The sequence below is a fragment of the Paenibacillus taichungensis genome (assembly GCF_050994985.1).
In the GTDB taxonomy this organism is placed as follows: Bacteria; Bacillota; Bacilli; order Paenibacillales; family Paenibacillaceae; genus Paenibacillus; species Paenibacillus taichungensis.
Genome location: NZ_CP194720.1, coordinates 57,672 through 980,417, shown reverse-complemented (window position 1 = coordinate 980,417; position 922,746 = coordinate 57,672). Strand labels below are relative to the sequence as shown.

Sequence of the window (922,746 nt, the reverse complement as noted above, 5' to 3'; positions counted from 1 at the left end):
TGATACAAGCGGCTATGTCCGGCCGATGCCCACACCATGCGTGTATAATCTGTTACAACAATAACGAATCCCGCTTTGAGCCTGACTCGGCGGCTTTCATACTGCAACCATTCATGTGCGATCTTGATATATTCCGTCAGTCTGCGTTTGGACATGGTTGGCTTTTCCAAAAAGGATTCCAGAATGGTCTGTACTGTGATCTGTGCACTATTCACTTCCGTATCGGTGTCCAGACCATCTGCAATGACATAACAAGCCCAGTCTTCCAGTTCAACGCAGCCGTAGAAATCCCGATTTTTCAGGAAAGACCCCGCCTCTGAGACAAAAGCCGTCTTGAATTCACTGTTCTCCTTCCTCATCCGTCTCCCCATTTCCCGTCCCTGTGCGTTGCCCGATCTGTTACCATCCTTGCTCCAAAATGATAATCGTGGCGTTATCCTGATGCACGAGCTGTTTTTCTTCAATTAAATCAATGATGGCCTGGGCTGCATCAAATGGCGGAATATCTTGCGCCAGAATGGTCTCCAGTTCCATCTCCGTGAGGGAGTTGTATACCCCGTCACTGCATAACACAATCTTGTCCGCCGGCTGCAGTGCAAACGGCTCGTCCGCGATTTCCATTTGTTTAAAATGGTCGTACCCCAAATAGTTGACCAGCCTTTTGCGCTGCGGATTGTCAAGTGCCTCCTGCTCCGAGATCTCGCCAGACATATACTGTTCTTCAAGTTGGCTTTCCAGTGTATGCTTGTGATTGATGGCAAGCAGCTCTCCTTTGCGAAACACGGCCAAGATGCTGTCTCCTACCGCACCCCAATACAAATCCCTGCCCTTGATCATGGCAGACACCAATGTTGTCCCTCCGGGAACGCCCAGCAAATTCCGAAGGATGGCCTGATTTGCCGCATGGGAAGAAGTATCCCAGAACTCTTCCGGATCAGGAAACCGCTCCAACTCTTCAAACTCCCGGATAAATGTTTCCACGGCAGTCGTACTCGCCACTTTTCCACCGGACAATCCACTGATTCCATCTGCGAGTACAGCAAGTACACCATGCGGCTGCACGGCACAGGCAAAATAATCGTCCTGTTCATTGCGAGCACCAATGGTCTGTCCATTGCCAATTTGAACTCCAACCGGTCTATCGTCACGCTGCCTTACCGGAATCCGGCTTCGTGCGAATAACAGCAACCAAATCAACAAACAGCCACCCGCAAGTACCCAGTAGGGCGTTAGCTCCTTGTCGTTCCACAAAATCATGAAGGTGTTCACTGTTGCTCCCATTCAAAGTGCACACCGCACAATGGAATGAAAATGAATTTGCTGCGTCCCAATTGAATAACATCGTAGGCAGCCAGTTCCACCGGAGAATAGACTGCTTCATTATTGTGATATGCGAGGCCAGAAGCATCGCCGGGCAGCAAATAGAAATTCCGCTTTTTGGGATCGTACACAATCACCGCGTGATTACGCCGAGAAATCGTGTTATCCCCGAGAATGCGAACATGCATCTCTTCCGAACGTCCAATAAAGTTCTTTTCAGCCATTATTCGATAATCCTGGCCCATCTGCGGACCCTCGATGCACACCATCCATCCCGTTACCGGTTCAATTCCTGTCGTTTCGCCCAGGTATGGCATCGTTCTGTCATCCTCTGCCGTACGAGGTGCGCGTGGGACTGCACCCGCTGCCTCACCATTACTGGTAGCTGGCGATTCAACGGCCAGATTGCAATATGGACAAGTATTGCCGTGCCGTCTCGTGCTGAACATATGTCCGTTTCCACATCTAGTCAGACTCATTTCGTTTCATTCCCCCGTAAGCTTGTATGATGTACGCCAACGTTATTTCACCAAAATGCGGGTATTGGCAATATAAATTAAGTCCCCTGCCTCAATCAGGCTGGGTTCTTCGATTTCCAATTTGGATGCTCTGCTTTGATTTCCTTTACGTACACCTACCCCACTGGCCGAGTCGATATCCTCGATAAACCATTGACCCGAGGCTTTGTTCAATACGGCATGCTGCGAGCTAATGAGAGACGCATAGGGTGTATCGGACAGATCAATGTCAGCCTCGCTGTTCTTCGAACTTTTCCCGATCAAAACACTCGTTTCGCCCTGAATATACCATTCCTTCACACTTGTGCCGTCGTCGTCCAGGAGGACGAGCTTCACGACACGCGAAGACAATTTCTTCTTTTCCGCCTTGGTGGCTGGCATGTATTTAAAATACAGGTATGCTCCTCCAGAGAGGACCACGATAATTCCAGTTACCCATTGGGCACTCATATCCCGGTTGATGATAAATATGTAATACAGCACGGCTAACGAAATCATGGCGACGCAAGCGTCAAGCCCCATCGTCAATACCGACCTTCCTCGTTTCACTTCCATAACCTCCGCCTGAACCGGCTTGATCCATAACGAGCTACCGGTCTACTTTTTTCGAACTCCGAAATATCGGTCAAACATGGCGGACATATCCATTCCTTTATTGGGACCGGCTTTGCCACCGTTTGGACTTTCCTTGCCTTTGGGGTGATAGCCAAAAAATTGTTCGAACTGTTCCTGCATCCGCGATGGATCCGACCACACCTTCTCGGCATTTGCACTCCCGGACTTCGTATTGCCTTTACTAGATCTGGCTGTATCGGATGCTGAACCCTTTGCTTGACCTGTATTACGTCCAGTGCGAAGCTGCTGATCATATGCTGCTCTAAGCTCGGAATTTCCGAGTGTACTGTATGCCTCATGTACTTGCTTGAAACGCGCTTCTGCCTGTGCATCTCCCCCATTGACATCCGGGTGAAATTTTTTCGCCAATTGACGATAAGCCTTCTTGATCTGCTCCGGAGAAGCTTCACGTTCTACACCAAGCACGGCATAATAATCTTTCATGGTATTCTTTCCTGCCTCCCTGCCGTATTCGGGCGTAAATAAAGATTAAGGGGCACCAGGGCCCCTTAACATGACAGCGTTGTTCCGGACCAGAACGAACTGGCCCAAGACAACAGTTGTTCCCTTTATACAGGGAAGCCGCCCTCAATTTTAGTGAATTCAGTTTTGTCTTTTTTCTGTTTGATGAACAGGCTGAATTCACCTACGCCTTCGGTATCACCGAAGCGCTCTGTGTAATCCACAACAAATGCGTTAGGCAAGTAAATTTTGCGTACCACTTGATCTGCTGCAACCACTTCCAGGGTTACTTTGCGGTAGCAATCCGCTTTTTCAGCAGGCACGAGGGACCACAAAGCAAGTTTCATCGTGTCATCTGCATTGTCACCGTCGGTTGCAGTGATAATTTTGCCGCTGATGCGAAGTGTTGCGCCTACATCTGTGGATCTAGCGTTGGAATCATCTGGTGTATCCGTGTCATACACAACTGTACGGATATTATCCATTCCCAATTCGATTGTTTCTGCGCCTTCTACTTTCAATACAAAACCCATTAATAAAAACCTCCTTAAGATTAGGAAAAAATGTGCCCGGTATGCTCCCCATCTCGGGAGAGGTACCGGAATATATGTATAAAGGCAAGACGATGAAGTCTGCCTCTAACACCAAAATAAATGTCTATAATGCGTTGTTTCATGAATCATATTTAATAATCAGACTTGTTCCAATGGTTTTCTTACACTTTCATCGCACTGGTGCCTTTGGTAATCATGACCTCCAGGTTCTTCACGTTGCCGTTAAATACCAGGTCAATATGGCACATGTTGCTCTTTTCATCGATGATAAAGCTCATATCGTCGCCTTCCTGAATGATCGAATTGATCGACCCTCGAGTTCCCAGCCACCGGCTCTTCTGACTGCTCGGATTGTTGCTGAAGAATTTGACGATATTTTCATGCTTGAAATCACCGGTTTGGAAACGGAGCAAGCGCTCAATGTAAGTACTCACAAGTGTTTTGTACAAGGAATCAAAACCATCTTCGGACATCGCCATACTTCTCGCTTTATAGACCGTAATCCGTTTGATGTCGCTATCCTGGATTTGGGCATTTTCCGATGAGAAAATAAATCCAAAGTTTTTTCGGTTAATCAAATCCTTGATGGTATTTGTAAATCCGGAAATTTCTTTGGTCATCGTTGTTACAACACGCAAGCTGTTGTCCCCTGCCTCAATGTCAAAACGCACACCTGGATAATCACGGTTGACGTTCTTGAAAGCCCCTTTCAGGTATTCCGGACACTGATACGCAGCAACAATCCCTGCAGATACATAGGACGCTCCAACATACACGCCTTCAATCCACAGTTTCAGAATGTCTTCCTTCTCCTTGGAAAGTTCCACACCATTCTCCGTCTGAAGCATGCGGCTGTCGATAACGACACCCGATTTCTCCTTGGGAATAATCGTGAAGTTTGGAGCACTCGGAATGGCAAATTCGCTATATTCCTTACGGGTCAACACTGAACATTTATCGATATACTTATCAATACCTGCGGTAGCCATGCTGCTGAAGGTGGTTTCTTCCCCGGATTCAAAGCTGAAGAACACCTGCACCTTGTAATCCTTAACAACTTGCAGGAGCATTGCCAGAGATTCCATGCTGTTTCCGTCTTGTTTAACCACTTTCTCGTTACCACGGAAACGGGCACGGCTGACTTTGACTTGGCCTGTATTTTCCAGTTCTACGGAAGGAACGATACCGAACCAAATCGTATCGGTAAAATCATTCTTTGCGTTGACAGTGTTGAGATATGTCTCAAGCCGCGGAATATTACTGCTCTTGACGAGCATATCCAGTTTGGCATTGGAGATCAGCATGGAAGGAAGCATACCTTTGTTCTTAATCGCATATTGGTCAAAGAACATTTTGACACCCAATATTTTCTCGACCAACGGTTTTACCGTTTTAACAAAATCATCCTTGGCGTTTTTGTAAAACTCCAGGTATGTATTGTAATTCTGCACTTCAACAGCAGTATCCACTTCAGACTGTACCGCAGGAAGCGGGCAGAATGTGCGGACCACCAGATCCTGTACATACGGCGAAGGTGTCTCGGAAAGTGAATCGTAATCTTCGGCAAATACTTGCGTCAAATCAGTGCTTGTTGCTTCATCAAGAAGCATCAGCTCGTTGTTATCACTCTTCGGAGCTTCGATAATTTTCAATTCTCCGCTCTCACCAATCGTAAGTTGTCCTACCTGAATCGCTTCGGAAGAAGTTTCTTCTTGTGCACGGCCCAGCAACAAACGGGTCTTAATATCTTCAATGGCGAGTGGAAGCATGGCCATGACATTGTTATAGTTCCGGCTTGCATCTTCAAACATGACATTCAGCTTATCCCCGATATCCAGCTTCTTCGGATCGCCGTCATCCAGCTTCTCATGCTGGCCATACATGTAATGGATTTCCTTACGTACCTGACGAATGTCATCCATAACTTTTTTCGGTGAGATCATATCAAGCAGATTTTCAAACTTGAAATCAACGTTCGTAATACCTTGACTACGTTTGGTATCAATCAGGGTGAACAGCATTCTCAGAAAGTCGTTACTATGGTCGATCTTGATCTCTGAGATAGCTTCGTCCGGGATACCTTCCGGCTTTTTAAGCGTATACATGACTTTCTGGTTTACCGCATTGAAAAAGGAGTACACGCTAGGTGAGAACTTGTCCAGGAACTCATCGAAGCTGCGAACAAGCAAATGTTCGTTAATCTCCTTGATCTTATCGTCACTCAGACTGTCGATGCCCTTCACATCACCAACAATGGTGATCAAGTCCAACTTCTCGGGATTGATTTCTTCAAAAAGCATCGTTCGGTTCGTTTGATTAATAATGTCCATTCAGGCAACATCCGCCAAGATGATGATCCATTCGGGCGAATGCTTCCCCCCCTCCATCAATTTTTGACACTCCGCACGTCTCTATCAGTCTTCGGTCATGATCCAGGAGAATCACTATTCCCAGCAAACACAAGACCAATAGAACGAGCTGTCAACATACGACTGGAACTTATGTACCAGATTATGCCGTTTGCTTTGGAGATTTATGGAATTCATCTTAATCATCAGCGATATGTTTTGTCAATATTACCCACTATAGGTCTAAAAGCTCATTTTACAACCTTCGATATACCTATAGAACTAATTTTTGGAATTCGCTTCACTTCCTTACGGATCATGCCGATGATATATAATATCCTATAATTTGGATGAAGTTGAATGATTTAAGACTAGTGGGGTTTTCCCCCTAATCAAGAGTAAAAAGACTGAAAGTATGCGCTGTTGCATTATTCTCAATCAATGAAAACTACGCATAACGGCGTTATATCGTGATTAAGAAAAAGTTTTTGAAAAAAATTTAATATTCCCCAAAAAGTGTACCGAAGTTTTCAAACTAGAAAGGAGATTCGAAGCCTCACATGATATTAATTAAATGCAAAAAAATACTGCTTTCCCTATTGGTGATTAGCATTTTAATTCCAGCAGGGAACATTGGCAGCATCTACGCGGAATCATCTGTCAAGACCCACGCGTATGACGGGCTCGATGCCATGTTTGTCCTGGATGTTAGCTACTCTATGAATGAGACCGACAAAGATCGCATCGCCGAAGAAGTTATACATATGTTTATGGATATGAGTAGTGGACCTAAGACCCGACTGGGATTCGTAGCTTATAATGATCAAATCACTTCATCCGTACCTCTAATGGACATATCATCCTCTGGGGCACGAAATAACCTTCGTAGTCGTGTTGATGGCTTAAAACGCTCAGGCTATACAGATCTTGGACTTGGCTTGCGCCGAGGTGCGAGCTTGCTTGAACAGTCTCAGACGGACAAACGAAAGCCATTTATGATTTTGCTCTCTGATGGGGAAACGGATTTGCGTGGCTCGTCGAGCAGAACACCAGCTGATTCATCCAAAGATGTAGACAAGGTGATTGAGATGGCTCAAAAAGCTAATTATCCAATCTATACCGTCGGACTAAACCGCGATGGTACGGTTAACCCCGCTGAACTGGAGCGAATTGCTCAGGAAACTGGTGGATCTTCCTTTATCACGGGAAGTGCAGACGACTTGCCTGAAATTTTCAACCGCATTTTTGCAGATCAGATTCAATCTGTTCTTGTATCTGTGGCAGCAGTAACAGCAACAGGGGCAATGCAGGAGGTAACTGTGGACATCCCCAATTCAAGCATGGCGGATGCCAACATTATCATGCTCTCTGATCATGCTGTCTCTGAAGCTCAGCTGTATTATCAGTCCAGCAATGTCAGCTTCATCCGATCTGATAAATATGCTCTAATGAAGATCATTCGTCCGGTCAAAGGACAATTCAAGCTGAAATTCAAGGGGCGCAGCGGAGATTTGGTGAAGATCAACCTACTTGGAAACTACAACGTGTCTGCGGTTGCACATATGGCAACGGAACAGCCAGTAAAGGGGAAAAGCATCACATTTGAAGCCTCTCTCTACGATCAGGCAGTGGACCCTAAACCCATTCAGGATTTGAATGTTTACAAGGGACTTGAAGCAGAACTCATTGTCACCCCGTCTGATGGAAAAACAGAGCGCATCCCTTTGACTAATACAGGCAGCGGATTTACGGGAAAATACACTTTTCCAAAATCGGATCTATACACATGGGGTCTTCGGATTGATGGTCCTGACTTTTATCGGGAGATCACTCCGGTTGAAGTAGATATTACGAATCAGGCCCCCGTAGCAACCGGGGAGTCCATGGTGTTATCCAAAGACGATAGCAATACAGAAGTTGACCTAAGCAACTATTTTAAGGATGCCAATAATGACCCATTAACGTATGCCCTCGCAGAAGGTGGGAGTGAGCGCAAACTCGGAGACGCTGTCATTGAAGGTAATATACTGCGTTGGTCTTCGCTCCACACCGGTAGTTCATTTATCAAGGTGACCGCAACGGATTCCGAAGGCGCGAGTGTAACCGCAGACATCCAGTTGAAAATTCATTCTTTACGTGAAAAGATACTTCTATATACGGGACTCGGTCTCCTCACAGCCGGGGGAATCTTCGCCCTGTATTGGTTTGTACTGAAACCAAAACCTGTATTTCGCGGAAGGCTGGAAGGATACTTCTTGGCCACTGCAAACGGAGAAGATATTCCCGTGACGAATTGGCCACTGACTTCATTGGAGCGACGGAAAGTAAGTCTCAGTGAACTATTTGATCGTATGGACATTGGGGTTAAGGTACCGGAGTCGGGACGAATTTGGCTGGAGGCTGGTAAAAAGGAAACGTTATTGGTACGGCATGACACGAACTGCACAGTCGTCCGGGGACGAACACCAGTGAAGCCCAGACATACAGAAGCTCTGGAGTATAATGAAAAGTTGTATATTACATTTGAGGATGGGGTCACAGAGATTGAAATTCGATACAAAGCCATCAAACCAAGTACTAATATCTATGTAGGACAAAAGAAAGATTCACAGCAGACCATGGGATAATCATCGCAGTGTTGATGAGAACGATCATCTGCAATGACACTATTGTAAAAACAGATGCATAAAGAGAATTAATCGACTTATAGAAAATGATTCCTGTTCAGAACAGGAATCATTTTTTTATCCCTTTGGTATCTCGAGTGCTTATGTGTTCTGAAGATAGCAATGTTCTCTTAAAAGTCTGTCTAACACTCCCCTGCCAGTTCCGCATCTGTCCAATGAAGCTGAACACCCTGGCGAATCAGCTGTGCCTGATAGTCGTGAAGATGCTTCGCCGAAACCCTCACCTCTGAGGGCTCTACTTGCTGTGCAATTGCATAAGCAGCAAGGGTGCCCGCAGCCTCGCCAATATTCCATTCGGTGGGATGCAGACGGTAACAACCGTTCGCAATCTGGGTCATGGAGATATTTTTGCAAGCCGCAAGCAAGTTCTTGACTCGCACCGGGATGAGTGCACCCAGCGGAATCTCATAGGGATGGTTCGGTATATAAAAAGTCCGCTGGCTCACGGTTGTTGGATGGAGATCCAGATGATAACTGCCGACACCCACACTATCCTCGTAACGTTTGGCTCCCTCTGCTCCGCGCAATGCCTTGCTCACATCCTGCTCGGTAATGGTATATACGCCTCGGATTCGCCGTGATTCCCGAATATACGGTGCTTTCGCGAGACCGTCTTCCGTACCGAGCACATCTCCACGCAGCCTTACTCCTGGATAACCCTTTCCGCCGTCCAGTCGGGGAGCTGCTGTCTGAAGCCAGTATACTAAAGAAAGAGTTAGTTGCCTCGCCGCTTCCAGATGCCGCTCGCGTTCCTCCGGCGATACGCCAATGATCGGCCCGGCGTAATAATCGTTCAGTGCCCAGTTGAGCAGCGTGACTTCACCATCATTCAGTGACTCTGACCATATAGCCGGGTCAACGATCCGCCGATAATCCCACAGGGGGGTTATGCCCTGATCATTCGGGAACATCGTGAACTCTTTCAGCTTGGAGGTATCATTAGCATCCGAAGCGTACCAGCTCAGGATCGGATACAGTGAGAACGAGGGAACATACTGACGCCAGTAATCATAATCCCTCGGACGAGGGATCGTGAAGTCTCCTCCCGGCACATAATCCACTGCCGCCACATGGGTAATCGACTGCATGTCTAGCGGGTTCGCTTCATCCAGGGCATGTGGCTCACCCGTATCCCGCCGAGATTCCGCTCCACTTACATACTCTACTCCCGCAAGGGGAAGCAGATCACCGCATTCTGTAGCATCCAGATAATAGGCACCCTGGAGCTTAATTAATCCCCCATTTCGTTCTTCACGCACAGTCACGCCAGTCACCCGGTCACCTGCTGTATCTACATGTACTGGCACGGTATGATAGAGCACCTCGATCCGACCGGTGTTCACGTAAGGCACAAGCATCTCATGCAAAACAGCAAGCGCGACCTTCGGCTCATGCGCCAAGCGGCTCACCCAGCCATTACCGGGGTTAAGAACAGGATCGCTCTTGGCGACATCCGTAAGCGGGTAGTTCCGTCTGTAGTAATCTCTGACCCGGCTGCGGAACTCACGGTACGAAGCTGTACTGCCAGATTGTTCAATCCAGCGGTGCTCATCTGGCGGTACTGCCTGTGAGGTCAATTGACCGCCAAGCCAGTCCGTCTCTTCCGTCAAAAGTACCCGTTGCCCTGCCTTGGCTGCAGCCAGCGCAGCTGCAGTCCCGCCAAGACCACCGCCAATAATGACGATATCACTGTGTTTCTCCTGCTCAATCCCCATGCTTTGTCTCCTCCCTGTCACTGCCTTCAGACCAGCCAACGCCGTCCTTACGCAGGTGTTCCAAGGCCAGCTGCGCCGCCCCGAAACAGCCTGCCCAGTTACCGAATTCAGCCACTGCAACCCGGTCTGCCAATCCGAAACTGGACAACTTAGCGGTAAGCATCGGCCACCATATAGCCTGATCATGGGTCACACCGCCACCAAGAATAATCAATTCCGGATCTATCGAGGCAGATATATTCGCAATAACCGAGGCCAAATCAGATATGTAACGCTCTAGAATGTACAACGCTATTGCTTCTCCCTGTCTTGCAGCGGTCATAATCTCTCGGCCGTGAGTATACGTGTTGCCCTTCTGTTCCCGCGCCAGCCGCATCAGTGCACTACCGGAAATGTATTGCTCCACGCAGCCGCGTTTGCCACAATTGCAAGGCCGACCGTCAGGCACCAGCACACTGTGCCCCCAGTCCCCACCGCGCCAGTCTACTCCCCGTAACATCCTGCCAAATGCCATATTGGCCCCACCGACCCCAGTTCCGAGTGTCAGCATAACCAGGTTCTGCTTACCGCGGCCGGTGCCAAGCCACGCCTCGCCGAGCAGTGCAGCATTGGCGTCGTTATCAGCAGTTGAAGGCAGGCCAAATTCCGCTGTTGCCCACTGCGTCAGTGGCATTCCCTGCCAGCCAGGTAAATTGTTCGTTGCGTGGATCACTTCACCCGTTTCCACATTCACCCTTCCTGCCGAGGCAATACCCAGTGCCTTCACTTCTTCACAGCTAGACAACAGTTCACTTACTAACCCGCGCAGCTGGACAAGTATAGCCTTCCGGCCCAACTGGGCCTCGGTTGCACATGTAGCTTCCACCAGAACGACTCCTGCTTCATTGACCACAAGCCCTTTAATGCCTGTGCCTCCTACATCCACGCCAATGACCTGCGGCATTCGCTTTCCCCCTATTCACACAAGCCCTTCAATAAATACGGTCGATAACCGCCCTGGCCGTTAATTCCTTCATCTTTTTAGTCTCTTCACCATGCTCGCGCTCCAGTCCCTGGCAGAGCAAGTCGATAATAAACAGCTGAGAGATTTTAGCTCCTACAGAACCGCCTTCAAGGGGAGACTCCTTCCCCGCGGTCAAGAGCAAGATATCCGCAATAGAAGCAATGGGGGATTTGGCATAGTTCGTCATGGCAATCACCTTAGCCCCGTTTTGTTTAGCCTTCATCAGCATATCGTTGGTATCCAGCGTACTGCCGGACACACTGATGCCAAAAGCCACGTCACCTTCTCCCATCGTTACCGCCATCATGGACTGAATATGACTGTCGGAATTCGCTTCCGCACGTCGGCCGATACGCAGAAAACGGTTCTTGGCATCCATAGCGGTAATGCCTGACGAGCCCACGCCGAAGAATTGCACATGTCGTGCACTGTCCAGACACTTTACTGCCTGCTCCAACTGACTACGATCCAGCATACCCAAGCTGGATTGCAGCACACCCACCATCGAGGCATATAAATGGTCGGCGTAATCGTCCTCTCCCTGCTCGCCGTCTGGCTGGTTCTGCCGTTTCGGCAGCCCCTGGGCCAGCATCAGCTTGAAATCCTGATAGCCTTTAAACCCGATTTTACGGCAGAATCTCATCACCGTGGTCTCTCCGGTACCAGCAAAATCAGCCAGCTCAGTCACAGAAAAATAGATTATATTATCCGGATTGTCCCGTACGCACCTGGCCACCTTCTGCTCCGACTTGGTCATGGAAGGATAATACGTATTAATTCGGTCATTCATCTCCATTACTCTTCATCCTCGCTTTTTTCTGGTCACTGCTGCGAACTGTCGGGTAATTAGCTGTGGCCGAGTTATTGCGGAGCCCACCACAACCGCGTATGCCCCCAGATCAAGCGCTTCTTCTACCTGAAAAGGTTTACTAATCCGCCCTTCGGCAATGACCGGAATCTTCAACCGCTGTGCAGACATTCCCAGCAGCTCCAAATTAGGCCCTTCCTGCTGCCGGGAATACGGTGTATAACCCGATAGTGTAGTCGAAACACAGCTGACTCCAAGTGACTCAGCATATAAAGCTTCCTCCAGAATGGAGATATCTGCCATGGAAACTACCCCATTTGCGTTCAGATAGGCGGTGATTTGCTCCAATGTATGATTTTCCGGCCTGCTCTGGCGGGTCGCATCAAATGCAATGATATCCGCTCCGGCCTCTAGCAGCTCGTCAATTTCTCTGAGAGTTGGGGTGATATATACAGCAGAATCCGGGTAATTGCGCTTCACGATGCCAATAACCGGCAATGAGACGGTCTGCTTGATCGCACGTACATCTGCTGCCCCGTTCGCCCGAATACCAGCGGCCCCTCCTTCCTCCGCAGCAGCTGCCATACGAGCCATCATCGCCGCGCCATGCAGCGGTTCGTCAGCCAGCGCCTGGCAGGAAACAATTAGCCCCAAATGCAGTTTCTCCAGCACTACCTTTGTCAGGGTTTCCACCCTCTCTCTTATATTCTGCTTTCCTTACCTGGGTTGGATGGTACGAATCGTACAGACAGGCCCACTTCGAACATCCGGTTCCATGGCATATAACAATCGGTAATCTGGATACTCCCAGCTGTAGTATCGATCCGCACAGTAAGCTCTTGTCGCAACCTTTCCTCTACTCGGGCAGCAACAAGGCCACGAGACCCATCGAGCAAGTACTTGCCATATCCCATCTCCTGTACCGGGCCATTGCTAAGTTCTCCCCGAACGACTGAACAATAGCAGACATCCTCAGCATAGCGGAGAGCGAGGAAATCAAGATGCGATTGTGTACGACCATAGAGCAGATAGATCATGGCCTGCGAAATGACGGTTCCTAGCGAGTTGGAGCTGGTATTCCAGGCGGCATATCCAGCCAGATCAAATAACATGTCTTTTTGCCGCAGCATCTTGACCAGCTTCTGATCCCCACCATTGGCATATCCCACATCCGCTACAGCCACCGGCTTGTTCTTGCTCCTGAGCAGAAAGTGTCCATATTCCACCAGTTCCATCAGGTTTCGGTATACATCATAGCTGTAAAAAGAATGCTGCTGCGACACCGCTTCCGCCATCGTCTCTCCAGGTGTGCTAATCAACAGCACCAGATCTGCTTCAGTCTCACTGGATGCAATTAACCCACCTGCAGCCAAAATCTGATATTTGAGCGTCTCATAGAAAAATCGATCCTCGAATAGCGGAGTAACAAACGCCCCCTGAACAGATGATAATCGTGGGTACACCAGCGGCATCCGATCGTGAGCCTTGTTCATCATTCTGGAGAGCAGTACGCAACCAACTTCGTCCGCACCAGGATACATGTAGACTTTAAGTTCCAGATCAAGGGCGGTAATCCGGGCTCGCACTTTCTCCTGATCCTTGGCTGTATGTCCATAAGGCGCCGAATCATCCTGCGGCACAATCATGAAGTCGATAATTCCTTCCTGGACCAGAGCCAGCACTTGCTTGTTAGCTTCAATATTTATGGCCCTGCGTCCCAGGTAATCTTCCAGCACTTCCATTGGTAGACGGTTATCGATATCGGCCAGCTCGCAGATCTCCTCATCCGTCCCAATCCCCAGCTCCATCCGATGGCTGATGAAACCTTTGCGAAAAATCTCTCTTCCCCAGTCGGCGTAATAATCCGGCTCCTCATCGGACAGAGAATATTGCGGGCAGCGCATAATCAGTTGGAACGCATACAGGGTTAGCTGCGGGTACTGCTGCTTGATCCCCCGAAGGCGCTCCAGACGGGCCGTTAGTTCATCCGGCTTCAACTGATGCAGACGGGAAGGAATAATCCCGCCATAGAGCAACGTATCTAAGGCAACGATTGCTCCATCTGCCCTTGCACAGCTCTCCTCAAACCAGGTCCATAACTGTTCCACATCGCCCGGACGCTTTTTCAGGCCCATGATTTCAAGTGGCGGACGCTCAACTTTGAATTTCGTTCCCTGTGCCAACAAATAAGGAAACTCATAATTGCAAGGCCGTTCATCTAACGGAACAAAGGTTAGCTTATACTGCTTCGGCATGAATGCGTTCACCCTTTCTGTGTTTTTTTATCCTTTAATCGCTCCGGCGATGCCTTCCATATAGTATTTTTGGGTGAAAAGGAAAACAATGATAATCGGCAGCACCGAAATCATGGTGCCGGCGGCAATCCAGCCGAAGTTATACGAGAATTGACCGTTCAGATACGTCAGGGCCGCTGCCAGTGGATATTTCTGCGGATCATCCAGCACGACAATCGGCCACAGGAAATTGTTCCAGAATGCCATAACTTCAAGCAAGCCAATGACGGCAATACCTGGTTTAACCAATGGCATGACAAGCTGCACGAAGATACGGAACTCGGAGGCTCCATCCATTTTGCCAGAATCCCGAATATCCGTCGGTATGCCCAGAAACGTTTGTCGCATCAGAAAGATGTTAAAAACCGACACCGCGGCCGGAAGCACAACACCAAGAAACGTATTGCCCAAGTGAAAGGCCTGAATCGTTAAATAATGCACAATCATCGCCGTTGCCGAAGGAATAATCATGGTCGAGATCAGCAGCGTGAACACCAGATTACGTCCCCTGAACCGAAAGGTCGCGAGTGGATACGCCGTTAGGCAGGACAAGAAGATGTTAAACACTACCCCAAGGAGCGTAATCACCACCGTATTTATGATGTAGCGTGGAAAATCCATGAACTCCCACACCTGCACGTAGTTATCGAAAGCGATGAAGGTTGGTAGAATTGCTGGTGGATTCGCAAACACATTACGACCAGGCATCAGCGATACGCTGAGCAGCCACAGAAAAGGACCCATCATAAACAGGGCGAGCAGAATCAACAGTACATAAATGATCAAATGACGAAGGGCTTTTTTCATTTTCTTAGACGAAAGCGTATGCCGAATCAATAGGTATTCACCCCGCCTCTCCGGTTCAGCCGGAACACCAACACACTGAGCGCTGCTACCATCACACTGACGATCAGCCCAAGCGCCGAGGCATACCCGAAATTGAATTGCTCCAGCCCTTTTTGAAAAATATAAACGCTTGAGGTCAGCGTGGACGTTCCCGGCCCGCCCTTGGTGAGAATATAGACCTCATCGAATACACGAACGGCACCCATCACCGAAATTACGGTGCAAAAGAGAATATGCGGCCGCAGCAACGGAAGCGTCACATGAATAATCAGTCTCAGTGGTCCTGCTCCATCCACTCTGGCGGCTTCGTATAGATCTGCCGGAATTCCCTGAAGCCCAGCCAGATAGAGCATCATATAATAGCCGAGACCCTTCCACATGGTGATGAACATCAGCACATACAGCGCCGTACTGCTCGTGGAAAGCCAGGAGACCTGCTCACTAAGAATGCCAACCTTCAGCAGCAGGTAATTGACCACGCCGTTATTGCCCAACAGCCAGCTCCAGATCAGTGCCACCGCGACCATGGAAGTTACAACCGGTATGTAGTAGGCAGCCCTGAACATTTTGACACCTGGAATTCGGCTGTTAACCAGAATGGCCATGAGGATCGAGATGATTTGAATCACCGGCACAACCAACACATACACCAACGAATTCCACAGCGAAATCAGGAAATTGTGATCTTGAAAGGCCCGGGTAAAGTTATCCAAACCAACGAAATGTGTCTCTGTAATGACAGAATAATCGGTTAATGAGAGGGGTACCCCGTAAATAATCGGCCAAAAGGTGAAAACTGCCAGAAACAACAATCCCGGTGCCATAAACGCCCATGCAGCAAAAGATTCGGATCGAATCGCCTTGTACACGGCTACGCCTCCCTCTCTTCTAGAATTGAGGGGGAGTACTCCCCCTCATCAGACTGTACCGCATAAGTTCAGGATTCCTGGTTAAGAATTTGGTTAACTTCCTTCTCCACTGCGTTCAACGTTTCTTTAATATCTGCTCCGTTCATCAAAATTTCCTGCAAGCCCCGTGCCAATGCGGAGTTGATATCTCCTGCATTCGGTACGCCGACCATGTAATCAGTGGCTTTATCAAGACTTTGGGAGGAGGCTACCTTGGCTTCGGCTTCCAGCGATCCGTCGGATTGCGTAAAGAACGGATCTTCAATAGAGGCTTTACTCGACGGCAGCGTGTTGGCTACCTTGGAGAAGGCAGTCTGGTTCTCTGCATTGGTAATAAAGGCGGCAAATTCCACCGCTTGCTCAGGGTTTTTGGATTTCTGTGGTACAACGAGATCCATGGAATTGGAGAGCCGCAGGTTCGCTTTGCCTGTAGGGAGCGTTACCGCAATCGTATTCTTGTAAACATCCGGTGCAGATTTCTTGATGAAGTTGATAAAGGTTGGACCCGACAATTGGAAAGCGACCTGCTCCCCGGAAAAATACTGGATCTGCTTGCTGAATTCGGCATCCTCCTTCAGCACCACGCCTTCGGCCATCAGATCACGCATTTGAGCGATCATCGCCTCTGCCTCCGGCGTATTGAAAGCGGCGGCCGTTTTGTCCTTATTTAGAATCGGAATGCCGTCGATTGGAAATAGCTTGGAAATAAGCTGCTGCGCATAACCGGCCACTCCGGTCTTTTCATGGACCTGACGGGCCCACTCCACAAGTTCCTCTCGGGTCTGCGGCGGATTTGCCGGATCAAGGCCTGCCTCCTTCACCAGCTTGGTATTCATGAACAGCACTTCGGTACCTGTGTACCAAGGAAGCGCGTAAGCTTTGCCATCCAAAACAGTAGAATTATAAATGCCTTCAAAGTAACTCTTCGCTTCCTCATCTGTCAGGTATTCATTCAGATTCAGCAGCGCTCCCTTACTTCCCAATTGACTGGCGAATTCGGTATTGAGGTTCACAACATCAGGGCTTTTGCCACTGGCCGTACTGGTCAATAAACGCTGTGAAATGGCATCATATGGATAGTCCTTCCACTCGACTTTCACACCAGGATGACTGCTCTCATACTTGGCAATCAATTCATTGAAATAATCGTTGAACGTTGGCTGTAAAGCAATCGTCCAAAACTCCAGCGTCACCGGCTTTCCCGCTTCCGCACCCGTCTCCCCAGTGTTTCCCGGACTCGGCGTACCAGCCGTATTGTCATTTCCTCCGCAGGCGGCAAGCAGCATAGACATCATAACGACTAGCAGCAAAGATACTGTGAAGCCCTTTCTGTTGGTGGTCACACAACATTCCCCCTCAGTTTGGTATAAGACGGGAGCCGGCGCTTACGTCAGATTTCCTGGCTAATTACTCCATCTTTCCAATGGAGTATATGCAGACCCTGGAGTTAGAATGAAGTATTCTTCCAGAAATAAATTAAAAAAAGAAATAATTTTTCTTTTAGGTTAAAAAAACACAAAAAAAAGCCAGTTCGATCCGTAAAAGGACCAAACTGACTTATTTGTTACAACTATATGTATAAGACAAGGCTGCAATTAAGCCGTCTCATGCTGTTTCTTCGGCTCTGCTTCATAGACTTGCGTATGTTTATTTTCAGCTAAAGCCCATTCTACCGTGCCAGGTTTGCGTATTTTCCACATCCAGGCCTGTACTTGAAGTGATCTCTTAACCCATGCGAGGGACGCACAACGTTGCTCGGAGCGAACTGATAATCCCCAGTGAATAACGCGTGCGAGCCACCGGTTCACATACTCATTATGAGAACGCACAGATGGCAATTCATCGCGGAACAGTCGCTGTTTAACATCCATAGGGGGCTGCCCGCATGTCCAATAATGAAGCAACGCTGCCAGGCTATATATGTCTGACATCGGTCCCTGACTGGATTTCTCCGAGTAGAACTCAAGCGGCGAATACCCGGCCGATGTAAAGATCGCCTGTTTTTCCCCGGATTGTACAGGCCAACGAGCTGCTGAACCGAAGTCCAGTAGTTTGGGCGTACCGTCTTCCATCACCATAATATTGGATGGCTTCACATCACGATGAAGAATTCCCTGCTTATGAATATAGTCCAGTGTATCTACCAGCGGGAGCAATGTCTCCGTAATAAATGCCGCGTCCAGCGCATGATTTCGCTCAATCAGATATTCGGTTAAGGTTACCCCTGTACAATATTCCATAACAAGATACCCTGTATCATTTTCTTCGAAATGATCCACATACGACACAATATGAGGATGATTCAATGTCGATAACAGCTCTCCTTCTACCAAAAATGCAGCAAGAAGTTCCTGATACTGACCACTGAAACCTCGTGAAGAACAGAACACTCCCCGTTTGTCAGCCTGACGTGCTGCAAGCCTCTGGGGGAAAAACTCCTTGATTGCTACTTTTGCACCTGTATTCCGGTCTCTTCCTGCATATACAATAGCCAGCTCACTGCTAGCCATGAGATGTCTTACCTGATATGTATCATTTAAAATTACATTGCGTTGCAATGCCATTTTGCAATTGTCCTTTTTCATAACAGACCCTCTTTTCAACCTTGTCGATCGGAAGACTTGCCGCATGTTGCATCATTTGGTCCAACCAGACAGGCGTTTCATCGCCAACCATGTATATAAACCAAATGATGCAATTTGAATCACAACCATGCGGAAATATTAAAAAAATTCTATATTTAATAATTCTTCTGTAAAAATTGCTGAATTTCTTGGTTCATCTGCTTCAACACGTCTTGAGAAGGAAAATGACCTGTGTCGTATTTGATTGCTTTGACATTCGGAATAATCTTCTGAGCTCTTTCAATGACCTTATCTGCCGGGAAAAAGACATCCTTTTCTCCCACCAGCAGCAGAGTTGGCGATGTATAATTCACCAATTCGTCCTGCTCCGTAAGCTTGGGCATATCCTGCTCCAGACTGACGTATTTGAAGATTTTCCCGATTATATTTTTATCTATTTCTTTCATACAACTACATGACATGATATCCGCGATCTTTTGCAAAGAAGTTGGAGAAGAAGTCATTTTGTACGTTACGAGTGGCAACACGATATCCTGAGCCATTTTAATTTTGGATCCTACGGCCAGTCCAGCGGGTGCTACCAGAACAGAACATGCAATTCGGTCCGGAATGTAAGTTGCCAGTCTTAGGATAATTCCGCCTCCAAAGGAAGGACCGATAAACGCACTTTTTTCGATCTTGTAGTGATCCAGCAAATCAGAAATCCACAAAGCCAAACTATCAAACCTTGCCGAAATTCGTGTTTCTTCACTGTAGCCTGGATGACCGATCGTATCCGGCGCGATAATCCGGTAATCTTTGAAAAGAGAAGAGAACCATGACAACGTCATCGGATTCACACAATTTCCGCCCTGGAGAATAAATAGCGGCTTACCGTCTTCTGGACCTGTTAATAAAACATGCGTTTGTCCAAAACGTGTCTCGACGTACTCTCGTGTAAAACCTTCGCCCAATTGCTCAACATACGCTTCGTATTCCTCAAGTATGCTGCTCTTGCCTTCTTCACTTCTATAAATGGAACTCATGTCTGCCTCCTGCAAAGTATACTCTTTCAACATTTTATGGATTTTAAGGTCCATAAATATAAAAGAGCCCGCTGATGACAGGCTCCTTCATATGTGTAACTTATCATAATGAACTGATTATAGAATGGAAACTGGAAATTGTAAACATCGTTTCTCATAGAAAATTAATAATATAGAAATTGTAGAGAAATAGGGCTATTTTCGGCCGTAATCTGCCTTGATTTCGCCCCACTGCTTGGTCTGCCATTTTAGCACTTTATTGCTGTACGTATTCGTCCGCAGCCACTGCTCTGCACGGTCAATCATCAGCCAGATCTCTTCGGTGGAAGCATCCCTTGCGAGCGTGGTGGACACCGCTTTTTGCTTCAACCATTTCATCGCATTGACAGAGTCCGTATAAACCGTCTTACTACTGCCCTCTTTTTTGAGATACGCCAAGGCATGTACGATTGCCAGAAATTCACCCAGATTATTCGTACCTTTGGAGATTGGCCCAACGGAGAAAATAATCTCACCCGTGCGGGTATCTACGCCTTTATATTCCACCGGCCCTGGATTCCCACGCGTACCAACATCAACCGAGATGCTGTCATAGTCAATTTCTGCGGAGGTCTCCATGCCCGCACTTCTTCCGCTACTGCCAGACTTCGTCTTCGAAGAAGCGCCTGAACCACTGGCACCCGTACCCCAGTTTCCTTTCCATCCTGCACGATATGCCTCTTCGGCGGCAGCTTTCGATTCATACGATTTATATTTTGCTCCGGTAAAATGATCCGTTTGTGCTTTGCATTCCGCCCATGTGCTGTATACGCCAGGCTGCTTTCCTGCCCAGACGACATAGTATTTCTGCTTTGCCAATATGACCCGCTCCTTCGTTTGCTGCATTCAATTCCTTATTGTAAACGATAGGGAGGTGAGATTGAAAGAAGCGTGTTTATCTTATTCCTGCACTTGATACCTCCATTTCTTCAACATGTCTAATGCTACTTCCAGAAGCTTGCTTTGGTTATGTGAGATTTGCATTTCAATAATTGTTTGACACCTAAGGTTTTGTAAATCAGATAACTTATCCATCATTTGCTCCAGCAACATGAATGACTGCGCGCTCACTTCAAGACTGGAATCACCGATAAATGGAATAATGTTCTCAATATGTACTATGTAATTCAGGTTTTCAAGAGCGTATAGCAATGTGCCTCTGCTTCCTGATGTCTTGGAGTCTGTGATGACTTCAATTAACGGTTCGACTGCTCGATCATCTCCAATGTCAGATAAAGCGATAGCAATTGTGTTGCGTAGTATGGCGTTGTCCGTAGATTTCAGGAGTTCAATCAAGAAAGCGAATTGAGTTATATCCTTTTTTTCACCAATATATGCTATTTGTTTAACAACGCCTTCCATATCTCCTTGGGAAAGATGCTTTTGTAACATGTTTGTATACATTGTACGTTGTATCACTCCTCATTTTTTAGAAGAAAGCTCTCCATAATAATATCGGTCATTTCCTTATTTTAGGATGTAGTATAATGGTCCTTATAATGTCGGGACTATTTTCCTTATCCACATCTCTTGTCCTAAACAATTGTATATTTCAACCAGATCAGGAACAGGCTAAGAAATACGACACATGATTTGGTACAGAAAGGAATACAACCAATGGACTGGATATGGAAATCCATCTTGCTTGTACTGATTGGTATGTTTCTACTGCGGATTGCTGGACGTAAATCTATCTCGCAAATGAGTGTAGCCACAACGGTCATTATTATCTCGATCGGAACAACGATCGTGCAGCCAATTGCGAATCATGAGTTAGGTAAAGCGATCGGGTCAGCGGCGGTATTTATCCTCACACTTCTGATTGTTGAACAGTTACAATTGAAGTTTAATTGGTTTGAAAAACTGATGAGCGGAAAATCGAAGGTTGTTGTGGAAGATGGGAAGTTGAATCTGCCGAATTTGAAACGCATGCGCTTCTCCGTGGACCAATTGGAGATGCAGTTGCGGGAGAAAGGGATTACAAGTATTGCCGATCTGGAAACGGCCACGATGGAACCAAACGGGCAACTCGGTTACGTGCTCAAACGGCACGCACGCCCAGTAACCGTAGGCGATTTGGAAGCACTCCTGAAGCAAGGTACGTGGCCCATGGAATCCAAGGAACTGTTCCAAGAGGTCATCCAGGATGGACACTCGCGTCCAATTGACTCCAAGATACAGTAAATGAAATAGACACCCGAATGCGAATGCCTTCAGGTGTCTTTTTTTGCCTTAATCTGCAATCCGTTATGAAATTAGGACTTGGAGGAAACTTCCGATTTGACCATATGATCCGGAATGTTGTTATTGGCAATGATTTCTCCAAATGGACCAACAAAGGAATGATCGCCGCTTTCTCCATGTTGCGAGTACTGAAGCTTTGGAAATAACAGCTCCGCTGTACGATAACATTCTTCCAGATGCGGATAACCTGATAAAATGAAGGTCTCGATCCCCAGTTCTTCATACTCTCTGATTCTGGCTGCGACCTGATCGGGATCACCGACAAGTGCGGTTCCGGCACCACCCCTAACCAAGCCGATACCCGTCCACAGATTGGGGCTAATCTCTAGGTTGGAACGATCCCCATTATGCAGCTTGGCCATTCTCTGCTGTCCTACGGAATCCATGCGGGCATAGATCTTCTGGGCAGCGGCTATTGTCTCCTCATCCAGATGGGAGATTAGCTCATTAGCGGCCTTCCATGCTTCGTCTGCTGTCGGACGCACAATAACATGCATACGTATGCCAAAACGAATGCTTCTTCCTTTCTTTGCAGCCAGTTCCCGCATTTGATGAATTTTGGCTTGCACCTGACTCGGAGGCTCACCCCACGTTAAATACACATCGACATGATCCGCTGCCACTTCCATTGCGGCTTCCGAGGAACCACCAAAATAGAGTGGTGGATGTGGCTTTTGGATGGTCGGATACAGGACGGAACCACCCTTAACCTTCAGATATTTACCTTCATAGTCAACAGCCTCTCCCTCCAATTCCTTCCGCCAAATGGTCAGAAATTCATCGGCTAACGCATAGCGCTCATCGTGGTCCAGGAACAGCCCTTCTCCTTCAAGCTCAATTGGATCTCCACCAGCCACCACATTGATCAGCAGTCTTCCTTTGGAGAAACGATCCAGTGTTGCGGCCATGCGTGCAGCTGTGGTTGGCATCATCAGACCTGGACGCGCCGCGACAAGAAACTTGAGCCTGTCCGTGGAAGAAATCAGCGATGAAGCAACAATCCAGGCATCTTCACACGACTTTCCCGTAGGTAACAAAACACCGGCATATCCAAGTTCATCCGCGGCTTGTGCCACCTGCTTGCAGTAATGATAACTGACTGCCCGGGCTCCTTCTTTTGTTCCAAGATACCTGCCATCCCCGTGCGTGGGAATAAACCAAAACAGTTCCATAGGTATGACCTCATTCCTATTTCTTATATTTTATTTTTCCGATTGATTTGGTGTGTTTTATTTATTATGATAGCTATTATCCGTTGGATATCAACGATCAATTAGCCAGAATCTGACGGTTAAACAACGCATTTGACCGATGTGTTGCGAAATGTCTTATTCATCTACATCCCCAAACCATTTGAAGGCTCAACAAAGTTGAACAATCCGTTGTTTTCGAGGTGATGAGAAGTGAATGAATCCCGTGGAGTGGATCGAAGAATTTTACGGACCCGTGTGATGATTTCCAAAGCTCTCCTGAAAATTCTGCCACAGAAAGCCTACACCGAAATTAGTGTCGTGGACATCGCCGAGCAAGCGAATATCAATCGATCTACCTTTTACGCCCACTTTCTGGACAAGGATGATTTATTGGATAGCATGGTGAATGAGAAATTTCAACTGCTTGAACAGTTACTGGCGGAACGGAATTCCCACTTTGGGAGTCTACCTTCATTTAACGAGCCAGATCCCATTTTTGCAGCATTGTTCGAGCATATATTGGAGCATGATGAATTCTATCAGGTGATGGTACTCATTAATCCTGCCGGGAATTTCAACAACCGGTTGAATGAAGTGATTAGAGAGATGTTTTTGGATCGGATATCCCAATTAGGTATGGAGCAAAAAGAAGTGCCTCTCGATATTTTGCTGGATCATATCAGCTTTTCCACCATTGGAATTATTCACAAATGGCTTGCTGACAGTAAGGTAAACTCACCTCATCATATGGCTCTTCAATTAACTCGCATTGCCCTGTTAGGAACATATAAAGCGATGGGAACATCGGATTAGAAGGAGTAGCCCCACCTCCAAAAAAATGATACATGGCATCTGAATACACTTGACATGTGACCCTTGACTCTAGAACAAAAAGAACTGTCATTTAAGCATATATTCCGCTTAAAGACAGTTCTTCTTTTGCTACTTAGTCCATAATTGCCTGTGCAACCGGAGTTATAGTGGAAGAGATAATGAGAGAACATGTGTGAGTTTCAGCTAAGACAGTCCTTGTCTCACCGTGTACTCAAATAGGCAATACCCAAGCCACCGGTAACCGGATTTTCATAGATTTCACATTCCACGTCGAATACTTCACCAATCATTTCACGGGTCAAGATATCGGCGGGTTTGCCATGAACCACAATCTGTCCCTGCTTCACAACATAGAGGTAATCGCAATACGCTGCAGCGAGTTCGAGATCATGAAGCGCAGCCAATATGCCGATATCCAGACTCCGCACAATGTTGAGGATCTGAAGCTGATATTTGATATCCAGATGATTGGTAGGCTCGTCCAATATCAGAAATTCGGGCTGCTGCGCCAGCACTCGGGCGAGGACCACACGCTGCTTCTCCCCGCCGGACAGGGACACGTAATTGCGGTCCGCATGTCCGGTCAGATGTACCTTTTCCAGCGCCTGTTCCACGATTTCATAATCCCGTTCATTATCCGTCTCCAGCAGCTTCTTGTGAGGAGTGCGACCCATCATGACCATTTCACGCACAGTAAAATCAAAGCTCAATTCGTTAAACTGACCCACAACGCCCATATGCCGGGACACGACCTTGGGACTGGATTTCAAAATGTCCGTATCATCGAGAAATACTTTGCCTTGCTGTGGTTTGATCACTTTATAGATGCTCTTGAGCAGCGTTGATTTGCCACAACCGTTCGGGCCAATCAGGCCTACGAATTGCTTGCCATTTACCTGTAAAGAAATGTCCCGGATAATATCCGTGTTCAGCACCGATATGGATACATTTTCTACATTCAGTTTCATGTTTATTTTCCTCCAAAACCGTAGCCTTTTTTGACTAACATATACATAAACATCGGCGCACCAATCATCGCTGTAATGATCCCGATTGGCAATTCAACGCTGGAAATCAGTGATCGTGCAATAACATCCGTCCAGATCAGGAAGATGGCACCGAATAGTACGGATACTGGCATGACTTTACGATGGTCAGATCCAACCAGCCCTCTCACAATATGCGGAATAATCAATCCAACAAAACCGATCATGCCGCAGCTTGCCACCATTACGCCGGTGACGAGAGCCGTTAACAGCATATACAACCTGCGATATACACTGAGATTAATCCCTAGCGTAACCGCGGCTTCGTCACCCAGCAGCATCGTATTAAGGACCCGGGATTGCAACAGGAAGAACAAAATGGCTACGAGCACAACGATGCTAATCAGCGGAAGCTTGTTCCATCCTGATGAGGCAAGACTGCCCATGGTCCAGAATGTTACGGTCTTGATGCCTTCGGCATTGTTGGCAAAATAAATGATAAAGTTCGAAAAGGCACTGCACAGTGCATTAATGACCATCCCGGCAAGCACCAGCTTGACCGATGTCATTTTCCCCCGAATACCTGCGAGAGCGAGGACCAGCAAGGACGCACCCATCGCTCCGGCAAATGCCCAGAAGGCCACCCCGGTCTGACCAAGCCAGCCAATCGCGCCGAATCCGATCAGAATGGCAAACGTAGCCCCGAGTGAAGCTCCTGAGGAGATCCCCAGTATATACGGGTCTGCAAGAGGATTCTGCACGGCAGCCTGCATAACTGCACCACATAAAGCTAACCCGGCACCGATAAACATGGCCATCAGTACACGCGGAAAGCGAATCTGCCAGATGATATCCGTAAAGGACCCCGCCTCAATCGGCGTAGAGCCGAATTGAAATCCGGTTAATTTGTACAACAGAATACGATAAGACTCGGCAAGCGGAATGCTCACCTGTCCAATGGATACAGCAATCCCAACCGAAACAACCATTACGATGATTAAAGCGGCAATCAATACTGCAAAACCGGATTTGCTGTGAATCAGTGATTCCCTTTTTCCCATACGCTGCTTCTGAATCTGAGCCGTCTGTGCCATCTTTTCCCCCATCAATATCACTTGAATTTGAATAATAAAAATTTAGCTATTTACAAAGCATTTTCTCGGATTATAATTGAGAATGATTATCTTTGTCAATTTAAAAAACATAAAGAAAAGGGGCTCGTCGCTAGATGAAATTCAAATTCAGAACCGTTTGGTTCGCTTCTTTAAGTCTCCTGTTACTCTTGCTTGCCGCATGTTCCAATGCAGCATCTTCCACCACTACCACCCCCGTTGTGGAGGGAAGCAATTCATCCGAAACGGCAACACAAGTAGAAAATACAAGCAAAACATCCTATCCGCTCACGATTGAGAACTTTACCATCTCAGGTGAAGGTGGCGAGTGGAAACCAAAATCACAAACATTCGAGAAAGCCCCCGAGCGTGTCGTCGCGAATACCCAATCTGCTGCAGAGATGCTGATCAAGCTTGGGCTAACCGATAAAATGGTTGGAGTCGCCGCATTGTATGGCACGGTTACTCCTGATGTCGCAGATGATTTTGCGAAAATTCCTGTCTTGTCCAAAGATTATGTGGGTAAAGAGCTCGTTGTAGGCGCAAGTCCGGATCTGGTGCTGGGACGTGGGGACCTCTTTGCAGACGCAGACTGGGGTGTAGGTACCGTGGATGGCTTGAACGACATGAACATCCGGACCTTCCTGCAAACCACGAATCATCAAGGGACATTGGACAGCCTCTATAATGATATTGCACAGTTGGGTCAAATCTTCGATGTACAGGACAACGCCGCAAAATTCACAGAAAGCCTGAAAGCTCGTGTTGAAGCCATCAAGTCAAGTGTGGCGGATCAATCTGAGCATCGTTTTGCCTACATCGTTCCTGCTACGGAAGACACGATTACTGTGAGCAGTATGCATAATGATACGTATCAGTTGGATGCACTGAGCCTGTTGAAACTGAAAAATACATTTGATGGCGTGCAAGGCGAAGTCAGTGTGGAACAGCTAATCACGGCAAACCCGGACTACTTGCTCTTATCCGCTTATGCCGGTTCCCCGGATATCGACAAGCTGATTCAAAATCTGTATGCCAACCCTGCACTGCAAAGCATGAATGCCATCAAAAACAAACAAATTTACGTAACAGATTTCAGTCAGTTCTGGGGTTATGGATATCAAATTCTGGACGGCATTGAGAAGATGGAACAGGAAATGAAAGCAAATCCGATCAAGTAATTGCAGGACATCTGCTTCCAATTTTGAATGGAAAAATCGGAAGAGCAGGAGAAAAGATTTCTCGCTGCTCTTTTTGTTCTCCGTTTATGTGTCAGATTTAAAATCCGAGCTTGACATTAGTTTGATAACAAACTATATTACATGTATGAAAACGACAGACGCTATATCACTCATATCCAAAATTAAAGAGAAGGTCAACCGCTTCATTTTATCCGAGATGGCTGGGCAGGGAATTCAGGATCTGGCCACGTCCCATGGGGATATAATCTACGCCCTGTACAACAACTCCAGAATGACCATGGCTGAAATCGCCAAAAAAATCGGTAAGGATAAATCCACGGTCACAGCGCTTGTCGACAAATTGGTGCGCAACGGTTATGTCGCCAAAGAGCGTGATGCAACAGATTCACGGATTGTCCATGTGACATTGACTGCAAAAGGAGAAGAGCTTAAACCGGTATTTGAACATATTTCACGTCGTATGCTGGACGCGTTTTATGCGGATGTTACTGAAGCGGAGAAAAAAGAACTGCTTCGAATTTTGATGAAAATTCACGGCAACTTCTAATTTTTTTTGGAGTAATAGTTTGATATAAAACTAATTTTTGGAGGTTTGTCCTAATGATCGATTTTACTCAATTGCTACCTGAACATGAAGTCAAAACGATAGGAAAACATGATTTGCACCTAGAAATATATGAAGCTGATACGGCTCCCCACTCGGTAAATCCAGTAATAAAGCCACCTCTCTTGTTTGTTCATGGCGCATATACAGGCAGCTGGATGTGGAGCAAATATATCCCCCACTTCGTTGAACAAGGCTGGACCTGCTACGTTTTGAACCTCAGAAGTCATTACAAAAGCCGGGTAATGGACATGACGAAAATTACGTTTGAGGATTATTTGGAGGATATCCGTGAAGTTCTGGCAGAGTGTACAGCGCCCCCTGTTCTCATCGGCTTCAGCATGGGCGGAATACTCAGTCAGAAGATTGCCGAGACGATTACTTTAGCTGGATTGGTCGTGATTGATTCTAGTCTAAGCCAGGAAGTTCATCAATTGATTCCCTATCCTGAGAGTAATCGAATTACACCTGACATTGTCATCCCTCCCCCGGCCCGCGAAGAGCACAGCAGTATTGACGAATCTGCGGAGGATATTGCCTTTCAGCGTAAATATCTGCAGATGGAGTCATCGAAGGCATTTCTCACGTTCTCAGCAGCATTCGGGTTAAGCGGCGGTGTATCCATCAACGGCAATTTAATTACATGTCCAAGTCTGGTAATCAAAGCCGTAGAATCCGATGATGAGGAGCGAAGAGGTCAATTGACTGCAGAACAGCTTGGCGCTGAATATGCAGGGCTGTGGGATACAACCCATACCGGATTGCTCGTCGGCCAGCGATATTTGGAAGTTGTGGAGATCATCCTGAAATGGTTAAATCGGGGGAATTAAAATCAAACCCGAGCACAACAAAGTCGCCCTTCCTCTAAAGTACAGCTCCAATGGTACGTTGCATCTCCGAATTGAATTGCAGTCTGAGTCATGGGCGACTTGTATTTTTCTTTGTTACACGTTTTTCTTTTTACAAATATATATCACTGCCATAAGGAGGAACCATACAGGGGTAACAAATAGCGCTACACGCGTATCCTCAGCCAATGCCAGAATCACCAACACAAATACCAAAAACGTCAGAATCAAGTAGTTGGAGAATGGATAGAGTGGCAGTCTAAAGCGACTCCGGCTCGCCAGTTCCGGGCGGGTACGGCGGTATCTGAGATGACAAATCACCATAATGCCCCAGACGAAGATGAAACAGACCGTTGAGACACTGGTGATCAGCGTAAATACCCCCTCCGGCATCACATAGTTCAGAACAATCGCAATCAGAATAACGATCGTGGAGAAAAAAAGCGCATTGGAAGGAACCTTTCTGTTATTCAATCGTGCGAACGAAGTGGGCGCGTTGCGATCCTTCGCCATGGAGAACACCATACGGCTTGTGCTGAAAATGGCGCTGTTACAGGCCGAAGCAGCAGATGTTAGTACCACAAAATTCACAATGCCGGCAGCTGCTGCAATGCCCACGGCTGCAAATACCTGAACAAACGGACTCTCGCTGGGCACAATTGCGTTCCATGGGTAGATACTCATAATAATCAGCAGTGCGCCAACATAGAAAAGCAAGACACGGATGGGAATCTGGTTAATCGCTCTCGGAATAACCTTCTCCGGATTCTCGGTTTCTCCCGCTGTCAATCCCACCAGTTCCATGCCTACAAAGGCGAACACCACCATCTGGAATGATATGATGAATCCATGCATTCCATTCGGAAACCATCCCCCATGACTCCACAGATTGGTGAAACTCGAAGGCCCTTGATCCGTGGTAAAACCTTTGAAGATCATATAAAGACCAACAACAATCAGTGCCAGTATGGCCAATACTTTTATCAGGGCAAACCAGAATTCCATTTCACCAAACAGCTTAACCGTTGCCAGATTCATGATCAGTAAAACGATCAGTGCAATCAATCCGGGCATCCATTGGGGTACTTGCGGAAACCAGAACTGCGTATACAATCCAACTGCCGTAATATCAGCCATCGCAATGGAAATCCAGCAGAACCAGTAGGTCCAACCTGTAATAAATGCCGCCATGTTCCCCAGGTAATCACGCACAAAATCAACAAAGGAGTGATACTGCAAGTTGCTTAGCAGCAGTTCCCCCAATGCACGCATGATGAGAAATAACACAATACCCGTAATAATATAGGCCAGCAAGATGGATGGCCCTGTCAGTTGAATCGTTTTGCCTGCTCCGAGAAACAGACCTGTACCGATTGCACCTCCAATCGCCATCAGTTGCACGTGCCTGTTCTTTAATCCTCGTGTTAATGTTTCTTCTTGCATGGTAAACCACCACTCTCTTTCTGCACATGCTCTCTACGATGTCAAACTTGTATACAACTCATCATATAATAATCTGTCGTGAATACCTATAATTCTTTTAGATTTTTTTGCGCAGCAAAGAGGCCACCTTTTGAAAAGGCGCCCTCTGATCTGGTCAACGATTATTTGTGTTTATAAAACTCGTGATACAGCTTCATAAGCGCCCTCTTCTCAATCCGTGATACATAGGAGCGTGAGATGCCAAGTTCCTTGGCTATCTCGCGTTGGGTGCGCTCTTCCCCGCCTGCCTCCAAGCCGAATCGGCCAATTACAACTTCCTTCTCCCGATCATCCAAGATGTCGAGATTGCGGTAAATCTTACTTTTTTCAATCTTGAGTTGTACCTTATCTACAACGTCGTCGGCTTCTGTTCCGAGAATATCAATTAATGTAATTTCATTGCCCTCTTTGTCCGTTCCGATTGGATCATGAAGGGAAACGTCTTTGCGTGTTTTCTTCAGGGAACGCAAATGCATAAGTATTTCGTTTTCAATACAACGGGCAGCAAACGTAGCAAGTTTGGTCCCTTTGCCTTGTTGAAAACTTTCGATCGCCTTAATCAAACCAATCGTTCCGATCGAAATCAAGTCTTCCTGGTCTTCGCCAGTATTGTCAAATTTCTTGACGATATGCGCGACGAGGCGCAGATTGTGTTCGATAAGCAAATTACGCGAATGTGCGTTGCCTTCAGCCATAAGGCGTAAATGTTTGGCTTCATCATCCTCAGCCAGTGGCTGGGGAAATGCATTATTTTTGACATACGAGACGAGTAACGTTAACTCTTTGATGAAAAGGGCAATTGCGGTAAACAATCCGGGCACAGATGACACCTCCTGCAGTTTTACAACGATCTGGCCTGAGCACATGTGGGAACAGGGTCGATTTATTGTATGTAGGCGTGTGCCCAGAAGTGCACGTACACTTGAAAAAGGGAAGTTATTCGCGGAGATTTATACACTCACTGAAACAATCGAGCCCACCTTTTGAAGGATGAGGAATTCTTTCTCGACACTATCGATAAAATACTTCTTCTCACCAAATATCACGACATCATTCTCAGCTAATTGAACATCGCTTTTGAAATAAATAAAATTGTCCGTTTCTCTGAACGCACCTTTGTAGTAGTACAAGTTGTCACCTTCTCCTTGGAAAAATGAATGATATCAACTGCTGTAATTACTATTCTTTTCGTTTAAAACACAGCTTGTAAAGCATAAGCCCCATCCCAGATGAACAAATAAGATATCCAAAGAACAAGAACAGTAAATAAATACCATGAAGATCTTCAGGAATCTGATTTACACCTTCAAACCACGCAGAACGAATAGGATACAGTAGCGCTACCCAAATGATCAGTAAGATTAGAATATAATTAATTATTTTTCTCACAATAACGATCCTTTCAAGTCCGAGTGGAAACAAGAATTAATATATAGCAACTCCTACAACGAAAGGAAAAAAGCCGCTAGATTTAGCGACTTCCTATGGTACAATGTTGCCGCCCCGACACTTGGAGAGTACAAAATCAGCATCTTTTCTTAGTAATGTGAGATTGTAATGCCATGGATAAGTCCCTCGGTTGAATTGGAGGCGAAATGGACCCGAGTGTCCCCAAAACGATAGGAGAGTAAATATTCTCCTTGAATATCAGGGTTCTCACCCTTTTGACCTTTTCCCAACATCTTCTCAATGTCACTGAAGGTTTTCATAGGGAGGGTTTTCCAACTCAAATAAATATGGTCAAGACGGTCTGTGTCTCCCTCCCCAAAATTAAAGGAAGCATACTCTACCCCTTCAAATATCCAGAAAAGTCCTCCCATTTCCGGTTCATAATAGGGTTCACTATTTGAACTTTTCAGCGCTTTTGATACTTCTGCTTTCGTTTGTCCAAAGCTTATATTTTCAAACCCCGGTATTCTCCCACTCTTCAACTCTTGAATGGAGTTTTTATTTAAATCAAAAAATGGCCTGCTCAGTTCAGACTGAATTTTGGAGAAAGGAACTTTCACCTCTATAAATCCCGCCGCATAAGGCCCAACTTCGTATGGATTAAATACCAAGACAATTCCTGTGTTTTGGTAGTAAAAGCTAGATGTATTCGACAAGGGAAAGTTATAAAAACTGTCCGGGAAAACATTCTCATTACTCTTTAGGTCTGATTCAATACCCTCAGCTAGATTAACAGCTTGTTTATTGGTTTGAATCACCTGGTTCAAGTAGAGGCGTTTTCCTGTTGTTAGATCATAATTATAAGTCGTTACTTCTTCATACCCGTGCGCGCCGCCTCTGAAATTATAATCTGTATATACAATAGATAGTAGGTTGTTTTGATTGTATTTAGTCTGTGCAGTTGTATTCCAGTAAAAGTAATCTTGCTGTTTTTTTAGATATGTATTCTGTATAGCGGCATTTACGGCATGGATTTTGAGTGTTTTATTTATTTTATCCCTGACCTTTTGTTCGCCGCCAATTATTTGAACATACTTTTGCCCTTTATACGAGTAAATTTTTGTCGTTACTGTGCTCGACCCGGCTGCATTCGCATCACTTATTGGGATTATAAATAGAAACACCAATAAGAAGCTTATTAACATAGCAAATGTTTTATTCAAATTGAAATCCATCCTTTCTAATTATTATGATATACCAATAATACTGTAACTTGGCTGGTTTGTCTTTTTCTAGTTGAAACTGTAATCCATCCATAGAACAGCCTCCATCCACACGTTAATGCGGAGTGAAGGCTGCGTCTACCTATCTGTATTTAATTCACCGGTGCCGGCTCTACAGCATCTGCGATTTCCGGCATTCTCGTTTTGCGTTCCATTGTCACGCTAATGAGTAATCCAACAAGTCCAAGTGCTGCAATAACTGCTGCATACAACGGTACTGAGATAAGTCCCGTATGCGTAATTGCAAACCCGCCCAAATAGGCACCACCTGCGTTGCCCAGATTAAAGGCCGAGTGACTCGACGTTGTCGCCAGCAGCGGTGCCTCGCGAGTCATATTCATAATTCGAATTTGCAACCCTGGCATAATACCAAAAGCCGCAACGCCCCAACAGAAGATGGTCATTACCGCGAGATACGGATTGTCCAATGTCAACGTTAAGGCCGCCAACAGAACTGCCAATATACCGAAGTTAACCATCAACGAAGGCATCAACTTCCAGTCTGCCAGACGGCCCCCCAGTATATTACCCAATGTAACGCCGACACCGAACAGCACCAGAATCCAGGTCACGCTCTGCTCCGCAAATCCACTAATATCGACAAGCATTGGTGTTATATAGGTGAACACAGCGAACAGGCTTCCACAGCCCAGCGCACCAATCAGCAATATTAATAACACTTGGGGGCGAATCAGATTCCGGAATTGCTGTCCCAGGTTTGCTGGTGGTCCCTGCTGAATCACCGGAATAAAACGAATGATACCCATCAATGAGATGATGCCCAGAATAGTAATGGCTCCGAATGATGACCGCCATCCTAGCTGCTGCCCAATGAAGGTACCAAACGGCACACCGATAATATTGGCAATCGTTAATCCAGCCAGTACTACGGATACCGCCCCGGCCCTTCTCTCCGGTGCAACCAATCGTGTTGCCATCAGCGAGCCTACACCCAGAAACGTACCATGGGCGAATGCCGTTAGAATACGTGCCGAGATGAGCAACCCATAAGTTGGTGCAATAACAGACAATGCATTACCGATGATAAAAATACACATTAGCAGTACCAGCAGTTTTTTCTGCGGTATCTTGTGCGTAAACACGGTTAGTACAGGCGCACCCACCGCCACACCAAGCGCGTAACCCGTAATTAACTGCCCTGCTTGGGGGATGCTCACATTCAAATCCGTTGCTACATTGGGCAGAAGGCCCATAATAATAAACTCTGTCATGCCAATGGCAAAAGCCCCTACCGTCAGACATAACAGGGATAAGGGAAACGCTCCTCGTTTAGCAGACTTCGTACCTTCCGATTCCGTTTGTGATGATTCTGTCTTACGCATATGATGTTCTCTTCTCCTGTCTCTTCTATCTAGCTTCCGCCTTTGACCACAATGCCTCTGACAATTCGCTTAGCGTATCCTGCATGGCCAGCCTCTCTCGCCAGTGTGCCGGAATGCCGCTTAATCCATAGTACGCCCCGGCAATTTGCCCATATACCGCTCCCGTGGTGTCCGCATCATCACCCAGATTCACTGCCAGCAGCGCCCCCTCTTCGAAGGTCGATGATTGATGGAATGCCCATAACGCTGCTTCAAGTGAACGAACAACATAGCCGCTCCCCTGAATATCAGGCGGTGCTTTATCCCGGTATGATCCCTGGACTATTTCTTCAATCGCTGGTGAAAAAGATTTCTCTTCCCTCCACTGACGGCAGGTAGCAGGCCGTAATATGACATCCTTGTCCGCTCCGCGCAGTCCTGCAACCAATATTGCTGCCAGCACTTCACATGCTTCCACACTTTCAACAGCAGCATGTGTCGTTCTGGAACTCAACCCAGCATACCGCACTGCTTGATCCGGCTGCTTGGCATATGCCATAGCTACAGGTGCGAGCCGCATAATTGATCCATTCCCAGCAGTCATCGGGTTGGTTGAACCACTATACGCTTCACCGGTTGCTGCAAACCGTTCGAGGGCACTGCGAGTAGCCCCGCCAATATCAAAGCAGGTTCCTGTACTGCTCATATAACCCACCTGATACCAATTCGTATATCTACGCATCTGATCCCCGGGATCAAAGTTCTCTTTTCTCACCAAGCTTTCTGCCAGACACAGGGCCATCGACGTATCATCCGTCCACTGTCCAGGTGCCAAATCGAATACCCCGCCGCCCACAATATCGGTAACAGGCTTAAATGTGCCGGGACTGCTGAATTCCACTGTGGTTCCCAGTGCATCTCCCGCGGCAAGCCCAATCAAACAACCTTGGAAACGATCCTTATACAGCATCTTCGATCCCTCCTCCGCGATTTAACTCTCAAATGACTTCTTCCATTCTCCCACATGGCTTGATATGGCGTAAAGAATTTTAATAGGTTATTTCGATTGCAAATTTATTTTAACCCTTTGCTGAGTTGCCTTTCTTCTATTACAAAAGTGTCGAAAGCTGTTGAACGGTTGAATTATCCAAAATTCCTTAAAAAAAGTTTGATACGTTTAAACTGAAAATACAGGTTTTCCAGTACACCGCTTACACGCAAAGGGTATAACGTTTTTCCACTTTTACAATTTTCTGAAAACACATCATCCATGTGCAAGTTTTACATGTAAACAATCATAACGCGCTTGACCCTCCCGTTTGTCCTATGTTACGGTTTCATTAGCTTATACACCTGTTTTTTCCCAAATTAATATTTATAACTTTGCTTTCACGTCAACTAATGTACCGCAAGTTAAAAAGATTACAGTGTGTATTGGCAGAGAAATTCATTTAGCTTTATCCCAAAACTAATTCTGAAACAGGAGGAACAAATTTATGATTAAGGCACTGGTTTTTGATTTCGATGGAACGATTATTGATACGGAGACAGCATGGTATGTTGCTTTTCGTGATGCCTACAAGGAACACGGCGTAGACTTAACCCTGGAGATGTACTCGCAATGCATCGGTACCAGTCTGAAAACATTTAATCCTTATGAGTACCTCATCACAGATTTGAATCTTCCGATCGATCGGGAAGCGTTCAGGGAATCCGTTCAGTTGCATCATGCAGCATTAATGAACAAAGAACAGGTAAGACCCGGTATCCAAAACTACCTGGAAGCTGCACGCAAAGCTGGATTGAAACTTGCTGTCGCTTCAAGCTCCAAACGAGAGTGGGTTGAACAGCATCTGGAGCAGCTCAAGCTGAAGGATTACTTTGAAGTCATTCGCACCGCAGATGATGTTACCCATGTGAAGCCTGATCCTGCATTGTACAATCAAGCACTTGAAGCCCTTGGAGTAACTGCAGACGAAGCCGTAGCGATTGAGGATTCACCTAACGGCGCGCGTGCAGCTGCTGCGGCTGGTATTCACTGCGTTGTCATCTCGAATACCATTACCGGGACACTTGATTTCGATATGCCTCACCAACGGCTGTCATGCTTGACCGACCTCGAATTTAACGATTTGATTTCGAAACCACTCGTCACTACGGTCTAAAGACTGAACGAATTTCGCATTTCAAACTTTAAAGGGGGAGTTCACACATGAAAGCTGTACATTTTGGTGCGGGCAATATTGGCCGCGGATTTATCGGTCATATGTTGTCCGCTTCCGATTATGAAGTCTGCTTTGTCGCACGTAACCCGAAGAAAATCGCCATGCTTCAAAAGAGGCAGGAATATCCCATTACCCTCGCAAATGCGGATCAGGATACAACGATTGTGAATAACGTAACCGCCATTAGTGTCGGCGAACAGGATCGCGTTGCTGAAGTGATTGCTTCAGCAGATCTGATCACAACAGCCGTCGGTGTATCGGCGCTGGAAGATATCGCTGAACCGATCGCCAAAGGCATCTATCTGCGTATGAAAAATAATAATTCTGCACCACTTCACATTATCGCTTGCGAAAATGCCATCGGAGGCAGCACTCGGCTGAAAAAACGGGTATATCCGTTTCTGGATGTAGAAACCCGTGAAAAAGCAGAACGTTATGTCTCATTCCCCAATGCAGCGGTTGACCGCATCGTCCCCGCTCAGGATCATAAAGACCCGCTACAAGTTACCGTTGAGCCTTTCTATGAATGGGTGGTTCATCGCCCTGCACTGCTGGAAGGATTTAAGGAAATTGAAGGTGTGCACTACGTGGACTCTCTTGAACCTTATATTGAGCGCAAAATGTTTACGGTAAATACCGGTCACTGCGTTGCCGCATACTTCGGATATCTTGAAGGATTTAAGACAATCCGGCAAGCTATGAGTCATGCACCTCTTCGTGCCAAGGTACGCAAAGTGATGGAAGAAACCGGAGCCATGCTCATCGCCAAGCACGGTTTTAATCCACAGAAACACAGCAAATATATCGATACGATTCTCGAACGTTTTGCCAATCCGAACCTGACGGATCAGGTAACACGGGTCGGACGTTCGCCCCTTCGCAAGTTATCGCCTTACGACCGGCTTGTTCGCCCAGCGATGCAGGCCTGCGAATTCGGAATTGAAATTCCTCATTTAACTTCCGCTATGGCAGCCGCGATGCTGTTCAATCATGAACATGACGAGGAAGCCATAAAGCTCCAACACCTGATTCGCGAAGATGGCGTCTCTGCCTTCATTCGTGAGCGCATGGGAATTCCCGACGAACATCCCGTCCATCAGCATGCCGTTGCCCGTTATGAAGAGCTCAAAGGGCGACAGGAATCAACCATTTTAACCTGATTAACAATAGGTCAAAGAGTTTGATCCCGCAAACTGAATAGACATACGAACAAAAAGCCGGGAGGAACCTATGCTTATCGCATCGTTCCTTCCGGCTTTTCAAACTCAAGGCATACATATTTATTATCGAAGCACGCTTACTCGTTCATGATGGAATTGATGGAGGCATAAACCATAGGCAGGAAGCCCTCTGAAGGTTCGCCAACCGGTGCATGGATATGGAAAGCGAAGCCATTGCCATCCAGCTCTTTCACGATGAAATACTCCGTTTTCTTATTGTTTTGAGACATCATGAACAATTTTGCCTCTTTCATCGGACCATTGCTAAGCTTTTCCTCACTTAATTGCTTGACCGCTCCGGTTTCTGACAGATCTTTCTTCGCATCCACTTTCAGTTCATTCAGGTTATAATCCGAAGGCAGTTTTTCAATCTCGACCTCGTAATCCGGATCAATCTTCATGGTCAATTCATGATCATCCGCATCGTAAACCATTGGTTCAAACACATATAATGAATACCCTTTGCCTTGAGCCAGTGTAACCGGGCGCTTTTCGGTCATGCCTTCCACGGTCACTTCCAGCTCGGATGTTTTGGCACGATCAGATGTAACATTACCACCTGCATTCGTACCGTTACCATCATTGGACTCGACCTTGGCGATTTCCGTAAGCACCAGCTGTTTAATCGTTGTATCGCCTTGAATGGCTTTCTCTACATATTTGAATTGAACGGAATCTTCATCGTCAATGTCATCCAAAGATTTCTGCAGATCTTCACCCACCTGGAAAGACATCGGTTCCTCTTTCACACGAATTTCAACCGTGTGCGGATCTGCCCATCCGGTCAAAATGCCTTCCGCTTCAATCACAGCACTTTCCTCAGGCTGCTTCCCTGGTGCCGGTGTCTGTTCTTCTGTATTATTCGCGGGTGGCTGAGCAGTAGGGCTACTATTGCCGCAGGCTACAAGCGAGAATCCCATAACCAAAACAAGTAATGATGCACTAATATTCATAGTATTTCGCATATGAACACCTCCGTTAGCTTATACGCAATGATGTTTGTCCATGTTGCCTGACTTGTTAACTTGACAGCTTAGTATTACTTACACGGCTGACCCGTCGCTCAATCATAGAAAGTGTTCAATGCTTCTTTGACACCATGAATACTCAGCCGGCTTGCTCCATTTGCACAAGTTTCGCATTGGCTCCGTTAAAAGCTTTTGTCTGCTTGTTAAACTGCTGTCTTAACTCGGCAACTTTGGCATATTGGCTGTTCCGTTCCCGAATCGCACGTTTGATTTTAACCAAATTGGGCTCCACATTGCCTCTCATCAATGCATATAACTGCTCGTCCGCATCAAGGCTCTGCCTATAGGAGGCAACAAACGCTTCAAATGACGCAGCTCTTTGCTCATACTGATCCAATACCGTGTGGGCTTGAGCCAGGTTCTCTTCTTTTTCAAAGGATAACTGATCCAACGAAGTTCGCAGCTCTTCCATCTGTTCTTTAGTCCGGCTCATCACGGCTTCAGCTTGTTCCAGCAATGTTCTTCGCTCGGCAATATGTCCGTTTGCCTGATCGAGCAAGGCCTCCAGATTACTGTTTTTGTTCTTTCCTTTACTCAGTATCGATCCGTATAATTCCATGTCTTCCCGTTCATGATGAACAAGTTCCTTCAGGCTCTGGTTCATCTCCTGATCGGTAAGAATTAATTGATTGACTTGATTTGCCGCAGGTTCCTGTGGCTGACCGCAAGCACTGACAAGCAGAGCCAGCAATATGCTGACCCCGGCCAAAGCTATCTTTTTTCTTTTAAGCACCTCGGGGTGCCTCCTCTCTTGCAACTGCTATGTTGTTATTCTTACAGGCGGGTGTCTGCGCTAAAATTGGATACCCAATGTGCAATCGGATCGTAGACCTCAAACTCATAACCCCGATCTTCGAGCAGTTTCAAAATGCGTGGCAGTGCCTGTACCGTTTGCTCGCGCTCATGCATCAGAATCACTTCCTTATCCCGATGTACACTGCTGCTAACCCGTTCCACGATTTTGTCCGGCTGACCGGGAAGATTCCAGTCGAGGGAGTCGGTGGTCCAATCCCACATTTTAAATCCAGCCGCAGCAATGTCGCCCCTGAAGTCTTCTCCGATCTGGGGACTACTGCCGTATGGAGCACGAATCAGATGCGGCGTAAAACCGATCAGATCCTTGACCATCTTCTGCTCCTTTTTGAACTCCTTCACAAAATTAGAGGAGCTTCCGCTCTTATACAATTTGTTATAGTTATGTGTCATGCTGTGAAGCCCCGGATAACTGCCCTCTTTGACAAGCCGCTCCACTGCTTCCTTGTGTTGATTCAACTGACGTCCAATCATGAAAAAGGTTGCCTTTGCCTCATGCTGTTTCAAAATATCCAGCAGTTGATCGGTATATACACTTGGTCCATCATCAAACGTTATGTATGCCAGCTTGCGCACCTGACCCTGGAACCGCGCAGGTTCCTCTTTGGACTCCGGTGTCATTTCAATCATGCCAAGCTTGGTTGGCTGTTCAATCGCAGCTACTGGCGGAGGTGCTACATAATCCTTGATCCAGTGCGTCATGCCAATGAATGCATATGTTAAACCGATAATGAGCAGTGCCAGAAGCGCCAGCGCAGCACTCAGTCTCCCATACCGGATTTTTCTTCTTCCATGCGTCTTGGTTCGGCTTGTTCTATGCGGAATGCCGCCACTCTCTCCCGCTCTCTGTTGTTGAACTCTCACTTCCAGGCCACTTCCTTACTTTCATTTTTTCCCGATTATTGGTACATTATATCGTTTCATGTCTCTATATAGAAGATTAATAGAAAAATGGTCCTGGAGAATGACAGAATAGTTACAAGCCCGGTTACAATCTACTTATCTATTTCTTTTCTTATGCTTTTCCTGCGGATACAATCTCCTGTATAATAAATTGATTTACGCCATTTGACTTCAAGAAGGAGCTACATCCATGACTAGCTTGAACCGTGCCGGCAGATCGATCTTTCTGCTATTCTTTGTCGGCATTATTGCCATTTCGTTTTCTTCCATCTTTGTACGCTGGTCCACAGCCGACGTCGCCGTCATCGCGATGTACCGACTGTTCCTCACCAATCTGCTGATGCTGCCTTTTGTGTGGAAATATCGGCACGAGATGATGCGTTTAAACTTCAGACAGTGGGCTTTACTTCTCGCATCCGGCGTGATGCTTGCACTGCACTTTCTGCTCTGGATGGGATCGCTTCGGCTTACGAGTGTAGCCAGTTCAACGGTCATTCTCGCTTTGGAGCCTATATTAATTCTCGCCGGTTCTGTCTGGCTGTTCAAAGCCAAAATCAACCGCATGATGATCATCGGTATGGGCGTTGCCCTGCTTGGATCGATCGCTATTGGAGCTGGAGATTTCCAGTTGGCAGGCACAGCGCTACGGGGGGATATTCTTTCTTTGCTCGGAACGATCGCTGTGGCGGTACACATGCTGCTTGGACAGTTTTTGCGTGCCGGACTAAGTGCCTTTTCGTATAACTTCTGGGTATTTTTCGTAGCTGCCTGTACGCTTGCGGTATATAATCTGGTTAGTGGTCACCCGTTTGGCGGTTATGCGGCTTCTGAGTGGGGAATTTTCCTGTTGCTCGCCATCGTGCCAACGATCTTTGGACATTATCTCTTCAACTGGCTGCTTCAATATATGAATGCCACGACAGTATCGATGGGGGTACTGGGGGAACCTGTATTTTCCTCTCTGCTGGCCTGGATGCTACTCGGTGAATCCCTCAACGGGCTTCAGATGTCTGCCGGGGTTGTCATTATTTTCGGAGTATGGATCTTCATTCGGTATGGCAAAACCAAACCACAGCCCATTCCCTCAGATGCTCCTGTAGCTGGAAAAGGACCAGTCGAACCTACAGCGGTGTAACTTGCGTTTGTATTAGGATTTTTGTAAAAAACAACTGGGACCTGCACCACGCAGATTCCGGTTGAATCCATCCCACTACATATAAGGCGGTGTGTTTTCATGAAAAATATTGTATCCATGCGCTGGCTGCTCGCCAGAATGTATGAACCAGATGTCGTCATTGCCGATTGCCGATTCCTGCTCGGTCAACCGGATGCCGGAAGACAAGCCTATGAAGCTGGACATATTCCTGGTGCAGTTTATCTCGATCTGGAAAAGGATCTATCCGCTCCTGTATCTACCCACGGAGGACGTCACCCGCTACCAGATCCGGCTGAACTGGCAACTCGTCTCTCCAAAGCAGGCATCGGCTCGAATGCACGTATTATTGCCTACGATGACCAAGGTGGTATGAACGCATCGCGGTTGTGGTGGTTACTTCGTTACCTGGGACATGAACAGGTGTATGTCATGGACGAAGGGCTCTCCGCCTGGCAGAATGCCAAGTTTCCAGTGACTACGGATGTGCCGGTTCAGATTCCAGCTTCGTTTGAGGTGAATGTGCAGTCAGGACTTTTGGCGAGTGTTGAGGATGTGCAGCAAGCATCTGCTGACGGCTCAGCTGTACTAATCGACTCCCGTGATGCTCGCCGCTATGCGGGTCTAGAGGAACCCATTGATGCCAAGGCCGGACATATTCCGGGTGCGGTGAATTATTTTTGGAAAGATGTGTTGGATTGGGATGGACGTTGGACAGATACTGGGGTGTTAGAAGAGCGTTTCAGCAAGTTGGACAAGGATGGCGCGATTATCGTGTATTGTGGCTCCGGTGTGTCCGCCTGCCCGAACGTGATTGCGCTGGAAGAAGCGGGATATACGAATGTGAAGTTGTATTCCGGAAGTTGGTCGGATTGGATTAGTTATGAGGAGAATCTGGTGGCGACGGGGGAAGAATAAGAACTAAGAGCCCGCGTCAAACGCGGGCTTTTTTTGTGCTTTCATTATATCCATGTAGAATTTTAGATGCTTAAATTTCCGACTTCTGTAACGCTCAGATTCAGCTTATGTTTTCGGCATACCTCGTAAAAATCTTTTGAAATAATGGGTTTGAAGATATTTATATAATCCAACATAAAAAATTCATGCTCGCCAATTCGCTCTTCATGAAGGCAAATTTGAGATACAACTTTGACGATCTTACGTGGAGGCTGTTGTACAGATGCAGCAATGACCCCTTTGCGCCCATATTCCGAATTTTCATAATCGAAAACATCCAAGCGATCAAGTTGATGTACAGTCCAATAGGTTTTTTCAACCGAACGACCGTCGTGGTAACACACAGTTGTCGGAATAAACTGTATGTTTGTTTTAGTTTCCTCCAACAGCGCTTTAAAACGATCTGATACGTGTCTCGTTCCTGTGATCGTCTCAAAATAATCTACTTTCAGGTTGCGCACCGTAGACAGTAACTCAACCTCTGCCGTTGTCCCCTCTGGCAGCGGATTCTCTATCGCCACATAATTCATACCTAATTCGGGAGTGAAGGTCGTGCCGCCACTAATAAACCCTCTACGTGGATATTGAGATTCCAGAAAATAATAGTTCATAGAATGAAGTCTCCTTTCCGAATTAAGTGCTTTTCAATCAATTATGCGGGGCAAAAGAATTAAGCAGCTATGCACTATGTAATATGGAGTACATCTGTCATGTGGCGATGTACTCTTTTGTCGTTTTCGTATGGTCCTAAAATCGGGAGAGTCGACAAGGTTCTAATTCACTTCTTGATTCCCGATCGATGATTTCACTTGCAGCCAGACGTGCAATCAGCGGCGCCAGCGTAATTGCAGAATGCATCACGGTTAGATAAAGTCCTTTTACGTGATCTTGGAAACCCACAATCGGATAGCCGTCTTCAGGCATAGGTCTCATCCCGACCTTTATGCTTTCCAGTTCCAGTTGATTCCCATCTTTCAGACTGCGACGCAACGTGTCGAACGCTCGCTTACCAACCGCCTCTGGTCCGTTTTCCTCCGACTCGTCGATTTCATCCGAATCAGAATGGTAGGCGACGACGTAACCGGCACAGGATAACCTAACGGGTTGCAAAGTTCGGGGACGCCTGCACCTGCGGCCAATACGACGACATCCGACTCCAGAAAACCGTTGGACGTATGCACGCCGACCAAGCGGGAACCTTCTTGCTGAAGCTGTGTAACGTTGGTATCGAACTGAACCTTTGCTCCGTACTCCCTCGCTTTGTTCAACAACAGCTCTGTTATCTCTATGGGGTCTACCGCACCTTCTTCGCTGACATACATCGCTTCGTCCGGATAGTCCAGCAGATTCGGCTCCAATACCTCAAGCTGCTCCCGGTTTAATTTTTGAAAGTGGGGTTGCTCCCTGAGGGGTGGAGTGTCCCAAGTTAGCGCTCCATTCCAATGAATTTTCAGTTCGGGTAACTCTTGCTGAAGCGTATGATATTCTTCCAAAGATGCATCGTACAAATGCCAGTAATCGGGAGCCACCCTATGAGTCGTATGTATCCAGGCAAACGATTTTTCCGTGACTTCACGCGCCGCTTCAGGATGTCGTTCAATAACGGTTACATCTTGATTTCGTTTGGCCAGATGATAGGCCATGGATGCCCCGACAATACCTGCGCCAATAATCACAATTTTTTGTTTAATCAATAATGACTCCTCCGTTTTCACCCTATTGTAACATAGGCGTTATGATACTTAGGGGTTATAACATATGAGCGGAGCTGGAGCGACTCAAATAGTTGTACAGAAAATCCGGGTATTGTTGAAGAGGACTAACTGGAGGTAAAGCAAGTACGCTAGCCAATAATGTCGCAATTTCAATCCACTGTCGTATCCTTCCAATTGACTGCAATACGAATTAGGATGGACAGGATGCACACCGTATACCAGACGGAGCCTGCAATCTGAACTAATGTACTATACTCTACTGATGCGCTCACATTTAGACAGGGACCTCTCCGCCATGATCGGCAAGGGGTCCCTGTTTCTGGACTTGATATAAAGCGAAATTAAGTGATGGTAAGACTTCCGCTTGCATATCCGGCTATGGTTGAAGCCACATCAATTCCGGCTGTTATTGATGCTGAGAAGACCATAAGCAGGCGGTCACCGGCGGCTACTGGAATACTCAGTCCTGTGGTCAATCCGCTGGATATTGTGCCCAATGACAAAATGCCGGTCAGTGGTGGAGCCAAGGTTACCAATGCACCCGGTACAGCCGTAAAGGAGTTATTAGGTGTAGTCGAATGGTATAATTGTGCAGTAATGGTTACTGTAGATCCAACCAAGCTAAGCCCAGCTGTTGTACTGAAATAAGCGGCCAGTGAAGTAATCGTTCCTGCACGGGATGCCGAGAAAGCAAAGTTAAGCAAGGTGCCTGCAGCGCCTGTGAGATCAATAATCCCTCCGTTAACACTTATTCCTGTAGCATTGTTGCCAAATCCAACTAAACTGGAGGTATTCAAAAGTCCGCCTAATACCGTAGTCAACGCAACAGGCAGTCCTGATGCGTAAGGTATGATCGCTCCAGAACCTGCTGCCCCTGTAGCTCCGGTTGCCCCTGCTGTACCTGTCGCTCCCGTAGCTCCCGTTGTACCTGCTGTACCTGTCGCTCCCGTTACTCCAGTTGTGCCTGCTGTGCCTGTCGCTCCCGTTACTCCAGTTGTACCCGGTGTGCCTGTTGCTCCCGTTACTCCGGTTGTACCTGGTGTGCCTGTTGCTCCCGTTACTCCAGTTGTACCTGGTGTACCTGTCGCTCCCGTTACCCCAGTTGTACCCGGTGTGCCTGTCGCTCCCGTTACTCCGGTTGTACCTGGTGTGCCTGTTGCTCCCGTTACTCCGGTTGTACCTGGTGTGCCTGTCGCTCCCGTTACTCCGGTTGTACCCGGTGTGCCTGTCGCTCCCGTTACTCCCGTTGTACCTGGTGTGCCTGTTGCTCCCGTTACTCCCGTTGTGCCTGCTGTCCCTGTTGCTCCCGTTACTCCCGTTTCGCCTGGTGTACCTGTTGCCCCCGTTACTCCGGTTGCACCTGGTGTGCCTGTTGCTCCCGTTACTCCGGTTGTGCCTGCGGTACCTGTTGCTCCCGTTACTCCGGTTGCACCTGGTGTGCCTGTTGCTCCCGTAGCTCCAGTTACACCTGGTATGCCTGTTGCTCCCGTTATACCGGTTGCACCTGGTGTGCCTGTTGCTCCCGTAGCTCCGGTTGTGCCTGTAGCTCCAGTGCTGCTTGGGATTTCACCCAGTAATTCCGAAGAAACTAAACGATGGGCTGTTACCAAAGAGCCTGTGCTGCTCTTACCCCACACTGATACTTGAACAGGATCATCAACCATAGCTGTTGTTGTGAAAGTAAACTCGAAGGCATCAAAATTGGCATAGTAGCTGTTGGTTATCACTTGATTTGGTGCGATGTCAAAAGATTCACTGACATACAAAATCCTCAATCCACCACTCATGTAATACCCTTGTATCTGTATAGTTGAGGCTGTCACATCGCTGCGGTTATCCATTCTGACAGTAACTGACTGAGTCGGCCTAACACCACTAACAGAATTATTTTCTAACGGCCCTGTTGATAAAAAGCTCATCGTTACTCTCCCCTTTCTTTTGAGTAGATTTTATCTGCTAGATGTTTTTAACTGTTTTTTCGTGCTCCACCACCCGGTGTGCATCTACCAATTGTCCCGACGCTTGTTTGCCCCATACTGAGATCCCTACTTCTTCCGCACCTTCTGTATTGGTTTCAAAAACAAACTCAAAAGCATCTAAATCTGCAAAATAATTTCTGGTCACTGCTTCATTAGGTGCAATGCTGATCACTTCGCTCACATAGAGCATTCTTGTTGTGCTTAGCACATACCCCTGAACAGAGACTGTTACAGAGTCAACAGCAGCCCGACTCACCAACCTAATCGTTACCTGTTGTGTTGGTCTAACACCAGAAACCGGATTGTTTTCGATCGGCCCAGTTGATAAAATAGCCATCTTCCCCATCCCACCTTTTTATGAACCTCTTACTCTCTTAAGCTCACATGAATAGTAATATTCAAACATTAAACCAACGGTGTGGACAAAAGACAGGCGTCAATTCACCATTCTTCATAAGACATATAAGATTACGGCAAGAAACAATATATAAATTTCGTAATCTTGCGTTTAAACAAAGGGGTAATATGAATATGATGAGGGATGAGTGGCAGACCATTTCATTATTAAAAGAACTCAAAAGAACCTTTTCCAACAATCGGGAACAAAAAGATGATTTAACATAGCTTTATACAACAAACCAGTCTTGTGTAGTCTCGTGTTTTCGTGTCAAAAGGGCTGTCCCAAAAGTCATACTCATGACTTTTGGGACAGCCCTTTTCATAGTTATTTAGGTTTAATCCATCTGACACACGTTTTTTGCTCCCGTTAGCACCGTTCTGAATTATAACTTATTTTAACGACTGCATCGCTCTGTTTAAATCGATAGATTCCCCACTTCATTCTGATACTCATAGATATAACGGATATAATTTTGTGCGCTTTGGTTAATTTCTGCATCAGTAGCTTGGAATGAGGCACCAAAGACTGCAAAATACGGTAACGCTACGGCGCCAACATGATTTATGCTGGCTTTAAAGGGGGTCACCACCTCATCTACGGTAAAGGACACTGAACCATCCCTCGTGTAATTTTCCTTCTTATCACCAATGGATATAGCCAAGCCCATCTTTTTCCCATGCAGTTTGTTACCTGTTGATCCGTACGCCCATCCGTAAGTAAAAACATCATCTAACCACTTTTTCAACAAAGGTGGATAGCTATACCAATATAACGGAAACTGCAAAATAATATGATCATATGCTTCGAGTAACTTCTGTTCTCTGGACACATCGATGTTCCAATCAGGATAGGCTTTATAAATCTCATGAATTGTAATATCAGAGTGTTGCAACAACTCCTTTTTCCAGCGTTGATTTACTCTTGAAACCTCTATATTGGGATGCGCCAGAATGACGAGTGTTTTCATGATTAACATTCCTTTCGCGTTTCAGCTATAGGCTTTTTTTGAATATGGCCATTATCATATAAGCCTGAAAAAAAGAAAATACACACTCGAAAGTAAGATGGTTACTTCAGAGTGTGTATGGACTTCATCAGCCATATTGTGAGAAAATGAATAGTTATACCGCATCAACAAGATCTAACACGAACGAGGTGATATGTCATGAAGCAATATAACCTGGGAATCGAAGCGACACTCGAAATTATTGGCGGCAAATGGAAAGCGCTAATCATATGTTTATTAATGTCTGGTGTGAAAAGGACAGGCGAGTTACAGCGCAGTATAGACGGTATCTCGCAAAAGGTCCTGATCCAGCAATTACGCGAGCTTGAAAGAGACGGCCTTGTCAGAAGGCATGTTTACCAACAGATGCCGCCCAAAGTCGAATACAGTCTTACAGAGTATGGAGTAACCGCCAACAAGATCATGGATGTGATGTGCACATGGGGGCGGGAAAATATAGCATTAAGGCAACAACAAGGAGAAGACATTATACTATTGGAAAACAAAGAGCCTGCTTTTTGAGCTGGAATCTTTAGCCGACACTTTGAGAAGAAGGAGCACTTAAATTGAAAAACTATCTTGTATTCGGTGCTAGCAAAGGATTAGGAGATGCATTTGTCAGGGGTGTACCTGAGCAAGGTGATAAAGTCTGGGTCGTGTCTCGCACGAAACCTGATAACTTGAAACTAGACGATGGAGTAGAACGCATATGGATACAGGCAGATCTGTCTGATCTCCATGCATCCGAACAGATCTGCGATGCGCTTCAGAACGAGACTTTGGATGTTCTCATTTACAATGTGGGTATTTGGGAAAAAGAGGGGTTCGAGGACCACTATACGTTCGATAAGGACACCCCCGCCGAGATCAGTAATCTGATTCATGTAAATGTAACATCTGCTATTGTAAGCATTCAGGCATTATTGCCCCACCTCAGGCAATCAACAGCTGGAAAAATCATTCTTATTGGCTCGACTGCGGGTCTGAGCAATGCGAACAGTACTCAGGTTTCTTTTGTCGCTTCCAAATTTGCCATTCGTGGAGTTACAGAAGCCTTGAGAGAACATACAAGAAAAGACCGGATCGCGGTTACGTGCATCAACCCGGGAGAGCTCGCAGGCGAAGTTCCATATAAAGATGGCATCGACCGCGCTCTTTCCGAATATAATGGTACACGCATCCCGCTTCAGGATATGGTTTCTATCGTAAAATGCATCGTTAGCCTGTCCAATGCAGCCTGTGTAAAAGAAATTAATATGCCGGCAATTACGGATTTGAACGCTTAATTAAGATTCAAAACGGATTAATAAAACTCCGTGACAACCAGAGACAAACAAACATTAAGCGCGCGTTTGAAACGTGCTCTTTGTGCTGCAATAAGGTAGTTAACATTTTATAAAATGGACTAAAAGATGCTTAAATTCACTTCATTTAAAAAAAACGTCACTATACTTTAGTCCTGTCCTTACTGGGCTAGGGTCTTGGACAAAGACTGGGCTTGAGTTTGTTCTGATTATGGTAAATCCACTGCTATACTGCAAAGCGATATACATATTTTGATAAAAGGAGCTATCACAATGAGAACAAATTTCAGCACCATGCCCAGCACGAGTTCAGAGGAGGAAAAAGTCCAAAAAGCCAGGCGAGGACTGCTCGTTTTCTTTGCCGTGCTCATCCCTCTCTCCATCCTTAGTTATGTACTGATCATGAAAGCACCGATTTTCGGTCTGCTTCTCATGTGGACACCCGGCTTGTCCTCTATCTTCGCCCGTGTAGTACTTCGAGAAGGCATCTCGGATATTTCCTTGCGGTTTGGTGGGAAGCAGACAGTGAAGTCATTGCCTTTCATCTTGCTTTTTCCAGTTGTTATTGGTTTATTTGCTTATGGAATCGCATGGATTACGGGGCTAGTTCAGTATGTTACACCGGACTCATTCATTGAAGGCCCATCTGGTGTTATCCTTGCAGGAACAATACTTTTTCAAATGTTTGTGGGTACTGCAATCGGTATAATCAGCAGTTCAGGAGAGGAGCTCGGCTGGAGGGGCTATATGCTCACTCGACTAATCGACGCCCGTATACCCAGACCCGTGCTGACGAGCGGAATTATTTGGGGTGTCTGGCACCTTCCCGTAATGGTTTTTGCGGATTATTATTCCGGTCCCTATCCTGCCTTATCGGTTATCCTGTTTATGATTTCAGTGACCTCGTTCAGTTATCTGATCAGCCGCTTGCGCTTAACAACCGGCAGCATATGGCCTGCAATTCTCCTCCATGCATGTTGGAATGCCGTGATCCAGGATGCCTTTGATATATCTTCCAGTGGTAAAAACGTTCTGCTATGGACTGGAGAATCCGGAATATTAGTGGCTCTCGCCTTGCTGATTGCAGCATGGATGATGTCGAGAAAGCCTCTTGTCATAAAACAGCTATAAGAAAAAATCTCTGAATCCAAATTCGGAGCAATGATGAAAATATGTTTTAAGGAAAAACATCCAACTTAAGACTGACAAAAGCCCGCAACGTAGCGGGCTTTTCGGTTTTTCATCCATTATCGTTTATCTTTGACTTTCAGACTAGATCGCTTGTAAGTATGAAGACTGACAAAGTACATGCGAGCTTTTGTGCTTTTAGATATGTTTCATTTCCCTATTGAACAGCTCATCACTGACAAGTCACTTTGATGCTGTCATGCATTCCACCAGTGCCCGCAGTGAATAATCGGAGGTTGAGCACAACAGAATGCATCCGGCTGTCTGTGGCAGTGCGGCGTCATCATAGGGATTGCGCAGCACCAGATTCAGCAATGGCTTAACCGCAGCCAATGCCTCCGCCAGTTCCAGCTGACCTGTGAATAGATGGGCATTAAGGGTGCCCTGGATAACGACATCCGCATCAGCAGCTTGCTGTATCAGGGACTTTATCTGTTCGGCATCGGGCTTCATCGCGCAGTAGCACGTCTGCACAGCCAAGCCTTCATCCTTTAATTGGGAGGCTAACCTGATTTCCGCAGAAACGCTATTATCGGCCTGAGTCAGCTGCTCCTGCTGCGGCAGTATCAGCAAATATTTCAGCGAATCCTTGAATGGCAGCAGACCCTGCGGGTCCCGGCTAACTTTCACAGTCATACGAGCCAGCTTCAGTGCCGCCTCTCCCCACTGCTCTATGGGAATCGGCTGTGCAGACGCCTGGTACATCCGGAATTGGTCATGCAGCTGCCGAATACGAAGAACCGACTCGTCGATTCGCGACTCGTGAATGCGCCCATCCCTTACAGCGGCCAGAATACCCGCGATGACCCGGCTCTGAAACTCCGGCGTATGGCACATCAGGATCATATCGTTCCCCGCCTGAACAGCCAGCACACCCACGTCTTCCGGGCTGAAATTTTTGCGAATTGCCCCCATTTCTATGTCATCGGTACAGATCACCCCCGTAAAGCCCAACTGTTTCCGCAGCAGTTCCGTGGCAAAAAAACGACTGAGTGAGGCTGGAAGTCCGCCGGATTCTGGAATGTTAGGAAACACCAGATGCCCCATCATGATTGAATCCGCCCCGGCTTGAATTGCCTCAACAAATGGAAGCAATGGCCCCTCCATCAACTGTTCAATCGTCAGTTCACATTCGGGCAGAACAATATGCGAGTCTCCGCTCACTTGCCCATGGCCGGGAAAATGCTTTGCCGTCACGGCCACTCCCGCTTCATGCATCCCCTGAATATAGGCGCGGCCGAATTGGGCCACCAGCTGCGGGTCCTCTCCAAAGGAGCGAACACCCACAACCGGATTATCTATATGCGTGTTCACATCCAGCACTGGTGCCCAGTTCATGGGAATACCAAGCGAGTGCAGCTCACTGCCGATGATTTTACCGAGCAAAAGAGCGGCTTCCGGATCTTCACTTAACCCGACTGCCCGGTTGCCAGGAACATAGGGAAAAAAGGACTTAAACTTGGACAAGGTGCCGCCCTCTTCATCTACCGAAACATAATAAGGCAAAAGGCTCCCGCTATCTCCGGCTATGTTCTTTACTTCTGCAAGTAGTGTATGTGTCTGCTGCTCGCTCTCAATATTATGGGGAAAGATGCCGATCCCCCCGAATCGGTGCTGTGCCATTCTGCCGCGAAACTCCGGCTCGGCCCGAGTCGATGGTGTGCCTACTACGCACATCAGGGCTATTTTGTCTTCCAGACTCATTACCGTCAGATCAGTTTGTGTATGGATCGCGTTCAGACCCAGTTCTTGATAGAGCGTGCGCTCCAGATAATCATGCAGATAGAACCTTGATTTCACAAAGTGCTCCGCCATATCAGAGGGCTGGTAACGCTCCAGCGCAGCCTTCATGCGAGGGAGGATCCTCTCACGTCCACGGCGGTTTCTCGTATAATTGTTAAGGAGTGAGCGCCACTCCGCATCGTCTCCGGGATACAGCTCCCAGCGGTAAGCATACTTATGGATTGCCCGAGAACGATCTGTCGCCACCTCAAAATCATGCATGATCGCAATCAGTTCCGCTTCTTCCTTGTGCTCGAGCACTTCGTCCATCAGCTTCCAGATCACATCATAATAATCCTCTACTCTGTAATTGCCGAGAAGGTTGTGTCCGGTAACAGGACCAATGCCATGAAACTGTTCCAGAAACCGGTCGATGAAGGTGGCGGTATTCGCTTTGCGGTTCCAGGCCAAATCCGCGTGCAGTAGCATGGGATACCAGGTAGTTTCAAAAATACCATATGGAACACCGAGGCTGAAAGGCCCCGTCCAGTTGGTAGCAACTACACAACCAAGATTCAGTTTGTCGGCCGTCTCTGCCCACTGAAGCAAGTTGTCTGTCCGGTTCAGCAGTACCGGATAATTCTGATGTTCTGCCCAATCAAAGCTGCGGACTGCTGGCGCCCCCATAACTTCAATGCCGAGCGACCTAAATTTATTGGCATGCGAAGTAACTTCCGCTTCGATATTGCGCCCGTTGTAGATCCAGATCATGGCGACACTTCGCCGATCCAGCTTAGCCAGTTCCTCTGGCGGGCATTTATCCAGCATGTCATGCCAGAAAATCGGCTGCTTTCCCCGTTCTGCCGTAAATGCAATCAGACGGTTCAAAAAGGCGATAAAAGCTCGTTCCCGCACGCCTCCAAACTCGATTTTACAGCGTTCGCACTCGCATAGGCTGTAGACCTCGTCACACCCGAGGTGAATATAACGCGAATCCGGGTGGGCGTCGATCATCTCTTCGAGCAGAGTGGTTATCAACCCAAAGCTTTCCGGATGCGATGGGCAGATCTCCCCGGTGGACTGCTCTGTCTCGCGAAGATGCCGCCAACCTTCGTGGCGTAATACATATTCCAGATGTCCAAAGCTCTGCTGGAGCGGAATAATCTCTATAAAGTGATCGTGGGCGCTCCGCTTCAATTCTTCCAGCTGTGAACGACTTAACGCATGTTTTGGATGTGCGAACTCGGGATGCGACTGAAATGGGAACTTATCCTCATATTCAATCAAAATTGCGTTCGTCTTATAACGGGCGAATTCAGCCAAATACTTCGTCAACAGTTCCGGCTTGGAGAACGTCTGACGCAGGTCAAAGTTCATTGCCCGCATAGGTGTATCCGGCCAGTCGGTTATGGACACCGCCGGGATAACCCCATCGGGTCCATTCAGTTGTACCAATGTCTGCAATCCATAAAATAGACCCGCCGCATCCAGTGCGTAGACTTCAGCCCTTCCGGCCGACACCTCCAGCTTATACCCTTGTGGACGTCCGTCCAACCCAGTCAGATCCGTTCTGTCTTGTTGAGTAAACGAACTGAAACTAGGGATGGTCGGGCTCTTCTGTTGTGTTCCCAGGACTTCATGAATGGCAGGGGCTCCATGTTCCTCATCGACTACCTGCTGCGTTTCCTGCCCTGAGAGACTTTCGATTATTAATAAATAACCCTTTTCTATTCTGGAGCATGTATATTCCATCCCCGGAAATGCCCGGCGACAATGAATTTCCAATCTGGGATCATCCTGTTCCATGAAAAGACTCCATCTTTCCTCGCCATTCAGTCGCAAGGCTTCTCCTTCGCTCGCTGCAATCTGCTTCGGTTGTGGTATCAAGCTCTGCATCGCTCTCCTCCTATTCTCAGCTCTGTGGACTGATCCGGCCATTCTTCCAGCACTGCAAGACACTTAACTTTCCACCATCCATGTTAAAGCTAACGATATCGGCGGGTGCTCCAACCTCAAGTCCAGCAGCCTGTTCAAGCCCAAGTAACCGGGCCGGATGCACCGATGCACAGTCCCAGGCATCGGGAAGCCCGGACAGCCCCGCTTCCACAAGATACCCCACCTGATCCGGAAGCATCATCGCCGAGCCAGCCAACAGCTCCGGCTGGCCGGCAAGGTGCAGCCGACCTTCCGCCGTCAATACCACATCTCCACCGATATGCAGGTGGTAGGAACCTGGTGGCATACCGCTCAACGAGACGGCATCGCTGACAAGAATGGCGCGGTTCCGTTTCATCCGAAGAATTACAGCCAGCACAGACAGCGGAAGATGATGACCATCCGCTATCATGCACCCATACAGCTCATCGGCTGCCAGCTGCTCCCACAGATAGTTCGGATGACGAGGAAGCATCAGGTGTGCACCATTACCAAGATGTGTAGACATCAATGCTCCTGCGGAGACCGCTTCCCTGATCTGCTCTGGCGTTGCTGCCGTATGTCCAATCGAGACAAGAATGCCGGATTCGCAGCACCGGGCAATAAATGAAGCTGAACCAGGCCACTCGGGTGAAAGGGTAATGATGCGAATTAATCCATCGGCGGCATCCTGCCAACGGCTGAGCGCCTCCCAATCAGGGGGAACAATATGCTGCTTTGGGTGGGCGCCGCGTGGGCCATCCTCCGGCGAGAGGAATGGACCTTCCAGATGAATGCCCACAATTCCCTCGGCCGCATCCCGGTTCAGCCGAACGGCTTTTGCAATGACGGAGGCCGCCTCAGCCAACCTTACGGAACTGTTCGTAATCAACGTCGGGCAAAAGCTTGTAACACCTTGGCTTTTCAGCTTCCGGGTCAGCTGCACTACCGTATCTGGACATAGCGGGGCTGTGTTCAGATCCAGCCCCCATCCGCCGTTCACCTGTAAATCCACCAGTCCAGGCGCAAGCCAGGGCAGGCAATCTCCGGGAGGCGACATTTCAAGTTCAGTAACAGCAGTGATACGTCCCTCTCTGATCCCGACCTCAATGGGCAGCCCTGTTCTGTAGTGCTTCCCGATCATTGACACGCTCACAGGCCGTAGGCTTCCCGGTCTGTGAACATCGTGATTCCGGGATGTGTACGCAGGATAGTGGCAGGACATGCCGTGCTGATCGGATCATGTAAAGCTGCCGCAAGTGCACGCCGCTTGGATGCTCCCGGTACAATTGCGAACAGCTCCCTTCCAGCCATCAACGTTGGCACAGTCAGGGTCAACGCCTCCGCAGGCACATCTTCCAGATGGGCAAAGCACCCATCGTTCACCTGCTGACGGCGACAAGCTTCGTCCAGTTTTACCGCTTTGACGATTCTCGAATCTTCAAAATCGGCAACAGGCGGATCATTGAAGGCGATATGCCCATTCTCTCCGATACCGAGGCAGACGATATCAATAGGAGCCGCACGTAGCAGGTCTCCATATCTCTGACACTCCTGCTCCACATCTTGTAGCCCATCCAACAGCTCCACCCGCCCAGGCTGCACCCGACTGAACAGCCGATCCGTTAAATATTGACCAAATCGCTGGGGAGCCGTTGGCGGCAGATACATATATTCATCCATATGAAAGGCACAGACCCTTGACCAATCAATACCTTGCTCCCGTACCAGACCTTCATACAATTCGTTTTGCGAAGGAGCAGCAGCGAACACCATGCGTACCTGACGCTCCGAATCCTGAAGCAGCTGTCTTAATCTGGCCCCAACCGCAGCCGCAGCCGCTGCTCCCATCTGATTCCGATCAGTATAAACCTGCACAGACATATGCTCAACGTTATGAGTCTTGAGCGGTTCCACCAAGTCATTCACATTCATGTGCTTCCTCCTCCTTCAAGCCACTTCTCGTCTGCTTGTTTAATTGCCGGCATTCAACATCAGCAGCGTTGTATGCGGCGAATCATGACCTGCTGCGTAGTAATAGCCATTGTAACGGATTCTCCGCGGTTCAAAACCAACCTGTCTGCCCGGTCCCACCGCTTCCGAGACAAGCGCCACACTCCCATCCATTCCTGTTGTCCCGCTGGTGTAACGCCCCGCCGAATAAGTAAATCTCCCCTCGACTTTCGCCCCCGAAATTATTGCGCCTGTATCATAATCTCTGACCTTCATGGTGACGGATACCCCTGATCCGCCATAGACCAGATTCATGTCCGTTACAATCAATGCCTTCAATGCGGTGCTGCCAGTGGTCGCCGACACTTCATCGGTGAGAGGCCCGATATTGCCACGCAGATCACGCGCCGCAATACGATAGTAGTATGTCGTATCCGGCAGCAGTCCCTTGTCCTGGTAATTCAGGGCGCGGGCGAGTCCAACGATATCCGCAGCCACAGGCGTGAACCCCTGCACGGTACTTCGGTATATCACATAGCGTTCCACTTCCATGTTATCCGAAGCCATTCCATAATTCAGATGTACAGTCTGATAATCAGTCGCCTCAATGGAAGGAACCCCTGAAAGGGCGGAAGGAGCTTCCTGATCATCCGGCGCTGTCCAAACTACACCGCCCGGCCCCCAATAAGAAGGAAGTGCCCGGTAGGAATCATAGTGATGGACGGCAATACCGCCAAAGGCGCTGCTCTGCCCGTAAGCTGCATATACCTTATCCAGCTCGGCTTCCATGTGGGTACGCCCCTCCTCCCAGAAGGTAATGGTCTCCGGGTCTCCGCTATTGGCGATATCCAGCGTTTCCACACCAATCACCACGGAATTCGGCTTACCGATCTGATCCGCATAAGCCAGCTCTCCAGCAGCCCCGGCAATAATGCCAGCGGAGCCATCCGCCGTATCCCGATAATCCATAATGGAGATATAATCAGAGATATCCTGAACATGCTCAGACAGCCATTTGTTGGAGCCATTCCATGAAATATTCGCTGCTTGATCCGATGTGTCATACCACTTGGGAACAGCAGGACCGAACGGAAGCCAAATACCTGCGGTATCCCGGCGATCAATCATCTTTTGCAGGCCATCCAGGTATTCCTTCTGCAGGAAATGACTTGGGTCTTTAAAGTCGGGAGAGATATAAGGCTCAATATCCACATTGATTCCGTCAAACTTCTCCGTATCCCCCGCTGCAAGATTGTAATTGATCACCTGCTCCATTTCCTGCACAGCATGATGGTGATACTTCTCGTAAGCGCCCATATAGGCCGGCGTAGTGCCGCCTGCAATTAACGCATGCACCTGCAAATTTTTGCTGTGCGCCCAACTCACGAAAGAACGCAACTCGACTTCCTGCGCTTCCAGTGCATCGTATCCGGCATAACCGCCTACTGCAAGATAAAGCGTCTGGACCGGTGTTTGGCCGAATGTCTGCGTATCGGTGATGAATGACTCCAGCACCTGGCGCGATCCAGGGTTGAGCAGCAGCTTATAGCTTTCCGGTTCCCAGATCCACATAGCGCGCTCCTGTACAGGAAGAGGTACGGCAGTCTCATGCGTCCCGGTTCCAACCTGAGCATACACCGTCGGGCTATAACCATAACGCCCCGGTGCGCTGGCCGCTCTGGCCTCAAGACTGACCGTGCGATCGCCAAGTCCCGCCGTGTCCCAGGTGTATACATATGCAGGACCTTGCTGAACAGCTTCCTCCCATGGCCCGCGGTTCACCCGAACCTCTACCAGCATGATCGGAAGTGGAGAGCTGGTCTCTACAGAGATCTCCACCTGGCCGCTAAGAGAAACGCCCTCAGATGGTCCAGTGATGGTTACTACAGGAACAGCACCTGCCGGGTTATTAACGGTAAGGACGGCAGCCGCTCCCCATACCCCGTAACGGGTGGACGTATCCAGTCCACGAACCACCAGTTCCACGGTCCCGTTATAAGCTGAGGTATCCAGCATATAAGACCATGTGCCGCTGTCATCCCCATCCGGATCATTTAATACCACTTCGAATTGAGCCGTTCCGTCCACAAATAGTCGAATGTCATACAAGTCGGTATAACTGCCCCCAATTTCCACCAGCCCTCCATCCGACACATACCCGCCCGCAGGCGCGTCCAGTGAAATTGAACCCGCCGCTTCTGCCTTGCCAGGGACAGCTATTCCAATCGTCACCATACAGATCAACAGAAACAATCCCAGTTTGAATCCGGAGTACACACGCAGATGCTGCTTTTTCATAAGCGAAGCCTCCTTTTGCCATTCTGTAATGGTCTAGGATTCCTGTGCCGTACATTCGCTCATTTCGCGCTCAGCTGAACATTCTGAACACGGTCATACGCTTCCTTATAGGTGTTCAGCAGCTTATCTACCCCAAGATTGTTGATTTCCTCTACATACTTCTCCCAATCCGCCAGACTCCGGGAACCCGTAACAAATTTGGCAAAACTCTCGTCACGGTGCTTCTTAATCGCCTGACCGGTAATGGATATGACCTCATTTTCCACTTCTGTAAAAGCAGGTCTTGGCTGCATTGCGGGAGGATCATATTTGACCGCTTCTTCATAGGCATGCTTCAGATCGTCCGAGAACAGCGACAAGTGCGCGTTGAAATCAATCCAGGTATAGGTCCCGCTGGTCTGAAGCCCTGTCTGCTTGCGCATTTCAATGACATCGTTATACTCCGGCTTGAACTTGATCGTATCGCCTTCCTTTATAAAGGTCTCTCCCTCTACACCCCAGCTGCTCAGCGTACGTCCTTCCTCAGAATAGAAAAAGTCCATGTACTTCATCACATCATCAATGTTCTTGGAGGTCGAGGCCACCGTCAATCCGCCTTCCATATAATGAAAATACGGATTCAGCTGTTTGCCGCCTGAAATGCCTGCCGGAGGGGCCAGAAACTGCATGTTGAACTCCGGATTCTCCTGCTGCATGGCATTATTGAAAAAGTCAATCCGGCTGATATAATCAATGGTTACAAATGATTTTCCAGTCGAGACCATATCCTGCCACTGCTTAGTTTGCAATGATAAGAAATCGGGCGGGACCAACCCTTCATCGTAAAAACTTTTCCACATCCCTACCATGGCCTTGTAGTTGTCTTCAGTCGGTCCATAACGCCATTCCTTCTGGTCAAAATCATAGTAGGCACCCTCACCCGTTCCGTAGTTCACCGTCATATTGGCATTCATCTCATCCGGGATCTGACCGTAGCGGATCGAGAGCGGGTAACTGTCCGGGTATTTCTCCTTCAGCTTCTTCAGCGCTGCATGCAACTCTTCATAAGTTGTTGGAACCTGAATGCCTTCCTTGTCAAAAACATCCTTGCGGTACATCCAGATCATACGATTCGTCTCGCCGAAGCCTTGATTGGGGAACATATACATTTTACCGTCGGCGGACAGGGCAGCCTTCGCTTCCTCGGGATATTGCTTCATCCATGCCTTCAGATTCGGCATACTGTCCATATATTCCATCAGATCTACCAGCGCGCCCTGCTGACCAAACTTGTTCGAATCTTTGCGATTAGGCATATACATCAGATCAGGCAGCGCTTTGGAGGCAATCGCAAGGTTCAGGCTCTCATCCAGCTTGCCGGAAGGTGTCTGCACTTCCAGCGTGACGCCCGTCTTTTCCTTTAACCAGCTCCAAATGGGCCAGCTCTTGGAATAAGGAAAAGTGGCATTGTTGTCCAGCAGGGCCGTGAAGGTCTTTCCCGCCCCGGTGGAGTTATCGGTTATTCCGGTACCGTTTCCTTTGGTATCTGTTTGCGGGTCGGCACCCTTGCCGCCACTGCACCCTGCCACCATCGTTACTGCAATCAGCAGGGGAAGTATTACCGATTTCCATTTGCCCATAAGCTTCTCTCCCTTAATCTGAATTCGCGGTGCACTTCTTGCCTCACTTAACCTTTGACAGCACCAACCATGGCTCCTTTGACGAAATACTTCTGTACGAACGGATAGATGACCAGAATCGGCAGGGTTGAGACCATAATGGTCGCATACTTGAGCGATTCCTCCACCACCAGATTATCTCCCCCAATGGATGTTACGTCGCCTGAGCTTGCGCTGCCGGCCAACACGAGATTACGCAGCAGCACCTGGAGCGGAAACAAATCGGGAGACCGTAGATAGAGCAGCGGAAAGATAAAGTTGTTCCACATACCCACGGCATAGAACAGGGCAATCGTGGCAAAGGATGCCTTGGACAGCGGTACAATAATACGTATGAAGATTCCAATATCGTTCAAACCGTCCATCCGTCCAGATTCCTCCAGCTCTTTGGGGATGCCTGAGAAGAACGTGCGCATCAGAATGAGGTTCCAGGTGCTAACTGCACCCGGGAGAACCATGCCCCATACGGTATCCACCAGATTCAGAGAACGGACCACCAGGAAGGTCGGAATCATCCCGCCGCTGAAGAACATCGTAATTACAATCAAGACCGTGAAGCTATTACGCAGTGCCATGTCCTTTCTGGACAATGCGTAGGCTCCGGTGGAGGTGACCACCAGCGAGATCAGTGTGCCAAGCACGGTATAAATGATCGTATTTCGATAAGCCGTCCAGATTTGCGGATCGCCCAGCACCAATTTGTACATGCTCAGATTAAAACCCTTGGGCCAGAAGGAAATATTGTTTTGGATGACGTTTACGTTGCTGCTGAGGGAAACCGCCAGCATATGAAGGAACGGATAGAGTGTAACCACCACAACGAACAGCAGGATCAGCGATGCCACAACGTTAAACCAGGAAAATCGGAGTGAGTTCACGCCACACCTCTTTCTACCATAGACTGGTCTCACTTAATCGGCGGCTGAGCCAGTTGGCCGTATAGATGAATATCAGACTGATGACACCCATGAACAAATCAATGGACGCACCATAGCTGAAATTCCCCTGTACCATGCCCACCCTGTAAACATACGTGCTGATAATATCCGCTGTATCGTAGATCGCCGGATTCTGCATCAGGAAGACTTTCTCGAAGCCGATTTCCAGCACTTTGCCGATATTTAGAATCAGTGTAATGACGATCGCGGGAGATATACCGGGTAGTGTGACATGCCAGATTTTGCGCAATCGGCTTGCCCCGTCCATATCCGCGGCTTCATACAGCTGCGGATCGATGGCCGTCAGCGCGGCCAGATAAATAATGGTCTCCCAGCCGATATGCTGCCAGATTTCTGACAGGACGTAGATGCCCCGGAACAGCCCCGGCTCATTCATGAAATTAATCGGTCCAATACCGATGCCTGCCAGCAAATTGTTAATTAGCCCTCCCGTTGGGGACAGAAACATAATCACCATACTCGCCACGATTACATTCGAGATGAAATGAGGCAGATAGCTGACCGTCTGTACAAAACGCTTGAATGCTGCCCTTCGCACCTCATTCAGCAGAATGGCCAGCAAGATTGGGGCTGGAAAGCCGAACACCAGCTTATACAGTCCCAGCAGAAACGTATTCTTCATCAGCGGCCAAAAATCGGGATTCTCCAGAAACATCCGGTAATATTTGAATCCCACCCAATCACTCGCCCAAATTCCTTTAAACAGATTGTAATCCTTGAACGTGATGACCAGACCAAACATCGGCGCATAGCGGAAGATCAAATAATACAGGAGGCATGGCAGGAATAGCAGCCATAGCGCCTTGTTCCTGTTCCAGGTTCTGATCAAACGCGACTTCCGCCGAGGCGGCCGGTGCGTTTCTTTTTGCGGTTTGCTTTGCATTACGCTAGCATCAGCCATCGGCATGCCCCCTCTTGCTTGATGAGTTAATTCGACTTTTATGTCAGCTAACTTACCCTGGAATTCCGGGGTTCGTATTCGAATTATAGCTATAAACCTTTAGAAAGCGCTATCTACATGTTATATAACTTTTCGCCTTTACTCCTTTTTTCCAGATATCCGCGTATAATTCAGTAAAAGTGTATATTGTTTGTGTCAGCTTTATGCCGCTATGATAGGATTAAACCACTCGATCCGGGGCTGTACTCAAGGGGGAATGTCATAATGAAGGGACTGTCCTAAAACACAAGTTTAGCCTCACTCCATCGGATACTGGACAGCCAACCTGGGCATCATTTACACCAATGTCCGGGGGCTGCACTCTTTTGCCTACTTTGAATAAGGGGAAGAGAAGGCTTCGCTGGGTGAACTACCGGGAAATGGCAGCTATAGAAGTGAAGAAATTACACACACCTGGGAAAGAGCAAGATCAGCAACTTGATTTAGAAGGAAGGTGGCGATACGTGGAAATGCCCGGCGATCAGGATACTTACGTTACTCATATGAAAGCAAACCAACCACCGAAAGCGATTATGAAACGAAGCTTCATCACTCAAATTCGCAGACTGCACGGATTGTCCGCTGAAAGACAAATGTAAGAAGGCCGCACCTTCGCCCTTCACTGGATGAAGAGACGTAGAGCGGATTTTGCAACTGAAAAACGTCATATGGGACAGTGGCTAGCACTTGTAAATGCGAGCCACGCCCTTTGAAGACATATTTAAAATATCCAATTGCTACGGGAAAATTCAATCAGTTCATTGTGCTCACCCATTCACTGTTATTCCAGATATCAGGATTGTTAATAGTTTGAATTTCTCCACGTACAGTGGAATCATAACTATCCTTACTACTAGTATACCAATCAACAATAACTAACTTTCCATTCGAATTTTGCACAAGAAATTCAGTAGGTTCAGCAAAGTTACCTATATCCTTATGAACACGTGCATCTAATTTCAAATAGAAAAAACTCTTATCTCCTCCAACATACTCTACATGTCTAGCATCAATATCAACGCCTGTCACCTGATTATAGGTAAACTTGTTCTTAAGGAATAAATCATATTGAGATGAAACTTTTTTTTGCGTATATTGTTTAAGGTTTTCGTTATCGATATAAGTATCCAAATCAATTTCCGAGCCGTTCCAAATCGCTTTATAATATCCAGACAGAGCTTCCGCACACATTTTATAAGCCGTTTCAGAATCTCCAGCAGATAGATCACTTTCGTTCTGAGCTAAAAATTCTGAGGTAACTTTTGATAAATCCCCTTTTGTGCTCAGCGAAATTTCTGTGTTTTTAGATTCCTTCGCATCCATATCACCTACGACAACGGCAGTGTTCTCTTCATTAGTACTAGTATTAGTCTGTTCGCATGCGCTAAGGGTAAGCACAATTATTAATAAGAGATAAGCACGTTTCATTGCAGTTCCTCCAGTGAAAATATTGTTCAACTCCTGTCGTTAAGCAGGGGGAAGTTCTTTTTGTAGCACAACACTTTGGAGAGAGGTGCACCCTCTCTTGCTTAGAAGATTGTAAATTGAATTGAATGTGAGGTAACTTCCCTTGTAAATCCAGTGTACATCTCCACATTATACCATTCACTAATAGGAAAGCGCTATTACATGTTATATAACTTTTCGCCTTTACTCCTTTTTTCCAGATATCCGCGTATAATTCAGTAAAAGTGTATATTGTTTGTGTCAGATTTATGCCGCTATGATAGGATTAACTACTCGATCCGGGGCTGTACTCAAGGGGGAATGTCATAATGAAGGGACTGCTTACAAGCAAATTTGCGCTGAATGGACTGTTTGTCAAGCTAATGCTGAGCTTCCTCAGTGTCATCCTGATTTTGGCTTCATTTAATCTGTTCTCCCATCTGTACTTAAGCAACAAGGTCTATCAGGAGATGGTCAGACAAAATGAACTCGGCCTTGCGCAGACCGTTGAAGGGTATGAGAATCATTTCCGACTGACCCAGAACATGATTCTGGCCCTCACCCAATCGGATACCTGGACAGCCAATCTGGGCATTTTGAGCCACATTAAGGAGAACCGCCGTTACGATATTCCCGCAGAGGTGAAGTCGGACCTCTCCACGCTGTACGCTAATCCTTTTCTGCATATCGACAATTTCATTCTCTATTTCAAGCAAGAAGACTATGTACTGGAGAAGGAAGGTCTTAGCAGTGCCAGCGATATGTTCGGTAAATATTATTATAGTAAAGAATATCCCCCGGATTACTGGAAAACTCAAACGATGAACAACCAGTTCCTGAAAGTAATGCCTGCCGCAGCTTTTACGGAAAATACCGTTCACTCATCCCGCTCTCTCGGTCAACTGATGCCGGTCATGATGAAAGCTATTCCCTACGAAGATGTGTACGGCATTATTATGCTGGATCCACAACGTATGCAGGACACATATGGCGATGCCGCTAATAATCCGTTCTACATTCTGGACAACGAGGGACGCCTGCTTTTTACCACGATGGAGGGGGAACTGCAGAATTCGCAGCTACCTGCAGACGGAAGCAAACATGAACGTATTGGGGATCAGTATTACTTCTATGAAAAAGGTAAGCAAACCGGATTTACCTATGTCCGGGTCACCCAGGCCGCAGTAATCGCCGCGGAAATGCGGGGCATGCAGCTGCTGCTGGCTTTTCTGCTTGGCGCTGCTGTGCTGATTAGCGTGATCTCCTCCCTGTTTTTCAGCATAAGATTAAACCAGCCGCTCCAGCGCCTTATTGCCGCTCTGGACCGAAATTCGGACAGCGGACCAGACAAATGGAGCAGTGTAAAAGAATTCGCCATGATCGGAGACCGCCTGAGCTCTATTCTGGAGAATAACCGTTACATTCAAAGCGACCTTGCGCAGAAGAACTCTCTTGTACGCCAGTACGCTTATATCCATAAAGTAAAGAATATACCGCTCAGCTCCTATCTGGCGGAGCTTGAGGATGCCCAACATTCCGAGCAGCCTTATGTCTCCATTCTGTTCAAGGTGGGCTTCAAATCCCAGCCGGATGAATTCGGGCAGCATACCCTGTTATTATGGAAGCTGATTCAAAGCCTGTTCACCAGCAGCAAAACCAATAGCGTTGCCATTCAGCCCGAGCAGGACCAACTGCTCTTGCTGCTGTTCGATCCAGGTCCACAGAGTGGTATTCTTCAAGCGCTCGATACACTGAAGGAGTTGCTGGCTGTCGAGGAAACCCTTTATCTGACCATTGCGGTAAGTCCGGTGTATTCCGGAGAAATTCCGTTTACCGATGCGTACAGCAATCTGTCCATGCTGTTAAAAGAGCGCAGGCTGAATGGGGAGACACAAGTTATTGTGGAGCCGCGTGCTTCTTCGTCAAATGCCTTCCATGTGAAGGTCACTTATGGGGAGGAACTGCACAACCTGCTGCAATCCGGCAATGAAGAGGCCGTATTCGCTTGGCTGGATCGCCAGCTGGAGCAACTGCAGCACAAGGATGCGGCCGCAGAAGACTTCCGCACCTTTGCCATCGGTGCAGTCGAACAGATCAGCAAGACGGTGATGAAGCTGAATTTGACGAACATCGAATCCGAGCTTCGCTCTTCTCCTCCGGGAGAGGCATTTGCTGGTTTCCATTCCATGCAGCAATACAGAGAATGGCTTCAGGCGTTGGCTCAACCGGTACTTGCGGCAGTACGCAGCCAGCTGGAAACGCGTGATCCGGTTATCACCTTTGTGCTGGACTACCTGGATCATCATTATGGGGAAGACATTAATTTGAATATCGTCGCCGACAAGTTGAATTTAACATCGGGGTACCTCTCCAGTATTTTCAAGGAAAAGACTAACATCAACTTCAGCGAATATCTGAACAATCTGCGGGTTGAGCGGGCCAAGGAACTGCTTGTGAATGTAGATCTGCGAATTCAGGACATTGCGACACAGGTCGGCTATCAAAATGTGAACTCGTTTATCCGCATGTTCAAGCGTCGGTACGGGCTGACCCCCGGAGAATACCGCAAGCGTCATGCGGGTGATGAGCCATTTATCTCCTCCAGCCATGGCTAACCAGGCGTGAGCGGGCAAGAACCGTAGATTGTAAATACACCAGTGTCCGCTCGGAAGCAGGCGCTGGTGTACTGTCATTTTACATTAGAATTTTGGATAGATGCACAAGAGCCATTGAAGGAATTCGCTGTTCCTCAGGAATATTCTCATAGAGAAGATGTCCTTTCCCTGCTTTAACCATCCGTTCGCGCATGGCTACAATACGGCCTTTACTGTGATCAATAAAACGAAAATCCACCTGTCGTAAACTTTGCATTTCAGTCAAACGTTCGAATGCCTCAGCCTTGATCCCCTTATGTATCTCTTTCAGTTCAAGCACCTCCAACCCGTCCGCAGTCCACAGGTTCCCAATGTCTTGCAGAGACTTCATGAAATCCAGTTCAAGCTGACGCAGATTCTTCAAATGCGAGAAGTCGCACAACCGCTCGATTTTGGGCAATGACAGATGCAGATAGACCAGATGATGTAATGCCCCCACTGCATCAATCTCGGTTAGATTCTTTACGGACGATAATCTCAGCATACGGATATTCGATTCAGCCAGTACTTCGAGTGAACCAGCCAATGTACAGTGATCGAGAGCCAAATACTCGATAAATGGTAAGTCTACAACAAAATCAAGCTGATCAATGTCGCAGTTCAGGACGAGGGTACTCAACCGAATGCAGTCCTCAATCGGCGAGAGATCGGGAAATTTCCCGCTAAGTGCGAGATAAGTCAAGTATTTGTAATTTCGGATGAAGTCTAGATTTAGCTTTTTGGGTGAGCGAATGTTCAGAAACTCCATCTTTTGCAGCGCACTCAATATACTTAAATCCTGTGGTTGCTTGAGATCCAGCTGCAAAGCGGTGACATGTTTTAAACCAGCAAGTGCCTCCAGAAACTCTTCTGAATACCGCCCCTTCACATCTGTATTGGACACATTTAAAATCAAATCGGGTCGTTTGGCAAACACATGTTCATCCAATTTTCGCAGATCATGCATTTCGTCCAACCCGACAACAAAGCTAATCGTAGCCCTGTTCCGCAGTTGTACGATAGCCTTGTCCATTTTATCCTCGTTCCAGGGAACTCCACTCATTGAAGCGGCCCACGATTCGTTCATTATTGGTCACCCTCCAATTCTCTGATACTTATCCATGTATAGCTTTCCTTTAATTGTAAATCAAGAAGAGTACATTGAGAAGTCGGATATTTTAAGGAAGAGATAGTATTAGAGTTAGATGAAACTCGCTTTCATCTGACTCTTTTATCTATATTTTACAAGAACAAAAAACACATTTTTACACATAGACTTTTGATATTGTCATGATGTAACACATAGAGTTTTATTTAGAATGTAATTGACTTAGTCTATACAGACATAGTATATTGTTGATGAAAGTTTTAGAAGGGTGTGTTTGAGATGAAAACAGAATCAAGGCTAAAACATTGGACACATAGCGAAGATAAAATATTTATAGATACAATCTATGATTTAGTTATGAATAAGTCATATACATTAAATAAGGCATTAGATTATGTAGCAGAAAAGCTTCAACGCTCAAAATCAGGATGCGCTTTTAGATATAACAAAATAATTCGACAACAGCTCGATCCTCAGGTTTTAGAAAAAATCAGCTCAAACAATCCCGCAAATATGAGTACTAGAGGGAAAATTATAGACAGTAACGCTGAGCAAATTAACATAGATTTAATTGAACAGAAAGTAGATGATTTTTCGAGAGTCAACTCATTAAAAAATGAATTAAGGGATATTGAGAGTAGAGTACTCGAATTAGAAAAAAGAAAAACTCAAATTGTTAGTGAGTTAAAAATATATTTGAATGATATAATGAGTTTAATTAAATCAACTTCTTGAGAGTGAGGTTTTAGCAGTTGAAAAAAAAAATAAGCCGTTGCTCTTGTAGAGAGCCAACGGCTGAGTAGAACAACTCACTGTTTTGTTAAAAGTGTGAGAACCGTCTACATATATAATAATAAAACACATAATCCAAATTAAATGTAGCACACTTTTGACACTCTCCACAAGGTACTAGAGTATCTGGAGGTGAATGAAACTATGCGAATTATTTATTCTGAGAAGTATCAGTGTCATGGTATTTTTCGTGCTTGGAGACGTCATCCTAAAACCAATCAAATTTTATGGGCAAAAAATTATGGTAAAAAAGCATGGTTTATTCCATTAGACGAAATTTAACTAATACCCCTCATGACTCGAACGGTTCCGAGTCATGAGTTTTTTTGTAGTACTACACAGAATTTACTTCTATATAGTATCAGCAACATTTGCCTTCTTTCTTGTTTTAGCATTTATTTATATACGATGAGAACCAGTGTCGGTTATATTTAACAGAACTCATACCTTAATGAGAATTAAATCTAAAAAATTTTAATTATATACAAGTTAATGATCAATCAATCTATAGCATAATTATTATGGGATAATGTTAAACGTACCCGGGCAAATACCCATTCCCCTAGACTGCGCTACAATTTTTTAAATCCTTGCCTATCGTTTACGTGTATTGGGTTAAACATGCTTTTATAGACTTTTACTTCATACTTCTTAATAGTCTATTTCGTACCTCATTTGTATAAAAAAACAATATTCAAGGAATTCAAAGCACTTTGCAAACAATTTTTCTATATTTCGAAAGGTATAGTAGATAAATAAATTTAGATACTCCTGAATCTTACGTAAAGATCATTAATATTCTATCTCCTAATAAGTCATAAACTAAAATGATTGTTTTTGGCGCACTTTTTTAATTATAAAATTGAGAAACTGGAGGATAATCATCATGAAGTTTGCTAAACGTATGGAACATTTCAGTGAGGGGATATTCACACGTTTGCTGGAAATCAAGAGGCAACGACTGGAGAATGGAGAACCTGTCATCGATCTAAGTGTAGGCACACCCAATATTCCCCCTGCCCAACATATCATGACGGCTTTATGCGAGGCAGCAGCAGATGCTTCAAACTATACATATGCTGTAAATGATCAGAGCGAATTGCTGCAAGCAGTCAGTGAATGGTACAAGCGCCGTTACCATGTCGAACTGAACCCGAAAACCCAAATTTGCTCCTTGCTTGGATCACAGGAAGGTCTCGCCCATATCTCTTTGGCGATCGTTGATGAAGGAGATCTGGTCCTTGTACCCGATCCTTGTTATCCAGTCTTTGCTGATGGACCTCTACTTGCAGGAGCCGAACTGTATTATATGCCCCAAAAGAAGAACATGGATATGTTATTCAACTTCAGGACATTCCTGAAGCTGTTGCGCGCAAAGCAAAATTCATGCTTGTATCCTATCCGAACAATCCCACGACAGCAATGGCATCCGATCAGTTCTATCTGGATCTAATTGATTTTGCCAAGAAATATGACATTATCGTTCTTCATGACAATGCATACAGCGAGCTGGTGTTCGATGGGAAATCGTGCGGTAGTTTCCTTGCTTATCCCGGGGCGATGGATGTCGGCATTGAATTCAACTCGTTATCCAAAACCTATGGATTGGCTGGGGCACGAATCGGCTTTTGTGTGGGGAACCCGGATGTGGTATCTGTGCTTAAAAAGCTGAAATCCAACATGGATTACGGCATGTTTCTTCCGATTCAGAAGGCAGCCATTGCTGCAATCACAGGGGATCAGAGTGAAGTTGAGCGGGTCAGAGATATCTACGAGGAGCGCAGAGATATTCTTTGCGAAGGATTCAGCAACCTCGGTTGGCATATTGCCAAACCCGAAGCCAGCATGTTCATCTGGAGTCGGATTCCAGACCACTACGATACCTCAGAGCAGTTTGCCATGAATCTGGTTACACAAGCGGGTGTAATCGTAACGCCTGGGAGTGCATTCGGACCTTCGGGTGAAGGATATGTGAGATTCGCTTTGGTTCAGGATAAAGAGACGTTGCAGCAAGCGATCCTATCGGTAGATAACAGTGGAATGCTAAGAGAAAAAACAACGAATTTATAACACGAATGAAAAAATTTCTCATAAGAAAACATCCCCTCTAGGTAAGCAGTGAGAAAAGAGAACATGTCTACATGAACTCACCACTGAAAACCAGAGGGGATTTTTTATTTAAAGATCGAATATTTAAGCTGATTTGCGCCAGTTGGAACGGTACATTAAATAAAGGAAATATGGCGTTCCAATAATCGCAATTAACAACCCGGATGGAATCTCGGTTGGTGCCATAACAGTCCTTCCGATCGTATCCGCCAGTACCAGCATCACTGCACCGACCAAAGCCGACAGAAACATCGACCGTCTTAATTTGTTTCCCGTCAATAGACGGACCATATGTGGAGCGATTAGCCCAATAAATCCAACCGTTCCCACACAGGCGACTGCACCTGCGGCAAGCAAAACACCAACGGTCATAGCCAGCAGACGCGTCCGACGAACACTCAAGCCAAGACCGGAAGCACTATTATCGTCGAATACCAACAGTTCGAATCTTCGCGCCAGCCACCACGCAAGCGGGATCAAAATCAACAGGAACACCCCAATGATCTTCACTTGATCCCATGTACGTGCATAGGTACTGCCTGTTAGCCAGATAAAACCGCTACTGCCATATACAGCGCCGCGAACAATCAGAACCTGAATGCCTGCGCCTGCAATTGCAGACATGGCGATACCCAGCAATACAACTGCGGAAGGATTGAGACCCTTCTTCCAGGACAAAGAGAATACGATTGCTGCAGCGATCCCTGCCCCAACAATCGCCGCTATAGGCAGCAAGAACACCGGAAGACCAGGCCATAGGATGATGACCATCATCGCACCCAAGCCTGCGCCTGACGATACGCCCACGATGGACGCGTCAGCCAGCGGGTTGCGAACGGCCATCTGAATAAGCACACCGCTGATCGCCAGTGCACCACCTGCACCTGCGGCGACAAGAGTACGCGGAATGCGAAGCTGAACAATAGCCGAGTATAGCCCATCCGATTGAAACAGGCTTGGCAGAAGATCGGCCATTGGAATACGCATCCCGCCAAACATCGTACTAAGGAGAACCAATGCTAACGTTAGTAATGTAAAGATAATAGCAATAGGGCCGAATGCCCAGCGACGCGAACGTGCTCCTGTGCTCATTGAGGTAGACATGCCTGATCCATTTGCTGCCTTCATGCGTGTAAGTACAAGCCAGATCAGCCATGGTGCACCAATGATTGCCATTACGGCCCCTGTCGGCAACTCCAGACTGGAGTTATGAACCATCTTGGCAAGTACGTCTGCACCAACCAGCAGTGTTGCGCCCCACAAGAAAACACCAGGCAATAACAACCGATTGGAACGAATTCCACTCAATCGAACCAGATGAGGTGCCACCAAACCCACAAAGCCAATTGGCCCAATTACACTGACAATGACCGCAGCCAGCAACACAGCAATAATCAACCCCGTGGCACGGGCCATGCCTACTTTTTGCCCGAGTGAGGAAGCAGTTGATTCATCCAGTTCCAACATATCCCACTGCCGGGATAAAACCAGGGCAACGATCGTAATTCCAATGACCCAAGGCCATGCGTAAATTACACCGCTCCAGTCATTCTGAACAAGCGTTCCTGATCCCCATAGAAATAATGCCTGAGTCTCCTGAGAGAAGAAAATATGCAGCGCGCTTGTAAAAGAACCAAGTACCATCGATACAATCATGCCAGAGAGCGCAAGTCGCACTGGACTTGACGTTCTCCCCCCGCCCATGAAGTACGCTGCGGCAGCTGCCAGTAATCCACCGAGTACGGCGAAAAGGAAAGGCGATTGCTGCATCAATCCTGGGAAAAAAATCGTTCCCAACACCACGACAAAATAGGCCCCCGCATTGATGCCGAGTGTATCCGACGCCGCGAGCGGATTACGCGTAATGGTCTGTAGCAATGAACCAGCAACAGCAAGCGCCCCTCCAGCCAGGATACCGATTACTGTTCGGGGCATGCGCAGATCCCAGATCATATTATGTTCCAGTGTGTCCTGCCTGCCCATAAGTGAATCTACAACCGTATGGAGTGGAATTGAAGCTTCTCCATAACACAGGCTTACAAAAAAAAGCACGATGAGAGCGGTTAGACCGCCCCCATAAATGCTTAATGTACGCCAGTTAAACACTGGTCGGGAATGTTGGACCGAACTCATTGGGTAATCGCTCCAACAACCCCGTCAACCAGAGCTTTGGACGAGATAGGTCCACCGAACGTCCATGTTGTGCTATCCAGTTGATAAGTGCGTTTATCTTTGACAAAATTCAGACCTTTCCATACTGAATTGTCTTTCATTGCTGTGCCAAAAACGTCATCATCCGGTTGTGTGATGTAGATGAAATTGCTGTCCTGAACAGCAGGCAAGGATTCAATACCCACCGTTGAGAATCCATATCCTTCAATCTTGTCCGGCTGCCAGTCGTTAACCAGTCCAACCTTCGCCAACGTGCCAATTACGACAGCATTATCGGTAAACATGCGAAGACTTGCTGCATTTTGATACGTAAATGCTTGTGTCAGTACATAATGGAATTCCGATTTGTCGGCAGCAGCAAGTTTATCTTTGACTTCTGTATAGTGCTGATCGAGTTCATCGAGTACCTTCTTCGCTTGGTCTTCTTTTCCAAGAGCAACCGCGATATTGTTAAACGTTTCCGTCATTTTATCATAAGTATAGCCATCACCCGTATACAGGTCATATTCAAGCGTTGGTGCAATGGCATTGAGCTGATCATAGATATTCGAATTGGAATTGGCGATAATCAGATCCGGCTTCAAAGCTGCAATCGCCTCCAGATTTGGCTCGTCACGTGTTCCAACATCCGTCACCGTGTCATCCAGAGCTGCTTCGGGAGTCACATAGACTTTATAGTTGGCGTTGTCTGCACTACCTACTGGCTGAACACCCAGTGCTACTACATCTTCCGTATATGTCCATTCCAGCGTAACAACTCTCTTAGCGGGTTTGTCCAGTTTGAGTTCTCCACCACTATGTTTAACTGTAACAGGACCTGCTGTCTCTTCAGTCGGCGTGCTGCCGGAAGAGGCATTTTCATTTGTATCTGTTGTGCTGCTGGCTTTACCGCAACCTGTCAGAGCAAGCGCCAAAACCGTCAGCAATAAAAATCCGTTCAAGCTTTTTTTCATATCCTACTTCTCCCCTATTTATATGTATTTATATGATAACAATTATCATTATCACTAATGGATTATCCTGTAGAATTGCTTTTTTGTCAATTCAAAAGAGTTATTATTTTCTTTGCAATATCTTCCCTGTCACAGCATAAACAGAAAAAAAATGAAAGAACCCTCATTCAAGGCGGGCCTGGATCACATCGACTGTTTTGAAATGGTGATAGAATGCACCGTACGATAATTTAACTCAACTGCATCGTTGTGATACACGTATTATCTTCTTCATAGGTAGATAGCTGTGTCTCTGCAACCTTTCCATCATACACCACACGAATGAGGTATGACTTATCTCTGGCTAACCAAAAATCCATAAAACCGTTGGATCCGGCCTTCATCTCAGCATTCTTCATGAGCGTATTCCCCTCGGAGTCATGGATCGTCACACTGAACTTCTTATTTTTCATTTCGCCCTGACATCCGGTCAAACTATGAATTGCACAGGGATGAGTCTGCTCCACATAGGGTGCAATGGAAAGGAAAAACTCCTTTTCAGGCAAGTCGTAGGTTGTCGTTTGGTTACCTTTATCCGTGACGATTAACTGGGTGGCATTAATGGAGGCCGATTCAGGTGTCTCCTTGCCTGTACTGATATCTTCTACTAATTTCTTGATATTGGGCGCTTCCGCGTTATCTGCTTCTTCTGTCCCCACATTGTTTGCAATAAGGAAGGCCCCCAACACAATTACAACCACTAAGCTGGCAATGATCCACATTTGTTTTTTCATCTGGAGTTCATCTCCTCGTCCGTTTTAGTTTATTATAATGGAGAACGAATCATCATGGACTGAAAGCGTATGTAATTCACCATTTATTCACATATTTGTATGCTTCATTCGCATCATATTAGATGTATCATTGATCAGCAAAGGAGGATGTGTATATGCATAAATCCCTATCTATACCCGACATGGATCGCAGAGTCCACAGATCCAAACAGGCCCTGAAAGCCTCATTGTTAGAATGGATGTCACGCAAGCCATTCGAGAGTATTACCATTACCGATATCGTGAAATTGGCCGATGTGAATCGCAGTACCTTTTACAAACATTATGTATATAGAGAAGACTTGCTCAATGAAATTTTGAAAGACGTGATGGCAGATCTGATCTTCGCCTATCGTGCCCCTTACCAGCACTACCGAGATTTCGGAATCATGGACCTGAACGCTTCAGCTATCAAAATTTTCGACCATGTTCTTGGCCACGCCACCTTCTATGCCTTGCTGGTTAACACAAACATGCTCTCGGGTTTTCGGGATACGCTCTATGAAACGCTCAAAACTCTGTATCTGGAGGATGTAACCGATATGTCACCAGACCCCCGAGTGAACAAGGAGCTTCTTGCCTGTTATCAGGCCAATGCAGTTCTTGGTTTAATTACAGGATGGGTGCAAAGCAATTTCAAATACAGTGCCTCCTATATGGCGGAGCAGCTACTGGAATTTACACGCATGAATCGCTCCAATGAAGTTTACCGTTCGAATCTGAATCCATCATTGGATGAAATGGAAAGAGGCACCGTCTCTCATGACAACTGAGAAACCAGTACCTCTCTGAATGCTTCGATCACTTTGCTGTTAGTTGCTGATCCAGCCACCATCCACTGGCAGCTCCACACCCGTGATGAATTTGGATTCATCCGAAGCTAAGAACAAGTAGGCATAGGCGATATCCATGGACTCTCCGGCATGCGGAGGCAGTGGGGCGAGATTTTTGTAATGCTCTCCCATCTCCACTTGGGACTTGATGCCCGCTTTTTCCACCATGCCGGTAAACACAGCCCCTGGATGTACAGAGTTCACACGAATGTTATCTTTGGCGAACCATTGTGCACCATGTTTGGTCAGTGAACGCACAGATCCCTTCGATGCACTGTATGCTGCGCCCTGAGCATCGGCAATTCCGCCAATGATGGCAGCGATGGAAGATGTATTTACGATGGAGCCTTGTCCATTTTGCTGCATATAAGGGATAACCGCCTTCATTCCCAGCCATACACCTGTACCGTTAATGGACATGACCTTGTCCCAATCTTCCAATTCTGCTTCCAGAATGCCTTTGGCGATGTGAATGCCGGCATTGTTGACCAGAATATCAATTTTGCCATAGTTTCCGACGGTTTCTTCCACAACTGCATTCCATGATTCCGGACTGGATACATCCAGCTTTAATGCAATCGCTTCGCCGCCGTCAGCTACAATCTGTTTCACTTGTTCCTGCAAAGCGTCAATCGCTACATCGGTAGCAACTACCTTCGCCCCTTCTCTAGCAAACAATTGAGCCCCAGCCAATCCCATACCGCTTGCCGCTCCAGTTATAATTGCAACTTTTCCAGTTAATCTTCCCATGTCCAATCATCCTTTCCAAATGAAGATGGATGCTCCACAAAGACACATCCGACCTTGTCGACACCTTTAGTATACGGATGAAATGAAAGCTCTTTCAATCAGCAAACGGGCAGGCTTTTGTAGGATAACCGTTAGTTGGGTGCGACTTTGTTCATTCCCTGTAAGTAATCCCACAGATGAAGGGTTATTTGTTGTTTTAACATCGAGGTGAGCCTTCTGCATCTTGGTGACATTGTAAACCTATCATGGCTTGTCCCTGTGCAATCCTATATAATAAACATAAATTATGGAAATCATCTCGAACATTCGAATCCATTATACGTGTCTAACCCATTCTAGCTTGAGCAGGAGGAGTTTTCATTGAAGTGGTACCGTGTACATAAAGAAAAATCGAATACAACCCATTCCATCGACTGGAACGGATTAATCCCGAGGCATATCGCAATCATGATGGATGGAAATGGAAGATGGGCTACGCGAAAAGGATTACCTCGAAGTGCTGGGCACTATGCAGGAATGCAGACAATGCGGGAAACGATAAGCATGTGCCACAAAAACGGGATTGCTTCGCTCACTCTTTACGCCTTCTCTACGGAAAACTGGAAAAGGCCCAAGGAAGAGGTCGATTACATCATTAGTTTGGTGGTCGAATTTGTACAGGATACAACCGTTCAGGAACTGAATCAGAATAATATCAAAGTTAATTTTATTGGTGATATCTCGAAATTCCCAGACGAAACACAGGAAGCGATGCGTAAAGTGGTGGAACTAACCCAAACGAATAGCGGGATGGCTGTGTATTTCGCGATGAATTATGGGGGTAAAAACGATATTGTACAAGCGATCAAAACGTACATCGTAGAAAACAATGAAGAAAACAAAGAAACCTCGGAAATCTCCGAGGCGGAATTCGAAAAGTTTTTGTATACCGGACTCAATCCTGCCCCCGATCTGCTAATCCGAACCAGTGGGGAGAAACGGTTAAGCAATTTCCTATTATGGCAAGCCGCTTATTCCGAGCTCTGGTTTACGGATGTGATGTGGCCGGATTTCAACGAGCAATTGTTATATGAATCCATCTTGGATTATCAGCAGCGCAAACAAAGAGCATTAGACGATGTAACACAGTAATCCAACATTGTTTCTGCCGATCCTCAGCTTAAATGAGCTTTTAACCAGGGATGGATAATAGGGAGAACGGTACTGGGCTGCATTGCTTTGGTGTGATCCATATCCGCTCCCTTGATGATTTGGACGGTCCAGCCGAGGTTTTCAAGAACGGGTTTATGCTTTTGCAATCTTCCAGCGATATCCACCGTCACACTACCAAATTTCTCCCCATACACAATCGTATCTCTCTCTCCTGCAAAAGCCAATCTGGGGATATTCAACTGAGTCTGAATACGTTGATCATCGAAATCAAATAAACCTTGATACAAGGTCGCAAATTGTTTCGTTTGAGCCGGATCGATCTTTAACTCCACGTTGTCCCAATCCAATTGATCCGGACTCAGTTCTTCTACTTTCATTAGAGCTTCTGCTGGGTGTATTTCTCCCGATTCTTCATGCTGCTTCAATGCTCCCTCATATGTCTTGGTGGTCACTACTCGCATTTCCTCATATGGCCCCTCGTATGGCGGGAATCCTCCCATAATGAGACTTTCCATACGGTCAGTCCGCAGGGCTAACTGCAGTCCAACGAGAGCCAGCCAGGAGTATCCATAATAACTAAATCGATTCACATTCATTTGATCCGCAATTCGTAACAAATCCTGAGTGATATATTCGGGCGTAAAATGTTCCGGATGGGGATGTGCCATATAGTGGCCTTCATAATCAAAATGCAGGATCTGAAATTCACCGGAAAGTCCGTCGATAAACTTTGCACCCAATTCAGGATCAACCCCCCATAACTTTAGGGTATCGGCTTCTTGTCCGGTTACGGACTTTTTGGCTATGGGCAGCATAATGGCGCTACGATCTTCCTCTCCCGTCAGACCTACTTCAAGCTGCGAGCCATTCAACAATGTAATCATTTTCTGCAATTGAACCAGTCCTTTACTGTTGATATCCTCAGTGTATAACATGGATGCAATCTTTCGGTTTTCATTATAAAATGTGGATAAAATATGGACTTGGGCGTGTTGTATGTTACTGTAGCACTTGAAGGTTTCACTTGAAGCATGAGGAGAAGAAACATGAACCGAACATATACACCTGGGCAGATTGCCACAAGGCTGGATGTAAGTACAACTACACTGCGACGGTATGAAAAGGAGAACCTGATTCCAGACGTTCCACGGACAGACAGCAATCATAGGTACTATACCCCTGTTCATCTTCAGGCGTTTGTTGCTATTCGTTTATTATTGAAAGGGTATGAGATTCCCGTAGTATACGAGGTTATGAGAAAAGTAAAACAGGGCGATACGATGGATGCCCTCTGGCTTATAAACCAGCAGCTATATAACAGCCAACTGGAGAAGCAACGAATGGAAGACATATGGAAGATGGTGCAACAGGTGGATTTTGCTAACGATCGAAAGGTTGGAACGACGGAGGCGATGACGATTGGAAAAGCTGCCGAAGCAGCCGGGGTCAACACTTCTGCTATCAGGCATTGGGAAACCGAAGGCTTGATTTGCTCAGAAAGAGACCCTAACAACGGTTATCGAATGTATACCCGGGACGAATTAAGAAAGATATTGGTCATTAGCAGCTTAAGAAAATCCGTCTACTACATTGAACATATGAAAGAGCTTCTGAACACTGTCGGCACGCAGGATTATACACAGATCAATAAAGCCTTCCAACTGGCCCTGCAAAAGCTAAACAGCCAACTGTCCCTGCAATTTGCAGGCGTGAAGGAACTTATGACATACATTGAATTACATCAGGCACAAGGATAACGTATTGGTTAGTTGAGATTGGATGTTTTAATGAAAAAAGCCCGACATTTGTTCGAGAAATTCTCGACATGGTCGGGCTTCTTACTGTTACTTCACGTTCTACACATGCTGATTTACAGGTTAGATATGGCTTTGTTTTTCTCAAAGAACCTTGCATTATGGGACGATACCCCTGCCATATCGGAAGCGGTCGGCTCCAGATAGAGCTTGGCGCTGTTTACTGCGAGTACGGCATCATTAAATGCACCAGCAATCAGACGGACTTTGCTTCCATAGGTAATGAAATCACCTGCTCCGAATATCCCCGGTTGACTTGTGCACATTCGCGGATCAACCGAGATACCGTAATCTTCACGTTCCAATCCCCAATGGACCAGGTTACCGAAATCACGATCGTATCCATGACTTACAACCACTTCATCCACTTCAATTGGCATGATTTCTCCATTGTCTACATGGGCGAGTTCAACGTGGCCTATTTTGTCTCCTGTACCATATAAGCGAGAGATGCTGTAAGGAGTCCAGACTTGGGCAAAAGCTTTCATCTGGGCAACTGGCAGCTCATGTGCCGTAAACTCCTGTCGTCTGTGCACTACGATGACCTCTCGTGCCAATCCCTCCATCTCATTCGCCCAATCTATTGCGGAATCCCCGCCTCCCGAGATCAGTACACGTTTATCCTTGAATCTGGAAAGATCCGTAATGGTATAGTGCAGGTTCGTCAGCTCATACCGATTTGCGCCCTCAATATCCAGCTTTTGAACCTGCGTCATGCCTCTGCCTGCACATAACAAGATCGTACGTGTGTAATGACGCTTTCCTGTCTTCGAGGTGAGTACAAACACTTGATCATCGCGTCGTTCCATCTGAGCAATTTCCTGGCCGAATACAATAGTTGGATCGAAGGTTCTTGCCTGTCTTTCCAGGGAATCGATCAATTTCTCACAACGAATCGGATCAACTCCACCTACATCCCAGACCAGCTTCTCCGGGTACGTGCGCATAAATCCGCCCAATTCCTCTTTGGCTTCAATGATTTTGGTACGCATGGCTCTCATCCCGCTGTAAAATGCAGCGTACATTCCTGCAGGTCCGCCACCAACAATCGTTATATCGTAAATGTCCAATTGCTGCTCTGCTCCAGTATTCATCTAGGGCACCAACTTTTCAACGACATAATCCAACAACTTGGCCGATCCAATAGGACCCACACCTGTTACAAAATCACTCGTTTTCAGCGGAAAGACATGATTGTCTTTCACTGCGTTCAAATTCGCCCACACTTTGCTTTCTTTCAGGTTATCCATGGATTGCTTCGTATCATAGCCTTTCAGCGTCCTGTCTTCTAGAAATATATAATCCGGGTTCATTTCCGGCAAAAATTCCAGGGAAAACTGGCTAAACCAATCTGTAGAGTCTTTGATGACTTCAGGGCTGTTCAGACCTAAGGTTTCATAGAAAAAGACACTGCTGCTTCCACCTTTGGGACCCATGAAACGGTAACGATTGTGCTCTACTCGAAGAACCAGCACGGTTTTGTCGCCGATCGCTTGAGCAATTTTCTCCTGTGCCTGCTTCGCCTTCTCATCAAATTCAGCCAGCACTTTGGCAGATTCCTCTGTCTTGTCAAAGACAGCAGCCAGCTTCGGCATGGCAATCTGCATTTCACTGTTGGAATCCAGAGCCACCGTTGGAGCAATCTTGGATAGTTCATCATATACGCCTTGTTCCATACCTACGCCTGCGCTAACAATCATATCTGGTGACAACGTCAGCAATTGTTCATAATTATATTGATATTGTTCCGCTTCAATCATTTGGACCCCGTGTTCCTCAAAATAAGACGCACGATATTCCGGCTCAATCTCCGGAACAAATATAACCATCTGCGGTGTAACGCCCATCTCAATCAAATACTCGGCATAGATGGAATCCAGTACAAGCATATTTTGAGGATTCGTAGGAATCGTCACCTCTCCAAACTGATCCCGAACAACTTTCGTCTCATTTTTCTCTGCCGTTTTTGCTGAAGCTTCCACTTTTTTATCAGAAGAACCGGAACAGGCGGAAAGCACCAAACTTAGCGCCAACAGCACCATTCCCAAACCCTTAAACCTTCGTGACATGATCTACTCGCCCCTTATGTAATATTGATAATGATAATTATTATCAAATACTAGCAAATAGGAAGAGATCCTTCCATAGGAGATGGTGCGTATTCAGTTGGATTATTGTGCTCTATCATAGATTGGTGACCAGCTTATTTACAATTTCATTCAAAATCATTTGGTGTCCAATAATTCCACGGCCATCCACCCACAGGCAAGTATCCACGAAAAATACCCTGTTGTTTTTTACAGCCTCCAAGCCATTCCATTGAGAGCTCTCCACTAACTTCTTCATATTTTCTTCAGCACTAAAGTGCTGCATAACTCGCTTCTCCACAAACAGGTAATCGGGATTGGCTTTGGCCAACAAGTCGAGTGAGCAAGGATTAAACCACGCCTCCCCTGAATGCAACGGCTGTGGCAGAGTTAAACGGAGCTGTTCGTACAGTAAATGGGATACCCCATTAGAATGACCACCCAAATATCGATAACCGAACGGTTCTACCCTCAGCACCATCACGGTAGAGGAAGATTGGACAAGATGCTGTAGTTGCTGCTGTGCTTTGTTTACTTCCAATTTCATCTGCATATGCAGTTTATGGGCTGTATCTTCTCGATGAAACAAGCCTGCCAATTGATGGAGCAGAGCCTCCACATCGTTATTTAAACCGGTTATAATGGGTGCAATTGTGCGCAGCCTTTGCTTGATCTCTTCTGTCCAAAAATTTCCCACAATCCATTCGGGCTGAACTTGCCGAATCTGTTCCACATCCAGCTCATATTGCGACACTTCCATCATCTTCACCTGATGCATGTCAAATAGTTCACGTAGATGTTCAGGCAAAAGCAAGGGAGTTACTACAACCGCATGTGGAATAACCCCCAAGTGAATCAACACTTCCGCACAAAGCGGGGAAAGACATACGATTTTACGCTGGGGCAACGTTTGTGCATAATTTCTCGGGGACACACCCGTTAACTGTTTGAAACGACGACTGAAATAATGAGCATCCTCGAATCCGGTCCTCTTCGCAATGTCCTGAGATGTTGCCGTTGATAACAACAGTTCCTCTTGAGCACGATAGATCCGGTAATGAGCCAGATAATCCAGAGGCGGCTTTCCATACCGCTCACTGAATTTGCGGGAATAATGCCAGGGACTTATGCCTGCTATCTCAGCTAATTGCTTTCGTGTGATGACCTGTTCATAATGCTGCTGCATGTAATCCACAGTGCGGAGAATGCTTTGTTCCACGGTAGGCTCCTCTTCTAACAACTCCCGGTATACATGTTGTAACAGTTCATACACCAAAAGTTGATTTCCTACATGTACTACATTGGAATTAGGAGAACCTTCTTCACTCCAATGTTGGCTGAGACTCGCCAGTGTGCCACCGGTTAATTTTACTTTTTGATACGTGTCCCCTGACGGTACATGCCATTCATATTTCACTACTTCACCTCGGTCTGGGAACATCGCGTATGTATCGAACTGAACATGCCATCCGGCCAGATCCAGATTGCCACCCTCAATCACTTCAATCACGGTGTTTTCTTGCACTGTAACTAACTCCCCATAAGATACCTGAACCCTATGACCATTAATATTCCAGATCGCTTTCCCGTCGAGGATAAGTAGTAAGGCATGACTTGAAAATTGATGCCTTTTGCCCGCACTCATCCATTGGTCTGTAAGTGGCTGGGTTGACTTCCATTGAGCCATCCACTCTATGTTGTTGGGCATTTTTGTTATCCTTTCTGTGGCTGTTGTGTTATTAAATCTACAATACACGAAAACCCGCACCATCAGGTACGGGCTTTTCTTAATTTATACGTGTTTCCTTTCTTTTCCTAACATCAAATAGGTGAACATACCTGACACACAGAAGGAAATAATCAAACCAACGCAGGCATGTAACAGATTCAGGCTCCCTTCTTCCATAAATAGCGGAATTTCCAGCAGACTTCCGGATCCACCCAATGCAACTGCTTTGACGGACATCAGCCCGAAATACAGTCCTCCTGCAGCACCGCCAAGCAATGCCGAATAAAAAGAGGCCCTCTTTCTCATATTGACCGCATACATCGCAGGCTCTGGGGTACCTAATAAAGCAGTTCCTGTTGCCCAGAAAGCCAGCTTCCTGAATTCCCGCTGTTTGCTTCTTAGCCCAGTAGCGAGTGAAGCTCCTGCTTGTGCAACAAAGGCAACCAACATGACAGGGATAATGAGGGAGAAACCATTCACCATTATTTCATTGATTATGATAGGTAAAAGCCAGTAATGTAATCCAGCGATCATCATTAGGGAATAAACCGCTCCCAGCAGCATAATTGCTAAAATCGGGGCATCATTCAGTAGTGAATCCACCACATCCGGTAACTGCTGATCAATCCAAGTACCAAGTGGACCAAGTATCATTAGAACCAATGGAACGAGAATCAGAAACGTCAACAATGGAGCAAGAATTCCTTTGAAGGCTCTTGGGCTTATTTGCTCAACGACTTTTTCCAGATAGGACGCCGCATATATCGTCAAAATCACCCATATGGAAGCTGAAAAAAAGATCGCTTGTGACACAATGGGTACTCCCATAAAGTGAACATCCTCTTCACCTGACAATAAAGCGGTCATTTGCGGGTAGAACATTAGTCCGGCAATCGCTGCGGCAACATAAACATTGCTTTTTAACCGAAAGGCTGTACTGAAGGCTACCAGGATTGGCAACAGATAATACACACTATCTCCAATGGATTTAAATATCAGGAATGTCTGACTGTCCATCAACGAAGAGGAATCTGTAGAACTGTAAACGTTAAATAACGTAATGATGGCTAGCACAATCTTGAGCACTGCAGCTCCCAGGATGGCGGGCATCAGAGGCCTGAACACATCGGAAACAAAAAATAAGAATGATTTTTTACGGGTACGCCTTGTTTCTTTCATTGCGTCCCCTTCTGCTTTCCCCACTCCCATGGCCTGTAGCGTATGGTATAGTTGTGAAAATTCGTCCTCAAATGTTATGTAGCACTGATCACCTGTTATACGAATATCTGCATCAAGATTTGATACAACGTGCACTGACATATTTACGCCTGTACGGTTACGCAATGTCAGCGTAGTGGTGTTCTCTTCATGCTGTACAAGACGAATATTTTCCTGTCCTCCTGCGAGATTCAAGAGTTGTTCGATGCTACTGTCATTCATATGTACCTTCTCCTTATGCTGCGGTAATCCCGAGTTTTATGATGTGCCCCTATCTATATACACATTTCCATGAAAAAACTTCAATAGGATAAAAAAACTAATTCACCTTATATTTCATGATTTTTGTGCAAGGTATAATGACCTAATTCAAGCATAGAGCTACTTACTATTTAGGCTTCCGTTCAACCTGTTTTATGAATCATTTTCCCCGTACTCGTCATCACTCACCACAACTTTGGACAACCTGAGCATAGCGTTTATGTCTATGTTCCCTTTCAAATGAGCAAATTTCTTCAGGGCCAGCCAGGTACCTTTTAGATGACCTGATTATGAACTTCCCAACTATATTAACCTTGTAATTATCTCTCCAAGACTATCATCCAAGCCATCACTTAATCCTCAGCATATCCTGTCGAATAGCGCATTCTGTCATAGACAGTTTGTGTGAAATCAAAGGAGGAATCATTATATGGTCAAACAAGTTTCTATCTCCCAAATTCACCCTCGATTAACCGTGTACAGCGAAGAGAATTTCAGAGGCCTTCGGAGAGTATATCGTGGTAATCTTGGAATTGCCGATATTGACGCCGTTCTGACAGGGATCGAAAGTTTGAAATTTTTCTCTACCAATCCAAACGCCACACTCGTGTTATTTGATCGTTCACGTTTTCGTGACAATTTCGTTGTACTGCGGGGCAATCGAATCATTCGTGAACTGGATGACTTCTTGCGTAGAGGTGATGTGGAATCCCTCATTTCTTCCAATCAGCGGTTAACACTGGCACAGATTCGCCAAATTAGAAGAACCGGTGAGCTTCCTCCCGGCTACCGATTAATCTAATCTGTCATACTCACCAACGTTAGTTCATTCAACATTTCAGTGATGCATGTCATCTAAGTGCATCACTGAAAATAAAAAATTTAAAAATAGGCATATCTGAACTCCTTATGAAAAATACTGTGTACATAAAAAATAATGAAATGGGACGATTCTATATTTTGCCCGTAAGGGTAATACAAGTGAAGCATATTGAAATCTATGATCCAAGGAGCTGGTCATTTGCAATATTACAGACACAGCGCAGAGGAGACGCTTCAGGACGTTCAGAGTTCCACGGACGGGCTCACAACCTCTGAGGCTGCGAAGAGACTGGAGACGGAAGGCTATAACGAGTTAAAGGGAAAAGCCGCAACCCCCATCTGGAAGCTATTTATTGAAAATTTTAAAGATCCCATGGTTATCGTGCTGCTGATCGCGGCCGCTGTTCAGATCGTCCTTGGACACCTGATCGAATCGCTAATCATTTTTCTCGTCATTCTGTTAAATGCGGTAATCAGCGTTGTGCAGACCAAAAAGGCCGAAAGTTCTCTGGATGCACTCCGGCAAATGTCTGCTCCCGAAGCCAAAGTCATTCGTGACGGGCAGAAAAAAACGATTCCCGCGCGGGAACTTGTTCCCGGCGATATTGTCTTGCTGGATGCAGGGGATTATGTCCCGGCAGACGGCCGTATTTTGGAATCAGGCAGCTTGCGCATCAACGAAGGCATGCTGACAGGAGAATCCGAAGCAGCAGAGAAACACACAGATGCCATCCCGGAAGAAGCTCCGATCGGTGACCGTCGCAATATGGCATTCAGTGGATCACTGGTGGTGTATGGTCGGGGTACGCTCGTCATTACGGGTACAGCGCTGAAAACGGAAATCGGCAAGATTGCCGAATTGATTGAAAATGCAGAGGCGAAGGAAACTCCATTGCAACGGAAATTGGAATCCTTTAGTAAGAAGCTTGGCTTCTTTATCCTAGGCTTGTCGATTCTTATTTTCGCCATCGAAGCAGGACGTGTCTGGCTAACTGAAGGAACGGAAAATATCGGACCATCCATTGTGAATGCCCTAATGTTCGCAGTTGCCGTTGCTGTCGCTGCCATTCCAGAAGCTCTTTCCTCCATCGTGACGATTGTATTGTCTCTGGGAACGAATAAAATGGCCAAGCAGCACGCCATCATCAGACGTCTTCCTGGCGTGGAAGCCTTGGGTTCTGCCAGTATTATCTGTACTGACAAAACAGGAACGCTCACTCAAAACAAAATGACCGTGGTGGACTATTACATTCCCCATGGCACAAAAGATCAATTCCCCGATGATCCCAAACAGTGGTCTGCAGAGGAACGGCGTTTGTTACATATTGCAGTACTCTGCAATGATTCGAATATTAACCAGGAAGGCAAGGAACTTGGTGATCCCACCGAGGTAGCGCTCATCGCCTTCAGTAACCGGGTGAACAAGGATTACAATGAAATTCGTGACCAGTTTCCGCGTGAAGCCGAACTTCCTTTTGACTCGGATCGGAAATTGATGAGCACTGTGCACACATTTGAAGGACAGACGGCTTTGCTGACCAAAGGTGGACCGGATGTGCTGTTCAGTCGCTGTAGTCATGTATTTATGAACGGTGAAGTTCAGCCATTGACATCTGAGATTCGCACGCAGTTTGAAGAAAAGAATGAAGCTTTCTCCAAACGGGCCTTCCGTGTGCTAGCCTACGCCTACAAAAAGTTTGATGACAAAAATCAGGTCACGGTAGAGGACGAATATGATCTAACACTTGTTGGTCTGACAGCCATGATTGATCCACCGCGTGAAGCGGTATATGGTTCCATCGAAGAATCCAAGAAGGCAGGCATTCGCACGATCATGATCACTGGCGACCACAAAACAACAGCCCAAGCGATCGGTATTGATATCGGACTTGCAGGCCCGGATGATCTGGCCCTTACCGGAGCAGAGCTGGACAAACTGTCGGATGAAGAACTCGATCAGCAGCTCGAACATATCTCGGTGTATGCACGTGTATCTCCTGAAAATAAAATCCGCATCGTGCGTGCGTGGCAACGCAAAGGCAAGATTGCAGCGATGACCGGAGATGGCGTCAACGACGCACCTGCACTGAAACAGGCAGACATCGGCGTAGCGATGGGCAGCGGGACGGATGTCGCGAAAGACGCGGCAGCCATGATTTTGACGGATGATAACTTTGTCTCCATCGTGAATGCAGTCAGTGTAGGGCGTATGGTATTCGATAATATCAAAAAAGCCATTGCGTACCTGTTTGCAGGAAACCTGGGGGCGATTATCGCCATTTTGTTTGCATTAGTGGTCGGTTGGGTGAACCCCTTCACAGCCCTCCAGCTGCTCTTCATCAATCTGGTGAATGATTCCCTGCCAGCTATTGCACTGGGTACGGAAAAAGCTGAACCGGATGTCATGCGTCGAAAACCGCGGGATATCAACGAAGGCATCTTTGCTGGTGGAACGTTGCAGGCTGTCATTACACGTGGTGTTCTGATCGGAGTGGCTGTCATCGTGTCCCAATATATTGGACTTGGGATCTCGGAGGAAATGAGTGTAGCGATGGCATTTACGACCCTAATTCTGGCACGGAGTCTGCAAACTTTTGCAGCGCGCTCCAACACACAGACGATTTTCCAGGTCGGCTTCACCACCAACAAATATGTCCTCGGCTCCATCCTGGTTTGTCTCTGTCTGTATGGAATCACGTTGATTCCAGGGGTTCGCAGCATCTTCGCCATCCCGGCAGCCTTTGGCTGGAATGAGTTCCTTATCGCAGGGGGACTTGCTCTCGCCGCGGTCATTCTGATGGATGTCATCAAGTGGATTCGCAATCGTGGCACACAAGCTACTGCGTCCTAAAAATGAACACATGCAAAAGACGGCGTCCTGGTCAGGACGTCGTTTTTGTTTGATTACCATACGAACCAGTATGACATTATTGCCATATAAGAAGATTGAGCGTAAAATGATCTATTGAATTCATAGACAGGAATGGTTACGTGAAAGATAAAATTGTAATGCCTCTCTGGACTTGCTGCCTGTTCATCGTTGTGATGAACACCACCATGTTTAACGTCTCTTTACCCGTTATTATTCATGATCTTCAGATTACATCGGACCTGGGTTCCTGGGTCATTTCAAGCTACTCGATTGGTTATGCCTTGTCGACGGTGATTTACAGCCGATTGTCTGACCGTATTCCGGTACGCAATTTGTTGACGGTTGGATTGCTTATTCTGGGGTTATCTTCATTACTCGGATTATTTGCGCACAGCTTTGCGATCCTTTTGCTGACACGCATTTTGCAATCTGCGGGTGCAGGGGTCATGGCCGGACTTGGGCTTGTTATCGCGAGCCGCTATATCCCAGTGGAGCGGCGCGGAGCAGCCATCGCACTGATCTCATCAGGCAGTGCCATGGCGTTTGGGCTTGGCCCTATTGTGGGTGGACTCATTAGTGAGTACTGGGGCTGGAATGGACTTTTCGCTATTACGGTGCTTGTCCTGCTTGCGCTGCCCGTACTGCTCTATTTTCTCCCGCGTGAAACGGCCAAACCGGAGAATCCCTTTGATATGTTCGGTGCAGCATTAACCGTGATTAATGCAACTACCCTTCTGGTTGCCATTACTCAGCAGTCATGGTTATGGCTGACCATCGGTGTCATTTCACTTATTGTGCACATCGTGTATATTCGCAGGGCGAGCCTCCCTTTTGTAAATCCACATGTATTCCGAACACCCGGGTTTACCCGGCTACTGCTCATCGGCTTCTGTGTTCTGGTCGTAAATCTGGGCAATTTGTTCCTGATGCCGCTAGTGCTCGCTGATCTGTTTGGCCGTTCGTCGCTGGCTATTGGTCTGCTGATTGCTCCTGGAGCCATCGTCTCGGCATTCTGTACCCGCTTCGTAGGTCGCTGGATCGACCGTTATGGCAATATGCGTTTTCTGATGATCGGGCACATTTTGCTTGCCGCAGTACTTGCTCTGTTTATGCTGGGTCTGAATCAGTCAGCCCTAATCATCACCGGAGGTTATCTCTTTTTCTCCCCGGCACTCTCCACCTCGATAGCTTCGCTGAATAATGAAGCATCTCGGATGCTTCCCAAAGCGCAGATCGGTTCCGGTATGGGTTTATTACAGTTGATCCAATTTTTTGGCGGTTCGGTATCCGTCGCTGTCTGCGGGCTGCTGCTTCACGGCATTCCGGGCGTTCCGATAGAGGAAGCCTATCATTATGTATATGGATGTCTGCTCTTGGTCTGTCTGATCTCGCTAGTGATCGTGGTCTGGCATAACAAAGCTGCACGATCAACTTCTACGGTTACGATGACTGAGACTGGGTAGGTTGCAAACTAGGATGTATGTATTCTAGATCATTCAATCAAAACATTCATGTATTCAATCGAGTAAAAGGCCCGCGCATAGCGCGAGCCTTTTGTCGTTCATTTCGTTGTTCAAACGGTGAATCACTCTACTGAATCACTCGATCTGGTTTTTAAACAAGCTATGAATGCATTGAAATTGGCAGCGATCTCTCGTACATTTTCCTCCAGCAGTTGCTGAGCTTCCTCCGGGGTCTCTGATTCACTCTCAGCATCTTCACGCACCATCGCCTCTTCATGATCCATAACCAGTACGGCAGGAGATTCTGAATTCTTTCGGTAATCCAATAAATAGTTGTTGCCGCTGCTGACACTCCAAGCAAACGGAATAATCCGGCTCGGATCCGGATTCACATCGTCTACCAGATTGATGTTATTTGCAATGAACTGATCATCGAGAGCAGAGAAACGAATTTCCCAATCGATGACCTCTCCATTTTCAATCATATCAAATGCTTGACCGTCGGTCTTCCGTTGGAACTCCAGATATTCGTGCGGAAACACAATGCTGTAATGCTTCTGAATGTTATTGATATTCAAGTTATTCATACTCTCCCTCCCCTACAGCCCTGTCATAGCACATCATTTCCCAACCAATGCTGCTTTCCAGGCTTCCTCCACTGCTACAGGAGCTTTGCTGCTGCTCTCGCCGCCGCCCTCCTCCGTCCAAAGCGGTGGATAATACACAAATACTTGTCCTGTCTGAAGCTGTCTCATGTCGTTCTGCCAACCCTTCCAACGAAAGGTCTGATAGTACTGCTCCAGATCACCATTAGCCAACCAGTTGATGAAGCCCGAGTAAGCCAGTTCTGTCGATTCCCATTCCAGCGTGTCAGGGGCAAAATAGTATACATGTCCTGTACGGCCATACTTGCCCATATCCATTCCGAAAAACCCACCGGCGGCATCGTAGGCGACGATCATCATGCCTTCCAATGTGGGTACACACGGCTTGTCACCCACACCATTCCAACGGGTCAGACTCCCAAAAATGCGGTCACCACCCGATCCAAGTAACGTAATCCAGCCATCATCTAACACGATTCCCTCTGTCTCATAGGCAACGGCTCCCAAATAGGATTTGGTGCTTACTTGGAGGCGATAGAGCGCATCCTCTCCTGCCTCCCGCTGTGCAGGAACATAGGTGTACTTATTTTGTCCATGGTCCAATAGCTCCTTGAGTTCCTCCCAAGCGTGATGTTCCCGATCCACTAATTCGCTTACGGATAATTTATGCATGATCATTTCTCCCTTCAATCTACTTTAAATCCAATAAGGCCGTAGTTGCTCCATACGTTCACACTATTCCTTTTATGTTGCAAGCTTCACCCAGATATGCTTGTAGTCAATTTTTCCCCATGCATTTAAGGCAATGCCTTCAAGCATGGGGTGATGCTGGGCTCTCTGAAGACTGTGATACAGAAAGATGACATTCGATGAACTTTTGAGCTTTTCCTGAATGTCCAAAAGCTGCTTCATTCGCTCGTCCGGGCTCGGTTCTCTCATGCATACTGTTAACTTGTCATCCACATATGCGGTCAATTCCGGGCTGAGGTGATTACGCAGGAAACTGAAACGGGATTGATACAGCTCCAGCAGGGTAAGGTCTGCCTGCTCACCAAGCACTTCTCCAGCCATGACCAGATCGGCCTGTGCCAGCACTTGGGGGTCAGCCAGATGCTCAATCGGGAGCTTCACCACATTCAGTTGTACCCCCATCTCCTTGCATCGTCTGCTAATCCACACAGCCGTTTTTTCATTCTCCAACCATTCATACGTGTACAGGTTCAGAGGCTGACCGCCATATTCGGATCCCTGAATCCGTTTTTTTGCTTCATCCAGATCAGAACTCGCTGCGTAATCCTGCTGCGCTCCACTGAGCACAAACCCCTCCGATGCACACTGCCTGAGACCACCCAGTTCCTTAATCATTCGTTCCCGATCCAATCCCAGATCCATGGCCTGACGAAATAAAATATTCTGCTGAATCCCTGCTTTGTTCAGGTTAAAGGTCAGGTAGGTGCTGCCATTCTCCAACTGGCTGAGAGAGGGTTCACTCGTTGATTCTCTACTCGCACCCGAATATAACAGCTGCATATCCCTGCTTGTCCTGTGTGACCCAGGCTGTCCTTCATAGTCCGGCCACACCCACATCTCAATCCGATCCAGATGAGGACGCCCTTCAAAGTAATGGCCATTCGCTTCCAGAACAAGCAGGGATTCATTATTTTTGATAATCCGGAAAGGACCCGTGCCAATCGGCAGTGCTGAGAAACATTCAGCTTTATCGGGACCTCCCAAATCTTCAGGCACGATCGAACAGCGATCCGTACAGAGAAAAGCTGGAAATACCGCATTGGGCTGGGCAAAATAAAAATCAATGCAATATCTCCCTGGAGTCTCTATAGCTTTGATTAAAGAAAACATCCATTCCGAGGATGTCCTTCCTGACATGCGTTCAAATGTAAATCTCACATCCTGTGCAGTCATTTCCTGACCGTGGTGGAACCGTACTCCCTTACGTAAGTAAAACCGCCACCGGGATGATGAGTCGTCCCATTCCCAATGATGAGCTAGTCCAGGAAGAATACGTTTTTCCTCCGGATCGAATATGAGGAGTGTATCGAAGATCTGCCTTACCCAATGAGATTCAGTACGCCGCTGAACCCACGCAGGGTCCAGATGAGGGACCGGCCGGTAAAAGGGAAAACGCAGTACCTCCCGTTCCTCCCCATCGGTGCGCAAGATGCCCAGCTGTCGTTCCAGCCAATCGGTGAAGTCATCCTTCATTCGCTGCGTACCGGAAGAATCAATTAAACGCCATGCTTCATTAAGCTGCTCATTCTCCACAAGCTGCTTCGCTTTGGCTGCAAGCAGATCCGACACCGATACGTTAAAAGACATTCGGGATACATTGCCTCTTCCTCGACCGGGTATCCATGTCAAATAACCGGATTCCGTCAATTTGTTCAGCACAAGCTGTGCATTACGCCTCGAACAATCCAGCAGTTCAGTGACCTGTCCCATCGTGACTTCAATCATTTCCTGCTCAGGCACACCCTCAAAGTGAGTGCGCAAGATCAGATAATGCTCTTCTGCGTCCATCTTCACCCTCCTAAAAGGCGAAGTCGACTTGGTGAATGCTTCGCTTTTTCTTCCTCTTTTGCAAAAGTATAATGGACCTCATTACCACACGTAAAGAGGAGATTGTTATCCATGTCTGAAATCAACGTACACGCCACACCTACCACCACACTCGCCACATCCGTATGGAGAAATCCAAGCTTCATCATTCTGTTTGCTGCCAGCGGCATCATTGCTCTTGGCAATCAAATCTATGAATTGGCTCTGCCTCTTATTTTATATGAACTCACAAAGTCTCCTGTAGCGATGTCCACCATGCGTGGCATTGAATTTCTGCCGAACCTGTTTCTCGCCATGTTTATCGGTGTACTGATGGACCGGGTGCATAAGAAATGGTGGTCTATTGGCTCCATCGTGTTACAGGTTATTCTTCTGCTCGCGCTGTTTCTGTCTTTTCAATATGGTCACCCTTCCATTTATGTACTCTACGGATGCGGTTTTATGCTGATGACACTGAGTTATGTTTTTCGCAATGCATCAGCTGGCATGATCAAACAATCGGTGCCTACGCCACTACTAACCTCAGCCAACGCAGCTTTGGGTTTCACCACAACGTTAATTACCATCATGGGTGCCGCCCTATCAGGAATGCTGTTGATGTTATCCAACTTGTATACGGGTCTGTTAATTACCGCCATTCTGCTTGCGATATCCTGTATGATTCTATTACCACTGCACTCCGCACCTGTGTCCAGAGGAACATCTCCTCAGGGCTTCTGGGTGGACTTTAAAGAAGGCTGGATCGAGCTGCGTCGCAACCATATGTTACTGGTTATCAGCATTACGGTCATTTTTCTTAATGCGACCTCAGGTATGGTGGATGCAACCGTCATCTTTTATGCCAAAGACACTTTGCAACTGCGTAATCTAGAGCTTGGACTTGTACTATCTGCTGCCGGAGTAGGCGGTTTAATCGGCAGTCTGGTGGTAAGCTCCCTGCGCCGCAAATATTCAGCTGGCGTGCTGATTGTGGTGACCACACTGCTTCAAGGATTCGCCTTTCTGATCCTTTGTTTGTTCCACTCAACCTACGGACTTGCAGTGGGTCTGTTTCTGTCTGGTATTTTTCAAACTATCAGCACGATCTGCATCTGGACATTCCGCCAGGAGTCCACACCACAACACATGATTGGCCGGATCAGCGGGATTACCGGGTCTCTGTTCAAACTCGGCATGCCCTTGGCTATATGGGGAAGCGGCTGGATCTCCGAGCTGTCCAATCCTGCGTTGGTGTTCGGCATAGCCGCAGCAGCGAATCTCATCATTTTTATCTGCTGCCGTTACAGTGTACTCTGGGACCGAAAATAACGATCAACATATACAAACAGGTGGCGAGATCATACTTACCACCTGTTTCGCTGTTTCTAAGTACCTCTCCCCTTCTGAGTTCCATGAGCATCTTACGCCTTATTTCACTATTCAAATCTGTTATAATCGAACTTCATAGCTATTTATTAAGGAGGATTCAACTTGTATCGTATAGCTGCAATTACACTCCTGGCCCTGATCCTGTTCGCAACCGGTTGTCAGAAGGATGAGGCTTCATCCGTCCCTTCTCCCGAGGCCGTGCAGGTACCGGATACCCAGAAGATGTATTACATATCACCCCAAGGAAACGATTTGAACAAAGGAACCATTCAAGCTCCTTGGAAAACGTTGCAGCATGCTGCCGACCATGCTCCCCCGGGAAGCACAGTTTATTTGCGGGAAGGTCTCTATCACCAAAAAGTTAAAATCACCAGAAGCGGTAATTCATCAGGCAATCCAACCCTGTTTTCCAGCTATCCACAGGAGAAGGTCATCATTGATGGTGAAGGTCTGTCGGTACGCGGCATAGAGGGTCTGATTGAAGTCGAAAATGCCAGCTATATTACGATCCAAAATCTCGAAATCTGCAACTTTACAACCTCACTTCGGGGACAAGTGCCTACTGGAATATATGTTCACGGGTCAGGAGAGCACATTCAACTGCTGGGCAACACCATTCATTCCATTGCAAATGGGGCTAAACCTTCAGGACCCAATTTACAAGGCAGAGATGCCCATGGAATCGCGATATATGGTACGGAGCATCCCCAAGCATTGCGAGACATCATTATCAAGGATAATGAATTGTATGATCTCGTGCTAGGCTCAAGTGAGTCACTCGCAGTCAACGGGAATGTGGATACGTTTGCCATACTGGACAATACGATCCATGATACGGACAACATCGGCATTGATCTGATTGGGTATGAAGGAACTTCGGAGGACGACACCTACGATCTGGCGCGAAACGGGATCGTACGGGGCAATGAGATCTATAATATCTCTTCCAATCTTAATCCGTCCTATGGAACGACTCTCCCCAATGATAGCAATTCAGCAGGAGGAATCTACGTGGATGGAGGCAAAAATCATATCATCGACCACAATCGGGTATATCGCAACGATATCGGGATCGAGATTGCTTCGGAGCATGCCGGACGTTCGACCAGCAACATTACGTTGCAGGATAATCTGATTTTTCATAACAGGCTTACAGGCATCGCCATGGGCGGCTATGATGAGCAGCGCGGCTCTACCGAGGATAGTACGATTATGTACAATACGTTAGTGGATAACGACCTGCTGGATGCAGGCAATGGGCAGTTATTCCTGCAAGCCCAAACGAAGAACAATACGTTCAAACGAAACATTCTCGTATCGGGCAGCTCTGACGTGCTCATTTACAATGAATACACCAGTAATTCGGGGAATGTGTTTGATCATAATGTGTACTACTCCCCTGCACCACAAGAAGAGGCCCTGTGGGTCTGGAAAAACACGGAGTATTCCGGCTTTACCTCCTACACGGAGGGATCAGGAAATGACGTACATTCATTGTATGTGAACCCCCAATTTGTAGATGAGGCGAACGAGGATTTCACTCTCCAAGCCAATTCACCTGCCAAGGAAAATGGATTTATGAGCCATGAATAGATTGATATGATTCCAATTGGTGAAACTCTAAGCAAGACGAAAAAACGCTCAGCCATGATGGTGGTTGAGCGTTTTTCGTCTTTAGAATTTGAAGTACAGGCTTAACGAAGCAAATTATTATTCAGCGTCGTCGGTTATTTTTTCGACCAGTTTCCGCAAGCCATGATTGGTTTCGTTCAATTGATCAATTACATTCATAAACTCTGTGACCAGTTTGGCCTGTTCTTGTGAAGAAACTGAAATCTGGGCAATCTCCTGCTCCATATTCAGTACGGACTTTTTCACAGCGTCAAGAGACTGCTCAATCCGTCCCGTGGCTTCTTTGGTACCTGTGGACATTTTACGGATTTCTGTGGCTACTACTCCAAAGCCTGCGCCGGCTTCACCCACCCGCGCCGCTTCAATTGCAGCATTTAAACCTAGCAGATTGGTCTGTTCTGAAATTTCTTTTATGTAACTAACCACTTCGTTCACATTACTGGAATCTTCAACCGCACGTTTCGTATTGCTCAAAATTTCTTCCGAGGTTGCACTCAACTCTTCCGAATGAGCAGCTACATGCTGGATACCCTCAATCAGTCTGCTTGTAACTTCTCCTGCCTGATTCATCAGTTTTTTCAATTGATCCTGGGTATCCATACTATATGTAATGCAAAGGACTGCTTCTATCTCGTTCTGTTCATTCTTAATCGGAAGGAAATATGAATCCGTGGCGATACCAAAAACCTCAGCCGGATAATGCTCCCTTGTCTTGGATTCATTCTTTAACATTTTAAAGTCTCTGTGTATATCTGCAATTGGATCTCCTGCCTTGAAATCATATTTCAAAGCGTTGCCGGATTCGAAAAACAGGAACTTTTCCCGGTCCATGACCGATATGGAGACATCCTGACGTGTAGCTTCGCGAATAAATGGTATTGCAGCCAAAACAGCCTCAACCTGATTCATAATAATATATTCACTTCCTCTAATAGAGATAGTAGTGCTGAATATTATATCGACAGTTATTAATCAATTATGAAGGTTTACTACCATTACTCGCTGCTTCGGCTGCATGGGTCACCCGATTTCGCCCACCTGTTTTGGAGGCATAAAGCGCCTGGTCCGCTTTTTGAAACAAAGACTGTTCTGTATCTTCCTGCGAAACCGTAGCCGCGCCAATACTCACTGTAATGTTATACTCGCCCCAATCGGCAGAGGCGACCTGTGAACGGTATCTCTCTGCTATAGTCACAGCTTGCTGTCGATCACAATCCGCAAGAATAATGACAAATTCTTCCCCGCCATAACGCGCCACCACGTCCGTGCTCCGTGACACCGATTGCAACAAGCCTGCCAGGTTACCCAGAACCAGATCTCCAATCGGATGTCCATACGTATCGTTAATGCTCTTGAAGTGATCAATATCAACGACCAGAAGGGAGAAAACAGACTGAGTTTCCTGGAAGCGAGCCAAACTTTCCAGCATTTTATCCTGAAAAAATCTGCGGTTCTTGAGTCCCGTAAGCAGATCCGTCGAAGCCATCGTCTCCAGCTGATCATTTACTTTAATCAATGCCTGCTGCTTCACTTTATATTCTTCGTGCAATCGTTCAAGCTCCTGGTTCGCCTCATTTGTCGCTTGATACAGTTCCTGAAGCTTTGTTTTGGTGTTCATTATATCCTTCTCATGTTCAATTCGCTTGCGCATGACAACTACAACACAGTCGATTACGCTCTCTCCATTGCGTGTCCGGCGAACCCCGTTCAGAAGAACCGGAACATCCTGTTGGTCGCTGGTCCGAAACGAGAAGTACATCTCATCCACATGTCCATATAACTGAATGTAGGGATAGAAATACGTATGAAAAAAAAGCTTGTTGGTCACCGACATGGTTGACTCGATATGCCGTCCCAGCAGTTCGTTGCGTTCATATCCCAGCAGAGTCAGCAGGGTTTGATTGATGGATTGAATAATTCCTGAATCAGCGATTGAGAAATAGCCACATGGAGCCATATCTAATTGAATATCCATTGAAATAATTGCCTTTCCTCTCATTTTACTTTACACGCTCTGCAAATACTCTTTAATGAAGCGGCTTGTCTCTTCAGGCTGACTTAAATGTGGATAATGCCCCTTCGCCGTCATCTGTTGAAGTCTACTGTTCTTCAGATGCGCATGCAAGTAATCCCCCACTTCAACGGGAGCGATGCTGTCATCCGAGCATTGAAGAATGAGCGTAGGTACCGAGGCCCGCTCCAATTCATTCCGACAATCCGAGAAAAACGTCACCTCCGCAAATTGTCTAGCAATATGCGGATCTCTCGAACAGAAGCTTTTTTCCAACTCGTCCGTCAGCTCTTTCCGTTCCGGATTCTGCATAACAATCGGAGCGAGATAGCTGGCCCAACCAATAAAGTTCATCTGCATCATTTCCAGCAGCTCATCAATGTCACGCCGATCAAATCCGCCATAATAACCCGGAAGATCGTTTACATAACGCGGGGAAGGCCCCAGCATGACGATTTGCTTGAAATATTTAGGTTCATGAATGGAAGCAAGCATGCCAATCATGCTGCTGACCGAGTGTCCAACAAATATGACATCACTCAAGTCGAGCGCTTCCATAATCTCTAGCACATCCTGGGCATATCCTTGAAGATCACTGTATTTGTTTGGATCATAATAGTTAATTTGAGATTCACCTGAGCCTACATAGTCGAATAAAACAACTCGGTAGTTCTCCGTAAAACTCGGAACAATATAGCGCCACATATCCTGATCACACCCAAACCCATGTGCAAAGATAATCGTTTGGCTGCCTTTTCCCAGCACTTTCACGTTGTTACGCACGAGGACGTCAATCGTCATCCAAATCACCTCTCTGAGGTAGTATCCTTTTGCTATGACCTATCTGGTTATTATATCGGAAATTGTTGGGTTATGGATAAGAAATATTAATTTTCATTACTTTGGATACATAAAGAACAATCCACTTTGTATGCCAAAAGGCCCTCTCATCACGAAAGGGCTCTTTGTACTTATTTTTTATTCTTGGCTATTTTACAGTGAGAATCACACGCTGATAATGCTTCAACTGATGCTCCCCATTATCAATTAAAATGTTTAGTTGAATTTGTATAACCAGGGTGTAAGCTTTTCCCATTTTGATATATGATTATGCTTATGACTATGAGTAAATGTAACTGCTTAAAAATAATCCTAACACCAGGAGGGATCAGACACCGATGGAAAAGCTGAATGCCGCCCTTATCCGTTTTGTGGAGCAGCAAGATTTATATAATGAAGCATATGGACTTTTCAAAAATCATGATCTGCGTCCTCGTGAACAACATCGCCAGCCGGAAGTGGACGAACGAATCCCGCTCTCTCCAGAGCTGCAATATCTGTACAGCCACTACGAGATGATGGATGAACAGGCCAACGGCACACTCAAAATGAAAAATGCAGCTGTCGAGATCGGTGATGCAGCTCTAATCTTCTTTGTTGCACCTGAACATCTCTATCGTCAACAACTGGGGCACCGCTGGATCGGAATGAACGAACCTTATGAGGAGTCAGACTCTTGGCAAAAAAATCATGTTGTCATCGCAAATTTTAACGATGATCCAATAATCGTTGATACAGCTGCACCGGACTCACCGGTATATGCTGCTTTTGCAGGTGAAGAACCTCAGCTTATTGCCGATTCATTAACAGACTTTTTCAATGCACTGGCCATCCTGATTGAAGCTGCACGGACCCATACCGGGGAATTGAAGGACGAGGAAACTTATGAAACCATACCCGAATATCTGGAGCATGTCGAACCTATATTGAATGATTTACTGGGAGAAGAGCATACTGCACATTTATTCGAGTATTTGTCATTTCGTTAAAAGTAAAGGATCACAAGATACGGAGGGTTGAATCATGATTTATGTTGCTTTGCTGCGGGGCATTAATGTGGGCGGGAATAACAAAATCAATATGAAGCAGTTAAAAGAAACGTTTGAGCAAGCAGGCTTGCTGGATGTGGTGACATATATCAACTCAGGAAATATTATCTTTGCCGATCATCAGGAACGCGTGGATGCGAATACAGAATTATCCCAGATTCTTGAACAAGCCATAGCTGTCGATTTTGGCTTACAGATCAAAGTGATGGTACGTAATCTGGATGAAGTCCGAACTGTTATTCAGGCACTACCGGAGGACTGGAAAAATGATGCCACGGCCAAAAGTGATGTCATGTTCCTCTGGGATGAAGTGGATGATGCATCCGTTCTGGACAAACTGCCCATCAAACCGGAGATCGGCACATTGCTATATGTTCCCGGAGCCATTTTATATTCCGTCAGTAAAGAACTTGTTACCAAAAGTGGTATGAACAAGCTCATAGGCTCCAAGGTCTACAAATATATGACGGTTCGGAACGTGAACACGACCCGCCAGATTTACAAGCTGATGCAGGTTGCGGCTGAGAAGTAACGTGAATCAGCTGATATTGAGCTCTTCCAATGACCAAGAAATAGACTGTAAATGTTCAATCAGACTGGTTAAATAAAGATGTGAAAATTCCCCAGGAGAGGCCCCGGGGAATATCATCAAGAACGCTTCCTGCTTGTTGCCTGCAATAGGCATGGATAACGCTCCTGTATTAACTTTGTTAGTCAATCTGAATGCTTTTGCGGCTGTGATCTTCGCCCTGACGTTTCGGAATGTCGAGCTTCAGCAAACCATTTTCCAATCTGGCCTTGATGTTTTCCTCATCAATATGCTCCACATAGAAACGTCGGATAAATTCACCTGAACGTCGCTCCTGCCGAATGATTCGATTCGTATCATCCTTCTGCTCAGTCATTTCATTCCGTTTGGCACGGATGATCAGTTCATTACCTTCAACCTGAATGTCTATATCCTCTTTGGCGATGCCGGGAAGCTCGGCTTCTACCACGTATTTATTTTCTTCCTCGCGAATATCGGTCCGAAATGACTGTACACCGGTTCCGAATGGAGAGAGGAATGGAGACTCAACCATGTCATTGAAGGATTTCAGCATGTGTCCGAACAAGTCTTCATTTCGTTTGCGAAACGGAATCAGATCAAACATCAAAATCAGCTCCTTATGTGTGGTTGGTTTAGTTGTTGCTTACACGTCTAATTATAAAATCGATCCCTAAATTGCTCAAAATCCGTTAAAGCTCAAAAAGAACGATTTTTCCAAGCCACGACTCATTCCCTTAAAATAGATTCTGCTTTCTTTAATTTTGACCTTTTTTGACCTTCTGGCTTTATCTGACTATGATGCAGAACGTGTAGTCTCCTTTGCCTGCACTGGACCAGATTGATCTTTTTTAATGCCCAGCATCATAATACCCATGATGACAACCAACAGAGCTACCAGCATGAATGGAATATGTTTATCCACCTGGTACAGCGTTGTTGTCAGTAAAGGGGTAATCACGGCAGATATACCTTGAATCGCTGCTACCAATCCGGCTGCGCCGCCCTGCTGTTCTTTGCTAACCGAAAGAGAAGCTCCCGCCATGAAACCAGGCATCATTAGACCCGAGCCCATGCCGAATAGGAAGAATGAGAGATAATAGACAACCAATTGACTGGAGATCAGAAACAAAACCATACTTGCGAGCAGAAAAAGGGACCCGAGTAAAATCATCGGCCGCGGCTGCCATTTCAACCACTTCATCTGGATTACCTGCATGATCAGCATCGCAGCCCCGGAGAACATCAGTCCGAACGAAACCATTCGGGCTGTAGCCCCTGGAGATAATGCGAGCTGATCCTGAAAATAAAATCCACCGACAACCTGTACCGTCATAATGCCAATCATCGTAACCAAACCCGCAGCAAGATACATACGCAAACCGTGTTGGAGCGGGTTAACCTTGGGCGCTTTCTCCTGAATGACCGGCTTGGCAGCAGGAATGAGCAACAACGCAATGATAAACGCCGCTACCGCAATAAAAATACCAAAATAAAGCGGCCACAGGAGACCGATAATGGTAAAAGCGCCTGCAATCGCAGGGCCAAATACAAGCCCCAGCCCATTGGCGGCACTAATAATCGCCATCCCGCTTCCCCGCTCTTCTCCTTCCGTCACATCTCCCATATATGCCTGAGAAGAGGATAACACTGCCGGAATGAACATACCGATCAAGCTCCGTGTTACAATTAGAAGGGTTAACAGAAGTCCCCCTCCGATCCACGCATTTAATCCACTATACATCGCCAATGCAAACAACGCACAGCTTATGGACATACCTATGAATCCAATCAATATGATGGGTTTTCTGCCTTTCAGATCACTGAATCTGCCCCATACCGGGCCCATCACAGCCATGGCGATGGACCCGAGTGAAATAATGAGTCCGGAATGACTTTCTTTCATCCCCAGTTCCCGAATAAGCGGCGGCATAATGGGAGCAATAAGCATAAGACCCAACATCGCTGCAAATACGCTAAAAAAGATACTTCCTCTAATTCTGTTCACGCTCATACACTCCTTTATTTTTCAGTACAGTATCCACTGTACCTGGAGTATATAAGGCTGAGAGAATCTCGACTGCCTCCATACGGAACAATTAACGGTTAGACGGATTATTAATATATTTTTTTCATTTCCGATGGCTTCACGCCGAATTTACGATAGAATTGCTGAGAAAAGGCACTGATATTGCTGTAACCAACTGCTATCGCTGCCTCAGTGACGTTGTTTTCTTGACTACGCAGCAATTTCATAGCGTTGTCGAGACGAATCTGGCGTAAATATTCAAATACGGTAGTGCCAAACAGCGCTTTGAAGCCTTTTTTCAATTTGAAATCGTTCAGACCCACCTGTTTGGACAACGCCAGCAGGGATGGAGGGTCTACCATGCATGCCTCCATAATCTCCCGGGCGGTATGCAACTTCCGTATATCCTCTCTGGAGAATCCTGAAGGGATAGGCGCCAGATCAAACAGCTGAATCATAAACCGATTCAATATCTCCAATGCGGTCGCTTCCATCATTAAGGAAGATCTATAGGGATTGTTCAATTCCACAATCAGACTGTCAATCATCGTTCGAATTCTGTGATCCAGCTGAAATATAATCGGTTTGAACACACAATGTCCTAAAATGTCCTGAAACCGAATGGACTGGCTCGTTGCCAATTGTGCGCCCGCATAATTGAACAACGAGATCGGAATTCCGATGGCAAAAGAAGTATAGTTCTCCTGCGCAGGCGGATGGAACCAGGCTTCAAAATCACGCATCATAATGAGTGCTCCCTGCCCAGTGGCCAGCGTATATTCCTGACCAGATATATCTACGTAACGTGCACCTGACAAGGCAAATTGCAGCTCAATGATAGGAATATTCGACGCAAAGAACGTAGAGCACGGTTCACTATATTTAATCTGAGAATACACAATTTCGATACCACTATACGTGGTTACTCTTTTTATATTTCCACTGCCCGCTTTAGCAGAGAGCAGGTACGTATTTTCATCTTGCTGACTGAATGGTTCCTGCGTTAAGTAATGCTGGTATACGACAGCTAACGAATCGAAACCCATGTGTTCTCACCTCGTCTATAACTTGATCATGACTCTCAGATAGAGATTTGTTTAATTGAGAATAATTCTCAATAATTCTACCTCAATTTCTGCTTTTAGACCAGCCCCATGACGAGATGACTATTCTACATACGAAAAAAAACCAGAAACCACCTATAGATATGGTATTTTCACATTGAAGAATGAGGAGATACGCCTGCAACTAAAAAAGAACACGAGAGAGCATTCTCTCGTGTCCTTTCCCATGACTTACTCCCAGAAAAAACGTCCGGCAAATACCTTCTCCGTCAGCAACTTGTATGTCTCGTCTGGCAATTCTTTTTTCATTTTCGCCATTACGACATCCTTGCCTCCATTATATTGCGTAGACATGCCGATCTCAGCTGTGGTACTGCTTGCGTCCAAGCGCATAATTGGTGCTTCGGCGTCTTTTGACCAAGGTGTCCATTCTGCCAACTCCGAGGATCCACCACGACCCGGGTTACCTGTGTAAAGGAACTGCTTCAAATATGCTGCCATCGCGCCAGACAATGCCTCACGGCCAGGTTTGTTCTGTTCACTAAAATAACCTTCAGGGAAAAGGGCGACGACGCCGTCTGCGTGTCCTGTGTAAAAGTCCATATCCGCGCCATGTGGTGCGCCCAGCAATGTTTGCAGTCTTTCGGAAATGACCCCAGCCTGTGTTCCCCATGCAAAACGATAGGCGTATACGGGTGGCTGTCCTGCTTCACTCGTAAGGCGTTCAGCTACCCGCTCTGTATTAAAGCCTGCATAAACCTCACTGCCGTAATTCAGAGCTGCGGCATACTGTTTCGCCTTGGTCTCATCTGTAAACAGAGTTTCATCATGAAATGAGGGTACAAAGTATGGATCACCGAAAGCAAAGCTGGAAAACTCGGTTTCCAAACTGCCGAGCAGAACAGGCACTTGTGCATAATTACCGCTGTTGATGGCATCGAATCCCTCTTTCGGAATAACTGTACCGTCACGGAACAGTTGTGGGAATGGCTGCATACGAATCGCCGTTGAACCATATACAGTGACCAACTTGTCCGCAGGCAACTCACGCAAATAACTCGCCAGTTGTGCCTGAGACTGCATGCCGATCCATGTTCTCGCATGTTCAATAGAGGTCATTGTACCCTCTTGCACGAGCAATTTCACAAGTGCATGCTCGGATTTTTGCTCTCCTTCCTCCGGTGCAGCCGTGGTCAGGCCACCACTGAACGCAGCTGCTTTCTGAAATAACCCTTTGCTTAGCGGAGAGATTAATGCTGCCAGAACATTACGTGCTCCTGCCGACTGCCCGGCCAACGTAACATTGCCTGTATCTCCGCCAAATCCCTCGATATTATCCTGTACCCACTGGAGTGCACGGAATGCATCAAGCAAGCCATAGTTGCCCGAATCATCAAGAGGATTTCCGGTTTTCAATGCAGCATTTTGAAAGAACCCAAGAGCTCCCAAACGATAGTTCACCGATATGATAATGCTGTTCGTGTTACGCGCAAGCTGTTCACCCTGAAAATCCTTGCCTGATCCGGTCATATTCCCGCCGCCGTGCAGAAACACCATTACCGGAAGCTTGGAACTGGTTGTATTCGGACGCCAAATATTGAGATACAGTGAGTCTTCACTTCCGGCTATCGTTTCGCCGGATAACTGCAAGCTGCACGCAGCAAATTCCTTGGCTGTTCGAGTCCCGGTCCATGCATCCGGTTCACACGGCGCTTTCCAGCGTAATGCACCTACCGGAGGTGCTGCATAAGGAACGCCTAACCAGCCGAGCGTACCGTATTGTTCATAGATTTTTCCGTCAATGGCTCCATATTTTGTCTGCTGCAATGTTTGAGGTTTGAACCCCTGATCTTGTTTATGTTTCATCCAACTCTGCTCCAAGGTTCCAACGCCATTTTTGAGCTGTGCCTGTGAAGCTTATGCAGTCTCCTCAGTACGTTCGCTCATACTCCTGCCTTGAAGCGCGTTCACCTCCTTAACTGATATGTAAGTGAAAGCCTCTCCTTGGTTGTAGTTATATCTTTCTAGCGCGTCCGAGCCAATCTCTCCAGCAGTTCTACCGCAGGAGCCAACACTGCTTCATCAATATCGAATTCCGGATGGTGATGCGGAGCAGGCAGCTCGCTGCCAATAATCATATACGTTGCTTTCCCACCTTGTTCCTGTACGCGCCGAATCATGTAGCTGGCATCCTCACTTCCAAGTGAAGCACCATCCGAAATAGCCTCCGCATGGGTAAATCCTGCGATGCCTTCACTTTGCTGCACAGCAAGCTCTGCAAGCTCCATATCACAGTGAATAGGGACTGCACCGCCAATGACTTCAACCATAGAGCTCAACTCATGCATCGCTGCGCTGTGCTCGATGATCTGACGCACCCGTCGCTCCAGCTCACGATTCGTTTCTTCTGTCGTTGAACGGGTTTCAATCACCATCCGTGCGTGCTCGGGAATAATATTGGCCCCTGTTCCGCCTTCAAGAATACCCACATTAATGCGTGTATCTGCCGTGCTAAACCGAGGCAACGCATGAATATTAAGGAGTGCCGTAGATGCTCCCAGCAAAGCATTCCGTCCTTCCTCCGGGGTAGCCCCCGCATGAGAAGCCACACCTGTAAAATGGACTTCCAGCTTGGTCGTTGCCAGAAATCCGGCAGACGCCCCTCTGACATGACCGGATGGCACACCTGTACCCAGATGTAGGCAGAAAAGACGGTCTACCTGTTCCAGCATACCTTTTTCGACCATGGCATACGCACCACGCACACCTTCTTCAGCAGGCTGGAACAGCAGACGGATCTTCCCGGCGAAATTTCGGTTAATCAAACGTTCTGCAAGTGCAAGCCCAATGGCTGTATGTCCATCGTGTGCGCAAGCGTGCATAATGCCTTCATGACTGGAGCGGAATTGCCCCGCTTGTGGTATATGTTTATCTGACTTGCTCTCACGGATCGGAAGTGCATCCATATCGAAGCGGAACGCCGTTGTTGGTCCTTCCTGTTCTCCTTGTAACTCAGCGACAACTGCCGTAAATCCCCCTCGCATCTGCTGCACAATCGCTGGATCTGCCCCTTCATCGATGGCACGCTGATATGCATCTTCCAACACTTCAGGCTTTGGCAGACCTCGCCGCGATGTGTCATCAATGGCATCTTTTCCATAAGTCACACGGTAACCCAGTTCCGTTAACATCTGCACGACTTTTGCAGCCGTACGAAATTCGGTGAATCCCAGCTCGGGATATTTGTGAAGGTCTCGTCGAAGCGCAATAATATCAATCATGGTCACTCACCTCTCTCATCAAGCTCTCTATTTCATCATGCATACACCTTTACACTACGAATTCTATACCTTAGCTCGCTAATCCTGTTTCGATTCTTCTAACACGTTTCCATAATGAGATGACGAATATCCAAAACCTATCCAGCCGCGCTTCTCTAATCGTAAAATTTACATTTAGTTAATCGAGTACATACGCTCATTTATCATTGATTGTATACACTGGTTTTGGATACCAAACTATACATATCATTAGGAGGATGTGTTCATGTTAAATCGATTCAATACCCGTGCTGCCAAAATGATGCTCGCGGTTACGACCATTGTTACAGCTACGCTGGGAGGCAGTAGTGCAGCTTGGGCTGTGGAAAACACCACCTCATCTGCTTCACCGATCAAAAATGTAATCATCCTGATCCCGGACGGTATGGCGAACGACGCAACAGCTTTGGCTCGCTGGTACAAAGGTTCCTCTCTTACACTGGACTCCATGGCTAGTGGCATGGTTCGTACACACTCTGCGGATGCGCCGATTGCGGACTCGGCCCCTGCGGGAACAGCCTTTGCTACAGGTCACAAATCACATACAGGGTATGTCGGAGTACTTCCTGATAAAGCAACGATGCCGGGACAAAAAGCCATCGCACCGGGAGATGCGAAAAAACCGGTCGCTTCTATCCTGGAAGCATCCAGACTGGCAGGCAAAGCAACTGGCATTATTGCGACATCTGAAATTATGCACGCCACACCAGCTGACTTCTCCGCCCACTATCCGGATCGCAAAAACTATGATGCATTGAGCAAACAGCAGGTCTATAACGGTATGGACGTTGTTCTCGGTGGAGGAAGCAGTTATTTGGAGCCTGCGGGACGCAAAGATGGCGAAAATCTGGTCTCATCCATCAAAGCACTGGGCTACGATTATGTGACTACTCCGGCAGCAATGAAAGCTTCCACTTCAGGCAAGCTGTGGGGGATGTTTGCCCCGGCAGGCATGGCTTATAATATGGATCGTGATCCAGCTAAACAGCCAAGTCTCGCCGAGATGACAACTAAAGCGATCGAAGTTCTTTCCAAAGATGAAGATGGCTTCTTCCTGATGGTTGAAGGCAGCAAGGTCGACTGGGCAGCACATGCCAACGATCCAATCGGCATTATCAGTGATGTACTGGCATTCGATGATGCCGTCAAAGTAGCCATGGATTTTGCCAAAAAAGATCAAGAAACTGTCGTTGTCGCTGTCACGGATCACCAGAACGGTGGATTGACCATCGGTAATGCTTCAACGACAGGCACCTATGATAAAGAGCCGTTGTCCACATTTATCGGACCTCTGAAAAAGGCCAAGCTAACAGGCGAAGGTTTGGAATCCAAGCTGGATGCCAAACGCACTAATATCAAAGCTGTGATGAAGCAATACTATGGCATTACCGACCTGACTTCCGAGGAAATCGCTGCAATTAAAGCGGCCAGTCCCGGCAGCCTCAATTATACGGTTGGACCGATGATCAGCAAACGTTCCGGCATCGGCTGGACCACTGGTGGTCATACGGGCGGAGATGTTGTGCTGTATACGTACGCTCCGAATAATGATCGACCTTTCGGTGTTATCGACAACACGGATGTAGCGAAATACATGGCACGTGTGCTGGACCTTGACCTCGATAGCGTTAGCAAACAATTGTTTGTGCCCGCCAAACAGGCTTTTACTGCAAAAGGTGCAACGTACAAGCTGGACCTGACGGATGCCAAAAATCCGAAGATCCTCGTAACAAAAGGTAGCACCAAGCTTGAACTGCAAATCTACAAAAATATCGCGCTCGTTAATGGCAAAAAGACAACCCTGGATGGCGTAATTGTCTACAATGGCGTAGAAGCCTTTGTGTCACAGGATGCGATTGATCTGATTCAATAAAAAAAGCGATCCCTCATTGAACGGCACTCTTAGCTAAACTGCCCAAGAATATTCTTGGGCGGTTTTTCGAATTCACTTTTAAATCCAACTTCTATATGCAAAGGTAACGTAGTATAGTAGGCCCACGCACAAGCTTATCGTATAATAAGCATAACATTGATAAATATGACGTAAAAAAGGAGAGACTCATGATGTTGATCAGATTAAACTGGATCACACTGCGGGTACGCGACTTGGAAGCATCGCTCCGTTTCTACCACGACATGCTTGGGCTGCCGATTCAGCGCAGATTCGAAAGCCGGGGACGGCAGATCGCCATGCTGGGACTGGAAAATGAAACGAAGTTGGAACTGATTGAGGGCAGCGAAACCACACTCAAGCCAGAGGCCGGTGTTTCGATCGGTTATGAGGTAAGGTCGCTGGACGAAGCCATGGAGCAGCTCGCCGCATTAAGTATCCCGATTGTACGAGGCCCCGTCCAGCCCAATCCGCATCTGCGATTTATTTACATTGCCGATCCAGATGGCTTCGAAGTGCAGTTGGCTGAACATGCATAATTAAGGCGCAATATTGTTTGAGGCGAATCTAAATAAGTGTACGTTTCACGATGACCGGCCTGTTTTGTGTGGAGCCAAACCTGCACGAGCACCCCACATAGGATGGCGTCAGCGCGCTGTTGTGCAAGTTTACAGCTTCATCCGGCGCATTAGCGGTACACCCACGCGATTCAAAAGCCGTTCAAGCAGCAGCCAGCACCAGCGTCTGCTCATTGGCAGATGGCGCTCATACACGGCAGAATACTCGAAATCCGATACAGCGCCACGGTTGCGCTTGAACTGCGCAGCACCTGCACTCTCATGCAACAGATGACCGTTCTCACGGGCCTGTCCAATCAGGCAAGCTGATAACATGCGGTACAGCCCGATGGACTGAGGTAGCGCCGTATCGTAACCGAACAACGGCGTTGTCATCACCCCATTTCGACAGAAGTATCCCATAATCGCATCTATACGCCCTTCCTTTCGCAGACCACACAAGGTCAGTGCTCCAGAAGCTTTTGATGTGGCAATGAAATGTTCACTGAATTGCGGATTATCATAAGAGTATTTTTCGAGGTATAGCAGCCTATACAGCTCTGCGATTCGCGGAATATCTTCCTCCGTCAGATTCGCTCCGGAAACGAATTCATATCCGTGCTTTGTCAACAATTCGTAATCCCGCTTCAGCAGCCAGCGCGACTTCGCATTGCCGAAATTTGGATCATTCGCCCGGTACAGATAGATTTGCCGACTAGGAATTAGTTGACAGCCTGCTTGCTGCAGCTCTCCCGTGAGATCAGAGTGAAGCCCTGGGCACAAGGAACGAAATACGACGGCATGCTCAGGATAACGTTCCCTTACTGCTGCAAGCAGACAAACCACCTGCTCTCCTGACATGGCAGGATACAGGTTTGTTGATAACAGCCAGTTGTTGATATGTACAACTTTGTTTATTTGTGATTGCCGCATTCCCCACCCTACCACACTGAGCAGCGCGAAAAGCCCTTTTTCCAGCAACGGTTTCTGAAGCAGCATCAACTCCTGCTTGGCATACCGTACATAATGTGTATAAGGCGAACAAACGTAAGAATTTTCATACTCTGCATCATTTACTGTCAACGGAAGCACTAGATCGTCAATTCGAGCAATGAGTAAGGTTGTGTTTGCATTTATCATGAAGTCCTGTGTCCCTTGTAACATCATGGGTTCCAAATACGCTCTTGCATCTCTACCATCCTCGGTGTTAGGCCAGTCCATATCTTCGAGCGAATTCCGATCATAGAAACGAACGAGACTATCGCGTCTTTCATTCCTCGCTGGATCTGTACGATTGCGGCTATCCGTCCTTTTTTCCATTACTGCATTCTTCACGTTCTGCTCCCCCAATTGCCCAAACTTCCTGCCATTAATTATTTTTTACAAATTCTTCTTCCTTCCATTATAGTGGGCCTGGATGAACATCCACAATTGTTTCATTGAAAACAGTCAGAGCGATCGGCCATCAAAAAAATAAACAAGCCTGCCCCCACATCATGGTTGGAGACAGGCTAAATAGACTGAACTTTGAGTATAAAATTGGAGTAATCAGGTGACTCCGATGCAGTAAGCTAGCTTCAGCTTATGTATTTTACAGCGTACCCGTTGCAGAAACTACTTCGTTCTTATCCGATACCAACTCGTTCAGGTCCACAATCAGTTGCTCCAGTTCTCCGAAGCTGTCCACCATCTTCTGGGTCAGATTGCGCTGCTCCTCCATACTAGCAAGAATTTCTTCCGTAGCGGCACTCGATTGCTGAGTCACACTTGAAATTTCTGAAACCTCATTAACCACTTTGGTAGAGGAATCTCTCATCGTGGCTGAACTGCTCTCGATATCTGCGGCCTGATTCAATACTTGCTGAGAATTGCTGTTGATCGTGCGGAAAACTTCTTCTGCCGTTTGCACACTGTCTTTTCCTGCTTCCAAAGCGAGTCGAATACGCCCAAATCGATCCGTCAACGCCTGTGTCTGTCCTCTCAAACGGGACAAAATAGCAGCAATATCACTGGCCGACTGGCCGGAGTGCTCTGCCAGCTTGCGAACTTCCTCCGACACGACTGCAAAGCCGCGTCCATGTTCTCCTGCACGGGCTGCTTCAATCGCTGCATTAAGCGCAAGCAGATTTGTCTGATTTGCAATATCTGAAATACTGTTCAGCATTAGCGACATGGACTCACTTTCCTCGTTAAACTTACTCATATCATCGGCTGTGGTATTAATCGTTTCATACAGCTCCTGCATCTGAACATTCAGTTGATCCATTTGTGTGCTGCCTGTTTCTGTACTGGTTGCCATGCTGGCTGACAGTTCTTTCATCTGAAGTGAGTAGGAAGCAACATCGCGAATATGCTGATCCGACAAGGACAAGGACTCTGAAATTTCTGCTACACTAGTAGCCTGGAATTCAACCCCTTTGGCCACTTCACTAAATCCCAGCGTCACTTCATGGGTAATGGAGCCGGTGTCGGTTACTTTTTGCTTCAGTTGATCCGTATAACGAGATAGGCCATCTACAGATTCTTTGACCCTTACAAGCATTGTTTCCACTCTCATTTTGGAATGCTCCACCTCTTGCCACCTGGCCTCGCTATCCCAAAAGAGTCTTTGATTCAACTGGGAAACCATCATCAGAATGGCTCCAGTAAGTGCAAACAACCCTACATCAACAATATAGCCAATAAACTCCTCGGAGCTCTTTGTCTCCACCAGAACAACCTGAAGAATACTAATAACAAGCAGCACGAGAAATCCGGTTGTGAACAGTTTCTTGTCAGGATAGAGCAATAACACTGAAGTGATAACCAGACTTAAAGTGATGTTAACACTTCCCCAGCCTGCGTAGACGCCACAGATTGTAATCAGGAGTGTACAAAGCCACGGGATCACATGAATATACTTCTTTTTGATATTGGCGTACGTTACCCAACCGGTGAATAAAATAGCTACCCCACTCGAAACAAGCAGCTTGGGTTCCAGAAAGGCCATACCAAAACCGATGGCAACAATAACCCACAGGATGATACAGATTAGCTTGTTCCTTTTCCAGATGATTTCATCATAACGATTCATGAATTTCCCGTCCTTTTTATCAATTAAATACGCTGGTGAAACATTTCTGTACTATCTTTTATCAGTCTATGGTCCTTGCTTATGAATAAATCGCAAAATCCTAGGGCTTTGTTATAGTACATTAGGTCTTCATAAACATGAAAACACACTTACTATATATCGGAATTTTATTATAAATTTTTAATATATGAAGGGATATAATATGTACTTATATTTCAGAAATTTTATTTGGTTTTCTCCATAGTAAAAGCCCGTATCAGGGATACGGGCTTTTTCATGTTAAGGGGATCAGCTACCTTTTATTTCCCGAACACAAGTGTGTTGTTAGACGAACCTGCATACTTGGTGACAAACTCGCGAGCATAACTGGCTGTCTGCACTTCATAGCTGTAGTTGGTACTTGGTCTCCAACCTGTTTGGGGAGAGGATGGGCTGCTCAACGCAGGTGTACTGCCTGTATCCGTAAATTCTCCGTTTCCTTTATCATCCAGAATGCCGCCTTTTTCAGCGCCTGCACCGAAATAATTGTTTTCAGAATATATGCGTGCTTTCTCGCCAATGGTAATGGCCTGGTTAAAATTGTTGGCGTAATTGTTTTTGATATGGAAATAACCGTATCTCATGAGACCAGGACCACGTACATACAGGTTTTCAAAATAGTTGTTTGCCATCGTTACATGAGGTACACCATTATAGCTGCTGTTGCCATCATTCGGATATCCAAGAATAATTCCGTATTTGTGGTTTGCAAATTTGGAATTGCTGATCGTAATATAATCTGCGCGATCCCCAATGTACAGGAGCTTGTCCAGATCACTTCCGCTCGAGCTGTAGCTATGGCCGGAGAACGTCACGTGATCAATCCAGTAGTTGGAGCCTGAAGTAATATACATCTGGATATCGTCGTTAGCATTAATATTGGAAGCGTGTTCAAAAGTCAGATTCTGAAAAATGACATTGCTTGAGCTGGACGTCGATCTGAAATGAATGTTCGTCAGTGTGTGTTTATCAAAGGAGCCTACCAACGTTTTGTTCGATCCAAATTCGACTTTCTGCAACGTAGAGGAAGAAATATTTTGTTCAATAACCAGTATTTTAGCTGTTGTGCCTGCCATATGTGTTCGCAGATCGTTCAGATTGCTGATGTAGATGACCTGACCGTTCTTACCACCTGTCGTGGCTGATTTGGATACACCACTCTCATTTTTGGCGTTACCGGCAAAACCTGTTAAACCATTCGTGCCTGTGTTGGGATAACTGGCCGCACCATATGTAGCGGGTGCCGTGGAGACCGTCAACAATAACAGTGTTACAGCGAGTAAAAGAATCGAAAATTTCTTCAAAATTTCACCATCCTTTATAATTTTATCCTGAAAGACAAGTTGATTATATCGTGTAACATCAGATGTGACAATACAAAAATTGCAATTTAACCAATATTTTTATTTTTTTGCAACAGCAGTCCCCGTATAAGAAAAATGAAAAGACGACACAAAGTCATCTACAAAAACCATGACTTTGTATCGCCTTCTTCTAAATCCTATTTGATTTTCAGTTCCAGCTTATGTTTCTCCGCTTCCTGCAAGTCATCGTAAACTTTGCCGGGTTCAGTTGGTATTTTCAATACAAGCGATTGAGGATCGTCCAGCATATTGCTGCTGTAGTATAAAATCATCCCGTCTTCTGTTTCGCTACCTCGATACATTAGAAGCTTGGTCTGCTTATCATTCTTGGTTATAGAAACAATCTCGTAAGGATGTACTGATTCACTTATAGATTGTTTGCTTTGGAAATCAAACTTTTTATTAGGTTCATAGACAAGTTTGGCTTGTATAATAAGTGGAGACATCTCGACTTGAGATAACATCACCTCATGACCGCCAATCGTAAATAACTGATTAAGTTTTATAATTTCCGTCTTGGGAACCGAAAATTTGGGGTCTAAGTCAAAAGAAATCTTCATCAGTTCTGAATATCGCATTTCGGGTCGCTTTGTCCCTGTTTTTGGGTCTGCTAGCTTCCCCGGATCGAGGGAGACGATTTGAAAGTCGAGCATTAACTTTTCAGGAAATGCATCAGTTCGTTTGAGGTTAATCGCAGTTCGACCGTATATGATATGGTTCCCTTTGGGTACTTGGACTCCCCCCGCATTACTATCATCAAATTTATGATTGGTCAGCATGTCAGTTACCCTGGAACGGTTCACCGAATATATCTCCTGAGAAGCATCCGTCTGGGCTGTGTACAATACGATCATCTTGTTTTCATCCGCCATCACTGCATTGACGGTTAACTGATATATTCCTGATTTCACAGAACGATTCACGAGCTGCACATAACCATTGTTAATTGCGGATGAAATCGTGTTTCCGTCTACCTCTTTTCCAGCCAACTCCCGAAAAGGTTCAAGAACTCCCCAATTCTGTGCGGGCGGGCTGTACATTGCCAGTTGTGATGTACCGCCAAGCGGACCCATTAGCAGCCAACCGGCTGCCAGTGCTGTTACGAGCACCGCCGTAATCCACCTTAATTGCACATGACCTGTCATTCGCCGAGTTCTTGCCTTTGCCAGACCTCGCTGAATGGCAAACGCCGTGTCCGCCGGATTCAATTGCTGTCTCTCCAGCTTAACCTGGGAAGCATCTGCGAAAAGTGCCTGTTCCTCCGGACTAGTTGTCATGCCAATCCCCCCTGTTCTTCATCTGTTTCCGTAACAGTTCCAACCCTTTATGCTGCCAGGTCTTGATGGTGCCCTCCGGTTTGCCAAGAATGGAGGCAATCTCAATTGACGTCATGTCGTTATAGTATTTCAGCAGTAATACATGGCGGTATTTAGGTTTGATTTTCTCAAGCATGGACCACATCGCAAGTCTGTTGTCACTGCATCCTGCAATGGCAGAATCGGATATCGCCTCCTCCAACCCTTCGCTTGGCAGAGGTGCGGCCCGTTTGCGACGCCTTTGTTCATCAATGCACACATAGATCAGAATACGAATAATCCATGATTTGAACGCCTTCTCATTTTTCAGAGAGCGACGCTTGATCCAGGCCCGGCATGTCATCTCCTGCACCGCTTCGAGCGCGTCGTGACGATTACGCAGGTAACTGTAGGCAATGGAGATCAGCGTGTCCTGATGCTCCATGATGGATTGGACAAATGCCGTCTCGTCTTCGCTCTGTACAAACAGCATCTTTTTCATCTCGGCTTTGGTTTCCACCCTGCAATCCCCTCCTTCTCTCTCTTTCTGTGGTTTAAGACGGATGAACAAGCCAAACCGTTTTTTATTTATTTTCCATCACAAAAAAGCCCCGCCTAATCCTGAGGAGGAAGCTCTTGTATTGATTTCCGCATCATTATTTAAAGTTCAAACCATTCCAGCTCATTGTCATCCTGATTCGTAGCTGCTTCCATCTGTTTCAGCCAGTTTGCTGCGATGTCACCCCAAGTATGAAACAGACAATATATGTATAACTCTCCCTCTACAATTTCATTCATTCCCGATGCCACTTCAATCGAGACTTGTAGAGCTTCAGGCCAGGGCGAACCCTCCTGAAGCACCGCAAATCCATCTTCATAATGCTCCAGCCTATACAAGTCGGAGAAGGTTAAGGAATACGCCAGTCGCTTCACAATCCGAGGTAAAATGACAGGATTTGTTGTTCTGATGCCATATTCCCAGCCCATCAGGGTACCTCCTTTAATCTAAAAGTAAGTAAAAACGATTACTCTTGCTCATTCAATTCATTGATCGAGCGGTCCAGCCACAATTCATACCAGTCGAGAAAACCCAGCCGCTCCGTGTTGCCCATATACTGATCTGGATAAATTCCATTACTGTTCGCTCGATCATCGGTCCAGATCTCTCCGAAGGACAATCCCTTCACAATCAGATTGAGCGACACGCCACATCCAAAATCGCTGATTCGCAGCATCCCTGCCGACCATTTCGGATCATAATACTCATGTTCAAGCGCTGCCCACTCATCCTCTTCTTTGCTGTCGTCGTACCAGTCCACATCCCAATTCCAGGATTCCACATGTGGAAACGGCTCAGAAATTGCATTCAACTCATCATCATAATCCATCACCAAATATATGCCGTTCTCCGGCTTTTCCAGCCCATAATAAGGACCTGCCCCACCACTTCCAATCACAAGCAAAAAAGCTTGATATTCTTCGGGCAGCTCTATCTTCCATTTCTGTTCAAAAGCTTTAATTTCGTCCAATGTCCATACCGGAGCCATCTCATATTGATGATTCTCCGCCCCGAACACATTCCGTTCCGTGTCCAGATCCTGGAGTTTGTTCAACTTTCCCTGTATACGCTCCAACTGGGCCTTATGCATGTACGTAAGCCTCCTTCCATCGCGTTGTACCTATACCGTCAGATTCGAATCAAGTCATTCAAACTATTTTCGCTTTGCAGACTGGGTTTGATGGTAACCCATATTTGATTGCTTTCCCTCAATATCATGCACGCATAATTTCCGGGCTCCATCTGGAGCAACACACCACCGCAAGACTCATCGGGTTCTAGCTCGCCCCCAGTGACATCCTCCGCCGCCCCCAAATACACGTTACCGGAAGGGACACGTAGATGGTATACCTGTGCATTCTCCAGTTCCTTCCCCGCGTCATCCAGACTCCATGTCACCTCATACTGTCCATCTTCACCCAGATTCAGAAACAAACAGTTGCCTGCATTTACCTCAATCAGTTCATCTTCCGCAATAGACCACCAGTCTGGTGTATCTTCAACACGATGTTTTAGCGCCGCCAGATCATACAGGCACAGTGCTGCCGTATCCGTGAAGAACTGAAACTTCCCATTCATTCTTCATCTCTCCTTTCTAATTCAAAATAAACACCCGTTCCTTTCCCATTCTGATCCAGGTGAAAAATCAGAACCATATCCAACCATTATATCAAGCCCGGCACACAGGTTAAAGGCATTCAAGAGTTAACTAGATTCATGTTATACATGTGAAGAATTAAGATGTAGCAAACAAGGTTAATCTCTTCATTTTTTTAGCAAAAATGACGATATAATGATAACTGACTTTTTGTGATTTTGTGGAGGAAACCATGGCTATCAACCTTAGAAGAGAACCTTTTCGCTATACTTTAAAGGAACCGATAATGTTCGAAATTTTTATTCTCAGCATTAACGGCGCCTCTGCACCACCCAAACCCATTCAAGCGGAATTATGCGATATCAGCCGATCGGGTTGTCAGCTTTCATTTCCGTTAAATCTGCATGTGGAGTCCAATAACATTCGAATCGGCATGAACTTGCTGCTTTTTGAAGACCCCTTGTATTTGGAAGGAACGCTGCGCTGGGGCAAAGAAGAGAATAACCGATGGCACTACGGCGTACAGCTGGAGATCCAGCAAGGTAATCATGAGCGTCTATCCAGAGAAATGAGAATGCTTGCGGGGCAAGGCAAAATTATGGTGAAGTAACCCGGCAAGCACCAACCTAACAAAAAAAAACAGCCCGGTGAACCGGACTGTTTCAACATTTTAGATATTCAGGCTGCTTTGGTCGCAGTCGTAGTATTGTCCATCTTGGACCAATCCACTGTGGTTTCAAGCAAAAGTGACACCACAACTCCAATGACAAGCCCATTGCTAATGATCGGAATGAGATACATGGGTAGAGCCTGAAAAGCTTCAGCAGGGATGTTCATTACAGCAACACCTGTAAGAACTGGCAGTGCCACACGATAGATTGTTTTGGAATTAAAGGTGGTGCCTTCAAGTGTTCTTAGAGCTGTACCAAACATTTGCAAATAGGCAACAAATAGCACGGCACTCCCTACACTGGGAGGAATTTGTGCGAAAAAGGCTGTCACAGAAGGCGTCAGTCCTAATATACATAACATGCCTGCTCCAACAACAAACGCAGCCCGTTTCAGAATACGGGTGCTCTCCAGAAAACCAATCGAAGAGGCAAATAATCCGAACGGCAGCACACCTACACACGCAGATAACATGGTGAACAATCCCGTAAGCATGTATGATCGTTTATATTGTTGGCTGGACGTTTGCACTCCATATATTTTTTCGACAGAGCTTAACGTGGTGATGGAATTTGTCATATTCACCAGCCCAACAAAAAAAGCTGTGATGACAATACCCGGCTCCCACTTCGGCGTCCCCCACGGAAACCAGGAAAACAGGTTTAAATTCTGATGACCGGATGCTCCTGCATGTTGTCCAGGGAACACAAAACTGTAGGCAATCCACCCCGTCACGATGCCAATCAGGATGGAGTAGTTACCGAGCTTGCCTTTTCCCTTAAGCTGGATTAAGGCCACTAGAAACGCTATGGCAACGGACAACGCCGCTACAGGCAGGTTAAAATTGCCGAACTCGGTATATCCTATCATGCCTTTGAAGAAATTCATGGTCAATTGAATCGTCATCAGAAATAACATCGCACTCTTGACCATTGGTGTGAACAGCTTCTGAAGCACATGCGCAGCTCCAAGTCCGCCCAGGATCATCATCGTCAGACCCGCTAACAGAAAACCCGCAGCCAATCCTCCCCCGATACGTTCCAAACTCATGCCGGCTGATGAAGCCGAGGCCGTTAAGCTTAGTGTCAGCCCCCACCATAATCCCGAGGGACCATCCATCACGGCATAACGATGGCCGAAGAACGCCTGTAATATACATACAGCCCCAGTAAGCAAAAAGGCATACTGCATCGATGCAGCAATGGCCTCCGGTGAAAGCTGAAAATTATGTCCGATAGATAACGGCACCACCACAGTGTTGGTGAACAGGAAGAAGAACCACTGAATGCCTGCCAATGCAAGCGATGACGCACCCTTTATATTATTTTGCAAAGATTGCTCTTGATGTCTGTTCATGATTGAGTTAACATTCGCTCCATTTCTTTATAATGATGCCTCTGGGCATGCGCAAGTGCAGTGACGCCGTCCCGGTCAGCAATGAGGCGATCCGCACCATGTTGCAAAAGCAATGCTACGATCTGCTGATGGCGAGTGCCGCCATCCCCCAGAATGACCGCTTCCAGCAAAGCTGTCCAGCCCAGATTGTTGATATGGTTCACATCCACATCCGTGCATTTCAGAAGGATCTCCACAATATCGACATGACCTCGATCTGAAGCAGGAATCAGAGCTGTGCCACCAAACCGATTCGTAATCCGGGTATCAGCACCTGCTTTTATAGCCAGTTCGACCATTTTACGCAAACCTTCCGCACTGGCATACAGCAGCATGTTATCCAGTCGTTGATCCTGGATGTTCACATCCGCTCCCGCTTCAATAAGTGTGCTTGCCGTCTCTGGTTTGTTGCCATTAACCGCGGCCATCAGAGGTGTCCGTCCTCGAGCATCCCGGTCATTCACTCCAGTCCCTTGTGCGATAAACCGCAGCACATCATCCGTATGTCCAGCTTCAGCAGCTGCATGTATTGTTTTCAGCATCGCACCTTCACCCTCCAATTTGTCGCCATCCTCACGGCATATATTCAATACATCATAATCTACATGTGTGATTTGAAGTGTTTAAACCTTATGTATGTTAACATAGGATAATAGTATATTAAAAATACATGTTTTGTTGGTTTCCCATATGAAAAACATATCGCTGCATATAAGGAGAACACACGTGGATATCAAACAATGTCGCTATTTCATCGCGATTGCCGAGGAGAGACAGATCACGGCGGCAGCGCGCAGATTACACATGGCTCAGCCTCCTTTAAGCCAGCAGCTCAAGTTGATGGAAGACGAACTCGGCGTAGCTTTATTTGAACGCAAAGGACGCAGCATGGAGCTGACACAGGCCGGTCGAAGCTTCTATGATTATGCGGTTACGATGACCAAATACATGGAAGAAGCTGTCATGGAGATGCAGAGCTTCCGCTATGGTATTCGGGGCAAGTTGTCGCTTGGCATTAATACCATTTCAGATCGTTTGATCCCGCAGGCGCTCCAGCAGTTTCGGACAACACACCCTCAGGTGACCTATAAAATTCAGCAAAATGAATCTGCACAGCTCTGCCAGCTCTTGGGTGAAGGCAAAATCGAGCTTGCCTGTGTGCGGATGCCTGTCAAAACAGAACAATATGAAGTACTGCATCTACCGCAGGAAGCTCTCTTCTATATTTCCTCCACACCGCTGAAGTCAGCGGATGAGCGTGGGATTTATTTTCAAAAGTTGGTCGATATCCCTCTCTTGCTTCCTAGCACTGAAGGACTCGGGATGTTCGAACTGATTTTACAGAAATTCCGTGAGCATCACGTGAATCCTTCCATTGCGGGCGAATGCTCGGATATTAACATGTTGTTGGAACTTGTGCGACTCGGTTTTGCAAGCTCCATCGTGCCCCATACGGTTCTTCAGCTTTATCATGAGCATCCGTTTCATATCTATCGTATTCAAGATGCGCAATCTGCCGTAGATTCTGCGCTTGTGTGGCATCGCAATCGTCATCTTTCCAAGCCCGCGCAGCACTTTGTGCAATTGGTTCAGGAGCTACTGCCTTCAAGCTCGGTATAGTGTCCAGCAGACATCGACCATCAATAATATCGTCCATATACTAAAAAGCAGCAGCCTTGCCGGAATAATTTCATCCGGCAAGACTGCTGCTTTTTGATGTTCGTTAAGCTTTTGCCGTGAACAACAATTCTTTTTCCTTAATCGTTGTACGCCCGGCAGACTCAATCGAATTATATTGATGCATGTTCGTAATGATAACCGGCGTAATCGTTGTGTAACCGGCTTTTTCGATTTCTTCTCTGTCGAATTCCATCAGTACATCACCAACGGCAACCTTCGCTCCTGCTTGAACTTTAGGGGAGAAGAATTGACCTTTCAGTTTCACGGTATCAATCCCGATGTGAATCAGCATTTCAGCGCCGTCATCACTAACGAGACCAATGGCATGTCCACTCTTCGACAACGAGAATACTGTACCGTTAATTGGAGAAACCACACGGCCTTCCGACGGCTGGATGGCAAAACCTTTACCCATAATCTCTTCCGAGAATGCAGGATCTGGAACTTCACTCAGTGATTTAACTTCACCAGTAATTGGGCTAAATACGTCTTGATCCAGTGCTTTAGTTTCTTCAACAGCAGTTACTGCGGAAGCAGAAGTCGTTGCTGCTGGTGTTGTAGGCTCAGCAGCTGGCGTTGCTTCAGCCGATTGTGGAGCATTTTCTTCTTGGAAACCAAGGATGTACGTCAGTACTGCTGCTGCTACGATGGCAATCAAACCACCAGCCAGAGCGTAGAGTAACGTGCTAATTGCCGGACTGATAAATGCTGCAATACTTGGCAGGCCCACTAGACCTGTAAGTACATAAGCTTTAACATTGACGATCCCCATGAATCCACCTGCAACAGCTCCACCGATCAGAGCTGCAATAAATGGTTTTTTGTACTTCATATTGATCCCGTACATCGCTGGTTCCGTAATCCCCATGATAGCAGTAAGACCTGTGGAATAAGCAAGCGATTTCGTTTTACCATTTTTCGATCTAAGACCAACACCAAATGCTGCACCACCTTGTGCCAAGTTAGCAGCAAACATCAGTGGAATAATAAAATCGTAACCAAGTGATGTCATCGAACCAACAATGATCGGCAACAGTGCATAGTGCATACCCGTAATGATCAGAAGTGACATCGTACCACCAATTAGGATACTTGCGAATATTGACATATTGTCGAACAACCATGAAATACCACCTGACAAACCATTACCGAGCACTGTACCCAATGGTCCAACCGTCATCAAGGTCAAAGGAACCATAATTAACAGGGTAACTGTTGGAACAATCAGAAGCTTAAGCGAAGCATGTGTAACACGATCAACCGCTTTCTCTACATAGGAAGCAATCCAGATTGCGAGAATAATCGGAATAACCGTAGAAGAATAGGTTGCTGCTATAACCTTAATGCCTACAAATGTGGTGTCTCCATTGGCAAGCAAGGCTGTAATCGTCGGATGCATAATCCCCGCTGCCAGCGCTGCAGCAATATACATATTGCTACCGAGCTTACGTGCGGCACTGATCGCCAGAATAATCGGCAGGAAGTAGAATGCACCATCACCGATAGCAGATAAGATGATATAAGTTGAACTGGTATCAGACAACCAACCTACAGCTACTAGGATTGCCACGATCCCTTTGATCATACCGGCACCCGTAATCGCTGGCAGAATCGGCGTGAATATTCCAGAAATAAAGTCGAACAATGCACTTACTGGATTTCTCTTTTTCTTCTCCCCAGTCGAAGCACTGGTTGATCCAGCGTCTGCATTCGGGGATTTGGACATGTTTCCTACAAGTGCATTATACACAACAGGCACATCGTTCCCGATAATGACCTGGAATTGTCCGCCATTCTCCATAACGCCCATAACGCCAGGTGTATTTTTCAGCGTCGCTTTGTCCGCTTTTTTGTTGTCATTCAGGTTAAACCGGAGTCTTGTCATACAGTGTGTGACTTGATCGATGTTCTCTTCGCCACCAACAAGCTTCAGAATATCCTTGGACAATTGTTGTTTATCCATTGTGTTTTGCTCCTTTTATGTGTAATGAAGGTAAAAAAAAACCTAAACACTGAATAATGACAAAGCAGTTTCAGCTTATCATTATTCAACGTTTAGGTTTTGCCTTTTTTGCAGTAACAATCCCAATTATTCAATTGTTTGTTCAGTTCTGACAACTCGTTCAATATGAATGGTCAGATATAGGATTTCTTCCTTGGATAAGACCCGGCTATAGATCTTGCGAGTATAGTCGTTAATCTTACAAGCACAAGCATGTGCCTCAGGATATTGTTTGCTCACCAGGTCATGAAGCGGATTATCTGCTTCCTTATCTTCAATTGCTGTACCGTGTAGTACGCGCTGAGCAAAGAACTTCAAATGTGTCAGGAATCGATAATAACTCAGCGAATCCTCATCCAGCTCAATGACAAAGCTGCGTCGTACAATGTTAAGTATATCTTTTACGATATTCGTAATGCTGATGGTTTCTCTCATCTCACCGTTCATCTGGGCATTGACCAGATGCATTGCGATGAATGCGCATTCGTCTTCAGGAAGCAGGACACCCAATGTTTCTTCAATAATCTGAAGTGCCTTGAGCCCAATGGCATATTCCTTGCGGTACATGCGCTTGATCTCCCAGAACAATGCGTTACGAATCTGCAAGCCTTGACGATGCCGGTCAATGGCAAAATGAATATGATCCGTCAGTGAAATGTAGATGCTCTCATGCAACTTCTCACCTAATACGGTCTCTGCATAACGGATAATTTCATCCGAGCATTCGACATATTCAACTGGAATATCTGACAGAAGCGTTTTCAGTTTCTGCGATACTTCCTTGCTTTCCAATGAGAATATTTTTTCGACCAGACTGTCGTCTATCGTTTCACCAGTATGCTTTTTGAAGGCTATGCCCCGTCCCATGACGACCAGTTCGTTTCCTCCTGGATCAATCACAGTAACTACATTGTTGTTCAGCACCTTCTCAATTTTCATTTCTTCACATCACCTTGCACCGTCAAAGTAGTAAAAGGCAAAACCAAAGCTGGTCATGATACACATGCCCCGCTTCTGGTTTTGCCTGATTGAACAGTAACAATCCAGTATTCATTAGCCTTAGGCCCATCTTACCATATAATTATCCATCTGACAATGTTTTTGTGAAAGCGGTTAATGTGCTTGAATATGACACAAGAAGATGCTGCTCACATATGTCTTTAGAACTAGAAATTAATGGTTGTCGGATTTTAGACTTGCGCCGTTTGTACCAATAACTTCTTTATACCAATGGAATGATTTTTTCTTGTAACGATCAAGGGTACCTGATCCGTCATTGTTACGGTCCACATAGATGAAGCCATAGCGTTTCTTCATCTCTGCTGTGGATGCACTCACCAGATCGATGCAGCCCCATGAGGTATAACCCATGACTTCAACGCCGTCTTCAATCGCTTCGCCTACTTGTACCAAGTGATCATTCAGGTACTGAATCCGGTAATCATCATTCACCGTTTTATTGCCATTTTCGTCAGTGACTAGCTCATCGGCTGCACCCAAACCATTTTCGACAATAAACAATGGTTTTTGATAACGATCCCAGTATTTATTGAGCGTTACGCGCAGGCCTTGCGGGTCAATCTGCCAGCCCCATTCACTTGCTTTGAGGTAAGGGTTCTGTACACCTGCAAACAGATTCCCTTTGCCTTCAACACGTTTCTGTGGGTCACCTGTCTCACAAATACTTACATAGTAACTGAACGAGATGAAGTCCACCGTATGTTTCAGAATTTCAGCATCGCCATCTTCAAACTTGATGTTGATATTATTCGCTTTGAAGTAACGATTGATGTATTTCGGATAATAGCCACGTGCATGAATATCGGCAAAGATGTCATTCCGCTGTTCTGCATGCATTGCAGCTACCACATCATCCGGATTTGGTGTCAATGGATAGGTTGGCATACTGAGTACCATACAGCCAATTTTCGCTTCAGGCATAATCTCATGACCCAGTTTTACTGCCAGCGCACTTGCCACCAGCTCATGGTGGATTGCTTGGTACAGATCCTGTTTGGACAGTTCCGCTTTTGGTGTAAAGATGCCGCCACTCATGAATGGTTCTTCCAGAATGGAATTAATTTCATTAAACGTCAGCCAGTATTTTACTTTGCCTTTGAAACGGTTAAACAAGACGGTTACATAACGCTCGTAGAAATCAATCATTTTCCGGTTAACCCAGCCGTCATACGTTTTGGACAAATGCAGCGGTGTCTCATAATGAGAAATCGTTACGAGGGGTTCAATCCCGTATTTGTGGCACTCGTCAAACAGGTCATCATAGAACTGCAGACCTTTTTCATTTGGCTCCAATTCATCACCTTTAGGGAAAATACGGGACCAGGCAATGGATGTACGGAATACTTTGAAGCCCATTTCAGCAAACAACTTAACATCCTCTTTGTAACGGTTGTAGAAATCGATACCGATCAATTTCAGGTTATCCTCTGTCGGTCCTTCCGTTCTTGGCGTCGTAATCCCATGGGGCATTACATCCTGAACAGACAGGCCTTTGCCATCTGTATTGTAGGCTCCTTCGAGCTGATTGGCTGCGACTGCGCCGCCCCATAGAAAATCCTTCGGAAATGGTGTTGTCATATCTGTCATTCCTCTCTGGTTACGTTGTACTCATTCTTTGTTAAAACGGTTGACCCTATGCCCGTGAACACATCAAAAAGCGGACATTGCGCAACTAAAAGGGCTTCAAATCAGCCTGCTTTCTGTTGGGTTTTGCCCGCTTTATGCGGTAACAATCCTCGAATAGCCTAATTACTTACAGCGATCCGGGTTTAAGATACAGGAATCAGATCAAATTATAGTTGCTCACCATTGCTGGCAATTACGTTTTTGTACCAGTCAAATGAATCTTTCTTCGAACGTTTGAGTGTTCCATTACCTTCGTCGTCCAAATCCACGTAGATGAAACCATAACGTTTGGACATTTCAGACGTGGACATGCTCACGAGGTCAATCGGGCCCCATGCTGTAAATCCAATCAGATCCACACCGTCTTTGATCGCTTCTTTCATTTGTTCGATGTGTTTCTTCAGGTAATCCACACGATAGGAGTCATGAATTGAACCGTCTTCTTCAACACGGTCATATGCACCCAGGCCATTTTCTACGATGAACAATGGTTTCTGGTAACGATCCCAGAAGTTATTCAACGTTACGCGCAGACCGATCGGATCGATCTCCCAGCCCCAGTCGGAAGCTTCCAGATAAGGGTTTTTCACACCGCCAGTCAGGTTACCTGTTGTTTCTTCTTTGTCTGCGGATGCAGATTTGGTTACGGACATGTAGTAACTGAAGGAAATGAAATCAACGGTATTATTGAGCAAGATCTCATCATCGCCTGCTTCTTTCTGAATCACAATGTTGTTTTCTTCAAAATAACGAGCCATGTAGTTCGGGTATTGACCACGAGCATGCATATCCGTAAAGAAGAGGTTAATCTGATTCTCATGTTGGGCCAGACGAACATCTACCGGATTACAAGTCGCCGGGTACGTTTCCATACGAGCAAGCATACAGCCCACTTGGGAACCAGGAATAATCTCATGGGCAAGCTTGGTTACCAGTGCACTTGCTACAAATTGGTGATGCAGCGCTTGATATGTCGTTTGCAGTTGGTTGTCTACTTTATCGATCAGGATACCGCCGCCTGTGTATGGGCTAAACAGCATCACGTTGATTTCGTTAAACGTCAACCAGTATTTCACTTTATTTTTATAACGGTTGAACACAGTCTCTGCATATCTCACATAGTGTCCAATCACTTCACGACCTGCCCAACCATTGTATTTCTGTGTCAGACCCAGCGGAGTTTCATAGTGAGACAAGGTTACCAGCGGTTCAATGCCGTATTTCAATAGTTCGTCGAAGACGTCGTCATAGAATTTCAAGCCAGCTTCGTTCGGCTCTTGGTCGTAACCATTCGGGAAAATACGTGCCCAGTGAATGGACAAACGGAACACTTTGAAGCCCATTTCAGCAAATAATGCGATATCTTCTTTATAATGATGATAGAAATCAATACCAAAACGTTTAGGGAAACGTTCTTCAATTTTGCCGGAGAGGATCTCTTCAATTCGTGTAGAGGAGATTTCCATGGCATGTCCGCCTGTACGCTTCTCTTTGGGAACATGCGCAATCATATCCGCAGTAGAGAGACCTTTGCCGTCCTTATCAAATGCACCTTCTAATTGGTTGGCAGCTGTAGCGCCTCCCCACAGGAAGTTTTCGGGGAATCCTTTTTTTGCCGTGGTCATAACGAACAACCTCTTTTCGAATTTTATTTGGGTTTTTCCCGAATACAGCGGCTGTATTTCAGGCCAAAAAACAAGAAAAACCTAAACTCAAGGTAAAATAGCTCGCAAAAAAAGAGCCTTCATTTCACCATCAGTTTAGGTTTTGCCTGTCTGCACAGTTACAATCCATCAAAAGATGTTATTGCGTATTCGGTTGTTTTCTCTTGTAATGTAAGCGTAACATATCTATTTTGCAAAATCAACTTTCCTCTTTATGCACTCGCTGACCACCTTTGGACGTTATCGAGGCATTCGCATAATCGCTGCTCTTAGGGCATTTGTATCCCCGTATTCGAGGTAGCTGGCAGGACTTTCGTCGCCCAATGCAGGAACTTTCATGTCTATCCATCTTAGCGCATATTCACCCATTTCACATAATATAACCTTGCTAATATCTACCGGAATCCCCCGCTGCTCTGCACATTCAGCCCATTTTGGGTCCACATGTAAATATGATTTTTCAAAGAGTTGCACAAATGAGTCCCAACTGCCCTGATTAAATTCCGCCAGATATAACTCTTTCATACTCATGTAAATTCCCTCCCTGAAATAGACATCGTAACCCCCAAGTCCTACGATAAGCAATTCATCCTTAAGCCGCTTGAAACCGATTTGGAAAAAGGTAGACTTAATTTTAAATGTTTTTCGGGAAAATGGATAGCCAAGGAGGAACACAACAATGACTGAAGAAGCAAACACATCCGGTTGGGATGCCATTGATATAGCAGTTGGTAAGTTATATGGAGATCAGGAACCACTTCACTATGGTACAGCCATTCCTTATATGCTCGGTGGACCTGATCCGCTAAATGGAATTAGCATATACAAAGTGGATGCCCCTATACCTCACTGGCATTTCATTACCTATGGTTTTTCAGAACTGTATGAGAAGGAATCGGAAGATATCGAGCATAGCGGTTATGGATTTGAAATGACGTTTCGGCTTACCCGGAGTGAGGGTGAGTCCACACCCCCGTCTTGGGCTCTGAATCTATTACAGAACGTTGGACGATATGTTTTTACTAGCGGGAACGTATTTCATGCAGGAGATTACATGGATGCAAATGGCCCCATTTGTCTCGGCTCAGATACATTACTAACCGCACTTTCTTTTATTGAAGATCCTGATCTGACAGAGATCTCCACACCCAATGGAACGGTGAAATTCATTCAGATGGTGGGAATCACCGGTCTGGAACTCGAAACGATGCAAACATGGAACACCCGCGGATTGTTAGCAGCCTTTGTTGAATTCATGCCAAAATACGTTACGGATCTCATGAGAAATTCATATTTGGATATCCCCTCAGTAATACAGGCTGTTGAGCGCGGGATTGAAGAGGAAGGTTCCAGTACAGCATTTTTATTCATACAACAACTGGCCTGGACATCTCCACGCAAGAGAATACTGCAAAAAAATGTACCCGCTGAACTCCAGATCGGAGCAAAACAGGCCCAAATTATCGGAAAAATACTACGTAGCCGCTTTTCAAAAGGCGCTCCACTGTCCCTAATCGGATCAGGAGTGAACATTACGTTCGAAGCCGGGGGGACACCTTCATTTTCTGAGGATGGCAACCAGATTAAGGTAGTTGTGCATGAACAAACCGTATCGGAGTTAGTTGCAAACCTTCGCCCAGTCGAGCAAACATTTGAAATTGCTTCACTGCCCGGCGTTCTCTTTCGAATTGCCCGCACTGAAATTACCGATCAGGATGGTCATGTGATCGAAACCATCGGTTGATCACAAGGAGGTAACCATATGTCAAGAACATCTTCCTTACGGAAGAGCTGGTCCGAGAGCGAAAATTATGCTCCCGGTATGGCACATATTCAATATTTAACGAAAACCAATCTGGACAGGATTCGCAAAATTAATCATTTTCTGATTAACGCCTTCCAGCAGAGTCTCTCGGATATCAAAGAAAACCTGTCCAACACATATCTCTTTCTGCTCACCGACGCGCATGGAGTTCTGCTTGCCATGGATTATAGCCCCGATCTGGAACAAGTGGTGAAACAGTCACCCATCCGCCCGGGTATGATCTTTACAGCTAGAAGCTGTGGCGTCAATGCCATATCCGAATCTATGGATAAACATGGGCCTGTTCAGCTGCCGCCTGAACAGCACGAGAATCCACTTTTTCAGAACTGGCATTGCTACGCTGCACCTTTGTCGGTCGGTCTTCAACATGTTGGCTACCTGGACGTCTCCACCATTAATGCAGACATCCAGAGTGAGCTGATTGCAATCGCCAAGCTGATCCCGGCCCATATGCAAAATCGGTATCAATCTAACCTTGCCTCGTCGGTAACAGAGCAGCCATCGATTGAATTCACCAAGCGACAGTTAACCATTCTGAAAATGATCTCTAACGGACTGACAGTTAAAGCCATTGCTTTGAAATTGAAAATAAAGGAATGCACCGTAAATCACCATAAAAAAGTGATTTTCAACAAATTAGGTGTACAATCCAGCACGGAAGCTGTTTCAATTGCCAGCCGTCTGTCTTATCTATAAAGGTACCCCTATAGATTCCTATAGGTGGTCAACACGAACATCTGTGCTAAGATTTTTAGGTACACATGAATTAGAGAGAGAACAAGAACACACACACATTTTCAGGAGGGTAATATGTCTAATCCAAAAAAAGCTTCATTGTTTGCCATGTTAATTATGATTCTGTTGGTTGCTGCAGCCTGCGGCGACAAAGCGGATAACAACGCCAAATCGAAGGAATCCACTGCAACAGAAACCACTGCCGGCACAGATACAGACACAGCCAAGACAGAAGATACGGAGAACACGGAGAGCTCCGAAGCATCCACTTCCGAGTCCAAGGAATCAGATAACTCCAAAGACGTTGAATTGGGAACTACGGAAAAAGGCTCTTACAACAATGACTATTTCGGTGTTTCGTTGAAATTCCCCGAAGCTTGGGAGTTCCAGGATGCCGCAGGCATGAACGAGCTGACTAACGCTTCCTCCGAAGTTATTGCTGGAGACGATGAAACGAAGAAAAAACAAATTGAGCTATCTCAGGCCAAAACACTGAACCTGTTGATGGCTTCACAATATCCATTGGACGGAAGTCAAGTTGGCCCTTCCGCCATGGCGATTGCTGAAAAAGTAAGCCTGCTGCAAGGAATTCGTACCGGTAAAGATTATCTGAAAGCAACGAAGAAATTCATGGAGGACAGCCAGTTCCCTTATGAATACAAGGAATTCACAACCGAAACCATCGGTGGCAAAGAGATGGATCTGATGCAAATTACGATGGATGGGGGCAATGGTTCAACCATTACGCAAGATTACTACAGCACCATTATTGAAGGTTATGCATTCAACTTCATCTTCACCTATTTGGATGATACTACAAAGGCCGAGATCGACAACATCAAGAAATCCGTTCAGTTCAAATAATACACTCACTGTCACAGTGCCTGATGTGCATGAATAGAACCCCGCGCAATGACCTTCCACAGATCATTGCCGGGGTTCTTTTTCGAGTAAAATGAATGTTTCACCTTATCCGGAAATGGCCACCCAATGTCCCTCTTTGACTTCCACCCATCGGGACTGCTCCAGATTATAGCGATCTTCCACTTCTACCGTCTCTCTTGGGGCTTCGTTTACAGCATGACGTTTTTTCTTCGCTTCCACAGCCGGGTCCGGAACCGGAATAGCCGATAACAAGGCCTTTGTGTACGCATGCTGAGGGTTCGAATATAGTTCTTCACTTTCTGCTAACTCCACAATCTTCCCATTATACATGACAGCTACACGATCACTGATATGTTTAACCATGGACAAATCATGTGCAATGAACAGGTATGTCAGACCGAGTCGCTGCTGCAATTCTTCAAGCAGCTGTACGATCTGAGCCTGAATGGACACATCCAACGCAGACAAAGGCTCGTCACATACAATAAATTCAGGTTCCACGGCCAGCGCACGAGCGATTCCAATCCGCTGCCGCTGACCACCCGAAAATTCATGAGGGTATCTCTGGGCATGAGCCGGATCGAGACCCACCATCTCCAGCAATTCCTCCACACGTTTTTCCCGCTCAGCGGGGCTGCCGGCAAGATGGTGAATATCCAAGGCTTCCCCAATAATGTCCATAATTCTAAATTTCGGATTAAGCGAGGCATACGGATCCTGGAAAATAATTTGCATATGCCGCCTCATCGTTTTCATCTCTGAGGCAGAGAGGCGGTTGAGCGGCACTCCTTTAAACAGCACATCCCCACCTGTAGGTTCATGCAGTCGTAGAATGGCTCTGCCTGTAGTCGATTTCCCGCTGCCCGATTCGCCTACGACCCCAAGCGTCTCCCCTTGGCGAATCTCGAAACTGATATCGTTCACAGCTTTTAAAGTGTTGCCTTTCCCCAAATTAAAATGTTGTTTGAGGGACTTCACTTCCAGTAAAGGCTGATCATCTTCCAGATCGCGTGGCACCAACGAGACGAGTTTCGGCTTTTTCTTCTCATCCAGTCGAGGTAATGCATTCAACAGCCTGGACGTGTACGGATGCTTCGGATTTGCAAAAATCTCTGTAGTTGTGCCGGATTCCACAATCTGCCCGTCTTTCATGACCACGACCCGATCACACATGCCTGCCACTACTCCGAGATCATGGGTAATCAGAATAATAGAAGTTCCCAGCTGTGCCTGCATATCTTTCATCAAATTTAGGATTTGGGCCTGGATAGTAACATCAAGCGCAGTTGTAGGTTCATCCGCAATCAGCAATTCAGGACGGCAAGCAAGAGCAATAGCGATCATCACCCGCTGACGCATACCTCCGGAGAATTCATGTGGGTACTGATTGAAACGTATTTCACTCCGGGTGATACCAACGAGCTCCAGCATGGCAATCGCCTGCTTCTTCGCTTCCCCTCTGGAAAGCTTCTGATGTTTAATCAGACTTTCGGTGATCTGTTTTCCGATTTTCACAGTCGGATTAAGCGAGCTCATAGGGTCCTGAAAGATCATGCCGATGTCACGGCCACGGATACTCTCCATCTCTTTTTGCGTTTTATGGACCAGGTCTACTCCTTTAAACAGGATCTCACCCTTTTTCATCTGCGAAGGAGGCGAGGCAAGCAGCCGCATAATGGAACGTGCCGTAACACTCTTTCCACTGCCGGATTCCCCTACAATGCCAAGCGTTTCGCCTTTCCGCACTTCAAAACTGACTTCTTTCACCGCCTGAAATTCACTCTCTCCGGAATGAAAAGAAACGGACAACTCATTTACTTTCAACAAAGGTTGCATGTGATCACCAGCCCTCATCCATATTTTCACATGTGCTCATATGTATACTCTTCCATACCTTGACAATTAAATAGACTCTAAATAATATATACTATATCAATCGGAATAATGCAATTTAAAATGAGATGAAAGGAGGCTCGCATGGTTTGATTCTTGCAAAAGGCAGCAAAATGTCACAGCTTGTTTACACCCTGGGATTTAATTATGGCAAAATGCTGCTTCATCCCTCCTATCGATATGTTCTATTTATTCTCGGACTGCCCGTTAATTTGGTTGTATTTCTGATCTGGCAATCAAGACGAAAAAGGGATGACTGGGCCGTGGTTCAACAAGCTGTTGAGAGCGATATGCTCTCCACTTCTTATCGGGATAAACTTAGGACGGACGTTGAAGAACAGTTGAGGCGTAAACACCATTTCTTTCGGCAGCAAGTTAGTGAGGCAGAGTTTAAGCGTCAGACGGAGGAATGGCTGGAGGAATCCGTTCAGAAGGAGTTAAAGGAACGAACGTTCAGCAAGCTTCAGGAACAGGGAAAACAGCGCCTGACGATGGCTGATACATTCCAATCGATGATTGATAAACCTTGGTTCCTTGCGATATCAGTTATTCCGGGCTGTCTGATGTACGCCATGATGTTTTTGTATGGCAATCCTTATCTAAAGTACATATTCGAAAGAATTCTGATGACGGTATTCGTCATTCTGGGCGTAGCTACACTTGTATTCACCATCTTGTACCTGTCCCCATTCAATCCGGCGGCCAACATCCTAGGAGAGACAGCGACACAGGAACAGATCGCAGCTTTTAACCATGTCTATGGCCTGGATCAGCCCTATCTTGTCCAGCTCTGGAACAATATCAAGGGCATAGCGCTATTTGATCTCGGTAAGTCTTTTTCAGGGAATGAAGATGTCACGGCTACGATCGCCAGAAAGTTTCCAATCACGTTAACACTGGCCGTTATCTCCTTGCTGCTTGCCCTTGTCATTGCATTGCCAATCGGCATCATCTCGGCGATCAAGCCCAATTCACTGTTTGATTACACATTCATGTTTATTGCATTGATTGGATTATCGATTCCGAATTTCTGGCAAGGACTGATTTTCATCCTGAATTTTTCGATCAAGCTGCAGTGGCTTCCGGCTACCTTCAATCCACAGAACTGGCTATCTATTATTATGCCAACGATTGTTCTGGGAACGGGATTAACCGCTGCAGTGGCCCGTATGACTCGGTCTTCCACACTGGAGGTTATTCATGAGGATTACGTGATGACTGCTCGTGCCAAAGGATTAAGTGAACGACAGGTTCTGCTGAAACATGCTGTGCGCAATGCGCTAATTCCAATCGTAACCGTTGTAGGTCTTCAATTCGGAGGCATGCTTGGCGGGGCGGCTGTAACGGAGAAAGTATTTAATATCAGCGGACTTGGCAGCTACATTGTGGATAAACAGTTTATCCCTGATATTCCGAGCATTATGGGCGGGGTCATATACACAGCGATTACAATCTCCATCATCAATGTTGTGGTAGATCTGTTGTACGCTTTTGTCGATCCCAGGGTTCGTTCCAAGATGAAACAATATTAAAGCAGGTGCACTATGACAAAATCGGGTTCACTTACACAAGAAATGCGTTTTCGGCTTAAGTCTTCACAGGAGTACAGTCAGGCGAGCTTCGCCTGGGTCACTTCCCTTCTCTTGTCAGTGTTACTGTTGTTCAACAGTTATGACTGGAGCCTTCAGGAGTTCAGACCATTTCTGCTGACTGCGCTTGGAATCTACCTATTCTTCACGCTGGTCCAGAGTGTACTGACGCTTCGGATTCGGAGAGACCTGATTCAGAAGGGGACAATCTCTGTTCTGACTCGCCGACTCGCCTGGGTCCAGCTGTTGGGTATCATTTCAGGCAATATCTTTATCGTGACGGCCGCTTTTCATCTGATCAAGAAAACAAAAAGCATTGAGTATACATTTGCGGTGTATATGCTGCTGACCCAGCTGTTCGTTATTGGGGTCTCGGCACTCAATATGTTTAAACCATATGTTGCGGATACGTTTTTGCCAGCTATGGCTGTGCTCGTACTTGTGCTTGTCATCGATCTGGTGGTGCTGTTTATCGTATCCCGGTATACGTCAGCCTCGACCATCCCACGCTGGATGCTGGGCGTGAGCGTGATACTGATTCTGACTTCGGTCACAGGGAATGTATTCGCACTTCTACTGGGTATCTCCATCTTTGGACGAATCCGCAGACAGGGTAAACAAAAATCCAACTTCTGGAATGATCTGTGGGAGCGTCTTGCTCCGAATGTCACGGCAATGTCCGGTTTGTTTTTTATCATTTTCCTGTTCTCGATATCGATTTGCAGCTTCTTTACTTTTGATTACAGCATGGCTGTAGAAAATAACTACTCTGCCTTGCTTCAGTCTCCATCGCTCGCCTATCCCTTGGGAACGGATGACTTTGGACGATGTTTATTTTCCCGGATTGTATTCGGTGCCCGTATATCGTTGATCGTAGGCTTCATGTCAACTCTGATTCCGGTACTGATAGGCGGTATTCTCGGAGCCTTCTCGGGATTCTATGGGAGACACACAGACAATATCATCATGCGACTGCTGGATATTCTCTATGCTATTCCGGGTATTCTGCTCGCTATCGCCATCATTGCGGCGTTCGGGGCCAACACAGTCAATCTTATTCTGGCACTCAGCTTGGGTTCGATCCCAACTTATGCACGAACGATGAGGGCTAGTGTGCTCTATGTATCTACTTTTGAATTTGTTGAAGCTGCACGTGCACTGGGTTACAACAATCGCTCCATTATTTTCAAACATATTATTCCGAACTCGCTCGCACCCATGATTATCAAGTCTACACTTACGATTGGCGGAGCGGTCATTGCCACCAGCAGTCTGAGTTATTTGGGGCTCGGCGTGGAGCCGCATATCCCCGAGTGGGGCAATATTCTGAAGCTGGGCAGCACGTATCTGGAAACCCATTCGTATCTGGCCATCTATCCAGGTCTTGCGATCATTCTGCTCGTGCTCTCGTTCAACTTTCTGGGTGACGGACTACGCGACGCGCTTGATCCGAAGCTCGAAAAGGCTTAACCACTGCTACAATATTCAACTCAAACTCAATTTGATTTCCAATGATTATGAACTTATCTGGAGGTATTTTCATGAAAAAACGTATGCTGATAGCACTACTATTAACTTTTGTCCTTGTGGTCTCCGGTTGCAGTGTGAAGACCAAGACGGAATCCCAGTCAGAATCCTCACCATCGGATACAACAGAAAACACGCAAAACCAAAAACCGGTAGACATCGAATTACTGGCTCAGAGCTCTTCCGAAAATGACGTGAACATTATCCGGGACCAACTCACCAAGAATGGCTTCAATGTTAAGCTGAACCTGCAGCCGGATTACGGCAGCTACAAATCCCAGCAGGATGCAGGCAATTATGATATTGCGCTGTCCAGCTGGACAACGGTAACCGGGAATCCGGACTATGCAGTTCGTTCACTTTTCAAAACAGGCGGAGACTACAGCATTCTGGCTGATGAAGAAATCGATAAGCTTATTGACCAGGCTGCTACTCAGACTCCGGACGAATACAAGGATACGTATAAACAATTGGAGGATCGCTTGGTAACCGATCAGGCCTATATCGCTCCGTTGTACATTTCCCTGAAAAGTCAGGCTGTGAACAAAGACATTCTCAATGTAGACACCGTTCGCTTGTCCAAATCCCGCGCCATGGCATGGGAACCGATTGAATTCAAAGACAGCTCCAAAAATACAAAAGAACCATTAATTCTGACACAAACTGCTTCCGTCCTGACTTCCCTTGACCCGATCAAAGGAAATGACGGTTCCATCAACCAACTGAACACCAACATGTATGTACGTCTCGTTAACCTGACAGATGACGATCAACTTACACCAGAGGGTTCCCTCTCCCACAATTTCAGCATTGCTGAGGGTAACTCGGAGTATTACTTCATTCTCAGAGACGATATCAACTTTGCCAAGATTGATAATAAAAAAGCGGTAGATACGGGAGAACGTGTCGGTGCAGATGACGTCATCTTCTCTCTCGATCGCGCCAAAAACAAAGATTCCGTACCGGATCACCGGACATACAGCCTGCACGAACATATCAAGGAAGCCGAGTTGGTAACCGATCTGGGCGCCTTGGAATCAATTCAGCAATCCAGTGGCAGCGGTACGGTTAAAGAAGCATTGGAACAAGGGCTTGGCACCAAAATTACGGAACTGGTCGCGGACAAAAACAAAGCCGATAACGCTGCCGGGAAATATCAAGTTGTGAAACTTACAACCACGGAACCTTTCCCGCAAGTATTGAACTATCTGGCTCACCAATCTGCTGGCATTGTGTCCAAAAAGCAGGTTGAGAGCATCAATACGTATGATGTAGCTTCGTTTGACGTGAATAAAGACATTCCTTACGGCGATCAGAATACCGTGACTGAAGGTGCTGCGTACAACAACACCCTGTATGCCAGCGGCCCATATATCTTGGCATATAAAAATGATTACGAAGGTGTATTCTATCAGAATCCCGGCTACCGTAAAGGCTCCGAATATGCACCCAAAATCTCTCAGGTGAATGTTCGTTTCATCGCCGATGCTGACAGTGCGTTGTCTGCTCTTCGCAGCAGTGAAATCCACCTGTACTACGGAGTATCCGAAACAAAGTATGACATCATCAAAAATGACAGCAAATTGCAATTGCAGAGCATTCCGAGCAATGCGGTTTCCTATCTGTTGTTCAACACAGCCAATCGGGAAGTTGCCAAAAGCAGTGATCTGAGAAAATCCGTGCTCTACTCCATCAATCAGGATGACATTTTGCAGTTCTACAAAAACAACAAACTTAAGGCATACTCTACAGTAAGTCCACTCGTGCAGACCGGGAATGAATTGAAGTCCGATCCGGCAAAAGTGAAAGAATTTTTGAGCGCCTACCAGGCTTCCAAGTAACAACAAAGATAAACGGCTGTCAACTGGATCACTCCAAGATCCGGATGACAGCCGTTTTATTTTATAGAGAGATAGATTATGCTGATGAGCAGTCTGCCTGATACCTTCGTTGTACGTCAGGCAACAGAGTGACGATCTGGATACCCACTCCCCAGGCAAAATAGACCAGATGGATGACGGATACATGCTGGATCCAGTATACCTGTATCATAATCCAGATGATCAGAGCAAATCCCGTATATAAGGAGAACGTCCATCCCCAGTATTGATTCGGGTAGAGATTCAGTTTTTCACCTATTTCCCAGTGAATGCGACGAAGGAGTGAAATGGCAATGATCATTGGCATAACACCAAGAACCAACATTAGTATAATTCCCGGGATTAGAAAACTGCCAAACGGGGAGTGTTCCAACATTGAATTCGGCATCTTAACAAGATTTCCCGATGGATCGATAATGAGTGCTCCTCCTCCAATGATCGCACCAATGGCCAGGAACCCCTGCATCATAATGAGCGCCCACGATCTTTCAGGTACACATTCACGTTTCATTCCATCATCACTAGTTCTCATCCCTCACCCTCCAGACATGAAACAGATTTTACTGAACGTTCTACTCCATTTTCACATATGGAGAGGGCTGAATCCTGTGCTCTTTCTCACTAAAATCATCCCAAAAAATTCGATTATGGTAAAACTTGATAAAAGAACGTACGTTCGGTATAATAGAGATATACTTAATGAGCGAGAGGCAGATATGGACGACAAATTTATTAAGGAACTACGCGAGATTAGTCGGGACGACAGACGAAGATCCGAATTTATGATCCAAGGCATGAAGGAAACACTTCAGGGAAGAAAAGAAGAAAGTATCTTCAAGCGCTGGGTTCGGCGTAAGAAGACAGAGAAGAAAATTTCACAACGATTCAATCAAGATCCCTCTTCGGATCAAAAGTAACCACATAAAAAGGAGGCGTACTACGCCTCCTTTATTATTTATATGAATGCCTATTCGTCTAGACGTTGTATGGATCAGGATACTTCTTCTTGTTCACATTCTCTACCCTGGAGTAAGAAAATTGAATTATGCAAAATAAAAACAATACTTTATTTCGCACCAGCCCGGACCAAAATCGCTTCGATTTCCTTGAAGCCTTTATTCTGAGCATGAATGAGCGGTGACACTCCATCACGATCCGAAAGGTTTACGTCTGCTCCATGATCAATGAGTAATTGAATCGTCTGCTGCTGTTTTTTATTGCCATCGTTTAAAATGATTGCTTCCAGCAGTGCTGTCCATCCCAATTGATTAATATGGTCCACATTCACTGACGTTTGGGTCAGCAGTTCTCGTACCACATCCACGTATCCATGCTCCGAAGCCGGAATCAGTGCAGTTCCTCCATATCGATTCGTTATCGCTGGATCGGCTCCCGCCTCAATCGTCAGCTTCAAAATATCCAAGTACCCTTCAGCGCCAGCATACAAAAATGGGTTATTCTTCATATCATCCTGTACATTAATATCTGCACCCGCTTCAATTAACATTGTGGCTGATGCCAGATCATTGTTGTACGTTGCAATCATAACAGCTGTTCTTCCGCTCTGATCCTGAGCATTGATATTGGCGCCCTCTTGAATCCATTTTTCAATACTTTCGGTGTCTCTTCCCTCTGCTGCCTTCAACAACAGCTCATCCGGTGAATCCGATAACTTCTCCTCCACCTTCGAGTCGTTTCTCACTTCAGGCACGCAGCCCTGAACGACGAACATACTGCTTATTAGGATAATTATCATCAGCGACTTATTCATACTGCCTCCCTTACTACAGTGTCACTGTTACCGAAGAAGCGACACTCCAATCCCCAACTGGACTTATTGTATAGGTCGTGCCTGAGATTAACGTGCCATCATTAACAAGGTCGAATACGCCCGTGGCGCCTTTCCGACTTGAATATTTATATGTCGCTGTCAGAACGTCACCGTTAGGTGATGTTAATGTTACACTTCGACCTGAGAACAGTTCATCTCCAGGATCTTGCGCCAGCGTAACTTCAACTGAAGTTTCACTCACAGCTTGGGCACTCGCAACCTCCAACGAATCAAACGACCTTGCGGTGAATGAAGCGTTATTGATGTTCGCCCAGTCAGAAGAAACCGTATATGTCACACCGGATTGCAATATTTGTCCTTCAGGCAAACGGAACTTCGGTTCTTGTTTGCCATCTGTCGATTGCGTGAACGGAACATATTTGGCAACGATTGGATCGCCACCTTCTGGCGTAATCACGACTTGTCTTGCCTGCATGGAGGAGATAATTTGATACGTTTTGCCTCCTGCTTGTTCTTGGTCATTCAACACAAACGCATTAGCCCCTCGACCACCGCTGTATGCTGAAATAATATAGCCATAATCCACCACTCCGTTCTCTTGCAGTGCTTCAATCTCGAACGTATCATTCGTTATTTGATTAGCCGTCGTCATGTTTAGTTTCGTGCCACTGCCTTCAAAGGAACCAGCATCGTGGCCTTTATAAGTGAGACTGTATACTTCACCTGCATGTTGAACGGACGTTGGAACGATGTAGGTTGCGATGGACCCTGTTTTTAGACGAGGCATGTTGGTCAATGTCAACCCACCACTGAGCGCAAAATCGGTTTGTGCCTTGGCAAATACTTCATCCGCTGCTGTCAGAGGCTTGTCGAACGTCACAATTAACGTAATGGCATTGAGCGATCTAACGCTCTGGATTTGAGCCTGCCCCGAAGGAATAGCCTGGTGGGCCGTTTGCAACAGTAGCGCTGCTTCCCCGCGTGTGGTCGAACCGTTCTCGGAATAGAACGTGCTCATCCAATGGTGAACGGATTTCACGTCACGCTGCATCGCTTTGGATACGACCTGTTCGAGTTCTGCATCCGTCACTTGACTGTGTGGATTGAATTGTCCGTTATTCGCCTGCATGATGCCAAGTTCAACGAGCTTTGATGCATACGGTGCATACCACGCGTCAGGATTAACGTCCGTTAATTCAACGCTTTCTCCTTTCTTCTCCTCCAGATTAAACGTTTTGAATACCAGTGATGCTAATTCTGCGCGGGTAATGGCTCTATGTTCACCCATGGATTGATCGGCATAACCGTTCATGATCCCCAAGCTGTTCAGTTCCTTGATGGCGACCTCAATCTGCTGGTTGGTAAGCTGTGTCGCTGTAGCTGCAACGTTAGTAACGTATGTAGCTGCATGTGCTTGATTGGTAGTTAGCGGGAATACTGCTGTGCCTAATGCAGTTATCGTTAAAAATGTAGCCATTTTTCGGGTTATAGGATTCATATTTGAATTCCTCCTCTATAGGTTGAAGTTGCCTGTATCTATAGAATAGAGGACAAAAAGAAACTCCCAAGGACAAAAATATTAACAAACTATAAACTCAATCTAATTTTTCTCGAAACTTATACGGTGAACCGGTAGCCCGCACCCCAGACGGTCTCAATATATTCCGGATTTTTCGGATCTGCCTCCAGCTTCCCACGCAGTTTACGAATATGGACGGTAACCGTCGCAATATCTCCGCTGGAATCCATGCTCCAGATCCGCTCGAACAGATCGGATTTGCTGAATACACGGTTCGGATGACTCGCAAGAAATACGAGTAGATCGAATTCCTTGGTTGTAATTGCTACCTCTTCGCCATTAGCAAAAACGCGGCGCGCTCCCTTATCGATATGAAGCCCACGAATGTGGATTTCATCTTGCTCGGCTGGTTTACTTTTGCCAAGCAGTCTCTCATATCGGGTCAAATGAGCTTTCGCTCTTGCAACCAACTCACTTGGGCTGAACGGCTTCGTAATAAAATCATCAACACCCAAATTGAACGTTCTAATCTTATCGATCTCCTCCTTCTTCGCGGAGACGACAAGGATCGGCACCTCCTTCACCTCACGAATGCGCCTGCAACATTCGAAGCCATCCAGGCCAGGAAGCATCAGATCAACAATGATTAGATTGTAACTCCCCTCCAGAGCCAACTTCAGCCCTTCATCTCCGTTATGGCAGAGCTCTACAGAAAATCCGTTGAGTTCGAAATAGTCCCGTTCCAATTCCGCAATCGTTGTTTCGTCCTCAATAATCAAAATGTTTGTCATTACCGATAAGCTCCTCCTCTTCATTCAACCGTTTTAGTTTGATATAAATGACCGTGCCGTCATTGGGTTTGCTTTTCGCCCAGATAAAGCCTCCGTGTCCATCAATGATTTGGCGGGCAATCGCCAGCCCCAATCCACTTCCGCCTGTTGAGGAATTACGAGATTGCTCTGCCCTATAAAAGCGTTCAAATATATAAGGCAGCGCCTCTTCCGGTATTCCTCTGCCATTATCCTTAAAGGCTATCGTAGTCCATTCGTCATCTGCTTGAAGTGTAATCCCGAATCGTTTTTGTTCATTCTCCATATATTTGAGGGCATTATCCACTACATTGACAACGGTGCGTTTTAATTTATCCAGATCAACAGATGCCATGACCGATCCAGATGCCCGATTATCCCAATCCAAAGCCACCCCTTTGTCCTCCAGATCGTATCTGAGCTCTTCAATGCTGTCTTCCAGGAAATCGACAAGATCTACCACTTTAAACAGGAAAGGTTCCTGATTTAAGTCGAGCTTTGAATACAGAAACAGTTCATCCACCAGCTTATCCATGCTAACTGCTTTGGAGTGAATGATATTAACGTATGATTCCATTTTTTCCGGAGTGTTGGCCACTCCGTCACGTATCCCCTCAATATAACCTTTAATATTGGTGATCGGTGTGCGAAGGTCATGCGAAATATTGGAGATGAGCTCTCTGCGATTCGCTTCGTCTTGCTGTCGCAACTCATTGGAGCGCTGCAATTGAGTCCGCATGCTCTCGAACGCTTCGCTGAGTTGTCCAACTTCATCATTGGAGCTAAGTTCGAGCTTGAAGGACAGATTCCCATCTTTAATATGTTCGGCTGAGCTCCGCAGTTGATTCAATGGCTTAATAAAGCTGCGAGTGATCCAGCGGAATAAGAGCAGGTTCGCGATAATGAGAACGCCGATGAGCAGGAGTGACATCACAGGTAGCAGCTTGCGAGTAAGCTCTGCAAATGGGCTTCTCTCACGAATAACGAAGATACTTCCTCTTTCTCCATCTGAATATTGAAAATCAAATTTCGCATATGCATAGAATCGCTCACTGATATTAAAGGTGCTGCGAATCTGATAATTGTTGAGATCATAGGCAGGCAGTGCTTGCTTCAGTTCTGGCTGGTTGAAGGTCAACGATTCGAAAATCTGGTTATTCTCCCGTCTGACGTATAGCCCAGACTTCTCGGCTCGAAGCTTCATGTCGTACTCGCGCAGCAAAACCTTGTTCTGCAGCTCGTCTGGATCATTTTTGGCCAGAAACTTCATCTCTTGAAAGATCGATTCTCCCTGTTCCGTGAGTGGATTCACCTGATAATGTACTTTGTAAATATCGCGAAAACCCTGCAGATCGCCTGTTGCAGCAATCGTATACAGACTAGCTGTAAGCAGGATGAACAGCAGACTTATGACGAGCATACCCGTGAAGGACAGCAACATTTTTATTCGAATGGACATGGTATCCCCTTCTTAATCATGCTATTGGGTTAGTTAGTGCACATGTTAACACAAGATTGATCCAATTGCCCATAGGAGTATTCCATATCAGCAGTTCTAGCTGAACAGAAGAAAAACCCAAGGTCGTAGAAATGACCTGGGTTTCTCAACAATTAGAGGAGGAATACACCTCCCTAGTTATTTACTTATGCGAATCATTCGGAAAGAACTGTGTGTGAGTCCTTTGCAATATACTAAGTTCAACTTTGTTTTACGGTAAAATAGCAAACGAGCGCACTGGAAAGCCGGACGCCTTTTCGGCCTTAGGTACGATATTGAAGATCACCGCACCTTTGGCTGGTACCTGATCCAGATTCGTTAACAGCTCTACCTGATATGTATCCTGGGCAAGTACATAATATTCTGCCAGAAGTGCCCCGTTCTTTTGATAGTCTACAGCTGAATCAGTGTCGAAGGTCTCATGGCCGATCGCCTGTATTTTTCTTTCCTCGAATAAAAACATTAGCGCACTGACTGACCATCCGGGTGCATGACTGTTTCCCTCAGCATCTTTGTTGTCGAATGCTTCATGACTGGGCCAGCGTTTGCTCCAATCGGTACGCAGTGCTACAAAGCTGCCAGCTTCAATAACGCCATGTTCTTTTTCAAACTCAAGAATATGATCGACATCCAGCGTGAAATCCGGATTGCTCTCAACAGCCTCAGATTGATCAATGACCACCAGCGGTAGCACAAGCTCCTTCAACCCCAGTTCATCGAGATACCGGGTATCCCGCACAAAGTGAATTGGCGCATCCAGATGCGTACCATATTGACCAGGAAATCTGAAACTCTGGGCAAAGAAACCTTGATCGTGATTAAACAACGTATCGAATGCTGCAGCATCAAAAGCTGAGAAATGCGGAGATTCCGGTCCAAACGTATGGGTCAGATCCACCCACTTCTTTTCTTTTAATAATTGAATCGCTTGAATGAGCTCATTGGACATCCGAATCACCTCATACATAGAATGGAATAAATTGTTACTATTATATCTTATTCCACTCCATGCGAACATATCGAAATGTCAGCTATTTGATAGAATTCATTAACTCGAAGAAGTATTTTGCTTCATGAGTCTGATATAGATTGAACCACGAATCTAAAGTCTCCGGAGTAAATACATCCAGCACCTTCAATACATGCATCGCAAATTCCAACGGAGCTATGCCCGATGCAGTAACTAAATTGCCATCCGTTACGGCCGGTACCATTTCATAGTATTTTTCTCCAATGTAATGAGGACAAATCATTTTCAAATATTCCAGATCGTTGCTTGTATGCCTTCTGGAGTCTAGCAATCCCACCCTCGCAAGTCCAACGGTTGCACCACATATTGCCGCAACAACATGACCTTTTTCCAAAGATATTGAAGCTTCTTTTAATATAGGCTCGTGAATGGATTCCATCCAAGTATTTCCGCCTGGAAGAATCAACACATCCGTACTTTCCAACTTACACTCATCAACTGAAATGCGAGGTAATATTTCCAATCCTCCCATGGTAGTCACCGGACTTTTATCAACGCCAACAGCAACCACCTCTATCGGCTCCAGCCCTTTCTTAAAATACCTTCCCGAGTTTAGTTCAGCAATTAAATAACCTACCTCCCAGTCTGACATCGTATCAAATACATAAAGATATGCTTTTTTTGTATGCATCGTGCACTTCCCTTCTAGTGGATACCCCTAGTATAAAAAAATCTACTGACATCTTCCGTCAGTAAAGTTTTTAAATTTGAAATATTCAGCGGTTAATCCTCACCTATTCTACTCGAATGACCAGTTTCCCGCGTGTATGATGGGTTTCGCTTTTTTCGTGCGCTTCACGCAGTCCTTGTTCACTCAAGGGGTATGTCTCATCAATGATAGGTCTCAGCTTGCCCTCAGCAGCGAGCTCAGCCAACTGATCGAGTTGATCCCCTTTGGGTTCCATCATGAACACATTGGCCGTTACACCTGCTTCCTTAGCCAGCGTTTCATCCGGCTGTTCCACAAGCGACACCAGATGTCCACCGGCCTTCAATACCTTGAAGCTATTACGCTGAATGTCGCCACCCATCGTATCCAGCACGACATCATACCCGGAGAGAATCTCCGAGAAGTCTTCTTTTTTATAATTGATAAAATGGTCCACTCCCAGCGAACGAAGCAGTTCTTCATTCGATTCACTCGCCGTGGAAGCCACTTCAGCGCCAAGATATTTGGCAATCTGAATAGCAAAGGTTCCTACACCACCTGCTCCCGCGTGAATGAGAACCTTCTGCCCTTTGGCAAGCCGTCCATGGTCAACAAGTGCCTGCCAGGCGGTCATGGCGGCTAGAGGTATGGCAGCTGCTTCCTCAAAGCTCAGATTTTCCGGAATACGGGCAATGATGTCCGCATCCACGGCCACATATTCTGCATAAGTCCCGAAATGACGAGGACGAGCAAATATGCGATCTCCCGCTCTGAACCTTGCCACATTCGAACCCGCATCAGTCACCGTACCGGCAACATCCCCGCCCAATATAAGTGGAAAAGAATCCGCTGCATCTTTCATATGGCCTTGTCTGACTTTAAAATCCACCGGGTTCACAGAAGTAGCATGAATGCGGATTAGCACCTGATTGACTCCACATGCCGGCTTGGGCATTTCCTTTTCCTTCAATTGTTCTGCTCCACCGAACTTTTCAATCACAATTGCTTTCATTAGAGATCCCAGCCTTTCCATAGCATTATCGTTTACTCTCCTTCTTCATTACCCTTCCCGGACGTTCATTTGACCTATATTCATGAATTCGCAGCAGGTTTGGGTTCACAAGCCTGATTAGTAACCATGATATAATGTAGTACAGTTGAACCTAAATAACTGAACAAGCGAGGTAGGAATGTGGAAATTGAAGTAAGTACGTTACATGCATTTTCGGATAAGCCTCTAGGCGGAAATCCCGCAGGCGTTGTTTTACAAGCAGGACACTTGTCCGACTCCCAGATGCAGGAGATTGCCAGACAAGTTGGATTCTCAGAGACCGCGTTTGTTATGCCATCCGATCAGGCTGATTTCAAAGTTCGTTACTTCACCCCTAGTGATGAAGTTGATCTATGCGGACATGCAACGATTGCCTTATTTTATTTAATGAAAGCACAACATATCGTTGATGTAGGTGTATACACGCTGGAGACGTTAGCCGGAATACTTGAAGTAGTTGTCCACAACAATGGTGAAGTCTATCTGTCTCAGGCGCTTCCGGAGTTTGGAGAGATCGTTGACCGACAAGACATTGCAGATTCTCTGGGTATTTCTACACATGATTTACACGCTGAATTACCTGTACAGATCGTATCTACCGGACTGCGCGATATCTTGATTGCCGTTAACCATGTTGATGTGCTGTCAAAAATCATTCCTGATTTTAAGCTTATCGCTGAAATTAGCAAAGCTAACCATGTCGTAGGTTATCACGTATTTGCACTCAAACCAGATAAAGAGAGCACTCTCGCAGAATGCCGGAACTTTGCTCCCCTTTACGATATCCCAGAAGAGAGCGCAACTGGTACATCTAACGGTGCTTTACTCTGTTATTTACATAAAAACAACCAAATTTCAGATCCCCACGATACAACTTATACGATTAGACAAGGATACACCATGAACCGCCCCTCGGAGATTCGTGCCAGATTAACGCTGGGCATTTCCAATGAAATCACCAAGATTCAAGTGGGCGGGGTCGCGGTTCATATAGAGAACATTCGAATCCAACTTTCATGAATTCCCCGGTCCCGATACAATAAACGCCACACCAAGGAGAGATATACTCCAAGCAGTGTGGCGTTTACGGTTAAACAATGGATTAGATTCAATGCGTGTTTGCATCTGTGTACCAACCTACGCTGTAAAGACGTGGCAAACAGATGCACAATTCATCCCGTCTCTTTCCCCCTCATTCTTTTCCTCAAGCGAGCGTATTGACTGTAGATCCAAGGTGATTCTTTCGTCAGGATCGGGCCAAGCACTGCCAGAATCAACACATATAACACGGCAAAAGACTGAATGGATGCCATCAGGCCTCCTGCCTTGCCGATGTTCGCCATAATGATAGAGAACTCTCCACGGGATACGAGCGTGAATCCCACATTGAGAGAAGCCTTGGGAGTCATCCCAGAGAGTCTGCCAGCGATCATGCCCGCACCATAGTTGCTGGCAATGGTCAGAATAACGGCAATCACGGTCATTCCAACGGCCCCGCCAAGGGTCGAGGGTTCAATAGTCAGGCCAAAGCTGAAAAAGAAGATGGCCCCAAAGAAATCTTTGAACGGCATAATCTGATGCTCAATTCGGCTGGCATGTCTGGATTCCCCCAGAACAAGCCCCATCATCAGAGCTCCAATCGCCTCGGCTACATGCAACGTTTCCGAGAAACCAGCCACCAAAAAGAGCAGCGTCATAACCGTAAGCAGAAATAACTCCGATGACTTGATGTTGAGTGCCTTATCAATATATTTGATGCATTTCCTGCCTATGATCAGAAATAGCACAATAAAGAGCAGCGCAGACAGGGATACGAGCAAGACGCTGAGGAATGAGGTAGCCCCACTAAGTACAAGCCCCGTCAGAATCGATATATGGATGGCGATGAATAGATCATCAAACATGATCATGCCCATAATAATCTCCGTCTCCGGGTTCGCCGTGCGCTTAAGATCCACGAGTACTTTAGCCACAATAGCTGTGGAAGAACTCGTCATAATACCACAGACAACTAATGTTTCTTTAAGTGGCAGTTCCATGAACCATCCCAGCAGCAGACCGGAAGCAAAGTTAAGGCCAACGTAGAACATACCTCCGGTTAAAATGGCTTTGCCTGACTTCATCAGGCGGGAGACCGAAAATTCCAATCCCAGATAAAAGAGCAAAAACAGGATACCCAGCCTGCCCATAAATTCAATAAATTCCGAGCTTTCGATAAAACGCAAATCCACAATGCCGATCTGTGGTGCATGCGGTCCAACAGCCATACCAATCAGAATATAGAAAGGAATGACCGAAAATCGTAATCTTGCAGATATCAGCCCCGTAAGTGTAATCAGCGCAACGGCAATTCCCACTTCGAATATGAGCATATCCATAGGCTAGAGCCGTCCATTGGATAACAACTGTTTTAACAGTTTGATCTGATCCCGTTCACCAGCGACAACAACCGTAGCCCCCGCGGTAAAGATATAGTCCGGACCTGGATTAAACTGCTTCGTCCTGTTCTTCTCCACCACAGCCAGAATAACTGCTCCTGTTGCCTGGCGAATATTCAGTTCTCCGATCGTTCTTCCTATGCTCTCTGAATGCGGCTCAATACGGAGCCACTCAATTAACAGTCCCTCCAGCATAACTTCACGCTCATCCTGAAAGGTTGGTTTGTACGTCATGCCACCGACAATAGCAGCAACCGCACGTGCCTCATCATCATCCAGTGTGACCAGTGACACCATATCTCCCAGTTCTTCAGGTGAATCGCCTGATTCCATGTGAAACAGGTCACGTCGCTCGTCATTATGGATGACAATGACCAGATGCTCACCGCTTCGTGTGTGCAGCCAATACTTGCGTCCAATTCCCGGCAAATCTGTCTCTTTAAAGTGCATGATCTGCACCCCCAGTGGACATCCGATTCAAGGACTCTTTGTTTAACGTAATATCCGTAATGCGTACTCGCATGGAGCCAGCCGGTATATTAATCGACCTCACTTCTCCCTTGAGCCCAAGCAATAATTGCCGCCCCACAGGGGAGAGGAATGAAATATGCCCCGCATCCGGGTCCGCGTCATCTGGCATAACAATGGTGAATGAATCAGATGTATGGAAGTCAACGTACTCAAAACGGATCAAACTACCGATAAGTACCACCGATTCCAGAGCTTCATCCGAACCAAGGAGCAGCTTCTCCACACACGTCGTATATTTTGCGAGCAGTCGTTCCATCTGCGAACGTTCCGGATCACGCACGTCAAAATAGGCGTCGAGAAATGTTCTTTTCTCTTCACCGAATATAATGAGCTGGTTCACCAGCATTTCTCTGCAATTTTGAAAGGAGGTCCTATGGTTCATAATAAATCTCACCTCCTATACAAGCCCTGTTCTCCATGTTGATTCGCATGTTTTTCTTCATCATGTTGTTCTCCTCCTTCATATAGATAAAAAAACCACGGATACCGCGGTCTTACTACCATCTTACCAAAACAAATTTTTTAATCCAGCTATTCTGTTAACTTTGCGTTGTATAATGATAAAAAGGGCGTCAATCCAGCTTCCAAACTTAACCTTTACATCATATGACAGATCCATAGAAGATTTTAATAACGTCATAAAAAACATTTTATGGGTTTTCATCTCGTATTTTTATTTTGTTTCCTGTATATTTAACTACAAACTTTTATGCAATTTATACAAATAGCCATCCCAAGACTTTAACACAATAAAGGAGTGCATTGAAAAAGTGTCGACTATAACTAAGGATTCAACTCAAGTAACTGCCGCAGAGTATGTTCATTCCGTTTACGAATCGGTTATCGCCAGAAATCCACAGGAAAGTGAATTCCATCAGGCTGTCAAAGAGATCCTGGACTCGCTTATTCCTGTCATTGCAGCTCACCCGAAATATCGGGAGAATGGCTTGCTTGAACAGCTTGTTGAGCCAGAACGTGTCATTACGTTCCGCGTGCCTTGGGTAGATGATCAAGGCAAGGTACAAGTAAACCGTGGATTCCGTGTTCAGTTCAACAGCGCTATTGGGCCTTACAAAGGTGGACTTCGTTTCCATCCTTCTGTTTATTCGGGAATCGTTAAATTCCTTGGGTTCGAACAAATTTTCAAAAATGCCCTGACTGGCCTGCCAATCGGCGGTGGTAAAGGTGGTTCCGACTTCGATCCAAAAGGAAAATCAGATCTGGAAGTCATGCGTTTCACTCAAAGCTTCATGACTGAGCTGTACAAATATATCGGTTCCGATGCGGACGTACCTGCCGGCGACATCGGTGTAGGTGCACGGGAAATCGGTTATATGTTCGGACAGTACAAACGCATCAGCGGTGGACACGAAGCTGGCGTACTCACAGGTAAAGGCTTGCTGTACGGAGGAAGTCTTGCACGTAAGGAAGCTACAGGATTCGGATGCGTGTACTTTGTGAAGGAGATGTTGGCCTCCAAAGGACTGAGCTTCAAGGACAGCACGGTGGTTGTCTCCGGTTCGGGTAATGTATCCATCTATGCCATTCAGAAGGCTCAGGAGCTTGGAGCTCATGTTGTGGCGTGTAGTGACTCCGGTGGTTACATCTATGATGCTCAAGGAATCAATCTGGATACCGTAAAAAGATTAAAAGAGGTTGATCGCCTGCGGATCAGCGAATATGTCAAAGAGCATCCACATGCCGTGTATACCGAAGGCTGTGAAGGCATCTGGTCTATCCCTTGTGATATCGCGTTGCCTTGTGCAACGCAAAACGAAATCGACGAACAGGCTGCAGCATTGCTTGTGCAAGGCGGAGTTAAAGCGATCGGTGAAGGAGCGAACATGCCTTCCACTCTGGCTGCGATTGACGTTTTCCATAAAGAAGGCGTTCTGTTTGGACCAGCCAAAGCGGCTAATGCTGGCGGAGTTGCCGTGTCCGCACTTGAAATGTCGCAGAACAGCATGCGGTTGTCCTGGTCATTTGAAGAAGTGGACGCCAAGCTGCATGACATTATGTCTAACATCTACACTAGCTGTGTTCAGGCAGCGGATGAGTACGGCTGTGCAGGTAACCTGCTTGCCGGAGCGAACATCGCTGGCTTCCTGAAAGTGGCAGACGCCATGCTTGCGCAAGGTATCGTCTAATTCTTTGGGTGTCATAACTCTCTGCATTACCGAACATCTGCTAAACGATGCATCTTATCGCATAGATATAAGCAAAGGGCAGTTCTCCCGAATGGAGAACTGCCCTTTAACATAGATATAGATAACGATGTCACTCGAATCGCAGTATCAGTCTCTTAATTCCTTTGTAAAGAGAACCGTAGACTCACATGTACTTATGAACGTACCGTTTTTAGAGCTCCGCTCCAGGACAGCACCTGATCCAGCATGCCGTTCAGATTGGTCAGATGCAGATCGGCCGGTTTAAAGGTCGTTCCGTTCTCAAAATCGGTAAACAGCGACAGTGCCGGATGAACACGAACATCAGCAACCGACAACTCACCTAGAATGCCCCGCAGATGTTCTGCTGCACGTGCACCACCTACGGAACCATAACTTACAATACCTGCCGCCTTGTTGTTCCATGCCTCACGTGCGTAATCTAGTGCATTCTTCAACGATGCAGAGATGCTGTGATTATACTCCTGTACAATGAATACGAACCCATCCAGACTTGCCAGCTTCACATTCCAGGCAGTAGCCTGCTCCGTTGCATCCGCTTCTCCCAAGAGAGGCAGCTTGTAATCAGCAATATCCACGATTTCATAGTTGGCATCACCACGTGCATCCGCAATCTGCTTTACCCATTCTCCAACCTGTGGACTCAAACGCCCCTCACGTGTGCTCCCAAGAATAATTCCAATGTTAAGTTTCGACATCGTTTCTTCCTCCTCTTGTGTGTTGTTGTTTGTTTTTCCAAATAATTTATCCATAAAACCCATATTGACACCATCCTGTACCGTTTGGTTTAATTTCTTCTGTTGATATTGATAATAAGTAATTAAATTCATTTAGTCAAGTAACTTACGTAAAGTTTGTATATATTTTTTTCACTTTATCTTTATCATACAAATATTGTTATGAATTTATTCTACATAGCAGCATATTGATCGAAATCCAGCCTGATGGTAAAGTTGTACTGACCTTAAAATAGCATTCTTTTTAATAAAAGGAAGTGTACAAATGACTAACCAAGCATTCAGTAGCAATCAGGCTACTCTGCATTTAAGCGCAGACTGCGAGCAATGTTTTGGGCTATGCTGTGTCGCCTTGCCGTATGGCAAATCCTCAGACTTTGCTTTTGATAAATCTAGCGGTACCCCCTGTTCCAATCTTCGTACCGATAACCGCTGTGGCATCCATACACAGCTGCGACAGAAAGGGTTCAAGGGCTGCACAGTCTACGATTGTTTCGGAGCTGGTCAGAAACTATCACAAATTACATATGCGGGCAAGGATTGGCGTAACCATCCGGAATCAGCTGCTGAAATGTTCGATTGCTTGCCTGTCATGAAGCAGCTTCATGAGATGATGAGCTATATCAATGAAATGCTACAGCTGCCGGAAACATCATCCATCCATGCAGCGTTGAAGGACCTATATGTGGAAATGGAACGACTAACCGATCTGGATCCATCTGCCATATTACGTCTCGATATTCCCTCACATCGGGCGGTGGTGAACGAACTGCTTGTACAGGCCAGCGAGATGGTGCGGGCAAAGGTTCCAGCTTCGGGTAAGGGACCATCCAAATCGAAGACCAAAAAGGGTACCGGAAGAGACTTTCTAGGAGCCAATCTTAAAGGCGCTGACCTTCGGGGTGCAAGCTTTAGAGGTGCCTTAATGATAGCGGCTGACCTACGAAACGCAGATATGAGAAAGACCGATCTAATTGGGGCTGACATGCGGGATGCGAATCTGGGTGGAGCGGATCTGAGAGGCAGCATCTTTCTGACGCAATCCCAGCTCAACTCGGCAAAAGGCAGTGCAGATACCAAGTTGCCGGATCATTTAAACATTCCCTCACACTGGATGTAGGGAAGACTGTACAACAAATAGCTCGTCCCTCTTTTTAGAAGGACGAGCTATTTGTGTTGTATTACATTTTAGATATAAAACTCAGGACTTACAACTGCGGTAATGAATTAACGGACTACAGCAAGTCGCGGCGAAGGTCCTCAGCCGATTTAGGAGACAGGTGACCGAGTGGGATATCAAATACCGTCTTAGCCCCTTTGTGTCCTTCCAGACTCAAACGTTGTGCGGCTCTTGCATAAGCCACCAGTACACTTGCGGTAAATTCAGGATTGCTGTCGAGCTTCAGACCAAATTCAATAATTTGTTTCTGGCCTGCGCCTGTAACTCCACTACGAATGACAAATCCACCGTGCGGCATGCCTTCATGCTCAGCCTTCAATTGCTCTTCAGTAATAAACGTCACCGTTGTATCGTAATCCGAGAAATAGTTCGGCATGGATACAATCGTTTCACGAATCTCGTCGTGATTTGCACCGGCTTCTGCAACTACATAGCATTGACGCAGATGCTTCTCACGTGTGGTCAATTCTGGGGTCGCCCCAGCACGAATGCTGTTGATTACTTCTTCAACAGGTACAGTGTATTGCACACCAGCCTTAACGCCAGGAACACGACGGATGGCATCGGAGTGACCTTGGCTTACCCCTTTACCCCAGAACGTGTACTCTTTACCTTCTGGCAGGATCGATTGGGCAAGCAGTCGGTTCATGGAGAACAAGCCTGGGTCCCAACCTGTGGAAATGACGCTCACGTGGCCACCTTGCTCTGCCGCGGCGTTAACTTCTTTATAGAATTCAGGGATTTTGGCATGTGTATCGAAGCTATCCACCGTATTGAACAATTTTGCAATTGCAGGTGTCTGCTCCGGAAGATCGGTTGCCGAACCTCCACACAGAATCATCACATCAATTTTGCCTATGTATTGCTCAGCAGCAGAGATATGTTCGAAACGAACCTCCGTACCTTCTGCAACCATCTGCTCCGGGTTACGACGTGTAAATACAGCAACAAGCTCCATATCCGGGTTTTGAGTAATAGCTTTCTCTACACCTTTGCCCAGATTTCCGTAACCTACGATACCAACTTTGACCATGTTCAATCCTCTCCTGTCTTCATCTATAGTTGCCTACTTTATCTAGTATAATGATATAACATAACATGTAAATTGTCAGGTTTCCAGTTTGAAATAAAAATACCTTGCATGCAGAGCAGCAAGGCCTGATATATTCCTTTTATTCTAATCACGTCCAACCGAATGGATAAAAGGTATGGCATCCACGGAAGAAGTAGCAAACAAAATGGAAACGGACAGCACCGTTAGAGACAACAGACAACTTGCCAGGAGTAAGGAAAGGAATCTTGATGCGGTTCTGATCTTTTTCATCCATCCTACCTCCTCATCCTGTTTGCTATATTTTGGCTGGATTATGTTCTTCATAGTTCACCGGACCGCTTCACCAACTCCAAAATTTCACTAGCGACAATATCCGGCTGACTGTTATGAATATCGTGTTTGGCGTGTGCCACAGTGACCTGTGATCCTTGACTGGACCATGAAGCAAAATTGGCTTGATCTGCCTGCCATGCCCGGCTGCCTTCGCTTGGTTTCTCTGAACCGGCCGTCAGAATGGTTAACGGGAAGGAGAATTCCTTTTTATGCTCCAGGATATGGGCTGCGTTCGTCTTGGAATTGCGCATCTCTCCAATCACGTTGTCATTGTAAGCATGCTTGAGTGTGGAAATGGTGGCTGCCTTTCTCATTGACTCCGTAACGAGATCCGGGTTAACGACCAAAGATTCTGTTATCCGATCCCAATGCAGTAATGTACGCACAATTCCTGTTTTCACCAGAAGACGGGCTGAATCGAAATACCAGTCCGATTGCTCCATAGCAACAGTGCTGTAATATTCGGGACTTCCTCCATCAATCATGACCATGCCAGCTACCTCATCGGGGTACATTTGTGCGAATCGCACGGTCTCCAGCGATCCGAGAGAATGACCTACCATGATATACGGCGGACGTTGGCCGGATACTCGCAGCAATTGATGGATTTCCTCTGTAATGGTATCGATATCACGTGGCCGATCCGTATAATCGCTATACCCGTAACCGAACCGATCATACACCGCAATTTTCACCTGGGATTTCAACTTGTTATATAGCGGGCTGAAATCAACATACGGATTGGGCGTACCCCAGCCTGAAGCCAGGACAACTGTCGCATTTCCTCTTCCCGTTGTATAGAGATGCATTTTACGTCCGCTCACCTCATACATTTTGCCCGGTGCAGTATAAGATTTCATGTCCTGTGTCGACTGATATGCCTCGTACGCGGTTCCTGCCAGCAGCAGAAGCCCTGTTGCCAGCATCAGGCCACCCAGCCCCTTCAAACCTCTCCGTAACCCCTTCTTCATCGTTCTCTACCCCTTACCCGGCTCTTCTTCTATATGTATTCTTCAATCTTACCCAAGTACGGGGGGAAACGGAACGATCCCGGGTCCAGTTCTTTCCCCAACCTAAGTCTAGTTCCACCCCCTACCCGCAGGATGAAAAATACCATTGAGACCTGTACCAAAGGGAAGATAATCATATAGACAACGTAAAATAACCGCAAATTCCCGATAACGGAAACCTGCGGTTTTGATGATATTCATTTTGTAAAAAGCCAAATAAACCCTCTGCAATCTACAATTGCAACGTGAGACCCACCGGGCAATGATCACTGCCCATGACATGGCAATCAATATGCGCCTCTGAAACCTTCGGAGCCAGCTGATTGGACACAAGAAAATAATCGATCCGCCATCCAACATTACGCTCTCTTACCTTGGGCATGTACGACCACCAACTGAACACATCCGTGCGATCCGGGTACAGATGACGGAAGCTATCCACATATCCAGCAGCCAGCAGATCGGTCATTTTGCCTCGCTCTTCCAGCGTGAATCCCGAGTTGCCCAGATTCGGCTTCGGATTCTTCAGGTCGATCTCCTGATGGGCTACATTCAGGTCACCACATACGATAACCGGCTTGGTCTGCTCCAATTGCAGCACGTACCCTCTGAACCGATCCTCCCATTCCAAACGGTAAGGAAGTCTGGTCAGATCCCGCTTCGCATTGGGGGTATATACGTTGATTAGATAAAAATGATCAAACTCCAGCGTAACCATTCGGCCTTCCGGTTCACTATCTTCCTCTATCCCGTACCAGACAGATAGCGGCTTGATCCGGGTAAATATGGCTGTGCCGGAGTATCCTTTTTTGACAGCATAATTCCAGTATTGATATACGTCTTCACCCAGATCCATTTCGATCTGTCCTGCCTGCAGCTTGGTCTCCTGCACACAGAAAATATCGGCTTGACTCTCGTTATAATAATCCATGAATCCTTTGGTAACACATGCCCGCAATCCATTTACATTCCAGGACACCAGCTTCATATCCTCATCTCCTCACATCTCCCCAATATAGCATGGGCGAATTCGGAAGGACAAGCTGAGGTGTGACGATATCCAAACAGAATGAGCGCTTACTAAGCCCTATGCTCACTGAAACAACCAGGTTAATGCTTCAGGCAGATGCTTGGCAAAAAATAAAAGATCATGCGTCCCGCCCTCTTCCTCCACGTAATTCAGCCGCTCGGCAGGATAGCCCTGGGCCAAAATCATGCGACACGCAGAACGTGTATTTTCCAGCATTTGTGCTTGGGCATTAGCCTTGTACACACCTTCCAGACTCCCAACGTACATATACAACTTCAACCCGCGGCGTTCAGCCCAGGAATAGTCACTCATATAATCGAGGAAACCTTCATACCACATTGAGGCTGATAACGCCCCAACCTTTCCAAAGATATGAGGGAATTCCATCGCCGCAAACAGAGAGATCAGCCCACCGAGCGAACAGCCAAGTATACCTGTATTCTCTGAATCTGTAAGAGTACGGTAAGACGAGTCCACATACGGTTTCAGCTGCTCAGTGATCGCCTTCAGATATATGATTCCCTGACCGCCAAAGGCCGAAAAGGATTCATGTAGCGCTGGTACAGGCCATGGCGTGTAGTCATCGTTGCGATTGTGAGGTTCAATACCGACCAAAATCAATTCAGGCAGTTTTCCGGAGCGAAAAGAATGATCCAGCAGATTGCTGCAGGCTTTGGCTACCGCACCTCCATCCTGAATATAAACGACCGGGTAATGACGATCTCCCTCTGTGTAAGATGGCGGAAGCAGCAGATGGAGCGTCCAACCATTAACCGACTCCTGTACCCATTTACTCATGATATGGAACCCTTCCCTCCTGTTTCAAATCTGGCTTGTTACATCCGGTTCTTGAGCAGTAAAAAGATGAAATAAGGAACGCCAATAATGGAGATAACGATGCCCACAGGCAGTTCTGCCGGGGCAAACACCGTTTTACCAATCAAATCCCCTACAACAACCATCGCCATGCCGACCAACCCGGATATCGGAATGACCCGTTTATGGTGAAGCCCCACCAGCCGCCGTGCAATATGAGGAGCGATTAACCCAACAAATCCGATACTCCCGGATACGGCAACACAGGCACTGACGAGCCCAACACTGCCCAGCAACAATATTTTTCTCTCCCGATGAACATCCACGCCGAGTCCCATACTGCTGGCCTCCTGCAGCTGCATGACATCCAGCACACGGGATTTAGCCCAAAGCAAAGGAATCAGCAGAACCAGCCATGGAATCATCGCCGATATGTATCGCCAATTGGCATTATAAATGCTGCCTGTCAGCCAGACGGTAGCCATCTCAAAATCGGACGGGTTCATCTTTAGGGAAAGATAAAGCGTAATTGCACTAAAACCTGAACCGATGGCAATCCCGACCAGAATAAGCCTTTGGGAATCCAACTGACCACGCTCCTGTGCAAACCACAAGATGAGAATAACTGCCGTTAATCCACCCACCAGGCCAAACAGTGGCATCGCCATAATGGACAACCATCCTGTACCTGTTATGGACCCATGAAACAGAAGCATAAAGAGCACCATTGCTGTTCCGGCACCTGCGTTAATCCCAAGCATGCCGGGGTCAGCCAGCGGATTGCGGGCGATGCCCTGAATAACAGCTCCGGCAATCCCGAGTCCCAGGCCAAGCAGTAATGCAATGACAATACGCGGCAGCCTGAAATCAAAAATGACCAGATCATGCTCATGGACAGGGTCCAGCCGTAATAACGTTTTGACCACATCCATCACCGATATGTCAAACGCACCATTAGTCAAACTGATATAAACGGCTGCTGCAATGATTATTGAACTTATGAAAATGACGGCCCATAATCTTCCCTGCTGCGGTTCAGGCATGTTTTCCCCCTCCTTTGGTTTTGATCAGATAAAGGAAGAAGGGAACGCCAAATAATGCGGTGACTACTCCAATTGGTGTTTCAAACGGAGAGTTAATGAAACGACTCAAGATGTCACACCAGGCCAAAAAGAATCCGCCCAGCAGAGCGGAACACGGAATAATCCAGCGGTAATCTACCCCGAAGAGAAATCGGGTAATATGCGGAACCAACAAACCGACAAAAGCGATTTTGCCCGCCAAAGCCACAGATATTCCAGTCAGGATAACCACACTCAGTATCGATAAAGCCTTAACCCATCCGGTACGCTGCCCCAGGCTTGTTGCCACATCATCGCCCATCGACAGAATGGTAATAGACTTGGAAAGAATGATGGCTAACGCCAGTCCCACCACAGCAAATGGAATAATCAGCTTGATCATGCCCGGGTCCATCTGATGCAATCTGGCGTTATACCAGAAACTGATCGTTTGAGACACCTGATAATAGGTAGCCACGGCCTGAGATACACCACCGAGGAATGTACCAATAATCGTGCCCAGAATGGCAAGCCGAACAGGCGACATGCCGCCCGGCAGTAACCAGGCTATGAAAAATACCAGTCCTGCTCCAAGTGCCGATCCCGCTAAAGAGTAAAATATCAGACCAAGAGATGACGTATTCGGCATAAATACCATACATAAGGTGATGACCACTACCGATCCATCGGATACCCCCATAATGGAAGGGGATGCAAGATAGTTTCTTGTCATCCCCTGCATGAGCGCACCTGACACCGCCAGAAAAGCCCCGATCAATAGAGCACCAATAACACGCGGGAGCCGGGATGACACGATGATCTGGTGATCGATGCTGTCTGTATCAAAATGGAAAATGGCTGCCGTTATGGTCGAAACGTCAATGCTCTTGGCTCCGTACATCACGGACGCCAGAATGGTAACTGCAATGAACAGAGGTGCTGCTGCGAACAGCACCACCGGATTCAATCTTCTTTTTTGCATAGGAGTATACACGCCTTGCTCTAATTATTTGGATAACTGCTCAACTGCTGCTTTCAGGAATTCAATACGACTCCAGGCCGGACCACCTTCAGCCAATGGATCAATGACATTGACAAAAGCATGATTTTCCTTCAGCGCGGTTGTCTTCTGGATAATCGGGTTGTTTTGCAGATCTGTCAGGGCATTCGGGGTATCGGAGTTCTCAGATGTCTCAAATTGTACAAACACATAATCCGGGTTCATCTCTGCAAACTTCTCTACCGAAAGTGCTTCCTGCGCTTTGGCTGCCTGAATCTCGGCCGGAACCTGGAATCCAAGGTCTCCATACAGAATCGGATTCACAAAGACAGACTCAGGATACACATACATTTGTCCGTTACGAATACGCACTGCCAGCACTTTTTTGTTTTCAAGTTTGTCGCCTAATTCAGCCTGGGCAGTAGTCAGAGCAGCCCTATACTGTTCAATTTCCTGTTTGGCCTGTTCCTGCTTGCCTGTCAGCTCAGCCAGCAGATTCAGGTTCGACTCCCAATCCGTAGCAATATGGGACACCTGAATAAATGGCGCAATTTTACTTAACTGCTCGGCCACTTCAGGTTTAAACTTGGTGGAACCCAAGATAATATCCGGTTTCAGGGACAAAATGGTCTCAAAGTTAGGCTCAATCTTCTGCCCAATGGACTCAGCTTGATCCGTGATAGAAGCATACATCTCCGGGAATTCGCCGCCAAAAGTAATTGCCCCTACCGGATGTACATCAAGAACCAGCGCATCCTCCATCGCTTCCATGGAACCAGTAATAACAATACGGTTAACTTCTGTTGGGACTGTGTACTCTTTATCTAAGTATTTAATGGTTCGTGTGCCTTCAGCTGCCTCAGCTGTGTCCGTTTCATTGGTCGACGCCTCGGTTCCGGTCGAAGCTGAATTCTCCGCATTCCCTGACGCGTCCTCTTTATTGCCGCACGCTCCTAATACTGCGAGCATACATATCATTACCAACCATAACCCCAATTTCTTTTTCATCTCTGGTGATCCCCCTTCAATTTCGATTATTCTAATTGAGAATAATAATCATTATTGAATGATAAACAAGAATGACGGACAGAACCATGGACTCTGTCCTGAATCTCTATGGATTTTTCACCGATAGCGATCCATCAGATCGTCCAGGATGCGTTCATTGGCGAGGGGCGAGTTCTCAAGCCAGGGATCAGCTGGGATGATAAATAACCGGTTATTCTGAACGGATTTTATATTTTGCCACAAGGAGGTTTTCTGCACATCCTCCCAGAAGGATAACGTCTCACTCTCCTGACATACCATCAGAAATATCCAATCGTTCTGCATTTCATCCAGCTGTTCCAGCGTAATCGGCTCGTTATATATTTCCCCTTCTTCACTGACATGGGCTGGTTTAACCGCTAAATCTCCATATAACACTTCCAACATGGAAGGTGAACAATAACGTGTGAACTGATGTTTTAACAAACGGACAACAACTACCTTCTCGTTGCCAAGCTTTTGCTGCATCATCGTTTTGACCTGATCAACCTTATGATCATAAGTTTCCAGCCAACTCTTGGCATCCTGCTGTGTCCCCAGATGTTCAGCCAGAATCTGAAGCTGTGATCGCCAGTTGTGATCTGAGACCGTGAGGTAATGAACCGGTGCAATACCTTCAAGCTGTGCTTTCTCCTCAGGTCGCAAATGGTCGTAACTGATAATCAGGTCGGGCTGATGCTCTTGCAGAGCCTGAATTTTGGATTTCCATTCCATGTCAATCCGATAGGCACTCAGATGTACAGGGATGTCCTTGCCATACATTCGATAATAATACGATGTCCATTTCGGGTGCAGCGGTGCCGCATAGGGAATCATGTTCAGGGCCAGCAAATGTCCTGTAATCGCAATGTGATAGGCCGCAATTTTACGGCGGCGGCTGTTCATATATACCGAAGGGGATATTCCCATGGCTTTTTTAAATTTGCGACTGAAGTAAAATTCGTCCTGATATCCAACCTGATGTGCAATATCCCGCAGACGCATTTCAGTACCGGCCATCAGTTGTTTTGCCCGGTTAATGCGGAGTGAAGAAATATAATCAGTTGTACTCATTCCATATCTTCGCTTGAACAGGTCCACATAATATTTCGGACTCAGCCCGGCCATGCCTGCCAGATATTCCACGGTTAGATTCTCATTGGAATGCTCATCGATATAATCTTTGGTACGCTGGATCATCATCTGGGAATCTTCCTTGAGCGGAGGTGATGCTTCTGTAAGGCTTGCGAGTAATTGGAGAAACTGCACATGTGCCTGAAAATGTCCCATGGCCCTGCCACTATGCCACAGGTTGTGTATTTCTTCGCACATAAATGAGAGCTGAACGGTTGGTGACACCGCCAGCTCCTTGCCAGATCTGAACATCGGGGTATCTTTAACCACATGCAAGGTGTCAGGATCATCATGCAACTCTTGATAAAGGTCAAACCGCATGATCGTTACTTCGGCTCCTTCATCTCCGAAAGAAGTCAGACCAAAAGTGGATTCGGGTACACAGGAATATACGCCTTGTGCGTGGATATGGATAGACCCCCGATCCAGTGTCAGTAAGGCTTCACCACCTGTGACCAAGACAAGCACATAAGACGAGGTATGCTGCTGGGGAATGTTCCAGTCCGAAGTGGATTTCATTTTCTCCATGTCACGCAATTTTATAGTCATTCTGTCGAGCAGATACGTGGAATCCACCTCTTGATTAGGGTATAAGTTAGGGGAAATCATCTATTTATAGGCCTCCATTTGATAACCATTCTCAATAACTATCATCAGTATATCAAATTTCCGGAGACCCCCGCATCTACTAGTTCTTTCATGATGGTACTAAACCCGTTCAATCTCTGGATGCAAATCGCAGTGCCCTGTTGATCAACACAGGCAATACCGAGATATGACCTTCATCTTCAAAACAGATAAAGTCAGCACGGACTCCACTTGCATCGGCATGGTTCAACCATTGGGTAAACGCTCGGGAACGTTCAATCACCCCGCTGGGATGACTCCCCTCCAGTTCTCCTGCTCCAAGTAAAACGTGAATTTCCGAACTGTTATCTTGCATGCGAGAAGCAAACGTCTCTTGTTGCCGGGCGATCCAGGCTGAATTCCAATGAAGAGAAGGACTACCTGCAATGTAATTTCGGTATGTTCCCGGACGTTCCAGTAACAACTGCAAAACAAATAATCCGCCCAGCGAGTGCCCCACAACGGATTGTCTGCTTCGGTCAATGGCATAGCGTCGTTCAATATCTGGCTTCAATTGTTCCTCGATAAACAGGGTGAATGCTTCAGCGCCGCCATGCTCCGGCCAAGTTGCTCCATCCGGTCTTCGGGGTAATTCCCCTTCGGGAACCGGCATCATAAAATCATAGTGTCTGTCCGGTGGAAAGGGTTCTCTGGCAGTATACCCCACGCCAACAATAACTGCTGGCACAACCCCGGTCTTCTCCGGGCGTAAAGATTGTATACGCATGGCCTCAACCGTCGTACCAAACACCGCATTGGCATCCAGCAGATAGATCACGGGATATCCGGAAGCTGGCGGGGCGCTCTCCGGCACCCAAACTCTGATCTCGTACTCTCTTTTGGTCTGTTCTGCACGCATGCGATAAAAAGCTGTTCCCGGCAAAGTTACTTCCGGTTCTGCTCTGTCATGTCTCATCACTTGTTTCAATGAAGTATGCCTCCTGGTTGCTACGGCTTTAGTCTCCGATTATATACAAGGTCGGTCCGGCCTTCCATGGACGAATCACCCATTTCCATATGGAAAATGCACCGCTTCATTGCACGCATGGCTTTTTCATTTCCATGTAAAGAATAAAGCCGGCCCCCTTGACGGGGTAACCGGCTCTGTCTTGTATTGTAGTTTTCTGTTCTGTTTTTCTATATAACATGTCCGACGGTTTAATGCTATTTGAGACCTGTTGTAGCAATGCCACGAATGATCTGCTTCTGAAAACACAGAAAGAGAATGATCAATGGCAGAACCGAAAGTGTGGCTCCAGTCATAATCTGCACCCAGTTGCTGCTATCCTTGGCCTCGCTGGAGAAGAAAGCCATCCCGACCGGAATCGTAAACATTTCTTCACTCTGCGTAATAATGAGCGGCCAGATGAATGAATTCCAACTGCCCAGGAATGTCAGAATGCAGAGGGTGGCAAACGCTGGCCTAACCAGCGGAACAGCGATCCGAAGGAAAATGCCCCATTCTCCCATGCCATCAATTCGTGCTGCGTCCAATAATTCCGAAGGAAGGGATTCCATGAATTGCTTCATTAGAAAAATGCCAAATCCGGATATTAAACCTGGAAACAGAATACCCCAGTACGTATCCATGCCGTTAAAACTGCTGGATACAAGATACCATGGAATAATTAGCATTTCAGTCGGCACCATCAATGTACTTAGAATGAGCACAAAAATAACCTGTTTCCCCCAGAACGAAAATTTGGCCAGAATATATCCCGTAATGGAATCAAATACGCAGACGCTCACGGTGGCAATAACGGCTACATATAGGCTATTCAACATCCAACGGGGAAATGGGGTTCCCTGAAAAATGGCTGCATAATTGTCCCATGTGACTCTGGAAGGGATGAGGCTTAGAGAGTAGATTTCATCCAGCGTCTTGAACGACGTCGATATCATCCATAGAAACGGAAACACCATCAACCCAAGTCCGAGCGTAAGTAAAACATAACTGATCAGTGACCCGGAACGTTTCCAGCGGAGTGTCGTTCGGGTATCGGCCCATGCCGCAGATCTGCTCATGCTTGAAGAGCACCGTCCTTTCCTTTTACTCCTGTTGAAAACGGCTGCCCAGCACTTTAAGCTGAATCAGTGTCAGCATGAATATGATGGCAAACAGAATAACAGTCGCTGCCGAGGCCAAGCCCATATCAAAACTTTTGAAAGCCAGATTGTATATATGAAGCACGACAGCTATGGTGGAGTCCAACGGTCCGCCGCCAGTCATATTCAGCACTTGAGTGAAGGATTGCAGAAACCCGATGCTTGCCATTACGACAGATAGAAGCATGACTGGGTTCAACAGAGGGATCGTAATATGCACAAAGCGCTGCCAACCCGTGGCTCCGTCTATCGCAGCCGCTTCATAATACAATTTGGGGATGTTTTGCAGACCCGCCAGGAAAATGAGCATCTGAAATCCGATATTTTGCCATACCATTACCGCAATAATCCAGAAGATGGCCTGTGAGGGCGAATACAGGAATGACTGCGGCCCAAGGCCCAACTCTATAAATAGAGCATTTACAATCCCGTTCTTCATCAGCAGCCACCGGAATACCCAGCTTACCGCCACTACACTGGTAACATACGGGATAAAGTAGGCCGTCCTGAACAATCCGCGCAGCTTCACCACTTGCTGGAGAAGAAGAGCCACGATTAATCCGGCAATCAACTGTGCAGGTACACCAACAACGACGTAGATTCCTGTGTTCACCAGGGACTTGAGGAATAGAGAGTCACTTAGCAACGTCGCATAATTATCAAAACCCACAAAGGGTTTGTCCGGTGACAGCATGCCCCATTCGCGAAAGCTCACGTTAAAGGAGTACAGAATCGGTAAGATGCGGATGACTACAAAATAGATCAGCGGAATCAACAAACCGCCATAAATGAATAACCGCTGTTTATGTCTGTAATTGAGTCTTCCTATTCCCGATCCGAACCATAAACGACGCCGTTTCGGCCGCGAAGGGATCACCCCGGTAGTCCTCATAGCTGCGCAGCCTCCTTGAATGAGAACTTATTTTTTCTTATCCTGTTTCGTCCAGTAGTCGTCATAGAGCTTCTGGGTTTTGGCCACCAGATCATTGAAAGCCTGTTCTTCCGGCACATGATTAAGCAACACCTCATCCACAGCGTTCACAAATAACGTACGTTCCTGCGTCTCATCAATGAAGAAGTGGGCGTTGGCATCGTTCAGTTGAGAGATAAAAGGGCCAAGCAGCGGGTCATTCACATACTTATCCTGAAGAGCCACTTCTTTCTGTGCGGGAAGTTCACCGACCTTCTCCACCCACTGTTCCTGAACACCCTTGCTGATCAAAAACTGTAAAAAGGCCGTGGCTGCTTCCAGCTTCTCCCCGGTAACATTGGCAGGGATCGCATTCGCCCAGAATGAAGCCTGTGTGGACTTCCCTTTATAACCCGGTAGCGGTGCGACAGCAAAATTCAAATCGGGAGCGTCTTTTTTTATAGATCCCAATCGATATGAACCATCCACGTTAATTGCCGCATGGCCCGTTTTGAATGCATTGGCATCATCAGTGTAAAAGCCGTTAATACCCACCTTATGCACGGTTGCAAAATCAACCAGATACTTGAATGCTTCAAGCCCTGCAGGGGTATCATTCCACAGGATTTTCCGACGATCCTCGCTCGTATCCTTGCCTCCCGCTTGATATAACAATCCGTCTCGGAACCAGTGATGAAGCTGGGAACCCGGTTCCCACGCGAAACCCTCTGTTACCAACTGGCCATTTTTGTCCGTTTCCGTTAATGCCTTGGCATCCGAGACAAGCTCTTCCCAAGTCGTAGGCGGTTTGTCGGGATCAAGTCCAGCCTTGGTGAACAAGTCCTTGTTATAAAATAACCCCAGCGTTCTCACGCCTGTAGGCAGAGCATAATAGCTTCCGTTTAATTTGGCTGTATCTACAAAAGGGAAAAATGCCTCGGCGATGCCCGGAAAGCTGCTTTCAGGCAACGGCTGTAAATAACCGGATTGCACATATTTGGGCAACCAGCCGTAATACAGATTAATGACATCCGGTCCTTTTCCGGCGGGAACCAGTGTAGCTACCTTTTGATTGTACTGGTCGTACGGAAAATTGGTTTGTTTGACTTTGATGTTGGGATGTTCAGTCTCGAATTCCTGGATTAAGGTATTGATCAGTTCAACCTTGGCTGGAAATTCGTACTGCCAGTACTCAATCGTGATGGGCTCCGTCTCCGTCTGATCACCCGAAGCTGTAACAGCTGCTGAACCGGACTCTTCGGATGGCTTGGTTGAACAAGCCGTAATGCTCAATAAGAGTAAACCTGCAATCAATAATTGCAGGGTCTTGCTTGGTCTGAATGAAAAATAACCGGATTCCGTCAAGTGAAGCCACTCTCCCCTCTTTTTCCAACAAAAGTGTTATAACGTTCTTTAATTCCTTGGCTTACGCATTGGTGGAACCGACGACTTTGCCAACAGGCAGCTTCAACAAACGTCTTGCGTTATTTCCGAAGATGAGTTCAATGTCCGCTTCAGGGAAGCGAAGTTCACGGCATACACGCACCTGATCCTGCAAATAACGATAGGGATAACCACGCGGAAATCCGCTTGCATCCGTTCCAAAGATAATTCGCTCCGGACCCAACAGTTCGTAGGTTTTGCGGAATAACGTCTCCAAGTTCAGCTCGTATGGCATCCAGCGTACCCACTGATTGGAACCCGATGTGTCGATGTACACATTAGGGCAGCTCCAACTTAGATGCAGAAGCTCCTGGAAATACCCTGCGCCAAAATGAGGGATGATGAACGGAATATCCGGATAGGCACGGGCCGTATTAAAGATGGCAAGCGGATTGATGTTGGGATGATGAACGATGCCTCCGGCATGACCAAGCATGCCAAAATGAATCAGGACAGGCAGGCGGCGCTCTGCAAGAAATGCCCACACCGGGTCGAGCGAAGGAGAGTCAAAGGGAATCTGGGTGAGGGGACCAAACAACTTATATCCTCGCAATCCGAGCTCATCAACTGCCCTACGCAGCTCAATGGATGCATCTTCATTTTCAATGGGATGATAGGCGAATCCGGTAAACCGATCCGGGTATATGGATATTTGTTCAGCCAAGTTGTCATTATCCAGAGCCGTCAGGAAGTTAAGTCCAGCAATATTGTATTTGTCCAATTCATCTACCCACCGTTCGATTAACGGCCGCGCAGCTTCCTCTCCCTGCTCCTCCACCGCCGGGAAGTCCCAGGTTAGTCTCATTCGCTCACTGCGTTCCTTGCCATATCGCGTCACCAACTCATGGTTTTTATATGAGGAAAGCAAAAGTTTATAAGGCAGATGGGCATGGATGTCAAAAACTCGAAAGTCGGGATTGGAGAACATTGATTTTGCTCCTTCCATTTAGATTCTGTTAAGCCAGCCGTTTAGAATGAAATCCAGTTTTGCATCTACAGAACGGAGTTTATTAGTGGTATCGAGACTCCATTGTTCCTGTGTGCCGAGACGGAGCGCTTGGGCCTCCAATGCTCTTGCCACTTCTTCCGGATTCGGTCCACCACGCATATGCCGAATGTGTACAAAATGCTCAGGGGATATTGCTTGCTCTAATTGCTCAATGGTTAGGGCAAGCGGTTTGGCGGCAATTTCCTGCACCGCTGTATTCACAACATCCCAGTTCAATCCCGAAATGGAAGTACCGGATTCAGTCAGCTGTGTTACAATGCGGCTCACGATGGAATGAGCTTGTCGAAACGATAATCCTTCTGTGCGGACCAAGGTATCTGCAAGTTCGGTAACCGTTGCGAAGCTATGCTCTGCCCGTTCACGCAGCAATAACACATTGACCTTAAGGGTATCCATCACTTCGGACAGCAAGCGATATACGGATTCAAGTGTATTCAGACTTCTCCATACATAGGGCTGCATATCATCTTCGGTATCTACAATGTCGCCAAAGGGCGTGTTATGCATCATGATAAGCGCAGTTGCTGCATCCCCTTTGGCACTTGAAAGGAGTGAACGGGCGTGTTCAATCGATACCGGGTTCCGTTTTTGCGGCATGATGGAACTAACCTGAACGTAAGGGGCAGCTACAATTAATGCACCATATTCCTGTGTGCACCATAACAGCAGATCCTGAACGAAACGCCCCAGATTGATAGCTGCCAGTTGGGCTACAGAGGCGGCTTCACCTGCATAATCTGCACCGCTGACGGCATCATAGGCATTCTCAATAATGCCATCAAAGCCAAGCAGTTCTGCGGTCCGGTCTCGACAGACCGGAAATCCAGAAGTGGTGAGAGCAGCCGCACCAAGACTGCTGCGATTGCAGCCTGTATAGGCGGATCTCAATCGATTGAGATCCCGTTCAAGGGAATCGCTAGCGGCACAGATGTAGTGGGCAAGTGTTGTCGGCTGGGCTTGTTGGGTGTGCGTGTGAGCAATCATGAGGGTATCGATATGACGTAATGCAAATTCTCTTAGGCTTCGGTGTAATGACAGCCCTGAGGAAATCGTTGAGTTCAGCTTCTCCCTCAGCACCATACGATACATGGCGATACCCATATCGTTTCGGCTTCTGGCTAAATGCAGATTCCCGACAGAAGGTCCGCCAAGCTTCTCTAGTTCAACTTCGACTTGGTAGAACAAATCTTCAACGTGGAAGGAATATTCGCTACTTCGGAGCCCATCTACATCCAGACTCTGTATAGCGGAAGCGATGTGGCACGCCTCTTGCTCCGAAATGATGTGTTGTTCACGGAGCATAATCAGATGTGCTTTGTTTACGGCCATCATGGGGTTCAGCAGATGCTGTGTGGCCTGGTTATAGGCGGGTTCAAGTACAATTTCGGCATAGGTTTGACTGGGAAAACCAGACGTTTGTGTTGGAGTCGTTGACGTTGACTTCACCTTCCTTGCTCTTCATCTGAATACAGTGATTTTAAATACCGACTAATCAGGTCGGAATGTTTAGTTCAAAACTCTACCACTATTTTGGTATACATACAACTTTATCCTTAATCAAAATTTTCTATTGTCGTATCGGCTTTCTCTATAACCTGTTCTATTGACTGCCGTAGATTTGGAGACTAGATTATCCTGTATAAGATTGGTCTCTGAAAAATAAGCGGAAGGAGGGATGGTTATATCACATTCCTATGATGTCATTATCGTTGGAGCCGGATCGATGGGCATGAGTGCAGGTTATTATCTTGCGCGCAGTGGATTAAAAACATTGCTGATTGATGCCTTTGATCCTCCGCATACGGAAGGCAGCCATCACGGAGAACCACGGCTTATCCGCCACGTATATAGCGGGGGACCTGATTATATAGCGATGGCACTTCTGGCGCAGGAACTGTGGGAAGAACTGGAGGATACTACCGGGGCCAAATTGCTTGTACCATCAGGCGTCTTGAATATAGTTGACCCGGATATCCATTCTTTTCATAATCGTTTAACCCATGCTGACGATGCGGGGATTCGGTATGAAACCTTGCGCGCAGCCGAAATCATGAAACGCTGGCCAGGCATTGAAGTCCCTGAACATTACGAGGGAATGTATGAGCCTGATGCAGGATATTTATTCAGTGAGCGCTGCGTGCTCGCCTTCCGTCAGGCAGCCGAAGCATCGGGTGCCACTCTCTTAACCCACACACGTGTTGAACATATCGAATGCAGCGCAGATTCTGTTGGAGTCATCACATCTGCTGGTGAGACATATTATGCGAACCAGGTCATTCTCAGTGCCGGAGCATGGTTTCAGACGCTGAAACCGTTCGTCAATCTTCCCATTCGAGCTGTACGCAAAACCGTGGGATGGTTCGTTGCACCGGAGGCATTGTTCGCCGAGGATCACTTTCCCGGTTTTACGCTGGCTGGAAAAGAAGGCGGATATTATGGATTTCCGAGCATTGGCGGGTCGGGTCTGAAGATTGGACGTCACGATACGGGGCGGGAGTGGACACCAGGCGATACACTGGCTTCATTTGGCTCTGATGAAACGGATGAGGGTGATCTGCGGAGATTGCTTGAACTTCGGATGCCTCTAGCAGCGGGAAAGCTGAAACGTGGTGCGGTATGCAAATACGAGTTCACACCGGATGAAGATTTTATTATCGACCGTCACCCTGCCCATAACCATGTATGGCTGGCAGGCGGATTTTCCGGTCATGGCTTCAAATTCTCAAGTGCAGTGGGCAAAATATTGTCTGATTTGGTGCAAACAGGCCATACAGATCAGGATATTGGACGATTTGCCCTTTCCCGATTTGGTAGCCATATATCAAGGTGAACTCCTTTCTTGAACCGTGCTGTGTGGTATAGCTCATCATGTTTCAAGAAAGGAGTATGTGCAATCGTGGTGGGTGCAGATAGGGTGAGCTTGAGCTGCTCGGATATTTGAATCTTTAGATTCAAATATCCGAACAGTCTCCGCAAAAAGAATAAATACAACGAAGGAAACGCTGTCTATTGCCGTTGTACTGTTACATATAAAGACGAGCTATTCGACCACAACCCATGGATACTGGGACAAGTTATCATACAAGAAACGCACCCGTTCTGGCGTTCGGCCTTCCTCATCAAATAACAGCAATTCATTCTCATCCTGCAGCCAGGATATCGGAATTTTGTAATCCTCTTGCGGACCGATCTGCCAGTAACGTCCCAAATGGTGCCCGTTCAGATGAAGTGTTCCCTTGCTCATCCCGGTAAGGCGAAGCATCAGGTTCACTCGGAAATGTTCGGGCACAGCTGATTTGGAGAAACGCCAGCGGTACCAGACAGGTTGACCGTACGAACCATTCCCCACCGACATGGCATTCCAATTGCCACTATAGTCCGCAGCCTGCCGATAGGTATCGAGATGACCTGAAACGTTCGGTGGCTCATATAATCCCCATTGTCGTGGAAGCAAGGCATCCGTACCTGCCATGCGCCAATCCTTCAGCTCATCTTCACTCCGGTACAAGATCAGTTCCAGCCGATTCAGTGGCGTTCTGCTATAAGGCATCTCCAGCGTATTGATCTCTCCGGGCCGCAAGTAATGGGAAAGATCCAACGTGTTAAACGAAAACCAGTCCTGATAGCCTTCCATTGGCACATCCATGCCATTAATGCGCAATCCTTGGCTCACCGCTCCAACGAGAATCGCACGGTCCATGCCATCCAGCGTAAAGCTTCTGCTCAGAAGCGGGGCATCCTCCAGATGATTCACTTCATCGAGATGCACCACCCCATGCTCCGCATGCCAATTCCGGCGGATGTCCTGGGCGGAACCACCGATGTACACAGATCCTGCCAGACCTTTGCTTTCACCCAAATATGGAGAAAAATTTAGCCTGCCCATATGCTGTACCAGCACCTGAAGTGTATTCTTTCCTTTCGTCATCTGCACCTGAACACCCGCTGCACCAACTTGACGAACCAATGCCTGTTCCACACGATTGACATATATTCTGGCCGTGTCCTGGAGAGACGGCAGAATCAGGGTGGTGATTCCATCCACCGAACGGTCGAAATCGCACTCGTATAACAGATACCCGAAATCCTGTCCGTACTGGGAAAAATGCTCTGGTTGACCGCTCGAAGCAAGCTGTTCCGCTGTCAAAATCACACGAGACAACTCAGGGGAATCCGTCAGTTTTGGTGGCATTGGCGGCGTGCTGAACAGAGCATGCTGAATTGCTGCGGATGACTCCTGAACATGTTCATCCTGCATGCTGCTCTGTGAATCGTTTGCTTCACCGTATATGAACTCACGTCCAGTCAACGACCGTTCACCATCCGCCCAGCTGCCGAGAAGCAAAATATTCCGATCCGGATCAGAGATCATACCCGTGACCTGCCCGGAGAGGGAGACATCTATATCATCTAATCCGATTGCGTAACGCAGCTGATTCGACTCTCCCTCTCCATTGATTCTCCACGTGCGATCCATCGTTTCCTTGTCCAGAACCACGAACCGAATGGGGACACCACTTGCCACCAAATGAATGATGCCTGGCTCACGGAAATGTACCAGATCGAAGCGATAGGCTTCATTTAACGGATCACGTTCAACCAGTACTTGCATGCTGCTGCCCTGTACATTCAAGACGTTTGTCTCCAGTTCCACAACTGAACGCTGTCCCGCCTCCGCAACGATGAACAGGGTCAATTCTCCATTCACCACTTCATTGCCCGTAATCATCGCGCCACCTGTCAGGTATACATTCTTGGCAATCTCTACCCTGTCCAGTATCGGAATAATCTGCCCAGGGTTCAGGGCAACGGGAAGTGTCCGTCCTTCCTCCAGCGTGACGTGAAACGTCTCACGCTCATCCTTGTGACTCTCCAAGAACCATATCTTCTCGCTGCCTTTAGACCTGCCTCGTACAGAAACGCCTTGCGGATGACGTACCTTGATCTGCTCCGCTGGTACTTCCTCCGTCTCCATCAGCAATGCGCCAAACGCATGGACAAGATAGGATAACGTCTTCGCTACAGCATACTTGGCCGTTACCCGCCCGTACTCGTTCAGCGGCGCATCATAATCGTAGGAGGTAATCATGAAAATATCGCTGCTGCCCACGGTTCTGCCACCATATCCGCCAAAGTTGGTTCCGCCGTAGAACATGTAATGACTGATTCCGGTATAGCCGGTGCGAAGAATTTCCATCATACGTTTCTCAAACAGTGGCGCCGTCTTTTGAATGGCAGAAGGCCCACCCCAATTCTCGAACCATCCCGTCCAAAATTCCGTAACGATCTTCGGTGTATCCGGCTGCTTCTGCCGAAGCTTCGCATAATGCCCGTCAGCCCCTGACCAGAAGTTGGCCCCTTCAATCGTGCCCTCCGCGCCACCTACACAGGTGATAAGCGGAACATCAATCCCTCGCTGAAGCAGGCCGTCCCGAAGGTGGTTCATATGGGCACTTGCTGCTACATCATCCATCAGATACCCGTATTCGTTCTCGACCTGTACAAGAATAACAGTGCCTCCAGTAGATAGCTGGCGCTCACGAATGATTGGAATGATCCGGTCAAAATACAGATCTACATAATGCAGATAGGCTTCATTATTTTGTCGGAACTTGATTCCCTGCTTCGTCTCCAGCCAATACGGAAAGCCGCCGAAATCCCACTCTGCGCAAATAAACGGACCCGGCCTCGTGATTACATACATGCCCAACTCTGCACACAGGTCCAGAAAGGCTCCACAATCATTGTCTCCTTCAAACGACCACTGTCCCTCCTCCGGCTCATGCACGTTCCAGGCAAAATAGGTATCAATGCAATTCATGCCAGCCAGCTTCGCCTTCATCAGAACCTCCCGCCATTCCTCCCTTGGCATGCGGAAATAATGAATGGTGGCACTGTTCAGAAATACCCGTTCTCCATTCATCATGAAGCTGCGCTGATCGTAAGTCAGTTCAGATCGAGCACTATGCTCAGTTCTGGTATTTTTATTCTTTTCCTGCTCCTGAAGCAAAAGGGATGTTTTCTCTGTCAAAGATAAGCCCTCCTTCTCTGTGTTTGAGTTCATCGCTGCGATGACAGAACAACCTTCCAATCGCTGTTATCCCCAGATTTTTTGATTCCGATTTCAATAGGCCATCAGTTCGCCTGTAACGTTACACCTTCCACTACAACGGTGGTAATGGAATTGTCCGCAGTCGAGACTTCCAGTCCATTGGTATATACCGGAACATTTTCAAGCTGCTCCATGTTCCGATCCGGTGAAGTCTGATAAACCTGTGCTGTAGAAGTACTGCTGTAGTCAAATGCCTCCAGTTCAAATGCTGTGGTTCCGGCAGATAGCTCATTGCGAATCACCAGTACCAGTCTTTGATTAGCAGCATCGTATGCGGCAAGTGTTCGCCCATCATCTGTTGGAATAATCGTTGCACCTGGACGAATAAATTTCGTAAACTGGGCCATGCCATAATACTGTTTTGTCATCTCGTACTGCTCTTCGCCATTAAAATTGGCATGAATGAATCCCCAGTTATTGTTGGCACCTTCATCTTCAACGGCCTGCCAATACACCCAGGCAGAAGGCTGCATGATTTCCAGATCGAACATGATGCGCTCCGCGAGCTCCTGCACGGAAGTCATGTCCTCATGACTATGCGGTTCACTGCCACCTGTCCCATACTCGGACATCCACAGTTTCTTGCCATACCGTTCGGCCAACGTACGTAGTTCTTCCATTTTGCTACCATTATAGGAGTGCGTGTTAATCTGGTCGATCACATCCAACGTATCCTGATCATAGAGGCTGAAATTGTGCACCGTCTCGTCAATGCTATTATCGTCCGCAGCACTGATGACCGTTCCATCCAACCCTTTACTTTTGAGCGATGCCGCAACCTTCTTGATAATCTCGGCTTGTTTCTCATTGGTAAAATGACTGCCTTCCTGCATGTTGCCTTTCTTCCACCAATCAGAGGAAGGTTCATTAAGTGGGTCAAGTGTACGGAATGTAATGCCCCACTCATCGCGATAATGCTTCACTACTTCGGTCAGATAATCGGCAAACGCGTCGTACTGATCCTCTCGTAGATTGTTGCTGCCATCCACGGCACCCGTAACCGAGCCGCTGATCGTCATCCAGTAAGGTGGTGAATTGGAGAACGCTTCGGCAATGTTGACCCCACGTTCCAGAGATCCCTGTAATACGGCACGTTGTCCTGCATCTGCCTCCCAGTCCCACACGCCGGGTTCAGGCTGGAAGCCGGGAACATCTCCTCCGGGCCGAAGCGCCTTCATGTCGGGATTCTCCTCGCCGCCAATATTGTAGCGAACAATGTTCAGACCTAGCCCTTTCTCTGCATCAAACACCAGATCCAAGACTTCACTGACCTTTGCTTGATCTTTCCATCCTCCAAGATCGTTGGCCCACCACGCCAGCGACGTACCCCAGCCTTCAAAATGATCATAGGATTGTTCCAGCTTCAGATGTATCGGCTCACCTTGGAATGTAAGTATTTTGGATGATTCATTGGCAAAATGATTGATGATAATCCCTCCTCCCGCAAGGAGCGCGATCAGGGCCACACCCATCAGGATGTAACTCCGGCTGCGCCACCTGCGCTGCTTGTTATAATTATTGTTGTCATTGTTGAAAGGGTCCTTGTTGTTATTCATGATTCATGCAGCCCTTTATCCATGTGCGATGTAGACGGCTCTTGCTTTTCACCATTGGCTTCAACACTGCGTTCACCTCCCGTTACTTGATCCCGCTGCTGCCACCACTGATATTCGCTTCATACACATAACGCTGTCCGAACAGATATACCAATACCATTGGGATGGTCAGGAACAGGGAAGCAATCATAACGAGGTTCCATGGCGGCATCTGTCCACCACCGACCGTAGTCAGAAGCTGAACACCAAGCGCCAGTGGCATTTTCTCCGGATCATTGATGTAAATGAGCGGCCCCATGAAGTTCCCCCAGTTATAGGAAAACGAGAAAATGGCGATGGCGGCAAGTATCGGATAGGTGAGTGGCATAATGATCTTCCAGTAGATTCCCGGATGTCCCATGCCGTCAATCATGGCAGCTTCATCAAGCGACTTCGGTATGCTCATGACGAACTGCCGAATGAGAAATACGTTGAATGCTCCGGCGAAAAAACTAGGCACGATCAGTGGATAGAATGTATTGATCCAATCCAGATGACGGAAGATGATGAACTGCGGCACCATCGTCACCTCGCCCGGAATCATCATCGTACTAAGCAGTACAATGAACAGGAACCGACTGCCTCTAGCCTTGATCCGAGCGAAGCCGTAAGATACGACCGATGCTGACAACACCGATCCGATAATGGTAATGACGGTAATAATGACTGAATTTTTCAGATAAGTACCCAGATTGTTATTCGTGAAGATCGTATAGAAATTAGACCATTGGAATTCGAGCGGTATGAAGGTAAAGGCTGATTTTACGGTTGTAGCGTCACTCGCCAGTGCGATGGAGATCATGTACAGGAAAGGGGAAGCAAGCAGCACCCCGACCAGAATCAGAAAAATGTAAGATATCGTTTTCTCCACAGTGGATGGATTACTCATTTGCTTTTCCCTCCTCGTAATGCACCCATAGCGCCGACGAACGGAACACAACCAGGGTCAACGCCATGATGATGATGAACAGAACCCAGGCAATGGCCGATGCATATCCCATTTTGTAGAACTGGAACGCATTCTGGAACAGGTAAGGAACAACCATCTGGCTGGCATTATCCGGTCCACCCGCTGTAACGATGAATACCTGTGCGAACGTCTGGAGCGCCCCGATCATCCCGGTGACGAGATTGAAGAAGATGACGGGAGTCAGCATCGGAAATGTAATGTGGAAGAACGACTGCGAGCTCTTCGCCCCATCAATGGCGGCGGCCTCGTACAGCTCCTGAGGAATACCTTTCATACCCGCCAACAGCAGTACCACGCCGCCCCCGACGCCCCATAGCGACATGAGGATCAAGGCTGGTTTAACCCAGTTCGGATCAAGCAGCCAAGCAGGACCTTGAATGCCGAAAATGGCAAGCGCCTGGTTGATCAACCCTTCCGTTGGAGCGAGCAAATGGATGAAGAGCAGTGAGCTTGCAACTACCGGAACCACAGATGGCAGATAGAACAGGATGCGGAAGAAGGTAATACCTTTGATTTTTTTGTTGAGGTAATACGCAATCCAGAGCGAGATGGACATGCCCAGCGGAATCGAAATTAATGCGTAGAAGAAGGTATTGCCTACGGATTTCCAGAAGATCGGGTCATCGGTCAACAGGTTTTTGTAATTGTCTATACCGATGAATTCAGGAGACTGGAACAGATCCCAATTGGTGAAGCTCATGTAGATGGAAAACAGGATCGGACCCAGGGTAAGTCCAAGGAATCCAATCAGCCAAGGCGAGATGAAGATATAAAACCATTTCCCGTCCTTTTTTCTCACGTTAAGCCCTCCTATAACGAAGCGAGCAGACGAAACCCGGATTCATTCATGCCGAATTCCGTCTGTCCCCTGTCGATGCTATTTATGCATGTGAACAACCTCTATTTGTAGATTCTTTCCAGTCCGCTCTGAATTTCGGTCACCGTATCATCCAGTGAAGCTTTATTGTTGAAGTAGACACCCAGCTTGTCGTTAATGAGCTTCATCATTTCATTCCATTGCGGATTGAACGGCTCGGCGTAGATAGTGGACTCGCTGAAAGCAGCCATGTTGATTTTCTTGCCGCCATATTCGGCATTCAGGAACTCATCGCTGGACAGGCCGGCCTTTGTTGCAGGAGCATCCTGCCCCGCCTTGATCATCGGTAATTGTGCTTCTGGTGTAGTCAGCGCTTCTATGATTTTGAATGCCTCTTCCTTATGTTTGGACGCGTTCGTAATCGTAAAGCCATTGAAGAACGCATTAGTCTCTCCCCATATCGGAGAAATGTCCCAATTGATGCCTTCCACCTTGGCAAGTGAACCAATATTCCAGAATCCCGTCGTCTCCATGGCAATCTTGCCTTGGGCGAACAATGGGTCAGCACCGATATTTCCCATGTCGGCAATCTCCGTTGGCGTTGGTCCCACACCATGGGTGAAGGTCAAGTCATTCATGAATTGCAGTGCTTTACGTACAGGTTCGGTATTGAAGGTAGGTTTGCCGCTCTCATCGAACAGGGAACCACCGTTTTGGTAGATCAATTGCATCCATTGCGGCCACCAGCTGCCTGGGTAGTAACCCCATTGAACTGTTTTGCCATTCTCCTTCACCGTCAGCTTCTGAGCAGCAGCGAGCAGGTCTTCCTGAGTCCATTCCTTAGTGGGATATTCCACTCCGGCCTTGTCGAACAGGTCTTTGTTGTAAAAGAGCACCATCGCGCCTGCACGGTCAGGCATTCCGAACTGTTTCCCATCGAATTTCATCAGGTTGGCGATGTCGTCAGAATAGCGCTCTGACATGTTCACATTGTTGGCCTGGATCATATCATCCAGCGAAACAATTTGGTTTTTGGAGGCGTACGCCTGATAGTTCTCGGCGATCATCATGATGTCCGGTGCGGTTCCCCCGGCGATCATCGTCTGAACCTTTTGGTCATAGTCCCCGGCAACGACGTTCAGTTTCACGTTAATATCGGGATAGGTCTGCTTCACAATGTCGAGCCTCTCCTGATAAATCTTCTTCTCGTCCTCCGAGCCCCAGATCGTCATGCTCAGATCGACCTTGCCACCAGCTGCACCGCTGTCACCCTTGCTACAGGCTGTCAGACCCATTACCATGACCAGCATCAATAACGAAATGACCTTTAAACTTTTTCTCATACCGTGCGCCCCCTTGAAATATGAATGGAAGATCAGACAACTGAAACCCGTTTCATGAAATGGGTTTCATAAAGTTTAAAATTAAAACCCGTTCCAGTTTATGAAAGGGGTTTCATTCACGACCTCATTATATTTCACCCTCCGAAGGAATGTCAACGCTTTCTTTTTCAAACATTCCCCATTTATCGTGGTGCGGGTCCAGTACTTTGGCGGACAACAAGCTCTGGTTGCAGAATGGTCTGTTTCTTCGGATTAGCCTGATTAATCAGTTCATGCAGCTTGTCCACCGCCAGCTTGCCCAGCTGATACGTATTCTGGGACACAGTCGTCAGTTCCGGTATAACGGCACTGGCGAGCGGCGTATCATCAAAACCGACAATGGAAATATCCTTTGGAATCGATAAGCCATGCTCAATGGTCGCCTTAATCGCACCAATCGCCGTGTAGTCGTTCACACAGATCACCGCAGTTGGAGGGTTTCCACGGTCCAGCAGCTTAGACATCTCCCGTTTGCCATCTTCAATGGAGAAGCTTCCAAGCAGTTGACGCTCTTTCGGAATTTCGAGTCCATGCTCACGCAGTTTTTTCTGAATGGCCTTGACCTTAACCATCGTGGTGGACAACTCCTTCAAACCGCCTACAAAAGCAATATCCCGATGTCCCAGTTCGAGTAAATGTTCAGCAGCCAAAACAGCCCCTGCCCCTTCATCCGTGTACACCCGATGGAATCCGCCTTTGGCAATATTGCCATTAACCAGCACAATCGGCATACGTTTGCCCATATCAATCAATTCCTGAGCCATCTCATCTGGACAGACCTGCATGTTGATTCGTCCACCGAGAAAAATAATGCCATCTACCCGCTTCTCGCGCAAAATGGACAAATACTCGGACTCCCGGCTGTAATCCCCGGCCGTATTGCACAGGAAGAACGTATACCCCAATCCACGTGCCTCGTTCTCAGCCCCCCAGAACACTTCCGGGAAGAACGGATTCGTAATGTCTGGCAGGATGATCGCAATGGTTCCCGTCTCTTTCTTGATCAGACTGCGCGCCTGCGCGTTGGGTTGGAACTGGTGTTTTTCAATGATGGACATGATCTTCTCCCTTGTGCTTGCACGCACAGGTGCCGTATCATTCAGCACACGGGAGACCGTGGATACGGATACGTTCGCTTCTTTGGCGATGTCATATATGGTAATCGGTGTCATATGTGGAACCATCCTTTTTCTCTAATATTCCTGCTTATCATACCAGATAAGGAATCGGGATGAAATGGGTTTCATTCCGAGGCTCCATCACAGCATCTCCACCGATGATATTCAAGTAATTGAACCATTCGATCGGATGATCCACCAAACTTGTAATTTTCATCGGATTCAGCCTGCTTTCCCTTCTATTTCACACCATTGTTCCATATATTAGATTGTAAGCGAATTCATAAGGTGATTAGAGGAGTGTGAACGACGTTATGATCATTCAGGTCAGTCCGCTGGCAGAATCAAGACTTAACGCGATGCTGGGAGATCGGCCGGGCTATTTCAAGCTGTTTTATGACACCGATGGATGCGGATGTGATGGTACTGCTGTGCTTCTGATCGTTAACGAGCCGGACAGTGATGACATTCGGATTGAATCCGATTCGCTTCCTTTCCTTATCAACAAACAGCAACAGATCTATTTCGAGCCTTGCCTTCGCCTGCAATCAGAGAACAGTTTCCCTTCCTACCGATTGAGCAGTGATTCCATGATCTACGGCAATCATGTTAAGGCCCATGATCTTCGGGATACCGCAGACACTTCGCCGCAGCCGCTCAGTTGGTTCGTACGATAAGCTCAAGGATCTTGAAACTACACATAGGACAAAAGCCGGCACCCTTAAGGGTTAACCGGCTTTTGCTGTGGGTTTCTCATCATAATAACTTTCAAGGAATGGATATTTGCCCCGCCCAATCCAAGGCATAGGTAGCAGAATCGTAAGCTAAGACTCCAATGGTGTAGTTACCCGTTGCAGTTGGCTTAAAACTGATCGTTTCCTGAGGAAGAACTCCTGCACTACTTTGGATAGCCAAATCTAGTCTTAGTTGACCATTCTGAATAGGCTCAACTCCCGGTTTCCATATAAACAAATCCAAATCTGCACCATTTTCATTATTAATAATCAGCGTGTTGGCGAAATAAGCGTCTGTGCTGTTAACCTTAATACTATATAAATTAATGTTGCTTGCTGCTATATTTGTCTGTGCTCTAATATGATTACGATAGTTATCAAAGGAACCTGTTGAAGAACCAGAAGCAGCTTTAATAGTTTGATGTCCTAGGATGAGTCCATTGCCATATACTTTATCATATCCTGACATCCCATAATCTTCTATCTTAAAATCATAATTAAGACTCCCATTGCTAGCTTGAAGCATAAGTGCTGCTAATCCGGCAATCATAGGAGACGCCATTGAAGTTCCAGAGTAGGTAATATATTCGCTAGTAGAGTTCGCCTTAGCCGCACGGATAGAAGTTCCTGGTGCCGCAAGTGTAGGACCTACCGATCCTGTTCCCCGGTTGGAGGAAGGATTTAGATACCAGCCTCCTTCGTAAGGATCAGCCACATTTGCAACGGACAACACATCTGAACATTTGGCAAAAAGATTAAGTGAGCCATAGTCAGATCCTCCTGATGTATTCCCGGCAGCAACTACTGTAAGTATTCCATTATTTGCTGCACTAGACACCTTATTGCAGAAACTTGCATTAGCCGAGCCTGAACTGCCTATACTCATATTAATGATATCAATTCCATATGTGTCCTTATTAGCAATAACCCAATCCATCGCATTCAGTATGTTCTGGATAGAACAATTCGTATTACTAGAGCATACCTTGATTCCTACTAGAGCTGCACCTGGGGCCACTCCGGTTTCTACTCCGGGATCTCCTGCCCCAGTCCCAGCTGCGATACTGGCAACGTGTGTTCCGTGACCCAGGTCATCATAAGCTGTAGTTGAGGATGTATTTACAAAGTCCTTCCAACCTAAAATTTTTCCTCCACTCAAATCAATATGACCACCATCAATACCCGTATCAATTACTGCAATAACTGAATCATTTTTGGAATATGACGCCTTTCCATCACGATTACCTGTTACGCCATAGTCACTTCTTCCCTTTTTGATTCCAGTCATCTCGGTAGCACCATTCAAATAGACCTCTGATTGATGTTCATCCGGCTCACCATATACAGAAACTACATCGTCCGGAGTCGAAAGGGAAGCTATTTCCTCCATATGAACCAGGTGTTCAATTTGGTCAATCGTTAATGCGGCAAAAAAACTGTAACCACCAAAACCATTCAAATCTGTGATATTGCCACTGAATATTTCCGATTCTCTTTCTATGAATTCTTCCTTCGTTACAACTGCATCATACTTGAGCATGATACTTACTTCAATTTTTTCTTGTGCATGTGCATATAATGCTTTAGACTGAAGTCTTTCTTTCAATTTGTCCAGAATTTTTGAAGGAACTGCCAAGGTGTTATATTCCATCCTATTAAGGTTGATAGACAAACTAGTCTCCGTCAGATCGGATTCAGAATCCATTAGATTGACTTGTACTTCAGGAGTGGGTAGAGATTTGCTAAAGGGAAAATGATCTGGAGTAATTTGAACCCCATTCGCACTAACAGTTGCAGGCAAAACAAGAAGACAGGATAAGACGCAAAGACTAATACGCCTAACAAATTTCTTTGAATTCATGGACTGGACTCCTCCTTACTAAATAGTTTGGAATTCAAGTACTATTTCGAAATAATAACTAGAAAACCATGGTTCCCTCCTTTCTTGTAAATGAGTTCAGTAATGATCTTCGTTCCATTAGATGTTTAATTAATTTTTTACAAAACAAGCATACATTAGATTTTTACTTTTAAATCTCACAATTTGTTTAGGTTATCAACAATTCTACATACCCTTCCTAAAATTCGTCAAACAAGGTCTTTCCAATCCAAAATCTATCATCTATAATACACTTATGGAAAATAATGTTTATATATTATAACGAGGTGAACAATGGATATTTTATCGACCAAGCCCATAATCCTTGATAATCACTGTTATATTGATATCGATCAATCTATTCTCATGAAAAACGGTCTTCCTTTCTCCCTTTCCAGACTAGAACTCCGTCTTCTCCAACGTCTCGCTTATAACCTTGATGAAACAGTCCCCTTGCTTTCGATTTATAAGTTCATGTGGCTCTCAGAGGAAAATATAGATCTTCATCTGCTCTATGTATACATAAACCGAGTTCGTAATAAAATTGAGGACCATCCAAGAAAGCCACGATTTATTATCTCTGTCAGAGGAACTGGATATATGCTGCGCTCCTATAGTTCTGAAAAATCATAAAAGAAGCCCTTAACTCCGCCAAATCCCTCTAGAATCAGCGTAATAAGGGCTTCTTAACTTAATTAATAGATGGACACCGTGTCCGATGGGAGTGAAATGGTAGAGATTGCATCCCATGTACTCACTTCCTCTATTTCGGTGATCGTCAACTTGGCAAAAAAACTATATCCTCCGAATCCCTCCTTGTCGGTGACAGCGTCCTTGAACGCAGAGAATTTCGTTTTCAAAAATTTTTGTTTGGAGATGTTCAGATCATATCTAAGCATAATACTCACTTCGATCTTTTCTTCTGTTTTATTCAGTTTATATTCGTCTATGAGCGTTTGAAGCGGTTCAAGAATCACTATGTCTTTCACGATTCTATCTCCATCTTCTTTTTGTTTCTCACTTTTCACCTTAGTTAAAGGGCAGTTTTTTTTCACTTTCACTGCTTTGACCACGGGTGCCCTCAGTTGAGCTTCTTGAGCTGAAGCTAATGAAGGAATGAATAAGAGACATGCGATGAAACCAATGAATACTTTTCTTCTTGTTTGCATCAAGTTCCCCACCTTCTCACTCTAAATTTACAATACTTTCCTATTTAGACGTAGATATAACAGTAAATGTTTCGTTGTTAACCTCACTTTTCACATAATATTTCCTATTGATGTCATTGGGCCTCTATTCTATAAAAAAATAAAACCTCCTCGCCCTTAACTAAACAGGCTTGGAGGTAGAATTGTATTCTGGTTTGAACTGAACCAGAATCGTTACGGTTTTTACATCCGATCTCGTCAAATGACCTCATGCGTTTATTTACTTTGTTTTGAACCGGGATGATGCTTCGGCAAGCTGTTTGGTCAATCCATCGATGGTCTGTACCATCTCTGACAGATGCTCGGTCATGCCTGACTGTTCCTCCATCGTCGCGGTTACTTCCTCCACGGATGCAGACACTTCTTCACCCGAAGCAGATAAGTTCTGTGCAGCTCCAATCACGTCATCCTTATCGCGTTCAATGGATTCTATCTCAGAGGCAATGGCCTGAACCTGGTCCATCATTTCATTCATATTTTGAGTGACAAAATTGAACGTTTCTTTGGTCTGGCCTACACTGCTCTTATGCTGTTCAGCAATCGCCTCAATGGCTTGTACGCTCCGGTTATTCTGCTCGACATGATCAATCGTCTGCATCACAATCCGGCTGATATCCTCCGACTGGGCTGTGGTCTGCTCCGCCAGTTTGCGGATCTCCGATGCAACTACGGCGAAGCCACGCCCATGCTCGCCTGCCCTAGCGGCTTCAATAAAGGCATTGAGTGCAAGCAGCTTCGTTTGATTCGCAATCTCGGTTATCGTACCTGTAATTTGGTGAATGCCAGAGGAGCTTTCAGCGAGCTGCACTGTAATCTTGGAAATATTGTTTACTTCAGCCTCGTTCTGTTCATTCACTGCAATCAACGCATCAATGACCTCATGGTTGCTCTTGAATGCATCCGTGATCTCATCTGCCTTGAGCTTCACCGACTGTGACATCTCATTGACGTTCTCAATTTTATTGCCCACGTTCATGAATTTATCCACGATCGCTTCCGTATCATTGGCCTGAGATTCCATCGCTCGTGAAATTTCAAACGCCGTTGTCGTGGTTTCGGCAATAGAAGTCGAGGTTTGCTGAGTGGAGTGATCCAGTTCAGTTGTACTTGTTTTCAGCACGCTGATGGAATGATTCATGCTGGAAATCAGCTGTTGGTTGCCCGCCGCCATCGTGTTAAAGCTGTCCACCAGTTGTTTGAATTCTCCGCTATATTTGCCCTTAGCCTGCACCGTCAGATCCCCGTCTGCAAGTTGTCTGAACAATGCTGTCAGTCTTGTAATGGGTTTGGTAACCAGTAAGGAGATCAGTATTCCTGCGATGATAGACACCGCAATTGCGCTGAACAGGACGATATACATCTGTTTCGCCATTTTCTCTAATGGCTTCTGCACATCACTTAGTTTATCTTCAACAATGATGGTCCAATCTGATCTTGGAATTTTGGAATAAAAGATTACTTTGTCCTTTGTGCTAACATCACCTTGTTGCAGTTGCTCATTAGAAGGCAGATCAATCAGTGACTGATATTCACCAGACTCAAGCTTCTGCCCCGCCATCTTCTCATCCGCCGAATTGAACATTACCGTGCCTACGCGGTCCAGAATAATGACTTTTCCCTCTTCATTAATGTTGATATTCTGAAGCTGGTCAACGAAGAACGAGGTTGATGCGGTAGATACGAGTACGCCCTCCACTTGTTTGTTTTCATCGTAGATCGGCATTGCAAAAGCGGTACCCAGCGTACCCAGTGACTTGGAGATAACCCCTTCACTAATTACATTCTGGCCTTGAACCGCCTGTTGAAAATACGCTCGATCTGCACGTTCTCCCCCGAGGGCTTCAGGATCGTTCGCTGCAACGACGATGCCTTTCCGGTCCAGCAATATGATATTGCTGTTGCCTTCCATCCCTGCGAGGCTGTCTGCCAATATCCCATTGGCTTTATCCACGAGTTCACTATTTTCCGAGAAAAAGACATCATCATTCTGTCCTTCGCTATTTCGAATCTCCAGCAGGTCCTGGAATGTGCGATGCGTTGTAATTAGAAATGTGGACTGTTCTTCCAACGTTAATGAGGTGAACAAGCCCGCACCAATCCGGTCAGAGGTTGCTTTAATCTCATCCTTGCTTTTGTCGAGGGTAATCACTGCTGCTACAGTGTAAGATAATACCGCAGTTACCGCCAATACGAGGGTTACCAGTAAACTGATCATTAGCGGCAATTTGACTCTGAACGACATGTTGATCATGCGTTCTCTCGCCTTCGCGAATACCAAATGAATCCACCTTCCATTTCATCCTTGATTGTGTCCAATATTGTATGGGTTAACTTTATATCGGTAGATATCAATCAATTATTCAGCAGGAAAAACGTTTGCACTAAAAATGTTTTTTTAAAACTCATATTCATCTAAATAAAAATAGAACTATATGTAACTAGTATTATATTTTTTTCATTTACTCCATTTGTAAAATAAAGGTATAATTCACTTTGAATTCATCTATCGTTTCTTTTAGTGAAAAGGGTGCAAAGATAATGAAAAGAACAATCTTACCCAACCAATTTATTGCAGTCGTAATAACTTTACTTCTCTTCATTGCAGGGTGTGGTCCAGAAGAAGAAGCATATGAATATCTCTCAATTACAAACACGGAATATGTTAATGGAACAGATACCGATGATGGTATGATCATGAGAGTATACACATACGACCTCCAAACGAAGGCTCTAACTAAACTATCTGATTTACCTTATACCTCACAATATCCCTTAACTGTAGCTTCCTTAGCAAATGACACCATCTATTATTCAGGAGTTGGAAAAGATAAGGGTGACGAGTTGTTTTCCTATGATATTCAGGCACAAAAGACTCAACAATTAAGCACAGGCTTATTTGCAATTAATTCAATTATTCCAGATACCGTTGATCATACTTTGGTTATGGCTGCTGTTAAAAAGGGAGAGCGTCCTGTCAAAGTCATTTTCTTTGATCAGAAAACACAAGAGATGAACATCTTGAATGACGATGATTTGGATACAACTACATGGGAGATTTCGTTTAACCCGGAAACGAGTAAAACCTATGCCATCCAATATTCTGAAGAAGAGCAGTATATTCATATGGAGCAGTCCAATAAGGCGCAAACACCGATGGTCCCTCCAAACCATACGATCATTGAGATAGATCCAATCTCTAAACAGACACGCAAGGTTATTGAACTAGAGGAGGAACAAATTTTAACTTTATCAACAAGGGGAGACCAAATTCTTATTGCCACTGCAAAACATATCAACAAGAATCCAATTAAATATAGTATGGTTAATATTAAAACAGGAGAAAGAAACGAAATTGATCTTCCCATTAAAGCGAGGAGTGGATTGTTTTTGTCCAAAGACGGGCAGGGTTTCTATTTCCTCGGAGAAAATACAAAAGCAAACGTGAATCAGGAACGAGGAATTTATTTCTATGATTTGAAAACGCAACAAGTGGAAGCCATATTTCTTCAAAAAGAGGGCTTCATTAATAATTTTATACTTCTAACGAATCCCATAAAAATAAATTAATTTCTCCTTAAACACTATATAAGCCAGTAATCCATATATCCAAACGTCACTTCCCCGATTGTGGCGTTTTTTAGTTTGGGTCAAAACACGCCGCGCTGTAAAATTGATCATATCTATATCGATTAGGAGGAAGCAAGGTATGGCTCCCTGTTCTTTGATATTCCTTTACGCTGTAGCCACTTAAAACAAGTAGACATCTATCGGGAGGCCCTAAGTTCCCACGGATACGATATTCCACAAGATCAATTCGAAAAGTATTTCTCCCGGGCATCCCGATACCTTGGCATCCGCTATATGAGTTGGAACCTTGGGGTATGGGAACAACACTCATATGCAAAAGACGACTTAAAAAAGTATATGAAGATGGTAACTCAACCTTTGTTCTCCTAATCCCCTCCTTATTCCAGGTCAAGCATAAGATGAATTCACTATTTTGCCGAAAAAAAGCTCCTGCCACCAGAAGTGACAGGAGCTTACATTATAGGGATTCAGTATGAACATCATATGCTTCCCTGACCTACATGGCATACATTTTTCACAAACAATTATGAACTGGTGCTTAACCCAGATCTGCAATTCGCTGTTTAATGCGCGGAAATAAACCAAAAGCATTCTCGTAGAATACCTTCTCATGATGCTGCTCTGGCACAAGTCGACGGACGAATTCTGCATACAGATCGATCGGCGCGAGCGGCCAGTCGGTTCCGAACAGCATTTTCTCGTAATGATCCGAATACACAAGCGCCCGGCGGAAATGATCCATGAACAAGGGTTCGCTCATAAACCGTTCAAAATGGGGCCGATCACCGACAACAAGGCCTGACAAATCTGCGTAAACGTTCGGATTTTTCGCCACGACTTCAGCGGCATCCATCACCCAAGGATCACCCAAATGACAGATCATAAAATTCACACCGCGCTGTTGAAAAGCTAATTCGTCCACGGTCAGCGGATGTGCATATTTGAGCAATCCATTCATCGAGTATGTATCCCCCGTATGAATGACCACCGGCACGTTATACTTTGCTGCGAGTTCATAGACCGGTGTGTAGATTTTGTCATACACGTAGTGATGATAGTACCCCGCATATAGTTTAATTCCGGCTACCTCAGGAGCTTGCAATCGTGCTTCAATCCGGTCCAGCTCGGCCTGAGCGTTATCACCACCAAGGTGGTTTGGATTAATGCCGACGCATTCCATGAGGAATGAAGGAACCGTTTCTTCCAAATCAAGTCCCATCGGGTTGGGAGAACTGGAATCCGGGAATGCTCCCTTTGTCTGCTCCGTAACCCCCATTCCGATGCCAAGAATCACGTCGTTCTTATCAAACTCCGCCTTGAGGCCAGCGGCAGAATAATCCACTTTCGATAAATCTATTGCCGTTCGATGAAAGCTGTCGATGTCCGACAGATGAATGTGAATATCAATAATCGGCATGTTAAGCCTCCTTTTCACCTTTTGAAGTTGCAAAGTTTAGCTGCAGAAGGCCTCGTACATCCTCTGGATTCAGAGGAGTTTGCCCCAAAATCAGATAGGTCGGCTCTGTCCAGACCGTTTCCCCGTTCATCAGTGGCAGATTGTGATACACATTGTGACCAAGCACCACATTGTTCACAAACCCCGCAGCATTCTGATTAGGGTAACGATTCACTGCATGCAGCATGTCTTTACGCGAAACTGCTCCCATTCGCAAGAAACCCTTGGACTGAAGATATCCGTCTACCTTTCCTAGAGGATACCGCCCTTGCTCTGGGTGTTCCAGCCAACCATCAGCAAAGACTGACGATGGTTTGAAGAAATGTTCCTCGGCTAGCGAGTAATCCAGCGCCAATCCGCTTTCATTCTTAACCGAGTGCAACTCACAGAGAACTGGAACGCCGGGCAGCATGAGGTAATGCTGCTGTACCGTGATTCCCCGATTCGCTTCATGCTTCTCGATGCGGGTTGTGATCTGAATTCCTTTCCAGACGTTACCGAATTCATCCTTTCGCTCCGTCCATGCCGCGCTTCTTTGTTCCAACTGACGGCTGAAACCGTTCATACCTGGGATACCTACACCAAGTCCGCCGTACCACGGATTCCACCAGGAACGCGGGGCTGCTTCCGGATACGTGCTGTCCAGCCATTCTTCACCCTGGTACTTCAAAGAATGCACGACACTTCCGAAACCAGGGGCAGCTGCCATCGAAAGAACTCCGTTGCTCACCGTGTACACAGGACCTGCTGGACCTTCTTCAATCACGCAATCAACGGCTGTTCCTGTCTGCGGATACCAGAGGGCTGTACGTTCATGAATCCGATCCTCGCCTCGATATACGGCCCGAACCTTCCAGCCAAATTCGCTCTCTCCTGTCTCATCCTTTTCCGCAGGGGAGAACTGCAATTTAGCAGAGCGCAGATCCTGCTCTCGATTTAATTCCATATCAGCAGCTAAATGCTCTGGTGTGCCACCATTCTGCACGTACAGTTCCAGGTTTCCAGCGAGTGGGACCATCTTCCGTTCAATCAGTTCTGCTGTCAGCACATCCTGGGCAAACGGATTGCCACCACCCAATGCCAGCTCAAGATGGTTGTCCAGCTTCGGTACAACCGGGCTATGCCGTTTTTGAGCGAATGATCGGAAATCCTGCCATTTGGCAAAGGTATTCAGAGCAAATACGGTCGCCTTTGTTTGCACAACGGCTCCTGCTGGAATCCGGCCTAGCTCATACTGTAACCCCAGCGTGTGTTCCGGACGAAGCAGCTTCAGCGAAGGGTCCCAATAGATACCGCAAGCACCATACTCTTCCTTGCAGAACAGCCAGTTCTCTGTAATTTGGGCGCTGTCCCAGTGACTCGGATCGCCAGAGTACGCATCGCCCATGTCTACATAACGGCCTTGGTACGGGAGAATAAGCCGGTTGCCGAAGAAACCAAAGTTCGTCATCAAGAACATATTCTCTTCCAGTTCTGCGCTGCGAGTATTCCCAATTTCGTGGTAAAACTCCGCAATTCCGTGAGCAGACAGTTTGACCACGGACTTGATCTCTATACCTGGGAAATCTTCCGATTCATACAGTGCTTCGAGAACCTGGTTTTCTCCCTCCGGATAGATGTTGACTTCCTTGGCTTGTTTCTTGGAAAACTCTTCTGCAAATGGCTTACCCAGCTTCGGATAGGTCCACCAGAACGTGTGGACGGAGCCAGGATATTCAATCCACATGTTGTTCTCTTGCTTGCTCATATGGAGGGAGAATGCACCGTTCACGGCCACCCACTGTTCCCCGTTTTCCCCACCGTAACGTCCTTGTGTTCCCTTCATTAGAACAGACAGCTTGGTTGTAAAAGATACCTCTTGTCTATCCGTCGGAACAGCTGTTACCTCTACTTCCTGCGAATAGAGACCATACGAACGCAAGGTGAAAGCTACCGGTACAGATGCTTTGCCTTTTGCAGGGACCGTAAGGCTCACCGAACGTTCTGCCCACTCCAGGAATTCTTCTTCTGGCAAGTCAAAAGTGAACACTGCTTCGGCATCAAAATTATTCTCCACGTTCAGGTATAGCTCAGTAGGAACGCTTGTATAGAGCTCTTTCACGGGCAACGCCGTGTTGATCTTGGCCGGGAATTTCGGGGCAACGCCCATACGAAACTCGGCTTTTCTGCCACCAATCAGCCATGTGCTTGTGACAACGGGATGGGTCTTATTCTGACTCTGCTCCTCTTGAACCGGATCAAGGTGGAATTCGCCCTCCACGATTACCGTTTCTCCCGGAGCAACCGCTCTTGCAACGTCCAGCGTAAAACGAATATTTTTGTTGTCCTGACCCTTGATCTCGAACTTCAGCTCGGATGCTGAGCGGTTCGTGATTCGGTAGCGAACCTTGTATGTGGAACCAAATACGAGATCATGATCGTCGATCTCTGTGGTAATTTCGTACTCCGGTGTTTCGAGAGCTGTCAGCCCGCGACCCGATTTCTCGAATTCGGCTCGCAAGGAGATATCTCCCTTTTTCCAAGAATAATCAAAGAAATCGAAACCACGCTCCCGTCGGCCATCCGGCTCGATGACGAGTTCACGGGTGCTATCTGCGTACCAATCCAGGTCCTCAAAATAAGGAGCAAGTGCTTCCGTCTGCAAGATGGTCGGGATGAAGTTCATCAGATGCACATTTTCATCCTTTTTCTCCCAGAAGAACCCGCATTTCTTGTACATCGGTACAGCCTTGGTGTTACCTGCCCATGTAAACAGATCCAGGCGAGGCCATCCCGCTTCCACGGTCTTGCGAACGGCATTCAGGATCAGATTACGTCCGACCTTGTAGCCGTGATAATCGGGGCGCACATTCAACAGCGGTACATACAGGGCATTCTCGTCATAGCGGTAGTGGGCAAAACTACAGAAGCCAACAACCTCTTTCTTATGAACGGCCAGAAATACATGAAGATTGGACGAAGTCTCCATCTCCCGGCGAACGGTATCCTCCGTTCTCTGGTTGGTGCCACCTCCCCAACTTTCGTTACTGCGGTTCCACATATCAGCGACTGCGGCAGCGTAGGAGGGATCGTATTCGATAATACGGATTTGTTCGATAATCGAAGTTACGGTCATATTTGGTCTCCTTATCTTTATCTATAGGATGGTCTTCGTGATCATTCGATATGGCCTTTGCCCGATAGCCGCAGAGATAATACAGGCCATGTTTGAAGAAGCTAGCGATAGTCTTATCATACTATAAATGGAAGCTTTTTCAGAGGATTAAAAATCTTTCTTATCAACTTATAGGTGCCTTTCGGCTCTTGTTCAAAGTGTCAGATAACACCACAAACAAAAAATGGCTCTTTCCGCCTTATCGGACGGAAAGAGCCATTTTGATGATACGGGGTCTGTGCCATCAGCTCGCCTTCGCGAGTTTTGTGCCGCGAATCGATGCTGTAGCGTACACGACGAGCGCTGTCCAGATGAGCGCAAAGCCAACGAGCAGAACCGGCGAGACCGATTCCTTGAATACGAATATGCTCAGTAACAACATGATCGTCGGCCCGATATATTGAACGAAGCCGAGCGTTGACAGTGACATCCGGGCGGCTGCTCGCGCAAAAAAGAGCAGCGGCAGCGCCGTGACAACGCCGGAAAGAAGCAATTCAATGAACGTAGGCGCAGGCAGCGTCCATGCCGTCGTTTTTCCCACAACGGCCAAATAGATCCAGTAGCCGAGAGCGACAGGCAGGACTACAGCCGTCTCCGAGAATAAACCTATAGAAGCGTCTTGCTTGATCTTTTTCTTCGCCAGGCCGTACAAGCCAAATGACGCAGCCAGCGAGATCGCGACCCACGGAAACCGTCCATAGTCAATCGCGATGATAAGCACCGCTGCGCCAGCGATGGCAATCGCGAGCCATTGCCCGCGGTTTGGCTTCTCACGAAGGAAGAGAACCGCTAACAGGACGTTCAGCAACGGATTCAAATAATAGCCAAGGCTTGTCTCTACGACATGGCCGTTGTTGACCGCCCAGATGAAGATAAGCCAATTAACTGCAATCAGCATTCCACTGGCGGTGAGGGACAGAAGAAGCGAGCGGTTAGTTGCAATCCGCTTTATGTCACCCCAGCGGCGCTGGGCAGCGACCAGAATACCCATAAAAACGAATGACCATACAACACGATGCGACAGAATCTCGCCTGCCGGAACTTCGCTAAACAACTTCCAATAAAGCGGGAGAACCCCCCACATGATATACGCAATAATAGCGTTGACTAACCCGTTATTCATAATCATTTTTCCCCTCTTCTTGCTCTGATGTCTGAACGGATTATACGTCTCAATCCCCTCTCAAGTAAAGGAAATATTGATTAGTTTGATTCAATTATTACTTACTAGCCAAGGTTAATAAGCTTATCAAAGCAGTATGAATCTTTGTCATAGCCATTATGCTCATAGAAAGCATGGGCGTCCGTTCGCTTGAATCCGCTGCATAAAATAATACTAGATATTCCGAGTTCTTTAGCATAATTTTCAGTGTGTCTTAATAGTTGTGTACCTACCCCACGATGCTGAAATTCCTTTTTAACGGCCAGAGCTTGTATATGTAAATAACCAATCGCAACCCCTATGGACAATGCCTGAACTATAGTTACAAAACCAACCACATCATTTTCAAATAATGCAACAAATGTTTTGTAATTCCCATCCTCATTCATTTTTTCTATAGTAACCCGGAAGTTTTCATCATCAACATTGCGAATCTCAAGCACATCGTTCCATAAAAAAACAACTTCAGTATAATCATTCGCTACAATTTCTCGTATCTTAATTTCCATGCCTAACCTCCCTTTTCATACAAATGGATTTTAAAGGAAACATTTTCCTGTCTTGTAGCGTTTATGTTACGTGAATAACAATACTTAAGGAGGAATCAAGATGAAGCGATTAGTTTCTCTATTGTTGATGTTAAGTTTAGTTGTAAGTGTATCGTCGGTTGCATCTGCATTAGATCAATCCTTATTGGATCTACCTTTTAAGGAACGTGCGGCGAATGTGTATAATCCTTCATTAAAGAAGGTCTTGTTAAATATCACAAAGGACCACAAGTTGACTACAACGACGTATAACTCCATTTATGTTCCAGTGAAGGATGTCTTTAAAGCATCCGGAGCAACAATTAAATGGGATGGAAAGAACAAAGTAACTACGATTAAAAATCAAGGACAGGAATTGATTCTTAATTTTTCTGGTAAAAGCATCGCAGTGGGTAAGAACCAAGTAGCTCTTCCGCAAGATTGGGTACAATTGAAAAAGGGAGAATCGAGTATCAATGCCTTTGTTCTAGCATATATTTTTGAAGTAGCTGCTGATGAGTCCGACCAAGAAAGAGTGGACTGGGAAGAAAAACTTAAGTTTTTGGATATCAAAGAAACAACCGGTCTTCCAGGATTAGATAAGTATATGCATGTGTTTGTAGAGTTTAATGATTAATTGAAATCTCTTTTTTCTTAATTTTCATTCGGTTATCCCTGGGATAGGTTTCTTTTCCTCTTATTAAGAAACCTATCTATGAATATTCAGTCCTCCATACACCACGCTATCCTGCCCGTTAGAGCCTCGCGAATGTGATGTAATCGACTTGGACAGGCTCTGCCGATTCGATCCGAAGTGCCCGGTTGATCTGTCCCCGGTGATATTGCCCATGTAAGAGAACCTGCAACAGGATGTCCCGGACGGATGTTCGGAATGAAACCCCACTCTGATTCGCGTATTCGATCATTTCGTCCAACTCAGATTCCTCAAGCCCTTCGATATAGACGCGATATTGCTCTGCATTTTCTTCGAACATCGTCCGGAGCGCCGTCAGGTCTTCCGCTTCTTCCCATAACGAATATTGCGCGCTGCCCTTGCCCTGCAATCGGGACAGCCAGACTCGTTCTGCGACCGCAACATGCCGAGCCAGTTTCAGAAGGTCCTTGTTCTTCGTCCCACTCTCTTCGAGCGCGTCCAGGATACGTCCGTCTGCCCAGTACAGGTGTTCCATCATACACTTGATCGTCTTCATTTCGAATTCCCCTCCTGGTCTCATCGATTACTTAAACATGTTGTCTTCCGCTCGTTTCATCAATGAAGCTTTTCATTCGATTTAACTGATCTCTGTCTGGATGCCATAGCGTCTTGGTTGAACGCCATCGTTTAACCTAAATCCGTAAGGACTTGTTTCGCATAAGCATCCCAATCCGCTTTATCTGTGTTAATCTCTATAGTTGGAATCAATGATTGTTTCGTAGCCATTCGAAGATTTTCTTGATTATCTAAAAACGTTTCACATACTTGGGGAGTACTAGAATCCCCCATAACATATGACTTCCAAGCTTCACCGCGACTTTCAATATACCTAGACTCAACAGCATCCGGGGTCAAGGTTAAGAGTACACAATGTGCATTCATCATGGATAGACGGTTCTCAAGCAACTCAATCTCAGGAGAGGCTTTAAATGCGACTCTATGATTTACATGAAACCTCTCTAAAAGAAAAAATATACCTTTGGATGGTTTGGAATGACCAAGAAAGTTAATCCAATCGAATTGTTGTTCAAGATAATCAACATGTCGACTTAGAAGTGAAATATGTTCATCCTTATCCATGGATCTTAAAACACCTTGGTGTGAATGTAATACTTGTGAATAGTGTTCACTTATTGCAATTATAGTTTTTTCATTATTCGGTGTTTGACTATGTAATCTCTTTATAGCAGAAAATAATGATGTTTTTCCTACAGTAGACATCCCTTCAATAATTACACCCCGAATCATCTTCCTACTCCTCCTAAGCTTCGTGGTATTCTGCCCTTTAGTATAAGTGCCCGCTCAAATAGTAGATTTATTCGACGTAAGAATTACACTAACCTGCCCGTTAGCTGAATAAAAGCAGCCAATCACATGAACTGCAACCCAATAGTTAGATATCATCTGACAATAGGAGGTACAGTTCAACATAAATCGGCTGCTTTCTTGTTTTTATTCAACAACCTTTTCCGTAAGCGTAATGATGTATTAATTCATCAATGGGAATTGAACCATCATTATAACGATAAGAGAAGAAATACAGCTTAGTATTGCAATCAAAATATGAAGACAACTGAATGAAATTTTTTCTATAAAAATTCTTTCTTTTCTTTGAATGAAACACGAGTAAATTAACACAGTGATCACAACGGGCAGATAATGATAAAAATCTGGTCCATCCTTACTGGGTAATACTTTATTAATATAGCCACCTATTGTTTCATCAATGATCATAAATGTATATATAACTCCGATTAACGCAGAAATAAAAAACTGAAATGCTAACTGAACTAGATTTTTCTTTATAAACAAGGGACCAATTTTTCGGTATAGGTCATTGACCATTATGTATTTGTTGCCTCCTCATTTTTCGAATAGTACTCCTCCTATATTTTACCACATAGCTCGTTCTATTGATTCCGTGCAGCGATACCTCAAATTAAAACTAACCTGCCCGTTAGTTGAATTCAACTAAGATTATTTAACAAGAATTTCAATTGGATTCATTGTTAATGAGATATCCCCATCAATATTTACAAGAAGTTTTTGTTTCCCTTTTTTTGTTACTATAAATTCATCTTCAACCTCAACTAGTTGACCTGACTTAAACTCAGTTAAATATGCCATATCCTTATAATTACGCTCCTCGTTACTACCCGAAAAGTAAAAACGAATGATTGGTTTTCCATGGGAAACTTCAACGGGTTGAATACCAGTATATTTAAGAGTCCCTTTTACTTTTATTGCTTCACCAGTAACTATAATAGTTGGCGTTGTTACTTCGAGAACAAAATCAGTTACTACTACACTTTGAGTCACAATTTCTTCATTTTTTTCTGTTAATGAACACCCAGCAAATATCATGGGTACCACTAATACCAACATTAAGATCCAACTACTCATTTTTGTCACATCATATCACCTCTCTCATACTACAACGGATTTATAATGAATTTGTTGCTTAATTTCAAGAATACAAGTCATTCCGCTTTCGTGGTCTACTAAAAGTCAAATAAAATAGGCTCCCATGTAAGCTGGCAGCCTTAATTGCTTTCGTTTTCCGTTAATTTGAATTACTGAATCATCTCATTGATTTTGCTAACGCGATCATTTCCTCTTTAGTTAATTCTTTGCTATCCATTTCAATGAAAGTATCATTTTGTACCCATCGTAAGTATCCTCCTGATATATGGTTAGCCCATGGTTCAAATCGCCCTTCGATTCCATTAATGTTCATTTTCTCTCCACGTTCATTAAATTTAAAATCCTCGACTATAGTTCTTGTTGTACTTGATTGGTTACGAACATCGACGTTAGTGACAACTCGGTTTACTTTATATCCACCCGCCTTATGTTCTTCAATTCCAAACAAATATGTCTGTCCTGATTCATCAAAAAAATGAAGTCTAACTTTTGAAACTGATTGTCTAAGATCAAACGGGTATGGTTCCTTAATTTGTAATTTATAGTTTTCAACCAAGTAAGACGGCGTAAAGAGTTTGAAATCCGCAGCAGTTTGCAGCTTGTCCAAATCTACATTTGAAAAAGCTTGCGTAGGTTGAGCTGATGCGATGAGTAGGTCATTGTTGATTCCAACAGAAAGCGTAAAGACACAAATCAATGAAACAATCCATTTAGGCAAGGGCATTTCCTCCAAATTTTATGAAGCACATTTTTATCTTTAACATAACCTACCACTTATTTCATTAATCTCCCATTAATTCATAATCATTCGGAATTAACTCATACAAGGCACGAACATCACAACCGATGGAATCAGCGATCGAGATGGCAATTTTGAGCGGCATCACTCTTTTGTTTTCGATAAAATCGTAAACTCGTTCTGGTTTAATAAGCAATTCCTTTGCCAGCCATTCCGCTGACTTTCCGGATTCCATCAATCGTTCATTCAGTAAGCAACGTCCTAGTTCAAATTTCAAAAAACAATGACCTCCTTCATAAGATCACATCTAACCTTAAGCGTAGTCCATTAACAGCATTTCTATACAAAAACCAAAAACTAACACAAACTCCCAGTCGTAATGTTTTTAGTAGTTCAAGTGGATTCAGATAAGAGGAAAGGCATAGCTCGAGGACTTCATTTTACAGTATATTTTTTCGATATATTATGTACAGACTTTTATTTTAAATTTTAACTATTAAAGTTATGGGAGCTGTAAATTGTTGTGTTGAGGGGGAAATACAGTGAAAACAAAGATTGTATCCATACTAAAAATGAGATCTTTGAGAACAAAGTTAGTCACTCTATGCTTGGCTATACTAATTGTGCCCACGATTGTGATAGGGTTCACTTCGTATACGGTTTCGAAAAATGAAATGAATGAATCAGGCAAGGCAGCACTTGAAAATAGTGTGAATATGGTTATTGGCATGATTAGCATCCTCAATGAGCAAGTAGAGAGCGGAGATTTAACATTGGAGCAAGCACAGGAAAAACTCCGCGTCGAACTGCTCGGTGAAAAAAATGCAGAAAATAAGCGGCCTGTAAAAAGTGAATATACTGTAGGGAAAACAGGATATCCATGGGCAGTTGATAAGAGTGCTCATTCCGTGATGAATCCTTCAAATGAAGGTCAAGATTTGACAGATGTCGTAACGGAAGATGGCGTGTATTTGGGGAAAGAGCTTGTTAAGGTTGGATCAGCCGGAGGGGGATTTGTCACCTATAAGTGGGCTCTACCTGATACAGGTGAAATAGAAACGAAAGTTTCATATGTTGAAATGGATCCACATTGGGGCTGGATCATCGGTTCAGGTGCATATTTAAGTGAGTTCAACAGCGGTGCAACGCAAGTTCTTTATCTTGTAATAATAGTTACGGCAGTTGCAGTAGTTCTCGGATCAGTTATCGTCAGCATCGTCTCAGGGCGTCTAACGAAGCCTATCCTTAAGATCGCCAAACGTCTGAAGTCCGTTGCGGACGGTGATCTAACCGTTGAAGAAGTCAAAATGAAGTCCAAAGATGAAATAGGTGAGCTGTCTAAAGACTTTAATGAAATGATTAAAAACATAAGATATCTTATTAGACAAGTCGACCTCTCCACAAAGCAGGTAGCTTCATCCTCCAAAGAATTGACCCTTGGAGCAGAGCACACCAGTCAAGCAACTGAGAATATCACCATTTCGATCCAAGAATCCGCAGTCGGCGCACAGGAGCAACAAATGATGCTTCAAAGGACAACCAACTCACTCGAGGAAATATCAATTGGTATCCAGCGAATAGCGGAAAGCTCATCAACTATTGCTGATTCTTCTGTTGATGCGATGGAATTAGCGAATATAGGTAGTACTGCCATAGAGCACACGACGAAGCAAATGAACCTGATTAACCATTCCGTTAATGAAACCGATGTAGTAATGAGGATGCTTGATGAACGCAGCCAGCAGATCGGTACGATGCTACATGCCATTACGGATATCGCAAAGCAGACTAACCTTCTGGCTTTAAATGCTTCGATTGAGGCTGCCCGTGCAGGAGAAGAAGGCCGCGGTTTCTCCGTAGTTGCTGCTGAAGTGAGGAAACTTGCTGAACAATCGAATCAGTCATCCGGGCAGATTTCCACGTTGATTCATGATATGCGTACAGATATAGAGCAATCTCTTAAAACGTTGGAACGAGTTAAACAGGACGTCGACTCCGGTATACAGATTGCTAGTGAGACAGAACAACAGTTCAACAAAATTGTGGGGTCCACAAACTTTATCGCACAACAAACGGAAGAACTCGCCAGTGTTACACAGCAGATAACTGCAAGTGTCCAGGAAATAACAGCGGGTCAAGAGCAAGTCTCCAATCTTGCGCTTCAAGCTGCAGACAACTCACAAAATATAGCTGCATCTTCAGAAGAACAACTGGCTTCAATGGAGCAAATTACGAGCTTAGCCACAACCTTGTCGGATATGTCACAGCAGTTAGAGCGTTTGACAATCCAATTTAAGTATTAATCTCTAAAATGCGAGTGCACTTGCAATTATGAACTAACCTGAGTTAATTGAACAAAGGCAGCCGATCACACGTGGATCGGCTGCCTCCTTCTTTTTATTGAGGTTATCGTTTCCTGTTAGTTGAATCAGTCGTTATGAGTAGGATTTCATCTTCTAATAGAAAGTCTATGATAAACTTCTTGTTGATTTTCATAAAATACCATTGTCATTTTGTCGTTAATTACTTTTCTTGCACCCGTGTTTTTATAGCCTATCTTTTCATATAAATAACAGTTTCCTTTTTCTTGTAAGATGGTACCCGATTTCCATGACTTTGCATCATCATATATCTGCTCAACCATTGTAAAGACTTTTTGAGCACCCCCTTTTCCTTGATGTTCTGGCAGTTCTTTTTTCACGATTCTAATTCCACCAACAGCAACTTCAAGATGATGAATAATGGAATAATCTGTAAAATATTGATTGATTTGAGTAATAGTTCTTTCTACGGTTTTGATTACTTTCCCCCAACATGAAACACACCAATCACGTTTTCACCATCCAGATCATACAGCGGAATATCACGGCCATCCGCTGCTCTACTGTTCTGTAGTGCAATGGCTTCTTCAGGTGTACTTGGTTGCTCGCCATCCAGGTCCTTTTTCAGTACATATCCTTCTGTACCATCCACACCAATAGCCTCAATTAGTTGAGGTTCTGTTTCTGGAGAAGTAGCCTCAACGGCAGAACCGTAAGTTTGCCCATTACGATTTTTAGGATAATTCGTTTTCTTACCACCAACAAAAATAGAACCAATGATGGTTTTCCCGTCAACATCAAAAAGCGGGGCAATCCGTGTAGTTTCACTAAGATAATCTGTTTTCATGACATATCCAGCAATGCCGTCTACACTTCCTGCATAGATTAAGTCGGGTAGTATTTCAACGGATTTGAAATCTTCAATCCTACCGAATGTCAGTCCAAATTCATTTTCAAAATAGTTGATAGCCGTGATATGACTTGGAATAATCGTATTTTTAGCACTTGTATTCTGGGATACCATGAGACCGCCTGAAACACTAAGGATAAAAACTACGAAACCCGATATTAAGGCGCCCTTAGAGTACATTTTCATAACTGTTCACTCCGCATTCTTTATTAGCTTTAGCCACATTTCCGTGCTATTCACATTCTAAACGTTACCAATCCATGGAAAGTTACGGTAATCTAATCGTTAATTAAACAAAAGCGGCGATATACTACATAAGTAACCAATCATGGGATAAAGGAACTTCGCGAACTCTGGTCCAACACTTTATTGATAAACTGGCAGGATCGATTTCGTTGAAAGATTTAAAACGGCGCACCACTCAATGAATAATAATCTAACAACTTTAGCTTGGTTTGCTTGAACCATCGAACGATAGCATGATTCATTTTATCAGGCGCCTCTATTCGGTACATCGTTAAACGGTAATATTTCACTAAACTTGTTAGGGTGTTCTCCCACTGTGAGAACACCCCTTGGCAATTTGTTCCGTTCTCGTTTCCTGTTAACATAATCAGTTCTGATGCATTATTTTCCCTAATCGTGTGCCAATCCACCTACATCGGGAGGAGATGAAATATCGCTGCTTTGCTCCAGTGTCTTGATCATTTTCAGACGAGATGTAATGATGGCGATCAGGATCACGAATAGACCTGCAATGATAAACAGTAAGGCAATACCTCTGCCCGGCCCGGTTCCAATGATTTGCCCCAAGGAAGATGCAAGTGCCCCTCCCTCCATCATGAGCGGGTTGAACACGTGATCGGCCAGAAATCCGGCCAAACTGTACGCGATGATGAAGCCGAGCTGTGACAGAATACCGATGATGCCCCAGACCCTGCCCTGCTTCTCGTTGGCAATGTTATTACGCACCAACACATCCGCACTCATGTTGACAAACGGAAGTGAAGAGAGGAACAGGAAGCCAGCGAAGATGATAAAATAAATGTTCGTGGAGACCCCAAGTAGTGAGAAGGACAGTCCGCACATGATCAAACCCATCACCAGCACACTGGCGTATTTCTTCGTCATCGTGAATATGCCGATACATAAACTGCTGATCAGCATACCAATAGCGCTAACTGACTGAAATGTTCCAAGTGTTTTGGCATCCGTGAAAGACAAGAGCATTGGGCCAATCAGCGTCTCCAGGAATCCGAGGTAGAAGGTAACCAGAGAGATAATAATGACCAGCAGCAGCACTCCCTTATTGGTTACAACCTCGCGCCATCCCTCCTGAATATCCGTCATCCAGTTTTGATCTTCCTTTTCCTCGCGCTCCACCTTCATGCTCTTCCGTATAACCAACACAGCCAGAATAGCGATCAGGAATGTTGCAATATTAATGACCAGTATGACTTCAATGGTTGTAATACTGAGCAGAATGCCCGCGATAAGGGGTGAAAATAAAAATTTGGAGGATTCGGCCAGCTGCACAAGTCCGCTTCCTTTGGAGAATTGGTCTTTGTCCAGCAGATCGGTGGCGGAAGCCTTGTATGCCGGACTTTGCAGTGCCGAAAACACAGAACTGAATGCTACCCCAACATAGATATGCCATAACTGAATATCACCCGTAAGCATGATGGTCAGAATAAAAACGAGACCGGCAGCCGAACCCAAATCACCAATGATCATCATCGTTCTGCGGTCAAATCTATCTGCCAAGACACCTCCAATCGGCCGAAGCAAAATGTTGGGCAGAAATGTAAACAGGGTAATGAGTGCAACACTTGTTGCCGTATTGGTCTTTTCAAAAGCATATACCCCCAGTGAGAAGGCCGTGAGACCAATTCCGATCATGGAGATCAGCTGACCAAACCATACAACCAGAAACTTACCGAAAGAGAAAGATTTGTGAACCGTGTGTTCCATTGATAGGGCTCCTTTCTCGTTTAGGCTTGATGAGGAAAATACAAACGGGTAACATAGGCGAAGCTTCCTTGTTCCGCTCCCAGAACACGTTCTGTGATATGAGCGAAAGCTTCCACTTTTTTGAGAAGCTGATCTTCCTCCCATTGAAAAATGCCCTGATCCAGTAAAAATTGTGAGGATACCAGTAAAAATTCAATCGATTCCCTGGGATTGGGTGTGTGAAACACTCCTTCCTCGATGCCCTGCTCAACCACTTCAGCCAGGATAGGACTTAATCGAAGAACTGTCTCAACAAGACTCTTTTGATGCATTTCCACATTTTGTACATGGTGCAGTTGCTCAATCAGTCCCAGCTTGTTGTCATCAGGCTGATTCTGCGCCATAATAATGCGAAAAATTTTGTCATGCGCGTTCAGGTTCGGATCAGATACCACACGTCTGGCTGATGCTTCACCGTTCAGAATAAAACGCATGACGATGGCGTTCATTACTTCTTCCTTGGACTGGAAATAATAATAAAAGGTACCCTTCGCAATGCTGCAAGCCTGAAGGATATCCATGACAGTTGCTTTGGTGTACCCTTTTGTCACGAACAGAATCTCGGCGGCATCCAATATTTCATTTCTGCGTTCTTCCGGATTTTTGATCAATCTCATTTTCTGTCCTCCAATCCATTCGACCGACTGTCGGTCTATTCTAGTCGTGAAGTTCTCCGATTAGAACCCCATTTCGGTTAACCATTGTGACAGATGGCTTTCCCGGTTTTTCAGATCCTGACGTTCTCTTGCATATTTTCCGATATTTTTGTCAGCAACCAGCTTGCCATCCATCATAAACAGTACACGTTCCGATCGGGCGGCCACTTTGACATCATGTGTTACCAAGAGAATGGTTGTACCGGCAGCATTGATGTCCCCCAGAATATCCATTATTTCGTGTGTCGACTTGGAATTGAGTGCCCCTGTCGGCTCATCCCCAAACAGAATATCCGGATTGTTGATCAACGCTCGGCAAATGGCAATCCGCTGCAACTGTCCCCCTGAAGCTTGCGTGATGTTGTGATGAGCCAGCGTGTCAATCCCCATCTTTTTCATGAGTGACATCGCCCGTGTATTAATTGCATCCCTGCTGCTGTTCTTGGCAAGATACGCGGAAAGCACAATGTTGTCGAGCAGATTCAGGTTTTTGAGTAGATGAATGTTCTGAAAGATAAACCCCATTTTGGTCAAGCGCAGACTGGCCAGATCACTCTCCTGAAATGCCGATATTTTTTTGCCGTCAAAATAGACACTCCCGCCACTGATCTGATCCATGCCGCTAATGTTGTACAACAATGTAGACTTGCCTGAGCCGGACGGCCCCATAATAGAGACGAACTCTCCCTTTTTTAACTGGAGATTGATATCTTTCAAAATGCTATGTTCATCATTCTCGCCGATTGCTACGGATTTATTCACGTTTTTTGCTTCTAGTATCGTTGTCATCGCTGATTCTCCCCTATTCCACGATCATTTTGGATATGCTAGTTTCCTTGATCGACTGGATGCTGATCCAAGCCGTCAATACGATAGTGCCTGCAAGCAACAACGGACACAGAATGTAAGCCTGTACCGGGTTAATTACGAAGACAATACTGGATGCACCAAAGGTGGACATGATGCTGCTGACAAGCAACGGCCCGAGCGTATTGGACAGTACCGTTCCGGCAGCAACGCCCACGACCAAAATAATAAGCGACATCACCACATACTTCAGTTTTATCTTGGACAAGGCAAAACCGAGACTTCGCAATACAGCAATATCGTTGTTGTCCTTTGCTACCAACATTTGAAGGAACAACGAAGTAATTAATATCGAAATGAATACACCGATGGCCAAGGCCAGCATGGTCACCATTTTTAATTGTTGAATGGTTCCTCCGAGCGTCTGATCGAGATAACCTTGGAGATCCGTCACTTTGGCTGGAGCGAAGGACGTCTCGTATTCGGCAATTTTGGTCGCCATTTGACCGCGATCTTTCAGATCAAGGCTGACCACATACCACAGAACGCTGTCCTTGTTGTATGGCAGCAGAGCTTTCGCTGTTTTCCCGCCGTTTGTCACGTCCTGATAGATACCGCTGACTGTCATGACCTGATCTTTACCGTTTACCAGCAGGGTGAGCTGTTCCCCTGTTTTCAGTCCGAGCTCGCTGCTGTTCGCATCCGACAATGCAATTTCGTTCCCGGCTGCTGGTGCATTACCACTGACATAGGACAAAGGGAAAATGCTGAAGTCCCCGGTCTCCACGCTCAGATTATCATAGCTGCCCTCCGCATTCCGAACCTTGAACTGGCTGGTTACCAGTGGGGAATACGTTTTGATACTCGGGTCATTTTTGATCTCGGTGATCAGATTATCATAGCGTTGCTCCACATCGTCCGTGTGTCTCAAGTCGATACGAATGTCGCTCTGTCCTACGCCCATATAGGAAATAAAGCTTGGTGCCTGCAAGGTATTGAGGAAGTTAATCGGTACAATCATGATGAACGAACTGACGACAAACACAAATAATAACAAACGAAACATTTTGATTCGCTGTACAACTTCCTTCAGTCCCAGAAAGACAGGTACGGAAGACCAGCGATTTCGGGACAGACTAAGGCGATTGCGAATGATCTGCGTATCTCCCAGACTTCCTGTCCGCAGCGCCTCCACCGCAGAAATGGAACGAAACCGCCGCAATACCGTCCGGCAGAACAGCACCACCATGACAAAGATCAAACCGGCAGCCAGCAATGGCACGGCGAAATGCAGCACAGTTGCAGGGGCTTTGCCCATATACAACAAAATATTTGCGACAAACAGCCTGTTTACACCAAGTGATGCAACGTACCCCAGCAGGGAAGCTAGGCCTGCCATGAATATATACTTCATGAGATATAGTTTCTTGATATCTTTCTCCGCGATTCCAATGGCCTTCATGACACTGATCTCCCGGTAATCCTCTTCAATCGTTGCCAGCATCGTGAACCGAATACAAAGCATCGCAATCAGAATCAGCACAAGACTGACCAATATGATGACGGCTGCGATTACACCATCGGTCATGGCATTCAGTAACTGAAACAGACCGTAAGTTACGACCGGACCGGCATTAGGTAGGCCTGCATTTTGGTAAGCTTGGGTGAACGCCCCTGTCTGTCCAGGATCTTTCAGGCGAAACTCGATCAGATATTCCATCTCCCCGACGCCCTGCTTCAGTTCCTCCAGATTATTCGAACTCACCACAAAACGTTTGGAGTGAACAACGGAAGGATTCATCTGAGCATCTCGAACAAAATCAGCGATGGTATACGAACGTTGAAATTGTCCATTGTCGATTTGAACCTGATCTCCTAAGCTTAATTGTCTTTGCTGCATGTAATATACAGGAACCGCGATCTCCCCATCGTTAACCTGAATGATGTCACTGTTTAAATTCAGCAAGTAGTCAAAATCCTGATTTTGTGTAACAAAATCAATATCCATTACACTGCTTTTCTCCGACTCTGCACCAAGAAACAGATTGGCGCCATCAATATTGACCATCTCTACAATCTGATGCTGGGCTACGTTGGATTGACCATCGGCCCAAGTGTTTACTTTGGCGTGATCCAATTCTCCAGCGTGCATCTGTACAAAATGTGGTGCCTTGGATTCAGAGAACAGATATTGAATGGAACTCGTCAATTCCATAATCATCCGTGATCCCGAAGATACCAGCAGGGCAGCCAGCAGTACAAAAATAAACAGCGCAGCTGTGATCCCTTTTTTTCTCGTGATATCATTTCTCAGCATTCGTAGCAGCATAAACGAACATGGCTCCTCTCATCTACAAGTTGTTCTTATTCATCTGGAGTCATAAAGCTTGTCAGAACCTGTGCCACCGTTGAAGGTTGATGCATGATAAACGCTCACTCCCGCCGTTTTGTTATTTTGGAATCATTTGTAACTTAATGTACAATCTTATAGATACACACATTATATAATCACTTTTATATTTGTCAATTCGTACATATTTTTCTAGTTTGTCGAAGTATTTGTCACTTTCGTTCCCATATGCGTAAAAAAATATTTTCATATAGTTCTGTGAAACTTCAAAAAATAGGGCTTTAACATTTAATTTACATTTTCCATCATGAATCCTACTTTTTTTACGCTCCGAAAGAACTACAACTCATTTATTTGAAACATATGATAGATTAAGGGCATAGCTAAAAAGAGCAGGATACCGAAGTACCTGCCCTTAATGTATATTTCCTATCTTTTACCGCTTGCTTAAAGAAACTTCGTCAGTTCATCCTTTATTTGTTAAGTTCATTCTCTGATTTCTGTTATGGAAAAATGATAGCTAAATCAGTTCCTGCTTCCGCTTCAAATACACATACAAAACCACTCCAGATGCCGCACAGATCACAGCGCATAGGCCGATGAATCCGTACCCTGCTTGAAGTCCGCGCAATAACCCAAGCTGAGTGGTTGGACCATACGCATTCTTCACGCCTTCAATTACCCAACCAATTACATAGTTACCGATGACACTACCAATCCCCATCAGGGTAACTGTGAACGTAATCGCAGTGTCACTGCCGTTTGGATATCTGCGTGCGATAAATGCCATGACTGTTGGATAGATCATCGCAATACCCGCTCCTGATACGGCAAAGAAGAATGCCAGCCCCTCTCCGCCTGCAATAGCGATGAATGTGCATACCGCCGAGAAAGCAGAGAATAAAATGAGCGACAATACGAATCCGATCCGGTCCGTAAGCGGCCCTAGCAACAGTCTGCCCAACGAGAAGCTGAGGAAGAACGCAGACAGCAGCCCAGATGCTTTGACCGTGTCCCACGTGTAGGCTTTCTCCAGAAAGTTAACGAGCCAACCTCCAACCGCCAGTTCAGATACCACGCCAAAAGAAAGAATAAGCACCATCAGCCAGATGGCTGGATCTCGTGTTAACGTCTTGAGTGAAGTCCGATCTTCATGAGGAAGATCATCCCCCGGGAATTTGCTGCGCAGCGCCGCAATGATCGGCAGCAGACAGAGTGACAACATCACCAGATACATGCCGCGCCAGTCCAGTACGTGTCCGAACACGCTCAAGGACATCACCCCTGTCGCGAGCAAAGGTGCAACCGTTGAACTCAGCCCATAGAAGAAATGGGACAGGTTCATCATCGTACCTGTGTTTTTCACAAAGATCCGCGCACCCAGAATCGCCAGCGCAATCTCCAGCATGCCGTTTCCGATGTACATGAAGAAGTAAGATGAAGCAAAAAGTGGATATGTATGAGATACGTAAATGAACACACCCGAGAGAATCATCGATGCAAACGAAATGATGCTAACCGCCTTAATGCCCCATTTGCGTACCAGGATGGCAGTGAAGGAGCAGGCGATCAGGTACCCCAGTGCATTCAGGGACAACAATGTTCCGAGCTGTTTCTCATCCAAATTGAAGTCGAATTGAATGCGCGGAATGGCCGGTCCCTTAATATTTTCCGATATGCCGAATACGATAAATCCCAAAAAAATCGTTGCCAGTTGCATGGCATACAGTTTGTTGAACTTTTTCTTGTTTCCTTCTGTACCTGCTTGCTGATTCAAAATAAGTTCCTCCATTGTGTCTATATAAGTTGAAACAAGGGTCATAAACTGGACACTCCAATGACAGAATAACCTTCCAATCGCTGTTATCCCCAGATTTTTTGAATTCCCTTCTCCAAAGGGAAAATCCGGTGATAAAGGCGACCGCTTCGCTTTTTCAGTTTTTTTCTGTCCTCTCCGTTACCTGTTTAATGAAATAGTTCATTTTATATAACAGGGTTACTACAACTTATCCGTTCTGATGAGAGATCATCCTTCTGATTGACGTTCAGTTCCTTTACCACTGTTTCTCAACTACCTGGATGCGGTAGGTCAGGCTCTCCAGTGTAACAGCGACCAGCCCAGTCACATACTCGCGCCGAGTGTCTCTTTGGATGATCAACCCCGGCATATGCTCCTGTGGGATCATGTCCAGACAACCTTGAGTCAGGCCATCCAGCATGGCCTGGTCCATCGTATCTCCTGTTACCACAATCGTAGCCGGATTAATGATCGCGATAATGGATACCAGCGTCTGTACCACCAGTTCCTGCAACCCTTCCGTCGTTTTCAACATTCGCAGTTGTTCTTCCCGTGACACGCCAAATGGCAGAAAAGATACCTCTCCCCCAAATTGAGTGTTCCCTGTGAGCGGACGACCATCAATGATAAAGCCTGCACCCGGAAAATGATTTTCCGGAAAAGTCACCACCGCAAAGTTCTTCTCTTCCTCAAATTGCTGCTGGTTGTACAGTCCATAGACCGTCAGGTTCATGTCATTCCCAATGACTACTTCCACATCATCATACTGTTCCTTGAGCCTTGGTCCTAACGGTTGACCCGCCAGATCCGGTACGTCGCAAATGCCAATCACACCGTTGTGTGCCACACCAGGTATCCCGATACCAATCGCCTGCACATTGTGGTGTTGTTCGATCAGGTTTGCAATTAGATCCTCTACCACCGGGACATTAATCTCATCCAAAAAGAGTGTCTGTTCGTCCGCCATCTCTCCGTTCAGATTGGCATATGTATGTGTGATTGAGTGAATGCCGCCCTCCGTTCTAATAATCAGGCACAGCACACTTGCATAGTCCGCATTGAATTGATATCGACTGGCAGGTCTTCCCCCACTCGATTCATCCGGGCCCAGATCGATAATCTCACCAGTTTGGAGTAACTCGTTAAGGATCGTACCGCATGTCGCTACGCTGAGTTTGGTCAAGTTCGCAATGGAAGCTTTCGTACCTACGCCCATGGATCGGAGTGTATTTTTCACCAGTTCAACATTAATGCGCTTCACCTGTTGGGTGTTGTGTGATGTTGGTAACATCGTTAGTTATATGCCTCCTTTCATACATTTCGAACCATTCAATGAATGTTTTTAAAAGTATTTTAATAATTGAAGTGTAGGGGGATTTGGGAGGAAAGTCAATGCTTAATTGAAGGCGGAAAACGTTTGGATAGAAAGGCAAAAGGACAGTTCAAGATCATCTAATATGATCCTGCGCTGTCCACTAGTTAAGGTGGTTTTATGTAGAATGACTCATTTGATTTGCCAAGATGCTCTTCTCCAGTCGGACTTTAAATAGCTTTCGGTTCAGATCCTGTTCCATGGAATGAAGGTGATATGCAGCTTGTTTCACGGTATCCATCTCTAGCACACCTGCCTGCTTTGCGATGATGTCCATGGCATCCAGGATGAGTTTTTTGCATGTGACCAATTGGTTGACGTAATCGTCTTGTTGCTTAATGAGTCGTGCGTACTGTGAAGCGATGTCTTCGCTGTTGGTACTTTTCATGTTACCCTCTCCTTTCTTAAGGAGAGGGTAACATGAAAAGTAAGATGAAGGTGGTACGTTGAGGCGTACCATAGAATTATATAGTTTATGATATTTCATATTCCGAACCAATGCGTGAGATGTCGATGCATATACTGCTGAAGTAGAAGACCTTCAAACCATTTAAATATGATTACGATTAATGAAATTTCTCTTCAGCGTACCCTTCTATTTATAAGCAAGTTAAAAAGAAAAGTGATAGCTCAATTTGAGTATCACTTCGTTGCATCAATGTTAAAATAAATTCAGCTGTTCAAGTGGTTCACTATCTATAGTTTTTTTTGCGATTTTGAAACCTTTGCTCGATCTATTAACCCGATTTAACTTTACAGCAGTTTCCATCCATATCCGCATCTGATCAGGAATAGTACAAAGGATTTGACTTAGCTCTTGTAAGGAACGCTCCTTGTGAAGTAATTTTTCTATATGAGGCCACACTATTTGAAATAGATCAACTTTCTCATGTGTCTCAAAAGTGTTCATATTTATTAATGGATTTTTAGACTTATCATACAACCAGTTTATGATGCTCTTTTCTTGTTCAAATATATCTTCAGTAAAAGAAATACCTCCTAATTTCAAAAGAGACTCATTTCCAACTAAGGGAATGGATGATTCCCTAACAAAAAGTGGAACCCATGCGTTTTTTAAATTTTCAGATGCCCCCGACCAAGTACCGCTTTTCTGTGTTGCAGCAGCAACAACTATTGCGTAGTTCGATAAGCCGTAAATGTGCTTATTTCGTTCTAAAGCAGTATATCCTCTAAAACGAGAACTAGGATGGTATGCTGAAATAACTAATAGCTGTTTCTGTAGTATACGATTACGAATCTCTTTTTGGAGAATAACTCTTTCCATGCTATCAGAAAGAACAGAAACTACTCTGCCACCTTGGGACATCGCACCCATTTCTGCGATTCTATCAACACCTCTTGACCCTCCAGAAATCACTACTTCCCCTTCAATAGCTAGTCTCTCAGCAAGTTTCTTTGTAAAATTAATACCTTGCTCATCAACATCCCTAGATCCTACGATAGCAGTCCCCCCTTCATTCAAAAGTTCTAGGTCCCCTGAGCCATAAATAAACACAGGGGATTGATTTCGAAGAATTTTTTTATACCTTTGGGGGAAATTAGTTTCAGCTCGGGTTGTTACCCATATTCCTAAACGGCTTAATCTCTCAAGTTCCAATCCAAGCTGAGCTGCCCTAGAAATTAGTTTTTTTACTCGTTCAATTTCAATGTGAGTCATTTTAAGTCGTGACTCCCACAATTCCGTATCCTTATCAAGAAACACAGCGGGACGTAATCCTTGATCTAACAGCTTTTTAGAAAAATCATCCCATTGTTTTAAAGTGAAAGGCTTAACTTCTTTCCCTAGCAGGGCAATATCCGAACAAAGTAATAGTAAAGCGTAACTATCTGAATTTAACTTTTTTATCAAATAATATCACTCCCACTGGCTGTTGAGGCTAATGCAAATGGATATACAACGCCACTACCTGCCATTTTAAGCAGATATCCACACATTGTAAAAGTCCAACCTGAATTCATTATATCATCAACTAACAGGACATTTCCTGAGGGACAGGGTTTATTTACTACAAATGAATCTGCAATATTACGTACCTGCATACTACTATTGCGCATATTCTTCTGTTCCTCTGTATGTTGTGTCTTAATAATTTGCTCATGAAACGGTAGGTTTAATTCATGAGCAAGTTTTGTAGCGAAATCTTTAACAAGACTTTCATGTCTAATTGAAGGGATAGCAGTAATCCATTCAATGGGTTGTTCTGGATTCCACTTTTGACGGATAAACTCTGCTGCTGCTTTAACCAATTCAATCCTGAATTCCCCATTAAGATAACGATCTTCTTTTACTAGTTCACCCCAACCCGAATCCCCATATAATGAGAGAGATCTACCTTCAGCGTTTTGGATATCCACATTTATACGTCCCTTAAGATTACCTACTCCTCCTAATGGCCATTGTTTCTTAACCTTAATTGAGAGAAATTGTTCATTTAGAAAATGTATACTCTCAGCAATCTGTACCTCTGTAACTGTACTTGGTACAATTTCACCACCTAGACAATTCGCACAACGTCCGCAAGGTTCAGCAGTATGATCATCAAGTTCTTTAGATATAAATTCCATGTAGCAATCCTGTGTCTGCTTTAAATACCTCATTCTTTCCATTTCAACATATCTTTGTTTTGTTACTTCATCGGCATTATTAATTCGTAACCATTCAACTGGTGTTCTGATATAACCACTCCCTTCTTTAGAGATGATTCTTTCTAATTCAAGCAATTTTATACACTGTTCAACCTTACGCTGTGAGATATTACATTCTTTTAAAATGCCGTATACTGATATTGACTTTTCAGATTCTTCAATGATATTCAGTACAATTTCTATTATTTCTTCTGACGGAAATGCCGATTTTATAAAGTATTCTTGAATTTTTTCATCCTCAGGCCCTGTTAACAAAATGGCGGTCGCTTCTGATAGTCCTCTACCTGCACGCCCTATTTGCTGGTAGTATGCTATTACTGAACCCGGTATTTGAAAGTGAATTACAAAAGAAATATCTGACTTATCAAATCCCATGCCCAATGCATCGGTTGCGACAAGAACTTTATATTTATTCTCAATTAAACGTTGCTCTAGCACAGCTCTTTCCGTATTCTCATATTTAGATACATCCCCATAATATGCTTGAGCATTTACACCTTTAAATCTTAGCCAGTTAGTAACCTTTTTACAGTCGGAAGTAGTTAAGCAATAGATAATTCCTGAACCTTTAAAATTAGGAATGTTACTAGCTAACCATGCTAACTTCTCAGCTTGTGAATACATATTTATAGTCTGAATTCTTAATGACTCTCTAATTAAAGGCCCTCGGATTGTATGTAAATCATGACCTAGTTGCTTCTGTATATCCTTTACTACTCTATCATTAGCAGTAGCGGTTGTTGCTAAGACAGGAACATTAGAAGGCAAGTTTTCAACGATACTAACGATTCGTTTATAGTCTAGTCTAAAATCATGCCCCCAGTTAGAAATGCAATGTGCCTCGTCCACAACAAATAGTCCAATTCCTAGAGGTATTTCAGATAGAATCTGTCGAAAATGAATATCTGAAAGTTTTTCTGGAGATACCAGTAGAATATCGCATTCGTCTCTCAATAAACTTTCAAAAATCCTCTCCCAATCATCAGTATTTTCAGAATTTATAGTTTCAGCTACTAAACCAAAACGTGCAGCAGATTTAACTTGATTTCGCATAAGAGAAATTAAGGGACAAATTAAAATAGTTACTCCTTTCCCCTGCTCTCTAAAAATTTTAGTTGTAATAAAATAAACTACGCTCTTGCCCCAACCGGTCTTCTGTACAACTAAAGTTCTTCTGAGATTTAATATAGATTCAATAGCTTCATACTGATATGGATGAAACTGCGCCTCTTCCCCCAGTGCTTCTTGTAATAGTTCTAAAGATTTATCCGCTTCGATCATGATAACCCCTCCGTATAGTAAACCAAATTTTTAGATGATCTTTAGTTATATGCGAATGTAACTTTAGACCTATTAAAACTATACCAAGGAACTACTGTCGAATGCTGTCACAAAAGGTCGGTTTTACTTAAAATAAAAAAATAGCCACTCCTGAAAATCCAAACTAGGAGTTAGCTCTATTTAATGAAATTCTAATGTATAGATTTTTCTTTTTTCTATATTTCACAATAGTTAAGTGTACCAGAGTTTGTGACGATACAGTGCAATTAGTTCATTCTCGCACACGTAATGTAATGGCCCGATTGGCTAAAGGGGTTATCTTTCCTCTTCACAATCCAAAAATTTAGTGATCTTCAATTTTTGACTACACCCTGCTGGCAAAGATTCCTTATATATAAATGAAGTAATGAATTTTGCTGAATAATGTACAATTCTCTTTTCATGTAAGATATTGAATATTTAAAATAGACCATCGGTATAACCTTGAGCAACATTCTTGCAAATTAAGTGATCCACATAGGCGGTTGTCCAGTGGGATTTTTTCAGAGGAGCCAGATCCTCTGGTGTGTGACAGGATACAAGGGCATTTCCCAAACAATCTTTTCAATCCTCCTTCCGTTCACTCGATTGACAAATCCCCACAAAAACACTAACCTAATAACGAACTAACCATTCACTATTAAGGAGTCGTTCCCGATGGTGCAAGCCAAGAAAGACGAGGTCAGGAAAGAGATTGAATACGCGGCACTCAAGGTTTTTTTTGAAAAAGGCTATGTGGATGCCAAGATGAGCGATATCGCGGATGAGATCCATATTTCCGTGGGCAATATCTATACTTATTTTAAGAACAAGAAAGAACTTTTTTACGCCGTCGTGCCGCCGGATTTGGTGGATTATCTGAAAAATGTACTGGTGGAGACGATTCACTTTGATAACCAGACCTTGTTCGAGGAAACGGATAGCGAGCGAAAGTCGGCGCTGTTACAGGAACAGGTGGATGTGCTACGTAAATACCGGAATCAGATCGTGATCATCTTTGAAAAGAATAAAGGCACCATCTACACCAACGCCAAGAATGAACTTGTTGAGCTGATGATCGAAACCAAGAAGGCCTATCTAAAGAATCAATATAAACGATATGAGATCGGAACCGAAGAGAATTTGATCTTACTAAACATCCTCGCGCACAATGTGATCGATATGAATCTGGATCTGTTGAAGCGAGATATGAGTGAAGATAGCCGGAAGCAAATATTCGAAGCGTTGTATGTATACAGACTGTACGGTATGAAGAGCCTCAACGAATAACAACCCAAGCCCATGCTGAAAAAACAAAGCGTGCAGATCATATCAACTTTACTTGGTTTGCACGTAAAAAAACCTCTAACATTAAGACACTCTATTTTTTTGACTTAAAAATGAATTTATAATTCATTTTTAAGTCAAGTATCTACCATTTACCAAACTATTTAAGTTAAACCTACCTTTACACAATAACGGAGAGGACAGAAATAACCAGAGGAAGCGAAGCGTTCGCCTGAAAGCTTTCTGAAAGAAAGCTACATCGGAAGCATAAGCTATCACCGGATTTCCCCCTAATAAGAGGGTATCAAAAAAATCTGGGGATAACAGCGATTCGAAGGTTGTTCTGTCATCGGAGTGACAAGTGTACATACCCATCATTCAACTTATATAGCTTCACCCCCACATTCTAAGGAGGAACACAACATGAACACCGCTTACGCATTAAAAAACGTCAATCTGATCCACGGCGACTCAAGCCGCTATCCGCAAAGAAACATGACGATTCTCATCAATGAGCAAGGTCTCATTCAGAATATAGGCCAAGATAACGAACTGCTTATCCCAAGTCACTACACAACCATCGACCTCTCAGGGAAATACGTAATGCCTGGATTGATTAACGCCCACGTGCACCTCTTTGCAGACGGTAAACCGTTCAGTCTCTCGGTCAGTGAAGGCATGTTGCAGTTTGCCTATGATCGGATATTGAACACCAAGTTTGGTAGAAACGTTTTGAAAAAACGAATGAAACGCAATGCACTGACTGCACTCCATGCGGGTGTGACAACGATGCGCAGTGTAGGGGAATTCTTTTACACTGACGTCCTTCTGCGGGATGAGATTAACAACGGTGAATTTGTCGGCCCTACTCTGCTTGTCTCCGGATTTTTCCTAAGTGTAACGGGCGGACACGGTGCTCCATTCCTGGCTCTGGTGGGCGATTCCCCGTGGGAAGTACGAAAAAATGTTCGCATCAATGTGAAACACGGCGTGGATCTGATCAAAATCTGTGTGACGGGTGGCGTGACGGATGCGAAAATGGTCGGGGAAGCTGGCCGTTTACAGATGACGGTGGATGAAGTTGCGGCGATCTGCGATGAAGCGCATAAGATCGGCCTGCGGGTGGCAGCGCATGTGGAAAGCACGGAAGGCGTAAGAGTTGCGTTACAAGGTGGCGTCGATACCATCGAACACGGTTCGGAGATGAACGACGAAATCATTCGTTTGTACAAAAAAAATCCCAATGCCCTGAATGGCTACACCTCACTCATCCCCACCCTGCAAGCCGCCTATCCATCCGCTTCACTGGATACCAGCGTAACGAATGTAAGTGCAACGGTAAAAGAGAATTCCAGACTGGTCTACGATTCCATGCTCAAAGGTGTAAAACAAGCGATCGAAAACGATATCACCATTGGTATCGGTACTGATGCCGCCATGCCTTACGTGACTCACTATGATATGTGGAGAGAGATGGACCACTTCATGAGACAGGCCAACCTGAACAACAAACAGGTCATCGACATGGCGACTCGAACCAATGCGAAGATCCTCGGTGTTGACGATGTAACAGGAACGGTGGATATCGGGAAACATGCTGATCTGATTATTATGGAGGAAAACCCGCTGGAACATATCGAGGCCTTGTCAGACATCGCTATGGTCATGGTCAAAGGAAATCTAATTCAAACACCATCTGTCACAAAAATCAAAGAAGTCGACGATGTTCTAAACTCAGTTTGGTGAATTCAGGAGTGAAATCATGCTTGGTATATTGATCAATTGTTTTTCCATTATATGCGGAAGTACCCTAGGAGCCATCTCCAAAAGGTTCATGAATGACGGTTATAAGTCCATACTCAATCAAGAGATTGGGATCAGCGCGCTCATCATAGGCATTAGTGAGGTCTTTTATGTCCAACCTGAGAAGGAGAACAAATTCAATCTGGCGTACGATTTGAATCAATGACGAATCACGTAAGATAGAGTTATGAGTTTATGAACAATAATCACTTCAAGACATTGAACCAGAGGAGACATATCCTATGAACAAAATGAAAAAAACAGGTTTGTGGCTTGGTGTTACGACTCTAACCCTATCACTCGCAGTTCTTTACTTTCCAACATGGACGCCAAAAATAAAAGGAACAAACCCTATTCATGCATTGGAACAAGTTATAATCAACGGCACGGGACATGAAATCATGATCAGAGGACAGAATCTGGACAACCCAGTTATCCTGTATTTACACGGTGGACCGGGTGCATCTGAACTTCCGTACGCGAAAAAGTACCAAGATTTACTAGAATCTCAGTTTACGATTGTGAACTATGATCAGAGAGCAAGCGGCAAATCCTATCATTTTTTTGAGGACTATTCCAATCTCTCAGCTAACTTGCTGGTTGAGGATGCACTGGCCGTCACGGATTATATTACTCAACGTCTGGGGAAGAAAAAGGTGATCCTGATGGGTCATTCGTACGGAACATACATAGCAACTCTTGCTGCGCATCGAGCACCCGATAAATATGAAGCCTACATTGGGATCGGGCAGATGGCAGATACACAACAGAGCGAGATGGACGGATGGAAGTACGTTATGGAGCAAGCCCTGTTGGCTGATAATCATGAAGATGTAGAGCAGTTGGAGCAGATCTATGAACCGATCAAACAAGGACAGGCATTCACGCCGCGAGATATCGTTAAACGTTATGGAGGCACATCAAGGTTGATGGACAGCCCTGACACCAGCTTCCTGGGAATGACGTTCAGCCATGAATATAATATGCTGGATGCCATTCGTTTTAATAAAGGGATCATATATTCGCAAGAAATATTGATAAGTGAAGCCCTGAGCCGTCCTTTGCCATCCTTGATTACGAAGCTGGACCTCCCCTTTTATTTTGTCATGGGAGATTACGACTTAATGACTTCATCCCATGCCGCCAAGGTGTTTTTTGACCAGATTGAAGGAAATCAAAAGGAATTCATTGGCTTTAATAACTCGGCTCACTACCCACATTATGAAGAGAAGCAAAGATTTTTTGATTGGATGGTAGATACCTTTATCAAGCACAAACCTTAATCATTCAATCCTTTACCCTCCAGGATCGGCTGCATGTACTTCTCTATTCGTGAAAATTTCGTTTTGGATTGCTTTTTTCATCGAACTGCTGCTGAAGTTGCTCTGGAACGCTATATTCTGCAGTATTTTTCATTCTCACTTTTAGTCCGGCCTGTTCCACTTCAATCGCTTCACATTGCGTTTGTGGGACTTGCACACTTGAACCCCATCCGTATACGTGCAGACGTTCCTTTCATCACTGGATTATTATCATAACGTACAAGTTCAGGTAAAGCACCGCTTTTTCTATCAGTTACCGCTTGGTTCCCCCCATCTAAACATACAGCAAAAAGTCTTTCAGATCATATCCGAAAGACTTGTTTTTGACACCTTATTTAATTATATCGCTAATCCCACTCAAGCTCTAACCCTTGTCTCAATCCACTTTCTCCATCCGCCCGAGTCACTAATCTTTTCGGCACCTTCCGCAGCGTAGGCCTCACAGACAAATCCGCTCACGCTTCTGCCATCGATCATCTCGACTTGACCGATGCCAAGCGGGGCGGGGATCGACGCGGTGAAGGCTCCAAACGAAGCGCGCGGCATCTCCCACAGCTCGACTTCAATGGATGAGCCGCCTGTCACTGTGCGCACAAGACCAGGCTTGGCTGGCGTGGTGGGCAGTGCATACATCTCATACACAGGCGCCGTCAGCGACTCTTCCCGAAATACGGCACCGAGTCCAGTCATCTGGGGTTCCAGTGGCATTCCGCGCAGGTGAAGTCCGCACACAGCAACCGTAATGACATCTTCCTGCTGAAGCAGAAGTTCAGATGCCACGATGATATTCGCTTCTTCTTCCGGGCCGGCAAACAGTGTTATGCCAAAAGGAAGCCCTTCCTCTGCCCAGCCTGCGGGAATCGCCACGGCACTCAGATCAAGCAGATTGCAATGGTTGGTGTACAGTCCCATCTTGCTGTTCGTTTCGATTGGATTCGTGATCACCTGCTCGCGGGTCCAGGTTCCCCCACATGTCGGCAGAATCAGCACGGCATCCTCCAGCAAAGTCGCGGTGTGCCGCCGAATCTCTGCCAAGCGATGCTGGGCCTTGAACAAGGCTGAAGCGGTAAAGGCTTCTTTTTTCCCAGACTCCAGTACCGTCTTCGTAACCGGAAAGACCGCTTCCCCATGTGCCTCCACATATTCATCCAGATCAGACCAGCGCTCCGCAACCAAAGGACCTTCGTACAGAAGTGCCGCCGCTTCTTGTAGCATGGCAATATCGATCTCTTTCACAGCTACGCCGGATGCTAGAATGGCTTCCTTCTTCCGGTTCCATGCCTCTTCATACGCTATAGCATAAGGGCCATAGAATTCCATTGCATTGGACGGCAGCAAAAAGGTACGCGGCATCTCCCCTCGACTCAACGGGCGATGCACAGAATACGGATCTTGCACATCCACACCCCGAACCACCTCGTCCACGCGCTGTGTATCGACCAGCTCATGAGCGAATACAGTGACGCAATCGATGCTGCGACAAGCGGGAATGACTCCAGCCGAAGGCCATGCACCCACCGCCGGCTTATATCCAACAAGATTATTCAGCGCTGCTGGCACACGTCCTGATCCGGCGGTATCCGTTCCGAGAGCAAACGCCGCCTGACCAGATGCTACCGCTATGGCCGACCCCGAACTGGAGCCACCGCTGATCAGTTCGGGACGAAGCGCATTATGTGTATCACCATACGGACTGCGTGTGCCCACAAGTCCGGTGGCGAACTGATCCAGATTGCATTTCCCCACCGGGATGGCACCGGCAGCAATAAGTCGTTCTACCACGGTCGCATGGCGATCCGGGACATAAGCGTAGTCAGGACAAGCCGCCGTAACCGGCCAACTGGCTACCTCGATATTGTCTTTGATGGCAAACGGAATGCCCCATAACGGGCAATCCTCCGGTTTCATCTGCGCCAGTCGATCCAGGAACGGCTGTATCCGTTCAAGGGTCGGCGGCAGAATCCAGATGTTACGATCCCGGGCAAGCTCTGCCCGCTGGATAATGGCCTCGATCACATCCTGAGGGGTGAAGTGGCGATGGCGATAAGCCTTTTGCAAGCTAGCTACGGTGAATTGCCCTGGTACAGATGATTGGCTCATGACGCGTTCACCTCTTCTACAGGATATATAGCTGCAATGCAGTCCCCGGCACGAACCTGATCCCCCGATGAGACATAGATGGAAGCGACAATTCCGTCATACGGTGCCTTTTGCGGGAACTCCATTTTCATACTTTCTTCTATTATAATGTCTTCGCCTTGGAGTACCTTCTGACCCACTTCCACAAGCACCTTCCATACACTGCCGGACATCGAACTGTTCACTTCCAGACTTCCTTCGGGCAAAGCCTCTTGCTCCGCCGCACTCGAACCTTCCGGTTCGGACACATGTTCTGCGATGCCAAGCTCCTTCCAGTACTCCCGCTCCTGCTGGAATGCAGCCTGCTGTGTATCCCGGAAACGTGCGGAAGGTTCCTGAATCTCTTCCAGCCAGCTAAGATATTCGCCCAGATTGAACGTCGTCTCTTCCACGTCAACCACCATCTGCCCACGCGGGAAATCCTCTCTCATCTGCAACAATTCCTCCTGGGATACCGGATAGAACTGAATCTGATCGAAGAAACGCAGCAACCACGGTTTGCCCTCCTGGAAGTTGGCTGTCTCCCTGAATTTGTTCCACATCTGGATCGTACGACCGACAAACTGGTATCCACCGGGTCCCTCCATGCCATAGATGCACAGATACGCGCCGCCAATGCCAACCGCATTCTCCGGTGTCCATGTGCGTGCAGGATTATATTTGGTCGTCACCAGACGATGACGCGGATCAAGCGGTACAGCTACTGGCGCTCCGAGATATACGTCACCCAGTCCCATCACCAGATAGGATGCGTTAAATACCACCTCAGCGACTTCTTCCAGCGAGCCGAGTCCGTTCATGCGGCGAATGAATTCCAGATTACTGGGGCACCAAGGCGCATCAAGGCGTACATTTTGCTGGTAACGTTCAATCGCCAGTTGGGTGGCCGGATCATCCCAGGACAGCGGCAGCTTCACAATCCGGGATGGCACTTCAATTGAATCCAGCGAGGGTAATTGCAAATCGAGTTCCATAATGATCGCTGCGGCTTCCTTCACCGTCATTCGGGTGCTGTCCAGATGAATCTGCAAGGAGCGAATGCCCGGTGTCATCTCGATGAACGGTATCCGTCCACTGTCACGCACCGTTTGCATTAACACATAGACCTGGAAGCGATACAGAAGATCCAGTTCCCGATCTCCATATTCAATCAGAATATTCTCGTCACCAGAGCAACGAATACCAATCTTGAACCGCCGTCCCTGCTCCTCGTAAGCGAGAATTGGCATATAGGCGCCAGAAGAAATATCCAACAGTTTCGGCAAAGAAAGACGTTCGCCCCCCTCGGTCAATGCATCGAGATAGGTATGCTGTGCATCCCGGAGCTGCTCGGCTTCCTCCACTGTGATCAGCTTAAACTTTATTTTGTCGCCCGGAGACAGCTGTCCGACTTTCCAGAATTCCGCTGACGCCGTTGTCACCGGACATACAAATCCCCCCAGACTCGGTCCATCCGGCCCCAAGAGGATTGGCATGTCTCCGGTCAGATCAAGTGCGCCAACCGCATAGGCATTGTCATGAATGTTGGATGGATGAAGCCCGGCGTCTCCGCCATCTTCCCTTGCCCACAGTGGCTTCGGTCCAATCAATCGCACGCCTGTACGTGAGCTGTTAAAATGAACTTCCCACTCCGTCTCCGTCAACTGCTCCAAATACTCCTGTAACAGATATTCCTGCGTGCAGTGAGGCCCTGGAATAACACCAATCGTCCAGGTATGGGTTAGTTCAGGTTGTTGATGAAGAGAGAGCGGCTGCAAAACAGTTCTCCGTTGCAGGTCTTGCTGCACTTGTTGCTGCATTCCCTCTGGCTTAGACTGTTGCACTTGCTGTTGCACTTGCTCTTGCTCCTGATTCCGCTGCTGACTTTGCTGTTGCTCCTGCTGCCGCTCTGGATGAACTCGCAATACCGCTCCCGTTCGCAGTGCACTGCCCGTATGCCCGCCGAACTCCCCCAGAGTAAAGGTTGACGCACTGCCCAGCGTCAGCGGCATATCCAGTCCCCCAGAGACAAGCAGGTAACCCCGAATGCCGACCACAGCTTCACCCAGAACTAAAGTAGAACCCTGAGCCGCAAGTGTGGGTGTGTAAAGCGGAATCGGTATTCCATCCAGCGTTGAAGACATATCCGCACCTGTCAGGCAGAAAGTCATTTCATCGCGGAAGTGGTACGAGCCGCCGCGCAAAGTCATTTCCAGCCCCGCCGCGCCTTCATCATTACCTAACAGGCGATTGCCGATTCGAAATGCAAGTGAGTCCATCGGACCCGAAGGCGGTACGCCGATATCCCAATACCCTTTGCGGCCCGGATAATCCTGCACCGTAGTCTGAATCCCGCCGTCCAGCACTTCAATGGCATGCTCTGACGGACTGAATCCAGCGAGCATGTTCGTATATACCAACCCTTCCCGAAAAGGCTCCGTATCCAGAAACGCCTGAATGTAAGTCTGGTTGGTGGTTATGCCGTATACTCGCAATGCAGCGAGTGCTTCAATCATGCTCTCTATGGCGGCCTGTCTGGATTCGGCATGCACGATTACTTTGGCCAACATCGGATCATACAGGGTTGTCACCTGTACACCACTGCGAATCCACGTTTCCACCCGAACATGTTCGGGCCACACGACAGCATCGATCCGGCCATCACTCGGGCGAAAATCATGCAAACAATCCTCCGCATACAGTCGCACCTGCAAACTGTGGCCTTGCGGCTGATGAACCAGAGCCGCCAGATTTTCCATCTCTCCGGCTGCTTCCCGAACCATCCATTCAACCAGATCAATACCCAGCACCTCTTCCGTTACCCCATGCTCCACCTGTAACCGGGTGTTGACCTCCAGGAAATAAAACTGTGTTGTCTCCGGGTCATACAGGAATTCGACCGTACCCGCACTACGATATCCCGCTGTCGCAGCTAGCCTTCTGGCGCTTTCATGCATGGCACTTCGCGTTGCTTCCGGCAGGTTCGGTGCTGGGGTCTCTTCAATAATCTTCTGATTCCGGCGTTGTACGGAACAATCCCGTTCACCCAGTGCCACCGCTTCTCCAAAAGAATTACCGAAGACTTGCACCTCGACATGTCTTGCTCTTGCGATATATTTCTCCAGAAACACGCCACCATCGTTAAAATTCGCAACAGCCAGTCGGGTTACCGAATCGTATGCCTCTTGCAACGCTTGTTCATCCGTGCAGATGCGCATCCCGATCCCGCCGCCACCTGCGGTGCTCTTGAGCATAACGGGATAACCAATCGCAGCGGCCTGTTCCATCGCCACCTTCAGCGATGGCACCAGCCCCGTACCCGGAAGTAACGGCACAGACGCCTGTTCCGCAATGGAACGCGCCGTATGTTTCAGGCCAAACAGTTCAATATGCTCCGCAGTTGGTCCAATAAACGTAATTCCCTGCTCTCCGCACGCTCTCGCAAAGGTCGCATTCTCACTTAGAAATCCGTACCCCGGATGAATTGCATCAGCACCAGCCACCAAGGCCATGTTCAGGATAAGTTCGGCATTCACATAACTCTCCTTCGCCGGGCCATCACCGATCAGGATGGATTCATCTGCCAGTTCAACATGCAGACTATCGCGATCTGCTTGGGTGTAGACAGCCACAGAAGCAATTCCCATCTGACGTAACGTACGAATGATTCTGACGGCAATCGCTCCGCGATTGGCTATGAGCACTTTTTTAAACATGAGAATCGCTCCCTTCAGCTTCCCAGATCAGCACCTGTGCAGGTGTCGGATTGTATGCATTGCATGGATTGTTAAGCTGTGGACAGTTGCTGATCAACACCGTGACAGGAGCGAGAGCCACCAGTTCCACATACCGCCCTGGTCCCGATACGCCATCTGCAAATGTGAGCTTGCCTTCGGGCGTAACCGGCACATTCATGAAGAAATTGACGTTGGGAGCCAGATCCCGTTTGGAGAACTCCGGGCGACTGGACAGCATCAGCATGAACGTATCCCGGCAGTTATGCATCGGCAGCGTATCATGGGAGTACCGAACGGTATTGCTCTGTGCCGAGCAAGCTCCACCAATCGTATCGTGTCTGCCACAGGTATCCGCGGTAATCTGAAGCAGTTCCCGACCCGACTCCGCAACCAGCACTGATCCGGTCGTCAGATACAGGTTTTGCTGTCCAGTAATCGTTTGAATAGCACTATAGTGATCCCCCGGATCTTCCGTAGCATAAAAGAGTGTATCCACCGCCTGATTCCCTTCCAGATCGACAATGCGGAGTACCTGGCCTGCGGCCAGATCATGGATCCATCCATCCCCTGCCGGGATGATGTGGTCGTAGATCGCTGTGGCGGGTTCCCGTGTGCTCGTGGTCGCTACAAATGTTGATGTGCTCATATTAATAGGCCCCTTTCAGTAACGATTGTGCTTGCCAGGTATTTTCAAATGCTCTCCGATTCTCCTCACAATGAACAAGGCAGCGATCATCTTCCTTCACAGGTTCGGCATCACTGAACGTCAGCTCAATAACTGAATCTGGATAACGCCCTTCCGGGTCCAGCGGATTCGGTGTATTGGATACGACGAGAAGAAGTTCCATTTCCGTGCGAAGCGTTATCGAAGCACCTGCAGTCGGTTGCGATTCGTATCGCATCGTGCCATCCAGCTCACAGACCACTTTGGAAAAAAAGTTAACCGGCGTACAGAGATCACGAGGCGTCAGCCGATGTCGATACATCTCTACCACCAGATTCTCATATCCGCTACGGTACCAGTCATTTCGCTCCTGCTGATAGGTCGTGACTCCATATTTGTGATCCGTACTTCGACGTGTTGTGTATCCCGATAACGTATCATGCCAACCCGTCGTGTCATCGATAATGGATGCAAGGACACGGCCCTGATCACTCATCAACACATGACCAGATGTCAGGTATGCGGTGTGTTGCGCCTTGAGTGAATCCGGCATGTTGTAACGTTCGGAAGGATCGGAAGCCTGAAACAGAAGTGTTGTCAGGTTAGCGCGATCCCCCGCTGCTGTCATTCGAATATTCTTGCCCCGGCTAATGTAACCTGACCACTTTCCACCTGCTTGGATGCGAATTGAAGTCATATCAGTACCTCCTGTGTAGTAGAAAAAAATATAAAAAAGCCCGGGAGAAATACCAAAAATGAATTTGGTACATTCTCCCGGGCTTTTTTCCCGCCGTGTACATGGATGTGAGCCAGATCGGCTACTTCCATGCGTTTTCTCTCGGACCAGGCAACAGTGTGAGCCACCGTTCGGAACCCTAGAAAACATTTTGTATTCGGTTTCTTTTCATGTTAACAATCCTAACACATAACAAAAACAGTGACAACAATAATTTTATTTTAATTATTTTCTTCAATATAGCGATCGGATTCATGTTATATTTTCAGGCATTTTCACCTCTTTTAACGAAAAAAAAGCTTGTGCTTTCCAAAAAACCTTGGTTAAATGTGAGGTGTCATGACAAACGCCAATGCAAAAAATCGATACATTCCGAAATCAGGGGGAGATTCCATGTCAGATAAACTAACTTTGAAAAGAGACTTATCGTTGTCTCACGTCGTGACCATGGGTCTGTCCTGGATGTCACCCATGATCTTTTTCACCAGTTTCGGTGTGTTGCATGAAGGTTCCAGAGGCATGCTTCTCGCAGCTTACTTGCTTGCATTTATAGCCATCTTGTTCACCGCGCTCAGTTATGGTCAGATGGCCAAGGCGTTCCCCGTGTCGGGATCAGCGTATACCTATGTAACCAAATCCATGAACCCATTTATCGGCTTCCTTGTCGGGTGGGCCATCCTGTTGGATTATCTCTTCTCCTGTATTATCGCCGTGCTCATGTTCGGTATTAATCTTCACGCACAATTCACCTCGATACCTTCCTTTGTCTGGATTCTGTTATGTACCCTTGTGGTCATGATCATTAATATTATCGGGATCAAAACATCAGCCAATGTCAGCAAAATCTTCGTAATCATGCAGATCCTGTTCATTGCAGGTTTTTGCTCCTTACTTGTATACAGAGCATTTCAGAGCGGGATCACCGCAGGCTGGAATCCGCTTAATACTCAAGATGGTGTCCCCATTTCCACGATTCTTGCCGGAGCTTCGCTCGTATGCTTCTCGTTCCTTGGTTTTGATTCCATTACGACCATGACCGAAGAAACGAAGAACCCAAGGAAAACCATCCCTCGGGCCATCATAATCATCGTTTTATTGGCAGGACTAATGTATTTCGTCACAGCTTTCCTGATTCAGCAGATGTACCCGTCGTTCACGTTTAATCATGTCGATTCCGCAGGTTTTGAACTCATGCAATCGATCGGTGGTCCTTTACTCGCCTCGATATTCACCTTTGTCATTATATTCTCTGTACTATCCCAGGGGATGTCTTCCATGACGACCGTAACACGTCTTATGTTCGTGATGGGAAAAACATCCTTGTTGCCACGAGCATTCGCATCACTCCACCCTACACTTCGAACTCCGGTGTTCAACATTGTTCTCATGAGTGTCATCTCGTTATCGGCTATGTTTATCAGCCTGGAGACAGCGATCATGTTTGTTAGTTTTGGTGCATTAACCGCATTTCTGTTCGTCAATCTATCCGTTATATTCCACTATATTATTCGTGAAAAACAGCGTTCTCCCCGTGATATGTTCGTACGTTTCCTATGTCCGCTACTCGGTGCCGGATTCGTATTTTATCTTATCACACTACTCGATGTTTCCTCGTTGATGCTTGGCTCCGGATGGCTCGTAGCTGGACTCATATACTACCTTGTTAAACGTTTGAAGCCCACAACCATGAGCATATCCAAAGTGGATGAAGCCTTGTAAACAAAGGTGATTTTGTTCAATGGTACTTTGATTGTTCAGTTGTTCGTTTGATTGTGTCTGTTAGTGAGGGCACACGAGATGTGCGGGTAGTGCTTAACCCACAGACAGAATGATAGGGCACAGCATGTAGAGTCAGCAGATAGAGTAATAGAATAGCACGCGTGATGGGAGGGATTACAATGACGTTGGAACGGATCAAACAAGCTTCCGTGATGTTATTTTCCATTCACGGCTTTGACGGCACTTCGTTGCAAACCATTGCACAACAAGTCGGTATACAGAAGCCTTCTATTTACACATATTTCACAAGTAAAGATGCGTTGTATCTCGAATTACTGCATGATTCACTTACACAGGAGTTGGATTTCGCCCGTCAGTTAACGAAAATTCGTTCTGACGGAGCTTTCAAAGAAGTGCTCTTTCAATTCTTGTCCAGCTTCATTGATCGTTACGAGAGCGAACCGAGTGTTTCTTATATGCTCAAAACATTCCTTTATCCTCCGCAGCACCTGCAAGCTCCAATTCAGGACTTGCGTAATCATTATATCGATGAATTGGAGCGTATTTTGTTCACTGTGTTCAGTAAGGAGCCGGCGGATCAGGAATTCTACATATCCCTTGCTAACTCTGGACAATATCAGGTTGTTGTTCCCTTGCAGAGAACGAAACCTTATCCCCCTGCGGAAAGCTCCTTCGCCTTTTTCATGGTTCATCTGCAAGGATTGTGGGTTGAGTTGCTACGCAGCGGTGCGAAGCGTGCCTACGTCAGATTGCAGAGAACATGGCCTCTGGTTAGTGCTTCAGTATAATCAGTAGCTCAGCATAGAAGGACTCTGGCTAAAAATCATAAGAAAAAAGGCATTCCCTGTCATACGTCATACGGAAGACAGGGAATGCCTTTTTGGGGTTTGTTCTGTGGCTTTGCTCGATGCCTTTTCTCTATCGCTTTGTTCTGGAATTCGCTTCATTCTAACGAATTGAGGATATGCTAATTCCCTCTTTTTTGTACAATTCCGAATTGTAACGAATTACAGAGACGTTATCTCGACAATATGGGCCGTTTTTTATCTACTTATATACGGTTAATTCTCTTCTTCACTTCTTACACGTACATTGCGAGCAACAATTTATAGATCATTGCCGCGGCTTCCGAACGGGTCGTCATATTTCCTGCACGAACCGTATTGTCCGTATAACCGTTCACAATTTTGGCCTGAACGGCTGTATTGAGTGCATCTTGTGCCCAAGCCGGAGTTTGCGACTCGTCAGTGAAGCTTGGTTTTACAGCATCATTGCTCGTTCCCGACTGTGCATCTGCACTTAACTTCAATGCATTCGCCATCATCATAGCCATCTCGGCACGAGTGATCGTCTGATTAGGCTTGAACGTATTATCTCCATAGCCCTTCACGATTCCGGCTTGCACGGCTGCGGCAATATCGCTCTTCGCCCAGTCCGGCAGACTGCCTTGATCTGCAAACGTCGTATCCGACTGCACGGACTTCAAAGCCAGTGCCTTACTGATCAACGTAACAAACTCTGCCCGTGTAATCTTTTTGGATGGTTCGAATGTACCATCTGTGTAACCCTGGATAACGTCCATGCCAATCAAACGATCTGCATAGTCGGATGCCCAGTGTCCGTTCAGATCGGACATATTAGCAGCTGTGTAACTGGACACAACAAAGGTACCCAGATGATTCACATTAGCCGATATTGTCCCTGCTGCATTCGTCTTACCACCAATGAATACCCAGCTCTGACGGGCTTCATTATAATAGTAGATCGCTGGCTGTGTTCCTTGTGGCAGCTTGGAAGTATCATATTGCAGACTCAATGCTGCCTGATCGTTCAATGTCCGTCCTCCACTGCGAGTAATCTGTACTGCTTGGCTCAGAACATTCAGCGAAGCTGCATTCTGTAACTGGTCCTTGGATACAACGGACAGCTGCAACGTATCTTTTTCCCCAATAGCTCCAGCCGGAGCGTTGAATTGCACGATGTCTTTCAGACCCGTTTGTACTGGCTGATTCGCTTCAACCTCTACCTTCACTTCAGCAGTTGAATCTGATCCCGTATCCGGGTTGGTTGGTGTGGTTGGAACGGTAGGCGTTGTTGGTACGCTTGGTGTGCTTCCACCGGAATTCCCTCCAGCGTTGCCTCCATCACTACCTGAACCCCCGCCGCCATTACCCGAACGGGCTTGTACGGTAACCGTACGTGTGACTCCCTGTGCAGCATTGCCGGCAATATCTTTCACGTTATAACGAAGGGTGTAGACCCCCGCTGCTTGTGTGTTCACTGTGCCGTCAATTTGCACGGAACCACGGATGCCCACATTATCGGTAGCCTGTGCTCCAGGGTCGTTATACGTATCTCCCACGGTTAATGACATTTGGCTGCTTCCTTGCAGGGTGATGACAGGAATTTCGCGATCTATTTTGACCACCAATGGTAAAGTATAGGTTTCGTTCAAATCGTCTGTCGCTCTGAATAACAGCTTATTCTCTCCCGACTCCGTTATCTCCAAAGGCTTATTCTCTGTATACGGTTCGTACGTCTGCCCTCCATCACGAGACAACTCAATAGTCGCCGAAGTGGCTGGCGCGTATACTGCGCTGGTTACACCAACCGTTACGGACTGGTTTGTCCATGTATCCGTATGATACGGCTGGCCGTCAGCGGTGGTCATATTTCCTTTTAACACCAATACCTGATTATTTGTTCCTTCCACAATGACAGTGAACGTTCTGGTATCCATTTCGCTGCCACGTTGTACCGTTGCCGTCAATTCCAGTCGCTCATTATTCTCAGGCTGTGTAAGAAGTCTTCCCTGTGCATCCATCAATTCCGGGTTGGAGCTGGACCAGCTAATCGTGGCTCCATGTTTTCCTTCAACAGGAAGGGTAAGATCGGAAGTGACCGCGTTCAGATCGCCCAGATCAATCGCTTGAAGCGTATCCGTTACCGCCTGTGCATCACTGTAAGGTGTAAAACTCACAAAGATCGGATTGGAGTAGAACCACAGATCGCGATAGTTCTGATCATTAATCTCGTTGAACCGAGTCTCTGCATCCGCTGTTGTGATCTTCGGATCAAGTTGTGGTTCACCATTTACGGTCTCTCCTGCAACGTTCATGCCCAGATTTGTACCGCGCAGGCGATAATATTTATCCTGATCAGTGGCTTTGATCTTGTACGTGATGACATTGTAACCTTCCGCATCTGTTGTCCAATCGTTGGAAGTGAAGGTTGCCAGTACTTTGGTGGAGTCGTTCGTGTCTTTGGAATATGCGGCTGTGCCCTTCTCGGCCTTGCCCGTGACATCTCCGGCGATGAGATCGACGTGATCTACCAACGGTACTTGTCCAGCGGACGTGCCGCTGTTGATAGGTTTTTCATAGTTGTTGCTCGTGGTTGGACTCTTGAAACGGATTTTCAGTTCCACTTCGTCACCTTGGGTCACACCCAGGTCTCCGCCCATTTCAGCTTGAGTACCCGCGCCGGAAGCCGTGAAGTCCAGTGCGTTGATCAGATCACCGAATACGGAAAATGATTTCCCTGAACGCAGTCCTTCCAGCACGGCTTGCATCCCAGTACCATCAACCCAAGAATAGGTCTTGGCATATTCGCCCGGAAAATAACCGCTGGAATTCGTGTCAATCGTCTTGAAATGGTAATCCGAATTGCCATAGTTCCAGAAGTGACGCCCTTCTCCCAACAATGCATCCCACAAACCGCCCACCTTGGCGACCATATAGTCCACACCACCGTATGTACGGTATTTGTATCCATCATCTGCGGTCGGATTAGCTACATTGTATGTTGTGTTGTACCCACCGCGATCCGGTTCCATCTGGTTGCCCAGCATACCTTCGATACCAAAAACAACTTGTGGAGCCAGATCGTTGAACTCACGGAAGTCCGCGATGGTATATTTGTTTTTGCCCCGTGAAGGGTGATTGATCATCGCATAACTCGTCGTTGGATACTTGGTTGCCAGCCAATTGATAGCAGCTAGTGCATCCTGATGAGTTGTATAGGCACGTCCCCCCGTCAGATCCCAATTCGCTACGTCAGCCGCATCGAACAAATTCGCATCCCGATTGGTAAAACGATACTCAAATTCGTTTGCAGCTTCCAGCGCTTCAGTTGAATTCGGCTCATCTGTGAGAATACCCACCCCAACGTGTTCATGTGTCGGCATGTCCCATTCGAAACCGGAGAAGATCGTTTTGCCTGCGTATTTGCCCGCTTCCTGAAGTGCTTTGATCTGTGGCACCTGGTATTCGTTCATCCCTTTGGACATCGGAATCGATCCACCTGGAATGTCTACTCCATTCTGATCCCGCTTGGATAACCGCAAATGATCCGTAAGCGCGATCCAGTCCAGACCATACTTCGTCAGTCCCGCGTCGAGTACATTTTCCAACGAATTCTGTGCATCATCGGACTCAAAGGTATGTACGTGCAAATCCCCCGTTTGCCATGAACCTGTTGCCGAGCTGTTGGTTGATGTGTTATCTCCCGCATCCGCATAGGTTACTGCAGCAGGGAAAGCTCCCATGACAAGGCCCGTAGCCAGTGGTATAAGCGTAAGCATAGCGAGCATTTTCTTTCCTTTATTGTTGAACAAAATCATCCCACCACCGTTCTGAGTTGTTGTGTCGGGAGTAAATATAAGAAACTTTGAGGGCAGGGTCAACGCAATGAAAGCGCCTATCAAAAATTTGACATATCCCTGCATCACTTTATATTTCGTTAACAATTTCTTTTGCTGTATCTACGAAGATTATGCTCTATCATCCTCCATATTGAGGTGCTGGAATGGACTAGAGAGAGGTTGCAAGAGGGTGAAGAAAAATTCAGATTTTGTTCACCATTCAGGAAAGTTCCACCACAGCTAGTGGAGCATTAGGAAGAGAATTAGCAGAACAGAGGTGCTGAAGAGGTATAAATGAAGGACTTTGTAAATATTTGAGGACGGAGCATCTGCCTAATATAAAAAAAGAACCCACGAATGCACAGGCGCAATGCGCCCTGAATCCGCAGGTACTCTGGGTTTGACTGGGTTTTGATTTAGCTTTTACATGTTTACTTTTGTGAAGGGGAAGTTAACGGGTTGTGAAATGTGTGCACTCTCTACTTTATATTTAAACTAGAAAAATTCTCCCAATAAACCGATACTATTGAAGATGGCTCTGGCTCATTAGACATAGATCATATTATATAGAAGGAGTTGCACACTTTTGAGAAGATTTTATCAAGGTTTTGGGCTAACTATTATAGCTTTAATTTTACTATTACTAAGCTCTACTCCAACAGAAGCAGCATCGAAGAAAATAAATTTAAAATTGTCAGATGGAGCGACGTTTTATGGCGAAGTTTTAAACGGGAAACCTCATGGTAAAGGGACAGCGAGGTGGGGAGAAACCGAAATATACTCTGGAGATTGGGTGAATGGTAAGCGGCAAGGAAAAGGCAAGTATACATATAAATTAGTCGAAGGTGCGGGTGTACCCTTTGATGATTATGATGAATCTAACATGGGTAAAGGAACAGGTGAATTCACAACAAAAACCTACAACGGATCGTGGATTAATGATACATATCATGGAAAAGGAAAAGAAATTACGCAATGGTTAGAAGTACAGTATCTTACTTCTGACAACAAGGTTCATCCTATACCTAGTATTTACATAAACACCATTAACGATGGAACATTCAATCAAGGCAAGATGTCTCAGGGTTATTACGCAATCCATTCCTCAGATATTGTTTCACTAAGATATACAGATTACACGACGACAATCACCCTCAAAAACTATTATTTCAATGGAAAGTTAACCGGGGACCAGTACTTTTTTGACACGATTATCAATTATAAAAAGAAAGACGGCTCTTCAGAAAAATATATTGGGATTAAACCTTCCGAATTCTCCAAAGGCACATTAACTAGTGGCAAATTCACGGGGTCTACGCATCTAATCGATTATGGTAATCCAGTTAGTTATTCTAAACAAGTCGTAAAGAACGATAATGTATTAAAAGAGAATTCCATAACATCAGCCGCCTTTGATAAAGATCGCAAGAAAATCCTTAATGAATTCCTTCAAGCGATTAAACCTTATTCAACAAAACTCAATAACATTTCCAACGAGATCATGTCATTAAAAGAGATGGACTATATGGGGATGATGCCCTAGGTAGTGAAGATCACAAATGAGAAAAAAGCCTTCCAGATAACTATCTGAAAGACTTCCACCTCTTGCCGATTCAGAATCAACCAAAACGACCACTAATATAGTCCTGTGTACGCGAATCAACGGGCTCGGCGAACATGTCTTGGGTAGCGGAGTATTCCACGACCTCTCCATTCAGGAAAAACACCGTCTGCTGAGAAACCCGAGCTGCTTGCTGCATATTGTGTGTGACCATCACGATGGTATAACGTTCCTTCAACTCATGAGCCAACTCCTCGATCTTGAAGGTCGAGACCGGATCAAGCGATGCCGTAGCCTCATCCATCAGCAGAATGTCCGGCTCCACTGCCAGTGCACGTGCGATGCAGAGGCGCTGTTGTTGTCCTCCGGATAGACTTAACGCGGAACGCTTCAGGTTATCCTTTACTTCATCCCACAGGACAGCAGAACGCAGGCTCTGTTCCACGATTTCGTCCAGCTTCTTTTTGCTGTGAATGCCATGTTGTCGTGGGCCGAAGGCCACATTATCGTAGATGGATTTCGGAAAGGGATTTGGCTGCTGGAAAACCATACCGATCTTCTTGCGAATGGTCTCCACATGCACCTCGCCGCTGTAGATGTCCGTCCCACCTACGGCCACTTTACCCTCAATCCGTGTGCCGGGTATCCGGTCATTCATGCGGTTGAGGGTCCGCAGCAGCGTCGATTTGCCACAGCCGGACGGTCCGATAAAAGCGGTAATGGCCCGTTCCGGAATTTCAATGGAGACATCCTTAAGTGCCTGAAACTGACCGTAATATAAATTCAATTTGTTAATCTCAATGATTGGCTGCACAATGGTTCCTCCCGGTGTTGAAATTGATCTTGTTACTGGATCAGCCTGACACATCAAGCTTGATTTTTGCGTGCATTCAGCCAAATTGGCACACGGAACAGAATATTAATGAGCAAGGCCACAAAGATCAGTACAGCCGTTGTCTTTTGCGCAATCTCCTCGGCATCCGGCACAATAGCTTCGGATTGAATGTACCACAGATGTACAGCAAGGGTTCCTCCTGGCGATAGCAAATTGAAGTCCCACATTTCCCCGGAAGTAGACACCCCTGCGGTCAGAATAATGACGGCACTCTCTCCGAATGCCCGACCTGCCGTGAGGCAAATGCCTGTCATGATTCCGTTTATAGCCACCGGCAGCAAAACATTACGGATCGTCTGCAAATGGGTAGAGCCAAGTGCAAAGGACGCATTACGAAGTTCAACTGGAACCGCTCGGACCGACTCCTCGGTTACCCTGGTAAGCACAGGCAGATTCAGAAAGGCAAGGCTGACGGCAGCGCCCAGAATCGTAAGACCAATTTCGAAGAACTCCACAAACAGGGCAATACCGAACAAACCAAAGATGATGGATGGAACAGAAGACAGTCCCTCCACGCAAATGCGCACGATCTCCATAAGTTTGTTGTTTGGAGCAAATTCAGCCAGGTAAATCCCGGCCGCCATGCCGATGGGAATAGAGATCAGGAGGGATAGAATTAGCACATAGAACGAGTTGAACAGCGCCGGCCCAATCCCTCCTCCTTCTTCAATCTCGCTTGGAACACCATATAGAAAGTCCCAGCTCAGCAAAGGCAACCCTTTTTCCAGAAGAAGAAATAACAGTCCAACAATGAATAAAATGACGACAATCCCTACACCCCATACCATGCCCGTAAAAATCCGGTCCATCAGCGTGGATGCACCTCTGCGTTTGCCGAACGAATAGGCGGGGACAGCGTTCGCCTGCTTCTTCATACTCATGAGTAGCGTCCCCCTTTCTTCTGAAGCAATCTTACGGCTACAATCATCAAGATGGAAATGGCAAGCAGGATAAAGCCCATCATGTATAGCCCATGATTCCAGGTAGAATCAAATTCAACGCTTGAGATTTGCATGACGATATTACTTGTCAGCACCGCTGTTGGTGTGAATAGACTGTTAGCGAGCTGCGCCGTATTGCCGATGACCATTACCACCGCCATCGTCTCTCCAATGGCACGAGTCATCCCGAGAATGACGGCGTACATGATTCCGCCTCTTGCAGCAGGCAAGACCACACGAGTTATGGTTTGGAATCGGTTCGTACCAAGTGCATAAGCTGCATCCCGGTATTTGTTTGGTACAGCAGATATGGCATCATCACTGATCCGGCTAATGGTAGGCAGCACCATAATCGTCAGAACAATGGACGCTGCGAGCAAACCGTCCGCCAGATCATGTCCACTGATATCCCTAAGCCAGGGGATGAGAATCGTCAGTCCCAAGAAACCGTATACCACAGAAGGAATCCCTACCAACAGATCCAATACAGGTCGCAGAATATGGCGAAGCCATTTTGGCGTCATTTCGGCCAGAAACACGGCAATGATGACGGAGATGGGAATGGCAAACAACATTGTGAGCCCCGTGAGTGCCAGCGTTCCCAGAATAAAGGTCAGCGCCCCGTAATGCTCATTTTCCGGGTCCCAGTTGGTAGAGAAAAAGAATTCGCTGAGCGAAACATCCGCAAAGGTAAGAACGCCCGTACGAAGCATAAGGACCAGAATGCATAACAGAACCAGACAAACGAATAATGTACTGCCAATACAGACCATGCGAAACAGTTTATTGGACCATCTTAAACGCGCCTTACGGTCAAACCGGGTTCCCGATCCGGGAGCCTTGCCGATGCTTGAACCAAGCTCACTCGGAGCAGGGCTGTTCGTGGATGGATTTAAATCGATCATGGAGGGCTCTTCCTTTCACATAGAGAAGCCAGCTTGGCGACCGTGCGCAGAAGCTGGCTATCCCTTTCCTTATGAAATGCGAGAATGATGAACGTTCTTAGCTTTCGTTATTTAACGGCAGCAAGCGGAATGAATTTCAGTTTTTTCAGGGAACCGTTCTGGAACTTGCTGCTTTGGATATACTCGATGAACGCTTTGGTTGCTCCCGTAGGTTGACCTTTGGTCATGTAATATCCAATGCCCCATACTTTGTATGTTTTGTTCAGGACGTTTTTCTCTGTTGGTGCTACGCCATTGATGGATACAGCCTTCATTTTGCTAGTCACATACGGAAGGTCAATATAACCGATTGCATTTGGTGTCGTTTCAATCGTTGTTTTCATATCACCGCTGGAGCCAACCTCTTTGTAGTTATCCCCTTTGCTCATGAAGTCCTTGCCATCCAGTGCTTTTTGTTGGAAGTTAACCCGTGTACCGGAACCAAATTTACGGTTAACCACAACGATGTTGGCATCCGATCCGCCGACTTCCTTCCAGTTAGTCACTTTGCCGGAGAAGATGTCTTGCAGTTGTTTTGTTGTCAAATTGCTTACACCCACATTGGTATTAACGACAGCCGTGAACACTGTTACAGCTACCGGATTGGCTACCAAGCCATCAAATTTCTTGAAGCCAGGTACATCTTTGGATGCATCCCAGTCTACAGCGCCAATGTCCGCGATCCCTTTACGAACGGATTGAGGACCTGTGATGGAACCTGCTGCGGAAGCGGAGATTTTAACTTTTGGATTATCTTTTTTGAATTCGCTGGCAGCTTGAAGTGTCAGCGGAAGCAATGCGGAGGAACCGTTAATGACAATTTTGCCTTTCTCTGTGCTCTTGGCAGCTGATGCTGTCGTTGCGCCACCCAGTCCACCAATCAGAGATACAGCCATAAGCATTGCTGTGAAGGGTTTGATCCATTTTTTCATATTAATTAAACTCCTCTCGAATTAAAAAGCTTGTGATCATATTTGATATAAAACATTACTTCGTAACGGCTCTCCAGCTTCCGCCAGCTTGTACCAGAACTCGGCCGTTCTCAACCACAGAGATTTGTGTTCCGGCAACCGCGATGGAGGATACATCGGAAGATACGGTGTATAGCTTGGTTTGTTTTCCAGTTACCGGGTCGATCGAAAGGATCACGCTGTTGCTGTCATCCTGGGCCGCCAGTACATACAAGGTTCCACCCGACAGAATAGCTTGTTCTACATCGTACTCGGCATACACCGGCGTAGACTTTTGAGATGAATCCACAGACAGCAACGATGCTTTACCGTCTTCGGAAGGTACACTCACGTAGTAGGCTTTTTGTCCGTCAGCAGACCATACAAATACCTTGTCGTCGGTTGATGTTGTGAGCTTCACAGCCTCAGGTTTTGAATCTGCTGTGTTATACGAAAATATTTGCTGTTGATTGGATGAGAAATCAATGGAGACATTGTCTTCATCCACATTGGTTGTATCCGAAGTTACGGTACCAAGTGTTGTTACGGTATAGATAAATTTCTTGCCGTCAGCAGAGACATTCAGGTTTTCCTTATAATCCACCTTGTCTTCGACCACTTTCGTAATCGCGCCATCTGCCAGATTCAGCTTGGCAATCACGGACCCTTTATCCCCTTGCAGGAAGTAGATTGCATTCCCGTCAGCAGACCATACCAACTCAGGCTTGATGCTGTTGTCGCTCGTGATCAGTTTCGAAGCTTTGGTCTTCAGATCAATAACATAAACGGCTCCTTCGGCATTCGTATATGCCGCTTGATCACCACTTGGCGAAATAACGAGATCCGATCCACCGTCTGTCGTTAACAACAACTCATATTTGCCGCTTGTTGTATTCACGAGATAATCGTTTCTGCCATTGTTATCGTTCTTGGAGACAATCAGCTTATCTGCTCCAGCAAAACGAGGATTCTCGACTTCATCGATCAAGGATACCGTACTGATCTCAAGCAGTCCGTTTCGCTTGACAATCGTACCGCCAACACCCGACACCAGTGGACGAAGAGCGATGTAACTTGTACCACCGATGATGGTAACCGGTTGATTCAGATTCACTTTGACGTCATCTACCACAATTTGTTTGCTATTGTTTTGGAGCGTCACGCTGTGATCATTCAGCTTGATCACCGTTGTTCCGCTATGTACTTCGGCTTGTGCGCCGATGGCTTTGATCACATCACGAAGTGAAACGAGTGTCTCGCCATTTTTAACGATGGAACGAACGACGACGCTGTTACCGTTTATTGTAAGCGTGGAATTTTGCACCTGAGCTGCATTAGCCGCAGGTTTCACTGCAGGAGCAGCCGATACTGCACTAACCACAGAAGTACCTAACACTGTTGCTACCATGGACACCACTAACACCTTTTTCATTGACATTGGCTCTTGTCACCCTTCTCTATTCCATTTAATTTGCCTTGTTTTGTCATGCCCTGCTGTCTGGTATTCTGCATGTATCGTCTTTATGAGAGCTTGTCCGGCTCATCCCCCCAAACTTCCACGTTCATAGTAAAAATGACCTATCACGATTGTAATTATAGGAGAGATTTGTAAACGGAAAATCCTGGAATTGTTAACGAATTGTCAATGTTTTCATAACACACAAAAACGAGTCGTTGGAATATGACCCACGACTCGTTTTTTGTCTTTTTTCCCTAGATAAAAAGTTTCATCAATGTATTAAAAATCGGATTCACAATATAACCTGTCGGATGGATAGAATACCTCTTACCCGAGTTTAGAAGGCTGATCTTCTCCATTTCCTCAGCGGACAGCACAAAATCAAAGATTTCACTATTCTCTCTGATCCGCTTTGGATTGGATGATTTGGGAATCAGGATGACGCCCCGTTCCAGATGCCAACGCAAAATTACTTGAGCCACCGTCTTATGGTGATGATCAGCGATTTCCTTCAATATTGGATGCTGCAATAACACTTTATTCCCCTGTCCCAACGGACCCCACGCCTCATGCAAAATCTGATGTTTGTCCATATAGGCACGTAGTTCGTTCTGCGGGAATTCCGGGTGCGTCTCGATCTGGTTGATCATCGGCAAGATTTTCGCGTGCTTCCTTAATTCTTCCAGATGCTGAATCTCAAAATTCGCGACCCCAATGACTCTAATCTTGCCTTCCTCGTATAATTCCTCCATGGCTTTCCACGTTTCGATATACTTTGGCGAGGCAAAATGAATTAAATACATGTCGAGGTAATCGACCCCCAGCTTGTTTATCGTTTCCTGAAAAGCTTTCTTGGTCGCTTCATAGCCATGATCCGTATTCCAGACTTTCGACGTGATGAAGAATTGCTCGCGCGGAATTGGACTATGCCGGATCTCTGCTCCCAGTGCTTTCTCATTCCCATAGATTCGGGCAGTATCAAAATGTCGGTACCCGACCTGAATGGCCTCGCGAGTCGCAGTTGTAAATTCTGCTTCTTTCGTTATTTTGTAAACCCCAAAACCCAGTTGAGGAATGGGAACACCGTTCCTGGCTTCAATCACTTTAGTATGCAAATTCATTTTGACTGCTCCTCTCCAAAAAAACAGAATATACTTGATATATATTATATCTAGTTAAAGCCAAAAAAAGAGGTTAACCCTTTCTTTCTTCATGAAACAGATCGGTTAACCGTATGTCTTTTAAATAATTCTGCATCGCGATCTCCGCGCCTTCAAGGTGATGAATGATCTTTTCTTTCACGTCATCCACGTCTTGTCCCTGGAGTGTTACATCGGTATGAACTTTAAACAAGTCTTTGCCGGGTTCAACCGCCAGGAATACGTCCAACATCGTGATTTCCGATAAAGGCTGAGCAAGCAATATGCCGCCCTTGGCCCCTTCTTTGGCCATTGTCAGTTTGGCGTTATTCAGGTTGCGAATGACTTTTACCGTCGTAGGAACCGGAATATTTAATTGCTCCGAAATCAACTTGGTGGATAAATAATTCGAACAGTTCTCCTCAGATAGAACGTGAATATAGAGCAGAATAGAGATTCCTTGTGATAAGGCTGTAGAGTATGCCATTTCATTCATCCTAACTATTTCTTTTCTAAATATACTATATATCTTTTATATTTAGTTAGCAACTATCAGCCTATTCCCACTCTACCCTCGATTTCATCGCTGCATATTTACTGGGAGTGATACCTACAGCAGCCTTGAAAGACCGACTGAACAGATGAATACTCGAAAAGCCAACTTCCTCGGCAATCCGGGTTAAATTATGTGTTCCTTCAATAATTCTTTTCTGGGACTGCTCTATTCTGATATGTGTCACATATTTGTGAAGGGTAATCCCCAGCTTGCTTTTGAACAAATGCGATAAATGGTTCGTCGATACACCGACATGCCTACTGATAGCAACATTATTTAATTGAGGGTCGGCGTAGCATTCATGAATATAACGAATCGACTTTTCAATGAATGCCCACCCCTTGGTCATGTATCCCTCTTGGTCTTGATCTTCGGATTGATTTTTAAAAAAAAGATGCAGCAACTCCAAACATATGGATTTCGTAATTAACGAAGATCCTCCCCGCTGCTCCTGAAACTCCTTATGCATGAGCGCAAATCTCTTTTTCCATTCAATTCGATCGGCTAGCTGCAAATGAGAGATTGGGCGTATGGAAGCCAGCTTCATTTCCCTATTCGCCAGATTAGGTCGTTCACTATGAGCTGCACTCGTATTCTTCAATAAACTACGCTCTTCCTCATAATACAGATCAAAATGAAAAATATACTGAATCAATGGCTGCGTGGAGGTGGACCGAATGATATGAGACATGAATGGATGCATCAGCACAATGTCACCTTCTTTGACCAGGTATTTCACACCACTCAAGAAGAACTCCGCTTCCCCTTGTTCGATGTATGTATACACATGATCGTGGTCTATCCATTCCCCTGCCAAAGAAAATGATTCCGTCACTCTTGCCGCTCTTACGAATGGCGAAATGCTATTCATCCATGGCTCATACACATGTATTCCTCCCCACTGCCTTCTCACTGATCCGTTTATATTGTCGCAAACACTTTATCGAAGCCCGCTTTGGACTTGGCAAACAATTCACTTGAATCGACAGTTGGCGTTGGTGCAAGCACCTCTTGAGATACGACGCCAGTGTATCCAATCGCTTTTAGATTCTTCAAGAATCCCTGCAGATCAATTACTCCCTCGCCAGGGTATAAACGCTCATGATCCAGCAATTCTTCAATGGGCAGATCATAAGCATCATTGATATGAACATGGACAATCTGTTCCTTCTTAAGATCCAACACTTCTTCGATCTTTAATCCATTCGTATGCCAATGATAGGAATCCACCAATAAACCAACATTGGGAGCATGAATTGTTTCGATCCAGTCAAGCGTATCCTCCACACTCCAAATAAATGGATTCTTCCATTGAGTGCGCAGATGATGGCAACCCACAAATTCCAGGCCCAGTCGAATTCCATAGGCGTCCAGAATATCTGCACACAATCTCAAGCGTTTGGTAGCTGCCGCCATAAATGATGCTGCTGGCTGATCTGTGGAAGGTAAAATATAGGTACAACAGCTGTAACAGTTCAATGCAGCAGAGGCTTCTGCCATTTGAACCAGCGATTGAAGACCATCACGAAACTGTTCATCTGTGGTTCTCCAGTCTACGGTCAGATCGGATGAACCGATGATCACCTGATTGCTCTCCAACAGATGTTTGGCCTGTTCCTTGCCAACCTCTTCAATGAATGAGAGCGGATTCAAATCTACAGACTGAAATCCGTATTTTGCAGCATTCGTAATATATTGTTCATTGGACTCGATGTTCCCTAAGCCTGCTCTTGTTAACCCTCTAATCATCATAATCTCCTCCTAGGACCAGTCAAACAGTACACCGTTATACTGGTCTTTATTCAATCTCAGTCCCTCGTATGCTTCTTGCGCTTGATCCGGCTTCATCACATGGCTGATCAATGGTTCGATATGCAGCTTGTTCTTTAACATCAGTTCAAATACAATGTTCGAATTTCTCACCAGGGAATGCTTAACGAATTCGTTCGGCTCAACCGGGAAGCGCCATTCATGTGCCCCCTTAAACGTAATACAGCCTCGTCCATACAGGTGGCAGTAGTTCAATATATCGGTGACATCCGTGTTATATTCGCCTCGTGGACTGCCCAGGAAAATAATCTCTCCCAGCTTCCCGATCCACTCCAGACTTTGAACACCTACACTGGGTACACCCGTCGCCTCAATATGAGTGGATACACCTGCTCCATTCGTTAGGGCATGTATCTTTTCCTTTACTTTATCTTCTCCGCCATGAAGTGTATAGTCAACCCCACATGTCTGGGCAGTTCGAATTCGTTCTGGTGACAGGTCCACGCCAATCACAGTTGCACCTTGAAGGCGTGCCAATTGAGCCGCCAAATTCCCTACCAATCCAAGCCCCGTCACGCCAACAACGTCCCCAAGTTCAATATTGGATACACGAACGGAGGTGAATGCCACGGTTGCCATACGGGTAAAGGGAACCCACTTCAAATCCAAGTGCTCAGGTACCTTGATGAAAACATGATCTGTGGATACCACTTGATATTCAGCATGTTGACCATAATGGAACACAGCGTCCCCAGGCTGAACATGGTGTACCCCCTGTCCCACCTCGATCACTTCACTTACACTTGCATACCCCGGACATACGGGAAGCTTGGCCCACTCTTCTTTTCCCGATAACATGGCCAGCTCCGTTCCCGGACTGATGAGGGAATAGATCAATTTTACCAATACTTCCTTCTCCCCTAGAGCTGGCAAAATAAAATCCTCTTCTACCGTTTCCACTTGCAGCGGACGAGCAAACATGATCTTTCTATTCTTCATCACCTTCACTCCTTTCTTATCTTTTTAACTACAATATAAGACTTTTCATTCGCATTGTCTTTGATTGCAAAACCGATTTTTTATCTAAAACAACGATTTTAAAACCTTTGTAAGCGAATCCAGCATAAACGTAAAAAGACTCACAAGATCCAATGATCTGTGAGCCTCAAATTCAATCTTATTCAGTCGTAGTCTGATACAATGCGGTACACCCGTTAGACGACCAGCTACTTCAGGGATAGCCGGCCGTTATTGAAACCGGATTGGCCGCATGGTTCCTTTTTTGCTAATTTCACAGCTACACTTGTCACTTCTCAACCGCCAACTACGGCTGTAACCCATGAACCTCAAACTCATAGATTCGGGCTGCCGTATCGCCGCCCTGCGTAGGTTTCAGCACATTCAGCTTCACATAACGAGCCTTGACCAGTGCAATTGCATCCGAGGTTTCGGCTGCGGTATTCCCCTGTACATGAACTACATCTGACCAATTCACGCCATCAGCACTGACCTGGATCGAATAGTCGCTCGTATTAAATCCAGACCATTCCCCACCGCTCTCAGCATGTTTGATGACAAAACCACTGACTTGATGTTCTTTGCCAAGATCAACTTGCAGCCAATGCGGCTGGTTACCCAGTGCGCACCACTTGCTGTTGCCCGTCACCTTGCCGTCAATTGCCTTTCCCGCATCTTCAGCAGGTCCGCAGGCATGGTCGGCAGTGGCCGTTTTGCCAAGTGCGACATTTTTAATCCCGGAAGCGCCCTTACTTACGGTGATCAAAGCTTGCTTCGTTACCGTATCCTGCCCCGAGCTGTTGGTAGCTGTAAGCATCACATTGTACGTGCCTTCCTTGTCATACGTTACCACTGGATTTTGCTCCGTGCTGACAGCCGGACTGCCATTCTCAAAAGTCCAAGACCAGCCTTCCGTCACCTCGGAAGAGAGATCAGTGAAATGCACCTGCTGACCCGGTGTGATCAGCGTTGCATCGGCCTTGAATCCTGCTTCCGGCTTAGGATACGCCGGCCACTGGATGGTCACGCTGGCAGCCTGGCCGCGCTCATATTTTGCATTCACTGCCACGACTTTCAGTACAGTCGCCTGTTCCGCGTTGATTCTCTTCATCTCAGGCACATAGAAGACGTTATTGGTGGTCGCACCCACCCAAGTCTCTTTGCCGTCGGGCAGGACACGGTAAATCTCATATTGTTGAACTTCCTTGTCGTTGTCCAACGCGTTCCATTTCAACCTTGCATCACCGTATATACCGCCGCGGAAATCGGATTGGATGACATTCAATTCTTCAACTGCTTCAAGTGGCTTCACTGGATTAGCATTGTTCTGAATGGATATCTGACCAATATGGATGTCATAATCCGGTATGATTTCCTTGCTGTCAAAATACAAAGACAATGCCACAATCCGCTTTCCTTTGTAAGGCGTCAGATTCAAGATGTCCGTCGTCCAACCCGATGCCTTTTTGTCTTTTACATCCAAAAAGACGAACTGATCAGGACGGTCTGCAAAAGCCAGACCAACCTTCATGCTTGGCTTGTTCTGCGTTTTGTACGTGATCGACAGCTTGGTAGCTGGCTCAATCTTCAGATCGGTTTGATACAGCTTCAGATGGGTAGCATTTGCCGAACTTAGCGTACCCGATACCTTAAGGGAACTGCCCCCATAGTAGGCATCCGACCAATCGAGGGACGGCGTAAGTGCTTTACCCTTACTTTCTGTCAGCCAGCGCCATGTCGGAAGCACATCCTGTAAACTGCGGTTATTCCAACCACTATCCCGTACCTGCTGGCCATGGACATAGAATTTCTCACCACTGCCCGTGTTGAAGTTGGTCGTGAATGGCAGTTGGTCCACCGGCGAAGATTCAATCACATTGTTCGCAATCCCTTTCCAGGCCTGGCTTGTCGCCGTATTGGCCGGGTTACCGTTCTGGCCTACCCAGAATTGATTCTCACGGGCAAAGAAATCGGCCATGCTGTCCGCGCTGTTGTACGACCAATCCGGCCGATAAATGCCGAGGGAAGTCACAGCCGGTTTCCCCTCAGGAAACAGCAAATTCCATTTCAGACTGGTATCGTATCCTTTAGCTTCCACATCAATACCTGCGAACAGTTCAAATGGTGATCTGCCCAGGCTTTTGGCTTTGGCCGCAGAACTGCCAAGATCATTCCACCAGAAATTCAGGAACATGCTGTCTGATACCTTGTTACCGTTATCCTGAAGGAACATTGCATTCCGGTCCGTCAGCGCATTTTGCCATGAAATATTGCCTTCCTTCGTCATGGAATCATACCAGATGATCTCCATACCGGCAGGCTTATGATCCTGAAGATAACGGAGGAATGTCTTCATTAACTGTGCGTCAGTGGCTGTTCCACCTTCAGTCTCCTGATTGATAAACCAACCGTCAAAACCGTAGTACTCCGCTACCTCAATTAATTTATCCGCGGCCGGGAAGGAACCATCGCTGTTCTGCTGAAGCATTTGCTTCACCCACTCATATTTGCCACCGTATACGGATGGCGGGAAGAACACTGTGCCCATGATTGGCACTCCGTTCCGGTGTGCCGCATCAATCGTGTCGGCGCTTGGTGGCACAATAATACCTTCTCCCGCCGAGCCACCCCAATATACGAGCTTGTCGACATACTGCCAGTAAGAGAACGTATTTGCAGAGAATGTATCCGAGCCCTGTGACGGAACGCCACTGGTTCCCTGATTCAACGCAGACAAGGCCATCACTTTAGGATCTTTTGTTGCGTTCGGGTTAACTGCCTCTCCTGTGAATCGGCTCTGGAGCGGAATGGTGCTCCGGTTAAATGCCGCATCCGGGTCAGAAGCTGGATTCCAGTTAAGCAATTGTTCAGGCAGCCAATAGGATGAATAAGGTTGCTTCGCCAAGGCCGCTGAGGAAAGAACAGCGCATACCAATATTACAAATAGGAGACTCGCACCAAGTTTTTTCATACCGTACCCTCCAATCCATTTTTGGCAAACTAATCAGGGTGAAAAAAGAAACGTCCGTCAAACCAGGACAGACGTTTCCATGTCTACTTTATAATTCAGGTTATTTTTGATTTGCAGCTTTCCATTCGTCGTACTGCTTTTGTGCTTCTGCAATCACTTTATCCAGACCTGCCGCTTTCAACTTCTCGATCGCTTTCGGCAGATGCTCATCCGGGTCAACAGCTCCCGTCATGATGGATGGGTAGAATTCTTTCACGATGGCGGAGATGGAAGCCACTTCCGTCTTCACCGGATCAGGATTGAAGTTGAAGCCAAAGCTTGGAGCAACTTTCGCGGAATTATTGAATTCCTTGAACGCTTCCCACTTATCAGCTGGATCTTCCTTGTGCATGTAAGTCAGGAACAAGTTACCCAGGGCAAAACCAGGCATCTGGAATCCGTCCTTCATCGCTGGCAGATCCTCAATGACATTATCTGAAATCTTATTGTAATGTGTTCCTTCAATGCCGTAGTTGATCAGGTTACGCAGATATGGATCGGTATTCAGCAAGTTCAGGAACATCATAGCCCGTTCCGGGTTCTTGGAGTTCGCCGAGATTGCATGCATAGCGCCTGTTGCCGAGCCGGTGAAAATAACCGGATCCTGCATCGGTGTAGTCACGATATCATAGCCCGCACTTCTGGACCATCCCAGTTCGGCGTACGGCTGTGTCTGTTCACGGTCAACAAACCATTTGCCTGTTTTGATGTTGTCGATGCCTTCCAGTGTTGCTACATCCTTGCGCAGATAACCAGCCTGATAGTATTTACGGATGGTTTTCAACGAGCTTTTCAGCTCCTCGGATTCCAGCACATTAACGTATTTACCGGTGTCACCATTCATGTTGATACCCACCGGGAATTCGTCACCGAGCAGGAAGTCGAACGCCAGATAAGGCTTAAAGCCCTTCGGAACAGCCAGCGGAGTAATGTCGGCTGGTTCATTGTCCTTGATTTGTTGCAGGTAAGGCTCCAGATCCTCTAATGTACGAATCTTGCTGATGTCCATGTTGTATTTATCAACGTACTGCTTGTTGAAGCGCCATACCCATTGCGAAGCCAACTCTTTATTAACTGGTACGGCATAGTTTTGGCCATCGATCTGCGATCCTGTGAGGAATCGTGGATCAAGCTGCTCTTTAATGCCCTGACCATACTTATCCAACAAATCATTGATTGGCAGGAATGCTCCTCTGGTGGCATTTGGCAGATAGTCATAAGCCCAGGAAGAGGTGAAAGCGATATCATAATTTTCGCCCGAAGCGGTAATGACTGGCATACGTTTGGAATAATCACCCCAGTCAATCATCGTGATGTCGACGGTTGTATTTATTTTCTCCATTAAGTATTTGTTCATTTCTTCCTGCACCATTGGCAGATCGCGCTGTGGACCACCAATCAGATATACCTTGAGCTTCACTGTGTCCTTATCGCCGGATTCTCCCCCGGATGCCGCATTCCCGCTTGTATCATTGGTATTACTGCCACCGCAGCCTGCTAGAACAGTAGAAAAAGCAAGCAGTAAAGTAACCATGAGCAGAGCGATTTTTCTTGTCTTCATGTGTATCCCCCTTATCAATGTTATTGTTACTGCCCTTTGAGGGCAGGCACAACCAGACTTATTCTTTGACCGAACCAATGGTCAGGCCTTGTATAAAATACTTTTGGAAAAACGGATACGCCAGCGCAACAGGCAGTGTAGCCAAGACAACCATCGCCATGCGGACGGTCTCCGTTGGGAGTGTCGAGGCAATGTCGTAGGACACGACCCGGCTGCTGTTTTGCACAACAAAATCCATATTGTTCTGTATTCGAATTAGCAATGTCTGGAGTGGAATCAAATTCGCATTGTCGATGTAGAGTAGCGCATTGAACCAGTCATTCCAGAATCCTAACGTACTGAACAATCCAATAGTCGCGATGCCCGGCAACGAAATCGGCAGTACGATGCGCGTATAGATACCGAACTCAGTAGCTCCGTCGATTTTGGCCGACTCAATAACCGCATCCGGCACAGTGGTCGTGAAAAATGTACGCATAACGATAATGTAAAAAGCGTTCATGATTGACGGCAGGATCAGTGCCCATATCGAATCCCGCAAGTGCAGCACCTGCGTAACCACGATGTAACTGGGAACGAGACCGCCGGAAAATAGCATGGTGAAGAAGGCCAAAAAGCTGAAAAACCGACGCTGCGCAAAATTTTTGCGCGAGATGGCATACGCATACGTGGTGACCAAATACAGTGTTAGCGCGGTTCCGACAACCGTCACCGTTAAGGTAACCCCAAACGATTGGGCCATCTGCTGCCCGGATTCCATAAGGAATCGGTAGGCATCCAGCGTCCAGACTTCAGGGAATAACTTAAAGCCATTGATCGCCAGCGTCTTCTCATCGGTAAATGAGATGATCACGATGAACAGAAACGGAAAGATACAAGATAAGGCAAACAGACCGATAGCTATATTAAAAATCACATTGGATAATGGCGAAATGGCATTCAGATCTCTCGATTTCTTTCCGGTCCTCCTCGTATGGGCAGATGCCCGCTTTACCGGTTCGCTTAAATTACTCATGGAAGCACCCCCTTGCCGCAGCCTAGAATACGGCATAATCCTTTTCAATTTTACGCACAGCATAGTTTGCCAGCAGGACAAGAATCAAACCGACAACCGATTGATACAACCCTGTAGCTGTACTCATTCCTGTATCACCCATAATGGTCAAGCCGCGGTATACAAACGTGTCGATGACATTGGTGACCGGATACAGCGCACCAGAGTCCCGCGGAACCTGATAGAACAGTCCAAAGTCGGAACGGAAGATCCCGCCGATCGCCAGAATGGTGAGGATGATCATTAGCGGTCTGAGCAGGGGCAGCGTTATGTACCGGATCTGTTTCCACTTGGTGGCTCCGTCGATCATCGCTGCCTCATAATAAGAACGATCGATACCTGCGATTGCCGCCAGATATACTACACTGCCATAACCTGCACCTTTCCACAGGCCGAGAAGAATGAGAAAATACGGCCAATACCCTGTCTCACTGTACCAACTAACCGGATCTCCACCAAAATAGGTAATGATCTGGTTGAACACACCCTTTTCCACACTCAGAAACGAGAAGACGAAATAACTGATAATAACCCAAGACAGGAAATAAGGCATAAACATCGCGGTCTGGTAAATCTTCGCCAGCCGTTTGTTCAGCAGTTCGTTCATGATGATCGCAAGCGTCACCGCGAGTACCAGCCCGAGAAAGATCAGACCCAGGTTATACAGAATGGTATTACGTGTGATGATATAGGCGTCACTGGTGGAGAACAGAAACTCAAAGTTCTTGAACCCGACCCATTCGCTTTTTAGAACGCTTTCAAGAAATCCGCCCGGATGAATCCGGAAGTCCTTAAAAGCAATAATCGTTCCGAACATTGGCAAATAGGCAAAAATGATAAACCAAGCTGCTCCCGGCAGTACCAGCAGAAGAAACGCCTTGTTCTTCATCAGACTTTTGAAGATGCCCTGCACGGCTGTCCCTCCTTATAATCTCGTTCATTATTGCTTTAGCTGCATCCAGCATTAATCCCCTATAATCAACACTGGATCTAAGCCCTTTTGGTGCTTTGGATTTCCTCGTTCACTCCTACCTCCATTATGCAAGCGCTACCAATTTTGAGATAGTTGAAAAACCCAATAAATTGATGGATTAATTAAAGATCGTACATTCATTCCATAACAAAAAAGACACCCCCACATGGGGAGTATCTTCATTCAGCCGGAGCCCCGGCTTACTTTTTCATGTAGATTGAGCGCAGCTCCGTAGGAGAAACGCCTGCATATTTCTTAAACTGTCTGTAAAAGTATGTGGAGTCCCAATAACCCACCTCGCCCGCTATTTCTGCCGTCTTTTTGTCCGAATATAACAGCAAATGAGTGGCACGCTCGATTCGGTACTGGTTCACATAATCAGAAAAGGTGGTACCGACCTCTTGCTGGAACAATTGGCCGAGGTAGTTCGGATGAAGCTCCAGCCTCTGACTGAGCGTCTTAAGTGACAGCTCATCCTGATAGTGATTTTTCACCACCTCCAGCACAGACATGATATGCGGACTGTACGTTTTCTCGGCGGTATGATATGTATCCAGCGTGCGATGAACAACCTTTCTGACCAATTGTTTCAGTTTGCTGAGCGTATGAATTCTGGACAGGGGCCCGAAGATGTCCCCATAGTCAGGCGTTTTCTCCAGTTCCTTGGCGGCCAGCATAAGCTGGATTGCAGAATTGAAGAACGGTGTTCTCGGGAGGCAGGGTTCCTTACCCTCAGCAATGAAGAATTCGTCGATGAATCGATCCACCTCAGTACCTTCCCCATCCCGCAGCAGCTTGTGAAACTGCTCCATCGCAGGCCCAGGCTTCTCTTGATGCTGATTCGTAGCTTCTTCGTTCTCTACTTGCATGATGAAGGTATTACAATCCATAAACAAATGATTCTGAAGCCACAGTTTTACGGACTTGCAGCTCTTCGGAAAACCCAGATAGGTCGACTCGGATTGACCCATGATCCCCCATACACGTGCACCTGTGTCCTCAACAACCGCTTGCTTCATCCTGTTGAGTGCCTGAAGCTGCCATTCAGCACTACCTTCCGTACCAGCTGAAACGAACAGCAGCATGATGTCTCCGTCCTGATCGGGAAAGCAGATAACACCGCAGCCATCCGGGAGGCCTTTTTTTCCGATCTGCTCACACTGCTCAGCAATTCCCGGCAGATACATTTGGGGATCATCCCCCTTGTCATCGCCTACAATTCGCAGAGAAGCCGCACAATATGTGGACTTGTTCATGGGAATCTCAAGCATCTGCGCACGCTCACGGAATTCTTTGGCGTCAATGGTCTCGTTCGCCCACCGCTGCAAAATATTGTTGCGCAAAATCCTCCAGCTCTGATCCATTTGAATCTGCCGCATCTCTTCGTGCTCCCAATCCCGCTGCATATGCTTGATGGTCGCTTCCAGTTCATCCATATTGACTGGCTTGAGCAGGTAGTTCTCGACCCCCAGCGAGATGCCCTCCCGCACATATTTGAATTCTTCGTAACCGCTCAAAATAATGAATTTGGTATATGGATTGCGCGCTTTAGTCTCCCGGATCAGTTCAAGTCCGGTCATTTGCGGCATCATGATATCCGTAATAATCAGATCGACAGGAACCTCGTCCATCATTGCTAGCGCTTCCAACCCATTGCATGCCGTTCCGGCAATCTGCATGTTATTCTGATCCCAATCAATGATGGCTTGCATTCCTTTCACAATAAGCGGCTCATCATCGACCAACATTACACTTCTCATCCCGTTTCCTCCCTTGTAACTGGAATGCTGATGGTCACCTCACATCCTTCGCCCTCCACACTGTTCAGGTGCAGACCATAATCACTGCCATAATTCAGACGTATGCGGTCGTGCACGTTCTTAAGACCCAAAGATCGGTCAGATGTCTCAGCAGCTTCATCACCCTTATGCAACCCATGCTGCAGTTCAAGCAACCTCTCTGCGGACATCCCCTTTCCGTTATCCTTCACACGGATGTGAATCACGCCGTTCTCTTCTTCGGCTGTGATGGAGATCCGGTTATCATCATCATTTGTACGAAAACCATGCACTATATAATTCTCAATAATCGGCTGGACCAGCAACTTGACGACCATGCTTCCCGCCGCTGCATTCTCGATATGGGTCTCCACGTGCAGCTTGTCCTCATACCGATATTGGACCAAAGCCAGGTACATGCCGCACAGCTCTATTTCCTCCGCCAAGGTGACATGGGTCTGCTTTTTGATCAAATGACGGAACATCGTGGCAAGAATGTAGATCATCTGCCCAACATCCCTGGCTCCCATACTGATGGCTTTCATGCGGATGCTTTCCAGCGTATTGTACAGAAAATGGGGATTGATCTGGGCTTGCAAAGCGACAAGCTGCGCGTTCTTTTGCTTGATCTCTGACACATATACCGTTTCTATGTAAGACTCCAGCCGATCACACATATGATTAAATCTCTGCGAAATCTGCTGCAGCTCATCTTCCCCCTCCATATCGATACGTTTACTCAGATCACCCTCCTGCCAGCGACGCATGTAAAGCACGAGTCTGTGAATTTTTTTGGAATAACGACGGATGATGGTGAACGTTACCGCGATGCTAATCATGATGCACAAAATCACAATCCCAATGAGGCTGAAACGAATCGCCTGAAGGCTCTGTTTGATTTGCGACTCCGGAATAATAGAAGCCACGACCATGCCCGTATTCCCGATATTCAGCAGCTGCACCTTGGAGCGCTCCTCCAGATCCACCCAATCCTCCGGCAAATTCATCTTCCCCCAGTACGGGTAGACGGTGTTGTCATACTTGTCCTGCGAATCGAAAATCACCTCACCTTCCCCGGTCATCAGCATGATCCGACTGTTCTTGCCGCCCGGTCTGTCTCGAAGAAGCCCTTTGATACGGTCTGTATTCAGCTCAAACATAATTGCACCATACTGCTTCAATGTCACGGAGTCCTTGAGCACATTCGCGTAGCTATATGGAGTAGGCTCATCATCCATTTTCCCTTCGAAAAGCGGTTCGCTGCCCATGTACTGCCAAGGTGCACTCCTCAGTTGCTGGAACCAGTCCTGATGCCCTGCAGACAGCTTGGGATGATAGTAAAAGTGCTGGGTCTCCCGATTAAGAACATAGAAGAAATCCTGATCCGTGCTGTATAAGACGACATTTGCAATCGAAGCCTCATCCTTTAACAGCAGACGTAATTGATAATCGAAGTTTCCTCGCTCCGTGCGGTAGCTGTAAGCATATTGATTCAGACGCCAATTGAGAAAATCCTCGTATTCATGAGTCAAAAAATACTTCAGATCATCGCCGATCATGGCGTCGGTATAAATCTGCTGCACGGCACTATACAGCCGTTCGTACTGCTGATTCAGGTTGATGCTGACAATATCCAGCTCCTGCAAACTCGCATCCATTTGTTCCTGTACCACTCGCTGTTCATAGTAGCGGTAGGCCAATACCGCGATGCTGATGAACAACAGGACCATCACCATGGAATAAAACAGCAAAATTTTGTTGAACATTTTTTTCTTCAAGTAGTTCTTATACATGGTTCGTATCCTGGACATTCGCGCCTGAACACCTCCTCCAGACCCATTTCCAACTCAGTGTATCACCGTTTGGTTAAATTCGACAATCACCAGTGCATAGAACCAGTAATCCATATTACGATTTGTCAAAATTGAATGGAAGCGCTATAATGGGCGCATTCCCCTATAAAAGTTATGTAATACATACTCGCTTTGGATGCTCTCTATATATGAATCACTCCCCGATAAAATGAACTGGGGGTTTTTATGATGTTTCTTACTGAAAACAAACTACAAGCACGTATTCATGAATTATCCGAGCTCCGTTACCGGGATCGTCTGCCTTTAAATCATTTTCTCGCCTGCGAAGACCGCAGGGAAGAGATCAACCCGGTCCTGCCTGGAGACGATAGCCATTGGAAGCCTATGCATACAGGAGAAAGTTGGTCCGGTCGAGATCTCTATTTGTGGCTGCGTACAAAAGTCGAGTTCCCTGCCTCCTGGGAAGATAAACGGATTGTCGGACTGTTTGATTTTGGCGATACCGGGGGTGGTAACAATTCCGGCTTTGAATCACTGTTCTACTGGGATGGCAAGCCATTTCAAGGCGTGGATTCCAACCACAAGGAAGTGTTCTTTCCAGCCTCTGCCGCAGGCAGCACCAACGAGTTGGTCTTCCGCTTATGGTCCGGTCTGGAAGGTGGTGGTCAGCCCCGCAACCAGACGCATACATTCAGACAAGCAGAACTGTGCTGGCTGGATGAAGCTGTTGATGATCTTGTATTTACAGGGTCGGCGATTCTGGAAACGGTCAACATTCTGGATGCCCATGCACCGGAACGCACAAAGCTGCTTCATGCACTCCAGCAGTCCTTCCGCCTGATTGACTGGTCGCAGCCTAAGTCTGATATTTTCTATTCCTCTGTGCATGACGCAAGGGATGACTTGAGCTCCCGATTGAATGCGATGGACAAGGCCTCTGATGTGACCGTTACTTGTATCGGCCATACTCATATTGACGTTGCCTGGCTGTGGCGGTTGAAGCACACGCGCGAGAAATGCGCCCGCTCCTTCTCTACGGTCATGCGCCTGATGGAGATGTTCCCGGAGTATGTTTTCCTTCAGACACAGCCGCAATTGTACGAATATGTGAAAGAGGACTACCCGGAACTGTACGAATCCATCAAGGAGCGTGTCGCTGAAGGTCGCTGGGAAGCGGGCGGCGGCATGTGGCTGGAGGCTGACTGCAACCTGACCTCGGGTGAATCCCTGGTCCGACAATTGCTAATTGGCACTCGTTTTCTCAAAGAAGAATTCGGGACGGATTGCCGATATCTATGGTTGCCCGATGTTTTCGGCTACAGCTGGTCTCTGCCGCAAATTCTGAAAAAATCCGGCATTCATACGTTCATGACAACCAAAATCAGCTGGAACCAATACAACCGCATGCCATTCGATACATTCCACTGGCGCGGCATTGACGGCTCAGAGGTGCTGACCCACTTCATTACTACACCCGAGCCTTGGTCCGAGCCGGGTTCATGGTTCTATACCTATAACGGGAAAATCATTCCGAAGACGGTCAAGGGCATCTGGGATGCCTACCGTGATAAGGAGATGAACCAGAATCTGCTGCTGTCGTACGGATACGGAGACGGCGGAGGCGGAGTTAACCGCGAAATGCTGGAGATGAGACGGCGGCTGGATCAACTGCCCGGATTGCCAAAGGTCAAGACAGGACGCGCAGATGATTATTTTGAAAAGCTGCAGGAGACGGTCGAGAAAACCGATTCGTACATCCATACTTGGGATGGTGAACTGTATCTGGAGTATCATCGCGGAACTTATACCAGTCAGGCGTACAACAAACGGATGAACCGTAAGCTTGAGCTGGCTTACCGCGAAGCGGAATGGCTGAATGCATTGCAAAGTATTGTGCATAATGACTGGAATCTGTATCAAGCGAAGTCTCTGACTGCGGGTTGGAAAATCATTTTGCGCAACCAGTTCCATGACATCATTCCCGGTTCCTCCATCACAGAGGTGTATGAGGATAGCCGAATTGAATATGCAGAAGCTGAGCAGATTGGCAGTCACGTGGACACGCAGGCTCGGATGGCTATCGCTTGCAGCGGAGAATCTCCGCATACGTACACCATTTGGAACTCTTCCCCATGGGTCGTTACAGAAATCGTGAGCATTCCTGCGGCATCAGGCGAATTGGAAACGGGAACTTGGCTGAGCGATTCCGGAGAGATCCTGAACGCTCAATACCAGGATGCACGTTGGTCCGTCGAGGTGAATAATATTCCTTCGCTGGGGTATACCACCATTCACTTCCAGAGCGGTACGGTAAACGATATCCCTGAGCAATCGTCATTCATCCACACAGCCAATGGAATTGAGACACCGTTCTATCTGCTCGAGTGGAATGAGAATGGGCAGTTGACCCGCCTTTACGATAAAGAGTCACATCGTGAGGTCCTTGCCAAAGGCGCTAGAGGCAATGTGCTTCAGGTGTTCGAGGACAAACCGCTTGCCCACGAGGCCTGGGATATTGATATCTTCTATCAGGAAGATATGCGAGAGATTACGAAATGCACCAGCATTGAAGTCGTAGAGACGGGGCCACTTCAGTCCGTGATCCGCTTCGCTTGGGAATACCTCGGCTCCACGATTACGCAGAACATGACTGTATATACCGGGCAGCGACGAATCGATTACACCACTGAGGTGGATTGGCATGAACAGCAGCAACTGCTGAAAGTTGCCTTCCCAGTCGGCATCCGCTCTACGGAAGCCACCTACGATATTCAGTTCGGTAACGTTAAACGGCCGACGCACTGGAACACAAGTTGGGACTGGGCGCGTTTCGAATCCGTTGGCCATCAATGGGCTGATCTGTCCGACAGAGGTTATGGCGTCAGTTTGCTGAATGATTCCAAGTATGGTTATGACATTAAAGACAACGTCATGCGGCTGACCCTGATCAAGAGCGCTACGCACCCTGATCCACATGCGGATCAGGGGCTGCACAGCTTCACCTATGCTCTTCTTCCGCATCAGGGAGATTGGCTCGTTGGCGGAACCGTGCAGCAAGCCTGGCTTCTGAATGCTCCAGCTCGATATACACAGGGACAATCAGAGCAGCCAAGTCGCTCCATGTTCACCTTGTCCGGCAGCACAGCCATGATCTCGGCAGTTAAGAAGGCGGAGGATTCCGATCGTGTCATCGTACGCGTTCATGATTATTCCGGCAGCATGAATATGCTTGAACTGACAAGCGATCTACGGATTCACGCGTGGAGAGAATGCAATCTTATGGAAGTACCGGAGGGCGAACTCCTGTATAATACACCGATAACTTTTGCTCTTGAACCTTATGAAATCAAGACGTTTGAGATTGATCTGAGAGTATAATCCTATAACTGCGGCAGTTAACCAAAGAAACCAGCAAATCCCCAGATGATGGGCGACTTGCTGGTTTCTTCGTGTTGTGGTTATTCGGTCGTTATTCAATCAGTAACGGTCCGCAACCAATGCTTCTCAATGACGTATTATAGAACAAAATGGAAAGGATGGCGTTTATATGGGAGAGTCAATCAAAAAAATGAAGTCCTCCACCTTCATTTTCTTTTCATGCGTTCTGGTCCTGTCCGTAATCATCGCAATCCTGTCCAGACCTTATTTCACAGAACCGATTTTCCATGTTGAGAACAACAAGTACATATTCTATAGTGAACAAGGTAATCTAACGACTTATCGCAGCAGAACGGCAGATCCTATTCAAGTACGCCTTGATCATCAGGAACGGACTGTTTACATCAATCATCAGCAATATCTCATCACGAAAATTGATTCTGCGTTCAGTACAACGTATAAGTTGATATATCCTAACGGGAACAAGTATGAAGTCCAAGATCATTCCGGACAATTAATAAGTTTTGATGCAAAAGGCAATAGCGTTTCCGAGGTCTTCTTGTACGTTGGCAGTCAAAGAGTACTTCAGGATGGGGAAGAACAATTCTCTCCTGCAACGCTTGTAACAGCCGCCTACCCAGATTATCATTACACTCGTGGTGCTCCAGGTTATCTGTTTCTCGCATTAGCCGCAGTGATATTCGGATGGTGCAGCTTCCGTTATCAAAAATTTCAAGACTTCCTTTTCTACCTCTCGCTTCGTTCGTTCTGGGCGAACGATGCAGAACCTAGCGACTTTGATTACTTTTTGAGCAAAGTATGCGGGATTGTCGTTATGATAGGGGCTTTCTGGATCGCTATTAATGCATTCTGAACTGAAAGCAATTCGATGTACCATAATTGATTTATTTTACCGTCTCTAATGTATATCGATTGCGTGGAATCTCAAGCCCCAGATTACCACGCAGTGTCTCATGCTCATACTCGGTACGGAACAGGCCGCGCTCTTGTAAGACAGGTACGACCAGGTCCACGAAGTCCGCGAGTCCGTTCGGCACAACTGTACGAATGTTGAAACCGTCCGCAGCTCCCCCTTCGAACCACTCCTGAATCTGATCAGCGATCTGATCCGGTGTACCGATGAAAGATGTGCGAGGTGTCGATGCAAGCAATGCCACTTGGCGGAGGGTCAGCCCCTGTTCTCGTGCCTGCTGCTTGATCTTGTCCGTTGTACTGCGGAAGCTGTTACTGCCCAAATCACCAATCTCCGGGAAAGGCTCATCCAATGGGAATTGGGCAAAGTCATAATGATCGAAGTAACGTCCCAAATAATTCAGTGCATGGTCAATATCGACCAACTCCGCGATTTCCTGATACTTGCGCTCCGCTTCTTCCTCCGTTCTGCCCACAATGGGACCGATGCCAGGGAAGATCAGGATATCTTCTGCCTTACGACCATAAGCCACCGCTCGTGCCTTCACATCCGAATAGAACTCCTGAGCTTCCTCCAACGTCTCATGCCCCGTGTATATAGCATCGGCCGATCGGGCCGCCAGATCCTTGCCGGATTCGGAAGAACCTGCCTGGAAAACGACCGGATGTCCCTGCTTCGAGCGCGCCACATTGAGTGGCCCCTGGACGGAAAAGTGATCTCCCTTGTGGTTCAGCGTATGCAGTTTGGATGGGTCGAAGAAAACACCGTTCTCTTTATCCCCGATAAACGCGTCATCCTCCCAGGAATCCCACAGGCCTTTGACCACATTCAGATGTTCTTCTGCAATTTCGTAGCGCAGTGCGTGGTTTGGATGTTCACCTTTGCCAAAATTCTGAGCCGAGCCTTCAAGTGGTGAAGTGACAACGTTCCATCCGGCTCTTCCTCCACTGATATGGTCCAGGGAGGCAAATTGTCTTGCCACTGTGAACGGTTCACTATATGAGGTGGACAACGTCGCGACCAGCCCGATGTGTGAAGTTGCTCCCGCAAGAACAGAGAGCAGGGTTAACGGTTCAAAACGATTCAGGAAATGCGGGTTGGATTTCTCGTTAATAAAGAGGCCGTCCGCAATAAAGAGCAGTTCGAACTTCCCTTCCTCTGCCTTAATCGCCTGCTTCTTGTAGAAATCCAGATTTACGCTGGCATTGATCGGAATATCCGGGTGTCGCCAAAAAGAGATGCTATTTCCCACTCCATTCAAGTTTGCTCCCAATCTCAATCGTCGTTGTGACATATTAATTCCTCCCTATATTGTGGTGATGACCATTTAATTCAGTCCGAGTACCTTTTTTTCTCTGAGAGTCGTTTCTTCATTTCATCATTTCTTTATGCTGTTTGCGCCTGCTTCTGCTGCTGCCATACCCAATCCCGGTTTATTCGCCTGGTTCCTTTCGCTTACCCGGACTGTCCAAGCTGCTCCCAGAAGGACAATGCCTGTTAGGAGAAAAACAAAAGGAATCCCCGTCCATCCGCCCAGAAAACCGCCAAGTAACGGGCCGAGTACAATACCAAATTGATTCGCAGTCTGACTCAGACTGACAGCCCTTCCTCGGAAATCACGGTCAGCATATTTGATGATTAACGCATTCAAGGCCGGATACACGGCAGCGAAGAACAGACCATAGACAAATCGCAGACTTCCAAAATAAATGAGGTTATACGCCGTCAGTTGCAGTAAACTGCCAATGCCGCCGCCCAGCAGGCCGATAAACAGGGTTTTCTCATATCCGATCTTCCCGCCAATTCTTCCCCAGCGCGGCCCCATAATTACCGTTGCCACACCGATAGCCGAGAAGACGATTCCTGCACTCAGTGTTGCACTACTGACGTCCCCACCAATCTGGACCACATAAAGCGTCAGCACAGGTTCAATAATGAGCACAGAAGTTGAAACGAGCAAAATCAAACCATAGATCCGCATTAATCCCGGAGTGGAGGCTGCTTTTTTCAGATCACCCAGAATACTTGTGTGAACCACAGTGCGGGGACCGCGTGCTTCTTTTACCCATATCACCATCACAGCCGAGAGCAGCGTAATGATCCCCGATGCGATAAAGCATCCGCGCAGCCCGATCCAATGGCTTAGTACTCCACCCACAAGCGGTCCCAGAATTCCTCCGGCAGCCGTGGATGTGGAGATGACACCAAGCGCATAACCTACATGCTTCTCCGGTGTATTGGTGCCGACTAATGTAATAGATGCAGGATTGAAGCCGGCCATGAGTCCTTGAAATATCCGCACAGCGATAAACGTGTAAGGGTCATAAACGAAATAGTTAGCCAGATGAGCAATGGCGAGACCAACGCCCGAACGAATCAGCATCAGTTTGCTTCCGTATCTGTCAGCCAGCGAGCCCCAGAAGGGAGCACATAGTCCGCTGATAAGAAAGCTGATCGAAATCGAAATGCCGGACCAGACTTCCAATCCGCTCTGAATACCGAGATCATTTTGCAGGAACAGCGGAAAGAACGGCACAGACAAGGTGTAAGCCATATGATTGAAAAATAGGCCAAACCACAGAATATACAGATTTCGCTTCCAATGCGGCATCACGGCATTCTCCATACTATATAATTCCTATATAAAAAGTAGGTTATTATCCATATTAGGATACCGTCACTGGAAAGTATAATAGAAAAGTTCAATAGACCCATTCAAGAATTAAATGAATGGGTCTGTTAGATGCTGTTATTTTGACCGTAACGATTACTGCACTTGAACGGACATGAATACATCCACCTCATCTTCACTGTCCAAAACAAACCCAAAGCGTTCATACAAACGCCGAGCCGGACTGCCCTGCAATACATTTAAAGTAATACGTTTGCCCCGGACCTCATCCCGTTTCAGCAGCATGTTCAGCACTTGGGTCCCTATTTGCCGACCCTGATAGTCGGGATGGATATAGAAATGTTCCAGCAGCATTTCCTCCGATTTGGGTTTCAGCGCTACACACCCCACCAGTTCACCCTCGACCTCAATAATCCACGTGTGGACAGGGTCAAATGTATTACGGAAACGTTCACGGACCTTCACCTCATCGTACCTTTTCAACCTGTTTAAATCATCATATAGAACGAGGGCTCGCAACTCAGCAAGGTGCTCCTGATCTGCCTGCTTGGATTGACGCATGGTGATTTGGATCATTAAAAAGACTCCTTTTACGCATAAGTTATTCGAATTCATGCTGCCTACGTTGCATCTTCCTCATCCTTTTCTTCCAGACACTTCTGAATGAATTCAAATAACCCCACAGCTTCAATTGATCGATGTCCCCAATCATGCCAAAAATACAACACCTGTCCTACCGTTCCAGAACCTGATGGGTCTGTGTCCAGACATAGATAATCCCCACCACCATTTTCTGCGATCGGAACCCATTTGCAGTTCCACAGTACTGGCTTAATAGCATCATCCTCAATCTCAGGCTCCATCTCGTCCGGGTCGAATTCTTCCTGCAAAAAGGTCCAGTTCTCCTTCACCTGATCCAAAGGCGACAATGTCAGGTTACGCACAAAGGAATCTACGCCAACATTCCAGGCTTGTCCGTTATGTATACGATACAGAGCCTTCATCTCTTCAGGCAATGTCACCCCAAGTTGATTTTCCACAGATTGAAGTTCTTCGTCTCTCGCACCCGGCTGGAGATTGAGCGCTACCTCAAAATCTGCATTTGCTCCCGTACCTTTTGCAATAATACGCCGCCATAGCAGCTCTGCTTGCTCTATCATTCTCCATTCTCCTTCTTGTGCGCTTTATAGATTGTCTAGTCTAATGATATAGAAAATCTAACTGTACGATATCAGAGATAGGAAATACAAGGAAGTGCATAGATGATCGTGTTAATCCCATCATTATGCCAAATCAAAAAGCACCGCCCAACGGATTAATTCCGTATAGACAGTGCCCATTGTATAGCCTTTTTAGTGCATATCATGTTATTAATATTGTCTATATAGATTTCAATGCATCATTAATCTATGAGGATTTGATAAATTCATCTGGCTAGAGCAGCATCCGTTCACCTTATTATCCCACATTTTTTGGTTTATGTACTTCATCTGAAACTTACATTATTTCGTTATTCATTCTCTTGGCTTGTACAATCTCCCTGATGATCTTAGAACGATTCCAGACAACAAACTTGAAGACATGTCCACTGTCTAATGTAATGGTAATTCCGTTAGGAATTAGTCCCCATGTCGCACTTTTCTCAATCTTAGTCATAGCCCAGATCTCGATTTGAACCCATTCCGTCTGAAAATTCAGACCGTGAGGAATAAAAACTAATCGTTCATTAGTAAGGAAAAGCTTTCCTCCTACTCCTTCAAAACCTCTTAACCAGTTTGCTTGAATCCTTTCAAAAATGACGTACTCAGTAGGGCCCAATTCTTCCATTTCTATCAGTCTCCTTTTTCAGCCTATAGCTTGAATCTCTATTATTATAGGTCGTTTTGACCGATATAGGAATATTTTGCACATGTTCATTTGTAAAAAAAGCACTGCCCTACGGAATCACTCCGTCTTGGACAATGCTTAATATATTTTTGCTTTGAAAGGAAAGAAGGAAAGCTTCCTCTCGATTCCGGATTACATCTCTTTCAAAATACCTTTAACCAGCCCGATGAAGGTTGTTTTCACTTTTGCGGCGACTTCAATCACTTCATCATGACTTAACGGCTGATCCAGAATGCCGCAAGCCATATTGGTCAGACAGGAAATGCCCAGTACTTTCATGCCGCCATGAATGGCTACAATCGCTTCAGGTACCGTCGACATACCCACAGCATCCGCGCCCATCGTACGAATCATGCGAATCTCTGCTGGAGTCTCATACGCAGGACCACTCCACCATGCATATACCCCTTGCTGCAAACCAACATTCTGCTCCTCCGCTACCTTCAGGGCGATACTGCGGAGTTCGCGATTATATACCTGTGATACGTCCGGGAAACGCACACCCAGTTCGGCATTATTCGGACCCATCAGCGGATTATTCCCTACCAGATTGATATGATCCGTAATCAACATAAGCTGTCCAGGTTCGAAGCTGGTATTGATTGCTCCACAAGCATTGGTGATAATCAACTGCTCGACACCCAGTGCTTTCATAATCCGAACCGGGAACGTTACTTCATCCAGCGTAAAACCTTCATAATAATGAAGGCGTCCTTTCATAGCTACGACAGTCTTGCCCATCAATTCTCCGATGACCAATTCGTTAGCATGACCAATCGCCTCGGATTGAGCAAAATAAGGAATGTCCGTATATGGAATGACGGTTGCATTCTCGATCTCGTCCGCGAGCGCTCCCAGCCCTGATCCCAGAATCATGCCCACGACAGGTTTGTTATTAATACGGTTTAATATGTAATCTCTGGCTTCCTGAATATGTGCAGATTGATGCATAGATATATTCCCCCTGAACATCTGAGTTTGGATTAAGTAAGTACTATAAACCAAGTGTAATGAACTTTAGTAATCAAGTAAATGGGAGCCGGATAAAGTGGACTCTGCCTCTCCTCCCGAAAGCAGGTTAAAGTTTGAGCCCGGACTGTAACACGTCGAAATATGGTCTCAAAATCTCATCAAAATCAGGTTCGTCGCCTTAACATTAAATAGATGATGGATTCTTTATTATGCAAAAGAGGAGCGGATGTATTATCCACTCCTCTTTCTTTCTATTTAATCTGCGCTTGCCGTAATGTGTTCCCACTTGTCATATTCCTCAAGCATGCCATTCAGCTGCGTACGCGCCATCACAAGCCCCATGCTTCCGAGAGCCAGTCTTCTTGGAGGATTGTCTGTGCCGGCAATATCAGCAACCGCTGACATAGCTTTTTCAACATCGCCATAAGGCGCGGTCTCAGCAAGATCATTATACCAATCATACAGCGGTTGATAGTCCGGGATATCGCTTGTAATTTCTTGAGTATTTCCTTGGAAACCTGTCTTGAATCCTGCAGGCTCTACAAGGGTAAGGTTTACACCCAAGCCCTTAACCTCAGCGGCCAGACCTTCACTCAGGTTTTCAAGCGCTGCTTTAGAGCTACAGTAGATAGACAGCGTTGGCAAGCTTTGTACGCCGCCCATAGATGAGATATTGATAATGTGACCCGAGCGATGTTCCCGCATCTGTGGAAGAACGGCTTGAATGGTGGTCATTACACCAAACACATTCGTTTCATATTGCTGACGTGCTTGGTCAACGGATACTTCTTCAAAAATACCTGCTTGAGCATATCCGGCATTATTGAGCAGCACATCAATTCGTCCATATTGGCGCGTTACCGCATCCACAACCTCGTGGGTCATTTCCTGATTAGTAATATCCAGGGCCAGCACTTGTACATTACTATATTGGCTAAATTCAGCGGCAGCTTTCGATGTATCCCGCATGGTAGCGACGACATTCCATTCACGCTTCGCAAATTGAAGAACCAATTCTTTACCGAAGCCTGTTGATGTACCTGTAATTAAAATGGTTTTACTCAAGTGTATTCCCTCCAGATCACGAATTGAGCTTGGCTCGTGAGATATCGTAACCCTTAAAGTTCACTTTAAGGCAAGTATTATTTTTCAATGGACTCCCACCAGCTTGAAGTAGGAAATACACTTGAACCGATAATCACCTTTTCTCCAATTTTTGGCGTAGCTAAAGCTACACCTAGCTTATCCGCAGCTGCTTTCGCGCGCTCAATGGGGTCTGTCCAACTGTGCAATGCCAGGGTGAATGCTCCCCAATGAATAGGAATCATTACTTTACCCTTTACATCCTGATACGCTTGCACGGACTCCTCAGGAACCATATGAATGTTGGCCCATTTCACATCATATTGACCTGTCTCTATGAGGGCAAGATCGAACGGACCGTATTTATCGCCAATCTCCTTAAAGTGAGGACCATAACCACTATCCCCGCTAAAATATACATTCGATTGTTTACCTTGAATAACCCAGGAACTCCATAACGAGGAACCAGAACGGACACCGCGGCCAGAGAAATGTCTTGCGGGCGTGCTAACGAAGGTTAACCCTTGATACGATGCTTCTTCCCACCAGTCCAGCTCTTTAATCTGGCTCGGATCTACACCCCATTTTGTCAAATGTCCAGCGACCCCTAACGGAACGATAAATTGTTTGACCTTTCCTTTTAGCTTACGGATAGACTCATAGTCCAGATGATCATAATGGTCATGCGATATCAAGACGACATCGATGTCAGGCAAATCCTCAATCTGTGCTAGCGGCTTAATGCTATATCTCTTTGGCCCCGCGAAAGCAACGGGAGAGGCGTATTTACTGAATACTGGATCTAGCAGAAGCTTCACTCCACTGACCTTCATCAATAGGGTCGAATGACCAAACCACATGACTTGATCCTCGGCACTGTCTGAAAATGCTTTTGCATCAAAAGTCTCCATTGGAAGGGTTACCTTTGGTCGGCCATTTGGGTTTCCTTTTATCGTATCGTATAGGGCTCCAACGGTATCTTTTAAACTATAATCCATCGATGTCGGTATTTGATTGTGAAACTTCCCATCGATAAAGTTAGCGGATTCATGAATACGCCGCTTACTATCCGCTGAACTTTTCCCTCCAAGAGGCGGGTAATAATTTACGACCCAGAAAATCACTAATACGAGTACGACCAAGATTATTACATATTTCATCCTGTCTCTCCTGCTTTCTCATTCCGATGAAATTTTTTTTAACCCTGTTAGCATACATCTTAAAGTGCACTTTAAGGCAAGTTTTTGATTACAGAAAAAGCCACCCCATTCTTACACAGAGTGACTTGTCACAATCTCGACTTATATGGTTGTATCTAATTCCCCAATGTACGTGAGAAAACGTTCCTCAGGATTTCCCTTTTCTATATCGTTATACACTTCAAGCTTCTGGCTAACCGCTTCAAAAGCCTCATTTAGCACTTGCTGTTTTCTCTTGATCTCCGCTTGATGGGATTCTAGTATGGCTCTGCGCTGTCCGATCGTTTCATCTCCCTGCAAGGCAAGGTCAACGATTTTTTTCAAATCCGCTACGCTCATTCCTGTGGCACGAAAACATGTTATTAAGCGAATCCAGTCTATATCTCGTTTTTCAAAAAGGCGGTTGCCGTGATTATCCCTACGAATATCGGGTAAAAGTCCTTCTTTATCGTAAAATCGGATCGTATGAGCAGGGCAATTTAATTTTTCAGATACTTCCTTGATTGTAAACAAATTCACTCTCCCCCAAGTCCAGTTCATAAGATGTTACAGCTAGCTCTATTATAAGCAAAAAATTGCCCTTAATCGAAGCCAGCCCCTTTATTCCTTATAATAAAGGTACATAAATGCCTCTATTTACACTTGGGAGGTAGTTGGACGGTGATTGAGTCACCTTTGAGACATCCTTAAGCCACCGTGAACCATACTTAAGACACCTTCATCCTCTCGCCCCACTCTTTCTCCCCACACCTTCTCGCCTCTTAGCCCCAATCCTGCTCAACTCTCCCTCTCTCTTTTATCCATTTTATATAGTATCTTTTTTCCCTTTCAGCAACGATCGGAAAGCCAGCTTTAACACCGGCGGCACTGCAAAAAAGATAAACAAGGTTCGGAAGAGCTGATAGCACGTTACAATCGACAGGTCGCCGTTGACTTCCTTAGCGATGAGGGCCATTTGGTCCATACCGCCTGGCGATAGGCTGAGAAATGCAGTGACGATTGTGATGTCATGCATTCGTGTCAGCAGCAAGCTAAGTCCCATGGAGACCCCAATCAGCAGCACGCCACTCAATATTGCGAGCAAAACGATTTTTGCCTTGTTCTTTAGACTCTCCAGATCCAGCAGCAGCCCAATGTAGCCCCCGATCATCAGTTGTGAAAGACTGAGTACGACGGGTGGCAACGCATGACCCTCATACCCGGTCAAATTAAGCAGGATCGTACCCATCATTGGTCCAAGCAGAAAGGCCGTTGGCATCTTGATCTTCTTGGCGATGAACGCACTAAGTACGCATACTGCGGCAAAGACCAAAGTATGCGGAAATAACGCAGCAGATCCGCTCGCAGCAGCAGCTACGGCGCTATGGCTGCCACTGACATGAAACAATGGGCTGAAGATCAGCAGCGGCACACAGAAAATAATCATCATCAGGCGGGATACCTGCAAAAAGGTGACGACAGTGATATCAATACCCTTCACTTCTTCGGCCAACGTAATCATCTGGCTGAGTCCTCCGGGAATGCTGCCCATGAGCACCGTTGGGAAAGGAATACCGGATAATTTCGAAATTAAATACGCAATGGCCCCGGCACATAACAACAGCAGAGATGTGAACAGAATCATCGTCGGCAACTGAAGTCCGATCTGCGTTAAGGTCGACAAGGTGAACGAAAGCCCTAGGGTATAGCCGATGATAACCATACCGGTATCGCGGACTTGTCCAGGCCAGTATAAGGTGATTCCTTTAAACAATCTGGAGCCGATCACGAGGAACACCATGGATCCAAGTAGCCAGGGAATTGGCATATGGATCAGTTGGAAAACAAATCCACCAAGGACAGCAATGGCAAAGGTTATCACAAAACGGACCCACTTACTCTTTTTCCACAACGCAACCCGGGCTTCGCCGGTACCATCCATTACAGGTTCTCCGTTATTTTATCTAGGGCCAGTTGAACATCGCCTTTAAAAATGCCTCCATGGTAGCAAACTACAGTCTCTATTGGATAAGCCTTCAGCTTGCGGAGTGATTCCAATGCCAATGTCATATCTGGCGTAACTGTCGGATTAGGACCGATCAACTTACCATCCTCAACATTTAATGCATCACCTGCAATGAGTGTCTTACTAGGCTCATGGTACAAGCTGATATGACCCGGCGTATGCCCTGGTGTATGGATTACAGTCAGTCCGCCGCCGAAAGGCAGTTTCTCTCCGTCTGCCAGCAACGTGGTCACATTCTTTTCCTTTCCAGAAAAAGTAGCTTCAAATGCAGTAGCAAGATCCTGCGGAAGTGAGGCAATCATCCCTTCCTTGCGTTCCCCGCTGAATTTAATCATCGGCTTTAGGCCATCGATATAAGGCTGGTCATCCGCATGGGCGTACACCTCTATACCTTCGCCTTTGAACTGCGGCAGGCTGCCTACATGATCGATATCCTGATGGGTAAGAATAATGGAATGAGAGGCCGCAGGGTCAATTCCCGCTTGGATCAAAAGCTCCGTAATTTGGCCGTAAGAACCAGGCATCCCGGTATCCACCAATACATAAGATTGCTCGTCACGGATTGCCACCGGGTTAATAACAAAATCATGCTCGCCCATCTTAAGAGTAAGCACTAGCATTTCAATCTGTTCGTTAATTTTCATATTGTGCCAAAGCGAATGCTCTGGCTCACCTCCCTAGAAATAAATCAAAAAAAACTCACAAGTTCATTATATGACTTTGTAGTTTTTTCGTCAATTTCCTTTATTGACCACAATAAGAAGACATGTCAGAATGTGAAGGGGTGGTTAAAATGGAACAATTCAAAAGACAACTAATCGTCGATACAGCAATGCGCATTTTTAGAGAAAAAGGATATTTCTCAGCCTCCATGCAGGACATCGCAGAAGCTTGTAGCATGGCCAAGGCGAGCATCTATAAAGTATTTTCTTCTAAGGAAGATCTATTTACCGGGGTATTTGTCGAGGTACACAGAATCCTGTTCGAAGAGGCAAGGGAGCTTGATCGGAGACTTCGGCTGGAGGGACTTCCACCAAAAGAAGTACTGCGCCAAAAGATCGAATTTCAGCTGCAATATATGCTTGAAAATTATTTTTTCACCAGTGAGTTTAAAGAGCTGCCGATCACAAGTAATGAGAACTTTCTAATCGAATGGAGAAAAAAACGTGCCTCTCTGCTGACCTTACATCAGGATTGCTTCTATGAAACATACGGCGAGCCTATTCTCCCATATCTCGGGGATGTTGTCGCTATCTTCCGCGGCATGGTCAAAGAATATTTGTCTCACACTTTTCAAGCGGTGATTGCGGCTCCCATGGCTAATTTGGCTGGATTTATTGTGGATCGGCTGGATGTTGTTATCGGAGATTTGATCGCAAGCAAAGCCCAACCTGTGCTCAAGGCATCAAGTGCCTTTTTCAACGAAATCAATCCACCAGATGACCAGACCCGGCAGGACAATCTAGATGATCTTTTGGAGTTTTTTGCCGATAAAATCCGCGAGCTACCACGGCCAGAGCCCATTCGAAATGAACTGCTTGAGGTTATCGAATGGCTAAAGTTAGAGTTAGGACAACCCAAGCCTAATGGTACTCTTCTACGGGTATATATCAACTTTTTGGATTCAGTTAGCGAGTTAGCACCTTATGTGCGACAGCTTAGTCTCGTACTGAAACGTTAGTCAGTAGAATAAGATTCATTACAAAGAAAAGCAACTGAAATTAATCAGTTGCTTTTCTTCATATAAATATACTTACTTAACTATTGTCGAGATTAATTCACCACAGCATCACTTCAAGTCCCCACCGGAACCGATCCATGATGACAGCTTACCTTTTTCGATGATCGGTACGGAATTATTGAACGGGATTTGCTTTCCGTTTGCTTTTCATGAAATCCATCCCAATGATTAGTAACAGCATCAGTGAAGCAAACATCACGGATTTACCAATGGTTCTTTCAGGAAAGATCATATAGGCAGCTAGAAAATTGCCTGCGAAAACAAACAGGTAATTGCGGATGCTATCCATCTTCTCATCTCATTTCGGAATCAAATTTAGATTTCACTGTAATCTGCTGCTCTACCTTATCATAATTTTCCATATAAATCCATAATACAACTTATCTCTTTCGCTCAATCCCCTCATAGACCGCCTCGCAAAGTTCAGTTGTGAATCTGCCTGACATGCCCTCCAGAGCCGTATTCGTAAATGCGACAACGCTCAGTTCTTCTGTTGGATCAACAAACCACGAGTGACCATAGGTTCCACCCATGCGCCACGTCCCAATAGATTCCAAAGTACCCGCCTCAACCGGATCTTTCAGCACCGTGAATCCCAGCCCGAATCCTCTTCCCAGCCAATAAGGCATCTCCAGATCGCCAATCTGATTAGTTGTCATTTCGGCGACCAGCGCTTTAGGAAGAAGCGAACCTCCACCTTGACGCAGCGTTTCAAGCAATGCTAGAAAGTCTCCTGCACTTCCTATCATGCCCGCACCACCCGAAAGATAGGCCGATGGATCAAGGTATCTTTCGGATGCGAGTTGGAAGCCTGCCGTTCCTTCAATAAAAGGTACATGGTCCTCATCGCGCAAGCGACGAGTTTGCCCCGAATTGTTGGAACTGTCCGCATAGGCAGCTGTCATTCTCTGCGAGTCCACAGCGACAAAATCTGTATCCTTCATGCCCAGCGGATGAGTCACGAGCAGTTGTACGGCCTCTCGCAGTGTCAGCCCGGTCACTTTCTCAATAACTGCACCGAGTACATCTGTTGCAATCGAATATCTCCACATCTTCCCGGGCTCATACAGAAGTGGAGCAGAAGCAATCCTCTGCAAATTCTCTTCCAGCGTAATATCAGCGATATCCATCCCATCTGATACTCCGGCAAGTTCGTACGTTCCTCCGTTTTCCTGAAAAAAACGATACGTTAAACCCGCCGTATGTGTCATCAGATGATGAACCGTCATGGAGGCCACTTCCCCATTTGGCTGTTCGGGACGGAATTCAGGTAGCCATTTCATAACCGGGTCATCCAGCTTTAATTTACCTTGGGATATCAATACCATGGCGGCGGTGGATACAATCGGTTTGGTTACAGAAGCATACCTGAACAGTGCATTTTCTTGCATGCGTCTGTTCTGTCCTCGATCGGCGAGGCCATCCGCGCTGTTATAGACCACTTCCCCTTTCCACGCAATCTGAACAACGGAACCCACAATTCTTTTTTCTGCCAACGTACGGTGAATCACTTCTTCTACAAATGCAGGATTAAACTTCATATTTCTGTCTCCCATCTTACTCTTCCCCTCCATGTGCCACGTGCTTGATTATTTAAGTAAGTGTGCTTATTATATAAATGATCTCATTCATATTACATAAAACAACCAAGTTATCTGCTTTAATTTGCGATGAATATAAAGGCATTTATAAAACATTTCCTATAATTTAAAAGGAGGCCATCTTATGGACCAAATCGATACTAATATCCTCTTTCATTTGCAAAACCAGGCAAGGCTATCCATGACGGAATTGGGCAAGCTGGTCGGTTTATCTCAACCCGCCGTAACGGAACGCGTGAAGCGTCTAGAAGAAAGCGGTGTAATCGAAGAGTACCGTACTATCATTTCCCCGCAGAAAATAGGGAGGTCGAGTACTTCCTATCTTCTTTTTCGCACACGGGATTGTCATGCCTTTCTTGATTTCTGCCGTTCGTCACCCGAAGTGATCGAATGTCATCGCGTGAGCGGAGAGCATAATTACCTGTTGAAGATCATGACAGATTCGATTGCTGGTCTTGAAGCATTTGGAGACCGATGCGATCAATACGGTACCTACACCACCCTCATCGCGATGTCCTCACCTATTGCAACCAAAAATCTCATCGAAGGAACGAATCCGGTGTAAATGTTCTGTTCAATAACCTATCTTGGGAAACCATGTTTACTGGCGGACCAGGCGACGAGTAAGGCCATAACGATCAACAGGATCAGGGAAATGGGCAGGAAACGAGCGCCTGTCTGGTCCAGCAGGATAGCTCCGACGATCCCTCCCCCTCCGATCCCCAGGTTCCATGCTGTCACCAGCATGGATTGGGCAACATCGGCACTTTTGCCTCCGGCCTGCGCAATTGCAGTCTGTAATAACGTAGCCGCTCCGCCAAATGTAAGCCCCCAAGCGACTACTCCCAGAATGATCATTATCGGTTGATGGATAAAGATCCCCATCACCAGCGAGGCCAGCGCAAATAGAACAAGGTTAACCAGAATCAATAATCTCATGTAACGGTCAATCAACAGCCCAATAATCCATATACTGATTACCGAAGTCACTCCAAAGATCATCAGAACCAGGTCCACCTTTTCGGACAGCATCGTCTCGCCCAGATAAGATGAGATGTACGTGTACAGAATGTTATGGGCCAGTACCCAGGTCAGAACAACAAACAATATGGGACGAACCCCCGGTATAACAAAAATCCGATGAAGCGCAAGCTGCTGACGTGCAGGCTCCCCCTCATAGTCAGGTACTTTCCAGAGCACCCACAATACAAGCACTACCGTCAATAATGAAACTGTTCCAAAAATAAAACGCCACCCTGCGTAATTGCCCAAAAAGGTACCCAAGGGAACGCCCAATGCAAGCGCGAGTGGTGTGCCTACCATAGCGACAGCCATAGCTTTTCCCTTTAACGTGTCTGAAACCATGCGGCGTGCGTAACCTGCAGTCATCCCCCACAACACTCCAGCAGATACACCCGCCATGAAGCGTGCAGCAAGGGTCAAACCATATACTGAAGATACAGCCGTAATCGTATTGAAAATCAGAAAACCGAAGATGCATAATAGCAGTAGCGGCCTGCGTCTCCATCCACGAGTTGCTGTCGTCAGGGGAATTGCCGCCAGAAGAGACCCCACGGCATACAAAGTAACGAGTTGTCCAGCCAAACCTTCTTTGATATTCAGATCTTTCGCTATTTGCGGCAGCAGCCCCGCCGGCAGGCTTTCTGTAAGAATGCATATAAATCCAGCCATGGCCAAAGCGAGCAGAGCTGACCAGGGGAGGCGTTCTTTTGCCATTGTGTTCGGATTCACAAAGACTCTCCTTTATCCTTTATTTTGTATAGTCCAGAAGCCTCTGGCCTACAGAATAAGCTTATAAAATCGAACCCACATTTGGCATACATAATCAACGGCAGATCGAGCGTTTTATAAGGATAATCCATTTAATTTTGGTGTTTCACTTCGAATTTCAATGTAAACGCTATTAAAGCAATTATCATCGCGTACTGGATCATTAAAGAGGATGGGAAAACAACGAAGGGAACATCGAAGATGACGAAGATGATTGATAGCATTTCTGTTACTCGCTAGAATGATAAGATAATACATAGGCTTTGACTTCAATGCATTTAAACATACACTGAAATCGGCTTCATAGAGGGGAGACATCCCGATGTATAATCTTACATCCATTGAGCACCACACCAGGCTGCCCTCTAACGGCAACCCGTTCACACATACAGAAGGACAACTGTTATTGCTACTGGAGGATGGAGTGATCTGTCTGACCGTGAATTGTCAGCATCGCGATCTCAAGGCAGGGCATTTTATTTTTCTCCAAGATGGCAAACAGCTGCAGATTAGGCAGACTTCCGCAGATCCTTTACGCATCATCGCGTTGGAAATAGAGGGGCAAGTCTCGAATAGAGAGGATTTCGAAGAGGCTCTTATTCTCCCTCCCCTTTTTGAGCATAACCGTGTTGGTATTCTGCAATCCCATGAACGCGAGTTAATCAAAGAACTGCACATTCTCTGGCAGAAGCATAATCAATGGGAGCGTATTCGTATTCAAGGACGATTCCTGCAGTGGGCCGCAGATGTAGGAGAACGGCTTGAAGCCACCTCCGATTATGACTCGGCCAGTCTTGTACTGGACGCGCTGCGTTACATGGAGCAGAACTATCAGACGCCGATTACACGCCAACAGCTTGCCGAACGGGCTGGTTTCTCCGAGGGGTACTACTCCCGTTTTTTCAAGAAAAACGTGGGCAAAAGTCCGCAGGAATATCTAACCGACATTCGAATGCATCACGCCAAACGGCTGCTCACTAGGCAACAAAGCTCCATACAGGATGTAGCCGCCCAAGTGGGTTATAACAACCCTTTATACTTCAGTCGCATATTCAAAAAAACCGTGGGCCTCTCGCCCACCGTCTATATTCATTCGAATCCACGTCAGATCAGAGTGGCCGCCATGAATAATCAATATACAGGGCATCTGCTAGCACTGGGACTGGAGCCTTGCGCCGCAACGGGACCTGCTTTCAAAGCCGAAACCTCTTTGCTCGATCATACGCTTTTCATGAATGCCTATGAAGGAGAAGCGCCCGATTCAACTACATTGCTCCGGGCTGAACCGGATCTGATTCTGACCAGTGAATATACAGACGATACATATGTTCAGCAGCTAAACCAGATTGCACCTACACAGACCATTGCTTTTCAATCCCAGGACTGGCGCAGTCAGTTCCTCGAAATTGCTGAGGCGACCGGACGAAATCAACAAGCTTATAGCTGGCTGGATGAATATGATGAGAAATCCCATCAGGCTGCAACCCATCTTCGTCAGCAGATTGGCTCTGCTTCAATCGTGTCATTACTCGTTCGCAGTCAGGATTGTTTTGTTGCCGGCTACCGCCATATGGGTGCGGTCCTGTATCAGGATCTGCAATTGTCCACTCCTTCCCTAATCCATGAACAGCAGAGCCACTATATTGCTGAGGATTGGAAAATGGACGATCTGGACGCCGATTACATCATGCTGGTGTTCCACCCTTCGGTCAGTGATGCCGAGCAGCAGAGATGGTTGAACTCACCCTGGTGGAAAGCGCGGGAAGCTGTGAAGCGAGGGCGTGTTTATTGGGATCAGATGAATTATGTATTCGGCAGCTATAATGCCTTCTCGCATGATCTGTTATTACGGGAAATTCCCGAGCGCCTTCGGTCACTATCGTGCATGTGAATGGTTCCTTTTGTGCCTCGACGCACTGAATCTTCTCTCCTATACTAGTAATTGAGAATGATAATCAGTAAAGGGGAACATGCACATATGAATACAGATATAAGAAACAAACGAGGATTTAAACCCAATTTGAAGGCAGGCATCATACTAATGCTGCTGCTTATTCTGGTTGCCGGGTGCTCCAAGGCCGAACAGGCTTCTACGGGTGAATCCACTTCCACAGCAAGTGAGTCAACAGAGAGCACCAACGGCACCTCATCGTCGGATAGCGAGGCAAACAATACGGAGACACGCACCGTTGAGGGTATTAAGGGTCCTGTTGATATTCCTGCTGAACCCAAGCGTATCGCTGGCTTGACCTATGCGTATGCCGATCACCTCGTGGCATTGGGCATGAAACCATACGCCATGGTGACCCAAGTCGGCCAGGAGATGCCTGCCTATCTGAAGGACAAGCTCGAAGGTGTCGTACCGCTCGGTTCCGTCAATGAATTCAACAAGGAAGCACTTCTGGACACAGAGCCGGATCTCATTCTGTCCAATGAAGTACTTGTTGATGAATACGACGCGATCAGCGCAATTGGACCGGTATATATGAGCAGCTACTTCAGCAATTCGCTTGAGTGGTTCAAGGATACAGCCAAAGTATTGGGCAAAGAAAAAGAGGCAGACGAAATCGTGGATCAGTTGTATCAAAAGGCGAAGGATCTTGGCACCAAGGTTGCTGCCAGCGATGCGGCGGATGATACCATTCTGATTTTTCGTTTGACCGATAAGCAGATTCAGGTATTTGCTCCAAGTGACAAATCACCTGACGCCTTCTATTCTCCGAACCTGCTGTACGATATAGCCGGACTCCATGAACCTGATCTTGCCAAAGCAGGCATCGTCATGAATGAAGTTATTGAGAATGTGTCGCTCGAATTGTTGCCTGAATTGAATCCGGATCGTATTTTCATGATCATCTCCGGTAGTGAAACAGATAACGAACAAGCGCTCACTAAGCTGCGTGACAATGCAGTCTGGAAAGGCCTGAAAGCTGTGAAAAGCGACCAGGTTTACACGGTGGACAACACGGTTTGGGTAGCTGGATTTGGACCGATTGCCTATGGTCAGGTTCTGGATGAGGTAGAACAAGCTTTGCTTGGAAACTGAACGCAAGATCTCTAGAGATTTGCAGCATAAATAAAAAAATAGGCATGTCGTTTACATGAAGGGAGAAGGCCCTCAACGTAAATGCATGCCTGTTTATGTTTATGATTTCTCATTTTAAAATATAGCCCCCGAGATAGGTTTCCATCAGTTCATTAGAGAGCTGAATGGCTTCCAAACGATTCGTTGCGGGCATCGAGAGCATAAGCCCATCTTCGGAGCTCCACCTTTTACTGTTCTGCTCTCCGCTTGAATGCTCCTCCGAAATGGCGATGGTCAGTTTGCTGAATGCACGATCAACAAATAGTGTTCCGTATAAGAAGATATCCGTTTTCCCATTTTCAAAAATGATGTACTCCATCGATCCGTATCCTTTATGAAAACGAATTTTGAGCATCTTTTGATCTTCGGGTACAGGGAAAGGCTCACCTTCAATATCAATGGTTCCTTTGAATATGTAATCACCCGAGGTCGTTAGATAACGCTTGCCATCCATCTTGATATGAACCGTTTGCTCTGGCTCCCTGTTGTCTTCTCCCCCCAGCCGATACTTTACACCCACACCATCAAGATGGATCGTTCTGGGCAGAAACAGAAGAACCACACTGATCACAATCATCAATACCCAGATGGTAAGCACGATCGAAATGATTTTTTTCCTCATAGTCCATCTCCTCAACTCATCGGTCTACAACTTCTGAAGATATACCGTCTCTTCCTGATCTTCATTCCATTGAATATGGACAGGGATGGGAAAGTCTTCATTCTCCCTCCTATCAAAGATGGTATATGAATTAATTACAAATTATAACATATAATCCACCAGCATAACTTTTCCAAGGTATTCGCTTACTTTCATTCCGGCACTGAATCAGTCCTATGCTCACAGATGACTTAAAACGCACAGCTGAAATTGGCACACAACTTTTGCATACAACAAAAAAAACCGGCCACATCGTGACCGATTCAATCAGCTCCTCGGGGAGCGTTGGCATATATGTGCGAATGACACGGGCCCTATAATTGATACTGCTTAATGCGTGTGAAGGGTTACAACTTGTCCACCTGTAACAATGTTACCGGCTTCACCGTACAAGCTGTACTAATCTGCTCCTCAGTGAGAATGTTCAGTTTTATGAGGCTTTTCAGCTTATGACTGTCTACCTTGGACAGCAGTCGCCAGATGTCCGGATCGGGAAGGGATGCGTACAGCTTCTGATCATCATATTCCTTGCGGTGCTGAAGCACCGTTTTCACAGCGTATCCGCCAACTTGCGTCTCATAGACGCCCTGCTCCTCACAATACCCGACAATCTCATCTCGTAACACAGATAGTCGTTGTTCAATTTCTTTTTGCTGCTGTTTTAGTTCAAAATAGGTTTGCACCTTCTGTTCCATACCTATCACGCTCCTCTATACCATAGGTATGCAGTGAAGGACAGTTTAAGACAATACTACAGCAGTTCATCATTTAAATATGAATTATTGCCAATAATCTTTTTAACCCGCTGCATTACACCAGGCCCCATAGGAACATTAGATACTCGCTTTAATAGAATCCAGCGCAAACAAGCCATCGCTTCAAAAATCTCCGCATCGTCTGGTGTGTATTCCGTCAGACTCTTGAATAGAGCACTGTACATCTTACCGTTTCGTTCCCCTGTATAGATCGTCATCAAAAAAATGGACCAAGCTATATCGTACCTGGGATCACCGCGCTGCCCATTTGTCCAATCGATAATCGCATATTGATCACCTGCCTCCAGAACATTTCCCAGGTTATAATCACCGTGGATCAAATGATCCTGCCTAAACTCAGTCCGTTGAAGAAGGCTCGTCAGGATCTGATGCATATCCTCATGCAATTCAATGGAGGGGAAAAAATATCCAACGAAATCATATTGTGGTATGAAATTGGCATCCGCGTTACCCGTATCATTTACATCAAAACCATGGACTTGAATTAACTTTTGAGCTAATTGCTCCAGCTTGGTTTTGCTTAACTTGGCTATAGGCTCCCCGTCATAACTCGTTAACAGGACTTGATTAGAATCCACATCCATGCCCCAACCGTACGGCTTGGAGACTTGTATTCCACTCTCGTATAGTTGAGATAATAGTTCATACTGGTTGCGAATATTGGGTTTGGAGTCCTTGTTCCATATCTTTAATACATAAGAGTGATCACCGCATTCTATCTTCACAACGTCTGCTTCCAGCCCTGGTGACAGGGGAAGCATCTTGTATGGTTTCCCAAGCAGACAGCGAGTTTCTTCGCTCAACTCCATCCAACGGATACTTTCCAGAGTTAACCTCATTTTGCCCAACCCTTCTCTGTGAAATTAGAAATAACGGCATTTGATACTCCATAGATCTTTACAATGATTTATCAAAAACCTTCTGCCACTTCTTCTCATTATATCCGATGGCAATATAGAACCGATGCGCAGCTTCCCTTTTCCCGCTTGATCGCACGCGAATCTTGTTAAACCCGTTCATCCGTGCCCATTTCTCACATTCGCTCATGATCTTTTTACCAATTCCCGCACCTCTATGATGCTCATCGACAACCAATCCACCAATCTCGGCAAAAGGTACACTTTCGATAGAATGTCTTCCCTGTACATGCCCCCAACCCACAACAAGGGAATCGATCTCAGCTACGCAAACATAATGATCTGTCATTGAGTTTAGTCGATTCAACCTTTCGATGATCTCTTCTGTTGTACTGGTGTAACCCAGTTGATGGGATAATTGGCTAATCCCCTCGCCATCCCCAATTCTAGCTTCTCTGCAATGAATCATAGTGTCTCCTTTTCACTCTAGTTGTCAGGTGTAATAAGTCCTTTACCAATGAAATTCGCAGACACGGGCTTCTTGTCCAGTTCTCTGGACCATACGGATAATTGCCCCATATGGTGAATCTCATGAGCAATCACGTGACGCATCACTTCTCCCCACGATTCCTTGACGACGGTGCTATCCAATTCAGGATCGATGTAGGGTCTCTTTTCCATGTCGGAATCCCAGAATAGAACAAATGCCTCCACATCAGGTCGCAGCTTGCGGTCGAATTGTCGTACGGCTTCCAGTGTTTTATAATCATCAAAATTCTCCATACCATCCGGTTTGCCCTGCAATAATTGAAGCCAGCTCCACTCTACATCGATGATATGAAAAAACGTTTGCAAAATATTGCCTACTCCCCCCGTCCGAGGTCGAAGCAGCTCTTCCAGCGGTACATCCTCACACCACTGAAACCATTGCTCACGCACGATCCAGTTATAACGAAAGAAAGATTCCATTTAGCCATTCTCCTTTTCTATATAATTGAACTAAAAAATATTTACACTTGCCACTCCGATGACAGAACAACCTTCTGATCGCTGTTATCCCCAGATTTTTTGGAATCCCTTTTTCAAAGGGGAAAATCCGGGGATAAAGGCGAACGCTCCGCTTCTTCAGGTTATTTCTGCCCTCTACGTTCTCGTGTAAATGTTTAGTTCAATTTATATATCATGCTTTTTAAGTGTTTTGATCAGTTCCATATTGGCAAAAGTCTTATCTGAATATTCAAGGTCTCCGTAAATCCCGCTAATCTGATCAAATCCCGATTTGGTCCAAAATCGTAATGCAGGCCAATTTTTGAGCGCCACGTTGATTCTGATTTCCTTATAACCAAGCTCGAAAAACAATTGGGTTAACGCATGCATCATTTCTTGTCCATAACCCTGCTTCTGGGTCTCACTATGAATATACAAAAATTCGAGATAAACGGAATTCTCCATGGGGTAGCCATGGTACAGGCTCAACACACCTATATTTTCGTTTTCCTGAATCGTACGAATGGTCTGAATTCGGTAGTTCTCCATCCTTCCCTCTTGAGGCAGATTGCCTTTCTCAAAGCATGATCTCACATAATCCGGCTCATGATCTCGTCCGTCCCATTCCTGCACATAGTTACTCGTATCAACAATGGATTGGATATCGAAAATCTCAGATTCTTTCAAATCGGAAATGAAAAGTCGCTCTGAATTCCATGCTGTTGGAATCTGTTTCATATCATCATCCCCAATCTTTTCGTGCCTTCTATCTTAACCCATGATATGGTAAAAATAAAAGAGCCGCTATCGTCGCAGCTCCCTACTCTTTTGGCTTCGTCATTCTCTTCTTTACATAGAGTAAAACATGAATTCCAGCGTATATAAACAGGACATTAAACAGATAAAGAAGAGCATTCACATAAACATTGGAAAGGAACCAGATCGTATCATCAGGTCTCTTATAATGATAATCAGTAAAGAACCGCAAAGGAAAACCATACTCTGTTCGTAAAGTCCCCTCCGTGTAGGCTGTTCCTGGAATAAAGATCAAAGCTAATACAGCAAGCCAAGCTGAAAGATTAAATATTCTTTTATTAAACGTCAATTCATCTCATCCATTCATTACATTTTCGGTATCCACCACATTCGCAAACATGCTCAGAACCGAATTGTGATGTTCTATAATCTGCTCAGCTTGAAGAATGTTGGAATTCCATGTGCTGTGAGCATCACGAACCAAGGTTACTGCGTAGCCAAGGCTACTTGCTCTGCGACAAGTCGTATCCACGCATATCTCCGTCTGCATGCCAGTCAGAATAAGATCCGTCACTCCGTTTTCTTGCAATTTCAGATTCAGATCTGTTTCATGAAACGAATCCGGTGTCTGCTTTTCAATAATAAGGTCACCCGCGATCGGCGCAATGGACGGATGGATCGTCCAACCTGCCGTTCCACGCTCAAGGGGACTGCCTGCTCCTTCACTGTGCTGAATGTAGATAACGGAGTGACCTTTTTGCCGAGCCTTGGAAATGACATGTTGTATTCTCTGAAGCAATAAGTCCCCCCGATATACGGGATCTGATTCATCGAACATGGCTACCTGAACATCGATTACAAGAAGTGCACAATGAGTTGGCATCTTATATCCTCCTGAAAAATAATATTAAATCAGCACTTGTTATGACTCCTTCTTCCTTTTTCGCGCCGTTAACAAACCTTCCAATCCCAGATCGATCAACACAAATAGTATAGCAGCTAGAACGCCAAATAAGGACAAAACTATCGTTTCTTTAAAATTTAAAATTTCTTCTCCCGCGCCCATGAGCAAATAATAGATATACATACCTAAGACTCCAGCACATGCATAACCCAGTATTCTCAAACTTAGATAAATGACATAATTTGCGAAACGAGATCTGCTCAACAGATAATCCAGCAACAGGGATAACGGTAACCCAATCAATGTGATCAGGGGAGTCGCATATACAAGATAAACAAGAATATAGAAATCAAAGCTGTAAGATTCATTCATGGATATGATACTTGCAATTAAAGTAAAACTAATGATGGTTAGAACGGTCGTCAGAAGCTTTCTTCCAATGTTCATCTCACCACTCCCATAAGGATATCCATCTACAATGAATGTTTCCTATGCGTCAGATTCTCCCGGTTGCCACCCGATTTCTTGGGACCATATATGAGCTTTCTCTAAAATGCTCCACACCATCGGTCCTTTGCCTTCCACGTATTTTGGACGCTGGTCCTTGTATAAAGCCATAAGCCGGTGCTTCTCTTCTGCATATTTCAATCGATCCTCTGGATGTTCCCTCAAATAATCTCTAAAAAGCAAGTTCATCTGCTCAGAGAAACTCCCTGCTTGTCTTACATGTACATGTGTTCTCCTGCTTCCGGGCACTTCACGAAAATATCGCTTGGTTTTATCGGGATTTTCTTCTCTAAATACGAAGCCGGCCGCTTCGATTTCTTGTTTGTAGTTAGGTAATTCTTCGTAATTGGATACGGAAATTTGTATATCTATGATCGGTTTGGCGTCCATTCCGATGATGGAAGTTGATCCGACATGGTCAATCCGCACAGCCTTTTCACCCAACGCCTCTCTTAATCTCATCCCGGTTTCGAGGAACATTGGCCTCCAAGCAGGATCATACGTTGCAATTCTCCATTGATCTTCCATGTAGTCCTCCCTTCGATTTCATTAAGTATAGTTTCTATAATCATTTCTCTACACGACTCTATAAACCAAGTGAGATGTTTCCTCTCCTGAAAGAAAACCTAATCTGGTATATAAATAGTCAGCCTTATTTCCTAATGTAACGAACAAACGAATGGTTGGAGAGAAACCTTCCAGATGAGAAATCGCCTTGGATAACATATATCTTCCCAAACCCTGATTACTATAGCACGGCTTAACTGCTATATCATACACAAGAGGTATATCCTCCCACATCGAAATCAAACAAAATCCAACAACCTCGTTTGTCTTTTTATCTACTAAAACCGATGATGCATTCAATAGCTCATCCTGACGGTTATGTTCAAAATAATAACTCACGTCATCCCGATATGTATCCAGATTTCCCTCATCCATTCCTCCACGATATGATTCGTTCATGACTTGAACAATGCTTGGCAAATGTTCCAGTTGGGGTTTAATACAAATACAATCAGTATGGAGGTCATTTTCGATCTTCTCTGTAGGTCTAATCATACATTTCCTTGTGTTTAAAACTTCGAAACCAGCCGACTTCAACACATCAATATGTTCAGCCAGAACATTGTAAGCATCTACTTTTGACTGCCCCCCTGGATTTTGAATGGCATAATTCTTTAAGAAATGAACCATATCTACAGTCAACATGGATGGAGGGATCATAAAGAAAGAACCAAGTTCATTACTTGTCAAAGAAATCCCTCCCACTCGTTGATTATCTTGATAGATCCAATAACAATCACTTGCGTCTAGCATCATTTCTTGAAGGTATGCCCAGCTCGGTCTAAACCAGATATTCTTTCTATACGTCGCAAAATACTTGGCATAGCTAGTTTGATTCGCTGCTACTAACGAATATGAAGTCTTATCACTCATTGCCTTCTCCCTCTCTACTACAACTTACTTCTCGGTGGTTATCCAAATATGTTGTTATCTATATTTGATTCTCAGCATACAACTCATTCTTTGCTACGGCTATATAATACATAAACACGTGTTACTACACTTTTGTTTGAGAAAACACAAGAATTCAAAAAAAGAGAAGGAACAAAAGTCCCTCCCCTTACCTTTTCAGATATAATCACACTTAAATTTAGAAAACTCAGCTACAGAACCTTCTCCGCTCGCATATAGACCAATGAGCACCCCTGTAAATCCCCCAGCAACTTCCGAGGAAAGGTATTTCGTCTGTGCTGTACCTAAGAGGGTGTCCTTGCCATCTGCATGAATCAGGAAGCTGTAGCGTTCATGGCTTGCCTGTATAACCAATGTGGCATGATGATTACTTCCCAGTTCCACTTCATTTTCGACTGATTTGATATCCCCAATATTCAGACGTTCAATTACCTTATACCCGCTCTGCTCTTTGCGAATGGCCAAGTCATAATGGTGCTGTTCATCCATGTAGATGGTGATGCCTGCCTCGCCATTCGTAAGACTAACGTCAACAGAGATGGTCGCGTCAAAGTCTTTTTGACGTAGGCCAATGAATGTCGGGGATGCTGGAACATCCAGTGTCACTTCAGTTCCTTTTAACTTTATGTTGCCTTGCTCTAACAAGTAATTTTCTGTATTGGGATGACGAAGATAACACCAGTCCAGATTCCAATCCGTGTTCTCGAACGTATAGGTTTTTTTCTCTTGTTGAACAACTGTGTCAGAGATACGATCAGTGTCAAAACTCATAAGCGTCGTACCATTATGTCCTGCCGTAAACCAGCCTTCTTCGTCAAAGGTAACTGGCGTAAGGAATACTTCCCGGCCCAGATGATGATAGGTGAGCCACTGTCCACTCTGACGGAATCCCAAATGGAAAATCCACCAGTTGCCTGCCTCGTCCTGAATCAGGTCGCCATGGCCAACCCCCTGCAGTTCATAACCACCCAGATTACGGTTGGTCAGAACAGGATTCTTGGCATAGGGCTCGAAAGGACCGGAAGGAGAATCTCCCCGCGCATACGTGACCATATGACCGTATTCGGTTCCGCCTTCAGATGCCATGAGGTAATAGTAACCATTCATTTTATACAAATGTGGGCTTTCCAGATAACGTCCGCCTGATCCTTGCCATACTGAACGACTTGGGGTCTTTTTGTTACCTGTTTCAATGTCAATTTCACACTGAATGATTCCCCCAATTCCTTCATCGTCGGTTCCGTTGCTCATAAAGAAGGCCTTACCATCTTCAAAATACAAATCCGGATCGATTCCCCCTTGATCCACAATAATCGGTTCTGACCACTCCCCGTATATATCATCAGTCCATATATAGAAATTCTGACGCGTGGTGTCGTTCGTCGTGGTCATATAGAATCGCCCGTTGTTGTATCGAATTGTGGGGGCGAAAACTCCGCCGGAGCTGCTTACGGTCTCCAGATGAATCTGGCTTTTTCGGGTTAAACAGTGACCGATTTGCGTCCAGTTCAATAAATCTTTGCTTTCAAAAAGCGGGACACCCGGAAAATACTGAAAAGAACTGCACACCAGATAATAAGTGTCATTCACCTTGCAGATGCTCGGATCTGGATAGAACCCTTTAATGACGGGATTATTGTATTTCACTTGAGCCACCTCTTTTTCTCTAATTTACATTTTTAAGAATCCAACTTCATAAGCAGATAAAAAAATTAAACACTATCGCAATCATTCTTTCAATGCGTTAGAGTTGAAGAGTCAAGTTAATTTCGTTAAATTAATATATATATGATTTCAATAGATCTGGTTAGGAGATTGTTAAGGATGATCAAAGCGAACGGAGATCCAAAATTCATACCGTTATACGAAGCGCTGGCAAGCGAGGTTAGATGGAGGATCATGGATATGATTGCATCTAGCGAAATGAATGTGAAGGATATTGCAGCAGCGTTAGAACTTAGCCCCTCCATCGTCACCATGCACATACGAAAGCTTGAGCAAGCCGGACTGATCGATAGCCGTCGGATACGCCTGAATGGAGGCACGCACAAATTGTGTTTCCTCAAACAAAATAACATCGAGATCGAACTACCATCCGCCAGCCGGACAGCAAGGATTAGAGAGCAGACGATTTCGGTAGGACACTATACTGCATTTGAAGTCTATCCTACCTGCGGTCTTGGGACGCATGAGAAAGAAATCGGTGTTTGGGACGACCCACGCTACTTTCTTGATCCTGAGCGGGTTCACGCTGCCATCCTTTGGTTTGGAAGAGGTTATGTCGAATACAAAACACCTAACTATATGCTTCCTGACGAGACTGCTAACTCCATTGAGATTTCAGTGGAACTGGCTTCTGAAGCCCCGGGTTTAAGAGATCATTGGCCATCGGATATCCAATTTACGTTTAACGGCATTTCGCTTGGAACGTGGACAAGCCCCGCTGACTTCGGAAGAGCTGCCCGAGGCAAATATACACCAACATGGTGGCATCGTAATGTGAATCAATATGGATTATTAAAGACAATTCGTGTTGATAGCTCGGGTACGTATATGGATGGAGAGCGGATGTCAGACGTGACGATCGAGGATATCCAACTGGAGCAGCCATTTTGGACGCTTCGTTTCACGGTTGACGAGGAGGGGGCTAACGTCGGAGGATTAACACTTTATGGTTCCGGGTTCGGCAATCATGACCAGGATATTGTCATACGCGTACAACGCTAATCTTTCTTAATGTAGTAACGAATAATCCCGTTCTTCTCTTCAAACGTATTCCTTTGAATGAACGGGATACTGCTGTACGTAGTTAAAGAAGCTTTCTATATTCAACACCATGAACATGAATCAACACGTTCTGGGCTGCCAATCTTTCAAATAAATTCAACATATCCCCAAAGGGATTTTCGAAATAGGCAATCAGGTGTTCATAATTTGCAGTGGATTTCAAAAAGTTATAAAAAAAATAAGGGTCCATGTTACCCACATCATTTTTACTGCCGAGGGAAACCTCCAACGTTTGCCCTGTTTCTGCATTCTCGAACATGCAATGCTCTCCATGGACATCGAAATGCCAGTTTCCACTCAGATATTCTTCACCGTTTAATACTTCTTCATTAGAAAGCAAGTGGTACGCTCCATTGATGATCTCTTCCTTTTCAGCCTGGCTGGTTTCTGAAATCAATTTGTCGATCAGTTCTTGTGCAACTCTTTTGTATGTTTCCATTGCTTCCAATAATGTATCAGTTGTTTCTTTGGTTAAAGCGTGCATCTCTTACCTCCTGCTTGTAACGGTTGTCTTGAAGTCCCTTCAATGTGGCCCTATGTTTGTTTTTATTCTTTGTACTTGGTGCTCCAACGGATAGAGCTATTGACGACTCGAACGCATCGCCTTTACATGTTTTAAACTGCTGTCGTTTAAGAACTCTTTATAGGCTTCGGATTCAACGGCGTAGATCGCCACTTTTCCTTGTGAGTTATGATGAATACCCCAACCGTAACGCTTACCCAACGAAGAAGTACGAAGACAGGGTTGTCCCTTAGAGAAAAACTTGGTTCTCTCTATGGATCTTTGCTCGTAGGGTATATCATTGCGCTGCGCGAACACTTCAAACATGACATCCTCTTGCGTATATTGATAAGGGTGGTTTGTTATCATTTCATATTGTAAAACTGGAACGGTTTTGCCGCCGTTTTTGGCTTTGGGGATCTCTGCCACTTTAACAGGACAATCTTCTGCTGCTGCAATAAAAGTTTCATAATAGTTCATGTCTTTCATCTATATATCCTCCCATCTATTCAAAAAAAATATGGATACGAATATACAATCAAGCTTGAGCTGTTTTATAAATATTTCTTAAAAGCCTTGCTGGATTCCCCATCGTACCCTAACTTCGTGTAGAAGCCGTGTGCTTCGTACCTGGATGAACCACTGGTGAGAAACACCTTTATACATTTTTTCTGTTTGCATACATCCTCTATATACTTCATAAGTTCAGATCCATATCCCTTGCTCTGCACATGCTCCGTAATGATAACCCGCTCAACCACGCCAAAAGGTCTATTTTCCACCAAAGCATCCAGACAAATATGTAAATGCGCAGTCCCAATAACCTGATCATCGACTTCGTAAACAAATAAGAAACTGTTGGGATTATCCCTTACTTCTTCAATCCGCTCCGCCAGTACCTTCGTATTCAGGTTGTTCGGTAATAATTCTTTGTACAACCTTTCAATAACCTCGACATCCCTTGCTTCGGCCTCTCTGATCATCAGGTACCACTCCTCAATTTATATAATAACTTAATATGATGTCACCATTGTCCTCGAATTCACCCGTCTCCTGAAACCCGGATTTCTTATATAAAGCGTTTGCCACCATGTTGTGCGGCACATGAGATACCCTGATTTGCTTGCAATCGGTTCTCTCTTTTAACTTATGAATCACTTCCTTGATCGCCAGTTTGGCGTATCCTTTCCCCTGGTATTTCTCATCAATCATGAATCGAAGTATCCAATAAAACCCGTCATTATATATCTCATTATCAAATAAAATAAAACCCACCATGCGGTCCTCTGCAAAAATTCCATATGGCTTCGAGGTGATCTCCTTCGTCGCATGTATTAAGGAGTCTGCATTACTTGCTACCAAATTCAGTTGGTCTTCACGCGGTTTAAGCTGAATACACTCTAATTCGTTTTCTGGGGTTATAAGTTGTAGGTGCACTTGCTCTGTTGACACATCAATCTCTCCTTGCGCTCAAATGATGACTAGATCCATCATAACCCAAAAAGTGGTATATGCGAACAGTTTCTTCCTCTTTTTTCACCTGCTGATTAGCAGTTCTTTCCTTACAGATCCAGAACAAAAAAACCACGGTTTCCCGTGGTCCATCCATTCGAGTATGCTCTATTCTACTGATCCACTTACCAGTCTTCCTTCAAACCATACCGCTTGTCGCGCAGACCTTCTGGCAACCGCCTCTGCCGAGCAGCTGGCTTCTACCAGTACAAAACTAGCTGTATCCCCTACCTTCGGCCATACCTGTTGGCCCTCTGAATCCAGTGGAGTGATACCACTTGTGACAAATGCAAGAGACTGAGCCAAGGAGCGTTCATCGTTATACCCGTACAGTTCGGCGAAACGGCCGGCTTTCTCCAGTTGATCTCCATTGCCAAACGGTGACCAGTGATCCGTCAGACTGTCTGTCGCCAGCTTCACGTTCACCCCATGTTTATGGAGCATCGGAAGGGGCATCATCATTTTACCGATAGGCACGGTCGAAGCAACGTTCATACCAAGGGAAGCCATCCGCATGGCCATATTTTCCGCTTCTTGCTGCTCCGCACGAGCGAACCAGAACGCATGACTTACGGTAACTTTACCCTGAAGTCCTGCTTCTTCGGTCAAGTCAGCCAATTGTAGCAACGTTTGTTTACCCGGTTCTCCAGAATCATGCAAATGAATATCGATGCCTGCCTGATACTGGACAGCCAGTTCGACCATTACATTTAGCGATTTCTCAATATGCTCGTCCACAGTGTGAGGATCAAGTCCACCTACATGAGTAGCCCCTTCCGCCATGGCTTGACGCATGAGTTCAACCGAATTAGAGCGGAGAAGTCCATGCTGCGGGAAAGCGACGATTTCAGAGGATATTTTGCCCGAAAATGACTCCAATGCCTGCTTTGTAGCTTCCAGCCGTTTCAACCCACTGACCGGTTCAATATTGCAATGACTGCGCACATGGGTGGAACCGTATCCCTGAATCAGGCTCAGAATGCTCTCCGCCTGACGCTTTGCATCGGGTAATAGCTTGGGCAGCAACACTTTCTCTTCTTCGATACGTTCGAAAATGCTGGAGATGCGTCGAACCGCTTTCCATGGTGCATCATAATACGTTTTATCCAAATGAATATGGGCTTCCTCGAACGAAGGCAGCAGCAGCAATCCTTTACCATCAACCTTTGGCAACTCTCTTGTTAATTCCGTATCCCCGTCCATGATGGCTGCAATGACTCCATCTTCAATCCGCAGATGACCAAGGCTCGTCCGGGTGCCAGTTACCTGCCCATCTTCCATCACATAACTTTGCTCCAATGATACGTTGGTTAACCAGTATTCCTGCTTCAACATGGTCACTCCCTCTTTCCACTCGGTCTATCTAGCATCGAGTACCGATTCATCTTCTGTGGTCAATGGTACCATAGGACCTCATTCAGCAAAAATAGTTAAAACGTTGGTGTTCCATACGATTATCGTCTAGATATTATTGGACTTCCCCATTAGTATACGAAGTGTAATATATCCCAAAACTTGAATCACAAATACCATAGCCACAAATTCAACCAGAATGCTGTTGCCTGCATTTAAATCAGTCATGATATCCTTCAAAATTAGACCGGGTTGCTTCAAGACATCCCAACTATTCCACCGATTAAATCTCCCGATATATACCCCTAGACTGCTCAGAAGTAAAACAACGCCTACAACTACCATACCGCTAAATGGGTTTAATCGTTTATTTAACAATTTGTGAATTTGATGTATCGAGCAAATGGATAGAAGTAAACCCAGTATGGCTAAGACAAATGTTAGGCTGAGGCTATACCAGAAATCAATATTAACCCAGAATTTAGTTTCCCCCTGAGGATCAAAGTATCTGAATGCATGCAAAATTTCTGTGAAAAGATATGCCGAATTCGGTAGAAAGAACAACCAGCCTGCACACATTACCCCGACTAGTGCGATGCTCGTTCTTGCAAGTTTCTTATTGCTTACATAACTAATCGTTGATGAAATGATGAATGGAACCCATGCTAAAAAAATGTCCCACGTTAAAAATTGATACATGTTCGTGTTTGATTTGGTACGTAAGTACACAGCAACAAGTAGACAACCTATAGTAGCAACGATTAAAACACTACCCATTTTTAAATAAATTGTATTTTTAATATTGTTCATTTCTTCGCTTCGATTTCCCTTTCCTTGGTGGTATGCAAGTGCAGTCCTGATAACCTGATCATCGATTTCATAAACGAACTGTGACTCCGCCTTCCTAGTAATACACGTCCATCATAACCCAAAATGTGGTATATGCGAAAATAGCGGCGTGAACCCAGAAGGAAGACAAAAACTTTACTTTCGCAATATTTCCGTTCATCTTCCATTCTTCTACCATTAGAGAATGCAAAAAAAACAGGCACTAGGGAAGTGCCTGTACATATTTAGAACCGAGCTAAGTACTTAGCTAATAGTTCACTGCTTCTTTTTTATATGAAAATAGGATGATCAGAAATTAAACCGCGCATGGCCGCCATCCGTCACGCCTTCAATCTGTTCAATATCCAGTAGTCTTCGCTTCATCTCCAGTCCTCCGCGAAAACCGGTCAGCTTGCGGTTGGCACCGATAATGCGATGACACGGCAGCAGCACCGGAATGGGGTTGGCTCCATTGGCTGCCCCAACAGCTCGTACCGCTGAAGGTCTTCCCACCGCTGCGGCAATGTCGCCATAGGTTCTTGTCTCACCATATGGAACATTCCCCAACTCCGCCCATACCTGCTGTTGGAATGTTGTTCCGATCAAATCAAGTGGAATTTCGTCTGTGAAAGCCACCTTGTCTCCCGCAAAATAGGATTGCAGCCAATCCATCATGCCCGTCTGCTTCAACGCTGCTTCATTCTCTTCGAGCTCCACTCCAGGAGCAATTCGGCCAATCCAACTACTCCAATCTTCCAGCGTTTCATTGGGCATGATGACCCGGCATAGCCCTTTTTCGGTGGCAAGCAATACCCACGGACGACCGTCTAACTCCATTTTGGTCCACATGATGCTCTTTCTCATAGGTCAATCGTCCTTTCCCCTCGTAGGTTTTTTATCTGGTTTCTTTTCTCGTTATGCACACATACTACACACGAACCGTTTTTTTCATTTTCCGTTTCATGCTGCGGATGATCTGCTTCGTCTCCGGATCAACACGATAGGACTCCGTTATTTTCTGAAGAGCCTTATTATACGTAAAGTCGTCCAAGGTATTGTCCTGCAAATAACGCATCGTGGCTTCTGGCTGTTTCACATACGCGATGGAAATTGCCCAGGCCACTGCCATTTTCACATAGTACCCTTCGTGATGAATGGTATCTAATGAAGCAAGCACTCTGCTGATATATTTTTCTTCCATATAAAAGTTCAACAGCATCACAACCCCGAAGCGAATGTCATATTCCTGGTTGGATACCAGAAAGGGCTGCAAGAACTGCCACACTTGATCCAGATGTGCCTTTGTATATTTCAAACCACCGCAGAAACTGTCGCATACTGACCAGTTATCTATTTTGGGAACAAACCAGGCAATATGCTGCAGGAGTTCCTCGATATCTGCTTGGGCATGACCGATGACCATCGCTTGCAACATCACTTCTTCAAAATAATCATCATCGGCGGTTTTCAGGTAGGCACGCCAGTCCTCTTTGACGATTTGTTTCGCCATCTTGCGTATTTCAGGCAGTCTCACACCTAACAGATTCGTGATATTCGGAATGAGCGCAGCCGAGAATTTCTGATATTCCGGTTCGACCAGAGATAACAATTGTGTTCTTACAACCGATTCCACATGTCTCCTCCTCATCGGGTTTTCTACAACAAGTATATCCCGGCAGCATCCATTTGTAAGCCCATATCGAATGTTTTAGCAAGATTACAATATCCATTTCTCGTGGTCACTGTTTAACTTTCATTCCATTTCGTTTAAGAATACGGAGTTGAATCCATTTAGAAAGGAGACTACATATGAATCGATCCCATCCCAAAAAAGATTTTTCGGTTGAAGAGATTACGGAGCTCCTTGTGCAATTCGTGCAAACCCAAAACCTGACCGAGTTTTATAAATGGGCCAAAGAACTTCATCCCTATGACCTTTCTCTCGTATATAAAAAGTTCCCTGAACAAGAGACGAAACGCTTCTTGCTCTTATTCAAACCGGACGTGCTCGCCGACATGGCAGAAGCGCTCACGCTTCACGAACAGGTGCATCTATTCGAACATTTAGGCCCGGAGCGCACTCTTGAAGTCATGCAGCAAATGGACAAAAGTGATCTGATTCGCTTCATGCATGATCTGCCCCTCCAACGCAGAGAAGAACTGCTGTCCAATATGAATCTCGATCATTCCGCCATTATCCGCTCCGTGCTGAACTATCCACCGGAAACGGCTGGACGGATCATGACCGATCGTTACCGTACGCTGTTATCGCATGAAACCGCAAAGGAAGCACTGAGAGAATCGCAGGCTACGCTGCACATTCCTGCAACCAGTTATCTGTATGTCACCGATGATGAAGGCAAACTGGTCGGAGTCGTGAGTTATCAATCCCTTGCTCAGGCAGATCACAACACCAAAGTAGAAGAGCTGATGACTCGGCGTGTCATCCATGCAACAGTTGATATGGACCAGGAAGAAGCTGCACAGCTGTTGCAACGTTATGAGTTTATGGCTTTACCTGTCGTGGATGAAAACCGCAGATTATGCGGTGTTATCCAAATGGATGATGTCATTGATATTATTATGGACGAAGCCAGTGAAGACATCGCCAAGATGGGTGGCGGCAGTAAAGACATCGATTTTGATACCAAACCATTGGTTGCCGTCAGACGTCGCCTTCCATGGCTGATTTTATTGTTATTTATCGGATTGATCTCAGGCAGCATCGTGGATTTTTTCGAAGACACACTGAATCAGGTTGTGGCACTGGCGTTCTTCATGCCCATGATAGCCGGTATGACGGGGAATACGGGTACACAATCCCTTGCAGTGGTTGTACGTGGCTTGATTGGACGCAAGCTGGACAAGGCCACAGTGCTCGCGCTTATTGGCCGAGAGATTAAAGTAGGCACAATGATTGGACTTGTATGCGGTTTGCTGATCACGGTCATCGCCTATTTCTGGCAAGGTGACTGGCTGCTCGGAGCGATTATTGGAGTATCACTATTCTTCACCCTGGTTATCGGAACACTGACCGGTACTTGTATTCCTCTTCTGCTCAGTCGTTTCAAAGTGGACCCTGCGGTCGCCTCCGGCCCATTAATCACAACGTTGAATGATATATTGTCGTTGTTTATCTATTTCGGTATCGCTACTCGTTTTCTGGATGCCTTAATGTAAATTAACCTTTCAGTCTTTATTCATTGAACAGGTGTTTTGCTACAGTAACCAAAAGACTCAACTTCCTCTGTACATACAGTGAGGTTGAGTCTTTTGGTGTTGTTTTTAATCTAAAGGAGAACTGCCTTATGCTTCATTTTAATGTATTTGCTATTTCAACTAATGTTTGATAATCGTATAACGGTTCAAGATTGTTATTTTTTCCTGAAATAAGAGAGTAAGTTAAACCCTCGTTTCTCCAATAGATGGCACTTACATGTCCGTCTCCTTGGTCCCATGTTTGAGAGCCATTAGATAATTTTAAACCTTTCTTCCCCTTCGGAGGCGTATCCACCTTTGAATTTGTAATCATAGTGATCAGGTTCAATCCTTCGTCGGTATTGGCATACGTGATTTCTACTGCTTCAAATGTACCATTGGTATCTAAAATCCTCGCTGATTTTTGAGTAACTTGGAAAGGAACTGACGGTTGATTGATTTCAAAAGGGGTCCTGGCTTCAGCCTCTTCAAATGAAATTTCAACTGGAGGACTCAGATCCAAATTATTGATTGGTTGGTCACCTTCCCCATTTTTTAAGCAAGCAGACAATAAAAGAGGTATCATACATAGGAACAGCAATTTACTGACAGTTTTCATTTAATCACCTCGATATCAAAGTAGTTACTTCCATGACGTTTCTATTATCTGGAAAGTTATGTTTTTTTCTGCTCATGTGCAATCTGCTGCAATAATGTACTATAAGCCAATGCCTCCCCGGAGTATGATCATGTAACTACAACTCGGGGAGGCCCTATGAATCTTACATCTTTTTTCATCTATTGTATTGTCGTTACCTTCACACCAGGCCCCAGCAATATTGTGATTCTCACTTCCGTCGGACAGGTTGGTCCCCGGAAAACGATGGAGTATGTGTGGGGTGCCACCGTTGCATTTGGCTTATTACTTGCTGCTTCTGCTCTTCTCAATCATGTACTTGCTGAGGTATTGCCTGGTATTCTCCAAGTGATGCAGATCGTGGGTAGTGTTTATATGATATATCTGGCTTATCAAGTCTATAAAATGGGTTCCACCGAGACGGGATCGAAGCAAGTTACGGGGTTTCTAAACGGTTTAATCATGCAGTTTGTGAATCCAAAAGTAGTTCTGTTCACGTTCACAGTTATTCCCAGTTATGTTCTGCCGTACTACGATAGCACCATGTCAACGTTTCTGTTCGTGATCATTATTACCATCATCGGCTTCCTGGCCTATTCCAGTTGGGCCGTGTTTGGCTCCATCTTCAGAACCTTACTTAATCGTCATCAAAAAGCAGTGAGTATCCTAATGGCCCTTTTTTTGTTATACTCAGCCATTATGGTATCGGGAATCATCTAACGCGCGGGAGGTGTGTGCAGCATGGAATTGTTTAACTATAAGAAATCACAGGACGTACTGGCTCTATCCGCCAGCTTTACGGATTTCACCTATAAAAAGCATTGCCACGAGGAATATGCAGTAGGAGTCACGCTTCGCGGTATTCAGCAATACCATCTGGACGGACATTATCAGGCCTCCCACAAAAACGGCGTGATGTTATTCAACCGGGAGCAGTCCCACGATGGAAGTTCCTATGACAAAGCCGGCATAGACTATGTCATGCTATATCTGAAGCCGGATTTGGTCGAAGAGGTTCTAGGGAAAAAGGAATTGCGTTTTAATAGCCCCATCGTCTATGACCCTGTGCTTGCACGAAGCATCCTGATGCTGAATGATGCTATTCAAAAAGGACAGGATGAAGCGAAATGCAGTGAACTGCTTTTGGGCCTGTTGCAATTACTCTCCCAGTCGGAAATGGACACCAAGTTGTGGCGGCCTCAGGACAATCTGGTTCGAAAAGCGAAAGAAATGATGTTTTGCAGTATTGAAGATGTGCTGAAACTGGACGACCTGTGTGCGGAATTCAACATGTCCAAGTTTCAATTTATCCGCGAGTTCAAGTCCCATGCTGGCATATCGCCTTACCAGTTTTTTCTGAATTGCAAGGTGGAGCGTGCCAGACAGTCCATTGAAACGCATAAGGATGTTTACTCCGCTGTAGCCGAATGTGGTTTTGTCGACCTGACTCATCTGAACAGACACTTTAAACGAGTATTCGGTATCACGGCTTATGAATATATGCTGCAGTTAAACTAATTTAATCGGTACGATTATCCGACCAAATGTATTAAATCCCCGCTTGGAACGCGAGTTTACCTCAATGTTCCACACGGGGATTTTCTTTTCCCTTCCGTTGCCGTGCTACCATTCTCCCTTAAATCAGATCCTAGCATTCACGCGCGCTTCTTCCTTCTCCAGATCCAGCCACTTACCAATACAAGCAATAGAATAACCCCACCATATATTATGAGATAAAATGACCAACTTCGTCCTTGATCGTTTTTTTCAAAATCAGCCTGACTCACTACTTTTCCTGCTCCCAGCAGCTTCAACGCGTCTCCAGCTTGATCAATGGAAACATTGCCACTGCAAAGATTCGTATGCAACTTATCGTCCATTTTATTCTGATAAGCAAAGATCAGATAGGATTGGTTCTTATCCAATTGAATCCCACAAGATTCCGAACCGGCATCATTACCCATGACAGTCATTCGTTTAGAAGAAACACCCTTCCATGCGGTATCCACTTCAAAGGTATATGCTCTCACTCGGTCAGTGCTAAATATCTGCACCCCACCCCTTTTCACCACTTTACCTGTAAAAACCGCCGTAGACGTCTTCAATTTCTCTTGGGCGTTCGATTCTACGCAGCTGCAAGCATAAGCTTTCTCCCCAGGAAATACCGTGTAACCAAATCCAACCAACAACAATATCAATGCAAACCATACTAAGCGCTTCATCCTTTCACCCCCGGCTCAGATTGCAACACCCTTCTTGTAATCGTTCACATTTTGTTTGAAGCTATATTTATTGTAAGATTATAGCATAATACGAATATTGTATTGAGCATCATCAGAATTCAGACACCTTGGAGGAAACCGTCACTTGAATCAGACTTTGAAAAAGAATATCTCCATCCCGCTGCTCGTTGCAGCGTTATGTCTCATTGCATTTGTAAGCATCGCCCTGTCCATCAGCGACAACCAGATCCACGTCTTTGACGATACCTTGATTGGTTGGATTCAGGGCATGGAATCACCCGGAATGACACGATTGATGCAGCTCTTTACCTGGATTGGCAGCGAGGTGCCTGTGGTTGTCATTACCATTCTCGCCATGCTTGTGCTGTATATCTACCTCAGGCACAAACGCGAGCTGCTCTTCCTGGCTTGTGTTATTACGGGCTCGACTTTGCTCAATGCATTGATTAAGCTGGTATTCCAGCGCGCCAGACCTACGATTAACCGGATTATTGAGGTGAGTGGTTATAGCTTCCCGAGTGGCCATTCCATGGCAGCGTTCAGCTTGTATGGCGGCCTGGCCTTCTTAATCTGGAAGCATGTACCGACAGCGACTGGACGCGTACTCATGATTATCGTGAGTGCGATCTTCATCCTGACGATTGGAATGAGCCGAATTTATTTGGGGGTGCACTATCCCAGTGATGTCGTGGGTGGGTACTTTCTGAGTGGATGCTGGCTTGCCGTATGCATATGGTTCTATCAGCGACATCTGGAACGCCTTTCCCTGTTACAGTCCCAACCTCTCGCTTAAGCTTTTTCGATCACCATGCAATGATCCAACCCATGCTTGAAAACAAACCAAACGTAAAGAACCTCATGGGTGCATCAGGCACCAATGAGGTTCTTTTACGTCATTATGGATCTATTTTACAGTGGCAACTTAGAGCTCCTCGCCATTGGATTCAATGACTTTTTTGTACCAGTGGAAGCTCTTCTTGGGTGTTCTGCTCAAATCACCATTGCCATCATTGTCCTTGTTCACATGAATGAAGCCATAACGTTTCTTCATCTCGCCTGTGGATGCGCTGACCAAGTCGATACATCCCCACATCGTGTAAGCGATAAGCTCCACACCGTCGGCAACGGCTTCTTTCATTTGTTCGATGTGACCTCTCAAATAATCAATGCGATAGTCATCCTGAATGGAGCCATCTTCCTCTACTACGTCCACTGCACCCAATCCGTTCTCCACAACCATCAATGGAATCTGATAACGGTCATACAGGTGATTCAGCGTGTAACGCAATCCTTTAGGATCGATCTGCCAGCCCCAGTCTGAAGCTTCCAGATACGGATTTTTGATGCCGCCCAGCAGATTTCCCTCTGCTCTATCCAACGACTCATCCGCACTCTCGACCAAGGACATGTAATAGCTAAAGGAATAGAAGTCCACGCAGCCTTCACGCAGAGTCTGTGCATCTTCCGGCTGCATCTCGATCTGGATGCCTTCTTCGGCGAAGAAACGTTTGGCGAATCCAGGGTATGCTCCACGAACCTGTACGTCTCCACAGATCATGTTGGACAGCTGGTCCTTCTTCTGCGCGAGCAAAATATCGTCCGGGTTGCATGTATTCGGATATGTTGTCATGAAAGCGACCATACAGCCGATTTGGAAATCAGGATTGATTTCATGTCCCAGCTTCACCGCTTTTGCACTTGCAACAAATTGGTGATGCAGCGCCTGGAAGCGGGTCTGAGGATCATCAACTCCATCGATCAAAGTCTCTTTGCCTTCAAAAAGGATACCTGCAGCCATATAAGCCCCCATTGGCATCGTCAGACAGTTAATCTCATTAAAGGTCAGCCAGTATTTCACCTGATCTTTGTATCGGTTGAAGAGGGTTGTACAATATCGGATATAACAATCAATCACTTCGCGCGAAGCCCAACCGTTATATTTCTGGGTCAGACCAAATGGTGTCTCGTAGTGAGAAATGGTCACGAGCGGCTCAATGTTGTACTTTTTCAACTCGTCAAAGACGTTGTCATAGAACTGCAATCCCTCTTCGTTTGGCTCCAGATCATAACCGTTCGGGTAGATTCTGGACCAGTTAATGGACATGCGGAACATTTTGAAACCCATTTCGGCCATCAGGGCAATATCCTCTTTGTAATGACCATAAAAATCAACCGCTTCATGGCTCGGATAATACGTGCCCTCTTCCAGTACAGGCGTAATCCGCCGTGGTGTTGTGTGCGTTCCACCTGTCATCATATCGGAAGTACTTGGGCCTTTACCACCCTTGTCCCATCCACCTTCAAACTGATTGGCAGCCGTTGCGCCACCCCAGAAAAATCCGTCTTTCATCGACATCATCCATTCCTACTTCATGATCTTTCTAACACTATACATCCAGTGTACCACCCATACCCTGACACCTATTGTCATGGTATAATGTCGGCATGGAAAATAACCGATTATTCAGAATGCTATTGCTGTTATTGGAGAAAAAGAAAGCTACCGCACCCGAGCTCGCGCGTTTGTTCGAGATATCCGTGCGCACAGTGTACCGTGATATCGACAGACTGAGTGCCGCGGGTATTCCCGTATACACGACAACCGGCAAGCATGGCGGCATCCATCTCATGGACAACTTTGTCATGGACAAATCCCTGTTGTCCGAAGATGATCAGAATGAAATTTTGCTTGGATTATATAGCGTCAGCGCCATCCCTCACCTTAACACTGCCCATATGCTCAAACGTTTAACCGCCCTGTTTGATCACAAGCTGGACTGGATCGAATTCGACTTTTCACCATGGGGCAGCATTCCACAGCAGGAGAGGGAACTGTTCAATCAGGTCAAACAGGCGATCCTCACCAATCAATGGATTACGTTTCACTATGTCAATTCGGATGGAGAGAAGAGTGTTCCGACGGTTGAACCTCTCAAACTTTTGTTCAAGAACAGTACTTGGTATTTTAAGGGGTACATTCACGACGAGCACGATCGAAACGAATTTCAGACGTTCAAAATGAAACGCATTACCCAGCTAAAAATTCTGCCGAGGGTTCCCCGAAACAATATAAACATCGGATCACCGGAAAATGAGACTCACGTCACAATCAACCAAATCGCTCTGGAACTGTCGTTCTCCAACTCCATTGCTTATAGGGTGTATGATTTTTTTGAACCGTCACGCGTTGAAAAAGATTCCGACGGCAGGCTGCGCGTTGCCCTTGAACTGAATGAGGGAGAATGGCTGTACTCCTTCCTGATGTCGTTTGGATCTGACCTGACCGTAATCAAGCCTCCACACGTTGGACAGGAACTGCTTAGGCGACATATCAACGCGGTAGAACATTTACAACAGGTTGGAAAATGAATGATATAATGAAGCTCTGATCATCTGTTGATTCTTTTACTTTTTTGCTATCTATCCATTTCCTGAAGGAGGTTTGTCCATGCAAGACATTAGACGTAACAATGTGGAGCGATTCAAAGGTTTCGGTACGTTATATGACCAGAACCGGCCTGCTGCGCCCACCGAGGTCGTAGATATTCTGACGAATTATTTGGGCAGCAAACCTCGCTTGGTCGCGGATGTTGGCTGTGGTACGGGCTTATCGTCATGGATTTGGCTAAATGAGGCAGAACGTGTTATTGGCGTCGAACCAAGCGATGATATGAGAGCTGTCGCAGAGTCCAAATGGGAAGCAGCAGGCAAACCGGACCATCTGCGTTTTGTCTCTGGCCTATCCCACGAACTGGGACTACCTGATGGCAGTGTGGATATCGTGACCTGCTCACAGTCGTTCCACTGGATGGAGCCCCAGTCCACACTGCGCGAATTTGCGCGTGTACTGCGTCCAGGAGGCATATTTGCTGCCTACGACTGTGACTGGCCACCAGTGGTCGATTGGCAGCTGGAACAAGCCTATCTGCATTTGAATACGGAGGCAGATCATCGAGCTGCCAGTCTGGCTCCCCAGGAGAATCAAGCACATAAATGGAATAAAGACGGACATTTGCAGCAGATTCAGCAGTCCGGCTTGTTCCGTTACTCGCGCGAAATTGTGTTTCATCATCGGGAAACATTCGATGCCGACCGATACGTCAATCTGGCACTAAGCCAAGGCGGCCTGCAAACGGCAGTGAAACTCGGAGCGACTGATCTACTTGAGGTAGCAGACGAATTTAGACAGCTGGCTACTCGTATATTTGCCGGTGAATCGAGACAAGTTCTATTTTCATATCGGATGCGCCTGGGCATCGTCTGATCTTAATCTAATCTCATCCAGATTTCCCCTATAATAAAATACACAAAAGAAACCTGCCCATCACTTGAATCGTGATGTTGCAGGTTTTTTGTTTATATAGCCATCAGGTTGAGAACAAATTACTTAGTTGTTCCTCCTGTACATTCAATGCCAACACTACTTTTGACGGGTCCTGCTTCGAGTAGATCACGTTAATAATATGACCTTGCTGAACCTGAGGTAGGGTAGATGGATAAATTTCCTTTGGTATAGTGACCTTAAATGTCTCTCCATTTGACTTCGTTACACTAAGCGTTAGCTGAAGTTTGATTTTGCCATTACCTCCGCTTCCAAGTGGAGTAACATCCAATATCTTGGCCATCGCTTTCTCGCCCGTTCGTGCAATATCCATCATCTCAGGTGCCACGCCATGCTGCACCATCTTTTCATCCAGCAATTGCTGCATATCTTCCTGAGACAATCGTCCTTTCAGATCAAGTCCTACCTTGCGTTCATCCTTCACGGAGACCACTAACGGAATGAAGCTGCCCGGCTGAAACTGAGCCATGGACGTCAACGGTATGATCGTTCTCAACTCGGTATCGTATTTCTCACGTCCTTTACGCGAGACGGTCAGGCCCAGTCGAACTTCCGGCTGCTCATTAATATACGTACCCGTCTGCTGGATGCTTTTAATGACACCAACCGCTGGTAATCCTGACTTCACTCTCCCAACGCCGAAGATATTAGCCAAAATGGAGGGAATAAAGATCAGCCCAAATCCGGCAAAAATCGCTGGTGTATACCACCATGCCTGCATAATGATAAAAGGATCATTCCACAGCTGCTGTGCCAGAAATGGGGAGAATCCCACCCCAAACACAGTCAACACACCGACCAATCTCAGGAAACCTACCATCTGCCCCACCCTCTCTATATCTCTATTATTCGTTGTTAGTTGTCTTTATTAAAAGATAGAATGCTCGTTTGTAGTTCGAACACCTTCTAGACGGACAACAGACCCATGTAAATTAACTCTGTCGGATTCGCCGGATTTTGCCCCAATCCCACTCGATCTCCCACGCGTGGAATCTGCATCTTGGACACCAGTGTTTCCAATGTTCGCTGATACTGATTGCCATTCGTCTCTGTTACATCCAGCACAAGCACAACAATTGGATCAAAATTGATCAGCTTGCCCGTATCGGTAATCGTGATTACCGTGGCTGTTGCAGTTAAGGGAAGGGAACCACTTGCCGCCAGTTGTGCCTGTTTTGCCGAATCCAGACTCTGGTTGATGGCTTCCCGATGCTCCTTTGATACAAAACCTTTCATCATCATGCCGGTAAGTCCTTTATTCATCATTTTATCTGCCTTCGCAATCGCATCTTCCTGCTTGTTCTTTTTACCAAACCATCCCATAATGAACACCTCGTTTTTTTATTTTTGGTTATAGTTAAAGTATAAACAGGAGGGCTTGTCCTTGAATACCCTTTTGACTGCATACAAAAGAAACGAAAAATCCGGTGATTAAACCACTGAATTCTCGTTTCTTTAACATGCTTTTTGATGGATTCCGCAAAAAAAGAGCCGAAAACGACTCTTAAATGAAAGGTTTGGAGGCATATTTTGTGCCTAATGCACCGGTATTGAACAAAATCATGCAAAAAAACGGCGGTTCCACGCCGATTTTCGATCTATTTTTTGCGTAACAGGTAGACCAGCTTCCGATAATACATGGCGGCTTCCTTATATTTTCGCAGATCCTCGGACACCACGGCCATTCCCTCATATAAAGGTTCAAGACGCATGGCATGCTGCACGGACTCAAAATAAGGCAGACATGCGAGCGCTCGCTCCATGAACACTTCACGATCTCCATGCGCAAGAGCAAGATGGCTCTGGTAGAAGGTTGCACTCATCTGCTGATCCTGAGTTGTTGCACTATTCAACAGTTGATCCACACTCTGCGCAAGTGCCCCCCAGTTTTTTCGTGCCAGTGCCACTTCACACCGATACACACTCACTAATGGCTTCATGGCCTGCTGGGTTTCTTCGGGTTCTTGCTGCAACAGGGATTCGAATCGTTCGATCTCCGACTGCGCCTGATCCAGCTCCCCCGTCATGGTTAACATGACAATCCGATTATTCGCAATGGCAGTGACCAGATCGCCCTGATTACCGGCATACACCAGATTCGCCTCTGCCATAGTCAATGCCGAGAGCGCCTCCTGTACCAGTCCCATCGCAAAGCAATATCCGCTGTACGCCACATATAAACCGGACAACCGATGAAACAGCCGCTGATCATAGACATGTCTCATGGTGAGATCGAATACCTGCTTGGCCTCTTCGTACTGTTTGACCTGAATGTAGGCTTCCATCTTGATATTTTGCACAGACAGCCAGAATTCACTTCCAGGAAGGGCCAATTCACTTAGCCTGGTTGCATGCGTTAACACATCCACAGAAGCAAGCTTGGAACGATAGTACTGCACTTTGTAATATAATAACGCCTTCGCTAGCGGACGCGGCAGATCTACATCGTCAGGACGGCCGTATTTCTCTAGATAAAAATTCAGATAGGATGTATGTATATATTCATGAGCCGATGCATCATTTAATTGTTGGTAATAGACCGCCTTCATTAAGGCCGTGGTTAGCTCTACTGTCAGCGCATCATCCCGATCCTCAAGCGCGTGTACGATATCTTCTGCTATCACGGAGGCTGGAACTGACATTTGTTCAAAAATAACCTCTGCCCGCGCCAGTGTTTCTTCATCCTGTGCAGAAGCGTTTAACAGATAGGAAGTCGTTACGCCAAGACGTGACGCAATAGCCTCTGCCAGATCTTCAGGGAGTGGGTAACGATCGGCCAGAATATTGGCAAAGTGAGCCTGCGTAACCAGACCTTCCACGAGGTCTTTGCGGGAGATTTGCTTTCTTTTGCTCAGAAATTCAATCCGTTCCTTCAGCATGGCTAGTCTTCCTTTCGTTTCGATCCTGTGAATCACAAAAATCCGGTGATAAAGGCGAACGCTTCGCTTCTCCAGATCTGTTCTGTCCTCTCCGTTGTCGTGTAAATGTTTAGTTCAAATTATATAATATCATCCAGGGTACGAAGCCGGATACCGTCTTTTAGCCAAATCCATCGAAACGGTTTCCGTTTCGGAGGCAATTGTTTTACAATAAGGTGGTATGTACAAGAGCATTATCCAATAATGAAGAACAAGAGTTGAATATGAAAGGATGCAAATGAATGATTATTAAACCAAGAACACGTGGTTTTATTTGTACAACTTCCCATCCTGTAGGCTGTGCTGCACAAGTCCAGGAGCAAATTGATTATGTAAAATCCCAACCGCAATTGAACGGACCGCGGAACGTACTCGTTATCGGAGCTTCTACTGGATATGGACTTGCTTCGCGCGTCGTATCCGCATTCGGTGCCGGAGCCAACACCATCGGCATTTACCGCCCCAGCAGCTCCACTGAAAAACGTACGGCTTCAGCAGGCTGGTACAACTCTGCTGCATTTGAGAAGGCTGCGGAAGAAGCAGGACTGAAATCATACAGCATCACAGGTGATGCCTTTGCCAACGAAACCAGAGAAAAGACCGTTGAACTGATTCGCAGTGAACTCGGTCAGGTTGATCTGGTTGTCTACAGCGTGGCGTCAGCACGCCGTACCGATCCGACTACTGGTGAAGTATTCAACTCCGTGCTCAAACCGATTGGACAATCGTATACGAACAAAACAGTCAATTTCCATACGGGAGAAGTAACGTCCGTTACGATTGATCCGGCATCCGATGAAGAAATTCGCCAGACCGTAGCCGTGATGGGCGGAGATGACTGGGAACTGTGGATGGATGCCTTGCAACAAGGTGGCGTACTCGCCGACAATGCAACAACCATTGCCTTTTCTTATATCGGTCCTGAACTAACACATGCCATTTATCGTGATGGCTCCATCGGCCAGGCCAAAAACCATCTAGAAGCGACAGCCCACAAGCTGAATGATCGTCTGAGTGCAAAGGGTGGACGTGCTTACCTAACCGTAGCCAAAGCGCTCGTAACCCAATCAAGCTCCGCAATTCCAGTGGTGCCGTTGTATATCTCTGCGTTGTACAAAGTCATGAAGGAAAAAGGCTTGCATGAAGGATGCATCGAGCAATTGCAACGCTTGTTCGCTGATCGCCTCTATGCGGGAGGAGAAGTTCCGACCGATGAAGCAGGGCGTATTCGTATTGATGATTGGGAGATGAGAGCGGACGTTCAGGAAGAAGTGGCGAAGCTCTGGGACGAGCTGACCACAGATAATATCTACGATCTGTCCGATTTGGTAGGATACCGTCAGGAGTTCTTCCAACTGTTTGGTTTCGAAACCGACGGCGTGGATTATGAAGCAGATGTTGATCCAAATGTTGAAGTACCACATCTGCGTTAATTGAAAACTAATTTGGCTGTGAGATTGGAGTAACAATCTTATTACAGGTCCAGATTAAGCCTTAGGGGAGCGAGCTTTCGCTCCCTTTTTGACGTCAACCGCTTCTATAAAATCGACTTGAGTTGCTTTTTCAACCCCTTCGGCACCGTCTTCTCTACCTTTATGGATCGCGCTCCATGCATCGTTGCAAAGAACTGGAGTCCCTCCCGAAAATCCGCTATCCATTCCTCCACAGGCGGAGCAGTCTCTTCCATCGATAACAACCGAACCGTTAGCACGCCCGTTTTGCGATCGAGTCGCGGGTCCATACGTCCAATCAGCCGATCGCCGTGAAGAATGGGCATGGCGTAATATCCGTAAGTTCGTTTCACCTCTGGTGTATATATCTCCCACTTATAATGGAAATCAAATAAATCCACAATCCGTTCCCGTCTCCACAGCAGGTTGTCCAGCGGAGGCAGGAATCGTACCGGACCTGATGGATCATAATGCGGCTCTTCCCTTTCCATCTCACGCAACAAACCCTCATCTTCTGCACGGATATAATAAGGCGTCGCAACATCCTCTACCTCCAGCGGAATCATGCGACCATCTGCGACACGTGCAGCCATATCACTCCGACGTTCAGCAGCCGTAGATTTCATCCAACCTAATCGTGGATCTCGGGCATCCACGACCCGATATGCGTAAATGTACTTGTCCATCAAAGCTTGCCTCTGAGCCAAGATATCGATTTCCGCTGTCATGGATTGGCCCTGCTCCAGCAGTCCGGATTCAGTAATATGAAAATAACGTTCATTCCCCCGCCTTGCCACGACACGAATGGCAGCCGAATCCAGTAGCAAGTTCAACGCTAACGAGGTGTCCTTCGTTTTAGGCACATCTGCACTGTCCCAATATCCACTCACCCGTTCGACGGCACGAAAAGCCCTTGACGGGAGCGGTCCCTCATCTTCCAAACGCTTCAGCACATGCTGCACTGTATTCTCCAGCCCTTGCAGGGAAGGAGCCAGACGCTCCCGTAATCGGGCACGCACAGGTTCGAACATCGCATAATCTTCGATCGGAATGACACATGCAGCATTGGCAAAATATTCGAACACTTTATGATCACTTAGCAAGGTATGTAAGTACTCAGAGATATAGCCCGGATCACGAGCGCCCAACACCAAATGCTGATTCCCGGTTACGGCAGCGACAGGATCAATCTGTACGCAGCCAAGGGTGCGAATCAGCTCCATGACCTGTTCAGGACCCGAAGGCAAGGAAGCAGCGGGCCAACGTCCCAATAAAGATTGCGTTTGCAGCAAAAAACGCCGAACGATTTTTTTATCCATGCGAAGAGCTGTTGTCATATGTAGAATTCTTCCCTTCATCGAAGATAGGAGAATGTATAGCTATAATTGATCCAATTCAAAAGAGATACATTGATTTTAACAGTCCAAGGGATGTCATACCAATCGAAGGAAGATCTTTTATTAAATTTTTGAGCTTATGCAGCACTCTGCACACCAAAGACAAAATAAAAAGAAGCACCACCATCCTGGGTCCGCTTCTTGTGTTTGACCTTTTGCAATTTTTCCTGTTTCGTGGGCATGAGTCGAACATGCTGGGATAACGCTCCATAATCTCCATTTACTCTCCGACTTTGCTCCGGACACCATTGTCCTGACCGCTCTGCTTTTCGCAATGCTTTTTGTGTTTGTGTACGTGCCATAATAATAGAACACACTCCCTTGGTTGGTATGCACTCAATATATCATGTGCAGGCAGACAAGTGAAGGTGATTAACGTGGAACTCTTTTCCGCCGTGATTGCCATGTTTCGACAGGTTCCTGATCGTCTTCCTCAATCAACTCCAGTGCTTCTTCCATTCTTCTGGATTTAAACAGCATGATCAGGTCCATCAGATCTTCACGGTCCAGCAACTTCACCCCGTTAACCGCTGCCAGCGTCCGGCATGCTTCCGTATATCTGGCTGAAGTGAGCACGATGGAACGATCTGCTTCATAATAACGCATGGACGTGTAAATCTCCTGTACTGCGCTGAGTCCAACCGGATGATTCGCTCCGTAACGTTTGGCCTGAATGACATTTCGCCTTCCTACTCTATCCACAAACACAAGGTCAGCACCAAAATCACGGCTGCTTGTAGTCTTATGTACTTCGGCATAACCGAGCTGCTGGAATAAATGATACAGGTACAGTTCAAATTCCGATCCATCCTGCATTTTATCGATATCCTTAATCGTAATCTTACGCGGGTTGGCCTCACTTCGTATGCGCTGCCCTCGCCGAATTACACGGCGAATGATCCAGGTAATGAGTAGTAGAAGGATAATCCCCCCTATACCCACAGTCATCATATTTTCATTCCAATTCATGTCTGTTCTCCTTGTCATTCCTCTAATCTGGCAGGCTTGTACCCCTCTTAGCCCTCATCACCCGACTAAATATAGCAGACTTCTCTCTTAACAGAAAGAAGATGAATTCCCTGTAACCCTCGAACTTCTCCAAACAACCATAATATTATACCTTAATCATAAAAGGTTACAGACACTCAGGTTGAATTTCACATGTATGAAATGGTAGAATTCAACAATCGGTTCTATTTTGAATCGAAGAAAGGTGGTTTATAACTTGCATACATCCAACAAACGAAAGTCCAAAACATGGGCTGCGCTTCTTCTCAGTGGCACGCTCCTCTTCAGCCTGCATACACCAAGCTACGCGGCCGCTGAACAAAATGCACCATTGCCTAAGCCTTCATGGACATCATCTTCTCTCTCACTCACGCAAGTGAATACGGAGAAAGACGTTATCGTCAACGAAGTGAACGCAGTACCCGCGAAAAATCTGGTGTATGTGCATTCTTCCCAGCCCGTGACCAAAACAAGCAGTAATACGAAGTTGGATTGGCAGCTGGATTCGCTTCAGGCGCTGGATGCCACGACCGGACAATTGAAATGGAACGTTATTTTCCATGAGAAAAGTGGGCCTTATACAACCTACTCCAATTCACTATATACCAGCAACGGCACAGCCTATGTATATATGGAATATTCGGATGGAACCAAAAAGGTATACTCGTTCAATACTTCCGGCAAAACCAATTGGGTCAAAAACGTGAGTAATTCATCTTCCATGTACCTTCTGGATGACGATACGTTATTGATCGCTTCGAGCCCTGGTGTTCAATCAAACGGTTCCGTTCGATCAGCCATCTCGCTGTATGACAAAAAGGGAAAACTGATTACGGAAAAAACGATCAACGGTGCTGTACTCAAAGCAGGCAGTGATCGAATCGTAGTCGATGCAAGCAAGCAAACCAAAGTGGGCAGCTTCTGGCAGCCTGCCGCTAACCCCAAAGTGGAGATTTACGATCGTACGCTGAATCGTCTTTCCTTCTACCAGTTCCCGAGCAATGCCAACACTCTGGGAGACGGCGGCGGTGAATCGCTGGCCATTCTGGAAGATGGCTCCGTGATCATGCGTGCCAATTTTGCGAACACGGGTAACAAGCTGATGGGCTTTGGCACCGATGGCAAACTGGCCTGGGGCCGTGCTATTGCCGGTGATGCCTATGTTCAGACCGCGGGCAACAGTTATACCCTGTTTACAGGCCAAAAGCTGGAGCTGTACACCATGAAAGGCAAAGTGACCGAACGTACATTTAAGGAAGAGCAGCCTATTCTCATGCAGGTTGATCGTACACAAGACGGGCAATACAAACTTGATTTCGCTAAAAAGGGTTATATTCTTGATCCACAAACATTGGATACGGTACATGAATATGAGTTTGCATCCTCTCCTGGATTGCTCGATGGATATTCAACGTACAACGATCATATTATTTATCAGATCAATGACGATGCATTATCCAAGTATGTATTGAAGACAGCCTCAGCTAAATAGTAAATAGAGCGCTCTGGTTGACCGACTAACGGTTAACAGGGCGCTCTGTTATTTCACACAACGATGAGAGTCCCCCTCCCTTTTATCCTCTCTGCGCAAACTGGTATAATAGTATCGTTCACTTTTTCACCCTACTCTTGATTGGCAAGGAGCGTAGCCCTCCCATGATTATTCAATTCATTCGATACAGATAACTTAGGGCATAACATAAACCTCTTTTTTCAAAATGTTCGATAGAGGTTTATTTGTTATGCCCTTTTCTTCAGTTATCCATATCTGAATGAATGGGGTGTTATTCCATGTCAATCCAACGCAGAGAACGTAGTGCTGCGCTTATTTATCCATACATCCATATGCTTAAATGTCCCGTCTGTCATCACACAATGACAACGATTAGTCGGGACAATATTCAATGTAGTTCCAGGCATTCGTTTGATTTGGCAAGACAAGGCTATATCAATTTCATGACACGATTTTTCAAGGGAAACTATGACAAACGTTTATTTACAGCCAAAAGGAATATTTTATCTCATACGGCTATCTATACACCTCTGACCGATATCATTCGCCATTGGATTGAAGATTACTCCGATGGCAGCAGTCAGCCCTTGCATATTCTGGACGCAGGTGCAGGAGAAGGATCTCTTTTGTATCAGATTACACAAAACACTCCAGTTGTGGGCTGGGGGATCGACATCGCCAAAGAGGGTATTGCCATGGCTTCTTCTACCTACGACCAGCAGATTTGGTTTGTTGGTGATCTTGCTTATAGTCCTTTTGCAGAGGGGCAACTGGACGTGATCCTGAATATCCTCTCCCCTTCGAATTATGAAGAGTTCGGGCGGGTGATGAAAAAGGATGGCTGGATTATCAAAGTAATTCCCCGTGACCGATATCTAATGGAAATGAGAGAGCTTTTGTTTCGGGGCCGATCTCATCAATTAGACAGCAGAGAGTATGTATTGGACCGATTTACCAAGCATCATCATCTCTTAGACAGCATTCCGCTAACATACACTCTGCCCGTATCGGAAATCATGATGAATTCACTTATTCATATGACACCACTCTCCTGGCATGGGTCGGAATCAGCTATAGCCAGCGTTCAAGAGTCCTTATCCCAGATTACGATTGATTTAGAAATACTGGTGGGAAAACAGAGATAAGTTCTGAAGCCATTGAGATAACATTCTCTTAATCATTGAACAATCAAAAAAATCCGGGGAAGTTCCTGTTGGAACTCTCCCGGATTTTTCAATAAGATCTGATGCAAATCGGTCTATTGTAAATGAAATTAATTATTCCAGTTTTCTTCAATAAATTCATCCCGTCCAGATATTGCACGGTCTTCCTTGTAATGTTTCTCATTTTTCTTGTGGTAATCCTGATGGTAATCTTCTGCCGGATAGAACACAACTGCATCCCGAATCTCCGTCACAATCGGTTGATTGAATCGCCCGCTTGCTGCCAGCTCCTGCTTGGACTGTTCTGCTAGCTCGCGTTGACGTGCATTATGGACAAAGATCGCTGTACGGTACTGACTTCCACGATCCTGAAATTGCCCTCCATCATCGGTTGGGTCCGTCTGGGGCCAGTATAGCTCCAGTAGTCGTTCATACGGAAACACCTCTGGATCAAATGTAATTTCAACGACCTCGACATGACCGGTCTCCCCGGTTTTGACCTGCTCATATGTTGGGTTATCGACGTGACCGCCGGTATAGCCTGATACAATACCATGAATGCCTGGTTGCTCTTCAAATGGTGTAACCATACACCAGAAGCATCCGCCGGCAAATGTAGCTTTTTCCATGCACACTCATCCCTTTCTGTTGTACCTATATCTTAAAACAAAAAGAGGTTGATGGAAAGCCACGTCCGTGGACTTCCATCAACCTCTTCAGAAACATCTGTTATATTAACAGCTATTCATACTGCTTGTTGCCGACTAACTGTTCATTCAAGAAATCTTGAATTCGTTACCCGCGGCTTCGACCCATAGAACGGAAGATCAAGCTCACGATCGCTACAAGTACGATGGCACCGATTAATGCCGGTACTATGTAGAATCCGCCCATTTCTGGACCCATGTCTCCCAGGATCACTCCACCTAACCATCCGCCGATAAAACCGGCAATGATGTTACCGATAACGCCGCCGGGAATGTCACGACCAACAATCAGACCTGCCAACCATCCAATGATACCACCGATAATTAATGACCATAACCAACCCATATCATTCACCTCTAATTAAAGTTTTTGTTGTTGTCTGTCTACTATTAACCGCTACAGAAGCATTTAAACAATTGGCATGAAAATTGTTGTATATTACCTTTTGTTCATATGCCCGTTTCTCTGTTCAACAGCCTATAACAAGGCATTAAAAACAGAGTGCGTCACTTCCGGGCATCTTACACAGTTCAAGACTGCGTTATGTACCTCCCGAAAGTCATTGTATGTTGATTCAGACAGCCTTAGTATAACCAATTGAGGTGAGAATATTTTAAAGGTAATATTCGATTAATAAAAACCTGCACGCCCCTTGCCTGGCTGGGTCAGCCAGTTATGCTTATGACTCTTGTCCAGCTCTCCTCGCATTGACTGAATGATCTGCACAATGTCCGTCCGGCCATTCTGGTGCCATTCCAGCGCTGCACTGACATACAACTCTCCAAGTTGAGCAAGAGAAAAGGTATCCGTTAATCGTGCAGCTTCCAGCGTACCTTCTTCCCCTACAAAGACAGCAAAGCCGCGTTGATTTAAATATTGCAGGCGCAGTCCTTCGTCCGGTAGCGGTATTTCATAAGCCCGATCGAACCGACCGGCACGGTTCATGAGCCCTGGGTCTATTTTCTCCGGATAATTCGTGGTGCCAATTAGGAAGATGCCCTCTTTAGACGTTGCCCCATCCAACGTATTCAGGAAAAAGGATCGCACTTCATCCGGCATGGAATCGATGTCCTCAATAATCAGTACCATGGGAGCCAAACGTTTGGCTGCTTCGAACACTTCACGCACCGATTCACTGTTTGTGTATTCGGTAATTTGCCAATATGCTGCTGGCCCCGGAATGCTTCCTGCAATGGATTTCACGAGGGTCGTTTTTCCGTTTCCAGGATGGCCGTACAGCAGGATGCCACGTTTGTAAGGAATATCATAGTCTCGATAAAAGGAACGATCCGCCTCGAAAAACTGGTCCAACGAACGGAAAATATCCTGTTTGATTTGCGGAGAAAGCACGACCTCATCCCGCCCGACAGAGCGGGTAATCGATTCGACATGACGGTCACTGCCATTGCGGGCATCCGTGTACACCGTGACTTTTTTCATATTTTGCTGCCGTTCCCGTTCCCTTACACTGCCCAGAAATCGCTTCAATTCCTCTTCTCCTGTAGCAAAAACAAAATCCTCATTGTATATCCCATTCTCCCGGAAGAAAGGAATGCGGACGAGAGCTACGCCCCACTGGGGATAGGCAAATACATTGTTGCGAATCGAATAATGTACACCATATGTCGGTGCATCTCCATCATCCTCATAATGCAGTGTACGCAGCTCCAGATCTTCGAAAATCCGGGCAACCAATTCCACTTCGGTGCTGTTACTTTGCAGATCTTCCTTTAGCAGATCCCAGTATTCACTGTTTGGATCATCGCTGGCATAAAGCTCATAACGAACACCGTATCGATTGCCAAGCGATTCAATGATGCCGCGAATCAAACGGGCGTATATGGCATAGCCTTCGTTTCGGATTTGACTGTCTTGTTGCTCTTCGTAGGAATAGATGACTCTATTATGATTCAATTGTTCTTTATCTATGGTCATTACTTAGCTCCCTTCACAGCGGCAAGTGGTTTACATTTGGCTACAACTTGAGCCAGACCTGCGCCGGTAACACTATCAATAATTTCATCGACATTTTTATAAGCTTGCGGTGATTCATCAATAATGGATTCAAGTGAACGCTGGTTCACCACAATCTCATCTTCAGTTCCCACACCCAGCGCCGAGGCAAAATCCTCCACAGTAACCAGGCGCTTTGTTGCTGTGCGCGACCGAATGCGTCCTGCTCCATGACAGATCGAATAATAGTTATCCTTCCCCTCGGGTTGACCTACCATGATATACGAAGCCGTTCCCATTGAACCGGGTATAAGTGCGGGATGACCTGTTGCCAGATACGGCTTCGGATTATCGGGATGACCGGCAGGTAATGCACGTGTAGCTCCTTTGCGGTGTACAAAGACAGAGCCCTGATCCACGTGGGATTCCTCCCATGCATAGTTGTGCATCAAATCATAGAGGGTACGGAATTCGCATTTTGGACCAAACACATCCCGAAAAGCTTCGCGAATAGCATAAGCAATCAGATGGCGATTCACCACAGCATAATTCAGCGCAGAATACATCATATTGACGTAATGGCGACCTTCCGCATGTTCAAGCGGAGCAAAAACCAGTCTTGGATCGGATGTCCCCAGACCATTTCGCTGCATCACTTTCGCAATGGCTGATGAACTGGTTTGGCTTACATACCCGCCCCAGGCCCGGGAGCCGGAATGAATCATGACAACAATTTGTCCATCGTACAGACCCCAAGCTTCCGCAATCTTGCGATTTTCCTCGGCAATCTCTATCGCTTGAATCTCGGCAAAATGATTGCCTCCACCCAAAGTTCCTAACTGGCGATGAGCCCGATGCCAAGTCATATCCGGTACCAGGTTCAGCACTTCCTCATCAAAGGCAAATTTGCTGCTCTCTACATGAGTAATGGAAGTTGATTTTTTCGGTGTATAGCTATCCGGGATATATTTTTTTGGTAATCCGTGCAGACCCTTTCGCACAATATGCTCCAAACGAATGTCCGAGTAATGACCGCGCTGATTTGCCTCCATCGGCAGCACTTTCTCAATGGCTTTTACGAGTTTACGGCGCAACTTCACGTCTTTCAGGTCGTCCTTATGCAAATTGGTCATATGTACCCGCATACCACAGCCGATATCACTGCCTACGATGGATGGAGATACATAACCACTCTTGGCATCCCATACCGCTGTTGTGCCAATGCAGGTACCTACACCGACATGCACGTCAGGCGTATAGCTCATATAGGAAATTCCCGGGATTTGAAGATTGTTGTTCGCCATCTCGAACACCTTATAGTCTAATGACGAGAACAGCTGTTGTGCCGCATATACCGTTAAATCACCAGCAGGCAATTTGACTTCATGTCGGTAGCCTCCTGTGAGTTCATTTTGACTCGTAAATAAATTAGGTTGTGTATTCATAAATGTTTATTATTCCTTCCTGTACGTTCAGCTATTTCGGTTCACTTTCAAAAATGAACCTAACGTTATTCCGAATTCCATATCCATCTTAAGTACAACAAAAAAAGAAGCCACGGACAGTTCGCCCGTGACTTCTTCATGACAATAACAGAAAACAAAATCAGCATGAACATGCCGCGTCTGTTCTCCATTGCAATATACGCCGAGAGTAGCATATCGATTAATAACGTTCCAAGGATAAACGATATGCATCTTCCCCTATGTCGCCCGTATGAGGCCAAAGAGACGATGAACTGGATATACAATTGTGTCTGTGCTTCGTAGTGACTTTGTGGATTTCAAATCATAACCAACCATCATATCTCTCGGCCTCCCTTCATCAATATTATGTTTATATTAAGCGGACTCGTTTCGATGTGTCAACCCTTTTCTTGGAAAATTCCCTATTTTGCATATGCATTAGATTTAAATTCGTGCTAATAACTTATATAAAAAAAGCAGGGTCTGTAAGGAACAGACCCTGCTTACTCAAGCATATTATGAGATTATATATCGATTATTGATGGTACATGTTTTGACAGATTTGACTTTGTATCTTATCATTTCCCTGCTTGTTTTTCCAATTCTTCCACAGGATTTTCATCTTCTTTTTCAGGCACCTTGGAGGACAGGAACCAACCACATACCGCAATCGTAATCAGCACAATGTAGAAACCAAATTTCCAAATTTTATTTTCCGGGAAATGCTCATCCAGAACGCCCAGTGAAGGATGTGCAAGTGTAATCACAGCCAACTTAACCCCAACCCAGCCAACGATAACGAAGGCTGCAACTTCAAGTCCTGGACGGGAATGAAGCAGTTTAACGAAGAAGGAAGCCGCAAATCTCATGATGACAAGGCCGATAAATCCGCCGAGGAAGATGACGATAAACTGTCCACCGTCAAGTCCGCCGATCGGAGGCAAACCACTTGGTGGCAATGCAACAGCCAGCGCCACAGCTGCGAGAATGGAATCGACCGCGAACGCGATATCTGCCACTTCCACCTTGAATACAGTCATCCAGAAACCAGATTGTTTTTTTGGTTTTTTTGGAGCGGAATCAGCCGCTTCATCTGTTTTGTTTCGGCTACCCAACACCTTTTTGGCAATGTGGTTAATGGAGATGTACAACAGGTACAGGGCACCAATTGCTTGAACCTGCCATACGTCCACGAGGAACGAGATGAGGAATAGTGACCCCAATCGGAAAATGAACGCTCCCATTAAACCATAAAACAACGCCTTTTTGCGTTTATCATCAGGTAAATGCTTAACCATAATGGCAAGAACCAATGCATTATCCGCGGCAAGTAACCCCTCCAGGACTACTAAGACGACAAGAACCCACCCATACTCCAATAATAACGATAACTCCAAATTTTACTCCTCCTTAGTATCCTTATCCTTATGATGTACAAAAAAAAGGACCTTTACCATCGCTGGTAAGGTCCTTTATATTCACGAAAAGAGACCTTTACCCAGCATGAAAACTTGGTAAAGGTCTCGCTAACAACAAAATTGCTGCCAATAAAGCCGGGGATGTAATCCCGAACTGACGACTTTACTGTGAAAGCTACTCCCCTTTAACATCAGGAATATTTAGTTTTAAGTTGAAACAGGTTCAATAATCTGTTCTCATCATATTCATAACGATAAGCAAAGTCAAGCTTTATTTGACTGTCTGCGGTCCAGCTTGCGAAAGACCAGCAAATCATAGATGAAATTACCCAGTGGGATAAACGAGATAAAAAACAAAGCAATTGGACGACGCAAACGCCATTTTTGCGTGGTATACAGACTCACCATAAATAATAAATACATCAGAAATAAAAAGCCATAGATGTTGCCAAACCACGTGACTGCCTTTGGCATGATCCCTGATTCTCTTAATGGAAAAGCAACAAATAACAAAAGTACATATGAAAGCCCCTGCAACCACAACAGCAGTCGAAAGCGGCTGAGTGTTGAATGTAACATTTTTTTCCTCCTGCTTCTAAATACGCGCAACGATTTCATTGCATCCCGTACAGTATATCACAAAAACGAAATTTACCCTCACGCGCAGTTCTACAGGAGCCAAATCCACCCGATGCACATAGGATATATGACCAAGATAGATTGTTGCGAATATGGACAAGGAGGAAACTGTTGATGAAAATAGCCCTGATAGCGCCTGAAAAATTGCCAGTCCCAGGTAACGGATCAGTCGAAATCTGCATCCTCGGCATTGCTCGTGAACTTGCTCTCCGTCACCAGGTGACGATCATAAGCCGTCAGATGCCCGGTCTTGCCATTACAGAGCAAATAGATGGCATAGTGATCCGTCGTGTACCATCAACCAGCCCCAGCGAGTACACGAGGGCAGTGATCCGTTTTCTGAAAATCCAACCCTTCGATCTTATTCAGGTAGACAACAGACCTCATAGTATGGCTTCAATTAAACGCGCTTTCCCTACGTTACCTGTGGTGCTCTATCTTCATTCGTTAACCTTTGCACAACCAGGACCAGCAAGATTAGCGCTGTTAAAAAAAGCGAATTGGATTGCCGTTAATAGTCAATCCCTCAGACAAAGGCTGGGTCGCCGATTCCCATCCTTAAAACGACGGATGGGTGTTGTACCACTGGGCGTGGACCTAAGCCGTTTTTTGCCTGCAGCTAAAGGAGAGCAGCAGCTTCTGCGGAAGCAGTTCGGTATCACAGGGCCATTCTCCATTCTGTATGTAGGCCGACTAATTCCCGGCAAAGGTGTGGATGTACTGATTCGTGCCGTAGCTCTTATTCAGCAGCAGGTATCCGTGCAACTGATCATTGCAGGTAAAGGACCTCCAGTTTACGTCCGCAAGCTGCGACAGCTTATCCGAAAATTAAAGGTTGATGCCACCTTCCGAGGTCAGATCGCCCATGAGCACATTGACCGTTTGTACAGGGCTGTGGACTGCCTGGTGTGTCCTTCCCAACAACATGAGGCCTTCGGGCTGGTTAATGTTGAAGCTATGGCTTCAGGACTACCCGTCATTGCTTCAGACAATGGAGGCATTCGTGAAATCATTGTATCGGGGAGTAATGGATACCTTGTAAGACAGTATCACAACCCCCAAAGTTTCGCTGCTTACCTGTCTAAACTGGCAGACAATCCTTCTCTCGCTCTTTCGCTTGGAGAAGCTGGCCGTGCCAGTGCAGTTGAACAGTTCAGTTGGGCCCGGACAGCCATGCATCTTGAAGCAGCCTATACAAAACTTATCCGAGGATAAATCTTGTATAGGCTGTACTTTTGTTAAGCTTTTTCACGTGACTGCCAGTCTGCAATAAAGCTATCCATATGCGGAACAGGAACATACATCATTTCAATTAACTCCACAATAATCATATCTTTCATGGCAAATCTCACCTTAGCGCATGTTTGTTGGCGGAAAGCATCATAAATTCCCGAGCCAGTCCAGCAGCCGTGAGGAGCGAGCAGTGGATTATTAACAATATATCCAACCGTCCCAATGGGGGGAACTACTACCTTGATGGCTCGAGAGTCTAACCGATTGTCGGGGTCTTTGACCAGAAACAGGAAATCGCCTACGTTTAAAGCTTCTACACCATGATAATGCTCCATTCCATACATGGCTGCAAATAATTTGGTACTCATCACAAAAGCTCCTTTTACACATTTTTAAATTTAGTTGGGTTGAATTATTGATCTTCCTCATAATGTTTCATCCACTCTATGAGTTGTTCACGAATTTCTTTACGATATTCGCGGGGTTCAAGGACCTCCGCTTCGGGGCCAAATTGATATAACCATTTCAGGAATTCACGACTACTGTTCAGCGTAACTTCAAATAACAATCCGCCATCAGGCGTATCTGTCATTCGTGGACGAACAAACATTTCTTCTTCTTTTATGTAGGGGGCCACTTTCTCAGTGAATCTTACTTTGAAATGGATAAGTTTATCCCCACGATCAATGGACCATGTGTTTTTCATGAACTGCGTTATGTTGAAATCACCCATAACAAAATGGGTATTGGTCTGTATAACGTCCAGAAAGCGACTGATCCGAAACAAACGGACTTTCTGCAGCAAGTGGCAATAACCAATCAAGTAGAAACGCTGATCGCGCGGAATGAGGTAATAGGGGTCAATGTCGCGGACCGTTATTTCATTTTTCGTAAGCGTGTGATATTGGGTTCGAATCGTTTGTTGATCCAGAATGGCTTCAATGACCGGGATAAGCAAGTTGGGATACTTCCCTTCTTCCCGATATGCAGGTGTACCCATACGAATAATGCCTGCAATATTTTCTACAATGTCACTGTTTCTCGATTTCATTTTCGTATGGGCTGTCATCACCTTGTCAAAGGCTGAATCAAATTCAGCCGGGAGTTGCGAAGTATCCACCACGGATGGAAGCATGGAGAATACTATCGCTTCCTGTTCGGTAAAATCCAGAGGATACATGGCAAATTCACCAATGAACCGATACCCCTTGCCATAACCTTCATTCATGATAGGGGCAACCCTGTCCAAAATTCGGAGATCGCGATAAATCGTGCGCACAGTTGTACCGCATTTCAACGCCAATTCTTTGGCGGAAATTCCGGGATTCGCTTGTATAGCCTGAAGTATACGCAGAAGACGAATTAATTTCTCTGTCATGTAGTTTCTCCCCTTCGATATTTTATCGGCAAGGAAAACTAGTTCCTTTAGTCCGGTACTAAATCTTTAGTCCCAAACTTATTTTCGCAATTTCACCTTATGTATATAGTTCAATCGCACTTATTCGGCTTATTAAATATACATTCTCTTACTTGCTTGCGTAAAATATTAACCTCAAGTCCTTATACCTACGCCTGATAGCCTATTTAGCATTCAAAAAAAATAAAAAAAAGTCTTGTCTCTTGGACCAGAGACAAGACTTTTTCGCTTGTTTATTTGTGCAATTGCAATAATTTAGTCAGCACATTGACCATATGATCGCACAGATCAGGGATATCTCCCATCTGATCTTCATTCACACTGCGGTCAAAATGTACTTCAGCTGTGATTGCATAAGTTGCTGGCTGATCTTCAAATATATAATGAATATGCTGCAATTTTCGTTGTTCCGGCCAGCTCTCTTGTAATATGGAGCTAATTGCAGGACATTGAGTCTCAGGCTCCCTAACAACCATTCTGAACCGCAACCGCAAACGGCAACCTGGTAGAACTCCTGGTGTCTCCAGAATCTCAGCCGCGAGATCCTCAAGCGATGTGTTCAGTACCACTTCGCCTGTTACGTCAGGGCAATCTCGCAGGCAGAATTGCAGCACCAACTCTCTGGACATACGGGCCAACTCAAGCTGATCCTTCCGATCCGTTATGGAAATAAGTTCATCCAAATTATCGAGATCATATAGGTAATTTTCGAAGCCTACTTTCAAATTGTCATAAATCGTCGGATCAAACATGTTGTGAAACCTGCTTTCTTATGCAAATTATTCCGAAGTGAATTGTTGCTGCTCCGAATCATAGTATACTGTAACGTTGTTTCACGCAAACAGCTCCCCGTCATCATACCGAATAACGCGACTATGTAGCAATCTTTCATAAGTCAAAACGACATTCATTATCGCGCATCTCCTGCGACTCCACTTGTCCATTTCCAATATAAAAAAGCCCGGTCGTGATGACCGGGCTTGGTTGAGATACAGAATAATAAATATTCTAACTCCCTATTCTTCTTTAGCTGGTTCTTCTGGTGCTGCCGGTGCTGCTTCATCAGCAGAAGCCGTAGGCTCTTCCTCAGCCGCTTGTGGCGGCATCACGGAAGCGATGATGGAATCACCAGACGTCACCAGAGTCAGACCTTTATCGAGCTTGATATCTCCAGCTGTCAAACGATCACCAATTTCCAGTCCGCTAACATCCACCTCAATGGAGGTTGGCAGATCAGCCGGAAGTCCTTCGACCTCCAGTTGAGTTTCCTGTGTCTGGAACACACCGCCTGCCTTGGAGCCGGCTGCGGTACCTTGGAAGTCGATCGATACACTAACGCTGATCGGTTTATTCTTCGAAATTTGCAGGAAGTCCACGTGCAGCAGACGTCCGTTGCGTTCCTGCTGATCCTTGATCAGCACTGGAACCGTTTTGCCACCCTCAAGATTGAGGTTGAACATCTCGGAGCGACCTGTACGTGCTACTTTCAGCACTTCTTTTTCATCTACATGTATCGCGGCACCTTCTAATCCCGGGCCATAAACGACAGCCGGAACACGTCCGCCTTGTCTTAACAGGCGCAATGCTGCACCTTTCTTTTCAGTTCTTGGTGTTGCCGTAAGTTGAGCCATTTTTCCGTTGGATTTCATGATTGAACATCCTCCTTCAAGGGATCCTTACTTATATTTGTTAGGAAGCCGTAAGCTTCTCTTTTAGACCAGAATGGCCTTTTCGTGCGTGGCCGAATCTGGGGCCATATCTATATTTACCCCAATGAAAGACCATCTCAAACACTAACATGTGCAGTTTTTTTATTTTTCTGGTGAAAAAGGTTCTTTCTAATGAACAAAAAAGCAGCCGGAATACCTTCCGACCGCTTGTTAAGCCTATACTTTTCAACCTTTGTATGAAGTTATAACTTAGCCAGCTATGCGCTGTTACGATCATCCTCATCATCACTTTCACGGATAACCTGCATTTGATCCGACCCACTGTGAACGATAATGTGCACATCTCCGTCTTCAGGACCGATATCAACATAACGATCTCCGCATGTATCTTTGGCTTCCCATTCATTCAACCGAATAATTAAGCCTAGATGATGCAGTCCTGCAGCCACCCGAAAACGGGCTTCTGCTGCATTACCCACTCGCTCAAATGGGACAGCTCCATCCTCCATGCCTGTGCCCCATACCCAGACGTCCCATCCCTCATAATGCTGATCTTCCCGTTCATATCGGAGAGTGACAATTCGCGAAATTGGTTTGTGGATTTTGACATTCAGCGATGCCTGAATCCCTCCAGCCTCCGCGGTAATCTGGGCAGACCCTGGTGTTAAAGCACGCACAATTCCTGCTGTACTAACCACTGCATGATCCACCTTAGACGAGCTCCACCGTATATTCATACCTTGCAGAGGCTGGCCGAATTGATCCAGAACCAAGGCGCGGAATCGACTGACACGTGTCGTGTACATTACAGATTCCCCAATAATTTCAATTCGTTCCGGATGGAGGTGATCAACCTGCAGCGTACACTCTGTGGTAATCGTGCCACATTGGACGCTGATCGTGGCTTCCCCAATCTCCCCCATATGAATTGTCCCATCGGATTGAATCGCAATAATCTGTGGGTTCGAAGAGCTCCAGGTCACAGATGCATTTTCCACTACATTACCAAAACGGTCTCTGACTGATGCTCGCAAACCAGCAATCTCTCCGGCACTGTACACAAGACGCGGCGAATGAATCTCAATCACAGCCGGTTCAGTACCACCAGCATATTCCGTGTCGTATAGTACCATTAACGACCACCGTTCTACCATTGCGTTCCCGCTCACCGTCTCAATGAGGTCTGTACCTGCTTGGTGATCATTCACAACAATATGCCAATCACCCTCCGGCAGACTCACTTGCTGCTGCTGACCCGTTCCGTTGTAGATTACCACGATCTGATTCCAGGTATCCTGATTCGCTCCGTGATCCAGTGTAAATGCAACCACATTTCCTTCTGCTCGCATCATGCGAAGATGATTCCTTACCTGTTCGGCGTTAATCATTCGAAAGGCCGGATGTGTGCGACGCAGATGAATCAAGCCACGATAATAGTCAAAAACAGGTCTGAATCGAGCTTTGTTAGCCCAAGTGATCGTATTCACGGCGTCCCCGCTGCGATAACTATTGTGATCTCCTGCTTTGGATCTCAGCATCTCATCTCCTGCATGAAGAAATGGAATACCCTGTGAGGTAAGCAAAATCCCTGTTGAGAGCAAGGAACGTCGAACCATCTCATGATCAAGTACATCATCCGCATCGACATAACGATAAGGGTCCGCCGCTTTAACCGCCGATTCTGCACTGCCTCCTTCTACAGGCTGCCCGTCTCTCCATACCGGGTAACCGAGATCATGCCTGAGGTACATCGTTGTTGCGATTTTGTCCCATAAGTTGAGATTATCATGTGCCGTTACATAATTGACGGATTCCACTGGTGAAGATGTGAAATCATCTAGCGCTCCGGCTACACCCATGGCTATTTCGTACTCCTTACCGTCTGCTCCGGTAACAAAACCTTTGCCGATCCCATCACTATCCCCTTTGATAGCACTGCGGAAATGATCGTTAAATACAGCAAATCCCTGACCGCGTTGTGTTCCTTTTAACGTTTTCCGATCCAGAGGTGAATCTCCGCCTGTCCACGGCTCCCCGTAGATCAGAAAAGCCGGATCAATCTGTTCTCTCAGCTCGCGGGTCACTTCGTTCATCGTGTCTGTATCAATCAGCCCCATGAGGTCGAAGCGAAACCCGTCCACATGATATTCCTCTGCCCAATACAGGAGAGAGTCCAAAATATATTTTCGCACCATAGGGCGCTCCGTAGCCAGTTCATTGCCTACACCCGAACCATTGCTAAATTTGCCATCCTCACGGTAACGGTAATAATAACTTGGTACAATCCGTTCAAAAGGTCCATCATCCACGCTGTACGTATGGTTATAAACCACATCAAGCACAACACGAATGCCTTGTCGGTGCAAGGAATGAATGAGCGCCTTGAATTCCCTGATTCGAATCGCAGGATCACGCGGATTGGTCGCATAGGAACCTTCCGGCACGTTATAGTGCTGCGGATCATAACCCCAGTTGTATGGCAATTTGGCATTCGAGCCGACGTCCGTTGTCACTGCCAATTCATCAACCGTCTGATAATCCGCTACAGGCAGAAGATGTACATGCGTGATGCCGAGTTCGACAAGATGATCTACACCGATGGAATTGCCATCTCTGTCCGTCAACCCGGAAGCCGTAAATGCCAAATATTTGCCCTTATATGGAATATCAGCATGGGGGTCGGAGGAGAAGTCTCGCACATGTAATTCATATAGAACTGCATCTGCCGGACGCAGAAATACGGGCTTCACATCCTCTTCCCAATCCACTGGATTGGTTGTATCCAGGTCAATGATGGCTGTTCGCTGTCCATTCGCCGATACAGCACGAGCGTAAGGATCGGGTGCCACTGCAATATGTTGATCATCATGGGTAATGTGATACATATAATAATGTCCGGCCCAATCCCCTTCAAGCTGTACACTCCATATTCCATCCGAATCACGGGTCATCGACCGTTTCTGTCCGTCATCATGTTCGGTTACTTTACCAGTTGTATCATAATGTCCCTCATTATCAAAAATGAGTAATGAAACCTGCTGAGCTGTAGGTGCCCACAGCTTGAATGTGCTTGCTGTACGCGTATATGTTAAGCCAAGATCGTTGCCTTCATAACGAAAAGATGTCCATTCCGGCATCGTTCCCACCGCCTTTATATCCATTGATTTCGTGTTGTCCCGATGTTACGGAGCGAGACGTCATTTGTCAACCCGGGGTTGTCTGTACTCAACATATCGGTTGAGCAGAGGCTTTCAATTAGCATATTGAATGTAAAGTAAATCCTCACAGCAATCGCTTTCAAGATACAGCATATGTAAACAAGCGCCATAGATTGACAGCATTTGTACCTGTCCTGATGAAAAAAAGATGGTAAAAAGAAAAACACCCTCGCTCCACAATGGAGAAAGGGTGCAATAAGTTCACTCACCTGAATACATAACGGTCATGGATATAGCGGGAACACTAACCTGACCGTCTTTGGCTGTACGCAGCGTCTCGATGCCAGCCTGCCCCTGCTCTACAACCACATTCCATGTACCTGAAGAAACGGAGATTGTACGGGTTTCTTTGGAAGCATTGTAGATAATGATTATCCGTCCCCATGAATCTCCCACAGACGTTCCTGCCAGTTCATAGGACAACAGCCCTTTTCCTTTTTCAAGCAATCGAACATGGAGCTCAATCTCTTCCCGGGTGCGAAGACGAAAAGCAGGATGCTCGCGCCGAAGACGGATCAGGCCACGATAATAATCATAAACAGGCTTAAACTGCTGCTTTTGCTCCCACCGAATGGCATTGACTGAATCTCCACTCTCATGACTGTTGGCATCGCCAAATTTACTTCGCAGAAGTTCATCTCCAGCCGCAAGCAATGGGACCCCCTGGGAAGTCAATACGATGCCATTAGCAAGCAGACAGCGCCGGACCGTTTCGTTCTCCAGTATGCGATCCGGGTCAACGTGCAAATACGGCTTCGCCTGCTGTACAGCCTCTTCCACGTTGGCGCTGCCTTTCACACGACCCTCCTCGCTATAGGTGATAAATCCCAGCGTATCGTGCAATCCTTGTGTCTGGGCGACTTTGTCCCACAGGTTGAGATTATCATGTACAGTTACATAATTAATCGTTTCAGATGGGCCAGCGGTAAAATCGGTAATGGCTCCCCTTATGCCTGTCCAAATATCGTCTTCTTTTCCCTCCGCTCCTGTAGCAAAACCGGTTCCCGTTCCATCACTATCCCCTTTGATCGCTCCACGGAGGTTATCATTAAATACAGCAAATCCAGCTTCACGCTGTGCTCCCTTAAGTGTCATTTGATCTCCAAGGGGTGATTCCAGCGCACCCCAAGGTTCACCGTATAAGAGAATGGATGGAGAAACCTCGGCATGCAGTTCTGCTGCGAGCTCTTTCATCGTTGTCGTGTCGATCAGACCCATCAGGTCAAAACGAAACCCGTCCACATGGTATTCCTCTGCCCAGTATCGTACGGAATCGATAATGAACTTGCGCACCATCGGGCGCTCAGTTGCCACTTCATTGCCTGTACCTGATCCATTGCTGTACGTGCCATCCGGATTCTGACGGTAGTAATACCCTGGAACAAGCTTCTCAAATGAACTGGCTGCCGTATCAAACGTATGATTGTACACCACATCCATAATGACTCCGATACCCTTCTCATGAAGGGCGAGCACCATCGATTTGAGCTCTCGAATTCTTGTCTCCGGTTCATCTGCACGGGATGCATAGGAGCCTTCTGGAACGTTGTAGTGGAGCGGATCATAGCCCCAGTTATAACGTGAGCAATCGGAAGTCCCGTCATCTGCCTTCGATTCGTCCACTGTCGCAAAATCAAAAACCGGTAGCAGATGTACATGAGTAATTCCCAGCTCAGCCAAATGATCGATCCCCAGTGTATTCCCGTTGGAATCGCGCAGACCTGTCTCGGTAAAAGCCAGATACTTTCCTTTGTGCCTCATGCTGGATGACTCATGGATCGAGAAATCGCGCACATGCAGCTCATATAAGACCGCATCTACCGGGCTCGCCAGTTCTGGACGAATATCCTCATTCCAGCCATTCGGGTGGGTCTGTTCCAGTCTGACGATGACTCCCATTTCTCCATTCATGGTCACAGCTCGTGCATAGGGATCAACCGCTATCTCCTGCCGTCCGTCCTCAAAGGTGGCTCTGTACATATAACGATAACCGTTCCACTCACCTTCGAGTTTCAGGGTCCAGATGCCCTGATCCTGCTTGTTCATAGGTATTTCTTTCTGTTCGTCCTTATTCTTCTGTTCATTGGGACTTCCCCCTGTTGAAGGCGGGGATAACAGCACATCTACCTGCTTTGCGGTAGGTGCCCACACTTTGAAACTACAGGCTTGTGGTTCCATCGTGACACCCAGATCTCTTCCTTGGTATGTATCTACTACGTTTAATACGTCTAACTTGTGATGGTCATCAATCATGCTGTATATTCCCCTCTCGATGAGCAATAAAATGGATGTGAACAAATACTCCTTACCTTTTATACCCCTTCTGTTACCTAACCATAATCTCGGGGATGAAAAAGAACTTAAAAAAACAAGCCCTGCTTCACGTCATTTCACGCAAAACACAGCTTGTTCTTCAAATTACTTCCCGTTTAGCTGGGCATAAGACGCTTCAAATTCGGAAATGAGCTGGTCGCCACCGGATTTTCTCCAGTTCGCCACTTCCTGCTCCCAGCCAGCATCATCGATTTTGCCCATAATGTATTTGGTCTGTGCATCCCAGATCATCTGGTCCAGCTCCTGGCCACGCTCAGTATAGATGGCAGAAGACAAGGTCAGCGCCGGATTTGGAATGGCATACTGCTCATTTTCACGTGCCATCTTCGTTCCCTTCATACCGATTGGTACATCGACAAGCTCAGGTACGTTATAACCTTCAACGCTTAGCAGATTGTCACGATAAGGCTTCACTTCACGCTGGTATCCGTCGAAGTCCTTGAACTCGGTCTTGCCATCCGAAGTCTTCGTATAGTGCACATCTTCCAGACCTCGCAGCTGAAGTGTACTCAGTGGTTCATCCATCAGTTGATCCAGGAACGTCAGCACCTGTTTTAACTGTTCTTCGTCCGGTACGGAAGCTTTGGGAATGACAAGCATCCCATAGTTCCCCGGTTCCCCGGCAATTCGAATGCCATCCGGTCCTTGGAACGGGGCCACATCAATCTCGCCATCAGGCACATTTGGTGTCAGCCGTTGCTGGAACGACTTTCCGTTCTGAGCAACACCGTTCAGCTTCATGGCTACGAGACCGGAGTCGATTTTTTTGTCCGCATCGGAAGGGTCCAACGCTGGGAAGTCACTGTTGATCAATCCCTCACTGAATAGACGCTTGAACAGCTTCATCGTATCCACATATTCTGTGGTCAGGAATTCAGGGGTAAGTTTACCCGCATCGTCCACACCCCACTTGTTCACCCCACCAATACTTACGGCGATTCGTGTCAGCGGCGAGGATACGCCTTCATTGTACTTTTTGAACAGTACCGTTCCATACGTGTCCTCCTTGCCATTACCATCAGGATCATCCTTGCGAATGGAGCGCATCACTTCGTACCAGTCATCGAGCGTTTTCGGTACATCCAGCTTCAACTTGTCGAACCAGTCCTTGCGATACACGATGGCTGTACGCCCGATATCGCGGAAGTTGGGTACCCCGTAGACCTTTCCTTCAATCTTGATATTGTCAAAATAAGCCTCGGATTGGGCAGACAGGTTTTTATAATCCTTCAGGTAGGGTCCAATTTCCCAGAACAGCCCCGTTTTGGCTGCGTTAAATGTTGTGGGTACATAATTCACCCGCATAATGGTCGGCATCTCACCCGAAGCTACCATGACATTCACTTTATCATCAAAAGCAGACTGCGGAATCCACTGTACACTGACATCCGTATTCGTATATTCCTCAATCTTTTGTTCAATCCCGTTCTCCTTGGCTGGCACATCACCAACCTGCATCAAAGAAATCGAAATGGGAAGCTTGCCTTCCCCTGCCGCAGGCGCTTTCTCTCCCCCACACCCTGCAAGCAGTCCAGCGGACATTGCACCAACCACGACCAATCCGCCTAAACGAGACATCCGACCTTTTGGACTCATGAACCATCTCTCCTTTAGATAACCAAATTATTCACATTTTGCCTCATTTGATTAAATCGCTACGGGTACACAATATAGACGGACTGAACCGTTCCGATCTATATTGTGCTGATTTGAAGTCGCTCCTTGGATTGATGCAAAATGCCCCATGAATGCGCTATCATAAATAAGTCTGAAGAAAGGAACTAGCGTGTCGCCAGTTCCATTTCCACTCCTGCCAAAATAAATGGAGCTACCGATTTCGGATCATTTATCCGAATGGATTCAGTCACATAATACTCGTATGACCCGTCACGATACGGGGTACCGCCCAGACCTGCCCCACCGTTACACTGCGTCAGGGACAATACATCTTCACGATCCGTTTGCAGCAGATGCAGCAGCAGACCTTGATAACCCTTTTCTGCGATCGCTTTAAACTTGCCACTCAGATAACCCTTACGTACACCCTTCGCTAGTGCATACACAAACATTGAGGTCCCCGATGCCTCCAAATAATTACGCTCACGCCCTGGTTGATCGAGCAAATGAGGCCATAACCCGGACTGTTGGTCCTGTACATGTACAAGTGCATTCGCTACACGTTCGAAAATCCCCACAATCTGACCGCGATGCTCATGATCTACAGGCAGATGATCCAATGTATCCACTACCGCCATCACATACCAGCCCATCGCCCGGCTCCATACATGCGGAGAGCATCCAGTTTCTCCCGAGCTCCAGCGCTGTTCCCTGCTCTCATCCCAGGCATGGTACAGCAGACCGCTGCGTGGATCACGTGTACGTTTCTCCACCAGCAGCAGCTGTAATGCCGCTTTGTCAAACCACTTCTCCTCGCCAGTAACCGCACCATATTGCGTGAGAAACGGCGTTGCCATATACAGCCCATCCAGCCACATCTGGAACGGATAGATTTTCTTGTGCCAGAATCCGCCTTCACTCGTACGAGGCTGTCCCTTAAGCTGTACCATGAGCAAATCTGCGGCTTTACGGTATTTCTCTTCACCCGTTTTGTCCAGCAACATGAACAGCGATTTCCCCTGGTTAATCTGGTCCAGGTTATATTCCTCGACTGCATAGGAGCGAATCGAGCCATCTTCCAGAATGAAATTATCCATCAGTTCACGGATGTAGTCGAAATATTTCTGTTCTCCGGTATGGGTGTACAGCTCTTCCAGCGCTTTCAGCAGACAACCATTTTCATAATGCCAGGTCGGATACAGCTCATGATTGCGATAACTTTCCATGAACTGTTCAGCCATCCGTACCGGTGTGAATTGCAGGGTTTCTTTCATGATGTTCCTCCGCTTCCGGCTTTTTATTTAGCCTGTTTTTTGTAGTCTTCGGCATATTCCTCACGAATTTTGGTACCGCCCGCATTGCCCCAATTCTCGATTTCCTGTTTCCAGCCATTTTCATCGATTTTGCCCATAATATATTTGGTCTGCGCATCTGCAATCATCTGATCCAGATCTGCCCCACGGTCGCCATAAGTAGACGAATACAAGGTTAATGCAGGGTTTGGCACAGCATGTTCCGCCAGCTCTTTGGCAAGTTCCGTACCCTTCTCACCGAGTTCGGTATCTTTCAATTTCGGCACATTGTATCCTTCCACGTAAGGCAAGTTATCACGATATGGCTTCACTTCACGCTGGAATGCATCGAAGTCGCTCATCTCCACTTGGTCTTCGCCAGCCTTCTTGTAATGTTTGTCTTCAATGCCACGCATCAGCAGCGTCGCCATCTCCGGGTCCATTAATTTATCCAGGAAAGACAACAGGTTTTTCAACTCGTCTTCCGATTTCACCGTCGCTTTCGGAAAAGCCAGAATACCGGAGTTACCCGTCTGCCCCGCTACACGGTCGCCACTCACACCAAGCAAACCTGCAATGTCTACTACGCCATCCGGGTCGTTCTTGGACAGACGCTCTTGCTGGCTCTTCCCGTTCTGGGCGACACCGATACGCATGCCGACAACGCCTGTATCATATTTCTTCTCCGCTTCTGTGGAATCAAATACAGCAAAGTCCTGATTCAGCAATTTCTCGCTATACAATCGTTTCAGCAAATCCAGCACCTGCATATATTCCGGTGTCATGAATTCCGGCGTAAAACTGCCGTCATCTTCCACCTTCCACTTGTTTGGTGCACCAAAACTTACGCCAAGACGTGTAGTGAAGGAATATTGATCCTCGTTATACTTTTTGAAAAGCATTAGTCCAAACGTATTATCCTGACCGTCTCCATCCGGATCGGAGGTCGCCAGCGTTTTGATCGTTTCATACCATTCATCCGGTGTCGTTGGTACCTTGAGATTCAACTTATCAAACCAGTCTTTACGGTAAATCACCGTTGCTCGGGCAATATCAGAGAATACGGGTACCCCGTAGATTTTGCCTTCCACCTTGATATTGTCGAAGAAACGCTCGTTCTGTGCAGACAGATTTTTATAATCCTTCAACAAAGGCCCAACTTCCCAGAATACATCGTTACGCATCGCACTGGTTACGGTTGGGTTATACTGCACTTTCACAATTTTGGGCATATCGCTGGATGCGATCATGACATTAATTTTGTCATTGTAAGCCGAAGCCGGAATCCATTGAATGTCCAGTTTGGTGTTCGTATACGCCTCGATCTTTTGCTGAACCTCATTACCTTTGCTCGGTACGTCGCCCACCTGTGCTATTGCAATGGACACGTTCTGCACGCCGCCCTCAGCAGCCTGACCTTCATCCGATCCGCATCCTGCCAGCAGGCCTGTTACCAATGCCAATGTGCTTAAGACAGCTACGGCTTTCTTTTTTGTTGCTTTCATTAAACGAAAACCTCCCCTTTTTTATACAGTCATGAACCCGTTCTGATGTACAATCATGCGTAATTTCAACCTTTTACCGATCCCAGCATCACTCCTTTGGCAAAGTGCTTTTGCAGGAACGGGTATACCAGCATGATTGGAATCGTGGAGAACACGATAACGGCCATACGAATGGTAAGCGGCTGAATCTCGGTCTCTTCGATACTGGTATCCCCGATCCTACTCTGAGCCAGGATGACAATTTCACGCAGCCATACCTGCACAGGCCACTTTTCACTATCGTTGATATAGATTACGGCGTTGAAGAAGCTGTTCCAGTGAGCCACCGCGTAAAAGAGAGAGAAGGTAGCCATTGCTGGCATCGACAAAGGAAGCACAATTCGGAACAATACGCCCACATCGTTACATCCATCAATTTTGGCGGCATCCTCGAGTTCATCCGGAATGGCTTGGAAAAAGTTCTTAAGTACGATCAGGTTGAATGCACTAATCGCGGTAGGCAGCATCAAAGACCATAATGTATCCGTCAGGTGCAATGATTTTACGACAAAGTAGGTTGGGATCATTCCGCCGCTGAACAGCATGGTGAACAGTACCCCCAGCAAGATCGGCTGACGTCCACGCAAGTATCTTCTGGAGAGCGGATACGCCATCAGCGACGTGAACAGCAGGTTAAGCAGTGTTCCGATGACGGTGATGTAGATTGATACACCCAGACTGCGAATCAATGTGTCTGTAGAGAAAATATAACGGTAAGCAGCGAGGGAGAATTCTTTCGGAAAAAGAATGAATCCTCCCTTGGCCACTTCATGCGGACTCGTAAACGAGACGGCCAAAATATAAATGAACGGGATAACGGTCACGATTCCGATCAAAAGCAGAAAGCCATGATTGAGGATATCAAAAATCCGGTTGCCCCACGTTTTATCCTGTTGCATCTTAATGTTCACTCCTGTCTGGTGAAGAACGTCTGCTGCCAAGCGTTAGTAGACGCCTTCCTCCCCGAATTTTTTGGCCATCGTATTAGCACCCAGTACAAGCGCCAGTCCGACCACCGACTTGAACAAACCAACAGCAGCACTATAGCTGTACTGTGCCTGTGTGAGACCTTTGGTGTAGACGTAGGTATCAAATACCTCACCCACATCCCGGTTCGTCGGCGTCAGCATCAGGAAGATCTGTTCAAAGCCTGTATCCAGGAAGTTACCCAGACGCAGAATGAGCAAAATAATGATCGTACTACGAATGGCAGGCAGCGTAATATGCCAAGTCTGGCGCCAACGATTGGCACCATCCATCCGTGCAGCTTCATAGAGCTGTGTATCTACACCGGAAAGTGCCGCCAGGAAAATAATTGTGCCCCAGCCTACCTCTTTCCAGATGGATTGTCCAACAATCATCGTTCGAAACCAGCCAGGCTCAAGCAGGAAAGCCACTTTTTGCCCCGTCAGGTTATAAAGTAATTCGTTAATAGCTCCACCCTCGGTTGTGAACAGCATGTAGAACACACCAACCACAACAACCCAGGAAACAAAGTGCGGAACATATACCAGCGTCTGTACAAATCGTTTGAACCGTTCACGGCGAACTTCATTCATCATAAGTGCCAATACAATTGGCAGCGGGAAGAAGAACACCATATTATAAATCGCTAGCAAAAACGTATTCCGGAACAAGGTCCAGAACTGCGGTTCCCCGAAGAAACGCTGGAAGTGCTTGAACCCTACCCAGTCACTGCCCAGAATGCCCTTGTATGGCGTGTAATCCTGAAAAGCCATCGTAATGCCGTACATGGGTATGTATTTGAAAATAACAAAGTAGAGCACGCCCGGTATCAACATAATATAGAGCCACCGGTTTTTGATGATGTCCCTCCACAGCAGGTTTTTGTCACTGCGGGTAGCGGGTCGTGTTCGAGCCGCCGTTTCGGCTTTCATAGTGTCTTCCTCCCCACGTTGGAAACGATTACAAAATATCACTTCCTGAATTCATGTCTTCATTGTGGAGGATAAACGGGTAACTGGCTATCGTCTCGTTTTAGCTTCTTGTTTTCCCTTATGCAGCAAGGGTTTAAGGCATTGGTAACTCTGGATCGCTTCCCTGAATGAACCACATTTAACCTTCGATATTCCCGTCTTAACTCTGCTCCGAACACAGAACAAAGAATGGCCCAAAAACAAAGAAAAACCTGCCTGCCATGGCAGGCAGAGCAGGTTGCTTTTATCGCTGCTGCTCCCGGTATTTTCCGGGGGTAGTTCCCGTAATTTTACGAAATGTACGGATAAAAGCGGTAGGGTTCGTGTAATTGAGTTTCTCGGCAATCTCCGATATTTTCAGGTTGGTCGTCTGCAGCCAGGTCTTGGCTTTTTCCATCCGGTATTCGGCAAGGTATTCTGTAAAGTTCACGCCAGCCTCCTTCTTGAACACACGGCTCAGATAGACTGGATGAAAATTCAGTTCTTCTGCGCAAGCTTCCAGCGACAATTCGCGATCATATCGCTCCTCGATCAGCCGAATCATGCGCCGGGCAATATTCAAATATTGAGACTCTTCCTGTTCGCGCCAGAATCGAATGACGGGTTGAAATAAACATTTGCGGAACCAGTTCGTCATTTCATCCAATGTGGACAACTTCAGCAATCGAGCCATGGAGGCCTTTTCACCCAATACTTCCGCAACATTCCCACCCTGCTCCTGTACAAGCTGATACACACGGGACAACAGTTGAACCATGATAACCGGGTATTCGCTGAAGTGTAGCTTCTTGTCTGCGAGCAGACTGAGGTATTGCTTAAAGTACGCATCGGTTTTCTCCTCGTCCCCTTGCTTGAGTGCAGAAGCTAACTGGTCCTCAATCATCCTGAGCTGTGTATATAACGCTGCCTCCGTCTGTCCGCGCGGCTGAATATCCTCGTAATGCAAAATAATACGGCTGCCCAGACTTACCCTACCTTGCAGAGCCTCACGACTCTCCTGGTAAGCCCGTGGCGAATCACCTATTGCAGAATAGGAACGACTAATACCGATACTTACAGGCAGATTCAGATAGGTCACGACCCGCTCACGGATCATTTCCGCTTGAGTGTGCATCCACTCTTTTAGTTGTACTTCATCATCCAACACGGATGCCAATACCGTAACTTGGGCGTCATCAACCATAACAGGTGCAAACCGAATCTCAGAGGGCAGCAGTTCAGCGACCATATTGTTTAACGCGAACAGCAGCAGATCCCGGTCCTGCTCTTCATACCTTGTCCCTTCAAGGGTGTCAATTTGAAGTGTAAGTACCCCAAGTCTAGCCCATGAGGCTGGAAAATCGTATAACTGACCCTGATATCTGAAGTCATCTTCCGATATTTTGCCTGTAAGCAGTTTGGTCATAAAAAATTCCTGCAAATGAACATGCTGGCCCTTCATCTGCTCACGCATCGTTTTCTCCGAACTGAACAAAGTCGATAATTGCTCTTCAATGTATATAAATTCATCCTGACGGCGTCCCGACGGAGCCATTGGAGAATCCAGTCCTTTCGTAAACTGCAGAAGTCTGGAAATGGGAGAGTACATCTTGCGACTGCCATAAAAGGCTACTAGTCCCGTTAAACATAACATGACCAGCGTAGCCACACCTGTAACCAATGCAATTTTCTGCGACTGGGCGGTTATCTGACTCAGCGATACAACAGATACATACAACCAGCCATTAAGTGGGGACTGCCTGTAGCTAACCGCCACCTGGCTTCCTTCCACCTCTGCGCTGAAAAAACCCTCCGACTGTCCCGTCGTTTGTACCTTTTCGTGGATTTCCTGATTCAGCGTGTCGTATTTCCCGTCTTGTTCTGTATCGTTGAGAAAATATTTCTGCTCCCGATCAAGGACGTACATATCCCCTGAATTCGGATTTCGACTTAGAAATGTACTTAGCTCTGTATCGGCTATGTCTATAACCAGAAACCCCTTTGGTTTCACATTCGTTGGTATCATCGGAATCTTGAATACCATGCTGACCACATTGTCGGATGAAATAAGGGTAGGCGCTTGTTCTTGTGCCGCTTCACCGACTCCGGCCGATACCGGTATACTTTCTTTGGTTGAACTCACATTTTGCGTCACCCAAAACAGGCTGTTTGTATATTTCAAATAGGAACCAATCCGGTCCCGAATACTGAAATCATCCAATTTTCCGAAAGATCGCATCGATACAACCCAGTCTTCATCCAGATTCACGAGATAAGCCTGATCGATATTTGTAACCGATTGCAAATTATTAAATCCGGAAGTCAGATCTCGAATTTCCTGAAATTCGCTGCTGTCCAGCGGTTTTTTCATCGCTTGTAATACCAGTGGAGAATTCACATACTGGATGGACGATAATTGCAGGCTGCGCAATACTTGCTCTACCCGCATTTGGGTCTGATGCAGAATCTGCAAATTACTCTCCCGCACCTTCTGCTCAATGTCACTTGAGGCAATAGAATAGGAGACCGAACCAATAACAATGACCGGAAGGGCTCCGAGTATCATGGTAAAACAGAGCAAACGCAGCAGGTATTTAGGCAAAAAGAGCATCCTCCTTTGTGCATTTTGCGTGATTTAAACGAGAACGATTTCGGAATCACTTCCCGTACTTATGCAAAACGTATGTATAATATCGCTTTCATTGGATTAATTTACTATTGTTATTTTAAAACCCATTGTTATTCAAGTCCACTATTTATTATTGAAGGTTGACTTCAAAGCAATTTCCAGTTTATATTAGTTGCATATTCCTCAATCAAAGGAGAGATTTTGATGTCGGTGAGCGTTCTTAACTAACAAGTTTCATATTCAGGAGTTTGGCCTTCGATTCACTTGTGCCTTGTGGCATACGTGTATTTCATGATGCGCCATTACCCTGTACTTAGTTAAGAACAGCGGATATCATAAATCGCCTCCGGGATTGTACGTGTCCGGGTCTATTTCCGCGCTGTGTTCAGCGTGGATTTTTTTGTATAGACCTATAACGGGCCCTACTTTCCCGTACGTTAAGGGCGGAGAATGACGTTTGTTCATTCTCCGCCCTTTTTGCGTTTTTCGGGAATATATTCGCTTTAACCGAAATTCCATTTTATATCCAAGGAGAGATCAAGCATGAATGAAAAAACGTTAACCAGTCTGGGTTATCCCCAAATTCAAAAAAACGTTGCAGCCTGTGCCCTATCTTATTTGGGCAAACGTTATGCAAGAGACATGAAGCCAATGGTGGACGCTTCTCTGATTCAAATGCGTCTGGAAGAGACCGCTGAAGCGGCAGCTTTGATTCGTAACGGCGCCAGTGTGCCCATTCCATCACTGGATGGCATGGAGACCATTATGGATCTGCTAGGTACCGGTTATTTATTTACGGAACGTGATTTCAGCCATCTCGCCCAATTTCTTCGCAGCTGCGCACAGCTTATGAAATACATGGAGGGCAAATCCGAAGTGGCCCCTACAGTTAGTCGCTACGCTTCATCCATGATATGGATGGAATCCCTGCTGAGTGAGATTGAACGCTGTATCCATAGTGGACGCATTCAGGATCAGGCGAGCAAGGAACTGATACGTATTCGTAAAAAAATGATAGTCAATGAGGAACGTATGAAGCGAAAGCTTGATTCTCTAATAAGCAAACACCGCTCCATCATGCAGGAAAATGTGATCAGTCAACGTGGTGGAAGAACAGTGCTGCCCATTAAGAAAGAATTCCGCAAACACATTAAAGGCAGTGTGCTGGATGAATCGGGAAGTGGCCAAACCGTATATATTGAGCCTGCTGAATTAGTAGGTCTGCAAATGGAGCTGGCTTCACTGCAAGCCGAGGAATCACGGGAGGAGATGAAAATCCTCGGTGACTTAACCTCCCTTGCTGAGTCTTATAATCGTGAAATCGCACTAAACACGGAAACGGTAGGAATTCTGGATTTCCTGTTCGCCAAAGCGAAATATGCGGCGACCATGGACGGACGGACTGTGCGCGTCAATGCCAATGGACGGGTTCGGCTTCATCATGCCCGCCATCCGTTTATGGGTGCATCCATGGTTCCGCTTGATTTTGCAATTGGTCAGACGTATTCCTCACTAATCATTACAGGGCCGAATACGGGTGGCAAAACGGTTGCACTCAAAACACTGGGTCTGCTTACCTTGATGATGCAATCCGGTCTGCTTGTGCCTGTCGATGAAGATGGCGAGATGGCCGTATATCATGAAATTGCTGTGGATATCGGCGATGGACAGAGCCTGGAGCAAGCACTCAGTACCTTTTCTGCACATATTCGCAACATGATTGGCATCCTGGAGCAAGCCGATTCATCGACACTTGTGCTTATTGACGAGATGGCCTCCGGTACCGATCCCGGTGAGGGAGTGGGACTCTCGATCGCCATGCTGGAGGAGCTACACAGCCGTGGAGCTACCGTTATCGCGACAACCCATTTTGGGGAAATCAAACATTTTGCAGCAGCCACGCCTGGATTTGAGAATGCACGAATGGAATTTGATACGGTCTCTCTTCAACCTCTTTATCGATTGCGGATCGGAGAAGCCGGTGACAGCTATGCCTATTCCATTGCACTGAAATTGGGTATGCCACAGCGTATTATTGAGCGCTCCAAGCTCATTTCAGATCAGGGTGTCTCGCAAAGTGTCTCTTCCACCTCCTCTCCATCCGTGCCTAAAGTAAGTTCAACGTCATCGCACATAAACAGCACGGTTGAACAAAAACAATGGAATGAAGCAAGGAACAAGACGAAACCTGTCAGCCCGTCCGTACAAACTGAAACAAAAAAGCAATCAGCTGATCGGCCTGAAACATTAGAACCCGCTTCCCCAGCCAAAGCATTCCGAAAAGGGGATCGCGTCTATGCAGCTTATCTGAACCAGTCAGGCATCGTATGTGATGTGGAGGACAGTCGCGGAAATATCGGAGTCATGCTGCGCGGACGTAAAGTCAAAATTCATAAGAAACGTCTAACTCTGCACATCTCCGCAGATGAACTATATCCGGGTGACTATGACCTCGACATTGTGCTGGAGACCAAAGAGAACCGCAAGAAACGCAAACTGATGAGTCGCAAGCATGTGGAAGGACTGAAGATTGAATTGCCCCCTGAAGAATAACCGGAAATTTTATATAATGGGTTTAGTTGCTATACTTTAATAAACCTATCGATCGTTCGTGGTTAGAAATTCATCGGGGAAGGAAGACTCGTATGTCTGTTGAGCAAGATACAAACAAAGTCACTCCAGAAGTTCTTGTATGTCCTTTGTGTGGGGAGGCCAATGGCTGCTCCTATGCCGCTGGTCGTCCTCATTCAGAATGCTGGTGTAACCGGGCAGTGTTCCCAGAAGGGGTGTTTGACCCCATTCCGGCAGAACAGCGCAGGAAGTCCTGCATCTGCGAGGCATGTCTGGATACGTATAAAAAGAAGACAGAGCAAAATAAAGAGCCCCACAGTTAACCCTGTGAGGCTCTTCTTCTATTGATATAATTTTGTATTGAAATACAGACCATTACTTCTGCAGTTGTTGATAATGCGCTACAGCCTGCTTCAGTACAGGGTGACTCTCATCCATGGACGTATACTGGCTGAGTGCTGCTTCAATCCCTTTTTGCTGGATCGTAGTCTGGAGTTCTACCGCTTCCGGGTCTTCGGAAATGTCAAACTTGCAGGCAGCGGCCATGCCCATTGCCAGATGTGTTGTCTCCGTTCCATACTCGTAAGCCTGGAGAGCCGGGCGAACCAGACGGTCATTCGGGGACAGTTTCCGCAGTGGAGAACGTCCTACACGAGTTACCTCATCCGTCAGATGTGGGTTAACGAACCGTTCCAATATTTTGGCAATGTACATCTGATGATCGTCGGCATTGAATCCAAAACGCTTCACCAAAACTGCTCCGGTTTCCTGCAAGGCACCATATACGATGGATTTGACTTTTTCATCGGCGATAGCCTTCTGAATTGTATCAAACCCGTTCACATATCCAATATAAGCGGCAATACAGTGTCCGGTATTTACGGTAAACAGCTTCCGTTCGATATAAGGCTCCAGATCATCCACATACATTACACCCTCAACCGGTTTGAACGCAGGAGCCATTTGTGAACGGTCTACAACCCATTCATAGAAAGGCTCTACCTGTACATGCAATGGATCTTCATGATGCTGAATCGGCACAATCCGGTCCACGGCAGAGTCTGGGAAATACACATACTGATCCGCAAGCAGGCGAGTCCGCTCATCAAGCAGACCATATACATGTTCTTTCAGCTGAGTGCTGGCTCCAATTGCGTTTTCACAAGCAATGATGTGAAGCGGCTGGAAGACATCACCTGTTCCCAGCCTGGAAGTAAGTCCTTTGGCAATACCGGGAGCAATATGTTTCAGGATGTTCACACCCACTGCGGTTGTGATCAGTTCAGCTTCTGCAACGTTCTGAGCAACGGTATCCAGATTGGTTCCATCGATCGCACTCACACCGGTAACTGTCTCCAGGTCCTTGGCTTCGTTAGCCAGTTCAACCGTGTATTCTCCACGCTGCTCTAGAGCCTTAACCAGCTCCTGGTTAACGTCCGAGAAAACGACATTGTAGCCTGCACGGGACAGAATCAAACCGATAAAGCCACGTCCAATATTACCTGCTCCAAAGTGAAGGGCCTTCATAGTTCCATTTCACTTTCCAAAATAGTGATGACTTCTTCAGCAGTTTGAGCATGACGCAAAGCTTCCATGTTCTCTTCCTCGGCGCAGATGACTGCGATGCTGGTCAAGATCTCCATATGTTCTCCGCCCTGAGCAGCGATACCAATTACCATATACGCTTTCTCTTCCCCAAAATCAACACCTTGCGGGAACTGAATGACCGATATACCAGTGGACAGGATGAATGATTTGGATTCCTTCGTGCCGTGTGGAATCGCAAGTCCGTTACCAACATACGTGGAGACAATCTCTTCACGCTCCAGCATTTTGTCAATGTATTCAGCGGTGATATGTCCCGCGTCTTTCAAAATTTGACCTGCCATACGAATCGCTTCGTATTTATCCTGAGCCGTTGCATTCATGATGACTTTATCTTTAGTTAACACACTCATGTTTGAATACCTCCAATTTCTGTTTTGCTGCGGTAAAATCCCGCAAGTTCTTGGGACAAGTAATGAATAAGATCATCCCGGTTGCCTTTTTCAAGTAATGTGATCATTTCTTCCTGCAACAATAGTGCACTGATCTCACTCAGTACTTCCAAACTTTCCTTCGATAACTGTCTGGGTCCTAGCATCAAGAGCACATGGCTGACACCTGTCGGGTCTTCCGGCGTGCGCAGAAGCGGCTCTGTCAACTGGAACAGCGTGATTGAAGGACTGTGAATGCCATCACTGCGTGTATGAAACAAAGCGAGGGAAGTCCCAGGAATTTTCTGGCTTCCAACCGCTTCACGCTCCTCCAGCAGCCTGGCAATCTCTTCAGGATTATTTAACACACCAGATTGATGTAAAACGCTGCACATGGCATAGGCCGTGTCAAAAAATCCAATCTTCTGATTATCCAGCGGGAACACCTGAAACTTGCCGATAATCTGTACGATTTCAATCAGGGTCGCTTCCAGTCCAACCGGATCGGAAAATCGTCCTGTTGTCCTTGAATCTGCTTCAGGTGGGGGACTATGTTCCCGCTGAAGCGTCGTTGTCCTGATGAAGTGCCTTAAACGTTCACTTTCTTCTGCCGTCAGCAGTGGGCTCACCTTGTAGTATTGATGTTTATCCATTGGCAGATCCACAGTAGAGAGAACCAGATCATATTCCGTCTTTGGTATACGCGCGGCTTCATACCAGGACACACTGTCCACAATCCGAATCTCGGGAATTTCCTTGGACAGTCGGCTCGATAACATCCGTGAAGATCCGATCCCGCTCGTACAAACGACGACAGCCCTGATTTCACGTTTCAGCACCCGCAGTCGTTCAATGGAAGCACCGAAGTGCATCACCAAAAATCCGATCTCTTCATCCGGAACATCCGTATTGGGCCAAGCCTCTCGCACTGCTTGCTTTACATCCTCAAAGAGTGATTCATAATCCTTGCGGATCTGTTGAAGCAGCGGATTACGGATGAGCTGCCGTTCATCCATTCGTTCCAGTACTGGCTCCATATGGGCAATCAGACCTTCACGGAGCAGACGATCCTCATGGAACGAATAATGAGTTTTCTGCTGCATCCGATCTGTGAGGGAACGAACCATGTCAAGTAAGACCAGATCGTCTACGGGCAGCAGACGTGAGGAATGAATCGATTGCTCGATTTCAATCAGCAGCCTGTGAAAATAAGCCTGCTCCTCGCCCACAAACTCCAGCCCAAGCTGGGCAGATAGAACACCGCACAAACGGGAAGCTAAATATTCCGGCACCTTCTGCTCAACATGTAGAGGCATTCCAACGTCTTTTTTGTCTTGTTGAGTGCTTCGACCTATGCCAAAACCTTTGCGAATCCGCACAACGGATACAGACAATTGGATCAGCAGCTTCATGTATTGACGCTCCGGTATATTTTCCAACCACTCAATATCCGGCTGCCATAACGCGTTTTCGACCGTAAGTACATCCTCATGCCCTATCATTTCCAGAAGCTTGCTGCTTACTTTGGATACTCCCTGCTCCGCCTGTCTACCGAACAAATCGGATTCATCCAGATATTCAAGAGCGAGCGCGGAAATAGCCATGCGATGAGCCAACTCACTTCCATTGATCTTGACCCCATATCCACGTCTGCGAACCAACTTCAATCCTGCCAGCTGAATGCGTGGCTCCAGATCGTCCAGATCATTGCTTGCCGTAGATACGGTTACTTTCAGATCTGAGGCCAATGCAAGCAGCTTCACAGGCTCGGATTCATCCAGCAAAATACAAAGCATGAAGAGTTTACGCTCTTCGGGCGTAAACTCCACATATTCGTTAAGCTCAAGTTGTTGACGCAATACGGCCAAATCATCGGAACCGGGATCAATTCGAACCCCGGTTCCCGATTTTTTTTCCAATCTCATGCCAAGGGGCTCAAGCCATTGTTCAATCATCTGCAGCTCTCGATGTACGGTACGAGTGCTTACTTTGACCGCAACAGCTATATCGCCAGCAGTTACTTCATGAGGATGCTCCAGCAGGAACTCCACGATCTCACGCTGTCTCCTTGTAATATTACTCATCAGGAGTCGGATTTGAGGCGCTCCACCAGTGCCTCATATTCAGGACTCTTCAGGAAGTTGTCGATGGAAATATGCTCTGCATTTGGAGCCACGGATTTGGCCCGGTCTGTCAATGTTTTCTGTGTGATGACGATGTCGGCATCTTGTGGAATCTCACTGATCGCCGTGTTGGTTACAGCGACATCCACACCGGCTGCCTTCATTTTCTTCCGGAGAATCGAGGCACCCATGGCACTCGAACCCATACCTGCATCACAGGAGAATACAATTTTATTGATATCCGTTTTTACTGCCGAAGAAGCAATATCGGCTGCACGGTCAGCTTCACGATTGTCTTTATCAACGGTGAGGTTGCCCGTTTTGCCCTGATTTTTCATATCTTTCATACGGTTGGACGCACTGTCCAGATCTTCTTCATCGTTCTTCTGTTTACCCGTTTTGAGCAGTATGGATGCTACGAGGAACGAGATGATCGCAGCTACAGCTACCCCTGCAAACATGCCAAGGTATCCACCCTTAGGTGTTAACAACGAGTAGGCAATGATACTTCCCGGTGACGGTGCTGATACCAAACCAGCTCCGGTTAGCATAAAGGTCAATGTACCCGCTACACCACCAGCCATCGCAGCCAGAATCAGTATCGGTCTCATCAGAATGTAAGGGAAATAAATCTCGTGAATCCCGCCAAAGAAATGGATGATTACAGCACCTGGAGCGGAAGATTTGGCTGATCCGCGACCGAAGAAACAGTATGCCAGCAAAATACCAAGTCCAGGTCCTGGATTGGATTCGAGCATGAATAATACGGATTGACCCAATTCTCTTGCTTGATCCGTAGCAATTGGTGTCAGAATACCATGGTTGATCGCATTGTTCAGGAATAATACTTTTCCTGGCTCAATGATCAGATTGACCAGCGGGAGAAGACCAGCATTCATCAAAGCTTCTACCCCAGCTGATAACACCTTGCTAATCGCTTCAACGAAAGGCCCGATGCCTTTAAGGGCTAGAAGGGCCAAAATCCCACCAATAATACCAGCGGAGAAGTTGTTAACCAGCATCTCAAACCCTGATTTGATTTTGCCATCGACAGCCTTGTCAAACTTCTTAATGACCCAGGCTCCCAACGGTCCGGCTATCATGGCGCCAAGAAACATTGGAATATCACTGCCGACAATAACCCCGATGGTCATGATCGCACCGACTACACCACCACGTTGGCCGTGTACCATGGTACCGCCTGTGTAACCGATAAGCAAAGGCAGCAAATATTTGATCATTGGATCAACCAATAATGCAAAATCTGCGTTAGGGAACCATCCTTTTGGAATGAACAATGCCGTAATCAGACCCCAGGCGATAAAAGCACCCATGTTCGGCATAACCATACCACTTAGGAAACGTCCAAACTTCTGAACGCCAACCCGTATTCCTCCGCTTTTTTCGGACTTTGCGTCCACTGAACTCATACTGAAAACCTCCTCAACATATTAAACCTTGATTCCACTGAATTTTGACAACGATGATCCAGACGAACGAAGGTACAAATCTGCAATAAATCTTAATTTACAACCATATCGTAAATGAAAACGGTATCTTCTACAACGAAATGAAAACCTACTTCCGTCATGAACGTTGATGACAAGATTTAAATTTAAAGGATTGTTCCATATTTAAACCCGTATATTGATCGAAACCTGTTATTCCCTTTCATGTATCATACCCACGAATTGCCCCATTTTAATGACAAATGAAATTGTAAATTTATTCTATTTAAATGAGCTGTTCCTACCTCATTTAGAAATGATGATGAAACATGTTAGATTGATATTTATTTCATCTAATTAGTCTAATTCATCGAGTAACAACGAAAAAGCGCAATGACCTCATCCTGATTCAGATGAGGCAATTGCGCCTAAGTATTCTCCGAATAAGCAATATCACCATTCGGATCTATAATCATCGATTCATTTTATTACCTTAAAAAAACTTTTGCATCAAGCTAAAACTCTATCCAATCGGTGAATTGTACCTTAATATTATTCCGTATGTTTACGATACGCATCCGCGTTCATCAACGTGGAAAGTGCTGCTGTCAGGTCGCCCTCAACACGAATCTCGATCATCCAGCCTTCCTCATATGGAGAGTTGTTAACCAGCTCCGGGGAATCCTGCAATGCATCATTCACAGCAATAATCGTTCCACTGACAGGAGAAAACAAATCCGAAACGGTTTTGACGGATTCAATCGTTCCAATGCCGTCTTCCGCTTTTACATCCGATTCCAGGTCAGGCAATTCCACAAACACAATGTCACCCAGCTGATGCTGCGCGAACTCGGTAATACCAATACGTACGGTATCCTCCCCTACGGTCTGCACCCATTCGTGCTCTTCACTGTACAGGAAATCACTTTTCAATTCGCTCATCGATATCCGCCTCGCTTTTCATTAATGAGTGCATGCGTTTCTTTGACCTTAACCTTTTTCCCAGAACATAGCGTATGATATTTTCGATTCAAATGTCAAGATACCTCACAATTTATTTGTTTTTCTTCCTTATATACCTGTAACTCAAATGCACTCTCCCTACATATAATGGTGAATATTAGAAAAGTAAGCGCACTCTTTATAAATAGACGAACGTTATGAAACGAATTAAAAATATCATTCGGCTTTTTTATTCATTTCTATGATATCGTTCTTGACATCAATAGTCGATTCAGGCTTTAATGAGAGTAGTAAATGTGTTTAATTGGTCTATGCAATACCCGCGGATGAATGTAAAGGGAGAGATTACCCTTGACACCCGAATCAGGGTGTACATGCGGTAACGCCGAAGGAGTAAACCACCGACAAGCGGAGGTGAATCTCTCAGGCAAAAGGACTTTTACGGGACGCAACTCTGGAGAGCATCTAATCGCCCTGTGTGGGCGTTATGATCACCCAAGGGGAAACCTGCTGCATCATGCGGCGGGGTAACTCTCAGGTACCAAGGACAGAGCCTAAGAATACAGCGTGCTTCTGGCATGCCGATTCTTTGGCCTGTCCTTTTCCTTTTTCCCAAAAAAACGAAAACAGGTTATAGAGCGGCGCTGCCTATCGCGTCCTTACCTTACTTTTATAATAAAATATGATGCCAGATTCATTGATCCATGGTTATACACTCGGCCGGTTGACGGCCCATGACGAGGTGATTGGATGTCCGATTTGCTTAGAACCCCACTCTTTCCACTCTATCAGCAATATGAAGGCGTACGATGCATTGATTTTGGTGGCTGGGAGCTCCCGGTACAATTCAGCGGAATTCAGAAAGAGCATGAAGCGGTGCGAGAACGTGCTGGATTATTTGATGTATCCCACATGGGCGAATTCACCGTACAAGGTGAACACGCAGAAGCTTTTTTACAGCACATGACCACTAATGATGTAACAACACTCGTTACCGGTCAGGCCCAATATACGTTAATGTGTTATCCGGATGGTGGCGTGGTCGATGATCTGCTGATTTATAAACTGAAAGACCAGCAATATATGCTGGTGGTTAACGCCTCCAACATCGATAAGGACTGGGCATGGCTGCAACAGCACATGATGCCTGGCGTAACGATGACCAATGATTCGGATCAAACAGCGCTACTTGCTCTGCAAGGTCCGCTGGCAGTAGATATTCTCAGAACGGTGACAGACACGGATGTGTCTTCGATTGAGCCTTTCCGCTTTGTGGCAAATGCGAAGGTATGCGGCGTTACATTGCTGTTATCCCGTACCGGATATACGGGTGAAGATGGCTTTGAGCTCTACGTTCCTGCGGAACAAGCCGCTGCGGTCTGGAACGGATTGATGCAAGCCGGAGAAGCTCACGGACTTGTTCCCACAGGACTGGGTGCCCGGGATACGCTGCGCTTTGAAGCCAAGCTGCCCCTGTATGGACAGGAATTGTCTGCAACTATCTCACCGCTGGAGGCTGGCGTTGGCATGTTTGTGAAGTTAAATGCAGGACCGTTTATCGGACATGAAGCCTTGTTGCAGCAAAAAAATGATGGACCTGCCCGCAAGCTGGTCGGGATCGAAGTACTGGAGCGCGGCATTCCTCGCCCTCATTATCCCATTTACGCCGAAGGTGTGCAGATTGGTGAAGTGACCACAGGGACTCAGTCGCCTACGTTGAAACGTAATCTGGGGCTGGCCTTGATCGACAGCAAATATGCTGCACTAGGTACCCCGCTGGAGATTGAGATTCGTGGCAAGAAACTAAAAGCCGAGGTCGTGAAGACCCCTTTTCATAAACGGACACGTGCGCCAAAGACACCTACTCAAGGAGCTGATCAAGCATGAGCAAGCATCGCTACATTCCCATGACCGAGCAGGATCAGAGTGCCATGTTGGCAACCATCGGCGTGGAAACGATTGAAGATCTGTTCCATGACATTCCACAGGAGATTCGCTATCAGGGTGAACTGCCTGTTTCCTCCAAACTCGATGAATATGCACTGACACGTCATATGTCGAAGCAAGCGGCAGCGAATGCCAACTTCGAGACACACGCCAGTTTCCTGGGTGCAGGTATTTATGATCACCACGTACCTTCCGTCATTAATCATGTCATCTCCCGTTCCGAGTTCTATACCGCCTATACACCTTATCAACCCGAGATCAGCCAAGGAGAATTGCAGGCGATTTTCGAGTTTCAATCCTACATCTGTGAGTTGACAGGTATGGCTGTAGCCAATGCCAGTATGTACGATGGTGCGACTGCATTTGCGGAAGCAGGCAATCTGGCCGCAGCGGCAACCCGCCGCAAACAACTGATTGTGTCACGCACCGTGCACCCTGAATCCCGTCAGGTATTGCAAGCTTATGCTCACGGCCTCAATCTGGAGATTGTTGAGATTGGATATCAAAATGGTGTAACAGACTGGGATGCCCTGCAAGCCGCCGTGTCCGATGACACCGCAGCCGTCATGATCCAGAGCCCGAACTTCTTCGGCGCCGTGGAAAATGTAAAACAGGCCGCAGATCTTGCCCATGCGCACAAGAGCCTGCTCGTGGTCAGCGCCAACCCGCTATCGCTGGGTCTGCTGGAAGCCCCAGGCAAGCTGGGTGCTGACATCGTCGTTGGCGACGCGCAGCCCCTTGGCATCGCCGCATCACTCGGCGGCCCAACATGCGGATATTTCGCGGTATCCCAGGCTCATATGCGCCGGATTCCTGGCCGCATTGTAGGCCAGACAACGGACCGCAACGGCAAGCGTGGTTTTGTACTCACGCTGCAAGCACGGGAACAGCATATTCGCCGGGAAAAGGCGACGTCCAACATCTGTTCCAACCAGGCGTTACTCGCGCTGAGCGCCTCTGTATATATGTCCATTATGGGTAAACAAGGCATGATCGACGTCGCTGATTTGAATTTGCAAAAGAGCCATTATGCCCTTAACACGTTTACCACAATTCCAGGCGTCTCTCTTACGTTTACCGCTCCTACGTTCAATGAGTTTGTTATTCAACTGCCTGAAGGAACAAATGTGGAAGCACTGCAACTGAAATTGCTCGATGCAGGTTTCATTGGCGGCTATGAACTTGGCCGTGATTATCCTGAGCTCGCTGGACATATGCTGATTGCGGTTACTGAACGACGCAGCAAGGAAGAGATCGACGAATTCGCACGTGTATTGGAGGGATCGCTGTGACTCAGGAAACGACAACAAAGACAACGACGACATCAGCACAAGGACAATCGGAAACGGTAACCTCTATCTCCACTTCGGGCCAACCTGAAACTAACACAACAGTTACTGATCAAGCTGCCTCTCCAGCACCGGAGCAATCGTTGATTTTTGAACTCAGCAGTCCGGGTCGGGTCGCTTATTCCTTGCCTGAATGCGACGTTCCCCGTCAAGCTGTGGATTCCCTGATTCCCCGGGAAATGCTTCGGTCGGAAGCAGCAGCATTGCCTGAGGTTTTTGAAGTTGACGTCATTCGCCATTACACTGCCCTGTCTCGTCGTAATTTCGGGGTAGATAATGGATTCTATCCGCTGGGCTCTTGTACGATGAAATATAATCCGAAGATTAATGAGGATGTGGCCCGTTACAACGGATTCGCCAAAATTCATCCCTATCAGCATGAATCCAGCATTCAAGGTGCACTTGAGCTGCTCTACACGTTGCAAAATGATCTTGCCGGACTAACCGGTATGGATGCCGTTACGCTGCAACCGGCCGCTGGTGCACATGGCGAATGGACCGGGCTCATGATGATCCGTGCCTACCACGAAGGTCATGGTGAACAGCGCACAAAAGTTATCGTACCGGACTCTTCTCACGGGACCAACCCAGCAAGTGCAACCGTAGCAGGTTTCGAAACGGTAACGATCCCTTCCCGCGCAGACGGGCTGGTGGATCTGGACGCACTTCGCGCAGCTGTTGGCTCGGACACCGCAGCGCTCATGCTGACCAACCCGAACACACTCGGACTCTTTGAAAAAGACATTCAGGAAATTGCCTCCATTGTGCACCAGGCAGGTGGCCTGCTGTACTACGATGGAGCCAACTCCAATGCCATTATGGGCATCACACGACCTGGCGATATGGGCTTTGACGTGGTGCATCTGAATTTGCACAAAACAATGAGTACTCCTCACGGCGGAGGTGGACCTGGTGCCGGCCCGGTTGGCGTGAAGAGCCGCTTGATTCCATTTCTGCCAAAACCGATGGTCATCAAGAATGATGAGGGCATATATGCGTTGGATCGCGAAGGTGATCAATCCATTGGCCGGGTCAAAGCTTACTATGGTAACTTCGGAATTCTGGTCCGCGCCTATGCCTACATTCGTACTTATGGACCTGAAGGCTTACGACGGGTATCTGAATGTGCGGTGCTCAACGCCAACTACATGATGGCTCGTCTCGCACCTTACTACGAGATTCCGTATCCAGGCGTTTGTAAACATGAATTCGTTATGTCTGGTCGGGGGTTGAAGCAGTATGGTGTACGTACACTGGATGTTGCCAAACGATTGCTTGATTTTGGGTATCACCCGCCAACTGTGTACTTCCCGCTGAACGTTGAGGAGTGCATCATGATCGAACCAACGGAAACCGAGAGCAAAGAAACACTTGATGGGTTCATCGATACGATGATTCGCATTGCCAAGGAAGCAGAAGAGACACCTGAATTAGTACTCAATGCCCCTTATGGCACACCGGTTACCCGTCTGGATGAAACAACAGCTGCCCGTAAACCTGTATTGAACTGTGCTTGCAGTTAAAAGCTAACCTAATAAACTTGCATTTGATACCTGCAACGACATCCGAACTAAGTTATGATCCCAGGACTGGCACGATAAGATCATTACAATATTCTGTCGTTGATAATCAGTAATAAATGCCACAAACAGCCGCATTTTGCTTTCTGCGCGGCTGTTTTTCTTATTGCTTATTAACCTGTCAGCTTTATTTTATCTTCCCGGTTTAGGGCTTCCAATTGGCCCGTTCCTTCTTGCCCAATCGCGGACAGGTGTAACAATAGGAGCGACCTTGTCGTAAATATTGCAGGCAACAGACATTTTTGATCGCAAGTCTCTTCGAAGGCTCCAGCGGATGATCAATCATCCGCACCCTGACATGAAGCGGATTCTTGGGCAGACCAAAAACATCAGCTTCCAGACCATTTTGCACCACCTGTTCATCAGCGGCAAATCGACGCAAGAGAGCCTCCACGTCTTGATACGTATTATGGATATTCTCCCTGTAGTTTTGCAGAGCCGTTGGCAACTGCCCCCACAACATGCTTACATGCAACCCGGAAGCTTGGGACAAACACTCCATAAGGGGACGTGCAGTCTGACTGTAAAAACGTCTTAATTCTGCTTCAAGCCAGACCGTTCTTTCCTCCGAATCCTTCGGAGCGAGAATGACATTCATTTTCTCAAGTTGAAAAGCAATTCGTGTATATCCGGTTTCCTTCATCAAATGTATACTCAGATTGGCTAGCGAGAAATTCGGAGCTGCATCATGGACGGATAAGGTATATTGCAGCGCAGCTGCCACATCACCGAACCAAATGGTGAAGTAGGCTGCGGCAACCGCTAGATCCTGTCCCTCGATTAACTGTTGATAGGCGGACAAAAAGCTTCTCATTGCCTCCGGATCAACAATAGATTCTCCACATAGCGATGCCACGGGTACACCATTCAGTTCCTGTACAAGATTAAAGTGTTTGCCCAGTTCCTCACAAATCCGGTCATTCATCATTCGCCGAACAAACGATTCAGGTCATCCAGCATGGAAGTAGCCGCATTGGGTCCATACCCGCCAAACCACGAATCTGAAGCCACCTGGAATACCTGATTATTTTTAACAGCCTTCATGTTTTTCCAAATCCCCAAGGTCTGCAGATTGTTATAGATTTCTTCATTATCATTAATAAGGATAATATAATCCGGATCGATTTCTGGCAGCTTTTCATTAGACAACACTTCATAGCGACTTTCAGCACTTGTCACTGGGAAAACAGCCGGTCTGGAGAAACCGAAATCATCATAAAGCCACTTGTAGTCCATGTCTCCGTAATACCGAATATCATTTCTTATCCGCAATACCATCAGTGTCTTACCCTCTGCTTTGGCGTGAACCTTCTGGATCGCCTCAGCTTTATGCGTTTCATAGGTATTTATCACTTCTTCTGCCTTTTCGTTCAGACCAAAGGCCGCCGCGGTAGCTCGAAATGCCGTCTGCCAATCTGGTGCCACATATCCATTCTCAAGCATGGCCGTTGGAGCAATTTTGGCATAATTCTCGAATTGCTCTTTGCTGTTCGTATCTGTCACAATCAGATCTGGTCCAAGAGAGAGCATTTTCTCTGCACTGACCTTACCTTGATCACCGATGATAGCCACATCATTCAAGAATGGCTTCAAATATAACGGAAAATCTTCGTTCTGTGATTTCACCGTAGCTTTTGGTGTCATGCCAAGTGCAATCAGATGATCCGTCAAATATGTCACTGTAGAAGCAATGTTTTCTGGCTTTTGCGGTAATGTCTGCTCACCATTTGTATCCTTAAATGTAAATGTGGCATCTTGGGACTCATCCGATGCCGCTTGTTCCTGTTTCGTCGGTTCTGCCTCAGACGAACCTGACTTCTCTTTGTTGCCACAAGCCACAATTAATAATAACACCGCAAGCAAAACTGCTGTTAAAGTGAAATAGCGTTGATTTCGTTGTTTCATGTTCTACAAATCCCCTTATTCATTCGTTATTCTTTTATTTTGTTTTCTGCGATTCTCTCATTTTTCATTACACGTGTGCTTGTGATCCAGCCCATTTCATTTCTTAGATTCATAAAAAACAAACTCCCATGCTGTGGAAGACGTATGAACGCCTTGCAGTTCGCCCTATCCAACGAAGCGGGAATAGACTCCCATCTTGCGGTTCTCCAATTATGATCATCCACGCACCAATAAAGATTGGCCTCTAGGACAGGAAGGCATGAATCATACCGAACGACAAACCAACCGTCCTCGTGCTTCTCCTCACATATTTCAATAAGCGCAGGTTTCACTTTAACCATGCTGTCCGCAAAAGCGAAGACCTCCTCGCATGCCCATGCCTCCTTATAAGAATGCCCGAGACCCGGGTGAAGGCTTAGTCTGCTGTTGTTGTTGTTAGGATGGCACTCCAGATGCTGTTCATAAGACTTATTAAATATGCTCAACGGAAAATGGGTATCATTACTACCGTTAAGCCATAACATCGGCAAGCGGCTTTCAGACAGATAAGTGGATGGATCCCACAATAGACGAATACGTTCTGCCTCTGCCTCCGGCATCGATGCAAAGCTAAGCCCATAATAGGAACCCGGTTCATGCAGATACCCACAGCCATAAACGGGCATGGCAAAAGAAAGCCTGGTGTCTAACCCCGCAACCAAACTTGTGATGATGCCTCCCCATGAAATTCCTGTTATACCTATACACTGCTTGTCTACACCCTGAAAAGAGCGGAGCAATGAATGAGCCAATATTACAGCGGCTACGGCATGATACATCCATTGATCTTCAACAGGCTGTTCGTAATCTGCAAATACACCCTGTTTCTCGGGACCACTCCATGAATGTGAAGGCCATTCCATCCGTTCGGTGTGCTCCTCATCCCCGAATGGAACATGCCCTTCCAGATCCACGGCTATCGCAGCATACCCTCGTGCCATCCATTCTTTCACCCAACTGCTAAAAGCTGTTCCCGCACCACCGTGAACCAGAATCACCGCGGGAACTACCTCGTTAGGAGAGACCGGACGCGGAATGCCGTAGTAGGCAAATATGCGAGTAGCCCGACCTTTATATGACACACCCTCATAGAAGCAGGCATGTACGCCGGTATGTTGATCTTCTGAAACCGGGTATAATCGAGGTACTTCAAACAATTGCTCCAGATTCCAAGGCGGCTTTCCAGAAATGGAATATCACCTCTTCTTTACACTGATAATGATTTTCTTTCTCAATACGTATCATATCATTCATTGCTTCCGCTAAACATGGATATTTAAACGGAGTGAACTGGACTTTAGTCAGCCAAATAACCGCATAAAATAGGACAGCGCCCGATCATGCGACCATGCTGAATACTCAAACAATTTTTCTGTCCCCACCTCGTACACATGTCCATGCCGAACTGCTGTCAAACGATGCCACTGTGCGCTGGCCTGAAGCGCCTTCCATTCCCGGGCCGCCTGCTGTGTGGAATCTACCATGATAATCAGCATATCTGCGTCGTATTTTTCCAGAGCTTCTTTAGTCACCGCTTCAAAAACATTGATGTCATCGAGACGATGCGTAGCTGCCAATCTAAAATCATCATAAAGGACCGCGCCAGCATTGCGTTTGCCATATATCCGATATTCCGAATCCGTGATACGCCATATGTTGACGGTAGCTCCACCGATGTTACGTCTTACTTTGCGGTAGACAGCTTCTGCCTTGCCATCGTATTCAGACAGCCACGTCTCCGCCTCCGCCCGATGCTCCATGACTTCTGCAATCATTCGAAGCTGCTCGCGCCAGTCTGCGGATAACCAAGGGATGGCAACTGTCGGCGCAATCTGTTCCAGCTCTTTTCGCGCCCGCTCAGCCAGAATGTCAGTGCAGAAAATAAGCTCCGGCTCCGACGCACGCAATTGATCCACATTTTCTTGCCAGATCTGCCCTTCCCCCAGCTCATAAGAGTGTAGGCGGGTCATTCGGTTGTATAATTCATGATTTGGATAAAAGGCAGCAGCTTTCGGAAGCAGCCCAAGTGCCAGTAAACTGCCCGAGATTGGATCAGAGACACTTGCGATACTATATCTGCGGCTTTTGACAAACGCGTTAGGCGAAAGCCCCATCTTCTGTTTGAATCTGCGGCTAAAATAAAATTCATCTTCATAGCCCACTCGAACCGCGGTCTCTTTTACACCGTCGCCTGACAAAAGGAGCTCCTTGGCCCGTTTCATTCTGACCTCCACCAGATAGGCCGTTGGAGTCTTTCCTATATATTGTTGAAATGCCCATGAAAAGTACCCTGGACTCAGGCCTGCAAGCTTGGCCAATTCATCTCGTTTTAAATCATGATCCAGATGTTCATTCATATAATCGGCAACACGGGCAATCGCAGAAGCGGTAGACTCAACGATTTCCGGCTTGGCCTCCGCTTCAACAAGTAAAGTCATCAGACCGTATAATGCTGCCTGTCTATTGAAGTGTTCCTCGTCACCAGCGACGTCCAGTTGAAGCAATCGATCACAAGAGAGCGCGAGTTGTTGCGGGTCTTTGCACCAAAACAAACCCTCCATGAAAGCATGGGTAGCGATCATCTGCTGTTCTCCGCCATATTCGTATACTTCGAAACGGACCATACAGCCTTTTAACGCCTGCTCATCTGCCGCCAGCTTGAACCTCTGTCCAGGAGCCAGCAAATAGACTTCCCCTTCGTTCAATCGGGATATGTGTTCATTCGATACTAAAGTTCCTGAGCCACTTGTACAAAGAATAGCGAAGTGTTCCGCTGTCGCAGCATGAACCATTTCTCCATTCCAGGACACTTCAAACGAATCGATACTGCTATATTTAAGCATCTTGCCTGCCTTTTTTTCATTGACCTTCATGGTAACCCTACTTTCTCCCTCAGCATGATGTCCATTGATTGAATTTGTTCGAATACCTTAATGATAATGATTTTCAACCAAGATACAAACGAAAAATGTAAAAGACGAATAATAGCCTTTCGCTCTCTATCTTGCTGATTGAAAGACGCTCTTTGGATTTATGCAAATGCTCAAAACAAAAAAAGCCGGTATCTGCTGTAACAACAGATACCGGCAAAATCGCTGCACGACTGCAGCTTTTTTATCGGAAAAAGAAACCCTTAAAATCGGGTGGAAACCCCGTAAAATTACATTACGCTTGAATGCTTTGAACCAATTCAACGACTTGTTCAGCCGTTTGCATATCGAGTGCTTTGGCAGCAAGTTCTTGCATATCTGCACGGGACAGCTTGGTGATCTGACTGCGAGCTGGCAGAATAGATGTTGCGCTCATGCTGAACTCATCCAGTCCAAGACCGAGCAGCAATGGAATTGCTGTTTCGTCTCCGGCCATCTCACCACACATGCCAACCCATTTGCCTTCACGATGCGCTGCATCGATAACCATTTTAACCAAACGCAAAATGGCTGGGTTGTAAGGTTGGTAAAGATATGCCACTCGTTCGTTCATACGGTCAGCAGCCATCGTGTATTGAATCAGATCGTTCGTTCCGATACTGAAGAAATCCACTTCTTTGGCAAATTGATCCGCTAGAACTGCAGTCGAAGGAATTTCGACCATGATTCCCAGTTGAATGCTGTCAGAAACAGCAATACCTTCAGCAACCAGCTTCTCTTTCTCTTCGAGCAAGACAGCTTTCGCTTCACGGAATTCACCAAGTGTTGCGATCATTGGGAACATGACACGCAGGTTACCATGTACGCTTGCACGCAACAATGCACGCAATTGAGTACGGAAAATGTCCAGACGGTCCAGACACAGACGAACTGCGCGGAAACCGAGGAATGGATTCATTTCTTTTGGCAGATCCAGGTATGGAAGCTCTTTGTCTCCACCGATGTCGAGTGTACGAACAACGACAGGTTTACCTTCCATTTTTTCCAGTACCGCTTTGTAAGCATTATACTGAATGTCTTCGGAAGGAAGCTTGTCTCTGCCCATGTAAAGGAACTCGGTACGGTACAGGCCTACAGCCTCACCGCCGTTTTCCAGAACACCCGTTACATCATTCGGTGTACCAATGTTGGCTGCCAGTTCCACATGAACGTTGTCCACCGTTACCGTTGGCTCATCACGTAGTTTTCTCCACTCGGCACGTTGTGCATCGTATTGCTCCTGTTTGGAACGATACTCAGCAATAACATCATCCGTTGGATTAACCAGCACATGACCGTCCAAGCCGTCAACGATAATCATGTCGCCTTGTTTCGCTTGAGCCAGAATGTCCTTGGTTCCAACGACAGCCGGGATTTCAAGCGAACGAGCCATGATCGCAGAGTGAGAAGTACGTCCACCAATATTGGTTGCGAAACCTTTAACATATTGACGGTTCAGTTGAGCCGTGTCGGATGGCGTAAGATCCTCCGCAAGCACGATCACTTCTTCACTGATCTCAGCCGGACTCATGAATTCGATACCAAGCAAGTGATTTAGCACACGTTTGGTTACATCACGCATATCCGCAGCACGTTCCTGCAGGTAAGCACTCTTCATGTTTTCGAACATTTCGATAAATTGCGTTGCTGTTTCGTTCAATGCGAATTCCGCATTAATCTTATCATCTGCAATTTTCGCTTTAACCGGATCAATCAGTTCCGGGTCATTTAGAATGAGCAAATGCGAAGCAAAAATCTCAGCTTTTTTCTCGCCAAGCTCTTGTAAAGTACGCTCTTTGATCGCCTCAAGCTCAGCCTGGGACTTGCCCAGAGCTGAGTCGAGTTTCGCGATCTCTGCGTCAACGTCGTTGATTTCGCGTTTTTCTACAGAGTAGTTGGGATGCTCCAAGATAAACGCCTTGGCGATAGCAATACCCGCCGAAGCCGCGATCCCAGAGACATTAAGCATTAATTTCGCCCAGCCCTTCGTTAACCATAACGTCTGTCAGAGCTTGAAGAGCTTCAGCTTCTCCTTCGCCTTCAACGATAATGCTGATGGTGTCGCCTTGTTCCAGACCCAGGGAAAGCACACCCAGGATGGATTTCAACGTTACTTTTTTACCGTTAGCTTCTGCAAAGGATTCTGCACCTTTGAATTTGTTTGCTGTATTAACCAGGGCTGTCGCCGGACGTGCGTGGATACCATCTTCGTCTGTAATTCTGAATGTTTGTTGCATTACAATCATCTCACTTTCAATAATTTAGTTTAGGCATTGCATATATTTACACTTGCTTGCCATCGTCGTAACACTTCTTATTTTATCTCAATAATCGGCTGATCGCCAATTTTCAGTAACCCACTTTTCGTAAGCGTCACTGTCGAGCCTTCTGGCAGGTTGGTGAAAATGACCGGAGAGATGATTGACGGAGCGTTATCTTTCACATACTCCAAATCCACTTCCATAATCGGCTGTCCTGCCGATACCAGGTCGCCTTCCTGCACGAGCACGTTAAAGCCCTGACCTTTCAGCTTCACCGTGTTGACACCTATATGAACAAGTACTTCCTTGCCTCCGTCAGACATAATGCCCACGGCATGTTTGCTTGGAAATACGTTAAACACCTTACCATATACAGGAGAAGTAATCTTGCCATCATGAGGTAGAACAGCAAAACCATCGCCTGTCATTTTCTCAGCAAAGACCGGATCAGGAACGTTTGTGATATCCATCAATTCGCCGTTAACTGGCATAACGATGTCTTCCGCAATAATACGTTCGCCTTCTTCACCTTGCGCCTTTTCCTGTTCAGGAGCTGGCTTAGCCACAGCTGCTGGAGCTGGTGCCGGTGTCCGTCCTGCAATGATATCCTGCATTTGAGATTTAATCGTATCTGAACGTGTACCGAAGATGGCTTGTACATTATTACCCACTTCAAGTACGCCAGATGCACCCAATTGTTTCAAACGATCTTTATTTACACTGGATTTCTCATTTACTTCAATCCGCAAACGAGTAATGCAGGCATCCAGATGTTTGATATTTTCTTGTCCGCCGAAGGCAGCAAGAATATTGTGAGGCAGATCATCCGTTGAACCTGAGCCTGCACCACCCGAAGCTGTTTCAGGGGTTGCCTCTTCACGACCTGGTGTTTTGAGGTTGAATTTGCGAATGATCAATCGGAATCCGAAATAGTAGATCACTGCAAGAATCAAACCTACGATGATAACATCCCACCAAGGTGTGCGGTTCGGGATAATCCCGAAGATTAGGAAGTCAATGAATCCACCGGAGAATGTCATCCCGATTTTGACTCCAAGAATTTGCATCGTCATGAAAGACAAACCTGCAAAGATACAGTGTACTGCAAACAGGATTGGCGCTACAAACAGGAATGAGAACTCAAGCGGTTCTGTAATCCCTGTGAGGAACGAAGTCAGCGCAGCTGAACCCATGATCCCTGCAACATACTTTTTGTGCTCCGGTCTTGCTTCATGGTACATCGCAAGCGCCGCAGCTGGCAAACCGAACATCATGAACGGGAATTTACCAACTTGGAACGTTCCCGCTGTGAGATTCACACCATCTCGCAGTTGATTGAAGAAGATTTGCTGGTCTCCACGAATGACATCTCCAGCTTTGTTCACATATTCACCGAACTCAAACCAGAATGGTGAATAGAAAATGTGATGCAGACCGAACGGAATAAGTGACCGTTCTACTACTCCGAAAATGAATGCCGATAATGTCGGACTTGTATCTACCATGAAGTGAGATACAGCATTCAGCCCATTTTGAATCGGAGGCCAGATGATCACCAGAAGCAGCCCGATTAAGAGGGAAACGACTGAAGTGATAATTGGGACAAATCGTTTACCTGCAAAGAAACCGAGGTAAGACGGCAGTTCGATTTTGAAAAATCGATTGTAACATAGCGCGGCGGTAATACCAATGATAATACCTCCGAACACACCTGTACTCAATGTAGGGATACCCAAGATGCTGGCATAGCCCGGTACTTCGCCGATCATGGCTGGCGTAACACCAACAGCCGTACCCAGAGTCACGTTCATGACCAAGTAACCGATGATGGCCGCAAGACCTGCGACACCTTCGCCTCCGGCCAGCCCGACGGCTACACCGACAGCGAACAGCAATGCCAGATTATCAAATACGATCTGACCCGCATTCATCATAATCGTCGCGATTGAGCTTACCCATGGGGTATCTAGCGCTGTTGCATACTGCAGAAAATCTGGATTCACAAGCATGTTACCGATCCCTAGCAATAAACCTGCCGCTGGCAAGATTGCTACAGGTAACATAAGAGCTTTACCTACTCTTTGCAATACACCAAAAAGCTTTTTAAACATTGCGTCGTATCCACCCTTTCTTTTAAATTTTTATGTTGTGATGCAAGCAAGGGAAAACAAAAAAGGCACGAGTTAACAAAGCAAATTGGTCCAACCTTCGGGTATAGCATACCCGGTATAAGGTAAGAACAATCACGCTCTAGATAACTCATGCCTGATCGAATCAGTAACACGTCGTTTGTGTTTATTCAGTTGCTTGATTACGGAGACCATTGTAGCACCACTTCAAAAACGATGCAAGCCTTTACACGAAATTTCTCAAATTAGAGTTCCACTAGTGGAAATATTTCACTTACTCTCTTCTTCTTTCCTTTGATTCAAGCGCTGCAAATGAATGGTTAGATACCCTACTTCAGCAGGGTATACAGGAAGATTCAACCTTTTTTCCATCACCTTCGTTAGCTTCCATGCAAGCGAGTACATTTCAGGATATTCCAACTTCAACAAGGAATCCAATTTATGGATTTCTTCCACTTTGTCTCCCCGACGGACACGCTCCAAGGCAAATCGAAGATGAGTCAGTAACCGGGAATAATCCAGTGACTCGGTCTCAAAAGAATAATCCAGTTGGGTGGACACCAGGCTCACCAAATCGGTTATCAATTGCGAATGCTCGCGAACTTGGGAAATATTTTGGTTGGTCATGGCACTGTAGATGTGAAGCGCAATAAAACCGATTTCATCCATTCCCAGATCTACACCCAGTTTTTCTTTAATCAAACGAACCGCATATTCACCCATGCGATATTCGTCAGGATAAATTTCACGGGTCTCATATAGAAACGGATTCTGGATAACAATCCCTTGTTCTTTCCGTTTTAATGCAAAAGAAATATGGTCGGTCAACGCGATATGAATATGTTCGTTTAAAGGAACATCCGTACGTTCTGCAATATACGTAATGACTTCGTTAATAATTTCGATCAATGCTTCATCCACTTGTGGTAAAAGCTGCTTATACTGCTCCTGCTCCTGTTGGTTTCTCAAAATGAACATCTTCTCCACAGCCATCAGTGGAATAATATCATTTGTTTTCCGATTGAAGCCGATGCCTTTACCAATCACGACAACTTCTCCATGTTCAGGATGCTGTGCAATAATTACATTATTATTTAGCGCTTTGGCTACTTGCAGGCTACTCAATATTTGCACCTCTTTTTCACACCATCTTAGGTGTGATTCAGTCACACCCTAGTAAGAAAGAAAAGACATCCGGAAGCGGGCAAACCGCGCCGGACGTCTCGCTTAAAAAGTAACAAAAATTCGCCTTAAGGTCAATAGAGCATGACTGCTTTATAATTCGTTGTCTTACTCGTCAACTCCAGCTTTTTCCACAATCTTATCGATTATAGAGGGAGTCGTTACAGGTTCACTCTGTTGGATAGCAACCGGTGCTGTTGTTCTAGGCTTGGTGAGACCTTTAATTAACTGCTCCACATCAATGCCGGAGACACTTTTGAGCATCTCGGGAGCTGTCGCCATGAGCTCAGTTACATAATTACTTACACGAGTGGCGCCTTCACCCTTCCCTGTGTCCACAACGGTCAGCTTATCAATCGCGGAGATCGGCTCTGCAATTTTACCAGCAAGTTCAGGCAGCATTTTGACAATGATATCGAGCACGGCAGCTTCGCCGAACTTTTGGAACGCCTCGGCCAGTTTTTCTTTCGCTTCTGCTTCCGCCAGACCCCGGAGACGAATGACCTCTGCATCCGCTGTACCTTTGGCGCGTTCAGCATCCGCCATCGCTTGACCTTCAAGACGCTTCTGCTCAGCAGTAGCTTTTGCATGCGTTTCAATGGAGTACTGTACTGCATCGGCTTCACGCATTCTTTTGGCTTTATCCGCTTCGGCAGCCTGCTCCACCGCATAACGATCCGCTTCCGCCTTTTTCTTCACTTCAGCATCATATTGTTTCTCACGTACGATAATTTCTTTCTCTTGCAGATCAATCTCACGTTCTTTACGAACGAGTTCAACTTTCATTTCTTCTTCCACCACGGTTTGTCTCGCACGTGCTTCGTGAATATGGTACGCCTGATCCGCTTCCGCTTTAGCAGTATCCTGATCCCGCTTAAACGTCGCTACTTTCAGTTCCTTCTCTTTTGCAGCTTCAGCGATATTCGTATCACGCAGCAACTCTGCTTTTTGCCCTTGCTCTTCCGCATTGGCCTTCTGAATACGCGCATCCCGCATCGCTTCCGCTTCCGCAATTTCAGCATCCCGCTTGACGGCTGCTATTCTCGGTTTACCGAGGGCATCCAGATAACCTTGTTTGTCACGAACATCTTTGATAGTAAAAGAGACAATTTGCAGTCCCATTTTTTTCAAATCTCTGGCAGCTACACCTTGAACCTCTTGTGCGAAGCGATCGCGGTTACGGTATACTTCTTCCACCGTCATCGTTCCGAGGATGGCCCGCAAATGCCCTTCCAGAACTTCCTGTGCTTCGCCTCTTAACGATTCTACCGGCTTACCGATGAATTGCTCGGCTGCAGTAGCCACATCTTCTACAGAGCTTCCAACCTTGATAATGGCGACACCATCAGCAATGACCGGTACGCCTTGTTCCGTGTATACTTCCGGTGTGGAAACGTCCAGCTTATGGGACAACAGCGAGATAAACTCTGACTGCTGGAACACTGGCAAGATAAATGCGCCGCCTCCACGAACAATTTTAATTTTTCGTCCGGAGTCATCGTCGGAAATATTTTTGCTTCCAAGGAATGAACCCGTAACGATCATGGCTTCATCCGGCCCAACCGTTTTGTATCTCGCCCAGAACGCCAAACCAAGAATCAGAATAACACCGACAACAATTGCAGGAATCAACAAAACATCCATATCCAAATTCAAATCACCCATTCCACATCTCTCCCCTTATTCATATATGACTGCTTACACTGCTAACGGTTAAACTTCCTTAAACATCTTTAAGTACATCTTCATCCCATTCCGATACACGCAGTACACCTTCGGTTACATCCACAACTACAACACGCGCTCCCGCCGCAATGGGACGATGTTCAAAGCTGGATGCCGTGTGCACCGTATTACCGGCAGCAATCTTGATCATGACTTCACCAAAACCTTTTTCCGGTACCGGAATGGTGATTTCTCCAATTTTCCCGGAGAGCTCTTTCATTGAAAACGCAATGGAAACGTCACTGTTACGCATCGGCTTGATATATGCAAAGAATACCAGCATGGCTGCAGCAATACCTATAAGCAGGGATAGTATCAGTGCCGAAATTGCACTTATCGAGCTATAACGTGTCAGCATAATACCGGCTCCGCCAAAGGTGGTTATAGAACCAGCTAGCACAACAGGTTTGAAAAAATCAAGGCCTGGCAATTCAAAGGCCCCGTCCAGCAAGCCATCAATCAAGTCACCTAGCACAAGACTGACGACTGCAAATATGGCTCCTCCGATTAGACACCCCCAATAGATTGACTCCATTCCCTGTTCCTCCTCTCTTCTGCCGCAATTCCATCCAACTGGGCATTCCTCATGTAAATAAATACGTAGCAAGGTGCCGTTATGTTTCAAAATCTTTCCTCATTTGTATCCTAGACCCGATAATGGTTATTCTCACAGTAATATGGTCCAGTTCCTGGAACATTCTCCAATTCGCTCTTATTCACAACAAAAAACCGCAAATCTCCGTTAAAGGAGACGTGCGGTTTCAGATCATATTATTGTGTTTTTATGTTTTATATTTACAGAGAAGCTTTGTAGATGGATACAACATCTTCACGTTGCAATTTTTTGAAGTTACCAAATGGGCCGAAGAGCATGGCTTTGTCAGCCATCACTTCGATTTGGCTGTCATCGATATCATAATCAGCCAGACGGTTAGGCGCACCAATGGATGTCCAGAATTTGCTCAACGCATCAATACCTTCTTCAGCAATCTGTTTGTCCGATTTACCTTCAGGATTAACTTCGAACACATTGATCGCCAGACGTTTGAAACGATCCACATTTACGTCCACATTATGCTTCATCCAATGCGGGAACAGAATCGCGAGCCCTCCGCCATGAGGAATATCATACACTGCGGATACCGCGTGTTCAATATTGTGAGTAGCCCAGTCACCAGCGAGACCCATGTTCAGTACGCCGTTCAATGCCATTGTTCCGCAGTACAGAATCATTTCACGCAGTTCATAGTTCTCCAGGTCTTCAACCAGACGAGGCGCTGCATCCATAACTGTGCGCAGAATCGTCTCACAGAACCCGAGCTGAACCGGTGTGTTGGCATCCAGATGGAAGTAATGCTCCAGTACGTGGGACATCATATCAACCATGCCATAAACCGTTTGGTCCAGAGGAACAGTATATGTATTTACCGGATCAAGGATCGAGAACGCAGGGAACGAATACGCACTGCCCCAGCCCAACTTCTCCTGTGTATCTTGATTCGTGATTACCGAACCGGAGTTCATTTCGGAACCAGTTGCAGCCATTGTCAGCACGGTACCGAGCGGAAGAGCGTCCTGTGCAACGGCTTTGCGCTGAGCAAAGTCCCACATGTCGCCGTCATACTTGGCACCTACGGCAATTGCTTTTGCACAATCCAGTACACTGCCGCCACCTACAGCGAGGACCAGGTCAATGTTGTTCGTTTTGCAGAGGTCTACACCTTTGTGCACCGTCGAAAGACGTGGGTTCGGTTCTACACCAGCCAGCTCCGTAACTTCAGCTCCTACTTCCTTCAACAAACCGATCACCTGATCGTACAAACCGCTACGTTTGATACTGCCGCCACCATATACAAGCAGAACCCGTTTGCCGTATTTCGGCACTTCAGTTTTCAGTGCTTCCAGCTGACCTTTACCGAAAATCAATCGGGTTGGATTATAAAATTGAAAAGATCTCATATCTATGTCGCCTCCAATGGAGATTCATATTTTAGTGCAACTCCCATTATAGTACCCCGATTATACAAAAACAAATCGATAGTCACTCACTTTATAGCAACCCGTTGATTTGCAAGTGTGCACGGAACATTTCACTGGTTGAAGGCAGGCTTTCCTTATCCACCCATGTCTCAGACGACCATAATCCCGCTTGTTTAAACGCTCGTGGACAATGAATGAAGCATTCTTCCACATCCACAATGACAGCTGCCCCAATGGTTTTACCGCTCCAGCCCATACTCGCGATAAATTCTTCATCCTTGGTAATGGACGCTGTACCATTAATGCGCAGCACTTCATTCAGACCCGGAATCAAAAAGAGCATGCCAATACTAGGGTTAGACAAAATGTTCAACAAGGAGTCTATCCGCCGATTGCCTGGGCGTTCGGGATAAATGAGCCGGTATGTATCATAAACTTTTACGAATCCCGCTCCATCGCCCCGGGGTGACACATCACTTTTCCCATCACGATCGGACGTGGAGAGGAAAAATAATGGTGATATGGATAGAAAGTTCTGAACATGTGAATCCACAAATGAGATTGCCTTGTTACGCACATGTTCATGCGGTTCACCCACCATGCCTTGCAGTTCCTCAGCATCTGTGATCAACGGAATATCCAATGCCTGCTTTTCCATATTATTAACCCCATTTCCTCAATTCATTGTGGTACTCTAGGACTTCCCTCTATTATAACTGGCCCGGAAGTTCATTCCAATGCACACAAATGTCAAGAACGACAAGAACACCCGCTCATGATTGGGCGGGTGTTTTGGTTAGTTGTTGACTACTATTCGGTATACCCCATACTACTTACAAAACGACGGAAGGCTTGGCGCCCTGCCTCATCATATTTGTACACACCTGCATGCTCCAGAATCTCGGCAAATTTCAAGCCTACTTCCTGTTGCACAAGCGCGACGGCTTGCTCCTTGTTCAGGTTTGGACCGAAACGTTCGATCAATTCTTCTGCCCAGCCCAGATGTTTGTTCAACACATGTTCGGAAGTTTTGGCCGCCTCAGCAAGTTTGGTATCCCCAGCGAGAATCTCCGCGATGCTGTCCAGCTCTTCTTTCAAACGGCCTGGCAGGATTGCAAGCCCCATCACTTCGATGAGTCCAATGTTCTCCTTCTTCAGATGATGCATTTCGCGATGCGGGTGGAAAATTCCTTCGGGATGTTCATCATTCGTACGGTTGTTCCGCAGAACGAGGTCCATCTCATATCCACCGTCTGAACTACGACGAACGATTGGAGTTACCGTATTGTGTGGAATTCGCTCTCCATCAACCTCACTGAATGCTTCGATTTCCACTGTAGAATCGCTGTATACCTTCCACGCTTCATAAACAGCGTTCCCCGCTTCGAGCAACTCAGCCGGATCCTGTGATGCCAGTCGCAATACGGACATTGGCCATTTCACAAGACTAAGCGTAAGTCCCGGTGAACCAGCGTGGCGGAATACCGCCTCTGGCTTCGCATTTTGAATGGCAAAGGTATGACGCCCACCCTGGAAGTGGTCATGAGTCAGGATGGAGCCGCCAACGATGGGCAGATCGGCATTGGAACCAATAAAGTAATGTGGATACTCCCCCACGAAAGCCAGCAGCCTGCGCAGCGTATCTTTGGTTAATTTCATCGGCACATGATCGTGATGGAAAATAATGCAGTGCTCGTTGTAGTACACGTATGGAGAATATTGGAAGAACCAAGGTTCGCCGTTCAATTCCAATGGAATGACACGCAGGTTTTGACGGGCCGGGTGGTTGACCCGACCAGCATAGCCCACATTTTCACGACAGAGTTGGCATTTCGGATATACCGGAGGCGGAAGCAGCTTGGCCATCGCAATTTCCTTCGGACTTTTCTCCGGCTTGGAGAGGTTAATCGTAATCTCCATGTCTCCATAAGCTGTATCCTGTGTCCAATACACATTCTTGGAGATGCGGTCCATCCGAATGTAATTGGAATGAATCGAAAGCTCATAAAATTGGGAGGTAGCCGCCTCGATGCCTTCAGTCTGCTCTGTATGACGGAATGCGCGTACCACCTCGGATGGACGGGCCATCAATTGACCCATAATTTTCGCATCGAGCAAATCGCGGTACGTATCCGTATTTTCAGGTATAAGTCCGATCTCAAATCCATAATCAATCAGCGTATCCAGCAATGGTTGGGGTCCATCTAGCACCATCTCGTTTAATACTCCAGCATACGGCTCGGAGAACCCAAACTGTTCCAGTAGTAGATTACGGCTGTAATCCCGATCCGCTTCTTCAATCAATTTGTTCTGCAAGGCAAATGCTACCAGACGTTCAATGGCATGCAGTGCTTCCTGCTGCTCCGGTGTCCGCTCTGTGGCGCCTGCTGCAATATGAGTCTGTGACATATCGATGTTCGCCTCCTAGTTTTTTCCGTAGCCGTCAGGGTGGGACTGATGCCAGCTCCATGCACTTTGAATGACATCTTCAAGATTCGTCCATTTCGGATTCCAGCCCAGTACGGATCTTGCTTTGGCAGACGAAGCCACCAGTACAGCTGGATCACCCGCACGACGTGGTTCCTGTACAACCGGAATATCCAGTCCGGTTACTTTCTTGGCCGTCTCAATAACCTGTTTAACAGAGAAACCTTGACCGTTGCCCAGGTTGAACACGTTGCTGTTCTCTCCTTTACGGAGATAGTCTACGGCCCGCAGATGCGCATCCGCCAGATCACTTACGTGGATGTAATCACGTACACAGGTTCCGTCTTCGGTCGCATAGTCATCACCGAACACGGCGATGTGTGGACGTTGTTTCAATGCCGTTTGCAGTACGAGTGGAATAAGGTGGCTCTCCGGCTGGTGATCTTCACCGATTTTGCCGCTATCATGGGCTCCGGCAGCATTGAAGTAACGAAGGGAGACGTATTGGATTTCCTGTACTTTATCGAACCAGGACATCATGCGCTCCATCATCAACTTGGTTTCACCATAAACATTCGTAGGCTCTGTGCGGTCGCTCTCTTCAATTGGCACTTTCTCCGGCTCGCCATAAGTAGCAGCCGTGGAGGAGAAGACGATGCGACGTACATTCGCTGCATTCATCGCTTCCAGCAGGCACAATGTGCCAAACACGTTGTTGTCATAGTATTTCACAGGATCTTTCATACTCTCGCCAACCAGTGAGTTCGCTGCAAAGTGGATGACTGCGTCAATGGAATTCTCAGCGAACAGCTTCGCCAGAAGTTCCTTGTCACGCAGATCACCTTCATACAATTTTCCGCCCAGCAGAGCTTCACGATGCCCTGTCTGCAAGTTATCCAGTACAACGACCTCTTCGCCACGCTCCAACAAAGCCGCTACCGTATGAGAACCAATATAACCTGCTCCACCTGTCACCAAAATTGCCATCTTACTTCGCCTCCTTCAATTCTTTAACGCCGTCGCCTACTCCGCATACATAGAAATCGCCTTTGAGACTGGTACGTGCTTCATATGCCGCTCCAACTTCGCTTACAAAACGCTCTACATCGTCCTCATGCACAAGGGAAACTGTGCAGCCTCCGAATCCTGCTCCGGTCATGCGTGCACCCAGAGTGCCTGGAATTCGTTGAGCTTCTTCAACCATCACGTCCAGCTCTTCGCAACTCACTTCATATAGATAACGAAGCGATTCATGAGAAGCATTCATCAGCTTGCCGAAGGTTTCCAGATCGTTATCACGCAGTGCATCCACCGATGCAAGTACACGTGCATTCTCTTCCACGACGTGCTGGGCACGCTGTCTTACCTTCTCATCCTTGATATGATCCTGCAGTGTAACGAATTGTTCAGGTGTAAGTTGCGCCAGATAGTTCAGTGCAGGCAATTGTTCTTTTAAAATGGCAAGTGCCTGCTCACATTGGGAGCGACGTTCGTTATAAGCCGAGTCTACCAACCCCCGACGTTTGTTCGTGTTACCAATGACCAGCTTGTAGGCGCCAGTACGGAATGGCACTTTTTCATATTCAAGGGTGTCACACATCAGCAGGATCGCATGATCCTCTGCTCCATTAGCTACAGCGAACTGATCCATGATGCCACAGTTGACGCCAACGAATTCGTTCTCTGCCTTTTGGGACAGCAGCGCCAGTTGAACCGTATCAATATCCTTAACACCTTCAAGTGACTGGATGGCATACCCAGTAAGTACCTCCAGCGATGCGGAAGAGGAAAGTCCTGCGCCGTTCGGAATTTCTCCATGATAGAGGAAGTCATAACCTTTGGTTACTTTTACGCCTTTGCCTTGCAGTTCAACCATGACGCCTACCGGGTAATCCGTCCATTCCCCTGTTTTCTCTTTGCCAATGGAGGACGTATCCAGCGTTCCTTCATAGGACATATTCGTGGAAGTCAACTGCAACTTGTTGTCCTCACGCTCTCGGATAATCAAAGTGGTACCGAATTCAAGCGCTGCCGGAAGCACGTACCCCCCGTTATAGTCAATGTGCTCACCGATCAGATTCACCCGCCCAGGGGCATGGAATACACGGATGTCCGCTCCACTCTCTCCGTACTTGTCAATAAACTTTTGTTTCAATTCATTTATGTTCATTGCTGCTGCACCCCATCTCAATGTTGTTGGTTTTCTTAATGTTATTATACAAGAAGGCGGTTCCTCTTGAAATGCAACCATGTGTGTTCCATATGGATAAATGTGACCTTTCGACGTATAATGAATGGAACATCCAGGAAGGAAAGGAATGTCATCATGACTGAACAACGTAAGGAAGCTTCAAAAACGGGTGCAACGGGGGATCCGATAAAACATATTCCGGAAACCTCTGGCAAAAGTGGAGCACTCAGCTACTCGGTTGCCTCCAATCCTGTTTATTATGAAAAAGGGGCATTGCATGTCCTCTTTGCAGGCGCAAGCCAGACCCTTCCCGGTCACGCCCTTGGCCCTAAGCTATACGATTATTATCTATTGCACTATGTAGAAAAAGGAGCCGGTACGTTCCGTACTGAACTACATACCTACGAACTATCCGCAGGAGACTGTTTTCTCATTCAACCGGGACAGCTTGTAAGCTATCAATCCCATGCACGACATCCCTGGCAATACCGCTGGATGGCCTTTACCGGCAGCCAGGCTGCGAAGCATATAGAGGAAGCAGGTTTCCGTCCGGAGAAATCCGTCTTTCATGCCGGTCCTTCCTGTGGTATTTCCGACTGGTTATCCGTGATGCAGACGGCTTTTGCCGAGCGGAAAGAAAGCTCTCATTTTACATCATTGGGTACGTTATATATGATTCTAGCCGAGGCACAAAATCACCTTTCTCAGGGTCAAACCTTAATACCAGGTGAATCTTCCATACGAAGAACTGTAAAACAGATGATTCAATACATGTCTACCCAATATGCCTACCCTGTCTCGATTGAGCAAATGTCAGCCAGTCTTGGCTATAATCGTGCGTACCTGTCTCGCATTTTCAAACAGGAAACCGGACTATCACCAGTTACCTACCTGCTTAAACTGAGAATCGATAAATCGCGTCAGCTGCTGCGGGAACGCCCGGATCTGTCCATCGAACAGGTATCCGCCTCCGTGGGCTTGCCAGATGCGCTGTATTTCTCCAAACAGTTCAAACGATTCCACGGGGAAGCCCCTAGTCTGTACCGGGAAAACATCCTTAACAGGTCCTTGCATCGAGCGACACGCCAAGTACCACCGAACCAGCGGTAACCCTGTAATCAAAAGTAGGATCTCCTATCCCATAGGTCTGCATAATAAGGAACAAAAAAGGTGCATCCCGCCATTATGGCTAAGATGCACCTTTTGAACTTTATTTATGATCCGGTTCCGGACGGAGAATCGATTCAATACGCTCCAATTCCTCTGAGGAGAATTCCAACTGGCTGAGAGCAGCCACATTCTCTTCAATCTGCGAAGGACGACTTGCACCAATCAGCGCAGAAGTTACCTTGCCATCACGCAATACCCAAGCCAGAGCAAATTGGGCCAGACTCTGACCACGCGATGCTGCAATCTGGTTCAGAGCACGCACTTTGCGCAATGTCTCTGGCGAGATGTTGTTTTCATTCAAGAATACAGACGGGCCCTTGGCACGTGAATCTTCTGGAATGCCATTCAGATATTTATTGGTGAGCACGCCTTGTGCCAATGGACAAAAAGCGATGCTGCCTGTTCCATACTCATCAAGTACATCCTGTAGGCCATCCTCAATCCAGCGATCCAGCATGGAATATTTGGGTTGATGAATCAACAAAGGAGTACCCAGGCCTTTGAGAATCTCGGCCGCCTGCTTCGTCTGTTCTGCAGGATAGTTGGAGATGCCGACATACAATGCTTTGCCGGAACGAACAATATGGTCCAGCGCCATCATCGTTTCTTCCAGAGGTGTTTCGGGGTCATAACGATGAGAATAAAAGATGTCTACGTAATCGAGACCCATGCGCTTCAAGCTCTGATTGAGACTGGAAACCAGGTTTTTACGAGAACCCCACTCACCGTAAGGTCCAGGCCACATATAGTACCCGGCTTTGGTCGAGATGACGAGTTCATCTCGATATGGCTTCAGATCCTGTGCCAATACCTGACCGAATAACTGCTCTGCTGAACCTGCCGGCGGACCATAATTGTTGGCAAGATCAAAATGCGTAATGCCCAGATCAAACGAACGGGTGATCATATTACGGCCGTTCTCCGCATTATTAATGCCACCAAAATTATGCCATAACCCAAGTGAAATCGCTGGCAGTTTCAAACCTGAACGTCCAACGCGGTTGTATTTCATTGTTTCGTAGCGTGCATCGCTGGCTACGTAGACCATCATGAATCCCTTCTTTCCCCAGGTTCCGCCTCTAGTACCCGGTCCGTATGCCGGAGAATGCGGTTATTCGGACATTGTTGACTTACGTTTAACCAAGAAGCTGGTCCACCTTATTCATTACCTCACCAATAGGGTCTGTAATCAGCAAATCAGCCTGCCTGTCGTAAGCCGTAGGTGTAGCATTAAGCAAGACCGTGTGTTTCCCTTGAAAATACGTAATCAATTGAGCGGCAGGATACACCGTTAATGAAGTTCCACCTACCAACAGCAAATCCGCCGAGGACAGTACATCAACCGAACGATATAATATCGTCTGGTCCAGTTCTTCTTCATACAGCACAACATCCGGCTTTATCACGCCACCACACGCAGTGCAACGAGGAACCGTATCTTTTGCCGTAATAATGTCATCCAACCCGTAAAACCTCTTGCAATCCATACAGGCGTTTCGATGGATCGAACCATGAAGCTCCAGGACGTTGCTGCTGCCAGCCTTCTGGTGCAACCCGTCGATATTTTGTGTGATAACCGCCTGAAGTTTTCCTTCCTGCTCCAATCTGGCGAGCAGTCGATGGCAGCCATTGGGCATCGCATCGGGATGTAGCATTTTACCTCGATAAAAATCATAAAAAATATCCGCATGCTGGTCAAAAAAATGTCGGCTCAGTAGCTCTTCCGGTGGATAGGGTGAATGCTGCTCTGTCTGGTATAAACCAGCGGCAGAGCGGAAGTCGGGAATCCCGCTTTCCGTTGAAGTTCCGGCCCCTCCGAAAAAAACAATATTTGAACTTTCCTTAATCCAGGCAGCCAGTTGTTCTGTTGCGTTCATCCTCTCTCCTCCTTTACGAGATCACCCCTGTGAGGAACGTTCAGAGATGATTTTTAACTCATCATAATTTTGGATAATGACATCGGCGTCATATAAATAGTGGCTTCCCTCGACTTCTGGACAGAAGCCAATCCTACAGGACACTCCTGCGTTACGTCCCATCTGCATATCTCCATTGCTGTCACCGATCACAACAGCCTCTTCAGGAAGAATATGTAATTCCCGGCAAGCGAGAACCGCAGCCTCTCCATCCGGTTTGCCCCGAGTCACCCGGTCACTGCCAACAATCGATGTAAAATATGACCGGATGCCCATCCACTCTAGATGTTCCTCGGCAGCAGCTGTGCTGTCCGAAGTGACCACTGCCATCGGAATCGATGCTTCCTGACAGCTCTGCAAAAATGCATTTAATCCTGGCAGCGATTCAGCCATTTTTCTCTGCCGTACCTCATCCATGGCGACACTGGAAAAATGGCGAATCGTAGTGATTGCTTCGTTCCACGGCATGCCTGCGGCATACAACTGCCCAGCAAGCAAACCGTTGCTCTCGTCCACCGTGGCAATAGCTAAAGGCCCTTGAAGATCATATCCGATCAGCTGACCTTCGCGATTGCGGACCGTACCGAGAACTTGCTCACGCTCTACCGTGAACGAGGCACCAAGCTCTGACAGTTGTGATTCCAACTGATTCAGCAAAGACTCCGCCCACGGTCCCCATAGCTGTAAGAAATCCAGCAGCGTTCCATCCTTATCAAAAAGAATGCCTCGGCAGGTAACTTGCTTACCATGGATTTGCAGCATGGACATACGTATCACCTCCAGTTTCCGCCTGCTATGGATTAGTCCCTTTCACCGTTGAACTTGCAGCCTACTTGATTGTATCCAGCCAACCTACAGTCGTTTTAACCGTTTGGGACAGCTGCTCCTCTTCACTTACCCCAGCTTCACCGTCACCGCTCTGGTGGCCATAGTCACCAAACTGCGAATGGTTACCACCTTCGATAGTGTAATACACCGTATCTTCTGGCAAATATGCCCGACCATTCTGATACTTTGTGGCATTCACCACTTCATCATTAGTACCCAGTATGGATAACGCGGGTATCCCCAGTGACTTCACACTGCCTTTTTCATCCGGATAAGATGCGAGGAAAAAGATGCCCTGAAGTGCATCTGGATGGGAAGCCGCATAACGTGCCGCCATCGATCCACCAAGAGAATGCCCTCCCATAACAAATTGTTCATCCGGATAGGCTGTAATAATATCATCTGCGAGATTCTGCTTGAGTACCGCCAGATTAACCGGCATTTTCGCAATAATAGTATGATGTCCTGCTGCCGCAAGCTCATGGGCAAGAGGTGCATAACTTTCCGGTTTAACCAGTCCACCTGGATAAAAAATAACACTCACCCCAACAGATTTGTCCGGCACAAAATCAATCCAGTTGTCTTTTTCAGTTACAGTCACCTGATTTGCAGTTTCCATGGCTGTCTGAGCCATCTCTTGTGGTCCATAAGGCGTAAACAGCTTCCAGGCCACAAACCCACACCCAATGACAATGAGCGCCAGAAGAACGAGCAGGAATTTCCCGATGCCCCTCTTCTTGCGCCCTGTATTATATCGGTTTCTCAACGTTCATCACCTTTCTGCACTTCCGCAGGTGCAGCGGCTTGCAGAACGGGAGCCTTCATTCCTGAGGCTCCCCTTCTACATCATTCATCGCTATTCAGCCTTGGCCTTGCGGTATGCATCCATATATTGTTCCGCTTTGCGGCGAACATGACTCAAGTCCCCCGTCTTCACTGCTTCCGCTGTAAGGTCCGAGCCAATACCTACAGCAACAGCGCCTCCCTTAATCCAGTCACCTAGATTGGACAAGGACACCCCACCGGTCGGCATAAAATTCGCTTGTGGCATAGGTCCTTTCATCGTTTTGATAATGGACGGATCGTAGAGATTACCCGGGAACAACTTCACAATATCCACGCCAAGTTCCAATGCACGTTGTACATCCGCAATGGTCATCACCCCTGGAAGAATCGGAATCCGGTACAGGTTGCAGATTTTCACAGTGTCCGGGTTCAGGGAAGGACCCACAACAAACTCGGCCCCTGACATAATCGCGGCACGCGCTGTCTGGGGTTCAAGCACCGTTCCAGCTCCAATAATGGCAAATTTCTCTGGATCTTGTGTGTTCCAATGGTATACACGGCTTAATTTCTCGATGGCTTTGAGGGCACTAGGCACAGTCATCGTAATCTCGATAATCTTGATGCCACCCGCGATGGCTTGTTCGGCCATGGCGATAACCTGATCAGCAGAATCTGCACGCAGAACCGCAACAACCCCACTGTCCGTTATTTTTTGTAGCAGCTGAAGCTTCTTCATTTCATTCTCTCCCTTGTCAATGTGGTTGTCTATTACAAGCCTTACATTAAAGAACGAAGATGAGACATATATGATATCAGCAGCGACTAGCGCTCAACATGAGCTACATTGTTCAGCTTGGCCTCGACCTGCTCCCACGTCGGGAGCGCCTCCCAATCGCCAACAGCCTGTATTACCATGGAACCGGTCAAATTCCCGAGACGGGTCGCCTCCTGCGGAGAATATCCTTTGATAAGGCCGGACAAAAAGCCCGCACAGAATCCATCTCCTGCCCCAACCGTATCCAAGACATGATCTGCCTTGAAGTACGGAACTTCCGTTAGGGTACCATTCACCAATACGTAGGTCAAATCAGGGCCGCCCTTCACGATACAGACTGCATTCATGGCTGACAACCGCTCAAGTACTTTTTGATTATCTTCTTCGTTATACAGAAGTTTCATCTCATCCAGACCCGGCAAGAAATAATCCGCTTGCTCAGCCAGACGAAGCAGTACGGGACGAGCCTCTTCAGCTGACCACAGTTTAAGACGCAGATTAGGATCAAAACTCACTTTCACACCAGCCTGCTTAGCTATATGTATAGCAGCTTCAACAGTAGCAAGTCCCGACGCGCTTATTGCTGCGGTGATGCCTGTAACGTGAAGGATTTGCGCACCCGCGATATAATCCGTGTCCAGATCTTCAGGGGTAATCGCACTTGCAGCGGATAGCTTCCTATAATAGTGCACCGAGGCTTTCCCGGAAGCGTTCTCACGAATCATCAAACCGGTGGGCTCTTTGTCGCTCATCCTTGCTCTGGATACATCTACACCTTCACCACGAATAGCCTTCAAGATCATGTTACCGATCGGATCATTACCCAGGCGGCCAAACCAGCCGCTGGTATGCCCTAGTCGGGATACACCTATCGCCAGATTACTCTCCGCGCCCCCAAATGATTTGTCTAATGTCGCTGCATATTCGAGACCTCTTGTATCCTTTGCTGTCAGCAAACCCATGCTTTCGCCAAACGTAACAATTTCCGGGCTAGGGCGGGTATTCGTCGACATGAATTCTCCCCTCCTTATATTTACAATTTCTCATCTTCTTTCCCCATTGTCAGCCTCTATGCAACCGTTGTCAATCCCGGAGCGTTCATTTTGTTGTCACAGCTTTGAGAAAGGATAGCGCTTTCTCATGTGAAATATATCACAATTAATGTTACACATCCATATTACCCTTATTACAGTACCAGATTGCAATCGCCAAGGGTTATCAGGAGGGCTACAACATGAACAAACCGACCATCATTCACGACGATCAGGATTCCTTTTTTTATAACTTACGCTTTATGCTCATTGTCTGTGTACTAGCGGGCAATGCTCTTGAACCAATCATTACACGTTTTGCAGGAGCAGAGGCTATGTTTCTGTGGATATATACGTTTCACATGCCGCTATTTGTATGGGTAACTGGCTACTTTGCCAGACATTCACTCAAAGGTACTTCTGGCCGCAATGTGCTTAAGCAAATTGCATTACAGTACCTGCTGTTTCAGTCTCTATATGCAGTAATGGATTACACCGTATTCCACACACCGCATATGCGGTTTTCTTTCTTTGCACCTTATCTATTGCTCTGGTTTCTGGCAAGTCATTTCTGCTGGCGGCTATTGCTTCGTCTTACACTCTCCTGGAAACCAATCTATAGATTACTCGGTGCCGTGATGCTGGGAGTATGTGCCGGATATTTGCCCATTGACGGTTTCTGGCTGAGCTTCAGCCGAACGTTTGTATTTCTTCCTTTCTTTGTTATCGGGTATGACTACGGAGCGTCCATCCGCTCCCATTTGCGATCCGGCTGGGGCCGAAGAATTGCAGCTACGTTATCTGCTGCTCTTCTTGGTTGGATTGGACTTGGAGGGCTCAACATTTCACCAGGCTGGTTACTGGGAAGCATGACATACGCAGAGCTCGGACATCATGAGTGGTTTGCAGGAATTTACCGACTTGGAATCTATGCACTTGAAATTGGATCAGGAGCATTATTTCTCGCATGGGTCCCTTCATTAACATCCAGATTGACTGATTTGGGACGACGCACTCTGTATGTGTTCCTTTTACATGGATTTCTCGTTCGCTTGGCGGTCTGGTCCGGGGTTTACAACTATATGGAGACCAGCTTGTACATTCCGGTAATTGTCTCCATTGCGTTATTGTTCGCTATAACGCTGGCCCACCCAGCCGTCCGTCATGCCTTTCGGCCACTCATTGAGCCAGATATTGCCCGCTTTCACTTCAATCGTCAGGGGGTATTAAAACGTTCAGCATCCTGGTTTAGATGAACTGTAATCCTGCTCCTTTTCATCAACATCAACTTGTTTCAGGCTGGAAATTATGTGGTAAGTAGGAATACGCGCTACAACAATCTACTTATGATATAAGGAGTGATTTGTAATGGCACGTCCACAGACGTCTGAACACAAAATGAGTCGCGAGGAAGCGGGTAGATTAGGTGGCAAGGCCACCTCCAAAAAACATGATCGGAGCTTCTACCAAATGATAGGTAAAAAAGGTGGAGAAGCGACTTCAGATGCGCACGATTCTCAGTTCTATAAGGAAATTGGACGTAAGGGTGGAGAAGCAACTTCCGACACTCATAATAAAGAATTCTATCGGGAGATTGGCCGCAAAGGCGGGAGTAGTTAGCCAATCCCCATGGGTAGCGGTGAAAGATCACTTGAGGCAGTGCATCAAAATCAAGAAAGCTTCATTCCACTAATGGATTGAAGCTTCTTTCTATTGAATTGTAGAAATATGACGACGGTTGTGATAGACTCTATAGAAAAACCGGGTTGTTCACGGGTTTAAAGCAGCAAAGAACTTCGCAAACTACGGGAAGCTCGAAACCAGTATCACTGGTCTATTTTTTTAGAGTACGGATGAAATTAAACGACAGATGCACTGCCATTTATATTTCCATTCATGTTGCTCAATATTATAAATTTGGGGGGAAATACACCATGTCAGCCAAGAAGATGCGTTCCGATATGATCAAAAAAGGTTTTGACCGTGCACCGCACCGCAGTTTGCTCCGCGCAGCGGGCGTTAAAGAAGAGGACTTTGGCAAACCATTTATTGCCGTTTGTAACTCTTACATCGATATCGTGCCCGGCCATGTCCACCTGCAGGAATTCGGTAAAATTGTAAAGGAAGCTATTCGTGAAGCCGGTGGCGTTCCATTCGAATTCAACACCATCGGAGTTGACGACGGAATCGCCATGGGACACATTGGTATGCGTTACTCGCTGCCAAGCCGTGACATTATCGCGGATTCCGTGGAAACCGTTGTATCTGCACACTGGTTCGACGGCATGGTATGTATCCCGAACTGTGACAAAATCACACCAGGCATGATGATGGGCGCACTCCGCTGTAATATCCCTACTGTGTTTGTCAGCGGCGGTCCAATGAAGGCAGGTCGTGACAGCAACGGTAAAGCTCTGTCCCTGACTTCCGTATTTGAAGGCGTAGGTGCTTATCAAGCTGGTAAAATCGATGACAAGAGCTTGCTTGAACTTGAACAGTTCGGCTGTCCAACATGTGGATCATGCTCCGGTATGTTTACCGCGAACTCCATGAACTGTCTGGCTGAAGCGATGGGACTGGCTATGCCAGGTAACGGAACCATCCTGGCTGTTGCTCCTGAGCGTCGTGAGTTTGTTAAACAATCTGCTAAACAACTGATGGAACTCATCAAAATGGATCTGAAACCACGCGATATCGTTACTGTAGAAGCCATCGACAATGCTTTTGCACTGGATATGGCTATGGGTGGTTCCACGAATACGGTACTTCATACATTGGCACTGGCTCATGAAGCAGGCATTGATTATCCAATCGAGCGAATCAATGAAGTTGCTAACCGCGTTCCTCACTTGGCCAAATTGGCACCCGCTTCCGATCTTCACATCGAAGATGTTCACAATGCGGGTGGCGTAAGTGCAGTTCTGAACGAATTGCTCAAGAAACCAGGTGCAATTCATGGCGACTGTATCACAGTAACAGGTAAAACGATCCGTGAGAACGTTGAAGGTCAGGAAATCCAAGATACAAATGTCATCCATCACCTGGATAACCCGCATTCCGAAAAAGGCGGCTTGGCTGTATTGTTTGGTAACCTTGCACCTCAAGGTGCCATCATCAAGGTTGGTGCTGTTGACGCTTCGGTTGGCGGATATCACAAAGGTCCTGCTATTTGCTTCGACTCCCAGGAACAAGCGCTGGAAGGTATTGCGAACGGCAAAGTAAAAGAAGGACATGTTGTTGTTATCCGTTATGAAGGACCAAAAGGCGGACCAGGTATGCCTGAGATGCTCGCTCCTACTTCTCAGATCGTAGGTATGGGCCTTGGTGCCAAAGTAGGTCTGATCACCGACGGACGCTTCTCTGGGGCATCCCGCGGAATCAGTATCGGACATATCTCTCCGGAAGCTGCTGAAGGCGGTCCAATCGCTTTTGTTGAAGAAGGAGACATCATTGAACTTGATCTGAACAACCGCATCATTGAATTGCATATCAGTGACGAAGAATTCGAACGTCGTCGCGCAGGTTGGAAAGGCTTTGAGCCGAAAGTAAAAACCGGTTACCTCGCTCGTTATTCCAAACTGGTAACGAATGCAAGCAACGGCGGCGTACTGAGTATCTAATTCAAGTATGAGATATCCGGTGAATTTCTATATCGGAAACATAAATAAAGGGTTGCTCTTCAGCCGACTTCGGCGAAGGGCAACCCTTTTCTTTATTTATTTCGCATTCAGTTTCGTTCAGGTACAAAATCCTGTTCAGGAACCAACAATTCCTCTGAGGACTGTTCCACTGTCGCTGCTACCATTGCGTGCTGACCATATCGATCCAGCAGTACATCAAGCGGCATGGCAATCATTTTGGGAACCAATTGTTCGGATCGCTGCTTCAGACGTTTCGTTCCAGCCGGATGAATGACGCTTAGCAGAAGTTTCAGATATACTTTGGATGCAGAACTGAACGGACCAGGAGCTAACTCCCGAACCGTAAACCCAAATTTCTCCGGTCCCCGGTTAATCATACTCACACCGTATAGAGCCTTGGCTGAACGAAGTTCAGGTTCAAGTGCGACCTGCCGGGCCAAATCAGGAAGCTGCTGTTCCATGGCCCGAATCATGCGAATGGCCAGATGCATACTTGAGCGTGAAGTCATACCTAGATCGAAAAGCTTTTTATTATCAAAATGAAGTTCTATAACCGGATCTCCGTTACGAATCACATGACCGTCATTCATTTCAACCAATGCTCCATGATATACGCGGGAGCGGTAGTGTAACAATGGGTCCTCTGGCGATGCTGTATGCAAATGGTATACCCAATGAAACAACTTCTCCCAGCCTAGCCATAACGCAACAACCATACGTTTCCAAGGTGATAAATGTGTTTGTGGTTGACCTGTACTTTTAGATTCGCTCACCGTAACGCCTCCCATCAACGTATCGATGCGTACACTGTGCAAATGCTGCCTGTTTGCTTCCTGCAATACGACTTCGAGCGCCTGAAGCATCTGCTCCGGCGCGTGTGCATCAGCGCCTAGAGTAGTCCCTCGATCATGCAGTAACATGACCTCTCCGCCCCTTAGCTCCTTCAACATCCGTTCCGTCAATTTCTCAACGCCCACACTGCTTCTCCAGTCCTCAAACATGGACGACCACAGAATAATACGGCGATCTTTTTTACTGAAGAAATCAAACAGATTCATAATGCCCCATGGTGGACGATAATAACAAGTTTTTACCCCCGTTACCCCTTGAATAATCTGACCTGTTCGTTGAATTTGATCTCGAACCGTACGCGGCCGCATCAACCAATTCGTTTTATGAATATAATTATGAATTCCGAGAAGATGACCTTCCTCATGTATACGCTGAATAAGCTCGGGATGACGGGCTGCATGCTCGCCGACTACAAAAAACGTTGCCTTTGCTTCATACTGACGCAGTAAATCAAGCAATCTGGGTGTGTATTCCGGGTCCGGCCCATCATCAAATGTTAAGGAAAACTCCGTCTCACTTCTCCCGCGCCTGAACACACGAAAACCGAAAAGTCTGCTAACTAAACTCGGAATAAAGGCGTAAAACGATGAAATGTACAATAACCACAGTAATATGCTCTGAAGTAAATTTGTCATGCTACAAACTCCCCGCTTCTCTTGCTGAATTACCGTGCCATAATATAGCACTAACCAAAATAAACCGCCTTTAATTTTATCATAATTCAGCCTTTTCTTGAATCCTCTTTTCCCAAAAAGATAGCTATCGTGTACAATAAATGCATCCTAATTTTTACCTTAATGACGTATAAAGGAGCCCTGCCCATGCTGCCGCTTTACAAAAAATACGGGCGCACCGTCTTTGACATTGCGCTGCTCGTATTAACCGTGTACTTTATCATGTACGGTTTCAGTCGATTATATCAATTGGCTGCGCCAGTTTTTCTTTCATTTATAGTGTATTGGATGATCGAACCTCTGGCAAGATTTCTGCATCGCAAAGGATTGCCCAAAACCTTGGGTGCCGCCATTTCAGTGTTATTGTTTCTTGCAGTTATTGTTGCTGCCTTTTTTGGATTGGGATTAATTATCGTATCCCAAATTTCTAATTTGCAAGATAATTTCCCTTATTATATCGAGATGATTCAGCGTGAATTCACCAATCTGGTTTATTTCATCCAGGACAAGTCTGATGCCTTACCTGACGGAATAACCGATAAGGTTAATGACTATTTTGCTACACTGACTGGATTCCTCTCCAAATGGGTAACCAGCGGTGCGCAATTCGTCATCGGTTTTCTCAGTTCATTTTCTTCCTTTATTACTAATTTCGGGATTGCCATTATTCTCGCGTTCTTTCTCAGCATTGAAATTGAATCCTGGCGGAAATTTGCCCGGGCCAAAACGCCAAAAACGTTGAAGCTGGCTATTGATTTTATGCGTAATCATGTATTCAAGACGATCCGTTCGTATTTGAAGGCCCAGATGATTATGATGCTGATTACTTTTGTATTGATTTATGCAGGCTTGTTAATTCTGGGAACTGCCAATGCCTTCACCATCGCAGCCATCTGCGCCGTTTTTGACCTTGTACCTTTACTGGGTGTTCCAGTTATATTCATTCCGTGGATTGTGTATCTGTTCATTGTGGGGAATAGCAGCCTTGCGATTGGCCTAATTGTAGTTCTTGCTGTAACCATGCTGACACGCCAATTGCTGGAGCCCAAAATATCGGGTAATTCAATCGGAGTCTCTTCCGCTTACTTGATGCTTTCTTTTATGCTGATCTCGCTCTCCGTCTTTGGCCTAGCCGGTGTGGTATTGTCTCCGGTGCTGCTGATTCTGCTCAAAGAACTACTGCAACAAGGATATCTCCAGCAATGGATTCACTTGCCGAAGGATGAATTCGAATCTTCCCCATTAGTGATGGACACACCGGGTAGCACCACCTCTGGTATGAATGCTGAGCCTTCGGTGCAAGAACCTGCTCCTCCCGGTAATTATGAGGATTCAGCTAAATAGTCCATCACTTTTCTGAACATCGCCGTTGCTTGATGACGGCTACTTGGAGCAACGTTTTGGACAAGGACAGCTACAGCATATTTGGGATGTTCCGTAGGCCCATACCCGATAAACCATTGATGGTTACGTTTCTCTCCGCGCTGCTGTACCTGTGCTGTGCCTGACTTCCCTGCCACCTGCCACCGTGCATGTTGCAGGGATTTTCCCGTTCCGTCACTAACGACCTTCTTCATCCAAGATAACAGCTGATGCGCTGTAGCTGGAGAGATCCGTCCTGCTGAAGATGGTGAATCATGTATCGGCATATCCAGCATCGTATCGCCATCAGCATATCGGATACGCTGAACAAGGCGTGGAGCACTCACCTTGCCATCATGCAAGAGTGTAATGATCAGATTGGCCGCTTGTAATGGAGTCACCAGAACGTCCCGCTGACCGATAGCCGTCTGTACCTTGGCTCCTTCATCCTGAGGAGACACGGATGGCAGTCTCACTCTTCCTGCTTCCTCGTGATCAAAATGATGCAGTACCGACATACCTGCGACCTGCTTCCCCTCCCAGCCAACTGGACGCGCCAATCCCAAAGCATCCGCCGTACGTTCCAACTGCTCCATACTTAACCGACGAGCAGTTTCAGCAAAAACAATATTGCAGGATTCGGCAAATCCCTGCTCTAGATTCAATGTACCATGTCCATGCTCCTTCCAGCATGACAGACCATATTTCCCCCACTCACCACCACAATGGAAAGTCTCCCCTTTGGATACAGCGTGATATTCCAACGCTGCCGCTGCTGTAACGATTTTGAATATGGAACCCGGTACAGCCCCCTGCACGGCACGATTTGACCAAGCCGTTTGTTTGGGGTCCACATGCTGCGGATCATAGAACGGCGCCGAAACCATTGCACGTACGTCTGCATTGGCTGCATCCAGCACAACGATAGCTCCTTCCTTCATTCCGGACTTCTTCACAATCTGCTCTATCCCTTGCTGCACATCGATATTGATCGTCGTCTCTGCATGCAATGGATAGTGTGTATTGGAGGGGGCAATCACGCGTGGCTGGATATTCGGAATAACTTCTCCTGAACCTGTAACCATGCGTGTTAACAGGGTAGGCCCAATGCCCATCAATAAAGGCTCCATTGTTCTTTCCAACCCAGCTGCTCCAGATTTCATGGCAAAAGGCTGCTTCACCTCATTTTTGTGACCCGACTGCACATTCGAGAACCCAGGCTGTTCAGCAAGATAACCCAACCATTGCATGCCCGTAGCTGCTTGTCCATAACGTGTCATGAGAGGATACACACTCGCTCCGTCTGCCTTCAATTCACGTAGTCGGGCAACCTGAGAATCGGTCAACGTACTCGGCTGTTTGGCACCTGCTGTCCAGAAATGGGGTGCGTTTCCTTGACTCCATTCCTTTTGTAACGACTTCACATCAGTATGTAAGAGAGCCGCCAATTCCTTAACTTCCGAATTTGCCATTGTGGATAGATATGCATGACTTGTTTGATCTGAATGCGGAAAAAGCACCAACCCCCATTCCAGCTTGCCTGTTAAGGGTTGACCCTTATAATCGGTAAACTGTCCTCGTCCCGTATCCAGTACCACTCCACGCTCTCGCTGCAATACAGACATTTCACGAACGGTACGTTGAAATCCTGGCATCGTGCGGTTGATTTGAATGCCCTGAACCCAAGCCAAACGAATCATAAGCAAAATAAACAAACCCGTAAGAAGAATACATGTAATATAAATGCGCCGCTTCAGTTGTACATGCATCAGGACACCCCGTTCAGCGTTTTGGCATAGTATTCTTTATTCGGAATGGAATTATTCGGCAACAACAAGAAAACCTGTCCCTTATTAGGGACAGGCTTCTCAAATGAAGCAAACAGGTTCAAATTAGACTGTAAAGCGAGACAATGTATCTTTCAATTCTGTCGATACATTCTCTAGTTTTGCTGACAAATTCACCAGTTGGTTGCTGATATTTTGTTGTTCACTGCTCAAGGAGGCAACTTCCTGGGACGTTGCAGAAGATTGTTCAGCTACTGCGCTGACATTACTCATCGCTTCGGACAACGTACCTTGAGATTGATTCAAATCTCCGATTGAGCCGGTGACCATGCTCAGACTCTCAACAAAAGCACCCATTTGTTGCTGTACTGAAGCAAATATTACATTGGTATCTTTTACGGCATCCATCTGTTCCTTAAATAATGGATAAGCTGCAGACAGTTGATCTACCGTCTCATTCATTTCGGTCATAATCTTGTCTGTAATGTCGCCGACCATATCAATGGACTGTCTGGATTGTTCAGCCAACTGACGAACCTCATTTGCTACCACCATGAACCCGCGTCCGGCTGTACCAGCACGAGCGGCTTCAATTGTTGCATTCAAGGAGAGAATGTTCGTTTGTTTGGTAATATTCTGCATGACGTCAAGCACCTTCAGAACAGAGGATGTGCTCTCTTTCAAGGAATCCACTTTGTTTACCAACGCACCAATCATTTCTTCTGTCTTCTGTGTTTTGGTCATCAACTGGTTCAGATGCTGTGTACCTGTCTGACTGGATTTCTCTACATGGCGGGCTGAATCACCCATTTGTTCATTTGCGGCGACCACACTCTCCATCTGACGGGAGATATTGTCGGTCAATTCGTTTCCACGCTCCGCTTCTGTTGCCAAACTGCTTGCTCCACCTGCAATTTCTTCAGTGGCAACGGCAATCTCTGAAGCAGAGACTGCTGTTTTCTTGGATGCACTGCTTAGCTCAGAAGCAGTATCCAATACTTCCTGTGCAGATCGGTTGGTTTGCTCCACGAGTTTCGTAATTTGCTCCATCATCAGATTGAATGCAGCCGATAATTGGCCAATTTCATCCTGGGAGCTATAAGGTGTACGCACCTTGAGGTTCCCTTTTGCACCTTCTTGCATCAGATCTTTCAATTTGCCCATTGGGCGGGCAATCATACGAACCATCCAAATACCGATCAGTATCGCAATAACGGCATCAATCAATGCCATCCACAAAGTCAGTGTAAGAATACCCTTGGCATCTTTCACCAGGATCGAAGTTGGAACCATCCCAATCAGTTTCCAATCAGATGTATCCATGGTGCTGTATGAAGCCAGCATATTGGTTGAATTTCCATCCACCGTATACTCCGTATTCGTGCTGCCGGATTTTTCTTTCAACTCTTTTATAAATGCCAAATCTGTATCTTTCCCTGTACGATCAGCAATCGTTGAAGCTACTACCTTGTTGTCTGGAGCAATGAGCTGGAGGACTGCGCCCTCACCCAAGTCAAGTGATTTCAATTGCTGCTCCAGAACCTCCAATTTCAATTCAATGATTAACACATAGGACTGGGTTGTCCCTTGCAGGTTCTTCATTGAACGGGCAATTCGGAACGTTGGTGTGCTGCCATCCTCTTTGACTTCCGTTGGAAGCCAGCGATATCCACCTGCTTGTACCAGCTCGTCGTACCAGCTCTCATTCCGAATGTCGCCCATGGAAGAACTGCTGCTACCTGTGCCCATGGTAGACCTTGTTTCGTCTGTAGGCACAAGATAAATCGCTTCCATAGATTTATTCGTAAAAGCAATATTCGATAATTGTTTGTTGATGGAGCTTGAATTCACAAACGTATCATATGCTGACAAATTCTTATCAGACATTTTTTGAAGCAAAGACTGCATTTCCGGATCGAAGAAAATTTGTGTAGATGTGTCTACAAACCGTTCCAGGATAATGTCCATTTTTTGTTTGGTTTGTTCAATCGTTTCCTGATTTGATCGGGATGCATTCTTCTCAATCGTATCTTTGGCTTTAGCATAGGATAATAGACCTAAACCAATAACAAAAAACATGATTCCTACAAAAAAGACCAAAAACAGCTTAACGCCTACCGATTTAACCGGATTAGCCTTCTTAATCTGTGTAAACGTGGTTCCCCCAACATTTTTCCAGTTCTGCTTTTTCAATTGGGTTTTTGTCTTGTTCCACCCCGACTTCAGCTTACCTGAGTTCAATGTAAAAGACTTTTTGCTTGAAGCATCCCCTGTCTTACTTTTAACACCTTTTTCTTTCTTCACTTTCTGAACCTTCTCGGGCTTAACCTTCTCGGGTGTTGTCAACTCTTCCCCACTGTCCTTCTGCTTCTTTTGAACCAATCCCATTCACCTGCCAGTAATTTACTTGTTAGATTTTTCTTTCTCTCCCCTATAAATATGTAGTATTCGACAGCTTTCTCCTTTCCCCTTTCGTTTTTTCGAAATTTATTACAACTTTTTTCCTATTTTTCTATAAAAAAAAGACCCCCATATACCGATATACGGAGGTCGAATTTGTAAATTTTATAACACTATATTGTTAAAACATAATATTATTTTGTTAAAAACTAGGCATTTGAACCTACTTCTTTTTTCTCATCATATCAAAGTAGGACACAGGTTGATCCACCTTCATTTTTACACGCTGTAACGGGTGACGGGCTGCATCGATTACGTTGCCTTCTTCATCCTGCAATTCCCCAACCACCTGTTTGAAAAAGTGGCCTCCCGGACCAAAAAATTCGATCTCCTGTCCAGGTTTGAAATGATTGCGCTGTTGAATGGTCGCCATTCCTGTAGCCGCATCATAGTCCATAACCAATCCAGCAAAGTCAAAAGGTACCGCTTTTTCTTCCGGTTCATAGATGTGATCCTCATGATCCGGTGTATCATAGAAAAATCCGGTATTCAGTGGACGATTCGCTGCCTTGTTCATTTCCTCTACCCACTCAGGCTTCAATACATAGTTCTCCGGGTCAGCCATATAAGAATCGATAGCCTGACGATATACGTTAACCACGGTAGCCACGTAGTGAATCGACTTCATGCGACCTTCGATTTTGAAGCTATCCACACCAACATCAATCAGCTCAGGAATATGCCCAATCATACACAGATCCTTCGAACCCATGGAAAAAGAATTGTCCTGTTCCTGGAATAGGGGCAGCTGGTTCTCGCCCAATTTGAATGGTGCAGGTGCCTGCATTTGCATTTCTTCTTCGCTGACCCACACGGTATCTTCCCGGGCATCTTCAAAGAGATCATACTTCCAGCGGCAGGATTGGCAGCAGCCACCCCGGTTGGAGTCACGATCCGTAAAATGGTTGGACAACACACAACGTCCGGAATATGACGAACACATCGCTCCATGAATAAAGGCTTCGATCTCGATATCCACATTGGCTTTGATTTCTTCAATCTCCTCAAAGCTTGTCTCACGACCAAGAACGACGCGTGGAAGACCTTCATCCTTCCAGAACTTCACAGCTTGCCAGTTCAGAGTGGATTGTTGTGTACTCAAATGCACTTCCAGACCCGGTACTGCACGCTGAGCCACTTCAATAATTGCTGGATCTGCTACGATAATAGCTGCTATTCCTGCATCATACAAGTTTTGCAAATACGCTTGAATACCTTCGATATCTTCATTATGAGCATAAATATTGGTTGCCACGAAAACTTTGGCTCCATATTTTTTGGCGAATTCCACACCCTCGCGCATTTCTTCAAAGCTGAAGTTATCCGCGTTGGAACGCAATCCGTATGCCTGTCCACCGATATACACAGCATCCGCACCATAATGGATTGCAAATTTAAGTTTTTCCAGATTGCCCGCCGGAGCAAGCAACTCCGGTTTGTCCAGACGGTTACGTTTACCCGAGAACTTCCGCTGTACCGCCACTGTTTCCATGTTGTTCACCTCGTCTATTAATACACCTGTTCTTTATAGAAAAATCCAAACGACAATTCCCGTTCAGGGTCCTGCAATTGACGAACCTCGTCCAGCCATTCTTCACAAAATGCATAAGCATCGGCATCAGCCGCATAACTATCCAGAGCTATACGGTATGCACGTACAACAGCTTCGTTATACGCAAGTGGTTTTAACATGCCTTCGATTTTAAAGCTGTGTACCCCGGCCTCCATCAACAGATGAAGATCTTCGAGAATACAGATATCCTCGGAGCTCATAATGTGAGTTCCGTTCACATCTTCATAGATCGGGAACTTCTCATCCCGACGTTCGGCCTCGATCAGAAATAAACCACGCTCTTTACCCAAATGCCCATCTACAGGACGCCCTTGATGGGACATATAACTTTGCACCAGACTCCGTTTGGAATGATAAATGTTCGTCATGCCATGCACTTGAACCTGGGCTTCTACCTTCAGGAATGGAACCATTTCCGTCAGCTCGTCCATATTCAACTCCCGAGCAAGCACAACACGACTCGCGCCTTTGGTTCCCCAGTAGTTGGCTGTTGCATAGTTGGTCGATGTCATCTCAGCGTTCCAGTGCAGCTGGATATGAGGAGCATGCTCCTTAATAGCGGCGAGCACAGAAGGGTCGTTGAACTCCACCCCATGAACACCGATTTTACCCAGTGCTTGAACATATTCAGGTAATTCCTTTAACAACTCATTGGACATCAGATTGTTCATAGACACGTATACACGAGCCTGATGTTTCGCTGCAACGGCAACGACCTCTGCTGTTTCTTCCACACTGAAGCTGCCGGGAAGACGCATGCCGAAGCGATCATCCCCAATTAACAAAGCATCTGCTCCTGCTTGAAGCAGCACCTCTGCCTCGTTCACATTTGCCGCCGTAACGAGCAGTTCATGTTTCGTACTCATATACATCCCCTCCGCTTATTGCGCAGCCTTACTTTTGGCTATATTTTGCTGATGTTCCTTATACGTTTTGGCAAACAGATGTCCAGACGAGCCATCCTTTTTCGTCACATAGAACAGATACTCCGAAGCTTCCGGATTTAGCGCTGCCTCAATGGACGGAAGACTTGGACTGGCAATTGGTCCTGGTGGCAGCCCTTTGTTCAGATACGTATTATAGGGGCTCTGTACCTTCAGATCCTTGAAAAACAACCGCTCCTTCGGCTTGTCGAGCAGATATTGCACGGTAGCATCAATCTCCAGCTTCATATCCTGATTAATCCGATTGTAGATTACCCCGGCAACCAGAGCACGTTCCTCATCCACTACAACTTCTTTTTCCACTAGTGACGCAATGGTCAGCAGTTCATGCAGGGAAAGGTTCTTCTCTTGGAGCTTGGCTTCCAAATCAGGAATGGAATTAATCTTGGTCTGAAATTCTTCCAACATCCGTTGCATCACATCATGCGTGGAACTTCCCTTTTTCAGCTCATACGTTTCCGGGAACAGATACCCTTCCAATACGTAGCGAAGTTCTTCATCCACTGGAATATTTTTGACGAAATCTACATCAAAAGCCGAAGGATCATTAGCCAGCTTGATGAATTCATCTCGATCTACGACATGCTCATAAGAAAGCTTACCCGCCATTTGCAAAACGGTATAACCCTCCGGAATCGTAAATTTCACCATTTCCTCAGGCACAACTTCACCGTTACTTAACTTATTAATAATCTCATCGTATGACACACCTGGATTTAAGGAATATGTACCTGCCATAAAATTCGATCCTTGTTTCTTCCATTTCAGGTATCCCTTAAATGCTAAACCACTTCGAATCAGACCTTCCTGCTCCAACTGGTCGGCAATTTTGGAAGTTCCTGACCCGCTCTTGATCTCGAAAACGATCGGTTCTGTGGATGCTTGTACGGGACGCATCATGCTCCAGACATATACGCCAGCGCCTCCAGCAACAACCACGACGATAAGCAGAAAGACTAAAATCGCTTTTCCTTTCAAAAAAGACACAACTCCTTTACACAACCAAAAAGAGCGGACTTCTCCGCCCTTCCGGTTTCTTCAATTTGAAGCTGATCAATCAATCTTCGTCAATGGGGAGTGTACACTCATCATACAGTTCAGAGATGTTCTCCCACTCATCATCATCGTCAATCGTAACTAATTCCGGCATGATCTGGCCTTCACTTCCCGGTAAAACCCGCAAAAGTTCAACTTCGTCATAAGGACGTAATGAACTGCGGAGCACCGCATACTGTTGGCCCTTCACTTCAAACTCAGCCAGCAGGTCATACGGATGCGATTTACCGTTCTCTTCTTCCAGCTCAACGTGAGCACCAAAAGCCAGACGCAGCGAATCTGTCCATTTCAAGTCTTCGCGGCTGTATTCTGTCATTTAGTTCGCTTCCTCTTCATCTTCTGCAAGAAATGTATTAAACGTCTCCTCGACGATATCCCATTCGGCATCATCTTGGATGACGAAAAGTTTGATATCGTCGCCCTCTTCTTCATAACGGAATGCATAAACATCCGTCTCTCCATCTTCGGGTTCAACCGGAGCAACCATCATGTACTTGGCCTCCGAACCGTCCACTTCGAATTTCATGATGACTTCGAATTCCTCTTCATTACCCTCGTCATCCGCAATGTAAATAATCTCCGATTCTTCTTCCATACCCAGTTGATCTTCAGCCATTGTTGATCCCCCTCACCTTTTACTATTGGCATCCAAATAATTTTGCAAAATCAAGCTTGCGGCCATTTTGTCCACAACCTGCTTGCGTTTTTTGCGACTGACATCCGCTTCAAGCAACGTTCGTTCTGCTGCCATGGTTGTCAGTCGTTCATCCCAAAGGTGAACAGGTAAATTCAGTTCGCCCCGCAGGCGTTCGGCAAAAGCAATGCATATTTCACCACGCGGCCCTACGGTGCCGTTCATGTTTTTGGGAAGTCCGACAACAATCTCGCCGATCTCATGCTCACGCACAAGCTCCGCAATCCGAGCGAACTCACCTTCATCCCGGCGGCGTTCAAGTACTTCCAATCCCTGGGCAGTCCAACCGAAGGCGTCACTAGCGGCAACTCCGATTCTCCGGTCCCCATAGTCCAAACCTAATATTTTCATCCATGCTCTCCCATCCTCAAGCCTGCTCAGGTCGAACAATATTCGCCTTCTCAAGCTTCAGGCTGTCTTCTGTCGGTTCATTTCCCGCTGCCTGCATAGCTGCATCACAGCGGAAGCGGTGTACATTACCGGTGATTGGCCAGATAAGAACGAACAAGCTCTTCAATCAGCTCATCACGCTCTTTTTTACGGACCAGACTGCGTGCATTGTTGTGACGAGGGATGTATGCGGGGTCTCCAGAAATCAGATACCCGACAATCTGGTTAATAGGATTATACTCCTTATCCACCAGTGCATCATATACCGTGAGAAGAATCTCTTTGGAGGATGCTTCCTGCTCGTCGGCTTTCACATTAAATTTAACCGTCTTATCCATGGAGTCCATTGATGACACCTCGCTCCTGCATGAACATGGGGACCATGTCCTGCCGAATTGATTTCTGCTTATATAATAACATATTCTGACTGCCACAAGTAAACAAAGGATAAGCCAATTGTGTTTTTTGCTTGTCCTTTACTGGCTTCAGCATATTGCATCATTCGATTCCACTCGCTCTCGGGTACAAAATATAAACGAACAGAACCATTTCGATTTATATTTTGAAGATTGAAAGCCGCTCAATGGATTTATGCAATATGCCCGCTAACCAATGAAACCGCCAGTTTCAACGCTTCATCCAGCTTACTTGCATCCTTGCCTCCGGCTTGCGCCATATCAGGACGTCCGCCACCTCCGCCGCCGCAAACTGCCGCAACTTCCTTGACGATTTTACCTGCATGCAGCCCTTGTTTTACCTGTTCAGCAGGGACAGCTACAACGAAATTCACTTTGCCGTCAGCTGGAGCACCCAGTACGAGTACTGCATTCGGCAGTTTTACTTTTAATTCATCAGCCACTGTACGCAGTGCATCCATGTTCGGAGCATCCACACGAGCTGCAAGCAATTGTGTGTTTCCTGCTTGTACGACTTGATCTGTCAATGCGCCTGCTTCCATGGCACTCAGCTTGCTTTGCAGTGATTCAGTCTCTCTCGCTGCTTCTTTCAATTGCTGATTCAGACCTTCAATGCGTTTAGGTACATCCGCCACATTTGCTTTGAGCAGGGATGCGGATTGTTTGAGCAATTCAAGCTGACTTTCTACATACAGATACGCGCCACGGCCAGTAACAGCTTCGATCCGACGTACGCCGGAGCCGATTCCGCTCTCGCTCACCAGCTTGAAGATACCGATCTCTGATGTATTATTTACGTGACAGCCGCCACAAAGTTCCAAACTATAATCTCCGACTTGTACCACACGTACGATATCGCCATATTTTTCACCGAACAATGCCATTGCGCCCATTTCTTTGGCTTCATCAATAGCTTTAAGTTCAATGTTTACGTTCAGACGATTCCAGATCTGTTCGTTTACCTGACGCTCGATCTCTGTTAATTCTTCCGGCGTAATGCTGCCGAAGTGCGAGAAGTCAAAACGCAGACGTTGAGGCTCTACGAGTGATCCCGCCTGATTGACATGTGTTCCGAGCACATCTTTGAGCGCTTTGTGCAGCAAATGGGTTGCGGTATGGTTTTTGATAATATCGCCGCGTTTGGACGCATCCACTTCAGCTTTAACCACATCACCTACACGCAGTTCACCGGACTCTACAGTCACCAAATGTACGTGTTGTCCCAGCGGAGCTTTGAACAGGCCTTGCACTTTCGCCGTTACACTTGCTCCGCGCAGCAAGCCCTGATCACTCACTTGTCCGCCACTTTCCGCATAGAACGGTGTCTTGTCAAGGATGACCTGGCATGTCTGTCCTTCGCTTACGGAGTCTACCAGTGCGTCAGCAGCAACGATGGCTACCACTTTAGCTTCCGTCAACAGGTCATTATAACCAACAAACTCGCTTTTAACCGCCAGATCAGCAAGCGGTCCGCCTTGAACCTTCATGCTCTCGTTTTCCTGGCGTCCTGCACGACCAAGTTCACGCTGCTTCTGCATGGAAGCATCAAAACCTTCACGATCTACCGTCAAACCATGCTCTGCTGCATAATCTTCTGTCAGGTCAAATGGGAAACCGTACGTATCATACAGTTTGAACGCTTCAGGCCCGCTAATAACCGTACGCCCTTCGGACTTGGCTGTGCTGCTGATATCAGCCAGGATAGCCAGACCATCTGTGAGTGTTTCGTGGAAACGCTCTTCCTCGGTTTTGATCACTTTAGCGATAAACTCCTGTTTGTCTACGACTTCCGGATAGTACATCCCCATCACTTCACCAACAGTCGTTGTCAGTTCATACAGAAATGGACGGTCGAGTCCCAATACTTTTCCGTAACGTACGGCACGACGGAGCAAACGGCGAATGACATATCCGCGTCCTTCATTGCTTGGCAGAACGCCATCACCTACAGCAAAGGCAACGGTCCGAATGTGGTCGGCAATAACTTTCAGTGCAACGTCAATTTCTACGCTGTCATTATATTTCACACCGGCAAGTGCCGCTGTTCTCTGAATCATCGGTTGGAACAGGTCTGTGTCGAAGTTGGAATCCACATTTTGCAGAATCGAAGCAAAACGCTCCAAACCCGCACCTGTATCAATATTTTTGTTAGGAAGCGGTGTGTAGCTACCATCTTTGTTATGGTTGAACTGGGAGAATACCAGGTTCCACACTTCCAGATAACGTTCGTTTTCCCCACCTGGATACATTTCAGGATCATTCATGTCGTTGCCATAAGCTTCGCCGCGATCATAGAAGATTTCAGTACAAGGTCCACACGGGCCTTCGCCGATATCCCAGAAGTTTTCATCCAGTTTGATGATACGCTCAGCAGGCAAGCCTACTTTTTCGTTCCACAGTTTGAAGGCCTCTTCGTCTTCAGGGTATACCGTTACGGAGAGACGTTCCGGATCAAAACCGATCCACTCTTTGCTTGTGAGAAATTCCCATGCCCAAGTAATCGTCTCTTCCTTGAAGTAGTCTCCAATGGAGAAGTTACCGAGCATTTCGAAGAACGTATGGTGACGGCGAGTTTTACCGACATTTTCAATATCGTTGGTACGAATACATTTTTGGGAGTTGGCGAGACGCGGGTTCTCCGGTTTCTCCCGACCGTCAAAATACGGTTTCAATGGTGCCATACCCGCATTGATCCACAGAAGGGATGGATCATTATGAGGTACAAGCGATGCGCTTGGCTCGATTTTGTGACCTTTACTTGCAAAAAACTCTATCCATTTGGACCGGATTTCACTGGCTTTCATACGGTGTGCCCCCAATTAATTATAATAGTCCGGTGCATATTCGCTCCGGGTTGTTAACAAGTAAAAACAAACACAAAAAACGCCCCTGATAGTCAGGGACGATTATAATCGCGGTACCACCCTGGTTATTGCTGTTCATCCGCAGATGAAACAAACAATCTCCTCGTTGATGCGAAATAACGGTCGCTCCCGGCAGGGTTGTCCTGCACTCCGAAATCAGCTTTCCGCCGTTTCAACTTTCAAGACTCTTCCAGCCATCGGACTCAGATTACATCTGATCCGAAGAAGTCTATTCTCTGAGGAAAGGAACCCTCGGCGTACTTCATTTCATCATCGATTTCTTGTTCTAAACATACCCCTCCATTATATCGATATGCCTATATGGTGTCAACGCACCCTTTAGGACTAAACTGTTGCTACGATCAGTCCGTTCTTCGTTTGATGTAATAGGCAAAAAAGTGCTGCACAATGACTTTCAGAACAGCAAAGACTGGCACCGCCAGAATGAGACCCACTATGCCCGCCAGTTCGCCTCCCACAAGGAGCGCGAAGATAATCGACAACGGATGCAAATGCAGAGTCCTCCCTACCACTTGAGGGGAGATGACGTTGCTCTCCAGCACCTGACACAGTGTGTTCACAATGACAACGAAGAGCACCATTTTGAACGATACCGTAGACGCCATCACTACTGCTGGAGCAGCTCCAAGAAACGGCCCCAAATAAGGCACGATGTTAAATACAGCGACAATGCTTGCGAGCAGAAGCGCATAAGGCATATCAATGACGATGTAACCGATATAGGCAAAGATGCCCACAATCACACAGACGATAAACTGTCCGCGAATATAGTTTCCCAAGGCCGTATCAATCTCTTTCATAACCGAAACAATGGCCTTGCGCCGTGAGCGGGGCAGGTACGCCACAATCGTACGCTCGAACACCTCAAAATCTTTTAACATATAGAAAATGAGAAATGGCACGATAAACACATTGAACAACACATTAATGGTTGTCCCGATATTATCCATCAGCTTTGTGATCCCCTGGGTGAGCCGATCCTCCATCTGGAAAAACCAGCTGTTCATACCTGTGCGCACACTTGGCGGCATTAATTTGTGATCCATATTGTTCATCAGACTCTGGGCACGCATCGACAGCTCCGGCATATGCTCGTTCAGTTCCTCCAACTGTTCAATCAACACCGGAATGACATTCATCAGGATGACCCCGATACAGGTGAGGAAAAAAGCATAGATTAACAACACGGCAATGGTTCGAGGGACTTTGCGTCCTCCCAGCATGCTTACAATCGGATTGAGAACATAGGATATGATGAGAGCCACGATAAATGGTGCCAGCACTGTTTTCAGAAATCCATATATATGAAGCAGTAATGGCCGCAGCAGCCAGATAAAATACAGAATAATCAATCCGAGCAGCAGCCAGATGGCATAACGGAACAGCTTGTTTTTGGTTAATTGCTCCACTTGCATCTCTCCCTTTTGGACTGGCTCTGAAAGTCAGTATATGTAAGGAAGGGAATATTTATTAACGCACAAAAAAAAGCGCCCCCTTCATGATTAAGGAGACGCATCTTGTGATCCGGGTTAGCATATATTCATACAAGTTCCCTTGAACCACTATGTAACCGCAGCTATATACATCTGTCATCATTTCATGACAGCATTCAATGACAGTCTTTGTCATGAAACCGCATATAGAAGAAGTTAAACTTCTTATTAAGAAGAAGCATGAAGATGAGGGAAGTCTTGCGGCAGCTCTTCCCCGAAGAAAAGATCATCGAGGGAACTGAGCGTGCCGTCTTCTTCCACTTGGTATACAGACATTTTCTCACCGTTCACTGTTAATTCGATAAAGCATCCCCAGCAATAAAACTGGTGGGAACCGATTTTCCCAATATCTTTGGAACTACAGTTTGGACATTTCATATTCATTCACCTATCCATTAACAGAATGAATGGCATTTTCCAAGCGCTGTTCACTCAGCGGCGGCACCATAATGGCACTTTCCCCAATAGACATATCGCTTGTACATGGCAGCCATTTGCGGCCCTCAATCAAATCGGACACAAAACCGTCCGTAATTTCAATCCCTATTATTGTATTTCCCAACTCCTGGTCAAAATAAACATCAGAGACACGTCCAAGCAGCAAACCTTCTTCGGTGAGCACGGACATCTCCTTCAATTTAGACTGGCCGAGGAGGTACGTGTGTTTTATGTCGTCGGCTCCCGTTTTGCGGACAGCCTGTTGATTACGGATCATGACGGCATCTTCGCCGTAGGCAACGATATCTTGCCACTGCACGATTTTGACATGACTGGTAAACAGGCCTTTGTTTTCAAGTTCAATGCCTTCAATTTTCCAATCGTCATTCACAATGAAATCCTGGATTTTACCGACCTGCTTCCCATCCTCAACGTCAAAAACGGCAAGTCCGATCATTTCCTGAAGCTTCATCGCAGGGTCCCCCTCATCTTCTTATCATTAAATAGTCGCGGCGCTATTGCTAGGTATGCCCAAAGTTGATGAGTGGCAATCAGACGCCGATCATCAAAACCGCTTCTATCCAACCGATGAAATGGAACTTCTTCCCTCCTTCTGTTCCATGTGCAAAGAGCCCCTTAGGCTCTATTACGCAGTCGCCCAAGAATGGTTCCAATTTTTTCGGCGGTTATCATGATTTCTTCCGTAGTATTACCCAACCCCCAGCTAAAACGAATCGCGGATTGCAAAAATGTCTCCGGCAACTTCATCGCTTTGAGTACATGGGATACTTCGAGGGAACCGGAAGTACATGCCGAACCGCTCGCAACTGCGATGCCTTCCATATCCAGATTCATGAGCATCGTCTCTGTTGATACTTCCGGAAAGCTAATGTTCAGGATATTAGGCAGCGTAAATTCCGGATGTCCGTTGACGTGGAAATGTTCCAACCCTACATGCTGCTCCAATTGTTCCAGCAGTAATGATCGCAATGCCAGATCATGTTCATGGCGTGCCTCCGCTTGTTCTCCTGATATTTTCAACGCCTCCGCAAAGCCAGTGATACCCGCTATATTCTCGGTACCTGCACGTCGCTGCCGTTCCTGAAGGCCACCATGAGATCTCGCTTCTAGGACAATTCCGCGCCGTACGTATAATGCACCCACGCCTTGAGGGCCATTAATTTTATGAGCAGAGAAGCTGATCATATCCACAGGCAGTTCCTTGCAGGAAATTTCTTGGGTGCCAAGAGCCTGAACTGCATCGGTATGGAACAAAATATCATGTTGACGAGCCAGTTCACCAATTTCGCGGATAGGCTGAATCGTGCCCACTTCATTATTGGCGTACATCATGGTGATCAGCACTGTATCTGGTCGGATGGCATCTTTCAGCTCTTCCAGACGTATTCTTCCGTATTCATCTACAGGCAAATAGGTCACGTCATAGCCTTGTCGCTCCAGTTCCTGACAAGTATGCAGTACTGCATGATGTTCAATGGCTGTTGTAATAATGTGCCGTCCCCGTTCGTTTCTCGCTGAAACTGCGCCAAATATCGCCAGATTGTCACTTTCCGTGCCGCCTCCGGTAAATACGAGTTCATCTGGGAAACAACCCAAAGACGCCGCAATGACATCCCTTGCTCCACTGACGGTCCGTTTGGCTTCACGCCCAAAGGCATGGATACTTGATGCATTGCCATATTGCCCTGTCATAACTTTCATCATCGCTTCCGCGACTTGTGGGTGCATAGGTGTCGATGCGGCGTGATCCAAATATATTCTTTTCATTGATTTCACCCCGTTATATGTTGGAATAAAAAATGCTAGAAGATCCATAAAGTAGCTGGTTGCATGGCTAAAGCCCCCAAATATGGGGGCTTTAGTGTGTCATCTGTGATGCTCATCATCAACTATTTTAGATATAGAACATGTAGGAGTCTTTTTGTTCCTGATCTTGGAATGTAATCAGATCCTTCAGCGTTGTTGAATCCAATACTTCTGCAATGCTGTCACGGATGCGCAACCACAAATCGCGCTTCGCTGGGTCATCTTCCTCTGTGAAATCCACTGGAGAGATTGGACCTTCCAGTACACGAATAACATCCCCTGCCGTTACGGTAGCAGGATCGCCTGCCAGAATGTAACCGCCGTAGGCGCCACGGATACTTTTGACCAGTCCTGCATTACGCAGGGGAGCGATCAATTGCTCCAGATAATGCTCCGAGAGCTGGTTGCGCTCGGCAATACTTTTCAAAGATGTCGGGCCTTCGCCTGTTCTGGCTGCCAGCTCCATCATGATTGTGAGCCCATAACGGCCCTTTGTCGATATTTTCAAAGGAGTCACCTCTTTCAATTTTCGAAAAAACAAGTTGTGAAACATAAAATAACAGGATGTGGTCCAAGACCGTCTTTCCAGGATCCGCCACAGCGGGATATGAAAAATACAGACCTAGTCCCTCTAATCCTCCGTATTCCGATCATAACCCTCAACTAATGTTAACATATCTACATGCTTTATGGAAAAGAAAGATTGACGAAATTCCAAAATGTGCGCCTGTGGTGGACACTATCCAAAGTTGGCCGGGTGTATCGTAACTTGAGTCCGGTTATGCTAGAATAAGAAACGAAACACATTTATATAGAGAAATGGTGATAACGATGTCCAAAACAATTGAAAATACACGGGTCGTCGTTGGCATGTCCGGAGGTGTCGATTCTTCCGTCACCGCACTGCTGCTGAAGGAGCAGGGTTACGATGTCATCGGCATTTTCATGAAAAACTGGGATGACACGGACGAGTTCGGCCACTGTACCGCTGAAGAAGATTCAGAGGACGTACGCCGGGTTTGCGAACAGATCGGCATTCCTTACTACACTGTCAACTTCGAGAAAGAGTACTTTGATAAAGTATTTTCCTATTTCCTTGATGAATATAAGTCGGGTCGGACTCCGAATCCTGATGTCATGTGTAATCGTGAGATCAAATTCGGCGAATTCCTGAACAAAGCACTGGATCTCGGTGCTGACTATGTGGCTACAGGCCACTATGCTCGCCTCATTGAAGAAGATGGAACGTTCAAACTGCTGCGCGGTGTGGACAGTAACAAAGACCAAACGTACTTCCTCAATGCACTGAATCAGAACCAGCTGTCCAAAGCCATGTTCCCAATTGGTCATCTTCCTAAACCGGAAGTGCGCAAGATTGCAGAAGCAGCTGGCCTGTACACCGCGAAGAAAAAAGATAGCACAGGTGTCTGCTTCATCGGCGAGCGCAACTTTAAAGAGTTCCTGAGCAACTATCTTCCAGCCAAAGGTGGAGACATGGTTGATATTGCAACCGGAGAAGTGAAGGGCCGTCATGATGGTCTGATGTACTATACGCTTGGACAACGTCAAGGTCTCGGCATTGGCGGTTCCGGTAATGGTGAACCCTGGTTCGTGGCAGACAAGGATCTGGAGAAAAATCAACTGCTTGTCGTTCAAGGCGACGCACATGCAAGCCTGTATTCAACCGGTCTGACTGCAACAGGTGTAAACTGGATCGCAGGTGCAGCACACATGCCTAACGTACCATTCCGTTGTACCGCCAAATTCCGCTATCGTCAGCCGGATCAGGGTGTAACCCTGACATGGCAGGAAGATGGCAGCGTGGATGTACAGTTCGACCAACAGCAAAAAGCGATCACGCCTGGTCAAGCCGTTGTGTTTTATGATGGAGATGTATGTCTCGGCGGCGGAACGATCGATCAGGTTCAAAAAGTGCCTGTACCGGCGCTGAAATAGATTCAATAACAGAAATGAATCCATCCCCGTATGGATTATGCACAATACCCTGTATTCCTATAACAAAAGCCATCTTTCATGTATACCATGACGGATGGCTTTTTTCCTTCTTTTTCCTGCAAAAAAAATAATTATTTTCAATTATGCAGCCAGCCACACTCCTGTAAAAGATGCCGCAACCCCCATCAGTACCGAACTTGTGACGTATATAACTGCTCTGAAGTAACGTTCCTGCCCCATCAGACCAAGGGTTTCATATCCAAACGTAGAGAATGTGGTATACGCTCCGCAAAATCCAGTACCCCCTATCACCCAGACTGCGTCTGGGATTGAAGCTGACTGATGCCAGCCATAGAGCAATCCAAGTAACAGAGAACCACTGATATTAATAACCCATGTCCCCCATGGGAAGGCCGTTCCGAGCGAACCGGATATCCATCGACCCAAACTGTAGCGAAGCACCGCACCTAGCATTCCTGCAAAACCAATCCAGATGATCATCGTGCAACACCATCCTGCGTCGGTTTACCCAGCATTCGCTGACCAACCTTAATCCCCAATGCACACAGTAATAACCCTGCGAGTAAACTCACAACGAGATATATAACAGCCTTACCCCACATTCCTCCTTCAGATAAACGGACCATATCGAGAGTAAAAGTGGAGAATGTGGTGAATGCCCCTGTAAACCCCGTTCCAATCGCAAGACGAAGTTGAGGCGTTATTTTACCTGGAACAGCTATGGTGAAGAACCAACCCAAAAACAGGCTCCCAATGGCATTGATCAGCAGCACTGCCCAAGGTAAGCCTTCATTGGCTGCTGGCATCCATAACTGTATCCCATATCGGCATAATGTACCCAAAATTCCGCCGATTCCAATATAGAATATTTCTTTCATTGTTCAAGCATCTCCCGGGTCATCGGTCTTACAGCTCTCTGCGCCGCTGCTGGTTTAGACGAATCTTCGATTCATTGCCTTGTTCTGTTGCTTCATAGAAAATGCGCCGTGAGAGCTGTTTCGGTAAATATTCCTGCTTCACATAATGGCCCGGATAATTGTGAGGGTATTGGTAGCCTTCATGCCCCAGCTTCACTGCACCGGAATAATGGGTATCCCTCAGATGAAGAGGGACCTCAGCCGATTTCACCTCATCGATGGCATTCATTGCTTTCGAGATCGCAGTATACACCGCATTGGACTTCGGACTTTCAACAGCAAACAGGATCGCTTGGGCAATGTTCAGCTTGGCTTCAGGCCAGCCATTATTGCGATAAGCATCCAGCGCCCCAATGGCCTGGGTCATCGCTTGCGGATTCGCAAGTCCAATATCTTCACTGCTCGCTGCAATCAGACGACGTATAAACGTCATCGGATCCATGCCCAGCTTCTCTACCGCATACAAAAACCAGAACAGTGCTGCATCACTGGAACCCCGGATGCTTTTATGAAATGCCGACAGTACATCATATTGTGTCGATTCATCTGCCTTCACAATCGGACGGCGTATGGATTCTTCAGCTACATCAAGTGTAATGTGAATCGAGCCATCCTTCTCTGGCGGGGTAGTCAGTGCAGCAAGTTCCAAGGCATTCAGCGCACGCCGAATATCGCCATTTGCCATCGTCGCAATATGCTCCAATGCCTCGTCATCTGCCTGCAGGTCCATGAATCCCAAACCTTTATCCACATCCACCAGTGCCCGGCGCATTGCAATCAGGGAATGCTCTTTGTTCAAAGACTCCAACTGAAATAGCGTGGAACGGCTCATCAAGGCCCCATTCACATAATGAAAGGGATTCTCTGTCGTAGCACCGATAAAAATAATCGTGCCCTTCTCTACTGCAGGCAGCAGTGCATCCTGACGTGAACTATTAAACCGGTGTACTTCATCAAGGAACAAAATGGTTTTTGTTCCATACAACTGCTTGTTCGTTTGCGCCTGCTCAATGACTTCACGTACATCTTTGACAGAAGCATCCACCGCATTCAAACGGACGAACTGTCCTTGGGTATGCTGGGAAATAATATGTGCCAGTGTTGTCTTGCCACATCCCGGAGGACCATAAAGCAAGATGGACGAGATCTGATCCGCTTCAATGGCGCGCCGAAGTAATTTTCCCGGTCCAATAATCTGCTCTTGCCCAATATATTCATCAAGCCGCTCTGGCCGCATACGGTCAGCAAGCAGTCTTGCTTGAGGTTCTGAATCTTGCTGAAACGAAAATAAATCCATTGCTCATCACTTCCTTAACGGATTGCCTTTACTTGTTCCTTATTAAATTCTGTTTAATCGCTATTCTCTATCATATCATACTCCCGCGGCAGCATACCCATAAATGCCCCAAGCGCACTGCTGACAAAGGCATCCTTGCGCGTAATAAAATGAGTCATCATACGATTCATGCCTACCGGGAGGGTGTGCTTGCGCAGTAATCCATTTTCAATCTGATTCCGAATGACGATTTCGGGTAACAGTGAAATTCCCATGCCGGATGTCACCCCGCTAATAATCGCTTCAAGGGTTCCAAATTCCATAATGACCGGACGGGTTACACCGCTAACCGATAACCATTCCTCCAAAATCTGACGATACGAACATCCCATGCTGTAGACCAGAATCGGTTTACTGGTGAGTTCTTCGTCTTCCGGTTCCATCCCAGAGGAGACAACGAATAGTTCTTCATCGAATACGGGAGTAGAAGAAATATCAGGGTGATCACATGAACAACCGATAAACGCCCCTTCCAATTCATACCCAATAACCTGATCCATAAGCACTTGGGAGTTACCTGTAGTCAAAGATAAGGAGACAGCCGGATGCTGTTTATAATATTTGGAAAAAAGCTCAGGTAAACGGACCGCTGCGGCAGTTTGCGTGGAGCCTATGCGTAGTGGTCCGGAAGGTTCAATTGTAGAGCTCAACGCTTTACCTGCCTCATCGAGCAGGCCTACAATTTTATCCGCATACGTCAGTAACATCTCACCTGCTGGAGATAACGTCATCCCCCGATTATGACGAATAAATAGCAGTGTCCCTACTTCGGATTCCAGATGTCGTATCCTTGCTGTGACATTGGACTGCACGTAACCGAGTCGCTCCGCAGCTCTGGTCAGATTCCCTTCTTGTGCGACACATTGAAATATCCTTAAATCCCCACTCTCCATTGTAAACCTCCCAGCTATGACTATATCCATCCAGACATCATTCAAAATGATATCCAATCCATTAACAATCATTATACAGTATAGCTGCTTCGAGCTAAAATCGTGGTAATCAGAACACAGCAACTTACTACTCGCTGAGTTCACTTAAGGAGTGTTAATAATGATGAACTGGACGAACACCGTAGCTTTGGTAACCGGAGGTGGTACAGGTATAGGCCGAGCTACCAGTATACTGCTCGCTAATGTTGGAGCCACCGTCGCCGTTAATTACTCTCGCTCTCAAGAAGAGGCCGAAGAGACAGTACAACATATTCTGAATGCGGGAGGTCATGCTTTTGCAGTTCGGGCCAATGTTGCTTCCGATGCCGAGGTTCGTCAAATGGTGTCCTTGATCACTGAAAAAGTTGGACCGGTGACCGCACTCGTAAATAATGCCAGCATTACGCATCATATCCCAATGATGGATCTGGAATCCGTAACGGATGACATATGGAATGAACTATATGACGTCAATGTTAAAGGCATGTTTTACTGCGCACGAGCAGTAGCGAAAGGAATGCAGCAAGCAGGCCAAGGCACAATTGTTAACCTTGGCAGTATAGCTGGCAGCACAGGATCAGGGTCATCCCTTCCTTACGCAGTTTCCAAAGCAGCAGTACACGGTTTGACGAAGTCTTTGGCACATGCGCTATCCCCCGCTATTCGGGTTAACGCCATCATTCCGGGTGCAGTCGCGACCCGTTGGTGGGCTGGAAAGGAAGAACAGATGCATCGTCTGGGCGGTGAGTTATTGTTGCAGCGAATAGCGGCAAGCGAAGACATTGCACATATGATATGCGCCGCGCTAGAGCAACCCTCCATGACCGGGCAATTGATTACAGTAGATAGCGGTCAGACGTTATGATTATGAGCATGGAAAGCGAAGTGGAGGAATCCTGATGAAGCCTTTAAAATATACGCTCCTGATCCTTGTTACAACTCTCATCATGGGAACCTCGTTTCCCGTAGGCAAAATCGGTATGATGTATGCTCCTCCCTTTTTGTTAATGGGACTTCGCTATATATTGGCAGGAGCATTACTAGCGTGGATCATCAGAAAACGTCCCATGCCTGTGGGGTGGAAACAGTGGATGCAAATCGCCGTAATCGGTCTGTTCCAGTCGGCGGGAGTAATGGGATGCGCCTACTACAGCATGAACTGGATTAGTTCGGGAGAATCCGCCATTATCACGTTTACGAATCCTTTGCTTGTCATCATCCTGAGTGCTGCTCTATATGGTGTGTCCTATCGTTTTAGCCAGTGGACCGGTGTGGTTCTCGGATTTGTCGGAGTGGCGTTAACCTTTGGATTCCATCTGAGTATGAGTCCTGGAACGTGGATTGGCTTTGGCGGCGCTGTCTCTTTTGCTGTATCTACGTTGCTCATTAAAAGCTGGGGAGCTGCTCATGATACATTCGTACTTACCGCTTATCAAATGCTCGCTGGAGGCGCAGTACTGCTTCTACTGAGTGTGTTTACAGAGCAGCCTCATTTTATCGTAAATACAACATCCATCGTTGTCCTGGTATGGCTGACCATTTTCTGTTCCATCATTCAGTTCACCCTCTGGTTTTATTTGCTGCAAAACACAGATCCGGCCAAAACCAGTTCCTTTCTTTTTCTGGCTCCGCTGTTTGGACTGCTATCGAGCTTCGTTTTGTTGGAAGAGCATGTCGGCTGGATTGTGGGTGCAGGCGGTCTAATGATCTGCCTGGGCATTTTCCTGGTTAACCGTCATCCCGCCAGTCATAAGTCAGTTCTAGATAAACCGGGTTTGACCCAACGCACACCTGCAAGTTGACCAGTAGAAAAATAACAGCGAAACTTTAGGTGAGCCACTCGATAATAATACTCATCTGAAAAGTACAAAAAAGAGCATGGTGCTTTAACAGCGCCATGCTCTTCCTATATTAATGCTATGTTCAACAACAAGGATTCACTCTGCTTCGCTGTCAGGCCAACCCTGAATGGCAACAGACTCGCCTTCCGGATTATGGGTTGCAGCAGCATAGTCTGGCAATGGGCCGTCGTGAAATAACCACAGTTCGTGTAACGCCCGTGTACAGCCAACGTATAACAGTTTCGCATCACCCGCATTGGGCAAATAATGTTTCTCATCACTATCCGCTACGATAACTGCATCAAACTCCAACCCTTTCGACAAATAGACAGGTAAAACGGAGTGACCGCCTGTGTACTGTTTTTTGCCGCCGTCAATCAAGTTCAGATCCCAGCCTGCTGCCTGGAGGTCCTGATGAAGCTCCTTTGCCTCATGCAGGGTGCGGGTCAGAATGGAAACTGTACGATAGTCTTTGACCGTTAAGAGCTTAAGAGCCTGTTCAAGGCTCGCTGTGCGCCCTTCTATCCCATAGGACAATGTCCGTACGGGATCACCACTCCGGAATACAGGAATCGCCGTAATGCCGCTCTTGACGCCCCGCTCCAGAATCGTATTGGCGTAATCTATAATTTCCATCGTCGAGCGATAACTCCGGGTCAGTGCAAAGTATGCATTCTGCTCCTCAGGAAACAGGGAACTCATCTCTTCCCACGCATGAACACCACGATACTCATGAATACCTTGGGACAGATCGCCCAGTATGGTGAAGGAATGCCCTTTGACAAACTGATCCAATAACGCCACATGAAAAGGAGAAAAGTCCTGCGCTTCATCAATGACGACGTGATCGAAGCGCTCGGAGCCGTCAATATCATGAACCAAGGTATGAATGTACACCAATGCAGGCAAATCCTCTTCACGGATGATATCCTGCTTCAGATCTGCAGCCGTTTGCTTCATCACCAATTTGGGAATAAGACCGCTGAGCGAGGCAGGTACCGAACCGCCTTTAACAACCTTGAACAGCTGTTTGTAAAGCGTAAGTGGTTCATATTGAGGCCATTTTTTGGCATAAGCCTTCTCACGGGTTGCCGCTTTCTTTTTACGCTCTTTGCGAACAGCTTCCGGGCAAGGTTTCTTGAGTTCCATCTCAATCCAGCGGTGAATACGCGCCATAACCCGCTCTTTGCGTTTCGCCAGCGGATAATGTTTGTACTCTTCCCCAAACCAGTTCTCAATCTCGGCTTTGCTGAGCACTGCACCATCCCATGGACTGAAGTCCATATCAGGTACGGATTCCTCTTCCATCCCGGATAGCCACTCCCGGATCAGTTCCATGAAGCGGATCGAGCCTTTGTAACGCCCTGGCACATCATCATTGAGCTCAGGACGTGCATCCGGCGTTTCAAACCAGGTGTTCAATGTCTCCGACGTGTCTGCCAAAGGTAGGTCCAGCCCCAGCAGGTTCATCGCCCAATCCGGGAATGTACGCTGCTGAATGTCCCCTACACCGAGCTCCGGGAGTACATCCGATATGTAATCCAGGAACATATGGTTGGGTGCGAAAATAACCATTTTCTCTGCAGATACCTGCTCCTTGTACTGATACAGCAAGAAGGCAAGGCGATGCAGTGCGACGGTTGTTTTCCCCGAACCGGCCACACCCTGAATAATCAATGCGGTGTTTCTTGCCGCACGAATGATCTGATCCTGCTCCGCCTGAATGGTAGATACGATATCACGGAGTTTGTTGTCTTTGTTCTCACCCAATCGATACACGAGGAATTCATCCGATACGGCTGGCTGGTCACTGTCCCGATTGTACGTATCTGCCACACGTTCCAATATACGCTGCCGAATGACAACGTTTCGTTTCAGATAAACCAGGCCCTCAATGAGTCCTTCCGGGGCTTCATACGTTGCGGAGGCTTCCCCTCCGGTAAATGAGTAAAACAGGCTTGCGACAGGAGCACGCCAATCGATGACGAGCGGATGCTCTCCCACCTCTTCGCGGTCTACGCCGATTTTGCCAATATACAGCGGTTTCCGTGCACCACTGCCCTGTTCTTCGAAATCCAAGCGTCCGAAATAGGGTTGCTGCGCGCTCTTGGACAAGGCGGTGCGGCGTTCTTCACGTCCGGCCTCCAGCACTTGCTCTGTGAAGTCGTGGCCGGTGTATACCGGAATGTTCTGCAGCCGTTCCAGCTGACTGTCCACTTCCTTCATCGTTCGCTCTAACCTGTACTCTTCTTCTTGATAGGCACTTTGAAAGCTGTCTGACATGTTTCAGTTACCTCCTAAGAATATGTTTTTCTGCATAGTCAATCACTGACGACACAAAAGGATACCCACTATATCATATTGATGTACAAAAAGCTACAGTAACCCGGATAGCCAAATGAAAGAAACCGCTGTTCCTGTTCGCAAAGAACAGAAGAACAACGGTCATCCTTTTACATCATTCCGGTTCAGAATCCGGCTTCCCATCCTGTGCTACAAACTGTTTCTGTGCCAGTTCACGGTATACCCGATGGTTGCTAATTAGCTCTGCATGGGTTCCGGTTCCCGTCACATGTCCCTGCTCCAGAACAACAATCTGATCAGAGTCGACGACGGTGGACAATCGGTGTGCAATGACTACCGTCGTTCGTCCTTCCATCAGATTGGACAGGGCTTGCTGCACTTCATGTTCGGAGGTGCTGTCCAGACTGGACGTCGCTTCATCCAGCATCAGAATATCCGGGCTGCGCAGCAGGGCCCGAGCAATAGCGATCCGTTGGCGTTGACCACCAGAGAGCTTGATCCCGCGTTCTCCCACTTCCGTATCGTAGCCCTGAGGCAGTTTATCAATAAAAGCTGAGGAATACGCCATTTCTGCCGCGTGTCTAATTTCATCCATACTCGCCTCACGGCCCAGCCCGTATGTCATGTTTTCCTTAATCGTGCCCGCCATCAGAGGGCTCTCCTGTGATACATATCCAATCTTGCTTCGCCAAGAGGCTAATGAATAATCGGTTATGGCTTGTCCGCCATACGATATACTGCCCGACTCTGGAAGATAGAACTGCTCCAACAGGGAGAACAGCGTTGATTTCCCACTGCCACTTGGCCCAACAATGGCCGTTACTTTACGGGCTGGAACAGTCAGATTAATCCCATGCAGTACCTCTTCCCCTGTTACATAAGAGAAGTGCAAGTTATTAAATGTAATCGTCTCATTGCCCTTGGGAGCAATTGCTGTGCTATGACGAGGTTCTTCTTCATGTGCCAGAATAGCCTGAATACGTTCTGTCGCACCGACAACCTTTTGCAGACGTGAATACAGTGTCGTAAATTGGCCCATCGGCATAATCACCTGGAACAACAACAGAATGAAGGCGACCAGTTCACCCGGAGACAGTAAGCCAGAAGCCACCCGCATACCGCCAACACCCAGAATTACAACCAGTACAGCCGTCATGACAAACGTAAAGAGTGGACCGATCAACGCCAAAATCCGCGCTTCCTGTAGTCCAAAAGCAAACATCTTCCCAATACGAGAATCGCCTGCTTCTGCCTCCTGTTTCTCTGTACCATAAGCTTTCACCAAACGAATCTCGCCAATGACTTGGCTGAGCACCGAAGTAAGCCCTGCCATTTCGTCCTGCTGCTTTTTGGAGATTTTGTACATTTTACGACCAACAGGCAACAGGATCAGCAACGTTAGCGGCACCAGACTCAGAATAATGAGTGACATGACCCAGTCCAGATAGAAAAGCAACGCTACTCCGCCCACAACCGCAACGATATTGGATACAAAAGAAACGAGATAATCCGCAATTAGCGTCATAATCTGACTTGTATCATTCGTGATTCGACTCATCGTATCACCCGTACGATTCCGGTCGAAATATGGCATCGGCAAGGATAATACCTTGTTCCACAGCTTCGTTCGCAATGTCGCAACCACCCGTTGACCCGCATAGTTCAACATATAGATGCTGATGCCTGAAGCGATGGCCTGAATAACAAATGCCCCCAGCAGCAGGAAAATAACGGACTTGTTCAGCGCAGACATCGTAAGCCCATCAATCAGGCCTTTGGTCATCAGCGGGACAATCAGTCCGGCTGTCGTCTGAATGAGTGTCAGGATCAACGCTATGATTAGAATAAGCTTCGGTGGATTTGTGGCAGCTATCAGCTTCACAAAATCCTTGAATCCTTTTTTTCCTATTTTCGATTCAGCTTGACCTGACTGTTGTTGCTCTTCCATTACCGTTCCCCCGTTCTCCCCTTGTTCACCAGAGATCATACGTATGAACTTACATTACGTTTCCTGTCTTTTACAATATCCCATGCAGCACAAAATTGGCCAAAAACAGGATGGCAATGCCGTACATGACTTTAGGTACCTGTTTGCCCTGACCCGCAGCGAGCTTCGCCAACGGATACGCAATGAATCCAAATGCCATACCGTCCACGATGCTATACGTAAATGGAATCATGACCATAATCAGAAAAGCCGGAAAAGCTTCCGTGAAATCACTGAAATCCATATCCTTCACACTTTGTACCATCAAGCCGCCAATAATGATTAAAATCGGTGCAATAGCACTGTCCGGAATATAACCCAACAGTGGAATAAAGAAGAACGTTGCACCAAACAACACTGCGGTAACCAGTGGAGTCAAACCTGTACGACCACCCGCCGCTATGCCCGCAGTTGTCTCCGCCGCAGCTACAGGAGGACTACTTCCGAATACACCTGCCAATACGGTACTGATGGATAATGCACGTAAGCTCCCCTTGAACCGCTGGGGACGACCAATAAGATGAGTCTGAGCTGTAATCAGTCCAATATTTTCAAATACAACAATTAGCAGCAACAGGAATACTGCAATCCAGAACGCCAAATCCGCCAGCTTCACCAAAGAAAGCTCTCCAAACAAGCCGCCATATTGACGTAATGCTTCTAGAGCTGACACCGGCTCACCGGGATTTACAGCACCGAGTACATATGCAAGACCTGTCCCTGCAAGAATGCTGATCAGGAGTCCGCCCTGTACATTGCGTATAAATAAAATCAAGGCGATCACAAGAGTAACACAAGCAGTGATAACTCCCGGATCATTAAAATGTCCGATCGCCACAAACGTGGTCTGGTGTGCGATGACGATTCCGCTTTTTTGCAGACCGATGAACGTCAGGAACAAACCAATCCCCACCGTAATGCCATGCTGCAGGTTTTTCGGAATGGCCTCACTAATCATTTTATATAACGATGTAAAAGCTACGACTGCAAACAGCACACCTGTGACAGATACAACCGCCAAGGCTTCCTGCCAGCTCAATTTCATCGAATGTACGAGTGTATAAGTGAAAAATGCATTGATGCCCATGCCAGGTACAACGATAATCGGCGACTTACCGCCAAATGCCATCAGCAAACAACCTGCAATGGACGTCAGCAGAGTACCCACCATAGCCGCCTGTAGTGGCATTCCAGCATCAGCCAGAATTGTTGCATTGACCATTACGATATATACCACGGCAAAATAGGAAATGGCTCCCGCCACAATTTCCTTTTTCCACTGGTCCCCCGGCTCCATGCCAAGACGTCTGGTCATCCATCCTTGTTTCATACGTTCCGTTCCCCTCTCTCTATGTAAGCCGAACAAAAGTATTTACACTCTACCACTACACGGACAGAACAACCTTCCGATGCAGCTTTCTTTCAGAAAGCTTTTAGGCGCACGCTTCGCTTCTCCAGTTTTTTTCTGTCCTCTTCGTTCTTGTGTAAATCTTATATTCATCTTATATAGCTGCGATTTCTCTATGTATCTACCATCATTTCGCACAGCACCACATATCATACACGCTTTTGGGATTGAAGTACATTACGTAACCCTGACATTTGTTAAGGTTTGCACATGCAAAAAAAAGCGCAGGTACCTTGTCGGCACCTACGCTTTTTATTCACAACAGATTACTGCTGCTTATTCTCTGCAATTTCGATCAGTTCCTTGACGGCCACACTGACCATGATCAGTCCGGCTACCGGAGGAACAAAGGCGTTACTCGCTGGCGGCTGTTTGGCCTTGCGAATCTCCGGCGCATTCTCAGGAACGATTTTTTGCGTTACATCTGCACGCGGTTTCAATGGTTCTTCGGTGGAGAAGACCACTTTCACACCTTTTTTGATGCCTTCTTTCCGCAGTTTTGTGCGGACAACACGGGCAATCGGGTCCATGGTCGTTTTCGAAATATCCGCAACCTGGAATTTCGTCGGGTCCATTTTGTTTGCCGCACCCATGCTGGAGATCACCGGAATCTTCCGTTTCAGGCATTCCTTGATGAGGTGGATTTTGTAAATGATCGTGTCCGAAGCATCCAACACATAATCCAGCTCATACTTGAACAATTCCTCATACGTTTCTTCCGTGTAAAACATATTCAGCGCAATTGCATCGCACTCTGGATTGATGAGCTTCACCCGCTCTACCATCAGATCTGCTTTTTTCTGCCCAACGGTCGTGGTCAAAGCATGAATCTGACGATTGATGTTGGTGATGTCCACCACGTCTTTATCAATCAGAATGATACGTCCAACACCGCTACGGGCAAGAGCTTCTACTGCAATACCGCCCACGCCGCCGATGCCGAGCACAGCTACTGTACTATTTTTCAAAGCGTTTAGACCTTCAGGTCCGATTGCCAGTTCTGTTCTTGAAAATTGATGGAGCATTGAGAATCGATGCCTCCTTTATTTCTTTTCCGCCACCGGTTTACGGGCTACGCGGATGTGAAGTTGTTCCAATTGGGAGTTATCCACTTCAGAAGGTGCATTCATGAGCAGATCCGTTGCACTTGCCGTTTTCGGGAAGGCAATCGTTTCACGCAGATTCGTGCGACCTGCCAGCAGCATCACCAGACGGTCGAGACCAAAAGCGATTCCGCCGTGTGGTGGCGTTCCATATTCAAATGCTTCGAGCAGATATCCGAATTTCTCGTTGGCTACTTCCGGAGAAAGTCCCAGAGCAGCGAACATTTTTTCTTGAACATCACGTTTGTAGATACGCATCGAACCGCCGCCCACTTCATAACCATTCAGAACGAGGTCATAGGCTTGAGCGCGAATAGCACCCGGATCTGTATCAAAAAGATGTACATCTTCGTCTTTAGGACGTGTGAATGGATGGTGTTCTGCAACATAACGTTTGGCATCTTCATCGTAACCGAGCAATGGGAAGTCCACAACCCATGCAAATTTGAATTTGCTGTCATCGATCAAGCCCAGTTGACGACCGATTTTCAGACGAAGTGCGCCCAGTACATCTGCAACCACTTTTTTGGTGTCAGCAGAGAAGAGCAACAAGTCGCCTTCTTCAGCGCCAGTACGTTCTTTGACTGCTTCGATCTCTTCTGGCGTAAAGAACTTCACGATTGGTCCTTTGAACTCGCCATCTTTTACTTGAATCCATGCCAATCCTTTTGCACCATAACGCGCTGCAAATGGTCCGAGGTCATCGATTTCTTTTCGGCTCCATGTACCACAGCCTTTGGCGTTCAATACTTTCACTTCTCCACCTTTTTCAATGACAGAAGCAAATACTTTCACACCACTGTTCGCTACGATATCGTTCATTTCAACCAGTTCCATGCCAAAACGCAGATCCGGTTTGTCTGAACCGTATTTGCCCATAGCATCTGCATACGTAATCCGTTGGAAAGGCAGTTCCAGCTCAATACCTTTCGTTTCACGCAGCAATTTGGCCATCAGTTCTTCCATCATTGGCAGCAGGTCATCCTGTTGCAGGAAGGAAGTCTCGATGTCGACTTGAGTGAATTCCGGTTGACGGTCCGCACGCAAATCTTCATCACGGAAACAACGAGCGATCTGATAGTAACGCTCAAGTCCGCCGACCATCAGCAATTGTTTGTAAATTTGCGGGGATTGCGGCAGGGCGAAGAATTCACCTTCATGCACACGGCTTGGTACGAGATAATCACGCGCACCTTCCGGGGAGCTCTTGGTCAGAATTGGTGTTTCTACTTCAACGAATTCTTCTCCATCCAGATAATCACGGAACACTTTGGATGCTTTGGAACGCAATTTCAATGTTTCAAACATTTCCGGACGACGCAAGTCCAGGTAACGATATTTCAAACGAAGGGACTCGTCGACTTCCACACCATCTTCGATGAAGAATGGAGGAGTTTTTGCCGCGTTCAGTACTTCAATCTCGGTAATTTGCACTTCGATTTCGCCTGTAGGCAAGTTTTTGTTTACGGTCTCTTCGTCACGTTTAACCACTTTACCAGTTACTGCGATAACGTACTCGCTCCGCACTCTGTCAGCGATTTGCAATGCTTCGCCAGAGTAAGCCGGGTTGAAAACAACTTGTACAATTCCGCTGCGGTCACGCAGATCGATAAACAGTACGCCCCCCAGGTCACGGCGGGTCTGTACCCAGCCGTTCAATGTTACGGTCTCACCGATGTGTGCGGGTGTTAAGGCGCCGCAATGATGACTTCTTTTCATAACCAAACTCCTCTTATGTGAATTTCCGTTCTGTATGGGCGGGCAGAGCCCGCTTTTCAACAGTGCGGTTGCGTGAAGACGATTTTATTCGAAAAGGCATGTTACCTCCGACTCGCCAACTTCCGATTAATCGGAAACATTGGTGAACCTCAGTAATTTTGCCGGATCAATTGTTGTATTTTACAGTTTCAAACTCGTGCTTATTTACTTTCGCGTATAGCAGATACCAGATCATCCAGCTTCACGGTTTGTTGTTCACCTGTATCCATGGACTTCAGGGCAATTTCCCCGCGCTCCAGCTCATCATCACCCAGAATGGCAGTGTAACGGGCTTTGAATCGGTCAGCAGATTTCATCTGAGCTTTCATCTTACGACCGAGATAGTCGCGTTCACCGGACAGACCGGATTGACGAAGCTTAAACAGCTGACGGTTGACTTCACGATCGGCAGCTTCACCAAGAGCAACAAAATACACATCCAATGGAGCAAGGGAACTAACATCAATATTCTGGTGTTCCAGAATCAGTTGAATACGCTCCAGACCGATACCGAAACCAATACCAGGCTGATCCGGTCCACCGATATCTCCAACGAGGCCATTGTATCTGCCGCCACCGCCGACTGTATCAATCGCCCCAATACCTTGGGCTTTCAGTTCAAAAGCAGTCAATGTGTAGTAATCCAATCCGCGTACCAGACGATTGTTCACCGCGTAATCTACGCCAAAATCATCCAGATACTCTTTCAGCTTGGCAAAGTGGTTCAATGATTCTTCATCCAGACTATCCAGTATGGACGGTGCCCCTACGAATTTGTCCTGATCAACTTTGCAGTCGAGCACACGCAGCGGATTACGTTCCATCCGGGATTGGCAGTCCTTGCACAGGCTGTCCTTCATCGGTCTGAGGAATCCAAGCAATTTTTCGCGATATTCTGCACGGCTAGTTGGGTTACCCACCGAGTTGATCTCGACTTTGACATCTTTCAATCCCAGTTCTACACACAGTTGATACCCAAGCGCAATGACTTCAGCATCAATCGCTGGATCAAGGGCTCCGATAGCTTCTACACCGAACTGGTGGAACTGACGCTGGCGACCTGCTTGTGGACGTTCATAACGGAACATCGGACCGATGTAATAGAGCTTGCTCACATCCGGTTCGCCATAAATTTTATTTTCCACATAAGCGCGGACAACACCCGCTGTACCCTCCGGACGAAGGGTCATGCTGCGGTCGCCTTTATCATTGAAGGTGTACATTTCTTTTTCAACAATATCGGTTGTTTCCCCAACGCCTCGTACAAATAAAGAAGTCTGTTCGAAGATCGGTGTGCGGATCTCGCGGTAATTAAAACGGCGACACAGATCACGTGCTTTTTCCTCTACGAACTGCCACTTTTCCACAACACCAGGCAGCAAGTCCTGCGTTCCAGTCGGTTTTTGAAAAGCCATCTTTCATCCCTCCAGCATCTATTTTTCTCTGTATAATAAGTTGTTCCAGGACTGTTACACCTGCCCACTCCGATTGAAGTACCATCTTCCGATCGCTGTTATCCCCAGATTTTTTAATTCCATTTTCAATGGGGAAATCCGGGGATAACATATGCTTCCGAAGCAGCTTTCTTTCAGAAAGCTTTTAGCCAAACGCTTCGCTTCTACAGATTGGTTCTGCAATCTCCGTTACGGTATAAATGTTAGGATCAACTTATATAACAAAAAAATCCCTCGCCCTGTCGCTGTATACACAGCAAACAAAGGGACGAGGGATTGTGTTTACACATTCACCCGTGGTACCACCCACATTCCGGAATCCCTGACACTTTCGCCGTTCAGGTGATCATGTGATGATCTAAGATTGCTCCAGGCAATCCGATCAAACAAATCATTCCGCTCTACGTATAACGCACGCCCTGCGCAGGCCAGCTAATGACAATCAGATATAAATCCAATGTGTTCGCTGTCTGTTCTCGGGGAAGTCATTCGTCCGCTCATCAAGAGAATCCTTACAGCCAAGGGATTCCTCTCTGTTCATGTGGGCACGGAGTACTTGGTCCCGTCATCAAATCATCAAGTTATATGATTACATGTTATTATATAACGTTTAAAGTTAATTTATTTTCTGATTGTAATGAACCGCAGTGCTAAAGTCAAGGGTTAACACAAAAAGATAGCATTAGAAAAAAATTCTCACATGCCGTACGAGATGCGGAGTCCACAGAAATCAAAGCTAATAGAAGCTGGATTCATCAAATGAATTCCAACTTCTATTGTTTTCTTATATCTCTATTGTTTCAGCATCCACTTCAGCAAATCCGGCACATTCGCCCATAGACGGGAGTGTATAATGACATATTCAATCGCTTCGTCAGAATTGCCCATTCCGACAAAATCAGGGAGGTTATGCGGCAGCCGCTTCAAACCCAGCAGATAATCAGGCACATGTTTGTTCACACCCTGGGCCACACGGTACAGCCTTTTGAGCTGGGAGGTGATTCCGCTCCTCTTATACTCCAGAATGATCTTGTCATAGGCAAAGGCGGCTGTGGCGTCACCTTTCCCATACTTCTCCATCAGTTGCTCTGCCTGCTCCAATTGGTTGCTGTACAAATACACAGCAGCGAGCAGGTAACGCGCTCCGGTATTGTCTTCCGTATTAAGCTTCAAAATATGCTCCAGGATTTGTGCCGCTTCTTTGGCATCTCCACCAAACCAGCAGGATTCGGCGTAGCTTTTGCATATCCTGATATATGGACGAGTCTCATGAAGCGCCCAAAAGTTACCCTTATTCTTCTCAAAAAACAGTTCGCCCAGTTCGTGTTCGCCAGCAGCGATTCCGGCCTTGAGGTAAGCTCGTGCATCAGACTCATTGTCCGATTCCTCAGCCAGAATACGATATGCATCAGAGCTGTCAGAATACATCTCCAGGGCCGTTTTCGCCAGCTGTATTCTGCGTTTGGAAGAACTGGCTTCCATCGCCTTATGTAGCAGAGCCTGCGCTTTGTCCTTCGATGTGCCTGGGCTGTTCATAATCATCAGTTCGTCCGTTTCGCCACCCATGCCGTATTCTTCGATGTACTCGAACATCTCCTTAACCTTTCGGGAGATCGTTGCTGTCGTTACCTCATACTTACCTGATAGCTCAGCCTTCGAAACATTGAAGCCGTATTCCTCAGACAGCAAATACTCGATTGCGGCACAGAACGATCCTGTCTTCTTCACAGTAGGGCGGGTCTGACGGGAATAGCCATTCCATAGCACCAGAGCTTCCAATATCAGCTCCCGCTCGTAATGGTTCCTCATGTTCTCAATAAGCTCCAGGGCCAGCTGTTCGTGAGCCGGATGCTCCCATTTCAGTTCGCTCGCCACCATCTTTTTCAGCTTGGTCAGGGTCAGTTTGCTCTCAGGCTGAATCGAGGCTTCCTGAACTGGTTGCTCCGTTGATATCAGCCCCAGTATGGATTCTACCGCAGAAGGCTCCTTGCCCAGACAGCATTTCTTATATTTTTTCCCGCTTCCGCACGGGCATAAATCATTTCTTCCAACCTTACTCAAAACTAATTCCCCCTTAAATCTGTCACTAGCCATTTGCATGAGAATACTGTTGCTTTAGCACTATAGGTGTCATTTCTCCTACAAGGCATTCTATATAATTTACAATTTCCAGCATCAAGCAGAAACGGTTGCCCCGCTCTTATATAAGGGCGGGGTCGTTCAGCGAGTATATGTTCATCTGGAATATGACGATCACTCTGGCTATGAATTCCTCACACTCTTTATCATAGGATTGGATTCGCCTGAGCCCAATCGTTGGAAGCTTGATTACCGTCCATTGTAGCCCAACTATGAAAACAAATCGCTTTAAAATACTTAAACCCATTTCTCTATTCTAGCAAAAATTTAAATAAGGGGTAAGCTTCGCCCAAAACATATAAATTTTCATCTCAAAAAAAAAACCTGCACACGGTGTGCAGGCTCAAAGGATATATAAAAAAAGGGGGTCATGTGTGTTATTATAAACGGGCTATGTTAAAGGCTTATGTAACTAATATTACAGTAATATTACAAAAATGATAGCGCTTTATAATTTGTTGTTTTCTCCATTATAAAAGCCCATGCAGAGTGTCCTGACATGGAAGTCAGACCCTGCAAGGGCTTCATACTACGTATTAATTCAATTCTTCCACATAAGCTTGGTTGGAACGAAGTTTATGAACGATTTCCTCATAATCCTCATCCCTTACTTTGGCAGACAAAACATAATGCAGATCGTCATAGTCAGCCGAGGACACATCCGCAGCATCCAACAGATCGCCTTCCTCATTAACATTATCTCGGGTACCTCGCTCGGTATCACGATCCACATTGCTGACGACCGGAATTACATTTTCGCTGGCGGGAACCCCAGGTGCTGCACCCACACCCATGGCTCCATTGGTTCCTACGCCACCCGCTGTGTTATAAGGCACCAAAGGTACCATAATCCGTTTGTCTCTGCCAACCGCGCTATCCAGTTGCCCTACTTCCAAATGCTCTGTACGGAACGTCTGAAGTGAGGTTCTTGCCCCCTCTGCCTCGTCCTCGGTCCGAAAATACGCCTGAATATGTTTTGTCATGTCAAACCCTCCTTTATCGGAATAAATGCTTGGTGAAACTAAAACTTAGAAGCTTTGAGCTTCAATCTACATTTTAATCAATAATCACATTAACGTACGGCCCGTCCCAAGTCATTAAATGACTTTTAACAACTCGCGGACAAATGCCGGTTCATCGGCAGGCGTACGGGATGTAATATAATTGCCATCTACTACAGCTTCATGATCCTTGAATTCTGCCCCTGCGTTCACCATATCATCCTTGAGCGGTGGATAGGATGTAATCGTACGGCCTTTCAACAAATTCGCACTTGCCAGAATTTGCGGGCCGTGACAGATCGCAGCGATTGGTTTCTTCGCACTATTGATCTCAGTTACGAATTTCAGGATATGTGCGTCTGTACGTAAATTTTCAGGAGAAGATCCACCTGGAATGACAACTGCGTCGTAATCTGAAGCCGAAACCTCAGCGATCGCTTTGTCCGAAGTATAGGAGGCTTTACCACCTTTACCTTTCAGCGTCTCTCCTGCTTTCAAGCCGATAATTTCCACGTCGTGTCCGGCTTTTTTCACCTCATCATATGGAACCTGCATTTCCGAATCTTCAAAATCATTCGCCAATAAAAAAGCAACTTTACTCATAACGTATGTTCTCCTTTCCGTGTTCGAAATTTCTTGAAATCGGGTATTCGCAGAAATTGTTGGTGTACATTTCTTGTTCATTGCCCGTAATAAATACTGAACCTGGCACGCCATCGTGCCTCGTTCTGTTATTACCCTAACCAGAGCCGTTTATAACATGACGAACCTGTATTATTTTGACTATGATCAGACCATCCGATTCATCAACAGTTAAGCTCCATGACAAAAAAAGCCCTGATTCGATCATCGAATCAAGACTTTTCATTCATTACAAATGGTCAGCACTCAGTCACGCGGAAGACGGCTCTGTTCCCCTTTGTCCGAATCCTGAAGGGCCCAGATCGTTGTTGCACACTCGGCAGCAGCGCGGGCAAGTTTCAGGGACTCATACAGGTTTCCAGGCAGAAGCAGAGGTTCTATTCGGGAGCGTGTTTCCTTGACGGATTGGCGCATAATGGTTGGGATACTCCTTTGATCATCTTATGTTAATGAACCGAATTATCCCTCATTATGGCCTGTTCCCCAATCAATTATGCATGCGTTTCTTGACGAATAGGGCTTTCGAGCATTAAAGTCACGGGTCCCCAATTCGTGAAAGTCACATCCATCATCGCTCCGAAACGTCCGGTTTCCACCTGAATTCCTTTATCACGTAACAGCTGATTAAACGTTTCATACAACAATTCTGCCGCTTCAGGTCTGGCTGCAGCTGCAAAGCTTGGGCGTTTTCCTTTACGACAATCTCCGTACAATGTAAATTGTGAGACAGATAATACAGCCCCGCCCACATCGATCAGACTAAGATTCATTTTTTCCTGCTCATCCTCAAAGATTCGAAGTCCAGCGATTTTGTCTGCCAAATATATAGCATCCTTCTCCGTGTCCTCATGTGTAATTCCCACAAGCAACATCAACCCGGATTCAATTCTCCCCGTCAGCTCGTCTCCAACGGTCACCTGAGCCTCTTTACAGCGTTGTACAAGCACCCTCATCTTACAGGCTCCTTACTGCATAATCCGATGCACAGAATAGACATCTTTCACCCGTTTGATCCGTTCCACAACCGAATGCAGATGCTCCGTATTACGAATCAGAATTGTAACGTGCACCAATGCTAATTTATTTTTATCTGTACGTCCGGTGACGGCAGATATATTGGTTTTACTTTCGGAAACAGCCTGAAGCACTTCATTGAGCAAGCCGTTGCGATCATGACCCGTAATCTCAATATCCACACTGTAGTTGGCTTCAATATTCTCTTCCCACTCGACTTCAATGACGCGAGCTGCTTCTTCCCCATCCGTACTGGAAGGAATATTTGGACAGTCCGTTCGATGCACCGAAACCCCACGTCCACGTGTAACATACCCGATAATAGCATCCCCTGGTACAGGGTTACAGCAGCGCGCAAAACGAACAAGCAAATTGTCTATACCTTTGACACGAATGCCATTCGTCGGACGGTTTTTGCGTTCAGGTGCAGGCTTCAGCTCACGCATCTCGGAGTTCAGCTCAAGCAAGCTGGATTCTTCCTGCTCCTTGCGAAGTTTCTCCGTTGCTTTGGTCACGATCTGTGCAGCCGTAATGCCACCGAATCCAACAGCTGCGAGCATATCTTCAATATCATTGAAGGCATACTTTTTGGCTGCTTCCTGCAACTTATCGTCTGTCATCCAAGCAGATGGATCAAGTCCCATGCGCTTGAGTTCACGTTCACAACTGTCGCGTCCTTTTTCAACGTTTTCTTCCCGCCGTTCCTTCTTGAACCATTGCTTGATCTTCGCTCGTGCGTGAGAGGATTTTGCAATTTTAAGCCAGTCCTGACTCGGTCCGTAAGAATGTTTGGACGTCAAAATTTCAATGATATCACCCGTTTTGAGATGATAATCGAGTGGAACGATACGACCATTTACTTTGGCACCAATCGTCCGATTACCCACCTCTGTATGGATTCTATATGCAAAATCCAATGGAACAGATCCAGTAGGCAATTCGATAACTTCCCCTTTTGGTGTGAATACAAAGACCAGATCCGAGAAGAAATCCATTTTAAGCGATTCTACAAATTCAGACGCATCCTGCGCTTCATTTTGAAGTTCAAGAATCTCGCGGAAGAACGTAATTTTATCTTCAAAATTATTTCCGTTTCCGTTCGCAGCGCCTTCCTTGTAGGCCCAGTGAGCAGCAATACCAAATTCAGCGGTGCGGTGCATATCCCATGTCCGGATTTGGACTTCAGTCGGTTCCCCATTCGGACCTACGACTGTGGTATGCAGCGATTGATACATGTTCGCCTTCGGCATCGCGATATAGTCCTTGAAACGTCCAGGCATTGGTTTCCATAACGTGTGTATAATGCCGAGGGTAGCATAACAATCCTTGATGTTATCCACAATAATACGAATCGCAAGCAGATCATAAATCTCGTTAAACTGTTTGTTTTTCGTTGTCATTTTTTTGAACACGCTGTAGATGTGCTTAGGACGTCCCGACAGATCTGCCTGAATTCCCATCTCATCCAGCTTGCTTGTAATACCGTCCATAACCGTATCAATATATTGCTCACGTTCCGCACGCTTCTTGTGCATCAGGTTTGCAATCCGGTAATATTGCTGCGGATTCAAATAACGGAGGGCGATGTCCTCCATTTCCCATTTGATTGCAGAGATACCCAGACGGTTCGCAATCGGACAGAAAATCTCCAACGTTTCATATGAAATACGGCGCTGGCTTTCTTCCGACTGAAACTTGAGTGTCCGCATATTATGCAGACGGTCAGCCAATTTGATCACGATGACACGGATGTCCTGCGCCATGGCGATGAACATTTTGCGGTAGTTCTCGTTCTGCTGTTCTTCCTTGGAGCGGAACTGAATACGTTCCAGCTTCGTCAAGCCGTCAACAAGCATGGCACACGTATTGCCGAAATGATTGCGGATTTCTTCAAGTGAAACCGTAGTATCTTCTACTACATCATGAAGAAGCGCTGCAATTATGGAGATGGTGTCCATCTGCATGTTTACAACAATATCGGCAACCGCAAGCGGATGCAGAATATACGGTTCTCCCGATTTTCGCGTCTGTCCATGGTGGGCCTGATCAGCAAATTCGTAAGCTTCTCGTATGCGCACCAGATCGGGTTCTTTGATATATGCCCCGGCCTTCTCGAGTAATTGCTCTATGCCCATTCTGATCTGTTCCGTGTCCTTTCTATACAAAATGGAACCCGTGACATAATATCAACACAGGTTCCCCGTAAAAGTAATTTCCTATAATTATGACGCTTCGCCCGTTTCCCGTCAACTACTGACGAATAAGAGCACATATCCAATTTTTTTATACGTTATGTGCCATTCCCGAAAGATGTTGCCCGATATTCAACAGAGGTCGGAAATCCTCCTCATTTATTATGTATTATTACCGTTATTTGCCGAAATAGAAGGATCCATTCGCAAAATAAAAATGGTTTAGCAGTGCTTAGTGGAAAAATGTTATTGCTAAATGAAGAGAAACTCTGTACTATATTGAAGATTTGTGTTTCGGAAAAAAGGAGATGAACATTCATTGCAACGTGAAATTCAGGTTAATCAAAAAATGCCGCTTGGCTCAGGATCGCTGCTGAGTCTCCAGCATTTGTTCGCCATGTTTGGCAGTACGGTACTCGTGCCGAACCTGTTCGGTGTCGATCCAAGTATGATCTTGCTTATGAACGGTATTGGAACATTGCTGTACATACTCATGTGTAAAGGAAAGATTCCGGCCTATCTTGGGTCAAGCTTTGCTTTTATCGCACCTGTTTCTTCCGTGTTAATCGCACACCCTGATAACGGATACTCCATGGCACTTGGAGCGTTCATCGTAACAGGCGTTGTTTTCTGCATTGTAGCTCTTATCATCAAGTATGCGGGGACAGGTTGGATTAACGTGGTATTCCCGCCAGCGGTTATGGGTGCTATTGTTGCCCTAATCGGTCTCGAACTTGTACCTGTGGCAGCAGGAATGGCTGGTCTGATCAATTCAAACCCTGCTGAGAACCCAGACTGGGTACCTCAAGCCAAACCAATTATTTTAGCCATGGTTACTCTTGGTATCACTGTTATTGGTGCAGTAACCTTCCGTGGGTTCCCCAAGATCATTCACATTCTAATCGGGATTGTATCCGGTTACGGGCTTGGGTACTTTATGGGTGAGGTAAAAACCGAGAATATAGTGAACGCTGACTTTATCTCGCTGCCTACTGTAACGACACCGACATTTGACTGGTCTGTCATCTTTACCATTTTGCCTGTCGCCCTTGTTGTCATTGTTGAACACATCGGACATCTGCTTGTAACGAGCAGCATTGTGGGCAAAGATCTATCCAAGGACCCAGGTCTGCATCGCTCCCTGCTTGGGAACGGCGTTTCAACTATTCTTTCCGGTTTTGTAGGATCCACACCGAATACAACTTATGGTGAGAATATTGGTGTTATGGCTCTGACACGGGTTTACTCGACGTATGTTATTGGCGGCGCTGCCGTTATCGCGATCGTGCTTTCGTTCTCAGGTACGTTCTCGGCACTTATAGCTAACATTCCCGTTCCGGTTATGGGTGGTGTGTCTTTGCTTCTGTTCGGAGTAATTGCGGCATCTGGTTTGCGTATTCTGGTCGAACAGAAAGTGGATTTTGCCAAACCTACCAACTTGTTGCTAACTACCCTTGTACTCGTCATCGGACTCAGTGGTACTGAGATCACATTTTATGGTATTCATCTCAAGGGAATGGCTCTGGCAACCATCGTCGGAATTCTGCTGAGCTTGTTGTTTAAATTATTTGAAGTACTGGGTTGGTCGAATGATCAAACGGAGAAACAGCCTTTAACCGAGAAAACTCCAGATTGATTTCTTGCCGACTAATTTTGAACGAACAATGTTTATTCATTCTTCATCTTATACATCGTACAATGCAAAAAGCCTGCTCTCTAACCTTAACGGGTTGAGGGACAGGCTTTTTTGTAAATAGTTAATGCTGTATATTATTTCCCGGGAAACGGGAGATCCAGTTCACATGATTTAACAGCAATAAATGCCAGAATTCTAGTAGTTCATCAATGTAAATACATCAATACCCGGCAATTTTGCACGTCCATTTAAATCAGACAGCTCAATCAGGAATGCTGCACCTACAATCTTGCCACCCAATTGTTCAATCAGGTTAATGGAGGTAGCAATAGTTCCGCCTGTCGCCAGCAGATCATCCGCAATCAGGACATTTTGTCCTTTTTCGATCGCATCTGTATGCATAGCAAGCGTATCTTTGCCATATTCAAGATCATAACCGACTTCGATCGTCTCTCCAGGCAATTTTCCACTTTTACGGATCGGAGCAAAACCGACACCCAGAGCGTACGCCAGAGGAGCGCCCACAACGAATCCACGTGCTTCAGGTCCAGCAATAACGTCAATTTTGAGATCCGAAACCATTACTTTCAGCTCATTGATCGCCTTGCGGTACATTTCTCCATCCTTCAACAATGTCGTAATGTCTTTGAAGCTGATTCCCGGTTGTGGAAAGTCAGGAATGACACGAATATAATCTTTAAAATCCAAAATAATCTCCTCCTAAAATAAATAGCACAACTTCTATCTAAGATACGCCCTTCATCCGGGATATCATCCATTGTGTCAGTTGAGGGGTCGATGCATCCAGCATCACCTGCTCTGTCTCGGCCATGCTCTCCAGCGCCTGATATTGACGCGAAGCGGTTAGCTCACGCTTGGGTGGGTTATCCACAAACACAATCTTTCCAGCTTCTCGGGTTATGAACGATAACTCCTCAAAAACATCCAACATCATAGTAATCATGCGCGGCGAGCAGCCACACTGACGACTGAGCACAGGAGTGATCTCTTGTTCCTCCACGGGTTCAGCTCTCCATTTGGACACCAGCATATAAATACGCTTGAAGAGTTCTCTGGAAGGCATCTGAAGGCGATCTCGGCGGTTGCCTGATCCGTGCAGAAGGATGATATTCTCGGCTCCGCTGAATAAAGCCAGCATTGCATCAAGTTGTTCCGGGGTTTCCGGCGTATCAAACACAAATAACGTCCGGACCTGTTCCTGCCCATAATGCTGCGCGGCAGCATTGCACGGAAACAAACCGACCTTTCTATCATATACCCAAAGGCACGGTTCATACAATGAATTTCCCTCGGAAACATTCGTTTCTTTCCGAACGATGGCACCAATTGAGCCTGACTTGTATCGTAAATGTATTTCAAGTGAACTCAAGAACTGCTTCATCGCGTTCAGAGGCTCCGTACTACCTCGCAAATCAAAAACTTGCGCATGTGGAACCTGAATGTCCTGCAGCATTAATTGTGGTTTCCTCATCCCGTTCCACTCATTTACAGACAACTCGCCCATAACATCAATGATGGAGCCTGGAGGCAGAAACTCAGCCAATGCTCCTTTGCCAAAAGCGACCGTCTCCAATTGCAGGCCATCCTGCTCCAAAACCAGTTTCAGATGACGTTTTTCCCGTCCCATCGTCCGTGTTTCTTTTACAGTCACATTGCGCAATACAAAACGTGGAGATGGATTACTCATGCCAAACGGCTGGAGTCTGTCGATCTCTTGAATGACCTGCAATGGTACATCACTGATTCTGCATTCGTCATCTGCTAGACGATGGGGCACAAAGTCCTCCTCTGTCAGTACGGATGCCGCAAACTCATTCAGTCCGGCTTCCAGCTCTTTAAGTTGATCACGATGAAGGCTCATGCCTGCTGCAGCTGGATGACCACCATAATGGTCCATCGTGTGCTTGCAAGCAGTTAATGCCTCATAGATGTCCAGACCCTCTATGGAGCGTGCTGAGCCTTTACAAGCGCCACTTTCCGGGTCAATGCCCAGGATAAGCGTTGGCCGATAATACCGTTCAAGTAACTTGGAAGCAACAATACCTACAACTCCAACATTCCAGCCTTCTCCCGCCAAAACGATGACATCCGGCACTGCTCCGGAATTAAGCTGGATTTTCTGCTCCAACTGGGTTGTCGCTTCCAGAAGTATGCCCTCAACAACCTGTTGCCTTTCACGATTCAGCAAGTCCAGTTGGCCTGCCAACGTGTGTGCCTCATCCAGATCCTCGGTTGTAAGCAGCGATACGGCTCTGCCAGCATGATCCAGACGTCCGCTTGCATTAATACGCGGAGCCATTGCAAAGGCAATATTGATTGAGGTGACCTGAGTTTGATCCACACCACTAATTTCAAGCAGAGCACTAATACCAGGCAGACGTGTACCTCGCATGGACTCAACACCATAACTAACGATAACCCGGTTCTCGCCTTCCAAAGGCATCAAATCGGCAACCGTACCAATAGCGGCAATTTCCATCCATTCTCCAGGCACTTCTCCAATCAATGCCTGAGCCAGCTTCAACGCTATACCCGCACCAGCTAACCCTTTAAAAGGGTAAGGACAGTCCGGAAGCTTGGGATTAATAAGCGTATAAGCCTCAGGCAAAACTTCAGGTGGTTCATGGTGATCCGTCACAATGACTTCCATTCCCAGTGTTGCAGCATAAGCAATCTGCTCTACCGCACTGATTCCGGTATCAACCGTAATCACCAGCGTGACTCCTTGTTGATGAGCCCAATCTAAGGCATGATTGTGTAACCCGTAACCTTCATTGGAACGATGAGGGATATAAATATCATAAGAAGCACCAAGATAACGCATCAGATGGATCATCAGGGATGTACTGGATACTCCGTCCGCATCGTAGTCCCCATATATTAAAATATGTTCTTCACGCTCAATAGCCAGCTGGATTCGGGGCACAGCTTCTTTCATGCCTAGAAGCAGATAAGGATCATGCATCTGATTCAGATCAGGATGCAGAAATTGTTCTGCCTCTGATTCATTATGAACCCCTCGACTGACCAGCAAACGTCCAACAAGTGATGAAACGGAAAGCGCCTGCGAGAGTCCCGCAGCCGCCTCCAAATCGATATTCGGTGTGTTCCACCGGTATTGCGAATAAAGCAATGATAACGCTCCTTTCCTGATCTACTGGACCAAGCTTCATTACTGAATTAATGTCGCTTCAGGATCTGGCAGTTCATGATTGGATTTATAAGGATATCCAGGATCATAAGGTACAGCCTGGATCTGTACTTCTTTCACATGACTGAAACGAGTTAATAGAAGTGTCTTCGCCCGATTCGCAATCTCTTGTGCCTCAAGCACGGAAATTCTAGGGTTCACACTAATGACCAGTTCAATTGTAACATCATGTTCCTGTTCACGTGCTACCAGATGTTCAATCGTAATAATGCCATATACACGCTGCACCGTCTCTTTGAAGTCAAGTGCTTCTTCCTGTTCCAATTCCTGAACAAGTGAACCATATACGGTATCGACAATCATTCTGTAGCCTTTGTGAAGCACAAAACAGGAAGCGATCAATGCAGCTGCGGGATCCATATATCGAAGAATACTCCACCCCATCGTTTCTCCTGTCATGGAACCTACAATACCGACCAAGACGATAAGCGAACAGTAGAGTGCACGACGATGCTGCTGTGCATAAGCTAGAGCCTGCGATTGATTTCGTTTACGGAAATATCGGTATTGATATTGAAAGATTGCTTCTTTCACAGCCAATGCTGCAAAAGCTACCACAAGTGCATGAGTATATTTCTCAAGTGATTCTGGTACATCTCCGGACAGACTACCCAAAGCGGAGATGGCGATCTGCAAACCTCCCATAAGGATAAGCACAGATAATAATACCGAAATTCCAGGTCTCGCGATACGTGAATGTTCCTTTGACCGCTCCCTACGAGCCTTTCTTTTTGTTTGTACAGACTTCGAGGGAAAGAGGCCGGACAATGAAGAAGCAGCTTCTGAAGCAGAGTGCAGGCCGTCTGCAAGCAACGATTTGCTGTTTGCCATATAACCGAACCCAGCCTTAATTACTGCAAGTGTCAAATTCCCGGCGATCCCGCTCCACGTGGCAGCGTGAACAGAAGGGAAACGTTCTCTGGTCATGGCGATGCCCCCCTTAATACTCTACCTAAAGTTGCAAAACCGCGCCTGGCAGACGCGGCTTCACAATACAATGTTTAGTTGGATGCTTTGACAGCTGCTTTAGGTTTCTCTGTTTGTTTACCTTTGAGCGCCAGCCACAATGGAGCGGCGATATAGATCGAAGAATATGCACCGAACAATGTTCCGATGACCATAGCAAGTGAGAACATGCGAATGGATTCTCCACCAAAAATAAACAAGCAGAGCGAAGCGACAAACACGGTGAATGTTGTATTCAGGGAACGTGTCATCGTTTGGGCCAAACTGCGGTTGACTACTTCACGCAAATCGGCTTTCGAAGTCTTTTTAGCAAAACGCATATTCTCTCGAATCCGGTCGAAGATAACGATTGTATCATTGATCGAGAATCCGACAATGGTCAGTACAGCCGTAATGAAGGTCAAATTCACTTCCAGTCGGAAGATCGAGAACACACTAATCACTACAAATGCATCATGGAAGAGCGCAATTACAGCAGCCAAACCAAACCGCCATTCAAATCGGATGGCTACATAGATCATAATCCCGATACTTGCGATAAGAACCGCGTATATGGCATTGCGTTCAAGTTCTTTAGCCATCTCCGGGTCAACCGTGTTGACTTCATAAGAAGCGGTTGAATCCAGCTTGGTGAACTCTTGCTTAAACTTACTTTCCTGAGTTTCATCCAGTACGTTCGAGAAACGAACGTTAACCCGATCAGCACCAGGTGTAATATGAACATCTTTTGTGTCAACACCAAGATCACTAACAATGGGCTTAATTTGTTCCGTTGTGATGGCTTTAGACACCGTAATATCTACATTAGAACCCGAACGGAAATCTACCGCATAATTCAATCCCAGGGCCAAAATACTGATGATCCCTGCAATCGTCAGAATGATGGAAAAGGCATAGGCAATTTTACTGCCTTTAACATAATCAAAATTCCAATTAAAGCGCACGAATTTCACTCTCCTTCACTCCGAAGTACTTAGGCTTCTTCAACACGTTAGCCCGCACAAGCAGGGTCAACAGGAAGCGGGAGAAGAAAATATTCGTGATAATGCTGGTCACGATGTCAAAAATCAGCACGAGTGCGAAACCTTTAACCGCACCTGTACCCATGAAGAACATAACTGAAGCGGCAATGATCGTTGTGATGTTGGAGTCGATAATTGTACGGAAGGAATGTTTACCTCCTGCTTTAACCGAAGACAATATCGACTTGCCACTGCGCATTTCTTCCTTGATCCGCTCGTACGTGATGATGTTGGCATCCACGGCCATCCCTATACCCAGGATAAATGCCGCGATACCCGGAAGGGTAAGTACGAATTCTCCCATATAGAAGATTGCAAGTACCAGCCATGTATGTGTAATCAGGGCAAAGCTCGCAATAATCCCCGGAATACGGTACAGACCAATCATGAACACCAGGATAATCACGGAACCAATTAATCCCGCTTTAATCGTCTGGTCCAGAGATAGTTTACCAAGCGTTGCACCAACGCTTTGAGAGTACTTCTCTGTCAGTTTCAACGGCAACGCGCCCAAATTAATGGTATCGCGAAGCTGATTGGCTTCCTCACGTGAGTAGTTGCCCGTGATCTGTGCAGAGCCATCACTCAGCTGCTGCTGCACGGTTGGAGCGGATAACAGCTGATCATCCAGATAGATGGCCAAGGGTTGTCCAATCAAACGTTTGGTAATTTCAGCAAACTTCGCTTTGTCTTTAACCTGGATATCGATCATCGGTGCGTTCAACTGGCTGAATACCACTTTGGCACCATTCTCCACGAACTCATTTCCCCGAAGCTCGATTTTCGTGTATTCGCCTTCTTTGTCATTCTCAGCTTTACTGCGGAAGGTCATGACAGCAGGTTCTTTCATTTTGGCTCTGACTTCAGCCTCGTCGGTAACCCCGGCCAGCTTCAAACGGATCCGGTTCGTTCCTTCAGTTGTTACTTCCGGCTCGCTTGTTCCGAGCGCATTGGCACGGCTCTCCAGACTTTTTGCTGTTTGCACCAAAGATGCTTTGGTGACTTGTTGTCCTTGTTCCAGCGGCTCTGCTTCATATAAGATCTCGTAGCCTCCTTTTAAATCGAGGCCCAAGCGTATATTTTTGAGCAGCCCTGGACTTGTGCCCAACATTACTCCTGCGGTCACAAGCACGACCAAAATGAAACTGACGATTCTTTTCATGCCGTTCCTAGATCCCCTTTCGTTCTCAATATTCCCATTATAGCGATGCCGTAAAAAGCAGTCAATTTCCAACAAAAAAGATCCCTTTCGCTAGAAAGAGGACCCCCGGTATGCAGACACGGTCATAAAGTTCATAAAGCTTGTTGCTTTCAGTGACAATATGTCGTTCACCAGTTGGTGAAGCGGTGGAATGCCCTGCTTTTCATATTTATGACTGATGCAATTCCAGACATCTTTGCTGGTGACATATTCGTAACCGACAAGCCTTAGTTCCTCTGCTTTGCTACGGCAGAGCATCTCTATAGACTGTTCCAACTCCACATCATTCATTTCTTCCAACGGGGAGCCTCCCTTCATACATCCAAGCCTTTATGCGGCATCAATATTACATCATTCGACTTTACCCGATCATATTCCTTCTTGCTGGTGATGGATCTTTTTGTTAATCGTGTCCAAGTTGTCATGAGAAGATATTGGACTGGCATAGGATGAAGAACGACGGCTTTGTCCCGTTTATGAATATCTGTACTCCAACCGGGAAAGAGGGGTAGTCTTGAAGAAACAGACATTTATCCAGGGAGCCATGATCCTGCTCGCCGCAGGCATCATTAATCGGATTCTAGGGTTCATCCCGCGCATTGCGCTGCCACGGGTTATCGGTGCAGAAGGAGTTGGCATCTACCAACTGAGCTATCCCTTTTTCATCGTACTCGTCACATTAATCACTGGCGGTATTCCATTGGCTGTAGCCAAGCTCGTAGCCGAAGCGGATACAGGTGCCAACCGTTATTCACCCCAGCGAATTCTTCAAATCAGCCTGAGCTTCACACTGACCCTTGGCGTTGTGTTTATGTTTTTGTGCATTATCTTCGCTCCATGGGTCACCCGTTATGTGCTGACCGATGAGAGGGTCTATCACACGTTTGTCAGCATGAGCCCTATGATTGCCATCATCGCCGTATCTGCAGTCTACAGAGGATATTTCCAGGGAAAGCAAAACATGATGCCTACGGCTGTTTCATCTATCGTAGAAACGGTCATTCGTATTATCTGTGTGATCTGGTTTTCCTGGCTCCTCTTACCCCGAGGAATTGCTCAAGCTGCTGCAGGAGCCATGCTTGGAGCACTCGTCGGAGAATTCGTCGGTATGCTTGTATTACTATGGAACTATGCTAGGCAGAAGAAATATATGGATCAACATCTGCCCATACTCGAATCTCCAATCGAACCCAAACCTGCTATTTCAAAAAACTCAATTGGCTCAGAACCTGGACTTCTTCGTCGTTTACTCGCGATCTCTGTACCTGTAACTGCCGGGCGATTAGTTGGTTCCCTCTCCTATCTCGCTGAGACGATTGTAACCGCACAGAGTCTAGCTATTGCAGGTATCTCCAAAGGGCTCGCCACGGCCCAGTATGGTGCATTACAAGGCATGATTATACCGCTACTTCTACTGCCGGGAGCATTAACGTCCTCGCTAGCCACGTCACTTGTCCCTTCATTGTCTGAGGCCTCGGCTCAAGGTGACCGTGCGCTCATACATAAACGGATGCATCAGGCGCTGCGGCTAGCACTTGTAACAGGTGCTCCATTTTCTGTTTTTATGTATGTGCTTGCCGAACCGATGTGTCTTGTTCTGTATAATGATGCATCGATTGGAAGCATGCTTAAGCTCATGGCTCCTTTTGCTTTGTTTATCTACATTCAAGCTCCTCTTCAAGCCGCCCTTCAAGCATTGGATCGTCCGGGAAAGGCACTGCTCAATACATTTATTGGTGCTGTCATCAAAATCACATTGATTTTGGTACTCGCCTCCCGACCAGAATACGGTATATTTGGTGCGGTGATTGCCATTTGTGTGAATTCAACGGTCGTTACCCTTTTACATGCAAGAAGTGTACGCAACCTTTTACAGTTCCGTTTCAAGGTAATGGATTGGGTCAAAACGGGCACTGGTATGGTTATCATGGGCGCCGCTACTCTGGTCATATATGAACAGACTGCATCTATGCTTCCATTTTGGATCAGAATGCTTCTCGCGCCCCTTGTTGGTCTAATCGTTTATTTCATTGTTATGGGCTGGACCAAAATGATTGATTTTCACGATCTTTCCCGTGCTCCCATTATTGGTTCCTGGTTTAAACGTCGTTCTTAGACGTCAGTTATCTTTGTCATCTTTGGAACTTACATAAACTTTCTCGTTATGATCGATGGAACAGATAAACACATCTTTGAAGTCCGTAATACCTTTTTGCTGGATCTGATTTTTAAGCCAAAATCTCGTTTTCTGAATCAGTTCAAGGTTCTGATCCTGAACTTTGCCATCCATGATCAAAGGCAATGGTAGCCCTTCATATTTGATATTTTCAAACCCATCTATTTTATTTTTTCTTGCTTTTTGTTTGGAATTAAATCCTGTCGAACCAGTACCTGATGAGCCGCTATTACCGTCTGAAGAACTCTGCCCTTTTGAAAAAACAGTCAGCTTGCCTGTCGTCTCCAATATGGCGAAGTCAACTTCACCAATGCTGTCTACATTCTGTTCGCGAAGTTGCTGCAGCAAATCGTCCAGATTGTAACGCTGCTTGCGCATCTCATCTCGATGCAATTTACCTTTGGAAATTAACACGGTCGGCTTGCCATCAATCATCAGCCGCAGCTTCCGGCTCTTGAGACTGAGAAAAGCTATGGCAATCTGTACTACCAGTACCGTCAGCATCGGTACAATACCATGGAATAACGGCTTATTGATATCTTCGATGACAAATGCCGCAATTTCTGCAAGCATGATAGATACGACCAAATCAAACATGGACAGCTTTCCAATCTCACGTTTACCCATGATCCGGATAGAAGCATAAACAATAAAATACATGAGTATGGTTCGAAAAATATGTGCTCCGACATCTGAGAAATTCACAACAGGGTTCCTCCTTCGGATCTGAATTTTATACAGGTACCTGAAGCGTAATCCCTATTTTGACCTGAAGCTTACATGCTCATGCAAATATAAACTGTTCATTTAATGGAAAATTCAGTTCATAAGTAGGAAGGCTTGACCATACACTGTATTAATTTCAAACTTGTACAAGGGGGTTGCTTCATGCAGTTGATTCGCCGAATGGTTTCATTTCGAATGTCTAACCCAGTTCTTTCGGGCCTCTGTCATGCTTTTGTGTGGATGATGTTAGGCGCACTGATCCTATCCTTCTTTCTCTGGATGACCGGAATGCGGGAACAGGATCTTTCCCTGTATACTTATGTTGTCCATGGCTTGTCATTGCTGGTTGGTGGATTTGTATCTGGCAAGAGGTCAGGTGAGCGAGGCTGGTACCACGGAGGTATTACCGGAATCGTCTACGGACTAATCGTATTGCTGATTGGGTTTCTGGCACTTGATGCCTCATTCAATTGGAAAGACAGTCTGCAGCTTGCAAGTGCATTCCTGATTTCTGCACTAGGCGGCATATTTGGAGTCAACACACGAAGATCATAGAAGATCGGGGTGTAACGGTTATAAGTAAAAAAAAAAGAGAACCGGGTCTCCAAGGAGATCCAGTTCTCTGATAGTGAAAAATACGCTGCAAACGTACTCATAGCCTTACAGGCTTTTAAACATCTATGGTCTATTCAGCCGTTTCACGTGCAACTGCACTGCTAATTGCATTACGATCGAATGTCAATTTAGTAACATCGTTTACACGCAATACAACCACATCGTCTGTGATTTCAGCAATCGTTCCGTGAAGACCGCCGATTGTAACAATTTTATCGCCTTTTTTCAATTGCCCTAACATGGAATTACGTTGCTTCTGTTTTTTGTTCTGTGGACGAATCATCAAGAAGTAAAAAATTGCAACCATGAGTACCAAAGGTACAATCAAAGATACAATTCCACCGCCAGCTGGAGTTGCTGATGCAGTCATTGCCTGAAACATGTAAAATTCCCCCTTATCGACTATACGTACAGATAATACTTGTTACTTCGGTTCCGCAAAAACCTGATCAGAAACCTTTGTCATTGTCATGAAGACCATATTGATCGAAAAATTCATCCCGGAAATCAAGCAAACGATCTTCCATTATGGCTTTACGCACATTGCGCATCAAATTCTGCAAGAAATGAAGATTGTGGATGGTCGTCAAACGTAAGCCAAACGTTTCATCCGCTTTGATTAAATGACGCAAATAGGCTCTTGAATAGTTACGACAAGTATAGCAATCACATTCAGGGTCTAGTGGCCCAAAATCGGTTGCAAACTTGGCATTACGAACTACCAGACGTCCTTGGCTGGTCATCGTTGTTCCGTTACGGGCAATTCGGGTAGGCAAAACACAATCGAACATGTCCACTCCACGAATCGATCCCTCAATCAATGCATCGGGTGAACCTACACCCATTAAATAGCGTGGTTTATTGGACGGCAACAAAGGAACGGTGTAATCCAATACGCCATACATCAAATGTTTCGGTTCTCCAACACTCAGTCCACCAATAGCATAACCCGGGAAATCCATGGAAGTCAAATCTGCCGCGCTTTGGCGACGAAGATCTTCATGCATGCCTCCCTGTACGATGGCAAACAACCCTTGATCATTCGGACGAGCATGACTTTCCAGACAACGTTCTGCCCAGCGGCTCGTTCTTTCAAGTGATTTTTTTACATATTCATACTCAGCCGGATACGGCGGACACTCATCAAATGCCATCATAATATCGGAGCCCAGTGCGTTCTGGATTTCCATTGCCACTTCAGGCGAGAGGAATTTTTTATCTCCGTTTAGATGGGAGCGGAAGTTAACGCCTTCCTCCGTAATTTTGCGCATCTCACTCAGAGAAAACACTTGGAACCCGCCACTGTCAGTCAAAATCGGGCGATCCCAGTTCATAAATTTGTGCAGGCCGCCTGCCTGACGAATAATTTCATGTCCGGGTCTCAGAAACAGGTGGTACGTGTTGCTCAAAATGATCTGAGCATCCATTTCTTTCAACTCTTCGGGACTCATCGTCTTCACCGTCGCCTGTGTTCCTACAGGCATGAAGGTTGGTGTCTCAATAATACCGTGAGGTGTATGTACACGTCCCAAACGGGCTCCGGATTGTTTACAGGTTTTGATATGTTCGTACGTAATTGCTGCCATTGGTTTTAATCATCCTCTAAAAATTAATCGTAATACCTTCACTTCTCAATAAATCAACATAGCATCGCCAAAGCTGAAGAAACGGTACTGTTCTTTAATTGCTTCCTCATATGCATGCATGATTTGTTCTCTACCCGCAAGCGCACTGACCAGCATGACCAATGTGGATTTGGGAAGATGAAAATTCGTAAGCATCCCGTCGATCACTTTGAACGTATATCCCGGATAGATAAAGATTTTGGTCCAGCCGCTGCTTTCTTGCAACTGCCCGTCTTTTTCAAACTTGCTTCCAACCGTTTCAAGTGTTCGACAACTTGTCGTTCCTACAGCAAATATACGGTTGCCACGTTTTTTCGTTTCATTAATTAGATCCGCTGTCTCTTGTGACAAAGAGTAATATTCCTCATGCATAACATGCTCTTCAACTTTGTCAACTGACATAGGCCGAAATGTTCCGAGTCCAACGTGAAGCGTGATGAAAGCTACATTAACGCCTTTATCCCGAATCCGATTCAGCAGTTCTTCTGTAAAATGTAATCCTGCTGTCGGCGCAGCGGCGGATCCTTCATGTTTCGCATATACCGTTTGATACCTTTCACGGTCATCCAGCGTCTCTCTGATATAAGGAGGCAGCGGCATTTCACCCAGACGATCCAGAATCTCTTGAAAGATTCCATCATAGGAGAACGTAAGCAAACGCGCACCCATTTCGCCTTCCTCATCAATGACTGCCTTGAGCTCGTCACTAAAAACGATGACCGAACCAGCTTTCAGCTTCTTGCCTGGTTTAACCAGAGCTTCCCAACGATCGCCCTCTACGTTTTTGAGCAGAAGTACTTCCGCCTTTGCCCCGGTGTCCTCTTTGGTTCCAAACAAACGCGCTGGAAGAACACGTGTATCATTCAGCACCAGTGTATCTCCAGGCTGAAGGAAGTCGATAATATCAGGAAACGTGTGATGGTTAACCTCACCATTTTCCTTATTTAAGGTAAGCAGCCGGGACGCCGTGCGGTCAAGCAGTGGCGTCTGTGCAATTAATTGCTCCGGCAATTCAAAATCATATAAGTTCACATTCATATTAGATTCATTCCTTAACAATAGTCACATTTTGATAATAGTGTTTCAATATTGCCTGGTAATCATACCCTTCATCTGCCATACCTTTGGCACCCCATTGGGACAAGCCTAATCCGTGCCCATTACCCTGACCGATGATCATGAAGCTTTGGCCCTGAGTTACAGCTCGAGCTTGACCATCACCACTCATAACCACAAGTGCATTACTGGATGAAGTTCCTGTGCCCGAGGCAGATAGTACAGCAGCACCCTGTGAGCCGGTTTTGCTTGCTGTTTTGCCGTCAGCGCCTAATACAGTATAACTTCCGGTCCCTGCAATATCAAATAAAGTACTAGGTAATCCACCTAAAGCAGAGCGGTAGGTATCTGCATATTTTACCGTCATAGGCTGGCCGTTGGCTGTAACTTCAAGTGCTCTTCCTGATGGCCCGCGCTTGGTCACTTCGAGCGTTGAGATCGAAGATGGAACAGTTGAAGTCGTTTTACCCTGTAGAGTTTTAACCAACTGGGCTGACGTGAATGGTCCTCTTACCCAAGCATAATCATTGGACTGCGGCACTTTGGCCAGAACAACAGCTTCGTTGCCTGGATTTATTTTCGCTACCGGTTCAACATTGGATTGAATTAACGGAACGGGACGCACATTGGTATTTTGGGCAGTAACCGTCACTTTGGCTAAACCCGCATCTGTTTTAGTCGTTAATTCTTTTACATTATCCTCGCGGATATATCCGCTGACTCCTGTACTCAACAGCACATGATACCATGTCTGTAATCCAGCTTGGGCTGATGTATCTCCCTGGCTGTCCACATTACTGAACACATCCCCGCCTCCATTCCATACTTCGGATGGATGTGCAGTCTGTCCGCCTGCATTGGAAGAGAATACGGCTTCTACGATTTTACCACCGCTCTTGATGACTTCTCCAGAGGTGGCGTCAACCGCACTGGAGACTTTATCATTCTCTGAACCCATTCCGTTGTATGCCTGACTGAGCGTGGTATCCACAACATTGGCAATTTTAAAACGATCTCCCTGTTGAAGCGCATAAGAGCGAGCAGCGACAGCTTGTACTTTCAGCGCTTCTGCTGGCCAGGATGAATACACTTCTGCACCAACAACAGAGTATAAATATTGCTCTAGTGGAACTACATTAACCAAAGCCAAATCGCCACTTACAATGCTAATTTCCATGTCACCGCGATACGTGCGTCCGGAACGTTCCACCACTTTGATTCCACTGCCGTCTCCTTGTACAAAGGCTTTAGCTTCACTGCCGACAATAGTGTAATGCGGGGCTACTTTAAGTGTATCCGTGCTTAACCCAGCATCCTGGCGGATGATAAGAGCAGCACTATTACTGTTTACCGGTGATAGACTTACTCCTGGAACACTGGCCTCCACACTCTTCTTGAATGCAGACAAATCAGCTTCAGATGAGGCCTCACCCACCCATACAGCATAGCCTTGACTGCCTCCATCCAGTTGAAGCACCGTATAGGAACTAACTCCTGCCGATGCAAAAGATGCTTGTGCCGCTTCGGCCTCTTGAAGTGAACTGTATACTCCTGCAGACAGACGCTTGCTGCCTGTTACCGCTGGTTTTTGTCCGCCCAGTTGGGCTGCAGCCACTTTTTGTACACGGGCTACCGCTTGACCAGCCAACGCTTCTGTTGCATAGTTTCCTGTGTAGAGCTGATAGGTCGCTTTGCCATTTAAAGAAGTTGTAAACAACAACGGTTTATCACTAGTGGCCTGCAACAATTTTGCGGCTGCTGCCGCCGTTTTGAAATCCCCTGTTTCCAACACTTTGACGCGGAATCCGTCCGCACTGAAACGGATTTGTCCTGCCGGAAGAGTTATACTTGCCCCGCTCTCCGAACCGATATTCCATTTCCCACTCGACTCAAGCGTAATCAGTGGTGTAGTCGATTTATACGTACTTCCCAGGTTCGCAAACATAGCAACCCGGATTATCTGCCCATCACTTTCAGCGGCATAAACCGGCACTTGCAGGCATCCTACCGTCAGCAGAGCTGCGGCCAATACCTTCAAACGCCGACTCCACTTCTTTGTTTGTATTGCTTTCCCCACGATCAGTCTCCTCTCCGTGTTTCTCCCAAGTTGTATATTAAGATAAATCTCATTGATATATCGTTACAATTATTTGGCGTCTCTCGGTGGAACGGGCAAACCCAGATGATGATAGGCCAGGTCTGTTACAATTCTGCCCCTCGGTGTACGTTGAAGCATACCAATCTGCAATAGATAAGGCTCATAGACATCCTCTATGGTCTGACTCTCCTCACCAATCGTAGCGGCAATCGTATCCAGACCCACAGGGCCTCCCCGGAAACTGTTAATCATTGATTTGAGCATCTTGTGATCGATCTCGTCCAGACCACGCGGATCAATCTGGAGACGTTGCAGCGCTTCTTCCGCTAGAGCCTGTGTGATAATACCATCACCCCGTACCTGGGCAAAGTCACGCACTCTTTTTAGCAATCGATTGGCAATCCTCGGTGTCCCACGGGAGCGCAATGCGATCTCTTCTGCTGCATTACCAACAATCTCCACCCCTAGAATCTCTGAGGCCCGTGAGACGATGTAGGCCAGCTCATCCACCGTGTAGAACTCCAACCGACTGATAACACCAAACCGATCTCTCAGAGGCGCAGACAGCAAACCTGCACGGGTTGTAGCACCAATCAGCGTAAAGGATGGCAGATCAAGACGTACGGAGCGGGCACTTGGGCCTTTTCCGATCATAATATCCAACGCGAAGTCTTCCATGGCGGGATACATCACTTCTTCTACCGTCCGATGAAGGCGATGAATCTCGTCAATAAACAGGACATCCCCTTCTTGCAGGTTTGTAAGCAATGCAGCTAGATCACCTGGGCGTTCAATCGCAGGTCCCGATGTTGTGCGTAAGTTAACACCCAATTCATTGGCAATGATATTGGCAAGTGTTGTTTTACCAAGTCCAGGCGGTCCATATAACAACACATGATCGAGCGCCTCATTACGCATCTTAGCCGCTTCAATGTATATTTTCAAATTCTCCTTGACCTGGTTTTGCCCGATATATTCATTTAAATACCGAGGACGAAGACTAAGCTCCACAGCTTGATCCTCCATCATCAGGTTCGCGGAAATAATCCGGTCATCCATGTTCATCCCTACCTTTTTTATGCGGTTTACTGCTCTATTATAGAGGCAAAATTAATTTATCCCGTAAACAGCATTTGCAGTGCCCGTTTCATCAACACATCAACAGAATCGGCCGAAGTAACATCTTTCTTCAGTTTGAGCCAAACTTTATCCAGTTCACTGTCGGTATACCCCAGCGCTTTAAGTCCTTCACGAGCCTCATCCCAGGCAGAGCCGCTTCCTGCTTCTTCCGAAGGAGGAGCAAACAAACCTGTTGCATACGTGGCAGCACCGAAACCATCCAATTTGTCCTTAAGGTCCAGTATCATGCGCTGCGCTGTTTTCTTACCAATCCCCGGCAGTTTGGTCAGGAACGTTAGATTCTCTTGATATATGGCCGTCACGACATGGTCCGGCGTACCGCCAGCGAGTATACCCAGAGCAACTTTGGGTCCAATACCTGATACCTCGATCAGCTTGCGAAATAACTTCTGTTCCTCACGAGTAGCAAAGCCAAACAGCAACATCGCATCTTCACGTACATGGTGATGGGTATACACCATAATTTCTCCTTCTTGCTTCGCAAATGCAAAAGGATTCGGACAGAATACACGATAACCAACGCCATGCACATCAAGCACAATATATTCATTCTCCAGATGTACGAACTGTCCTCTTAGGAAATCAATCATTTTCGCAATACCTCATTCAACTTGGAATTTAATGTATATGAGTGTGCATGACACACTGCTACAGCCAAAGCATCTGCTACGTCATCCGGCTTCGGGATCACCTGTAAACGCAAAAACATTTTGACCATCTCCTGCACTTGCCGCTTTTCCGCTTTTCCGTATCCCACAATCGCCTGCTTAATCTGCATCGGCGTATACTCGGCTATAGGCAGTCCCTTCTGGGCAGCAGCCAGTACCATGACACCTCTAGCCTGACTTACAGACATCGCTGTTGTGACGTTACGATTGAAAAAAAGTTTCTCCAGCGCTACTGCGTCCGGTTTATATTTATCAATCAGCTGTACCATACCCTCATATACATGAAGCAGCCGTTCCTCTTCAGGGGTGTGAGCTTCTGTCTGAATACAGCCATATTGTACAGGTGTTACCTTACTGCCGATTTTGTCCACAAAACCAAAACCGACAATCGCAATCCCCGGGTCAATTCCCAAAAAACGCAAATCCATCTCTCCCTTACAAAAGCGAACATATGTATCGTTCATTTCATTATAACAAAAGATAGACCCTACGGCAGGAAAAACTTTGTCCTTTCATATACTCGCCTGAATTCGTGTATAACCTACAATCGCAATCTCCTATATTCAGGTGTTTCGGTCATGGAACGACAAAAAGGACATCTTTCGATGTCCTTCGGTTCACTTCGTATGTTGTATAATCTGCGAATCCTACGATTAGGAACTTCTCCTCTAGGCGATGTAAACAAATAAATTTCAATGCAGATCAGCCTGTTTTTTTATCCGCCATTACGGATTTCTTTATTGGCCTCATCTACCGCATAATCGCTGAACGTAGAGATTACACTATCATACTCATCCTTGTCCTGGATACGAATACCTTGCTGCAACTGCTCCAACACACCTTCAGGCAATGATGTCTCCAACGTGCCTACGTCCATTTGAAAAAAAGTACGGATGACTTTCTCTTCTGTGGGCCGTCCTTCATACAGGTTAAGATTACCCACAGCATCTATGCTAATATATGCCTGCTCTTTACATAATGGAGAAAGATCATCCACATGTTGCTTAATGTGTAAAACTTCTGCCGATTCAACTTGAGCATCCCAATCCGGATGTTGAACGAGCAGCATCTTCAATTGAGGAATCGCCATCTTACCTAATTGTTCTGTCTCTACCCCACAGATATATTGCGTCTCCAATACAACACTCGTTAAACGGTCCGGATCAGGCCCAAGTTGTTCCATCAAAGTCTGAATTTCTTGCTCAGACCTTTGTTCACTGGCAACAGGTCCCATTACAGATACAACCTCACCGAAATTGGTCGTGAGTAAACGCTCGATCGCAGAAGAAATCGGCAAACCACTGTAAGCCAGTATAGCTACAGCAACTAATGCTGAAGTCATCCACACTGTTCTTTTCCATCGGCGCCAGCGTCTCTTGAATTGTTTTTTGAAGTTAAACGTGTTCACATGAACCCCTTCTATCACTTTTTAAACCTATTGTGACCGAAAGCACTGGGCTTTATGCAAAATTAACCTAAGGCACCAGCAATACGCCACGCTTGAGCCTAATAAGATGAAAGCTATATTTATTCCTTATTAAAGGTTGTCATGAATTAAGAGGTTATGATTGCTTAAAACACAATCAACTTTTAGACATAAATAAAAAGACGGACTATCTATAAATAGATAATCCGTCTTTTTTGAGATCGGGATGACACGATTTGAACATGCGACCCCCTGGTCCCAAACCAGGTGCTCTACCAAGCTGAGCTACATCCCGTTATATATACCGGCGAGAGGACTCGAACCTCCACGGTTTCCCACTCGATTTTGAGTCGAGCGCGTCTGCCATTCCGCCACGCCGGCGTATGAAGTTGTAATGGCGCGCCCTGAGAGATTCGAACTCCCGGCCTTTTGATTCGTAGTCAAACGCTCTATCCAGCTGAGCTAAGGGCGCAAATATTGGAGCGGAAGACGGGAATCGAACCCGCGACCCTCGCCTTGGCAAGGCGATGCTCTACCGCTGAGCCACTTCCGCATACGGTATTAATAAATATAAAAATGGCGGAACCGACGGGATTCGAACCCGCGATCTCCTGCGTGACAGGCAGGCATGTTAGGCCAACTACACCACGGTTCCAGATCACTTTCTTGATAGAAAGTATAATTGCGGGGGCAGGATTTGAACCTGCGGCCTTCGGGTTATGAGCCCGACGAGCTACCGGGCTGCTCCACCCCGCGTCGTTATTAAAAGTTATATGGTGGAGGCTGAGGGGATCGAACCCCCGACCCTCTGCTTGTAAGGCAGATGCTCTCCCAGCTGAGCTAAGCCTCCATTTATAAATGACCCGTAGGGGATACTCTCACTTCGTTCGAGACTGCGAAGCCATTGCTAACGAAGCTTATCCTCCGACGAACCTTTGGGATTCTCATCCCTTTTCAAGCTAATAAATATAGCAATGACCCGTAGGGGATTCGAACCCCTGTTACCTCCGTGAAAGGGAGGTGTCTTAACCCCTTGACCAACGGGCCTTAATGGCTCCCCGAACAGGGCTCGAACCTGTGACAACTCGATTAACAGTCGAGTGCTCTACCAACTGAGCTATCAGGGAATACTAAGCATCTGCAGTGCAAATGCAATTCATCGTACAACATCAACATACAAAATCTGTTTTCTATGTAAGATGAAAGAGTTCGCTTGGCGGCGTCCTACTCTCCCAGGACCCTGCGGTCCAAGTACCATCGGCGCTAGAGGGCTTAACGGTCGTGTTCGGGATGGGTACGTGTGGAACCCCTCCGCCATCGCCACCAAACGCATAGCTTAGCTTACATCTCAGAGTTTATTCTCTGAAAACTAGATCCGAAACGAAATGTGCGATTTACAACGTGCATATTTGGATAAGCCCTCGACCGATTAGTACTGGTCAGCTCCATGCATTGCTGCACTTCCACCCCCAGCCTATCTACCTCGTCGTCTTCAAGGGGTCTTACATACTGGGAAATCTCATCTTGAGGGGGGCTTCACGCTTAGATGCTTTCAGCGCTTATCCCTTCCGTACATAGCTACCCAGCGGTGCTCCTGGCGGAACAACTGGTACACCAGCGGTACGTCCATCCCGGTCCTCTCGTACTAAGGACAGCTCCTCTCAAATTTCCTACGCCCACGACAGATAGGGACCGAACTGTCTCACGACGTTCTGAACCCAGCTCGCGTACCGCTTTAATGGGCGAACAGCCCAACCCTTGGGACCTACTTCAGCCCCAGGATGCGATGAGCCGACATCGAGGTGCCAAACCTCCCCGTCGATGTGGACTCTTGGGGGAGATAAGCCTGTTATCCCCAGGGTAGCTTTTATCCGTTGAGCGATGGCCCTTCCATGCGGTACCACCGGATCACTAAGCCCGACTTTCGTCCCTGCTCGACTTGTAGGTCTCGCAGTCAAGCTCCCTTATGCCTTTGCACTCTTCGAATGATTTCCAACCATTCTGAGGGAACCTTTGGGCGCCTCCGTTACTCTTTAGGAGGCGACCGCCCCAGTCAAACTGCCCACCTGACACTGTCCCCGCACCGGATTACGGTACCAGGTTAGAACCTAGATACGATCAGGGTGGTATCCCAACGGTGCCTCCACACAAGCTGGCGCTCATGCTTCAAAGGCTCCCACCTATCCTGTACAGATCGTACCCAAATTCAATATCAAGCTGCAGTAAAGCTCCATGGGGTCTTTCCGTCTTGTCGCGGGTAACCTGCATCTTCACAGGTATTAAAATTTCACCGGATCTCTCGTTGAGACAGCGCCCAAGTCGTTACGCCATTCGTGCGGGTCAGAATTTACCTGACAAGGAATTTCGCTACCTTAGGACCGTTATAGTTACGGCCGCCGTTTACTGGGGCTTCGGTTCACAGCTTCGGATTGCTCCTAACCGCTCCCCTTAACCTTCCAGCACCGGGCAGGCGTCAGCCCGTATACTTCGCCTTACGGCTTCGCACAGACCTGTGTTTTTGCTAAACAGTCGCTTGGGCCTTTTCACTGCGGCCCCCTCGTGCTATTCACACTACCGGGGCACCCCTTCTCCCGAAGTTACGGGGTCATTTTGCCGAGTTCCTTAACGAGAGTTCTTCCGCGCGCCTTAGAATTCTCTTCTCGCCTACCTGTGTCGGTTTGCGGTACGGGCACCATCACCTGGCTAGAGGCTTTTCTTGGCAGTGTGAGATCATGACCTTCGCTACTATAATTTTCGCTCCCCATTACAGCCCAGCCTTACGATGTGCGGATTTGCCTACACATCAGCCTCACTGCTTAGACGGACATCCATCAGTCCGCGTCACTACCCTGCTGCGTCCCCCCATTGCTCATAACGGCTTACGGTGGTACAGGAATTTCGACCTGTTGTCCTTCGACTACGCCTTTCGGCCTCGCCTTAGGTCCCGACTTACCCTGAGCGGACGAGCCTTCCTCAGGAACCCTTAGGCTTTCGGCGGATCAGATTCTCACTGATCTTTTCGTTACTCATACCGGCATTCTCACTTGTATAATGTCCAGCGCTCCTTACGGTACACCTTCAACCCTTATACAACGCTCCCCTACCCCTGATGCAAAGCATCAAGCCATAGCTTCGGTGGTGTGTTTAGCCCCGTTACATTTTCGGCGCAGAGTCACTCGACCAGTGAGCTATTACGCACTCTTTCAATGGTGGCTGCTTCTAAGCCAACATCCTGGTTGTCTGTGCAACTCCACATCCTTTCCCACTTAACACACACTTGGGGACCTTAGCTGATGGTCTGGGCTGTTTCCCTTTTGACAATGGATCTTAGCACTCACTGTCTGACTCCCGGAAGTAAGTCTATGGCATTCGGAGTTTGACTGAGCTTGGTAACCCTTGCGGGCCCCGCACCCAATCAGTGCTCTACCTCCACGACTCTGTTTTCCGAGGCTAGCCCTAAAGCTATTTCGGGGAGAACCAGCTATCTCCGAGTTCGATTGGAATTTCTCCGCTACCCCCACCTCATCCCCGCACTTTTCAACGTGCGTGGGTTCGGGCCTCCAGTGCGTGTTACCGCACCTTCACCCTGGACAGGGGTAGATCACCCGGTTTCGGGTCTACGTCCACGTACTATGTCGCCCTATTCAGACTCGCTTTCGCTGCGGCTCCGGCTCTTCACCTTAACCTTGCACGGGAACGTAACTCGCCGGTTCATTCTACAAAAGGCACGCCATCACCCCTAAAACGGGCTCTGACTTTTTGTAAGCACACGGTTTCAGGTTCTATTTCACTCCCCTTCCGGGGTGCTTTTCACCTTTCCCTCACGGTACTGCTTCACTATCGGTCGCTAGGAAGTATTTAGCCTTGGCAGATGGTCCTGCCGGATTCATACGGGGTTTCACGTGCCCCGCACTACTCGGGATACATCTCGGAGAGAACCAACTTTCAAGTACAGGGCTTTTACCTTCTTTGGCGGGCCTTTCCAGACCTCTTCGTTTAACCGGTTCCTTTGTAACTCCATGTGAGATGTCCCACAACCCCAAAGAGCAAGCTCTCTGGTTTGGGCTTCTCCGCGTTCGCTCGCCGCTACTGACGGAATCACTATTGTTTTCTCTTCCTCAAGGTACTTAGATGTTTCAGTTCCCCTGGTATGCCTCTACATAACCTATGTATTCAGTTATGAGTAACTGGAAATTACCCCAGCTGGGTTTCCCCATTCGGACACCCCCGGATCAAAGCTTGCTTACAGCTCCCCGAGGCAGTTTCGTTGTTCGCCACGTCCTTCATCGGCTCCTAGCGCCTAGGCATCCTCCGTGTGCTCTTAGTAGCTTAACCAATTGCTCCAAGGAGCAAATGCAATCTACCGTTTTATTGAAACTTGTTTACACAAGTTCAGCTTAAAAAGGAATGTTCTAATTCGCAATTTTCGTTTCGATATCTAGTTTTCAAAGAACAAGCTCCATGCAAAAGCAAGCTGTTTGAGAGTTTGAGCTCTCAAAACTGAGCAACGAGTGAGTAACTAGCCGACCTGGCTAGATTTTGTATTTGAATGTTTCCGCTACGGGAAACGATTCTCCATAGAAAGGAGGTGATCCAGCCGCACCTTCCGATACGGCTACCTTGTTACGACTTCACCCCAATCATCTATCCCACCTTCGGCGGCTGGCTCCTTGCGGTTACCCCACCGACTTCGGGTGTTATAAACTCTCGTGGTGTGACGGGCGGTGTGTACAAGACCCGGGAACGTATTCACCGCGGCATGCTGATCCGCGATTACTAGCAATTCCGACTTCATGCAGGCGAGTTGCAGCCTGCAATCCGAACTGAGACCGGCTTTTTAGGATTCGTTCCACCTCGCGGCTTCACAGCCCGTTGTACCGGCCATTGTAGTACGTGTGTAGCCCAGGTCATAAGGGGCATGATGATTTGACGTCATCCCCACCTTCCTCCGGTTTGTCACCGGCAGTCACCTTAGAGTGCCCACCCGAAGTGCTGGCAACTAAGATCAAGGGTTGCGCTCGTTGCGGGACTTAACCCAACATCTCACGACACGAGCTGACGACAACCATGCACCACCTGTCTCCTCTGTCCCGAAGGAAAGATACATCTCTGTATCGGTCAGAGGGATGTCAAGACCTGGTAAGGTTCTTCGCGTTGCTTCGAATTAAACCACATACTCCACTGCTTGTGCGGGTCCCCGTCAATTCCTTTGAGTTTCAGTCTTGCGACCGTACTCCCCAGGCGGAGTGCTTAATGTGTTAACTTCGGCACCAAGGGTATCGAAACCCCTAACACCTAGCACTCATCGTTTACGGCGTGGACTACCAGGGTATCTAATCCTGTTTGCTCCCCACGCTTTCGCGCCTCAGCGTCAGTTACAGCCCAGAGAGTCGCCTTCGCCACTGGTGTTCCTCCACATATCTACGCATTTCACCGCTACACGTGGAATTCCACTCTCCTCTTCTGCACTCAAGTCACCCAGTTTCCAGTGCGATCCGGGGTTGAGCCCCGGGATTAAACACCAGACTTAAATGACCGCCTGCGCGCGCTTTACGCCCAATAATTCCGGACAACGCTTGCCCCCTACGTATTACCGCGGCTGCTGGCACGTAGTTAGCCGGGGCTTTCTTCTCAGGTACCGTCACCTTGAGAGCAGTTACTCTCCCAAGCGTTCTTCCCTGGCAACAGAGCTTTACGATCCGAAAACCTTCATCACTCACGCGGCATTGCTCCGTCAGGCTTTCGCCCATTGCGGAAGATTCCCTACTGCTGCCTCCCGTAGGAGTCTGGGCCGTGTCTCAGTCCCAGTGTGGCCGATCACCCTCTCAGGTCGGCTACGCATCGTCGCCTTGGTGAGCCGTTACCCCACCAACTAGCTAATGCGCCGCAGGCCCATCCCCAAGTGACAGATTGCTCCGTCTTTCCAGTTCTCTTCAGGAGAAGAAAACAACTATTCGGTATTAGCTACCGTTTCCGGTAGTTGTCCCAAGCTTGAGGGCAGGTTGCCTACGTGTTACTCACCCGTCCGCCGCTAACTATCAGAGAAGCAAGCTTCTTTTCAAGTCCGCTCGACTTGCATGTATTAGGCATGCCGCCAGCGTTCGTCCTGAGCCAGGATCAAACTCTCCAATAAAGTATTGAAAAGAGCGATAAGCTCATTTTGAAACTGACGAGATTAAAAATCTCATTTTATGCTCCAGTCGATCCAAGCCAAGGCTTGTCTCAAACTTTCGCATTCATTCTGCAAGCAGAATGTTTACTCACTCGTTGTTCAGTTTTCAAAGATCAAACTTGTTTGTGTTACTCTTTTCGTTGTCAGCGCTGTGTTTCAGCGGCGACTTAAATAATATATCATACTGATGAAACCAATGCAATAGTTTTTTCAAAAAAACTTTTAATAGATTCTAAGCCCCCAGTGCCCCCACTAAAAACTTTAGCGAATTTGGAGCTCTATTCCCCCAACAATCCCGTCCACATTAAGAGTTTTCTTTCTTGATATCTACTAAAGAACCTTACAAGCGTGACACTTCCATACTGCATTAGGATTACCCTACTCTCCATACAAAAACTCAAAAGGCCGGCTCTTCTCAGAGTCGACCTTTTGAAGATTTACGGTTTTCCGTTACTTTACAGTGTTATTGCTGTATCCAGGGATTTCTACGCTTTTTGTTGTCAGAACTACGTTTACTGGTTGTCCCTGTGCGTTCTCTTGATTGTTTCCCGGATACAGATACTTTAGATTTAGCTTTGGCAGCAGGTTTGGCTGTTCTGCGTTTCGCAGTTCCTGTTTTGGCTGCTTGTTTAGGCTTCGCATCCAGATTGAACTCAGTCTCACTCTCTGTAGAAGACTGGCTTAAGTTAGCCTCGTCACGTCCACCCTTTTTGCCTTCCCCCTTACCTTGTGGAGGATACAGTTCACCAAATGCACCTAATGGAGACGGCGGCACCATGTTCTGAGTAGGGTATGGATTTTGATAGGCATACTCCAATGGCTGATTAGGCATCATGGATGTGGTCATTTCAGGTTGCATCCCATAAGGATTGTATGTGCCCCACGCTGGGTTCTGGTAGTTATGTGAGGGATGTGCGTATTGATGGTTGGGGATGTGATGGTTGCCACATCCACATGGCGGGTACGGAAGCATAGAGTAGGGAGAAATATGAGGCGGTTGGTGGTTCATATGCTCATTGGCTGCAAATGGAGGGTATGGGCTGTTCACTTGACCTGATGGAGCGATCGGATATGAGTTGTTCTGCATCTCAGCAGATACGTTCGGCATAACGTTGTTATGATTATACTCCGTGCCGGTCCAAGGCATGTTGGATGTATGACCTATGGAGTACGGACTCACTTCAGGTATACCTGGGAATGTAGCATTGTCGTTCGCCCCAGCCGTATACATGTTTTGTGGAGTAGTGTATACCTCTTGTGCAGGTACAGGAACTTGGGCATATGGATGCTCGGCAGGAGCATGCAGCATTTTACTACCGCAACCACATGGAGCTTTGGTCGCAGGAGCTACCTCTGTAGGCCATTCCGTGTTGTTAGGTATTACAGGTAAAGGCAGGACTTCAGGTGAAATATTAGGCATCGTATACGTCGGCGCTTCAGTTATCGGTTTTAATTGCACTTCGGATTTGGTATTTTCTTTCTTCTGAGCTTCCTTCTGCGGCTTCTCTTCAGGAATTTCAGGTAACTGTGGTAACACTTCCACTTCTGGCTTGATATTAGGTACGACCGGATTTGCAGGTACAGGAGCCGGAACCGTATTGGAGACTTCCGGTACAGGTGCTGGTACAGGCACTGGGACTACTGGTACGACCGGAGCCGTTTCTTCTTTAACTCCCGTGTATTCCTTCCCTTCAGGAGACAGCTTCTCATGAGCAACATTGGGTGATGTACCATTTTCTGAAGCCGTGTTCCCTGGTGCATTCGCTGATGGAATGTACACGGTCTCCCCTACAAGAAGAGCATTAGGATTTTTCAATTGTGGGTTCGCATTGATCATATCTTTCAACGGAACTCCCCAAGCCTGTGACAACTTCCATAATGAATCGCCTTGCTGGACTTTATGACTGTGCAACACGCCTTCTGGCTTTGGTGTTACAGGCTCCGCAGGAATTTTGACCTTCATGCCGATCTCCAACTTGTCAGGATTTGAAATTTGCGGATTAGCTGCGATAATTTTGTCCAACGCTACATTATATTTTTGGGACAGCAGATATAATGTGTCGCCTTTTTTCACCATGTGTATTTTCACTTGGAACTAACCTCCTAGACGTGATACTTGGGCAGTGCATTCGCCCATACCGTTACTACATCCTATGCAGAAATTGGGCCAATGACATCAACTAAGCAAAAAAAATCCTCCTCGCCCTAAAAACCGCATACTTCAGGTATGCTGAGTTTCTGAGACAAGAAGGATTTCCTGCTTCCCTATTCAGTTCGTTCCAATTAATCTTCCCAAACTTTGTAACCATCTTTGTCGACAATTTGACGGAATGCTTCCAGCAGCCTCAAGGTTACAGGACCTGCAACACCCGTTCCAATCGTTCTGCCGTCCACCTCATAAGCAGCAATAACTTCTGCAGCTGTTCCAGTGAAAAAGACTTCGTCGGCAATGTACACATCATGTAGCGTAAATGGAACTTCTTTTAATTCAAGATCCAGCTCACCGCACAGATCGATAATGGCCTGACGTGTAATTCCCTCTAATGCACCAAGATAACAAGGTGGCGTATAAACTACACCATTTTTGATGATGAAGATGTTATCACTTGAACCCTCAGTAACGTAACCTTGGGAATTCAGCATAATCGCTTCACCAGCACCTGAGTAGTTAGACTGAATTTTAACAAGAATGTTGTTCAGATAGTTCAATGATTTAATCTTTGGATTCAATGCGTCCGGTATGTTGCGGCGCTGGGATACAGACACGGCTTTTAGCCCAGTAAGATACGCTTCCTCCGGATAGATTGCCAGTTGCTCTACAATGATGATTACGGACGCTTTCGGGCAGCGCAGCGGATCAAGACCCAAGTTACCAGGTCCACGTGAAACGATCAGACGAATATAACCGTTACGCATATCATTGCGACGTACCGTTTCAGCCATCACTTCCAGCATCTCATCATAAGACAGCGGAATGTTCAGACTGATGGATTTAGCTGAATCGTACAAACGATCCAAATGCGCTTTGCATCTGAAAATGTTACCGTTATAAATCCGAATACCTTCGAAAATACCGTCTCCATACAAAAATCCATGATCATATACCGAAACGGTTGCGTTCTCTTTGGTCACATATTGACCATCCAAATAAATCCATTGTTCTGACACCGATGACTGCACCTCCATAAAATTTCCATTCCTAGATTCCGAAACTACATTTATCTCGTTCATTGTACAACAAATGACAAGCTATTTCTTGCTCATTTTACCCAGTCTTATGACAACCTTCAACAATGTACGTCCTGATTCAGGTCGTTTTCAACGAAGGATATGTATAACACGGATAGCTGCCAAGAATACGTACCTGACAATTCAAAGCCTCAATCTCAGCCATGGCTGCGGTAAGCAATACCGAATCTGCACTTTCCTCAACATCAATGTAAAAATAATAACTCCCCAACCTTTTCTTCGTTGGACGAGATTCCAGTCGGGTCAGGTTCAGCTTCCGCCAGGCAAAAGCCGACAACACCTGATGCAATGCACCCGGTGCATCTTCAGGCAATGTAACAAGCAAACTGGTTTTTACATGATCAGGCTCTCGTGGTATCTGAACAGGTTCATGACCTATTAGCACAAAACGAGTATAGTTGTTGTCATGGTCGGTAACCCGTTCAGCCATAATGTCCAAACCGTGCTTCTGTGCAGCCAGCCTGGTGCCAATCGCGACCCAGCCTTTGCCAGGGTTTTTTTTCACAATTTCTACAGCTTCCGCTGTACTGTTTACACCCTCAAGGTCTGCTCCAGGTGAATGTAAGCGAATAAAATTCTGGCACTGCGGAATCGCTACAGGATGGGACATGATCTTCGTAATTTTCCCGAAATCATATTCACCACTCTCTGCCCTGAACTCGGAGCCATGTCCAATGACATTCTGGATGGATGGATAAACCCATTCTGCTTGCATCGGAATATCAACTTCGTTAACCAGCCAGTCCATATGCAAACTAACGGAGCCTTCAATCGTATTCTCAATGGGTATGACACTGTACTGGGACTTCCCACTATCCGTAGCCCGGAAAACATCAGAAATCAGCTTGGAATGAAGCAATTCCAAAGGCTCCCCATTAAACAGAAAATCTACTGCTTCATGGGAAACTGAACCTTCAGGTAATACTGCAATTCGTTTCATGCGTTAACTTCCCCTTTAACTCTGTCCATAAAAGGACTTTCATCTTGATCAGGCAGTACGGTAACACCGTCCAGATCCGGATCCAACCACAATGCAGAAGCAGTGATGCCTTCACGGTTCATTGTGTCTATCAAATATTGCTCCAGTTCGAGCTTACGAGTATCATGACGATCTACCAACGTCAAAACGGTAGGTCCGGCTCCACTCAATGCAGCCCCCAGGGCTCCATGACTGACTGCATGTTCAAGGATTTCAGCCATACCAGGTACCAAAGATGCCCTGTAGGGTTGATGAATCCGATCAGACATCGCCTTTTGAATCATGTCCAATCTCCCACTTGCCAAAGCTGCAACGAGCAAGGATGATCTGCTTATGTTGTGAATGACATCAGACTTGTCAAACTGCTGTGGAATTACATTTCTTGCTTTCGAAGTGGACAACTCGAAGTCCGGTACGATGACCAACGTCTGCAAGTCCTGATGCGGCTCAATGCGAATATGGTCTACCCGACTGCCATCCCACGCTGCTGTAATGATACCTCCATATAGGGAAGCTCCTACATTATCCGGATGTTTCTCCAGCGACGTAGCCATGTCCAGAAGTTTGGCATCAGATAAAGGAGTGCCTATTAAAGCATTAGCAGCAGCCAACGCGCCCACGATGGCGGATGCACTGCTTCCCAGTCCCCGAGTAAGCGGAATATCGGAATACATGGAAATCTCCAACTCCGGCACGGAGATTCCGGCTTCGTTGAAGACCATCTGCGCGACTTCATATAACAAATTGGATTTATCTGTTGGCAAACCCGTCAGATGATCTCCATGTAAATGGAATGTTGTCTGCTCAGCCGGTTTCATCTCAAGCCATGCATACAGAGACAATGCCATGCCCAGGGTATCAAACCCTGGACCCAGATTGGCTGTACTTGCAGGTACCTTAACAGTTACCCTTTGCTTCAAACTCATACGGATTGTTGCTCCAATTGTGCAATTGCCGCCATAACCGCTTCTTCAGAATCTTCCACAACAAGTGGTTCAGTCGCTACCGTTTTGATTGCAATATTAGGATCTTTTAGACCATGTCCTGTCAGAACACAAACCACAGTCTCTCCACCTTTAAAGTATCCTTCACTCTTCAGTTTGTATACACCAGCAACGGAAGCAGCGGATGCAGGTTCAGCAAAAATCCCTTCACGAGCGGCGATCGTACGATATGCTGTCAGAATTTCTTCATCAGTTACATAATTAATCTGTCCGCCAGACTCTTCAGCTGCAGCTACAGCAGTTTTCCAACTTGCAGGATTACCAATTCGAATAGCCGTTGCTACGGTTTCAGGCTCAAGGATCGGTTCACCTTTGACAATTGCCATTGCGCCTTCCGCTTCAAAACCAACCATACGTGGCAGGGAGTTCGATTTGCCTGCTTCTTTATACTCTTTAAACCCTTTCCAGTAAGCCGAGATGTTCCCTGCGTTGCCCACTGGAATGGCAAGTACATCAGGTGCTTGACCAAGCTGTTCAATGACTTCAAACGCAGCCGTTTTCTGTCCTTCAATTCGGAACGGATTCACGGAGTTCACGAGCGTAATTGGATGTTTGGCTGTAATTTCACGCACAATTTCCAATGCACGGTCAAAGTTGCCATTAATCGCAATAACTTTAGCTCCATAGATCATAGCCTGAGCTAGTTTACCCAGCGCAATGTTGTTATTCGGGATCAAAACAATACAATTCAGACCAGCACGAGCCGCATAGGCTGCTGCAGCCGCTGAAGTGTTACCTGTCGATGCACACATGATCGTGCGGCTACCTTCTTCCATCGCTTTAGCAACAGCCATAACCATTCCGCGATCTTTAAATGAACCAGTCGGATTCAGACCTTCATATTTGAAATATAAATTTAATCCAAGCTCCTCAGACAGATTCTCCGCATGAACCAGGGGCGTGTTTCCTTCATGAAGCGTAAGCAGGGGCGTGTTTTCATTAACCGGAAGATGCTCTCTATACGTTTGCAGTAATCCTTGATATCTCATTGTGGGTAAACTCCTTTGTCGTTAATAATCCGAATATGATTAATATGATTGCATACCTCAATATGGTTAGGCGTGTATCTTAAACTTAGCTTAGACCTGAAACAAACCGGAATTTGGGGGCGAGTTATCCTTCTACCCGGTACACACTCTTAATGCGACGAATGACAGCAAGTGATTCAAAGTGTTTCAATACTTTATCCATGCTTGCCTTGCTAGCGTTATGCGTAACAATGATGATCTCAGCATCTGGGTTGTGTTCGTTCGGCTGTTGCACAACTGAAGCCAGGCTGACTTCGTATTCAGCAAAGATTTGGGTAATTTGCGCCAGTACCCCTGCCTTGTCATCCACATGCAGCAAAATAAAGTTTTTCGACATAATGTGTTCGTCACTTTGCAGACGCTTCTGTTTATAAGGCACAATCGCTTTGAGACCATTCACACCCAGCTTCAGGTTTTTGATAACAGCCACGATATCCGCTACTACAGAAGTTGCCGTCGGAAGTTCGCCTGCACCCGCACCGTAGAACATCGTCTCACCTACAGCTTCGCCATGTACATACACTGCGTTGAACACGCCATTGACGGAAGCAATTGGATGATTCTGTCTTACCATCGTCGGCTGAACACTTATGGTGATCTCATCATCTCGACGATCTGCGATACCCAGCAGTTTCATTTCATAACCAAGTCTTTTGGCATACGTAATATCTTCACGGGTTACGGAAGTAATCCCCCTAACGGTCACATCTTTCAGTTCCACATTGGTTCGGAAGCCCAAAGTACCCAGAATCGCCATTTTGCGAGCTGCATCGAGTCCTTCGACATCCGAAGTTGGATCGGTTTCTGCATATCCGAGTGCTTGAGCCTCTGCCAGAACCTCTTCATATGAGGCACCTTCCTGGCTCATTTTGGTCAAAATAAAGTTCGTTGTTCCGTTCACTATCCCCATAATGCGGGTAATCCGGTCGGATGAGAAACCTTCAATCAACGTGCGGATGATTGGAATGCCACCAGCCACACTCGCTTCATAGAATACATCACATTGCTTTTCCTGTGCCTTGGCCAAGATCTCGGAACCGTGCAAAGCCATTAAATCCTTGTTCGCGGTTACGATATGCTTGCCCCGCTCCAGTGCTTCAAGGATGTACTCTTTGGTCTGATCAATGCCGCCCATAACTTCCACGATAACATCTATATCCGGGTGACGAATGACTTCCCAAGGATCTTCAGTGAGCTTGGCACGGTCTACAGCAATGACACGATCCTTCTCCGTATTCTTCACTGCAATCTTCTCAATAACGATCGGTGATCCAACCTGACTGCTCAGATCCTCCTGATTTCCTTCCACGATGCGAACGACCCCAGTACCCACCGTGCCCAGACCCAACAGTCCCACTTTTACTGGTTTCACTAACGATCTACCCCCAATGTCTTTTTCTCCTTCACCCCTGAACGATTTAACCATACATAGAACTTATTCCTAAACGTTTTACGTTAACGTCTAATTAGCCTTGGCCAACAATGCGCGTGCGCCGAACTCCGGGCATATCCTGCATCCGATCGAGCATTTCTCCGATTTCCCCATGAAGATGTGATGTCTCCACTGAAATGACGACATTGGCTCTTCCCTGGAGCGGGATACTCTGATTAATGGTTAGCACGTTGGCTCCATAACCAGCTACATGTCCGAGCACACGAGACAATATTCCTGACTGATGCTCCAAATCAATGGAGATCGTTACAATTCGCTCCCGTTCAAGCTGATTGATCAAATGGATGCCATCCTTGTACTTATAAAAAGCGCTCCGGCTTAATCCAACCTGTTCAACCGCCTCATGGACTGTTTTGACATCCCCGGAAGCTAGCAGTTCTTTTACCTGCATGGTCTTCACCACAGCCTCTGGCAAAATGTCTTCCCGTACTAAGTAATAGCGTTCATTCACAGAACGTCCTCTCCTCAAAGACTCATGTATTCATATAGTGGACATTATATAGGATCTATCTCAAAAGGGCAATACCTCACATGTCTATTTTTGAAAAACTATTCCTATCAGTATACAAGTTTATCCCACGTGCAGGTAAGGAAATATAAAAAAAACGCAGAGCAGCGGGTTATCTCCCACTACTCTGCGTATATGTTTTAATCCTTTATATTCGTAAAGGTTGCACTTCTATCTTAATAGTAGCTGCTACCTTCCACAAATTCGAACTCAAAGTCGCCAATGCGCACAATGGTGCCTTCTTCAGCTCCGCGTTTACGAAGTTCCGCATCCACACCCATATGACGCAATGTACGCGCCAGTTTGAGAATCGCTTCATGCGAATTCAGCTGCATCCGTTTCATCATACGTTCAATCTTGGCGCTTTCGACAACGAAGATTTCATTCTCCCGTACAATACGGAAACCATCGTCCTCTTTTTTGTCCAAGCTGTATACTTTGCGTTCAGATAAGTCAGCAACTTCTTCAACCATTGGCTCGTCCGGAATTTGATCCAGCAGATCAGCCGCACGATACAGGAGCTCTTGAATCCCTTTCCGTGTCAGGGACGAAATAGGCATAACTTCAATATCCGGTTGAACTTCACGAGCCTTCTGCAAAAACTCTTCCAGATTAGCCTCGGAATCCGGCATGTCCATTTTATTCGCTGCTACAACTTGTGGTCTCTCAGCGAGGACAGGATTGTACAATTTGAGTTCCTCGTTGATTTTCTGCCAGTCTTCGAACGGATCACGTCCTTCTGAACCAGACATATCAACGACATGAACGATAATGCGTGTACGTTCTACGTGACGCAAGAACTCATGTCCAAGCCCAATACCTTCGTGGGCACCTTCAATCAGGCCAGGCAAGTCGGCCATAACAAAGCTGCGACCTTCACCCACACCAACAACACCCAGGTTAGGAGTAATGGTTGTAAAATGATATGCTCCAATCTTTGGCTTGGCTGCCGAAACAACAGACAACAGTGTGGATTTCCCGACACTTGGGAAACCAACCAAACCGACATCTGCCATGACCTTAAGCTCAAGTACGATGTAACGTTCTTGACCTTCTTCGCCATTTTCGGCCAGTTCTGGCGCTGGATTGTTAGGCGTGGCAAAACGAATGTTTCCCCGTCCGCCCCGTCCGCCACGAGCAACAACAACCTGTTGACCATGACGCGTCAAATCAGCCAGTACTTCTCCACTGTCTTCATCCAAAATGACGGTTCCAGGTGGAATACGTACAATCATGTTCTCAGCGTTCGCGCCATGCTGACTTTTATTACGTCCCTTCTCACCACGAGGGGCCTTGAAGTGACGCTGGTAACGGAAATCCATCAACGTACGCAGACCTTCATCCACACGGAAAATGATGTCAGCTCCTCTGCCTCCATCACCCCCGGCAGGTCCGCCGTTCGGTACATACTTCTCACGACGAAACGAAATAATTCCGTCCCCTCCGTCTCCGGCTTTCACATAAATCTTCGCTTTATCTACAAACATTGGTTAACCCCTTCTTCCTATATTCCGCAAGGCATTCTGAATTGTATAAACGTATCCTCAGACGGAAGCTGCTCCGTTCTGACTTTTTTTCCTTTGAGTACGGCATTGAGCTGCCGCAATGTTTCCGGATCGGGTGTTTGATCCCCATCCAGCCGGACAACCACATCTCCGTGATCCTGTCCGAAGTTCAAGGTCAGTTTGCGAACCTCTCCCCAAGACGACCGGCCGCCGCCATATTGATAGGCTCGAATCGCATCGGCAATCGCCCCCGTAAGCGACTCGCCATCCTCGGGAGAGACCAGAGCACTAAGCTGCAACTCTTCCTCTACGACCACATGCAATTCCAGAGCGACTCCACTGGTCCGGAAAGATTGAAGATAAAATACGAGTGAAGGAATACCCAATCTGGAGATTCGGCTTTCTTCGTTAACCCGCTCTACTATTCTTTCCACACATTGCACTGATTTATCAAGTTTGCCCAGTCTAAGATATCCATACAATACCTGAAGATCGTTCATCCAATCATGCCTATGATGATTTAATGATGCAATTGCTGTCTTTTCCATAGATTGTATGATGGTTCTGCGTTCCGCCTCTGCCTGTCTTTTCATCACATTCACAGAAACAAAAAGCACCGCGACGGACCACAATGCGTATACAGCAATTGAAATAATCACTGGATACAGCATAACGAAAACCAAAGGAATCAGAAGTGAACATGCCGCAATCCAGGGCACTCTTTTCCAAGATTTCATGGCTTCTCCCCGTTCTACAAAACTCGGTTGGTTTAAACCCCACCGTAACCAAGTATAACATGTCTTTTCTGCCAGTTCATTATCGAATAACCTATAAACACAAAAAGCCTCCGGCAAAAATGCCGAAGGCTCCTTAGGCGGAATGCCGATATTATGCTTCTACTGCAGCTGCTACTGGAGCAACATTCACAGGGTAGATGCTTACTTTTTTACGATCGCGTCCCCAACGTTCGAATTTCACAACGCCGTCAACTTTCGCAAACAAAGTGTCATCTTTACCGATACCCACGTTAGTACCTGGGTGAATTTTCGTTCCGCGTTGGCGAACGAGAATGCTACCACCAGTTACTGTTTGTCCGTCAGCACGTTTAACGCCAAGGCGTTGCGCGTTACTGTCACGACCATTCTTCGTGGAACCTACACCTTTTTTCGATGCGAATAACTGAAGATTTAATTTCAACATGATTGGTTGTCCTCCTTCTTTAATTATTTGACTTGCTCTATCTGAATATACTTTCCGTATGACTCTGCAATATCAGTGAGCATAAGCACCATGGATTCGAGTAGCAATTGTACCTGGGACCAAGTTCCGTCTTTCTCCAGCACCGGTAAAGAAGCGCTTAAAAAGCCATTCTTCATCTTGGCGTCCATTTCGACACCAGTCAGTGTTTCAATCGAGTTCACCGTACCCACTGTAACAGCGGATACCCCGGCACATACGATGTCTTCTCCCCGCTTGGCAAAATTAGCATGCCCTTTGATGGAGAAACGATCGATGCTCCCGTCATCATTACGAAAGATTTGAACGATAATCACTTATCGCACCTTCTTACGCTTTGATTGCTTCGATAGTTACTTTTGTATACGGTTGACGGTGACCTTGCTTCACATGGTAGTTCTTTTTAGGTTTGTATTTGTATACAACAACCTTTTGTCCTTTGCCATGTTTCTCCACTTTAGCCGTTACAGTTGCTCCGGAAACCAATGGTGTACCTGCTGTCAAACCTTGATCGTTAGATACAGCCAGGACACGGTCGAACGTTACGCTTTCGCCATCGTTCGCAGTCAATTTCTCGATGAACAGAACATCGCCCTCTTGGACTTTGTACTGTTTGCCACCTGTTTCAATAATTGCGTACATTTGCCTTGCACCTCCTCATGTCTCAGACTCGCCCGGTCTCAGGTGACAGTGTCCTTGCGGAACTGTTCTTGTACCCGGCCAGTGCGGTTACAGCATGTGCAAGACCAATAGGCTAAACACATACCTGATGATTATACCACCAACCATACTAAAAATCAATGCAACGGCGAAATATATCTTTTGCCTGTCCCATGACAGGAAGAACACGGCTCCACGTATGGGAGCGTGCTCTCTTCTCGTACCTTCTTACGGGTAAGTTCGAGCAACCCCAGCTTGGTCCAACCCATCACAAAAGCCTTGGTTCGATCCTTCTTGAGTTCATTTTCCAGCGTTGCCGCAACTTCATGCCGGTTCATCGCTTCCTCCATATCAATGAAGTCCACAATAATCATGCCGCCGATATCCCGAAGACGCATTAAACGGGCGATCTCAACCGCTGCCTGCATGTTCGTTTCCGTTACGGTCTCTTCCAGACTGTCACCGCCTGCTCCCGTGTACTTGCCTGTATTGACATCGACTACAGTGAGCGCCTCGGTATGATCAATGACAATATAGCCGCCACCAGGCAGCCATACCTTACGGGCGAAATCCCTGTTCAACTGCTCCTGCACTCTATAAGCAGCAAAAATTGATTCTTCTCCCCGGTACACCTGTACTTTAGGTTGATGGCCTGGACAGATTTCCTCCAGCAAAGCACTCAATTCACGGGCTTGTGCTTCATTATCCGTTATGACTTCATCACTGCCAGGCGTATACACATCACGAATGATCCGCTGAACCATACTGTGGTCTCGATGCAGCAGGCTTGGTGAAGGCAAACTATCCGCTTTTTCACGAATCAGACGCCACTGCTCACGTAATGTTTCCAGGTCGGCCTGAATGGCTTCCCTCTGTTCCTCTGCGGATACGGTTCGTATGATAAGCCCCTCTTCGTTCCGTCTCAGCTGTTCACCCAGCGTTTTGAGGCGGGATCGATCACCCTCACGGGCAATTTTTTTGGAGACGGCCACATAGTCCGCTAAAGGCATGTAGACAAGCCATCGGCCCGGCAGCGAATAATGAGTCGTCACCCGGGCTCCCTTGCTCCCTACTGGCTCCTTCAGGACCTGGACGATTACATCCTGACCTGGACGAAGCAGCTCCGAAATCGAAGGCTTCACTTTGGGTTGTTTCTCCAGATTGGGATGCAACACATCGTCCACATACAGAAAAGCATTCTTTTTCTGACCGATATCCACAAAAGCAGCTTGCATACCTGGTAACACGTTCACTACCCGTCCTTTGAAATACGAACCCAGCAGTCCACGCTCGCGTGTACGCTCTGCCATGAATTCTACAGCTTTGCCTTCTTCCAGAAGCGCCATTTGCATGAGGTTATGTTCATTATGTACAATCATTTGTTTCATGGCTTCACCTCTAGAAGACAATTCAATTCATCCACATCCATTCTGTATCTTTGCATACTCATTGTACATGTATTAACCCAATTCAGGACATATCCACCAAGATGCTACAACTTATCCGTGTCTTGTTTGAAATAAGAACCGATGATTCGCTGCTCAGGCAAAACAGCCATGATTCTTCCCTGTCTATTCATCACATATATCATATGGTATCTTTCTCTCTTTAATAGACGCAAAATAGTCTCCAAAGGTTTCGCCGGAAATGAGATAATCGGCTGCGCCAAACTACCTGTAGCTGCATGTCGGGTGAATGCACTTTCACGATTCATTAGAAATCGGATAAAACGGTATGGAATATTTCGGTAATCCGTCACGTTGGAATAGAACAGAAAAATTCCGACCAACAGAATATTTAAAGGCAGCCCGTAATCACCGGTAAACCACCGACCGATGGCAACCAAGATAACCCCTGCACTACACAGAATGCTGATTCTGTAAGTCCACATCAATGTCGTATAGTAGGGAGCAGCAAGACTAACGAGTGCCTGTACAATTTTACCGCCATCCAGCGGCAACACCGGTAGCAGGTTAAATAGGGCAATCAGCAGATTCCCCTGTATAATATAATCCAAAAAAAGCGGGTCTCCCAGGTTCCCGTACTTCAGCAACAAAACAACTCCAACCATGAGCATATTTTGAAAGGGACCTGCCAAAGCGATAATAATCTCCCGGCGGGCTGTAATATTCCCGGCATCTTCAATAACGGCGACGCCGCCAAAAGGAAGCATCTGTATCGAAAGGACACGGCAGCCCAGAAGGGCTGCCGCTGCAGCATGTCCACATTCATGAATAAAAACGATGGCAAACAACGTAATGAGTTCAATAAAGTTCCCGGTCAGCAGGGAAGCCATCATGATAATCACAAAAAAAGGATGAAACGAGATACGTACACCCCACAACCTAATCAAGGGCAACCACTTCCGCAGGGTCCACGTACTGCTCGCCCTCTTTTACAGCGAAATACAATGTGGCAGGTTGATCATTTCCAGTCTTCTTTAGGCTGCCGACCGCATCACCCGCTTCTACCCAATCATTCACCTGGACTTCACTTTCGTTCAAACGTCCGTATATGGCTGTGACTTGACCAGAGTGCTGAATTACAACCGTTGTCCCATTTTCCGGATCATCCAATACTTGAAGTACTCGTCCCGCATCTGAACTGACTACTTGAACAAGTCCCGTACCGCCAGCTTCGGGAACAATCTCAATGCCTTTCATGCTCAGTGCAAAAGGCTGAACGACGGTTCCCGAGATCGGTTTGCCGAGCAGGTGTCGAATACCTGAGCTGTTCACAGGATCGGTGGTATGTCCAAGAACAGGCAGGAATGATGGTGTTCCGCCAAAATGCCGTTCGTACCAGGCAGCAGCATAGGCAAAATCCATGTCCCGATGCAGCATGTCGGCGATCACGGTTTTGGCAGGTGTCGTCCACGAAGTGTTCAACTGGAACAATCCCCAGACACCGCCAAATAATAAAATGCTAACCACCGTTCGTCCCACGAATGACTTCATCAGATTAAAACGCGGATGACCGCCAGGACCATAATGTCCGTTCTCTTTTTTCCACAGCCATTCCGGATCTCTTTCCGGTTCTGCCAACGAAGATCTTGCCGTTCGTAGATTTTCTTGTATATCCACAGACGAGAAGGGATTACGTTGCGTAGATGTACGCTTGTCGAATACCGGGCCCGATTCTCGCTGCTGCATCATTTCTTCCGTAGCCCCATCCAGTAACCGCCGAATGCGTTCTTCTCTTCTCTGCTTGATTCTGAGTTTCGTATTCATGGAATGTCCTCCCGCCGAGGCTTGTTTACTACATCCTATGAGGGGCTCGTTCATAATATGAACAAGCTTCGGTTGGAAGCAAAAATAACCCCACAACGTGGAGTCCTCCTGTGAAGTACATATCCTGTTCATACAAGACGCCTTTAATAAAAATGCTCCATAATATTCAAAAAGCCGGGCTTGAGGGCCACGGCTATCATACATGAATGTGATGAGAAAGAGCGAGTTAACCCATTCCAAAGAACTTCTTAAAACGTGTGAAAGCACCTTTTTTTTGCTCCAATTGCATCAGAGGAACGGTATCTCCCAGAATACGACGGGCAATATTACGATAGGCAATGGCCGCAAGTGAATCCGGATTCATTACTGTGGGCTCTCCCGAGTTGGCTGCCTTAATGACAAGTTCATCATCAGGAACGATCCCGATCAGATCAATATTAAGTACTTGTAAAATACCGTCAATGTCGAGCATGTCGCCTGATTTGACCATATTGTTGCGGATACGGTTCACAACCAATTTTGGTGATTGAATGTGCGAACTCTCCAGCAAACCAATGACACGGTCCGCATCACGCACAGCCGCATTTTCTGGTGTAGTGACCACAATCGCCTGGTCAGCTCCTGCAACCGCATTTTTGAACCCCTGCTCAATTCCGGCTGGACAATCAATAATGACGTATTCAAAATCTTTTTTCAATTCGAGAATAATGTCCTTCACCTGTTCTGGTGACACAGAGTTCTTATCTCTCGTTTGTGCTGCAGGCAGCATATATAATTCTTCAAAACGTTTATCTTTGACCAAAGCCTGATTCAGTCGGCAGCGGCCGTCTGCAACGTCGCACAGATCATAAATGATCCGGTTTTCGAGTCCCATCACGACATCCAGATTGCGAAGGCCGATATCGGTATCTACCAGACAAACCTTTTTACCGAGCAGCGCCAGCGCTGTCCCGATGTTTGCCGAGGTGGTTGTTTTACCAACGCCGCCTTTACCCGAAGTGATCACGATCGCCTCTCCCATGAGCTACACTCCTTTAAACACATTAAAATCTCGGCGCAACCGAACGATATTGCTCATCTTGTCGATCTGCATCTGATTGTCCTGTAAATAAGCAAATTCCATACCGGTCTCTCGGCTCTCCCACTCATCGGGAGGACGGCTGATGATGTCAGCGATCCTCAGCTGCGTTGGTGCAAACACCGAAGCAGCAATGATTGAGTCTTCGTCCCCACCAATTCCAGCGTGAGCCATGCCTCTGAGTGAACCCAAAACATATATATCTCCGGTACACGTTACTGTGCCCCCCGGATTGATATCACCAAGAAACAGTAGATTCCCTTCATGATGAAGCACCTGACCCGAACGTACCATACCACACATAGTTACAATTGGCGGCGGCCCTTTAACCTCTGGTTTAAGGGCCGGTGAGTCTATGGAACGAATGAGCAAATTCCCTTTTTGTTTCAATATATCAAGAATTGCTTCTTTCTGGTTCTCCGTCACTTCCCGGTTGCCCAGTTTGATATCCACATGAACTATCGGTCCGGTCAAAATATTTTGATGGCTGTGTTCCAGCTTATAGCGGAGCTCGTAGAGCAATTCCTCGAATTCACATTGATCGTCCAACAGGAAAACCAGGCCGTCTCGGATGCCTTTAATCGTTACGTGATTCGATTTTACCGTCATAAGCCTGTCCCTCCCATCTCATTACATTTCGTGCCCGGGTCCCCAAGTTCCTGCTTCTCACTCCATAAATGTATCAAGAAGCTTCTTGTGCTTTGCTCTTTCTCTTACCAATTCGCTCCAGTTGTTTCCGAAGAGGAACATAAATGATCAGCGCGAACACAAAATGAATGAACAAGTTGGGAATCATGTATTCAAGCAGTGCCCAGTCAAATGTCACATGATTGAGTTGGAAGAGCTTGTACAGAAAGAATAACATGGTGTCATTCAGCAGACTTCCCAAAAGGACGACGGAAACCATAACCGGCAGTGGTGCGCGCGGCGCTTGAAAAATAAGTCCCATCATATATGCCGATAATCCCATCGAGAATCCGTATGGTCCAATCATTTCGCCGTAAAATACGACATCGTGCAAGAGTCCAAATAATATGCCAAGCACCAACGCCGTGTGCCGATGATGATATACAGCAATAAACAAAATCACGATATAGACCAGGTTGGCAGAAATACGCATTTGCCAAGCCGAAGGAATGAGCAGCGGAAGGATCGTTCCTTCAACAATGAACAAAATGAACAGTAACAGGAATAAGACTTGCTTGCGCGTTATCATTATTCTTTTACCTCAGGTGGGATAATCACAATCAGCTCTTTCCAGTCCAGAAAGCTTGCATATGGCTTAATAATCGCAGTCCGTGTCAAGCCATATTCCCCAACTTCAACCTTCTGCACTTCTCCGATACGCATGTACTTTGGAAAATTGTTGATAATCCCGGAGGAGATGATTTCATCACCCTTTTTGATATCTGAATCTTCCGAGATCTTGGTCATTTTGAGCATGCCGGTCTTTGGATCATAACTCTCAATCATACCAAACACTTTTTCTTTACCAACCGCTGTAGCTGCAATGGCATTGGAAGTAGGATCATTAGCATCCATGGATGTTAACAGGTTAACGGTTGACGTGTATGAACTGACATGACTGACAACCCCAACCAGCCCCTCTTGCGAAGTGACAGCCATTCCAGCCTTAATTCCCGCATTTTCACCAATGTCGATATTAATCGTTCTGCTGTTCGGGTCAGAGTTAGCACTGATGACCTGAGCAATTCGTGAACCGTAGTTATACCGATTCTTTTGTTCTTCGGTAAAATTGAGCGCTTTCTGGAGCTGTTCATTCACCTGCTCCATATCATTGTATTTCAGCCGATCCCGGGTATAGTGACCCATCGCAATACGAAGCTCTTCATTTTCTTGATATACCGTACGCATGTTCGCCAAATCTTTGAAAAAGCCCGCTACAGAAGAAGCGGGCTTGTAAAATACGTATTGTACAAATCCGACTGAATCCTTCAGGAATTTCTCCGGCCAGGATAGAGCGGTTCGCGGACCGAGCGTAAAGCCCATTAACGCGATAAATGTAACAAGGCCCACCAGCAAAACAAAAAGTCTTTTGTTACCCAGCAGTTTAAACAGTTCGACCACCCTCTAACATCCATTATTCTCTTCCGAGCCATGCCCGGCGGGGAGACTGTCAGACTTATAGTCCCATCGAGAATATCAGCTGATTCTCCCCGGGTATGCGGGTAATAGCTCTCCCGGGGTTAACCGGGTCCTCTTCGTTGATATCATGCTCCTTGGTCGTGAAGCGAACCAAGCAAAGCGTATATCAATTAACGTTTGGAACGAACTGCCGAACTGCTTCTGCTCTTGAACAAATGAATATTCTCAAGCGCTTTACCTGTTCCGATTGCAACGCAATCGAGCGGGTTCTCTGCTACGATAACAGGCATTCCTGTCTCACCAGCAAGCAGCTTGTCCAGATTGCGAAGCAATGCGCCGCCACCTGTGAGAACAATACCACGGTCCATAATATCTGCTGCCAGCTCAGGAGGACATTTCTCCAAGGTTACTTTTACAGCTTCAACAATGGCATTCACCGTATCCGCCAGAGCTTCACTGATTTCATCCGAAGTAATCGTAATCGTCTTCGGCAAGCCTGTAACGAGGTCGCGTCCACGAATTTCCATTGTTTCCACTTGCTCAAGCGGCATAGCTGATCCAATATCCATCTTCAACTGCTCCGATGTACGTTCACCGATCATCAGATTATACTGGCGTTTAATGTATTGAATCACGGATTCATCCATCTCGTCACCCGCTACACGAACCGAACGGCTTGTTACAATACCGCCAAGAGAGATGACAGCCACTTCCGTTGTACCACCACCAATATCGACAACCATACTACCCGTTGGTTCCCATACAGGCAGATCTGCACCAATGGCAGCTGCAAAAGGCTCTTCAATCGTATAGGCTTCACGTGCTCCAGCCTGTTTGGTTGCATCTTCAACCGCGCGTTGTTCTACTGCAGTAATCCCCGATGGTACACATACCATCACATTAGGATGACGTTGGAACATGGAGCGTTGTTTCTGCGCCTCACGGATGAAATATTTGATCATCGTTGCCGTTGTATCGAAATCGGCAATAACGCCGTCTTTCATTGGACGAATGGCACGAATGTTACCTGGTGTACGTCCAATCATTTTTTTGGCAGATTCACCTACTGCCTCAATGCTTTTTGTATCTGTCCGTATAGCGACAACCGAAGGTTCGCGCACCACAATTCCTTTTCCACGTACATAAACCAGCGTATTCGCTGTCCCCAAATCAATACCCAAATCTTTCGTAAAACCACCAAACATGACGTAATCTCCTTTTCTGCCTCATATAGCCGCCCCAGTGAATCAAGAGCGTTTCATTTTCATTCCCACCATAGTGGTGGAGCTAATATTCGCATTTGTTTTGTGTTGCATTGTTTTGCATTAGTAAAGTGAACCTATCTTCTACGGACAACGCCGTCAACATTCATAGGAAAACATCAACGCCAACCATTATATTATACTAAGCCCTTCTCCTTCAAACTTACGTACGTTCCATCTCCGATAATAATGTGATCCAGCACGTCTATGCCAACAATTGCACCGGCCTCGATCAGTCTTTTGGTTATTTGGATGTCCTCTGGACTAGGCGTAGGATCACCACTGGGATGGTTGTGTGCGCACACAATAGAGGCGCTGCTGCATTTGATGGCAGCCCGGAACACTTCACGCGGATGAACAATCGAAGCGTTAAGGCTACCCATGGAGAGTGTTTCCTGGGCAATAATGTGGTTTTTGCTATTTAGGAAAAGACACACAAAGTGTTCTTTCTGCAAGTAACGCAGTTGTTCAGTAAGGATGTCGGCCGCATCACGAGGGGTACGAATTGAAGTTGACTGTGTAAGTCTGCTCTTCGCAATTCGATGACCAAGCTCAATGCTGGCTTTCAGCTGTACAGCCTTGGCCATGCCGATTCCCTTCATCGCAGTCAATTCTTCCAGGCTCAAATCCATCAACGAGCGAATTCCACCCGCTTCGGTCAGAATCCGCTGTGCCATATGCACTGCGGATTCCTGTCTTGTACCAGTTCGAAGTAAGATCGCCAGCAATTCAGCATGGCTTAAGGCGCCCGCCCCGTATTCCATCATGCGTTCTCTCGGGCGTTCTTCCTGGGGGATGTCGCGCATCATATATTGAGGCGACTCCATATGTTCCCTCTTTTCAGATCGTCAATTGCGGAATTTCATGTACGTGGCAGTACATGTACGCCGAATCCATCCAGCATATCGCTAAGCAAGGACAATGGTAGGCCTACCACATTGAAATAACATCCTTCAACACGTTCTACCAACGAAGCACCAATGCCCTGAATGGCATATGATCCTGCCTTGTCCGAAGGCTCTCCAGTCTGAACATACGCACGAATCGTAGCTTCAGACAGTTCCTTCATCGTTACATCGGTCTGTCGGTACTGAACCATGGATTGTCCATTACTTGCATCGATACAAGCTACTCCCGTGAAAACACGGTGTACACGCCCCTGTAGACGAGATAACATTCGTTCAGCGTCCGCTTCGTCTACGGGTTTACCAAGAATATCACCGTCCAGAACGACAACAGTGTCACTACCAACAATAACAGCATCCTGTTCACGGCCTTCCAGCCCGCGATAAACGGCAAGCGCCTTACGCATCGCAAGCTCCTGTACCGTCTGTTCAGGAGTCCATTCCGGGGGTGTATCTTCATCGGCGTGACTTGGTATTACTTCAAAAGCTAGATGGAGTGATGCGATCAGTTCTTTACGCCGCGGCGAGGTGGAAGCCAGAATAATGCGACGCTGTTGTTTTTTATCCAAAATAACCGGCCCCTTATGCTACGGCGACATCCTGTCGGATCACGCTAGTAGATATCATTTTTTTAGTTTCTTCGTCAAAATTCGTCATTCTCCTATAACCTGCGATACAGCCATACAGCAGCAATAATACCGATCAGACTCAGGAGGCTCATTTGAAATTGAAGTGAAATATCATAACTGATAATATCCAGATCAGCCTGCGGCGACCAACGAATGGTCGTGGCTTTCGTTAGAAAGGCAACGGCCTTTACAGGCTGCAGTGCCTTGGCGATCCACGCACCGGCCAGCCAGCCGAGCAGTAGAAACAGCAATAACATGCCGAAGTTTTTTTTCATCGGTGATCTTCCCTCGCCATTTTTTGACACCCACATTATTATACGGGGTTTTGTACGTCAATACAAACACAAATCCGGCAAGGGGAACTATTTCCAGTTCCTTGCCGGATAGGTATTTCAAGGCCGTGTTATGGGAAAGTGGTAATTACTGTTTTATCGCTTCAAGCCATTTTTTTTGCTGTAATACATATTCCATCAGATCGGACTGTACAGACCACATATGCACATTAGCCGGATTTTTGTTGTATTCGGCAATTGCCGTTACCGCACTTGCCATCGATTTTTCCATCGCGGATACATAGGGTTGTACGTCTGCACTCAGACCTGGTGCAATACTATTCAAACCGGTCAGCCAGAGCTGATGCTGATTTTGTAATGAGGTCATCGTTTCGGTTGAAACGGCTTCAGGAACGGACTGACCAAGTTGCTGGATCGAAAGGGTAGACAGTTGTTCAACCAAAGCCGCCCCGCTTGCGAAGAAATGCTGTACATCCTCTGCTTTTCCGCCGAATACTGTCGGGTTCACTTCAGGATTGACAATTTCCTTGACGTACAGCTCCACACCTTCGGCCTTAAGCCTTGAGCTGAGCAGCTTGGCCTCCTCACGGTCAGCCGAAATGCCTGCATATACCCGATTACCATCCTCCGGATCGGAGCCTGCCGCTATGCCTGCCTGGGACAGCTCCACCTTCGCCTGTTCTGCGCGTTCAGGAGAACTGAATACACCATATTGAAGTGCATAGTAGCTGCCGCCTGTAGTTGTTGCCTGAATCTGCTGTTCCGAACCTGCCACTCCCTGCTGACCTGTTACAGCCGATACCGCCTGATTGGCGGGGATCTTGCTCCCAGGATCTACGGCCCCTTCCCGATTAAAAAAAGAAAGAATAACCATGCCGAAGAGGGCCCCGGTTACAAGTGCACCCGTTACTGAACCAATCATTTTCCAGCCCCTCGGGGGACGATTTCGCTTATAAGAGTAGTTTTCACTATTTGCAAGCCAATCATGGCCTCCATAATTCTCGTCCGACCTGTTCTCGTCCTCATCTTCGGGATACGCAGTTAGATGATTATAACTGTATCCAGGCTCATCGAGTTTCGAATCTTTGTCCGTTCTTTGGTAAGGTTCAGGTACAGTGGAGCCTGTCAGCATCGTCTCTCCCCAGTCACCGGGAATATCCTCTGGTGTCCATGAAGGCGCTGTATTCAACTGCGTCGATGTTGGCGTTGGACTGTGCGGAATTTCTTCACTCAAAGCTGCAAATGTGCTGGATGTGGATATCCCCTTGTTTTCAGGCTTGTCCGACTCGTTATCCCCAAAGCGAAACGTCATTCTAGCATTGCTCACCCCGTACCCTCTCCTTTGTCCCATTTATAACAGCTATATGCGGAGAGAATCTGAAACATTCCATTTCATGCAAAAAAACCGCCCGCTTCGCAATGAAGTCAGACGGTTTTACAATTGTAATTAATTCAACCCTTTGGCAAGTGTATCGCCAACTTTCCAGATATCACCTGCACCCATCGTGAGCACAAGATCGCCTGGCTGAAGACGGTTCTGCAAATCTGCAACAACTTCTTCCTTTGTCGGCAGATAACGCGCAGAAGCATTGCTGTTTTGAACAATGAGTTCAACCAGTCTAGCCGAGTGAACACCTTCAATCTGTTTTTCACCCGCAGGGGAATAGATATCGGTAATGAGAACCTCATCCGCTTCTGCAAAGGCACGACTGAACGCATCAAGCAGGAAGAACGTACGTGTGTAACGCTGAGGCTGGAATACCGCAATAATACGTTTCCCCGTTGCTTTGGCCGCACTGATTGTAGCCTCAATTTCAGTCGGGTGATGAGCATAGTCATCAATAATCAACATATCACGTGCTTCACCCAGCACCTGGAATCTGCGTTTCGCTCCATGGAACTGGATAATAGCGGCTGTAATTTTCTCAAATGGAATACCTGCTTCGAGACAGGTAATAACCGTAGCCATGGCATTATAAACGTTATGTTTACCTGGGACTGACAACTCCACCGTACCCAACACATTGTCCTGATGGCTCATCGTGAAGGAAATTCGGCGGTCGCCAAGCACGATATCTGTTGCCGTATAATCAGCAGCATAATCAATGCCATATGTGGTTACCCGTGATTTCAGCTCAGGCAAAATGGCTTGAACATTCTCGTCGTCAGCACACACAATGGCCGTGCCTTCTGGACGAATCTGACTCAGGAACTGCACATAAGCCTTTTTGAGTTCCTCAAAATCACTATTGTAGTTCTCAAGATGATCTGCTTCAATATTCGTTACAATACCGAGCCAAGGGTGATACTGCAAAAATGAACCGTCGCTCTCGTCTGCCTCGGCAACGACCCAGTCGCCTTGGCCTGCCTTGGCGTTGGTCCCCACGTTCATGATTTCCCCGCCAATGATGTATGTCGGGTCTGTATCACATTTATCCATAACAAGTGCAATCATGGATGACGTGGTTGTTTTGCCATGAGCACCGGCTACAGCCACACCTTTGCGCTCGTTCAGCAAACGTGCGAGCATCTGGGCGCGATGCAGAATCGGGATGTTCAGCTTTTCAGCTGCCACCCGTTCCACATTATCAGCTGGAGCTGCCGTAGAGTAGACAACCAGGTCTGCCCCATTTACGTGCTCTGCCGTATGTCCGATATATATTTTCGCTCCCTTGGCTGCCAGCTTCTCGGTCAACTCCTGTGAAGCGACATCCGATCCGGTAACGGTGTATCCCATCTCAAGCATAACTCTCGCGATGGCACTCATGCCATATCCGCCAATCCCTATAAAATGAACGTGTTCCGATGTATTTAACAAAACTTTCACCAACCTTTTTCAGAATCGGTTTGATGCAAAAGGGCTGCCCGCACATCTGCAATCAGGTACAATGTGCCGGACACCACCCCCAGATCTTCCGCTTCCGTCCGTGACTTCAATAGATCAAGTGCCTTTGCCCATTCGGGCTCGACGATGATTTCCAGCTCCGGTTTCGCAATGGCGGGACGTACCCGTTCGACGAGCTGCAGCAATTTGGCTGCATCCATTTTGCGTCGGAAATCTGGCTCGGTCAGGATCAGCGTATCCACTAGTGGCAGTATATGCTGCAAATACGCTTCGTGATGCTTATTCGCCAGCATGCCCATCATCAAAATTAACTTGTTGTGAGGATATACGTCGATAATGCTCTTGGCCAGCGATTCGGCCCCCTCAGGATTATGTGCACCATCCAGAATAATGCGGGGCTGATCAACCACTTTCTCGAACCGTCCTGCCCAGAAGGCATGTTCCAGTCCAAGCGCAATATCTTCATCATCCAGCATAAATGCCATGTATTGGCGAAGCAACTCCAGTACCATAAGTGCGCCCGCTGCATTGTCGCATTGATGTACACCCTGCATGCGAATACGAGCGTCCAGATCACGGAACGGTCCTGTAAAATGAAAAGATTGTCCGTTCTCATCACTGTCCAGTCTATGATAGGAGAAACGATCTCCCGCCAGATACACGGTTGAACGCAGCCGCTCTGCCGTCTCCTGGATCACCTTCACAGCCTCTGGCTGCGTGGCACAGGTAACAACGGGTACCCCCGCCTTAATAATACCTGCCTTCTCTCCAGCAATCGCCTCAATCGTATCTCCCAGTACATCCGTATGGTCCATACCGATATTAGTAATGACCGATACCACGGGTGTAACAATATTCGTTACGTCCATCCTTCCCCCGAGCCCTGTCTCCCATACCACAATGTCCGGGTAGCACTCTTCCGCATAATACAGAAGGGCGATTGCTGTAGACACCTCAAACATCGTAGGTGATCCAAGGTGAGTTGAAGCCATCTCTTGAACCAATGGATAAAGCCGGTTTGAAAGTTTGAGCAACGTTTCTTCCGGGATATCCTCACCGTTGTACTGAAAACGGTTTGTGAATTTGGTGATATAAGGGGATGTAAATGTTCCAACATCATATCCCGCCTGAAGGAGCACTGACGTCAAAAAAGCGCAAGTCGAACCTTTGCCGTTCGTTCCCGCGACATGAATAAATTTGAGACGCTGGTGAGGATTGCCCAGCAATGACATCAATCCCTCGATTCGTTCCAATCCAGGTCGGATGCCAAAAGGAATAAGGCCATTGATCCAGTTCACAGCCTCGTCATAGGTAAGTAAAGGAGATGCTATTTCTGTCCCGTTAAGTTCCGTCATATGATTCACCTTTGGTTTGAGTTTGGTTGAAAAAAGCGGCCGGATGGCGCAGAAGCACTCCATCCGACCCGAATATATTAACCTTTCAGTTCCTTGATTCGTGCAATCACCTTATCCCGTTTATCGGAATAGTCCGCTTGTTTGGCGCGCTCTTCTTCAATAACTTTGGCAGGAGCCTTGGCAACAAAGCCTTCGTTCGCCAACTTTTTCTCCACACGGAGTACTTCGCCCTCAAGGTTCTGCAACTCTTTCTCCAGACGAGCCACTTCCTGATCAATATCAATAAGACCCGCCAGCGGCAAGTACAGCTCAGCCCCAGTAATGACAGCAGTCATTGCTTTATCCGGTGAGCTCAGATCCAGGCCGCTGTCGAACTCGGACGTATTACAGAAACGTTTGATGTAATGGCTGTTGCGTTCAATGATGCTGGATGTCTCTGCGTTGTTCGCTTTCACCATTAATTCAATTTTCTTGCTCATTGGTACGTTTACTTCTGCACGGATGTTTCGCACTGCACGAATGGTATCCATAAGCAGGTTCATCTCGGCAACCGCTTCTGGGTTCTCCAACGCAGGGTCATACACCGGCCAGGAAGCCAACGTAATCGTCTCGCCTTCATGCGGCAGATGCTGCCAGATCTCTTCCGAAATGTACGGCATGAACGGATGAATCAGGCGCATAGTCTGATCCAGCACATAAGCAAGCACCGATTGTGTTTTCTTCTTGGCAACCGGATCTTCCCCATAGAAGGACAACTTTGCAAATTCAATATACCAGTCACACAGGTCATCCCAAATAAAGTTATACAGCAAACGGCCTGTTTCTCCAAATTCATATGCTTCGATTAGACGCGTAATATCACGAGAAGTTTCGTTCAGGCGGTGCAAAATCCAGTAATCCGCTGTTCCGAGGTCTCCACTAATATCACGATCTTCATAGGTGAACCCTTCCAGATTCATCAAAGCGAAGCGCGATGCATTCCAGATTTTATTGGCAAAGTTACGAGCCTGTTCAACCCGCTCCCAGCGGAAACGGAGATCCTGACCCGGAGTGCTGCTTGTAGAGATCATGTAACGCATTGCATCTGCACCATATTTCTCAATCACATCCAACGGATCAACACCATTGCCTAGCGATTTGGACATCTTCCGTCCGTCTGCATCACGAACAAGACCGTGCATCAGCACATCCTTGAACGGAACCTCTTCCGTGAACTCCAGAGCGGTAAAGATCATACGAGCCACCCAGAAATAAATAATGTCATACCCTGTTACGAGCACACTTGTCGGGTAATAACGTTTCAGATCTTCCGTATCTTCCGGCCAGCCTAATGTAGAGAATGGCCATAATGCGGAGCTGAACCATGTATCCAGAACGTCTTCATCCTGTCTCAGCTTGCGTCCAGCGTATTCTGGCAATGTTGTCGGATCTTCAGCAGATACAATAACTTCTCCAGTCTCCTCGTCGTACCAGGCAGGAATACGATGACCCCACCACAATTGACGAGAGATACACCAGTCACGAACATTCTCGATCCAGTTCAGATACGTTTTCTCAAAACGATCCGGAACAAAATGAACCCCTTCACCGCTTTGTTGCTTCTCAATCGCTTTTTCCGCGAGTGGCTTCATCTCAACAAACCACTGTGTCGACAAATACGGCTCAACGACAGCTCCTGTACGTTCGCTGTGTCCAACCTGATGCGTATGATCCTCGATGTTGATCAATACGCCCTGTTCTTGCAGGTCGGCAACAATCTGCTTACGGCATTCGCTGCGATCCAGTCCCTGATATTTGCCTGCTTCGGCATTCATCGTACCCGTCTCATCCATCACCGTAATCTGTGGCAGATCATGACGAAGGCCCACTTCGAAGTCATTCGGATCATGAGCAGGCGTAATTTTCACGGCGCCGCTTCCGAAATCTTTATCCACATACTCATCTGCAATAACCGGAATTTCGCGTCCGATAATAGGCAGAACAAGCACCTTGCCAATCATATCTGCGTAACGCTCATCCTTCGGATGAACAGCAACTGCCGTATCTCCCAGCATCGTTTCCGGGCGAGTTGTCGCTACTGTAACATACCCACTTCCGTCTTTGAGCGGATAACGCAGATGGTACAAGTGACCCTGAACTTCTTTATATTCAACCTCAATGTCGGACAGTGCAGTCCGGTTCACCGGGTCCCAGTTAATAATTCGTTTGCCTCGATAAATGAGGCCTTTTTCATACAGTTGAACAAACACTTTACGTACAGCCTGGGATAGACCTTCGTCCAGTGTAAAACGTTCACGCGAGTAATCGAGCGACAAGCCCATTTTGCCCCATTGCTGACGAATGGTTGTTGCGTATTGATCCTTCCAGTCCCATACCTTCTCCAAGAACTTTTCGCGTCCCAGATCATAACGAGTCTGACCTTCTTCACGCAATTTCTGCTCTACTTTAGTTTGTGTAGCAATACCTGCATGGTCAGAACCCGGCAGCCACAGTGCATCATAGCCCTGCATCCGCTTGGTACGAATCAGAATATCCTGCAGTGTAAAATCGAGCGCATGCCCGATATGGAGCATTCCGGTTACGTTCGGGGGTGGGATTACAATCGTATAGGGTTCAGCATCTTTACGCTGACCCGCCTTAAAATATCCATTTTCCATCCAAGTGGAATACCATTTTTGTTCCGCAGCTTTCGGATCATATGTGGTTGGCATTTCTGTTGCAGCTGAATTTTTTTGTTCAGACATGTGTCATTCCTCCGTTACTTATTCATCATCGCCAAAAAACAAAAAAACCTTTCATCCATCAAAGGACGAAAGGTTAGCTTTCGCGGTACCACCTTTGTTTCACGCAGATAGAAAGATAGACTACCGCTTCTATACTTACGTGACACTTCAAGCAGATAACGGCTGCGACCGGCCCATCCTACCTTAGGAATGAATGATACTAAAGTTACTCATCCCTTGTATTCAAACAGGCAACTCCCGGGCGACTTCGATCAGTTGGTTCCTACGGAATTTCCCAGCGCTACAATTCCGCTCTCTGAAAGGTCATACTGTCTACTACTCCCGATCCACGTTGTTCTTCAAAAAACCTAAACACATCATACCCTGCCCGTGCCCGATAGTCAACCTGACAACAGCGGAAAAAGCGCGCTGCAATGCAGGTTGAGGGCAGACAAAGCAAAAACCCGCCATCCTCAAGGGATCACGGGTCGAAATGGTGATTAAACCTGCCTACAGGTTAAGGGATATATAGAATTTGTCCTTCTTCCACAACCTGTTCGGAAAGACGATTATACAACTGGAGCTCTCGGGTACTTAACTGATATCGGTCTGCAATGGTATCGAGCGTCTCTTCACGCTGTACAATGCATAACTTTACTTTACGGAACGGGGTCTGGTCGACAATGGTGCCGAGAAACAGGTTCTTCCACTCGACATCTTCAGGCTGATATGCTTCCTCCTGCAGGACTCCAGCAAGCGCCTCTTGCTCTCGTTCTGCCTCCGCCTCCCGTGTTACTCTGCCAGAGGATAACAAGGAGGAGATGCCAACGCCCTCTTCCTGTTTGGGTGCAGATTCTCTCTTGCTGCCAAAAGCAACCTTAAGCTCCGGCTTGTCTTCCGTCTCAGCCACAGGTTCAGGGATAAACGATTCTTTTTCAGCGGGCTCATTCGTCTCTACCGCTTCAAGAGGAGGTCTGTCTTCCTCCGAAATTTCCGATTCAGACGCTGCAAAGACATCCTGCCAGTTCTCTGACTGCGAACTTGCCGGAACATCTGCAACTGCGTGCTCCTCCTGCTTTGGTTCAGATCGAGCAGATTCAAAATGCCATACGTCTGGTGCTGCCAGTTCATCCGAATGCTGCAGTTCCAGTTTGGAATCGGCCTGCTCCGAATTCCTTAAGTTCGTATGTAAGGTCTCGACGGAAGGCTCGGACCAAACAGACTGCTCTTCAGCCAGAGGAAGCAAAGGCTCAGATTCAGGGTAAGAAGCCAACCTGTCGGCTGTCTCCGCCAAAAAAGACGAAACTGGAGAAGGCGTATCGGACAACACATTCGCTTGCGCTTCATCCTCCTTGTCCCTCAAGGACGAGGACTCTTCGTTTTCAGCTACTATTTTGCTTTGCTCCGCGTTCCCATCCCCTTGCTGCCAGGACTGAAACGGTTCGGAAGAAGCTTGAAATAGATGTTCCTGCTGCAGCTCCTCTTCGCTCCGTTGAAGCAGATACTCCTGAGCAAAAGCATTGGGATAGCTGCCTGTCTGCTCTGTTTCAGCGGAACGGTCGCCCTGCTGAGGGTCGGGCGAATGTACAACGGTAAACTCATCTGCTGACCAGACCTGCGGTTCCTCCACGGGAAAGCCCTCAATACCGCGAAGTGACAATACCCCTGTAATGTTTAGACTTCGGTTGGATAACAAATCTACATCAAAATTTTCGATCTCAATGGAAATATCCTCAAGCGATCTTACCCGGTTCAGGGGTACCGTGATCTCCACCGGAATAAAATGTTTGAGTTCCTCCGAGATCTCGTTCTCTCCCCGATACGCACCTGTTAGCAAAAGATGGCCTCGCAATGTTGCATGATCATCCTGACCTATCACCTGAATGCGGGGATATAACTCAATTTCCTCCAGTTCCTCAATTGCAGGGACTCCCTCTGACAAATGAACGCGCTCATAAATATCGAACCGCAAACCATAAGGTTGATTCAACAAAGGTGGCGTCCTCCTTTCGGCATATGTTCACCATGATCCTTCTCATGGGACTGATCCATGGTCCAAATCCTTCGTTACCCCATCTATATGCCTTGAATGAGATGAGCATGCCACCTTTTATGCAAACCTTCCCAGTTTATTGGTCCTTGCCTTTACGTTGTGCCAGTTGTTCGAAATCCTGTGGCCAAGGGTCTGCCACTTCAATTCGTGCCCCTGTCAGTGGATGACTAAAAATCAGTGTCTCACCGTGGAGCGCCTGCCGACCAATAGAATCCCTTCTGCCTCCGTATAACTCATCTCCAACGAGGGGATGTCCCACATAACTTAAATGCACCCGAATCTGGTGTGTGCGCCCTGTATCCAGTGTCAGCCTGATAAGGGTCGCCCTATCCCATACCTCCACGATCTCTACGTGAGTTACAGCGTCCTGCCCACCTTCAGAGACACGTCTGCGCTGCTTGTGATGCCTGTCCTTCCCAATCGGAGCATCAATCCTATTCAGCTCCATGGATATCTTACCGCCTGCAATGGCGACATAATGCCGTCCAATGTCTTTACGCCGCATGGCTTCATCCAGTTTGGTGAGAGCAAAAGCATTTTTGGCATATAAAACAGGCCCAGTTGTGTCCTCATCCAGACGGTGAACATGGCGTACATTCGCCTGAACCCCATTCATTTCGTAATAGGAGGCCACCGCGTGATCCAGCGTAATTGCTTGATCCGTCCGGCTTCCATCGGGATGAAGCTTCATTCCGGCCGGTTTGTGCACAACCAGACAGAAGTCATCTTCATACAGGACATCGATATCCGCCCAACGCGGTTCAACATCGATCGGCTGAGACGCAAAAAGGGCCAGCCGAAGCCGGTCCCCTGCGAGTTGTATGCCCTGGTTGGTCTTTAGCTGACGCAACATTTTTTCTGGTAACTGAAGCTCAGACAAGAGCCATTGTTCTGCAGCCGTTTGCCTGTCTGAACTGCCTGTCACCGCTTTGCCTGGCATCAGCTCAAGCCATTCCCCACGGCGTTTCCAACTTTTAATGGTCATAGTGATTGAAGAGCCTTACGGTTCGCCTCAATCGTATCGTCAATATCCTGCTCCGTATGCACGCCAGAGACAAACATACCTTCGTATTGGGAAGGAGCAACACTTACACCCTGATCAATCATGGCCGCAAAGTAACGACGGAATTGATCCAGATTGCTTTCTTTGGCAATATCATAATTCGTAACTGGAACTGCACTGAAAAATGGACATACCATCGAACCAACACGGTTAATGGTTATGGCTACGCCGGTCTCCGCTGCATTCTTTTCAAACCCGGCCTGCAAGCGTGCAGACAATGTCTCCAGACGATCATAGACCTCCGGTGTCAACAATTTGAGTGTGGTATAACCTGCTGCCATAGCCAGCGGATTACCGCTCAGTGTACCTGCTTGATAGATTGGTCCGGTCGGAGCAATCTGTTCCATCAGATCACGTCTGCCGCCATAAGCGCCAACCGGAAGCCCGCCACCGATTACTTTACCCAGACAAGTCAGGTCAGGTGTAACGCCATATCGTCCCTGTGCACAGTTCAACCCTACACGGAAACCAGTCATGACTTCGTCAAAAATGAGCAAACTGCCGTATTGCGACGTCAAATTGCGCAGGCCTTCAAGGAAACCCGAAACGGGTGGTACAACTCCCATATTACCTGCAACAGGTTCCACAATGACGGCGGCCAGTTCTTCACCATAACGTTCAAAAGCAAGCTTCACCGACTCCAGGTCATTGTATGGGACCGTAATCGTATTTATAGCCACACCTTCAGGAACACCCGGGCTGTCAGGCAGACCCAGTGTTGCTACACCAGATCCTGCTTTGATCAATAAGCTGTCGGCATGCCCATGGTATGATCCTTCAAACTTCAAAATTTTACTGCGTCCGGTTACACCACGTGCCAGCCGAATCGCACTCATGGTTGCTTCCGTACCGGAATTCACCATTCGTACAATATCAATCGAAGGCACACGCTCACAGACGAGTTTAGCCATCTCTGTCTCCAGCAGTGTTGGCGCACCAAAACTTGTTCCTTTAAGGGCTGTCTCACGCAAAGCTTCTACAACGTCAGGATGCGCATGTCCCATAATAAGCGGACCCCAGGATCCCACATAATCAATAAAAACATTGCCATCAATATCATAAATTTTGGAGCCTTCTCCGCGCTCTGCATAGATTGGGGTAAGCCCGACCGATTTGAACGCCCGAACGGGACTGTTCACACCCCCAGGTATGTACTGCTTGGCTTCTTCAAATGCGCTGCGTGAGCGCTCATCATTGCGACGAGTTCCTTGTTGTGCAGTCATGAACATCCTCCTTAGTGATGAGGCCCCTCCATACCTATTGGAGGAGCCTATTATATAATTTTGATAAACCATAATCCGCTTTGTTCGTCCTTGCTGTTATGGGAGCAAGCTATTATTTCTCGGCCAACCAACGTGAAGCATCTTTTCCGTAGTACGTAATAATCATATCTGCACCCGCACGTTTCATACTCAGCAGAATTTCCATGGCCACTTTTTTCTCATCAATCCAGCCTTGAATCGCAGCTGCCTTCACCATGGCATACTCTCCACTTACGTTGTAAGCAACCAGTGGAAGATCGAATTGGTCCTTGATCGTACGCATGACATCCAGATAGGACAGTGAAGGTTTGACCATCAACATGTCCGCTCCTTCGAGCACATCGGTTTCGGCTTCACGCAATGCTTCACGAGCGTTCGCCGGGTCCATCTGATACGACTTGCGATCTCCGAATTGTGGCGTGGAATCCGCAGCTTCGCGGAATGGACCATAGAATGCCGACGCATATTTTACGGAGTAGGACATAATCGGAATATGACTAAAACCATTCTCATCCAGTCCGGCACGGATCGCTTGGACAAATCCATCCATCATGTTGGATGGTGCAATGATGTCCGCTCCAGCTTTGGCCTGGGATACCGCTGTTTTCACGAGCAGCTCCAGTGATTCGTCATTGAGAACATCTCCGCAAATGTGACCGTCCACTTCCACGGTGTGCACCATACCACAATGACCGTGATCAGTGAATTCGCACAGACAGGTATCAGCCACAACGAGTAGCTCAGGATACCAGGACTTAATCAGCTTCGTTGCTTCCTGTACAATGCCATCTTCAGCAAATCCAGACGAACCAACACTGTCTTTGGTTTCGGGAATACCGAATAAGAGCACAGCCGGAATACCCAGATCGGCAATCTCCTTCACTTCTTCCTGCAGACGATCCAGCGAGAAGCGGAATACGCCTGGCATCGATTTGATTTCAGATTTTACATTTTCACCATAAGTAACATAGATAGGTTGGATAAAGTCATCCACAGTTAAATGGGTCTCTCTCACCATATTGCGGATACCTGTGGATTGACGTAAACGGCGATGCCGCACAATTGGAAAACTCATACGTGTGAAACCTCCCTGAATAGTGATGTGGAGCAAAAAGCGAAGCGCGCCGGTATCGTAACGAATTCAGCACGCTTCATCTATCGATTGCGGTTCAATTTATATGTTTAACGGGGAAATGCAGCTTCTGTGGCAGGCTTTCGTTTCCACTCAGACAACACAGAAATCAGACTCTCAATGGTTGCTTCTTCAGCCATCATTGTGACCTTCAAGCCTGCTGCTTCTGCCGTCTTCGCTGTAACAGGCCCGATACATGCAACCTCTACATTTTCCAATAAAGGCAAGGGGTCCTGCAATCCCATCCGTTTCAGAATGCTCATAAAATTGGTGACGGTAGATGAACTTGTGAAGGTCATCGCATGAATGCCGCCCTCTTCAAGCAGCTTCAGCAGTTCATCGTCATCCTCACCAGCCAGAATGGTGTCATAGATAATCGCCTCGGTAACCAGAAGTCCTCGTTCCCTTAACTGTTCAGGCAACCAGGAGCGTGCGAGATCTCCATGCGGTAAAAGAACCCTTTGCCCTTCCTTCAGTTCACTTTCAAAAGCTTCAAGCATACCTTCGGCCTGAAATGGTCCTTGAATGACTTCCGCTACGATACCATACTTACGCAAAGCATCCCCAGTTGAAGGCCCCACCGCCGCAACTCTCGCTTGATGAATGGAGCGAATATCTTTCCCCTGTTGCTGCAAATGACGGAAGAAGAATTCCACCCCGTTTACACTCGTGAAAAATACCCAGTCAAACGTATTTAACGCACCAAAGGCCTGTTTGACACTTTCCTGTGCCGACTCCCCTGATGGCATCACGGTCTCAATTACCGGAAACTCGTAAGGTTCACCGCCAAGTTCCTCGATCCGGTTCACCAATTCACTAGCCTGACTGCGTGCCCGCGTTACCAAAATGCGTTTGCCAAACAGCGGCAGTGCTTCCGCCCATTTCAACTGTTCGCGCTGGTTCACCACCTCACCAACTACAATGACAGCGGGTGGTTGAAAATTCGCAGCGATGACTTTTGCTTCGATATCTTCAAGCGTACCTGTGATCGTATCTTGCTCTGCTCTTGTGCCCCAGCGAATCAATGCCACTGGTGTTTGCGCCGGGCGTCCGTGACGAATCAACTGTTCGCTGATATATCCAATTTTGGATACGCCCATCATAAATACCAGTGTACCTGTTGCATTCGTCACTTTATCCCAATGAATACTGCGGTCAAGCTTGTCCGGACTCTCATGCCCCGTAATGATGGAAATAGAGGAAGCATAGTCGCGGTGGGTCACAGGTATTCCAGCGTAAGCAGGTACACTTATTGCAGAGGTTACGCCAGGTACGATTTCAAAAGGAACGTCGTTTTTGCGCAGCAGATCAGCCTCTTCACCCACGCGTCCGAATATCGTCGGGTCTCCCCCTTTAAGCCGGACCACAACTTTGCCTTCCAGTGCGAGATCAACCAGCAGCTGGTTGATTTCTTCCTGCTTCATCGTATGTCGATCCGGCCGTTTACCCACATATATCTTAACCGCGCCGGGCTTCATTTGTTTGAGTAATCTTGGACTAGCCAACCGATCGTAAACAACAGCATCCGCTCGACCGATCGATTCCCAGCCTTTTACCGTAATCAGCTTGGCGTCACCTGGACCTGCACCAACCAAAAAGACCTTCCCCACCATGTCTTCATCCCCTAACTTCTGCCAGTATCTGCTCTGCTCCCCGTTCAATCAATCTCCAAGCCACTTCTTCTCCAAGACGAACCGGATCTTTGCCCGTCATCGCTTCTTTAAGAATCAGTCCACCGTCTGGCGTACCGACCATACCTGTTAATTGTAACGTGTTTTGTCCATTCGGGGAATCTGCATCTTGCTGTGGCACCCATACGGCATGAGCTCCAATCGGAACCTGACAGCCCCCATTCAACACACTAAGGAAGCGACGTTCAGCCAACACAGGAAATGCGGTTTCCGGATCGTTATACAACTGCAACAGATGGAGCAGTTCGGCATCATCTTCACGGCATTCAATGCCGAGCGCACCCTGACCAACTGCGGGAAGACAAGCTTCCTCTGACAGATACTCCGTAATCCGATCCTGCCAGCCCATTCGATACAAACCAGCGGCAGCCAAAATAATAGCGTCCAAACCTTCTGTCTCCAGCTTGCGCAGTCGGGAATCAATATTGCCACGAAGCGATTCGAGTTGCAAATCCGGACGGTATGCTTTCAGTTGACTAGATCGACGCAGACTGCTCGTCCCCACTCTTGCACCTTCTGGCAATTGATCCAATGTGAGTCCACCATTCGAAATCAGTGCATCACGAGGATCCGCACGACGCGGAACAGCCCCGTTCGTCAACCCTTCGGGCAGCTCAGAAGGCATATCCTTCATGCTATGAACAGCCATATCAATCGTGCGATCCATCATCGCCTGTTCAATCTCTTTGACAAATAGTCCTTTGCCTCCGACTTTGGACAGGGTTACGTCGAGAATCAAATCTCCTTTTGTAACAATTTTATGTACTTCAAAATCAAAAGCTAATCCTTCCCGTTCACAAATATCACGTAAATCTTGAATTACATGGCCTGTCTGGGTCAAAGCAAGTGCGCTTTGTCTGCTTCCCACTTTAATTGTCCGCATGTCTACACGTCCTCCTGATTATGGGATATCCAGTCCCCAATTTGTTCTTCGGTCCACCACTCAAACTGACCTGTACGGATCTTTTCCAGCACATCCATTTCGGTTAAACGACGAAGTAATTTAGCTCTGACACCTGAAGAATATACACGCGCCTTTACTTCCATCCTCATCTGATACAAAAATTCAATATATGTCTCGTACTCATCTCCGAATTGCTGCTCCAAGGTGTCACGAATTTCTGCTGCGGCCACGGGTCCTGCCCCAGCGGTTGATATCGCAATGCTCAGTCTTCCACGCCTGACCACACTTGGTGTAATAAAGGTGCTACGCTCAGAAGATATGGCGTCATTAACCAGTATACCCGCATCTTCAGCTTCTTGGACAACAGCTGTGTTCACTTCACTATGGTCCGTTGCTGCATATACGAGAAAGGCCCCCCGCAAATCTCCATTGCGGTAGGACCGGGCCAGCCATTGAATTCGGGAATCATGATGCAATTGTTGTAACGTTGGCGTAACTTCCGGACTAATCACCTTGATTTGCGCTTCCGCATGAAGCAAACCTTTTATTTTCCGTTCAGCAACACGTCCGCCTCCAACCACGCAGCAGGATTTCCCTGATATATCCACAAATATTGGCGTGTACCGTTCCATCCCCTTCACTCTCCCGTCCAACGATGAAACGCTGAATACGCATTGGATAAAAAACTGATAATGACAAAGCCGTATCCGATCAGCGTCCATCTCGCCATAATAACTGTGGAAAACTGTTTTCTTCTCTTAAAGACGAAATATCCCACATAGATCGCTATGGCCAGTCCCGTTGCAATAACCTTGAGATCCAAGAGCAGGCTCCAGCGCGTTTCAGCTACAATGGACAATACCGCGAGCATGATAGAAACACCAAGAAGTGGTGTGCCTATCAGTGTGGCCCCATCCATATATTTGCCGATCACTTCGAGGCTCGGCAGACGGCGTACGGTATCATTCCATTTCTTATTCTTCAGCTTACGGTGCAAGAACAGATATAACATTGCAAATACAGCACCCACCGTCAGAGCCGCAAAACCAAGATTGGCCAACGTAATATGCATAATAAGCAATCCATGCACAGTCTGCCAGTTATGCAGAGATATCTCACCTGCTGTAAACCACAATCGGTTCAACACCGTAACGGAGAAACCTACCACGTTCAGCAATAAAATGACAAATTCGGAACGCTGAATACGAGTCATTACCAGAGACATCAACACAATACTAAATGAAAAGATAAACAAAAAATCAAACGTGGTGTAGATTGGAAAATGCCCTTCAGTTAACATACGTAAAATGACATGGAACACCTGAAGTGCCCACACAACAACAAGAAACCCTGTGCCTGTCCGCTTCGCCCCCGCATTGCGTCGAATGCAGTCCGAGAAATAGAACAGTAGGCTCAGGGCATACATATAGATTAAAGCTTCATAGATTTGTTCAGCTAGGGTCAAGCTGCCCACCCGCCTTATACGCCTGCCGGAGCATAAGCCGGCACGGGGTCTTGCCGGGAATCGTTAAGATGAACGGCATCCGGTTTGCGCAGAGCCGTCGCATCACTCTGACTTACTTTCTCAGCGGCCACCTCTACTGCATCCTCCAGAGCAAAGATCTGAGTAAACATGCGCAGCGCTTCATCACCGTGCTTGGTACCCGCCATTTCCTTAATCCGGTTAATCGGATCTGTCGTCATTTGATTGACGATGCTTTTCGTCAGACGGCGGATAACTTTACGTTGATGTTCATCCAGTTCAGGCAATTTATTAAACAGACTATCCATCGTCTCTTCATGAATGGAAGCACCTTTTTCCTGCAATGCCCGAATGACAGGACGAACGCCCAAGGTTTTGAGCCATTGATAATAATCTTCCATCTCAAGTTCAATCATTTTCTCGATCTTAGCAGCTTCTACCTTACGCATCTCCAGATTGCTCTCCACGATTCCTTCCAAATCATCAATATCATAAAGGAATACATTGGATAACTCGCCGATTGCCGGATCAATATCCCGTGGAACAGCAATATCAATGAGGAACAGTGGACGCGATTGACGACGCTTCATGCTCTCCCGAACAACAGTGGCATCCAGTACATATCTTTCGGCCCCCGTCGAACTGATGACAATATCAACCTCGTTCAGTCGTTCTAGTGCCTGTTCCATCGTACAAGGGGTCCCGCGAAACTTCGCTGCCAATTCCTCAGCACGCGCAAGTGTCCGATTCGCCACAATGACTTCGGAGGCTCCGTTGGTATACAGGTGTTTTACTGTAAGTTCACTCATTTTGCCGGCACCCAGAATCAGCACCTTCTTATCCGTGAACATACCAAAGATACGCTTGCCTAGTTCTACAGCAGCATAACTTACAGATACCGCACTCTCTCCAATCGAAGTCTCCGAATGTGCCCGTTTGCCCAATGTAACAGCCTGTTTGAACAGCATGTTAAACCAGGTCCCCGTAGCTTTCTCTTCCTGTGCTTTGAAAAAAGCCTGTTTCACCTGTCCAAGAATCTGAGTCTCGCCAATAACCATTGAGTCCAGCCCACAAATGACACGGAACAAATGGCGCATGGCTTGATCATCTTCATATATATATAAGTGTTGCGTAAATTCTTCCCGCGGAACATTAAACCATTGTTCCATGAACGTCCGAATAAAATAACCACACATGTGAAGACGGTCTACCACAACATACAACTCGGTACGGTTACATGTGGCTACGATTACACCTTCCAATACACTCTTGGTCAGCTTGAGCTGCTGCAGCGCTTCAGACAAGTCCTTTTCTGCAAATGTGAATCGTTCCCTAACCTCTACAGGCGCCGTGCGATAATTCAAACCAACGACAACGATGTGCATTGCAAGTTCACCTGCCTAATAAATTTCCAATCAAAGTGTTTTCTACATATGTTCATCCATTTATGATTGACATGGTTAATTATATCACACATCCATAGTATGACTGGGCCATTTTTATGAAATGTTTATGAAATCCCCATGTAAATCATCTTATGCATTGTCATTTATTGTAGTGTCTCACCAATCTTCACCGTTATGCGTTAAATACTTGTTTTAATGATAAAGATTCAGGAAAATCCCATATAAAACAAATAGCCATGGATGGCTCCATGACTATTCAGGTTTGGGATGATCTTCGTTCCATCCCGATATGTGAACATTATTCATGCTGTCGAATTAAATCATGTATAACATTTCATTTGGTTTCATTTCTGGTAATTCCATTTGCAATTCGAGATTAAAAATAACATCTATCCAAAGGGAATGCAACCCCTTTTAGGAAGATCAAAAAATAAAAGATTCGTGTCCATCAAGCTCCCAAAATCAAGAAATCCCCTTTCGCTTCTGCCTGGAATATGCCAGATCAGAGCATTAGGGGATGGTTAGTTAGATACTTGTATAATTCACTCTTTTGAGTCAGTAGGCTTCAAGCTCAAACAGCCGTTTCTGGTGGCGCGCAAGCTTTTCATCAATCTGCTGAACTTGATCAGAAGTAGATGCATCCAATCTTGAATCGAGTAACGAATCAACCTCGGCGTATAACCTGTTTATCTCGCGTTCAATATCTCGAGCCTGGAACACACGTTGCAATTCAAGCAACGTATTTTTGTATTCGTAGATGACACGGGTATTCTCGCCGGTCTGCTCCACAATTTTACGGACAACGCCCTGAGTATAAACATACGTCATGGTGAACTCCTCATAAATGCGATGAACAACGCCATCACCCTTAAAGGTCATAAAGAGCTTCCGAACTACGTTCGTCAGATAATGGTTTACCAGGCGGCAAGATAACTCACAGATGTAAAACCCTTCCCTACGGTCAAAAGGGAAATGAACTTCTTCTCCACTCACATCCACGAGCACAATTTCCTGGCAGCCATTCTCCATCACCTTCACTCGTTGATGAATCCGGCCATCTTCTGTCATGCGTAAAAACTGATGCATCTGGGGTTCTGACAATTTCAAAGTGGCTTTAACATACTCTGTGGCTAATCGCTGAGCCATAAAAATCTCCTCAATTCTTTCCCGATTGTTTTGTCTTCCTGCACTTGTGGCAGTGATCTCAAAATTCTTCAGGTCGGCAAGGCCGCTACTTTGGTACTGTTGGCACAAATGCACCTATACTCATTATACACTACCGTATAGCTATTTCGCCCCAAAATAAAACAATGAATGTTCACGAAAATCCATAAAATATGGATTAATCCTTGATCGCATCAAAGATCCACCCCAGTTGCTCGCTTTCCTGCATCAAAATGGCGTAATCCCCAGTTATCCGTTAATTTCGTTGTCTTCGTGATTTTTCTCAGCCTGTGACTCTTCTTCCACTGTTTCTTGACCGATTCCGGCAAAGCGAGTGATGATCTCCCATAACTCTTCTTTACCTAAACCTTCTTCCGATGAAAACGGTACAAACAGATCGCCAGGACGAAGATCCAAAGCTTCTTTGATGACTTTAATATGTTTGGCTCTACGCGTTTTTGGAATCTTGTCCATCTTCGTCGCAACCACTACCAGAGGCAAGCCATGATGGCGGAGCCACTCATTCATCATCTTGTCATCCTTGGATGGCTCATGTCTCATATCCACCATCTGCATGACCAGTTTCAATTCCTCGCGTCCCAACAAGTACTTCTCCATCATTTTGCCCCAGGCAAAGCGTTGCTCTTTGGAAACTTTAGCGTAGCCATATCCCGGGAAATCGACGAAGTAGAGATCCTGATTGATCTTATAATAGTTCAGTTGCTGTGTCTTACCAGGGGTAGAACTTGTCCGTGCCAAGTTTTTGCGATTAATCAAACGGTTGATCAAAGATGATTTCCCTACATTGGACCGCCCCGCCAAGGCAATCTCGGGCAGGCCGTCCTCGGGGTATTGTTCAGGCCGAACGGCACTGATAATAAATTCGGATTGATTTACTTTCATAATGTATCTGTCCTCTCTTTAACTCCTGTGCTCTTACTTAGAGCTGCTGTTGGTATTATGCCATGGATTGTTCTATCATACCAAAAAAACCGTTCCAGCGGACGCCAAAGCTTCCGCAGAACGGTTTACTCTTCATACGATCCCTCGTTTAACGGACTACAGGTGAATTCCTGCCTGTTCCACAAGCGCATGTTGCAGCACCTGATCCATATGAGCTACAGGAACAAATTCCACATCTTCTTTGATGCTGTCTGGAATATCCCGCAGGTCCCGTTCGTTATCCTTGGGCAATAATATTTTTTTGTAACCGGCACGGTGAGCCGCCAGTGATTTTTCCTTAAGTCCGCCGATTGGCAACACACGACCACGAAGCGTTATTTCGCCAGTCATGGCAATGTCCTTGGAGACATGTTTGTTTGTTAGAGCAGAGATCAACGCAGTTGCCATCGTAATTCCGGCAGATGGTCCATCCTTCGGAATGGCTCCTTCCGGAACGTGGATATGGATATCGTTCTTCTCGTGGAAGTCGGACGGAATGCCAAGCTGTGCAGCTTTGGATCGGGTGTAGCTGAATGCCGCCTGAGCCGATTCCTTCATGACATCGCCCAGTTTACCCGTCAACGTCAATTTCCCTGTACCAGGTACAACGGTAACCTCGATCACGAGGGTATCTCCACCCACTTCAGTCCACGCCAGTCCCGTCACCGTACCAATCTGATCTTCCAGTTCGGCCATACCATAGCGAAATTTACCCGGACCAAGGTAATCCTTCACTTCATCTGGTGTAATGTTAATCTGACCTTCTACACCAGACACGATGTTTTTGGCCGCTTTCCGACACAACGAAGCCATCTGCTGTTCCAGATTCCGTACGCCGGACTCTCGTGTATATTCACGAATGACACGCAGCAAGCTGTCATCCCCGATATTCAGCTGATCTTCTTCCAGGCCATGGTCCTGTTTCTGTTTCGGCAGCAAATAGTTTTTGGCGATTTGCAGCTTCTCCAGTTCGGTATATCCCGGAATATTGAGCATCTCCATCCGGTCCAGAAGCGGACGCGGAATGTTATGCACTGTGTTGGCAGTTGTAATAAACATAACGTTAGATAAGTCAAACGGCAACTCTACAAAGTGATCACTGAACGTGTTGTTCTGTTCGGGATCAAGAACTTCGAGCAACGCTGCGGAAGGGTCTCCGCGGAAGTCCGAAGCCATTTTATCGATCTCATCCAGCAGGAACACCGGATTGAGTGAACCCGCCGTCTTCATGCCCTGAATGATACGGCCTGGCATTGCACCCACATAGGTGCGACGATGACCGCGAATTTCTGCTTCATCTCGCACGCCCCCCAGCGATATTCTGACGAATTCGCGTCCAAGGGATCTGGCGATAGAGCGGGCAAGTGACGTTTTCCCGACCCCTGGAGGTCCAACCAGACAGAGGATCGGTCCTTTTAGCTTTTTCACCAGCTTCTGAACAGCCAGATATTCAAGTACACGTTCTTTCGGTTTTTCCAAACCGTAGTGATCTGCATTTAGCACATCTTCAGCCTTTTGAATATCCAGATCGTCGGCTGTCATCTGCGTCCAAGGCAGTCCGAGCAGCCAATCCACATAGTTGCGTATAACGCCGCCTTCGGCAGAACTTGATGGCATTTTCTCCAGACGATCAATTTCTTTCTCAACCTTTTCCTTCACCTTGTCCGGCAAGTCAAGAGCCTCCATTTGATTTCGGAGTTCCTCAACTTCCCCGGCACGGCCTTCTTTCTCACCCAGCTCTTTTTGAATCGCCTTCATCTGCTCACGCAGATAATATTCTTTCTGGGTTTTCTCCATCTGTTTCTTCACGCGCTGACTGATCTTACGTTCAAGCTCCAGCACTTCCCGCTCATTGTTCAGGATGTCCAGCAGCTTCTCCAGCCGTTCACGAACGTCGATGGTCTCCAAAATCTCCTGTTTGTCCTTTATCTTCAAAGACAGGTGACTGGTGATAACATCGGCCAAGCGACCTGGTTCTTCAATATCGGACACAGCAGCAAGTGTCTCAGGTGTAACTTTTTTGGACAGATTAATATAATTTTCGAACTGGTTCAGAACTGTACGCATCAGCGCATCCGTTTCCGGATGACTGTTCTCCTCTTCAGGAAGCTCTTGAGCCAGAACCTCATAGTATTCCTCGTTGTCCGTATATTCAATGATTTCAGCCCGTTCCAAGCCTTCCACAAGTACACGAATCGTCCCGTTTGGAAGTTTCAGCATCTGTCTGACCTTGGCAACGGTTCCGATTCTGAAAATGTCCTCTTGTGTTGGTTCTTCAATATTTACCTCGGCTTGGGAACATAGGAGAATCAAATGTTCTTCTACCATCGCTTTTTCTAAAGCCTTGACCGATTTCTCCCGGCCCACATCGAGATGCAGTACCATACTCGGGTAGACGAGAAGTCCTCTTAAAGGCAGTAAAGGAAAACGACGACCTTTCGCTTTGCTCGGTCCCATCGCTTTCGCACCTCCAATGGCTCTCAGGTTGTAGTCATTCATTATTCTATCAAATGTTCACATAAAAAACCAATGAAGGGAAGCGCTTAGCAGCTTCCCGAATCTGTAACCTGTCCTGGACGGGGCAAGTCAGCACGCAAATAGGATGCGGATGCCGGTGGGAAAATCTCCGGTGCCGGTGTCGCTGTCTCCTCCGCAAGGTTGATTTGTTTGGCTTGCTCCTCATTGGGCACCCAGTCAAATACTTCTCGGAATACGTCTTCAACAGTATCGACCGGGATAACACGTAAGCCATCCAGATTTTCAAAGATGGACTGCCAGTTCTCTGCCGGAATAATGACCGTCTTCGCACCCGCCTGGAATGCAGCCTCCACTTTGGCGAGTACACCGCCGATCGGTTTTACCCGGCCATGAATACTGATCTCGCCAGTCATCGCTGTCTCATGGTCAATCGGACGCCCCTGGATGGCTGATGTAATGGCTGTCGCCATAGCAATCCCGGCAGATGGGCCATCAATTGGCGTTCCACCTGGAAAGTTGACGTGTAAATCATAATCGTTAGGACGAATACCCATGGCCTTTAATACGGTTAACACATTTTCAACCGAGCCTTTAGCCATGCTTTTTCGCCGGAGTGTGCGCGAACCGCCTCCAATCTCTTCTTCATCCACAACTCCCGTGATGTTAATTCGTCCCTGATCTCGAAGAGCCGGAACAGCGGATACTTCGATCTCCAGAATGGTGCCCATATTCGGTCCATATACGGCCAAGCCATTCACAAAACCGATCTGCGGCCGCAAAGGCACCTTGCGATCTGGTCTGGGCTGAATCTGGCTGCTGCCAGCAACCCATTCCACATCCGAAGCCTGCAACGTTTCACGTTTTTCAGTCAAAGCCAGCCCCGCAGCGAGCTGAATGATATTCACCGCTTCACGACCATTGGTTGCATAGCGCTTAACCACATCCACTGCTTCTGGACACGGACTGAATCCGATTTTCTGAACGGCATCTTCCGCGATTTGCCCAATCTCTTCGGGCAGCAATGGACGGAAATAGACCTCCATGCACCGGGAGCGCAAGGCAGGAGGCAGTTCATGGGGCGAACGAGTCGTCGCTCCGACCAGACGAAAATCGGCTGGCAGGCCATTTTGAAAAATATCGTGGATATAAGCAGGAGTATGCGTGTCTTCCGAGTTATAGTACGCACTTTCCAAAAAGACCTTGCGGTCCTCCAACACTTTCAGCAGTTTATTCATCTGGATGGAATGCAATTCACCAATCTCATCAATAAAAAGCATCCCTCCGTGCGCTTTGGTAACGGCACCGGGTTTCGGCTGAGGAATACCAGCTACGCCCATCGCTCCTGCTCCCTGATAGATCGGATCATGCACTGAACCAATCAAAGGGTCAGCAATACCCCGTTCATCAAAACGCGCCGTCGTGGCGTCGAGTTCCGTGAATTTGGCATCGGCCTTGAAGGGAGATGACGGATTCTTTTTGGCTTCTTCCAAAACCACCCTTGCCGCAGCTGTTTTACCTACCCCTGGAGGTCCATATATAATGACATGCTGAGGATTAGCACTGCATAGTGCGGCTTTAAGGGCGCGAAGTCCGTCTTTTTGCCCTACAATGTCATTAATGGTTGCCGGACGTGTCTTCTCTGACAGGGGCTTGGTGAGTGAAATGGAGCGCAACTTCCGCAGCTTCTCCAGTTCCTTGCGGGATTCACGCTCAACCGCACCGCGATTCGTTTTCTGCCCACGAAGCAAATTCCAGAAATACAAACCGATCACCACACCAAAAAATAACTGAATCATCATTATGACCATACCAAATTCCATGTCTCAACATCCTCCTGTTCTATCCCTATTCTCATATGAGATCATGCTAATACTTGGTAGTATAGCCTTTTCACCGAGACGTAAACGGGTGATCGGGAAATTGTATGTTTGAGAACAAAAAACAGCCCGTCAATGATGACGGACTGTTACATAACGATATATAAATCAATCAGTGCGAGCGACCAGGAATAACGCCTGTCGTTTCATAGGACTCCACGATTTTGTCGATCTCTTTTTTCAATTCCTCAACCATGATTTCTTCCGGAACTTTACGGATCATTTTACCATGACGGAACAACAAGCCTTCTCCACGTGCACCGGCAATACCGATATCCGCTTCCTTGGCTTCACCCGGACCGTTAACGGCACAACCCAACACCGATACTTTGATCGGCACCTTGAGTTTGGAGATATACTCTTCCACTTCATTCGCAATGGAGAACAGATCGATATCCAAACGCCCACAGGTAGGACAGGAAATCAGCGTAGCTGCATTGGAAATTAGACCAAAGGTTTTGAGCAGGTCACGAGCGACCTTGATTTCCTCAACCGGGTCTGCACTAAGCGATATCCGCATCGTCGAACCAATACCCATCGATAACAAAGCACCCATACCGGCAGAACTTTTAATTGTACCCGAGAACAATGTACCCGCCTCGGTAATCCCCAGATGCAACGGATACGGAATGATTTGAGCTGCTTTGGTATACGCCTCAATCGCCATCGGCACATCCGATGCTTTGAGAGACACGATGATATCATGGAAATCCAATTCTTCCAAAATACCAATGTGATAAAGTGCACTTTCTACCATAGCATCAGCTGTTGGGTAACCATATTTCTCAAGCAAATGGTTTTCCAGAGATCCTGCGTTTACCCCGATTCGAATCGGAATACCCTTCTCTTTACAAGCTTTGACGACTTCCTCTACTTTTGCACGTTTACCGATATTGCCGGGATTAATCCGTACTTTATCGATGCCGTTCTCAATCGCAAGGAGCGCCAGTTTATAATTAAAATGGATGTCCGCTACGAGCGGAATATTAATCCGTTTTTTGATTTCCTTGATGGCTGCTGCAGCTTCCTCATTGTTCACTGTTACACGCACCACTTGGCATCCTGCTTCTTCCAAACGCAAAATCTCTGCCACGGTCGCCTCAACGTCTGCCGTTTTCGTTGTACACATGCTCTGGATGATGACTTCGTTGCTGCCACCAATCGTTAAGTTACCCACTTTTACGGGTCGTGTATCTTGTCTTAAAAACATGAGTGATTTCTCTCCCCACAACGTCAAAGCTCCACCCTGACAGAGACATGAATTCGCCTTCTGCCAGGAGTGGAGAACTGACAAGTCTATATTTCAGTGTTGAAACGGAATATTAACCTTTAGTTAGGCACTTTCTTCCTGCTTGTCGTCCTTGGATTGGCTTAGTTCAGGCACGACTCTCTTCTCAACGACTTCTTCGGTAATGACACAGTTCGTAACATCATCACGGGAAGGTACTTCGTACATAATCTCAAGCATAATGCCCTCGATGATTGCGCGCAGACCACGTGCACCCGTGTTACGTTTAATGGCTTCCTTCGCAATCGCCAGTAATGCTCCTGGTTCAAACACCAGATTTACATTATCCAGTTCAAGCAATTTTTGGTATTGTTTCGTAAGCGCATTTTTTGGCTCGGACAGAATCCGTACCAATGTATCTTCGTCCAGAGGCTCCAAAGTGGAGATAACTGGCAAACGGCCTACAAACTCCGGAATCAGACCGAATTTCAGCAAGTCTTCCGGCAATACCATACCCAGATATTCACCTGGTTTAAGATCTTTTTGTTCCGCAACGGTGTTAAAGCCGATGACTTTTTTACCGATCCGGCGTTTGATCATTTGCTCGAGACCATCAAAGGCACCGCCACAAATAAACAAGATGTTGGTGGTATCAATCTGGATGAATTCCTGATGTGGATGCTTACGACCACCTTGTGGCGGTACAGAAGCTACAGTTCCTTCCAGGATTTTCAGGAGCGCTTGTTGAACACCTTCACCCGATACATCACGTGTAATGGATGGGTTCTCGGATTTACGCGCTACTTTATCAATTTCATCGATATAAATAATGCCGCGCTCTGCTTTTTCCACATCATAATCAGCAGCTTGAATCAGCTTGAGCAGAATGTTCTCTACATCTTCGCCGACATAACCTGCTTCAGTCAATGAAGTTGCATCAGCAATAGCAAAAGGAACATTAAGGATTTTGGCCATCGTTTGCGCAAGCAACGTTTTACCAGAACCCGTAGGTCCTAACAGCAAAATGTTACTTTTTTGCAATTCAACGTCCTCAATCTTGCTTTGTGTGTTGATCCGTTTATAGTGATTGTAAACCGCTACAGACAAAGACTTCTTCGCCTGATCCTGTCCAATGACGTACTGGTCAAGAATGTCGCGGATTTCTTTCGGTTTTGGAATATCTTTGAGGTCCAGTTCTTCGTCATGACCGAGCTCTTCCTCTACGATTTCAGTGCACAGTTCGATACATTCATCACAAATGTAAACGCCCGGTCCAGCGACCAGCTTGCGCACCTGTTCCTGAGATTTACCGCAAAAAGAGCATTTCAATTGCCCTTTCTCATCGTTAAATTTAAACATGAAACCACCCCTTTAGGAATTGATCGGTCTGCTGAGCACCTGGTCAATAATGCCGTACGTTTTGGCTTCTTCAGCACTCATGAAAAAGTCACGGTCTGTGTCCCGCTCGATTTTCTCAAGGGGTTGACCTGTACGATCGACGTATATTTGATTCAGTTTCTGACGTGTTTTAATAATCCATTCTGCGTGAATTTTGATATCCGCAGCCTGTCCTTGAACGCCGCCAAGCGGCTGATGAATCATCACTTCGCTGTTAGTCAGCGCATATCGTTTGCCAGGAGCACCGGCTGTCAGCAATAACGAGCCCATGCTTGCTGCCATACCTACGCAAATGGTCGATACATCCGGCTTGATATATTGCATCGTATCGTATATACCCATCCCTGCGGTGACAGAACCACCAGGTGAATTAATGTACAAGCTGATATCCTTCTCAGGATCGTCGGCTGCCAAAAACAAAAGCTGCGCTATGACAAGATTGGCTACATCGTCATCAATCGCACTGGTTAAAAAGATAATGCGATCCTTCAGCAAACGCGAATATATATCGTAAGACCGCTCGCCTCGATTGGTTTGTTCAACAACCATTGGCACCAGACTCATGAGACCAACCTCTTTTCTACATGTAATTAGACATAGGCTACCTGTAAAGCAAACCCAAATTCATTCTAACACGTTCCTGTGACAATGTCATTTTTCACAAGTGGTGTCAAGACAGAGTGAGTTTACTTTTTTGCCTGATCATATTTAACCATGTTTTCTATGTATGTGCAAATCGGAGCAATCCTATGCCGTTTCACCTTTTTTTTATTTGCAGGAGAACCATAGGACGTTGAATGTGCATAACCAATGCCATAACGAATTCCATCCATATTATTACTGAATCCTCTATAAAATGGATGCCATAATTTAAAAATAAGGCACGCAATGATTCACGTGCCTTATCGTTTATTCAGCTGTTCATTACATAACAGCTTGTCTTATTTTTCGTCAGCTTCTGCAGCAACTTCTTCAGCTGGAGCTTCAACAGCTTCAACGACTTTGCTGTTCTCAACGAGAACATCGATCGTTTTACGCAGTTTCACTTCGTCACGAAGGCTGTCCAGGGAACCATTACCCTCGAGAATGCCACGAATCTCTTCAGCAGGACGCTTGTAAGACTCAGCCATTTTTTCAAGTTCTTGGTTAACTTCTTCGTCAGACACTTCGATGTTTTCCGCTTTACCAACTGCTTCAAGAACCAGGTTGTTACGAACACGTTTGGAAGCATCTTCCTGCATTTGTCCTCTCAGGTCAGCTTGTGTTTGACCGGAGAAGCTCAGGAACATTTCCAGGTTCATACCTTGGTTGCGCAGACGGTTGTCGAAATCACGCATCATGTTTTGTACTTCGCTGTCGATCATTGCAGAAGGAATATCCACTTCAGCATTTTCAGCCACTTTTTCTACAACAGCATTTTCTTGAGCTGCTTTGGCTTCATCTGCTTTGCGGGATTCCAATTGCGTTTTCAGGTCAGCTTTGTACTCTTCAAGCGTATCGAATTCGCTAACATCTTTTGCAAACTCGTCATCCAGTTCAGGAAGTTGTTTACGTTTGATTTCATGTACTTTCACTTTGAATACCGCTTTTTTGCCAGCCAGTTCAGCTGCATGGTAGCTCTCTGGGAAAGTTACTTCAACGTCTTTGAAGTCGCCTGTGGAAAGACCCACAACCTGCTCTTCAAATCCTGGGATGAATGTGTTGGAACCAAGTTCCAGGGAATAACGCTCAGCTTGTCCGCCTTCGAACGGTACACCATCAACGGAACCGTCAAAGTCGATTACAGCAACGTCGCCGTTTTGTGCAGCGCCTTCGTCGATAACAACGAGTTCTGCGTGACGTTGTTGAAGACGCTCGAGCTCTTCAGTCACTTCTACATCCGTTACTTCATGTTTGGCTACAGCAACTTCAACGCCTTTGTAGTCACCCAGTGTAACTTCAGGTTTAACGGTTACTTTCGCTTTGAACTTGAATACTTGTCCTTTAGCGAATTGCTCGACGTCTACGTCAGGACGATCAACCGGGAAGATATCCGTTTGGTCGATTGCTTCTGTGTAAGCTTCAGGAAGCAAAATGTCAATCGCTTCTTGATACAAGCTTTCCACACCAAAACGAGCTTCGAAGATCGAACGTGGAACTTTACCTTTACGGAATCCAGGTACGTTTGCTTGTTTAACTACTTTATTAAAAGCTTTGTCGAGTGCTGCAGTTACACGATCTGCACCCACTTCAACCTCAAGAACCCCAAGGTTCTTCTCTATCTTTTCCCAAGTTGCTTTCATTGTATACTTTCCCCTCCAAAATTCGCATGTTCACGTAGGCAATCACGTACAAAATAACCATTTTAGTATAAACAAGATTAGATTCTTTTTCAAGGGGAATCCCTTGATACGGTTTGAGGAAAACGTTTCCGGGTCCTATTGACCATCCAAACCGGCAGAAACAAACTGCTTCATCGATCGATATGCTTGCTCCAGACGAAAGCGCATCGCCCCTGTCACAGCATACATTGAGCGAGTATTTTCCTCGTCATGCGAACCGCCCAGACTGTCTGCAACGGTCATATGTAGAGCAGCTGCCCATATATCTGTCATGGAATCATTTTCTTCCAGCATGGACAGGTAATCACGGGTTCCGTACACGGCCATGACATATTGAATCCATAGTTCTTGTGCAAAATAAAAGAGCGTAGGTTCATGAACCTCCGTCTGATCTGCCACTCTTTCAAGAATCTGAACGATCTGAATCGGGAAATCCTCAGGTCTCAGCGGAACCGTATCAATCTCCACTTCTACCGGCTCTTCCCCACGAGTAAACGCAATAATGCCTTGAACACCTCGGCGGCGTAATGTCTGAAGCACACGGAACTGAAGTAAAGGATGCAGCGTCTTGTCTTTGAGCCAACCGGTAAGCGAATCATCAATTTCTGGCCGATCGAGATATGCAAGCTGCTCCAGCGCCAGCATCGTTTGTTCAGATAAAGGTTCCTCCATCACGGTACGAAGCAGTTTATCCGCATAGCCGTCATCCTGCTCAAGCTTGGATCGGGCATGTTGACGTGCCATGTCCTCTTCGCTGATTTCCTCTTCCTCACGCTCTTCACGAACCTCGGGTAAATCTTCCCCATAATGAGGGAATGCAGCTTCAAGCCATTCGAGCAGGGCTCGCCATTCGTCGTAATGCCGTTCTTCCTGCCCTTGGCATTGCAGCAAAAAGCGAAGCAGGTCCATCGCTTCACCATATCGTTCATTTTCTAGCATAACCGTCAATTGAATCTGGTAATAGTCCAGCGTCTTAGGAAACAGCACGATATTGTTACTGTGCTCGGTTTCCGGGGTCGTGGATTCCTTAATAGGAGCACCTCCTCTGTATCCTGAATCTCCAGTCGCAATCAACCATAAATAGATGTATATTAAACGAAAGTCGATCTATTTTTTGAGTTCTTCTGATATTCTAACATAACCTTAATTATAATGAAAAAAACGTTACTGCCGCCAAATATCATATACGAAAAATATATTAAAATAAAATGTTTGATATTCATCATTATTTATGATAAAATCAATTTTGCTTGAAAAAATTTCATGTCTCAGTAGCTCAGCTGGATAGAGCAACGCCCTTCTAAGGCGTCGGTCGGGGGTTCGAATCCCTCCTGGGACGTAATTAAAGAAATGCTTCCTTCGGGAAGCATTTTTTTGCGTTCTGGGGATGAGAACCCTTAATGGTTCGTCGGAGCATAAGCTTCGGTAGGATTACTTCGCAGTCTCGACTGCAAGGAGAGTATCCCTCCTGGGACGTAATAAAAAAAATGCTTCCTTCGGGAAGCATTTTTTTGCGTTCTGGGGATGAGAACCCCGATGGTTCGTCGGAGCATAAGCTTCGGTAGGATTACTTCGCAGTCTCGACTGCAAGGAGAGTATCCCTCCTGGGACGTAATTAAAAAAAAGCTTCCTTCGGGAAGCTTTTTTTGCGTTCTGGGGATAATTGAATACGTTAATCGGCTGATGTTGACACGGGATGTTATGCTTGTTTATGTATATGTATGTATCAAAGTATACATATTAGACAAATAAACTATAGGAGATTTACCATGCCATCATCTTTACGTCAAAACTCACCTGACCGCTCTGCAGTCGATAATTCATCGTCAGCATCCATGAAACTTGGGCTCTTGCTGGCAGGCATTATCGTTATCGCAGCAACAATGCGTTCACCTATTACGGCAACAGGTCCCATTGTGGAACTGATCCGTACAGATACAGGAATAAGTCATACATTGGCAGGCTTACTCACCTCTCTTCCTTTGCTTGCCTTCGCGGCAATCTCTCCGTTCGCTCCACAATTGGCGCGAAGATTCGGACTAGAAACCGCTCTGTTAACTGCCATAATCCTCGTGACCATAGGCGTATCCCTCCGGTTTATGCCCTCTGTACCCGTTCTCTTTGCAGGAACAGCGATCCTTGGATGTGGCATTGCCCTGAGCAACGTATTGCTGCCCAGTCTAATCAAAAGGGATTTCCCATTGCGAGTGGGGCTCGTTACCGGACTTTATTCTGTGTCCATGAATATATGGGGCGCTATCGCCTCAGGAATCAGCGTTCCTGCGGCAGGCTTAACCTCCATGGGTTGGCATGCTTCACTCGGCATGTGGGCTATACTGTCCATTTTGGCCCTCATTCTCTGGCTGCCTCACGTCCGTTCTGGACGTCGCGGCGAAGTTTACGTGGCTTCGAAAACGGAAGCGAAACCGGTTCGCCTTATTACATCTTCCTTAGCCTGGTATGTCACATTGTTCATGGGACTGCAATCTTTAATTTTTTACACTACAATTACCTGGCTGCCAGAGGTTCTATCTGATCAGGGTTTCAGTTCCTCTTCAGCGGGCTGGATGTTATCCCTTATGCAAATGGTTAGTGTTCCGGTAACGTTCATCGTTCCCATTCTGGCTGGACGAATGAAAGATCAACGTGGGCTGACAGCAATTACAGGTTCATGTCTGATTCTGGGGTACGCATTCCTTTTGAGCGGCATCTCCTCTCTCGTAACCGTCGGTGTTGCTTTGGCCGGCGTTGGAGCCGGGGCTTCGTTCGGACTTGTAACCATGTTTTTTGTACTGCGTACGTCTGATGCAAGACAGGCTGCGGGACTTTCAGGTATGGCTCAATCCTTTGGGTATATGCTGGCAGCCGTCGGGCCGTTGCTGTTCGGCGTGCTTCATGATTGGACACAAGGATGGACCCTTCCCTTGCTGGTACAGGTTCTTCTCGCCATTGTATTACTGATAGCAGGTATAAAAGCCAGCAAGAATCGAGTGATCGGTTAGATTAATTTACGCTCCCCTTATGAGTGACAGGCTAACAAAACCTGTCTCCATGAGGGGAGCATTTTATTATTAGCGGACTTTCATGCGAACTATATTCAATTTACAACTAACAGGACAACAAGCAGTTATCCATTCACTCAACAGAGAAAAAACAAAATAAAACGGTCTCCATCCCGCGAAGATCAGGATGAAGACCGCTTATGTGAAAAACAATTGCTTCAATAAATAAGTGCCGAAGAGTTTATTTCACTTTTACCGTGATCTTATCAGTGCTGGTGACACCCGCTGCGTTGAGTAACTCAGCCCGGTAAGTATACGTGCCCGAAGTGCGTCCAGTCAGCGAAGTAACGGCACTTTGCGCATTAGGCGTAACCGCATTGAGTGCTTGGGTATCGATCAACTTATCATTTTCGTAGAGGCGATACTCAGTAGCATTGGTTCCCCACCACAAGTTCATAGTTACCTTATAATTACCGTCGCCATCCCAGTTATCTTGAGAGAGAACTGCTTTGCCTGGCGATGCGTTGGTAACCTTGACTGTCAGTGTCTGACTCCGCGTGGTCCCTTTGTCGTTCGTTAGCTCAGCTACGTACGTATAGGTGCCGTTGGCTTTGCCTGTGATCTTCGTTTGGGCAAACTGTGCCAGAGGCGCATTGTAGGTCAACTTCTGCGTATCGATCAAAACCCCGTCCTCATAAAGCTTGTAGCTGGTGGCATTCTCGCCCCACCACAGGTTCATGGTAACGATATATGAGCCTTCGCTCAGGCCATTACCAACCCAATTATTATGAGACAACACAGGTGTGCCAGGCGCTTTGACAGCTGGAGTTTCCGGCTCAGTCTCCTTGGATTTCAGACTCAGTGCCGTAGTGGCTTTACCAGAAAGCCCTTGTTGGTCTTTTACCGTAAGTTCAACGGCATATTCACCTGCTTGGATGCCTTCTAAAGGAAGAGTGAAGCTACCATCAGGTTTTACTTCAAATACACCCTCCTTGTAAATCGAACCATTCTCTTTTTTCAGGACATACGTTGCTTTCAAGGCAGCCGCTGGGTCAAACTCAATGTTCCAGTTCTCTTTAAGTGAAGGAGCAACACGGAAGTACAAGTCATCCACACTGCCGTTAATGACAGCAGATTCATCTTGCTTGAATTCCAACTTATCTGGTGCTGTTACAACAGGCGCTGCTTTTTTCACCAAAAATGGAGAAGTATCTTCGATATACGTTTTGCCATCAACACCGATTGTAGTGATGTCAACCGTATAAAGACCATCTGGAATAGTTGTTACCTCGTCGGTAGTGTAGTCTGCATACTGTCCATCCCAAGCTAAATTATATCTTGTGTTGGCAGCAAAATTGTAGTAGTTCCCAAAAATAGATCCAATATATCCATCTCCATAATAGCCACCATCCGGGTTAAGGCCATCAAAGATCTCAATAAGGGCAAAATTCATAGGATTGTAGAATTCCATAGCTACATTGAGTGTATCCAGCGTACCATCAGACTTCAATGGATAATGGAACGGGTTCTTCTCTGTACCATATACAGTCTCAATGTATTTAACGCCTGCCAGGGTAAGGTTGAAATGTGCGACATATGGAACACTGAATGTGTCCGTTCCATTAGACAACTGAAGGTATCCTTGCGCTTCTGTTACCGCAGTAACACCTTTTGGAACTGTAATAGTAACCTGTAACTCTTCCTCACCATTCAGTGTAAAAGAGTTCTTGTCCACCGCAACGGATACACCAGGGATTGTACGTGTCGGATTCACGCTTACAGTGTAGTTTCCACCGCTGCCATTCAGCGACTCCACTTTGATCGTTTTGCTGACGGTTTTTTCGTCCGTGCTGAGGAAGTTGCCAAAATTGACACTACCCGTTACATTTGGTTTCTCGACAGCCACGCCATTCTCTGTGTATTTCGTTACATCCAATACTTTAACAAATGCAGCAGGATCAATCGTTTTCACCGCTTGAATACGCCCTGCACCTTGATCAAACACATCGTAATTGGTTGTGTTGAGCACTTTACCATTGTTCATGAGTGCTACTTTAATATCAAATGGTGTCCAGTCACTGTGCTTTTCAATCAACAGGGCAACTAGTCCGGCAACATGAGGCGTGGCCATACTTGTACCTGATTTACGATCATAAGCCTGTGAATAATCTGCTTCAGGCTCGTCCTTGCCATAGGCAGGAACAGTAGACAGAATGCTGGTACCGGGTGCAACTATATCCGGTTTGATATCCAGAGTCACCTTGGCTGGTCCGCGGGAACTGGATGGATTCATTTCATCTCCAGCCGTTTGACCTTTAACGAAGTCACTGAAACTCACTTCAACGCTTTGACCAGCATCCAGCTCAGCCTTGATACTTTCTCCATCTTCCTTCGACATGCTCAAGGTTGGAATAAGTTCAAAATTATCTCCCAAACTCACACCGATCGGGCCTGGAATATTGTTGTATACGATAATAGCAACTGCACCAGCAGCTTTGGCATTGGCTACTTTCTCTACAAATGCCAGCTCACCGCGCTGTACAAAAGCCACTTTGCCTGTAAAATCCTTGCCTTCAAAGTCGGTCGGTTTACCCAACCCTGCGAATAAAAGATCATATTGATCCGTCAAAACAGATTCCGGATCTGCTGAAAGACTCCAGCCCATTACATCAAGTCGGTACACCGACTCAGTAACAGCCAATGGATTTTGTTCCGTTTCAGTTGGAGCAATAGCAGGCTCTTCTTTCACAGGTGCAACCTCTGGAGAGGTTTCGACTGGTGCCGAAGGCGAGGCTGGCTGAACACCCTCTTCTGATTGGCTGGCTACCACATCTAAATCTGTATCATCGTCAGATGCTGATTCAGACAATGCAGCTTCGTTTGTTGATGAAGCTTCATCACCTGTCACATCTTCCGGTGTGGTTGATGGTTCACCTTGAGCCGGAACTTCAGGAGTATCCGTACCCGGTGCTGTACCCAGTTCAGGAGACGGCTCAACTTCAGGGACAGGTTGTTCTTCAGGAAGCGTACCTTCACCTTCCTCACCAATCCAGAAATGCGTGTTGGCTGTTATACTCTGGCTAGGCCCTGTGGAGTTACCTACAGTGATTGCCATAGCAGATGCTCCTGGAGAACCTAATGTATAACGATTCGGACCATCATTTCCACTTGCCACAACTGCAGTCACGCCAGACAGCATGGCATTATTCAGTGCAACTGAAGTGATATAACTTGGATCATTGGCAGCGTTACCCAACGAGAGATTGATTACGTCCATGCCATCGGCAACGGAACGGTCAATTCCACCAAGCACCCATGAAGTTTGACCACTTCCGTAGGGTCCAAGCACACGATAGGCATAGATGTCAGCTTCGGGTGCAACCCCGACAATGCCGTAGTCCCCTGCTTCACGAGCAGCAATGGTACCGGCTACGTGAGTACCGTGGGATGTGTAATAGGCGCTTCCATTCGCATTAAATTCAGGTGCGCCAGATCCTTTCCATTCTTCACGTGTTGTCTCATAAGGATCATTGTCATTTTCAACGAAATCCCATCCACCTTTGTAGGCGTCTTGCAAATTAGGATGTTCATAATCGATTCCTGTATCAATAACACCAACTTTGACGCCTTTTCCTTTGTATCCCAGATTCCATACTTCAGGGGCGCCAATAAATGGTGCGGTATCTTTCATATAAGGATTCACTTCATCAGTTTCCGGGGCTACGTTAATTTCAAGGTCAGGGTATACACTGACAACGCCCGGTATGCGAAGCAATTGCCCCAATTGGTTACCCTTAAGTTCAATGGCTACACCATTCAGAGCATATGCGTAATTTTCCAATACTTCGTGTTTGATTTTATTCTGAGTGAGGCTATGTACAAATGACTGTTGTTGTTGCTCGACTTGATTCACAGCCTTTGTTTCCATAGAGGAGGTAAAAGATTTTCCTGAGAGGGTAGATTCGCCTTGCGCAACAGCAACTGGTTTATTGGAGAGCTCAACAATTACTCTTGTATTCTCCCCTCCAAGACCTTCCAGGCTCTTGTCCAAAAATGGATCTGCTGCAAGCTTGCCTTCCCGCTGGGCAAGAATTTCTCGCCATTGTTTGGCTTCGGCCTTGCTTAGCGAATTCTCAAGCTGTACACCTACAGGAGCGGCTCCGGCCGCTGGCATGATGATAGAAAAAGTCATCAGGATACTTAACAATATAGATATCAATCGTTTATTCAAGGCTATGCCCCTCCTTCTCAATATGAAAGTACCTCACCAATCGCTTGGGTCCTGCAATGACAAGTACTGCAATACCTGTGACAACTCACCGCCCTATCTGCAAGTAGATTGACCCTTGGTAAATTATTCTACTAAAATAGCACATTTACCTTCTAAATAATTACAAATATGATATAAAAATTACTTATATGGTTCTTGAGTAAGAGAAAAATGTGAAATTGTATTTATTTGTCGATTTAATAATTCAATTTTTAAATACAACATAGGAAAAAAGGCCAAGAGTCTCTTCATTCTGAAAGAGATTCCCAGCCTATTTGTGATCGATGAATTTCATGAAAAATATATTATTAATTCATTTAACAGTTACACATCTTTTGCTTATTTAACATCCCGGCTTCACTGCTTCAATTCGAAGACGCTTATAATCGGCATAGATTGCATCTTCTTTCCAGAGCTTCGGCACAACGATATGGCTAGTTTCACGACAGATTTTTTGAATTTGCTCCTGACTCAAACCTTCAAAATAGTCCCCTCCAAAATGAGCCAACCAGCCCTCTATACCCTGTTCACCATCCGCCAATCTGGTAGGACGGTCATAGTGATAGGCCTGTCGCACCAAAAATCCGCATTGTTCCAAAATGTTGCTATATTGCCCGATCGTCGGGAAATACCAAGGGTTGCGCTCTGATCCACGAATGCCAGTGTGTCGCTCAAACACTTCCTCTAATGCATCTACAATGATCTGTACATTGCCTTTGCCACCGAACTCCGCTATAAAACGTCCCCCAGGCTTCAAAGACTTCCATACACTATCCACTACAAGTCGAGGACTTCGCATCCAATGTAGAGCTGCATTGGAAAAGACGGCATCATAGAGCTTGTTCGTCGCAAACTGATGTCCGTCACCCTCCATAAACTCGATATTGGGGAACTTCTCTTTTGCACGACGAATCATGTCCGGTGATGCATCCATGCCAACTACCTCAGCCTGCGTTACAGAAATTTCGTACGTCAAATCCCCCGTTCCACATCCCAAGTCAAGGATATACTCCCCTTTTTGAGGTTGAAGCCATGAGATTAAACTTTTGCCGTAATCTGATATAAAAGCCAGTTTGTTGTCATACTCATCTGCTTGCCATTGATTAATCGATTGCATGGATACCACCATCGCTTTCATGATTGATATCTTCATTGTGTCACAAGATGGTTTATTATTTAAATATATAAATTCTATACATTTGATAGTTTATACCTATAAACAATTACCAACCTCCGACGATCCATCGGGGTTCTCATCCCCTGTACGCGAAAAAGCTTCCCGAAGGAAGCTTTTTTCTAACGTCCCAGGAGGGATACTCTCCTTACAGTCGAGACTGCGAAGTATTCCTACCGATGCTTATGCTCCGACGAACCATTGAGGTTCTCATCCCTTGTACGCGAAAAGCTTCCCGAAGGAAGCTTTTTTCTAACGTCCCAGGAGGGATACTCTCCTTGCAGTCGAGACTGCGAAGTATTCCTACCGATGCTTATGCTCCGACGAACCATTGAGGTTCTCATCCCTTGTACGCGAAAAAGCTTCCCGAAGGAAGCTTTTTTCTAACGTCCCAGGAGGGATTCGAACCCCCGACCGACGGCTTAGAAGGCCGTTGCTCTATCCTGCTGAGCTACTGAGACAAATATGTATAATAAAAATACCGCGCGATTCCTATTATACTCTGATTTCTATATTTTTCAATAGTTTTATAAAAAAATTAATAATTGCATCATTCCACATGGCTTGAACGTATTATTTTCATACTCAACACAGGTACAGAATATGAATGCTTTAAGCAGGCAATATTGAGGATATCAAGCTCAGTGCATTTAAAATGGGCAGACATATTCAGGATGAGACTTGCTGGGTAATCATTTGCATACATACATTCAATTGAACCATAAAGGAGAGAAACCGCTATGAGACAACTTTTATCAGCATTATCCTATTTTAGTATTTTCTTCGCACCGTTCTTGTTTCCCATCATCATTTGGATTGTAGCCAAAGACAACTATATTGAGGGACATGCGAAACGAGCCTTATTCTCGCATATATTCCCGTTTCTTGCGGCAATCCCGCTACTTTATTTCTTCGTTACCGCCCACAGTCTGGGTTCCGCTGTCGGATTTGTAATACTCTTCTTTGTTATTTATGCATTAAGTTTTGTGTACAATATCGTCAAAGGCATTCAAGTGCTGCGTGAATATGCCTAACTACAAGCTCCACAACCAAGTTAAAATAAACATTCAAAAACCCGCCTTTCAAAAGAAGGGCGGGTTTCTGCATTCCGGTTACTTGTTTCCCTGACGCCACGGATTTCTCTGGGCAGGACGCTTGCTGTTAATGGCGAGCACTTCCTCGGCAAACTCGGTATGATGCGCATAAAGGTTCCCTTTGTTTTTCTTGAACTTGGAAGCCATTGCTATCACCTCCCCGGAACTTGTATATAGTATGTCTCCGGGTAATTTCGCTTATCCTTTGCAGCTATCGGCATTTGTTGGAACGACCGCCTTAACCTTGCCCCACCAAATAGCGTTGAAGTGTCGGTCCCAGTAATCCAAAAGCAAGTAACTCACTCTGAAACCGGGCTTTATCTTCCCCTGCTGCAATGCCTTCACTGTTCTCAAACGCCGTTTCCGTGGCATCTTCAAACGCTGTATGCATATTGTTATTGTACCAATCCAGGACTGCATCCGAATGATTGCGTACAATCCGAACGACTTCAAGCGAATTCCCTGGCTGGGTAGCCGCAACATATACAAGTAAAGACGGATCACCCGTATTTCCAGGCTGTACTTCAACTTCTGCACAAGACAATCCATCCACTTCGGTTAATCTGCGTATTTTGGCATCCTGAATAGCATACATTTATTATCTCGCTCCTTTGTCCATTTCATGTACTTTGTTCAATCTGGTATCGGGTCTCTGGTGTTCCTAGGCGATAAATCTCCCGATACACCTGCTGTAACACAGCTTCATATGCACGGTTTACAGACTCCTCTGGCGTATCTGGCCAAGGGAATACCATTCCTGGAAAGGCCTCTTCCTCTTTTTCCTGCATCAGATTAAGCAGCCCCAGTAATTGTTCCGCCTCCTGAGGCGTCGCCTGGATCACCCATTCATACGACGTTACGTGCGGGTCCGGAATAACGGAGCGCCCCATGACAGATACATAATAGGTCATACTGTCCATTTGCAAGTTCTCTCCTTCGCAGGCATGTTGAGGCCGTTGTCCCTAGATATAGTTTCCGAAGAGGACAGACATTTTATGCCTGCTTTCGGCATATATTTGTTACGACTTCTGACGAAAAAGACAACATTTGCTGGCTGTTAGCAACTAAGCAGCCATACGGATGAATGACTCGACTAAGAAAGGATGAACAAACCATGTGCGGTATAACCGGCTTCATACAGTGGAATCGGGATTTGACCCAGGAATCAGAGCTGCTGGTCCGGATGACGGACAGCTTGTCGAACCGAGGGCCCGACGCTTCAGGTACATGGATCTCCAATCCTTGTGCGTTCGGACATCGGCGTCTCAGCGTTATGGACCCGGAGAACGGGGCACAGCCCATGCATGCGTTACAGGGAGACACCTCCTATACCGTCGTGTATAACGGAGAACTATACAATGCACCCGAGTTGAAAAAGGAATTGCTCCAGCGCGGACACCATTTCCGCACACAATGTGATACGGAAGTGCTGCTCGCCTCTTATATTGAGTGGGGACCGGCCTGCGTTGACCGGTTTAACGGAATTTTTGCTTTTGCCATATGGGATGGCGGACGCGAACAGGTTTTTATCGCCCGTGATCGGCTGGGTGTCAAACCCCTGTTCTACAGTCATGCAAAGGATGCACTTGTATTTGGCTCAGAACCCAAAGCACTGCTCATCCACCCGGATGTTGAAGCTGCGGTAGGCCCTGAAGGTTTGGCAGAAGTATTTATTGTCGGTCCTGCCCGGACACCTGGACACGGCGTATACTCCTCCCTTAACGAGCTCAAACCTGCACATGCGCTTATCTACAACCGAAACGGGATTAAAACCTATGCTTACTGGAAGCTGGAAAGTCAGAATCACGAACATAATTTGGAAGAGACAGCTGCCGAAGTACGCAGACTGTTACAAGATACATTAGAACGGCAGCTAGCTTCTGACGTCCCGGTCTGCTCCCTTTTGTCGGGTGGATTGGATTCAAGTGCTCTATCTGCGTTAGCGGTGGATTATTATAACCGTACAGGTCAAGGTCAGGTCAGCACGTATTCTGTAGACTATGTGGATAATGCAAAGCATTTTCAGGCCCATTCCTTCCAACCTGGTGCAGATGGTCCATGGATTAAGCGTATGGTAGATGAACTGAAGACAGATCATCACTGGATTGAGATTGAAAACGGAGAACTGGTTCATGCACTGACCCAGGCGATGCTTGTGCGGGATTTGCCGGGGATGGCAGATGTAGATTCCTCTCTCTATCTGTTCTGTAAGGAAATCAAAAAAGGAGCCACCGTTGCCATTTCAGGCGAAGCAGCGGATGAAGTATTTGGCGGTTATCCTTGGTTCCATCGGGAAGAAATGCTGAACTCCGGTACATTCCCATGGTCTGTTGCGCCTGATATGCGAGCAGGATTGTTATCTCCGGACATTCGGGAATGGATCAGGCCTCTCGACTACCTCGCGGACCGCTACTCGGATGCTGTGGCTGAAGTGCCTTTACTCGATGGGGAGACCGGTAAGGCAGCCCAAATGCGAGTCATGTCCTATCTGAACATCACCCGGTTCATGCCTACACTACTGGATCGGAAAGATCGGATGAGTATGGGAGCTGGGCTTGAAGTTCGGGTACCTTACTGTGATCATCGTTTGATTCAATATGTATTTAACGTCCCATGGGACATGAAAATGACAGGCGGACGGGAAAAAGGCATTCTGCGTAAAGCGCTGGAGGGTGTTCTGCCTGACGATGTGTTGTACCGGAAAAAGAGTCCGTACCCGAAAACACATAACCCGCAGTATCTTGCTGCCGTTAAACAGCAGGTGCTTGATATTCTGGATGACGCCAGCTCACCGATCTTGCCATTAATCGACAAAGATCAAATTCGCAAATTGGCCTCCTCACCGGATGCTTCATCGAATTTGCCCTGGTTTGGACAGTTAATGTCCGGTCCACAGTTGTTTGCTTATCTGACACAGATCAACTCGTGGTTGCGTACGTACAAAGTGGCAATAAGATAAATAAGGCTATCTTTTCATTCGTAAAAGGGTGCCGATGAACAGCATAATAGCTGTTCATCAGGCACCCCTTCGTCGTACACGACTAAATTATGGCATGGCTACACAACATCCCACTTTAAAATGACCAAGAGACTGCTGCAATTCTTCAGAAACCTCTTCCTGCACTTCTTGTTGACATATCTATTGATTAATCAGAACCGGATTACGTTCAAGCAATCCACTGCCAAAAATATCTCTGAACGGTGAATCCTCCATATGAATATAACCGATGTAACAGCCACACTTCTTCATGCCACATGGCCGATCTACGGCCAAAGCCTGCAAACCATCGCGGTAGAGATGCCCAATAATTCGACGGTCCTTGTAACACCTTTTTACATGCCCTGACCCTTGCACATAAAATACCTCCGAACCAGCGGAACAACGCTTGCCCAGACTCTCATAATCCCGCAGGTTCCCTTCAAACAGTGGATCAATGGATCGTAAAAAGTCGACCTCTTCCACGCTGTAATATTTGGGTCGATCTTTAAATGCATTGATCCACATATACACCTCATCGGGTAAAGCCTGCCTCATCGATTCAATAGCAGGGAATGCACTGCGCAATCCAACTGTCCCCACACTAAAAGCAAGTCCCATCTCACGTAAAGTCAAACATTGTTTGACGAAGGAAGACTCTTTCGTCTCACGTGGGTGATAGGTCGCCCAGAAAGCCGCTTTATCTCGGTTCAATTTACGGGCCCAGTCCAGTTTGACAGATAGGTTGGTTTGGACTGCAATTTTGTCCACATGTGGCATATGCGATAGCTCAATCATCGCTTCACGATACCAACGTCTTACCAGAGCTTCTCCATACGGGTTAAAGAAAATCGAAAATTGATGACCAGCACTCTCCTGATCCCTCACCCAATTCACAAATTGACGCAGTTGTTGTTCATCCACTTCCAACGTCTCCTTGGAATCTACCGTTTTGCTAAACGGACAATATGGACAGTCGTAATTACAGGACGACAGCTTCCCCCGATAATACAAGGTTGCTCTCATGAGAATACAAACCCTTCCATTTGTTCACGAACCTCAGCGGAGATGAGCCAATCTCCAATAGCATCCGAGTAGCCCAATCCCTCTTCTGTCAGACGCAGCACCTGGTTACCCTTATCGTCCTGCTCAAGCTCAGCCATGCCCTCAGACAACAGTTCACTCAACCATCCGTAGTCTGACAGGACTTCAGTTCCGAATCGTTGATCATAATCCGATAGCGGCAATCCTTCCCGATGCAGCAGAGCTTTCAGAATAAAGCGGCGCTTCTGCTCCTCCCGGCTGAGTACAATACCGTAATCGGCCACATCATAACGCTCGGTTGCCACATAATCGGCGATGATGCTCTGTGTGGCCTTATAACTAACACCATACTTGGAAGCATAGTGTACTTCACTGGTATAAGAGCGTGCACCGCAACCGAGACCAACCATGCCTTCCTCCTGACAGCTGTAGGGTAGAAGCTCTTTGCTTCCAGAAGATGATTGTTCTTTGGCAAATCTGCGCATGGAATACTGGACATAGCCTCTGCTTTTTAAAGTCTCACGCGCAGCCTTATACAGCTCCATCCGAATATCCGGTCCCTGACGTTGTATATCATCCGGTTTCACAATGGTATTCTCGCGGGTGTACAGTGGGTAAATGAAAATCTCACCCGGTTCATATGAAAGGACACGTTCCAGCGAATACAGCCATGATTCCACCGTTTGTCCTGGCAGACCATAGATTAGGTCCAGATTCAACAGAGGGAATTCATACCGTGTAAGCTTCTCAAGCGCGCGCTCCACTTCCTGTGGTTTTTGCGGACGGTAAATGGCTGAGGCTTCAGCTTCAATAAAACTTTGGATGCCCATACTTACCCGGTCCACACTTCGCTCCTTCATGATCGCCAATTTGGCTTCCGTCACGGTATCCGGTGATGTTTCTACCGAGATCGAAGCTTGCGTCGGATCGAGTCCCATCACCTGTTCAGCAATATCAAACAAACGGTTCAACTGAATTTCATTTAATAATGTGGGCGTCCCACCACCGATGGCAAACCTCGAATAGGGTCTGCGTGATGTGAGTGGTGCCCACTGTTTGGCTTGCCGTTCCAGCGCATCCACATAACGCACATGGGTGTCATTACGACGATCCGGCAGCGTGAACAGGTTACAGAATCCGCAACGAGCGGCACAAAACGGAATGTGCATATATAAAAAATACGTATCGGTATTCTCACGTTCCCACAATGGACCGAGCGGTAAAGGCGGGTTCAACTCCCGATATGCGGTCTTATGGGGATAGGAATATAAATAAGAGCGATAGGGTGAAGCAAGTACTTCTCTGAGACCTGAAGCTGTGTTGGATCCGGACTGTGCGGAATGACCTGCTGTCGTATGTTGAGATCGATCGTCCATCGGTTTCCTCCCTGTATCCGGTGTGTAGTTATTGATGATATGAATTATTTGTTCTATAAAATAAATTCACGGTAAGGCACATTCCAAACAACATCATGCGCGAGCCTATGCCCCTGATAGCCATCCTCACCATACGCTGTGCCATGATCGGAAAAAGCTAAACAAAACGTAGGCCTTGAACGCTGCCTCATTGCATCAAACAATGGCCCAAGGGCCTTGTCCACATACCGAAGCGCTGCACGCTGTGTTTCTACCGAGTCCTCTCTTGCACCCTCCACAAAATAGCGATTGGGCCCATGGATGGCAGACACATTCAGGAACAAAAACAGCTTCTCATCTGGTGCACTTTGCTCCAGCAGCTTCAAGGCATGCTGAACCTGATGCTCAGTCGATTTGGGGTTGGTTATCCGCCAGTAACTCTGTTGAAAATAACCTGGCAGCACTTTGGCGAGCGGATTTTTCTTGGTGAAGAAAATGACCCCACCTATACAAATTGTACGATATCCTTCAGCTGCAAAACCGGATACGATATCCGGTGTGTCGAACAGCCACGTATGCGGATGCGTCTTTAATCCGGTATTCCGGGAATGAAAAAGCCGCACGTGGGATGCTTTGTTTGTATTAGCAGGTGTAGGCATGAAGCCACCAAAAAAAGCATGATGTGCCGCATATGTAAAACTTCCCGGAGTATGACGCTTCTCCCAAGGACCCGTACCGCACAGGTTGGGGCAATTCTGTTCCTCCAGCTTGGCTACGTCATACCTTAACGTGTCCAATGTAATCATTAATAGATCATGGGAGCCTACGATGGTGTTCATATCAGTCATAGTTGTAAGGCTCCTTTCGCAAAAGTTCCATTTCCCATTCATAGGTTCCAAGTCCGTTATGCTGCACTCTGTACAACAAATCTCCGAACGGATTCACATCCAAAATATAGGCACGCGGCTCAGTATCTCCACTGAGCATTACATCAATCCCGGCAGACCATGAGTTGGGGAAGGCAGCCATTGCTGCTTTCGCTGCCGTCTGAACTCCATTCATCTGCTGTTCATCCAGCCCTGCTTCTGCGGGAAGCAACCGCTCATTGCGCAAATGCAGATTGGTGATTGGTGTCTGACTAAGCCGTACGATGGCATGACCTGCTTGTCCACCTGCCACAAGCTGGCGTATATCAAACACGCTTGAACCCAGGGACGCTTTTGCCATCCAACGTTCAATCTGGGCCCCCTCAGCACACAGCCAATCCATAAGCGCAGAAATCTCTGAAGTATGTGTGTACCTGCGCAACCGGCCTTCATTATAAAAATTGATCTTTCCCTGAATCCGTTCCATTCCCACAGTGGTTATGGCAATTTCAGCACCCGTTCGCGGATTAATTTGATAGGCAACAACGCCTGAAGCACCGGAGCCACACGCAAGCTTCACGAAAACGCGATTCATACCCGCTGTTTTCATCGCTGTACGCAGGTCCGCATAATTGCGGATCGGCTCCGAAGGTTGGAGTGTTGGGGGAACGTGAACGCTATGAGCAGATAGATGCTGCTGGCATTTCCTTTTATCAAACATAATCGCAATGTCATCGGGATCATTCATGAACCGGGCATTAGGCCAATATTCCAGAGCTTCCTGACGAATTCGTTCCAAACAGGCTTTCCAACCACGAAACCATTGGTTGGGCGCGTAGATCCGCCCCCACTCCTGTTCAAGAGTGAGTGTCTGTTCTGCCGGAATCATTCTCGCAGAAAGGCCATCGATTAACGAAGATACATCATTCACAGCTCCAAGAAAGAGCAGCTCACGCTCTACTTCCCATTCCTCGCCAGGGGCATCCAGTCGAATAAGAGGTATACTATTCACGCCATGAACTGAATCATGATTCGCATATAACATCGATGCTGGTGAAGATATCCACGGCTCTCCCTGCATGCACGTAGTCCCTCGCCCTTCCAGACATTGCTGTACGGCATCCACCATGGTTCCGCCCCGTCTCCAAGTCTTTAGTAAATGCGCATAAGGCAACACAAATGCAGGTTGTAAGCCAATACGCTGTCTTGCCTCCTGTAATCCAAGGGTACGGCGATTATTCGGGTTTCCAATTAACAATAACGGCTGCTCCAGAGTCATATCCGAATCCTTAACTGGGCTTTGCAAATTTTCTTCCATTTCCGTCATGCCTGACATCATTTATTCCGTTAACGACGGGTAACGCCAGTCATCTTCATCACTCTGTTGTTGCTCGCTAACATCTACAGATATACCGGAACGTTTCCAACGAATGAGCATTTCGTCTGTCATATAGTGGTAACTGAGATTGAGATGTTTCAGTTCTTTGATCTTGTCACTGGCAAGCAGCGCCTCAGACCCTTCATCAGACAACGTGCCCTCTGACAGATCCAGGATTTCAAGTTGATCCAGAATTGGCGCCTCAGCTGCAGCTTTCGCAATCTCATCCTGAATTTCACTGTCTTTCAGACCCAGGTATACGAGCTTTGGAAATAAACCCTGTTCCAAAAGTGGAAGTACATCTTGAAGTGAACCGTCGAATCCATAATTATCCACGCCCAGATACAGCTCAAGCTTACGCAATTCAGGCAATTTAGCCCGGGCAATTGAAGCTAACACACTTTTGGGAAGACCACCGCAAATAATGATTAATTCTTCAAGTTTGGCATGTTCGATGGGTTCCAGACTTAGTCCGCTACTGCCCTTCACTGTGAATGACTTCAATTCAGGGAAAGCAACCAATAGTGGTGTGAGATCCGTCTGAATAATCCATGATACTTCGCATTCTTCAAAGCCCATATCTCCGATAAACAGTTTCTTTAAAGAAGGAAAGCTTGGAGCCAGCTCGATGAGCGCGCCCATAAATTCTTCCGGCGAATTTTCATAGGCCTGCCCCCAGTCTCCAATAATCAGACTCTCCAGCGAACCAGCCTCCGGTTTGGCAGCCAGTTCCCTGATCAGTGTTTCCATACGAATACCGTCCTCATAATCATCATAAGACACCGTAAGCTTCACTTCTTGCATAAGCAAATCCCCTCCGTTTGAGTTCATTGATGATTCGTTAACTTGAATGTTAACCCATACGGTACAAGACTTGCAACTTCTTCCAACCCCGGTCCTAATGCGCTGCTCAAACGTGAAATCTCTGCATTTTTTATATAGGTATAAGAACGTACGTTCCGATATTTTCACTAAAAAAAGCGGGATTTATTTTAGGTCCCCCGCACTGGCTTTATTAACATCGGCTCCACTCCATAAAAATAAAAAAACGTTAATGGTCGGTGAAGCATTCCACAGGAATGACTCTTACCTTCCACTAACGCTTTGATATTTAAGCAAGGCAATAATTCACCTTATACATTCATAATCATATGAGCCGATTCGTTTGAATCTCAGCCTTTCAGGCTGGATACGAGTGCTCTCAGGGCATGGCCCCGGTGACTGATCGCCTGCTTTTGCTCCAGCGTAAGCTCTGCCATCGTCATCTCGTATTCAGGCACATAGAAAAGTGGGTCATATCCAAAACCGCCTGCACCGGCTGCTTGAGCAGTGATCCAGCCTTCAGCCGTACCTTCCGCTTCGTACTTGTGTCCGGTTGCGGGATCATACAGCACCAATGCACAGACGAAACTTGCTGGACTCAAAAGCGGTTGCTCCGTATCCTCACCGGATTTGAGCGATTCCAGCGCCTCAAGCAATTTGGCATTGTTCTTCGCATCGGTTGCACCCTCGCCTGCATATCTCGCAGAATACACTCCCGGGTCACCATCCAGCAGATCCACGCACAATCCCGAATCGTCAGCCAGGACAGGCAAGCCAAGAGCATCGCCCACCGTTTTGGCTTTCTTCCAGGCATTCTCTGCAAAGGTTACGCCATCTTCAACGACATCCGGCAGCTCTGGATAGTCAAACATACTTTTGACCTCTTTGCCCAGCGGAGCGAATGCATGAGCGAATTCACGTACTTTCCCTGCATTACGGGTTGCGACAATGATAATTGGGCTATCCAGACTCATGTTAGGCTTCTCCTAATCCACGAGCACCAATCTTGAGTGCAATGGGACCGAGAACTTCTTTCTGACGCTCAATCATCTCCAGAATACCCTGCTCACCCAGCTCCAGCATCGCGTTCAGTTCACGACGATCAAATGGAGCTTCTTCACCTGTTCCCTGAAGCTCCACATATTTCCCGCCGCCTGTCATCACGAGGTTCATATCTACCTTGGCTTTGGAATCTTCATCATAGTTCAGATCCAGCACCGGCTGTTCTCCAACTACACCCACACTTACCGCTGCAATGAAATCCGTAATCGGGAATACTTGCAATTTATGCTGTTGGGCAATTTTGTTCACCGCGAGCGCCAGAGCTACAAACGAACCGGTAATGGACGTTGTGCGTGTACCGCCGTCAGCTTGGATTACATCACAGTCCAGTGTAATCGTACGTTCACCAAGAGCCTGCAAGTTAACGACCGAGCGCAGTGCCCGGCCAATCAGACGCTGAATTTCCATGGTGCGTCCAGTCAATTTGCCGCGGTTCGCTTCACGCTGATTACGGGTATGTGTTGCACGTGGCAGCATGGAGTATTCAGCCGTTACCCAGCCTTTACCCTGCCCTTTCATAAAGGGAGGAACACGTTCCTCCACCGTAGCTGTACAAATAACCTTGGTATCTCCCACTTCAATCAGTACAGAACCTTCGGCGTATTTATTCGTGTTAATTGTTAAATTCATCGGGCGCAGCTGGTCGCTGGTTCGTCCGTTAGATCTCATCATTTCTGCCTCCTACGACTTAAGCATCCTGTAATGTCGAGCTTGTTCACACTTTTACTAATCCCTTCTATTTTACCAAAGAGTTCACTTAAAAGCATCCTGTCCACCAAAGAGTTCTGTCAACCGTACATCAGACCGCTTATTGTGACTTAAATTGGAATTTCATTGATATATTCAGGCTTCGATACTGGGGCACTGTAATCCCGATTATCATCACTCATGACTGTCTTTTGCCCATTCCATTCGATCTGGACTTTAGCTTCCTTGCCTGCTGTGTTCTCGGCCGTAGTCAATACGACGGATTGCAGCAGTTCACTTGGCACGACATCTCCCTCAGTGAACATATCGTCTTTGAGTGCAACTGTTACGGTTCCATCCTCAGACGTTTTGACCGATTGCAGCTGCGTTCCGCCTGTCATAACCTCTTCCAGCTCGCCGCCTTTGGCTGGTCCCTTGATCAGTTCATTCAGCGCAGCCTGCACCCGGTCTCCACCTGGTGTCACAAGACGCGTAACCGGGACATAATATTGAATGCCTGCTGGCGAAGCGGCTGAGAAATAAACCGTTACCGGGCTGCTGTTAGTCGTGAATGTATCACCCAAATCGAGATTGATACCCACCGCCCGATTCAACGGTTCCGGCAATGGCGTGCTGTTTACTGGCATTTGCGTTAACTTTTTGCCGTCTACCCAGATCTGTACGTTCTGCACATCCGGTGTACCCGTGAGTGTCCAGGTAACTGCCTCCAGCATTTTGCGCTCGTTCTTGGCATCATACTTGGCAAAATTGCCGGAGAACTCCACGACTGCCAGTTTATCATCCGGATGAATCGTTACGTTCTGAACAACGGTACCCTGCGGGAGAACGCCCTGAAATCCTTCAGGCAACATCCCTGCATATGGACCACCCGTCACAAGTGTATCCAAGGCTGTTTTGGGGCTGCTGACGTCCGTGCCCGACGGGAGTGTCATAGATACCGGAGCCAACAAACCTTGTTGGTCCTGGAGGTATACGGTTGTAAGTGGCAGCTTGGCAAGTGATCCATTGCCTTCAGCCGCCTGAATCATGGCCGCTTCCTGAATCGGCGGCGGTGGATCAATAGCCTCGGAGGACTGTGCCCCAAACATGCCACATCCGGATAACACCACAGGAATACTCAACAGCGCAGCTGCAGAAGCTGTACGCAAATAACGGATCTTACTCATGATCACGTTCCCCCTCATCATTTTTACAGTTTGTACTACCATGTATACGAGCCTTTGCCCAAAAAATAACTACTTTTTAAACAAGCTCACCATGCATAAAGCTGAAAACTGGCCTTCCATCCCCGTCGAAGGATAGCAAAGAAACCCAAAATGGTTAATAACGTATTAGGATATAAGTATAGGGACATTGCTAACTTCAGAGGAGGAATCGCCCATGGAACATCCGGAGCAAGAAAAAATTCCTTACAGCCTGAATAGCCGCAAAGTGGCTGAGGCAACGAGGGAATGGCTGCACAAGCGGGGCGTTACGATCCCTGAGATCGCAGAACTGGTCATGATGCTACAGAAAAAGTATTACCCAGGTCTTACGATGGAAGAATGTATCGACAATGTGGAGAAAGTATTACGCAAACGTGAGGTGCAGAACGCAGTCCTGACAGGCATTCAACTGGACTTGCTGGCAGAGCAAGGCAAACTCATTTCTCCTTTGCAGGAGATGATAGAAAATGATGAAGGATTATATGGCGTGGATGAGATTCTCGCATTCTCTATCGTCAACGTATACGGCAGTATCGGATTTACGAACTACGGTTATGTAGACAAGCTCAAACCCGGTGTGCTTGAACGTTTGAACGACAAGAGCCTTGGGCCTGTGCATACGTTTCTGGATGATATTGTGGGGGCTATCGCTTCAGCAGCCAGCAGCCGGATTGCGCATCGCAAACAATCGGAGCTTGAAGAAGCTTTGGGAGAAAAACCTGTCAGCGATGATATCGTATAATTTGCATGTGTAATAGGAGTTGGAAATGAACAAACCAAGTAAATTCAACAATCAGACTTCTTCTGATCATGACAAAAAGGCGGCCACGAAGGCCGCTTCTTTTGTGTTGATTCACTTATTTTTGTAATACACTATTTCAGATGCTCCTGTCTTCCGGCTCCCGCCAAACGATACACCTCAGCCCATTTCTGTTCCGCTGCTGGCTTAGGCTGTACACGACTGGGTCCAATTGTAATTTCCGGGCCTTTGCGTTCTCTCAGCATGCCACGAAGTACCGTAATACCAAGAATGCTCAAGCCAGTAAACACATACATCAGACGAAAAATCACATTGCCTGAATCAGAACCGGTAACCATGCCATGGAACAGTAAACCGATGAATACGGGATAAGACAACATATGGAACATAAACCACCATTTGCGGCCAAGCTTGTTACGCAAATCACTGGATAGCAGTACGATCACCAAACCATAAAAGGATAATGTGCCCAGTCCGCTGCCGATCGGATGTACTGAAGCCGTAAACGGAATGAGCAGTTCACTCCAGGTGAATGGACTATAGTGATCAATATATAGGGTTAACGCATGCACAAGTCCAAGTCCAAATGCGAGCCAGGTCGTTCGGGTATGCCATTTAAACATGGCCGCTTTAGGTTTGCCTTTAGCCATGGGCATCCCTTGGGCAATCCCCAGAAACACACCGGCAAAGAGCAGCAAATAAGCGGCGATTCCACTAATTCGAATGATATTCCACGTCGGCAGGTAATCTACAATCCATTGCGCCATAACCGGCTCCCCCACATCTGATAGACTTGTCGTTTATATAAGACTGAAGCGGTGATCCGGATCGAAACCAGGCCAGCGTTCAGCGAGCGTATCGGTATTTCCTCTAAAATAAGTGCTCCCATCCCTGGTCATCCAGAGGACGTCATGACGATCGTAATGACGGTTTAACCAACCTACTGCATCGGCACTTCCCAAAATACAGACGGTCTTGGCAATAATCTCACATTGCGAGGCATGCTGGCCCAGAACTGTACACTGCAGCACATCCGTATCTGCTGGCTCCATCGTCCGGGGATCAATTAAGTGATGTGAAAGGCTTCCGTCCGTATTCTGCCACTGTCTCCGTCCCACTCCTGAAGTGGCAATTGCACCTTTCCTCAATTGAATATTCCCTATCAGATTTCGCTCCTCCTGATAAGGATCGGTGACTTGCACGGACCACATCGGATGAAGTGTTGTCCCCCATGCCTGAATGTCTCCACCTGCATTAATTAATCCGGCCGAAATATGAAGTGTACGTTGCAGCCAATCGGCGATACGCTCAACGGCCCAACCCTTAACAATGCCCCCAAGGTCCAGTTCAGTCCCAGGGTCCTTATGAACCATTCGGCTGCCTTCCCTTTGAATCCAACGTGGGCGGCTATAGTCATATTCGTCTCTCAGCATATCTGTTGTATCCGATGGTCGGATGTCCAATCTGCGTTCGGTTCCAGATTGCTGAAGCTCTCTTTGTTGCAGCTGCTCGAAACTGACATCGTAACCCGAAGCCCGCAGAGCCTGAGAGATACCTGGCTGAAAAATCCCTTCCGTCTGTCCAATATAACCGTATGCCCAACTTAACACTTCATCCATTGCTGCGGAGATTGGCATCCATCCTGTGCAACAATTCAGACGATTCAATTCACTGTCTGCCACAAATCGGCTGAAACGCTGTTCCTGCGCTTCGAACCAATTCTTCACCAAGGCTGCCGCATGCTCAGCCTCTTCCCGTCCTGCGGCTAACTGAACTTCCACGTCCGTGTTCATCGCCCGGAAGCGGAACTTAAGAAGACGGGAGACTTGCTCCGTGCGGCTCATGATGCACCCGTGCGTGACTGATAATTGCCACGGCTATATCTGGAGTCTGTATCCTGATTGCTGTTCTGATCTGTTATCCAGCCACCCGACGACCTGCCTTGATTCGAACCGATGGCAGTGCTTCCATCAGTCGTTTCCTCATCCAGGCTATAGCCTTCATTGGACGATGCATCGGAATTGTTATCTGTGTTGTTCGTCCATTCGTCCATGACATCATCCTGAGCATCTATCTGGGTGGAAGCTGTACTGCTTATATCGGTACCATTAGCCGCCGCATAAGCGACATCAAAGGCATCAGAAGTTCTTACATATTGAAAGAGTGCAGCCACGGTCAACGTTGCTGCCGCTGAGGCTTGCCATTTTCTCCATTGATTTCGTTTTTTCCTAGTCATCGCTCTTCCCTGCTTTCTCTGGCGAAGTTCATGCATTTATCATAGAAGTGCTGCCTTAAAAGAAGATGAATGAACGGTTAAGAGAGACTAAAGCTTTCATTTATTGGAGTCGTTACACGCAAAAAAAGACTCTGAACAGGCAGTTCTCCTGGTCAAAGTCTTGTAATCCTAAGTATTTTCGATAAAAAAGAATACTCCGTCGGGCTGCTGCTCCTGTATAATATGCTCTCGCCGGATCAATTCTTGCAAATGCGCCAAAGTTTCGCTCATCGCAAAACGAAGCTGATGTGTTCCCAATCGGTCACCAAACATAAACACACAGATTTCATACGCATTCGTCGGTGCTTCCCGGATTCGCTCCATCATTTTCTGAAGGCGCTCTTCATGATGAGTGAGCAGATGAACCGTTCGATCGGCAAAATGGCCAAACGGATTCCGATGCCCTGGATATGCCACTCCTACATCCAATGCCCCCAGTCGATGCAGTCCTTCCATATAAGACAATAAAGGCTGATCGTCACTTCCCGGCTGCAGGCTAATATTCGGTGAGATCTGCGGCAATACGGCATCTCCACACAAGATCTCCCTGGAATCCGGCGCATAGAAGGATAGATGTCCTGGCGCGTGTCCACCTGTTTCTACAGCAAGCCACTTTTTCCCGCCCATAACCAGCCATTCGCCATCTTCAATCGGTGTCACTACCGGAAGTGGCGTAATCTGTGAGATAAATCCCTCCATATGTTCACGTATCTGCTGCGTCTTGTCTTCCGGCATTCCATGGCGACTATAATATTCAGGCAACACTGTATTGATGGTTGCCTCCGTTCCCCACATGCAATCCGCTTCCTGGCGGGATCGTGTGGACATTCGAACAGGCACATCCGTTTGTTGCTGTATCCAGCCAGACAACCCCAGATGATCGGGGTGATGGTGGGTCAGTACAATCTGACTAATATCCTGAAAAGTTAAATTGAAATCTGCGAGTGCTTCGTGCCACTCCTGTTCCGTCTCAGTACTGCGTGGTCCCGGGTCAACTATCGTTATTGTTCCATCCGGTTCATAGAGCACATAGCTGTTCACCCAACGTAGAGGAAAAGCCATAGTAATCTTGACACGATGCATGCCTACTGGCATGGAAATGGATTCCGTTCGCTTCATTAATATTCTCCTCCAACTCTACTGCTCCGGCCGATGACCGACAAAAATCATCCGCGGCGATGTCTGCTCATCGTACTTCTCTTCATCATAACCACCGTGTACCTGATCCACCATAAGTCCTGCCTCGTGAAGCAGATCACGTAGTTGTTCACGGGTGTACAGCTTGACGCGTTCCTGATAGATTCTTGGTTTTTGGCCCGATGCGGTATCGGTGATGTGAATTTCTTTTTGCACAAATCCATCCTGGATCTTGCGAAACTCCTCAATATTCTGTCCTTCGCTTTCACGTGTTGAATGCTGCACCAGATGACGAGTCACATAAGCCGTGTTCATAAAATCAATAATATAGCTGCCGCCTGGCTTCAGCATCCGATGAATGACGCGTAACACTCTTAGTTGCTCTCCATCCTCTCGGAAATAACCAAATGAGGTAAATAGATTGACAACGGCGTCAAATCCGCCTTTCAGTGGAAGCTCACGCATATCGGCATGATACCACTCAACACGATGTTCGGTGTCCATATTGCGTGCTTCACGCAGAAGCACATCAGACAGGTCGATTCCGGTCACCTGGAAACCAGCATCTGCAAGGGCCAGAGAATGTCGGCCCATACCACAGCAAAGGTCAAGTACCTTGGACTTTGGCTGAAGCTTTAACCAATTGATCATTTTATGTACTTCCTGATATGCACCTTGCACATCCCGATGTTTGTACACAAGAAGGTAGTCTTCTCCAAAACTCTTTTCATACCATTCCGTCATTACGTATCGCCCTCCACATGGTCACTGGCCCAACTATCCGTAATACGCTGTTCTATCAGCCGGATCATATCTCTATAGCTTTTAGCCATTGTATCGTCTTTATCCTTCAAACTCAAAAATTTCCAAGGATCGTCCACATTGAACGGCCGGAAACCACACGATATAATGTTAAACATAGTCAGGCCCACGCGAATCGGTTAACTATACATAGAGATTGTTCACAAACCAATATGACGTTTTTTTCACTTCATGGACGTACATGAGACGACTGAAATATAACGCTAACATAAGAAGAAGCAGCAGGAGGTGTTATTTATGATTCGGATTGGACTTACGGGCTGGGGAGATCAGGAGGATTTGTACCCGAACCGTACCAAAGCGAAAGACAAGCTCCGTCTGTATGGACAATATTTTACGACCGTGGAGGTAGATAGTTCCTTCTACGCCGTTCAGCCTCGGGACCGGATGGCACGCTGGGCAGCGGAGACGCCGGAGTCCTTTGCTTTTATCGTCAAAGCCTATCAAGGGATGACAGGACATCTGCGGGGAAAACCCTATTTCACCAGCACCTCAGAGATGTATAAGGCTTTTCGCGAATCCCTGGAGCCTGTCATGGAAGCAGGCAAGATGCAAGCGGCCTTGTTCCAGTACCCGCCGTGGTTTGAATGCAATCGGGACAACGTCAATGAACTGCGTGAAGTAAAACTGAGAATGGAAGGCATCCCGTGTGCCCTCGAATTTCGTCATCGCAGCTGGTATGAAGAGGGCATGCGTGAACGAACGCTGGCATTTCTTAAGGAACAGGGCTGGATTCACAGCGTCTGTGATGAACCTCAAGCGGGGCCAGGATCTATCCCTATCGTACCTGAGGCTACCGATGCCGAAATGACGCTGGTGCGTATGCATGGGCGCAATGTATCAGGCTGGCATCAGAATGGTGCACCCAATTGGCGTGAGACCCGTTATCTGTATCGCTACAACCAGGAAGAGCTGCTGGAGTGGAAAGGTTATTTGGAGCAATTGCAGGAGCAGAGCAAAGATGTATTTGTGATTTTCAACAACAACTCGGGCGGCGACGCCGCTGCCAATGCACAGATGATGATGGAGCTGCTGGAGCAACCCGTGAAGTCCTTCCCTGACCGCACGGAGCCGGAGGAGGAAGAGGGACCGGAGCAATTGGAGCTATTTTAACAACACGTTTAATTTGTAATCTGAATTGATTATTTCCATTCATAACGATAAAAGCGGCACTCCCTTAAGACGTGCCGCTTTTATTTCTTGTTAGGTTGTACGCAGATGAACAACATGGTTGCTGTACTAGCGTTGTGCAGCTGTAACCGAAGAGTCCAACGAAATCCGGCTCAGCTGCTGGTTCATTTTATACGCCTCAATCCCGGCCAGAAGCACAATGCCGATACCATGCGTATCGTTCAGAATCCATCCCAAATCGTCCCGGTAATAAAGTGCGGTAAAGGAGTAACCGGAACCCCGGCATACACCGTAGACGTTGCCTTTATAATCAATGGACAGATGGGTCATGCCCTCCCATCCTTTGCGCACCGCATCCAGGTAGGCCTCTGGCTGCTCCAGCCATCCTTCACGAATACCGCGGGCATAAGCGTAGATGAACATCGACGTGCAGGAGGTCTCCTCATATGAATCCGGGCGGTTCAGCACCTGATGCCAGAGTCCATTTTCACCTTGCAGCGCCAGATACCCCTGACACAAATCCCGGTAGAAGTTCAGCAGTTCTGGCCGTTTGACGTGATCACTTGGCAGAATCGACAGTAGTTCGGTTAGCGAAAACAGAACCCATCCGTTCCCGCGCCCCCATGGTATACCTGTCGCCCGTCCACGCACAAAATCATACACATGGGACATGATCTTTTGTTCGGGAATATACAGATATTTGCGAAACATCAGGAACTGGTTGATTGCATCCTCCCAATAAGAAGTATCTCCCGTCAACTGACCGTACCGCATCAGGAAAGGTGTGCTCATATACAGATCATCACACCACATCGTTTCCTGGCGCATCTCTCCGCTGCCACGAACACGGTAAAATGCCCCGTCTTCCAAACGTTCCTGTTCATCCGTAATATAGCTCGCAATACGATCTGCGGTATCCCTGCCTCCACGAATGTCGCCGAGTTCCATCGCTGCCAGCAAAGTAGATCCAAACGAACCGCAATCATCCAGACTGTCGATTGCAGACAGCTGATTATTGATTCCCGCGGCGCCGTACCCTTCCCGATCCCACAGACCGTAACGGTCAAACGACGTACTCAGGCCGATATGGTCCCGCACATACTGAACATAGTCGTCACGTCCCAACTCCTGTCCAATCTGAAGAAGTCCAAGCAGGGTAACACCGAGTGGATAATTCCATTTGCCATAATGGGTATTTTCCAAATAGGGACGGACACTCGTTTCAGGTAGATCAACATGCCAGTATACACCTTGGGCTCCATCATCAAATACAGTATCTGTTACCACGATGTCTTGGGGAGATGGTTCAGAGCCTGGGGAAAATCCACCCGTATACAGCCACGCATCGGGACATCCTGCAACCGGATGAGGTGGTCTTAATCTCCATCCGGTTGCAGTGGAATCCTTCGCATCTTCCAAGGTGAATCCCCACAACTTGCACCCAGCCTTGGTTTCACCTTTCGCTACCAGATCAGATGGACCGTAGCGGCGAGGCAGTTCAATGCGGAAATTGCCGCTTTGCCCAGCGGAATATATTTCCTTGCCATCAACATACAGGGTGAGGGCACCTTCATGTTTCCCTTGCAAAAGAACAGGTGACGATCCCGGTTGGATCACATCCAGTTTGGACCATGCGTACGCAACAGCAGGCTGCTCTGTCCCAAAGATTCTGGCGAAAGCTCCAGCGTTCTGTTCCCCTTCTGTCCAGTCCCTGCGCGGATACCAGGAGAGGCCCGTTTCTGCTTCAGTCATGCCATCACGAGGGAGTGATGATAAAGGTTCATCTACTGGTTCGGAGTACAACCAGCCCTCCTGACCTTGGCGATCCACACCTGGTGTGAGGAAGTGAAGCGGAAAGTTTTTAAATGAGGCTGTTCCGTAAATCCCGCCGAATCCCACCTCTGTTTTTACAAAACAAAGCAACACTTCGTTCCAGCCATATTTCACGGAAATCGGAATCTGGGTTCTTCGCTCGGGAAATAACTCCTGCAATAGCTCCGATTTGAAAATCTCTTCTCCGTTCACATAGACCGTCACCGGACTATAACAGTTCAGTCCCGTATTTAACGTGGCCTCCTGCTGGCTCCACAACTTGCCCCATACGTACACATACTGTCCTGCACGAGCCTCTTTCCACTTGGCATCCAGATTCAGATCATAACGATAATCCCCAAGTCTTCGGAAGCCTTCACGATGGTACGCTCGGAACAGAAAGGAGTGTTTCGGATGGTCCCCAATATAACGCTGTGCCACGGTAGTCAAAATATCCGGAATTGAATCATACACCTTGCCTGCAATCGCCTCGTTCTCATGAAAATAACTAATGATCGTCAGCTCCCTTCCTATACCTTGATTCGTTCGGTTAGTCGCAATGTCTCGCCAGCCTTCACTTCAACCACCTGCTGATCCGCTGTAAACCAGATGGAGATGGCCGATGGGTTATGGATAATCGACCGCTCTGCTGAACACTCCAGACGTTTGACCGCTTTCCAGTATGCAATCACTTCGATGTTCGTTGCGTACCAGATGTCGTCCCGGCCGCCAATCTGCTCAGCAAACTGCTCTATAATCTGCCAATTGTCGTTATCATTGAATTCGTAGCTGTGACCCCATACATATAACAAGAGTGGCGTACCTGTCTTCGTATGCTGGATAAATCGTTCGGCATGGGCCGCCAAATCATGGTTATGGTGGCAGGTTGGATGCCATTCAAGCGGCCGTTCAGGCAGTGTGTACCTGCCATGGGATTCAACCGTGCGTGCATAATCGATACCAAGCCATTCGAGCTTGGTGCTGAGTGAACGGTCATAACCCCCATTCGGATAGGCCATACCTCTTACCGGATAACCGACAAGCTGTTCCAGCGATCTCCGATCTTCCATGATCTCTTCGGTCAGCAGCTCATCCGGAACATAGGGCAATGTGGGATGGGTGACCGTATGCACAGCCACTTCATGCCCTGCATACAACTTCGCAACTTCTGTCGTCTCAATTCGGCCAGGCTTACTCAGCGTACCGGAATTCAGATTGAATGTGCCCCGCAGCCCATGCTGATTGAAAATTTCCACCAGTCTGCGATCATGCACCACACCATCGTCATAACTGAGCGTCAATGCCTTCATCACGCCACCCGGGTAGCGGTCAAACTGGATACGATGCCCCATCTTTTTGCTCCTCCCACTTCAATTGCTTATCCTTCTATCTCCATAAGGAATAAATTCGTTTTATCTTGTAAGTTCTATTCTTCAGCTGGTACATGCATATGACCGGCTTCCTGCAAACTGTGGCTGCCCGAGTCAAAATACGTACCTTCCAGCAGTCCAATTAGTGTATTGGTAACTCGTACTTCAATATCGTTATCCCCTGCTCGCAGCCACGAGGCTTCTCCCGTCCAGCGATATGGAGACCAGCATCGAACGCCCAGAGTGTGACCATTCACCCGTACCTCGACCACATCCTGCACCTGCCAATCATTGAATTCCAGTTCAAAGGACGCAACCTCTTCAGCAGACTGATCCACCCAGAAGCTTCGTTTGTAACTCATCTCTCCTGCAAAATGGGGATAAAACGGCTGTGGCTCAGGCCCAATTCGGCTCGACGTATCCGGCTCACGAACGAGAGAGACCATCCCTTCATGATGAAATTCCACGCCAAACCGCCCTTGCAGATACAGTGGATCAACGATACCTTCTTCATCCCTCATGACCTGTACAGTAACGGTCATTTCATTCAGACCATTGCGCAACAATTCTGTTATATTGCAGCCAATATTATGGTGATCATTAATTTCAATCGGCTCAAATTGATCAGGTCCGATCTGTTTTCCGTTGATTTCCATGGTCCAGTCACCTGATATCGCTGCCCTGTCCATGAATAACAGACATTCTGCCAATGCCGTTCTTAGCTCAAATGTAGTCGTATACTTGCACTGGATTGGATAGGCAACGGATGCTTTCTTCGGTGTACCAAATACCTGATTAAACTGGAGCGGCAGATGATGGTTCTCCGACAATTCAGCCGCCTGGTCAATAAACGGTTTGACTGCAGCATGATTACGTTCAAAAATTACACCGTTGTCATTGGAAGCTGTTACGTTGAACTGTCCCATTCGAAGTGTGTTGGACTGCACGGTTTCCAGACGCCATGGCCCCTCCGAAGGAAGCTGAATGGTATGGGGTGCGTTCTCAGTCTTAGTAACTAAACGATTCCCCTCTGATGCCTCTTGAGCATGTTGTAAAGTAAGCCTCACCGCATGCGCTTCATAGGGAGCAAGCTTTAACGAAATGCACCATTCACCACCACTGCTGGTAAACGGCAATAATTCACGCTGTCCTGTCTCCAGATCGAGGCGTTCCGCCAGCAGACGTGTACCCGCTGAAAGATCCAAATCCGTCCATAAGCGCTTGGCTACTATTTTCAATTGCCCTTCAAGTTGTTGTCCTTCCTGGTTGGACAAAAAGATCATAAACTCTCCGTCCGATAATTGACGGGTCTGCATAAGCAGCGACGCACTTTCTTCTTCCATGATCCAACAGATCGGTTCGGGTAGTACATGATCCAGCAGCAGGGAGATCAGTTCCAAGGAGAAGTCATCCCCGCGACCTGTTCCAGCAGGTAGAAAATAGGCATTCCCCTGTCCCTGCTGCCACATCAATTCGCTGCTCTCATGACCTGTTTCTTCCGCATTGCCCCAATATGCCTCGTGCGGCTGGTTGCCTGCGCCAAAGAACTGAGCGGCCTCATTTCCTGCAGGGCTTCCTGGCTGGATCGCTACATGCGGAGGCATGCCTACCGATATGACCGTTCCCCCCTGTTCTACGAACAGCTTCACCTGCTGCCAGGCTGCTGCCTCCAGGTTCAGCATCGGTGGAAGAATCAGCACTTCATAACGTGCAACGCCAATCTGAATTGTGCCCTCATTCAGCACAGCTTCCGCTAACAGCTCGGGGTCCAGATGATCATAGTCACGTCTGTTTTCGACCAGATGCGAGGTGATCCGCATCCAGTCGTTCGTGAGACGATCCAGCTTCGCCCGTTCTGCTTCGTCTTCTCCGCCATATTCGAATCCGTGAAGCGGATTGCCCATCAGGCTCCAGAACGTAGTCGTTGGATCAAGCACAGCAATACGAATGTCCGCAGTCCCGGTGCTCATCAGATAGCTTAAACGTCCCGTGTAATCTCCCAGTTGCCGGAAATGACGCCAATACGGGTTCTGTATAAACTGGGATGGCGGTGCATCATGCTTGGCAAGTCCGCCGATGGTATAGAAAAAGGCGTGGAAGTTAAAAAAGTTGGTGCCCATGGCTGCCATCCGGTCAATCATCCATTTGGCATCCTGTAAGGTCATCGACCAGCCTACACTGTGGAAACACTCAATCAGATTACGGCTTCGGCCAAGCTGTCTGGCAAGCGAGCTGACCATCTTCGGATTGTCGCGCATTTTTTTGCCATACCGTTCCAGAATCCAGGATAAGGGGCGTCCGATTTTCTCATGTGCCGAATCTCCACCTGGCATATGACTGAACAACTGCGTGGTCATCCGTACCCCGGGCACTTCTGCCGCATACTGAATCCCTGCCTCTTCACACCAGTCATGTACCTGTTTGTGATACGACTCCCTGAGCAGCAGATGTAGCGACTGATAATAGTCATACCTGATACGTTCTGCGTCTGGGACATCGCCATGCAGCAGAGCAGGTAGGGACTCGATCAGACTGTAACCACAGCGTTCGCTAAAAAACCGAGGAAGCTGTGGAGACCAAGGAATACGCCCAAGCGGCGCAATTTCATCAGAGAACATGCCTTTGATTACGCTTTCAAACTGTTCTCCAACGGCTTCCTTATACCGTTCGTGGGTCAGTTCAATAAAACGGCTCATCGCTTCTTTGTGACACGGGTCTACAAAGTTGCCGTAATATTTGAAATCATCCATCTCTTCTTCCTGAAATATAATTACGTCCCATTCCCCAGCGGGAGCTTTCCATAACAGGCGAAAAGCCGTTCGGTATGTAAAAAACCGCTTGCGATTATACGACGTGAGTCCTGTCTCCTGATATACCTGATCAGTCTGGATATTGCCGATGTTACTGCGCAAATCAATGGATTCATGCCACAATCGTTTGCCCTGCGCATCCTTGGGTATTGCCTTCGCCACTAAAAATCGACCCCACGGCAACTCATGATCCACTGTTTCTCCGCCATGAACACAAATCTGCTGATGTACAAGCTGGCGCTGCTTCGCCTCAGGAAAATCAAGTGTCACCTCACCGCCGGCCATCCCGCTTGGATAGGGATACTCGTCATATAGCCATACCTGCATGCCGCAGGCGGCCGCCGCTTCCACTGCAATCCGTACCTTGTCAAACCATGCTTCGGATAGATAGGGAATCTCTAGCCCCTGACGTGGACAGATGAAAAAACCACCTACGCCCTGTGCAGACATTTCGGCTATTTGCCGTTTGATTTGCCCTTCTTCCATATCCCCATTCCAAAACCAAAAGGGATGAACCCGGTACTGCGCCTCGGGATTTTCAAATGCATCCCTGTTCCACATGTCGCTTCCTCCCTGTATGTGCAAGAGTGGTCGTCCATTTACCGATAACGTTCATTTAAGTTCAAATAGGTTTGTTTCGCAATGATTATACATCAAAATCCAAAGACTGGAAGCTACAATTCACAAAAAAGAGGAAGATGGTTTTAATTGTCCTGAATTATGCATATACGGAAATGCCCGGCTGCACCTTTGCACTACAAGCAAGGCTGCCGGGCTCTGGAACATCAAACTACTTCAGTGCAGCGTACAGCTCATTCACTTCTTTGACATAGTCGTCGCCGCCACTGCTTTTCCACAATGCAACAGCATCCTGGAAGCCTTTTTCATCAATTTGCCCCACGATGAATTTGATACGGGCATCATTGATGATGTTATCCAGCTGTGGTCCTTTCTGGGCATACACATCGGAAATCAGTGGTTCGCCAGGATTAGCAATGACGATTTCCTCATTGGCTTTCTGCACCTGTGCAACCTTTTCGCGAACAGGTGTCTGCTGCACACGAAGTGTTTTGTCCTCTGGAATAAACATGAGGATCTGATTCAGACCCTGTACATCTCTCAGCGCCAGTTTGTCAGTGGTCGGAATGACGTAACCCTCTTTTTTCTCATACTGCTTGCCTTCCAGACCGTTCCCTAGCAGCGCCTGCAATTCAGGCTCATTCAGTTGATCCAGGAAACTCAGCACCTTTTTCAGATCTTCTTCCGTTTTGACACTGCTTTTGGAAATAGCAATCATGCCGGAATAGCCGGATGTTGGCATATCGCGCAATCCCTTTGGACCTTCCATCGCTTGAAGTACATCCACATGTCCAGTCGCTGACGGATCTTTCTCCAGTATCTTCTGATCCATCCGCTGTGCGTTATCCGCTACATCCACCATGACACCCGCTTGCCCGTTAACAAAAGGATCAGGAAGTTTCGTCGCATCCATCACGGCAAAGTCCTTGTTGACCAGACCTTCGCTATAGATTTGGCGGAAAAATTTCAGAGCTTCCATATATTCTGGAGTCTCATGTGCCGGTATTAAACCTCCGTTACCATCATCGCCCCATTTGTTGGGTGCACCAAACCAAATCTGCATATTATCCCAAGGGCCCGTGAATTTGCTCGCCACCAGACCGTAGGTATCGTCTTTACCGTTGCCGTCTGGATCATCCTTCGTGAACGCTTTCAATACATTGTAGAACTCGTCAATGGTCTTTGGCTCTTCCAGACCGAGCTTCTCCAGCCAATCCTTGCGGATCGTGACTCCGTTACGTCCCAGAGCACGTGCGCGGTAGATGCCATAGGTTTTGCCATCGATAGAAGCATTGTTAGTGATAATTTCATTCATTTTGCTCAGGTTCGGATAGTCTTTCAAATAAGGTCCAAGCTCCCAGAAAGCTCCGGTACGAGCCGCATTAATAAAACTTGGGGACTTACCAAGCACAACCATAACATCTGGCAGCTTGCCCGAGGCCAGCGTGATATTGAATTTGTCCTCATAAGAGCTGCTCGGTACCCATTGCAGATTCACGTCCACCTTGGTCAATTCTTCAAGCTTCTGAACCACAGGGCTGTTATCGGGCGGATTCTCCGCTTCAAAGTTCGGAAGCATAATCGTGATCTGATCCGTGCCTCCCGCAGCTGTTCCTGAACCTGCTTTGTCCGTGGAGCAAGCTCCCAGAACCGTACTCAGTACCAATGATGCAGAGAGTAGCAATGCACCTTTTTTGAATCCCGTCTTTTGTCCCATACGTTCTCCCCCTTGGCTTTAGCCTTTGATTGAACCTAACATGACACCCTTGGCAAAATGCTTCTGCAAAAACGGATAAACCAGCAAAATCGGAATAGTACCTACGACGATAACTGCCATTTTGATCGACTGCTCTGGTGGTTGTACAAAATTAGGGTCCATGTTCGCCATATCTCCGACACTAGCTTGCGAGAGCAATACGATCTGTCTCAGCATGACTTGCAATGGCCATTTGTCACTGTCGGAGATGTACAGGAGTGCCGAGAAAAAGTTATTCCAGTGCCCTACGGCGTAGAATAACGCAAATGTGGCAATCACCGGTTTGGATAATGGCAGAACAATTCGCCACAGTACCCCTAGATCCGAACAGCCGTCGATGCGGGCCGCTTCCTCCAGCCCTGGCGGCATTTGTTGAAAGAAGTTTTTGACAACAATTAAGTTAAAAGCGCTGATCGCGCCAGGAAGCATGAGGGCCCAGTAGGAATCCAGCAGTCCAAGTCCACGAATGACGAGATAGGTCGGGATCATCCCGCCGCCGAACAGCATGGAGAAAATCACCATGTTCATCATGACATTCCGGCCCCAGAAGTCACTTCGGGACAGCGGGTAAGCCATCGTCAGCGTGAAGAAGAGATTGACCAATGTACCTGCAACCGTAACAAATATTGAAACCCCTATACTGCGGAAGATGGTGGACGAGGAAAAAATATACTCATACGCACTGAATGAAAACACCTTCGGAATAAGGAAAAAACTGCGTTCGGTAATCTCTGCTTCGGTCGCGAATGAATTTCCTATAATATACAGGAAAGGAAGGACGGTTAATATGCCCAGAATCCCCAGCATGACGTAATTGAAAATATCAAATACTCTGCCGGCAGGGCTGTTGTATAGACGGCTGTTCATGGGCGATTTCCTCCTTATCAATGGATGACGTACATGCTCTTAATAGATTCCGGGATGCCCGAATTTCTTGGCCAGTTTGTTGCTGCCCAGCACCAGAATAATTCCGACCACAGACTTGAATAACCCAACCGCGGTACTGTAACTGAATGCACCTTGCGTAATCCCGACGGTGTATACATACGTATCAAATACATCTGCCACATCACGATTCAGCGAGTTGGTCATCAGATAGATCTGTTCAAAACCGGTATCCAGAAAGTTCCCCAGCCTGAGAATGAGCAAGATGACAATGGTTGTGCGAATCGCTGGAAGCGTGATATGCCACATGCGTCGTAATCGTCCTGCACCATCCACAATCGAAGCTTCATACTGCTCTGTATCCACACCTGCCAGTGCCGCCAGGAAGATAATCGTTCCCCAGCCCATCTCTTTCCACATCATCTGAATAATAATGAGCGGACGGAATGACCCCGGACTTGCCAATACATCGATCGGTTTGCCTGTGATCCAGGAGATCAGGTCATAGAGTACCCCACCTTGTGGAGTCAGGAATACATAAGTGATACTCGCGATAATGACCATGGAAACAAAGTGAGGTACATAGACCAGCGTCTGAATCGTTCTTTTGAAGAAAGCGACCCGGATTTCATTGAGTAACAAAGCGATAATAATCGGTGCCGGGAAAAAGAATATAAGATCATATAGGGCAAGGACGAGCGTATTCCTCAGCAATCGGAAAAAGTCTGGATTGGAGAAGAAATTCATAAAGTTCTCCATGCCCACCCATTGACTGTCGCGAATACCCAGAAAAGGCTGATAGTCCTGGAAGGCAATAACGATCCCCCACATGGGCAAGTATTTAAAAATGACAAAGTACAAAAATCCGGGAAGCACAAGCACGTACAGCCATTTATTTCGTTTGATCTGCCTCTTCCAGTTGGACTCCCGCTTCATCGGCAATGCGGCCATTTCCACTTGAGCTGCTGTAGCGCCATTTCCATTCCAGTCCGTCTTCCCGTTCATAATGTCTCCCCTCCCTATTTATGTAAGCGTTATCAATTGACCTGTTACTCAGACTATACAGCTGCCTTGTTTCCGGCAACCTTCATTTTTTGCATGGTTGTGCAAAGTGGTCCGAAAGCCCGCTATAACGCCATTCCTCCTTCAATTTGGATATATTTTGGCAGAGGTTATTGCACATTTTTGCAGCATTATCCTTCTTTGTTTCCGAGATAAAACATGAAAAACCGGAGTCCCATGAATCGGGATTCCGGTCAATGATGAATTCTTATGAACAGGTTTATTTACCTAGCCATTGATCCCGATACTGGCTCGGCGTTAAGCCTTCCTGTTTCTTGAAAATCCGATTAAAGTAACTGTGCTGGTATCCAACAGCGCCTGCGATATCATTGATTTTCATCGTGGTCTCACGCAGCAATTGCTTCGCCGCATCCATTCGTACTCGTGTTAAATAATCAATGAAATTCATGCCCGATACTTGCTTGAATGCCTTGCTTAATGCATAAGGGGTCATCTGCTCCGCATCTGCACAGCTTTCCAGGGAAAGTTCGTTTCTATAATTCTCATCAATAAACAACATCGTACGTTCCACGACCTGCTTCATCGGCTCCTGGGAACGCATCTCGATCTCCTGCACATATGGCAGCAATACTTCTCCGATCATCCATTTCATCATTTGTGCTGGTTCGCGAATCGTAGATAAGCGCTCATACATGTTGCAGCCACCAAACAGCTTGTAAGGCGTTACCCCAGTCTGCAGCATCATATGTTGAATACTTCCCAGCAATTGAAGCATCATCTGCTGCACCTGGAATTCGGAACTGCCTGCTCGGGTGATCTCGGCCATAAATTGCTCCAGTACGCGCTCAGCCTCATTTTTCTTCCCAAGTCTGATCGCCTGAAGGATCTCACGTTCCAGCCCCAATGGGTAGGAGGCTTCTTCCTTTCTGCGGAAACATTGCTCATCCTCCAGATCAAGAATCTGGCTCCCGTCTTCCACACTGCGATAGGCAACCGCCTGCTCCATCTCCATGAATAATCCCGGCAATTCCTGAGGAGACGCGGCCGGACGGCTCACCATCACGGTCACGTTCATTCTCAATGTCTGACCAATGACCTCCACCAATTCCTGACCCCATAACAATGCTTGTGACTTCACAGGCTCGTCCTCAGGTGCAATCACAAGCATGGCTGAAGACAAGTCGTGAAAGTTCATTACACTAATTTGACTAAAATAATTTTTGGCAACTTCTTCAATGATATTAACCGCCGCAAAGGTAACCAGCCCCGTGTCCTGGCTCCCAAATCTCCCCTGCAGCTGGGCATAGCCCGTAAAATACATCTGAAGCAGCAAAAACTGCTGGTCGTCCACCTCAAACCCAAGATTCCTCATCCGCTGCTGAAGATCCTGCTCATTATAGGCATACAGATGCCCCTGCACCAGTTGTAATACAAAACTATCCCGCAAATGGGGAAGCTGCTCCTGCAATTGCCGGTGGGCGGTCAGGCTCTGCGAGGTCAATTCGTTCCACTGTTGTTCCAGCAGCTGGAATTCATCCAGCCTGGTGTCTGTTGTCGCTTCATTCCTGCCCGGCGTCAATAAATGGAGCATCCTTGCTACGGGAGTATATATTCTGCGTGAAGCAAACCAGGATAATAGCAACCCCAGGACAAGACTGCCGGCACTTGCAATGACGATGATTTTGGACACGAGCTTCACCGGCGAGGTCACCGATGTCATCGGAGCTGCGGAGACATATGTCCAGTCCGAATCAATTCGACTCAGTGATCCATAGGACACGGAATAGGTCTCGTCCTCATATTTGAACAGGAATGAATGGTTGTCTGCATGCAGGGTTACCTCTTCTTTGAGCTGCTGCTCAAAAGCAAAGTCAGCCTTCCCTGCAACCGGATTACCGGTAAGCAGTGTATTGCCCTGCTGGTCCATGAGGAACGTTAACCCTTCATCATAAGGAGTAAGCGTTTTCAACAAACTGGCGACTTTCTCATTATCCAGCGTAATGATCAGCGCACCAAATGGATTAATGCTTTCACCCGGAATCTTATGTACAAGAACCATTGCATTACCCGGATCGGTATGCAGTATACTATCATTCGTTTGAGGTGCTTTATCACTGCTTTGGCTCGCAATCCAGTCTGTCCAATACACATGGTTCCCCATCATCAGATAGCGGTCGTAGGCCTGTATTTTTGCATCATCCTTCAACTCGTTATAATCCCGATTAAACAAAATCGGTTTCGGTTCCTGTAAATATAGCTGTGCGGATTTGATGAGCGGATGAGAGCCTTGCAGCACGTACAGTGTGGTGACGATCTCCTGTGTTTCGTTGAAATAATACACAAAATCCAGCGTTCGCAGCGCATTGCCAAACCTGGGTTCAAAAGCCCAATGGGACAAGGTCATCTCCAGATAAGCGAGTTGGTCGTCCACGTTGCGCGCCCGGTTCTCAATCTGGCTTTGGTGCATCTGATTAAATTCATTTTCCATCCGGCCAACGACCAACTGGTACATCACGATGCCTGTAATCAGTCCGGGAATGCTGGCAATCAGCAAAATAAGCATCAAACTATTTCGATAAAAACGCCCTTTATGTCGTCCTGTGGTTAACCCTGGCCAACGCGTGAGTCTGCTGGAGGGTCTTCCCTTCCTAACTGGTTCCATTAGCGCTCACCTGCCTGTTTGCGTAAGGTCTGACTGTCATGGGAACTCCCTCAACTCCCCTGCGGAATGGTTTACATGAGAATATATGGATGAAATCCGTTTCTTGTATTATACGCATAATTTCCAGGGGAATGAAACGGTATGTATCAGATCATTTTTTAACCAATGTTTTATTAACGCATCAAAATGGATTACAATAGGATAAAGCAAAACATGAAGGAGGCCTTTTAATGAAGGAACAAACTTATTTTCAAGAAAATAGAGAGAAACACCTGGCAGAATTGAATGAATGGTTGTCCATTCCAAGTATTTCAGCCATTTCGACGCATAAAGAGGATATTAACCGGGCAGCACAATGGGCTGCAGATGCACTCACTCGTGCAGGTATGGAAAATGTAGAGGTTATTCCAACAGCGGGACATCCGATTGTATATGCAGATCACCTGCATGCACCCGGCAAACCTACTGCACTGATCTATGGACACTATGATGTACAACCTGTCGATCCGCTTAACCTGTGGGAAACACCTCCATTCGAACCTACCGTTCGTGATGGCAAACTGTTTGCACGTGGTGCTACGGATGACAAAGGACAAATCTTCTTACATATCAAAGCTGTTGAAGCACTGCTTGCCGAAAACAAGGAACTTCCCGTTAATGTGAAATTCTGCATCGAAGGCGAAGAGGAAATCTCCAGCCCGAACCTGCCGATCTATCTGAATGACAATACAGACAAGCTGCGTGCAGACATGGTACTAATCTCGGATACGTCCTTGCTCGAAAAAGGAAAACCAGCGATCTCCACAGGTCTGCGTGGTCTTTGCTCACTCGAAGTGGATCTGAACACAGCCAATACTGACCTGCACTCTGGTTCATTTGGAGGCGGTGTACCGAACGCACTGCACGCATTGGTATCCCTGCTCGCTTCGCTGCATGATGAGCAAGGCCGCGTAAGCGTAGATGGTTTCTATGATGGCGTTCTGCCGCTCTCTCCTGAGATGAGAGAAGAGTTCGTGAAGCAAGGCTTCAATGAAGAACAGCTTCGTCAAGACCTCGGACTGGAGCAATTGTACGGGGAAGAAGGTTACTCGTTCGTGGAACGTGTTGGCGCACGTCCAACGCTGGAACTGAATGGCGTATGGGGCGGATTCCAAGGTGAAGGCACCAAAACCGTTATTCCGAAGGAAGCTCATGCCAAAATTACATGCCGCCTTGTTGCGGATCAAGATCCACAGCAGGTGCTGGACCGTATCGAAGCACATCTGCGCGCTCATGTTCAACCAGGCGCAACGCTACATGTGAAACAGATTGAGAAAGCCTTTGCGTTCAACACTGATCCATCTGATCCAGTACTACAAAAAGCAGCTGATGCCTATGAACAAGTGTACGGCGTTCGTGCCCTGTTTACGAAAGATGGCGGCTCCATTCCGATCGTGGAGAAACTTTCACGCGTGCTTGGTATTCCGGCTGTTATGATGGGCTTCGGTTTGCCAGATGAGAATCTGCATGCACCGAATGAGCATTTCAACCTGGAGAATTTTGATAAAGGGTTGTTGACAATTGTTCAGTTTTTGAAGAGTTTGTAAAGTTTAGTTCATTTCAAAAATAAGTGCTGGTCAGCGTGCGAAGTGGCCGTTACGGATACGGATACGAATCGTTCTTTCGATCGCTGTTATCCCCGGATTTCTTTGATTCCCTTTTGACAAAGGTGAAATCCGGGGATAGCATATGCTTCCGAAGTAGCTTTCTTACAGAAAGCTTTTAGGCGAACGCTTCGCTTCTTCAGAATCGATTTCGTCTCCTTCACTACTTTGCAGCTTTTCCATAACTTATTTTAAGATTGAACCTACTTTACAAATGAAGGATAGTAGGTAGATATATAGATAGATAAAAGGGGTGTGCCGTCTATATTCATGACGGCACGCCCCTTTTATAATTGGTGCGACAGATTCGTTAGCGTTGTGACTAGAAGAAGTATACAAACTTCCGGAGACATCCTCTAGATTTTAATCCTGTATCCTCTACTTATGAGCGAAACGTTGTGAAATTTAACATATGCACAAGCTGCATCATATGCGTAATTTCCTGCTGGACTTCGGAGGTGTCCGTACCAGCCATCGCCAGATTGGCCCGCAGCGTTCTACGGGTGTTCAGCATACCGTCGATTAACTTCATGACCGTGTTGCGTCCACGGTGATCCACAATCATATACTTTTTGCGTGCATCCAGCTCCACCCATACGATATTGCTGAATGAGGTGAACAGGTGTCTACGGTACTGCTCCATATCGGTCTCATTGTAGTGCTCGCCATAAAAGGCATAATATCCGTGTACGTGCAGCTTTTCCGCCAGCTCTGTGATGAACGGGTCGAATTCGAGCATAGCGTTACGTTCCATGTTTCACGCCTCCGTAATGCGTGATCCGCAGATCCCGGCTTTTTTGAGATCTATTTTAACACATTACGCAAGCTATTGCCTGTTGAGGCACACGACAACACTACAAATGTAGAATTAACCGCCAACTCGTCTGCCCTTCACCCACACTTCCTCAATTTTCAAATCACCATTCAGCAAAACGACGTCCGCCTGTTTTCCTTTAGCAAAGGAACCCGTGCGGTGATCAATGCCGAGCAGACGTGCCGGCGTCAGGCTGGCTGCGCGTGAAGCTGCATTCAGATTCAAGCCTACTTCCTGTACCAGATAGCGGAAACCACGAATCATCGTGAGCGTGCTTCCTGCCAGTGCGCCTCCGTCTTTCAAACGTGCCACACCTTTCGTAACAATCACAGGCAGATCGCCAATTTTGTATTCACCATCATCCAGCCCGGTAGCAGACATCGCGTCTGTGATTAACACAAGCTGATCTGCTTGTTCTTTCAGTTGAGCCAAAATAGACATCGCTGCCGGATGCACATGGATACCGTCTGCAATGACCTCTGCACTTATGCGGGAATCACTAAGCACTGCGCCGGCAGCTCCGGGATTGCGGTGATGCAGCGGTGTCATCGCATTGAATGTATGCACGGCATGGTGCAGCCCGGCTTCGACCGCAAGCTGTACTTCTTCATACGTCGCATCTGTATGTCCTAATGCCGCTGTAATTCGCTGCTCACGCAGCCACGAAATGACTTCGAGCGCTCCCTCACGTTCCGGCGCCAGAGTGACTTGACGAATCAGGCCCGGATATTGTTTTTCCCACGCCTCAAGCCAGGACACATTAGGCAACACGATATGATCCGGGTTTTGTGCGCCGGGCCACTTAGGACTGAAAAACGGGCCTTCCAGATGTACACCTTCCAGCTGTGCATAAGGCATGTCACCGGAACGGTAGCTGTCCACTTCAGCCAATACCCGGTCCAGACTATCTTTAGGCGCTGTCATGGATGTTGCCAGCATTGCAGTGGTCCCCTGTGTGCTGTGGAATGAAGTGATTTTATCCAACACATCCTTACTCGCATCCATAAAGTCTTCGCCATTGCCACCATGTACGTGGATATCTATAAATCCAGGCACAATGACGCCATGTTTGGAAACAGGCACAGATACGGCTTCACGGCGAATATGTTCAGATAGTCCCTCGGGTGCGCCAGTATAAAGGATCTTCCCTTCTGTCCAGACGAGTACACCATCCTCCATTACACCATCGGGCAATACAATTTTGCCTCGAAGAAGGGAGATGGTTTTTTCACTCTCTTGTTCATGTTTCTCCGTATGTTCTAGGCTCATTTCACCAACCTCCCGGCAGCACGGTCCAGCAATACCACCACATTGGGATGACATTGCAGCAACGAAGCGGGACATTGTGTTGTAATCGGCCCCATAAAGGCTTCACGAATAATTTCGGCTTTCTCCTCACCACGGGCGATCAGCAAGATTTGTTTGGCTTTTAAAATCGTACCTACACCCATCGTGATGGCCTGAGTCGGAACTTCATCAATATGATTAAAAAAGCGGGCGTTTGCTTTTCTTGTCTCTTCTTTGAGATCCACCACATGTGTTCGTCCTGTGAGTTCGGTTCCGGGTTCATTGAAGCCAATGTGGCCATTATGCCCGATACCCAACAGTTGCAGATCTACTGGTCCACGATCATCAATCCGTTGTTCATAGGAAACACACTCCTCATTTAAATCCGAAGCCTGTCCATTCGGCACCTGGGTTCTGGCGAGATCAATATCAATATGGGAAAACAATTGTTCATTCATAAAGCTGCGATAGCTTTCGCGATGGTCTACAGGAAGACCGACATATTCATCCAGATTGAAGGAAGATGCCTGCGCAAAGCTGACCAGACCTTTTTGATACAAAGCAATAAGCTGTTTATAGATACCCACAGGAGAACTTCCAGTCGCAAGCCCCAGTACAGCCCGGGGTTTCGTCTGTAGCAAACTGGCAATCACACCTGCACCCGTTGCGTTCAAATCTTCTTCATTTTCAAAAATACGTATATTCATCTTCTTAGGCACCTCCGTTATGTTGAACTCGATAAGACTGTACATTGTGATACGATTGTTCCAATTTGGGGATAAAACGGTCAAAGTCGGCACTAACCATGCCCGTGAACAGAATATCGACGACATGCAGCAATGCAATACGTGAAGCCATATCCCCGCGCCTCATGCCTTCTTCCAACGAGGACGTAAAGAGCGGAATATCCGACACCGCCGCTAGTTTGTTATTGCCATAGGATGTCAGTGAAATGGTAGAAGCCCCCGCCTGTTTGGCACAATGCAAGGCATCGATCGTCTCCGGCGTTTCACCCGAATAAGATACCGCCATCGCCACATCTCCCTCACCCAGTGAAGAAGCCGACGTAATTTGCATATGTGAATCCGAGAAGGCAGTACAGCTTTTGCCGATCCGCACAAGTTTCTGGTAGAAATCCTGCGTAACAATGGAAGAGGTTGCGACACCGTAGAGATCAATACGACGGGCATGACATAGTAACTGAACTGCATGCTCCAGCCTTCCTAGATCCAGCAAACGGGTGGTGTCCGCAATGGATGCAAGATGATTGGCTTCAATGGCTTCCACAATTTTGGATAAAGGATTACCTGCCACGATATCCTGATAAGCTGTTTCATTGGTGGAATGGGACAATTCTGCGGCCAGCTTCATTTTGAAATCAGGAAAACCTTTGAAATGGAATGATTTGCAAAAGCGGGTTACCGTAGCCGCACTTGTTCCGCTTTGCTGTGCAAGATGGTTAATGGTCCAGCCAGGAATATCAGATGGGGACTGTAAAATCACCTCTGCAATTCGTCGTTCCTGAGACGGAAGTTCATTCAGCTCTTGCTGCAACGCATGTAGTATGGCTGCCATGGGCTCTCCTTTTATGAAAATTATTTTTATTAATTCATTATAAATAAAGAAAATTATTTTTATATTTTCATTTTAATCAATACGTTGTTGCAAATCAAGAGGATTTTAACCATGTATTCACGGTATGTATGATAAATTTTTTAAAAATGTATCTTCTTGATTACGGAGTGGGATTCCGCTTTTATTGGAGATAAACCTTGAAGTGAATGTGGACATTTCATTTCTAAGGAAGGAGTACACTCGATGAATCGACGACAACGTCAAAAAATGATTCCTTCCACCTGGATTATTGCCATAAAACAGACCGAAGCTCGTAAATACTATGTCCTCTATGCCATCGACTGGAAGCGTGGAGCGCGACTGAGCTGGGAAGGTTGGAATAACCTCGCAGACTTGCTGCAGTTTCATATTCCAATCAAACGTAAAACTGGCGGTTCAAAATCTTCCTTCCAACCTGCTGCCAAAATTGCAAAAAAAGCACTCTATCTGCACTTAGATGAAACACAATACGGTGAATTGGAGCAGCTCTTCTATCAGCCTTTTTCAAAGAAACAATGGAGATCCTTTATTGAGGTGCATTCCAATAACCATATGTAGGTGAACCCTTATGCCATATACGATTACGGTTGTGATTCCCATCACGCTCTGCCCGTAGCAATCTGTACCCTTGGAATTTCTGCGGGCTGAGCCTTTTCCCAAGGGAGCGTGATGATCCATGAAATCTCAGCAAAGAAATCAAGCCTATTACAGGCATCACAGAAAGCGTGTTATTCAACGAAAAAAACAGCTTGCTGTACGATACGGTTGGTCCTACAAGTTCGAAGGTATTTTTGCAAAAGGGAAAATACATTGTTCCTGCTGGTGGTGCTGCGAAAAGACAAAGCGGCTAGGCTATCGAAAATCTGAGCTAAGCAGAATAGCGGACTGCAGTCAGCAGCTTCTGAATCCAGACTTCTGAGAATATCTATTCGAAACAAGCGATTCCTTTACTTTTGGAATTCGCTTGTTTTTGCTTTCCACCTAAAACAAAAAAGTCTTTCCCCATTCTTCATGATGAAGAATAGAAAAAGACTTTCATGCTGCTTCAATCAACTGTGCAGTATCGCGTCAGATCTTCAGTTCTCCGAGCTTAATCAGCTCGACAACTGCTTGCGAACGACCCTTAACATTGAGTTTTTGCATCACATTCGAAATATGGTTGCGCACCGTTTTCTCGCTGATGAATAACTGCCCTGCGATGTCACGCGTCGTTTTGTCCTGAACCAGTAATTCGAATACTTCGCGTTCACGGTGGGTCAACAGAAATTTGCTTTTATGATCGATACCCTTCAATGTTCACCCCTCCTTGCCTGGGTTGTGTTGGTGTAACAAGGTTAAGGGGATACAGTCAACTCATCTTATGTAAGGTCAAGGGCGTTGGTTCAGTTTTATCAAAAAAATGGGCAGTGGATTGCAATTTGAATGAATAATCACTATGAAGGTACACAAACGTAGTAATCTGGAATCGTCAATTGGGACTAAGTTCATACGAGCATACTATGCATCATCTTCTTAATCGTTATTATCAATATTCCTTTTTAAAAAAACATGCCCCTGCGACTAATGTTGACCATCAGCGCAAAGGCATATTGTTCAATCTAAATTACCGATTCATGCGATTCATCATGCCGTCTTTATTGTTACGATTCATGATGCCATCATCAAGCACGCCGTCTCGGTGATTTGTGTTCAACGCATTTGTTGGGAAAATACGTTCAACCATCGATTGGAACGTGTTAATCATGCCGCTAACCGGTTTGCCGTTACGGATATCTGTGGCGTAGCTCTCCACATGTTGTACAAAGTCCGGGTTAGCTGATACGTATACGTTCTCCACGTGAGGTGCAAATTGTTTGATTTTCGCCGAGATTTTGGATTTAATCTCTTCGGAGGTGTTATCATCCGTGCTATCAATACGCGATGTTTCACTCTTCATTCCGTAGCGACCTTCGCTCATTGTACGTGGACCTTCTGTCATTGTACGTGCATTGCCACTGTTAGTTAGACCACGCATCATTCCATACGATCCAGTTCCCATGGTTCCATAGATACTGCGGTCATTGCCCATGTGGCTGCGATCCGTAGCTGCATTGGTGTTCAGTCCCGGAGCAATGCCGCTGGTGCTGTATGGAGACATGGTTCCATTACCACCATTTACACGCAAACCGCCCATATCCTGACCCATGCTTTCTGTACGCATAGTGCCATTTGCCCGGTTACGCAAAGATTTGCTTTCCAATTTGCCAGTGTGACCATCTGTCAAACGGACTGCAACATACGCGTTACGATCGGTCAGCATAACATGTGCTGACTTCACTTCCTTCATTTCCGTAATACGTTTAGCCAGCTCGTCACTTGATTTCAGGTCGGTGACGTTATGCGTCCGATAACTTTTCGCACGAATGCCATCCATCCCATTGGATTCAACACCATAACGGTTAATGCCTTTCACTTCATGACGAACACTTTGGGTGTGCAGATTGTTATCTTTGGTACTTGTTCCACAACCCGTCAATCCGGCCATTACGAAGATTGCAGTAGACAAAGATAAGCTGATTGCTGTCGCCTTTTTGGCTGCTGGCATGTCTCATCCTCCAATTATGTTGGTTTTGGTCACAAGGATAGGATGCTCTTCTGTACAATGCGATATGCTGAAAGGATATGGAACATTAGCCTCCTTTATCTGGGCTCCAACGATTTCTCTATTACATAAAAAATAAAAAAGCGATGCTTGCACAAAGTGCAGCACCGCTCCATATAACCTTCGATTTCCTGTTCTAGTGTGAACCTTCATTATCATGTTGAAGGAGCCATTCACTTAATTGGATGTGGAGGAGGAATTCGCATCAGCATCAGCATTATCTTCACTCGAAGAAGATGTTACATCTGATTCTGATTTTTTGATCGAATTCGGAAACTGCTCTGCTTCCTTCAGACTTGCTGCATCCATTGGATAGGCCCACTGACCGTCCGGCGTGACTACCCAGATCTGATCCGGTTCTGATGGAATAGTAAGCCCTCGGTACACATCCGTAACAGCTTCTCCATTAACCTTCTGCTCAACGGATAAAGTAAAGCGTGGCACGGTTCCTTTCAGTTCAGAAGCTTTGCGCACATCGTCAGCTGTGGACAGGTTTTTGATTTTGCCAATCAGAGATACAGCATCTGTAGCTTCAATCGCTTCACCATTAAGCGTCCACGTCTGATCTGCCGCACCCTCATCTGACGAAGATTTGAGCATCCAGGTGGCTGCTTCGCCTTCCCATTCCAGTGTATTGACATTCGTTTCATCCAGATTAAACGGAGTCGTATCCAGCAGATCCTGCCGTGATAATTCTATATTGCTGATGGATTCCGTCTGTACAGCTACAACAGGTCCGGAGTCTACCCGCACATAACGAGCGTCATCAGCTGGCAGCTGGCCACCGATGCTCAGTTTGATCTCACGGTTATCGTTTAGCTGGATATCGAGCAACGTTGCATCTGAACCCAATCCATACTTATCGAGGTCCTTCGGCTCCTTCTCTACAACCAGTTCCTGATCCGCACCACTTAAGGCATCAAGCCAGCTGCTAACCGTATACCCATTCAAAGGATAGGCCTTGGGTTCCACCATACTCCATACACCATTCTTTAGTTCCAATTGTGAAGATGAGGGTTTTGAAGCACCTGATGTGTCTGTATTGTTATCATGAATCGTGATCGACTGTATATCGGCAGACTTTATACCGAGCAACTTGACCTTCTCCGCTTCCTCTTCACGAAAATAATTTTGACTGGCCGCATAGACCCACCCGATAATCAAGACCAATAAGACTAAAATCGTTGGGACCCATTTTTTCATACACGTCTGCGCCTCCACCATAAGAGTACACCTATCATAACAAAGATGAGCGGGAATGCGACAATCGCCACGAAGAAAATGGTTCTGGCTTGTTTACCATCCAGATACGCCGTTTGATAACCGGATTGCACCCGTGGCCGAATCGTTACTCCATCTTCTTTTTCACTTAAATAGTTGACGGTATTCAAAATAAAATCTCGGTTACCACCGTTCACTATTTCCGAGTCCTGCATGAAAATGGATGATCCCAGAATTACAGCCTTCGGTTTGCCATCTGTTGTATCCGCCGCATACCCAAGCTCAACAGGACCTTGTACATCCTGATCTGGATCGTTGGTTGTTTCGTTTTGCAATAAACCTGCAATGTTCGTCTCGCCATAACTGTCATTCGATGAATGAATGAGCGGCGACAAGGTGTATTTATCCTGCTCTTTGCTTGTCAAAGCAATGGACAAGGATAACATCGGATACAGTTTGCTTTCTGACAGTTTATCCGTGATGGCATGTGTGCCATACTCCGGCACGACCCACAGTGGGCCCATGGTGCTGGCCTGCTGATTGTCCACCATGACTGCATGCTCATCCACCACACCATAATCCGTCATGAGTGCATCGATATTTTTCCAAGTCAACTTCATGTCTTCGTGAAAACCGAGGGATAACAGCAATTTACCTCCGTTACTCAGATATGTGCGAATAGCTTTCAGTTCAGTATCACTAATATCCCGCTGTGGCCCAATAATTGCGAGTACGTCCGCATCTTCTGGAACCTGACCTGCCTGATTCAGCTGAAGTTCTTCTGTCGTGATATTATTCTGTTCCAAAGATGAGCGCAGCGTAGTCAGTTGATCCAGGCCAAGCTCCTCATGTCCTGTCAGGAAGACCATTTTGTGCATCTCCGTTGAAGACAGATTCATTAGCGCTTGTGTCAACTTTTCCTCACCTGTGAACTGGTACGATCCATCGCTTCCATCCCCGACAGCCGTAAACAGACTGGCGATATCAATGACTTTATATTGATCGCCCTGCTCTAATACAATGGAACTTCCTGTGATACCATATTTGGAGGCCAGCGTAGGCTCCTGCGTCAGATTATATTGCTTCATCGTCAGTTTGCTGTTGCGTTTCGTATATTCCTGAACCATATCCGATACTTCCCGGTTCAAGACCGTATTATTCGCATTTTCGACGGTTAACACCAGAATGTTGACGTCTTCCTTTACATTTTTGATCGCGGTAAGAGACTGGTCAGACAAGGTATATTGTTTATTCGAGGTCAGATCCAGTTGGAACCCGCCAAGCGAATTCAGAAACAGGGTCAGCAAAATAAAGATGCCAATCACCGCTACAGACAGCACGGTACTGTTGGTATGACTCAACCATTTTTTCATCTTCTCACCTCCACCGCTTCCGTTCCACAATTTGAATGCTTAACAGCAGAAACACACCTGAGAGCGTCACGTAATACAATATATCTGGGCCGCTAAGTACACCCTTCGTGAAGCTGTCAAACCGGTTCGTCAACGCAAACGGGTCCAGCCATTGTTGTAACGCAGATCCGGAATTGCCTGCAAATGAATCAAGCATCCACAATACGAGCAAAATAATAAAACCGGCTACCGCAGACACCATCTGGTGCTGAGATAACGTGGAAGCAAACAATCCAATCGCCATCATGCTTCCGCCCAGGAAAAAGAGACCCAGTGCAGACAACCATACGGATGTCAGATCCAGTTCACCAAAGAAGGACATAATAAACGGGTAAACGAGACTGCACAGAATAAGTACAACAAGAATGGCGAGTGACGCCAAATATTTACCGAAAATAATTTCGGTCACCCGTGCAGGTGAAGTCAACAACAATTCGTCCGTTCCCTGCCGGAATTCCTCTGCCACCAGTCGCATCGTCAGCAACGGCACCACAAACAGCAGCATGGATAACGTGTCTCCCAGCACCAGACGATAATCTACAATGCTTGGCTGGTAATACACAAAGCTGGAATAGAACAGCAAACTTGTCATCAGTACATATACTGCAAAAGCGAAATACGAAGTCGGTGACAGGAAATATGCCTGCAGTTCTTTATTGCAAACCGCCATCATTCGTCTCATTTGGAACCCTCCCCTGTGTGGGAATCAGATGAAGCGCTCTCGGAACTAGTCGATTGCTTCAGATCTGACGTCGTGCCCAAATTGGCCTCTTCATCTGTCGCATGATTGGCGAGCTGCACTTTATCAGTTTCAGTCTCCTGTGTTGCCAGTTCCACTTCGGATTCCGTTTCCGTTGTGGTAAGCTTCAAGAAAATTTGTTCCAGACTAAGATTTTCTTTCTTCATCTCCAGGATCGGCAAGCCTGCACCAGACAAAAGGTAGAATAGTTCCTCCCGGAAATCTTCGGAAGATTCGCCGGTAAGCAGCATTCTAACCGTATCAGCAGAACCATTGGATGCCTGTCCATCCGCTGCTTGAATGATTTCGCTCCGTACCTCCTCCCATGGTGTCAGCACATTATGTAATTGCTGCTCTGTTGCCTTCACTTCAATAGATACCTTAAACTGATCCCCCATCGCTGAGCCAAAATGCTGCGGTGAACCATCCAATACGAGCTGACCCTGATTAATAATCAACATCCGATTACAAAGCGTGCTCACTTCCGGCAAAATATGTGTACTGAGCAGTACTGTATGATTCTCACCCAGTTCACGGATCAGATCCCGTATCTCCATAATCTGATTTGGATCGAGTCCTGAAGTCGGCTCATCCAGCACGAGCAGATCCGGTTTGTGAATAATGGCTCCAGCCAGACCCAGACGCTGCTTGTACCCTTTGGACAGTCCGCGAACCAATTGCTTTTCGCGACCTTGAAGACCCAGCCTGCTGACCATCTCACTGATCCGCAATTTCACTTCACGGGTCGGGACATCCCTCAGATTAGCGACGAACTTCAAATACGACTGTACCGTCATATCTGGATAAAGCGGCGGTGTCTCCGGCAGATAGCCGATCTTGGAACGAACGTTTCTGCCCTGATCATGCACTGATATGCCATCCACTGCAATGGAGCCTGCCGTAGGATGCAAATAGCCCGTAATCATTCGCATCGTTGTGGTTTTTCCGGCACCATTCGGTCCCAAAAATCCAACAATTTCACCGCGCTCCATTGTGAAATCCAGTTGATGCACGCCGCGCCGCCCATCAAATACTTTGCTGACCTGTTTCACTTCGAGCACATCATTCATCCTTTCCCGTTAAAATACCCGTGTGCCATCATCGCTTTCTTCAGATGGTCAACACGGGAAGTTCCTTGTATCTTACGTGTTGTATCCTAAATGCAGCTTAATGTCACTTAAAAGAGAGCTTAAAAATATGTGTCTAAAATGTGAACACCACTTCATTCACCCACACCCTGCACTCTGAGGCAACGTACCTTACAGTACAGGGGCATGAGCACCTGCACAAAAGTCAGAGGGTGAACCGTGTGAAAGTACTATTCACATTTTTTGTTCCAAGCGGCGGTGTGGATACTTTAAACCGATTGCGTACAGCCGTTCTGCAACGCCATGGCATCGAAGCGCATGTATTGTATCTGTACCCTGGCTCGGGAATGCAGAACAATACCAGCACGCCGGTCTTCACCGCTTCCAGTGATGAGGAAATTCACAGTTTGATTCATCATCATCGTTATGATGCCATTATTGTTACCTCCGATATTGCCATGCCGGGCAGATTAAGAGCCCTCGGGTATAAAGGACGCATTATCTATGAAGCACAGGGACTCGGGACGCGTGAACAGGCTATGGAAACCATTCAGATGGGAGTACCTTATCTTCAAGCCCACTGTAATGCTGCGGTCATTCCTCCAACAGATCATTTACTGGAGCTGTTCATTCATATGTGCCCTTGGCTTCACCGGTTTGTCATTCCCAATATGCTGGATACCAATACCTTTGCCCCAATTTCGGTGGATACTCCTCCCTATCCGGTACTTGCATGGGTAGGAAGGCTCGAACACAATAAAAACTGGCGGGAGTATTTGATGATATCCAGCGAAATCATTAAAAAAATTCCAAAAGCCAGACTATGGTTTTTCCATGATCCGACCTTGGCTAATCCGGAGGACGAGGTCATGTTCCGTCACATGCTTGCGGAATACGGGCTTGAAGATCGGATTGGCATCTTTATCAACGTGCCCCATTCCCAGATGCCTACATTCTACTCCATGGTTGCAGCTTCCGGGGGTATCATGCTGTCCACATCCCTACTTGAAGGCTTTGGATATGCCGTTGCTGAAGCCATCAGCTGCGGATGCCCGGTTCTCAGTACCGATTCGGATGGCGTAAGGTCCTTTATTACTCATAACCGAACAGGAAAATTCTATCCGATAGGCAACGTGAAAACCGCTGTATCTGAAGCGGTAGACCTTATGCGCAACAAAAAGCTGCGGGAATATATACGCATTCAAGGCAGACAGCATATGGCCATCTCCTTCTCCCCTGACCGATACGCCACTTCATTTCGGGAAATGATGACTGCCTTGAGCATTTTCTTTTAAACAAAACAAAAAGGCAGTTCAGAAAGATGCTCTGAACTGCCTAAACATTAAATTCATGAAATCAGATTATAAGAATTAGTGTCCCATCATCATTGCAGGATCAGGCTGATCCCCTGTTTGAAGGGATTCTTCCTCCATCCGTTTTGGTTTGCGCAAGATCAGACTAAGCAGGCATCCAAACAAGGCAATACACGCTGCCAGGAAGAAGGTATCGTTGAAACCAGCCACTAAGCCATTCACTACACTTGTAGCATCAGTAGCTCCAGCTGTATTGCTTGCAATATGGGAGGTCAGGAATCCGGTCAAGCCGGCAACTGCAAAGGACACAACCACTTGTTGTGCAGCAGCAGTAAGCGGGGTAACCCGACCTACCAGCTTACGTGGAGCAGCATTCAGTACATGCGTATTGAGTGGCATCATGGAGAAACCCATACCCAATCCCATCATGACAAGGCTAAGAATGATCAGGCCAAGGCCCGTTTCCGCCGTAATCGATGACAGAATAAACAGTGCACCCGAGATGATACCCAGACCCACGAAAGCGAGTGGTCTTGCACCAATTTTATCAAACAAACGTCCACCAAGCGGCATACCCACACCCGAAGCCAGCGCCTGCGGGAGCAGAATGAGCCCTGTTTCCAATGCAGTATAGCCTTTAATTTGTTGCAGATAAAGTGGAATCAAAATCATTGCACCAAATAAAGCGACTTGTGATACCCATGCCAGAATAATACCCCGTGTGAAATCAGATGATTTGAACACCCGAAGTTCCAACAGCGGATTTTTGTGACGAAGCTCCACGATAACGAATAAGATCAGCGCTACGCCTCCGACAATCACACCTGTCAGTGTTGTTGCAGACGTCCAGCTTGTTCCGCCTTCACTTACACCGTATGCGAGCATCGAGAATGCGATTGGTGCCAGAATCATACCGAGCAGATCAAGCGCAGGCGTGCGTCCACGATCCGTATCCGGCAGGAATTTGATACATAGAATAAACGCGGCAATACCAATCGGCAGATTGATCAGGAAGATCCAGTGCCAGCTGAATGACTCAATGAACCAGCCGGATAATACCGGACCCAGCGCAGGGGCCAACAGCATCGGAATCCCGAGCATACCCATGATAGAACCTCTTCTTTCAGGAGGAGCCAGACGGAATACCATCGCCATACCAATCGGCGCAACCATACCTCCGCCAAGCCCTTGGATGATACGGTAAATAATCAATTGTTCAGGAGATTGCGCAATCGAACACAAGACTGAACCCAGAGTAAACATTGCGATCGTGAACAGAAATACTCTTTTGGCACCAAATCGGTCGGTCAACCATCCCGCCAGCGGAATGACGGCTGACAAGGCCAACGTATATCCTGTAACCGTCCATTGAATGGTCTTCAAATCGGTCTCAAAATATTGAACCAGATTCGGAATTGCCACGTTAACCACCGTGCTGTCCAAGATGACCATAATCATCCCAACAATAATAGCCAGTAGCGGCAGAATAATCGTTTTAATTGAAAACTCCGCCGGGTCCTGGGGCACTGCTGTTTGTTGTTTCACTCTCTCCACTCTCTTTTCCGGCCTGGAGGCATTATCTTTGTATGTGTCTCTCCATCGGCCTTATATTCACGACGTTTCAAACCCTTGTTTTAAACCGTCGTTTTAAACTTTTGTTTAAGCATAGGTTAATTCTAATGAAAATACCTTTGCTGTCAAGCTATTTTTTATTGGATAACAAATCACGTATGTATGCCAAAAAATGGACCAGGTTTTCTCCTGCCCCACCCCATTGGTTAATCGATGCTCATTATGGTGACCTCTGCTAATCTGCCAATTTGATCATCTGATGCTCCGAAAGTATACCCAAGGTCTGGCCTTGGTCACTTCTGCAGTACATTCGAATAACCAGATGACTTGGTATAGAACTGTTGCTAATGATGCGCAGTTCGCACGGATCGGATGAGACCGCGAGATTATGAATAATGTGATTTCCTGTGTCAGCCCCAATCCGGCAAAGATAGCGATACAACTCCCCACGGGTGTGACTGATTCCTCCGACAAAGATATCCACATCGTCATTTCCCACAAATGACAATTCAATGTCCATATATCTCACCGGTACAACGGTTTGCAGCAAGTTTTCGTGAATCTCCAGTACATATGCGGCCACGGTATATCCCTCCTCTAAAGCAGAGTTGAACCTTTCTCTAGATATGGTATGCCTGCTCTCGTCCATTGCTATTTGCAATCACCCATTTTAATTAATTCCAACGAAATGCCCACCCTTTTGTCTGCTTTTTTTCATAAACTAACAGGATAGAAGATCGGCCTGTACAGGCCGTGACAAGGAGGTACCTATGAGAGTTCTGCTCGTGACTTATTGGGAGCTTACACAGATGGGTGGAATATGGACATATGTGAAACAGCTGGCTGACAGGCTGATGGCTCTTGGCGTAGAGGTGGATATTATGGGCACCAACGGAGCCAAAAATGAAGTGTACATTCGCAATCTCAATCGTTCCTTCTCCAAAGATAAGGTATGGCCCATGCTTCAAGCCAAACTTAATCCGACAGATTTGCCTCAATTCACTGCCGATTCTCTCGTGGCTTATTATGAATTGAACAGGTATGCCTTTGAAATGGGAGCTGCCTATCTCGGCGTTGATCATTACGATGTCATCCACGCGCAGGACCCGGTAGCAGCGGTTGCAATGAGACGTATATTAAACCGCAACACACCCATGGTAACGAGTTATCACGGAGCGCTTGCGCGCGAAGCCTTTTACGATGCTCAGAACTCTAACGCGAAGCTCACACTTCCCGAATACTTGCAATCCAAACGCGGACGTTACTTCCTGTCACTGGAAGAGCGAAGCGCTGAACAATCCCAGCTTATTCTGGTCTCCAGCCATTGGATTAAGAGCACACTTACGGACCTCCATGTTCCCGAGTCCAAATTTCGAATTATTCCTTATGCTGTAGATATTCCGGCCTACCGTGCCCAAGCAGCAGTCAAGTTCCGTCAGAGGAAGACAGCGGGCAAAAAAGTGATCGCCTTTACGGGCAGACTGGAACACATCAAAGGGGTTCATATTCTGGTCAAAGCACTCTCCAGCCTTAAGAAGAATCGCTCGGATTGGGTCTGCTGGATTGCTGGGGAAGGCAATCTGATGGAGGATTTGCGCTCCCTAGCCAATGATCTTGGGGTAGGTGCTGACATCGTTTTCTGGGGGAAACTCGACAACATCCCTTCATTCCTACGCCATGCTGACATTTATGTACAGCCCAGCTTGCAGGATACGCAGCCTTTCTCGGTTACAGAGGCTCAGCTCGCCGGATTGCCTGTCATTGTCAGCGGTACGGCAGGCATGCCTGAGATGGTGCAGCCTGAACATACTGGTTGGGTCGTTCCACCACAGGATGTCGAAGCCCTTAGCGCACTGTTAAATGCCCTTCTGCAGGATGATGCTACCCGTGCAAAGGTAGGAGCAGCAGCCAAAGCATGGGCTGAACAACATCGATCACTGGAGGAGATGGGGTTGCGCACGCTGCATGTCTATCAGGAAGCCATTCAGTTGGGAGGTCAGAGAATATGACACTGCTCGTCCCTAGTGATTTGTATAATCGTTGGTTCTCCACCCCTGTGTCGACGACGCATATCGAGGTGGATTACGCTGTAATGAACGAATTGATGAGGAAGCTGCCCAAAGGATACGTTTTTCCTGATCCGGCAACCATGCACATACTCACTTCCGAAAAAAATTAGAGTCAAGTAACTTTACAAACAGGAACAAACAAGAGGATATTCGTTCATGCCGTAATCACTTTACGGCAACCGAATACCCTCTTTTTCTTGCGGTTCACTAGCTAGCTATTCGTGGTTTCTTCCATCACTTGTCACATCTACTTCCAGTAACCGCCAACCTGCAGCAGATTGAGTAATACGGGCCGATGCTTCGCTTGAACAAGTTCCATCTCGGCTTTCAATGCCTCAAAGTGTTTCTTGGTTCCCATTGATTCATGAACCCGATAACACATCAGTGGCTCATTGTAATAGAACAGCTCATAGAGCGGAAACAGTCTCAGCCACATCTCATAGTCATGCGTGTAGCGAAAATCGGTGTCAAACATGCCGAACTTTCGAAATGCATCCATCTCAAGCATCACAGTGCAACCGTTGATTGGGCAACCTTCGGTCAGCACCTGAAGCATCTCCAGACGACTCCCTACCTCTGGTCTAACCGTGTCCATCCATTCGCTGTTCGCATCTACATAATGATAGGCACCGTGACAGAACGAAGCCTTGACGTCAAGCATGAACTTCAGTTGTTTCTCTACCCGGTCCAGCAACATCACATCATCGGAGCTGAGCCAGACAAAGTAATCACCTGTCGCCTGTTTGATTCCCTCGTTTAACGCGGTTGCTGTTCCACCATTCTCTTTTAGAATATAGTGAATGCGATCCATGAATGGTTGCAGCCGCTCCACATGCTTCGTAGAGCCGTCATCCACCACAATGACCTCAATATGCGGATACGTCTGGTGAATGGCGCTGTGAACAGCCTGCTCGATATACGCACAATTATAAAAAGGAATGACAATTGATACCTTGGGCTCCATTCGGTCCTCCCCTTTCTCCGCGTGAATATTACCATTCTCCCTATTATATGAGGATAGATCCGTTAGGTATCGGGCATCTGTTGCATAACGACTCATAAATTACGTATATGAGCATTTTGCATTAATCCAAAGAGTGGCTTTCCATCAGTAAGATTCTGATAGAAATGCATATAAATAAAGAGGGCGTTATTCGGCCAACTTGCGGCCTCCATAACCCCCACCAAAGTTCTTTATCCCCCCATGGCAGCAATCCGCTGCAACAAAGGCTCCCGATATCTGGACCATACCATGGAGGCCTCCCGACCGATGGCATCCGCATGGCGTACTGTCCCCATTCCCCCATGCCGTCGATATGCCGTAAGCGATTCGTTCAGATATGGAAACCGATGGCCGTTCAGCAAAATGCGCATCCATAGATCCAAATCATGCGTATAAGGCAACAGTTCATTGAACAGGCCCACCCCACTAAAGAGATCCTTGCGAATCATCACAGTACAGCCGTTCACCGGATTGCCGTATACGAAGAGGCGCAGCCACTCCGGTTCGGCCACCGGTTCTGCTCCCCCGTTTAACTTGGTCACCGCTGAATGCTCATTAATGTAATTAAAGTTGGTATGTGAGATGAGCACATTCTCCCGTTGCATAAATTCAACCTGATGACGAATCTTATCCGGATATAAGAGGTCATCCGAACTCAGCCAGGCGACATAGTCCCCGGAGGCATGACGGATGCCGTGATTCAGAGCTGAAGCTGTGCCGCCATTACTTTTGCCCAGAACATTAATGTATGGAAGATAAGGCTGAAGCAGATCCGCATGCCGGGTGGAGCCATCGTTGACGATAATGATTTCCACATCGGGATACGTCTGGTTCATCGCACTTTGAATCGCTTGAGGCACATATGGACAATTGTAAAACGGAATGACAATGGACACTCTTGGATTCATCCAGTGGACCTCCCTTGCTGAGTACGAACATCGCTCAGAATGTCCTGAAGAGATTGGGCAAAAGGAATCAGTGGCTGCCAGCCCAACTTGCGCAGCAGTGACATCTCCTCCTGCTCTCCAGCGCCGTCCGGACCAGAAGAAGCTCCGTCCCAGCGTACGGGTACTTTCGCTTCAGTCATGGTCAGCAGCGTATCCGCTATTTCACCCAGGCTTCTCTCTTTGCCCGATACGACGGGGTAAACGGTGCCTGACGTGCCCTGAACAAGCAAGGTTGCGTAGGCCCGAACCGCATCCCGTACATCCAGAAAATCACGGGTATTATCCCGGCCAGATAGACGGAAAGGCTCCGTTTTACCTTCCTGTTCACAGGCGACAACATGACGTGCCAGCAGCGAACATATTCCTGTTGAAGGACCTGCACCGATCAGATTGCCCGGCTCTGCCAGCATAATTTGCTGTCCAAAGAGGGACATCCACGACAGCGACACCATCTCCTCCAGTGCTTTGCTGAGACTGTACGGGTGGGGAGGGTGCGGAGGCCGACCGGGTTCAGGCGTGTATTTTAACCGGGAACCTACAATAACGGTCCGTGCCGCTGGGCAGCTCCGGAGAGCATCTAGCAGATACAGTACAGCCATCACATTGGTCTCCAATACTAGTAGCGGATCGGACCAGGACTCCGGCACCGAATTTTTGCCTGCGAGATGCAAGGCATAGTCCGGTTTCACCTCGTCAATCAAATGACGAACTTGCTGTTTTTCATTCAAATCACAGACATGCACAGCTACACCATCGCCGAACGAATGCGCTCCGACTCGCCTGACCACCGCTGTAACTACTGCACCAGCTGCCCGGAAATAAGCGACCGCATGCCGTCCGGTAAAACCGGACGCACCTGTGATCAGCACCTTTTTGCCTGTCAGCTCTGCTCCATCCATAATGCCAGCTCCTTCAGCATTGTAGAATAATCCGGAAGGTCTGTCTTCACGTCCTCACGTGTGGACACCAGCGTACGATCCTGCACCACGCTATCATCCGGTACGACAACAACATCCTGCTTATTCCATGTCTGTTGGAACAGGAGAAGCAGATCATGCTTGCTGACAGGTTTCGGATGAGCCAAATGAATCAGACCGCTAAGCGGGGACGACAGATAATGATCTACCCATTTGGCCAATTCAAGGGTGGTTACCCCATTCCAGAAGACACGTGTATATCCGCCAACTTCCCCTGTAGTGGACATGAACCAATGCATCAGACCGATGCCACCCTTCCGAATTTCAGGTCCAATAATGGACGTGCGAATCGTCAGATGTCCAGCATCCTGGACTTCACCCAATGCTTTTGTGATTGCATAGGCAGATGTTCCATCGGTAACATCATCCTCTCGGTACGCCCCTCGATCCCCACTAAACACACAATCTGTACTGATATGAATCAGACGTGCCCCAATCGTGTCGGCAACCCGCCGCAAACGATGCGGCAGGAATCCATTAATGTGATAAGCGGTAATTTTGTCTTCATCTGCAAAGCTGTTCAAAACACCCACTGCGTTAATGATGACATCCGGATGCACCACCTCCACCAGACGGTCGACCATAAAGCAGTCATTTACATCCAACAGAAGACCATTAGGGTCCGATACATCACGGGTCGTGTAGAAAACGCTATGCACGCCTTGACGGCGGAAATAGTCGACCAGAATATGGCCGGCCATTCCGTTCCCCCCAAGTATCAGCAGCTTCATGACAGAAATCCTCCGCGTTGCAGAATGTCACGAATCTCCTGTTTGGTCATCAGCTGATGCTCAGAACTGAAGCTGCTGAAGGATACTGGAGGACAATTCGTATAATGCTCCTTCAACCCCGGTATGCCGAGGGTAGGCAAAATCACCAAGTATTGCTCATCGTATACAACGGTTGTCATGCTCTCGAATTCACTCATCAGTATTTCATGAATCTTCTCGCCTGGCCGGGTGCCACGCTCCACAATGGACACATTCTCCACACCTGAATCCTCAATCAACACTTCAGCGAGATCCACAATTTTGCACGTCGGCATAGTCATAACAAAAATCTCGCCACCCACGCTTTCCACCGATGCTTTGAAAAGCAAGGTGATGGCATCTTTCAAGGTCAGAAAGAACCGCGTCATGTTCATGTCGGTAATGGAAACTTGACCTTTCTGACGAATCTGATTTTTGAACAAATGCACAACACTGCCATTCGTTCCAAGTACATTGCCACCACGTACAGTGACAAATCGCGTATTGCTGTGGAGCAGATTGGCGTATACGATCAACTTCTCTCCGATCGCCTTAGTCATGCCGTAGAAATTGGATGGATTAGCGGCCTTGTCGGTCGAGATGTAAATGACTTTTTCCACATTATTTTCAATTGCAGCTTCGATGACATTTTGTGTGCCGATCACATTGGTTTTGAGTGCTTCGTAGGGTTGATCTTCACACACTGGAACATGCTTGAGCGCTGCGAGATGAAACACATAATCCACCTGTTGACAGGCAACCGTCAACGCTTCCTTGTCTCGAATATCACCAATGCGAAAATGAAGACGCGGGTCTTCGAATTCACGGCTCATCGCCACTTGGCTGGACTCATTCCGGGAGTATACAATAATCTCCTTGGGCTGCTGGGGCAACAGTTGAGCCACAAGTTCATAACCCCATGATCCCGTACCGCCAGTTACGAGTATACGCTTATTTTCAAACATGCATTTTCCCTCCAAGCAGAAATTTGACCACTTTACTGGATACATCGGTTGCTTTGTAGCCTTGTGGACAATCCCAGTCGTTTGACATTTCGATCATTACTTTCACACAGCCCGCAATACGCTCCGCATCCAGACCTGAGACCACGTTGCTGCCGCAATCCACCGTCTCCGGTCGTTCTGTTGTGCGACGCATGGTTACCGTAGGCACACCCATAATGCAGCACTCCTCCTGTACGGTACCACTGTCCGTAAGTGCACAGCGTGCATGTCGTTCCAGCATCACGAAGTCGAAAAAACCGAATGGTTCGTGAAATTCCACCAGCGGGTGCATCTCCAGTTGCAGATGCTCGGCAATTCGAATAGCCGTTCGAGGGTGAATGCTGCATATGACTCGCATGGCATGTTCTTCAGCAACCTGGTTCAAGCCTTTCATGATCTCCAGCAAATGAGGAGGGTGATCAACATTCTCTGCCCGATGGGCCGTAACCAAAAAATATTGCCCGGACTTCAGCTTCAATTTTTTCAATATTTTGCTGGTACTCACCTGTGTGTCGTAGTGACGCATCACTTCATAGATCGGATTGCCTGTCAGCACAATTCGTCGACTGGGAACCCCTTCACTAACCAAATGTTTCTTGCTCTGTTCGGTATAAGGCATATTAATGGTTGAAATGGCGTCGATGACCCGGCGATTTTTCTCCTCAGGCACATCCAGATCAAAACATCGGTTGCCCGCTTCCATATGAATGACGGGTATGCCCATCCGTTCAGCCAACACAGCACATAATGCACTGTTCGTATCGCCGAGCAGCAGCACTTTATCCGGTTGCTCCTGATTTAATAAATCTTCCATTTGCGTAAACATCGAGGATAACTGCCGACCCAACGAGGCCGCTTCATCCTGAAGGACGTAGTCCGGCGCCCGCAAGCCCATTTCCTTGAAGAAAAGACCGCTGAGACTTTCCGTGAAGTTCTGCCCCGTGTGTACCAGAATATGTTTGGACGCGTACTGGTCCAGCTTGGAAATGATCAGGCTGAGCCGTATGATTTCAGGTCGCGTCCCCAGCACCGTCATGATCTTCATCGTAATCCCTGCCTTCATCGTCTATTGGATAATCTCCGGCGTACCCGGCTTCGTCTGGCTTTGCCAGGAGCACGTTTGCGAGCAGTCGGTTGCCCCACGCGTACACGTTTCTTTTTACGCGCCTTCAGCTTCCTTCTACCTGTTCCCGTCACCCGTTTCGTTCTGTCATGAACCCCACTGCGATGGGATAATCGCTGGTGACGGCTCCGTCCCGTTCTGCCGTTTGATCGGGTGTCTGTTGCTTCATGGACAAGTTGACCTATCGCAAGCGGAGGTAACGGTGAGAGCGGCAACGTCTGGATCACATTCAGTGGAAATAAAAGTGCCCGAACTGTAGCTGGTTCCAGAACCAGCACGGTTCGCAATTGCCCCTCGCCCCATGCGTACACTGGACCATTCGGAGGCTGAATATACGGAAACCATCCGGGAAAACGCGTTAACCACTGTGTCACCATCGTATGCAACTTTGCCCTGTAGGTTTCAATACCATAGAGCTTTTCCGCTTCTGTCCGATTGCGCCATCCGGTGTCGGAAGCCAGTTCAGGATCATTCAACAACGTTGTGGCCAGCGTGAACAGCGCTTGAGTATCACCCGGCGGAGCCAGAAATGCACCACTGCCTACCGATTCCAGCAATTCCTTCAATCCGCCCTGGGCAAATGCGATAACCGGTTTGGCAAAATAAAGCCCCTCCAGCGCGGTCATTCCGAATCCTTCTTTGACCATACTCGGGATAACAACGATATCCATAGCCGTATAGGCCAGTGATACGTTCTCTTCAAACGGCGTAAAGGTAAATCTCCGATAATATCCGGATTTTTTCACCCGTGATACACATTCGTCATAGTACTTTTTGTCCGCTGATGTACCAATGATCCAGAAACGGCAGCGTGGATGGGTTTCGCACAATTGCAGAGCCATATCCACAAAAGGTTTCAGACCTTTTGCATCATATATAAAGGAAGAGATGTAACCAATGCAGATCTGTGATGGCTTGAAACCAAGCTCTTTGCGTTTGCGTTCCCTTAAGTGCACCCATCGATCTGGTGCTGGCAGAGACGGATCACAGGTTGGGGAAATCACGGTGAGTTTGTCGCTCATGCCCGCTTGTTTGAATGGTGCTACTGCACTTTCGGATATACCTATGATCCAATCGGAGTAACGCCCAATCATCTGTACAGCTTCGTTTGTATGTTCATTCAACGCAATAATCTCGGTAATCTTCCAGATCACCGGAATTTGCAGTGACTTCGCCGCTACAGCAGGCATCACATTGACGCAGGTGTTCGTTAACACCAGATCAGGTGCAGTCTCCCGAATAAGGGAGACCACTTCCTGATAATCTGGTTTATGGCGAAGCTGTTCTGCATCTGTCGCAATCCCCCGGTAAGGTGTGTACACACCGTGAAGCATCGGCAGAAAGCATAATTTGACCTGAATATCGAATCTCCGTGCAAGTCCGGCAAGCTTACCTTCCTGAGGCACGACAAGTACACAATCGAAGACGGTACCCATTTCCCTCATAAAATGAAGCAGCAGCTTCTCCGCCCCCGTAATGCTGCGGGTGTTGCACACATGGGAAAACAACATGAGTTTGGGTTTAGTCGCCATGGCTGCACGGACCCTGAATACGAATGTCAGGGTTCTGTGCACACCTCCTTCCGGACAGGATTATGGGAATATAATACTCAGCAGTTCGTTGATTCTTTTTCCATACGTGTGATCCTTTAATGTCCGTTCCAGTCCTCGAAGTGCAATCTCACGGCGCTCTTTCTCATGAGTGAGGTAGTATTCAACCTTATCAAGCAGCTCCTGAGGGGAAGAGTAAGTCTCGATTTCTACACCTGGTTTATAGAAACGTGCCAGATCATCCCGTGCATCGGTCAATTGAAGAGTCGTGGAAGCTGCAATTTCAAATGTTCTCGGATTCGGGGAGGCTGGTGGAATTTTAACATGGTTGTTATTGACGGAATCGTCTTCGTGGGAACGGTGAAGGTTGATGACAATTTTGGTACCGTTATAAACATCGTTCGTTTCCTGAGGACTCATCCAGCGCCCCAATTCAATCTTCTCACCGTAAGCAGCATAGTCAGGCAGGCGATCCCACCAGATGCCATTAAACACAGTATTGTGTGACATCAGCTGTGCCATGATCGGATTAAAGAAATACACCCGGTTCCAGTAAGCCGAACCGATAAAGCTGACTTCCCGGTGGAGTGAAGACGGCGTTGTAATTGGGAAGTAGTGGTTGGTAAAGGCGGCAAACGGCAGGTAGTGGACTGAAGGGCAGCCGTTTTGTCGATACAACTCGACACAGTTCAGTTCCAAGGTGAACACATGATCGAAATGCTGCACTGTCTCAAGCGTCATATCCGTATAGTACGGATCATCCGTGAGCCAAATTGCCGTCTGAATGCCTGCTTGGCGGATTGCATCGAGATGTTCCAGTGGAATATCCATACCATCCAGTACAAGCACCAGGTCAGGGCGGGTTTGCAATGCAATTTCCGATACAGGCTGGCGTGGATCGGAAAGAGTTACCTGAGCAACCATGCCCTGTAATGTGGCCATGATTGCCTCATCCAGTGGAGAGTACGGGAAACCTTTACCTGAAGATACGTACAGGACGTGGATCTGTCGAAAAGGCAATGGTTCCTGTGCACAATTGACTATATAGTTGGCACGGCCGCGAAGATATCCTTCTTCCTTACCCGCATCATATCCGGCATGTTGCCCGTTTTTGCGTGCTTGGTCAGCCAGACTGAGCACTGGTGCATGAGACTTTCTCGTTTTACGGTGTTTGAGAGACATACCGCCACTCCTTTTATTTTTGGGATAGGATTCTCTAACTCTTGCTGTTCTGCAGAAAGTGATTTACACGTGTTCCAGCAGCTGAGCAATACGACGAGTGAACGTATGCTGGTTCAGTGTGGTAAGCAGCCCACGCCAAGCTAGGGCTCGCCGTTCCTCTTCATGGTGCAGATAATATTTGATTTTGTGCTGAAGTTCAGCCGCGGTTGTAAAGGTCTCGATGTCATATCCAGGCCGGTAGTAGCGTGGCAGATCATTGCGTGCATCCGTTATCTGCATCGTGCCACAGGCGCTGATCTCATACGTCCGCGGATTAATGGAATGACCTTGAAGATGATGCGTATTGCGATTGTCTTCCCCATTCTCGCAAGTCCGGTGAACGTTAATCACGATTTTGGCGCCATTGTAATAATCCACTGTTGCTCCCGGATCAATCCAGCCCTCATGGATAAATTGGCCCATGATGTCGAAGCGTTTCAGCCGGTTCCACTGACTGCCGGCAATGAATACCTTTTTGTCCGCCAGAAAAGGAGCCAGCTCGTCGAACAGTGCAATTCGATTCCAGAATCCGGTACCGATAAAACAAATGTCATACTGATGCTGCGGCCCCGTACGCCTTGGCTGAAACATCCCCGGGTTCACTGCCAGCGGCATATAGACCACCCGACCCGCTCCATGTGCAGTATAGAACGGCACAGCCGCTTCCTCATGCGTGAACACAACATCATAATGCTGGCAAATGCTTGTCGTATCTTCGGTAAAATAAGGGTCATCCACAAACCATACTGCTGTTCGAATTCCCAGTCCCCTTATGCCATTCACCTGTTCCAGATGATCGGGGGGAAATACGTGTAGTCCATTCATGACCAGCACCAGATCGGGCCTGTGCTGGCTGGCTTCCTGCAGCATGTTTGCCGGCGATCCGACAACACATTCACGAACAGATTGCTGCAAGGCTCCAATGACGCCTTCATCGATGGCATCGAATCCTTGCGGAATGTACAGCACTTTCATATTCCGCACGGTCGGCTCAAACATCTGCACTCGCTCCATCATGGCCTGACAGCCGCCAAATCTGCGGCCTTCTGCATATCCGCCACGGTAAGCCGTCTCCGCTTCTGTAGGCGGCCGGTGTCGTCGTTTTGCCACATCCTTCACCCTGTCTTCCTTCAGGAGATCCCACTTTCAGATTCTCCCCGAGATTGGTGTTCCCTCTAAAGGATATGCCCCGGGGTCAGATGCATCATGGACGGGTGTCCTGCAAGGCGCAAAATTGGCGTCTGCCCTCCACATCCGCCTGCACGGGCATGTCCGCTTTTGCGGCGATACAAATAACCCGGAGGGATCCGTCCCCCCGGGCAATCGTCATACACTGGACATGCATCTATAGTCATCCGAAAATGCACACCTACTCTGTTACTGTGCTTTGTAAGCCAACTGATGTCCGTCCTCGAATCCCTTGGCGAAACCCGCGTTGAATCCCTCGTTGTACGCCTCGTTGTACCCCTGGCTGTACGCGCTGTCCGGGTTCGGATCGGTAGGGGTAGCCGGGACGAACGGTTGCGCCGGCTTCACACTCCGGTGCCGTCGTACCGCACGTTTCTTTTTTTTGAGCCACGCACTGCGTCCTTTGAGGGTACGTTTGTGCAGTACACGTTTGCCTTTGACCGCACGTAGTTTACGGATTTTACGCAGACGGGCCCCGCGAGCAAGCAGAGCTCTTTTGGTTCTCAGACGTATTTTTTTCTTCTTTAACATGTCAACATTCCTCCTGTATGTTCCGGACCATGCGTATCGCATATCCAGGGTCTTTGAGCCATGGCACACCAGGCTCCCCATGCTGGATTCGGGCTAATTGAATCCCCGTAACCATCCGGGACATCTCTTCTTGATAACGGCTCAGCAAACGAATGTTCTCGGCCAGACTGCGGGCGGATACTTCCGAGTGGGCAGACACGCTGGCCACACTGTCCAGAATGCGGGCGAGCGCCTGCTGACTGTGTGCAATGGACTCAATGAGGGACAGTTTCGCTTCCTGCTCACGCCGCAACAGACTCATTTTCCGAGATCCCCCATATCCATACCGCCAAACATGCCACCGTCCATGCCGCCTTCTTCACTATCGTTCTGTACCATGATGGCCTTCAGGTTGTTGCATAATCCGGTTTCCATTCGGGTCAATCCTTCCAGTATTTCCACCAGCTGATCATGCATTTTGAGTGGCTCTGCCACCTGATCGCTATGCGTCAGAAAAGCCTCACCATTCAAATGATTTAACGCCCAGTTCCTTACCTTCTCGGCTTCAATCGCCTTGGCCTCCAAAATCAGGGCAATATTCCACTGCATCTTGGCTGCTGCGTCCAGCATCAGTATGAGACTTTGTTCTCTGCTCATGTCCATTCACCCGCCTTCCGGGCTTATTCTTCCTCTTGATCCGCCATTTCCCGCATCACCTGGGTCAGCGTTTCGGCTACGGCTTCTTCCAGGTCTGCCAGGCCTCCCAAATAGGAGATGATGCTTTTGTTGATTTGTCCCGAGCTGTCCAGCAGACCGTCAACGCCATCCAGCTCCGGTTCGATATCCGGCAAATGATTGATGATTTCAGACATGCGCACAGCGACTTGACGTTTGGCATCCAGTACACGCGCAACCTGCTGGTGAGAATGTGCAATATGTGTGAGTATTTCATCGATTTTGCTCTGCATGGTCCTCCTCCTTACCGTCACGGCCTGCTTCACCCATAGAAAAACCCGGCCTATCAGCATTTGCCTGCTACAGCATATGCCGGGCCGGGATCGTCAGTTACTCCAGCTTGCGCCTATATCGTCAGATGACATAACTCCAATCGGAAGAGTATCGACTGAGGAATTGGCGGGTACGTTCCTGTTTGGGCCGCACAAACACTTCCTCCGGTGTGCCTTCTTCCACTACGGAACCCCCATCCATGAATACAACTCGATTTGCCACCTCACGGGCAAAACCCATTTCATGGGTGACAACAATCATGGTGATGCCTTCCTGGGCAATCGATCGAATGACCGACAGCACCTCACCTACAAGTTCAGGATCAAGCGCAGAAGTTGGTTCATCGAACAGAATTACCTCTGGATTCAGTGCCAGCGCCCGAGCAATGCCTACCCGCTGCTGTTGGCCACCTGACAGCATGCTGGGATACTCATTAATTTTGGCGGACAGACCCACTTGTTCAAGTACACGCAAGGCTCGTTCACGAGCATCTGCTTTGGACATTTTCTGGGCAATGATTAACCCTTCCGTTACGTTATCCAGCACCGTTTTATGTTTGAACAGGTTATAATGCTGGAACACCATTGCCGTTTTTCGCCGCAACTGCACAATGTCATGTTTGCGGGCATGCTTACAGTCTACGGTTAACCCGCTGATCTGTACCTTGCCCTCATCGGCACGTTCAAGAAAATTTACACAGCGCAGCAATGTCGTTTTGCCGGATCCGCTCGGTCCAAGAATGGCAACAACATCCCCCTGCTCCACAGTCAGATCAATACCTTTCAACACTTCCTGCTGACCAAAAGATTTGTGTATATTCGTCAGTGATATCATGACACCCCTCCTTTGCTGTACACGGCAACTCTGCGTTCCAGCAAAGCTGTAATTCGTTCGGCAATTACCGTCAGACCCCAGTAGATCAATGCGGCAGCAATGAAAGCCTCCAGGAATTTCAGACTGACTGAAGCCACTACATCCGCTTTGCCGAGAATATCCATCTGTGACACGGTAAATGCAAGAGTTGATCCATGCAGGAAACCAACAAACATGCTGCACAGATTCGGTAGAACCGCACCAACAGCCTGAGGTAAAATAATGCGTCTCAACGCCTGGGAGGTACTCATGCCCACGGCATGTGCAGCTTCCATCTGCCCGGTATCCACCGCCAGAATGCCGGAACGGATAATCTCAGACATATAAGCTCCCGCAGTTAAGGAGAAGGCGAATAGCACAAACACCAGAATCGGAATGGAAGACGACTGAAAGGCCCAGCCGTACCGGGCTGCAAGCTTGTCGATGATCAGCGGAATCCCGTAATAGATTAGAAACAAGTGCATCAGCATCGGTGTCCCCCGGAAAAACGAGACATAGAAATCAGCGATTCGGTAGACCCAGGGAACTTTATAGATTCGAATTAAAGCCGTGACCAGACCAACGCCAAAACCTGCGATCAACGGTACAATCGTAATGACGAGTGTCAATGGCAATGCCTTTAGAATCTGGAAAAAAGATGTGTAGATAAAGTTGAAATCAATAGACATTCGCTCACCCCGCTATTCGTTTCAGGCGTTCAGCTCTTACCGCTGGCCCACGGACTTCTTTCTTACGTTCGTGACGCTGGAGTCTGCGTTCAGCGACAGCAAATCCTTTTTCAAGTACCAGCACAATAACATAGTAGACAACCGACAGACTGATATACACTTCAAGTGCATGCGATGTAGCCGAGATCAGCGTTTGCCCCCTGCCCACCATATCCATAACCCCAATCGAAAATGCAAGTGACGTATCCTTTAACGAGCCAATCAACGTATTTGCCATATTCGGAAAAGCAACAATGAGTGCCTGCGGAACCACAATCCGCCGAAACGACTGAAACGTGGTTAAGCCCGCTGCATAAGCTGCTTCCGTCTGTCCCTTGTCCACACTGCGCACAGCTCCGCGAAAGATTTCCGCAAAGGACGCTGCATCACTTAACGCATAAGTCACGATGACAAATACCAGCGGATCAGTCCTGGACAGATCGACTCCTATAGGCTTGAGCAATTCAGGTAATCCGTAGTAGACCAGAAACAACTTGATGAGAATCGGTGTGCCCCGCATGAAAGAGACGTACAGGGTCGCGAGCTGGCTCAGCACCGGAATCCGGTATAACCTCGGAACCGCCAGAAGCACACCGCCCACCAGACCGAGCACAATGGAGCCACCCAGTACAATCAGTGTAATATGCAAATATCGCAGCAGTTCAGGGACGAAATCCAGAACCAATGACAGATCGAATGATTTACCCATAACCGTCGCTCACCTTTCTCAACGAACTATTCCTCAACCGTGTAATCGGCTCCCAGCCACTCTGTGCTCAATTTGCTCAATGTTCCATCTTCCTTGATTGATTTGAGCGCTTCATCAATTTTCGTTTTGAGTTCTTCCTCATCCTTGTTCAGAATGAAATACACTTTGGAGTTGGACAGAGCCTCTCCGACAGTCTTTAACTGTGCATCCACCACTTTATTCTGATAATCGATGGCAAACTGCGTGCTGATGGTTGCATCCACCCGACCTGTTTTGATTTGGGTATTCGTATCTTCCCCTGCTCCGGAATATACAATGTCGATGGCGTTCCCGTTCGCTGCATTCCATTTCTCAGCCAGTACAGCTGCATTACTCGTAGCGCCAACAATCAGTTTTTTACCTTTCAGATCCTCGATGGATTTTACATCCTGGTTTTTCTCGCTCACAACGATTTTATTAGGAAAAATGTTATATGCCTCATCATTAAAAAGGAACTTGGCCTGTCTCTCTTCATTCACTTCCATCTGGTGAGCGATCAGGTCTATTTTCTTCGTTTCAAGACTGAGCAGCAGGTTTTTGAATTCCATCGTACTGAACTCGAATTCATATTCTGGCAATCGTTTATCAATCTCGCGGATCAGTTCTACATCGTATCCCGTCAGCTTGCCATTCTCATCAATAAAGCAAACATTCGGGAATTGAGTGCCTGTACCCACTATGATCTTCTTCACTTTATCTTGACCGGACGCAGATGCGGAATCCGATTCATTCGATGCATTGCCTGAACTGCAACCCGCCAGTACCGCCAACATAGTAATGAACAGCAATGCTGTCCGAAATTTCTGAATCCCCCATTGATTAACCATTCCCGATCTCCTCCACAGGCTGTCATTTCAGCCAATATGATGTGTACTCCCATTCCTCATCTTCGATTTAACTAACCATTCACACTTGTATAGTCGGAATTAGGTTGAACAAAGAATAGCATCGTATATCATACCTAGGCAATATGTATGTTAATAGGACATCCTGATAACGTTATAGAACTTCTCTATGCTTCACCAATTCCCTGATCAAAAAATAAACCAAAAGAAGCGATCCTCCAACGGGGTTGGGGATCGCTTCTTCAATTGCAGATCACATTAAATTCTAATACGCATCTATCTGCGACTAGCCCATTTAATTTTGCGAGCTACTTCTATACGCTGCAGTTGCAACAGTCCGATTCGTTCTTCAAACTTCTTGCGTTCATCCGTTGAATGGGCCGCGTGAATCTGGTGGCAGAGACCTGTCAGTTTACTGTTGATATAATCAAATCTCATCCATAATTCTTCTTCAGGTGTGCGCTGCTCCGCTTCCGGCTGAAATATTTTGAGCTGGTGGATAAGGGACTGCTGCCATTCCTGATCCTCGATTTGGATGGCAAAATGCAAAAGATCCAGATAGTCGTCGATTTGCAACGATATACCGCAATCAGGTTTCGTATTCATTAGTCGTCTCTCCTTATTTCAGTTCTTGGCTGGAATCAGTTAGTTCTATTTTACAGGATAGAGCATGGTTTAGGCGAGTCCTGAAACGAGTAAAATTGGAAAAAATTTTGTCATTTTTACATATAGAAGCTTTCGATGGACTTATAGACAGATCTGATTCGAGAATTATATTCCAACCATGAATTTCATGATAAAATAACACCAAAATATTAAACCAACTTAACTGGTTGGAATAGTTAATTTTCATAGAAGGGATTGATCGATCATGACCGAACAATACCGATTGGCTACGCTTGAAGATGCTGAACAATTGCAGGCTGTTACCGTTGATGCCTATGAGACAATTCGGGCTTTGAACATTCCTTTTCCAGCCGGACACGCTACACTGGAAGTCATCCAGAATAATATTGTACAGCATGAATGCTACATTCTTGAAAAAGGGGGAGAAATCATTGCCACGGTTACCCTTGATCGAGCTGAAGATGTACAGCGGCAAGCTATCAGTCCTTATCCTTTTATCCGCTGGTTCGCGGTAAGTCCGGACCATAAAAGCCAGGGTTATGGCTCTAAACTATTGGATTGGGTTGAGCAAAATATCATTCTACAGAAGCTTGATGCTCCTGCCGTATTTCTGGCAACGGCGACCCGCCATCCCTGGCTTGCTCCCATGTATGAACGGCGGGGATATGAACCCTTCCATCACAAAATGGTACAGACACCTGAACGGCAGGAAGAGATTGTATTTATGATCAAAACGCTCGACCCTTCCCGTTATGAGACGCCTTCTGTTCAAACAGGCTGAACAAATAGCGGCTTGGATGAACGTAAACATACATGATATACGATATACGTGGCCTGTGTAAATGAAAACCCGCTCCGAGGAAAGATTCCTTGAGCGGGTTTTTGAATGCTAATCCTTATCGCTTTCACTTTAAATAGCCCACATCATGCTTTCCCGTCGCGCGGCTGTCGGGTTAAGAGCAGCATGATAAACGAAATGATAATAATAGAGCCGGTCCACATCCAGGCCATCGTCTGATTGCCCGAATCCACAGCAACATAGATCGCAGTGGGTACGGTTTGCGTTTTGCCCGGAATATTACCTGCGATCATGAGCGTGGCCCCGAATTCCCCCAGTGCACGAGCGAAACCCAGGATAAAAGCTGTCATCAACGCTCTCCCTGCAAGCGGAAGTGAGATATAACGAAATACCTGCCATTCATTCGCTCCGATGGAGCGGCCTGCATCTTCCAGATCCCGATCAATCCCGCTAAAGCCGGATTTCATCGTCTGATATACCAATGGGAAAGCAACCACTACCGAGGCAATCACGGCAGCCCACCAAGAGAAAATGACAGGTGCGGAGAAGATGGCTTCAATCCACTGTCCGAGCAGGCTCTTACGCCCCAGTAACACGAGCAATATAAATCCGACCACGGTCGGCGGAAGCACGAGCGGAAGCATAAATGCCGTTTCCAGAACAATTTTGCCACGGAACGAGATACGCGACATCTTCCAGGCCACAGCGATGCCAAACACTGCTGCGATCACACTGGACAACAGCGCAACTTGAAGGGATAGACGAACCGGTGGCCAGAATACCGCCCAGTCTATTGCGCTCACATTCATTCCGGAATGGAGAACCCGTACTTGGCAAATACATCAAGCACTTCAGGCGTTTGCAAATACGTGTAGAATTGTTCTGCTTCTGTCCGGTGCTTCGTACCTTCAATAATCCCTACTGGATAATTGGCTGGTGTATAGCTGTTCTTGTCCACTTCAAATGCAATTTTCACCTGATCAGAAGTGAGTGCATCCGTTTTGTACACAAACCCCGCATCCGCATTGCCTGTTTCTACATATTGCAGAACCTGTCTGACGTCCTTGCCTTGTACAAGCTTACCCTCCAACTGATCCCATAGTTTGGCATTGGTCAATGCTTCCTTCGCATAGGTTCCAGCAGGTACACTTTCCGGTATACCAATCGCTACGGTCTTGATGGAATCCGCCGTCAGATCCTTCTCGCTTGATACGGTATCTGAACGATCCGCTGGAATAATGGCTACCAATGAATTTTGCAGTAAATTCTTCTGATCACCGGATGCAATCAATTTCTCATCCACGAGCGCGTTCATATTTTTGGTCGCAGCTGATACAAAAACATCTGCTGGCGCGCCTTGTTCAATCTGCTGTTGCAATGCACCGGATGCGCCAAAGTTGAAGTTAAGCTCCACATTGGGATTCGCGGCTTCAAAATTCGTTTCGATTTCCTTCATGGCATCCGTGAGACTGGCTGCCGCTGAGATCGTTAGCTCCACCTTTTCCTGAGGATCTGTTGCCCCAGCCGTTGAACTCTCACCTGATGTCGCTGGTGTTGAACCGGTTTGTTCCATTGCTGTGGATGTATCCTTACTGTCCGTACTTGCACCGCAACCGGCCAATACAAGAGCCAGTCCAAGTGACATACTCCCCAACACATATCCAATACTCTTTTTCATCTACTTCTCCCCCGATGTTATGTTTAGTTATAACTAGATATAATTAATTATATTTCATTATACATAAGATCATTGAAATAGGAAGGTAGTCTTTGGCGCACCCGTTGAAAGCCAATCCATCGATAGCTGAATTGTGGTGGGCGAGTTTATCCCCTCTGGCTGTTAATGGTATAGTACAAGAGACCCCAGCGTTTATCCGGGACGATGAGCGTTGATGAACGAATATAGTTTAAAATCTGAATATATATGTTCAACTAACATTTACACCATAACGGAGAGGACAGAAATAATCTGAAGAAGCGAAGCGTTCGCCTTTATCCCCGGATTTCCCCTTTTGATAAAGGGATCAAAGAAATCTGGGGATAACAGCGATCGGAAGATTGTTCTGTCATTGGAGTGCCAGTGTAAATATCCATTAGTTGAGGTTATATAGTTATGATCTGCACCTTGAAGGAGGATCTTCACTGATGACGGAGGAGCAATCCTATACCACCGAAGAAATATCCAAGCTACTCAAAATATCAAAACTGACGGTCTACGATCTAATCAAAAAGGGAGACCTCGTCGCTTATCGCGTCGGTAAACAAATGCGAGTTGACGCCACCGATCTGGAGGCTTATAAACAGCGCTCCAAGCAGCTTCAATCGCCAGCGCACCGGGCCGCTGTGGATTCAATTCCCCCCTCTGAATCTTATTCCGGGACGGGAAGTGATCTGACCAATCATACCGTTCATTCCGCTGCAAGTGCTACGCCTCTATCCAGAGAGACATTCGCAGCTTCAAGCTCCATGACGAGCAACCCATCGACAGCGCATTCGGCCCGTCATCTGGTCATTACGGGACAAGATGTTAGCCTCGATATTCTCATGCGATATATGGAAAAACAAACACGGGATATTCGTCCACTGCGTTCGTTCATGGGCAGTCTCGACGGCTTGATCTCCATGTACCGCGGGGAATCGGATCTGGTCAGCACCCATCTGCTGGATGGAGATACAGGAGAGTATAATCTGCCCTACATTCGCAAAATCTTGATTGGTTGGTCGTATGTCGTCGTTAATCTGCTAACACGGCCTGCCGGGTTGTATGTACAACGTGGTAATCCGCGCGGCTTGCAGAACTGGACAGATCTGAAGCAGCCTGAACTGCGATTGGCTAACCGTGAGAAAGGTTCGGGTGCACGGGTATTGCTGGATGAACAATTGCGTCTGCATGGTATCGCTACTTCACATCTCATTGGGTATGACGTGGAAGAAACCAGTCATATGGGTGTAGCTGCCAAGGTCAGTTCCGGTGAAGCCGATGTAGGAATCGGCAGCGAAAAGGCCGCACGACTTGTCGGTCAGGTTGATTTTATTCCACTTGTTCAGGAACGTTATGATCTGGTAATGCTGAAGAAACAAGGGAACGAAGCGTGGATCGAATCGGTACTGCGCATTCTGCAATCACCGGCATTCAGGCAGGAACTACAATCATTTGAAGGATATGATGTATCGCAAACGGGTGAAATTTTGTATGAAGTCTAGCGTAATGGCACTTGGATTGCTCATAGGATCGCAAAAAAAACAGAAGAACCGCCGCTGAAGCTCTGACGGTGGTTCTTCTGTTTACTCTTCATTTTGTAATGTGATATAAAATGAAATGAATTCCTTAGCCTTCATACTATCGTTATCTCGACTTGTCATATACGATACGTGCTACGGCATCATGCTGATGAATGGACTCTTCATTTTTGCAGTCTACCTTAAATTTATTTACCCAGTGCTTCTCATACAGATCTGCCGCCACCAGCCTGACGATATCTTCCACAAACCGCGGGTTCTCATATGCACGTTCCGTGACCCGTTTCTCATCAGGCCTTTTGAGTATGGGGTAAAGACAGCTACTTGCATTGGATTCGGCCACATTCAGCAGTTCTTCCTTCCAATAGCCCGGCAGCGCGTCTCCCGGGTTGGCTTGTACCTGGATACGCAATAACCCCCGCTGGTTGTGCGCGCTATATTCGCTGATCTCCTTCGAACATGGGCATAATGTCGTGACCTGTATATGTAAACCTGTTCTCAGAACAGGGGATTTTCCAGCTTCCCAGATGACATGAACCGTAGCCAAAGAATGATTTAGTCCAGACAAACCGGTTACGGGGGCGGTTCTTTCGTAGAACCAGGGATAGGTCACTTTCAGCTCTGCCTTCGCCTGATTCATCTGTTCAGCCATCCGCTGCGTCAGCGCAACCAGATCCGGAATCCGGTCACTTAACCCTTCTCCGCGACTGTGCTGAAGCTGCTCCATCAAGCGGCTCATGTTAATGCCTTTTGATTCGCGATCCAGCGAAGTCGTCAGCCGGAACGTTCCGATGCTGGACAATCGAACGGGATCTTTGGCCGAAATGACATCCAAAGGATACTTCACCTGATCAATACCGACTTGCTGCAGCCCAAATAGAAAATCATTTTTGCTATTCTGCAAATCTTGCATCTCTTCTTTCCGTACAGGCTTATCTCCCTGTATCGGATCAACGGAGCCGAATAACCGCAAGCGCTCAGCTTTATCCGGCATGATAAAAGAATCGCTCACTACTCGGCTAATCCTGTTATTCTGTTGTACCTTTTGCATTGCAAACCCTCCCTCCAGCACATATTTGCTTTAAAAACCACGCATTCAGCGCCAGAACAGACCCGCTTCGTCCCGCTCAACCTGCTCCAGCAGATCTTCAAAATCAGGACAAGGCTCAATAACGTCTACCACATTCCAGCTACTGTGTTCGTCTTTGGCATATACCTTCCACTGATTCTCTTCCCAGTAAAATCGGGCAATATGCAGTTTGTCCCACTGATATCGTTCTTCAGCGGGCCTTTCCTCGGTCAAAATCAGTTCATTGTCATTCATCTCATACGTTAATTTCACCATGGTGCGCAGGGGTGCCGGGACCTTCTCATGGATATAACCGTTCATCACCGATTGAATTCTCCGAATGGTAAACGAGTCCAACATGGAGATCACACCCTTTCATCAACATCGTTATGCAATCCAGTTCCACAGCCATGCCAGTACAAATGCACTGCCCAGTGATGTTACGAGCTGTTTGCCTGCCAGTTGCATGGCAAAGACCGCTCCCAACTCCTTGCGAATGGTCCACATCGTCACCAGACATGCCGTTAACGTGGAAGCCAGGTACACAAGAATAAACAGCTGCCCGCCGCTCAAGTCTTCAACGAAGGAACCCTGATCCTGATTCAGCACCAACAACCCGTCTTTTCGCAAAATGGAAAATAGAATGCCGCCCGCGGCATCGCCCGGCAGATGAAAGATCGCAAGTGCCGGCGTCAACGCGCCAGTCAGGGCAGACAGTGCCCCTGTCTGCTCCAGCAACGTGGCCACCACACAAATAGCGATGAAAATAGGCATCGCCTGCACGAGAAACTGTTTCATGACAGACCGAACACGCCAGCTTACAGAGTGCCATGATGGCTTTTGCAGAAATGTACGGTTGGCATGTAACGGGAGCGTTTCATCCAGCCGATTTCGATTCCACAGACGTGTATGCAGTGCGCCTGCAAGTACCAGTACAAGCATATAAGGAAAGAACAGCCACGGCTTGCCGCCGGAACTGAATATGGATAGAGAAGCTCCAATCTGGTAGCTACATGCAGAACCGAAGGAGATCATTGAAACACAGGCCTTTCGTGTACAGGAGCTGCAGGTACGGCTCTGGAACACAGCCACAACATTGCATCCAAAACCACTGAGGACTGGAATCAGATCTTTGCCGTTCAAGCCGATTTTGCGCATCCACCCATCCAGCGAGTCGGTAATCCGATCTTTCAGTCCACTTTCCTCCGTCACTGCCACACTAACCCCAATCAGGAATACGACCGGAAATGCCCATATAAACGAATACAAGCCCAGACTAATCATGCCGTAATCTCCGAGCATTATCGCCTGCAGCGGGCTCCATAATCCCGCAGTCATGCGATGGAGCGGTTCAAGAATCCAGGCATCTGCGAGCGATTGTATCCAGCCGGAGAACAGATAGGCCACATACACTGGTGCTGCAAATAATAATACCAATGCAGCCAAAGCCACAAAACGTCCCCAAACCGTATGCTCAAACATCGTAGTCTGCGGTTCGATCACAGAGGATTCAGGAGGTGATGCGAGCTCAGGATGCCTCTTCATGGATCTGGCGGCAACAATCGCACGGCATATCAGGTCTTGAGCGTTTCCATCCATTTCCCTTGTATTGAGCGGCAGAACGGAAATGCCCAAACCTTTACGGTAATAGTTAACCTGAGCAGATAATTCGGGACCACATTTGTCGGCAAACGTAAGCACCAATACAGCATTTTTGCCTGTGACATCCAGCATACCGAGCAGTAAAGGCAGTTCCTGCACCACATCCGTGCCGCGGATGACCAAGATTACTGTGTCACCAGCTGCGAGCTGTTTTAACGTCAGCATGGTCGTTACGCTATCATCCTTCATCCGGATTCCGGGTGTATCGAGCAATTCAAGCTGGTGCTCAAGCAACTCCGCTCTGCGGATTGTTACCGTGGAGCCCCGTACATTAGATTCCTCGCCTGTATCTCTACCCGTAAGTCCCCGAAACAGAGCCGATTTGCCCGCGGATTCGAAGCCAACCAGCACCACTTTACGAAGTTCTTCGGGTTGCTCCACAACCGAATTCAGCATGTACAGTCTTCACCGCAGCAGGACAGATCATCAAGAAACATGCCTTCTTTGCGATAGGTTTCCAGTGGAGCCAGATCCAGCCCAAGTCTCTCACCCATGGCCTGGGCCACAACCGCAAAGCGCTGTCTGAATTTATAAATGAAGCAAAATTGGAGTTGACCATGCATGACCTGTGGTCCAGTAATAAACAGTCCGGTGGCAATCGTCGATTCATCCGCCGCTCCCAATTGTAGCTGACCTTCCTTGTTGCGCTCGACGAGATTTTCAATCAGTTGCAAACTGCTGCGGAACCCGGTCGCCAGAATAGGAGCCTGACCCGTCTTAAGCAAGTGGGACTCTCCGGAATCGTTCTCGCAATAGAGAACATAACCGCCCGTTTCATCCGGTTCAATCCACTTGACCTCATAACCTTGCATCATGTGTATTCGCTTATCCATCATCGCCGCGCGCAGGCGATCCTTCGTATAGGGGCTTAGTTCCACACTGGGATCACTGCTCCCCTTGGCGAGTCCTCGTCCATTACGGTCAATTACCGTTACGTTTTTCCTCAGTTTACTCAGGTGAATGGCTGCATCCACACCGCTCTCATAGCCACCAACGATGACACATTCTTCTCCTTGAACCAACGTCCAGCTGGAAAATAAGCTGCTGTGCACACCATACTCAGCCCCAGGAAACAGGTCCAGTCTCGGATATTGAAATTCACCTGCTGCCCAGATGACATAACGTGTGCGCATTTGTCCAATGGATGTCACGACCTGGAAGCCATTCTCCTCCGGAATAACCTCCGTGACGTCTACCCCCGTTTGCACAGGCAATTTCTTGAACTGGCTCACCACCTGCAAATACTTCGCATACTCCAGCCCTGTTGGATGTTCTGTTCCCAGTGTATACGCCGGAGACGTGTTCAAAGCTACAGCGTTCAGATCCATCATGCCATAGGCATTGCTGGTGAACGAAGGGGTGATCAGACGCATTTCCTCCGGCCACGCCAGAAAAGTTGCCCCCACCTCACTGCGTTCCAGCACGGTAAAACGTGGCATCCCCATATCCTGCAGGACAGAGGCCATGCCGATCCCGGCTGGCCCCCCTCCAACAATTACACAATCATAATCATATGGATCATGCATGGGGCTTACCAGCTTGACTTCGTGACACCCGGAATTTGCCCTTGATGAGCCAGCTCACGGAACACAATCCGCGATACCTTGTACTTGCGCAAATATCCTCTTGGGCGGCCTGTCAGTTCACACCGATTTTTCAATCGGGTCGGCGAAGCATTGCGCGGCAGTTTCTGCAGTGCTTCATAATCCCCTTTTTCTTTCAGTTCCCGGCGCAGCTCTGCATATTTGGCTACGATTGCCTGACGTTGTTTCTCACGTACCACTTTTGATTTTTTGGCCATGGATTACAGCTCCTTTGTATGAGTTAAATTTCTATACGACTTCAACTGGCCAAGGCAGGGGATTGTCAAAATGCCCCCAGTCGGCCTGCATTTCTTCATCACTGAGCAGGCATTGGTCGAGTTCATCTTCAATAATGGTGCGCTCCATTTCAATCCCGATCATGACCAGCTCAGTCTGACGGTCTCCCCACTGCGCATCCCATTTCTCCAGTACATCTGGCTCTGTACGCAAAATTTCTTCCTTGTCCGCTTCCGGTAAAGCCGCAACCCAATGTCCTGCGGGGCCAAACTGAATCGACGATCCCGCCTGACTCAGACTTGCAGCCACATCTCCTTCAGCCGCGAGCCAGACCAGCCCTTTGGCACGCACCACTTCTTCCGGCCAGTAGCTCATGAATTCAGCTAGACGAGAAGGATGAAATGGTTTCCGACGACGATACACGAAGGAACCAATACCGTATTCCTCGGTCTCCGGTGTATGTGATTCCTTCTCCAGTTCCTGAATCCACCCGGCGGACATGCTTGCTTTCTCGAAGTTGAAGAGACCTGTATTCAAAATTTCAGACGGGTTGACTTGACCGTTCACAATCCGAATGATTTTGGCATTAGGCTGAAGTTTGCGGATGACACCTTCAAGCTTGTTCAGCTCCACGTCATCGACCAGATCACATTTGTTCAGCAGCAGAACATCACAAGTCTCAATCTGATCAATCAGCAGGTCCACAACATCGCGGGTATCTTCCTCACCTGTGGCCTGGTTCCGATCCAGCAGGCTCTGCCCTGAGGCAAAATCATGCCAGAATCGATGCGCATCCACGACGGTTACCAGACAATCCAGCTTCGCCAGACTTGTCAGATCAATACCCGATTCCTCGTCGGCATATGTAAAGGTCTGCGCTACCGGAACAGGTTCACTTATGCCTGTGGATTCAATCAGGATATAATCAAACCTGCCTTCATTCACCAGCTTCTCAATCTCCTGCAGCAGATCATCCCGCAAAGTGCAGCAGATGCAGCCATTGGACAGCTCCACCAGCTTTTCTTCGGTGCGCGACAATGTCGCCTCACCCTTCACCAGAGCGGCATCGATGTTGACCTCGCTCATGTCATTAACGATGACGGCGACCTTGAGCCCCTGGCGGTTGTGCAGTACGTGATTAAGAACGGTTGTTTTACCTGAACCGAGGTAACCGCTAAGAACAGTTACCGGAACCCGCTTTTGTGTCATGTGTATCTACTCCTTATGGTGTGGTCCGTATAACTCTGACCTTAATAGTAATTATTACGATTAACAACAATGACTATAATCCTGTTGAAGGATGTTGTCAAATCATTTTTGCTTTTCTCGTGCCATCAAAGACACATCTGTGACTGGTTTTCTTCGTTCATAGGCAAAAGCTATCATTACCGCCCCTAAGATAGCACAAATCATGTACATAAACGAATAGGAGGATAGATCAGCGAGCGGCCCCATCAACACACCACCCAGAGATACGCCTAGATCTGCTGTCGCTATGAATAAACCGATTAACACATTCCGATTCAACTGCGGTAGCACAAAAGATAAATAGGTAGTTAACGTTGGATAGAGAATGGATTGAGCGATACCCATCAAGATGGCCCCCACATACAAAAGGGCAGCTCCTCCTGTGATTGCCCAGCTTACACATAGTGCGGCTATTGCCAACAGCAGCATCGTTCCCATGATAAAAGGTGCATGCCATTTGCCATCGGAGGGGATTTTTTTACGTAACAACATCCGGGCGATCACAACAGTTCCTGCCTGAAGCATCAGATAGACACCCGCATTGCCGCTTGGCAATTGACTGGTGTACAGGGGAATAAAGGTCGTGATGGCACCAAATACAACGGAGGCACTTAGCATCAGTACACTGCATCTAAACAAGAATGGATTTTGCACCAACTGACGGAAGGATTGAAACATGCTTACGTTCTGCACCGATGAATTCTCAACAGGATGTTGCTCATTGCTCTTGTCCATTTTGGCGGTATACCCGAAGATGCCTGTACAGATAGCAATACCGATCAGAACGACTGTAAAATAGTCCATGCCGCCTGTCTGCCAGATCCCTAGCGCCAAGACAGGTCCCACAATGCCGGGAATATAACTGAACAACGAATAATAGGATATGCCCTGGGAACGGTCTTTCTCCGGCAGGGCATCAATAATGCCAATCTGCAGCGCCATGGAAAAGAAAGCAGTGGATACCCCCTGTAAAATACGAGCGACCAAATAACCTCCAAGCCCTGTAAACGTGTATAGAATAAGGGCAAAACCATTAATAATCAGAATAAAACGAAGTACTTTGATCGGTCCGTGCTTTTGAATGATATGACCTGCCCATGGCCTGAAAAACATGGTCGTGAACATATAGGCACCCATAATCAGCCCAATGGTTGTACTACTCGCCCCCAAGGATTCACCCTGTAAAGGAATAATGACATTAAGAATTGCATTTGCACTAAAATACAGAAGAACCAGGATGTACAAACGCAGAAACGGCCATGACATCGCTCCACTCATCCCTGGTCCTCCTCCTGAAACGTAATTAAATAGGTTAATAATCTCCTGGCATAATCGGACTGAACATCCTTAAGCTGCTCAATAGGCACCATTTCCTCAATCTGACCGTCCCTGAAAATAATAACCCTGTCGCAAATATAGGCTGCCGCCTGAATATCATGCGTAATGAACACGTAGCTCATCTGATAGAATTGCTTTAATTCTTTTAACAATCGCAGCACCTGAATCTGCACAGACACGTCCAGAGAACTGATCGCTTCATCGAATACAATGCATCGGGGTTCAGTAGATATGGCTCTCGCAATACATACTCTCTGAGCCTCTCCACCGGATAATTCATGCGGATATTTGAGCCTGTAGGACGAGTCTAATCCCACTTGATGCAACAATGTATCCACCTTGCTTTGCATAACCGCTTCCACTTTTTTATGAGCTTTCAAAGGCTCCATAATGGCTTCCTCCACCGTGAGAAATGGATTAATGGAGGACGTATAATTTTGAAATACGGCACTGATGCTTCCCCTTCTCACGCGGCGATCATTCACGTTTTTCCCCTCAAATAAAATACGCCCGCGATCAGGCTTCTCGATGCCCAGAATCAAACGTCCCAGCGTAGACTTGCCACTCCCACTTTCGCCGATGATGCCGAGACATTCGCCATGCTGGCATGCAAATGCAACTTTTTTCAATATCTTCTGTCTTTGTTTGGAGAATAATCCGCCTTGTTTATAGGACTTTTCGATCCCATCCACCTTGAGCATCTGCATCCCCTCCCTGCATCAATTTCCTGAAATGATTGCTCAGCTCCAACCGGGTGGAAACCAAAAATTGAGTATAGGCATGCTTCGGCTTCTTAAAAACAGACCGAATAGGCCCACTTTCGACAATGGCACCGTCTTTCATGACCATAACTTCATCTGCAATCTTCTGGACCACACCGAGGTCATGGGATATAAACAACATGGAACAGCCCATTCGTTCGCGTAATTTAATCAATTGTTCAACCACCTCATATTGAGAGATCGTATCCAATGCCGTTGTGGGTTCATCCGCAATGATCAGATCCGGCTCCAACACAAGTGCCAATGCAATCATAATGCGCTGCAACATGCCACCTGATAGCTGATGTGGATATTGATTCAGGATTTCCTGCGGATTCTTTAACATGACACTTTCCATGGCGCTAATGATCTTCCGTTCGCTTTCTTTGTTATTCCAGTCGAAATGCGTCTGTAGCGTCTCCCGGATATGCACACCGATTACACAAGAAGGGTCAAATGCGCTCATGCCATTTTGCAGAATCATGCACAGGTTTTTTCCTCTTCTTCGTCTCATCTCTTGTTCAGAAAGCTGGTTCACGTCCTCACCTTTGAAGAGAATTGTTCCGGACTGGCGAATCCAGGGTTTATTCAAACGCATAATAGACCTGCATGTGACGGACTTACCACTCCCGCTTTCTCCGACAATGGCCAGACAGCTTCCCTGTTTGACCTGAAATGAACTGTTATGAATAATGACCTTGTCCGTATTGGCGTCCCAGATCTTCAAATGTTTAACCTCTACTATATTCATAAACGGCTTTTCCCACCTCTTTTTTACAAAGCTTACCTTGGGAAGTCATTAATTTGGGGTCCAACGCGACCTGAAGTGCATCCGATAAAAAATTAAAGGCCGACACCACAATCACGGTGGCTAGTCCAGGTGCCAGCATTAACTCCGGTCTGGAGAACATGACTTCCCTTGTCTCATTCAACATCATCCCCCATTCGGCATGAGGGGCCTGGATTCCCAAACCCAGAAAAGAAAGTCCTGAGATCTGCAACATCATCGAACACATGGAACCACTGGCAATCACCGCAACATCGGCAAATGTAACCGGAACAATATGTTTGGTAATAATTCTAAAGCTGCCAATGCCAGAGGCTTTGGCGAATTTCACATATTCCATTTCGGAGAACTGCATCACGGATGTTCGAATGACGCGGGCAAACCACGCCCATTTCATGACCACAAACGCGATCAGAATATGTTCAAGTCCCGCACCCAAAATACCGACCACCGCCAGTGTCATGACGTATCCAGGGAAAGACAGCATGATATCACAAAGTCTCATGATCCAGGCATCTGTCTTCCCCTTGAAGTACCCTGCGATAAATCCGACGACAGCTCCGACCAGAACAGATATCAGTAAGGCAACCAAAACCCATAGAACACTGGGACGAATTCCATAAATGAGTCTGGATAACACACATCTGCCCAAATGATCATTTCCTAACCAATAACTCCAGGAGGAGGTAGCATATCGAAGTTTCATATTTACTTCCTCCGGGTCATGGGGTGCGCACAATGGGGCAAATATGCCCATAGCAACAATGATCACAATAACAACAAGCGATGTCATCGCAAGCTTGTCTTTGCTCAAATTTTTTAATAATCGCATCAGAGATCCTTTCTTAATCGGGGATTCATCGCCGCATTGATCACGTCAGAAATCGTATTAAACAGCACAAAGGTTACGGCCAAAATAAGAACATACGCCTGAATAATCGGGAAATCCCGATTGAGGATGGACCGCACGCTTAATCTTCCGAGTCCCGGCCAAGCAAACACATTTTCAATCACAACCGTGCTGCCGAGCACAATGGGGATCGCCATGCAAAATATGGATACCGCTACTTGCAGCGAATTACGTAAAATATGCAGGGTCACCTTCCGCTCACTTAAGCCGCTTGCCCTTCCATAGAGCACGTAATCCTCATTCATGTTGCTTAGCATCGAACTCCGGACCGTTCTAAAATAAATACCTGTATAACTCACCGTAATCACAACCACTGGCAGAATATAACTCTTCAACGAATCCATTCCGCTCGTAGGCAACAAGTCCAGCTTGACGGAAAAAGTCCAGATCATGATGGCTGCGAGCCAATAAGATGGCATTGCGGTCAGGACAAATGAGAGGCCTCTGACCGATTTATCGACGGCTTTCCCTTCTCTCATGGCACAGATCACACCCAACAGGATGGAGAATCCAATAATGAACACCGATGATACCAGCGTTAATTTTAATGTGTTCAGGAATGCTGGACCAACCAAGGACCACACCGGTTCACCGGATACATACGAGCTACCAAAATCAAACTTCATACAGGCAATCAACCAATTCACATACTGAATGACGAATGGTTTATCGAACCCCAATGCTTCATTCGTTTGGGCGATTAATTCATCCGTGATCTGAGGAACCTCCTGTGCCTGTAATACAACTACGGCGGGATCCAGGGGCGAAAGGTTAATGAGAACAAACGTTATCAATGAAATGACGAACAGCAGAGGTATGGCGAGCAATATCCGTTTGACTATATAACTTCCCATATCCATCCCCGCTCTATTTAAATTTCATTTGCTCAAATGGCAATTCATATTGAGTCTGTTTGAATGTGATTCCGTCCAGATTTTTGGGAGCCACGACAGTAACCCGCCCATTGGTAATCGGAATAAACACCGCTTCATCATGAACCATTTTCATAATGTCGGCGTACAGGGATTGGCGGGATTCCTCATCTGTAGAGACCATGACTTCATCAATTTTGTTATATAGTTCATCCGCCTGGGCTATGCCGCTTGTTGTGTGTTTATAGGCGGAATCCGAAGTAAACGCAGAGATGGTGCTCTGTGGATCGTACGCCAGTCCCCAGGTTTGATTGAACAGCAGATCATATTCCCCGGTTGCCCTTCTGTTCGCAATGGAAGTGGATTCCTCACCGACAATCTCCAGCTGAATGCCCAATCCTTTTAAGGCATGCTGGATCAATTCTGCCTGTGTTTTTTGCGAAGATGAATTGCTGTCATAATACAATGTCAGAGCTAGTTGCTGGCCGTTCTTTGCTCTCACAGCCTTGCCCTCTGCTAATGTCCATCCTGCCTTCTCCAAAAGCTCTTTTGCAGTCTCCGGGCTATACTCCCGTTTTTTCAATTCAACATCCGCATAGTTCACATTGGACGAGAATAAGGTGTCCGCTACGGTCTGGGTTCCGTTAAAAATGTCATTGCTGATCGTTTCCCGATCAATGGCAACCCATATCGCTTCACGAACAGCCGTTTCGTGGACAGGGTTATCCACTTTGCTGCTATTGGCTACGATCATATTTGTATTCATCGCTTCACTTCGGATCACTTGAAAATCACCCGAGTCAGCCAACTGATTCATGGCTTCAACATCAATGCTGTCCGCACCCCGATCATCGGTGAAAATAAAGTTGATTTCGCCCTTCTGTAATGCCAGTAATGTCGTTTCGCCTGCTGGGAGAACCTTGGACGTGATTTTATGGATCTTAGGTGCGCCGCCCCAGTATTCTTCATTGGCTTCAAATGTCGCATTCTCATCGATTTTATGTCCTGTCAGCTTGTAGGGCCCTGTGCCGTGATAGCCGCTTACCCCATCCTTTGTGCCACCATTCGTAAAATCTTTGGGTGATATAAATACATACGGTCTGGTCATGGACAGCTCCACCAGAGCTGGATAATAGGGCTCGGAAAGCACCAGTTCAAATGTGTATTCATCCATGACTTTTGTACTTACGATTTTGGTGGAGAGCTTAATCCAGGCATGTTTTTCAGCATTCGCCTGAACCGCATCAATATTTTGTTTGACCGCCTCTGCGTTAAACGGTTCACCATCATGGAATTTCACACCCTGTCGCAAATGGAACGTATACGTTTTCCCGTCTTCGGCAATATCCCATGATTCTGCCAGTAATGGCTTGATTCCATCGACCGTGTTTTCAACCAAGGATTCGTAAACCATCCCTTGTGCGGGCATGGAACCGGTGTATAAATGAGGATTCATATCATTAATATCCTTAGCGGATGCATAAATGAGTTCAGACTTTACCTCGCTTTTCGCTGACTCCGTTGTTGTTCCCCCATCCTGCCCACATCCTGCGAGCGCGGTAATGACAGACAATAACAGCAACATTAAACCTAAAGCACTACCCTTTTTCACAACATTTCCTCCTGATCATGAAAGATATATATAAGTTCACTTCAAAAATGTTACATCGTGCTACTCCGATTGCAGTACCATCTTCCGATCGCTCTTATCCCCAGATTTTTTTGATTCCCTTATATAAAAGGAGAAATCTGGGGATAAAGGCGCAGCGTAGGCTTCCGATGCAGCTTTCTTTCAGAAAGCTTGTAGCTTCGCTTCTTCAGATTGGTTCTGCACTCTCCGTTATGATGTAAAATTCAGGTTCACTTGTATAGATTGAGATGTAATTAAACCGTGCTGTTCGCCAGCCCTGTGCAGATCATCCGAATGTCTTCATTGAAGGTTTGAACAACAAATGCTTCGGATAGATCCTGATCCGGGTGAGCGCGTGCGACTTCTTGAATCTTCGCCTCATAAGTTTCAATAAACGAATCGATGGTTGGGCAGCTTACCTGTAAATGTCTCGCAATGCCCTGAATGATTTTGATGCGATAATAATCCTCCTTGGGCATTCTGGGAATGTCCAACGCTCCATCCTGATTGACAAATATCTTCCTGAAGGGAACAGCCGAAAAGTCAAAATACTTGCCCTCCGGGTTGGGCTCCGAAAAGGGATCAATCAACAACGAGGTGTACCGTATGTATAATAAGTACTCTTGATGAATGTCCTGCAACTGATTGAAATTCTCTATATCGTGACGTGATAAACTCTCCAAACGTACCGGATAATTATCATCCGTCATGAATTGAAGCAGATTAACACCCTGGATACGGAGCCTATCCGTGATTTTCATCATTTCGTTCCACTGTGTCCGCATGTCCCGAATCAAATATTGGGTTACAGGACCTTCGGGGTAGATTTTATATACATATTTCCGAGTGTCTGACGCTCCGAAGATAGCGTCCAATGAAAAGTCATTCATGAATAATGGCGGGTGCACATATAAAGAAATATTTCTCGTTTCCGCCTCGAGTGCAGATGGCATAACTTCCAGCGCAATGCCCAATTGCTCGTACATCCTACAAAGTCCGTCCACATGTTCAGAAGGAGATGAAGTAGAACCGATATAGACCTTTTTCTTGACTCCAGTTGTAATGACATGGTTGGACGGTTGGTCAGTCATCCATCGGGTATCCCCCAAATAGGTAGAGAAGCTGATCACTTCCGTATCCGCATACAGCTGCTTCATATAATGGCTTACCAGCAGGTTGGAGCCAAAGGTTGGAGAAACCAAAATAATGTATTTTACTTGTTTGATGAAGTTATTCTTCATTTGCTTCAATACATCGACATAAGCATCCGTTGTCACAGCGAAGATGAGCGTATCCCATTCGCCTTCAATGGTCTCATATCCCTTAAACACCTGATCGACGAAGCATTCACCTGCCAACGGTCGATGCTTTTCATTTTGAATGCTTGCTCCAATGAATCCGTTACTTTGCCGAACTGCTTCATAAAAAAATTCTGAGCGCACCGATTCTCTTCCCGCTATGCCTACGGTGCAATTGAATTGCTTTTTGAGCAATACTGCCAGCTGAATGGATGCAGGGCCTGTTCCGAGCAACAGCACTCGTTGAAATCCGCTCATATGTACCTCTCTTTCCCAAGCTCAAGTGAGCTATGCTTTTTGGTATAATGCAATATCGAACACATCATCCGGACGCAGAATATTGTCGACCATTTTCCACTTGCTGCTGTCGGTTTCTCTCAGTGGATAGTTAAACAATGACTTTAACTGGTTACCGTATCTCATCGCCACCACCACATGATCATTCGTCAATGCGTGCAATTGATCGAGCAGATCATATTTATTGGCAACCGTGGAACTGAAAATGATATGTGTTGCTTTTCTCGTAAAAGCAAGGTCCTGCACCAATGTTTGCTCCAAATGGATGTTCAAGCCCGCACCCAGCTTCTCCACAACCTGCTGCCCGAGTGTAATAGCTTCTGCATCAATATCGATGCCAACCACCTCTGCCCCTGTTCGCTTGGCAATAAACAAAGGTGTCATGGGAAATGACCCCGAGCCTACCAGCAGCACTTTGGAGTCCGAGGTGACATGAAAGCTGCCAAACTCTTTTTCAATACATTCTTCTATATTTCTGAAATAATCCGCGATTTCCACATCTCCGTCTTGCAGCTTCAATGCCCGATATTTCTCCATGACCGCCACACACCGTGCAGATTTATCTCGCAGATCAAGGACCAGCTGGTGCATGCTACCTGATTCCTCTTGAGCGAGTTGTTCCCAGATTCGTTCATTTTGCTTGTCCGTTATAAACGTGGAATAGTCATCAATTAAAGCCTCCAGCTCTGAGCTATGCTGAACCGTATGATCATATCTGCCTGCCAACTCATCGAATTTCTCAGAAAATTCACTCAAGCATGTTTGAAAATCAATCAATGTCTCCATTCCTTTTCCTCCTCTAACTCGTCATAATCATGCATCTATAAATGCTTTGCCCTGGGCCACGATTCCAACCGATCCTTCGATCGTAATTCGTTCAAGCTCTGCTCCATTCCACTCAGCCATCACTTTAATCGCACCACCAGGCTGCTTGATATGCTGAACGATTTCCTTTTGCCTGCTCCATGCCAGATAGGCTCCCACCGAGGCTGTACCTGAACCGCACCCCCTTTCCCAGATCAGACTATCTAGCTGTGGGACAAATATGAGCGGTGCCAGCTCCTCCGATTGGGAGTTGTATAATAAAATGCCAATCAGCTTATCTCCCAAGGTTAAGCCTAATAATCGCGCCAGCGCTTGTGCCCTCTTTCTCATCGTTTCATCAAACGCTTCCACTTCGACGACGATATGAATGAACTCCCGATACCGCACGATCACCATATCCATATCGATTCCCTCATACTTTACGGTTCGTTGTTCAATCTGCTCAGGTATGGGCATCGTGACTTGGCAAAAATATTCATTCTGCTGCTGCTTCACCTGACATCTGATTAATCGATCTGTCCCGGAAACTTCCAAGATGATTTCTGTGAAATCGGTGGATTTCAACTCGTTCTCGGACGCGATATACGCAGCCAAGGCCATGCAAGCATTCCCGCAGAACTCTCCACCGGCCATTTCCAAATGGGCAGCCGCCTCCGGTTTATCCGATCCGCCAATAAACCCCACTTGTTCAGCGTATACGTTGTCATAGGACATAATTTGGGCGGCGATGTGTGAATATGTCTCAGCTGGATGATTCGTCTTCACCAGAACCGTCATATTTTGCGTGGGATTAAACTTGATAAAATCAATCTCCTGTTTCATCGCAGCCGCTACTCCTATTCTTATGATGGAATTAAGCCTGAGCTCACTTAGCTATATAAATTGAAATTAAGAAGATTTACACTTGCCACTCCGATGACAGAACAACCTTCCGATCGCTGTTATCCCCAGATTTTTTTGATTCCCTTTTTCAAAGGGGAAAATCCGGGGATAAAGGCGAGGTGTATGCTTGCGATGCTGCTTTCTTTCAGAAAGCTTTTAGCTCCGCTTCTTCAGGTTTTTTCTGTCCTCTACGTTCATGTAAATGTGTAGATAATTAATAAAAATAATTTTAATAGTAATAATTACGATTAACAGTCGAGAAAAATATAGCACATCCCACTTGGGAGCGTCAACAAATATTTCCATATCAAAAAGTGAGCATTGTGACTGTAATTTCATGCGTAAACGGGAAGGGATCTGACGTATTTGCGTCAACTCAATTTAGCCCAACGTTTGCAATTAGAGATACATCAGTGACGATTAAAAGGTATAACGGATGCCAGCAATGCTTTTGCATATTCATTCTTTGCGTCCGAGAGACAATTCCGTTCAAGCTCCTCCACGATCGTTCCCCGATACAGAAAAAGTACCCGATCACACCGATTCGCCACGGCCTGAAGATCTTGTGCAACAAAGAGATAGGTCATGTTCATTTCATACTGAAATTAAAAAAACGGAAACAGCAAAAAACGGCCACCTGATTGAGGTCACCGTTTTTTGCGTCCATTCGCTATTGTATTAGCATATTATCTTATTAATTAATCATTATTCGCGCATTTACGTAGCAGTTATCGCTTATCCTCCGTTGGACTGCAACTTCTGCAGTGACTCTTCAGCCAGCGCTGCCAGAAGATGTGCGCCAAGCGGCAGCGCCCGTTCGTCCACATCGAATGCAGGATGATGCCATTCGTGCGGACCTGACGTTCCGAGGAAGAGGAACAGTCCCGGAACCTCCTTTTGGTAAAAGGAAAAATCTTCGCCAGCCGGGGAAGGGATCGGTCGAATACTGTTCAACCCAACCTCACTCGCGACCTGCTCAGCCGCAGCAGCCAATGAGGCATCATTGACTACGGCAGGTGGTCCCTGAATCCAGCGCACAGTAGCCCGTGTACCATAGGCTGCTGCGACACCGGCAACCACCTGGTTGAAACGTTCGCGAATCCGGGCACGCACCTTCTCGTCAAAGGTACGCACGGTGCCGTCCAATATGGCTTCTTCGGGAATGACGTTCCAGGCGGTGCCGCTGTTAATTTTGGTCACACTGATCACGGCACTCTCCTGTGCTCCAACATTACGACTCACGATAGCCTGTAATGCAGTCACAATATGAGATGCCACTACAATCGGGTCAATGCCCGCTTCCGGCACTGCCGCATGAGTTCCGACACCCTCCACTTTAACCACAAAACCATCTGCCGCTGCGAGCAGCGCTCCTTCACGAATACCTACCGTACCGACCTGCAGATCCGGTTTGTTATGCAACCCAAAAATAGACTGAACTTCGGATAGCGCTCCGCTCTGAATAACCTGCCGTGCCCCCGTCGCCTTCTCCTCCGAAGGCTGGAAAATCAAACGAACTTTGCCCGGCAGCCGGGACTCTCGCTGTTTCAACAATCGTGCGGCACCGATCAGAATGGCGGTGTGTGCATCATGACCACAGGCGTGCATCCGGCCAGCGACTTGCGAAGCATACTCCAGCTTTGTTTCTTCCTGGATCGGCAGGGCATCGATATCTGCGCGTAATGCCACAACCTGGCCATCGCCCAGCCCAATTTCAGCGATAAGGCCCGTTCGCAGTGAATATTCATCTGCAATCCGTACCCCTTCCTCCACCAGCCAGCCTCGAATGGCTTCTGTCGTTTCCCGTTCCTCTCCGGATAGCTCGGGGTTACGATGCAAATGTCGCCGAATCGCGGTTAAGTGCTCTGCGAATTCTTCATCCTGCCCAACGTAAAGTTCCTGCTTGCGGCTCTGTTCTTCTTGCTCTGCCTGTTGCTCAGGCTGTTTCAGATCACTGCTCACGACATTGCCTCCTTTTATCATCGTATGTGCCATGTAAGATGGATTAATATAATACACGGGTCACTTCAACAGGTATGCTCTATATCATATATATGCCTAACCGATCACCGCTTGCGCAGGTGTCGACTCATGCGCAAATTCGCCCAGTCCCTGCTCATCCAGCGCCTCACGCAATAATTCAAATGAACGAATGCGTTTGGCAAAATCACGTGTGGCTGTGGTAACAATCAGTTCATCCACGGCAAAATCCTGCTGGAATTTCACCAGAGCCGAACCAACCGTTTCCTTCGTACCTCTCGTCACACTTGGCTCCAGAATCTCGATCCGATACTTCTCGTTCGATTGCCGTCCGAATTCTTCCGCCTGTTCAACGGAACCAACCGTCAATACCTTGCCATTCTCCAGATGGATCTTGACTAGCATATGTTCACTTGCCAGTCCTTCGGCTTCTTCCGCACTCTCCGCCACAATCAGTGATATAGCGAGGATGGCATATGGCTCCCGTCCAAGTGAGCGGTCGAATTGTTCCCTGTAAGTTCGCAGAGCCTCCAGAGCAACCTCCGTATTGCTATTAATAAACAATGAAAATACATAAGGCAGTCCCAATTCTGCCGCCATGCCTGCGCTATCGATACTTGCTCCAAGCACGTATAGCTCGGCAGGATTTTCGGATACCGGTGCAGCGCTTAAGCCGGCCAAAGGATGTGTTTCATCTTCATGCGGTTCATTATGGATGAACTGCTTTACCTGATTAATTTTCTCCTTCAGTGAAGCGGCCTCCTGAATGCCTTGCTGTAGTGCCTGCGTGGAGCGGGGCAATCCTCCCGGTGCACGTCCAATACCCAGATCAATTCTCCCCGGACCAAGCGCAGAAAGCACATTGAAGTTCTCGGCCACTTTGTAAGGACTATAATGTTGCAGCATCACCCCGCCAGAACCGAGACGAATCCGCTCTGTATGCGCCAGCAAGTGGGAAATGAGCACTTCCGGTGAGGAGCCGGCAACATGACCTGAATCATGATGTTCCGATACCCAGAAACGATGAAATCCAAGCTGTTCAGCCCGCTGTACCAATTCAATCGTATGCCGAAAAGCATCAATCGGCGTCTCCCCTTCATAGATCGGGGTTTGATCCAATATGCCAACACGAATACCCATCCTATTCTCCTCCTTCGATCATGCCGAACCTGACTGAATAAACCCTTCCTGGCTTCCATAATGACTCTATCTATAGCTGCCGCAACAGTTCCCCGAAAGGCTCTGCAAAAGGCGAATGTTCTTCTTTTAACGTAACGACGCTGATCTGCAATGATACACCTGCAACCTCATGTACCTGAATGGGGAACAACTCCTGATCCTGCACTTCCTTTTGCACTGTCAGACCTGGGAGAAACGCAATACCTGCTCCTTGCTTCACCAGCTTCTTCGCCGTTTCCGAATTATCAACGTGATATGTAATATCCGGCGGGTGTTCCAGCGAGTCAAAGGCCCGGTGTATGCGCAGCCAGTCCAGTGAACCACATTCAAAAAAGACCAGCTGCTCATTCCTGATCGCCTCCATGCTGACATGCCCGCGTTCAATAAATGGATGGCCTTTGTACACGTATAGCTGGATTGGATCTTCATAAAAAGCAACTGTACGGATCGCCGGGTGCATGACCTTCCGCACAAAAGCAAGATCGATTTCCTGACCCAGCAGCTTGGCGACGAGTTGGTCCGTCGTCGCTGTAGTCAGTTTGATGTTCACCTCAGGGTAAGCTTCCTTGATTTTGGGCAGAAAGTCGGGAATGACATAGTTGGATACGGATACCGTACTGCCAAGTCGAAGTGCATCGGGCGTCGTACGGCGTTGCTGTATCTTCTGTCTGCCCTTTTGAATCACTTGCAGTACCTGCTGGGCGTAGGGAAGGAACTTTCTCCCCTCTTCCGTGAGCACAATCTGTTTGCCAAGACGGTCAAACAATTTGCAGCCGAGTTCACGTTCAAGGGACTGAATACGAGCGGTGACAGAAGGTTGGGACAAAAAGAGTACCTCGGCAGCCTTATTGAAGCTTCCGTAATGATTGATATATACAAATGCTTCAATGTTCTCAATATTCATAAGCGCCCCCCGAATCCACGTCCGCAGACGTTATCTATATCTATTTATCCAATGAATTTACTTGGTTTTATGATATCGTAATACCATTCTTTTCCAGAGTCAATATCAATTCTTCCAGGGAACGATCCAATCTTGTAGTGATGTCCGCCGAAAGCACATATTTTCCGTCATCAAGTCGATCAATTCCCTGATCAACTGCATATACTCCGCCGAGAATATGTCTTCCGCCAAGTGCTGCCAGAACAGGCTTCAATGCATAATCGATGGCGAGCAGATGGGCAATCGAGCCGCCGATGACTAATGGAAGAGCCAGCTTGCCTCGCAGTCCTTCCTGTGGAATCAGATCCAGGAACAGCTTCAGCACGCCAGAGTACGATGCTTTGTATACCGGTGTTGCCACGATGACTGCATCCGCGGCTTCAACAACAGCGAGCGCATCCCGAATGAATGAGCTATCGAACTTGGCCTGCACCAGATCTTCCGCTGGCAGGTCGGCTACATGAATCACCTCAACGGTAATGCCTGCCTCTCTTAATTTATTGCTGCTGTAATCCGTAAGGCCTGTCAGACGCGAACGTTTGGAAGGCGATCCGGCAATAATAACGACATGTGACATCATGATTCCTCCTTGGAATAGCGGTCAAGCCGCTCCATTTACTTTGGGGTCCAGCCGATCGCGGATATCGTCTCCAATCAGATTAACCGCCAGTACAAACATGGTAATTGCCAGTCCCGGGAAGGTACAGATCCACCAGGCAACCGTCAGATAACCTCTCCCTTGAGAGAGCAACGCTCCCCAGTCGGGAATTTCCTTCAACACGCCAAGTCCGAGAAAGCTGAGCCCGGAGCCAGTCAGAATGGAGGTACCCACGCCCAGCGTCGCCATAACCAGCAAAGGTGACAACGAATGAGGCAGTACGTGCTTCCAGAAAATACGGGCATTGGAGCCCCCAAGTGAACGTGTAGCTGTAATAAAAGGCAAACCTTTAACGGACATGACCTGCCCACGCATCACCCGTGCATACCCCGGAATGGAGGATACCGCAACAGCCAGTGCAATGTTAAGCAGTCCAGGCCCCAACGCTGCCGCGACGGATAATGCCAGTAACACACCTGGAACAGCCATCAGAATATCGACGGCTCGCATGGTGATTGTATCCAAAACCCCTCCGGCATAGCCGGCAATAATGCCAAGAGCACTGCCCACAAGACCACCCACCAGCACCGAGGCAAATCCAATCAGCAGTGAATCCCTGCTGCCATGCACAACCACACTGAAGATATCCCTGCCAAAATAATCGGTCCCAAACAGGTGCGCAGCAGAGGGAGCCTGCAGGATGGCATCCGTCATCATCTGAGTTGGATCATAAGGAGCAATCCATCCCGGCACGATTGCACAAGTGACGGTAAACACCACGACCAGCAAAGCTGCATAAAAGAATAAACGGGATACCGCGAATGAGACGCGGTGACGCAGGGGACGGCGACTCCAGAGGCGTAAACGCCCTGTTCTGGCCGTCCAACCTTTTTCGTCACCCACCAATGGTTTCATGCTCATAAGACTCCTCCTTCCTCACTACGCGTTCAGATGTTTCAGACTGTTCCATCCGTCCTCACGTTCGGACTGCACGCCTAACTCTGGGATCAATGTACGCATAAGAGATATCCACCAATAAATTCAACACGACATAGATAATTGCTGTGAAAAAGACTACGCCCTGCACAACAGGCAGGTCTTTGGCCATCAATGCATCCGCGATAATTCTGCCGATACCCTGTCTGGAGAAGACCGTCTCCACCACGACGGTTCCTGCAAGCAAATCACCAATCAACATGCCGATGACCGTCACCGCAGGAATCAGTGCATTACGCAGCGCATGACCGTACATGATGGTCCGCTGTGAAAGACCTTTTGCTCGTAATGCCACGATAAACGGTTCGTTCACCACTTCCAGCATGCTGTTACGCACCATACGTACGATGAAACCCGCACCGACGAGGCCCAGTGTTGCAGCAGGAAGCACCAATGAACTGAATCCGTCGGAGCCCATCGCCGGGAACCAGCCGAGCTGAACCGAGAACAACAGGATCAACAGGATGCCGGTCCAGAAGGTCGGCATAGAGATGCCAAACAATCCAACAAGCCGGGCGATAAAATCAATCACGCCATTACGATGAATGGCAGACAGTACGCCGAGCGTAATGCCAATGGTTATCGCAATGATTGAGCTGAGCGCGGTCAGCGCCAGTGTGGCAGGGAAATGTTCCAGAATTTTGGGCAGCACCGGGTCGGAATTAATCATGGATTTGCCGAAATCCCCACGCAGCATGTCTCCGAAATAGTTGGCAAACTGGATATAAAACGGCTGATCCAGACCGAGCTGAACCCGCAGGTTCTGAATCATCTCGGGTGTTGCCGATGACGGGTCCAGCATAAGCAGGACCGGATCACCCGGCAGCAGATACATGATGCAGTACACCAGCACCGAAGCTCCCAAAATAACCAGAAGCGATGTAGCAAGTCTTGTCAGTATCGTTTGAACCATACCGGGTCGTCTCCTTCCTGTCTGCATAATTGACGTATCGTGTTATGGCTGAATCCGAACATCGTTGAACAACGGATACCCAAGTGAATCAAACTTGATACCCTGCACCGACTTGGATGCAGCCACCGTATAAGGGAACACATAGATCGGTAGAATTACAGCCTGCTCGATCAGATATTGTTGAATCTGATTATAGATATCCACGCGTTTATCCTGATCAGTCTCCACCGCTCCCTGTTCGAGCAGTTTATCGATCTTCGGATCAGATAAACCGGATAATGTCGGACGTTCACCTTCTGCACTCGTATGATAGAAGGCATAGAGCGCATTCGGATCAGAATTGACCTGGCTGTTGCCATAGAGATCATAATCCCAGTTCTGATAGATGACCGTAGCAACGTCCTTCGTAATTTCAACCTCAACAGCTATACCCACCTGCTTGAGCTGCTGCTGAATAATCGCTGCAATGTCGTTACGTTTCTCCCGGTTCGGCGAACCGTCCACATAATGCAGAGTCAGCTTCTTACCATCTATTTCACGAATGCCATCTGCTCCCTTGATCCAACCTTGCTCATCAAGCAGCTGATTGGCCTTGTTGATATCCGGATTGATACTTCCTTCCAGAGAAGCATTATAACCGAGGATTCCCGGAGACAGCGCAGACCACGCTCGTTCGTAGTTGCCCAGATACAGTGTCTTCACGATGGATTCCACATCAACTGCAGATTGCACCGCCTGTCTGACTTTCACATCATCCCAAGGCGCTTTGCGCAGATTGAAGAAGAGGGTATATGGCAAACCAACGGTATTGGCCTGCAACAATTGCTGGTTCGGATCGTTCTTCAGGGCTGCAATATTTTGCGGCGGAACGGTCTCGGCGGCAAGCACCTGCTTACTCTGTACACTGCCGATGCGCGTTGCTTCTTCCGGTACAATTTTGAACGTAATCGTATCAATATGAGGAGCACCTTCATTTTCAACGGTTGCAGGAGCCCAGTTGTAATCCTTGTTTTTGGCGACAACGATATCCGCATTTTCATCCCATTTCACGAAAGTATACGGACCAGTCCCCACTGGATTTTTACCCAGTTGATCGCCATACTTTTTGGCGGCCGTAGGAGATACAATCCCCAGCAGGGCCTGACTCAAGTTACCGAGAAAAGCTTGCGAAGGCTGTTCCAGATTCACCTTGATGGTGTATTCATCAATAACCTCCGAGGAGCTATAAGGTCTAATCAGAGCAAGGGAATTGGCGGCTTTGGTTGCCGGATCGATTACCCGATCCAGATTGAACTTCACAGCTTCCGCGTTAAATGGTGTGCCATCATGGAACTTCACATCTTCACGCAGTTTGAACGTATAACTTTTGCCATCCTCCGATACACTCCACTCCTTGGCGAGCCAAGGTTTGATGGAGCCATCCGGCAGCTGTACCACCAGATTGTCATAGATCGTTCGAATCGCACGTACGGTTACGGCAAGGCCACTTCGATGCGGGTCCAGCGTATCCGGCGATGTGGCGAGTGCGTAGGTCAGGTTCCCACCTTCTGCTTGCCCAGCCGCCTGCTCCCCACCGGAAGCCTGAACTGCACTGTTCGAGTTACCTGTCGCTCCGCAACCGGATAATACCAGTACCAATACTGCCGCCAATGCCATATATTTCATCCATGAGATAGACCTGTTCATATAGCTTCCCCCTCTGTGTATACAGGTGTCATTGATTCATTGAATTAATGATGTAATGAATTATAGATTTTTATCTACATAACCTATCCGTTAACTTGGTTTTGCAGCATCATTCGGCACTTTCCGCATATGCAATCCGAATAGTTTATCCAGACGCCTCATTCCTTGACTGTGCCGAATTTCAGCTTCCCAGTTTCTTAAGCCTCGGTTCCCACTTGCTCCCGGGCAGCCGTGTAACGATTCACGGGAATTTGCACACCGAGATTGCCACGCAATGTGTCATGCTCGTATTCGGTGCGATAGATGCCACGCTCTTGCAGAATCGGAACAACCAGTTCCACGAAATCGGCCAATCCACTTGGCAGTTCGGAATGAATAATGAATCCATCCGCCGCTTCGGCTTCGAACCATTCCTGGATCTTGTCAGCCACCTGCTCCGGTGTGCCAAGGAATTTGCTCTTCGGTGTAGCTGCCCGCAGGGCTACTTCACGCAGCGTCAATCCTTGCTCTTTGGCATCCCGCTTGATTTTGTCCGTACCACTGCGGAAGCTGTTGCTGCCAATGCCATTCAATTCAGGGAATGGTTCATCCAGCGGATATTGGGAGAAGTCATGATGCTCGAAGAAACGTCCCAGGTAGTCCAGCGCTTTATCGATAGTGACCAGGCTGGCAATCTCCTGATATTTCTGTTCTGCTTCTTCTTCTGTCCGTCCAATGATTGGATTGATCCCTGGCAAAATGACGATATCCTGTGTGGAACGTCCGTAGGTTGTTGCGCGGGTTTTGACATCTTTGTAGAAGGTCTGTGCATCCTCAATTGAATCATGTCCTGTAAAAACAGCATCCGCTTCTTTGGCAGCAAGGGTCTTGCCATCTTCTGAAGAACCTGCCTGGAAAATAACCGGCTGCCCCTGCTTTGAACGTGCAATGTTAAGTGGGCCCTGTACGGAGAAGAACTCTCCTTCATGATTGAGTGTGTGCAGCTTGGATGGATCGAAGAAAACGCCGCTTTCTTTGTCTCTTACAAAGGCATCATCTTCCCACGAATCCCACAAGCCCTTGGTCACCTGCAAATATTCGGTTGCAATCCGGTAACGTTCCGGGTGGGTAGGATGGTTGCTTTTACTGTAGTTTTTGGCTGAACCTTCAAGCGGGGATGTAACCACATTCCAGCCAGCGCGGCCGTTACTAATCAGATCAAGGGAACCGAACTGTCTGGCAACTGTGAATGGATCACTATAGGAGGTGGAAAGTGTTCCAACCAGACCAATCCGTGACGTAATGGCGGCCAGGGCGGACAACAAGCTGATTGGCTCAAATCGATTCAAGAAGTGAGGTATGGATTTCTCGGTAATATAAAGACCGTCAGCGATAAAAACGAGATCGAATTTGCCTTCTTCTGCCTTCAACGTCTGGCGTTTGTAAAATTCAAAATTCACACTGGCATCCGATTGAATCTCCGGATGTCTCCAAGTCGTCATGCTGCCTCCGACACCGTGGACAATCGCTCCAAATTTCAAACTGCGCTGAGCCGTCATATTACATTCCGCCTTCCTTGGATTAGGATATATCAAGAAATTTCTAAAGTCCGATCTGATACGGATAACGAAAGAAGAAAATTCAAAAGTTAACTATTCCTATGAGTTTGGTCAGCTTTAATTTCACAAATCTTATCACTGCCCCGCACATCGGTCAACAGCGTTGCTTATAGAACTTTTCTATATAAGGATTGGATATCTAAATAAGAGGATGGATTAGAGCTTATAAAAGTCTCCGACTGCTGCACACTGATATGACAGCCTTTAGCAGCCGGAAACTGCTTTATCAAGAGATCCGCCACGTCCGGTCAGACTGCTGCTTCATCGGGCTGGGCGAGAAGTTCCGCCAGTTTCTCCAAATCAGGCTCCAGCAATGCTTCATACTTGCCGTCTCCACCCACCTCAATGACTGGTACATGTCGAATGCCATATTTGGCTTCAAGCACGTCCCTCAGCACATCGTTGCCTTGCACTTCGATGTTCTCAAAAGGCTGGTTGCGGGCCGTTAGGAATGCCTTAACCTCCCCGCAGAAATGACAGCCTGTTTTGCTCCAGAGCACTACTTTTTTCGATGTAGAAGACATCGGCATACCTCCTGATTGTTTCATTGTCAGATCAGGGATGGATCACCACCCAGACCATTAATTCCTATCTGTTAAATAAGAATTATGGCTATAAATGTACTCCTCACCTCTTCAAGCGTCAATGGATCTTCCAATAGAATAAACCTATAAGAACATAGAAAGATTAAATTTAAAATTTGAAAAGAGCTCTTCAAGAGCTCTCTAATTCCTGAACCTATCACTAACCATATTAAAGACCTGTTTGGCAGAACTGGCATAATCGTTAACCTGGTCCGGCCGTTTATCTATAGCCCATCGGAGGGTATCAAAAGCTTTTAACAGCAATAGATGCTTCGCCAGATCTAGTTCATCCACACTCATTCCGTATCCTTCCGAGAACGCTTTCAATTGTTCCGTATTAGGGCCTTCATCACGGAGCTGACACCGCATCAGATGGATGACATCTCCATAGGGCACAACCGTAACTTCGGCACTCCCCCAATCGAGCAGTATCAACTGACCTGTCGGATGAACCATCGTATTTTTTAATGAAATATCACCATGACATAAACCGAATCGGAACTTTTCATCTTGCAATTGCTCGAACCATTGTCGTACAATCCCCAATTCACTCTTCTTAATTACGCCCAACTCAAGCAACGGATCACGCTCTGTCAAACTATCGATGTTATACTGCACATATCCTTTCCAGCTGCCATCTGATCCTGGATGAGGCGGAGAATGGAATGTACCCTGAATGGGATCAATCAGCTCCTCGCCAAAACCGGCCACTTGAATGGAATGTATACGTCTCGCATATTCACCGAGCTTCCTCCAGATGTCAGTCGGGGCTATTTTACTATCCAATCCGTTATCCCCCTCGACAAACGTTTGAATCATATATGCCACCTCATCCTTAACCCCAACGGACAATGTAGATGGCCCTGGAATACCCGTTGCGGCTGCCTGCTCAATACACCATTTCTCTTTGATAAAGGTAGGATAATTAACCTTGTTGTTCATGCGGACCACGACTTTATGACGTTCCGTCTCAACCAAGCACACCTGATTCACAAAACCTTTTCCGATAATCGGGTATGAGGATCTCACTTGTTCCTGAAGAAACTCACCAGCAATAGTTTGGGCTTGTACTACCATGGTGTCTTTCATCGTGTATTCCCCCTATCTCGGTATACTTAAATATGCTTTAGAAAATTGAATTGGTCATAGTGTAGAAGTAAATCGCTAATCTTTCAATCGTTACATCTCATGATTCGTGATATATGTAAAGTTCGGATGCGGAAAGATGTGTAGCGTATGATACGCCGTACATCATATTCCGCATCATGCTGTCGTGCCGATATACATGGCAGCCGAACCCGGTCATTACAAATCTTCGTTCAAGAGCTGGGGAGGAGCAATAATGGGCCAGCCTTCTTCGATCGTACGCAATTGGTTCGCAGATACATGAACGATATGCCCAGACTGCACTCCCCACCGTTCCGCAGCATAAGGGGTTGCAAACCTCCTGCGTTTACTGCCACTAATCTGGTACCATATATCCCGCTCATTCGTCGCGGCAACAATCATACCTTCCTCCAGTGCATCGCGGTTGCTCTGAACGGGTTGAGCGTGAACATGACTTCTTTCCAGGGGCCAGCCTTGTACCTCACCCGCAGATATCAGTGGCTCACCTTCAGATGCCCCGAGCAGATCCGGTTTCGCAACCAGAACGGGAGAAATGCCGCGTGGAACGGGGATGTTCAGCTTGCGTCGCTGTCCACGCATCAGTCGATAGACATCGCCCTTGATATCAGAGATGTAACATCCCTCCGGGTAAAAGTCCGTGCTGCGTCTCAGCTTATGTGTTACATCGCTGCTGCCCTTGGTGGAAATGCGCTGTCGCAGATCGGGGGAATCTGACTTGCCCTGGGTCGTCTTGTTTTTGTTTTCCTGCTGACTGGTCGACACCTCGGCATACAGCGAGAGCCGGGAAGTATCGGCAACCAGCGCATGAGGATCTCCCCATTTTTGTGTATAAAACTGTTCGTTATCCTTATTCACGACTTCATAATCCTGCTCTCCCAGCGCCTTCATGCTTACACTTCCGTAGTGATGTATGAAGGCATCCCCGGCCACCCCCAGCCTGTATCCCGCTAGCTTCGCTCGGATGATCCAGTCGTCATCTTCAAAATTGCCCACGGCGTAACCTTCATCAAGATAACCTACCCGCTCCAGCAATTCCCGTGAGAACAGCCAGCAAAATCCGACCAGCCTTTCGGTCTCTCGATGTTTCGTGGCATCCGGGCGATTATGTCGAGCAGCAAACGACCACATATCCTCCACTTCCCTGTACGGGACTTCAATCTGCTGATCTCCACCAATGTAATTCGTAACCGGACCCACAACTCCCATCTCGGGATGACTGTCCAGACAGGTCATCATGTTTTCCAGCCAGCCCGGGGTGACCAGTATATCGTTGTTCAGCACGACGATATGTCGCCCTCTCGCCATCATCAGTCCATGATTCACACCGCCAGCGAAACCACGATTCTTATCCAGCGCAGCGACCCTTACCATGCCACCTTTGCGAAGCATGGCTTCCGCCGTGCCATCCTTTGACGCGTTATCTACAACAATAATTTCAAAGGGGGCCGGGGTATGCTTTTCAATACTGGACACACATTGCAAGACATATTCGCGCTGGTTATACGTCGGAATAACAATGCTTACGCCTTCAAATACCAGCCCGAATGAGCTTTCCCCCTGTCGCACGCCCTCATCGTAGCCTCTATGGTAGCCCTGCTTATACAGTTTTGCGTTCTTGGCTGCCCGTTTACCTGAACCTTGGCGTCTAATCTTCCCACCACTCCGGCTTCGAGCTGCATGCAAAACAACGGTTTCGGATGACGATGCTTTCCGTTGTTTTGAACGTTTGCCTGATGTGCTCATGTTGCTTCCTCCATTTCTCCTCATCCAAATGCGCGTTACGATGAACGTCGCACCAGATCGTCCATTAGAGATGAAGCTCTCCTGTAACCAATTTGTCAGCCAAATGTCCAAAATCTATGGCAACCCGACCCAGCTCACCAGCGATTCGGCGACACAGAATGACGGCCGGAATTCCCGCAGCTACCAGAGCGATATCGAACGAATGCTCCGCAGTTTGCTGCATCACTCTCGGGATATCCGCAACTCCCTCCACTGTACCTATGATGCCTGTGACATGAACGCCGCGGCCGATCAATAACGCCCCAAGCTCCACAGCCTGGCTTCCAATCAGCAGCACCCGACGCCCCTGTACCACAGGCAACAACAGACCCGAATGATGCAGGCTGTAGTTAATCGTGGAACTGGTCAGATTCAGACGGGACCAATCAATGCCGAAATGGCGTAACACTGGAAATAACAGTCCCTGAAAAGTAGGCGCACGCGAGATGGGAACGCCGATCCAATCAGCGCCGCGAATGGCTTCCGCGAGCTCAGCGCGGATGTCCGGGGTGGAGCGTGGCACCCCTGCATAAGGCAGAAACGGTGCCAGCTCCTGCACTTGCTCGCCTGGCAGCACCGTATCGGCTGCCAAGGTTAGCAGTTCGCCATCTCCGAGGCGAACGACGGACAGGGGGCGCTGCGCATCCAGCGCCCCCTGGATATGGCCAGCCATCTCATGAGGGCTGGCCAGCCGGGTTAGGGTGGGCGCATATTGGCGGAATCCCGCCTCGATCAGATCTGCCGCCACGGCAGGCAGAATATGATCAGGCGGGATGTGCTGCGCCACCAGCGCCTCCCCGCCCGCGAACACGCCGTCGCGGAAGCCCTCGGCGTAGCCGCTCTCGGGCGCTGCCGCCGGCTGCGCAGGCGCAAGTGCCCTTGCGCTGCCAGCATGCGCGGCAGCGCTTTCCCGCCCCGCGGGGGCGACACCACCGCGTCGGTGTGTCGCTTGCGGCGGGGCGGGGCCAGCACCGCTGGCAGGCAGCGCCTGTGGCGTGCTGGCTTGCGGTGCTGGCCCGGGCGCACGCTGCGCAGCCGTGCGCTGTTTGGCGCGGGCACCTGGGGCCCGCCCGCCCCGCGGCGCAGCATGCCCGCGGCCTGCAACTGCGCGCTTGCCCGTTTTGGCTCGCGCCCCTTTACGGCCACGGCTCACGCCTGTACGCTCGCCTGCTTTCACGCGGGTGCCTGCAGTGCCACGCCCTTCGCTTGTTTTCGCTCCCGTTCTGGTTCGTGCTCCAGCGCTCGCACCACGTCTTGCGCCGGTGCGCCCGCTGGCTTTGCCTTTCGGTTCTGCAAGAAGCTTGCGCTCTATTCCTGCGAGTTCCACATTCCCCTGCTTCGCGCCTTGGTTTCCCCATTCGTGATTCGAACTTGCTTTGGGCTGCACTCCCACAGATACGTACAAGGAGCCGGCATGACCGCCCAGTGTCTTCTTTCTGCCCAAGTCGCTGCGCTTTGCTACTCTCACGGCATTCCCTCCCTTGGCATGCACGAGGAGTGCCGCCGCTGCACAAAGCGCCGGAGCATTCTTCCGGCTCCGGCGCAAGTTGTTCTGCTCTCATGGGACCTCTCACAGCGGCAGCATCAGGCGCATATATTTTAGGGCAATTGACCCTTCATGCGGATGGCTGCTTCCTGAAGCGATTGGAACGTCCCGGCATCACTCCAATATTTTTGCAAAATATCGTATTCCAGTCCTCCAGCTGCTGCATAATGATTGTTCACGTCCGTAATTTCGAGTTCGCCGCGTGCAGAAGGTGTAATGTTTTGAATGAGGTTGAATACATGGTCATCATACATATATATGCCAGTAACACAATAAGAGGTCTTCGGATCACTCGGTTTTTCCTCAATGTATGAGATTCGTTCCGGATGCTGCGGATCAAACACCGGTACCCCATACCGCCGTGCATCGTCCACTTCTTTGAGCAAGACACGAGCTGTACCCGCAGACTGCTGCATATACCGATCCACGTAAGGCTTCAAATCGTCGCTAAACAGATTGTCTCCCAGAAGCACAACGAATTTCTCTCCAGGAAGGATAAACGACGTCGCCAGATCCAATGCTTCAGCAATTCCGCCTGCCTTTTCCTGAATCCGATACGTCAGCTTGACGCCATGATCTGCTCCACCACCCAAATACTCCGTGTATAACCCAGCGGAATGTTTGTTGATCACGATCAATATCTCTTCAATGCCTGCCTGGCGGAGTCTGTCGATGCCATACATAATCATCGGATGCTTGCCGACTGGAATCAGATGCTTGTTAATCAGCCGGGTGAGAGGATACAGTCGTGTTCCTGTTCCGCCAGCAAGAATTACACCTTTCATTCCACTATCCCTCCTTCATCAGATGTCTCAATATATTTAAGGGGATCGACATGCCATTTGTTGATAAAAATGGATCGATTGCGCTCAAGCAACTGTTTCCATGCTACAGAATCGGTCTTCAGGAAACTCGCGCTGCCGCGATGATGTACCAAGACATCCCCGCATACCAGCAAACGATACCCTTTCTGGCAGGCCCGGTAGCAATAATCGTCATCTTCATAGTGTCCCGGCGAATAGACTTCGTCAAGCACACCAATGTCCTCCATCACGCTTCGCCGTATGAGCATACATAAACCGACGATCCGTCTGACTTCCTTCCATCTGGAAGAATCGACTATATTGTTGACAGCAGCCAGTTCCTGAAAATGTTCCATGTCCCGGAACTCAAGCTCCACCTGCTGGATACCACTTGCGTAGTTGGTCACCGGACCTGTAATACCAATGTTTACATCACTGTAGAGTGCTGCCCGCAGATTATCGAGCCAGCGGGTGGTAACTGTAACATCATTATTCAGCAGCAACAGCTCATCACCACAGGCTGCGCGAAGCCCGGCATTGCAAGCCGCCGGGAAACCCCGATTGTCCGGTAACCGGACAAAGCGAATTCGTTCCTGGGCACAATACGCTGCCGTTCCATCAACCGAGCCATTATCCACTACGATGATTTCATAAGCTGTATGATGATCGGTATATTTTCGAATGGCATCGATACATGGCTTCAGCAAATCCAACCCATTGTACGTCGGAATAATAATACTCGTCAGTGTCATCTGGCGTTCCTCCTGTAGGCCACTTCAGCACGGGATATGGATCGGGCTTGTGACTTATTTCCGCCCATATCCAGCCAGGTTGCAATCGCCTCCAGATGATCGCCAATGATCAATCGGGCGACTTCGTTGCCACTGCCCGTATTGGTGGAACGCAGGCGATTGGAACGAATGACATCCACCTGACTGGGTGCAGTCACTCTTAATCCGTGCTGGATGGCTAGACTTTGCGCCTTGGGAGGAACGGCCAGCGCCTCCGGTTTTACGATCTGGATCATATTACGCGAAAGGGCATGAGGTACAGCCGTCAACGAATTAGAACCCAGATCCGAACGATTAAGCACATGGTTGAGATATGCCTTGATGCGGCTCACTTCATCCTGGCGAGCAAATGGAGGCAAAAGGGATGAAAGATTGTTCAGCGCCACATCATCTCCCCGGTCAACCGCATACAGAAATGGGGCGAGCTGCTCTGCCGGGACGACCATATCCCCATCCACAAAGAGAAGGGTCTCTGCCTCCGTCATCTTGGCCCCCAAGGCGCGGCCCACATCATGTCCCGCCCGGTCAGGTTCATAGACCAGCGTGATACCAGGCTGTTCAAGCACCTGTGTCAGACTGTTGTCCGTTGTTCCATTCAATACCACAACGATATCCGTCAGAGGTAACCGTTTCAGTTGTACAAGCACTTGGCCCAGTGTGAGTTCCTCATTGCATGCACAGACAACTGCAGCGGCAGGTTTTCTCAGGGCAAGTGGAACGATATTTAATGAACGCCCTGCAGCATGAGCATAACCCTGCATGAATGCTTTCCCTGCGTGCATTGCAGCAGAATATCCCCTTAGCTCCACTGAGATCGCAGCCTCATGCTCCTGCCATGTTGAACGTGCATGTTGTTCAATCGATTGCTCATTTTCAAACGCCTTGCGTCCTGCCCGTTGCCCTGCGCGGAATGCTTCATGCAATACGGAGCTGTTCGTAGCAGACCTGCTCGCTGTCGAACTCTTTAGCGGCGATTTAATCAGGCTCTTCCTGCTCATTGTTCTGATTCTGTTCCTTGTTGTTTGTCTGCCTGCTGTCCGTTGACGACGGATACGCCCTGAACGCTCCTTCATTTCCTCACCTCCAGCATGTTGTATCTTTTGACGAGGTTTCTTGCTTGTTTTAGGCAACATGCTCACCTCGTCAGGCTACGAACACGCTGCAGATCGGAATGTCCTCCGCGTGGTCCAAGCGTATCGGTTATCCACCTGATCGCTGTCAGATGATCATTCCATACCACTTGACTGAGCGGGTCCGGTCCTTTCCGTTTCTTGACTCGAACTGCGTTCATTTTACCTACAGGCACATGATGAACAGCACGCACCTTTAACCCGCTGGTAACCGCCTTTGCATGTGCCAACGGTGGAATCTCCAGTGTGTCCGTACCAATCACTTCAAGTGCCCTGCGACTTAATGCATGCGGAATGGCTGTCATGGAAGCTCCTTGCAGATCAGGTCTAGCAAGCATGCTGTTCAGCACATGTTTGGCTTCTACCACAGGGTGAACAGGGATACGCGCCACCGGTCCGTTATAATCATTAAGCGCCACATCCGTCCCATCCAGAATCGCTCGCACATAAGGCGCGAGATGTTCTGCCGGAATTGGAATGTCTGCATCCGTGAACAACAGCACCCTGCCACGAGCTGCCGCTGCACCGATTCTTCTGCCTCCATCATGTCCCAAAGCCTCGGCATAACGAAGCACCTGTGCCCCCGCCCTTTTTGCCGCTGCTGCCGTCCCGTCCGTGGAACCATTCACAATAACAAGCACTTCAGCATCACGGCATATCCGCAGCGCCTGACGGACGACTGCACCAATGGTTCGCTCTTCATTCATGGCAGGTATAATGACCGAAAGCAGTGGGTTATGCGAGTCCGTCGAACCTTGTGCGAGTGTCTCTCTCATCGCATGCTCAGCTCCGAATGCTGGCAATTCCGTTTGCTCCACGGGTGGAATCACGTACTTGTAGGCCTTTGTACCCTTTTTGTAAGCAGATTTCAAACGACGCTTCTTTAATTGCGCTTTTCTTTGTACCAGCTTCGATTTGGCTGCATAAAAAGCTGTATTGCCGCGTTTTTGCAACACAGTCACCTCCCGGGTGTACATCAATGCCATGCAAAGGGAGTACACGTTATTCTATGTATTCATGGAGCAGTGGAAACGGCGTATGTCCTTGAACTGAGCAGGTTCTGTCTGCTACCAGGATCAGTCAATCCATTTATTTAGACATGATTCGCCAAAAAATGCGAAATATGCTACGGCTCCCCTACTTCAGACACAATTTTAAAAAAATTTTAAAATTGCATCTTTTCCAAACTTTTACATTGTGATAATATACGTTGCAAGCAGTAGATTGACAAAAAAATCCTAACAAGGAACAAACGTTCCCTCTAATTACTTTTTTATTCCTGTTAATTGACCTTAGGTTAATTTATGCATACAGGATGATACAGGAGACCGTTTTTGCTCTGTTACATGTACTTTGAGAGGAGTGATGCCGTTCAATACGTAATTCAGGCTTTATTATGTGAACCCGGAACGAACACCCCGGCTCCGTAAGAACATCTTCTGCTTCGCAAGTGGACAAGACCCCTGGCTTCTGAGAGAGGAACAACAATAAACGATTAAGCCTCATGGCTGAACCGAATAAACGGTACTCCTTTGTCAAGTCCCACCACAGACATACAGGCTCTGCCGACTTTGTTCTTTATCGTTTCTTGTCATATTCCACGTTTCAGATTCAGCCCCCACACTCCGCGCTGCCCAAGTTGCAGACGGAACTCCAACCGAGATTGGCATAATCATTTGTTATTCAAAAAATCATATTGAGAATGGGAGAGTTTACTATGAAATTTGCTAAAGTTATGCCAACAATTCTTGGAGGAGCTCTTTTGCTCGCTTCCGTATCTTCTGCTGCTGCAGCTCCATTGTCTGATCAGTCCATTCCATTGCAGGCCCCTTATGCCTCTGAGGAGGGTATCCAGTTGAACAGCGGCTCTGACGAAACAATCTTCAATTTCCTTGGACAACAGGAACAATTCCTGAACTCCGATGTGAAATCCCAACTCAAAATTATTAAAAGAACTACAGACACCTCTGGTGTACGACACTTCCGCCTGAAACAGTACATTAAAGGAATTCCAGTGTACGGTGCCGAGCAAACGATCCACTTAGACAAGACTGGCCAGGTTTCATCCGCACTTGGTGATCTTCCACCGGTTGAAGAACAAGCTATCCCTAATGACGGTGTCGCTGAAATCAGCGCAGAAGATGCGATCAAGATCGCATCCGAAGAAGCCACTTCCCGCGTTGGAGAACTTGGCGAACCACAGAAAACCCCTGAAGCGGAACTAAACATTTACCACAATGAGGAAGATGACCAAACCTACCTTGTTTACATTACCGAAGTCAATGTGCTGGACCCCGCCCCGTTACGTACCAAATATTTCGTGAATGCCGTTGACGGCAGTATCGTATCTCAATATGACCTCATCAATTTCGCAACAGGAACAGGTACAGGTGTACTTGGTGATACCAAAACCCTTACAACCACCCAATCCGGCAGTAGCTTCCAACTGAAAGATACCACTCGAGGTAATGGCATTGAAACTTACACTGCAAACAATGGCTCTTCCATTCCAGGTACGCTTCTGACAGATTCAGATAACGTATGGACTGATCGTGCTGGCGTAGATGCTCACGCCCATGCTGCTGCCACGTATGATTTCTACAAAAGCAAATTCAACCGCAACGGTATCAATGGCAACGGTTTGCTAATTAAATCTACGGTGCATTACGGCTCCAACTACAATAATGCCTTCTGGAACGGAGTACAGATTGTATTTGGTGACGGTGATGGAACGACTTTCCGCTCCCTATCTGGTGATTTAGATGTAGTAGGCCACGAATTGACACACGGTGTCATTGAGTACACAGCCAATCTGGAGTACCGCAATGAGCCAGGCGCATTAAATGAAGCCTTCGCTGATATTTTCGGAAATACCATTCAAAGCAAAAACTGGTTGCTTGGCGACGATGTATACACTCCTAACATTGCAGGTGATGCACTGCGCTCCCTGTCCAATCCTACACTCTATGGACAACCTGACAAATACAGTGATCGTTATACCGGAACATCCGACAACGGTGGTGTTCATATCAACAGCGGTATCATCAACAAAGCCTACTATCTTGCAGCCCAAGGCGGCACACATAATGGTGTGACTGTAACTGGAATCGGGCGTGATAAAGCCATTCAGATTTTCTACAGCACACTTGTGAACTATCTGACACCTACATCCAAATTCGCCGCTGCCAAAACAGCGACAATCCAAGCCGCTAAAGATCTGTACGGAGCAACTTCTGCTGAAGCTACTGCAATTACCAAAGCTTATCAAGCTGTAGGATTGTAAGAATCATTCGTTGTTGAACTCATATTCAATCGTTCAGGCACCCCTCATCGTCCGAACGGATCAAGCTTATATATGAAAAAAAGCGGTGTCCCGGACATATCCGGGAACCGCTTTTGTCTATTTAAACATGTGAAATCCATTCCTCTACAGTTATCTTGAATGAAGACACATGATCTCCCATTTTTACTTCGAAGGCCCAGCGGCAATCCATGACAACAATCCGTAGGTGTGTGTGGAGCCCGCAGTACGTGACACTTCCAGCACGGCTTCATCCTCACTCTGGGAGAGGAGTGACACCTGGAATCCCCGATCATTACACATTGCTACAATCACATAATGCTCGGAAATAAAAGACTCCTCAAAAGCTACCGTTACTTCCACGCACTGTTCATTCTCAGGCAATATAAAGGCTTCCATACCGAACTGCTGCACCACAGGCTGACGGCTGACACTTCGTACAGGCTGGAATGACAGGTGTTCAGGACCCACAGCTCCATGCTGTAACTGGCTGCTTCCAACAGCTCCATCACTCAAATGCTCCTGCTTAACTGCTTGCTCCCTCAGCTTGAACTCCTTATTTCCATCGATCTCATGTGAAAATTCAGGCTGTGGTAGCGGTAGCTGTGGCTGGACCGTGCCAGCTGTCGTCAATGAATCTCCAAGCTGGTTAGCTTGCGATGGATGCTCTTGTTGTTGCCCCAGCTCCTGACCCGACGTCTGGATAAACTGCGTTTCCTTCAGATCGACACTTGAGTGTTCCACGACAATTGCCGGCTGTGATGGCGGTACAGCCTCACTTCCTGTTTGAAGCAATACCTCTTGTTTTTTGATCGCTGCCAGCTGTTCGAGCGTTTCTCCACTGAACTGACGAATCGCATTCCATATCTCTTCGCTCAAATGGGCCGGACCTACAATTCCCGCATTCAAGTGATTGGAGGTAATGCTTTGTTCACTCAGTTTGCTGCCGGTTACACTGCCGTCGGCCAATTTGGCACTGGTGACAGACCCATTTTGCAGATGAACCCCGCTTACTGCTTCCTCTTCCAGATGGGTTGTGCGAATACTGCGTTCCTGAATATGATCAGCAAGAATCGTTCCATCCTGAATATGCCGAGATTGCACACTTTTGTCTGCTATGTGGATTGCCGATATCGCACCTTCAAGCAATTTATTACCGTTTACACTGCCGTCGGCCAATTTGGCACTTGTAATGGAACCATTGTGCAGATGAATCGAACTGACTGATTCCGCTTTGAGGTGGGAGATTCCAATGCTACGCTCTTGAATATGGTCAGCATGGATGGCTCTCTCTTGGATATGACGGGATTGCACACTTCCATTGGCAATATGGACATCCGACACCGCATCTTCAAGCAGTTTGCTGCTGCTCACACTGCCATCGGCCAGTTTGGCACTCGTTACGGACCCATTTTGCAGATGAACCGCACTTATTGCTTCCTCCTCCAGATGGGACGTACCAATGCTATGCTCCTGAATATGATCAGCAAGAATCGCTCCTGCCTGGATATGGCGAGTTTGCACACTTTCCGATGCGATATGGCTCCCCAATACAGCATCTTCGAGCAATTTGCTGCCGCTAATGCTACCGTCAGCCAATTTGGCACTTGTTACGGACCCATTTTGCAGATGAACCGCACTTACCGATTCCTCCTCCAGATGGGCTGTGCCTATGCTTCGCTCCTGAATATGACCAGCATGAATAGCTCCTGCCTGAATATGCCCGGATTGCACACTTTCCGATGCGATATGAATCCCGGATACCGTACCTTCGAGTAACTTGCTGCCAGTTATACTGCCATCCGCCAGTTTGGCACTCGTTACAGATCCATTTTGCAAATGAATGGCACTTACCGATTCCTCTTCCAAATGTGCTGTGCCGATGCTCCGCTCTTGAATATGATTAGCAAGAATTGTTCCCTCTTGAATATGACGGGATTGCACACTATCGTCTGCAATGTGGATATCCGATACTGCTCCTTCAAGCAACTTGCTGCCGGTTACACTGCCGTCGGCCAACTTCGTACTTGTTACAGATCCATTTTGCAGATGAATGGCACTTACTGCTTCCTGTTCCAAGTGAAGCATGCCAATGCTGTGCTCCTGAATATGGTCAGCAAGGATTACTCCTGCCTGAATATGGCGGGATTGCACACTTTCAGAGGCGATATGGATTCCCGACACCGCATCTTCGAGCAACTTGCTGCCGGTTACACTGCCGTCGGCCAGTTTGGCACTGATGACAGACCCATTTTGCAGGTGAATCGCACTTACTGCTTCCTCCTCCAGATGGGTTGTGCCGATGCTCCGCTCCTGAATATGGTCAGCATGAATGGCGTCTGCCTGAATATGCTCGGATTGCACGCTTTCGGACGCAATATGAATTCCCGATACGGTCCCTTCAAGCAATTTGCTGCCGTTTATACTGCCATCCGCCAGTTTAGCACTGGTTACAGATCCATTTTGCAAATGAACCGCACTTACAGACTCCTCATCCAGATGAACTGAGCCAATACTGCCCTCTTGAATATGATCAGCAAGGATTGCTCCTTCTTGGATATGACGGGTTTGCACACTTTCATTGGCAATGTGAGTAGCCGATACGGTTCCAGCGGCTAATTTGCTGCCATCCACACTACCCGTTGCTAGTTTGGAGCGTGTTACAGATTCATCCTGCAAAATAATCGTACTTACCGCTTCTTCTTCCAGATGAGACGTTCCGATGCTGCGTTCATGGATATGATGAGGAAGAATCTCACCATCTTGAATATGACGGGAATGCACCGCTCCTTGCTGCAGGTGAACAGCACTTGTCGACTCTGCCTGAAGATGCAAACCACTAATCAAACCTGGCTGAAGATGAGCCGCTGTAATGGATAAAGGTGCCAGATGGTCTGTTTCAACAGATCCAGGTGCCAAGTGATGCGATGTGACCACCTGTTCAGCAATATGCTCCTCATGAATGATGTCTGCCTTCAGATGCTGTGAGCTCACTACTTGAGTTCCCAAATGGTCAGATTTCACGCTACCTTCAGCCAGATGGACGGATTGTACAACGGATGGCTGCAAGTGCTCGCTACCTACAGCGGCCTGTTGTAGTTCTGTTCCGGATACCGAGTCTGCTGTCAAATGGTCCGCACTTATGGAGCCATGCCGAAGTTTCTTGCCAGTAATACTGCCATCAGCGAATAATTCCGGCGAGCGTATTTCTTCCGACAAATGTTCCAGGGAAATGGCATGCTGCTTCAGGTGATATCCGCGAATGGTTCCTGATGGAATATGTTTGGCGTTAATACTCTCTGCCATAATCTTGGAAGAAGTCACGCTGCCGTCTGCCAGTTTAGCTGACGTGACAGCAAAATCCGCCAGTTTATCTGTGGCAACACTCTCTGGTGAAAGCTTGGGGGAGGTAACCGCATGATCTGTTAGATGAGGCGGAAAAATGGACCCGCCAGCCAGCTGGGCTGAAGTTACACTATCAATAGCCAATTTATCTGTTGTGACCGCGGCCCGTGCAATCGCATCCGTTTCAACACTGCCCGGCTGAAGATGAGGTACACCTACGGCATGTTCTGTCAGGTGTTCCGATTTCACTGCATAAGGTCTCAGGGCCTCGGAACCCACGCTGCCTGGAGCCAGATGTGTCCCTGTGACTCCACCACTCGCAAGATGCGAGGATATAACACTTCCCGGGGCAAGCGCTCTGCTACTCACCGATGCCGTTCCAAGCTTTTCTGTTGTCACACTTCCATCCGCGAGTTTAACGTCTGTAACGGCAGCATCCTGCAATTCATACGTACCCACGGCCGACTCTGCAAGATGCCGCTCAGACACCACGTCGTCTGCAAGAGCATCTCCGGACACACTTCCGGTAGATAGATGAGTTGCCTCGATGCTTCCACTTGCAATGTGAATGGAGTGAATTGCGGAATTGTCCACATGTACCGGCGTAATTCCCCGATTCGCAATGTGTTCCGCACGAATGGACCCTTTGGCAAGATGTTTACCATGTACGGCTTCATCCGCAATTTTGGAAGAAATGACGCTCTGATCAGAGATCTTGGATGCCGTAATGGACTGCTCCAGCAACTTTGCTGTTCCAACAGACTGGTCTGCCAGTTTGCTGCTGGTTACTGCACCTTCTGTCAAATGCTCACTGCCCACTTCTCCATTGCCAATCTGCTCCTTGCCAACGGAATGAGCTCGAATCTGGCTTGAACCGATTGAACCGTCCAGTAGATGTCTTCCACTTAATGAACCCTCAGCTAAATGTCTTGTTTGTATGGATCCATCCTCTATCTGGTCACTTCCAATACTGCCATTTAATAGTTGTGAACGACCGACAGACCCTTCTGCAAGATGTGTCTGTTTAACAGCACCTGCCTGAATATGGTGAGACTCAATGGAGTGTTCTTCGATTTTACTGCCTGTGACAGCAGCTTCTCGAATTTTGGATGTAGTCACTGCATCATCAGCCAGTTTGGAAGTATTCACAGCTCCTCCCGTGAGATGCCTTGTGTCCACGCCGCTAATCGCGATCTTGTCTCCAGTTACGGCATGATTCTTGATTAATTCTTCCGTTACCAGCATGCGGCTGAGATGTCTTGTGCTGATGGAACCGTCGGCAATTTTGGCCGAATCGATGACCTGGTTGCCAAGCTTCTGAGAAGTAATACTGCCATCTCTGATTTTCTCACCTGCAATAGAAGCATTACGTATTTTGTGACCAGATACAGAGCCGTCAATCAGGTGCTCCTCAGATACAGACGCTTCTGCAAGTTTTGCTGAAACAATGGCCCCGTCTGCAATGTGAATGCTGGTCACCGCATAATCCTGCAATGCTTCACTGCCAACCGCATCCGGTTTCAGCTTGGAGGCATCCACAGAGAAAGGAGCCAGTTTGCTCTCTGTAACAGCAAATTCACTCAAGTCGTCCGTGTAGATGTAGTGTCCGGTATGACCCGGCATCTGGTTCTGGTTCAGGATCTGCAGCCGGTCCTTGCTTATTATCTCCTGTTTGTTGATGTCCTGCTCTTCTTCCAGAGCAGGCGGAGCTACGCTGCTAACCTGAATCTGCTTTTCCAGGATATCTTGCGTCTCGACGACTTTCTCGCTATCAGACTCTACGGGTTCCGGCTTGATCGATTTGGTTACGATCTCCAGGTCTTCCAGCTCGTTCGTTGAAGCAGGTAGCTCCATTGATTCGGATAGGAATTCTTCTGATGCCTGAATGGCCTTCGAATTTCGTTTATTTGTATTCAAGCGTTCTTCCCTATTCGAAGTGAAACCCGAGTCCATTGTGTCTGACCGTCGATTGGTCAGATCCAGTTCCTTAAATTTAGGACTCACATGCCGCAGTTTTGGCGTAGGAACCTTCTTATTGCCCTTTTTACTCATGCAGCTAGCTCCTTCCTCTAACGTTCGTCTCCGGCATCATATGCGTCAGTATGGGCATCTGCCACTGTAATTCCTGACTTTAGTGGGTTACATTTCATCGCCGCACAAGCTTCAAGGCATGAATGATTGAGCTGTCCCTACTGAAATAGGCTGTACCCGTTCACTTATGTAAGGCGGCTGTCCACGCCCCTGCTCCCGAGATGTCATACGATATCCTGTAAGCCATTTGCATAAATCCATATGATGCAAAGGAGCTGCTAGGAGAACTCGTTGATGCATATCGAAGCATCATGAATCCGGTCTGCGTTATCGTGATGCCCAACCATGCGGTGACAGGCCGGCATTCCATGGATGGACGATCCATGGTCGCGATAACATTGAAGGAGGAACGGTCATGCTACAAGAAACGATCGGTATTATGTTCGATTCACGCATGTACCGGGGGATACCAGCTGGGAGGACGGGTCAGGAATCACTTGCGAATGTTGAACAGGCAGCGGCCTGTTATGGATTAACCCCTTGTTTTCTGCGGCTGGAGGACGTGGATGCGGATACCAAAACCTGTATTGCTTATGTAAAAAAAGAGGGCATATACGTTCGTCAAAGAATGCCCTTGCCCTCCGTTATTCATAACCGGGCTCTCCAGCTTCGCCGTTCGGAGCAGCATCAGGTAACCAAACTGTTGTTGCAGGGCATACAGGTATACAATGTACGCAATCGATACCGCAAAGACCACATTCACGAGATGCTTTATCAGGACCCCGGTCTCAGGCAGCACCTCCCCCGTGCGGTCAAGGCTACACCTGAGTCTTTGGCATATATGATGGAAAATTACGATGATCTGGTGATCAAGCCTTGCAGCGGAAGCATCGGTCACGGCATTATGCGGATATTTGAAAAGGATGGTCAGTGGAAACTGACATGTGAGACAAGGACTTCACGCAAGGGATGGGCCACCTTTCGACTGAATAAGGGACAACTGCCATCAGCCACCCTGCGCCGTATTTTCCGGCATGCCTATCTCATTGAAGAGCGGATACCTCTGGTCCGTTATGAAGGAAGACCCGTAGATCTGCGGGTATCCGTGCAGCGTGGAAGCGACGGTTTGTGGGGGATCACGGGCATATTCGCTAAGGTGGCTCCGGCTCATACGTTTGTTACCAATATCGCCCAAGGTAGCAAAGTCATGACGCTGGCTGAAGCCCTTGACTTGCAGGCAACCGATTGGCATGCACTTGAACTGGAGGCCAGAATCCGATCTGTCGGGCTCCGAATCGCACGGACGCTGGCTTCCAGCCTGCCTCATCTTGCGGACCTTGGACTTGATCTGGGGATAACAGCGAAGGGCCAGATTTATTTTATCGAATGCAACGGAAGGGATCAGCGCTACGGTTTCCGGAAGGCCGGAATGACGGAGACTTGGAAAGCCAGCTACCGGCAACCGATGGCTTATGGACGTCTGCTTCTGGAGCAGAATTCGCGCATACCGCGGCAGCCCCAGACGTATGATCGTGGCCTATATTGATTTCGTGGGCATTCTGTGTCAATATTATGCAGAACGGCCGGTCCTGCCGGCCTTGAAGTTCGCACTAACCCTAAGGGGGATATTCATGGCAAAAACGCTGTTGCGGTTAATGACCGAGCTTTCTTCTCGCAAATGGATCTCCCGGACTGTGGGAGCCTTCTCCAAGAGCCGGGGAAGCAAGGCATTTATCCCTTATTTTGTCCGGACCTACGACATCCCTGTTCAGGAAGCTGAGAAAGACTGGAAGGAATATCGTTCTTTGAATGATTTCTTTACCCGTAAACTTAAACCGGGCATGCGCCCGCTTGAACTTTCAGAACATGCTCTGATCAGTCCGGTAGATGCCAAAATTACGGCAGCCGGTCCTGTATCTGCTGGAACGCTCCTGAATGTTAAGGGACAAAATTATACACTTGCTGAATTATTAAACCACTCGCCACATCTGGAGAAGTACAAGCACGGTTATGCCTTTGTCCTGTATCTCAGCCCACGCGACTATCATCGCATTCATGCGCCTGTTAGCGGTCGCCGCATTGAGAGTGAACATATTAAGGGCAAGGTATATCCTGTAAATGATTTTGGTCTGACCCATATGAAATCGGTGCTGAGTCGCAACGAAAGGCTCATTACGTATATTGCTCATGACTTTGGAGAAGTTGCTGTCGTGAAAGTAGGCGCAATGAATGTGAGCAGCATACAGTACGCTGGTGCAGATGTAAGTTCATGGGCACAAGGCGATGATCTCGCATATTTTGAATTCGGTTCCACCGTCGTACTGTTAACGCAGAGCGGCACATTCGAACCGAAACCAGGCTTGCAGCCTGGCGACTCCGTCAAAATGGGAGAGTTGCTCGGTCGGTTAAAACCAATCCATTGAGCAATGCGCAGATGATTCCTGAATAACAGGAGTCATCTTTTTTAATTTCCGATCTAAAGAAAGAGATTACACAGAACTTTGGCCTATATAAAAAATATAAAAAGGTACTCACAGCCGGAACACCTTTTTAGGGTAAAGTGTCCAGGCTATGAGTACCTTCTGCTAATCAGAGAATTCGATTATCCGCTTCAGAGCTATGTAGAAGTCAGGATGATTACTGTTCCCATTCCATGTATACATGCAATACGAAGCTAAGCTTCGTCATATTGGTTTTCAGACCATTCCTTAAAACCATACGTCCTGCATTTCCTCTGCCGGTTTGGAGCGGCGCAGGCGGTTCCGGAAAATATTAAAGCCCTTAATAGAGCATCCCCGGTTGCGGACCCGACGTTTTCCGTTCATCACAAGTTCCCCCTTTCGTCTGGAATGCTACATACTTACCCCTGCTTTCCAGCTTTGAAACGTTGCCATATTCTTCCGGTCAGAGAGAAGTCCTATCGAATCTCGGACGGACTTTTGCCGGTGTACTGCTTGAACTGACGACTGAAGAAAAAGATATCGCGGTACCCAAGGGCATCTGCCACTTCGGTCACATTCATGCCAGTGTGCACCAACAGATGCTCGGCCCGCTCAATGCGCATGCGAATGATATAGGATTGCACGGACGAACCAATCAATTCCTTGAACTTAATCGAGAAGTATCGAGGCGATAATCCAGCCCTTGCCGCGAGGTCTTCCACGCGATGTGTTATCCCCGGATGCTGACGTACATAGTTAGCAACCTCCTGGATGACATCAGACAACTGGTTGCTCACCTTTTTCTCCACAGGAGATTCCGTGTCCGCGCGCAGCAAATGAATCATCAGCTGTTTCAGAATCAGTCGGCTTTCCTCATCCCGCCCATATACATCGGATAGAAACAGTCTTACATACCGAGCCAGCAAATGCTCGAATTCCACCGTTTCCAGTACTTCACGATAGGACTGGGGAACATCATTAACGGGTATATCTACATCAAAATGAATATACGTAAGTACCAACGGTTTTTGCTTATTATGTGTTGCAGTAGGATGATCGCCTGGCCTGAACAGAAAACAACTACCCTTGCCAACTTCATACGACCGGTCATTCAGCACAACGGTCCCTTCACCACTCCATACATAAAATAAGTCATAGTTTTGCATCGGTTTTTCCCGCTTCTGCCACTTCCATCCCGGTTCGCAGACAATTTTGGCGACGGCGGGCAAAATAACAAAAGATGACGGCGATGCCTGCAGCATGTCGCCACTCCCCCTTGAAAGTTAATCTCTTTTGCATACTGCATCAAAAATGATGAGATATGTGTTTATATATAATTTCTGCTCCTACTGGAGCGAAACGCCTTATCCCATTATACAGCGGAATTCACCGAAACGAAAATGTGCACTTCTCCCATGCTAATCGCATTCTTCTTATCCCCTCTTGAATCTCCCCTTTCTCCAGATGTGCAAAGCCAAAACACACAGCCGGATGACCTGAAGTCAGCCGATAACGCCCCGCATCGCGGAACAGGACACCTTCTTCCTGAGCCAGTGCCTTGAACCGCTCGTAACTGTTGATATCCCCTTTCCACGTAGCATAAATATGCAATCCAGCATCTCCCGGCTGCATGATGAAAGGTTCCGGTAATTCCCGCTTCATCTCACTGACAAAAAAAGCATGCCGTTCCCCATAGAGACGGGTTAACCTTCTTAGATGGCGCAAATACCCTCCACGGGCCATAAACTTCGCAAGTGCACGCTGCTCCAGAAGGGCTGGAGGTACGGGTTCATACAGTGCTTTTGCAGCGATCAGTGGCTGCACCAGACTGGGTGGCAGAACCGCGTAACCAAGCCGGAAGGATGCAACCATCGTTTGTGAGAACGATCCGACATAGATGACCCGTTGTTCACGATCGAGTACTTTGAGCGGTTCAATCGGCCTACCTCCCCAGCGAAATTCACTATCATAATCATCTTCAATAATGACGGCATTTCGCTCGGAGGCCCATTCAAGTATGGCTCTCCGTCTATCCAAGCCAAGGACAGCCCCTGTAGGAAACTGGCGGGTTGGTGTCACAAATAACGTCTGTGCTTCCCAGGACTGCGGAACAATCCCTCCGGTATCTACTTCCGCTGGAATAATCTTTCCTCCGCAGGACCTAACGGCATGAGCGATTCCCTGATATCCCGGATTTTCCAATACGACAGCGGCCCCCTCAGGAATAAGCAGCTGCGCCAGCAAAGTGATGCCCTGCATGGAACCACTAAACAGCACGATCTGTGATGCCTCAGCCTGAATGCCTCGTGTCCACCTCAGATGTGATGCGATGGCCTCACGCAGTTCAGGGTCTCCGGCAGCACCACTTTGTTCATGCGACCCGCTTCGATGAACGGCGGCCAGCGCACTTTTCCATTCCGCTTGTGGGAAATGCTCGACAGGCATACGCTGTACATGGAAGTTGATGACTCGTTGCTCCGGTGCAAGGGCTGACGGTTGTTGCTTTTGATTCTGAATATTCAGCGTACTCACCCGCTCTCCCCATGGAGAAAGTTGAATGATTGCCTCCTCTTCCTCATGTTCCTGCGCTGTTAAGGTGTCCGAAACAAAAGTTCCTCTCCCCCTATGTGCCCGCACATAACCATCCGCGAGCAGCATGTCATATACCTGGGCCACGGAGCCGCGTGACATTTCATATTGACGTGCCAGCTCTCGAGTGGAAGGCAGTCTTGTGCCTCCAACCAGCGTCCCTGCATGGATGGCGTCACGCAAAGCATGGTACAATGCCTCGTATTTGTAACGGTGTTGAACCACGTATGAATCCATAGGCAGCCACAATTCCATCGTGCACCTCTTTTTCCGAAAAAATTGGTCTATTAAAGTGAATGTAAATTGGATCTTTTTATATGTCAATGCAGGTTCTATTGTTATGGCTAAGGTACAGCGATCTTATCCACATGCCATTCAAGGGGGAACACCGATGAGAAGAAAAGAATTCAATGTAGATGAAGAGCAGGAAATGATAACATTTCTGGATCAATGCTCCTTTGGTTTTCTGGGAACGGTCAGTCCAGATGGGCAGCCAAGGGTAACACCGCTAAACTTCGTATATATGGACGGTTGTTTTTATTTCCACGGCAGTCTTGCCGGAGAAAAAATGAAACAGATCAAGCAGGATTCCTCCGTCAGTTTTACCGTTGCAGAAGAGTTTTCCCTGATTCCATCTTATTTCAGTGATCCCGAGTTAGCTTGTCCGGCAACTTCTTTTTTCAAAAGTGTAATGGCATTCGGACAGGCAGAGCCGGTTCAGGATCTGGATATCAAGGGCAAGGTTCTTCAACGTTTTATGGAGAAACTCCAACCGCAGGGCGGATATATCCCCATTAATGCAGCTGATCCCCGCTACAAGGGTAATCTCAAAGCGGTTGCTGTGGTCCGCATTGTTCCTGAACGGGTCAGTGCCAAGTTCAAATTTGGACAGAACCTCTCGGCTGAACGCTTTGATCATATTAGCGGCGAACTGGAACAGCGTAACGAAGGACGAGATGCGGAAACTGCCGAAATGATGCGGAAATACTGTCCTTTTCATCAGAAATAACATCCATTTTCTATCGTATAATCAATCGGGAGAAGTGACATTAACCTCACTCAAAAACACCTGCAACAACGCGGTAAAGTGATAAAACTGTCATTATGCGTAATTTCCGTGACGGGGGCAATGTAAGGTGTTATAATGTTAGGCAGTTGAATCCCAAAGACTTGGAAGGATGAAAAGAATGAATCCACTGGCTGAACAGTTGAACGAAAGTATTCAGGCAGGCAGCAGTCACGTCTACTCCATGCTGTCGCAGCTCGGCAAAGAAATCTATTTTCCAAAAGAAGGTATCTTGAGTCAGTCTGCAGAAGCAGCAAGTCTGGCCAAAACCTACAATGCTACGATTGGTATTGCCCTGGAGGGCGGTGTGCCGATGCACTTAGCTGTTATTCAGGATAAGCTGTCTGCATATCAACCGAAGGATTTGTACCCTTACGCTCCGCCTGCAGGAAAGCCTGAGTTGCGGACGGTATGGAGAGACAAGATGCTGAAGGAAACACCTTCCCTTGAAGGTAAAACGTTTGGTAACCCCATTGTGACTAACGCATTAACTCATGGACTGAGTATCGTAGCCGACCTGTTCGCCGAAGAAGGGGACGCTGTTATATATCCGGATAAAAACTGGGAAAATTATGAGCTAACCTTCGGAATTCGTCGTCATGGCGAGTTAGTTCATTATCCCCTGTTCGATGATCAATTGAACTTTAACAGTGCAGGCCTGCTAGAAGCGTTGCTTGCGCAGAAGGACAAAGGCAAAGCCATCGTGCTGCTGAACTTCCCGAACAACCCGACAGGTTATACACCTGGAGCTGAAGAAGCAGATGCAATCGTGGATACGATTCGTCAAGCAGCTGAGGCTGGTGTGAACGTTGTTGCTGTGACAGATGATGCTTACTTTGGTCTCTTCTTCGAAGATTCCATTCACGAATCCCTGTTTGGCAAACTGGCGAACCTCCACCCACGTGTGTTGACTGTCAAAGTTGACGGTGCCACAAAGGAAGAATTTGTATGGGGCTTCCGTGTTGGATTCATCACGTACGCTCATGAAGATGCTGCAGTTCTCCATGCTCTGGAGCAAAAAACACTCGGTATTATCCGGGCAACCATCTCCAGTGGTCCGCATCCTTCCCAAACTTTTGTATTGGATGCGCTGAAAGCACCTGAGTTCGAAGCACAGAAACTGGAGAAGTTTGAAATCATGAAAGGCCGCGCCAACAAAGTAAAATCCATCCTCGATAGCGGTAAATACGGTGAGGTATGGGATTACTATCCGTTCAACTCCGGTTACTTCATGTGCCTGAAGCTGAAGGATGTCGGCGCAGAGCAGCTCCGGACCCATTTGCTACAGAAATACGGCGTCGGTACTATTGCGCTGGGTGAAGCCGATCTGCGAATTGCCTTCTCCTGTATTGAAGAATCCGGACTGGAAGATCTGTTCGATACGATTTATCGTGGAGTTTTGGATCTACAGACAACTTAATTTATATGCAGTAATGCTTATCCAAATAAATAAGTCAGGGAGCGGACTTGCATCCGTTGCCTGACAAATATAACACCCCTTTGTATCCTGATGAATGCCTCTAGATACAAAGGGGTGTTTTGTGTTCCAACCTGAAAACGTATGGCTATCTTGACGGGCAAATGCCCAAAACGATGATTTTCAGGCTCTACCGGGCAACGGCCCAATCAGCCTATCCCCAAGGCACATAATATACGATGTACGCAAGGGCGTGCCTAACACCACTTGAAAGGGGAATGACCATATGTCTGGAGTAGTTGAAGAAACAAGAGGCGGTTATGGATGCGGCGGTTACGGTTACGGAGGAGGATTTACAAATACAGGTGCCATTCTCGTTCTGTTCATCTTGCTCGTCATTATCACAAAATCGTTCCTCTGTTAGTCCATACGTCCTCACCAGGAGTCGGAACAAGGTAAGCTGACTGTAGCACAAAGAAGGGTATTCCGGGATACAGCTCGGAATACCCTTCTTTTGTTATGTTACGCAAGCGTCCCTAGTCGGCGTTGCCATTGGACGCTAACTAGTCATACGCCCAACCGTTCATTCATCCTCTTCTTCCTTCAACCACTTGTTCCCCTGAGAACGTCGCATCAAGTAGATGACCAGCACACCAAGGACCAGTGCTGCTATGGTCATGCTCAGTCCACTCCATCCCGCAGCCAGCATCGGCAACCACATAAGCAGAGCAACCAGCGCATGTAGATTCGAGATGAACCCTAGCACCTGGGATCGACGACTCTCTCCCGAGATGGGATAAATCATAATCCAGAACGATTCACTATGACTGCGTCGCAGCGCACCCAGTTGCACACCTGCAAGCAGCAGGAAGAACAGGTATACACCAATACCGAAATAACTGCCTGCCGTCCACCAGGACAGCAACATGCCCAGTACAACCAAGCGCACCACGATGGAGAACACTTCAGTTCGGATGAACGTTTTGGTAATCAAATAGCGATAGGCTTTTCCTGCATTCCATGGAAGACCACTTCCCCATTTGCTGAGCCAGCGACGAGAACTTACTTTTTGGCCTGATGAAGGAACATCTACGAACCATCCCAGCGTACGCATCACTCGTCCAGCCTGGCCCTGCTCCACCTGAATGAGACGTTCCCATGAAACCCGATGTTTCAGAGGGATACGCAGAGCAACGATATATACAACAGCCAGCAGCAGCAGGAACCAGATGCTGCGCTGTGGAGACTGCCACAACCAGGCGGCAATCGCCAGTACAGCCAACGCCCACCGGAGCAAACGATATCCTCTAGCGGCACCGATTTGCACCATGCGCAGTTCCTGCCAAGCCCCATAGCTCGATAACCCTTTCCACAACAGGAGAAGCAGGATAAACCAGCCAAATGGCCTTGCATCCTGATCTGCTCGAACATAGAGCGGCCACAACGTTACAAATACGAGCAGCATACCCAAGGTTTTATAGATCATGCCACGAGCGAAGCTGTTTTTCAGATATTCATGCATCCGATATTCCTGCGGACGTAAAAATACGATGTCTGCCGGATGCAGATATGTACGATAACTGCTAAACAGCACCAGGGGTGCCAGCAACAGCAACGTAATCCAGCGAATCGGAAATCCCGCCGGAATATGCTGTACAAACGATGTATACCAGGCGGAGAACGCAATGACGAGAAATAAGAAAACCATGGCTACGCCGCTCTGAATGACATAACCCAGATAAGGAAGAATTCCATTCCAAAATCCCGTGCGTCTTTGCTTCCATAACTGCTTCAGATCCATGCTTAATCCCTGCCTTGTACAAGGGAATAGAACATATGCTCCAACGTGGCATTCGATTCCCCGAATTGAGTACGCAGCTCATTCAGCGTCCCTTGAGCAATGACCTGTCCTCGGTGCAGGACTATAAAACGGTCACAGTAATTTTCAATGGTGGACAGAATGTGTGAACTCAACAAAATGGATGATCCTGAAGCCTTCATTTCAAGCATAAAATCAAGCAAAGAGCGGATTCCGAGCGGGTCAAGTCCCAGGAAAGGTTCATCAATGATATAGAGTGGCGGACCTGCCACAAAAGCACACATGATCATGACCTTTTGCCGCATACCTTTGGACAGGTGGGTCGACAGACTTGTGCTTTTCTCATTCATGCGGAACAAGTCCAGCAGTTTCTCCGTACGCTTTTTGAAATCAGCCTCAGATACACCATATGCTCTGGCCGTAAACTCCAGATGCTCCATGACTGTCATCTCGTCATACAGTTCAGGAGATTCCGGTACAAAGGCCATGGCAGATTGATATACCTGTGGATCTTCGTCCCGCTTCTTGCCCATGACCCGCACTTCTCCCTGCTGAGGGGTCATCAATCCTAAAATATGCTTCATCGTAGTACTTTTGCCAGCACCGTTTAATCCGATCAGTCCGACCATTTCTCCGCGTCCAACTTCCAGATCGATGCCGTGGAGGACCGGCCGCTTGGCACTGTATCCTCCGCTTAGCCCGTTGATTTTCAATACGGGTGGTTGAACGTTATCCATCTATCCCTGCACCTCTTTCGTCAGGTTTTATTCTTCAGAGCGTGGCTCTTTACCTTTGCTCCATTTGGGAGCGCCCTTGTTCTTGCGATCCTGGTCCCGTTCTGTTCTGCCTGTATTGCCAGCTGGCTTGCCGCCCGCCGGACGTTGATTCGATGCAGCAGTTCTAGCACCGCCATTGCGGCTCGCCGTACCAGGTCTACGATCCCGGGACTGCCCTGGCTTTCTAGAGAAAGAATGGCCTTCAGGCCGCGTATCCGGACGCGGATCAGCCTCCAGCACTTTACCCCCGAACAATACACGTTCCGGCAATTCGATTCCAAGTTCCCGCGCAAACTTGCGCATAATGAAAATTTGCGTTTCGTCCACGATCGACAACACGATACCACTGCGACCCATACGACCTGTTCTTCCTGCACGGTGAACATAGTGTTCCGAATCAAATGCAGGGTCATAGTTAATGACCATCGGCAAACCTTCAATATCCAGTCCTCTGGCTGCAACTTCGCTCGCGATCAATAGTTGCAGTTTTCCATTACGGAAAGCGGATAGCACGTTGCTACGCGTCACTTTGTCGGCATCGCCATACAGCGCAGCTGCGGAGAAGCCCAGATGATTCATTTTCGCTTCAACCTCGCCAATATCCTCGGTAGCATTCACAAAAACGATGGCGCGATCCGGGTTATACTGTCTAACCAGACGACGCAGCATATCAATTTTGTTGCGGTTTTCTTCCACAAAATAAAAATGCTCAAGTCCCGCCGCAGTTGCCCGGTCCGGTTCAATTCCGATCTGTACCGGCTCTTTCATCTCCCGCTTCGCGAGTCCAGCAGTATGTTCATCAATCGTTGCTGACAAGAAAATAAGCTGACGGTCGCGCAGGGCACTGCGCAATACGAAGTCCACATCACTTACCCCGCCGAGCTGGAATACCTGGTCTGCCTCGTCAATAACAATCGTGGAGACATTGTGCATTTTCAGCTTTTTCAGCGTGATCAGTTCCTTCAGACGTCCTGGCGTTCCTACAACCAGTTCCGGGTGTTCACGCAGCTTCTCGATCTGACGTTTTACTGCGGCGCCACCAATTAGCCCCAGAACGCCAATTTTGCGTTCTTCTCCATATCGCTGTGCTTCCCGTACAATCTGCATCGCCAGCTCTTGTGTAGGAGCTATGATGAGCTTCTGTGTTCCTTTTACATCACTTTTGATGGATTGCAACAGTGGCAGCAAATAGGCGAGTGTCTTGCCTGTTCCCGTCTGAGATTTTGAAACTACATCACGGCCTTCCAAAATAACCGGGATCGTCTGTGCCTGTACCGGTGAAGGTTCGTTGATGCCATGTTTGGCGAGTACAGCCTCAAGATCCTGTTCTACGCCAATTGAAGCAAATGTTTGATTCGTCATGTATGTCCATCCTTTAAATTTATTCGTTATGACGCTATATACATTCAACTAATAAATATTTACACTAACACTCCGATGACAGAACAACCTTCCGATGCAGCTTTCTTGCAGAAAGCTTTTTGGCGAAGTGGATGCTTTCGAAGTAGCTTTCTTGCAGAAAGCTTGTAGCTTCGCTTCTTCAGGTTATTTCTGTCCTCTCCGTTATCTTGTAAATGTTTAGTTGAACATATATAGCCCTGCTTGTACTAATAAAACCGAAGCCTGTCATCACATTACCTTTCATTATATGCGAAAAAAGCCTACGGACCAAATCTTATTCATGAAACATGTCTTTGCAGACAAAAAAAAGAAAAGCCCCTCGGCGGAGCCCTTCTTTTATCCGATATATGATGCCCATTGTTGCATCTTACTTCTGATTCATTACACCGTGCGACAGCCTGTCAGCGAGACGCGGAAATAGCTGATACAGCCACACTCCAGCCGAAGCCAGTCTGGGCAGATTCACTTCTTCCTTGCGCTTCTTCATCGCACGGATCATATGCCCCGCAACCTCTTCCGGCTTCAGCATCATCCAGCGTACATTATTAACATAGTTACCGGAGGGGTCTGCCCGTTGGAAGAACGGTGTATCGATGGGTCCGGGATTAATGGTCGTTACCGTGACTCCAGTCTTGCGAAGTTCCTGGCGCAGGGCATTGCTGAAGCCAAGTACAGCATGTTTGGTTGCCGTATATGAAGCGGATTTTGCAGTTCCGATCTTGCCAGCCATGGAAGCTACATTCACGATTTGTCCTCTGCCTCGTTGTAACATCTGCGGAAGCACTGCCTTGGTGCAGCGAACAATGCCCATGTAATTAACGTCCATCATCTCATCGAATTCCTGCACAGACATATCCGTCATCGCTGCAAATTTTCCGTAACCAGCGTTATTCAGCAAAATATCGATTCGTCCGTATTTCTGCAACATCGCATCCACGGCTGTCTGAACTTGCTCAGTATTCGTTACATCTAACGTGAGTAGTTCATGTTGCCCTTTCAGCGAAGCACCAATCTCTTCCAGCTTGTCCCGCGAGCGGGCAGCCAGAATCGGGATGGCTCCTTCTTCTATCAGCATCTGTGCACAGAGCGCACCAATTCCGCTCGACGCACCTGTGATAAAAACAACCTGATCTTTCAACATACCCGATGTCCTCCCGTATTGAACACATATTGCCCCAAGAGGCGTATGGTTCTATTCTACGAGATCATCACTTGAATATCCATCTCACCGATTCCGTCCATCAGCAAAGGAATACTCAATGCCTTCGTTGCACTAAAAGAACTCACGTATTCGGAATTCATCACTTGTGGAGGTGTAATATCAACAACGACACCCTGATTGGACAGGATGGTACTTGCATTGCCGCTAATCATATTGCCAAGTTCAGAAATAGCACTTTTACTCATTTCGTCCATTTCTGTAATGACAAAGCCGCCCATCATAGCAGAAACGATTTTCAATGCTACCGACTCTTGTATTCCAAACACGATGTTTCCGCTCAGTTGTCCAGTCATTCCGATCACGATCCAGACATGGTCTGCGATGTACTCCACATTTTTCACGCCAAGACTCCCGGTGGAAGGCGAAACCTGGATGAGCTGTTCGAATACGTTCCGTGCGGATTCCAGGAAAGGATTAATCACTTCCGCTTTCACTGTCTAATGTCCCCCTTACACTGGGTTATTGGTCACACACCAAAAGTCCCATATTCATAAATTTATTATACTTTATCACGTACAAGAATTCACCAAGAATTCGGCAAGGCATGTGTACTATAATTTATCGTCATCCGCGGGGCAAATGTTTATAGCTGATTCTAGCGAAAAAACGAGGCTTTTCGCATCTGTTGCAAGAACAATTGCCATGAAGAGGCATGGCAAAAGGCATTTAGGACTTTTTTACTGTTTCTTAAAATGTTAAAAATTTAATTTCTTGAAATAAAATTAATTTCTCGTTCTTATGGACCTCCCCAAATCCATGATGTTCCCTTCATTGCCCTGCTGTCCTGAATCACCTATAATTTAAGGAACGGAACAATGACCAGTTACGGGATTCCACCTATGGATAGACAGAAGACATTTTACGTGCAAGGAGGCCATACATGAATATCAGTCAACTGGAGACGCTGATTACCATCTCGAAAACGATGAGTTTCCGCAAAGCCGGAGAACTTCTAAATCTGACTCAACCCGCCGTCTCGGCCCAAATCAAGAGCCTGGAGGATGAATTCAGTACCGTTCTTGTCGATCGGAACCAACCGGTCACCCTTACCGATCGCGGACAGGTGTTTCTTCAACATGCCGAACGTATGCTGGACATCGTGGGTGAGCTGAAACAGAAGCTGATGGATCTCGATGAGACTCCTCAGGGACATATCAGACTCGGTACAACCACGTCCATTGCCATTCAGATTTTGCCACGGGTCTTATCCTACTTTCAGGATCAATTTCCACTCATCAAAACCAGTATCCAATCCCTGCCTTCCTCCCAGATCTATACCCAGGTCGAGAATGGAATGGTAGACATCGGTATCGGTTATCTCACGGAACGGAATCCTAACCTGAATACGTCCGTGCTGTATTATGATACGTTCGAACTTGTCGTATCTCCATTCCATCCACTGGCAAAACAAAAGCATGCGGCGGTGGATGTCCTGCGCAGCACACCTCTGATTTTGCTATCTCCGGATACGGTAGGACGCCGCTTTACGGAAGGCATTTTCAAAAAACATAATATTGAGCCCAATATCGTTATGGAGTTGTCGAGCAGCGAGGAAGTAAAACGTATGGTTGAGATTAATCTCGGGGCAGCCGTTATATCCAAACAATCCGTTGCCCACGAGTTACGGCAAGGCACACTGCGCATGATTCCACTCAGTGAACTGGAGGTCAGTCACCCTGTCGGAGTCATTTACAAATCAAGTCGTTATCTCAATTCGGCTATGCAGCAATTCCTGAGCGATCTCAAAGGCATGCCTGAGACCCAGTTCATCAGTTCAGAATGACAAATGAGCCATGAGAAAGGAAGGATTTCCATATGAAATTTGATCTTCACACCCATCATTTTCGTTGTGGTCATGCAGACGGCAATATTCGCGACTATATTGAGGCAGGTATTCAATCTGGACTTCAGGTCATCGGTATCTCAGATCATACACCTTACTTTGGAAGTGACGAGGAGCAGGCTTTTCCCCGGATCGCGATGGGCAAGTCGGAATTGCGTCATTACGTGGAAGAAGTTCTGGCTCTGAAGGAAGAATACGCGGGCAAAATTGATGTGCTGCTTGGCATTGAATCCGACTATTTCCCTGTCCATGCTGATTTGTATCGCAATACACTGGGGCAATATCCTTTTGATTATATTATTGGTTCAGTTCATCATACGGAAGATGTCAGCATATTCAACAAAACCCGCTGGAACGGATTAAGCGATGCGCGTAAGGTTGAAGTGAAAGAGAGTTATTATGCTTTGATTCGGCAATCGGCCCGAAGCGGTATGTTCCAGATTCTCGGACATATTGATGCCATGAAAGGAAATTATCCACCTTTCTCGGATATTATCGCGGATCAAGCCATCGATGAAACGTTGCAGGTCATTGCAGAATCGAACGTGGCTATTGAAATTAATACGTCAGGTAAAACCAAACTCAGTGGGGGCTGGTACCCTTCCGATGCCATTCTGGAGCGTGCGCATCATTACGGAGTGAAAGTGACCTTCGGATCAGATGCCCACAAACCGCAGCGTGTTGCCGATGAACTGGATGACGTGCGTACACGTCTGCAAGAGATTGGATTTACCGAATGGGTATACTTCAAGCAGAAACAAATGCAAGTTGTACCGTTTTAAACATAGAACATCACAATAGCCCTCACGGCGTAAAAAAAACGCTGTGAGGGTTTTTCTTTGTATCCTAATATAAAAAATGTTATATAAGTTCAACTAAATATTTACACGATAGCGGAATGTAGTTCTGTATCGGAGTGTTGGTATAGAAATTCCATAGTTAAACTTATATAGACAAAAAAAATGAACCCGCTAAGTGCGGGTCCCAACAGCATTATCTATTATCAAAAAGGGGGTCATGAGATAAGTTTACCCGCTGTCTGTTAGAGTTCAATTGCAGCTATATTTCATTTGTGTAACAAATAATTGAAGTTCGTTTCAAGCCCCTGCTGTTTCATTAAAAACGATCTATATTTTGCTGAAGGAAAGACGCTCTTTGGATTTATGCAATATGCTTCTATTCTATGTTACTCGTGCTTGTCGGATACCAACGTTTGCAGGCGATTTTCCCAATGAGAACGGACATGCTGTTCACGATACAGACTATAAACCTTAACATCCAGCAGAGTATCCGGCGTCTCACCATCCTCATGATTCAAAACAAACGAAGGCAGAGTCCGTTCATAAATCATACCGCTTTTGCAGAGAACCCGTTCGGATGATACATTTGCCTCGTAACAGCGCGCTTCTACTTTGCACAAATTAAGTTCGGCAAAACCGAATTCCAGCAAACGCTGTACTGCCTCAGTTGCGACTCCCTTACCCCAGCATGACCTGTTCAGAATATATCCAATCTGTGCGGTGCCGTTCTGGTCGTTCCAATGCTGGAATGAAGTGATGCCGATGATCTGTTCGCTGCCTTTCCAGCAGATGCCGTAATGCAGTGAATCCAGCTTGGCACTGCTGCTGCGAATCTGATTCAATAATCGCCGAGCCCGGATTGGCGTGGGCTGACTTCCCCTGTTTACATAACGAATCACCTGCGGGTCGGAAAACAGCTCCGACAACGTGCTGTAATCACTCTGACGTAATGATCGAAGAACAAGGCGCTCTGTCCATAAAGCAGGCAATCCTTGGCCCAGCATTTTTCGGGTCAGCATGACAATCGCTCCTTTTGCCTAACGGGTTCTAGTCCGGTAAGACAAGCATGCTCTGAGGATGATCCGGCGCAAATAAAATACATGGATAAACAATGAAACATCACTATACTCCACAGTACTCCGCTCAGTAGCCCGAACATTAGTATGCCAATTCATTACAGCGGATTATTCCTGACATAACTAATCCGTTTGCAGCCCGCGATAAACGCCCGTACGAAGTTCCCGGATATAAAAATCAAGGGAAGGCACCTGAGCCTGCTGAGCAATCTGTACTTCCTGCTCAATATCATAAGGAACCCTTACAAATTGAAGGTTGAACGGGTTGTTTCGATCAGTGCTGTTCTCTCCTTCAAGGATACAGTAAGAAGCCTGGGTAAAATCAAGCGGGTTACCCACACTGCCCGCATTAAACAACATTTTCCCATTCATAAATTGCAAGTATGCATTATGCACATCCCCATATCCTACAACATCCGCCACACCAAGCTCAGGTTCATCTGCCGGAGCATCGAACATCGCTAACCTTTTTTCGATCTCATCCCACGGCTGTACACGGTGATATACACTTTGGGGAGAGGCATGCACCAAGCGGATCGTACGACCACTCAGCTCTAATTGGTGACTAAACGGCAAGCTCTCAAGATATGCCAATCGCTCCTTACCCAGCCGCTTCGCTTGCCAAGTAAAATTCTCATTGTCCTGATTAACCGCAACCAACTCATCCCAGTTGCCACGGATAACTTGCTCACATGTCTCCCTCACCAGATCAACTACCTGTACCGGATCAGGCCCCTTGCCAACGAGGTCGCCAAGACAAAAGATTCGCTTCAATCCGCGACTCCGAATATCTTTTAATACTGCTTCCCAAGCAGTCATATTGCCATGAATATCGGATACAATCGCAATTCGTTCCATCCGGCTAACCTCCCTTTATGCTCTATATTGTTTATGTTGTTAACCCTTTAATTCAAAAACCGTCAATTCCGGCCTGCACAAAAAGCGAATCGGCAGTTGGGTCATGCCAAAGCCACGGTTCACATAGACTGGCATATGCTTATCCCCTGCGTAATATAACCCTTGAATATACTTGAGTGAACCTCTCGGTGTAGTCAGTGCCCCAATCCAGGGAAAACGCACCTGTCCGCCATGACTGTGTCCAGAGAGCTGTAGTCCGAAACCGTAAGGTGCTGCAATGTCTGCATAATCGGGCTCATGCATAAGCAGCAGTTTCCAGACCTCTCTACTCAATCCCTTGATTGCTACAACAGGATCAGGTCTGCCCGTAAGCGCGTCATCCAAACCTGCTATCGCAATACGTGAATCCCCTCGTTCAATCAAAACATGGCTATTCCGGAGCAACGTGAACCCGGCCTCTTTAAACATCAGCTCCACTTCATGCTGCTGATGGCCTCGGTAATCATGGTTCCCCAATACGGCATATTTGCCATACTTCGCTTGCATTGAAGCCAGTGCAGGAATACATTCACGCATCGGTTCTGCCTCTCGTTCAACCATATCTCCGGTAAAACAAATCAGATCAGGCTGTTGTTCCCGTATCGTTTCAGCCAGCTTCTCCATTTGTTTCAGCCCCGTATGGAATCCAAGATGAGCATCACTGAACTGAATCACACGCAGTCCCTCGAATGCTTTTGGAAGCTTGGGCAGTTTCAATTCAACATGCTTGATCTCCAGATGACGAGGCTCCCACAACCAGGCATATCCTCCTGTGAGCAAACTGGCACTCGCCGTCATTAAGATCATGCGCATCAAAAAACTGCGCCGGGAGGGATCATGATCCTTTTCCTCTCCGGGAAAAATGGAGTCCTCCGAATCAGATCCATACTTCGAGCGCCGGGGCGGCGAGATCTTGCTGCCCTCACGCGGTGTTTCTCCCATGCGTCCCCCTCCTTCTTCCGCTCCAAATCCATCCCCTTAGTATACCATATTCTGCATGACTAGCCCGGTTCCTTTGCGAGTACAGAAAAAGAAGCCGGGATCTTAGGCTATATATGCCAAGGATCACGACTTCTTCTAATGGTGCAGATCCGAAGTTCTGCATTTGATATGACTAGATTACACACCCAACCAGCGTTTGAACATGTGTTTGGTTGTTTGTTTGTTCATTTCGGCAATGGAGGTAGTCAACGGAATACCTTTTGGACAAGAGCGTACGCAGTTCTGCGAGTTACCACAGCCTTCAATACCTCCGTCTTCCATAAGTGCTTCCAAGCGGTCTTCAGCGTTCATCTCCCCTGTTGGGTGAGCATTGAACAGACGTACTTGAGAAAGAGCTGCCGGACCGATAAAGTCTGTTTTCTCATTCACGTTCGGGCAAGCTTCGAGGCATACACCACATGTCATACATTTGGACAGCTCGTAAGCCCACTGACGTTTCTTCTCAGGCATCCGCGGACCTGGACCGAGGTCATAGGTTCCATCAATCGGAATCCACGCTTTAACCCGTTTCAGGGCGTTAAACATCCGAGTACGGTCGATGACGAGGTCACGAACCACCGGGAAGGTTTTCATCGGTTCGATGCGAACCGGCTGTTCGAGCTTGTCGATCAGGGCAGCACACGCTTGACGCGGCTTGCCGTTGATGACCATGGAGCATGCTCCACAGACTTCTTCGAGACAGTTCGATTCCCAGCAAACCGGGGCAATGGACTTGCCTTCTGTATTAACCGGGTTCCGCTGGATCTCCATCAGGGCGCTAATAACGTTCATGCCGGGACGGTACGGAAGCTCAAATTCTTCGTTGTACGAAGATGACTCCGGACTGTCCTGACGGGTGATGATAAACTTGACGGTTTTTTTTGCTGTAGCTGTGTCCGTCATATCGTTGTCCCCTCCTTTGGTGACGATGATTAATTGCTATCGTTACAAGACCACAATGTTCACAAATGTTCACTCCGCTGGCAGAAGATCCTTCCGATCGCTGTTATCCCCAGATTTCTTTGATCCACCTTATAGGGTGGAAATCCGGGAATAAAGGCGAACGCTTCGCTTCTTCAGTAATCTTCTGCCTTCTCCGTTCAGGTGTTAACTTTTAGATCATGTAAATATAAAATAAAATCCTCTTGGTGTTATGCAGTAAAGGCGAGCGCTTCGCTTCTTCTGGGCATTTCCGCTTCCTCCGCTACGTCGTGCACGCAGGGTCACTTTGTTGGAAACTGCACTCCATTCATTCTGGTGGCAGTAACATTGAGAAGCTCCGCGTACGCTTTGCCTCTATGTGTCTACTGCTTTTCCGTTATGTTGCTAAGTCATTAACTTTATTAATAGACCGAAATTTCACTTTACTTAATCTTTCGAGTAGTCCCGGATCCGTGGTGGGATCAGGGAAACATCTACAGGCTCGTACGAAATTTTCGGACCTTCCTTCGACCAGCTTGCGATCGTTGTTTTCAGGAATTCTTCGTCATTCCGTTCGGTGAAGTCCGGTTTGTAATGCGCTCCACGGCTTTCGTTACGCAGCAGTGCGCCCAAAGTCATCGCTTCTGCAAGTTCAAGCATGTTCCACAGCTGACGGGTAAATGCTGCACCCGGGTTGTTCCAACCGGAAGTGTCGTACATGTTGATTTTACCGTAACGCTCTTTCAATTCCTTGATTTTGCCGATAGTCGCTTCCAGCTTATCGTTGTAACGTACCACCGTCATATTCGCTGTCATCCACTCGCCAAGCTCTTTATGAATGACATATGCATTTTCATTGCCCTGCATATTTAGGATGCCTTCGTATTTATCGGTTTGGCGCTTGGTATAACCATCGAATACGGAAGAACTGATATCTGCGGACGATTTTTTGAGTCCTTTGATATATTCAACTGCTTTCGGTCCAGCCACCATCCCACCGTAGATTGCCGATACCAGGGAATTGGCACCCAGACGGTTCGCACCATGATATTGGTATTCACATTCACCAGCTGCGAACAGTCCTGGAATGTTGGTCATTTGGTTATAATCTACCCACATGCCGCCCATGGAATAATGGACTGCCGGGAAAATTTTCATTGGGATTTTACGCGGGTCATCACCCATGAACTTCTCGTAGATCTCAATGATTCCGCCGAGCTTCACATCCAGCTCCTTCGGATCTTTGTGTGACAAGTCGAGATATACCATGTTCTCGCCGTTCACGCCGAGGCCCATATCCACGCAGACACTGAAAATTTCACGCGTCGCGATATCACGCGGAACAAGGTTACCGTATGACGGATATTTTTCTTCGAGGAAGTACCAAGGCTTACCGTCTTTGTACGTCCAGATCCGTCCACCTTCACCACGAGCCGATTCGGACATCAGACGCAGTTTGTCATCGCCCGGAATAGCAGTCGGGTGAATCTGAATGAACTCACCGTTCGCGTAATTTACACCTTGCTGATACACCGCACTTGCGGCAGTTCCTGTATTGATAACTGAGTTGGTTGTTTTACCGAAAATAATACCAGGACCGCCGCTCGCCAGAATAACTGCTTCTGCCGGGAACGTTTGTACCTTCATCGTTTTCAAATCCTGGGCTACAATCCCGCGGCAGGTGCCTTCGTCATCCACAACAGCTTGCAGGAACTCCCAGTTCTCATACTTCGTAACGAGACCCGCTGCTTCCCAACGACGTACTTGCTCATCCAACGCGTAGAGCAATTGTTGTCCAGTCGTTGCACCAGCAAACGCCGTACGGTGATGCTTCGTTCCACCGAAACGACGGAAATCGAGCAAACCTTCCGGTGTACGGTTGAACATTACGCCCATCCGGTCCATCAGGTGAATGATGCCTGGTGCTGCTTCACACATCGCTTTGACTGGAGGCTGATTCGCCAAAAAGTCACCGCCGTATACTGTATCGTCAAAGTGTACCCATGGAGAGTCGCCCTCACCCTTGGTATTTACCGCACCGTTGATACCGCCTTGGGCACATACGGAGTGGGATCTTTTGACGGGAACCAGTGAAAATAAATGAACATGGACTCCGGCTTCAGCCGATTTGATCGCCGCCATCAATCCCGCGAGACCTCCGCCCACAATAATTACATTAGATGATGCCATTGCTGTTCACTCCCTTATAAGTCAGCATTTAAAGTCCAAATGCTTAAATCAGAACTGTCTTAACTGCGTCAATCATAGAAGTGGCTACCTGGAAATCCATGCTCCGGAAAGCAAGCAGCGATGCAATAAACATGAGAGCTACAATAGCAAACAAGCTCATGCAGATGTAGGAAGATACACGCTGCGCACGCGGACCGACGGTAATTCCCCAGCTAACCAGGAACGACCACAAACCGTTGGCAAAGTGATAGGATGCCGCAACCACACTGATCAGATATAAAATAAACGTTACCGGGTTCATCACGATGCCGTGTATGACACCGCCAAGCTCTTCGTGTGTGACATTCCCCAGCGCAACCTGGAAACGAGTCTCCCAAATATGCCAGATGACGAACACAAACGTAATGACACCGCTGACGCGCTGCAACGTATAGCGCCAGTTGCGCTCATTGCCAAAACGTCCCACGTTAGGCTTGGCCTGATAGGCAATGTACAAACCATATACACCGTGATAGAACAGCGGCAACCAGATGAGAAGCGTTTCAAGTACAATTACGAGCGGCAGGCCATTCAGAAATGCAACTGCATCGTTAAAGCCTTCTTTGCCGCCTTCAACTGCCGAGAAGTTCGTCACCATATGCTCAATGAAAAACAGACTGAGCGGAATGACGCCAAGCAAGGAGTGCAGCTTTCTGGAGTAAAACCCTTTCATAAAATGTCGATCCCCTTTCGCTAAATACAACGTTTTCATAAATAAAATTCGCTTATCATGACACAAACCTTTCCCAAGGAAAGGTTCGACAAATTGTTCCGTTTTCTTCAGGTGTGAACAACTTGTGTCACGATTCATGTTACTCCTTTTTTTCTTATAAGGGAATTGCAATATAATTATTAAATGTTATAACCTATAGGTATAAGTTATAAACATCGGTCGTGTAGGCCATACAACATGAAGAAATATTTGACAAGGAGATGCCTCACGCAAAGTACATTCATACGTTCATTAGAAAAGAGGTTAGTGCTCATGTTCGAGGAATTAAACGCTTTTGCGGCGGTTGTAGAGCAGTCCAGTCTGAACCGTGCATCGAAATTGCTGAATCTTTCACAGCCCGCGCTGTCTCGCAAAATCTCCAAATTGGAGGATGAACTCGGCGTAGCGCTCTTTCATCGCCGTGGTAAACGACTTGAATTAACCAGCGTAGGCCAGTTCGCCTATACTTTCGCGGTAGAGCAGAAACAGCAGCAACAAAAATTTCTGACCATGCTGGCCCAGTACAAGGACGAAGAACAAAGCTCCATTACGCTTGGAGCCAGTCTGACAACGCTTCAAACCACATTGCCACCGCTGGTAAATGCCTTTATGCAGAAACATCCGAATGCGGAAATCAAGCTGGTGACAGGGAAAACGCATGAAATTGTCTCTTTTGTGCGGGATAAAAAAGCCGATGTAGGCATCGTTGCCTCTTCTATAAGTGAAGCCGGGCTAAACTGTGTGCCACTTTTTGATGATCATCTGGAGCTGGTTGTGCCCTTAACGCATCCTTTATCGGGTAAAGAAGCCGGAATGGAACATTTGCAAGATCTGCCGATGATTACGTTCTCCAAAGGAACCTGGTATCGCAAATTAACCGACGACCTGTTCCAGCGCTGCGCCGTGATGCCGGATATTCGCATGGAGATTGATTCCTTTGAAGCGATTATCCGTCTTCTGCCTACCTGCAAAGCTGCAGCCCTTTTGCCCAAGTCATATCTCCGCCCTCAGTTGCTTGCGGACAATGATCTCGTCTCGGTATATCTGCCGCAATTGCAACAGACCCGGCGAACAACCTGCATGATCTATGGGGAAAAGGAAGACCTCAGCCAAACCTCCAGACAGTGGGTCAGAGAAACGGCTGCGCTCTTTACAGCAAAGGCGCCGCTGCCCTCACGGAGGACTACGACGCCTTAGCATTCATATCAATCAGCCGAGCTCAACGCTCTGCTTTCATTTAATAGACTCAGCTCTAGCTCTCTTGGCTGATCACTTCTTCCTCAAAACGGTCAATGTCGTCATTCATGCCGATAATTACCATGATATCACCCATCTGAAGCGAGTCCAGTGCAGTCGGGGCAATGATGACCCCGGCTTCCTTTTGCAACGCTACAATGCTGCAACCAAAGCGTACTCGAGCATTCAGAGTGGACAGCGTTTTATTATGCAAACAGGCCGGAACCTTCAACTCCACAATACTGTAATCATCGGACAATTCGATATAATCCAGCAGATTTGGGGTGACAAGCTGATGGGCAACCCGGATTCCCATATCACGCTCAGGATAAACAACACGATCGATCCCCAGCTTGTCCAGTGCCCGTCCATGAAGAACTGAAATGGCTTTGGCCACAACTGTTTTTACGCCGAGTTCCTTCAGTAAAATAGCAGTGAGAATACTGGTCTGGATATCAGCCCCGATGGCAACGATACAGCAGTCAAAATTACGGATGCCCAGGGAGCGCAGCACTTCCTCATCCGTTGAATCCGCGACGACGGCATGGGTGACCAATTCACTCATGTCTTCGACGACTTCTTCATTTTTATCGATACCCAGCACTTCATAACCAAGCTCCATTAATTCCTGTGCCAGACTGGAGCCAAAGCGCCCAAGCCCAATTACCGCAAACTGCTGTGTTTTCATTGTTCTTCACGAACCCCTTATCCAATAATCATTTTGCCTTCCGGATACCTGTACAACTCTTTACCCTTTTTCTGTCCGAGTGCATACGCGAGCGTAATTGGTCCAAGACGTCCTGCAAACATCGTGAAACAGATCAAAAGCTTGCCGATCGTGGTCAGCTTCAGTGTAAGCCCCATAGATAAACCTACAGTACCGAAGGCGGATGTTGTCTCAAATAATATCATTAAAAAACTGCTGTCTTCCGTCGTACTAAGCACCATCGTAACGGCAATAATGAGCAACAGTGCAAGCAGTGTAATCGTCAGTGCTTTGAAAATGCGTTCCTGTAGGAGCCGATATCTGAAAAAGACGATATCTTCCCGTCCTCGCATCATGGCATAGACAGCTCCGGCCATAATCATAAATGTGGTTGTTTTAATACCGCCTCCGGTAGAACCGGGGGAAGCACCAATAAACATTAATATAATGATGAAAAATTGCGTTGCCTGTCTCAGACCAGCAATGTCTACCGTATTCGCCCCTGCTGTTCTTGGGGAAACCGACTGGAAGAACGAACCGAGAATTTTACCACCCCAGTTCAGGCCACCCAATGTCCGGGGATTGCTGAATTCAAATACAAATATAACCAAAGCTCCAAATATGATTAACAATCCTGTTGTCAGCAATACCACTTTGGAATGCAGCGACAGCTTCTTCGTCCTCCGATACTCCACCAGATCAGACAAAACGACAAAACCAATTCCTCCTGCAATAATAAGGAACATGGCTGTAAAATTCACGAGCGGATCATACACATACCCGGTTAAGCTGCGGAAATCTCCGAACATATCAAACCCGGCATTGTTGAACATGGAGATGGCATGCCAATATCCATAATAGATGGCCTGCCCCATTGGCATATCAAACGACCACCGAATGGCGAACAACGTGCCACATATGCCTTCCAATATGAGCGAGTAGATCACAACTTTCCGAATAAGGCGGACAATCCCCTCCATCGTGCTCTGATTCATCGCTTCCTGCAAAATCAACCGCTCACGCAGAGAGATCCGCCGTTTGAATGCAATCGCCACCAGTGTCGACATCGTCATAAAGCCAAGGCCGCCAATTTGAATCAGGATTGCAATTATGATCTGACCCAACGTCGAAAAATGAGTACCCGTATCCACCACAACCAGCCCTGTTACGCAGACTGCGGAAGTCGCAGTGAAGAGTGCGTCAATAAAAGGAAGGCTGACCCCGCTTCGACTGGATGCCGGGAGCATCAACAGAAGTGTCCCGAGCAATATAATACCCGCGAACCCTAGGACCAGAATTCGGGGTGGCGATAGACGCATCCATTGAACATTCATTTTCACTTGAGTATCATCCACCTCTGCCAAAAAGAAAATGACTCCACGATGTGGAGCCTTTCTCCGAAGCGCTTTTCCACATGACTTGACGGAATAGCCAAGCACTTGGAAAGCCTCATTTCGGAGTGTAAACATGTATGATTTTCGCTGTAACACATATACATTAGGTTGGAATGCCTTTTATACATTCTATTCGTTCCCTTGTTAGCCTAAAGACATGCGGAATATTGGACATTTGATTCAAAATTATAAGCGCTGCGACGTTTGTATACAAAACGATTTTTGTGTAAATAGCATCGAATTCCGTCAAAAAGGGAAAAACTCAGATATGGCGATGGATAGATCAGATTGTTTCGATCATTTTCATTCGTTTTCATGCATTTGCACCACTTCTCGTTTCGTCATTGGCATTCGGGGCTTGGGCTGTGCTATCTTTACTTTAATATCCATATTAATAAAGGAGGAACAATATTAAATGAATCCCTTAGGGCAGCCTTTGGTACTCAAAGCTAACTTCAAGCGTTTAGGGTTGCTTGCGGCGATTGGCCTGATTCTGTTTTTCGTTTTTCAAATCTTTCCTGCCACCTCATCGCAAACGACTGATATCCAGTCTACGTCCTTCATAAGCAAGGAGAAAGCGGCGGAGTCGGCACGATCTTTTGCAGCTTCTCTACCTGATTATACCCTTCCGTCAAATACCGGAAACGAGCTTGTGACGTACCAAACCCATTCCGACATCTATGGGTATATGGCCAAAACCAAACAGTTAGAAACCTATAACAAGAAATGGGAAACTACCTATCCTTACGATGTGTACCGCGTTCGTTTGCCCGATCAGGACAAAGGCGGTTATTTGAATGTTGACGTACATATGAGAACAGGAACAGTTGTCGGTTTCAAGCGCGAACTGCCGTCTTCCCTGTATGCATCCATTGAGGCTGAGCAGGACAAAAGCAAAGTAAATGCTGCCCAACGTTTAGCTGAAGATAACCTTTCCCTAAAGGAAAAAGAGCAGCTTGCCGCTGGCGTACTTGGCGAATTCGGGTATAATGTACCGAAACTTCAACTGGACACCCGTGAAGAAGAAGCGGGGCTGCAATACACGGATAACGAAAAGCAAATTGGAGATTCCAAGCTGGAACTGAATTTTACGTTTGAAAACGGAGCCGTTCGCTCCTTCGAATCGGTCTTCTCGGTTCCTACCTCCCATACCGACTATGTACAAAATCAGACCCGGCAAGCCAACTGGATGACTTATGGCGGTTATGCTTTCCTGACCTTTGTGCTTGGCGTGCTCGCGATCATCTACAGTATTCTGACGAGAGCACACACGTCATTCAAACGCGGAATCGTTCTGTCTCTGGTATACTTTGCAGCTTCCGTAATTGGCACACTGAACATGATTCCGCTCTTTCAGGCGCAGGGGCTGTCTAACTTTATGCTGACCTTCCTGATGGTGATGCAAGCTGGGATTACGCTAGTCATGAGTGCAACCATCTATCTGTCGCTCGTTGCCGGTGACGGCATGTGGCGCAAAATCGGTCTGAATCCTTGGCCTCGAGCCAAAGAACCCGGATACGGCAAATATGTCCTGCACAGTATGTATACAGGATACTTATGGGCGTTGATTCTGCTGGGTGTGCAATCCGTACTGTTCTTTATTCTGGAGCGCAGTATTGGAAGCTGGTCAACCACATCGGCTGACCAGTCCACATACAACATGAGTTATGCCTGGATTTTCCCGATTATGGCCTGGATGGCCGGGATCGGTGAGGAAACGGTCTATCGTCTGTTCGGAATTCGCATGATGCAGAAGGTTGTACGCAATACGTTCATTGCTTGCCTTATCCCGACATTAATTTGGGCTCTGGGACACACCCTGTACCCAATCTATCCGGTCATCACACGTCCAATTGAGCTTACTGTTATCGGACTCTTGTTCAGTCTGATCATGCTGCGCCACGGCTTCATCGCCGTTGTATTCGCACATGTTATCTTTGACAGCCTGTTGATGGGGCTAAGCCTGATCTTCATGGGTGATGCACTGAACATTTCCGCAGGACTCTTCTGGATTGTGCTTCCGGCCATCGTTGGTTATGTCATCTATAAGATGAATCCAAAACAAAAAGAGAAGCCGTATGTCACGACTCCTCATCACGAAGTGCTGCAATAATCTGATTCGCAAGCTTGTCACCAATAGATAGAGGCCGGAAGTCTTCGACGCTGGCCTCTTTTATTTTGCGTAAAGAACCAAAATGCTTCAGCAGCAGCTTGCGCCGCTTTTCGCCGATACCCGGAATGGCGTCCAGACGGGAAGTCACCATCGATTTGCCACGCTGCTCGCGGTGGAACGAAATCGCAAAACGGTGGACCTCTTCTTGAATCCGCTGCAACAGGTAGAACTCCTGACTGTCACGCGGCAAGGAGATGACTTCCGGCGGGTTGCCGATCATCAATTGTGAGGTCTTGTGCTTCGCATCCTTTACCAGGCCACATACCGGAATAAACAGCCCCAATTCATTCTCCAAAATATCGACCGCAGCCGAGATCTGTCCTTTACCACCATCGACCACAATCAGGTCAGGCTGGGTCAGATTTTCCTTCAATACCCGCTCGTAACGGCGACGGATAACTTCTCGCATCGTTTCATAATCATCCGGTCCTTCAACCGAACGGACCTTGTACTTCCGATATTCCTTCTTATCCGGTTTACCATCGGTAAATACAATCATGGCGGATACCGGGTTCGTACCCTGGATGTTCGAGTTATCAAACGCTTCAATACGGTGAAGCTGATCCAGTCCAATAAAACGTCCCAGTCCTTCAGCAGCTTTGGATGTCCGTTCTTCATTCCGCTCAATCAGGCGGAACTTCTCTTCCAGGGCCACACGTGCGTTATCCACGGCCATGGTGATCATCTGGCGTTTCAATCCACGCTGCGGAATGTGGACTTTAATTTCCAGCCATTCCTGCAATGCTGCTGCGACCTGAGAAGGATCTTCGAAGCCTGGAGGCTGTTTATCAGCCGATACATCTTCCTGAGCAACAACGTCGTCTTGGTTAACCATCGCAGCTTCTTCCACTTCTGCTTCGGGTTGGATATCACCATAAGATGCACGGGACTCGGCAACACGTAGCTCAACCGCAGAATCTTGCGCCAATCGTGTTGTCTCTTCTGGCTCGATTGTCACCGCCGCAGGTACCGCTCCATCAGCATCGGATATATCATCCGCACCACCGTCACCCGCTGCTAGATCTTTTGGCATTTCCGGCAGTAAGATTTCCTGTGGCAACGCTGGATTATCACTGTAATACTGGGTCACGTAAGACATAAAGTCACTGTATGCCTCACCGTAAAACGGGAACGTTGATACGTGTCGTTCGATCATTTTCCCCTGACGCATATATAGAATCTGGACACACATCCAGCCTTTATCAATGGCAAAACCAAACACATCGCGGTCTCTGGCGTCCGCCATCGTAATTTTCTGTTTTTCCATCATCGCATCAATGGCAATGACCTGATCCCGAAGTTCCTTGGCTCGTTCAAAATACAGATCCTCAGCTGCTTCCTGCATTTTGCGCTGTAAATCCTTTTTGATCTCCTCATGCCCTCCACTCAAAAATGAACTGATCTCCTGGGAGATCTCATCATACTGCTCTTTGCCCACTTCTTGCACACAGGGAGCGAGGCACTGTCCCATATGATAATACAGGCATACTTCCTTCGGCATCACGCCGCATTTGCGTAACGGATACATCCGATCAAGCAGCTTTTTCGTTTGGTGTGCCGCATATGAATTCGGATAAGGTCCGAAGTATTTGGCTTTATCTTTGAGCACCCGCCGGGTCACTTCGAGTCGGGGATGCTTTTCATTCGTAATTTTAAGGTAAGGAAATGTCTTATCATCCTTGAGCAACACGTTATACCGCGGCATATGTTTCTTAATCAGGTTACACTCCAGAATGAGTGCTTCCATATTGCTGCCGGTAACGATATATTCAAAATCACGGATTTCGGACACCAGGCGCTGTGTCTTCCCATTATGACTGCCGATAAAATATGATCTTACGCGATTCTTCAGCACTTTGGCTTTACCTACATAGATAATGGTACCTTCACTGTTTTTCATCAGGTAACAGCCGGACATGTCAGGCAGCAAAGCCAGCTTGTGGCGGATCTGCTCCAGAGCCTTCTCCTGTTCCTGCACGTTTGTAATGAATTCATCCATAATTCGGTGGGTCCTCCTTCCCGATTACTGAGAAAGCTGATAGCTTCACCTTACATGAGGCACTCCGATGACAGAATGACCTTTCGATCGCTGTTACCCCCAGATTTCTTTGATTCTTTTCTTATAACGTATAAATCCGGGGATAGCGCATGCTTCCGAAGTAGCTTTCTTTCAGAAAGCTTTTAGGCGACCACTTCGTTTCTACAGGTCATTTCTGCCCTCTCCGTTGTTCATGTAAATTTCAGTTCACCTTATAATAAATAGTATATCTTATATTGTCCTATATGAAAGTATTCGACGCAAAACGCCCCCGGCGCATAACCGGAGGCGTATGTGAAATCTTGGTTAATTATTGGTGTTTTTCGATAATTCCTTTGAGAGCATCTTTCGAGTTCAGACCAACCACTTTATCAACCGGTTGACCATCTTTGAAGAAGATCAATGTTGGAATGCTCATTACGCCGAAGCGGGAAGCGGATTCCGGATTTTCGTCCACATTGACTTTAGCAATTTTCACTGCATCGCCAACTTCGGTGGACAGCTCTTCCAGGATTGGAGCGAGCATTTTACAAGGACCGCACCAAGGCGCCCAGAAATCAACAAGAACCGTTCCTTCGCCTTCGACTTCAGCGTTGAAGGATTGATCGGATACGTTAACAATAGCCATGAAATTGTCCTCCTTATATATACTTACGGTTTATTTTAACCTGTAACGTCGTGAACGACACTTCCAGTATAACACAGGTACTCTAATGTTGTGAAATGATCGCATCAATGTTCATCTTCCCAACATCAAATCTTCACAATTGAAGAACTTGCAGGTTCGCTGCAAAATCTTTACAAACGCTTTCTTTTCCAAGTATACTAAAATTACTCCGGGCTTCAGCTACCTGTAAGGGCAAGCTGTTATCCCCATAAGGAGGCAATACCATGGATGCAAATGTGCGGATCAACGACCCGCGTGAACATGTGAACGAGGAACCCCGTAACGATCTGTTTGATCTGATTGCGGGTGTTGCTGGCATGGCCGGCCTGATGACGGTTATCTTTTTCGGAATGGTGATTTTCAAATTTATCACCGAATAGGATCTTCAGGCTGCACGCAGGCCAGAAAAGCCCGGTTTTCGCGACAATGCGAAAGCCAGGCTTTTTTTGGGACTATAGGAGTAAAAAATAGATCAGATCGGTAACATAATTAGAAATTAACGTTTGCCCCGCTGATTCTCACCCCGAACCGAGATGACATCAACAAACGGACGAATCCGGTCCATCAAACGTTGGCCTTTGTTCATTTCCTCGCCGTCCCTACTGGTGAAGCTAAGATGTTTCTCCAGCCCATCCAAGTTGTAGTTGGACGTGTAAAATGTAGGTTTGCGATTCATACGGTAGTTCAGAATGGAACCCATCACATGATCCCGAACCCATGGGTTCAGATTTTCTGCCCCAATATCATCAAAGATGAGCAGATCACAGCTTTTCAAAATATCCGTCGTTTCCTTCAGCTTGTTTCCTTCACTGATCATGGATTTCAGATCCTCCACAAAATCAGGCATGTAGATAATAACACCTGTGTGGCCCACAACCGCGAGTTCATGCAGCAGATAACACATCAGAAACGTCTTGCCCGTTCCAAATGATCCTTCCAAAAACAGTCCTTGCGGAGACAATCCATTCTCCTTGGTGTCGTTAATATAACGCAGAACCTGGTTCACCGCCGGAGCACGCATCCGATCCTTGCCCATAATTTCCACATCGTTATATCCTGCATTGAGCGCACGCTCGTCCACATAGAAGCTGCGGATTCTTTGCTTGATAACATGCTCATTCTGCCGGGCGATATGTTTGGAACAAGGTGCTTTTTTATCTATAATTTCGGGTTTACCGTTAAAATGCTCTACTTCCAGTTTGCAAAAGTGACCCTGGAAATCGTTAGGACAGTTGTCGAGCCCCGGACAGTTCGCACAGTTCTTCGAATCTTTGGCATACTGATACAGCTTGCTCAGATCGGTAATAAGCTGTGCATCTTTCAGTTCAGGATGACCTGCGCGGAATTCGCGTACGTACGGATCTTCCATCAATTCCGCCGCAATCCGCCGCGACTGTTCACGAAAGGAAGGATTCAGCTGCTGAAGCAGTCCTCCCAAGGATTCCATGGCTTCAAGCCCCCTTAATAGTTTCAATATAGAATGAACAATTGAATTTTACGATGACCATCATGATGGCAGGGTAACCTTCGATCGCTTATAATTCTACTGTTCATTCTATATAAACTTGAGGAATAACTCAACATTTTCAGCTGGAAAAAGCATTATCCATTCCATGACAGTACGCAGAACTTCGGTTAGACACTACACAACGAATTGATCCAATCACGCTTGGAAAATTAACGACGCAACCCCACCGTAACAATCTCACAAGGTCCCGCTTGAAGAGCCCATTCTTTGCTAGCCAAGGCAGCGGAAGATTCATTTACCACCGAATCATTCAGTTTGCCTGTCTCTTCTTCCAGAATGTTGCTCTGATATGCATCTTCCAATGCTTGCGGGATGGACTCAGAAGCAGCAAACTTCAGCTCAGTTGTATTCGACCCCATATTATACCAACGCAACATCAGATCACCCGAATCCTCGTTCACCTTCAGTGAAGAAAACGCAAGACCTTCCCCTTGCCACTCAAAAGGTGTGTTGCTTGGCGTCAGGAATCCTGGATGTACGTTCGTCTGAGCCAAAGTCCATGGAATCTGGAACTGGTAAGCTTCAATGTATGCTCCGGAGGTTGCTCCGTTCCCGTCATGAGGGATAATCTCCATCTGGAAGGAATGCTCACCGAGACACTGAGCTTCCGGTGTAGGGAACAATCCCCAGTCTCCAAGCTCTCCCACGGCACGAAGCAGTGTCACGGCAATCGTATTCCGCCCATCCTCAAGAACCTCATATTCATTCAGACCGAGATTGGCTACAACCAACCCAACCTGATCCTCGCTTACATCAACAAAACTTTGCTGATGCTGGGTATTGCTCGGATTCTGCCATTCCGGTGCAGGCGTATTATCGCGAGTAGCAATTTCGAACATCGAGTCAACGTGATGAACAGCCGATGTCAGATCCGTCGGGAAGAGTGCCCGCACCCGATGATCCTTCGCCTGATTGTTGAAAGTTGTTTCGAGCTTGATGCCTTTTCCACTGCGGCTTAACGACACAATGGTTCGGATCTTGAGCGTAACCATTTGTTTGGAACGTTGAGCTTTACGATGTGGATAATAAATCAGTTCCCGCTGCTCACGATCAAGCGTTTCGTCAGCGGATTCAGGAATTTCCCAATGATGAACAATTTCGTACGAAGCTCTGTAAGGCGCATCTTCAATAACCCGAATTTCTGCTCGAAGATCCTTCGTAGTCAATGCCACTTCATTCTCCGGTTGCTTGAACATGTACTCATTGCCGATATCACCGACATTTTCATACACGCCAAGATCTTTATACGTCCGGCCTGTTCGTTTATCTGTGAGTGCAAAAGATCCATTGTCTGCAATATTTACGATAAAATATTCATTTTCCATGCCACGTTCACCACGCAGCAGTGTATTTGAATTTGCAGCATTGCTGTCCATGCGGACCAAAGCATACGTCTTCAGGCCAAGTGCAGGCACATTCTCTGCTTCAAACGTAATGCTGACCCGACGGCAGCTATATGGCTGACGGAATCGATCATCAGGCAGATCATAGCCGAATTGCAGACCCAGATCCTCTACCGTACACGGAACTGGTTTGCCTTCTTCATCCACCAAAATACGACCTGACAGGTCAATGGCGTTCATTTTGGCTGCCATATCTTCCAATGAGAAACCATCACGGAAGTACAAACGGGCCGCATCCAGTTCAATCTGAACTACACCGCTGCGCTCCCATCCCGAAGTGTTAAACACAACCACAGGCCGCGCTTCCTCACCATATCGTTCAAATGTTGAAGTATCCACAGCTGCAGCGATTTGGCTGGTGCTATCCTCAATCAGGGCCTCAGCCACATGACGGCTCTTATCAAACCGGGTGACCATCTCGCGATGCACCTCGTCTACGCTACAGCCACAGATGCTGTCATGCGGATGATTCTGCATCAACGTTTTCCACGCATAGGTAAACTGATCATGCGGATATGGATGACCTAGCAGATGCGCGAACGAAGCCAGGGGCTCAGCCACCTTTTCCAACATGGATTGGCCCAGTTGGTTCATCTGTTTCAGATAAACGCGTGCGGAAGCTGTGTTCACCAAAGTGCCCCAGCCATCGGTACGCTGGCTGCGCAGCTCTCCTTTTACAACAGACAGCTCCTGAACCGCAGATGCTTTCAACGCTGACAGATAGTCCGGGAAGTTGGAGTGAACAAACTCGATATCGGGATACAATTGTTCAGCCATACGGATGGCTTCAGGCAGATCCTTCTGAATCGGCTGGTGATCACATCCATTCATGTACAGCAATTCATTGGTCGATGCATATTTCTCCGCGTCAGCCAGCTTGGTTTCCCAGAACTTGCGAGCTGAAGCTTCGTCCACCGGAACTTCATTCCCGTTAGAGTACCAGTTGGCAAATAAAACACCGAGCACTTTAGATCCATCCGGACCTTCCCACATCAGCTCTGAGAAACTGGATTCGTATCCATCGTCAGACACCATGTTGTTGAAGCCCGTTGGCTTCACGCCTCGCCCGAAAAAGACATTATCGATGCCCGATTGCAGCATAAGCTGCGGTGTCTGTCCTACAAGTCCGAACGTATCTGGGAAGTATCCGATCTTTGAAGGTGCTCCGTATCGTTTGGCATCACGATGTCCAACCTGCATATTACGTACGTTCGCTTCACCACTGGTCAGGAAGGCATCCTGCAAAATATACCAAGGCCCAATGACAATCCGGCCATCGCGAATATGCTTCTCTAGCCGTTCCTTCTGATCAGGTCTAACCTGAAGATAGTCATCGATGATGATCGTCTGGCCGTCCAGGTAGAAGCTTTTAAAATCCGGCCCCTGATCGAGCTGATCCAGCAAGGCATCCACCAGTTGCACCAATCGCATATGATGTTTCTCATACGGCAAATACCATTCCCGATCCCAGTGCGTGTGAGAAATAATATGCGCTCTTTTCGATTTGCTTGTTGGTTTGGTCATTGTATTATTCCCCCTCTACCTTTTGTTGTACAATCTCTACTTCATCCGGACGATATACGGCTTGCAGCTGTCCGGCAGCATCTGTGGCAAACAGCACGGAGCGATTTTTCTCCAACAGGAACGTATATATGGCTCCAGTACGTGTATCTCTGACTTTCACCTCATGATTCAAAGCGAACTCCGATACAAATACGTACAGATTACCTTTCGGGAAGCTCAGCTTCCGGCCATAAATCCCTGCCAGATCACCGCCAGATATCCATTCAAGTTCATTTTCAATACCAGCCACTTCTGACGCATATCGATACAGGTCAGCCAGCGGCTCATCCCGGCCGTTCAGCTCCAGCGGCAGCGGGCTCCAGATCAACTTGCCTTTGCCTAATGGTAGTACGACTACTTCATCAGGTGTATGATTCTCCGCATGAAGCAACGTTTCCTTCGCCACCTCGGCAATACGGCGACGACCATACGTGACGCGGTGATTCACACCGTTAATATTCAGCATTTCTTCTCGTTGTACGTTGCCCAGACTGCGCTGGCCAACAAGATGGTCTGCCCGATCACTTCTCTTCCAATAAGCATCCAACCCGAGCGGGCCAGTAATAAGCAGCGTAGCTCCTTCATTCTCCGCGAAGTTCAATAGCTCGCTTAAGGCATCGCTGTCCATGTTGTGCGGGCTCGGAACCATGATCAACTTCGGAGGTTGCTGCTTCAATGCTTCCAGATGATACTCGGATACAGCACGGAATGGCTGCTTCAGTTCATAAGCCATCACACGTGTCAATTTTGTGGTTGCATCGTAGGCCAGGGAACGGTTCGAGAAATCGTTGGAATACGGGAAGACCACCGCAATTTCCTCCAGCTCGCGATCGGTAAACAGGTCTCGAATCTGCTCCATGAATCGGCCAAAATCGTAAGACACATCGGCTTCAGGTTTTTCTGTACCGTCCGCTCTCAGCGCTCCAATATGAGATTCATTGGCATTATCCATATAAAAGTTCGTATTCCATATCCATTGCACAGCTCCGGCTCCGCCTGTTGAGAAGGCATAAGCGTATTTGCGCTCCAGAATGCTATGAAGCTCTTCCTCTGTACGTTTGGCCCGTCCATCCGGAGTTTCCACATACATGATGCCTGTCTCCTGAATGAGATTAGGTTTATGTGGTGTTTTGGCGAAAATGCCGTCCCAGATCAGGTCATCGTTGAGCCACCAGGAATGCACGGTTGTATAATCCACTTCCCGCTCATAGAAGAACGGTGAAGGACGCTGTGCTCCCAGAGCTTCATCCTGCCCCACGGTAACCAAATGATGGGGAACAAGATCCTTGATCGTGCCTACAAGCTCTCTCGCCCAAACATTATGCATCTCCATCGAGAAGAGACAGTAATCAAGCCAGCGTGTTCCTTTTTTAGCCTTGTGCATGTCCTGTACATCGAAATTGATCTCTTCCGGTTCAGGAATGACTGCAGCGGTAAAGTCAGGGAGCTGTTTAGGTGACATGTTCCATGCCTCCTGCAACGCTTCAATCGTCTGATGCCGCTGCTGAAGCCACTCGATAAACGCCTGCTGTTCATATGAATCTCTTGCCGAACGTGGCCCATCGGAGAATATGCGCACAGGATCAAACATCGACGGTTCATTAATCAAGTCCCAGTCCACATGTGTGGAATGTCTGTGACGACTAACAATGCTGCGAATGAATCGTTTCTGTGCATCTACACTCTGCGGGTCCAAATATGGATTTGTTCCTTCCCACGTCTCGGGTGTAAAGGAGAAAAAGGTAAACGTCACTTGAAGACCATGCCGTTTTGCCGTTAACAGGAACGCATCAATAGCACGCAGTACATCCTCGGACATGTGACCATCCACCTGCATCATGTTGCGATAGGCAGTCCAGATTCCGGTCCGAATCCAGTTAATGCCGGCTGTCGCCATCTGTGCCATATCCCGATCCCACACATCCGCATTGGGAAGGAACAGGAATTTCCGTGCCACGTCTGAGGTCATGTAAGTCATACCAACCACAGGCAATGGACGACCGTCTTTGATAAAATAATCTCTGCTGCGTGTGATGACTTCCCCTTCTGCCAACAACGCTGCGTCCTGACCCCAGAAGCCCTGCCGCAGTATGCGAACTTCTCCATCCGGTGCCTGAACACGACCGACGATTCGATACAGCCCGCTCTCGATTGAAAACGGAAGAAGAATACGTTCAAAACGCTGTTCGCCGGAAAGTTCCATCTCCAGTTGATGATTCCATACCTTCTCTACCGTGCCGTTTGTGCGATCTTCCCGTTCAACGGTTAAATCAAACGTCCAAAGTTCCGGCTCACTTCTTCTGCTACCCGCACGCTGTAGAATTTGGGTTTGGAGGATCAGTGAAGCTCGTTCACCCAATTCATACGAAGCATAGTTCGGCTTCAGAGATAGCTCGGTTACACCTTTGGCGCAATACTGCGCCCAGTTCACCATTTCGGCTGCTCCGTTCTGTTCCCAGAAGGCAGCCATCAAAGGCAGATGCACAAACAGCCAGCGCGAACCTGCAAACGTACTGCGGGAGTTTTCCCATAATACGATTGGGGCAGCGATACTGCGACCATCCTTGCTACGGCCGCGAAGCAGCGGAGAAATCTGCGTGCTCATCGGACCTGAGGAACCCATCTGATGTGGCAAATCGCTTGTTTTGGTTGTATGAGGTACGAGATTCCATGTATCCGCACTCTCGAACAGTCCCTCTTTGCCTGCAAGAAGTGGAATATCTTCTGAGGAAGTTAGTGAATCCACTTTGGCTGCGGATACCTTTAACGCCTCATGAATATAAAGTTCCTGATGATACGCCGTTTGTTCCGACTCGGAAATCCATGCCCCATTCTCCTGACGAACAGGACGTTTGAATGGTGCGCCACCAATGCTGATCAGACTTCCGCCCTGATGAAGAAAAGCTGCAATTGCGGTCCAAGCGGATTTTGGAAAATAAGGCGCATGCAGGTTCACGAAACACCCTTCACCTGCCGCTGTGCTCAAAGCCGAAGCCAATTCATCAGCGCCCACAACGATGATCTCTTCCGATGCTTTCCATGAATCAAGAGCACCTTGCGTTGGCAAAGTACCCTCCACTGGAAACGTTGGATCAGAGAAAATAATCAACTTGGTTCTCTTCACCTGTGCGCTACTCATAGCAAACCATCCTTCATGGATTTATAGACCAACTGGGAGAACAGGCTGTTGGACCAAGCAAACCATTTTCTCGTAAAAATCGTCGGATCATCGGCATGGAAACCTTCATGCATATATCCTGTATCCGCATCCGTTGCTTCCAGCATCCGAATGATTTCGAGCTTCTCTTCAGCAGACTGGGCCGTCAATCCTTGCATGGACAGACCCATATGCCAGATGTAATCCGGCGGTGTATGCGGGCTGCCGATTCCTTTGGCAACTTTGCCTTCATAATAGAACGGATTCTCTTTGCTGAGCGCAAAACGTCTCGTATTCTGATAGATCGGATCATCCGCTGTGACGTAACCAAGATAAGGAATGGACATCAGTCCCGGTGTACCCGCATCATCCATCAGGCAGTAGTTGCCAAAACCATCCGTCTCATAAGCATAGATCGGGCCAAATTCAGGATGACGGTAAATACCGTACAGCTGAATACCATGATCTACTTCCGCTTCCAGATCCTTAAGCTCCTGCAGGAACTCCATATCCCGGAATACCCACTCCGCGAACTCCTGCATCTGACGCAGGGCAACAACGGCAAACATATTGCCTGGAATGTTGTAATGGAAATCACACGCATCATCACTGGAACGGAAACCGGACCAGATCATGCCTGTGTAATTAACGGGCATGCCTCGTCCGTTATTGCGGATTGAATCCGTAGCAATGCCGTTATTGCGGGTAAAGCTGTATGGTGATTGCTCCATGTGATGCTGCTCCACCCGGAACAAATCCACGATTTTGCGCATGGCGGCTTTGAAGCTGGAATCGAAAATATCCGTCAGTTCAGTTTCTTTCCAATATAAATAAGCGAGACGCACAACAAAGCACAAAGAATCAATCTCGAATTTGCGCTCCCACACCCAAGGTGACATCTCGGTCACGTCGGTGGTGTTCCAATGCCAATCATTCGCTGTCTCGTTGAAGGCGTTGGCATATGGATCAATATGAACGTACTGGATGTGGCGCTTGATCAGACCACCTATAATGCGTTGCAGGTCTTGATCTTCCTTGGCAAATGGAATGTAATGCACCACTTGCTCGACGGAATCACGCAGCCAAGAAGCTGGAATATCGCCAGTGATGATAAAGGTCGTGCCGTCGTCCATTAATTTCGTGGTTGTTTCAATCGTATTCGGGAAACAGTTCTTGAATAGTTGAAGCAGCTTCGGTCGATGCGCCAGCTTCTGCTCTGCTTCTTCCATTACAGCCTGTACGGCTTGTGGCAATGCAACAGTTGGCATCGGTATTTTGGGTAGTCTGAATTGTTCCATGAATGAGTGCACTCCTTAAACAAATTGAATGGTGTAGCTGTAGCAAGATAAACCCATTAACTGTACACTAGGACACTACGATTGCAGTACCATCTTCCGATCGCTGTTATCCCCAGATTTTTTTGGTTCCCTTCTCGATTTTTTTGATTCCCTTCTCCAAAGGGAAAATCCGGGGATAGCGTATGCTTCCGATGCAGCTTTCTTTCAGAAAGCTTTTAGGCGAATACTCCGTTTCTTCATCTGGTTCTGCACTCTCCGTTATCGTGTACATGTTTTAATTCATCTTACATAGCTCAAAAATATTTCAAAAAGGTTTACCGTAATAGCACGGTTTTTATTTCGTAAGGTTTAAAAGATAATGTAATCTGACCATTGGTGCTATCCAAAGGCTCGCCTGCTTCTTCCAATGCATTGGAGAGATAAGCTTGCTCAAATGCATGCGGCCATTGCAGCGTCACACGTTCACGTGTGCCCGAAGACTCATAGAAACGGAGCACTATACCGTTTCCTGCCTCTGCCGGTTTGACCGTATCCAAGATGACATGGTTGCTATCGAATTCAATCCATGCTCCAGTTGCCGGGCGTACGCCTGCGTCCTGGTCCACCTGATGCACAGGCACTTCATGGTTCAATTCGGCTGCCTGACGTACTGTATGTGCACTTCTCCAGTCGCCTTCATGTGGATACAGGGAATAGGTAAAATCATGTTCTCCAATATCCGCAGTCCGGTCAGGCCATCTCGGTGCACGCAACAAGGAAAGGCGAATCGTGCTTCCCTGTACGTCGTATCCATATTTGCAATCATTGAGCAGACTGACGCCATATCCGTGCTCGGCGACATCTGCGAAGCGGTGTCCGCACACTTCATACTGAGCCTGCTCCCAACTCGTGTTGCGATGAGTTGGACGCTCCAATGCACCAAATGGAATTTCATAGGTTGCTTTGGAAGTCACTATATCGATCGGGAAGCCCACTTTGAGCAATTTATGATCTTCATTCCAGCTTACATGGGTCTTGAAATCGATTCGTCGATTGTCATGATAGAACACCATATCCTGTGTAATCACAGACTGATGAAGCTTCCACTGAAAACGAAGTACGTCCTTCGTAGTACCTGCCAAAACCAGTTTTTTCTCCAAGAGCTCCACTTCTCCAGCAACCTGAGCCTCATAACGGCTGTCGATATCCCAGGCATCCCAGAGCGTCGGACGGTCATGGAAAAAGTGAAATTGATTGCCGCGTTCACCTGGCTTCAGAATCTCGCGTTCTGCTGTCTTGTCCCACAAGCGGGATATCTCGCCAAGCTCGTTAAACTGAACATGGTAATACTCGGTTTCCCATGTATCTGTAAAGTTCTTTTGCCCAGCAATGCTCGCCATTTCCCGTACATTTGTTTCCCTTGCATTTTCCGGTACGAGCCAAATCGTCTTATGACCAAACGCTGGAATATCCGTCACTAGAACCGAAATTTGGCCATCTTCCCGATCCATGCGCAAACGCTGACCTTCTTCATCGATGACGTAACGATCCAATTCATCGTGGAAATGAAGTTGAACGACTTCACTTCGATTCCAACCAAGGCTGTTGAAAACAACATAAGGAACAGAACCCTCTGGCCCCTGCGTATTAATTCCCCTCGTTAATGCAGCTACACCTTGATTCAGTCCTTCTCTACCCAATTCGAATACCCGAATATACTCCTCATCCGACGTTACATAGGATTCTGTTATGGCCGAACCAGGGATAATATCATGGAATTGATTCAGCAAAATCAGCTTCCATCCATCATGCAGCGCCGAACGTACTTTAGCATCCTGCTGCGGCTCCATATCCGGTAGGGCAAGTGTGTTCCAGAGCTCCGCTTCGCGATAAAGCACCTCAGCCTTCCGATTGTTGCGCTTATTGCGGCCATGGGTCGTATAGGTACCCCGGTGAAGCTCCAGATACAAGTCGCCATGCCACTTCGGAAGATCAGGCTGTGCCTTCTCGATTCCGTCAAAAAAGGCTCCGGCGGTACTATAACCATTCTTCGGTTGGCCCACCATCAACTCGGAACGGTCCACGTACTCCAACATCTCTCGCGTCACGCCGCCACCACCATCGCCATGCCCGTACAGAAGCATATGCTCAGGATGCGCCGCCTTCTCGCGGTATGACTGCCAATGATCATGAATATCCTTCGGCAGCGTATGCTCGTTAACACCATGATTGAGATAAGACAGGATGGACGTACCATCAATGCCTACCCAGTGGAAAAGATCATATGGAAATACGTTCGTATCATTCCATCCGAGCTTGGTCGTCATGAAGTACTCCACATTGCCATGCTTCAAAATTTGAGGCAGGGAAGCACAATAACCAAATGTATCTGGCAGCCATTCAATCTGTGATGTTTTGCCGAACTCCTCCATATAGAAGCGTTGACCATATAACATCTGACGAATCAGGGATTCCCCGCTCGGAATGTTCAGATCCGGCTCAACCCACATACCTCCAACCAGTTCCCAGCGTCCTTCCGCAATGCGTTTCTTTACCCGTTCATACAGTTCGGGATCATGTTCCTTCAGAAAAGCGTACAGCAAAGGCTGGCTCTGGGAATAAACATAATCCGGGTATTCATTCATAAGTGCATCCACCGTGGAGAATGTACGACTGGTCTTGCGCACCGTCTCACGTACAGGCCACAGCCAGGCAATATCAATGTGCGATTGCCCTACCATATGCTCCAAGCCTTCGGCGTTTCCACCAATCTCTCGCACTTCATGGATCAATCTTTCTTCGATACTGTGGATGTCATTCCCCTGCTTGACAGCCTCTTCTGTCAGGCCAACAAATTGATCCATTGCCCGATAGATCGCTTCCAGCAGGCGTACACGACGGAAATCACTTTCCGGCAGCAGCACCGCGGAATCACGCACAATCGTGACCGTGTACATCAGACTGCGAACAGGTTCATTCGGTCGCACCAGCAAACTGCTAATCGATGTAATCGGCGGCTGAATAACCGCTTGTTGGTTCAGTGGATCTACAGGCTCGGGTACCGGATCGAATAACTCAATCTCAAGTTCAGGCTGAGCCCCTACTCGTGAAGGGTCAAGTGTTACATACGTATGATTACGATCCAGCCCCTGATAAGAGTGTCCATTCACCCGAAGCAAGCCTTCCCCACCGGATTCAAATACAAGTCCGTAAGGTTCTTTCTGCCAGGAGGCAGGTACATCCAACCGTGTCCGGAAGAAATAGGTCGTTCCCTGATCACTTGGGAAACGATTCAACCCCTCTCCTTCTGGATAAGCCTTCTGATCTTCATATTGTCCTGGCACTTTATAATAAGCGCGGCTGATGTCCCAGCTGCGCAGCTCCATTTGCTCCAACCACTGACGTTCGGACAACTCGCGAATAAATCGTCTGATGCGTTCCATTTCCTTACGCCTCCTCTACCGTCAGCTCGGCGAACTGCGTATCTTTCACATGTCTTCCGATATGAATATGGAATTGTCCTGGTTCAACGACAGGCGTGAGATCACGACCGATATATTGCAGCTGCTCCGCTCCAATATGGAAGGCTACCGTCTTCGTCTCTCCAGGTTCCAAAATCACTTTTTCAAACCCCTTCAGCTCTTTGGCTGGACGTGCCACACGGCTAACCACGTCGGATACATACATCTGAATGACTTCTGCACCTCTGCAAGACCCTGTATTGGTGACTTCTACTGATACGGTGACTGTCTCGTTGGCCGTCATCGATTCTGTACTTAGCTTCGGCTCACTGTAATCAAAAGTAGTATAGCTGAGCCCATATCCGAATGGATAACGAGGCTCCAGATCCTCTTCCAAATAACGCTTGCCGCGTGAACGTTTGCCATTATAGTAAATCGGTAATTGACCCACATGCTTCGGAATGGATATCGTCAGTTTACCGGACGGATTCACTTCACCGAACAAGATGTCCGCAATGGCATGCCCACCCTCTTGGCCTGGGTACCATGCTTCCAGAATGGCATCGGCATGTTCATCCACCCAAGGCTCGGTGATCGGGCGACCGTTGATATAAACAATGACAAGTGTTTTGCCAAGCTTGTGAATCTCTTGAATCAGCTCCAGCTGGACTCCTGCAAGCCCAAGCGTCATGCGGTCAATGCCTTCTCCACACTCCATGTCATTCCATGAGTTATCGGACACATTGGAAGCACCTGTCTTCAGATCGATGGTTCCTTCACCAAAATCACGGGCACTCGAGCCGCCAACGACCATGATGACCGTATCTGCCTGACGTGCAGTTTCTATTGCGTGCTCGAACCCTTCTCTCGAATCACCCTTGATGCGACATCCCGGTGCATAGAGCACCTGATTTTCACTATTTGAATGTTCAGCTGAGCCTTCCCCTGCGTGCCCACTCTCACTTACAGCAAGCTTACTGCGGATGCCATCCAGCACCGTAGCCACTTTGGACTTCGGTTGGGGGGATGTATAATCGCCCAACTGGTTGTAGGCTTGGTCTGCATTAGGACCAATAACAGCAATTCTGCCCGCTGTTGCCGTCGACAGAGGTAATGTTGCAGCTTCATTTTTGAGCAAGACCACACCTTCTGCAGCCAATTGGCGTGCCAGTTGAATATGTTCTTCACTGCCAATGACTTCTGCCGCTCGATCGGCATCCACATAAGGCTGCTCGAATAATCCCAGCTTGAATTTCAGTGCCAGCACACGGCGGACAGCCTGATCCAGTACTTGCATTTCAAGTTTGCCTTCCGAGATCGCTTGCACCAGATATTGTCCAAACATCTCACCGGACATTTCCATATCAATACCTGCCTGAATGGCCTGTACGGATGCTTCCAATCCATCTGACGCCACATCATGCCCACTTGCGAGCATGTTGATGGCACCGCAGTCCGTAATTACCAGACCGTCAAAGCCCCAATCTTTTCGCAGAACGTCATCCAGCAGCTCCGTATTAACCGTACACGGGATACCGTCGATTTCGTTATAAGCCGGCATAATGGATTGAGCACCTGCTTCAACAGCTTTGCGGAACGGATATAGATCTACTTCCAGCAGCTCACGCCAGCCCATATGCACCGGTCCCGCATTGCGTCCACCTTCCGAGCTGCCATAACCGACAAAGTGTTTCAGTGTAGCCGCTACCGCATCCTCTTGGTCCAAACGCTCGCCCTGAAGTCCTTGCACGGAAGCAACAGCTAGCTCACCAATAAGATACGGGTCTTCGCCAAAGCATTCCTCGGTACGCCCCCAGCGTGGATCACGTACAACATCCAGCACCGGAGAATACGTTACCGCACCACCTTGAGCACGCGTCTCGCGAGCTACCGCCCGGCACATGTCACGGTAAAGATCCACATTCCAGGTACTTCCCAAGAGGAGGGGAACCGGATAGACCGTACCATCAATCGCCATATGTCCGTGCGAGCATTCCTCTCCGATCAGAATGGGAATCCCCAGTCTGGACTGCTCTACAGCATGACGCTGAATAAGGTTTACTGCTTCTGCCCCTTCTCTGGCAGACAGTCCATTTTCAAGCGTAACACCCGTCCATGGATCTGCACGAAGTGCACCGTACAGGGAGCCTACGCCACCGTTTTCCACCTGCTGCTTAAAGGATTCATTCAGCGTGATGTTCCCTTGATCATTCGTATATGTCTGCCAACCAAAAGGCTGGATAAGTTGACCCGCCTTTTCTTCCGTCGTCATTAAGCTCAGCAGATGTTCTACTCGCTCTTCCACGGATTTGCTTTTATCCTTATATATCATCATCCTTCGACGCCTCCACCCTATAGAAGTGATTCGGTTACTCTTTGACAGCTCCGACCGTCAGACCTTGTACAAAGTAACGCTGGAAGAACGGATATGCGAAAATAATCGGCAACGTGGCGAGAACCACCATGGCCATCCGTGAAGTATCCTGCGGGATGGATTGCATCGCCGCCAGACTCATCGAGCTGTTCGCCGAGTTCTGCTGGATAAACTGGATGCTGGACTCGATCCGCATCAGCATTGATTGCAGCGGTACGAGGTTGGGATTATCGATATATAACAGTGCATTGAACCAATCGTTCCAGTAACCGAGCGTACTGAACAATCCGATTGTCGCCAGCCCTGGCAGTGATAATGGAATGACAATTTTCATAAACGTATAGAATTCTCCGGCTCCATCAATTTTCGCGGATTCAATGACTGCATCCGGCACACTGGTTGAATAGAACGTACGCAGGATCATGATATAGAAGGCATTCATTGCAAGCGGCAGAACCAGTGCCCATATGCTATCTTTTAAATGAAGAAGTTGGGATACGACCATATAGGTCGGAATCATCCCGCCGTTGAACAACATGGTCAGAATGGCAAATATGGAGAAAAATCTCCGATAACGGAAACTCTTGCGGGAAATTGCATAAGCATACAGCGACATTAGAATCAGACTGATGATGGTACCCAGCACCGTCACCAAAATGGTTACCCCATAAGCACGCAGCAGCGTGTCTCCACTCTGCCACACAAACTGATAGGCTGCGAGACTCCATTCCTTCGGAATCAGTCGATACCCGTCACGGGCCAGTGCTTTCTCGTCCGTGAACGAGATGATCACTACAAACACGAAAGGAAATACACAGATTAAAGCGAATAGTCCGGCCAAAATATTCATAATGACGTTCCAGCCATTGGATACATGATGGAAGTCGCGTTTTTTTACGATTTGAGCCACAGTGGTTCACTCCTTTCCCTTGTCCTAGAATAAGCTGCTATCTTTATCGATTTTGCGTACAACATAGTTGGAAATGATAACAAGCACGAAGCCTACAACGGATTGATACAATCCGGCAGCGGTACTCATGCCAATCTCACCACTTGTTTTCAAGCCACGATACACATACGTATCAATAACATTGGTAACGGCATACAACGTACCCGAATCCCTTGGAACCTGATAGAAGAGACCAAAGTCGGCATAGAAGATGCGACCCACAGCCAGCAACGTCATAATAATAATGATAGGTGAGAGCAAAGGAATCGTAATGTTGCGGATCTGCTGCCATTTATTAGCACCATCGATCATCGCTGCCTCATACAGCGACCGATCAATCCCCAGAATGGAAGCAAGATAGACAATGCTGTTGTACCCGATCGTTTTCCACAAAGCTACGAACACCAGGATATACGGCCAATACTTCGCTTCCGAATACCACTGAATCGGTTCCACACCGAACCACCCAATAATCTGGTTCAACATCCCCCGGTCCATGCTCAGGAAGCTGAACGCGAAATAACCGACAATAACCCAGGATAGGAAATACGGCAGGAACATACCTGTTTGATACAATTTGGCCAATCGTTTATTGACCAGCTCCGAGAGCAGAATTGCCAAACCTACAGCGAATACCAGCCCCAGAAATATAATTGCAAGGTTATAAAAAAGCGTGTTTCGAGTAATGAGCCAAGCATCGTTGGTGCTGAACAGGAATTTGAAGTTATCCCAACCCACCCATTCGCTCTTCATCAGACTGGCCCAGAAGCCTTCGCGGCTGAAACGATATTGTTTGAATGCTGCTACTGTACCAACCAATGGCAAGTAGGAAAAGAAGAAGAACCAGATGGCGCCTGGTAGCACCATGAACAGCATGACTCGGTTTCTAATCAGATTTTTCAAAAATGCGGTCATATGGAGATCCTCCTTCAGGCTTGAATGAAAAAGGATCGGGCGCAACAAGCAGCGGCCCGATCCCTGAATTTACCCTTACTTATTTGCCGCTCTCCAGGCATCAAGCTGGGTTTGGGCTTCAGCCATCACTTTTTCAAGTCCGGCTTGATTGAACTTCTCAATCACTTGCTCCAAATTGTTCTCTGGGTCCAGCGTACCTGTCATCAATGCGGCCCAGTATTGCTCTTTGACATTCTGCACTGCTGTCAGTTCCGACGACACCTTGCTTGAGTCAAAGTTAAAGCTCAGAATAGGGGAATTTACACCCTCTGCATTAAACTTCTTGAACTCATCCCATTTGTTATCCGGGTCATTGTTGTTCAGATACAACAACATGTTGTTACCGAGGGAGTAAGAAGGCATATCATAGTTCTTGGATTCAGCCAGATTTTCCATGTGCGTGTCATCCACTTTTTTGTAGTGAACGCCCTCAATACCGGAATCAACCATATTGCGCAGCACTGGATCTGTATTCAACAGGTTCAGGAACTCCATTGCTTTCTCCGGATATTCGGAGTTGGCTGAGATAGCCATGATCGAACCTTGTACAGACGTGTTGGTGATGATCGCGTCACTTGCTGGTGTGGAAACTACCGGGTATCCGTAGCTTGCTGACCACTGGTTGTCCGCGAGCGGTTGTGTCTGTGCACGATCCAGGAACCAGTTACCTGATGTGGTCAGGTCATTGGTGGAGCCTGTTGTTGCTGCCTCTGGCGATACATAACCAGCTTTGTAGTATTTGCTCATCGTTTTGAGAGCTGCTTTCATTTCCGGAGTATCCAGAATGTTCACAATCTTGTAATCCGTCGTATCCAGTTTGATTGCCATTGGCAAGTTCTGAATGACGTAGTCGTAAGGAACATAAGGAACAAAGTTTTTATCCATTCCAAATGGAGTCACGCTTGGCTCATTTTCCTTGATCGTTTTGAGCAAAGGCTCCAGACTGTCCAACGTACGAATATTGGAGATGTCCATTTTGTATTTATCAAGCAGCGTTTTGTTGAAACGCCATACCTCTTGTTGAGGCAGCTCCTTATTGGCCGGAATTCCGTAATTGTGTCCGTCTACTTTCGAACCGCTCAGGAATGCAGGATCAATGGTTTTAATAAGATCCTGACCGTATTTCGGGAGCAAATCATCAAGCTCTAGGAATGCGCCCTTTCTGGCATTTTGAACATAATCGAATCCGCCTGAAGAGGTGAACAGGATGTCCATTGGCTCACCGGATGCTACGTTAACTTGCATCTTTTGCGGATAGTCACCCCAGTCAACCATTTTCATCGTTACTGTGGCATTAATTTTTTCTTTGGTGTACTTGCTGACTTCTTCCATCACTTTATTAACATCTTTCTGAGGGGTACCGATGGTGTACCAGATCAGCTCGACAGGTGCCTCTCCTGCTTCTCCTGATTCTGAAGCATCTTTGCTTCCTCCACAGGCGCTAAGAACGAGTGTAACCGCCATCAACAATGCAAGTACGAGAGAAAAACTTTTTCTTTGTTTACTCATTTCCTTGATCCTCCCTTTTCGTGTTCCCTTTAGCTCTACAAACTAACTGCTTTAACCTTATCGAATGAAAGCATTTTCAAAAAGAAGATAAACTTAATATTTCGAGGTACAAATTAAAGAGAAATCAGTACCTATTCATTAATTTGTACCTATTTGAATAAATCGCTTACATAAAAAAGACATGCTGAGTAACATTTGGCACCAACCCCACTGCATGCCCTCCTGTCCCCAGAATGTCTCATTTAGTTCAGTCCACTGGTCCAATCGGTGATCCACTGAAAATTATCCAAAAACCTTAAAATCGGTTGGTGAAATCCCCACATATTTGCGGAACTGTTTATAGAAATATCCGGTCTCCCAGTAGCCAACATTCCTTGCAATCTCATGCACTTTCAGATTCGAATTGCGCAGCTGTTCCTTGGCACGTTCAATCCGGTATTTATTGATATATTCGGCAAAAGTCTCCCCCGTCTCCTTATGGAACAGTTGTCCCAAATATACCGGATGAAGATGGTAGTGAGCACCCAGAAGCTTCAGGGAAAGTTCTTCTGCGTAATGTTTGTCAATATGTTGAAGTACCTGGTTGACGATTGGATTCTTTAAATCCTGAAGCAGAGACTGAATCGTCTCCGTACCAACCTGCTGCAACGCCTGCACGAGCTCATCAAAGGTTCCGCTGTCCAATACGAGGCGAAGCCCACGTTGGTAAATAGCCGATTCATCCGAATGTTTGATGCCCTCCAATTCCATCTTGAAACGAATGACCACTTCCAGTGCGATGTTCTGCAACTCAGCCGGAGTAACTCCATCGCGGTGCTGTTCAAAATCGAACCTAATTCGCTCTGCAAGCAGCTCTGCATTGCGGGATAGAATGAGCTTCGCGTACTCCTTCCAATCGATCGAGAAGGAAGAAGCAGAGCTTCCACCTTTCTCCAATATGGCATGATCAATCACTTTGAGATCGGGATAGATCATCACATACTGGAGCGCCTTTTTCGCCTCCTGATAGCTTGCAGGAGCATGGTGAAGTCCACGCATCAGACTTCCTGCTCCAATCAAAACAGTAGGATGTGTCTCACATAGCGCAGCGGATAATGCCTGAAGGCACTCCATAAACCTCTTTTTCTCATCCTCGCCTGCATGCACATTGGCAACGATGACGATGTCTCCATCGATGTCATGAAATATATTCACATAGGACTTATCCTTCAACATGTCTTCCACTCGCTCGAACATGCCGGATACTTCCCCTTTTGTCCGCAAGATAGCTACTGCAACATCAGGTGCATCCAGCGAAAGGTTCAAGAACTGTGCCCGTTCCTCGAATTCCGTGGCGGCAATCTGTCCCGTCAACCATCGATGAAGGATGTTGTCTTTCAGAATCTGAACACCATAAGCATCATCTGTTTGAGGAGACAACGTATGGTCCAACTTGGACGCCGTATTGCGAAGCGTCGATTCCAGTTCTTCCACATTGATCGGTTTGAGCAGGTAATTTTCGATGCCCAGCTGCATGCCCTCTTTCAAATATTCAAACTCATTAAAACCACTTAGAATAATCACCTTGATGTCAGGCTGCAATTGCCTTGCTTCCCGAATCAGGTCCAGACCATTCATGAATGGCATGGATATATCCGTGATCAGTATGTCCACAGGCTGCGCAGACAAGGCATTTAATGCGGCCTGTCCATTGCCGGCATGGCTTACAATTTCCATATCAAATGACGACCAATCCAAAATATCGTACAATCCTTCAATGATGAATGGTTCATCATCCACAATAAATACCTTGTACATATTAAATACCTGTCCCTTCTGTATGAGGATAACGAACCCTGATCAGGGTTCCTTCTCCGAGTGTACTCTCTATCGTGATGCCGAATTCCGGTCCATACAGGAAACGCAAACGGGTGTGAACGCTGCGCAGTCCGAACATTTTACCCGACTCTTCCGGACGTTCCAGTTCTTCTAAAATTTCAGTCAGGCGCTCAGGCTCAATGCCTTTGCCGTTATCTCTGACTTCTACCTGCAAAGCATCGCCCAGTTCTTCAACAACGATCGTTAATTGATTATCCGAACGTTCTGTCTGAATGCCGTGCACCACATAGTTCTCAATAATGGGCTGCAGGGACAGCTTGACCACCGGATGCTGGTTATGAACGGGGTCCAACTGAATTGTATACATGAAAATGTCCTTATATCTGATCCGGAACAATTCCAGATACAAACGGCAAGCTTCCATCTCATCCTTGAGCGTATAATTTTTCTTCTGTTGAACAAGGCTCTTGAATAACACGGATAAACTGTAAATCATCTCGCCGACATCCTTCGCCCCCTGCGAGATCGCCCTCATTCGGATGACCTCCAGCGTGTTATAGAGAAAGTGAGGATTAATCCGTGCCTGGAGAGCGACCAGTTCTGTCTCCTTTTGTTTGATCTCGGCTTTGTAGACGCGTTCAATATATTGATTAAGTTCATCCAGCATATCGTTGAAACTGTGCGAGATCTGTCCAAGCTCATCATCACGGGCATCATCAATGCGTGCTGTCAGGTTGCCGTATTTCACCCTTTGGGTGAAACGAATGATTCTGCGAGTGCGTTTGGCAAAATTAATAATGAAGAACGCCGGAACCAGCACTGCAAACAGGATACATATGATACTAATCGAAACGATTGTATTGCGTGTACCCGCATAGGCCTCTGCCATCTCATCCACAGGGACCGTGCCAACGACCACATATCCCTGATCCGCCGAGACAAACTTGTTCACATACATATTTCGCTCCTTTTTCATCGAATCCATATCCGTCTGATCAAACAGGGAATCGGCCACATTGATATACGGGTACTTCTTGCCGTAATAGTTACTGTTGGAATCGAACAATACTGTGCCCTTGGCTGACAGCACCACAATTTCTCCCTTGAGATTACTTTCATAACTATCCAAAGCGTTGCCAATACCTGCTGAGTCAAAGAACACAAGGAACTGGCCCAAATTTCGAAGGGTCTGTGTATCGTTGATAGGCACACGAATCGCATACAGTGCCGGGTCCCATTGATCAATTTCTTTACGAATCCAATAGTTTGGTGCGCTGATATTCGGTGTCTCCATCGCCATCACGTCAGGAATATAGGAATGAGCCACATTGGTGTTTAGCTTTCTGAACTGCTTATGTTGATTGAAGCTGGACAGATCCTGTCGCTCGGCACTATATAACATCACTTGATTGATATCCGAATTGCGATCCATGATATTTTGAAAATGTTTCAGTACATCAGCTGAATAATCATCCTGATTCGCATAATAGCCATTCGTCAGATGCTGTACATACTCGGCGTACGTGTGGTTCATCAAATAAGTGATATTGGCTGATAAGGCCTCATTCTGATGCATATCCCTCACCATGTTTTGCACCGATTCATACTGCTGATGAATATATCGGTCAACGCTCTCCATGGCCGCTTTCTGGATCGCCAGCTCTCGGCGAATCGTGGCATCGGACACTGACAGGAAAATGATATAGGACAAGGTAATAATCGTTACAATCGAAATCATGGAGAAGATGAACAGCATCTTCATAAACATATTATTTTTAAAGAAATTTTTGTAAACGCTAACAATTTTCAAGTCACATGTTCCCCCCGATGCTGTTTTCCTGTCTAAATTATATCATTTGCCTTCTAACATTAACTTGTCACCTCGAACTTTTCTTTAGTTTATACCTGTGTTTCTTTAATTTCGCCCTATTTGAAAATGCTTTCATGCCCTATCGTTAACCATAAGTTTATTTTTGTGTAAAAGAATACCTTACATTCATTCGACTTGAAGGAGGAACAACATGACACGCAAACACAAACCCAAAGGCCTTATCCCCAAAGTAACCGCAATGGTTCTCACTTCGGCTCTGCTTGGACAAGTCATTGCCTCATCCGTTTCTGCCGGAGACACGCATCCTTACACAGGTGACAGCGCCAAGGGAGTAAATCAGCCTTATCAGCATGGCTACACCGCTGCCCAGATTCTGAATTGGACACCCGAAAGTGATATCCATGGTGATCTGCTTCGTGCTCATGTACCTTTGCAGCCACGTAACGATGCCTTTGCGGCCACGCAGGCTTACCCCGAACTCAGCCCGGACACCCAGCTGTTTACGATGAGTGGCGATTATGGCAATTCATTCTTTGACAGCACCCCGTACACCAATGAATTCAGCGAATACCTCTTTAATTATTGGCAGTACACAGATTATTATAGCTATTGGCATGGTATGGCTTCTGCTGGCGTGCCTGAGGAATTGTATGACCCCAATAAGGAATGGACGGAAAAGTACTTTGAGTTTGGCATTTTGAACATTCCGAATCCGGCCTACACCAATGCTGCACACAAAAACGGTGTCCGTTCCATCGCTAACATCTTCTTCTCAGACAACGATCGTGGACCACAAACCTACAAGCAGATGCTTGTGCAAGATGAACAAGGGAATTTCCCTGTCGCTGCAAAGCTGGTCGAGATGGCAAAGTATTATAATTACGACGGATACTTCTTCAATCAGGAAGAGGTTGCCAAAGGCGTTGCGCCTGAAGACATCGCTTCCTACAAGAAATTCATGAAGTATTTAAGAGACGAAGGACTATATGTTCAGTGGTATGACTCCACCATCAATACAACAGGCAAAATTCAATACCAGAACCAGTTTAATGGACTTAACAGCCCTTTTGTGCAAGATTCTGCATTAGGCAGAGTCTCGGATTCGATCTTCCTGAATTATGTGTGGAACCATGACATGCTGCGTGATTCGCGCGATCATGCCCTAGGTTTAGGTCTTGACCCACTGGAAACGGTATTTGCCGGTATCGAAGGTGGGAATGACCAGTTTGGCCGTTGGAAGCAACTCTACGATCTGCGTAACAATCTGGATGAGAACGGTCAACCGATGAACAGTATTGCAACGCTTGGTGCCGACTTTACCCATAATGCCCTGGATGAAGAAATGGGCGATGGCAGCACGAATCATAGAGCCGAAGATAAGTACCAATGGATGACCTTTGTGCGTGACCGCGCTTGGTGGTCAGGTCCGAATCAGGACCCAACCAATGCACGCCGTACGACATCCGTTGATCTATCCGACGTGTATGCTTCTGGTGCAAAGTGGGACGGCATCGCCGCTTACCTCACCGAACGCTCCGTTATTCATGGCTCCAATTTTGTGACCAACTTCAATACAGGCCACGGTCTGAAATATTATGAGGGCGGAATCGTCTCCAATGCAACCGAATGGTCCAATATTAATATTCAGGATATCCCGGTCACCTGGCAGTGGTGGATGGATAGTCAAGGTGACAAACTCACTGTTGATTTTGACTATGGTCCAACCTATGAAAAAGGTGCTCGTTATACTTATGATTCCGTTGGTGCGTTCACTGGCGGCAGTTCTCTTGTCGTAAATGGAAGTCTGAATACGGACAATTTCCTACGTCTGTACAAGACGGATCTGTCGATCAACGCCCAATCCAAATTGGAACTCACCTATAATAAACCGTCTGTCAACGACGCTTCCTCCATGTATGTCGGACTGATATTTGAGGATGAACCAACCAAAGTGGTCAAAGTCAAAGTGCCGGATTCAGGTCAGCACACGGCAGGCTGGAAGACTACTTCACTCGATCTGAGTGCATACCAAGGGAAGACCGTTGCAGCTTTTGGTCTATCCTTCAATCCTAACGGTACTACGATTGAAAAATATCAGATGAACATTGGTGAGATTCGTATATCCGACGGTTCTGCCGCCAAACCGAATGCTCCAACCGGATTCCATATTGCCAAAGCACTGACCAACACCGATGAGTTGGTTGTCGAATGGGATATCGAGGACTATTCGAAGGTTAAGCAATATAATCTGTATGAGAACGGCGCATATGTCGGCGGCGTGTATGACTCCACATTTTATATTAAATCGCTCAAACATCCCGCTGGCGAACTGTCCATTCGTGCTGTAGGCGCAGATGGTACCGAAAGTGAAGCAACCGTCCTGTCCTATGATCTGAATGCAGCTGTTCAGGACATTGATGTGAAATTCAAGAACAATGGCGATGCTATTGTCAGTTGGAAAAACCCGAAGAAGAACCCAAGTAAAGAGACGATCCAGCTTACACTCCAAACGGAGTACACGAAGGAACCTTTCACCAAGACACTTCAGCTCAAAAAAGGAAAACAGTCTGCCATTCTCACAGGCCTTCCGACCAATGGTGAACATTACGTCCTGGATATTGCCATTGGCAAACAGAATCCAGTCACTACTACCGGACAACTGGCAGATACTCAGATTACACCATATGCCAAGGAAAAGGTTACGGTAAAGGATGGAAAGTATACCCTCGCATTGCCTGATTTGGAGGATTGGTACAAAATCTATGTCTATGAAAATGAGGTAGCACGCGAATTCGGAGTAACTTACGTTTCACAGAAATTCCCTTATATCATTCGGGGTAGAACGAAGCTGAGCGAAATGACATTCACGCCTGCATCCAGCACCAGCTCCCTGAAGCTCGTTATCGAAGATTATGCTGGCAATAAAGCAACGACGATTCTGCGATAAAAGATTCACAAGAAATCAATTCAGCCCTTTCGCTTCCCTACAGGAAGTCGGAAGGGCTGAATTGATGTTTGGCACTACCCTTGAACTTTCTGCTGTTCTAACAAATAAAATATATAATCGGTTGGCACACCGGTATAACCTTGCTGTCTCAACATCGCAGTCACATTGCCCCGGTGATAAGTCCCGTGGTTAACAACATGCTGTAGGATGTCCGAAAAATGTGTTTCCATTTTACCGTATTTCGGATGCTCGATTGTCATTTTTTTGTCCGGGTCAGGCGTATGCCGCAGTAAATCGCGGAAACGTTCGGCAACGCTGCCAAACAGCTCACGTATCTCATTCACGGTTTTGCCCTGTGCTTCCTCTGTCCAGCCCGAGATTTTCGAGAAAATCTCCTCGTTCGGAACTTCCGCGAGCACGAGCATATAGAGCTGTTCAAACAAGTACATGTGTGCACATGTTTGTGATACGGATGGGAACACGCTCGTCACTTCCGCATGGAATACTTCCTTCGGGAGTTGCTCCAGATGTGAAAACAATCGATTGTTTGCCCAAACATGATAATCATACAGTCGGTATGGTTGTTGAAGCATCGATAAATTCACCTTTCCCTTCTTCGCATGGTTTGGCTACCGCAGCGGTGTCTTTATCATATATCAAGTTCGATGACAAATGTTGTCAGCAAACTTCAATTCGGATCGTCTTCATAATGTTTGGCGATACCGTATGCCTTTTCCTGAATTCGCCGCTTCAACTCCAGTGGTTCGCGGATGCGAATGGTCGTACCGAACGTCAGGAGATATGTCGGTAGGTATTTGTACATCGTCGGAGCATCGATTAGAAACCGTGCCTCCCGATCGGTTCGTTCCGTCAAATAGTGGCGCAGATGCCAGTGGCCGCAAACTACATTAAGCGTGTCAGGCTCTCCCTCGATACGGATAACCGTCAGCGGTCCATCTGCCTCCCGTCTCTGGTTGGACTGCTCACAGAAAAACGCGGACGCAGAGAAAGACTCCGGCTTATCAAACCTCGCTTCGGTTGACTCCAGCTGTTCGATTCGTTCGACGCGAAACGTCCGCATCGCCTGCGACCGATGGCAGAACGCGACAGCGTACCATTCGTTTCGGACGTAAGCAAGCCCATATGGATCGACTTCACGTTCGTCCGCCTGCTCCGCATTCGCTTTGCGATAGACCATACGGACCGTTCGCCCGTCTTTTGTCGCTTGTTCCAATTCCCGCAACAACGGAACAATAGAAGGGGCGCGCGCTGAAGAAACGACGTCCAAGCTGCTCTGCTGGCGAGACAGATCGTGGCGTTGCTCCTCATGCAGTCCGTTCTCCACCTTCTTCAACGCATACTCCAGCTCCTGCACATACGGATAGCCAGCACCTTGGGCAAATTTAAACGCATCCACAAGTGCCTTCAACTCTACAGAGTTGAAGAACAATGGTGTTTCCTTGAAATTTTCCAGAATACGAATACCGCCATCATGGCCCGATTCCGCAACGACCGGCACGCCACTCGCGCATAATGCATCGATATATCGATACACGGTGCGGACGCTAATCTCCAAACTGTCCGCGATCTGAGCGGCGGTGAGTTTTCTTCCGGATCGCAGCATCCAAAGCATGGACAGCATGTTATCCCATTTTGCCATCGGGAGCCCTCCTCTTTTCCTCGAAAGAATAAAAGGCGAGTCTCCTTTGATTTAGGTGACTCGCCTTTTGGGTCATTATTATAAAAATTATGAGGTTCCCTTTTGCTTGCTTGCCTGCATCTGCTGGGCAAACCTCATCATCTCTTCAAACTCTTCTTCGGATACAGCATCGCCGTCGGCGCCTATGTCTTGTACAATCGGAATTTCGGGTTTGGCTTTGGTTCCTTTGCCGTATGTACGGGAACGGGTTCCAGCTGCACCAGCAGCCTGTTTGCCTTTGACCTTGGCTTGGTCACGAATGTATTGTACCGCCTTCTCATAGGAATTTACCTGTTTGAGCAGCATGTTGGAGGCAATGGCCTCAACAAAGTTACGGTTAATTCTTTGCTCACCACCGGATACAAGCAATGCCATCAAATAATGAATCAGCACATTGATCACTTCACCAGGCAACTTGTAGCTGAGGTCGATCTTCTCAAAAATGTCCACCAGGTTGTCCGGTACGGCCCCAGGGAAGAATGTCTGAAGCAATCGTGTGTAGGGCTCATTACGCAGCATCATATTGTATTGATGAATATCACACTTGGTCGAAAATTGTGGTGGCACTTCGACGTAGTATTCCATCTGTACCACATGTTCGACAGGCGGTTCACCGGAATCCTCTTTCCGCTCAGGCTCCTCCATATGCTGTCTGAGGGCAACAACCTTCGCTGCCTGCACCGTCTGCTGCTCATGTCGCTTCTTGGTCTGTCTGAACTGCAGACTCGCCTTGTGTTGAAGGTCATCCAGCACGAGCTGTCCCTGAGGGTTAAAGATATCATCTTCATCCAACAATCGACATACATCCTGTACGCTGAGATTGAACTTGTTCACCACATAATTCACAATGCCGAGCTGTTCGTGATCGAACCGCAATTGCTCCACATGGCGGCGATTGACCGACTCACGCGGAAAACGCAATATAATGTCGGCATAATTCAGGCTATTCTCTTCGGCTGCACCACTTATTCCGCTGCGCTGAGCCGAAGTTGACACTTCCGACAACGCCTGCTCCAGCTCATAATCAATGACATGCGTATTCAATTCAAATATATCGTAAAAAGGAACGGAAATATTCTCTTTATTTGCTGCCGGGTAAGGCGCGTCACCGCTCTCTATCGCCGAAAAACCGGAACGTAGTGAGAGTACGGCGAACTTGCCGATTTTGTCACGAAGCAGCAGTGTCAAATGCTGTGTACGGAAAAATTCTGCCGGAGAGAGCGGAGGTTGCAGCTCATATTCATAAATGTAGTCGTCATTTTCCGGAATATACAGCCGTGAAGTCTGAAGCAAACCAACGGCTTCAAGCTTGGATGCCTGCTCCACCAAATATTTGCGCCCTTTCTCGCTGGGCTCGAGTCCCAACGTCATAAACAGCCTCCGTTGCTGTTCAAGCGGCGAGTAACCGACCTGTTCACCGGGAAGATGCTGAAAAAGCAGTCGATACAAACCTATCGCAAAGGCACCTACCATTGGCTGATACGCTCCGGTGAGCATGCGGTCATCCAGGGCACTAAGTCCAAACTCCCTGTATACGCAGTAGCGATGATGTTCAGTATAATGGTGCAAATTCTTCATGCGCATAGCTTGATCTCCTTCTCCCCAAAAGTATGTTTATCTATTCTATCATAAATGTCCGATCCTCAAATGCTCAAAAACAGGTAAAAAACGCACCTGTTCTCGCTCCGTTTCGTCCTAGGTCGACAGCATTCACGTTTTCGCAGAGTTGCTAGATTACTATAAAAGCTACAGCCTTAGAACACAAGTGAACATATGGAGAAATGTTATTCATATATATGAGACATGTCCAAACAATCATGCACATTTTTTTGGACTGCATGCCAAAAAGCCTTCCCTTTGCACTCGTAAGCGTTTACGACAAAGGCAAGACCTTTACGGAAAATGCAGTCCAGCGTTTGCTGCCATTTGGCTAGCCGATCAAAACATTTTGTACCCACCCAGACGAAGTTTGCGAATGGCCCAGCCACTGATGACCGCTCCAGCAAGTCCAGCTACACCCGTCATATAGTCTACAATATGGAAAGAACCCAAATGTGACATCAGCGATGCCGTATGATCCCATAAGGAATACACGACGACAGGCAGAATGACAATAATGAACAGATAGGAAGGAAACCAGGTTGTCTTCATCAGCATATTCAGAATGAAACCGATACCAAACATCATAACGAAAAATAACACCATCAATACCAGCACAGGTATAAACTGCATCGGGTGACGTTCACCTCTTCTTTCACTGACTCGGTTTCTCTTACTACGGATAGTAGATAGTGTACCGCAAAAAATGTGGCGAAGCAACGAACTTTCTGGACAAATTTCCCTATATTCACCTTCTCTTCATTTGCCCTTCTGCTTCCTGTTGGGATACAATGAAGACGATAAAGTACTCAACCGTCCCTTACCGGGATTTGGAAATATAACCTGCAGGAGGAATCAATTCAATGAACGAAGCCGCATCAACACTGGAGGGCTGGTACGCCCTGCATGACTTCCGCTCGATTAACTGGGCCGCCTGGAAAGCAGCCGATGATGAGGAACGCGCCGTAGCACTGGACGAGCTTCAGGCATTCTGGAAGGAATGGAAAGCTGTAGAGGATTCATCCAAAGGAAGCACTGTCGTATATACCGTTGTGGGACAGAAGGCTGACCTTGTCATGATGCACTTGCGTGAAACGCTGGAAGATCTGAAAGCCGTTGAGAACGCGTTCAACAAAACGATGTTTGCCCAATACACCACCAAATCATATTCTTATGTCAGTGTAGTGGAACTGAGCAATTATCTTGGCAAAGAGGGCGAAGACCCTATGCAGAACCCGGAAATTATCGCTCGTCTCAAACCGGTATTGCCACAGCGGCAATACATCTGCTTCTACCCGATGAACAAAAAACGCGAGCTGAACGACAACTGGTACATGCTGTCGATGGACGAGCGTCGTACGATGATGCGCAGCCACGGCATGATTGGTCGCAGTTACGCTGGCAAAGTGAAACAAATCATTACCGGTTCCGTTGGTTTCGACGACTGGGAATGGGGCGTTACGTTGTTTGCGGATGATGCACTTCAGTTCAAGAAGCTCGTTTACGAGATGCGCTTTGACGAAGTCAGTGCCCGTTATGGCGAATTCGGCTCTTTCTATGTGGGAAGTCTGCTGAACGAAGCAACATTGGAAGAGATGCTCAAGCTGTAAATCGGATAAATTACAAAAAAAGCACCGCGACACCTCCATTAAGGATAGGGTCAGCGGTGCTTTTACGTTCTCGAATGAATATGAAATGTTCAATAATAAATGGATGACTCAGGTTCCTTTGGATAACGTGATTGCTTAATCCTGATCCTCTTCATCAACCGCTTTCAGAGATTCCAAAAACTCAGCCGTTGCCCGGTCACGGTCACGTCCCTTCTCCTTAAGCCGCTCAATGGCAGGCAAAATGAGAATATCCACTTCCTTCTGAACGATATAAGCCAGATCATACTGATCCTGTTCCTCCAGATAACCGCCAACCTGCATCAGGGCGTTGTAACGATCCAGTTCTTCGCGTGTGAGTAGTCCTCTGACCTGAACACTGCAATGTCTCATCCAAAAAACCGCCCTTTCTTCAGTACCAAGGGAATGCCACCGATGATAAATAAATACCGGAGATCCACCAGCTTTTTCAGCTGAGCGGCCTTCCACCCCTTGTATTTCTTACCGCCTACGACGGCGATAGCTTCACCTTTGCCTAGTGACGCAACCGTACCTTTACTTGTAAACACAAAAGGTTGAGGCTGCTTTTTGCGGATGGCAGCGACAACGTTTTTGGCACAGTTAACACCTTGCTGCATCGCGATCTGAGCTGTTGGTGGATATGGACGCCCTTCGTTGTTGAACACGAGTGAATTGTCACCGATGACATAGACATGCTCATGCCCTGGGGCACGAAGGAATTCATCGACCTTCACCCGTCCGCGCATCACTTCAAGGCCTGCCTGCTCAAGCAGGGCATTCCCACGAATACCGCCGGTCCATACGACCGTTGCTGCATCGAGTTTTTCTCCCTCACCCACAATGACTCCGTCTGGCAGACATTGCTTGATCGGAACACCGATTTTGAAAGTAACACCTTTTTTCTTCAACACGTTCATTGCATGCTCAACCAGTTCCGGATCAAAGCCCGGCAGAGCTGAAGGCGCTGCTTCCACATTATAAATATGCACATTTTTGGGATTCACGTCGAATTCCTTGCAAAGCTGAGGAATGCGATCCGCAAGTTCAGCCACGAATTCGACACCACTGAAGCCAGCCCCACCCACAACAAAACGAATGCGGTTACGTTTATTATCGTTTTTGTACATGGCAAACTGATATTCGATATGCTCGCGAATCATTCTGACCGAGTTAATGCTGCGAATTGTCATGGCATGATCGAGCATGCCTGGAATACCAAAGGTCTCCGGTTCCCCACCCAATCCAATAATCAGATAATCATAGGATAACGTGCCATCCTCCAGAATAATCTTCCGATCCTGTAGGCGAATTTCCTTCACCGAAGATTTGACCAGATCAATCTTGAACTCGTCAATCAGCTTCGAAATCGGGACCCGTGCATGTTCAATGGTATCCGTGCCAGCTGCCGGCATATGTAGATGTGTAGTGATATAATGATAATCATGCCGGTTCACCAATGTGACATCGGCCTCGTTATAGTTCAATTCCTTCTGCAGCCGCTGGGCTGTCAGAATCCCGCCATAGCCCGCGCCGAGGATGACGATTTTGGGAATACTGCTCATGTCTATACCCCTTCCAGTTTCGCTCGCATCAGCCATTCGATTGTTTTGTTGTAAAAAGGCTCTTACTTACCCATATTGATGAGGTCTTATCCATTATGACGACAAATGTTAACTTCGCGAATTTATTTGAACTTTTTGCATGCAAGTTATCGATTAAAATTGTGAAATTATACACAAGATTCAACAAAACGCGGGTATTGTCTTCACATTACAAATTGGGGCTAAATTAGACAAAAAAACACATAGTACAGGTCAAGGATATCTGTATTTCTGGCAAAGATCAAGGTTTTTTTTGTTATTTTTCATAACCTTTCATTTCCAATTTCATCCTATTCTCACCTGATCTTCATCTATTGTTCCCAGATTCATCAAACTGCCAACTTTGCAACCCAGTTTACACCGTTTATAATGAAAAAGACAGTTCAGCAACAAACGCTGGTTACCATTCGTACCCGGCTTTATTATTTCTGTTAACTACCTATTAAAATAAGAAAGGTGTTGTTGATTCTTGACTGCACAAACTGCCGGTCATGACATGACCGATTTACTTATTATTGGTGGCGGCCCTGCGGGTCTGTTCGCCGCGTTTTACGGAGGGATGCGTCAGGCATCTGTTACTCTGGTTGAAAGTATGCCACAACTTGGTGGACAACTTGCAGCCCTCTATCCCGAAAAATTCATCTATGATGTAGCCGGGTTCCCGAAAGTTACCGCTCAGGAACTGGTGAATAATCTGGTGGAGCAAATGAGCCATTTTAACCCGAACATCCGTCTTGAGGAAAAGGTTGTATCCGTAGAGAAATTAGAAGAACGTCACTTCGTCGTAAAAACCGATGTGAATGAATATCACGCCAAAGCCGTAATTATCACTGCAGGTGTGGGTGCATTCGAACCGCGTCGTCTGGAGCTTGAGGGTGCGGCCAAATTCGAAAAAACCAATTTGCACTACTTCATCAGTGACCTGAACGCCTTTGCAGGCAAAAGAGTACTGATCAGTGGTGGCGGTGACTCCGCTGTAGACTGGGCGCTTATGCTTGAGCCAATCGCTGAGCAAGTAACCCTGATCCATCGCCGCGACAAATTCCGCGCGCATGAGCACAGTGTCGAAAACCTGATGAATTCCAAGGTAAACATCGTTACACCTACCGAAATTACGGAACTTCACGGTGAAGACAGCATTACCAAGGTCACTTTGGCTCACGTTAAAACGAAGGAAACACAGGAAATTGAAGTCGATGATGTAATCGTCAATTTCGGCTTTGTCTCTTCCCTGGGACCTATCGCAGAATGGGGCATCGAAATTGATAGCAATTCCATCGTGGTCGATTCCCGCATGGAAACTTCGATTCCAGGTATCTATGCTGCCGGAGATATTACAACTTATCCAGGCAAGCTGAAGCTGATTGCTGTCGGATTCGGTGAAGCACCAACCGCAGTCAATAATGCCAAGGTTTACTTCGATCCAGAGGCCAAGTTGTCCCCGGGACACAGCAGTAACATGAAGCGCTAATTCCTTATGGAATCATATAGAACATAAAAGACACAAAAAAGGGTATCTTACTCCTGAATGAATTGAACATCAGGAGGGATACCCTTGTCTTATATATGCCCGCTGTGTAACGGTCTGGTTGTACCGGAGCAGGCTTGTCCCCACTGCCTTCAGGGACTGTCAGAATGCGGCAAATTGGACGATTACACCGGACCATACAGCCCCTACGTCATTCACACTTCCTCTGACACGGCAGACGAAGCCGAAAACGTTTGCAATCATATGATGTACTGTCACCATTGTCAAACAAGCACACTGTGGCCTGTCAATCTATGGGACATGTCCGGAAACCTGTAACATTGCCTGCAATGAGGATCTCTAGTGAAGAATGGCAGATACGTCGGTACCCAGTTTGCGCTTATGGATTTCTGCCAACAGCAGTGCGATGAAATCTCGTTCGAGATTCAACTCAATCGCCTTATGGTAGGAATCCAACAACATCTCATCGGATAACATAGCCATTTCCCGCCACAACCTTTCCTTTTTTTTCCTCAAAACTATCATATCAGAGATTTATAAAGAGAACAAGCGTTCTTGTTATCCACAACGTTATGTGGAAATCCTGTGTATAGTTTGTTGATAAATGGTAAAAATGTTGATTGATCAACGTGGATTGTGTGGACAGTATTTATACACAGGATCGTAGCCTATCAAACAGAACGATTATAAGAGCATTTTTTTTAGAATAAATTCATAGTTTCAAGAGTTGATGCGAGTAAATTACCCTTATTTGTTAAATTTCAAACGTTTTCCATCTAGTTTCCTTCTATATTACTATCGGATTTTCTTTGGATTTTTTTAGCTTTTGTCACCATTTTCATTGCGGTCTGGTGTTCACTTCCAAAATCCATATCTTGCCTGAATGATCCAGTCCATAATCGAAGCCGAGCTGTCCCACACCCGGGAACTGCCTTTCCATAATATGCGTACAGGTAAGTGTCAGTGAACGCATCTCGCGACGTTTATGTTTTCCAGAAATATGAGGTAGGGACAGACCAAGCGCTCTCCTACCGGACAGCATCGTTCCTCCTTTGCTAAGATTGGTCACGACCAGTCCTGGACGAGCGAGCCGTCCCACTATTGAACGAAATACCCAGCCTCTTTCCGTCTTGACGACTTTGACTCTGTAATCGACAGGTCTGCCTTGAATGGTCGCCAAATGAATGCCTTGCTGAATCAGGTATCTCCGTCTGGCTTTTACACGGATTAGAGAACGGTACATTTGATTAAACTGAGTAAAAGAACGGGTTATTTTCATATGAGTGTACCGATAGATGCCTCCACTTGCTGATACTCTAATGACACCGTAACCTCCACCACCAACAATAGGTTTGATATACACCATTCCATAATGACTAAGCATGTTTAGCAGATTCCCCGAGTTGAACGCCTTCGTCTGTGGGATGTGGACAGCAGCTACCGGATATTTTAACAGCGCCGCTGTCTTCAGCCATTTGCTTGCAAGCTGTCTCGACATGGGTTGATCTCCTTTCGTGAACAATAGTCCTTCCTTATACATACTCAACAGAAGCCGTGTTTTCTTGGATGTCTGTCCAAGGCTAGGGCCCCTTTTCCGTTGATATAGTCCATCAGCTTGGTTCAAGGCCGGAACAGGCGCCCGGTTTGCTTTTCAAACGCATCAATCTATCGTATGCTACTAAGGAATAGTTTGGAGAGGCTTAAATATGAGGATCTAAGGAGCGTTCAGAAGACATGGAATCATTTTTCAAATCACTGTATGGCGTAGCCTATTTTGCAATTTCTATCGTTCTGGTAGCCATTACGGTACTTCTATTCGTTACAGGTATTCGACTGTTTATGAAGAAAAGCAATCGCGGTTTTGCTGTAAGTTGTATTCTGTTTGCCTGCTTTATCGTCTTCATCATTGTGGTCATGCTGACCACGCCCTTCTCCTCGACGCCTCCGGGTTCACCGGAAGCCATGGCTGCCTTGCTGAAAGTCGGGTAGATGAACCTCTGTAGAAGGAGATGCTTATGACACATAACGAAAAACTTGGAATCATCGATATCGGCTCCAATTCCATTCGTCTGGTTATTTATGAACTCGACCAGGATGGAGCCTATCGCATCATTCATGAAGACAAATATGCCGCTCGTCTAAGCAATGTGGTTGAACAAGACGGAACCATCCTGCGACATTCACTAGACAAGGCCATTACGATTTTGCGACAATTCAGGGCTACTTGCGAAGCATATCAAACCAAGCTTATCCGGGCTGCAGCTACGGCTGCCATTCGGAATGCAGGCAATGCCCCAGAAATTATAGGTTGGTTGGAAGCCGAGACGGAACTTACCATCGAATGTGTATCCGGTGATCAGGAAGCCTATTACGGTTTCCTAGGTGTCACTCAATCGATTGATCTGGCAGATGGTTATGTCGTAGATATTGGCGGCGGCAGTACCGAGATCACTGTATTCCGTGATCGAAAAAGACTGCACAGCATCTCTCTGCCTATTGGTGCGGTTAACTCACATGCCCGCTATGGTGGGGAAGATCAGTGGACTGAGGCAAATGCGACTGCACTATGTAATGAAGTTATACAGGCATTAAGCGATCAGGATTGGGTTACACAGCATCCCGGACTACCTCTCATTGGACTTGGTGGCACCATGCGTACACTGGCCAAAGTGGAGCAGAAGAGAACACAATACTCACTACCGGTTACGCATCATTATGAAATCGGTGCAGAAGAGATGGAAAATATCGCTCGTTCTTTGCCACATCTAACCTCGGCACAACGCAAAAAAGTACCCGGACTTGCCAAGGATCGTGCCGACATTATTGTTCCAGGTGTACTCATATTGCGGACGGTCTTCCGAATCATCCAGGGGGATCGCTATGTTGTGAGCGGAGCGGGATTACGGGATGGTTTGCTAAGGGACCTCCTGGCTCAAGGTAAGCCAGTCGTGCCAGATGCGCTGCGGGACAGCATTCGCAACTTCATTCATTTTGGTCCACCCATTCCGGAGAAACGTCTGAATCGGATTCACCATGATGCGCTTACCCTGTATACCGCCTTACAAGGTAGTGCTCCCGATCCAGCGGATGCCCGGATTCTGTACACGGTCTCCATGCTGCACATGGCTGGAAAACAGATTAACTACTTCCGGTATCCGCAGCACTCGGCTTATTGGATCATGAATGCAAGCATCTACGGACTATCTCACCGGGAGACCATCCTGAGTGCCATTGCAGCCGATTATCATCCAAAAAAAAGAACGCCCCAGCTGCTGCATAAGCACAGGGACATTCTCAAGGATTCGGACGAACGGCATGCCCATCGTTTGGGTTCTCTACTGCGCGTGACTGAAGCAATTAATCGATCTGAAAGCATTACTGCCATAAAGGCAACAAAAGAAAACGACTCGCTGCAGATGCAATTCATCTGTACAGCCGAGCCGTTACTGGAACTCAGTGGCCTTGACGATGCCGTCAAGGATTTACAGGAAGCTTGGGGAGTTACGTTAACGCACTCCATTCAGCAGGCTTCCAGGGAATAATGCCCATCGCCTCCGTCTGACTTCTCAGCGGGGGCTTTTCATTTTGTACAAAAACATAATTGCCACCAGGCATGAGCTCTCTGGCCTTCACATTATCCATGAGTGACAGATTCAATATATCGACCAACATCTTCTTCAGCTCTGGATCAAACACGGGACACATCAGTTCTATTCTCCGCTTCAAATTACGGGTCATCCAGTCTGCGCTGGACAGATACACATCCGGATTCCCGCTATTTTCAAAATAAAACAATCTGGAGTGTTCCAGAAACCGGTCCACGATGCTGATCACCCGAATATTCTCGCTAAGTCCCTCTACCCCCGGACGCAAGCAGCATACACCGCGCACGATCAGATCGATCTGTACTCCAGCTTGAGATGCCAGATACAATTCATCAATGATATCCTGATGGGATAAAGAATTGATTTTGGCAATAATCCTGGACGGTCTTCCCTTGAAGGCATGTTCCCTTTCCCGACGAATGAGCGCGAACAGTTCATCCTTCATGCCGTCAGGGGCGACGCGGAATGCCTGCAACGCTTTGGGTCCTGAATAACCGGTAATCTCATTAAACAATTCCGATGCGTCTTCACCAATGATGGGATTGGAGGTAAACAGCCCCACATCGGTGTACACTTTGGCTGTACTTTCATTATAGTTACCTGTTCCGACATGCACGTACCTTCTCAGACCACTCTGCTCCCTGCGTACGACGAGAATAATCTTGGCATGCGTCTTTAACCCGACCAATCCATATACGACATGACAACCTGCCTTCTCCAGCGTGCGGGCCCATGCAATGTTCCGTTCTTCATCAAATCTGGCTTTTAATTCAACAACAACCGTTACCTGTTTGCCGCTCTCGGCCGCATGAGCCAGTGCGGGGATAAGACGGGAATCACCATTCACCCGATATAACGTCATTTTGATCGCCATCACGCGCGGATCTTCCGAAGCTTCCACAATAAAGTCCGTTACCGGTTCAAACGATTCGTATGGATGATGCACAAGCACGTCCCGTTTACGCAGCAGTTCGAAGTGACTTTCCCGAGGGAGGAACTCCAGAGGATACACCGGCTGCACCGGACTATATTTCAGATGAGAAAAGCCATCTAAACTATCTACAAACCCGGCCAAAAAGCTCAAATCCAGCGGTCCATCGATCTCGTACACAGGGTCTTGAATATCGAACTCTTCCTGCAACTCTAGCAACGCATCCGGGCGGAAATCCTTGCAAATTTCCAACCGTACCGGTGCTCCCCGGCGTCTGCGCCGCAGCTCCTTCTCAATCGCCTCAAGTAAATCCTCAGCTTCTTCTTCATTAATGGAAAGATCCGCATTGCGAGTAACTCTGAACTCCTGAACAGCCAGCGGCACATAACCGCTGAATAAGGTATGAATATGATGCTTGATGAGATCTTCGATCAGAATGAACGTTTTCTTTTTACTATTCGCCCTTAAAGGCACCTGAACGACCCGCGGCAGATTAGAGGGAACCTGCACAATAGCCAAAAATGGCTCGCCCTCCTGCTCTTCTTCCTTCTGCAGCATTACGGACAGATATACAGACTTATTGTGTACCAGTGGGAATGGCCGGCTCGAATCAATAGCCATCGGTGTTAAAACGGGAAAAATGATCTCGTGAAAGTACTGGTCCATTGCTCGCTGTTGGGTCATATTCAGATCTGTATATTCCTGAAAATGGACGCCTTTCTTGGCGAGAAGACGAATCAGCTCTCGATAGGTTTTATATTGCTCGGCGACCATGGTCCCCGTTCGTTTAATTAATCTACGGTACAAGCCAGCAGGGGTGTAGCCCGTAAAATCCTTTTGCGTAAATCCAGCCTTGATCTTCTCTTTCGTCTCCGCTACCCTTACACTTACGAACTCGTCCAGATTACTGGCGACAATACCAAGAAACCTCATGCGTTCCAGCAGAGGTGTTGTTGGATCTTGCGCCTCCTGAAGCACACGACGATTGAATTCTACCCAACTTAAATCACGATTAACGTAGTTACCTGTTTTGACATCTCTATGCATGTATGGCCTCCGAATTTGTTACATATCTATTCTTGGTTAGATGTTCTGAACTAATTGTACTATTCGTGATTGGCTACAAGCGTCAGCGTAGTGTAAACGCTATGTAAAATTTATGTAAATGATACCTCATGACGATAACTTTTTCCATCCCTTTACAAAGAGCAGGAGACAGAGTAAAGTGATTTACAGTGTAAAATGTCCGGTTGCTGTCCACATTCTAAAATTGTTTTTGTTAAAGGAGTATATAATGAAATCGAATAAACCTAGAACGTTACAAAAAAATATAGAGTTTTTCACGGCTGCACTATCCCAATGCACGGTAACTGCATGGCAGGAAGATCCGGCTGGCGTATATTGTGAAGTGGGTCGTGGCATCGTAGAACAGATCAGCGAAGACAGTGTGAGAATTCGCAACGACAACGGTACGAAGAGTCATTATGACCGGGATATCACGATGTTCCAAACCGAAAAATAATTTTGCGTATATATGAAAAAAAGACTAGCTTTCCGGAAAAGAGTGTTGTATACTCTTGGCACAAGGAAAGGAGGTGCGTCAACATATCTAATCACATGTTGAACGTGTCCCTTACCCGATCCACTAGCTCAAAATAAACTGATTCTGGTGGAGGCGCGGGATACGGATCAAGGTTTCAAAAAGCGCCACGGGTAGAAAAGCCGTCTTCGGACGGCTTTTTGTTTTGTCTTTTTTCGGGAGAGGTTGAAAAAACAACCAAAATATTGGAAATGGACCCTGTAGCTGAGTAAACGATGCTCGCTATAATTAGGTTGCAACTCAACCCATATTCGAGGAGGCATATTGTAATGTTCAAAAATGTAAGGGGTTTCAAAACATCCATTGCTCTGGTCTTTGTTTTGTTATTCACCTCCATTATGCTGCCGGCAGGCCAGCATGCCAGTGCTGCACCGAGCTTCGCCAAAGGAGCCGACATCAGTTGGGTGCCTGGGATGGAAGCGCAAGGTTACAAATGGAAAGACAAAAACGGCGTACAGCGTGATATTATTGATATTTTGAAAAATGATTACCAGATCAACTCCGTTCGTATTCGTGTCTTTGTTAATCCTTCGAATGATTATGGTAACGGTTACATGAATAAAGATCGTGCAGCTGCTCTGGCCCTACGTGCCAAAAATGCAGGTATGAGTGTCATGCTGACCCTACACTACAGTGATTCCTGGGCTGATCCGGGTCAGCAAACGAAACCTGCGGCTTGGAAAAACTACACGTTCCAACAGCTGATGGATGCTGTATGGAATCACACGCGTGAAGTCATGACGGCCATGCAGAGCAAAGGCGTAACCCCGGACTGGGTACAAATTGGTAACGAAACAAGCAACGGTATGTTATGGGAAGATGGAAAAGCATCCACCAACATGAAAAATTATGCGTGGCTGGTGAACACGGGCCATAATGCCGTAAAATCCATCAGCACCAACACCAAAACAATTGTTCACCTCGCAGGTGGGGACGATAATGCCCTCTATGTATGGAATATCGGTGGTCTGATCGATAACGGTGCCAACTTTGACATGATTGCCATGTCCCTCTATCCTTCCGCTTCCGGCTGGAACACGGCTGTCACCAATGCTGTGAATAATGCCAAGGATCTGATCAATCGGTATGGTAAGGAGATTATCGTATCGGAAATCGGGATGGATAATACCCAACCGGCAGCTGGTAAAAGTTTCGTCACAGCGATGAAAACGCAATTCCGCAACCTGCCGAGCAGCAAAGGTAAAGGTGTATTCTATTGGGAGCCTGAAGCAACGCCGGGCTACAACGGCGGCTACAGTAAAGGTGCATGGCAGTCTAACGGCTTGCCGACTGTAATGTTGGAAGGATTTATCGACTAAACACGGAGATAAGTGACTGGTGAGCAGTAGGTGGCCGTTACGGGTACGGATCGTTCTTCTGATCGCTGTTATCCCCGGATTTTTTTGAATGTCCTATTTCATAGGACAAAATCCGGGGATAAAGGCGACCGCTACCGCTTCTTCAGAATCGATTCCGTCCCTCCACTACGCTCGCTGCTTATGAGACACTTCTAAAATGTGTTTAGTAGGAATTTGGGGTGCTTAAGATTAAGGCAAGGCTCTATTTCAATAAGAGCCTTGCTTTTTTTGTAATACCTTATCTTATTTTACCCTGCAAATTTTTTATCTGTAGTGTGAAAACAAAATGTAATTTTCAAATTTTTCTTATGATATTGTCATTTAAATTACCAAATGTTATGATGCAAATAACTATAATGATACATTTTGTATCATAACCAGATTAAGATGCCTTGTTAACTCGATCTCCTGAAAGTAGCTCGTTACGAAAGGTGGGCTGTGAATACATACATGACACTGATATCAATATAAATAATCATATTATAAAAATGGAGATGGTATAGGCGTGAGTAAGAACCATACGATTCACGGACTGCGTGGGTTATGTGCACTAATGGTTTTTGTCGGACATGTTATATCCATGTCGATTAATGGGGGTTACCTTACATTTAATGAGCATTCCACATTGGTTTTGGCGGAAATTGGTGTTGACGTTTTCTTCATGATCAGTGGTTATCTTATTGTGCAAAGTCTGGTCAAACACGGGAAAGTTGGACAGTTTTTTTATAATCGGTTTATACGAATTTACCCGGTGTATCTACCTTTGCTAATAACTATGTTTATCGTAGGACCTATTATTCATTTTGATTGGTTGGCAAATTTGACGACTTCGGAATACATTCTAAATTTCGTTTATGGCTTGTTGATGCTCCCTGGCGTTTTCCCCCTTGAAGAAGCTGTTCGGAATTCAAGAACGCTTAGTTATGAATTTGCATTCTATCTCGTTAGTGTCATTTTCTTCGTCTCACTCAGACCTCTAAACAATAAATATGTAAAATGGATTCTGATTACAATTGGCCTGATCATCTCCATGGCTGTAATTATTCGTTTGCCTCGAGCACTGTTCTTTCTCACAGGAGTCTTAGCCTACTTTTTAAGTGAGAAATATAATTTTCTTCCTTCCAAGTTTTACTCGCTGTTATCGTTAATCATTATTTATCTCGCTACTTACTTCGGAGATATCTATTTCTCAATTTTATTAGGTGTGTTCTTCTTCTATCTGGTCATCAAGGAACAGGGGTATTTATCCAGTGTGTTAAAAACGAAGTTTTTCCAATACTTCGGAACCCTTAGCTATAGCTTCTATCTTTTACATCCTTTTGCTCTGTTTCCCTTCCAGCGTGTAATGTCAAAATTCAATTTGCCTGATTTTGTGTCGGTGTCCATCACATTTGTTGGTGGCTTGCTTATTGCAACTGTAATCTCCCATCTCTCCTACGAACTTATAGAGAATCGCTTCACCAACCGGTTTCTCAAACGTAAGAAAATTTCAAATGTTCCCCATGTACCAGTCCCTACTCCAGCTTCAGCACCTCAAACGACACCTGTCAGCTAATTTCAAAATTTGTACATGAAAAATGTAAAGAGCCATCATTACGTATCACATAGTGGATGCGAAATGATGGCTTTTATAACTGTTTACTTAAGTGTAACAGTAGCCCTTAAGTAACATATTTATGTGGTAGAGCTGGCTTCTCCCCTCGCAAAGAAGGAAATCTCACTTATTCTTACTTCGCTTCGCCTACAACCGTAAAGCGTTTGTTCTTATGCTGCGGGTTTTCGATCTCATCGACCAAAGCGATGGCATAGTCAGCATAGCTAATGTAGCTGTTGCCTTCACTGTTCACCAAAATCTGATCTTTACCGGACTGGTACTTGCCTGTGCGTACACCCTCTGGATTAAAGAATCCAGCCGGGCTCAGGAACGTCCATTGGATACCTGAGGAAGCTTGCAGATCCTGCAAGTTTTTACCCTGGTTGGTTGCTGTTGCTTTGTATGCATCAGGGAACCCAGGGGAGTCTACTACCCGCAAGGTTTGGGTTTCATCTGTGAACAGACTGCCTGCACCACCAACAACGATCAGACGAGTATTCGGCGCCTCTTTCAGAATATTAATCAGGGCTTGTCCTGCTTCCACATGCAGATTCTCTTTACCGGCTGGTGCACCAAATGCATTGACGATCACGTCGAATGATTTGGCATCCTCTGCCGTGAGGTCGAATACATCTTTTTCAAGTACACTCAGACTTTTATCTTCTACCTTAGATGCACTACGAACGATCGCTGTCACTTCATGCCCTCTATCCAATGCTTCTTTCAAAATCAAATTCCCTGCTTTGCCTGTCGCGCCAATAATTCCAATCTTCATCATAATCTCTCCTTTGTGATTAGGCTCTGTTAAATTTCATAATGTAACTATATTAGTTACAACATAACTTGTCAACTTAACCTTTCTATAAAAAAGCGTCCAGGTTCCCACTTAATATGAACAACCAAAGTAAATACCAATCCACACTCAAAAAAAAAGACCTCCATAACGTGATTAGTACAAGACTAATCCGCTATAGAGGTCGCGATTCGCAACTATTAACAATCTTTATCCGGTACGCCTGCTTCTTCCCTCGTACGGAAAGATGATCCACAGCCGCATGTTGCCACTGCGTTCGGGTTGTGAATGGTGAAACCGCCGGACATGCCGGATTCTTCAAAATCAATTTCCAGTCCATTCAAATATTTCAGGTTCTCCTTCTCTACAACAACCTTCATATTCTGAATATCCATATAGAGGTCCTCATCGGACTCTTTATCGTCAAAGCCCATGGCGTACGAAAATCCGGTACAACCGCCCGGTGCTACGCCCAGACGCAAGAACATACCAGGTGTCTCTTGCTGTGCAAGCATTTCTTTCAATCTGTCTGCAGCTGTTTCGCTGATGCTAATCATGCCAGGTCACTCTCCTTTTTCATATAAAATCATGTTCAAAAAGGGCGCTTTTCAGTACCAAGAAGATGGGATGAAGATAGAAATGGAGTAGCGGAGCGTAGGCAAAACTACGTGAGCAACGGACATTTCGGCTGAATCCCATATTCGACGCTGAGATGCCGCTAGGCATCCTTCGTAATCAAAAGCGTACTTTTTGAACAACTTTTCGTTAACTCTTCTTTAAATTATACTCCACCCCGTCAAGGGGCTCAAGTCATCTTTGCCTGTTTCCGCGTTCCCCCTTAACTCCTTTTTCTTCCCAGTGTATTGAACCCCCGGGATACGAGGTTTATAATGAGTAGGTGATCGCTTTGAAATGTCGATTTTTTGTCATGACTTATTCAGGTGATGATCATATATAGAGTTGTAATTTTTTTCACATTTCGAGACTGTACGCAGTCCCCAATGCATATAGAGTCAAAAGACTCATTTTGATGAAAAATTAGCTTTACGTACGCAGCACAGGCTGCACCGGGTAAATAAGAGTTAGTCCATATAAGAAGCGGCAGATGACCGCATCTTTTCTATGTAGTTCTGTAAGTAAGTCCTACACACAACTCAATTCCGGTTAAGAATAGGAGGATACAAAATGTCTACATTGGTAACACCGTTCACAGACAAAAGAATGGCTGAGATCGTTGAGAAAGTGCAGAACGGCGTAAGGCTGACCGTAGAAGACGGCGTTTATCTGTATGAATCGGATGATCTGCTGACTTTGGGCCAACTGGCCAATGAGGCCAACTTGCGTAAGAATGGCAAGAAAGTTTATTTTATTGAAAACATGAGCCTTTATTTTACCAACGTATGCGAAGCCCACTGTGCCTTCTGTAACTTCCGTAAAGATCAGGGCGAAGATGGCTCTTACACATTGTCCGGTCAGGAAATGATTGATTACGTAGAACAGCATATTCACCCAGGTGTACGCGAGTTCCATATTGTAGGCGGACATAACAACCATGTTCCTTTTCAATATTATGTCGATTCCTTGCGTGCTTTAAACGAGAAATATCCGGACGTTACGCTGAAAGCCTACACGGCTGCCGAGATTGATTTCTTCACTCGCATCAGCGGACTGAGCATCAAGGAAGTACTACAAGAACTGCAAAAAGCAGGTCTGAAATCACTGACTGGTGGCGGCGCTGAGATCCTGTCCGATGAATACCGCAAAAAAATGCGCGTAAACAAAGCGAACGTTGACCGTTATCTGGAAGTGCACCGTACTGCTCATAATCTGGGCATGCGTACCCATACCACGATGCTTTATGGATCCATTGAATCCTATGAAGATCGTGTGAACCATATGGTACAGATTCGTGAATTGCAAGATGAAACCAACGGATTCATGGTCTTTATCCCGCTTTCCATGCAGCCGAAAAGCAAAAACGCCAGCATCATGCGTCGTAACTCTGCATACGAGGATCTCAAAACGATTGCGATTAGCCGTCTGATGCTGGATAACATTGATCATATCAAAGCCTACTTTATTAACATCGGTCCACAGCTGACTCAAGTCGCTCTGGGATTCGGTGCTTCGGATGCACACGGCACGATCGTTCGCGAACGGATTAGTCATGCTGCAGGTGCACTAACACCTGAAGGTCTCACACGTAAAGAGCTTATATGGTTAATTAAGGGTGCTGGACGCATTCCGGTTGAACGTGATACGTTCTACAATGAAATTCAAGTGTACGAATAACATGTTAGCATGAGCATCATTCCCATAAGCGACTTTCATTCTACCCGGGAGCGTTTGGCATGGAGTGGTGCAGATTGCTGAAGCATATCTGTAATTTTAAATGCCTATTTTCAATTATTTCAAATCCAGATTAAAAAACAGGAGCAGCTATGTTATTGCATAGCTGCTCCACAGGTTACAGCCCCGTTCACACGGGACTGATGCAGAAAGGAAGCCGAGTCATGAAAAATTTCGTCATTCTCGGAGGCGGCTACGGTGGCCTCACGATTATCAAGGAACTTCTGGAAGGTAAGATCCCGTCAGATACACAAATCGTGTTGGTGGACCGCAGTCCCTTCCAAGGATTGAAAACTGAATATTACGCACTCGCAGCAGGGACCGTATCCGATTATGACCTGCGTATCCAATTCCCAGTCAGCGACAAAGTCACTTATCGTTACGGAGAAGTAACTTCGATTGACTTGGAACAGCGTCAGATTGAATTTGAAGGCCAGGATCCGTTGGAGTATGACAAGCTCGTAATTGGACTTGGATGTACAGACCGATTCCACAATACGCCGGGAGCCGAGGAATATAGCTGTACAATTCAAAGCTTCAGCAAAACACGGGAAACCTACCTTCGTCTTAACGAAGTTAAAGCTTATGGTAATGTGCATATCGTCGGCGGTGGATTGAGCGGCGTCGAGATGGCTGCCGAGCTTCGTGAGAGCAGACCGGACCTGAACATCAGTATTCTGGACCGTGGTGAACGTGTATTATCCGCTTTTCCCCAGCGCTTGTCCGCTTATGTTCATGAATGGTTTGGTGAACATCAGGTCGAGACACGCGGACATATTGCTATTTCCCGACTTGAACCAAATGCCATTTTCAACCGGGATGAAGAAATTTTAACGGATGCGGTAGTCTGGACAGCCGGCATTCAGCCCGTAAAAGTCGTACAGGATCTCGATGTGACCAAGGATCCACAAGGTCGTGTTGTACTGAACGAATATTATCAAATTCCGGAATATACCGATGTCTATGTAGTAGGTGACTGCGCCAGCGTGCCTTATGCACCAAGCGGTCAGGCTGCCGAAGTACAGGGTGAACAAATCGCCCATATTCAGCATGCCCTCTGGAAAGGCGAAAAGCCCAATCCGCAGCCACTCAAGCTTCGTGGCACACTCGGTGCACTCGGCAAGAAGGCTGGATTTGGGCTGATGGGCAAAACGTCCATGATGGGACGTGTGCCACGTATTCTAAAAAGCGGTGTGCTCTGGATGTCCAAGCGTCATCTCGGTTAATCGAGATCCAACTCATCCCAGGCATCGGCTTCGGCAATTTTGGCCAAGATGGCGTTATATAAATCCTCCACTTTGTCGGTGATAACTAACTCACCATTCACTAGTGCAAATGGAGTCATGTAACATTGGCCGCAATTGCTGAGGCAGCCGTATTCTATCACATCATAGTCTGGATTTTCTTCCAGTTGATCCATGACTTCATCTGTGCCAAAATGCATATTATTGGCACAAAATTCAATAATCGGTCTCATGTAGGTTCACCTGCTTTGTTTGACCATTTTAATTTGTGGCCAATTGTAATATACTATAGTGAGGAAAGGAGTTGAAAAAAATGAGCGAAAACGCACAAAGCACCATGTATGATGAGGTATCTGAAGTGCTTGACAAACTTCGTCCGTTCCTGCAACGCGATGGCGGTGACGTGGAACTGGTCGACGTGGAGGACGGCATTATTAAGCTGAAACTGGTCGGTGCCTGCGGCAGCTGCCCAAGCTCCACCATTACCTTAAAAGCCGGGATTGAACGCGCCCTTCTCGAAGAAGTTGAGGGTGTCGAAGAAGTCGTACAAGTATTCTAATCAATCCTTCACGAAATAAACCTCAAGAGCCTTTCGCTTCGCATGAAGCGGAGGGCTCTTTTTTTGTGCTATGCATCCTCACGCTGTATGTTAGGACGAATCGGGTCAAGTCCTCCAGATACATCCATAATGTTACCTGTTATAAAATCGGAATGATCCAGACACAGATAAGTGATCACCCGCGCAATATCTTCACCGCTCCCAGGACGTCCTCTCGGCGTTTCCTCGTCGGTTATACCTGCCATCTCATCAATCGTTTTCTCTTTGTTGGCACCGCGAATATCACCTGGACAGACCATATTAACCGTAATGCCGTAGGGAGCTTCCTCCACAGCAAGTGTCTTTGTAAATGAAACCAGACCTACCTTCGCAGCAGCATAAACCGCCCGATGAGGCCATGACCTCGCTTCTCCCGCATGACTGAAGCCAAAATGTATAATTCGTCCCCACTGCTTGCGCCGCATCTCCGGCAATACACGCTGATCCAGCAGCATCGGTCCAAGCAGGTTTCCTTGCACAAGCATCTGAACCTCATCTTCGGAATACTCGGCAAACAGTCGTCGTTCACGGACAAAAGGGCCTGCGTTGTTCACAAGAATATCAATGCTGCCCAGTTTCTCTTCAACCTGTGCAACGAGCATGGTGATCTCTTCTGTCTTGGAAATATCGGCCTGAATGGCAATACACCGCACACCTTTGGCGATAATCTGAGCCTGTAATACCTCAGCTTCCTTACGGCTATGTACGTAATTCAGAGCAATATGACAACCCTGATCCGCCAGACTGAGGGCCGTCATTTTACCAAGACCTTTGGCACTTCCCGTTATGAGGGCAATCTTTCCCTTCACGTTCATCCCCCTCTTCAAAGAGCAGTCACTCATCCAGTATAAAAGATTTATCATCCCCCCACAACTCGCGTTTCCCACCAATCTGTACCATTTGCAAGAAAGTGTAAAATAAGGACTAAATACTTAGCTTTCAAACCACTGAAATAAAATGAATTAGGTCTTTTGGAGGAAAATTAACCCTTTATATCCAGATTCCCCTTGTCGGGTTTGAGTACCTATGGTACTGTCGATAAGTCCTTATTTTCTTATGAATATAACGACACAATACATATGTTCATGTAAATGACAACATTGCATGACAACTTCGAAAGGAATACAGCGTAAATGAAAAGATGGTTAGCCTCTCTACTTGCAATTTTGCTTATCGCCTCATTTCAAGCTCCATTCTCGACCACAGCATCTGCAGAAAGTGAAAGCAATAGCTCCACCGAAGATTATCAATGGATTGACGGGCCTTCAAACGTAGTACTTGATAACAAAGCAACATTAAACGTAGCTGAAAATCTCTCCTATCTCGATGCAGCTAACACCCAAAGGTTCCTGGAAGACACGGAATCCTTCCCCAATGGAACGGAAATCGGAAGTATCTATGGCGCCGGCGAAAACTCCAACTGGTATGTTATCTTTGAATATAACGATACCGGTCATGTCGATGACAGTGAAAAAGACGATCTGGACGCCGATGAACTGTTCGATAGCTACAAAAGAGGTACAGAAGAACAAAATGAGAAAACGACACCCGAAAATCAGCTGTTTATCACCGGATGGGAAATTGAGCCCGCCTATGACAGCAGCAAACACCAATTGATCTATTCTCTTGGTCTTGAGGATGCAGAACGGGAAAAACTCGTCAATTACAATGTGAATGTACTCACCCGTGAAGGATACATCGGTGTTATCCTCGTTACGGATAGTGCCAACTTTGAAGAAAACCGCAAACAGTTTGAAAACTCCGTGCTTAACCAGCTCAACGTGATCAAAGGAAACACCTATGAAGAGTTTGATGCATCCGTTGACAAAAAATCAGAACTCGGCCTGACCAGTCTGATTCTCGGTGGTGCTGGTGTAGCTGTAGCTAAGAAAGTCGGATTATTGCTTTTGCTCAAAAAAGGGTGGTTTGTTATCGTGGCCGCCATTGTTGGTGCTTTCGGATGGATTCGTCGCAAGCTGACTGGACGCAAAAAGGATGCTGAACCAGGAGATCAGAATTCGCTGTCTCCTGTAGAGGAAGCTTACCAACAGCATGCTGCTGGACAGGAGTCCGCAGGCTCTGATAGCCAACAGACAAATGGACATTCGGATACTGATCCGAATAAGCGTTAAGCTTATAATTAATGTACTTATAATAATAAGTACTACATCGAAGTGCCCTTACATCAAAACGCTCTATAACATGATGTACAAAACAAAGCCCTGCATTCTCTATAAAGAGGATGCAGGGCTTTCTTTAGTAACGCCGTAAGAAGTGGCTCCGAGTACAACTTATTTTCAGCTTAATCGTTCAGCTTAAAACGCAGGTTCTACAGCACCTTGATAACGATCTTTGATGAATTTTTTAACCTCTTCGGAATGCAGAGCTGTAGCCAGTTTTTGGATGGCATCTGCATCTTTGTTATCTTCACGGGATACGAGGATGTTTGCATATGGGTTACCTTGCAGGTCCTCGATCAGCAGCGCATCCTTCTCTGGGTTCAGATTGGCTTCCAGCGCGTAGTTGGCGTTAATGAATACCAGATCTGCTTCATCCAGTTGACGAGGCATCATGGCTGCATCCAGCTCGATGATATTCAGGTTTTTCGGATTGGCTGTAATATCCTGAATCGTAGAAGTGATATTTGTGTTGTCTTTTAGTGTGATAAGTCCTTCTTTTGCAAGCAACAACAGTCCACGACCACCGTTGGATGGGTCATTAGGAATGGCTACTTTTGCGCCGTCTTTCAACTCATCCAATGATTTGATTTTTTTGGAATAGCCAGCAAATGGCTCAACATGCACAGGTGTTACAGCAACGAGGTGGAAACCACGTTCTTTGTTCTCTGTATCCAGGTAAGGCTGGTGTTGGAAAAAGTTCGCATCCAGTTGTTTATCTTCAAGCTGTTGGTTAGGTTGAACATAATCATTGAAAGTCACGATTTGCAAGCGAATGCCTTCAGCTTCGAGTTCAGGCTTGATGCTTTCCAAAATTTCCGCATGCGGTGTAGGTGATGCTCCCACTTTCAATTCTACGGTGCGCGGTGCGCCTCCAGCATTGTCAGCGCCGCTGTCGGAATCCTTGTTGTTTCCGCAAGCCGCTAGAACCGCAATCAGCATAATGCTAAGTAGAGCAAAAGACCATTTTTTCATGTGTAAAACCCCTTCTCCAATAAATTTTTTTTGCATTTTGCCCCAAATCGATACCGAATCAGGCAAATGCTATATATGTGTTATTTCCTGGTGAACCATTTAACCAAACGATCGCCCGCCATCTGAAGCACTTGCACCAGAATGATCATAAATACTACGGATATAATCATAATTTCATTCTGATAACGGAAGTATCCGTAGTTGATTGCCAATGTTCCCAGACCTCCACCACCAACCATTCCCGCCATCGCCGTGTAGGAAACAAGGGTAACGATTGTAATGGTGATCCCGGCTAGCAGACCCGGCAATGCCTCTGGCAGAAGCACACGCCTTACAATCTGTCCGGTTGAAGCTCCCATCGCCTGTGCCGCTTCAATGACGCCACGATCCACTTCACGTAGTGTAGTTTCCACCAACCGGGCAAAGTATGGAGCTGCGGCAATGACGAGCGGAGGTATAACACCCAGCACCCCTGTAGCTGTGCCAACCAGTGAACGGGTAAACGGAATGAGTGCAACAATCAGAATGATAAATGGCACTGATCGGAGAATGTTTACAATAAACGATAGTATCGTGTACACCACTTGAGACTGAATTGAAGTCGACCTTGCCGTCATAAACAGCAATACGCCTAACGGCAAACCAATGATGATCGTGAATAGGCCCGATGCTCCCAGGATTTGCAGCGTTTCAATTGAAGCCTTACCAATTTCTTCCCAACGTACCGTCGAAAAATCCATTTAACGAAGCACCTCCACATCAAGTCCCTGATCCACTAACTCTTTAATGGTGAGATTAATCTCATCTAACTGCCCCTCAAACCGAACGGTCAGCTGTCCATAGGGAACTTGTTTGATCGTTGAGATGGTGCCTTGCAAAATGGCGAAATCCACTCCTGTTTTGCGAACCGTTCTGGACAAAATCGCCTCATAGGTTTTATTGCCCAGGAAGGATATTTTCACAAGCTTAGAAGCTCCGTTCGTCTGTAATGAGACATCTGCACTCGCCAGAGCAGTCTCTTCTAATGCAATTCCAACCTCATGGTCCCGCATCATAAAGTCACGCGTAATGGCATGCTGCGGCTTGAGGAACACTTCCGTCACTGGGCCTTGCTCCACGATGCCTCCCTGATGGATAACCGCCACCTGATCACAGATATTCTGGATCACGTGCATCTCATGGGTAATTAGAACAATCGTCAGGTTATACTTTTCATTGATATCCAGCAATAACTTCAGAATCGAATCGGTTGTCTGGGGATCAAGTGCCGATGTGGCCTCATCACACAGCAATACGTTCGGATCACTCGCGAGTGCTCTTGCTATACCTACCCTTTGCTTCTGTCCGCCTGACAGCTGGGCCGGATATTTATTGCTGTGGTCCTCCAGTCCAACCAATGCAAGCATTTCCTTCACTTTCCGATCAATTGCAGCCTTGGGCGTATTAACGAGCTTTAAAGGAAAAGCCACATTATCATATACCGTAGCTGAGGATAACAAATTAAAGTGTTGGAAAATCATGCCGATCTTACGCCGTTGTTGTTGTAGATCGGACTTATTGAGATTGGTTAGGTTGATTCCATCAACCCAAACCTCGCCTGCCGTGGGGCGTTCGAGCAAATTGATACAACGGATCAATGTACTCTTGCCTGCACCGGAATGTCCGATAACTCCGAATATTTCACCCTTGCGGATATTCAAATTTAGATCGGATAAGGCCGTCGTACTTTTTGAACCTTTACCGTACGTTTTGGTTAAACCTTTTAATTCAATCAAAATTACTGCTCCTTCCCACTGCCTACATGTATCTTTACCCGAATGAAAGGAAAACTCCCCTTCATCGTACAAAAAAAGAGCCCCTTTTGCAGAAACAAAAAGGGCTCTTCACGTGAAAGATTATACCTTCTCATCTGCCAAAATCGTGCCTTGCACCATTTTGTAGGAATTAGCACCTAACATCTATAAAGTATGACACAGCTGTCATGCAGTTATAAATCGGTTGCCGGGCTTCATCGGGCCTGTCCCTCCGCCGCTCTCGATAAGAAATATTTAATTTATAAGTTCAGTAGTAGTTATAATGTTAATGTCATAAATGTTAATTCCATCTAACTGTCGATCAGGAACTCAGTATAATCCAAGTATTCCGATTTGTCAAAGGCAAATATTACTATCCAATCAGTTCTTCGGTTGATGCAATACCTGTTTATGCCATTTCTCATTGATGTAGCCATACGCTGCTTTTAACGTCTCACATACCATATCCACACCCTGCCGGAGTTCCACGACATGTTGATCCAGATCCTCCAGCTTCACTTTCCCTTGCAAAGTCTGGTGCAGCTGCCACAGATCATCCTGCATTTCGGAGTTCATGTAATGAATCTCCATGTTTCGTCGTTTGCGCAATTTGCTCATTGGCTCACGGTAAGAGTCCTTGATCCGAATTAGTTCGTTGGCAAGAACATAATGCAGCTTATCATATCCGAACTGTCTTAATACGGTGAAATAAGAATAATGAGTTTTAACATTGGTTGTGTTCAGCTCAAATATTTCATTCAACACTGTACCTAACTTATCCAGAATGGCAAAACATCGGATGAAGCCATCCTTATAGAAATAGACGTAACGGGCATACTCTGCTTTTTCTGGTAATGTCATATCATCCGTAGAGCCCGCTTTGACTTTCTGACGGAAATGGGAAGCTGCAAAACAGCTTTGTTCCAATTCATCCAGCGAAGAGATCAGTCCCTGGGTCCATATATATAGTTTACGAAAATCATGGGTAGGATCATGGTCCACATGCATCTGTCGCTGAAATAGCTCAAGTGTATCCGCCATCGCTTCCATCGCTTCCTTTAGTATGCCTTCGTTCTTACGCGGCTTTTCACCCAGCAACGTTCGCAGCATATATAGCCTCCTCTTTCCACTCTGCAGATCATCAAATTAATAATAATTCATCATATTAAACAAAATCGGAATCAGAGTAAACGTATGACCGCTGCTTACAATAGGGTGCCCTGACACGCCTGACATCAAACAAAGTTCACCTGTCCAATGATGTACATCATCGGATGGTGAACTTCACTGGATTCATCCCCTGAACTACAATAATTCGGATATAGATTAGAACCGGTTAACGGGCCGATGCAACTTGTACACCAGGAAACTCATATACGTTAATACACCGAATAAAATGGCAATATCAAGCATATGCGCCAGCGCTACGAACATATACACTTCCGGACGGTTCATCGTGAGCATCAAACCAAAACCAATCACCACTTGCAACAAAACCAGTACAACAGAAATGACTCCTAACGCTCTTAATTCCGTGTTATCCGGATGTTTGCGATACGCAAAATGACCGAGAATTGCAATGACGATTACTAATGAAACAGCCGCCACCCGGTGAGCAAAAGCAACAGCTACGCCTCCCGAGAGCTCAGGAATAATCTGCCCGTTACAGAGCGGAAAGCCTGAACATCCTCCAGCAGAATCCGTATGGCTCACAAATGCTCCAGTATATACCACGAGGTACGTATAGATCGTGGAAAACCACACCAGATTTCGGAAGCCTTTGCTAACTCGCGGATATCGATTCAGTCTTTCCAATCCACCATGGCGAGCTTCCTGCCGAATACCAAGCGCCATCATCAAGGAGCTGGCAAAAGCAATTAAGGCAAATCCGAAATGCAGTGCCATGACTGCGGAAGATTGGGAGAATACGACGGCAAAAGCCCCCATAATTCCTTGGACAATAACAAATATCAGCGTTAACAATGAAAACAATTGCAGATCACGGCGTGATTTGCCAAACCGCAAAAATGCTACAAAAGAGGCTATGGACAAAAGCCCTGCCAGTGCGCTGACTGCGCGATGGGAAAATTCAATTAGTGAGGCAACAGTATGTGCAGGCACAAGTTTTCCGTTACATAAAGGCCATTCTGCGCCGCAGCCGAGGCCCGATTCCGTTCGGGTCACTACGCCTCCGCCAAATGTGGCCAGAAACATGACAAGACAGGTTAATACGGTTAACCATTTAAACAAGGTTATGTGCTTCAATTTTTTTCTCACCCGCTGTTGGTTTAAGATGGCGAAGAACTACATCCTCCGCTTGATTCGTTACTTTGACACTTATTTCACAACTAAATTCATTATACCGGATAAATGTGTCATTGACGCCGCGCTTTGTGACAAAATGTTAACGTCTGTCGAGAAGTTGACCCACAGGTCATCGGCAAATATGTACATTATTACAACCTTAGTTTCTCCCGAAAACTCGGAAAATACAAACGCCACTTCCCTATTTCAAGAGAAATGGCGTTCCTTTAATTATAACCTTTAACATGGTTAACCTGTCATGTTTTATTTATGAATCGTGTTATACACCTCAACTGCACGCTGCAGGAATTGCTCAATCTCTTCTCTCGACTTGCGCAGTTTGTTCACATAACGAACAAGTTCCCGGCCATCTGTGTAAGCTACAAAGCTGGGGATGCCGAGGATATTTTGCTCTTCGCTCACTGTACCCACCTGATCTACGTCGACCTCAACCAACTTCAGTTCACGAGCAAACTTCTCTTCAACTTCAGGCATAAACGGATCGATGTACTTGCAATCACCACACCAATCTGCCTTAAATACAGCTACAGTCAAACGCGGAGATTGGATTGCCACATCAAATTCCGGTTTCGATGTAATCTTTTCCATTACAACATCTTCCTTTCTATACCTTGTCTTATCCTCTAAGTGAAGCAAATTGCGGAGTGGAAGTCAAATATTCGGCGCATACTGACATCAACAGCTTCTTAAACTAAAACCGTAATCAGAATATCAGGAAAGGAGGTCATGTCATGACTTCCGTTAAATCGGATTCCTCCGAGTCTGCCCATCATGGGTCAATATTACAGATGGTTCGATCCATCCCCGGTGCGGCCCGGGAAGTGTGGAGGGGCAAACAGGCGGCTTGGCAAGCCTCTGCACAGCTTCGTCATCCCTTGCGTGATATGGCTTGGGATTCCGACATGGCTGCTACCTTACAAGCTGAGGTGGAGCGCCTATTGCCTGGAAACGAGAATGCTTTTGCCCGAAATACACTCAGTGCACTGGTCTGTGAAGAGGACTGCATTATTCTGGAAGAGATCAAGACATTAACGCAGGAAAACAACCGGAGTAACATCACTCGCACAGCAGCATACCTGGAATGTTACGAACAGTATCCTGAGCTGCATTGGGCCCTGCTTGCCCATATGGTATCCCGCAACGGCGGATATCACATGACCGATCTCCAGAGTGACCTTATGCACAATCTGCAAAATCAAACAGATCGTGAGCATATGTATCGACTACTGGAGCGATGCAATGCCCTCATTTTCCAGGATGCTTATCCCCAGCTTCTGTTATATATGAATAGCCGCCGGATCGGCCGGAGCTGTTTTCATTTGTTGTCCCATTTTCATGTATCGGCGTTCATGACGCCATTTTGGGAACGATTTTGGCTGGAGCGATGCAGCTCGCTGCTTAGTGTGGCATTAATTATTAATGAGCAGAACTATATCGAGAGCCGGGTCGTGCAGCATCCCTATTTTCAAAAACAAGTGCTGTCCAAACCCGCATTCCATCTGCATAATCTGGCTGGGCTGAATCATATCGTATTTCCACTCGGACGGGAAAAAGGTCTTGCAGGCCGGGTTATTGAACATTTTGGCAAACTGGATGAGCGGATTATGTTTGGCAAAGGTTTATATGCGATGCTGTTTGGCGTGGAACAAGTGTTTACTCAAGTATTGGAGTTTGCACGCTCGGTTCCCCACCGTGGCTCACGTGCTGAATACTGGCCTGGTCTGTTCACCGCACATAAAGATGAAGCCGGAGAAAATGAGCTCTATAGTCAGGAGCTACTGGATCAAGAATGGCTAGCAGAAGGACAAAGGTTATATAGTCCTGAATTGCTGGCTGTATGGGGTGATACGCCGTATGAACCGATTACAAGGCAGGATTGGCTGCAAAATCGAGATTGCCTCGGTCATCTCACTGCCCCGCGCCGCCCCTGGCTGTTTGAGATGAGCCATGAACATCGGTACGGCATGCTGAAAACTGCATTGGCCCATGATGCAAAAACCTTGACGCATTAAGGACAGAGGCTTTATCCAGGACTCGTCTAGTAGAAAAAAATGGACTACCTTTATTGGTATAAATAAAAAAGCCCTGTCCGCTATGAAAGCAGACAGAGCTTGTACTTATTTCAAACAATATATTATGTGTTGAATCGATTATCCACGTTGCCCGGCTCCACGTTGTAGACGCATGAGCGGACGGAGTATTTTTTGCAAAATACGAGGGTAACTGCCCAGTTCGTCTTTACGAAGTACACGTAGAACAACCATGAGTACCAGATACACGACAACCACAAGCGCACCCACAAACAGACAGGTAACGAGGAATGATACACGTGCTGGCAGGAATAAATCAAAGATGGAGTTCCCAGCCCAGTTCGCTGCAAAACCAACACCTGCTGCAAGCAGCACGGTAATGATGAATCCTTTCCAACGATCACCCATGATCGAGAAATCAACAATTTTGCGAAGTACCCGCAGATTGAGGTACGTAATAACCAAGAAACACAATGCGGTCGCAATAATGATTCCGTAAATGCCAAAAATCGGAGCCAGAATTAAACTCGCTATGAGTTTGACTACGATACCCGCAGCTACACTGATCATTGTAATCCGTGGTTTACCCACCCCAAGCAAAATGGAGTTCGTGGTCATCATTGTAATTTGGAAAATAGTACCGAACGTCAGCAATGTAATGATTGGTGTCCCGTCTGGGCTTGTAAACAGCAAGCCGTTAACGGAATACGCTGCCGCGCATAGAGCGATAACGATTGGCATCCCGGTCAGAATCGAAATGCGCAAAGCAAGCGTCACCTGGTTTTTCAGATGAACTTCATCCTTGCGTGCAAAAGCTGCCGAAATGACTGGCACAAGTGATTGACTCAGTGCGATAGCCAAAATCGGAGGAATGCCTGCAATACTTTGGGCCTTGGCACCGAGAATGGCAAGAACTCCTGTCGCTTCTTCCAGTCCGATTCGTCCGCTAAGCAGTGGAACTACCAACGATGAATCGATAAAGTTAATCGCCGGAACAGCGAGTGAAGATAATACGATTGGAATCGAAAGTTTGAATATATCGCTGTAAATACCCCGCATGGGCAACTGCTCCGCACGCTCGTAATTCAATTGCGCCGCACGGTCATTTTTGCGAAGCTTCAAGGTGAAGTACAACATGACAGCAAAAGCGCCAATACTTCCGAATACGCCCCCAAATGAAGCCCCTGCTGCAATGGTTTGATCATCATAATTCCATTGCAGCATAACAAACGCCACGATGATCGCTGTACCTACACGTGCAAACTGCTCCACAATCTGTGAAATGCCGCCTGCCGTCATATTGCCACGACCCTGGAAATATCCACGCATCATTGCGATGGCCGGGAAGAGAAGCAGCGCTGGAGCCAAGGCCCGAATGGCGCTCACCGATTCCGGTACTTTGGATACGTACGTCGCATAATAAGGTGCTGCGAACCATAATAAAGCAGACATCACTACCCCGGCTACAGCCGCAAAGATCAGGGCTGCACGGTAGATTTGTTGAGCTTCACCTGCGCGTCCCAGTGCATAACGTTCCGAGACCATTTTGCTAAGTGTACTCGGTATGCCTGCTGTAGCAACGGTTAACAGCATTAAATATACCGTGTTGGAGATGGTAAACGATGCGTTACCGATATCGCCGAGGATATGCTCCAGCGGCACCCGTTGAACTAATCCGAGTACCCTCGCAATCAGCGCAGCTGCCGCCAAGATGAGCGTACCTCTAATAAATGTTTCCTTCTTAGACAAGCCAATTCCCCTTCTTTCCCCCACACCGACGTGCTTCCAGATGAAGCCGCTCCCGAACGTCTATGCGAATCTTACCACCCAGATAATAAACAGAACAATCATGACGATTTGCAAAATAATTTTCATTACGGTGCTCGTAAACAGCCCCACCACGGAACCAAATCCGACTTTAGAAGCTTTGGCTGGTGAAGAACCTCCGATCAGTTCTCCAATAAAAGCACCGATAAATGGCCCCAGTACAAGTCCGAATGCCGGAATGACAAATGGGCCAATGATGACACCAATCGTACTGAGAGTCGTCGATAATTTGGAGCCGCCGAATTTCTTCACACCCCAGGCACTGACGACATAATCAGCCACAAACAGCACCACTACGATCAAAATCTGGATAATCCAGAACCATACACCGAACGGAACAAAGCTGAAGAACCAGCCATAGACCAGAAACGCGAAGAAAATCGCTACAGCACCAGGCAGTATGGGATATACCGTTCCGGCCATCCCCACCGCAAACAGCAGTACAATTAAAATCCAGCCAACGGTTGCGAGCAAAGGTTACTCCCCCTTCAAAATATGATCACGGATGACTTCGACAATGCCATCTTCGTTGTTGCTCGCTACGATCAGGTCAGCCGCTTCCTTCACTTGTTCCTGCGCGTTGCCCATGGCAACACCAAGACCCACAGCTTCAATAACAGCCAAATCATTCAAGCTGTCTCCAACAGCAACTACTTCGGACATCTCTATGCCCAGAAGCTTGCAGACTTCAGCTACGCCGCTCGCTTTGGATACACCACCAGGGTTAATCTCAATATTAACAGGTGATGAGTTCGTCATTTGCAAGCCGCCCATTTGTTGCAGCTCCATCATAATCTGGTGACGGACTTCATCTACTTCGGTATTGAATCCGAATTTCAGCCATTCCAGACCTTCAATATTGTCCGTCCAGCGATCCCGGTTAAACAGCTCTTCCACGGAGTATGCCCAGTACCAGCTATTATATTTTTCGCCAATCTCCTGCATTTTGCGGATCAATGCCGGGTCCATCAGATGGCGCATATGCAGATCATGCGGAGCTTTCCAGACTTCACTGCCATTGACCGTTACCATCGGGGTCTCCAGCCCAAGCTGTACCGCATAAGGCATCGCATGAAAAACAGCTCTTCCCGTCGAAAGGCACACATGCACTCCCCGGCGAATGGCGATCTGAATCCATTTGGCGGTTTCCTGTGTGATCTCATGATTATCGTTAAGCAATGTTCCATCCATATCCAATGCAAGCAATTTGTATTTTAGTTCACTCATGCCGTATTTCCTCCTCAGTTGTCTCTCTCCAAGTTGAACTCATGGATATACATATAGACACTATGTGGACAGAAAACCTTTCGATCACTGTTATCTTTGATTTTATATATTTCCTTTATAGCTACAACATTGGTATTCCTAAGGGTCTGCAGGGTGAACGTTACGGGGACGGATCGTCTTCCGATCGCTGTTGTATCCAAATTTTCTTGAACCAACTTTCTAATAGTTGTAATTTGGATACAAAGGCGAACGCTTCGCTTCTTCAGATCGATTCCGTTCCCTCCACTACGCCTGTTATTTATAAAACCCAATATACCTGTTTGGAAAAACAAAATTTATAAAACCAAGTAATCGCTTCTTCAGGACTTTTCTGTCCTCTCCGTTTCCCAAAGTATCTCCAGTTCAACTTATATGCTCTTTATATCTTATCTAACAAACTCTCACAAAAAGATCGCCCGGCATTCGCGTAGGCGGATGCTCCGGACGTCACAGCTAACGACATTTTACCACAGATCATCGGCCTGCAACAAAGTAACCCGCGATACGGGTGAACCTTTACAACATAGCAACAGGGGTCTGTTCCAATTCATGTAAGAGTCTGGTATGAAATAAAATTACCCGTAGCCATGAAAAAACCGCCTGCGATGCAGGCGGCTGCTACTTTTTTTATCCATTAACGTGCCGCGAATTTGCGACGAGCATACCGGAAGACAATACCATGCTTTGGAGACAGCAGCAGCGCTAGCACAAACAGAATTCCTGCTACGGCCACCATACAACCTGCAATGGAAGCATCCAACGCGTAAGCCATGATGTAGCCTCCTACCGAGGAAGCTGCTCCTACGAGCACGCTGTACAGAATCATTTTGCCCAATCGATCCGTGAGTAAGTAAGCCGTCGCTGCAGGTACAATCAACATGCCTACCACGAGAATAGACCCTACGCTCTCAAATGAAGCCACAGATGTCATGGAAACGAGCCCCATAAGCAAATAGTGGAACAACACCACCGGAATACCGCAGGCCGCAGCCAGCGCCGGATCAAAAGCGCACAACTTGAACTGCTTGTAGAACAGGCCGATTACAAGGAGGATGACCAGCAAGGTGATGCCCAGCATCCAGACCGCCCTTGGGCCTACATCCGTCCCCCCAAGCGTTAAGGTATCCCACTGGACATAAGCGATCTCACCGAACAAGACACAATCGAGATCCAGATCAATATGCCCGGCATTCAAACTGATCAAAATCACACCCACTGCGAAGAGTGCCGTAAACACTATTCCGATAGAAGCATCCGATGATAGTCCTCCAGCCTGCAAGCTTTGAATGAAGAACACCGTCAGTAATCCAAATACGGTTGCCCCAAGCAGCATCCATAACGAATCACGTGAACCGCTCCACAGGAAAGCAATCGCAATACCTGGGAGAACCGCATGACTGATCGCATCTCCAACCAGAGCCATCCGCCTTAATATGAGAAAACAGCCAAGAATGGCACAGGCGGAGGATACCAGGATGGCCGTCAATATAATCCAAAACGTTGCCATTACAACTCACCCCGTTCCTGCTGTGCTCGCTGTGCAGAGAGTGTCTGGAGCGTGGCATGCTCTTCTCTCAAGTAAGCAGATTTCGCCTGTATACTTCGCAAACGCCGTGCCAACAGTCCGCGCCGTGGAGCAAGTAATGCGGAACCCGCAAATAGTACTGTCGCTGCCAGTACGGTTACTGGTCCTGTCGGCAGATTAGGCACCAAGGTGCTGAAGATTGTACCTGTCGCACCGCTCAGTGCTCCAAAAACGCCAGCCAACAGTACCATAAGCGAGAGCGAGTCCGTCCAGCAGCGAGCTGCTGCTGCAGGGGTCACCAGCAAAGCGGCGACAAGCACCACGCCAACCGCCTGAATCCCTGCGACAACCGCAATAACGGTCAACAGCAGAATCAGTTGTTCCAGCATGCCAACTGGCAGTCCCATACCCCGTGCAAATCCCGGGTCAAAGCTCACCAGCTTGAATTCCTTGAACCATGCCAGACAAGCGATCAATAATACAAGACATACACCGCCCATGACATACACATCCGTCATCACCATGGATGCGGCCTGACCGAACAAATATTTATCAAGTCCGCTCTGACTGCCACTTGCACCGTGCTGAATCCGAGTAAGCATCACTACGCCAATACCGAAAAATACAGTTAGCACAATCCCCATTGCCGCATCCTGCTTGATCCGGGAATACCTTGTAATCCACGAAATCCCGAAGGTCGCAATGATTCCAGCCACAAGCGCACCGAACAGAAATAATCCTACTGATTTGGTTTCAGTCAACATAAAAGCGATACAAATTCCTGGCAGAGCTGCATGCGCCAGCGTATCTCCCATGAGACTCTGACGACGCAAAAATGTAAAAGAGCCAATAATTCCACTACTGAATCCGAGCAACAAGCAGCCAAGCAATATCCAGCGTGTATTGGGATCGGACAAAATGGCTACTATCCAGTTCCACATGCACTACACCTGGCCTTTCTCCGACCGGCTTCCGATCATCGCTATCCGGCCTCCGTACGTCTCTTGCAAAGTATCCGGTACAAATACTTCATTCGTCGGTCCACCTGCAACCAGCCGTCCATTTAGCAACAGCACATGGTCGAAATATTCCTCTACTGTCGCCAGATCATGGTGAACAACCAGTACGGTCTTCCCTTGCTTCTTTAACTGTTCCAACAGTGAAATGATAGCTTTCTCCGTTGTGGCGTCCACACCTGCAAATGGCTCATCCATAAAATACAATTCCGCATCCTGTACCAGTGCTCTTGCCAGAAAGACACGCTGCTGTTGCCCTCCGGACAACTGACTGATCTGACGGTACATATAATCACCCATGCCCACTTGCTCCAGGCAGTGAGCTGCCAGATCCCGTTCTTTTTTGCCAGGACGGCGGAACCAGCCCAGATGTCCATAACGCCCCATCATGACAACATCGAGGGCGTGTGTTGGGAAATCCCAATCAACAGATTCACGCTGAGGTACGTAGCCGATGCGGCGACGCTGTTCTCGGTAGGACTGACCAAAAATTTTTACTTCGCCGTGCATTTTAGGCACTAGTCCCAGAACCGCTTTGATCAAGGTTGATTTCCCGGCCCCATTGGGACCAAGAATACCAATCAACTGACCTTCCGGGATGTCAAAAGATACCCCACTGAGCACCGGCTTTTTATGGTAAGCCACCGCCAGGTCCCGAATACTAAGCGGAGCTGATGTAGGCTGTGTTCCCTTCAGATGGTTAGCATTTAGTTGTGGTTGAGATTTTTCGGATAAAAATGTATCGCTCATGCTCTGTCCACTCCTCTCTTCATATCGTTTATCATTTTAAAGCTTCTACAATCGTCTGAGTGTTGTGGCGGATCATACCGATATACGTTCCTTCTTCTGTTCCCTCAGCACCCATTGCATCCGAGAACAGTTCACCACCAATACTTACGGTATGTCCTTTTTCGGCTGCCCCAGCAATAATCGCTTCCATCGCTTTTGCCGGTACGCTGGATTCTACAAATACCGCTTTGATATTATTTTCCACAAGGTAATCTCGCAACTCACTGACATCCCTCGCTCCATACTCAGCTGCTGTACTGATTCCTTGGAGCCCCATCACTTTCATGTCATAAGCTTTGCCGAAGTATCCAAAGGCATCATGCGCCGTAACCAATACCCGACTGGCTTCCGGTATCTCCTGGATTTTTTCCCGCACCTCGGAATCCAATGCCTCCAGTTTTGTTAGATACTTCTCCGCCTGTACCTTGTATTCTTCTGCGTGTTCAGGGTCTGCTTCCATGAGTGTATCGCGCACAGCTTCTGCGGCATGCATCCAGTGGCTGACATCAAACCAGACGTGTGGATCGTATTCTGTTCCGCCTGTATCTTTCCCTGATCGCAATTCATCCACCGGAATGTTCTCCGTGACAGCTGTTACTATTTTGCTCTTGGACATTTTCTCCAAGATGTCTGTCATTTTTCCTTCGAGATGCAGCCCGTTATAGAAGATAACCTTCGCTTGCTCCAGCTTCCGAATATCTCCCTGCGAAGCTTTGTACAAGTGAGGATCTACCCCTGGGCCCATCAGCCCGGTCACGTCAACATATGCCCCGCCGACTTCCCTCGCTACATCCGCAATCATGCCTGTTGTTGCTGTGACCTGTACCTTCCCTTCACTACCTCCTGTTTCTGCTGCACCTGAGCACGCTGTTAGCACGATAACCAGCACAACAGCTGTCAGCGTCATTAACCCTCTCTGAATGCTCCTCATCTTAACCATCAACAATTCAAACCGCCCCTTTCCCTCTCCTAACATAATTGTCCTCATCTAATTTTGTTGTACAAGGTATTAAAATTTATACAAGACTAATAATGTTTCCCTTGTGCAAATTTTAGCCGATGCAAAATAAAAAGGCAAGGGATAATTTCCCCTGCCTGTCCAAATGAGTAAATTGGCGATTTAATTAGATTGATTGTCTTTTTTCGCTTATCTGTGCTAATTCCTTTGCGTTTCTTCACGTTACTCTGTATCTTTCCCCTGATCTTTCTTCCCTTTTGGAGTCCCATCAAGGCCATACACTTCATCGTAAGCATCGAAAATTTTACGTGCAATCGGAGACGCACTGACCGATCCAAAGCCACCTTCGGGCACAACAACCGCTATAGCCAACTTCGGATTATCCCGTGGTGCAAATGCGATAAATACACCGTTTTCCTTTTTGTTCGGTCCTGTTCCCTGCTCCGAGGTTCCTGTTTTTCTCGCATAATCGTAGGGGAACCCTTCAAACGAACTCACTCTGGTGACCATGCCCTTATGCACTTCATTCCAGTATACATCCGCAAAATCAACCTCGTTTAACACTTTTGGTTTGATTTTTTTGACCACATTGCCATCGGCATCACGGATTTCCTTCACCAAATGAGGTTCCATTCGTTTGCCCTTATTAGCAAGCATCGTGGTATATTGTGCAAGTTGAAGCGTTGTATATTTACCTTGCTGACCAAATGAGGCAAAAGCAAGACGTGTAAGAGCCGATTCATCTTTGTTTTTATACTCAAGTCTGCCCAAGAATTCACCAGGCAAGTCAACACCAGTTGATACACCCAAGCCAAACTCCTGCATGTGCTCGTGCCAAACATCAAGCCCTTTATCCGAGCCATATTTATTTAGAAGTCTTTTGCCAACCATATCAATCATAAAGGCATTGGAAGATTTCTCAATAGCCCGTCTCGCTGTAATATTGCCATTATATGCAGAATGGGAGTTCCTCACTTTTCTCCCGTCTTTCCCCAAAATGGCATATCCCTGGTCGGGATAGGTCTGCCCGGTCGTAAATAGTCCTTCTTTCAATCCAATCAATACACTGAGTGGCTTGATTACGGAACCTAGCAGTACAACGGATTCAGTATGTTTTTTCGAATCGTCCGGCGGGAAGGAAGCCATCGTTCCGTTGCGATAAACGTACTTGATCTTGTCATAATCCCAGTCATTCGGATCATAATCCGGCATACTCGCCATAGCCACTACATTGCCAGTATCCACTTCCATGGCTACCGCATATCCCGTAACGGCTTTCGGAAGCTTACGCAATTCATCCGTTATTGCCTGCTGTGCTGCCATCTGAATTTCCTTATTGATTGTGGAGACCAGACTGTATCCCTTCTCCGGCGGAGTCTGTTGCATCGTACCCTCTGGCAAATTACGCAAATTAATATCAATGGATTGGTAGCCGCTACGCCCACGAAGCTCCTCCTGATATTGAAATTCAAGGCCATCAACTCCAACTTTTTCTTGCTGAGTATAGCGCAATCCCGGGTCGCGTTCTGTTGCTTCAGATTTGCTGATTTCTCTATACTTATCCAAGTTGTCCTGTTGGCCCTTGAACTCTCGTGTATATCCGATCACCTGAACTGCTACCCTATCTGGATCATACTTTCTTACGTTTTCCTCAAGAACCATAGCACCTGGATATTCGGCCTTTTTCTCCATAAAATAAGCAATTTCTTTCATGTTGAGATCAGATTTCACCAGACGAGGAGTATACCCATGTGCCTTCTGAGATTCCAGATCCAAGCGTTTTAAGATCTCTTCTGCATCTGGTTGTTCTTTGTCCCCCGGATTAAACTGTTTAAACACAGCCGCCAGTTCATCTGCAAGTTCCTGTGCCTCCTGCTTGCGGTCATCATTTCTATAATCCTCATACAACAATACATAGAGGGACTGCACAGGCTCCGAATAAGCTAGCGCAACTTCCCCTGTCGCATCGTAGATTGGCCCACGAACAGGAGCGAGCGGAATATCTTTGGTATTACGGCTGGTTTCCATATAGGTCAGTTCAGGTCCCTCCACAAATTGCACAAAGGCTAACCTGAAAATGAGGATACTGAATATCACAAACGCAGCGAAAAAAAACATATTCATTCTTACACTAGATGGCTTGTTGTTGACTGGTGTATCTTCATTGGACATTTTCTTTTTCCTCAATCGGTTAAACATGGGATAAGCCTCTCCGTTCTTATGTAAAAGTAGATTCATCTATCACGCATATTGCATCAATCGGTTCAAGTAACATACCTTTCCTTCTACAAGTCTATCAAAGGTCAACTGCCATGTCCTCCAGATTTTGGTTACATTTTCGTAAACAGAATAGACATATGGTGATTCTTTCGAAACGATGTCAATACAGACATATCGTTAATCTCTTTACTTTTGAAATAAATTTTCATTCTCTTATATAAACGTGGCATGCACAATGTTTGTTACATACTGATATGCAGCAGCCTGTGGGAAAGTAGCCTCTCAGTCTGGCAAACGAAAAAGGACCCTCGAAAGGGTCCCTCTTTTGGAATCAACAACTTACATTACTGTGTATCTGATTCCTTATTTTTATCTTTTTTCGGTACACCGTCCAGACCAAACTCCTCGTCATACGCGTCGAAGATCGCACGTGCAACAGGGGCAGCACTGCTCGAACCAAAGCCCCCTTCAGGAATAACCACGGCTACAGCCAATTTCGGATTGTTGCGTGGAGCGTAAGCAATAAATACCCCGTTATCCACCAATTTGCCTCCGACTAACTGTGTGGATGTACCTGTTTTTCTTGCAAAGTCATAAGGGAATCCACTAAACGCCGTTACTTCGGTTGCCATGCCTCGCTGTACTTCATTCCAGTAAGCATCATTAAAATCGACTGTGCTGAGCACTTTCGGTTTCATTTTCTCAACCACATTGCCTTCCGAATCACGGAACTCACTGACTAATTGTGGCTCCATGCGTTTTCCTTTATTCGCTAGCATCGTAGCATACTGTGCCAGCTGCATCGTTGTATATTTCCCTTGTTGTCCAAAGGAGCCATAAACAAGTCGAGTTAGTGAACTTTCATCGGTGTTCATATAATCCCGAATACCCAAGAATTCATTCGGCAGATCAATCCCAGTAGATACACCCAGACCGAACTGCTTCATGTATTTATCCCAAACATTGATTCCCTCTGCGCCATATTGGGAGTAAAGCTTCTTGCCAATCTCATCAATCATGAACACGTTCGAGGAATGTCGAATCGCATCATGGGGAGTTAACGACCCATACACGTGTCCCGATGAGTTCTGTACTCTACGGTTATCTCCACCGAAAGTCGTTGAACCACGGTCTGAATACACCGTATTTGTTGTGAAAAATCCTTCTTTCAAACCGATCAATACACTAAGCGGTTTAATCGTTGAACCGAGTAATACGATAGATTCAGCTCTTTTTTTAGAATCGTCGGGCGGGAACGAGCGAATTGTACCATTTTGATATACATACTTGATGTCATCATATTGATCGTTGCTAATACTACCCGTTCTCCAGATATTCGTGTCATAATCTGGCATACTGGCAATCGAAACAATCTTCCCTGTATCCACTTCCATAGCTACCGCAAAACCTGTTTTGGCATTCGGATGCAGCTTACCTGAAACTGGATGTGTATGCAGCCAGCTTAGTTGATCCAGTATCGCCTGTTCTGTCTTCACCTGGACATTTTTGTTAATCGTTGTAATTAGGTCGTACCCTTTTTCGGGTGGGGTAGAGCCCGCTACACCTTCAGGCAAATTCCGCAAGTCAACATCAACGGAGTTATAACCACTTTTTCCCCGCAGAACATCCTGATATTGCAGTTCCAGTCCATCAAAGCCAACAAACTCATTCTCGGTATATACAAGACCTGGGTCCGTTTGCTTTTTATTGGCCTCATCAACCTCTTTGTATTTATCCAATGTTTTGGAGCTTTTGAACTTTTTGAGATAACCAATCGTCTGAACGGCTACCGTATCCGGATCATAGTAACGCACACTTTCCTCTACAATCTGAATTCCCTTGAATTCATCCTTGTGCTGCAGGAAATAAGCCACTTCTTCATCGGACAGATCACTCTTGATCAGACGTGGCATGAACCCATTCGCTTTGCGCGAATTGAGGTCCATTGCTTCTAAGATGTTGTCGACCGTAAGGGCCTCGGAATCCTTTTTCTTATACTGCTCAAAAACATCATGCAGCCGGGTGGCGATGTCCTCCACTTCCGCTATATTCGGATTAGGCTTGCCATCCACATCCCCATAGTTTTTGTATAAAGTCAGATACAAGGATTGAATCGGCTTGGAGTAAGCCAACTTCACCTCGCCCGTGGAATCATAGATGGTTCCTCTCACGGGAGCGAGCGGTACATCTTTGGTAATGTTGCTCGCTTCCTCCTGACTGAGCTCAGGCCCTTCCACGAATTGCAAAAACGCCAAACGTACAATAATAACGCTAAAAATAACAAAGGAAGCGAAGAAAAATACGTTCATCCGGTAACTAAAGCGCCTCTTGTCCGTAAGTTCGTCCTTCTCTTTTGAATGATTGTTCATTCATCCTACCTCTTTCATGACTTGATGCATACCGTCCAGGCTGTACAGCCTCGGCATGATAACCTGGCAACGTCGTCATCTCCCGGACCCATGTCCGGCGTAATGTTAAGCTGATTGATCCTTTAGATGGGTATCGGCAAAGTTAGGAGGATTGAACCAATCGCCACTAATCGCCCAAGTGGGGTCAAGCGGAATCCAGCTTTCCGAATCACTCAAATATATTTCATTCCAGGCATGCGGACCATATCCACCCTGCCCGTTATAACCAAGCCCTGTAACCACTTTGACTTCGAGACCCTGTGAACGAGCCATGACCGCATATAGACGAGCGTAATCGATACATACGCCTTGACGTGTATCAAATGTATTTTGTGGCGTCTGCTCGTGCCATATGCCCTTTTGCTCATAGTCATCCACTTTGCCATAGTCATATTGAATGCGAGAACCTACCCAGTCATATAACGCCCTGGCTTTGGCTTCATCTGTCGTTTGACCTTTCACAATTTCTTTTGCCGCAGATTCAATATCCGCCGGAATGTTATGGTCGATGACTTCATATTTGCGTTGCAGGATCGCCCCAAGTTCCTTTTGCACGGCTTGCGTAAATACGGGCAACTTGTCCTTGATGAATGTACCTGATAATGGCTCTATAACAGATTTGGCTCCTTGCATATAAATGGGTGAAGCCTCTACATAGCGACTAAACATGCTGCCCGGATAGAGACTGACAATCATGAACAATACGGCAATCACAATCATCCCGCGGACGGAGCCAATAACTGTACCAATCACAGCACCCGTAATACGGCTGAAAAATCCTTTGGGTCTGCTCTCTTGCTCTGCCGAACTGTATCTTCTACTGAAAATAAGGGAAGAGAGCAATCCGAGAACCAATCGGATGAAGCCATAACTAATCACAAACAACACGGCAAACCGCATCAGCGGAAAATCAGCAATGGCCGTAATCAATGTATAATACATCTGCTCCCATCGGTTCAATTCACGGTTAGGCATGTCTGCCGCATGCACAGATAACCATTGCTGAACATATGGCGCAAGCCATAAGGTTAAACCAATAGATAACAAAATACCAATGACCGCCATAATGCCATCCATGAGGAATCCAAAGAGTCTTCCTGCCGAACGCGAAGCACCTCTGGACCACCCCTGAAGCAATGAAGCGGCCACAATCAGCAGCAGCATAATCGTTATGCCATTGAATTCTTTCAGACTATCCAGCCAACTTTGCAGCACGTATTCATTCCTCCTTTACTACGAAGCCGGTGCTGTTCCGTTCTCCTGTGCCTGTTTGACAAAAGTTCGTATCGTTTCATTGTCGACCTTCCATTCACCCACGGAGATCCCCCGGAATGTAACATCGACTTTATCCGAATTCGTTCTACCCTTAATCTCCACATTGGGGCTTGTGATGGTAAATGCTCCATCCTGTCCCTTGGTGTATGTTGCTTTGGAAGCTTCTTTGAGCATCATACTGGTCGCTTCCTTCTTCAATGTGTCCATCGTACTTGATTGAACGTCAGTAACTGTCTGTTTGATCTGATCAATGGAGATGCCGCTGTATATCAGTAGAGCCGCAATAATGATGATGGCAATCGCCCATTTCAATACGGTTTTGACCACGTTCAGAACAAAGAACAAAATGATCAACGCAACCACAATCACCAGCCAGTTCTGCATCACAAACTCTTTGATTACTTCTATGTTCATGACTACACCTTCCGTATTAGAGTTGATTATTAACACTTCCCGAATATTATACATGATTTCCGAAGCTGCTGTCAGCTAAGCCTCCTATGTAAAAATAAACGGTCTAAGTTCGTCCCGCCGGGCGTACAAGTAGTACCATGAGGTTCTGTCCAAGGAACGGGGAACACATCATGATCAGTTATTGAACATGCATCGCTTAACAAGGAGGGGCTTATGTGAAAACGGCCATCTGGCTATATCTATTTTTGTTCCTTGCTGTTTTTGATCTGCACGCGCAGTATCCAATCTTGACCCCTTTCGCTATCTCGCTCGGGGCAGCCCCGACCTTCATCGGCTGGATGATGGGCATCTATTCCTTGACTCATCTCCCAGGCAATCTGATTGCCGGAACCCAAATCGACAAACATGGTAGTCGTCGTTACATTGTATTCAGTTTGCTGGGTGCAGGCATCATTTTGCTTATCCAGGCACAAATCCATACGCCATGGCAGCTGCTCGCCCTGCGCTCCATCAGCGGGTTTGTACTTGCTTTTCTCTCTCCGGCCTGTCTCGCACTGCTTGCGCAGCTGTCAAGTGATCCAATCAAGCAAGGTAAGTACATGTCAGGCCATGGCGTCGTACATACGCTGGCATCCGTGGTGTCCCCCGCCGCAGGCGCATTGATCGTGGGAGCTTTAGGATTTTCGGCCACCTTTGCAAGTCTCGGTTATCTGCTCATACTGTCTGGTGTTATCGCATGGTTATCCATGCCCAAAGGCCTCGTTGAAGTTCAGCACGAAAAAGTGACCGAGCCCGCCATGCCTAGCAACCTGGTTGAAGAAAAAAGAAAATTCCTGCCCGTATCCTGGCGGTACTTTGCTCTGCCCCTTGTCATTGCCTGTGCCCAAGGAATTCTGTTTTTTGAACTGCCACTGCGTGGAGGCGGACATTCGTCCATGATGTCTACCGGACTTTTGTTTTCCATTATCAGTATTGGAGCACTATTTACCCTGAGCATGCTATTTCTCAACCGTTATTCTCCCAAACTGCGGTTGATTGCAGGTGTGCTGCTGATGTCTTTATGTTTCTTTGCTATGGCGGCGATACCACAAATTCCGTTGTCTTCCGTGCTTTTCGTTCTGGGGATGTCCAAAGGCATTATTTTCCCAGCCATGGCAACACTCTTTATTCATTTAAGTGGTGGAAACAAGCTGGGTCGAATCTTCTCATTGCAATCCATTGCTACCTCCATCGGTTCTTTCATCGGCCCAATCACAGCAGGACAGCTTCGTGTGGGTTTATCGCCATATTTCATTGCTTTTGTATTATTGATGATCGGCATCATGCTGCTTCCTTACTTCACAGCCAGACGCGAAGCTTCCCTATCTGATCCTAAAAGCATACTGGGTTAACCGTATCACAATGATCTACTATCCGTACTCTTTGACAACAGAAAGGCTTGTATTTTTCTTGGCTTTGCATCATTCCCCCATTTACAGCTAAACTATATAAAATGGACTGATGTTTTACACACGAAACAAGGTGACTTCTTCATCGTTAAAGATTTCTTCTTAAATATCATCATTTAGAACAGACGATCCGTAAACGGAACGGCCACTGTTGCTGAAAGTTAGAAATCAAAGATGTTTCTGTCAACGTAGTCACTCGTGTAAAAATTAGAAAGTCCATTTTATATAATCCAGTCGATTTCCGCTGCAACATTTCCCGGGGAATGTCGACATAAGCTCTCGATCAAGAGGTGAATATGATGCCTATTCATGTCATTGTGGAAGGTAAAAACGACCGCAGCAAACTAAAACGTCTTGTAGGACCCGAAATCAACATTTTGTGCACGTTTGGAACACTGAATTCTCTCAAGCTTGAGTCGCTGCGCAAACAGGTTGGTTACGATGAGGTCTACTTATTTATGGATAATGACAGTTCGGGCAAAAAAATCAGGGGTGTGCTACGAGATGCCTTCCCGGATGCAGTACAGATGTATACACGACGTGGTTATGCGGGTGTAGAGGGAACTCCCGATGAATACATCATCGCCCAGCTGGAGAAAGCCGGATTGGAATCGTATATCCAATATCCTGAATTCCCATCGTTTTAAACCGTAAGAGGCTGCTCGCCGGGTATTCATTCAACCCAGGAAGCAGCCTCTTTATTTGGCGATTATAATGAACGCATCTTTATTCCTTGATCAGATTGCGAATGTCTTCCGCAATGACTGCTGGTTCAACATCCTCTGTATTAAACGCATTGTATACCTTACGCAATTGGTTATTCCGATCCACCAATCCAATCATGTTCATGTGGGCAAAATCATCCTTGTTCTCACCCTCAATGAGGATCTGGAATGAATCCCTGGCGAGCTGCTTCGTTTGATCCATATCCCCCCGCAAGAAGTACCAGCCTTCATAATCCGCGTGGAATCGATCTGCAAATTCCTTAATCTTCTCCTTGGTATCCACTTTCGGATCAAACGAGATGGACACAAATGAGGCATCCTTGCCAAAGGTATCGTCCTCTTTCAACAGATCCTGCACCTGGGATAACGTAAACGTCGTAATTGGGCACACATCCGGACAACTGGTGAAATAAAAGTAGAACAAACGTACCTTGCCTTTGGTATCATCCAGAGATACTGTACTTCCATCCACATTTTCCATCGAAAAGGATTGAATCTCCCGAATTTCGGGTAACTTTTCCTTGCTGGCAAATACGGTGCCCCACATTAAATACACCGCCATAATTAGTGCAAGCCCTAACAGCATCCATGTCCATTTATACTTTTTCAGCATCATTATCGTCCCTTCCGATATCAGATCATATGAATACGCATACATAAAAGTTGAAGCAGTTCTCTATAAAATTCATGGACTTGAATCGTGTTTTTAATGACTTTTCCTCATTCCCATACTACTTTGATGCATATGTATACCAAGAACCCAACCGACAATGGGCCCCCTTGTAATTGTAGCTGTTCCACGGACCCGTGCCCATCTAATGTTTATTAAAGCATTTCATGCTGCTCATTTGTGCACTGTATCCAGAATCATCAATATAAAACTCAAAGATAGATAGTTAATGGAGTAAAGGAATACCTTTTTGGCCCAGGCATCTGTATTTTGTGCACGAAAGCCTTTAAGTGCGTAGTACAGCCACAGCACGGAAAGTATCAGTGAAACGGTAAGATAGAAAATTCCTGCATACCCGTAAGCATACATGAGAACTGGGACAAAGATTTGCAAAACCAGATAAGGAATCATCTGAATCTTGGTCCGTTCAATACCCTTTACCACCGGTAATAGCGGAAATCCACCAGCCCGATAATCTTCCACCCTACGGATCGCGAGCGCCCAGAAGTGTGGAGGCTGCCATAAAAACAACATGGCCAGAAGCAGCCATGCACCAAGATCCATCCGTCCAGTTACTGCGACATAACCGATGACTGGTGGCATTGCACCAGACAGACCGCCAATGGAGGTGCTCCATGTCGACGAACGTTTTAACCAAAGGGTGTACATAATCACATAGACAAACATGCCAAAAATGCCGCATAATCCGGCAAGTACCCCGGAGAAGGAAAAGAGTACGGATAATCCAATCACACCCAAAATAATGGCATAGGATAAAACGACTTTGGGTGTTAAACGTCCTGTTGGCAAGGACCTGTTGCGGGTACGTTCCATTTTGAGATCAAGTTCACGGTCAAAGTAATTGTTAAATACACAAGAAGAAGCCATAATCAGTACCGTTCCAAGCAGGGTCAGCAACATTTTGCCGTAGTTGACGTCCCACTGGGATGCAAGCCAAAAACCACCAAAAACCGCAATAAGGTTGGTTCGAAGTATACCCGGTTTCGTAATATGGATAAAATCTTTCCACGTCCCTGACTTCATCGGAGGCGCAGATCGTGTTGCCGAATCGGAAGAAGCCTGGTATCTCAATGGATTGTCCACGCTTGTGAATCCCCCTTCTTCTTGATCTCATGGAGGTTTCTCTCTTTCGCCTCCGATATAAAGTTTATCACAGGAAAAGGAAAAAGAGTTTGACAATGCTCGTACAATTGCTGTCAATTGAGCAGGTTCTTGTCATATCTTTGGAAATTAGGGTGTTTTGCTTCCCGGTAGGCGGATAATATACACTATATATGGGTATCACCTAGATAGAGAAGCAACTCGCATTAACGATACACCACACAAAGGAGACGTTTATGGATACTTCTACACATTTTGTCATGGGGATTGGTTTGGCCGGTCTGGCTTATGTCGATCCTGTTGTCGCGACGAGTCCCATGCTCGCAGCTGCGGTCATGGTTGGAACCATTGCAGGCTCGCAGGCTCCTGACATCGATACTGCGTTACGTCTCAAAAGCAACTCGCTCTACATCCGGAATCACCGGGGTATGTCCCATTCACTGCCATTTCTCCTGTTATGGGTACTGCTTATCACCGGTGTCATTGCACTGATCTTCCCGGGTGTCGCTGTTGGACACGTCGCGGCTTGGACTGCTGTCGCCGTTGGCGTTCACGTTTTTACCGATTTGTTCAATACCTATGGAACTCAGGCAGCACGGCCTTTTACAGAACGCTGGATTGCCTGGAACATCATTCATATTTTTGATCCGTTTCTGTTTACCACACATGTGCTGGCCATATTGTTATGGGCCTTCGATCTGATCGCCCCTGCTCCACTCTTTGTTTCACTGTATATTTTGATTGGCTTGTATTATGTATGGCGGACAATAGCACGTGCTATGGCTGTTAGACAGGTGAAGCGACTCGACAAAAATAATTCTAAGGCTCATTACATGGTCATCCCAACAATATCCTGGAACCGATGGCATGTAGTGAAAAGATTTGAAGACGGCAGTTATGAGATTGGCAAAATGGATCATTCCGTCTTAACCTGGAATCTCCATGCTTCATCGTCCACTCACGCGGCTGTTGCCGCCTCACGCAACTCCCCTGAAGTCACTGCGTTTCTGTACTTCACCTCCTATGCTGTTGCAGAGGTGGAAGAATTACCAGCAGGATACAAGGTTCGCTGGGCGGATGTGCGTTATCGACACCGTAAACAGTACCCATTTGTCGCTGTAGTCGTTATGGATCGAAATTTCGAAACGATTGATACGTATGTTGGCTGGTTAAGTGACGAGAAAATGAATAAAAAACTTTTATCCGCACGCTCTTGACGAAAAGTGCATGGAAGGGCACAATCAGACATAGGAACGAATGCGCGAGAAAGCCCGGAGCGTTTCCGCTCCGGGCTTCTGCTTGTTGCTTTTTGGTTATAATAATTATTTGCCAGACCCAGCCAGAGACTGCTCAGCGATTTGTACCAGACGTTTGGTGATGTACCCACCCAGAGATCCTGTCTCACGGGAAGTGTAGTTACCGTAGTAACCGTCTTGTGGGATAGTTACACCCAGTTCTTGTGCAGCTTCGATTTTCAATTGTTGCAATGCTGAGTTTGCTTGAGGTACCACCAAGTTGTTAGAACGAGATCCTTGAGCCATATTTAAAATCTCCCTTCAATCTGTGTCTGTAATGTAATTGCAAGCTTGCAAGATTATTATGGCTCGTGCGCTTCAGGTTATACGGAATTTCATCAAATTTCTATATGGAGGTTTTTCCCAATGAGCAAAGGTTTATCGCTATGGTTTGCATTCTCTTCGATTATGTTGTTAGCGGTTACGGCGATTATGATCTCTTACTCCGGCTGGTTGGCTACGTTGCTGTTTGTCGTGTCCGTTGCCAACATCGGCTGGGGATTTGTTATTCGCGCAAAGAAAGAGCGTCGTGAAGCAGCACGTACCACTTCGGAAACAGCCTCTTGACCCGGTAAACTTCATAGGATAGTACGAAACGATAATTAAAGAGGAGCCCCATCAGGGCTCCTCTTTATTATGTGAATAATTCATTAACTTTAAGTTACTTGCCTCGTCCTACTACAACGTACGTCTAGGAACAAACCCCATACGTTCTTTAACTGCATTAAGTGTCTGGGAAGCCACCGCTTCTGCGCGACGAGCTGAAGTTTCCAGGATGTCAGCTAATTCGCCAGACTCACGAATCTCACGATACCGTTCTTGTAAAGGTTCAATAACAGATACGACCACTTCAGCCAGTTCTTTTTTGAATGGACCATACATTTTGCCTTCATAGCGCTCCGCTACTTCTTTCAATGACAGACCTGCGCATTCAGCATAGATACTCATCAGGTTGCTGACTTCAGGTTTGTTTGCCGGATCATATACAACTTCACGACCGGAATCGGTTGTGGCACGGCTAATTTTTTTGCGAATCACATCTGGCGGATCAAGCAAGGCAATGTAGCTGCCTGCATTGGGATTACTTTTGCTCATTTTGGAAGAAGCATCATCCAGTGACATTACCCGAGCACCCACCTGTGGAATATACGGGTCTGGAATCGTGAAATACTCACCATAACGATGGTTAAAGCGTCCCGCCAGATCACGTGTCAGTTCCAGATGCTGCTTTTGGTCTTCGCCTACTGGCACAAGATCAGCATTATACAACAAAATATCAGCAGCCATTAATGAAGGATAGACAAACAGCCCAGCGCCAACGGAATCTTTACCAGATGATTTGTCCTTGAACTGAGTCATGCGTTCGAGCTCGCCCATCGATGTCAGTGTAGTCATCAACCAGCCCAATTCCGCGTGCTGCGGTACATGGGATTGCAGAAATACATTGGATTTCGTAGGATCGATTCCAGCTGCGATAAACAAGGCAGCTACCGCCTCAGATTGCTCACGCAGCGCTGCTGGCTCTTGAGCTACCGTTACAGCGTGGAGATCAACCACCATGAAGTGACATTGGTAGTCATGCTGCAATTTCACAAAGTTTTTAATTGCTCCGATGTAGTTACCCAATGTGAGCTTGCCACTCGGCTGAATTCCCGAAAGTACTGTTTTCATTTCACATAACGCCTCCCTATTTGTTTGTTCCTAATTCTCCGCGAACGCAAAAAGGCCCACATCCGCAAGGGACGTGAGACCGTGGTGCCACCCTTATTCGCATTTCTCCATTCCTCTAGACCTAATTAGATCATGTAGAAGAAATGCCTTCATTTCTCCGTAACGTGGAGTATACGTCCGATTCTACTAAGGGTAGTCCAAACTTCAGACATTGCCTGTTCAAGCCAGCACTCAAGGGTCCATTCGGTAAAGAGTTCGCACCGGTTCACATCATCCACCGGCTTTCTGAAGAGAGTTCTCTTAGCTTACTTGTCCCTGTCATCGCTTTGATTATCATTCATTGGATAAAACGCATCGTTCAGAATACCATCTTAATCCGCGCGGACCAGAATGTCAAAATGGGAATAGCTTTTTTTACCCACTTCACTGAAATCTGTTATGATGGAATTGCTTATCCTAATCACCAGCATTCATTCGGTATGCTAATGGGATAAATGGCATGTACACAATGACACGCCTGCAACGGCATATAGGAATGGCCGTTTGCAGACAGATTTCAAGTGGGAAAAGGAGCATCGATATGAAACAAGTGACCAAAGGCCAATGGAATGGTTACGACACGTATATCCTACATAGCCGTGAATTGGAGATTACCCTGCTGCCGCGTCTTGGAAATAATATTATCTCGATTCGCGATCTGGTGCAGGGCCGCGATGTCGTTCGCAGTCCGGAAGAAGATGAACTTGCCTTTTATTTGCAGAAGCCGTATCACTTCGGCGTTCCGCTTCTTGTTCCGCCAGGCCGCATTCATCGAGGACAATTCGAATATGAGGGAGTTCATTACCAATTCGATCAGAATACGGCCAATGACAACCATATTCACGGCCTCCACCGCAGCCAGTCCTGGTGTGTCAGCGACATCGAAGAAGATGAAGATGGCTGTGCAATTACAACGGAATTATTAACTGAAAATGAAGAGCATTGGATGGCTCAATTTCCAATTCCTTTGAAGCTTGAGATGACGTTCAGACTTCAAAACGCGGTGTTAAGCCAGCGTCTGCGTGTGACCAATCTGAGCTCTACTCCTGCTCCTTTTGGAATGGGATATCATACATGGTTTCTGCTTGACGGTAAACCTGCCGAATGGTCACTTCAACTTCCTGTGTCCGGAATTTACGCTCAGAATGAAGAACAACTGCCTACAGGTGAGATTGAATCTCTCGGAGAATGGTCTTCATTGAACGAAGGTATGAACATGCAAGGACGAAACTGGGATACCCTTTTGAAAGCTGCCGATGGGCAACCAGCAGTAGCTCACTTGCGCAGGCAGGATGGATACACGCTTAAATATTCAGCGGATGAAGCATATTTCAAACATTGGGTCCTCTTTACAAAGGGAGAATCTGATCAATTTCTATGCATTGAACCGTATACCTGGCTTCCTGATGCACCCAATTTAAATTTAACAGACGAGCAAACGGGACTGATTCGTCTGGAACCAGAACAGCCCGTTGAACTTTTCACACGTATTGAGATTGTTCCGCCAACCGAGTAGAATCTTGTACTCTCAGGCGACTTCTATGGGACATAGCTCCTACTTTTTCCTTTTATTCTATGTAGCCGATCCATACTGGGTCGGCTTTTTTCATGTTATATCTTATCTTTTATATCCAAATTTTCCCTTACGCCATATCATGCATATTTCCTCATTCTCTAACCATACTAACATCACCAAGCCATAAGGAGGTGACACACATGTACGGAGGTCAAAACCAAGGAAGCAGAAATTCTTCAAACAATCTGGTTGTTCCTCAAGCAACTGCAGCTTTGCAACAATTGAAAATTGAAGCTGCACAAGAGCTGGGTGTAACAATTCCCCAAGACGGTTACTATGGTAACTACACTTCCCGTGAGACAGGTTCTCTGGGTGGTTACATTACTAAACGTCTGGTCCAAATCGCTGAGCAGCAATTATCGGGTCGTTCGTAAGCTCGTAATTCGTGCTCGCATATGCAAGAACAAAAAGCGGCCTTCCTCGGAAGTGCCGCTTTCCTGTGTGCTCTTCACAATTATGAAGACGACTCCATGCCTGAATCCATGTATGTATTGGTTCTTGGATAACGAATCATCAGGTTCGCCATATTATAGTTGGACTCCATCGTGGCATCAACCAGAATCATGCCTTGTCTTACTGTAAAATCATATGCAATTTCTCCATGAGTCCAATTTCGCTTGAATTTCAAAGTTTCCAGTGCCATTGCGCGGAAAGAAGAGCGTTGGGTTTCGTTTAGTCCACCGTCCTCCACTTCCATTTGACCGTCACGTCCGGTTATCGGATTATGTCGAATCCCAAACTTTCCAATTACATTATTTCGTATTTGCACAAAAACTACACCTGAATCTAACCCTGATAATTCATGATCAAGCTCTTTGAACACCAGATCCAACTGTCGTGCTAATGAAAGCTGGTCAATTTTTACCATAACGCTCCTCCTTTATGCACTTCATCCTACAAAACAAGGACTTACGACTCATTATATGACAACAAATGTGGTCATTCAACAAAGTCAAACAAACTTGGGTAATTATGACTATAATTTGCACAATTAATTGCCATTTTGCGTGCTTTTAGCGAGTTATTTCTCTCAATTGCGACAAAATATTTAGCGAGAGCTTAGCTTTAAAAAACACTGAAAAAGGCCGCAATCCCGTGTACATTTACACAGGATTGCAGCCTCATTACATATATAGGAATACTATTTTGCGGATTCTGTCATCTCAAGAAATTGATCAATATCGGCAATGACCAGGTTCGCTGCATTTTGCCAGAAATCAGGTTGTGTAAGATCTGTACCCAGATGTTTCTGAGCCAGTTCTTCTACCGTCATTCGGCCCGTATCTCGCAGCAAATCATCGTATTTATCGGCAAATGCCGTACCTTCCTCCTGCGCTCTGGCGTATATGCCTGCACTGAACATATACCCGAACGTATACGGGAAATTGTAGAATGGTACACCTGTCAGATAGAAATGCAGCTTGGATGCCCAGAAATGCGGATGATCGGATGCAAGTGCACCACAGAACGCTTCTTGCTGTGCTTCCACCATAAGTTTGGACAACTCATCTGCATTCACCAACCCTTGTTTGCGTTGCTCATAGAACCGATTTTCGAACAGGAAACGAGCGTGAATATTCATGAAGAACGCAACGCTTCGTTGAATCTTGTCTTCAAGCAGAGCTAGCTTCTCTTGCTCATCCGTTGCTGCTTGAACCAGAGCATCGGCTACAATCATCTCAGCAAAGGTAGATGCCGTTTCCGCCACATTCATGGCGTAGCGTTGATTCAAGGCTGGCAGTTCTTCCATAATGTGCTGATGATATCCGTGACCAAGTTCATGAGCAAGTGTCGACACATTCGACGGCGTCCCAGAGAAGGTCATAAAAATACGTGTTGCTTTGCTGAGTGGCAAGGACGTACAGAATCCCCCTGGACGCTTACCAGCACGGTCCTCTGCTTCGATCCAACGTTTCTCAAACGCCATCTCTGCAAATTTGGAAAGTTTGGGACTGAACTTGGCGAATTGATCAACAATATTGATAGCTGCCTCGTCATATGTGACTTTTCCACCCGACTTGCCTACGGGTGCATCTACGTCACTCCAGCTGAGTTTCTCTACACCTAGCAGTTTCGCCTTGCGCTCCAAATATCGAACCAATGCAGGTTTGGCACCGTTAATTACGTCCCACATCGTATCAAGCGTCTGGCGCGACATCCGGTTGATCGCCAAAGGTTCCTTGAGAATGTCATCCCAGCCGCGCTTCTCATACAATTTGAGACGGAAACCGGCGAGATGGTTTAATGTATCTGCGCAGAAGTCTTCGACATCCGTCCAAGCCTGTTCCCAGTTAGCGAATACAGTCTCGCGCACATTTCGGTCACTGTCGCTCAGCTTATTGGCAGCCTGACCTGCGGATAACATCACCGTTTCACCATTTTGTTCAAATGGGATGTTCACCTTGCTTACAATAGTGTTATAGAATTTGCCCCACCCATGGTAACCATCTACGCCGAGATCCAGCGCAAGACCTTCAAGTTCAGGTGACAGTTTCTCACGAGCTAGCGTGCGGCTCTCGTTCAGTGCGAAGGCAAGCGGCTGAATATCTTCCCGAGCAATCCATGCTTCCCATACAGAGTCTGTCGTCTGGCTAAGTGTATTGTCGAAATGGGACTTGGTACTGTTCAACATCGCGGCAAGAGAACTAATGGTTCCCTGAAGCTGAACTGCTTTTTTATCCTTTTGGTTTTGTGAAGAAAGACAGGACACAAATGCCGACCCTTCCGAAATTCGGATATAACAGCTCTGCAGCAGATCTAGGATCGGATCAAACGCATTCGTTTCTTCCAGAGACTTGGGTGCAGGTGTATCTTTCAAAAGGGCTTGCAGCTTACGTACATCCTGCTCCAGCTCAATCAGATACGCAGCGAATGACTCAGAGGCAGAACCTCCACTAAAAATGGACTCCAGATCCCAGACGGGTTGTAATGGTGTTTTCATTTAAATAAGGCACCTCTCTCAGTAGAATGGATAATTAACCTTGAATTAGAACTGGTTTTATAAGCGCTATATCTCTATACTAGAGAAATAGTTTAAGCTATTTTCAGGAGGTAATCGTATGAAACCTTTACAAGTCTCGGCTGACACAGCCGTCAAATTAGCAGAATCTCTGGGTGTTCCCCTCGAACATCTGATGCATATGCCGCAGCATATCCTGATGCAGAAAATCGCCGAGTTGGCCAAAGAAGAAGCGGCTAAACCTGCCTCTACGGAAGGCGAGCAAGAATGATCCCCTTTGAGAACAGCTGGCCTTACGATATTGTAATGGGGGACATTTATGTACAGCAATGTCCGTACTGCCATGCAAACAATGTACTGCTGCCACTCAAACCAAAGGAGCTTGTACGCATTCGCGAAGGCAAAAAGAAATTACTGGTCTTTCCTTGTTGTAATGCCAGCATGACTGTGATCGACAACGATAGTGATTACCTGCTGTCCAGTCGTCCTGTCCGCAACTAGAGAACAACTGTCACTTATCAAATGGGGCTGCGTTTCGCAGCCTCTTTGTCTGCTTCAATCATTTCATCTGGCAATTCCAACTTGCTCGAAATCATCTGTTCCCGCAGTAATGCCCACTGCTCTCGCGAAGCACGAATCATGGCTGCATCGGTAATGCGCTTGTCATGAATAACCCTGCCGAACCATTTTACAGCCTCATGGAATCGACCTACTCTGCGGTTCAACTCTCCCAATAGATAAAGAAGCTTGGCTTCATTCCCGCCAGTACCTTCCCGTTCATAAACCTTTACATAAGCCTCAAGGCTAAATTCAAGAAAACGGTTTTCCTGGGTATGATCCTCCATGTACCGATACAGCCAGGCAATATGATGCAGCAGGCCTGCAACGACACGATCTTTCTCCTGAATAACCTGCGCAACAAGCAGTCCAAGCTTGTACGAATCCATCGCCTGTTCCAGTGTCCGCGTACCGCTATAGTCTCGTTTCACCCAACGATTACCGATCTGCTCCTTAAAAGCCTTGCGCTGTTTATCGTTTAATTGTTCTGTCGAATTCTCTGTCGAAGCAAATCCACACTCAGGACAAATTCGAACAACATAGAAATCCGGATTTTCCCGCTTGTAATACGCGCAAAAATCGGAATCCGTCCGATATGGCCGTTTTAAGCTTGGTCTTACGCGTGAGGTATCATACTCAGTCTCGCAATAATGACACTTCACCTTTACCCTATACAGAGGCTCTAATTCCACTCATTCCATCCCTCTCCCATAAGCTTGTAATCGGAACTAAGGTGTATTCACAAAATGATGTGCTGGCCCCGACAATCGCTGCAGGACGAAAGAATGCAACGGCTCTTCCACACCAACTTGTGTCAACGCCTGATCCATACATGCAAGCCAGGCTTCTGCCCGTTCAACCGTCACTTCAAAGTGCATATGACGGGCACGCATCATCGGATGACCAAAAGCCTCGGAAAACAATGCAGGACCACCGAAGAACTGAGACAAAAACATGTATTGCTTGTCGATTACCGGTTGAATATTCTCCGGAAAAAGAGGTGCCAGCTTCTCATTCTGCTGAACAATCGGATAAAAAGCTTCGACCAGTGCGCGAACGCCTGCCTCTCCACCAAGATTGTCGTAGATGCTCAAACTAGGATTCATTCCGCTTCCCCCTCCTTTCAGGTGTCGAATTTTGACATATATTACACTCCCATGCTTAATTGTGAAAGGAGATTGAAGAACAAGGCCACGAACACCTTTATCTTCATTCTATCAAAAAAATCCCAAAAGTCCTATATAACATGAAAGGCTTATGGTTCCACATAGCCATAACTTATACAGGTCTATCTCGTACTGAAGGCACAAAAAAAGCGCCAAACATGAGGTTTGGCGCACCAAATATTTCATTAATAACTTCGCCAGTCCTCTTCTTCAGAGCGAACAAGCGAGGCACGTATAACATAAACAAAAGCACAAACCAGGATTCCGGTGACAAGACTCATAATCATCACTCCATCCGATTTAATTCCACCTTCTTGGTAAATAGTTGACGTCCAGGCGTTTTTATCATTTTAGCATACATCTCTTAAAAACACAGCCACTTTTGCAAGCGCTTTCTAAACATTAATTTGTACTGTTTGTCCGCTTTGTCTCATATATTGATGGCAAAAGCACCAGCGATCTGCTGCACACTGACCATTCCAAAAATAAAGGAGAAGAATTCATGGCCGCTTCACAACGAATCACCCATGTCCTGATCCCATTAGCTCTTCTGATCCTGTGTGTGTTGATGGTGCTGTTTCCTACGGAAACCTGGCATGCAGGTGTACGTGGACTATCCATTTGGTGGGACGTGCTTTTTCCCTCCCTTTTTCCCTTTCTGGTGCTTTCCGAACTGCTTCTCGGCTTCGGCATTGTTCATTTTTTGGGTACACTCTTAAATCCTTTGATGCGTCCGCTATTTCGCGTTCCCGGAAGTGGTGGCTTTGTGTTTGCCGTCAGTTGCGCTTCCGGTTATCCCACTGGAGCCAAATTGACTGCACAATTGTGGGAGCAAAAATTGGTTACTCGGGAAGAAGGTGAACGCCTCGTTGCTTTCACCACATCATCCGATCCCATCTTCATGATTGGAGCCGTATCGGTCGGTTTTTTTCATAATGTAGCTATCGCTCCCATACTGGTCACATCACATTATGGTGCTGCATTTCTTGTGGGCTTGCTCATGCGCTTCCATGGAAATGTCTCCGTAAAGGATAAACAGTCGATTAGCGACTCTCCCTCCGCTTCTGAAAAGGTACACAAAAACAGACTGCTCCGAGCCATTTATGCAATGCACGAGGCAAGAAAGGCTGATGGACGGGCATTTGGTGAATTGCTGCGCCAGGCAGTCTCCTCATCCCTTCGCCTTATTATTATCGTAGGAGGGTTAGTTGTATTCTTCTCCGTTATGTTGGAATTACTCGTTCAAACTGGATGGCTAGGCGGGTTATACGCCATTACGGAACAACTGCTTTTATATACGGGATTTCCCCCTGCCTTATCTCACAGTCTCGTAGGTGGATTATTTGAAGTCACTTTGGGAACCAAGGAAGCAGGAGCAGCGGGCATTTCCATTCCGCTCGTGTACAAAGCTGCTGCTGCTGCATTTGTCCTCTCCTGGGGAGGATTATCCGTCCATGCCCAGATCATGAGTGTCCTGAGTAACACACCCATGAGATATGGCCCCTTTTTGTTTGCGAGAGCAATTCACGCTCTCATTGCACCCATACTTGTTCTTGTGTTGTGGCTGCCGATGATGGGGGGTTCAGAATGGCCTGTTTTGTTCCAAAACGGTTCCAAGCCAGAATTATTTTTGTATACACCCGATTGGACACAGATCCTGTTTTCGGGAATTGGTGTACTTGGGGTCGTATTACTTTTACTACTGATACTTTCTCTGATGAGTCCCTTTTTCTTACCTCGACGCATGAAAAAATAAGCCATCCTGTGTGTTTATATTCAACTGAATATCAATCCAACGTTGTGTTCTTCCCTGGAATTGATTATCATCGGTAGTATAATGACCACAAAGGAGCTTTCATCTTGAGATACTATGTTCAAGACCGCGGAGACCAGTTATCGATTGATCTCAGTCAGCAGTTTCATGCGCTGGCAAAAGAGGAAGGGTTTAAGCTGGATGCAGAATCGCCGGAGATTGTCATCTCCATCGGAGGCGATGGTACGATGCTGCAAGCATTTCACAATTTCATCGACCGCATCCCGGACATCGCTTTTGTTGGGGTTCATACAGGCCATCTCGGCTTTTATGCCGATTGGAAGAAGGAAGAATTACGGGAACTGGTTCGATTAATGAGCGGCAAAGGCGACCCGGAACGACTCAAACCCCGGATTGTGGAGTACCCGCTATTGGAGCTTGAGATTCGTAAAAAATCGGGCAATACCTCTTATATTGCACTGAACGAATTTACGTTAAAAGGTGTAGACGGTACGGTGGTTGCCCAGGTCGACATTAATGATGTGACGTTTGAGATGTTCCGGGGTGACGGTATCTGTGTATCTACACCTTCAGGCAGTACGGCATACAACAAAGCGCTTGGCGGCGCCATGGTGCATCCCACGATCGAGGCCATTCAGATCGCCGAGATTGCATCGATTAATAACCGCGTCTATCGGACGCTGGGTTCACCAGTTATTTTGCCCAAGCACCATCACTGTGATATCTTCTCACGTAAGGATCAGCGGTTGCTACTTACCATTGACCACGTAAACGTTATGGTGGAAGATCTCATATCCGTACGCTGCCAAGTGGCTCGTCATAAGGTCAGCTTTGCTCGTTTCCGGCCGTATCCGTTTTGGAACAGGGTTCGCACAGCTTTTTTGGACTAAATGTATGCAACAAAAAAAGCGGTCCTTCTCAGGAACCGCTTTTTGCTTTGGCTTGAGGCTGATCTTTGCTCTTCTGAAGCACAAAGTACGCACAGCCAAAATTGCAATATTCATTGATATAGTCCACCATGCTAGAGATTGTGGAATCCTTCGTTGCTTTGGGGTGGTTGTCCCGGTAAAAACCCTTCAACCGCAACTGGCTGTAACCCCAGTCCCCAATAATGTAATCGTACCGCTCCAGCACTTCGCTGTAACGGTCACGGAAGACTTCAGGATTCCAGCCTTCCTTGTGGTTCTGCACGATTTCATAATTCTTTCCGCCGATTTGAACAATAACCGGTTCTTTAGGTTTGTCCTGTACAGGCTCCTGAACCGATTCCTCAACCTGTTCTGAACTTTTTTCTTCTTCCAAACCTGTCTCCTCCATCATGCGTGAGATGCCGCCTTTTCACTATTTTTCGCAGCAGATTTCACTTGTTCATGGGCATGGTAGGAGCTGCGGACCATAGGTCCGGATTCCACGTGGCTGAATCCACGCTTCAGTCCTTCCTGCTTCAATGATGCGAACTCCTCTGGCGGATAATACTTCTCCACAAACAGATGTTTCTCAGATGGCTGCAAGTATTGACCAATCGTCATAATGTCACAATCCACAGCGCGCAGATCATCCATCGTTTGCAAAATTTCATGATATTCCTCACCTACACCAAGCATGATGCTCGATTTCGTCGGGATATTTGGCTGCATTTCCTTGGCACGAGCAAGCAGTTCGAGTGAACGCTTGTATTTTGCCTTGGCACGAACTTTGTCCGAAAGCCGCTCTACTGTCTCAATGTTATGATTCAAGATGTCCGGTTTGGCATCCATGACAATCTGCAGGGAATCCCGGTCACCCAAAAAGTCTGGAATCAGCACTTCTACGCTACATAAAGGCAAACGACGACGAACGGCTTTCACCGTCTCCGCAAAAATCGTCGCTCCTCCATCCTTCAGGTCGTCACGCGCCACGCTCGTAATTACGCAGTGCTGCAGATTCATCTGTTCTGCCGCCTCTGCCACGCGTTCTGGTTCCTGCAAATCAAGTTCCGTCGGCAAGCCAGTATTTACCGCACAAAAACGGCATGCCCGTGTGCAAATGTCGCCCAAAATCATAAAAGTAGCCGTCCGATTGGCCCAACATTCGTAAATATTTGGGCACCGTGCTTCCTCACATACTGTATGCAGCGTTTTGGAACGCATCATCGTTTTCATTTCCTGATAGTTATCGCCGGTTGTCAATTTGATCCGAATCCAGTCCGGTTTCGGTTCTTTAACACGTTTAGCCAATGCATAAACCTTCTTTCTACTGAAGTTAGGCTGTTGCTCGGAACATATTATACCATGAAAGCGCTGGAAAAACCCCCATTTGTCACATCTTGTGCATTCATGTCTTACATCCGCATTTTGCATAATTCGATTCCTTCGCTCCCGAGTACGAGAGGTAGACGAATAAACCCATTTCGATCTACCTCTCGCTGATTGAAAGTCGCTTTTTGGATTTATGCAAAATGCTTACATGGATAAAATGAAGACTTTTGAAGAACGCTAGGTTATAGCTTGGTTCACCGGGCACCATGTGCATCATCTCATTGGAAAGGGGGCTGCTTCCCTGTGCAAGATCGCTTTACATCGCGGTTAACTTATTCCTTTTGGATCAAAACATTGCTTGCAGGCACACTGCTTCTCCCATTCTTGCCTGTTGATGTTTACGGTGAACCCACCGCCGTTGATTCCAAACCACAGGCTGTAAAGCAAAAACCAGCGGAAATTTTCGCTTCACGCCGACATCTATATGAAAGCATTGGTCAGATGACCCAAATTCCCTGGTACAGGCTCGCAGCGATAGATCAATACGAACGAACCATCTCGCGTGCACATCCGAAAGATCGTAAACATCCGGAACGGCTGACCGGCATATTCATGACCTCCCCAGCCTGGAGAGGCTGGCTCAATCCAGATGAGACGGATCAACATCCGGGCTCCATTGTCTTTTTCAATGGTTATGGTCGTGACGGTTCTGGTGATGGTGTAGCAGATGCCAATAATGACCTGGACGTACTCTACAGCATGGCTTCCATTATTAAGAATTATGGGAACAAGCCGGAGGACTTCAACATTGCTCTATGGGAATATTATCATAACTCCCGTGCGGTGCAGCGCATTCAGCAATTCGCGAAATTATATGAGCATTTTGACAACCTCGATCTCTTTGATCACGCCTTCCCCGTTCCTCTCGGAACCAACTATTCTTACCGCAGCACCTGGGGGACAAAACGCAGTTGGGGTGGGTACCGCATTCATGAAGGCACGGATATTTTTGCACCACATGGCCTGCCTGTGCGCAGTACCTGTTACGGTGTCGTGGAGATTAAAGGCTGGAATCCGTTTGGCGGCTGGCGTATCGGTATTCGTGATCTGAACAACCATTACCACTATTATGCTCATCTATCCGGCTTCGACAAAAACGCCCATATCGGCGAAGTGGTTACCCCTGGTCAGGTTTTGGGCTGGGTGGGTAGTTCAGGGTATGGAAAACCGGGTACACAAGGCAAGTTTCCTCCTCATCTGCACTATGGGATCTATCGTGATAGCGGGCTGAATGAATGGTCATTTGACCCTTACCCGAATCTAAAGCATTGGGAGCAGGAAGAACGCAAACAGAAAAAAGCCAAAAGCAAATGAAGCAAAATGAGGTTGGAACAAAAGATAAGAAGTATCTATTTAGTATTGAGATGATTTTTAATGCAAAGCGGGACCTCATATAGAGGCCCCGTTTTTTTTATTCGATATTTGCCTTTGACTCATCAGTGGTTTACATCTACGTCAAGCTGCAATCCCCCATTCGGATCAGACAAATCCGGCTCAACCTCCAGTCCATTTCCGTTCAGACCGTTTGCTGGAGCCTGCTGCTGGTTGGAAGAGTTTGAATTCGGTGCTCCTCCATGACCACTCGAAACACCAGTCTGACCGGATGGAAGTGCAATTGCGGGTGCGTTGCTACCGTTGCTGCCCACCGGCTTGCCCTGATTATCATAGTAATACATCGGCACATCCCCGACCACCAACAGGTAAGATATCGGAATTTCCGTGTCAACGGTCTCGGGTTCCATGTCAAAGGGCACCACCACCGCGACTTCGGCAATGATGTGAATGTACACTTCAACCAGAATCATGTTTATACCGGCGTTCTGCTGACGGGTGTTCAGATCCACCTTGACGGCTCCCTGAGGCTCAATACGAACCGGTATACTTGGACCAAAGGATGCCAGTACCGGGCTGCCCAACGCCTGCCCCAGCGGAATTTTTTCTTTTAACATATGCACGTTCTGCAAAGTGGATTGCACGATGTTCATCGTACTCGCAGTGATCCGCATATGCTCATCGTAATTCAGCATGAATCCGGACACTTTCCCAGCCGTATCGGTTTTCCAGTCAATCAATCCTTCGGTGGATTTACCTTCGGAAACCTGCGCAGTAATTGCCTTATTGATCGCTTCCGTTGCAATTTGCTTCACTCTGATTTTGGCCAGATGCATGATGGGCGGTTTCATTTTCTTGTCTACATAGGCGAAACCCTGCATCAAACAAAACGCTGTTACCAATAAAATAATCAACCACATTTTGCGCCTGCCACTTGGCGGCTTGCGGCGTCTTCGGCTTCGCCATCGTCTTCTCATCATCGGGCGTCCCTCCCCTGCGGGATGAGCTATAGGCTATATACTATCCTTATGCACTGTTGTCCCGAAAAAGAAGGACAGCACCTGCTCGTACGGGGATCTCATCACTTTCAACTAAAAAAGCCTTTCGCCAGCAGATTTTGTTTATCTGCAAGTCGAAAGGCTTTTTAATGAAATATGGCTCTGAGGAATCAGACCCTATCCACATTTTATTATTTCGGAACAGATTCCCAATCTTTCAGGAAACGCTCAATGCCACTGTCTGTCAGCGGGTGTTTCCACAATGTTGGCAGGAGCGAACCCGGAATGGTCGCGATATGCGCACCGGAAAGGGCTGCATCCTCCACATGTTTGATATTACGGATGCTTGCTGCAATAATTTCGGAAGGCAAATCGTACGTATCTAGAATGAGACGCAGATCGCGAATCAACTTCATGCCATCCACCGCAATATCATCCAGACGACCAACAAATGGACTGATGTAAGTTGCGCCAGCTTTCGCTGCCATCAGGCCCTGTGCTGCAGAGAAGATCAGCGTTACATTGGTTTTAATTCCTTTTTGGGTCAGTTCATGACAAGCATAGAGTCCATCTTCGGTCATCGGTAGTTTAATCACTACATTCGGTGCCCACTCTGCAATTTCATAAGCTTCCTTCAACATATCCTCGGCTTTAAGTCCGATGACTTCAGCACTGACCGGGCCTTTAACAACGCCACAGATCTCCTGAATCACTTCTTTAAATACGCGACCTTCTTTGGCAATCAAAGACGGGTTGGTCGTGACTCCATCCACCAGACCAAGACGTTCGATCCGTTTGATTTCTTCAACATTACCTGTATCTAAGAAAAATTTCATGATATGTTCCCTCCACTTGATGAATTTTGTAAACAACTATACTCATCATTACCCGATTATCCGTATATGTTAACAGTTATATATAAATTAATTTTTTTCTACAGCGTGACCGCCAAATTCATTACGCAAAGCTGCGACAACTTTACCTGTGAACGTGTCTGTTTCCAGGGAGCGGTAACGCATCAACAGGGACAACGCGATAACTGGCGTAGCTGTTTGCAGGTCGAATGCTGTTTCAACTGTCCAACGTCCTTCACCGGAAGAATGCATAACCCCTTTGATTTCATCCAGGTTAGCATCTTTGGAGAATGCACGCTCTGTCAATTCCATCAACCAAGAACGGATAACGGAACCGTTGTTCCATACACGAGCAACTTGTTCGAAGTCGAAATCGAAGCCGCTTTTCTCCAATACGTCGAAGCCTTCACCGATGGAAGCCATCATACCGTACTCGATGCCGTTGTGAACCATTTTCAGGAAGTGACCGCTACCCGCTTTACCTGCATACAGGTAACCATTTTCAACGGAAGTATCCTTGAATGCAGGCTCAACTACAGCCCAAGCTTCAGGATCGCCACCGATCATGTAACATGCGCCATTACGTGCGCCTTCCATACCGCCGGATGTACCAGCATCCATGTAGTGAATGCCTTTAGGTTTCATTTCTTCGTAACGACGGATGGACTCTTTGTAGTGCGAGTTACCGGCTTCGATGATGATATCGCCTTTGGACAACAGCGGGCTTACTTCAGCCAATACAGCGTCAACCACGTTGTGAGGAACCATGATCCACAATACACGTGGGGATTCAAGGGAAGCCACCATTTCTGCATAAGAAGATACGCCTGTTGCGCCGTATTCTTTCATTTCATTAACAGCTTCAGCGTTCAAGTCAAAAGCAACCACTTCATGTTTGTGGTCAATCAAGTTTCTACCCAGGTTTAATCCCATTTTACCTAATCCAATAAGTCCAAGTTTCATTGCTAGTTCCTCCTGTTATGAACATTTCTAATTTTTATCTGGCCAATTCCAAAATAAGTGCTTAACCTTGGCGCAGTAGCCGTTCCGGTTACGAATCGTTCTTTCGATCGCTCTTACCCCCAGATTTCTTTTCATTACCCTCAAGGGGGAAATCCGGGGATAAAGGCGCACGCTTCGCTTCTTCAGAATCGATTTCGTCCCCTACACTACTCGCGCGTAATTGTTACGAACTGATTTAGATTGAGCCAACTAATCTATATCAAAAATTTTCGCGGCCTTCCGAGTATTACCGGAAGGACTTATGCAAAATTGGAACGGTGTAATTCATAAAAATTTGTATATTATTGAGCAGAACAGACTGTAGTGTTTTCTTCTCTGATGCTGCTCTTACATTACTTTTACCACCAACGGTAGCCATTCTCTGCAATCAGACGATCTGCTGACTCAGGTCCTTGCGAACCAGCGCTGTACGTATCGAGTGGCACACTGCCCTCCTGGAATGCTTCCAAGATCGGCTGTACCCATTGCCAAGCCAGTTCAACTTCGTTCCAGTGAGCAAAGAATGTAGAATCTCCACGCATCGCGTCAAAGATCAAGTTTTCGTAAGCTTCCGGAATGTTGCGTTCACCTGAGTTGAAGTTCATATGCATCGGTTCCACTTCACCTTGGTTGAGTGGGTTTTTCGCATTCAATTGAAGCGAGATGCTTTCTTTCGGTCCAATTTCAATTGTCAGCAGGTTAGGCTCTGTTGTATTTTCGGATTCATGACCTGTTTTCAGTGGAGCCTTGAATTCAACAACAATTCTGGTTGATTTTTCAGCCATGCGTTTACCTGTACGAATGTAAAATGGAACTTCACTCCAGAATGGATCATCGATCCACAGTCTCGCGGCAACATATGTCTCATTCTGAGAACCAGCTGGAATGTCAGGCTCGTCCAGGTATCCAACAACAGAAGTTCCTTGTAGTTCGCCTGCTGCATATTGGGCACGAACGACTTCGGCAGCAATATTCTCTTTCGTCAATGGACGAAGAGCTTCAGCGATCTTCTGTTTTTTGAATTGAATTTCTTCCGGTGTGCAGCGTTTTGGCAAGTGCAAACCAATCATCATCAGCAACTGAAGCATATGGTTTTGGAACATGTCACGAAGGGCACCGCTTTGGTCATAATACGCGGCACGTTCTTCAACACCAACCGTTTCACTTGCCGTAATCTGTACATTGGCAATGTATCGATTGGACCACAAAGCCTGAATGACTGGATTCGCGTAAGTGAGGGTTTCAATATTTTGAACCATCGGTTTACCAAGGAAATGGTCAATGCGGTAAATTTCTTCTTCTGCAAAGGTATTGCTGAGTTTCTCATTCAGTTCACGAGCAGATTGCAGATCGTGTCCGAATGGTTTTTCGATGATAAGTTTCTTCCAGCCTTTGGTGTTACCCAAGCCGCTTTCTTGAATGTTCAGTGCGATTGGCTCAAAGAATTCCGGTGCAACCGACATGTAGAACATGCGATTTTCAGGAATATTGAGCTCTTGTTCACGTTTCTGAACCAGTTCCAGCAATTTGGTGTAATCTTCAAGCTTCGTATTATTTAAAGAACAATAACGGAAAGCTCCAATGAAGTCGCGAACTTGAGCTTCTTCTTCCGGTGTTTGACGGGAGAAGGTATGCAGTGACTTTTCAACATTCGCCTGGAAGTCAGCATCCGACAATTCACGCCGTCCAAGACCGATAACGGAGAAGGATTTCGGCATTTTCGAATCAATGTACAAATTATATAATGCAGGGTAAATCTTACGTTTGGCTAAATCGCCTGTTGCCCCGAAGAGGACAAATGTCATTGCGTCCATTGGAGTGCCTCCTGTGATCTGTGCAGTATAGTATATGATGATGCAAAATGTTCAAATCCAAGCATGACAAAAGACGGAATTAGTGGGGGAGTTCCCCGCCTTACCTCCGCTTGTGTATCTGACCTGAATTAAACATGGAACATTCCTTCTCTCCACAACCTTAATCAAGGTTATAAATTGTAACCAATTGAATTGACGTTACCCATCTTACACCTGTCGTCACAATTCGTCAACAATCGTGTCCAACCTGTGAACACCAGTGTTCATAGGGTTTTTATTTAATGTTAACGCTTTATGTGGTAACATTAAGAACAATTGGTATGTGACATTTTACACATAGGGCTTGTGGACACTCAGGTTACAATAAGTATACTAATGCTATAATAAGCATAACTAAATCAAAGGAGTACTATTATGAGCGATGATGAGAATGCCAAGCAAATATGCGAAAAGGTGGAACAGTCTTATCAGATCATTGGCCGGAAATGGGTAGCCCTCATTATTCATACATTGATGGAAGAACCCAAACGATTCAGTGAAATTCACGCTTATATCCCGGACCTGAGCAAACGGGTACTTAATGAACGGATGAAGGAACTGGAGGAAGAGGGATTGGTCGTGCGTCATGTGGTTACGGAGCGCCCTGTTCGGACAGAATATATGTTGTCCCGCAAAGGCACAGAGTTGGGGCGCGCATTAAGCGCCGTAGAACGGTGGGCCGATAAGTGGCTGTAGGACGTACTTTTGAGGAAAGTATAGAAATTCATTCTATTTTAGAAAAGAAAACTTCATTTTCGCTTTAACTTCCGAATACATTGCAATTTTAAAATAGCACTTTAAATTTCATTACGATAATGTTCTGACGCTACTTTTAATAACATCAGCAGTTACACTCATGTGATTTAATGTCTGCTACTGCGTTCAAAATGCTGCCGATACTGAAGCGGAGTAGTTCCCGCCGACTTGCGAAATAATTGAATGAAATAAGAGCCATTGGGAAATCCCGCCCTTCTGCCAACCTCTTCAACGGAAAAAGTTGTCGTTTCCAGCAGAAGATAAGCTTGCTTGAGTCTTCGGGCTGTGACGTAGTCCGTAATACTGCTTCCTGTTTCTTGCTGAAAGATACGGGAAGCATAAGACTTGGATAAATGGATATCGTTCGCCATATGATCCAATCTGATTTCATCTATATAGTGCTCTTCAATCCAATGCATCATCTTCTCCGCATGTCTTAATTGACGTGATTCGACCAAGTATGGTTGCCTCTCCTGTTCCACATCATTTTGTTGATCCAAAACATTCAGGAGTTGAAGCAAAAACAGCACTGATTCCTCCCACTCTCCCCCAATTCGACTGCGTGACTGGTGATAACTTTTGTATATCCAATCCACCTGATCCATAGATGAACTTAGATCAAAAACCTGCTGTTGATTTCTGCCTTTCCATAACCTTGAAAAAAAAGCACGGCGATACGGGAACGCTTCCAAATATCGATCCATTACAATGGGTTCTACATAGAAAATATTCCTTTCATACGGTGTATCTGAATGCACCTCGGCATAAACGTGATGCAGCTGATAGGGCTGAAAAAAGAAGAGCATGCCTTTACGAATGGGATAGGTATGATTATTCAAAACCACAATGCCTTGCCCTTCATGGACATAGAGGATTTCTCCGCATTGATGCCAATGATAATATCCTTTGAAGTCGTTCACAGACTTAATTTGATAATCCCACACCAAAGTATTTCCCTCAAAGTCCACACGTTCAAACATTCTCGTTCCTCCTTCTTCACAATGACAACAGAGCAACATTTCTTCATATCCTAACACAACTTTTAAGATTTTTAAAAAGATATAATCTCCTTATAGGAAAGCGTTATCTTAACTTTCCAATTAACCCTAAGGAGGTTATCTCATGGCCAAGGCAGAATCCGCTGTAACTACGACATATTGGCAGGAAGTCATGCAGAAGCTGGAAAACAAATTGCCAGAGATGAAAAAAAACATTGGGGATAAATGTCCTCATTTTGCCGGAGATGATGGGAAGTATGATAACATCAACACCGATTGGTGGGTTTCAGGTTTCTGGCCGGGCATGCTGTGGATTATGTACGATATGACAGGAGAGAAAAGCTACCGGGATGCGGCATGGTCGTGGGATGAAACTTTGGAGCAATGGTTTGTAAGACCAACAGGAGAGCTTCATCACGACGTTGGCTTTCAGTTTCTCTCTACTGCTGTAATCAAACATAAAATTACAGGTGATGATGATGCTCTCAGACGTGGTCTGGAGGCAGCCAATTTCCTTGCAGGACGCTATAATCCGGCAGGCAAATTCATTCGTGCGTGGAATGAAGACAAATATGGCTGGGCCATTATTGATTGCATGCTGAATATCTCTTTGTTGTTCTGGGCTTCAGAAGTGACGGGAGATCCCCGCTACAAACATATTGCCATTAGCCATGCCGAGACGACCATGCAGTATGGTGTCCGTGAAGACGGATCAACCAAACATATCCTTTCCTTTGACCCGGTGGATGGTCATTATATTGAATGTTTTGGCGGACAGGGATATGCTCCTGAGTCCTCATGGAGTCGTGGTACCTCATGGGGGTTATATGGATTCGCTAATACGTATCGTTATACCCAAGATGAGCGTTTCCTGAACACAGCGAAACGAATCGCCCATTACTTTATTGCTGCGCTTCCAGAGGATCATGTACCTTACTGGGATTTCAGACTTCCTACCCTGGATGATCAATCCCGGGACAGCTCTGCCGCAGCAATCGCCGCATCCGGTCTGCTGGAACTGGCCGCCGCCGTTCCTGAAGGTGAGAAACGACTCTATGCCGATGCAGCCGAACGAATTCTGCGTTCCTTAACAGAGAACTATGCGGTCTGGAATCAGCCAGAGCATGAATCAATTCTGCTGCACGCCACAGGCAGCGGCAATTCCTTCATCGATGTCTCCCTGATCTATGGAGATTATTATTATCTGGAAGCCATCGCAAAATTAAATGGATGGAAACATCGGGTGTATTGATTTTATTTTGTAAATAGGATTTCAATAAAATGAAGCCAGATCTCACAATATCTGTGGGACTGGCCTCTTTTCCATGTTTATTTAACTAAGACTCCAACTTTCTCCCTAACGTTATTTCCACATCCTCGAAGTTCTCTACGGCTGTCTTTTTCTCATAAAAATGCACCGCATTTTTCATAATCCCTTCCCTTGTATAGAAAGCATCCTCTCCCTCTAGTGGAAAAGTAACCTTCTCTCCCGTACTAGCCGATTTATAGATACCAACAATGAGTTCCAGTGTATTCCGACCACTCTTCCCATCCACCAGAAGCGTTGATCCTGTCTCAATGGCGTTTAGCACATTCTCCACTTGTCCGGCATGCCCCACATGAATAACATCTGGTAATTCGTCAGCAAGTTTCTGAATTTGTTGTTCCAAATCTGGATTGGGTGCTGGGAATCCATTCGTTCGTGCCGTAGAAGCAACGACCTTCCAAGGCGCAGATACCCTGGCCTCTTTACCTTGAAAAATCAACTGCTGCTCCTCTCCGTGGTGTACCACGGAACTGGTGATCATACCAAGTGCTCCTTCTTGGAATCGAAGCATCGCCATGGAAATATCCTCTACTTCAGCATTATCATGCGTCGTATTCGCCATCATCGCCTGCAATTCCACCGGAGGACCCATCATCCAAAGCATCGCATCAATATGATGGACCGCATGATTAAGTGTACAGCCACCGCCTTCTTTTTCCCATGTACCACGCCACCACAGATCATAATAATTATGGCCCCGCCACCAGAACGAATCGACCTGTACGTGGACAATGGGACCCATAAGTTTGCTATCCAGCACATCTTTCAGTTTCATCATCGGTGTTGTAAAGCGATTCTGCGCCACCACCGAAAGCAGCTTACCACTCGTTTGCGCCGCTTCCAGCATCATATCCGCCTCTTGTAAAGAAGAGGCCATTGGTTTTTCGACAAGCACATGTGTACCTGCATGCAGAAAATCACATGTGATCGGTGCGTGGGTATATGGAGGGGTACAGATGGAAACCAAATCAATGTTTTGATCCAGCAATTCATGGTAATCGGTAACAGCTTGCGCTCCTTTCAATCCGTATTCGTTAATTCGTTTCTGTGCTTTTTCCGTGTACATATCCACCACAGCTACGATCTGGCATCGTTCAGGAAATGCCAAATACGCTGTAATATGCGCTGTGCTGATGGCGCCTGCTCCAATAATGGCTACTTTTAACATGAATGTATACCTCCCTTATTCCCTTCACAATACACAATAATAAAGCGCTTTTATGCGTTCATCTTGTGATAAAATAAAACTATATTGCGCTCTTGAAGGGGAGGCATTCCTAATGCCCATCATCACTGAGGATCAATTTAATCTGGCATGCCGTCGAACCTCCACCACTGCGTTCCGAGAGGTTTTTCACGCTCATTCACAGATGGAAATCACGTATATCCATGATGGATATGGACAGCTTATAACCGAGGGTCAGGCTTTCTCCCTTGAACCGGGTACGCTGATGATATTCCGTCCATTTCAGCTGCATCAGATCCAGATTCAAGTCACGAAAGAACATCCCTTTATTCGCAGCGTCCTGATGTATGAGCAGCATCTGCTGAACTCGCACTCTCGGCAATTTGCCGTATCCAATCGTTTTACATTGGACCTTCTTGGACATACGTCTCCACTTCAACCTATCCGTCTTTCCGCCTCATCCCCACTGGTCCAGATGATTGAGCAATTTGCCGATATTCTGCCTACGTTGCTTCCACATGAAGCGGAAGAGGATACACGACTTTTTTTACTTGGACTTCTCGCACAGCTTCGCTACCTTTGGAAAGACAGGCGGTTTCCCAACTCTACTGCGCTCCCAGCGGGTTCTTCCGCTCTGCATCCTCATGCTGAGGCTGTCATGCATTGGATTGAAGAGCACTACAATGAAGCTTTTCATCTGGAGGATATCGCAGATACACTGCATCTCTCGCCTTATCATCTGTCCCATATATTTAAAAAAACTACCGGAACTACCATCGTTGCTTACGCCCAGGCTACCCGTATTCGTCATGCTTGTGTGTTACTCACGAGTACTACACACGCTGTTCCGGAAGTAGGCCACCGTGTAGGCATGTCCAGCCCATCTTATTTTTGCAAAGTCTTCCGCAATGCAACAGGCACTACGCCGCATCAGTATCGGCTGAATATGCAACGCAGATAAGAAGATTATCTACAAAATCATCTCTACAAAATAAAAAGGAGCAAAAGGAATGAAATCCTTTCGCTCCTCAGCCCCTGAACACTACCTAAGCTACTCACCCGGTTTGCGTACATCCAGTCCCAACTTCTCCAAGAAGGGAAAAATCTGCTCACGTACCTGCTTCAGTTCTTCTTTCTGCTCCGCAGACAATCGGTCTTCATGCATGTTCCCATCCTGATCCATCACCATGGCCTCATACTGCTTCATCTGTTCATATAACGATTTGAACTCGGTAAACTGCTCCTTGGAAAACTTCGTCTCTGCAATTGCTAGCTGTTCCTTCCAAAATTGCTCCTGGTCCAAAGGTTCTTTTGGAGAGTCTACACTTGCTGCTTCCAGCTTTTCAAAAAAAGGTTCCAGTTCTGCAGTAAGACGATTAAATTCCGTCTGTTCTGTGACACTCCATTGCTCGGGGTGCATCTCTCCCTGTTGATCCGCATTCTTCAAAGCCATTTGCCCCATTTGCTTCATCAGATCCATAAATTGAATGAATTCCTCTTCACTTAAGTGTGCTTTGGCTGTCTGGAGCTTCTCTTCCAGTCTCATATAATCCTCCGATGTTCCACCCACCGCTGATATATTCTCCTGTGAACCATACATTTCGTTAGCCAAATAGGTATACCCCGCATAGGCTCCCGTAGGAATGATGAGCACAGCAGCCAGCAGCAAAGTAACCAGCCATTTTTTCCGATGTCTTTTGAGAACTGATTCACTTCGAATAGCATTCATAATTTTATGTTTTGTTCTCTCAGGAATTGTCCAGTCTTTGGTCTCTTTCTGGTAGGCTGTTCGCAGCTGTTCATCGAGATTCATGCAAATCCTCCACCTTTCCCCGAATACATAGGTCCAACTTCTGATTCTGTCTCAGCTTGGATAATGCCGCATGAATACGCGATTTCACCGTTCCTAGCGGAATGTCCAATATGCCTGAAATCTCCTCTTGCGTGTACTCGTTCAAATAGTGAAGAGTGATGGCCTGCTGCAGCTTGTATGGCAATCGGTGTACCTGCTCAAGCAGAGGACGATTTGCCAGTTTGTTGATTAAGTCTCCGGAAAAATCATACTCAAGCCCCGTATCAGACTTTTCCATCCGTTTGCTAAAACGAAATTGCGTCAATCGTCTGCGCCGGTAACTTCGGACCTGTCGCATTGTCACACCCATTAACCATGGACGAAACGCTCTCTCCGAATCGAAACGCTCTAATGACCTGTATGCCTGAATATAAATTTCCTGTACCAGATCTTCCGCGTCAGATGAGTCACGAATCAGAAAACGAACAGTGCGATACACATCCATCACCGTTAGCTCATATAACTCCCCGTATGCTTCGTAATCGCCAGCCCGGGTTAATTCCACAAGTTTTATGTACTTTTCTGCCTCACTCATCATCCATCCCCTTCCTCCTTACACTATATATTGGCATACCAGCTCCATATCGTTCGATTTATTTATTTCCACTTTCTCCGACCATGCAAAAAAGCCCATTCCCCACTCATCGTTCAAGTAGGAATAAGCTTATATTTCTTACCTCATATGATAACGAAGTATATTATTCATCGGCTAAATCATCTGTAGAAAACTAAAAATAACTGTCCCCAAAACACCCTCTCTCCAATCTGCCCCAATCCCTTACCCCACAAGGCTTCACCGCCATTTCCGAGATAAAAATTCGTGTCCCCAAAACGCTGAGAAAAAGACCTGAAAACTGGAAAGAAACTGGTTCGATTGTGAACGAAAACAACTAATAATTCGTGTCCCTGAAAGGATAGAGAAGTGCTTGAGAAAAACAAGGATCGGCATGTATACTGGCTGGATAAAAGCCTGGGAAATGCTTGAGAAAAAGTTTAAATCAACAGCTTTCAATCCCCAAAAGCCTTGAGTAGCCTGGGTTTCTACTTGATTATTTATTCGGGATTTGGATGAAGAATCCCTGCTGTGATGCTTTCAGGGATGAGAAAAAGACTGGAGAACTGGTTGGGACAATCGTCAACCAGGCTCCAGTCTTTTGTGGTTTGGGGACAGTTAATTTTAGTTAGGGACGGTAAAAATAAAATTGGACAGGAATTATTTATTTGTTAAACATCCGCTGCCTCATCGCCTCGAACAACAAGATCGTTGCCGCCATCGCGGCATTAAGTGACTCAGCCTGTCCCTGCATTGGAATCGTAATCGCATCGTCCACCAGTTGTGCAGTAGACTCCGATATGCCCTTGCCCTCATTACCGATCACAAGCCACACCGTTTGTGTAAAATCATAACTGTAGCACGAATACTCTGCCTGCAAAGACGTACTAACCAACTTTACACCCGCAGCTTTTGCTTCAGGCAGCAACGACTCCAACTGCCCTTCGACGATGGGTAAATGAAACAATGAGCCCATCGTCGAACGGATCGTTTTCGGATTATAGACATCGGCACAACCCGCACCGAGCACAACACCTGCCGCTCCCGCTGCATCCGCACTGCGAATGATCGTTCCCACATTACCAGGGTCCTGAACATTGTCCAATACAACGACCAGCCCCTTGGAGGACGACAACAAGCTTTGCAGCGGCTCACGACCTTTATGTACAACGGCAAAAACAGGTTGGGGGGTCATCGTATCCGTACACTTGGCGATAACCGCAGGGGATACACTGATCCATTCCACACGCTGAAGTGGAGCCTCCTGTCCAGCCAGTTCCTTGGGTACACCCTGCTCCCCATCGTAAACGATACATTCCAGATCTGCCCCGGCACGCAGCGCTTCCTGTACGAGATGAATGCCTTCAATAATATATTTATGTTGACGGGTACGGTGCTTTTTCTCCAGCAGCTGTGCCCATTCCTTCACACGTGTATTTTGCGGTGATACAATATCCATCTTTCCATCCTTCCCGTCTGCGGGATTTTTTATCAACATGTTAACATGACGAATTGAAATTATCCGACCAAAGAATGTTCCATCATCCCATCAACGTACTTATTACTTTGGATATGCAAGCTCCATTTTCGTCAAATGGTCCTTATGGCCAACAATGATCAGCACATCCCCGTCCGCAATCCGATCCTCCGCATACGGAGAGATATTCATCGAATTCCCACTGCGAATCGCCATCACATTGCAACCGAAACGTGCACGAATATTTAGCTCCAGCAGATTTTTACCGATCATTTGCTCGGACGCTCTCATCTCCAAAATGCTGTAATCCTCAGATAACTCGATGTAATCGAGAATGTTTGGAGATGTCAGATGATGGGCTACACGTAGTCCCATATCCCGTTCAGGATAAATAACCTTGTCTGCTCCGATCTTCTGCAATACTTTACCATGAAGCTCATTTTGTGCTTTTACAATCAGAACCGGTACACCCATATCCTTCAGAATAAGGGTCGTGAGAATACTCGACTGAATGTCTTCACCAATCGCCACAACGACGACATCAAAATTTCGTATGCCCAGCGCACGCAGCGCTTCTTCGTCCGTCGAATCTGCCGATACGGCATGAGTCACCACATTGGACATTTCCTGGGTCCGCTGCTCGTCCGCATCAATGGCCAGTACGTCGAATCCCATGCCGCTCAGCGCATTGGCTACACTTGATCCGAACCGTCCCATGCCAATGACGGCATATTGTTTTTTTGCCATTAGGGTCTAACCTCCCGCTGCACTTCAGCATTACGCATCTATTGGTAGTCCATTTTTCAATTAAAGGGTAAATGTAAATATCCTTCGTAGTATACCACAAAGCCCAATAAACTTGAATGCGCTCACGCTTCCCAGGGAACAGTATTAGAGCAGCCGAATATACGAGGAGGGACTTGCGATGCCAATTACATTAAGCCTGCGTGAAGCGATTGTTCATAAGGTTCATGATAAAAGTGATGATCAGCTCCGGGAGATGATCGAAGGTTCTGTAGATGGACCGGAAGCAGCATTACCCGGACTTGGTGCCATTTTCGAAATGATCTGGAAGAACACGGAACCTGCCAAGCAGGAAGAATTAATTCAAATCGCGCAGGAGCATCTGCACACCATTCCCGTTCAACCCATCAGATAACTGAAGCCTTGGAGGGAAAGGTACCATCATCACGTTGTTCTGTCTGCAAAGAAGGATTTTGGCTCATTGGTCTGGATGATGCCTTGCTCCAAGAGCAAGGCAGTTATATCCCTATAGACTAATTAGGCTCCCCAACCAAATAAGGTACAGCCACTGAGCAAAACTCAGGAGGCTGTACCTTGTTTGTGTATACCCGTGTTTTAGAAAAGGAAAAAGCCGCTCAATTAAGACTGAAAGATGACTGAATGTTATATTTGCGGCGAAATCCTTAATGAGCTATAAACGCTGGGAACGACAAAAAAAACCTAAACCCCTCTGATCAGGGATTTAGGTTTTTTTTCTTCTGTCTTTACTATTCTAGGAAAAAACGACTTATGGAGCTGTCTCCAGGAATTTCGCCGTTGGATTTTTGTCCATTGCGGTTCTCATCGCGTATTCATTTTCGAACAGGACTACATGATTTCCTTTTTTATCTTTCACCAGAGCGGAGTTGATCCGGAATTTACTTGGGTCCAGATTCTCGTCCACGATCCAGCGTGCAAATTGATATGGCATACGCTGTAGCTGCACGTCTACCCCGTACTCGCCTTTCATCCGGTATTCAAATACCTCGAATTGGAGCTGACCCACTACGCCGAGCAATGTCTCGTCGAAGCTAACGGTGTTGAATACCTGGATCGTACCCTCCTCGGTCAACTGGTCAATCCCTTTTTGGTACTGTTTATGTTTCAATGCATTTTTAACCGTAACTTTGGCAAAAATCTCTGGTGAGAATGTTGGCAATTCGTCAAAAATAACCTCACTACCTTGGCTCAATGAATCGCCAATCCGGAAGATACCCGGATCGAAGAGACCAATAATATCGCCTGCGTAAGCCTCTTCTACAATATCCCGATCCTGTGCCAGGAATTGCTGAGGCTGCGATAGTTTGATTTCTTTGCCCACACGATTATGCTTCACGCTCATACCGCGTTGGAACTTACCAGATACAATCCGCAGGAATGCGATACGATCCCGGTGTGCCGGGTTCATGTTCGCCTGGATTTTGAAGACATAACCGCTGAACTTCTCATTCGTTGGTTCAATCTCACCCGCTGTACTGCGACGTGGTTCCGGCTTCGGTGCGAGCTGCAAGAAGTTCTCGAGGAACGTCTGCACGCCGAAGTTATTGATGGCACTACCGAAGAATACAGGTGTCAGTTCACCACGTTGTATCTTCTCCATGTCGAACTGGTCTCCTGCAACATCCAGAAGCTCTAGATCCTGACACAGCTGATCATGCAGATAATCTCCTGCCATCTCACGAATGATCGGATCTTCGTATCCATCCACTTTTTGTACTTTAATCGTCGAGTGATCGTCCCCTTGGAACAATTCCACCTGATTTTTCATCCGATCGTACACGCCACAAAGTTCACGACCTGTACCAATCGGCCAGTTCATCGGTACGGAGCGAATCCCCAGTACGTTTTCGAGTTCTTCCATCAGATCAAACGGGCTTTGTCCTTCACGGTCCAGCTTATTAATGAATGTAAAGATCGGAATACCACGCTTCGCACAAACCTGGAACAATTTAATAGTCTGTGCCTCGACACCTTTGGCCACGTCAATCAACATTACTGCGCTATCGGCAGCTGTCAGTGTACGATACGTATCTTCACTGAAGTCTTGGTGACCCGGTGTATCCAAGATGTTGATGCGATGACCCAGGTAATCAAACTGCATTACGGAAGATGTTACTGAGATCCCCCGCTGTTTCTCAATCTCCATCCAGTCACTTGTTGCATGTTTGCTTGCTTTCCGAGCTTTTACTGTACCGGCAAGACGAATAGCGCCCCCGAACAGCAACAGTTTCTCGGTCAATGTCGTTTTACCCGCATCCGGGTGAGAAATAATGGCAAACGTCCGGCGTTTGTCCACTTCCTGTTGAAGAATGTTATCTGCAGCTTTGCTCATAGATTCTATCCCTTTCGTCCGTTCATTCACGTTAATCCGGCGAGGCCGGTCTACCATTCAATCTTTATGCAATCCGGCTATGCCGGTTGATTGTACATTCGCATTTCGCATATTAGGCAGTTAAGCATCCTATGTTAATTTTACACATTTACAACGGAGTTCATCCTCCCTAAGCATTGTGCTTCATTCATGCCGTAGACCTGATTTAGTATCCAACTTTCCTATTGTACCATAATCTTTACCGAAAATAACCGATTACGTACAGCAGATTATTCTCTTTTCCGTTAGCAAAAAAAGAGCACCCTTCCGCCATCATTATGGCGTCCAGGTACTCATTATTCATTTCGCTTACCGCTCTTAGAAAATTAATGCGTCCAGTGCGTATTGTCCTCCACCTGTCAAAGCCAGTGCTACACCAACCACCAGGATCGCAAGGTTATATTCAAACCCGTTTTGTGTGGACCAGTATCCGTTCGCACCATGAACCTTCACAATCGCAATAACCATAGTCAAAGCAATCAGAATGCCGCCTACCGGTGTGAGCAGACCCAGAGCCAGCAGCAATCCGCCGCCGAATTCAGCGAGCCCTGCCAGCAACGCTACCAATGCGCCTGGTTTCATCCCCATTGATTCAAACCAGCCTCCGGTTCCCTTGATTCCGTATCCCCCGAACCATCCAAACAGTTTCTGAGCCCCGTGCGCCATGAACGACAATCCAATCACCAAACGAATCAATAACAATCCTACATCCAACATTTTCTTTTCCTCCATTCAATATATACAAAATAGTATTCTTAGATTAAAGATATTATGCTAAAATTTTTTCTTCATGAATGTATTTCGTAACCCCTTCACCTGGTTCACATTTTATCTCATGAATGATGTACGTATCCGATTCGTCATCGGGTTTCGTATGTCTTTGCGTAATTTCTTTATCTCTTGGATTGAGTATAAGTTATATACTTACTTTTTGTCAATAACTTATTTTATTATATGTACATTTTTACATCCTCCCACTTCTCTATCACAAAAAAGACCTGAAAAGATCGCATCTCTGCGTTCTTCCCAAGCCTTATTTGTAACAGTGTTAGTCTTCTCACCAATAATATGATTTCGCTCTAATCAAAATCGCTGCCACTCATAAGTGATACTTCCCGCGATTAATTGTTCACTTGCCAGATGACACTGTCCTCGTCCTGACCGTTCACCGGCCACCAGTGAAACCCATCCTGCTCCAGCAGCTTACCTGTTGCTTCCGGCCCCCACGTACCTGCTGGATACGTGTGCAGCTCTCCGTGATTTTCCGCCCAAGCCGCCGCAATCCGGTCAACGAAGGACCATGCTGTAGCCACTTCGTCCCAACGGGTAAAGTAAGTGGAGTCTCCTTCTGCTGCATCATGCAGCAATCGTTCATACGCCTCCGGCGAGTTGATTCCAATCATGCAGCTCTGACAGAAATCCATCGCCAGCGGCTGAATTTCGGAGTCTGAACCCGGCTTTTTGGCATTTATTTTAATATAAATGCCTTCCATCGGGTTTACCCGAATGACGAGCAAATTCGGCTCCAGTTTATACTTTTTGCCCAGATAAACGTTACTCGGCATGGATTTGAATTCAACTACAATCTCGGTCGTTTTCACCGGAAGGCGCTTGCCTGTCCGAATATAGAACGGCACACCCGCCCAGCGGAAATTATCTACAAATACACGTGCGGCAAAATAAGTCTCCGTATTGGATTCCGGTTCAACCTTGTCCTCCTGGCGATAACCGGGAAGCTGCTTGCCACGATACTCCCCTTCCGTATACTGCCCGCGCACAACGTTTGTGCTTACTTCTTCATTAGAGGTAAATGCACGCAGAGAACGCAGTACCTTAACCTTCTCATCCCGGATATCCTCTGGGAATAGACGGCTTGGCGGCTCCATGGCAATCATCGTCAGCATCTGCAGCATATGGTTCTGCCCCATATCGCGCAATGCTCCCGAATGATCGTAGTATCCACCACGTTCTTCCACACCAACCGTCTCTCCCAGAGTAATCTGAACGTTGGCAATATGTTTATTGTTCCAAAGCGGCTCGAAAAAGGCATTACCAAAGCGAATAACTTCGATATTCTGTACCATTTCCTTACCCAGATAGTGGTCAATCCGATAAATCTCTTCCTCACGGAACACTTCACGAATCTGCTCATTCAGATGCTCCGCAGATTGCAGATCATATCCAAATGGTTTCTCAATCACAAGTCGATTCCACCCGCGGCTCTCCAACATTCCACCATCACGCAAACTATATGACACGCTGCCAAAGAGCTCAGGTGCAAGTGCCAGATAGAACAGACGGTTACCCGGTGTGTTAAACTTCGCTTCCAGACTCTCTGTCTGCTCACGCAATTCTTTGAAACCGTCTACGTTATTGATATCTAGTGATTTATACTCAAAATGTTCGACAAAAGCGTTCCACTCATCGGGTTCCCCCGCTGGATAGCGGCAGAACTCCTTAATGGATTCATAGATGTCTTCCCGGAATTCTTCTGGTGACCTCGGACGACGCGCTACACCAATAACCGCAAAATCTTCGGCTAACTTGCCTTCGCGGTAGAGACTGTAGATCGCCGGAAACAGCTTCCGGCGGGCCAAATCACCCGTTGCTCCAAAAATGAAAAATACTGCACCTGGTGTCTGCACTTCATCTTGCATTTGTTTTTCGACCATGGGCTCCTCTTTCTTTCCGGGAAGATATCTCCACACTCTCCCCGAGCTATGTAATGGTGTTATATACGCAACATACAACCGTCAATTACCAGCAAATTTCCTTCTTGGATGTGATGCCATTTTAGCATAAAGCCCCATGGGTTGCACTAATTTTCCTGAGAAATGTTATCACTATTTTTCCACAATTCATGGAAATTTCATCTATAAAAATTCATGATCAGACTTATAAACCTGCTTGAATATTGCATTAATATTCGATCGTGATAACAGGGAAACCTACTGTAACTCGATTAGTCCCCTTTTCGTCATCCTGATGGACAGCAAGCTGCATGTTCAAGTGATGTTTACCGCTCTTAATCGCTATGGGTAGATCCGATGCCTCATATGACACACTGGCAGTGCTGTTATCTGTATAACGTTCTATCGCTTGCATATTCATATTTCCAGATAGCTGTTCCTCGATTTGCTGCAATTGACTGCCACTTTCTTCAGTTGCACCTGTGCCCTGCACAGCGAAATTCCATGCTGCTTTCATTCCCGAATCGTTGAGCAACTGGGATACTTGTTCATGTAATGTGGTCAATAAACGTTGGTCTGTATGTTCATTGCCTGTTAATTGGACAATCGTGTAGTATTCCTTTTCCCCCGTCACGACAACATTGACCAGAATGCCTGCATGCTGAGCGTCAGCAACCATCTCACTACGATACACATCATGCCCCGTCTGAACACCGCGTTCAGGCTGTTGCAATCCTAACTGATGAGCAAGCAACTCCGCCTGCTCTTTTGCATCTCCACGGCCTTCACCTTGCCATTTAATGACTAGACGGTCCACATGATCGATTGCTGTATCGGCGGTCTTCATCAATTGTTCCAGCTTGCCTGCTTCGGATTCCGTCTTCTCAGCGTACACATGAGTCATGCCTACAAGTATAATAATTGCTAATGCCAGTATGCCTGCTGTCATCCATCGATTTAACATTTGAATCCTCCGCTCTTTCTTACATTCTATGAATCTATCAACAGCATGCCCCCATTACTCATTTGCTAAACTTCTTTTTGGCACACAAAAAAAGCCCTATCCACCATCTTCATGGCTGATCGGACCTTATAGCATCTTATGGGCAGAACAAACTTTCGAATCGTGCTCCACCGATTTCTTAACTTCACCTTATCTACTCAGCAAAATCATAGTGCATGCCTCAACCTTCACACGCTTCTTTTTCTATTCCGCAAGTCCATTCTTATAAGCATAGATGGCTGCCTGTGTACGGTCATCCACGCCCAATTTTGCTAGTATGTTCGTCACATGAAATTTGACTGTCTTGATCCCGATAATGAGATCATCTGCGATGTCCTGATTCGATTTGCCTTTAGCTACTAACCGAAGTACATCCATCTCCCGATCAGTCAATTCATCATGAGCTGGTGCCACTGCCTGCGGCTGTCGGAAACGATTCATCATTTTGGACGCCACTTGTGACTCCAGAACCGATTGCCCCCGAGCTGCAGCACGGATTGCATCTGCCACCTCATTGGCTCTGGATGTTTTCAGCAGATAACTGAAGGCTCCTGCCTCGATAACCGGATACATTTTTTCATCATCCAGATAACTGGTCAGCACAATGACCTTGCATTCCGGATACATTTTAAGCAGCTGCCGTGTGGCTTCAATCCCGTCCATTCCTTCCATAACGAGATCCATCAGGACAACATCAGGCTTATACTCCTGTGCCAACCGAATGCCTTCCTCACCACTGCCCGCTTCCCCCACCACTTCAATGCCATCTTCGGTATCCAGCACCGCAGCGAGGCCAATACGTACCATTTCATGATCATCCACGAGCAACACTTTGATCGACGTTTCCGCTTCCGTCTCCGTTTCTATTCCCGTCTCCATTGACATGTTCTTCCTCGCTTTCATCGTTCATCAAAGGTATTGTAATCTCAATTCGTGTTCCTTTGCCCGGCGCCGTTACAAATTGAATGGCTCCTCCAATTTCAGTCACACGTTCACGCATATTGGTCAAACCATAGGAGGCCTGTTTCTGATCGTCGAGATCAAATCCCTGACCATCATCACGAATCAGTACCCGAATGGCATCAATCCGGCGCTGAAGCCGAATTTCCATCTTTTCTGCCTTCGCATGACGTAATGTATTGGACATCGCTTCCTGAATAATACGGAACAGATGATTCTCAATGCCTTTGATCAAATGAATGTCTTCATCCATTTCGAGTACGATGTCCATAGGTACTTTTGTTTTCAACTCCATCACAAGATCACGCAAACCTTGTTCGAGATGTTTACCCTCCAGATAGACAGGTCGCAAATGCAATAGCAATGCCCGCATCTCGGACTGAGCTACCGACGCCATCTCTTCAATCAGGGCCACCTGCCGCTGGGCACGCGCAAAATCCTTTTCCATTCTTCGTCCAACCGCGGTCGCGGTCATGGAAATGGCGAACAGCTGCTGTGATACCGCATCATGCAATTCTCGTGCCAGGCGCTGTCTCTCTTCCACAATGGCCGTTATTCTGGCCTGTTCAGCCAGCTGAGCGTTATTCGTAGACAGCCTCTGCAGCGAGGAGACCTGATCTTCCCACTTTTTGCCGATTCGTCCAAGCTGCTCACTTAATCGGCCGACATCATCAATACCAAGGTCTGGCACTGTACGTGAGAGTGAGCCCTTTTCCCATTGCAACAGTGTCTCTCGCAACAGTTCAAGCCTTCGTTTGACCCGGTAGCTCTGATAGAAGCCGAAGGCCGCACCCATACCGATCAAGAGCAGCAGTAACGCCAGACCCGATTGAATCAGATGCCTCCACCCTGCAAACGGAGCAAGATAACCATATGTATACAATACATACAAGATTACAATGAGCACAATGAAAACAAGGAGGATCCCTTCACCCATACTTCGGGTTACCATGTCGGTATGTCGTTTTGTCTTCATCCGGTCTCCTCCTTCTTCACCTATTTAACTTATTACGGATTACTGATGTTTAGGTCGCCAACAATATAAGAAATGACAAATTTTGCTTTATGTTCACTGGACTCATATCCAGGAGTTCTCCATACCAATTTGTTCATCATGCCACTATCCTGCTCTCCATTCAGGCTAATCCGTCCAAAGAGTACCGATGCCTCAATTTCAACACCATAATCTTCAGGCAGTATCAGACGAACATTCCCCATAACTCCCTGCAAAAGTACAATCGTTTGTTTCTCCTCCGGGAGGGAAAGTGACAAATCTGCATTAATCTCACCCATGGCATGCCATAGGCTCATACTCCGCAATGTCCATGGTGCTTGATCCCAATAGTAACGAGCCATGAAATTTTGCTTTCGCATGACATGTCCATCTAGATGAATCTTTTTGTTTTTGGAATAAAAATAGGCTAGTGAGGCCAGTACAATTAAAAATACAATCATTAAATTATCAAGCAACAACAGAGCGGCACCGATACCGAGGTATCGATAGCCTTTATGTGTGTCACCCTTACGAACTTGAACCATACCTATCGTTAACAGAATCAGTGCGGCGACGGTCAGCAGGTTAATACTTCGGTTCAGTAACATCAGCATGCCGATGACAATGATTACAACAGCAAGCCATTGACCCTTCTTATTCATCTCTGCCGCACCTCCTCTGTAAGTTGATCTTCCCAATTCGACGGAAAAGCCATATCAGGCTTTGAACACCTGTATGGCTTAACCTTTGTTCTAGAAACCGTTCTTTATTCACGATTTATAGAATATCATATTGTCTGCTGAGCGAACAGTTATTCTTTTGAAGTACCGCCCGTTTCATTTTTGGCACCATTGCCGATTTTGTTTTTCAGAGCTTGCAGCTGTTGATCCACTTTGAATTGCTTTTCTGTATCTACAGGATTAGTGTACGTAGATTGTGTATTACGATAAGGTGCACGGATCACATCAGCTTCAGCTTCCATTTGCATGATTTTCTCTTCCATGCGGTGGAATCCAAGGGATGCGCCACCACTCTCGATGGAGTGCAAGCTGTTGATTTGGGACATTTGTTTTTTGGCTTTCGCCATTTGTGCACGGGATACGAGTTCATTACGTTTGTTACGCATTTTGTAGAACTCATCTTTCATGTCATGCAGCTGTTGCAGCAAATCTTTGGCTTGAGCTTCGGATTGAGCATGAAGTTCTCTGTATTCCGTAATTTTTTGATCGAAGTAGATTTTCTCTTCCAGCAATTTACGGGCCACTTCTTCCTGACCATTAGCCAGTGCAGCCTCTGCCTGAGACTCACGTTGTACCGATGTACGTTCTGCTTCGTCCAGACGCTGTTTCATGCGACGCTCATTCGCCATTTGTTTGGCAACTGTTACCTCTGCCTCATGAATTTCAGCCTCCATGTCACGCAAGTACTGGTTCAACATTACAATCGGGTCTTCCACTTTATCCAACATATCATTTACCGACGCTTTAGTCATATCCTTAATCCGTTTAAATACTCCCATTTTACTTTTCTCCCTTCTCGTAACGAGATAATTTTTGGCGAAGCTCTTCAACTTCTTTTTTCAATGCTTTTTTCTCAATATCTTTCATCATGGAATCAAGTTCACTTTCTTGCTGTGACCCTGCTCCGTAAGCGTTATTGTCGTAAGAACGTGGACCAGACTGAGGTCTGCTGTTGTATCCTGGGCCAGGACCGAAGTTACCTGGGCCTTGATTATGGTTGTTTTGGAAAGGACCTCTTGGCGGCTCGTGATCAAAGTTGTTGTATCCTCTACCAGCGCCAGGACCAGGGCCCGGACCATAGCCGTATGGATCATAAGGTGGATATGGCTCTTTTGGTACCACCAGTGCTGCGATGAAGTAGATTAACAACGACGTGCCGCCAGTTACGAAGATACTGATGACGAAGATGATACGCAGCAATGTTGAATCCATGCCGATCGACTCGGATATCCCACCACATAATCCAGTCAACATCCGGTCACGCGTTGAGCGATATAATTTGCTCATGTGCTTACTCCTTTCTTTTACTTGTATCCTCTTACGTGATCAGTACCATAAGTGTATGGATCAGCGTGATAGGGTTCTTTTGGCACTACCAATGCAGCGATGAAGTAGATCAACAATGATGTACCCCCCGTAGCGAAAATACTGATGAAGAAAATGATACGCAGCAGCGTGGAACTAAATCCAAGATTTTCAGATATGCCGCCAATCAAACCTGTCAGCATACGATTACGCGATGAGCGGTAAAGTTTATTCATGTGTCTACTCCTTTCTGTCATTGTTAAGCTTTTGTTTCAGCCGTTCCAGTTCTTTGTCCAGCGTAGAGGATGACATGGTGCCAGACGTACCTGACCCATCCTGACTCATCCGCCGCAAATCCCGGAGACTTTGTGCCTCATATTCGAGATCAGAAACTTGATCGTCCAGCCGGTTGAACATACGGGGTACATTCTGACCGTTGTAGTGACCTCTCTGATTCATTCTTTGCTGCAATTGAATCGTCTGCATACGAGCGTAGTAATATTGGCGTTTGCTGTATACATTTTGATACTCCACTTTCAGTTGGTCGATCTGTTCGTCCAGTTCCTGTAAAGCCGCATTGCTTTGTGCGTACAATTCATTGTATTGCTCCATTTTTTCCTCGTGGAGAATTTTCTCCTGCAAAGCAAGTTTGGCTAAATGCTCCTCGCCTGCTTTCAGAGCCATGGAAGCTTGTTCTTCCCGTTTGTGTACCATACCTGCTGCCTGATCCGCTTGTTGTTTCATTTGTCTGGTATGGCTTGCATATTGATGACGAAGCTTCTCGGCTTCACCGATGTCTTGGCGGGTCGAGACCAGAAACTGATCAATCAGTTTGACTGGATCCTGACTTTGCTCCAGATGTTCGTTTAAATTAGCTACGGTAATGTCCCGCATTCGACGAAATACACTCATTTTGTCTGTCCTCCTTATCATAATCGTGAAAGCTTAGTAACGGCCACGACGACTGCGATTATTACTCAACATGGAGAATCCGAAGATGATTAACCCAATCGCGATGATCGGTCCGATCAGCCAGGCCAGTTTACCCAGCAATGAGAGGATACCGATGAAGAGAACAATCCATCCAAGCAGTACATTTCCTCGTTTAACTCCGTAGTAGCCAAGTGCAATCATCAGGATCGGAATTAGATAACCCATTAAATGTCCCAGTAGAGGAGTTAACTTTCCGAAGAGGAGGAGTGCACCCAATGCAATAAGTACAACCGCCCAGCCATTTCCTTTATTCCATCTCATAATTATTGTTCACCACCCTTTCGGTTCGTTAATTTTGGTTTGTGTGTTTGTTCGTTTGTTTCTTGTTTAACCTTATGTCCTTATTCTAGGGGAAATTGCGACTTTTCAAAACAGACCGTGGACGGTTTTTCATCCTAGACTCAGGTCGGGGATCGGGTTGGACCTTTGACTGTCCCTTGATCAGACCATTGGCCACTATACCGAATAAAGGCCTTAGATATCCCTTATTACCCTTCTTCAAAGCCGTTTCACCCCGTATGAATACGACTTCCATACCTCTTATCTACGTTCTCCCTCGACTGACGTTTCCCATTATGCCTTCCATTAAAGCTAAAACGACCTCTATTAAAATTTGAACGATTTCATGATCTTAATTTCCGCTTGGTTTTTTATTACTTTTTTATCCAAATAAACAAAATTTAGATTGTTCTATATGTAAGCGTTTACTAAAATAGAAAGTGTTACTACTTCATAAGTCAGGAGTGGACCTGTGCGATCATTCAGCTATCTACATAAAATGATAGTCTTCGGAATCTTGTTAAGTACCCTGCCCATTCTGTTGACGGGAATCGCCGCTTTTATCTATTCTTCAAAACAATCAGAGCTGCATCGTGCTCAAGCCAATAAACAACTGTTAATCCAAATGCAAACCAACGTGGAGCACAAACTTGCAACCGTAAGCTATATGCTTGATCAGGCCGTTCGGTCACCGGACACGCTCCATTCGCTAACTTCATCATCATCTGTTCAGGGTACCGGGCCTTTGTTTGCTGAGAAGTTACAGACCGAATTCAAGAATATGAGGTCATGGGAACCTCTGATGGATATTACGCTTGTAAATCAGACCCAGGACTGGCTTATCGATCATGCTGGCCTATACCTGAATACTGACTTCCCAATGGCTCTGCCCATGAAAGATTTGTTATCCAACACCCTCACTTCCGGTTGGCAGCTTACACCATCATCTGTTTTCAATAACAATGAGCGCCCGGTGAATTCAGGCTGTATCTATCATATTGCACTCGCCAGATCGATACCCGATGTAAATGTTTCTTCTGACGCTGCCCTGATTGCGGGAGTTCCCGCATGCTCACTACAAAAACCACTGGAAGAGGATGCACCCGACAGCTCTACAGCCGGACTTATCATTTTGAATCGTGAACAACGCATCATGGTCCACCCCGATCCCGAATATATTGGTCAGCCATTAGCTTCAGCAGGAATATGGGACAACGATTCGAAGGCCAACTTTAGTGAATTGTTATCTAAGCGTGGTTTCGCTGCCTCTTCAGGTCAACGAGAGGTGCGTATTGCAGATACACGTTACTCGCTGTCCTATGCGCATTCTTCTCTAAAAGGGTGGACATATATTCTCATTTCGCCTACGAATATTCTTACTCACGAGTATGTTCAGATTGGGCTGCACACCATGTATATCAGTGTTGCTATGCTACTGCTCTCACTGTTGCTCTCATGGGTAGGTTCGAGACGAATGCATATTCCCATCCGCAAGCTTCTTGCACAACTCGGTGATAAACGCTTACCCGATCGCCTTGCAACCAAGTCTACACTTCATATAGACGAATTCGAGCAAATCAGAGCTGGCGTCTCGCAGCTCTCTGCTTCTCAATCCCAGCTTGAAAGCAAACTAAATCAATATAAGTTGCAGATACGCACTCATTTTCTAATCAACCTGCTTCTGGGTAAAAATGCACCGTCCACTCTTCATGACACACTCAGAGAGAATGGTTATGGTTCACAGCTTCAAGAGTGGCAACAAATAGCCGTCATTGCAATCCAGACTGATCTTATGAATCACACCAAATATCATGCCAAGGATCGGGATCTGTTGTTGTTTGCCGTTCAGAACATACTGGAGGAGAGTATTTATGCAGAACAACAGTTACTTCCTGTGGTATATGAACAGGCTGTCGTTACAATCATCGGTACCTCTGAGCAAGACCGTGTTCGTTTTTCACAACATCTGTACACGTTAACCGAACAACTCCAACATCAGATCAGTGTGATCCTTAGTCTTCAAGTAAGCATTGGCTTCAGTCAGCCTCACAACTCCCTATTTCAGATACCACAAGCTTATACAGAGGCCTTTGAGGCACTTAAGCATCGAATGAAACTGGGAGCAGGCATCATCTTTCAGTTTGAGGCGATAGACAATAGTACTTCCCATTGGACACTGCCATATCCCGAATCACTGGAATATACGCTGATACAAGCTATCCAAAATGCCGATGAAGCCCTGGCCTCCTCTCATCTCCATCAGTTGCTTAAAGTGCTCTTTGGCATGGAATGCACACCGGAAGAATATCAGGTAGCACTTACCCGATTGTTAACACATATTTTGCAGATGATGCAGGAATCCGGTATACGACTGGGACAGATCTCCAAAGGCCATGGGTCTATTTTCAATGAACTTCATGCTCTGCAGTATGCAGCTGAGGTTGAGCAATGGTTTAACAAACATATCATCATACCGATCATTCTCATTTTGAAAGAAAGACAGTACGCCCAATATCAGCAAATATCCGAGAAAATGATTGCCATCATACAGCAAGAATACGATAAGGATCTGACGTTGGAGGAATGCGCATCCAGACTTCATTACAATGCCAACTACCTAAGTAGTGTGTTCCGCAAAGAGACAGGATGTTCATTCAGTGAGTATCTGACAAAGTACCGCTTCAGTATAGCTAAAAAATGGCTCGACGAAAGCGAGCTGACGGTCAAGGATATCGCCGCACGGCTTCGTTATAACAACCCGCAGAACTTTATCCGTTCTTTTCGAAAATGGGAAGGGATCACGCCTGGACAGTATAGGGGACGTAAACATAAGCCTGATCTATACATGAAGCAATAACGGCTCTTTGGAGGATGAAGTATGAGAGTTATATCAATTTCTATTTATAGAAGAAGAACGTTTGTTATTTAGTCGAAGAATAAGATGTCTTATATCTGACCATCAAAAAGGGAGCAGTTATACTGCTCCCTTTTCCTTTTTAAAACTTTATCTAAATTGATTCCTGCTGAAATGGGTCTACTGTTACTTGGTCCGTACCACTTTCATGTTCTGTTGCTCCAATTGAATCAGAATTTTACCGAACTTCCCTCCGCGTGAGAATGTAACCATACCATCCTTGTAAGTGTCTCTGATATATTGCTCAGCCAGGGCAAGTGAACCTTCATCCGTTGGCAGTTCGTGCGTGCTAAGCCACTCCTGAAGCTTATCAACGACTTCCTCAACAGACATCTGCATATAACTTGTTTCTTTAGTGATTAAGGTGGTGTAAGAATAATCTTTCAGGTACAGCAGCTGTTGTATATATCCCATATCTCCGGCGTTGTATGATGGATAGACACCTAGTACCTCTTTAAGCTCATTTATTAGTGTGTGTTCTCTCGGTCCAGCCATCGTACTAATATAAACATACTTTCGGGCAGTGCTAATCGCCTGTTCAATCGTTTCCCAATTCGACATTGCCGGGCACATGGATGCAAATGCAAAATCATATTTCTTCTCCCAGCCTTTGTCCTGAATCGATATGTCCTCGAACCGCTCTGAAACGATATCAATACTGGATGTAAGGGATGCAGGAATAGTCTCCTTCATTAATGAAACTAACAGTTCAGAGGGCTCTACAGCTGTAACGTTCGCTCCTTTGGTTGCAAAAGGAATCGTAAAGATGCCTGACGCTGCTCCAATGTCTAATATGGATAACCCGTCAAAACTCACACCCTGATTTTCTATCCAGCCTGTGATGCGATCGGATCGCTTCTTTCCATCGTCAGTAAACGACTGTTGGTGATATTCTCTAGCCCATCGTTCAAATGCTCCTGTTGCGTCAAACGCCGTACTCTTCATATTGTATTTTGAAGCTGTCGACTGATTCTTCCCACACAGATCGATCAAATAAAATTTCAGAATGTTTTAATACATGTTTTTCCTCAGACACGTTGCTTCACTCCGTTTCTTTTATAAAATATAAATTCACACGCAAAAGGATACTATCTTGCTTGGATAAGCATCTTTTATATGAATTTAAAAGAGCTATAATATCCATAATTAAACGAAGTAATATTAGAGACTTTGTATATCCACAATATACTGATTAAAGTTATGAGTCAATACGTAAACAAAAATAATTCCATCTCCTTCTATAAGCCATAATCCGAGTGCCAGAGATCAGGGAATGAAATGGTGTTGTGATGACCTACAAAATTCCATTCAGGAGCCCCTCTTTGCTTAATTGCCGCACGTCACCTTTCATTCCGACAAATAAAAAAAGCTCATTAGATTTTGCATCTAATGAGCTTTTCCATACTTGCTTGAATACCGGCGAGAGGACTCGAACCTCCACGGTTTCCCACTCGATTTTGAGTCGAGCGCGTCTGCCATTCCGCCACGCCGGCATATGAAGTTTTTATGAAAATACTGGAGGCGCCACCCAGATTCGAACTGGGGATAAAGCTTTTGCAGAGCTGTGCCTTACCACTTGGCTATGGCGCCATATTTTGGAGCGGACGACGGGAATCGAACCCGCGACCCTCGCCTTGGCAAGGCGATGCTCTACCGCTGAGCCACGTCCGCATAATGGCTGGGGATATAGGATTTGAACCTATGCATGACGGAGTCAAAGTCCGTTGCCTTACCGCTTGGCTAATCCCCAAAAAAAACAAAGGGGCGATCGAGGGGAATTGAACCCCCGAATGCCGGATCCACAAACCGGTGCGTTAACCACTTCGCCACGATCGCCATAATACAATATGTTCTTAAAAGTTAATTGGCAGGGGCAGCAGGAATTGAACCCACACCAACGGTTTTGGAGACCGTTGTTCTACCTTTAAACTATGCCCCTAAAAACTGGTGGAGGATGATGGATTCGAACCACCGAACCCGTACGGGAGCAGATTTACAGTCTGATGCGTTTGGCCACTTCGCTAATCCTCCATAAGTGGTGCCGGCGAGAGGACTTGAACCCCCAACCTACTGATTACAAGTCAGTTGCTCTACCAGTTGAGCTACACCGGCGTATTAAGTTGTGATAAATGGTGGCTCGGGACGGAATCGAACCGCCGACACGAGGATTTTCAGTCCTCTGCTCTACCGACTGAGCTACCGAGCCATAATAAAGTTTAATCCTGAAACGTTACACTTTATCTAGGGCGTTCGGTGCCATATAGCAGATTTAGTGAACAGCTTCCTCATGTAAAGATTAAAATGGCGGAACCGACGGGATTCGAACCCGCGATCTCCTGCGTGACAGGCAGGCATGTTAGGCCAACTACACCACGGTTCCAGATCACTTTCTTGATAGAAAGTATAATTGCGGGGGCAGGATTTGAACCTGCGGCCTTCGGGTTATGAGCCCGACGAGCTACCGGGCTGCTCCACCCCGCGTCGTTATTAAAAGTTATATGGTGGAGGCTGAGGGGATCGAACCCCCGACCCTCTGCTTGTAAGGCAGATGCTCTCCCAGCTGAGCTAAGCCTCCGAACAACACATTTATGATCTTATCATAAAATTGCTGTGTAAATCAACTTCTTTTTTTTCGAAGTTAGATATGACCCGTAGGGGATTCGAACCCCTGTTACCTCCGTGAAAGGGAGGTGTCTTAACCCCTTGACCAACGGGCCTTGCTATGGCGGAGAGAGAGGGATTCGAACCCTCGAGACGCTTGTGGCGCCTACACGATTTCCAATCGTGCTCCTTCGGCCAACTCGGACACCTCTCCATATGGCTCCCCGAACAGGGCTCGAACCTGTGACAACTCGATTAACAGTCGAGTGCTCTACCAACTGAGCTATCAGGGAATAATGCTTCAGAGATCATTCTCTGAAAACTAGATCCGAAACGAAATGTGCGATTTACAACTTGCATATTGGATAAGCCCTCGACCGATTAGTACTGGTCAGCTCCATGCATTGCTGCACTTCCACCCCCAGCCTATCTACCTCGTCGTCTTCAAGGGGTCTTACATACTGGGAAATCTCATCTTGAGGGGGGCTTCACGCTTAGATGCTTTCAGCGCTTATCCCTTCCGTACATAGCTACCCAGCGGTGCTCCTGGCGGAACAACTGGTACACCAGCGGTACGTCCATCCCGGTCCTCTCGTACTAAGGACAGCTCCTCTCAAATTTCCTACGCCCACGACAGATAGGGACCGAACTGTCTCACGACGTTCTGAACCCAGCTCGCGTACCGCTTTAATGGGCGAACAGCCCAACCCTTGGGACCTACTTCAGCCCCAGGATGCGATGAGCCGACATCGAGGTGCCAAACCTCCCCGTCGATGTGGACTCTTGGGGGAGATAAGCCTGTTATCCCCAGGGTAGCTTTTATCCGTTGAGCGATGGCCCTTCCATGCGGTACCACCGGATCACTAAGCCCGACTTTCGTCCCTGCTCGACTTGTAGGTCTCGCAGTCAAGCTCCCTTATGCCTTTGCACTCTTCGAATGATTTCCAACCATTCTGAGGGAACCTTTGGGCGCCTCCGTTACTCTTTAGGAGGCGACCGCCCCAGTCAAACTGCCCACCTGACACTGTCCCCGCACCGGATTACGGTACCAGGTTAGAACCTAGATACGATCAGGGTGGTATCCCAACGGTGCCTCCACACAAGCTGGCGCTCATGCTTCAAAGGCTCCCACCTATCCTGTACAGATCGTACCCAAATTCAATATCAAGCTGCAGTAAAGCTCCATGGGGTCTTTCCGTCTTGTCGCGGGTAACCTGCATCTTCACAGGTATTAAAATTTCACCGGATCTCTCGTTGAGACAGCGCCCAAGTCGTTACGCCATTCGTGCGGGTCAGAATTTACCTGACAAGGAATTTCGCTACCTTAGGACCGTTATAGTTACGGCCGCCGTTTACTGGGGCTTCGGTTCACAGCTTCGGATTGCTCCTAACCGCTCCCCTTAACCTTCCAGCACCGGGCAGGCGTCAGCCCGTATACTTCGCCTTACGGCTTCGCACAGACCTGTGTTTTTGCTAAACAGTCGCTTGGGCCTTTTCACTGCGGCCCCCTCGTGCTATTCACACTACCGGGGCACCCCTTCTCCCGAAGTTACGGGGTCATTTTGCCGAGTTCCTTAACGAGAGTTCTTCCGCGCGCCTTAGAATTCTCTTCTCGCCTACCTGTGTCGGTTTGCGGTACGGGCACCATCACCTGGCTAGAGGCTTTTCTTGGCAGTGTGAGATCATGACCTTCGCTACTATAATTTTCGCTCCCCATTACAGCCCAGCCTTACGATGTGCGGATTTGCCTACACATCAGCCTCACTGCTTAGACGGACATCCATCAGTCCGCGTCACTACCCTGCTGCGTCCCCCCATTGCTCATAACGGCTTACGGTGGTACAGGAATTTCGACCTGTTGTCCTTCGACTACGCCTTTCGGCCTCGCCTTAGGTCCCGACTTACCCTGAGCGGACGAGCCTTCCTCAGGAACCCTTAGGCTTTCGGCGGATCAGATTCTCACTGATCTTTTCGTTACTCATACCGGCATTCTCACTTGTATAATGTCCAGCGCTCCTTACGGTACACCTTCAACCCTTATACAACGCTCCCCTACCCCTGATGCAAAGCATCAAGCCATAGCTTCGGTGGTGTGTTTAGCCCCGTTACATTTTCGGCGCAGAGTCACTCGACCAGTGAGCTATTACGCACTCTTTCAATGGTGGCTGCTTCTAAGCCAACATCCTGGTTGTCTGTGCAACTCCACATCCTTTCCCACTTAACACACACTTGGGGACCTTAGCTGATGGTCTGGGCTGTTTCCCTTTTGACAATGGATCTTAGCACTCACTGTCTGACTCCCGGAAGTAAGTCTATGGCATTCGGAGTTTGACTGAGCTTGGTAACCCTTGCGGGCCCCGCACCCAATCAGTGCTCTACCTCCACGACTCTGTTTTCCGAGGCTAGCCCTAAAGCTATTTCGGGGAGAACCAGCTATCTCCGAGTTCGATTGGAATTTCTCCGCTACCCCCACCTCATCCCCGCACTTTTCAACGTGCGTGGGTTCGGGCCTCCAGTGCGTGTTACCGCACCTTCACCCTGGACAGGGGTAGATCACCCGGTTTCGGGTCTACGTCCACGTACTATGTCGCCCTATTCAGACTCGCTTTCGCTGCGGCTCCGGCTCTTCACCTTAACCTTGCACGGGAACGTAACTCGCCGGTTCATTCTACAAAAGGCACGCCATCACCCCTAAAACGGGCTCTGACTTTTTGTAAGCACACGGTTTCAGGTTCTATTTCACTCCCCTTCCGGGGTGCTTTTCACCTTTCCCTCACGGTACTGCTTCACTATCGGTCGCTAGGAAGTATTTAGCCTTGGCAGATGGTCCTGCCGGATTCATACGGGGTTTCACGTGCCCCGCACTACTCGGGATACATCTCGGAGAGAACCAACTTTCAAGTACAGGGCTTTTACCTTCTTTGGCGGGCCTTTCCAGACCTCTTCGTTTAACCGGTTCCTTTGTAACTCCATGTGAGATGTCCCACAACCCCAAAGAGCAAGCTCTCTGGTTTGGGCTTCTCCGCGTTCGCTCGCCGCTACTGACGGAATCACTATTGTTTTCTCTTCCTCAAGGTACTTAGATGTTTCAGTTCCCCTGGTATGCCTCTACATAACCTATGTATTCAGTTATGAGTAACTGGAAATTACCCCAGCTGGGTTTCCCCATTCGGACACCCCCGGATCAAAGCTTGCTTACAGCTCCCCGAGGCAGTTTCGTTGTTCGCCACGTCCTTCATCGGCTCCTAGCGCCTAGGCATCCTCCGTGTGCTCTTAGTAGCTTAACCAATTGCTCCAAGGAGCAAATGCAATCTACCGTTTTTATTGAAACTTGTTTACACAAGTTCAGCTTAAAAAGGAATGTTCTAATTCGCAATTTTCGTTTCGATATCTAGTTTTCAAAGAACAAGCTCCATGCAAAAGCAAGCTGTTTTGAGAGTTTGAGCTCTCAAAACTGAGCAACGAGTGAGTAAGTTTTGCAGCTAAGCTGCGTATTTGAATGTTTCCACTCGGGAAACGATTCTCCATAGAAAGGAGGTGATCCAGCCGCACCTTCCGATACGGCTACCTTGTTACGACTTCACCCCAATCATCTATCCCACCTTCGGCGGCTGGCTCCTTGCGGTTACCCCACCGACTTCGGGTGTTATAAACTCTCGTGGTGTGACGGGCGGTGTGTACAAGACCCGGGAACGTATTCACCGCGGCATGCTGATCCGCGATTACTAGCAATTCCGACTTCATGCAGGCGAGTTGCAGCCTGCAATCCGAACTGAGACCGGCTTTTTAGGATTCGTTCCACCTCGCGGCTTCACAGCCCGTTGTACCGGCCATTGTAGTACGTGTGTAGCCCAGGTCATAAGGGGCATGATGATTTGACGTCATCCCCACCTTCCTCCGGTTTGTCACCGGCAGTCACCTTAGAGTGCCCACCCGAAGTGCTGGCAACTAAGATCAAGGGTTGCGCTCGTTGCGGGACTTAACCCAACATCTCACGACACGAGCTGACGACAACCATGCACCACCTGTCTCCTCTGTCCCGAAGGAAAGATACATCTCTGTACCGATCAGAGGGATGTCAAGACCTGGTAAGGTTCTTCGCGTTGCTTCGAATTAAACCACATACTCCACTGCTTGTGCGGGTCCCCGTCAATTCCTTTGAGTTTCAGTCTTGCGACCGTACTCCCCAGGCGGAGTGCTTAATGTGTTAACTTCGGCACCAAGGGTATCGAAACCCCTAACACCTAGCACTCATCGTTTACGGCGTGGACTACCAGGGTATCTAATCCTGTTTGCTCCCCACGCTTTCGCGCCTCAGCGTCAGTTACAGCCCAGAGAGTCGCCTTCGCCACTGGTGTTCCTCCACATATCTACGCATTTCACCGCTACACGTGGAATTCCACTCTCCTCTTCTGCACTCAAGTCACCCAGTTTCCAGTGCGATCCGGGGTTGAGCCCCGGGATTAAACACCAGACTTAAATGACCGCCTGCGCGCGCTTTACGCCCAATAATTCCGGACAACGCTTGCCCCCTACGTATTACCGCGGCTGCTGGCACGTAGTTAGCCGGGGCTTTCTTCTCAGGTACCGTCACCTTGAGAGCAGTTACTCTCCCAAGCGTTCTTCCCTAGCAACAGAGCTTTACGATCCGAAAACCTTCATCACTCACGCGGCATTGCTCCGTCAGGCTTTCGCCCATTGCGGAAGATTCCCTACTGCTGCCTCCCGTAGGAGTCTGGGCCGTGTCTCAGTCCCAGTGTGGCCGATCACCCTCTCAGGTCGGCTACGCATCGTCGCCTTGGTGAGCCGTTACCCCACCAACTAGCTAATGCGCCGCAGGCCCATCCCCAAGTGACAGATTGCTCCGTCTTTCCAGTTCTCTTCAGGAGAAGAAAACAACTATTCGGTATTAGCTACCGTTTCCGGTAGTTGTCCCAAACTTGAGGGCAGGTTGCCTACGTGTTACTCACCCGTCCGCCGCTAACCATCAGAGAAGCAAGCTTCTCATCAAGTCCGCTCGACTTGCATGTATTAGGCATGCCGCCAGCGTTCGTCCTGAGCCAGGATCAAACTCTCCAATAAAGTATTGAAAAGAGCGATAAGCTCATTTTGAAACTGACGAGATTAAAAATCTCATTTTTGCTTTGAAATCATACAGTCCGAAGACTTGTACCAATTTCTCAGCGTCGATCTTGCAAGCAAGATCGTTACTCACTCGTTGTTCAGTTTTCAAAGATCAAACTCGATTTGTGTTACTCTCTTTTTGTCTCAACCGTGTTTTCGGCGGCGACTTAAATAATGTATCACATTTCGTTTGTTTTCGTCAAGAACTTTTTTTAATTTCTTTTTTTGAAGCTTTTGTTCTTCACTAATTCCTCTGCAGAATTTATCAATTGTTGACGATAAGCTCGTTTGAGGAACGAAATATAATGTATCATATTTCCTGAATAAGAGTCAACCTCTTTTTATAAATTATTAATCAAACAAAAAAGGAAGGTTTCCCCTCCCACATTATAAGCCATTTAATGACAGTCTTCTCGAGTATCTACGCCTCAATCCAATAGCGGATTTCCCGTCCATCTCCTCCTATAAAGGATGGCCAGCCTGCCGATTCTTTTACTATAGAACGAAATACCAGCTTGCGAAGGATGAGCGGTAGATCCTCCCGTACAAATCTCAACTGTGGATGATGGACAAGTTCATCCATACTCCACGGCTCCCTTCGACTTCCAAGCACACGCAGAAGTAAGCCGGAGCAATCGCTCATTTTGGACATCACTGAGAATTCACAAGCAAGCAGCACAAGCTCAACTCTCTGTTCCAGAGTCTCTGAACTTACTGTAAGCTCCTGATAGAGCTTCCACAAAGCACGATCCAAACTCTGCACATGTGTCCAGACGGCATGATCCGGGTAGATCCCCTGTTCAATAAGTACAATTCTAGCCCAGTTCCCCAGAGCCTCAAGTACATTGTAATAGGCATCAACAACATGGCCCTCTTGAATGTAACGTTTGGCTTCCACATACATTTTCAAAAAGCTGGCGAACTCATGCAGCAGCTTTTGCTCACGCAATTCGGTTCCAAAAGCAGATAGTTCCTCTCGCAAATCGCTCAAGGCGTTATCTGCTTCCCAGATGATCTCACCTTCAATCAGGCACTGCATGATGTTATTGTTATCCCCCGTAATTACACTGCTCTGCAGCTCATGACGGCTGACATAGATCATTTGATAACGAAGATCACCATATTTGTAGTGTCCAACCTTGGATATCAACTGGTCGGTATTATGAACAACAAACACAAGCAATTCAAAATCCTGGATTAGGGAGCCGTGGAATCGATCTCCCGGATGGGAATAAGCGATAGCCCCAACTGCCCCTGTCTCTTCCGACTGTTCGGACAAAAAAGCAAGGTTCTTTAGTTCCACGATTCCCTCCATACAATTCATGGCAGATAAGCGCCAAGTCAGTTATAATGTAATTCTACATGCAGACTAAGGTTTCCTTCTTATCCAGGTCCGATACTACTCATACGATAGGAGCATTTTTCATGATTTTTAAATCTGCAAAAATTAATGCTTTTCGCACTTGGGGACTACTACTTACCATGCTAGGCATGGGCCTAATGGTACTGGGAACTGCCGGAATTGTGTTCTGGGGACACGCAGGCAAAGTATTTGCCGCTGTGGGACTCGTCATCGGCCTGATTGCCATGATGGCTAGTCTGGCCATTTATTTCTGGGCTGGTATGCTTTCCACCAGCGCAGTACAAGTAGACTGTCCGGAATGTGGCAAGTTAACCAAAATGCTCGGCAAGACGGATCGTTGTATGTTCTGTCATACCATCCTTACCCTGGACCCTAATCAGGCCAATACAACTAGTTCACAACTGAAAGCGCATTCCACACCTCCATCCCCTTCCGACACAGATCATGGCATGAGTTCCAACAGCTAGATGCTCTTTTCATCAAAGCCCAGAGACAGAAAAAAGGCCCGGTATCTTCACCGGACCTTTTTTTGAATTTCAGAAAGACATTAAATTAATTAATATATAAGTTCAATTGAGCTATTTCATGTTTATTTCATTTCGAATACCCTGCCTGTTTTAGCGTTTCCCATGCCGATGCATTGGCGAAGCTTCGATTCCATGCAGCTACTCCACCCAATTTCAACGAAGCAACCAAATCAACACGTGCCTGAAGCGAAACGGCATCCTCTATCCAAATTTTCTTAGTGGCCCCATCTTCGGAATATTCCACATAATTTTGTCCGCTTTGTTTATCCAGAACAGGTTTGAGTTTCTTTTCCTTAATCAGATCTGCGATGGTGCTCATGCCTACCGCTTTGGAAGACACTTTTACTTCTCCTTGATCATTAGTCTCTTCCGTCCAGATTCGAGTATATAGAGGCACAGCCATAATCAATTTGTTCGATGGTACTTCATCCTCTTCCAGGATCCTTCTCATAGAAGACTCGGTCCAAGGAAGCGAGGCAACCGAACCGGCCTTTGGACTTGCAGCCCAGTGTTCGTCATATGCCATAACGACAATATAATCGGCAAAAGAGCCTAACGAGCGACGATCCAGAAAAGCAGACCACATCTCACTGTTCGATTTCGGCGTCACATCAACCGAGAGCATCAAGCCATGTATGCGAGCCATCGCCTTGATTTCGCGGACAAATTGAGTGATGTTCGGTCCATCATCTGTATAGACATTTTCAAAGTCAATGTTAATGCCGTCCAAATGATACGTCTGTGCATACTCCAGCATTTGCTCTATAATATGCGTACGTGTCTCATATGAGGCCACGGCTTCTTTCGTAATATCCGGATCAAAGCTGTTATCCATCAAGCCCCACACTTCCATGCCGGAGTGGTGAGCCCAGTTGACGTATGCTTTATCCCCTTTACTTTTTACGTTGCCTTGTCCATCTGTAATATGGAACCACGTGGGGCTGACCACATTAACTCCAGGCATCTTACCAATCGAAGATACATCAGGCTGTCGATTGTATACGGCTTCCCAAACCAGGTTTACCGGTTTATTCTGCCACTTTTTCTCCGCCGCGGTCAGGGTGAACTTAGGCTTGTCCAGTTCCTTTTTCTCGGTAAGAGTGACATACTTATTAGCCACATATCCGGCATAACCATTATCCAACTGAACAAAGCTCTGATCATCACCAGTCTGCCACACCCTTACTCGTGAGTCCTGCTCCATATCGGCAATGATGGGAGAAGATTCCCCTCCGCGTTTGTATAGAGGAACGGTTTTGTCTGCCTTGGAAGACAATGTATTAATCTCCGCATACTGAATGGTGTCACCTCCACGCATCAGCAGCACGGCACCCGTTGTAGCATCTTCCTGTATAGCTATTCCATATACTTCTTTTAAAGGTTTGAGCGGAATATAAGCTTCTCCGCCAACCACCTCCGGTTTAACCGTCATGGGATAATCTCGATGATTAAGTTCCGCCTTCGTACTACCTTCCTTCATATGGAGTACTCGCTGCGGTGTTGCAATAATGATATCTCCTGTGTCAGCTTCATAACGTATTCCGGAATCGATCGCCTCTTGTAGTACCGATACAGGCAATTTAAGCTGATCTCCCGTTCCTGACGCCTCGCCATCCATTAATTGTCCGTCCACAAAAATAGGTTGATTCATGCCAATCCAGTCGGGGTCTTCATGAATCTGATTAAGCCAAACATTCGTTATTAGCCAATAAGCACCGCCTGCGACAACACAGGCAGCCAAAAATCCAGGCCAGAACGAGCGGCGCTTCTGACGTGTATATCTGCTTTTTCTACTCAAACGTCTACCTCCGTTAATCATGCTGAATCATGAAATAGCTAAACTGCTGCTGAGACTATATCCATTCTATCGTCCTAAAAACAAAAAACGTGAAGAATCCAATCTGAATTCTGCACGTTAATATTGTAATTCAACTCTCTTAATCCCTGCAACTTTTACAAACACCATATACTTCCAATCGGTGCCCATGTACTTCGAATCCTGTACTTGACTCCGCCTGAAGCTCGACGCTCTTTAACGAAGGATAACTGAAGTCTTCAATTTTGCCGCATTTATCACAGATAACATGGTAATGATCCGTCACATTGGCATCGAAGCGGCTTGAATTATCTCCGTATGTCAATTCCCGAACCATGCCGGCTTCCAGAAACATCTTCAAATTGTTATATACAGTCGCCACGCTCATACTGGGAAACTGGGGTTCAAGCGCACGGTAAATTTCATCGGCTGTTGGATGCCCCATGGATTCCATCAGATAGTTCAATATGGCATGACGCTGGGGTGTAATACGGACACCGGTCGTTTTCAGATGCTCCAACGCATGTTGGACACGTGTTGCCATAAAACCCACCGCCTTACCTTTCATTACTCTGCAGAGACAGAATGTGTGATCACATGTCCTCTTCATTCAGAGTTGATCCTCGGCTGGAACAACGACTTTACATTTTCCCTGCCGTGTAACCTTGCCAGTTTATATTTATTGTACGGCGATTGCAAGTTTATTGTCAACGCGTCAGTCAGGGAACTTCGGACGTTTGTTCTTGGGAATTCTGTCCGTCTTCGGTCATTTGTTCCAAGTTATCATCCGTATCTTCCGAATCCAGTGAATTCGTTCCAACAGGAGGTACTGCAGGATTACGATCAATAGTGAGGTCACTGTTCCCCTCAACTTTAACCGTATATTCTCCTTCACCAAGCTGGCCCTCAATCGTTTTATTCTTCACTTTAAACGGCAGATCCGTTTGCAGATCTCCATAACTGCTGGAACCACTGAGACTATAATCCCCCCGCTCCGGAATCAAAATGTTAATAGCACCTACAGCGCTATAAACGTCCCAGTCACCGCCTACTTTGGCGGATACAATACTTATACTGCCATTGAGGGATTGAGCTTTGACTGCCAAACTTGCGCCGTCTACACTGATATTGCCGTTTCGGGTATCCGCCGTGATCTCTCCGACGGAATCCGTGATGCTAATACTTCCGACTTGTGTAGTCAGATTCACATTTCCAGAAACCCCACGGGCCTTCATGTCGCCTCGATTACTGTTCAAGTCCACATTTCCGATCGCATTTGCCACAACAACATCACCATTCAGGGTTTTACCGGAAATATCACCTACCGCATTCGTAATTCGTATCCGTCCATTTCCTGTCTCAGCCAAAATGGTACTGATGGCTTCTGGACGATTCAACAATATGGCTCCATTGGACGTTCGAATATCGAGATTGAAACGACGATCATCCGGGATCGTTATGGTGATATTCATCCGCGGCTGTGTTTTCTCGTTCTCTCCATACGTTTTGCCTGTAGTCTTGATATGAATCACTTTTGTCCCGTCTGCCTCAACAAAGGAAGCGTCTGCCACTGCTTTGGCCTGCACTTCAGTTGTCTGATCCACCCAAACTACCGTACGCACCTCAATCTCTTCTGTGTCCCCCCGCTGTACCGAGATATCCCCGTTCACTCCCTCAACAACGAGGTCCGACGTATCCATACCTACAGGCACCCGAATCGTGCCCTTATCTTCCATATATCCTGCTGCCTGACTATAGTCCATGGATGCTGCTCCTAGATTAAGACTCACCCTGTTCCACAAATGCATATAATGATCCTGCTCAGAAACGATAAAAACAGATGCCGTCAGGACAAGGGACGCCAGGATTCCTTTCGCATCGGGTCTGAAGCGCATTTTAATTTTCTCACTTTGGTTGTCTGAAGCTGCATTCCCTCTTCGACGTGTCACTAAGAACAACAGTATGTATTCTACACCTAACACAACGATCAAGAGGGGCCACCAATCGACCATCTCATATACATAGTCCGTTCCCCACCGTTTATCCAAAATCAACAACACACCGACAGCTACGAGTAAGGCGGCAGCCGTATAGCGGCCGACCCGGACTTTACGGTTCATGGCCATCCCTCCTTGAATAGTTCACACTAGATTTTCTTTTTGCGAAGCATGACCCAGATTTCCCGTCCGAAAAGGATTAGTCCTCCTGCGATCATCAAAACAGCAAAAGTGTATCCGCCATACACAGCGATTAACTCTTTAAACCAACGCGGTTTGCGAAAGAACAATACCAGCAGCGATCCTCCAACAATCAGAAGTAATCCAAACGAAATGCCTCTCTCCCACACCATCATAGCTTCCCCTGCAGAACGTTCGTTAGGGATGGGCTTGTCCGAGCTATTGTGCGTAACCGCTCTTCTCCTGCGCATCATCACCCAGTCCGCAGATTGCAATACATCGAATACATTGTAAAAGTAAATCACCGGAATAAACAATGCCAGTAGGATAAGCAATGGTACATTGATCTGTATTCCAATAGTTGAGAAATACAAAAGTGCTGACAGGTCCAGAAGCACAAGCATCATGAAAGTCAGACCTCTCATGTATAGTCGGAGATAAATATGGCCCAGACCCGGAATAACCGCACTTAGTAACCCGGCAATAAACTTGTGGGTCCGATTTCGGACAGGTTTTCCGCGCTTTCCGCTCGAATTATGGTTTGACTGACGTTTCCGTTTCATAAACGACTCCTTTCTTCCGGGCTGATGTTCCCGCTCTTCATGCATTTGGTTAGATAGTACCCTAAAGAGCCTGGAGAGTAACTGGAAGAAATATGGTTATGGGCAAAAACCCTCCGGCACTAAAGGCCTCAGAGGGTTTAATTCATTTATTCGACCGACACTTTTGTTACATGTTCCCACTGTCTTAACTTGGATACGAGCTGCACTGCACTGAACTCATGTGGCATGTAGACATGCAACACAATTTCAATTTTGCGTTCAACCGATACCATTTCTGCATAAGCCAAATCCTGCTCATTAACCGTTATTTTACGGATTTTGATCTTCTCCTGCTCCATAAATGAAGATACCTGTTCCAGAAAACCGGGCTCAGACAAGGTATGAAGTGTAACAACATGTAGTTTGTTTCCCCGTATATACCTAAGTTCCAACTTGTTGAATACCCAGAGATTAAGTAATACCAAGACTGTTGACACGATGGAGGCAAAAAAGAATCCCGCGCCTGTTGCCAGTCCGATGGCTGCCACAACCCAAATGGAAGCTGCCGTTGTCAGTCCGGTGATTGACTTGCCAGTAAAAAGAATCGTGCCCGCTCCGAGAAACCCAACGCCTGTAATAACGGCTGTAGCCAGACGGGCCGGATCAATCCTTACGTTTAATTCATTTGCAAAATCTTTAAAACCATAAATAGACAACATCATGATTAGTGCAGATCCAAGACATACCAGAATATGGGTACGCAGACCAGCAGCATGATTGGAACGCTCCCGCTCCAGGCCTACAAGCCCTCCAAGCAGCATAGCCAGTAATAATCGCAATAAAATGTGCCACTCATCTATTAACCAGGGATTGCCCAAAGCCGGTATTCCTCCTCCAAGTTGTTCACATCATTAATCTTTATTCTTATGAAATGTCGTTAATTCCACTCCAGGTGCAATCTGTACAACTTCCACGGGCTTAAAACCGAATTTGGTATACAAATTCACGGCTGGCTGGTTAAGCGTCCCTGTGGAAACGATATAACGCGGAAGATCCGGATACTGTTCAAACACATACGTCATCAAAGCAGCAGCAATTCCTTTACGAAAATGATCAGGGTGCACCATCATGCGTGTGATCGTCAACGTATTGATCTCTTCCTCATCTACTGCGACCGCACCAAGTAATTCACCATCCGTGTCCAAATAGCCATAAAAGATCTCTCCACAGTTCTGCAGGGTCTCCATCGTATCCATCAAAGGCGGAATTTCCTGAAAACCGATGATTTCGGCTTCGAGTCGATAAGCTACATGCTGCAGTCGCCAGAGCTGACCTACGGTCTCCACATCACTCAATGACAAAGATTGAATCTTCATACCTTCCTCATCTCCTTAATACATCACGGAATCCTGGACAATAAAATCAAACTTGTGCCCCTAACAAAAAGAGGCTGTCACAGGGACGAGCCTCTTTCTGTCCGGCCTCACCGGATGGATTAGCGGTTCAGTACATCTGTAAGCAGTTGATTGGCTAGTCCCGGATTGGCTTTGCCTTTGCTTTCTTTCATGACTTGACCAACGAGGAAACCAATGGCCTTCTGCTTCCCAGCCTTGTAATCTTCCACGGATTGCGGGTTGTTCGCAACAACCTGCTCCACAATGGCGAGAATGGCACCTGAGTCACTAATCTGGACCAGACCTTTTTCTTCGACGATTTGCTGCGGGAGCTTGCCGCTCTCCAGCATTTCCTTAAATACCGTTTTGGCGATTTTACTGTTAATTGTACCTTTTTCAAGCAATCCAATCATCTCACCCAGACCTTGGCCAGTCAGTGGCACCTGAGTCAATTCAAGGTTGCTGGTATTCAAGTAACCAAGCAAATCGCCCATAATCCAGTTGGATACGGCTTTGGCATCCTTGGTGTATTTCAGACTGTCTTCAAATAGATCAGCGACCGCTTTGGATGAGGTAATAACCTCTGCATCATAATTAGGCAGTCCATAATCAGCCGTATAACGGGCTTTACGCTCGTCCGGAAGCTCCGGTATGGAAGCTCTAATCCGTTCTTTCCAGGCTGCATCAATATGCAGCTTCACCAAGTCCGGATCTGGGAAATAACGATAGTCATGCGCCTGCTCTTTACCACGCATCGACAGTGTTTTCCCTTGAGCCTCATCCCAGCGACGAGTTTCCTGAACCACTTCACCGCCGTCGTCCAAAATTTCAGCTTGGCGGAACTGCTCGTATTCCAGACCACGCTGAACGCCACGGAAGGAGTTCATGTTTTTCAGTTCGGCTCTCGTTCCCAGCTTCTCCTGTCCATGCGGACGCAAACTAATGTTGGCATCACAACGCAATGAACCTTCTTCCATCTTCACGTCGGATACATCACAGTACTGCATGATGGCACGCAATTTCTCCAGGTATGCACGAGCTTCCTCCGGAGAAGAAATCTCCGGCTCGGACACAATCTCCACGAGCGGAGTACCCACACGGTTGAAATCGACCAATGAAGCATAACCGCCGTCAACGTGGGTAAGCTTCCCTGCATCTTCTTCCAGATGAAGACGCGTAATCCCGATTCGCTTCGTTTCACCGTTAACTTCAATATCGATCCAGCCATTCTCACCGATCGGTTGATCGAATTGTGAGATCTGATAAGCTTTCGGAGAATCGGGGTAGAAGTAGTTTTTGCGGTCAAACTTGCTGACATCAGCAATGGTGCAGTTAAGGGCCATGGCTGCTTTCATCGCGTAATCTACAGCTTGGCGATTCAATACAGGCAATACGCCTGGATGTCCGAGACAGACCGGACAAGTATGTGTATTTGGCGGAGCTCCAAAGGCAGTGGAGCAGCCGCAAAAGATTTTGGAGTTTGTATGCAACTCGACATGGACTTCAAGTCCAACGACCGTTTCATATTTAGATGCGGACATTTCTATATTCCTCCGTTCCGGACAGTCTACAGCTGCGGACGCTGCTTGTGGAATTCCGTATTTTGTTCAAATGCATGCGCTACGCGCAGTACGGTTGTTTCATCAAAAGCTTTACCGATAATCTGCATGCCGACAGGCAGTCCGTCCGAGAATCCGCAAGGGATGCTAACTGCAGGTACACCAGCCAGGCTGACAGGGATAGTCAGAATATCATTGAGATACATCGTAAGTGGGTCATCGACTTGGGAACCAAGTTTAAATGCCGTAGTTGGCGCAGTTGGCCCAATGATGACATCATATTTGGCAAATACGTCGTCGAAATCCTGTTTGATCAACGTACGCACTTTCTGAGCTTTCAAATAATACGCATCGTAGTAACCCGAGCTGAGTGCATAGGTTCCAAGCATGATGCGTCGTTTCACTTCGGGACCAAAACCTTGACTACGGGATTGGTGGTACAAATCCAGCAAGTTTTCCGGATTGTCTGCACGAACACCATAACGTACGCCGTCGAAACGAGCCAGGTTCGAAGAAGCCTCTGAAGAAGCGAGCAGATAATACGTAGCTACCGCATATTCGGTATGCGGAAGGGATACTTCTTCCCATGTTGCGCCGAGTCCTTCGAGGACTTTCAGTGCAGACAGGACGGTTTCTTTAACTTGAGGATCAACGCCTTCACCAATGTATTCCTTCGGAACAGCAATGCGAAGCCCTTTGACATCCCCTGTGAGTCCGCTCAAGTAATCCGGGATATCCACTTTCGCGGATGTCGAATCTTTGACGTCATAACCAGCAATGGCTTGCAGCACATAGGCAGAGTCCTCGACATTTTTCGTCAAAGGTCCAATTTGATCCAGGGAAGATGCAAATGCAACCAGACCAAAGCGGGAAACGAGTCCGTAGGTCGGTTTCAAACCGACAACGCCGCAATAGGATGCAGGCTGTCTGATGGAGCCGCCTGTATCTGATCCCAATGTGAAATAAGCCTCTCCTGCCGCAACAGCTGCAGCAGATCCACCACTTGAGCCGCCCGGAACACGATCGAGTGCCCATGGGTTACGTACAGGGTAGAAGCTTGAATTTTCATTGGAGCCACCCATGGCGAATTCGTCCATGTTCAGCTTCCCGATCGTCACGGTATCCGCTGCTTTCAACTTCTCGACAACCGTTGCATCATACACCGGGTCGAAATTGCGCAAAAACTGGCTGCCGCATGTTGTGCGAAGTCCGTTCGTAACGATGTTGTCCTTAATGCCGACAGGCAGACCGAAAAGCAAACCTTTCTCCTCACCGCTGACGAGACGATCATCCAGTTGACGTGCACGTGCACGTGCCTGCTCTTCATCCAACGCCAGATAAGCCTTAACCTTTTCATCCCGTTCACCAATGTTTTGATATGCCTGATTCACCAGATCGCTGACCGACAGCTCCTTGGCGTGCAGCTTGTTATGTATCTCCGGCAACGATTGTTCAAATAAACTCACGTAATTCGTCCTCCTTCCGGTTATCCGTTATTCCATTACAGCAGGCACTTTGAATTGCCCGTCTTCTTCATCTGGTGCATTGCGCATGACCTGTTCAATCGACAGACTTTCCTTCGTCTCATCTTCACGCATCACATTGCTGACGTGCAGCACGTGAGTGGTTGGCTCAATGTTCTCTGTATCCAGTTCATTCAGCTTCTCAGCATATTTTAAAATCGCGTTCAGCTGTCCTGTCAGGGTCTGCTCTTCTTCAGCAGTCAAATTAAGCCGGGCCAACTTGGCCACATGCTGAACGTCATTATTCGAAATACTCATTTCCGGATGCCTCCTTCATTCGTTCTAATTCCTGAAACCGCCGAAAACGAATCGACCGTTTAACGGGCTAAAGTCCCAAGATAACTTTTTTCATTATAGGTGAGATAGTTCGACAATTCAATGCAAATGAACCGAGTTACCGAATATGCAAAATAACCCCAAACGGTGGAGTCCTCCTTTAATACAAATTTCAAAACCTAATTAACTGAATTTTTACGTGCAAAACCAGGATAATGAGGGGATTCAAAATTCATATGTTCAAATCTAATCAAAAAAGAGCCGGCATCAGCCGACTCTTAAAATTCTAAATCCATGCACGCAGGTTAACCTGCTTTATAAAATCCGCCTGTGACATAACATCGTTCGCGGTTTCTTCTTCCTCTTCCACAGCTTGAAAATCTCCGTTCATCAGATGATGAAACAGTTTCTCATTGTGTGTCGCAAGGGCGTAATCTATCAACGCTTCTCGCTCGACCCGCTCAGCTTCCTGCTTCAGCAGAACCTCTTCTAGATCGACGTCGCCGGATGGAACAAAAAAGTTCCGATTCACCTGCGGCACTCGAAGCACGTAATCGAACGCATTGTCCGGATTCCGGTCATAAGCGATGATGAAACCATATTCCCCCACAGGAAGATTCTGCTCAAACGCATCCGCGACGATGACAACCTTCTCTCCTAATCGCAGCATCGTCTAACCTCCTGGTAGTCTATCTTTTTATTATTTGTATAGTCTACTAGAAAAGAATAGCGATGTCTACGATTACTAGAATTAAACAAAACATTTGTGCAAAATCTTTTTTTTCAAGCCATTAACTCTATGATTTGCCCGACGTTCGCTTAGGTGGTCTGCGATCTGCTCTCACCACAATAAACCAATATATGATCAAAGGTGTTGGGAACCCGGTAATGCCCCACAATCCCCATAACCAGGGGAAACGGCCACGTCTGCGTGCATCCTGAAAGATCCATGTTCCCTGTATTAGCAAGAGAATGGCAATCAGAATAAGCCATATGAGAGGAATCTCATTTAAAGAATAATGCAGATCATTCATGACGAGTCTCCTTCCGGCGTCGCCCTGACCAGATTACTGCCACGGCAATCGCTGCACACAAGCTTATAGCCTGGATACCCAAATATAGAGCTGGAGCCGAATGGAACAACAAGACACCAAGAGCAATAATGAACAGTCCCACAATCCAGAACAAAATCATTTCGATCCGATTGGCTCGTCGTTTCATTTGTTTTCGTTCCTTGACTTGGGCTTCAATGGAGGCTAATGAAGGAATGTTTACAGGCTCATACGCATCATCGAGCACTTTCATCTGTTGTTGCATTCGCATCAGAATCTCTTGTTCATCCTGTTCCTCAGATCTGCTCATGCTCAACCCAGCTCCTTTCTCAATTGACGAAGACCATAGGCAGTTCGAGACTTCGCCGTTCCGGATGGAATACCCAGCATTTCACCAATTTCATCATAGCCATAGCCATAATAATGCTTCAACAGGACAGTAATACGATGTTCTGGGGTTAACCTTGTCATGGCATCCATGACATCTGTCCATTCTTCATTCCGGCTCTCAAATTGCCACCGCAATTTCCGTACAGCCTGATTACGAATGGCTTCCAGCCAAATCTGTTCTCTTCGTCTGCGCCTAGTCTTGTCGATATATATACGGGTGGCAATCGTAATCATCCATGACGAAAAGGCAGACGAGCCATCGTATCTATGAATATTTTCCATACATCGAATCATCGTATCCTGCACCGTCTCCTCAGCAACGTTGGGGTCCATCGTTACTTTGACAAGATACTTATACACAAAAGCGTAATGGCGCTGCAGCAGTTCTGCCAGCGCACTGTCATCTCCCTGTATCGCTCTCTGTACCTCTTCCAGTTCGGCTGCCTCCATCTGAATCATCACCTGCTCTCCGCTCAGTCTTATGTTATTACGACAGGCTCTGCAAAAACGTTCAATTCAATCCAAAAAAAATCTGAAGCCGACAATTTCCCGGGCAATCAGACTTCATTTCGGTAATCTTGCAGTTTGTCGAACCACGGTTGGTTGCGGGCTCCGCTGCTTAATAAACGACTTCTCCATATATTCTGCTGTTGATCCTTGATTGGATTCATCTCATTGTTCATGTAATTATGTAGTTGAGGACGCTGGGTAACTGCTTCTATTCTGCCACTTTCCATTGCTCGTCGGTTTTCTTCGATGATCAGGTTCTCGGAACGTTGTCCCAACTGGATCACTCGCTTTTTCTCCACTTCTAATTCCTCGCTCTCATTAGCTATTGTTTCTTTCATCATTCTTCTGACTATTATCATCTCATGCACATTATAATTCGACTTGCTAAATGGACTAGAACGATCTTCTGTAGATACTTGTCAACGAACTGTATGTAGGGTTAAACGGATGTAACTTTGATAAAAAAAGTGAGTGAAAACAAAAAAAGAACGCAAACCGGGTATAGACCACAGTCTGCGTGCTTCGCAAGTTAGGGTGTTTCTTTGTATTGCTTCAGTTAGATGGTGCTTTAACGCTTGTAACAACTAATTGCTATTCTAATGAAAAAGTTGTCACTTGTCCAGACTTTCTTCACATAAATTGTCGGATCATCTTGCAGACACGTAGGGATTGTTCTTCTTCTCATAACCGATTGTCGTTTTGGGACCATGACCTGGATACACTTTGACCTCATCCGAGAAGGTGTACAATTTGTTCTGGATTGAATCAATCAGATCGCGTTCACGGCCTCCTGTCAGATCCGTTCTGCCTACACCCATACGGAACAGAACATCTCCAGCAAACAGATCCTCACCACATAGCAGACTTACACTGCCTGGTGAGTGTCCTGGTGTATGGTACACTTTGAACGTATGACCAATAAAGTTCAACGCCTGACCTTCGTCCAAGGCATATTCAGCTGGATCTGTCGATAACGGCGGGGTAGCCTGAGGCCAGTTCAAAGAACCATTCAATTTCGGCGTTGTGAGCCAATCACTCTCCAAGTCATGCAAATAAACGGGACAGCCTTTCAATTTGCGAATTTCATCCACGCCGCCCATATGATCAAAATGCGCGTGAGTGAGCAGGATCGCTTCAATCTCAAGGTCTTGAATAGCTTTGAGTAATGGGCCCGGATTCATTCCCGGGTCAATGATTACGGCTTTACCTGGATCATCACCCTGCAACAGATACGCATTGGTCTGGAGCGGTCCCAAAGAAAATGTACGAATGTTAAGCATATCGGCTCAGTAACCCGAAATCAGTTCACGCAACTCACGAATAATAGCTGCATTGGACTCCGTTCCTTCCCCATAACGTTTACCAATCTCTCGACGTGCAACAGCCAAATTATCCTGATAATCTGCCGCTTCACGATCTGGGTTGTTACGTTTGAATTCAACCATAACTTCCTGCACATGTTGTGGACGAGGTCCCCATTGACCCAGTACATGTCCGCCCGTATCTGCAAAAATAACGACAGGGACAGAGCGTCCGCCCATCGTAAGGAACTCATCCATCACTTCAGGGTGATTTTCCAAAATTAGAACTTCAGTCGGAATGCCGGAGATTTCCAGCGCCTGGAACACGACTGGAACATTGCGTACCACGTCGCCACACCAGTCAGCAGCCAAAATTAACACACGCAAATCATCGCGGTGATTCAGGCTTTCGAAAAATTCACGATCATCCTCGCTTGGCCATGCAAAGCTGTCATAGTTTTCCTGGAACTCACTTTTGTTCTTCGTCATGCTCTCAATGAATTCTTTCGGTGGCAGACCTTTACCGAATTTGTGAGACAAGTTTGGTTTTCCCATAACTAGACACTTCCCTTCTTTTTACGAGCATTCATCCATTTAATAAGTACATAAACAATCATAAGTGCGAGAGCAACGAGCAGAATCGGCATAATATAAGGTGCCGCTTTCTCGTTGATATGTTGCCATTGATCTCCAAGTATCATCCCTAAATATATAAACAATGCAGACCAAGGTATAACAGCGAGGGTTGTCAACAAAATAAATCGACCCGTATGCATTTTGGAAATACCGGCAGGAATCGATATGGCATGTCTTACGACCGGAACAAAACGCGCCGTGAAAATGACACCTGTCCCATACTTGCGGAACCACTCTTCGGAATGGTCGATGTGCTTTTTCTGGATCAATATGTATTTTCCGTAGCGTTCAAGTACAGGTCTTCCACCATAACGGCCAATCCAGTAAATAAATAGCTGGGCTATGACACCGCCCACGGTACCAAAAATCATTGCACCGAAAAAATTAATATGGCCTTGTGAAACGAGAAAACCTCCATATGCCAGTACAATTTCACTCGGAATAACTTCAAGCATTAGTCCAAGCATAATTCCAAAGTATCCAAGACTCTGAATCCAATCGAATAATTGATTGACAATGTTATGAATAACGTCCATCTCGACCCTCTTTCTTCATCCTGATTGGCAGTGCCCTTCCGCACCATGGATGTTCGTCCCTATTTTATCACAGGCCTCTAGCTGTTGCTACTTCACCCGTCTGGGATAGTGTCCCGCAGGCAGCCATTTGCATATGGTATCGGGAGAGGAGCGTGAGAAGATGTCATTCAAATCAGCACCCGGTACTCCCCCGGTCAAACATAACACCCCAGGCCAGAAGCTGCCTTCTGCCCGAGGTATCCGAAGAGCATGCAGTAAAGAGCTGTATCGAACAGCCAAAAAGTTAAAGGTATATATCTCCCCCGAGCTGATGAAGCAAGCGGAAGAATTGTATTACGGGAAGGTCATCGCCAATCTGCTCTGGATCGGAGAAAATCGGGATAATCGCAAAAAATTATGCGAATGGTGGAACGCGGATGTCAGCCTAGAGATTGCGACTCTATGGGGTGTAGAGGTAGAACCGCTGCAAGCTGCCTTCAAGAATGCGTTTGGCGGATACCGCCTGTAGGTTGAGAGCAACAAACAGGTAGTCGAACAGCTAATCGTACAGCATATTGCTCGATTTTTGAATAACCTGAACTGAGGCGTAAGGCAATACTTTCGTTGGATCCATGCGAGATCGTTCATCATGTTAAATATTGAATCAATGTTTTCATGGATTTTGTTCACCATCGGCGTTACGTGAGGTCAGATATTCAGGGACTCTTTCTGGTCACTTCTGAAGCAAGTGGATCCAAAGCAAGGAGGCGCAGATTATCCCCATAACGTGATGCTTCTTCTCCAAGCCCAAAACGTCGATCATTTCTCTCCTCCCCTGCTGCCACTTCTTCAGCCAGTTGTCTATAACGTTCGTATATCTTTACTCCAGCAGCAGCGGTCTGCCTCCCTCGTTCAGCATACCCTGCCGCCAGTTCCCTCCGTGATGCCTGTTCCATCCAATACAAGGCTTGGGACTGGCTGGACGCGTCAAAACGATTTAGGGCCAGGCCATGTTCAAAATAGTTCCCAGCCGATTCTCCTCTACCCGATTGAGCGGCTAACCGCCCCAGCTCTCTGTAGAGTTGGGGTGAAACAGGGGAACAGGACAAGCTCTGCACCAATATCGATTCAGCCTTTTTCGCTGGAAGCGTACGGGACAGGGAGATGGCGATATCCGGCCTGTAGGGGTTAAACTTGTACGCCGCAGTAAGTAGCGCTTTACGCTCAGTATCTCCTGAATCTTTTGACATGGCTAGACGATATTGTTGTTCTGCCGCCACCTGTTGTCCAGCAAGCCAGACTGTGCCGCCAAGCCAAAACATGACGAACAGTCCAGTTAATATCCGTTGAGGCCACGGGCTTAACGGACGGAGAAAACGAGACCGCTTTTTGTCAGCCGCGGATTCCTGTAGAGTTGGCGACGAGAGGGCCCAACCCCCCAGCCAAATGAATATCATCCAGAGGAAGGTGAAGCTCCAGTCAAAGTCCATTGCGCCATGGAGGCCAAAAATAATAACCGAAGGCAGCAGCTGAGGTGCTTGCCTCCACATCGTCCGCAGAGTGAAAAAGAACCATCCGGCGATGAGCAGCAACCCGATCACGCCTGTATCCAGAGCCAGATCGAGGAAGCCGTTGTGGACCTCGCCTCCGACATAAGGCGAGGATTGGATGGCGCGAAACATGTTGCGCCATGTCTCTCCCCCGTGGCCCAGCCATGCGGCCTCGGTCCAAAGCTTCAGGGCGTCCCGCCATATCTGAAGGCGTGACAGCCCTGTGCCGACACCAGCCGCCATGCGGTCGGCGGTGGAGGCCACGGCAACAGTGGCGGCGGTGATTCCCGCCAGCACTGTTGCCGTGAGGGCAGCGGCGCGCGCACGAGCGCCGCTGTGCCACAAACGGCACAGCAGCAGCGTGCCGAGCAGCGCAGCTGCCCATGCCCCGGCCAGTGCCAGCAGGCCGGGCACGGGTGCAGGCGCCAGCTGGGCCGCAGCCAGCTGGCGGTAGAGCCAGGCCGCGCACGCCAGTGGCGCGGCCGTGGCCAGCAGCAGCGGCACGCGGGCACCGCGCCGCTGCAAAGCGAAGGCGGCGACCGCGGCGCAGCCGGTCGCCAGCCAAGCGCCGCGCGACTCGCTCAGCAGGAGCGCGGCTTGCGCGGGCATGAGCGGCAGCACTGCCGCGATGAGCAGCCCGGCCGACAACGGCCGGGCTATGGCGCGCGCAGCGGCGGCCAGCCGCTCCAATGCGTACATGCCAACAACGGCAGCGTACGCATTGGGGTACTGCAGCAATCCGCCGAGCCGGGCTCCGGCGGAGCTGATCTCCGGGTCAGCGGTTCGCATGACCCCATAAGGCAGCGGTAGCACACCACACGCCGCGAGCACTCCGCTAAGCATAAGCAGGCCACCTGCCAATTGCCAACCGCAGGCAAACCATTTCGCTCCGTTCGCGCGTGCGGCCAACATAACTGTTAGCAATGCAAATATCGCCAAAAGGCTCCAGCGCAGCATCTCATCCAAGCTTCCCTGTACACTGACAGAGTCCATCCCTACATGCAGACCAAACCAGACTGTTATTCCCAGGGGCCAAAGCATCCAGCGGAAGTGAGCATACTGCATAATTGCCTCATATAGTCGTTTGAGGTAATCCAACCACTGAGCAATCCCTAACTGCCCTCTCGTCTTCGGTGCATTAAAGCACATAATGAACAAAACAAACCAAATAAGTACACTTCCTGATGCCATGAGTACCATGGGATATACGTCCGTAGCATAAAACAATCCCCTACATAGACATCCTGCCAACAGTAAAGCCACTGCAATTAAACCTAAAACTGTCGTTAATGCCGTTTCTGATAATCCGGAAAATACAATTTCCTGATTTCCTCCGTCCACCTTGTCCAGCCTATCTGTATCACTAATCTTGCTCCGATTAGTCTTCTTATCTGATCTCGCCTCCTTCATGCGCCTCCCTCCTTTCTCCCGTCTCCGTATTCTTCTTAATTAATTTCAAACCAAAAAAGACAGAAGCTCCCAATAGGGTCTTCTGCCTGATTTCATGCCTTTGGCACATTATATATATTTTCACGGGACCCTCTTACCAGTATGTCCCGTCAACGGCGATGACAGACGAACTGTATCGTCTCAAAGGATCAAATAACTCAATCATGTATCTATCCCTTTTACCTTCTGCCGTCAAACATCATGCTTCACTCTTCATTATCCCGTACATTCAACAGTGATCACAGTGGCTGGCATCTTGGGTGACACCTTTGATCGATTCCTCATTTGAATTCTCTTGGCTCGCATCTGCCCCATGGTTCGGCGCAGCTTCTTTCAGCTTGCCGTCACCTGGAAGCAAGTCCGCACATGCCCGCTCCAAATAAGGATCCGCGTGAATGAAATCACGGAATGCAGTATATTCTTTCCACATGTCAGCAGTCTGTCCAGCCTGGCCTCGTACGGCACGGATTAATATATTTTTCGGCGTATGCTCCATGTCGATAAATTCGAGCAACTGCGTTTTGTATCCCATCAGATCGAGCAGCTTGGCCCGAATGGCATCCGTTGCCAAAGCGGAGAAGCGTTCCTTCAGAATACCGTGTGACAACAACGGGTTCATCACGTTGGATTCAATCTGGTCAAATAGTTCGTGCTGACAGCACGGTACAGATAGAATAACGGAAGCGCCCCAACGAACAGCTTTCTCCAAAGCAGCATCGGTTGCTGTATCACAGGCATGCAGCGTTACGACCATATCCACCTCATTGAGCTCGTCGTAGTCAGCGATGTCCCCAACGAGGAACTTCAGATCACCGTAATGCAATTTGTTTGCTAGATCATTACAGTGTTCAATAACATCGGCTTTTAAGTCGAGTCCAATAATTTTGAGCGATCTGCGCTGTTGTACGGACAAATAGTGATATAAAGCAAAGGTGAGATAAGACTTTCCGCAACCAAAATCAACAATGGTCAATGGACGGCCCTCCGGCAGATGCGGGATGACATCCTGTACCATTTCGAGGAAACGGTTGATCTGTCTGAACTTGTCGTACTTACGAGCCAAAACGCGGCCTTCCTCGCTCATAATCCCCAGCTCGACCAGGAACGAAACGGGAACTCCATCTTCCAGCACATATTGCTTTTTGCGATTATGCGAGAGGTCCACCGCAGTTTTGGAAGCCGACTTGGTCAGGATGGACACTTTATATTTTTTGCTGATCAAAATTTGATAGTCTGCGTCTGTAGTACAGAGCAGTCCTTGACGAAACGTCTCTTCGCATAGCAAAGTCATGCGCTCTGCCGCTTCATCCGGAGTCAAATTCTCATGCAACACTTTGTTGGTATAATGAAATGCGAATTGATAATGAAGCTGATTCTTGAGCGTTACCGGCTTGACTTGCACTTTCGTATACGAGACATTGTCCCGTCTGCGCAGCTGGCTCCAGGTCGCTGTAATCAGCGAATTCTGTTCAAAGATGTCTTGTATAAGCTTTCGCAATGAATCCACGGGGGTACATCTCACTTTCGGTTTGGTTTGGTCAACCGTTACCATAACACAATTCCGTTCCCTCTCCAAGTTAACGGGCCTATTCATCGGTTTAACGGTTCAGCTCGGCAAGCCCCTCTTCCACTTCCTCACGAGGCAAGCCACCTTGTAGCAATTGCTCATCTTCCAGTTGTCTTAACCTTTCATAGAAAGCCTGTACCTCACCCCGATACTGAATGGGATGGCTGTCGTCTACCTGCAGCAGTCTGTACCAGCTATTCTCAGCCTGATCATAACGCCCCTGCTGTTCACGATACAGGGCAAGCTGCTTTTCCGTTCGTGCCGGAAGTTCGTATTGTTTCGTCTGCTCCAATATTCCCTCCACACGATCTGGTGCATCCAGCAGCTTCGGATTAGCCCCATTATTCAGTGCGTATAGGTAAAAATGAAGTGCTCTCATCAGACGAATAAGTGCTTCATTCTCCGACTCCATTTTTTCCTGATCATCTATGCCCTCTACTTTGGCCTTTTCATTATAAATGTACGCCTCTTCTTCAATCAGCCTGGCGGCTTGTTGCAGATTGTCCACTTCAATGACGCCGCGAAAACGGAACATTTCAATGACATCTTCGGCCGGCAGTGAGTTCAGCAGAGATAAATTCAGTCCAAACTGCCTACGCAGTAGCTCGTCCAGCTCGGACAGAGCCTCCGTGTGTTTTCGCTGTTGTTTAAGTGTAAATACTTTGCCGATCGCTTCTGTCATTTCCTCCATCATGCGGAGCAGATAATCTTTCCTGAACATGCTATGTGCCCCCTCATCGTTCGATCGTGTACATTCCAGTTTCAATTGCAAGATCCATTCTCATCATTTTAATTCATGCCATGACAAAAAGCCAAAACATGGTCTATAGCTCGCCCTATGCTCTGGCCCTAAACAACTAAAACCCCTGCCGTTCTTGAGCGAACGGTGCAGGGGTTTAGCAAGGTATCGACGCTCCGCCAAGGAGGCGAAATCATCGGATACTCTATTCATGTACCATTATTATTTCGATAATCCCGTCAAAAATTGTTTAATGACCTGAATTAATTCTTCCGGAGCTTCATACATGCTCATATGTCCTGCTCCAGGAATCACGGCTTGTGTAATATGTGGCTTGTCACTTGTGAATGTTCGTTCCGGCGGAATGACAGCATCCTTCTGACCGGCAACCAACAGGACGGGAAGCGGTGTAGCTGATAATACATCACGGCGGTCCGGCCGTTCACGCATAGCCAGTGCAGCTCCAGTTGCCCCTTGTGGCGCTGTCTGGTAACCAATTTCCTTCACACGTGTCACTTGTGACGATAGCGATTCAACATGTTCTGGTGCAAACAAACCGGGAACCAGACCATCTACAAAGTGAACAATGCCTTCCGTCTGAATGGTGGATACTGCACGAAGGCGTTTTTCTTTGCCTTCTTCACTATCCGGAAAGGCTGTGGAATGAATCAAGCCGAAGGCATTCAATCGTTCTGGGTGGCGCTGTGCGATAGAAAGTGCGATATATCCGCCCATGGAGTGACCGAGCAGAAAAGCCTTGTCCACCTTTAGCTCATCCATTAATTGCAATACGTCATTGCCCATCTGATCAATGGTATAACTACCTACTGGTGCGTCCGTTTTACCGTGTCCACGCAGATCGGGTACGATGCAACGATAGTTGCGTGCAAGCTCAGGCACTATTTCATCCCAGTAGGATGAACTGCCGCAGTATCCGTGGAGCAAAATGAGTGCTTCTCCCTTACCCTGTTCGGCATAACAAATCGTCGTTCCGTCACACATCACTTTTTCCATATAAATCCCTCTCTCTGCGCGAATTAAATTAATTCAAGTTGTATATTATTAAGCCTGCATATCATTAATGAAACGTTTATCTGTATTTCACTGCTTCAGCGACCGCCTCCGCAATCGATCTGGACATGCCCATAACGAAATGAAGCGAGGTCATCTGTAGAATGGAATAAGGTCTCGGTCCATTAGCATTCACTACAGCAGCCACGCTGTAATGACCAACTGGCGGCAGCTTGCCTCCAACCGATTTTGCCGGAATAAGTGGATGTTCCGCAAGATAGTATGTACCTGTTGCCTGTTTTGGACCCAGACAAGCATCTATGGCGATGATGGCATGATGTGACGGGACAAGCGCCAGCCTCTTCTCCAGCGTATCCGCATCACAAGGAGAAGCCAGCGTCCCTATAACATGATTCACTCCATACTCCTCCAGTAGACTGCCTGTCAGTGGGCCCAGAGCATCTCCGGTGGAACGGTCCGTCCCGATACAGACAAAGGTGATTTCATCCGGTGAATGAAGCTTATAGATGTGCTTAAAAAACAATACCAAGTCTTCTCCCTGCACATTTTGGCGGGCTTCCCTACTTTGATGCCTAACCAATTCCCGCTTATATACTGCCAATCTCTTACCTCCTTTACACATGTACTTCCTACCTAAGGCTCTATTGTTATATTCCTCATTTTACCCGATGCTTGATTTCGCCGCAAAAGCATTGGCCTGGGCCTGTCCAATCGTGATACAATGACAACAGTTTCCGATACGGAAGGGATGGACATAACGATGGATTTAACGCAAGCAAGCGCAGCCAACATGGAATATATGATTGAAGCGATCAAAACGAAGCTGCGGATGGCCAGTGGAGCTGCCATGCAAGCTTCGGCTTTCCCACTTGAGAAGTATGAAGATTTGTTCGACCTGTATGAGATGGTCCTGAGTAAGGAACATCTCAGTATCTCTGAAGTGGAAGCTGTCGCTTCCGAACTGGGTAATCTCCGCAAATCCTAGGGCGGCATTGCCCATGGAAAAGAGGACCTGTTCTCCACATCACAGTGGGAACAGGTCCTCTTATTTTTGTTTTTTCGTTAAGGCAAATCCACCAATACAAATTCAGCAGTCTCGCTGCCTGTACCTGTAATTTGCAGATCACAGCTTTTGCGGATTCGTGCAGCATCACCCGGCTTGAGATTGAAGTTGCCATCCGAACATACAATCTCGATATGGCCACTAATAAGGAAGAGATGTGTACGCCTATCTTCATGTTGAGGGTACATTAATTTTTGACCAGATTCCAGATGGGATAGATAGCAAGTTACATCCTGTGAAATAGGCAATGCTCCCTCTGCTCCTTCTCCCCCTTGCCCTGATACAATCGGACAAAGACGGTTCAGATGCTCCTGAGCCTCTACACGACGATTAGTATACGAGGGCTTCAACATGCGCTGGGATGGCAGGAACCACATCTGTAGAAAGCGTACAGGTTCATCCTCTGACGGGTTAGTCTCTGAATGCTCTACGCCAGTACCCGCACTCATGACCTGAACCGTTCCCGGTTCCAACAATTGCTCCGTTCCCATGCTATCCGTATGTTTTAACGTACCTGATATGACATAACTAACAATCTCCAAGTCATGATGTGGATGTCGCTTAAAGCCTTCCTGCGGCATCAGTGTGTTGTCATTATGAGCCAGAAGACAACCAAAATGGGCATTGCTTGGATCATCATAGTCCGCAAAGGAAAAGCTGAATTCACTGTGTATCCAACCTCGATCCGACGTGTGCCTTTCTTCCGATGTCACTACTTTAATCATGTTCATCCACCTCCAAGAGTTTAGAGCTGCCGTACTATCGCAGCAGTTCTTGCGTGTATATTTAGAATTCTATAGATCAATACCAGTTGGTATGTCATCTTTACCCGTGGTCCGGGAATTCTAATCACGCCCCTTGCATATGGTTATACGCTCTCCTCAGGTGAGTGAAGCTTGAATTCGATCTCTGCACGCCCTACGACTTTACCGGCGTCGTTCCGAATGTCAGGTGGATATACTTCTGCCAGTCGTTCAATGGTTTTCCGATTGCTATATCCAATCTGCTCCAGAATGGATTGGGCAATATAGGCCCATTCTTCTTCCGAACCGTCAAGCACTTTGAACGTAATTCCGAGGCGTTCCTTTTTCAGGGCAAAACCAAACACACCCTTGAAGCCACCTTTGGCTACAATATTGCTATCTTCAAGCAGCACGGAATCCACTCGCTGCGTTCCTCCTACCATTAACGGATATTCGTTCATGGCTCCAGTAATGGTCTCTACCGCCGAACGTGTAGATGGGTCCTCGATCAGATCCGGGCAAGCCAGCTTCAGATATGCGTTCGACAATGCCGATAACGGCAACGAAAATACCGGAAAGCCGCAGCCATCCGTCCCAAGTTTAATCTCTTTCTGTTCAATCCCTGCCATATAGGCCATGGTCTCGAGAATTTCACGCTGTACCGGATGTTCTGGCTCTGCATAACTTCCCAAATCGGCCTGTTTCATCTGAGTGTATGCGAGAATGCCCAGATGTTTACCGGAGCAGTTGTGTAGAATACGACGTTTCTCTCCTTGGGCGCGCAGCCATTGATTTCGGCTTTCTTCATTGAGGGGATAACTCGGTGCGCAAATCAAGCACTCCTCCCCCAATCCTATTTTGCTTTCTATCTGCTCCAGCACCTGAATATGCATCGGTTCCGAACGGTGCGAGGAAGACATGATGGCAATCTCCTGAGCTGTCAGACCATAATGCCCGGCAATACCAGCACGAATTCCCGGAATAGCCTGAAAAGGCTTGGCGGACGAACGGGTAAACGATCTAAAATGAGGATCGCCGGCTGAATATACAACATTGCCGTTCTCATCCGTAATGCTTATGTGTCCGTAATGGGCGCATTCCATAACGCCCGCACGGTATTCTTTAATTAACAGGGCACTCTCCATGCGAGTTCTCTCCTTTATACTCCCGAATTCATCTCTGCTTTGCGTCACGACGCCGCATGGGATATCTTAAATAGTATAGTACAAAAGCGACGTTTTTACAGTTTTTTCGACAGACATTTCGGGTAATCCTTTATCAATCTTTATCTACCTACTACCCTCACTGAAGGAGATACTCATATATGCTGCGCAAAACGCAATTACCCACTTCCGGGTTAGCTCGCAAAACTTCGGTACGTCCACTGCTCAACTGGGTTGGTGTTGGAATTATAGCCAGCGTTTCGGTTGTCTTCTTACTGGCAGCTCTGGGAGCGTTACTGGGTAACGATGTTATCGTTTCATTGGATGACCAGATCCAGCAGTTGTTTTATCTGAACTCGAATTCACGTCTTTATCTGCTACCTTTCATTTCATTCATTACTGCGCTCGGTTCTTTCAGACTTTCTGCCATCGCAGCTATCGGTTTTTCCATTCTTTTCTTGTGGCAGCGTCGTCCCCGTTTCCTCATATATGGTTATGCGTTACTCAGCAGTTTTGCCATGATGTGGATTCTCAACACCTTATTGAAGGAAATATTCAGGCGCAGCAGACCTGAGCTGGAACATCTACTGGTTGTTCACGGATATAGTTTTCCAAGTGGCCATGCGATGATCTCGATGGGGTTTTATGGCATGCTCTTTGTCATCTGGGCAATTGAACGACATCAACGTTTGTCTGGAGCTGCACTACCTGTCCTTTGCGGAATTACATTTATATTTCTAGTCGGCCTCAGCCGTATCATGCTGGGTGTACATTTTCCAACTGACGTTTTCACCGGATTTGCTGCTGGACTGGCTTGGATCTTCTGTATGATTAAAGGGATTCAACGTTCCGTCTGAATTGCAATATCCTATAATTTCCAGTACAGATCTCTCTACATTGATTGTTTCACCTGGAAGCACGGCGTTTATATACGAAGTAAGCAAACGCGAACAGACACCATCCTACATCAAGCACAAAGGAGGCGGTTGTTATGTGGGGTATCATTATCAGCATTGTTATGGCAGTCATTATCGGTGTAATCGGTGATGCACTTGCCGGTCATAACATGCCTGGAGGAATCATCGGTGCAATGGTTGCCGGATTTGCCGGAGCCTGGCTGGGAGCACTCTTGCTTGGTAACTGGGGACCGGTCATCGGTAACTTTGCCGTAATTCCTGCCATCATTGGAACAGCGGTCTTTGTCTTTTTGCTGGGGCTTGTGTCCAGACTGTTCAGACAGGCTGCCTGATCGGTCCAACAAGGTGTTCGTTGTTTCGTATCCGTTTCTTAAATTTGAAGAAGGAGTGATTTGACATGAATAAAGCAGAAGAACAATATCCTGTACAAAGCGGTTCCACTTTCGCCAAAGGAATTTTCATCGGAGGTTTACTGGGAGCAGCTGCAGCACTACTCTTTGCCCCTAAACCAGGACGCGAATTGCGTGGTGACCTTTCCGAGAAAGTGGGGATCGTTACAGATCGCACAAAAGAAGTTGCAGCGGTTGTTGGTGATAAAGCTTCCGAACTGGCTAAAACGGTCTCTTCCAAAACTTCTGATATTGCAAAAACGGTAAACCAAGGCCGTAATGACGTTATGGACTCCGTAAGAAAAGCTTCCGCTGATGTGGCGAATGAAGCATCCAAAGCGTCAGACGAAGTGGCTGCCGCTTCTGTAGAAGCGAAGGAAGATGCACGTAAAGAATTGAACTCGACCAGCCTGTAAGGCTTTGGATCGAGTGACCAATAGCCAGCTGTATTCCAGCTGGCTATTTTTTATCCACTGCGAGATTAAAGGAGGAAGAACATGAGTAAAGTCACAATGAACGGCAATACGCCTATAACCGGAGGAAAACCTGCACAACAGTATGATACCAGCGAACACCCTTTTGAATTGCGACATGAGGTCAAACGTCTGAACACAAGACTGGATCAGATTGCAGACAGTCTGGAAAAATCTCAAATCAAGGATATTATCGAAAACTACAGCAGTCCCAAAAAACGTATCATTACCAACTTCACCGCTGGTATGGCGCGTGGTTTGGGTTTGACGGTAGGGACCTTCGTCGTTCTTGGTCTGCTCGCTTTTATTCTCAGTCAATTCGTAAACATGCCGATTGTGGGACAATATATTGCGGACTTACTGGGATACATTGAAGATTATAAAAAATAAAAGGCACAGGGTGAGGCTGACAAAGTCATCGCCTTCGTTTGCCATTGGCACGCTTCTCTGTTTCTTTGGCCGACGGTTGGGAGGACTTCACTTTGAGCAGATCCCCTGTCCAGCCCTTCATCATCATCCATACATACATGCCAATCATGCTAATGATTATAAGCGCAAGGACGAGTACAACACCCCATGTCTTGTCGATCCAAGGCAGATTCTCAAAGTTCATTCCCCAGATGGCTCCTGCAGCCGTTGCGGGCGTGAATACCGAGGTTACAAGGGTCAGTGTCTTCATAATCTCATTGCCCCGCACTCCTGAAATGGCATTATCAATGGAGATCAATGTATCAATCTCTGTCTCATAATGTTTGAACAAACGCTCCATCCGTTCGATCCGATGCTGGAGTTGCTGGAAAAAGCGATTCTCTTTCAATTCATCCAGATAGGCTTCCCTGGCGGCAGCCATCAATTCGGAATACGGAATGAATAGGTTACTCCAATACAACAGCTCAAATCTGGCCGCAAGAATCTGATCCATCAACGTGCGTGCATTGCGGGATTCCATCGTCCGCTCCAATTCCCTCAGATTCATCTCAAAATGATCCATACCCACATGGTAATAATGCAATATCGCCCGAAAGAGCACAAACATTCCGTCCCGGGCTTCACTGCATTGTTGTAACATGGCTGCACGTTCACCTGTATTCATAATACCTCTGGTATTGTCATCTACATTCAAGGTAACCAGTCTTTCTTGATCCACATAGAAAAACATCTGATTATCTTTACGTTGATCGTTTCTTTCATTTTTGACCGCATATAATAATGACCCGAATATCACGGGCTCCGTGCCGTTCATGAAGCGGACGGACAGGTAGTTGGACTCTACCTCCGGTATTTTGCGAAGCCAGTACTGCATTTCTGGAAATGCGCTCGTGAGTTCCTCCAAGGCATCAGCCATACTCTCCTGATCAGGTGCCACCCAATCCCACCATTCCCAATGGTCTGAGTAGGTAAGCTTATCCCGACGCGCTTCCAGCTTGACTTTATCCACAATCACAAACATCCACTCCTGCATTCATACTGTTCATTAAAAATCATTGATCCCAAAAAAAGGACACGTATGCATTCCATTGGAATCACGTGTCCTTCTCTATGCCGTGCTCAATATCGTCACCGATCTACATCTCATAATAATGAAGCATTCGACATAATCTGTTTTAATTTCTCAGTGGCTCGCTTCTGAATACGGGATACACTCATTTGGGAGACTCCCAATTTCTGAGCAATTGCCCGCTGCGACTGACCATCCTGAAATGCTAAAATAAGCACTTTTTGTTCCTGTTCCTTCAATTGTCCCAATGCCTGTTGCAAGTCCATCCGCTTCTCAACCGAATCGAAGTCATTCACATCAGAACTGATCAGTTCGCCTAAAGTGGCTGCACTCTCATCCTGTGATAGCGGAGAATCCAGTGACACATAGTGATAACATTCCCGACCAGCTAAGACTTCGATGGTTTCTTCAGGGGTTAAGTCCAGATATTCAGCAATCTCGTTCACACCTGGTGAACGCTCCAGCTTCACTGTCAATTCATCAATAGCATGCTGGACAAGTGCTCCCTTTTCCTTAATTCTGCGGGGCACCTGAATGTACCAGGACTTGTCCCTTAAATAATTCTTCATATGACCGATCATGCTCTTCATGGCATAAGGTTCAAACGGAATACCCAGATTAATATCGTATTGCTTAAGCAAACGAATTAGGGCCATTTGCCCGGTCTGATACAAATCCTCATACAGATCGGGTCGATTCCGCGCAATTTTACCTGCTGCCATCTTCACCATCGGTTCATATTTGCGGATAAGAACTGTTGCAATTTCGTTATCCTGGGTTTGCTGGTATTCCCAGATCAAACCTATTGCTTCAGACATGGACTCTGGGGGAGTCACTTTTTCATTCATACTTTCTCCTCACTTCTTGCAAGACGTTTTACGAGTACTACTTTCGTACCTTTGCCCGTCTCACTTTCCACACTGACATCATCCATCAGAGCTTGCATCAGGTAAAAACCAAGTCCACCGATTTGGGCATCTGTCAGCTCTTTGTCGTGAAGGCCTGCACGGGATACCGCCGGGTTGATGTTCTCAAAGCTGGCTCCTTCATCTTTGACGGTAATAGCCAGCGTGTCATTATCCACTTCGAACACAACCTCAACCATGCCGCCTTCGTGTGAGTAAGCATACAGTACAGAGTTATTGCAGGCCTCGGATACAGCAACCTTCATATCCTCAATGTCCTCATAAGAAAATCCCATTTTGGACGCAACACCATAAAGATTGAGTCTTACAATATCAACGTAATCAGCTGTCGCCGGTAAATTAAGGGTGACTCTTTGAACTTCTGCATTCATTCCTTTTTCGATCCTTTCCTATTGGGAATTCTTCTGTGAGACAAAGAATTTGGCAATACCCGTCATATCAAAAAGTTTCTGAATTTGCGCAGGAACTTCCTGTACTTCAAAGCGAGCTTCCATTCCATGCCGTGCTTTCAGAACAGATAACAGGATACCAATCCCTGTACTATCGATGTACTTCAAGTCTTGCATGTTAATGATCAAATCTTGTTCCTTGTTGTCCACTAACGGCTCCATTACCAAACGGAATTCAGGAGCAACCGACAAATCCAGTTCGCCAGTCAGATACACCGTGCACACGCCGTCATGTGTTTCTGTTCTTGCATTGAATTTTTCATTTTTATTTGTATTCATTAGACATCTCTCTCCTGATCAATGGTTTCTTTACCTAATAACCCATCTACAGCACATATGAAACAGTAATCGAATTAGCAAATATTTCAATTGGCCTGATTTATGGCCGAGGTGTTGGATTTGAACCCTTGCCTTTCTTCCTGAAATCGGGACAACTTCTGTTTCACATTGCCCATTTTCACAGGTTTGCTGATGTAATCGTCCATACCCACAGTAGAACATCGCTGCTGAATACCATCCATGACATTGGCGGTCATCGCTACAATAACCGGCTGCTGGTCTTGAGGAAGGCTCTCACGAATTCTGCGAGTACATTCCAATCCATCCATCACGGGCATCTGCAAATCCATAAATATATAATCATAATTGCGGTTCGCCAAAACCATCTCCAGCGCCTTCTTGCCATCTTCGGCGATATCTGCGACGAGTCCTAGCTTGCCCAGCATAATAGACATTAGTTTCTGATTAATAGGGTGATCATCAACGATTAATACACTTGGATGCATTTCATAATTTTTTTTAATGTCCGTAAGCTGATCTTCCCCCATACCTGTCGTCAGCTCAGTCTCGACATACCGCTGCGCCTGAATGGTAAATACAAACGTAGCACCACGCAGCTCCGACGTATCCAGATATATCTTTCCACCCATCATTTCAACGAGCGTTTTGCATATAGCCAGCCCCAGTCCAGTTCCACCATACTTACGCGTCATGGATGTATCCAGTTGGGAAAACGGCTGGAATAGACGATCTACTTTGTCTGGCGCTATGCCTATTCCTGTATCTTTTACAGCAAACTCCAGCGTCATTCGCCCGTCTTTTTCCTCATTAACGGATACGATCAGATACACGCCACCGTGGTCCGTGAACTTAATGGCATTGGCAATCAGATTCAATAAAACCTGGCGCAGCCTTGCCATATCTCCATAGATCAGTTCGGGTACCGAATCTTCCAGGAAATATTCCAGCTCAATATTCTTTTTGCCAGCTTCAACCGCGAAGAGTCTCAGTACTTCACGTATACAGGACACAAGTTCGAACGGATGCTCTTCCAGCTCCATTTTTCCGGATTCCATCTTGGTGAAATCAAGAATATCGTTAATCACTGTAACGAGTGCATCGGCACTGCGACGTACAATGTCCGCGTATTCCTTCTGATCTTCTTTCAGATCGGTTTCCATCAACAGATCAACCATACCGATAACGCCATTCATCGGCGTACGAATCTCATGACTCATCATGGCAAGAAACTCAGTCTTCGCGTTTGCTGCGATTTCCGCTTCCTCTTTGGCCTGAACGAGCTGCTGGTTCATTTTCTCCAGTTCCTGCGTCTTCTGATGCAGCAGCATCGTCTGTGTTTTCAAACGTTTATTCGTGATAAACATTTCTACAAAGCCCTCGATTTTGGATTTCAAAATCTGAGGGATAAACGGCTTGACCATATAATCAATGGCCCCAGCGGAATAACCTGCAAATAAATGCTCTGCCTCTCTGCTATTTGCAGAGATGAAAATAATCGGCACGTCCTTGGACTTGTCACGCGCCTTGATTAGTTTTGCTGTCTCAATTCCGTCCATCCCAGGCATCTGCACATCCAGTACAATGACCGCAAATTCGTCTTTCAGCAAACAGCGAAGTGCCTCTTCCCCGGAGGTTGCCTTGACGAGCTTGTACTGTTCCGATTCCAGAACCGCTTCGAGAGCGAGCAGGTTCTCGGGGCGGTCATCTACCAATAATATGTGGATTGGTTCATTGAGCCCCATGACTAAGCCTAACCCCCTATTTAATCTTCCGGTATATTTTTTCCGTCCGGTCTAACGGCTCGTAGGCATCGCTGAATTCCGTAAAATGTATCGATTCTTTAGACCCCAGAACAAGGATGCCGAAGTGGCTCAAACTTTCATGAAAAAGTCCGTGCACATGATTCCGCAGTTCATCATTGAAATAAATCATGACATTACGGCAGAAGATTACATTAAACTCGTTAAATGACCGGTCTGTTGCCAAATTATGTTCGGCAAAAATAATATTTTTCCGTAGATAAGGATGAAATATAACGGAATTATATTTCGCGGTGTAATACTCCGAAAACGCGCGGGTGCCCCCGGCTTCCAAATAATTTGTAGTATATAATTTCATTTTCTCAATGCCATATACGCCTTCCTTGGCCTGCTGCAATGAGCGATCATTCATATCTGTTGCATATATTCTTGCCTTGTCATACAGTCCTTCCTCATGCAGCATAATCGCCATGGAATAGACTTCTTCTCCTGTAGAACAGCCAGCATGCCATATCCGGATATATGGATAAGTCCTCAGTACAGGAATAATCTGTTCCCGGAAGAACCGAAACAAGGTTGGATCACGAAACATTTCCGTTACAGGGATGGACAAATTCTGTACAAAACGATCAAATACAGAACGGTCATGAAGCACCTTATCCTGTAAACTGGAAATGGTCTTCAGTCCCTCGGCATGTACATAATGCCAGATTCTCCGTCTTAAAGACGGTAACGCGTAGTTCCTGAAATCATATCCATATAAACGGTGCATACCTTCCAACAGCAATTCGATCTCGATCAGTTCACGCTCTTCATCTTGCGGCATGCGGATCGATTCTGCCTCCGCCTCGGTAGGTTCCCACGGTGTCATATATTCTCTCCACTTCTTCATTTGTTACTTGCGTAATAGATGTATTGTCTTTCATTACCCAAACTATCGGGTTACGAATACAGCCATACCCGCATTAAGGATAACAATTGATCCGTTTGGATCGGTTTTTTTACATAATCGGATGCTCCAGCCTCTATGCACTTGCCACGATCATCTTTCATTGCTTTTGCGGTCAAGGCGATAATTGGCAATTTCTCGAATTTCGGTATCTGTCTGATCCGTGTCATGGCCTCATAACCGTCCATTTCCGGCATCATCATATCCATTAATACCAGATCGATCTCTGGGTTCTTATCCAGAATCTCCAGAGCTTCACGGCCGTTCTCCGCAAATGTCACATCCATGCGATAGCCTTCAAGCACACTTGAAAGGGCAAATACATTACGGATGTCGTCATCCACAAGAAGTATTTTCTTACCTTCAAATAAGGTTTCCTTGTTATGCAGTTTCTGCAGAATTCGACGCTTATCTTCCGGCAGGTTAGCTTCTACCCGGTGCAAGAACAATGTCGTCTCATCAAGAAGACGTTCAGGTGACTTCACGTCCTTAATGATAATGGATTCCGCGTACTTGCGAAGCTTCATCTCTTCTTTGCTGTCGAGCTCTTTGCCTGTATAAATAATAATCGGCAGATCATTCAGGTACTGGTCGTCCCGAATCTGGTCAAGCAGCTCGAATCCAGTCATATCTGTCAGCATCAAGTCCAGCACCATGCAATCATAGCGTTGACTGTGCAATTCATTCAAAGCCTCACTGCCAGTGGACACTGCTGTGATAGCGACATCATCATGGCCAATCAGTTCAATAATTGCTTTCCGCTGTATTTCATCATCTTCCACAATCAATAGACGTTTCAATTGATTCTCTGTATAGGATTCGATATGCGAGAAAGCTTTATCCAACGAATCTTTACTGGAAGGTTTTTTCAAATAGGCAATGGCTCCCATCATCAAACCTTGTTTCATATCATCAATAACCGAGATGACATGTACCGGAATATGACGTGTCGCCGAGCTGCTTTTCAGTTCACCCAGTATCGCCCAGCCATCCATGACAGGCAACTGAATATCAAGGATAATCGCATCCGGCAAATATTGACGGGCCATTTCGAGTCCTTTGTCTCCCTGAAGCGCCACAATAGCCTTAAATCCTCTACCTCTCGCCATATCCATCAAAATATGCGCAAAATTCACATCATCCTCAATGATGAGGAGAATCTTGTCACCTTCCACTAGGTTCTCCTGATCATCCTCCAGCTGTGCCAACACAGGTAAATCAGTTTGAGGCAGCTCCATAAACGAAGTGCTATCCGGGTCAGGTGTGAGCACGGTTTGTCTACCCGAACGCATCGTCTGTGAGTCTCTCCCGAAGGCTTCAATCTCAGAAGCAACTGCGGCTTCTCTTACCGCGTCATCCACCTGAACCTCATCTTCGTGATTATCCGGCAGGAACAAGGTGAAGGAACTGCCCACACCTTCGGAAGACTCTACCTTGATAGCACCCCCAAGCAGTCGGGCAAGTTCGCGGCTTATGGACAATCCCAAGCCCGTTCCGCCATATTTGCGGCTGGTTGTACCGTCCACCTGCTGGAATGCTTCAAAGATCAGATCCGTTTTGTCTGATGGAATTCCAATCCCGGTATCCTTCACGGTAAAGCCTACATATTCCTGGTTCGTATTCAGGTACCCAGGAAGCTCTTCTGTTTTCATTTTTCGTCCAATCAGGCTAACAGATCCTCGATTGGTAAACTTGAACGCGTTCGACAACAGATTCCGCAAAATCTGTTTGACGCGATGGCTGTCGGTATATACCCATTCCGGCAAATTGCTGTCGAACTCAATGTTCAGGTTGAGTTCTTTTTTATTCGCCATTGGGCCAAAATTCTGTTGAACAAAGCTGGTAAGTTCTTCCATTCGCACTGTTTCATAATTGATATCCATTTTGCCCGCATCCACCTTGGACAGATCCAAAATTTCATCAATCATTTTCAGCAAATCTGCACCAGACATATAGATCGTCTGGGCATATTCCTGCTGTTTAACACTCAGGTTTCCATCCTTGTTCTCCGATAACAATTGAGACAGAATCAAAAGACTGTTAAGTGGTGTACGCAATTCATGCGACATATTTGCCAAGAACTCCGACTTGTACTTGCTTGTCATCGACAATTGCATGGCTTGCTGTTCCAACTGTGTTTTGGTTTTCTCAATTTCGTCGTTCTTCTCTTCCACTTCTCGCACTTGTTCTTCCAGTGCACGAGTCTTCGCAATCAGCTCGGTATTGAAGTGTTCCAATTCTTCCTGTTGACGCTGCAACAGCTCTTCTGAACGTTTGAGGGCTCCCGTCTGTTCTTCCAGATTTTCATTGGAACGGCGTAACTCCTCTTGCTGTGTCTGTAGCTCCTCGGATTGCACCTGCAATTCCTCCGTGAGCGCCTGGGATTCACGCAGCAGTTCCTCCACCCGCAAACGGCGTCGAACGTTGTTGAGAATGACACCCAAATTCATAATCAGCTGCGAGAATAACTGAGTATGCAAATTTGTGAATCCTTCAAACGATGCCAGTTCGACAACGCCAATCAGTTCATCCTCAAATACGACAGGATAGATCATCACACCAGAAGCACGCGATGACCCCGTTGCTGATCCGATGTTCACATAATCCTCTGGCGTTTTTTCGAGAATAATTGGCGTCATATCCAATGCGGCTTGGCCGATTAGTCCCTCGCCGATACGATATACCTCTTTGCCAACATCTTCATTCTCTTCAAATGCATAAGCACCATAACGTCTCAATTCGTCTGGATGTTTCTCTTCATCGATTAGGTATACGACACCCAGTTGAGCTCCAAGTACAGGTGTGAATTCACTGATAAACATCTGCGAGATCTGACGAATCGACCCTATACCACGCAACAATTCTGGAACTCTGGCAATGTTGGAACTCATCCAGTTCTGATCTTGCTGTGCTTGCAAATAAGCTTTCTCGACTTCAAGCTTTTCTTCCAAATCATTGGAGACATCCTTGAACACGCTGGCAATCTGACCAATTTCGTCGGTAGACTTCACCTGAATGCGGCGAATGGTTCGATAACGGCCTTTTCCAAAGCTGGTGATCATCATGGAAACGGTATTCAGACCCCGTGTAATACTTGGCAGCACCCACATAATGACACCCAATGCTAGTAACAATCCGGCAATCATGATGGCTACTGTAATCTGAACCGCGCGCATATAGGCTGCATTCGCATCTTTAATCTCGGTATCTATCTCCTGGTCCTGAAAACGGGACAGGGCATTCAAGCTGTCTACAGCTTCCTTCTGCACCGCCAAGCCGGTTGCATTCCGGTAGTTATTGGCATCTTCCACCCGATTCTGGGACATTAAGCTGACCTGTCTCGCTGCATAAGCATTGTAAGCTTCCCAGGCCGTATTCACACGATCTACCAGTTGGTGCTCTGGTGCGCTGTCCGCCCGATCCCGCACTTCCTCAAGGTAGCGTTCGCCCTTTTCCTGCATGGCCTTTAAATCACTGTCTGCGGCACTAATGGAATTGTTGGGATTTAGCAACAAGTTAGCCAGCACTTTGGCGATATCATTGACCTCTCCACGTGCAGAAGAAGTATATCTGACTTTGAGGTATCGCTCCTGATACATCTGATCGATCTGTTGATTGCTGCTGTTCAGCCGTTCGTAACTCACAAACGTAAGCACAATCATGATGGCCATCAGGGCGGTAAAGCCAATCAGCAGTTTATTTCTGATCTTCATTCAGCTTCGACCCCTTTATTTAAGGTAATCCACACCAAACATTTATCATCATCCCGTTCCTGCGGAATTTCATCATCGAAGAACAACGCCTGCATGGATGCTTCATCCCACTGGTGGGAACCCGCCAGTTTTTCCTTCAGAAACGCCTGCTGCATTTCCTGATCGCCCTGAACGGCTTCGGTTAGCCCATCCGTATAAAGTGCAATGTGCCCATCGCCTTCGTAGTGAATGGTCTGTGGTTCAATATCCATCTTGTCAAACAGACCAACGGGACAGCAGACGCTGTCAAACGTTGTCACACTTCCGTCGTGACGGAAAAAGAGTGCTGGCGGATGGCCTGCATTAACATAATCAATCCTCTTCATTCGTGTATCTACGACCAGATATATCGCTGTAAAATAGTACTGCACCAGCTGTTTTTCCAGATGCAACTGATTAAAGCGTCGATTCAGCTCCTGAATAACCTTCTCCGGGTCTACATACGTTGTAACCGTGTCTTTCAGGACGGAAGCAATGAACATGGTAAATAGGGATGAAGATATCCCATGCCCCATCATATCCAGCAGCAGGACTCCATATCTGCCTTCACCAAGCGGGTACCAGGAATACAAATCACCCGCAAGTTCAAACGAAGGTTTGTAAATAGCATTAACGTGGAATAACGGATCTTCAATTGCTGGGCTTAGCACAGCATTCTGTACCATAGCCGCAAGTTTCAGTTCATCCTGAATCCGCTGATCCCTCTCTTTATGCCAGTCCTTCTCCTGTTTTAGGCGAAGCGCAAGACGAATTCTGGCCATCAATTCGACTTTGTTAATTGGTTTGGTCACATAATCGGATGCACCTGCATCCAGCGCTTCGGCCAATTTTTTGGAATCTCCAATCGCAGTTACCATAATAATAGGTATATCCTTGAGATTTTCAAATTTCTGCACAATACTGCATGCTTCGATTCCATCCATCTCCGGCATCATCATATCTAGCAAAATCAGGTCAATATCCGACGGCTTGGGACGAAGTTCATTGTTTTCCTCACCAATCCCAAGGACTTCAAACATCTCCATCGCAGAACTTGCCGTTACAATGTCACGATAGTTTTCTTTTTTCAGAATTTCTCGAATGATAATGACATTCGTCGGATTGTCGTCAACAATAAGTATTCTCATTTCTATCTCCTTATCTGTGGCGTCCGGGTTTGTCGATTCTTATCAGGTCAGCTAACAACCTTAATTATACAAATTTCGCATACAACACAGCGGTAGACATAATAATTCCTAGTATAACTATAATCCTATTATCAGAAAACTTCTATCAGTAAATGGCACCATCGCAGGAGAATTCACCCGCTGGTTACCCTGTTTTTGCTGCGTTCTGATCCCGCTTCCAAACTTGCAAAAACATAGATAAGGAATGGGGATATCCCCATTCCTTATCTATGTTTTTGGTTAAGCATTCTGCGGTCATCAACTTAAAAGCTCTTTTGAATGATGCAAAACACTCGATTCTGAAGCTTGTCCATTCTCAGAAGGCTCCAGCTTACGCTTTGGATCGTCTAAGCTATTCTTTCTTTTTGGCAATCACAAGTACTTTGCCTTTATCGAGTTCACTCTCGTAAAAATCTGCCTCAGCTTCGGTGAATCCCATCGAAACAATTTTGGCCCGGAGTTCATCACCGCGGGAGCGGAACAGGTTCGCCAAGGAATCAAATACCCCTTCTTCCTTGATACCAATCTCTTTGGCATCTGCCGTATCGGCAATTCGATCTGTACGATCCTTTTCATGAGCTAGAACGAAGATATGATCAGCAAGGTATCCGGTAATCTGCAATTCTTTCACCGCTTCTACCGCTTGGACTCCGTTTTCTACCACTTTTGCATAAGCTTGCGCATTGGTTGAATTCATCGTTTCCACTCTCCTCTGATTGATCTTCTTTATCGAGCTACTTAGTATATAACCATACGATATCAGGTTGAAACGCTTGTGAATTATCCAATCCTAGGAAACCGATTCATCAAAGAGGTCTATTCCTTCAATATGATTGGAGCCTGGCTTCATATATACTTTCAGCGCCTGGCTTCCTCGAAGAAATACTTCTCCATCCTCTGCTACATAATGCGGCTTGCCCAAAACATCTCGAATGGCCTCAATGTTCATATCAATCCATTCCTGATTAAGCTTTAGACGTTTCTCGGAAGCATCAATATGCACATAATTGACCACTCCTGTATCTTCGCAGAGCCCAACCGTTACATCTTTGAATTGATACTCAGGGCAACCCAGGTATGGATCATGTTCCTTATGAATCGGCTGGCCTTTATTGGCTAAAATATCATCGATGCTGTCATCCAGAGAAATGTCATTCAGAGTCCGAAAGTGCTGGACAGGTCCGGATCGATCAGCAGCCAGAATAATCTCTGGTGTCTCCTCTTCCACTACCGTCCATTGCATATCATGAGCAGCGGGTACCGCTGCCGGTTGAACGGAAAAGGGAGAAATTACGCTAAACATAACAAGCAGTAGTTTCATCATGATTCTCACCCTTTCATCAGGTTCATCACCGCTCTGAAGACTTCTATTCATTACAAAACGGTCATGCTATTTCCGCATACGTTGCCATACATTAGCAGCTACATCCACATATTTCAGCCAGCTTTTGCTTCCTTTGGCATCATCATGATATGTAGCTTCATAGGATTGCAGTGTCCGATCTGTCGGTGTAGCAGGCGGTGTCTGTACTACATTCGCTACTTCTGAGCGCTTACTCTGTTCAGTGCTGCTACGTTTCGTCTGAAACTTGGCCATCAAAGTGGATGACACCTGCTTTGCTGCTTCCGTCACTTCGTTCAGCACTTCACCCAGATTCTGTACAGATTCCATAACAGGATCAATTTGTTTCATCTTGTGCTGCACATCAACTGTAATATCATTGGCATGCCTTACTGTCTGTTTGACTTCATAACTAAGCTCATCAATGGTCTTCTGTACTTCCTGCAGTGTCTGTGACACATTGTCGAGTGAACCCTGAGCGGACTTCAAGGTACGAATTAAGAAGAATACAAGTACTGCAAATGCAATTGCAATTAAAGCCACACTAATTTGATAGATCATAAAAGAACCTCACTTTCCAGTATAAATCGGTTTTGTTATTGCTTAGTTACCCGACCCATTCCGAGGCGAAACAAATAGGATATGAACTGTAAAAACAACTCCTCCTGGTAAAATATCGCAATGTTTCAACCCCATAGGCCTCGGTTAAAGAACAACTACACACGGCAGTGAGACGAACACTTCTCGCTACCAAGTTCTATAAACGAAAGGATGATACCCATGTTGAAATGGTCGGTACTATTTCTAATTATTGCTCTTGTTGCTGGTATTTTCGGATTCTTCGGTATTGTTGAGGCAGCTGCTTCGATTGCCAAAGTACTCTTCTTCATCTTTGTTGTACTGTTCGTCATCTCCCTGATTACGGGACGCAGCCGAATGCGATGAATGACGCTTCCCAATTATGAACAGCATTCGATACATACAAAAGCCTATCGAGCTTGCAAAAGCCGGTAGGCTTTTGTGCGTTCATAATCTCTTTTTGCAACAATTCTCCCCCCGCACATTACGACTTATCTCTATTATGTATTACGCTCCCTTCTGGTCTATTCCATCGCTTCTCCCCGATTACATCATAAAAACAGGACCATTATGACATAGCCAACCCGGTTTTCTCCCACCGAAGTATGATATTTACAGGCTCTCCTTATACCCACATATGCTCCAGTTGACACTGGAGAATCCAAGAAAATATTGTTATAATTTGTGATTCATAAGTAAGCTTGCTTGGTTACTTTTAACACAGGACAACAAACTACATACCTAACCGAGGAGGAAAAACAAATGAAAAAAATCGTAAGTTTTGCCGCTGCTCTGACTTTGATGGGTTCCATGGCTGCTGCCGCAGGTGCTGAGGAAGCGGTTACCGGAACGGTAGCTCCAGAAACGGGAACTCCCACAACCACAACAACGCCGGCTGTTGAAGTGAACAAACCTGCTGTAGACACTGTAGAAGGCACAGCTGAGACCGTAACTGGCACAACAGTAGACACAACGGGTACAGAAGGTACTTCAACGACTACTGAAACAACAACTTCAACAAAGGATGACAAAATCTTTGATGAGCCTGTTGTGAAAGCAGGAGATGAGGTTCTGGTCCCTACAATGCTGCTCAACCTGTTGGAGCGCACATGGTTCTATGATGCACCTAATGGCAAACCAATCGGTGCACTGGGTTCCCAAGTCATTGATACGACAGGTGAAGTTGTAGATGGATTCGATGGTGGTCAATGGGTACAAGTGTATACGTGGAAAGGTAAAGCTTGGATCCACGTTGCTATTCAATAGTATCGTATAATCGTTCTAACGATAAGTAAAGAGGACAGCACGCAGGCAGCGGCTGTCCTCTTTTTCATTTCAAATATGTTTATTTCCGGTTTGTCCCTCCCGATTTCAAGGGCTTCCCGTCGTGCCTTCTTCCATCTTCGGCTCCACATGCACATGTACATGCATAATATTATGTGAACGTTTCAAGCGCTCTTCGACCCGGTCACAGATCTGATGACCTTCGATCAGGCTCAGTCCTCCATCCACCTCAATAACTACATCCACCAGTACATGACTGCCGTGCACACGTGCTTTCACGTCCTTAATCATTTCCACACCAGGAACTCGCGCCACAGATGATCTTAGGTCTGTGAGTTCCTTCTGATCAAATCCGTCTGTCAGACGATGTGTTGAATCACGGAAAATCTCCCAAGCTGTCTTACAAATCAACAGACCTACAGCAATTGCAGCTACTTTGTCCAACCAAGGAAGGCCAAATTGTGCACCGATGATTCCGATCGCAGCACCTATGCTGACCCAGGCATCCGAACGATTATCTTTGGCCGCAGCCATTAGAGCCTGACTATTAATTTGTTTGGCAAGACGATGATTGTAACGATATACGCCCAGCATCACCAGCGCACAGACAACGGCAACTGCCGCTGACCACAGGTTTGGTGCTACAAAGTTTCCTTCATACCAGGAACGAACCGCTTCAACCAATACCTGTAGGCCAACCATGGCCATAATAAATGAAGCAATTAGGGCAGCGACCGTTTCCGCTCTAAAGTGACCATAGGCATGATCGGAATCAGGTGGCTTCTGGGATATGCGGAGTCCGATCAATACCGCAACAGACGCAACAATATCTGTAAGGTTATTAAAACCATCCGCCAGCAAAGCGCTGGAAGCAAACAAATATCCGCAGATCAATTTAAAAGCAGACAAGACCAGATAGGCCACAATACTGACCCAAGCTCCGCGCTCTCCTTTGCGTATTTCTTCGTAGGCGTTCAAACCGGGCGACACTCCTTTAACGTTTCGTATTACGGTTGTTCAATGTTACCAAATGCGTACCGTGTGGGTCTATAGAAACAGTGTTGCCAAGCTGCATTGCTGTAGGGATGCCGAAACAAAGTTGCCAGACCGCAGGGCTGTAGGTAAAGAGAAAAAATGTTGGCCCAGTCAAAAAAGTGAAGGTTTTCAGCATTTTATCAGGTTGCCCTTGTGGGGCTTTTGTAAAACGTATAAAATGAGTACATCCCGTCCAATTTGGACGGCTTACTGTAAGACCGGGAGGGAAATAACGATGAGCGATAATAACGAACCGAAAAAGGTCAGTTTGCAGGATGCTATACGCCAGAAACTGGCACAGAAGAAAGAACAGGCAAACACCGGTAACCAATCCAGTGCCTATTTTGAAGGCGGCCCTAAAGCAATGAAGAGCCAAAACAACAAAAAGCCTAACAATCAGCGCCGCCGTACTGGCGGATCCTAGACCGCAAGAAGCTCTTGTATGAGATGTTTCTATGGTTACAGGATCACCCTGTATGACCAAAAAAGAACCGCAAGCCTCCTCTGGAGAGCTTGCGGTTCTTTTTTTATATTAAAACGAATAGTTAACTACGTTAACCATACTCAATGTAGACAGCTTAGCTTATCTTAAGCTTCTACCGGATACATTTTGTTACGCAATTCTTTAATTTCGTCACTTTCCAGATACTCATCATAGCTCATTTGGCGATCAATAACGCCGTTTGGCGTGATTTCAATAATCCGGTTAGCGATGGTTTGAATGAACTGATGGTCATGGGATGTAAACAGCATAGTGCCGTCAAAATCAATCATACCATTGTTCAGTGCGGTAATGGACTCCAGATCCAAGTGGTTCGTTGGCTCATCCAAAATCAGGGCGTTGGCGCCTGTTTGCATCATTTTCGCCAGCATACAACGAACTTTCTCACCCCCGGAGAGTACACTTGCTTTTTTCAGGGATTCTTCGCCTGAGAACAACATACGACCCAAGAATCCACGCAGGTACGTTTCATCCTGATCTTTGGAATATTGACGAAGCCAATCTACGAGACTCATATCTACTCCGTCAAAATATTTGGAGTTATCTTTCGGGAAATAAGCCTGAGTTGTAGTAATACCCCACGTGTATTCACCACTATCCGCTTCCGTTTCACCCATAAGGATATCAAACAACAACGATTTGGCATTACCGTTCGGGCCAACAAAGGCAATCTTATCCCCTTTATTCACCACAAAGCTGAGATCATTCAGCATGTTTACACCATCAATTGTTTTATTGATACGATCAACGGTCAACAATTGTTTACCCGCTTCACGCTCAGGCTTGAAGTTAATGAACGGATATTTCCGGTTCGATGGACGAAGATCATCCAACGTGATTTTGTCGAGTTGTTTCTTACGCGAAGTCGCTTGCTTCGATTTGGAAGCATTCGCAGAGAAACGTTGAATAAAGGCTTGCAGCTCTTTAATCTTCTCTTCTTTTTTCTTGTTAGCATCACGTTGCAAAGCAAGTGCCAATTGGCTGGATTCATACCAGAAATCGTAGTTACCTACGTACAGCTGGATTTTACCGAAATCGATATCTGCAATGTGTGTACATACTTTGTTCAGGAAGTGACGGTCATGGGATACGACAATAACAGTACCTTCATAGTCCATGAGGAAGTTTTCCAGCCATTGAATGGATTCGAGGTCCAAGTGGTTGGTAGGCTCATCGAGCAACAGGTTGTTTGGACGACCAAACAAGGCTTGTGCAAGCAGGACACGAACTTTTTCGTTACCGCTCAGATCAACCATTTTCTTCTCATGCATGTCACGTTCAATACCCAGACCGATTAGGAGCGCCGCTGCATCCGGCTCAGCATCCCAGCCATTCAACTCAGCAAACTCACCTTCAAGCTCACCTGCACGCAAACCATCTTCTTCAGTAAAGTCCGCTTTGGCATACAACGCGTCCTTCTCTTTCATGATGGAATAAAGACGGCTGTGGCCCATAATTACAGTTTCGAGAACCGGATACTCATCATATTCAAAGTGGTTTTGCTTCAAAACGGCCATGCGTTCGCCCGGGGTGATGTGCACCTCTCCCGAGTTTGCTTCAATTTCACCGGACAAAATTTTCAAAAATGTTGATTTGCCGGCTCCGTTGGCGCCGATCAGACCGTAACAGTTGCCTGGCGTGAACTTGATATTCACATCTTCAAAAAGTGCACGTTTTCCGTAGCGGAGCGTGATGCCGCTTGTACTAATCATTAAGCATACCATCCTTTATTTAATATTCTGCATACTGCATGAATAGCAACTTGCATCAATCATGGATTCAATATCCCGAAGCCTATTCTGGCACCATATTATAACACAAAAAAGCGGCAAATTCGAAAATTGGCCGCTTTTTAATCGTTAAAGATTTGGTAAATGTACCGTTCATGCGGGTATACCCTTACATTAGCATATCTAGATCACTTTTGTTAGTCTTGTTTACTTTCTTCGTGCCGGATGCGGAGTGTCTCGCCATGTCCTAGCACTCGAATGCGCTCTTCGTTAATTCCCAGCCGTTCTCGTTCAGCTTCCATTCGATCAAGTGCTTCCTTGGGTGTGTCATCCGCCAGCTTAAACGTTCCATAATGCATGGGAACCATAAGCTGGGAACCCGTTTCTACAAATCCTTGCAGCGCTTCTTCCGGCGTCACATGTTGGGATGTCATGAACCATTCCGGGTCGTACGCACCGATTGGCATCAGGGTAACACCGATGTCGAAGCGTTCTCCGATCGTTTTGAATCCCTGGAAGTATCCTGTATCCCCTACAAAATAGATCACTGGCGGACCGCCGAGAGAATGATCAGCCGAAGTTTCTATTGGATCATCCGTTCCTGCTGCTCGGGAATTTTTATGATTTTCGTCTTCACTCGTCGCAGCACTCTCCTCCGATGGAATGAGTGCCGGGTGATTCTGTTCCAAAACATAACCGCCCCAATGGGACGTATTGGTATCGAATAGGGTTCGGCGCGTCCAGTGCTGCGCAGGTACAAAGGTTATTTTGACCCCGCCAAGCGTAATATGTTCCCACCATTTCATCTCATGACACCGATGGAACCCTTTGCGCACCATTTTGCGTTTGAGACCATCAGGAACGATGAGCAGTGTTTTGGCTGTGACCAACTTCCGCAGCGATGCGAGATGCAAATGATCATAGTGTGAATGCGAGATCAAAATGACATCCAGAGGCGGAATATCCTGAATCGGAATGCCAGGGGCACCGAGTCTGCGCTGAAATCCCATTTTTTCGGCCCAGACCGGGTCTGTCACGATGTTTAGTCCATGATATTGAATGAAAAATGTGGAATGACCAATCCAGGTAATCGTGGTTTCAGCCCGGTTGGCGTGCAGATAATCCAGTTCAGGCGGGTGCTTGGGCACGGTGTAGGAATAATCCTTAACTTTGCTGCGCCGTTGCTCCCTCCATTGCTTGAATTCCTTCAGCGTTTTGTCCGTACTTACATTATCAATGTTGTTATAACGGATTTTCGGCATGAAAGGGCCCTCCTCCCCTCCTCGTATCTTAACAAAAGATTACCCCGAATTGGAAAGTACGTACCAACGAATCAATCCTTTGGATTTTTGCATTTCGCCAAGTAGACGAACAAAAACGCAATTGCAGCCACGATAATCAGTGGTGGGGCGTACATAATTGTAAAGGTCTCAAAAAAACTTAATCCCGTTATACCGGGAATACCCCTCACTCCCTCGTCAGAGCTGAGAAGTAACCGTGGAATCATGATGAACAGCATGTTGGGAAGCATGAACGGACTCATCCTTTCTTTTTGCCAGCATTACCTCGCACATAATTGGCATCAAACAGAAACAGCTTCATAATGAGCACAAGTGAAGGAATGAGCACCAGCAGTCCCAGGCTGAACGCCGTAATGAGCGCAATCCCCATCGTTTTGTTCGTAAAGCTGTCGTAAATATTAATGTACGGATACAGAATGTATGGAAGATGTGAGCGCCCATAGCCGTACCAGGCAAAGGCAAACTGCAGCATGACGGCGATAAAGCACCAGCCCAAATATTTACGTTTCCATACCAGCGAGACGGCGATCACAAAACAGATAAAAGATGCGATAAACATCCATGAGATATTTAACATCTGCTCAAAGTGTGCGGGATTCTGTTTGTTAATTTGCAAAAATGCCAGGAAGCTGGCAAAGATCGTGGGCAGACTCCATAGGAGTGCATACTCCCGAAGAACCTCAAACGCAGTCTCATCTTCTGCCCGCTTAGCATAGTAGGAAAGAAACATCGCGGAGATATAGAGCACACTTACCAGGGCAAGCAATACAACAGACCAGGTATACGGATTCGTCAAAAACTCACGCCAGCGAAAAAACACCTGATCGCCCACCTGCTCAATAATTCCACCTTCGGATATCGCCAAAATGGTGGAAAACACCGCCGGAATCAGCAATCCCGTTGCTCCGTACAATGCCATATAGATCCGGCTGTTCTGCCCATGGTTCCCATAGGTATTATAGGCGTAGTACACGCCCCGGATGGCAAGCAGTACAATCGCCAATGAACCTGGAACAAGCAGCGCTGTCCCATAATAAAAAGCGCTATCCGGATAAAAACCGACCAAACCAACCACAAAAAAGATCAGAAACACATTCGTCACTTCCCACACGGGTGAGAGATAGCGCTGAATAATGTTATGGATTTTGTTCTCGTGTCCGGTTAATATGCTGTAAAAGCTGAAAAATCCGGCTCCAAAATCAATCGAAGCCACGATCAGATATCCAAAGAGAAACGTCCACAAAATCGCGATGCCCGCTATTTCAAAGCTCAATGCACGATCCCTCCTTCCAGACCGAGAGACTCCAGTTCCTTCTCTGCTTCCTTGTTACGAAACAGCTTGCTGAGTACCCGAATCGCTGAGAAGCAAAGGATTAGGTACAGCAGAATAAACAGAACCAACATCCAGCCTACTGAGGATGATGTTGTTGCTGCTTCCGACACCTTCATGTACCCGCGCAATATCCATGGCTGTCTGCCAACCTCGGCGAACATCCAGCCCAGCTCAATGGCAATCATGGCCAAGGGCCCAAGCAGGACGATACCGAGCAAGAGCCACTTGGGATAAGGTTTGCGCCCCGGCAGCCAGCGACGGAACACATAAAGCACCGGAATTAGCAGAATGATCACGCCAGTCGTTACTTTCAGGTCAAACATATAGTGAATGGACAACGGCGGCCTCAGATCGGCCGGAAATTCTTCAAGCCCTTTCACTTCCGTATCCGGTCTGTTTCCCGCCAGTATACTAAGTGCATAGGGAATCTCGATGGCATATTTCACTTCATTGTTCTCGTCAAGAATTCCCCCATAGACCAGCGGCGCTTTCGTCATCGTTTTGAAATGCCACTCTGCCGCTGCCAGCTTCTCCGGTTGGTATTTCGCTAGAAATTTACCAGAAGAATCTCCGATCATGACGGTGCTGACCGCAAATACGAGCGCACATACCGTTGTGAGCTTAAGTGCCTTTTTGTAATACACATGATCTCGCCCACGAAGCAAGCTGAATGCAGCGATACCTGCTAATATACCCGCACTCAATGTGTATGACGAGGCGAGCACATGAGATACCTTAGTCGGAGTAGCTGGATTCAGCATTGCAGCAATCGGATGGATGTCCTTCATGATGCCATTAATCAGGGTAAACCCCTGAGGTTGGTTCATAAAAGAATTCACTGTTGTAATGAATATCGCAGAAGCAGAGGATCCCAGTGCCACCGGAATCAGCAGCAGCATGTGCGTATATTTCTTTTTGAAACGATCCCATGTGTAAAGGTAGATTCCAAGAAAGATCGCCTCCACAAAAAAAGCGAATGTCTCCATAAACAGCGGCAAGGCAATGGCCTGCCCCGCTACCCGCATAAACATCGGCCACAGCAGGCTGAGCTGTAAACCGATTGAGGTGCCTGTAACCACACCTACGGCAACGGTAATGACGAAACCTCGCGCCCATCTGCGCGCGAGCAAGGTGTAATGGATATCATTGGTGCGCAGTCCGCGCCATTCAGCCAAGGCAATCATGAGTGGAACGCCTACACCGATGGAGGCAAAAATGATGTGCACAAACAAGGTTAGACCGGTCAGCATCCGGCTGAGCAGAACAGGGTCCAGGGATGACATGGGTTACACTCCTCTTTCACTTAATCGTTATGTACGACTTCATATCGCCTGTGTGACAATATGCCTCAATAACTCATAATTCGGATAATACTTTTGACAACGGCATACAGCACGATCACGGCTGCAACCAAGCAGACGATAATAAGGGTTTTCTCTTGTTTACGGAACATAGACCTGCCGTCCTCCTTTTGCATGGCATGCAAATTATGGCTCTATAGACAGTTTGCAAAAGAAGTTGTTTTTTTATCCGGGAAATTTTGAAAAACAAAAAAAGCCTTTATCTATTTCAGGATAAAAGCATCCTATTAGATAAAGGCTTCTCTTGCCTTACAAAAGTTCGTCTTGCTTAGGCAATCGAACCTTGAACGTGCTTCCTTTGTGCGGCGCGGATATAAAGGTAAGTGTTCCCTGGTGGTCCTCTACAATTTTGCGCGAAATGTAAAGTCCCAGTCCAGTCCCGCCAATCTGACGATGATCCGAATTGTCCACACGATAAAACTTCGTAAATAACAGGTCCTGCACGTTCTCTGGAATTCCTATTCCATAATCACGTACATCGATGCATAACCATTCTTTTTCTTCCCACAGCGTAATATCAATTCGGTCTGCTCCAGGTGAGTACTTGACTGCATTACCAACCAAATTGTGCAGCAACTGAACCATCCGGTTCTGGTCCGCGTAAGCAAAAAAGTCTCCATTAAACGCATGTACATATATACGCTGAATGGATTGCATATTCCATTGCTCAGCAACACCCTCAACCAACTCAAGCAACGGTACATACGTCTTATGGTAGGTCATACCTTCATTGTCCAGACGTTGAATATCAAGTACATCATCCAGCAGACTGCTCAGCCGTGCGCCTTCCGAAGAAATGGTTTCCATGAAGTCCTGACGCTGTGAAGCGGGAAGATCATACATCATCATTAGTTCCACATAGCCCATAATGGTCGCTACAGGAGTACGAAGCTCGTGGGACACCACACTGATCAGTTCGTTTTTCATCCGATTGAGTCGTTCTTCCTCTGTACGATCGCGGAACACCAGAAGAAATCCATGGTTTTTACCGGGAACATCCATTTGCTTCATGTACAGGGAAAATACACTCTTTTCCACATCATTGAATATAAATTCAGTTTCTACAAAGGCCAGTTCTCCGTTTAAAAAAGCACGAGTCTGCTCCACCAAATTGAAATCAGCTGTTAATACAAGAGTATCAATGGCATTGGCTAAATCTACGATAGATCTGCCCGAAAAATCTCGGAGGCCAAACATTTCTTCAATTCTTCTGTTAACTATCGTGATGGTGCCGAAACGATCAGACATGACCAGACCTTCCCTAACAGATTCAATGAAATGCTCGCTGATATCCCGCTGTTCCTGGATGGCAACTTTTTCATGAAACAACTCCGCATTCAGCTTCTCCAGAGCCAGCGCATGACGTACACGGTCTTCTTCAGCTCTTGTCCGCTCGGTAATATCCTTGATAAATAAGTTGTACAGCGTTTCGTTATTTCCCAGCTGAATTTCTACAATTTTGTACTCAATCGGAAAAACCGAACCGTCCCGGCGAATGCCTGAAATTTCTTCCACGATGACATGCCGTTTGCCCTGAATATACTCACATTGTTTCAGCATTTCCTTAATTTCCATACAGCTCGCTCCCTGAAAAAGGGATGGGGCCTCTTTTTCTAAAACAACCTCTTCCCGTTTCAATCCAAACATTCTTTCGGCTTCGGGATTAAACTCTATAATCAGTCCGTTTAAATCCACAGCAATAATAGCATCAATAGATGAATCAATGATTGCCCGTTTGATTTCTTCACTATTCTTCAGCTCTTTGGTTCGTTCTCTGACCCTGTCTTCCAGCGTAAGCTTGTCCTGACGTATCTGCTCGAATTGTTCAAGGAGCACATCGGCCATTTTGCGCAAATTGCCAATTAGAATCTGCACTTCGGTGACGTGGCTGGTCGGCCAATCCATCTTACCATTACGAAATAATAGTCTGGGAAGGGAGCCTGTCATGCGTGTGAGGCGTTTCATTGGACTTACGACTTTCTTGCTAAGTGGAGCAGCCACAATCATGGAAACCACGAAAATGATAAACAGAGACTGAAGCGTATTCAGATAGATCGACTCAATACGTTTGTAATAATTGGCTGAGTTGGTCTCAACAAAAACTCGATAAGGAGTACTTGTGGTCATATCTGCTTCATACATAAACGACGCCTGTTTCCAGTGAGTAAGCACATCGCTATAATAAGCATCCCCGGAATGGAATAGGATACTGTTCTCCCCTGGCTTGAGTAAACGATACTTGTTGATATCCAGGTAATCTCCCTGCGGAAGCGTATCCAATCCAGAAGCTACAACTTTATTATTTGGATCCAGAACGATGACATTTACATCCAGCAGATGATGATAACGCTCCATGCTCTGGTGCATGTTCTCTTCTGTTAGATATTGTTCATTCAAATCCTTGATCACGGCATTCGCAGCGTGTTTTAGATTAGATACAATGGAGTTATTGATCTGACCCAGCTGTCTCCGACTGTCGGCCGATAACAGAACAAGAGAGACAACGACTACAAAGGATACGACGTATTTAAATGCAATTCGTGTGAGCGGAATGGTTCCTGTTCGTTTCGACTTCAATTCGCCATTGGTAATCCAGAAGTCTACCACAATACCTGCAATCAGCGCGTTAACCATACTGGTCACAGCGACATGCATGTATGTATATTTTAATTCTTCAAGATTCATGCCCATAATGTACCCATAACAGGTCACTGGCAATAACATCGCTACCCAGAATGCAGCATTTGCCTTCATGACACTTCCATTCTTCCATCGGATCTGCCACCCCAGCATCCAGATTAATTCAATAGTATGAGCGCCAATCATAAAAAAACTATTTGGGACTAGACCCCCGAATAACACACCCAAGGTACAGATTGCTATCAAAGCAGTGAATCCGTATACGGCTCCATGTAAGCGCAAGGCAATAAAAGTTGCGGCTGTACCAAACAAGAGCTGTACCCCGTAAAAAAGAGTCAACGGAAATATCGTTCCCAGCGTACCCAGGATAATAAGTATAGCCGTACCCAACCACGGAATACGGAGTTTGATTACCATCCACTCCAACACCTTATTTATCCTTATGTAGTCCACAGGCATCCGTCCTTATGATTGATTTCTATGTTTGCATTCAACAACAACGTTGGTATCTCCTATGGATTAAAGCTCAAAAGATCTACTTTATTTCCCTGAAACCGTTCTGATACATTATACTGTAATTACTACTCGATGTAGCTTTGGGAAATTTTGAATGATCGGCAAATGAGCTTCATTCATGGTAAAATACTGAAGTTTGGCCTCAACTCTATAGAACTTACTACATATGCATCCTATATTCTGGAATACAAACATTAAAAATTTTGCAGCATTCCCACACAAATTACGCCATTTTTCTAGAAGTTTCTTAACAAATTCATTTCATCAGGAGTGTGACCTCAATGTCTATCAAAGTTCTTCTTATAGAAGATGAGAAAAATCTGGCCGACATGATTGCTTTCTTTCTTGAGGAGGAGGGTTACATAACTGAACGGGTTCATCATGCACGCGAAGCACTTCAACTTTTCCCACGATTCCAGCCCGATATTGTAGTGACTGACTTGATGCTGCCTGAAACAGACGGTAATGATCTGGTAGATGCGTTTCGCCAGCACTCGACTGTACCCATATTGATGATCTCGGCCAGCACCATGCTGAATGATCGGCTCCGAGCGTTACATAATGGTGCAGATGATTTCCTTTGTAAACCCTTTAGTCTGAAAGAGCTTGATGCACGTATTAAGGCATTACTGCGCAGATCGGCTATCTTCTACCCGGACAAACCGATAAAAGAGGACAAACCAACTGAAGTTGTCGGACATGTCAGTGTGAATGAGTACAGAAGAACTTTGTTTGTGGACGGCCTTGAAATCGAGGTTACTCATATTGAGTTTGAAATCATGAAGGAATTGTACCGAAATCCCGGCAAAGTGTTCACCCGCAATGAACTCATGGATCGAATTAAAGGCTCTGAACGGGCATATCTGGACCGCACAATCGATGTACATATCTCCAGTCTGCGTAAAAAAATTGAACCCGACCCCAAAAATCCAAGGTACATCAAGACGGTTTGGGGAACGGGATATAAATACGTCATTTAGTACGCGCCGCAATGAAATAATGGCTCATGTCCTCTCTCTGTCATCGTCTCATCGACTGAGTTGAGGGCTGAGCTGTTTTTGTTTTGTATGCAAAAGAATGCAGCCACCGCTGGATTTCCACGATCAGACTGTCTGGTTCCTTCTCATGCCAAAGGATCATCTTTATCAGACCCGTACCCGTAATAAGCTGCAAATGGCGCTTGCGAATCAGGGATTGGAAATCCGTAATTACCAGCAAAGGAATCTGAGGCATAAATGCCCGAATGGCATTGGCTGCTGATACGGCTTGCCCGGCGTCCTGATAATCGACAATACAATAATGAGCTTTGCCCCATTCCTCCCCCTCCTCGTTATTCACATTCTTTGCTCTTTTCATTGCATGCTCCCTCTGCTCGTCTGTTATCCATTCATTCAACAATGCAATCATATTGTCATAATCAATACCACGACTTCCGTCCGAAAGTACGGTAATGGGTTCCATAGGTATAACCTCCAGTTCATTCTCTCTTCTTATTGTGCCAATCTTCATTTAAAAATGTTCGTGTATGAACATAAAAGAAGTGTTAACTATCTTCGTACTTCTTCACAAACTGTGTAAGGTTCATTACCCATTTCGCAGTTTGCGACAATTCATGTAAAATAGGGATATGCCCGTGCTAATTGCGGGAACTTTAAGAAATGAATCCGGTACAGGAGGTTATGAACCGATGAATATTGTTTCAATTGAACCAACACCCAGTCCCAATACGATGATGCTGCATCTGGACGAACGTCTGGAGGACGGGATCCGCAGAACATATACACTGGATAACGAACGATCTGCTCCGGCGTTTATTCGCCAGATGCTTCATATTCCCGGAGTAAAAAGTGTATTCCACACAACCGACTTCGTAGCGCTCGACCGCAAGGGAAATGCGGATTGGTCCGTCATACTTGGCGAAGTCCAAAGTCGTCTTGGCCAACAGGGAATCGATTTGGACTGGATTGAATCTGAAGACGCCTCTGGCGAACACTTCGGTGAAGCACAGGTATTCGTTCAATTCTTCAGAGGTGTGCCGATGCAAATTCGGGTCAAAGCCGGCGCTAAGGAAGAGCGGATTTCGCTCTCGGATCGGTTCGTCAAAGCCGTTACTGAAGTCGCCAGCGCAACACTAATCAAGGAACGGAAACTGAGTGATTACGGCGTCCGCTACGGGGAATTGCCTGAAATCGCAAGAGAAGTTGAACAGGAGCTGGAAGCAGCATATCCCCCTGAGCGTCTGGAACGCGTAATTCAACAAGCCATTGAGCACGGCACCAATTCCGAAGAGTTCGTGGAACGTCGCCGCGAGCTGGATGGTGCCGAGCTTGAAGAGGCTCTGCATAATGAGGACTGGAATGTTCGCTACGCTGCATTTGATGGTATGGAGCCTACAGCAGAACGACTGCCACTCGTTGCCCATGCACTCCATGACAGTAAAATGCAGATTCGCCGACTGGCTGTTGTATATCTAGGTGATATCCGTACACCGGAAGCGATGGAACTGCTGTACGAAGCTCTGCAGGATAGTTCACCTGCTGTACGTCGGACTGCCGGAGATACCCTCTCCGATATCGGTGATCCTGCAGCAACTGCAGCCATGACAGCTACGTTATCGGATAAAAGCAAGCTTGTACGCTGGCGTGCAGCCCGTTTCCTATACGAAGTGGGAACTGAAGAAGCTGAGCAAGCTCTGCGGAAGGCAGCCGAAGATCCTGAGTTTGAAGTCAGCCTGCAAGCCAAAATGGCACTGGAACGGATTGAATCCGGGGAACAGGCAGCCGGAACCGTATGGCAGCAGATGGCTGGGCGTAATAAGACGTCGGAATAGTCCTTTCGATTCATATCCAACAATTGTTATTGCACTGGAATACCATGGGGGTTATACTGATTGTCTGTTTACTAAACAGAACATTGAGTGTTACGTTCTGTGATTTATAATTTCATAGACAATAGATACACCTCATCCATGATGATGAGGTAGAGGTCGCGGGTGCGATCAGTACGCTGAAGGAGGCGCTAAGGAGCCGCTTATGAATTCAGCCGAAAGGTGCACCCGCCGAAGCCCGCAGGACGGTTCCTTACGTTGTCCAGCGCGGCTGGGGCTGTTGCCGAAAGGTGCAGAACTGTCACAGATGTATGATGCCTTCCTCGGAGGGTATGATTTCTTCTGTGTTGAGCTATCTTAAACATCTGGGACGAGGTGCGGACGATTGATAATAAAGACCGCAGGCTAATGCCTGCGGTCTTTTGGTTATTTCCATTGTTCTGAACCCATTAGTACGCTGAAAGAAGGAGTGTTTCCATGCAAGACCGCAACAACCAAACTAACACAGGACCTACCCTGAAAAAAGGATTACGCGCACGGCATATGACCATGATTGCACTCGGTGGATCCATTGGTACAGGACTTTTCCTCGCAAGCGGAACCGCTATTTCCAATGCTGGCCCCGGCGGTGCACTGATTGCTTACGTTGCCGTCGGCATCATGGTCTTCTTTCTAATGACCAGTCTCGGAGAGCTGGCTACCTTCATGCCTGACTCCGGTTCATTCAATACGTATGCGGCCCGCTTCGTCGATCCAGCCCTTGGGTTTGCCATGGGTTGGAACTTCTGGTACAACTGGGCCGTCACCATTGCGGCAGAACTCGCTGCGGCAACCGTACTCATCAAATACTGGTTCCCTGAAAGTTCATCCATGTTGTGGAGTCTGTTGTTCCTCGTATTAATCTTTGCCCTAAATGTGTTGTCCGTTAAAGGGTATGGAGAGTCGGAGTATTGGTTCGCCATTATCAAAGTCGCTACAGTGATCATCTTCCTTACCGTTGGTGTGCTCATGATCTTCGGCATTATCGGTGGAGAAGCGGTAGGATTCAGCAACTTTACTGTTGGAGACGCACCATTCCATGGCGGATTCTTTGCGATTCTGGGTGTATTTATGGCTGCAGGATTCTCTTTCCAAGGAACAGAGCTCATTGGTGTCGCAGCCGGTGAGAGCGAAAATCCGCGTGAAAATGTCCCTCGTGCTATTCGGCAAGTGTTCTGGCGTATTCTGATCTTCTACATTCTGGCGATTACAGTCATCAGTCTGATCATTCCTTACACACATCCGAATCTGCTTAAAGGTGATCTGAACAACATCGGAGTCAGTCCGTTTACTCTTGTCTTTGAAAAAGCGGGGCTGGCCATTGCTGCTTCCGTCATGAATGCCGTTATTCTGACCTCTGTGCTGTCTGCCGGGAATTCAGGCATGTATGCTTCAAGTCGTGTTCTGTATGCTCTTGCCCGGGATGGCAAAGCGCCTCGCTTCCTGGGTCGGCTGAACAAAAAGGGCATTCCAATGAATGCCCTGCTCTTGACCACAGCGGTGGGTATGCTCGCTTTTCTAGCCTCCCTATTCGGTGATGGTATTGTATATACCTGGCTGCTTAATGCATCCGGGATGTGTGGGTTTATCACCTGGCTCGGCATTGCCATCAGCCATTATCGTTTCCGCCGTGCGTATGTGGCCCAAGGTCGAGATTTGAACGATCTGCCCTACCGTGCACGCTGGTTCCCATTTGGGCCGATCTTTGCTTTTGTGTTATGTATCATCGTTATTATTGGACAGAACTATCAGGCGTTCACGGGCGATCAGATCGATTGGAGCGGAGCCCTCGTCGCTTACTTAAGCGTTCCGCTGTTCCTGATCTTATGGCTGGGTTATAAATTTATTAAGAAAACAAAAGTTGTACCATTACAGGAATGTGATTTTACAACAACAAACGAATAACGTTATTTCATAGGCACCCTTCTTTCCGCTGGAAAGTAGGGTGCCTATTTGGTTCGTCCAATTTTCGGGATAGCTATCACTCAAGCAAAAAAGGACGCTCATGAATGAGCGTCCTTTTTCACCATAAGGTGTGTCCTATTATAATCATTCATACAAAGTTTGCTGTCACATGGTCCAGGTAATCTTCACACGCAGATCGACGGTATCCTCCATGTTGGACACGTAATACGATATTGACTTCATGCCAAGCTGATACAGATCCTGCAAATCCTCTACTAGTCCTGTCTCAGTACCTTTGTATCTAAAAGTCAGTGAGGTTCCGCCATCCTTGAGCACACTCTGAACTTTAGTTTTTAGCGCGGAATGACCACTAACTGCATCATTTTCATCATAGAGCGAGTATTCCAGCGTATGATAAAGCTGCTGGTACGCGGTTGCCTTGCTGCCTCCAGACTTCACCAAAGTTTGCAAAGCTTCACGATAGGGGGCAGATGCAGCAGGATACTTGCCTTTAGCTGTCCAGACATGGTCCCGTGCCATCTCATCATCACTGAGTAAATAATAACTGTGACTTACCTTGCCCTTACGGTCAGGAGTAGGGTCATCCCACGTCGTATCCATATGGTACCACTTACCATCCAGCTTGACGAGATTCCAGGCGTGTAATTGCTCACCAGCCGTTCCTTCCACAATCCGGTTCTCTATACCTACCTGCTCCAGCATGCGATAAGCCAGCAATGAATATCCCTGGCATACAGTACTGCCGGTAACAAGTCCATCGTATGCAGTATATTTCTGCAAGGATGTATCGTAGGACAGGTTAAGTACAATCCAGTCATGAATGACTTTAACTTTCTCATGATTCGTCATGCCAGGCAATATAATCTCTTTGAGCACGTTGGTCACCTTACGGTTCACATAATCGGTCTGCTCCTTCGTTTCCCGATATGCCAGCTTCACATGTACCTCTGCGGATACATTGGAACCTTTATAATTAAATGCGTAACTTTTAACGGTATATTGAATATAAGGATCACTGGTCATTGCTTCGTCAATGGAGCTCTGCAACTGTTTTTTGAGGCCTTTCACATTGCCTTTGTATGTAAAAACAAGTTCCTCTGTACGCTGGGACATCGCATTAAGCAACGTCTCGCGCAGATCCGTATTCGTGGATATGTCCGATGTTCCCGACGCCGCGTACAGCTGATCCAGATCAACCGCATGTGGCAGTGCCACAGCGACGAGACAGCCAGCCAATAGCAAGGTTATCACTCGTTTTCCGTGCTTGCCCATGAAAGGATACCACCTCTCTTTGCAAAGTTCTCATGCCTCATTGTATCACAAAAGGGATTGACGGCAGGCTTCTAGTTTTGTCGAAAAGCATCAAAAGAGACCCTCCGTAGAAGGTCCCCCTGTCTTCAGTAAAACAAACCTAACCTACCCGTTATCCTCATCATATGACTCTTCCGGGCATTTATGCAACAAACTCAAATCAATATAAACGATTGCCGCTCATAAAGGTATCCGTCTTACCCTGAAGCTTGGCCAGACGTTCCAATACCTGAGCCGCTTCGGCAACCGTCACTTTGCGTGCAGGCATGAATCGTCCTTCAATCGAAGGCAACAATCCCAGCTTGATGCTGAGGGAGACAGCTCCCTTGTTGTTGACTGCACTGGCATCTGCCAGGTTGGGAAGATCCGATGGCAATGTGTAGAATCCGGCTAATTTCTCATAGCGCAAAATGCGCACGAGCAATACCGCCAGCTCTTCACGAGTCATCTCCTCTTCTGGATTTAGCTTCGTTTCAGAGTCGGCACCCGCTAACCAGCGCTGATCGATCAATGTCCGCACAGCTTGGTAATAAGGGCTCTCCGGGGTAATGTCAGCGTATAAATTGCCATCCCCGTCTCCACTATAATACATATCCATATTCGGATTAATTGCTCTTGCCAGATAGGTAAACCAATCACCCTTGGTGATGACTCGGTCTGGGAATACACGTCCCTGTTCATCTGCAAGAAGCACACCATGTTGCACTATGTTCTGCAGGGCTGCTTCAGCGGCATGTCCCGTAATATCACTGGTGGTAACTTGAACTGCCCCAGTCGTACTGCCGTACATCGACTTCCATTCTCCCGTGTTAGCATCCAGCACTTCATAGGATACGCCAGTTAGTGGACTGTCCGTACGAGTAGGCATGTAGGCAAGCTTTACACCCACGGGAACGGATTCGCTGTTACCCATGCTGTACCCACCATAACGAGAGTAGGACAACACCAATTTGAATTCTTCAAGATATGTTGCTCTGGCTTTCTCATAACTAATGGCCGGTTTGACGTCCGTCGGTAGCTGCTCTGGCGTTGCAGCAACCAGCGCATAATATTCATTGAGCGTTCCATCATTTGAAACTTGTACCTGAACCGTATCATCCTTAACCAAAATTCCGTTTAGGTACCGTTGGAAAATAAATGTTCGTGCATCGTCCAATTCAAGCACCGTTGAAAGTCGGAATTGCTTGCTTGCATCCGGCACAAGTGAGATGACTGTATTGACAGCGAGTTTCTCTGCCTGAGATTTGGTCACGGTCTTGCCTTTCACTTCCGTCTCCGGCTTCTCTTGCTCCATGCCCGGCATCATGCGCTGATATATGTTCACACTGTAGATCTGTCCGGTTGCCGCATCAACCTGCGCCGAAATGTCTCTCATAAACATATAAGACACACTTGCATTGCGGTTGCTCCAGCTTAGACTCCAGACCTGATTGTTTGGACTTGCAAAACTGCCTTTAGTTAACTGGCTATAATCCAATTGGTAACCTTCGGGTATATTAAAACTCTTTTTGACCAGCTTCTCTACCTGCTGAGCATTCAACTTCGACCCAGTATTCGGTGTAAAAGCAGCTACACTGCCCTTCAGAGGTTTGTCCTCCTGGGAGACTTCCTGAGAAAGGGTTTCACCTGTCAAGCTATTGATTCGATCCAGTGTATCCGCATTTAGTGGAATAACACTTGAGTTCTTCGGCGTGTATCCCAAGTAATACTTCTGGCCTTTGCGAGAAGAGAATCGGTCTTCGCTAATATAGGCCAGCTGAACATCGAACTGTTCCTCGAACTTCTGCTGAGCCTGCTCCGCTGAAACCGCTGCTTTCGATGATGGATATTCAGCTCCAATGGTCGTTCGTGAATATCCCGTAATCAAACCGCTCTGATCCACACTTATGTAGGCTGTTTCCGCCTCGGACACTAAGCCTTCATGTTTCAACTGGTAGCTGTAAGTATATTCTGTTCGGCCAAAGAGGGATTGCTGTGCATTATTTACATACTGATCATCAACGGCAACAAAGCCATCTTCCTTTAAATTCGGAATCGCCTTGTACAAAAACTCATCTGCCTGCTTTCTTGCTTCGGTTCTTGTTAATTTCGTCTCTGAATCCGAAACCTGCTTTTCCAGCAACTCTGAAGGCAAATGTACACTTAGCACTTCCCCTGTAACCGCATGAACCGTTGCGCTGAATCCAGTGGATCGGTTGCCTTCACGCAGTTCAAATCCGATATCCCACGCCTTATAATCTGGTGGCGGAAAAGAATTCGGTGAATCAAATCGTGCGTATGAAATCGTCGCCTTTTTTAACAATGGAAATAATTTCAGTATATTCTCGCTGGCTTGCTTGGAGGAGATTTTGGCTCCTTCAGGCACCTCGTTGTCTGTTAATCCAAGTTGTTGTTCCGTTTCCCCCGCTGCGGATTCTGTTACCTGTTCCGCTGTCGCTGCCGACGCGCTGCCTGCAAACCCTTGTGTCTGTGATGCCAGAAGCAAAGTTGCCATGGCTGCTGTAGCCGCTTTGGCTGTCAACATTTTGAATCGTACATTAAAATTCCAATCAAAACTCAAATCTGGACCTCTCCCTTCAATTTCATACAAGGATGCATGAAAATAACCTCGCATGAATATTGCCAGTCTATTCTATGATACCATAAGCTTCCTTTTTAATCGTCATTTTCCCAACAATTTTACAAATGTGAATTTCTGCATATTTTATAGAAACAGCAAAAAAACGCCAACTGGGTTGGCGTTTCGACGATCAGCCTGAGCATCAAGTGGGCTGAATTTTCTCTATATTGACGTTCGGCATAACAGATTCATTGGACTGAGCCTGCACCTTTACATGTGTTTTCAAAAAAGGAATCACCGTATTCCAGAACGCAGGATCTTCTTCTGAACAGCTATGGCCTCCACTATTGACCCATAGATGCTCCACGGGCGGATCCGCTTTGGACATAAAATATTCAAGTTCGCTTGGTGGAATAAAGTTATCACCTTTGGAATGTACCATAAGCATGGGTAGCTGCATTCCCTTGCGCCGTTCATTCAGCAGCATGACTGGATCACGCTGTCGATACGTTTTCAGAGATTCTCCAAGCCGCCAGAACCAGATTCGCGGAATCAGCTGGGCCAGTGGAAACAAAGGCAGACGGCGCCGTCTCAGCTCCGAACTGACGATAACCTCGAATTGGGATGGCATGGAGTCCGTGATCACCGCTGATACAGGAATGCCCTCCGTTACAGCGAGGATCGTGCCTAGCCCACCCAAGGAATGCCCAAGCACGCCGATAGCAGCAGGATCAATTTCCGGGCGTGATGACGTATATTGCAATGCAGACAGCAGATCATCGCGGAACAGGTAAGCTGAAGCCGCTTTAACTGGGTCACTGGCTCCATGGCTTCGAACATCGTACATAAAGAGGGCGTAACCCGCTTCCCAAATGGGACGTGCATAACGGAGGACACGGGATCGGTTGGAGCCCCAGCCGTGTGCAATAATAACCAACGGCCAAGGCTTCGGGAGATGAGCTCCAGCCGGAATGAACCAGCCATGCACTCGCCCACCTCCACTCTCGAAGGTTATATCCTCAAATGGCATGGGCGGTGTGAGCGTAATCGGAATCTTTTTGGGGGTTTGACTCTTCACAGCTGCCTTCCATAAACCACCCGCAGTTACCGCGGCAACAGCAATCATCCCGCCAATCATCGTTTTAGCTTTCACTGGTGTCACTCCTCTCCGTTTTCTGGTCTAACTCCATCATACGACAGCAAGGTTAACCGGACGTTAATCCACATCACTTCTTATATTATCTAATGGTTCAGAAGCTCTTCATATATATACCCTGATGTGTCTAGTCCACTTCCGTTAGCTTCAATGTTCAACCCTCGATTTTCGCTATTTCCACAAATGCACGAGTGCAAGCAGCGATCTGCTCATCGTTCCCTGCCGCAAGTGCTTCTCGTGGCAAAAGTGCACTTCCAAGGCCCACTGCCGCCGCACCAGCAGCATAATAATCTGCAATGTTATCCAGCGTGGCTCCTCCTGTTGCAAGCAGTGGAATATGATTCAATGGAGCCTTGATTTCACGTAAATACGGAATACCCATACTCGCCATTGGAAATAGCTTCACCGCTTTTGCTCCTGCTTCATAGGCAGCCACAATCTCCGTTGGAGTCATCGCACCGGGCCAGATCTCCACTCCATGTTCTACAGCATATTCAATAACAGACAGATCGACATTCGGAGACACGAGAAATTGAGCACCTGCTGCAACGGCTTCTTTGGCCATCTGCACATTCAGTACCGTGCCTGCCCCGATATAAGCCTTACCCTCATGCCGTTCGCGCCAGTCTGCAATAATATCATGTGCTCCAGGTGTGTTAAGTGTCACTTCCATCAGTCGGATTCCACCATCGGTCATTCCCTGCCCTGCTGCCTGAGCAGCTTCCCGGCTAATACCACGAACAATAGCCACCAGTCTCGATTCCAATAATACTTCCGTCAGATTCATGCCAACTTCCCCTTGTTTCATAGATTCGGCAGCCGAGGACAAGTATTCGTTATCACCGCTTTTCCGTTAGTCACTATTGTAAAGCATATCGTCCCCTGGATGAAATCTTTTGATCCAATTTCTTGTGAGAGTGTGTGCACCAATATCTCCGGTATAAAGTTAAATAGGAACACAAAAAACCTCTCCATAGAAAAAGGGATTATTCATCCTCTTTGTTCCATTAGAGAGGTTTGTTCTAAGCATTTTCCAGCACATTATCCTTCTCCAGATCCTTAAAATACTTATCATTATACAACATGCTGGGATGTGTCGGATGGTACATCAAAGCAATGTCATTGTGCTCTTTGGCTTTGGCCCGATTGCCCATCCGGTCATAACACACACACAATTGTAAATGCGGCATCCATGTCCATGCAGCTTCGTTCAATACGACCATCGGATCAGTCGGTCGTACGGCGCGGGTCGCCTGTTCATACCAGTATAAGGCTTTGCGGTAATCGGCACGGTCAGCAAAATATCCACCCAATCGGCAGCAGATCTCGGCCCTCGGTAAATCAAAGGCAAAGGATCTCAGCAATGCCGAGACTTCCTTTTCGGAATGTTCAAGTGCTGCCTCGCAATCAGCTATTTTCTGGCATGCCGCAATCTGATCTTCCACCCATCCCAGCCCAGTATCCAGAAATTTTCCATAGTAATGCACTGCATCTTCAAGATGCCCGTGGTCTTTCAATTCATTGCCAAAATAATATAAATCACGCGGAGAGAATTCCTCCCCTGCCTGTTCGCGTTTGCGATAAATCTTTAGATTGCGATCCGTGTATTCCTTATCTTTCTTATGCGTGACTGCCACATCACTATGCAGCAAATGACCGACCACTTCAAGATATTCATGCACGGCACCAATCCAGCGATAATTCCGATCCCGGCGCACCAGTCGGTTCCGTCTCAGACTATATGCCACTTTTCCTTCCGCTGTAAACGACAGATGATAATCCATCGTGACACTGTCCACAGCAGGATCCATGGAACGCTTCAGTTCAATGAACTTCACCCGGTCATCCGGTTCAAACACATCATCTGCATCCAGCCATAATATATATTCACTGGTTGCTTGTTCAAAGGCAAAGTTCCGTGCTGCCGCAAAATCATCCACCCACTCAAAATCGATGATGCGTTCTGTATAACGGGCTGCGATCTGACGTGTCTGGTCCGTCGAACCCGTATCTACGATCACGATCTCGTCAGCGATCCCATTAACCGAGTCCAGACATCTGGCAAGGGAAGCCTCTTCATTTTTCACAATCATACACAGCGAAATACTGATCGATTCCTCTCCGCGTATGGCTCTGCGATTAAAAGCAGCCACTCCCGGCAATTCCGATAGTCGGTAAATGTGATAGGCCGGAAAATGTGTATCCACATATAAACGAAACCCCAATGCCTGGGCACGGATGCAAAAATGGCGATCTTCTCCCCAGAACGATACATTCGGAATCTGGTCATAGGAAATCCCGGACTCCAATACATTCCTGCGAATAAGAGTACACGCCCCCAGTCCCCCCACTTCATAACAACCCGGAGTACGCAATTGCCTCAGGAATGCATCCGTTTGTGTACCTTCGTCCTCTGCTTCCTCCCCTGAGTTGCGTTTGCCTCCCTTGCGAAACAGGGCGTACTCATCCTGCAACCAGACTTGTGGCATTTCCCTTGTGCCCGGCTGCCATCGTGTCCAGAAGATATTGGAGATGATCTCCTTCCTGTTCGATACGAGCTGTTCCAATGTCCGTGGATGCAGGACGAGATCGGAATCAATCAAGAACACGGCATCGTACTTCTGGTCACGGGCATATGCCAAAATACGATTTTTCAGTCCGGCTACCCGCCAGATCTGTTCGTCGCGCCAATAATGCCCACCCTCGTCCTTGTTGTATACTCCTTTTCCCTGATTGGTATCTGCTTCATCTACATTGGCATCCAAAAGACTGCCTTCATGCCGAAGTACAAACTCATGGAGCATATTGGATGCCGCTTCTTCTTCATTGTCGTCCACAAACAGATAGTCTGTCGTCACCGTCGTTCGCTCAAGCGATTCCAAGGACTGGAGAAATTCACGTAGTACCGGGGCTGTCTGCCGAACAGGACTTGCGATAAGAATCTTTTCCTTTGGCTCTTCTTTACCTTTTTCTTTTTCCTTCTTCAACTCTATTGTCCTCCTTCCCTTATTCCGACCATTGCAAAAGTCTGGGCTCTGCATCCAAAATGGATTCGTACTGTTCCTTCCAGCCATATCTTGCATCCGGGTCCAGTGCCTGATAGCGCTCGTATTTACGAATTCGGTCCTCTGCACGTGCCCAACCATAATGCTTCACCCGAGGCGAGTGGCATCCATAGGCAAAATGCTGAATGGTTAGCGGGAAACGGCCGCAGTGCTGCGGAGTTTCCTTCCATTCATAGCTCCATTCCGGTCTGTATCGGACCAGGAATGGCCGATAATACGCATGAGCCTGCCAGTATTGATCTTCCCGGTAATGTGTATCGCTCCACATATCAAACAACCTGAAATAAATGGCGTCCTCCGTTCCACCCAACAGTTGATTCCGAACAGTCCCAAAATCCGTTGTCAGGATTTCATCCGCGTCCAGATTCAAAATCCATTCCGGTCCGGTAGCCACTGTTGTCTCCCACTGCTGCTTCCGTAAACTCACCTCATCTGCAAACAAGGAGGCCGGGTTCACAATCAACGTAAGCGGAATTCCCTCCAGCATTTCCTGGCATAAAGCAACGGTATGGTCTGTACTTCCGTCGTCAATGATTACTGCACGATCAATCCACGGCCGGTGAGTCTCTAACGCTTGTCTGAGATACCTGTGCTCCTCATTGCGGACAATCATGGACAAGGTGACATGCGGCCTCGTGGTTGCTTCACGATCTTCCAACTCCCCACCTCCAGGCTGAGTCTGTCACGCGTAATAACTGATGTGCTATGGATGATTAAAATGGCAGAACCCCTGTTAACCTCAATATCTAATCTATGCGCGTCTGGAACGGGGTTATGTCTGGCAGGGAAACCTTTCATGACGTTTAGGAACCTTCAAAAACGATATGTTCTTCTTTTCTTGGACAACGACAAAAAAGGCACCCGCTTCCGCAGGTGCCTCGTTAATGTAATATTTCATTGGTTTAATTGTTAATGACCTATTCAGATCTCAATATAAAAGAGGTCTGAATAATCAACGATATGCTGCCAGACGGTCATTCAGACTGCGTGTTTGCCCGTACACATCCTGATACAGTGCAAATAGTCCGTCATACACCTTAACCGCTTCCGGGTTAGGCGCATAAGATTTCGCAGGACGAATGAACGCGGCAGCACATTCTTGCAAAGATGGGAACCAGCCACAGCCATAAGCTGCCAGCATCGCCGCGCCCATAGCTGGGCCCTGCTCACTTTCCAATTTCACAATGGTTGCATTGAAGACATCAGCCTGCATTTGCAGCCAAGCTTCATTTTTGGCACCGCCGCCAATGGAGATGACTTCGTTGACTGTTTTGCCAGCGTTACGAAGAATATCAATAGACTCGCGCAGCGAGAACGTAATGCCCTCCATCACAGCACGTCCAAAATGCTCCAGCTTATGACCGGCATCCATGCCGATAAAGCTGCCACGAATGTTCGCATCCGGGTGCGGTGTACGCTCTCCAACGATATAAGGCGTGAACAACAACCCGTTGCTTCCCGCTGGAATCGCATCAATGCCCTGCAAGAGCACATCAAATGATTTGTCAGCTGCAAAAGTATCCTTAAACCAGGACAGGCTGTATCCTGCCGCAAGCGTTACCCCCATAATATAGAAGGCATCTTTCTCGCCATGGTTAAAAAAGTGAACTTTGCCTTCGAAATCGAGATCTTTACGCTCTTCATAAGAAAGCACTACCCCGGACGTTCCGATGCTGCACATCGTCTGTCCTTCACTCAGAATGCCTGCGCCAATGGCTCCGCAAGCATTGTCCGCACCGCCTGCATAGACTTTCGTTGCGGCTGCAAGTCCGGTTTGATCCGCAATCTCAGGCAGCAATGTGCCTACTTCTTCAAATGACTCCACAAGACGTGGGCACAAGGATACTGGCAGTTCAAAAGCTTCCGCGATTTCCTTGCTCCACTGCTTGCCTGCAACGTCCAGCAGCAATGTGCCCGCTGCATCCGAATAATCCATGGCATAATCACCTGTCAGGCGATACCGCACATAGTCCTTCGGCAACAGGAACAGCGCTGCCTGTTGCAGCAATTGCGGCTCGTTCTCCTGTACCCACAGGATTTTGGGCAGGGTAAAACCTTCGAGCGCACGGTTGCGGGCAATACTTAACAATTTCCCGTCCAGTACTTTCTCAATGCGGCGGCACTGAGCCGTTGTCCGTGTATCGTTCCATAGAATGGCATTGCGCAGCGGTTTACCTTCGGCATTCACCAGCACCAAGCCATGCATCTGTCCGGAGAAGCTCAGTCCTTCGATCTCCGAAGGATGTACGCCGGACACCTCCAGCAATTTGCGCAGCGAAACAATTGTCTGCTCTACCCAATCTTCCGGATTCTGCTCACTGTATCCAGCTTTGGGTTGGTACAGCGGATAAGCCTCGGAAGCTTCAAACGCCACTTTCCCTTCACGGTTAACCAGCACAGTTTTAACTGCACTTGTTCCCAGATCGACACCAATTACGTAACTCATGGGTTAACTCCTCTCATTTATCTCTGGTTATATCCACGAAGAATCCAAGTTTACATGAGAGTCACTCCGTGATCAGAAAACCCTTGGATCGCCGTTACCCCCGAATTTCCTTCATCCCTTTAACAAGGGAGAAATCCGGGGATAAATGCCGACCGCTTCGCTTCCTCCGGGTCCTTTCTGCTCACTCCGTTCTGCATGCTTAATCATGAACACACATGGATATGAAACGAGTAAAACGTACTCGTCTCTGTAGCTGAAAATCGTGCCAACGACATATATCTGTCATTAGTAATGGACATGCAAACCTTGATACTCATGAAATTCAATCCATTTCGGTATCAAAAAACCGTCCCCGCCTTCCCAGGGGAAAGTCGGGAACGGTCCGAATGTCATGCTTGTTCAGGCGTTCCGTGGTACAAGCTTGTACAGGGCAGGCATGGTCGTCACATGCCATGCCTTGCACAGATGAGACCCGGTATTAGTCAGCCAGGATGTATTGGTTGAGTTTTGCTCTCAGCAATTCCTGACGTCCGGATTGGTTTTTGCGTGGGCTTTCGTTGTTCAGCGCGTACTCTGCAAGGGAAGCCAGTGTTGCTTTACCTGCAACCACATCTGCACCGATACCTTCGCTGAAGCTGCTGTAACGTTTTTCGATGAAGTCATCGAATACACGATCTTCAATCAATTTCGCTGCTACTTTCAGACCTTTAGCATACGTATCCATACCCGCGATGTGTGCCAGGAACAGATCGTCTGCTTCGAAGGAACCACGACGTACTTTGGCGTCAAAGTTCACACCACCACGGCCAATACCGCCGTTTTTCAATACTTCGTACATTGTCAATGTAGCATCGTACATATCAACCGGGAACTCATCTGTATCCCAACCGATCAGCATGTCGCCTTGGTTGGCATCGAGGGAACCAAGCATGCCGTTTGTACGGGCAACGCGGATCTCGTGATCGAATGTGTGACCAGCCAGTGTAGCATGGTTAGCTTCCAGGTTCAGTTTGAAGTGTTTGTCCAAACCGTATTTTTGCAGGAAGGCAATAGAAGTTGCTGCATCATAGTCGTATTGGTGTTTGGTTGGCTCTTTCGGTTTAGGCTCGATCAGGAATTGTGCATCAAAGCCAATTTCCTTCGCGTAGTCTACTGCCATGTGGAACATACGGGCAATGTTGTCTTGCTCCAGTTGCATGTCTGTGTTGAGCAATGTGTCATAACCTTCACGACCGCCCCAGAACACATAGTTTTCTGCACCTAGACGTTTACCCACTTCCAGACCTTTCTTGATTTGCGCTGCAGCATGAGCGTACACATCTGCGTTGCAAGTGGAAGCTGCACCAAACATAAAGCGTGGGTTGGAGAACATGTTCGCTGTATTCCAAAGCAATTTTTTGCCGCTGGATTTCATGTGGCCTTCAATCAGGTCAACGATCGTATCGATGTTGCTGTAGAACTCACGCAGGCTGTTGCCTTCTGGTGCAATGTCCACATCGTGGAAACAGAAGAACGGGAGATTCATTTTTTCCAAAAATTCAAATGCTGCTTCCACGCGTACTTTCGCGAGGTCCAGACCGGAGTATTTATCCCAAGAACGAACAGCAGTCTCCGCACCAAACGGGTCACTACCACCCGCTGTTAATGTATGCCAGTAAGCCATGCCGAAACGGAAGTGCTCTTCCATCGATTTGCCGGCTACAACTTCTTCCGGATTATAATGTTTAAAAGCAAATGGATTCGTGGAATCTTTACCTTCGAACGAAATTTTATTAACGGATTCAAAATAGGCCATGTAAAATGCCTCCTCAATAGTTTTGAAAGTAATCGTTTACAACGTTATCCTAACACATCGGTTATACTTTGTCTATTGGTTAAACAAAGTAAAAATAAAAATGTTTTTTGCACGTTTGTTTACGCTATAATAGTCGAATAGCTTGTTTACGGATTGCGGGTCTGAACCCTTTTATAGAAGAATAGGAGTGCCTTATGGATATGAAAATTACCGGAGACCAGATGCTGGTCAAAAAAATAAACAAGTCGATCGTCCTGGATACGATTCGGCGTCATGCCCCCCTCTCCCGTGCGCGGGTATCCGAGATTACAGGGCTGAACAAAGCAACGGTATCCAATCTAGTTGCCGATCTGATCAATGATGAACTCTTGCAGGAAATTGGCCCTGGGGAATCCAGCGGTGGACGTAAACCTCTGATGTTGCTGTTTCGCGGTACATCGGGATATGCCGTAGGTTTGGAACTCAGCGTGACCCACTTAAAAGGTGTGCTCACCGATCTGGAAGGTCATATTATCACAGAGTACGCTGTGAAACTGGAACATCATGATGTGTCCTCTGTATTTGAACAGTTGAAACTTGCGGCAGAAGATCTGATTCATGCAGCCCCTCCCTCCCCTCACGGGGTAATTGGAATCGGAATCGGGGTTCCGGGCATGGTGGACGAGGAAGGAACGGTGCTTTTTGCACCCAACTTGGGGTGGGAGAAGGTTCCCCTGCGTGCCATGCTGGAAGAAGTATTCGAGTTACCTGTCACGATCGACAATGAAGCGAATGCAGGTGCGCATGGAGAATTGAATTTTGGTGCAGGTATCGGTGTACGTCATCTGATTTACATTAGTGCAGGCATCGGGATCGGTTCAGGTATTATGGTGGATGGCGAGCTGTACAAAGGAGCCTGGGGATATGCCGGAGAAACAGGCCATATGTCCATTGAAGCAGAAGGAAGACCATGCTCCTGTGGCAATCGCGGCTGCTGGGAGTTATATGCTTCCGAGAAAGCTTATGAGCACCCGGATCATCAGTTGCTTTTGCCGGCACATACAACACGGGAATTGATTGATTATGCACAGCAAGGCCATGAAGATGTATTGAAGTTATATGAGGAAATCGGCCGCAAACTGGGGGTTGGCATCACTAATATCGTCAACAGTTTCAATCCTGAACGCATCATTATCGGCGGCCCTCTCTCTGAAGCAGGACCATGGATTGAAACGGCGCTGAAACAAGTGGTGGAGGAGCGTACATTGCCCTATCACCGTCGCAGTTTGCAGATTGAATGGGCTTCTCTAGGCAGTCGGTCCACACGTGTTGGTGCCGCATATTCAGCAATCTCCCAATTTCTAGGTAAAATAAGAGTGTCCGTCTAATAACTGATGAAAATTGACATCATTTCGCCCCATTTCCTCCCTTTTTGTTAAAGAAATCCAGAGGTATAATAGGGTTATGTGATTTTTGTCATGGCGGCATGAATGTCGCCATGTTAATTCCGATGACGAAACGGAGTGAAAATTCGTGACCTACGTGGATACTTCAGATATCTCGGCGCAAATGTTTGTCACCGTACTCCTGTTCCTGATCGTGCTTGCGCCGCTGTTCAGCCTTGGCATACTTCGATTGTTTCAGAGCAAAAAGAAGGCTGGTTTCATGTACATGCTGTCAGGCGTACTGGTGTATGTAGTATTTCAGACCTTTATGAGTATCTTTTTTTAGATAAGATAAAATATGTTTCATTTTAACGTCAAATCCCCTTTTACATCCACAAAAGAGTTCATGAAAAGATGTGCTCTGTTGTAGCTGTGAAAGGGGATTTTTCATATTACCTATTTAAATGGATCATACTCACTAGCTTTTGGAGTTCTCTTGATTGCGCTCTTCCATCATTTCCACAATGTCTTGAATTTGTCCCATGACAGAAATCGGATCCGAGAAATAGAATTTGTAACCGTCAATTTCGTATAACTCATTGTTTTTGACCGCATCTAACGTTCCCCACACCGGATCGCTCGCATAGTCGTATGATTCCGCTTTGGCATTCACGGCCATAAATACGTAATCACCAGCATATGAATCGGCGAGCTCATTGGAGATCGTAGCCCAGCCCACTTTCGGATCAATGCTGCGTTCCACGTTCTCGTTCATAGGCAAGTCCAATTCACCATGGATTGTTCTGCCCGTATGCGCATTACCATAAAGCGTGATGTCTTTGCTCAAGCCTCCGTCAAACACAGTAACGGTTTCCCCTTCTTTGATTATACTGCTTAAACGCTCCTTGGCCGAAGTCACCTTTTGTTCAAAATCGGTAAGCCATGCCGACGCTTCAGCCTCTTTTCCCAATATAACGCCAAGCTCTTTAACCTGATCACGAACCGGAGCCGAGTTGTCCAGAAAGACGGTTGGGGCGATTTTGGAATAAGCATCGTAACTTTTGGCATCGCCTGTAACGATCAGGTCAGGGTTCAATGCAGTTATTGCTTCAAGATTGTCCGAAATATCCTCGATACCGGAAACCTTGCCCTCCAGATAAGGGTTTTGCATGAATACGCCATTACTTCCTACAGGTTTTACATCCAAGGCCAGAATATGACCCAAGAAGAAATCTGTTACGACACGCTGCGGATTAGCAGGCACTTCAACCTCGCCCATGGAACTATTCACTTTACGTGTCGTCGCTTGTGTATTTTCATTTGAATTATTTTCGCTTGTACTGTTCACTTGGGAAGATGGTGCATCCGATTGAGCTGTACTTCCATCTCCAGTTGCAGCCCCTGTATTCCCCGAAGAACCGCCACTACATGCACTTAACAGCAACCCAAAAGCCATTAGCAAAGCTATCGGAACTCTCTTTATATTTCTTAACATATCGTCAGACCCTCCATCTAGGTGTTGATAATAATTATCATTATCACATAAAGGAATATAACATGGGGGTAAAGAGCCAACAATATGATTTCTTCCTGCTGAGGATGTAACATCTTCCTCTACAATCTGCTTACGATACTTCTGTGGGGAAACTCCCATATACTTTTTAAAGGCGTTGCTGAAGTAATATGCATCTTGATACCCAATAGAAGAGGCAATAATCCGTAAGGGAAGCTTTGTTTCGACTAAGAGCTTGCACGCTTTTTGCATACGCAAACGGATTAGGCAGTCAATCGGTCCACGATTCAGCACTTGTTTGAAACAATTAGAGAGATGACCCGGACTACGTTGCATTACTATAGCCAAAGAATCCAACGTATGAGGCTTCGCATAGTTCTTCAACATGTATTCCAGAGTAAGTGTGACCAATTCAACAGGACTAGCTATTTTTACAATCGGAGACTGCAGATAAAAATCCTGCACCATGTGATAAACCCATTGGTAGAATGATGATTTGAGTTGAAGTGGCACCGAAGGCCCATGCTCCTGCTGCTCCTGAATTTCCAGCATACGATCTGTAATTTCATATATCATCATCGGCTGAGTTGGTGTCACACGGTATGTAACATAGGTTGGATTTCTGTGTTTGTCTAATAACAGCGGCTCATCGCCGTACGTTGGTACCCATTCTGCTTTATACGAAATCACGATATACTCCGCACCCTCTGAACCTGCGTTAACTTCAAACCTGCTTTTGGGAGGGGCATGAATAATCTCAAAATGATTGATGGAATAGAGCTTTTGATTGAGCAGTACCAGCAAATTACCTCTTCTAATACAGAAAAAACTGCTAGACTGAATCGTGAATAATTTTCTTTGGCCTTTTGCGAGAAGAGCATGTTCAACATGAATATCTCGTATATTCGCCTGTTCCCAGAAGCGAAAATGCTCCTGTTGTTCTATAATCATGCTGACTGTTCACCTCAATGCTTACGACTTAAGAAAAGAATATCGCACTTCTGTTCATTGGACAATTCGAAGATTAATGAAGTAGATCTGAATCAAATAAAGAAGCCTCAGTCCTGATTCGGACTAAGGCTTCTCCAATATATATTCAAACGGCTCGCACGAACCGGAATAGCTGCATGTGACTTGAACTTACCCTATACAGGGTAAATTAAGCGTCCAGCGCTTTGGCGAATTGAGTTTTGTTCATACCCAGAATACGGTGCTCACCAATGACAGTCAGAGGTACGGCACGTACGCCCATATCCCATACTTGTTGTGCGAACTCATCGCTTGTCTCGATGTTGCGCTCTTCATAAGAGATACCTTTGTCAGCCAGGAAGCTTTTTACCGATTTGCAGTTTGGGCAGTTGGTTGATGTGTATACAATTACGTTTTCCATGTTTATTCACCTCATATTGTTTTTTTATAGCTAATCTATTGATCAAAACAGCTCTTCCCTTACAGGACTACAGCGCTGTGCTCCAAGCTCTCAATATATTTCTCTGTATCCATCGCAGCCATACATCCACTACCTGCAGCTGTGATCGCTTGTTTGTAACGAGTATCCTGTACATCACCACAAGCGAATACGCCTGGGATATTGGTTTCGGATGTGCCCGGTGTAGTCAGAATATAACCGTGTTCGTCGGTTGTGATCTGTCCGCCCAGGAATCCAGTGTTTGGTGTGTGACCAATTGCAACGAATACACCGCTAGCAGGGATGATTTCTTCTTCACCTGTTTCGTTGTTCAGTACTTTCAATCCAGTTACGCCGTTGTCGCCAGCCAGCACTTCAAGAGGGGTACGGTTCAATGCCATCTCCACTTTCTCGTTGCTGCGTGCACGATCCTGCATGATTTTGGAACCACGCAGTTCTTCACGACGGTGTACCAAGGTTACTTTGGAACCGAAACGGGACAGGAAGCTCGCCTCCTCCAGCGCGGAGTCTCCACCGCCAATAACGATGATTTCTTTGTTGCGGAAGAAGAATCCGTCACATGTCGCACATGTGCTGACACCACGGCCCACATTCGTTTCTTCTCCAGGAATACCGAGGTATTTAGCAGATGCGCCTGTAGACAGGATCAAGGTTTCGGAAACGAGTTCACCCATGCCTTCAACCTGAATTTTGAATGGACGCTCGCTCATATCGATGTTGTTTACCCAGCCTGTACGGAATTCTGCACCGAAGCGTTCTGCTTGTTTGCGCATATTGTCCATCAGTTCAGGACCCATAATGCCGTCAGGGAAACCTGGGAAGTTCTCCACTTCTGTTGTTGTTGTCAGTTGACCACCAGGTTGCGGTCCTTCAATAACGAGTGGATTCAAGTTGGCACGTGCCAGATAGATTGCTGCTGTCAGCCCTGCAGGGCCTGTTCCAATAATAATTGATTTATACATGTATAGTTCCTCCCCCGGGTTCTACAAAAAGGTCAGGCTCTCCGGCATCAAAAGCAAAGGCTTTTGCATACACTAGAACGAAAGCCTACATCATGTCCACATGAACTGCCCGTTATGACAATTAACCTATGCAGAAACGGAATTCTAATTTATAATCATTCTAATCTGTTGTTCATTATGATCTCTTTTATGTACGGTGTCAATGCTCGGCAGCGATTATGAAGAAGTCTTCATCAGGAGGGAAAATGGAAGCATGAACGATGCACTCATTGGCAGCTTTATCTCAGCCATGTCTACCGGCCTTGGGGCCATACCTATTCTATTTATGCGCAAAGTAACACACCGCCTGCGTGATATTTTGCTTGCTTACGCAGCAGGCATCATGACCTCTGCCTCGGTGTACAATCTCATACCGGAAGCACTCGGGCAATCCAATTTGTTCGTACTTGCCCTTGGTATCATGCTGGGCAGCATGGTTCTGCTTGTGCTAGAGATGAAGATTCCCCATGTGGATCTGGAAAATCCCGAGAAGATGCCTTTCAAAATTGAAGCCAAAGCCTTCATGATCATTGCAGCTATCACCATGCATAACCTGCCCGAAGGGCTATCGGTAGGTGTCAGCTACGCAAGCAGTGACGCAGGACTTGGCAATCTGATTGCCTTCTCCATTGGATTGCAGAATGCGCCGGAAGGATTCCTGGTCGCCCTCTTCCTCGTCAATCAGAACATCGGTCGCTTTAAGGCGCTCGGTATCGCCACGCTGACGGGTGCAGTTGAAATTGTTACAGCCATGATTGGTTACACACTCAGTAGTCTGGTCTCTGGTCTGGTCCCATACGGTCTTGCCTTTGCAGCGGGTGCGATGATGTTCATCGTGTACAAGGAACTGATTCCCGAAAGCCACGGCGACGGCAATGCACGGGCGGCAACGGTTTCCTTTCTGCTTGGACTGATCACGATGATTGGTCTAACTGAACTCTTTTAATGGAAAAGAACAAAGAACAGCCCTCACATGAACACAAGAATGGACGGCAAAAAACCTGAAAGGACAGCGGATCGCTGAACTTCCAGGTTCTTTTTTTGTTCACAAATGAAGATTAAATGAAATAATTGGAACGATCTGTAAAGGTCGTTCTACGATCACAATTCGGATTTGATGAATCGAATCAATTCGGCATTGAATTTTTCCAATTCATCATAGAATGCCCCATGACCACTCTCCTCAAAAGCAATCAATTGAGAACCGGCAATGCCTTTATGCATCTCTTCGGCAAACTCAAATGGGCATATCTCATCCTTCTTCCCGTGCAAAATGGCTGTAGGTACCTGAATCGAACTCAGGTCACCTCGCAGATCCTCATCGCGCAAGGCAATCGCACTGTTAATCGTACTGTAAGATGAAGCCTCCATGCCGAGTGCATGGAACCAATCCATAAACGGCTGGCTGTGCTGCTTCGCGAAAAACATGCCGCCAAACGTCTCCAGCAGCTTCGGACGATCTGCGAAGATCGGCTCAATAATCTGCTCGGTGAGCTGCGCTGGAGTCAATCCATACGGATAACCCTCACGCTGCGTGAACACTGGTGCCGCCGCAGACAATAGCGCCAGCTTGGATACACCATGTCCCGCATGGCGGGACATATAATGCACGGCAATCGCTCCACCCATGGAGAAGCCTGCAAGCACCACGTCGGTCAACTCCAGATCATCAATCACGGCACGAACATCGTCGGCCATCCGGTCGTAGTCATAACCTGTGGACGGAGCATCCGACTTGCCGTAACCTCTAAAATCTATTGCTATGGCACGAATGCCATGATTCGGCAGTACATTTAATTGATATTCAAACATTTTATAATTAACTGGCCAGCCGTGCAAAAAGACAACCGGTGTTCCTTGGCCAATATCTTCAACAAATACACTCACTTTTGGTTCCACTTGTACGTAACGTCCCATATTTCACAGCTCCCTTTATTGTCATCTCGTTGCAGCAGCAGATTGCCGCACTGCATGGTAATGTTCCAATAACAACGTTCCCTTAGTCATATTCCGTGTAGAACGTTCCTCTGGAATCGTCTCTTCGGTTCATTACCCGCTGACCCAAGGTTCAAACGCCGTCTTTTTCAAATGGATTTAGTTATCGTAGCAGTCTTAGTCCATTCAGAATAACCAGGGTCGTGCTGCCTTCATGGCCTACCACGCCCAATGGTAACGCAACATCTTGAAGGAAGTTGCCCGCGATTAGAGCCAGAATTACCGTGATGGCAAAAAACATATTCTGCTTCACCGTCCGCTGGGCCCGGCGAGCCTGCCTGATCACCCAAGCGATTTCTTCAATATTGTCATTCATCAGTACAACATCCGCTACTTCCAGTGCCGTGCCGCTGCCCGATACGCCCATGCCCATGCCAACCGTTGCCGCTGCAAGTGCAGGCGCATCATTCACACCATCCCCAACCATCAACACTTGCCCGTACTGTTCGCGAAGTAGATGCACCTGCTTCACTTTATCTTCGGGCAACAGACCTGCGTACACTAGGCTCACACCTGTCTCTCGGGCGATTACTGCTGCCGATTCGGGACGATCACCTGTCAGCATAGCCACCTTCACACCCATCGCTTCCAGCATTTTTACCGCTGCGGCCGCTTGTGGGCGCACAGTGTCCCTCATCGCGATCAGTCCGGCCATCTCCCCGTTCGCTGTGATGGCAGACACGGTTTTGCCTTCTCCCTCAAGTTGGGCACGTATGCCAAGCCATACAGCAAGATCATTCATATCAGAAACACCCAATTGCTTCTCTATCTCATTTGCGTTATTTACCTCACTGATATGATGCGTATCCATTTCATCCGTTTTGCCAATTTTCCAGAGAACGCCGTCTACTTTCCCCTCAATCCCCCAGCCTGTCAGAGCTTGAACCTGTTCAGCAATCGGGAGGTTGATGTCCTCCTTGCTTGCCTGCTCCACAATGGCCCGAGCCAGCGGGTGCATCGAAAGGTTCTCAATGGCGGCTACCGCCCCCAACAACTGTGTCCGGTCATATCCGTCTGCCGTTATAATATCGGTCACCTGTGGTGTACCCATCGTCAATGTCCCTGTTTTATCAAAAGCAACCACCCGAGTCTGGGCCATGTTCTCCACATGAGCGCCACCCTTGAAGAGAATACCGCGACGTGCACTGCTGGACATCGCTGACAACATGACCGGCATAATGGAAGAAACCAGGGCACAAGGTGAAGCTACAACCAGAAAGACCATTGCTTTGTAAAACGCCTCGTTCCATGTCCAACCAAGCAATAACGGTGTTCCCGCAATAACCAGCACCGTTACGGCGACAACAATACGGGCGTATATCCCCTCGAATCGCTCTATAAAACGTTGCGAATCCGGCACTTCCGTCTGCGCTTCTTCCACCAGTTTAATGATTTTGCCAAACAACGATCCTTCAGCGGATTTGGTTACCTCCACATATAGAGCGCCTTCGCCGTTCACGGTACCTGCAAATACTTCGTCACCAGCAATTTTGTCTACAGGTAAGGATTCGCCTGTAATCGAGGCCTGATTGATAAAAGAGCTGCCTCGGTACACGACACCATCCGCCGGAACCAGTTCGCCCGGTTTCACCAGCAACAGATCCCCAGGCTGCAAATCATCGATGGATACACGATTCATCTTCCCGTCCTCAATACGCAGCGCCGTTTCCGGTTTGAGCGCCAGCAGTGATGAAATATCCTTGTGACTGCGCTCCGTTGCATAGCTTTCCAGTGCACCACTTAACGCAAAAATAAAGATCAGCATGGCGCCTTCATTCCAGTAGCCGATGGCTGCCGCTCCCAACGCTGCTGCAATCATGAGCAGATTCACATCGAGATCACGATCCTTGACCAGTGTCTCCATGCCTTCTTTAGCCTTGGTCCATCCACCTATGGCATAAGCAACAATATATAGTAGTACGGATAACGGGTTAGACCATGATGCCGTCGCCCAGGCAATAAGCATCAAAAGTCCACTGCCCAGAGCAGCTTGCATTTCTTTGTTGCGCAGCATAGCCCGAAAGTCTGGTTTGCGCCCCCGGCCTGGGCCAGGTGTATTGGCTGAACGCTGTTCAGCTTTGGCCTGGGTTTGAATGGGTTGGTGTATCGCTTGCATATGAATCACAATCCTTTCTGATTGTCGGGTTGTGGATTGCACTTTGCTGCATCCATGTCCCCTGTATTGAAGTCGTATTGAGAATGAGAGCCATTGTTAATACCCTAAAAATGACACATGCTGCTGCGGGAATCCCGCAGCAGCATGGTTATTGAATGATTTTCAAATCATTTTGATTGAGAATGATAATCATTTTTGTACTTATGCAATTATTTTTACCCAATACAACTTTTGCTTTATTATATGCCTGTGCTCTGTATTTGTAAATGGTTTTTTCACCTTAGCCGATGTAAAATAAAAAAAACCACTCGTCCATAAGGACAAGCGGCTCGTGTGAATTAAATTTATTAACGTTATGAATTAAACACTAACGCTTGATTGCTGGCTAGCTTTAATGGCTTGCTCCAAATCGTAGAGGATATCCTGAATATTCTCTGTACCTACAGATAAACGAATCAGCTCAGGGTTAACGCCTGCTGCGGTTTGCTCATCTTCTGTCAGCTGTTGGTGCGTCGTACTTGCCGGATGAATGATCAGTGACTTGGAGTCACCTACGTTGGCAAGGTGGGAGAACAGCTTCACATTTTCAATCAGTTTGCGTCCTGCATCCACGCCGCCCTTGATACCAAAGGTCAGAATAGCTCCCTGGCCTTTCGGCAAATACTTCTGTGCCAGTTCATAGGAAGGGTGACTCGGCAAACCTGCGTAGCTTACCCATTCCACATCCTCATGTTTCTCCAGATATTGCGCCACAGCCAGTGCGTTGCTGCTATGACGTTCAACACGCAGATGCAGTGTCTCCAGTCCTTGAATGAGCAACCATGAATTGAAAGGTGAGATCGTAGCACCCAAGTCGCGCAGCAATTGTACACGAGCTTTGATAATATAAGCAATCGGCCCAACCGCTTCCGTATATACAACACCATGATAGCTGGAATCCGGCTCTGTCAGTCCCGGGAACTTACCACTTGCTTTCCAGTCGAATTTACCGCTGTCCACAATAACTCCACCAATGGAAGTACCGTGACCGCCAATAAATTTGGTAGCCGAATGAACGACAATATCAGCTCCATGTTCAATTGGACGAAGCAGATATGGACTTGGGAATGTATTGTCTACAATCAAAGGAATGCCATGTTCATGGGCGATCGCTGCCACAGCTTCAATATCCAGTACGTTGCCTTGCGGATTACCAATCGTTTCAGCGTACAATGCTTTTGTTTTATCCGTAATCGCCGCCCGGAAATTTTCAGGATCACTGGAATCTACAAACTTTACATCTAAGCCAAGTTTCGGTAGTGTGGTTGAGAACAGATTGTACGTTCCTCCATACAGACTCGCTGCGGAAACAATCTCATCTCCCGCACCTGCGATGTTTAAGAGGGAGAACGTAATCGCTGCCTGACCGGAAGCGGTAGCCAGAGCACCAGCGCCTCCCTCAAGTGCAGCAATACGTTGTTCGAACACATCCGTGGTCGGATTCATCAGACGTGTATAGATATTGCCAAACTCTTTCAATCCAAACAGATTGGCTGCATGCTCCGTATCACGGAATCCGTAGGATGTTGTTTGGTACAACGGTACTGCACGTGCATGGGTAGTCGGATCAATCTCCTGGCCGGCATGGATTGCCAATGTTTCAAATGAAAGCTCACGTTCGTTTGACATAAATCTGTTTCCTCCCTTAACTTATACGTTTGGCAAATCCCTAGATGTCATGACATGGTGGCGTATGTTTTCCATATTCTCTCACAAGATGTCGCTTTTGAAAAGAAATATTTCCGATTTTTCCGATGAGAAATATTAAATATGTATGATGAAGACTGCTACACCAAAAAAACCTTTGCGGGAGCAAAGGTTTTAAGGATTTTTTTGCAACCATTACCTGCTGAACTTCTGCGCGAATTTGTACCGTTTATACCCGAACGCCACTCCAAATCTCACGTAAATGCTTGGCCGCCGGGACAGCTTCTTCCGCCGTTACCCCTTCTAGTGAAATATCGATATGTGGTTTATAGGTTTTCAATAGTTCAAAAAATAACGGATAATCCAGAATGCCCTCACCCGGCACCGGATTGAACTTCTCACCCTGCGCATTGAAAGCCACATCTTTGGCATGAATGACAATGATGCGCTGATACAGCGTTTCCATCATCTCACGCAGGAATGCAGACTGGTCAGCCACATGCGGCTGTTTGATCAGATTACAAGGATCGAACAGCATGCCCAGATTGGATGAAGGAATTTCTTCAAACAGACGGATCATATGTTCACGTGTATGAAGCGTATGAGTAGATACTGGCTCAATCGCGGCATGAACGCCCCACTTTTCCGCCTCTTCAGCCAGTTCCTCTACCGTCTCTCGCAGCACCGTCCATGCCTTTTCTTCATATCCGTCCGGATGAGAGTCGCGATACGTATCCAGGCCCCCAGTCTCCGTTGCCACCATGCTGCAACCGAAATCCCGGGCATAACGCAGATGCTCCTTAAATCGTTCAATGTCTGCACGACGGGCCACAGGATCAGGATCAATCGGGTTAATGTAGCAACCCAGTACCGCAATCTTGACTCCACGCTGTGCAAATTGATCTCCTATCTCGTTCGCCAGTCCAGGGCTCAGCTTGCCATTGGCCGAATCCACATCCGACAAGGCCTTGGCTAATGCCAGCTGGACAGAATTAAATCCGTTATCTGCGATGGTCTGTGCAAGCTGTGCTGTAGGCTGTTTACCAAACGTATGCGCAAGAATACCAAGTTTCATGTCATTGCCTCCTTTGCATCGATCGCTGACAGCGTTAACGAGCCATCCAGCCGCCATCCACATTCAGTACGTGACCATTCAAATAATCCGAAGCCGCCGATGCCAGGAAAACAACCGGACCTTTCAGATCCTCAGGTGTTCCCCAGCGTCCAGCCGGAATTCGTGCCGTGATGTCACGGTACCGATTTTCATCGGCGCGAATCTGAGTCGTATTGTCTGTTTCCATATAGCCTGGTGCAATCCCGTTGATTTGAACACCTTTGCCTGCCCATTCATTTGCGAGTGCTTTCGTTAAACCGGCAACCCCATGTTTACTGGCCGTGTATCCAGGTACGTTAATTCCGCCCTGATAAGACAGCATGGAGGCAATGTTAATGATCTTGCCACTTCCCCGTTCAATCATATGTCTGCCGGCCAACTGGCTCAGGAAAAATACCGTGTTCAGGTTAAGACCTATGACATCGTGCCAGTCCTGCTGACCGTGATCGGCTGCAGGTGTACGACGGATAATTCCCGCATTGTTAACAAGAATATCAATTCTCCCTTGAAAGGCTAATGCCTTTTCAAACACCCCGGTCAATTCGTCCTCACGGCTCAAATCAGCTTCAATCACATACGCTTTGCGTCCTAGAGCCTCAATGGCACGCGCTGTTTCCGATGGATTGGAGTAAGACACCAGCACAACATCTGCCCCGGCTTCAGCAAGGCCAATCGCCATTCCTTGCCCCAGACCTCCTGATGTACCAGTGACGAGTGCAACTTGTCCGCTTAAATCAAATGGGTTCATGAATGATTCCTCCGCATGGTTATTGGGTTGCAAGCCGTGTTCTTCAGCCTCGGCAGTCACGTAACCACTGTGGAACTGAAGGTCAGCTCTGATAATCCACTTCGATGCCATTTTGCCTGTACAGGGCTGCTTTTTCCTCATCCAGCCGACTGTCGCTGATGATGCAGTCCAACTCCGAACAGTGTGCAAAAGTCCGAAGGGCAAATTGTCCAAATTTATAATGATCCACGACGCCATAGACCTGCTGAGAAGCAGAGATCATCGCTTTTTTTAGTGGCACCAGATCTCCTGTATATATGGAAAGTCCAAATTCCGGATGAAGTGCCGTCGTTGAGATAAACGCTTTGTGAATGTTGAGACCGGAAATAAAGGCAGACGTATCGTCTCCCACCAGCATATTGCGGACTCTTGCTCCGCCGGGCACAACCAGTCGCACCTGCTCCTTTTTGGTCAGCTCAGCAATAATGAACAAATCATTGGTGACTACGGTAATCGACTGATTGTCCATTCGCTTCGCCATCTCCAACGTGGTGCTTCCGCCGTCCAGCGCAACAATATCTCCTGGCTGGATATAAGCAAGGGCTCGCTCGGCAATCTCCGTTTTCTCCGAATGATGCTTTTCCGTAGCCCCTCGACTCGTCAGGATGCCATACTGGTCGTTCTGAGCCAGCATCGCACCCCCATGGACACGTACGAGCAAGCCCATGCCTTCCAGCTTATCGAGATCCTCCCGCACAGTCTTGCCCGTCACCTGCAGCAGTTCACTCAGATCACTCACGGTGACTTCCTGCCGTTCCAGCAGAGCCTCCATAATTTTTTCATGTCTTTTCAATGGATTCATCACAGATCAACTTCCTGTTTCTTTGGAATTTACGCGCCTATTTCAAGTCCTTCATCGCCACGCCGTCCATATCCTCGAACGTCTGGTTTTCACCAGCCATTGCCCAGCAGAACGTATAGCTGCTCGTACCGACACCACTGTGGATGGACCAGCTAGGAGAGATGATAGCCTGACGGTCACGTACAACCAGATGCCGTGTTTCGTTTGGCTCGCCCATCATATGGAATACGACGCCATCTTCCGGCAGGTTGAAATATAAGTATACTTCGGAACGGCGGTTGTGGGTATGTGCAGGCATGGTATTCCACATGTTGCCCTTGTCAAGTTCCGTAATGCCCATCACCAACTGACAGCTCTGGATTCCGCCTTCTCCCTGGTGGATATAGCGGTAGATTGTCCGTTCGTTCGAGCTTTCGATACTGCCGAGGTGGTTCGGCTGAGCTTGTTCTTGCGTTGCTTTTACTGTTGGATATGTGTGGTGAGCCGGTGTGGATACAAAATAAAACTGAGCCGGCTGATCGTTGCCGCTGCTCTTGAACACAACTTCTTTTACACCTCTGCCGATGTACAGGCATTCCTTCGCACCAATCTCGTATCCTTGGCCGTCAGCTGTCACAGTTCCATGACCTCCAACATTAATGATACCGATTTCACGACGCTCCAGGAAAAAGTTCGTTCCGATATCCTTCAGATTCACTTCAAGTGCAATATCCTTGCTTTGAGGTACAGCCGTTCCTACAATATAACGATCTACATGAGAGTAAACGGTTACCAATTCATCTGTGGCAAACAATTGCTCCATCAGGAATTCCTCGCGCAGACGGGATGTATCATAGTTTTTTACTTCATTCGGGTGTGCAGCATAACGGTTTTGCATCATTAATCCATTCCTTTCGTTAGTCAGATAATGTTCATATAAGTTCATTTTAGTTCATTTTGTATCTTTTGTGTACCTTTTTTTGAAAATAAAAGAACCCAACGGGAAAATCCCCGCCAGGCTCTTGTGATCTCGCTATATATTATAAGGAGTAAATGAGCGCCTCATAAGGACGTAAACGAAGGTGGCCTTCTCTAACCTCATCGGAGGTTGAGCGATCCAGATTGCCAATGATCAAGTGGGCATTCGTGGCTCGATCAGCAAATGAAGCAGGCAGACGATAGGACTGCTCCCGGTCCGAGTGATTGAGAATGACAAGCCATGTCTCTCCATCCAGACTGCGGCTATATGCATATACATGCTCTTCCCCTGCCGATTGGTCACGATAATCTCCATAGACCATAACCGCGTGTGTTTTACGCAGGGCAATCAGCTGCTGGTAATATGCAAATATGGAGTCCTGCGCAGCCAAATCCCGCTCCACATTAATCTCTTCATAGTTGGGATTGACCTGCATCCACGGCCGCCCTTCGGTAAACCCGGCATGCTTGCTGCTGTCCCACTGCATGGGTGTGCGGGAATTATCCCGGCTCAGCGGCTGAAGACTGTGGAGCACTTCATCTGGCGCACGGCCTTTACCGATTTCTTCCTTATATTTGTTCTTCATTGCAATATCGTGATATTCATCAATGGAAGAGAACCGGACACCCGTCATGCCGATCTCCTCTCCCTGGAATACATACGGTGTTCCCGGAAGGGTATGAATCATGGTCGCCAGTTGTTTGGCGGATTGCACACGGTATTGTCCATCATTCCCGTACCTTGAAACCTGCCTTGTGTGATCATGATTGTTCAGGAACTGGGAGTTCCAACCTTCATGTCGGAAAGCTTCATACCAGCTCTCCTGAATTTCCTTGTACCGTTTCAGATCCCAAGTAGGCATGTCATCCGCCACCTGGAAATGGAATAACGTATGCAACTCTTTCCGATTATCCCCCACATACAGAAGGCCATCCTCTGGTGTGACAAACGGAATTTCTCCTACAGTCATGATGTCGTAATGCTGGAGAACCTCCCGGTTCATTTCCTGCAAATATTCATGAATGCCTGGATTATTGCCCAGATAATCAATGTTCTCCGGGTGCTCCGCATCCGGGAAACCTTCCAGCTTGGCGAGCAGATTAATTACATCCATGCGGAAGCCGTCAATGCCCTGATCCAGCCAGAAACGCATCATCCGGTAAATTTCCTGACGCAGCTCGGGATTTTCCCAATTCAGATCAGGCTGCTCCTTGGCAAAGGAGTGGAAATAATACTCTCCCGTCCGCTCGTCATATGTCCAGGTCGACGGTTCAAAATAGGAGCGCCAGTTGTTCGGTGGGCCATCCGGTTTCCCCGGCTTCCATATATACCAGTCGCGTTTCGGATTATCGACAGATGAACGTGATTCTTCAAACCATGCATGCTGCTCTGATGTATGATTGACCACCAGATCCATAATGAGCTTCATGCCCAGTTCATGTACCTTGTCCAGCAATTGCTTGAACTGCTCCATCGTTCCGGCTTTCGCCATGATGCGGTAATAATCCGCTATGTCATATCCGTTATCTTTATCCGGCGATTCATAAATGGGATTAAGCCAGATGACATCAATACCCAAACTTTTAATATAGTCGAGCTTGAGCATCAAGCCCTCCAAATCCCCAATGCCGTCCCCATTCGCGTCCAGGAAGCTCCGCCAGTACACCTGATATACAACGGCTTCTTTCCACCATGCCCGGTTCATGCTGCATCTCCCCTTTTCTGCTTAATGGCTGTGCTACTGCAACGTACGCTCCAGGAATGACAGCGTGAGCTGCTTCGTATCTTTCAGCACCACGTCCGCTCCGGAACCTTTAAGTACAGCTTCTTCACCAATACCCACGGCGATCATGCCTGCGGATTTGATGGCCTCAATACCTGCCTGCGCATCCTCGATGCCGATGCAGGCTTTAACGTCAGCACCCACTTCTTCTGCTCCACGCAGGAACAGATCAGGTGCTGGTTTACCGTGTGGTACGGAATCCGGATGAACCACATATCGGAAGAGTGAGTCCAACTCCAGCGCCTTCAGAATTTGAGGAGCATTTTTGCTGGCCGAGGCGATCACCGCAGGAATGCCGGAGGCATGCAGCTCAAGCAGCAATTCCCGGATTCCAGGGTAGGTGTGCTCCGGTGTCAGCGAGTCCAGCAACGAGACGTAATATTTGTTTTTACGGCTTGCGAATTCTTCCTTTTCCTCTGCCGAATACGCATCTTCTTTGCCACCCAGACGTAAAATGCGCGCCAGCGACTCTCCGCGGCTAATGCCCTTTAACTGCTCGTTGAACTCCCGATCAAACGGAATATCCAGCGATTCCCCCAGCTTTTTCCACGCTACATAATGGTACTCCGCCGTGTCGGTAATGACACCATCCAAATCAAAAATAACGGCTTGAAGTGCTCCGTTCCCTTTCATTACCCGTTCCTCCCCATGTTATTGCTCTAGTTGCCATTCAATTCGTTTCTCGTTGCTTTCACGTCTCTCGCCTTTCCAGTCCAGAACAACCGTCCAGCCTGATGCATTGGAAATGCTCGCATAACGTTTGCCCTCACGGGATTCAAAATGAATATCAAACTCCGCATCGCCTACCATCAGATGCTCCAGAGTACATGTTTTGTTGCCCCATGCCTGCGGCATATCAGGTGATAAAGTTACACGACGGTGCTGTGCTTCCGGTTGAACGCCGAAGAAGTGTCGTACCACTGGTACAGCAAGTGCATAGATGGTCCACGCCTGCACTACACAGCCGTAGTCCGGGGACATCTCCGAGAAAGAACCTGGCACTACACGTGAGAAGCTTTTTCCCATCCGGCGCAGTAAATCCAGTGCGTGATCCGGATGCCCGTACGCCGCTTCTGCAACCGCATGTGCTCCGGTAGAGATGGTCATCGTGCCCTGTTGATACATGGCAGCAAGATACGTACCGTATTCACCGATGAAGTCGCGGTTTCGCATCGCTTCCAGCGCACGCTGTCCTTTGTCCTGATCGGCAATTCCTGCTTCCATTGGAGTGACAATGACCCAGTTTTTGTTCAGCAGCCAACCGCGGTCTTTCTGATTCTCACCTGCATCGGCAAGCAATCCTTCCACGTACTCCCGGTAGTCTGTGATCCCTTGCTTTTCAGCGAGAGAAACCATGTAATCCACCTTGGGCAAAATATCGGAAATAGGTGCAACGGCATCCGCATAGAGGCTGTCTTTTTCAGACCAATACACATCATTCACTGCGCGTATCGCTTTTTCGGCCAGTTTTTGATATGTTTCGTGCCGCTTCGTTTCACCCAAATAGAGACTCATATGCTCCAGCGCCTGAAGTGCCTTGGCTGTATATACGGCACTATCAATTAGTTCCATATTCAATCCGGCAATCTCGATGATGCCGTAACCTGAAGGGAACAGGTCTCCGTCCGGGTCCATCTCACCCAGCAGCCAGTCGATTCCCTGAACACAGTAGTCATAATGCTCGCGCAGAAGTGCATCGTCTCCGGTCCACAAGAACATTTCCCACACAAAGGCGATATAGTGTGCCGTCTCCTGCGTGTTGCCGGGATTAGACACCGCACCTATCGTGGTCACTTCATGCACAAAACGCCCATTGCCGTTCGCTTCCTTGGATTTCTCCAGCAACAGATTCAACGTATCCCGCACCAGTTGATGATCTCCTGTAGCAAGAACACCCTGAAGCGCATACGTACTGTCACAGCCGAACCACCACGGATACGTGGGTCCACCTGCCGTCAAACCACGACCAATTCCGTCCACTTGCTGCACCAGCCACTGATTATTGCGCTTCACCCAGGCAAATTGCTCGTTCAGCTCATCTTCGCCTTCAATGGTCAGCACTGCGCGCTGATCCAACTTGTCGTAGAGCTGCTGCTTCTGCTCTTTCAAGCTGACATGGTTACGTTCGATAACTGCATAAGTCTGCTCACAGGCTTCACGGGATGACTCCGAACCGGCAACAAATAACCGGAAGCGGAACACATCCTTCTCCTCCAGTGCGCATTCGGTTACAAAAGAAATGCCTATTCCCTTGCCTGCCGTCAGTTCTGGTCCGTATATTTCAGGACCAACTGTCATTTCCGTTCCAGGCAGGTCACTTCCAATCATGGCGTACCAGTCTTGGGCATCATCTTTGACGATGACTTTGCGCGAAGTAATGGCTTCTGCCGTTTCACCTGCTCCTGGGATAATTCCGATCTCATCGGAATACCACACTGGACGGAGATCGGTACGTGACAGCAGCTCCAGCTTAAGCCGGGTTGTTCCTTTTCCGTAAGAGCTGATCTCATATTCTGCGACCATGCCTTTTTCATAATCGGGGGCAAACTGACTGCGTTCAATGGATACCGGAATGTGGCTCAATCCGTGATCATAATCGAACCGACTTCCGCCCCAGGATTCACTTGTGAATCCGTCTGCCCTTGCCCATACCGCAATGTTGCGATCCAGATCGGTTACCTTCAGCCAGAAGCCATCCAGCAGCTTGATCGGATGCAGCCATACACCGCCCATTTCGTTAGCCATGTGATGCCCAAAGTCAGGAAAGTATCCGTCCTGGGTACCGCAAATCTTTACATATTCACCTGCGTTATAATACAAATTAAAAGGATGTCTGCTTGTTAATGTGGCCATGGTAGTCCTCCTCTGCGGTTTGGCTCACCGCTTATCTCTTCTATTAATACAGACGATTAGCCCTTGATTGCAGAAGAGATAGAAATGCCTTCAATAAAGTATTTTTGTGCAACAAAGAACACAAGGAGTGGCGGAAGCATAATTAGCATCGTTGCAGCCATGAGCATGTTCCATTCCACGTTATACAGCCCTTTGAACATCGACAATCCGAGAGCCAACGTATACTTCTCACTAGAGTTCAGATAAATGAGTGGTCCCTGGAAGTCATTCCATACGCCCATAAAAGTAAAGATCGATACGGCAATCAGTGGCGGCATGGAAAGTGGCAGCATGATTTTAGTGAAAATCTGCATTTTGTTTGCTCCGTCCACAAAAGCGGACTCATCGAGATCACGCGGAATACCGCGCATGAACTGGCGGATCAGGAAGATGTTAAACGCTCCGCCACCGAAGAATGCAGGGATAATGAGTGGTAAAAATGTATCAACCCAGCCGATTTCCTTGAACATGATGAACATGGGGATCATCGTTACCTGTGAAGGCAGCATCATCGTCGCCAATAGCACCAGGAAAAGCGTGCGTTTGCCGCGGAAGTTAAACCGGGCGAAACCATACGCACATAGGGCAGACGAGAATACGGTACCGACTAATACCGGAATCAGAATAATCAGCGTATTTTTCAAAAATGTAAAAAACGGGATGGCCAGAACGGCATTTTTATAGTTAGACCACATCCATACAGCCGGGAAAAAATCATCTTTGAACACCTCCGCAGGTGTTTTAAGAGATGTTGCAAACGTCCATAACAGCGGGATCAGCACGACGGCCGCACCAGCAAGAAGCATGAGCATAGAGAATAGTTTCGAGTAGACCGGTTTCCGTGTCGTTGCTTGATTCATCATTTGTCCTCCTCTCAATCCTTTTCGTTATCGCCCTGGTAATAGACCCACATCGAAGAACTGCGGATAACCAGCAGCGTAAACGCCAGAATGATGATGAACAATACCCAGGACAATGCCGAAGCATAACCCATTTCAAAATCGGTAAAAGCTTTATTGTACAGATACAAGTTATAGAACAAGGTCGAGTTCAGCGGTCCCCCGTTGGTCATAACAAATGCTTGTGTGAAATACTGGAATCCGCCGATAATCCCCATAATTACGTTGAAGAACACCGTTGGAGAAATCATAGGCAATGTAATGTTGAAAAACCGTTGAAACGGTCCAGCGCCATCCAGATTGGCAGCTTCATACAGCTCTTCGGGAACTCCCTGCAAGCCCGACAAATAAATGATGATCGTATTGCCGACGCCCCACAAACCCATGACAATCAGTGCGCCCAGCGCATAACTCGGATCTTGGAGCCAAGCTGGCCCCTGTACGCCGAAAAAGGCAAGCGCCCGGTTCAGAATGCCGTATTCCGGATTAAAAATCATAATCCACATCATTGATGCCGCAACAGCCGGAATAACGGAAGGCATGAAATAAATCAATCGGAAAAATTTCATCCCTCTGTTCCGCATATTCAGCAGTAAGGCGATAAGCAGTGATGCCACCTGATACAGCGGTACGGATACCAGAGCGAAAATAAAGGTAACTTTCAACGATTGATAGAACAGCTCGTCATGAAACATCGTTTTGAAGTTATCCAGACCGACCCATTCGATCGATTGTACGCCGGTAATAATATCCCATTTGCTGAAAGCCAACAGCAGAGAGAATAACATTGGACCAATGGTAAAGAGCAACAAGCCTATAAGCCAGGGCAATATGAACCAATACCCGGCACGCTCGGATTTAGAATTACGCATAGCAGCCTCCTTGATGAAGAGGGTGAATCAGCATGGCCGCCGACTCACCCGCATGGTTTTTACTTGATTTTGCTGTCAACGTTCTTCGCAGCTTCATCCAGAGCGCCTTTGACATCCTGTTTGCCAAGCAGCACTTTTTCCAGCGCCTTGGTGAATTCTTCAACAAACACAGGTCCGTTTGTAGAACGCATGGTTACCGGTTTTTTAGCATAATCCATCATTTCGATGACCGGTTTGTCTGCTACTTCTTTGGCTTTAACTTCGTCCAATTCCTTCACAGTCGCTGGCAGTACTTTACCATTTGCAGAGCGAAGCTTCTGTGCATCTGTACCCGAGAGCCATTTCACCAGTTCGTAAGCTGCTTCTTTATTTTTACCGGCTGCGTTGATCGCCCAACCCGCACTTGCGATGATGCTTGAACGAGTACCATCCGTATTTTGCGGAATAAGTGCAGAACCATATTGAACATCGGATTTGTCGAGGTCACCTTTGATCCAACGACCTGTAATCATCATAGCGAGCTTGTCTGTCATGAACATCGATGAATCTCCGCCAAGCGTCTCGGAATCCAGTGGCGTCGGGGATACACGGCTATCTCCTTGGGACCAAGAGACGTATTTATCCATTGCCGCTATCGTTTTTTCACTATTCATGTAGCCTTCTGCAGCTGTTCCATCGTCATTCGCAATGTCTGTACCGTAATCCCACAGGTACGTATAGATCGGATATTCCCATTTGCCTGCGTTGAATCCGAATTGAGTATATTTATTGCCGTCTTTTTTAGTCAGTTTCTGTGCAGTTGCAATCATGTCATCCCATGTCCATTCATCTGTTGGATAAGGGATTCCCGCTTCGTCAAACATACGTTTGTTGTACCACAGAGCAAGTGGGTTGAAATCTTTAGGCAAGTAGTATTGTTTGCCTTCGATTTTCATATTTTCAATGAGATCCTTTTGGAAAATATCCAGATTAAACGCGGTGTCTTTGCTCAAATAATCGTCAAGCGGCTCAATTACACCTTTATCCACGTATTTGTAGTAGTCACCTTCACCAACCAGGAATACGTCTGGTGCCTGACCTGCTGCCAGGGATGTAGTGAGTTTTGTTCCATAACCCTCACTTGGAATAGGCTCAAATTTCACTTCGATATCCGGGTGTGCAGCATTGAACTCTTCCGCAAGCTTCACTTCATCCGCACCGGAGTTGACATCTCCCCATACAGAGAAGGTAAGTTTTACTTTTTCTCCTTTTTCTCCTTCTGCACTGTTGCTTCCACCTGAAGAACACGCGGATAATACGAATACCAAAATCAGCATCATGACCAAACTTGCGGACCCTTTTTTCATTTAAATGACCTCCCACATGGATTTATATTAAACCAAGGTTTGAAACCGTTTGCTGAAAGTAACTTTCTGACCGGACAGAAGGAGAGAAATTTCTTCCTCTGCATCACTCTCGATTAGAATACCCTCGGACGTGATTGTGATATGCAACAGCTGGTTTTGCCAGTAGAGCGGGAATTTCAGACTGTTCCAGGACTCAGGCAGCTTTGGATCGAGATGAAGCTGGCCATCCAACATGCGAACTCCGGCAAATCCCATCACCACACATTCCCATATTCCGCCCAGCGAAGCTGAGTGGATACCTGCATCCGAAGAGTGCATATGCGGCCCCAGATCAATCTCTGAAGCCCGGCGGAACAGATCATATGCGAGCGGACGATCACCGAAATCACTGGCAAGGATACTGTGCGTCGATAGGGACAGTGAGGAATCATGCAATGTTTTTTCCTCGTAGTAGTCATAGTTCGCACGTTTGATAGCGGGTTCAAATTTATTTTCAAGCAGGAAGAAAAGCATCATAATGTCAGCCTGCTTCGAAATTTGCATTTCACCAACCTGATCCAGGTTGTAGTCATTGAAGATACTGGCGACTTTCGTCTGATTTTTATATGGGGTAAGATCAATGACTTTCTTCTGCAAGTAAGTATCATCTTGTGGAATAAGTCCTTGTTCATTTGGCCCTGGCAGATACATTTGGTCCAGCTTGTTCCACGCTTCCCGAGCGGATCTCAGGTCAAGCTTCACAGACAATGCCTTGAGCAACTCAGGTTTTTCCTGCTCAAGCTTTTCATAATATTGAATGGCCAGTTCCATATTGAAGTGAGCCATATGATTGGTGAATGCATTGTTGTCCACATGTTCCTTATACTCATCCGGTCCAACAACCTCATTGATATGATAACGGCCCTTGGCCTCATCCCACTCCAAACGACTGGCCCAGAACGTTGCTGTATCAAAAATGATTTCGTAGCCATATTGATCCATGAACGCCTCATCACCTGTAGACTGGACGTAATGCCAAACGGCATAAGCGATGTCAGAGGTAATATGCTGTTCAATGAAGCCGGACCAGATCTTCGTCTGTTCTCCGGTTACGATATCTACATCTCCCCATACCGGTGTAACTTCGCCATCTTCGATCCAGGCTGCTTCCCACGGATACATGGCTCCTTCGAATCCGTTCTCCTTGGCTTTACTTCTAGCTCCATCCAACCCCTGATATCGATATTCCAGCAAGGATCTTGCGATCTTGGGGTTGCTGTAGATGAAGAATGGAAGGATGAAGATTTCCGTATCCCAAAAGGAATGTCCCTTGTACCCTTCACCACTTAATCCTTTCGCCCCGATGCCCATGCGATTATCATGCGCTGGTGTCATAATGACGAGGTGATAGATGGCAAAACGGATGGCAAGCTGGTCATAACCACTTGTGCTGTCCACTTCAATGTTGTACGTGGACCAAGTATCCGCCCAGGAGTTAGCGCTTTCACGAAATAGCTGATCATACCCTTTTTGCGACTCTTGCTTCAGCTCTGTCAGCGCCGATTCACGCATTTGATCCAGTGAATATCCACCGTTGCTGTACACCAGATCGCGGCTAGTATGCACATTCGAGATTTTTTCCAGTGTTACCGATTGTCCAGCTTCCACGGTCACTGTGCCTTCGATGCCAACCTTGCGACGTCCCATCGTTTGACGCAGTTCCGGCTCAACCTTTTCACCATTCAGCTGCCAGTGGTGCACCGTATTGGTTACAAAATCAATAGCAGATTGTGTCGTCGTTGACGTCATTTGAATATATGTCTTTTCAAATATCCGTTTTTCGCCTTCTGTGAAATGCTGCGCACCCGAGTTCGTCCATTGTCCATTAATACCGGATGCAATGTGAACACGCGCCTGACCATCCAGTGGCTTGATGCTTACGGATGAACCAACCAAATGACGGTTACTCAAGGAAACAAAACGACGGAATTGAAGTTCAAAGCTTTCTCCTATTGGGCTCTGCCATACCACGTTACGAGTCAGCTCACCATTTTTGAGATTCAGTTGACGACTGTAGCTGATCGTTCTTCCTTTTTCCAAGCTGAAGGTTTCCCCATTCAGGGTGATTGAAAGCTCCGTCACATCTGCTGCATTAGGGAGTTCAGTTACTTCATGTTCGTCAAACTTATTGAAGGTTCCAGCTACGAACCAGTTCCGCACTTGTCCAACATAATTCTCGTCCGTTGCGGAGCGAAGTCCCATGTAGCCGTTTCCAAGTGAGAGTATAGCTTCGCCTTTCCCTTGATGAGCCGGATCAAACCCGGTTTCAGTTACCAGCCAGTTGCTCCATTCTCCTTGTCCTGCATCGTATTTCAGCAATGTGTATTCCCCCTATGTCTATCTTATGATGTATCCGAAACGTTTTGGATTTGAGTGAAAATAATACCGAAACGTTTCGGATTTTATAAAACATTTCGGTGCTCTCTTCATTTCGGTAATTTTGCAATCCCTCGCGAACCGTATTTCTCATTTAAACTCAGCGACCTGGTTTGGCTGTCGAGGATCTCAAAACCAATTCATTTTGCAAAATATTAAATTTGGGGCTGTTTTCCGATCTCAGCATGCCCATCAGCAGGTTTGCAGCTTCATGTCCCAACTGATACATGTTCTGTCCGATGGTGGTTAGTGGTGGTTGAAAATAAGCGGCTGTCGGAATGTCATCAAATCCCACTACAGACAATTCATCCGGTATAGTGATACCTAGTTCATTCGCAGCCTTCATTACACCCAGAGCCATCATGTCGCTTGCACAAAAGATTGCTGTAATTTCTGGATAAGCCTTCAACAACTCTGCTGCTTGCTGCTGAGCTTCCTCTTCCGTGAAATTCCCGTTTACGATCCATTCAGGCTTCAAGCTGAATCCTGCGCTGCTCATTGCATCGGAATATCCTTCATAGCGCTCCTTGGAAACAAAAGCCTCTGGGTAACCATTCACCATGGCAATCTGCCGATGACCCAAACTGATAAGGTGCTCTACAGCAGTCTGTGCACTTTGTTTGTGATTCGTTGATACAAAACCAACATACTCACTGTGAATGGGGATATCAATTAATACACAAGGAATGTCACTATCCAATACTTCCTGCAAATACGGATCATCCGTCTTCACACCCTGAAGAATGACGCCATCCACCTTTCGTTCCCTGCACAGCTGTGTGTACGTTTTCATCTTTTGCTTCGCCGTATTCGTGCTGAACAAAATCAGATCATAATCTGAATTGGCAGCGCTATCATTAATTCCGCAAAGCACTTCGAAAACAAAGTTGTTATCGATGTTTTTGTACGTCATGCCTGATACGAGCAACCCCAGCGTTTTGGTTTCCTTCATGACCAGGCCTCTCGCTAGACCATTCGGACTATAATTCAGGGTTTCGGCGGCTTCTTTAATCTGTTTGCGCGTACTATCGCTGACGTCCGAGTACCCATTCAGAGCTCTGGATACGGTCGTAATCGAAAATCCCGTCATTTGTGATATGTCTTTAATTGTAGCCAATTGCTTTCCTCCAAAACGTTTCGGATTACTTATATTTCTGAGTATACGGATTCGAGAAGAAAAATCAAGAACTTTTTTCGACATTATTTTCGACTTTTTGGAACTCGTCTATCCCTTACCTTATTCTACCCGCATTGCGTGCAATCAAATAGGGTAAAAAAAAATCTCCCGACTTTTGAATAAAGTCGGGAGATCCCTTAAGCTATTGCCTAAAACTTAATGTGCAACTGTATTGTTCAACATGATCCAGATGGAACCAATAACGATGGTCAACATGATCAACAGACCAAAGATCAAAGCCATTACATTCCAACGTGGCTTCTCCGATTCACGGATATGCATGAAGAAGAAGAGTTGAACCACAAACTGAAGTCCTGCTGTTACCAGAACGACACTCAGCGCTGCTGTTCTGCCCATCATGTCATTCAGAACCACTACCAAAGGGATAATGGTCAGGACAACGGACAGAATGAAGCCGATGACATAGGACTTGAGTGAACCATGCTGTTCGTGGCCATGGGACTCATGTGAGTTATGCTCTGCCATCTACATCACCCCCATCAGATAGACGATCGACAGGAGGAAAATCCAGACGACGTCCAAGAAGTGCCAGTACAAGCTGATTACGTTGATTTTACCGCGAGTTACATCGGTAATTCCACGTTTTTTCAGTTGCAGCATCAATCCGATCATCCAGATCAGACCGAGCGATACGTGAAGTCCGTGAGTACCCACAAGGGTGAAGAATGCACCAGAAGCTGCACTCGTTGTATAACTGAACCCTTCGTGAATCAGCTCAATAAACTCCGTTACTTCCAGGGCGATAAAGCTCGCACCCAGAACAGCTGTAACTGCCAGCCAGCTGATCAATTGCTTCACCTTGCCCTGATTCATGGCAAGAACTGCAAGTCCACTTGTGAATGAACTTGTGAGCAAAATAAATGTTTCGGCAATAACGCCAGGCATTTTGATCAATTCAGACAACACTGGTCCGCCCGCCGTATTGTCACGCAACACAATAAAGGTTGCGAACAATACGGAGAACAGGATCACGTCGGAAATCAGGAAGAACCAGAATCCGAGTATTTTCAATTCTTGCGGGTCATGGTGACCATGGTCATGATCATGTGCATGGTCATGACCGTGCTTCGCGGCTGCTTGAGCCATTTATACCGACCCCCTTAACGACGCTTCGGTACGCTTAATTTCGTCAACCGGAATATAATAATCCGTATCGTATGAGAATGAACGAGCGATCATGCAAATTCCTACGCCAGCGAGTCCAAGAATCGCCATCCACAGCCATCCGAATACAAAGCCGAAACCGGCGATGAACCAGAATATAGACATGATGAACGGAATCGCGGAATTCTTAGGCATATGAATCGGCTCAAGCGGCTGTTCAGGTGGATAAATTCCTTTGGCACGACGTTCTTTCTCTTCCCACCACTCATCAATATCATCTCCGCGCGGTGTAATGGCGAAGTTATATTCAGGAGCAGGTGAAGGAATCGACCACTCGAGCGTACGACCACCCCAAGGGTCGCCAGAAGCTTTGAGTGTTTTGTATTTCCGAATACCGTCTGCGATTTGTGCAACCTGGAACAAGAATCCGACACCCATCAGGAATGCCCCGATTGTGGATACAAAGTTCAGTTCCCACCAGCCAGTATCCCAGCCATAGGTGCTCAGACGACGTGTCATACCCATCAAACCGACAGCGTACTGCGGCATGAAGCAGACATAGAAACCGATATTCCAAGTCCAGAAAGCCCATTTACCCAGTTTTTCAGGTAGTTGGAATCCAAACATTTTAGGCCACCAGTAGTACAGACCTGCAAAGTATCCGAATACTACACCACCGATCAATACTTGGTGGAAGTGGGCAATCAGGAAGTAACTGTTGTGGAACTGGAAGTCAGCAGGTGCAACGGACAACATAACCCCCGTCATCCCCCCGACGATAAAGCATGGTATAAATGCTATTGTCCATAGCATCGGGGTATCCATGCGTATCCTTCCTCGGAACATGGTAAACAGCCAGTTAAATATCTTAACCCCTGTTGGTATGGCAATCAACATCGTGGTAACGGCGAAGAATGCATTGACATCTGCTCCCGAGCCCATCGTGAAGAAGTGATGCGCCCATGTAAAGAAGGACAGGAAGCTAATGATCAGCATCGCAAATACCATTGATTTGTAACCAAACAATTTTTTCTTCGAGAATGTACTTACAACCTCGGAGAACACGCCGAATGCCGGCAAGACAACGATATATACCTCAGGGTGACCCCACATCCAGATCAAGTTGATATACATCATCGGATTACCGCCCAGATCAAGTGTGAAGAAATGCGCCCCCGCAAACCTGTCGAGGAAGAGCAATGCAAGTGTCACAGTCAAGATTGGGAATGCAAACAGAATGATAATACAAGTGGAGAATACCGACCATGTAAACATCGGCATTTTCATCCATTTCATGCCTGGCGCACGCATTTTAATGATGGTAACCAGGAAGTTGATACCGGTAGCCAGGGAACCGATACCCGAAATCTGAATACCCCATATATAGAAGTTTTGTCCCACCCCCGGGCTATGCGATAGCTCCGATAAAGGTGGATAACTGAGCCAGCCTGCGTCCGGTGAACCACCGATAACGAAGGACAGGTTGAACAGCATTGCTCCCAGGAAGAATAACCAGAAGCTTAGTGCATTAAGGAATGGGAACGCAACGTCCCTTGCCCCGATTTGAAGCGGTACAATAACATTAAATAAACCGAACATAAACGGCATCGCCATGAATAGGATCATGATGGTACCGTGAGTCGTAAAGACCTGATTATAATGCTCGGGATGTAAGAAATCCATGTTAGGCATAGCTAGCTGAAGACGCATCATCAGTGCATCCACACCACCACGGAAAAGCATGATTATGGAAGCAATAATATACATAATACCGATCTTTTTGTGATCGACGGTAGTTAACCAGTTACGCCAGAGCCAGCCCCATTTTTTGAAATAAGTCAGCACCGCTACGATGGTAATCATCGTAATTCCGATCGCCACGTCCGCACCATAAATCAGCGGATCACCGGTAACGAAAAACTCCGATGCAAACTCCTTAAGTCTCTCTAACATTGGGGGCCTCCTTTCGAATCTTTAGTTAGCACTCTTGTCCACGTCTTGCGTAGTAATCTCTTTGACACCTGAAGCTTCACCATGCTTGCTGTGAGCACTTTGACCGTCAATAACATACTTGGTCACGATGTCTTGGAACAGTCCTTCAGGGAAGGAAGAATAATAAGCTACATTGCTTGTTCCCGGTTCCGCCAGTGTTTTATACGTTTCTTGCGTCAGCGGTTGGGATTGTTGTTTCACTTCAGTCACCCATTTATTGAAGTCTTCCTCCGATGTGGCATTGACGTCAAAACGCATTTGGGCGAAGTGTTCTCCGGTAAAGTTGGCACCTGAACCCCAATATTGACCTTCATGATCAGCTTGCAAGTACAAGGTCATCGCCATACCCGACATTGTATAAATCTGTCCACCAAGCTGCGGAATCCAGAACGAGTTCATCGGTGAATCCGCGGTGAGCTCAAATTTTACGGGCCGGTCTGCCGGGATATTCAACGTGTTGACCGTTGCAATACCTTGCTCCGGATACATAAACAGCCATTTCCAGTCCAGTGAAGATACTTGAATGGTCACCGGTGCTTTCTCGGAAGCCAATGGCTTCGAAGGTTCCAGATCATAGGTGTAGCGAATGGTTACAACCGCCAACAACCCAATAATAATGATCGGAATGGTCCACCAGATAGCCTCCGCTTTAGTGCTATGAGACCAGTTAGGCTCATAAGCAGATTTATTGTCCGGTTTGTCGCGGTAACGCCATACAATTACAGCAGACAAAATCAATACAGGCACAATAACGACTGCACACAGAATTGTCGAAATGACAATCAAATCTCTCTGCGAAGCGCCAATAGGCCCTTTCGGATCCAGAACAACGTACTGCCCGCCTGCCAGCATTGGCCAGACAATCAATGCAATTGTAACCAACGTCAGGACAACCGGAATGATTATCCGAATTAGCGACCTAGGTTTCTTGTTCATCTTGATCCCCTCTCCTTAAATTCGCTCATACTGAAAAAACAGTATACTACTCTCTTCCTTCTAAAGATATCAGAAATGAGCAACTTTTTTGTTCATGTTAACAAATTTGTCGATTTTGCACCTTAAATGTGTGAATTTTTTCTCACAAATCGCTTGCACACTTGATATTTCCTCATTGTAATCTTTACACTTCAAGTCACAAAATAAAACCCTTTGCAGTCCCGTTGAACAGTATCAACGAATCCGCAAAGGGCTTTATTGACTGGGATTCCGGGAGCTCATCCAGTCTTATTATGAACGAAACAACGCTAGATTATTTAATCGGCGCCTTCGTCTTCCCGGCGTGTATGAACAAGTCCAATCGATTTGGCAATTACGTAAATAAATACACTACCCACCAAGAAACCGATACCCACCATTAATCCGAGGTTACGATCATTAAAATCATTCAGGTTAATCAGGCACATGATTACTCCCGTAATGAGGGCAACCCAAGCCAAAACTGTCATCGTTAACACTGCACGCCGCATATTTTTATCTTTGCGCTCCAATTGGCTTACCATTGCTGTCTTCGATGCCATAGTAAACACTTCCTTTTCCCTTTTTGTAAGTGCTTTCCTTATACCAATATACCACATCAGTATGATTTTTAGTCAACAAATGTTCAAATTTCTTTCGCAATTTGGACACTTTATTTGTGTTTTAACTGTTGACAAGGACCAGATCACTTCTTCTTACTTCTTATAACCCAAAAACGCTCTTCTCATAACATGAAACACCCCAGACCTTATGAAACCTTCATGAACATGTGCTCTCTTCACTGAAATTAAATAACAAAAAAAGACGGTGCATCGGATTTCCGATGTACCGCCTTCTATCTAATTAAACACGTTTGTCCCTGCATTTAACAATTGAACTAACGTTAAATCACTTATTTAAAGATAAGTTCACAACGTTACTTCCTCAACATTGAAGAGCAGCCTAAATTCGTGTTTCCACCCAATTATTTTTGATCACATTCTGATACCAATAGAAACTTTCTTTAGGTGTTCTAACCAGCGAACGGTAATCCACATGCACAAGACCAAAGCGCATACGGTATCCTTCCGCCCACTCAAAGTTATCCATCAAAGACCAAGCCATGTACCCTTTCAGATTAATGCCGTCATTGATAATCCGATGAATTTGGGCCAAATGCTGCTCATAGTATGCAATCCGGCGATCATCATTGATTTTACCGTTTTCCAAATCATCATTGATGCAAGCTCCATTTTCTGTGATGTAGACATCCACATTTCCGTACTTTTGCAAATAGTGCATGAACTCATACAGTCCGCGTGATTCCACAGGCCAGCCAATATCGGTCTTGGTAAGTCCCATATCCACCTCTTCGGATTGCAATGCACCCGCCTCTGGATTGAAACGATTGATTCCCATGGTGTAATAGTTAATGCCCAACAGATCAATGGGTTGCGAGATGATTTCCATATCGCCTTCTTGAATTGGGACGGTAGCTCCAGCTTCTGCGAACCAGTCCACCATAAATTGTGGATACGATCCTTTGTAGATCGGGTCTAGGAACCAATCGGTATTCAGTGCAATGGAACGGTCGCAGGCTGCCTGATCTTCTGGAGATTTGCTGTAAGGCTCAGCCCAGCATACATTGGGTGCAATACCAATCTGTCCTGTTGTGCCTAAGCGACGGAACGATTGAACGGCTTTACCGTGAGCAACGAGCAATCCATGAGCAACATTAATGGATGTTTGCAGGTCCTTATTTCCTGGCGCATGAATGCCAAGCAGGTTGGACAAAAACGCAATACACCATGGTTCATTGAAAGTCAGCCAGAAATTAATTTTTCCAGAAAACTCCTTGAAGATAACTTCAGCATATTTTACAAATGCATCCACCGTCCTGCGATTGCCCCAACCTCCGATATCCTCAAGTGTCTGAGGCAGGTCCCAATGATACAGTGTACAGAAAGGTTCGATTCCTGCTTCAAGCAGCTTATCCACGAATCGATGATAGAAATCCAATCCTTCCCGATTGATCTCGCCATCTCCATCAGGAATAATACGCGGCCAGGCGATGGAGAATCGGTAGGTGTTGATCCCAAGCTTTTTCATCAGCTCGATGTCTTCCTCGTAACGGTGGTAACTGTCACAAGCCACATCACCATTGTCTCCATTAAAAACTTTGCCGGGCGTACGGGCAAACGTATCCCAGATCGATACCCCGCGTCCACCTTCCTGCGCTGCCCCTTCTATTTGATAAGAAGCTGTTGCTGTTCCCCAGCGGAAATCTTGTGGGAATTGAAAAATTGTCATCGCTTACTCCTCCGTCTCATATGACACGCGGATCATCTGTCCTGCGGTCACGGTTAAAATAACTACATAATCACCCTGAGGTGTAAGCTGCGCCTTGACCTGATCGTTTCCTTCCACACGCAGTGGGCATGCACTCCGAATGGTTATCGAACCAGTGTGATCAGCCTTAATTTCGGCACTTGAGAGTCTGCCCTCTGTCCACTCGATTGCCACCGTGTATCCACCACGTGCCCGAAGTCCCTTCACACTGCCACTCGCCCAATGCACAGGCAGCGCTGGCAGCAGATGTAATTCACCCAAGTGGCTTTGCAACAGCATCTCGGCAATACCGGCAGTGCCACCAAAGTTGCCATCGATCTGGAACGGCGGATGATCATCGAACAGATTAGGATGCGTGGATCGAGCCAGCAGCGTACGGACAAACTGATGTGCAAGCTTGCTATCCAGCAGCCTCGCATACAGATTGATCAACCAGGCACAGCTCCAACCTGTATGCCCGCCACCTTGTGAGATACGACGTTCAAGTGACACTCGTGCTGCTTCCACCAGTTCCGGCGTATCCAGTCGATTGATCTGCTCCCCCGGATATAGACCATACAGATGGGAGACGTGACGATGCCCCGGTTCGGATTCAGCAAAATCCTTAAACCATTCCTGCAGTTGCCCCTCGCTTCCGATCTGGAATGGATAGAGCTTGCTACGTGCCTCGCTCCACTCGTTCGCCAGTTGCTGATCCACATCCAGTTGTTTGGTTGCCTCAATGCATCGATCGAACAACTCACGAATCAATGTCATGTCCATCGTCGAAGCCATGGAGATGCTGCGAGCCTCTCCTTCCTCAGTAAGGAACTTGTTCTCCGGAGAGGTTGATGGAGCGGTAACCAGATATCCGTCTGGCCCCTCTACCAGCCAGTCCAGACAGAAGAGTGCCGCTTCCTTCATGATTGGATACGCGCGTTCCGCGAGAAACTGCTGATCACGAGTAAACAGATAATGCTCCCATAGATGTGAAGTCAACCACACGCCACCCATTGGCCAGAACGCCCAACTTGCGTCTCCGCCTGTAGGCGTGGATGTTCTCCAAATATCCACATTATGATGGGCTGTCCAGCCGCGTGCTCCGTACAAAATGCGCGCCGTCCTTCTTCCGGTATCGCTTAAATCCTCCAACAAACCAAACAGTGGCTCATGGCATTCGCTCAGATTGCATACTTCTGCCGGCCAGTAATTCATCTCCGTATTGATATTAATCGTGTAATCACTGTGCCAAGGCGGCTCCACCTGATGGTTCCAGATTCCCTGCAGATTCGCTGGCTGGCTTCCTTCACGTGAACTACCCATTAACAGATATCTGCCATACTGAAAATAGAGTGCCTCCAGGCCGGGATCATCGGCTCCAGCCTGGTAAGCTTGCAGTCGCTCATCTGTAGGTAATTCTTCGTTGGCTGATGCGCCAAGATCAATTGAAACTCTTGAAAATAAAGTTCCATGATCCATTACATGTCGCTCTCGCAGAACCTTTATGCCATGAGCCATCGCTTTAGTGATTACCTCACTGCACTCCTGATCTAGAAGCATACTATCCTTAACAGGCGTCACATCATAGCCCTCAAAAGCAGTCGCCGCTGCCAGATAAAAAACAACCTGGTCCGCTCCCTCAATATGAAGTTTCCCTTCCATAACCGATATTTCGAAATTTTTTCCCGTCGCAGTTGCGGCCAATTGCACAGCATAAGCCGTTCCCCGATCTTCTTCGTAGATGACAGACTCCGGATGATCCCTGAAATAATTCGATTCAACATGACTCGGACAGCGACTGAACAAAGTAAGTGCATCGCCCGAAGCCTGAACATGATATGGATGTGGACTGTCCAACGTAACACTTACGTTTACAGATCCCTCACGATCAGCAGTGATGGTACAGATCATGAGATCATCTGGCGCACTGGCATATACTTCACGTACATAATGAATGCCTTTATATGAATACTTCGTTGTTGTAATGCCGGTGTGGAGATTCAGCTCCCGCTCAAACTCATCGTACGTATTCCCATCCAGTTCATCGTGCTGCAACTTAAAGTGGCCCATCGGCTGATAAGCTTCCACATCACGTCCCAGCATTTCGCGGTTCAGCAATTGTTCAGCTTCGCTATATTGCCCGGACATAATCAGTTCACGGGTCTGCTTCAGATACCGCTGACTGCTGTACTGAATGGTGTCGCGCGGAAATCCGGACCACAATGTATCTTCATTTAGCTGGATTTGTTCATCCGCTGCTCCACCGTACACCATACCGCCAAGGCGACCATTACCGATAGGCAACGCCTCTTCCCAGCGAGTAGCGGGCTGACGGTACCACAGACGATTTTCTTTTGTTCTCTCATTAAATGGGGACATAGATAACTCCTGTTCATGAATCAGCTATTTTTCAATCATTACTAAAACGTTTTCGATATAACTAAATAATCACTATAAATGCTGTTTTACTTGTTCCTAACCCGCTTACCTATAAGGCTAAATCTTCGTTTATCTGAAAGTGCTTACAGTAAGCAAATTATATTTGATTTCGAAAATCGCGTCAATGTTAAACATCACATAGCAGCAAAAAAAGACCCTATCTCAGGGTCTTTTTTGTATCTCCGCCTATTCAATTAAAAAATAAGTTATTTTACGTCTTTACCTGTCCACAGGGAAACACGATCTTTAACCCAAACGGTATACTGTTTCTCCATTTCAACTGCGCCGGCTTTGTCCAACTCAGCGAGGAAATCATCATATACTTTATCAAAGTTCGCAGTTGTTGTCAGAACAGCTTCAGGAATACGTTTGCGCACGATATCCTGTGTTTTTCGGAAAGTTACCTCATAATCTGTACCTGAAGGTACAGGCATGTTGTATGCTGCGCCCCAATCTTTCAGTTGCAACTCATCTTCAGAAGGATAGAATTCTTTCCATGTTGTAATACCATAGGCTTTCAACGTTTCTTTCTCTGCAGCCGTATAACCAGCCTGGATCTGCTCAGGGAAGTTCGTTGTGTAATAGTTATCCGTGGAATCTTTCACACCATCACCGTATCTAGCACTAAACACGCTGTACATCCCGATTCCTGTTTCTTTGGTGAAGTTGGAGTTGTCATTGGTTTTACGATCCTGGATATCTTGAGGAATCACCCGTTGACCATCTTCTACATTGTAGTGTTGGCCTTCAATACCCCAGTTTCTTAACACTTGACCTTCGTCCGAAGCGAGCCAGTCCATGAATTTGATAATGCGAACCGGATCTTTGGCAGAAGTTGTGATTCCGATACCATATCCGTCAAATCCAGTTGGTTGGAATGTATGGTCCACAATGTCCTTGTTCAAAGATACAGAGAAGTGAGCATATGTGCTGTCATCTTTGCCCGCTGATTTGAGTGCATTTTCAGCTTCTTGGTAGTTCCACTCTTGGTCAATCAGACCGAGTACACGGCCACTTGCAATTTTGGATTTATATTGGTCATCCTTCTGCACAAATGTATCTTTGTCCAGCAGTCCTTCATTGTACATATGATTCAACCAGCGGAAATATTCTTTTTCCTCTGGACGTTTGTAATGGAGCGTGGCTTCATAAGTCTCAGGATCGATGTAATATTCTCCATCATCCGGTGCTCCTGTTGCCTGGAATGCCGGGTTCGTTACCGTAATCATAATCTTCCAATCATCTGCATTCAGCGTCAATGGAATAGTCGGCTGTCCATCAATTGTTGGGTGTTTTTTCACATATTCTTTCAATACATTCTCGTAATCCTCAAGTGTTTTCACTTCAGGGTATCCGAGCTCTTTCAGTACTTTTTGCTGAATTTCAAATCCGCCTGTTGCGTCAAACGCAACATTATCAACACCCATATTTGTTGGGATTGTATAAATGGCCTGATCCTCCGAACTGTATTTCAGCCGGTTCATCTGGTCCCCATATATTTTTTTCAGGTTTGGAGCATGCTCCTCAATCAGATCGGTCAGGTCTAGCATCGCGCCTGCATCCACAAGTTTAGACAAGTTACCTTTTGGAAAAACAATATCAGGGTACTCACCACTAGCAGCCATAAGCGCAATTTTTTGATCGCCACCATTGTTCACATCATACTCAGCCTCAATTGTAACGCCTGTTTGCTTGGTAATCTCTTTACCGACTGCATCCTGCATTTTGTTCCAGGTTGGACTGGCGTCCGCACCAAAGAATGTAATGGTAACCGGTTCGGTTCCACTGGACTCGGAGGTTTCTTTGCTTCCCGAATTTCCGCAGCCAGCTGTAACCAGCATTGCACTTGCGAGCATCAACATTGCAAACGTCTTGGGTGTATTACCTTTCATTTTGCCTCTCATTGTCTAGTCCCCCTATTATTTATGAAGGTTTTATCTGTATAACAGGCTTTAAGCCTGAGGATACCGCTCGTAAGACACATTTCTGTATGCGCTTACTAAAAATTTAATTTTGTACTCTTTTTTTCTCAAAACCTAAACTCTTTAAAACTCTCTTCAAAATACGTAAAACGTTTTCGTAAAATAATTTAAAACGCTTACTGAAAGTGCTTACATTAACGATTATATGCTATCCTATCCCTTTCGTCAACAACAAAAAAGGCCCCTTTCAAGGGACCTTTTTGGCTATGAAAATGATCATAAATTATGTCTTGTTTTCACTATTATTTCACGTCTTTACCTGTCCACAGAGCTACGCGTTCTTTGATCCAAACGGTGTATTGTTTCTCCATCTCTACCGCACCAGCTTTATCTAGCTCAGCAAGGAGATCATCATACACTTTATCGAAGTTCTCAGGTTTGGCAAGGATCGCTTCAGGAATACGTTTGCGGACAATATCCTGTGTTTTCTGGAACGCTACGTTATAATCTGTATCTGAAGGTACTGGCATATTATATGCTGCGCCCCAATCTTTCAACTTCAGATCATCTTCAGAAGGATAGAAATCTTTCCACGTTGTAATGCCATAGGCTTTCAATGTTTCCTTCTCTGCGGCAGTATAACCTGCTTGAATCTGTTCAGGGAAGTTCGTTGTGTAGTAGTTACCTGTGGAATCTTTGACACCATCGCCGTATCTAGCACTGAAGATGTTGTACATTCCGATACCTGTTTCTTTGGTGAACGCCGAGTTGTCATTGACTTTGCGATCCTGCACATCAGCAGGGATGACACGGTTGCCATTTTCAACATTGTAGTGTTGGCCTTCAATACCCCAGTTTCTCAGCACCTGACCTTCATCCGAGGCGAGCCAATCCATGAATTTGATAATACGTACAGGGTCTTTCGCAGTTGTGGAAATACCGATGCCGTATCCATCAAATCCGGTTGGTTGGAATGTATGGTCCACAATATCCTTGTTGAGGGATACAGAGAAGTGAGCGTACGTATTCTCGCCATTGTTCACTGATTTCAATGCATTCTCAGCTTCGCCATAGTTCCATTCCTGGTCAATCAGTCCCAGTACCCGACCGCTTGCGATTTTGGATTTATATTGGTCATCCTTCTGCACAAATGTATCTTTGTCCAGGATGCCTTCATTGTACATTTTGTTCAACCAGCGGAAGTATTCTTTTTCCTCTGGACGTTTATAGTGCAGCACCGCTTCATACGTTTCAGGGTTAATGTAATATTCACCGTCATCCGGTCCACCGGTTGCCTGGAAGGCTGGATTCGTTACAGTAATCATAATTTTCCAGTCATCTGCATTCAGAGTCAGCGGAATGGTCGGCTGTCCGTCAATAGTTGGATGTTTAGCATAGTATTCTTTCAGTACTTTCTCATAATCCTCAAGCGTTTTTACTTCTGGGTAGCCAAGTTCTTTCAATACCTTTTGCTGAATCTCAAATCCGCCTGTAGCGTCAAACGCAACATTATCTACACCCATGTTCGTTGGGATTGTGTAAATGGACTGATCTTCCAAACTGTATTTCAGACGGTTCATCTGGTCCCCATAGATTTTCTTCAGGTTTGGTGCATATTGATCAATCAGATCGGTCAGGTCAAGCATCGCGCCTGCATCCACAAGCTTAGACAAGTTACCTTTAGGATAGATAATATCAGGGTAATCACCGCTGGCAGCCATCAAAGGTATCTTCTGGTCGCCACCATTATTCACATCATACTCCGCTTCAATTGTAACACCTGTTTGTTTCGTAATTTCTTGGCCGACTGCGTCCTTCATATTGTTCCAGTTTGGACTTGCGTCAGCACCAAAGAACGTAAAGGTGATTGGACTGGTCGTATCACCAGTGTCCGTTGGTGTCTCAGAAGCCGTAGTTCCTCCTCCGCTACCACTGCATCCTGCTGTAATGGCAAGAGCGCTGGCTAACAGAAGCATTGCGAATGTTTTTGGTGTTTTGCCCTTCATGTGTAATCCCCCTTATGGATAAAATGAAGCTATCTATTGTAGAACAGGCTGACCTGCACATACCGTAATCGGGTGATTCTGATTGTAAAACGTTTGATTTTATAACATAAAAAGCGTTTTCTAAATGAAGTGAAAAAGACTCACTCTATCCAGTAATTTGAGGACCAATCCTTACTTCTTTTGACTGAAAAGATTCGTGTACATGCCTTGATAAATCAGTAATGAAAGTGCTTTCATATTTGAATAATAATCCCTCTAAAAGTCCTTGTCAATAGCGAATTTACAAAATTGAAAACGTTTTTTAGAAAACGTTTTAGGTATAAAAAAGAACCCAGTTTCCTGGGCCCTTTTTTTCGAAAAAACTATTCTGCTAAAACGTATTACTTGCTCTCTTCACCGCTCCACAATTGAACACGGCTTTGCACCAGCTCGGTGTATTGTTTTTCCATGTCCTCTGCTCCTGCTTTGTTAAGTTCAGCAATCATACCGTCATAGATGGCATCAAATTGCTCTGGTGAACTGAGGATTGCTTCTGGGATCCGTTTACGGATAATATCCTGTGTTTTTTGGAAAATAACGTTGTAATTCGAGTCACCTGGAGTCGGCATATTGTACGCTGCTCCCCATGGTTTAACCGGGAACTCATCTTCACTTGGGAACAGATCTTTCCACGTTGTTGCGCCGTATGCTTTGAGTGTCTCTTTCTCCGCATCGGAATAGGCCGCTACAATCTGCTCAGGGAAATTCGTTGTGTAATAGTTATCGGTGGAATCTTTAACGCCATCTCCATAGTGACCAGACATATTGGTATAGAGGCCAATACCTGTTTCTTTCTGGAATACGGCAGCATTATTCGTTTTTTGGTCCTGAATATCCGCCGGAATAACACGTTTACCATCTTTCACTTCGTACTGCTTACCTTCAATCCCCCAGTTCATCAGCACTTGGCCTTCCTCAGAAGCTAGGTAATCAAAGAATTTAATTGTACGAACCGGGTCTGGATTCGATGTTGTAATCCCTACACCCCATCCAGATACAAAACCAGGGTCCTGGAAGGAATGATCCTTGATATCTTTAGACAGAGTTACCGGGAAGTGTGAATATGTCGCTTCATCTTTACCCGCTGCTTTCAATGCGTTCTCCGCATCGGAATAACCCCAATCTTGGTCAATGACACCTAGTACACGTCCACTTGCAATTTTGGATTTGTATTGATCCGTTTTCTGTACGAAGCTGTCCTGATCGAGCAGTCCTTCTGCGTACATATGGTTCAACCAACGGAAATACTCTTTCTCTTCTGGACGTTTGTAATGCAGACTTGCCTCATATGTCTCAGGATCAATATAGTACTCGCCGTCATCCGGAGCCCCTGTTGCCTGGAAGCCCGGATTCGTTACCGTAATCATGATTCTCCAGTCATCTGCGTCCAGGGATAACGGAATCGTTGGTTGACCGTCAATTGTTGGATGTTTCTCTTTGTATGCTTTCAGTACATTCTCATAATCCTGGAGTGTACGAACTTCAGGGTATCCCAGCTCTTTCAACACACGCTGCTGAATCCCAAATCCGCCACCTGCATCAAAATACTTCTGGTCTACCGCATAATACGTAGGCAGCACATAAATCCCTTGATCTTCGTTGCTATATTTCAGCCGGTCCATGTAATTACCATACAGCTTCTTCAAATTGGGAGCATATTGCTCGATCAGATCAGTCAGATCGACCATTGCCCCAGCATCCACGAGCTTGCTTAGCTCTCCTTTGGGTGACACGATATCGGGATAGTCTCCGCTCGCTGCCATTAAGGATACTTTATCCTGACCACCACTGACGGCAAACTCACCGTTAAGGGTTACTCCTGTTTTCTCTGTAAGGACCTTCCCTACTTCATCCTTCATACCGTTCCAGTTCGGACTAGGATCGACGCTAAAAAAGTCAAAAGTAATCGGAGACGTATCACCGCTAGTGTCCTTAAACGACGTTTCGCCGCTGTTTCCTCCACCGCAACCTGCGAGCAAAGACATCGCAAGCACTGGAGCCAGTGCAATCTTCATTTTGTTTCTTGCCATGATGGTAATCCTCCCGTTTCATATGTCTGTCTATCCGGGACTTTTTTGTCCCTGTCTATAGCTTCATGAATGCCACTCCGCAGCCCTATACGGTGAAGCGCAGGCCAAATGGCTGCGCTTCGGGCATTCTGATGCTTCTTTTATTATACGGCCACTCTATCTATGTGGCGGCCTGTATACACTTGCTTAAGCTTTTACTGCACCCAGTGTCATACCACCTACAAAATACTTTTGCAGGAATGGATACACAATCAGGATTGGAACCGTAACAACGATCGTGATCGCCATTTTGATGGATTCCGGTGAAATCTGTGTCATCTGCTGAGCCATATCATTGGCGTTACGTCCGGCACCTGAGCCTTGCTGTGTACTTTGCAGTACTTTCATCAGCTCGTACTGGAGCGTGGTCAGATGCGCCTTCGAACCATTATACAGGTACGTATCGAACCAAGCATTCCACTGGCCTACAGCCAAGAACAACGCGATGGTTGCAAGAACCGGTTTACAGAGCGGCAAAATGATTTTGTAGTAGATCTTAAAGTCATTCGCGCCATCCAGCTTCGCAGATTCCTGCAAGGCATACGGCAAGCCGTCAATGAAGGAACGGATAATGAACACGTTAAACGCACTGATCATACCTGGCAATACATATACCCAGAACGTACCGATCAGGTTCAGGTCACGCATCAGGATGTACACCGGAATCAGACCACCGGAGAAATACATCGTGAGTGCAAGTGCAGTGGAAACAAACTTTCTCAACTTAAAGTCAGGACGACTCAGTGTAAATGCGATCATTGAGGAACTGATCAAGCCGAGCAACGTACCTACAATGGTACGTAGAATGGATACCTGCAAACCTTGCAGCAATCCATCGTATTGGAAAATCGTTTTGTAGTTTTGCAATGTGAAATCACGTGGCCACAAGTAAATTCCACCACGTACGGTATCTGTCGAGTTATTAAGTGAGATAGCCAGTACGTTCAGGAATGGATACAGTGTTACAATCAGCACCAGGGTCATCGCGAGGATGTTGAATATATCGAACAGCTTATCGCCCCGAGTAGCATTGAATGCTTTGTTCGCCATAATGTCGTCCCCTCCCTACATGATGCTTTCTTTGGTGAATTTTTTGAACAATCCGTTCGCTGTAAACAGAAGGATGATACTGACAACGGAGTTGAATATGCCTATGGCTGTACCATACGAGAATCGTCCCATATTCAAACCATAATTGAGCGCGTATAGATCAAGCACTTCCGAGTAGTCTAGCACCAGACTGTTTTGCAGCAAAAATTGCTTCTCAAAACCGATACTGATCAAATGCCCGATAGACATGATGAACAGTACAGAGATTGTAGTCCGAATGCCTGGCAGCGTGATATGCCACATTTGTCTCCAACGGTTCGCCCCGTCTACACGGGAAGCTTCGTAAAGTTCTTGGTCAATGCCGGTAATGGCCGCCAGATAGATGATGGCATTCCAGCCGGTTTCCTTCCACATATCTGAAGCGGTTACAATGTACCAGAACAAGTTCCCCTTCGCCATGAACTGGATCGGCTGATCGATAATGTTTAGGTTTACCAAAATGTCATTGATAATCCCGCCATCGGTGGAGAGCATCTTGGTAATAATCCCTGCCACTACGACCCAGGATACAAAGTGAGGCAGATATGATACCGTTTGCACGGCGCGCTTGAAGAACATGCCTCTCATCTCATTCAAGAGAATCGCAAAGAAAATCGGCACGATAAAACCGACAACCAGTCCCATCAAGCTCATTGCAAGCGTATTTCGAAGTACCAGATAGAAGCGATCATCACTGAACAGCTCTACAAAGTGTTTAAAACCAACCCACTCTTGATCACCGAATGATCTAGCTGGTTTATAGTTTTGGAAAGCCATCGTCCATCCCCATAGTGGCAGATAGTTAAATACAAAAACCCAAGCTACGAATGGCAATGACATAAGATAGAGATACTTTTGCTGTTTCATGCTGTCCCAAATTCTATTCCGCCGTTTTTGTGTTGACGGATTGGGGTCACTGCTTTTTTTCGCGGAAGCGGATTTTTCTGTTAGCGTTTCCATCTCCGTTCCCCCTCCTCTGATTTATAAAATAATCATACCTGATAGAGCGTTTTCAAAATACCAGCTGGATTTTAGAGAAAATCATATAAAAATTAGATATACCCCTATAAAATCCGATATTATATCTATAAAATTAGTGATAATGACGCTGTCTATTATTTATTAATGAAATTAAAAGGGAAATTAATTTGAAAATGGTAATTATCGAAAACGTTTTATAGAAATCGTTTACTTTATGTAAAATCAAAAAGAAAAAGGACCTCCAGGGTCCTTTCAATAGACTATAAGTTCGAAAACGTTTTTACCTAATCAGGAGAAATCCCAAAGATAAAAGGCACTACTCCCCTCCAAACATGGGCTACTCCCGTTCCGGCTCTCCTGAAGAATCCTTCGACTGTGATCTCGCAAGCTCTCTTGCTTGTTTGTAAGCGGAGGGTGATTCCCCTACATACTTCTTGAATTTGCCGTGGAAGTAATCCACGTTGGCATACCCCACTCTCGCGGCAACCTGGTGCACCTTTAAGCCTTCATCGAGCAGTTCCTTTGCCTTCTCCATTCGAACCTTATCGAGAAATGCATTGAAATATTCCCCGGTATGATTTTTGAATAACTTGCCCAGATAACTGCTATTGTAGTTAAATACCTCTGCTAGAACCTCAAGCTTGAGATTTTCGCCCGGATTACGTCGGATAAATTCAATCATCTGTTTCAGTACTGTATCTTTGCTGCCTCCACCCATGCGTTGAATAAGCCGATTGAGGTGTTCAGCAGCCATCACTTTGAGATCCAGTAACGTTAATTGATGATAAACCTCCGTAATGAGAACGGAATGCTCTTGCATAAGGGATTGCATATGCTGATTGGTTGCTGCAAGTTTGTTAATCGCCAATGAAAAGACTTGGGAGAACGCCGTCTTAATCGCCTGTTCTGTCTGGTGATGTGGAATCAGTCGTTCCTCCATCTCCGTCAGCACACGCATCACGGACTCGCTACTTCGAATGTCGAGCGCATAATACAGCTTGTCCGCCAGCTCCGCTTCATCCGGTTCACCGCTTTCTTCCTCATTGACAACAATGGATGCAGAAGAAATCTTGCTCTTTTCGTCTTCGTTCCATAACATAATACGTTGTTCCGCGAACAGGAAACGTCCGCCCAATATGCTGTTGGCCTGATTATAGGAATGGGCGATGTCTGCTGTGGAGTCTACTGGTTGACCTGCTGCCGCGTACATGAGAATATTCCACTCTCCCAGCAGCCCTTCCAACTCATCATATAAACGCTGGGCAGATTGTACAGTCAAAATAGGCTCTTTACATAACAGTCCCAGTCCGGAATGGAACGAAAACACAATGCCCCGATCTTTCTGGTCAAAAGTTTCCGCCAGTCTGCGTTTCACCACACTACCACGCTGTAAATCAGGTTCGGCATGCATCTCCAGCAGCACGACCTGATACTGCGACCAGTTCAACCCTAGAGCATTTGCTTCCATCGTTTCTGTACCTTCCAGACTATCAAAAAGCAATGCTTCAATCTGATGCTCCCGGTAGACCGTATCCTCACCAGCATGGCGGGCCAGTGTCTCACGTTCCCGTGTCAGCATCACAGAGATCCGCTCCAGCTCACTGATAATCTCCTCTTCATCCACCGGCTTGAGCAGATATCCATCCACGCCAAAACTAATGGCTTTCTTGGCATAATCAAAATCGGCGTACCCACTCAGGATTAGAAAGTGCGAACCCGGATGGTGCTGCCGCACTTCCTCAATGACATCCAGTCCGGTCATGCCGGGCATGCGTATATCAATGATCGTTAGGTCCGGTTCCAACTCTTCGAAACGGGTAATAGCCTCACGCCCGCTCGCAGCTGTAGCAATTACCTGAAAGCCGTATTTTTCCCAATCAATGATCGTTGTCAGTCCTTCACGTATGCTCGGTTCATCATCTACTAATAACACTTTATACATGCTGGTCTCCTCCTGCTGGCAAGGTGAAAGAAACCTCTGTTCCTTTCCCGTATACACTTTTAATCTGCAACCCGTATGGCTCTCCATAGGTCAACGTTAAACGTTGATGTACGTTACGCATGCCAATCCGGCTCTTCTCCTGTTCTTCCGGTCCACAGATGAACTGCATCACTTCAGCCAGACGCTCCGGCGTAATGCCTGCTCCATCATCATCGACACACACCTGAACAACATCCTCCACCAAACGAATATTTATATTCACACGGACCGTACCCTCTTTATTTTCCAAACCATGCACAATCGCATTCTCAACCAGAGGCTGAATAATCAAAGGAGGGATGTATATCTTCTCTACCTCCGGATCGATATGGATCTGGAAAGCAAGACGGTCACCGTAACGGAATTTTTGAATTTCCAGATAAGAACGTACCATCTCCAGCTCGGCTCTGAACGTCGTTTTGCCGCTTCCAATCTCAAGGCTCTTGCGCATCAGTTTGCCTAGTAGCCTAACAATATTGGCAATCTCCGCCTCACCTTTGATATGGGCTTTCATGCGGATCGACTCCAGTGCATTAAACAAAAAATGAGGATTGATCTGGCTGGCCATCATTTTCAGTTTAATCTCTTTCTGCGCGATTTCCAATTGATTGTTCTGTTCCGTTGCCTCTACCACTTGAGTCATCAGTTCATTAATGCTCTTCACCATGTAATTGAACTGCCTGGACAGTTGCCCGATCTCATCATTTCCATCAATGCGGGAAGTAACGTTAAGATCGCCCAGCGCGAGCTTATTCAGGTGTTTGCTAAGGCGTAACAATCGGTTCGATGTGAGAAATGAAATGATATATACAAGCAACAATGCAATGACCAACACTAACGTAATAAAGAGCATACCGATCATGCTAATGGTATTCGCATCTTTGACAATATTTTTGGTGGCAAAAACGGAAATGATCTTCAGGCTATTCATGCTCGATCCAGGACTGATCTCATCAATGATAATGTTGGACGGCTCGCCCTGAAAATCAGCTTCAATTGTACCTTTGGCCTGGTTTTGCAGATCTACACCAAAATCTAGCTCGTCCAGCGTCTTGCCTACAAGCTCGGTATTTTTGGCAGCAACCACATAACCCTGTTCGTCCGTAATCAACGTCTCGAACGGTTCCTGACGTAACAATCCATTCAGCTCATCCTGATTGATTACAATCATCAGTACACCCTCGGTCCGATATTCGGCAAAAGGCACTTTACGTACCAGACTAAGCTTGTGCACCGGATTATCTCCCTTGTCAGGAATGTAGAACCAACCAATGCTCGTCGTTTGCAGTGCTTTCTGGTACCAGTAGCTCTCCTCGGTCTGCTTGTCCACCGGAATGAACTCCAGATTGTTGATCAGCGTCGGATTGGTCGAGTAAAACCGGATGCCCGCAACCTCACGGTACAGACGCTTGTATTCCTGAAAATCTTTGTATGCGAGGTACGCCGATGTCAGCTCCACAACGCTTTCGTACCGTTTGTTCACAATTTCCTTCAATTCATTGTTGAACATCAGAATGTTGGAAATATCTGTGGGTACACGCAGCAGTGTTGCGGTCTGACTCTTGACCTTCTCCACGTTGTTGATCGTCTGTCCTATTGCATTGTCCAGCGCTTGCTTACGAAAGTATCCGGTTACAGCAAGTCCAATAATCAGTACTGGAATCATGACGACAAGTACATAGGATATGAGCAATTTATGCTTTAATTTAAGATTGTTGGATGTTTGAATGAGCCTTCTAAACATATCTGCACCTTCCGTCGCTTATAAGCGCTTACATATAAAGGTCAGTACATATTGCGCCTGCCCTTCCAATTCATCATACCACATAACAGCAAAAGCCCTGCAAGAGGGCTTCAAAAAAAGGCACTCCCATACCTGGAAGCGCCTCTTCAGTATATACTTTTATATAAATTAACTAGGAGTTATCCATATGCCGTTATGGACGTGGTGTGTCTACCCCATTCAGAATTAGCTTGGGATGAATATCTGCGCTAAGTGAAGCGGAAACTGCACAATACTTTTCTTCAGCCATTTGGATGGCTTTCCAGATCCGGTAATCCGGGATATCACCGTCTACCTTGAAGATCAGGTCAATGGCCGTAAAACCTTTCGGCATACCTTCACTGCGTGTACCCTGTGCTTCAATCTCAATGCCTGTAATTTTGTCCAGGAAAGCATCCAGAATCATCGTGATATCGATCCCCATACAACCTCCGAGACCTGCCAGTAACAATTCCATGGGTGTAGCACCCTTGCTGTCACCACCATAAGCTGCTGTGGCATCCATGCCAACTGCGTAGCCAGAGGGTCCTTCGGAAGTAAACGCGCGTTTGCCTTTCCATACCGTTGTTACATTCATGATGTTATCCTTCTTTCTTAGAATTCAGTAATTTGCTGCAAGAAACGACGTGTCCGCTCTTGGGTCGGGTGTTCAAAAAAGGCCTGTGGACTTGCTTCTTCCACAATCGATCCATCCGCCATAAAGACAATTTTGTTAGCCACATTCCGGGCAAACTTCAACTCATGTGTAACGACCAGCATCGTCATGCCTTCCTGTGCCAACTCCTTCATAACGGAGAGCACTTCGCCCACCAGTTCAGGATCAAGGGCTGAGGTAGGCTCGTCAAACAGCATCACTTCAGGCTCCATGGCCAGTGCGCGGGCAATTGCTACGCGCTGTTGCTGTCCACCAGACAAACGGGATGGATATGCATCCTGCTTGTCCGATAGGCCTACTCGATCCAGCAGAATCCGGCCACGTTCGGCCGCTTCATCCCGCTTGATTTTTTTCACAGTCACGAGCCCTTCCATCACATTGCCAAGCACCGTCTTGTGCGGATACAGATTGAACTGCTGGAATACCATGCCAGTCTGCCGACGGATTTCAAGTACCCGTGCCCGCTGGATTCGCTGCGAGTCGGTACTGTCTACTACAACACCATTTACTTCAATCTTGCCGCCAGAGAGTTCCTCCAAGCCGTTCAGACAGCGCAGCAGCGTACTTTTGCCTGATCCACTGGGTCCCAGCAGAACAACAATATCTTTCGCATCGACATGCAGATCTATATTTGTGAGAACTTCATTTTTCCCAAAACGTTTGGTCAATCCTGTAGTTGTAATCACCGGTTCTCCCCTCCTATCAGTAAGCCCGGGCCAGCCGGCGCTCCACTTGTTCCAGAATGGCCGAGAATCCGATACTCATGATCCAATAGATCACGCCAATCGCCAGATAAAACGGCATATTCACCGCATATTGTGACACAAGCAATTGTGCTGACCGCAACAACTCGGTAACACCAATCGCCGCCACAAGTGATGTTTCCTTCAGCATTCCAATAAAGGTATTACCCATCGGCGGGATGGCAATGCGCACAGCCTGCGGGAAGATAATCCGTCTCATCGCTTGAGCCGGGGTCATTCCCGTTGCGTATGCAGCTTCAGTCTGCCCTTTGGGTACCGCCTGAATCGCTCCGCGGAACGTCTCCGACAGAAACGCACCTGCATTCAGGCTCAGTCCCAGACATGCTGCAGTGAGCGATCCCAAGGTTACGCCATAATCGACCAGCCCATAATAAATGACGAATAATTGCACCAGCAGCGGGGTTCCCCGCATGATGGATACGTAGAAACGAGCGATCATTCTAAGCCACATCGGTCCTTTCAGACGCGCGATAGCGACGAGCACCCCGATGATAAAAGCAAAAAACATTGAAATTACAGTTACATACAGCGTGTAATACGCCCCCTTCAGAAAGAAGGGGATATTTTCAAATACCAATTCCATGGATCAAACTTCCCTTCGCCCTGCCGGTTCATTATTGCGCAGGCTCTTCACCAAACCATTTTTTGAAGATGGTATTGTACGTACCATCATCTTTCATGCTTTTGAGAGCATCATTCAGTGCTGCTACGAGTTCCGGATTATCTTTGCGCACAGCAATACCTGCCTGGTCACTCTTAATCGGTTCACCTACAGCTTTGATTTTTAATCCGTTAGCATCCACGATGGGTTTCAGAGCGTACATGTTGTTGATTGTGGCATCAATCCGTCCAGCATTCAGGTCTTTGAGTGAAGAGATAACATCGTCATAGGTTTTAATCGTGAAGTCGCCCACTTTCGGCAGCACTTCGTTACGCAGATACGTTTCATCATTGGTACCGAGGCCTACACCAATCGTTTTTCCTTTGAAATCTTCCAACTTGGTAATGTCATTGTTATCACTTTTCACAATAATTTTAACTTGGTTCGTAATATACGGATCACTGAAATCAAGTACTTTCTTGCGATCATCGGTAATCGTCATCTGGCTGATGATGGCATCCAGCTTTTTGGCTTGCAGACTTGGTGTCAGGCCGGAGAACTCCTGGGATACAAATTCCACCTTAACTCCAAGACGCTTCGCAACCTCACGTGCAATATCTGCATCGTAGCCGTCCATTTCTTTCTTATCGTTCAGGAAGTTGTATGGAGCGTACGTGCCCATCATACCCACTTTGATGACGCCAGCAGACTTGATCTGCTCCAGTTCATTGTTCGCCTGTGCTCCATTGCTGCTTCCATTGTCCGTAGCTTTACTGCCACAAGCGCTGAGCACCAGCACCGTCATTAGCAGCAGGGCTGTTAAAGTCCAGCCTTTGCGAGATTTCATTCCATATGTTTTATTCATGTCATTAACTTCCTCTCATCCATGTAGTCATGTCCTGTTGAAACTTCTTTTTCCTGTCTTCCTAAACCGCAGTTGTACCCATTATTCCCTGCTGCTGGCTTAATCATGTGAATAATTAATCCAGTTGTTGAAAATAAAGCTCCAGGGCCAGCACACCTTTATGTGCCGAGCAGTCCGTAAAATTCAAAGCTTGCCGCCTCCGCAGCTAATGTCGTTGCTGACATTGATGAGAACTCGCTGTGAAGCTGCTCCGAACCAAACAGCCAGCGCGTAATCATGCCTTCAATCATGCTAACCAGGAGCGCAGCACGGAGCGGTACATTCATGGAATCCGGCAGCATGCCCAGCTCAATGGCCCGTTGCATGTTGTGGCGAAACGCCTGTTCTACTGCCCCCCGTGTCTCCTCGACCAGACGGCGTACCGAATCCTCCGACACGATACCTTTAAGCAACAACTCCATAAAATAACGATTGTCCTCTGCAAAGGAGAATAAGTCGGTAAACAGTCGTTCCGAAGCTCTTACCATATCCTCAACCGATCCGGCATCCTTGCGGTAGCCTTGTCCAATCGCTTCAAGCAACTTCTCCCTGCCGGTTAACACAATCTCCGAGGCAATGGCCTCCTTACTTTTGAAGTGCCAGTAAAAAGTGCCTTGCGCGACGCCCGCTTCCCGGACGATATCGGAAATTTTCGTCTGATGGTAGCCCTGGGTCGCAAAACGTTCCATCGCTATGCGTATAATTTGGTCCCGGCGTTCTTCTCCGGGTTCCAAATGATTGTTTTTAGACATTTGCCTATCCTCCCGATTGATCAGTCAGTCAGTTAATGTATATCCTATTGGATAACTAGGTTTTTGTCAATATGGTTTTAAACAATTCATTACGAGCATAAGTTGAAGTTGAGCGCATTTGTGATCATAATAGATGATAGCCTTGTTCTAATGAGCGGGCATTGTCACGCAGGACAGCCTATATGCTGTCATCTGCATTTCAAGGAGGAAGAGAATTGGACTTTATATCATCGATTATTATGGGCATCATCGAAGGTTTGACTGAGTTTTTGCCCGTGTCCTCAACCGGACACATGATTCTGACTGCCCACTTGCTGGGATTATCGGAGGACAACGAGTCAGTCAAAACGTTTGAGGTGGTTGTGCAACTCGGAGCTGTACTAGCTGTCGTTGTGCTGTACTGGAACAAATTCATTGATATGTTCCGCTTCACCGGAGGCAAAAGGAGTTACACCTCCCGCCTGAACCTCATACATATCTTTTTGGCGATGGTTCCAGCCGTAGTCATTGGACTTGTATTCCGGGATTGGATCAAGGCGCATCTGTTTGGAGCACAAACGGTGCTGTACAGTCTTGTTATTGGTGGTATTCTGATGATTGTCGCTGAACGTTGGAGCCACCGCAGCGAACGCATTACAACCCATGATGTAGACGATATTACGTATAAACAGGCATTTGTAGTGGGTCTTTTTCAGATTCTCGCATTATGGCCAGGCTTCTCCCGTTCCGGTTCGACGATCTCGGGCGGTCTGTTCGCAGGGGTAAGCCGGGTTGCTGCAGCAGAATTTACATTCCTGGTCTCTGTGCCGATTATGATTGGAGCCACAGGATATGATCTATACAAAAGTATCGATCATCTAAATACCAGCGATTTCCCGATCTTCGCGATTGGATTCATTGCCGCATTTATCGTAGCCATGCTTGCCATTAAGACGTTCCTATCCATTTTGAAAAAACTGAGTCTGACCGTCTTTGCAGTCTATCGCTTCGTGCTGGCAGCCGTATTCTTTATCATTTTAATGATGTAACTCTATCTTCAAGTCCTGTAACAATAAAGCCAATGGCAACCTGTTCCCTTCGGAACCAGGCTGCCATTTTTAATTTGCACAACCTCATCAACAAACGATTTCATTTGTGAACCACACCCTACCCCTCGTCCAGATAACATAAACACCCCCTATCAGCGATAGGAGGCGTTCCATATAACTACTGCGATCTAAACGAACTGATTATGGTTATACCTTGGACTCCAAAGTCTGCAGGTACTCCGAGATTTGAGCAGGCGTTTTTGCCCATTTGCTGTGCAGATGTGCAATTTTCTTGCCGTTCTGGAATACGAGCAGGCTTGGAATACCGCGTACACCGTTCTCTTCGGCAAACGGCAGGAACTCTTCTGCATCGAGAGCATAGAAGGTTTTATCCGCATGCTGGTCGATCACGTCCCCGATAAAGCGATCCAGGTTTTTGCAATCCGGACACCAGGTTGTATCAAATTTAATGACGGTCAGCCCGTCAGAATTGATTGTATCGCGATATTGTTGTTCACTTTGAATTCTTTCCATATGTCTTCTCTCCCTTATTTGATTCTTTATGGTTGACCTTCATTGTACCTCGTATAGTTACAATTGAAAATAGGCTACCAACGTTTAACGGTGCTGCTTGTAGAGATTGGCGGGACTTAGCTCCCGTATTTCGTTAATCTCCGCAGCCGTAAGTGGTACAGATTCCGAAGCAGCAATATTATGCAACAACTGCTCTCTCGAACTGGCACCTGGCACGACAGCCGCAACAGCGGGATGTGCCAAAACATAACGAATGGCCGTTTGAGCCATGCTGCGATTGTCTGTAACCAACCGGCTCAGGCCTTCTCGTATGATGTGCAACTCCTCAGGAGTATAATCCAAATAACCCTTATCTGCCTTGGCAGCACCAGAATCGGCGAGAACACCACTTGCCACGGGTCCACGAGCGATAACGCTAATCCCCTTTTGCTCTAATAAAGGTAATACTTCCTCTTCGGCTCGGCGATCCGCAACGCTGTATTGATTCATCACGCTGACAATGGAAGCTCTCTGCACATATTCACGAATCACGTTAGGGCGGATGGAGGATATGCCGTAATACCGAATAAGACCTTCCTGCTTCAGTTCCTCAAAGGCTTCGATCGTCTCTTCGATTGGATCATCCAGAGTGCCACCATGCAGCTGATACAGATCAATATATTCCGTCTGCAGCCGTTTCAGGCTGTCTCGTACAGCTTGTTTGATATAGGCTTTGGACGGGTCCCATGACCAGCCTTCTTTTCCTGGTATGCGACGATTACCAACCTTGGTCGCCACAATGACCTGATCCCGGCGTCCCTGGATAGCTTGGCCCACGATTTCTTCGTTTAATCCTGCATCATACAGGTCAGCGGTATCCAGAAGATTAACGCCACGATCTAATGCTTCATGAATCAAGGCTACGGCAGGTTTCACTTCGGTTCCAAGCGACATGCAGCCTAGACCAATTTCACCTACCATGAGTTCGGATGAACCCAGACGATTTTTCTTCATATGTTGTACATCCCCTTCCATACGTTCTGCAAGTTTCCATTGTATCATTCTTGCTGGCAAAAATCGCATGTAACATATGAGCGCATACAAAAACCCGGGACCATACCAGCTCCGGGCTTATCATGCTAATTGACTCCTATATCAAAATCTATTTTAAATCACACGTGAACCTTTTTTGCTTCCATAAGACGGTTTTGAAGATGAACCTGAATTTTTCATCAGTCCTGACACCGTACTGAACAGCTTATCCCTTGCTTGTTTGTTCCTCATCAAGTAAGTCACGCCTGCTCCAATGGCTGTTACAATAATTCCACTTTTTTTAGACATATGTTGTTCCTCCTTCAGGATTAATGTACATCGTGTCTTGCTTGAGATTACCCTCTAGGAGAAAAACGAAACGTCAGATGCAATCGTTAAAATTAGAGAATGGCTATTATAACTTAAAAAGATGGCCACCTGAGAATTCAGGAGCCATCTTCTAACTTGCAGTATAAGTATAAGTCGAAATCATCGTTACTACTGTATAACCTACTTGGTCATAACAATCGTCTGGTCAATCGGACGGCGGTGCGACATGAGTCATTTCCTCATGTTTGTACGTGGATCCATCCGCAGTCAGGTAGAAATGCCCGATCGGATGCAGATCTTCATCCAGTTCATAGACCAGTGGAATGCCTGTCGGGATATTAAGCGCCATTACGTCTGCTTCGGACATTTGGTCCAGATGCATGACGAGTGAACGGAGCGTATTGCCGTGCGCGGAGATAAGTACCCTTTTGCCCGCTGACACAATCGGTTTGATCTCTGCATTCCAATACTCCAGCACCCGCTTCGATGTATCCATCAAATTCTCGGTACGCGGGATGGTGCAGCCCAGCCGTTGGTACTTGTCCTGATCCTGAACATACCGGTCGTCAGTTTCGTCCAGTGCTGGGGGAGATACGCTAACGGAGCGTCTCCACTCCTTCACCTGATCCTCACCATACTTCAGCGCAGTCTGCTGTTTATTCAGTCCTTGCAGCGCTCCATAGTGACGTTCATTCAGCTTCCACGTCTTCGTGATCGGAATCCACATCCGGTCCATTTCATCAAGTGCAATATCCAGTGTTCGAATGGAGCGTTTGAGTACTGAGGCATAAGCGTAGTCAAAATCAAAACCCTGTTCCTTCAGGATCTTTCCCGCTTTACGCGCTTCTCCGTAACCATCGGTCGTCAGATCCACATCCGTCCAACCGGTAAAACGGTTCTCCACGTTCCACATACTCTGTCCATGGCGAATCAATACGACTCTGTACATAAGCGTGAATCCTCCTTCCATGAAACCATTACCCGCAAGGCGAGCCGGATATGCCCATGATATGTGAAATTATTAATAGTACGGTGCCATCATCAGATATACAACTACACCCGTGGAACTCACGTAGAGCCAGATTGGCATCGTCCAGCGAGCAATTTTACGGTGTTTCTTCAATTGATTCGTCCAGCCCCATACCAGAGTGAACAAAGCAAGCGGCACAATAATCGCTGCCAGAATGCTGTGTGTGATCAGAATGAAGAAATAGATGGAACGAATAATGCCTTCTCCACCGTATTTGGACGTTTCCGGAGACAAATAGTGGAACGACAAATACGTAACGAGAAATAAAAGGGTCGTTGAAAATGCAGCAAGGATGAAACGTTTGTGCAATTTCACATTCCGCTTGATAATGGCAATCAAGGCCGCAAGCAGGAAGATAAAGGTGAAGCTGTTGAACACGGCGTTAAACCGCGGCAACACTGTAATGTCAAAGGCTACATCGCCTTTGTATCCGATGGACGGTGCAAAGAACAACAATAAAATAATGACATTGGCGATAATGGAAATGGTAATAATGAGACCTGCAAAATTTTTATTACTGGTCGGGGCAATCTGATTGGATTGAATGTTCGGGTCCCCTTTGTCCTGTTTGCCCAATGAAAAATCCTCCTCATATCCTAACTTCTATGTTCTATCTCATTATATCTTGCCATTTCTCGACTGTTAAGTGACAACACTCTGAACAAAAAGCCTCGTCAGGTACCTTTAAAGTGCCCTTTTCAGGCCATTTTCATTAAAAGCCCACCACCACTGGTTTACCCCATCCTGTATTCATGGTATAATTAATGCAATTAATCACATACGCGTTGAACTGGAGGAGCCTGTCACCAAGGGCCCTCCTTGTCTTTTTTTAAGGCATAAAGCGGCACGCTGACATACGCCGTTTTATGCCTTTTTCTGTTCCTAGGCTTGGAATGATCCCCCCTTGGACTGGTAATCCTATAAACGCTACTGCTGGAGAGGAGTACACCTATGGAATTTATTTTGGTTCTTGCACTTATTTTGATTTTTACCAAGTTGGCTGGGGATTTATTGGTAAGACTCGGTCAGCCATCCGTATTGGGTAAATTGATCGTCGGTGTTATTCTTGGACCTGCCCTGCTCGGCTGGGTTCAACCGGATGATTTCATCCACTATATGGCCGAAATTGGGGTATTACTACTCATGTTCATTGCTGGGCTCGAAACGGACCTTGAGCAATTGAAGAAAAATTGGAAGGCAGCCTTTGCGGTTGCCGTGGGTGGTATCATTCTGCCATTCATCGGAGGTTATGGCGCTGCCGCTGCGTTCGGCATGTCGCAGACACACGCTTTGTTCTTTGGACTATTGTTCTGTGCCACTTCGGTCAGCATCTCGGTTCAAACGCTCAAAGATATGAATCAGCTCAGCTCTCGTGAGGGTACAACCATTCTTGGAGCCGCTGTCGTCGATGATGTACTGGTTGTTGTCATCCTCGCTGTCATGATGAGTTTGCTCGGAACAGGGGCAACTGATACTTCAATCCCTCTGCTCATTGGCAAGAAGTTGCTATTCTTTGTTGTCATTATCGCTGCCAGCTGGTTCCTTGTTCCTCGCATTATGAAGTGGATGGCACCGCTGAAGGTCACGGAGACCGTTATTACAGCCGGATTAATCATCTGTTTTGGCTTTTCGTACTTTGCGGAATGGATGGGTGTTGCAGGCATTATCGGGGCTTTTGCGGCAGGTATCGCCATCTCACAAACGAACTTCAAACATGAGGTCGAAACGAAACTTGAACCGATCGCGTACGGGATTTTTGTTCCAGTATTCTTTGTAAGCATCGGTTTGAACGTGACTTTTGACGGCGTGGGTTCACAAATCTGGTTCATTATCGTTATCAGTCTGATTGCTATTGTAACCAAGCTTCTGGGCGGAGGAGCAGGTGCGCGTCTGACCGGATTTGATCGCTCATCTTCCCTCGCCATTGGAGCAGGCATGATTTCCCGGGGTGAAGTTGCTCTTATTATTGCTTCCACCGGACTTGCTTCCGGATTACTCGACGCTGAGTATTTCACCAGTGTGGTTATCATGGTTATCGTTACAACGCTGGTAACGCCACCGTTACTCAAAATCACCTTTGCACGCAAAAAAGGGGAAACTCGTGTTGAAAAAGGCATTGAGGAATCCCATCTAAGCGGGTAAATAAAAATCGGGGTACGAGTTATTAATGCAGATGTAAGTATTAGATGTAGGTACTGATGCTGTACAATATAGTTCACAGTACCCCATATTGTTCCTCAGTAAGATGTTGGAATTATACCTTATAACCAGAACTGAAGTACCACATGAAATATAGGGATATTAATGTGCATTAAAAGATATTCATGAGCTGTATCGATGAGTCAATTTTTAGAGTGTTGAATTTATTCGGTCATTAACGTTATACTTGTTCTTAAATATTAAACCTAGGTCGTGAAGCACACGCCGCTTTGATACATTTTTCACCTTCGATTAAGAGAAGGTCGGAAATGTTCAGAGCGGCTTTTTGCTTTTTATAATATTCGTTCGACGAACATAAGGAGGAAATGATTACGATGAGCAATGGATTTGAACAGGCATATGAGGAATGGATACACTCACTTCTGGAGAAGGAAACGAACCTTAGAGTGCGTTCAAGAATAGAAAATGGACTCGAGCATGGTACTTTGGAATTTCTACGTTCGGTTTGGTTTCCCGTTGTCAGGAACTTCAACCATTTGCAACCAGAATGGGAGGTTCGGGATTTTCATAACGGCTATCGATATCTTGATCTGGCTTATTTGCCAGGTAACGGAGCTAAGGGAGGTATAGAGATACAAGGATATGGGCCCCACGCCCGTGATCTCGATGTGCGGCGCTTTAAGGATCTCTGTTGGCGGCATTGTTTGCTAACACTTGATGATTGGACATTTTTGCCTATAGCCTATCTGTCAATAAAGGAAGAACCCAAACGCTGCCAACAGCTGGTACTTTCCTTTATGGGGAAATTCGTTACCACGGATACCCCCGCATCTTTAAATTGGCTTGAAGCGGAGTGTATCCGTTATGCCAGACGTCTCTTGCGTCCCTTTACCCCTTCCGAACTAGCAGTCCATTTGCGAATAACCGATCAACATTCTCGCAGAATTCTGCATAGGCTGGTTGAGCAGCATATGCTGCACGTTGTGGGTGGTAGACAACGATATCGATCGTATGCCTTACGAACCTGAGACACTCTATTCCACCAGAATTCATCATCTCCATCATTTAACGAATCCAAGCCACCTTATTTCTGCGAAATTGATTCAATTACAGCCATATATCAAACTTTTTATGGAAATAAGGATGATAGGATTCGTTAGAATTTAAAAAGTATCCTAATCGCATAAATAAGCGCATTCCAGTTCGTTAGTATTGATGCAATCTAAAAGGTTACTTTTGAAAGGCACTTAGGCTTATGCATATACTCTCGTTACACACTCTTGCAAAGTTCTTTCAGTCAGAACCGTACTCGTGTATTCAAGCTCGCTGAGGCAGGCTAGACTATCGTTCGTTGCAGTTCAGGATTATTTAAAATTAATACACAAACAAAAAAGACCCCTTCACATGCAAAAGGTCTTTATCCTCGCCTGTCCATAACAGGCTGTCCCATTTTAAGTTAACACACCTACGTAAAAACCAATCGATATAAAGACAACACACCATATAAACGCGCCAATGCTGGAGACAAGGACGTATCGTCCTATTGCCATGCGGCTTATTCCGGAGAAGCAGCACATCAGATGACGAATACCTGGAATGAAGTAGCCCAGTATAATGGACCAGTACCCGTATTTCAAAAACCATGACTCCACCCTGCCCAGCCGTTTGGCGTTGACCCCCACCCATTTACCGTACTTCTCAACCAGTGGTCGGCCGGCCTTCTTGCCAATGGTGTAACTCAGAAGACCTCCAGTAAACGCTCCACCAAAACTGACAACGATGGACACCGAATAATTCAGCACCGAGATGGAGGCGAGATAACCGACAAAGGTCATCATCACCTCATCCGGAATAGGCATGCCAATCACGCCAAGAGCCAGCAGTCCGTAAATTGCGAAATAACCATATTGACCAATAAATTCTCTTGCAAATTCCATACTGACTCGCTCCTTATTTCGGTTCCACAATATCCTTCTCATGGGGGGCTAGCACTTGTTTTAGAGACGGGAATCGGATTTGGCTAACCATTAGACCGGATAATACGATAATGACAAGATAGGCTACACCATGAGTAAAATAAGGACTCCAGAGCGCGAAAAAGGACATAAGACCGCCTGCAAACGTAATCGGCATACCCACAAAACCATGGCTTGCTGTCTTCTGGCAATTGTAACGGGCGAGACGCAATGCACCACAAACCGGGAATAATGCTGTCAGCGCCATACCCAGTGCACTTACCTCATTCATGGAGTTCAAATATAAGATCAACACGGGTGCGGTGCCGAACGAAACAACATCAGCCAGTGAATCCAGCGCTTTGCCGAATTCCCCCTCACAATGCAGCTTGCGGGCTGCAAACCCGTCAAACAGATCAAAGAACATGGCTACCCAGATCATCGTCACGGCTAGCGCAAACTCGCCATGAATAGCCATAATGACAGCCAACATGCCTGAAGTTAAGTTGCCCAACGTTAGAATGGACGGTAAAGATTTCATAGACTTGACTCCCCTTCGTACTAAGCATTAGGAAAAATAATATAAAAACGGACTCCGCCCGGCGTGTTCTCCACACCATAACTGCATCCATGCAAATCGAGAATCTGCTTCGCGATGGCCAGGCCAAGCCCGGTCCCCCCCATTTTGCGATTACGCGAGCGTTCCACGCGGTAGAATCTTTCCCAGATGTACTGCCGCTCCGCTTCCGAGATCTGCTCACCCTGATTCTCGATGGAGATTCGAACCTGCCCTTCCGGCCTGCTGATCTCAATCATAATATCGGTCTTAGGGACAGCATGTCGTATAGCATTCATCATCATATTATAGATGACTTGCTCCAACTTGCTGCGGTCCCCCTCAACGGTCTGTTCGGTGGTGGAGACCAAAACGACTTCCAGTTCCTTTTCCTTCAGTTGTGGACCCAGACGTCCGGCAATATCTTCAATCATATCTCCAAGAGCCACTGCATCGGTGTTCAGCTTAATCGCTTGGGATTCCAACCGTACCAGATCCAGCATCTCTTCAACCATCGTTTCCATCTTGACCGCTTCATCGGCAATGATCTCGATGTAACGCTCACGTTTGCTCTCACTGACTCCATCTTTCAACCCTTCGGAATACCCTTTGATGATGCTGATAGGTGTTTTGAGTTCATGGGATGCATCGGCAAAAAACTCTCGCTGACGCTGTTCAATTCGCTGCTTCATCTCCATATCAGTGCGCATCTGACTGTTCGCCTGCCTTAGTTCTTCCAAAGTCTGACCCAATGTCGTGGACAGCGCGTTGAGACTATTGGACAGACTGCCAATCTCGTCATTTCGGCGGATGGGCGATTTCACAGTGAAATCAAGGGTCGACATCTTTTTGGCAACATGGTTCAGGGCAAGCAACGGCTTGGTGACAATTCGGGATAGAAGCAGTGAAAGGAACACAATCAGCACAAATGCTGCAATACCAAAATACGCATAAAATAGTTGTGTAGCTTCACTCGCCTCCCTCATCTCCTGCAGGGACGTCAGGGAAAAAATGAGTTGCTGCTGAGGTCCCGAGCTGTGCACCGGAGCAATGGTAAGCACATTTCGTACACCACTCCAGCTATCGGTCCATTCCTCATTAATCATTTTCCCATTGGCGAGACTAAGCTGGTCTTCCGTAGATAGTGGGAAGCGGCTATCCAGCGCCTGCACGAGCAGACCCTGTCTCTGACTCCATGTCCCCAGGTTGGGAAGAACAACGTCCTTCAATGTTCCTGACCATTCTTCTACCGGCTCCGTTAACTCCTGAAAATCTTCCGTTCCGCTGACTACGGAGCTCTGATCCTTTATCTTCAGCGGATAAACCATAGGATCATTCATTCCACTTGCCGAACCTGTAACGGTCAATTGCTGACCATACTTCAAGTGTGAAGCAAGCCATCCTGCGTTCTCACTGTTGATAAACAACGACAGCGATATATTTACCTGCTTGCCATCCTCTTGCAAAAGCACGATGTGGAATGGGTCATTAACCAGCTTACCTGTATTCGTCAGGATTACCAGATGCGACTGATTCTGCCGCATGAACTTCCCGGTTTCCTTGGCCAGCTGCACATCGTTCCAATGTCCAGTGGAATATTGTTGTTCGAATTTCGTCAATTTTTTCTTAATGCTGCTGATCTTCTGATGTTGGTAAAAGTCCGGGAACCAGACCAGTTGGGCAATCACGGTTGTTCCATATAGAAGAAGCAGAAATCCAGCCATGACCAGAAACAGTTTCATCGTTACACCGTTACGTCTCATGCCTCGGCCTCGAATCGATATCCGGTACCGATAACCGTTCGGATACACTTGGCTTCATCCCCAAGTTTGCTGCGAAGCTTTTTGATATGGGTATCCACCACACGCGAATCACCCTCAAAATCATACCCCCATACCCGATTAAGGATGGCATCACGGGACAGTACAATTCCCTGATTGCGAGTTAAATACAGCAGAAGGTCATATTCTTTGGGAGCAAGCTCCACTTCAATTCCATCCTTCTCAAGCCGCCGAGCCCAGGGATCAAGTGTGGCACACCCAAACCGAATTACACTCTGCTCCTTGCTAACGGCACCCTCTACTCGCTTCATTAATGTCTCTGCACGTGCCACCAGTACACGAGGACTGAATGGCTTCGTAACATAATCATCCACGCCGAGCTGGAAGCCATGAATCTTGTCATCATCTTCCGATCGGGCAGTCAGCATTATAATAGGTACGGTCGACTGGGAACGAATATGCCCACAGAGGGTCCATCCATCCATTTCCGGCATCAGCACATCCAGGATGACCAGATCCACTTCATGCAGTGCCAGCAATTCCAGTGCCTCTACCCCATGTTCTGCTTCAATAACGTTCCATTGTTCTTTTATGAAATAATCGGCCACAATCTCACGAATGCGGCTTTCATCTTCCACCAGAAGCACTGTTCTGACCATGGCCGACTCTCCTTTTAGCATTCTGTTGTTAACATAACGATTCCGTGTGTCGTCCGTGTGTCCAGCCATGTTCTGGAATGAACTCCATCTTATATACGATTAATATATACCAAAAGTTACTAAATTCCATACGTTTTCGCACAAAAAAGAAGCCGTCAACGAGCAATCCTCTGCTCATTGACAGCTACTTCCGGCTGAGACCACGTTTTTCTCCGCGATTACACACTACATGTGCGCACCGCTTAGCGTTGATTCTCCAGTCGGTGTGCTACATGTAACGTTGGGCCAACAAAGCGGTTCAGCGGGAATCCGCCAGCAATCGCTTTGGTCACGAAGGCTTTACCTTCACGAACAGCCTCTTTTACGGTAAGACCGCGCGCCAAACCTGCGGTAATTGCCGCAGATGTGGTGCAGCCTGCACCATGTGTATATCCGGAGCCAACAACATCGGCTTCAAACCATTCGTAGTTCGTTCCGTCATAGAGAAGATCCATTGCTTTGCCCGGGTTAATAACGCCTCTGTCCTTGATCAGGACATGCTTCGCCCCATGGTCATGAATGACAGCTGCTGCAGCTTCCATCTGCTCCTTGGAGCGGATCAGTCCACTTTTCGCGAGCTGTGATGCTTCAAACAGATTCGGGGTAACCAGATCAGCACCTGGCAACAGGAATTCGATCATTGCTTCTGTATTCTCAGGTTGCAACACTTCGTCCGTACCTTTGCAGACCATTACCGGATCGATAACGATCTGTGGCAGTCCGCTCCGGCGGATGTGCTTCGCAACCAATTCAATGATGTCTACAGAACCCAGCATCCCCGTCTTCATTGCATCAAAGCCGATACCATCCAGAACGGTGCGCAGTTGAGCCTCGACTACATTTAATTCCACAGGAAAGACCTGGTGATCCCACGTATCAGGCTCCATAGCCACAACAGTAGTCAGCACAGTCATGCCATACACACCAAGCTCCTGAAAAGTTTTCAAATCTGCTTGAATCCCAGCACCGCCGCTCGTATCCGAACCAGCGATTGTTAATGTTTTTGGAATCGTCATGGTAGTTGCATTCTCCTTCGTCCTTCAGTTGACATTATCCTATCCCTTGTACGAGCAGATGTCAATGGCATGTGAAGCCATACGGAGTATGGTTTCCAAAGGAATCAGTTCACATCTTTTGTCTCCAGACGAATCATGGACAGCGAAGCAATCCACAGTCCGATTGCCCCCAGTGTTAATGGAATCACGATAAGCGTGTTGATGGAGAACGTAGGCCCGTTGAATCCTGAACACACCACAAGTACAAGCAGAATGGATGATACCAGTGTGGTCGTGACCGAATGTTTACGCATTCCGAAGAATAGAGGGATCAGAGCCATGGCCGCAGCGGACAAGGAACTAATCGTATACTTCAGCAGCAGTACCAGTGCATCACTCATCGTCAAGGTGTCGGGAATGAAGGAGTAGAATTGGTTTGTGATAACCAGCAAGGCTCCCATCAGCAGATCGGTAAACAAAATCATTACAAAGGTAAACACAAAGACAATGATGAGTTTGGCAGCAATAATTTTCTGGCGCTTGATTGGATAGGTAAACATGACGTTCATCGTTTTATTTCGATACTCACTAATGATCAGTTTCGCTATCAGCGCACCGCCAAAGATAATAAACACGGCTCTGGCAAACGTATCTATTAACATGAAGGAGACGTGGTAATCGGCAAAAGCGTAATCTTCAGCCCCCTGATCGGTGAATCCAATCATGATGAGAAACAGGATTAGGGCGAGATTGGCGATACCTGCCGTTCTGAAATTTCGGGCAAACCGATGTTTGCGCAGTTCCAGCTGGATCAGTTTAAGCAACGTCCCCATCCCCTTTCATTAAGCTCATGAAGTGTTCTTCCAATGAATGAGCTCGCTTGAAAATGGATTCAATCTCAACGCCATGCCCGATCAGCTTGCTTGTCAATTCCGATGGAGCAATGCCCGGATCATAGATACGTACGGTATGGTCATCGATCATTTTATAATTTTTCAACCCCAGCTGATGTTCCATCACATAGGTCGCTTTACGCGGGTCCAACGTTTGCAGCTCAATATACTCGCTGTGGCTCCCACGAATGCTGTCCATCGATACTTCTTCAACCAGACGCCCATTTCGTATGACCCCGACGGTGTCTGCAACCTGTTCGATTTCCCCGAGGATATGGCTGGAGATCAACAAGGTAATGCGATACTGGGAGCTGAGACGTTTGAACAAATCGCGCATCTCCTTGATGCCTACGGGATCGAGCCCGTTGATCGGTTCATCCAGAATGAGCAGTTCCGGTGTTGTGATCAGCGCACGAGCGATGCCCAGACGCTGTTTCATTCCCAGAGAGAAGTCACGAATAGGCTTCTTGCCTGTGTCCTTGAGACCTACACTTTCCATCATGTCGTTAATGACCTTCTTGTTATGAAACCCCATGTATTCACAATGGAGATCCAGATTTTCCTTGGCGGACAAATTATCGTAAAAAAAAGGATATTCAATGATGCTGCCCATTCGTTTCAGCAATTCATAGGAAGTAGGCGTGAGCTTTTCTCCGAACAATTCAATCTCACCTATAGTCGGCTTCACGAGATTGGTGAGCATCTTCATCATTGTTGTTTTCCCCGCTCCATTCGGACCAAGAAACCCGTAGATCTCCCCTTGCTTGATACTCATATTGACGTTTGATACAACCTCTGCCCCTGCATACGTCTTGGTCACACCTATCGTCCGCGCAATATAGGTCATGTTCATATTCTCCTTTACGTTCGTCCCTGACGGGTTCTTATATCTGTATTGTAAAGAGAAAAGTCTTCTTTTTTATTAATCAAATCTTACAAAAACCTTAAGCTTATCGTGAAAACTACAAAATGTACCTAACAAGGTTTCAAAGAAACCGAAAATACAGTTCGTACAAAAGGTACGCTATGCAGCTCAATACTTCCGCCCATCCGCTCCACCAGCCGCTTCGTAATGGTCAGACCCAGACCACTGCCTTGATAGAGACGATTACGAGAATCCTCCAGCGTATACATACGTTCAAATACACGGCTGTGCTCCTGTTCAGGAATGCCCTTGCCCCGATCCCAGATGTTAAGTGTCACCTGTTCCCCTATTGAATACTCCAGTGAAAGGCCAAGTACCTTGCCATCTGCTCCATATTTCATAGCATTTGTGATTAGATTATCCAGCACACGGTCCAGCGCTTCCTCATTGCCTTTCACGAAGACATCACTTTCCGGAATGGATAGCTCCACTTGCAGCCCCAGATTCGTTAACATGTCATAAAAAGAGATCATCTTCAAGCGACACAATTCGCTTACATTAACTCTGGTCAGAGCAAGCTCGCTATCCCCCGACTCCAGCTTCGCCAGATCAAAAAAGGAATGAATCAGACGCAGCACTTCCTGCGCCTTATCCTGGATTTTGCCGGTCATGATCACACGTTCCTGATCGGTTAGTGAATTGCTATGCAGCAGCGTTTCACTATAACCAAGCACAACCGTAAGTGGCGTCTTCAGATCATGTGAGATATTGGAGAGCATGTTGCGCATCTCCTTCTCCTGATTGGCATAACCCGCCTCAGCCCGATGAGCATGATCCAGTAACTGATTCATGTCCTTAAGGAGCTGGCTTATCTGGGGGTCACTGTTGAAGACGAGCAGGCGTTCAAATGTGTTCTTATCTATAATAGAGGTCAATTTCTCATGTATGTAAGTTAGATGTGTACTACGTTTATGCAGCCTTATGCTTAATAGAATGACGATAAGGGCCAATATCCCGGTAGAAAAGGTAAAGATCAACGTCACGCAGGGTCCACCTCCAGCTTATAACCGATACCCCACAATGTTTTAATATACCGGGGGTTGGAGGGATCAACTTCCAGCTTCTCGCGCAGACGACGCATATGAACATTAATGATATTTTCGTCGCCATAATAATGATCATTCCAGACCGAAGCGTAGATTTGAGCTTTGGTAAATACTTTGCCAGGGTGGGTGACAAACATTTTGAGAATACCAAATTCCTTGGAAGTAAGCTTTACAGGTATGCCATCACGCTCGACCTCATACGTTTCCGTATCAACCACAAGTCCGCCAATGTGAATGCGCTGTGGCTTTGGAGTAGTTTCCGTTGCAGGCTGTGCGGTATAGTTGGCACGACGAATAGCCGCCTTGATCCGAGCGGTCAGCTCGATCAGCGAGAATGGTTTGCTCAAGTAATCATCAGCGCCAAATCCCAGGCCGAGGGCCTTGTCCACCTCTCCGTCCTTAGCAGACAGGATGAGCACTGGCACCAGACTGGTAGCACGGATGGTCTGGAGCACTTCCATCCCATTTTTGTGTGGTAGCATCAGGTCGAGAATGACCAAGTCATATTCTAACGGTGATTGGCTGAATTGATGTTCCGCCTCCAGTCCGTCATATGCATAAGAGACGTCATAGCCCTCTTTTTCCAAATAAGGACCGACCATTTCACTAATTGAGCGATCATCTTCAACAAGCAGCACGCGATAACTTGACACGCTATTCCCTCCAACATGAACGTTTTCCTTTATTACCTCACAGTTTGCATCAATTGGCAATGAAATACGAAAAACCCGACAGGATCGCCACTTCATGTTTCAAAGTGAACCTCCTGCCAGGTCTCATTTACAACCTTATACCGTCTCGCTTCGTATCCAGCACAGCCCAATCGTTCCCGCACCTGCATGAATTCCTACCACAGGTATAAAAGGCATAATTTCCGTCTTCAGGCGGGGAAGCAGATCAGCAATCTGCTGTTTGATTGTAACGGCTTCTTCCTGATTGTTTGCATGCATGATGCATACATGCTTCACTTTCCCCATATCCACCTTGAGCACATCCAGCATACGCTGTTTGGCCCGTTTGAACGTACGAATTTTCTCATTCACAACCACTTTGCCCTCTTCGAATCGAAGCAGCAGATGAATTTTCAACAATTGGCTAAGAATAAGCTGGGTTCCCGACACACGCCCACTGCGGTGTAAATGCTGAAGACTGGCCGGAATGAGGTAAAAGGACATGTTATCTATCATCTGTTCGATGTGAAGTTTGATCTCGGCAGCTGTATAGCCTTGCTTCTGCCATTCCAGTCCTTGCAAAATCATCTCCCGCAGCGGATAAGCGCCTGCTCTGGAATCGATGGCGGTAACCTTCACACCTGCGATCTCGGCAGCCTGCATTGATGTGTGCAGCGTACCGCTAAGCGCAGTGGAGCAATGAATGGTAATGATCTCATCGTACTGGTCCTTCAACGACTCATACAGTTCAATAAATTCACCAATCGGCGGCTGTGAACTGCTTGCGCGTGAAGCCCCATCCAGTTTCTCATAGAACAATTCCGACGAGATGTCTTCTGTCTCCCGATAACATTCCTCTCCAAAAACGATGCGCAGCGGTACGATGTACACATGATTCTGCTCAGCAAATAGCGGATCGAGTGTGCTCGTACTGTCCGTGACCCATGCAATTTTCCTCATTCCAACCTTCTCTCTTGCCGGATTGTTGAAGCTGTATCCTCAATCGTCAGGCACATGCCCGGCGGATTATTTAAAATTTGAATAGTTCATATTGTAAACGTTTGCGTCTTTGCTCCCCAATTATAAAGGAACGGACAAACCACTGTCTTGTGGCGCATTGTTGAACAGCCTCTTTTCTTCCGGTATATGCCAAAAAAATGTCTTGCCTGTGAAGGAATATATTGGTATGCTGTTGTCCTTCTCTCTTTTTCGCCTTGACTGAAGTGAACGGAACCGCCGTTCAACCAACTTATCGGAGGTGTCACATGCTTTATTTCACTCTGGCTTCCAAAGCCTACTCCCGGAACCTGCAATACCGCGGGGCCCACATGGTACATAACCTGGCAAGCGCCATGTTCGGTTACATGTATGCCTGTCTCTGGATTGGCATCGGGGCCGATCACTCTCTCGGAGAATACGGGACACAGGGGATGATCAGTTACATTGCGTTTACGCAATCCTCTCTCTGGATCTCGGGTTTTCTCACCAATGGACTTGGTATTCCACTCACGGTCAGGACAGGGCAGATCGCGCTTGATCTCATGAGGCCGGTTCATCTGTTCACCCACCTGATGGCACGTGAATGGGGGCAGATTGCCTACCAGTTCGTGTACAAAAGCATTCCAATTTACCTACTCTTCTCCATCGTATTTTCTCTGCAATGGCCCTCAGAAGCTTCAACCCTGTTATTTGCCGCAATTGGTCTTGCCGGCGCATCCTATTTATCCATCTGTATGAATTACATTATTGGCGCCACCGCGATGTGGACGACGGAGTCCTCCTGGCTGCATTGGGGCAATCACGCCATGATGAATCTGCTCGCTGGTTTCTTCATCCCGCTGGAATGGCTGCCAGACTGGTTGGAACGAATTGCTTGGTTATCTCCCTATCCTTTCCTGCTCTATGTCCCGACCCGAATCTATCTGGGTTATGAAAATGGCTCCTTACTATGGGGAACCTTGATTTGGTGCGTCCTCATGACATTCGTCTGTCTGGCGATCACCCAGGTACTGCGCCGTAAAGTGGAGGTGCAGGGCGGATGAAAACAACTTCCTGGTTCACTTTATATAAAATGCTCATTCGAACAAGCATCTGCAGTCGGATGCAATACAAGTTCAATTTCGTCATGGCCTCCGTTCTGGCCGCATTGATTCAAATCTCCGAGTTTCTGATGGTTGCTCTGGTGCTGCACAAATTCGGAGCCATTAAAGGCTGGTCCCTTCATGAGATTGGTTACCTCTTCGCGATCATGACCCTGTCCAAGACGTTATATCGAACGTTTGGCAACGAAGTGCATCATTTGGAAAAATATCTGGTCGGCGGCGAACTCGATCAACTGTTAACCCGTCCTATGCCCGTATTGCTGGCTTTACTGCCACAAAACTTCCGCATCATGGCTGGTGAAGTGTTACAAGGCGGGTTTATTCTCTGTTGGTCTCTGGCAGGCATGATGCATAGCGGACAGATCAGCTGGACTGTCATCCCCTTCTCACTGCTCGTCATTTTGACCGGTGCCATCATTCTTTTTTCGATTGGGCTTGCCACGGCAACGCTTGGATTTTGGACCACACGCATTGAGGAATTGCAGACCATCACCGAGGATGCGGCGCGTACGGCTGCCCAATATCCGCTGACGTTGTATCCGAAATGGATGTCTGGCATTCTGCTGACCGTAATCCCGGTGGGTTTCGTCAACTATGTTCCGTCACTTTATTTGCTTCGCGGCGAACTAGGTGCATGGGTTCTTGGTGCCATTGTCATTGTGGCCGTCCTGAGTCTGGCCGCAAGTCTGCGTTTCTGGAAATTTGGTTTAACCAAATATCAAAGTACAGGTAGCTAAGGAGGAGAATATCGTCATGACTATGATTACAGCGCGGCATCTGCAAAAGGAGTTCAAAACCCCTGTGGTACGCGAGGGCCGGTTTTCCGGGCTTCGCACCTTGTTTTCACGTGAGTATCTGTCCAAGGAAGCGGTTCGAGACATTAGCTTTGATATTGGCAAAGGAGAATTTGTTGGATATATCGGCCCCAATGGGGCTGGCAAATCCACCACGATCAAAATGCTGACGGGTATCCTTCATCCGACCTCGGGTGAGGTGCTGCTCGGTGGTATGAATCCACACCAGGAAAGACGTCGCACGGTTGGACGCCTCGGTGTCGTGTTCGGACAGCGCAGCCAACTCTGGTGGGATCTGCCCGTGAAGGATTCGTATGATATTTTGGCCGAGATGTACGGAGTCCGTGCCGAGGACAAAACGAAACGATTAGCCCAGTTCGCCGAGCTGCTGGATCTGGAATCGTTCTGGGCTACGCCTGTCCGTAAGCTCTCGCTTGGACAGCGGATGCGTGCTGATCTGGCAGCTTCCATGCTGCATGACCCGGAATTGCTTTTTCTCGACGAACCGACGATTGGACTGGATGTGAACGCAAAGCGGAACATTCGTCAATTTCTTCGTACGTTAAATGAAGAGTTTGGCAAAACGATTCTGCTGACCACCCATGACATGGACGACATTGAGCAACTATGCAATCGGGTGATGGTGATCAATCACGGTCAACTTACGTATGACGGCTCCATCCCCTCTCTGCGCGACACCATCGGTCTGCCAACACTTATTCGAGTTACGTATCGCGGTTCATATCACATCCCGGACGCTATATCATCCGCCATTCAGATCACAGGGGCAGAGAACCAGATCGTCACTGTGGAGGTAAATCGAAAAGAGTGGAGCACGATGGACATTCTGAAGCAGCTCGAACAATGGGGCGAGATTGAGGATGTCGAGATGAAGGAACCGGATTTCGAGGATATTATTCATCGAGTGTACTGACTGACTGGCCTATTTTATTCAGAACTGGATGAGGGCCTGTTCAAATGCCGTTACATGCGGGAAGGACATGACGTACTGTAATAGCGGAGGTGAAGTGTCATGCTTGTTACCAAACACACACTTGCTGCATCCAGTGCACACGCCACTCCCTATTACCTCGTTCGAGGCACGAATCCCGGACCCGTCATCATGATTACATCGGGAGTTCACGGAAATGAAACCGCGAGCATGGCCGCTGCGCAGAAGCTGGCTAATGACTGCATGGCCGGGCGTCGACACGTGGTTCGCGGACTCCTCATTATTATTCCACGAGTGAATCAGAAGGCTTATCGTAACAAAAGCCGAGGAAAACCTGATTTAAATCGCACCTTCCCGCGGCATATTTCTGGCAAAGCCAAACATCCGCTTGCTTCGGCTGTCTTTCAACTTGCCAGTCAATATGGACCTGCCTGGTGGCTGGACCTGCATGAAGCCAATGGATTATCCCAACGCAGCTCACGGGTACTGGGACAAACCTTGATTACCAATCCAGGCAGCAAGGCTGTTCCGGTATGCAAACGAATTATAGGACGAATGAATCGGTCGATTCCCATTCGTGACAGGCACTTCAATCTGAAGCAGCATGAGTTGCCCGGTTCAGCACGAACAGCCGCAGCTCGCCTGCTTCAAGCCCGCTCCGTTACCGTGGAGACCTGCTGGAGTCTGAACCGATCAGACCGGATCAAATACCAGACAGAAATTGTGCACCATTTCCTGCGCGAAGCAGGCCTGTTTTGAATTGCTTGAATCGTTATGAAGAGCCGGAAACATAAAAGACACCTTCAAAGATATCTCTCACGCAAGACGCGTCAGAGATGATCTTCGAAGGTGTTTATTGGCTTAAGGGTTATCTTACGAATTGCCATCTTCCTTGTTGATTCGGAAAGATTCAATGTAATTGTGAATATCATGCTCTGGCGTCAGAAGCAACCCTGCAAGAAGTGTCTGCATCCGCTGCAGGTTATCGATATGCAGCTGAATCTCTTCAATTCGATCACGTACAAGTGTTTTTAGTGCTTCACTCTCTATGTCCTCCTGGCTGAGCAGTTGCAACGTATCCTGTATTTCCTTTAAGGAATAACCCAGTGATTGAGCATCCTTAATGAATTTGACCTTAACCAGATAATCCTCGGTATACACACGGTATCCGTTAGACGAACGACGGGGAGCAGGCAGAATTCCACTGTCCTCGTAATACCGGAGCGTTGCCATACTTACACCCGTACGTTTGGCTAACTCTCCTCTTGTCATGGTTTTCATGCTACTCCTCCATCCATCTCCGAGTTATTCCGCCTGATTGCTCCGCAGCTTGGTATACTTGGTATCATAAGTCGCCTCGGGAAAACGTTCTGACGGCCCTTCCAGCAAAGGCTGCTGCTCTTCTCCCTTCAAATAACGGTCAAAGAAGGCCAATGTATATGATCTTGTAATGTCCACATTATGCTCTGGTGTTATGCCTTTGGCAAACATGATAGGTGAAATTAACGGAATATCCGTGAAACTCTGATGGAAGAAATGATCCACGGTCAAGTAATACGTGTCATTGAGACTGCTTGTCATCACCCGATCCAAATCCGTTTCAAACTCGGGATAAAACACTTTATCCTTGGCAGTGGCGTTCGGGTCAAAACTTTTGGCTGTTCCACCTGACATGATATACATAAACGGCTGTTGCAAGGCTGTCGTGGATACAGTTCCCCAGAATCCGCCTTCCAAACTGAGTCCTGCTTTGAAACGGCTATCCTGGGCCAGTGCTTCCGCTGTTGTCGCACCACCATAGGAGTGTCCAAAGATACCGACATGATCCAGATCAAGCTTGCCTTCGAGCAGTTGATTCGGATCATGTTTATTCCACTGGGTGAGCGTATCCAGTACAAAGCTTGCGTCAGCTGCACGAATGCCAACACCTTCTATATTATGTTGATACACTTCCTCTGACGTTAGATCGTCAGGATCCGGCTCATAAGAAGCAACATGTCCATCCGGGAATGTCACTTGAGCAGAGGTATACGGATGGTCGATCCCAACAACAATGTAGCCGTGGCTTACCAGCTCTTCAATCGCGGTCATGCTTTGAAAGCGTGCAGAGCGTATTCCAGGTGAAAACAGCAATACTGGATACTTGCTCTGTGCGGCAGACACCTCAGCGCCTTTAACCACATGCGTGGGAATTGTATCGAGATAACTGAACACCATCGATGGAATTCCAAATACGAGACTGATCGCCTCTCCCAACTCGGCAGGATAATGTTCTAGCGGTAATTCTTTGGCTGTTTCCTGATCTACAGGATACCAAACATTAATCATAAGTTCTCGTTTATCACCCGCTTCAGCCGTCTTGGTCTCTTCCCGAGATTCATCCGTTAACTGCTGCGAATAGGTGCCTATGGCGAATGAACCTGTCGGTTCAGGCATCGTGAATGCAGGGAAAAGCGACGTCAGCACAATTGAACCTGCACTGAGAGCCAGCACTAGAATCGATGCCAAGATGGTTTTGAACCACAAACGACGTTTCGACTTTTGTGTGTTCTGCATACGGCGTCCCGACTTCCGTAGTTGAATCGCCAATACAATCAGTAAAACAAGGGCTACGATATAGGTGGGCAGCAGCTGCACACGAAAATGATCGACTACCCCATGCAATAGAATAACCAGTGCCAGTGCTGACAACGTACCTACTTTCACTGCGTGACGTTTGGGAGCCATCAACATGACAACTGCGCTAATAACCGTCACAATGACCAAAATCCATTCCAAAATTCTCATCGACTTACCTCCAACATGTTGTAATACATCAAGGATAAACCTTGAAGTATACTTCAAGGTCAAGGTATAAAAATGAGAAATTTATAATTACGAATTACACATACAAAAACCCGATAAACGACGCAGCCGGAAGTGGCTTGTACGTAAACATTATCGGGCTGTATTTATCGATTTATTCTTCCACAGTTACCTTCGTTCGGGGCATGGTGTGCATTGCACCAGCAGTGACATGGACCTGAACGATATAGACTCCGGATTGCTCAAACGCGTAGCTTGCTTCATACAATCCTTCACCTGCTGATTTCGCGGTGATGGCTCCCTTGGCTTCAAGCTCTTCTGCACTCATCATGCCTTGTTCCAGAGATGGTGCCTCGGGTTCATCCTGTTCATTCCAGATTTGAAACTGCACATGGTCCGCATCATTCACAGGCTGCCCCCCTTGTGTAAGCTGGATCTGCAAGGAAACATTTTCCTTAATGGACACCTTGTCCGGTACCATGAGCTTCACCTTGATCATCTCCGGCATCTCACCTGACTGGGACTGCTTCTGTTCCGAACAACCCACAGTCAGGAGGATCAGAATGATGAAGGGCATGAACCAACGGACTTGTCCGCTCATCAATCATCTGTCCTTTCTTATGAAGAAGATTTTGCTGTTTTGCCAATTCCCCACAGCATAACAATAATGATGATAAATGCGATCAGTGCAAGTAACGGAATTGTGATAAAACCAAACCAGTTCAAGTAATCGGTATAACACGGAATTTGGCCGCATGCCACTGAACTGCCCGTAGCCGAGTAAATACGCTGAATCGTTACATGGTATAACGAGATTCCGCCTCCAATAAAACTCAGCGGAAGAACATACTTGGTGATTCCCACATCATCCTTAAAGTAGGCTATGCCAAGTAAAATCGTTAACGGATACATGAAGATCCGTTGGAACCAGCATAGATCGCAGGGTATGTATCCCTTAATCTCACTAAAATAAAGGCTGCCTCCAGTCGCAATGACTGATACGGCCCAGGCAATAAACAGACGGGTATCAATATGTTTTGCCCGTCGCTCAGGCTTTGAAGCTGTGTCCATCCGCTTGAACCCCCTTTTCTTGTTTGATCATACCGAATAATAATACAACATACATGACTCCAACGGGCTAGTGATTACGATTATGTACAGTACACCACCGAACCATGATCAATAACACGTTGCGGCGAGGTTTCTGACTGTCTTGATTATACCAAATATTTGAATATTTTGATGTGGCCTTTTTGCGTCCATGTGATACAGATTGGATTGCAGGTTCACCAAGTATGATGAAGGTAAAGGCACTGAACCGACAATAGAAAAAAGCTGCCGTATGGGGCAGCTTTTTTCGTTCTTCTTTTATAAATAGTAATTACATGGATTTAGTCAGTGTGATCGAGCCATCTTTTTGCGCCCATTTTACATCCCAGCCAAGAAGCTCAGCGATGAAACGCAGTGGCACTTGTGTACGTCCGTCTTTGTTAACAAAGACCGTTGCACCCACATTTTTCTTCATACCGTTCACTTCCATAACGTTGTTGTTCACCCAGAACTTCAATGTATCATTACCAGCCATAACGGTTACTTGTTGTGCTTTTTTATCCCATTTCACGGTTGCACCAATTCCTTCGCTCAAGAAGCGCAGTGGAATGTAGGTTGTGTTTTTCCAGAGCATTGGCGTGGTGTCCATGTTGGTTGTCTTGTTATTGATTTTCAGCGTTTTGCTGTTCAGCTGCATCCATACGGTAGTTGTATCTGTTTCAGGCATTGTTGGTGTAGTGGGTTGCTCTTGGAATTTATCATTGAATTGCGTCACAATTGCATTACCAAGGGCTTGACCTACACCAAACATTACTTTGAACCCTTCACGGTTAGTCGTGTACGAACCCTCGTAGTTAGCCGCAGCGTACTGATCCAATACTTGTTGTACTTGCTTCTCATGTGTAGTCAATGCTTGTTGTCCGGCAGCTTTTGGCAGGTTGCCCGCTGTTGCCGAATCCAGGAATGTCGCGAACTCTGTTGTGAATCCGTCAATACGTTTCTCGACAGCTGCACGAGCCGTTGCATCATTGTTTTTAACGGCTGTTACATAGTCGCTTTGTGCATTCACGTGGTTGGTTACCCAAATTTTCTCGAACGCATTGGCACCGTCATTACCGTATATGGAAGCGATCGCTGCTTTGAAATCCGCTGTGTTTCCAGCTTCAGCTGTAACCAGTGCATTGGATGCTGCTGTGCGGCCATCATATTGCTCTTGCATTTGCAGAGCCGACAATGCGAAGTGCTCGGAAGCCAAGTGGTTCAGTGCAGATCTCAGATCAGCTGCTGGTGTATCTGCTTTGCTGTTCTCGAATTTCTCAGGCATTTGTGTTGTGATTGCCGTGGAAAGTGCTTTACTCACATCGAACATTTCTTTGAAACCTTCACGGTAAGCTTTGTATGCATCGGTGTAGTCACCAGCGACATATTCATCAAATACTTTTTGCACGAGATCTTCATGTACTTTCAAAGCATTTTTAGCTGCCGCTTTTGGCAATTTGCCTTCCGTTGCTGTGCTCAGGAATGTAGAGAATTCTTCTACAAAACCGTTGATATTATTCTGTGCCTGTTTGATTCCAGCCTGGTTACTCATCTTAGTTGCTTTCACAAGATCATCTGTATATTTGTTATGCGCGCGGAAGATCCGTTCGAATTCTTTGGCTCCTGCATCACCGTAAAGGGAAGCGATTGCCGGCTGCATATCCAATGCATTTTGGTCGAGTGCTTTATAAGCTGCGTCTGCATCTTTTGCTCCGTCATATGCCTTCGCCATTGCGGTTACTGCGAGTGCAAAGTGTTCGGATAATAGGTGATCCAGGCTCGCTCTCAGGTCAGCAGAAGGTGTATTCACACTTGCCTTCATTGTAGTCATTGGTGTCTGTGGTGCTGCTGCAGCCCCTGCGATTCCCGGCATCAATAACGTCAAGCTCAGCATGGGTGCGATAAATTTCTTCATTTTCATTTTCATTACGTGGTCACTCCTCGGTTAGTTTTGTTTATCCTTTGTTTCCTCGTCGTCGTCTTCATAGGGTGTAACGCAAGGTTCTTCAATCTGGATCACCTCTCTGGGCAAAAAAAATTGCAGCCTCCGTCCAGGAAAGCCGCAAATACGCGCCACAACAAGGTTTATCTCAAATTTAAAATTTTAAAATTATAGTGAACCACTCCTTTCAGCACTGCATACATACTGTAAGTGAAGGACTTTATTTTCCTTAATTTATCAATAAAATCTTACATCCAAGGTAAACTTGAAGTACAATGAAAAGAACGATTGATTTCAATGAAGGAGGTCATCGCATGACATTGCTGCCCTATATTTTAATTGTTGGAATTGCCCTGTTCGGTGGAATTGCTACCATGATCATCGGGAATTCAAAAGCGAATCAGACCAGCAATCCCGAGTATGATCGCAGGACCAAGCAAAATCTGAGCAAACTTACCTATGTATACGTTGGTGCCATCGTTCTCGGCATAGGCGGTTTCATCCTTTATTTAGTGAACTGAATAGTGCATACTCTCAGCAAAGTACATTTTTGAACTTTTTGATTAATTCAAGGTTACGTTGTACATATGGGATGGTTTGGCGAACCATTCCCCTCACTCATATGATGGCCAAGAGTCCACGTACCACCCACGTATGTAATTGTTCGTAAAGACTTTTCCTGCTGAAAGAATTATCTTCGTGTGTATATCCCTGCTCAGAGTCATCTACTATCTCTCCCACTTCTCACTCCTTGCTTCTCCAACATCTATAATGTGAATGCTCTCCTAAATAACAAATTCCAAATCCCAAGATCCTTACACATGTTTACAAGTTGGAGATAATTCAGAATTATTCTGGATATGTTCAGCGGGTAATATAAAGCCATAAGGACAGCAAACCATTATAAATAACACAATTTAAAGGAGAGTTATACACATGAAGAAAAACTTGAAGAAATCCGCAGCAACGATGATGGTACTGGGCATGACATTAACAGGAGCAACGGGCGTATTCGCAGGAACACAACTGGAGAAAATCTCGGCATATCTTAACCATGGTATCAGCATCAATGTTGACGGTGCGGCGTACTCACCAACGGATGGCAATGGCAAGAAACTCGCTCCAATCACTTACAACAATTCAACTTATCTGCCTGTACGTGCGATTGCTGATGCGCTGCATGTACCTGTATCGTATGACGGTAAAAAAGGACAGGTGATCATCGGCGAAGCTCCAAGCAATCCTTCTACATTGAGTAATGTAACCTATAGCGCAGCGCAAAAAGAAGCCATTCAACAGGCGTTTGCACAGTTCGACGGCTTCGAGACAGCATACGCTCCTCAACAGATGATTGCAGGTGATACGTTTAAAAATGTAGGCGCTGGCGGAGATGGAGTAAGCTTTACTTTTAATCATATGAAAGTGGATGTGTCTCCAAGAGACTATTCGGAGGGTTACAATGGCAAAGACGTAAAATTGTCCAATGGCGTCACAGCCAAATGGTATACACCAGATCAAACGGGTATGCTCACGTTCAAACTGGATGATCGGTATGTCACAATAAGCTCACCTGACCATAAGCTATCTCAGGCTCAGTTGCAGCAAGTGGCTGTATCTGTACAAAAGGTGCAAGGCAATGATCAGGGCGTTACGGGCTTCGCTGATGTAAAATATACCCAAGAACAGTCAACTGCCATCCGCAAAGCCTTTGCGAAATTCCAAGGATTCGAGACTGCATACGCACCACAACACATGATTGCCGGGGATTCATTCAAAAGCGTGGCTGCTGGCGGCGATGGTGTAAACTTTGTTTTCAAACACATGAATGTCACGGTGTCACCAAAAGACTATTCCTTCAGCTATGACGGCAAAAATGTTAAATTGCCAAACGGGGTTACCGCCAAGTGGTACACACCGGATCAAACCGACATGCTGACATTCAAACTGGATGATCGCTATGTGACTCTCAGCTCGGCAAATAATGCATTGACTCATACACAGCTGGAGCAAATGGCTGTATCTGTGCAAAAAGTGAAATAATTTCGCAGCTAAAATCAAAAATTCACACTAAAAATCATACAACATAACAAACACACATCATTCTGATCCTCCAGTGATAAGGGGACAAATTCGATGTGTGTTTTGTCCTATTTAAGACGATGGTGCAGCAGCCAGTAATAGCGATGCAAATCCATAATAAAATGAAAAACAACAAACGCCAACATACTATACACACATATAAGTACAACAACAACCGTCTGTTGCGTGACAAAAGCAAGAGAAATATTAGCCAGTATATATCCTGCTCCGGTCAGCAGGGCTAACGTAGTGAGGGGCATTTGGGCGCTTACACGCGCTTTTTCCCCATGGGTAGACTGTTGCAGTTTGCGCAAATGAAACTTGGAATACTGAAATAAGGTCAAACCATATAAAGTAAACGAAGCAATCGCATACCACGGTGTTGTCAATCCCAACATGCCATAGGCGAACTTTTGAACCATAATGATAAAGCCTAATGAACAGACGACCCCAAACACTCCGCGAAACAGGACATAATTCAGTTGCAGCCTACGGGGCGCGATAATTAGAGCTATGGCCCATACATTCATAACTGCTAGAATTGGCAGTAGAATAGAAGCATATAAGAATTGGAACGGAACACTGAATATTGGAATAAGGAGAAATACGTTAAGAAAGAAGAACACCAGCGTACCTACACTGAAACGAATGCCCTCCGCAGCATAACAAACCAGATACTTATTAAACGCATCCTGCCGATAGGATGTTCCTTTGTATCTAGCAGACGTATCTGTGTTTAGGGATTGTGGGGAATGATTTTTGCGTACCATCTATTCGGGCCAATTGAAACCCAAATGTTTTATCCAGCTGAATCCCGGTCCTTTTATCATTCTGGTTCCCCTTCCCTACTTATTTTCTTGCTGTAAACACAGCCGTCAATCCGCTAAACGAATCACTCTCCGATAGTTCATATAATCGATCATATCTTCCCAGTCCAATTCCCCTGCATTACCATCACGATAGTATACAGCTGCAGCGGGTAGAAACCCAACCAATGGCCCATTGCCGCCACAGATCATCGCGCCACCGTCGCCACCTTTGGGCATCATGTTTCCATAAACATCAAGCGTAAGCTCATAGTTATAGGGATCTCCAGCAAACTGGACGCCAAAAAAGTTGGGCAGCTCCAGATCATACGGACGGTCATTCTCAACTACTAGAGAAGGGTCCGGCTCTGCCGATTCATCCACAATTCCCTTCACCTCTTCGAGGCTTCCAAAATGCTTCAATTTCATCGTGTAGTCGAAGCTGTCTCCCCATGGAAATAACGTGCGACAGCCCCCTCCGTACAAATACTCCCACTCATCTTCAGTAAGCAAACCAAAACCCGCTTTTGCTTCTTCATCGATTAAATAATCCAACGTCAAATCTTCATTGAACCAAAATATCTCTACTGTATCGCCTTGACGAACCAGACGGAAATCTTGATGCAGCTCATACTGGTTCAGATCGGACAACTTAAACTTCTCCAACTCTTCTGCAAAAAAGGCACTCTCTTGCGCCATCGCTTCAGCTTCCGTCACTTCAATCCAACCAAGTGAATGGTTGCTGCACTCCACCAGCATAGGAGCAATGTGCACTTCCCTGACCGGAGACATCTGGCTACTTAAAAAAGAATCCACGTCATCCACACCATACTCACTAACCGTCTCCAGCAAATCCGCAGAAGTCTCTTCATTCATTCCATCCTGCCAGCGATCCCAGCCAAGTGTCACCTGATCACCAGGCACAAACACAAATTTCTGCGCATCATTCGAAAATACACCTGTCTCGATTCGCTGACCGAATCGTTCAAATGTCTCCAATCCTTCATATTTCATACCTGTGGGAAAATGACTGAGCAAATTACGCAGCCGCTCCTCCTTTTCCTGAGCGGACAGTTCTTCCCATACATCCCGATTCAATGGTCCCATATACTCATCCACCTTAATTGTATCGTTATACATCACATCAACCTTGAAAAGCCGTCATGGGCCTTTCCTTATTTCCCTGCGCCCTTTAACAGTTCTAACAGCAATTCTTTCCGTCTTCCCTCAGCCTTGCGTGCCAGCGTGGCAAGCTTCTCTACCTTGCCCCAGATCGGATACAGCACATGCTCCACTTCATAAGTTTCCAATCCTTGCAGCGATCGGACCAGAAGTTCAAGCTTCTCCTCATCCTCCAGTTCAGGCTGGATCTTCAGCTTCAAGGAATCCGTAGAACGACGCAGGCAGGTAACTAATGCAGGTATGGAACCGGCCGTTACACCATGTGTCTCAGCAAAGGCAACGGTGAATTTATCCTGCACCAACTGGTGCTCATCATCCACTTCACCCATGTAATATTCAACCAACGGGAAATACCGCTCATCTGCCAATCCAAGTCCGAAGGTTGCATAACTGCCTGGCATACAGTTCTTTTCACCCTCTGTATCTGCATAAAATTCGAACTCTTCGATCGCTACACGTGCATAGTCTTCAAGCAGCGGACGCAGCTCTGGGTACTCCAGCGCGTTTGCGAAAAATCGATGCGTATCCGACTTCGCAAGCCCTTTAATCGGCAGATACTGCTTCACGCTGGACTTGAGCTTGATCTTGTAACTTTTGGGGAAGCCCTGCTTCAGCAAACGGGTGATAAAAGCAATAGCCTGTTCATACGCAGACACTTCTTCCTTTCGAATGATGATAGTAATGATCGAGAACACATCGTTCGCGGTGCACTCCACCTGCTCATTTTTCAAATGGATATCTTCCTTGGCATAGGCTCCGCTACCTTCCACCATCATTCGCGCTGCACGGTTACTACCCAATTGTTTGGCCAGTTCCAAGAAAGTAAGGCCTTTCGGTTTACTGTAACTAGGCTCATAACGAAGAATCATCACGGCTGCATATAACAGCAGATCGATAGGTTGTGCCAGCTGCTGCCCATGCTCACTCTGAGGCTCGTCCTCCTCCAAAGAAGCACCTGGCTTAAGGGTATATACATTGGCGCTGTACGCAGAAGGCTGTACATCAAAGTAGCCTGGCAAAAAATGATTCTCCGCCCAAGACGTTATCGCACGAATAATGTCACCGCGATGCTCCGCCAGAGCTTCCTGACGCCCTTTATTTAACTCCTGTATGCGATCATATTGCGCTATAGTCCACGCTACGTCCAGTTCAGGGAACAATTTCGGATCAAGCAGGTGACGCGTCAAAAAAAAGGATTCCAACGGCTTTGTTGGATATGAACCTTTCAGCAGCTTCTGGTCTACATATGTATGAATGCGCTCAAGCAACTGCTGCCTTTTCTCTTCGTTGATATATTCGAGTATGGTCACTTGCAGCTTTCCTTCTGTGGTTGGGAATTTCCCGCGAAAGGTAAACCGATAGTCGATCAACGGTGTATCCGCCAGCTTGTCCAATTTCTCTTGAATCACTTCTACAAGCCTGGGCTGGATCTCATTCCGCACTTGTTCTTCCGTAAAGGGACCGGGATTCTTCGATTTCAATCCCTCATCCAATCCAAGATCCACACTGTCTACCGTGGTCCTTCCAGGTCTGTAATCCAGCAAAATATCATTAAAGATCCCCATTTGCAGCGTTGTTCGCTTCACAGCCTTTTCCAGGTCATCCCGCTTCATCTGTTCACTAAACCATTCTTCAATGACCTCAATCATCTCTTCCATTGCCTGATCATAGAGTGTACTCATGCTTCGACCGCCTTTCCATTTATCAAATCATTCTTCAAACCATCTATGCTAAAAATACGTATTGATGTTCGTATATTACCTATTATCTTACTCTCTCACGCATCTGCGAAACAATAAGTCTTACGCACGGTTGTACGCAGAGAAATTAATAGATAAATTTCTTATTTACATGTCTAAGCATCCGTACACAAAACAAAAACACCGGATTCAGGCGACTTTCCGCCCAAATCAGGTGTATTCACGAAATACTTCTTCCTTCTTGTATTACTTTAGTATGATTCATTTTGTGAATTATTCACGGTATTAATTAACTGTTTTGAACCATTCATTGACTTCCGTTGTGATTTGATCGCCGCCCATGGATTTCCATTTAGTCACGAATGCGTCAAATTCATCGATGCCAACTTGACCATAAATGATTTTGCTGAACGTATCTTTCTCCAGCTTGTCGAGCGCATCTTTCTTCATCTTCATCGTATCCGTAGGTGCACCCGTGAACTTGTTCTTGATTGCATCATCCTTATGAGCTACCACGACTTGAGCCGCAGCAAACACTTCAGGTTTGTTGGCAATTTTCGTATTTTTCTCGAAAGGTGTTTCCGCTTCCTTACCTGTAGCGAGTTCTGCCAACGTATCCATCATCAGGTTTGGAATCCGTGCACCGTCATACGTAATTGTGTACTTGAGCGGGGATACCCCATCTTTCACTTCAGCTTCACCAAGCACTTTACCATCTACGATATCAAAGTCATATCCTTGGGCAAAGCCATGTTCGAACTCCCCACCCACTTCTGGATTAGCGAATTTATCAAACAAATAATTTTGATATGTGAAGAAAATTTCTGGGTTTTCCATATCCTTGTTGATCAACACGACCCCGTTGCTAGCACCTGAACCGTGGTGATGGCTCTCGCCAGTCGGTCCGGTTGGCAGGGCAATAGCTTTGTAGGTAGCACCGTCCACATTTTTCTTCACATCATCGATCGGCCAGTTTGGCATCCAGTGTGGTCCCACAATGATTCCCGCTTTGCCTGCTGTAAACAGTTCAGCTGCCTTAATCTCATCATATACGCCGGCTTCCTTCGGCAGATAGCCTTTGGACAACCAGTCTTTCATCGTTGCAAGTCCTTCTTTCACACCCGGTTGAACCGAGCCGTATTCCAGTGTTCCTTCTGCATTCAGATTCCACTGTCCTGGCATCGTGTTATACATTCCGAAGATCCAGCCGGATTCGGTCATCCAGGTATTGAGGGCATTTTTCATACCGACCGTCAGACCGTACGTATCTTTTTTACCGTTTCCATCCGGATCCTGATTCGTAAATGCATCCATCACCGTAACGAGCTCATCAATCGTTTTTGGTTCTTCCAGTCCAAGCTTCTTCAGCCAGTCTTCACGGATAAACATTACCGGGTCTCCGTTGTAAGCATAGTCAAAGATCGGGACGCCATACCGTTTACCTTCATACATGTACGGGTACCACTCTTCCGGTGCGGATTCAGCAGCCCCTTTCCATGTGTCGGATGCATACTTATCGAACAGTTCACCTGCATCGGCGAATTTACCGGACTCAATCAACTCACGCACCAGATTGTAGTCACCACGGATGGAGACGATATCTGGCAGCTCTTCGTTAGCCGACAAGGAAAGACGAAGCTTCGTGTAAAAAGCATCATTCGTCACGGACACAGCCCAAGGTGTAGTCAGGTCGATGCCCAGACGCTCTTTGGCCCATTTGGTATGCACGTTGTTCTGTGCAGTCTCTCCGTTCTTAAACTTTGTATCATCATTCCAGGCTCGCAAATAGCTCATCTGAACCGCAGGTTCATACTTACCGTCTTGCAGCGCAAGTGGCGTAGCCGCTTCCTTGGATGGTTCTTCCTTTGCCCCCGAACTGCATGCCGTTACGGCAACCATCGTCAGTGCAAGCAATGCAGTCATCATTTTTCTATACATGAAACCCCTCCTCAATCACTTTGAATGCCCTTACATGAAAAGGATAGTGCAGCCGGGGAAGCAAACATATATCACAATTTCAATGTTCATATTGATTTGTTAACCGTTCCGAAAATCCTGCGGGGTCAAGCCATAATGTTTGCGGAATACTTGAATGAAATAAGGAGTATTGTTATATCCCACTTCCTGACCGACTTCATAAATCTTCATAGCCGTGTGTTTCAACAAGTGAACAGCACGTTCCATTCGGGAACGGATAATGTAGTCACTGATGCCTTCACCCGTTGATTGTTTGTACATTTTGGACAAATACACCGGATGCAAATGAACCTCCCCTGCAATAACCTGCAAGGAAAGATCTTCGCCCAGATGGTTGTCAATCCATTGCTGGACCTGTCTGATCATGTTCGATCCACTTTCCTGGCCTGTATCGGTTGTGCTTAGAGCCCATTGTTCCATCACACTCCGGGTCCATGCTTCCAGACTCCGAAGTGACACGCCGTAGCCGTCCTTCAGCAGTTGCTGATACTGCTCACCAAGAACATCGGACAACTGTCTGCCCTCCCGATGAGCCATGTACGAGAAAGCTGCTGCGAGATAGTGAAAAGCAACATAGACATGCTCCGGGAACACACTATCCGATAACTCGGCGAAAATCGAATCAATCTTGCGATTAGCGTCCTCCATCCGTCCTGCTTCCAGTAGTGCGGTCAGTCCAGGTGGCTCATACAGCGCCGCAAGTGATTTTAATGTTGCTCCATGGGAGCCGGCAGCCGCATTGAGATGCAGACCTTTGCCTGCTTCCGCCTGCTTGCGCAATGCACTTACAGCTTGATGGTAAAGCTGGGGAACCTGTTCCGGAAAACGGCCTATCCGGCTGACTGACAGTGAAATCGTCGCGTTTAAATACTGCTTCACACTGTGAAGCAGCCGTTCTCCGAGCCGCCCCATCAGCAGTTCGGGTTCAGACTGTGCTTGTTTTGGACTTGCCATGAAGACGAGATCATCATACGCATCGTCTGTATGGCAGAGATGATAGCTGCTGCCAAAGATTTCTTCCACGACGTTGGAGATGGCGTATTTCATCAAACGGAATGCCTTGTGCGTTGGCTGTGGGTCATCATAACGGATAAGCAGCAGCTGCATTTTATCCTGGGGACGGAACCCAATCTCCAATTGCTCCAACTTTTCCACAAGTTCGCTCTCTGCAAATCTATGTCCGAGCAGTACATCCTTCATTAATCCCGCCCGCTTCTCCGGTAAATGTTCCCTCACCGAATACATGGCGCGCTGGTGCATCAACTGTTTCTCTCCCTCCAGCCGAATCTGGACGGAGGCCTGCTGCACGGCTTCAATCAGTTCCTCATCCCGCACTGGCTTCAGCAGATAACTCACTGTCCCATGACGGAGTGCCTGCTTCGCATAATCAAAGGATGCATGTCCAGATAAAATGATACATTTAGTCCGCTCCCACTTTTGACGAATATGACTCACCAAATCCAGACCGGATAAGCCCGGCATACGAATATCAGTGATGATAATATGGACCTGATGTGCCGCCATTTGCTGCAATGCCTCTTTCACCGAGTACGCCTTATATACGTGCCCAATCCCATGCTCTCTCCACGGTATGGAGGCTGCAATCGATTCCACCGCTGAATGTTCATCATCCACGACCATTAGATTCATCATTAGGATATTCCTCCTCAAACCATCGTATTTCCACACTGAGACCCCCATAAGGGATCGCTCCAAAATGAAGCCCTGAAGAATGACCATATCGTGTAACGAGCCGCTGGTGTACGTTCCAGGTACCCGTGCCTATTTCTTCACCCATCGGTTCATTGATTTCCCGCTCAAGACTAGCAATCTCTTCGGGCGTCAAAGTAACACCGTCGTTATCGACAAACAAACTGTATCGTGTGTATTCCCTTCCATTGATTTGCTCTTGTGCTGCCATGCCTGTAACTACGATGTGACCGCTACCCTCCATCGGTTCAATGCCGTGAATGACTGCATTCTCCACGATAGGCTGGATCAGCAGCCTTGGAATGTGCTGCTGCATCAGTTCTTGCGGTACGGCGATCTCATACGACAAACGGTTGGTACGCATCTGTTGGATGGACAAATAATTGTCCAACAACCGGATTTCCTCTTCCACGGTCGTCATATCGTTCTCATCACGTGTGATGTAGCGATAGTAATCTCCCAGGCTGAGCGACATGGCAATAACCGCTTCGCGGTTGCCGAGCTGCGTCATATTTTTAATATAAAACAGACAATTATACAGGAAATGAGGATTGATCTGTGATTGCAGATGCTTCAGCGTCGCTTCCCGCGAACGGATACGTTCCTCGTAAACTTTTTCGATCAGCTCCTGAATCTGCTCAGCCATGTGATTGAAGCTCTGCGTCAAATAAGCGAATTCATCACGGGAGTGATCGACCGGAATTCGTGTGGACAGCTGTCCTTTGCGAATCTGCTGCAAACCTCTCATCAGCCGTTGTATCGGCACCTGTACCTTTCGGTATAACAATAGGGCAGCGCCAATACTGAGCACGAGCAGCAGCAAAATTGAGGTTATAAACATATTTCGGCTCTTGTCCATCGGCGTAAGCAAATCATCCAGCACCACCGGGTTAACATAGATTCCGTTCAGCTGTTTGGAGAGCACATAACTGACCAAGTACTTCTTGCCCCCCACCTCAAGCTGATGGTTGCCTTCACTATCCAATTCGGTTAATGGCATGTCCCGCATCACGGCTTCCACGAGCTCAGGGTCCGCACTACGATTTAATAGAGGCTCGTTGCCCGGGACGAGTAGAAATGGATCTCCTCCCTGTGCCTCCTTGAAATCATCCAGCATGGCAACAATATTCATCGGGTCAAAATCAATCTCCATCACCGTTCGTACATCCGTGGTCACAGGTTTTTCATTCCACTCGTAGTTATCCGTAAAGAAATAAGTGAAGCTGCCTTCGTTCAACTGCCATCGGCCTGGCTGTGGAAACTTCAACATCTTCTCATTAAAGACCGTCCGGTTCGACATGGTGGACAATACCAGCTCTGCCTGAGGCAGCACAATGGTAATATCGTTCTTCCAGCGGCTCGTGGACTGGTATAGTGACAATTTGTCGAGAATATCGAGATAGACGCTGTTTTTCTCATATTGGCTTGTCGATTCTGTCATGTAACGATAGTGTAGAATGCTTGGATCACGCAGTAAAGTCAGCCCGTAAAGTGAGAGCTGTTCAATATTTTTATCCACCTGAGAGCTAAAATAATTGAACTGATTCAAACTGGACTGCTGCTTCTCCTCGACGATCATGTCCACGTTCGCCTGATTCGCGTAGGTATAGAGCAGCAAGATAGGTACCAGCAAGCAGACCAGCAGCATAACTGTTTTTGAGAATACTGTAAATTTCATTGCTTCACCCTGTCCCGAATTAAAGTAAAGATACACATCGAAGTCCTATTTTATATTGAAACCCCTTACATATCTATACTGAATTTCAAATGAGTCACTATTTGGTACACGTTTTTAACAAGTTAATAAATCAACATCCGCCTTGAAA

At 46.8% G+C, this 922,746-nt stretch carries 801 protein-coding genes, 26 tRNA genes, 5 rRNA genes, 3 pseudogenes, 5 riboswitches and 3 other annotated features (1 of these 843 cut by a window edge); of the genes and pseudogenes, 168 read left to right on the top strand and 667 right to left on the bottom strand.

Annotation, left to right across the window (positions count from 1 at the left end):
• The 7 genes from ACR1R9_RS04490 to ACR1R9_RS04460 all read right to left on the bottom strand — a co-directional run.
• Positions 1 to 359 carry the 5' portion of a serine/threonine protein phosphatase gene (locus ACR1R9_RS04490; RefSeq protein WP_433921621.1) on the bottom strand. Its footprint begins 1,486 nt before the window's first position, so the window shows 359 of its 1,845 coding nt (coding positions 1-359); it begins with the start codon at positions 357 to 359; its stop codon lies off the left edge, out of view.
• 40 nt (positions 360 to 399) lie between these two features.
• A complete protein-coding gene (locus tag ACR1R9_RS04485; RefSeq protein WP_072734781.1) occupies positions 400 to 1,257 on the bottom strand; it encodes a PP2C family protein-serine/threonine phosphatase in 858 nt (285 codons plus the stop codon).
• A gap of 8 nt (positions 1,258 to 1,265) precedes the next feature.
• Positions 1,266 to 1,799, bottom strand: a complete 534-nt coding sequence (locus ACR1R9_RS04480) for an FHA domain-containing protein (RefSeq protein ID WP_072734549.1) — start codon at positions 1,797 to 1,799, stop codon at positions 1,266 to 1,268.
• A 42-nt stretch (positions 1,800 to 1,841) separates the two neighbouring features.
• Positions 1,842 to 2,393 (bottom strand): FHA domain-containing protein, encoded by a 552-nt coding sequence (locus tag ACR1R9_RS04475; RefSeq protein WP_072734550.1) that lies wholly within the window; start codon positions 2,391 to 2,393, stop codon positions 1,842 to 1,844.
• 42 nt (positions 2,394 to 2,435) lie between these two features.
• Complete coding sequence (locus tag ACR1R9_RS04470; RefSeq protein WP_269054639.1) at positions 2,436 to 2,897, bottom strand: J domain-containing protein; 462 nt, start codon at positions 2,895 to 2,897, stop codon at positions 2,436 to 2,438.
• Positions 2,898 to 3,022: 125 nt separating this feature from the next.
• Positions 3,023 to 3,448, bottom strand: a complete 426-nt coding sequence (locus tag ACR1R9_RS04465) for a hypothetical protein (RefSeq protein ID WP_053781361.1) — start codon at positions 3,446 to 3,448, stop codon at positions 3,023 to 3,025.
• A gap of 182 nt (positions 3,449 to 3,630) precedes the next feature.
• Positions 3,631 to 5,799 carry a hypothetical protein gene (locus ACR1R9_RS04460; protein WP_064636265.1) on the bottom strand — a complete coding sequence of 723 codons (2,169 nt, stop codon included), beginning with the start codon at positions 5,797 to 5,799 and terminating at the stop codon, positions 3,631 to 3,633.
• Between the two features lie 578 nt (positions 5,800 to 6,377).
• Here ACR1R9_RS04460 and ACR1R9_RS04455 point away from each other — a divergent pair.
• Positions 6,378 to 8,444, top strand: coding sequence for a vWA domain-containing protein (locus ACR1R9_RS04455; RefSeq protein WP_433948808.1), 2,067 nt, complete (start codon positions 6,378 to 6,380; stop codon positions 8,442 to 8,444).
• A 182-nt stretch (positions 8,445 to 8,626) separates the two neighbouring features.
• On the opposite strand, the gene ACR1R9_RS04450 is transcribed toward ACR1R9_RS04455, so the two are convergent.
• From ACR1R9_RS04450 to ACR1R9_RS04395, 12 genes are all read right to left on the bottom strand, one after another.
• The gene (locus ACR1R9_RS04450; RefSeq protein ID WP_433921623.1) at positions 8,627 to 10,219 is read right to left on the bottom strand and encodes an FAD-dependent oxidoreductase; all 1,593 of its coding nucleotides are present in this window, start codon (positions 10,217 to 10,219) and stop codon (positions 8,627 to 8,629) included.
• On the bottom strand, positions 10,209 to 11,162 hold the full coding sequence (locus ACR1R9_RS04445; protein WP_433921624.1) for an ROK family protein: 954 nt from the start codon (positions 11,160 to 11,162) through the stop codon (positions 10,209 to 10,211). Before ACR1R9_RS04445 ends, ACR1R9_RS04450 begins: the two co-directional genes overlap by 11 nt.
• Before the next feature lie 28 nt (positions 11,163 to 11,190).
• Positions 11,191 to 12,018, bottom strand: a complete 828-nt coding sequence (locus ACR1R9_RS04440) for a MurR/RpiR family transcriptional regulator (RefSeq protein WP_076288021.1) — start codon at positions 12,016 to 12,018, stop codon at positions 11,191 to 11,193.
• Between the two features lie 6 nt (positions 12,019 to 12,024).
• Positions 12,025 to 12,714 carry an N-acetylmannosamine-6-phosphate 2-epimerase gene (locus ACR1R9_RS04435; protein ID WP_217504846.1) on the bottom strand — a complete coding sequence of 230 codons (690 nt, stop codon included), beginning with the start codon at positions 12,712 to 12,714 and terminating at the stop codon, positions 12,025 to 12,027.
• A 17-nt stretch (positions 12,715 to 12,731) separates the two neighbouring features.
• Positions 12,732 to 14,285, bottom strand: coding sequence for a DUF4127 family protein (locus tag ACR1R9_RS04430; RefSeq protein WP_433921625.1), 1,554 nt, complete (start codon positions 14,283 to 14,285; stop codon positions 12,732 to 12,734).
• 27 nt (positions 14,286 to 14,312) lie between these two features.
• Positions 14,313 to 15,131, bottom strand: coding sequence for a carbohydrate ABC transporter permease (locus ACR1R9_RS04425; protein WP_076288293.1), 819 nt, complete (start codon positions 15,129 to 15,131; stop codon positions 14,313 to 14,315).
• A gap of 26 nt (positions 15,132 to 15,157) precedes the next feature.
• Complete coding sequence (locus ACR1R9_RS04420) at positions 15,158 to 16,039, bottom strand: carbohydrate ABC transporter permease (RefSeq protein ID WP_076288019.1); 882 nt, start codon at positions 16,037 to 16,039, stop codon at positions 15,158 to 15,160.
• Between the two features lie 68 nt (positions 16,040 to 16,107).
• A complete protein-coding gene (locus ACR1R9_RS04415; RefSeq protein WP_433921626.1) occupies positions 16,108 to 17,421 on the bottom strand; it encodes an ABC transporter substrate-binding protein in 1,314 nt (437 codons plus the stop codon).
• A gap of 252 nt (positions 17,422 to 17,673) precedes the next feature.
• Positions 17,674 to 18,663, bottom strand: a complete 990-nt coding sequence (locus ACR1R9_RS04410) for a serine/threonine protein kinase (protein WP_433921627.1) — start codon at positions 18,661 to 18,663, stop codon at positions 17,674 to 17,676.
• 155 nt (positions 18,664 to 18,818) lie between these two features.
• Complete coding sequence (locus tag ACR1R9_RS04405) at positions 18,819 to 19,688, bottom strand: alpha/beta fold hydrolase (RefSeq protein ID WP_076288017.1); 870 nt, start codon at positions 19,686 to 19,688, stop codon at positions 18,819 to 18,821.
• A gap of 195 nt (positions 19,689 to 19,883) precedes the next feature.
• A complete protein-coding gene (gene rnhA / locus ACR1R9_RS04400) occupies positions 19,884 to 20,546 on the bottom strand; it encodes a ribonuclease H (protein ID WP_063567948.1) in 663 nt (220 codons plus the stop codon).
• Positions 20,547 to 20,627: 81 nt separating this feature from the next.
• Positions 20,628 to 21,119, bottom strand: a complete 492-nt coding sequence (locus ACR1R9_RS04395; protein ID WP_326101755.1) for a HEAT repeat domain-containing protein — start codon at positions 21,117 to 21,119, stop codon at positions 20,628 to 20,630.
• Positions 21,120 to 21,344: 225 nt separating this feature from the next.
• On the opposite strand from ACR1R9_RS04395, the gene ACR1R9_RS04390 reads away from it, so the two are divergent.
• Positions 21,345 to 21,911 carry a DUF421 domain-containing protein gene (locus tag ACR1R9_RS04390; protein WP_076288015.1) on the top strand — a complete coding sequence of 189 codons (567 nt, stop codon included), beginning with the start codon at positions 21,345 to 21,347 and terminating at the stop codon, positions 21,909 to 21,911.
• 71 nt (positions 21,912 to 21,982) lie between these two features.
• Here the strand turns inward: ACR1R9_RS04390 and ssuD are convergent, their stop codons facing one another.
• On the bottom strand, positions 21,983 to 23,143 hold the full coding sequence (ssuD, locus tag ACR1R9_RS04385; protein WP_376036026.1) for an FMNH2-dependent alkanesulfonate monooxygenase: 1,161 nt from the start codon (positions 23,141 to 23,143) through the stop codon (positions 21,983 to 21,985).
• A gap of 231 nt (positions 23,144 to 23,374) precedes the next feature.
• On the opposite strand from ssuD, the gene ACR1R9_RS04380 reads away from it, so the two are divergent.
• Positions 23,375 to 23,977, top strand: coding sequence for a TetR/AcrR family transcriptional regulator (locus tag ACR1R9_RS04380; protein ID WP_433921628.1), 603 nt, complete (start codon positions 23,375 to 23,377; stop codon positions 23,975 to 23,977).
• Between the two features lie 221 nt (positions 23,978 to 24,198).
• Here the strand turns inward: ACR1R9_RS04380 and ACR1R9_RS04375 are convergent, their stop codons facing one another.
• Both ACR1R9_RS04375 and ACR1R9_RS04370 read right to left on the bottom strand, forming a co-directional pair.
• Positions 24,199 to 24,966 (bottom strand): ABC transporter ATP-binding protein, encoded by a 768-nt coding sequence (locus ACR1R9_RS04375; protein ID WP_433921629.1) that lies wholly within the window; start codon positions 24,964 to 24,966, stop codon positions 24,199 to 24,201.
• A 2-nt stretch (positions 24,967 to 24,968) separates the two neighbouring features.
• Positions 24,969 to 26,045: a FecCD family ABC transporter permease gene (locus tag ACR1R9_RS04370; protein WP_218642250.1), complete on the bottom strand. Its 1,077-nt coding sequence runs from the start codon at positions 26,043 to 26,045 to the stop codon at positions 24,969 to 24,971.
• Between the two features lie 167 nt (positions 26,046 to 26,212).
• Between ACR1R9_RS04370 and ACR1R9_RS04365 the strand changes: the two genes are divergently transcribed.
• The 3 genes from ACR1R9_RS04365 (at position 26,213) to ACR1R9_RS04355 (ending at position 28,732) form a co-directional block, all read left to right on the top strand.
• A complete protein-coding gene (locus ACR1R9_RS04365) occupies positions 26,213 to 27,277 on the top strand; it encodes an ABC transporter substrate-binding protein (protein WP_175383207.1) in 1,065 nt (354 codons plus the stop codon).
• Positions 27,278 to 27,422: 145 nt separating this feature from the next.
• The gene (locus ACR1R9_RS04360; RefSeq protein ID WP_064640736.1) at positions 27,423 to 27,845 is read left to right on the top strand and encodes a MarR family winged helix-turn-helix transcriptional regulator; all 423 of its coding nucleotides are present in this window, start codon (positions 27,423 to 27,425) and stop codon (positions 27,843 to 27,845) included.
• 53 nt (positions 27,846 to 27,898) lie between these two features.
• On the top strand, positions 27,899 to 28,732 hold the full coding sequence (locus ACR1R9_RS04355) for an alpha/beta hydrolase (protein ID WP_433921630.1): 834 nt from the start codon (positions 27,899 to 27,901) through the stop codon (positions 28,730 to 28,732).
• Positions 28,733 to 28,846: 114 nt separating this feature from the next.
• Here the strand turns inward: ACR1R9_RS04355 and ACR1R9_RS04350 are convergent, their stop codons facing one another.
• From ACR1R9_RS04350 to ACR1R9_RS04325, 6 genes are all read right to left on the bottom strand, one after another.
• On the bottom strand, positions 28,847 to 30,193 hold the full coding sequence (locus ACR1R9_RS04350) for an amino acid permease (RefSeq protein ID WP_433921631.1): 1,347 nt from the start codon (positions 30,191 to 30,193) through the stop codon (positions 28,847 to 28,849).
• 161 nt (positions 30,194 to 30,354) lie between these two features.
• Entirely contained in the window at positions 30,355 to 31,053 is a 699-nt protein-coding gene (gene sigK, locus ACR1R9_RS04345; protein WP_076288009.1) for an RNA polymerase sporulation sigma factor SigK, read from the bottom strand.
• A 129-nt stretch (positions 31,054 to 31,182) separates the two neighbouring features.
• Positions 31,183 to 31,362 carry a hypothetical protein gene (locus ACR1R9_RS04340; protein ID WP_063565447.1) on the bottom strand — a complete coding sequence of 60 codons (180 nt, stop codon included), beginning with the start codon at positions 31,360 to 31,362 and terminating at the stop codon, positions 31,183 to 31,185.
• A gap of 408 nt (positions 31,363 to 31,770) precedes the next feature.
• Positions 31,771 to 32,844, bottom strand: coding sequence for a DUF3298 domain-containing protein (locus ACR1R9_RS04335; RefSeq protein WP_433921632.1), 1,074 nt, complete (start codon positions 32,842 to 32,844; stop codon positions 31,771 to 31,773).
• A 152-nt stretch (positions 32,845 to 32,996) separates the two neighbouring features.
• The gene (locus ACR1R9_RS04330; protein ID WP_433921633.1) at positions 32,997 to 34,247 is read right to left on the bottom strand and encodes an MFS transporter; all 1,251 of its coding nucleotides are present in this window, start codon (positions 34,245 to 34,247) and stop codon (positions 32,997 to 32,999) included.
• Between the two features lie 25 nt (positions 34,248 to 34,272).
• A complete protein-coding gene (locus tag ACR1R9_RS04325) occupies positions 34,273 to 35,196 on the bottom strand; it encodes an ADP-ribosylglycohydrolase family protein (protein ID WP_433921634.1) in 924 nt (307 codons plus the stop codon).
• 526 nt (positions 35,197 to 35,722) lie between these two features.
• Here ACR1R9_RS04325 and ACR1R9_RS04320 point away from each other — a divergent pair.
• Both ACR1R9_RS04320 and ACR1R9_RS04315 read left to right on the top strand, forming a co-directional pair.
• Positions 35,723 to 36,391 carry an HAD family hydrolase gene (locus ACR1R9_RS04320; protein WP_433921635.1) on the top strand — a complete coding sequence of 223 codons (669 nt, stop codon included), beginning with the start codon at positions 35,723 to 35,725 and terminating at the stop codon, positions 36,389 to 36,391.
• A gap of 47 nt (positions 36,392 to 36,438) precedes the next feature.
• Positions 36,439 to 37,611 carry a mannitol-1-phosphate 5-dehydrogenase gene (locus ACR1R9_RS04315; protein ID WP_376035999.1) on the top strand — a complete coding sequence of 391 codons (1,173 nt, stop codon included), beginning with the start codon at positions 36,439 to 36,441 and terminating at the stop codon, positions 37,609 to 37,611.
• Between the two features lie 137 nt (positions 37,612 to 37,748).
• On the opposite strand, the gene ACR1R9_RS04310 is transcribed toward ACR1R9_RS04315, so the two are convergent.
• From ACR1R9_RS04310 to ACR1R9_RS04300, 3 genes are all read right to left on the bottom strand, one after another.
• Entirely contained in the window at positions 37,749 to 38,636 is an 888-nt protein-coding gene (locus ACR1R9_RS04310) for a hypothetical protein (protein WP_175383213.1), read from the bottom strand.
• A 142-nt stretch (positions 38,637 to 38,778) separates the two neighbouring features.
• Complete coding sequence (locus ACR1R9_RS04305) at positions 38,779 to 39,432, bottom strand: YkyA family protein (RefSeq protein WP_076288000.1); 654 nt, start codon at positions 39,430 to 39,432, stop codon at positions 38,779 to 38,781.
• A gap of 41 nt (positions 39,433 to 39,473) precedes the next feature.
• Positions 39,474 to 40,376 carry a polysaccharide deacetylase family protein gene (locus ACR1R9_RS04300; RefSeq protein ID WP_433921636.1) on the bottom strand — a complete coding sequence of 301 codons (903 nt, stop codon included), beginning with the start codon at positions 40,374 to 40,376 and terminating at the stop codon, positions 39,474 to 39,476.
• A 229-nt stretch (positions 40,377 to 40,605) separates the two neighbouring features.
• On the opposite strand from ACR1R9_RS04300, the gene ACR1R9_RS04295 reads away from it, so the two are divergent.
• Entirely contained in the window at positions 40,606 to 41,550 is a 945-nt protein-coding gene (locus tag ACR1R9_RS04295; RefSeq protein WP_433921637.1) for a DMT family transporter, read from the top strand.
• 99 nt (positions 41,551 to 41,649) lie between these two features.
• Positions 41,650 to 42,486 (top strand): sulfurtransferase, encoded by an 837-nt coding sequence (locus tag ACR1R9_RS04290; protein ID WP_433921638.1) that lies wholly within the window; start codon positions 41,650 to 41,652, stop codon positions 42,484 to 42,486.
• Between the two features lie 62 nt (positions 42,487 to 42,548).
• Here the strand turns inward: ACR1R9_RS04290 and ACR1R9_RS04285 are convergent, their stop codons facing one another.
• From ACR1R9_RS04285 to ACR1R9_RS04255, 7 genes are all read right to left on the bottom strand, one after another.
• Positions 42,549 to 43,136, bottom strand: coding sequence for an imm11 family protein (locus tag ACR1R9_RS04285; RefSeq protein ID WP_433921639.1), 588 nt, complete (start codon positions 43,134 to 43,136; stop codon positions 42,549 to 42,551).
• Positions 43,137 to 43,272: 136 nt separating this feature from the next.
• A complete protein-coding gene (locus tag ACR1R9_RS04280; RefSeq protein WP_433921640.1) occupies positions 43,273 to 43,458 on the bottom strand; it encodes a hypothetical protein in 186 nt (61 codons plus the stop codon).
• 41 nt (positions 43,459 to 43,499) lie between these two features.
• Positions 43,500 to 44,219 carry an NAD(P)/FAD-dependent oxidoreductase gene (locus ACR1R9_RS04275; RefSeq protein WP_433921641.1) on the bottom strand — a complete coding sequence of 240 codons (720 nt, stop codon included), beginning with the start codon at positions 44,217 to 44,219 and terminating at the stop codon, positions 43,500 to 43,502.
• 170 nt (positions 44,220 to 44,389) lie between these two features.
• On the bottom strand, positions 44,390 to 44,512 hold the full coding sequence (locus ACR1R9_RS04270; protein ID WP_256716745.1) for a hypothetical protein: 123 nt from the start codon (positions 44,510 to 44,512) through the stop codon (positions 44,390 to 44,392).
• A gap of 69 nt (positions 44,513 to 44,581) precedes the next feature.
• Entirely contained in the window at positions 44,582 to 46,159 is a 1,578-nt protein-coding gene (locus ACR1R9_RS04265) for an exosporium glycoprotein BclB-related protein (RefSeq protein ID WP_433921642.1), read from the bottom strand.
• A gap of 37 nt (positions 46,160 to 46,196) precedes the next feature.
• Positions 46,197 to 46,556, bottom strand: a complete 360-nt coding sequence (locus tag ACR1R9_RS04260) for a hypothetical protein (protein WP_433921643.1) — start codon at positions 46,554 to 46,556, stop codon at positions 46,197 to 46,199.
• 478 nt (positions 46,557 to 47,034) lie between these two features.
• On the bottom strand, positions 47,035 to 47,586 hold the full coding sequence (locus ACR1R9_RS04255; protein ID WP_076287994.1) for an NAD(P)H-dependent oxidoreductase: 552 nt from the start codon (positions 47,584 to 47,586) through the stop codon (positions 47,035 to 47,037).
• A 198-nt stretch (positions 47,587 to 47,784) separates the two neighbouring features.
• Here ACR1R9_RS04255 and ACR1R9_RS04250 point away from each other — a divergent pair, with 198 nt between their 5' ends.
• The 3 genes from ACR1R9_RS04250 to ACR1R9_RS04240 all read left to right on the top strand — a co-directional run bounded on the left by ACR1R9_RS04250 (position 47,785) and on the right by ACR1R9_RS04240 (position 50,060).
• Positions 47,785 to 48,147, top strand: coding sequence for a winged helix-turn-helix transcriptional regulator (locus ACR1R9_RS04250; protein WP_433921644.1), 363 nt, complete (start codon positions 47,785 to 47,787; stop codon positions 48,145 to 48,147).
• A gap of 44 nt (positions 48,148 to 48,191) precedes the next feature.
• The gene (locus ACR1R9_RS04245) at positions 48,192 to 48,911 is read left to right on the top strand and encodes an SDR family NAD(P)-dependent oxidoreductase (protein WP_433921645.1); all 720 of its coding nucleotides are present in this window, start codon (positions 48,192 to 48,194) and stop codon (positions 48,909 to 48,911) included.
• Between the two features lie 291 nt (positions 48,912 to 49,202).
• Positions 49,203 to 50,060 (top strand): CPBP family glutamic-type intramembrane protease, encoded by an 858-nt coding sequence (locus tag ACR1R9_RS04240; protein ID WP_433921646.1) that lies wholly within the window; start codon positions 49,203 to 49,205, stop codon positions 50,058 to 50,060.
• Positions 50,061 to 50,300: 240 nt separating this feature from the next.
• On the opposite strand, the gene nagZ is transcribed toward ACR1R9_RS04240, so the two are convergent.
• The 7 genes from nagZ to ACR1R9_RS04205 are packed head-to-tail and all read right to left on the bottom strand — an operon-like array spanning position 50,301 to position 61,522.
• Positions 50,301 to 53,735: a beta-N-acetylhexosaminidase gene (gene nagZ, locus ACR1R9_RS04235; RefSeq protein ID WP_433921647.1), complete on the bottom strand. Its 3,435-nt coding sequence runs from the start codon at positions 53,733 to 53,735 to the stop codon at positions 50,301 to 50,303.
• A gap of 16 nt (positions 53,736 to 53,751) precedes the next feature.
• A complete protein-coding gene (locus tag ACR1R9_RS04230) occupies positions 53,752 to 54,909 on the bottom strand; it encodes an N-acetylglucosamine-6-phosphate deacetylase (RefSeq protein WP_343054933.1) in 1,158 nt (385 codons plus the stop codon).
• Entirely contained in the window at positions 54,906 to 55,688 is a 783-nt protein-coding gene (locus tag ACR1R9_RS04225; protein WP_433921648.1) for a glucosamine-6-phosphate deaminase, read from the bottom strand. Before ACR1R9_RS04225 ends, ACR1R9_RS04230 begins: the two co-directional genes overlap by 4 nt.
• Positions 55,689 to 55,727: 39 nt before the next feature.
• Positions 55,728 to 58,004 (bottom strand): Ig-like domain-containing protein, encoded by a 2,277-nt coding sequence (locus ACR1R9_RS04220; RefSeq protein WP_433921649.1) that lies wholly within the window; start codon positions 58,002 to 58,004, stop codon positions 55,728 to 55,730.
• Between the two features lie 59 nt (positions 58,005 to 58,063).
• The gene (locus ACR1R9_RS04215) at positions 58,064 to 59,623 is read right to left on the bottom strand and encodes an extracellular solute-binding protein (protein ID WP_076287988.1); all 1,560 of its coding nucleotides are present in this window, start codon (positions 59,621 to 59,623) and stop codon (positions 58,064 to 58,066) included.
• A 47-nt stretch (positions 59,624 to 59,670) separates the two neighbouring features.
• Positions 59,671 to 60,540, bottom strand: coding sequence for a carbohydrate ABC transporter permease (locus tag ACR1R9_RS04210; protein WP_072734581.1), 870 nt, complete (start codon positions 60,538 to 60,540; stop codon positions 59,671 to 59,673).
• Between the two features lie 13 nt (positions 60,541 to 60,553).
• The gene (locus ACR1R9_RS04205; protein ID WP_083678786.1) at positions 60,554 to 61,522 is read right to left on the bottom strand and encodes an ABC transporter permease; all 969 of its coding nucleotides are present in this window, start codon (positions 61,520 to 61,522) and stop codon (positions 60,554 to 60,556) included.
• Between the two features lie 419 nt (positions 61,523 to 61,941).
• Here ACR1R9_RS04205 and ACR1R9_RS04200 point away from each other — a divergent pair, with 419 nt between their 5' ends.
• On the top strand, positions 61,942 to 62,160 hold the full coding sequence (locus ACR1R9_RS04200) for a hypothetical protein (protein WP_433956420.1): 219 nt from the start codon (positions 61,942 to 61,944) through the stop codon (positions 62,158 to 62,160).
• Positions 62,161 to 62,314: 154 nt separating this feature from the next.
• Here the strand turns inward: ACR1R9_RS04200 and ACR1R9_RS04195 are convergent, their stop codons facing one another.
• Positions 62,315 to 62,989 (bottom strand): hypothetical protein, encoded by a 675-nt coding sequence (locus ACR1R9_RS04195; RefSeq protein WP_433921651.1) that lies wholly within the window; start codon positions 62,987 to 62,989, stop codon positions 62,315 to 62,317.
• A gap of 347 nt (positions 62,990 to 63,336) precedes the next feature.
• On the opposite strand from ACR1R9_RS04195, the gene ACR1R9_RS04190 reads away from it, so the two are divergent.
• Entirely contained in the window at positions 63,337 to 65,622 is a 2,286-nt protein-coding gene (locus tag ACR1R9_RS04190) for an AraC family transcriptional regulator (RefSeq protein ID WP_326065992.1), read from the top strand.
• Between the two features lie 79 nt (positions 65,623 to 65,701).
• Here the strand turns inward: ACR1R9_RS04190 and ACR1R9_RS04185 are convergent, their stop codons facing one another.
• Positions 65,702 to 66,727: a hypothetical protein gene (locus ACR1R9_RS04185; protein WP_433921653.1), complete on the bottom strand. Its 1,026-nt coding sequence runs from the start codon at positions 66,725 to 66,727 to the stop codon at positions 65,702 to 65,704.
• A 300-nt stretch (positions 66,728 to 67,027) separates the two neighbouring features.
• Between ACR1R9_RS04185 and ACR1R9_RS04180 the strand changes: the two genes are divergently transcribed.
• The 3 genes and pseudogenes from ACR1R9_RS04180 (at position 67,028) to ACR1R9_RS04170 (ending at position 69,610) form a co-directional block, all read left to right on the top strand.
• The gene (locus tag ACR1R9_RS04180) at positions 67,028 to 67,483 is read left to right on the top strand and encodes a hypothetical protein (protein ID WP_433921654.1); all 456 of its coding nucleotides are present in this window, start codon (positions 67,028 to 67,030) and stop codon (positions 67,481 to 67,483) included.
• Positions 67,484 to 67,684: 201 nt separating this feature from the next.
• Positions 67,685 to 67,822 (top strand): hypothetical protein, encoded by a 138-nt coding sequence (locus ACR1R9_RS04175; RefSeq protein ID WP_433921655.1) that lies wholly within the window; start codon positions 67,685 to 67,687, stop codon positions 67,820 to 67,822.
• A 604-nt stretch (positions 67,823 to 68,426) separates the two neighbouring features.
• A pseudogene (locus tag ACR1R9_RS04170) lies at positions 68,427 to 69,610 on the top strand (aminotransferase class I/II-fold pyridoxal phosphate-dependent enzyme).
• A 123-nt stretch (positions 69,611 to 69,733) separates the two neighbouring features.
• On the opposite strand, the gene ACR1R9_RS04165 reads toward ACR1R9_RS04170, so the two are convergent.
• The 3 genes from ACR1R9_RS04165 to ACR1R9_RS04155 all read right to left on the bottom strand — a co-directional run bounded on the left by ACR1R9_RS04165 (position 69,734) and on the right by ACR1R9_RS04155 (position 73,547).
• On the bottom strand, positions 69,734 to 71,782 hold the full coding sequence (locus ACR1R9_RS04165; RefSeq protein WP_433921657.1) for an iron ABC transporter permease: 2,049 nt from the start codon (positions 71,780 to 71,782) through the stop codon (positions 69,734 to 69,736).
• Positions 71,779 to 72,774, bottom strand: a complete 996-nt coding sequence (locus tag ACR1R9_RS04160; protein ID WP_433921658.1) for an ABC transporter substrate-binding protein — start codon at positions 72,772 to 72,774, stop codon at positions 71,779 to 71,781. The genes ACR1R9_RS04165 and ACR1R9_RS04160 overlap by 4 nt, the downstream gene beginning before the upstream one ends.
• 230 nt (positions 72,775 to 73,004) lie before the next feature.
• Positions 73,005 to 73,547, bottom strand: a complete 543-nt coding sequence (locus ACR1R9_RS04155; RefSeq protein ID WP_326065996.1) for a CueP family metal-binding protein — start codon at positions 73,545 to 73,547, stop codon at positions 73,005 to 73,007.
• Positions 73,548 to 73,702: 155 nt separating this feature from the next.
• Between ACR1R9_RS04155 and ACR1R9_RS04150 the strand changes: the two genes are divergently transcribed.
• On the top strand, positions 73,703 to 74,359 hold the full coding sequence (locus tag ACR1R9_RS04150) for a TetR/AcrR family transcriptional regulator (protein ID WP_274567974.1): 657 nt from the start codon (positions 73,703 to 73,705) through the stop codon (positions 74,357 to 74,359).
• Positions 74,360 to 74,398: 39 nt separating this feature from the next.
• On the opposite strand, the gene ACR1R9_RS04145 is transcribed toward ACR1R9_RS04150, so the two are convergent.
• Entirely contained in the window at positions 74,399 to 75,169 is a 771-nt protein-coding gene (locus tag ACR1R9_RS04145) for an SDR family NAD(P)-dependent oxidoreductase (protein ID WP_310853819.1), read from the bottom strand.
• Between the two features lie 360 nt (positions 75,170 to 75,529).
• On the opposite strand from ACR1R9_RS04145, the gene ACR1R9_RS04140 reads away from it, so the two are divergent.
• Positions 75,530 to 76,300 (top strand): isoprenyl transferase, encoded by a 771-nt coding sequence (locus tag ACR1R9_RS04140; protein ID WP_076287980.1) that lies wholly within the window; start codon positions 75,530 to 75,532, stop codon positions 76,298 to 76,300.
• Between the two features lie 23 nt (positions 76,301 to 76,323).
• On the opposite strand, the gene ACR1R9_RS04135 is transcribed toward ACR1R9_RS04140, so the two are convergent.
• Complete coding sequence (locus tag ACR1R9_RS04135; protein ID WP_433921659.1) at positions 76,324 to 77,256, bottom strand: alpha/beta fold hydrolase; 933 nt, start codon at positions 77,254 to 77,256, stop codon at positions 76,324 to 76,326.
• 111 nt (positions 77,257 to 77,367) lie between these two features.
• Here ACR1R9_RS04135 and ACR1R9_RS04130 point away from each other — a divergent pair, with 111 nt between their 5' ends.
• Entirely contained in the window at positions 77,368 to 78,078 is a 711-nt protein-coding gene (locus ACR1R9_RS04130; RefSeq protein WP_310853821.1) for a MerR family transcriptional regulator, read from the top strand.
• Positions 78,079 to 78,191: 113 nt separating this feature from the next.
• On the opposite strand, the gene ACR1R9_RS04125 is transcribed toward ACR1R9_RS04130, so the two are convergent.
• From ACR1R9_RS04125 to ACR1R9_RS04110, 4 genes are all read right to left on the bottom strand, one after another.
• Positions 78,192 to 79,229, bottom strand: a complete 1,038-nt coding sequence (locus tag ACR1R9_RS04125) for an NAD(P)/FAD-dependent oxidoreductase (protein WP_310853822.1) — start codon at positions 79,227 to 79,229, stop codon at positions 78,192 to 78,194.
• A complete protein-coding gene (locus tag ACR1R9_RS04120; protein WP_433921660.1) occupies positions 79,230 to 80,204 on the bottom strand; it encodes an ABC transporter substrate-binding protein in 975 nt (324 codons plus the stop codon). It lies immediately after the preceding gene.
• Positions 80,205 to 80,319: 115 nt separating this feature from the next.
• Positions 80,320 to 81,930 carry a helix-turn-helix domain-containing protein gene (locus ACR1R9_RS04115; RefSeq protein WP_433948812.1) on the bottom strand — a complete coding sequence of 537 codons (1,611 nt, stop codon included), beginning with the start codon at positions 81,928 to 81,930 and terminating at the stop codon, positions 80,320 to 80,322.
• Positions 81,931 to 82,014: 84 nt separating this feature from the next.
• Positions 82,015 to 83,391: a PTS transporter subunit EIIC gene (locus tag ACR1R9_RS04110; protein WP_433921662.1), complete on the bottom strand. Its 1,377-nt coding sequence runs from the start codon at positions 83,389 to 83,391 to the stop codon at positions 82,015 to 82,017.
• A gap of 469 nt (positions 83,392 to 83,860) precedes the next feature.
• On the opposite strand from ACR1R9_RS04110, the gene ACR1R9_RS04105 reads away from it, so the two are divergent.
• From ACR1R9_RS04105 to ACR1R9_RS04095, 3 genes are all read left to right on the top strand, one after another.
• The gene (locus ACR1R9_RS04105) at positions 83,861 to 84,232 is read left to right on the top strand and encodes a hypothetical protein (RefSeq protein WP_433921663.1); all 372 of its coding nucleotides are present in this window, start codon (positions 83,861 to 83,863) and stop codon (positions 84,230 to 84,232) included.
• Positions 84,233 to 84,451: 219 nt separating this feature from the next.
• The gene (locus ACR1R9_RS04100; protein WP_433921664.1) at positions 84,452 to 87,103 is read left to right on the top strand and encodes a cation-translocating P-type ATPase; all 2,652 of its coding nucleotides are present in this window, start codon (positions 84,452 to 84,454) and stop codon (positions 87,101 to 87,103) included.
• Positions 87,104 to 87,261: 158 nt separating this feature from the next.
• Positions 87,262 to 88,587, top strand: a complete 1,326-nt coding sequence (locus ACR1R9_RS04095; RefSeq protein WP_433956453.1) for an MFS transporter — start codon at positions 87,262 to 87,264, stop codon at positions 88,585 to 88,587.
• A gap of 122 nt (positions 88,588 to 88,709) precedes the next feature.
• On the opposite strand, the gene ACR1R9_RS04090 is transcribed toward ACR1R9_RS04095, so the two are convergent.
• The 3 genes from ACR1R9_RS04090 to ACR1R9_RS04080 form a co-directional block, all read right to left on the bottom strand.
• Entirely contained in the window at positions 88,710 to 89,174 is a 465-nt protein-coding gene (locus ACR1R9_RS04090) for an SMI1/KNR4 family protein (RefSeq protein WP_433921666.1), read from the bottom strand.
• Positions 89,175 to 89,207: 33 nt separating this feature from the next.
• A complete protein-coding gene (locus tag ACR1R9_RS04085; protein ID WP_433921667.1) occupies positions 89,208 to 89,864 on the bottom strand; it encodes a DUF2625 domain-containing protein in 657 nt (218 codons plus the stop codon).
• Positions 89,865 to 89,936: 72 nt separating this feature from the next.
• On the bottom strand, positions 89,937 to 91,730 hold the full coding sequence (locus ACR1R9_RS04080) for an ABC transporter substrate-binding protein (RefSeq protein ID WP_433921668.1): 1,794 nt from the start codon (positions 91,728 to 91,730) through the stop codon (positions 89,937 to 89,939).
• A 111-nt stretch (positions 91,731 to 91,841) separates the two neighbouring features.
• Here ACR1R9_RS04080 and ACR1R9_RS04075 point away from each other — a divergent pair, with 111 nt between their 5' ends.
• Together ACR1R9_RS04075 and ACR1R9_RS04070 are read left to right on the top strand one after the other, a co-directional pair.
• Positions 91,842 to 93,077: an MFS transporter gene (locus tag ACR1R9_RS04075; RefSeq protein ID WP_433921669.1), complete on the top strand. Its 1,236-nt coding sequence runs from the start codon at positions 91,842 to 91,844 to the stop codon at positions 93,075 to 93,077.
• Between the two features lie 162 nt (positions 93,078 to 93,239).
• Complete coding sequence (locus tag ACR1R9_RS04070) at positions 93,240 to 94,730, top strand: DUF5123 domain-containing protein (protein ID WP_433921670.1); 1,491 nt, start codon at positions 93,240 to 93,242, stop codon at positions 94,728 to 94,730.
• Positions 94,731 to 94,847: 117 nt separating this feature from the next.
• Here ACR1R9_RS04070 and ACR1R9_RS04065 read toward each other — a convergent pair whose 3' ends face one another.
• The 3 genes from ACR1R9_RS04065 to ACR1R9_RS04055 all read right to left on the bottom strand — a co-directional run bounded on the left by ACR1R9_RS04065 (position 94,848) and on the right by ACR1R9_RS04055 (position 97,581).
• Entirely contained in the window at positions 94,848 to 95,678 is an 831-nt protein-coding gene (locus ACR1R9_RS04065; protein WP_099857154.1) for a methyl-accepting chemotaxis protein, read from the bottom strand.
• Between the two features lie 67 nt (positions 95,679 to 95,745).
• Positions 95,746 to 96,744, bottom strand: a complete 999-nt coding sequence (locus tag ACR1R9_RS04060) for a sensor domain-containing diguanylate cyclase (protein WP_433921671.1) — start codon at positions 96,742 to 96,744, stop codon at positions 95,746 to 95,748.
• 30 nt (positions 96,745 to 96,774) lie between these two features.
• Positions 96,775 to 97,581: an alpha/beta fold hydrolase gene (locus tag ACR1R9_RS04055; RefSeq protein WP_076287965.1), complete on the bottom strand. Its 807-nt coding sequence runs from the start codon at positions 97,579 to 97,581 to the stop codon at positions 96,775 to 96,777.
• Positions 97,582 to 97,958: 377 nt separating this feature from the next.
• On the opposite strand from ACR1R9_RS04055, the gene ACR1R9_RS04050 reads away from it, so the two are divergent.
• Positions 97,959 to 98,609, top strand: coding sequence for a hypothetical protein (locus ACR1R9_RS04050; RefSeq protein ID WP_433921672.1), 651 nt, complete (start codon positions 97,959 to 97,961; stop codon positions 98,607 to 98,609).
• A gap of 34 nt (positions 98,610 to 98,643) precedes the next feature.
• Positions 98,644 to 99,201, top strand: a complete 558-nt coding sequence (locus ACR1R9_RS04045) for a DUF1697 domain-containing protein (protein ID WP_175383244.1) — start codon at positions 98,644 to 98,646, stop codon at positions 99,199 to 99,201.
• A 6-nt stretch (positions 99,202 to 99,207) separates the two neighbouring features.
• Here ACR1R9_RS04045 and ACR1R9_RS04040 read toward each other — a convergent pair whose 3' ends face one another.
• The 6 genes from ACR1R9_RS04040 to ACR1R9_RS04015 form a co-directional block, all read right to left on the bottom strand.
• Positions 99,208 to 99,354: a hypothetical protein gene (locus ACR1R9_RS04040; protein ID WP_433921673.1), complete on the bottom strand. Its 147-nt coding sequence runs from the start codon at positions 99,352 to 99,354 to the stop codon at positions 99,208 to 99,210.
• A 25-nt stretch (positions 99,355 to 99,379) separates the two neighbouring features.
• Positions 99,380 to 99,823: an Hsp20/alpha crystallin family protein gene (locus ACR1R9_RS04035; protein WP_326066012.1), complete on the bottom strand. Its 444-nt coding sequence runs from the start codon at positions 99,821 to 99,823 to the stop codon at positions 99,380 to 99,382.
• Between the two features lie 189 nt (positions 99,824 to 100,012).
• A complete protein-coding gene (locus ACR1R9_RS04030) occupies positions 100,013 to 101,224 on the bottom strand; it encodes an MFS transporter (protein ID WP_433921674.1) in 1,212 nt (403 codons plus the stop codon).
• Positions 101,225 to 101,334: 110 nt separating this feature from the next.
• Entirely contained in the window at positions 101,335 to 102,291 is a 957-nt protein-coding gene (locus tag ACR1R9_RS04025; protein WP_433948813.1) for a helix-turn-helix transcriptional regulator, read from the bottom strand.
• 249 nt (positions 102,292 to 102,540) lie between these two features.
• Entirely contained in the window at positions 102,541 to 104,175 is a 1,635-nt protein-coding gene (locus ACR1R9_RS04020) for a carboxylesterase/lipase family protein (RefSeq protein WP_433948814.1), read from the bottom strand.
• A 158-nt stretch (positions 104,176 to 104,333) separates the two neighbouring features.
• The gene (locus ACR1R9_RS04015) at positions 104,334 to 105,590 is read right to left on the bottom strand and encodes an amidohydrolase (RefSeq protein WP_433921679.1); all 1,257 of its coding nucleotides are present in this window, start codon (positions 105,588 to 105,590) and stop codon (positions 104,334 to 104,336) included.
• 298 nt (positions 105,591 to 105,888) lie between these two features.
• On the opposite strand from ACR1R9_RS04015, the gene ACR1R9_RS04010 reads away from it, so the two are divergent.
• Together ACR1R9_RS04010 and ACR1R9_RS04005 are read left to right on the top strand one after the other, a co-directional pair.
• Complete coding sequence (locus ACR1R9_RS04010) at positions 105,889 to 107,502, top strand: alkaline phosphatase (RefSeq protein WP_343054941.1); 1,614 nt, start codon at positions 105,889 to 105,891, stop codon at positions 107,500 to 107,502.
• A gap of 188 nt (positions 107,503 to 107,690) precedes the next feature.
• Entirely contained in the window at positions 107,691 to 108,059 is a 369-nt protein-coding gene (locus ACR1R9_RS04005) for a VOC family protein (protein ID WP_326066017.1), read from the top strand.
• Between the two features lie 129 nt (positions 108,060 to 108,188).
• On the opposite strand, the gene ACR1R9_RS04000 is transcribed toward ACR1R9_RS04005, so the two are convergent.
• From ACR1R9_RS04000 to ACR1R9_RS03965, 8 genes are all read right to left on the bottom strand, one after another.
• Positions 108,189 to 109,397 carry a GNAT family N-acetyltransferase gene (locus ACR1R9_RS04000; RefSeq protein ID WP_433956419.1) on the bottom strand — a complete coding sequence of 403 codons (1,209 nt, stop codon included), beginning with the start codon at positions 109,395 to 109,397 and terminating at the stop codon, positions 108,189 to 108,191.
• A 271-nt stretch (positions 109,398 to 109,668) separates the two neighbouring features.
• The gene (locus ACR1R9_RS03995) at positions 109,669 to 111,150 is read right to left on the bottom strand and encodes a methyl-accepting chemotaxis protein (protein WP_433921681.1); all 1,482 of its coding nucleotides are present in this window, start codon (positions 111,148 to 111,150) and stop codon (positions 109,669 to 109,671) included.
• Between the two features lie 299 nt (positions 111,151 to 111,449).
• Positions 111,450 to 112,493 carry a pectate lyase gene (locus ACR1R9_RS03990; protein ID WP_076287955.1) on the bottom strand — a complete coding sequence of 348 codons (1,044 nt, stop codon included), beginning with the start codon at positions 112,491 to 112,493 and terminating at the stop codon, positions 111,450 to 111,452.
• Positions 112,494 to 112,690: 197 nt separating this feature from the next.
• Positions 112,691 to 113,830, bottom strand: coding sequence for a DUF4179 domain-containing protein (locus ACR1R9_RS03985; protein WP_433921682.1), 1,140 nt, complete (start codon positions 113,828 to 113,830; stop codon positions 112,691 to 112,693).
• A complete protein-coding gene (locus ACR1R9_RS03980; RefSeq protein ID WP_433921683.1) occupies positions 113,820 to 114,368 on the bottom strand; it encodes an RNA polymerase sigma factor in 549 nt (182 codons plus the stop codon). The genes ACR1R9_RS03985 and ACR1R9_RS03980 overlap by 11 nt, the downstream gene beginning before the upstream one ends.
• A gap of 140 nt (positions 114,369 to 114,508) precedes the next feature.
• On the bottom strand, positions 114,509 to 114,835 hold the full coding sequence (locus ACR1R9_RS03975; RefSeq protein WP_433921684.1) for a hypothetical protein: 327 nt from the start codon (positions 114,833 to 114,835) through the stop codon (positions 114,509 to 114,511).
• A gap of 38 nt (positions 114,836 to 114,873) precedes the next feature.
• Positions 114,874 to 115,497 (bottom strand): SMI1/KNR4 family protein, encoded by a 624-nt coding sequence (locus tag ACR1R9_RS03970; protein ID WP_433921685.1) that lies wholly within the window; start codon positions 115,495 to 115,497, stop codon positions 114,874 to 114,876.
• Between the two features lie 38 nt (positions 115,498 to 115,535).
• Entirely contained in the window at positions 115,536 to 115,985 is a 450-nt protein-coding gene (locus ACR1R9_RS03965; RefSeq protein WP_433921686.1) for a DUF6386 family protein, read from the bottom strand.
• 305 nt (positions 115,986 to 116,290) lie between these two features.
• Here ACR1R9_RS03965 and ACR1R9_RS03960 point away from each other — a divergent pair, with 305 nt between their 5' ends.
• Positions 116,291 to 116,614, top strand: a complete 324-nt coding sequence (locus ACR1R9_RS03960; protein ID WP_246318214.1) for a PilZ domain-containing protein — start codon at positions 116,291 to 116,293, stop codon at positions 116,612 to 116,614.
• A 68-nt stretch (positions 116,615 to 116,682) separates the two neighbouring features.
• Here the strand turns inward: ACR1R9_RS03960 and ACR1R9_RS03955 are convergent, their stop codons facing one another.
• Together ACR1R9_RS03955 and ACR1R9_RS03950 are read right to left on the bottom strand one after the other, a co-directional pair.
• Entirely contained in the window at positions 116,683 to 118,029 is a 1,347-nt protein-coding gene (locus ACR1R9_RS03955; RefSeq protein WP_076287949.1) for a uracil/xanthine transporter, read from the bottom strand.
• A complete protein-coding gene (locus ACR1R9_RS03950; RefSeq protein WP_076288281.1) occupies positions 118,026 to 118,610 on the bottom strand; it encodes an ankyrin repeat domain-containing protein in 585 nt (194 codons plus the stop codon). The genes ACR1R9_RS03955 and ACR1R9_RS03950 overlap by 4 nt, the downstream gene beginning before the upstream one ends.
• Before the next feature lie 184 nt (positions 118,611 to 118,794).
• Here ACR1R9_RS03950 and ACR1R9_RS03945 point away from each other — a divergent pair, with 184 nt between their 5' ends.
• Complete coding sequence (locus ACR1R9_RS03945) at positions 118,795 to 119,688, top strand: LysR family transcriptional regulator (protein WP_433921689.1); 894 nt, start codon at positions 118,795 to 118,797, stop codon at positions 119,686 to 119,688.
• A 103-nt stretch (positions 119,689 to 119,791) separates the two neighbouring features.
• Here the strand turns inward: ACR1R9_RS03945 and ACR1R9_RS03940 are convergent, their stop codons facing one another.
• The 5 genes from ACR1R9_RS03940 to ACR1R9_RS03920 form a co-directional block, all read right to left on the bottom strand.
• A complete protein-coding gene (locus tag ACR1R9_RS03940; protein ID WP_433948815.1) occupies positions 119,792 to 121,711 on the bottom strand; it encodes a beta-glucoside-specific PTS transporter subunit IIABC in 1,920 nt (639 codons plus the stop codon).
• Between the two features lie 126 nt (positions 121,712 to 121,837).
• Positions 121,838 to 122,689, bottom strand: a complete 852-nt coding sequence (gene licT / locus ACR1R9_RS03935; protein ID WP_053781440.1) for a BglG family transcription antiterminator LicT — start codon at positions 122,687 to 122,689, stop codon at positions 121,838 to 121,840.
• A gap of 234 nt (positions 122,690 to 122,923) precedes the next feature.
• A complete protein-coding gene (locus ACR1R9_RS03930; protein WP_099857108.1) occupies positions 122,924 to 124,348 on the bottom strand; it encodes a glycoside hydrolase family 1 protein in 1,425 nt (474 codons plus the stop codon).
• A gap of 215 nt (positions 124,349 to 124,563) precedes the next feature.
• A complete protein-coding gene (locus ACR1R9_RS03925; protein WP_062325655.1) occupies positions 124,564 to 126,021 on the bottom strand; it encodes a glycoside hydrolase family 1 protein in 1,458 nt (485 codons plus the stop codon).
• A 279-nt stretch (positions 126,022 to 126,300) separates the two neighbouring features.
• Positions 126,301 to 126,591, bottom strand: coding sequence for a hypothetical protein (locus ACR1R9_RS03920; protein WP_433921690.1), 291 nt, complete (start codon positions 126,589 to 126,591; stop codon positions 126,301 to 126,303).
• A gap of 148 nt (positions 126,592 to 126,739) precedes the next feature.
• Here ACR1R9_RS03920 and ACR1R9_RS03915 point away from each other — a divergent pair, with 148 nt between their 5' ends.
• The 3 genes from ACR1R9_RS03915 to ACR1R9_RS03905 all read left to right on the top strand — a co-directional run bounded on the left by ACR1R9_RS03915 (position 126,740) and on the right by ACR1R9_RS03905 (position 129,484).
• The gene (locus tag ACR1R9_RS03915) at positions 126,740 to 127,804 is read left to right on the top strand and encodes a suppressor of fused domain protein (RefSeq protein ID WP_433921691.1); all 1,065 of its coding nucleotides are present in this window, start codon (positions 126,740 to 126,742) and stop codon (positions 127,802 to 127,804) included.
• A gap of 18 nt (positions 127,805 to 127,822) precedes the next feature.
• Positions 127,823 to 128,581 (top strand): LuxR C-terminal-related transcriptional regulator, encoded by a 759-nt coding sequence (locus tag ACR1R9_RS03910; protein ID WP_433921692.1) that lies wholly within the window; start codon positions 127,823 to 127,825, stop codon positions 128,579 to 128,581.
• 114 nt (positions 128,582 to 128,695) lie between these two features.
• On the top strand, positions 128,696 to 129,484 hold the full coding sequence (locus ACR1R9_RS03905) for a hypothetical protein (protein WP_433921693.1): 789 nt from the start codon (positions 128,696 to 128,698) through the stop codon (positions 129,482 to 129,484).
• Positions 129,485 to 129,589: 105 nt separating this feature from the next.
• Here ACR1R9_RS03905 and ACR1R9_RS03900 read toward each other — a convergent pair whose 3' ends face one another.
• Positions 129,590 to 131,341, bottom strand: coding sequence for an ABC transporter ATP-binding protein (locus ACR1R9_RS03900; protein WP_099857098.1), 1,752 nt, complete (start codon positions 131,339 to 131,341; stop codon positions 129,590 to 129,592).
• 146 nt (positions 131,342 to 131,487) lie between these two features.
• Between ACR1R9_RS03900 and ACR1R9_RS03895 the strand changes: the two genes are divergently transcribed.
• From ACR1R9_RS03895 to ACR1R9_RS03885, 3 genes are all read left to right on the top strand, one after another.
• Positions 131,488 to 132,930 (top strand): ABC transporter permease, encoded by a 1,443-nt coding sequence (locus tag ACR1R9_RS03895; protein ID WP_433921694.1) that lies wholly within the window; start codon positions 131,488 to 131,490, stop codon positions 132,928 to 132,930.
• Between the two features lie 12 nt (positions 132,931 to 132,942).
• Positions 132,943 to 134,457, top strand: coding sequence for an ABC transporter permease (locus ACR1R9_RS03890; RefSeq protein WP_433921695.1), 1,515 nt, complete (start codon positions 132,943 to 132,945; stop codon positions 134,455 to 134,457).
• 71 nt (positions 134,458 to 134,528) lie between these two features.
• Entirely contained in the window at positions 134,529 to 136,355 is a 1,827-nt protein-coding gene (locus tag ACR1R9_RS03885; protein ID WP_175383259.1) for an ABC transporter substrate-binding protein, read from the top strand.
• 76 nt (positions 136,356 to 136,431) lie between these two features.
• Here ACR1R9_RS03885 and ACR1R9_RS03880 read toward each other — a convergent pair whose 3' ends face one another.
• The gene (locus ACR1R9_RS03880) at positions 136,432 to 136,926 is read right to left on the bottom strand and encodes a hypothetical protein (RefSeq protein WP_257219507.1); all 495 of its coding nucleotides are present in this window, start codon (positions 136,924 to 136,926) and stop codon (positions 136,432 to 136,434) included.
• A 184-nt stretch (positions 136,927 to 137,110) separates the two neighbouring features.
• Between ACR1R9_RS03880 and ACR1R9_RS03875 the strand changes: the two genes are divergently transcribed.
• Positions 137,111 to 137,311, top strand: a complete 201-nt coding sequence (locus ACR1R9_RS03875) for a hypothetical protein (RefSeq protein ID WP_063565515.1) — start codon at positions 137,111 to 137,113, stop codon at positions 137,309 to 137,311.
• 149 nt (positions 137,312 to 137,460) lie between these two features.
• Here the strand turns inward: ACR1R9_RS03875 and ACR1R9_RS03870 are convergent, their stop codons facing one another.
• The 7 genes from ACR1R9_RS03870 to ACR1R9_RS03840 all read right to left on the bottom strand — a co-directional run bounded on the left by ACR1R9_RS03870 (position 137,461) and on the right by ACR1R9_RS03840 (position 144,703).
• Positions 137,461 to 138,165, bottom strand: a complete 705-nt coding sequence (locus tag ACR1R9_RS03870; RefSeq protein ID WP_099857090.1) for an ankyrin repeat domain-containing protein — start codon at positions 138,163 to 138,165, stop codon at positions 137,461 to 137,463.
• 13 nt (positions 138,166 to 138,178) lie between these two features.
• Positions 138,179 to 139,684 carry an S-layer homology domain-containing protein gene (locus ACR1R9_RS03865; protein ID WP_433921696.1) on the bottom strand — a complete coding sequence of 502 codons (1,506 nt, stop codon included), beginning with the start codon at positions 139,682 to 139,684 and terminating at the stop codon, positions 138,179 to 138,181.
• Positions 139,685 to 139,803: 119 nt separating this feature from the next.
• The gene (locus ACR1R9_RS03860) at positions 139,804 to 140,496 is read right to left on the bottom strand and encodes a response regulator transcription factor (RefSeq protein ID WP_090903764.1); all 693 of its coding nucleotides are present in this window, start codon (positions 140,494 to 140,496) and stop codon (positions 139,804 to 139,806) included.
• Positions 140,474 to 141,973 (bottom strand): ATP-binding protein, encoded by a 1,500-nt coding sequence (locus ACR1R9_RS03855; protein ID WP_433921697.1) that lies wholly within the window; start codon positions 141,971 to 141,973, stop codon positions 140,474 to 140,476. The genes ACR1R9_RS03860 and ACR1R9_RS03855 overlap by 23 nt, the downstream gene beginning before the upstream one ends.
• A 250-nt stretch (positions 141,974 to 142,223) precedes the next feature.
• Positions 142,224 to 142,961, bottom strand: a complete 738-nt coding sequence (locus ACR1R9_RS03850; RefSeq protein ID WP_076287935.1) for a cyclase family protein — start codon at positions 142,959 to 142,961, stop codon at positions 142,224 to 142,226.
• An 82-nt stretch (positions 142,962 to 143,043) separates the two neighbouring features.
• Entirely contained in the window at positions 143,044 to 143,673 is a 630-nt protein-coding gene (locus ACR1R9_RS03845; protein WP_433921698.1) for a type 1 glutamine amidotransferase family protein, read from the bottom strand.
• Between the two features lie 103 nt (positions 143,674 to 143,776).
• Complete coding sequence (locus tag ACR1R9_RS03840) at positions 143,777 to 144,703, bottom strand: NADP-dependent oxidoreductase (protein ID WP_433948817.1); 927 nt, start codon at positions 144,701 to 144,703, stop codon at positions 143,777 to 143,779.
• 180 nt (positions 144,704 to 144,883) lie between these two features.
• On the opposite strand from ACR1R9_RS03840, the gene ACR1R9_RS03835 reads away from it, so the two are divergent.
• Entirely contained in the window at positions 144,884 to 145,762 is an 879-nt protein-coding gene (locus ACR1R9_RS03835) for a PhzF family phenazine biosynthesis protein (protein ID WP_433921700.1), read from the top strand.
• A gap of 152 nt (positions 145,763 to 145,914) precedes the next feature.
• Here ACR1R9_RS03835 and ACR1R9_RS03830 read toward each other — a convergent pair whose 3' ends face one another.
• From ACR1R9_RS03830 to ACR1R9_RS03820, 3 genes are read right to left on the bottom strand one after another with little or no spacing between them, the layout of a single operon-like run.
• Positions 145,915 to 147,120, bottom strand: a complete 1,206-nt coding sequence (locus tag ACR1R9_RS03830) for a cation:proton antiporter (RefSeq protein ID WP_099857080.1) — start codon at positions 147,118 to 147,120, stop codon at positions 145,915 to 145,917.
• A 3-nt stretch (positions 147,121 to 147,123) separates the two neighbouring features.
• Complete coding sequence (locus tag ACR1R9_RS03825; RefSeq protein WP_076287930.1) at positions 147,124 to 147,630, bottom strand: cation:proton antiporter regulatory subunit; 507 nt, start codon at positions 147,628 to 147,630, stop codon at positions 147,124 to 147,126.
• Positions 147,620 to 148,093 (bottom strand): GreA/GreB family elongation factor, encoded by a 474-nt coding sequence (locus ACR1R9_RS03820; protein ID WP_433921701.1) that lies wholly within the window; start codon positions 148,091 to 148,093, stop codon positions 147,620 to 147,622. Before ACR1R9_RS03820 ends, ACR1R9_RS03825 begins: the two co-directional genes overlap by 11 nt.
• Before the next feature lie 388 nt (positions 148,094 to 148,481).
• Here ACR1R9_RS03820 and gdhA point away from each other — a divergent pair, with 388 nt between their 5' ends.
• Positions 148,482 to 149,858, top strand: a complete 1,377-nt coding sequence (gene gdhA / locus ACR1R9_RS03815; protein ID WP_113053599.1) for an NADP-specific glutamate dehydrogenase — start codon at positions 148,482 to 148,484, stop codon at positions 149,856 to 149,858.
• Positions 149,859 to 150,052: 194 nt separating this feature from the next.
• Here the strand turns inward: gdhA and ACR1R9_RS03810 are convergent, their stop codons facing one another.
• Entirely contained in the window at positions 150,053 to 150,595 is a 543-nt protein-coding gene (locus ACR1R9_RS03810; RefSeq protein ID WP_076288277.1) for an NADPH-dependent FMN reductase, read from the bottom strand.
• Positions 150,596 to 150,899: 304 nt separating this feature from the next.
• On the opposite strand from ACR1R9_RS03810, the gene ACR1R9_RS03805 reads away from it, so the two are divergent.
• Entirely contained in the window at positions 150,900 to 151,754 is an 855-nt protein-coding gene (locus ACR1R9_RS03805) for a pentapeptide repeat-containing protein (RefSeq protein WP_099857073.1), read from the top strand.
• Positions 151,755 to 151,869: 115 nt separating this feature from the next.
• On the opposite strand, the gene ACR1R9_RS03800 is transcribed toward ACR1R9_RS03805, so the two are convergent.
• The 15 genes from ACR1R9_RS03800 to argH all read right to left on the bottom strand — a co-directional run bounded on the left by ACR1R9_RS03800 (position 151,870) and on the right by argH (position 167,819).
• A complete protein-coding gene (locus tag ACR1R9_RS03800) occupies positions 151,870 to 152,847 on the bottom strand; it encodes a diaminopimelate dehydrogenase (protein WP_433921702.1) in 978 nt (325 codons plus the stop codon).
• Positions 152,848 to 152,991: 144 nt separating this feature from the next.
• Positions 152,992 to 153,138 (bottom strand): hypothetical protein, encoded by a 147-nt coding sequence (locus ACR1R9_RS03795; protein WP_433921703.1) that lies wholly within the window; start codon positions 153,136 to 153,138, stop codon positions 152,992 to 152,994.
• 50 nt (positions 153,139 to 153,188) lie between these two features.
• On the bottom strand, positions 153,189 to 154,172 hold the full coding sequence (locus ACR1R9_RS03790) for an alpha/beta fold hydrolase (protein WP_433921704.1): 984 nt from the start codon (positions 154,170 to 154,172) through the stop codon (positions 153,189 to 153,191).
• A 271-nt stretch (positions 154,173 to 154,443) separates the two neighbouring features.
• Positions 154,444 to 155,199, bottom strand: a complete 756-nt coding sequence (locus ACR1R9_RS03785; protein ID WP_433921705.1) for an exodeoxyribonuclease III — start codon at positions 155,197 to 155,199, stop codon at positions 154,444 to 154,446.
• A gap of 105 nt (positions 155,200 to 155,304) precedes the next feature.
• Complete coding sequence (locus ACR1R9_RS03780) at positions 155,305 to 156,039, bottom strand: alpha/beta hydrolase (protein ID WP_433921706.1); 735 nt, start codon at positions 156,037 to 156,039, stop codon at positions 155,305 to 155,307.
• Positions 156,040 to 156,077: 38 nt separating this feature from the next.
• Positions 156,078 to 157,100 (bottom strand): FecCD family ABC transporter permease, encoded by a 1,023-nt coding sequence (locus tag ACR1R9_RS03775; RefSeq protein ID WP_433921707.1) that lies wholly within the window; start codon positions 157,098 to 157,100, stop codon positions 156,078 to 156,080.
• Positions 157,093 to 158,100, bottom strand: coding sequence for a FecCD family ABC transporter permease (locus ACR1R9_RS03770; protein ID WP_064636053.1), 1,008 nt, complete (start codon positions 158,098 to 158,100; stop codon positions 157,093 to 157,095). The genes ACR1R9_RS03775 and ACR1R9_RS03770 overlap by 8 nt, the downstream gene beginning before the upstream one ends.
• A 24-nt stretch (positions 158,101 to 158,124) precedes the next feature.
• The gene (locus ACR1R9_RS03765; RefSeq protein WP_090903784.1) at positions 158,125 to 159,126 is read right to left on the bottom strand and encodes an ABC transporter substrate-binding protein; all 1,002 of its coding nucleotides are present in this window, start codon (positions 159,124 to 159,126) and stop codon (positions 158,125 to 158,127) included.
• A gap of 117 nt (positions 159,127 to 159,243) precedes the next feature.
• The gene (locus ACR1R9_RS03760; RefSeq protein ID WP_433948818.1) at positions 159,244 to 160,827 is read right to left on the bottom strand and encodes an AraC family transcriptional regulator; all 1,584 of its coding nucleotides are present in this window, start codon (positions 160,825 to 160,827) and stop codon (positions 159,244 to 159,246) included.
• 169 nt (positions 160,828 to 160,996) lie between these two features.
• Entirely contained in the window at positions 160,997 to 161,824 is an 828-nt protein-coding gene (locus ACR1R9_RS03755) for an alpha/beta hydrolase (protein WP_433923757.1), read from the bottom strand.
• A gap of 245 nt (positions 161,825 to 162,069) precedes the next feature.
• Positions 162,070 to 162,930, bottom strand: coding sequence for a carbohydrate ABC transporter permease (locus ACR1R9_RS03750; RefSeq protein ID WP_175383274.1), 861 nt, complete (start codon positions 162,928 to 162,930; stop codon positions 162,070 to 162,072).
• A 25-nt stretch (positions 162,931 to 162,955) separates the two neighbouring features.
• Positions 162,956 to 163,903: a carbohydrate ABC transporter permease gene (locus ACR1R9_RS03745; RefSeq protein WP_433921709.1), complete on the bottom strand. Its 948-nt coding sequence runs from the start codon at positions 163,901 to 163,903 to the stop codon at positions 162,956 to 162,958.
• 27 nt (positions 163,904 to 163,930) lie between these two features.
• On the bottom strand, positions 163,931 to 165,286 hold the full coding sequence (locus tag ACR1R9_RS03740; RefSeq protein ID WP_433921710.1) for an extracellular solute-binding protein: 1,356 nt from the start codon (positions 165,284 to 165,286) through the stop codon (positions 163,931 to 163,933).
• A 61-nt stretch (positions 165,287 to 165,347) separates the two neighbouring features.
• The gene (locus ACR1R9_RS03735) at positions 165,348 to 166,292 is read right to left on the bottom strand and encodes an amidohydrolase family protein (RefSeq protein ID WP_433921711.1); all 945 of its coding nucleotides are present in this window, start codon (positions 166,290 to 166,292) and stop codon (positions 165,348 to 165,350) included.
• 18 nt (positions 166,293 to 166,310) lie between these two features.
• Entirely contained in the window at positions 166,311 to 167,819 is a 1,509-nt protein-coding gene (argH, locus tag ACR1R9_RS03730) for an argininosuccinate lyase (protein WP_433921712.1), read from the bottom strand.
• 229 nt (positions 167,820 to 168,048) lie between these two features.
• Here argH and solA point away from each other — a divergent pair, with 229 nt between their 5' ends.
• A complete protein-coding gene (gene solA, locus ACR1R9_RS03725; RefSeq protein ID WP_433921713.1) occupies positions 168,049 to 169,203 on the top strand; it encodes an N-methyl-L-tryptophan oxidase in 1,155 nt (384 codons plus the stop codon).
• Positions 169,204 to 169,413: 210 nt separating this feature from the next.
• On the opposite strand, the gene ACR1R9_RS03720 is transcribed toward solA, so the two are convergent.
• From ACR1R9_RS03720 to ACR1R9_RS03690, 7 genes are all read right to left on the bottom strand, one after another.
• The gene (locus ACR1R9_RS03720) at positions 169,414 to 172,404 is read right to left on the bottom strand and encodes a beta-galactosidase (RefSeq protein ID WP_433921714.1); all 2,991 of its coding nucleotides are present in this window, start codon (positions 172,402 to 172,404) and stop codon (positions 169,414 to 169,416) included.
• Between the two features lie 104 nt (positions 172,405 to 172,508).
• Complete coding sequence (locus ACR1R9_RS03715) at positions 172,509 to 174,041, bottom strand: glycoside hydrolase family 30 protein (protein WP_433948819.1); 1,533 nt, start codon at positions 174,039 to 174,041, stop codon at positions 172,509 to 172,511.
• Between the two features lie 82 nt (positions 174,042 to 174,123).
• Positions 174,124 to 174,969: a carbohydrate ABC transporter permease gene (locus ACR1R9_RS03710; RefSeq protein ID WP_072734634.1), complete on the bottom strand. Its 846-nt coding sequence runs from the start codon at positions 174,967 to 174,969 to the stop codon at positions 174,124 to 174,126.
• On the bottom strand, positions 174,962 to 175,849 hold the full coding sequence (locus ACR1R9_RS03705) for a carbohydrate ABC transporter permease (RefSeq protein WP_063565348.1): 888 nt from the start codon (positions 175,847 to 175,849) through the stop codon (positions 174,962 to 174,964). Before ACR1R9_RS03705 ends, ACR1R9_RS03710 begins: the two co-directional genes overlap by 8 nt.
• Positions 175,850 to 175,950: 101 nt before the next feature.
• A complete protein-coding gene (locus ACR1R9_RS03700; protein ID WP_063565347.1) occupies positions 175,951 to 177,210 on the bottom strand; it encodes an ABC transporter substrate-binding protein in 1,260 nt (419 codons plus the stop codon).
• A 182-nt stretch (positions 177,211 to 177,392) separates the two neighbouring features.
• Complete coding sequence (locus ACR1R9_RS03695; protein ID WP_076287911.1) at positions 177,393 to 178,421, bottom strand: LacI family DNA-binding transcriptional regulator; 1,029 nt, start codon at positions 178,419 to 178,421, stop codon at positions 177,393 to 177,395.
• A 37-nt stretch (positions 178,422 to 178,458) separates the two neighbouring features.
• A complete protein-coding gene (locus ACR1R9_RS03690; protein ID WP_256716739.1) occupies positions 178,459 to 178,584 on the bottom strand; it encodes a hypothetical protein in 126 nt (41 codons plus the stop codon).
• 85 nt (positions 178,585 to 178,669) lie between these two features.
• Here ACR1R9_RS03690 and ACR1R9_RS03685 point away from each other — a divergent pair, with 85 nt between their 5' ends.
• Positions 178,670 to 179,044 carry an iron-sulfur cluster biosynthesis family protein gene (locus tag ACR1R9_RS03685; protein WP_256336612.1) on the top strand — a complete coding sequence of 125 codons (375 nt, stop codon included), beginning with the start codon at positions 178,670 to 178,672 and terminating at the stop codon, positions 179,042 to 179,044.
• A gap of 91 nt (positions 179,045 to 179,135) precedes the next feature.
• Here ACR1R9_RS03685 and ACR1R9_RS03680 read toward each other — a convergent pair whose 3' ends face one another.
• Entirely contained in the window at positions 179,136 to 180,962 is a 1,827-nt protein-coding gene (locus ACR1R9_RS03680) for a S8 family serine peptidase (protein ID WP_433921717.1), read from the bottom strand.
• Between the two features lie 312 nt (positions 180,963 to 181,274).
• On the opposite strand from ACR1R9_RS03680, the gene ACR1R9_RS03675 reads away from it, so the two are divergent.
• A complete protein-coding gene (locus tag ACR1R9_RS03675) occupies positions 181,275 to 181,613 on the top strand; it encodes a winged helix-turn-helix domain-containing protein (RefSeq protein WP_433956418.1) in 339 nt (112 codons plus the stop codon).
• A gap of 62 nt (positions 181,614 to 181,675) precedes the next feature.
• Here the strand turns inward: ACR1R9_RS03675 and ACR1R9_RS03670 are convergent, their stop codons facing one another.
• Positions 181,676 to 182,149 (bottom strand): hypothetical protein, encoded by a 474-nt coding sequence (locus ACR1R9_RS03670; RefSeq protein WP_433921718.1) that lies wholly within the window; start codon positions 182,147 to 182,149, stop codon positions 181,676 to 181,678.
• A 259-nt stretch (positions 182,150 to 182,408) separates the two neighbouring features.
• Entirely contained in the window at positions 182,409 to 184,466 is a 2,058-nt protein-coding gene (locus ACR1R9_RS03665) for a methyl-accepting chemotaxis protein (RefSeq protein ID WP_433921719.1), read from the bottom strand.
• A gap of 260 nt (positions 184,467 to 184,726) precedes the next feature.
• On the opposite strand from ACR1R9_RS03665, the gene ACR1R9_RS03660 reads away from it, so the two are divergent.
• On the top strand, positions 184,727 to 185,755 hold the full coding sequence (locus tag ACR1R9_RS03660) for a hypothetical protein (protein WP_433921720.1): 1,029 nt from the start codon (positions 184,727 to 184,729) through the stop codon (positions 185,753 to 185,755).
• Positions 185,756 to 186,314: 559 nt separating this feature from the next.
• Here ACR1R9_RS03660 and ACR1R9_RS03655 read toward each other — a convergent pair.
• From ACR1R9_RS03655 to ACR1R9_RS03640, 4 genes are all read right to left on the bottom strand, one after another.
• Positions 186,315 to 187,193, bottom strand: coding sequence for an amidohydrolase family protein (locus ACR1R9_RS03655; RefSeq protein WP_076287908.1), 879 nt, complete (start codon positions 187,191 to 187,193; stop codon positions 186,315 to 186,317).
• Between the two features lies 1 nt (position 187,194).
• Positions 187,195 to 190,347 (bottom strand): GNAT family N-acetyltransferase, encoded by a 3,153-nt coding sequence (locus tag ACR1R9_RS03650; RefSeq protein ID WP_433921721.1) that lies wholly within the window; start codon positions 190,345 to 190,347, stop codon positions 187,195 to 187,197.
• A 283-nt stretch (positions 190,348 to 190,630) separates the two neighbouring features.
• Positions 190,631 to 191,509 (bottom strand): EamA family transporter RarD, encoded by an 879-nt coding sequence (rarD, locus tag ACR1R9_RS03645; protein ID WP_064640718.1) that lies wholly within the window; start codon positions 191,507 to 191,509, stop codon positions 190,631 to 190,633.
• Positions 191,510 to 191,613: 104 nt separating this feature from the next.
• Positions 191,614 to 192,057: a GNAT family N-acetyltransferase gene (locus tag ACR1R9_RS03640; RefSeq protein ID WP_326066063.1), complete on the bottom strand. Its 444-nt coding sequence runs from the start codon at positions 192,055 to 192,057 to the stop codon at positions 191,614 to 191,616.
• Between the two features lie 100 nt (positions 192,058 to 192,157).
• On the opposite strand from ACR1R9_RS03640, the gene ACR1R9_RS03635 reads away from it, so the two are divergent.
• The gene (locus tag ACR1R9_RS03635) at positions 192,158 to 192,712 is read left to right on the top strand and encodes a stalk domain-containing protein (protein WP_433921722.1); all 555 of its coding nucleotides are present in this window, start codon (positions 192,158 to 192,160) and stop codon (positions 192,710 to 192,712) included.
• Between the two features lie 118 nt (positions 192,713 to 192,830).
• Here the strand turns inward: ACR1R9_RS03635 and ACR1R9_RS03630 are convergent, their stop codons facing one another.
• From ACR1R9_RS03630 to ACR1R9_RS03610, 5 genes are all read right to left on the bottom strand, one after another.
• Entirely contained in the window at positions 192,831 to 193,286 is a 456-nt protein-coding gene (locus tag ACR1R9_RS03630) for a DinB family protein (RefSeq protein WP_433921723.1), read from the bottom strand.
• Between the two features lie 131 nt (positions 193,287 to 193,417).
• The gene (locus tag ACR1R9_RS03625; RefSeq protein WP_433921724.1) at positions 193,418 to 194,038 is read right to left on the bottom strand and encodes a hypothetical protein; all 621 of its coding nucleotides are present in this window, start codon (positions 194,036 to 194,038) and stop codon (positions 193,418 to 193,420) included.
• Positions 194,039 to 194,767: 729 nt separating this feature from the next.
• Positions 194,768 to 195,193 carry a hypothetical protein gene (locus ACR1R9_RS03620; RefSeq protein ID WP_433956417.1) on the bottom strand — a complete coding sequence of 142 codons (426 nt, stop codon included), beginning with the start codon at positions 195,191 to 195,193 and terminating at the stop codon, positions 194,768 to 194,770.
• Positions 195,194 to 195,371: 178 nt separating this feature from the next.
• Positions 195,372 to 195,932: a hypothetical protein gene (locus ACR1R9_RS03615; RefSeq protein ID WP_433921726.1), complete on the bottom strand. Its 561-nt coding sequence runs from the start codon at positions 195,930 to 195,932 to the stop codon at positions 195,372 to 195,374.
• A 64-nt stretch (positions 195,933 to 195,996) separates the two neighbouring features.
• The gene (locus tag ACR1R9_RS03610; RefSeq protein WP_076287899.1) at positions 195,997 to 196,230 is read right to left on the bottom strand and encodes a transcriptional regulator; all 234 of its coding nucleotides are present in this window, start codon (positions 196,228 to 196,230) and stop codon (positions 195,997 to 195,999) included.
• Between the two features lie 265 nt (positions 196,231 to 196,495).
• On the opposite strand from ACR1R9_RS03610, the gene ACR1R9_RS03605 reads away from it, so the two are divergent.
• Positions 196,496 to 198,256, top strand: a complete 1,761-nt coding sequence (locus ACR1R9_RS03605) for a methyl-accepting chemotaxis protein (protein WP_326066070.1) — start codon at positions 196,496 to 196,498, stop codon at positions 198,254 to 198,256.
• A 146-nt stretch (positions 198,257 to 198,402) separates the two neighbouring features.
• Here ACR1R9_RS03605 and ACR1R9_RS03600 read toward each other — a convergent pair whose 3' ends face one another.
• The 11 genes from ACR1R9_RS03600 to ACR1R9_RS03550 form a co-directional block, all read right to left on the bottom strand.
• Entirely contained in the window at positions 198,403 to 198,654 is a 252-nt protein-coding gene (locus ACR1R9_RS03600) for a GNAT family acetyltransferase (protein WP_433921727.1), read from the bottom strand.
• 98 nt (positions 198,655 to 198,752) lie between these two features.
• Positions 198,753 to 199,370, bottom strand: coding sequence for a hypothetical protein (locus ACR1R9_RS03595; RefSeq protein ID WP_433921728.1), 618 nt, complete (start codon positions 199,368 to 199,370; stop codon positions 198,753 to 198,755).
• 450 nt (positions 199,371 to 199,820) lie between these two features.
• Complete coding sequence (locus tag ACR1R9_RS03590) at positions 199,821 to 201,155, bottom strand: MFS transporter (protein WP_433921729.1); 1,335 nt, start codon at positions 201,153 to 201,155, stop codon at positions 199,821 to 199,823.
• Positions 201,156 to 201,175: 20 nt separating this feature from the next.
• Entirely contained in the window at positions 201,176 to 201,811 is a 636-nt protein-coding gene (locus ACR1R9_RS03585; protein WP_076287896.1) for a TetR/AcrR family transcriptional regulator, read from the bottom strand.
• A 60-nt stretch (positions 201,812 to 201,871) separates the two neighbouring features.
• Positions 201,872 to 202,639: an ABC transporter ATP-binding protein gene (locus ACR1R9_RS03580; protein WP_433921730.1), complete on the bottom strand. Its 768-nt coding sequence runs from the start codon at positions 202,637 to 202,639 to the stop codon at positions 201,872 to 201,874.
• A gap of 13 nt (positions 202,640 to 202,652) precedes the next feature.
• Positions 202,653 to 204,974, bottom strand: coding sequence for an ABC transporter permease (locus tag ACR1R9_RS03575; RefSeq protein WP_433921731.1), 2,322 nt, complete (start codon positions 204,972 to 204,974; stop codon positions 202,653 to 202,655).
• 553 nt (positions 204,975 to 205,527) lie between these two features.
• Complete coding sequence (locus tag ACR1R9_RS03570; protein ID WP_099857223.1) at positions 205,528 to 206,727, bottom strand: MFS transporter; 1,200 nt, start codon at positions 206,725 to 206,727, stop codon at positions 205,528 to 205,530.
• Between the two features lie 334 nt (positions 206,728 to 207,061).
• Positions 207,062 to 208,096, bottom strand: coding sequence for an ROK family protein (locus ACR1R9_RS03565; RefSeq protein ID WP_433921732.1), 1,035 nt, complete (start codon positions 208,094 to 208,096; stop codon positions 207,062 to 207,064).
• Positions 208,097 to 208,295: 199 nt separating this feature from the next.
• Positions 208,296 to 208,565 (bottom strand): hypothetical protein, encoded by a 270-nt coding sequence (locus ACR1R9_RS03560; RefSeq protein ID WP_433921733.1) that lies wholly within the window; start codon positions 208,563 to 208,565, stop codon positions 208,296 to 208,298.
• A 273-nt stretch (positions 208,566 to 208,838) separates the two neighbouring features.
• Positions 208,839 to 210,047 (bottom strand): DNA-processing protein DprA, encoded by a 1,209-nt coding sequence (locus tag ACR1R9_RS03555; RefSeq protein WP_326066078.1) that lies wholly within the window; start codon positions 210,045 to 210,047, stop codon positions 208,839 to 208,841.
• On the bottom strand, positions 210,044 to 212,125 hold the full coding sequence (locus ACR1R9_RS03550) for a RecQ family ATP-dependent DNA helicase (protein ID WP_326066079.1): 2,082 nt from the start codon (positions 212,123 to 212,125) through the stop codon (positions 210,044 to 210,046). Before ACR1R9_RS03550 ends, ACR1R9_RS03555 begins: the two co-directional genes overlap by 4 nt.
• A gap of 696 nt (positions 212,126 to 212,821) precedes the next feature.
• On the opposite strand from ACR1R9_RS03550, the gene ACR1R9_RS03545 reads away from it, so the two are divergent.
• The 4 genes from ACR1R9_RS03545 to ACR1R9_RS03530 all read left to right on the top strand — a co-directional run bounded on the left by ACR1R9_RS03545 (position 212,822) and on the right by ACR1R9_RS03530 (position 216,516).
• Complete coding sequence (locus tag ACR1R9_RS03545) at positions 212,822 to 213,433, top strand: TetR/AcrR family transcriptional regulator (protein WP_339297699.1); 612 nt, start codon at positions 212,822 to 212,824, stop codon at positions 213,431 to 213,433.
• A gap of 420 nt (positions 213,434 to 213,853) precedes the next feature.
• Positions 213,854 to 215,176, top strand: a complete 1,323-nt coding sequence (locus tag ACR1R9_RS03540) for an amidohydrolase family protein (protein ID WP_433921734.1) — start codon at positions 213,854 to 213,856, stop codon at positions 215,174 to 215,176.
• Between the two features lie 16 nt (positions 215,177 to 215,192).
• Positions 215,193 to 215,399 carry a DUF554 family protein gene (locus tag ACR1R9_RS03535; protein WP_076287886.1) on the top strand — a complete coding sequence of 69 codons (207 nt, stop codon included), beginning with the start codon at positions 215,193 to 215,195 and terminating at the stop codon, positions 215,397 to 215,399.
• Positions 215,400 to 215,475: 76 nt separating this feature from the next.
• Positions 215,476 to 216,516 carry an alpha/beta fold hydrolase gene (locus tag ACR1R9_RS03530; RefSeq protein WP_433921735.1) on the top strand — a complete coding sequence of 347 codons (1,041 nt, stop codon included), beginning with the start codon at positions 215,476 to 215,478 and terminating at the stop codon, positions 216,514 to 216,516.
• 43 nt (positions 216,517 to 216,559) lie between these two features.
• Here ACR1R9_RS03530 and ACR1R9_RS03525 read toward each other — a convergent pair whose 3' ends face one another.
• The 5 genes from ACR1R9_RS03525 to ACR1R9_RS03505 form a co-directional block, all read right to left on the bottom strand.
• Positions 216,560 to 216,712, bottom strand: coding sequence for a hypothetical protein (locus tag ACR1R9_RS03525; RefSeq protein WP_310853997.1), 153 nt, complete (start codon positions 216,710 to 216,712; stop codon positions 216,560 to 216,562).
• Positions 216,713 to 216,912: 200 nt separating this feature from the next.
• Positions 216,913 to 218,655 carry an allophanate hydrolase gene (locus ACR1R9_RS03520; protein WP_433921736.1) on the bottom strand — a complete coding sequence of 581 codons (1,743 nt, stop codon included), beginning with the start codon at positions 218,653 to 218,655 and terminating at the stop codon, positions 216,913 to 216,915.
• A complete protein-coding gene (gene uca / locus ACR1R9_RS03515) occupies positions 218,652 to 222,389 on the bottom strand; it encodes an urea carboxylase (RefSeq protein ID WP_433921737.1) in 3,738 nt (1,245 codons plus the stop codon). The genes ACR1R9_RS03520 and uca overlap by 4 nt, the downstream gene beginning before the upstream one ends.
• Positions 222,382 to 223,056 carry an urea amidolyase associated protein UAAP2 gene (locus ACR1R9_RS03510; protein WP_433921738.1) on the bottom strand — a complete coding sequence of 225 codons (675 nt, stop codon included), beginning with the start codon at positions 223,054 to 223,056 and terminating at the stop codon, positions 222,382 to 222,384. The genes uca and ACR1R9_RS03510 overlap by 8 nt, the downstream gene beginning before the upstream one ends.
• Before the next feature lies 1 nt (position 223,057).
• Positions 223,058 to 223,771, bottom strand: a complete 714-nt coding sequence (locus tag ACR1R9_RS03505; RefSeq protein WP_326066087.1) for an urea amidolyase associated protein UAAP1 — start codon at positions 223,769 to 223,771, stop codon at positions 223,058 to 223,060.
• A 72-nt stretch (positions 223,772 to 223,843) separates the two neighbouring features.
• Positions 223,844 to 223,964, bottom strand: a riboswitch (guanidine-I (ykkC/yxkD leader).
• A gap of 239 nt (positions 223,965 to 224,203) precedes the next feature.
• On the opposite strand from ACR1R9_RS03505, the gene ACR1R9_RS03500 reads away from it, so the two are divergent.
• Together ACR1R9_RS03500 and ACR1R9_RS03495 are read left to right on the top strand one after the other, a co-directional pair.
• Entirely contained in the window at positions 224,204 to 225,529 is a 1,326-nt protein-coding gene (locus tag ACR1R9_RS03500) for an APC family permease (protein WP_433921739.1), read from the top strand.
• A gap of 179 nt (positions 225,530 to 225,708) precedes the next feature.
• Positions 225,709 to 226,338: a TetR/AcrR family transcriptional regulator gene (locus ACR1R9_RS03495; RefSeq protein WP_433921740.1), complete on the top strand. Its 630-nt coding sequence runs from the start codon at positions 225,709 to 225,711 to the stop codon at positions 226,336 to 226,338.
• 293 nt (positions 226,339 to 226,631) lie between these two features.
• Here the strand turns inward: ACR1R9_RS03495 and ACR1R9_RS03490 are convergent, their stop codons facing one another.
• Positions 226,632 to 230,165 (bottom strand): S-layer homology domain-containing protein, encoded by a 3,534-nt coding sequence (locus ACR1R9_RS03490; RefSeq protein WP_433921741.1) that lies wholly within the window; start codon positions 230,163 to 230,165, stop codon positions 226,632 to 226,634.
• 613 nt (positions 230,166 to 230,778) lie between these two features.
• On the opposite strand from ACR1R9_RS03490, the gene ACR1R9_RS03485 reads away from it, so the two are divergent.
• On the top strand, positions 230,779 to 231,735 hold the full coding sequence (locus ACR1R9_RS03485) for a hypothetical protein (protein WP_433921742.1): 957 nt from the start codon (positions 230,779 to 230,781) through the stop codon (positions 231,733 to 231,735).
• Positions 231,736 to 231,811: 76 nt separating this feature from the next.
• Here the strand turns inward: ACR1R9_RS03485 and pstB are convergent, their stop codons facing one another.
• The 16 genes from pstB to ACR1R9_RS03405 form a co-directional block, all read right to left on the bottom strand.
• A complete protein-coding gene (gene pstB / locus ACR1R9_RS03480; RefSeq protein WP_179087129.1) occupies positions 231,812 to 232,567 on the bottom strand; it encodes a phosphate ABC transporter ATP-binding protein PstB in 756 nt (251 codons plus the stop codon).
• 53 nt (positions 232,568 to 232,620) lie between these two features.
• A complete protein-coding gene (gene pstA, locus ACR1R9_RS03475; protein WP_064635983.1) occupies positions 232,621 to 233,529 on the bottom strand; it encodes a phosphate ABC transporter permease PstA in 909 nt (302 codons plus the stop codon).
• Positions 233,526 to 234,494 (bottom strand): phosphate ABC transporter permease subunit PstC, encoded by a 969-nt coding sequence (gene pstC, locus ACR1R9_RS03470; RefSeq protein ID WP_433921743.1) that lies wholly within the window; start codon positions 234,492 to 234,494, stop codon positions 233,526 to 233,528. The genes pstA and pstC overlap by 4 nt, the downstream gene beginning before the upstream one ends.
• A 107-nt stretch (positions 234,495 to 234,601) precedes the next feature.
• Positions 234,602 to 235,465 (bottom strand): phosphate ABC transporter substrate-binding protein, encoded by an 864-nt coding sequence (locus tag ACR1R9_RS03465; protein ID WP_063565318.1) that lies wholly within the window; start codon positions 235,463 to 235,465, stop codon positions 234,602 to 234,604.
• A 55-nt stretch (positions 235,466 to 235,520) separates the two neighbouring features.
• Positions 235,521 to 236,915: a stalk domain-containing protein gene (locus tag ACR1R9_RS03460; protein ID WP_433921744.1), complete on the bottom strand. Its 1,395-nt coding sequence runs from the start codon at positions 236,913 to 236,915 to the stop codon at positions 235,521 to 235,523.
• Between the two features lie 281 nt (positions 236,916 to 237,196).
• Positions 237,197 to 238,063, bottom strand: coding sequence for an aldo/keto reductase (locus ACR1R9_RS03455; RefSeq protein ID WP_433921745.1), 867 nt, complete (start codon positions 238,061 to 238,063; stop codon positions 237,197 to 237,199).
• 73 nt (positions 238,064 to 238,136) lie between these two features.
• Entirely contained in the window at positions 238,137 to 238,568 is a 432-nt protein-coding gene (locus ACR1R9_RS03450) for an RrF2 family transcriptional regulator (RefSeq protein ID WP_076287872.1), read from the bottom strand.
• Between the two features lie 70 nt (positions 238,569 to 238,638).
• Positions 238,639 to 239,523, bottom strand: coding sequence for an AraC family transcriptional regulator (locus ACR1R9_RS03445; RefSeq protein WP_433921746.1), 885 nt, complete (start codon positions 239,521 to 239,523; stop codon positions 238,639 to 238,641).
• Between the two features lie 35 nt (positions 239,524 to 239,558).
• Positions 239,559 to 240,386, bottom strand: coding sequence for a sugar phosphate isomerase/epimerase family protein (locus ACR1R9_RS03440; protein ID WP_076287870.1), 828 nt, complete (start codon positions 240,384 to 240,386; stop codon positions 239,559 to 239,561).
• 12 nt (positions 240,387 to 240,398) lie between these two features.
• A complete protein-coding gene (locus ACR1R9_RS03435) occupies positions 240,399 to 241,406 on the bottom strand; it encodes a zinc-dependent alcohol dehydrogenase (RefSeq protein ID WP_099856966.1) in 1,008 nt (335 codons plus the stop codon).
• 325 nt (positions 241,407 to 241,731) lie between these two features.
• Positions 241,732 to 244,395 carry an endo-beta-N-acetylglucosaminidase gene (locus tag ACR1R9_RS03430; RefSeq protein ID WP_433921747.1) on the bottom strand — a complete coding sequence of 888 codons (2,664 nt, stop codon included), beginning with the start codon at positions 244,393 to 244,395 and terminating at the stop codon, positions 241,732 to 241,734.
• Positions 244,396 to 244,495: 100 nt separating this feature from the next.
• Entirely contained in the window at positions 244,496 to 245,995 is a 1,500-nt protein-coding gene (locus tag ACR1R9_RS03425) for an ABC transporter substrate-binding protein (RefSeq protein WP_076287867.1), read from the bottom strand.
• 58 nt (positions 245,996 to 246,053) lie between these two features.
• On the bottom strand, positions 246,054 to 247,010 hold the full coding sequence (locus ACR1R9_RS03420) for a carbohydrate ABC transporter permease (RefSeq protein WP_064635967.1): 957 nt from the start codon (positions 247,008 to 247,010) through the stop codon (positions 246,054 to 246,056).
• Positions 247,011 to 247,032: 22 nt separating this feature from the next.
• Positions 247,033 to 247,938, bottom strand: a complete 906-nt coding sequence (locus ACR1R9_RS03415; protein WP_205524889.1) for an ABC transporter permease — start codon at positions 247,936 to 247,938, stop codon at positions 247,033 to 247,035.
• 284 nt (positions 247,939 to 248,222) lie between these two features.
• Positions 248,223 to 249,782 carry a response regulator transcription factor gene (locus ACR1R9_RS03410; RefSeq protein ID WP_433921749.1) on the bottom strand — a complete coding sequence of 520 codons (1,560 nt, stop codon included), beginning with the start codon at positions 249,780 to 249,782 and terminating at the stop codon, positions 248,223 to 248,225.
• Entirely contained in the window at positions 249,779 to 251,593 is a 1,815-nt protein-coding gene (locus ACR1R9_RS03405; protein ID WP_433956416.1) for a cache domain-containing sensor histidine kinase, read from the bottom strand. Before ACR1R9_RS03405 ends, ACR1R9_RS03410 begins: the two co-directional genes overlap by 4 nt.
• A 249-nt stretch (positions 251,594 to 251,842) precedes the next feature.
• On the opposite strand from ACR1R9_RS03405, the gene ACR1R9_RS03400 reads away from it, so the two are divergent.
• Complete coding sequence (locus ACR1R9_RS03400; RefSeq protein ID WP_433923759.1) at positions 251,843 to 254,992, top strand: alpha-mannosidase; 3,150 nt, start codon at positions 251,843 to 251,845, stop codon at positions 254,990 to 254,992.
• Between the two features lie 169 nt (positions 254,993 to 255,161).
• Complete coding sequence (locus ACR1R9_RS03395) at positions 255,162 to 255,866, top strand: hypothetical protein (RefSeq protein WP_433921751.1); 705 nt, start codon at positions 255,162 to 255,164, stop codon at positions 255,864 to 255,866.
• A 31-nt stretch (positions 255,867 to 255,897) separates the two neighbouring features.
• Here the strand turns inward: ACR1R9_RS03395 and ACR1R9_RS03390 are convergent, their stop codons facing one another.
• The 11 genes from ACR1R9_RS03390 to ACR1R9_RS03340 all read right to left on the bottom strand — a co-directional run bounded on the left by ACR1R9_RS03390 (position 255,898) and on the right by ACR1R9_RS03340 (position 266,348).
• The gene (locus ACR1R9_RS03390; RefSeq protein ID WP_433921752.1) at positions 255,898 to 257,220 is read right to left on the bottom strand and encodes an LLM class flavin-dependent oxidoreductase; all 1,323 of its coding nucleotides are present in this window, start codon (positions 257,218 to 257,220) and stop codon (positions 255,898 to 255,900) included.
• Between the two features lie 84 nt (positions 257,221 to 257,304).
• Positions 257,305 to 258,552 (bottom strand): MFS transporter, encoded by a 1,248-nt coding sequence (locus tag ACR1R9_RS03385; RefSeq protein WP_433921753.1) that lies wholly within the window; start codon positions 258,550 to 258,552, stop codon positions 257,305 to 257,307.
• A gap of 141 nt (positions 258,553 to 258,693) precedes the next feature.
• Positions 258,694 to 259,134 (bottom strand): GNAT family N-acetyltransferase, encoded by a 441-nt coding sequence (locus ACR1R9_RS03380; RefSeq protein WP_433921754.1) that lies wholly within the window; start codon positions 259,132 to 259,134, stop codon positions 258,694 to 258,696.
• A 44-nt stretch (positions 259,135 to 259,178) separates the two neighbouring features.
• Positions 259,179 to 259,718, bottom strand: coding sequence for an SMI1/KNR4 family protein (locus ACR1R9_RS03375; RefSeq protein WP_433921755.1), 540 nt, complete (start codon positions 259,716 to 259,718; stop codon positions 259,179 to 259,181).
• A 337-nt stretch (positions 259,719 to 260,055) separates the two neighbouring features.
• Positions 260,056 to 260,385: a GRAM domain-containing protein gene (locus ACR1R9_RS03370; protein ID WP_076287858.1), complete on the bottom strand. Its 330-nt coding sequence runs from the start codon at positions 260,383 to 260,385 to the stop codon at positions 260,056 to 260,058.
• Between the two features lie 192 nt (positions 260,386 to 260,577).
• Positions 260,578 to 261,396 carry a purine-nucleoside phosphorylase gene (locus ACR1R9_RS03365; protein ID WP_076287857.1) on the bottom strand — a complete coding sequence of 273 codons (819 nt, stop codon included), beginning with the start codon at positions 261,394 to 261,396 and terminating at the stop codon, positions 260,578 to 260,580.
• A gap of 276 nt (positions 261,397 to 261,672) precedes the next feature.
• Positions 261,673 to 262,482, bottom strand: a complete 810-nt coding sequence (locus ACR1R9_RS03360) for an SDR family NAD(P)-dependent oxidoreductase (protein WP_064635958.1) — start codon at positions 262,480 to 262,482, stop codon at positions 261,673 to 261,675.
• A gap of 77 nt (positions 262,483 to 262,559) precedes the next feature.
• Positions 262,560 to 263,660 carry an MBL fold metallo-hydrolase gene (locus ACR1R9_RS03355; RefSeq protein WP_433921756.1) on the bottom strand — a complete coding sequence of 367 codons (1,101 nt, stop codon included), beginning with the start codon at positions 263,658 to 263,660 and terminating at the stop codon, positions 262,560 to 262,562.
• Positions 263,661 to 263,801: 141 nt separating this feature from the next.
• Positions 263,802 to 264,212, bottom strand: coding sequence for a MerR family transcriptional regulator (locus ACR1R9_RS03350; protein WP_231952412.1), 411 nt, complete (start codon positions 264,210 to 264,212; stop codon positions 263,802 to 263,804).
• A 292-nt stretch (positions 264,213 to 264,504) separates the two neighbouring features.
• A complete protein-coding gene (locus ACR1R9_RS03345) occupies positions 264,505 to 265,620 on the bottom strand; it encodes an AbrB family transcriptional regulator (protein WP_433921757.1) in 1,116 nt (371 codons plus the stop codon).
• Positions 265,620 to 266,348 (bottom strand): MBL fold metallo-hydrolase, encoded by a 729-nt coding sequence (locus ACR1R9_RS03340; RefSeq protein WP_433921758.1) that lies wholly within the window; start codon positions 266,346 to 266,348, stop codon positions 265,620 to 265,622. Before ACR1R9_RS03340 ends, ACR1R9_RS03345 begins: the two co-directional genes overlap by 1 nt.
• A gap of 149 nt (positions 266,349 to 266,497) precedes the next feature.
• On the opposite strand from ACR1R9_RS03340, the gene ACR1R9_RS03335 reads away from it, so the two are divergent.
• Positions 266,498 to 267,385, top strand: coding sequence for a TetR/AcrR family transcriptional regulator (locus ACR1R9_RS03335; protein ID WP_433921759.1), 888 nt, complete (start codon positions 266,498 to 266,500; stop codon positions 267,383 to 267,385).
• 440 nt (positions 267,386 to 267,825) lie between these two features.
• Here the strand turns inward: ACR1R9_RS03335 and ACR1R9_RS03330 are convergent, their stop codons facing one another.
• On the bottom strand, positions 267,826 to 269,001 hold the full coding sequence (locus ACR1R9_RS03330; RefSeq protein WP_433921760.1) for a serine hydrolase domain-containing protein: 1,176 nt from the start codon (positions 268,999 to 269,001) through the stop codon (positions 267,826 to 267,828).
• A gap of 169 nt (positions 269,002 to 269,170) precedes the next feature.
• Between ACR1R9_RS03330 and ACR1R9_RS03325 the strand changes: the two genes are divergently transcribed.
• Entirely contained in the window at positions 269,171 to 269,611 is a 441-nt protein-coding gene (locus ACR1R9_RS03325; protein ID WP_063565290.1) for an Lrp/AsnC family transcriptional regulator, read from the top strand.
• A 17-nt stretch (positions 269,612 to 269,628) separates the two neighbouring features.
• On the opposite strand, the gene ACR1R9_RS03320 is transcribed toward ACR1R9_RS03325, so the two are convergent.
• Entirely contained in the window at positions 269,629 to 270,783 is a 1,155-nt protein-coding gene (locus tag ACR1R9_RS03320; RefSeq protein ID WP_433923760.1) for an MFS transporter, read from the bottom strand.
• A gap of 376 nt (positions 270,784 to 271,159) precedes the next feature.
• Here ACR1R9_RS03320 and ACR1R9_RS03315 point away from each other — a divergent pair, with 376 nt between their 5' ends.
• Positions 271,160 to 272,728 carry a helix-turn-helix domain-containing protein gene (locus tag ACR1R9_RS03315; protein ID WP_433921761.1) on the top strand — a complete coding sequence of 523 codons (1,569 nt, stop codon included), beginning with the start codon at positions 271,160 to 271,162 and terminating at the stop codon, positions 272,726 to 272,728.
• Positions 272,729 to 272,815: 87 nt separating this feature from the next.
• Entirely contained in the window at positions 272,816 to 273,883 is a 1,068-nt protein-coding gene (locus ACR1R9_RS03310) for an ABC transporter substrate-binding protein (RefSeq protein WP_433921762.1), read from the top strand.
• 109 nt (positions 273,884 to 273,992) lie between these two features.
• Here the strand turns inward: ACR1R9_RS03310 and ACR1R9_RS03305 are convergent, their stop codons facing one another.
• The 11 genes from ACR1R9_RS03305 to ACR1R9_RS03255 form a co-directional block, all read right to left on the bottom strand.
• Complete coding sequence (locus ACR1R9_RS03305) at positions 273,993 to 274,544, bottom strand: hypothetical protein (RefSeq protein WP_433921763.1); 552 nt, start codon at positions 274,542 to 274,544, stop codon at positions 273,993 to 273,995.
• 386 nt (positions 274,545 to 274,930) lie between these two features.
• Positions 274,931 to 275,278, bottom strand: a complete 348-nt coding sequence (locus ACR1R9_RS03300; protein WP_433921764.1) for a hypothetical protein — start codon at positions 275,276 to 275,278, stop codon at positions 274,931 to 274,933.
• Between the two features lie 56 nt (positions 275,279 to 275,334).
• Complete coding sequence (locus ACR1R9_RS03295) at positions 275,335 to 276,162, bottom strand: aminoglycoside phosphotransferase family protein (RefSeq protein WP_433921765.1); 828 nt, start codon at positions 276,160 to 276,162, stop codon at positions 275,335 to 275,337.
• 94 nt (positions 276,163 to 276,256) lie between these two features.
• On the bottom strand, positions 276,257 to 276,685 hold the full coding sequence (locus ACR1R9_RS03290; protein ID WP_433921766.1) for a GNAT family N-acetyltransferase: 429 nt from the start codon (positions 276,683 to 276,685) through the stop codon (positions 276,257 to 276,259).
• 17 nt (positions 276,686 to 276,702) lie between these two features.
• Positions 276,703 to 277,185: a DinB family protein gene (locus ACR1R9_RS03285; RefSeq protein ID WP_433921767.1), complete on the bottom strand. Its 483-nt coding sequence runs from the start codon at positions 277,183 to 277,185 to the stop codon at positions 276,703 to 276,705.
• A gap of 204 nt (positions 277,186 to 277,389) precedes the next feature.
• Positions 277,390 to 277,941 carry a GNAT family N-acetyltransferase gene (locus ACR1R9_RS03280; RefSeq protein WP_433921768.1) on the bottom strand — a complete coding sequence of 184 codons (552 nt, stop codon included), beginning with the start codon at positions 277,939 to 277,941 and terminating at the stop codon, positions 277,390 to 277,392.
• Between the two features lie 373 nt (positions 277,942 to 278,314).
• Positions 278,315 to 278,842, bottom strand: a complete 528-nt coding sequence (locus ACR1R9_RS03275; protein ID WP_076287841.1) for a cysteine hydrolase family protein — start codon at positions 278,840 to 278,842, stop codon at positions 278,315 to 278,317.
• Between the two features lie 39 nt (positions 278,843 to 278,881).
• Complete coding sequence (locus ACR1R9_RS03270; RefSeq protein ID WP_076287840.1) at positions 278,882 to 279,310, bottom strand: hypothetical protein; 429 nt, start codon at positions 279,308 to 279,310, stop codon at positions 278,882 to 278,884.
• A 42-nt stretch (positions 279,311 to 279,352) separates the two neighbouring features.
• Positions 279,353 to 279,898: a GrpB family protein gene (locus tag ACR1R9_RS03265; protein WP_433921769.1), complete on the bottom strand. Its 546-nt coding sequence runs from the start codon at positions 279,896 to 279,898 to the stop codon at positions 279,353 to 279,355.
• Positions 279,899 to 279,946: 48 nt separating this feature from the next.
• Complete coding sequence (locus ACR1R9_RS03260; RefSeq protein WP_433921770.1) at positions 279,947 to 280,810, bottom strand: GNAT family N-acetyltransferase; 864 nt, start codon at positions 280,808 to 280,810, stop codon at positions 279,947 to 279,949.
• A gap of 195 nt (positions 280,811 to 281,005) precedes the next feature.
• Positions 281,006 to 282,496 (bottom strand): glycoside hydrolase family 43 protein, encoded by a 1,491-nt coding sequence (locus ACR1R9_RS03255; RefSeq protein WP_433921771.1) that lies wholly within the window; start codon positions 282,494 to 282,496, stop codon positions 281,006 to 281,008.
• 177 nt (positions 282,497 to 282,673) lie between these two features.
• On the opposite strand from ACR1R9_RS03255, the gene ACR1R9_RS03250 reads away from it, so the two are divergent.
• The gene (locus tag ACR1R9_RS03250) at positions 282,674 to 283,576 is read left to right on the top strand and encodes an ArsR/SmtB family transcription factor (protein WP_433921772.1); all 903 of its coding nucleotides are present in this window, start codon (positions 282,674 to 282,676) and stop codon (positions 283,574 to 283,576) included.
• An 82-nt stretch (positions 283,577 to 283,658) separates the two neighbouring features.
• Here ACR1R9_RS03250 and ACR1R9_RS03245 read toward each other — a convergent pair whose 3' ends face one another.
• The 8 genes from ACR1R9_RS03245 to ACR1R9_RS03210 form a co-directional block, all read right to left on the bottom strand.
• Positions 283,659 to 284,120 (bottom strand): DUF6896 domain-containing protein, encoded by a 462-nt coding sequence (locus tag ACR1R9_RS03245; RefSeq protein WP_433921773.1) that lies wholly within the window; start codon positions 284,118 to 284,120, stop codon positions 283,659 to 283,661.
• Positions 284,121 to 284,216: 96 nt separating this feature from the next.
• Positions 284,217 to 284,627 (bottom strand): DUF6157 family protein, encoded by a 411-nt coding sequence (locus ACR1R9_RS03240; RefSeq protein WP_433921774.1) that lies wholly within the window; start codon positions 284,625 to 284,627, stop codon positions 284,217 to 284,219.
• A 65-nt stretch (positions 284,628 to 284,692) separates the two neighbouring features.
• Positions 284,693 to 285,121 carry a GNAT family N-acetyltransferase gene (locus ACR1R9_RS03235; RefSeq protein WP_326066129.1) on the bottom strand — a complete coding sequence of 143 codons (429 nt, stop codon included), beginning with the start codon at positions 285,119 to 285,121 and terminating at the stop codon, positions 284,693 to 284,695.
• Positions 285,122 to 285,134: 13 nt separating this feature from the next.
• Positions 285,135 to 285,590, bottom strand: a complete 456-nt coding sequence (locus ACR1R9_RS03230; RefSeq protein ID WP_175383344.1) for a GNAT family N-acetyltransferase — start codon at positions 285,588 to 285,590, stop codon at positions 285,135 to 285,137.
• A 168-nt stretch (positions 285,591 to 285,758) separates the two neighbouring features.
• Positions 285,759 to 286,985: an amidohydrolase gene (locus ACR1R9_RS03225; protein WP_326066130.1), complete on the bottom strand. Its 1,227-nt coding sequence runs from the start codon at positions 286,983 to 286,985 to the stop codon at positions 285,759 to 285,761.
• A gap of 126 nt (positions 286,986 to 287,111) precedes the next feature.
• On the bottom strand, positions 287,112 to 287,813 hold the full coding sequence (locus tag ACR1R9_RS03220) for a DUF1361 domain-containing protein (protein ID WP_433921775.1): 702 nt from the start codon (positions 287,811 to 287,813) through the stop codon (positions 287,112 to 287,114).
• Between the two features lie 327 nt (positions 287,814 to 288,140).
• Positions 288,141 to 288,680, bottom strand: a complete 540-nt coding sequence (locus ACR1R9_RS03215; RefSeq protein WP_433921776.1) for a methylated-DNA--[protein]-cysteine S-methyltransferase — start codon at positions 288,678 to 288,680, stop codon at positions 288,141 to 288,143.
• A gap of 79 nt (positions 288,681 to 288,759) precedes the next feature.
• On the bottom strand, positions 288,760 to 289,464 hold the full coding sequence (locus ACR1R9_RS03210) for a DNA alkylation repair protein (RefSeq protein ID WP_433921777.1): 705 nt from the start codon (positions 289,462 to 289,464) through the stop codon (positions 288,760 to 288,762).
• A gap of 176 nt (positions 289,465 to 289,640) precedes the next feature.
• Here ACR1R9_RS03210 and mgtE point away from each other — a divergent pair, with 176 nt between their 5' ends.
• Positions 289,641 to 291,011 (top strand): magnesium transporter, encoded by a 1,371-nt coding sequence (gene mgtE, locus ACR1R9_RS03205; protein WP_326066133.1) that lies wholly within the window; start codon positions 289,641 to 289,643, stop codon positions 291,009 to 291,011.
• Positions 291,012 to 291,144: 133 nt separating this feature from the next.
• Here mgtE and ACR1R9_RS03200 read toward each other — a convergent pair whose 3' ends face one another.
• Positions 291,145 to 291,648, bottom strand: coding sequence for a hypothetical protein (locus tag ACR1R9_RS03200; protein ID WP_326066134.1), 504 nt, complete (start codon positions 291,646 to 291,648; stop codon positions 291,145 to 291,147).
• A 156-nt stretch (positions 291,649 to 291,804) separates the two neighbouring features.
• On the opposite strand from ACR1R9_RS03200, the gene ACR1R9_RS03195 reads away from it, so the two are divergent.
• Complete coding sequence (locus ACR1R9_RS03195) at positions 291,805 to 292,386, top strand: LysE family translocator (protein ID WP_076287827.1); 582 nt, start codon at positions 291,805 to 291,807, stop codon at positions 292,384 to 292,386.
• A gap of 21 nt (positions 292,387 to 292,407) precedes the next feature.
• The gene (locus tag ACR1R9_RS03190; RefSeq protein WP_076287826.1) at positions 292,408 to 293,184 is read left to right on the top strand and encodes an AraC family transcriptional regulator; all 777 of its coding nucleotides are present in this window, start codon (positions 292,408 to 292,410) and stop codon (positions 293,182 to 293,184) included.
• Positions 293,185 to 293,321: 137 nt separating this feature from the next.
• On the opposite strand, the gene ACR1R9_RS03185 is transcribed toward ACR1R9_RS03190, so the two are convergent.
• The gene (locus ACR1R9_RS03185; protein ID WP_433921778.1) at positions 293,322 to 293,888 is read right to left on the bottom strand and encodes a hypothetical protein; all 567 of its coding nucleotides are present in this window, start codon (positions 293,886 to 293,888) and stop codon (positions 293,322 to 293,324) included.
• Positions 293,889 to 294,033: 145 nt separating this feature from the next.
• Between ACR1R9_RS03185 and ACR1R9_RS03180 the strand changes: the two genes are divergently transcribed.
• Positions 294,034 to 294,702, top strand: a complete 669-nt coding sequence (locus ACR1R9_RS03180) for a phosphatase PAP2 family protein (RefSeq protein WP_076287824.1) — start codon at positions 294,034 to 294,036, stop codon at positions 294,700 to 294,702.
• Positions 294,703 to 294,831: 129 nt separating this feature from the next.
• Here ACR1R9_RS03180 and ACR1R9_RS03175 read toward each other — a convergent pair whose 3' ends face one another.
• Positions 294,832 to 296,265 (bottom strand): glycoside hydrolase family 1 protein, encoded by a 1,434-nt coding sequence (locus ACR1R9_RS03175; protein WP_411836333.1) that lies wholly within the window; start codon positions 296,263 to 296,265, stop codon positions 294,832 to 294,834.
• A gap of 113 nt (positions 296,266 to 296,378) precedes the next feature.
• Here ACR1R9_RS03175 and ACR1R9_RS03170 point away from each other — a divergent pair, with 113 nt between their 5' ends.
• A complete protein-coding gene (locus tag ACR1R9_RS03170) occupies positions 296,379 to 297,278 on the top strand; it encodes a helix-turn-helix transcriptional regulator (RefSeq protein WP_433921779.1) in 900 nt (299 codons plus the stop codon).
• A 79-nt stretch (positions 297,279 to 297,357) separates the two neighbouring features.
• Positions 297,358 to 298,173: a class I SAM-dependent methyltransferase gene (locus ACR1R9_RS03165; protein ID WP_433921780.1), complete on the top strand. Its 816-nt coding sequence runs from the start codon at positions 297,358 to 297,360 to the stop codon at positions 298,171 to 298,173.
• Between the two features lie 103 nt (positions 298,174 to 298,276).
• On the opposite strand, the gene ACR1R9_RS03160 is transcribed toward ACR1R9_RS03165, so the two are convergent.
• The 3 genes from ACR1R9_RS03160 to ACR1R9_RS03150 all read right to left on the bottom strand — a co-directional run bounded on the left by ACR1R9_RS03160 (position 298,277) and on the right by ACR1R9_RS03150 (position 301,130).
• Positions 298,277 to 299,071 carry a hypothetical protein gene (locus ACR1R9_RS03160; protein ID WP_433921781.1) on the bottom strand — a complete coding sequence of 265 codons (795 nt, stop codon included), beginning with the start codon at positions 299,069 to 299,071 and terminating at the stop codon, positions 298,277 to 298,279.
• Positions 299,072 to 299,157: 86 nt separating this feature from the next.
• A complete protein-coding gene (locus ACR1R9_RS03155; RefSeq protein ID WP_072734719.1) occupies positions 299,158 to 299,574 on the bottom strand; it encodes a hypothetical protein in 417 nt (138 codons plus the stop codon).
• 275 nt (positions 299,575 to 299,849) lie between these two features.
• Entirely contained in the window at positions 299,850 to 301,130 is a 1,281-nt protein-coding gene (locus ACR1R9_RS03150; protein WP_076287820.1) for a transcriptional regulator, read from the bottom strand.
• A gap of 281 nt (positions 301,131 to 301,411) precedes the next feature.
• Between ACR1R9_RS03150 and fabV the strand changes: the two genes are divergently transcribed.
• Positions 301,412 to 302,602 (top strand): enoyl-ACP reductase FabV, encoded by a 1,191-nt coding sequence (gene fabV / locus ACR1R9_RS03145; protein WP_326066136.1) that lies wholly within the window; start codon positions 301,412 to 301,414, stop codon positions 302,600 to 302,602.
• Positions 302,603 to 302,706: 104 nt separating this feature from the next.
• Here fabV and ACR1R9_RS03140 read toward each other — a convergent pair whose 3' ends face one another.
• From ACR1R9_RS03140 to ACR1R9_RS03130, 3 genes are all read right to left on the bottom strand, one after another.
• Positions 302,707 to 303,978 carry a DNA glycosylase AlkZ-like family protein gene (locus ACR1R9_RS03140; protein ID WP_326101770.1) on the bottom strand — a complete coding sequence of 424 codons (1,272 nt, stop codon included), beginning with the start codon at positions 303,976 to 303,978 and terminating at the stop codon, positions 302,707 to 302,709.
• Between the two features lie 116 nt (positions 303,979 to 304,094).
• Entirely contained in the window at positions 304,095 to 304,319 is a 225-nt protein-coding gene (locus ACR1R9_RS03135; protein ID WP_076287817.1) for a hypothetical protein, read from the bottom strand.
• Positions 304,320 to 304,389: 70 nt separating this feature from the next.
• Entirely contained in the window at positions 304,390 to 304,986 is a 597-nt protein-coding gene (locus tag ACR1R9_RS03130) for a restriction endonuclease (RefSeq protein WP_433921783.1), read from the bottom strand.
• A gap of 256 nt (positions 304,987 to 305,242) precedes the next feature.
• Here ACR1R9_RS03130 and ACR1R9_RS03125 point away from each other — a divergent pair, with 256 nt between their 5' ends.
• Positions 305,243 to 306,517, top strand: a complete 1,275-nt coding sequence (locus tag ACR1R9_RS03125) for a hypothetical protein (protein WP_326066138.1) — start codon at positions 305,243 to 305,245, stop codon at positions 306,515 to 306,517.
• Positions 306,518 to 306,801: 284 nt separating this feature from the next.
• On the top strand, positions 306,802 to 307,683 hold the full coding sequence (locus tag ACR1R9_RS03120; protein ID WP_433956415.1) for a putative RNA methyltransferase: 882 nt from the start codon (positions 306,802 to 306,804) through the stop codon (positions 307,681 to 307,683).
• Between the two features lie 128 nt (positions 307,684 to 307,811).
• Here ACR1R9_RS03120 and msrA read toward each other — a convergent pair whose 3' ends face one another.
• The 6 genes from msrA to ACR1R9_RS03090 form a co-directional block, all read right to left on the bottom strand.
• Positions 307,812 to 308,330 carry a peptide-methionine (S)-S-oxide reductase MsrA gene (gene msrA, locus ACR1R9_RS03115; RefSeq protein ID WP_076287813.1) on the bottom strand — a complete coding sequence of 173 codons (519 nt, stop codon included), beginning with the start codon at positions 308,328 to 308,330 and terminating at the stop codon, positions 307,812 to 307,814.
• Positions 308,331 to 308,496: 166 nt separating this feature from the next.
• Positions 308,497 to 308,754, bottom strand: a complete 258-nt coding sequence (locus ACR1R9_RS03110; RefSeq protein WP_017686880.1) for a GlsB/YeaQ/YmgE family stress response membrane protein — start codon at positions 308,752 to 308,754, stop codon at positions 308,497 to 308,499.
• 285 nt (positions 308,755 to 309,039) lie between these two features.
• Complete coding sequence (locus ACR1R9_RS03105) at positions 309,040 to 310,344, bottom strand: AAA family ATPase (RefSeq protein ID WP_433921784.1); 1,305 nt, start codon at positions 310,342 to 310,344, stop codon at positions 309,040 to 309,042.
• On the bottom strand, positions 310,344 to 311,807 hold the full coding sequence (locus ACR1R9_RS03100) for an RtcB family protein (protein ID WP_180287148.1): 1,464 nt from the start codon (positions 311,805 to 311,807) through the stop codon (positions 310,344 to 310,346). Before ACR1R9_RS03100 ends, ACR1R9_RS03105 begins: the two co-directional genes overlap by 1 nt.
• A 599-nt stretch (positions 311,808 to 312,406) precedes the next feature.
• Complete coding sequence (locus ACR1R9_RS03095; protein ID WP_433921785.1) at positions 312,407 to 313,225, bottom strand: TerC family protein; 819 nt, start codon at positions 313,223 to 313,225, stop codon at positions 312,407 to 312,409.
• 285 nt (positions 313,226 to 313,510) lie between these two features.
• Complete coding sequence (locus ACR1R9_RS03090; protein ID WP_175383365.1) at positions 313,511 to 313,825, bottom strand: DUF3817 domain-containing protein; 315 nt, start codon at positions 313,823 to 313,825, stop codon at positions 313,511 to 313,513.
• A gap of 174 nt (positions 313,826 to 313,999) precedes the next feature.
• Between ACR1R9_RS03090 and ACR1R9_RS03085 the strand changes: the two genes are divergently transcribed.
• The gene (locus ACR1R9_RS03085; protein WP_076287807.1) at positions 314,000 to 315,100 is read left to right on the top strand and encodes a glycosyltransferase family 4 protein; all 1,101 of its coding nucleotides are present in this window, start codon (positions 314,000 to 314,002) and stop codon (positions 315,098 to 315,100) included.
• Positions 315,101 to 315,123: 23 nt separating this feature from the next.
• Here the strand turns inward: ACR1R9_RS03085 and ACR1R9_RS03080 are convergent, their stop codons facing one another.
• The 12 genes from ACR1R9_RS03080 to ACR1R9_RS03025 form a co-directional block, all read right to left on the bottom strand.
• Positions 315,124 to 315,486: an HIRAN domain-containing protein gene (locus ACR1R9_RS03080; protein WP_433921786.1), complete on the bottom strand. Its 363-nt coding sequence runs from the start codon at positions 315,484 to 315,486 to the stop codon at positions 315,124 to 315,126.
• A 44-nt stretch (positions 315,487 to 315,530) separates the two neighbouring features.
• Positions 315,531 to 316,496 carry a helix-turn-helix transcriptional regulator gene (locus tag ACR1R9_RS03075; protein ID WP_175383367.1) on the bottom strand — a complete coding sequence of 322 codons (966 nt, stop codon included), beginning with the start codon at positions 316,494 to 316,496 and terminating at the stop codon, positions 315,531 to 315,533.
• 272 nt (positions 316,497 to 316,768) lie between these two features.
• Positions 316,769 to 317,287, bottom strand: a complete 519-nt coding sequence (locus ACR1R9_RS03070; protein WP_326066143.1) for a hypothetical protein — start codon at positions 317,285 to 317,287, stop codon at positions 316,769 to 316,771.
• Positions 317,288 to 317,551: 264 nt separating this feature from the next.
• Complete coding sequence (locus tag ACR1R9_RS03065) at positions 317,552 to 318,184, bottom strand: 50S ribosomal protein L25 (RefSeq protein WP_076287804.1); 633 nt, start codon at positions 318,182 to 318,184, stop codon at positions 317,552 to 317,554.
• A gap of 278 nt (positions 318,185 to 318,462) precedes the next feature.
• Positions 318,463 to 321,342: a type I pullulanase gene (gene pulA / locus ACR1R9_RS03060; protein ID WP_433921787.1), complete on the bottom strand. Its 2,880-nt coding sequence runs from the start codon at positions 321,340 to 321,342 to the stop codon at positions 318,463 to 318,465.
• Between the two features lie 282 nt (positions 321,343 to 321,624).
• On the bottom strand, positions 321,625 to 323,676 hold the full coding sequence (gene pulA, locus ACR1R9_RS03055; RefSeq protein ID WP_433921788.1) for a type I pullulanase: 2,052 nt from the start codon (positions 323,674 to 323,676) through the stop codon (positions 321,625 to 321,627).
• Positions 323,677 to 323,841: 165 nt separating this feature from the next.
• A complete protein-coding gene (locus ACR1R9_RS03050) occupies positions 323,842 to 325,353 on the bottom strand; it encodes an extracellular solute-binding protein (RefSeq protein ID WP_083678768.1) in 1,512 nt (503 codons plus the stop codon).
• 185 nt (positions 325,354 to 325,538) lie between these two features.
• Entirely contained in the window at positions 325,539 to 326,648 is a 1,110-nt protein-coding gene (locus tag ACR1R9_RS03045) for a glycoside hydrolase family 88/105 protein (RefSeq protein WP_433921791.1), read from the bottom strand.
• 23 nt (positions 326,649 to 326,671) lie between these two features.
• Complete coding sequence (locus ACR1R9_RS03040) at positions 326,672 to 328,171, bottom strand: extracellular solute-binding protein (RefSeq protein ID WP_099856847.1); 1,500 nt, start codon at positions 328,169 to 328,171, stop codon at positions 326,672 to 326,674.
• Positions 328,172 to 328,236: 65 nt separating this feature from the next.
• Complete coding sequence (locus ACR1R9_RS03035) at positions 328,237 to 329,109, bottom strand: carbohydrate ABC transporter permease (protein WP_024633116.1); 873 nt, start codon at positions 329,107 to 329,109, stop codon at positions 328,237 to 328,239.
• Positions 329,110 to 329,154: 45 nt separating this feature from the next.
• Entirely contained in the window at positions 329,155 to 330,108 is a 954-nt protein-coding gene (locus tag ACR1R9_RS03030) for an ABC transporter permease (protein WP_063566889.1), read from the bottom strand.
• Between the two features lie 283 nt (positions 330,109 to 330,391).
• Positions 330,392 to 332,728 (bottom strand): helix-turn-helix domain-containing protein, encoded by a 2,337-nt coding sequence (locus ACR1R9_RS03025; protein WP_433948824.1) that lies wholly within the window; start codon positions 332,726 to 332,728, stop codon positions 330,392 to 330,394.
• A 570-nt stretch (positions 332,729 to 333,298) separates the two neighbouring features.
• Here ACR1R9_RS03025 and ACR1R9_RS03020 point away from each other — a divergent pair.
• Together ACR1R9_RS03020 and ACR1R9_RS03015 are read left to right on the top strand one after the other, a co-directional pair.
• Positions 333,299 to 335,308: an endonuclease MutS2 gene (locus tag ACR1R9_RS03020; protein ID WP_433921794.1), complete on the top strand. Its 2,010-nt coding sequence runs from the start codon at positions 333,299 to 333,301 to the stop codon at positions 335,306 to 335,308.
• A 92-nt stretch (positions 335,309 to 335,400) separates the two neighbouring features.
• Positions 335,401 to 335,649, top strand: a complete 249-nt coding sequence (locus tag ACR1R9_RS03015; protein WP_099856835.1) for a cysteine-rich CWC family protein — start codon at positions 335,401 to 335,403, stop codon at positions 335,647 to 335,649.
• A gap of 52 nt (positions 335,650 to 335,701) precedes the next feature.
• Here ACR1R9_RS03015 and ACR1R9_RS03010 read toward each other — a convergent pair whose 3' ends face one another.
• From ACR1R9_RS03010 to gcvH, 5 genes are all read right to left on the bottom strand, one after another.
• Positions 335,702 to 336,853, bottom strand: a complete 1,152-nt coding sequence (locus ACR1R9_RS03010) for a mannitol-1-phosphate 5-dehydrogenase (RefSeq protein ID WP_076287796.1) — start codon at positions 336,851 to 336,853, stop codon at positions 335,702 to 335,704.
• Positions 336,850 to 337,284: a PTS sugar transporter subunit IIA gene (locus ACR1R9_RS03005; RefSeq protein ID WP_024633110.1), complete on the bottom strand. Its 435-nt coding sequence runs from the start codon at positions 337,282 to 337,284 to the stop codon at positions 336,850 to 336,852. Before ACR1R9_RS03005 ends, ACR1R9_RS03010 begins: the two co-directional genes overlap by 4 nt.
• Positions 337,281 to 339,386 (bottom strand): BglG family transcription antiterminator, encoded by a 2,106-nt coding sequence (locus ACR1R9_RS03000; RefSeq protein WP_433921795.1) that lies wholly within the window; start codon positions 339,384 to 339,386, stop codon positions 337,281 to 337,283. Before ACR1R9_RS03000 ends, ACR1R9_RS03005 begins: the two co-directional genes overlap by 4 nt.
• A complete protein-coding gene (locus ACR1R9_RS02995; protein WP_163757572.1) occupies positions 339,386 to 340,855 on the bottom strand; it encodes a PTS mannitol transporter subunit IICB in 1,470 nt (489 codons plus the stop codon). Before ACR1R9_RS02995 ends, ACR1R9_RS03000 begins: the two co-directional genes overlap by 1 nt.
• 570 nt (positions 340,856 to 341,425) lie before the next feature.
• Complete coding sequence (gene gcvH, locus ACR1R9_RS02990; protein WP_063566882.1) at positions 341,426 to 341,815, bottom strand: glycine cleavage system protein GcvH; 390 nt, start codon at positions 341,813 to 341,815, stop codon at positions 341,426 to 341,428.
• A gap of 347 nt (positions 341,816 to 342,162) precedes the next feature.
• Positions 342,163 to 342,285, top strand: a riboswitch (glycine riboswitch).
• Between the two features lie 3 nt (positions 342,286 to 342,288).
• A riboswitch (glycine riboswitch) is annotated at positions 342,289 to 342,389 on the top strand.
• 197 nt (positions 342,390 to 342,586) lie between these two features.
• Here gcvH and gcvT point away from each other — a divergent pair.
• The 3 genes from gcvT to gcvPB all read left to right on the top strand — a co-directional run bounded on the left by gcvT (position 342,587) and on the right by gcvPB (position 346,655).
• Positions 342,587 to 343,723, top strand: coding sequence for a glycine cleavage system aminomethyltransferase GcvT (gene gcvT / locus ACR1R9_RS02985; protein WP_433921796.1), 1,137 nt, complete (start codon positions 342,587 to 342,589; stop codon positions 343,721 to 343,723).
• Positions 343,720 to 345,075, top strand: a complete 1,356-nt coding sequence (gene gcvPA, locus ACR1R9_RS02980) for an aminomethyl-transferring glycine dehydrogenase subunit GcvPA (RefSeq protein WP_433921797.1) — start codon at positions 343,720 to 343,722, stop codon at positions 345,073 to 345,075. Before gcvT ends, gcvPA begins: the two co-directional genes overlap by 4 nt.
• 140 nt (positions 345,076 to 345,215) lie before the next feature.
• Entirely contained in the window at positions 345,216 to 346,655 is a 1,440-nt protein-coding gene (gene gcvPB, locus ACR1R9_RS02975) for an aminomethyl-transferring glycine dehydrogenase subunit GcvPB (RefSeq protein WP_433923762.1), read from the top strand.
• Positions 346,656 to 346,857: 202 nt separating this feature from the next.
• On the opposite strand, the gene ACR1R9_RS02970 is transcribed toward gcvPB, so the two are convergent.
• From ACR1R9_RS02970 to ACR1R9_RS02900, 15 genes are all read right to left on the bottom strand, one after another.
• A complete protein-coding gene (locus ACR1R9_RS02970) occupies positions 346,858 to 347,640 on the bottom strand; it encodes a hypothetical protein (RefSeq protein ID WP_433921798.1) in 783 nt (260 codons plus the stop codon).
• Positions 347,637 to 348,617, bottom strand: coding sequence for an ABC transporter substrate-binding protein (locus ACR1R9_RS02965; protein ID WP_433921799.1), 981 nt, complete (start codon positions 348,615 to 348,617; stop codon positions 347,637 to 347,639). Before ACR1R9_RS02965 ends, ACR1R9_RS02970 begins: the two co-directional genes overlap by 4 nt.
• Before the next feature lie 26 nt (positions 348,618 to 348,643).
• Complete coding sequence (locus tag ACR1R9_RS02960; protein WP_433921800.1) at positions 348,644 to 349,813, bottom strand: alpha/beta hydrolase family protein; 1,170 nt, start codon at positions 349,811 to 349,813, stop codon at positions 348,644 to 348,646.
• A gap of 144 nt (positions 349,814 to 349,957) precedes the next feature.
• Complete coding sequence (locus ACR1R9_RS02955; protein ID WP_433921801.1) at positions 349,958 to 351,529, bottom strand: AraC family transcriptional regulator; 1,572 nt, start codon at positions 351,527 to 351,529, stop codon at positions 349,958 to 349,960.
• 292 nt (positions 351,530 to 351,821) lie between these two features.
• Positions 351,822 to 353,534, bottom strand: coding sequence for a phosphoenolpyruvate--protein phosphotransferase (ptsP, locus tag ACR1R9_RS02950; RefSeq protein ID WP_076287787.1), 1,713 nt, complete (start codon positions 353,532 to 353,534; stop codon positions 351,822 to 351,824).
• Positions 353,527 to 353,802, bottom strand: coding sequence for an HPr family phosphocarrier protein (locus tag ACR1R9_RS02945; RefSeq protein WP_036617010.1), 276 nt, complete (start codon positions 353,800 to 353,802; stop codon positions 353,527 to 353,529). Before ACR1R9_RS02945 ends, ptsP begins: the two co-directional genes overlap by 8 nt.
• 77 nt (positions 353,803 to 353,879) lie before the next feature.
• A complete protein-coding gene (gene ptsG / locus ACR1R9_RS02940; RefSeq protein ID WP_433921802.1) occupies positions 353,880 to 355,937 on the bottom strand; it encodes a glucose-specific PTS transporter subunit IIBC in 2,058 nt (685 codons plus the stop codon).
• 288 nt (positions 355,938 to 356,225) lie between these two features.
• Positions 356,226 to 357,080 (bottom strand): glucose PTS transporter transcription antiterminator GlcT, encoded by an 855-nt coding sequence (glcT, locus tag ACR1R9_RS02935; protein WP_063566872.1) that lies wholly within the window; start codon positions 357,078 to 357,080, stop codon positions 356,226 to 356,228.
• A 165-nt stretch (positions 357,081 to 357,245) separates the two neighbouring features.
• Positions 357,246 to 358,802, bottom strand: coding sequence for a flotillin family protein (locus ACR1R9_RS02930; RefSeq protein ID WP_076287785.1), 1,557 nt, complete (start codon positions 358,800 to 358,802; stop codon positions 357,246 to 357,248).
• Positions 358,803 to 358,860: 58 nt separating this feature from the next.
• A complete protein-coding gene (locus ACR1R9_RS02925) occupies positions 358,861 to 359,397 on the bottom strand; it encodes a protease (protein ID WP_063566870.1) in 537 nt (178 codons plus the stop codon).
• A 260-nt stretch (positions 359,398 to 359,657) separates the two neighbouring features.
• Positions 359,658 to 360,821, bottom strand: a complete 1,164-nt coding sequence (locus tag ACR1R9_RS02920) for an iron-containing alcohol dehydrogenase (RefSeq protein ID WP_433921803.1) — start codon at positions 360,819 to 360,821, stop codon at positions 359,658 to 359,660.
• 91 nt (positions 360,822 to 360,912) lie between these two features.
• On the bottom strand, positions 360,913 to 361,500 hold the full coding sequence (locus ACR1R9_RS02915; RefSeq protein ID WP_433921804.1) for an MSMEG_1061 family FMN-dependent PPOX-type flavoprotein: 588 nt from the start codon (positions 361,498 to 361,500) through the stop codon (positions 360,913 to 360,915).
• Positions 361,501 to 361,652: 152 nt separating this feature from the next.
• Positions 361,653 to 363,251, bottom strand: coding sequence for a UDP-glucose--hexose-1-phosphate uridylyltransferase (locus tag ACR1R9_RS02910; protein WP_433921805.1), 1,599 nt, complete (start codon positions 363,249 to 363,251; stop codon positions 361,653 to 361,655).
• Positions 363,252 to 363,266: 15 nt separating this feature from the next.
• Complete coding sequence (galE, locus tag ACR1R9_RS02905) at positions 363,267 to 364,256, bottom strand: UDP-glucose 4-epimerase GalE (RefSeq protein ID WP_433921806.1); 990 nt, start codon at positions 364,254 to 364,256, stop codon at positions 363,267 to 363,269.
• Position 364,257: 1 nt separating this feature from the next.
• Entirely contained in the window at positions 364,258 to 365,439 is a 1,182-nt protein-coding gene (locus ACR1R9_RS02900) for a galactokinase (RefSeq protein ID WP_433921807.1), read from the bottom strand.
• 156 nt (positions 365,440 to 365,595) lie between these two features.
• Between ACR1R9_RS02900 and ACR1R9_RS02895 the strand changes: the two genes are divergently transcribed.
• On the top strand, positions 365,596 to 366,570 hold the full coding sequence (locus ACR1R9_RS02895; RefSeq protein WP_433921808.1) for an AraC family ligand binding domain-containing protein: 975 nt from the start codon (positions 365,596 to 365,598) through the stop codon (positions 366,568 to 366,570).
• A gap of 100 nt (positions 366,571 to 366,670) precedes the next feature.
• On the opposite strand, the gene mgrA is transcribed toward ACR1R9_RS02895, so the two are convergent.
• The 6 genes from mgrA to ACR1R9_RS02865 all read right to left on the bottom strand — a co-directional run bounded on the left by mgrA (position 366,671) and on the right by ACR1R9_RS02865 (position 371,948).
• The gene (gene mgrA, locus ACR1R9_RS02890; RefSeq protein WP_063566864.1) at positions 366,671 to 367,678 is read right to left on the bottom strand and encodes an L-glyceraldehyde 3-phosphate reductase; all 1,008 of its coding nucleotides are present in this window, start codon (positions 367,676 to 367,678) and stop codon (positions 366,671 to 366,673) included.
• An 88-nt stretch (positions 367,679 to 367,766) separates the two neighbouring features.
• Entirely contained in the window at positions 367,767 to 368,507 is a 741-nt protein-coding gene (locus tag ACR1R9_RS02885; RefSeq protein ID WP_076287779.1) for an NAD-dependent protein deacylase, read from the bottom strand.
• 21 nt (positions 368,508 to 368,528) lie between these two features.
• The gene (locus ACR1R9_RS02880) at positions 368,529 to 369,314 is read right to left on the bottom strand and encodes an HAD family hydrolase (RefSeq protein ID WP_433921809.1); all 786 of its coding nucleotides are present in this window, start codon (positions 369,312 to 369,314) and stop codon (positions 368,529 to 368,531) included.
• Positions 369,315 to 369,375: 61 nt separating this feature from the next.
• The gene (locus ACR1R9_RS02875; protein WP_246318225.1) at positions 369,376 to 370,140 is read right to left on the bottom strand and encodes an alpha/beta fold hydrolase; all 765 of its coding nucleotides are present in this window, start codon (positions 370,138 to 370,140) and stop codon (positions 369,376 to 369,378) included.
• A 90-nt stretch (positions 370,141 to 370,230) separates the two neighbouring features.
• Positions 370,231 to 370,896 (bottom strand): bifunctional 2-keto-4-hydroxyglutarate aldolase/2-keto-3-deoxy-6-phosphogluconate aldolase, encoded by a 666-nt coding sequence (locus ACR1R9_RS02870; RefSeq protein ID WP_063566860.1) that lies wholly within the window; start codon positions 370,894 to 370,896, stop codon positions 370,231 to 370,233.
• Between the two features lie 86 nt (positions 370,897 to 370,982).
• Positions 370,983 to 371,948, bottom strand: coding sequence for a sugar kinase (locus ACR1R9_RS02865; RefSeq protein ID WP_433921810.1), 966 nt, complete (start codon positions 371,946 to 371,948; stop codon positions 370,983 to 370,985).
• 221 nt (positions 371,949 to 372,169) lie between these two features.
• Here ACR1R9_RS02865 and ACR1R9_RS02860 point away from each other — a divergent pair, with 221 nt between their 5' ends.
• The 3 genes and pseudogenes from ACR1R9_RS02860 (at position 372,170) to ilvD (ending at position 375,586) form a co-directional block, all read left to right on the top strand.
• Positions 372,170 to 373,222 carry an acyltransferase family protein gene (locus ACR1R9_RS02860; RefSeq protein WP_433921811.1) on the top strand — a complete coding sequence of 351 codons (1,053 nt, stop codon included), beginning with the start codon at positions 372,170 to 372,172 and terminating at the stop codon, positions 373,220 to 373,222.
• Positions 373,223 to 373,334: 112 nt separating this feature from the next.
• Positions 373,335 to 373,583 (top strand): annotated as a pseudogene (locus tag ACR1R9_RS02855) (KGG domain-containing protein); the annotation flags it as partial.
• Between the two features lie 317 nt (positions 373,584 to 373,900).
• Entirely contained in the window at positions 373,901 to 375,586 is a 1,686-nt protein-coding gene (gene ilvD, locus ACR1R9_RS02850) for a dihydroxy-acid dehydratase (RefSeq protein ID WP_076287775.1), read from the top strand.
• Between the two features lie 107 nt (positions 375,587 to 375,693).
• Here the strand turns inward: ilvD and ACR1R9_RS02845 are convergent, their stop codons facing one another.
• Complete coding sequence (locus tag ACR1R9_RS02845) at positions 375,694 to 377,094, bottom strand: polysaccharide deacetylase family protein (protein WP_076287774.1); 1,401 nt, start codon at positions 377,092 to 377,094, stop codon at positions 375,694 to 375,696.
• A gap of 186 nt (positions 377,095 to 377,280) precedes the next feature.
• Between ACR1R9_RS02845 and ACR1R9_RS02840 the strand changes: the two genes are divergently transcribed.
• Positions 377,281 to 378,477 carry an AI-2E family transporter gene (locus ACR1R9_RS02840; protein WP_076287773.1) on the top strand — a complete coding sequence of 399 codons (1,197 nt, stop codon included), beginning with the start codon at positions 377,281 to 377,283 and terminating at the stop codon, positions 378,475 to 378,477.
• Here the strand turns inward: ACR1R9_RS02840 and ACR1R9_RS02835 are convergent.
• From ACR1R9_RS02835 to cymR, 15 genes are all read right to left on the bottom strand, one after another.
• Positions 378,456 to 380,264 carry a peptidoglycan D,D-transpeptidase FtsI family protein gene (locus ACR1R9_RS02835; protein WP_433921812.1) on the bottom strand — a complete coding sequence of 603 codons (1,809 nt, stop codon included), beginning with the start codon at positions 380,262 to 380,264 and terminating at the stop codon, positions 378,456 to 378,458. The two genes, ACR1R9_RS02840 and ACR1R9_RS02835, sit on opposite strands and share 22 nt — an antisense overlap.
• A 123-nt stretch (positions 380,265 to 380,387) precedes the next feature.
• The gene (locus tag ACR1R9_RS02830; RefSeq protein ID WP_076287771.1) at positions 380,388 to 382,670 is read right to left on the bottom strand and encodes a methyl-accepting chemotaxis protein; all 2,283 of its coding nucleotides are present in this window, start codon (positions 382,668 to 382,670) and stop codon (positions 380,388 to 380,390) included.
• 235 nt (positions 382,671 to 382,905) lie between these two features.
• Positions 382,906 to 384,234: a peptidase U32 family protein gene (locus ACR1R9_RS02825; RefSeq protein ID WP_076287770.1), complete on the bottom strand. Its 1,329-nt coding sequence runs from the start codon at positions 384,232 to 384,234 to the stop codon at positions 382,906 to 382,908.
• A 17-nt stretch (positions 384,235 to 384,251) separates the two neighbouring features.
• Positions 384,252 to 385,181: a peptidase U32 family protein gene (locus ACR1R9_RS02820; protein WP_433921813.1), complete on the bottom strand. Its 930-nt coding sequence runs from the start codon at positions 385,179 to 385,181 to the stop codon at positions 384,252 to 384,254.
• A 15-nt stretch (positions 385,182 to 385,196) separates the two neighbouring features.
• Positions 385,197 to 386,237, bottom strand: coding sequence for an endolytic transglycosylase MltG (mltG, locus tag ACR1R9_RS02815; RefSeq protein ID WP_257219492.1), 1,041 nt, complete (start codon positions 386,235 to 386,237; stop codon positions 385,197 to 385,199).
• Positions 386,238 to 386,316: 79 nt separating this feature from the next.
• Positions 386,317 to 386,631: a DUF1292 domain-containing protein gene (locus tag ACR1R9_RS02810; RefSeq protein WP_024633076.1), complete on the bottom strand. Its 315-nt coding sequence runs from the start codon at positions 386,629 to 386,631 to the stop codon at positions 386,317 to 386,319.
• Entirely contained in the window at positions 386,632 to 386,931 is a 300-nt protein-coding gene (locus ACR1R9_RS02805) for a DUF1292 domain-containing protein (protein WP_024633075.1), read from the bottom strand. It lies immediately after the preceding gene.
• A 12-nt stretch (positions 386,932 to 386,943) separates the two neighbouring features.
• Entirely contained in the window at positions 386,944 to 387,360 is a 417-nt protein-coding gene (gene ruvX, locus ACR1R9_RS02800; RefSeq protein WP_076287768.1) for a Holliday junction resolvase RuvX, read from the bottom strand.
• Between the two features lie 125 nt (positions 387,361 to 387,485).
• Positions 387,486 to 387,746 carry an IreB family regulatory phosphoprotein gene (locus tag ACR1R9_RS02795; protein WP_024633073.1) on the bottom strand — a complete coding sequence of 87 codons (261 nt, stop codon included), beginning with the start codon at positions 387,744 to 387,746 and terminating at the stop codon, positions 387,486 to 387,488.
• A gap of 242 nt (positions 387,747 to 387,988) precedes the next feature.
• Positions 387,989 to 390,619: an alanine--tRNA ligase gene (gene alaS, locus ACR1R9_RS02790; RefSeq protein ID WP_433921814.1), complete on the bottom strand. Its 2,631-nt coding sequence runs from the start codon at positions 390,617 to 390,619 to the stop codon at positions 387,989 to 387,991.
• Positions 390,620 to 391,041: 422 nt separating this feature from the next.
• The gene (locus ACR1R9_RS02785; protein WP_076287766.1) at positions 391,042 to 392,109 is read right to left on the bottom strand and encodes an AI-2E family transporter; all 1,068 of its coding nucleotides are present in this window, start codon (positions 392,107 to 392,109) and stop codon (positions 391,042 to 391,044) included.
• A gap of 252 nt (positions 392,110 to 392,361) precedes the next feature.
• On the bottom strand, positions 392,362 to 392,571 hold the full coding sequence (locus tag ACR1R9_RS02780; RefSeq protein ID WP_024633070.1) for a hypothetical protein: 210 nt from the start codon (positions 392,569 to 392,571) through the stop codon (positions 392,362 to 392,364).
• A gap of 10 nt (positions 392,572 to 392,581) precedes the next feature.
• Positions 392,582 to 393,103: a PRC-barrel domain-containing protein gene (locus ACR1R9_RS02775; protein WP_024633069.1), complete on the bottom strand. Its 522-nt coding sequence runs from the start codon at positions 393,101 to 393,103 to the stop codon at positions 392,582 to 392,584.
• Positions 393,104 to 393,267: 164 nt separating this feature from the next.
• Entirely contained in the window at positions 393,268 to 394,419 is a 1,152-nt protein-coding gene (locus tag ACR1R9_RS02770) for a cysteine desulfurase family protein (protein WP_433921815.1), read from the bottom strand.
• 127 nt (positions 394,420 to 394,546) lie between these two features.
• The gene (cymR, locus tag ACR1R9_RS02765; protein ID WP_076287765.1) at positions 394,547 to 394,966 is read right to left on the bottom strand and encodes a cysteine metabolism transcriptional regulator CymR; all 420 of its coding nucleotides are present in this window, start codon (positions 394,964 to 394,966) and stop codon (positions 394,547 to 394,549) included.
• A 323-nt stretch (positions 394,967 to 395,289) separates the two neighbouring features.
• Between cymR and mnmA the strand changes: the two genes are divergently transcribed.
• Positions 395,290 to 396,414 (top strand): tRNA 2-thiouridine(34) synthase MnmA, encoded by a 1,125-nt coding sequence (gene mnmA / locus ACR1R9_RS02760; RefSeq protein ID WP_433948825.1) that lies wholly within the window; start codon positions 395,290 to 395,292, stop codon positions 396,412 to 396,414.
• A gap of 141 nt (positions 396,415 to 396,555) precedes the next feature.
• Here the strand turns inward: mnmA and crcB (ACR1R9_RS02755) are convergent, their stop codons facing one another.
• The 4 genes from crcB (ACR1R9_RS02755) to ACR1R9_RS02740 are packed head-to-tail and all read right to left on the bottom strand — an operon-like array spanning position 396,556 to position 399,581.
• On the bottom strand, positions 396,556 to 396,915 hold the full coding sequence (gene crcB / locus ACR1R9_RS02755; RefSeq protein WP_076287763.1) for a fluoride efflux transporter CrcB: 360 nt from the start codon (positions 396,913 to 396,915) through the stop codon (positions 396,556 to 396,558).
• Positions 396,912 to 397,313, bottom strand: a complete 402-nt coding sequence (gene crcB, locus ACR1R9_RS02750) for a fluoride efflux transporter CrcB (protein WP_099856789.1) — start codon at positions 397,311 to 397,313, stop codon at positions 396,912 to 396,914. Before crcB (ACR1R9_RS02750) ends, crcB (ACR1R9_RS02755) begins: the two co-directional genes overlap by 4 nt.
• A 28-nt stretch (positions 397,314 to 397,341) precedes the next feature.
• On the bottom strand, positions 397,342 to 398,649 hold the full coding sequence (locus tag ACR1R9_RS02745) for a replication-associated recombination protein A (RefSeq protein ID WP_076287761.1): 1,308 nt from the start codon (positions 398,647 to 398,649) through the stop codon (positions 397,342 to 397,344).
• A gap of 53 nt (positions 398,650 to 398,702) precedes the next feature.
• Positions 398,703 to 399,581 carry a LysR family transcriptional regulator gene (locus ACR1R9_RS02740; RefSeq protein WP_433921816.1) on the bottom strand — a complete coding sequence of 293 codons (879 nt, stop codon included), beginning with the start codon at positions 399,579 to 399,581 and terminating at the stop codon, positions 398,703 to 398,705.
• A 163-nt stretch (positions 399,582 to 399,744) separates the two neighbouring features.
• Between ACR1R9_RS02740 and ACR1R9_RS02735 the strand changes: the two genes are divergently transcribed.
• Together ACR1R9_RS02735 and ACR1R9_RS02730 are read left to right on the top strand one after the other, a co-directional pair.
• Positions 399,745 to 400,485 carry an SDR family NAD(P)-dependent oxidoreductase gene (locus ACR1R9_RS02735; RefSeq protein WP_076288260.1) on the top strand — a complete coding sequence of 247 codons (741 nt, stop codon included), beginning with the start codon at positions 399,745 to 399,747 and terminating at the stop codon, positions 400,483 to 400,485.
• Positions 400,486 to 400,519: 34 nt separating this feature from the next.
• Positions 400,520 to 401,422, top strand: coding sequence for a DMT family transporter (locus ACR1R9_RS02730; protein ID WP_433921817.1), 903 nt, complete (start codon positions 400,520 to 400,522; stop codon positions 401,420 to 401,422).
• A 135-nt stretch (positions 401,423 to 401,557) separates the two neighbouring features.
• Here the strand turns inward: ACR1R9_RS02730 and ACR1R9_RS02725 are convergent, their stop codons facing one another.
• From ACR1R9_RS02725 to ACR1R9_RS02670, 12 genes are all read right to left on the bottom strand, one after another.
• A complete protein-coding gene (locus ACR1R9_RS02725) occupies positions 401,558 to 403,744 on the bottom strand; it encodes a HelD family protein (protein ID WP_433921818.1) in 2,187 nt (728 codons plus the stop codon).
• A gap of 175 nt (positions 403,745 to 403,919) precedes the next feature.
• Positions 403,920 to 405,713, bottom strand: a complete 1,794-nt coding sequence (locus ACR1R9_RS02720) for an ABC transporter ATP-binding protein (protein WP_433923763.1) — start codon at positions 405,711 to 405,713, stop codon at positions 403,920 to 403,922.
• 70 nt (positions 405,714 to 405,783) lie between these two features.
• Positions 405,784 to 407,082 (bottom strand): NCS2 family permease, encoded by a 1,299-nt coding sequence (locus ACR1R9_RS02715; protein ID WP_433921819.1) that lies wholly within the window; start codon positions 407,080 to 407,082, stop codon positions 405,784 to 405,786.
• 344 nt (positions 407,083 to 407,426) lie between these two features.
• Entirely contained in the window at positions 407,427 to 408,185 is a 759-nt protein-coding gene (locus ACR1R9_RS02710; RefSeq protein ID WP_076287755.1) for a tRNA threonylcarbamoyladenosine dehydratase, read from the bottom strand.
• Positions 408,186 to 408,203: 18 nt separating this feature from the next.
• Complete coding sequence (gene aspS, locus ACR1R9_RS02705) at positions 408,204 to 409,982, bottom strand: aspartate--tRNA ligase (protein ID WP_063567716.1); 1,779 nt, start codon at positions 409,980 to 409,982, stop codon at positions 408,204 to 408,206.
• Between the two features lie 200 nt (positions 409,983 to 410,182).
• Complete coding sequence (hisS, locus tag ACR1R9_RS02700) at positions 410,183 to 411,436, bottom strand: histidine--tRNA ligase (protein ID WP_076287754.1); 1,254 nt, start codon at positions 411,434 to 411,436, stop codon at positions 410,183 to 410,185.
• An 831-nt stretch (positions 411,437 to 412,267) separates the two neighbouring features.
• A complete protein-coding gene (locus ACR1R9_RS02695) occupies positions 412,268 to 413,536 on the bottom strand; it encodes an SEC-C metal-binding domain-containing protein (RefSeq protein WP_433921820.1) in 1,269 nt (422 codons plus the stop codon).
• Between the two features lie 614 nt (positions 413,537 to 414,150).
• Positions 414,151 to 414,597, bottom strand: coding sequence for a hypothetical protein (locus ACR1R9_RS02690; protein WP_175383399.1), 447 nt, complete (start codon positions 414,595 to 414,597; stop codon positions 414,151 to 414,153).
• 114 nt (positions 414,598 to 414,711) lie between these two features.
• Complete coding sequence (locus ACR1R9_RS02685; protein WP_053779112.1) at positions 414,712 to 415,218, bottom strand: type 1 glutamine amidotransferase domain-containing protein; 507 nt, start codon at positions 415,216 to 415,218, stop codon at positions 414,712 to 414,714.
• Between the two features lie 285 nt (positions 415,219 to 415,503).
• Positions 415,504 to 415,671 (bottom strand): hypothetical protein, encoded by a 168-nt coding sequence (locus ACR1R9_RS02680; protein ID WP_160319650.1) that lies wholly within the window; start codon positions 415,669 to 415,671, stop codon positions 415,504 to 415,506.
• Positions 415,672 to 415,748: 77 nt separating this feature from the next.
• On the bottom strand, positions 415,749 to 416,210 hold the full coding sequence (gene dtd / locus ACR1R9_RS02675) for a D-aminoacyl-tRNA deacylase (protein ID WP_076287751.1): 462 nt from the start codon (positions 416,208 to 416,210) through the stop codon (positions 415,749 to 415,751).
• Between the two features lie 12 nt (positions 416,211 to 416,222).
• Positions 416,223 to 418,406, bottom strand: coding sequence for a RelA/SpoT family protein (locus ACR1R9_RS02670; RefSeq protein WP_063567711.1), 2,184 nt, complete (start codon positions 418,404 to 418,406; stop codon positions 416,223 to 416,225).
• A 376-nt stretch (positions 418,407 to 418,782) separates the two neighbouring features.
• Here ACR1R9_RS02670 and uraA point away from each other — a divergent pair, with 376 nt between their 5' ends.
• On the top strand, positions 418,783 to 420,099 hold the full coding sequence (uraA, locus tag ACR1R9_RS02665; RefSeq protein ID WP_076287750.1) for a uracil permease: 1,317 nt from the start codon (positions 418,783 to 418,785) through the stop codon (positions 420,097 to 420,099).
• A 195-nt stretch (positions 420,100 to 420,294) separates the two neighbouring features.
• Here the strand turns inward: uraA and ACR1R9_RS02660 are convergent, their stop codons facing one another.
• The 6 genes from ACR1R9_RS02660 to ACR1R9_RS02635 form a co-directional block, all read right to left on the bottom strand.
• Positions 420,295 to 420,807, bottom strand: coding sequence for an adenine phosphoribosyltransferase (locus ACR1R9_RS02660; RefSeq protein WP_024633046.1), 513 nt, complete (start codon positions 420,805 to 420,807; stop codon positions 420,295 to 420,297).
• A 37-nt stretch (positions 420,808 to 420,844) separates the two neighbouring features.
• Positions 420,845 to 423,253 (bottom strand): single-stranded-DNA-specific exonuclease RecJ, encoded by a 2,409-nt coding sequence (gene recJ, locus ACR1R9_RS02655; protein ID WP_433921821.1) that lies wholly within the window; start codon positions 423,251 to 423,253, stop codon positions 420,845 to 420,847.
• A 39-nt stretch (positions 423,254 to 423,292) separates the two neighbouring features.
• Positions 423,293 to 424,258, bottom strand: coding sequence for a cation diffusion facilitator family transporter (locus ACR1R9_RS02650; RefSeq protein WP_076287748.1), 966 nt, complete (start codon positions 424,256 to 424,258; stop codon positions 423,293 to 423,295).
• Positions 424,259 to 424,332: 74 nt separating this feature from the next.
• Positions 424,333 to 425,241, bottom strand: a complete 909-nt coding sequence (gene secF / locus ACR1R9_RS02645; RefSeq protein WP_099856770.1) for a protein translocase subunit SecF — start codon at positions 425,239 to 425,241, stop codon at positions 424,333 to 424,335.
• Positions 425,231 to 426,481: a protein translocase subunit SecD gene (gene secD, locus ACR1R9_RS02640; protein WP_076287746.1), complete on the bottom strand. Its 1,251-nt coding sequence runs from the start codon at positions 426,479 to 426,481 to the stop codon at positions 425,231 to 425,233. Before secD ends, secF begins: the two co-directional genes overlap by 11 nt.
• Before the next feature lie 90 nt (positions 426,482 to 426,571).
• Positions 426,572 to 426,811 (bottom strand): post-transcriptional regulator, encoded by a 240-nt coding sequence (locus ACR1R9_RS02635; protein WP_175383441.1) that lies wholly within the window; start codon positions 426,809 to 426,811, stop codon positions 426,572 to 426,574.
• A gap of 223 nt (positions 426,812 to 427,034) precedes the next feature.
• On the opposite strand from ACR1R9_RS02635, the gene spoVB reads away from it, so the two are divergent.
• Positions 427,035 to 428,636, top strand: a complete 1,602-nt coding sequence (gene spoVB, locus ACR1R9_RS02630) for a stage V sporulation protein B (RefSeq protein ID WP_099856768.1) — start codon at positions 427,035 to 427,037, stop codon at positions 428,634 to 428,636.
• 3 nt (positions 428,637 to 428,639) lie between these two features.
• Here the strand turns inward: spoVB and ACR1R9_RS02625 are convergent, their stop codons facing one another.
• Positions 428,640 to 429,356: a DUF421 domain-containing protein gene (locus ACR1R9_RS02625; protein ID WP_076288259.1), complete on the bottom strand. Its 717-nt coding sequence runs from the start codon at positions 429,354 to 429,356 to the stop codon at positions 428,640 to 428,642.
• A gap of 228 nt (positions 429,357 to 429,584) precedes the next feature.
• Between ACR1R9_RS02625 and ACR1R9_RS02620 the strand changes: the two genes are divergently transcribed.
• Complete coding sequence (locus ACR1R9_RS02620; RefSeq protein WP_076287744.1) at positions 429,585 to 429,977, top strand: TIGR04086 family membrane protein; 393 nt, start codon at positions 429,585 to 429,587, stop codon at positions 429,975 to 429,977.
• Positions 429,978 to 430,107: 130 nt separating this feature from the next.
• Here the strand turns inward: ACR1R9_RS02620 and yajC are convergent, their stop codons facing one another.
• From yajC to ACR1R9_RS02295, 65 genes are all read right to left on the bottom strand, one after another.
• Entirely contained in the window at positions 430,108 to 430,419 is a 312-nt protein-coding gene (gene yajC / locus ACR1R9_RS02615) for a preprotein translocase subunit YajC (RefSeq protein WP_072734772.1), read from the bottom strand.
• Positions 430,420 to 430,486: 67 nt separating this feature from the next.
• Positions 430,487 to 431,623, bottom strand: coding sequence for a tRNA guanosine(34) transglycosylase Tgt (tgt, locus tag ACR1R9_RS02610; RefSeq protein ID WP_062325081.1), 1,137 nt, complete (start codon positions 431,621 to 431,623; stop codon positions 430,487 to 430,489).
• Between the two features lie 45 nt (positions 431,624 to 431,668).
• Entirely contained in the window at positions 431,669 to 432,700 is a 1,032-nt protein-coding gene (gene queA, locus ACR1R9_RS02605; protein ID WP_175383400.1) for a tRNA preQ1(34) S-adenosylmethionine ribosyltransferase-isomerase QueA, read from the bottom strand.
• Between the two features lie 7 nt (positions 432,701 to 432,707).
• Complete coding sequence (locus tag ACR1R9_RS02600; RefSeq protein WP_175383401.1) at positions 432,708 to 434,795, bottom strand: SpoIID/LytB domain-containing protein; 2,088 nt, start codon at positions 434,793 to 434,795, stop codon at positions 432,708 to 432,710.
• 69 nt (positions 434,796 to 434,864) lie between these two features.
• Positions 434,865 to 435,875, bottom strand: coding sequence for a Holliday junction branch migration DNA helicase RuvB (ruvB, locus tag ACR1R9_RS02595; protein ID WP_053779099.1), 1,011 nt, complete (start codon positions 435,873 to 435,875; stop codon positions 434,865 to 434,867).
• 56 nt (positions 435,876 to 435,931) lie between these two features.
• The gene (gene ruvA / locus ACR1R9_RS02590; RefSeq protein WP_076287741.1) at positions 435,932 to 436,546 is read right to left on the bottom strand and encodes a Holliday junction branch migration protein RuvA; all 615 of its coding nucleotides are present in this window, start codon (positions 436,544 to 436,546) and stop codon (positions 435,932 to 435,934) included.
• Positions 436,543 to 437,046 carry a crossover junction endodeoxyribonuclease RuvC gene (gene ruvC, locus ACR1R9_RS02585; RefSeq protein ID WP_053779097.1) on the bottom strand — a complete coding sequence of 168 codons (504 nt, stop codon included), beginning with the start codon at positions 437,044 to 437,046 and terminating at the stop codon, positions 436,543 to 436,545. The genes ruvA and ruvC overlap by 4 nt, the downstream gene beginning before the upstream one ends.
• A 293-nt stretch (positions 437,047 to 437,339) precedes the next feature.
• Positions 437,340 to 438,032: a BofC C-terminal domain-containing protein gene (locus tag ACR1R9_RS02580; protein ID WP_433956414.1), complete on the bottom strand. Its 693-nt coding sequence runs from the start codon at positions 438,030 to 438,032 to the stop codon at positions 437,340 to 437,342.
• 239 nt (positions 438,033 to 438,271) lie between these two features.
• A tRNA-Pro gene (locus ACR1R9_RS02575) sits at positions 438,272 to 438,345 on the bottom strand.
• Between the two features lie 7 nt (positions 438,346 to 438,352).
• A tRNA-Leu gene (locus ACR1R9_RS02570) sits at positions 438,353 to 438,431 on the bottom strand.
• 14 nt (positions 438,432 to 438,445) lie between these two features.
• Positions 438,446 to 438,522 (bottom strand) — tRNA-Arg (locus ACR1R9_RS02565).
• Positions 438,523 to 438,528: 6 nt separating this feature from the next.
• Positions 438,529 to 438,603, bottom strand: a tRNA-Gly gene (locus ACR1R9_RS02560).
• 24 nt (positions 438,604 to 438,627) lie between these two features.
• Positions 438,628 to 438,705 (bottom strand) — tRNA-Asp (locus ACR1R9_RS02555).
• Positions 438,706 to 438,732: 27 nt separating this feature from the next.
• A tRNA-Met gene (locus ACR1R9_RS02550) sits at positions 438,733 to 438,806 on the bottom strand.
• 18 nt (positions 438,807 to 438,824) lie between these two features.
• Positions 438,825 to 438,900, bottom strand: a tRNA-Val gene (locus ACR1R9_RS02545).
• Positions 438,901 to 439,025: 125 nt separating this feature from the next.
• A tRNA-Glu gene (locus ACR1R9_RS02540) sits at positions 439,026 to 439,097 on the bottom strand.
• 4 nt (positions 439,098 to 439,101) lie between these two features.
• Positions 439,102 to 439,177 (bottom strand) — tRNA-Asn (locus ACR1R9_RS02535).
• Positions 439,178 to 439,261: 84 nt separating this feature from the next.
• Positions 439,262 to 439,378: ribosomal RNA gene (rrf, locus tag ACR1R9_RS02530) — 5S ribosomal RNA — on the bottom strand.
• A gap of 81 nt (positions 439,379 to 439,459) precedes the next feature.
• Positions 439,460 to 442,385 (bottom strand): 23S ribosomal RNA (locus ACR1R9_RS02525).
• A gap of 246 nt (positions 442,386 to 442,631) precedes the next feature.
• Positions 442,632 to 444,183: ribosomal RNA gene (locus ACR1R9_RS02520) — 16S ribosomal RNA — on the bottom strand.
• Together the 16S, 23S and 5S rRNA genes with 9 tRNA genes alongside form the textbook arrangement of a ribosomal RNA operon.
• Positions 444,184 to 444,685: 502 nt before the next feature.
• A complete protein-coding gene (locus ACR1R9_RS02515) occupies positions 444,686 to 446,311 on the bottom strand; it encodes a LysM peptidoglycan-binding domain-containing protein (RefSeq protein WP_433921823.1) in 1,626 nt (541 codons plus the stop codon).
• Positions 446,312 to 446,505: 194 nt separating this feature from the next.
• Positions 446,506 to 447,390, bottom strand: coding sequence for a branched-chain-amino-acid transaminase (ilvE, locus tag ACR1R9_RS02510; protein ID WP_076290954.1), 885 nt, complete (start codon positions 447,388 to 447,390; stop codon positions 446,506 to 446,508).
• Between the two features lie 139 nt (positions 447,391 to 447,529).
• Entirely contained in the window at positions 447,530 to 448,411 is an 882-nt protein-coding gene (pheA, locus tag ACR1R9_RS02505) for a prephenate dehydratase (RefSeq protein ID WP_076290767.1), read from the bottom strand.
• Entirely contained in the window at positions 448,408 to 449,376 is a 969-nt protein-coding gene (thrB, locus tag ACR1R9_RS02500; RefSeq protein WP_076290768.1) for a homoserine kinase, read from the bottom strand. Before thrB ends, pheA begins: the two co-directional genes overlap by 4 nt.
• Positions 449,373 to 450,443 carry a threonine synthase gene (gene thrC / locus ACR1R9_RS02495; RefSeq protein WP_064635832.1) on the bottom strand — a complete coding sequence of 357 codons (1,071 nt, stop codon included), beginning with the start codon at positions 450,441 to 450,443 and terminating at the stop codon, positions 449,373 to 449,375. Before thrC ends, thrB begins: the two co-directional genes overlap by 4 nt.
• Positions 450,444 to 450,567: 124 nt before the next feature.
• Complete coding sequence (locus ACR1R9_RS02490) at positions 450,568 to 451,854, bottom strand: homoserine dehydrogenase (protein WP_076290955.1); 1,287 nt, start codon at positions 451,852 to 451,854, stop codon at positions 450,568 to 450,570.
• 94 nt (positions 451,855 to 451,948) lie between these two features.
• Positions 451,949 to 452,386: an ACT domain-containing protein gene (locus ACR1R9_RS02485; RefSeq protein ID WP_024633956.1), complete on the bottom strand. Its 438-nt coding sequence runs from the start codon at positions 452,384 to 452,386 to the stop codon at positions 451,949 to 451,951.
• A 233-nt stretch (positions 452,387 to 452,619) separates the two neighbouring features.
• Complete coding sequence (obgE, locus tag ACR1R9_RS02480; protein ID WP_076290769.1) at positions 452,620 to 453,930, bottom strand: GTPase ObgE; 1,311 nt, start codon at positions 453,928 to 453,930, stop codon at positions 452,620 to 452,622.
• Between the two features lie 17 nt (positions 453,931 to 453,947).
• Complete coding sequence (locus tag ACR1R9_RS02475; protein WP_063568125.1) at positions 453,948 to 454,685, bottom strand: Spo0B domain-containing protein; 738 nt, start codon at positions 454,683 to 454,685, stop codon at positions 453,948 to 453,950.
• A gap of 151 nt (positions 454,686 to 454,836) precedes the next feature.
• Positions 454,837 to 455,148, bottom strand: coding sequence for a 50S ribosomal protein L27 (gene rpmA / locus ACR1R9_RS02470; protein WP_024633959.1), 312 nt, complete (start codon positions 455,146 to 455,148; stop codon positions 454,837 to 454,839).
• Positions 455,149 to 455,171: 23 nt separating this feature from the next.
• Entirely contained in the window at positions 455,172 to 455,501 is a 330-nt protein-coding gene (locus ACR1R9_RS02465; protein WP_063568124.1) for a ribosomal-processing cysteine protease Prp, read from the bottom strand.
• A 13-nt stretch (positions 455,502 to 455,514) separates the two neighbouring features.
• Positions 455,515 to 455,826, bottom strand: coding sequence for a 50S ribosomal protein L21 (gene rplU, locus ACR1R9_RS02460; protein ID WP_062328098.1), 312 nt, complete (start codon positions 455,824 to 455,826; stop codon positions 455,515 to 455,517).
• A gap of 14 nt (positions 455,827 to 455,840) precedes the next feature.
• Positions 455,841 to 455,925: a sequence feature (ribosomal protein L21 leader region), on the bottom strand.
• A 56-nt stretch (positions 455,926 to 455,981) separates the two neighbouring features.
• On the bottom strand, positions 455,982 to 457,232 hold the full coding sequence (locus ACR1R9_RS02455; protein ID WP_076290771.1) for an Rne/Rng family ribonuclease: 1,251 nt from the start codon (positions 457,230 to 457,232) through the stop codon (positions 455,982 to 455,984).
• Positions 457,233 to 457,336: 104 nt separating this feature from the next.
• Positions 457,337 to 458,197, bottom strand: coding sequence for a site-2 protease family protein (locus ACR1R9_RS02450; RefSeq protein WP_076290772.1), 861 nt, complete (start codon positions 458,195 to 458,197; stop codon positions 457,337 to 457,339).
• The gene (locus ACR1R9_RS02445; RefSeq protein WP_433921824.1) at positions 458,190 to 459,074 is read right to left on the bottom strand and encodes a peptidoglycan DD-metalloendopeptidase family protein; all 885 of its coding nucleotides are present in this window, start codon (positions 459,072 to 459,074) and stop codon (positions 458,190 to 458,192) included. The genes ACR1R9_RS02450 and ACR1R9_RS02445 overlap by 8 nt, the downstream gene beginning before the upstream one ends.
• Before the next feature lie 226 nt (positions 459,075 to 459,300).
• A complete protein-coding gene (gene minD / locus ACR1R9_RS02440; RefSeq protein ID WP_053783092.1) occupies positions 459,301 to 460,095 on the bottom strand; it encodes a septum site-determining protein MinD in 795 nt (264 codons plus the stop codon).
• A 3-nt stretch (positions 460,096 to 460,098) separates the two neighbouring features.
• Positions 460,099 to 460,761 carry a septum site-determining protein MinC gene (gene minC / locus ACR1R9_RS02435; RefSeq protein WP_076290774.1) on the bottom strand — a complete coding sequence of 221 codons (663 nt, stop codon included), beginning with the start codon at positions 460,759 to 460,761 and terminating at the stop codon, positions 460,099 to 460,101.
• Between the two features lie 73 nt (positions 460,762 to 460,834).
• On the bottom strand, positions 460,835 to 461,368 hold the full coding sequence (locus tag ACR1R9_RS02430) for a rod shape-determining protein MreD (protein WP_076290775.1): 534 nt from the start codon (positions 461,366 to 461,368) through the stop codon (positions 460,835 to 460,837).
• Positions 461,368 to 462,240 (bottom strand): rod shape-determining protein MreC, encoded by an 873-nt coding sequence (mreC, locus tag ACR1R9_RS02425; protein ID WP_076290776.1) that lies wholly within the window; start codon positions 462,238 to 462,240, stop codon positions 461,368 to 461,370. The genes ACR1R9_RS02430 and mreC overlap by 1 nt, the downstream gene beginning before the upstream one ends.
• A 188-nt stretch (positions 462,241 to 462,428) precedes the next feature.
• Complete coding sequence (locus ACR1R9_RS02420) at positions 462,429 to 463,463, bottom strand: rod shape-determining protein (RefSeq protein WP_076290777.1); 1,035 nt, start codon at positions 463,461 to 463,463, stop codon at positions 462,429 to 462,431.
• A 194-nt stretch (positions 463,464 to 463,657) separates the two neighbouring features.
• Positions 463,658 to 464,347, bottom strand: coding sequence for a RadC family protein (radC, locus tag ACR1R9_RS02415; RefSeq protein ID WP_024633970.1), 690 nt, complete (start codon positions 464,345 to 464,347; stop codon positions 463,658 to 463,660).
• Between the two features lie 35 nt (positions 464,348 to 464,382).
• Positions 464,383 to 464,994: a Maf family protein gene (locus ACR1R9_RS02410; RefSeq protein WP_433921826.1), complete on the bottom strand. Its 612-nt coding sequence runs from the start codon at positions 464,992 to 464,994 to the stop codon at positions 464,383 to 464,385.
• 92 nt (positions 464,995 to 465,086) lie between these two features.
• Positions 465,087 to 465,329 carry a DUF4321 domain-containing protein gene (locus tag ACR1R9_RS02405; RefSeq protein WP_024633972.1) on the bottom strand — a complete coding sequence of 81 codons (243 nt, stop codon included), beginning with the start codon at positions 465,327 to 465,329 and terminating at the stop codon, positions 465,087 to 465,089.
• 145 nt (positions 465,330 to 465,474) lie between these two features.
• Positions 465,475 to 466,674, bottom strand: coding sequence for an SPOR domain-containing protein (locus ACR1R9_RS02400; protein WP_433921827.1), 1,200 nt, complete (start codon positions 466,672 to 466,674; stop codon positions 465,475 to 465,477).
• A gap of 120 nt (positions 466,675 to 466,794) precedes the next feature.
• Positions 466,795 to 468,114, bottom strand: a complete 1,320-nt coding sequence (murC, locus tag ACR1R9_RS02395; RefSeq protein WP_246317970.1) for a UDP-N-acetylmuramate--L-alanine ligase — start codon at positions 468,112 to 468,114, stop codon at positions 466,795 to 466,797.
• A 56-nt stretch (positions 468,115 to 468,170) separates the two neighbouring features.
• Positions 468,171 to 469,547: a bifunctional folylpolyglutamate synthase/dihydrofolate synthase gene (locus tag ACR1R9_RS02390; protein ID WP_433921828.1), complete on the bottom strand. Its 1,377-nt coding sequence runs from the start codon at positions 469,545 to 469,547 to the stop codon at positions 468,171 to 468,173.
• Between the two features lie 77 nt (positions 469,548 to 469,624).
• A complete protein-coding gene (locus ACR1R9_RS02385) occupies positions 469,625 to 472,291 on the bottom strand; it encodes a valine--tRNA ligase (RefSeq protein ID WP_433921829.1) in 2,667 nt (888 codons plus the stop codon).
• Positions 472,292 to 472,349: 58 nt separating this feature from the next.
• Positions 472,350 to 472,629 (bottom strand) — a binding site (T-box leader).
• 158 nt (positions 472,630 to 472,787) lie between these two features.
• Entirely contained in the window at positions 472,788 to 474,263 is a 1,476-nt protein-coding gene (locus tag ACR1R9_RS02380) for a LysM peptidoglycan-binding domain-containing protein (RefSeq protein ID WP_433921830.1), read from the bottom strand.
• A gap of 136 nt (positions 474,264 to 474,399) precedes the next feature.
• Complete coding sequence (locus tag ACR1R9_RS02375) at positions 474,400 to 475,308, bottom strand: RluA family pseudouridine synthase (RefSeq protein WP_433921831.1); 909 nt, start codon at positions 475,306 to 475,308, stop codon at positions 474,400 to 474,402.
• A complete protein-coding gene (gene hemL / locus ACR1R9_RS02370) occupies positions 475,305 to 476,609 on the bottom strand; it encodes a glutamate-1-semialdehyde 2,1-aminomutase (RefSeq protein WP_076290785.1) in 1,305 nt (434 codons plus the stop codon). The genes ACR1R9_RS02375 and hemL overlap by 4 nt, the downstream gene beginning before the upstream one ends.
• A gap of 112 nt (positions 476,610 to 476,721) precedes the next feature.
• Entirely contained in the window at positions 476,722 to 477,723 is a 1,002-nt protein-coding gene (gene hemB / locus ACR1R9_RS02365; protein WP_079696601.1) for a porphobilinogen synthase, read from the bottom strand.
• A gap of 107 nt (positions 477,724 to 477,830) precedes the next feature.
• Entirely contained in the window at positions 477,831 to 479,393 is a 1,563-nt protein-coding gene (cobA, locus tag ACR1R9_RS02360) for a uroporphyrinogen-III C-methyltransferase (protein ID WP_433921832.1), read from the bottom strand.
• A gap of 4 nt (positions 479,394 to 479,397) precedes the next feature.
• Positions 479,398 to 480,354 carry a hydroxymethylbilane synthase gene (gene hemC / locus ACR1R9_RS02355; protein ID WP_099858122.1) on the bottom strand — a complete coding sequence of 319 codons (957 nt, stop codon included), beginning with the start codon at positions 480,352 to 480,354 and terminating at the stop codon, positions 479,398 to 479,400.
• Between the two features lie 2 nt (positions 480,355 to 480,356).
• On the bottom strand, positions 480,357 to 481,007 hold the full coding sequence (locus ACR1R9_RS02350) for a precorrin-2 dehydrogenase/sirohydrochlorin ferrochelatase family protein (protein WP_076290789.1): 651 nt from the start codon (positions 481,005 to 481,007) through the stop codon (positions 480,357 to 480,359).
• 5 nt (positions 481,008 to 481,012) lie between these two features.
• On the bottom strand, positions 481,013 to 481,840 hold the full coding sequence (gene ccsA, locus ACR1R9_RS02345) for a cytochrome c biogenesis protein CcsA (RefSeq protein WP_371121670.1): 828 nt from the start codon (positions 481,838 to 481,840) through the stop codon (positions 481,013 to 481,015).
• Positions 481,841 to 481,854: 14 nt separating this feature from the next.
• A complete protein-coding gene (gene hemA / locus ACR1R9_RS02340) occupies positions 481,855 to 483,243 on the bottom strand; it encodes a glutamyl-tRNA reductase (protein WP_076290790.1) in 1,389 nt (462 codons plus the stop codon).
• Positions 483,244 to 483,819: 576 nt separating this feature from the next.
• Positions 483,820 to 484,410, bottom strand: coding sequence for a non-ribosomal peptide synthetase module (locus tag ACR1R9_RS02335; RefSeq protein WP_076290791.1), 591 nt, complete (start codon positions 484,408 to 484,410; stop codon positions 483,820 to 483,822).
• Positions 484,411 to 484,677: 267 nt separating this feature from the next.
• Positions 484,678 to 485,331, bottom strand: coding sequence for a ribosome biogenesis GTP-binding protein YihA/YsxC (gene yihA / locus ACR1R9_RS02330; RefSeq protein WP_076290792.1), 654 nt, complete (start codon positions 485,329 to 485,331; stop codon positions 484,678 to 484,680).
• Between the two features lie 156 nt (positions 485,332 to 485,487).
• Positions 485,488 to 487,827, bottom strand: coding sequence for an endopeptidase La (lon, locus tag ACR1R9_RS02325; RefSeq protein ID WP_076290793.1), 2,340 nt, complete (start codon positions 487,825 to 487,827; stop codon positions 485,488 to 485,490).
• Between the two features lie 86 nt (positions 487,828 to 487,913).
• Positions 487,914 to 489,668 (bottom strand): ATP-dependent protease LonB, encoded by a 1,755-nt coding sequence (gene lonB / locus ACR1R9_RS02320; protein ID WP_076290794.1) that lies wholly within the window; start codon positions 489,666 to 489,668, stop codon positions 487,914 to 487,916.
• A gap of 169 nt (positions 489,669 to 489,837) precedes the next feature.
• Positions 489,838 to 490,935, bottom strand: a complete 1,098-nt coding sequence (gene ispG, locus ACR1R9_RS02315; RefSeq protein ID WP_076290795.1) for a flavodoxin-dependent (E)-4-hydroxy-3-methylbut-2-enyl-diphosphate synthase — start codon at positions 490,933 to 490,935, stop codon at positions 489,838 to 489,840.
• A 123-nt stretch (positions 490,936 to 491,058) separates the two neighbouring features.
• Entirely contained in the window at positions 491,059 to 492,312 is a 1,254-nt protein-coding gene (gene clpX / locus ACR1R9_RS02310; protein WP_063566713.1) for an ATP-dependent protease ATP-binding subunit ClpX, read from the bottom strand.
• 12 nt (positions 492,313 to 492,324) lie between these two features.
• Positions 492,325 to 492,915: an ATP-dependent Clp endopeptidase proteolytic subunit ClpP gene (gene clpP / locus ACR1R9_RS02305; protein ID WP_024633993.1), complete on the bottom strand. Its 591-nt coding sequence runs from the start codon at positions 492,913 to 492,915 to the stop codon at positions 492,325 to 492,327.
• A 377-nt stretch (positions 492,916 to 493,292) separates the two neighbouring features.
• Positions 493,293 to 494,633, bottom strand: a complete 1,341-nt coding sequence (gene tig, locus ACR1R9_RS02300; protein ID WP_076290796.1) for a trigger factor — start codon at positions 494,631 to 494,633, stop codon at positions 493,293 to 493,295.
• A gap of 135 nt (positions 494,634 to 494,768) precedes the next feature.
• Complete coding sequence (locus ACR1R9_RS02295) at positions 494,769 to 495,611, bottom strand: hypothetical protein (RefSeq protein ID WP_433923764.1); 843 nt, start codon at positions 495,609 to 495,611, stop codon at positions 494,769 to 494,771.
• A 326-nt stretch (positions 495,612 to 495,937) separates the two neighbouring features.
• Between ACR1R9_RS02295 and ACR1R9_RS02290 the strand changes: the two genes are divergently transcribed.
• Together ACR1R9_RS02290 and ACR1R9_RS02285 are read left to right on the top strand one after the other, a co-directional pair.
• Positions 495,938 to 496,011 (top strand) — tRNA-Arg (locus ACR1R9_RS02290).
• Between the two features lie 430 nt (positions 496,012 to 496,441).
• Complete coding sequence (locus tag ACR1R9_RS02285) at positions 496,442 to 497,674, top strand: CynX/NimT family MFS transporter (protein ID WP_099858118.1); 1,233 nt, start codon at positions 496,442 to 496,444, stop codon at positions 497,672 to 497,674.
• Between the two features lie 241 nt (positions 497,675 to 497,915).
• On the opposite strand, the gene ACR1R9_RS02280 is transcribed toward ACR1R9_RS02285, so the two are convergent.
• The 3 genes from ACR1R9_RS02280 to ACR1R9_RS02270 form a co-directional block, all read right to left on the bottom strand.
• A complete protein-coding gene (locus tag ACR1R9_RS02280; protein ID WP_433921833.1) occupies positions 497,916 to 501,905 on the bottom strand; it encodes a S8 family serine peptidase in 3,990 nt (1,329 codons plus the stop codon).
• Between the two features lie 382 nt (positions 501,906 to 502,287).
• Entirely contained in the window at positions 502,288 to 503,082 is a 795-nt protein-coding gene (locus ACR1R9_RS02275; protein WP_433948827.1) for a class I SAM-dependent methyltransferase, read from the bottom strand.
• Between the two features lie 423 nt (positions 503,083 to 503,505).
• A tRNA-Arg gene (locus ACR1R9_RS02270) sits at positions 503,506 to 503,579 on the bottom strand.
• A gap of 279 nt (positions 503,580 to 503,858) precedes the next feature.
• Between ACR1R9_RS02270 and ACR1R9_RS02265 the strand changes: the two genes are divergently transcribed.
• Positions 503,859 to 504,152: a DUF4870 domain-containing protein gene (locus tag ACR1R9_RS02265; protein ID WP_053783120.1), complete on the top strand. Its 294-nt coding sequence runs from the start codon at positions 503,859 to 503,861 to the stop codon at positions 504,150 to 504,152.
• A 78-nt stretch (positions 504,153 to 504,230) separates the two neighbouring features.
• On the opposite strand, the gene ACR1R9_RS02260 is transcribed toward ACR1R9_RS02265, so the two are convergent.
• From ACR1R9_RS02260 to ACR1R9_RS02250, 3 genes are all read right to left on the bottom strand, one after another.
• Positions 504,231 to 504,359, bottom strand: a complete 129-nt coding sequence (locus ACR1R9_RS02260) for a hypothetical protein (protein ID WP_256336669.1) — start codon at positions 504,357 to 504,359, stop codon at positions 504,231 to 504,233.
• A 91-nt stretch (positions 504,360 to 504,450) separates the two neighbouring features.
• The gene (locus ACR1R9_RS02255; protein ID WP_053783121.1) at positions 504,451 to 504,807 is read right to left on the bottom strand and encodes a hypothetical protein; all 357 of its coding nucleotides are present in this window, start codon (positions 504,805 to 504,807) and stop codon (positions 504,451 to 504,453) included.
• A gap of 25 nt (positions 504,808 to 504,832) precedes the next feature.
• Positions 504,833 to 505,132 carry a hypothetical protein gene (locus tag ACR1R9_RS02250; RefSeq protein WP_063566707.1) on the bottom strand — a complete coding sequence of 100 codons (300 nt, stop codon included), beginning with the start codon at positions 505,130 to 505,132 and terminating at the stop codon, positions 504,833 to 504,835.
• A 194-nt stretch (positions 505,133 to 505,326) separates the two neighbouring features.
• Here ACR1R9_RS02250 and asnB point away from each other — a divergent pair, with 194 nt between their 5' ends.
• Complete coding sequence (asnB, locus tag ACR1R9_RS02245) at positions 505,327 to 507,171, top strand: asparagine synthase (glutamine-hydrolyzing) (RefSeq protein ID WP_076290801.1); 1,845 nt, start codon at positions 505,327 to 505,329, stop codon at positions 507,169 to 507,171.
• A gap of 180 nt (positions 507,172 to 507,351) precedes the next feature.
• On the opposite strand, the gene ACR1R9_RS02240 is transcribed toward asnB, so the two are convergent.
• The 8 genes from ACR1R9_RS02240 to ACR1R9_RS02205 all read right to left on the bottom strand — a co-directional run bounded on the left by ACR1R9_RS02240 (position 507,352) and on the right by ACR1R9_RS02205 (position 515,590).
• Complete coding sequence (locus tag ACR1R9_RS02240; protein WP_433921835.1) at positions 507,352 to 508,215, bottom strand: STM4011 family radical SAM protein; 864 nt, start codon at positions 508,213 to 508,215, stop codon at positions 507,352 to 507,354.
• A complete protein-coding gene (locus tag ACR1R9_RS02235; protein WP_433921836.1) occupies positions 508,212 to 509,609 on the bottom strand; it encodes an STM4012 family radical SAM protein in 1,398 nt (465 codons plus the stop codon). Before ACR1R9_RS02235 ends, ACR1R9_RS02240 begins: the two co-directional genes overlap by 4 nt.
• A gap of 53 nt (positions 509,610 to 509,662) precedes the next feature.
• Complete coding sequence (locus ACR1R9_RS02230; protein ID WP_433921837.1) at positions 509,663 to 510,436, bottom strand: STM4013/SEN3800 family hydrolase; 774 nt, start codon at positions 510,434 to 510,436, stop codon at positions 509,663 to 509,665.
• A complete protein-coding gene (locus ACR1R9_RS02225; protein ID WP_433956413.1) occupies positions 510,429 to 511,772 on the bottom strand; it encodes an STM4014 family protein in 1,344 nt (447 codons plus the stop codon). The genes ACR1R9_RS02230 and ACR1R9_RS02225 overlap by 8 nt, the downstream gene beginning before the upstream one ends.
• A gap of 21 nt (positions 511,773 to 511,793) precedes the next feature.
• On the bottom strand, positions 511,794 to 512,636 hold the full coding sequence (locus tag ACR1R9_RS02220; protein ID WP_076290805.1) for an STM4015 family protein: 843 nt from the start codon (positions 512,634 to 512,636) through the stop codon (positions 511,794 to 511,796).
• A gap of 368 nt (positions 512,637 to 513,004) precedes the next feature.
• A complete protein-coding gene (locus ACR1R9_RS02215; protein ID WP_099858111.1) occupies positions 513,005 to 513,628 on the bottom strand; it encodes an XTP/dITP diphosphatase in 624 nt (207 codons plus the stop codon).
• Position 513,629: 1 nt separating this feature from the next.
• Entirely contained in the window at positions 513,630 to 514,388 is a 759-nt protein-coding gene (rph, locus tag ACR1R9_RS02210) for a ribonuclease PH (protein ID WP_053783129.1), read from the bottom strand.
• A gap of 146 nt (positions 514,389 to 514,534) precedes the next feature.
• Entirely contained in the window at positions 514,535 to 515,590 is a 1,056-nt protein-coding gene (locus tag ACR1R9_RS02205) for a GerMN domain-containing protein (RefSeq protein ID WP_090904407.1), read from the bottom strand.
• 214 nt (positions 515,591 to 515,804) lie between these two features.
• Between ACR1R9_RS02205 and ACR1R9_RS02200 the strand changes: the two genes are divergently transcribed.
• Entirely contained in the window at positions 515,805 to 516,371 is a 567-nt protein-coding gene (locus ACR1R9_RS02200; RefSeq protein WP_076290808.1) for a phosphatidylglycerophosphatase A family protein, read from the top strand.
• A 131-nt stretch (positions 516,372 to 516,502) separates the two neighbouring features.
• Here the strand turns inward: ACR1R9_RS02200 and ACR1R9_RS02195 are convergent, their stop codons facing one another.
• From ACR1R9_RS02195 to ACR1R9_RS02175, 5 genes are all read right to left on the bottom strand, one after another.
• The gene (locus ACR1R9_RS02195) at positions 516,503 to 517,156 is read right to left on the bottom strand and encodes a ferric reductase-like transmembrane domain-containing protein (protein ID WP_433921838.1); all 654 of its coding nucleotides are present in this window, start codon (positions 517,154 to 517,156) and stop codon (positions 516,503 to 516,505) included.
• A gap of 33 nt (positions 517,157 to 517,189) precedes the next feature.
• Positions 517,190 to 518,233 carry an FAD:protein FMN transferase gene (locus ACR1R9_RS02190; protein WP_433921839.1) on the bottom strand — a complete coding sequence of 348 codons (1,044 nt, stop codon included), beginning with the start codon at positions 518,231 to 518,233 and terminating at the stop codon, positions 517,190 to 517,192.
• Complete coding sequence (locus tag ACR1R9_RS02185) at positions 518,230 to 518,625, bottom strand: hypothetical protein (protein ID WP_326066535.1); 396 nt, start codon at positions 518,623 to 518,625, stop codon at positions 518,230 to 518,232. The genes ACR1R9_RS02190 and ACR1R9_RS02185 overlap by 4 nt, the downstream gene beginning before the upstream one ends.
• A 168-nt stretch (positions 518,626 to 518,793) precedes the next feature.
• On the bottom strand, positions 518,794 to 519,783 hold the full coding sequence (locus ACR1R9_RS02180; RefSeq protein WP_433921840.1) for an MBL fold metallo-hydrolase: 990 nt from the start codon (positions 519,781 to 519,783) through the stop codon (positions 518,794 to 518,796).
• Between the two features lie 18 nt (positions 519,784 to 519,801).
• Positions 519,802 to 520,545 carry a class I SAM-dependent methyltransferase gene (locus ACR1R9_RS02175; RefSeq protein WP_433921841.1) on the bottom strand — a complete coding sequence of 248 codons (744 nt, stop codon included), beginning with the start codon at positions 520,543 to 520,545 and terminating at the stop codon, positions 519,802 to 519,804.
• Between the two features lie 315 nt (positions 520,546 to 520,860).
• Here ACR1R9_RS02175 and ACR1R9_RS02170 point away from each other — a divergent pair, with 315 nt between their 5' ends.
• Positions 520,861 to 521,736 (top strand): DUF72 domain-containing protein, encoded by an 876-nt coding sequence (locus ACR1R9_RS02170; RefSeq protein WP_433921842.1) that lies wholly within the window; start codon positions 520,861 to 520,863, stop codon positions 521,734 to 521,736.
• A 126-nt stretch (positions 521,737 to 521,862) separates the two neighbouring features.
• On the opposite strand, the gene ACR1R9_RS02165 is transcribed toward ACR1R9_RS02170, so the two are convergent.
• The 7 genes from ACR1R9_RS02165 to ACR1R9_RS02135 form a co-directional block, all read right to left on the bottom strand.
• On the bottom strand, positions 521,863 to 524,040 hold the full coding sequence (locus ACR1R9_RS02165; RefSeq protein ID WP_433921843.1) for a glycoside hydrolase family 88/105 protein: 2,178 nt from the start codon (positions 524,038 to 524,040) through the stop codon (positions 521,863 to 521,865).
• 56 nt (positions 524,041 to 524,096) lie between these two features.
• Positions 524,097 to 524,918, bottom strand: coding sequence for a polysaccharide deacetylase family protein (locus tag ACR1R9_RS02160; protein ID WP_433921844.1), 822 nt, complete (start codon positions 524,916 to 524,918; stop codon positions 524,097 to 524,099).
• 74 nt (positions 524,919 to 524,992) lie between these two features.
• Positions 524,993 to 528,307: a glycosyl hydrolase gene (locus ACR1R9_RS02155; RefSeq protein ID WP_433921845.1), complete on the bottom strand. Its 3,315-nt coding sequence runs from the start codon at positions 528,305 to 528,307 to the stop codon at positions 524,993 to 524,995.
• A gap of 229 nt (positions 528,308 to 528,536) precedes the next feature.
• Positions 528,537 to 530,042 carry an extracellular solute-binding protein gene (locus tag ACR1R9_RS02150; protein WP_076290818.1) on the bottom strand — a complete coding sequence of 502 codons (1,506 nt, stop codon included), beginning with the start codon at positions 530,040 to 530,042 and terminating at the stop codon, positions 528,537 to 528,539.
• Positions 530,043 to 530,060: 18 nt separating this feature from the next.
• Positions 530,061 to 530,948 (bottom strand): carbohydrate ABC transporter permease, encoded by an 888-nt coding sequence (locus tag ACR1R9_RS02145; RefSeq protein WP_024632531.1) that lies wholly within the window; start codon positions 530,946 to 530,948, stop codon positions 530,061 to 530,063.
• A gap of 39 nt (positions 530,949 to 530,987) precedes the next feature.
• Entirely contained in the window at positions 530,988 to 531,917 is a 930-nt protein-coding gene (locus ACR1R9_RS02140) for an ABC transporter permease (RefSeq protein WP_076290959.1), read from the bottom strand.
• Positions 531,918 to 532,248: 331 nt separating this feature from the next.
• On the bottom strand, positions 532,249 to 534,651 hold the full coding sequence (locus ACR1R9_RS02135; protein WP_433948829.1) for an AraC family transcriptional regulator: 2,403 nt from the start codon (positions 534,649 to 534,651) through the stop codon (positions 532,249 to 532,251).
• A 230-nt stretch (positions 534,652 to 534,881) separates the two neighbouring features.
• Here ACR1R9_RS02135 and ACR1R9_RS02130 point away from each other — a divergent pair, with 230 nt between their 5' ends.
• Positions 534,882 to 536,237 carry a dipeptidase gene (locus ACR1R9_RS02130; protein WP_099858092.1) on the top strand — a complete coding sequence of 452 codons (1,356 nt, stop codon included), beginning with the start codon at positions 534,882 to 534,884 and terminating at the stop codon, positions 536,235 to 536,237.
• 439 nt (positions 536,238 to 536,676) lie between these two features.
• On the opposite strand, the gene ACR1R9_RS02125 is transcribed toward ACR1R9_RS02130, so the two are convergent.
• The 4 genes from ACR1R9_RS02125 to ACR1R9_RS02110 form a co-directional block, all read right to left on the bottom strand.
• Positions 536,677 to 537,048, bottom strand: a complete 372-nt coding sequence (locus tag ACR1R9_RS02125; RefSeq protein ID WP_053783145.1) for a hypothetical protein — start codon at positions 537,046 to 537,048, stop codon at positions 536,677 to 536,679.
• Between the two features lie 114 nt (positions 537,049 to 537,162).
• Positions 537,163 to 538,377, bottom strand: coding sequence for an N-acetylglucosamine-6-phosphate deacetylase (nagA, locus tag ACR1R9_RS02120; RefSeq protein WP_433921848.1), 1,215 nt, complete (start codon positions 538,375 to 538,377; stop codon positions 537,163 to 537,165).
• Positions 538,374 to 539,102 (bottom strand): glucosamine-6-phosphate deaminase, encoded by a 729-nt coding sequence (nagB, locus tag ACR1R9_RS02115; protein ID WP_099858091.1) that lies wholly within the window; start codon positions 539,100 to 539,102, stop codon positions 538,374 to 538,376. The genes nagA and nagB overlap by 4 nt, the downstream gene beginning before the upstream one ends.
• Before the next feature lie 4 nt (positions 539,103 to 539,106).
• Positions 539,107 to 539,970 (bottom strand): MurR/RpiR family transcriptional regulator, encoded by an 864-nt coding sequence (locus ACR1R9_RS02110; RefSeq protein WP_099858090.1) that lies wholly within the window; start codon positions 539,968 to 539,970, stop codon positions 539,107 to 539,109.
• Between the two features lie 243 nt (positions 539,971 to 540,213).
• On the opposite strand from ACR1R9_RS02110, the gene ACR1R9_RS02105 reads away from it, so the two are divergent.
• On the top strand, positions 540,214 to 540,567 hold the full coding sequence (locus ACR1R9_RS02105) for a hypothetical protein (RefSeq protein WP_326066510.1): 354 nt from the start codon (positions 540,214 to 540,216) through the stop codon (positions 540,565 to 540,567).
• A gap of 167 nt (positions 540,568 to 540,734) precedes the next feature.
• Complete coding sequence (locus ACR1R9_RS02100) at positions 540,735 to 540,860, top strand: hypothetical protein (RefSeq protein ID WP_433921849.1); 126 nt, start codon at positions 540,735 to 540,737, stop codon at positions 540,858 to 540,860.
• A 217-nt stretch (positions 540,861 to 541,077) separates the two neighbouring features.
• Here ACR1R9_RS02100 and ACR1R9_RS02095 read toward each other — a convergent pair whose 3' ends face one another.
• The 6 genes from ACR1R9_RS02095 to ACR1R9_RS02070 all read right to left on the bottom strand — a co-directional run bounded on the left by ACR1R9_RS02095 (position 541,078) and on the right by ACR1R9_RS02070 (position 547,092).
• Positions 541,078 to 541,302 (bottom strand): helix-turn-helix domain-containing protein, encoded by a 225-nt coding sequence (locus tag ACR1R9_RS02095; protein ID WP_017692532.1) that lies wholly within the window; start codon positions 541,300 to 541,302, stop codon positions 541,078 to 541,080.
• Between the two features lie 310 nt (positions 541,303 to 541,612).
• A complete protein-coding gene (locus ACR1R9_RS02090) occupies positions 541,613 to 542,593 on the bottom strand; it encodes a YhcN/YlaJ family sporulation lipoprotein (protein ID WP_433948830.1) in 981 nt (326 codons plus the stop codon).
• A gap of 234 nt (positions 542,594 to 542,827) precedes the next feature.
• Complete coding sequence (locus tag ACR1R9_RS02085) at positions 542,828 to 543,853, bottom strand: DUF4340 domain-containing protein (RefSeq protein WP_433921851.1); 1,026 nt, start codon at positions 543,851 to 543,853, stop codon at positions 542,828 to 542,830.
• Positions 543,850 to 545,244 (bottom strand): GldG family protein, encoded by a 1,395-nt coding sequence (locus ACR1R9_RS02080; protein ID WP_175381170.1) that lies wholly within the window; start codon positions 545,242 to 545,244, stop codon positions 543,850 to 543,852. Before ACR1R9_RS02080 ends, ACR1R9_RS02085 begins: the two co-directional genes overlap by 4 nt.
• Before the next feature lie 4 nt (positions 545,245 to 545,248).
• Complete coding sequence (locus ACR1R9_RS02075) at positions 545,249 to 545,965, bottom strand: ABC transporter permease subunit (protein WP_076290830.1); 717 nt, start codon at positions 545,963 to 545,965, stop codon at positions 545,249 to 545,251.
• Positions 545,962 to 547,092, bottom strand: coding sequence for an ABC transporter ATP-binding protein (locus ACR1R9_RS02070; protein ID WP_433948831.1), 1,131 nt, complete (start codon positions 547,090 to 547,092; stop codon positions 545,962 to 545,964). Before ACR1R9_RS02070 ends, ACR1R9_RS02075 begins: the two co-directional genes overlap by 4 nt.
• Positions 547,093 to 547,322: 230 nt before the next feature.
• Between ACR1R9_RS02070 and ACR1R9_RS02065 the strand changes: the two genes are divergently transcribed.
• Complete coding sequence (locus ACR1R9_RS02065; RefSeq protein WP_310854658.1) at positions 547,323 to 548,405, top strand: glycosyltransferase family 4 protein; 1,083 nt, start codon at positions 547,323 to 547,325, stop codon at positions 548,403 to 548,405.
• Positions 548,406 to 548,480: 75 nt separating this feature from the next.
• Here the strand turns inward: ACR1R9_RS02065 and ACR1R9_RS02060 are convergent, their stop codons facing one another.
• Entirely contained in the window at positions 548,481 to 549,968 is a 1,488-nt protein-coding gene (locus ACR1R9_RS02060; RefSeq protein ID WP_076290832.1) for a DHA2 family efflux MFS transporter permease subunit, read from the bottom strand.
• A 262-nt stretch (positions 549,969 to 550,230) separates the two neighbouring features.
• Positions 550,231 to 550,578, bottom strand: coding sequence for a hypothetical protein (locus tag ACR1R9_RS02055; RefSeq protein ID WP_433921853.1), 348 nt, complete (start codon positions 550,576 to 550,578; stop codon positions 550,231 to 550,233).
• A 187-nt stretch (positions 550,579 to 550,765) separates the two neighbouring features.
• On the opposite strand from ACR1R9_RS02055, the gene ACR1R9_RS02050 reads away from it, so the two are divergent.
• Positions 550,766 to 552,004, top strand: a complete 1,239-nt coding sequence (locus tag ACR1R9_RS02050) for a glycosyltransferase family 4 protein (protein ID WP_076290835.1) — start codon at positions 550,766 to 550,768, stop codon at positions 552,002 to 552,004.
• Positions 552,001 to 552,174 (top strand): hypothetical protein, encoded by a 174-nt coding sequence (locus ACR1R9_RS02045; RefSeq protein WP_170867946.1) that lies wholly within the window; start codon positions 552,001 to 552,003, stop codon positions 552,172 to 552,174. The genes ACR1R9_RS02050 and ACR1R9_RS02045 overlap by 4 nt, the downstream gene beginning before the upstream one ends.
• Positions 552,175 to 552,311: 137 nt before the next feature.
• Here ACR1R9_RS02045 and ACR1R9_RS02040 read toward each other — a convergent pair whose 3' ends face one another.
• The 18 genes from ACR1R9_RS02040 to ACR1R9_RS01955 all read right to left on the bottom strand — a co-directional run bounded on the left by ACR1R9_RS02040 (position 552,312) and on the right by ACR1R9_RS01955 (position 567,123).
• Positions 552,312 to 553,028: a glycosyltransferase gene (locus ACR1R9_RS02040; RefSeq protein ID WP_433921854.1), complete on the bottom strand. Its 717-nt coding sequence runs from the start codon at positions 553,026 to 553,028 to the stop codon at positions 552,312 to 552,314.
• A gap of 230 nt (positions 553,029 to 553,258) precedes the next feature.
• Positions 553,259 to 553,975 carry a glycosyltransferase gene (locus ACR1R9_RS02035; RefSeq protein WP_076290837.1) on the bottom strand — a complete coding sequence of 239 codons (717 nt, stop codon included), beginning with the start codon at positions 553,973 to 553,975 and terminating at the stop codon, positions 553,259 to 553,261.
• Positions 553,972 to 554,913 carry an NAD-dependent epimerase/dehydratase family protein gene (locus ACR1R9_RS02030; RefSeq protein WP_433921855.1) on the bottom strand — a complete coding sequence of 314 codons (942 nt, stop codon included), beginning with the start codon at positions 554,911 to 554,913 and terminating at the stop codon, positions 553,972 to 553,974. The genes ACR1R9_RS02035 and ACR1R9_RS02030 overlap by 4 nt, the downstream gene beginning before the upstream one ends.
• On the bottom strand, positions 554,895 to 555,722 hold the full coding sequence (locus ACR1R9_RS02025) for a dTDP-4-dehydrorhamnose reductase family protein (protein ID WP_076290839.1): 828 nt from the start codon (positions 555,720 to 555,722) through the stop codon (positions 554,895 to 554,897). Before ACR1R9_RS02025 ends, ACR1R9_RS02030 begins: the two co-directional genes overlap by 19 nt.
• Complete coding sequence (locus ACR1R9_RS02020; protein ID WP_076290840.1) at positions 555,719 to 556,705, bottom strand: polysaccharide biosynthesis protein; 987 nt, start codon at positions 556,703 to 556,705, stop codon at positions 555,719 to 555,721. Before ACR1R9_RS02020 ends, ACR1R9_RS02025 begins: the two co-directional genes overlap by 4 nt.
• Positions 556,698 to 557,789 (bottom strand): non-hydrolyzing UDP-N-acetylglucosamine 2-epimerase, encoded by a 1,092-nt coding sequence (gene wecB, locus ACR1R9_RS02015; RefSeq protein WP_076290961.1) that lies wholly within the window; start codon positions 557,787 to 557,789, stop codon positions 556,698 to 556,700. Before wecB ends, ACR1R9_RS02020 begins: the two co-directional genes overlap by 8 nt.
• 14 nt (positions 557,790 to 557,803) lie before the next feature.
• The gene (locus tag ACR1R9_RS02010) at positions 557,804 to 559,441 is read right to left on the bottom strand and encodes a glycosyltransferase family 4 protein (protein WP_433921856.1); all 1,638 of its coding nucleotides are present in this window, start codon (positions 559,439 to 559,441) and stop codon (positions 557,804 to 557,806) included.
• Positions 559,442 to 559,459: 18 nt separating this feature from the next.
• Positions 559,460 to 560,599, bottom strand: coding sequence for a CgeB family protein (locus ACR1R9_RS02005; RefSeq protein WP_433921857.1), 1,140 nt, complete (start codon positions 560,597 to 560,599; stop codon positions 559,460 to 559,462).
• Positions 560,600 to 560,662: 63 nt separating this feature from the next.
• Positions 560,663 to 561,757: a CgeB family protein gene (locus tag ACR1R9_RS02000; protein WP_433921858.1), complete on the bottom strand. Its 1,095-nt coding sequence runs from the start codon at positions 561,755 to 561,757 to the stop codon at positions 560,663 to 560,665.
• Between the two features lie 258 nt (positions 561,758 to 562,015).
• Positions 562,016 to 562,357 carry a hypothetical protein gene (locus tag ACR1R9_RS01995; protein ID WP_076290842.1) on the bottom strand — a complete coding sequence of 114 codons (342 nt, stop codon included), beginning with the start codon at positions 562,355 to 562,357 and terminating at the stop codon, positions 562,016 to 562,018.
• 1 nt (position 562,358) lies between these two features.
• Positions 562,359 to 562,658: a hypothetical protein gene (locus ACR1R9_RS01990; protein ID WP_076290843.1), complete on the bottom strand. Its 300-nt coding sequence runs from the start codon at positions 562,656 to 562,658 to the stop codon at positions 562,359 to 562,361.
• Positions 562,655 to 562,993, bottom strand: coding sequence for a restriction endonuclease subunit S (locus ACR1R9_RS01985; RefSeq protein ID WP_076290964.1), 339 nt, complete (start codon positions 562,991 to 562,993; stop codon positions 562,655 to 562,657). Before ACR1R9_RS01985 ends, ACR1R9_RS01990 begins: the two co-directional genes overlap by 4 nt.
• Positions 562,994 to 563,016: 23 nt before the next feature.
• Entirely contained in the window at positions 563,017 to 563,304 is a 288-nt protein-coding gene (locus ACR1R9_RS01980; RefSeq protein WP_024632560.1) for a hypothetical protein, read from the bottom strand.
• Between the two features lie 121 nt (positions 563,305 to 563,425).
• Positions 563,426 to 564,178 carry an amino acid ABC transporter ATP-binding protein gene (locus ACR1R9_RS01975; protein ID WP_064635771.1) on the bottom strand — a complete coding sequence of 251 codons (753 nt, stop codon included), beginning with the start codon at positions 564,176 to 564,178 and terminating at the stop codon, positions 563,426 to 563,428.
• A complete protein-coding gene (locus ACR1R9_RS01970) occupies positions 564,175 to 564,885 on the bottom strand; it encodes an amino acid ABC transporter permease (protein ID WP_099858080.1) in 711 nt (236 codons plus the stop codon). Before ACR1R9_RS01970 ends, ACR1R9_RS01975 begins: the two co-directional genes overlap by 4 nt.
• A gap of 4 nt (positions 564,886 to 564,889) precedes the next feature.
• A complete protein-coding gene (locus ACR1R9_RS01965; protein WP_076290845.1) occupies positions 564,890 to 565,633 on the bottom strand; it encodes an amino acid ABC transporter permease in 744 nt (247 codons plus the stop codon).
• A 26-nt stretch (positions 565,634 to 565,659) separates the two neighbouring features.
• Complete coding sequence (locus ACR1R9_RS01960) at positions 565,660 to 566,499, bottom strand: transporter substrate-binding domain-containing protein (protein ID WP_099858079.1); 840 nt, start codon at positions 566,497 to 566,499, stop codon at positions 565,660 to 565,662.
• 294 nt (positions 566,500 to 566,793) lie between these two features.
• Positions 566,794 to 567,123, bottom strand: a complete 330-nt coding sequence (locus ACR1R9_RS01955) for a hypothetical protein (protein WP_063566659.1) — start codon at positions 567,121 to 567,123, stop codon at positions 566,794 to 566,796.
• 265 nt (positions 567,124 to 567,388) lie between these two features.
• On the opposite strand from ACR1R9_RS01955, the gene ACR1R9_RS01950 reads away from it, so the two are divergent.
• Positions 567,389 to 567,925: a GNAT family N-acetyltransferase gene (locus ACR1R9_RS01950; RefSeq protein ID WP_433921859.1), complete on the top strand. Its 537-nt coding sequence runs from the start codon at positions 567,389 to 567,391 to the stop codon at positions 567,923 to 567,925.
• A gap of 143 nt (positions 567,926 to 568,068) precedes the next feature.
• Here the strand turns inward: ACR1R9_RS01950 and modB are convergent, their stop codons facing one another.
• Both modB and modA read right to left on the bottom strand, forming a co-directional pair.
• The gene (gene modB / locus ACR1R9_RS01945) at positions 568,069 to 568,752 is read right to left on the bottom strand and encodes a molybdate ABC transporter permease subunit (RefSeq protein WP_433921860.1); all 684 of its coding nucleotides are present in this window, start codon (positions 568,750 to 568,752) and stop codon (positions 568,069 to 568,071) included.
• On the bottom strand, positions 568,749 to 569,621 hold the full coding sequence (gene modA / locus ACR1R9_RS01940) for a molybdate ABC transporter substrate-binding protein (RefSeq protein ID WP_433948832.1): 873 nt from the start codon (positions 569,619 to 569,621) through the stop codon (positions 568,749 to 568,751). Before modA ends, modB begins: the two co-directional genes overlap by 4 nt.
• 467 nt (positions 569,622 to 570,088) lie before the next feature.
• Here modA and ACR1R9_RS01935 point away from each other — a divergent pair, with 467 nt between their 5' ends.
• Entirely contained in the window at positions 570,089 to 571,147 is a 1,059-nt protein-coding gene (locus ACR1R9_RS01935) for a substrate-binding domain-containing protein (RefSeq protein ID WP_433921861.1), read from the top strand.
• A gap of 142 nt (positions 571,148 to 571,289) precedes the next feature.
• Here ACR1R9_RS01935 and folE2 read toward each other — a convergent pair whose 3' ends face one another.
• The 31 genes from folE2 to ACR1R9_RS01780 all read right to left on the bottom strand — a co-directional run bounded on the left by folE2 (position 571,290) and on the right by ACR1R9_RS01780 (position 605,195).
• Positions 571,290 to 572,234 (bottom strand): GTP cyclohydrolase FolE2, encoded by a 945-nt coding sequence (gene folE2, locus ACR1R9_RS01930; RefSeq protein ID WP_433921862.1) that lies wholly within the window; start codon positions 572,232 to 572,234, stop codon positions 571,290 to 571,292.
• A gap of 45 nt (positions 572,235 to 572,279) precedes the next feature.
• Complete coding sequence (locus tag ACR1R9_RS01925) at positions 572,280 to 572,612, bottom strand: DUF3024 domain-containing protein (protein ID WP_090904456.1); 333 nt, start codon at positions 572,610 to 572,612, stop codon at positions 572,280 to 572,282.
• 27 nt (positions 572,613 to 572,639) lie between these two features.
• A complete protein-coding gene (locus ACR1R9_RS01920; protein ID WP_433921863.1) occupies positions 572,640 to 574,310 on the bottom strand; it encodes a nucleoside recognition domain-containing protein in 1,671 nt (556 codons plus the stop codon).
• Complete coding sequence (locus tag ACR1R9_RS01915; protein WP_433921864.1) at positions 574,304 to 575,440, bottom strand: NAD(P)/FAD-dependent oxidoreductase; 1,137 nt, start codon at positions 575,438 to 575,440, stop codon at positions 574,304 to 574,306. The genes ACR1R9_RS01920 and ACR1R9_RS01915 overlap by 7 nt, the downstream gene beginning before the upstream one ends.
• A 5-nt stretch (positions 575,441 to 575,445) precedes the next feature.
• Positions 575,446 to 575,715: a 30S ribosomal protein S14 gene (gene rpsN, locus ACR1R9_RS01910; RefSeq protein ID WP_076290854.1), complete on the bottom strand. Its 270-nt coding sequence runs from the start codon at positions 575,713 to 575,715 to the stop codon at positions 575,446 to 575,448.
• A gap of 31 nt (positions 575,716 to 575,746) precedes the next feature.
• Complete coding sequence (locus ACR1R9_RS01905; RefSeq protein ID WP_076290855.1) at positions 575,747 to 576,943, bottom strand: GTP-binding protein; 1,197 nt, start codon at positions 576,941 to 576,943, stop codon at positions 575,747 to 575,749.
• 102 nt (positions 576,944 to 577,045) lie between these two features.
• Complete coding sequence (cntE, locus tag ACR1R9_RS01900; protein ID WP_433921865.1) at positions 577,046 to 578,260, bottom strand: staphylopine family metallophore export MFS transporter CntE; 1,215 nt, start codon at positions 578,258 to 578,260, stop codon at positions 577,046 to 577,048.
• Entirely contained in the window at positions 578,257 to 579,021 is a 765-nt protein-coding gene (locus ACR1R9_RS01895) for an ABC transporter ATP-binding protein (protein WP_433921866.1), read from the bottom strand. Before ACR1R9_RS01895 ends, cntE begins: the two co-directional genes overlap by 4 nt.
• Positions 578,987 to 579,832, bottom strand: a complete 846-nt coding sequence (gene cntD, locus ACR1R9_RS01890) for a staphylopine uptake ABC transporter ATP-binding protein CntD (protein WP_310854641.1) — start codon at positions 579,830 to 579,832, stop codon at positions 578,987 to 578,989. Before cntD ends, ACR1R9_RS01895 begins: the two co-directional genes overlap by 35 nt.
• On the bottom strand, positions 579,813 to 580,700 hold the full coding sequence (gene cntC, locus ACR1R9_RS01885; protein WP_433948833.1) for a staphylopine uptake ABC transporter permease subunit CntC: 888 nt from the start codon (positions 580,698 to 580,700) through the stop codon (positions 579,813 to 579,815). The genes cntD and cntC overlap by 20 nt, the downstream gene beginning before the upstream one ends.
• Positions 580,700 to 581,632: a nickel/cobalt ABC transporter permease gene (opp1B, locus tag ACR1R9_RS01880; protein ID WP_099858070.1), complete on the bottom strand. Its 933-nt coding sequence runs from the start codon at positions 581,630 to 581,632 to the stop codon at positions 580,700 to 580,702. The genes cntC and opp1B overlap by 1 nt, the downstream gene beginning before the upstream one ends.
• 13 nt (positions 581,633 to 581,645) lie before the next feature.
• Entirely contained in the window at positions 581,646 to 583,235 is a 1,590-nt protein-coding gene (cntA, locus tag ACR1R9_RS01875; protein ID WP_433923765.1) for a staphylopine-dependent metal ABC transporter substrate-binding lipoprotein, read from the bottom strand.
• A 299-nt stretch (positions 583,236 to 583,534) separates the two neighbouring features.
• Positions 583,535 to 584,836, bottom strand: coding sequence for an opine metallophore biosynthesis dehydrogenase (locus ACR1R9_RS01870; RefSeq protein ID WP_433921867.1), 1,302 nt, complete (start codon positions 584,834 to 584,836; stop codon positions 583,535 to 583,537).
• A 30-nt stretch (positions 584,837 to 584,866) separates the two neighbouring features.
• Positions 584,867 to 585,661, bottom strand: a complete 795-nt coding sequence (locus ACR1R9_RS01865; protein WP_076290862.1) for a nicotianamine synthase family protein — start codon at positions 585,659 to 585,661, stop codon at positions 584,867 to 584,869.
• A gap of 27 nt (positions 585,662 to 585,688) precedes the next feature.
• Entirely contained in the window at positions 585,689 to 586,522 is an 834-nt protein-coding gene (locus ACR1R9_RS01860) for a diaminopimelate epimerase (RefSeq protein WP_099858068.1), read from the bottom strand.
• 795 nt (positions 586,523 to 587,317) lie between these two features.
• Positions 587,318 to 588,433, bottom strand: a complete 1,116-nt coding sequence (locus ACR1R9_RS01855; protein WP_433923766.1) for an amidohydrolase — start codon at positions 588,431 to 588,433, stop codon at positions 587,318 to 587,320.
• A gap of 207 nt (positions 588,434 to 588,640) precedes the next feature.
• Positions 588,641 to 589,702 carry an LLM class flavin-dependent oxidoreductase gene (locus tag ACR1R9_RS01850; RefSeq protein WP_099858067.1) on the bottom strand — a complete coding sequence of 354 codons (1,062 nt, stop codon included), beginning with the start codon at positions 589,700 to 589,702 and terminating at the stop codon, positions 588,641 to 588,643.
• 70 nt (positions 589,703 to 589,772) lie between these two features.
• A complete protein-coding gene (locus ACR1R9_RS01845) occupies positions 589,773 to 590,645 on the bottom strand; it encodes a LysR family transcriptional regulator (protein ID WP_063566647.1) in 873 nt (290 codons plus the stop codon).
• Between the two features lie 67 nt (positions 590,646 to 590,712).
• Positions 590,713 to 591,261: an NADPH-dependent FMN reductase gene (ssuE, locus tag ACR1R9_RS01840; RefSeq protein WP_076290865.1), complete on the bottom strand. Its 549-nt coding sequence runs from the start codon at positions 591,259 to 591,261 to the stop codon at positions 590,713 to 590,715.
• 24 nt (positions 591,262 to 591,285) lie between these two features.
• Entirely contained in the window at positions 591,286 to 592,203 is a 918-nt protein-coding gene (locus ACR1R9_RS01835) for an ABC transporter permease (RefSeq protein WP_076290866.1), read from the bottom strand.
• A 55-nt stretch (positions 592,204 to 592,258) separates the two neighbouring features.
• A complete protein-coding gene (locus tag ACR1R9_RS01830; protein WP_062324145.1) occupies positions 592,259 to 593,191 on the bottom strand; it encodes an ABC transporter permease in 933 nt (310 codons plus the stop codon).
• A gap of 42 nt (positions 593,192 to 593,233) precedes the next feature.
• Positions 593,234 to 594,877: an ABC transporter substrate-binding protein gene (locus ACR1R9_RS01825; protein WP_433921869.1), complete on the bottom strand. Its 1,644-nt coding sequence runs from the start codon at positions 594,875 to 594,877 to the stop codon at positions 593,234 to 593,236.
• Between the two features lie 197 nt (positions 594,878 to 595,074).
• Entirely contained in the window at positions 595,075 to 596,415 is a 1,341-nt protein-coding gene (locus ACR1R9_RS01820; protein ID WP_433921870.1) for an LLM class flavin-dependent oxidoreductase, read from the bottom strand.
• A gap of 308 nt (positions 596,416 to 596,723) precedes the next feature.
• The gene (locus ACR1R9_RS01815) at positions 596,724 to 596,999 is read right to left on the bottom strand and encodes a glutaredoxin family protein (RefSeq protein ID WP_063566643.1); all 276 of its coding nucleotides are present in this window, start codon (positions 596,997 to 596,999) and stop codon (positions 596,724 to 596,726) included.
• 201 nt (positions 597,000 to 597,200) lie between these two features.
• Complete coding sequence (locus ACR1R9_RS01810; RefSeq protein WP_326066434.1) at positions 597,201 to 598,148, bottom strand: phosphotransferase family protein; 948 nt, start codon at positions 598,146 to 598,148, stop codon at positions 597,201 to 597,203.
• 216 nt (positions 598,149 to 598,364) lie between these two features.
• Complete coding sequence (locus ACR1R9_RS01805) at positions 598,365 to 599,930, bottom strand: glycosyltransferase family 2 protein (RefSeq protein WP_433921871.1); 1,566 nt, start codon at positions 599,928 to 599,930, stop codon at positions 598,365 to 598,367.
• A gap of 64 nt (positions 599,931 to 599,994) precedes the next feature.
• Positions 599,995 to 600,756: a GT-D fold domain-containing protein gene (locus ACR1R9_RS01800; RefSeq protein WP_256716886.1), complete on the bottom strand. Its 762-nt coding sequence runs from the start codon at positions 600,754 to 600,756 to the stop codon at positions 599,995 to 599,997.
• Between the two features lie 812 nt (positions 600,757 to 601,568).
• Positions 601,569 to 602,300: a sugar phosphate nucleotidyltransferase gene (locus tag ACR1R9_RS01795; RefSeq protein ID WP_076290869.1), complete on the bottom strand. Its 732-nt coding sequence runs from the start codon at positions 602,298 to 602,300 to the stop codon at positions 601,569 to 601,571.
• Complete coding sequence (locus ACR1R9_RS01790; RefSeq protein WP_326064093.1) at positions 602,297 to 603,070, bottom strand: glycosyltransferase family 2 protein; 774 nt, start codon at positions 603,068 to 603,070, stop codon at positions 602,297 to 602,299. Before ACR1R9_RS01790 ends, ACR1R9_RS01795 begins: the two co-directional genes overlap by 4 nt.
• Entirely contained in the window at positions 603,067 to 604,182 is a 1,116-nt protein-coding gene (locus ACR1R9_RS01785) for a glycosyltransferase family A protein (protein ID WP_433948834.1), read from the bottom strand. Before ACR1R9_RS01785 ends, ACR1R9_RS01790 begins: the two co-directional genes overlap by 4 nt.
• 62 nt (positions 604,183 to 604,244) lie before the next feature.
• A complete protein-coding gene (locus ACR1R9_RS01780; RefSeq protein WP_343054773.1) occupies positions 604,245 to 605,195 on the bottom strand; it encodes a glycosyltransferase family 2 protein in 951 nt (316 codons plus the stop codon).
• A 761-nt stretch (positions 605,196 to 605,956) separates the two neighbouring features.
• Here ACR1R9_RS01780 and ACR1R9_RS01775 point away from each other — a divergent pair.
• Positions 605,957 to 607,522 carry a M4 family metallopeptidase gene (locus ACR1R9_RS01775; protein ID WP_076290872.1) on the top strand — a complete coding sequence of 522 codons (1,566 nt, stop codon included), beginning with the start codon at positions 605,957 to 605,959 and terminating at the stop codon, positions 607,520 to 607,522.
• 183 nt (positions 607,523 to 607,705) lie between these two features.
• Here the strand turns inward: ACR1R9_RS01775 and ACR1R9_RS01770 are convergent, their stop codons facing one another.
• Complete coding sequence (locus ACR1R9_RS01770) at positions 607,706 to 612,937, bottom strand: WIAG-tail domain (RefSeq protein WP_433921873.1); 5,232 nt, start codon at positions 612,935 to 612,937, stop codon at positions 607,706 to 607,708.
• Positions 612,938 to 613,331: 394 nt separating this feature from the next.
• Here ACR1R9_RS01770 and ACR1R9_RS01765 point away from each other — a divergent pair, with 394 nt between their 5' ends.
• Both ACR1R9_RS01765 and asd read left to right on the top strand, forming a co-directional pair.
• Entirely contained in the window at positions 613,332 to 614,462 is a 1,131-nt protein-coding gene (locus ACR1R9_RS01765) for a YheC/YheD family protein (protein WP_076290874.1), read from the top strand.
• Positions 614,463 to 614,547: 85 nt separating this feature from the next.
• Complete coding sequence (gene asd, locus ACR1R9_RS01760; RefSeq protein WP_076290875.1) at positions 614,548 to 615,339, top strand: archaetidylserine decarboxylase; 792 nt, start codon at positions 614,548 to 614,550, stop codon at positions 615,337 to 615,339.
• 494 nt (positions 615,340 to 615,833) lie between these two features.
• Here asd and ACR1R9_RS01755 read toward each other — a convergent pair whose 3' ends face one another.
• Entirely contained in the window at positions 615,834 to 616,619 is a 786-nt protein-coding gene (locus ACR1R9_RS01755) for a helix-turn-helix domain-containing protein (protein ID WP_076290876.1), read from the bottom strand.
• Positions 616,620 to 616,743: 124 nt separating this feature from the next.
• Positions 616,744 to 618,201: a PLP-dependent aminotransferase family protein gene (locus tag ACR1R9_RS01750; protein WP_433921874.1), complete on the bottom strand. Its 1,458-nt coding sequence runs from the start codon at positions 618,199 to 618,201 to the stop codon at positions 616,744 to 616,746.
• A 136-nt stretch (positions 618,202 to 618,337) separates the two neighbouring features.
• Here ACR1R9_RS01750 and ACR1R9_RS01745 point away from each other — a divergent pair, with 136 nt between their 5' ends.
• The 3 genes from ACR1R9_RS01745 (at position 618,338) to ACR1R9_RS01735 (ending at position 620,853) form a co-directional block, all read left to right on the top strand.
• Positions 618,338 to 618,955, top strand: a complete 618-nt coding sequence (locus ACR1R9_RS01745; protein WP_076290878.1) for a pyridoxamine 5'-phosphate oxidase family protein — start codon at positions 618,338 to 618,340, stop codon at positions 618,953 to 618,955.
• Positions 618,956 to 619,133: 178 nt separating this feature from the next.
• Positions 619,134 to 620,432: an aminotransferase class I/II-fold pyridoxal phosphate-dependent enzyme gene (locus ACR1R9_RS01740; protein ID WP_076290879.1), complete on the top strand. Its 1,299-nt coding sequence runs from the start codon at positions 619,134 to 619,136 to the stop codon at positions 620,430 to 620,432.
• A gap of 283 nt (positions 620,433 to 620,715) precedes the next feature.
• A complete protein-coding gene (locus ACR1R9_RS01735) occupies positions 620,716 to 620,853 on the top strand; it encodes a hypothetical protein (RefSeq protein WP_162842448.1) in 138 nt (45 codons plus the stop codon).
• Between the two features lie 159 nt (positions 620,854 to 621,012).
• Here ACR1R9_RS01735 and ACR1R9_RS01730 read toward each other — a convergent pair whose 3' ends face one another.
• From ACR1R9_RS01730 to ACR1R9_RS01710, 5 genes are all read right to left on the bottom strand, one after another.
• Positions 621,013 to 622,230, bottom strand: coding sequence for an ABC transporter permease (locus tag ACR1R9_RS01730; protein WP_099858058.1), 1,218 nt, complete (start codon positions 622,228 to 622,230; stop codon positions 621,013 to 621,015).
• 2 nt (positions 622,231 to 622,232) lie between these two features.
• Positions 622,233 to 622,985, bottom strand: a complete 753-nt coding sequence (locus tag ACR1R9_RS01725) for an ABC transporter ATP-binding protein (RefSeq protein WP_076290881.1) — start codon at positions 622,983 to 622,985, stop codon at positions 622,233 to 622,235.
• A gap of 27 nt (positions 622,986 to 623,012) precedes the next feature.
• Positions 623,013 to 624,386, bottom strand: a complete 1,374-nt coding sequence (locus ACR1R9_RS01720) for a DEAD/DEAH box helicase (RefSeq protein ID WP_433921875.1) — start codon at positions 624,384 to 624,386, stop codon at positions 623,013 to 623,015.
• Between the two features lie 406 nt (positions 624,387 to 624,792).
• Positions 624,793 to 625,566 (bottom strand): SDR family NAD(P)-dependent oxidoreductase, encoded by a 774-nt coding sequence (locus ACR1R9_RS01715; RefSeq protein WP_063566081.1) that lies wholly within the window; start codon positions 625,564 to 625,566, stop codon positions 624,793 to 624,795.
• Positions 625,567 to 625,622: 56 nt separating this feature from the next.
• On the bottom strand, positions 625,623 to 626,081 hold the full coding sequence (locus ACR1R9_RS01710) for a chemotaxis protein CheX (protein WP_063566082.1): 459 nt from the start codon (positions 626,079 to 626,081) through the stop codon (positions 625,623 to 625,625).
• Between the two features lie 446 nt (positions 626,082 to 626,527).
• Here ACR1R9_RS01710 and ACR1R9_RS01705 point away from each other — a divergent pair, with 446 nt between their 5' ends.
• Positions 626,528 to 627,430 carry a LysR family transcriptional regulator gene (locus ACR1R9_RS01705; RefSeq protein ID WP_076290883.1) on the top strand — a complete coding sequence of 301 codons (903 nt, stop codon included), beginning with the start codon at positions 626,528 to 626,530 and terminating at the stop codon, positions 627,428 to 627,430.
• A 32-nt stretch (positions 627,431 to 627,462) separates the two neighbouring features.
• Positions 627,463 to 628,272, top strand: coding sequence for a histidinol-phosphatase (locus ACR1R9_RS01700; RefSeq protein ID WP_063566084.1), 810 nt, complete (start codon positions 627,463 to 627,465; stop codon positions 628,270 to 628,272).
• A gap of 404 nt (positions 628,273 to 628,676) precedes the next feature.
• Here the strand turns inward: ACR1R9_RS01700 and ACR1R9_RS01695 are convergent, their stop codons facing one another.
• The 6 genes from ACR1R9_RS01695 to ACR1R9_RS01670 form a co-directional block, all read right to left on the bottom strand.
• A complete protein-coding gene (locus ACR1R9_RS01695) occupies positions 628,677 to 629,309 on the bottom strand; it encodes a GNAT family N-acetyltransferase (protein WP_099858056.1) in 633 nt (210 codons plus the stop codon).
• Positions 629,310 to 629,489: 180 nt separating this feature from the next.
• A complete protein-coding gene (locus ACR1R9_RS01690) occupies positions 629,490 to 630,224 on the bottom strand; it encodes a metallophosphoesterase family protein (RefSeq protein ID WP_076290884.1) in 735 nt (244 codons plus the stop codon).
• Between the two features lie 39 nt (positions 630,225 to 630,263).
• The gene (locus ACR1R9_RS01685; RefSeq protein WP_433921876.1) at positions 630,264 to 631,205 is read right to left on the bottom strand and encodes a metallophosphoesterase; all 942 of its coding nucleotides are present in this window, start codon (positions 631,203 to 631,205) and stop codon (positions 630,264 to 630,266) included.
• 177 nt (positions 631,206 to 631,382) lie between these two features.
• On the bottom strand, positions 631,383 to 632,147 hold the full coding sequence (gene sdhB / locus ACR1R9_RS01680; RefSeq protein WP_053783217.1) for a succinate dehydrogenase iron-sulfur subunit: 765 nt from the start codon (positions 632,145 to 632,147) through the stop codon (positions 631,383 to 631,385).
• 465 nt (positions 632,148 to 632,612) lie between these two features.
• A complete protein-coding gene (sdhA, locus tag ACR1R9_RS01675) occupies positions 632,613 to 634,355 on the bottom strand; it encodes a succinate dehydrogenase flavoprotein subunit (RefSeq protein ID WP_076290886.1) in 1,743 nt (580 codons plus the stop codon).
• Positions 634,356 to 634,398: 43 nt separating this feature from the next.
• Entirely contained in the window at positions 634,399 to 635,067 is a 669-nt protein-coding gene (locus ACR1R9_RS01670; RefSeq protein WP_076290972.1) for a succinate dehydrogenase cytochrome b558 subunit, read from the bottom strand.
• Positions 635,068 to 635,379: 312 nt separating this feature from the next.
• On the opposite strand from ACR1R9_RS01670, the gene ACR1R9_RS01665 reads away from it, so the two are divergent.
• Entirely contained in the window at positions 635,380 to 636,303 is a 924-nt protein-coding gene (locus ACR1R9_RS01665; RefSeq protein WP_433921877.1) for a LysR family transcriptional regulator, read from the top strand.
• A gap of 55 nt (positions 636,304 to 636,358) precedes the next feature.
• On the opposite strand, the gene ACR1R9_RS01660 is transcribed toward ACR1R9_RS01665, so the two are convergent.
• Positions 636,359 to 637,030 (bottom strand): potassium channel family protein, encoded by a 672-nt coding sequence (locus tag ACR1R9_RS01660; protein WP_433921878.1) that lies wholly within the window; start codon positions 637,028 to 637,030, stop codon positions 636,359 to 636,361.
• Positions 637,031 to 637,047: 17 nt separating this feature from the next.
• Positions 637,048 to 638,382, bottom strand: coding sequence for a TrkH family potassium uptake protein (locus ACR1R9_RS01655; RefSeq protein WP_373561757.1), 1,335 nt, complete (start codon positions 638,380 to 638,382; stop codon positions 637,048 to 637,050).
• Positions 638,383 to 638,857: 475 nt separating this feature from the next.
• On the opposite strand from ACR1R9_RS01655, the gene ACR1R9_RS01650 reads away from it, so the two are divergent.
• Complete coding sequence (locus ACR1R9_RS01650; RefSeq protein WP_175381141.1) at positions 638,858 to 640,555, top strand: CPBP family intramembrane glutamic endopeptidase; 1,698 nt, start codon at positions 638,858 to 638,860, stop codon at positions 640,553 to 640,555.
• Here the strand turns inward: ACR1R9_RS01650 and uvrC are convergent.
• Together uvrC and trxA are read right to left on the bottom strand one after the other, a co-directional pair.
• Positions 640,524 to 642,614: an excinuclease ABC subunit UvrC gene (gene uvrC / locus ACR1R9_RS01645; protein ID WP_433921879.1), complete on the bottom strand. Its 2,091-nt coding sequence runs from the start codon at positions 642,612 to 642,614 to the stop codon at positions 640,524 to 640,526. The genes ACR1R9_RS01650 and uvrC overlap by 32 nt on opposite strands.
• A 349-nt stretch (positions 642,615 to 642,963) precedes the next feature.
• Positions 642,964 to 643,281, bottom strand: a complete 318-nt coding sequence (gene trxA, locus ACR1R9_RS01640; protein ID WP_036605788.1) for a thioredoxin — start codon at positions 643,279 to 643,281, stop codon at positions 642,964 to 642,966.
• A gap of 263 nt (positions 643,282 to 643,544) precedes the next feature.
• Here trxA and ACR1R9_RS01635 point away from each other — a divergent pair, with 263 nt between their 5' ends.
• Positions 643,545 to 643,700 (top strand): YqzM family protein, encoded by a 156-nt coding sequence (locus ACR1R9_RS01635; RefSeq protein ID WP_090810527.1) that lies wholly within the window; start codon positions 643,545 to 643,547, stop codon positions 643,698 to 643,700.
• Positions 643,701 to 643,816: 116 nt separating this feature from the next.
• Here ACR1R9_RS01635 and dnaI read toward each other — a convergent pair whose 3' ends face one another.
• The 12 genes from dnaI to ACR1R9_RS01575 form a co-directional block, all read right to left on the bottom strand.
• The gene (gene dnaI, locus ACR1R9_RS01630) at positions 643,817 to 644,767 is read right to left on the bottom strand and encodes a primosomal protein DnaI (protein ID WP_053783224.1); all 951 of its coding nucleotides are present in this window, start codon (positions 644,765 to 644,767) and stop codon (positions 643,817 to 643,819) included.
• 230 nt (positions 644,768 to 644,997) lie between these two features.
• Positions 644,998 to 647,775: an alpha-mannosidase gene (locus ACR1R9_RS01625; RefSeq protein ID WP_433921880.1), complete on the bottom strand. Its 2,778-nt coding sequence runs from the start codon at positions 647,773 to 647,775 to the stop codon at positions 644,998 to 645,000.
• Between the two features lie 4 nt (positions 647,776 to 647,779).
• Entirely contained in the window at positions 647,780 to 650,953 is a 3,174-nt protein-coding gene (locus ACR1R9_RS01620) for a beta-galactosidase (RefSeq protein ID WP_433921881.1), read from the bottom strand.
• Positions 650,950 to 652,269, bottom strand: a complete 1,320-nt coding sequence (locus ACR1R9_RS01615) for a glycoside hydrolase family 125 protein (protein WP_175381138.1) — start codon at positions 652,267 to 652,269, stop codon at positions 650,950 to 650,952. Before ACR1R9_RS01615 ends, ACR1R9_RS01620 begins: the two co-directional genes overlap by 4 nt.
• Before the next feature lie 106 nt (positions 652,270 to 652,375).
• On the bottom strand, positions 652,376 to 652,540 hold the full coding sequence (locus tag ACR1R9_RS01610) for a hypothetical protein (protein WP_175381137.1): 165 nt from the start codon (positions 652,538 to 652,540) through the stop codon (positions 652,376 to 652,378).
• A 43-nt stretch (positions 652,541 to 652,583) separates the two neighbouring features.
• Entirely contained in the window at positions 652,584 to 655,691 is a 3,108-nt protein-coding gene (locus ACR1R9_RS01605; RefSeq protein WP_433948835.1) for an alpha-mannosidase, read from the bottom strand.
• 4 nt (positions 655,692 to 655,695) lie between these two features.
• Positions 655,696 to 658,044 carry a glycoside hydrolase family 3 N-terminal domain-containing protein gene (locus tag ACR1R9_RS01600; protein WP_175381135.1) on the bottom strand — a complete coding sequence of 783 codons (2,349 nt, stop codon included), beginning with the start codon at positions 658,042 to 658,044 and terminating at the stop codon, positions 655,696 to 655,698.
• A gap of 34 nt (positions 658,045 to 658,078) precedes the next feature.
• Positions 658,079 to 658,933 (bottom strand): carbohydrate ABC transporter permease, encoded by an 855-nt coding sequence (locus ACR1R9_RS01595; protein WP_205525065.1) that lies wholly within the window; start codon positions 658,931 to 658,933, stop codon positions 658,079 to 658,081.
• 84 nt (positions 658,934 to 659,017) lie between these two features.
• Positions 659,018 to 659,947: an ABC transporter permease gene (locus tag ACR1R9_RS01590; protein WP_076290895.1), complete on the bottom strand. Its 930-nt coding sequence runs from the start codon at positions 659,945 to 659,947 to the stop codon at positions 659,018 to 659,020.
• A gap of 75 nt (positions 659,948 to 660,022) precedes the next feature.
• Entirely contained in the window at positions 660,023 to 661,495 is a 1,473-nt protein-coding gene (locus tag ACR1R9_RS01585) for an ABC transporter substrate-binding protein (protein WP_076290896.1), read from the bottom strand.
• A 282-nt stretch (positions 661,496 to 661,777) separates the two neighbouring features.
• Positions 661,778 to 663,292: a response regulator transcription factor gene (locus tag ACR1R9_RS01580; RefSeq protein WP_175381134.1), complete on the bottom strand. Its 1,515-nt coding sequence runs from the start codon at positions 663,290 to 663,292 to the stop codon at positions 661,778 to 661,780.
• A gap of 1 nt (position 663,293) precedes the next feature.
• Positions 663,294 to 665,123, bottom strand: a complete 1,830-nt coding sequence (locus ACR1R9_RS01575) for a sensor histidine kinase (RefSeq protein ID WP_076290898.1) — start codon at positions 665,121 to 665,123, stop codon at positions 663,294 to 663,296.
• A gap of 211 nt (positions 665,124 to 665,334) precedes the next feature.
• Between ACR1R9_RS01575 and ACR1R9_RS01570 the strand changes: the two genes are divergently transcribed.
• Positions 665,335 to 668,091, top strand: coding sequence for an endo-beta-N-acetylglucosaminidase (locus tag ACR1R9_RS01570; RefSeq protein ID WP_433921882.1), 2,757 nt, complete (start codon positions 665,335 to 665,337; stop codon positions 668,089 to 668,091).
• Positions 668,092 to 668,165: 74 nt separating this feature from the next.
• Here the strand turns inward: ACR1R9_RS01570 and ACR1R9_RS01565 are convergent, their stop codons facing one another.
• The 4 genes from ACR1R9_RS01565 to ACR1R9_RS01550 form a co-directional block, all read right to left on the bottom strand.
• A complete protein-coding gene (locus ACR1R9_RS01565; protein ID WP_175381131.1) occupies positions 668,166 to 668,684 on the bottom strand; it encodes a DinB family protein in 519 nt (172 codons plus the stop codon).
• Between the two features lie 95 nt (positions 668,685 to 668,779).
• Complete coding sequence (locus ACR1R9_RS01560; protein ID WP_175381130.1) at positions 668,780 to 669,751, bottom strand: helix-turn-helix transcriptional regulator; 972 nt, start codon at positions 669,749 to 669,751, stop codon at positions 668,780 to 668,782.
• Between the two features lie 87 nt (positions 669,752 to 669,838).
• Positions 669,839 to 671,374, bottom strand: a complete 1,536-nt coding sequence (locus ACR1R9_RS01555) for a helicase DnaB (RefSeq protein ID WP_163761056.1) — start codon at positions 671,372 to 671,374, stop codon at positions 669,839 to 669,841.
• Positions 671,375 to 671,728: 354 nt separating this feature from the next.
• Positions 671,729 to 672,022: a YuiB family protein gene (locus ACR1R9_RS01550; RefSeq protein WP_053783239.1), complete on the bottom strand. Its 294-nt coding sequence runs from the start codon at positions 672,020 to 672,022 to the stop codon at positions 671,729 to 671,731.
• Positions 672,023 to 672,252: 230 nt separating this feature from the next.
• Here ACR1R9_RS01550 and hemQ point away from each other — a divergent pair, with 230 nt between their 5' ends.
• Positions 672,253 to 672,999, top strand: coding sequence for a hydrogen peroxide-dependent heme synthase (gene hemQ, locus ACR1R9_RS01545; protein WP_076290903.1), 747 nt, complete (start codon positions 672,253 to 672,255; stop codon positions 672,997 to 672,999).
• A gap of 135 nt (positions 673,000 to 673,134) precedes the next feature.
• Here the strand turns inward: hemQ and ACR1R9_RS01540 are convergent, their stop codons facing one another.
• The gene (locus ACR1R9_RS01540; RefSeq protein WP_024632648.1) at positions 673,135 to 673,389 is read right to left on the bottom strand and encodes a hypothetical protein; all 255 of its coding nucleotides are present in this window, start codon (positions 673,387 to 673,389) and stop codon (positions 673,135 to 673,137) included.
• Entirely contained in the window at positions 673,386 to 674,579 is a 1,194-nt protein-coding gene (locus tag ACR1R9_RS01535; RefSeq protein WP_024632649.1) for an NAD(P)/FAD-dependent oxidoreductase, read from the bottom strand. Before ACR1R9_RS01535 ends, ACR1R9_RS01540 begins: the two co-directional genes overlap by 4 nt.
• Before the next feature lie 535 nt (positions 674,580 to 675,114).
• On the opposite strand from ACR1R9_RS01535, the gene ACR1R9_RS01530 reads away from it, so the two are divergent.
• Both ACR1R9_RS01530 and ACR1R9_RS01525 read left to right on the top strand, forming a co-directional pair.
• Positions 675,115 to 676,089 carry an NAD(P)/FAD-dependent oxidoreductase gene (locus ACR1R9_RS01530; protein ID WP_217504637.1) on the top strand — a complete coding sequence of 325 codons (975 nt, stop codon included), beginning with the start codon at positions 675,115 to 675,117 and terminating at the stop codon, positions 676,087 to 676,089.
• An 84-nt stretch (positions 676,090 to 676,173) separates the two neighbouring features.
• Complete coding sequence (locus tag ACR1R9_RS01525; RefSeq protein ID WP_072735483.1) at positions 676,174 to 676,425, top strand: hypothetical protein; 252 nt, start codon at positions 676,174 to 676,176, stop codon at positions 676,423 to 676,425.
• Between the two features lie 21 nt (positions 676,426 to 676,446).
• Here ACR1R9_RS01525 and ACR1R9_RS01520 read toward each other — a convergent pair whose 3' ends face one another.
• Both ACR1R9_RS01520 and ACR1R9_RS01515 read right to left on the bottom strand, forming a co-directional pair.
• Entirely contained in the window at positions 676,447 to 676,590 is a 144-nt protein-coding gene (locus ACR1R9_RS01520; protein WP_017692430.1) for a sporulation histidine kinase inhibitor Sda, read from the bottom strand.
• Between the two features lie 355 nt (positions 676,591 to 676,945).
• Positions 676,946 to 677,605, bottom strand: coding sequence for a YheC/YheD family protein (locus ACR1R9_RS01515; protein WP_310854613.1), 660 nt, complete (start codon positions 677,603 to 677,605; stop codon positions 676,946 to 676,948).
• Between the two features lie 236 nt (positions 677,606 to 677,841).
• On the opposite strand from ACR1R9_RS01515, the gene ACR1R9_RS01510 reads away from it, so the two are divergent.
• Positions 677,842 to 678,096 (top strand): hypothetical protein, encoded by a 255-nt coding sequence (locus ACR1R9_RS01510; protein WP_063566109.1) that lies wholly within the window; start codon positions 677,842 to 677,844, stop codon positions 678,094 to 678,096.
• A gap of 26 nt (positions 678,097 to 678,122) precedes the next feature.
• Positions 678,123 to 679,649, top strand: coding sequence for a Ppx/GppA family phosphatase (locus tag ACR1R9_RS01505; RefSeq protein ID WP_433921883.1), 1,527 nt, complete (start codon positions 678,123 to 678,125; stop codon positions 679,647 to 679,649).
• Here ACR1R9_RS01505 and ppk1 read toward each other — a convergent pair.
• On the bottom strand, positions 679,609 to 681,690 hold the full coding sequence (ppk1, locus tag ACR1R9_RS01500) for a polyphosphate kinase 1 (protein ID WP_076290907.1): 2,082 nt from the start codon (positions 681,688 to 681,690) through the stop codon (positions 679,609 to 679,611). The two genes, ACR1R9_RS01505 and ppk1, sit on opposite strands and share 41 nt — an antisense overlap.
• Positions 681,691 to 681,937: 247 nt before the next feature.
• Here ppk1 and ACR1R9_RS01495 point away from each other — a divergent pair, with 247 nt between their 5' ends.
• The 3 genes from ACR1R9_RS01495 to ACR1R9_RS01485 all read left to right on the top strand — a co-directional run bounded on the left by ACR1R9_RS01495 (position 681,938) and on the right by ACR1R9_RS01485 (position 685,156).
• Positions 681,938 to 682,165 (top strand): hypothetical protein, encoded by a 228-nt coding sequence (locus ACR1R9_RS01495; protein ID WP_072735535.1) that lies wholly within the window; start codon positions 681,938 to 681,940, stop codon positions 682,163 to 682,165.
• Positions 682,166 to 682,581: 416 nt separating this feature from the next.
• Positions 682,582 to 683,562: a glycoside hydrolase family 53 protein gene (locus ACR1R9_RS01490; protein ID WP_433923767.1), complete on the top strand. Its 981-nt coding sequence runs from the start codon at positions 682,582 to 682,584 to the stop codon at positions 683,560 to 683,562.
• 544 nt (positions 683,563 to 684,106) lie between these two features.
• Positions 684,107 to 685,156, top strand: a complete 1,050-nt coding sequence (locus ACR1R9_RS01485; protein WP_433921884.1) for an acyltransferase family protein — start codon at positions 684,107 to 684,109, stop codon at positions 685,154 to 685,156.
• Between the two features lie 172 nt (positions 685,157 to 685,328).
• Here ACR1R9_RS01485 and ACR1R9_RS01480 read toward each other — a convergent pair whose 3' ends face one another.
• Both ACR1R9_RS01480 and ACR1R9_RS01475 read right to left on the bottom strand, forming a co-directional pair.
• A complete protein-coding gene (locus ACR1R9_RS01480; protein WP_433923768.1) occupies positions 685,329 to 685,970 on the bottom strand; it encodes an NAD(P)-dependent oxidoreductase in 642 nt (213 codons plus the stop codon).
• Positions 685,971 to 686,188: 218 nt separating this feature from the next.
• Positions 686,189 to 686,545, bottom strand: a complete 357-nt coding sequence (locus tag ACR1R9_RS01475; protein ID WP_064635713.1) for a HesB/IscA family protein — start codon at positions 686,543 to 686,545, stop codon at positions 686,189 to 686,191.
• A gap of 628 nt (positions 686,546 to 687,173) precedes the next feature.
• Between ACR1R9_RS01475 and mqnE the strand changes: the two genes are divergently transcribed.
• The gene (gene mqnE, locus ACR1R9_RS01470) at positions 687,174 to 688,280 is read left to right on the top strand and encodes an aminofutalosine synthase MqnE (protein ID WP_053783250.1); all 1,107 of its coding nucleotides are present in this window, start codon (positions 687,174 to 687,176) and stop codon (positions 688,278 to 688,280) included.
• A 221-nt stretch (positions 688,281 to 688,501) separates the two neighbouring features.
• Positions 688,502 to 689,563, top strand: coding sequence for an NAD(P)/FAD-dependent oxidoreductase (locus ACR1R9_RS01465; RefSeq protein WP_076290910.1), 1,062 nt, complete (start codon positions 688,502 to 688,504; stop codon positions 689,561 to 689,563).
• Here the strand turns inward: ACR1R9_RS01465 and ACR1R9_RS01460 are convergent.
• Positions 689,560 to 689,814 carry a YuzB family protein gene (locus tag ACR1R9_RS01460; protein WP_063566116.1) on the bottom strand — a complete coding sequence of 85 codons (255 nt, stop codon included), beginning with the start codon at positions 689,812 to 689,814 and terminating at the stop codon, positions 689,560 to 689,562. The two genes, ACR1R9_RS01465 and ACR1R9_RS01460, sit on opposite strands and share 4 nt — an antisense overlap.
• Before the next feature lie 80 nt (positions 689,815 to 689,894).
• Between ACR1R9_RS01460 and ACR1R9_RS01455 the strand changes: the two genes are divergently transcribed.
• Complete coding sequence (locus ACR1R9_RS01455; protein WP_024632664.1) at positions 689,895 to 690,140, top strand: NifU family protein; 246 nt, start codon at positions 689,895 to 689,897, stop codon at positions 690,138 to 690,140.
• A 68-nt stretch (positions 690,141 to 690,208) separates the two neighbouring features.
• On the opposite strand, the gene ACR1R9_RS01450 is transcribed toward ACR1R9_RS01455, so the two are convergent.
• Positions 690,209 to 690,988, bottom strand: coding sequence for an SDR family oxidoreductase (locus ACR1R9_RS01450; protein ID WP_433921885.1), 780 nt, complete (start codon positions 690,986 to 690,988; stop codon positions 690,209 to 690,211).
• 324 nt (positions 690,989 to 691,312) lie between these two features.
• On the opposite strand from ACR1R9_RS01450, the gene ACR1R9_RS01445 reads away from it, so the two are divergent.
• Positions 691,313 to 692,311, top strand: coding sequence for a DUF2167 domain-containing protein (locus tag ACR1R9_RS01445; protein ID WP_433921886.1), 999 nt, complete (start codon positions 691,313 to 691,315; stop codon positions 692,309 to 692,311).
• Between the two features lie 183 nt (positions 692,312 to 692,494).
• On the opposite strand, the gene ACR1R9_RS01440 is transcribed toward ACR1R9_RS01445, so the two are convergent.
• From ACR1R9_RS01440 to ACR1R9_RS01415, 6 genes are all read right to left on the bottom strand, one after another.
• Positions 692,495 to 693,331, bottom strand: a complete 837-nt coding sequence (locus ACR1R9_RS01440) for a MetQ/NlpA family ABC transporter substrate-binding protein (protein ID WP_433921887.1) — start codon at positions 693,329 to 693,331, stop codon at positions 692,495 to 692,497.
• An 80-nt stretch (positions 693,332 to 693,411) separates the two neighbouring features.
• A complete protein-coding gene (locus ACR1R9_RS01435; RefSeq protein ID WP_076290913.1) occupies positions 693,412 to 694,071 on the bottom strand; it encodes a methionine ABC transporter permease in 660 nt (219 codons plus the stop codon).
• Positions 694,072 to 695,106 (bottom strand): methionine ABC transporter ATP-binding protein, encoded by a 1,035-nt coding sequence (locus ACR1R9_RS01430; protein ID WP_076290914.1) that lies wholly within the window; start codon positions 695,104 to 695,106, stop codon positions 694,072 to 694,074.
• Between the two features lie 127 nt (positions 695,107 to 695,233).
• Positions 695,234 to 695,375, bottom strand: a riboswitch (SAM riboswitch).
• Positions 695,376 to 695,505: 130 nt separating this feature from the next.
• Positions 695,506 to 696,234, bottom strand: coding sequence for a Cthe_2314 family HEPN domain-containing protein (locus tag ACR1R9_RS01425; RefSeq protein WP_433921888.1), 729 nt, complete (start codon positions 696,232 to 696,234; stop codon positions 695,506 to 695,508).
• Positions 696,235 to 696,450: 216 nt separating this feature from the next.
• A complete protein-coding gene (locus ACR1R9_RS01420; protein WP_371121674.1) occupies positions 696,451 to 697,380 on the bottom strand; it encodes a COX15/CtaA family protein in 930 nt (309 codons plus the stop codon).
• A gap of 312 nt (positions 697,381 to 697,692) precedes the next feature.
• A complete protein-coding gene (locus ACR1R9_RS01415) occupies positions 697,693 to 698,037 on the bottom strand; it encodes a thioredoxin family protein (RefSeq protein WP_063566123.1) in 345 nt (114 codons plus the stop codon).
• A gap of 143 nt (positions 698,038 to 698,180) precedes the next feature.
• Here ACR1R9_RS01415 and ACR1R9_RS01410 point away from each other — a divergent pair, with 143 nt between their 5' ends.
• Positions 698,181 to 699,461, top strand: coding sequence for a DUF2515 family protein (locus ACR1R9_RS01410; RefSeq protein ID WP_433921889.1), 1,281 nt, complete (start codon positions 698,181 to 698,183; stop codon positions 699,459 to 699,461).
• Between the two features lie 138 nt (positions 699,462 to 699,599).
• On the opposite strand, the gene ACR1R9_RS01405 is transcribed toward ACR1R9_RS01410, so the two are convergent.
• From ACR1R9_RS01405 to ACR1R9_RS01355, 11 genes are all read right to left on the bottom strand, one after another.
• Positions 699,600 to 701,228 carry a putative polysaccharide biosynthesis protein gene (locus ACR1R9_RS01405; protein ID WP_099858137.1) on the bottom strand — a complete coding sequence of 543 codons (1,629 nt, stop codon included), beginning with the start codon at positions 701,226 to 701,228 and terminating at the stop codon, positions 699,600 to 699,602.
• Between the two features lie 60 nt (positions 701,229 to 701,288).
• Complete coding sequence (locus tag ACR1R9_RS01400) at positions 701,289 to 701,729, bottom strand: DUF456 domain-containing protein (protein ID WP_063566179.1); 441 nt, start codon at positions 701,727 to 701,729, stop codon at positions 701,289 to 701,291.
• 54 nt (positions 701,730 to 701,783) lie between these two features.
• A complete protein-coding gene (locus ACR1R9_RS01395) occupies positions 701,784 to 702,533 on the bottom strand; it encodes a Cof-type HAD-IIB family hydrolase (protein WP_076290920.1) in 750 nt (249 codons plus the stop codon).
• A gap of 673 nt (positions 702,534 to 703,206) precedes the next feature.
• Positions 703,207 to 704,079 carry a metal ABC transporter permease gene (locus ACR1R9_RS01390; RefSeq protein ID WP_063566127.1) on the bottom strand — a complete coding sequence of 291 codons (873 nt, stop codon included), beginning with the start codon at positions 704,077 to 704,079 and terminating at the stop codon, positions 703,207 to 703,209.
• On the bottom strand, positions 704,079 to 705,038 hold the full coding sequence (locus ACR1R9_RS01385; RefSeq protein ID WP_076290922.1) for a metal ABC transporter permease: 960 nt from the start codon (positions 705,036 to 705,038) through the stop codon (positions 704,079 to 704,081). Before ACR1R9_RS01385 ends, ACR1R9_RS01390 begins: the two co-directional genes overlap by 1 nt.
• Positions 705,039 to 705,041: 3 nt before the next feature.
• Positions 705,042 to 705,863 carry a metal ABC transporter ATP-binding protein gene (locus tag ACR1R9_RS01380; protein ID WP_256716889.1) on the bottom strand — a complete coding sequence of 274 codons (822 nt, stop codon included), beginning with the start codon at positions 705,861 to 705,863 and terminating at the stop codon, positions 705,042 to 705,044.
• A gap of 31 nt (positions 705,864 to 705,894) precedes the next feature.
• Positions 705,895 to 706,809 carry a metal ABC transporter solute-binding protein, Zn/Mn family gene (locus ACR1R9_RS01375; RefSeq protein ID WP_433956412.1) on the bottom strand — a complete coding sequence of 305 codons (915 nt, stop codon included), beginning with the start codon at positions 706,807 to 706,809 and terminating at the stop codon, positions 705,895 to 705,897.
• A gap of 273 nt (positions 706,810 to 707,082) precedes the next feature.
• Positions 707,083 to 709,059: a peptidoglycan D,D-transpeptidase FtsI family protein gene (locus ACR1R9_RS01370; protein ID WP_433921891.1), complete on the bottom strand. Its 1,977-nt coding sequence runs from the start codon at positions 709,057 to 709,059 to the stop codon at positions 707,083 to 707,085.
• Positions 709,060 to 709,424: 365 nt separating this feature from the next.
• Positions 709,425 to 711,449 (bottom strand): peptidoglycan D,D-transpeptidase FtsI family protein, encoded by a 2,025-nt coding sequence (locus tag ACR1R9_RS01365; RefSeq protein WP_076290925.1) that lies wholly within the window; start codon positions 711,447 to 711,449, stop codon positions 709,425 to 709,427.
• Between the two features lie 105 nt (positions 711,450 to 711,554).
• Positions 711,555 to 712,652: a transglutaminase domain-containing protein gene (locus ACR1R9_RS01360; RefSeq protein WP_076290977.1), complete on the bottom strand. Its 1,098-nt coding sequence runs from the start codon at positions 712,650 to 712,652 to the stop codon at positions 711,555 to 711,557.
• Positions 712,653 to 712,721: 69 nt separating this feature from the next.
• Positions 712,722 to 713,231, bottom strand: a complete 510-nt coding sequence (locus tag ACR1R9_RS01355) for an ATPase (RefSeq protein ID WP_433956411.1) — start codon at positions 713,229 to 713,231, stop codon at positions 712,722 to 712,724.
• 161 nt (positions 713,232 to 713,392) lie between these two features.
• On the opposite strand from ACR1R9_RS01355, the gene ACR1R9_RS01350 reads away from it, so the two are divergent.
• Complete coding sequence (locus tag ACR1R9_RS01350) at positions 713,393 to 714,568, top strand: MFS transporter (protein WP_076290927.1); 1,176 nt, start codon at positions 713,393 to 713,395, stop codon at positions 714,566 to 714,568.
• A gap of 356 nt (positions 714,569 to 714,924) precedes the next feature.
• Positions 714,925 to 715,272, top strand: a complete 348-nt coding sequence (locus ACR1R9_RS01345) for a toprim domain-containing protein (RefSeq protein ID WP_024631255.1) — start codon at positions 714,925 to 714,927, stop codon at positions 715,270 to 715,272.
• Between the two features lie 79 nt (positions 715,273 to 715,351).
• Here ACR1R9_RS01345 and ACR1R9_RS01340 read toward each other — a convergent pair whose 3' ends face one another.
• Both ACR1R9_RS01340 and cyoE read right to left on the bottom strand, forming a co-directional pair.
• A complete protein-coding gene (locus ACR1R9_RS01340) occupies positions 715,352 to 715,963 on the bottom strand; it encodes an SCO family protein (protein ID WP_083679049.1) in 612 nt (203 codons plus the stop codon).
• 231 nt (positions 715,964 to 716,194) lie between these two features.
• Positions 716,195 to 717,124 (bottom strand): heme o synthase, encoded by a 930-nt coding sequence (cyoE, locus tag ACR1R9_RS01335; RefSeq protein WP_076290929.1) that lies wholly within the window; start codon positions 717,122 to 717,124, stop codon positions 716,195 to 716,197.
• A gap of 254 nt (positions 717,125 to 717,378) precedes the next feature.
• Between cyoE and ACR1R9_RS01330 the strand changes: the two genes are divergently transcribed.
• Positions 717,379 to 718,359, top strand: coding sequence for a metal-dependent hydrolase (locus ACR1R9_RS01330; RefSeq protein ID WP_310854576.1), 981 nt, complete (start codon positions 717,379 to 717,381; stop codon positions 718,357 to 718,359).
• 105 nt (positions 718,360 to 718,464) lie between these two features.
• Here the strand turns inward: ACR1R9_RS01330 and ACR1R9_RS01325 are convergent, their stop codons facing one another.
• Positions 718,465 to 718,683: an alpha/beta-type small acid-soluble spore protein gene (locus ACR1R9_RS01325; RefSeq protein WP_017692386.1), complete on the bottom strand. Its 219-nt coding sequence runs from the start codon at positions 718,681 to 718,683 to the stop codon at positions 718,465 to 718,467.
• 120 nt (positions 718,684 to 718,803) lie between these two features.
• Here ACR1R9_RS01325 and ACR1R9_RS01320 point away from each other — a divergent pair, with 120 nt between their 5' ends.
• Positions 718,804 to 719,004, top strand: coding sequence for a hypothetical protein (locus tag ACR1R9_RS01320; RefSeq protein ID WP_310854575.1), 201 nt, complete (start codon positions 718,804 to 718,806; stop codon positions 719,002 to 719,004).
• A 111-nt stretch (positions 719,005 to 719,115) separates the two neighbouring features.
• On the opposite strand, the gene trpS is transcribed toward ACR1R9_RS01320, so the two are convergent.
• Positions 719,116 to 720,108 (bottom strand): tryptophan--tRNA ligase, encoded by a 993-nt coding sequence (trpS, locus tag ACR1R9_RS01315; RefSeq protein ID WP_072735502.1) that lies wholly within the window; start codon positions 720,106 to 720,108, stop codon positions 719,116 to 719,118.
• A 64-nt stretch (positions 720,109 to 720,172) separates the two neighbouring features.
• Positions 720,173 to 720,439: a binding site (T-box leader), on the bottom strand.
• A gap of 249 nt (positions 720,440 to 720,688) precedes the next feature.
• Between trpS and ACR1R9_RS01310 the strand changes: the two genes are divergently transcribed.
• Positions 720,689 to 721,663: an aldose 1-epimerase gene (locus ACR1R9_RS01310; RefSeq protein ID WP_076290932.1), complete on the top strand. Its 975-nt coding sequence runs from the start codon at positions 720,689 to 720,691 to the stop codon at positions 721,661 to 721,663.
• 200 nt (positions 721,664 to 721,863) lie between these two features.
• Entirely contained in the window at positions 721,864 to 722,097 is a 234-nt protein-coding gene (locus ACR1R9_RS01305) for an alpha/beta-type small acid-soluble spore protein (RefSeq protein ID WP_076290933.1), read from the top strand.
• 80 nt (positions 722,098 to 722,177) lie between these two features.
• Here ACR1R9_RS01305 and ACR1R9_RS01300 read toward each other — a convergent pair whose 3' ends face one another.
• Both ACR1R9_RS01300 and ACR1R9_RS01295 read right to left on the bottom strand, forming a co-directional pair.
• A complete protein-coding gene (locus tag ACR1R9_RS01300; RefSeq protein ID WP_063566141.1) occupies positions 722,178 to 722,591 on the bottom strand; it encodes a hypothetical protein in 414 nt (137 codons plus the stop codon).
• A gap of 273 nt (positions 722,592 to 722,864) precedes the next feature.
• Positions 722,865 to 724,664, bottom strand: coding sequence for a M3 family oligoendopeptidase (locus ACR1R9_RS01295; protein WP_433921892.1), 1,800 nt, complete (start codon positions 724,662 to 724,664; stop codon positions 722,865 to 722,867).
• A 118-nt stretch (positions 724,665 to 724,782) separates the two neighbouring features.
• Here ACR1R9_RS01295 and ACR1R9_RS01290 point away from each other — a divergent pair, with 118 nt between their 5' ends.
• Together ACR1R9_RS01290 and ACR1R9_RS01285 are read left to right on the top strand one after the other, a co-directional pair.
• Positions 724,783 to 724,953 carry a YycC family protein gene (locus ACR1R9_RS01290; RefSeq protein ID WP_064506463.1) on the top strand — a complete coding sequence of 57 codons (171 nt, stop codon included), beginning with the start codon at positions 724,783 to 724,785 and terminating at the stop codon, positions 724,951 to 724,953.
• Positions 724,950 to 725,183: a hypothetical protein gene (locus ACR1R9_RS01285; protein ID WP_063566143.1), complete on the top strand. Its 234-nt coding sequence runs from the start codon at positions 724,950 to 724,952 to the stop codon at positions 725,181 to 725,183. Before ACR1R9_RS01290 ends, ACR1R9_RS01285 begins: the two co-directional genes overlap by 4 nt.
• 17 nt (positions 725,184 to 725,200) lie before the next feature.
• On the opposite strand, the gene ACR1R9_RS01280 is transcribed toward ACR1R9_RS01285, so the two are convergent.
• Together ACR1R9_RS01280 and ACR1R9_RS01275 are read right to left on the bottom strand one after the other, a co-directional pair.
• The gene (locus tag ACR1R9_RS01280; protein WP_433921893.1) at positions 725,201 to 725,932 is read right to left on the bottom strand and encodes a DUF2225 domain-containing protein; all 732 of its coding nucleotides are present in this window, start codon (positions 725,930 to 725,932) and stop codon (positions 725,201 to 725,203) included.
• A 36-nt stretch (positions 725,933 to 725,968) separates the two neighbouring features.
• Positions 725,969 to 726,346, bottom strand: coding sequence for a globin (locus tag ACR1R9_RS01275; RefSeq protein ID WP_024634405.1), 378 nt, complete (start codon positions 726,344 to 726,346; stop codon positions 725,969 to 725,971).
• A 562-nt stretch (positions 726,347 to 726,908) separates the two neighbouring features.
• On the opposite strand from ACR1R9_RS01275, the gene ylbJ reads away from it, so the two are divergent.
• Positions 726,909 to 728,162 carry a sporulation integral membrane protein YlbJ gene (gene ylbJ / locus ACR1R9_RS01270; RefSeq protein WP_433948836.1) on the top strand — a complete coding sequence of 418 codons (1,254 nt, stop codon included), beginning with the start codon at positions 726,909 to 726,911 and terminating at the stop codon, positions 728,160 to 728,162.
• A gap of 104 nt (positions 728,163 to 728,266) precedes the next feature.
• Entirely contained in the window at positions 728,267 to 729,070 is an 804-nt protein-coding gene (locus ACR1R9_RS01265; protein ID WP_024634403.1) for an NAD kinase, read from the top strand.
• Between the two features lie 28 nt (positions 729,071 to 729,098).
• Here the strand turns inward: ACR1R9_RS01265 and ACR1R9_RS01260 are convergent, their stop codons facing one another.
• Both ACR1R9_RS01260 and lipA read right to left on the bottom strand, forming a co-directional pair.
• Positions 729,099 to 729,500 carry a YutD family protein gene (locus tag ACR1R9_RS01260; RefSeq protein ID WP_256716890.1) on the bottom strand — a complete coding sequence of 134 codons (402 nt, stop codon included), beginning with the start codon at positions 729,498 to 729,500 and terminating at the stop codon, positions 729,099 to 729,101.
• On the bottom strand, positions 729,497 to 730,396 hold the full coding sequence (lipA, locus tag ACR1R9_RS01255; RefSeq protein ID WP_076290937.1) for a lipoyl synthase: 900 nt from the start codon (positions 730,394 to 730,396) through the stop codon (positions 729,497 to 729,499). The genes ACR1R9_RS01260 and lipA overlap by 4 nt, the downstream gene beginning before the upstream one ends.
• Before the next feature lie 324 nt (positions 730,397 to 730,720).
• Between lipA and ACR1R9_RS01250 the strand changes: the two genes are divergently transcribed.
• Positions 730,721 to 731,791, top strand: a complete 1,071-nt coding sequence (locus tag ACR1R9_RS01250) for a M23 family metallopeptidase (RefSeq protein WP_076290938.1) — start codon at positions 730,721 to 730,723, stop codon at positions 731,789 to 731,791.
• A 122-nt stretch (positions 731,792 to 731,913) separates the two neighbouring features.
• On the opposite strand, the gene yunB is transcribed toward ACR1R9_RS01250, so the two are convergent.
• The 4 genes from yunB to zwf (ACR1R9_RS01230) all read right to left on the bottom strand — a co-directional run bounded on the left by yunB (position 731,914) and on the right by zwf (ACR1R9_RS01230) (position 736,477).
• Entirely contained in the window at positions 731,914 to 732,789 is an 876-nt protein-coding gene (gene yunB, locus ACR1R9_RS01245) for a sporulation protein YunB (protein ID WP_076290939.1), read from the bottom strand.
• 209 nt (positions 732,790 to 732,998) lie between these two features.
• Positions 732,999 to 733,643 (bottom strand): fructose-6-phosphate aldolase, encoded by a 645-nt coding sequence (gene fsa, locus ACR1R9_RS01240; RefSeq protein ID WP_024632668.1) that lies wholly within the window; start codon positions 733,641 to 733,643, stop codon positions 732,999 to 733,001.
• Between the two features lie 87 nt (positions 733,644 to 733,730).
• On the bottom strand, positions 733,731 to 734,624 hold the full coding sequence (gene gnd / locus ACR1R9_RS01235) for a phosphogluconate dehydrogenase (NAD(+)-dependent, decarboxylating) (protein WP_163761027.1): 894 nt from the start codon (positions 734,622 to 734,624) through the stop codon (positions 733,731 to 733,733).
• A gap of 398 nt (positions 734,625 to 735,022) precedes the next feature.
• Positions 735,023 to 736,477 (bottom strand): glucose-6-phosphate dehydrogenase, encoded by a 1,455-nt coding sequence (gene zwf, locus ACR1R9_RS01230; protein WP_099858018.1) that lies wholly within the window; start codon positions 736,475 to 736,477, stop codon positions 735,023 to 735,025.
• 414 nt (positions 736,478 to 736,891) lie between these two features.
• Here zwf (ACR1R9_RS01230) and ACR1R9_RS01225 point away from each other — a divergent pair, with 414 nt between their 5' ends.
• On the top strand, positions 736,892 to 737,212 hold the full coding sequence (locus tag ACR1R9_RS01225) for a winged helix-turn-helix transcriptional regulator (protein WP_024632671.1): 321 nt from the start codon (positions 736,892 to 736,894) through the stop codon (positions 737,210 to 737,212).
• 167 nt (positions 737,213 to 737,379) lie between these two features.
• Here the strand turns inward: ACR1R9_RS01225 and ACR1R9_RS01220 are convergent, their stop codons facing one another.
• Entirely contained in the window at positions 737,380 to 738,252 is an 873-nt protein-coding gene (locus ACR1R9_RS01220) for a helix-turn-helix domain-containing protein (protein ID WP_433921894.1), read from the bottom strand.
• 142 nt (positions 738,253 to 738,394) lie between these two features.
• Between ACR1R9_RS01220 and ACR1R9_RS01215 the strand changes: the two genes are divergently transcribed.
• Positions 738,395 to 739,522, top strand: a complete 1,128-nt coding sequence (locus tag ACR1R9_RS01215) for a glycoside hydrolase family 88 protein (RefSeq protein ID WP_433921895.1) — start codon at positions 738,395 to 738,397, stop codon at positions 739,520 to 739,522.
• A gap of 85 nt (positions 739,523 to 739,607) precedes the next feature.
• Here ACR1R9_RS01215 and ACR1R9_RS01210 read toward each other — a convergent pair whose 3' ends face one another.
• On the bottom strand, positions 739,608 to 740,765 hold the full coding sequence (locus tag ACR1R9_RS01210) for a Gfo/Idh/MocA family protein (protein WP_076290944.1): 1,158 nt from the start codon (positions 740,763 to 740,765) through the stop codon (positions 739,608 to 739,610).
• Between the two features lie 112 nt (positions 740,766 to 740,877).
• Between ACR1R9_RS01210 and ACR1R9_RS01205 the strand changes: the two genes are divergently transcribed.
• Positions 740,878 to 741,744 carry an AraC family transcriptional regulator gene (locus ACR1R9_RS01205; protein WP_433921896.1) on the top strand — a complete coding sequence of 289 codons (867 nt, stop codon included), beginning with the start codon at positions 740,878 to 740,880 and terminating at the stop codon, positions 741,742 to 741,744.
• 90 nt (positions 741,745 to 741,834) lie between these two features.
• Here ACR1R9_RS01205 and ACR1R9_RS01200 read toward each other — a convergent pair whose 3' ends face one another.
• From ACR1R9_RS01200 to ACR1R9_RS01185, 4 genes are all read right to left on the bottom strand, one after another.
• Entirely contained in the window at positions 741,835 to 742,596 is a 762-nt protein-coding gene (locus ACR1R9_RS01200) for a DUF3600 domain-containing protein (RefSeq protein ID WP_433921897.1), read from the bottom strand.
• The gene (locus ACR1R9_RS01195) at positions 742,583 to 743,173 is read right to left on the bottom strand and encodes a sigma-70 family RNA polymerase sigma factor (protein WP_433921898.1); all 591 of its coding nucleotides are present in this window, start codon (positions 743,171 to 743,173) and stop codon (positions 742,583 to 742,585) included. The genes ACR1R9_RS01200 and ACR1R9_RS01195 overlap by 14 nt, the downstream gene beginning before the upstream one ends.
• Positions 743,174 to 743,852: 679 nt before the next feature.
• Entirely contained in the window at positions 743,853 to 744,647 is a 795-nt protein-coding gene (locus ACR1R9_RS01190; protein ID WP_433921899.1) for a TrmH family RNA methyltransferase, read from the bottom strand.
• Positions 744,648 to 744,749: 102 nt separating this feature from the next.
• A complete protein-coding gene (locus tag ACR1R9_RS01185) occupies positions 744,750 to 745,412 on the bottom strand; it encodes a potassium channel family protein (protein ID WP_064635682.1) in 663 nt (220 codons plus the stop codon).
• 178 nt (positions 745,413 to 745,590) lie between these two features.
• Here ACR1R9_RS01185 and sspI point away from each other — a divergent pair, with 178 nt between their 5' ends.
• Positions 745,591 to 745,824, top strand: coding sequence for a small acid-soluble spore protein SspI (gene sspI / locus ACR1R9_RS01180; protein WP_062324046.1), 234 nt, complete (start codon positions 745,591 to 745,593; stop codon positions 745,822 to 745,824).
• A 372-nt stretch (positions 745,825 to 746,196) separates the two neighbouring features.
• On the opposite strand, the gene ACR1R9_RS01175 is transcribed toward sspI, so the two are convergent.
• The 12 genes from ACR1R9_RS01175 to ACR1R9_RS01120 form a co-directional block, all read right to left on the bottom strand.
• Positions 746,197 to 747,780 carry a peptide chain release factor 3 gene (locus ACR1R9_RS01175; RefSeq protein ID WP_433923769.1) on the bottom strand — a complete coding sequence of 528 codons (1,584 nt, stop codon included), beginning with the start codon at positions 747,778 to 747,780 and terminating at the stop codon, positions 746,197 to 746,199.
• 357 nt (positions 747,781 to 748,137) lie between these two features.
• A complete protein-coding gene (locus ACR1R9_RS01170) occupies positions 748,138 to 748,536 on the bottom strand; it encodes a DoxX family protein (RefSeq protein WP_053783291.1) in 399 nt (132 codons plus the stop codon).
• Between the two features lie 404 nt (positions 748,537 to 748,940).
• Positions 748,941 to 750,491, bottom strand: coding sequence for a glucose-6-phosphate dehydrogenase (gene zwf, locus ACR1R9_RS01165; RefSeq protein WP_433921900.1), 1,551 nt, complete (start codon positions 750,489 to 750,491; stop codon positions 748,941 to 748,943).
• Positions 750,492 to 750,738: 247 nt separating this feature from the next.
• Positions 750,739 to 751,473, bottom strand: a complete 735-nt coding sequence (locus ACR1R9_RS01160; protein ID WP_433921901.1) for a YwmB family TATA-box binding protein — start codon at positions 751,471 to 751,473, stop codon at positions 750,739 to 750,741.
• A gap of 243 nt (positions 751,474 to 751,716) precedes the next feature.
• Complete coding sequence (locus ACR1R9_RS01155) at positions 751,717 to 752,391, bottom strand: response regulator transcription factor (RefSeq protein WP_090904561.1); 675 nt, start codon at positions 752,389 to 752,391, stop codon at positions 751,717 to 751,719.
• Positions 752,327 to 753,448, bottom strand: coding sequence for a sensor histidine kinase (locus ACR1R9_RS01150; RefSeq protein ID WP_433921902.1), 1,122 nt, complete (start codon positions 753,446 to 753,448; stop codon positions 752,327 to 752,329). Before ACR1R9_RS01150 ends, ACR1R9_RS01155 begins: the two co-directional genes overlap by 65 nt.
• A 32-nt stretch (positions 753,449 to 753,480) precedes the next feature.
• Positions 753,481 to 754,128 (bottom strand): cell wall-active antibiotics response protein LiaF, encoded by a 648-nt coding sequence (gene liaF, locus ACR1R9_RS01145; protein WP_076290952.1) that lies wholly within the window; start codon positions 754,126 to 754,128, stop codon positions 753,481 to 753,483.
• Between the two features lie 149 nt (positions 754,129 to 754,277).
• On the bottom strand, positions 754,278 to 754,985 hold the full coding sequence (locus ACR1R9_RS01140) for a PspA/IM30 family protein (RefSeq protein WP_024634152.1): 708 nt from the start codon (positions 754,983 to 754,985) through the stop codon (positions 754,278 to 754,280).
• A gap of 1 nt (position 754,986) precedes the next feature.
• Complete coding sequence (locus tag ACR1R9_RS01135) at positions 754,987 to 755,493, bottom strand: PspC domain-containing protein (RefSeq protein ID WP_063566168.1); 507 nt, start codon at positions 755,491 to 755,493, stop codon at positions 754,987 to 754,989.
• A gap of 17 nt (positions 755,494 to 755,510) precedes the next feature.
• Positions 755,511 to 755,747, bottom strand: coding sequence for a PspC domain-containing protein (locus ACR1R9_RS01130; RefSeq protein ID WP_433921903.1), 237 nt, complete (start codon positions 755,745 to 755,747; stop codon positions 755,511 to 755,513).
• Between the two features lie 4 nt (positions 755,748 to 755,751).
• Positions 755,752 to 756,423 (bottom strand): PspA/IM30 family protein, encoded by a 672-nt coding sequence (locus ACR1R9_RS01125; RefSeq protein WP_063566170.1) that lies wholly within the window; start codon positions 756,421 to 756,423, stop codon positions 755,752 to 755,754.
• Positions 756,424 to 756,456: 33 nt separating this feature from the next.
• A complete protein-coding gene (locus ACR1R9_RS01120; RefSeq protein WP_062324034.1) occupies positions 756,457 to 756,765 on the bottom strand; it encodes a LiaF transmembrane domain-containing protein in 309 nt (102 codons plus the stop codon).
• A gap of 517 nt (positions 756,766 to 757,282) precedes the next feature.
• On the opposite strand from ACR1R9_RS01120, the gene ACR1R9_RS01115 reads away from it, so the two are divergent.
• Positions 757,283 to 759,640, top strand: a complete 2,358-nt coding sequence (locus ACR1R9_RS01115; protein WP_433921904.1) for a helix-turn-helix domain-containing protein — start codon at positions 757,283 to 757,285, stop codon at positions 759,638 to 759,640.
• A 183-nt stretch (positions 759,641 to 759,823) separates the two neighbouring features.
• On the opposite strand, the gene ACR1R9_RS01110 is transcribed toward ACR1R9_RS01115, so the two are convergent.
• The 19 genes from ACR1R9_RS01110 to ACR1R9_RS01020 all read right to left on the bottom strand — a co-directional run bounded on the left by ACR1R9_RS01110 (position 759,824) and on the right by ACR1R9_RS01020 (position 768,725).
• Positions 759,824 to 760,642 carry a class I SAM-dependent methyltransferase gene (locus ACR1R9_RS01110; RefSeq protein WP_433921905.1) on the bottom strand — a complete coding sequence of 273 codons (819 nt, stop codon included), beginning with the start codon at positions 760,640 to 760,642 and terminating at the stop codon, positions 759,824 to 759,826.
• A gap of 469 nt (positions 760,643 to 761,111) precedes the next feature.
• Positions 761,112 to 761,190, bottom strand: a tRNA-Leu gene (locus tag ACR1R9_RS01105).
• A gap of 23 nt (positions 761,191 to 761,213) precedes the next feature.
• Positions 761,214 to 761,287, bottom strand: a tRNA-Cys gene (locus ACR1R9_RS01100).
• A gap of 6 nt (positions 761,288 to 761,293) precedes the next feature.
• Positions 761,294 to 761,368: transfer RNA gene (locus ACR1R9_RS01095), tRNA-Gly, on the bottom strand.
• Positions 761,369 to 761,372: 4 nt separating this feature from the next.
• Positions 761,373 to 761,447, bottom strand: a tRNA-Gln gene (locus ACR1R9_RS01090).
• A gap of 13 nt (positions 761,448 to 761,460) precedes the next feature.
• Positions 761,461 to 761,533 (bottom strand) — tRNA-His (locus ACR1R9_RS01085).
• A 29-nt stretch (positions 761,534 to 761,562) separates the two neighbouring features.
• A tRNA-Trp gene (locus ACR1R9_RS01080) sits at positions 761,563 to 761,636 on the bottom strand.
• 6 nt (positions 761,637 to 761,642) lie between these two features.
• A tRNA-Tyr gene (locus tag ACR1R9_RS01075) sits at positions 761,643 to 761,728 on the bottom strand.
• Between the two features lie 5 nt (positions 761,729 to 761,733).
• Positions 761,734 to 761,809 (bottom strand) — tRNA-Thr (locus ACR1R9_RS01070).
• An 18-nt stretch (positions 761,810 to 761,827) separates the two neighbouring features.
• A tRNA-Phe gene (locus tag ACR1R9_RS01065) sits at positions 761,828 to 761,903 on the bottom strand.
• A 96-nt stretch (positions 761,904 to 761,999) separates the two neighbouring features.
• Positions 762,000 to 762,077 (bottom strand) — tRNA-Asp (locus ACR1R9_RS01060).
• A 27-nt stretch (positions 762,078 to 762,104) separates the two neighbouring features.
• Positions 762,105 to 762,178 (bottom strand) — tRNA-Met (locus tag ACR1R9_RS01055).
• 18 nt (positions 762,179 to 762,196) lie between these two features.
• A tRNA-Val gene (locus ACR1R9_RS01050) sits at positions 762,197 to 762,272 on the bottom strand.
• A 70-nt stretch (positions 762,273 to 762,342) separates the two neighbouring features.
• Positions 762,343 to 762,414, bottom strand: a tRNA-Glu gene (locus ACR1R9_RS01045).
• Positions 762,415 to 762,420: 6 nt separating this feature from the next.
• Positions 762,421 to 762,512 (bottom strand) — tRNA-Ser (locus tag ACR1R9_RS01040).
• Between the two features lie 3 nt (positions 762,513 to 762,515).
• A tRNA-Asn gene (locus ACR1R9_RS01035) sits at positions 762,516 to 762,591 on the bottom strand.
• A 68-nt stretch (positions 762,592 to 762,659) separates the two neighbouring features.
• Positions 762,660 to 765,585 (bottom strand): 23S ribosomal RNA (locus ACR1R9_RS01030).
• Between the two features lie 243 nt (positions 765,586 to 765,828).
• Positions 765,829 to 767,380 (bottom strand): 16S ribosomal RNA (locus ACR1R9_RS01025).
• A gap of 463 nt (positions 767,381 to 767,843) precedes the next feature.
• A complete protein-coding gene (locus tag ACR1R9_RS01020; RefSeq protein WP_433921906.1) occupies positions 767,844 to 768,725 on the bottom strand; it encodes a nucleotidyltransferase-like protein in 882 nt (293 codons plus the stop codon).
• Positions 768,726 to 768,847: 122 nt separating this feature from the next.
• On the opposite strand from ACR1R9_RS01020, the gene ACR1R9_RS01015 reads away from it, so the two are divergent.
• The gene (locus tag ACR1R9_RS01015) at positions 768,848 to 769,252 is read left to right on the top strand and encodes a YgzB family protein (protein ID WP_053778954.1); all 405 of its coding nucleotides are present in this window, start codon (positions 768,848 to 768,850) and stop codon (positions 769,250 to 769,252) included.
• A gap of 127 nt (positions 769,253 to 769,379) precedes the next feature.
• Here ACR1R9_RS01015 and ACR1R9_RS01010 read toward each other — a convergent pair whose 3' ends face one another.
• The 17 genes from ACR1R9_RS01010 to ACR1R9_RS00930 all read right to left on the bottom strand — a co-directional run bounded on the left by ACR1R9_RS01010 (position 769,380) and on the right by ACR1R9_RS00930 (position 783,024).
• Positions 769,380 to 771,110: a glycosyl hydrolase family 18 protein gene (locus ACR1R9_RS01010; RefSeq protein WP_099858592.1), complete on the bottom strand. Its 1,731-nt coding sequence runs from the start codon at positions 771,108 to 771,110 to the stop codon at positions 769,380 to 769,382.
• Between the two features lie 139 nt (positions 771,111 to 771,249).
• Positions 771,250 to 771,672: a peroxide-responsive transcriptional repressor PerR gene (perR, locus tag ACR1R9_RS01005; protein WP_024631328.1), complete on the bottom strand. Its 423-nt coding sequence runs from the start codon at positions 771,670 to 771,672 to the stop codon at positions 771,250 to 771,252.
• A gap of 175 nt (positions 771,673 to 771,847) precedes the next feature.
• Positions 771,848 to 773,248, bottom strand: coding sequence for a DUF4097 family beta strand repeat-containing protein (locus ACR1R9_RS01000; protein ID WP_433948838.1), 1,401 nt, complete (start codon positions 773,246 to 773,248; stop codon positions 771,848 to 771,850).
• Between the two features lie 26 nt (positions 773,249 to 773,274).
• On the bottom strand, positions 773,275 to 773,868 hold the full coding sequence (locus ACR1R9_RS00995) for a hypothetical protein (protein ID WP_076291279.1): 594 nt from the start codon (positions 773,866 to 773,868) through the stop codon (positions 773,275 to 773,277).
• Positions 773,869 to 774,014: 146 nt separating this feature from the next.
• On the bottom strand, positions 774,015 to 774,725 hold the full coding sequence (locus ACR1R9_RS00990; protein ID WP_076291278.1) for an MgtC/SapB family protein: 711 nt from the start codon (positions 774,723 to 774,725) through the stop codon (positions 774,015 to 774,017).
• A 33-nt stretch (positions 774,726 to 774,758) separates the two neighbouring features.
• Complete coding sequence (locus tag ACR1R9_RS00985; RefSeq protein WP_175381663.1) at positions 774,759 to 775,223, bottom strand: GNAT family N-acetyltransferase; 465 nt, start codon at positions 775,221 to 775,223, stop codon at positions 774,759 to 774,761.
• A gap of 119 nt (positions 775,224 to 775,342) precedes the next feature.
• Positions 775,343 to 776,782 (bottom strand): Asp-tRNA(Asn)/Glu-tRNA(Gln) amidotransferase subunit GatB, encoded by a 1,440-nt coding sequence (gene gatB / locus ACR1R9_RS00980; protein WP_099858587.1) that lies wholly within the window; start codon positions 776,780 to 776,782, stop codon positions 775,343 to 775,345.
• A gap of 26 nt (positions 776,783 to 776,808) precedes the next feature.
• On the bottom strand, positions 776,809 to 778,266 hold the full coding sequence (gene gatA, locus ACR1R9_RS00975) for an Asp-tRNA(Asn)/Glu-tRNA(Gln) amidotransferase subunit GatA (RefSeq protein WP_433921908.1): 1,458 nt from the start codon (positions 778,264 to 778,266) through the stop codon (positions 776,809 to 776,811).
• A gap of 27 nt (positions 778,267 to 778,293) precedes the next feature.
• Positions 778,294 to 778,581 carry an Asp-tRNA(Asn)/Glu-tRNA(Gln) amidotransferase subunit GatC gene (gene gatC / locus ACR1R9_RS00970; RefSeq protein ID WP_063566618.1) on the bottom strand — a complete coding sequence of 96 codons (288 nt, stop codon included), beginning with the start codon at positions 778,579 to 778,581 and terminating at the stop codon, positions 778,294 to 778,296.
• Between the two features lie 304 nt (positions 778,582 to 778,885).
• The gene (locus tag ACR1R9_RS00965; RefSeq protein WP_024631336.1) at positions 778,886 to 779,269 is read right to left on the bottom strand and encodes a hypothetical protein; all 384 of its coding nucleotides are present in this window, start codon (positions 779,267 to 779,269) and stop codon (positions 778,886 to 778,888) included.
• 127 nt (positions 779,270 to 779,396) lie between these two features.
• Positions 779,397 to 779,633, bottom strand: a complete 237-nt coding sequence (locus ACR1R9_RS00960) for a hypothetical protein (RefSeq protein ID WP_099858586.1) — start codon at positions 779,631 to 779,633, stop codon at positions 779,397 to 779,399.
• The gene (locus ACR1R9_RS00955; protein WP_099858585.1) at positions 779,626 to 779,961 is read right to left on the bottom strand and encodes a YxlC family protein; all 336 of its coding nucleotides are present in this window, start codon (positions 779,959 to 779,961) and stop codon (positions 779,626 to 779,628) included. Before ACR1R9_RS00955 ends, ACR1R9_RS00960 begins: the two co-directional genes overlap by 8 nt.
• A 2-nt stretch (positions 779,962 to 779,963) precedes the next feature.
• The gene (gene sigY, locus ACR1R9_RS00950; protein ID WP_240343258.1) at positions 779,964 to 780,500 is read right to left on the bottom strand and encodes an RNA polymerase sigma factor SigY; all 537 of its coding nucleotides are present in this window, start codon (positions 780,498 to 780,500) and stop codon (positions 779,964 to 779,966) included.
• Between the two features lie 98 nt (positions 780,501 to 780,598).
• Entirely contained in the window at positions 780,599 to 780,892 is a 294-nt protein-coding gene (locus ACR1R9_RS00945; protein WP_076291273.1) for a hypothetical protein, read from the bottom strand.
• 306 nt (positions 780,893 to 781,198) lie between these two features.
• Positions 781,199 to 781,831, bottom strand: a complete 633-nt coding sequence (locus ACR1R9_RS00940) for an MBL fold metallo-hydrolase (protein ID WP_099858584.1) — start codon at positions 781,829 to 781,831, stop codon at positions 781,199 to 781,201.
• A gap of 6 nt (positions 781,832 to 781,837) precedes the next feature.
• On the bottom strand, positions 781,838 to 782,407 hold the full coding sequence (locus ACR1R9_RS00935) for a thioredoxin family protein (protein ID WP_433921909.1): 570 nt from the start codon (positions 782,405 to 782,407) through the stop codon (positions 781,838 to 781,840).
• Positions 782,408 to 782,409: 2 nt separating this feature from the next.
• Positions 782,410 to 783,024, bottom strand: coding sequence for a DedA family protein (locus ACR1R9_RS00930; protein WP_076291270.1), 615 nt, complete (start codon positions 783,022 to 783,024; stop codon positions 782,410 to 782,412).
• A gap of 160 nt (positions 783,025 to 783,184) precedes the next feature.
• On the opposite strand from ACR1R9_RS00930, the gene ACR1R9_RS00925 reads away from it, so the two are divergent.
• Positions 783,185 to 783,532: a hypothetical protein gene (locus ACR1R9_RS00925; RefSeq protein ID WP_064640579.1), complete on the top strand. Its 348-nt coding sequence runs from the start codon at positions 783,185 to 783,187 to the stop codon at positions 783,530 to 783,532.
• A 187-nt stretch (positions 783,533 to 783,719) separates the two neighbouring features.
• Here ACR1R9_RS00925 and ACR1R9_RS00920 read toward each other — a convergent pair whose 3' ends face one another.
• The 5 genes from ACR1R9_RS00920 to yyaC form a co-directional block, all read right to left on the bottom strand.
• Positions 783,720 to 785,162, bottom strand: coding sequence for an O-antigen ligase family protein (locus ACR1R9_RS00920; protein WP_341143099.1), 1,443 nt, complete (start codon positions 785,160 to 785,162; stop codon positions 783,720 to 783,722).
• A 1,069-nt stretch (positions 785,163 to 786,231) separates the two neighbouring features.
• On the bottom strand, positions 786,232 to 787,509 hold the full coding sequence (locus tag ACR1R9_RS00915; protein WP_076291300.1) for a class I SAM-dependent methyltransferase: 1,278 nt from the start codon (positions 787,507 to 787,509) through the stop codon (positions 786,232 to 786,234).
• Positions 787,510 to 787,600: 91 nt separating this feature from the next.
• Entirely contained in the window at positions 787,601 to 788,290 is a 690-nt protein-coding gene (locus ACR1R9_RS00910) for a DUF6483 family protein (RefSeq protein ID WP_076291268.1), read from the bottom strand.
• Between the two features lie 240 nt (positions 788,291 to 788,530).
• Positions 788,531 to 789,322, bottom strand: a complete 792-nt coding sequence (locus ACR1R9_RS00905; RefSeq protein ID WP_433921910.1) for an alpha/beta fold hydrolase — start codon at positions 789,320 to 789,322, stop codon at positions 788,531 to 788,533.
• 76 nt (positions 789,323 to 789,398) lie between these two features.
• The gene (gene yyaC, locus ACR1R9_RS00900; protein WP_256716905.1) at positions 789,399 to 789,941 is read right to left on the bottom strand and encodes a spore protease YyaC; all 543 of its coding nucleotides are present in this window, start codon (positions 789,939 to 789,941) and stop codon (positions 789,399 to 789,401) included.
• 159 nt (positions 789,942 to 790,100) lie between these two features.
• Here yyaC and ACR1R9_RS00895 point away from each other — a divergent pair, with 159 nt between their 5' ends.
• Positions 790,101 to 790,325, top strand: coding sequence for a DUF1128 domain-containing protein (locus tag ACR1R9_RS00895; protein ID WP_076291266.1), 225 nt, complete (start codon positions 790,101 to 790,103; stop codon positions 790,323 to 790,325).
• Positions 790,326 to 790,402: 77 nt separating this feature from the next.
• Here the strand turns inward: ACR1R9_RS00895 and ACR1R9_RS00890 are convergent, their stop codons facing one another.
• Entirely contained in the window at positions 790,403 to 791,128 is a 726-nt protein-coding gene (locus ACR1R9_RS00890; protein WP_063566607.1) for a pirin family protein, read from the bottom strand.
• Between the two features lie 143 nt (positions 791,129 to 791,271).
• On the bottom strand, positions 791,272 to 792,291 hold the full coding sequence (locus ACR1R9_RS00885) for an asparaginase (protein WP_099858579.1): 1,020 nt from the start codon (positions 792,289 to 792,291) through the stop codon (positions 791,272 to 791,274).
• A gap of 179 nt (positions 792,292 to 792,470) precedes the next feature.
• On the opposite strand from ACR1R9_RS00885, the gene ACR1R9_RS00880 reads away from it, so the two are divergent.
• The 4 genes from ACR1R9_RS00880 to ACR1R9_RS00865 all read left to right on the top strand — a co-directional run bounded on the left by ACR1R9_RS00880 (position 792,471) and on the right by ACR1R9_RS00865 (position 794,478).
• Positions 792,471 to 793,166, top strand: coding sequence for a phosphatase PAP2 family protein (locus tag ACR1R9_RS00880; protein ID WP_076291263.1), 696 nt, complete (start codon positions 792,471 to 792,473; stop codon positions 793,164 to 793,166).
• Positions 793,167 to 793,300: 134 nt separating this feature from the next.
• A complete protein-coding gene (locus ACR1R9_RS00875; RefSeq protein WP_063566604.1) occupies positions 793,301 to 793,558 on the top strand; it encodes a GlsB/YeaQ/YmgE family stress response membrane protein in 258 nt (85 codons plus the stop codon).
• Positions 793,559 to 793,623: 65 nt separating this feature from the next.
• Positions 793,624 to 794,031, top strand: coding sequence for a YtxH domain-containing protein (locus ACR1R9_RS00870; protein WP_099858577.1), 408 nt, complete (start codon positions 793,624 to 793,626; stop codon positions 794,029 to 794,031).
• Positions 794,032 to 794,112: 81 nt separating this feature from the next.
• The gene (locus tag ACR1R9_RS00865; protein ID WP_024631356.1) at positions 794,113 to 794,478 is read left to right on the top strand and encodes a DUF5665 domain-containing protein; all 366 of its coding nucleotides are present in this window, start codon (positions 794,113 to 794,115) and stop codon (positions 794,476 to 794,478) included.
• Between the two features lie 25 nt (positions 794,479 to 794,503).
• Here the strand turns inward: ACR1R9_RS00865 and ACR1R9_RS00860 are convergent, their stop codons facing one another.
• From ACR1R9_RS00860 to ACR1R9_RS00810, 11 genes are all read right to left on the bottom strand, one after another.
• Positions 794,504 to 795,532 carry a magnesium transporter CorA family protein gene (locus ACR1R9_RS00860; RefSeq protein ID WP_257219605.1) on the bottom strand — a complete coding sequence of 343 codons (1,029 nt, stop codon included), beginning with the start codon at positions 795,530 to 795,532 and terminating at the stop codon, positions 794,504 to 794,506.
• Positions 795,533 to 795,660: 128 nt separating this feature from the next.
• A complete protein-coding gene (locus ACR1R9_RS00855; protein WP_024631358.1) occupies positions 795,661 to 796,434 on the bottom strand; it encodes a sigma-70 family RNA polymerase sigma factor in 774 nt (257 codons plus the stop codon).
• Positions 796,431 to 796,883, bottom strand: coding sequence for an anti-sigma B factor RsbW (gene rsbW / locus ACR1R9_RS00850; RefSeq protein ID WP_063566601.1), 453 nt, complete (start codon positions 796,881 to 796,883; stop codon positions 796,431 to 796,433). Before rsbW ends, ACR1R9_RS00855 begins: the two co-directional genes overlap by 4 nt.
• Before the next feature lie 18 nt (positions 796,884 to 796,901).
• Positions 796,902 to 797,240 (bottom strand): STAS domain-containing protein, encoded by a 339-nt coding sequence (locus ACR1R9_RS00845; RefSeq protein ID WP_053778980.1) that lies wholly within the window; start codon positions 797,238 to 797,240, stop codon positions 796,902 to 796,904.
• Positions 797,241 to 797,326: 86 nt separating this feature from the next.
• On the bottom strand, positions 797,327 to 799,003 hold the full coding sequence (locus ACR1R9_RS00840; RefSeq protein ID WP_064640586.1) for a response regulator: 1,677 nt from the start codon (positions 799,001 to 799,003) through the stop codon (positions 797,327 to 797,329).
• Positions 799,004 to 799,019: 16 nt separating this feature from the next.
• Positions 799,020 to 799,892 (bottom strand): CheR family methyltransferase, encoded by an 873-nt coding sequence (locus ACR1R9_RS00835; protein ID WP_076291260.1) that lies wholly within the window; start codon positions 799,890 to 799,892, stop codon positions 799,020 to 799,022.
• Between the two features lie 71 nt (positions 799,893 to 799,963).
• Positions 799,964 to 803,683, bottom strand: coding sequence for a response regulator (locus ACR1R9_RS00830; protein WP_076291259.1), 3,720 nt, complete (start codon positions 803,681 to 803,683; stop codon positions 799,964 to 799,966).
• Positions 803,680 to 804,849, bottom strand: a complete 1,170-nt coding sequence (locus tag ACR1R9_RS00825; protein WP_099858573.1) for a PP2C family protein-serine/threonine phosphatase — start codon at positions 804,847 to 804,849, stop codon at positions 803,680 to 803,682. The genes ACR1R9_RS00830 and ACR1R9_RS00825 overlap by 4 nt, the downstream gene beginning before the upstream one ends.
• 391 nt (positions 804,850 to 805,240) lie before the next feature.
• Complete coding sequence (locus ACR1R9_RS00820) at positions 805,241 to 805,585, bottom strand: general stress protein (protein ID WP_064640589.1); 345 nt, start codon at positions 805,583 to 805,585, stop codon at positions 805,241 to 805,243.
• Between the two features lie 93 nt (positions 805,586 to 805,678).
• Positions 805,679 to 806,212 (bottom strand): hypothetical protein, encoded by a 534-nt coding sequence (locus ACR1R9_RS00815; RefSeq protein ID WP_433921911.1) that lies wholly within the window; start codon positions 806,210 to 806,212, stop codon positions 805,679 to 805,681.
• Between the two features lie 66 nt (positions 806,213 to 806,278).
• Positions 806,279 to 806,791, bottom strand: a complete 513-nt coding sequence (locus ACR1R9_RS00810) for a DUF948 domain-containing protein (RefSeq protein ID WP_076291257.1) — start codon at positions 806,789 to 806,791, stop codon at positions 806,279 to 806,281.
• Positions 806,792 to 807,010: 219 nt separating this feature from the next.
• Here ACR1R9_RS00810 and ACR1R9_RS00805 point away from each other — a divergent pair, with 219 nt between their 5' ends.
• The gene (locus ACR1R9_RS00805) at positions 807,011 to 807,175 is read left to right on the top strand and encodes a DUF1328 domain-containing protein (RefSeq protein WP_017692264.1); all 165 of its coding nucleotides are present in this window, start codon (positions 807,011 to 807,013) and stop codon (positions 807,173 to 807,175) included.
• A gap of 396 nt (positions 807,176 to 807,571) precedes the next feature.
• The gene (locus ACR1R9_RS00800) at positions 807,572 to 808,075 is read left to right on the top strand and encodes a hypothetical protein (protein ID WP_090954767.1); all 504 of its coding nucleotides are present in this window, start codon (positions 807,572 to 807,574) and stop codon (positions 808,073 to 808,075) included.
• 105 nt (positions 808,076 to 808,180) lie between these two features.
• Here the strand turns inward: ACR1R9_RS00800 and ACR1R9_RS00795 are convergent, their stop codons facing one another.
• Positions 808,181 to 809,071 (bottom strand): cation diffusion facilitator family transporter, encoded by an 891-nt coding sequence (locus tag ACR1R9_RS00795; protein WP_099858571.1) that lies wholly within the window; start codon positions 809,069 to 809,071, stop codon positions 808,181 to 808,183.
• A gap of 292 nt (positions 809,072 to 809,363) precedes the next feature.
• Here ACR1R9_RS00795 and ACR1R9_RS00790 point away from each other — a divergent pair, with 292 nt between their 5' ends.
• Positions 809,364 to 809,552: a hypothetical protein gene (locus tag ACR1R9_RS00790; RefSeq protein ID WP_063566591.1), complete on the top strand. Its 189-nt coding sequence runs from the start codon at positions 809,364 to 809,366 to the stop codon at positions 809,550 to 809,552.
• Between the two features lie 164 nt (positions 809,553 to 809,716).
• Here ACR1R9_RS00790 and ACR1R9_RS00785 read toward each other — a convergent pair whose 3' ends face one another.
• From ACR1R9_RS00785 to ACR1R9_RS00760, 6 genes are all read right to left on the bottom strand, one after another.
• On the bottom strand, positions 809,717 to 811,342 hold the full coding sequence (locus ACR1R9_RS00785) for an ABC-F family ATP-binding cassette domain-containing protein (protein WP_076291255.1): 1,626 nt from the start codon (positions 811,340 to 811,342) through the stop codon (positions 809,717 to 809,719).
• Positions 811,343 to 811,557: 215 nt separating this feature from the next.
• Positions 811,558 to 812,622 carry an MBL fold metallo-hydrolase gene (locus ACR1R9_RS00780; protein WP_076291254.1) on the bottom strand — a complete coding sequence of 355 codons (1,065 nt, stop codon included), beginning with the start codon at positions 812,620 to 812,622 and terminating at the stop codon, positions 811,558 to 811,560.
• A 71-nt stretch (positions 812,623 to 812,693) separates the two neighbouring features.
• Positions 812,694 to 812,867 carry a cytochrome bd oxidase small subunit CydS gene (gene cydS, locus ACR1R9_RS00775; protein WP_375165360.1) on the bottom strand — a complete coding sequence of 58 codons (174 nt, stop codon included), beginning with the start codon at positions 812,865 to 812,867 and terminating at the stop codon, positions 812,694 to 812,696.
• A 32-nt stretch (positions 812,868 to 812,899) separates the two neighbouring features.
• Positions 812,900 to 813,934, bottom strand: coding sequence for a cytochrome d ubiquinol oxidase subunit II (locus tag ACR1R9_RS00770; RefSeq protein WP_076291252.1), 1,035 nt, complete (start codon positions 813,932 to 813,934; stop codon positions 812,900 to 812,902).
• Positions 813,931 to 815,277: a cytochrome ubiquinol oxidase subunit I gene (locus tag ACR1R9_RS00765; RefSeq protein WP_076291251.1), complete on the bottom strand. Its 1,347-nt coding sequence runs from the start codon at positions 815,275 to 815,277 to the stop codon at positions 813,931 to 813,933. The genes ACR1R9_RS00770 and ACR1R9_RS00765 overlap by 4 nt, the downstream gene beginning before the upstream one ends.
• A 327-nt stretch (positions 815,278 to 815,604) precedes the next feature.
• Complete coding sequence (locus ACR1R9_RS00760) at positions 815,605 to 818,412, bottom strand: ATP-binding protein (RefSeq protein WP_076291250.1); 2,808 nt, start codon at positions 818,410 to 818,412, stop codon at positions 815,605 to 815,607.
• 380 nt (positions 818,413 to 818,792) lie between these two features.
• On the opposite strand from ACR1R9_RS00760, the gene ACR1R9_RS00755 reads away from it, so the two are divergent.
• Positions 818,793 to 819,491 carry a response regulator transcription factor gene (locus ACR1R9_RS00755; RefSeq protein WP_076291249.1) on the top strand — a complete coding sequence of 233 codons (699 nt, stop codon included), beginning with the start codon at positions 818,793 to 818,795 and terminating at the stop codon, positions 819,489 to 819,491.
• 40 nt (positions 819,492 to 819,531) lie between these two features.
• Here ACR1R9_RS00755 and ACR1R9_RS00750 read toward each other — a convergent pair whose 3' ends face one another.
• Positions 819,532 to 819,972, bottom strand: a complete 441-nt coding sequence (locus tag ACR1R9_RS00750; protein WP_433921913.1) for a hypothetical protein — start codon at positions 819,970 to 819,972, stop codon at positions 819,532 to 819,534.
• 226 nt (positions 819,973 to 820,198) lie between these two features.
• On the opposite strand from ACR1R9_RS00750, the gene ACR1R9_RS00745 reads away from it, so the two are divergent.
• Positions 820,199 to 821,341: a virulence factor gene (locus ACR1R9_RS00745; RefSeq protein WP_076291247.1), complete on the top strand. Its 1,143-nt coding sequence runs from the start codon at positions 820,199 to 820,201 to the stop codon at positions 821,339 to 821,341.
• A 142-nt stretch (positions 821,342 to 821,483) separates the two neighbouring features.
• Positions 821,484 to 821,701: riboswitch (Lysine riboswitch) on the top strand.
• Between the two features lie 114 nt (positions 821,702 to 821,815).
• The gene (locus tag ACR1R9_RS00740; protein WP_433921914.1) at positions 821,816 to 823,282 is read left to right on the top strand and encodes an amino acid permease; all 1,467 of its coding nucleotides are present in this window, start codon (positions 821,816 to 821,818) and stop codon (positions 823,280 to 823,282) included.
• Positions 823,283 to 823,447: 165 nt separating this feature from the next.
• Here the strand turns inward: ACR1R9_RS00740 and ACR1R9_RS00735 are convergent, their stop codons facing one another.
• The 9 genes and pseudogenes from ACR1R9_RS00735 to xylA form a co-directional block, all read right to left on the bottom strand.
• Positions 823,448 to 824,575: a transglutaminase domain-containing protein gene (locus ACR1R9_RS00735; protein WP_099858565.1), complete on the bottom strand. Its 1,128-nt coding sequence runs from the start codon at positions 824,573 to 824,575 to the stop codon at positions 823,448 to 823,450.
• Between the two features lie 199 nt (positions 824,576 to 824,774).
• The gene (locus ACR1R9_RS00730) at positions 824,775 to 827,174 is read right to left on the bottom strand and encodes a YcdB/YcdC domain-containing protein (protein ID WP_433921915.1); all 2,400 of its coding nucleotides are present in this window, start codon (positions 827,172 to 827,174) and stop codon (positions 824,775 to 824,777) included.
• 202 nt (positions 827,175 to 827,376) lie between these two features.
• Positions 827,377 to 828,327 carry an alpha/beta hydrolase gene (locus tag ACR1R9_RS00725; RefSeq protein ID WP_326067347.1) on the bottom strand — a complete coding sequence of 317 codons (951 nt, stop codon included), beginning with the start codon at positions 828,325 to 828,327 and terminating at the stop codon, positions 827,377 to 827,379.
• A 157-nt stretch (positions 828,328 to 828,484) separates the two neighbouring features.
• Positions 828,485 to 829,117, bottom strand: coding sequence for a bifunctional 4-hydroxy-2-oxoglutarate aldolase/2-dehydro-3-deoxy-phosphogluconate aldolase (locus ACR1R9_RS00720; RefSeq protein ID WP_310854748.1), 633 nt, complete (start codon positions 829,115 to 829,117; stop codon positions 828,485 to 828,487).
• A 235-nt stretch (positions 829,118 to 829,352) separates the two neighbouring features.
• A complete protein-coding gene (locus ACR1R9_RS00715) occupies positions 829,353 to 830,423 on the bottom strand; it encodes a glycosyltransferase (protein ID WP_433923771.1) in 1,071 nt (356 codons plus the stop codon).
• Between the two features lie 429 nt (positions 830,424 to 830,852).
• Positions 830,853 to 831,371 (bottom strand): annotated as a pseudogene (locus ACR1R9_RS00710) (hypothetical protein); the annotation flags it as partial.
• Positions 831,337 to 832,053 (bottom strand): glycosyltransferase family 2 protein, encoded by a 717-nt coding sequence (locus ACR1R9_RS00705; RefSeq protein ID WP_246318028.1) that lies wholly within the window; start codon positions 832,051 to 832,053, stop codon positions 831,337 to 831,339. The pseudogene ACR1R9_RS00710 and the gene ACR1R9_RS00705, both read right to left, overlap by 35 nt.
• A 294-nt stretch (positions 832,054 to 832,347) precedes the next feature.
• Entirely contained in the window at positions 832,348 to 833,841 is a 1,494-nt protein-coding gene (gene xylB, locus ACR1R9_RS00700) for a xylulokinase (protein WP_326067343.1), read from the bottom strand.
• Between the two features lie 478 nt (positions 833,842 to 834,319).
• Positions 834,320 to 835,636, bottom strand: a complete 1,317-nt coding sequence (gene xylA, locus ACR1R9_RS00695; protein WP_063566575.1) for a xylose isomerase — start codon at positions 835,634 to 835,636, stop codon at positions 834,320 to 834,322.
• A gap of 200 nt (positions 835,637 to 835,836) precedes the next feature.
• Here xylA and ACR1R9_RS00690 point away from each other — a divergent pair, with 200 nt between their 5' ends.
• Together ACR1R9_RS00690 and ACR1R9_RS00685 are read left to right on the top strand one after the other, a co-directional pair.
• A complete protein-coding gene (locus ACR1R9_RS00690; protein WP_433923772.1) occupies positions 835,837 to 837,003 on the top strand; it encodes an ROK family protein in 1,167 nt (388 codons plus the stop codon).
• A 145-nt stretch (positions 837,004 to 837,148) separates the two neighbouring features.
• On the top strand, positions 837,149 to 837,346 hold the full coding sequence (locus tag ACR1R9_RS00685; RefSeq protein WP_053779005.1) for a hypothetical protein: 198 nt from the start codon (positions 837,149 to 837,151) through the stop codon (positions 837,344 to 837,346).
• A gap of 132 nt (positions 837,347 to 837,478) precedes the next feature.
• Here ACR1R9_RS00685 and ACR1R9_RS00680 read toward each other — a convergent pair whose 3' ends face one another.
• From ACR1R9_RS00680 to trxB, 3 genes are all read right to left on the bottom strand, one after another.
• Positions 837,479 to 839,464, bottom strand: coding sequence for an AraC family transcriptional regulator (locus tag ACR1R9_RS00680; protein ID WP_433921916.1), 1,986 nt, complete (start codon positions 839,462 to 839,464; stop codon positions 837,479 to 837,481).
• 208 nt (positions 839,465 to 839,672) lie between these two features.
• Positions 839,673 to 839,903, bottom strand: a complete 231-nt coding sequence (locus ACR1R9_RS00675) for a glutaredoxin family protein (RefSeq protein ID WP_024631391.1) — start codon at positions 839,901 to 839,903, stop codon at positions 839,673 to 839,675.
• Between the two features lie 59 nt (positions 839,904 to 839,962).
• The gene (trxB, locus tag ACR1R9_RS00670) at positions 839,963 to 840,904 is read right to left on the bottom strand and encodes a thioredoxin-disulfide reductase (protein WP_076291238.1); all 942 of its coding nucleotides are present in this window, start codon (positions 840,902 to 840,904) and stop codon (positions 839,963 to 839,965) included.
• Between the two features lie 253 nt (positions 840,905 to 841,157).
• Here trxB and ACR1R9_RS00665 point away from each other — a divergent pair, with 253 nt between their 5' ends.
• Entirely contained in the window at positions 841,158 to 841,889 is a 732-nt protein-coding gene (locus ACR1R9_RS00665) for a ZIP family metal transporter (RefSeq protein ID WP_053779008.1), read from the top strand.
• 155 nt (positions 841,890 to 842,044) lie between these two features.
• Here ACR1R9_RS00665 and ACR1R9_RS00660 read toward each other — a convergent pair whose 3' ends face one another.
• The 34 genes from ACR1R9_RS00660 to ACR1R9_RS00495 all read right to left on the bottom strand — a co-directional run bounded on the left by ACR1R9_RS00660 (position 842,045) and on the right by ACR1R9_RS00495 (position 886,169).
• Entirely contained in the window at positions 842,045 to 842,860 is an 816-nt protein-coding gene (locus ACR1R9_RS00660) for an alpha/beta fold hydrolase (protein WP_433921917.1), read from the bottom strand.
• Between the two features lie 181 nt (positions 842,861 to 843,041).
• Complete coding sequence (locus tag ACR1R9_RS00655; protein WP_433921918.1) at positions 843,042 to 845,054, bottom strand: heavy metal translocating P-type ATPase; 2,013 nt, start codon at positions 845,052 to 845,054, stop codon at positions 843,042 to 843,044.
• 360 nt (positions 845,055 to 845,414) lie between these two features.
• Complete coding sequence (locus tag ACR1R9_RS00650; protein WP_076291235.1) at positions 845,415 to 846,722, bottom strand: homocysteine synthase; 1,308 nt, start codon at positions 846,720 to 846,722, stop codon at positions 845,415 to 845,417.
• A gap of 247 nt (positions 846,723 to 846,969) precedes the next feature.
• Complete coding sequence (locus ACR1R9_RS00645) at positions 846,970 to 847,815, bottom strand: sugar phosphate isomerase/epimerase family protein (protein WP_433921919.1); 846 nt, start codon at positions 847,813 to 847,815, stop codon at positions 846,970 to 846,972.
• A 34-nt stretch (positions 847,816 to 847,849) separates the two neighbouring features.
• Complete coding sequence (gene kduD, locus ACR1R9_RS00640; protein WP_053779016.1) at positions 847,850 to 848,602, bottom strand: 2-dehydro-3-deoxy-D-gluconate 5-dehydrogenase KduD; 753 nt, start codon at positions 848,600 to 848,602, stop codon at positions 847,850 to 847,852.
• Positions 848,603 to 848,684: 82 nt separating this feature from the next.
• The gene (locus ACR1R9_RS00635; protein WP_433921920.1) at positions 848,685 to 849,443 is read right to left on the bottom strand and encodes a DeoR/GlpR family DNA-binding transcription regulator; all 759 of its coding nucleotides are present in this window, start codon (positions 849,441 to 849,443) and stop codon (positions 848,685 to 848,687) included.
• A gap of 37 nt (positions 849,444 to 849,480) precedes the next feature.
• On the bottom strand, positions 849,481 to 850,320 hold the full coding sequence (kduI, locus tag ACR1R9_RS00630; RefSeq protein WP_099858597.1) for a 5-dehydro-4-deoxy-D-glucuronate isomerase: 840 nt from the start codon (positions 850,318 to 850,320) through the stop codon (positions 849,481 to 849,483).
• Between the two features lie 142 nt (positions 850,321 to 850,462).
• Positions 850,463 to 852,106, bottom strand: coding sequence for an alpha-glucosidase (locus tag ACR1R9_RS00625; protein ID WP_433921921.1), 1,644 nt, complete (start codon positions 852,104 to 852,106; stop codon positions 850,463 to 850,465).
• Positions 852,107 to 852,139: 33 nt separating this feature from the next.
• Positions 852,140 to 852,817, bottom strand: a complete 678-nt coding sequence (gene pgmB, locus ACR1R9_RS00620) for a beta-phosphoglucomutase (RefSeq protein WP_433921922.1) — start codon at positions 852,815 to 852,817, stop codon at positions 852,140 to 852,142.
• Positions 852,818 to 852,835: 18 nt separating this feature from the next.
• A complete protein-coding gene (locus ACR1R9_RS00615; RefSeq protein ID WP_433921923.1) occupies positions 852,836 to 855,037 on the bottom strand; it encodes a glycogen debranching protein in 2,202 nt (733 codons plus the stop codon).
• A gap of 56 nt (positions 855,038 to 855,093) precedes the next feature.
• Positions 855,094 to 855,936 carry a carbohydrate ABC transporter permease gene (locus ACR1R9_RS00610; protein ID WP_076291229.1) on the bottom strand — a complete coding sequence of 281 codons (843 nt, stop codon included), beginning with the start codon at positions 855,934 to 855,936 and terminating at the stop codon, positions 855,094 to 855,096.
• A 14-nt stretch (positions 855,937 to 855,950) separates the two neighbouring features.
• Positions 855,951 to 856,847, bottom strand: coding sequence for a carbohydrate ABC transporter permease (locus ACR1R9_RS00605; protein ID WP_053780124.1), 897 nt, complete (start codon positions 856,845 to 856,847; stop codon positions 855,951 to 855,953).
• A 59-nt stretch (positions 856,848 to 856,906) separates the two neighbouring features.
• Complete coding sequence (locus tag ACR1R9_RS00600) at positions 856,907 to 858,193, bottom strand: extracellular solute-binding protein (RefSeq protein WP_433921924.1); 1,287 nt, start codon at positions 858,191 to 858,193, stop codon at positions 856,907 to 856,909.
• 27 nt (positions 858,194 to 858,220) lie between these two features.
• Positions 858,221 to 860,551, bottom strand: coding sequence for a glycoside hydrolase family 65 protein (locus ACR1R9_RS00595; protein WP_433921925.1), 2,331 nt, complete (start codon positions 860,549 to 860,551; stop codon positions 858,221 to 858,223).
• Positions 860,552 to 860,708: 157 nt separating this feature from the next.
• Complete coding sequence (locus ACR1R9_RS00590) at positions 860,709 to 861,725, bottom strand: LacI family DNA-binding transcriptional regulator (protein WP_433921926.1); 1,017 nt, start codon at positions 861,723 to 861,725, stop codon at positions 860,709 to 860,711.
• Positions 861,726 to 861,941: 216 nt separating this feature from the next.
• Positions 861,942 to 862,271, bottom strand: a complete 330-nt coding sequence (gene cyoD / locus ACR1R9_RS00585; protein ID WP_076291225.1) for a cytochrome o ubiquinol oxidase subunit IV — start codon at positions 862,269 to 862,271, stop codon at positions 861,942 to 861,944.
• The gene (cyoC, locus tag ACR1R9_RS00580; protein ID WP_064640614.1) at positions 862,272 to 862,892 is read right to left on the bottom strand and encodes a cytochrome o ubiquinol oxidase subunit III; all 621 of its coding nucleotides are present in this window, start codon (positions 862,890 to 862,892) and stop codon (positions 862,272 to 862,274) included.
• Positions 862,893 to 864,863, bottom strand: a complete 1,971-nt coding sequence (locus tag ACR1R9_RS00575) for a cbb3-type cytochrome c oxidase subunit I (protein ID WP_076291224.1) — start codon at positions 864,861 to 864,863, stop codon at positions 862,893 to 862,895.
• Positions 864,864 to 864,884: 21 nt separating this feature from the next.
• Positions 864,885 to 865,838 carry a ubiquinol oxidase subunit II gene (cyoA, locus tag ACR1R9_RS00570; protein WP_175381688.1) on the bottom strand — a complete coding sequence of 318 codons (954 nt, stop codon included), beginning with the start codon at positions 865,836 to 865,838 and terminating at the stop codon, positions 864,885 to 864,887.
• Between the two features lie 317 nt (positions 865,839 to 866,155).
• Positions 866,156 to 866,419: a hypothetical protein gene (locus ACR1R9_RS00565; RefSeq protein WP_076291222.1), complete on the bottom strand. Its 264-nt coding sequence runs from the start codon at positions 866,417 to 866,419 to the stop codon at positions 866,156 to 866,158.
• A gap of 400 nt (positions 866,420 to 866,819) precedes the next feature.
• On the bottom strand, positions 866,820 to 868,166 hold the full coding sequence (locus tag ACR1R9_RS00560; RefSeq protein ID WP_076291221.1) for a GH1 family beta-glucosidase: 1,347 nt from the start codon (positions 868,164 to 868,166) through the stop codon (positions 866,820 to 866,822).
• Positions 868,167 to 868,169: 3 nt separating this feature from the next.
• Positions 868,170 to 870,563, bottom strand: a complete 2,394-nt coding sequence (locus ACR1R9_RS00555; RefSeq protein ID WP_433921927.1) for a glycoside hydrolase family 95 protein — start codon at positions 870,561 to 870,563, stop codon at positions 868,170 to 868,172.
• A 266-nt stretch (positions 870,564 to 870,829) separates the two neighbouring features.
• Positions 870,830 to 872,527 (bottom strand): ABC transporter substrate-binding protein, encoded by a 1,698-nt coding sequence (locus ACR1R9_RS00550; protein ID WP_409347652.1) that lies wholly within the window; start codon positions 872,525 to 872,527, stop codon positions 870,830 to 870,832.
• Positions 872,528 to 872,847: 320 nt separating this feature from the next.
• Positions 872,848 to 874,551, bottom strand: a complete 1,704-nt coding sequence (locus ACR1R9_RS00545; protein WP_076291219.1) for an ABC transporter substrate-binding protein — start codon at positions 874,549 to 874,551, stop codon at positions 872,848 to 872,850.
• Between the two features lie 380 nt (positions 874,552 to 874,931).
• Entirely contained in the window at positions 874,932 to 876,620 is a 1,689-nt protein-coding gene (locus ACR1R9_RS00540; protein ID WP_099858550.1) for an ABC transporter substrate-binding protein, read from the bottom strand.
• Between the two features lie 186 nt (positions 876,621 to 876,806).
• On the bottom strand, positions 876,807 to 877,709 hold the full coding sequence (locus tag ACR1R9_RS00535; protein ID WP_076291217.1) for a carbohydrate ABC transporter permease: 903 nt from the start codon (positions 877,707 to 877,709) through the stop codon (positions 876,807 to 876,809).
• 15 nt (positions 877,710 to 877,724) lie between these two features.
• Complete coding sequence (locus ACR1R9_RS00530) at positions 877,725 to 878,708, bottom strand: ABC transporter permease (protein WP_076291216.1); 984 nt, start codon at positions 878,706 to 878,708, stop codon at positions 877,725 to 877,727.
• A gap of 358 nt (positions 878,709 to 879,066) precedes the next feature.
• The gene (locus ACR1R9_RS00525) at positions 879,067 to 880,671 is read right to left on the bottom strand and encodes a response regulator transcription factor (RefSeq protein ID WP_175381690.1); all 1,605 of its coding nucleotides are present in this window, start codon (positions 880,669 to 880,671) and stop codon (positions 879,067 to 879,069) included.
• Positions 880,664 to 882,454 (bottom strand): sensor histidine kinase, encoded by a 1,791-nt coding sequence (locus ACR1R9_RS00520; RefSeq protein WP_076291214.1) that lies wholly within the window; start codon positions 882,452 to 882,454, stop codon positions 880,664 to 880,666. The genes ACR1R9_RS00525 and ACR1R9_RS00520 overlap by 8 nt, the downstream gene beginning before the upstream one ends.
• A gap of 193 nt (positions 882,455 to 882,647) precedes the next feature.
• Positions 882,648 to 883,070, bottom strand: a complete 423-nt coding sequence (locus tag ACR1R9_RS00515) for an OsmC family protein (RefSeq protein ID WP_053780142.1) — start codon at positions 883,068 to 883,070, stop codon at positions 882,648 to 882,650.
• Positions 883,071 to 883,087: 17 nt separating this feature from the next.
• A complete protein-coding gene (locus tag ACR1R9_RS00510; RefSeq protein ID WP_163761571.1) occupies positions 883,088 to 883,834 on the bottom strand; it encodes an amino acid ABC transporter ATP-binding protein in 747 nt (248 codons plus the stop codon).
• Between the two features lie 16 nt (positions 883,835 to 883,850).
• Positions 883,851 to 884,495 carry an amino acid ABC transporter permease gene (locus ACR1R9_RS00505; RefSeq protein WP_024631428.1) on the bottom strand — a complete coding sequence of 215 codons (645 nt, stop codon included), beginning with the start codon at positions 884,493 to 884,495 and terminating at the stop codon, positions 883,851 to 883,853.
• A 31-nt stretch (positions 884,496 to 884,526) separates the two neighbouring features.
• Positions 884,527 to 885,360 (bottom strand): substrate-binding periplasmic protein, encoded by an 834-nt coding sequence (locus ACR1R9_RS00500; protein ID WP_163761572.1) that lies wholly within the window; start codon positions 885,358 to 885,360, stop codon positions 884,527 to 884,529.
• 176 nt (positions 885,361 to 885,536) lie between these two features.
• Positions 885,537 to 886,169 (bottom strand): TetR/AcrR family transcriptional regulator, encoded by a 633-nt coding sequence (locus tag ACR1R9_RS00495; RefSeq protein ID WP_083679068.1) that lies wholly within the window; start codon positions 886,167 to 886,169, stop codon positions 885,537 to 885,539.
• Positions 886,170 to 886,408: 239 nt separating this feature from the next.
• On the opposite strand from ACR1R9_RS00495, the gene ACR1R9_RS00490 reads away from it, so the two are divergent.
• Positions 886,409 to 887,197 (top strand): undecaprenyl-diphosphate phosphatase, encoded by a 789-nt coding sequence (locus tag ACR1R9_RS00490; RefSeq protein ID WP_064641143.1) that lies wholly within the window; start codon positions 886,409 to 886,411, stop codon positions 887,195 to 887,197.
• A gap of 207 nt (positions 887,198 to 887,404) precedes the next feature.
• Here the strand turns inward: ACR1R9_RS00490 and ACR1R9_RS00485 are convergent, their stop codons facing one another.
• The 5 genes from ACR1R9_RS00485 to ACR1R9_RS00465 all read right to left on the bottom strand — a co-directional run bounded on the left by ACR1R9_RS00485 (position 887,405) and on the right by ACR1R9_RS00465 (position 890,678).
• Positions 887,405 to 887,731, bottom strand: a complete 327-nt coding sequence (locus ACR1R9_RS00485) for a thioredoxin family protein (RefSeq protein WP_024631432.1) — start codon at positions 887,729 to 887,731, stop codon at positions 887,405 to 887,407.
• Positions 887,732 to 887,815: 84 nt separating this feature from the next.
• Positions 887,816 to 888,724: an aldo/keto reductase gene (locus ACR1R9_RS00480; protein WP_433921928.1), complete on the bottom strand. Its 909-nt coding sequence runs from the start codon at positions 888,722 to 888,724 to the stop codon at positions 887,816 to 887,818.
• A 153-nt stretch (positions 888,725 to 888,877) separates the two neighbouring features.
• Entirely contained in the window at positions 888,878 to 889,051 is a 174-nt protein-coding gene (locus ACR1R9_RS00475; RefSeq protein WP_175381661.1) for a hypothetical protein, read from the bottom strand.
• 226 nt (positions 889,052 to 889,277) lie between these two features.
• Entirely contained in the window at positions 889,278 to 890,021 is a 744-nt protein-coding gene (gene gpmA / locus ACR1R9_RS00470) for a 2,3-diphosphoglycerate-dependent phosphoglycerate mutase (protein ID WP_175381693.1), read from the bottom strand.
• Positions 890,022 to 890,093: 72 nt separating this feature from the next.
• Entirely contained in the window at positions 890,094 to 890,678 is a 585-nt protein-coding gene (locus tag ACR1R9_RS00465; protein ID WP_170867957.1) for a DUF420 domain-containing protein, read from the bottom strand.
• A 375-nt stretch (positions 890,679 to 891,053) separates the two neighbouring features.
• On the opposite strand from ACR1R9_RS00465, the gene ACR1R9_RS00460 reads away from it, so the two are divergent.
• Both ACR1R9_RS00460 and ACR1R9_RS00455 read left to right on the top strand, forming a co-directional pair.
• The gene (locus ACR1R9_RS00460; protein WP_433921929.1) at positions 891,054 to 892,244 is read left to right on the top strand and encodes a cation:proton antiporter; all 1,191 of its coding nucleotides are present in this window, start codon (positions 891,054 to 891,056) and stop codon (positions 892,242 to 892,244) included.
• Between the two features lie 392 nt (positions 892,245 to 892,636).
• Positions 892,637 to 893,290 carry a transcriptional regulator gene (locus tag ACR1R9_RS00455; RefSeq protein WP_433921930.1) on the top strand — a complete coding sequence of 218 codons (654 nt, stop codon included), beginning with the start codon at positions 892,637 to 892,639 and terminating at the stop codon, positions 893,288 to 893,290.
• A 423-nt stretch (positions 893,291 to 893,713) separates the two neighbouring features.
• Here ACR1R9_RS00455 and ACR1R9_RS00450 read toward each other — a convergent pair whose 3' ends face one another.
• The 10 genes from ACR1R9_RS00450 to ACR1R9_RS00405 all read right to left on the bottom strand — a co-directional run bounded on the left by ACR1R9_RS00450 (position 893,714) and on the right by ACR1R9_RS00405 (position 902,742).
• Positions 893,714 to 894,199 (bottom strand): DedA family protein, encoded by a 486-nt coding sequence (locus ACR1R9_RS00450; protein WP_053780148.1) that lies wholly within the window; start codon positions 894,197 to 894,199, stop codon positions 893,714 to 893,716.
• Between the two features lie 13 nt (positions 894,200 to 894,212).
• Positions 894,213 to 894,758 (bottom strand): CDP-diacylglycerol--serine O-phosphatidyltransferase, encoded by a 546-nt coding sequence (gene pssA, locus ACR1R9_RS00445; protein WP_063566539.1) that lies wholly within the window; start codon positions 894,756 to 894,758, stop codon positions 894,213 to 894,215.
• 20 nt (positions 894,759 to 894,778) lie between these two features.
• A complete protein-coding gene (locus tag ACR1R9_RS00440) occupies positions 894,779 to 896,584 on the bottom strand; it encodes a sensor histidine kinase (protein WP_433921931.1) in 1,806 nt (601 codons plus the stop codon).
• A complete protein-coding gene (locus ACR1R9_RS00435; protein ID WP_076291204.1) occupies positions 896,533 to 897,213 on the bottom strand; it encodes a response regulator transcription factor in 681 nt (226 codons plus the stop codon). Before ACR1R9_RS00435 ends, ACR1R9_RS00440 begins: the two co-directional genes overlap by 52 nt.
• 242 nt (positions 897,214 to 897,455) lie before the next feature.
• A complete protein-coding gene (gene thiD, locus ACR1R9_RS00430; RefSeq protein WP_063567104.1) occupies positions 897,456 to 898,268 on the bottom strand; it encodes a bifunctional hydroxymethylpyrimidine kinase/phosphomethylpyrimidine kinase in 813 nt (270 codons plus the stop codon).
• A gap of 104 nt (positions 898,269 to 898,372) precedes the next feature.
• The gene (locus tag ACR1R9_RS00425) at positions 898,373 to 899,071 is read right to left on the bottom strand and encodes an ABC transporter permease (RefSeq protein ID WP_076291203.1); all 699 of its coding nucleotides are present in this window, start codon (positions 899,069 to 899,071) and stop codon (positions 898,373 to 898,375) included.
• Positions 899,064 to 899,987, bottom strand: a complete 924-nt coding sequence (locus ACR1R9_RS00420) for an ABC transporter ATP-binding protein (RefSeq protein WP_433921932.1) — start codon at positions 899,985 to 899,987, stop codon at positions 899,064 to 899,066. The genes ACR1R9_RS00425 and ACR1R9_RS00420 overlap by 8 nt, the downstream gene beginning before the upstream one ends.
• Positions 899,988 to 900,115: 128 nt before the next feature.
• Positions 900,116 to 901,048 carry a sensor histidine kinase gene (locus ACR1R9_RS00415; protein WP_375165358.1) on the bottom strand — a complete coding sequence of 311 codons (933 nt, stop codon included), beginning with the start codon at positions 901,046 to 901,048 and terminating at the stop codon, positions 900,116 to 900,118.
• Positions 901,045 to 901,764, bottom strand: coding sequence for a response regulator transcription factor (locus ACR1R9_RS00410; protein WP_433921933.1), 720 nt, complete (start codon positions 901,762 to 901,764; stop codon positions 901,045 to 901,047). Before ACR1R9_RS00410 ends, ACR1R9_RS00415 begins: the two co-directional genes overlap by 4 nt.
• Before the next feature lie 135 nt (positions 901,765 to 901,899).
• A complete protein-coding gene (locus ACR1R9_RS00405; protein WP_433921934.1) occupies positions 901,900 to 902,742 on the bottom strand; it encodes a DegV family protein in 843 nt (280 codons plus the stop codon).
• Positions 902,743 to 903,047: 305 nt separating this feature from the next.
• Between ACR1R9_RS00405 and ACR1R9_RS00400 the strand changes: the two genes are divergently transcribed.
• The 4 genes from ACR1R9_RS00400 to ACR1R9_RS00385 all read left to right on the top strand — a co-directional run bounded on the left by ACR1R9_RS00400 (position 903,048) and on the right by ACR1R9_RS00385 (position 906,389).
• On the top strand, positions 903,048 to 903,824 hold the full coding sequence (locus ACR1R9_RS00400; RefSeq protein ID WP_024631448.1) for an ABC transporter permease: 777 nt from the start codon (positions 903,048 to 903,050) through the stop codon (positions 903,822 to 903,824).
• Positions 903,821 to 904,621 (top strand): ABC transporter permease, encoded by an 801-nt coding sequence (locus ACR1R9_RS00395; RefSeq protein ID WP_433921935.1) that lies wholly within the window; start codon positions 903,821 to 903,823, stop codon positions 904,619 to 904,621. The genes ACR1R9_RS00400 and ACR1R9_RS00395 overlap by 4 nt, the downstream gene beginning before the upstream one ends.
• 22 nt (positions 904,622 to 904,643) lie before the next feature.
• Positions 904,644 to 905,612, top strand: a complete 969-nt coding sequence (locus ACR1R9_RS00390; RefSeq protein WP_076291288.1) for an ABC transporter ATP-binding protein — start codon at positions 904,644 to 904,646, stop codon at positions 905,610 to 905,612.
• A gap of 99 nt (positions 905,613 to 905,711) precedes the next feature.
• Positions 905,712 to 906,389, top strand: a complete 678-nt coding sequence (locus tag ACR1R9_RS00385; protein WP_433921936.1) for a deacylase — start codon at positions 905,712 to 905,714, stop codon at positions 906,387 to 906,389.
• A gap of 114 nt (positions 906,390 to 906,503) precedes the next feature.
• Here ACR1R9_RS00385 and ACR1R9_RS00380 read toward each other — a convergent pair whose 3' ends face one another.
• The 5 genes from ACR1R9_RS00380 to ACR1R9_RS00360 form a co-directional block, all read right to left on the bottom strand.
• The gene (locus ACR1R9_RS00380; protein ID WP_433921937.1) at positions 906,504 to 906,911 is read right to left on the bottom strand and encodes a MerR family transcriptional regulator; all 408 of its coding nucleotides are present in this window, start codon (positions 906,909 to 906,911) and stop codon (positions 906,504 to 906,506) included.
• Positions 906,912 to 906,935: 24 nt separating this feature from the next.
• Complete coding sequence (locus ACR1R9_RS00375; protein ID WP_433921938.1) at positions 906,936 to 908,417, bottom strand: alpha/beta hydrolase family protein; 1,482 nt, start codon at positions 908,415 to 908,417, stop codon at positions 906,936 to 906,938.
• Between the two features lie 172 nt (positions 908,418 to 908,589).
• Positions 908,590 to 909,036 carry a FixH family protein gene (locus tag ACR1R9_RS00370; RefSeq protein WP_099858540.1) on the bottom strand — a complete coding sequence of 149 codons (447 nt, stop codon included), beginning with the start codon at positions 909,034 to 909,036 and terminating at the stop codon, positions 908,590 to 908,592.
• A gap of 17 nt (positions 909,037 to 909,053) precedes the next feature.
• Positions 909,054 to 909,506: a disulfide oxidoreductase gene (locus ACR1R9_RS00365; RefSeq protein ID WP_099858539.1), complete on the bottom strand. Its 453-nt coding sequence runs from the start codon at positions 909,504 to 909,506 to the stop codon at positions 909,054 to 909,056.
• Between the two features lie 310 nt (positions 909,507 to 909,816).
• A complete protein-coding gene (locus ACR1R9_RS00360; protein WP_433923773.1) occupies positions 909,817 to 911,445 on the bottom strand; it encodes a copper amine oxidase N-terminal domain-containing protein in 1,629 nt (542 codons plus the stop codon).
• 335 nt (positions 911,446 to 911,780) lie between these two features.
• Here ACR1R9_RS00360 and ACR1R9_RS00355 point away from each other — a divergent pair, with 335 nt between their 5' ends.
• The gene (locus ACR1R9_RS00355; protein ID WP_076291194.1) at positions 911,781 to 911,987 is read left to right on the top strand and encodes a hypothetical protein; all 207 of its coding nucleotides are present in this window, start codon (positions 911,781 to 911,783) and stop codon (positions 911,985 to 911,987) included.
• 415 nt (positions 911,988 to 912,402) lie between these two features.
• Positions 912,403 to 913,506 (top strand): stalk domain-containing protein, encoded by a 1,104-nt coding sequence (locus tag ACR1R9_RS00350; protein WP_433921939.1) that lies wholly within the window; start codon positions 912,403 to 912,405, stop codon positions 913,504 to 913,506.
• A 107-nt stretch (positions 913,507 to 913,613) separates the two neighbouring features.
• Here ACR1R9_RS00350 and ACR1R9_RS00345 read toward each other — a convergent pair whose 3' ends face one another.
• The 6 genes from ACR1R9_RS00345 to ACR1R9_RS00320 all read right to left on the bottom strand — a co-directional run bounded on the left by ACR1R9_RS00345 (position 913,614) and on the right by ACR1R9_RS00320 (position 922,598).
• The gene (locus ACR1R9_RS00345; RefSeq protein ID WP_433921940.1) at positions 913,614 to 914,315 is read right to left on the bottom strand and encodes a hypothetical protein; all 702 of its coding nucleotides are present in this window, start codon (positions 914,313 to 914,315) and stop codon (positions 913,614 to 913,616) included.
• A gap of 105 nt (positions 914,316 to 914,420) precedes the next feature.
• Positions 914,421 to 915,494, bottom strand: coding sequence for a hypothetical protein (locus ACR1R9_RS00340; protein WP_433921941.1), 1,074 nt, complete (start codon positions 915,492 to 915,494; stop codon positions 914,421 to 914,423).
• 32 nt (positions 915,495 to 915,526) lie between these two features.
• Positions 915,527 to 917,215 (bottom strand): DUF6138 family protein, encoded by a 1,689-nt coding sequence (locus ACR1R9_RS00335; RefSeq protein ID WP_433921942.1) that lies wholly within the window; start codon positions 917,213 to 917,215, stop codon positions 915,527 to 915,529.
• 303 nt (positions 917,216 to 917,518) lie between these two features.
• Positions 917,519 to 919,171, bottom strand: coding sequence for an extracellular solute-binding protein (locus ACR1R9_RS00330; RefSeq protein ID WP_175381703.1), 1,653 nt, complete (start codon positions 919,169 to 919,171; stop codon positions 917,519 to 917,521).
• Positions 919,172 to 919,270: 99 nt separating this feature from the next.
• Complete coding sequence (locus ACR1R9_RS00325) at positions 919,271 to 920,863, bottom strand: response regulator transcription factor (protein WP_175381704.1); 1,593 nt, start codon at positions 920,861 to 920,863, stop codon at positions 919,271 to 919,273.
• Positions 920,838 to 922,598 carry a sensor histidine kinase gene (locus ACR1R9_RS00320; RefSeq protein ID WP_433921943.1) on the bottom strand — a complete coding sequence of 587 codons (1,761 nt, stop codon included), beginning with the start codon at positions 922,596 to 922,598 and terminating at the stop codon, positions 920,838 to 920,840. Before ACR1R9_RS00320 ends, ACR1R9_RS00325 begins: the two co-directional genes overlap by 26 nt.
• Between the last annotated feature and the right edge of the window lie 148 nt (positions 922,599 to 922,746).

Bases quoted from the DNA above. Each gene is read 5' to 3' on its own strand.
- ACR1R9_RS04135 (WP_433921659.1), bottom strand. From the start codon at position 77,256: ATGTTATACACTGAGGATATCAACAGTAAAGGACTGGTTCAATTGCAG.
- ACR1R9_RS01345 (WP_024631255.1), top strand. From the start codon at position 714,925: ATGCCTATTCATGTCATTGTGGAAGGTAAAAACGACCGCAGCAAACTA.
- ACR1R9_RS03130 (WP_433921783.1), bottom strand. From the start codon at position 304,986: ATGAATTGGAATGAAAATATGATGACTGTGGGTATAGGGGGGATTATC.
- ACR1R9_RS02170 (WP_433921842.1), top strand. From the start codon at position 520,861: ATGATTCGGATTGGACTTACGGGCTGGGGAGATCAGGAGGATTTGTAC.
- ACR1R9_RS01160 (WP_433921901.1), bottom strand. From the start codon at position 751,473: ATGTTAAATCGATGGATGACAGCAGGCATACTGGCATTAGCAATTATT.
- ACR1R9_RS01915 (WP_433921864.1), bottom strand. From the start codon at position 575,440: ATGCATGATCCATATGATTATGATTGTGTAATTGTTGGAGGGGGGCCA.
- ACR1R9_RS01720 (WP_433921875.1), bottom strand. From the start codon at position 624,386: ATGACGAATCAAACATTTGCTTCAATTGGCGTAGAACAGGATCTTGAG.
- ACR1R9_RS00835 (WP_076291260.1), bottom strand. From the start codon at position 799,892: ATGACACCGTGGGAACCTACCGAGGCGGAGGCAGAATCGATCCGCATG.
- gatB (WP_099858587.1), bottom strand. From the start codon at position 776,782: ATGTCCGCATCTAAATATGAAACGGTCGTTGGACTTGAAGTCCATGTC.
- ACR1R9_RS01515 (WP_310854613.1), bottom strand. From the start codon at position 677,605: ATGTCGAGACAGCTTGCAAGCAAATGGCTGAAGACAGCGGCGCTGTTA.
- ACR1R9_RS02335 (WP_076290791.1), bottom strand. From the start codon at position 484,410: ATGGCTCAGCGATTAGCCACAGAGTATGTTAAAGCCACTTTGAAATTG.
- rsbW (WP_063566601.1), bottom strand. From the start codon at position 796,883: ATGAATGCAGAAGTTCAAAGAGTCACCCTTAATTTACCGGCGACAGCT.
- ACR1R9_RS04115 (WP_433948812.1), bottom strand. From the start codon at position 81,930: ATGCCCAACAACATAGAGTGGATGGCTCAATGGAAGTCAACCCAGCCA.
- ACR1R9_RS00370 (WP_099858540.1), bottom strand. From the start codon at position 909,036: ATGAGCGGACAAGTCCGTTGGTTCATGCCCTTCATCATTCTGATCCTC.
- ACR1R9_RS04265 (WP_433921642.1), bottom strand. From the start codon at position 46,159: ATGAGCTTTTTATCAACAGGGCCGTTAGAAAATAATTCTGTTAGTGGT.
- ACR1R9_RS03280 (WP_433921768.1), bottom strand. From the start codon at position 277,941: ATGAAACAGATTCCAACAGCATGGAATTCAGAGCGACTTTTCATTTCC.
- ACR1R9_RS03565 (WP_433921732.1), bottom strand. From the start codon at position 208,096: ATGTTACCAACATCACACAACACCCAACAGGTGAAGCGCATTAATGTT.
- ACR1R9_RS03120 (WP_433956415.1), top strand. From the start codon at position 306,802: ATGGGGTGTTATTCCATGTCAATCCAACGCAGAGAACGTAGTGCTGCG.
- ACR1R9_RS01320 (WP_310854575.1), top strand. From the start codon at position 718,804: ATGAGCAAAGGTTTATCGCTATGGTTTGCATTCTCTTCGATTATGTTG.
- ACR1R9_RS04130 (WP_310853821.1), top strand. From the start codon at position 77,368: ATGAACCGAACATATACACCTGGGCAGATTGCCACAAGGCTGGATGTA.
- ACR1R9_RS04470 (WP_269054639.1), bottom strand. From the start codon at position 2,897: ATGAAAGATTATTATGCCGTGCTTGGTGTAGAACGTGAAGCTTCTCCG.
- mqnE (WP_053783250.1), top strand. From the start codon at position 687,174: ATGTCTACATTGGTAACACCGTTCACAGACAAAAGAATGGCTGAGATC.
- ACR1R9_RS04045 (WP_175383244.1), top strand. From the start codon at position 98,644: ATGATTTATGTTGCTTTGCTGCGGGGCATTAATGTGGGCGGGAATAAC.
- ACR1R9_RS03535 (WP_076287886.1), top strand. From the start codon at position 215,193: ATGCTTGGTATATTGATCAATTGTTTTTCCATTATATGCGGAAGTACC.
- ACR1R9_RS00920 (WP_341143099.1), bottom strand. From the start codon at position 785,162: ATGCCCGCGCAAGCCGCGCTCCTGCTGAGCGAGTCGCGCGGCGCTTGG.
- cntE (WP_433921865.1), bottom strand. From the start codon at position 578,260: ATGAGTGGAGCGATGTCATGGCCGTTTCTGCGTTTGTACATCCTGGTT.
- cobA (WP_433921832.1), bottom strand. From the start codon at position 479,393: ATGGTGGGGAAGGTCTTTTTGGTTGGTGCAGGTCCAGGTGACGCCAAG.
- ACR1R9_RS00955 (WP_099858585.1), bottom strand. From the start codon at position 779,961: ATGAGCAGATCTGAGGAACAGGATGAACAAGAGATTCTGATGCGAATG.
- ACR1R9_RS03710 (WP_072734634.1), bottom strand. From the start codon at position 174,969: ATGAGTAATCCATCCACTGTGGAGAAAACGATATCTTACATTTTTCTG.
- ACR1R9_RS02260 (WP_256336669.1), bottom strand. From the start codon at position 504,359: ATGGCTTCCAAGTTCAAGAAAAACAAAGGGAACCTTTATGCGCATCAT.
- ACR1R9_RS00490 (WP_064641143.1), top strand. From the start codon at position 886,409: ATGGGCATCATCGAAGGTTTGACTGAGTTTTTGCCCGTGTCCTCAACC.
- ispG (WP_076290795.1), bottom strand. From the start codon at position 490,935: ATGTTTTTAAGACAAGATACACGACCCGTAAAAGTGGGTAACTTAACG.
- ACR1R9_RS04390 (WP_076288015.1), top strand. From the start codon at position 21,345: ATGGACTGGATATGGAAATCCATCTTGCTTGTACTGATTGGTATGTTT.
- ACR1R9_RS01735 (WP_162842448.1), top strand. From the start codon at position 620,716: ATGTCTGGAGTAGTTGAAGAAACAAGAGGCGGTTATGGATGCGGCGGT.
- ACR1R9_RS00935 (WP_433921909.1), bottom strand. From the start codon at position 782,407: ATGGGAAAACCAAACTTGTCTCACAAATTCGGTAAAGGTCTGCCACCG.
- thrB (WP_076290768.1), bottom strand. From the start codon at position 449,376: ATGAGTTTGAAGCAAAGGGTAACTGTTAAGGTACCTGCAAGTACAGCC.
- ACR1R9_RS03100 (WP_180287148.1), bottom strand. From the start codon at position 311,807: ATGAATACACAACCTAATTTATTTACGAGTCAAAATGAACTCACAGGA.
- ACR1R9_RS01615 (WP_175381138.1), bottom strand. From the start codon at position 652,269: ATGGAACAATTCAGACTACCCAAAATACCGATGCCAACTGTTGCATTG.
- ACR1R9_RS00520 (WP_076291214.1), bottom strand. From the start codon at position 882,454: ATGTTTAGAAGGCTCATTCAAACATCCAACAATCTTAAATTAAAGCAT.
- ACR1R9_RS01505 (WP_433921883.1), top strand. From the start codon at position 678,123: ATGACACATAACGAAAAACTTGGAATCATCGATATCGGCTCCAATTCC.
- ACR1R9_RS01845 (WP_063566647.1), bottom strand. From the start codon at position 590,645: ATGAATATTGAGAACATTGAAGCATTTGTATATATCAATCATTACGGA.
- ACR1R9_RS02845 (WP_076287774.1), bottom strand. From the start codon at position 377,094: ATGACAAATTTACTTCAGAGCATATTACTGTGGTTATTGTACATTTCA.
- ACR1R9_RS04330 (WP_433921633.1), bottom strand. From the start codon at position 34,247: ATGCGTAAGACAGAATCATCACAAACGGAATCGGAAGGTACGAAGTCT.
- ACR1R9_RS01215 (WP_433921895.1), top strand. From the start codon at position 738,395: ATGGCCAAGGCAGAATCCGCTGTAACTACGACATATTGGCAGGAAGTC.
- galE (WP_433921806.1), bottom strand. From the start codon at position 364,256: ATGGCAATTTTGGTGACAGGTGGAGCAGGTTATATTGGTTCTCATACG.
- ACR1R9_RS03530 (WP_433921735.1), top strand. From the start codon at position 215,476: ATGAACAAAATGAAAAAAACAGGTTTGTGGCTTGGTGTTACGACTCTA.
- ACR1R9_RS03745 (WP_433921709.1), bottom strand. From the start codon at position 163,903: ATGAGGACTACCGGGGTGATCCCTTCGCGGCCGAAACGGCGTCGTTTA.
- ACR1R9_RS03240 (WP_433921774.1), bottom strand. From the start codon at position 284,627: ATGAAAGACATGAACTATTATGAAACTTTTATTGCAGCAGCAGAAGAT.
- ACR1R9_RS02255 (WP_053783121.1), bottom strand. From the start codon at position 504,807: ATGTATGCTATTCAGGATGCCAAAATACGCAGATTAACCGAAGTGGAT.
- ACR1R9_RS02635 (WP_175383441.1), bottom strand. From the start codon at position 426,811: ATGAATGATGTGGAGTTGGAACAGTCTATAGAGATGCTCTGCCGTAGC.
- ACR1R9_RS01965 (WP_076290845.1), bottom strand. From the start codon at position 565,633: ATGGGTAAATCATTCGATCTGTCATTGGTTCTGGATTTCGTCCCTGAA.
- obgE (WP_076290769.1), bottom strand. From the start codon at position 453,930: ATGTTTGTAGATAAAGCGAAGATTTATGTGAAAGCCGGAGACGGAGGG.
- ACR1R9_RS02195 (WP_433921838.1), bottom strand. From the start codon at position 517,156: ATGGCGCAATGGATTGTAGATTACCTGCCGACGTGGAATATCATTCGA.
- ACR1R9_RS03680 (WP_433921717.1), bottom strand. From the start codon at position 180,962: ATGAATTCAAAGAAATTTGTTAGGCGTATTAGTCTTTGCGTCTTATCC.
- kduI (WP_099858597.1), bottom strand. From the start codon at position 850,320: ATGCAAAACCGTTATGCTGCACACCCGAATGAAGTAAAAAACTATGAT.
- ACR1R9_RS03545 (WP_339297699.1), top strand. From the start codon at position 212,822: ATGGTGCAAGCCAAGAAAGACGAGGTCAGGAAAGAGATTGAATACGCG.
- ACR1R9_RS01330 (WP_310854576.1), top strand. From the start codon at position 717,379: ATGGATACTTCTACACATTTTGTCATGGGGATTGGTTTGGCCGGTCTG.
- ACR1R9_RS02965 (WP_433921799.1), bottom strand. From the start codon at position 348,617: ATGAAACAACGAAATCAACGCTATTTCACTTTAACAGCAGTTTTGCTT.
- ACR1R9_RS00680 (WP_433921916.1), bottom strand. From the start codon at position 839,464: ATGATTATAGAACAACAGGAGCATTTTCGCTTCTGGGAACAGGCGAAT.
- ACR1R9_RS02230 (WP_433921837.1), bottom strand. From the start codon at position 510,436: ATGACTGATATGAACACCATCGTAGGCTCCCATGATCTATTAATGATT.
- ACR1R9_RS01115 (WP_433921904.1), top strand. From the start codon at position 757,283: ATGATAGTCTTCGGAATCTTGTTAAGTACCCTGCCCATTCTGTTGACG.
- ACR1R9_RS03310 (WP_433921762.1), top strand. From the start codon at position 272,816: ATGAATACAGATATAAGAAACAAACGAGGATTTAAACCCAATTTGAAG.
- radC (WP_024633970.1), bottom strand. From the start codon at position 464,347: ATGGAGTCGCCTCAATATATGATGCGCGACATCCCCCAGGAAGAACGC.
- ACR1R9_RS00840 (WP_064640586.1), bottom strand. From the start codon at position 799,003: ATGGGGCTCAATGAACCAATCCACATATTATTGGTAGATGACCGCCCC.
- ACR1R9_RS01770 (WP_433921873.1), bottom strand. From the start codon at position 612,937: ATGAGTAAAAAGGGCAATAAGAAGGTTCCTACGCCAAAACTGCGGCAT.
- ACR1R9_RS01000 (WP_433948838.1), bottom strand. From the start codon at position 773,248: ATGAACCGTAAAGTCCGGGTCGGCCGCTATACGGCTGCCGCCTTACTC.
- ACR1R9_RS04445 (WP_433921624.1), bottom strand. From the start codon at position 11,162: ATGCCGCAGGTCATTGGCGTGGATGTAGGAGGCACAGGCATTAAAGGG.
- ACR1R9_RS01285 (WP_063566143.1), top strand. From the start codon at position 724,950: ATGATCCCCTTTGAGAACAGCTGGCCTTACGATATTGTAATGGGGGAC.
- ACR1R9_RS00755 (WP_076291249.1), top strand. From the start codon at position 818,793: ATGTCTATCAAAGTTCTTCTTATAGAAGATGAGAAAAATCTGGCCGAC.
- liaF (WP_076290952.1), bottom strand. From the start codon at position 754,128: ATGAATAAGAAGGGTCAATGGCTTGCTGTTGTAATCATTGTCATCGGC.
- ACR1R9_RS01685 (WP_433921876.1), bottom strand. From the start codon at position 631,205: ATGGGAGAAACACCGCGTGAGGGCAGCAAGATCTCGCCGCCCCGGCGC.
- ACR1R9_RS00660 (WP_433921917.1), bottom strand. From the start codon at position 842,860: ATGGGACGTTACGTACAAGTGGAACCAAAAGTGAGTGTATTTGTTGAA.
- ACR1R9_RS01830 (WP_062324145.1), bottom strand. From the start codon at position 593,191: ATGGTTCAAACGATACTGACAAGACTTGCTACATCGCTTCTGGTTATT.
- ACR1R9_RS04185 (WP_433921653.1), bottom strand. From the start codon at position 66,727: ATGAACGAATCGTGGGCCGCTTCAATGAGTGGAGTTCCCTGGAACGAG.
- ACR1R9_RS00870 (WP_099858577.1), top strand. From the start codon at position 793,624: ATGAATAAAGCAGAAGAACAATATCCTGTACAAAGCGGTTCCACTTTC.
- ACR1R9_RS04180 (WP_433921654.1), top strand. From the start codon at position 67,028: ATGAAAACAGAATCAAGGCTAAAACATTGGACACATAGCGAAGATAAA.
- ACR1R9_RS01550 (WP_053783239.1), bottom strand. From the start codon at position 672,022: ATGCAGTTTATACCTGTGCTGGTATTGATGGTGTTATTTTTCGTTATG.
- ACR1R9_RS03855 (WP_433921697.1), bottom strand. From the start codon at position 141,973: ATGTCCATTCGAATAAAAATGTTGCTGTCCTTCACGGGTATGCTCGTC.
- ACR1R9_RS03585 (WP_076287896.1), bottom strand. From the start codon at position 201,811: ATGAGATTGATCAAAAATCCGGAAGAACGCAGAAATGAAATATTGGAT.
- ACR1R9_RS04190 (WP_326065992.1), top strand. From the start codon at position 63,337: ATGAAGGGACTGCTTACAAGCAAATTTGCGCTGAATGGACTGTTTGTC.
- ACR1R9_RS02430 (WP_076290775.1), bottom strand. From the start codon at position 461,368: ATGATAACGCGCAAGCAAGTCTTATTCCTGTTACTGTTCATTTTGTTC.
- ACR1R9_RS04150 (WP_274567974.1), top strand. From the start codon at position 73,703: ATGCATAAATCCCTATCTATACCCGACATGGATCGCAGAGTCCACAGA.
- uca (WP_433921737.1), bottom strand. From the start codon at position 222,389: ATGTTTAAAAAAGTGCTCATAGCCAATCGCGGAGCGATTGCCGTCAGA.
- rpmA (WP_024633959.1), bottom strand. From the start codon at position 455,148: ATGTTGAAATTAAATCTTCAGTTATTCGCATCGAAAAAAGGTGTAGGT.
- ACR1R9_RS01920 (WP_433921863.1), bottom strand. From the start codon at position 574,310: ATGCTGAATTCGGTTGTGGAGCAACCCGAAGAACTTCGTAAAGTGGTG.
- zwf (WP_099858018.1), bottom strand. From the start codon at position 736,477: ATGGACGCAATGACATTTGTCCTCTTCGGGGCAACAGGCGATTTAGCC.
- ACR1R9_RS03655 (WP_076287908.1), bottom strand. From the start codon at position 187,193: ATGCCGATTATTGATATTCACATTCATCTGTCGGACATCGACAGCTTT.
- ACR1R9_RS02870 (WP_063566860.1), bottom strand. From the start codon at position 370,896: ATGAAGAAGCTTCAGCTGCTACAAAAAATAACGGACAGTGGGGTTGTT.
- yajC (WP_072734772.1), bottom strand. From the start codon at position 430,419: ATGTTTCAGGCAATGACTGCATCAGCAACTCCAGCTGGCGGTGGAATT.
- modA (WP_433948832.1), bottom strand. From the start codon at position 569,621: ATGAAAAAGAGTATTGGATATGTGTTGGGGAGTATGTCACTTGGACTG.
- ACR1R9_RS03170 (WP_433921779.1), top strand. From the start codon at position 296,379: ATGCTATTGCTGTTATTGGAGAAAAAGAAAGCTACCGCACCCGAGCTC.
- ACR1R9_RS03040 (WP_099856847.1), bottom strand. From the start codon at position 328,171: ATGAAAGCAACAAAAAAGAAAGCCGTAGCTGTCTTAAGCACATTGGCA.
- ACR1R9_RS02865 (WP_433921810.1), bottom strand. From the start codon at position 371,948: ATGTCGACGAATACCCGCCCTAGCCCGGAAATTGTTACGTTTGGCGAA.
- rplU (WP_062328098.1), bottom strand. From the start codon at position 455,826: ATGTACGCAATTATTGAAACAGGTGGCAAACAGTACAAAGTCCAAGAG.
- ACR1R9_RS03570 (WP_099857223.1), bottom strand. From the start codon at position 206,727: ATGCAACTGGCAACGATTTTTTTGGGATTTATCGTATTCGGCATATCG.
- ACR1R9_RS01295 (WP_433921892.1), bottom strand. From the start codon at position 724,664: ATGAAAACACCATTACAACCCGTCTGGGATCTGGAGTCCATTTTTAGT.
- cyoC (WP_064640614.1), bottom strand. From the start codon at position 862,892: ATGGCTCAAGCAGCCGCGAAGCACGGTCATGACCATGCACATGATCAT.
- ACR1R9_RS01200 (WP_433921897.1), bottom strand. From the start codon at position 742,596: ATGAATCTCGATGAACAGCTGCGAACAGCCTACCAGAAAGAGACCAAA.
- ACR1R9_RS04475 (WP_072734550.1), bottom strand. From the start codon at position 2,393: ATGGAAGTGAAACGAGGAAGGTCGGTATTGACGATGGGGCTTGACGCT.
- ACR1R9_RS02075 (WP_076290830.1), bottom strand. From the start codon at position 545,965: ATGAGACGAATGATGGCGGTTTGCAATAAAGAACTGCAGGCATATTTC.
- ACR1R9_RS02835 (WP_433921812.1), bottom strand. From the start codon at position 380,264: ATGCATGTACAACTGAAGCGGCGCATTTATATTACATGTATTCTTCTT.
- ACR1R9_RS00825 (WP_099858573.1), bottom strand. From the start codon at position 804,849: ATGAGAATACTTATTGTTGACGACAATCCGACGAATGTCATTATCATT.
- sdhB (WP_053783217.1), bottom strand. From the start codon at position 632,147: ATGACGGACACAGCTACAGCAAAAAAAACCGTCAAGTTTATCATCACC.
- ACR1R9_RS02925 (WP_063566870.1), bottom strand. From the start codon at position 359,397: ATGGAGTCAATCTATTGGGGGTGTCTAATCGGAGGAGCCATATTTGCA.
- pstA (WP_064635983.1), bottom strand. From the start codon at position 233,529: ATGAGTATGAAGAAGCAGGCGAACGCTGTCCCCGCCTATTCGTTCGGC.
- ACR1R9_RS01970 (WP_099858080.1), bottom strand. From the start codon at position 564,885: ATGTCTATTGATTTCAACTTTATCTACACATCTTTTTTCCAGATTCTA.
- ACR1R9_RS01580 (WP_175381134.1), bottom strand. From the start codon at position 663,292: ATGTACAAGGTATTTATTGTGGATGATGAACCATTCATCATTGAAGGA.
- gcvH (WP_063566882.1), bottom strand. From the start codon at position 341,815: ATGAGCGAATTGAAAAGTGATTTCCTGTACAGTGAAGAGCACGAATGG.
- ACR1R9_RS00655 (WP_433921918.1), bottom strand. From the start codon at position 845,054: ATGCAAGCGATACACCAACCCATTCAAACCCAGGCCAAAGCTGAACAG.
- ACR1R9_RS02390 (WP_433921828.1), bottom strand. From the start codon at position 469,547: ATGACGGAACTTAACGGGACAGAAATAGCATCTCCTTTACTTACCTAT.
- ACR1R9_RS02685 (WP_053779112.1), bottom strand. From the start codon at position 415,218: ATGAGTAAAGTTGCTTTTTTATTGGCGAATGATTTTGAAGATTCGGAA.
- ACR1R9_RS03355 (WP_433921756.1), bottom strand. From the start codon at position 263,660: ATGAAATATGTAATAATCTTGGTCGTACTCGTATTAGTGATTTTCTGG.
- ACR1R9_RS01625 (WP_433921880.1), bottom strand. From the start codon at position 647,775: ATGACCAAACCAACAAGCAAATCGAAAAGAGCGCATATTATTTCTCAC.
- thiD (WP_063567104.1), bottom strand. From the start codon at position 898,268: ATGACGATTCCAAAAACATTAACAATCGCTGGTTCGGATACGAGCGGC.
- ACR1R9_RS02860 (WP_433921811.1), top strand. From the start codon at position 372,170: ATGAACAAACCGACCATCATTCACGACGATCAGGATTCCTTTTTTTAT.
- ACR1R9_RS01795 (WP_076290869.1), bottom strand. From the start codon at position 602,300: ATGAAAGGTGTAATTCTTGCTGGCGGAACAGGAACACGACTGTATCCT.
- ACR1R9_RS03195 (WP_076287827.1), top strand. From the start codon at position 291,805: ATGAATCTTACATCTTTTTTCATCTATTGTATTGTCGTTACCTTCACA.
- ACR1R9_RS03670 (WP_433921718.1), bottom strand. From the start codon at position 182,149: ATGCAAACAAGAAGAAAAGTATTCATTGGTTTCATCGCATGTCTCTTA.
- ACR1R9_RS00745 (WP_076291247.1), top strand. From the start codon at position 820,199: ATGAATATTGTTTCAATTGAACCAACACCCAGTCCCAATACGATGATG.
- cyoA (WP_175381688.1), bottom strand. From the start codon at position 865,838: ATGAACAAGAAACCTAGGTCGCTAATTCGGATAATCATTCCGGTTGTC.
- ACR1R9_RS02840 (WP_076287773.1), top strand. From the start codon at position 377,281: ATGCTGCCGCTTTACAAAAAATACGGGCGCACCGTCTTTGACATTGCG.
- ACR1R9_RS00435 (WP_076291204.1), bottom strand. From the start codon at position 897,213: ATGGTCAGAACAGTGCTTCTGGTGGAAGATGAAAGCCGCATTCGTGAG.
- ACR1R9_RS03020 (WP_433921794.1), top strand. From the start codon at position 333,299: ATGAATGAAAAAACGTTAACCAGTCTGGGTTATCCCCAAATTCAAAAA.
- ACR1R9_RS03220 (WP_433921775.1), bottom strand. From the start codon at position 287,813: ATGAACAATATTAAAAATACAATTTATTTAAAAATGGGTAGTGTTTTA.
- ACR1R9_RS03905 (WP_433921693.1), top strand. From the start codon at position 128,696: ATGTCTAATCCAAAAAAAGCTTCATTGTTTGCCATGTTAATTATGATT.
- ACR1R9_RS01015 (WP_053778954.1), top strand. From the start codon at position 768,848: ATGATTTTTAAATCTGCAAAAATTAATGCTTTTCGCACTTGGGGACTA.
- ACR1R9_RS04175 (WP_433921655.1), top strand. From the start codon at position 67,685: ATGCGAATTATTTATTCTGAGAAGTATCAGTGTCATGGTATTTTTCGT.
- ACR1R9_RS03675 (WP_433956418.1), top strand. From the start codon at position 181,275: ATGGATATTTTATCGACCAAGCCCATAATCCTTGATAATCACTGTTAT.
- ACR1R9_RS00845 (WP_053778980.1), bottom strand. From the start codon at position 797,240: ATGAATACAAATAAAAATGAAAAATTCAATGCAAGAACAGAAACACAT.
- ACR1R9_RS00615 (WP_433921923.1), bottom strand. From the start codon at position 855,037: ATGGCCACATTAACAAGCAGACATCCTTTTAATTTGTATTATAACGCA.
- ACR1R9_RS03910 (WP_433921692.1), top strand. From the start codon at position 127,823: ATGTCAAGAACATCTTCCTTACGGAAGAGCTGGTCCGAGAGCGAAAAT.
- ACR1R9_RS01610 (WP_175381137.1), bottom strand. From the start codon at position 652,540: ATGTACACGATAACGGAGAGTGCAGAACCAGATGAAGAAACGGAGTAT.
- ACR1R9_RS00535 (WP_076291217.1), bottom strand. From the start codon at position 877,709: ATGGCGAACAAAGCATTCAATGCTACTCGGGGCGATAAGCTGTTCGAT.
- ACR1R9_RS01820 (WP_433921870.1), bottom strand. From the start codon at position 596,415: ATGACGGCTCAGCGCAGTTTGAAATTTGGAGCGATTGTCCACGGTGTC.
- ACR1R9_RS02805 (WP_024633075.1), bottom strand. From the start codon at position 386,931: ATGGCTGAAGATCAACTGGGTATGGAAGAAGAATCGGAGATTATTTAC.
- ACR1R9_RS00750 (WP_433921913.1), bottom strand. From the start codon at position 819,972: ATGGAACCCATTACCGTACTTTCGGACGGAAGTCGTGGTATTGATTAT.
- ACR1R9_RS01260 (WP_256716890.1), bottom strand. From the start codon at position 729,500: ATGATGGAGGAGACAGGTTTGGAAGAAGAAAAAAGTTCAGAACAGGTT.
- ACR1R9_RS01385 (WP_076290922.1), bottom strand. From the start codon at position 705,038: ATGTGGAACTGGATAGTAGCCATTTTGTCCGATCCCAATACACGCTGG.
- ACR1R9_RS03820 (WP_433921701.1), bottom strand. From the start codon at position 148,093: ATGAACCATAGGACCTCCTTTCAAAATTGCAGAGAAATGCTGGTGAAC.
- ACR1R9_RS04375 (WP_433921629.1), bottom strand. From the start codon at position 24,966: ATGAAACTGAATGTAGAAAATGTATCCATATCGGTGCTGAACACGGAT.
- ACR1R9_RS03085 (WP_076287807.1), top strand. From the start codon at position 314,000: ATGAAAATAGCCCTGATAGCGCCTGAAAAATTGCCAGTCCCAGGTAAC.
- ACR1R9_RS04405 (WP_076288017.1), bottom strand. From the start codon at position 19,688: ATGAGTTCCATTTATAGAAGTGAAGAAGGCAAGAGCAGCATACTTGAG.
- ACR1R9_RS00550 (WP_409347652.1), bottom strand. From the start codon at position 872,527: ATGAGAGGCAAAATGAAAGGTAATACACCCAAGACGTTTGCAATGTTG.
- nagZ (WP_433921647.1), bottom strand. From the start codon at position 53,735: ATGCAGAGCTTGATACCACAACCGAAGCAGATTGCAGCGAGCGAAGGA.
- ACR1R9_RS00525 (WP_175381690.1), bottom strand. From the start codon at position 880,671: ATGTATAAAGTGTTATTAGTAGATGATGAACCGAGCATACGTGAAGGA.
- ACR1R9_RS03640 (WP_326066063.1), bottom strand. From the start codon at position 192,057: ATGGAAATTAAGATACGAGAAATTGTAGCGAATGATTATACTGAAGTT.
- ACR1R9_RS03840 (WP_433948817.1), bottom strand. From the start codon at position 144,703: ATGAAAGCAATTGTGATTGAAAAGTTCGGTGGAGCAGAACAATTGAAG.
- ACR1R9_RS01690 (WP_076290884.1), bottom strand. From the start codon at position 630,224: ATGGAACGAATTGCGATTGTATCCGATATTCATGGCAATATGACTGCT.
- ACR1R9_RS03265 (WP_433921769.1), bottom strand. From the start codon at position 279,898: ATGGAAGATCAATGGAGAATTGCAACGTATGATCCTGCTTGGAGGCCA.
- ACR1R9_RS00800 (WP_090954767.1), top strand. From the start codon at position 807,572: ATGAAAAAAATCGTAAGTTTTGCCGCTGCTCTGACTTTGATGGGTTCC.
- ACR1R9_RS01650 (WP_175381141.1), top strand. From the start codon at position 638,858: ATGAATCCCTTAGGGCAGCCTTTGGTACTCAAAGCTAACTTCAAGCGT.
- ACR1R9_RS03315 (WP_433921761.1), top strand. From the start codon at position 271,160: ATGTATAATCTTACATCCATTGAGCACCACACCAGGCTGCCCTCTAAC.
- zwf (WP_433921900.1), bottom strand. From the start codon at position 750,491: ATGGTCGAAAAACAAATGCAAGATGAAGTGCAGACACCAGGTGCAGTA.
- ACR1R9_RS03900 (WP_099857098.1), bottom strand. From the start codon at position 131,341: ATGCAACCTTTGTTGAAAGTAAATGAGTTGTCCGTTTCTTTTCATTCC.
- ACR1R9_RS03795 (WP_433921703.1), bottom strand. From the start codon at position 153,138: ATGAAAAAGATCAGAACCGCATCAAGATTCCTTTCCTTACTCCTGGCA.
- ACR1R9_RS00355 (WP_076291194.1), top strand. From the start codon at position 911,781: ATGACATTGCTGCCCTATATTTTAATTGTTGGAATTGCCCTGTTCGGT.
- ACR1R9_RS01475 (WP_064635713.1), bottom strand. From the start codon at position 686,545: ATGATTAGCATCAGCGAAACAGCTGCAGACAGATTGAAAGAAATGCTT.
- ACR1R9_RS01205 (WP_433921896.1), top strand. From the start codon at position 740,878: ATGCCCATCATCACTGAGGATCAATTTAATCTGGCATGCCGTCGAACC.
- ACR1R9_RS00330 (WP_175381703.1), bottom strand. From the start codon at position 919,171: ATGTATAGAAAAATGATGACTGCATTGCTTGCACTGACGATGGTTGCC.
- ACR1R9_RS04350 (WP_433921631.1), bottom strand. From the start codon at position 30,193: ATGCAAGAAGAAACATTAACACGAGGATTAAAGAACAGGCACGTGCAA.
- tig (WP_076290796.1), bottom strand. From the start codon at position 494,633: ATGAAAGCAACTTGGGAAAAGATAGAGAAGAACCTTGGGGTTCTTGAG.
- ACR1R9_RS00500 (WP_163761572.1), bottom strand. From the start codon at position 885,360: ATGAAATCTCGCAAAGGCTGGACTTTAACAGCCCTGCTGCTAATGACG.
- ACR1R9_RS02275 (WP_433948827.1), bottom strand. From the start codon at position 503,082: ATGAAAGCGATGGTGGTATCCATGCAATCGATTAATCAATGGCAAGCA.
- ACR1R9_RS02140 (WP_076290959.1), bottom strand. From the start codon at position 531,917: ATGGCCGCATTGCCGATGAAGCGGGAGTCCAACTGGAAGAGGCAGATC.
- ACR1R9_RS01310 (WP_076290932.1), top strand. From the start codon at position 720,689: ATGAAACAAGTGACCAAAGGCCAATGGAATGGTTACGACACGTATATC.
- ACR1R9_RS02130 (WP_099858092.1), top strand. From the start codon at position 534,882: ATGAAGGAACAAACTTATTTTCAAGAAAATAGAGAGAAACACCTGGCA.
- minD (WP_053783092.1), bottom strand. From the start codon at position 460,095: ATGGGAGAGGCGATCGTGATCACTTCGGGTAAAGGCGGCGTTGGTAAA.
- ACR1R9_RS02145 (WP_024632531.1), bottom strand. From the start codon at position 530,948: ATGAACAGCCGTCTATACAACAGCCCTGCCGGCAGAGTATTTGATATT.
- ACR1R9_RS04225 (WP_433921648.1), bottom strand. From the start codon at position 55,688: ATGAATGTGAATGACTTGGTGGAACCGCTCAAGACTCATAACGTTGAG.
- ACR1R9_RS02180 (WP_433921840.1), bottom strand. From the start codon at position 519,783: ATGAAGCGAACGGAATCCATTTCCATGCCAGTAGGCATGCATCGTGTC.
- ACR1R9_RS04060 (WP_433921671.1), bottom strand. From the start codon at position 96,744: ATGGATATTCAATTAGATATGGCTCCATGTGGCTATTTCTCAATCGCT.
- ACR1R9_RS02445 (WP_433921824.1), bottom strand. From the start codon at position 459,074: ATGAATACGAAACTCAGAATCAAGCAGAGAAGAGAAGAACGCATTCGG.
- ACR1R9_RS04040 (WP_433921673.1), bottom strand. From the start codon at position 99,354: ATGCCTATTGCAGGCAACAAGCAGGAAGCGTTCTTGATGATATTCCCC.
- ACR1R9_RS00780 (WP_076291254.1), bottom strand. From the start codon at position 812,622: ATGCCGAAAATCCGTTATAACAACATTGATAATGTAAGTACGGACAAA.
- ACR1R9_RS01220 (WP_433921894.1), bottom strand. From the start codon at position 738,252: ATGTTTGAACGTGTGGACTTTGAGGGAAATACTTTGGTGTGGGATTAT.
- ACR1R9_RS04080 (WP_433921668.1), bottom strand. From the start codon at position 91,730: ATGGACGCAGAAGAGCATTATCTGATCTTGCGCACTCACTTTGAGGGT.
- ACR1R9_RS03985 (WP_433921682.1), bottom strand. From the start codon at position 113,830: ATGACAACTAGTCCGGAGGAACAGGCACTTTTCGCAGATGCTTCCCAG.
- trxB (WP_076291238.1), bottom strand. From the start codon at position 840,904: ATGTATAAATCAATTATTATTGGAACAGGCCCTGCAGGGCTGACAGCA.
- ACR1R9_RS01635 (WP_090810527.1), top strand. From the start codon at position 643,545: ATGGATGCAAATGTGCGGATCAACGACCCGCGTGAACATGTGAACGAG.
- ACR1R9_RS03455 (WP_433921745.1), bottom strand. From the start codon at position 238,063: ATGAATTTGCATACTAAAGTGATTGAAGCCAGGAACGGTGTTCCCATT.
- alaS (WP_433921814.1), bottom strand. From the start codon at position 390,619: ATGAAAGCCAGTGAAATCCGGTCCAAATGGATAGAGTTTTTTGCAAGT.
- ACR1R9_RS01705 (WP_076290883.1), top strand. From the start codon at position 626,528: ATGAATATCAGTCAACTGGAGACGCTGATTACCATCTCGAAAACGATG.
- ACR1R9_RS02810 (WP_024633076.1), bottom strand. From the start codon at position 386,631: ATGACAGAATACAGCCGCGAAGACTTGAAATGGACAGATTCGCTGCGT.
- ACR1R9_RS02265 (WP_053783120.1), top strand. From the start codon at position 503,859: ATGAGACAACTTTTATCAGCATTATCCTATTTTAGTATTTTCTTCGCA.
- ACR1R9_RS02820 (WP_433921813.1), bottom strand. From the start codon at position 385,181: ATGAGTACGAAACATGAACTGCTCGTTACGGCGGCAAATGTGAACGAG.
- ruvA (WP_076287741.1), bottom strand. From the start codon at position 436,546: ATGATTGATTTCCTAAGAGGACAGTTCGTACATCTGGAGAATGAATAT.
- ACR1R9_RS04460 (WP_064636265.1), bottom strand. From the start codon at position 5,799: ATGGACATTATTAATCAAACGAACCGAACGATGCTTTTTGAAGAAATC.
- ACR1R9_RS01535 (WP_024632649.1), bottom strand. From the start codon at position 674,579: ATGAGCAGTATTCCCAAAATCGTCATCCTCGGCGCGGGCTATGGCGGG.
- ACR1R9_RS04155 (WP_326065996.1), bottom strand. From the start codon at position 73,547: ATGAAAAAACAAATGTGGATCATTGCCAGCTTAGTGGTTGTAATTGTG.
- ACR1R9_RS01275 (WP_024634405.1), bottom strand. From the start codon at position 726,346: ATGAATCCTAGTTTGAGCATCTACGACAATCTTGGTGGAGAGGCAGGC.
- ACR1R9_RS01815 (WP_063566643.1), bottom strand. From the start codon at position 596,999: ATGTCTTCTACATCGAAAAAAGTAGTGCTCTGGAGCAAAACAGGCTGT.
- ruvX (WP_076287768.1), bottom strand. From the start codon at position 387,360: ATGAAAATATTAGGTTTGGACTATGGGGACCGGAGAATCGGAGTTGCC.
- ACR1R9_RS02005 (WP_433921857.1), bottom strand. From the start codon at position 560,599: ATGTCTCTCAAACACCGTAAAACGAGAAAGTCTCATGCACCAGTGCTC.
- ACR1R9_RS00810 (WP_076291257.1), bottom strand. From the start codon at position 806,791: ATGATCTATCAAATTAGTGTGGCTTTAATTGCAATTGCATTTGCAGTA.
- ACR1R9_RS03035 (WP_024633116.1), bottom strand. From the start codon at position 329,109: ATGCAACAGGATAAAACGTGGGGCAACCGGATTTTTGATATCCTCAAT.
- hemB (WP_079696601.1), bottom strand. From the start codon at position 477,723: ATGAGTTTTCCAATTGTGCGGCATCGCCGTTTACGTCAATCCACAGGT.
- hemL (WP_076290785.1), bottom strand. From the start codon at position 476,609: ATGACTGCACAACAAGGAACTCGTCGCAATGATGAGCGCTCACGCAGC.
- ACR1R9_RS04055 (WP_076287965.1), bottom strand. From the start codon at position 97,581: ATGACGATTGACGTCCTCGTGCGTAACAACGTGAAAGTGCTGGGAAAA.
- ACR1R9_RS00945 (WP_076291273.1), bottom strand. From the start codon at position 780,892: ATGATGAAAGAAACAATAGCTAATGAGAGCGAGGAATTAGAAGTGGAG.
- ACR1R9_RS03500 (WP_433921739.1), top strand. From the start codon at position 224,204: ATGTCAGATAAACTAACTTTGAAAAGAGACTTATCGTTGTCTCACGTC.
- ACR1R9_RS04425 (WP_076288293.1), bottom strand. From the start codon at position 15,131: ATGAAAAAAGCCCTTCGTCATTTGATCATTTATGTACTGTTGATTCTG.
- ACR1R9_RS03580 (WP_433921730.1), bottom strand. From the start codon at position 202,639: ATGACAACGATACTAGAAGCAAAAAACGTGAATAAATCCGTAGCAATC.
- ACR1R9_RS02150 (WP_076290818.1), bottom strand. From the start codon at position 530,042: ATGGGACAAAAGACGGGATTCAAAAAAGGTGCATTGCTACTCTCTGCA.
- ACR1R9_RS01655 (WP_373561757.1), bottom strand. From the start codon at position 638,382: ATGAATGTTCAATGGATGCGTCTATCGCCACCCCGAATTCTGGTCCTA.
- ACR1R9_RS03155 (WP_072734719.1), bottom strand. From the start codon at position 299,574: ATGGGATGGTTTGGTAAAAAGAACAAGCAGGAAGATGCGATTGCGAAG.
- ACR1R9_RS01445 (WP_433921886.1), top strand. From the start codon at position 691,313: ATGAAAAGATGGTTAGCCTCTCTACTTGCAATTTTGCTTATCGCCTCA.
- ACR1R9_RS03260 (WP_433921770.1), bottom strand. From the start codon at position 280,810: ATGAGTGATAAGACTTCATATTCGTTAGTAGCAGCGAATCAAACTAGC.
- ACR1R9_RS04065 (WP_099857154.1), bottom strand. From the start codon at position 95,678: ATGAATCAGGTTGAGGCTGTTTTGGCTGCAATACCATTTATTCGCGAA.
- queA (WP_175383400.1), bottom strand. From the start codon at position 432,700: ATGAATGTGAACTTATATGATTTTGAATTGCCGGAGCAATTAATTGCA.
- ACR1R9_RS03010 (WP_076287796.1), bottom strand. From the start codon at position 336,853: ATGAAGGCCCTTCACTTTGGAGCAGGTAATATTGGACGTGGCTTTATC.
- ACR1R9_RS04160 (WP_433921658.1), bottom strand. From the start codon at position 72,774: ATGAAAAAAAGCTTGAACGGATTTTTATTGCTGACGGTTTTGGCGCTT.
- ACR1R9_RS00365 (WP_099858539.1), bottom strand. From the start codon at position 909,506: ATGGACACAGCTTCAAAGCCTGAGCGACGGGCAAAACATATTGATACC.
- ACR1R9_RS01175 (WP_433923769.1), bottom strand. From the start codon at position 747,780: ATGAGCAAAGCTGCAGATAACATTCTTCAACAGGAAGTGGACAAACGC.
- ACR1R9_RS01955 (WP_063566659.1), bottom strand. From the start codon at position 567,123: ATGAATACGAAACCTGATTGCGGTATATCGTTGCAAATCGACGACTAT.
- ACR1R9_RS02885 (WP_076287779.1), bottom strand. From the start codon at position 368,507: ATGAACGCAACAGAACAACTGGCTGCCTGGATTAAGGAAAGTTCAAAT.
- ACR1R9_RS02350 (WP_076290789.1), bottom strand. From the start codon at position 481,007: ATGGAACGGTACACGCCAATATTTGTGGATATATCAGGGAAATCCTGC.
- ACR1R9_RS04195 (WP_433921651.1), bottom strand. From the start codon at position 62,989: ATGAAACGTGCTTATCTCTTATTAATAATTGTGCTTACCCTTAGCGCA.
- thrC (WP_064635832.1), bottom strand. From the start codon at position 450,443: ATGAGATATCAAGGATTACTGCAAACGTATAGAGAGCATCTTCCGGTT.
- ACR1R9_RS01155 (WP_090904561.1), bottom strand. From the start codon at position 752,391: ATGGAGACGGGAATAGAAACGGAGACGGAAGCGGAAACGTCGATCAAA.
- ACR1R9_RS02225 (WP_433956413.1), bottom strand. From the start codon at position 511,772: ATGGAAGAAAATTTGCAAAGCCCAGTTAAGGATTCGGATATGACTCTG.
- pheA (WP_076290767.1), bottom strand. From the start codon at position 448,411: ATGAAACGAATTGCAGTATTACCTGAAGGTTCAGTTTCCCATGAAGCA.
- ACR1R9_RS00610 (WP_076291229.1), bottom strand. From the start codon at position 855,936: ATGAATCAAGCAACGACACGGAAACCGGTCTACTCGAAACTATTCTCT.
- ACR1R9_RS00575 (WP_076291224.1), bottom strand. From the start codon at position 864,863: ATGTTAGAGAGACTTAAGGAGTTTGCATCGGAGTTTTTCGTTACCGGT.
- ACR1R9_RS00760 (WP_076291250.1), bottom strand. From the start codon at position 818,412: ATGGTAATCAAACTCCGTATTCCGTGGTTGGGTACGGCTATACTTATT.
- pulA (WP_433921788.1), bottom strand. From the start codon at position 323,676: ATGATTGATGACCATCACAAGTTAGACGTATTAAACGTAGTAGATACA.
- gnd (WP_163761027.1), bottom strand. From the start codon at position 734,624: ATGAAACTTGGACTTATTGGATTAGGTAAAATGGGATTAAACCTGGGT.
- ACR1R9_RS03105 (WP_433921784.1), bottom strand. From the start codon at position 310,344: ATGACCATAGATAAAGAACAATTGAATCATAATAGAGTCATCTATTCC.
- ACR1R9_RS03365 (WP_076287857.1), bottom strand. From the start codon at position 261,396: ATGCATCAATCTGCACATATTCAGGAAGCCAGAGATTACATATTAAAC.
- ACR1R9_RS03805 (WP_099857073.1), top strand. From the start codon at position 150,900: ATGACTAACCAAGCATTCAGTAGCAATCAGGCTACTCTGCATTTAAGC.
- ACR1R9_RS03285 (WP_433921767.1), bottom strand. From the start codon at position 277,185: ATGGAATCTTTCTTTCGTTATAACTGGATCGTGCGTGAGCAATGGTTT.
- ACR1R9_RS00600 (WP_433921924.1), bottom strand. From the start codon at position 858,193: ATGAAAAAAGGGTCCGCAAGTTTGGTCATGATGCTGATTTTGGTATTC.
- ACR1R9_RS03880 (WP_257219507.1), bottom strand. From the start codon at position 136,926: ATGAGAACTAGTGATGATGGAATGAAACGTGAATGTGTACCTGAAAGA.
- ilvD (WP_076287775.1), top strand. From the start codon at position 373,901: ATGTCAGCCAAGAAGATGCGTTCCGATATGATCAAAAAAGGTTTTGAC.
- ACR1R9_RS04480 (WP_072734549.1), bottom strand. From the start codon at position 1,799: ATGAGTCTGACTAGATGTGGAAACGGACATATGTTCAGCACGAGACGG.
- ACR1R9_RS02080 (WP_175381170.1), bottom strand. From the start codon at position 545,244: ATGAAAAAATGGTTGAGTCATACCAACAGTACCGTGCTGTCTGTAGCG.
- ACR1R9_RS04090 (WP_433921666.1), bottom strand. From the start codon at position 89,174: ATGAATAACTTGAATATCAATAACATTCAGAAGCATTACAGCATTGTG.
- ACR1R9_RS03030 (WP_063566889.1), bottom strand. From the start codon at position 330,108: ATGAAAGCCGAAACGGCGGCTCGAACACGACCCGCTACCCGCAGTGAC.
- ACR1R9_RS03450 (WP_076287872.1), bottom strand. From the start codon at position 238,568: ATGGCATACTCTACAGCCTTATCACAAGGAATCTCTATTCTGCTCTAT.
- ACR1R9_RS01140 (WP_024634152.1), bottom strand. From the start codon at position 754,985: ATGGGAGTATTTAAACGGATTAAGGATATGACTAAAGCGTCGGTAAAT.
- ACR1R9_RS01510 (WP_063566109.1), top strand. From the start codon at position 677,842: ATGGAATCATTTTTCAAATCACTGTATGGCGTAGCCTATTTTGCAATT.
- ACR1R9_RS01925 (WP_090904456.1), bottom strand. From the start codon at position 572,612: ATGTTGGACTCGTTTACCATTCGGAGAATTCAATCGGTGATGAACGGT.
- ACR1R9_RS00815 (WP_433921911.1), bottom strand. From the start codon at position 806,212: ATGATGAAACTACTGCTTGTTATGTTTAGCGTAATTTCTCCCTTTTCC.
- ACR1R9_RS03850 (WP_076287935.1), bottom strand. From the start codon at position 142,961: ATGTCCAATGAGCTCATTCAAGCGATTCAATTATTAAAAGAAAAGAAG.
- ACR1R9_RS04355 (WP_433921630.1), top strand. From the start codon at position 27,899: ATGATCGATTTTACTCAATTGCTACCTGAACATGAAGTCAAAACGATA.
- ACR1R9_RS02650 (WP_076287748.1), bottom strand. From the start codon at position 424,258: ATGACCAGAGAACGTTTCCCTTCTGTTCACGCTGCCACGTGGAGCGGG.
- gcvPA (WP_433921797.1), top strand. From the start codon at position 343,720: ATGAGCAAGCATCGCTACATTCCCATGACCGAGCAGGATCAGAGTGCC.
- lon (WP_076290793.1), bottom strand. From the start codon at position 487,827: ATGGGACCGAGCAAAGCGAAAGGTCGTCGTTTTCCTTTACTGCCTTTA.
- ACR1R9_RS03330 (WP_433921760.1), bottom strand. From the start codon at position 269,001: ATGGGAGACAGAAATATGAAGTTTAATCCTGCATTTGTAGAAGAAGTG.
- ACR1R9_RS01170 (WP_053783291.1), bottom strand. From the start codon at position 748,536: ATGTTGGATGTAGGATTGTTATTGATTCGTTTGGTGATTGGATTGTCG.
- ACR1R9_RS03425 (WP_076287867.1), bottom strand. From the start codon at position 245,995: ATGAAGACAAGAAAAATCGCTCTGCTCATGGTTACTTTACTGCTTGCT.
- ACR1R9_RS01395 (WP_076290920.1), bottom strand. From the start codon at position 702,533: ATGAGTGAACTAAAATACAAATTGCTTGCATTGGATATGGATGGAACA.
- ACR1R9_RS03505 (WP_326066087.1), bottom strand. From the start codon at position 223,771: ATGACTTCAATTCGCATCCAAGCAGGTGGAAAGTGGTCAGGTTACATT.
- ACR1R9_RS00515 (WP_053780142.1), bottom strand. From the start codon at position 883,070: ATGAATGTAACAACGGTATGGAAAGGCAAACGCGCGTTTACTTCCGAA.
- ACR1R9_RS04120 (WP_433921660.1), bottom strand. From the start codon at position 80,204: ATGTCACGAAGGTTTAAGGGTTTGGGAATGGTGCTGTTGGCGCTAAGT.
- ACR1R9_RS02405 (WP_024633972.1), bottom strand. From the start codon at position 465,329: ATGAAAAAAAACTTCGGCATGTTATTGCTGTTTCTACTGCTCGGCTGG.
- murC (WP_246317970.1), bottom strand. From the start codon at position 468,114: ATGAGTGCCATCGCGAGAGTTATGCTTGAGATGGGATACACCGTTACC.
- ppk1 (WP_076290907.1), bottom strand. From the start codon at position 681,690: ATGCATAGAGATGTCAAAACAGGTAACTACGTTAATCGTGATTTAAGT.
- tgt (WP_062325081.1), bottom strand. From the start codon at position 431,623: ATGGCAGCAATTACGTACGAACATATCAAAACCTGTAAACAATCCGGA.
- ACR1R9_RS02125 (WP_053783145.1), bottom strand. From the start codon at position 537,048: ATGGAACGTAACGCTATGCTCGAATTCGACCCGTTCATCACAGAGCTG.
- ACR1R9_RS01425 (WP_433921888.1), bottom strand. From the start codon at position 696,234: ATGCTGCGAACGTTGCTGGGTGAAAAGCCGCGTAAGAACGAAGGCATA.
- ACR1R9_RS01745 (WP_076290878.1), top strand. From the start codon at position 618,338: ATGAGAAGAAAAGAATTCAATGTAGATGAAGAGCAGGAAATGATAACA.
- ACR1R9_RS04050 (WP_433921672.1), top strand. From the start codon at position 97,959: ATGGAAAAGCTGAATGCCGCCCTTATCCGTTTTGTGGAGCAGCAAGAT.
- ACR1R9_RS02250 (WP_063566707.1), bottom strand. From the start codon at position 505,132: ATGGACAGTATGACCTATTATGTATCTGTCATGGGGCGCTCCGTTATT.
- pulA (WP_433921787.1), bottom strand. From the start codon at position 321,342: ATGCCGGAATGGACATCTTTTCGTTATGAAGGCAACGATCTTGGCTTA.
- ACR1R9_RS00460 (WP_433921929.1), top strand. From the start codon at position 891,054: ATGGAATTTATTTTGGTTCTTGCACTTATTTTGATTTTTACCAAGTTG.
- ACR1R9_RS04290 (WP_433921638.1), top strand. From the start codon at position 41,650: ATGAAAAATATTGTATCCATGCGCTGGCTGCTCGCCAGAATGTATGAA.
- nagB (WP_099858091.1), bottom strand. From the start codon at position 539,102: ATGAATATACGTATTTTTGAAAATGAAGAAGATTTGAACGCAACGGGT.
- ACR1R9_RS00765 (WP_076291251.1), bottom strand. From the start codon at position 815,277: ATGTCATCCCTGGACCCTGTTCTGCTCAGCCGGATGCTGACCGGTCTA.
- ACR1R9_RS04465 (WP_053781361.1), bottom strand. From the start codon at position 3,448: ATGGGTTTTGTATTGAAAGTAGAAGGCGCAGAAACAATCGAATTGGGA.
- ACR1R9_RS00530 (WP_076291216.1), bottom strand. From the start codon at position 878,708: ATGGAAACGCTAACAGAAAAATCCGCTTCCGCGAAAAAAAGCAGTGAC.
- ACR1R9_RS03405 (WP_433956416.1), bottom strand. From the start codon at position 251,593: ATGTATAAGAACTACTTGAAGAAAAAAATGTTCAACAAAATTTTGCTG.
- ACR1R9_RS02025 (WP_076290839.1), bottom strand. From the start codon at position 555,722: ATGAAGCTGCTGATACTTGGGGGGAACGGAATGGCCGGCCATATTCTG.
- ACR1R9_RS01360 (WP_076290977.1), bottom strand. From the start codon at position 712,652: ATGCTGCTGCTGATTGTGGCCGCTTCATTGCTTCAGGGGTGGTCCAGA.
- ACR1R9_RS00960 (WP_099858586.1), bottom strand. From the start codon at position 779,633: ATGAATGATCTGCATTATTCTTTAAATGAGATTCCTCTCATATGGCTT.
- ACR1R9_RS01380 (WP_256716889.1), bottom strand. From the start codon at position 705,863: ATGAGCGATACATTTTTATCCGAAAAATCTCAACCACAACTAAATGCT.
- ACR1R9_RS03940 (WP_433948815.1), bottom strand. From the start codon at position 121,711: ATGGATAAACAACAATTGTCCAAGGATATTCTGAAGCTTGTTGGTGGC.
- ACR1R9_RS03345 (WP_433921757.1), bottom strand. From the start codon at position 265,620: ATGGATGGTACCGGCGAAGCCCGGGTTGCGTTGTGGAAAAAGAGTAAG.
- ACR1R9_RS02020 (WP_076290840.1), bottom strand. From the start codon at position 556,705: ATGTTTGAAAATAAGCGTATACTCGTAACTGGCGGTACGGGATCATGG.
- ACR1R9_RS02160 (WP_433921844.1), bottom strand. From the start codon at position 524,918: ATGGGGCATCGTATCCAGTTTGACCGCTACCCGGGTGGCGTGATGAAG.
- ACR1R9_RS03635 (WP_433921722.1), top strand. From the start codon at position 192,158: ATGAAGCGATTAGTTTCTCTATTGTTGATGTTAAGTTTAGTTGTAAGT.
- ACR1R9_RS00875 (WP_063566604.1), top strand. From the start codon at position 793,301: ATGTGGGGTATCATTATCAGCATTGTTATGGCAGTCATTATCGGTGTA.
- ACR1R9_RS03050 (WP_083678768.1), bottom strand. From the start codon at position 325,353: ATGAGTCCAAAAGGTCGGATGTCTCGTTTAGGCGGATTGGTCGTGGTT.
- ACR1R9_RS03435 (WP_099856966.1), bottom strand. From the start codon at position 241,406: ATGAAGAATAGAAAGATCATGTTTGCTCGTCCGCTGCAAGTGGAAACG.
- ACR1R9_RS02085 (WP_433921851.1), bottom strand. From the start codon at position 543,853: ATGAAAAAATGGGTCCCAACGATTTTAGTCTTATTGGTCTTGATTATC.
- ACR1R9_RS03110 (WP_017686880.1), bottom strand. From the start codon at position 308,754: ATGGGTTGGTTATGGTCATTAATTATCGGTGGTATCATTGGATGGTTG.
- ACR1R9_RS02745 (WP_076287761.1), bottom strand. From the start codon at position 398,649: ATGGATTTATTTTCGTTTCAGCAAGATTCAGAACCTCAAGCAAGACTG.
- fsa (WP_024632668.1), bottom strand. From the start codon at position 733,643: ATGAAATTTTTCTTAGATACAGGTAATGTTGAAGAAATCAAACGGATC.
- ruvB (WP_053779099.1), bottom strand. From the start codon at position 435,875: ATGGATGACCGGATTATTTCCGCGAACCTGATGATGGAGGATCAAGCT.
- ACR1R9_RS01190 (WP_433921899.1), bottom strand. From the start codon at position 744,647: ATGGATATTGTATCACCGCAAAATACACGTGTGAAGGAATGGGCACAG.
- ACR1R9_RS02715 (WP_433921819.1), bottom strand. From the start codon at position 407,082: ATGAAACAAGGATGGATGACCAGACGTCTTGGCATGGAGCCGGGGGAC.
- ACR1R9_RS01660 (WP_433921878.1), bottom strand. From the start codon at position 637,030: ATGAAAACACAGCAGTTTGCGGTAATTGGGCTTGGGCGCTTTGGCTCC.
- ACR1R9_RS01110 (WP_433921905.1), bottom strand. From the start codon at position 760,642: ATGAAGAGTACGGCGTTTGACGCAACAGGAGCATTTGAACGATGGGCT.
- ACR1R9_RS03245 (WP_433921773.1), bottom strand. From the start codon at position 284,120: ATGCACGCTTTAACCAAAGAAACAACTGATACATTATTGGAAGCAATG.
- ACR1R9_RS03495 (WP_433921740.1), top strand. From the start codon at position 225,709: ATGACGTTGGAACGGATCAAACAAGCTTCCGTGATGTTATTTTCCATT.
- ACR1R9_RS01440 (WP_433921887.1), bottom strand. From the start codon at position 693,331: ATGAAAAAATGGTCTTTTGCTCTACTTAGCATTATGCTGATTGCGGTT.
- ACR1R9_RS01225 (WP_024632671.1), top strand. From the start codon at position 736,892: ATGAGCGATGATGAGAATGCCAAGCAAATATGCGAAAAGGTGGAACAG.
- pssA (WP_063566539.1), bottom strand. From the start codon at position 894,758: ATGAAATCTTTACCGTCCATTCTAACGTTGGGCAACTTAACTTCAGGC.
- ACR1R9_RS02070 (WP_433948831.1), bottom strand. From the start codon at position 547,092: ATGAATGATGTGCTCGAAGTGAAACAGGTCAGCAAAGTATTTGATGGG.
- ACR1R9_RS03690 (WP_256716739.1), bottom strand. From the start codon at position 178,584: ATGAAAATTACAAGTTTGGTGGATCATCCGATCGAATGGTTCAATTAC.
- ACR1R9_RS03135 (WP_076287817.1), bottom strand. From the start codon at position 304,319: ATGGCACGTACACAAACACAAAAAGCATTGCGAAAAGCAGAGCGGTCA.
- ACR1R9_RS03150 (WP_076287820.1), bottom strand. From the start codon at position 301,130: ATGCTGAAGGAACGGATTGAATTTCTGAGCAAAAGAAAGCAAATCTCC.
- hemC (WP_099858122.1), bottom strand. From the start codon at position 480,354: ATGCGGACAATTAAAGTGGGAAGCAGACAAAGCGCACTTGCTTTGACC.
- ACR1R9_RS03955 (WP_076287949.1), bottom strand. From the start codon at position 118,029: ATGAACAGACATCAAGAGCAATCTTTGCAAAATAATATAAAGGGTGCG.
- ACR1R9_RS01565 (WP_175381131.1), bottom strand. From the start codon at position 668,684: ATGCTTCAACAACCATACCGACTGTATGATTATCATGTTTGGGCAAAC.
- gatC (WP_063566618.1), bottom strand. From the start codon at position 778,581: ATGAGTATTTCGAATAATGACGTTCAGCATGTGGCCAAGTTGGCCCGG.
- ACR1R9_RS01340 (WP_083679049.1), bottom strand. From the start codon at position 715,963: ATGCTGAAAAAGTATAAATGGACATGGATGCTGTTAGGGCTTGCACTA.
- cyoD (WP_076291225.1), bottom strand. From the start codon at position 862,271: ATGGCAGAGCATAACTCACATGAGTCCCATGGCCACGAACAGCATGGT.
- ACR1R9_RS02200 (WP_076290808.1), top strand. From the start codon at position 515,805: ATGGAACATCCGGAGCAAGAAAAAATTCCTTACAGCCTGAATAGCCGC.
- ACR1R9_RS04075 (WP_433921669.1), top strand. From the start codon at position 91,842: ATGTCTGAAATCAACGTACACGCCACACCTACCACCACACTCGCCACA.
- hemQ (WP_076290903.1), top strand. From the start codon at position 672,253: ATGAACGAAGCCGCATCAACACTGGAGGGCTGGTACGCCCTGCATGAC.
- ACR1R9_RS00485 (WP_024631432.1), bottom strand. From the start codon at position 887,731: ATGGAAAGAATTCAAAGTGAACAACAATATCGCGATACAATCAATTCT.
- ACR1R9_RS02090 (WP_433948830.1), bottom strand. From the start codon at position 542,593: ATGCCAGCAGCCAAAAAGGCGACAGCAATCAGCTTATCTTTGTCTACT.
- ACR1R9_RS03415 (WP_205524889.1), bottom strand. From the start codon at position 247,938: ATGAAGAACAAGGCGTTTCTTCTGCTGGTACTGCCGGGAGCAGCTTGG.
- ACR1R9_RS02035 (WP_076290837.1), bottom strand. From the start codon at position 553,975: ATGAATCCAAGAGTGTCCATTGTCATTCCGTTTTACAATTGTCCATAT.
- ACR1R9_RS01785 (WP_433948834.1), bottom strand. From the start codon at position 604,182: ATGAAGGAGCGTTCAGGGCGTATCCGTCGTCAACGGACAGCAGGCAGA.
- ACR1R9_RS01810 (WP_326066434.1), bottom strand. From the start codon at position 598,148: ATGAAAGACACCATGGTAGTACAAGCCCAAACTATTGCTGGTGAGTTT.
- ACR1R9_RS03380 (WP_433921754.1), bottom strand. From the start codon at position 259,134: ATGATCCAAATCACCATGCGTCAATCCAAGCAGGCAGATCAGGAGCAC.
- ACR1R9_RS00925 (WP_064640579.1), top strand. From the start codon at position 783,185: ATGTCATTCAAATCAGCACCCGGTACTCCCCCGGTCAAACATAACACC.
- ACR1R9_RS01805 (WP_433921871.1), bottom strand. From the start codon at position 599,930: ATGAGCACATCAGGCAAACGTTCAAAACAACGGAAAGCATCGTCATCC.
- ACR1R9_RS00495 (WP_083679068.1), bottom strand. From the start codon at position 886,169: ATGTCTAAAAACAATCATTTGGAACCCGGAGAAGAACGCCGGGACCAA.
- ACR1R9_RS01750 (WP_433921874.1), bottom strand. From the start codon at position 618,201: ATGGAATTGTGGCTGCCTATGGATTCATACGTGGTTCAACACCGTTAC.
- ACR1R9_RS01410 (WP_433921889.1), top strand. From the start codon at position 698,181: ATGACTTCCGTTAAATCGGATTCCTCCGAGTCTGCCCATCATGGGTCA.
- hisS (WP_076287754.1), bottom strand. From the start codon at position 411,436: ATGGCTTTTCAAAAACCGACTGGAACGCAGGACTTGCTGCCTGGTGTT.
- ACR1R9_RS03830 (WP_099857080.1), bottom strand. From the start codon at position 147,120: ATGGATATGCTCATATTCGAAGTGGGAATTGCCGTTGCGCTGATTACA.
- ACR1R9_RS04220 (WP_433921649.1), bottom strand. From the start codon at position 58,004: ATGAAAAAGCAGCATCTGCGTGTGTACTCCGGATTCAAACTGGGATTG.
- ACR1R9_RS03860 (WP_090903764.1), bottom strand. From the start codon at position 140,496: ATGACAAACATTTTGATTATTGAGGACGAAACAACGATTGCGGAATTG.
- ACR1R9_RS04485 (WP_072734781.1), bottom strand. From the start codon at position 1,257: ATGATTTTGTGGAACGACAAGGAGCTAACGCCCTACTGGGTACTTGCG.
- ACR1R9_RS03015 (WP_099856835.1), top strand. From the start codon at position 335,401: ATGTCTGTTGAGCAAGATACAAACAAAGTCACTCCAGAAGTTCTTGTA.
- folE2 (WP_433921862.1), bottom strand. From the start codon at position 572,234: ATGCAAAAGGTACAACAGAATAACAGGATTAGCCGAGTAGTGAGCGAT.
- ACR1R9_RS04020 (WP_433948814.1), bottom strand. From the start codon at position 104,175: ATGAAACATAAACAAGATCAGGGGTTCAAACCTCAAACATTGCAGCAG.
- ACR1R9_RS01210 (WP_076290944.1), bottom strand. From the start codon at position 740,765: ATGTTAAAAGTAGCCATTATTGGAGCAGGCGCCATCAGCACAGCGCAT.
- nagA (WP_433921848.1), bottom strand. From the start codon at position 538,377: ATGAGCCTAGAACATACGGAGAAACATGAACAAGAGAGTGAAAAAACC.
- ACR1R9_RS01765 (WP_076290874.1), top strand. From the start codon at position 613,332: ATGCTACAAGAAACGATCGGTATTATGTTCGATTCACGCATGTACCGG.
- ACR1R9_RS03160 (WP_433921781.1), bottom strand. From the start codon at position 299,071: ATGGTAGGTTTCCTGAGATTGGTCGGTGTGTTGACTGTGTTTGGGGTG.
- ACR1R9_RS00450 (WP_053780148.1), bottom strand. From the start codon at position 894,199: ATGGAATTTGCAAGAGAATTTATTGGTCAATATGGTTATTTCGCAATT.
- ACR1R9_RS03845 (WP_433921698.1), bottom strand. From the start codon at position 143,673: ATGCATACAAAAAAAGCATATCTTTATGTATTTGATACGATGTCAGAC.
- ACR1R9_RS01195 (WP_433921898.1), bottom strand. From the start codon at position 743,173: ATGATGAGTGAGGCAGAAAAGTACATAAAACTTGTGGAATTAACCCGG.
- ACR1R9_RS02285 (WP_099858118.1), top strand. From the start codon at position 496,442: ATGCCATCATCTTTACGTCAAAACTCACCTGACCGCTCTGCAGTCGAT.
- ACR1R9_RS04000 (WP_433956419.1), bottom strand. From the start codon at position 109,397: ATGGAAAAAAGGACGGATAGCCGCAATCGTACAGATCCAGCGAGGAAT.
- ACR1R9_RS02710 (WP_076287755.1), bottom strand. From the start codon at position 408,185: ATGCTCCATCAATTTTCAAGAACAGAACTGGCAATCGGACCTGAAGGT.
- ACR1R9_RS02045 (WP_170867946.1), top strand. From the start codon at position 552,001: ATGACACTGCTCGTCCCTAGTGATTTGTATAATCGTTGGTTCTCCACC.
- ACR1R9_RS03540 (WP_433921734.1), top strand. From the start codon at position 213,854: ATGAACACCGCTTACGCATTAAAAAACGTCAATCTGATCCACGGCGAC.
- ACR1R9_RS02825 (WP_076287770.1), bottom strand. From the start codon at position 384,234: ATGGAAACAGTGGCGGTACAGCGGAAGTTCTCGGGTAAACGTAACCGT.
- ACR1R9_RS00375 (WP_433921938.1), bottom strand. From the start codon at position 908,417: ATGAGAATTTTGGAATGGATTTTGGTCATTGTGACGGTTATTAGCGCA.
- ACR1R9_RS03790 (WP_433921704.1), bottom strand. From the start codon at position 154,172: ATGAAGAAGGGGTTACGGAGAGGTTTGAAGGGGCTGGGTGGCCTGATG.
- ACR1R9_RS01985 (WP_076290964.1), bottom strand. From the start codon at position 562,993: ATGAGCAGAGAACAAAGTCTCATACTGATGCTGGACGCAGCAGCCAAG.
- ACR1R9_RS03630 (WP_433921723.1), bottom strand. From the start codon at position 193,286: ATGAAGACGATCAAGTGTATGATGGAACACCTGTACTGGGCAGACGGA.
- ACR1R9_RS01730 (WP_099858058.1), bottom strand. From the start codon at position 622,230: ATGGATCTGAAGCAGTTATGGAAGCAAAGACGCACGGGATTTTGGAAT.
- ACR1R9_RS03575 (WP_433921731.1), bottom strand. From the start codon at position 204,974: ATGCTGAGAAATGATATCACGAGAAAAAAAGGGATCACAGCTGCGCTG.
- ACR1R9_RS01865 (WP_076290862.1), bottom strand. From the start codon at position 585,661: ATGGAGACATTGATTGATTTTCAAACATGCTTGAGTGAATTTTCTGAG.
- cntA (WP_433923765.1), bottom strand. From the start codon at position 583,235: ATGTTGCTGTTATTGTCTGTCATTACCGCGCTCGCAGGATGTGGGCAG.
- ACR1R9_RS01540 (WP_024632648.1), bottom strand. From the start codon at position 673,389: ATGAGACATTGCAGTGTTCAGGTCAGAGGACTACTCACACGCGAAGAA.
- ACR1R9_RS00325 (WP_175381704.1), bottom strand. From the start codon at position 920,863: ATGATGAATCTAATGGTCGTGGATGATGAACATTCAGCGGTGGAATCG.
- ACR1R9_RS03375 (WP_433921755.1), bottom strand. From the start codon at position 259,718: ATGATAGAGCAAGCAGAGCTGCTATGGCGGCGTATTATTGCAAAAGGT.
- ACR1R9_RS03625 (WP_433921724.1), bottom strand. From the start codon at position 194,038: ATGATTCGGGGTGTAATTATTGAAGGGATGTCTACTGTAGGAAAAACA.
- ACR1R9_RS01665 (WP_433921877.1), top strand. From the start codon at position 635,380: ATGTTCGAGGAATTAAACGCTTTTGCGGCGGTTGTAGAGCAGTCCAGT.
- ACR1R9_RS00785 (WP_076291255.1), bottom strand. From the start codon at position 811,342: ATGATTAGTACAAGCGGCATCACGCTCCGCTACGGAAAACGTGCACTT.
- ACR1R9_RS03175 (WP_411836333.1), bottom strand. From the start codon at position 296,265: ATGTCGATGAAAGACGGATTTTTCTGGGGTGGCGCAACGGCTGCCAAT.
- ACR1R9_RS03995 (WP_433921681.1), bottom strand. From the start codon at position 111,150: ATGAATCGTTATGATGAAATCATCTGGAAAAGGAACAAGCTAATCTGT.
- ACR1R9_RS03785 (WP_433921705.1), bottom strand. From the start codon at position 155,199: ATGAAGCTGGTGTCCTGGAATGTAAATGGATTGCGGGCATGTGTTACC.
- ACR1R9_RS02680 (WP_160319650.1), bottom strand. From the start codon at position 415,671: ATGCGCCAATCCGTCAAGGAAACACGCTCCCGAATAGAACCTCTGCTT.
- ACR1R9_RS02185 (WP_326066535.1), bottom strand. From the start codon at position 518,625: ATGACTAGGAAAAAACGAAATCAATGGAGAAAATGGCAAGCCTCAGCG.
- lonB (WP_076290794.1), bottom strand. From the start codon at position 489,668: ATGGAATTTGGTATGGTCATAATGATGATTCAGTTATTTTTTGGTGTG.
- ACR1R9_RS04285 (WP_433921639.1), bottom strand. From the start codon at position 43,136: ATGAACTATTATTTTCTGGAATCTCAATATCCACGTAGAGGGTTTATT.
- ACR1R9_RS02690 (WP_175383399.1), bottom strand. From the start codon at position 414,597: ATGACAAAACATATTCAGGCGTATTTTCGGACCGAGGACGAGGCAGAG.
- ACR1R9_RS04360 (WP_064640736.1), top strand. From the start codon at position 27,423: ATGAAAACGACAGACGCTATATCACTCATATCCAAAATTAAAGAGAAG.
- ACR1R9_RS00820 (WP_064640589.1), bottom strand. From the start codon at position 805,585: ATGAATTCAACCAATGCGCAAGCTTATGCAAAAGTGGTAGAAAACGGA.
- ACR1R9_RS01570 (WP_433921882.1), top strand. From the start codon at position 665,335: ATGACACGCAAACACAAACCCAAAGGCCTTATCCCCAAAGTAACCGCA.
- licT (WP_053781440.1), bottom strand. From the start codon at position 122,689: ATGAAAATTGAGAAGGTGCTGAACAACAATGTAGTTACTGTGATTGAT.
- ACR1R9_RS03305 (WP_433921763.1), bottom strand. From the start codon at position 274,544: ATGAGGAAAAAAATCATTTCGATCGTGCTTACCATCTGGGTATTGATG.
- ACR1R9_RS00390 (WP_076291288.1), top strand. From the start codon at position 904,644: ATGATTACAGCGCGGCATCTGCAAAAGGAGTTCAAAACCCCTGTGGTA.
- ACR1R9_RS02385 (WP_433921829.1), bottom strand. From the start codon at position 472,291: ATGTCTGAACAAAAAAATTCAGCTGCAACAGAAATGCCAACCACATAT.
- ACR1R9_RS02780 (WP_024633070.1), bottom strand. From the start codon at position 392,571: ATGAAATGTCCAAACTGTAGTTCCAAAGATATTGGGAAAATCGGTTCC.
- dtd (WP_076287751.1), bottom strand. From the start codon at position 416,210: ATGAGGGTGCTTGTACAACGCTGTAAAGAGGCTCAGGTGACCGTTGGA.
- ACR1R9_RS00345 (WP_433921940.1), bottom strand. From the start codon at position 914,315: ATGGTACGCAAAAATCATTCCCCACAATCCCTAAACACAGATACGTCT.
- ACR1R9_RS02895 (WP_433921808.1), top strand. From the start codon at position 365,596: ATGACTGAACAACGTAAGGAAGCTTCAAAAACGGGTGCAACGGGGGAT.
- ACR1R9_RS00455 (WP_433921930.1), top strand. From the start codon at position 892,637: ATGAGCAATGGATTTGAACAGGCATATGAGGAATGGATACACTCACTT.
- ACR1R9_RS00790 (WP_063566591.1), top strand. From the start codon at position 809,364: ATGAGCGATAATAACGAACCGAAAAAGGTCAGTTTGCAGGATGCTATA.
- ACR1R9_RS02620 (WP_076287744.1), top strand. From the start codon at position 429,585: ATGCAGTTGATTCGCCGAATGGTTTCATTTCGAATGTCTAACCCAGTT.
- ACR1R9_RS00645 (WP_433921919.1), bottom strand. From the start codon at position 847,815: ATGAAACTTGGTATTCTTGCGCATACGTTTGGTAAACAGCCTACAGCA.
- ACR1R9_RS01530 (WP_217504637.1), top strand. From the start codon at position 675,115: ATGACCGATTTACTTATTATTGGTGGCGGCCCTGCGGGTCTGTTCGCC.
- ACR1R9_RS02740 (WP_433921816.1), bottom strand. From the start codon at position 399,581: ATGGAGAGTGGGGATTTAAGGATATTTCAATGTGTCGCACAAGAAGGG.
- ACR1R9_RS01465 (WP_076290910.1), top strand. From the start codon at position 688,502: ATGAAAAATTTCGTCATTCTCGGAGGCGGCTACGGTGGCCTCACGATT.
- ACR1R9_RS02730 (WP_433921817.1), top strand. From the start codon at position 400,520: ATGAAGCCTTTAAAATATACGCTCCTGATCCTTGTTACAACTCTCATC.
- uvrC (WP_433921879.1), bottom strand. From the start codon at position 642,614: ATGGATGAATTCATTACAAACGTGCAGGAACAGGAGAAGGCTCTGGAG.
- ACR1R9_RS02235 (WP_433921836.1), bottom strand. From the start codon at position 509,609: ATGGACGATCGATCTCAACATACGACAGCAGGTCATTCCGCACAGTCC.
- ACR1R9_RS03620 (WP_433956417.1), bottom strand. From the start codon at position 195,193: ATGAGTAGTTGGATCTTAATGTTGGTATTAGTGGTACCCATGATATTT.
- ACR1R9_RS03775 (WP_433921707.1), bottom strand. From the start codon at position 157,100: ATGCCTGAACCGCAGCAGGGAAGATTATGGGCCGTCATTTTCATAAGT.
- crcB (WP_076287763.1), bottom strand. From the start codon at position 396,915: ATGATCATCTGGATTGGTTTTGCAGGAATGCTAGGTGCGGTGCTTCGC.
- ACR1R9_RS03400 (WP_433923759.1), top strand. From the start codon at position 251,843: ATGTTTCTTACTGAAAACAAACTACAAGCACGTATTCATGAATTATCC.
- ACR1R9_RS04085 (WP_433921667.1), bottom strand. From the start codon at position 89,864: ATGCATAAATTATCCGTAAGCGAATTAGTGGATCGGGAACATCACGCT.
- ACR1R9_RS01715 (WP_063566081.1), bottom strand. From the start codon at position 625,566: ATGTTGAAAGATCAGGTTGTTTTTATCACAGGTGCGTCGAGCGGAATT.
- ACR1R9_RS04365 (WP_175383207.1), top strand. From the start codon at position 26,213: ATGAAATTCAAATTCAGAACCGTTTGGTTCGCTTCTTTAAGTCTCCTG.
- ACR1R9_RS04450 (WP_433921623.1), bottom strand. From the start codon at position 10,219: ATGGGGATTGAGCAGGAGAAACACAGTGATATCGTCATTATTGGCGGT.
- ACR1R9_RS03760 (WP_433948818.1), bottom strand. From the start codon at position 160,827: ATGACTATAAAATTGCGTGACATGGAGAAAATGAAATCCACTTCGGAC.
- ACR1R9_RS03550 (WP_326066079.1), bottom strand. From the start codon at position 212,125: ATGATCGAAGCGGATAAATCTTTAGAACTATTACAAGAAGCACTGGGG.
- ACR1R9_RS03370 (WP_076287858.1), bottom strand. From the start codon at position 260,385: ATGGAAGAATTGGGCCCTACTGAGTACGTCATTTTTGAAAGGATTCAA.
- ACR1R9_RS04250 (WP_433921644.1), top strand. From the start codon at position 47,785: ATGAAGCAATATAACCTGGGAATCGAAGCGACACTCGAAATTATTGGC.
- ACR1R9_RS01835 (WP_076290866.1), bottom strand. From the start codon at position 592,203: ATGAGCATGAAACCATTGGTGGGTGACGAAAAAGGTTGGACGGCCAGA.
- ACR1R9_RS03770 (WP_064636053.1), bottom strand. From the start codon at position 158,100: ATGCAAAAAAGAAGATTGAATCCGGTGGTGCTGTTCGCAGCAGCACCT.
- ACR1R9_RS03410 (WP_433921749.1), bottom strand. From the start codon at position 249,782: ATGAGAAGTGTAATGTTGGTCGATGATGAGCCGCTTATTGTGAAAGGA.
- ACR1R9_RS01600 (WP_175381135.1), bottom strand. From the start codon at position 658,044: ATGATGATATATAAGGATAAAAGCAAATCCGTGGAAGAGCGAGTAGAA.
- ACR1R9_RS02915 (WP_433921804.1), bottom strand. From the start codon at position 361,500: ATGGAAAAGCAGGCATTGGATATTCCGTTGATCACAGATGCTGAGGAA.
- ACR1R9_RS03800 (WP_433921702.1), bottom strand. From the start codon at position 152,847: ATGGTCAAAGTTGGTATCGTAGGTTACGGAAATCTGGGCAAAGGTGTA.
- ACR1R9_RS03340 (WP_433921758.1), bottom strand. From the start codon at position 266,348: ATGAAAATTAACGAACAGATTGAAATGCTAGTGCTTACTCTTAAGATG.
- ACR1R9_RS03660 (WP_433921720.1), top strand. From the start codon at position 184,727: ATGAAAAGAACAATCTTACCCAACCAATTTATTGCAGTCGTAATAACT.
- ACR1R9_RS03510 (WP_433921738.1), bottom strand. From the start codon at position 223,056: ATGAGCACATCAACATTTGTAGCGACCACGAGCACACGGGAACCCGCC.
- ACR1R9_RS03320 (WP_433923760.1), bottom strand. From the start codon at position 270,783: ATGGCAAAAGAACGCCTCCCCTGGTCAGCTCTGCTCGCTTTGGCCATG.
- ACR1R9_RS02910 (WP_433921805.1), bottom strand. From the start codon at position 363,251: ATGTCACAGACTCATATTGCAGCAGGCGCCACAGAGCGGACACCGGAG.
- ACR1R9_RS03750 (WP_175383274.1), bottom strand. From the start codon at position 162,930: ATGAGCAGATCTGCGGCATGGGCCGATACCCGAACGACACTCCGCTGG.
- ssuD (WP_376036026.1), bottom strand. From the start codon at position 23,143: ATGGAACTGTTTTGGTTTATTCCCACGCACGGGGATGGCAGGTATCTT.
- ptsP (WP_076287787.1), bottom strand. From the start codon at position 353,534: ATGCTTAATGTCTCTGGGATCGCGGCTTCGGCGGGTATTGCTATCGCC.
- ACR1R9_RS01400 (WP_063566179.1), bottom strand. From the start codon at position 701,729: ATGGCCGGAACGGTATATCCCATACTGCCTGGTGCTGTAGCGATTTTC.
- ACR1R9_RS03875 (WP_063565515.1), top strand. From the start codon at position 137,111: ATGGACGACAAATTTATTAAGGAACTACGCGAGATTAGTCGGGACGAC.
- ACR1R9_RS03810 (WP_076288277.1), bottom strand. From the start codon at position 150,595: ATGTCGAAACTTAACATTGGAATTATTCTTGGGAGCACACGTGAGGGG.
- ACR1R9_RS00605 (WP_053780124.1), bottom strand. From the start codon at position 856,847: ATGCGTAATTCTAAATCCGAGCGTGCCGGGTATTGGTTCATATTGCCC.
- ACR1R9_RS03465 (WP_063565318.1), bottom strand. From the start codon at position 235,465: ATGAAAAAATGGATCAAACCCTTCACAGCAATGCTTATGGCTGTATCT.
- ACR1R9_RS03965 (WP_433921686.1), bottom strand. From the start codon at position 115,985: ATGAATGGGAAGTTTCAGTTCTTCACGGATACGGCAGCACTGTGCCTG.
- xylB (WP_326067343.1), bottom strand. From the start codon at position 833,841: ATGAGTTACGTAATTGGTGTCGATCTGGGAACAAGTGCAGTTAAAACT.
- ACR1R9_RS00930 (WP_076291270.1), bottom strand. From the start codon at position 783,024: ATGGACGTTATTCATAACATTGTCAATCAATTATTCGATTGGATTCAG.
- ACR1R9_RS04260 (WP_433921643.1), bottom strand. From the start codon at position 46,556: ATGGCTATTTTATCAACTGGGCCGATCGAAAACAATCCGGTTTCTGGT.
- ACR1R9_RS00830 (WP_076291259.1), bottom strand. From the start codon at position 803,683: ATGAAGATCAGAAATAAACTGCTGATTGGCTTTACCGCCCTGATGGCC.
- ACR1R9_RS01975 (WP_064635771.1), bottom strand. From the start codon at position 564,178: ATGATATCACTGACGAATATACACAAATCTTTTGGTCAGCAGGAAGTG.
- ACR1R9_RS04295 (WP_433921637.1), top strand. From the start codon at position 40,606: ATGACTAGCTTGAACCGTGCCGGCAGATCGATCTTTCTGCTATTCTTT.
- ACR1R9_RS03090 (WP_175383365.1), bottom strand. From the start codon at position 313,825: ATGTTACATTCAACACTCAGCCGCTTTCGACTGCTGTTGTGGTTGCAG.
- ACR1R9_RS03885 (WP_175383259.1), top strand. From the start codon at position 134,529: ATGAAAAAACGTATGCTGATAGCACTACTATTAACTTTTGTCCTTGTG.
- ACR1R9_RS03975 (WP_433921684.1), bottom strand. From the start codon at position 114,835: ATGGGCTGGGAATATGGCATCAGAACAACAAATCCTGTCATTTTACCT.
- ylbJ (WP_433948836.1), top strand. From the start codon at position 726,909: ATGGCCGCTTCACAACGAATCACCCATGTCCTGATCCCATTAGCTCTT.
- pstC (WP_433921743.1), bottom strand. From the start codon at position 234,494: ATGATCGATTTAAATCCATCCACGAACAGCCCTGCTCCGAGTGAGCTT.
- ACR1R9_RS04105 (WP_433921663.1), top strand. From the start codon at position 83,861: ATGGTCAAACAAGTTTCTATCTCCCAAATTCACCCTCGATTAACCGTG.
- yunB (WP_076290939.1), bottom strand. From the start codon at position 732,789: ATGATGAGAAGACGATGGCGAAGCCGAAGACGCCGCAAGCCGCCAAGT.
- ACR1R9_RS03520 (WP_433921736.1), bottom strand. From the start codon at position 218,655: ATGAGCCAATCATCTGTACCAGGGCAATTCACCGTAGCTAGCTTGCAA.
- sdhA (WP_076290886.1), bottom strand. From the start codon at position 634,355: ATGGCATCATCTAATGTAATTATTGTGGGCGGAGGTCTCGCGGGATTG.
- ACR1R9_RS03825 (WP_076287930.1), bottom strand. From the start codon at position 147,630: ATGCACTTTAAAGAGACAGATTTGCCGGGAATTGGACGCAAGTATTGG.
- ACR1R9_RS03890 (WP_433921695.1), top strand. From the start codon at position 132,943: ATGACAAAATCGGGTTCACTTACACAAGAAATGCGTTTTCGGCTTAAG.
- ACR1R9_RS04430 (WP_433921625.1), bottom strand. From the start codon at position 14,285: ATGCCGAAGCAGTATAAGCTAACCTTTGTTCCGTTAGATGAACGGCCT.
- ACR1R9_RS04035 (WP_326066012.1), bottom strand. From the start codon at position 99,823: ATGTTTGATCTGATTCCGTTTCGCAAACGAAATGAAGACTTGTTCGGA.
- ACR1R9_RS01365 (WP_076290925.1), bottom strand. From the start codon at position 711,449: ATGAACAATCATTCAAAAGAGAAGGACGAACTTACGGACAAGAGGCGC.
- ACR1R9_RS02050 (WP_076290835.1), top strand. From the start codon at position 550,766: ATGAGAGTTCTGCTCGTGACTTATTGGGAGCTTACACAGATGGGTGGA.
- ACR1R9_RS04240 (WP_433921646.1), top strand. From the start codon at position 49,203: ATGAGAACAAATTTCAGCACCATGCCCAGCACGAGTTCAGAGGAGGAA.
- ACR1R9_RS01555 (WP_163761056.1), bottom strand. From the start codon at position 671,374: ATGCGCATGAAGAATTTGCACCATTATACTGAACATCATCGCTACTGC.
- ACR1R9_RS02795 (WP_024633073.1), bottom strand. From the start codon at position 387,746: ATGGACTCCATGGATAAGACGGTTAAATTTAATGTGAAAGCCGACGAG.
- ACR1R9_RS04280 (WP_433921640.1), bottom strand. From the start codon at position 43,458: ATGAGACCTATGCCTGAAGACGGCTATCCGATTGTGGGTTTCCAAGAT.
- ACR1R9_RS03385 (WP_433921753.1), bottom strand. From the start codon at position 258,552: ATGGAGAATGCCGTGATGCCGCATTGGAAGCGAAATCTGTATATTCTG.
- ACR1R9_RS00400 (WP_024631448.1), top strand. From the start codon at position 903,048: ATGCTTTATTTCACTCTGGCTTCCAAAGCCTACTCCCGGAACCTGCAA.
- ACR1R9_RS01355 (WP_433956411.1), bottom strand. From the start codon at position 713,231: ATGTATAATATTCGGGAAGTGTTAATAATCAACTCTAATACGGAAGGT.
- ACR1R9_RS03325 (WP_063565290.1), top strand. From the start codon at position 269,171: ATGGACCAAATCGATACTAATATCCTCTTTCATTTGCAAAACCAGGCA.
- ACR1R9_RS03390 (WP_433921752.1), bottom strand. From the start codon at position 257,220: ATGTCACAACGACGATTGAGATTGGGAGCAAACTTGAATGGAGTGGGA.
- ACR1R9_RS02455 (WP_076290771.1), bottom strand. From the start codon at position 457,232: ATGAAACAAATGATTGTACATAATGAACATAACCTCATGCAAATGGCG.
- ACR1R9_RS01905 (WP_076290855.1), bottom strand. From the start codon at position 576,943: ATGACACAAAAGCGGGTTCCGGTAACTGTTCTTAGCGGTTACCTCGGT.
- ACR1R9_RS04320 (WP_433921635.1), top strand. From the start codon at position 35,723: ATGATTAAGGCACTGGTTTTTGATTTCGATGGAACGATTATTGATACG.
- gcvT (WP_433921796.1), top strand. From the start codon at position 342,587: ATGTCCGATTTGCTTAGAACCCCACTCTTTCCACTCTATCAGCAATAT.
- ACR1R9_RS03065 (WP_076287804.1), bottom strand. From the start codon at position 318,184: ATGAAATCCAACGGAAAAATGGCTCAACTTACGGCAACACCAAGAACT.
- ACR1R9_RS01590 (WP_076290895.1), bottom strand. From the start codon at position 659,947: ATGACCGCATTTTTGAAAAATCTGATTAGAAACCGAGTCATGCTGTTC.
- ACR1R9_RS00540 (WP_099858550.1), bottom strand. From the start codon at position 876,620: ATGGCAAGAAACAAAATGAAGATTGCACTGGCTCCAGTGCTTGCGATG.
- ACR1R9_RS02220 (WP_076290805.1), bottom strand. From the start codon at position 512,636: ATGCAAGAAGTGAAGCTTACGGTGTCTTATGATGATTATGAGGACGGT.
- ACR1R9_RS01300 (WP_063566141.1), bottom strand. From the start codon at position 722,591: ATGGTAAAAATTGACCAGCTTTCATTAGCACGACAGTTGGATCTGGTG.
- kduD (WP_053779016.1), bottom strand. From the start codon at position 848,602: ATGAACCCATTTGATTTAAGCGGACAAGTTGCACTCGTCACTGGTACA.
- ACR1R9_RS00895 (WP_076291266.1), top strand. From the start codon at position 790,101: ATGGATTTAACGCAAGCAAGCGCAGCCAACATGGAATATATGATTGAA.
- ACR1R9_RS00910 (WP_076291268.1), bottom strand. From the start codon at position 788,290: ATGTTCAGGAAAGATTATCTGCTCCGCATGATGGAGGAAATGACAGAA.
- ACR1R9_RS03225 (WP_326066130.1), bottom strand. From the start codon at position 286,985: ATGTTGAAGCAGGAATACTGGTTAACCAACGTATCATTGGAGCAAAGT.
- ACR1R9_RS02420 (WP_076290777.1), bottom strand. From the start codon at position 463,463: ATGTTTGGTGGTTTTACGAAAGATTTGGGTATTGATTTGGGGACAGCG.
- wecB (WP_076290961.1), bottom strand. From the start codon at position 557,789: ATGAAGATCATGACGGTGCTGGGGACGCGACCTGAAATCATACGGCTC.
- ACR1R9_RS03950 (WP_076288281.1), bottom strand. From the start codon at position 118,610: ATGCTGAAAACAATACATGCAGCTGCTGAAGCTGGACATACGGATGAT.
- ACR1R9_RS00405 (WP_433921934.1), bottom strand. From the start codon at position 902,742: ATGAGGAAAATTGCATGGGTCACGGACAGTACGAGCACACTCGATCCG.
- ACR1R9_RS03075 (WP_175383367.1), bottom strand. From the start codon at position 316,496: ATGACAGAGAAATTAATTCGTCTTCTGCGTATACTTCAGGCTATACAA.
- ACR1R9_RS01740 (WP_076290879.1), top strand. From the start codon at position 619,134: ATGAATCCACTGGCTGAACAGTTGAACGAAAGTATTCAGGCAGGCAGC.
- solA (WP_433921713.1), top strand. From the start codon at position 168,049: ATGGTTATATCACATTCCTATGATGTCATTATCGTTGGAGCCGGATCG.
- ACR1R9_RS04015 (WP_433921679.1), bottom strand. From the start codon at position 105,590: ATGATTGATATTATTGCGCTTCGACGAGACCTTCACAAATATCCCGAG.
- ACR1R9_RS00865 (WP_024631356.1), top strand. From the start codon at position 794,113: ATGAGTAAAGTCACAATGAACGGCAATACGCCTATAACCGGAGGAAAA.
- ACR1R9_RS01695 (WP_099858056.1), bottom strand. From the start codon at position 629,309: ATGCTGACCCGAAAAATGCTGGGCCAAGGATTGCCTGCTTTATGGACA.
- ACR1R9_RS04145 (WP_310853819.1), bottom strand. From the start codon at position 75,169: ATGGGAAGATTAACTGGAAAAGTTGCAATTATAACTGGAGCGGCAAGC.
- ACR1R9_RS01130 (WP_433921903.1), bottom strand. From the start codon at position 755,747: ATGAATAAACTTTACCGCTCATCGCGTAATCGTATGCTGACAGGTTTG.
- ACR1R9_RS03460 (WP_433921744.1), bottom strand. From the start codon at position 236,915: ATGAAAAAGGTGTTAGTGGTGTCCATGGTAGCAACAGTGTTAGGTACT.
- ACR1R9_RS00885 (WP_099858579.1), bottom strand. From the start codon at position 792,291: ATGGAGAGTGCCCTGTTAATTAAAGAATACCGTGCGGGCGTTATGGAA.
- ACR1R9_RS02670 (WP_063567711.1), bottom strand. From the start codon at position 418,406: ATGGGCATAGAGCAATTACTCGAGAAGGCCGGGGCATATATCAAAGAA.
- trpS (WP_072735502.1), bottom strand. From the start codon at position 720,108: ATGAAAACAGTACTTTCGGGAATTCAGCCGAGTGGCAAGCTCACATTG.
- ACR1R9_RS04325 (WP_433921634.1), bottom strand. From the start codon at position 35,196: ATGCTGTATAAGGATCGTTTCCAAGGTTGTTTGATTGGGCTTGCCGCG.
- ACR1R9_RS04005 (WP_326066017.1), top strand. From the start codon at position 107,691: ATGATGTTGATCAGATTAAACTGGATCACACTGCGGGTACGCGACTTG.
- ACR1R9_RS00545 (WP_076291219.1), bottom strand. From the start codon at position 874,551: ATGAAGGGCAAAACACCAAAAACATTCGCAATGCTTCTGTTAGCCAGC.
- minC (WP_076290774.1), bottom strand. From the start codon at position 460,761: ATGACGGTAAAATCGAATCACGTAACGATTAAAGGCATCCGAGACGGC.
- ACR1R9_RS00625 (WP_433921921.1), bottom strand. From the start codon at position 852,106: ATGAACCGGGCATGGTGGAAAGAAGCCGTTGTATATCAGGTGTACTGG.
- ACR1R9_RS00380 (WP_433921937.1), bottom strand. From the start codon at position 906,911: ATGAAAACCATGACAAGAGGAGAGTTAGCCAAACGTACGGGTGTAAGT.
- ACR1R9_RS02880 (WP_433921809.1), bottom strand. From the start codon at position 369,314: ATGTCCATGCTGCAAATCCATGGTAAGCAAGTTACCTGCCGAGGCATT.
- ACR1R9_RS04315 (WP_376035999.1), top strand. From the start codon at position 36,439: ATGAAAGCTGTACATTTTGGTGCGGGCAATATTGGCCGCGGATTTATC.
- ACR1R9_RS01605 (WP_433948835.1), bottom strand. From the start codon at position 655,691: ATGGAACGCATCAGACGATTTATTCGCGAGTTGTCCGAACGTCAGTGG.
- ACR1R9_RS02735 (WP_076288260.1), top strand. From the start codon at position 399,745: ATGAACTGGACGAACACCGTAGCTTTGGTAACCGGAGGTGGTACAGGT.
- ACR1R9_RS03915 (WP_433921691.1), top strand. From the start codon at position 126,740: ATGACTGAAGAAGCAAACACATCCGGTTGGGATGCCATTGATATAGCA.
- mgtE (WP_326066133.1), top strand. From the start codon at position 289,641: ATGAATCGATCCCATCCCAAAAAAGATTTTTCGGTTGAAGAGATTACG.
- ACR1R9_RS01980 (WP_024632560.1), bottom strand. From the start codon at position 563,304: ATGCAGAGCAAAATCGATGAAATACTCACACATATTGCACATTCTCAC.
- gpmA (WP_175381693.1), bottom strand. From the start codon at position 890,021: ATGTACAGAGTCGTATTGATTCGCCATGGACAGAGTATGTGGAACGTG.
- cntD (WP_310854641.1), bottom strand. From the start codon at position 579,832: ATGAATATAGTAGAGGTTAAACATTTGAAGATCTGGGACGCCAATACG.
- ACR1R9_RS01670 (WP_076290972.1), bottom strand. From the start codon at position 635,067: ATGAAAGGGTTTTACTCCAGAAAGCTGCACTCCTTGCTTGGCGTCATT.
- ACR1R9_RS00675 (WP_024631391.1), bottom strand. From the start codon at position 839,903: ATGGAAAACGTAATTGTATACACATCAACCAACTGCCCAAACTGCAAA.
- ACR1R9_RS03440 (WP_076287870.1), bottom strand. From the start codon at position 240,386: ATGATTAGAGGGTTAACAAGAGCAGGCTTAGGGAACATCGAGTCCAAT.
- ACR1R9_RS02375 (WP_433921831.1), bottom strand. From the start codon at position 475,308: ATGACCATTAAAAGTTGGAAACGCCGTGGGGAATGGCTTGAGCTGATG.
- ACR1R9_RS03045 (WP_433921791.1), bottom strand. From the start codon at position 326,648: ATGAAAGAAACCCTGCAATTCACACCGGTACGGATGGCTGAACAGTTC.
- ACR1R9_RS00505 (WP_024631428.1), bottom strand. From the start codon at position 884,495: ATGGAATTGGTATTTGAAAATATCCCCTTCTTTCTGAAGGGGGCGTAT.
- ACR1R9_RS01305 (WP_076290933.1), top strand. From the start codon at position 721,864: ATGTACGGAGGTCAAAACCAAGGAAGCAGAAATTCTTCAAACAATCTG.
- ACR1R9_RS03185 (WP_433921778.1), bottom strand. From the start codon at position 293,888: ATGAAGCGCTTAGTATGGTTTGCATTGATATTGTTGTTGGTTGGATTT.
- ACR1R9_RS01460 (WP_063566116.1), bottom strand. From the start codon at position 689,814: ATGAGACCGATTATTGAATTTTGTGCCAATAATATGCATTTTGGCACA.
- ACR1R9_RS02155 (WP_433921845.1), bottom strand. From the start codon at position 528,307: ATGTGGAACAGGGATGCATTTGAAAATCCCGAGGCGCAGTACCGGGTT.
- ACR1R9_RS02105 (WP_326066510.1), top strand. From the start codon at position 540,214: ATGAATCGACGACAACGTCAAAAAATGATTCCTTCCACCTGGATTATT.
- ACR1R9_RS03735 (WP_433921711.1), bottom strand. From the start codon at position 166,292: ATGTTCTCCAATCCCGACTTTCGAGTTTTTGACATCCATGCCCATCTG.
- ACR1R9_RS03215 (WP_433921776.1), bottom strand. From the start codon at position 288,680: ATGTGGACCAAAATGGAGTTAGACGGTCGTCCGTGGGTATTGCTTGCC.
- ACR1R9_RS01125 (WP_063566170.1), bottom strand. From the start codon at position 756,423: ATGAGTGTATTTCGTCGAATGCGGGACATTACCGTAGCTAATTTAAAC.
- rph (WP_053783129.1), bottom strand. From the start codon at position 514,388: ATGATGAGATCTAACGGACGAACCAGCGACCAGCTGCGCCCGATGAAT.
- ACR1R9_RS02295 (WP_433923764.1), bottom strand. From the start codon at position 495,611: ATGCTAGAAAATGAACGATATGGTGAAGCGATGGACCTGCTTCGCTTT.
- ACR1R9_RS00480 (WP_433921928.1), bottom strand. From the start codon at position 888,724: ATGAAGAAAAATCGTCTGGGTTCATCCGAACTCATGGTAGGTGAAATT.
- opp1B (WP_099858070.1), bottom strand. From the start codon at position 581,632: ATGGGAAGTTATATAGTCAAACGGATATTGCTCGCCATACCTCTGCTG.
- ACR1R9_RS01775 (WP_076290872.1), top strand. From the start codon at position 605,957: ATGAAATTTGCTAAAGTTATGCCAACAATTCTTGGAGGAGCTCTTTTG.
- ACR1R9_RS03420 (WP_064635967.1), bottom strand. From the start codon at position 247,010: ATGAGTAATTTAAGCGAACCGGTAAAGCGGGCATCTGCCCATACGAGG.
- ACR1R9_RS00565 (WP_076291222.1), bottom strand. From the start codon at position 866,419: ATGGCATCGAAGACAGCAATGGTAAGCCAATTGGAGCGCAAAGATAAA.
- ACR1R9_RS00475 (WP_175381661.1), bottom strand. From the start codon at position 889,051: ATGTCTAAAAAAAGTGGAATTATTGTAACAGCCATTGGAGCAGGCGTG.
- ACR1R9_RS01700 (WP_063566084.1), top strand. From the start codon at position 627,463: ATGAAATTTGATCTTCACACCCATCATTTTCGTTGTGGTCATGCAGAC.
- ACR1R9_RS01150 (WP_433921902.1), bottom strand. From the start codon at position 753,448: ATGAAGACAAAACGACATACCGACATGGTAACCCGAAGTATGGGTGAA.
- ACR1R9_RS03715 (WP_433948819.1), bottom strand. From the start codon at position 174,041: ATGAATAACAACAAGGACCCTTTCAACAATGACAACAATAATTATAAC.
- yihA (WP_076290792.1), bottom strand. From the start codon at position 485,331: ATGAAAGTAAATCAATCCGAATTTATTATCAGTGCCGTTCGGCCTGAA.
- ACR1R9_RS04110 (WP_433921662.1), bottom strand. From the start codon at position 83,391: ATGAATGACAGTAGCATCGAACAACTCTTGAATCTCGCAGGAGGACAG.
- aspS (WP_063567716.1), bottom strand. From the start codon at position 409,982: ATGAAAAGAAGTCATCATTGCGGCGCCTTAACACCCGCACACATCGGT.
- ACR1R9_RS03070 (WP_326066143.1), bottom strand. From the start codon at position 317,287: ATGTTTGATCCGACGATTTATGACAATTTGAAAGTAGGCTTCGAAAAT.
- hemA (WP_076290790.1), bottom strand. From the start codon at position 483,243: ATGCACATCGTTGTCGTTGGTTTGAATTATCGCACGGCGCCTGTAGAG.
- ACR1R9_RS02830 (WP_076287771.1), bottom strand. From the start codon at position 382,670: ATGGGATTGGTTCAAAAGAAGCAGAAGGACAGTGGGGAAGAGTTGACA.
- ACR1R9_RS03250 (WP_433921772.1), top strand. From the start codon at position 282,674: ATGATCAAAGCGAACGGAGATCCAAAATTCATACCGTTATACGAAGCG.
- ACR1R9_RS03960 (WP_246318214.1), top strand. From the start codon at position 116,291: ATGTTCGAAATTTTTATTCTCAGCATTAACGGCGCCTCTGCACCACCC.
- ACR1R9_RS03925 (WP_062325655.1), bottom strand. From the start codon at position 126,021: ATGACCACGGCAAAAAAAGGATTCCCCGAAAACTTCCTGTGGGGAGGC.
- sspI (WP_062324046.1), top strand. From the start codon at position 745,591: ATGCCAATTACATTAAGCCTGCGTGAAGCGATTGTTCATAAGGTTCAT.
- ACR1R9_RS01415 (WP_063566123.1), bottom strand. From the start codon at position 698,037: ATGGAAAAGATTACATCGAAACCGGAATTTGATGTGGCAATCCAATCT.
- ACR1R9_RS03595 (WP_433921728.1), bottom strand. From the start codon at position 199,370: ATGAAAATGTACTCTAAGGGCGCCTTAATATCGGGTTTCGTAGTTTTT.
- ACR1R9_RS01825 (WP_433921869.1), bottom strand. From the start codon at position 594,877: ATGAACAGGTCTATCTCATGGATGAAATATATGGCATTGGCGGCAGTA.
- ACR1R9_RS04310 (WP_175383213.1), bottom strand. From the start codon at position 38,636: ATGCGAAATACTATGAATATTAGTGCATCATTACTTGTTTTGGTTATG.
- ACR1R9_RS03865 (WP_433921696.1), bottom strand. From the start codon at position 139,684: ATGAATCCTATAACCCGAAAAATGGCTACATTTTTAACGATAACTGCA.
- ACR1R9_RS01585 (WP_076290896.1), bottom strand. From the start codon at position 661,495: ATGAGTAAACAAAGAAAAAGTTTTTCTCTCGTACTTGCATTGTTGATG.
- ACR1R9_RS03165 (WP_433921780.1), top strand. From the start codon at position 297,358: ATGCAAGACATTAGACGTAACAATGTGGAGCGATTCAAAGGTTTCGGT.
- ACR1R9_RS04095 (WP_433956453.1), top strand. From the start codon at position 87,262: ATGCCTCTCTGGACTTGCTGCCTGTTCATCGTTGTGATGAACACCACC.
- ACR1R9_RS01990 (WP_076290843.1), bottom strand. From the start codon at position 562,658: ATGAGTCTGTTGCGGCGTGAGCAGGAAGCGAAACTGTCCCTCATTGAG.
- ACR1R9_RS04410 (WP_433921627.1), bottom strand. From the start codon at position 18,663: ATGAAAAAGGACAATTGCAAAATGGCATTGCAACGCAATGTAATTTTA.
- ACR1R9_RS02725 (WP_433921818.1), bottom strand. From the start codon at position 403,744: ATGTCAGACAGCTTTCAAAGTGCCTATCAAGAAGAAGAGTACAGGTTA.
- ACR1R9_RS03920 (WP_433921690.1), bottom strand. From the start codon at position 126,591: ATGAGTATGAAAGAGTTATATCTGGCGGAATTTAATCAGGGCAGTTGG.
- ACR1R9_RS03290 (WP_433921766.1), bottom strand. From the start codon at position 276,685: ATGATTCATTGCAGAGAAGCTAGAATTGGGGATGGCGAGGGGATTAGC.
- ACR1R9_RS02720 (WP_433923763.1), bottom strand. From the start codon at position 405,713: ATGGAAGAGCAACAACAGTCAGGTCAAGCTGAATCGAAAATAGGAAAA.
- ACR1R9_RS03395 (WP_433921751.1), top strand. From the start codon at position 255,162: ATGGGAGAGTCAATCAAAAAAATGAAGTCCTCCACCTTCATTTTCTTT.
- ACR1R9_RS01725 (WP_076290881.1), bottom strand. From the start codon at position 622,985: ATGGATAACGTTCAACCACCCGTATTGAAAATCAACGGGCTAAGCGGA.
- ACR1R9_RS01935 (WP_433921861.1), top strand. From the start codon at position 570,089: ATGACGGAGGAGCAATCCTATACCACCGAAGAAATATCCAAGCTACTC.
- ACR1R9_RS04165 (WP_433921657.1), bottom strand. From the start codon at position 71,782: ATGAGTTCGGTCCAACATTCCCGACCAGTGTTTAACTGGCGTACATTA.
- ACR1R9_RS02205 (WP_090904407.1), bottom strand. From the start codon at position 515,590: ATGAGTAAGATCCGTTATTTGCGTACAGCTTCTGCAGCTGCGCTGTTG.
- ACR1R9_RS04010 (WP_343054941.1), top strand. From the start codon at position 105,889: ATGATGCTCGCGGTTACGACCATTGTTACAGCTACGCTGGGAGGCAGT.
- crcB (WP_099856789.1), bottom strand. From the start codon at position 397,313: ATGAAAGAAATATTCTATATTGGAATCGGCGGAATTTTGGGTACATTA.
- ACR1R9_RS03275 (WP_076287841.1), bottom strand. From the start codon at position 278,842: ATGCCAACTCATTGTGCACTTCTTGTAATCGATGTTCAGGTAGCCATG.
- ACR1R9_RS00995 (WP_076291279.1), bottom strand. From the start codon at position 773,868: ATGAAACGGAAACGTCAGTCAAACCATAATTCGAGCGGAAAGCGCGGA.
- ACR1R9_RS03765 (WP_090903784.1), bottom strand. From the start codon at position 159,126: ATGAAAAAGAAATTGGGGTTATGGTTGGTAATGATATGTATGCTCGCA.
- ACR1R9_RS00360 (WP_433923773.1), bottom strand. From the start codon at position 911,445: ATGAAAATGAAGAAATTTATCGCACCCATGCTGAGCTTGACGTTATTG.
- rarD (WP_064640718.1), bottom strand. From the start codon at position 191,509: ATGAATAACGGGTTAGTCAACGCTATTATTGCGTATATCATGTGGGGG.
- ACR1R9_RS02110 (WP_099858090.1), bottom strand. From the start codon at position 539,970: ATGGCAGCCATACTACATGCGTTGCAGCAAGAGCTGAATGAACTTCCG.
- ACR1R9_RS03270 (WP_076287840.1), bottom strand. From the start codon at position 279,310: ATGAACATTGGAAGAAAGCTTCTGACGACCGTTCTAACCATCATTAGT.
- ACR1R9_RS01290 (WP_064506463.1), top strand. From the start codon at position 724,783: ATGAAACCTTTACAAGTCTCGGCTGACACAGCCGTCAAATTAGCAGAA.
- ACR1R9_RS03430 (WP_433921747.1), bottom strand. From the start codon at position 244,395: ATGAAAAAACTTGGTGCGAGTCTCCTATTTGTAATATTGGTATGCGCT.
- cntC (WP_433948833.1), bottom strand. From the start codon at position 580,700: ATGCGATTATTAAAAAATTTGAGCAAAGACAAGCTTGCGATGACATCG.
- ACR1R9_RS02135 (WP_433948829.1), bottom strand. From the start codon at position 534,651: ATGGAACCAGTTAGGAAGGGAAGACCCTCCAGCAGACTCACGCGTTGG.
- ssuE (WP_076290865.1), bottom strand. From the start codon at position 591,261: ATGTCACATGTCGTTATTATTGCCGGATCGCCTTCCAAACGTTCGCGT.
- ACR1R9_RS04395 (WP_326101755.1), bottom strand. From the start codon at position 21,119: ATGTTACAAAAGCATCTTTCCCAAGGAGATATGGAAGGCGTTGTTAAA.
- ACR1R9_RS03000 (WP_433921795.1), bottom strand. From the start codon at position 339,386: ATGAGTAATATTACAAGGAGACAGCGTGAGATCGTGGAGTTCCTGCTG.
- ACR1R9_RS00890 (WP_063566607.1), bottom strand. From the start codon at position 791,128: ATGATTAAAGTAGTGACATCGGAAGAAAGGCACACGTCGGATCGAGGT.
- ACR1R9_RS01120 (WP_062324034.1), bottom strand. From the start codon at position 756,765: ATGAGATGGAATAAAGGAAATGGCTGGGCGGTTGTACTTATTGCATTG.
- ACR1R9_RS03780 (WP_433921706.1), bottom strand. From the start codon at position 156,039: ATGAGTAAATGGGTACAGGAGTCGGTTAATGGTTGGACGCTCCATCTG.
- ACR1R9_RS04025 (WP_433948813.1), bottom strand. From the start codon at position 102,291: ATGGGTTTCGATTCGTTAGCTGTCGTATACCAGCATTACTTAACGCAG.
- perR (WP_024631328.1), bottom strand. From the start codon at position 771,672: ATGGCAACACGTGTCCAACATGCGTTGGAGCATCTGAAAACGACCGGT.
- ACR1R9_RS01895 (WP_433921866.1), bottom strand. From the start codon at position 579,021: ATGCTCAAGGTGGATGGGATCGAAAAGTCCTATAAACAAGGCGGATTA.
- ACR1R9_RS03005 (WP_024633110.1), bottom strand. From the start codon at position 337,284: ATGAGTGTGTTAACTAAAGATAAAGTCATCATGAATGCAACGGCTCAG.
- ACR1R9_RS01995 (WP_076290842.1), bottom strand. From the start codon at position 562,357: ATGTTAAAGAAGAAAAAAATACGTCTGAGAACCAAAAGAGCTCTGCTT.
- ACR1R9_RS00985 (WP_175381663.1), bottom strand. From the start codon at position 775,223: ATGAAGATTCAATCTTTGTCATTGAGTGATGTGGAGACCGTAGGTCAG.
- secD (WP_076287746.1), bottom strand. From the start codon at position 426,481: ATGAAAAGAATCGTCAGTTTCATTTTGGTCGTGCTTGTGACCGCAGGA.
- ACR1R9_RS02970 (WP_433921798.1), bottom strand. From the start codon at position 347,640: ATGATGAATGACCGGATTTGTGAGGAACTGGGCAAACACTTTAATCTT.
- ACR1R9_RS00395 (WP_433921935.1), top strand. From the start codon at position 903,821: ATGAAAACAACTTCCTGGTTCACTTTATATAAAATGCTCATTCGAACA.
- ACR1R9_RS02625 (WP_076288259.1), bottom strand. From the start codon at position 429,356: ATGTATTTTATTGTTTATGCTTCTATCCGGATCATGGGTAAACGTGAG.
- ACR1R9_RS01490 (WP_433923767.1), top strand. From the start codon at position 682,582: ATGCTGCCGGCAGGCCAGCATGCCAGTGCTGCACCGAGCTTCGCCAAA.
- ACR1R9_RS03300 (WP_433921764.1), bottom strand. From the start codon at position 275,278: ATGGAACAGAAGGTGCAAACCTATTTTGAACTAAAACAGCAGCAAAAA.
- ACR1R9_RS00555 (WP_433921927.1), bottom strand. From the start codon at position 870,563: ATGTCCCCATTTAATGAGAGAACAAAAGAAAATCGTCTGTGGTACCGT.
- ACR1R9_RS00420 (WP_433921932.1), bottom strand. From the start codon at position 899,987: ATGACCTATATTGCGCGGACGATAGGTGTGACCAAGACGTATGCAGGG.
- ACR1R9_RS01860 (WP_099858068.1), bottom strand. From the start codon at position 586,522: ATGAAACAGGAGATTGATTTTATCAAGTTTAATCCCACGCAAAATATG.
- ACR1R9_RS04455 (WP_433948808.1), top strand. From the start codon at position 6,378: ATGATATTAATTAAATGCAAAAAAATACTGCTTTCCCTATTGGTGATT.
- ACR1R9_RS03695 (WP_076287911.1), bottom strand. From the start codon at position 178,421: ATGACACCGATTACCATATATGACATCGCCAAAGAAGCGAACGTATCC.
- sigY (WP_240343258.1), bottom strand. From the start codon at position 780,500: ATGATTCAGATGGAGGCAGCCGAACTGGAAGAGGTACAGAGAGCGATA.
- ACR1R9_RS02995 (WP_163757572.1), bottom strand. From the start codon at position 340,855: ATGAGTTCAGTGGACGCAAAGTCCGAAAAAAGCGGAGGAATACGGGTT.
- ACR1R9_RS02770 (WP_433921815.1), bottom strand. From the start codon at position 394,419: ATGAAAAGAATATATTTGGATCACGCCGCATCGACACCTATGCACCCA.
- ACR1R9_RS01850 (WP_099858067.1), bottom strand. From the start codon at position 589,702: ATGGGTATTCGTGTTGGCATATTGGATCAAACCCCGATCTATGAAGGG.
- ACR1R9_RS01620 (WP_433921881.1), bottom strand. From the start codon at position 650,953: ATGAGTAGCGCACAGGTGAAGAGAACCAAGTTGATTATTTTCTCTGAT.
- ACR1R9_RS00940 (WP_099858584.1), bottom strand. From the start codon at position 781,831: ATGCTTAACATTCGTACATTTTCTTTGGGACCGCTCCAGACCAATGCG.
- pgmB (WP_433921922.1), bottom strand. From the start codon at position 852,817: ATGAAAGGGAACGGAGCACTTCAAGCCGTTATTTTTGATTTGGATGGT.
- ACR1R9_RS02175 (WP_433921841.1), bottom strand. From the start codon at position 520,545: ATGACGGAATGGTATGAAAAGAGTTTTGGAGAAGACTACCTTCTTGTG.
- mnmA (WP_433948825.1), top strand. From the start codon at position 395,290: ATGTCCAAAACAATTGAAAATACACGGGTCGTCGTTGGCATGTCCGGA.
- asnB (WP_076290801.1), top strand. From the start codon at position 505,327: ATGTGCGGTATAACCGGCTTCATACAGTGGAATCGGGATTTGACCCAG.
- ACR1R9_RS03930 (WP_099857108.1), bottom strand. From the start codon at position 124,348: ATGACAACACCATTTCCGAAGGATTTTCTATGGGGCGGCGCAGTCGCA.
- ACR1R9_RS01375 (WP_433956412.1), bottom strand. From the start codon at position 706,809: ATGACGCTGACAGCTGTTGTGCTGGTTATCGTGCTAACAGCGTGCTCA.
- cydS (WP_375165360.1), bottom strand. From the start codon at position 812,867: ATGATTCCACGGTTACTTCTCAGCTCTGACGAGGGAGTGAGGGGTATT.
- ACR1R9_RS02955 (WP_433921801.1), bottom strand. From the start codon at position 351,529: ATGAAGGTCAATGAAAAAAAGGCAGGCAAGATGCTTAAATATAGCAGT.
- ACR1R9_RS02240 (WP_433921835.1), bottom strand. From the start codon at position 508,215: ATGAGAGCAACCTTGTATTATCGGGGGAAGCTGTCGTCCTGTAATTAC.
- ACR1R9_RS02215 (WP_099858111.1), bottom strand. From the start codon at position 513,628: ATGAGTCTGGATAGCCCAATTATCATTGTCGCAACCCGTAATGCAGGG.
- ACR1R9_RS02900 (WP_433921807.1), bottom strand. From the start codon at position 365,439: ATGAACATAAATGAATTGAAACAAAAGTTTATTGACAAGTACGGAGAG.
- msrA (WP_076287813.1), bottom strand. From the start codon at position 308,330: ATGGAAAAAGCTACATTTGCCGGCGGATGCTTCTGGTGTATGGTTACA.
- ACR1R9_RS00855 (WP_024631358.1), bottom strand. From the start codon at position 796,434: ATGAATGAAAAAGTGACTCCCCCAGAGTCCATGTCTGAAGCAATAGGT.
- ACR1R9_RS01495 (WP_072735535.1), top strand. From the start codon at position 681,938: ATGAAATCGAATAAACCTAGAACGTTACAAAAAAATATAGAGTTTTTC.
- ACR1R9_RS00350 (WP_433921939.1), top strand. From the start codon at position 912,403: ATGAAGAAAAACTTGAAGAAATCCGCAGCAACGATGATGGTACTGGGC.
- ACR1R9_RS02930 (WP_076287785.1), bottom strand. From the start codon at position 358,802: ATGGGTGATTTGAATTTGGATATGGATGTTTTGTTGATTCCTGCAATT.
- ACR1R9_RS04255 (WP_076287994.1), bottom strand. From the start codon at position 47,586: ATGAAAACACTCGTCATTCTGGCGCATCCCAATATAGAGGTTTCAAGA.
- xylA (WP_063566575.1), bottom strand. From the start codon at position 835,636: ATGGCCTATTTTGAATCCGTTAATAAAATTTCGTTCGAAGGTAAAGAT.
- ACR1R9_RS02775 (WP_024633069.1), bottom strand. From the start codon at position 393,103: ATGAAGCTTCAGGAAATGATCGGACTTGCCGTTTTTGACGTTGAGGAT.
- ACR1R9_RS01455 (WP_024632664.1), top strand. From the start codon at position 689,895: ATGAGCGAAAACGCACAAAGCACCATGTATGATGAGGTATCTGAAGTG.
- ACR1R9_RS01755 (WP_076290876.1), bottom strand. From the start codon at position 616,619: ATGCTGCAGGCATCGCCGTCATCTTTTGTTATTTTGCCCGCCGTCGCC.
- ACR1R9_RS03590 (WP_433921729.1), bottom strand. From the start codon at position 201,155: ATGGAACACACGGTTCACAAATCTTTCTCTTTCGGTAAGTTTCTGGTT.
- ACR1R9_RS01790 (WP_326064093.1), bottom strand. From the start codon at position 603,070: ATGACACTGACGAGTATTATTATTCCGACGTACAATGGGTTGGATTTG.
- ACR1R9_RS00805 (WP_017692264.1), top strand. From the start codon at position 807,011: ATGTTGAAATGGTCGGTACTATTTCTAATTATTGCTCTTGTTGCTGGT.
- mgrA (WP_063566864.1), bottom strand. From the start codon at position 367,678: ATGGTCTACGTAGCCAGCGATGCACGCTACGAAACAATGAAATACAAC.
- ACR1R9_RS00880 (WP_076291263.1), top strand. From the start codon at position 792,471: ATGCTGCGCAAAACGCAATTACCCACTTCCGGGTTAGCTCGCAAAACT.
- ACR1R9_RS03140 (WP_326101770.1), bottom strand. From the start codon at position 303,978: ATGAAGGGAAGAATTCTACATATGACAACAGCTCTTCGCATGGATAAA.
- ACR1R9_RS00720 (WP_310854748.1), bottom strand. From the start codon at position 829,117: ATGAATCTGACGGAAGTATTATTGGAATCGAGACTGGTGGCTATTGTT.
- ACR1R9_RS04205 (WP_083678786.1), bottom strand. From the start codon at position 61,522: ATGGCTGATGCTAGCGTAATGCAAAGCAAACCGCAAAAAGAAACGCAC.
- ACR1R9_RS04200 (WP_433956420.1), top strand. From the start codon at position 61,942: ATGGCAGCTATAGAAGTGAAGAAATTACACACACCTGGGAAAGAGCAA.
- ACR1R9_RS00335 (WP_433921942.1), bottom strand. From the start codon at position 917,215: ATGAGTACACTCTATGATCAGGCAATGGAAGAGATGATTGAGGTCATT.
- ACR1R9_RS01325 (WP_017692386.1), bottom strand. From the start codon at position 718,683: ATGGCTCAAGGATCTCGTTCTAACAACTTGGTGGTACCTCAAGCAAAC.
- ACR1R9_RS03235 (WP_326066129.1), bottom strand. From the start codon at position 285,121: ATGATCAGAGAGGCCGAAGCAAGGGATGTCGAGGTTATTGAAAGGTTG.
- ACR1R9_RS03870 (WP_099857090.1), bottom strand. From the start codon at position 138,165: ATGAATAAGTCGCTGATGATAATTATCCTAATAAGCAGTATGTTCGTC.
- ACR1R9_RS03080 (WP_433921786.1), bottom strand. From the start codon at position 315,486: ATGAGTACCAAATTATTTGCAGCCATGTATGGAATGGAGCATTATCAT.
- ACR1R9_RS01135 (WP_063566168.1), bottom strand. From the start codon at position 755,493: ATGAGCAAATTATATCGCTCAACGCGTGACCGGATGTTGACTGGATTA.
- ACR1R9_RS01480 (WP_433923768.1), bottom strand. From the start codon at position 685,970: ATGAAGATTGGAATTATTGGCGCGACAGGCAAAGCAGGGAATTTGATT.
- ACR1R9_RS00385 (WP_433921936.1), top strand. From the start codon at position 905,712: ATGCTTGTTACCAAACACACACTTGCTGCATCCAGTGCACACGCCACT.
- ACR1R9_RS01185 (WP_064635682.1), bottom strand. From the start codon at position 745,412: ATGGCAAAAAAACAATATGCCGTCATTGGCATGGGACGGTTCGGATCA.
- ACR1R9_RS03970 (WP_433921685.1), bottom strand. From the start codon at position 115,497: ATGCATAAGGCCCAGTTGGAGCGTATACAGGGAAAGTTGAACAAACTC.
- ACR1R9_RS03190 (WP_076287826.1), top strand. From the start codon at position 292,408: ATGGAATTGTTTAACTATAAGAAATCACAGGACGTACTGGCTCTATCC.
- ACR1R9_RS02920 (WP_433921803.1), bottom strand. From the start codon at position 360,821: ATGAGATCTTTTCAATTTTATAATCCAACCCGATTGATTTTCGGTAAA.
- rpsN (WP_076290854.1), bottom strand. From the start codon at position 575,715: ATGGCCAAAAAATCAAAAGTGGTACGTGAGAAACAACGTCAGGCAATC.
- ACR1R9_RS03335 (WP_433921759.1), top strand. From the start codon at position 266,498: ATGGAACAATTCAAAAGACAACTAATCGTCGATACAGCAATGCGCATT.
- ACR1R9_RS00665 (WP_053779008.1), top strand. From the start codon at position 841,158: ATGAACGATGCACTCATTGGCAGCTTTATCTCAGCCATGTCTACCGGC.
- ACR1R9_RS03200 (WP_326066134.1), bottom strand. From the start codon at position 291,648: ATGAAAACTGTCAGTAAATTGCTGTTCCTATGTATGATACCTCTTTTA.
- dnaI (WP_053783224.1), bottom strand. From the start codon at position 644,767: ATGGAATCCTTGGGAGGACTGCTTCAGCAGCTGAATCCTTCCTTTCGT.
- ACR1R9_RS01595 (WP_205525065.1), bottom strand. From the start codon at position 658,933: ATGAATATTTTGGCCGGACTATTCGCTTTAATCTGTGTATTTCCTTTC.
- ACR1R9_RS01435 (WP_076290913.1), bottom strand. From the start codon at position 694,071: ATGGATTTTTCGACGGTACGTTGGGAAGAAATTGGTAAGGCTTCAATT.
- clpP (WP_024633993.1), bottom strand. From the start codon at position 492,915: ATGAGTCTGGTGCCAATGGTTGTTGAACAAACCAATCGAGGCGAGCGG.
- modB (WP_433921860.1), bottom strand. From the start codon at position 568,752: ATGAATGTGAGCGCAATAGACTGGGCGGTATTCTGGCCACCGGTTCGT.
- ACR1R9_RS04125 (WP_310853822.1), bottom strand. From the start codon at position 79,229: ATGAATACTGGAGCAGAGCAGCAATTGGACATTTACGATATAACGATT.
- ACR1R9_RS03560 (WP_433921733.1), bottom strand. From the start codon at position 208,565: ATGAAAAGTACCAACAGCGAAGACATCGCTTCACAGTACGCACGACTC.
- ACR1R9_RS01520 (WP_017692430.1), bottom strand. From the start codon at position 676,590: ATGGCTATGTTATCCGATGAGATGTTGTTGGATTCCTACCATAAGGCG.
- ACR1R9_RS04215 (WP_076287988.1), bottom strand. From the start codon at position 59,623: ATGGGCAAATGGAAATCGGTAATACTTCCCCTGCTGATTGCAGTAACG.
- ACR1R9_RS00905 (WP_433921910.1), bottom strand. From the start codon at position 789,322: ATGGAAAAAGTGATGTGTGACGGAACGACGATTTGTTATGCCGAACAG.
- fabV (WP_326066136.1), top strand. From the start codon at position 301,412: ATGATTATTAAACCAAGAACACGTGGTTTTATTTGTACAACTTCCCAT.
- ACR1R9_RS00740 (WP_433921914.1), top strand. From the start codon at position 821,816: ATGCAAGACCGCAACAACCAAACTAACACAGGACCTACCCTGAAAAAA.
- ACR1R9_RS00650 (WP_076291235.1), bottom strand. From the start codon at position 846,722: ATGTCAAACGAACGTGAGCTTTCATTTGAAACATTGGCAATCCATGCC.
- ACR1R9_RS01960 (WP_099858079.1), bottom strand. From the start codon at position 566,499: ATGGTTAATCAATGGGGGATTCAGAAATTTCGGACAGCATTGCTGTTC.
- ACR1R9_RS02040 (WP_433921854.1), bottom strand. From the start codon at position 553,028: ATGGAGCCCAAGGTATCAATTGTCATTCCTTTTTATAATTGTGCGTAT.
- trxA (WP_036605788.1), bottom strand. From the start codon at position 643,281: ATGGCTATTGTTAACGTATCCGATCAATCCTTCAACGCTGAAGTCGAA.
- ACR1R9_RS00735 (WP_099858565.1), bottom strand. From the start codon at position 824,575: ATGGGCAAGCACGGAAAACGAGTGATAACCTTGCTATTGGCTGGCTGT.
- ACR1R9_RS00690 (WP_433923772.1), top strand. From the start codon at position 835,837: ATGAAAATTACCGGAGACCAGATGCTGGTCAAAAAAATAAACAAGTCG.
- ACR1R9_RS00715 (WP_433923771.1), bottom strand. From the start codon at position 830,423: ATGATTGTGAAAAATGAAGAGGCTTCCCTTGCCAGATGTCTGGACTCG.
- ACR1R9_RS03650 (WP_433921721.1), bottom strand. From the start codon at position 190,347: ATGACCGTAACTTCGATTATCGAACAAATCCGTATTATCGAATACGAT.
- ACR1R9_RS04370 (WP_218642250.1), bottom strand. From the start codon at position 26,045: ATGGGAAAAAGGGAATCACTGATTCACAGCAAATCCGGTTTTGCAGTA.
- ACR1R9_RS01870 (WP_433921867.1), bottom strand. From the start codon at position 584,836: ATGAGCGGATTTCAACGAGTGCTGTTGCTCGGAACAGGCCCTGCATCC.
- ptsG (WP_433921802.1), bottom strand. From the start codon at position 355,937: ATGTTTAAAAAGCTTTTTGGTGTATTGCAAAGAGTAGGTAAAGCTCTT.
- ACR1R9_RS03700 (WP_063565347.1), bottom strand. From the start codon at position 177,210: ATGAGAAAAAGTTTAAAGGTCATTTCGTTATTGATGCTGGTCATGGTA.
- ACR1R9_RS01370 (WP_433921891.1), bottom strand. From the start codon at position 709,059: ATGTTTAACCGATTGAGGAAAAAGAAAATGTCCAATGAAGATACACCA.
- ACR1R9_RS00560 (WP_076291221.1), bottom strand. From the start codon at position 868,166: ATGACAATTTTTCAATTCCCACAAGATTTCCGCTGGGGAACAGCAACA.
- ACR1R9_RS02190 (WP_433921839.1), bottom strand. From the start codon at position 518,233: ATGAGCCGCACGGAGCAAGTCTCCCGTCTTCTTAAGTTCCGCTTCCGG.
- ACR1R9_RS00635 (WP_433921920.1), bottom strand. From the start codon at position 849,443: ATGAATCCATTGAAAAGACATGAAAAAATTATGGAGGCTCTGCTGGAA.
- ACR1R9_RS01390 (WP_063566127.1), bottom strand. From the start codon at position 704,079: ATGGCAACGTTTTGGATTATATTGACGGCCATCCTGGTATCCTCCGCC.
- ACR1R9_RS02030 (WP_433921855.1), bottom strand. From the start codon at position 554,913: ATGGATGGAGCAGAGCTGACAGGCAAAAAGGTGCTGATCACAGGTGCG.
- ACR1R9_RS01560 (WP_175381130.1), bottom strand. From the start codon at position 669,751: ATGGCAAAATGGGATAACATGCTGTCCATGCTTTGGATGCTGCGATCC.
- ACR1R9_RS00965 (WP_024631336.1), bottom strand. From the start codon at position 779,269: ATGCTGCGATTAGGAGAGAAGGTTGTCATCGTCGCGGATGCGTTTGAG.
- asd (WP_076290875.1), top strand. From the start codon at position 614,548: ATGGCAAAAACGCTGTTGCGGTTAATGACCGAGCTTTCTTCTCGCAAA.
- ACR1R9_RS02475 (WP_063568125.1), bottom strand. From the start codon at position 454,685: ATGAAATCTTGGAAAAGAGTGCCCTGGATTGCGGCATGTTCACTTCTG.
- ACR1R9_RS02945 (WP_036617010.1), bottom strand. From the start codon at position 353,802: ATGCAACAAACATTCAGAATTACAGACGAAGATGGTATCCACGCACGT.
- ACR1R9_RS00320 (WP_433921943.1), bottom strand. From the start codon at position 922,598: ATGAAATTTACAGTATTCTCAAAAACAGTTATGCTGCTGGTCTGCTTG.
- ACR1R9_RS01950 (WP_433921859.1), top strand. From the start codon at position 567,389: ATGACCGAACAATACCGATTGGCTACGCTTGAAGATGCTGAACAATTG.
- ACR1R9_RS04440 (WP_076288021.1), bottom strand. From the start codon at position 12,018: ATGGAGATGAATGACCGAATTAATACGTATTATCCTTCCATGACCAAG.
- clpX (WP_063566713.1), bottom strand. From the start codon at position 492,312: ATGTTTAAATTTAACGATGAGAAAGGGCAATTGAAATGCTCTTTTTGC.